The 922,746-nt window shown below is 43.1% G+C and carries 991 protein-coding genes, 2 other RNA genes, 11 pseudogenes, 6 riboswitches and 4 other annotated features; of the genes and pseudogenes, 727 read left to right on the top strand and 277 right to left on the bottom strand.

The features are described 5' to 3' along the window. Nucleotides 1–79: 79 nt before the first annotated feature. Complete coding sequence (locus tag LCM10_RS20610) at nt 80–211, bottom strand: hypothetical protein (RefSeq protein ID WP_263621380.1); 132 nt, start codon at nt 209–211, stop codon at nt 80–82. Between the two features lie 67 nt (nt 212–278). After that, complete coding sequence (locus LCM10_RS06960; protein ID WP_224875414.1) at nt 279–1,178, bottom strand: hydroxymethylglutaryl-CoA lyase; 900 nt, start codon at nt 1,176–1,178, stop codon at nt 279–281. A 183-nt stretch (nt 1,179–1,361) separates the two neighbouring features. Here LCM10_RS06960 and LCM10_RS06955 point away from each other — a divergent pair, with 183 nt between their 5' ends. From LCM10_RS06955 to LCM10_RS06940, 4 genes are all read left to right on the top strand, one after another. Then, the gene (locus tag LCM10_RS06955) at nt 1,362–2,549 is read left to right on the top strand and encodes an acetyl-CoA C-acetyltransferase (protein ID WP_224875413.1); all 1,188 of its coding nucleotides are present in this window, start codon (nt 1,362–1,364) and stop codon (nt 2,547–2,549) included. 34 nt (nt 2,550–2,583) lie between these two features. Further along, nucleotides 2,584–3,273, top strand: a complete 690-nt coding sequence (locus tag LCM10_RS06950; protein WP_224875412.1) for a CoA transferase subunit A — start codon at nt 2,584–2,586, stop codon at nt 3,271–3,273. Between the two features lie 18 nt (nt 3,274–3,291). After that, complete coding sequence (locus LCM10_RS06945) at nt 3,292–3,954, top strand: CoA transferase subunit B (protein WP_224875411.1); 663 nt, start codon at nt 3,292–3,294, stop codon at nt 3,952–3,954. 270 nt (nt 3,955–4,224) lie between these two features. After that, nucleotides 4,225–4,455, top strand: coding sequence for a YqkE family protein (locus LCM10_RS06940; RefSeq protein WP_224875410.1), 231 nt, complete (start codon nt 4,225–4,227; stop codon nt 4,453–4,455). Nucleotides 4,456–4,694: 239 nt separating this feature from the next. On the opposite strand, the gene LCM10_RS06935 is transcribed toward LCM10_RS06940, so the two are convergent. Both LCM10_RS06935 and mciZ read right to left on the bottom strand, forming a co-directional pair. Next, nucleotides 4,695–5,618: an aldo/keto reductase gene (locus tag LCM10_RS06935; protein ID WP_224875409.1), complete on the bottom strand. Its 924-nt coding sequence runs from the start codon at nt 5,616–5,618 to the stop codon at nt 4,695–4,697. Between the two features lie 86 nt (nt 5,619–5,704). Then, nucleotides 5,705–5,836, bottom strand: a complete 132-nt coding sequence (gene mciZ / locus LCM10_RS06930) for a Z-ring formation inhibitor MciZ (protein ID WP_224875408.1) — start codon at nt 5,834–5,836, stop codon at nt 5,705–5,707. An 81-nt stretch (nt 5,837–5,917) separates the two neighbouring features. Between mciZ and LCM10_RS06925 the strand changes: the two genes are divergently transcribed. The 18 genes from LCM10_RS06925 (at nt 5,918) to LCM10_RS06840 (ending at nt 21,520) form a co-directional block, all read left to right on the top strand. Continuing rightward, nucleotides 5,918–6,466, top strand: coding sequence for an NUDIX domain-containing protein (locus LCM10_RS06925; RefSeq protein ID WP_224875407.1), 549 nt, complete (start codon nt 5,918–5,920; stop codon nt 6,464–6,466). A gap of 120 nt (nt 6,467–6,586) precedes the next feature. Beyond that, nucleotides 6,587–7,240 (top strand): stage II sporulation protein M, encoded by a 654-nt coding sequence (gene spoIIM, locus LCM10_RS06920; RefSeq protein ID WP_224875406.1) that lies wholly within the window; start codon nt 6,587–6,589, stop codon nt 7,238–7,240. 109 nt (nt 7,241–7,349) lie between these two features. Further along, on the top strand, nt 7,350–7,802 hold the full coding sequence (locus tag LCM10_RS06915) for a Fur family transcriptional regulator (protein WP_224875405.1): 453 nt from the start codon (nt 7,350–7,352) through the stop codon (nt 7,800–7,802). Between the two features lie 245 nt (nt 7,803–8,047). After that, nucleotides 8,048–8,275, top strand: coding sequence for a YqzK family protein (locus LCM10_RS06910; protein ID WP_224875404.1), 228 nt, complete (start codon nt 8,048–8,050; stop codon nt 8,273–8,275). 6 nt (nt 8,276–8,281) lie between these two features. Further along, nucleotides 8,282–9,175 (top strand): site-specific tyrosine recombinase XerD, encoded by an 894-nt coding sequence (gene xerD, locus LCM10_RS06905; RefSeq protein WP_224875403.1) that lies wholly within the window; start codon nt 8,282–8,284, stop codon nt 9,173–9,175. 236 nt (nt 9,176–9,411) lie between these two features. Beyond that, nucleotides 9,412–10,596, top strand: a complete 1,185-nt coding sequence (gene deoB / locus LCM10_RS06900) for a phosphopentomutase (RefSeq protein WP_224875402.1) — start codon at nt 9,412–9,414, stop codon at nt 10,594–10,596. Nucleotides 10,597–10,777: 181 nt separating this feature from the next. Then, complete coding sequence (locus LCM10_RS06895; protein ID WP_224875401.1) at nt 10,778–11,593, top strand: purine-nucleoside phosphorylase; 816 nt, start codon at nt 10,778–10,780, stop codon at nt 11,591–11,593. A 67-nt stretch (nt 11,594–11,660) separates the two neighbouring features. Further along, nucleotides 11,661–12,965 (top strand): pyrimidine-nucleoside phosphorylase, encoded by a 1,305-nt coding sequence (locus LCM10_RS06890; protein WP_224875400.1) that lies wholly within the window; start codon nt 11,661–11,663, stop codon nt 12,963–12,965. A gap of 184 nt (nt 12,966–13,149) precedes the next feature. After that, the gene (locus LCM10_RS06885; protein WP_224875399.1) at nt 13,150–14,316 is read left to right on the top strand and encodes a D-alanyl-D-alanine carboxypeptidase family protein; all 1,167 of its coding nucleotides are present in this window, start codon (nt 13,150–13,152) and stop codon (nt 14,314–14,316) included. A 123-nt stretch (nt 14,317–14,439) separates the two neighbouring features. Beyond that, nucleotides 14,440–14,790, top strand: coding sequence for an anti-sigma F factor antagonist (gene spoIIAA, locus LCM10_RS06880; RefSeq protein ID WP_224875398.1), 351 nt, complete (start codon nt 14,440–14,442; stop codon nt 14,788–14,790). A gap of 2 nt (nt 14,791–14,792) precedes the next feature. Further along, nucleotides 14,793–15,236, top strand: coding sequence for an anti-sigma F factor (gene spoIIAB, locus LCM10_RS06875; protein ID WP_224875651.1), 444 nt, complete (start codon nt 14,793–14,795; stop codon nt 15,234–15,236). Nucleotides 15,237–15,248: 12 nt separating this feature from the next. Then, entirely contained in the window at nt 15,249–16,010 is a 762-nt protein-coding gene (gene sigF, locus LCM10_RS06870) for an RNA polymerase sporulation sigma factor SigF (RefSeq protein ID WP_224875397.1), read from the top strand. Nucleotides 16,011–16,161: 151 nt separating this feature from the next. Continuing rightward, nucleotides 16,162–16,782 carry a stage V sporulation protein AA gene (locus LCM10_RS06865; protein ID WP_224875396.1) on the top strand — a complete coding sequence of 207 codons (621 nt, stop codon included), beginning with the start codon at nt 16,162–16,164 and terminating at the stop codon, nt 16,780–16,782. Next, a complete protein-coding gene (locus tag LCM10_RS06860) occupies nt 16,772–17,194 on the top strand; it encodes a stage V sporulation protein AB (RefSeq protein ID WP_224875395.1) in 423 nt (140 codons plus the stop codon). Before LCM10_RS06865 ends, LCM10_RS06860 begins: the two co-directional genes overlap by 11 nt. An 87-nt stretch (nt 17,195–17,281) precedes the next feature. Continuing rightward, on the top strand, nt 17,282–17,851 hold the full coding sequence (locus LCM10_RS06855; RefSeq protein ID WP_224875394.1) for a stage V sporulation protein AE: 570 nt from the start codon (nt 17,282–17,284) through the stop codon (nt 17,849–17,851). A 49-nt stretch (nt 17,852–17,900) separates the two neighbouring features. Then, nucleotides 17,901–19,319 (top strand): spore germination protein, encoded by a 1,419-nt coding sequence (locus LCM10_RS06850; RefSeq protein WP_224875650.1) that lies wholly within the window; start codon nt 17,901–17,903, stop codon nt 19,317–19,319. 77 nt (nt 19,320–19,396) lie between these two features. Beyond that, entirely contained in the window at nt 19,397–20,692 is a 1,296-nt protein-coding gene (lysA, locus tag LCM10_RS06845) for a diaminopimelate decarboxylase (protein ID WP_224875393.1), read from the top strand. A 474-nt stretch (nt 20,693–21,166) separates the two neighbouring features. Beyond that, nucleotides 21,167–21,520: a GNAT family N-acetyltransferase gene (locus LCM10_RS06840; protein ID WP_224875392.1), complete on the top strand. Its 354-nt coding sequence runs from the start codon at nt 21,167–21,169 to the stop codon at nt 21,518–21,520. Between the two features lie 29 nt (nt 21,521–21,549). Here the strand turns inward: LCM10_RS06840 and LCM10_RS06835 are convergent, their stop codons facing one another. Further along, nucleotides 21,550–22,074 carry a DUF309 domain-containing protein gene (locus LCM10_RS06835; RefSeq protein ID WP_224875391.1) on the bottom strand — a complete coding sequence of 175 codons (525 nt, stop codon included), beginning with the start codon at nt 22,072–22,074 and terminating at the stop codon, nt 21,550–21,552. Between the two features lie 165 nt (nt 22,075–22,239). Here LCM10_RS06835 and LCM10_RS06830 point away from each other — a divergent pair, with 165 nt between their 5' ends. The 15 genes from LCM10_RS06830 (at nt 22,240) to LCM10_RS06760 (ending at nt 37,740) form a co-directional block, all read left to right on the top strand. After that, on the top strand, nt 22,240–23,004 hold the full coding sequence (locus LCM10_RS06830) for a segregation/condensation protein A (protein ID WP_224875649.1): 765 nt from the start codon (nt 22,240–22,242) through the stop codon (nt 23,002–23,004). Then, entirely contained in the window at nt 22,991–23,587 is a 597-nt protein-coding gene (gene scpB, locus LCM10_RS06825; RefSeq protein ID WP_224875390.1) for an SMC-Scp complex subunit ScpB, read from the top strand. The genes LCM10_RS06830 and scpB overlap by 14 nt, the downstream gene beginning before the upstream one ends. A 213-nt stretch (nt 23,588–23,800) precedes the next feature. Continuing rightward, nucleotides 23,801–24,961: a D-alanyl-D-alanine carboxypeptidase family protein gene (locus LCM10_RS06820; protein ID WP_318247475.1), complete on the top strand. Its 1,161-nt coding sequence runs from the start codon at nt 23,801–23,803 to the stop codon at nt 24,959–24,961. Further along, nucleotides 24,954–25,547, top strand: coding sequence for a nucleoside recognition domain-containing protein (locus LCM10_RS06815; protein WP_224875389.1), 594 nt, complete (start codon nt 24,954–24,956; stop codon nt 25,545–25,547). The genes LCM10_RS06820 and LCM10_RS06815 overlap by 8 nt, the downstream gene beginning before the upstream one ends. After that, on the top strand, nt 25,548–26,078 hold the full coding sequence (locus LCM10_RS06810; protein ID WP_224875388.1) for a spore maturation protein: 531 nt from the start codon (nt 25,548–25,550) through the stop codon (nt 26,076–26,078). 635 nt (nt 26,079–26,713) lie between these two features. After that, the gene (locus tag LCM10_RS06805; RefSeq protein WP_224875387.1) at nt 26,714–27,445 is read left to right on the top strand and encodes a pseudouridine synthase; all 732 of its coding nucleotides are present in this window, start codon (nt 26,714–26,716) and stop codon (nt 27,443–27,445) included. Nucleotides 27,446–27,669: 224 nt separating this feature from the next. Continuing rightward, nucleotides 27,670–28,200 carry a thiol-disulfide oxidoreductase ResA gene (gene resA / locus LCM10_RS06800; RefSeq protein WP_224875386.1) on the top strand — a complete coding sequence of 177 codons (531 nt, stop codon included), beginning with the start codon at nt 27,670–27,672 and terminating at the stop codon, nt 28,198–28,200. Nucleotides 28,201–28,239: 39 nt separating this feature from the next. Next, nucleotides 28,240–29,880, top strand: a complete 1,641-nt coding sequence (locus LCM10_RS06795) for a cytochrome c biogenesis protein ResB (RefSeq protein ID WP_224875385.1) — start codon at nt 28,240–28,242, stop codon at nt 29,878–29,880. A 30-nt stretch (nt 29,881–29,910) separates the two neighbouring features. Then, the gene (gene ccsB, locus LCM10_RS06790; RefSeq protein ID WP_224875646.1) at nt 29,911–31,086 is read left to right on the top strand and encodes a c-type cytochrome biogenesis protein CcsB; all 1,176 of its coding nucleotides are present in this window, start codon (nt 29,911–29,913) and stop codon (nt 31,084–31,086) included. Nucleotides 31,087–31,200: 114 nt separating this feature from the next. Beyond that, entirely contained in the window at nt 31,201–31,917 is a 717-nt protein-coding gene (locus LCM10_RS06785) for a response regulator transcription factor (protein ID WP_224875384.1), read from the top strand. Continuing rightward, entirely contained in the window at nt 31,914–33,683 is a 1,770-nt protein-coding gene (locus tag LCM10_RS06780) for an ATP-binding protein (protein WP_224875383.1), read from the top strand. The genes LCM10_RS06785 and LCM10_RS06780 overlap by 4 nt, the downstream gene beginning before the upstream one ends. A gap of 228 nt (nt 33,684–33,911) precedes the next feature. Continuing rightward, nucleotides 33,912–34,466: an RNA polymerase sigma factor SigX gene (gene sigX, locus LCM10_RS06775; RefSeq protein ID WP_224875382.1), complete on the top strand. Its 555-nt coding sequence runs from the start codon at nt 33,912–33,914 to the stop codon at nt 34,464–34,466. Then, on the top strand, nt 34,438–35,643 hold the full coding sequence (locus LCM10_RS06770) for a hypothetical protein (RefSeq protein WP_224875381.1): 1,206 nt from the start codon (nt 34,438–34,440) through the stop codon (nt 35,641–35,643). The genes sigX and LCM10_RS06770 overlap by 29 nt, the downstream gene beginning before the upstream one ends. Before the next feature lie 405 nt (nt 35,644–36,048). After that, a complete protein-coding gene (locus tag LCM10_RS06765; RefSeq protein WP_224875380.1) occupies nt 36,049–36,807 on the top strand; it encodes a M23 family metallopeptidase in 759 nt (252 codons plus the stop codon). Nucleotides 36,808–36,882: 75 nt separating this feature from the next. Beyond that, nucleotides 36,883–37,018: riboswitch (FMN riboswitch) on the top strand. Nucleotides 37,019–37,170: 152 nt separating this feature from the next. Next, nucleotides 37,171–37,740: an ECF transporter S component gene (locus tag LCM10_RS06760; RefSeq protein ID WP_224875379.1), complete on the top strand. Its 570-nt coding sequence runs from the start codon at nt 37,171–37,173 to the stop codon at nt 37,738–37,740. A 96-nt stretch (nt 37,741–37,836) separates the two neighbouring features. Here LCM10_RS06760 and LCM10_RS06755 read toward each other — a convergent pair whose 3' ends face one another. Continuing rightward, the gene (locus LCM10_RS06755) at nt 37,837–38,085 is read right to left on the bottom strand and encodes a ferredoxin (RefSeq protein WP_224875378.1); all 249 of its coding nucleotides are present in this window, start codon (nt 38,083–38,085) and stop codon (nt 37,837–37,839) included. 217 nt (nt 38,086–38,302) lie between these two features. Here LCM10_RS06755 and LCM10_RS06750 point away from each other — a divergent pair, with 217 nt between their 5' ends. The 5 genes from LCM10_RS06750 to LCM10_RS06730 all read left to right on the top strand — a co-directional run bounded on the left by LCM10_RS06750 (nt 38,303) and on the right by LCM10_RS06730 (nt 42,675). Then, nucleotides 38,303–39,352: a helix-turn-helix domain-containing protein gene (locus tag LCM10_RS06750; protein WP_224875377.1), complete on the top strand. Its 1,050-nt coding sequence runs from the start codon at nt 38,303–38,305 to the stop codon at nt 39,350–39,352. Continuing rightward, complete coding sequence (locus tag LCM10_RS06745) at nt 39,342–40,814, top strand: RecQ family ATP-dependent DNA helicase (protein WP_224875376.1); 1,473 nt, start codon at nt 39,342–39,344, stop codon at nt 40,812–40,814. The genes LCM10_RS06750 and LCM10_RS06745 overlap by 11 nt, the downstream gene beginning before the upstream one ends. Next, the gene (locus LCM10_RS06740) at nt 40,815–41,429 is read left to right on the top strand and encodes a CPBP family intramembrane glutamic endopeptidase (RefSeq protein WP_224875375.1); all 615 of its coding nucleotides are present in this window, start codon (nt 40,815–40,817) and stop codon (nt 41,427–41,429) included. Further along, nucleotides 41,407–42,102 carry a LysM peptidoglycan-binding domain-containing protein gene (locus LCM10_RS06735; protein ID WP_224875374.1) on the top strand — a complete coding sequence of 232 codons (696 nt, stop codon included), beginning with the start codon at nt 41,407–41,409 and terminating at the stop codon, nt 42,100–42,102. The genes LCM10_RS06740 and LCM10_RS06735 overlap by 23 nt, the downstream gene beginning before the upstream one ends. A 111-nt stretch (nt 42,103–42,213) precedes the next feature. After that, on the top strand, nt 42,214–42,675 hold the full coding sequence (locus LCM10_RS06730) for a YpbF family protein (RefSeq protein ID WP_318247474.1): 462 nt from the start codon (nt 42,214–42,216) through the stop codon (nt 42,673–42,675). A gap of 127 nt (nt 42,676–42,802) precedes the next feature. Here LCM10_RS06730 and LCM10_RS06725 read toward each other — a convergent pair whose 3' ends face one another. Genes LCM10_RS06725 through LCM10_RS06715 form a run of 3 tightly spaced genes read right to left on the bottom strand, consistent with a single transcriptional unit; the run spans nt 42,803 to nt 43,885 of the window. Continuing rightward, nucleotides 42,803–43,372, bottom strand: a complete 570-nt coding sequence (locus LCM10_RS06725) for a manganese catalase family protein (protein ID WP_224875373.1) — start codon at nt 43,370–43,372, stop codon at nt 42,803–42,805. Between the two features lie 27 nt (nt 43,373–43,399). Continuing rightward, nucleotides 43,400–43,660 (bottom strand): spore coat protein CotJB, encoded by a 261-nt coding sequence (locus tag LCM10_RS06720; protein ID WP_224875372.1) that lies wholly within the window; start codon nt 43,658–43,660, stop codon nt 43,400–43,402. Nucleotides 43,661–43,663: 3 nt separating this feature from the next. Then, on the bottom strand, nt 43,664–43,885 hold the full coding sequence (locus tag LCM10_RS06715) for a spore coat associated protein CotJA (RefSeq protein ID WP_175991174.1): 222 nt from the start codon (nt 43,883–43,885) through the stop codon (nt 43,664–43,666). Between the two features lie 202 nt (nt 43,886–44,087). On the opposite strand from LCM10_RS06715, the gene LCM10_RS06710 reads away from it, so the two are divergent. The 7 genes from LCM10_RS06710 to LCM10_RS06680 all read left to right on the top strand — a co-directional run bounded on the left by LCM10_RS06710 (nt 44,088) and on the right by LCM10_RS06680 (nt 50,359). Then, nucleotides 44,088–44,723, top strand: coding sequence for an HPP family protein (locus LCM10_RS06710; protein WP_224875371.1), 636 nt, complete (start codon nt 44,088–44,090; stop codon nt 44,721–44,723). 62 nt (nt 44,724–44,785) lie between these two features. Continuing rightward, the gene (locus tag LCM10_RS06705; protein ID WP_224875370.1) at nt 44,786–45,169 is read left to right on the top strand and encodes a hypothetical protein; all 384 of its coding nucleotides are present in this window, start codon (nt 44,786–44,788) and stop codon (nt 45,167–45,169) included. Continuing rightward, nucleotides 45,162–45,923 (top strand): metallophosphoesterase, encoded by a 762-nt coding sequence (locus tag LCM10_RS06700; protein ID WP_224875369.1) that lies wholly within the window; start codon nt 45,162–45,164, stop codon nt 45,921–45,923. The genes LCM10_RS06705 and LCM10_RS06700 overlap by 8 nt, the downstream gene beginning before the upstream one ends. Nucleotides 45,924–46,026: 103 nt before the next feature. Continuing rightward, a complete protein-coding gene (locus tag LCM10_RS06695; protein WP_224875368.1) occupies nt 46,027–46,935 on the top strand; it encodes a MerR family transcriptional regulator in 909 nt (302 codons plus the stop codon). A 73-nt stretch (nt 46,936–47,008) separates the two neighbouring features. Further along, nucleotides 47,009–47,596: an adaptor protein MecA gene (locus tag LCM10_RS06690; protein ID WP_224875367.1), complete on the top strand. Its 588-nt coding sequence runs from the start codon at nt 47,009–47,011 to the stop codon at nt 47,594–47,596. Nucleotides 47,597–47,846: 250 nt separating this feature from the next. Next, nucleotides 47,847–49,124, top strand: coding sequence for a Glu/Leu/Phe/Val family dehydrogenase (locus LCM10_RS06685; RefSeq protein ID WP_224875366.1), 1,278 nt, complete (start codon nt 47,847–47,849; stop codon nt 49,122–49,124). Between the two features lie 269 nt (nt 49,125–49,393). Then, nucleotides 49,394–50,359, top strand: a complete 966-nt coding sequence (locus LCM10_RS06680; RefSeq protein WP_224875365.1) for a YpdA family putative bacillithiol disulfide reductase — start codon at nt 49,394–49,396, stop codon at nt 50,357–50,359. Between the two features lie 44 nt (nt 50,360–50,403). On the opposite strand, the gene LCM10_RS06675 is transcribed toward LCM10_RS06680, so the two are convergent. Beyond that, nucleotides 50,404–51,387, bottom strand: a complete 984-nt coding sequence (locus tag LCM10_RS06675; RefSeq protein WP_224875364.1) for an asparaginase — start codon at nt 51,385–51,387, stop codon at nt 50,404–50,406. Nucleotides 51,388–51,466: 79 nt separating this feature from the next. Here LCM10_RS06675 and prsW point away from each other — a divergent pair, with 79 nt between their 5' ends. Beyond that, on the top strand, nt 51,467–52,153 hold the full coding sequence (gene prsW / locus LCM10_RS06670; RefSeq protein ID WP_224875363.1) for a glutamic-type intramembrane protease PrsW: 687 nt from the start codon (nt 51,467–51,469) through the stop codon (nt 52,151–52,153). A gap of 50 nt (nt 52,154–52,203) precedes the next feature. Here the strand turns inward: prsW and LCM10_RS06665 are convergent, their stop codons facing one another. Beyond that, a complete protein-coding gene (locus LCM10_RS06665; protein ID WP_224875362.1) occupies nt 52,204–52,548 on the bottom strand; it encodes a hypothetical protein in 345 nt (114 codons plus the stop codon). A 309-nt stretch (nt 52,549–52,857) separates the two neighbouring features. On the opposite strand from LCM10_RS06665, the gene sleB reads away from it, so the two are divergent. The 8 genes from sleB (at nt 52,858) to fni (ending at nt 59,820) form a co-directional block, all read left to right on the top strand. Continuing rightward, the gene (sleB, locus tag LCM10_RS06660; protein WP_224875643.1) at nt 52,858–53,646 is read left to right on the top strand and encodes a spore cortex-lytic enzyme; all 789 of its coding nucleotides are present in this window, start codon (nt 52,858–52,860) and stop codon (nt 53,644–53,646) included. A gap of 14 nt (nt 53,647–53,660) precedes the next feature. Next, the gene (gene ypeB / locus LCM10_RS06655; protein WP_224875361.1) at nt 53,661–55,007 is read left to right on the top strand and encodes a germination protein YpeB; all 1,347 of its coding nucleotides are present in this window, start codon (nt 53,661–53,663) and stop codon (nt 55,005–55,007) included. A 232-nt stretch (nt 55,008–55,239) separates the two neighbouring features. Then, nucleotides 55,240–55,887: a flagellar brake protein gene (locus LCM10_RS06650; protein ID WP_224875360.1), complete on the top strand. Its 648-nt coding sequence runs from the start codon at nt 55,240–55,242 to the stop codon at nt 55,885–55,887. A gap of 62 nt (nt 55,888–55,949) precedes the next feature. Further along, on the top strand, nt 55,950–56,129 hold the full coding sequence (locus tag LCM10_RS06645; RefSeq protein WP_224875642.1) for a YpfB family protein: 180 nt from the start codon (nt 55,950–55,952) through the stop codon (nt 56,127–56,129). Nucleotides 56,130–56,257: 128 nt separating this feature from the next. Continuing rightward, nucleotides 56,258–56,923: a (d)CMP kinase gene (cmk, locus tag LCM10_RS06640; protein WP_263621378.1), complete on the top strand. Its 666-nt coding sequence runs from the start codon at nt 56,258–56,260 to the stop codon at nt 56,921–56,923. 1 nt (nt 56,924) lies between these two features. Continuing rightward, a complete protein-coding gene (locus LCM10_RS06635) occupies nt 56,925–57,497 on the top strand; it encodes a lysophospholipid acyltransferase family protein (RefSeq protein WP_224875359.1) in 573 nt (190 codons plus the stop codon). Nucleotides 57,498–57,620: 123 nt separating this feature from the next. Further along, the gene (gene rpsA / locus LCM10_RS06630) at nt 57,621–58,754 is read left to right on the top strand and encodes a 30S ribosomal protein S1 (RefSeq protein ID WP_224875640.1); all 1,134 of its coding nucleotides are present in this window, start codon (nt 57,621–57,623) and stop codon (nt 58,752–58,754) included. A 16-nt stretch (nt 58,755–58,770) separates the two neighbouring features. Next, nucleotides 58,771–59,820 carry a type 2 isopentenyl-diphosphate Delta-isomerase gene (fni, locus tag LCM10_RS06625; RefSeq protein WP_224875358.1) on the top strand — a complete coding sequence of 350 codons (1,050 nt, stop codon included), beginning with the start codon at nt 58,771–58,773 and terminating at the stop codon, nt 59,818–59,820. Nucleotides 59,821–59,913: 93 nt separating this feature from the next. Here fni and LCM10_RS06620 read toward each other — a convergent pair whose 3' ends face one another. Next, nucleotides 59,914–60,045, bottom strand: coding sequence for a YpzI family protein (locus LCM10_RS06620; protein WP_224875357.1), 132 nt, complete (start codon nt 60,043–60,045; stop codon nt 59,914–59,916). Nucleotides 60,046–60,150: 105 nt separating this feature from the next. Here LCM10_RS06620 and LCM10_RS06615 point away from each other — a divergent pair, with 105 nt between their 5' ends. The 32 genes from LCM10_RS06615 to LCM10_RS06460 all read left to right on the top strand — a co-directional run bounded on the left by LCM10_RS06615 (nt 60,151) and on the right by LCM10_RS06460 (nt 88,933). Next, nucleotides 60,151–60,765: a hypothetical protein gene (locus LCM10_RS06615; protein WP_224875356.1), complete on the top strand. Its 615-nt coding sequence runs from the start codon at nt 60,151–60,153 to the stop codon at nt 60,763–60,765. Then, the gene (locus tag LCM10_RS06610; RefSeq protein WP_224875355.1) at nt 60,762–61,658 is read left to right on the top strand and encodes a YIEGIA family protein; all 897 of its coding nucleotides are present in this window, start codon (nt 60,762–60,764) and stop codon (nt 61,656–61,658) included. The genes LCM10_RS06615 and LCM10_RS06610 overlap by 4 nt, the downstream gene beginning before the upstream one ends. Continuing rightward, a complete protein-coding gene (locus tag LCM10_RS06605; protein WP_224875354.1) occupies nt 61,655–61,846 on the top strand; it encodes a capping complex subunit for YIEGIA in 192 nt (63 codons plus the stop codon). Before LCM10_RS06610 ends, LCM10_RS06605 begins: the two co-directional genes overlap by 4 nt. Before the next feature lie 179 nt (nt 61,847–62,025). Continuing rightward, complete coding sequence (gene der / locus LCM10_RS06600; protein ID WP_224875353.1) at nt 62,026–63,336, top strand: ribosome biogenesis GTPase Der; 1,311 nt, start codon at nt 62,026–62,028, stop codon at nt 63,334–63,336. Between the two features lie 17 nt (nt 63,337–63,353). Then, nucleotides 63,354–64,397 carry an NAD(P)H-dependent glycerol-3-phosphate dehydrogenase gene (locus LCM10_RS06595; protein WP_263621375.1) on the top strand — a complete coding sequence of 348 codons (1,044 nt, stop codon included), beginning with the start codon at nt 63,354–63,356 and terminating at the stop codon, nt 64,395–64,397. Nucleotides 64,398–64,684: 287 nt separating this feature from the next. Further along, the gene (locus LCM10_RS06590; RefSeq protein ID WP_224875352.1) at nt 64,685–64,882 is read left to right on the top strand and encodes a DUF2768 domain-containing protein; all 198 of its coding nucleotides are present in this window, start codon (nt 64,685–64,687) and stop codon (nt 64,880–64,882) included. A gap of 30 nt (nt 64,883–64,912) precedes the next feature. Then, nucleotides 64,913–65,623, top strand: coding sequence for a hypothetical protein (locus LCM10_RS06585; protein ID WP_224875351.1), 711 nt, complete (start codon nt 64,913–64,915; stop codon nt 65,621–65,623). Nucleotides 65,624–65,875: 252 nt separating this feature from the next. Continuing rightward, nucleotides 65,876–67,354 (top strand): stage IV sporulation protein A, encoded by a 1,479-nt coding sequence (gene spoIVA / locus LCM10_RS06580; protein ID WP_224875350.1) that lies wholly within the window; start codon nt 65,876–65,878, stop codon nt 67,352–67,354. Nucleotides 67,355–68,571: 1,217 nt separating this feature from the next. Then, the gene (locus LCM10_RS06575) at nt 68,572–68,844 is read left to right on the top strand and encodes an HU family DNA-binding protein (protein ID WP_172251611.1); all 273 of its coding nucleotides are present in this window, start codon (nt 68,572–68,574) and stop codon (nt 68,842–68,844) included. 283 nt (nt 68,845–69,127) lie between these two features. Beyond that, nucleotides 69,128–69,694: a GTP cyclohydrolase I FolE gene (folE, locus tag LCM10_RS06570; RefSeq protein ID WP_224875349.1), complete on the top strand. Its 567-nt coding sequence runs from the start codon at nt 69,128–69,130 to the stop codon at nt 69,692–69,694. Between the two features lie 20 nt (nt 69,695–69,714). Continuing rightward, nucleotides 69,715–69,936, top strand: a complete 222-nt coding sequence (mtrB, locus tag LCM10_RS06565; RefSeq protein ID WP_224875348.1) for a trp RNA-binding attenuation protein MtrB — start codon at nt 69,715–69,717, stop codon at nt 69,934–69,936. 218 nt (nt 69,937–70,154) lie between these two features. Then, nucleotides 70,155–70,964 carry a heptaprenyl diphosphate synthase component 1 gene (locus LCM10_RS06560; protein WP_224875347.1) on the top strand — a complete coding sequence of 270 codons (810 nt, stop codon included), beginning with the start codon at nt 70,155–70,157 and terminating at the stop codon, nt 70,962–70,964. 5 nt (nt 70,965–70,969) lie between these two features. Then, a complete protein-coding gene (locus LCM10_RS06555) occupies nt 70,970–71,674 on the top strand; it encodes a demethylmenaquinone methyltransferase (protein WP_224875346.1) in 705 nt (234 codons plus the stop codon). A 34-nt stretch (nt 71,675–71,708) separates the two neighbouring features. Continuing rightward, nucleotides 71,709–72,671 carry a heptaprenyl diphosphate synthase component II gene (hepT, locus tag LCM10_RS06550; protein ID WP_224875345.1) on the top strand — a complete coding sequence of 321 codons (963 nt, stop codon included), beginning with the start codon at nt 71,709–71,711 and terminating at the stop codon, nt 72,669–72,671. A 102-nt stretch (nt 72,672–72,773) separates the two neighbouring features. Continuing rightward, nucleotides 72,774–73,220 carry a nucleoside-diphosphate kinase gene (gene ndk, locus LCM10_RS06545; protein ID WP_224875344.1) on the top strand — a complete coding sequence of 149 codons (447 nt, stop codon included), beginning with the start codon at nt 72,774–72,776 and terminating at the stop codon, nt 73,218–73,220. Nucleotides 73,221–73,493: 273 nt separating this feature from the next. Next, on the top strand, nt 73,494–74,267 hold the full coding sequence (locus LCM10_RS06540) for a CheR family methyltransferase (protein ID WP_224875343.1): 774 nt from the start codon (nt 73,494–73,496) through the stop codon (nt 74,265–74,267). Between the two features lie 178 nt (nt 74,268–74,445). Next, on the top strand, nt 74,446–75,618 hold the full coding sequence (gene aroC / locus LCM10_RS06535) for a chorismate synthase (RefSeq protein ID WP_224875342.1): 1,173 nt from the start codon (nt 74,446–74,448) through the stop codon (nt 75,616–75,618). Next, nucleotides 75,619–76,785: a 3-dehydroquinate synthase gene (gene aroB, locus LCM10_RS06530; RefSeq protein ID WP_224875341.1), complete on the top strand. Its 1,167-nt coding sequence runs from the start codon at nt 75,619–75,621 to the stop codon at nt 76,783–76,785. Further along, entirely contained in the window at nt 76,742–77,107 is a 366-nt protein-coding gene (gene aroH, locus LCM10_RS06525; RefSeq protein WP_224875340.1) for a chorismate mutase, read from the top strand. The genes aroB and aroH overlap by 44 nt, the downstream gene beginning before the upstream one ends. Nucleotides 77,108–77,150: 43 nt before the next feature. Further along, the gene (hisC, locus tag LCM10_RS06520) at nt 77,151–78,251 is read left to right on the top strand and encodes a histidinol-phosphate transaminase (protein ID WP_224875339.1); all 1,101 of its coding nucleotides are present in this window, start codon (nt 77,151–77,153) and stop codon (nt 78,249–78,251) included. Nucleotides 78,252–78,335: 84 nt separating this feature from the next. Next, nucleotides 78,336–79,442: a prephenate dehydrogenase gene (locus tag LCM10_RS06515; protein ID WP_224875338.1), complete on the top strand. Its 1,107-nt coding sequence runs from the start codon at nt 78,336–78,338 to the stop codon at nt 79,440–79,442. Between the two features lie 78 nt (nt 79,443–79,520). Beyond that, a complete protein-coding gene (gene aroA, locus LCM10_RS06510; protein WP_224875337.1) occupies nt 79,521–80,813 on the top strand; it encodes a 3-phosphoshikimate 1-carboxyvinyltransferase in 1,293 nt (430 codons plus the stop codon). A gap of 118 nt (nt 80,814–80,931) precedes the next feature. Continuing rightward, nucleotides 80,932–81,840 carry a hypothetical protein gene (locus LCM10_RS06505; protein ID WP_224875336.1) on the top strand — a complete coding sequence of 303 codons (909 nt, stop codon included), beginning with the start codon at nt 80,932–80,934 and terminating at the stop codon, nt 81,838–81,840. A gap of 129 nt (nt 81,841–81,969) precedes the next feature. Further along, complete coding sequence (locus tag LCM10_RS06500) at nt 81,970–83,229, top strand: tetratricopeptide repeat protein (protein ID WP_224875335.1); 1,260 nt, start codon at nt 81,970–81,972, stop codon at nt 83,227–83,229. Between the two features lie 107 nt (nt 83,230–83,336). Next, nucleotides 83,337–83,885, top strand: a complete 549-nt coding sequence (locus LCM10_RS06495) for a ReoY family proteolytic degradation factor (RefSeq protein WP_224875334.1) — start codon at nt 83,337–83,339, stop codon at nt 83,883–83,885. 143 nt (nt 83,886–84,028) lie between these two features. Continuing rightward, a complete protein-coding gene (locus tag LCM10_RS06490; protein WP_224875333.1) occupies nt 84,029–84,490 on the top strand; it encodes a YpiF family protein in 462 nt (153 codons plus the stop codon). Between the two features lie 142 nt (nt 84,491–84,632). After that, complete coding sequence (locus LCM10_RS06485; RefSeq protein ID WP_224875332.1) at nt 84,633–85,142, top strand: ubiquinol-cytochrome c reductase iron-sulfur subunit; 510 nt, start codon at nt 84,633–84,635, stop codon at nt 85,140–85,142. Nucleotides 85,143–85,155: 13 nt separating this feature from the next. Then, nucleotides 85,156–85,830, top strand: coding sequence for a menaquinol-cytochrome c reductase cytochrome b subunit (qcrB, locus tag LCM10_RS06480; RefSeq protein WP_064091039.1), 675 nt, complete (start codon nt 85,156–85,158; stop codon nt 85,828–85,830). A 50-nt stretch (nt 85,831–85,880) separates the two neighbouring features. After that, complete coding sequence (locus tag LCM10_RS06475) at nt 85,881–86,657, top strand: menaquinol-cytochrome c reductase cytochrome b/c subunit (protein WP_224875331.1); 777 nt, start codon at nt 85,881–85,883, stop codon at nt 86,655–86,657. A 77-nt stretch (nt 86,658–86,734) separates the two neighbouring features. After that, nucleotides 86,735–87,334, top strand: a complete 600-nt coding sequence (locus tag LCM10_RS06470; RefSeq protein WP_412103378.1) for a DUF1405 domain-containing protein — start codon at nt 86,735–86,737, stop codon at nt 87,332–87,334. A gap of 69 nt (nt 87,335–87,403) precedes the next feature. Continuing rightward, entirely contained in the window at nt 87,404–88,192 is a 789-nt protein-coding gene (gene ypjB, locus LCM10_RS06465; RefSeq protein WP_224875329.1) for a sporulation protein YpjB, read from the top strand. A gap of 63 nt (nt 88,193–88,255) precedes the next feature. Continuing rightward, nucleotides 88,256–88,933 carry a zinc metallopeptidase gene (locus LCM10_RS06460; RefSeq protein WP_224875637.1) on the top strand — a complete coding sequence of 226 codons (678 nt, stop codon included), beginning with the start codon at nt 88,256–88,258 and terminating at the stop codon, nt 88,931–88,933. Nucleotides 88,934–89,037: 104 nt separating this feature from the next. Here LCM10_RS06460 and LCM10_RS06455 read toward each other — a convergent pair whose 3' ends face one another. After that, nucleotides 89,038–89,907, bottom strand: coding sequence for a YitT family protein (locus LCM10_RS06455; RefSeq protein ID WP_224875328.1), 870 nt, complete (start codon nt 89,905–89,907; stop codon nt 89,038–89,040). A gap of 152 nt (nt 89,908–90,059) precedes the next feature. On the opposite strand from LCM10_RS06455, the gene LCM10_RS06450 reads away from it, so the two are divergent. The 19 genes from LCM10_RS06450 (at nt 90,060) to LCM10_RS06360 (ending at nt 108,172) form a co-directional block, all read left to right on the top strand. After that, nucleotides 90,060–90,398: a nucleotide pyrophosphohydrolase gene (locus tag LCM10_RS06450; protein ID WP_224875327.1), complete on the top strand. Its 339-nt coding sequence runs from the start codon at nt 90,060–90,062 to the stop codon at nt 90,396–90,398. 1 nt (nt 90,399) lies between these two features. Further along, complete coding sequence (gene dapB, locus LCM10_RS06445) at nt 90,400–91,170, top strand: 4-hydroxy-tetrahydrodipicolinate reductase (RefSeq protein ID WP_224875326.1); 771 nt, start codon at nt 90,400–90,402, stop codon at nt 91,168–91,170. Nucleotides 91,171–91,182: 12 nt separating this feature from the next. Further along, the gene (mgsA, locus tag LCM10_RS06440; RefSeq protein WP_224875325.1) at nt 91,183–91,590 is read left to right on the top strand and encodes a methylglyoxal synthase; all 408 of its coding nucleotides are present in this window, start codon (nt 91,183–91,185) and stop codon (nt 91,588–91,590) included. Beyond that, a complete protein-coding gene (bshB1, locus tag LCM10_RS06435; protein ID WP_224875324.1) occupies nt 91,574–92,296 on the top strand; it encodes a bacillithiol biosynthesis deacetylase BshB1 in 723 nt (240 codons plus the stop codon). The genes mgsA and bshB1 overlap by 17 nt, the downstream gene beginning before the upstream one ends. A gap of 3 nt (nt 92,297–92,299) precedes the next feature. After that, entirely contained in the window at nt 92,300–93,427 is a 1,128-nt protein-coding gene (gene bshA, locus LCM10_RS06430) for an N-acetyl-alpha-D-glucosaminyl L-malate synthase BshA (protein WP_224875323.1), read from the top strand. A 20-nt stretch (nt 93,428–93,447) separates the two neighbouring features. Then, on the top strand, nt 93,448–94,650 hold the full coding sequence (locus LCM10_RS06425) for a CCA tRNA nucleotidyltransferase (protein WP_224875322.1): 1,203 nt from the start codon (nt 93,448–93,450) through the stop codon (nt 94,648–94,650). After that, a complete protein-coding gene (locus LCM10_RS06420; protein ID WP_224875321.1) occupies nt 94,626–95,606 on the top strand; it encodes a biotin--[acetyl-CoA-carboxylase] ligase in 981 nt (326 codons plus the stop codon). Before LCM10_RS06425 ends, LCM10_RS06420 begins: the two co-directional genes overlap by 25 nt. 317 nt (nt 95,607–95,923) lie before the next feature. After that, on the top strand, nt 95,924–96,763 hold the full coding sequence (gene panB / locus LCM10_RS06415; RefSeq protein WP_224875320.1) for a 3-methyl-2-oxobutanoate hydroxymethyltransferase: 840 nt from the start codon (nt 95,924–95,926) through the stop codon (nt 96,761–96,763). Beyond that, a complete protein-coding gene (gene panC / locus LCM10_RS06410; RefSeq protein WP_224875319.1) occupies nt 96,760–97,629 on the top strand; it encodes a pantoate--beta-alanine ligase in 870 nt (289 codons plus the stop codon). The genes panB and panC overlap by 4 nt, the downstream gene beginning before the upstream one ends. Next, on the top strand, nt 97,622–98,005 hold the full coding sequence (gene panD / locus LCM10_RS06405; protein WP_224875318.1) for an aspartate 1-decarboxylase: 384 nt from the start codon (nt 97,622–97,624) through the stop codon (nt 98,003–98,005). Before panC ends, panD begins: the two co-directional genes overlap by 8 nt. 187 nt (nt 98,006–98,192) lie before the next feature. Then, nucleotides 98,193–100,988, top strand: coding sequence for an ATP-dependent DNA helicase DinG (dinG, locus tag LCM10_RS06400; protein ID WP_412103367.1), 2,796 nt, complete (start codon nt 98,193–98,195; stop codon nt 100,986–100,988). 141 nt (nt 100,989–101,129) lie between these two features. Further along, nucleotides 101,130–101,948: a hypothetical protein gene (locus tag LCM10_RS06395; RefSeq protein ID WP_224875317.1), complete on the top strand. Its 819-nt coding sequence runs from the start codon at nt 101,130–101,132 to the stop codon at nt 101,946–101,948. Nucleotides 101,949–102,087: 139 nt separating this feature from the next. After that, a complete protein-coding gene (locus LCM10_RS06390) occupies nt 102,088–102,258 on the top strand; it encodes a YpmA family protein (protein WP_224875316.1) in 171 nt (56 codons plus the stop codon). Nucleotides 102,259–102,272: 14 nt separating this feature from the next. Beyond that, the gene (locus LCM10_RS06385; protein ID WP_224875315.1) at nt 102,273–102,749 is read left to right on the top strand and encodes a DUF5590 domain-containing protein; all 477 of its coding nucleotides are present in this window, start codon (nt 102,273–102,275) and stop codon (nt 102,747–102,749) included. A gap of 21 nt (nt 102,750–102,770) precedes the next feature. After that, on the top strand, nt 102,771–103,961 hold the full coding sequence (locus LCM10_RS06380; protein ID WP_224875314.1) for a pyridoxal phosphate-dependent aminotransferase: 1,191 nt from the start codon (nt 102,771–102,773) through the stop codon (nt 103,959–103,961). Nucleotides 103,962–104,091: 130 nt separating this feature from the next. Beyond that, nucleotides 104,092–105,384, top strand: a complete 1,293-nt coding sequence (gene asnS / locus LCM10_RS06375; protein WP_224875313.1) for an asparagine--tRNA ligase — start codon at nt 104,092–104,094, stop codon at nt 105,382–105,384. Between the two features lie 814 nt (nt 105,385–106,198). After that, on the top strand, nt 106,199–106,906 hold the full coding sequence (locus LCM10_RS06370) for a DnaD domain-containing protein (RefSeq protein ID WP_224875312.1): 708 nt from the start codon (nt 106,199–106,201) through the stop codon (nt 106,904–106,906). A gap of 97 nt (nt 106,907–107,003) precedes the next feature. Further along, the gene (nth, locus tag LCM10_RS06365; RefSeq protein ID WP_224875635.1) at nt 107,004–107,660 is read left to right on the top strand and encodes an endonuclease III; all 657 of its coding nucleotides are present in this window, start codon (nt 107,004–107,006) and stop codon (nt 107,658–107,660) included. Beyond that, on the top strand, nt 107,657–108,172 hold the full coding sequence (locus LCM10_RS06360; RefSeq protein WP_224875311.1) for a YpoC family protein: 516 nt from the start codon (nt 107,657–107,659) through the stop codon (nt 108,170–108,172). Before nth ends, LCM10_RS06360 begins: the two co-directional genes overlap by 4 nt. A 34-nt stretch (nt 108,173–108,206) precedes the next feature. On the opposite strand, the gene LCM10_RS06355 is transcribed toward LCM10_RS06360, so the two are convergent. After that, nucleotides 108,207–110,918, bottom strand: a complete 2,712-nt coding sequence (locus LCM10_RS06355; RefSeq protein ID WP_224875310.1) for a transglycosylase domain-containing protein — start codon at nt 110,916–110,918, stop codon at nt 108,207–108,209. Between the two features lie 103 nt (nt 110,919–111,021). Next, nucleotides 111,022–111,624, bottom strand: a complete 603-nt coding sequence (gene recU, locus LCM10_RS06350; RefSeq protein WP_224875309.1) for a Holliday junction resolvase RecU — start codon at nt 111,622–111,624, stop codon at nt 111,022–111,024. A 108-nt stretch (nt 111,625–111,732) separates the two neighbouring features. Between recU and LCM10_RS06345 the strand changes: the two genes are divergently transcribed. The 3 genes from LCM10_RS06345 to LCM10_RS06335 all read left to right on the top strand — a co-directional run bounded on the left by LCM10_RS06345 (nt 111,733) and on the right by LCM10_RS06335 (nt 114,036). Continuing rightward, the gene (locus LCM10_RS06345) at nt 111,733–112,758 is read left to right on the top strand and encodes a DUF2515 family protein (protein ID WP_224875308.1); all 1,026 of its coding nucleotides are present in this window, start codon (nt 111,733–111,735) and stop codon (nt 112,756–112,758) included. A gap of 604 nt (nt 112,759–113,362) precedes the next feature. Then, on the top strand, nt 113,363–113,608 hold the full coding sequence (locus tag LCM10_RS06340) for a hypothetical protein (protein ID WP_224875307.1): 246 nt from the start codon (nt 113,363–113,365) through the stop codon (nt 113,606–113,608). A gap of 74 nt (nt 113,609–113,682) precedes the next feature. After that, nucleotides 113,683–114,036: a YppE family protein gene (locus tag LCM10_RS06335; RefSeq protein ID WP_224875306.1), complete on the top strand. Its 354-nt coding sequence runs from the start codon at nt 113,683–113,685 to the stop codon at nt 114,034–114,036. A gap of 46 nt (nt 114,037–114,082) precedes the next feature. Here the strand turns inward: LCM10_RS06335 and yppF are convergent, their stop codons facing one another. Further along, on the bottom strand, nt 114,083–114,265 hold the full coding sequence (gene yppF, locus LCM10_RS06330) for a YppF family protein (RefSeq protein ID WP_224875305.1): 183 nt from the start codon (nt 114,263–114,265) through the stop codon (nt 114,083–114,085). A gap of 206 nt (nt 114,266–114,471) precedes the next feature. Between yppF and LCM10_RS06325 the strand changes: the two genes are divergently transcribed. Then, nucleotides 114,472–114,948, top strand: a complete 477-nt coding sequence (locus LCM10_RS06325; protein ID WP_224875304.1) for a YppG family protein — start codon at nt 114,472–114,474, stop codon at nt 114,946–114,948. A gap of 56 nt (nt 114,949–115,004) precedes the next feature. On the opposite strand, the gene LCM10_RS06320 is transcribed toward LCM10_RS06325, so the two are convergent. Next, nucleotides 115,005–115,472 (bottom strand): Hsp20/alpha crystallin family protein, encoded by a 468-nt coding sequence (locus LCM10_RS06320; protein ID WP_224875303.1) that lies wholly within the window; start codon nt 115,470–115,472, stop codon nt 115,005–115,007. Between the two features lie 180 nt (nt 115,473–115,652). On the opposite strand from LCM10_RS06320, the gene LCM10_RS06315 reads away from it, so the two are divergent. The 10 genes from LCM10_RS06315 (at nt 115,653) to LCM10_RS06270 (ending at nt 126,782) form a co-directional block, all read left to right on the top strand. Continuing rightward, nucleotides 115,653–117,917, top strand: coding sequence for a DEAD/DEAH box helicase (locus LCM10_RS06315; protein ID WP_224875302.1), 2,265 nt, complete (start codon nt 115,653–115,655; stop codon nt 117,915–117,917). A gap of 19 nt (nt 117,918–117,936) precedes the next feature. After that, nucleotides 117,937–119,202, top strand: coding sequence for a ribonuclease H-like domain-containing protein (locus LCM10_RS06310; RefSeq protein WP_224875301.1), 1,266 nt, complete (start codon nt 117,937–117,939; stop codon nt 119,200–119,202). A 340-nt stretch (nt 119,203–119,542) separates the two neighbouring features. Beyond that, a complete protein-coding gene (locus LCM10_RS06305) occupies nt 119,543–119,881 on the top strand; it encodes a CotD family spore coat protein (protein WP_224875300.1) in 339 nt (112 codons plus the stop codon). Between the two features lie 181 nt (nt 119,882–120,062). After that, nucleotides 120,063–120,620, top strand: a complete 558-nt coding sequence (locus tag LCM10_RS06300; RefSeq protein WP_224875299.1) for a DUF1273 domain-containing protein — start codon at nt 120,063–120,065, stop codon at nt 120,618–120,620. Nucleotides 120,621–120,721: 101 nt separating this feature from the next. After that, nucleotides 120,722–121,027 carry a cell division regulator GpsB gene (gene gpsB, locus LCM10_RS06295; protein WP_224875298.1) on the top strand — a complete coding sequence of 102 codons (306 nt, stop codon included), beginning with the start codon at nt 120,722–120,724 and terminating at the stop codon, nt 121,025–121,027. A gap of 64 nt (nt 121,028–121,091) precedes the next feature. Continuing rightward, nucleotides 121,092–121,477: RNase P RNA component class B (gene rnpB / locus LCM10_RS06290), an RNA gene on the top strand. A 161-nt stretch (nt 121,478–121,638) separates the two neighbouring features. Continuing rightward, nucleotides 121,639–122,790: a THUMP domain-containing class I SAM-dependent RNA methyltransferase gene (locus LCM10_RS06285; protein WP_224875297.1), complete on the top strand. Its 1,152-nt coding sequence runs from the start codon at nt 121,639–121,641 to the stop codon at nt 122,788–122,790. Between the two features lie 77 nt (nt 122,791–122,867). Next, nucleotides 122,868–123,047 carry a hypothetical protein gene (locus LCM10_RS06280; RefSeq protein ID WP_224875296.1) on the top strand — a complete coding sequence of 60 codons (180 nt, stop codon included), beginning with the start codon at nt 122,868–122,870 and terminating at the stop codon, nt 123,045–123,047. A gap of 149 nt (nt 123,048–123,196) precedes the next feature. Next, on the top strand, nt 123,197–125,122 hold the full coding sequence (locus tag LCM10_RS06275) for an ATP-dependent DNA helicase (RefSeq protein WP_224875295.1): 1,926 nt from the start codon (nt 123,197–123,199) through the stop codon (nt 125,120–125,122). A 148-nt stretch (nt 125,123–125,270) separates the two neighbouring features. Next, complete coding sequence (locus tag LCM10_RS06270; RefSeq protein ID WP_224875294.1) at nt 125,271–126,782, top strand: carboxypeptidase M32; 1,512 nt, start codon at nt 125,271–125,273, stop codon at nt 126,780–126,782. 54 nt (nt 126,783–126,836) lie between these two features. Here LCM10_RS06270 and LCM10_RS06265 read toward each other — a convergent pair whose 3' ends face one another. The 3 genes from LCM10_RS06265 to LCM10_RS06255 are packed head-to-tail and all read right to left on the bottom strand — an operon-like array spanning nt 126,837 to nt 129,138. Next, nucleotides 126,837–128,489, bottom strand: coding sequence for a b(o/a)3-type cytochrome-c oxidase subunit 1 (locus LCM10_RS06265; RefSeq protein WP_224875293.1), 1,653 nt, complete (start codon nt 128,487–128,489; stop codon nt 126,837–126,839). A gap of 1 nt (nt 128,490) precedes the next feature. Continuing rightward, nucleotides 128,491–128,967, bottom strand: a complete 477-nt coding sequence (locus tag LCM10_RS06260; RefSeq protein ID WP_224875292.1) for a cytochrome c oxidase subunit II — start codon at nt 128,965–128,967, stop codon at nt 128,491–128,493. A 21-nt stretch (nt 128,968–128,988) separates the two neighbouring features. Continuing rightward, nucleotides 128,989–129,138, bottom strand: a complete 150-nt coding sequence (locus LCM10_RS06255) for a cytochrome c oxidase subunit 2A (protein WP_224875291.1) — start codon at nt 129,136–129,138, stop codon at nt 128,989–128,991. Nucleotides 129,139–129,587: 449 nt separating this feature from the next. Between LCM10_RS06255 and LCM10_RS06250 the strand changes: the two genes are divergently transcribed. Then, entirely contained in the window at nt 129,588–130,358 is a 771-nt protein-coding gene (locus LCM10_RS06250) for an SDR family NAD(P)-dependent oxidoreductase (RefSeq protein ID WP_224875290.1), read from the top strand. A 23-nt stretch (nt 130,359–130,381) separates the two neighbouring features. Here LCM10_RS06250 and LCM10_RS06245 read toward each other — a convergent pair whose 3' ends face one another. Next, complete coding sequence (locus LCM10_RS06245) at nt 130,382–130,858, bottom strand: chemotaxis protein CheX (protein WP_224875289.1); 477 nt, start codon at nt 130,856–130,858, stop codon at nt 130,382–130,384. 215 nt (nt 130,859–131,073) lie between these two features. On the opposite strand from LCM10_RS06245, the gene LCM10_RS06240 reads away from it, so the two are divergent. The 5 genes from LCM10_RS06240 to LCM10_RS06215 all read left to right on the top strand — a co-directional run bounded on the left by LCM10_RS06240 (nt 131,074) and on the right by LCM10_RS06215 (nt 139,041). Further along, the gene (locus LCM10_RS06240; protein ID WP_224875288.1) at nt 131,074–132,144 is read left to right on the top strand and encodes a type III polyketide synthase; all 1,071 of its coding nucleotides are present in this window, start codon (nt 131,074–131,076) and stop codon (nt 132,142–132,144) included. A 2-nt stretch (nt 132,145–132,146) separates the two neighbouring features. Beyond that, nucleotides 132,147–132,710 (top strand): isoprenylcysteine carboxylmethyltransferase family protein, encoded by a 564-nt coding sequence (locus LCM10_RS06235; RefSeq protein ID WP_224875633.1) that lies wholly within the window; start codon nt 132,147–132,149, stop codon nt 132,708–132,710. Between the two features lie 636 nt (nt 132,711–133,346). Then, entirely contained in the window at nt 133,347–136,973 is a 3,627-nt protein-coding gene (locus tag LCM10_RS06230) for a dynamin family protein (RefSeq protein WP_224875287.1), read from the top strand. Between the two features lie 214 nt (nt 136,974–137,187). Beyond that, nucleotides 137,188–138,018, top strand: a complete 831-nt coding sequence (locus LCM10_RS06220) for a sulfurtransferase (protein ID WP_224875286.1) — start codon at nt 137,188–137,190, stop codon at nt 138,016–138,018. Between the two features lie 126 nt (nt 138,019–138,144). After that, nucleotides 138,145–139,041, top strand: coding sequence for a 5'-3' exonuclease (locus LCM10_RS06215; RefSeq protein WP_224875285.1), 897 nt, complete (start codon nt 138,145–138,147; stop codon nt 139,039–139,041). A gap of 44 nt (nt 139,042–139,085) precedes the next feature. On the opposite strand, the gene LCM10_RS06210 is transcribed toward LCM10_RS06215, so the two are convergent. Beyond that, complete coding sequence (locus LCM10_RS06210; RefSeq protein ID WP_224875284.1) at nt 139,086–139,223, bottom strand: small, acid-soluble spore protein L; 138 nt, start codon at nt 139,221–139,223, stop codon at nt 139,086–139,088. Between the two features lie 114 nt (nt 139,224–139,337). On the opposite strand from LCM10_RS06210, the gene LCM10_RS06205 reads away from it, so the two are divergent. Both LCM10_RS06205 and LCM10_RS06200 read left to right on the top strand, forming a co-directional pair. Next, the gene (locus LCM10_RS06205) at nt 139,338–139,826 is read left to right on the top strand and encodes a divergent PAP2 family protein (protein WP_224875283.1); all 489 of its coding nucleotides are present in this window, start codon (nt 139,338–139,340) and stop codon (nt 139,824–139,826) included. A 35-nt stretch (nt 139,827–139,861) separates the two neighbouring features. Beyond that, a complete protein-coding gene (locus tag LCM10_RS06200) occupies nt 139,862–140,128 on the top strand; it encodes a DUF6123 family protein (protein WP_412103366.1) in 267 nt (88 codons plus the stop codon). Between the two features lie 103 nt (nt 140,129–140,231). On the opposite strand, the gene LCM10_RS06195 is transcribed toward LCM10_RS06200, so the two are convergent. Both LCM10_RS06195 and LCM10_RS06190 read right to left on the bottom strand, forming a co-directional pair. Then, nucleotides 140,232–140,618, bottom strand: a complete 387-nt coding sequence (locus LCM10_RS06195) for a reverse transcriptase-like protein (protein ID WP_224875281.1) — start codon at nt 140,616–140,618, stop codon at nt 140,232–140,234. Nucleotides 140,619–140,640: 22 nt separating this feature from the next. Then, nucleotides 140,641–141,321: a queuosine precursor transporter gene (locus LCM10_RS06190; RefSeq protein ID WP_224875280.1), complete on the bottom strand. Its 681-nt coding sequence runs from the start codon at nt 141,319–141,321 to the stop codon at nt 140,641–140,643. A gap of 167 nt (nt 141,322–141,488) precedes the next feature. On the opposite strand from LCM10_RS06190, the gene LCM10_RS06185 reads away from it, so the two are divergent. Both LCM10_RS06185 and LCM10_RS06180 read left to right on the top strand, forming a co-directional pair. Next, nucleotides 141,489–142,139 carry a reverse transcriptase-like protein gene (locus LCM10_RS06185; RefSeq protein WP_224875632.1) on the top strand — a complete coding sequence of 217 codons (651 nt, stop codon included), beginning with the start codon at nt 141,489–141,491 and terminating at the stop codon, nt 142,137–142,139. A 64-nt stretch (nt 142,140–142,203) separates the two neighbouring features. Further along, complete coding sequence (locus LCM10_RS06180; protein ID WP_224875630.1) at nt 142,204–142,380, top strand: zinc-finger domain-containing protein; 177 nt, start codon at nt 142,204–142,206, stop codon at nt 142,378–142,380. A 62-nt stretch (nt 142,381–142,442) separates the two neighbouring features. On the opposite strand, the gene cspD (LCM10_RS06175) is transcribed toward LCM10_RS06180, so the two are convergent. Next, the gene (gene cspD, locus LCM10_RS06175) at nt 142,443–142,643 is read right to left on the bottom strand and encodes a cold-shock protein CspD (protein WP_007084796.1); all 201 of its coding nucleotides are present in this window, start codon (nt 142,641–142,643) and stop codon (nt 142,443–142,445) included. 523 nt (nt 142,644–143,166) lie between these two features. Here cspD (LCM10_RS06175) and LCM10_RS06170 point away from each other — a divergent pair. The 5 genes from LCM10_RS06170 (at nt 143,167) to mntR (ending at nt 147,530) form a co-directional block, all read left to right on the top strand. After that, nucleotides 143,167–144,102: a metal ABC transporter solute-binding protein, Zn/Mn family gene (locus LCM10_RS06170; RefSeq protein WP_318247473.1), complete on the top strand. Its 936-nt coding sequence runs from the start codon at nt 143,167–143,169 to the stop codon at nt 144,100–144,102. Nucleotides 144,103–144,118: 16 nt separating this feature from the next. Further along, the gene (locus LCM10_RS06165) at nt 144,119–144,874 is read left to right on the top strand and encodes a metal ABC transporter ATP-binding protein (protein WP_224875279.1); all 756 of its coding nucleotides are present in this window, start codon (nt 144,119–144,121) and stop codon (nt 144,872–144,874) included. Nucleotides 144,875–144,879: 5 nt separating this feature from the next. Next, nucleotides 144,880–146,166 (top strand): metal ABC transporter permease, encoded by a 1,287-nt coding sequence (locus LCM10_RS06160; RefSeq protein WP_224875278.1) that lies wholly within the window; start codon nt 144,880–144,882, stop codon nt 146,164–146,166. Further along, nucleotides 146,156–147,034 carry a metal ABC transporter permease gene (locus LCM10_RS06155; protein WP_224875277.1) on the top strand — a complete coding sequence of 293 codons (879 nt, stop codon included), beginning with the start codon at nt 146,156–146,158 and terminating at the stop codon, nt 147,032–147,034. The genes LCM10_RS06160 and LCM10_RS06155 overlap by 11 nt, the downstream gene beginning before the upstream one ends. 79 nt (nt 147,035–147,113) lie before the next feature. Further along, nucleotides 147,114–147,530, top strand: coding sequence for a transcriptional regulator MntR (mntR, locus tag LCM10_RS06150; protein WP_224875276.1), 417 nt, complete (start codon nt 147,114–147,116; stop codon nt 147,528–147,530). A gap of 57 nt (nt 147,531–147,587) precedes the next feature. Here mntR and LCM10_RS06145 read toward each other — a convergent pair whose 3' ends face one another. After that, on the bottom strand, nt 147,588–147,806 hold the full coding sequence (locus LCM10_RS06145) for a DUF3892 domain-containing protein (protein WP_224875275.1): 219 nt from the start codon (nt 147,804–147,806) through the stop codon (nt 147,588–147,590). 166 nt (nt 147,807–147,972) lie between these two features. On the opposite strand from LCM10_RS06145, the gene LCM10_RS06140 reads away from it, so the two are divergent. The 13 genes from LCM10_RS06140 (at nt 147,973) to LCM10_RS06080 (ending at nt 160,845) form a co-directional block, all read left to right on the top strand. Next, nucleotides 147,973–148,647, top strand: coding sequence for a class I SAM-dependent methyltransferase (locus LCM10_RS06140; RefSeq protein ID WP_224875274.1), 675 nt, complete (start codon nt 147,973–147,975; stop codon nt 148,645–148,647). Nucleotides 148,648–148,703: 56 nt separating this feature from the next. Next, the gene (locus LCM10_RS06135; protein WP_263621372.1) at nt 148,704–150,389 is read left to right on the top strand and encodes a formate--tetrahydrofolate ligase; all 1,686 of its coding nucleotides are present in this window, start codon (nt 148,704–148,706) and stop codon (nt 150,387–150,389) included. A gap of 25 nt (nt 150,390–150,414) precedes the next feature. Beyond that, a complete protein-coding gene (locus LCM10_RS06130; protein ID WP_224875273.1) occupies nt 150,415–150,897 on the top strand; it encodes a hypothetical protein in 483 nt (160 codons plus the stop codon). Between the two features lie 100 nt (nt 150,898–150,997). Next, on the top strand, nt 150,998–151,858 hold the full coding sequence (locus tag LCM10_RS06125; protein WP_224875272.1) for a DegV family protein: 861 nt from the start codon (nt 150,998–151,000) through the stop codon (nt 151,856–151,858). A gap of 97 nt (nt 151,859–151,955) precedes the next feature. Beyond that, the gene (locus LCM10_RS06120) at nt 151,956–152,603 is read left to right on the top strand and encodes an HD domain-containing protein (protein ID WP_224875271.1); all 648 of its coding nucleotides are present in this window, start codon (nt 151,956–151,958) and stop codon (nt 152,601–152,603) included. Next, on the top strand, nt 152,600–154,492 hold the full coding sequence (locus LCM10_RS06115) for an ABC-F family ATP-binding cassette domain-containing protein (RefSeq protein WP_224875270.1): 1,893 nt from the start codon (nt 152,600–152,602) through the stop codon (nt 154,490–154,492). Before LCM10_RS06120 ends, LCM10_RS06115 begins: the two co-directional genes overlap by 4 nt. Before the next feature lie 74 nt (nt 154,493–154,566). Further along, complete coding sequence (locus tag LCM10_RS06110; protein ID WP_224875269.1) at nt 154,567–155,694, top strand: conserved virulence factor C family protein; 1,128 nt, start codon at nt 154,567–154,569, stop codon at nt 155,692–155,694. Between the two features lie 45 nt (nt 155,695–155,739). Beyond that, a complete protein-coding gene (locus LCM10_RS06105; protein WP_224875268.1) occupies nt 155,740–156,174 on the top strand; it encodes a BrxA/BrxB family bacilliredoxin in 435 nt (144 codons plus the stop codon). Nucleotides 156,175–156,273: 99 nt separating this feature from the next. After that, nucleotides 156,274–157,050, top strand: coding sequence for a class I SAM-dependent methyltransferase (locus tag LCM10_RS06100; RefSeq protein WP_224875267.1), 777 nt, complete (start codon nt 156,274–156,276; stop codon nt 157,048–157,050). A gap of 285 nt (nt 157,051–157,335) precedes the next feature. Further along, entirely contained in the window at nt 157,336–157,923 is a 588-nt protein-coding gene (locus tag LCM10_RS06095; RefSeq protein WP_224875266.1) for a YpjP family protein, read from the top strand. A gap of 547 nt (nt 157,924–158,470) precedes the next feature. Then, on the top strand, nt 158,471–159,163 hold the full coding sequence (locus LCM10_RS06090; protein ID WP_224875265.1) for an anthrax toxin lethal factor-related metalloendopeptidase: 693 nt from the start codon (nt 158,471–158,473) through the stop codon (nt 159,161–159,163). A 196-nt stretch (nt 159,164–159,359) separates the two neighbouring features. Beyond that, complete coding sequence (locus LCM10_RS06085; RefSeq protein WP_224875264.1) at nt 159,360–160,316, top strand: thymidylate synthase; 957 nt, start codon at nt 159,360–159,362, stop codon at nt 160,314–160,316. 40 nt (nt 160,317–160,356) lie between these two features. Then, a complete protein-coding gene (locus LCM10_RS06080; RefSeq protein ID WP_224875263.1) occupies nt 160,357–160,845 on the top strand; it encodes a dihydrofolate reductase in 489 nt (162 codons plus the stop codon). Nucleotides 160,846–161,039: 194 nt separating this feature from the next. Here the strand turns inward: LCM10_RS06080 and trhA are convergent, their stop codons facing one another. Then, nucleotides 161,040–161,678: a PAQR family membrane homeostasis protein TrhA gene (gene trhA, locus LCM10_RS06075; RefSeq protein ID WP_224875262.1), complete on the bottom strand. Its 639-nt coding sequence runs from the start codon at nt 161,676–161,678 to the stop codon at nt 161,040–161,042. A 219-nt stretch (nt 161,679–161,897) separates the two neighbouring features. On the opposite strand from trhA, the gene LCM10_RS06070 reads away from it, so the two are divergent. The 5 genes from LCM10_RS06070 to LCM10_RS06050 all read left to right on the top strand — a co-directional run bounded on the left by LCM10_RS06070 (nt 161,898) and on the right by LCM10_RS06050 (nt 165,647). Then, nucleotides 161,898–162,554, top strand: coding sequence for an SOS response-associated peptidase (locus tag LCM10_RS06070; RefSeq protein ID WP_224875261.1), 657 nt, complete (start codon nt 161,898–161,900; stop codon nt 162,552–162,554). Between the two features lie 173 nt (nt 162,555–162,727). Continuing rightward, a complete protein-coding gene (locus LCM10_RS06065; RefSeq protein WP_224875260.1) occupies nt 162,728–162,982 on the top strand; it encodes a DUF2535 family protein in 255 nt (84 codons plus the stop codon). Between the two features lie 175 nt (nt 162,983–163,157). Then, on the top strand, nt 163,158–164,000 hold the full coding sequence (locus LCM10_RS06060; protein ID WP_224875259.1) for a DegV family protein: 843 nt from the start codon (nt 163,158–163,160) through the stop codon (nt 163,998–164,000). A 233-nt stretch (nt 164,001–164,233) separates the two neighbouring features. Beyond that, a complete protein-coding gene (locus tag LCM10_RS06055; RefSeq protein ID WP_224875258.1) occupies nt 164,234–165,031 on the top strand; it encodes an SGNH/GDSL hydrolase family protein in 798 nt (265 codons plus the stop codon). Between the two features lie 31 nt (nt 165,032–165,062). Continuing rightward, nucleotides 165,063–165,647, top strand: coding sequence for a YpmS family protein (locus LCM10_RS06050; RefSeq protein ID WP_224875257.1), 585 nt, complete (start codon nt 165,063–165,065; stop codon nt 165,645–165,647). A gap of 37 nt (nt 165,648–165,684) precedes the next feature. On the opposite strand, the gene LCM10_RS06045 is transcribed toward LCM10_RS06050, so the two are convergent. Continuing rightward, nucleotides 165,685–166,428, bottom strand: a complete 744-nt coding sequence (locus LCM10_RS06045) for a DUF4397 domain-containing protein (RefSeq protein ID WP_224875256.1) — start codon at nt 166,426–166,428, stop codon at nt 165,685–165,687. A gap of 512 nt (nt 166,429–166,940) precedes the next feature. Here LCM10_RS06045 and rsgA point away from each other — a divergent pair. From rsgA to LCM10_RS06025, 4 genes are all read left to right on the top strand, one after another. Continuing rightward, on the top strand, nt 166,941–167,981 hold the full coding sequence (gene rsgA / locus LCM10_RS06040) for a ribosome small subunit-dependent GTPase A (RefSeq protein WP_224875255.1): 1,041 nt from the start codon (nt 166,941–166,943) through the stop codon (nt 167,979–167,981). Nucleotides 167,982–168,118: 137 nt separating this feature from the next. Then, nucleotides 168,119–168,661: a peptide-methionine (S)-S-oxide reductase MsrA gene (gene msrA / locus LCM10_RS06035; protein ID WP_224875624.1), complete on the top strand. Its 543-nt coding sequence runs from the start codon at nt 168,119–168,121 to the stop codon at nt 168,659–168,661. Further along, on the top strand, nt 168,658–169,083 hold the full coding sequence (gene msrB, locus LCM10_RS06030) for a peptide-methionine (R)-S-oxide reductase MsrB (protein ID WP_224875254.1): 426 nt from the start codon (nt 168,658–168,660) through the stop codon (nt 169,081–169,083). The genes msrA (LCM10_RS06035) and msrB overlap by 4 nt, the downstream gene beginning before the upstream one ends. Nucleotides 169,084–169,190: 107 nt before the next feature. After that, nucleotides 169,191–169,691: a PTS glucose transporter subunit IIA gene (locus tag LCM10_RS06025; protein ID WP_224875253.1), complete on the top strand. Its 501-nt coding sequence runs from the start codon at nt 169,191–169,193 to the stop codon at nt 169,689–169,691. A 77-nt stretch (nt 169,692–169,768) separates the two neighbouring features. Here LCM10_RS06025 and LCM10_RS06020 read toward each other — a convergent pair whose 3' ends face one another. Continuing rightward, nucleotides 169,769–170,350: a DUF502 domain-containing protein gene (locus LCM10_RS06020; protein WP_224875252.1), complete on the bottom strand. Its 582-nt coding sequence runs from the start codon at nt 170,348–170,350 to the stop codon at nt 169,769–169,771. A 167-nt stretch (nt 170,351–170,517) separates the two neighbouring features. Between LCM10_RS06020 and LCM10_RS06015 the strand changes: the two genes are divergently transcribed. Next, nucleotides 170,518–170,673 carry a YjcZ family sporulation protein gene (locus tag LCM10_RS06015; RefSeq protein WP_412103365.1) on the top strand — a complete coding sequence of 52 codons (156 nt, stop codon included), beginning with the start codon at nt 170,518–170,520 and terminating at the stop codon, nt 170,671–170,673. Nucleotides 170,674–170,923: 250 nt separating this feature from the next. Here the strand turns inward: LCM10_RS06015 and LCM10_RS20760 are convergent, their stop codons facing one another. Continuing rightward, entirely contained in the window at nt 170,924–172,726 is a 1,803-nt protein-coding gene (locus LCM10_RS20760) for a methyl-accepting chemotaxis protein (RefSeq protein WP_224875251.1), read from the bottom strand. Between the two features lie 468 nt (nt 172,727–173,194). Between LCM10_RS20760 and LCM10_RS06005 the strand changes: the two genes are divergently transcribed. The 9 genes from LCM10_RS06005 (at nt 173,195) to LCM10_RS05965 (ending at nt 181,425) form a co-directional block, all read left to right on the top strand. Continuing rightward, nucleotides 173,195–174,532: an aspartate aminotransferase family protein gene (locus tag LCM10_RS06005; RefSeq protein ID WP_224875250.1), complete on the top strand. Its 1,338-nt coding sequence runs from the start codon at nt 173,195–173,197 to the stop codon at nt 174,530–174,532. Beyond that, complete coding sequence (locus tag LCM10_RS06000) at nt 174,517–175,209, top strand: 3-oxoacid CoA-transferase subunit A (protein ID WP_224875249.1); 693 nt, start codon at nt 174,517–174,519, stop codon at nt 175,207–175,209. The genes LCM10_RS06005 and LCM10_RS06000 overlap by 16 nt, the downstream gene beginning before the upstream one ends. Further along, entirely contained in the window at nt 175,188–175,850 is a 663-nt protein-coding gene (locus tag LCM10_RS05995; protein WP_224875620.1) for a 3-oxoacid CoA-transferase subunit B, read from the top strand. Before LCM10_RS06000 ends, LCM10_RS05995 begins: the two co-directional genes overlap by 22 nt. 25 nt (nt 175,851–175,875) lie before the next feature. Then, entirely contained in the window at nt 175,876–177,144 is a 1,269-nt protein-coding gene (locus LCM10_RS05990) for a peptidase (protein ID WP_224875248.1), read from the top strand. A gap of 89 nt (nt 177,145–177,233) precedes the next feature. Beyond that, nucleotides 177,234–178,070, top strand: a complete 837-nt coding sequence (ablB, locus tag LCM10_RS05985) for a putative beta-lysine N-acetyltransferase (protein WP_224875247.1) — start codon at nt 177,234–177,236, stop codon at nt 178,068–178,070. A 70-nt stretch (nt 178,071–178,140) separates the two neighbouring features. Further along, nucleotides 178,141–179,556 carry a lysine 2,3-aminomutase gene (gene ablA, locus LCM10_RS05980; protein ID WP_412103364.1) on the top strand — a complete coding sequence of 472 codons (1,416 nt, stop codon included), beginning with the start codon at nt 178,141–178,143 and terminating at the stop codon, nt 179,554–179,556. Continuing rightward, a complete protein-coding gene (locus LCM10_RS05975; protein ID WP_224875245.1) occupies nt 179,546–179,824 on the top strand; it encodes a YokU family protein in 279 nt (92 codons plus the stop codon). The genes ablA and LCM10_RS05975 overlap by 11 nt, the downstream gene beginning before the upstream one ends. 78 nt (nt 179,825–179,902) lie before the next feature. Further along, nucleotides 179,903–180,124, top strand: a complete 222-nt coding sequence (locus tag LCM10_RS05970; protein ID WP_224875244.1) for a YozE family protein — start codon at nt 179,903–179,905, stop codon at nt 180,122–180,124. 644 nt (nt 180,125–180,768) lie between these two features. Continuing rightward, entirely contained in the window at nt 180,769–181,425 is a 657-nt protein-coding gene (locus LCM10_RS05965; RefSeq protein ID WP_224875243.1) for a hypothetical protein, read from the top strand. Here the strand turns inward: LCM10_RS05965 and LCM10_RS05960 are convergent. Beyond that, on the bottom strand, nt 181,409–181,576 hold the full coding sequence (locus LCM10_RS05960; RefSeq protein ID WP_224875242.1) for a hypothetical protein: 168 nt from the start codon (nt 181,574–181,576) through the stop codon (nt 181,409–181,411). The two genes, LCM10_RS05965 and LCM10_RS05960, sit on opposite strands and share 17 nt — an antisense overlap. A 122-nt stretch (nt 181,577–181,698) precedes the next feature. On the opposite strand from LCM10_RS05960, the gene LCM10_RS05955 reads away from it, so the two are divergent. From LCM10_RS05955 to LCM10_RS05940, 4 genes are all read left to right on the top strand, one after another. Continuing rightward, the gene (locus tag LCM10_RS05955) at nt 181,699–181,878 is read left to right on the top strand and encodes a YozD family protein (protein ID WP_224875241.1); all 180 of its coding nucleotides are present in this window, start codon (nt 181,699–181,701) and stop codon (nt 181,876–181,878) included. A 338-nt stretch (nt 181,879–182,216) separates the two neighbouring features. Beyond that, entirely contained in the window at nt 182,217–183,011 is a 795-nt protein-coding gene (locus tag LCM10_RS05950) for a serine/threonine protein kinase (RefSeq protein WP_224875240.1), read from the top strand. A 21-nt stretch (nt 183,012–183,032) separates the two neighbouring features. Next, the gene (locus LCM10_RS05945) at nt 183,033–183,803 is read left to right on the top strand and encodes a sporulation protein (protein WP_224875239.1); all 771 of its coding nucleotides are present in this window, start codon (nt 183,033–183,035) and stop codon (nt 183,801–183,803) included. Nucleotides 183,804–183,952: 149 nt separating this feature from the next. Next, complete coding sequence (locus LCM10_RS05940) at nt 183,953–184,273, top strand: hypothetical protein (RefSeq protein ID WP_224875238.1); 321 nt, start codon at nt 183,953–183,955, stop codon at nt 184,271–184,273. Between the two features lie 52 nt (nt 184,274–184,325). Here LCM10_RS05940 and LCM10_RS05935 read toward each other — a convergent pair whose 3' ends face one another. After that, on the bottom strand, nt 184,326–184,469 hold the full coding sequence (locus LCM10_RS05935) for a hypothetical protein (RefSeq protein ID WP_224875237.1): 144 nt from the start codon (nt 184,467–184,469) through the stop codon (nt 184,326–184,328). Between the two features lie 18 nt (nt 184,470–184,487). Beyond that, nucleotides 184,488–184,610 carry a hypothetical protein gene (locus tag LCM10_RS20595; protein ID WP_263621370.1) on the bottom strand — a complete coding sequence of 41 codons (123 nt, stop codon included), beginning with the start codon at nt 184,608–184,610 and terminating at the stop codon, nt 184,488–184,490. A 132-nt stretch (nt 184,611–184,742) separates the two neighbouring features. Here LCM10_RS20595 and deoD point away from each other — a divergent pair, with 132 nt between their 5' ends. From deoD to LCM10_RS05910, 5 genes are all read left to right on the top strand, one after another. Next, nucleotides 184,743–185,447 carry a purine-nucleoside phosphorylase gene (gene deoD / locus LCM10_RS05930; RefSeq protein WP_224875236.1) on the top strand — a complete coding sequence of 235 codons (705 nt, stop codon included), beginning with the start codon at nt 184,743–184,745 and terminating at the stop codon, nt 185,445–185,447. A gap of 150 nt (nt 185,448–185,597) precedes the next feature. Then, a complete protein-coding gene (locus LCM10_RS05925; RefSeq protein WP_224875235.1) occupies nt 185,598–186,452 on the top strand; it encodes a D-alanyl-D-alanine carboxypeptidase family protein in 855 nt (284 codons plus the stop codon). Nucleotides 186,453–186,608: 156 nt separating this feature from the next. Further along, nucleotides 186,609–187,196, top strand: a complete 588-nt coding sequence (locus LCM10_RS05920; RefSeq protein ID WP_224875234.1) for a YitT family protein — start codon at nt 186,609–186,611, stop codon at nt 187,194–187,196. A 90-nt stretch (nt 187,197–187,286) separates the two neighbouring features. Continuing rightward, nucleotides 187,287–188,765 (top strand): S41 family peptidase, encoded by a 1,479-nt coding sequence (locus tag LCM10_RS05915; RefSeq protein WP_224875233.1) that lies wholly within the window; start codon nt 187,287–187,289, stop codon nt 188,763–188,765. A gap of 172 nt (nt 188,766–188,937) precedes the next feature. Beyond that, nucleotides 188,938–189,873 (top strand): LCP family protein, encoded by a 936-nt coding sequence (locus LCM10_RS05910; protein WP_224875232.1) that lies wholly within the window; start codon nt 188,938–188,940, stop codon nt 189,871–189,873. 11 nt (nt 189,874–189,884) lie between these two features. Here LCM10_RS05910 and LCM10_RS05905 read toward each other — a convergent pair whose 3' ends face one another. After that, nucleotides 189,885–190,610 carry a helix-turn-helix domain-containing protein gene (locus tag LCM10_RS05905; protein ID WP_224875231.1) on the bottom strand — a complete coding sequence of 242 codons (726 nt, stop codon included), beginning with the start codon at nt 190,608–190,610 and terminating at the stop codon, nt 189,885–189,887. Between the two features lie 163 nt (nt 190,611–190,773). Here LCM10_RS05905 and LCM10_RS05900 point away from each other — a divergent pair, with 163 nt between their 5' ends. Genes LCM10_RS05900 through LCM10_RS05890 form a run of 3 tightly spaced genes read left to right on the top strand, consistent with a single transcriptional unit; the run spans nt 190,774 to nt 192,354 of the window. After that, complete coding sequence (locus LCM10_RS05900; protein WP_224875230.1) at nt 190,774–191,691, top strand: CobW family GTP-binding protein; 918 nt, start codon at nt 190,774–190,776, stop codon at nt 191,689–191,691. A gap of 18 nt (nt 191,692–191,709) precedes the next feature. Further along, on the top strand, nt 191,710–191,997 hold the full coding sequence (locus tag LCM10_RS05895; protein WP_224875229.1) for a hypothetical protein: 288 nt from the start codon (nt 191,710–191,712) through the stop codon (nt 191,995–191,997). A 6-nt stretch (nt 191,998–192,003) separates the two neighbouring features. Next, nucleotides 192,004–192,354 (top strand): DUF2085 domain-containing protein, encoded by a 351-nt coding sequence (locus LCM10_RS05890; protein ID WP_224875228.1) that lies wholly within the window; start codon nt 192,004–192,006, stop codon nt 192,352–192,354. A gap of 46 nt (nt 192,355–192,400) precedes the next feature. Here the strand turns inward: LCM10_RS05890 and LCM10_RS05885 are convergent, their stop codons facing one another. Then, nucleotides 192,401–192,646 carry a DNA alkylation repair protein gene (locus LCM10_RS05885; RefSeq protein ID WP_224875227.1) on the bottom strand — a complete coding sequence of 82 codons (246 nt, stop codon included), beginning with the start codon at nt 192,644–192,646 and terminating at the stop codon, nt 192,401–192,403. 96 nt (nt 192,647–192,742) lie between these two features. Between LCM10_RS05885 and LCM10_RS05880 the strand changes: the two genes are divergently transcribed. From LCM10_RS05880 to LCM10_RS05865, 4 genes are all read left to right on the top strand, one after another. Further along, nucleotides 192,743–193,024: a hypothetical protein gene (locus LCM10_RS05880; RefSeq protein ID WP_224875226.1), complete on the top strand. Its 282-nt coding sequence runs from the start codon at nt 192,743–192,745 to the stop codon at nt 193,022–193,024. 118 nt (nt 193,025–193,142) lie between these two features. After that, nucleotides 193,143–193,502, top strand: a complete 360-nt coding sequence (locus tag LCM10_RS05875) for a hypothetical protein (protein WP_224875225.1) — start codon at nt 193,143–193,145, stop codon at nt 193,500–193,502. Nucleotides 193,503–193,810: 308 nt separating this feature from the next. Beyond that, on the top strand, nt 193,811–194,626 hold the full coding sequence (locus LCM10_RS05870; protein WP_224875224.1) for a CAP domain-containing protein: 816 nt from the start codon (nt 193,811–193,813) through the stop codon (nt 194,624–194,626). Nucleotides 194,627–194,811: 185 nt separating this feature from the next. After that, nucleotides 194,812–195,624: an SDR family oxidoreductase gene (locus LCM10_RS05865; RefSeq protein ID WP_224875223.1), complete on the top strand. Its 813-nt coding sequence runs from the start codon at nt 194,812–194,814 to the stop codon at nt 195,622–195,624. 39 nt (nt 195,625–195,663) lie between these two features. Here LCM10_RS05865 and LCM10_RS05860 read toward each other — a convergent pair whose 3' ends face one another. Continuing rightward, nucleotides 195,664–197,028 (bottom strand): MATE family efflux transporter, encoded by a 1,365-nt coding sequence (locus tag LCM10_RS05860; protein WP_224875222.1) that lies wholly within the window; start codon nt 197,026–197,028, stop codon nt 195,664–195,666. Nucleotides 197,029–197,332: 304 nt separating this feature from the next. On the opposite strand from LCM10_RS05860, the gene LCM10_RS05855 reads away from it, so the two are divergent. Further along, nucleotides 197,333–198,403 (top strand): undecaprenyldiphospho-muramoylpentapeptide beta-N-acetylglucosaminyltransferase, encoded by a 1,071-nt coding sequence (locus LCM10_RS05855; protein ID WP_224875221.1) that lies wholly within the window; start codon nt 197,333–197,335, stop codon nt 198,401–198,403. Nucleotides 198,404–198,462: 59 nt separating this feature from the next. Then, entirely contained in the window at nt 198,463–198,615 is a 153-nt protein-coding gene (locus tag LCM10_RS05850) for a DUF2639 domain-containing protein (RefSeq protein WP_224875220.1), read from the top strand. A 128-nt stretch (nt 198,616–198,743) separates the two neighbouring features. Here the strand turns inward: LCM10_RS05850 and LCM10_RS05845 are convergent, their stop codons facing one another. The 4 genes from LCM10_RS05845 to LCM10_RS05830 all read right to left on the bottom strand — a co-directional run bounded on the left by LCM10_RS05845 (nt 198,744) and on the right by LCM10_RS05830 (nt 202,235). Beyond that, entirely contained in the window at nt 198,744–199,301 is a 558-nt protein-coding gene (locus tag LCM10_RS05845; protein ID WP_224875219.1) for a GNAT family N-acetyltransferase, read from the bottom strand. 283 nt (nt 199,302–199,584) lie between these two features. Continuing rightward, nucleotides 199,585–200,715, bottom strand: coding sequence for an amidohydrolase (locus LCM10_RS05840; RefSeq protein WP_224875218.1), 1,131 nt, complete (start codon nt 200,713–200,715; stop codon nt 199,585–199,587). Between the two features lie 130 nt (nt 200,716–200,845). Next, the gene (locus LCM10_RS05835; RefSeq protein ID WP_224875217.1) at nt 200,846–201,445 is read right to left on the bottom strand and encodes a DedA family protein; all 600 of its coding nucleotides are present in this window, start codon (nt 201,443–201,445) and stop codon (nt 200,846–200,848) included. A 10-nt stretch (nt 201,446–201,455) separates the two neighbouring features. Next, on the bottom strand, nt 201,456–202,235 hold the full coding sequence (locus tag LCM10_RS05830; protein WP_224875216.1) for an undecaprenyl-diphosphate phosphatase: 780 nt from the start codon (nt 202,233–202,235) through the stop codon (nt 201,456–201,458). A gap of 184 nt (nt 202,236–202,419) precedes the next feature. Here LCM10_RS05830 and LCM10_RS05825 point away from each other — a divergent pair, with 184 nt between their 5' ends. From LCM10_RS05825 to LCM10_RS05750, 16 genes are all read left to right on the top strand, one after another. Beyond that, a complete protein-coding gene (locus LCM10_RS05825; RefSeq protein WP_224875618.1) occupies nt 202,420–202,743 on the top strand; it encodes a DUF4870 domain-containing protein in 324 nt (107 codons plus the stop codon). 197 nt (nt 202,744–202,940) lie between these two features. After that, entirely contained in the window at nt 202,941–203,933 is a 993-nt protein-coding gene (locus tag LCM10_RS05820) for a helix-turn-helix transcriptional regulator (protein WP_224875215.1), read from the top strand. 582 nt (nt 203,934–204,515) lie between these two features. After that, entirely contained in the window at nt 204,516–204,731 is a 216-nt protein-coding gene (locus LCM10_RS05815; RefSeq protein WP_224875214.1) for a PLD nuclease N-terminal domain-containing protein, read from the top strand. Further along, nucleotides 204,728–205,630: an ABC transporter ATP-binding protein gene (locus LCM10_RS05810; RefSeq protein WP_224875213.1), complete on the top strand. Its 903-nt coding sequence runs from the start codon at nt 204,728–204,730 to the stop codon at nt 205,628–205,630. Before LCM10_RS05815 ends, LCM10_RS05810 begins: the two co-directional genes overlap by 4 nt. Further along, on the top strand, nt 205,627–206,403 hold the full coding sequence (locus tag LCM10_RS05805) for an ABC transporter permease (protein WP_224875212.1): 777 nt from the start codon (nt 205,627–205,629) through the stop codon (nt 206,401–206,403). Before LCM10_RS05810 ends, LCM10_RS05805 begins: the two co-directional genes overlap by 4 nt. Before the next feature lie 117 nt (nt 206,404–206,520). Further along, entirely contained in the window at nt 206,521–207,381 is an 861-nt protein-coding gene (locus LCM10_RS05800) for a GNAT family N-acetyltransferase (protein ID WP_224875211.1), read from the top strand. A gap of 10 nt (nt 207,382–207,391) precedes the next feature. After that, a complete protein-coding gene (locus tag LCM10_RS05795) occupies nt 207,392–207,775 on the top strand; it encodes an NUDIX domain-containing protein (protein WP_224875210.1) in 384 nt (127 codons plus the stop codon). Between the two features lie 18 nt (nt 207,776–207,793). Next, nucleotides 207,794–208,663 (top strand): patatin family protein, encoded by an 870-nt coding sequence (locus tag LCM10_RS05790; protein WP_224875616.1) that lies wholly within the window; start codon nt 207,794–207,796, stop codon nt 208,661–208,663. Between the two features lie 183 nt (nt 208,664–208,846). Beyond that, entirely contained in the window at nt 208,847–209,545 is a 699-nt protein-coding gene (locus LCM10_RS05785; RefSeq protein ID WP_224875209.1) for a hypothetical protein, read from the top strand. A 50-nt stretch (nt 209,546–209,595) separates the two neighbouring features. Beyond that, entirely contained in the window at nt 209,596–209,913 is a 318-nt protein-coding gene (locus LCM10_RS05780; RefSeq protein WP_224875208.1) for a four-helix bundle copper-binding protein, read from the top strand. Nucleotides 209,914–210,091: 178 nt separating this feature from the next. Continuing rightward, a riboswitch (FMN riboswitch) is annotated at nt 210,092–210,236 on the top strand. Nucleotides 210,237–210,385: 149 nt separating this feature from the next. Beyond that, nucleotides 210,386–211,492 carry a bifunctional diaminohydroxyphosphoribosylaminopyrimidine deaminase/5-amino-6-(5-phosphoribosylamino)uracil reductase RibD gene (ribD, locus tag LCM10_RS05775; RefSeq protein ID WP_224875207.1) on the top strand — a complete coding sequence of 369 codons (1,107 nt, stop codon included), beginning with the start codon at nt 210,386–210,388 and terminating at the stop codon, nt 211,490–211,492. Nucleotides 211,493–211,496: 4 nt separating this feature from the next. After that, nucleotides 211,497–212,153, top strand: a complete 657-nt coding sequence (gene ribE / locus LCM10_RS05770; RefSeq protein WP_224875206.1) for a riboflavin synthase — start codon at nt 211,497–211,499, stop codon at nt 212,151–212,153. A gap of 17 nt (nt 212,154–212,170) precedes the next feature. Beyond that, nucleotides 212,171–213,364 (top strand): bifunctional 3,4-dihydroxy-2-butanone-4-phosphate synthase/GTP cyclohydrolase II, encoded by a 1,194-nt coding sequence (locus LCM10_RS05765; RefSeq protein ID WP_224875205.1) that lies wholly within the window; start codon nt 212,171–212,173, stop codon nt 213,362–213,364. Between the two features lie 117 nt (nt 213,365–213,481). Continuing rightward, a complete protein-coding gene (gene ribE / locus LCM10_RS05760) occupies nt 213,482–213,955 on the top strand; it encodes a 6,7-dimethyl-8-ribityllumazine synthase (RefSeq protein WP_224875204.1) in 474 nt (157 codons plus the stop codon). Nucleotides 213,956–214,638: 683 nt separating this feature from the next. Continuing rightward, nucleotides 214,639–215,865, top strand: coding sequence for an NCS2 family permease (locus LCM10_RS05755; RefSeq protein ID WP_224875614.1), 1,227 nt, complete (start codon nt 214,639–214,641; stop codon nt 215,863–215,865). A gap of 212 nt (nt 215,866–216,077) precedes the next feature. Next, on the top strand, nt 216,078–217,322 hold the full coding sequence (locus LCM10_RS05750; protein WP_224875203.1) for an EAL and HDOD domain-containing protein: 1,245 nt from the start codon (nt 216,078–216,080) through the stop codon (nt 217,320–217,322). Nucleotides 217,323–217,325: 3 nt separating this feature from the next. On the opposite strand, the gene LCM10_RS05745 is transcribed toward LCM10_RS05750, so the two are convergent. Then, on the bottom strand, nt 217,326–217,619 hold the full coding sequence (locus LCM10_RS05745) for a hypothetical protein (RefSeq protein WP_224875202.1): 294 nt from the start codon (nt 217,617–217,619) through the stop codon (nt 217,326–217,328). 324 nt (nt 217,620–217,943) lie between these two features. Here LCM10_RS05745 and dapF point away from each other — a divergent pair, with 324 nt between their 5' ends. Beyond that, a complete protein-coding gene (gene dapF / locus LCM10_RS05740; RefSeq protein ID WP_224875201.1) occupies nt 217,944–218,939 on the top strand; it encodes a diaminopimelate epimerase in 996 nt (331 codons plus the stop codon). A gap of 401 nt (nt 218,940–219,340) precedes the next feature. Here the strand turns inward: dapF and LCM10_RS05735 are convergent, their stop codons facing one another. Next, on the bottom strand, nt 219,341–221,182 hold the full coding sequence (locus LCM10_RS05735; RefSeq protein ID WP_318247472.1) for a DNA ligase D: 1,842 nt from the start codon (nt 221,180–221,182) through the stop codon (nt 219,341–219,343). Nucleotides 221,183–221,329: 147 nt separating this feature from the next. On the opposite strand from LCM10_RS05735, the gene LCM10_RS05730 reads away from it, so the two are divergent. Then, the gene (locus LCM10_RS05730; RefSeq protein WP_224875200.1) at nt 221,330–222,187 is read left to right on the top strand and encodes a Ku protein; all 858 of its coding nucleotides are present in this window, start codon (nt 221,330–221,332) and stop codon (nt 222,185–222,187) included. Between the two features lie 28 nt (nt 222,188–222,215). Next, nucleotides 222,216–222,884: a phosphatase PAP2 family protein gene (locus LCM10_RS05725; RefSeq protein ID WP_224875199.1), complete on the top strand. Its 669-nt coding sequence runs from the start codon at nt 222,216–222,218 to the stop codon at nt 222,882–222,884. Between the two features lie 42 nt (nt 222,885–222,926). On the opposite strand, the gene LCM10_RS05720 is transcribed toward LCM10_RS05725, so the two are convergent. Further along, on the bottom strand, nt 222,927–224,477 hold the full coding sequence (locus LCM10_RS05720; RefSeq protein WP_224875198.1) for a hypothetical protein: 1,551 nt from the start codon (nt 224,475–224,477) through the stop codon (nt 222,927–222,929). A 173-nt stretch (nt 224,478–224,650) separates the two neighbouring features. Here LCM10_RS05720 and LCM10_RS05715 point away from each other — a divergent pair, with 173 nt between their 5' ends. The 14 genes from LCM10_RS05715 to LCM10_RS05650 all read left to right on the top strand — a co-directional run bounded on the left by LCM10_RS05715 (nt 224,651) and on the right by LCM10_RS05650 (nt 237,306). Next, a complete protein-coding gene (locus tag LCM10_RS05715) occupies nt 224,651–225,379 on the top strand; it encodes a TIGR02206 family membrane protein (protein ID WP_224875197.1) in 729 nt (242 codons plus the stop codon). Nucleotides 225,380–225,750: 371 nt separating this feature from the next. Then, the gene (locus tag LCM10_RS05710) at nt 225,751–226,029 is read left to right on the top strand and encodes a YhdT family protein (protein WP_224875196.1); all 279 of its coding nucleotides are present in this window, start codon (nt 225,751–225,753) and stop codon (nt 226,027–226,029) included. After that, the gene (gene panF / locus LCM10_RS05705) at nt 226,022–227,452 is read left to right on the top strand and encodes a sodium/pantothenate symporter (protein ID WP_224875195.1); all 1,431 of its coding nucleotides are present in this window, start codon (nt 226,022–226,024) and stop codon (nt 227,450–227,452) included. The genes LCM10_RS05710 and panF overlap by 8 nt, the downstream gene beginning before the upstream one ends. 118 nt (nt 227,453–227,570) lie before the next feature. Beyond that, entirely contained in the window at nt 227,571–228,431 is an 861-nt protein-coding gene (locus LCM10_RS05700) for a GNAT family N-acetyltransferase (protein ID WP_224875194.1), read from the top strand. Nucleotides 228,432–228,505: 74 nt separating this feature from the next. Then, nucleotides 228,506–228,753: a binding site (T-box leader), on the top strand. Between the two features lie 43 nt (nt 228,754–228,796). Then, nucleotides 228,797–229,043: a binding site (T-box leader), on the top strand. Between the two features lie 59 nt (nt 229,044–229,102). Next, a complete protein-coding gene (gene trpE, locus LCM10_RS05695) occupies nt 229,103–230,488 on the top strand; it encodes an anthranilate synthase component I (protein ID WP_224875193.1) in 1,386 nt (461 codons plus the stop codon). Further along, nucleotides 230,485–231,096, top strand: coding sequence for an anthranilate synthase component II (locus tag LCM10_RS05690; protein WP_224875192.1), 612 nt, complete (start codon nt 230,485–230,487; stop codon nt 231,094–231,096). The genes trpE and LCM10_RS05690 overlap by 4 nt, the downstream gene beginning before the upstream one ends. Then, the gene (gene trpD / locus LCM10_RS05685; protein ID WP_224875191.1) at nt 231,068–232,093 is read left to right on the top strand and encodes an anthranilate phosphoribosyltransferase; all 1,026 of its coding nucleotides are present in this window, start codon (nt 231,068–231,070) and stop codon (nt 232,091–232,093) included. The genes LCM10_RS05690 and trpD overlap by 29 nt, the downstream gene beginning before the upstream one ends. Continuing rightward, entirely contained in the window at nt 232,094–232,882 is a 789-nt protein-coding gene (gene trpC / locus LCM10_RS05680) for an indole-3-glycerol phosphate synthase TrpC (protein WP_224875190.1), read from the top strand. After that, the gene (locus LCM10_RS05675; protein WP_224875189.1) at nt 232,879–233,505 is read left to right on the top strand and encodes a phosphoribosylanthranilate isomerase; all 627 of its coding nucleotides are present in this window, start codon (nt 232,879–232,881) and stop codon (nt 233,503–233,505) included. Before trpC ends, LCM10_RS05675 begins: the two co-directional genes overlap by 4 nt. After that, a complete protein-coding gene (gene trpB, locus LCM10_RS05670) occupies nt 233,502–234,710 on the top strand; it encodes a tryptophan synthase subunit beta (RefSeq protein WP_224875188.1) in 1,209 nt (402 codons plus the stop codon). Before LCM10_RS05675 ends, trpB begins: the two co-directional genes overlap by 4 nt. Beyond that, nucleotides 234,703–235,497, top strand: a complete 795-nt coding sequence (gene trpA, locus LCM10_RS05665) for a tryptophan synthase subunit alpha (protein ID WP_224875187.1) — start codon at nt 234,703–234,705, stop codon at nt 235,495–235,497. The genes trpB and trpA overlap by 8 nt, the downstream gene beginning before the upstream one ends. 139 nt (nt 235,498–235,636) lie before the next feature. Next, entirely contained in the window at nt 235,637–235,804 is a 168-nt protein-coding gene (locus LCM10_RS05660) for a hypothetical protein (protein WP_224875186.1), read from the top strand. Nucleotides 235,805–235,929: 125 nt separating this feature from the next. Beyond that, entirely contained in the window at nt 235,930–236,934 is a 1,005-nt protein-coding gene (locus LCM10_RS05655; RefSeq protein WP_224875185.1) for a S66 peptidase family protein, read from the top strand. Nucleotides 236,935–236,946: 12 nt separating this feature from the next. Continuing rightward, complete coding sequence (locus tag LCM10_RS05650; protein ID WP_224875184.1) at nt 236,947–237,306, top strand: VOC family protein; 360 nt, start codon at nt 236,947–236,949, stop codon at nt 237,304–237,306. 32 nt (nt 237,307–237,338) lie between these two features. On the opposite strand, the gene LCM10_RS05645 is transcribed toward LCM10_RS05650, so the two are convergent. Then, the gene (locus LCM10_RS05645) at nt 237,339–237,974 is read right to left on the bottom strand and encodes a class I SAM-dependent DNA methyltransferase (RefSeq protein WP_224875183.1); all 636 of its coding nucleotides are present in this window, start codon (nt 237,972–237,974) and stop codon (nt 237,339–237,341) included. Between the two features lie 82 nt (nt 237,975–238,056). On the opposite strand from LCM10_RS05645, the gene LCM10_RS05640 reads away from it, so the two are divergent. Next, nucleotides 238,057–238,551 carry a metallophosphoesterase family protein gene (locus LCM10_RS05640; RefSeq protein WP_224875182.1) on the top strand — a complete coding sequence of 165 codons (495 nt, stop codon included), beginning with the start codon at nt 238,057–238,059 and terminating at the stop codon, nt 238,549–238,551. A 44-nt stretch (nt 238,552–238,595) separates the two neighbouring features. Here LCM10_RS05640 and LCM10_RS05635 read toward each other — a convergent pair whose 3' ends face one another. Both LCM10_RS05635 and LCM10_RS05630 read right to left on the bottom strand, forming a co-directional pair. Beyond that, nucleotides 238,596–239,420, bottom strand: coding sequence for a GNAT family N-acetyltransferase (locus LCM10_RS05635; RefSeq protein WP_224875181.1), 825 nt, complete (start codon nt 239,418–239,420; stop codon nt 238,596–238,598). A gap of 110 nt (nt 239,421–239,530) precedes the next feature. Then, on the bottom strand, nt 239,531–240,592 hold the full coding sequence (locus LCM10_RS05630) for a DUF3900 domain-containing protein (protein ID WP_224875180.1): 1,062 nt from the start codon (nt 240,590–240,592) through the stop codon (nt 239,531–239,533). A 240-nt stretch (nt 240,593–240,832) separates the two neighbouring features. Between LCM10_RS05630 and LCM10_RS05625 the strand changes: the two genes are divergently transcribed. From LCM10_RS05625 to LCM10_RS05615, 3 genes are all read left to right on the top strand, one after another. Beyond that, entirely contained in the window at nt 240,833–241,819 is a 987-nt protein-coding gene (locus LCM10_RS05625) for a cation diffusion facilitator family transporter (RefSeq protein WP_224875179.1), read from the top strand. A gap of 73 nt (nt 241,820–241,892) precedes the next feature. Then, the gene (locus LCM10_RS05620; protein WP_224875178.1) at nt 241,893–242,522 is read left to right on the top strand and encodes an NUDIX hydrolase; all 630 of its coding nucleotides are present in this window, start codon (nt 241,893–241,895) and stop codon (nt 242,520–242,522) included. Between the two features lie 513 nt (nt 242,523–243,035). Continuing rightward, nucleotides 243,036–243,479: a hypothetical protein gene (locus LCM10_RS05615; protein ID WP_224875177.1), complete on the top strand. Its 444-nt coding sequence runs from the start codon at nt 243,036–243,038 to the stop codon at nt 243,477–243,479. 32 nt (nt 243,480–243,511) lie between these two features. On the opposite strand, the gene LCM10_RS05610 is transcribed toward LCM10_RS05615, so the two are convergent. After that, nucleotides 243,512–243,763, bottom strand: a complete 252-nt coding sequence (locus tag LCM10_RS05610) for a DUF2164 domain-containing protein (RefSeq protein WP_224875176.1) — start codon at nt 243,761–243,763, stop codon at nt 243,512–243,514. A 171-nt stretch (nt 243,764–243,934) separates the two neighbouring features. Between LCM10_RS05610 and LCM10_RS05605 the strand changes: the two genes are divergently transcribed. The 3 genes from LCM10_RS05605 (at nt 243,935) to LCM10_RS05595 (ending at nt 245,213) form a co-directional block, all read left to right on the top strand. Beyond that, nucleotides 243,935–244,486, top strand: coding sequence for a DinB family protein (locus LCM10_RS05605; protein ID WP_224875175.1), 552 nt, complete (start codon nt 243,935–243,937; stop codon nt 244,484–244,486). A gap of 179 nt (nt 244,487–244,665) precedes the next feature. Beyond that, nucleotides 244,666–244,863, top strand: a complete 198-nt coding sequence (gene cspD / locus LCM10_RS05600; RefSeq protein WP_053426876.1) for a cold-shock protein CspD — start codon at nt 244,666–244,668, stop codon at nt 244,861–244,863. Nucleotides 244,864–244,979: 116 nt separating this feature from the next. Next, nucleotides 244,980–245,213, top strand: coding sequence for a hypothetical protein (locus LCM10_RS05595; RefSeq protein WP_224875174.1), 234 nt, complete (start codon nt 244,980–244,982; stop codon nt 245,211–245,213). 70 nt (nt 245,214–245,283) lie between these two features. Here the strand turns inward: LCM10_RS05595 and LCM10_RS20590 are convergent, their stop codons facing one another. Together LCM10_RS20590 and LCM10_RS05590 are read right to left on the bottom strand one after the other, a co-directional pair. Next, a complete protein-coding gene (locus LCM10_RS20590) occupies nt 245,284–245,409 on the bottom strand; it encodes a hypothetical protein (protein ID WP_263621369.1) in 126 nt (41 codons plus the stop codon). 112 nt (nt 245,410–245,521) lie between these two features. Next, entirely contained in the window at nt 245,522–246,613 is a 1,092-nt protein-coding gene (locus LCM10_RS05590; RefSeq protein ID WP_412103377.1) for an endonuclease, read from the bottom strand. Between the two features lie 471 nt (nt 246,614–247,084). Between LCM10_RS05590 and LCM10_RS05585 the strand changes: the two genes are divergently transcribed. After that, on the top strand, nt 247,085–248,575 hold the full coding sequence (locus LCM10_RS05585; protein ID WP_224875172.1) for a BCCT family transporter: 1,491 nt from the start codon (nt 247,085–247,087) through the stop codon (nt 248,573–248,575). Nucleotides 248,576–248,774: 199 nt separating this feature from the next. Next, nucleotides 248,775–249,473: a peptidase E gene (locus LCM10_RS05580; RefSeq protein ID WP_224875171.1), complete on the top strand. Its 699-nt coding sequence runs from the start codon at nt 248,775–248,777 to the stop codon at nt 249,471–249,473. A gap of 784 nt (nt 249,474–250,257) precedes the next feature. Here the strand turns inward: LCM10_RS05580 and LCM10_RS05575 are convergent. Next, a complete protein-coding gene (locus tag LCM10_RS05575) occupies nt 250,258–251,361 on the bottom strand; it encodes an AI-2E family transporter (RefSeq protein WP_224875170.1) in 1,104 nt (367 codons plus the stop codon). Between the two features lie 130 nt (nt 251,362–251,491). Here LCM10_RS05575 and LCM10_RS05570 point away from each other — a divergent pair, with 130 nt between their 5' ends. The 4 genes from LCM10_RS05570 to LCM10_RS05555 all read left to right on the top strand — a co-directional run bounded on the left by LCM10_RS05570 (nt 251,492) and on the right by LCM10_RS05555 (nt 256,063). Then, nucleotides 251,492–252,268, top strand: coding sequence for a DNA polymerase beta superfamily protein (locus tag LCM10_RS05570; protein ID WP_224875169.1), 777 nt, complete (start codon nt 251,492–251,494; stop codon nt 252,266–252,268). A 72-nt stretch (nt 252,269–252,340) separates the two neighbouring features. Continuing rightward, nucleotides 252,341–253,870: a spore germination protein gene (locus tag LCM10_RS05565; protein ID WP_224875168.1), complete on the top strand. Its 1,530-nt coding sequence runs from the start codon at nt 252,341–252,343 to the stop codon at nt 253,868–253,870. Continuing rightward, complete coding sequence (locus tag LCM10_RS05560; RefSeq protein ID WP_224875167.1) at nt 253,854–254,963, top strand: GerAB/ArcD/ProY family transporter; 1,110 nt, start codon at nt 253,854–253,856, stop codon at nt 254,961–254,963. Before LCM10_RS05565 ends, LCM10_RS05560 begins: the two co-directional genes overlap by 17 nt. Further along, the gene (locus tag LCM10_RS05555; RefSeq protein ID WP_224875166.1) at nt 254,960–256,063 is read left to right on the top strand and encodes a Ger(x)C family spore germination protein; all 1,104 of its coding nucleotides are present in this window, start codon (nt 254,960–254,962) and stop codon (nt 256,061–256,063) included. The genes LCM10_RS05560 and LCM10_RS05555 overlap by 4 nt, the downstream gene beginning before the upstream one ends. A gap of 45 nt (nt 256,064–256,108) precedes the next feature. Here the strand turns inward: LCM10_RS05555 and LCM10_RS05550 are convergent, their stop codons facing one another. The 3 genes from LCM10_RS05550 to LCM10_RS05540 are packed head-to-tail and all read right to left on the bottom strand — an operon-like array spanning nt 256,109 to nt 257,362. Next, on the bottom strand, nt 256,109–256,423 hold the full coding sequence (locus tag LCM10_RS05550; protein ID WP_224875165.1) for a DMT family transporter: 315 nt from the start codon (nt 256,421–256,423) through the stop codon (nt 256,109–256,111). Next, nucleotides 256,405–256,767 carry a DMT family transporter gene (locus LCM10_RS05545; RefSeq protein WP_224875164.1) on the bottom strand — a complete coding sequence of 121 codons (363 nt, stop codon included), beginning with the start codon at nt 256,765–256,767 and terminating at the stop codon, nt 256,405–256,407. The genes LCM10_RS05550 and LCM10_RS05545 overlap by 19 nt, the downstream gene beginning before the upstream one ends. 16 nt (nt 256,768–256,783) lie before the next feature. Beyond that, on the bottom strand, nt 256,784–257,362 hold the full coding sequence (locus LCM10_RS05540) for a TetR/AcrR family transcriptional regulator (protein WP_224875163.1): 579 nt from the start codon (nt 257,360–257,362) through the stop codon (nt 256,784–256,786). 188 nt (nt 257,363–257,550) lie between these two features. Between LCM10_RS05540 and LCM10_RS05535 the strand changes: the two genes are divergently transcribed. The 6 genes from LCM10_RS05535 (at nt 257,551) to LCM10_RS05510 (ending at nt 260,537) form a co-directional block, all read left to right on the top strand. Beyond that, complete coding sequence (locus tag LCM10_RS05535; RefSeq protein ID WP_224875162.1) at nt 257,551–257,877, top strand: hypothetical protein; 327 nt, start codon at nt 257,551–257,553, stop codon at nt 257,875–257,877. Nucleotides 257,878–257,942: 65 nt separating this feature from the next. Further along, nucleotides 257,943–258,308, top strand: a complete 366-nt coding sequence (locus LCM10_RS05530; RefSeq protein ID WP_224875161.1) for an aminoacyl-tRNA hydrolase — start codon at nt 257,943–257,945, stop codon at nt 258,306–258,308. A 37-nt stretch (nt 258,309–258,345) separates the two neighbouring features. After that, a complete protein-coding gene (locus LCM10_RS05525; RefSeq protein WP_412103363.1) occupies nt 258,346–258,675 on the top strand; it encodes a VOC family protein in 330 nt (109 codons plus the stop codon). Nucleotides 258,676–258,724: 49 nt separating this feature from the next. Further along, the gene (locus tag LCM10_RS05520; RefSeq protein ID WP_224875159.1) at nt 258,725–258,955 is read left to right on the top strand and encodes a hypothetical protein; all 231 of its coding nucleotides are present in this window, start codon (nt 258,725–258,727) and stop codon (nt 258,953–258,955) included. Between the two features lie 70 nt (nt 258,956–259,025). Continuing rightward, complete coding sequence (locus LCM10_RS05515) at nt 259,026–259,496, top strand: NUDIX hydrolase (RefSeq protein WP_224875158.1); 471 nt, start codon at nt 259,026–259,028, stop codon at nt 259,494–259,496. A 402-nt stretch (nt 259,497–259,898) separates the two neighbouring features. Next, nucleotides 259,899–260,537: a hypothetical protein gene (locus LCM10_RS05510; protein WP_224875157.1), complete on the top strand. Its 639-nt coding sequence runs from the start codon at nt 259,899–259,901 to the stop codon at nt 260,535–260,537. Nucleotides 260,538–260,589: 52 nt separating this feature from the next. On the opposite strand, the gene LCM10_RS05505 is transcribed toward LCM10_RS05510, so the two are convergent. Next, on the bottom strand, nt 260,590–260,784 hold the full coding sequence (locus LCM10_RS05505) for a hypothetical protein (RefSeq protein WP_224875156.1): 195 nt from the start codon (nt 260,782–260,784) through the stop codon (nt 260,590–260,592). 147 nt (nt 260,785–260,931) lie between these two features. On the opposite strand from LCM10_RS05505, the gene LCM10_RS05500 reads away from it, so the two are divergent. The 14 genes from LCM10_RS05500 (at nt 260,932) to LCM10_RS05435 (ending at nt 269,281) form a co-directional block, all read left to right on the top strand. Further along, on the top strand, nt 260,932–261,513 hold the full coding sequence (locus tag LCM10_RS05500) for a histidine phosphatase family protein (protein ID WP_224875155.1): 582 nt from the start codon (nt 260,932–260,934) through the stop codon (nt 261,511–261,513). Between the two features lie 31 nt (nt 261,514–261,544). Continuing rightward, on the top strand, nt 261,545–261,937 hold the full coding sequence (locus LCM10_RS05495; RefSeq protein ID WP_224875154.1) for a thiol-disulfide oxidoreductase DCC family protein: 393 nt from the start codon (nt 261,545–261,547) through the stop codon (nt 261,935–261,937). A gap of 142 nt (nt 261,938–262,079) precedes the next feature. Further along, nucleotides 262,080–262,865 (top strand): hypothetical protein, encoded by a 786-nt coding sequence (locus LCM10_RS05490; protein WP_224875153.1) that lies wholly within the window; start codon nt 262,080–262,082, stop codon nt 262,863–262,865. Between the two features lie 3 nt (nt 262,866–262,868). After that, nucleotides 262,869–263,327 (top strand): hypothetical protein, encoded by a 459-nt coding sequence (locus tag LCM10_RS05485; protein WP_224875152.1) that lies wholly within the window; start codon nt 262,869–262,871, stop codon nt 263,325–263,327. A gap of 156 nt (nt 263,328–263,483) precedes the next feature. Next, nucleotides 263,484–263,852: a YkvA family protein gene (locus LCM10_RS05480; RefSeq protein ID WP_224875151.1), complete on the top strand. Its 369-nt coding sequence runs from the start codon at nt 263,484–263,486 to the stop codon at nt 263,850–263,852. Between the two features lie 41 nt (nt 263,853–263,893). Then, nucleotides 263,894–264,280: a hypothetical protein gene (locus LCM10_RS05475; RefSeq protein ID WP_224875150.1), complete on the top strand. Its 387-nt coding sequence runs from the start codon at nt 263,894–263,896 to the stop codon at nt 264,278–264,280. Nucleotides 264,281–264,456: 176 nt separating this feature from the next. Further along, nucleotides 264,457–264,882: a DMT family transporter gene (locus LCM10_RS05470; protein ID WP_224875149.1), complete on the top strand. Its 426-nt coding sequence runs from the start codon at nt 264,457–264,459 to the stop codon at nt 264,880–264,882. Between the two features lie 14 nt (nt 264,883–264,896). Next, complete coding sequence (locus tag LCM10_RS05465; RefSeq protein ID WP_224875148.1) at nt 264,897–265,592, top strand: Crp/Fnr family transcriptional regulator; 696 nt, start codon at nt 264,897–264,899, stop codon at nt 265,590–265,592. A gap of 11 nt (nt 265,593–265,603) precedes the next feature. Then, nucleotides 265,604–266,089 carry a DMT family transporter gene (locus tag LCM10_RS05460; RefSeq protein WP_224875147.1) on the top strand — a complete coding sequence of 162 codons (486 nt, stop codon included), beginning with the start codon at nt 265,604–265,606 and terminating at the stop codon, nt 266,087–266,089. Nucleotides 266,090–266,291: 202 nt separating this feature from the next. Next, entirely contained in the window at nt 266,292–266,774 is a 483-nt protein-coding gene (locus LCM10_RS05455; RefSeq protein WP_224875610.1) for a DUF2975 domain-containing protein, read from the top strand. 10 nt (nt 266,775–266,784) lie between these two features. After that, nucleotides 266,785–267,006, top strand: coding sequence for a helix-turn-helix domain-containing protein (locus LCM10_RS05450; RefSeq protein ID WP_224875146.1), 222 nt, complete (start codon nt 266,785–266,787; stop codon nt 267,004–267,006). 747 nt (nt 267,007–267,753) lie between these two features. Continuing rightward, nucleotides 267,754–268,557 (top strand): DUF817 domain-containing protein, encoded by an 804-nt coding sequence (locus tag LCM10_RS05445; protein WP_224875145.1) that lies wholly within the window; start codon nt 267,754–267,756, stop codon nt 268,555–268,557. 106 nt (nt 268,558–268,663) lie between these two features. Further along, nucleotides 268,664–269,005 (top strand): DnaD domain protein, encoded by a 342-nt coding sequence (locus LCM10_RS05440; RefSeq protein WP_224875144.1) that lies wholly within the window; start codon nt 268,664–268,666, stop codon nt 269,003–269,005. A gap of 75 nt (nt 269,006–269,080) precedes the next feature. Continuing rightward, nucleotides 269,081–269,281: a gamma-type small acid-soluble spore protein gene (locus LCM10_RS05435; RefSeq protein ID WP_224875143.1), complete on the top strand. Its 201-nt coding sequence runs from the start codon at nt 269,081–269,083 to the stop codon at nt 269,279–269,281. Between the two features lie 50 nt (nt 269,282–269,331). Here LCM10_RS05435 and LCM10_RS05430 read toward each other — a convergent pair whose 3' ends face one another. The 3 genes from LCM10_RS05430 to LCM10_RS05420 are packed head-to-tail and all read right to left on the bottom strand — an operon-like array spanning nt 269,332 to nt 273,096. Further along, nucleotides 269,332–270,423, bottom strand: a complete 1,092-nt coding sequence (locus LCM10_RS05430; RefSeq protein ID WP_224875142.1) for a GerAB/ArcD/ProY family transporter — start codon at nt 270,421–270,423, stop codon at nt 269,332–269,334. 19 nt (nt 270,424–270,442) lie between these two features. Next, entirely contained in the window at nt 270,443–271,612 is a 1,170-nt protein-coding gene (locus tag LCM10_RS05425) for a Ger(x)C family spore germination protein (RefSeq protein WP_224875141.1), read from the bottom strand. Beyond that, nucleotides 271,609–273,096 carry a spore germination protein gene (locus LCM10_RS05420; RefSeq protein ID WP_224875140.1) on the bottom strand — a complete coding sequence of 496 codons (1,488 nt, stop codon included), beginning with the start codon at nt 273,094–273,096 and terminating at the stop codon, nt 271,609–271,611. The genes LCM10_RS05425 and LCM10_RS05420 overlap by 4 nt, the downstream gene beginning before the upstream one ends. Nucleotides 273,097–273,337: 241 nt before the next feature. Between LCM10_RS05420 and LCM10_RS05415 the strand changes: the two genes are divergently transcribed. Next, a complete protein-coding gene (locus LCM10_RS05415) occupies nt 273,338–274,273 on the top strand; it encodes a cation diffusion facilitator family transporter (protein ID WP_224875139.1) in 936 nt (311 codons plus the stop codon). A gap of 47 nt (nt 274,274–274,320) precedes the next feature. On the opposite strand, the gene LCM10_RS05410 is transcribed toward LCM10_RS05415, so the two are convergent. Beyond that, entirely contained in the window at nt 274,321–275,082 is a 762-nt protein-coding gene (locus LCM10_RS05410; protein WP_224875138.1) for a DUF3891 family protein, read from the bottom strand. A gap of 130 nt (nt 275,083–275,212) precedes the next feature. On the opposite strand from LCM10_RS05410, the gene LCM10_RS05405 reads away from it, so the two are divergent. The 5 genes from LCM10_RS05405 to LCM10_RS05385 all read left to right on the top strand — a co-directional run bounded on the left by LCM10_RS05405 (nt 275,213) and on the right by LCM10_RS05385 (nt 280,052). Then, complete coding sequence (locus LCM10_RS05405; RefSeq protein WP_224875137.1) at nt 275,213–275,707, top strand: GNAT family N-acetyltransferase; 495 nt, start codon at nt 275,213–275,215, stop codon at nt 275,705–275,707. A 115-nt stretch (nt 275,708–275,822) separates the two neighbouring features. Beyond that, complete coding sequence (locus tag LCM10_RS05400; protein ID WP_224875136.1) at nt 275,823–276,245, top strand: hypothetical protein; 423 nt, start codon at nt 275,823–275,825, stop codon at nt 276,243–276,245. A 704-nt stretch (nt 276,246–276,949) separates the two neighbouring features. Beyond that, nucleotides 276,950–277,402, top strand: a complete 453-nt coding sequence (locus LCM10_RS05395) for a sigma-70 family RNA polymerase sigma factor (protein WP_412103362.1) — start codon at nt 276,950–276,952, stop codon at nt 277,400–277,402. Continuing rightward, a complete protein-coding gene (locus tag LCM10_RS05390; RefSeq protein ID WP_224875135.1) occupies nt 277,374–278,054 on the top strand; it encodes a DUF3600 domain-containing protein in 681 nt (226 codons plus the stop codon). Before LCM10_RS05395 ends, LCM10_RS05390 begins: the two co-directional genes overlap by 29 nt. A gap of 426 nt (nt 278,055–278,480) precedes the next feature. Then, on the top strand, nt 278,481–280,052 hold the full coding sequence (locus LCM10_RS05385; protein WP_224875134.1) for a fatty acid--CoA ligase: 1,572 nt from the start codon (nt 278,481–278,483) through the stop codon (nt 280,050–280,052). A 124-nt stretch (nt 280,053–280,176) separates the two neighbouring features. On the opposite strand, the gene LCM10_RS05380 is transcribed toward LCM10_RS05385, so the two are convergent. From LCM10_RS05380 to LCM10_RS05370, 3 genes are all read right to left on the bottom strand, one after another. Continuing rightward, complete coding sequence (locus LCM10_RS05380) at nt 280,177–281,298, bottom strand: NADH:flavin oxidoreductase (RefSeq protein WP_412103361.1); 1,122 nt, start codon at nt 281,296–281,298, stop codon at nt 280,177–280,179. Between the two features lie 227 nt (nt 281,299–281,525). After that, entirely contained in the window at nt 281,526–282,749 is a 1,224-nt protein-coding gene (locus LCM10_RS05375; RefSeq protein WP_224875132.1) for an MFS transporter, read from the bottom strand. Further along, nucleotides 282,742–283,788 (bottom strand): ArsR/SmtB family transcription factor, encoded by a 1,047-nt coding sequence (locus tag LCM10_RS05370; RefSeq protein ID WP_224875131.1) that lies wholly within the window; start codon nt 283,786–283,788, stop codon nt 282,742–282,744. The genes LCM10_RS05375 and LCM10_RS05370 overlap by 8 nt, the downstream gene beginning before the upstream one ends. A gap of 345 nt (nt 283,789–284,133) precedes the next feature. Between LCM10_RS05370 and LCM10_RS20755 the strand changes: the two genes are divergently transcribed. The 9 genes from LCM10_RS20755 (at nt 284,134) to LCM10_RS05315 (ending at nt 293,966) form a co-directional block, all read left to right on the top strand. After that, nucleotides 284,134–288,219 (top strand): S8 family serine peptidase, encoded by a 4,086-nt coding sequence (locus tag LCM10_RS20755; RefSeq protein ID WP_318247470.1) that lies wholly within the window; start codon nt 284,134–284,136, stop codon nt 288,217–288,219. A 350-nt stretch (nt 288,220–288,569) separates the two neighbouring features. Next, nucleotides 288,570–289,556: a phosphotransferase enzyme family protein gene (locus LCM10_RS05350; protein ID WP_224875130.1), complete on the top strand. Its 987-nt coding sequence runs from the start codon at nt 288,570–288,572 to the stop codon at nt 289,554–289,556. Between the two features lie 154 nt (nt 289,557–289,710). Continuing rightward, nucleotides 289,711–290,079, top strand: a complete 369-nt coding sequence (locus LCM10_RS05345; RefSeq protein ID WP_224875129.1) for a PH domain-containing protein — start codon at nt 289,711–289,713, stop codon at nt 290,077–290,079. Nucleotides 290,080–290,124: 45 nt separating this feature from the next. Next, nucleotides 290,125–290,355 carry a hypothetical protein gene (locus tag LCM10_RS05340; protein WP_224875128.1) on the top strand — a complete coding sequence of 77 codons (231 nt, stop codon included), beginning with the start codon at nt 290,125–290,127 and terminating at the stop codon, nt 290,353–290,355. A gap of 135 nt (nt 290,356–290,490) precedes the next feature. After that, the gene (locus tag LCM10_RS05335) at nt 290,491–290,733 is read left to right on the top strand and encodes a hypothetical protein (protein WP_224875127.1); all 243 of its coding nucleotides are present in this window, start codon (nt 290,491–290,493) and stop codon (nt 290,731–290,733) included. Continuing rightward, on the top strand, nt 290,730–291,380 hold the full coding sequence (locus LCM10_RS05330) for a hypothetical protein (RefSeq protein ID WP_224875126.1): 651 nt from the start codon (nt 290,730–290,732) through the stop codon (nt 291,378–291,380). Before LCM10_RS05335 ends, LCM10_RS05330 begins: the two co-directional genes overlap by 4 nt. Before the next feature lie 62 nt (nt 291,381–291,442). Beyond that, a complete protein-coding gene (locus tag LCM10_RS05325; protein WP_224875125.1) occupies nt 291,443–292,021 on the top strand; it encodes a lysozyme inhibitor LprI family protein in 579 nt (192 codons plus the stop codon). A 103-nt stretch (nt 292,022–292,124) separates the two neighbouring features. Continuing rightward, nucleotides 292,125–292,808, top strand: coding sequence for a diphthine--ammonia ligase (locus LCM10_RS05320; protein ID WP_224875124.1), 684 nt, complete (start codon nt 292,125–292,127; stop codon nt 292,806–292,808). 111 nt (nt 292,809–292,919) lie between these two features. After that, the gene (locus tag LCM10_RS05315; RefSeq protein ID WP_224875123.1) at nt 292,920–293,966 is read left to right on the top strand and encodes a lactonase family protein; all 1,047 of its coding nucleotides are present in this window, start codon (nt 292,920–292,922) and stop codon (nt 293,964–293,966) included. A gap of 166 nt (nt 293,967–294,132) precedes the next feature. On the opposite strand, the gene LCM10_RS05310 is transcribed toward LCM10_RS05315, so the two are convergent. Both LCM10_RS05310 and LCM10_RS05305 read right to left on the bottom strand, forming a co-directional pair. Beyond that, nucleotides 294,133–294,645 carry a DoxX family protein gene (locus tag LCM10_RS05310; RefSeq protein ID WP_224875122.1) on the bottom strand — a complete coding sequence of 171 codons (513 nt, stop codon included), beginning with the start codon at nt 294,643–294,645 and terminating at the stop codon, nt 294,133–294,135. A 329-nt stretch (nt 294,646–294,974) separates the two neighbouring features. After that, nucleotides 294,975–295,466, bottom strand: coding sequence for a lactoylglutathione lyase family protein (locus LCM10_RS05305; RefSeq protein ID WP_224875607.1), 492 nt, complete (start codon nt 295,464–295,466; stop codon nt 294,975–294,977). Between the two features lie 129 nt (nt 295,467–295,595). Here LCM10_RS05305 and LCM10_RS05300 point away from each other — a divergent pair, with 129 nt between their 5' ends. Then, on the top strand, nt 295,596–295,946 hold the full coding sequence (locus LCM10_RS05300; protein WP_224875121.1) for a winged helix-turn-helix transcriptional regulator: 351 nt from the start codon (nt 295,596–295,598) through the stop codon (nt 295,944–295,946). Between the two features lie 72 nt (nt 295,947–296,018). On the opposite strand, the gene LCM10_RS20750 is transcribed toward LCM10_RS05300, so the two are convergent. After that, the gene (locus tag LCM10_RS20750; protein WP_224875606.1) at nt 296,019–298,091 is read right to left on the bottom strand and encodes a lamin tail domain-containing protein; all 2,073 of its coding nucleotides are present in this window, start codon (nt 298,089–298,091) and stop codon (nt 296,019–296,021) included. A 521-nt stretch (nt 298,092–298,612) separates the two neighbouring features. Here LCM10_RS20750 and LCM10_RS05290 point away from each other — a divergent pair. From LCM10_RS05290 to LCM10_RS05260, 7 genes are all read left to right on the top strand, one after another. Further along, nucleotides 298,613–299,698 (top strand): ABC transporter substrate-binding protein, encoded by a 1,086-nt coding sequence (locus LCM10_RS05290; protein WP_224875120.1) that lies wholly within the window; start codon nt 298,613–298,615, stop codon nt 299,696–299,698. Further along, a complete protein-coding gene (locus LCM10_RS05285) occupies nt 299,688–300,512 on the top strand; it encodes an alkaline phosphatase family protein (protein ID WP_224875119.1) in 825 nt (274 codons plus the stop codon). Before LCM10_RS05290 ends, LCM10_RS05285 begins: the two co-directional genes overlap by 11 nt. A gap of 63 nt (nt 300,513–300,575) precedes the next feature. Beyond that, complete coding sequence (locus tag LCM10_RS05280) at nt 300,576–301,421, top strand: ABC transporter permease (RefSeq protein WP_224875118.1); 846 nt, start codon at nt 300,576–300,578, stop codon at nt 301,419–301,421. Further along, the gene (locus LCM10_RS05275; protein ID WP_224875117.1) at nt 301,418–302,197 is read left to right on the top strand and encodes an ABC transporter permease; all 780 of its coding nucleotides are present in this window, start codon (nt 301,418–301,420) and stop codon (nt 302,195–302,197) included. Before LCM10_RS05280 ends, LCM10_RS05275 begins: the two co-directional genes overlap by 4 nt. A gap of 1 nt (nt 302,198) precedes the next feature. Next, nucleotides 302,199–303,203, top strand: a complete 1,005-nt coding sequence (locus tag LCM10_RS05270; protein ID WP_224875116.1) for an ABC transporter ATP-binding protein — start codon at nt 302,199–302,201, stop codon at nt 303,201–303,203. Next, entirely contained in the window at nt 303,200–303,979 is a 780-nt protein-coding gene (locus tag LCM10_RS05265) for a DeoR/GlpR family DNA-binding transcription regulator (protein ID WP_224875115.1), read from the top strand. The genes LCM10_RS05270 and LCM10_RS05265 overlap by 4 nt, the downstream gene beginning before the upstream one ends. Before the next feature lie 12 nt (nt 303,980–303,991). Beyond that, a complete protein-coding gene (locus LCM10_RS05260) occupies nt 303,992–304,957 on the top strand; it encodes a histidinol phosphate phosphatase domain-containing protein (RefSeq protein ID WP_224875114.1) in 966 nt (321 codons plus the stop codon). A 59-nt stretch (nt 304,958–305,016) separates the two neighbouring features. On the opposite strand, the gene katG is transcribed toward LCM10_RS05260, so the two are convergent. Then, nucleotides 305,017–307,239 carry a catalase/peroxidase HPI gene (katG, locus tag LCM10_RS05255; RefSeq protein WP_224875113.1) on the bottom strand — a complete coding sequence of 741 codons (2,223 nt, stop codon included), beginning with the start codon at nt 307,237–307,239 and terminating at the stop codon, nt 305,017–305,019. Nucleotides 307,240–307,552: 313 nt separating this feature from the next. Here katG and LCM10_RS05250 point away from each other — a divergent pair, with 313 nt between their 5' ends. The 5 genes from LCM10_RS05250 to LCM10_RS05230 all read left to right on the top strand — a co-directional run bounded on the left by LCM10_RS05250 (nt 307,553) and on the right by LCM10_RS05230 (nt 312,313). Continuing rightward, entirely contained in the window at nt 307,553–308,521 is a 969-nt protein-coding gene (locus LCM10_RS05250; RefSeq protein WP_224875112.1) for an ATP-binding cassette domain-containing protein, read from the top strand. After that, nucleotides 308,511–309,290: an ABC transporter permease gene (locus LCM10_RS05245; protein ID WP_224875111.1), complete on the top strand. Its 780-nt coding sequence runs from the start codon at nt 308,511–308,513 to the stop codon at nt 309,288–309,290. Before LCM10_RS05250 ends, LCM10_RS05245 begins: the two co-directional genes overlap by 11 nt. Nucleotides 309,291–309,651: 361 nt before the next feature. Then, nucleotides 309,652–310,686, top strand: coding sequence for a zinc-binding dehydrogenase (locus LCM10_RS05240; RefSeq protein WP_224875110.1), 1,035 nt, complete (start codon nt 309,652–309,654; stop codon nt 310,684–310,686). A gap of 161 nt (nt 310,687–310,847) precedes the next feature. After that, nucleotides 310,848–311,573, top strand: coding sequence for a hypothetical protein (locus LCM10_RS05235; protein ID WP_224875109.1), 726 nt, complete (start codon nt 310,848–310,850; stop codon nt 311,571–311,573). Further along, on the top strand, nt 311,570–312,313 hold the full coding sequence (locus tag LCM10_RS05230; protein ID WP_224875108.1) for a hypothetical protein: 744 nt from the start codon (nt 311,570–311,572) through the stop codon (nt 312,311–312,313). Before LCM10_RS05235 ends, LCM10_RS05230 begins: the two co-directional genes overlap by 4 nt. Nucleotides 312,314–312,358: 45 nt before the next feature. Here the strand turns inward: LCM10_RS05230 and LCM10_RS05225 are convergent, their stop codons facing one another. Together LCM10_RS05225 and LCM10_RS05220 are read right to left on the bottom strand one after the other, a co-directional pair. Next, a complete protein-coding gene (locus LCM10_RS05225; protein ID WP_224875107.1) occupies nt 312,359–313,129 on the bottom strand; it encodes a putative hydro-lyase in 771 nt (256 codons plus the stop codon). Nucleotides 313,130–313,225: 96 nt separating this feature from the next. After that, entirely contained in the window at nt 313,226–314,065 is an 840-nt protein-coding gene (locus tag LCM10_RS05220) for an aminoglycoside adenylyltransferase domain-containing protein (protein WP_224875106.1), read from the bottom strand. A gap of 132 nt (nt 314,066–314,197) precedes the next feature. Here LCM10_RS05220 and LCM10_RS05215 point away from each other — a divergent pair, with 132 nt between their 5' ends. The 3 genes from LCM10_RS05215 to LCM10_RS05205 all read left to right on the top strand — a co-directional run bounded on the left by LCM10_RS05215 (nt 314,198) and on the right by LCM10_RS05205 (nt 316,015). Beyond that, on the top strand, nt 314,198–314,932 hold the full coding sequence (locus tag LCM10_RS05215) for a class I SAM-dependent methyltransferase (protein ID WP_224875605.1): 735 nt from the start codon (nt 314,198–314,200) through the stop codon (nt 314,930–314,932). A 56-nt stretch (nt 314,933–314,988) separates the two neighbouring features. Then, on the top strand, nt 314,989–315,228 hold the full coding sequence (locus LCM10_RS05210) for a hypothetical protein (RefSeq protein ID WP_224875105.1): 240 nt from the start codon (nt 314,989–314,991) through the stop codon (nt 315,226–315,228). An 82-nt stretch (nt 315,229–315,310) separates the two neighbouring features. Continuing rightward, nucleotides 315,311–316,015 carry a DNA alkylation repair protein gene (locus tag LCM10_RS05205; protein ID WP_224875604.1) on the top strand — a complete coding sequence of 235 codons (705 nt, stop codon included), beginning with the start codon at nt 315,311–315,313 and terminating at the stop codon, nt 316,013–316,015. Nucleotides 316,016–316,090: 75 nt separating this feature from the next. On the opposite strand, the gene LCM10_RS05200 is transcribed toward LCM10_RS05205, so the two are convergent. After that, nucleotides 316,091–316,333 (bottom strand): hypothetical protein, encoded by a 243-nt coding sequence (locus LCM10_RS05200; RefSeq protein WP_224875104.1) that lies wholly within the window; start codon nt 316,331–316,333, stop codon nt 316,091–316,093. Between the two features lie 745 nt (nt 316,334–317,078). On the opposite strand from LCM10_RS05200, the gene LCM10_RS05195 reads away from it, so the two are divergent. From LCM10_RS05195 to LCM10_RS05165, 7 genes are all read left to right on the top strand, one after another. Beyond that, the gene (locus LCM10_RS05195; protein ID WP_224875103.1) at nt 317,079–318,104 is read left to right on the top strand and encodes a LacI family DNA-binding transcriptional regulator; all 1,026 of its coding nucleotides are present in this window, start codon (nt 317,079–317,081) and stop codon (nt 318,102–318,104) included. 111 nt (nt 318,105–318,215) lie between these two features. Then, nucleotides 318,216–319,532, top strand: coding sequence for an ABC transporter substrate-binding protein (locus tag LCM10_RS05190; protein ID WP_224875102.1), 1,317 nt, complete (start codon nt 318,216–318,218; stop codon nt 319,530–319,532). A 74-nt stretch (nt 319,533–319,606) separates the two neighbouring features. Beyond that, nucleotides 319,607–320,506, top strand: coding sequence for a carbohydrate ABC transporter permease (locus LCM10_RS05185; RefSeq protein WP_224875101.1), 900 nt, complete (start codon nt 319,607–319,609; stop codon nt 320,504–320,506). Between the two features lie 149 nt (nt 320,507–320,655). After that, complete coding sequence (locus LCM10_RS05180; protein WP_224875603.1) at nt 320,656–321,432, top strand: carbohydrate ABC transporter permease; 777 nt, start codon at nt 320,656–320,658, stop codon at nt 321,430–321,432. A 51-nt stretch (nt 321,433–321,483) separates the two neighbouring features. Beyond that, nucleotides 321,484–322,842, top strand: a complete 1,359-nt coding sequence (locus LCM10_RS05175; RefSeq protein ID WP_224875100.1) for a GH1 family beta-glucosidase — start codon at nt 321,484–321,486, stop codon at nt 322,840–322,842. Beyond that, nucleotides 322,839–324,188, top strand: a complete 1,350-nt coding sequence (locus tag LCM10_RS05170; RefSeq protein ID WP_224875099.1) for a glycoside hydrolase family 30 protein — start codon at nt 322,839–322,841, stop codon at nt 324,186–324,188. Before LCM10_RS05175 ends, LCM10_RS05170 begins: the two co-directional genes overlap by 4 nt. A gap of 540 nt (nt 324,189–324,728) precedes the next feature. Beyond that, nucleotides 324,729–326,264, top strand: a complete 1,536-nt coding sequence (locus LCM10_RS05165; RefSeq protein WP_224875098.1) for a CPBP family intramembrane glutamic endopeptidase — start codon at nt 324,729–324,731, stop codon at nt 326,262–326,264. A gap of 321 nt (nt 326,265–326,585) precedes the next feature. On the opposite strand, the gene LCM10_RS05160 is transcribed toward LCM10_RS05165, so the two are convergent. Continuing rightward, complete coding sequence (locus LCM10_RS05160) at nt 326,586–327,425, bottom strand: LysR family transcriptional regulator (protein ID WP_224875097.1); 840 nt, start codon at nt 327,423–327,425, stop codon at nt 326,586–326,588. Between the two features lie 102 nt (nt 327,426–327,527). Here LCM10_RS05160 and LCM10_RS05155 point away from each other — a divergent pair, with 102 nt between their 5' ends. The 3 genes from LCM10_RS05155 to LCM10_RS05145 all read left to right on the top strand — a co-directional run bounded on the left by LCM10_RS05155 (nt 327,528) and on the right by LCM10_RS05145 (nt 331,681). After that, entirely contained in the window at nt 327,528–328,382 is an 855-nt protein-coding gene (locus LCM10_RS05155; protein WP_224875096.1) for a sulfite exporter TauE/SafE family protein, read from the top strand. A 1,073-nt stretch (nt 328,383–329,455) separates the two neighbouring features. After that, a complete protein-coding gene (locus LCM10_RS05150; protein WP_224875095.1) occupies nt 329,456–330,193 on the top strand; it encodes an SDR family oxidoreductase in 738 nt (245 codons plus the stop codon). Between the two features lie 21 nt (nt 330,194–330,214). Next, nucleotides 330,215–331,681: an aldehyde dehydrogenase family protein gene (locus tag LCM10_RS05145; RefSeq protein WP_224875094.1), complete on the top strand. Its 1,467-nt coding sequence runs from the start codon at nt 330,215–330,217 to the stop codon at nt 331,679–331,681. A 134-nt stretch (nt 331,682–331,815) separates the two neighbouring features. Here the strand turns inward: LCM10_RS05145 and LCM10_RS05140 are convergent, their stop codons facing one another. Continuing rightward, complete coding sequence (locus LCM10_RS05140; protein ID WP_224875093.1) at nt 331,816–331,971, bottom strand: hypothetical protein; 156 nt, start codon at nt 331,969–331,971, stop codon at nt 331,816–331,818. Between the two features lie 126 nt (nt 331,972–332,097). Between LCM10_RS05140 and LCM10_RS05135 the strand changes: the two genes are divergently transcribed. The 3 genes from LCM10_RS05135 to LCM10_RS05125 all read left to right on the top strand — a co-directional run bounded on the left by LCM10_RS05135 (nt 332,098) and on the right by LCM10_RS05125 (nt 334,851). Then, nucleotides 332,098–332,607, top strand: coding sequence for a hypothetical protein (locus LCM10_RS05135; RefSeq protein ID WP_224875092.1), 510 nt, complete (start codon nt 332,098–332,100; stop codon nt 332,605–332,607). A 43-nt stretch (nt 332,608–332,650) separates the two neighbouring features. Beyond that, on the top strand, nt 332,651–333,040 hold the full coding sequence (locus LCM10_RS05130) for a hypothetical protein (RefSeq protein WP_224875091.1): 390 nt from the start codon (nt 332,651–332,653) through the stop codon (nt 333,038–333,040). A 128-nt stretch (nt 333,041–333,168) separates the two neighbouring features. Further along, nucleotides 333,169–334,851 carry a hypothetical protein gene (locus tag LCM10_RS05125; protein WP_224875090.1) on the top strand — a complete coding sequence of 561 codons (1,683 nt, stop codon included), beginning with the start codon at nt 333,169–333,171 and terminating at the stop codon, nt 334,849–334,851. A 43-nt stretch (nt 334,852–334,894) separates the two neighbouring features. Here LCM10_RS05125 and LCM10_RS05120 read toward each other — a convergent pair whose 3' ends face one another. Then, nucleotides 334,895–336,100: an MFS transporter gene (locus LCM10_RS05120; RefSeq protein ID WP_224875089.1), complete on the bottom strand. Its 1,206-nt coding sequence runs from the start codon at nt 336,098–336,100 to the stop codon at nt 334,895–334,897. A gap of 236 nt (nt 336,101–336,336) precedes the next feature. Between LCM10_RS05120 and LCM10_RS05115 the strand changes: the two genes are divergently transcribed. From LCM10_RS05115 to LCM10_RS20745, 6 genes are all read left to right on the top strand, one after another. Further along, the gene (locus tag LCM10_RS05115; protein ID WP_224875088.1) at nt 336,337–336,747 is read left to right on the top strand and encodes a hypothetical protein; all 411 of its coding nucleotides are present in this window, start codon (nt 336,337–336,339) and stop codon (nt 336,745–336,747) included. A 31-nt stretch (nt 336,748–336,778) separates the two neighbouring features. Then, nucleotides 336,779–337,159, top strand: a complete 381-nt coding sequence (locus tag LCM10_RS05110) for a hypothetical protein (RefSeq protein WP_224875087.1) — start codon at nt 336,779–336,781, stop codon at nt 337,157–337,159. A gap of 24 nt (nt 337,160–337,183) precedes the next feature. Next, nucleotides 337,184–337,957, top strand: coding sequence for an HAD-IIB family hydrolase (locus LCM10_RS05105; protein ID WP_224875086.1), 774 nt, complete (start codon nt 337,184–337,186; stop codon nt 337,955–337,957). A gap of 58 nt (nt 337,958–338,015) precedes the next feature. Further along, a complete protein-coding gene (locus LCM10_RS05100; RefSeq protein WP_224875085.1) occupies nt 338,016–338,276 on the top strand; it encodes a hypothetical protein in 261 nt (86 codons plus the stop codon). Between the two features lie 470 nt (nt 338,277–338,746). Then, nucleotides 338,747–339,133, top strand: coding sequence for a hypothetical protein (locus tag LCM10_RS05095; protein ID WP_224875084.1), 387 nt, complete (start codon nt 338,747–338,749; stop codon nt 339,131–339,133). A gap of 274 nt (nt 339,134–339,407) precedes the next feature. Beyond that, a complete protein-coding gene (locus LCM10_RS20745) occupies nt 339,408–343,454 on the top strand; it encodes a S8 family serine peptidase (RefSeq protein WP_318247469.1) in 4,047 nt (1,348 codons plus the stop codon). 137 nt (nt 343,455–343,591) lie between these two features. On the opposite strand, the gene LCM10_RS05075 is transcribed toward LCM10_RS20745, so the two are convergent. After that, complete coding sequence (locus tag LCM10_RS05075) at nt 343,592–344,449, bottom strand: zinc-dependent metalloprotease (protein WP_224875083.1); 858 nt, start codon at nt 344,447–344,449, stop codon at nt 343,592–343,594. A gap of 238 nt (nt 344,450–344,687) precedes the next feature. On the opposite strand from LCM10_RS05075, the gene LCM10_RS05070 reads away from it, so the two are divergent. Further along, nucleotides 344,688–344,948 carry a hypothetical protein gene (locus tag LCM10_RS05070; RefSeq protein WP_224875082.1) on the top strand — a complete coding sequence of 87 codons (261 nt, stop codon included), beginning with the start codon at nt 344,688–344,690 and terminating at the stop codon, nt 344,946–344,948. A gap of 359 nt (nt 344,949–345,307) precedes the next feature. Here LCM10_RS05070 and tyrS read toward each other — a convergent pair whose 3' ends face one another. Beyond that, nucleotides 345,308–346,543, bottom strand: a complete 1,236-nt coding sequence (gene tyrS, locus LCM10_RS05065; RefSeq protein ID WP_224875081.1) for a tyrosine--tRNA ligase — start codon at nt 346,541–346,543, stop codon at nt 345,308–345,310. A 41-nt stretch (nt 346,544–346,584) separates the two neighbouring features. Next, nucleotides 346,585–346,790 (bottom strand) — a binding site (T-box leader). A 388-nt stretch (nt 346,791–347,178) separates the two neighbouring features. On the opposite strand from tyrS, the gene LCM10_RS05060 reads away from it, so the two are divergent. The 3 genes from LCM10_RS05060 (at nt 347,179) to LCM10_RS05050 (ending at nt 349,078) form a co-directional block, all read left to right on the top strand. Continuing rightward, nucleotides 347,179–347,433 (top strand): hypothetical protein, encoded by a 255-nt coding sequence (locus LCM10_RS05060; RefSeq protein ID WP_224875080.1) that lies wholly within the window; start codon nt 347,179–347,181, stop codon nt 347,431–347,433. Between the two features lie 68 nt (nt 347,434–347,501). Continuing rightward, nucleotides 347,502–348,065 carry a sigma-70 family RNA polymerase sigma factor gene (locus LCM10_RS05055; RefSeq protein ID WP_224875079.1) on the top strand — a complete coding sequence of 188 codons (564 nt, stop codon included), beginning with the start codon at nt 347,502–347,504 and terminating at the stop codon, nt 348,063–348,065. Further along, on the top strand, nt 348,062–349,078 hold the full coding sequence (locus LCM10_RS05050) for a DUF4179 domain-containing protein (RefSeq protein ID WP_224875078.1): 1,017 nt from the start codon (nt 348,062–348,064) through the stop codon (nt 349,076–349,078). The genes LCM10_RS05055 and LCM10_RS05050 overlap by 4 nt, the downstream gene beginning before the upstream one ends. A gap of 71 nt (nt 349,079–349,149) precedes the next feature. Here the strand turns inward: LCM10_RS05050 and LCM10_RS05045 are convergent, their stop codons facing one another. Further along, nucleotides 349,150–350,022: an S-adenosyl-l-methionine hydroxide adenosyltransferase family protein gene (locus tag LCM10_RS05045; protein ID WP_224875077.1), complete on the bottom strand. Its 873-nt coding sequence runs from the start codon at nt 350,020–350,022 to the stop codon at nt 349,150–349,152. A gap of 873 nt (nt 350,023–350,895) precedes the next feature. Between LCM10_RS05045 and LCM10_RS05040 the strand changes: the two genes are divergently transcribed. Together LCM10_RS05040 and LCM10_RS05035 are read left to right on the top strand one after the other, a co-directional pair. Then, nucleotides 350,896–352,086 carry an MFS transporter gene (locus LCM10_RS05040; protein ID WP_224875076.1) on the top strand — a complete coding sequence of 397 codons (1,191 nt, stop codon included), beginning with the start codon at nt 350,896–350,898 and terminating at the stop codon, nt 352,084–352,086. A gap of 102 nt (nt 352,087–352,188) precedes the next feature. Further along, on the top strand, nt 352,189–352,761 hold the full coding sequence (locus LCM10_RS05035; RefSeq protein WP_224875075.1) for a nucleotidyltransferase family protein: 573 nt from the start codon (nt 352,189–352,191) through the stop codon (nt 352,759–352,761). A 50-nt stretch (nt 352,762–352,811) separates the two neighbouring features. Here the strand turns inward: LCM10_RS05035 and LCM10_RS05030 are convergent, their stop codons facing one another. Continuing rightward, nucleotides 352,812–353,417: a hypothetical protein gene (locus tag LCM10_RS05030; protein WP_224875074.1), complete on the bottom strand. Its 606-nt coding sequence runs from the start codon at nt 353,415–353,417 to the stop codon at nt 352,812–352,814. Between the two features lie 179 nt (nt 353,418–353,596). On the opposite strand from LCM10_RS05030, the gene LCM10_RS05025 reads away from it, so the two are divergent. Next, a complete protein-coding gene (locus tag LCM10_RS05025; RefSeq protein ID WP_224875073.1) occupies nt 353,597–353,968 on the top strand; it encodes a VOC family protein in 372 nt (123 codons plus the stop codon). A 239-nt stretch (nt 353,969–354,207) separates the two neighbouring features. On the opposite strand, the gene LCM10_RS05020 is transcribed toward LCM10_RS05025, so the two are convergent. Together LCM10_RS05020 and LCM10_RS05015 are read right to left on the bottom strand one after the other, a co-directional pair. Continuing rightward, on the bottom strand, nt 354,208–354,720 hold the full coding sequence (locus tag LCM10_RS05020; protein ID WP_224875072.1) for a nucleoside deaminase: 513 nt from the start codon (nt 354,718–354,720) through the stop codon (nt 354,208–354,210). A gap of 190 nt (nt 354,721–354,910) precedes the next feature. Then, complete coding sequence (locus LCM10_RS05015; protein ID WP_224875071.1) at nt 354,911–355,408, bottom strand: DinB family protein; 498 nt, start codon at nt 355,406–355,408, stop codon at nt 354,911–354,913. 171 nt (nt 355,409–355,579) lie between these two features. Here LCM10_RS05015 and LCM10_RS05010 point away from each other — a divergent pair, with 171 nt between their 5' ends. Then, nucleotides 355,580–355,960 carry a YkvA family protein gene (locus tag LCM10_RS05010; protein WP_224875070.1) on the top strand — a complete coding sequence of 127 codons (381 nt, stop codon included), beginning with the start codon at nt 355,580–355,582 and terminating at the stop codon, nt 355,958–355,960. 684 nt (nt 355,961–356,644) lie between these two features. Here the strand turns inward: LCM10_RS05010 and LCM10_RS05005 are convergent. Beyond that, nucleotides 356,645–357,169, bottom strand: coding sequence for a hypothetical protein (locus LCM10_RS05005; protein ID WP_224875069.1), 525 nt, complete (start codon nt 357,167–357,169; stop codon nt 356,645–356,647). 238 nt (nt 357,170–357,407) lie between these two features. On the opposite strand from LCM10_RS05005, the gene LCM10_RS05000 reads away from it, so the two are divergent. Then, a complete protein-coding gene (locus LCM10_RS05000; protein WP_224875068.1) occupies nt 357,408–358,001 on the top strand; it encodes a GNAT family N-acetyltransferase in 594 nt (197 codons plus the stop codon). A gap of 409 nt (nt 358,002–358,410) precedes the next feature. Here LCM10_RS05000 and LCM10_RS04995 read toward each other — a convergent pair whose 3' ends face one another. From LCM10_RS04995 to LCM10_RS04975, 5 genes are all read right to left on the bottom strand, one after another. Further along, nucleotides 358,411–358,923, bottom strand: a complete 513-nt coding sequence (locus LCM10_RS04995; RefSeq protein WP_224875067.1) for a DinB family protein — start codon at nt 358,921–358,923, stop codon at nt 358,411–358,413. Nucleotides 358,924–359,067: 144 nt separating this feature from the next. Then, nucleotides 359,068–359,463, bottom strand: a complete 396-nt coding sequence (locus LCM10_RS04990) for a hypothetical protein (RefSeq protein ID WP_224875066.1) — start codon at nt 359,461–359,463, stop codon at nt 359,068–359,070. Nucleotides 359,464–359,558: 95 nt separating this feature from the next. Further along, a complete protein-coding gene (locus LCM10_RS04985; protein ID WP_224875065.1) occupies nt 359,559–360,191 on the bottom strand; it encodes a VC0807 family protein in 633 nt (210 codons plus the stop codon). Between the two features lie 30 nt (nt 360,192–360,221). Then, nucleotides 360,222–361,061, bottom strand: a complete 840-nt coding sequence (locus LCM10_RS04980) for an alpha/beta fold hydrolase (protein WP_224875064.1) — start codon at nt 361,059–361,061, stop codon at nt 360,222–360,224. Between the two features lie 33 nt (nt 361,062–361,094). Next, nucleotides 361,095–361,757 (bottom strand): hypothetical protein, encoded by a 663-nt coding sequence (locus LCM10_RS04975; protein ID WP_224875063.1) that lies wholly within the window; start codon nt 361,755–361,757, stop codon nt 361,095–361,097. A 101-nt stretch (nt 361,758–361,858) separates the two neighbouring features. On the opposite strand from LCM10_RS04975, the gene LCM10_RS04970 reads away from it, so the two are divergent. The 3 genes from LCM10_RS04970 to LCM10_RS04960 all read left to right on the top strand — a co-directional run bounded on the left by LCM10_RS04970 (nt 361,859) and on the right by LCM10_RS04960 (nt 364,404). After that, nucleotides 361,859–362,461: a hypothetical protein gene (locus tag LCM10_RS04970; protein ID WP_224875062.1), complete on the top strand. Its 603-nt coding sequence runs from the start codon at nt 361,859–361,861 to the stop codon at nt 362,459–362,461. 12 nt (nt 362,462–362,473) lie between these two features. After that, nucleotides 362,474–363,577 carry a DUF6946 family protein gene (locus tag LCM10_RS04965; RefSeq protein WP_224875061.1) on the top strand — a complete coding sequence of 368 codons (1,104 nt, stop codon included), beginning with the start codon at nt 362,474–362,476 and terminating at the stop codon, nt 363,575–363,577. A 152-nt stretch (nt 363,578–363,729) separates the two neighbouring features. Further along, on the top strand, nt 363,730–364,404 hold the full coding sequence (locus tag LCM10_RS04960; protein WP_224875060.1) for a hypothetical protein: 675 nt from the start codon (nt 363,730–363,732) through the stop codon (nt 364,402–364,404). An 87-nt stretch (nt 364,405–364,491) separates the two neighbouring features. On the opposite strand, the gene LCM10_RS04955 is transcribed toward LCM10_RS04960, so the two are convergent. Both LCM10_RS04955 and LCM10_RS04950 read right to left on the bottom strand, forming a co-directional pair. Further along, on the bottom strand, nt 364,492–365,049 hold the full coding sequence (locus tag LCM10_RS04955; protein WP_224875059.1) for a hypothetical protein: 558 nt from the start codon (nt 365,047–365,049) through the stop codon (nt 364,492–364,494). A 79-nt stretch (nt 365,050–365,128) separates the two neighbouring features. Next, nucleotides 365,129–365,422, bottom strand: a complete 294-nt coding sequence (locus LCM10_RS04950) for a hypothetical protein (protein ID WP_224875058.1) — start codon at nt 365,420–365,422, stop codon at nt 365,129–365,131. 256 nt (nt 365,423–365,678) lie between these two features. Here LCM10_RS04950 and LCM10_RS04945 point away from each other — a divergent pair, with 256 nt between their 5' ends. Then, complete coding sequence (locus LCM10_RS04945) at nt 365,679–366,587, top strand: hypothetical protein (RefSeq protein WP_224875057.1); 909 nt, start codon at nt 365,679–365,681, stop codon at nt 366,585–366,587. A 129-nt stretch (nt 366,588–366,716) separates the two neighbouring features. Next, nucleotides 366,717–367,214, top strand: coding sequence for an LURP-one-related/scramblase family protein (locus tag LCM10_RS04940; RefSeq protein WP_224875056.1), 498 nt, complete (start codon nt 366,717–366,719; stop codon nt 367,212–367,214). A 138-nt stretch (nt 367,215–367,352) separates the two neighbouring features. Here the strand turns inward: LCM10_RS04940 and LCM10_RS04935 are convergent, their stop codons facing one another. Continuing rightward, nucleotides 367,353–368,300: a DNA/RNA non-specific endonuclease gene (locus LCM10_RS04935; RefSeq protein ID WP_224875055.1), complete on the bottom strand. Its 948-nt coding sequence runs from the start codon at nt 368,298–368,300 to the stop codon at nt 367,353–367,355. 396 nt (nt 368,301–368,696) lie between these two features. Here LCM10_RS04935 and LCM10_RS04930 point away from each other — a divergent pair, with 396 nt between their 5' ends. Beyond that, the gene (locus LCM10_RS04930) at nt 368,697–369,251 is read left to right on the top strand and encodes a nitroreductase (RefSeq protein ID WP_224875600.1); all 555 of its coding nucleotides are present in this window, start codon (nt 368,697–368,699) and stop codon (nt 369,249–369,251) included. Nucleotides 369,252–369,389: 138 nt separating this feature from the next. Here the strand turns inward: LCM10_RS04930 and LCM10_RS04925 are convergent, their stop codons facing one another. Next, entirely contained in the window at nt 369,390–369,590 is a 201-nt protein-coding gene (locus tag LCM10_RS04925; protein WP_224875054.1) for a hypothetical protein, read from the bottom strand. 35 nt (nt 369,591–369,625) lie between these two features. Further along, a complete protein-coding gene (locus tag LCM10_RS04920; protein WP_224875053.1) occupies nt 369,626–369,880 on the bottom strand; it encodes a helix-turn-helix domain-containing protein in 255 nt (84 codons plus the stop codon). Between the two features lie 265 nt (nt 369,881–370,145). Between LCM10_RS04920 and LCM10_RS04915 the strand changes: the two genes are divergently transcribed. Both LCM10_RS04915 and LCM10_RS04910 read left to right on the top strand, forming a co-directional pair. After that, nucleotides 370,146–370,469 (top strand): nucleoside triphosphate pyrophosphohydrolase, encoded by a 324-nt coding sequence (locus LCM10_RS04915; RefSeq protein ID WP_224875052.1) that lies wholly within the window; start codon nt 370,146–370,148, stop codon nt 370,467–370,469. A gap of 66 nt (nt 370,470–370,535) precedes the next feature. Next, a complete protein-coding gene (locus LCM10_RS04910) occupies nt 370,536–371,405 on the top strand; it encodes a phosphorothioated DNA-binding restriction endonuclease (RefSeq protein ID WP_224875051.1) in 870 nt (289 codons plus the stop codon). Nucleotides 371,406–371,458: 53 nt separating this feature from the next. On the opposite strand, the gene LCM10_RS04905 is transcribed toward LCM10_RS04910, so the two are convergent. The 5 genes from LCM10_RS04905 to LCM10_RS04885 form a co-directional block, all read right to left on the bottom strand. Then, on the bottom strand, nt 371,459–373,285 hold the full coding sequence (locus tag LCM10_RS04905) for an AIPR family protein (RefSeq protein ID WP_412103360.1): 1,827 nt from the start codon (nt 373,283–373,285) through the stop codon (nt 371,459–371,461). Then, nucleotides 373,282–374,307 (bottom strand): PD-(D/E)XK motif protein, encoded by a 1,026-nt coding sequence (locus LCM10_RS04900; protein WP_224875049.1) that lies wholly within the window; start codon nt 374,305–374,307, stop codon nt 373,282–373,284. The genes LCM10_RS04905 and LCM10_RS04900 overlap by 4 nt, the downstream gene beginning before the upstream one ends. Then, entirely contained in the window at nt 374,304–376,952 is a 2,649-nt protein-coding gene (locus tag LCM10_RS04895) for a Z1 domain-containing protein (protein WP_224875048.1), read from the bottom strand. Before LCM10_RS04895 ends, LCM10_RS04900 begins: the two co-directional genes overlap by 4 nt. Next, nucleotides 376,936–378,408, bottom strand: a complete 1,473-nt coding sequence (locus tag LCM10_RS04890; RefSeq protein ID WP_224875047.1) for an ATP-binding protein — start codon at nt 378,406–378,408, stop codon at nt 376,936–376,938. The genes LCM10_RS04895 and LCM10_RS04890 overlap by 17 nt, the downstream gene beginning before the upstream one ends. Nucleotides 378,409–378,531: 123 nt before the next feature. Beyond that, entirely contained in the window at nt 378,532–380,244 is a 1,713-nt protein-coding gene (locus LCM10_RS04885; protein WP_224875046.1) for a DNA cytosine methyltransferase, read from the bottom strand. Nucleotides 380,245–380,948: 704 nt separating this feature from the next. Here LCM10_RS04885 and LCM10_RS04880 point away from each other — a divergent pair. From LCM10_RS04880 to LCM10_RS04870, 3 genes are all read left to right on the top strand, one after another. After that, a complete protein-coding gene (locus LCM10_RS04880; RefSeq protein WP_224875045.1) occupies nt 380,949–382,682 on the top strand; it encodes an AAA family ATPase in 1,734 nt (577 codons plus the stop codon). Continuing rightward, nucleotides 382,683–384,005: an LlaJI family restriction endonuclease gene (locus LCM10_RS04875; RefSeq protein WP_224875044.1), complete on the top strand. Its 1,323-nt coding sequence runs from the start codon at nt 382,683–382,685 to the stop codon at nt 384,003–384,005. It abuts the gene before it with no gap. 61 nt (nt 384,006–384,066) lie between these two features. Then, on the top strand, nt 384,067–385,161 hold the full coding sequence (locus LCM10_RS04870) for a DNA cytosine methyltransferase (RefSeq protein WP_224875043.1): 1,095 nt from the start codon (nt 384,067–384,069) through the stop codon (nt 385,159–385,161). A gap of 1,035 nt (nt 385,162–386,196) precedes the next feature. Here LCM10_RS04870 and LCM10_RS04865 read toward each other — a convergent pair. Next, on the bottom strand, nt 386,197–386,400 hold the full coding sequence (locus LCM10_RS04865) for a hypothetical protein (protein WP_224875042.1): 204 nt from the start codon (nt 386,398–386,400) through the stop codon (nt 386,197–386,199). 47 nt (nt 386,401–386,447) lie between these two features. Further along, nucleotides 386,448–386,720: a helix-turn-helix domain-containing protein gene (locus tag LCM10_RS04860; protein WP_224875041.1), complete on the bottom strand. Its 273-nt coding sequence runs from the start codon at nt 386,718–386,720 to the stop codon at nt 386,448–386,450. A gap of 177 nt (nt 386,721–386,897) precedes the next feature. Between LCM10_RS04860 and LCM10_RS04855 the strand changes: the two are divergent. The 10 genes and pseudogenes from LCM10_RS04855 to dcm all read left to right on the top strand — a co-directional run bounded on the left by LCM10_RS04855 (nt 386,898) and on the right by dcm (nt 402,630). Then, nucleotides 386,898–387,169, top strand: a pseudogene (locus tag LCM10_RS04855) (phosphoribosyl-ATP pyrophosphohydrolase). 358 nt (nt 387,170–387,527) lie between these two features. Further along, nucleotides 387,528–389,810, top strand: coding sequence for a HelD family protein (locus tag LCM10_RS04850; RefSeq protein WP_224875040.1), 2,283 nt, complete (start codon nt 387,528–387,530; stop codon nt 389,808–389,810). Nucleotides 389,811–389,956: 146 nt separating this feature from the next. Then, complete coding sequence (locus LCM10_RS04845; protein ID WP_224875039.1) at nt 389,957–393,046, top strand: UvrD-helicase domain-containing protein; 3,090 nt, start codon at nt 389,957–389,959, stop codon at nt 393,044–393,046. A 14-nt stretch (nt 393,047–393,060) separates the two neighbouring features. After that, nucleotides 393,061–395,745, top strand: a complete 2,685-nt coding sequence (locus LCM10_RS04840; RefSeq protein ID WP_224875038.1) for a hypothetical protein — start codon at nt 393,061–393,063, stop codon at nt 395,743–395,745. Further along, nucleotides 395,745–395,933: a hypothetical protein gene (locus tag LCM10_RS04835; protein ID WP_224875037.1), complete on the top strand. Its 189-nt coding sequence runs from the start codon at nt 395,745–395,747 to the stop codon at nt 395,931–395,933. Before LCM10_RS04840 ends, LCM10_RS04835 begins: the two co-directional genes overlap by 1 nt. Before the next feature lie 13 nt (nt 395,934–395,946). Further along, nucleotides 395,947–397,350 carry an ATP-dependent helicase gene (locus LCM10_RS04830; protein WP_224875036.1) on the top strand — a complete coding sequence of 468 codons (1,404 nt, stop codon included), beginning with the start codon at nt 395,947–395,949 and terminating at the stop codon, nt 397,348–397,350. 203 nt (nt 397,351–397,553) lie between these two features. Next, complete coding sequence (locus LCM10_RS04825; protein ID WP_224875035.1) at nt 397,554–399,500, top strand: hypothetical protein; 1,947 nt, start codon at nt 397,554–397,556, stop codon at nt 399,498–399,500. Beyond that, entirely contained in the window at nt 399,490–400,335 is an 846-nt protein-coding gene (locus LCM10_RS04820; RefSeq protein WP_224875034.1) for a hypothetical protein, read from the top strand. Before LCM10_RS04825 ends, LCM10_RS04820 begins: the two co-directional genes overlap by 11 nt. A gap of 3 nt (nt 400,336–400,338) precedes the next feature. Next, on the top strand, nt 400,339–401,124 hold the full coding sequence (locus tag LCM10_RS04815; protein WP_224875033.1) for a DUF6339 family protein: 786 nt from the start codon (nt 400,339–400,341) through the stop codon (nt 401,122–401,124). Nucleotides 401,125–401,367: 243 nt separating this feature from the next. Next, nucleotides 401,368–402,630, top strand: coding sequence for a DNA (cytosine-5-)-methyltransferase (gene dcm / locus LCM10_RS04810; RefSeq protein ID WP_224875032.1), 1,263 nt, complete (start codon nt 401,368–401,370; stop codon nt 402,628–402,630). A 26-nt stretch (nt 402,631–402,656) separates the two neighbouring features. Here the strand turns inward: dcm and LCM10_RS04805 are convergent, their stop codons facing one another. Both LCM10_RS04805 and LCM10_RS04800 read right to left on the bottom strand, forming a co-directional pair. Then, nucleotides 402,657–403,091 carry a very short patch repair endonuclease gene (locus LCM10_RS04805; protein ID WP_224875031.1) on the bottom strand — a complete coding sequence of 145 codons (435 nt, stop codon included), beginning with the start codon at nt 403,089–403,091 and terminating at the stop codon, nt 402,657–402,659. A gap of 134 nt (nt 403,092–403,225) precedes the next feature. Further along, on the bottom strand, nt 403,226–404,599 hold the full coding sequence (locus LCM10_RS04800) for a Sau3AI family type II restriction endonuclease (protein ID WP_224875030.1): 1,374 nt from the start codon (nt 404,597–404,599) through the stop codon (nt 403,226–403,228). Nucleotides 404,600–404,733: 134 nt separating this feature from the next. Between LCM10_RS04800 and LCM10_RS04795 the strand changes: the two genes are divergently transcribed. From LCM10_RS04795 to LCM10_RS04780, 4 genes are all read left to right on the top strand, one after another. Then, entirely contained in the window at nt 404,734–405,522 is a 789-nt protein-coding gene (locus LCM10_RS04795) for a BglII/BstYI family type II restriction endonuclease (RefSeq protein WP_224875029.1), read from the top strand. A 295-nt stretch (nt 405,523–405,817) separates the two neighbouring features. Then, nucleotides 405,818–408,043, top strand: a complete 2,226-nt coding sequence (locus LCM10_RS04790) for an McrB family protein (protein WP_224875028.1) — start codon at nt 405,818–405,820, stop codon at nt 408,041–408,043. 4 nt (nt 408,044–408,047) lie between these two features. Then, a complete protein-coding gene (locus LCM10_RS04785) occupies nt 408,048–409,487 on the top strand; it encodes a DUF2357 domain-containing protein (protein ID WP_224875027.1) in 1,440 nt (479 codons plus the stop codon). Between the two features lie 999 nt (nt 409,488–410,486). Continuing rightward, nucleotides 410,487–410,909, top strand: a complete 423-nt coding sequence (locus LCM10_RS04780; protein ID WP_224875026.1) for a hypothetical protein — start codon at nt 410,487–410,489, stop codon at nt 410,907–410,909. A 407-nt stretch (nt 410,910–411,316) separates the two neighbouring features. Here LCM10_RS04780 and LCM10_RS04775 read toward each other — a convergent pair whose 3' ends face one another. Next, entirely contained in the window at nt 411,317–412,036 is a 720-nt protein-coding gene (locus tag LCM10_RS04775) for a hypothetical protein (protein WP_224875025.1), read from the bottom strand. A gap of 701 nt (nt 412,037–412,737) precedes the next feature. On the opposite strand from LCM10_RS04775, the gene LCM10_RS04770 reads away from it, so the two are divergent. From LCM10_RS04770 to LCM10_RS04750, 5 genes are all read left to right on the top strand, one after another. Then, a complete protein-coding gene (locus LCM10_RS04770; RefSeq protein ID WP_224875024.1) occupies nt 412,738–413,589 on the top strand; it encodes a hypothetical protein in 852 nt (283 codons plus the stop codon). Then, a complete protein-coding gene (locus LCM10_RS04765; protein ID WP_224875023.1) occupies nt 413,579–413,887 on the top strand; it encodes a replicative helicase loader/inhibitor in 309 nt (102 codons plus the stop codon). The genes LCM10_RS04770 and LCM10_RS04765 overlap by 11 nt, the downstream gene beginning before the upstream one ends. Continuing rightward, entirely contained in the window at nt 413,838–415,163 is a 1,326-nt protein-coding gene (locus LCM10_RS04760; protein ID WP_224875022.1) for a replicative DNA helicase, read from the top strand. The genes LCM10_RS04765 and LCM10_RS04760 overlap by 50 nt, the downstream gene beginning before the upstream one ends. Further along, a complete protein-coding gene (locus LCM10_RS04755; RefSeq protein ID WP_224875021.1) occupies nt 415,147–415,563 on the top strand; it encodes a hypothetical protein in 417 nt (138 codons plus the stop codon). The genes LCM10_RS04760 and LCM10_RS04755 overlap by 17 nt, the downstream gene beginning before the upstream one ends. Nucleotides 415,564–416,553: 990 nt before the next feature. Then, a complete protein-coding gene (locus LCM10_RS04750; protein WP_224875020.1) occupies nt 416,554–417,018 on the top strand; it encodes a GNAT family N-acetyltransferase in 465 nt (154 codons plus the stop codon). Between the two features lie 211 nt (nt 417,019–417,229). Here the strand turns inward: LCM10_RS04750 and LCM10_RS04745 are convergent, their stop codons facing one another. The 7 genes from LCM10_RS04745 to LCM10_RS04715 form a co-directional block, all read right to left on the bottom strand. Continuing rightward, nucleotides 417,230–417,712: a hypothetical protein gene (locus LCM10_RS04745; RefSeq protein WP_224875019.1), complete on the bottom strand. Its 483-nt coding sequence runs from the start codon at nt 417,710–417,712 to the stop codon at nt 417,230–417,232. A gap of 138 nt (nt 417,713–417,850) precedes the next feature. After that, on the bottom strand, nt 417,851–418,186 hold the full coding sequence (locus LCM10_RS04740) for a hypothetical protein (protein ID WP_224875018.1): 336 nt from the start codon (nt 418,184–418,186) through the stop codon (nt 417,851–417,853). Then, nucleotides 418,176–418,730 carry a hypothetical protein gene (locus LCM10_RS04735; RefSeq protein WP_224875017.1) on the bottom strand — a complete coding sequence of 185 codons (555 nt, stop codon included), beginning with the start codon at nt 418,728–418,730 and terminating at the stop codon, nt 418,176–418,178. The genes LCM10_RS04740 and LCM10_RS04735 overlap by 11 nt, the downstream gene beginning before the upstream one ends. A gap of 3 nt (nt 418,731–418,733) precedes the next feature. Continuing rightward, entirely contained in the window at nt 418,734–419,183 is a 450-nt protein-coding gene (locus tag LCM10_RS04730) for a hypothetical protein (RefSeq protein ID WP_224875016.1), read from the bottom strand. After that, nucleotides 419,167–419,322 (bottom strand): hypothetical protein, encoded by a 156-nt coding sequence (locus tag LCM10_RS04725; protein ID WP_224875015.1) that lies wholly within the window; start codon nt 419,320–419,322, stop codon nt 419,167–419,169. The genes LCM10_RS04730 and LCM10_RS04725 overlap by 17 nt, the downstream gene beginning before the upstream one ends. Beyond that, nucleotides 419,309–419,698, bottom strand: a complete 390-nt coding sequence (locus LCM10_RS04720; RefSeq protein ID WP_224875014.1) for an antitoxin VbhA family protein — start codon at nt 419,696–419,698, stop codon at nt 419,309–419,311. Before LCM10_RS04720 ends, LCM10_RS04725 begins: the two co-directional genes overlap by 14 nt. Then, nucleotides 419,691–419,858 carry a hypothetical protein gene (locus LCM10_RS04715; RefSeq protein WP_224875013.1) on the bottom strand — a complete coding sequence of 56 codons (168 nt, stop codon included), beginning with the start codon at nt 419,856–419,858 and terminating at the stop codon, nt 419,691–419,693. The genes LCM10_RS04720 and LCM10_RS04715 overlap by 8 nt, the downstream gene beginning before the upstream one ends. 657 nt (nt 419,859–420,515) lie before the next feature. Between LCM10_RS04715 and LCM10_RS04710 the strand changes: the two genes are divergently transcribed. The 13 genes from LCM10_RS04710 to LCM10_RS04655 all read left to right on the top strand — a co-directional run bounded on the left by LCM10_RS04710 (nt 420,516) and on the right by LCM10_RS04655 (nt 432,573). After that, nucleotides 420,516–420,851, top strand: coding sequence for a hypothetical protein (locus tag LCM10_RS04710; RefSeq protein ID WP_224875012.1), 336 nt, complete (start codon nt 420,516–420,518; stop codon nt 420,849–420,851). Between the two features lie 76 nt (nt 420,852–420,927). After that, the gene (locus tag LCM10_RS04705; protein WP_224875011.1) at nt 420,928–421,641 is read left to right on the top strand and encodes an HAD family hydrolase; all 714 of its coding nucleotides are present in this window, start codon (nt 420,928–420,930) and stop codon (nt 421,639–421,641) included. Nucleotides 421,642–421,825: 184 nt separating this feature from the next. Beyond that, nucleotides 421,826–423,205, top strand: coding sequence for a sigma-54 interaction domain-containing protein (locus LCM10_RS04700; protein WP_224875010.1), 1,380 nt, complete (start codon nt 421,826–421,828; stop codon nt 423,203–423,205). Nucleotides 423,206–423,519: 314 nt separating this feature from the next. Beyond that, nucleotides 423,520–425,070, top strand: a complete 1,551-nt coding sequence (locus LCM10_RS04695; protein ID WP_224875009.1) for a class I adenylate-forming enzyme family protein — start codon at nt 423,520–423,522, stop codon at nt 425,068–425,070. Between the two features lie 11 nt (nt 425,071–425,081). Further along, nucleotides 425,082–425,873: an enoyl-CoA hydratase/isomerase family protein gene (locus tag LCM10_RS04690; protein ID WP_224875008.1), complete on the top strand. Its 792-nt coding sequence runs from the start codon at nt 425,082–425,084 to the stop codon at nt 425,871–425,873. A 27-nt stretch (nt 425,874–425,900) separates the two neighbouring features. After that, nucleotides 425,901–426,023, top strand: a complete 123-nt coding sequence (locus tag LCM10_RS20575; protein ID WP_263621366.1) for a hypothetical protein — start codon at nt 425,901–425,903, stop codon at nt 426,021–426,023. After that, nucleotides 426,020–427,519 (top strand): sodium/proline symporter, encoded by a 1,500-nt coding sequence (locus LCM10_RS04685; RefSeq protein WP_224875007.1) that lies wholly within the window; start codon nt 426,020–426,022, stop codon nt 427,517–427,519. Before LCM10_RS20575 ends, LCM10_RS04685 begins: the two co-directional genes overlap by 4 nt. Before the next feature lie 369 nt (nt 427,520–427,888). Further along, entirely contained in the window at nt 427,889–428,476 is a 588-nt protein-coding gene (locus LCM10_RS04680; RefSeq protein WP_224875006.1) for a GNAT family N-acetyltransferase, read from the top strand. A gap of 34 nt (nt 428,477–428,510) precedes the next feature. Then, nucleotides 428,511–429,416 (top strand): alpha/beta fold hydrolase, encoded by a 906-nt coding sequence (locus LCM10_RS04675; RefSeq protein WP_224875005.1) that lies wholly within the window; start codon nt 428,511–428,513, stop codon nt 429,414–429,416. A 163-nt stretch (nt 429,417–429,579) separates the two neighbouring features. Next, the gene (locus LCM10_RS04670) at nt 429,580–430,305 is read left to right on the top strand and encodes an alpha/beta fold hydrolase (RefSeq protein ID WP_224875004.1); all 726 of its coding nucleotides are present in this window, start codon (nt 429,580–429,582) and stop codon (nt 430,303–430,305) included. Nucleotides 430,306–430,588: 283 nt separating this feature from the next. Further along, on the top strand, nt 430,589–431,317 hold the full coding sequence (locus tag LCM10_RS04665) for a GNAT family N-acetyltransferase (protein WP_224875003.1): 729 nt from the start codon (nt 430,589–430,591) through the stop codon (nt 431,315–431,317). A gap of 118 nt (nt 431,318–431,435) precedes the next feature. Further along, a complete protein-coding gene (locus LCM10_RS04660; protein WP_224875002.1) occupies nt 431,436–432,008 on the top strand; it encodes a hypothetical protein in 573 nt (190 codons plus the stop codon). A 127-nt stretch (nt 432,009–432,135) separates the two neighbouring features. Next, the gene (locus LCM10_RS04655) at nt 432,136–432,573 is read left to right on the top strand and encodes a hypothetical protein (protein WP_224875001.1); all 438 of its coding nucleotides are present in this window, start codon (nt 432,136–432,138) and stop codon (nt 432,571–432,573) included. 232 nt (nt 432,574–432,805) lie between these two features. On the opposite strand, the gene LCM10_RS04650 is transcribed toward LCM10_RS04655, so the two are convergent. Further along, complete coding sequence (locus LCM10_RS04650) at nt 432,806–432,973, bottom strand: hypothetical protein (RefSeq protein ID WP_224875000.1); 168 nt, start codon at nt 432,971–432,973, stop codon at nt 432,806–432,808. A 236-nt stretch (nt 432,974–433,209) separates the two neighbouring features. On the opposite strand from LCM10_RS04650, the gene LCM10_RS04645 reads away from it, so the two are divergent. After that, the gene (locus LCM10_RS04645; protein WP_224874999.1) at nt 433,210–434,691 is read left to right on the top strand and encodes a phytoene desaturase family protein; all 1,482 of its coding nucleotides are present in this window, start codon (nt 433,210–433,212) and stop codon (nt 434,689–434,691) included. Between the two features lie 95 nt (nt 434,692–434,786). Here LCM10_RS04645 and LCM10_RS04640 read toward each other — a convergent pair whose 3' ends face one another. Beyond that, on the bottom strand, nt 434,787–435,893 hold the full coding sequence (locus LCM10_RS04640; protein WP_224874998.1) for a hypothetical protein: 1,107 nt from the start codon (nt 435,891–435,893) through the stop codon (nt 434,787–434,789). Nucleotides 435,894–436,646: 753 nt separating this feature from the next. Between LCM10_RS04640 and LCM10_RS04635 the strand changes: the two genes are divergently transcribed. The 5 genes from LCM10_RS04635 (at nt 436,647) to LCM10_RS04615 (ending at nt 439,251) form a co-directional block, all read left to right on the top strand. Beyond that, the gene (locus tag LCM10_RS04635) at nt 436,647–436,910 is read left to right on the top strand and encodes a hypothetical protein (RefSeq protein ID WP_224874997.1); all 264 of its coding nucleotides are present in this window, start codon (nt 436,647–436,649) and stop codon (nt 436,908–436,910) included. 366 nt (nt 436,911–437,276) lie between these two features. Beyond that, a complete protein-coding gene (locus tag LCM10_RS04630) occupies nt 437,277–438,644 on the top strand; it encodes a hypothetical protein (protein ID WP_224874996.1) in 1,368 nt (455 codons plus the stop codon). 60 nt (nt 438,645–438,704) lie between these two features. Further along, nucleotides 438,705–438,881 carry a CPCC family cysteine-rich protein gene (locus tag LCM10_RS20855; protein ID WP_224874995.1) on the top strand — a complete coding sequence of 59 codons (177 nt, stop codon included), beginning with the start codon at nt 438,705–438,707 and terminating at the stop codon, nt 438,879–438,881. Further along, nucleotides 438,878–439,072, top strand: a complete 195-nt coding sequence (locus LCM10_RS04620) for a hypothetical protein (RefSeq protein WP_224874994.1) — start codon at nt 438,878–438,880, stop codon at nt 439,070–439,072. The genes LCM10_RS20855 and LCM10_RS04620 overlap by 4 nt, the downstream gene beginning before the upstream one ends. 38 nt (nt 439,073–439,110) lie before the next feature. Next, nucleotides 439,111–439,251: a hypothetical protein gene (locus LCM10_RS04615; protein WP_224874993.1), complete on the top strand. Its 141-nt coding sequence runs from the start codon at nt 439,111–439,113 to the stop codon at nt 439,249–439,251. 354 nt (nt 439,252–439,605) lie between these two features. Here the strand turns inward: LCM10_RS04615 and LCM10_RS20740 are convergent, their stop codons facing one another. Further along, nucleotides 439,606–440,568 carry a DUF2268 domain-containing protein gene (locus LCM10_RS20740; RefSeq protein WP_224874992.1) on the bottom strand — a complete coding sequence of 321 codons (963 nt, stop codon included), beginning with the start codon at nt 440,566–440,568 and terminating at the stop codon, nt 439,606–439,608. A gap of 665 nt (nt 440,569–441,233) precedes the next feature. On the opposite strand from LCM10_RS20740, the gene LCM10_RS04605 reads away from it, so the two are divergent. The 4 genes from LCM10_RS04605 (at nt 441,234) to LCM10_RS04590 (ending at nt 445,709) form a co-directional block, all read left to right on the top strand. Beyond that, entirely contained in the window at nt 441,234–441,794 is a 561-nt protein-coding gene (locus LCM10_RS04605) for a D-glycero-alpha-D-manno-heptose-1,7-bisphosphate 7-phosphatase (RefSeq protein ID WP_224874991.1), read from the top strand. A 40-nt stretch (nt 441,795–441,834) separates the two neighbouring features. Further along, entirely contained in the window at nt 441,835–443,742 is a 1,908-nt protein-coding gene (locus tag LCM10_RS04600) for a S9 family peptidase (RefSeq protein ID WP_224874990.1), read from the top strand. A gap of 132 nt (nt 443,743–443,874) precedes the next feature. After that, on the top strand, nt 443,875–444,261 hold the full coding sequence (locus tag LCM10_RS04595; protein WP_224874989.1) for an NUDIX hydrolase: 387 nt from the start codon (nt 443,875–443,877) through the stop codon (nt 444,259–444,261). 461 nt (nt 444,262–444,722) lie between these two features. Beyond that, complete coding sequence (locus tag LCM10_RS04590) at nt 444,723–445,709, top strand: NADPH:quinone reductase (protein WP_224874988.1); 987 nt, start codon at nt 444,723–444,725, stop codon at nt 445,707–445,709. Nucleotides 445,710–445,829: 120 nt separating this feature from the next. Here LCM10_RS04590 and LCM10_RS20565 read toward each other — a convergent pair whose 3' ends face one another. From LCM10_RS20565 to LCM10_RS04580, 3 genes are all read right to left on the bottom strand, one after another. Further along, nucleotides 445,830–445,958: a hypothetical protein gene (locus LCM10_RS20565; RefSeq protein WP_263621365.1), complete on the bottom strand. Its 129-nt coding sequence runs from the start codon at nt 445,956–445,958 to the stop codon at nt 445,830–445,832. A gap of 106 nt (nt 445,959–446,064) precedes the next feature. Further along, a complete protein-coding gene (locus LCM10_RS04585) occupies nt 446,065–446,250 on the bottom strand; it encodes a hypothetical protein (RefSeq protein ID WP_224874987.1) in 186 nt (61 codons plus the stop codon). A gap of 53 nt (nt 446,251–446,303) precedes the next feature. Continuing rightward, on the bottom strand, nt 446,304–447,134 hold the full coding sequence (locus LCM10_RS04580; RefSeq protein ID WP_224874986.1) for a type II toxin-antitoxin system SpoIISA family toxin: 831 nt from the start codon (nt 447,132–447,134) through the stop codon (nt 446,304–446,306). 655 nt (nt 447,135–447,789) lie between these two features. Between LCM10_RS04580 and LCM10_RS04575 the strand changes: the two genes are divergently transcribed. Continuing rightward, a complete protein-coding gene (locus LCM10_RS04575; RefSeq protein ID WP_224874985.1) occupies nt 447,790–449,163 on the top strand; it encodes an MDR family MFS transporter in 1,374 nt (457 codons plus the stop codon). Between the two features lie 516 nt (nt 449,164–449,679). Here the strand turns inward: LCM10_RS04575 and LCM10_RS04570 are convergent. The 3 genes from LCM10_RS04570 to LCM10_RS04560 all read right to left on the bottom strand — a co-directional run bounded on the left by LCM10_RS04570 (nt 449,680) and on the right by LCM10_RS04560 (nt 452,600). Beyond that, nucleotides 449,680–450,723 (bottom strand): DUF4179 domain-containing protein, encoded by a 1,044-nt coding sequence (locus tag LCM10_RS04570; RefSeq protein WP_224874984.1) that lies wholly within the window; start codon nt 450,721–450,723, stop codon nt 449,680–449,682. After that, nucleotides 450,713–451,243, bottom strand: coding sequence for an RNA polymerase sigma factor (locus tag LCM10_RS04565; protein WP_224874983.1), 531 nt, complete (start codon nt 451,241–451,243; stop codon nt 450,713–450,715). Before LCM10_RS04565 ends, LCM10_RS04570 begins: the two co-directional genes overlap by 11 nt. A 523-nt stretch (nt 451,244–451,766) precedes the next feature. Further along, nucleotides 451,767–452,600: an STAS domain-containing protein gene (locus LCM10_RS04560; RefSeq protein ID WP_224874982.1), complete on the bottom strand. Its 834-nt coding sequence runs from the start codon at nt 452,598–452,600 to the stop codon at nt 451,767–451,769. Nucleotides 452,601–452,950: 350 nt separating this feature from the next. On the opposite strand from LCM10_RS04560, the gene LCM10_RS04555 reads away from it, so the two are divergent. From LCM10_RS04555 to LCM10_RS04525, 7 genes are all read left to right on the top strand, one after another. Further along, a complete protein-coding gene (locus LCM10_RS04555; RefSeq protein WP_224874981.1) occupies nt 452,951–453,769 on the top strand; it encodes a GNAT family N-acetyltransferase in 819 nt (272 codons plus the stop codon). 141 nt (nt 453,770–453,910) lie between these two features. Beyond that, complete coding sequence (locus LCM10_RS04550) at nt 453,911–454,483, top strand: histidine phosphatase family protein (protein ID WP_224874980.1); 573 nt, start codon at nt 453,911–453,913, stop codon at nt 454,481–454,483. 52 nt (nt 454,484–454,535) lie between these two features. After that, entirely contained in the window at nt 454,536–454,826 is a 291-nt protein-coding gene (locus LCM10_RS04545) for a 3-isopropylmalate dehydrogenase (RefSeq protein ID WP_224874979.1), read from the top strand. A 74-nt stretch (nt 454,827–454,900) separates the two neighbouring features. Further along, nucleotides 454,901–455,311: a GNAT family N-acetyltransferase gene (locus LCM10_RS04540; RefSeq protein ID WP_224874978.1), complete on the top strand. Its 411-nt coding sequence runs from the start codon at nt 454,901–454,903 to the stop codon at nt 455,309–455,311. Nucleotides 455,312–455,370: 59 nt separating this feature from the next. Next, nucleotides 455,371–455,802, top strand: coding sequence for an NUDIX hydrolase (locus LCM10_RS04535; protein WP_224874977.1), 432 nt, complete (start codon nt 455,371–455,373; stop codon nt 455,800–455,802). A 528-nt stretch (nt 455,803–456,330) separates the two neighbouring features. Continuing rightward, nucleotides 456,331–456,882: a 5' nucleotidase, NT5C type gene (locus LCM10_RS04530; protein ID WP_224874976.1), complete on the top strand. Its 552-nt coding sequence runs from the start codon at nt 456,331–456,333 to the stop codon at nt 456,880–456,882. Next, nucleotides 456,879–457,802 carry an NAD(P)/FAD-dependent oxidoreductase gene (locus LCM10_RS04525; RefSeq protein WP_224874975.1) on the top strand — a complete coding sequence of 308 codons (924 nt, stop codon included), beginning with the start codon at nt 456,879–456,881 and terminating at the stop codon, nt 457,800–457,802. Before LCM10_RS04530 ends, LCM10_RS04525 begins: the two co-directional genes overlap by 4 nt. A gap of 69 nt (nt 457,803–457,871) precedes the next feature. Here the strand turns inward: LCM10_RS04525 and LCM10_RS04520 are convergent, their stop codons facing one another. The 4 genes from LCM10_RS04520 to LCM10_RS04505 form a co-directional block, all read right to left on the bottom strand. Continuing rightward, nucleotides 457,872–458,966: a Ger(x)C family spore germination protein gene (locus LCM10_RS04520; protein WP_224874974.1), complete on the bottom strand. Its 1,095-nt coding sequence runs from the start codon at nt 458,964–458,966 to the stop codon at nt 457,872–457,874. After that, on the bottom strand, nt 458,963–460,057 hold the full coding sequence (locus LCM10_RS04515) for a GerAB/ArcD/ProY family transporter (protein WP_224874973.1): 1,095 nt from the start codon (nt 460,055–460,057) through the stop codon (nt 458,963–458,965). Before LCM10_RS04515 ends, LCM10_RS04520 begins: the two co-directional genes overlap by 4 nt. 32 nt (nt 460,058–460,089) lie before the next feature. Further along, nucleotides 460,090–461,496, bottom strand: coding sequence for a spore germination protein (locus LCM10_RS04510; protein ID WP_224874972.1), 1,407 nt, complete (start codon nt 461,494–461,496; stop codon nt 460,090–460,092). A gap of 572 nt (nt 461,497–462,068) precedes the next feature. Next, a complete protein-coding gene (locus LCM10_RS04505; protein WP_224874971.1) occupies nt 462,069–462,488 on the bottom strand; it encodes a MarR family winged helix-turn-helix transcriptional regulator in 420 nt (139 codons plus the stop codon). A gap of 104 nt (nt 462,489–462,592) precedes the next feature. Between LCM10_RS04505 and LCM10_RS04500 the strand changes: the two genes are divergently transcribed. From LCM10_RS04500 to LCM10_RS04460, 9 genes are all read left to right on the top strand, one after another. Continuing rightward, on the top strand, nt 462,593–463,579 hold the full coding sequence (locus LCM10_RS04500; RefSeq protein WP_224874970.1) for a YhdH/YhfP family quinone oxidoreductase: 987 nt from the start codon (nt 462,593–462,595) through the stop codon (nt 463,577–463,579). 383 nt (nt 463,580–463,962) lie between these two features. Continuing rightward, on the top strand, nt 463,963–464,862 hold the full coding sequence (locus LCM10_RS04495) for an alpha/beta hydrolase (protein WP_224874969.1): 900 nt from the start codon (nt 463,963–463,965) through the stop codon (nt 464,860–464,862). A gap of 61 nt (nt 464,863–464,923) precedes the next feature. Next, nucleotides 464,924–465,721, top strand: a complete 798-nt coding sequence (locus tag LCM10_RS04490; RefSeq protein ID WP_224874968.1) for an aminoglycoside adenylyltransferase domain-containing protein — start codon at nt 464,924–464,926, stop codon at nt 465,719–465,721. Nucleotides 465,722–465,912: 191 nt separating this feature from the next. Continuing rightward, nucleotides 465,913–466,176: a hypothetical protein gene (locus LCM10_RS04485; protein WP_224874967.1), complete on the top strand. Its 264-nt coding sequence runs from the start codon at nt 465,913–465,915 to the stop codon at nt 466,174–466,176. 48 nt (nt 466,177–466,224) lie between these two features. Next, nucleotides 466,225–466,428 carry a hypothetical protein gene (locus LCM10_RS04480; protein ID WP_224874966.1) on the top strand — a complete coding sequence of 68 codons (204 nt, stop codon included), beginning with the start codon at nt 466,225–466,227 and terminating at the stop codon, nt 466,426–466,428. A 34-nt stretch (nt 466,429–466,462) separates the two neighbouring features. Continuing rightward, nucleotides 466,463–466,879, top strand: a complete 417-nt coding sequence (locus LCM10_RS04475) for a cytidine deaminase (RefSeq protein WP_224874965.1) — start codon at nt 466,463–466,465, stop codon at nt 466,877–466,879. Nucleotides 466,880–466,936: 57 nt separating this feature from the next. Beyond that, nucleotides 466,937–467,479, top strand: a complete 543-nt coding sequence (locus LCM10_RS04470) for a GNAT family N-acetyltransferase (RefSeq protein WP_224874964.1) — start codon at nt 466,937–466,939, stop codon at nt 467,477–467,479. Between the two features lie 39 nt (nt 467,480–467,518). Then, nucleotides 467,519–468,001, top strand: a complete 483-nt coding sequence (locus tag LCM10_RS04465; protein WP_224874963.1) for a hypothetical protein — start codon at nt 467,519–467,521, stop codon at nt 467,999–468,001. Between the two features lie 495 nt (nt 468,002–468,496). Next, entirely contained in the window at nt 468,497–468,817 is a 321-nt protein-coding gene (locus LCM10_RS04460; protein ID WP_224874962.1) for a hypothetical protein, read from the top strand. A 901-nt stretch (nt 468,818–469,718) separates the two neighbouring features. Here the strand turns inward: LCM10_RS04460 and LCM10_RS04455 are convergent. Next, complete coding sequence (locus LCM10_RS04455; RefSeq protein WP_224874961.1) at nt 469,719–472,751, bottom strand: efflux RND transporter permease subunit; 3,033 nt, start codon at nt 472,749–472,751, stop codon at nt 469,719–469,721. Nucleotides 472,752–473,292: 541 nt separating this feature from the next. On the opposite strand from LCM10_RS04455, the gene LCM10_RS04450 reads away from it, so the two are divergent. After that, nucleotides 473,293–473,640, top strand: coding sequence for a VOC family protein (locus LCM10_RS04450; RefSeq protein WP_224874960.1), 348 nt, complete (start codon nt 473,293–473,295; stop codon nt 473,638–473,640). Between the two features lie 33 nt (nt 473,641–473,673). Beyond that, nucleotides 473,674–474,750, top strand: coding sequence for a DUF3626 domain-containing protein (locus LCM10_RS04445; RefSeq protein WP_224875599.1), 1,077 nt, complete (start codon nt 473,674–473,676; stop codon nt 474,748–474,750). A 50-nt stretch (nt 474,751–474,800) separates the two neighbouring features. On the opposite strand, the gene LCM10_RS04440 is transcribed toward LCM10_RS04445, so the two are convergent. The 3 genes from LCM10_RS04440 to LCM10_RS04430 all read right to left on the bottom strand — a co-directional run bounded on the left by LCM10_RS04440 (nt 474,801) and on the right by LCM10_RS04430 (nt 476,172). Then, on the bottom strand, nt 474,801–475,253 hold the full coding sequence (locus LCM10_RS04440) for a DMT family transporter (protein ID WP_224874959.1): 453 nt from the start codon (nt 475,251–475,253) through the stop codon (nt 474,801–474,803). A 12-nt stretch (nt 475,254–475,265) separates the two neighbouring features. Beyond that, nucleotides 475,266–475,697: a DMT family transporter gene (locus LCM10_RS04435; protein ID WP_224874958.1), complete on the bottom strand. Its 432-nt coding sequence runs from the start codon at nt 475,695–475,697 to the stop codon at nt 475,266–475,268. Nucleotides 475,698–475,857: 160 nt separating this feature from the next. Beyond that, entirely contained in the window at nt 475,858–476,172 is a 315-nt protein-coding gene (locus LCM10_RS04430) for an ArsR/SmtB family transcription factor (RefSeq protein ID WP_224874957.1), read from the bottom strand. A 1,108-nt stretch (nt 476,173–477,280) separates the two neighbouring features. On the opposite strand from LCM10_RS04430, the gene LCM10_RS04425 reads away from it, so the two are divergent. The 6 genes from LCM10_RS04425 (at nt 477,281) to LCM10_RS04400 (ending at nt 480,621) form a co-directional block, all read left to right on the top strand. Next, nucleotides 477,281–477,670, top strand: coding sequence for a hypothetical protein (locus LCM10_RS04425; RefSeq protein ID WP_224874956.1), 390 nt, complete (start codon nt 477,281–477,283; stop codon nt 477,668–477,670). 171 nt (nt 477,671–477,841) lie between these two features. After that, complete coding sequence (locus LCM10_RS04420) at nt 477,842–478,147, top strand: hypothetical protein (RefSeq protein ID WP_224874955.1); 306 nt, start codon at nt 477,842–477,844, stop codon at nt 478,145–478,147. A 255-nt stretch (nt 478,148–478,402) separates the two neighbouring features. Beyond that, entirely contained in the window at nt 478,403–479,080 is a 678-nt protein-coding gene (locus tag LCM10_RS04415) for a CPBP family intramembrane glutamic endopeptidase (protein ID WP_224874954.1), read from the top strand. Nucleotides 479,081–479,125: 45 nt separating this feature from the next. After that, nucleotides 479,126–479,467 carry a DUF1272 domain-containing protein gene (locus LCM10_RS20735; protein WP_318247468.1) on the top strand — a complete coding sequence of 114 codons (342 nt, stop codon included), beginning with the start codon at nt 479,126–479,128 and terminating at the stop codon, nt 479,465–479,467. A gap of 126 nt (nt 479,468–479,593) precedes the next feature. Beyond that, complete coding sequence (locus LCM10_RS04405; RefSeq protein ID WP_224874953.1) at nt 479,594–480,226, top strand: hypothetical protein; 633 nt, start codon at nt 479,594–479,596, stop codon at nt 480,224–480,226. Between the two features lie 149 nt (nt 480,227–480,375). Further along, nucleotides 480,376–480,621, top strand: a complete 246-nt coding sequence (locus tag LCM10_RS04400) for a hypothetical protein (protein WP_224874952.1) — start codon at nt 480,376–480,378, stop codon at nt 480,619–480,621. Between the two features lie 248 nt (nt 480,622–480,869). On the opposite strand, the gene LCM10_RS04395 is transcribed toward LCM10_RS04400, so the two are convergent. Continuing rightward, nucleotides 480,870–481,169: a hypothetical protein gene (locus LCM10_RS04395; RefSeq protein ID WP_224874951.1), complete on the bottom strand. Its 300-nt coding sequence runs from the start codon at nt 481,167–481,169 to the stop codon at nt 480,870–480,872. Nucleotides 481,170–481,451: 282 nt separating this feature from the next. On the opposite strand from LCM10_RS04395, the gene LCM10_RS04390 reads away from it, so the two are divergent. The 19 genes from LCM10_RS04390 (at nt 481,452) to LCM10_RS04300 (ending at nt 502,127) form a co-directional block, all read left to right on the top strand. After that, nucleotides 481,452–482,369 (top strand): proline dehydrogenase family protein, encoded by a 918-nt coding sequence (locus tag LCM10_RS04390; protein ID WP_224874950.1) that lies wholly within the window; start codon nt 481,452–481,454, stop codon nt 482,367–482,369. Between the two features lie 53 nt (nt 482,370–482,422). Beyond that, a complete protein-coding gene (gene pruA, locus LCM10_RS04385) occupies nt 482,423–484,054 on the top strand; it encodes an L-glutamate gamma-semialdehyde dehydrogenase (protein ID WP_224874949.1) in 1,632 nt (543 codons plus the stop codon). Between the two features lie 129 nt (nt 484,055–484,183). After that, nucleotides 484,184–485,455, top strand: coding sequence for a PucR family transcriptional regulator (locus LCM10_RS04380; RefSeq protein WP_224874948.1), 1,272 nt, complete (start codon nt 484,184–484,186; stop codon nt 485,453–485,455). A 545-nt stretch (nt 485,456–486,000) separates the two neighbouring features. After that, nucleotides 486,001–486,519 (top strand): MgtC/SapB family protein, encoded by a 519-nt coding sequence (locus LCM10_RS04375; RefSeq protein WP_224874947.1) that lies wholly within the window; start codon nt 486,001–486,003, stop codon nt 486,517–486,519. A gap of 80 nt (nt 486,520–486,599) precedes the next feature. Then, nucleotides 486,600–486,827, top strand: a complete 228-nt coding sequence (locus LCM10_RS04370; protein ID WP_224875597.1) for a GNAT family N-acetyltransferase — start codon at nt 486,600–486,602, stop codon at nt 486,825–486,827. Between the two features lie 122 nt (nt 486,828–486,949). Continuing rightward, the gene (locus tag LCM10_RS04365; RefSeq protein ID WP_224874946.1) at nt 486,950–487,939 is read left to right on the top strand and encodes a LacI family DNA-binding transcriptional regulator; all 990 of its coding nucleotides are present in this window, start codon (nt 486,950–486,952) and stop codon (nt 487,937–487,939) included. Beyond that, complete coding sequence (gene rbsK, locus LCM10_RS04360) at nt 487,936–488,826, top strand: ribokinase (RefSeq protein ID WP_224874945.1); 891 nt, start codon at nt 487,936–487,938, stop codon at nt 488,824–488,826. Before LCM10_RS04365 ends, rbsK begins: the two co-directional genes overlap by 4 nt. Further along, nucleotides 488,823–489,209, top strand: coding sequence for a D-ribose pyranase (gene rbsD, locus LCM10_RS04355; RefSeq protein WP_224874944.1), 387 nt, complete (start codon nt 488,823–488,825; stop codon nt 489,207–489,209). Before rbsK ends, rbsD begins: the two co-directional genes overlap by 4 nt. Nucleotides 489,210–489,228: 19 nt before the next feature. After that, nucleotides 489,229–490,719, top strand: a complete 1,491-nt coding sequence (locus tag LCM10_RS04350) for a sugar ABC transporter ATP-binding protein (protein WP_224874943.1) — start codon at nt 489,229–489,231, stop codon at nt 490,717–490,719. Continuing rightward, on the top strand, nt 490,712–491,665 hold the full coding sequence (gene rbsC / locus LCM10_RS04345; protein WP_224874942.1) for an ABC transporter permease subunit: 954 nt from the start codon (nt 490,712–490,714) through the stop codon (nt 491,663–491,665). The genes LCM10_RS04350 and rbsC overlap by 8 nt, the downstream gene beginning before the upstream one ends. Nucleotides 491,666–491,675: 10 nt before the next feature. Continuing rightward, nucleotides 491,676–492,605, top strand: coding sequence for a ribose ABC transporter substrate-binding protein RbsB (gene rbsB, locus LCM10_RS04340; RefSeq protein ID WP_224874941.1), 930 nt, complete (start codon nt 491,676–491,678; stop codon nt 492,603–492,605). 581 nt (nt 492,606–493,186) lie between these two features. Next, nucleotides 493,187–496,786, top strand: a complete 3,600-nt coding sequence (locus LCM10_RS04335; RefSeq protein ID WP_224874940.1) for an AAA family ATPase — start codon at nt 493,187–493,189, stop codon at nt 496,784–496,786. Continuing rightward, nucleotides 496,783–497,220: a hypothetical protein gene (locus LCM10_RS04330; protein WP_224874939.1), complete on the top strand. Its 438-nt coding sequence runs from the start codon at nt 496,783–496,785 to the stop codon at nt 497,218–497,220. Before LCM10_RS04335 ends, LCM10_RS04330 begins: the two co-directional genes overlap by 4 nt. A 12-nt stretch (nt 497,221–497,232) precedes the next feature. Next, the gene (locus LCM10_RS04325; RefSeq protein ID WP_224874938.1) at nt 497,233–497,823 is read left to right on the top strand and encodes a hypothetical protein; all 591 of its coding nucleotides are present in this window, start codon (nt 497,233–497,235) and stop codon (nt 497,821–497,823) included. 265 nt (nt 497,824–498,088) lie between these two features. Next, nucleotides 498,089–498,361: a hypothetical protein gene (locus LCM10_RS04320; protein WP_224874937.1), complete on the top strand. Its 273-nt coding sequence runs from the start codon at nt 498,089–498,091 to the stop codon at nt 498,359–498,361. A 719-nt stretch (nt 498,362–499,080) separates the two neighbouring features. Further along, the gene (locus LCM10_RS04315; RefSeq protein WP_224874936.1) at nt 499,081–499,542 is read left to right on the top strand and encodes a nucleoside 2-deoxyribosyltransferase; all 462 of its coding nucleotides are present in this window, start codon (nt 499,081–499,083) and stop codon (nt 499,540–499,542) included. 235 nt (nt 499,543–499,777) lie between these two features. Further along, nucleotides 499,778–500,143 carry an NUDIX domain-containing protein gene (locus LCM10_RS04310; protein ID WP_224874935.1) on the top strand — a complete coding sequence of 122 codons (366 nt, stop codon included), beginning with the start codon at nt 499,778–499,780 and terminating at the stop codon, nt 500,141–500,143. Nucleotides 500,144–500,198: 55 nt separating this feature from the next. Continuing rightward, the gene (locus LCM10_RS04305) at nt 500,199–500,870 is read left to right on the top strand and encodes a permease (protein WP_224874934.1); all 672 of its coding nucleotides are present in this window, start codon (nt 500,199–500,201) and stop codon (nt 500,868–500,870) included. Between the two features lie 627 nt (nt 500,871–501,497). Continuing rightward, a complete protein-coding gene (locus tag LCM10_RS04300) occupies nt 501,498–502,127 on the top strand; it encodes a sigma-70 family RNA polymerase sigma factor (RefSeq protein WP_224874933.1) in 630 nt (209 codons plus the stop codon). On the opposite strand, the gene LCM10_RS04295 is transcribed toward LCM10_RS04300, so the two are convergent. The 3 genes from LCM10_RS04295 to LCM10_RS04285 form a co-directional block, all read right to left on the bottom strand. Further along, entirely contained in the window at nt 502,111–502,560 is a 450-nt protein-coding gene (locus LCM10_RS04295; protein ID WP_224874932.1) for a VanZ family protein, read from the bottom strand. The two genes, LCM10_RS04300 and LCM10_RS04295, sit on opposite strands and share 17 nt — an antisense overlap. Before the next feature lie 92 nt (nt 502,561–502,652). Beyond that, nucleotides 502,653–503,045, bottom strand: coding sequence for a hypothetical protein (locus tag LCM10_RS04290; RefSeq protein ID WP_224874931.1), 393 nt, complete (start codon nt 503,043–503,045; stop codon nt 502,653–502,655). 18 nt (nt 503,046–503,063) lie between these two features. After that, the gene (locus tag LCM10_RS04285; RefSeq protein WP_224874930.1) at nt 503,064–503,636 is read right to left on the bottom strand and encodes a VanZ family protein; all 573 of its coding nucleotides are present in this window, start codon (nt 503,634–503,636) and stop codon (nt 503,064–503,066) included. Between the two features lie 434 nt (nt 503,637–504,070). On the opposite strand from LCM10_RS04285, the gene LCM10_RS04280 reads away from it, so the two are divergent. From LCM10_RS04280 to LCM10_RS20845, 3 genes and pseudogenes are all read left to right on the top strand, one after another. Continuing rightward, a complete protein-coding gene (locus LCM10_RS04280) occupies nt 504,071–504,625 on the top strand; it encodes a recombinase family protein (RefSeq protein WP_224874929.1) in 555 nt (184 codons plus the stop codon). Nucleotides 504,626–504,651: 26 nt separating this feature from the next. After that, a pseudogene (locus tag LCM10_RS20850) lies at nt 504,652–505,641 on the top strand (DUF4158 domain-containing protein); the annotation flags it as partial. Next, on the top strand, nt 505,621–506,847 hold the full coding sequence (locus tag LCM10_RS20845) for a replication-relaxation family protein (RefSeq protein ID WP_412103376.1): 1,227 nt from the start codon (nt 505,621–505,623) through the stop codon (nt 506,845–506,847). The pseudogene LCM10_RS20850 and the gene LCM10_RS20845, both read left to right, overlap by 21 nt. 434 nt (nt 506,848–507,281) lie before the next feature. On the opposite strand, the gene LCM10_RS04270 is transcribed toward LCM10_RS20845, so the two are convergent. Both LCM10_RS04270 and LCM10_RS04265 read right to left on the bottom strand, forming a co-directional pair. Beyond that, nucleotides 507,282–507,806 (bottom strand): hypothetical protein, encoded by a 525-nt coding sequence (locus LCM10_RS04270; protein ID WP_224874927.1) that lies wholly within the window; start codon nt 507,804–507,806, stop codon nt 507,282–507,284. A gap of 63 nt (nt 507,807–507,869) precedes the next feature. After that, nucleotides 507,870–508,238 carry a hypothetical protein gene (locus tag LCM10_RS04265; RefSeq protein WP_224874926.1) on the bottom strand — a complete coding sequence of 123 codons (369 nt, stop codon included), beginning with the start codon at nt 508,236–508,238 and terminating at the stop codon, nt 507,870–507,872. A 548-nt stretch (nt 508,239–508,786) separates the two neighbouring features. Here LCM10_RS04265 and LCM10_RS20840 point away from each other — a divergent pair. The 11 genes and pseudogenes from LCM10_RS20840 to LCM10_RS04210 all read left to right on the top strand — a co-directional run. Next, nucleotides 508,787–510,034, top strand: a pseudogene (locus tag LCM10_RS20840) (zinc-ribbon domain-containing protein); the annotation flags it as partial. Nucleotides 510,035–510,157: 123 nt separating this feature from the next. Then, nucleotides 510,158–511,627 (top strand): annotated as a pseudogene (locus tag LCM10_RS20835) (Tn3 family transposase); the annotation flags it as partial. Between the two features lie 75 nt (nt 511,628–511,702). Then, entirely contained in the window at nt 511,703–511,843 is a 141-nt protein-coding gene (locus LCM10_RS20830; protein ID WP_224874924.1) for a sigma factor-like helix-turn-helix DNA-binding protein, read from the top strand. After that, entirely contained in the window at nt 511,833–512,600 is a 768-nt protein-coding gene (locus LCM10_RS04250; RefSeq protein ID WP_224874923.1) for a hypothetical protein, read from the top strand. The genes LCM10_RS20830 and LCM10_RS04250 overlap by 11 nt, the downstream gene beginning before the upstream one ends. A 198-nt stretch (nt 512,601–512,798) precedes the next feature. Then, nucleotides 512,799–512,993, top strand: a complete 195-nt coding sequence (locus LCM10_RS04245) for a helix-turn-helix transcriptional regulator (RefSeq protein ID WP_224874922.1) — start codon at nt 512,799–512,801, stop codon at nt 512,991–512,993. 2 nt (nt 512,994–512,995) lie between these two features. After that, nucleotides 512,996–513,430, top strand: coding sequence for a hypothetical protein (locus tag LCM10_RS04240; RefSeq protein ID WP_224874921.1), 435 nt, complete (start codon nt 512,996–512,998; stop codon nt 513,428–513,430). A 341-nt stretch (nt 513,431–513,771) separates the two neighbouring features. Then, entirely contained in the window at nt 513,772–514,236 is a 465-nt protein-coding gene (locus LCM10_RS04235) for an NUDIX hydrolase (protein WP_224874920.1), read from the top strand. A gap of 12 nt (nt 514,237–514,248) precedes the next feature. Continuing rightward, nucleotides 514,249–514,827 (top strand): GNAT family protein, encoded by a 579-nt coding sequence (locus LCM10_RS04230; RefSeq protein ID WP_318247467.1) that lies wholly within the window; start codon nt 514,249–514,251, stop codon nt 514,825–514,827. Nucleotides 514,828–515,406: 579 nt separating this feature from the next. Next, entirely contained in the window at nt 515,407–516,237 is an 831-nt protein-coding gene (locus LCM10_RS04220) for an alpha/beta hydrolase (RefSeq protein ID WP_224874918.1), read from the top strand. A gap of 117 nt (nt 516,238–516,354) precedes the next feature. Continuing rightward, nucleotides 516,355–517,551 carry an ATP-grasp domain-containing protein gene (locus tag LCM10_RS04215; RefSeq protein ID WP_224874917.1) on the top strand — a complete coding sequence of 399 codons (1,197 nt, stop codon included), beginning with the start codon at nt 516,355–516,357 and terminating at the stop codon, nt 517,549–517,551. Further along, entirely contained in the window at nt 517,541–518,278 is a 738-nt protein-coding gene (locus LCM10_RS04210) for an esterase family protein (protein ID WP_224874916.1), read from the top strand. Before LCM10_RS04215 ends, LCM10_RS04210 begins: the two co-directional genes overlap by 11 nt. Before the next feature lie 289 nt (nt 518,279–518,567). Here the strand turns inward: LCM10_RS04210 and LCM10_RS04205 are convergent, their stop codons facing one another. Continuing rightward, the gene (locus LCM10_RS04205; RefSeq protein ID WP_224874915.1) at nt 518,568–518,708 is read right to left on the bottom strand and encodes a hypothetical protein; all 141 of its coding nucleotides are present in this window, start codon (nt 518,706–518,708) and stop codon (nt 518,568–518,570) included. Nucleotides 518,709–519,020: 312 nt separating this feature from the next. Here LCM10_RS04205 and LCM10_RS04200 point away from each other — a divergent pair, with 312 nt between their 5' ends. The 15 genes from LCM10_RS04200 to LCM10_RS04130 all read left to right on the top strand — a co-directional run bounded on the left by LCM10_RS04200 (nt 519,021) and on the right by LCM10_RS04130 (nt 539,021). Beyond that, nucleotides 519,021–519,689 (top strand): Type 1 glutamine amidotransferase-like domain-containing protein, encoded by a 669-nt coding sequence (locus LCM10_RS04200; RefSeq protein WP_224874914.1) that lies wholly within the window; start codon nt 519,021–519,023, stop codon nt 519,687–519,689. Between the two features lie 972 nt (nt 519,690–520,661). Further along, the gene (locus LCM10_RS04195) at nt 520,662–520,931 is read left to right on the top strand and encodes a heterocycloanthracin/sonorensin family bacteriocin (RefSeq protein WP_224875595.1); all 270 of its coding nucleotides are present in this window, start codon (nt 520,662–520,664) and stop codon (nt 520,929–520,931) included. 228 nt (nt 520,932–521,159) lie between these two features. After that, entirely contained in the window at nt 521,160–523,070 is a 1,911-nt protein-coding gene (locus LCM10_RS04190) for a putative thiazole-containing bacteriocin maturation protein (protein ID WP_224874913.1), read from the top strand. After that, complete coding sequence (locus tag LCM10_RS04185; protein WP_224874912.1) at nt 523,067–525,013, top strand: TOMM precursor leader peptide-binding protein; 1,947 nt, start codon at nt 523,067–523,069, stop codon at nt 525,011–525,013. The genes LCM10_RS04190 and LCM10_RS04185 overlap by 4 nt, the downstream gene beginning before the upstream one ends. A 20-nt stretch (nt 525,014–525,033) precedes the next feature. Next, entirely contained in the window at nt 525,034–526,617 is a 1,584-nt protein-coding gene (locus tag LCM10_RS04180) for a SagB family peptide dehydrogenase (RefSeq protein WP_224874911.1), read from the top strand. 784 nt (nt 526,618–527,401) lie between these two features. Next, nucleotides 527,402–528,220 (top strand): SDR family NAD(P)-dependent oxidoreductase, encoded by an 819-nt coding sequence (locus LCM10_RS04175; protein WP_224875594.1) that lies wholly within the window; start codon nt 527,402–527,404, stop codon nt 528,218–528,220. Between the two features lie 1,118 nt (nt 528,221–529,338). Then, on the top strand, nt 529,339–529,839 hold the full coding sequence (locus LCM10_RS04170) for an RNA polymerase sigma factor (protein ID WP_224874910.1): 501 nt from the start codon (nt 529,339–529,341) through the stop codon (nt 529,837–529,839). Further along, nucleotides 529,836–530,543: a hypothetical protein gene (locus LCM10_RS04165; RefSeq protein WP_224874909.1), complete on the top strand. Its 708-nt coding sequence runs from the start codon at nt 529,836–529,838 to the stop codon at nt 530,541–530,543. The genes LCM10_RS04170 and LCM10_RS04165 overlap by 4 nt, the downstream gene beginning before the upstream one ends. 41 nt (nt 530,544–530,584) lie before the next feature. Further along, nucleotides 530,585–531,439, top strand: coding sequence for an ABC transporter permease subunit (locus tag LCM10_RS04160; RefSeq protein WP_224874908.1), 855 nt, complete (start codon nt 530,585–530,587; stop codon nt 531,437–531,439). After that, on the top strand, nt 531,436–532,452 hold the full coding sequence (locus tag LCM10_RS04155) for an ABC transporter permease (protein WP_224874907.1): 1,017 nt from the start codon (nt 531,436–531,438) through the stop codon (nt 532,450–532,452). The genes LCM10_RS04160 and LCM10_RS04155 overlap by 4 nt, the downstream gene beginning before the upstream one ends. Before the next feature lie 343 nt (nt 532,453–532,795). After that, nucleotides 532,796–533,401 carry a GNAT family N-acetyltransferase gene (locus tag LCM10_RS04150; RefSeq protein WP_224874906.1) on the top strand — a complete coding sequence of 202 codons (606 nt, stop codon included), beginning with the start codon at nt 532,796–532,798 and terminating at the stop codon, nt 533,399–533,401. Nucleotides 533,402–533,862: 461 nt separating this feature from the next. Next, entirely contained in the window at nt 533,863–534,771 is a 909-nt protein-coding gene (locus tag LCM10_RS04145) for an alpha/beta hydrolase (RefSeq protein WP_224874905.1), read from the top strand. Between the two features lie 197 nt (nt 534,772–534,968). Continuing rightward, complete coding sequence (locus LCM10_RS04140) at nt 534,969–536,480, top strand: phytoene desaturase family protein (protein ID WP_224874904.1); 1,512 nt, start codon at nt 534,969–534,971, stop codon at nt 536,478–536,480. Next, nucleotides 536,452–537,879 carry an aldehyde dehydrogenase family protein gene (locus LCM10_RS04135; RefSeq protein ID WP_224874903.1) on the top strand — a complete coding sequence of 476 codons (1,428 nt, stop codon included), beginning with the start codon at nt 536,452–536,454 and terminating at the stop codon, nt 537,877–537,879. The genes LCM10_RS04140 and LCM10_RS04135 overlap by 29 nt, the downstream gene beginning before the upstream one ends. Nucleotides 537,880–537,914: 35 nt before the next feature. Next, a complete protein-coding gene (locus LCM10_RS04130; RefSeq protein ID WP_224874902.1) occupies nt 537,915–539,021 on the top strand; it encodes a glycosyltransferase in 1,107 nt (368 codons plus the stop codon). Between the two features lie 148 nt (nt 539,022–539,169). Here the strand turns inward: LCM10_RS04130 and LCM10_RS04125 are convergent, their stop codons facing one another. Beyond that, on the bottom strand, nt 539,170–539,868 hold the full coding sequence (locus LCM10_RS04125; RefSeq protein ID WP_224874901.1) for a bacteriorhodopsin: 699 nt from the start codon (nt 539,866–539,868) through the stop codon (nt 539,170–539,172). A gap of 234 nt (nt 539,869–540,102) precedes the next feature. Here LCM10_RS04125 and LCM10_RS04120 point away from each other — a divergent pair, with 234 nt between their 5' ends. The 3 genes from LCM10_RS04120 to LCM10_RS04110 all read left to right on the top strand — a co-directional run bounded on the left by LCM10_RS04120 (nt 540,103) and on the right by LCM10_RS04110 (nt 541,585). Beyond that, a complete protein-coding gene (locus tag LCM10_RS04120) occupies nt 540,103–540,510 on the top strand; it encodes a VOC family protein (protein ID WP_224874900.1) in 408 nt (135 codons plus the stop codon). Between the two features lie 232 nt (nt 540,511–540,742). Further along, a complete protein-coding gene (locus tag LCM10_RS04115; RefSeq protein WP_224874899.1) occupies nt 540,743–541,027 on the top strand; it encodes a hypothetical protein in 285 nt (94 codons plus the stop codon). Nucleotides 541,028–541,087: 60 nt separating this feature from the next. Further along, nucleotides 541,088–541,585 (top strand): hypothetical protein, encoded by a 498-nt coding sequence (locus LCM10_RS04110; protein WP_224874898.1) that lies wholly within the window; start codon nt 541,088–541,090, stop codon nt 541,583–541,585. Nucleotides 541,586–541,650: 65 nt separating this feature from the next. Here LCM10_RS04110 and LCM10_RS04105 read toward each other — a convergent pair whose 3' ends face one another. Next, nucleotides 541,651–541,953: a hypothetical protein gene (locus LCM10_RS04105; protein ID WP_224874897.1), complete on the bottom strand. Its 303-nt coding sequence runs from the start codon at nt 541,951–541,953 to the stop codon at nt 541,651–541,653. 321 nt (nt 541,954–542,274) lie between these two features. On the opposite strand from LCM10_RS04105, the gene LCM10_RS04100 reads away from it, so the two are divergent. Continuing rightward, nucleotides 542,275–543,666: an MFS transporter gene (locus LCM10_RS04100; protein ID WP_318247480.1), complete on the top strand. Its 1,392-nt coding sequence runs from the start codon at nt 542,275–542,277 to the stop codon at nt 543,664–543,666. Between the two features lie 142 nt (nt 543,667–543,808). Further along, entirely contained in the window at nt 543,809–544,768 is a 960-nt protein-coding gene (locus LCM10_RS04095; protein ID WP_224874896.1) for an LLM class oxidoreductase, read from the top strand. Between the two features lie 762 nt (nt 544,769–545,530). Here the strand turns inward: LCM10_RS04095 and LCM10_RS04090 are convergent. Then, nucleotides 545,531–545,878, bottom strand: a complete 348-nt coding sequence (locus LCM10_RS04090) for a potassium channel family protein (protein WP_224874895.1) — start codon at nt 545,876–545,878, stop codon at nt 545,531–545,533. Nucleotides 545,879–546,080: 202 nt separating this feature from the next. Here LCM10_RS04090 and LCM10_RS04085 point away from each other — a divergent pair, with 202 nt between their 5' ends. Then, nucleotides 546,081–546,509: a YybH family protein gene (locus LCM10_RS04085; RefSeq protein ID WP_224874894.1), complete on the top strand. Its 429-nt coding sequence runs from the start codon at nt 546,081–546,083 to the stop codon at nt 546,507–546,509. 75 nt (nt 546,510–546,584) lie between these two features. On the opposite strand, the gene LCM10_RS04080 is transcribed toward LCM10_RS04085, so the two are convergent. Continuing rightward, nucleotides 546,585–547,208 (bottom strand): class I SAM-dependent methyltransferase, encoded by a 624-nt coding sequence (locus LCM10_RS04080; protein WP_224874893.1) that lies wholly within the window; start codon nt 547,206–547,208, stop codon nt 546,585–546,587. A 121-nt stretch (nt 547,209–547,329) separates the two neighbouring features. Here LCM10_RS04080 and LCM10_RS04075 point away from each other — a divergent pair, with 121 nt between their 5' ends. The 4 genes and pseudogenes from LCM10_RS04075 (at nt 547,330) to LCM10_RS04060 (ending at nt 551,980) form a co-directional block, all read left to right on the top strand. After that, nucleotides 547,330–548,217: a LysR family transcriptional regulator gene (locus LCM10_RS04075; protein WP_224874892.1), complete on the top strand. Its 888-nt coding sequence runs from the start codon at nt 547,330–547,332 to the stop codon at nt 548,215–548,217. Nucleotides 548,218–549,071: 854 nt separating this feature from the next. Next, nucleotides 549,072–549,596, top strand: a complete 525-nt coding sequence (locus tag LCM10_RS04070) for a GrpB family protein (RefSeq protein ID WP_224874891.1) — start codon at nt 549,072–549,074, stop codon at nt 549,594–549,596. Continuing rightward, nucleotides 549,589–550,459 (top strand): annotated as a pseudogene (locus LCM10_RS04065) (alpha/beta fold hydrolase). Before LCM10_RS04070 ends, LCM10_RS04065 begins: the two are co-directional and overlap by 8 nt. A gap of 100 nt (nt 550,460–550,559) precedes the next feature. After that, a riboswitch (cyclic di-GMP riboswitch) is annotated at nt 550,560–550,633 on the top strand. A gap of 69 nt (nt 550,634–550,702) precedes the next feature. Then, nucleotides 550,703–551,980, top strand: coding sequence for a DUF5667 domain-containing protein (locus tag LCM10_RS04060; protein ID WP_224874890.1), 1,278 nt, complete (start codon nt 550,703–550,705; stop codon nt 551,978–551,980). Between the two features lie 133 nt (nt 551,981–552,113). Here the strand turns inward: LCM10_RS04060 and LCM10_RS04055 are convergent, their stop codons facing one another. Together LCM10_RS04055 and LCM10_RS04050 are read right to left on the bottom strand one after the other, a co-directional pair. Next, complete coding sequence (locus tag LCM10_RS04055) at nt 552,114–552,626, bottom strand: AAA family ATPase (RefSeq protein WP_224874889.1); 513 nt, start codon at nt 552,624–552,626, stop codon at nt 552,114–552,116. Between the two features lie 95 nt (nt 552,627–552,721). Next, nucleotides 552,722–552,919 carry a hypothetical protein gene (locus LCM10_RS04050; RefSeq protein ID WP_224874888.1) on the bottom strand — a complete coding sequence of 66 codons (198 nt, stop codon included), beginning with the start codon at nt 552,917–552,919 and terminating at the stop codon, nt 552,722–552,724. Between the two features lie 49 nt (nt 552,920–552,968). Here LCM10_RS04050 and LCM10_RS04045 point away from each other — a divergent pair, with 49 nt between their 5' ends. From LCM10_RS04045 to lysS, 6 genes are all read left to right on the top strand, one after another. Next, entirely contained in the window at nt 552,969–553,343 is a 375-nt protein-coding gene (locus LCM10_RS04045; protein WP_224875591.1) for a DUF4871 domain-containing protein, read from the top strand. 318 nt (nt 553,344–553,661) lie between these two features. Further along, nucleotides 553,662–554,219, top strand: coding sequence for a DUF4396 domain-containing protein (locus LCM10_RS04040; protein WP_224874887.1), 558 nt, complete (start codon nt 553,662–553,664; stop codon nt 554,217–554,219). Between the two features lie 604 nt (nt 554,220–554,823). Continuing rightward, nucleotides 554,824–555,192 (top strand): hypothetical protein, encoded by a 369-nt coding sequence (locus LCM10_RS04035; RefSeq protein WP_224874886.1) that lies wholly within the window; start codon nt 554,824–554,826, stop codon nt 555,190–555,192. Nucleotides 555,193–555,289: 97 nt separating this feature from the next. Then, complete coding sequence (locus LCM10_RS04030) at nt 555,290–555,652, top strand: hypothetical protein (RefSeq protein WP_224874885.1); 363 nt, start codon at nt 555,290–555,292, stop codon at nt 555,650–555,652. Then, nucleotides 555,649–556,641: a restriction endonuclease gene (locus LCM10_RS04025; protein ID WP_224874884.1), complete on the top strand. Its 993-nt coding sequence runs from the start codon at nt 555,649–555,651 to the stop codon at nt 556,639–556,641. The genes LCM10_RS04030 and LCM10_RS04025 overlap by 4 nt, the downstream gene beginning before the upstream one ends. 531 nt (nt 556,642–557,172) lie before the next feature. Next, nucleotides 557,173–557,438 (top strand) — a binding site (T-box leader). A gap of 80 nt (nt 557,439–557,518) precedes the next feature. After that, a complete protein-coding gene (gene lysS / locus LCM10_RS04020) occupies nt 557,519–558,979 on the top strand; it encodes a lysine--tRNA ligase (RefSeq protein ID WP_224874883.1) in 1,461 nt (486 codons plus the stop codon). A 42-nt stretch (nt 558,980–559,021) separates the two neighbouring features. Here the strand turns inward: lysS and LCM10_RS04015 are convergent, their stop codons facing one another. After that, nucleotides 559,022–559,213 carry a hypothetical protein gene (locus LCM10_RS04015; RefSeq protein WP_224874882.1) on the bottom strand — a complete coding sequence of 64 codons (192 nt, stop codon included), beginning with the start codon at nt 559,211–559,213 and terminating at the stop codon, nt 559,022–559,024. A 560-nt stretch (nt 559,214–559,773) separates the two neighbouring features. Then, nucleotides 559,774–560,118, bottom strand: a complete 345-nt coding sequence (locus tag LCM10_RS04010; protein WP_224874881.1) for a hypothetical protein — start codon at nt 560,116–560,118, stop codon at nt 559,774–559,776. A gap of 227 nt (nt 560,119–560,345) precedes the next feature. Between LCM10_RS04010 and LCM10_RS04005 the strand changes: the two genes are divergently transcribed. Next, complete coding sequence (locus LCM10_RS04005; protein WP_224874880.1) at nt 560,346–560,588, top strand: hypothetical protein; 243 nt, start codon at nt 560,346–560,348, stop codon at nt 560,586–560,588. Nucleotide 560,589: 1 nt separating this feature from the next. Continuing rightward, entirely contained in the window at nt 560,590–561,207 is a 618-nt protein-coding gene (locus LCM10_RS04000; protein WP_224874879.1) for a hypothetical protein, read from the top strand. Nucleotides 561,208–561,257: 50 nt separating this feature from the next. Here LCM10_RS04000 and LCM10_RS03995 read toward each other — a convergent pair whose 3' ends face one another. After that, entirely contained in the window at nt 561,258–562,358 is a 1,101-nt protein-coding gene (locus LCM10_RS03995; protein ID WP_224874878.1) for a hypothetical protein, read from the bottom strand. Nucleotides 562,359–562,956: 598 nt separating this feature from the next. Here LCM10_RS03995 and LCM10_RS03990 point away from each other — a divergent pair. From LCM10_RS03990 to LCM10_RS03835, 33 genes and pseudogenes are all read left to right on the top strand, one after another. Beyond that, nucleotides 562,957–563,145 (top strand): DUF2268 domain-containing protein, encoded by a 189-nt coding sequence (locus LCM10_RS03990; protein ID WP_224874877.1) that lies wholly within the window; start codon nt 562,957–562,959, stop codon nt 563,143–563,145. Between the two features lie 402 nt (nt 563,146–563,547). Further along, nucleotides 563,548–563,727: a DUF4083 domain-containing protein gene (locus LCM10_RS03985; RefSeq protein ID WP_224874876.1), complete on the top strand. Its 180-nt coding sequence runs from the start codon at nt 563,548–563,550 to the stop codon at nt 563,725–563,727. 50 nt (nt 563,728–563,777) lie between these two features. Then, entirely contained in the window at nt 563,778–564,041 is a 264-nt protein-coding gene (locus tag LCM10_RS03980) for a hypothetical protein (RefSeq protein ID WP_224874875.1), read from the top strand. Between the two features lie 14 nt (nt 564,042–564,055). Further along, nucleotides 564,056–564,445, top strand: a complete 390-nt coding sequence (locus LCM10_RS03975; protein WP_224874874.1) for a hypothetical protein — start codon at nt 564,056–564,058, stop codon at nt 564,443–564,445. Nucleotides 564,446–564,497: 52 nt separating this feature from the next. Next, on the top strand, nt 564,498–564,914 hold the full coding sequence (locus LCM10_RS03970; RefSeq protein WP_224874873.1) for an NUDIX domain-containing protein: 417 nt from the start codon (nt 564,498–564,500) through the stop codon (nt 564,912–564,914). A gap of 5 nt (nt 564,915–564,919) precedes the next feature. Beyond that, entirely contained in the window at nt 564,920–565,576 is a 657-nt protein-coding gene (locus LCM10_RS03965) for a zinc dependent phospholipase C family protein (RefSeq protein WP_224874872.1), read from the top strand. Nucleotides 565,577–565,609: 33 nt separating this feature from the next. Next, nucleotides 565,610–566,080, top strand: a complete 471-nt coding sequence (locus LCM10_RS03960; protein ID WP_224874871.1) for a GNAT family N-acetyltransferase — start codon at nt 565,610–565,612, stop codon at nt 566,078–566,080. Between the two features lie 367 nt (nt 566,081–566,447). Continuing rightward, on the top strand, nt 566,448–566,984 hold the full coding sequence (locus LCM10_RS03955) for a hypothetical protein (RefSeq protein WP_224874870.1): 537 nt from the start codon (nt 566,448–566,450) through the stop codon (nt 566,982–566,984). A gap of 27 nt (nt 566,985–567,011) precedes the next feature. Next, complete coding sequence (locus LCM10_RS03950) at nt 567,012–567,815, top strand: class I SAM-dependent methyltransferase (RefSeq protein ID WP_224874869.1); 804 nt, start codon at nt 567,012–567,014, stop codon at nt 567,813–567,815. A 127-nt stretch (nt 567,816–567,942) separates the two neighbouring features. Next, nucleotides 567,943–568,557: an HAD-IA family hydrolase gene (locus LCM10_RS03945; protein ID WP_224874868.1), complete on the top strand. Its 615-nt coding sequence runs from the start codon at nt 567,943–567,945 to the stop codon at nt 568,555–568,557. Between the two features lie 22 nt (nt 568,558–568,579). Next, a complete protein-coding gene (locus LCM10_RS03940) occupies nt 568,580–568,930 on the top strand; it encodes a n-acetylglutamate synthase (protein ID WP_412103359.1) in 351 nt (116 codons plus the stop codon). 55 nt (nt 568,931–568,985) lie between these two features. Next, nucleotides 568,986–569,288, top strand: a complete 303-nt coding sequence (locus tag LCM10_RS03935) for a TIGR04104 family putative zinc finger protein (protein ID WP_224874867.1) — start codon at nt 568,986–568,988, stop codon at nt 569,286–569,288. A gap of 64 nt (nt 569,289–569,352) precedes the next feature. Beyond that, entirely contained in the window at nt 569,353–569,823 is a 471-nt protein-coding gene (locus LCM10_RS03930) for a GNAT family N-acetyltransferase (RefSeq protein WP_224874866.1), read from the top strand. A gap of 215 nt (nt 569,824–570,038) precedes the next feature. After that, on the top strand, nt 570,039–570,437 hold the full coding sequence (locus tag LCM10_RS03925; protein ID WP_224874865.1) for a hypothetical protein: 399 nt from the start codon (nt 570,039–570,041) through the stop codon (nt 570,435–570,437). Nucleotides 570,438–570,683: 246 nt separating this feature from the next. Further along, nucleotides 570,684–570,878: a YciI family protein gene (locus LCM10_RS03920; RefSeq protein ID WP_224874864.1), complete on the top strand. Its 195-nt coding sequence runs from the start codon at nt 570,684–570,686 to the stop codon at nt 570,876–570,878. 36 nt (nt 570,879–570,914) lie between these two features. Further along, nucleotides 570,915–571,316, top strand: coding sequence for a YciI family protein (locus LCM10_RS03915; RefSeq protein ID WP_224874863.1), 402 nt, complete (start codon nt 570,915–570,917; stop codon nt 571,314–571,316). 26 nt (nt 571,317–571,342) lie between these two features. Further along, the gene (locus tag LCM10_RS03910) at nt 571,343–572,257 is read left to right on the top strand and encodes a DoxX-like family protein (RefSeq protein WP_224874862.1); all 915 of its coding nucleotides are present in this window, start codon (nt 571,343–571,345) and stop codon (nt 572,255–572,257) included. After that, complete coding sequence (locus tag LCM10_RS03905; protein ID WP_224874861.1) at nt 572,254–572,865, top strand: DUF4166 domain-containing protein; 612 nt, start codon at nt 572,254–572,256, stop codon at nt 572,863–572,865. The genes LCM10_RS03910 and LCM10_RS03905 overlap by 4 nt, the downstream gene beginning before the upstream one ends. Continuing rightward, nucleotides 572,834–574,390 carry a YndJ family protein gene (locus tag LCM10_RS03900; protein ID WP_224874860.1) on the top strand — a complete coding sequence of 519 codons (1,557 nt, stop codon included), beginning with the start codon at nt 572,834–572,836 and terminating at the stop codon, nt 574,388–574,390. Before LCM10_RS03905 ends, LCM10_RS03900 begins: the two co-directional genes overlap by 32 nt. 120 nt (nt 574,391–574,510) lie before the next feature. Beyond that, nucleotides 574,511–574,768, top strand: coding sequence for a hypothetical protein (locus LCM10_RS03895; protein WP_224874859.1), 258 nt, complete (start codon nt 574,511–574,513; stop codon nt 574,766–574,768). A gap of 158 nt (nt 574,769–574,926) precedes the next feature. Then, nucleotides 574,927–575,469 (top strand): GNAT family N-acetyltransferase, encoded by a 543-nt coding sequence (locus tag LCM10_RS03890; RefSeq protein ID WP_224874858.1) that lies wholly within the window; start codon nt 574,927–574,929, stop codon nt 575,467–575,469. Nucleotides 575,470–575,505: 36 nt separating this feature from the next. Beyond that, on the top strand, nt 575,506–576,768 hold the full coding sequence (locus LCM10_RS03885) for a neutral/alkaline non-lysosomal ceramidase N-terminal domain-containing protein (protein WP_224874857.1): 1,263 nt from the start codon (nt 575,506–575,508) through the stop codon (nt 576,766–576,768). Nucleotides 576,769–576,843: 75 nt separating this feature from the next. Next, nucleotides 576,844–577,368, top strand: a complete 525-nt coding sequence (locus LCM10_RS03880; RefSeq protein ID WP_224875589.1) for a GNAT family N-acetyltransferase — start codon at nt 576,844–576,846, stop codon at nt 577,366–577,368. Between the two features lie 269 nt (nt 577,369–577,637). Further along, the gene (locus LCM10_RS03875) at nt 577,638–578,186 is read left to right on the top strand and encodes a GrpB family protein (protein WP_224874856.1); all 549 of its coding nucleotides are present in this window, start codon (nt 577,638–577,640) and stop codon (nt 578,184–578,186) included. A 21-nt stretch (nt 578,187–578,207) separates the two neighbouring features. Further along, entirely contained in the window at nt 578,208–578,882 is a 675-nt protein-coding gene (locus LCM10_RS03870; protein WP_224874855.1) for an AraC family transcriptional regulator, read from the top strand. Continuing rightward, complete coding sequence (locus tag LCM10_RS03865; RefSeq protein WP_224874854.1) at nt 578,879–579,631, top strand: NUDIX hydrolase; 753 nt, start codon at nt 578,879–578,881, stop codon at nt 579,629–579,631. The genes LCM10_RS03870 and LCM10_RS03865 overlap by 4 nt, the downstream gene beginning before the upstream one ends. A gap of 48 nt (nt 579,632–579,679) precedes the next feature. Continuing rightward, nucleotides 579,680–580,198, top strand: coding sequence for an AAA family ATPase (locus LCM10_RS03860; protein ID WP_224874853.1), 519 nt, complete (start codon nt 579,680–579,682; stop codon nt 580,196–580,198). 59 nt (nt 580,199–580,257) lie between these two features. Next, a complete protein-coding gene (locus tag LCM10_RS03855) occupies nt 580,258–580,728 on the top strand; it encodes a GNAT family N-acetyltransferase (RefSeq protein ID WP_224874852.1) in 471 nt (156 codons plus the stop codon). 98 nt (nt 580,729–580,826) lie between these two features. Beyond that, a complete protein-coding gene (locus tag LCM10_RS03850) occupies nt 580,827–580,982 on the top strand; it encodes a CDP-alcohol phosphatidyltransferase family protein (RefSeq protein ID WP_224874851.1) in 156 nt (51 codons plus the stop codon). After that, nucleotides 580,973–581,104: pseudogene (locus LCM10_RS20825) on the top strand (VanZ family protein); the annotation flags it as partial. The gene LCM10_RS03850 and the pseudogene LCM10_RS20825, both read left to right, overlap by 10 nt. A 26-nt stretch (nt 581,105–581,130) precedes the next feature. Further along, nucleotides 581,131–581,562, top strand: coding sequence for a cytidine deaminase (locus tag LCM10_RS03845; RefSeq protein WP_224874850.1), 432 nt, complete (start codon nt 581,131–581,133; stop codon nt 581,560–581,562). A 74-nt stretch (nt 581,563–581,636) separates the two neighbouring features. After that, nucleotides 581,637–582,248 carry a hydrolase gene (locus LCM10_RS03840; RefSeq protein WP_224874849.1) on the top strand — a complete coding sequence of 204 codons (612 nt, stop codon included), beginning with the start codon at nt 581,637–581,639 and terminating at the stop codon, nt 582,246–582,248. 24 nt (nt 582,249–582,272) lie between these two features. After that, complete coding sequence (locus LCM10_RS03835; RefSeq protein ID WP_224874848.1) at nt 582,273–582,491, top strand: hypothetical protein; 219 nt, start codon at nt 582,273–582,275, stop codon at nt 582,489–582,491. A 58-nt stretch (nt 582,492–582,549) separates the two neighbouring features. On the opposite strand, the gene LCM10_RS03830 is transcribed toward LCM10_RS03835, so the two are convergent. Beyond that, nucleotides 582,550–582,987, bottom strand: coding sequence for a hypothetical protein (locus LCM10_RS03830; protein ID WP_224874847.1), 438 nt, complete (start codon nt 582,985–582,987; stop codon nt 582,550–582,552). A gap of 112 nt (nt 582,988–583,099) precedes the next feature. Here LCM10_RS03830 and LCM10_RS03825 point away from each other — a divergent pair, with 112 nt between their 5' ends. The 30 genes and pseudogenes from LCM10_RS03825 to LCM10_RS03680 all read left to right on the top strand — a co-directional run bounded on the left by LCM10_RS03825 (nt 583,100) and on the right by LCM10_RS03680 (nt 604,623). After that, nucleotides 583,100–583,726: a hypothetical protein gene (locus LCM10_RS03825; protein ID WP_224874846.1), complete on the top strand. Its 627-nt coding sequence runs from the start codon at nt 583,100–583,102 to the stop codon at nt 583,724–583,726. A 31-nt stretch (nt 583,727–583,757) separates the two neighbouring features. Then, nucleotides 583,758–584,309, top strand: a complete 552-nt coding sequence (locus LCM10_RS03820) for a hypothetical protein (RefSeq protein ID WP_224874845.1) — start codon at nt 583,758–583,760, stop codon at nt 584,307–584,309. A 1-nt stretch (nt 584,310) separates the two neighbouring features. Then, complete coding sequence (locus tag LCM10_RS03815; protein ID WP_224874844.1) at nt 584,311–584,844, top strand: GNAT family N-acetyltransferase; 534 nt, start codon at nt 584,311–584,313, stop codon at nt 584,842–584,844. A gap of 138 nt (nt 584,845–584,982) precedes the next feature. Continuing rightward, nucleotides 584,983–585,453, top strand: a complete 471-nt coding sequence (locus LCM10_RS03810; protein WP_224874843.1) for a DUF1648 domain-containing protein — start codon at nt 584,983–584,985, stop codon at nt 585,451–585,453. A 355-nt stretch (nt 585,454–585,808) separates the two neighbouring features. Next, nucleotides 585,809–586,264, top strand: coding sequence for a hypothetical protein (locus tag LCM10_RS03805; protein WP_224874842.1), 456 nt, complete (start codon nt 585,809–585,811; stop codon nt 586,262–586,264). 337 nt (nt 586,265–586,601) lie between these two features. Continuing rightward, complete coding sequence (locus LCM10_RS03800) at nt 586,602–586,970, top strand: DUF2089 domain-containing protein (protein WP_224874841.1); 369 nt, start codon at nt 586,602–586,604, stop codon at nt 586,968–586,970. A 3-nt stretch (nt 586,971–586,973) separates the two neighbouring features. Beyond that, the gene (locus LCM10_RS03795; protein ID WP_224874840.1) at nt 586,974–587,363 is read left to right on the top strand and encodes an SHOCT-like domain-containing protein; all 390 of its coding nucleotides are present in this window, start codon (nt 586,974–586,976) and stop codon (nt 587,361–587,363) included. Nucleotides 587,364–587,366: 3 nt separating this feature from the next. Beyond that, nucleotides 587,367–587,636: a hypothetical protein gene (locus LCM10_RS03790; protein ID WP_224874839.1), complete on the top strand. Its 270-nt coding sequence runs from the start codon at nt 587,367–587,369 to the stop codon at nt 587,634–587,636. Nucleotides 587,637–587,778: 142 nt separating this feature from the next. Then, on the top strand, nt 587,779–588,501 hold the full coding sequence (locus LCM10_RS03785; RefSeq protein ID WP_224874838.1) for an alpha/beta fold hydrolase: 723 nt from the start codon (nt 587,779–587,781) through the stop codon (nt 588,499–588,501). A gap of 136 nt (nt 588,502–588,637) precedes the next feature. After that, nucleotides 588,638–589,087, top strand: coding sequence for an ArsR/SmtB family transcription factor (locus tag LCM10_RS03780; RefSeq protein WP_224874837.1), 450 nt, complete (start codon nt 588,638–588,640; stop codon nt 589,085–589,087). After that, on the top strand, nt 589,084–590,325 hold the full coding sequence (locus LCM10_RS03775) for an MFS transporter (RefSeq protein WP_224874836.1): 1,242 nt from the start codon (nt 589,084–589,086) through the stop codon (nt 590,323–590,325). The genes LCM10_RS03780 and LCM10_RS03775 overlap by 4 nt, the downstream gene beginning before the upstream one ends. Nucleotides 590,326–590,413: 88 nt before the next feature. Then, nucleotides 590,414–590,926, top strand: a complete 513-nt coding sequence (locus tag LCM10_RS03770) for a DUF5412 family protein (protein ID WP_224874835.1) — start codon at nt 590,414–590,416, stop codon at nt 590,924–590,926. A 206-nt stretch (nt 590,927–591,132) separates the two neighbouring features. After that, nucleotides 591,133–591,528 (top strand): DUF4181 domain-containing protein, encoded by a 396-nt coding sequence (locus tag LCM10_RS03765; protein WP_224874834.1) that lies wholly within the window; start codon nt 591,133–591,135, stop codon nt 591,526–591,528. A gap of 38 nt (nt 591,529–591,566) precedes the next feature. Next, nucleotides 591,567–592,328, top strand: coding sequence for an SDR family oxidoreductase (locus LCM10_RS03760; protein ID WP_224874833.1), 762 nt, complete (start codon nt 591,567–591,569; stop codon nt 592,326–592,328). Between the two features lie 472 nt (nt 592,329–592,800). Next, nucleotides 592,801–593,694, top strand: a complete 894-nt coding sequence (locus LCM10_RS03755; protein WP_224874832.1) for an alpha/beta fold hydrolase — start codon at nt 592,801–592,803, stop codon at nt 593,692–593,694. 184 nt (nt 593,695–593,878) lie between these two features. Next, nucleotides 593,879–594,142, top strand: coding sequence for a hypothetical protein (locus LCM10_RS03750; RefSeq protein ID WP_224874831.1), 264 nt, complete (start codon nt 593,879–593,881; stop codon nt 594,140–594,142). Nucleotides 594,143–594,209: 67 nt separating this feature from the next. After that, nucleotides 594,210–594,674 carry a GNAT family N-acetyltransferase gene (locus LCM10_RS03745; protein ID WP_224874830.1) on the top strand — a complete coding sequence of 155 codons (465 nt, stop codon included), beginning with the start codon at nt 594,210–594,212 and terminating at the stop codon, nt 594,672–594,674. A gap of 40 nt (nt 594,675–594,714) precedes the next feature. Next, on the top strand, nt 594,715–595,557 hold the full coding sequence (locus LCM10_RS03740; protein ID WP_224874829.1) for an alpha/beta fold hydrolase: 843 nt from the start codon (nt 594,715–594,717) through the stop codon (nt 595,555–595,557). Between the two features lie 10 nt (nt 595,558–595,567). Further along, entirely contained in the window at nt 595,568–595,978 is a 411-nt protein-coding gene (locus tag LCM10_RS03735) for a hypothetical protein (protein WP_224874828.1), read from the top strand. A 439-nt stretch (nt 595,979–596,417) separates the two neighbouring features. Beyond that, nucleotides 596,418–597,242: pseudogene (locus LCM10_RS03730) on the top strand (MBL fold metallo-hydrolase). Nucleotides 597,243–597,343: 101 nt separating this feature from the next. Further along, the gene (locus tag LCM10_RS03725; RefSeq protein ID WP_224875588.1) at nt 597,344–597,961 is read left to right on the top strand and encodes an NUDIX hydrolase; all 618 of its coding nucleotides are present in this window, start codon (nt 597,344–597,346) and stop codon (nt 597,959–597,961) included. 20 nt (nt 597,962–597,981) lie between these two features. Continuing rightward, nucleotides 597,982–598,494 (top strand): NUDIX hydrolase, encoded by a 513-nt coding sequence (locus LCM10_RS03720; protein ID WP_224874827.1) that lies wholly within the window; start codon nt 597,982–597,984, stop codon nt 598,492–598,494. Further along, on the top strand, nt 598,484–599,431 hold the full coding sequence (locus tag LCM10_RS03715) for an MBL fold metallo-hydrolase (RefSeq protein ID WP_224874826.1): 948 nt from the start codon (nt 598,484–598,486) through the stop codon (nt 599,429–599,431). The genes LCM10_RS03720 and LCM10_RS03715 overlap by 11 nt, the downstream gene beginning before the upstream one ends. After that, nucleotides 599,428–599,850: a GNAT family N-acetyltransferase gene (locus tag LCM10_RS03710; protein ID WP_224874825.1), complete on the top strand. Its 423-nt coding sequence runs from the start codon at nt 599,428–599,430 to the stop codon at nt 599,848–599,850. Before LCM10_RS03715 ends, LCM10_RS03710 begins: the two co-directional genes overlap by 4 nt. Before the next feature lie 281 nt (nt 599,851–600,131). After that, entirely contained in the window at nt 600,132–601,067 is a 936-nt protein-coding gene (locus LCM10_RS03705; RefSeq protein ID WP_224874824.1) for an aminoglycoside phosphotransferase family protein, read from the top strand. Next, on the top strand, nt 601,064–601,426 hold the full coding sequence (locus LCM10_RS03700) for an ASCH domain-containing protein (RefSeq protein ID WP_224874823.1): 363 nt from the start codon (nt 601,064–601,066) through the stop codon (nt 601,424–601,426). Before LCM10_RS03705 ends, LCM10_RS03700 begins: the two co-directional genes overlap by 4 nt. A 27-nt stretch (nt 601,427–601,453) precedes the next feature. Then, complete coding sequence (locus tag LCM10_RS03695) at nt 601,454–601,888, top strand: NUDIX domain-containing protein (protein WP_224874822.1); 435 nt, start codon at nt 601,454–601,456, stop codon at nt 601,886–601,888. A 34-nt stretch (nt 601,889–601,922) separates the two neighbouring features. Then, entirely contained in the window at nt 601,923–602,942 is a 1,020-nt protein-coding gene (locus LCM10_RS03690; protein WP_224874821.1) for a C45 family autoproteolytic acyltransferase/hydolase, read from the top strand. A 59-nt stretch (nt 602,943–603,001) separates the two neighbouring features. Then, complete coding sequence (locus LCM10_RS03685) at nt 603,002–604,030, top strand: nitronate monooxygenase (RefSeq protein WP_224874820.1); 1,029 nt, start codon at nt 603,002–603,004, stop codon at nt 604,028–604,030. 35 nt (nt 604,031–604,065) lie between these two features. Further along, on the top strand, nt 604,066–604,623 hold the full coding sequence (locus LCM10_RS03680; protein WP_224874819.1) for a GNAT family N-acetyltransferase: 558 nt from the start codon (nt 604,066–604,068) through the stop codon (nt 604,621–604,623). A 256-nt stretch (nt 604,624–604,879) separates the two neighbouring features. Here LCM10_RS03680 and LCM10_RS20820 read toward each other — a convergent pair whose 3' ends face one another. Together LCM10_RS20820 and LCM10_RS20815 are read right to left on the bottom strand one after the other, a co-directional pair. Beyond that, the gene (locus LCM10_RS20820; protein WP_412103375.1) at nt 604,880–605,254 is read right to left on the bottom strand and encodes a TetR-like C-terminal domain-containing protein; all 375 of its coding nucleotides are present in this window, start codon (nt 605,252–605,254) and stop codon (nt 604,880–604,882) included. Between the two features lie 38 nt (nt 605,255–605,292). Next, a pseudogene (locus LCM10_RS20815) lies at nt 605,293–605,497 on the bottom strand (TetR/AcrR family transcriptional regulator); the annotation flags it as partial. Nucleotides 605,498–605,666: 169 nt separating this feature from the next. On the opposite strand from LCM10_RS20815, the gene LCM10_RS03670 reads away from it, so the two are divergent. From LCM10_RS03670 to LCM10_RS03560, 22 genes are all read left to right on the top strand, one after another. Next, nucleotides 605,667–606,866 (top strand): YhgE/Pip domain-containing protein, encoded by a 1,200-nt coding sequence (locus LCM10_RS03670; protein ID WP_224874813.1) that lies wholly within the window; start codon nt 605,667–605,669, stop codon nt 606,864–606,866. Between the two features lie 183 nt (nt 606,867–607,049). Then, nucleotides 607,050–607,547, top strand: a complete 498-nt coding sequence (locus tag LCM10_RS03665; protein ID WP_224874811.1) for a hypothetical protein — start codon at nt 607,050–607,052, stop codon at nt 607,545–607,547. A gap of 119 nt (nt 607,548–607,666) precedes the next feature. Continuing rightward, on the top strand, nt 607,667–608,617 hold the full coding sequence (locus LCM10_RS03660; protein WP_224874810.1) for a hypothetical protein: 951 nt from the start codon (nt 607,667–607,669) through the stop codon (nt 608,615–608,617). A 22-nt stretch (nt 608,618–608,639) separates the two neighbouring features. Beyond that, nucleotides 608,640–608,951: a hypothetical protein gene (locus LCM10_RS03655; protein WP_224874808.1), complete on the top strand. Its 312-nt coding sequence runs from the start codon at nt 608,640–608,642 to the stop codon at nt 608,949–608,951. A 259-nt stretch (nt 608,952–609,210) separates the two neighbouring features. After that, complete coding sequence (locus LCM10_RS03650; protein ID WP_224874806.1) at nt 609,211–609,540, top strand: HIT domain-containing protein; 330 nt, start codon at nt 609,211–609,213, stop codon at nt 609,538–609,540. 32 nt (nt 609,541–609,572) lie between these two features. Further along, nucleotides 609,573–609,989 carry a FosM family fosfomycin resistance protein gene (gene fosM, locus LCM10_RS03645; protein WP_224874804.1) on the top strand — a complete coding sequence of 139 codons (417 nt, stop codon included), beginning with the start codon at nt 609,573–609,575 and terminating at the stop codon, nt 609,987–609,989. Between the two features lie 60 nt (nt 609,990–610,049). Next, nucleotides 610,050–610,391, top strand: a complete 342-nt coding sequence (locus tag LCM10_RS03640) for a GNAT family N-acetyltransferase (protein ID WP_412103358.1) — start codon at nt 610,050–610,052, stop codon at nt 610,389–610,391. A 260-nt stretch (nt 610,392–610,651) separates the two neighbouring features. Next, a complete protein-coding gene (locus tag LCM10_RS03635; protein ID WP_224874802.1) occupies nt 610,652–611,056 on the top strand; it encodes a YbaN family protein in 405 nt (134 codons plus the stop codon). 418 nt (nt 611,057–611,474) lie between these two features. Further along, nucleotides 611,475–611,765 (top strand): hypothetical protein, encoded by a 291-nt coding sequence (locus tag LCM10_RS03630; RefSeq protein ID WP_224874800.1) that lies wholly within the window; start codon nt 611,475–611,477, stop codon nt 611,763–611,765. Nucleotides 611,766–611,857: 92 nt separating this feature from the next. After that, nucleotides 611,858–612,400, top strand: coding sequence for a 2'-5' RNA ligase family protein (locus LCM10_RS03625; RefSeq protein ID WP_224874798.1), 543 nt, complete (start codon nt 611,858–611,860; stop codon nt 612,398–612,400). Nucleotides 612,401–612,601: 201 nt separating this feature from the next. Next, nucleotides 612,602–614,215 carry an oligosaccharide flippase family protein gene (locus LCM10_RS03620; protein WP_224874797.1) on the top strand — a complete coding sequence of 538 codons (1,614 nt, stop codon included), beginning with the start codon at nt 612,602–612,604 and terminating at the stop codon, nt 614,213–614,215. Between the two features lie 78 nt (nt 614,216–614,293). Continuing rightward, on the top strand, nt 614,294–614,836 hold the full coding sequence (locus LCM10_RS03615) for a GNAT family N-acetyltransferase (RefSeq protein ID WP_224874795.1): 543 nt from the start codon (nt 614,294–614,296) through the stop codon (nt 614,834–614,836). A 53-nt stretch (nt 614,837–614,889) separates the two neighbouring features. Then, complete coding sequence (locus tag LCM10_RS03610) at nt 614,890–615,714, top strand: GNAT family N-acetyltransferase (protein ID WP_224874793.1); 825 nt, start codon at nt 614,890–614,892, stop codon at nt 615,712–615,714. A 59-nt stretch (nt 615,715–615,773) separates the two neighbouring features. Continuing rightward, a complete protein-coding gene (locus LCM10_RS03605) occupies nt 615,774–616,166 on the top strand; it encodes a nucleoside 2-deoxyribosyltransferase (RefSeq protein ID WP_224874791.1) in 393 nt (130 codons plus the stop codon). Nucleotides 616,167–616,181: 15 nt separating this feature from the next. Further along, nucleotides 616,182–616,388: a hypothetical protein gene (locus LCM10_RS03600; RefSeq protein ID WP_224874790.1), complete on the top strand. Its 207-nt coding sequence runs from the start codon at nt 616,182–616,184 to the stop codon at nt 616,386–616,388. A 33-nt stretch (nt 616,389–616,421) separates the two neighbouring features. After that, nucleotides 616,422–617,324 (top strand): MBL fold metallo-hydrolase, encoded by a 903-nt coding sequence (locus LCM10_RS03595; RefSeq protein ID WP_224874788.1) that lies wholly within the window; start codon nt 616,422–616,424, stop codon nt 617,322–617,324. Between the two features lie 167 nt (nt 617,325–617,491). Next, nucleotides 617,492–618,733, top strand: a complete 1,242-nt coding sequence (locus tag LCM10_RS03590) for an ATP-binding protein (protein ID WP_224874786.1) — start codon at nt 617,492–617,494, stop codon at nt 618,731–618,733. 14 nt (nt 618,734–618,747) lie between these two features. Continuing rightward, a complete protein-coding gene (locus LCM10_RS03585; protein ID WP_224874784.1) occupies nt 618,748–619,209 on the top strand; it encodes a DinB family protein in 462 nt (153 codons plus the stop codon). 65 nt (nt 619,210–619,274) lie between these two features. After that, nucleotides 619,275–620,990, top strand: coding sequence for a phosphotransferase (locus LCM10_RS20730; protein ID WP_318247466.1), 1,716 nt, complete (start codon nt 619,275–619,277; stop codon nt 620,988–620,990). A gap of 352 nt (nt 620,991–621,342) precedes the next feature. Next, nucleotides 621,343–622,632 (top strand): sensor histidine kinase, encoded by a 1,290-nt coding sequence (locus LCM10_RS03570; RefSeq protein WP_224874782.1) that lies wholly within the window; start codon nt 621,343–621,345, stop codon nt 622,630–622,632. Between the two features lie 373 nt (nt 622,633–623,005). Beyond that, nucleotides 623,006–626,032 carry a carbohydrate binding domain-containing protein gene (locus LCM10_RS03565; RefSeq protein WP_224874780.1) on the top strand — a complete coding sequence of 1,009 codons (3,027 nt, stop codon included), beginning with the start codon at nt 623,006–623,008 and terminating at the stop codon, nt 626,030–626,032. 518 nt (nt 626,033–626,550) lie between these two features. Then, complete coding sequence (locus tag LCM10_RS03560; protein ID WP_224874778.1) at nt 626,551–627,015, top strand: GNAT family N-acetyltransferase; 465 nt, start codon at nt 626,551–626,553, stop codon at nt 627,013–627,015. Between the two features lie 67 nt (nt 627,016–627,082). On the opposite strand, the gene LCM10_RS03555 is transcribed toward LCM10_RS03560, so the two are convergent. Both LCM10_RS03555 and LCM10_RS03550 read right to left on the bottom strand, forming a co-directional pair. After that, nucleotides 627,083–627,334 (bottom strand): hypothetical protein, encoded by a 252-nt coding sequence (locus LCM10_RS03555; protein WP_224874776.1) that lies wholly within the window; start codon nt 627,332–627,334, stop codon nt 627,083–627,085. 106 nt (nt 627,335–627,440) lie between these two features. Beyond that, nucleotides 627,441–627,815 carry a hypothetical protein gene (locus tag LCM10_RS03550; protein ID WP_224874774.1) on the bottom strand — a complete coding sequence of 125 codons (375 nt, stop codon included), beginning with the start codon at nt 627,813–627,815 and terminating at the stop codon, nt 627,441–627,443. A gap of 332 nt (nt 627,816–628,147) precedes the next feature. Here LCM10_RS03550 and spxA point away from each other — a divergent pair, with 332 nt between their 5' ends. The 9 genes from spxA (at nt 628,148) to LCM10_RS03505 (ending at nt 634,331) form a co-directional block, all read left to right on the top strand. Further along, nucleotides 628,148–628,543, top strand: a complete 396-nt coding sequence (gene spxA / locus LCM10_RS03545; RefSeq protein WP_224874772.1) for a transcriptional regulator SpxA — start codon at nt 628,148–628,150, stop codon at nt 628,541–628,543. Between the two features lie 75 nt (nt 628,544–628,618). Next, a complete protein-coding gene (locus LCM10_RS03540) occupies nt 628,619–629,032 on the top strand; it encodes an RrF2 family transcriptional regulator (protein ID WP_224874771.1) in 414 nt (137 codons plus the stop codon). Between the two features lie 73 nt (nt 629,033–629,105). Continuing rightward, entirely contained in the window at nt 629,106–629,423 is a 318-nt protein-coding gene (locus LCM10_RS03535) for an IDEAL domain-containing protein (protein WP_224874769.1), read from the top strand. 325 nt (nt 629,424–629,748) lie between these two features. Further along, complete coding sequence (locus LCM10_RS03530) at nt 629,749–629,985, top strand: DUF2651 family protein (protein WP_224874767.1); 237 nt, start codon at nt 629,749–629,751, stop codon at nt 629,983–629,985. A gap of 400 nt (nt 629,986–630,385) precedes the next feature. Further along, nucleotides 630,386–630,865, top strand: coding sequence for a GyrI-like domain-containing protein (locus tag LCM10_RS03525; protein WP_224874765.1), 480 nt, complete (start codon nt 630,386–630,388; stop codon nt 630,863–630,865). A 6-nt stretch (nt 630,866–630,871) separates the two neighbouring features. After that, nucleotides 630,872–631,612 (top strand): GNAT family N-acetyltransferase, encoded by a 741-nt coding sequence (locus tag LCM10_RS03520; RefSeq protein ID WP_224874764.1) that lies wholly within the window; start codon nt 630,872–630,874, stop codon nt 631,610–631,612. Nucleotides 631,613–631,679: 67 nt separating this feature from the next. Next, entirely contained in the window at nt 631,680–632,234 is a 555-nt protein-coding gene (locus tag LCM10_RS03515; RefSeq protein WP_224874762.1) for a GNAT family N-acetyltransferase, read from the top strand. Between the two features lie 250 nt (nt 632,235–632,484). Next, nucleotides 632,485–632,718 carry an SHOCT domain-containing protein gene (locus tag LCM10_RS03510; protein ID WP_224874760.1) on the top strand — a complete coding sequence of 78 codons (234 nt, stop codon included), beginning with the start codon at nt 632,485–632,487 and terminating at the stop codon, nt 632,716–632,718. An 86-nt stretch (nt 632,719–632,804) separates the two neighbouring features. After that, on the top strand, nt 632,805–634,331 hold the full coding sequence (locus LCM10_RS03505) for a multicopper oxidase family protein (RefSeq protein WP_224874758.1): 1,527 nt from the start codon (nt 632,805–632,807) through the stop codon (nt 634,329–634,331). A gap of 268 nt (nt 634,332–634,599) precedes the next feature. Here the strand turns inward: LCM10_RS03505 and LCM10_RS03500 are convergent, their stop codons facing one another. Then, nucleotides 634,600–634,863 carry a DUF305 domain-containing protein gene (locus tag LCM10_RS03500; RefSeq protein WP_224874756.1) on the bottom strand — a complete coding sequence of 88 codons (264 nt, stop codon included), beginning with the start codon at nt 634,861–634,863 and terminating at the stop codon, nt 634,600–634,602. Here LCM10_RS03500 and LCM10_RS03495 point away from each other — a divergent pair, their 5' ends adjacent. The 5 genes from LCM10_RS03495 to LCM10_RS03475 all read left to right on the top strand — a co-directional run bounded on the left by LCM10_RS03495 (nt 634,864) and on the right by LCM10_RS03475 (nt 637,803). Beyond that, nucleotides 634,864–635,316 carry a GNAT family N-acetyltransferase gene (locus LCM10_RS03495; RefSeq protein WP_224874754.1) on the top strand — a complete coding sequence of 151 codons (453 nt, stop codon included), beginning with the start codon at nt 634,864–634,866 and terminating at the stop codon, nt 635,314–635,316. A 112-nt stretch (nt 635,317–635,428) separates the two neighbouring features. Continuing rightward, nucleotides 635,429–636,019, top strand: a complete 591-nt coding sequence (locus LCM10_RS03490) for a histidine phosphatase family protein (RefSeq protein ID WP_224874752.1) — start codon at nt 635,429–635,431, stop codon at nt 636,017–636,019. A gap of 37 nt (nt 636,020–636,056) precedes the next feature. After that, complete coding sequence (locus LCM10_RS03485) at nt 636,057–636,344, top strand: hypothetical protein (RefSeq protein WP_224874750.1); 288 nt, start codon at nt 636,057–636,059, stop codon at nt 636,342–636,344. Nucleotides 636,345–636,610: 266 nt separating this feature from the next. Beyond that, on the top strand, nt 636,611–636,811 hold the full coding sequence (locus tag LCM10_RS03480; protein WP_224874742.1) for a hypothetical protein: 201 nt from the start codon (nt 636,611–636,613) through the stop codon (nt 636,809–636,811). 275 nt (nt 636,812–637,086) lie between these two features. Then, a complete protein-coding gene (locus LCM10_RS03475; protein WP_224874740.1) occupies nt 637,087–637,803 on the top strand; it encodes an alpha/beta hydrolase in 717 nt (238 codons plus the stop codon). Nucleotides 637,804–637,868: 65 nt separating this feature from the next. Here LCM10_RS03475 and LCM10_RS03470 read toward each other — a convergent pair whose 3' ends face one another. Continuing rightward, nucleotides 637,869–639,569, bottom strand: a complete 1,701-nt coding sequence (locus tag LCM10_RS03470; protein ID WP_224874738.1) for a pyruvate oxidase — start codon at nt 639,567–639,569, stop codon at nt 637,869–637,871. Nucleotides 639,570–639,683: 114 nt separating this feature from the next. On the opposite strand from LCM10_RS03470, the gene gpmA reads away from it, so the two are divergent. The 22 genes from gpmA (at nt 639,684) to LCM10_RS03360 (ending at nt 655,685) form a co-directional block, all read left to right on the top strand. Continuing rightward, nucleotides 639,684–640,454, top strand: a complete 771-nt coding sequence (gene gpmA, locus LCM10_RS03465; protein ID WP_224874737.1) for a 2,3-diphosphoglycerate-dependent phosphoglycerate mutase — start codon at nt 639,684–639,686, stop codon at nt 640,452–640,454. Nucleotides 640,455–640,532: 78 nt separating this feature from the next. Further along, nucleotides 640,533–642,068 carry a multicopper oxidase family protein gene (locus tag LCM10_RS03460; RefSeq protein ID WP_224874736.1) on the top strand — a complete coding sequence of 512 codons (1,536 nt, stop codon included), beginning with the start codon at nt 640,533–640,535 and terminating at the stop codon, nt 642,066–642,068. Between the two features lie 88 nt (nt 642,069–642,156). Then, entirely contained in the window at nt 642,157–642,411 is a 255-nt protein-coding gene (locus tag LCM10_RS03455) for a hypothetical protein (protein WP_224874734.1), read from the top strand. Next, nucleotides 642,408–642,866, top strand: coding sequence for a hypothetical protein (locus LCM10_RS03450; RefSeq protein ID WP_224874732.1), 459 nt, complete (start codon nt 642,408–642,410; stop codon nt 642,864–642,866). The genes LCM10_RS03455 and LCM10_RS03450 overlap by 4 nt, the downstream gene beginning before the upstream one ends. Before the next feature lie 22 nt (nt 642,867–642,888). Then, nucleotides 642,889–643,413, top strand: a complete 525-nt coding sequence (locus LCM10_RS03445) for a hypothetical protein (protein WP_224874730.1) — start codon at nt 642,889–642,891, stop codon at nt 643,411–643,413. Between the two features lie 448 nt (nt 643,414–643,861). Beyond that, nucleotides 643,862–644,452 (top strand): histidine phosphatase family protein, encoded by a 591-nt coding sequence (locus LCM10_RS03440; RefSeq protein WP_224874728.1) that lies wholly within the window; start codon nt 643,862–643,864, stop codon nt 644,450–644,452. A gap of 46 nt (nt 644,453–644,498) precedes the next feature. Next, nucleotides 644,499–644,765 carry a hypothetical protein gene (locus LCM10_RS03435; protein WP_224874726.1) on the top strand — a complete coding sequence of 89 codons (267 nt, stop codon included), beginning with the start codon at nt 644,499–644,501 and terminating at the stop codon, nt 644,763–644,765. Further along, entirely contained in the window at nt 644,714–645,106 is a 393-nt protein-coding gene (locus tag LCM10_RS03430; RefSeq protein ID WP_224874724.1) for a hypothetical protein, read from the top strand. The genes LCM10_RS03435 and LCM10_RS03430 overlap by 52 nt, the downstream gene beginning before the upstream one ends. A gap of 39 nt (nt 645,107–645,145) precedes the next feature. Then, entirely contained in the window at nt 645,146–645,631 is a 486-nt protein-coding gene (locus tag LCM10_RS03425; protein ID WP_224874721.1) for an NUDIX hydrolase, read from the top strand. A 39-nt stretch (nt 645,632–645,670) separates the two neighbouring features. Continuing rightward, complete coding sequence (locus LCM10_RS03420) at nt 645,671–646,006, top strand: NIPSNAP family protein (protein ID WP_224874719.1); 336 nt, start codon at nt 645,671–645,673, stop codon at nt 646,004–646,006. Between the two features lie 120 nt (nt 646,007–646,126). Then, the gene (locus tag LCM10_RS03415) at nt 646,127–646,873 is read left to right on the top strand and encodes a class I SAM-dependent methyltransferase (RefSeq protein WP_224874717.1); all 747 of its coding nucleotides are present in this window, start codon (nt 646,127–646,129) and stop codon (nt 646,871–646,873) included. Between the two features lie 82 nt (nt 646,874–646,955). Then, entirely contained in the window at nt 646,956–647,201 is a 246-nt protein-coding gene (locus tag LCM10_RS03410) for a hypothetical protein (protein WP_224874716.1), read from the top strand. A gap of 266 nt (nt 647,202–647,467) precedes the next feature. Then, entirely contained in the window at nt 647,468–647,929 is a 462-nt protein-coding gene (locus LCM10_RS03405; RefSeq protein ID WP_224874714.1) for a DIP1984 family protein, read from the top strand. 241 nt (nt 647,930–648,170) lie between these two features. After that, complete coding sequence (locus LCM10_RS03400) at nt 648,171–648,578, top strand: hypothetical protein (RefSeq protein WP_224874712.1); 408 nt, start codon at nt 648,171–648,173, stop codon at nt 648,576–648,578. Nucleotides 648,579–648,604: 26 nt separating this feature from the next. Further along, nucleotides 648,605–649,024: a GNAT family N-acetyltransferase gene (locus LCM10_RS03395; protein ID WP_224874711.1), complete on the top strand. Its 420-nt coding sequence runs from the start codon at nt 648,605–648,607 to the stop codon at nt 649,022–649,024. Nucleotides 649,025–649,111: 87 nt separating this feature from the next. Beyond that, nucleotides 649,112–649,561, top strand: a complete 450-nt coding sequence (locus tag LCM10_RS03390; protein WP_224874709.1) for a hypothetical protein — start codon at nt 649,112–649,114, stop codon at nt 649,559–649,561. 273 nt (nt 649,562–649,834) lie between these two features. Beyond that, nucleotides 649,835–651,574, top strand: a complete 1,740-nt coding sequence (locus tag LCM10_RS03385; protein ID WP_224874708.1) for an ABC transporter ATP-binding protein — start codon at nt 649,835–649,837, stop codon at nt 651,572–651,574. Further along, nucleotides 651,571–653,358 (top strand): ABC transporter ATP-binding protein, encoded by a 1,788-nt coding sequence (locus LCM10_RS03380; protein ID WP_224874706.1) that lies wholly within the window; start codon nt 651,571–651,573, stop codon nt 653,356–653,358. The genes LCM10_RS03385 and LCM10_RS03380 overlap by 4 nt, the downstream gene beginning before the upstream one ends. Nucleotides 653,359–653,436: 78 nt before the next feature. Then, nucleotides 653,437–653,838 (top strand): GNAT family N-acetyltransferase, encoded by a 402-nt coding sequence (locus LCM10_RS03375; protein ID WP_224874705.1) that lies wholly within the window; start codon nt 653,437–653,439, stop codon nt 653,836–653,838. 249 nt (nt 653,839–654,087) lie between these two features. Then, nucleotides 654,088–654,726, top strand: a complete 639-nt coding sequence (locus LCM10_RS03370; protein ID WP_224874704.1) for a Type 1 glutamine amidotransferase-like domain-containing protein — start codon at nt 654,088–654,090, stop codon at nt 654,724–654,726. A 186-nt stretch (nt 654,727–654,912) separates the two neighbouring features. Further along, entirely contained in the window at nt 654,913–655,263 is a 351-nt protein-coding gene (locus LCM10_RS03365) for a DUF4181 domain-containing protein (RefSeq protein WP_224874702.1), read from the top strand. 14 nt (nt 655,264–655,277) lie between these two features. Continuing rightward, nucleotides 655,278–655,685: a DUF4181 domain-containing protein gene (locus tag LCM10_RS03360; protein ID WP_224874701.1), complete on the top strand. Its 408-nt coding sequence runs from the start codon at nt 655,278–655,280 to the stop codon at nt 655,683–655,685. Nucleotides 655,686–655,733: 48 nt separating this feature from the next. On the opposite strand, the gene LCM10_RS03355 is transcribed toward LCM10_RS03360, so the two are convergent. Further along, nucleotides 655,734–656,633: an alpha/beta fold hydrolase gene (locus tag LCM10_RS03355; RefSeq protein ID WP_224874700.1), complete on the bottom strand. Its 900-nt coding sequence runs from the start codon at nt 656,631–656,633 to the stop codon at nt 655,734–655,736. Nucleotides 656,634–656,773: 140 nt separating this feature from the next. Between LCM10_RS03355 and LCM10_RS03350 the strand changes: the two genes are divergently transcribed. Both LCM10_RS03350 and LCM10_RS03345 read left to right on the top strand, forming a co-directional pair. Continuing rightward, on the top strand, nt 656,774–657,211 hold the full coding sequence (locus tag LCM10_RS03350; RefSeq protein ID WP_224874698.1) for an NUDIX hydrolase: 438 nt from the start codon (nt 656,774–656,776) through the stop codon (nt 657,209–657,211). Nucleotides 657,212–657,237: 26 nt separating this feature from the next. Then, nucleotides 657,238–657,660, top strand: coding sequence for a hypothetical protein (locus LCM10_RS03345; RefSeq protein WP_224874696.1), 423 nt, complete (start codon nt 657,238–657,240; stop codon nt 657,658–657,660). 33 nt (nt 657,661–657,693) lie between these two features. Here LCM10_RS03345 and LCM10_RS03340 read toward each other — a convergent pair whose 3' ends face one another. Continuing rightward, nucleotides 657,694–658,188 (bottom strand): L,D-transpeptidase family protein, encoded by a 495-nt coding sequence (locus tag LCM10_RS03340; RefSeq protein ID WP_224874695.1) that lies wholly within the window; start codon nt 658,186–658,188, stop codon nt 657,694–657,696. A gap of 133 nt (nt 658,189–658,321) precedes the next feature. Next, nucleotides 658,322–659,392: a DUF3231 family protein gene (locus LCM10_RS03335; RefSeq protein ID WP_224874694.1), complete on the bottom strand. Its 1,071-nt coding sequence runs from the start codon at nt 659,390–659,392 to the stop codon at nt 658,322–658,324. A gap of 126 nt (nt 659,393–659,518) precedes the next feature. Here LCM10_RS03335 and LCM10_RS03330 point away from each other — a divergent pair, with 126 nt between their 5' ends. The 11 genes from LCM10_RS03330 (at nt 659,519) to LCM10_RS03280 (ending at nt 668,101) form a co-directional block, all read left to right on the top strand. After that, nucleotides 659,519–659,971 (top strand): GNAT family N-acetyltransferase, encoded by a 453-nt coding sequence (locus tag LCM10_RS03330; protein WP_224874693.1) that lies wholly within the window; start codon nt 659,519–659,521, stop codon nt 659,969–659,971. Nucleotides 659,972–660,129: 158 nt separating this feature from the next. Then, nucleotides 660,130–660,921 (top strand): phosphotransferase, encoded by a 792-nt coding sequence (locus LCM10_RS03325; protein ID WP_224875586.1) that lies wholly within the window; start codon nt 660,130–660,132, stop codon nt 660,919–660,921. 42 nt (nt 660,922–660,963) lie between these two features. After that, nucleotides 660,964–661,500 carry a kinase gene (locus LCM10_RS03320; protein ID WP_224874692.1) on the top strand — a complete coding sequence of 179 codons (537 nt, stop codon included), beginning with the start codon at nt 660,964–660,966 and terminating at the stop codon, nt 661,498–661,500. Next, on the top strand, nt 661,493–661,852 hold the full coding sequence (locus tag LCM10_RS03315) for a hypothetical protein (protein ID WP_224874690.1): 360 nt from the start codon (nt 661,493–661,495) through the stop codon (nt 661,850–661,852). The genes LCM10_RS03320 and LCM10_RS03315 overlap by 8 nt, the downstream gene beginning before the upstream one ends. A 183-nt stretch (nt 661,853–662,035) precedes the next feature. Next, nucleotides 662,036–662,215: a hypothetical protein gene (locus tag LCM10_RS03310; protein WP_224874688.1), complete on the top strand. Its 180-nt coding sequence runs from the start codon at nt 662,036–662,038 to the stop codon at nt 662,213–662,215. Between the two features lie 126 nt (nt 662,216–662,341). After that, nucleotides 662,342–662,533 (top strand): hypothetical protein, encoded by a 192-nt coding sequence (locus LCM10_RS03305; RefSeq protein ID WP_224874687.1) that lies wholly within the window; start codon nt 662,342–662,344, stop codon nt 662,531–662,533. Continuing rightward, on the top strand, nt 662,530–663,000 hold the full coding sequence (locus LCM10_RS03300; RefSeq protein ID WP_224874685.1) for a hypothetical protein: 471 nt from the start codon (nt 662,530–662,532) through the stop codon (nt 662,998–663,000). The genes LCM10_RS03305 and LCM10_RS03300 overlap by 4 nt, the downstream gene beginning before the upstream one ends. 141 nt (nt 663,001–663,141) lie before the next feature. Further along, nucleotides 663,142–665,292, top strand: coding sequence for a penicillin-binding protein (locus LCM10_RS03295; protein WP_224874683.1), 2,151 nt, complete (start codon nt 663,142–663,144; stop codon nt 665,290–665,292). A 14-nt stretch (nt 665,293–665,306) separates the two neighbouring features. Further along, complete coding sequence (locus LCM10_RS03290; protein WP_224874681.1) at nt 665,307–665,531, top strand: hypothetical protein; 225 nt, start codon at nt 665,307–665,309, stop codon at nt 665,529–665,531. A gap of 67 nt (nt 665,532–665,598) precedes the next feature. Then, nucleotides 665,599–666,072 carry a DUF4306 domain-containing protein gene (locus LCM10_RS03285; protein WP_224874680.1) on the top strand — a complete coding sequence of 158 codons (474 nt, stop codon included), beginning with the start codon at nt 665,599–665,601 and terminating at the stop codon, nt 666,070–666,072. Between the two features lie 310 nt (nt 666,073–666,382). Then, nucleotides 666,383–668,101: a putative bifunctional diguanylate cyclase/phosphodiesterase gene (locus LCM10_RS03280; protein ID WP_224874678.1), complete on the top strand. Its 1,719-nt coding sequence runs from the start codon at nt 666,383–666,385 to the stop codon at nt 668,099–668,101. A 52-nt stretch (nt 668,102–668,153) separates the two neighbouring features. Here the strand turns inward: LCM10_RS03280 and LCM10_RS03275 are convergent, their stop codons facing one another. Beyond that, complete coding sequence (locus tag LCM10_RS03275; RefSeq protein ID WP_224874676.1) at nt 668,154–669,239, bottom strand: diguanylate cyclase; 1,086 nt, start codon at nt 669,237–669,239, stop codon at nt 668,154–668,156. A 161-nt stretch (nt 669,240–669,400) separates the two neighbouring features. Between LCM10_RS03275 and LCM10_RS03270 the strand changes: the two genes are divergently transcribed. Then, nucleotides 669,401–669,778, top strand: coding sequence for a nuclear transport factor 2 family protein (locus LCM10_RS03270; protein WP_224874674.1), 378 nt, complete (start codon nt 669,401–669,403; stop codon nt 669,776–669,778). 27 nt (nt 669,779–669,805) lie between these two features. After that, nucleotides 669,806–671,587: a M3 family oligoendopeptidase gene (locus LCM10_RS03265; protein ID WP_224874673.1), complete on the top strand. Its 1,782-nt coding sequence runs from the start codon at nt 669,806–669,808 to the stop codon at nt 671,585–671,587. Between the two features lie 46 nt (nt 671,588–671,633). On the opposite strand, the gene LCM10_RS03260 is transcribed toward LCM10_RS03265, so the two are convergent. Continuing rightward, nucleotides 671,634–672,341, bottom strand: a complete 708-nt coding sequence (locus LCM10_RS03260) for a nitroreductase family protein (RefSeq protein WP_224874671.1) — start codon at nt 672,339–672,341, stop codon at nt 671,634–671,636. 209 nt (nt 672,342–672,550) lie between these two features. Between LCM10_RS03260 and LCM10_RS03255 the strand changes: the two genes are divergently transcribed. Beyond that, nucleotides 672,551–673,678: a serine hydrolase domain-containing protein gene (locus LCM10_RS03255; protein WP_224874670.1), complete on the top strand. Its 1,128-nt coding sequence runs from the start codon at nt 672,551–672,553 to the stop codon at nt 673,676–673,678. 129 nt (nt 673,679–673,807) lie between these two features. On the opposite strand, the gene LCM10_RS03250 is transcribed toward LCM10_RS03255, so the two are convergent. Then, nucleotides 673,808–674,218 carry an RrF2 family transcriptional regulator gene (locus LCM10_RS03250; RefSeq protein WP_224874668.1) on the bottom strand — a complete coding sequence of 137 codons (411 nt, stop codon included), beginning with the start codon at nt 674,216–674,218 and terminating at the stop codon, nt 673,808–673,810. Between the two features lie 242 nt (nt 674,219–674,460). Here LCM10_RS03250 and LCM10_RS03245 point away from each other — a divergent pair, with 242 nt between their 5' ends. From LCM10_RS03245 to LCM10_RS03200, 10 genes are all read left to right on the top strand, one after another. Beyond that, nucleotides 674,461–675,132 carry a class I SAM-dependent methyltransferase gene (locus LCM10_RS03245; RefSeq protein ID WP_224874666.1) on the top strand — a complete coding sequence of 224 codons (672 nt, stop codon included), beginning with the start codon at nt 674,461–674,463 and terminating at the stop codon, nt 675,130–675,132. A gap of 1 nt (nt 675,133) precedes the next feature. Beyond that, on the top strand, nt 675,134–675,301 hold the full coding sequence (locus tag LCM10_RS03240) for a hypothetical protein (RefSeq protein ID WP_224874664.1): 168 nt from the start codon (nt 675,134–675,136) through the stop codon (nt 675,299–675,301). A gap of 301 nt (nt 675,302–675,602) precedes the next feature. Then, nucleotides 675,603–676,910, top strand: coding sequence for a histidine--tRNA ligase (locus LCM10_RS03235; protein WP_318247465.1), 1,308 nt, complete (start codon nt 675,603–675,605; stop codon nt 676,908–676,910). A gap of 58 nt (nt 676,911–676,968) precedes the next feature. Further along, a complete protein-coding gene (locus LCM10_RS03230; protein ID WP_224874662.1) occupies nt 676,969–677,895 on the top strand; it encodes a zinc-dependent alcohol dehydrogenase in 927 nt (308 codons plus the stop codon). A 106-nt stretch (nt 677,896–678,001) separates the two neighbouring features. Then, nucleotides 678,002–678,268 carry a DUF3949 domain-containing protein gene (locus tag LCM10_RS03225; protein ID WP_224874660.1) on the top strand — a complete coding sequence of 89 codons (267 nt, stop codon included), beginning with the start codon at nt 678,002–678,004 and terminating at the stop codon, nt 678,266–678,268. 31 nt (nt 678,269–678,299) lie between these two features. Beyond that, nucleotides 678,300–678,476, top strand: coding sequence for a hypothetical protein (locus LCM10_RS03220; RefSeq protein ID WP_224874659.1), 177 nt, complete (start codon nt 678,300–678,302; stop codon nt 678,474–678,476). 22 nt (nt 678,477–678,498) lie between these two features. Beyond that, nucleotides 678,499–678,804, top strand: a complete 306-nt coding sequence (locus LCM10_RS03215; RefSeq protein WP_224874657.1) for a hypothetical protein — start codon at nt 678,499–678,501, stop codon at nt 678,802–678,804. Nucleotides 678,805–679,204: 400 nt separating this feature from the next. Further along, nucleotides 679,205–679,522, top strand: a complete 318-nt coding sequence (locus tag LCM10_RS03210) for a hypothetical protein (RefSeq protein ID WP_224874655.1) — start codon at nt 679,205–679,207, stop codon at nt 679,520–679,522. A gap of 70 nt (nt 679,523–679,592) precedes the next feature. Continuing rightward, nucleotides 679,593–680,663 carry a hypothetical protein gene (locus tag LCM10_RS03205; RefSeq protein WP_224874654.1) on the top strand — a complete coding sequence of 357 codons (1,071 nt, stop codon included), beginning with the start codon at nt 679,593–679,595 and terminating at the stop codon, nt 680,661–680,663. Between the two features lie 283 nt (nt 680,664–680,946). After that, the gene (locus LCM10_RS03200; protein ID WP_224874652.1) at nt 680,947–682,023 is read left to right on the top strand and encodes a diguanylate cyclase; all 1,077 of its coding nucleotides are present in this window, start codon (nt 680,947–680,949) and stop codon (nt 682,021–682,023) included. Nucleotides 682,024–682,074: 51 nt separating this feature from the next. Here the strand turns inward: LCM10_RS03200 and LCM10_RS03195 are convergent, their stop codons facing one another. Together LCM10_RS03195 and LCM10_RS03190 are read right to left on the bottom strand one after the other, a co-directional pair. Then, entirely contained in the window at nt 682,075–685,170 is a 3,096-nt protein-coding gene (locus tag LCM10_RS03195) for a bifunctional cytochrome P450/NADPH--P450 reductase (protein WP_412103374.1), read from the bottom strand. Nucleotides 685,171–685,301: 131 nt separating this feature from the next. Next, nucleotides 685,302–685,943 carry a TetR/AcrR family transcriptional regulator gene (locus LCM10_RS03190; protein ID WP_224874650.1) on the bottom strand — a complete coding sequence of 214 codons (642 nt, stop codon included), beginning with the start codon at nt 685,941–685,943 and terminating at the stop codon, nt 685,302–685,304. A 328-nt stretch (nt 685,944–686,271) separates the two neighbouring features. Between LCM10_RS03190 and LCM10_RS03185 the strand changes: the two genes are divergently transcribed. Continuing rightward, entirely contained in the window at nt 686,272–687,018 is a 747-nt protein-coding gene (locus LCM10_RS03185; protein ID WP_263621412.1) for a class I SAM-dependent methyltransferase, read from the top strand. Between the two features lie 123 nt (nt 687,019–687,141). Here the strand turns inward: LCM10_RS03185 and LCM10_RS03180 are convergent, their stop codons facing one another. The 3 genes from LCM10_RS03180 to LCM10_RS03170 all read right to left on the bottom strand — a co-directional run bounded on the left by LCM10_RS03180 (nt 687,142) and on the right by LCM10_RS03170 (nt 689,222). Then, nucleotides 687,142–687,351, bottom strand: a complete 210-nt coding sequence (locus LCM10_RS03180; protein WP_224874642.1) for an IDEAL domain-containing protein — start codon at nt 687,349–687,351, stop codon at nt 687,142–687,144. A gap of 168 nt (nt 687,352–687,519) precedes the next feature. After that, complete coding sequence (locus tag LCM10_RS03175; protein WP_224874640.1) at nt 687,520–688,227, bottom strand: DUF421 domain-containing protein; 708 nt, start codon at nt 688,225–688,227, stop codon at nt 687,520–687,522. 197 nt (nt 688,228–688,424) lie between these two features. Further along, nucleotides 688,425–689,222 carry a LysM peptidoglycan-binding domain-containing protein gene (locus LCM10_RS03170; protein ID WP_224874638.1) on the bottom strand — a complete coding sequence of 266 codons (798 nt, stop codon included), beginning with the start codon at nt 689,220–689,222 and terminating at the stop codon, nt 688,425–688,427. A 286-nt stretch (nt 689,223–689,508) separates the two neighbouring features. Between LCM10_RS03170 and LCM10_RS03165 the strand changes: the two genes are divergently transcribed. The 3 genes from LCM10_RS03165 to LCM10_RS03155 are packed head-to-tail and all read left to right on the top strand — an operon-like array spanning nt 689,509 to nt 693,264. Beyond that, the gene (locus tag LCM10_RS03165; protein ID WP_224874637.1) at nt 689,509–691,005 is read left to right on the top strand and encodes a spore germination protein; all 1,497 of its coding nucleotides are present in this window, start codon (nt 689,509–689,511) and stop codon (nt 691,003–691,005) included. A gap of 26 nt (nt 691,006–691,031) precedes the next feature. Then, nucleotides 691,032–692,135, top strand: coding sequence for a GerAB/ArcD/ProY family transporter (locus tag LCM10_RS03160; protein ID WP_224874635.1), 1,104 nt, complete (start codon nt 691,032–691,034; stop codon nt 692,133–692,135). 1 nt (nt 692,136) lies between these two features. Next, on the top strand, nt 692,137–693,264 hold the full coding sequence (locus LCM10_RS03155; RefSeq protein ID WP_224874632.1) for a Ger(x)C family spore germination protein: 1,128 nt from the start codon (nt 692,137–692,139) through the stop codon (nt 693,262–693,264). Nucleotides 693,265–693,324: 60 nt separating this feature from the next. Here the strand turns inward: LCM10_RS03155 and LCM10_RS03150 are convergent, their stop codons facing one another. Next, a complete protein-coding gene (locus LCM10_RS03150; protein WP_224874630.1) occupies nt 693,325–694,086 on the bottom strand; it encodes an SDR family NAD(P)-dependent oxidoreductase in 762 nt (253 codons plus the stop codon). A gap of 95 nt (nt 694,087–694,181) precedes the next feature. Here LCM10_RS03150 and LCM10_RS03145 point away from each other — a divergent pair, with 95 nt between their 5' ends. Further along, the gene (locus tag LCM10_RS03145; RefSeq protein WP_224874628.1) at nt 694,182–694,550 is read left to right on the top strand and encodes a MerR family transcriptional regulator; all 369 of its coding nucleotides are present in this window, start codon (nt 694,182–694,184) and stop codon (nt 694,548–694,550) included. A 101-nt stretch (nt 694,551–694,651) separates the two neighbouring features. Here LCM10_RS03145 and LCM10_RS03140 read toward each other — a convergent pair whose 3' ends face one another. From LCM10_RS03140 to LCM10_RS03130, 3 genes are all read right to left on the bottom strand, one after another. Continuing rightward, on the bottom strand, nt 694,652–695,047 hold the full coding sequence (locus LCM10_RS03140) for a secondary thiamine-phosphate synthase enzyme YjbQ (RefSeq protein WP_224874626.1): 396 nt from the start codon (nt 695,045–695,047) through the stop codon (nt 694,652–694,654). Nucleotides 695,048–695,079: 32 nt separating this feature from the next. Beyond that, on the bottom strand, nt 695,080–695,814 hold the full coding sequence (locus tag LCM10_RS03135; RefSeq protein ID WP_224875584.1) for a 5-oxoprolinase subunit PxpA: 735 nt from the start codon (nt 695,812–695,814) through the stop codon (nt 695,080–695,082). 221 nt (nt 695,815–696,035) lie between these two features. Beyond that, nucleotides 696,036–696,221 carry a hypothetical protein gene (locus LCM10_RS03130; protein ID WP_224874625.1) on the bottom strand — a complete coding sequence of 62 codons (186 nt, stop codon included), beginning with the start codon at nt 696,219–696,221 and terminating at the stop codon, nt 696,036–696,038. Between the two features lie 94 nt (nt 696,222–696,315). Here LCM10_RS03130 and LCM10_RS03125 point away from each other — a divergent pair, with 94 nt between their 5' ends. The 3 genes from LCM10_RS03125 (at nt 696,316) to LCM10_RS03115 (ending at nt 699,369) form a co-directional block, all read left to right on the top strand. Continuing rightward, nucleotides 696,316–696,972 carry an HAD family hydrolase gene (locus LCM10_RS03125; protein ID WP_224874623.1) on the top strand — a complete coding sequence of 219 codons (657 nt, stop codon included), beginning with the start codon at nt 696,316–696,318 and terminating at the stop codon, nt 696,970–696,972. 292 nt (nt 696,973–697,264) lie between these two features. Beyond that, on the top strand, nt 697,265–697,945 hold the full coding sequence (locus tag LCM10_RS03120; protein ID WP_224874621.1) for a response regulator transcription factor: 681 nt from the start codon (nt 697,265–697,267) through the stop codon (nt 697,943–697,945). Next, a complete protein-coding gene (locus LCM10_RS03115) occupies nt 697,942–699,369 on the top strand; it encodes a HAMP domain-containing histidine kinase (protein WP_224874620.1) in 1,428 nt (475 codons plus the stop codon). The genes LCM10_RS03120 and LCM10_RS03115 overlap by 4 nt, the downstream gene beginning before the upstream one ends. 5 nt (nt 699,370–699,374) lie before the next feature. Here the strand turns inward: LCM10_RS03115 and LCM10_RS03110 are convergent, their stop codons facing one another. After that, the gene (locus LCM10_RS03110; RefSeq protein ID WP_224874619.1) at nt 699,375–699,884 is read right to left on the bottom strand and encodes an Hsp20/alpha crystallin family protein; all 510 of its coding nucleotides are present in this window, start codon (nt 699,882–699,884) and stop codon (nt 699,375–699,377) included. Between the two features lie 671 nt (nt 699,885–700,555). Between LCM10_RS03110 and LCM10_RS03105 the strand changes: the two genes are divergently transcribed. Both LCM10_RS03105 and odhB read left to right on the top strand, forming a co-directional pair. Continuing rightward, nucleotides 700,556–703,405 carry a 2-oxoglutarate dehydrogenase E1 component gene (locus LCM10_RS03105; RefSeq protein WP_224874618.1) on the top strand — a complete coding sequence of 950 codons (2,850 nt, stop codon included), beginning with the start codon at nt 700,556–700,558 and terminating at the stop codon, nt 703,403–703,405. 19 nt (nt 703,406–703,424) lie between these two features. Next, on the top strand, nt 703,425–704,666 hold the full coding sequence (gene odhB, locus LCM10_RS03100; protein ID WP_224874615.1) for a 2-oxoglutarate dehydrogenase complex dihydrolipoyllysine-residue succinyltransferase: 1,242 nt from the start codon (nt 703,425–703,427) through the stop codon (nt 704,664–704,666). 387 nt (nt 704,667–705,053) lie between these two features. Here the strand turns inward: odhB and sda are convergent, their stop codons facing one another. Then, nucleotides 705,054–705,185: a sporulation histidine kinase inhibitor Sda gene (gene sda, locus LCM10_RS03095; RefSeq protein ID WP_224874613.1), complete on the bottom strand. Its 132-nt coding sequence runs from the start codon at nt 705,183–705,185 to the stop codon at nt 705,054–705,056. 669 nt (nt 705,186–705,854) lie between these two features. On the opposite strand from sda, the gene LCM10_RS03090 reads away from it, so the two are divergent. The 3 genes from LCM10_RS03090 to LCM10_RS03080 all read left to right on the top strand — a co-directional run bounded on the left by LCM10_RS03090 (nt 705,855) and on the right by LCM10_RS03080 (nt 709,327). Beyond that, nucleotides 705,855–707,489, top strand: a complete 1,635-nt coding sequence (locus tag LCM10_RS03090) for an AMP-binding protein (protein ID WP_224875583.1) — start codon at nt 705,855–705,857, stop codon at nt 707,487–707,489. 226 nt (nt 707,490–707,715) lie between these two features. Continuing rightward, a complete protein-coding gene (locus tag LCM10_RS03085) occupies nt 707,716–708,600 on the top strand; it encodes a gamma-glutamylcyclotransferase (protein ID WP_224874611.1) in 885 nt (294 codons plus the stop codon). A gap of 100 nt (nt 708,601–708,700) precedes the next feature. Next, on the top strand, nt 708,701–709,327 hold the full coding sequence (locus LCM10_RS03080; protein ID WP_224874602.1) for a DedA family protein: 627 nt from the start codon (nt 708,701–708,703) through the stop codon (nt 709,325–709,327). Between the two features lie 30 nt (nt 709,328–709,357). Here LCM10_RS03080 and LCM10_RS03075 read toward each other — a convergent pair whose 3' ends face one another. Both LCM10_RS03075 and LCM10_RS03070 read right to left on the bottom strand, forming a co-directional pair. Next, nucleotides 709,358–709,696: a hypothetical protein gene (locus tag LCM10_RS03075; protein ID WP_224874601.1), complete on the bottom strand. Its 339-nt coding sequence runs from the start codon at nt 709,694–709,696 to the stop codon at nt 709,358–709,360. A gap of 101 nt (nt 709,697–709,797) precedes the next feature. Further along, nucleotides 709,798–710,004 (bottom strand): zinc ribbon domain-containing protein, encoded by a 207-nt coding sequence (locus LCM10_RS03070; protein ID WP_224874600.1) that lies wholly within the window; start codon nt 710,002–710,004, stop codon nt 709,798–709,800. A gap of 138 nt (nt 710,005–710,142) precedes the next feature. Between LCM10_RS03070 and LCM10_RS03065 the strand changes: the two genes are divergently transcribed. The 4 genes from LCM10_RS03065 (at nt 710,143) to LCM10_RS03050 (ending at nt 715,014) form a co-directional block, all read left to right on the top strand. Continuing rightward, the gene (locus LCM10_RS03065) at nt 710,143–710,349 is read left to right on the top strand and encodes a DUF6501 family protein (protein ID WP_224874598.1); all 207 of its coding nucleotides are present in this window, start codon (nt 710,143–710,145) and stop codon (nt 710,347–710,349) included. A 144-nt stretch (nt 710,350–710,493) separates the two neighbouring features. After that, nucleotides 710,494–711,342: an ATP-binding protein gene (locus LCM10_RS03060; RefSeq protein WP_412103373.1), complete on the top strand. Its 849-nt coding sequence runs from the start codon at nt 710,494–710,496 to the stop codon at nt 711,340–711,342. 10 nt (nt 711,343–711,352) lie between these two features. Then, nucleotides 711,353–713,275 carry a nitric oxide reductase activation protein NorD gene (locus LCM10_RS03055; protein ID WP_224874595.1) on the top strand — a complete coding sequence of 641 codons (1,923 nt, stop codon included), beginning with the start codon at nt 711,353–711,355 and terminating at the stop codon, nt 713,273–713,275. 164 nt (nt 713,276–713,439) lie between these two features. Next, entirely contained in the window at nt 713,440–715,014 is a 1,575-nt protein-coding gene (locus LCM10_RS03050) for a cation:proton antiporter (RefSeq protein ID WP_224874592.1), read from the top strand. Nucleotides 715,015–715,035: 21 nt separating this feature from the next. On the opposite strand, the gene LCM10_RS03045 is transcribed toward LCM10_RS03050, so the two are convergent. Together LCM10_RS03045 and LCM10_RS03040 are read right to left on the bottom strand one after the other, a co-directional pair. Beyond that, entirely contained in the window at nt 715,036–716,169 is a 1,134-nt protein-coding gene (locus LCM10_RS03045; RefSeq protein ID WP_224874591.1) for a toxic anion resistance protein, read from the bottom strand. A gap of 14 nt (nt 716,170–716,183) precedes the next feature. Continuing rightward, nucleotides 716,184–716,813, bottom strand: a complete 630-nt coding sequence (locus LCM10_RS03040) for a 5-bromo-4-chloroindolyl phosphate hydrolysis family protein (RefSeq protein ID WP_224874589.1) — start codon at nt 716,811–716,813, stop codon at nt 716,184–716,186. Nucleotides 716,814–717,064: 251 nt separating this feature from the next. Here LCM10_RS03040 and LCM10_RS03035 point away from each other — a divergent pair, with 251 nt between their 5' ends. Then, entirely contained in the window at nt 717,065–718,252 is a 1,188-nt protein-coding gene (locus LCM10_RS03035) for a D-alanyl-D-alanine carboxypeptidase family protein (RefSeq protein WP_224874587.1), read from the top strand. 386 nt (nt 718,253–718,638) lie between these two features. Here LCM10_RS03035 and LCM10_RS03030 read toward each other — a convergent pair whose 3' ends face one another. Next, nucleotides 718,639–719,085, bottom strand: a complete 447-nt coding sequence (locus LCM10_RS03030; protein ID WP_224874585.1) for a cupredoxin domain-containing protein — start codon at nt 719,083–719,085, stop codon at nt 718,639–718,641. A gap of 233 nt (nt 719,086–719,318) precedes the next feature. Here LCM10_RS03030 and LCM10_RS03025 point away from each other — a divergent pair, with 233 nt between their 5' ends. Continuing rightward, nucleotides 719,319–719,666, top strand: coding sequence for a DUF1033 family protein (locus tag LCM10_RS03025; RefSeq protein ID WP_224874584.1), 348 nt, complete (start codon nt 719,319–719,321; stop codon nt 719,664–719,666). 36 nt (nt 719,667–719,702) lie between these two features. Here the strand turns inward: LCM10_RS03025 and LCM10_RS03020 are convergent, their stop codons facing one another. From LCM10_RS03020 to LCM10_RS03010, 3 genes are read right to left on the bottom strand one after another with little or no spacing between them, the layout of a single operon-like run. Continuing rightward, the gene (locus tag LCM10_RS03020) at nt 719,703–720,857 is read right to left on the bottom strand and encodes a Ger(x)C family spore germination protein (RefSeq protein WP_224874576.1); all 1,155 of its coding nucleotides are present in this window, start codon (nt 720,855–720,857) and stop codon (nt 719,703–719,705) included. After that, nucleotides 720,854–721,963 carry a GerAB/ArcD/ProY family transporter gene (locus LCM10_RS03015; RefSeq protein WP_224874575.1) on the bottom strand — a complete coding sequence of 370 codons (1,110 nt, stop codon included), beginning with the start codon at nt 721,961–721,963 and terminating at the stop codon, nt 720,854–720,856. The genes LCM10_RS03020 and LCM10_RS03015 overlap by 4 nt, the downstream gene beginning before the upstream one ends. Before the next feature lie 52 nt (nt 721,964–722,015). Continuing rightward, a complete protein-coding gene (locus tag LCM10_RS03010) occupies nt 722,016–723,530 on the bottom strand; it encodes a spore germination protein (protein ID WP_224874573.1) in 1,515 nt (504 codons plus the stop codon). A gap of 486 nt (nt 723,531–724,016) precedes the next feature. Here LCM10_RS03010 and LCM10_RS03005 point away from each other — a divergent pair, with 486 nt between their 5' ends. From LCM10_RS03005 to recQ, 4 genes are all read left to right on the top strand, one after another. Beyond that, the gene (locus tag LCM10_RS03005) at nt 724,017–724,232 is read left to right on the top strand and encodes a cold-inducible protein YdjO-related protein (RefSeq protein ID WP_224874571.1); all 216 of its coding nucleotides are present in this window, start codon (nt 724,017–724,019) and stop codon (nt 724,230–724,232) included. A 377-nt stretch (nt 724,233–724,609) separates the two neighbouring features. Beyond that, the gene (locus tag LCM10_RS03000) at nt 724,610–724,759 is read left to right on the top strand and encodes a hypothetical protein (RefSeq protein ID WP_224874569.1); all 150 of its coding nucleotides are present in this window, start codon (nt 724,610–724,612) and stop codon (nt 724,757–724,759) included. Nucleotides 724,760–724,948: 189 nt separating this feature from the next. Continuing rightward, nucleotides 724,949–726,559: an amidohydrolase gene (locus LCM10_RS02995; protein WP_224874567.1), complete on the top strand. Its 1,611-nt coding sequence runs from the start codon at nt 724,949–724,951 to the stop codon at nt 726,557–726,559. 134 nt (nt 726,560–726,693) lie between these two features. Continuing rightward, complete coding sequence (gene recQ / locus LCM10_RS02990; protein ID WP_224874565.1) at nt 726,694–728,841, top strand: DNA helicase RecQ; 2,148 nt, start codon at nt 726,694–726,696, stop codon at nt 728,839–728,841. Nucleotides 728,842–728,905: 64 nt separating this feature from the next. On the opposite strand, the gene LCM10_RS02985 is transcribed toward recQ, so the two are convergent. Beyond that, entirely contained in the window at nt 728,906–730,507 is a 1,602-nt protein-coding gene (locus LCM10_RS02985) for an ABC-F family ATP-binding cassette domain-containing protein (protein WP_224874563.1), read from the bottom strand. A 206-nt stretch (nt 730,508–730,713) separates the two neighbouring features. Between LCM10_RS02985 and LCM10_RS02980 the strand changes: the two genes are divergently transcribed. Next, nucleotides 730,714–731,157 carry a ferritin family protein gene (locus LCM10_RS02980; RefSeq protein WP_224874561.1) on the top strand — a complete coding sequence of 148 codons (444 nt, stop codon included), beginning with the start codon at nt 730,714–730,716 and terminating at the stop codon, nt 731,155–731,157. A 120-nt stretch (nt 731,158–731,277) separates the two neighbouring features. Then, a complete protein-coding gene (locus tag LCM10_RS02975; protein ID WP_224874559.1) occupies nt 731,278–731,706 on the top strand; it encodes a DUF4395 domain-containing protein in 429 nt (142 codons plus the stop codon). Nucleotides 731,707–731,741: 35 nt separating this feature from the next. Here the strand turns inward: LCM10_RS02975 and LCM10_RS02970 are convergent, their stop codons facing one another. Continuing rightward, nucleotides 731,742–732,470 (bottom strand): ZIP family metal transporter, encoded by a 729-nt coding sequence (locus LCM10_RS02970; RefSeq protein WP_224874558.1) that lies wholly within the window; start codon nt 732,468–732,470, stop codon nt 731,742–731,744. A gap of 149 nt (nt 732,471–732,619) precedes the next feature. Between LCM10_RS02970 and LCM10_RS02965 the strand changes: the two genes are divergently transcribed. Further along, nucleotides 732,620–733,162: a YhcN/YlaJ family sporulation lipoprotein gene (locus LCM10_RS02965; RefSeq protein WP_224874557.1), complete on the top strand. Its 543-nt coding sequence runs from the start codon at nt 732,620–732,622 to the stop codon at nt 733,160–733,162. A gap of 207 nt (nt 733,163–733,369) precedes the next feature. Further along, a complete protein-coding gene (locus tag LCM10_RS02960; RefSeq protein ID WP_224874555.1) occupies nt 733,370–734,230 on the top strand; it encodes a S1 RNA-binding domain-containing protein in 861 nt (286 codons plus the stop codon). Between the two features lie 165 nt (nt 734,231–734,395). Here LCM10_RS02960 and LCM10_RS02955 read toward each other — a convergent pair whose 3' ends face one another. Both LCM10_RS02955 and msrA (LCM10_RS02950) read right to left on the bottom strand, forming a co-directional pair. Then, complete coding sequence (locus LCM10_RS02955; protein ID WP_224874553.1) at nt 734,396–734,539, bottom strand: hypothetical protein; 144 nt, start codon at nt 734,537–734,539, stop codon at nt 734,396–734,398. 56 nt (nt 734,540–734,595) lie between these two features. Beyond that, on the bottom strand, nt 734,596–735,126 hold the full coding sequence (gene msrA, locus LCM10_RS02950) for a peptide-methionine (S)-S-oxide reductase MsrA (protein WP_224874551.1): 531 nt from the start codon (nt 735,124–735,126) through the stop codon (nt 734,596–734,598). A gap of 174 nt (nt 735,127–735,300) precedes the next feature. Further along, nucleotides 735,301–735,500: riboswitch (cobalamin riboswitch) on the top strand. Between the two features lie 222 nt (nt 735,501–735,722). Here msrA (LCM10_RS02950) and LCM10_RS02945 point away from each other — a divergent pair. The 7 genes from LCM10_RS02945 (at nt 735,723) to LCM10_RS02910 (ending at nt 744,354) form a co-directional block, all read left to right on the top strand. Further along, nucleotides 735,723–736,676, top strand: coding sequence for an ABC transporter substrate-binding protein (locus tag LCM10_RS02945; protein ID WP_224874549.1), 954 nt, complete (start codon nt 735,723–735,725; stop codon nt 736,674–736,676). Then, nucleotides 736,639–737,691 (top strand): FecCD family ABC transporter permease, encoded by a 1,053-nt coding sequence (locus LCM10_RS02940; protein ID WP_224874547.1) that lies wholly within the window; start codon nt 736,639–736,641, stop codon nt 737,689–737,691. The genes LCM10_RS02945 and LCM10_RS02940 overlap by 38 nt, the downstream gene beginning before the upstream one ends. Before the next feature lies 1 nt (nt 737,692). Next, complete coding sequence (locus LCM10_RS02930) at nt 737,693–739,171, top strand: heme ABC transporter ATP-binding protein (protein WP_263621359.1); 1,479 nt, start codon at nt 737,693–737,695, stop codon at nt 739,169–739,171. A gap of 323 nt (nt 739,172–739,494) precedes the next feature. After that, on the top strand, nt 739,495–740,448 hold the full coding sequence (locus tag LCM10_RS02925) for an LCP family protein (RefSeq protein WP_224874541.1): 954 nt from the start codon (nt 739,495–739,497) through the stop codon (nt 740,446–740,448). 435 nt (nt 740,449–740,883) lie between these two features. Then, complete coding sequence (proC, locus tag LCM10_RS02920; protein WP_224874539.1) at nt 740,884–741,729, top strand: pyrroline-5-carboxylate reductase; 846 nt, start codon at nt 740,884–740,886, stop codon at nt 741,727–741,729. Between the two features lie 138 nt (nt 741,730–741,867). Then, complete coding sequence (gene proB, locus LCM10_RS02915) at nt 741,868–742,983, top strand: glutamate 5-kinase (RefSeq protein ID WP_224874537.1); 1,116 nt, start codon at nt 741,868–741,870, stop codon at nt 742,981–742,983. Between the two features lie 108 nt (nt 742,984–743,091). Next, nucleotides 743,092–744,354: a glutamate-5-semialdehyde dehydrogenase gene (locus LCM10_RS02910; protein ID WP_224874535.1), complete on the top strand. Its 1,263-nt coding sequence runs from the start codon at nt 743,092–743,094 to the stop codon at nt 744,352–744,354. Nucleotides 744,355–744,448: 94 nt separating this feature from the next. Here LCM10_RS02910 and LCM10_RS02905 read toward each other — a convergent pair whose 3' ends face one another. The 6 genes from LCM10_RS02905 to LCM10_RS02880 all read right to left on the bottom strand — a co-directional run bounded on the left by LCM10_RS02905 (nt 744,449) and on the right by LCM10_RS02880 (nt 751,688). Continuing rightward, a complete protein-coding gene (locus LCM10_RS02905) occupies nt 744,449–745,189 on the bottom strand; it encodes a PolC-type DNA polymerase III (protein WP_224874528.1) in 741 nt (246 codons plus the stop codon). Continuing rightward, nucleotides 745,189–747,102: a DUF294 nucleotidyltransferase-like domain-containing protein gene (locus LCM10_RS02900; RefSeq protein ID WP_224874526.1), complete on the bottom strand. Its 1,914-nt coding sequence runs from the start codon at nt 747,100–747,102 to the stop codon at nt 745,189–745,191. The genes LCM10_RS02905 and LCM10_RS02900 overlap by 1 nt, the downstream gene beginning before the upstream one ends. Nucleotides 747,103–747,235: 133 nt before the next feature. Next, nucleotides 747,236–747,769, bottom strand: a complete 534-nt coding sequence (locus tag LCM10_RS02895) for a D-glycero-alpha-D-manno-heptose-1,7-bisphosphate 7-phosphatase (RefSeq protein WP_224875582.1) — start codon at nt 747,767–747,769, stop codon at nt 747,236–747,238. 278 nt (nt 747,770–748,047) lie between these two features. Continuing rightward, complete coding sequence (locus LCM10_RS02890) at nt 748,048–749,241, bottom strand: class I SAM-dependent rRNA methyltransferase (protein ID WP_224875581.1); 1,194 nt, start codon at nt 749,239–749,241, stop codon at nt 748,048–748,050. 150 nt (nt 749,242–749,391) lie between these two features. Then, complete coding sequence (locus LCM10_RS02885) at nt 749,392–750,231, bottom strand: alpha/beta hydrolase (protein ID WP_224874524.1); 840 nt, start codon at nt 750,229–750,231, stop codon at nt 749,392–749,394. 218 nt (nt 750,232–750,449) lie between these two features. Continuing rightward, the gene (locus tag LCM10_RS02880) at nt 750,450–751,688 is read right to left on the bottom strand and encodes an aminopeptidase (protein WP_224874523.1); all 1,239 of its coding nucleotides are present in this window, start codon (nt 751,686–751,688) and stop codon (nt 750,450–750,452) included. Between the two features lie 115 nt (nt 751,689–751,803). Here LCM10_RS02880 and LCM10_RS02875 point away from each other — a divergent pair, with 115 nt between their 5' ends. Then, the gene (locus tag LCM10_RS02875) at nt 751,804–752,454 is read left to right on the top strand and encodes a DUF421 domain-containing protein (protein ID WP_224874522.1); all 651 of its coding nucleotides are present in this window, start codon (nt 751,804–751,806) and stop codon (nt 752,452–752,454) included. Between the two features lie 170 nt (nt 752,455–752,624). On the opposite strand, the gene LCM10_RS02870 is transcribed toward LCM10_RS02875, so the two are convergent. Continuing rightward, nucleotides 752,625–753,881 carry a helix-turn-helix domain-containing protein gene (locus LCM10_RS02870; RefSeq protein WP_224874521.1) on the bottom strand — a complete coding sequence of 419 codons (1,257 nt, stop codon included), beginning with the start codon at nt 753,879–753,881 and terminating at the stop codon, nt 752,625–752,627. A 242-nt stretch (nt 753,882–754,123) separates the two neighbouring features. On the opposite strand from LCM10_RS02870, the gene ltaE reads away from it, so the two are divergent. Next, nucleotides 754,124–755,140 (top strand): low-specificity L-threonine aldolase, encoded by a 1,017-nt coding sequence (gene ltaE, locus LCM10_RS02865; RefSeq protein ID WP_224874520.1) that lies wholly within the window; start codon nt 754,124–754,126, stop codon nt 755,138–755,140. Nucleotides 755,141–755,250: 110 nt separating this feature from the next. Here ltaE and LCM10_RS02860 read toward each other — a convergent pair whose 3' ends face one another. Next, nucleotides 755,251–755,586 (bottom strand): YckD family protein, encoded by a 336-nt coding sequence (locus tag LCM10_RS02860; protein WP_224874519.1) that lies wholly within the window; start codon nt 755,584–755,586, stop codon nt 755,251–755,253. Between the two features lie 189 nt (nt 755,587–755,775). On the opposite strand from LCM10_RS02860, the gene LCM10_RS02855 reads away from it, so the two are divergent. The 14 genes from LCM10_RS02855 to LCM10_RS02790 all read left to right on the top strand — a co-directional run bounded on the left by LCM10_RS02855 (nt 755,776) and on the right by LCM10_RS02790 (nt 765,969). After that, nucleotides 755,776–756,180 carry a sporulation protein gene (locus tag LCM10_RS02855; RefSeq protein ID WP_224874517.1) on the top strand — a complete coding sequence of 135 codons (405 nt, stop codon included), beginning with the start codon at nt 755,776–755,778 and terminating at the stop codon, nt 756,178–756,180. 235 nt (nt 756,181–756,415) lie between these two features. Then, nucleotides 756,416–758,155, top strand: coding sequence for a carbon starvation protein A (locus LCM10_RS02850; RefSeq protein ID WP_224874515.1), 1,740 nt, complete (start codon nt 756,416–756,418; stop codon nt 758,153–758,155). A 130-nt stretch (nt 758,156–758,285) separates the two neighbouring features. Then, nucleotides 758,286–758,543, top strand: coding sequence for a cory-CC-star protein (locus tag LCM10_RS02845; RefSeq protein ID WP_224875580.1), 258 nt, complete (start codon nt 758,286–758,288; stop codon nt 758,541–758,543). Nucleotides 758,544–758,570: 27 nt separating this feature from the next. Continuing rightward, complete coding sequence (locus tag LCM10_RS02840; protein WP_224874513.1) at nt 758,571–759,533, top strand: ArsA family ATPase; 963 nt, start codon at nt 758,571–758,573, stop codon at nt 759,531–759,533. Between the two features lie 172 nt (nt 759,534–759,705). Then, nucleotides 759,706–759,966, top strand: coding sequence for a metal-sensitive transcriptional regulator (locus LCM10_RS02835; protein ID WP_224874511.1), 261 nt, complete (start codon nt 759,706–759,708; stop codon nt 759,964–759,966). Between the two features lie 89 nt (nt 759,967–760,055). Beyond that, the gene (locus LCM10_RS02830) at nt 760,056–760,283 is read left to right on the top strand and encodes a sulfurtransferase TusA family protein (protein ID WP_224874510.1); all 228 of its coding nucleotides are present in this window, start codon (nt 760,056–760,058) and stop codon (nt 760,281–760,283) included. Nucleotides 760,284–760,336: 53 nt separating this feature from the next. Then, on the top strand, nt 760,337–760,816 hold the full coding sequence (locus tag LCM10_RS02825; protein ID WP_224874508.1) for a DsrE/DsrF/DrsH-like family protein: 480 nt from the start codon (nt 760,337–760,339) through the stop codon (nt 760,814–760,816). Nucleotides 760,817–760,864: 48 nt separating this feature from the next. Then, nucleotides 760,865–761,431, top strand: a complete 567-nt coding sequence (locus LCM10_RS02820; RefSeq protein WP_224874506.1) for a sulfurtransferase TusA family protein — start codon at nt 760,865–760,867, stop codon at nt 761,429–761,431. Between the two features lie 99 nt (nt 761,432–761,530). Continuing rightward, nucleotides 761,531–762,658: an MBL fold metallo-hydrolase gene (locus LCM10_RS02815; protein ID WP_224874504.1), complete on the top strand. Its 1,128-nt coding sequence runs from the start codon at nt 761,531–761,533 to the stop codon at nt 762,656–762,658. A gap of 71 nt (nt 762,659–762,729) precedes the next feature. Then, nucleotides 762,730–763,506, top strand: a complete 777-nt coding sequence (locus LCM10_RS02810) for a sulfite exporter TauE/SafE family protein (RefSeq protein ID WP_224874502.1) — start codon at nt 762,730–762,732, stop codon at nt 763,504–763,506. Nucleotides 763,507–763,777: 271 nt separating this feature from the next. Further along, nucleotides 763,778–764,704, top strand: coding sequence for a DUF1002 domain-containing protein (locus LCM10_RS02805; protein ID WP_224875579.1), 927 nt, complete (start codon nt 763,778–763,780; stop codon nt 764,702–764,704). A 120-nt stretch (nt 764,705–764,824) separates the two neighbouring features. Further along, nucleotides 764,825–765,187: a rhodanese-like domain-containing protein gene (locus tag LCM10_RS02800; protein WP_224874500.1), complete on the top strand. Its 363-nt coding sequence runs from the start codon at nt 764,825–764,827 to the stop codon at nt 765,185–765,187. Nucleotides 765,188–765,208: 21 nt separating this feature from the next. Further along, on the top strand, nt 765,209–765,505 hold the full coding sequence (locus LCM10_RS02795) for a rhodanese-like domain-containing protein (RefSeq protein WP_224874498.1): 297 nt from the start codon (nt 765,209–765,211) through the stop codon (nt 765,503–765,505). Between the two features lie 104 nt (nt 765,506–765,609). Next, nucleotides 765,610–765,969, top strand: coding sequence for a YidH family protein (locus LCM10_RS02790; RefSeq protein ID WP_224874497.1), 360 nt, complete (start codon nt 765,610–765,612; stop codon nt 765,967–765,969). 55 nt (nt 765,970–766,024) lie between these two features. Here LCM10_RS02790 and LCM10_RS02785 read toward each other — a convergent pair whose 3' ends face one another. Next, on the bottom strand, nt 766,025–766,285 hold the full coding sequence (locus LCM10_RS02785) for a hypothetical protein (protein WP_224874495.1): 261 nt from the start codon (nt 766,283–766,285) through the stop codon (nt 766,025–766,027). 221 nt (nt 766,286–766,506) lie between these two features. Here LCM10_RS02785 and LCM10_RS02780 point away from each other — a divergent pair, with 221 nt between their 5' ends. Continuing rightward, the gene (locus LCM10_RS02780) at nt 766,507–766,647 is read left to right on the top strand and encodes a hypothetical protein (protein WP_224874494.1); all 141 of its coding nucleotides are present in this window, start codon (nt 766,507–766,509) and stop codon (nt 766,645–766,647) included. A 62-nt stretch (nt 766,648–766,709) separates the two neighbouring features. Next, nucleotides 766,710–767,231 (top strand): type 1 glutamine amidotransferase domain-containing protein, encoded by a 522-nt coding sequence (locus LCM10_RS02775; protein WP_224874489.1) that lies wholly within the window; start codon nt 766,710–766,712, stop codon nt 767,229–767,231. 77 nt (nt 767,232–767,308) lie between these two features. On the opposite strand, the gene LCM10_RS02770 is transcribed toward LCM10_RS02775, so the two are convergent. Beyond that, entirely contained in the window at nt 767,309–767,611 is a 303-nt protein-coding gene (locus LCM10_RS02770; protein ID WP_224874487.1) for a phage holin family protein, read from the bottom strand. Nucleotides 767,612–767,843: 232 nt separating this feature from the next. Here LCM10_RS02770 and LCM10_RS02765 point away from each other — a divergent pair, with 232 nt between their 5' ends. Next, nucleotides 767,844–768,281, top strand: a complete 438-nt coding sequence (locus LCM10_RS02765; RefSeq protein WP_224874485.1) for a peptidylprolyl isomerase — start codon at nt 767,844–767,846, stop codon at nt 768,279–768,281. A gap of 50 nt (nt 768,282–768,331) precedes the next feature. Further along, nucleotides 768,332–768,519: non-coding RNA, 6S RNA (gene ssrS / locus LCM10_RS02760), on the top strand. Between the two features lie 280 nt (nt 768,520–768,799). On the opposite strand, the gene LCM10_RS02755 is transcribed toward ssrS, so the two are convergent. Further along, nucleotides 768,800–769,111, bottom strand: a complete 312-nt coding sequence (locus LCM10_RS02755) for a DUF948 domain-containing protein (protein ID WP_224874483.1) — start codon at nt 769,109–769,111, stop codon at nt 768,800–768,802. 167 nt (nt 769,112–769,278) lie between these two features. Between LCM10_RS02755 and LCM10_RS02750 the strand changes: the two genes are divergently transcribed. The 4 genes from LCM10_RS02750 (at nt 769,279) to LCM10_RS02735 (ending at nt 774,165) form a co-directional block, all read left to right on the top strand. Next, nucleotides 769,279–770,064, top strand: a complete 786-nt coding sequence (locus LCM10_RS02750; protein ID WP_224874482.1) for an HAD family hydrolase — start codon at nt 769,279–769,281, stop codon at nt 770,062–770,064. A gap of 71 nt (nt 770,065–770,135) precedes the next feature. Beyond that, nucleotides 770,136–770,588, top strand: a complete 453-nt coding sequence (locus LCM10_RS02745; protein ID WP_224874479.1) for a CoxG family protein — start codon at nt 770,136–770,138, stop codon at nt 770,586–770,588. 207 nt (nt 770,589–770,795) lie between these two features. Continuing rightward, a complete protein-coding gene (locus LCM10_RS02740; RefSeq protein WP_224874477.1) occupies nt 770,796–773,375 on the top strand; it encodes a helicase-related protein in 2,580 nt (859 codons plus the stop codon). Between the two features lie 73 nt (nt 773,376–773,448). Continuing rightward, the gene (locus tag LCM10_RS02735) at nt 773,449–774,165 is read left to right on the top strand and encodes a DsbA family protein (protein WP_224874476.1); all 717 of its coding nucleotides are present in this window, start codon (nt 773,449–773,451) and stop codon (nt 774,163–774,165) included. A gap of 51 nt (nt 774,166–774,216) precedes the next feature. On the opposite strand, the gene LCM10_RS02730 is transcribed toward LCM10_RS02735, so the two are convergent. Next, a complete protein-coding gene (locus tag LCM10_RS02730) occupies nt 774,217–775,347 on the bottom strand; it encodes a CAP domain-containing protein (protein WP_224874474.1) in 1,131 nt (376 codons plus the stop codon). 197 nt (nt 775,348–775,544) lie between these two features. Here LCM10_RS02730 and speD point away from each other — a divergent pair, with 197 nt between their 5' ends. From speD to LCM10_RS02700, 6 genes are all read left to right on the top strand, one after another. Beyond that, on the top strand, nt 775,545–776,360 hold the full coding sequence (gene speD / locus LCM10_RS02725; RefSeq protein ID WP_224874472.1) for an adenosylmethionine decarboxylase: 816 nt from the start codon (nt 775,545–775,547) through the stop codon (nt 776,358–776,360). A 123-nt stretch (nt 776,361–776,483) separates the two neighbouring features. After that, a complete protein-coding gene (locus tag LCM10_RS02720; protein ID WP_224874470.1) occupies nt 776,484–777,281 on the top strand; it encodes a TIGR00266 family protein in 798 nt (265 codons plus the stop codon). A 161-nt stretch (nt 777,282–777,442) separates the two neighbouring features. Next, nucleotides 777,443–777,736, top strand: a complete 294-nt coding sequence (locus tag LCM10_RS02715) for a rhodanese-like domain-containing protein (RefSeq protein WP_224874468.1) — start codon at nt 777,443–777,445, stop codon at nt 777,734–777,736. A 314-nt stretch (nt 777,737–778,050) separates the two neighbouring features. Further along, nucleotides 778,051–779,403, top strand: a complete 1,353-nt coding sequence (locus LCM10_RS02710; protein ID WP_224874466.1) for a DEAD/DEAH box helicase — start codon at nt 778,051–778,053, stop codon at nt 779,401–779,403. A 181-nt stretch (nt 779,404–779,584) separates the two neighbouring features. Next, nucleotides 779,585–780,346: an exodeoxyribonuclease III gene (locus LCM10_RS02705; protein ID WP_224874464.1), complete on the top strand. Its 762-nt coding sequence runs from the start codon at nt 779,585–779,587 to the stop codon at nt 780,344–780,346. A gap of 28 nt (nt 780,347–780,374) precedes the next feature. Next, nucleotides 780,375–780,839 carry a branched-chain amino acid aminotransferase gene (locus LCM10_RS02700; protein WP_224874462.1) on the top strand — a complete coding sequence of 155 codons (465 nt, stop codon included), beginning with the start codon at nt 780,375–780,377 and terminating at the stop codon, nt 780,837–780,839. A gap of 48 nt (nt 780,840–780,887) precedes the next feature. Here LCM10_RS02700 and LCM10_RS02695 read toward each other — a convergent pair whose 3' ends face one another. After that, nucleotides 780,888–781,187, bottom strand: a complete 300-nt coding sequence (locus LCM10_RS02695) for a hypothetical protein (protein WP_224874460.1) — start codon at nt 781,185–781,187, stop codon at nt 780,888–780,890. 147 nt (nt 781,188–781,334) lie between these two features. On the opposite strand from LCM10_RS02695, the gene LCM10_RS02690 reads away from it, so the two are divergent. From LCM10_RS02690 to LCM10_RS02555, 28 genes are all read left to right on the top strand, one after another. Further along, on the top strand, nt 781,335–781,619 hold the full coding sequence (locus LCM10_RS02690; protein ID WP_224874457.1) for a DUF6509 family protein: 285 nt from the start codon (nt 781,335–781,337) through the stop codon (nt 781,617–781,619). A 448-nt stretch (nt 781,620–782,067) separates the two neighbouring features. Next, complete coding sequence (locus tag LCM10_RS02685; protein ID WP_224874455.1) at nt 782,068–782,265, top strand: hypothetical protein; 198 nt, start codon at nt 782,068–782,070, stop codon at nt 782,263–782,265. Nucleotides 782,266–782,375: 110 nt separating this feature from the next. Beyond that, on the top strand, nt 782,376–783,509 hold the full coding sequence (locus tag LCM10_RS02680; RefSeq protein ID WP_224874453.1) for a sensor histidine kinase: 1,134 nt from the start codon (nt 782,376–782,378) through the stop codon (nt 783,507–783,509). 1 nt (nt 783,510) lies between these two features. Beyond that, the gene (locus LCM10_RS02675; protein ID WP_224874451.1) at nt 783,511–784,110 is read left to right on the top strand and encodes a response regulator transcription factor; all 600 of its coding nucleotides are present in this window, start codon (nt 783,511–783,513) and stop codon (nt 784,108–784,110) included. A 129-nt stretch (nt 784,111–784,239) separates the two neighbouring features. Continuing rightward, a riboswitch (TPP riboswitch) is annotated at nt 784,240–784,346 on the top strand. Between the two features lie 114 nt (nt 784,347–784,460). Next, nucleotides 784,461–785,162: a thiaminase II gene (gene tenA / locus LCM10_RS02670; protein WP_224874450.1), complete on the top strand. Its 702-nt coding sequence runs from the start codon at nt 784,461–784,463 to the stop codon at nt 785,160–785,162. Between the two features lies 1 nt (nt 785,163). Further along, entirely contained in the window at nt 785,164–785,742 is a 579-nt protein-coding gene (locus LCM10_RS02665) for an ECF transporter S component (RefSeq protein ID WP_224874448.1), read from the top strand. 12 nt (nt 785,743–785,754) lie between these two features. Beyond that, nucleotides 785,755–787,191: an ABC transporter ATP-binding protein gene (locus tag LCM10_RS02660; protein WP_224874446.1), complete on the top strand. Its 1,437-nt coding sequence runs from the start codon at nt 785,755–785,757 to the stop codon at nt 787,189–787,191. Continuing rightward, entirely contained in the window at nt 787,188–787,991 is an 804-nt protein-coding gene (locus tag LCM10_RS02655; protein ID WP_224874445.1) for an energy-coupling factor transporter transmembrane component T family protein, read from the top strand. The genes LCM10_RS02660 and LCM10_RS02655 overlap by 4 nt, the downstream gene beginning before the upstream one ends. Nucleotides 787,992–788,003: 12 nt before the next feature. Continuing rightward, nucleotides 788,004–788,618, top strand: a complete 615-nt coding sequence (locus tag LCM10_RS02650; protein WP_224874444.1) for a thiamine phosphate synthase — start codon at nt 788,004–788,006, stop codon at nt 788,616–788,618. Then, nucleotides 788,615–789,736, top strand: a complete 1,122-nt coding sequence (gene thiO, locus LCM10_RS02645) for a glycine oxidase ThiO (RefSeq protein ID WP_224874443.1) — start codon at nt 788,615–788,617, stop codon at nt 789,734–789,736. Before LCM10_RS02650 ends, thiO begins: the two co-directional genes overlap by 4 nt. Further along, a complete protein-coding gene (gene thiS, locus LCM10_RS02640) occupies nt 789,720–789,923 on the top strand; it encodes a sulfur carrier protein ThiS (protein WP_224874442.1) in 204 nt (67 codons plus the stop codon). Before thiO ends, thiS begins: the two co-directional genes overlap by 17 nt. Before the next feature lies 1 nt (nt 789,924). Then, a complete protein-coding gene (locus LCM10_RS02635) occupies nt 789,925–790,689 on the top strand; it encodes a thiazole synthase (protein ID WP_224874441.1) in 765 nt (254 codons plus the stop codon). Beyond that, a complete protein-coding gene (locus tag LCM10_RS02630; protein ID WP_224874440.1) occupies nt 790,689–791,708 on the top strand; it encodes a thiazole biosynthesis adenylyltransferase ThiF in 1,020 nt (339 codons plus the stop codon). The genes LCM10_RS02635 and LCM10_RS02630 overlap by 1 nt, the downstream gene beginning before the upstream one ends. 137 nt (nt 791,709–791,845) lie before the next feature. Continuing rightward, complete coding sequence (locus LCM10_RS02625; RefSeq protein WP_224874438.1) at nt 791,846–793,228, top strand: L-cystine transporter; 1,383 nt, start codon at nt 791,846–791,848, stop codon at nt 793,226–793,228. 291 nt (nt 793,229–793,519) lie between these two features. Then, a complete protein-coding gene (locus LCM10_RS02620) occupies nt 793,520–794,650 on the top strand; it encodes an MBL fold metallo-hydrolase (protein WP_224874436.1) in 1,131 nt (376 codons plus the stop codon). Nucleotides 794,651–794,737: 87 nt separating this feature from the next. Next, nucleotides 794,738–794,839, top strand: a riboswitch (purine riboswitch). A 132-nt stretch (nt 794,840–794,971) separates the two neighbouring features. Next, entirely contained in the window at nt 794,972–795,571 is a 600-nt protein-coding gene (locus LCM10_RS02615; protein ID WP_224874435.1) for a xanthine phosphoribosyltransferase, read from the top strand. Then, a complete protein-coding gene (locus tag LCM10_RS02610) occupies nt 795,568–796,857 on the top strand; it encodes a nucleobase:cation symporter-2 family protein (RefSeq protein ID WP_224874433.1) in 1,290 nt (429 codons plus the stop codon). The genes LCM10_RS02615 and LCM10_RS02610 overlap by 4 nt, the downstream gene beginning before the upstream one ends. Nucleotides 796,858–797,051: 194 nt before the next feature. Further along, the gene (locus tag LCM10_RS02605) at nt 797,052–797,876 is read left to right on the top strand and encodes a M55 family metallopeptidase (protein WP_224874431.1); all 825 of its coding nucleotides are present in this window, start codon (nt 797,052–797,054) and stop codon (nt 797,874–797,876) included. 15 nt (nt 797,877–797,891) lie between these two features. Then, nucleotides 797,892–798,824 (top strand): ABC transporter permease, encoded by a 933-nt coding sequence (locus LCM10_RS02600; RefSeq protein ID WP_224874430.1) that lies wholly within the window; start codon nt 797,892–797,894, stop codon nt 798,822–798,824. Continuing rightward, the gene (locus LCM10_RS02595) at nt 798,824–799,777 is read left to right on the top strand and encodes an ABC transporter permease (protein WP_224874428.1); all 954 of its coding nucleotides are present in this window, start codon (nt 798,824–798,826) and stop codon (nt 799,775–799,777) included. Before LCM10_RS02600 ends, LCM10_RS02595 begins: the two co-directional genes overlap by 1 nt. A gap of 6 nt (nt 799,778–799,783) precedes the next feature. Further along, nucleotides 799,784–800,797 (top strand): ABC transporter ATP-binding protein, encoded by a 1,014-nt coding sequence (locus LCM10_RS02590; protein WP_224874426.1) that lies wholly within the window; start codon nt 799,784–799,786, stop codon nt 800,795–800,797. Nucleotides 800,798–800,832: 35 nt separating this feature from the next. Further along, nucleotides 800,833–802,452, top strand: a complete 1,620-nt coding sequence (locus tag LCM10_RS02585; protein ID WP_263621358.1) for a peptide ABC transporter substrate-binding protein — start codon at nt 800,833–800,835, stop codon at nt 802,450–802,452. 78 nt (nt 802,453–802,530) lie between these two features. Then, nucleotides 802,531–803,472 (top strand): S66 peptidase family protein, encoded by a 942-nt coding sequence (locus LCM10_RS02580; RefSeq protein ID WP_224874424.1) that lies wholly within the window; start codon nt 802,531–802,533, stop codon nt 803,470–803,472. Then, the gene (locus tag LCM10_RS02575; protein WP_224874422.1) at nt 803,469–804,554 is read left to right on the top strand and encodes a mandelate racemase/muconate lactonizing enzyme family protein; all 1,086 of its coding nucleotides are present in this window, start codon (nt 803,469–803,471) and stop codon (nt 804,552–804,554) included. Before LCM10_RS02580 ends, LCM10_RS02575 begins: the two co-directional genes overlap by 4 nt. Nucleotides 804,555–804,570: 16 nt before the next feature. Next, complete coding sequence (locus LCM10_RS02570) at nt 804,571–805,500, top strand: C40 family peptidase (RefSeq protein WP_224874420.1); 930 nt, start codon at nt 804,571–804,573, stop codon at nt 805,498–805,500. Beyond that, nucleotides 805,497–806,501, top strand: coding sequence for an ABC transporter ATP-binding protein (locus LCM10_RS02565; RefSeq protein ID WP_224874418.1), 1,005 nt, complete (start codon nt 805,497–805,499; stop codon nt 806,499–806,501). The genes LCM10_RS02570 and LCM10_RS02565 overlap by 4 nt, the downstream gene beginning before the upstream one ends. Then, on the top strand, nt 806,498–807,289 hold the full coding sequence (locus tag LCM10_RS02560) for a serine hydrolase (protein WP_224874416.1): 792 nt from the start codon (nt 806,498–806,500) through the stop codon (nt 807,287–807,289). The genes LCM10_RS02565 and LCM10_RS02560 overlap by 4 nt, the downstream gene beginning before the upstream one ends. Nucleotides 807,290–807,524: 235 nt before the next feature. Further along, entirely contained in the window at nt 807,525–808,295 is a 771-nt protein-coding gene (locus LCM10_RS02555) for an LAGLIDADG family homing endonuclease (protein WP_224874414.1), read from the top strand. A gap of 389 nt (nt 808,296–808,684) precedes the next feature. Here the strand turns inward: LCM10_RS02555 and LCM10_RS02550 are convergent, their stop codons facing one another. The 10 genes from LCM10_RS02550 to LCM10_RS02505 form a co-directional block, all read right to left on the bottom strand. Next, nucleotides 808,685–809,146 carry a PH domain-containing protein gene (locus LCM10_RS02550; protein ID WP_224874412.1) on the bottom strand — a complete coding sequence of 154 codons (462 nt, stop codon included), beginning with the start codon at nt 809,144–809,146 and terminating at the stop codon, nt 808,685–808,687. A gap of 84 nt (nt 809,147–809,230) precedes the next feature. Beyond that, nucleotides 809,231–809,698 carry a staygreen family protein gene (locus LCM10_RS02545; protein WP_224874410.1) on the bottom strand — a complete coding sequence of 156 codons (468 nt, stop codon included), beginning with the start codon at nt 809,696–809,698 and terminating at the stop codon, nt 809,231–809,233. 48 nt (nt 809,699–809,746) lie between these two features. After that, nucleotides 809,747–810,532 (bottom strand): hypothetical protein, encoded by a 786-nt coding sequence (locus LCM10_RS02540; protein ID WP_224874408.1) that lies wholly within the window; start codon nt 810,530–810,532, stop codon nt 809,747–809,749. 107 nt (nt 810,533–810,639) lie between these two features. Next, the gene (locus LCM10_RS02535) at nt 810,640–812,067 is read right to left on the bottom strand and encodes an alanine/glycine:cation symporter family protein (protein ID WP_224874404.1); all 1,428 of its coding nucleotides are present in this window, start codon (nt 812,065–812,067) and stop codon (nt 810,640–810,642) included. Between the two features lie 303 nt (nt 812,068–812,370). Beyond that, nucleotides 812,371–814,803: a DNA topoisomerase IV subunit A gene (gene parC, locus LCM10_RS02530; protein WP_224874403.1), complete on the bottom strand. Its 2,433-nt coding sequence runs from the start codon at nt 814,801–814,803 to the stop codon at nt 812,371–812,373. Between the two features lie 3 nt (nt 814,804–814,806). Next, on the bottom strand, nt 814,807–816,783 hold the full coding sequence (gene parE / locus LCM10_RS02525) for a DNA topoisomerase IV subunit B (protein ID WP_318247464.1): 1,977 nt from the start codon (nt 816,781–816,783) through the stop codon (nt 814,807–814,809). 272 nt (nt 816,784–817,055) lie between these two features. Next, a complete protein-coding gene (locus LCM10_RS02520; RefSeq protein ID WP_224874400.1) occupies nt 817,056–817,466 on the bottom strand; it encodes a CoA-binding protein in 411 nt (136 codons plus the stop codon). A 94-nt stretch (nt 817,467–817,560) separates the two neighbouring features. Beyond that, nucleotides 817,561–818,904, bottom strand: coding sequence for an aromatic amino acid lyase (locus LCM10_RS02515; RefSeq protein ID WP_224874398.1), 1,344 nt, complete (start codon nt 818,902–818,904; stop codon nt 817,561–817,563). 1 nt (nt 818,905) lies between these two features. Next, the gene (locus tag LCM10_RS02510) at nt 818,906–820,246 is read right to left on the bottom strand and encodes a hypothetical protein (protein ID WP_224874396.1); all 1,341 of its coding nucleotides are present in this window, start codon (nt 820,244–820,246) and stop codon (nt 818,906–818,908) included. Between the two features lie 4 nt (nt 820,247–820,250). After that, nucleotides 820,251–821,540, bottom strand: a complete 1,290-nt coding sequence (locus LCM10_RS02505) for a purine/pyrimidine permease (protein WP_224874394.1) — start codon at nt 821,538–821,540, stop codon at nt 820,251–820,253. Nucleotides 821,541–821,730: 190 nt separating this feature from the next. Here LCM10_RS02505 and plsY point away from each other — a divergent pair, with 190 nt between their 5' ends. Together plsY and LCM10_RS02495 are read left to right on the top strand one after the other, a co-directional pair. Then, the gene (gene plsY / locus LCM10_RS02500) at nt 821,731–822,318 is read left to right on the top strand and encodes a glycerol-3-phosphate 1-O-acyltransferase PlsY (protein ID WP_224874392.1); all 588 of its coding nucleotides are present in this window, start codon (nt 821,731–821,733) and stop codon (nt 822,316–822,318) included. 236 nt (nt 822,319–822,554) lie between these two features. Next, nucleotides 822,555–823,712, top strand: coding sequence for a CapA family protein (locus tag LCM10_RS02495; protein ID WP_224874391.1), 1,158 nt, complete (start codon nt 822,555–822,557; stop codon nt 823,710–823,712). Between the two features lie 37 nt (nt 823,713–823,749). Here the strand turns inward: LCM10_RS02495 and LCM10_RS02490 are convergent, their stop codons facing one another. After that, entirely contained in the window at nt 823,750–824,010 is a 261-nt protein-coding gene (locus tag LCM10_RS02490) for a hypothetical protein (RefSeq protein WP_224874389.1), read from the bottom strand. Nucleotides 824,011–824,131: 121 nt separating this feature from the next. Between LCM10_RS02490 and LCM10_RS02485 the strand changes: the two genes are divergently transcribed. Continuing rightward, a complete protein-coding gene (locus LCM10_RS02485; RefSeq protein WP_224874387.1) occupies nt 824,132–824,422 on the top strand; it encodes a HesB/YadR/YfhF family protein in 291 nt (96 codons plus the stop codon). A 41-nt stretch (nt 824,423–824,463) separates the two neighbouring features. Here LCM10_RS02485 and LCM10_RS02480 read toward each other — a convergent pair whose 3' ends face one another. The 7 genes from LCM10_RS02480 to acnA form a co-directional block, all read right to left on the bottom strand. Continuing rightward, on the bottom strand, nt 824,464–824,769 hold the full coding sequence (locus tag LCM10_RS02480; RefSeq protein WP_224875576.1) for a hypothetical protein: 306 nt from the start codon (nt 824,767–824,769) through the stop codon (nt 824,464–824,466). A gap of 37 nt (nt 824,770–824,806) precedes the next feature. Next, on the bottom strand, nt 824,807–825,226 hold the full coding sequence (locus tag LCM10_RS02475) for an acyl-CoA thioesterase (protein ID WP_224874385.1): 420 nt from the start codon (nt 825,224–825,226) through the stop codon (nt 824,807–824,809). Between the two features lie 133 nt (nt 825,227–825,359). Then, complete coding sequence (gene tlp / locus LCM10_RS02470; protein ID WP_224874383.1) at nt 825,360–825,590, bottom strand: small acid-soluble spore protein Tlp; 231 nt, start codon at nt 825,588–825,590, stop codon at nt 825,360–825,362. Between the two features lie 83 nt (nt 825,591–825,673). Further along, entirely contained in the window at nt 825,674–825,817 is a 144-nt protein-coding gene (locus LCM10_RS02465) for an acid-soluble spore protein N (RefSeq protein ID WP_224874381.1), read from the bottom strand. Nucleotides 825,818–825,942: 125 nt separating this feature from the next. Further along, nucleotides 825,943–826,089 (bottom strand): FbpB family small basic protein, encoded by a 147-nt coding sequence (locus tag LCM10_RS02460; RefSeq protein WP_224874379.1) that lies wholly within the window; start codon nt 826,087–826,089, stop codon nt 825,943–825,945. 90 nt (nt 826,090–826,179) lie between these two features. Next, nucleotides 826,180–826,779, bottom strand: a complete 600-nt coding sequence (locus tag LCM10_RS02455; protein ID WP_224874378.1) for a peroxiredoxin family protein — start codon at nt 826,777–826,779, stop codon at nt 826,180–826,182. A 144-nt stretch (nt 826,780–826,923) separates the two neighbouring features. Beyond that, the gene (acnA, locus tag LCM10_RS02450) at nt 826,924–829,632 is read right to left on the bottom strand and encodes an aconitate hydratase AcnA (protein ID WP_224874376.1); all 2,709 of its coding nucleotides are present in this window, start codon (nt 829,630–829,632) and stop codon (nt 826,924–826,926) included. A 328-nt stretch (nt 829,633–829,960) separates the two neighbouring features. Between acnA and sspO the strand changes: the two genes are divergently transcribed. Further along, on the top strand, nt 829,961–830,110 hold the full coding sequence (sspO, locus tag LCM10_RS02445; protein ID WP_224874374.1) for a small acid-soluble spore protein O: 150 nt from the start codon (nt 829,961–829,963) through the stop codon (nt 830,108–830,110). Nucleotides 830,111–830,228: 118 nt separating this feature from the next. Here sspO and LCM10_RS02440 read toward each other — a convergent pair whose 3' ends face one another. Then, the gene (locus LCM10_RS02440; protein ID WP_224874372.1) at nt 830,229–830,369 is read right to left on the bottom strand and encodes a small acid-soluble spore protein P; all 141 of its coding nucleotides are present in this window, start codon (nt 830,367–830,369) and stop codon (nt 830,229–830,231) included. Between the two features lie 116 nt (nt 830,370–830,485). Here LCM10_RS02440 and LCM10_RS02435 point away from each other — a divergent pair, with 116 nt between their 5' ends. Then, nucleotides 830,486–830,749 (top strand): hypothetical protein, encoded by a 264-nt coding sequence (locus tag LCM10_RS02435; RefSeq protein ID WP_224874371.1) that lies wholly within the window; start codon nt 830,486–830,488, stop codon nt 830,747–830,749. Nucleotides 830,750–830,924: 175 nt separating this feature from the next. On the opposite strand, the gene selA is transcribed toward LCM10_RS02435, so the two are convergent. Further along, nucleotides 830,925–832,346 (bottom strand): L-seryl-tRNA(Sec) selenium transferase, encoded by a 1,422-nt coding sequence (gene selA / locus LCM10_RS02430; RefSeq protein WP_224874369.1) that lies wholly within the window; start codon nt 832,344–832,346, stop codon nt 830,925–830,927. A gap of 107 nt (nt 832,347–832,453) precedes the next feature. On the opposite strand from selA, the gene LCM10_RS02425 reads away from it, so the two are divergent. Continuing rightward, nucleotides 832,454–832,867, top strand: a complete 414-nt coding sequence (locus LCM10_RS02425) for an Hsp20/alpha crystallin family protein (RefSeq protein WP_224874367.1) — start codon at nt 832,454–832,456, stop codon at nt 832,865–832,867. A gap of 48 nt (nt 832,868–832,915) precedes the next feature. On the opposite strand, the pseudogene LCM10_RS20725 reads toward LCM10_RS02425, so the two are convergent. Next, nucleotides 832,916–833,101, bottom strand: a pseudogene (locus LCM10_RS20725) (Rdx family protein); the annotation flags it as partial. Nucleotides 833,102–833,303: 202 nt separating this feature from the next. On the opposite strand from LCM10_RS20725, the gene selD reads away from it, so the two are divergent. Then, nucleotides 833,304–834,356 (top strand): selenide, water dikinase SelD, encoded by a 1,053-nt coding sequence (gene selD / locus LCM10_RS02415; protein WP_412103357.1) that lies wholly within the window; start codon nt 833,304–833,306, stop codon nt 834,354–834,356. 33 nt (nt 834,357–834,389) lie between these two features. On the opposite strand, the gene LCM10_RS02410 is transcribed toward selD, so the two are convergent. The 5 genes and pseudogenes from LCM10_RS02410 to LCM10_RS02390 all read right to left on the bottom strand — a co-directional run bounded on the left by LCM10_RS02410 (nt 834,390) and on the right by LCM10_RS02390 (nt 840,931). Then, the gene (locus tag LCM10_RS02410; RefSeq protein ID WP_224874363.1) at nt 834,390–836,627 is read right to left on the bottom strand and encodes an AAA domain-containing protein; all 2,238 of its coding nucleotides are present in this window, start codon (nt 836,625–836,627) and stop codon (nt 834,390–834,392) included. Nucleotides 836,628–836,782: 155 nt separating this feature from the next. Beyond that, nucleotides 836,783–838,072 (bottom strand): protoglobin domain-containing protein, encoded by a 1,290-nt coding sequence (locus LCM10_RS20720; RefSeq protein WP_224874361.1) that lies wholly within the window; start codon nt 838,070–838,072, stop codon nt 836,783–836,785. A 123-nt stretch (nt 838,073–838,195) separates the two neighbouring features. Continuing rightward, nucleotides 838,196–838,840, bottom strand: coding sequence for a lytic transglycosylase domain-containing protein (locus tag LCM10_RS02400; RefSeq protein WP_224874359.1), 645 nt, complete (start codon nt 838,838–838,840; stop codon nt 838,196–838,198). A 191-nt stretch (nt 838,841–839,031) separates the two neighbouring features. After that, nucleotides 839,032–839,112 (bottom strand): annotated as a pseudogene (locus LCM10_RS02395) (YjcZ family sporulation protein); the annotation flags it as partial. 289 nt (nt 839,113–839,401) lie between these two features. Next, nucleotides 839,402–840,931 carry a BCCT family transporter gene (locus LCM10_RS02390; protein WP_224874357.1) on the bottom strand — a complete coding sequence of 510 codons (1,530 nt, stop codon included), beginning with the start codon at nt 840,929–840,931 and terminating at the stop codon, nt 839,402–839,404. 265 nt (nt 840,932–841,196) lie between these two features. On the opposite strand from LCM10_RS02390, the gene LCM10_RS02385 reads away from it, so the two are divergent. Next, a complete protein-coding gene (locus LCM10_RS02385) occupies nt 841,197–841,676 on the top strand; it encodes a GNAT family N-acetyltransferase (RefSeq protein WP_224874356.1) in 480 nt (159 codons plus the stop codon). A 56-nt stretch (nt 841,677–841,732) separates the two neighbouring features. On the opposite strand, the gene LCM10_RS02380 is transcribed toward LCM10_RS02385, so the two are convergent. Both LCM10_RS02380 and LCM10_RS02375 read right to left on the bottom strand, forming a co-directional pair. Next, a complete protein-coding gene (locus tag LCM10_RS02380) occupies nt 841,733–842,311 on the bottom strand; it encodes a 3D domain-containing protein (protein WP_224874355.1) in 579 nt (192 codons plus the stop codon). 417 nt (nt 842,312–842,728) lie between these two features. Then, the gene (locus LCM10_RS02375; protein WP_224874354.1) at nt 842,729–843,535 is read right to left on the bottom strand and encodes a LysM peptidoglycan-binding and 3D domain-containing protein; all 807 of its coding nucleotides are present in this window, start codon (nt 843,533–843,535) and stop codon (nt 842,729–842,731) included. Between the two features lie 298 nt (nt 843,536–843,833). Here LCM10_RS02375 and LCM10_RS02370 point away from each other — a divergent pair, with 298 nt between their 5' ends. Next, complete coding sequence (locus LCM10_RS02370; protein WP_224874353.1) at nt 843,834–843,989, top strand: hypothetical protein; 156 nt, start codon at nt 843,834–843,836, stop codon at nt 843,987–843,989. A gap of 81 nt (nt 843,990–844,070) precedes the next feature. Here LCM10_RS02370 and map read toward each other — a convergent pair whose 3' ends face one another. From map to LCM10_RS02335, 7 genes are all read right to left on the bottom strand, one after another. Then, nucleotides 844,071–844,814 (bottom strand): type I methionyl aminopeptidase, encoded by a 744-nt coding sequence (map, locus tag LCM10_RS02365; RefSeq protein WP_224874352.1) that lies wholly within the window; start codon nt 844,812–844,814, stop codon nt 844,071–844,073. Nucleotides 844,815–844,985: 171 nt separating this feature from the next. Further along, entirely contained in the window at nt 844,986–846,266 is a 1,281-nt protein-coding gene (locus LCM10_RS02360) for a DUF2254 domain-containing protein (protein WP_224874351.1), read from the bottom strand. Between the two features lie 83 nt (nt 846,267–846,349). After that, nucleotides 846,350–847,036 carry an LrgB family protein gene (locus LCM10_RS02355; RefSeq protein WP_224874350.1) on the bottom strand — a complete coding sequence of 229 codons (687 nt, stop codon included), beginning with the start codon at nt 847,034–847,036 and terminating at the stop codon, nt 846,350–846,352. Continuing rightward, a complete protein-coding gene (locus LCM10_RS02350) occupies nt 847,029–847,394 on the bottom strand; it encodes a CidA/LrgA family protein (RefSeq protein WP_224874349.1) in 366 nt (121 codons plus the stop codon). Before LCM10_RS02350 ends, LCM10_RS02355 begins: the two co-directional genes overlap by 8 nt. Nucleotides 847,395–847,584: 190 nt before the next feature. Further along, complete coding sequence (locus tag LCM10_RS02345) at nt 847,585–848,238, bottom strand: type 1 glutamine amidotransferase domain-containing protein (protein WP_318247462.1); 654 nt, start codon at nt 848,236–848,238, stop codon at nt 847,585–847,587. A 677-nt stretch (nt 848,239–848,915) separates the two neighbouring features. Then, a complete protein-coding gene (locus tag LCM10_RS02340) occupies nt 848,916–851,078 on the bottom strand; it encodes a DNA topoisomerase III (protein WP_224875574.1) in 2,163 nt (720 codons plus the stop codon). Nucleotides 851,079–851,321: 243 nt separating this feature from the next. Then, on the bottom strand, nt 851,322–852,419 hold the full coding sequence (locus LCM10_RS02335; protein ID WP_224874346.1) for a M24 family metallopeptidase: 1,098 nt from the start codon (nt 852,417–852,419) through the stop codon (nt 851,322–851,324). Between the two features lie 244 nt (nt 852,420–852,663). Between LCM10_RS02335 and LCM10_RS20810 the strand changes: the two genes are divergently transcribed. Then, nucleotides 852,664–852,801 (top strand): putative holin-like toxin, encoded by a 138-nt coding sequence (locus LCM10_RS20810; protein WP_412103356.1) that lies wholly within the window; start codon nt 852,664–852,666, stop codon nt 852,799–852,801. 249 nt (nt 852,802–853,050) lie between these two features. Then, nucleotides 853,051–853,524: a GNAT family N-acetyltransferase gene (locus tag LCM10_RS02325; RefSeq protein ID WP_224874342.1), complete on the top strand. Its 474-nt coding sequence runs from the start codon at nt 853,051–853,053 to the stop codon at nt 853,522–853,524. Nucleotides 853,525–853,603: 79 nt separating this feature from the next. On the opposite strand, the gene LCM10_RS02320 is transcribed toward LCM10_RS02325, so the two are convergent. The 11 genes from LCM10_RS02320 to LCM10_RS02270 form a co-directional block, all read right to left on the bottom strand. Further along, nucleotides 853,604–854,440, bottom strand: a complete 837-nt coding sequence (locus tag LCM10_RS02320) for an SDR family oxidoreductase (RefSeq protein WP_263621357.1) — start codon at nt 854,438–854,440, stop codon at nt 853,604–853,606. Between the two features lie 230 nt (nt 854,441–854,670). After that, nucleotides 854,671–855,210, bottom strand: coding sequence for a hypothetical protein (locus tag LCM10_RS02315; protein ID WP_224874340.1), 540 nt, complete (start codon nt 855,208–855,210; stop codon nt 854,671–854,673). 190 nt (nt 855,211–855,400) lie between these two features. Then, a complete protein-coding gene (locus tag LCM10_RS02310) occupies nt 855,401–857,062 on the bottom strand; it encodes a glycerol-3-phosphate dehydrogenase/oxidase (RefSeq protein WP_224874338.1) in 1,662 nt (553 codons plus the stop codon). A gap of 172 nt (nt 857,063–857,234) precedes the next feature. After that, nucleotides 857,235–858,725 (bottom strand): glycerol kinase GlpK, encoded by a 1,491-nt coding sequence (gene glpK, locus LCM10_RS02305; protein WP_224874337.1) that lies wholly within the window; start codon nt 858,723–858,725, stop codon nt 857,235–857,237. Between the two features lie 19 nt (nt 858,726–858,744). Then, nucleotides 858,745–859,575, bottom strand: a complete 831-nt coding sequence (locus LCM10_RS02300) for an MIP/aquaporin family protein (RefSeq protein WP_224874335.1) — start codon at nt 859,573–859,575, stop codon at nt 858,745–858,747. A gap of 270 nt (nt 859,576–859,845) precedes the next feature. Beyond that, a complete protein-coding gene (locus tag LCM10_RS02295; RefSeq protein ID WP_224874333.1) occupies nt 859,846–860,406 on the bottom strand; it encodes a glycerol-3-phosphate responsive antiterminator in 561 nt (186 codons plus the stop codon). A 73-nt stretch (nt 860,407–860,479) separates the two neighbouring features. After that, nucleotides 860,480–861,253: a DeoR/GlpR family DNA-binding transcription regulator gene (locus LCM10_RS02290; protein WP_224874331.1), complete on the bottom strand. Its 774-nt coding sequence runs from the start codon at nt 861,251–861,253 to the stop codon at nt 860,480–860,482. Between the two features lie 187 nt (nt 861,254–861,440). After that, nucleotides 861,441–862,463 (bottom strand): DUF2332 domain-containing protein, encoded by a 1,023-nt coding sequence (locus LCM10_RS02285; protein WP_224874329.1) that lies wholly within the window; start codon nt 862,461–862,463, stop codon nt 861,441–861,443. Beyond that, the gene (locus LCM10_RS02280) at nt 862,460–862,858 is read right to left on the bottom strand and encodes a VOC family protein (RefSeq protein WP_224874327.1); all 399 of its coding nucleotides are present in this window, start codon (nt 862,856–862,858) and stop codon (nt 862,460–862,462) included. The genes LCM10_RS02285 and LCM10_RS02280 overlap by 4 nt, the downstream gene beginning before the upstream one ends. Before the next feature lie 102 nt (nt 862,859–862,960). Continuing rightward, nucleotides 862,961–864,205, bottom strand: coding sequence for an aminopeptidase (locus LCM10_RS02275; RefSeq protein ID WP_224874325.1), 1,245 nt, complete (start codon nt 864,203–864,205; stop codon nt 862,961–862,963). Between the two features lies 1 nt (nt 864,206). Continuing rightward, nucleotides 864,207–864,650 (bottom strand): HIT family protein, encoded by a 444-nt coding sequence (locus LCM10_RS02270; protein ID WP_224874323.1) that lies wholly within the window; start codon nt 864,648–864,650, stop codon nt 864,207–864,209. Between the two features lie 116 nt (nt 864,651–864,766). Between LCM10_RS02270 and LCM10_RS02265 the strand changes: the two genes are divergently transcribed. Continuing rightward, nucleotides 864,767–865,270 carry a GNAT family N-acetyltransferase gene (locus LCM10_RS02265; protein ID WP_224874321.1) on the top strand — a complete coding sequence of 168 codons (504 nt, stop codon included), beginning with the start codon at nt 864,767–864,769 and terminating at the stop codon, nt 865,268–865,270. A gap of 52 nt (nt 865,271–865,322) precedes the next feature. Here the strand turns inward: LCM10_RS02265 and LCM10_RS02260 are convergent, their stop codons facing one another. The 4 genes from LCM10_RS02260 to LCM10_RS02245 all read right to left on the bottom strand — a co-directional run bounded on the left by LCM10_RS02260 (nt 865,323) and on the right by LCM10_RS02245 (nt 868,872). Further along, nucleotides 865,323–865,862, bottom strand: coding sequence for a GNAT family N-acetyltransferase (locus LCM10_RS02260; protein WP_224874319.1), 540 nt, complete (start codon nt 865,860–865,862; stop codon nt 865,323–865,325). 1 nt (nt 865,863) lies between these two features. After that, nucleotides 865,864–866,904 carry a S66 peptidase family protein gene (locus tag LCM10_RS02255; RefSeq protein WP_224874317.1) on the bottom strand — a complete coding sequence of 347 codons (1,041 nt, stop codon included), beginning with the start codon at nt 866,902–866,904 and terminating at the stop codon, nt 865,864–865,866. A gap of 70 nt (nt 866,905–866,974) precedes the next feature. Next, the gene (locus LCM10_RS02250; RefSeq protein WP_224874315.1) at nt 866,975–868,006 is read right to left on the bottom strand and encodes a hypothetical protein; all 1,032 of its coding nucleotides are present in this window, start codon (nt 868,004–868,006) and stop codon (nt 866,975–866,977) included. Next, nucleotides 868,003–868,872, bottom strand: coding sequence for a hypothetical protein (locus LCM10_RS02245; RefSeq protein ID WP_224874313.1), 870 nt, complete (start codon nt 868,870–868,872; stop codon nt 868,003–868,005). Before LCM10_RS02245 ends, LCM10_RS02250 begins: the two co-directional genes overlap by 4 nt. Before the next feature lie 223 nt (nt 868,873–869,095). Here LCM10_RS02245 and LCM10_RS02240 point away from each other — a divergent pair, with 223 nt between their 5' ends. Together LCM10_RS02240 and LCM10_RS02235 are read left to right on the top strand one after the other, a co-directional pair. Further along, nucleotides 869,096–870,406 carry a D-alanyl-D-alanine carboxypeptidase family protein gene (locus LCM10_RS02240; RefSeq protein WP_224874311.1) on the top strand — a complete coding sequence of 437 codons (1,311 nt, stop codon included), beginning with the start codon at nt 869,096–869,098 and terminating at the stop codon, nt 870,404–870,406. 144 nt (nt 870,407–870,550) lie between these two features. Continuing rightward, a complete protein-coding gene (locus LCM10_RS02235; protein WP_224874309.1) occupies nt 870,551–870,943 on the top strand; it encodes an SET domain-containing protein in 393 nt (130 codons plus the stop codon). Nucleotides 870,944–871,007: 64 nt separating this feature from the next. Here LCM10_RS02235 and LCM10_RS02230 read toward each other — a convergent pair whose 3' ends face one another. The 4 genes from LCM10_RS02230 to LCM10_RS02215 all read right to left on the bottom strand — a co-directional run bounded on the left by LCM10_RS02230 (nt 871,008) and on the right by LCM10_RS02215 (nt 875,991). Beyond that, complete coding sequence (locus tag LCM10_RS02230) at nt 871,008–871,907, bottom strand: hypothetical protein (RefSeq protein ID WP_224874307.1); 900 nt, start codon at nt 871,905–871,907, stop codon at nt 871,008–871,010. Between the two features lie 64 nt (nt 871,908–871,971). After that, nucleotides 871,972–873,246, bottom strand: coding sequence for a hemolysin family protein (locus tag LCM10_RS02225; protein WP_224874305.1), 1,275 nt, complete (start codon nt 873,244–873,246; stop codon nt 871,972–871,974). Nucleotides 873,247–873,539: 293 nt separating this feature from the next. Then, nucleotides 873,540–873,698 carry a hypothetical protein gene (locus LCM10_RS02220; protein WP_224874303.1) on the bottom strand — a complete coding sequence of 53 codons (159 nt, stop codon included), beginning with the start codon at nt 873,696–873,698 and terminating at the stop codon, nt 873,540–873,542. 100 nt (nt 873,699–873,798) lie between these two features. Beyond that, complete coding sequence (locus LCM10_RS02215; protein ID WP_412103355.1) at nt 873,799–875,991, bottom strand: peptidoglycan D,D-transpeptidase FtsI family protein; 2,193 nt, start codon at nt 875,989–875,991, stop codon at nt 873,799–873,801. 306 nt (nt 875,992–876,297) lie between these two features. Between LCM10_RS02215 and LCM10_RS02210 the strand changes: the two genes are divergently transcribed. Further along, nucleotides 876,298–876,684, top strand: coding sequence for a sporulation protein (locus tag LCM10_RS02210; RefSeq protein WP_224874300.1), 387 nt, complete (start codon nt 876,298–876,300; stop codon nt 876,682–876,684). A gap of 108 nt (nt 876,685–876,792) precedes the next feature. Here LCM10_RS02210 and LCM10_RS02205 read toward each other — a convergent pair whose 3' ends face one another. From LCM10_RS02205 to LCM10_RS02195, 3 genes are all read right to left on the bottom strand, one after another. Beyond that, nucleotides 876,793–877,497, bottom strand: coding sequence for a class I SAM-dependent methyltransferase (locus tag LCM10_RS02205; protein ID WP_224874299.1), 705 nt, complete (start codon nt 877,495–877,497; stop codon nt 876,793–876,795). 486 nt (nt 877,498–877,983) lie between these two features. After that, on the bottom strand, nt 877,984–878,697 hold the full coding sequence (locus LCM10_RS02200) for a nucleotidyltransferase domain-containing protein (RefSeq protein WP_224874296.1): 714 nt from the start codon (nt 878,695–878,697) through the stop codon (nt 877,984–877,986). 38 nt (nt 878,698–878,735) lie between these two features. Continuing rightward, nucleotides 878,736–879,461 (bottom strand): HAD family hydrolase, encoded by a 726-nt coding sequence (locus LCM10_RS02195; protein ID WP_224874294.1) that lies wholly within the window; start codon nt 879,459–879,461, stop codon nt 878,736–878,738. A 157-nt stretch (nt 879,462–879,618) separates the two neighbouring features. Here LCM10_RS02195 and safA point away from each other — a divergent pair, with 157 nt between their 5' ends. Then, nucleotides 879,619–880,248, top strand: a complete 630-nt coding sequence (safA, locus tag LCM10_RS02190; protein ID WP_224874292.1) for a SafA/ExsA family spore coat assembly protein — start codon at nt 879,619–879,621, stop codon at nt 880,246–880,248. Between the two features lie 122 nt (nt 880,249–880,370). Here safA and LCM10_RS02185 read toward each other — a convergent pair whose 3' ends face one another. From LCM10_RS02185 to LCM10_RS02165, 5 genes are all read right to left on the bottom strand, one after another. After that, nucleotides 880,371–880,538: a hypothetical protein gene (locus LCM10_RS02185; protein ID WP_224874291.1), complete on the bottom strand. Its 168-nt coding sequence runs from the start codon at nt 880,536–880,538 to the stop codon at nt 880,371–880,373. A gap of 204 nt (nt 880,539–880,742) precedes the next feature. Next, nucleotides 880,743–881,387 carry an SDR family oxidoreductase gene (locus LCM10_RS02180; protein WP_224874289.1) on the bottom strand — a complete coding sequence of 215 codons (645 nt, stop codon included), beginning with the start codon at nt 881,385–881,387 and terminating at the stop codon, nt 880,743–880,745. 122 nt (nt 881,388–881,509) lie between these two features. Beyond that, entirely contained in the window at nt 881,510–882,169 is a 660-nt protein-coding gene (locus tag LCM10_RS02175) for an O-methyltransferase (RefSeq protein ID WP_224874287.1), read from the bottom strand. A gap of 266 nt (nt 882,170–882,435) precedes the next feature. Beyond that, entirely contained in the window at nt 882,436–883,071 is a 636-nt protein-coding gene (locus LCM10_RS02170; RefSeq protein WP_224874286.1) for an FMN-dependent NADH-azoreductase, read from the bottom strand. Between the two features lie 213 nt (nt 883,072–883,284). Continuing rightward, nucleotides 883,285–884,001, bottom strand: a complete 717-nt coding sequence (locus LCM10_RS02165; protein ID WP_224874285.1) for a class I SAM-dependent methyltransferase — start codon at nt 883,999–884,001, stop codon at nt 883,285–883,287. Between the two features lie 211 nt (nt 884,002–884,212). On the opposite strand from LCM10_RS02165, the gene LCM10_RS02160 reads away from it, so the two are divergent. Continuing rightward, a complete protein-coding gene (locus LCM10_RS02160; protein ID WP_224874283.1) occupies nt 884,213–885,643 on the top strand; it encodes an MDR family MFS transporter in 1,431 nt (476 codons plus the stop codon). Nucleotides 885,644–885,700: 57 nt separating this feature from the next. Here LCM10_RS02160 and LCM10_RS02155 read toward each other — a convergent pair whose 3' ends face one another. Beyond that, nucleotides 885,701–887,116, bottom strand: coding sequence for an MDR family MFS transporter (locus LCM10_RS02155; protein WP_224874281.1), 1,416 nt, complete (start codon nt 887,114–887,116; stop codon nt 885,701–885,703). A 21-nt stretch (nt 887,117–887,137) separates the two neighbouring features. Further along, nucleotides 887,138–887,758: a TetR/AcrR family transcriptional regulator gene (locus LCM10_RS02150; protein WP_224874279.1), complete on the bottom strand. Its 621-nt coding sequence runs from the start codon at nt 887,756–887,758 to the stop codon at nt 887,138–887,140. A gap of 152 nt (nt 887,759–887,910) precedes the next feature. Between LCM10_RS02150 and LCM10_RS02145 the strand changes: the two genes are divergently transcribed. Further along, a complete protein-coding gene (locus LCM10_RS02145; RefSeq protein ID WP_224874277.1) occupies nt 887,911–888,252 on the top strand; it encodes a YqzG/YhdC family protein in 342 nt (113 codons plus the stop codon). 90 nt (nt 888,253–888,342) lie between these two features. Here LCM10_RS02145 and LCM10_RS02140 read toward each other — a convergent pair whose 3' ends face one another. The 3 genes from LCM10_RS02140 to LCM10_RS02130 form a co-directional block, all read right to left on the bottom strand. Next, nucleotides 888,343–888,768 carry a DUF1801 domain-containing protein gene (locus LCM10_RS02140; RefSeq protein WP_224874275.1) on the bottom strand — a complete coding sequence of 142 codons (426 nt, stop codon included), beginning with the start codon at nt 888,766–888,768 and terminating at the stop codon, nt 888,343–888,345. A 64-nt stretch (nt 888,769–888,832) separates the two neighbouring features. After that, nucleotides 888,833–890,104, bottom strand: a complete 1,272-nt coding sequence (locus LCM10_RS02135; protein WP_412103372.1) for an MFS transporter — start codon at nt 890,102–890,104, stop codon at nt 888,833–888,835. Nucleotides 890,105–890,181: 77 nt separating this feature from the next. After that, nucleotides 890,182–890,802 (bottom strand): ArsR/SmtB family transcription factor, encoded by a 621-nt coding sequence (locus tag LCM10_RS02130; RefSeq protein WP_224874272.1) that lies wholly within the window; start codon nt 890,800–890,802, stop codon nt 890,182–890,184. Nucleotides 890,803–891,178: 376 nt separating this feature from the next. On the opposite strand from LCM10_RS02130, the gene LCM10_RS02125 reads away from it, so the two are divergent. Next, nucleotides 891,179–891,310 (top strand): FbpB family small basic protein, encoded by a 132-nt coding sequence (locus LCM10_RS02125; RefSeq protein ID WP_224874270.1) that lies wholly within the window; start codon nt 891,179–891,181, stop codon nt 891,308–891,310. Further along, nucleotides 891,310–891,696 (top strand): sporulation protein, encoded by a 387-nt coding sequence (locus LCM10_RS02120; RefSeq protein WP_224874268.1) that lies wholly within the window; start codon nt 891,310–891,312, stop codon nt 891,694–891,696. Before LCM10_RS02125 ends, LCM10_RS02120 begins: the two co-directional genes overlap by 1 nt. Nucleotides 891,697–891,801: 105 nt before the next feature. On the opposite strand, the gene LCM10_RS02115 is transcribed toward LCM10_RS02120, so the two are convergent. From LCM10_RS02115 to LCM10_RS02105, 3 genes are read right to left on the bottom strand one after another with little or no spacing between them, the layout of a single operon-like run. Then, entirely contained in the window at nt 891,802–892,716 is a 915-nt protein-coding gene (locus tag LCM10_RS02115; protein ID WP_224874266.1) for a Nif3-like dinuclear metal center hexameric protein, read from the bottom strand. Beyond that, nucleotides 892,713–893,177 (bottom strand): GNAT family N-acetyltransferase, encoded by a 465-nt coding sequence (locus LCM10_RS02110; RefSeq protein ID WP_224874265.1) that lies wholly within the window; start codon nt 893,175–893,177, stop codon nt 892,713–892,715. The genes LCM10_RS02115 and LCM10_RS02110 overlap by 4 nt, the downstream gene beginning before the upstream one ends. Continuing rightward, nucleotides 893,174–893,647: a GNAT family N-acetyltransferase gene (locus LCM10_RS02105; protein WP_224874263.1), complete on the bottom strand. Its 474-nt coding sequence runs from the start codon at nt 893,645–893,647 to the stop codon at nt 893,174–893,176. The genes LCM10_RS02110 and LCM10_RS02105 overlap by 4 nt, the downstream gene beginning before the upstream one ends. A gap of 119 nt (nt 893,648–893,766) precedes the next feature. Here LCM10_RS02105 and LCM10_RS02100 point away from each other — a divergent pair, with 119 nt between their 5' ends. Then, complete coding sequence (locus tag LCM10_RS02100) at nt 893,767–894,309, top strand: GNAT family N-acetyltransferase (protein ID WP_224874262.1); 543 nt, start codon at nt 893,767–893,769, stop codon at nt 894,307–894,309. 141 nt (nt 894,310–894,450) lie between these two features. On the opposite strand, the gene LCM10_RS02095 is transcribed toward LCM10_RS02100, so the two are convergent. Both LCM10_RS02095 and LCM10_RS02090 read right to left on the bottom strand, forming a co-directional pair. Then, entirely contained in the window at nt 894,451–894,807 is a 357-nt protein-coding gene (locus LCM10_RS02095; RefSeq protein WP_224874261.1) for a cupin, read from the bottom strand. A 4-nt stretch (nt 894,808–894,811) separates the two neighbouring features. Then, complete coding sequence (locus tag LCM10_RS02090; protein WP_224874260.1) at nt 894,812–895,846, bottom strand: aldo/keto reductase; 1,035 nt, start codon at nt 895,844–895,846, stop codon at nt 894,812–894,814. 383 nt (nt 895,847–896,229) lie between these two features. Between LCM10_RS02090 and LCM10_RS02085 the strand changes: the two genes are divergently transcribed. Beyond that, complete coding sequence (locus LCM10_RS02085) at nt 896,230–896,499, top strand: hypothetical protein (RefSeq protein ID WP_224874259.1); 270 nt, start codon at nt 896,230–896,232, stop codon at nt 896,497–896,499. Here LCM10_RS02085 and LCM10_RS02080 read toward each other — a convergent pair. Continuing rightward, on the bottom strand, nt 896,486–896,977 hold the full coding sequence (locus LCM10_RS02080; RefSeq protein WP_224874258.1) for a GyrI-like domain-containing protein: 492 nt from the start codon (nt 896,975–896,977) through the stop codon (nt 896,486–896,488). The two genes, LCM10_RS02085 and LCM10_RS02080, sit on opposite strands and share 14 nt — an antisense overlap. Before the next feature lie 270 nt (nt 896,978–897,247). Here LCM10_RS02080 and LCM10_RS02075 point away from each other — a divergent pair, with 270 nt between their 5' ends. From LCM10_RS02075 to LCM10_RS02065, 3 genes are read left to right on the top strand one after another with little or no spacing between them, the layout of a single operon-like run. Further along, nucleotides 897,248–897,490 carry a FeoA family protein gene (locus LCM10_RS02075; protein WP_224874257.1) on the top strand — a complete coding sequence of 81 codons (243 nt, stop codon included), beginning with the start codon at nt 897,248–897,250 and terminating at the stop codon, nt 897,488–897,490. Beyond that, on the top strand, nt 897,487–898,215 hold the full coding sequence (locus LCM10_RS02070) for a FeoB small GTPase domain-containing protein (protein ID WP_224874256.1): 729 nt from the start codon (nt 897,487–897,489) through the stop codon (nt 898,213–898,215). Before LCM10_RS02075 ends, LCM10_RS02070 begins: the two co-directional genes overlap by 4 nt. After that, nucleotides 898,190–899,587, top strand: coding sequence for a nucleoside recognition domain-containing protein (locus LCM10_RS02065; RefSeq protein WP_224874253.1), 1,398 nt, complete (start codon nt 898,190–898,192; stop codon nt 899,585–899,587). Before LCM10_RS02070 ends, LCM10_RS02065 begins: the two co-directional genes overlap by 26 nt. A gap of 61 nt (nt 899,588–899,648) precedes the next feature. Here LCM10_RS02065 and LCM10_RS20545 read toward each other — a convergent pair whose 3' ends face one another. Together LCM10_RS20545 and LCM10_RS02060 are read right to left on the bottom strand one after the other, a co-directional pair. Continuing rightward, nucleotides 899,649–899,783 (bottom strand): hypothetical protein, encoded by a 135-nt coding sequence (locus LCM10_RS20545; RefSeq protein ID WP_263621355.1) that lies wholly within the window; start codon nt 899,781–899,783, stop codon nt 899,649–899,651. 286 nt (nt 899,784–900,069) lie between these two features. Next, entirely contained in the window at nt 900,070–901,752 is a 1,683-nt protein-coding gene (locus LCM10_RS02060; protein WP_224874251.1) for an acyl-CoA dehydrogenase family protein, read from the bottom strand. A gap of 200 nt (nt 901,753–901,952) precedes the next feature. Between LCM10_RS02060 and LCM10_RS02055 the strand changes: the two genes are divergently transcribed. Further along, nucleotides 901,953–902,900 carry a nucleoside hydrolase gene (locus tag LCM10_RS02055; RefSeq protein ID WP_224874249.1) on the top strand — a complete coding sequence of 316 codons (948 nt, stop codon included), beginning with the start codon at nt 901,953–901,955 and terminating at the stop codon, nt 902,898–902,900. Between the two features lie 15 nt (nt 902,901–902,915). Here LCM10_RS02055 and LCM10_RS02050 read toward each other — a convergent pair whose 3' ends face one another. The 3 genes and pseudogenes from LCM10_RS02050 to LCM10_RS02040 all read right to left on the bottom strand — a co-directional run bounded on the left by LCM10_RS02050 (nt 902,916) and on the right by LCM10_RS02040 (nt 907,994). Further along, entirely contained in the window at nt 902,916–903,440 is a 525-nt protein-coding gene (locus LCM10_RS02050; RefSeq protein ID WP_224874247.1) for a GNAT family N-acetyltransferase, read from the bottom strand. A gap of 139 nt (nt 903,441–903,579) precedes the next feature. Beyond that, nucleotides 903,580–904,758, bottom strand: coding sequence for a TraB/GumN family protein (locus tag LCM10_RS02045; RefSeq protein WP_224874245.1), 1,179 nt, complete (start codon nt 904,756–904,758; stop codon nt 903,580–903,582). Between the two features lie 107 nt (nt 904,759–904,865). After that, nucleotides 904,866–907,994: pseudogene (locus LCM10_RS02040) on the bottom strand (SNF2 helicase associated domain-containing protein). Nucleotides 907,995–908,262: 268 nt separating this feature from the next. Between LCM10_RS02040 and LCM10_RS02035 the strand changes: the two are divergent. After that, complete coding sequence (locus LCM10_RS02035) at nt 908,263–909,498, top strand: dicarboxylate/amino acid:cation symporter (RefSeq protein ID WP_224874244.1); 1,236 nt, start codon at nt 908,263–908,265, stop codon at nt 909,496–909,498. A 127-nt stretch (nt 909,499–909,625) separates the two neighbouring features. Here LCM10_RS02035 and LCM10_RS02030 read toward each other — a convergent pair whose 3' ends face one another. Next, on the bottom strand, nt 909,626–910,051 hold the full coding sequence (locus LCM10_RS02030; protein ID WP_224874242.1) for a VOC family protein: 426 nt from the start codon (nt 910,049–910,051) through the stop codon (nt 909,626–909,628). A 269-nt stretch (nt 910,052–910,320) separates the two neighbouring features. Here LCM10_RS02030 and LCM10_RS02025 point away from each other — a divergent pair, with 269 nt between their 5' ends. Continuing rightward, entirely contained in the window at nt 910,321–910,755 is a 435-nt protein-coding gene (locus tag LCM10_RS02025) for a hypothetical protein (protein ID WP_224874240.1), read from the top strand. A gap of 129 nt (nt 910,756–910,884) precedes the next feature. Beyond that, a complete protein-coding gene (locus LCM10_RS02020) occupies nt 910,885–911,712 on the top strand; it encodes an STAS domain-containing protein (protein WP_224874239.1) in 828 nt (275 codons plus the stop codon). Nucleotides 911,713–911,783: 71 nt separating this feature from the next. Here LCM10_RS02020 and LCM10_RS02015 read toward each other — a convergent pair whose 3' ends face one another. Further along, entirely contained in the window at nt 911,784–912,191 is a 408-nt protein-coding gene (locus LCM10_RS02015) for a VOC family protein (RefSeq protein WP_224874237.1), read from the bottom strand. Between the two features lie 45 nt (nt 912,192–912,236). After that, nucleotides 912,237–912,899, bottom strand: a complete 663-nt coding sequence (locus tag LCM10_RS02010) for a hypothetical protein (RefSeq protein ID WP_224874235.1) — start codon at nt 912,897–912,899, stop codon at nt 912,237–912,239. A gap of 220 nt (nt 912,900–913,119) precedes the next feature. On the opposite strand from LCM10_RS02010, the gene LCM10_RS02005 reads away from it, so the two are divergent. Continuing rightward, nucleotides 913,120–913,644 (top strand): GNAT family N-acetyltransferase, encoded by a 525-nt coding sequence (locus LCM10_RS02005; protein WP_224874233.1) that lies wholly within the window; start codon nt 913,120–913,122, stop codon nt 913,642–913,644. An 83-nt stretch (nt 913,645–913,727) separates the two neighbouring features. On the opposite strand, the gene LCM10_RS02000 is transcribed toward LCM10_RS02005, so the two are convergent. Next, complete coding sequence (locus LCM10_RS02000; RefSeq protein WP_224874232.1) at nt 913,728–914,042, bottom strand: DUF3892 domain-containing protein; 315 nt, start codon at nt 914,040–914,042, stop codon at nt 913,728–913,730. A gap of 326 nt (nt 914,043–914,368) precedes the next feature. On the opposite strand from LCM10_RS02000, the gene LCM10_RS01995 reads away from it, so the two are divergent. Continuing rightward, nucleotides 914,369–916,003 carry a M4 family metallopeptidase gene (locus tag LCM10_RS01995; RefSeq protein ID WP_224874230.1) on the top strand — a complete coding sequence of 545 codons (1,635 nt, stop codon included), beginning with the start codon at nt 914,369–914,371 and terminating at the stop codon, nt 916,001–916,003. 75 nt (nt 916,004–916,078) lie between these two features. Here the strand turns inward: LCM10_RS01995 and LCM10_RS01990 are convergent, their stop codons facing one another. The 8 genes from LCM10_RS01990 to LCM10_RS01955 all read right to left on the bottom strand — a co-directional run bounded on the left by LCM10_RS01990 (nt 916,079) and on the right by LCM10_RS01955 (nt 922,671). Further along, the gene (locus LCM10_RS01990; protein ID WP_224874229.1) at nt 916,079–916,261 is read right to left on the bottom strand and encodes a hypothetical protein; all 183 of its coding nucleotides are present in this window, start codon (nt 916,259–916,261) and stop codon (nt 916,079–916,081) included. Nucleotides 916,262–916,278: 17 nt separating this feature from the next. Next, the gene (locus LCM10_RS01985; protein ID WP_224874227.1) at nt 916,279–917,106 is read right to left on the bottom strand and encodes a DUF4037 domain-containing protein; all 828 of its coding nucleotides are present in this window, start codon (nt 917,104–917,106) and stop codon (nt 916,279–916,281) included. 44 nt (nt 917,107–917,150) lie between these two features. Then, nucleotides 917,151–917,915: a phosphotransferase family protein gene (locus LCM10_RS01980; RefSeq protein ID WP_224874226.1), complete on the bottom strand. Its 765-nt coding sequence runs from the start codon at nt 917,913–917,915 to the stop codon at nt 917,151–917,153. Between the two features lie 52 nt (nt 917,916–917,967). Further along, nucleotides 917,968–918,762 (bottom strand): protein phosphatase 2C domain-containing protein, encoded by a 795-nt coding sequence (locus tag LCM10_RS01975; protein ID WP_224874224.1) that lies wholly within the window; start codon nt 918,760–918,762, stop codon nt 917,968–917,970. A 110-nt stretch (nt 918,763–918,872) separates the two neighbouring features. Beyond that, nucleotides 918,873–919,373, bottom strand: a complete 501-nt coding sequence (locus tag LCM10_RS01970) for a GNAT family N-acetyltransferase (RefSeq protein ID WP_224874223.1) — start codon at nt 919,371–919,373, stop codon at nt 918,873–918,875. A 230-nt stretch (nt 919,374–919,603) separates the two neighbouring features. After that, nucleotides 919,604–920,545 carry an RNA polymerase sigma factor gene (locus tag LCM10_RS01965; RefSeq protein ID WP_224874221.1) on the bottom strand — a complete coding sequence of 314 codons (942 nt, stop codon included), beginning with the start codon at nt 920,543–920,545 and terminating at the stop codon, nt 919,604–919,606. Between the two features lie 105 nt (nt 920,546–920,650). After that, nucleotides 920,651–921,751 carry a DUF58 domain-containing protein gene (locus LCM10_RS01960; RefSeq protein ID WP_224874220.1) on the bottom strand — a complete coding sequence of 367 codons (1,101 nt, stop codon included), beginning with the start codon at nt 921,749–921,751 and terminating at the stop codon, nt 920,651–920,653. After that, a complete protein-coding gene (locus LCM10_RS01955; RefSeq protein WP_224874218.1) occupies nt 921,748–922,671 on the bottom strand; it encodes an AAA family ATPase in 924 nt (307 codons plus the stop codon). Before LCM10_RS01955 ends, LCM10_RS01960 begins: the two co-directional genes overlap by 4 nt. Nucleotides 922,672–922,746: the final 75 nt, after the last annotated feature.

Genomic DNA, 922,746 nt, shown 5'->3' with positions numbered 1-922,746 from the left:
GAATTTAAAAGCTGGAGAAGTGTAGGAGAAAAAAAGAAGCACCCGCAAAAACAAACATGCGGGTGCTTCCATGGGTGGATCACGATTTGCTATTTTGACGTTTAGTAGGGTGGATCGCTTTATCAAGCTCTTCAGCAGATATGGCATTCGATACTGAATCGCTGTTTGGCTTCCCTTTTTGGCTAGATCCTTTTTCGCGTTTTTGACTCATATTTTCATCTCCTCTTAGCACTCGGATAGTATTAGAATGCTCGAGGGGATGGGGGGATATTCAGTCATTATTGATTCAATTCATAAAGCCTGTAATAGCCGCTGTCGATCTGCCTGCTGATGTGTGGTTTCACGACATCGATCGCTTGGGCAAGCTTTTCTAAATCGATTCCCGTCCTCACTCCCATTTGTTCAACCATATAGACAACGTCTTCCGTCGCGACATTTCCTGTCGCTCCAGGTGCGAAAGGACATCCTCCGAGCCCTCCGGCGGAAGTATCGAACCGGTCCACTCCAGCCTGCATGGAAGAGAGGATATTAGCCAGTGCAAGTTTCCTCGTGTCATGGAAATGGGCAGTCAGGAGTGTATCCGGCAGCTCACTTTTTAATAAAGTAAAGAGTGTATAAGCTTCAAGGGGGTTGGCACGGCCCACGGTATCGGCAACGCTCAATTCATCCACGCCCATTCCCACAAACTCTTTGCAAAGGGCAAGGGTATCTTCAGGCTCTATTTTTCCTTCATAGGGACAATAAAAAGCAGTAGAGATACACGCCCTCACAAAATATCCCCGTTCTTTCAACTGAGAAATGAGCGGCTCAAGGTCTGATAGCGCCTCTTCCGTCGTTTTATTAATGTTCTTTTGGTTGAACGTGCTGCTGACCCCGACAAATACGGCTACGGCCCTGCACCCTGTTTCGTAGACGCGCTCCAGTCCCTTTTTGTTCGGTGCAAGAACAAAGTCGCGCGAGTCGATCGTCATGCAGGATTCAACGATATCCGCGGCATCCTGCATCTGAGGAACCCATTTAGGTGACACAAAGGAAGTCAGCTCCATTTCCTTGATGCCGGATTCCTTCAAGCGTAGTATGAATTCTTTCTTCGTATCGGTCGGTACAAAATTCTTTTCATTCTGAAGGCCATCGCGAGGCCCCACTTCAATAATGGTGATCTGTTCAGGTAATTTCATGATTTCCCTCCCCTTTGTTTTATTGTAGGAAAATTTCGACAACAAAATCAACTAAATTTTTTAAGAAAGAGAAAGGAAAATAAAGCGTTTACATAGAAAATGTTAAAGTGGAGATATTTTCGCCTATTCTCTTAAGGGTGGAAACTCATGAGAATCAGTCAGAATGGAATGGGAGGAAGAGAAATGTCGAATGAAGTTGTAATCGTAAGCGCTGTACGTACAGCGATTGGGAGCTTTAATGGCTCATTGAAGGATATTTCAGCACCAGAGCTGGGCGCGATCGTAATCAAAGATGCCCTGGAAAAGGCCGGGGTGAAAAAAGAAGATGTAGATGAAGTCATCATGGGGAACGTCCTGCAGGCAGGACTGGGCCAAAACCCTGCAAGGCAGGCATCCATAAAGGCAGGGTTACCAGAAAGTGTACCTGCGATGACCATTAATAAAGTATGTGGTTCAGGGTTGAAAACCGTACACTTGGCCACTCAGGCGATCCTTGCGGGTGATGCGGATATCATCGTTGCCGGCGGAATGGAAAACATGAGTCAGGCTCCATACCTCTTAAAGGGTGCAAGGGATGGATTCAAAATGGGAGATCAGAAAGTAGTGGACAGTATGATTTCCGATGGCTTATGGTGTGCGTTCAATGATTATCATATGGGCGTGACGGCTGAAAACCTGTGTGACCGCTATTCCTTATCCCGTGAAGAGCAGGACGAGTTTGCAGCGTGGAGCCAGGAGAAAGCGAATGCTGCCATCGAATCAGGCAGGTTCAACGATGAAATCGTACCTGTACATATTCCAAAGCGTAAAGGTGATCCGGTTGAGTTCAGTCAGGATGAATTCCCGCGCAAGGGCTCAACTGCAGAGAAATTATCCGGGCTCCGTGCCGCATTCAAGAAGGATGGCAGTGTGACGGCCGGAAATGCATCCGGAATCAACGATGGTGCAGCAGCTGTTGTGGTCATGTCGAGGAAAAAAGCAGAAGAGCTGGGCATCACTCCTCTCGTAACGATTAAAGGAAATGCAAATGCTGGTGTCGACCCTAGTGTAATGGGGATCGGTCCGGTAGCGGCCGTAAAGAAGGTGCTGGAGAAGACAAAGCTTTCGATCGAGGACATGCAGCTGATCGAAGCCAATGAAGCATTTGCCGCACAGTCACTGGCTGTCGATAAGGAGCTCGGGTTCAAACGTGATGCCCTTAATGTAAATGGGGGAGCCATCGCACTCGGGCATCCGATTGGGGCAAGTGGAACAAGGATCCTGGTGACGCTGATCCACGAAATGAAGAAAAGACAGGTACAGCATGGATTGGCTACTTTATGCATCGGCGGCGGCCAAGGTGTAGCGACAATCGTAGAGCTGCATCAATAAAAAATGTCAGAATGAAAAATGAGGAGGGAATGCAATGAAACAAGTTTATACTTCATACAGTGAAGCGGTGGCGGATATACAGGACGGAGCCACGCTTATGGTAGGCGGATTCGGCCTTTGCGGGATTCCCGAGAAATTGATTCTTGCCCTGGTGGAAAAAGGCGTCAAAAACCTGACAGTCATTTCTAACAACTGCGGAGTGGATGACTGGGGGCTCGGATTATTGCTTAAAAATAAGCAAATCGATAAAATGATCGGCTCTTATGTGGGAGAAAATAAAGAGTTTGAGAGACAAGTGCTATCAGGAGAACTCCAAGTGGAATTGGTTCCTCAAGGAACTTTGGCGGAAAAGATCCGTGCAGGAGGAGCAGGAATCCCGGCATTCTATACACCGGCAGGAGTGGGGACTCCGGTTGCGGAAGGAAAAGAAACGCGTACCTTTAACGGTAAAGAATATCTCCTGGAAGAAGCATATACGGCTGATTTCTCGCTTGTCAGAGCCTGGAAAGCAGATAAAATGGGTAACTTGGTATACAACAAAACGGCGCAGAACTTCAATCCGATGATTGCCGCTGCAGGGAAAGTAACCATTGCTGAAGCGGAAGAAATCGTAGAAATTGGAGACATCAATCCGAATGAAGTACACACTCCAAGCATCTATGTTCAACGATTGGTTCAGGCAGAGCAGGAGAAACGTATTGAAAGAAGAACAGTCAAAGCCTAGAAGGGGGAGTGTAAAAGGATGGATCGTGCAAAATTACGTGAAAAGATTGCAAGAAGAGCGGAAAAGGAAATTCAAGATGGTTTTTATGTAAACTTAGGGATCGGAATGCCGACACTCGTCGCCAACTATATCACTGAGAATAAACAGGTTGTGCTTCAGTCAGAGAATGGCCTTCTTGGGATCGGACCTTATCCGAAAGAAGAAGAACTGGATGCAGATTTGATCAATGCAGGTAAAGAAACGGTCACTGCGATCCCAGGTTCATCTTACTTTAACAGTGCTGAATCATTTGCCATGATCAGGGGCGGACATATCAACATCGCCATCTTGGGCGGAATGGAAGTCGCTGAAAATGGAGACCTCGCCAACTGGATGATCCCAGGAAAAATGATCAAAGGGATGGGTGGAGCGATGGATCTGGTCCATGGTGCAAGGCGGATCATCGTCATCATGGAGCATGTCAACAAAGCGGGTGAAAGCAAAATCCTTAAAGAGTGCACACTTCCTCTTACAGGCAAAGGAGTAGTCGACAGGATCATCACCGACCGTGCCGTCATGGACGTAACAGAAAACGGTCTGCTTCTGCGCGAAGTCGCAAATGGATTCACAGTCGAAGATATTCTCTCTTCCACAGCCGCCGAGCTGGAAGTGGCAGAAGACGTGAAATTGGAAGCTTATTAATAGAGGCTGTTCTTGAAAGATAGGCTCATTGAGAGGTCTGTTGATAGTCTACTTGCGGAAAGTGAAGTCTATCACGGAATCAATCAGCGGTGCTTAACAGAGCCATATGATAAATGCAAACACAAAATGAGTAGCCTGAAATATCGTCATGCGGGGAAGAGTAACTTTCCCGCATGTTTTTTTGTTTTCTTTCAAAAAAACAAGAGCTCGCTCTTTGACGAATCCTGAAAAAAGTTTTATAACTATAAAAAAAGACAGGGGGACTTCGAAATGTCAAAGAAAAAGAAACAAGAAGCAGAGTTGACGTTAAAGAACTCGATCAATGCAGACTTGTTCGAACAGCTCAAGAACAAGAAGAAAGAGCTCGAAAAAGTGGAAGAAGTGAAGCAAGAAGAGGAGCGGAAGCGAAAGGCAGAGGAACGAAAACAAAGGGAGAAGAATAAGTCCTTTGAAGAATTATTGAATGAGAGTGATATGAATTGGAAGAACTATAAGGAATAATGAATTCAACTATAAAGAAAGAGGGCAGGGTGTGCACCCTGCCCTCTTTTTACAGATCACATAACAAATCTGAAAGTGGAGTTTTAGAAGAACGTTTATGCTCTATATTTTCGAGATATGCTCGAAAACTCCGAGATATGCACGAAAACTCAATTATTGTGCTCGAATTGTCGAATAGCCAACGAAATTTTCTTGTTTTGGCCGCTACCATGGCTGCACGTATTGCTCTTGCTGAAACTTTAATCCCGATGCTGTTCATATCGCGAAAGCTTCGTCAACTCAGACAACACTTCCAGCTCTTCTGCAGAAAGAGGGGAGTGGTTGACGGCTTTGATGTTTTCAAGAAGCTGGCGTGTCGAGCTTGCGCCAGGAATGACAGAGGCCACCGCCTGGTGAGCAAGGATGTATTGAAGGGCCAGTTCATTCATGCTTCTCTCATCCGTTGATTTTTCACGGATGCTCTTGATGACTTCCTCAAGTTCAGGATAAGAATAATCAAGATAACCGTTTTCCTTCATTTTATCAGATGCCTTCAATAGCATTTTGTCAGACAGAAGTCCTTTTGCCAGCGGTCCCCGGGCAATGATGCTTACTTCATGTTGGTCGAGGAGGTCCATCCATTCCTCTGGACGCCGGTCGAGCAGGCTGTACTGCATCATGACGCTTTGAAGGGAAGAGTGTGTCAGGAATCTTTTGATCACGTTGGGGCGGATGGATGAAATACCGTATTGACGGATATATCCTTCTTCCTTCAGTTCCTCAAATGCTTCTATGCTTTCTTCAAAATGGTCTTCGATTGTCCCGCCGTGCAGCTGATATAAGTCGATATAATCAAGCTGTAATCTTGATAAACTGTCCTTCACGGCAGTTTTGATATACTCCTTTGAAGGGTCCCAGCGCCAACCTTCCTTCACATCATTCCACCGGTTCCCTACTTTTGTCGCGATGATCACGTCATCCCTTACACCCTTCAGTGCTTTGCCGACGATTTCTTCGTTCCTGCCAAAATCATATAAATCGGCTGTGTCAAAATAGTTGATCCCGTTCTCAAGGGCTGTATGAACGATTTCTTTCGCTTTCTTTTCATCGGTGCCAAGTGACATGCAGCCAAGGCCCATTTTTGAAACATAAAGGTCTGAGTTTCCGATTTGCCTTTTTTCCATTTTAACCGTCCTTTCCATCCTATCTTTCTTACTCTATAGTTTAACGGAAAGATGAACGGTTAAACAAAAGAAACGAATCAGTGTTTCTAAGAGTCCTTAAAGGATGCTGTCCACTCCTTGACCGTTCCGTATTTTTTACCGTATTCCTTCAATTTTGCCTTCACTTCCCAAGCTTTACCCGCAAGAATGATTCGATCTTTCTCGACGATGATCTGCAACAGGAATCACCTCAAGCTTTCTATTAAGTATGGTAGAATGTATGAAGAACGAATGTGTGTCAGAACAAGGAGAGTGCAGTAATGAAAAAGTTTGAAGAGAAAACGCTTAGTACAGAAAAAATTTATCAAGGAAAAATAATCGATCTTCAAGTCGATGAAGTGAAATTGCCGAATGGAAAGACATCAAAGCGTGAATTAATCAAACATCCAGGTGCAGTCGCAGTCATTGCCTTGACACCGGAAGGCAAAATCGTAATGGTCGAACAGTACCGGAAAGCGCTTGAAACCTCGATTGTTGAAATTCCAGCCGGAAAGCTCGAACCTGGTGAAGAACCGATCATCACTGCTGCCCGGGAGCTTGAGGAAGAGACGGGATACGGATGCGAAAAGCTCGATCATCTTATTTCTTTCTACACATCTCCAGGATTTGCAGATGAAATTGTCCATCTGTATGTCGCTGAAAACATCACCCCTCTGGAAACAGCCAGGGAGCTTGATGAGGACGAATTTGTCGAGCTGTTGGAAGTGACGGTCGATGAAGCATTGGAACTCATGAAAGAGAAAAGGATCTACGATGCAAAAACTGCCTTTGCAGTACAGTATCTCCAACTTCAACAATTTCAAAAGTAAATGGAAAACGCCCGATTCAGTCAATTGAATCGGGCGTTTCTTAGTGGTCGGAAGTCTACTAGCATAAACAAGTCCCATCGTGCATATATTCTAGTAATTGATGTTAGGAGGAACATGGTGATGCGTAAAAAAATCCAGAATTCAAACCCACTCGTTCAACATGTACAAGCACATTCCTCAATTTACTTGTTTATCATCACATTGTTTTTGATGGGAATCATCTTTGGGGCAATCGTCGTTAACTCATTGTCATTCGCTCAAAAAGAAGATTTATATTTTTATTTAAGTAAATTCTTCACTGAAATCGAAGGCGGAAGAATTACATCTGCAGAAGAACTTTTCAGACAGAGTTTCCTTCATAATGTGAAATACCTTGGCCTGATTTGGATATTGGGGATTTCAATTATTGGACTTCCCTTGATTTTTGTACTGCTCTTTATGAAGGGAGTCGTAGTGGGGTTCTCGGTAGGCTTCCTTGTCAACCAAATGGGATGGAGTGGTTTCCTGCTTTCATTTGTCAGCGTGCTGCCGCAAAATATCATCATCATTCCGGCATTCATCTTTATCGGCGCAATCAGCGCAAGCTTTTCGATGACGCTGATCAGAAAGATCTTTGTGAAGAATAATGCTTCGCTGCAATTTCAGATCATCCCGTTTCTATCAAGGTACGTGATCTTCTTCGTCATTGCTGTGGGAATCGTGACGGTTGCCGCGAGTATTGAAGCGTATCTATCCCCGAATTTAATGGAAGCGGTCATATCAAAAATAAAATAATGACTATTATATAAGAATGATTTCAGTTTCTTGATTATAATAATTTTATTTTGCTTATTCCTCCCTTTTTGATATAATAATATAGACATTGACGAGGGAGGGAAGGACTATGGAAAGTCGAATCGAACGAATTAAGAAACAGCTTCATTCCGCCAGTTATAAGTTGACTCCGCAGCGTGAAGCGACTGTACGCGTGCTTTTAGAGCATGAAGAAGATCACCTCAGTGCCGAAGATGTATACCTCCTCGTTAAGGAAAAATCTCCGGAAATTGGACTGGCAACGGTGTATCGGACCCTCGAATTGCTATCTGAACTGAAAATCGTGGATAAGATCAATTTCGGCGATGGAGTATCACGGTATGATCTCCGTCAAGAGGGAGCAGCCCACTTTCATCACCATCTAGTCTGCATCGAGTGTGGAGCGGTTGATGAAATTCAGGAAGACCTGCTTGAAGATGTTGAAAAGATTGTTGAAAGAGATTGGAAATTCAAGATAAAAGATCACCGACTGACCTTTCACGGCATCTGTTCACGATGCCAGGTTGAAGAAGAATCTGAATAGTAGATGCAAAAGCCCTGAAGAAGCTTATTATTGTTTCGAATCGAAACGATTTTTTTACATATCTTTAAGGGCTTTTTTTAATCATCCAAGGATCCTGGGTGGTGCCCTTACGGGTGAGGTTGTAATCCAGATGATAAGTACTAATAAATAATTGCCCCTCCTTGGTATAAAACGGTTCAAAATCGTCATAGCTTGTAATAAAGAAACAATTTGGACAGTATTTTGTTTAAATGGAGGACAAGCTTATGAAAAAAGGAATTGGACTGGTGTGGCAAACCATTAAAGTATTTATCTTATTCACCGGCTCTACCATATTGTTTTACTATGGGATCATGTGGATCGGTGAAGAATACGAGGGCTATCATAAATACGATGAACCAGAAGGGGCGGCGGTCAAAGTGTTTTCTTCGGTTACTGACGAAGAAAGCCATTGGTACGACCGGCTATTATTTTTCTTTATGAACGGGGAGTAATGCAATTTGGAAGACGATATCAAAGATTATATGCACTTTTTGATTGTGGAGAAGGGACTTGCGAAGAACACGATCGAGTCCTATCAAAGGGACTTAAGGAACTACTCGATGTATTTAAAGAATGTCGAGAAGATCACATCTCTCAATGAAGTGTCGAGAGTGAATATCGTACAGTTCTTGGGGCATTTGAAGGGACAGGGGAAATCGTCCAAGACCGTTGCCAGGCATGTGGCATCGATCCGTTCCTTCCACCAGTTTCTTTTAAGGGAAAAGAGTACAGATCAAGACCCGACTGTCCATATCGAAACGCCTAAAACCGAACGTAAGCTGCCGAAAATATTAAGCATTGAAGAGGTAGAGGCATTGCTTGAGGCACCTGAGGAATCGACCCCACTCGGAATGAGGGATAAAGCGATGCTTGAAATCCTTTATGCAACGGGTATACGAGTCAGTGAACTCATCGCTCTGAAGATGGAGGACGTTCATTTGACCATGGGGTTCGTCCGGTGTATAGGGAAGGGGAATAAAGAACGAATCATCCCGATCGGCAACACGGCCATGAAAGTACTCGAGAAATATATGGAAGACGCAAGGCTGAAATTGAGGTCGAAGAAGCATAAGGATGACCATCTCTTTTTGAACCACCACGGAAAGGGATTGACGAGACAGGGCTTTTGGAAGAACTTGAAGGCGCTAGCGCAAAAAGCCAACATCGAAAAGGACCTTACCCCTCACACATTGAGACACTCTTTTGCCACTCATTTATTGGAGAATGGGGCAGATTTGCGTGCGGTTCAAGAAATGCTCGGCCATGCAGATATTTCAACGACTCAAATTTATACGCATGTAACAAAGACGCGCTTGAAAGATGTTTATTCTAAATTTCATCCGAGGGCATAATAAAAGGGAGACTGCTTAAAGATTTCATCTAAACTTTAAGGGGTTCTCCCTTGTTTTTTTTGAAAGGGAAAAGTAAAATATAGATGTCAGACTTCTGACGTGAACCTCGTTCGGTTGATAAGACGGATCCGGGGGTATGATACGTTGTAGGGTGCAAAATGTAACCGCTTTTTTTGAACGTTCAATTGTAGAGTTAATAATATAACTGAGATGGAAATATAATAGGAGGATATCGCATGAGTAACTATACATATAAAAGAGTTCACTTGATCGTAATGGATTCGGTTGGGATAGGGGAAGCCCCTGATGCCGACAAATTCAATGATGAAGGGGCAGACACTCTCGGGCACATTGCAGAGCGAATGGATGGATTGAACATGCCGAACCTGGCAGGTTTGGGCCTATCGAATATCAAGGAAGTCAAAGGTGTGCAAAAAGCAACATCGCCTCGTGCATATTATACGAAAATGCAGGAGTCATCCGTTGGGAAGGATACCATGACTGGCCATTGGGAGATCATGGGCCTTCATATTGATACACCATTTAAAACATACCCTGATGGCTTTCCTGAGAAATTGATCCAAAAACTTGAGGCAGAGACCGGAAGAACGATTATCGGGAATAAACCTGCAAGTGGGACAGCCATCATTGAAGAACTGGGAAAAGAACATATGGAAACAGGGGCACTGATTGTGTATACGTCTGCAGATCCGGTCCTACAGATCGCAGCCCATGAGGATATCATCCCGATAGAAGAGCAATATAAAATATGTGAGATTGCACGTGAAATCACGAAAGATGATGAGTTCTTGGTCGGTCGTGTCATTGCTCGCCCATTTATCGGGGAGCCTGGAAACTTCACACGGACTTCAAATCGGCACGATTACGCACTGAAGCCTTTTAATCGTACCGTCATGAATGAAATGAAAGATTCTGGTTATGATGTGATCGCACTCGGTAAGATTTCCGATATCTATAACGGTGAAGGTGTGACAAAAGCCGTCCGAACAAAGCATAATATGGACGGCATGGATCAATTCATCAAGACGTTCGATGAATCGTTTACTGGCCTCAGCTTCTTGAACCTGGTAGACTTTGACGCCCTTTACGGTCACCGCAGGGATCCTGAAGGATATGGAAAGGCGCTGGAAGAATTCGATGCACGCCTTCCGGAAGTATTCGAAAAGATGACGGAAGATGATCTTCTCATCATCACGGCAGACCACGGGAATGATCCGACAGCTCCGGGAACCGATCATACAAGGGAGTATGTACCGCTTCTTGTCTATTCTACCCGGTTCAATAAAGGCGAAGAGTTGCCAATCAGGGAAACCTTTGCAGACATAGGGGCAACGGTAGCGGATAATTTCAATGTGAACATGCCTAAATTCGGAAAGAGCTTCCTATCCGAACTCAAATAGGAAACTGAACCTGAGATGAAAGGGGTCGTACTTTTCCCTTTCATCTCCTATTTCATTTATTCTGCAGGTCACACGGGAAATGGTCCTAATATAGGAACTCGATTTCCATGGCACTCGTGATAAGAGTTACCGTTTGTCGGTGCTTAACAAAGAAATATTACAAATAAAAGGAGTCATATAAATGAATTACGATATGATACAGAACGCAGCAAACCATTTAAAGAATCAATATACTGGTAGTCCACGAATTGGTTTGATCTTGGGATCAGGACTGGGAGTATTGGCTGATGAGATTCAGAATTCAGTGAAGATCCCATATAAGGAGATTCCAGACTTCCCTGTGTCAACAGTCGCAGGTCATGCAGGTCAACTGGTATTCGGTCAACTATCCGGCCAGGAAGTCGTTGCCATGCAGGGACGCTTCCATTACTACGAAGGCTACGGTTTTGATAAGGTGACCTTCCCAGTCCGCGTCATGAAAGAACTTGGAGTGGAGATTCTCATCGTGACCAATGCGGCAGGCGGAGTGAACGAAAACTTCGAAGCGGGTGACCTGATGCTGATATCTGATCATATCAATAACATGGGTGGGAACCCATTGATCGGTGCGAATGATTCTCGTCTCGGACCAAGATTCCCTGATATGTCCCAGGCCTATGATCGAGACCTTCGCCAGAAAGCAAAAGACATTGCAGAAGGGCTTTCATTAAAGATCCAGGAAGGTGTCTATGTTGGCAACACGGGACCTGTTTACGAAACACCTGCAGAGGTAAGGCTAGCTCGCACACTCGGTGGGGATGCCGTTGGTATGTCCACTGTGCCCGAAGTGATCGTTGCCCGACATGGCGGTATGAGAGTACTCGGAATCTCCTGCATTTCGAATATGGCTGCCGGCATTTTGGACCAGCCTCTATCACATGATGAGGTCATTGAAACGACTGAAATGGTACGAGCGAACTTCCTTACTTACGTGAAGGAAATCGTGAAATCAATCTAACCAAAATACACATTATTCCTATTTCAAGAACTTTGGAATGCAAATATACAGAAGTTGGTGATAACAGATGAGAATGGTAGATCTGATAGAGAAAAAGCGTGACGGGAAAGAACTGGCAACGGAAGAAATCAAGTTCATCGTAGACGGGTATACGGATGGATCAATACCTGATTATCAGGTAAGTGCTTTGACAATGGCGATCTTCTTCAAGGATATGAGCGAACGGGAACGTGCCGACTTGACGATGGCAATGGTGGAATCCGGGGATCAAATCGATCTGTCTGCAATCGAAGGCATTAAAGTCGATAAGCACTCTACAGGCGGAGTGGGGGATACAACCACACTCGTGCTAGGTCCATTGGTGGCGTCTGTTGGTGTCCCTGTCGCGAAGATGAGTGGAAGAGGGCTCGGTCATACAGGTGGGACCATCGATAAGCTTGAAGCTGTTGAAGGATTCCATGTCGAAATTGAAAACGATGAGTTCATCTCTCTCGTTAACAAGAATAAGTTGGCAGTCATCGGGCAAAGTGGAAACTTGACCCCTGCCGATAAAAAGCTCTACTCATTACGTGATGTGACCGCGACAGTCAACAGCATTCCACTTATTGCAAGCTCCATAATGAGCAAGAAAATCGCTGCCGGGGCAGACGCAATTGTCCTTGATGTCAAGACTGGAGCAGGGGCCTTCATGAAGACCCTGGAAGATTCAAAAGACCTTGCGAAAGCGATGGTGAACATCGGGAACAACGTTGGAAGAAAGACGATGGCCGTCATCTCTGATATGAGTCAACCATTAGGCTTTGCCATTGGGAACGCACTGGAAGTGAAAGAAGCGATTGATACGTTGAAGGGTGAAGGTCCTGAAGATTTGACAGAACTATGCTTGACGCTCGGAAGTCACATGGTCTATCTGGCTGAGAAAGCAGCTACCTTAAACGAGGCAAGGGAACTTCTGCAAAAGGCGATCGAAGACGGTTCTGCTCTCGAAAACTTCAAAGTGTTCTTGAAATCGCAAGGTGGGGATGCGTCGGTCGTTGACGATCCTTCCAAGCTTCCTCAAGCACAGTACAAGGTAGAACTTCAAGCGAAGGAAGATGGATATGTTTCAGAGATCATAGCAGATTCTGTAGGGACTGCAGCGATGTGGCTTGGAGCAGGAAGAGCGACAAAGGACTCTGTCATCGACCTTGCAGTCGGTCTTGAGCTGCGTAAGAAAATTGGGGACGAAGTAAAGGCAGGGGAATCACTTGTCACCATCTACAGTAACCAGGAAGACATTGAAGATGTGAAGGCGAAGCTCTATGAGAGCATCAAACTCTCTTCAGAAAAAGTGGAAGCTCCTACGCTGATCCATACGGAAATCACACATTAATCATTGATCGTAAGAAAAGCCTTTGTGCAAGGAAGTACCCTTCGCACAAAGGCTTTTTTGTTTTTTACTTTGCGTGGTTGTCCCGGATATTTTTGGAATGTCATTGTATAAAAATGGCTTTAATGGAAAAAATGGTCCTATAAGTATTGATTAAAATGAGAGATTTTGATTGGAGGACAGTGAAATGAAACGTTTATTGAGTATCATGTCGGCATTCTTTATTATAGCTTCCCTATTTCCTGCGATGGGATTTGCCCAGGAAAACAAGGCTGAATTGGCACAGGCCGCTAAATCTGCTGTATTGATCGAACGGGATACAGGGGCCGTTCTTTATGAAAAGAATAGTCATGAAAAATTGGCACCTGCCTCGATGACGAAGATCATGACAATGCTCTTGATCATGGAATCACTGGAAAAAGGCCAGATCAAATGGGATGACAAGGTCAGGACAAGCGAATATGCCGCTTCAATGGGAGGGTCACAGATTTTCCTGGAACCCGGTGAGTCAATGACTGTTAAAGAAATGTTGACAGGGATTGCGATCGGTTCTGCAAACGATGCATCTGTCGCAATGGCAGAGCATATTGCAGGAAGTGAAGAGGCCTTTGTCCAAAAAATGAATAAGAAAGCGAAAGAAATCGGCTTGAAGGATACTAAGTTCCAAAATCCGACTGGTCTTCCTGCGAAAGATCATTACAGTTCCGCTCATGACATGAGCATGATGGCGAAAGAGCTGCTAAAGTATAACGATATTACAAAGTTCACCGGAACATATGAGTCATACTTGAGAGAAAACACAGAAAATAAATTCTGGCTGGTGAACACAAATAAACTCGTGAAATTTTATGATGGAGTGGACGGTTTAAAGACCGGTTTCACAAACGAAGCGAAGTACTGTCTGACTGCCACTGCGAAGAAAGGGGATATGAGGGTCATTGCCGTCGTGTTCGGAGCATCCACCCCGAAGGAGCGTAACAGTGAAGTGACGAAGATGCTTGATTATGCTTTCAATCAATATCAGACGAAGCCGATGTTCAAGAAGGGTGACTCCCTTTCAAAGGTGAAAGTATCCAAAGGGAAAGAGAGCAAGGTACAGGCTGTAACAGACGAACCAATTTCGATCCTTGCCAAAAAAGGAGAGAAACTTGATGGGGTCGAGCAAAAAGTGACACTGTCTAAAGACTTGAAAGCACCGATAAAGAAAGGTGATAAAGTCGGGACACTAGTCATCAATAATAAAGGTAAAAAAGTAGTAGAAAGTGATCTTGTTGCCAAAGAGGATGTAAACGAAGCTAGCTGGTGGCAACTATATAAACGTTCATTCGGTATGTTTTCGAAAGTCGGAAACTGACTGGTTTTCATGAAAAAGAACACTAATCTTGGCGAATTCCTTCTAGTTTTGTCATAGAGAAGGAAAATTCCATCCAAATAGCGAAATGACTCACTATACGACAGAGAAGGAGGCTTTCTGATAGTGAGTCTTGCTATTAACTTGGAAGTAAAAAAAGATGTCTTATGTATACGTTTGAGTGGAGAGTTGGACCATCATACAGCTGAGGAATTGAGGGAGAGATCCTCACAGCTGATCGAAGGAGAAAATATCAAGCATATCATTCTTAATTTGGAAGAGTTGGGCTTCATGGACAGCTCGGGTCTGGGTGTCATTTTAGGGCGATACAAGCAAATCAAGCAAAAGCATGGAGAAATGGTTGTTTGCGCGATTTCCCCAGCAGTCAACCGATTATTTGAAATGTCTGGATTGTTCAAGATCATCCGCCTTGAACCATCTGAAGAAAATGCATTACAAAGATTGGGGGTCGCCTGATGATGAGGAATGAAATGAACATCCAATTCAGTTCCCTGAGCCAAAATGAATCTTTTGCACGAGTAACAGTCGCTTCTTTCATTGCGCAGCTCGATCCGACGATGGACGAATTGACCGAAATCAAAACAGTGGTTTCCGAAGCGGTAACCAATGCGATCATTCATGGATACGAAAACGATCCAAATGGCGTCGTATATATTTCTGTCATCATGGAAGAGGATGGATATATCGATATGACCATTCGGGACGAGGGGATCGGCATAGGGGATGTAGAAGAGGCGAGGCAGCCTTTATATACATCAAAGCCTGAACTCGAAAGATCAGGAATGGGATTCACCATAATGGAAAATTTCATGGACGAGGTAGAAGTGTCATCACACCCGGGTACAGGCACAACGGTAAGACTGAAGAAGCACTTGACCAACAGTAAAGCGCTATGCAATTAAGGAGTCGTGCCTATGGATGTCGAAGTGAAAAATGAAAAAACCCAGCCTTTTTTGAAGGATCATGAGGTGAAAGAGCTTATTAAGCAAAGCCAGGAAGGCGACCAGACTGCCCGGGATACCATCGTGCAGAAGAATATGAGACTTGTGTGGTCGGTTGTTCAGCGCTTTCTTAATCGAGGATACGAACCTGATGATCTATTCCAAATCGGCTGTATCGGGCTGCTGAAATCAGTGGATAAGTTTGACTTGAGTTATGATGTGAAATTCTCGACGTATGCCGTTCCGATGATCATTGGCGAGATCCAGCGTTTCATCAGGGATGATGGCACAGTGAAAGTGAGCCGTTCCCTTAAAGAAATGGGAAACAAGATACGAAAAGCGAAGGATGAACTTTCCAAGAAATTCGGAAGGGTGCCGACTGTCAGTGAATTGGCCGAACATCTGGAGTATACGGTTGAAGAAGTGATCATGGCACAGGAGGCAAGCAGGACACCTTCTTCGATTCATGAAACCGTTTATGAGAATGATGGGGACCCAATCACGTTATTGGATCAGATTGCGGACAATACGGATCATAAGTGGTTTGATAAGATCGCTTTGAAGGAAGCCATCCGTGAACTGGATGACAGGGAGCGGTTGATCGTGTATTTGAGGTACTACAAGGATCAGACCCAATCTGAAGTAGCTGATCGACTGGGAATATCCCAAGTACAGGTATCAAGGCTTGAGAAAAAGATCTTACAGACGATGAAGGAACATATGTATACGGAATAGAAGAAATGCCTTGCTTTTTCTTATGGGAGAGCGGGGTTTTTTTATGCTCTCATCGAAAGATAAGGAGGGCATTTTTCACTTTTACATAAATTATTTCCGATAATCCATACTATTGGTACGAGGGGAAAATCATGTTTCAGGAGTGAGCATCATGGAAGGAATAGTGTACATCCGACTGAGACATCGTGTTCAAGTTAAATCAGACAGTATCGTGAACCTTGGTCAATTGGCTCAGATCATCGCCCCCGAAGCCGTACTTGAGGACTTGAAGAGGATAAGCATTCACAAGGTGACCCCGTCTGATAAAAATATCATCGTGATCGATGTCATGACTGTGATTGAGAAGGTATATTCTAGCCACCCAGGCCTTGACGTCCAAACGATTGGGCCTGCACAAAGCATCATAGAAGTCATCTATGAAAAGAAGAAAATCTCCCTTCCTCTTTTCGTTGGTGTGTGGATTCTATTATTCATAGGTGCTGCAATGGCAATCATGAATTTCCATGAAGATGTAAGCATGAGGGAGGTACACCAAAGGCTTTATCACTTTATTACCGGTGAAGTCGATCCGCATCCACTGCTTTTTCAGATCCCGTATTCTTTTGGCCTCGGACTTGGGATGATCCTTTTCTTCAACCATATCTTTCGGAAGAGGCTGAATGAAGAGCCGAGTCCCTTGGAAGTGGAAATGTTCAATTATCAGCAAGATTTGGACCAATACGTGATCATGCATGAGAACAAAGAAAGTATGAAGAACTTAGATGACCATTAGTGTAATCCTTACAGTATTTATCGGATTTGCAGGAGGCTTGGCTGTGGGCTCTGGTTTTGTCGCTTTCTTGACCGTTCTCGGTATCATACCAAGGCTCACTCAGCTGACAAAAACAATGAAAATGATCCATTTCTATGAAGTGGCGGTCATCATCGGGGCCTTGACCGGGGGATTCATCAGTTTGAATGACTATACGATGCATTTGACCCCGATTGTATTGATACCAATCGGGCTTTCAAGCGGGATTTTCATAGGATTATTGGCGGCTGCATTGACGGAAGTTTTGAATGTGTTCCCTATCCTGGCCAAGCGTATCGGGATCGACGGACAAATTGTGGTACTGATCATGGCGATTGTCTTCGGTAAGATTTTCGGCTCTTTATTTCATTGGCTTTATTTGGTTTACCAATAGCCGGGCGCATGAACAATCAATAGCTGTCCAAGCCCGATAAGAATTACCCGTACACCCCATCAATCAAGTGTGAGGCAGGGATAGGTTATGAGTGAAAAAAGAAAAGTGGTTTTGATAACAGATGGAGATGAATATGCGAAGAGGGCGATTGAAATCGTGGCCAAACATTATGGTGGCAGATGCATCTCCAGTTCGAAAGGGAACCCTTCTGTTTTGTCTGGACCGCAGGTTGTGAAACTCATAAAGAAAGCGAAAAACGACCCTGTCTTTGTGATGTTTGATGATAGTGGTTTCATCGGGGAAGGAGCAGGGGAGAAGGCGTTGAAATATGTTGCCAATCACACTGATATTGAAGTGCTAGGAGTCATTGCAGTTGCAAGTAAAACTCGTCAGGCCGAGTGGACAAGAGTGGATGTGTGCATTGATAAATTCGGGGAACTGACACCCTTCGGAGTGGACAAATTCGGTGTACCTGAACTCGAGATGGGCCGGATGAACGGAGATACGGTTTATTGTCTGGATGAATTGGATGTTCCCGTCATTGTAGGAATTGGTGATATTGGGAAGATGGCTAAAAGGGACGACTACTCACAAGGGGCTCCCATAACAAAAAAAGCAGTGGAAATCATCTTTGAAAGGAGCGGTTATCGTGCCTGAGATAAAAAAGACACCCATTCCGAAAGATCTGGATGTTTTAGAAGAGTATATGCAGAAGAATGTTGGGCTGAATAAGAGTTTTGATATCGGTGTGAGGAAGTTAAAGATTCTCAAAAAGAATGTGCACTTTTACTATATAAATGGATTGACCGATGCAGGCTATATCATAGAGATTGTTGAGGAATTGGTCGGCATCAATGACCATGAACGTTTATCCACCCATCTATATGATATTGTCAAGAATCGCCTGGTCCATCAGTCAGTGGAGCCGGTCAAAACCATTGAGGAAGCGGTCGATGAGGTTTTATCAGGATTAATCGCGGTAGTGGTTGAGGGATACCCCGAGGCGCTGATAGTGGATGTAAGGAGTTACCCTGGCAGACAACCGATGGAACCGGATACCGAGAAAGTCGTGCGTGGGTCGCGTGATGGATATGTAGAGAACATCATCATCAATACTGCGTTGACAAGACGGAGGATCAGGGATCCCAGGCTGCGTTTCGAAATTTTCAGGATCGGTGAACGCTCAAAGACCGACATTTCAATCGCGTATATTGACGATGTAGCAAACCCAAGTCTGATCAAAGTGATAAAAAAGGAATTAAAAAGCATAAAAATCGATGGATTGACCATGGCAGATAAGACAATTGAAGAATTCCTGGTGAAGCAGGGCTATAACCCCTATCCACTTGTACGCTATACGGAAAGGGCCGATGTCGCTGCCACTCATTTACTTGAAGGGCATGTTCTCATCTTTGTCGATACTTCACCAAGTGTGATCATCACCCCGACGACATTCTTCCATCATCTTCAGCATGCTGAAGAATACAGGCAATCCCCTGCAGTCGGTACGTTTGTAAGGTGGACAAGATTTCTTGGCCTATTTGCTTCCTTGTTCCTATTGCCACTCTGGTATCTATTTGTGCTAGATCCGACACTGCTTCCTGATGGCCTCGAATATGTAGGGCCAAACGAACAGACGAACATACCGATCATCGCACAATTATTCATAGCAGACATCGGGGTGGAAATGTTCAGGATAGCGGCCATCCATACGCCTACGCCATTATCGACCGCCATGGGCTTGATCGCTGCGGTATTGATTGGACAGATTGCCATTGATGTCGGCTTATTCCAACCGGAAGTCATCTTATATGTTGCGGTTGCTTCGATAGGGACATTCGCAACGCCAAGTTATGAATTGAGTGTGGCAAACAAAATGGCTCGTTTGCTTTTATTAGTAGCTGTAGCCTTTTTCCACATCCCAGGGCTTGTCATCGGCTGTACGTTGTATATTCTTTACGTTGCCAATATCAAGTCACTCAACACGCCTTACCTATGGCCCCTTATTCCATTCAGTCCGATCGCATTCATGCAAATTTTGATCAGACGTTCGATGCCGGGTGCCAAAATTCGCCCAAGCATCGTCCAGCCTCGTAATAAATACAAGCAGCCGGCGAAATCTTAAGAATATTGCAACACCTCTTAATCTGTGGTAAATTACGTTTAATCAGGTAAAGGGTTTAAGAGGGAGTTGAGTCGTTCATGCATCTTCATGGGACATCAGAAATCAACAAATCTGGGCAGTTGACAATAGGCGGGGTAAGTACAATCGATTTGGTGAATCAGTACGGAACCCCGCTATATGTCTACGATGTGGCGTTGATAAGAGAACGGGCCAGAGGGTTTAAACAGACGTTTCAAGATTTAGGTGTGAAATCAGAAGTCGCGTATGCCAGTAAAGCATTCTCCAGCATTGCAATTTTCCGGTTGATGAAGGAAGAAGGGCTATCGCTGGATGTCGTATCAGGCGGTGAGCTTTATACAGCGTTAAAGGCAGGCTTCCCTTCGGAACGGATTCATTTCAACGGAAACAATAAGTCGCTTGAAGAACTGAACATGGCCGTAAGGAACAAGATTGGTTGTGTCGTCGTCGATAATTTTCACGAACTTCAATTGTTAAATGAGATTACATGCGAAATGAAACAAAAAATCAACGTACTATTGAGGGTGACCCCAGGCATTGAGGCTCATACCCATGATTATATCTTAACCGGTCAGGAAGATTCGAAATTTGGATTCGACCTTCAGAATGGTCAGGCGGAAGATGCGATGAAGCAAGCGCTGAAGGCGGAATACATAGAGTTATTGGGTCTTCATTGCCATATAGGCTCGCAAATATTTGAAACAACCGGATTCATTCTGGCAGCAAAAAAAATAATCGGAAAAGTAGCAGCATGGAAGTCTTCATATGGATTCTTACCAAAAGTCATCAATCTAGGTGGCGGATTCGGAATCCGTTATACAAGGGAAGATGATCCGATCCCCCCTTCGCAATATGTAAAAGAAATGATACAGGCAGTGAGAGAAGAAACGGAAAAGCTGGGCCTGGATATGCCTGAAATCTGGATCGAGCCCGGACGTTCGCTAGTAGGTGATGCCGGAACAACGCTTTATACAGTAGGTTCAAGCAAGGAAGTACCCGGCACCCGCAAGTACGTAGCCGTAGATGGGGGAATGAATGATAACATCCGTCCAGCACTATACGGTGCGAAATATGAGGCTGTCATCGCAAACAAGGCGGATGAACTGCCAAAAGAAAAGGTTTCCGTAGCAGGTAAGTGTTGTGAATCCGGCGATATGTTGATGTGGGATGTGTTGCTTCAATCGGCGGATCCGGGGGATACCCTGGCGATGTTCTGTACGGGTGCATACGGTTATTCCATGGCGAATAACTATAATCGGATCCCGCGGCCACCAGTTGTATTCGTCGAAAACGGACAATCAACATTGGCTGTGCGGCGGGAAACATATGAGGATCTGATTTCATTAGATCAATAGTTTACTATGAACGAGAAAAAAGCAGTTTGGAAGCATCCTGATCCTTTCAAGCTGCTTTTTATATACTCAGACTAAAACAACCTTAGCTTGTCCTGTCACGAAGACAGGACTTTCATTCTTTCGATAGATTATATACAATAGGATATGATAAAGCATATTGGATATAAGGATTCAATGTTGGAAACTACATAATTCAAGATGGTGAAGGTGAAGCAAATCATGAAGCTTGGGAATGGACAATTATTTTTGGTATTAATGTTACTGGGCTTGCTGGGTGGATTGCTGTACTGGTTCGTGTTGGTTTAACGATTCGGAAACCAGGTTGATTGAACGGATTAATTTTAGTAAGATAGATGAACATTCTTCTGATTGACGTGGAATTATTCATTTTAAACATTCATCTAAAATTCTTTGTTTTTGTCCATAATGGTCATAAGGGTCATTACCTGAGACAGAACGTAACGAGGGGTAATTATGTTAATTCGGTATAAGAAGGCATTTGAGAAGATTGCAATGGGTTTATTATCATTTATGCCAAATGAGAAAGATTTGAAGAAACTACAGCAGACAATGAAGCAATATGAGACAGAGGATGACTGGCAGCTATTCCTATGGAAAGAAGAAGACATTGTCGGTCTAATCGGAGCGTATAAAACGGATGATACACTGGAAGTCCAGCATATATCGGTGAATCCATCCCATCGCCATGAAGGGATCGGGAAGGCGATGGTAAAGCAGCTGAGAGACATGTACTCTGAATTAACGGTAAAACCGAATGCCGAAACGGCATCATTTCTTGAGAAATGCGACGAGGATCATACTATATAAAAAAAGAAGAGACTAACTGGTTGTTGCAACTATGTTAGTCTCTTCTTCTTCTTCAGGGCATTTTGCCTTTCAGTGATGACATCGCTTCGATCTCTCATCGAATGTCTATGAATCAGTTTCATATTTGATAAGTCACTGGGCAGACACCATTCATAACCTTTCGCTTCAGAAAGCGCTACTGCTTTCTTGATAAGAAGTGGGTCTGTTATGGGCAAGTCGATGCTTTTATATGGAAGTGATCGATCAATGCTGTCAAGGATACTCTCCAGTATGGAAATCAACGAAGAATGATCCAAACCAAGGTTCATAACGTGTTGCTGCTTTTCCTTTAAGTTCGTTATTGCCTTCGTGATCATCCGCTTTGCACCACGAACATTATCTCTTCTGTAATGATAAAGTCCGACGGCTATCTGGATGAAACCGACCCAGTGTGAAGAACGATTCCCTGGATCAACTTCCTTCCAGTATTCCTCCAACACCTCGTGACATTCAAAATAATCACGATTTCCGTGGAAATAGACGAGATATTCAACATAAGGATCTGGATAAGTCATGTGTACCCTCCTTTTCTAGTTAGTGTATCATTTTTCTTATGATATCGGAAAGTGGACCGGAAAGGGGACGTCCATTCAAAAAATTACTATTGGAGATTGGATGTGAATCTACTATACTAGTAGAAGTAGCTCTTTGGAATGAATGGAATGGAAACTGGTGATATTGTGGAATACAATGTGAAGATTGATGCGTTTGAAGGACCACTGGACCTTCTCTTGCATCTTATCAATACGTTAGAAGTCGATATATATGACATACCGATGGCTCAAATAACAGAGCAATATTTATTATTTGTACATACAATGAAAGACCTTCAGCTTGATGTGGCAAGTGAGTATCTGGTAATGGCAGCAACACTGCTTGCCATCAAAAGCAAAATGCTCCTTCCGAAACATGATGATGGGGTCGTGGACGAAGACATTGAATTTGAAGAGGAAGATCCAAGGGATGAATTAGTCGAGAGACTGGTGGAATACAGAAAGTTTAAAGAAGCTGCGATTGAATTGAAATCCCGCGAAGAAGAGAGGGGACAGGTCTTCACAAAACCACCGAGTGACTTGACGGAATATGTTGATGAAGACGACTCTAAGCAGTCTGATATAAACGTATCTTTGTATGATATGCTCGGTGCGTTTCATAAACTTTTGAGAAGAAAGAAAATTCAGCGGCCGATACAGACAAGGATCACAAGACAAGAAATATCCATCGAGAAACGGATGGAGGAAATCATAAGCAGTTTGAGGCAGGTAAAGGAAAGAACTCCGTTCACTGACCTGTTTCCTTCTGATGATAAAGAACATCTTGTCGTCACTTTCCTTGCTGTTCTGGAATTGATGAAAAGAAAGCAGATCATCGTAGATCAAGAGAATAATTTCACGGAGATATTTGTAGAGTCATGTGAGGAGGTAGGACTTGTTGGACAACATTAATTGGAGAGGTATCCTGGAGAGTTTATTATTCGCAGCCGGAGATGAGGGCCTTTCATTGAAGCAAGTCTGTTCCGTTCTTGAACTGAGTGAAGAAGAGGCAAATGCACGTTTACAGGACTTAAAGAAAGATTATGAGAATGATGAAACGAGAGGGATCTATATAACCGAACTGGCGGGTACGTTTCAGCTTGTGACGAAGAAAGTTCATGCCGATTACCTTAAGAAATTGGTGGAATCCCCGAGCGTCAGCTCATTGTCTCAAGCTGCACTCGAAACGCTTGCCATCATCGCTTATAAGCAGCCGATCACAAGGGTCGAAATCGAACAAATAAGGGGAGTCAAAACGGAACGCCCGATCTCAACCCTTACTTCTAAAGGACTTGTTAAGGAAGTCGGGAGAGCGGAGGGTACCGGACGCGCTTATCTCTTCGGCACGACGACGGAATTCCTGGATTATTTCGGTTTGAATAACCTCGAAGAGCTTCCGCCGCTTCCGGAGAATATACAAGAAGACGCTTCTCAAGATGAAGCGGATTTGTTTTTTGAAAAGTTTCAAGAAACAATTGAATCAGACGAGGGATGATCCCTCACTCGACACGGATAGGTCCAACGACCTCCGTGTTTTTTTGTGCCCAGCTAAAGAATCTTATATCGATCCCGATCCAACCGCGGCAATGCTGGAATTTGATTCTGGGAAGTGAAGCACCTATACAAAGTATATGTTTCAATCATATTAACACTTGTCCTGCATAAACTTGTACAAATACTTCAAAGTTCTGTAAAGGGGTAGATGTATGTGGGCAGGAATCGTAAAAAAATTTACATATATTATACGCTGATTTTCGCCATATTGTTTGTACTTGTTTCTAACGAAGTTCAAGCGGCACCGTCTGTCAGTGCGCAAAGGGCCATCCTCATGGACGGTGAGACAGGGAGGGTCCTATATGAAAAAGATGCAAATACGAAAAGCAGGATTGCCAGCATAACAAAAATCATGACGGCGATCATTGCAATCGAGTCCGGGAAGATGGATGAAAAAGTGACCGTTTCGTCAAATGCTTCTGGGACGGAAGGTTCATCACTTTATCTTAAAGCTGGTGAAAAGATAAAGCTTGAAGATCTTGTTTACGGCTTGATGCTCAGGTCTGGAAACGATTCTGCCGTGGCAATCGCAGAGTCGGTAGGAGGAAGCCTTGAGGGATTCGTTTATTTGATGAATAAAAAAGCTTCGGAAATTGGAATGGTCAATACGCATTTTTCAAACCCTCACGGACTGGATGATCATGAGGATCACTACTCAACCGCGTACGACATGGCCCTATTGACGAAATACGCGATGGAGAACGATGTCTACAAGGAAATCTCGGGCACTAAAGTCCATAAAGCGCCAAATCCCGATGAGGTATGGGACCGTAAATGGAAAAATAAAAACCGCTTATTAACAGAGCTATATAAATACAGTACCGGAGGCAAGACCGGCTACACGAAACGTGCCAAACGAACGCTTGTGTCCACTGCCTCCAAAGATGGGGAACATTTAATCGCGGTCACCTTGAATGCATCGGATGATTGGAATGACCACATTGGGATGTTCGAATATGGTTTTAAACAGTTTGATTACAAAACTGTATTGGAAAAAGGTCTGATAAAGGATTTTGATGATGAATTCTACAGTGGCAAGGTATACGTGAAGCGAAATGTGACGATGTCGTTGAATGATGATGAGGAAGAGTCCGTTAGAATCGAATATAAAATGTTAAAACCGGACAAAGAGTGGAGTAGGGCTGAGAAGGTGCCAGAAGTGGTAGGGAAGGCCGTCATCTACCTGGATGATAAAGAAATGGATTCGCTGCCAGTGTTTTATAAGGTTGAGACTGGTAAGAAAGAAAAGAAAAGCTGGTGGAAATTTTGGGAATCCTCGATGGAGACTTTTCTTGGGGTAAGGCAGGATGGTTAATCTAATCTGGGTCGGGATGACCATAATCGGACTTCTGTTTGCCATGATCAATGGCAGGATGGAAGAAGTCAATGAAGCCATCTTTAAATCAGCGAACGAGGCAGTGACACTATGTATCGGTTTGGTCAGTGTATTGGTATTCTGGCTCGGGATCATGAGGATTGCACAGGAAGCGGGTCTTCTGGATAAGTTGGCGAAACTTTTCAGGCCATTTGTAAAACGATTATTCCCTGAGGTTCCGGATGATCACCCTGCAATGGGCTATATCCTTTCCAATATGATCGCAAATATGTTCGGACTCGGGAATGCCGCGACTCCGCTGGGAATCAAGGCCATGGAGCAGTTAAAGAAGTTAAACGGTGGAAAGGATACAGCGAGCCGGTCGATGATTACATTCCTGGCAATCAATACATCAAGCCTGACCATCATCCCGACGACCGTGATTGCCATCCGTATGAAATATGATTCGGCATCACCGACCGAAATCGTCGGTCCGACATTGATTGCAACATTGTTATCCACCATTGGCGCCATCGCAATAGACCGGTATTTTCATTACAGACGAACCCGTCGTGAGGTGAAATAGATGCAATTGATTTCAACGATATCACTCTGGCTGATCCCGCTCATGATTGGTCTGATTTTGGTTTATGGGACACTAAAGAAGGTCCCCACTTATGAAGTGTTTGTAGAAGGTGGAAAAGAGGGTGTCAAGATTGCAATCTCAATCATTCCTTTTTTGATCGGGATGCTTGTAGCCATCACTGTGTTCAGGGAATCGGGAGCTTTGGAATTCTTTGTCGGCCTGATGCGACCTGCACTTCTTGCCATGGGCATACCACCTGAAATTGTACCGCTTGCGATCATCCGGCCGATCTCTGGTACCGCCGCACTCGGGATGATGAGCGACATCGTCGCATCCTATGGTCCTGATTCATTCATCGGGAGGCTTGCATCCACCTTGCAAGGAAGCACCGATACGACCCTTTATGTGTTGACCGTCTACTTCGGGGCGGTGGGAATCAGGAAAATGGGTGATGCCCTCAAGGTCGGCCTGCTTGCAGACCTTGTCGGGATCGCTGCTGCGATTTTCATCGTAACGATTATGTTTGCATAAGGATCAGCTGGTACCTTTGTTTTGGGAAGTGCTAAGATCTTGGTCATCTTTTAGGTGGGAGGGGGATTCGACCCCCAGTCGACTTCATGTTGGTGTGAGATCGGCCAAAGGCACATATTTAGTCAACAATGCATAGTTAAACTTGATGCAAAACGCTTTTTGATAATATAGTTGGATTTTTGATAATAACAGGTCCGGTTTTGATAATATAGTTGTGTTTTTGATAATAACTCCCTCAATATTGATAATATATCCGCCAGAATACAATGAGGGGTATACTGTTCGGCGTGCTTTTAGCATGGGGAAGAGGCTTTTTGAGAGAAAATGAGAAGATTTTATTAAAAACAGACAAATTAAGGGTCTAAAATGTGAGAAGTGGTTGTTTTTTGTGGATTGGCTGATCATGACGCATATAATCAATCGTCAAGCCACTACTCAACCACTCCACCAACCGGAAATCCACTCGACAACACCAACCAACAATCCAACCAACACCAACCCACAATCCCATCCATCCCCACAATCACAAAAACAGCCACCCCGGCTGTTTTTTCTTTTTACCTTTCTATTTTGTCCTGATTATGTAATAATTCATGAAGACAAAAGTATTTGAAAAACAGAAGAGGTGGAATACCGTGGAACGTTTACAAAAGGTAATTGCTCACAGCGGCGTTGCTTCCAGGCGCAAAGCTGAACAATTAATTATAGAAGGCAAAGTGAAAGTGAATGGTGGAGTCGTCAAGGAACTCGGTACGAAGGTATCATCATCCGATAAAGTCGAAGTGAATGGTGTCCAAATCGAACGAGAAAACAAAGTCTATTATATGCTATATAAACCGAGGGGTGTCATCTCAGCTGTCACGGATGATAAAGATAGGAAAGTCGTAACGGACTTTTTCCCGGAGATTGAGGAAAGGATCTACCCTGTCGGCCGTCTTGATTATGATACATCCGGATTATTGCTCCTTACAAATGATGGGGAGTTTGCCAATCTGCTCATGCACCCGAGCAGTGGAATAGAAAAAACATATGTAGCACGATTAAAGGGAATCCCTCCAAAACATAAAATCAGGGAGCTTGAAAAAGGAATCAAACTTGAAGATGGCATGACGGCTCCGGCCAAGGTAAAAGTACTCAGCATCGATAAGAAACAAGGGAAGTCGATTGCCGAAATAACCATCCATGAAGGAAGGAATCGCCAAGTAAGAAGAATGTTCGAAGCGATCGGTCACCCGGTTCAAAAGTTAAAACGCGAACGTTTCGCTTTTCTTACGCTACACGGCTTAAATGCTGGGGATGGGCGTGAACTTAGTCCGCATGAGGTCAAGCAATTGCGGACACTTGCTGAAACGGGGAGCATTCGTTAACCCGAACGGTTGAAAGTGTCACATATCATTCATAACTTTCACATTTGAGTGTTCTGATAAATGCTATAATGAATGGGAAATCCCCGGCTTTCGCTGGGGTATTTCCTACATAGTACTCGTGTGATAACAGACTATTTTAGGGACTGATCTTCTATCAGGCCCTTTCCTGTTGTAAGGAATTATTTCCAAGTGTGAGAGCGATTACATAGTGGAGGGATCGTTACGTGAACAAGAAGAAGCGCAGGCTGCTGATTAGAACCATCATACTCATCCTATTAACATCAGCAGTTGTGTATACACTGTATGCAAACTTTACCAAGGATGAAAGGGGCAAAATCCAAGCAGGCGATCCTGCTCCGGACTTTGTGCTAACTGATATGGAAGGTACTCAGCACAAGCTTTCGGAATATAAGGGACAGGGTGTCTTCCTTAACTTCTGGGGGACATGGTGCAAGCCATGCGAGAAAGAGATGCCTTATATGAACAATCAGTATAAAGAATTCAAAGATCAAGGGGTACAGGTGCTGGCGGTGAATGTAGGTGAATCCGAGTTTCTGGTCAATCGATTCGCTTCGAAGCACGACCTTGAATTTCCCATCGTCATTGATAAGAATGATGACGTCTTGAATGCATATGGAGTGGATCCGCTCCCTACTACTTTCCTCATAAACCCAGAAGGGGAAGTGGAAAAGGTACTTACAGGGACCATGACGGAAGAAGATGTAAGAAAATATATGGAAAGCATCAAACCGTAATGTCACAGGAGTTTGAACTTAACATAAGGAGTCTTTTCTATGAAAGAAATCAAATGTGAATGTGGACACGTCAATCCGATTGGTACGGTACTGTGTGAATCGTGCGGACGTGCCCTGACAGATGAAGCAAAGCAAGAAAAGCTGTATGACATGCGCTATGAAGGAAGTGCGAGGCGCTCCCAGACTTATAATAAATCGATGGTCGATAAAGTGTGGAATTTCTTCTCCTCTGTAAAAGTGGGGGTGTGGTTGATTGTCGTCACGTTGATCGCTTCCGCGGTCGGCACAATTTTCCCGCAACAGCAATATATCCCGTCCGTACAGCCGCCTGATCAATACTATGAGGAGGTATACGGCTTTGCCGGAAAGCTCTATTATACCCTAGGGTTTCACGATCTTTACGGTTCCTGGTGGTATCTCTTGCTGATTGCATCAATCGGTGTTTCCCTGGTCATTTGCAGTCTGGACCGGGTCATACCATTGCATCGCGCACTAAAGACACAGAGGGTGTCTCGCCATGAAAGCTTCTTGAAACGGCAGCGGGTATACGGAAAGTCGGAAACGGTGAAGCTGGATGATAACCTCGAAAAGGTAAAGAAGAATCTGAAAAGCAGGAAATACAAGGTTCGCGAAGAAGATGGAAATATACTTGCCGAGAAAAATCGATTTTCCAGATGGGGGCCATATGTGAATCACGTAGGTCTTATCATCTTTTTGATCGGCGGTATGCTGAGATTTGTGCCTGGTATGTATATCGATCAAACAATATGGATCCGCGAGGGCGAGAAGAAGGTCGTTCCCGGTACCAATGATGAATACTACATTGAGAATAAAGGATTCACGTTGGAGAATTATGGTGAAGGGGACAAGGAGGTTTTCCAGCAATCGATCGACCGTGTAGGTGATATTGCGAAAAACTATCAATCTGACGTGGCTCTTTATAAGGAGTCCGGGAAGACCCTTCCCGGTGAAAAGGCGAAATTGAATCTGCACAAAGAGGATTCGATCAAAGTCAATCACCCGCTGAAATTTGATAACTTTGCAGTGTACCAGACAAGCTACAAGCTGGATGAATTCAAATCCATGTCATTTACGTTCGATAACAAAGAAAGCGGGAAGACTTTCGGTGAATTCACTGTCGATCTATTCGACCCACAAGAAGAATATCGCTTCGATGATGGGTATAAAATTGAGCTGATGGGCTATTACCCGAACTTCACAGGATTTGATGAAAGCGGGGAACCGATATCGGATAAGCCGATCCCTGATAATCCAGCCTTCCTTTTCAAAATGTTCTCACCTGAAAAGCCCGATGGTGAAATCAGTTTTGTAGGGATTAGAAAGAACTTGGAACCCCTCGGTGACAATGACTTTAAAGTTTCCTTCGCTGGTGTCGAAACCCGCGATGTGTCTGCCTTGACCGTTCATAAGGATCTGACGCTTTGGATTCTCGCACTCGGAGGTGCAATCTTCATGATAGGGGTCGTTCAAGGAGCTTATTGGCATCACCGGAGAATCTGGTTCAGAAGACTTCAGGATGGTAGTTTGATAGTGGCCGCTCACACGAATAAAGGCTGGTTCGGGCTGAAGAATGAACTTCAAGGCATTCTTGACGGAACGGATATAACCATGCCTGAGGATCAGCAGGAGAATCAAGAAAAAGAGAAAAAGGAAGAGTAGTAAGGAGGAACGAGGATGACAGCGACATCAATGGCCGATTTAAGCAGTAACTTGCTTTATATCGCTTTTATCATGTACTTGATTGCAACATTGTTTCTTGGTGGGAGCATCCGTCAGAAGAATACAACTGAAACAAATCAAAGCAAGTGGGGCCTCATCGGAATCGTGATCACGATAATCGGATTTGCTTCCCAGTTAGGCTTTTTCTTTCTGAGATGGGCTGTGGCTGGACATGCACCGGTAAGTAATCTGTTTGAATATACTACATTTTTCGGGATGACTTTGGTAGGTTCGTTCATCATCATCTACTTCATTTACAAGAAAACGGTCCTTGGTGTAGTCGCATTGCCGATTGCGCTGTTGATCATCGCCTATGCGAGTATGTTCCCGAAAGACATCAGCCCTTTGATCCCGGCACTTCAAAGTGACTGGCTTAAAATACATGTAACCACGGTTGCTGCAGGGGAGTCGATCCTTGCAATCAGCTTTGTTGCCGGTTTGATTTACTTATTGAAGTCCGTTGATCATACAAAGGGAGGAAAACAGTCATTTTGGCTTGAAGCGGTGTTATTTGGGATCATCGCCGTTTTCGGGTTCATTGTGGCATCCACAGGGTTTACCTTATCTCACTATGAAGCAAACTTTAACTATGTGAATCAGCAGGGTCAGGAGGCAGTCTCTGAATATACTCTCCCACCGCTCGTAGGGCCAAATGAGGGTGAACTGATCACAAAGGGTGCAATGGAGCCTTGGGTTGAAATGCCTGCCTTGATCAATGCGAAGAAATTGAATACGGTCATTTGGTCATTCATCACTGGTGGCGCGATTTACCTGTTGCTTCGCTTGATTTTCAGGAAACGTGTAGCTGCCAAGCTTCAGCCTGCTGTCAAGAACGTCAACTTAGACTTAATGGACGAGATCGGTTACCGTTCGGTGCTGATCGGATTCCCTGTCTTCACATTGGGAGGTTTGGTCTTTGCCATGATTTGGGCCCAGATTGCTTGGACCAGGTTCTGGGGATGGGACCCGAAGGAAGTATGGGCGCTTATCACATTCTTGTTCTATGCGGCATTCCTTCATCTCAGACTTTCTAAAGGGTGGCATGGGGAAAAGTCTGCTTGGCTCGCAGTGATCGGGTTTGCGATCATTATGTTCAACCTTGTAGCGGTGAATCTGATCATCGCAGGATTGCATTCATACGCTTAAAAACCAGCAGTGTTTGGAGGCTGACGAATTGGGGATAGAATTCTCTTTGAGTCAGCTTCTTTTTTGAATTACAATAAGAATAGTACTAAATGCCAATAAAAGGAGGATTTACTCGTGGAAGAAAGTATTCGTATCTTGGTAGTCGATGATGAAGATCGCATCAGACGCCTCTTGAAAATGTATTTAGAGAGAGAAAATTATCTCATTGATGAAGCTGAAAATGGTGAAGATGCGCTCGATAAGGCTCTTAATCAAGACTATGATTGCATTTTGCTTGATATCATGATGCCCGGCATGGACGGCGTGGAAGTGTGCAAGCATTTACGCGAAGAAAAATCCACACCAGTCATCATGCTCACGGCAAAAGGTGAAGAAGTGAACAGAGTACAAGGTTTCGAAGTAGGCACGGATGATTATATCGTGAAGCCTTTCTCTCCGAGAGAAGTAGTCCTCAGGGTGAAAGCGTTGCTGAGAAGATCCTCAAAAGCGAATTACATACAAACGGATGCGAAAGCAAAAGACTTGATTGTCTATCCTCATCTGACAATCGACAACGATGCCCATCGTGTGACGGCGGATGGAGTGGATGTCAATCTGACCCCGAAAGAATATGAATTACTCTATTTCCTTTCAAAATCACCTGATAAGGTTTTCGACCGGGAGCATCTCCTGAAAGAAGTATGGCATTATGAATTCTTTGGAGACTTAAGGACAGTCGACACTCATGTGAAAAGATTGAGGGAGAAATTGAATAAAGTATCTGAAATGGCCGCAAAGATGATTGTGACGGTTTGGGGAGTAGGCTATAAATTCGAGGTTACAAATGAATGAGGCTTTGGCGTAGTGTAGTAGGAAAGCTTTGGGTCACGATCTTACTTCTTGTCTCATTCGTCCTCTTTATCCTTACCATCTTGTTACTCGAATTCTTCCAGAACTATCATGTGGATGAAGTAGAGAAAGAACTAACGAATACGGCAGAGAAAGTAGCAGGGATCATTGAGAATCATAAAGACCTCGACCTCGGTATGGAGCTCGGGAAGGAGATCATCGACGAGCCGGTCAATATCCTGGTTGTCCTCGATGATACCAAATCTATTTATTCCGATGTTCCTGAAGGTAGCGGGGAAGATATCCATCGCTTGATCATGAATGATGAAAGCCTGCAGAAAGCCTATCACCAACAGTCGATCATAAAAGAGTTTGAACGTTCATCGGACTCATCCGATAATCGGTATGAAAATATCATAGTGGTCGGTACACCTCTTCATATCGGCGACCGCGACGGAGCGGTGTACCTGTACCAATCACTTGGCGTCATTAAAGACACGACAAGGCAGACGACCAGGTTGATTCTGCTGGCGGCAGGTATCGCAATCATCCTGACGACGATCTTCGCCTTTTTCCTTTCAACGCGCATAACCGCCCCCCTCCGTAAAATGAGGGAAGCGGCATTTGAAGTGGCGAAAGGGAAATTCGATACAAAAGTGCCGATTCTTACAAAGGATGAGATAGGCGAATTGGCTACAGGATTCAATCAAATGGGGAGACAGCTCAAATTTCATATCAATGCATTAAACCAGGAGAAAGAACAGCTATCAAGTATCTTGAGCAGTATGGCTGACGGAGTCATCACGCTGAACAGGGATGGGACGATTCTGATTACCAATCCTCCTGCCGACCGATTCCTTCAACACTGGTATTATGAGCAAAGTGGCATGGGTGATGAGCCGATCCCGACTTCACTGCAGGAGTTGCTTCAAAATGTCGTCGTCACTGAAACGGAACAGACAGGTGAAGTAACCCTACAAGGCAGGTCATACGTCGTAATCGCAAGTCCACTCTATAACAATAATACAATACGAGGAGCGGTCGTGGTCGTCCGTGATATGACGGAAGAAAGAAGGCTGGACAAGCTCCGGAAGGATTTCATTGCCAATGTATCCCACGAACTGCGAACACCGATTTCCATGCTCCAGGGATATAGCGAAGCGATCGTCGATGATATCGCTGCATCTGAAGAGGAGAAAAAGGAAATTGCCCGCATCATTTATGATGAGTCCCTGAGGATGGGGCGGTTAGTGAATGATTTGCTCGATCTAGCAAGGATGGAAGCGGGACACATTAGTCTGAATCAGGACTTCATCCCGATTATGCCGTTCACTGAGAGGGTCACGAACAAATTTCTCGGTCTTGCGAGGGAAAAACGCGTGAGCATCAATTTTGATAGCCAAGTAGATGCAACTAAAGAAATGAAGATGGATCCGGACCGTATTGAACAAGTTCTGACAAACCTCATAGACAATGCTGTCAGGCATACTCCTGAAGAAGGATCGGTTACGGTTTCCTTGAATGAAGGGAAGGGTGGTTTCCTGTTCCATGTAAAAGATACGGGATCCGGGATCCCTGAGGAAGATTTACCATTCGTTTTTGAACGATTCTATAAAGCTGATAAGGCAAGGACAAGAGGGAAGTCAGGTACGGGGCTTGGACTTGCCATTGCCAGAAATATCGTGGAAGCGCATGGAGGGCATATTCAGGTTCACAGTAAACTTGAACAGGGGACTACATTTACATTCTTTCTTCCATTTCAGTCATAAATCGATGAAATCCGCTCCAACAACAGGATTTTGAAGAAATCTGACGATAAATCTTGTTACATGCGGAACAATTTGCGGTCGATAAAGTCAACAGTAGACACCTGAAGTTGGGGAATACTGTTGACTTTTTTAGATCGTTGTCCGTTTTTGAAATGAGATGAAATAACTGTTTATTTCTGTAACGTTTTATAAAAATAGACGACTAATAAATTGACGGGGAGGGTTGAAATGGACTCCGTTTTTGACGAATTATACGCGAAATATCATCAGGACGTTTTCAATTTTCTGATCTATATGGTCCACAATCGTCAGCAAGCTGAAGATCTGGTCCAGGAAGTATACATCAGGGTACTGAAATCGTATCAAAACTTTGAGGGGAAAAGCTCTGAAAAGACGTGGTTATTTTCAATCGCTAAGAATGTCGCGATTGATCACTTTAGAAAACAAAGAAACTGGAAGGCGCGTTTATTGGATAAGTTCGATTGGAGTCGTCAGGAGCTGGCTTCGGGTGATGCAACACCTGAGGAAATCGCTGTGGAAAATGAAAACATTCAAGTTCTTTATCAGTGCCTGAAACAATGTACAACCGATTATCGTCTAGTCATCATCATGCGATACTTGCAAGGATTATCGATTAAAGAAACGGCTGAAATTTTGGAATGGTCCGAAAGTAAAGTCAAGACTACTCAGCACAGGGCGCTGAAGAAATTGAAAGAAGAAATGAATGAACGTGCCAGGAAGGGGGAGCAGGCCGTTGAAGAACTCAGAATGGAACGATCGTGAAATTGAAGAAATGCTGAAACAGATGCCTGCGATCGGAGATGATCGAGATCCATCTTATATTAAGAGAAGAGCAATGAAAGAGAAGAAGACATTAAGCGGAACGAAGCGGTACGTTCCTGTCATCGTGACGATTGCAGCAGTATTCATTGCGGTCCTCTTATCCCCTGCTATCGTTTCTCAATTGAGTCAATCCAGTAATCAAGAAAGTGCGATGGATGTGGGAGATTCCTCTGCGGGGGAAGCGAAGTTGATGGAGGAACAGTCAACGGAGTCATCCGGGACGGATCTTAAAGATGACATGAAGAGTGAAAGTAAGATGGATGTAGCGGGAAAAAACGAGGTTGAGAGAAATGAGCCGCGGTTCGAAAGGATTTCTCTCTTTGCAGAAGATGAAGGTAGTAAGAATTACTATTCATATGGACTCATAACCGCCGATGCAGTCCCTGTTCCGATTACGGTGATTGAAGACAACGAACGTGAGGCAGATTGGGTAGAGCGATATGAAGAAATTTCAAAGCAGATACCTGAAAAGGATTGGGGATTCGATGAATATTTCCCGATTGACGGGGATCTGGTACTGAGTGAGAATAAGAAAAATGTGATATTGACCCTGGATAAAGATCATCCATACAGTGGAAGCAGTGCAATAGAGTCCACTTTTTATCAATCCTTATTATATTCGTTTGAAAATAAAGGGGTGGAGGAAATTCAGCTTCGATATGAAGATGGAAGTATTCCTGAATTCAGCCATTTTGGAAAATTGTCTTCCATCCCATTGAACTCGAAGCTCCGTCAATCGTTTTATGTTTATTCACGTGATGGGCATGAGAGATATTTGGTCCCGGCGCCAATCAGCAGGAAAAGTGTCATTCATTCAATGAAAGCGATGAAAGAAGTGCCGTCATCCCTTTATCAAAGTGTGATACCGGAGAACGTGACATTCGAAGTGTCCGAAGCAGGCGATAAAGTCATCGTGACCTTTGCCGAAGAATTGGACTTGGAAACCATGAATAGTCGATCCGCACAAGAACTTGTGGAAGGGATATTATTGACAGCCAAAAGTTCAGGTTATGAAAAAGTGGAGCTTCGCCATATCAAGCAGTCTCAATGGAATGGTTTCAATTTTTCAAAACCGTTGGCTACACCCATAAGCCCCAACAAAAAAAGATTAGAATAGTAAGTTTTCCTTCGGTCGGCATGGAATTATAATTCCATGCCGACTTTTTTAATGAATCGTCTCAAAGGTCCTTACTATTAATTTCTCTGTTGAACCCCACTGATGATTTCCGTGTAAGCCTTCGTTTGCTCCGGGTACCATTTGGTCCTTATTGTCTGTCTTTTCCCTGTGGCTTATCTCACAACACGCTGAAAGTGAGCTATGAAGGGGAAATTAACGATTACTCATGTCTTGAAGACTAGCGATGTGCAGAATGGTGCATAAAAAAACTTTTTTCTACACAAACTATCAAAAGGGAAAATTACACATTTCATATTATCGTACGGTGATGCATAAGATTTTAAGTGCCGTCAATTTGGGTATTGGAGTCTTCGAAAGAAGCGGGATGACTTAAGGAGGACAAGCATGCTTTTAGATTATGTAAGGCGTTTTTTCATCGTTTTATTATTGGCACTTTGTGTGAGTATCATGTTTCTGACGGGGAAAGAGGCAAGAGCGGCAGCTGATGAAGGAACATCTCAATGGATCTTTCCAGTCGATGGGGTGATCACAGACCTTTACGGCACAAGGTCTGGGACGCATAAAGGGGTGGATGTCGGCGGGAAGGTCGGCTCCCCTGTTTATGCAGTGGCAAACGGGACGGTAAGTAAATCTTATTACTCCGACACTTACGGACATGTAATCTTTATCCTGCATGAGAATGGCTATGAAACTGTCTATGCTCATTTGAGTGAAAGAAGTGTAGAAGAGAACGAAAGGGTTGAACAGGGAGTGACTATCGGTACTGTGGGTAGCACGGGGAGGTCAACTGGTTCACACTTGCATTTTGAAGTACATAAAGGGCGATGGACGATTGATAAGGAGCACGCGGTAGACCCATTCGAGTTGTACGGAAAAGGTGAGGTAGGGCAGCTTGTGTTTGCCAGGGAACATGATCCGTATCAGCTAATGGCAGTTTCCATACATACAGAAACAGAAAAAAATCCTACAGTGACCACCGAACGACAGCGTAACGGTGTCTACATGGTAAGATCAGGGGATACACTGTATTCAATCGCTAGGGAACATGAAATGAGTCTCGGCGATCTGCTTGACTTGAATGAGCTGGAAATGAAGGATATCATCTATCCGCATCAGATGCTTAAAGTCGAGCGAGGAAGATGATTGCTTCGAATTCGAAACATTTCTCTTCACAACTTCTTATTATTTATGTATAATAATATTGTATAAAAAAATAAGATTCGTCTTCGGGGCAGGGTGAAATTCCCTACCGGCGGTGATGAAACCTCGTAGTTTCTAAGCCCGCGAGCCTTTAGGGGCAGGATTTGGTGCAATTCCAAAGCCGACAGTACAGTCTGGATGGGAGAAGATGAAGGTTCATGCCAAAGCGTTCAGAAATAGGGAAGCTGAACGTTTATTTGGGTAGCCTTTCAACTCCGGGATGTTAATTGATCTGGGAGTTTTTTCGTGCTGCTTGGCTTGAGCGATCTTCGATGTGAGATGAATCTCCAAAAGGAGAGAAGAAACATGAAAAAAATGACAACACGCACGTTTGTAACAATTGGTATGCTAAGTGCCATTTCGTATGTTTTAATGCTTTTTAACTTCCCTATACCTCCATTTCCTAAGTTTCTGATGGTTGATTTCAGTGATGTTCCTGCATTGATCGCTACCATCACATTAGGGCCGCTTGCCGGCATCCTTGTTGAATTGTTCAAGAATATAATCGACTATGTGATGACTGGAAGCGATACGGGTGTTCCGATCGGGCATTTTGCGAACTTTGCCGCAGGAGTTTTCCTGATATTGCCCACTTACTATGTATATTCCCGCTTTCAATCAAAAAAGGGACTATTGGCCGGATTGGTCACAGGGACTGTCGTGATGAGCATTGCACTTGGGATCTTGAATTACTTCGTCCTGCTTCCTGCATACAAGTATTTCATGAATTTTGAACTTCCTGCAGGAATCATCATTACGGGAATCGTGCCTTTTAATATCCTTAAAGGTGCATTGGTTACGGTTGTCTTCTTATTATTATTCATTCGCCTACAGGGCTGGCTTACGAAGCAAGTTGCAGTCAACAAAGCCGCCTAGGCTGATATATGAACGGCTCTGCCAACTGGCAGAGCCGTTTTATTATTGGGAAACAAAAAAAGCGATCATCACGATCGCTTTTACATTTGTACGTAATTATTCAAATTTAAGGGCGTCACCATCGAATGGTTCGTCTGCGATTTTAATCGAATCTGTTGGACAACCTTCGAACGCATCGATCATGTCATCTTCAAGTACATCGGGAACCTCAACCGTTCCCTGATTATCATCAAGTGTCACAAACGCGATACCTTCATCATCATAATCATAAATGTCCGGAGCGGCTGCTCCACAAGCTCCACATGCAATACATGTATCTTTGTCAACGATTGTATATTTTGCCACCGAAAAAACCTCCTGAAAAAAATTCTATATAATCAATCATTCATTATACATGATAAAAATACTCTAATGTTTATTTTATAGAGGAATGTATGACATTTCAATAGTTAGTGACGGTATTTATTATATTTATCCTAACAATGAAAAACAAAACCTCGAAAGAGTCTAAAATCATGGTACAATATTTGACAATAACCTGCAAAAAACTAAAGGGGATAATATGTCGTATCTAAGCTTTGTAATAGTATATTGTTTGAAGCAGTTAAATGGTGAACGCTCCATTTATTCGGTTTATCATATCCTTAAAGGGAAGAAGTCTTCTCAGTCCATACAAGATGCGCACTTATATCGATTACAACCTTTTTTCCTTTCTCTCCCTAAGCTCTCACGGAATTATTTCGATGAGAAAATCCAGAGCCTATCTGATTCACAAATGATCATGCTCAACGAAGATTCGAGAGCACAGCTGACACCGGAAGGAGAGAAAGCTTTGGAAGGGATGCACTCAACCTTCTTTTTTCCTGAACATATGAATGGTCTCTTGTATGGAGATCGAGGGTTTGTGTTCTGGAGGAGGTTGAATCTGCTCACCCAAGTACTATCCAACCACCGACATGAGGAAACATCCTATTACCCTGTTCAGCGGAACAGGAGCATACAGGGATGGATCAAGGATTTTTTACATAAGAATGATGACTGGGACCGAATGGCATCTTCATTATTTCAAGAACTGCATGAATCATTGACTCGTGAAAATGATCCCTACATCATCGTATCGAGGCTGACGGGATATAAAGACTATGGTTTGACGGAGATGCAAGCTGCTGAAGAGTTGAAGCTTCATGCGGAGGAATATCGATACAGATTCCTTGACCTCATCCACAGTCTGATCCAATGGATTGATGGAAATGAAGGTAAGTACCCGATTCTTTCCTCATTGAGCTCATTGAATCAAACCCGAAAGAACATTACGCTATCTACAGCCAAAACGTACGAATTATTTCTTAGTGGTCATTCAATCGAGGAGATTGCACAACTGAGAAAGCTCAAGGTTAATACGATAGAAGATCATTTCATTGAAATCATCTTATCCCAGGATCAAGTTGATGTGGATGCGTTTATTACGCCGTCTGAATTGGTACATGCCATTTCAGTCATCGAAGAGCTTGGCACGAGGAGGCTAAAGCCAATCAAAGATAGGCTGCCGCACCTCTCTTACTTCCAAATCAGAATAGCAATCGCAAAGCGTGGTGATAGAAATGACACTTGAACAAGAGCTTAACAGGAAATTCGGGTATACATCCTTCAGAAAAGGTCAAAAGGAAGTCGTAGAATCGGTGTTATCCGGACAGGATACGTTGGCAATGCTGCCGACTGGGACGGGTAAATCGTTATGTTTTCAACTGCCAGGGTATTTACTGGATGGTGCGGTCATCATCATCTCACCCCTGCTTTCATTGATGCAGGATCAAGTGGATCAAATGAAAGTCAAAGGCGAAAAGAAAGTCATCGCGATTAATTCGTTCCTGCCTTTCCCTGAAAAAAAACGTGCCATGGAACGATTGCATCTATATAAATTCATCTTTATATCACCTGAAATGCTGAGTAACCCTGATATTAACAGTGCAATCAGGCGTCTGAACGTCTCTCTTTTCGTCATAGACGAAGCACATTGCATTTCGCAGTGGGGACCGGATTTCAGGCCCCAATATTTAAAGTTGGGGGAGGTCAGGAAGAGTCTGGGAAACCCGACGACTCTTGCGCTGACTGCTACGGCGACATATGAAGTCAGGGAAGAAATCAAGAAAGTCCTCCATATGGAAGGAGCAGAAGAGTTCATCCATTCCGTCGACCGGAAAAATATCGCCTTGGTAGTGGAGAAAGTGGAACACCATGATGACAAAATAAATAAATTGATTCAATGCGTTTCTTCCCTCAAGGGAGCGGGCGTTATCTATTTCACAAGCAGGAGGCTTGCTGAAGAGGTAGCGGCGATCCTTCGCGATAAAGGCATTGACGGGGTCACCCACTATCATGGAGGGATGGAGCAGGAAGAGCGTATCCTCATTCAGCAACAGTTCCTCTCGAATCAGTTGCGGATCATTTGTGCAACGTCCGCGTTCGGTATGGGCGTAAATAAAGAAAATGTCAGGTTCGTTATCCACTTTCATTTCTCTTCTAGCATAGAGTCATATCTTCAAGAAATCGGGAGGGCGGGACGTGATGGGAAGAACAGCACAGCGATTGTTTTGTTCACCGAGCACGACCTATCACTTCCGGTTCAATTGATTGAAGGGGAGCTGCCATTCGACAATCAAATCCAAGGCTTCGTGGCATCCCATGAAAATAAATCCGAAGAGGAACTGATGTCCCTCCTGCAGCTTTCGGAAATCCAATATCGCTTCCTCAAGCATTATGTCGAGGAAGGGAAGGGGACCGATCGCGCCAGGTTGATATGGCAAATAAAAAAGATAAGGGATGAACGAATCCAATATAAGAAAGAAAAACTGCTGTATATGGTGAACTGGCTTCATGGGAGCGGTTGTAGAAGGGAATCGATCCTTGATTACTTTCATGAAACGTTGAATGAACGTCCGGAATGCTGTTGTGATCGATGCGGTTTTACACTAACCGAGCTAGCATCCTCGTTTGAGGAAGAAGAAACGGGGGCTAACGCAGAGAAGGATTGGAAGAAAAGGCTCGAAAAACTTTTAATGGGATCAGTGATATGAATGAAAAAGCAAGGAGATTTAATCAATCAGCTCAGCAAAAGACAATTGACGTTTCATTTGTTTTTTACTCAAATAGTACTATTAACGATTTCCTTTTTATTAGGTATATTCTTATTTGAAGATTGGTCCACTTTTGGAAGTCAGTTCCGCTATACATCCTCCATTTGGACTGTCGGGGTCACTGTCGGACTGATTGTCGTCATGATTGATGTGTTCCTGATGAAGAAACTTCCCCCTCGCTATTATGATGATGGAGGAGTGAACGAAAGAATCTTCTCAGATCGAAGCATTTGGGAAATAGCCCTCCTTGCGATCGCCATTTCCCTTAGTGAGGAACTGTTATTCAGGGGTGTGCTGCAATTTCATTTTGGACTGATTATTTCGAGTATCGTTTTTGCAGCCATCCATTTTAGATATTGGGCCCACTGGTTCCTTATCTTGAATATAGTGGTTTTAAGTTTTTTGATTGGAATCATTTATGAATCTACAGGAAATTTAGTAGTCACCATTGTGATGCATTTTATAATCGACTTTTTATTAGGGCTTTACATGCGATTCAAGGCAAGTCAGGCAAAAGAAGAAGGGATGTCTAATGAACAGAGACCCATTTCGTGATAGAGCAGAAAAATTAAAACAGAAGATTGAAAGGGTACAAGAGAGCCCGGTACCAAACAAGAGGGAACCCCTCCCTCCTAGAAGCGAACTTCATCGTGAAAAGAAGAAAAAAAATAAGGTGAAACTGAAGTACCCGCTAATCAGTATGTTACTTTTATTCTTTATTTTGATGCCATTGACTGTATTCAGTATTTACTCTTATTTGGACAGCCGGAACGAGCCTCTGGCCGTGATGTCTGAAGAACATAATGAGGTGGAGGAGGTCCAATATGATGGAACAGGTGAAGAGGACCAATCCATCTTGACAGAGGAAAACCAAGAGGCTGTGTCTTCTGAAGAAGAAACGGATTCTTCAGATGATGCGGAAGAGGATACTCCCGTTACCAAGAAAGATGGTTCCTCTACAAAACCAACACTTCCTACTGCAAAAGCGGCAGAAGTGGAAGAACCGGAAGGGCAAACCGCTTCCGCTACAGCGGGTAGTGAGCAGGGGGATGCTGAGGGCCAAAAAGTGATTCAACATACAGTGCAGCCTCAAGAAACGATCTTCCGGATAGCGATGAAATACTATCATTCACAAGAAGGAATCGATATCATCAAAAAAGCCAATAATCTCACAAGCAACGAAATCCAATCTGGACAAGTATTGAACATTCCATTGTCCGAAAATTAGACTTCACCGTTTCGGTGAGGTTTTTTTTTATTCCCTAAACAGAAGAGAGCTTTTTGGAAAGAAGGATTCTACATGATTGGACAACCTCATAGAATGGAATGAGGGGAGTGGATGAGTATGCATGATTCAATCCGTGGGTTTGAAGAGTGGACGGACCCGGCGACTAAACAAATGTTGAGTAACCTGGTGGATCGAAAACAAAAGTTTGATCGTGCAAAAAAAATGCATCTTTATTGCTTATGGATTGCTGTATTTACCTCTTTTTGTTTCTTCTATTACTTGACGAAAGCGATACTCGAGCCTTATTCATATTCGTTTGGTACAATGTTTTCAATTTTCATATCCAACTCTGTACTTGTTATCATCGCTGTATTTCTTGCGGGGCTTTTCGGTGGAGTGAGGGTACTTTATCAACAGAAAGAGAAAAAAGAAAAAGAGTACCAGGATCTCAGGAAGGAAATCATCGACAGAAGCAAGGATCTATGGAAGGAAGATGCATGGAAAAAACGCCACAAAGTATTCGATGAAATGAAAAGTCTGTTTGATATCAATCTTTATCATGGGAGTAAGTAAATATCCCCCGTTGACATTGAATTGCATGCTTCAGGGATGATGGATCCACAATGCCAAGGGACTTCTTCCATTGGGCAAGAAAAAATAAAGGCGCTTGGATAAATGCACCCAAACGCCTGAACGCCATTTAAAAAAATCTCTTTTTACCCTGTTCATCTTTAAGGATTTCAGCAGCTTCCCTAAAACGTTGAGAATGCACGATTTCCCTTTCACGCAAGTACCTGAGTCCATCGTTTAAATCAGGATCATCACTTAAATTGATGATCCACTGATAGGTCGCCCTTGCCTTTTCTTCTGCTGCGATGTCTTCATAAATATCCGCAATCGGATCCCCTTTCGCTGCAATGTATGAAGCCGTCCATGGTACACCCGATGCATTATGATAAAATAATGCGCTGTCATGATTGGCATAGTGTGCATCCAAACCTGCTTCTTTCATCATTTCCGGTGTCGCATCCTTTGTCAATTTATAAATCATGGTCGCGATCATTTCCAGATGAGCAAATTCTTCAGTACCAATGTCCGTCAACAGTCCGATCACCTTATCAGGGATCGTATACCGCTGGTTTAAGTATCGCAGCGCTGCCGCCAATTCACCGTCAGCCCCACCATATTGCTCAACAAGATATTTTGCGAGGGTCGGATTGCACGTGCTCACTCTTACCGGATATTGAAGCTTCTTTTCATATGCCCACATCTAGATGGATCCCTCCTATGCTAATTTCTAAACCTGCCACGGCCAGGGTGCATCTTTCCAGTCCCAAGGATAATTCGAGTAGCTATACCCAAAGTTTGTCAGTGGCCCGAATTCCTTCTCGAATTTCTTTTTGATCTGTTTTCTTGTTTTAACGTACATATTGTATTGAGAAATGGCAGCTTGATCATTTGGATGGGTATCGAGATAAAGAGTGAGTTCCAGTACTACAAAATCAACGGCCTGTAACTCTTCCATCATCTCGTAATAGTGTTCCGGAAGTTGTTTCATTCTTTATTCTCCCTTCATCTTTTCATAGGGACTGTAATAAGGATCGTAAAACACCTTCCATAAAGTCCCCTTCCTCAATGCTTCCTTTGGGGGGTACTGTTCCAGGTTCGGAGGCTGAAACCCCAGGAAGAGATTTGGGGGAGTGGAGTAAACCTTCGTTGTAATCGGTTTACATGGATCGAAAGGACTTACATAAGGATGCCAACTTCTATAGAATTCATGCATGATGATCCCTCCCGATTGAAATATCCTTCGTAACAAGATATGAGGGTGGATGGGAGAACATGTCAATATTCCGTACACTCGAACGGTCCGTTGATTGGGTAGGAGCACAACAAACTTTGAGAAAACAGCATTCGATAAGAAGGGAAAACCCTTTGAAATGTGGAATAAATAATCGTAGGACATTATTAAAGAGGTGGTTCAATTGTTCGTAAAAAATGCAATGATTCCAAAACACAAATGCTATGTAGTAAATGAAAAAGATTCAATTGGGAAAGCCTTGGAGGTCATGGAGCATCATAAGATTGATGGCCTTCCGGTGTTATCGGACGATAAATATGTCGGGGTTGTGACCCGGTATAACATTTATCAAGAATTCTTTCAATCGGGGATGGATAGGGAGACCTATCTGAAAGAAACGAAAGCAGGGGATATTTCCATCCATCAAGATAAATTCTTAGTGGAAAGCAATGTCTTCGAAGATACGTTGATTGAATTCCAAGATTTCCCCATCCTGTCAGTCATAGATGAAGAGAGGAAATTCCTCGGACTCATCACCCGTTACGATGTGCTTGACCAATTCAAGAGTGCTTTCGGCATCGATCGCAAAGGGATACGTATCGCATTTACATCCGTTGAAACAGAAGGAAGGATTGCGAGGCTTGGGGATATCATCCAGCAATATTCAGAATCAGTCATTTCCCTTGTTACTTTTGATGCAACGGATAAGCTATTGCGACGGATTGTCATGAAAATCGAAAAGAAAGACAATGTCGATAAATTCATCAATAAATTGGAGAAATCAGGATTCAGAATCCTGCACATCAAGGAAGACGAATGATTCTTCAGAATATAACAGTATGAAATGGAATCCTTCTCATAAGATTTATGGGAGGGATTTTTTTGATTATCTATCTATTCAGGCTATTGGGCACTTTCCTTTTTGGTTATCTATTCATCAAATGGTTCCCTGATATGGACGTTCAGGAGACGTCGGATATCGTTGTGGAACTGGTCATGCATCCAATTGAATTTTTTGCCTCTTCCATCGTTTTTATTTTTGGATTGCTCATACAGGGGAAACTGTTGAGGACTGAATTTTATTATGTGATGCGTTTATTTAAAGGGGATGTACATAAAGAACTGTTAATAGTCCCTGTCCATGTCTGCATGATGTATGGACTTTTTATGATGGGATCATGGGAGACATTATTTTTTTCCTTTTTAGCCGTATTTTATGGTATCATTTCTTTAGATTTTCGTCGGCAAGGAGGCCATCATGCTTGAATTAATCATCATTTTAGTATTATCCGGGGGAGCCCTTGTTCTCCTTTTTATGTACCTGGAGGCTCATCGTAATGAGGTTAAGACTCATACTTTCTCGTTTCCGCATTTTCCTTCAACCAAACCGTTAACGATCTTCTTCATTTCCGATATCCATAAGCGAAAGATTCATAACGAGATTATAGAACGTGCACAAAAAGCAGATATTGTCGTCATTGGAGGCGACTTGACGGAAAAAACCGTGCCTATGTCACGGGTGGAAGAGAATATCGAGAAATTAACAGGCATTGGGTCTGTTTATTTTATTTGGGGAAATAATGATTACGAAGTGAATACGGAAGAACTAAAGGGGCTTCTTTTAAAGATGGGGGTCAAGGAAATCGTCAATGATTCCGTTCCCTATGATTTTGAAGGAGGGCGCATCAACTTGGTCGGGGTCGATGATGCCAGTACCCAGCGAGCGGTCCTGCCCCATGCACTTCGAAAAATTGATTCTTCTTCTTTCAATATTCTTCTGAGTCATGATCCGAGGCTGGTGAAGCTAGTCAAGTCGGAGGATGGCATCGACCTTATGTTAAGCGGACATACCCACGGGGGACAAATCCGTATCCTAGGTTGGGGGCTGTATAAAAAAGGAAGGGTGGAAAAGCGTCCGGAGACGACCTTGCTCGTCAGCAATGGCTACGGAACGACAGCCCTCCCTCTCCGGCTCGGAGCACCTCCAGAAACGCATCTCATCACAATAAAAAGGGGCTAATAGTAGACAAAGCTTACTCATAACCTATACATATTTTACACGATGAGAAATCTTGACTATAATTTTAATAAACGTTAGCAAAAGAAGAGCATGGGGGATTTCTATGAAAGACCAGAATACAAACGGTAAGTATAATATCAAAGCAGTATCCACAATCCTGGGAATTCAGCCTGGAACGTTGAGGGCTTGGGAGAGAAGATACAATATCATTGCCCCTGTAAGGAACGAATCCGGTCATAGACTTTATACAGAACAACACCTGAATATTTTAAAATGGCTTGTGTCAAAGGTAAAACAGGGTTTTACAATCAGCCAGGCAGTTGCACTTTTGGATAAGCAGGAACTTGAAGAAGTTGAGATCAGCGAGCAGGCAGAGCAGGATAGAAGCCAGAATATTTCCGATGAGCTGCTGAGGGCCCTCCTCAGCTTTGACGAAATGCAAGCACAGGAACTGATTAACAGGTCATTTTCCATTTATACGATAGACAAGGTCGTAATCGACATCCTTGGCAGCTTACTAGTTCAAATCGGAGACCTGTGGGAAAAAGGCAAAATCACCACTGCGCACGAGCATTTCGCTAGTTCAATCCTCAGGTCCAGGATAGGGAGCATCATGCACTCTTTCCCGCACAACGGCTTTTTGCCTAAGGTGGTGGCGGTGTGTGGACCGGGGGAATGGCATGAATTAGGACTTCTGATTTTTACATTATTCGTTCGAAGAAAAGGTTTCGAGGTCATTTACCTTGGATCCAGCATCAAGGAAGACGATATTGAAGTTGTGTTGAACGAAGTGAAGCCGAAGTTCCTGTTTTTTTCATGCACGATGAAAGAGAATGTAGATTCTTTATTATCACTGGTCACTTCCCTGAAGGAAGAATTCGAATCCCTTGAGATTGGTATGGGCGGTTTTGCAATCGACCATTTACCAAGAAGCGTTAAAGAAACATACAATAATCATATTGTTGGAAGGACAAAAGATGATTGGGAAGAATGGTTGAAAAGTAAAATGTAAAGTATTCATGCACTGTTTTGTGCCCTCTACATAGTATGGTGTAAGTCGTCACACTGTTGGGGGGCACACACAAATGAGACTTGAGCGGATTTCCGAGAATAAAATCAAATTTTCCATAAGTGTTGAGGAACTCGAGCAAAAAGGGTTGTTTGAACAAGACAAATGGAAAGACTCATTATCATGGCATGATTTGTTCGACGATATGCTGGATGAGGTACAAGGGAAATTTGGAATTGAAGCACATATGGAAATAACGGTTGAAATAGAATCGTTCGACGAGCAAGAGATTTGTTTGATCCTTACGTTGGAATTGGACGATGAAGACTATTCTGACATTGAGGGAAGCCTTGAGTTGATCCAACCTGTCATGGAAACAGATATGTTATTTTATTTTTACGATCTGGATGGGGTCATTGATGTACTAAAAAGGCTGAAAGACACTCAGCATTTGGAATCATGCACATTGGACATCAGCTTATTGCATATGGAAAACAAGTACTACCTCCTTTTTGAGAATGTTCCCCAGATCCGGACGCTATCAATCGAGTCGATTGTTCTCGAGTATGGTGAGTCATCCAACCAAACGACTTGCACGATGCTTGAATATGGTCATCCGATCATCCTGAAACAAGCGATGGAAATGATGACGAAATACTTTTAATAATGTTTTCAATTAATCACTTTTAGGACGAATCAGCCTAAAGGTGTTTTTATTTTGCTTGATTGGTAGTGCAAAAGAGGGGAAAAGGATCTTTCAGATTCGTTCTTTCCCATAAAAATGATAGCGTTTTCAAAAAAGTATCCATTTTTTATTTTTCTATCTTTGCAAGAGGAAACCAAACGTGTATACTATGTCATGAAAGCAGACGAGGGTCCGCTAAACAGTGAACTATACTGGGAGGTTTACATACATGGTAGCCGAGAAGGATAAAGCAAATCACCAAGAATCAGAACAGAATGATGTATTGAAATCCACACAAACGGTTATTCATCACGCTTTAGATAAATTGGGGTATCCTGAAGAAGTATATGAATTATTGAAAGAACCTGTCAGAATGCTGACAGTCAAGATTCCTGTAAGAATGGATGACGGCAAGGTAAAGGTCTTCACGGGTTATCGAGCTCAGCACAATGATGCTGTGGGTCCTACGAAAGGCGGAATCCGTTTCCACCCGAATGTAACGGAGAAGGAAGTGAAAGCCCTTTCGATTTGGATGAGCTTGAAATGCGGGATTGTCGATTTGCCATACGGAGGCGGGAAAGGCGGGATCATTTGCGATCCGCGGGATATGTCATTCAGGGAGCTGGAGCGTCTAAGTAGGGGGTACGTGCGGGCAATCAGTCAGATTGTCGGACCTGCAAAGGACATTCCTGCACCAGATGTGTTCACCAATTCTCAAATCATGGCCTGGATGATGGATGAGTACAGCCGCATTGATGAATATAATTCACCAGGTTTCATTACGGGCAAGCCATTGGTTCTTGGTGGGTCGCATGGAAGGGAAACGGCTACCGCCAAAGGCGTTACAATCTGCATCCATGAAGCTGCAAAGAAAAAGGGAATCAAGCTTGAAGGAGCGCGCGTTGTAGTCCAGGGATTCGGAAATGCAGGAAGTTTTCTTGCAAAGTTCATGCATGATGCCGGTGCAAAGGTCATTGGAATTTCCGATGCATATGGTGGACTGCATGATGAAGATGGACTGGATATCGATTATCTATTGGATCGCAGAGATAGCTTCGGAACAGTGACGAAGTTGTTCAACAATACAATCACGAACCAAGAGCTCTTGGAACTTGACTGTGACATACTGGTCCCAGCTGCCATCGAGAATCAGATCACTGAACGGAATGCGAATAATATCAGGGCAAGCATCGTAGTGGAGGCTGCCAATGGTCCGACTACATTGGAGGCGACAAAAATCCTGACGGAAAGGGGAATTTTACTCGTTCCAGACGTATTGGCATCATCAGGTGGCGTAACGGTTTCTTATTTCGAATGGGTCCAAAACAACCAGGGATATTACTGGACCGAGGAAGAAGTAGAAGAGAAGCTCGAAAAGATCTTAATCAATTCATTTAACAATGTTTATGAAACTTCACAGACCAGAAGGGTGGATATGAGGCTTGCTGCTTATATGGTCGGTGTAAGAAAAATGGCAGAAGCCTGCCGCTTCAGGGGTTGGATTTAAGTATACATGAAAGGGCGAGAGCTGATTCTCGCCCTTTTTATTTTGGAATGCTTCCAATGTGAAGGTACTATCTTTTGACCAATAGTAAAAAGTATTTCATAATATACAGGCAGAGTCTTTAATGGACGTTTCTGTTTAGAGCCTGTTTCATTTCTGATAAATCTCCTTGTTGTAAAAGGGAGACGGTACCTCAGACATCAACAGGAATCATAAACAGAGCGGGAAAAACGCAGAATATCGGATATAGAGATCAGAAGGAGTGCCTGAAGTTGAGACATGAAGATTGCATCATCGTGGGTGGAGGTCCTTGTGGACTATCCGCTGCGATTCATCTAAAAGATCAAGGAATTGACCCTTTGATCATAGAAAAAGGGAACATTGTAAACGCCATCTATCATTACCCGACGCATCAAACGTTCTTTTCTTCTAGTGAAAAATTGGAAATCGGCGATGTGCCGTTTGTCATTGAAGAGCATAAACCGAGACGAAACCAGGCCCTCGTTTATTACAGGGAAGTGGCCAAGCGCAAAGACTTGCGCATCAATCGATTTGAGATGGTGAATAAAGTGGAAAAACAGGAAGACCACTTTATCATCTCGACATCCAAGGAAGAATACAAGGCGCAACAGGTCATCATTGCCACGGGATATTATGACAGCCCGAATTATATGGGGATTCCAGGTGAAGATAAGGAAAAAGTATTCCATTACTTTAAAGAAGCACATCCCTTCTTCGACACTGATGTCGTTGTGATCGGAGGAAAGAATTCAGCAGTGGATGCGGCCCTCGAACTGAACAAGGCGGGAGCCCGGGTCAAGGTCCTTTATCGTGGAAGCGAATATTCAAAGAGTGTCAAACCATGGATCCTCCCTAATTTTGATGCGCTTGTACGCAATGGTGAAATCGCGATGGAGTTCAACTCCTGTGTGACGGAGATCCTGGATGATGCCGTTCGATACGAAGTGGATGGAGTCCAGCATGAGTGTAAGAACGATTTTGTGTTTGCCATGACAGGCTATCATCCCGATCATAGTTTCTTGAAGAAGATGGGGATTGACATCAGTCCCGAAACGGGAAGGCCGTCATTCAATCCGGATACGATGGAGACCAATGTTGAGGGAATCTATGTGGCAGGAGTCATTGCCGCAGGAAATAATGCCAATGAGATCTTCATCGAAAACGGTCGTCATCACGGTGGCCTCATAGCAAAATCCATCATGGAGAAACGAACATAAAGAAAAGGTCCGCATTTAATGCGGACCTTTTCTTGTGTGTAGAGTCAATTTTTGAAGATGCGTTCCAACTCCTGGAAATCATGGGTTTGGGATAAGGCGACCATCAGTTTGATCCGTGCTTTCTGACCATTCAATCCATTGGAGAAGATGACTCCTTTTTCTTTTAATTGTTTTCCCCCGCCTGCATACCCGTATACATCCTGTGCAATCCCGTTAAAGCATCTGGATACAAGCACAACCGGAATTTGATGTTCCAACAGTTCACACACGCCAGGCACAGATTCAGGTGGGAGATTTCCCTGTCCTAGCGCCTCAATGATTACGCCGTCAAATTGGAGATCCTTTAGGGCGATTAAAAGGCTTGAATCCATTCCGGCATAGGCTTTGATCAATGTCACTCTTTTGGTAGTGTCACAGACTTTGTAACTTTCAGAAGATGTCGGCTGATGATGATAAAGGATCCCTCTTTTTGTCACGATTCCGATTGGCCCGTACTGTGGACTCTGGAATGTTGATACATTGCTTGTATGCGTCTTTGTAACATTCTTTGCCGAATGGATTTCATCATTCAAGACGACTAAAACCCCTTTATTGGCGGATTGTGGTTCAGCGGCCACCCTTACGGAGGAAATAAGGTTATAGAGACCATCCGCGCCGATTTCGTTGCTCGACCGCATCGCTCCGGTCACTACGATTGAAATCGGGAGCGACACTGTCAAATCGAGGAAATAGGCCGTTTCCTCAAGGGTATCGGTGCCATGTGTAATGACGACCCCATCGAATGATGTCTTGGCATATTCCGATTCGATCAATCGTTTGATTTCGTTCATATGTTCAAGTGTGATGTGTGGGGAAGGCAGGTGGAATGCTTCAATCACATGTACGTCTGCAATATTCGAAACCATGGACGTTTGTACAGAAAGAGGATTTTCTCTTCCGGGCACGACTGATCCCGTATCTTTGTCCTCCATCATCGAGATGGTTCCTCCAGTATGTATCACTAATATTTTACTCTTCAATGAGATCATTCCTCCTTGTATTTTCTTATTTTCATTCCTACTTTAACATGATACGATTAAGAAAACAGAAAGAAAAGAGGACATTTATATGCTGGTGATTTTATCAGCGGGTATAGCACCAGGATTAGCTTTGTTAAGTTACTTTTATTTGCGGGATGAATATGAAGCCGAACCGATAGCCCTCGTATTCAAAACGTTTTTATACGGCGTATTAATTACCTTTCCGATTATGTTCCTTCAGTATGTACTCAAGGTGGAGGGGGCAATTTCCTCTAATTGGATGAATGCTTATGTTTCTTCAGGATTATTAGAAGAGTTCTTCAAATGGTTCATTCTTATGGTTGCCATTTTTCAACATTACCATTTCAATGACCCTTATGATGGGATCATTTACGGTGCTAGTGTATCCCTTGGGTTTGCCACCGTCGAAAACATTTTGTTCCTCGTATCGAATGGGGTCGAGTATGCATTCGGAAGGGCGTTGATGCCGGTTTCCAGTCATGCCTTATTCGGTGTAATAATGGGATATTATCTCGGAAAGGCGAAATTCTCCGTTCGCGATCAGCGACATAAATGGCTTCTGACTTCCATGTTGATTCCTCTGGTCTTACATGGGACCTACAATTATATCTTTTTATCTGAGAAGAACTGGATTTATTATATGGTTCCATTCATGCTGTTTCTATGGTGGCTCGGACTGAAGAAGGTCAAGCATGCACACCGGATGACAGCCAATAAATATCTGCATCGTGAGCTTGAGGAAGAAATCCTTTGATAGCCATTCGAGAACAAAAGCCGTCCAGTGTTGGACGGCTTTTGTTCTGTTCATTTATAGGCAGCGGCAAGGTCGGTTTTAGGGGCTTCCTTCCGTTTTACTTCATCAATCTTATTCACAAACATTTGAAACACTTTTCTTTTCTCGTCCAGTTCTCTTATGTATTCTTTTAATTCATTGTATTTTTCCTCAAACGGCTTATGGTACATTTCCCTTATGTTTTCAATGATTTCTTCATTCACGGTCGATTGGATCACCTGCTTCGTGATTCCATACTTATAGGAATATACTTTCAGTTCTTTTTTTACATCATCGTAATCAGTATTGATTTGATCCAATACCTCCGAAATGTCCTCTTTCCACTCATCCAGTGATTTTGCTAAATAATCCTCCATAATTGCCTCCCTTTGTAAGACTCTTTTGGTAATTTCCATTATATCGAATGTTGTTTACATGCCTTTTTCTCTAAGATTACATTGTCGTATCAATCTGCAGCATTCCTCTAATTTCTGGGGAATATCCAAAACCCAAATAGGGGGATTCTTTCCTGCTATCCATTTTTTCGTTTGCATTTGTATAAAATGGGAGTCTCTACAAAAACTAGGGTTAATGTTAATTGAAGATATGGAGGTTAAGGCATAATGAATAGTCGCATCAAAAGGTTAGGTACAGCTTTAGTCGTGGTGCTTGTTTGTTCCTTTGCGATGATTTCTTCGGAAGGGGAGAAAGCAGACGCTTTTACCAATCAAGTCATTCAGCATGGAGCAACTGGTGAAGACGTAATCGAACTTCAAGCGAGGCTCCAATATATTGGTTACTACAACGGTAAGATCGATGGGGTCTTCGGCTGGGGTACATATTGGGCATTAAGGAATTTCCAATATGAATTCGGTCTTCCAATTGATGGATTGGCAGGATCTGAAACCAAACAAAAGTTAGTAAAGGCTTCAGAGTATAACAAGCAGTTCGTGCAAGAGCAGATCCGAAAAGGGAAGAAATTCACCCACTACGGAGGCACAGACATGAACAAGCAGTCAGGTGCAGGTGGCGGAGGTGGAGGCGGAGGAACACAGCCATCTAAGCCGAAACCTGAGAATAAGCCTTCCAAACCGACGGCTACTAACACACCGAATGGGTATTCTCAGAATGATATTCAAATCATGGCAAACGCAGTATATGGTGAAGCACGCGGTGAACCTTATGAGGGACAAGTGGCAGTAGCGGCGGTCATATTGAATCGCATTGATAGTGCATCTTTCCCGAATACAGCCGCAGGTGTCATATTTGAACCTGGAGCATTCACGGCGGTAGCGGATGGACAAATCTATCTGACTCCGAACGAGAAAGCGAAGGAAGCGGTTTTGGATGCCATTAATGGTTGGGACCCATCATCCAATGCATTGTATTACTTTAATCCGGCCACTGCTACAAGTAAATGGATTTGGTCAAGACCCCAGATCAAACAGATCGGGAAACATATATTCTGTAAATAATGAGGTGAAGGATCTTGGTACGAAGTATTTTAATCGCTATACTCGTCATCGGAGTCGCTGGAACGGCGTTTTGGGGCTATCAGGAACACCAGGAGAAAAACGCCATACTGATCAATGCCGAAAATAACTATCAACGGGCTTTTCACGAGCTTACTTATCAAATGGACCTTCTTCACGATAAAATCGGGACGACACTCGCAATGAATTCTAGAAAATCCTTATCCCCGGCACTTGCGGATGTGTGGAGGTTGACGTCCCAGGCACATAGTGATGTCGGGCAATTACCATTAACACTGCTGCCATTTAATAAGACTGAGGAGTTTCTAAGTAAGATTGGTGACTTCAGTTATCGTGTAGCTGTCAGGGATCTGGACGACAAGCCATTGACGGACAAAGAATATAAATCACTTCAGCAGCTTTACGACCAGAGTGCCGATATGCAAAATGAATTGAGAAGGGTCCAGCATCTGGTCATCGAGAATAACCTTCGCTGGATGGATGTAGAAATGGCACTTGCTTCGGGTAAGGAGAAAGCCGACAACACGATCATAGATGGATTCAAAACAGTGGAGAAAAACGTGTCAGGCTACGATGAAGCGAGTTTTGGTTCCACAACCTTCGTCAATACTCAAAAAAGGGATGAGAATTTCAAGAAATTAAAGGGCGAACAGATTTCCAAAAAGGAAGCTGTAGCCATTTTAAGAAAATACTCGGGTATCGACAAATCAAAGGATGCAAAAGTGACAAAGAGCGGAAAAGGATCCAATTTCAAGTTCTATAGTGTGTCCATCGGAAATGGTCAAACAGAGGCGAGCATGGATGTTACCCAAAAAGGTGGATACCCAATTTGGTATATCAACAATCGAGAGGTAAAGGAAAGCAAAATCGGTCTGAATAAGGCTGCTGATTATGCGACTAAATTCCTTAAGGAAAATAAGTTTGAGAACCTCGAGTTATTTGAGAGTGTTCAATACGATAAGATTGGTGTTTTCACATATGTGACCGTCATTGATGGCGTGAGGATTTATCCTGATGCAATCAAAATAAAGGTTGCGCTCGATAATGGGCAAATCGTCGGGTTTGCAGCGGAAGAATACCTGCGTAGTAATCATGCACGTGAAATACCTAAAGCGAGCCTTGCCTTGGAGCAGGCAAAGGAAGAAACCAACCCTAACCTCAAAGTCATGGAAGAAAGACAGGCCATTATCGTAAATGACTTAAACGAGGAAGTACTGTGCTATGAATTTTTAGGGATGCTCGGTAATGATACGTACAGGATTTTCGTTAATGCAAACACAGGGGAAGAAGAAAAGGTCGAAAAACTGAAAAATACTGAACCGATTTATGAAGAAGTGATTTAGAAAAAACGGGACGATATCCTTAACAAGGTATCGTCCTTTTTCTTGTTCATGTACACATCCCATTCCCCTTAAAAGCAGATGTCTTCCTGGACGAAGGTGTTTTCGTAACCAAATCATGTGTTTGGAAGAATTCAAAAGATCGTTATTCCTAAAAAAAGTATGGAAAGGAAGTATTTTACGTGACATAATATAGGTACAAATTATCGGATAACGAAAGTAGGAGTAATGGTTTATGATCAGACCCGGAATTACATTGCAACTTGAGCCTATTGAAAATGAGACCTTTGAGAAATATCGATGCAGGGTAGTAGAGCTTGGTACTGAAGGAATTTATATTGATTATCCCTTACATACGAAGACTGGTAAGACCGCTTTTTTAATAGATGGCACTCAGCTGAAAGCAAGCTTTGTTTATAATGAACAGACCGTCCTTACGTTTGAGACGGAAGTCCTAGGAAGGAAACTTGCAAACATCCCGATGATCCATATTCACTACCCGGGTGAGGAAGGGCTTGTGAAAATACAGCGAAGGCAGTTTGTCCGGGTAGAAGCAATAGCAGATGTTTCGATTTATTGCAACGATCGGTATCATCCGACCATTACAGAGGATATCAGTGCAGGTGGATGTGCGGTCTTGCTAAAGGAAGGGATGGATATCAATCGGGGAGAGCGCCTTAAAGTCCTTCTTGTCCTGGCGATGCAATCTGGTGAATGTCAATATCTTGAACTTACGGGAAGCCTTGTTCGAGTCTGGGAGAAGAACAATAAAAGGATCGGAAGTATTGAATTTTATGACTTGGCGGAAAACCAGCGGCAGCTGATTATGAGATACTGCTTTGAAAGACAGCTGGAATTAAGGAAAAAAGGGCTACTTGAATAAAATTCTACCATTTACACATACTTTTCCTAATGACGGGAAAAGGGTGATGTAACTTGTTGACAGTGGAGAGGATATTAATCAAGTTAGCGGTGATCCATTTCGTTTTGCTGCTTACGGTTCACTTCATATTCCATGAACTCAATATACTTCCCGAGCTTCATAGGATCGTATTTTATGAAGGGGTTGAGAAAATGGAATATAGTGAAATAGTAGAAACATTATCAGGTAGAAGAAGCAGGTGAAGCATCCTGCTTTTTTTGGTGGTGAGATTCCGGATGCCATTTGAAGAGAAGTTCTGTATTATGTTCCGTGAATTTTATGATAGAATAAGGAAGAAATCATATGCAAATTAAGTAGGTGGATTATTTTTATGAAATTGAGAATTGCCATTGACGGTCCTGCAGCAGCAGGAAAAAGCACCGTCGCTAAAATTGTAGCAGGAAATTTATCTTATCTTTATATTGATACCGGAGCCATGTATCGCTCACTGACATATAAAGCATTGAACTCCAAGGTGGATCTGCATGACGAATCCGAGTTGATGGACATGCTGACACAAACAAAAATCGAATTGGAGCCATCCGATAAAGGTCAGCTTGTTTTCCTTGATGGTCAGGATGTGACCGATGAGATTCGTCAGTCAGATGTGACGAATTCAGTATCTCATGTAGCAGTGCATTCCCGTGTCAGGGAAGAGATGGTGAAGAGGCAGCAGGAGCTTGCAAGCGCAGGTGGAGTCGTAATGGATGGCAGGGATATCGGTACCCACGTCATACCGGATGCCGAGGTAAAGGTATTCTTACTGGCAAGTGTCGATGAGAGGGCTCAAAGAAGGCATGAAGAAAATGTCTCGAAAGGATTCCCTTCTGATCTTGAGAGCCTGAAACAAGAAATCGCAAGAAGAGATAAGATTGATTCGGAACGGGAAGTGGCCCCTTTGAGGAAGGCGGATGATGCCATCGAAATCGATACAACATCCCTTTCCATCCCTGAAGTCGTCGACCGCATCATGTCTCTTGTCGAAAGGGTCGGTTAAGGTGAATTTATATTCGTTTGCAAAAGGATTGGTCAACTCGATTCTTTCACCGCTGTATCGTATCGAAATCGAAGGGCTGGAACATTTCCCGGAAGAAGGCGGAGTCCTGCTCTGTGCCAACCACATTGATAACCTCGACCCCCCTGTCGTCGGAATAACGGCTCCGAGGCCCGTTTCCTTCATGGCGAAAGAGGAACTGTTCAGGGTGCCGGTTCTTGGCAAGCTATTACCTAAGATCCACGCGTTCCCAGTGAAACGGGGCATGAGTGATCGTGAGGCACTCCGGAAAGGGTTGAAAATATTACAAGATGGAAAGGTTTTAGGTTTATTTCCAGAGGGTACTAGAAGTAAAACAGGAGAAATTGGTAAAGGTCTTGCAGGGGCAGGTTTCTTTGCACTGCGTTCTGAAGCGAAGGTAGTCCCTTGTGCCATCATCGGTCCATATAAACCCTTCAAGAAGCTCAAGGTTGTCTATGGACCGCCGATTCCGATGGATGAGATCAAGGAACAGAAGCTTAATGCAGAGAAAACGACTGAGATCATCATGGATCATATTAAAAAACTAATGAAATAACCCGGGCATTCTTGCTTGACAAATAAGGCTATTTATTAGAAGTTAGTAGAAAGAATAATTTATTGTACTTGTGTAAGTATTCACAAAATAAAATCTTTGTAGTCATGGATTAAGGAGGAGTACATAATGGAAGACATGAATGGAATTGAAGTAAAGAATCTCGAAATTGGTGAAAAAGTACAGGGAACCGTCACTAAGGTCGAAGAAAAACAAGTCCTAGTTGATGTTCAAGATAGTAAAGTGGATGGCATCATTCCAATTAGTGAACTCTCAAGCCTTCACATTGAAAAAGCTTCTGATGTAGTCAATGAAGGGGATGTACTTGAGTTAATCGTGACAAAAGTTGAAGAAGAACTATTGGTTCTTTCTAAGCGTAAGGTCGATGCTGAAAAAGCATGGGATGAAATGAAGAGCCGTTTTGAAAATGGTGACATCTTTGAAGCGGAAGTAAAGGATGTCGTTAAAGGCGGACTGGTTGTCGACCTTGGAGTCAGGGGGTTCGTACCGGCATCTTTAGTGGAAGATCATTATGTTGAGGACTTCTCCGACTACAAGGATAAAGTCCTTACATTCAAGATTGTTGAATTGGATCAAGAAAAGAACCGATTGATCCTTTCCCATCGTGCTGTAGTGGAAGCTGAAAAGCAACAGCAAAAGAAAAAGCTTCTAACCGACATTGAAGCAGGTGCCGTGCTTGAAGGAACGGTTCAACGAATCACTGATTTCGGTGCATTTGTTGACATCGGTGGTGTGGACGGCCTTGTCCATATCTCTCAATTGTCTCACGAGCACGTAGATAAGCCTTCTGATGTTGTCTCGGAAGGACAGAAAGTTCAGGTCAAAGTACTAAGTGTCGACCGTGACAATGAAAGAATTTCCTTGTCAATCAAAGAAACACTGCCTGGACCGTGGAGCGACATTTCTGAAAAAGCACCTAAAGGAAGCACGTTGGACGGTACCGTTAAACGTTTGGTCTCTTACGGTGCATTTGTGGAAGTGTTCCCTGGTGTTGAAGGATTGGTGCACATTTCACAAATTTCACATAAGCACATCGGTACCCCTCATGAAGTACTGAAAGAAGAGCAACCGGTTAAAGTGAAAGTGTTGGACGTAAATGAATCTGAACAACGTCTTTCCCTAAGCATTAAAGCGCTTGAAGAGAAAGAAGAAGAAGTTGTCGATTATGAAATGCCTGAAGAAAACACCGGCTTCCAGCTTGGTGAGATGATTGGCGATAAGTTAAAAGATCTTAAATAAAAATTGGTGATGGACTGTGACAAGAGCTCAACGTAAACGGGATCATATAAATTATGCCCTCTCCACAGGGCAGCAGGATAAGACGGGTTTCGAAGATGTGACATTCGTCCATCAAAGCCTGCCGAACACAGCGTTAAACGAAACATCCCTACAGTCCCAAATTGGCGAACTTTCATTAAGTTCGCCAATTTTCGTCAACGCGATGACGGGTGGGGGTGGAGAGTATACCTCTGACATCAATAAGGACATATCCATCCTGGCGAGGGAAACCGGGATTGCACTGGCAGTCGGTTCCCAAATGTCTGCACTCAAAAATCCAGATGAACGTCATACGTATGAAATTGTGAGAAAGCATAATCCCGATGGCGTCATTTTTGCTAATCTGGGTAGTGAGGCGTCTGTCCAGCAGGCAAAAGACGCCGTGGAAATGATTGATGCGGATGCACTCCAGATTCACCTGAATGTGATCCAGGAATTGACCATGCCTGAGGGAGACCGTGATTTTAAAGGTGCACTTGAACGGATTGCATCAATATCCGATACATTGGAAGTGCCTGTCATTGTAAAAGAGACCGGCTTCGGTATCAGTCGGGAAGCGGCAAGTGCTCTTTCTGAAACCTCGATTTCAGCTATTGACGTCGGGGGATTCGGGGGGACGAATTTCTCCAGGATTGAAAATCAAAGAAGGAGCAGGATGCTTCAATTCTTCGATGATTGGGGTATCCCCACTGCGGTCTCCATTGTGGAAGTGTCCTCAAGCTGTAACCTTCCTGTGTTGGCATCTGGTGGAATCAAGACTAGCCTGGATAGTGTAAAAGCATTAAGCCTCGGTGCTTGCTCAGTTGGGATGGCAGGGGCCATCTTGAAGAATCTTGTTGATCATGGCCTGAGTAAAACGGTAGATGAAGTGAATGGGCTTCATGACGATATCCGTTTTCTCATGTGTGCATTGGGCTGTGAAACAATCAGTGATTTGCATGCCGTACCTTTGGTGTTAAAGGGTGATGTTTATCACTGGTTGAAGATGAGAGGTTTCGAACCTGAGAAATACAGTAGAAAAGCGTAAAGTGAAAAAGACGAATTCCTTTTAGAAGGAGTTCGTCTTTTTTTTGATGAAAGCTGTACATTGGAAAACGAGCCTTACGTCTCCCAATCCATCTTATCTTTGCCTCTTCCGTGATTTTTCGGGGCTTTCCATTCCGGTGGCACCCTTGTTCTGAAGTTCTTGATCACGATCGGATTCAACGCGTCCGCTCTGTTTTAATTTCTTTTCTTGACGATCTTTACCCATCTCCAACACCTCCTCATCTTATTTTTTTCAACATTAAATTGAAACATGCATGAATGAATTACATAAAGATTTTCCATAATGTAGATAATAGGAGGGGATTTGATCATGGATGGGTTTTTATTTTTATGGGTTGCATGGGCATTATGGATTTACATGACATTCATCATGGGGAAACACACAAAAGGGCGTTTTATGTATTCGTTCATCGTACTGTCCATGATTTGTTTGTTTCCTTATCACATCACGATTCACTCATATGTTGTCCATTTAACTACACTGTTATTAGCCATGATCGCCATCCTGCATATCCGCAATGATGGTTTGAGGAAGAAGCTATACATGCTCGTGTGTGCTATGACAATCGGGATGTCTTATGCCGGGGTCGGCATGATTGCAATTTATGATCCAGTACTGATGATCATTGATTCCCATATGATAACAGCGTTTCTATCGATGAGCATTGGCTTCTTGTTTTACGGTAGAATTGATCAACTGCGTAGCATGTTCCTGTCCGTCCTGGTTGGAAGCTTGATGGGAGAAATGATGCTATCGATCTCCTTGAGTAAGATCGGATTCGTTCAAATCATAGGAGGACCAGTCTATTTAGACATTCTTGCTTATATGATTTTGACGACACTTGCCTGGAAGTTCATTCATTCACTGAACAGCATGATGGGCATTAAACTATCACCTAATAAAGGGGAAATCAAAAATATATGAATGAATATGTTTATCCAGTAATATTCGGAGTCATTGTCGGGACATTGACAAGAATTTATATGCTAAGGACGGATTATAGACAATACCCGACTTATCTGCATGGGAAGATCATACATATTGCTCTTGGCTTTATTGCTGCCGGTCTTGGGACGATCGCCATTCCTGCGTTATTGGAAGAGAACTTTACGGCAATCACCTTTTTGACGGTAGCGGCATCGCAATTTCGTGATGTAAGGAATATGGAAAGAAATACATTGACCGAGCTGGATGCATATGAGCTTGTACCTAGGGGAGCGACCTATATAGAGGGGATTGCGGTGGCTTTTGAAAGCAGGAATTATTTAGTGATTTTCACTTCATTACTTGCTACATTGGCTTATATTGTGTTCAATCTTTATGCTGCCCTCGGAATCAGTATCTTTTGCATGTTCTTGGCACACAAGCTCATGTCAGGAGGCAAGCTGAAGGATATAGTAAACATAGAGTTTGTGCAGCCGCATTTCAAGGACGCGGGACTGTACGTTGATAATATTTACATTATGAATATCGGCCTTAAAGTCAGACAGGAAGAAATCATGAAATATGGCATGGGCTTCATCCTGTCACCGAAATCATTCGACGCAAGGTCGACCATTGCGAATCTCGGGCAACGACAGGCGATTCTCCACGATATGTCAACGTCTCTTGGTATATTCAAAGACTCCGGGACCCCTGCGCTTACTCCTTTGGCCAAGAGAGACCTTGATGATGGAAGAGTCGCAGTCTTTGTTCTCCCTCAACGAAAGGAAGTGGACAAAGCCATTGCGATACTCGGGCAGGTCCCGACACTTGAAAATGCAATCAGGATGCCTTCTGAGTCAAAAGCCATTCGAAAAGGGAGCGAAGCAGAGTGAGTACGACGATACAAAAATTCATTTTGGCAGCCGTCACCACTGCCCCTGAAAGGGTGCCGAGTGGAACGGCTGTATTCCATTGCAAAACAGAGGAAGAGCTGCAGAAAATTTGTGCGAATTTAGAAGCCATCCTAGATGGGATTGCACACGAATTGGATGAAGGGCTTTTCATCATCGTGAAACATTGATTGCCAGTTCAATCTTTTACTGATAAAATACTTAAGTTAGGGGGACTGACCCATAAGGGGATATACAGCTTATGGGCCAGTCTTTATTATTGAGATAATATTTATGGAATTAGTGGAAATGAAAAGGCTTAAAGGATATTGTTAGTACTATAAGCTTCTTTCAAGAAAGGGTGAAATAAGTGTCTAAACCAGTTGTTGCAATTGTCGGGCGTCCGAATGTTGGGAAGTCCACGATTTTTAATAGGATTGTCGGAGAGAGAATCTCGATTGTCGAAGATGTTCCGGGAGTGACAAGAGATCGCATATACAGTTCTGCCGAATGGCTGACCCATGACTTTAATATCATTGATACAGGTGGTATTGAGTTAGGGAATGAGCCGTTCCTTGATCAAATCAGGCAACAAGCCGAGATTGCGATTGATGAAGCCGATGTCATCATCTTCCTTACGAACGGAAGGGAAGGGGTCACCGCCGCTGATGAAATCGTGGCAAAAATCCTTTATCGTTCAAACAAACCTGTCGTGTTGGGTGTGAATAAAATCGATAACCCGGAAATGAGAGAGATGGTCTATGACTTCTATTCATTGGGATTCGGAGAACCATTCCCTATATCAGGTTCACACGGACTCGGGCTAGGGGATTTACTGGACGAAGCAGCCAAGCATTTCAACAAGAAGAATGAAGAGGAATATGGCGAAGAGGTCATAAAATTCTCCTTGATCGGCCGACCGAATGTAGGGAAGTCATCACTTGTGAACGCATTATTGGGTGAAGACCGTGTCATTGTCAGTAACGTGGCTGGTACTACAAGGGATGCAATCGATTCTTCATACACGTATGATGGTCAGGAATATGTGATCATTGACACCGCTGGTATGAGGAAGAAGGGGAAAGTGTATGAAACAACTGAAAAATACAGTGTATTAAGGGCACTCAGGGCGATTGAACGCTCTGATGTTGTATTGGTTGTCATAGACGGAGAAGAAGGAATCATCGAGCAGGATAAAAAGATTGCAGGATACGCACATGATGCTGGACGGGCAGTCGTCATTGTCGTGAATAAATGGGATGCTGTCGAGAAAGATGAAAAGACCATGAATAAGTGGGAGCAAAATATCAGGGATCATTTCCAATTCCTTGACTATGCACCAATCATCTTCCTTTCTGCCAAGACGAAGAAACGGATCCATACACTGCTGCCAGTCATCAATACCGCAAGTGAGAACCATGCGATGCGTGTGCAATCCAGTGTACTGAATGAAGTGGTGATGGATGCAGTCGCCATGAATCCGACGCCAACGGATAATGGAAAACGCCTGAGGATTTACTATGCTACTCAAGTGGCGGTCAAGCCTCCTACGTTTGTTGTATTTGTAAACGATCCAGAGTTGATGCACTTCTCTTACGAACGTTTCTTGGAAAATAGAATTCGCGATGCTTTCGGTTTTGAAGGGACCCCTATTCGTATTATCGCTCGAGCAAGAAAATAATAAGGTAGGTGTAAGTGATGAAAAACATTCAGAAAGTGACTGTCATCGGTGCAGGAAGCTGGGGGACGGCCCTGGCGATGGTACTTGCCGACAACGGTTTGGAAGTCAGGTTGTGGGGGCATAAGGCGGATCAGATTCAAGAGATCAACGACCAGCACACAAACCAAAAATATTTAAAAGATATTGAACTTCCCGAGAATATCATTGGGTACTCTGACATGGAAGAGTCGCTAAAAGATATCGGAACGATTGTCTTGGCGGTTCCGACAAAGGCAATCCGGCAAGTGCTTGGCCAGATCCAACAAGTTCAGTCGAATCCTTTGACCGTTGTACATGTAAGTAAAGGAATCGAGCCCGATAGCCTGCTTAGGATCTCAGAGATCATCGAAGAGGAAATGACCCCTGAGAATCTGCGATCAGTCGTCGTACTTTCGGGTCCGAGCCATGCAGAGGAAGTCAGCCTGCGCCACCCGACTACCGTCACGGTTTCATCCGAAAAGATGGAGTATGCAGAAGAAGTCCAAGACCTCTTCATGAATCAGAATTTCAGAGTTTACACAAATCCGGATATGCTCGGCGTTGAAATTGGCGGGGCACTGAAGAACATCATAGCCCTTGCTGCAGGTATCACTGACGGACTGGGATATGGCGACAATGCAAAGGCCGCCCTTATCACAAGGGGGCTGGCTGAAATTGCTCGATTGGGAACCAAGATGGGTGCCAATCCGCTTACATTCTCAGGGTTGGCAGGAATCGGGGATCTCATCGTAACATGCACCAGCGTCCATTCAAGGAACTGGCGGGCAGGAAATATGCTCGGAAAGGGGCACAAGCTTCAAGAAGTGCTTGATAACATGGGGATGGTCGTAGAAGGTGTCCGTACAACAAAAGCGGGTTACCAGCTCGCCCAGAAATATGATGTGTCGATGCCGATCACCAAAGCACTTTATGAAGTTTTATTCAATGATGTCGATGCTAAGGAAGCGGTCGATCATCTAATGTCACGCGGTAAGACGAATGAAATGGAAGATTTGGTGAATATATTGGGTGAACGTTCGTAAAAATATTCTTGATAATAGGCATTAGAGGATACGAAAGATTCACCCTGTGCATACACTGTGGTGAATATATACAGCTTTGCCTATGGATGGGTATGTCACTTAAAGAATAAGAGCTACTTAGGGACCGGACTGGAAGACAGTTTCCCGGGGTCACTGAGTGGCTCTTCTTTTGGTTAATCCCTCATGAATTTAATGAATAACGCGCAATCATTCTGAAATTTTATTGAACACGCATTCTTTTAGAAAAACATGTGATATAATACATTCGATAACAGGAGGGATGTATCATGACTTCTATGATGAAGATGTGGATTTCATTTGCATCGATGGGATCGATGTTTCTTGCAATAATATTGATTTATTTCAGTCGCTATAAAATCAGACAAAAGCTGATCCGATTTTTCACGGCATTACTTGCATACATATTGATGATAGCAGGCGGACTGATGATGATTTACATCGTTTTCAGCGGTCCAACATATTAAGAACACATAATTGAAAGGAAGTTTTGCAGATTGAAACGTGTTGCTGTAACCGGGATGCTTGTCATATTGGCGATGACTTTATTGTCAGGCTGTCTGTATCCTGAAGAGAAGCTCAGTCAGAACCAGATCCCTTATGATACACAGGTGAAAGCTGTTCAAGAAGCCGTTGAGCAGTATCAGAAAGAGAACGACGGACTCCTTCCCATAAAGACAAGGGATCAGGGCACACCGATCTATCAAAAATATCCAATCGATTTTAGGAAGATTTCACCTCAATACCTGCCGGAGATCCCTGGGAATGCATTCGAGAATGGTGGCATATTCCAATATGTCCTTACGGATGTAGAGGAAGATCCAACGGTGAAAATATTCGACCTCCGAATGGCGGAAACGATCAGAGAGATCAAGATCAGGATCCAAGCAGGCGGATATCCGCCGTTCAAAAAGGAAGTCGCACAAAATGTCTATACATTGAATTACGAAGAAATCGGATATGAGGGCGAAGTGTACGTTGACAGCCCATATTCCGGAAAGAAACTACCGCTTGTGATCAACGGGGACGGGGAGATATTCGTAGACTATTCAATGGATTTATATGAAAAGCTGCAAGATACCAAAAAATCTCCTGAACAGGGAGAGGAGATCCGTTATTTACTGACGGAAGATTCCCTGTTTGTACCCGCATATTCTCTTCCTTATACAGTCGATGAAAAGAAAGAACCTGTCTTTATGACAAAATAGGCATAACCCTTCTTCTACAAAATATATTGTAGGAGAAGGGTTATTATTTTTTTATGTCATCCTTTCAAGGGAGTATTCATCATATTCAATTGAACATAATCGCTCCGACATAATAAATTCACATTTAAGTCATAAGGAGGGGAAAAAAACATATTAATAGTCATAAGTCATTAGGACAACATCATATTTATAGAATGTGAGTCAGAATACACGGATGTAACATCCCTGGAATATAAGATGGGAGGGAATCTCTTGGAAAGAGTCGATCTATTTAAAGACATTGCTGAAAGAACTGGCGGAGATATCTATTTAGGTGTGGTGGGAGCAGTAAGAACAGGTAAATCTACTTTCATCAAGAAGTTTATGGAGCTTGTTGTCCTTCCTAATATCGCAAGTGAGTCAGAACGTGCGCGTGCGCAAGATGAGCTGCCGCAAAGTGCTGCAGGAAAGACAATCATGACAACGGAACCGAAGTTTGTTCCTAATCAGGCCATATCCGTGCATGTGGACGAGGGCTTGGAAGTGAATGTAAGACTGGTGGATTGTGTTGGCTATACCGTTCCAGGTGCCAAAGGGTATGAGGATGAAAACGGGCCAAGAATGATCAATACTCCTTGGTATGAAGAACCGATCCCGTTCCATGAAGCGGCTGAAATCGGTACGAGGAAAGTGATTCAAGAGCACTCAACAATCGGTGTAGTGGTCACCACGGATGGATCGATCGGTGAGATCGGAAGAGGGGACTATATCGAAGCCGAAGAAAGAGTCATTGAGGAATTAAAAGAAGTCGGAAAACCATTTATCATGGTGATCAACTCTGCTAGACCTCACGCGACAGAGACAGAAGAGCTCAGGGTGAAACTTCAGGAGAAATATGATATTCCTGTATTGGCAATGAGTGTCGAAAGCATGAGGGATTCAGATGTGCTGAATGTTCTTCGCGAGGCATTGTTCGAATTCCCGGTACTTGAAGTGAATGTGAACTTACCAAGCTGGGTCATGGTACTCAAAGAGGAGCACTGGTTACGTCAAAACTACCAGGAAGCTGTCAAAGAAACAGTCAAGGACATCAAGCGGCTGCGTGATGTAGACCGTGTCGTCCATTATTTCAGTGAGTATGAGCATATCGAACGCGCAGGACTTGCCGGGATCGATATGGGTCAGGGAATAGCGGAAATCGATCTTTATGCACCTGATGAGCTGTATGATGAAGTGTTGAAGGAGATTGTAGGCGTTGAAATCCGCGGCAAAGATCACTTGCTGGAGCTGATGCAGGATTTTGCTCATGCAAAAGCGGAATACGATCAGATCTCCGATGCGTTAAGAATGGTAAAGCAAACAGGATATGGAATTGCTGCCCCATCCTTGTCGGATATGAGCCTGGATGAACCGGAAATCATACGCCAGGGATCTAGATTCGGGGTTAGCCTGAAGGCCGTCGCGCCATCAATCCATATGATCAAGGTGGACGTACAATCGAAATTCGAACCGATCATCGGCACGGAAAAGCAAAGTGAAGAGCTTGTCCGCTACCTGATGCAGGACTTCGAAGACGATCCACTTTCCATCTGGAATTCAGACATCTTCGGAAGAAGCCTTAGCTCCATCGTAAGGGAAGGCATCTCCGCTAAATTGTCACTGATGCCTGAAAATGCGCGCTACAAACTGAAAGACACACTAGAAAGAATCATCAACGAAGGCTCCGGTGGATTAATCGCCATCATTCTATAAAACTCTTTGAGACTCTCTTTTGAGGGTCTTTTTTTTTTTTCTGCTAAAGAATATTTTTTTATTTTAACCTGGTTTCCAGAAAAATGCAGACTGATGGAGGGGAGTAGTTTAAATGAGAACCTTCCAAGATAATAAGTCCATCATTTTTGATAATACCTTGCTCTAAATACCAAGAAGGGTATACGTTATGACACGCTATGAAGTTGGATTTTAAATAAAGACGGATGGTTTTATTAAAAAGACAAATTAACGGGCTTATGAGTAGAAAAGTGGAGTGTTCTTAGTGGGGCTGGATGAGTATGATTCTTAACCGGCCACCACTCACCGAATCGGGATCGTGATTTGTGGTTGGTCTAGGCGGCGTGGGGTATCGGGGTGACGACAATCGATGAAGAGGCGGGTTTTGATAATATATTTTGATTATTGATAATAAATGGTCCGGTATTGATAATAAATCCATTGTTTTCGATAATAAGTCGTTCATTTTTGATAATAAACCAACCAGAATACTCCAAAGGGTATGTCTTCCAACATGGTTTTAAGGTGGATGAAAGCCTCTTTAAGTAAAAAACAGATGGTTTTATTAAAAAAAGACAAATTAACGGGCTAAAAAAGAAGAAAAGCGAGTGTTTTTAGTGGGATCGAATGAATTATGTTCCTCCATCAGTCACCACACCATCATCTCCTTACCCTGAACATGAACATTGATTCAATATAAGCTCCTGCGGGAAAAGCGAGTAAGGTGAGACCACAGGAGCGAAGCGGCGAGGAGGCTCACCACCGCCCGCGGAAAGCGAAGTCTTGCACGGAAATCATCAGCGGCGATCGAAGGGGAAGTTAAAAAGAGGGGAGGGTTTTTCAACTTATCATGTTTATTTGACCGATTGAATGGGAAATGTTTAAAAGCGATGGTCGTGATGGATCGATTTTAATGAGGTGGAAAACTTCAAGAAATAGCAATATAAAGGGAAAAAGAGGACATTCTATTACATTTATGTATCAAATAAGAAAAGATTCCCATTATTTCTTGATTTATTCTTGCTAAGCACAATCTATTATGATAATCTTTTAACAGAATTGTTGTTGAGTATTGATTCAGCAACGTTTTCAAGCGATTTTTCCATACTTGATGTATAGAATTCGCTAAAGTTGTTTACTAATGATATTAAAGTGAATGAATCATGACTGAGACATTTCCTTGGGAGGAGGTGAATGGCATGAACAAGACAGAATTAATCAATGCTGTTGCAGAAGCTGCTGAGCTATCTAAGAAGGACGCTACTAAAGCGGTTGACGCTGTTTTCGATACAATTCAAGATTCACTTGCAAAAGGTGATAAAGTACAATTAATCGGATTCGGTAACTTCGAAGTACGTGAGCGTGCAGCCCGTAAAGGTCGCAACCCACAAACAGGTGAAGAAATCGAAATCTCAGCTAGCAAAGTACCTGCTTTCAAACCAGGTAAAGCGCTTAAAGAAGCTGTAAAATAATTACATACTTTGAGCGTGAAGGAAAGGCCGCACTCGTTGCGGTCTTTTTTCTTTTTTACTGGATCTGATCACCTCACTCACTAGTATGTTCATAAATAATTTGATTATGTTGTCAGTCAACATATAAATGATGATTCTTAAATTGACTGTTTTTCTAGCTCTACCCAGAAATTCAACACGTATTATGAACTTCGAAAGCACTAGGCTTTGATGAGTTTATTGGCTTATGCTAATATTAACAATGTTAGTTTATTTCTTTAAGTGATAGTGGGAGGACAACATAATGGCAGAAGTCAATCACAGCCAAATTGAAGAAGCAGTTCGTTTAATTCTTGAAGCAATAGGAGAGAATCCTAATAGAGAAGGTTTATTGGATACACCTAAACGCGTCGCAAAAATGTATGCAGAAGTATTTTCTGGTATAGATCATGATCCGAAAGAATACTTTCAGACCATTTTCAGTGAAGATCACGAAGAAATGGTACTTGTCAAAGATATTCCTTTCTATTCGATGTGTGAGCATCATTTAGTGCCTTTCTACGGCCGTGCCCATGTGGCGTATATTCCAAGGAATGGAAGGGTCACGGGACTCAGTAAATTGGCGAGGGCTGTTGAATCGGTAGCAAAAAGGCCCCAGCTGCAAGAAAGGATCACCTCTACGGTGGCAGACTCAATCATGGAAACCCTTGAACCACACGGTGCGATGGTTGTGGTTGAAGCAGAACATATGTGCATGACCATGAGAGGCGTGAAGAAACCTGGTTCCAGTACCGTTACGACTGCAGTGCGCGGAACGTTCAAGGAAGATTCTCAAGCCCGTAACGAAGTGCTTTCATTTATTAAGAAGTAAATGACAGGAGTTGAGTCACAATGAATTCAAATGATTACGTTGTCATCAAAGCAGCGGAAGACGGAGTGAATGTAATCGGCCTGACAAGAGGTACGGATACTCGTTTCCATCATTCTGAGAAGCTGGATAAAGGTGAAGTGATGATTGCTCAATTCACTGATCATACTTCTGCGATCAAAGTGAGGGGCAAGGCGACCATCATGACGAGCTACGGAGAAATCGAGAGTGATAACAAAAAATAATAGTCAATTTCAGGGACGGACAAAGAACGATCATTCTTAGTCGTCCCCTTTGTTTATTTGGCAGTCTTCCAGTTATGTCATGGAATCTTGGAGGCTGCAGGTAGTGCTGGACCATGAGAGGGGCTGTTCGTTGGTTCCCTATTCATGAAAGTTTTATGGTATAATATTTATTGCTGAAATTTATCGTTTGAAACATAGTAGAAATGGGGACATAGGGCATGAAATTCACTGATTATAATCATCAAGCGAATATCATACATCAATACATAGAAGAGCAGCTTCATCATTCTTATCTGAAGGAGTACATTGACCAACCTTACGTTGATCGCATGCTCATTAATTATTTGCTCCTTCCATTCATGGACGGTAAAAGGATGGTCACCGAACAGGAAATGAAGTGGATTTCTACTGCTATGTTTTTACATGTTGCCCTTGAGACCCATGAGAAGGTAACGATATCGGAAAAGGATCCTCTCAAAGAAAGGCAATTAACTGTGCTCGCGGGGGTATACTTCAGCAGTCTTTATTACAAGATGCTGTCTGATTCTGAAGATATTGAGCTGATTGAAGTATTGGCGAGCGCCATTAAAGACATAAATGAATGTAAAATTTCTATGTACAAAGAAGAATGCACATCAATTGAAGAGTTGATTGAGAGTGTAAGGATCATTGAAACATCGATCCCTGCAAATTTCTATACTCATTTCCAAAAGAAAGACTGGGTTTCCCTTCTTTCAGATTCTCTTCTTTATAACAGGCTTTTGAAGGAGCGCCTTTCAGTGAATAACTCACAGGAAACGATTTTTCAGAGTGCAGTGAAAACGATCTTGAACCGTTCTCAACAACAAGTGGAGGACCGCGATGTATTGGGGGTCATCGATCTTACATTGGATCGCGTTCAAAAGGATATAGAATTGCAGGTAGCAGGGAAAGAGCCGGTCATTCCTGAGGCAAGAGAGTTATTAGTGAAGTTTCTTCCTTTCATTGAGCATTTGTCCACTACGAATTTATACGCGGAAGAAGGGTAAATAATATGCAACAATCCAAAGAACAAAAAGTTCATGGAGTCTTTGAAAAAATCTATTCAAACTATGACAAGATGAATTCAGTCATTAGCTTTCAACAGCACAAAAAATGGCGTAAAGAAACAATGAAGCATATGAGCGTCAAAGAAGGATCCTCGGCGTTGGATGTATGCTGCGGTACCGCGGATTGGACCTTGGCCCTCGGCCATGCAGTCGGGCCAAAAGGTAAAGTAGTCGGTTTGGACTTCAGTCGGAACATGCTCTCCATTGGCGAGGAAAAGGTGAAGGACTCGTCCCTTTCGAATATTGAGCTTATTCACGGGAATGCCATGGAGCTCCCTTTTGAAGATCATTCCTTTGATTACGTAACGATCGGCTTCGGGCTAAGGAATGTCCCGGACTACCTGCAAGTTTTAAAAGAGATGAACCGTGTGTTAAAACCTGGTGGTATGGCCGTTTGTCTTGAAACATCCCAGCCTACCATGTTCGGTTTCAGACAGCTATATTATATGTATTTCAGATTCATTATGCCTGTTTTCGGAAGGTTACTGGCAAAAAGCTTTACAGAGTATTCATGGCTGCAAGAGTCCGCCCGCGATTTTCCAGGTATGAAGGAGCTTGCGGAAATGTTTGAAGAAGCCGGCTTCAAAGATATACTATATAAACCATATAGCGGCGGCGTGGCTGCAATGCACGTGGGCTACAAGAAATAGAAATACGCAAATCAGTAAACTGGGTGGATTAAATATGAAGCTAAATAGGATTTATTCCTTTCTAAAAACAGACATTGATCAGATTGAAAAGGAACTTGAGACGGCCATCGAATCAGATTCACGGCTATTGAATCAAGCATCCCTTCACCTATTACAGGCAGGTGGGAAGCGGATTCGTCCTGTTTTTGTCTTGCTTTCTGCAAAATTCGGCGATTACGACATCGACTTGGTAAAGAATGCTGCTGTGGCGTTGGAGCTGATTCATATGGCCTCGCTCGTTCATGATGATGTCATCGATGATGCTGAATTGAGAAGAGGGAAAGCAACGATCAAAGCGCAATGGGATAACAGGATTGCCATGTATACGGGTGATTATATTTTTGCCCGGGGACTGGAATACATGACAAACATCAAGAATCCCGAAGCTCATCAAATCCTTTCCAACACCATTGTAGAGTTATGCAAGGGAGAAATTGCGCAAATTAAGGACAAGTACCGATACGATCAGGATTTAAGGGATTATTTATTGAGGATCAAACGGAAGACTGCTTTGCTGATTGCCGTTAGTTGTCAATTGGGGGCGATATCCTCAGGTGCGCCCGAGGAAGTCCATAGAAGGCTATTCCGATTCGGCTATAATGTCGGCATGAGCTTTCAGATCACGGATGATATACTCGATTTGACGGCTAGTGAGGAAGAGTTGGGTAAGCCGGCAGGAAGCGATTTATGGCAAGGGAACATTACACTCCCCATCTTATACGCGATGGAAGATCCCCGGTTGAAAGAGGAAATCGAACGGATAACAGAAGAAACGACAGCAGAAGAGATGAAGAAGGTGATCGCGGCTATTCTTTCTACTGATGCAATCGACCGCGCCCATAGAGTCAGCAGGATGTATCTTGACAAAGCCTTGGATGATTTAGAAAGCTTGCCTCAGAACCGTGTGAAAAAGACATTGAAGAATATTGCAAATTTCATCGGCAAAAGAAAATATTAAGAAAATTTAAAATGGAAACGTTGCCAAAACCCCTAAACAGTGTTACTATTTTCGTGGGACGTCCTCGGACAGACTATACATACATAATTAGGAGTGGGGAAGATGGAAAAAACGTTTTTAATGGTAAAACCAGACGGTGTACAAAGAGGGTTAATCGGTGATATCGTATCACGTTTTGAGAAAAAGGGCTTTCAATTGGTCGGTGCCAAACTGATGAGCATCTCCAATGAGCTTGCAGAAGAGCATTATGGAGAACATAAAGAAAGACCTTTCTTTGGTGAATTGGTAGACTTCATTACTTCCGGCCCAGTTTTTGCCATGGTATGGCAGGGGGAAAACGTCATTTCTACGGCTCGTGGAATGATGGGATCCACTAATCCTAAAGATGCAGCAACAGGCACAATCCGCGGTGACTTCGGTCTCACGGTAGGGAAGAACATCATTCACGGTTCTGACTCTCCTGAAAGCGCTGTACGTGAAATTGGTTTATTCTTCAAGGAAGAAGAATTGGTTGAATACTCTAAATTGATGAATGAGTGGATTTATTAATCACTATAATGATAGGCGGGACAAGTCAGCGATGGCTTGTCTTTTTTAGTTTCATTTTTAAATGAGGCGGAGTTTTTTAAATCTGATTGAGCCGCAGGTTGGAGTAAGAGACGAAGAACCCCTTGCATAGCCTTGTTATATATGAAATGGGCCAGAGCTGTTTAATTACGTCGGTAAAAAGTTTATGAAAACGATTGTTAATAATTCATATCCTTGTTCGATATATCATATATACATAAATATTTCATGTAATAGCAGAAAGAGTGAGAATGAATGGTCAATGATTATAATGACTTCGTGCAAGGGATTAAAAGAAAGACGGGAATCGACTTATCCCTTTATAAGGAAGCCCAGATGAAACGAAGGTTGACGTCCTTGTATGAGAAGAAGGGGTTCGGAAGTTTTCAGGAATATTATAAGACATTATGCATGGATGACGTGCAGATGGCTGAATTCTTAGATCGAATGACCATCAATGTATCGGAGTTCTTCCGTAATTACAAACGGTGGGAGGTACTTGAGACAAAAATTCTGCCAAGGCTTTTGAAAGGGAAGCAGAATTTGAAAATCTGGAGTGCAGCATGCTCGACTGGTGAAGAACCATATACACTTGCCATGATGCTATCTAATCATCTGCCGTTGAACCAAATTAAAATCCTTGCAACAGATTTGGATGATAATGCACTTATGAGAGCCAAGGCTGCGGTTTATCAGGAAAGATCCTTGGCGGAAGTTCCGCTTGATCGTAAACAAAAATTCTTTACACCCCATGGCTCCTTATTCAAGGTGAATGATGACATCAGAAAAACGGTAACGTTCAAGAAGCAGAATCTTCTTGCTGATCCTTTTGAAAAAGAGTTCGATCTGATTGTGTGCAGAAACGTGTTGATATACTTCACTGAAGATGCGAAAGATCAGTTGTATAAAAAATTCAACTCTTCACTTAAGCATGAAGGGGTCTTATTTGTCGGAAGTACCGAACAAATCTTCAACCCAGGTCAATATGGTTTCCAATCGGAAGATACATTTTTTTATAAGAAAATTTGATCATGACACGATCTGTCAGGAGCATGCTGGATGATATGGCTTGCTCCGGGCAGTCGTGTTTTTTTACACCTGAAGTTTTAAAAAGTGCAAAATTTTTTGATTATAGTACTAGGAATGAATATTATACTTATGTTATATTGGTACATAATTCTTTAACGAGTTGAAGGGGGAAAGCGTTATGAGATATTTAACATCAGGTGAGTCTCACGGTCCGCAATTGACGACAATCATTGAAGGGCTACCGGCAGGGATGCCGATCGAGGCTGAAGACATCAACGAAGATTTGGCCAGGAGACAAAAAGGCTATGGCCGTGGTCGAAGGATGCAGATTGAAACAGACCGTGTTTCAATCGTCGGGGGTGTCAGACATGGCTATACCCTCGGTTCACCATTAGGCCTTGTAGTTGAAAATAAAGACTGGACTCATTGGACGAAAGTGATGGGAATAGAATCATTATCCCCTGGGGAAGCCGAGGATGTGAAGAGGAGGATTTCACGTCCGAGGCCGGGGCACGCCGATCTTGTAGGCGGCATGAAATATGGTCACCGTGATCTCAGGAATGTCCTTGAAAGATCATCTGCCAGGGAAACGACTGTCAGGGTGGCAGCAGGATCTGTGGCGAAGAAGCTTCTTAACCTACTAGGCATCGAAGTGGTCGGACATGTATTGGAGATCGGTGGAATCAAAGCTGAAAACCTCAACTATGATTCAATGGAAGATTTAAAAACAAGGACAGAAGAATCCCCAGTCCGTTGCCTGGATGAAAATGCTGCAAGCAGTATGATGAAGTTAATAGATGAGGCAAAGCAGAACGGAGACTCGATCGGAGGGGTCGTTGAGGTCATTGTAGAAGGGATGCCAGCAGGAGTTGGCAGTTATGTTCATTATGACCGCAAGCTGGATGCAAAACTTGCCATGGCCATCATGAGTATCAATGCATTTAAAGGCGTAGAATTCGGACTTGGCTTCGAGATGGCAAGAAAGCCTGGAAGTGAAGTGCATGATGAAATCCTATGGAGTGAAGAAAAAGGTTATTACAGGAAAACGAACCGCCTCGGCGGTTTTGAAGGCGGTATGACGACGGGCATGCCGATTCACATAAAAGGCGTAATGAAACCTATTCCGACATTATACAAGCCTCTGCAAAGTGTGGATATCGACACGAAGGAACCATTCAAGGCAAGCATCGAGCGTTCTGATAGCTGTGCGGTACCTTCCGCAAGTGTAGTGGCGGAATCCGTGGTGGCATGGGAACTTGCTTCTGCAATCGTAGATCAATTTCATAGTGATCAATATGAGAAGCTCCAAAAAGATGTGGAAGCTCTCAGAGAAGAAACGAAGGATTATTAAATGAAAAACCTTACCATTCATACGTCCTCTAAATCGTATGATGTGATTTTGGGGAACGGCATGACACACGAAATAGTAAGCTTCATCTCCAGTGAATTCCCGGACCTGTCAAAGGTCTGGGTCATAGCGGATGAACAGGTGTACTCATTGTTTGGCAAAGAATTCACAAACATACTCAGTAAATCCCTTCCAGTTACAATTTATGAGGCGCCGGCGGGAGAGAAGGCGAAAAGTTTTGAAGTCTATCAAAATGCCATCACGCACGGACTGACAAACGGTGTGGATAGGAAATCAATTGTCTTGGCGTTTGGCGGAGGGGCAATAGGGGACCTCGCAGGGTTTGTTGCGTCGACCTATATGAGGGGCATCCCCTTTATAGGTATACCCACTACAATACTTGCTCATGACAGTGCTGTAGGAGGGAAGGTGGCGATCAATCATCCATTGGGGAAGAACATGGTCGGGCAATTCTATCAGCCCGAGCGCGTTTTCTTCGACCTGGATTACTTCAAGAGTCTGCCCCCGGAAGAAATACGATCAGGCTATGCAGAAGTGATTAAACACGCGTTCTTGTCGGATGCACACTTCCTGGCTGACTTGAAGACCCGCTTCACTTCTGTTCATGAATTGCAGGATGAGTTCATCGAGCAATGCCTTATTAAGGGAATCAACGTGAAAGGCGAGATCGTGTCGCAGGATGAGAAAGAAAAAGGCGTCAGGGCTTATTTGAATTTTGGCCATACGTATGGCCATGCCGTAGAAAGTGCAAGTGGCTATGGGAAGAGAACCCATGGTGAATCGGTCATGATCGGTATGATTTACGCCCTTTATCTCAGTACCAAATATACTGGGCTATCATTCGACCTCAGAGAATTCATCCAATGGGTGGGATCTTTGGGATATGACTTGACCGTCGGGGATGATACACCGTTCATCGAACTTTTGGAAAAAATGAAAAATGATAAAAAATCAAAAGACCGAATGCCTGTATTCGTGCTTCTCGAAGATATATCCAAACCTGTCTTAATGAAAATACCTGAAGAAAGTTTGGAAGAAGCCGATCAATTCATTCGTGAGATTCCTGAATGGATAGAGAGAGAATCACCGAAGGGAGAGTTGAGGGATGATGAGGGGAATCAGGGGAGCTACCACTGCCCAGAAAAATGATGAAAAGAGTATACTCCTTGAGACTCGTGAACTGTTGAAGCAAATGATGCTTTCTAATCAGCTCGATCCGGAAAACGTGGCTTCGGTTTTCATTTCTGCAACTGCCGATCTAACGGCTGCATTTCCCGCCAAGGCATTAAGGGAATTTAATGACTGGAAATACGTACCGGTCATGTGCATGCAGGAATTGAATGTCCCTGGAGGGCTGGAGCGTTGTATCAGAGTGATGATCCACTATAATACGACGACAAGGCAACAAGAAATCCAGCATATTTATTTGAACGATGCTGTCTCATTGAGACCCGATTTGCTCGGGAAATGAATAGAAATAGTATGTGCACTTGGATTGAAAGGAAGTTTTGCAAATGCAATGGAAATCACAATTACACAGCCTGAAAGCGTATCAACCAGGAAAGACGATGGAAGATGTGAAAGAGCAGTTCAATCTTGATAAAGTAGTGAAGCTTGCTTCGAATGAAAATCCTTTTGGGTGTTCACCAAGTGTAGGAGAGTATATCTCTTCCGCACTGACGGCACATGCCATCTACCCGGACGGGTATGCCAAACAGCTCCGGATGAAAGTAGCGGACCTGTTGTCTGTCGAACCACAGCAGCTTCTTTTCGGCAACGGCTCTGATGAAGTGATACAAATGATTTCGAGGGCATTGCTCACCCCTGGTAAAAGCACAGTCATGGCGACACCAACTTTTCCTCAGTACAAACATAATGCCGTTGTAGAAGGAGCAGAAGTAAGGGAAATCCCATTGGATGAGGCAGGAAAGCATCAGCTCGGTAAGATGCTCGCTGCCATTGATGAAACCACAGCGGTTGTCTGGCTTTGCTCTCCTAATAACCCAACAGGTGAATATATCAGGAATCATGAATTGCTTGAATTCATGGATCATGTACCCTCCCACGTGTTGGTCGTACTGGATGAGGCCTATTATGAGTATGTGACTGCCGAGGATTATTACGATTCAATAAAGCTCCTCGACAAGTATCCTCAACTGCTTGTAACGAGGACCTTTTCAAAAGCCTATGGGTTGGCAGGCTTCAGGGTTGGTTATGGAGTGGGGCACCCTGATGTAATCGGCAAGCTTGAACCGATCAGGGAACCTTTCAACAACAATTCCCTTGGTCAGGGAGCTGCTGCGGCTGCTGTTGATGATCAAGAATTTATATCCCATTGCAGGGAACAGAACCGTAAAGGGCTGCAACAGTTCTATGATTTCTGTGAACAACATGGACTTAACTATATGAAATCACAAGCAAACTTTATCTTGATTGATTTTGGCGTGAGTGGGGATGAGGTATTCCATTATCTTATGAGTAAAGGGTATATCGTCCGTTCAGGTCAGGCTTTGGGTTATCCTGAAGCCGTTCGGGTAACCGTGGGTTCCCCTGAACAAAATGAAGAACTGATTTCACTGATGAAAGAGTTTCTTGTTGTTTCAAAAGGTGTCTGACTTCTTTAGCCGGAAGGGAATCTCCAGTTGAGGAGCCCGACCGGCTTTTTTTCAACGGTTTTGAACGACATGAGGAGGAATTGGATGGAAGGCAAAGTATTAATAGTAGGGATGGGTTTGATCGGCGGTTCTCTTGCTCTTTGTATAAAAGAGGAACACCCGGAGTCCACGATCATCGGTTATGATATCAATGAGAAAGAATTAAGGCTTGCCAAGCCCTTAGGCGTGATAGATGAGATTGCATCTACATTGGAAGAGGGAGCTTCCTGTGCGGACCTTATCATTTTAGCGACTCCCGTCACCCAAACGGAAAAAATATTGGACATCCTTCAACAGATTGAGTTGAAATCCGATGTCATCATTACGGACACCGGTAGTACAAAAGAAAGAATCGTGAAAGCATCCATGACACTCGTACATAAAGGGGTGACGTTCATAGGCGGGCATCCCATGGCAGGGTCGCATAAGAGTGGGGTGAGTGCATCAAAGAAGATTCTGTTTGAAAATGCATTTTATATGCTCACGCCACCAGAAGGGGACGCCGTAGAGGATTCGATTGACCTATTGAAAGAGTGGCTGAAGGGGACACGTGCAAAGTTTATGATGGTCCCTCCAAAAGAGCACGATGAGTTAACCGGGATGATCAGCCATTTTCCTCATGTGATTGCAGCTTCTCTTGTCCATCAGGCTAAAGAAGCTTCAGATGAGCACCCTTACTTAAGGAGGCTGGCAGCCGGAGGCTTTAGGGATATTACGAGAATTGCGTCCTCAAACCCTGAAATGTGGAAAGATATCACGCTTCAAAATAGGGATGTATTAATGGACATCATGCTAAAGTGGAAGGGCGAAATGGAACAGGTCATCGATATGATCGGCAAGAATGACTCTGAAAGGATCTTCAATTACTTTCACGAGGCGAAACAATTCAGGGATGATCTTCCTGTATTCTCAAAAGGGGCCATACCGGCATTTTATGACTTATATATCGATGTTCCCGATTATCCGGGTGTCATATCTGAAGTGACCGCATATTTAGCAGAAGAAAGGATCAGCTTGACGAATATACGAATTCTTGAGACGAGAGAGGACTTATTCGGTGTGCTTGTCATTAGCTTCCAGACGATGGAAGATCGCGAAAAGGCGTCCGAGTGCTTATCTAAAAAAACTTCCTATGATTTGTTCCTGGATTGAACTTCCTAACATTATCCGAGGAAGTCTCTAGTTTGGGTGAAATCACATAGACTATGTATTAAATGAAGGAGGATCACAATGGGTACCAAGCATACATTAACACGAACACAACAGGGGTTAAGAGGCGAGATCCATGTCCCCGGAGACAAATCCATCTCCCACCGGGCCATCATGTTCGGTTCTGTAGCAGAAGGCACAACGACCATACATAACTTCTTGATGGGTGAGGATTGCTTAAGTACGGTGTCATGTTTTCGGGAGATGGGTGTGGAAATAGACATCGGGGAAGACCGAGTGACGGTACAAGGAAAGGGATGGGATGCTTTAAAGGAGCCTTCTCGAGTATTGGATACAGGGAATTCGGGGACGACCACCAGACTGATGATGGGGATACTCGCCGGCAGGCCGTTTCATTCTGTCATCATTGGAGATGAATCGATCGCGAAACGACCAATGAAGAGAGTCACAGATCCCCTTAAGCTTTTCGGTACAGCGATTGATGGCCGGGGTGAAGGGAACTTCACTCCCCTTTCCATCCGTGGAGGAAGTCTGAAGGCAATTTCATATGAGCTGCCCGTGGCAAGTGCACAGGTGAAATCCGCCATTTTACTGGCAGGCTTGCAAGCAAGCGGGATGACAGAAGTCGTTGAACCTGAAAGAACGAGGGATCACACTGAGCAAATGATCCTTCAATTTGGAGGGAAGGTCGAAAGACAGGGGGACGTAATCAAGGTAAGGGGAGGCCAACAATTCAAAGGGACCGAAGTTTTTGTACCTGGTGATATTTCAAGTGCCGCATTCTTTTTAACGGCAGCTGCGATTGTCCCCGAAAGCAGAGTTACGCTTAGAAACGTCGGTTTAAATGTAACAAGGACCGGTATTATCGAGGTTATGAAAGCAATGGGTGCAAAAATGAAGATTGAAGAGATAGAGAGCACTGGTGAAAGAATAGGTAATATAACGGTTGAAACATCCGATCTTTCCGGCATCGAGATCGGCGGGAACATCATACCCACTCTCATTGATGAAATACCAGTGATCGCATTACTCGCCACACAAGCAAGTGGCACGACCGTCATCAAGAACGCTGAAGAATTAAAAGTGAAAGAAACGAATCGGATTGATGCCGTCGTCCAAGAATTAAAGAAGCTTGGTGCAGATATAGAAGCGACAGAAGATGGAATGATCATTCATGGAAAGACATCCCTACACGGCGCCGAGGTTACCTCATGGGGGGATCACCGAATTGGAATGACCATGGCAGTTGCTTCCCTCATCACTGATTCACCCGTTCATTTGGATGGTGCAGAGGCGATTAACATATCGTATCCTGATTTCTTCAGCGATCTTAACAGTTTGAAAGAATCTTAATCGGATATCGGGAGAGGGAGAAATCCCTCTCCCTTCATTTTGAAAGGTAAATTTTGAAAGGTAAAAGGCATTTCCTTCATGCTTTCTTCATAGCTTGTCTATAAAGGAAGGTGAAGAGATGAATAAATATATCATTGAAGATGCTGAATGTGTAGCAGGTGACACAACTTTCCGAAAATCCTTTCTTATTGAAGGCCATCGCATCGCAGCCATACGAGAAAGCTTTAGACAGTACAATTATGTTAGAATGAATGTTTCACCTTTCATTATGACGCCAACTCACGTCATGTGTGACACTTCCCTCCCTGTCAATCAGGATTTTTCAACGTTCAAGTCCTATTTCATGGACCATTTTATTACAAAAGGTTGTACAACGATCCTGACTTCCTTTACCATCAATTACGAATATCAATTTGAAGAGAAGCTGGGTGAACGGAGAACCTCCCTGTTGAGCAGCCCCCTTGATTATTCCATTGGGCTTAAGCTCAAACCACATTTGATCACTCCTGAACTTATACTACAATGCAAACGAAAGAAAGTACCCGTTATATGGATATCACTGGATGATGGACATGATCTTCAAATCGTGAAATGGGGATGGATAAAAGGATTACTTTATGATTACCCTATTACTTTTGTCCCCTTTTTTACGACAAATATGGACAAAAAGCAGAAAATGAAGCATCTTAAGATTTGGCAAAAAACGATGGAATTCGAAAAAATCCCCCACCTTTCTTATGAAATCGAGCAAAAAGTCCCTTTGTCTTTAAACCAATTGAAGAAAATTGGGTTGTACCCACATAGAGGGAATTTTCATACAGGCGGAGAAATAAGTTATAACCTCTATATGAGGAAAGGCAAGGGTGAAGAACTTCTTCCTGATGAGAGGTCATTTCATTATGAAAACTTCGTTTTGAAATGTACAATGAATAGAGGGAAGTATAACTATTTGAACGATCAAGGCCGCTTTCACCCGGGTGCAGGAATAGAGCTAAAGGTCCAAACGCCAGGATTTTTCACAGCATAGCAATTGTTGATCATGCGGCTTTTCATCTTGTGAGCCGGTGGAGTGCCCTTCAAAGAGGGACGTGACGGGCAAAGTAATGGTCCGGGAATCTCCCGATAGAAAATCATGGACAGTAGAAAGGAATGTAACATGTCACACGCTGAAAAAATGTTAGCTTCTTTAGAAGAAGGTCATTTAGAAGAAGCAAAAAAACACTACAACGAAACATTAAAGTTCGGGAGCCACGAGGAAAAATTCAGCTTGGCTGAAGAACTTCATCAATTGGGCTTCCTGGAAGAAGCAAGGGAATTGTACGAAAACCTTCTGTTGTTTTATCCAGGTGAAGGTGAGTTGATCATCGAACTGGCAGAGGTACTGGTGGAAATGGATAATGAGGAGGAAGCAATCGAACAGCTTTCCCATATAGAAGATGATGACATTTCCTATCCCCGTGCGTTACTGCTGATGGCAGATCTGTATCAGATGCAGGGCCTGTTTGAAGTCAGTGAACAAAAGCTGCTTCAGGCGAAGAACATCCTACCGGATGAACCAGTCATTGATTTCGGACTGGGTGAATTATACTCTGAAACGGGACGATTCCTGGAAGCGATCAGGTATTATAATCACTTGATCGAAAAGGGAATAACCGAAATCGGAGGCACATATATTCATCAACGACTTGCAGAATCGTATAGTGTGGGAGGTTCTTTCGAAGAGGCACTATCACACTATGAAAAAGCCCTCGAGGAGCATCTTGAAATCAACACATTATTCGGCTATGCATTTACTGCCTATCAAGCCGGTTATTTCGAAACCGCCATTGAAAAGTTGATCTCGGTCAAGGAACTTGACCCTGATTACCACTCCGTCTATTTAATGCTTGCAAAGGCGTATGAACATGAAGAACAGCTCGAGGAAAGCCTCGACACAGTCCGGGAAGGGATCAGACAGGATGAGTTTAATAAAGAATTGAATCTGTTTGGCGGAAAGATCTCCCTTAAACTGGGGATGGATGAAGAAGCCGAACGGTTCTTGAGGGATGCCCTTGCGCTGGATCCAGGCTATTTGGAAGCTGGACTCATCATCAACAAACTATTCTTCGTTCAGGACCGGTATGATGACGTCCTGGAGATCGCTCAAATGCTTACGGCTGAAGGAGAAGAGGAGCCTCAATTGACCTGGGACCTCGCCAAAGCATTCGAAGGGCTTGAACAATATAATCATGCATTAAAACAATACCGGGCTGCATATACTTACTTTAAGAATCATGAAGAGTTCCTGACGGAGTATGGTCAATTCCTTCTCGAGGAAGGATTAAGGGAAGATGCTAAAGAAGTGTATAAGCAACTGCTGACGATGGACCCTTCAAATGACGAATGGCAGGATCTGATTGACAGATTGCAAGATTGAAGGTTATGGACGTGAAGGCTGGCCGGTAATCGTTGCCACAGTGTCACAAGGTTGCGCAAGAATCACGGTATTCTAATTAAATTGGATTTCGCAGAGGAGGGAAACCCATGACCACCCCTGTTTCTGTCAACGAGAAGAAAGAATTTATCCGCTGGTTTCTAAATCGATATCAATTGAAAAGAAGAGAATGTGTTTGGATCTTGAATTATTTGATGAGCCACGATCAGTTAATGAAGAAAGTCCATTTTGTAGAAGAGTCCCAATATTGCCCTAGGGGATTGGTGATGTCTACCCATTGCGTGGAGGATGTGCCATTCCGTTTCTACAAAGAAAACATCATGACGACGGATGCCGAAAAATCATTTCATGATATCCGTTTGAATAAGGATGAAGATATCTACATCCAACTGAACTTCAGTAAAGCCAATTCAAGTTATCAGTTTGCAGCGGTACTGGAAGAGAACCCATTCATGCCAAAATATTTACTGATCAATGAAAAAGATCGCCAAGTAGCAGAACAGTTTCTAAATGAAAGTCTGCACTCCTTCCAAAAGAACAGATTGCTCGATGCCATCGACCAAGCGTTGGATAAAGGGGATCGGGATACTTTCAACCGATTGACGAGTAAATTGAATCAACTTGAGAAAAAGGAATGAGGCCATCCTCATTCCTTTTTTTTATCATTCATACCTTCCATAAATTTGTACATACTACAGAATAAGTGAATTTCCTTTTAAGGTTAGAGCATTAAGTGATATGATGGGAGGTGTAAAATGATAGAAAAAGTGAGGCGAAAAAAATGAATTGGACTGTTAAAGACATTGAAGTATTTGAATCTGAGAAAGAATACATAGATACCGCTGTTGTGCCCATCATTCCCATCGATTTCAAAGCAGAAATCAGGACTTCGGCTGCACAAACTGAATTCATTTCTCTCTTGACTTTCCACCTTGAAAGGCAATTCAAGGGACGGATGATCATCACTCCGCCATTCACCTATCTGATGGGGGGAAGTGGTGCTGAGATCGATGCAGTGAAAAAGTGGGAAACCTTACTGAAAGAAAGTGGTGTGAAGCATGTTTTCTTTCTTACATCAGACAGTGAGTGGAAGAGGTCGGAACAAGAATTGGAAGATCAATTGATATGGGTACCATCGATTCCGCTGGAACATTTGGATGAGCAATATAAACATTCAATCATGGAAGACCAGGTGAAACAATTACTGAATGTCATTGTACAAAAATGGCAAAAAAATTCATGAAAATTTCACATTGTATCCATCTTTTAGTTTATTGAGTTATTGACCTTGTAATAAGTTTAATATATCATAGTTATGTCCTAGTTTTATATTTGTGCGAAATATGTCCGATGGACTTACCTTACGCGATAGAGGGGGGAAAAGGATGAGTAAGCAACGTGTATCTAGACGTCAATTCCTTAACTATACACTTACGGGTGTAGGCGGTTTCATGGCTGCCGGAATGCTAATGCCGATGGTTCGTTTCGCTGTCGATCCAGTGCTGAAGACTTCAGCTGCAGGAGACTTTATAGCGACGAAGCAAAAAGTGTCAGAATTAACAAACGAGCCTGTTCGTGTCGACTATTCTTATGAACAAAAAGATGCGTGGTACACTTCAGAAGTGACTCACACGGCATGGGTCTACAAGAACCAAGAGGGGAAAATCATTGCACTTTCACCAGTTTGTAAGCATCTTGGATGTACTGTCAACTGGGCTGGAGACAAGAATCACCCGGAACGGTTCTATTGCCCTTGTCATGGCGGGATGTATGAGAAGAACGGTAAGAATGTTCCAGGTACACCGCCGACAGCACCGTTGGATTCATATCCGACAAAAGAGAAAGACGGTATTTTATACCTTGGACAACCTGAACCAAATAAATTTGTAAAGTAAGGGGGCGTAATCTGTGCTGAACAAAATCTATGATTGGGTTGACGAGCGTTTGGACATTACGCCTTTGTGGCGCGATATTGCGGATCACGAAGTACCTGAACACGTAAACCCTGCGCATCATTTTTCTGCGTTTGTTTACTGTTTCGGGGGTCTTACATTCTTTGTAACCGTAATTCAAATTTTATCAGGTATGTTCCTGACAATGTATTATGTACCTGATATTAAAAACGCTTGGGAATCTGTATACTATCTGCAAAATGAAGTAGCATTCGGACAAATTGTCCGTGGAATGCATCACTGGGGAGCAAGCTTGGTCATCGTAATGATGTTCTTACATACACTGCGAGTGTTTTTCCAAGGTGCATACAAAAAACCTCGTGAATTGAACTGGGTTGTTGGAGTACTTATTTTCTTTGTCATGTTAGGGCTTGGTTTCACGGGTTATTTATTGCCGTGGGATATGAAAGCGCTATTTGCGACAAAGGTTGGTCTTGAAATTGCGGGAGCAACACCATTTATCGGAGATCAGGTGAAGATGCTGTTAGCCGGTGATGCAACCATTGTCGGAGCACAAACATTGACGCGATTCTTCGCGATTCATGTATTCTTCCTGCCTGCAGCTCTACTTGGATTGATGGGGGCCCACTTCCTGATGATCCGTAAGCAGGGTATTTCCGGACCTCTATAAGATTTGACTTATTAATAATCTGAAAAACCTATTAAAAGGAGGGGGACACTATGCATCGAGGAAAAGGGATGAAGTTTGTAGGTGACTCACGTGTACCTGTAAACAAAAAACCGAATATTCCTAAAGATTATTCGGAGTTCCCTGGAAAAACAGAAGCTTTCTGGCCTAACTTCTTGTTAAAAGAATGGCTTGTAGGGGCTGTTTTCCTGATTGGTTACTTATGCTTGACGATCGCGCATCCGTCACCGTTAGAGCGTATTGCCGATCCGACGGATACTGGATATATTCCATTGCCTGACTGGTATTTCTTATTCTTATACCAATTGCTTAAATACACCTATGCATCTGGACCTTATAACGTTATCGGAGCATTTGTCATTCCTGGAATTGCATTTGGGGCACTATTACTTGCACCATTCATTGACAGGGGACCTGAACGTCGTCCGACAAGACGCCCGTTTGCGACAGGGTTTATGATCCTAGCTCTTGCAGCAACATATTTCCTTACTTGGGAATCTGTTGTCACCCATGACTGGGAAGCAGCAAAAGAACAAGGTAAGATTGTTGCAGAAGCAGAAATCGATAAGGAATCAGAGGGATACAAGATCTTTTCAGATTCCAAGAACAGCTGTATCACATGTCATGGTGAAAACATGACAGGAGGGGCAGCGGCACCTTCGTTAGTAGGTACTGGCCTATCCCCTGATGAAATCAAAGACATTGCTAAGAACGGTAAACCACCGGGCATGCCAGCTGGTTTGTTCAAGGGAACGGATGAAGAGCTTGATAAATTAGCGGAATTCATCTCCGGGCTTAAAGCAGAATAACAACGTAAGAAAGAGCCAGCACACTTGTTGGCTCTTTTTTTCTACAATGAACATGCACGAAGAAAGGGGCAGACATGATGTTTCCTTGGCTTTATTCCATATTGAAGTCGAAAGCGTTTCTATGGACACTGTTAATCATCAACCTATTAGGGACGGTCTACGGATATATATGGTATATTCCTCAAATGAGGAACACCCCTGGGCAATTCCTCCTTTTTGTACCTGACAGCCCTACGGCGAGTCTATTCTTTTGTTTCGTACTCGCAGCTTTTTTAATGAATCGAAATTGGCCGATTTTCGAGGTTCTTGCAATCATCACCTTGTTCAAATACGGGGTTTGGGCAGTGGTCATGAACCTTCTTACCTTGTGGGTGAGCGGTGACCTGCCTTGGGAAGGGTACATGCTGATGGCATCACATGGTGCAATGGCGATACAGGGGCTTTTATATTCTCCGTTTTATCGAGTGAAATTATGGCATATTGTCGTGGGCGCCGTTTGGACCGTACATAATGATATCATCGATTATGTGTATATGCAGTTCCCTGTCTATTCCAGGTTATTTCTATATATACAGCACATAGGTTATTTCACATTCTGGTTAAGTATTTTGTCGATTGGCCTCGCCTATTATTTTACGCAAAGGACAACTCGACTCAGCCTGGGTACGAACGGCTAACACCGTTTTTTTGGTCTACTCTTGTCCAACTCTTCATACACTTTATTAGTAGTTTTAGGGGGGACAAGAATGAGATTTTTAAAAACAATCTTTATCGTTATCATATTATTTTCGGCACCTACACTTTATTTAGCAGATCACGCTCCGTCTCCGGTCAATGAACTCGATGATATTGCCGATCAGGCACTTCAATTGACGAAAGCAGGCAGGTTTGAAGAAGCAAAGCATGTATTGAATTACTTCTCTGAAGAGTTCACGAAACAAAGCATGCATCAATCATTCTCCATGGACGAATTAAGGATCTTGACGATATCCCATAATCTTGCCTTGGAAACAATCAATCAAGCTAGTGCTGATATCGGTCAAAAAGTCAATTCAGTCACGAGGTTCAGATTAGTGATGGATGCATTATCCAGTCATTATCAGCCCCTTTGGGTGGAGATGGAAGACCCGATCATGGAAAGCTTCAATGAGGTCAGGACCGCTGCTGAGAATGGAAATCGTGAACAATACCATACAGAACTGAATTTGTTCTTAGCCAAATATAACATCATTCAGCCCAGTATCAAACTGGATGTTCCAGTAGACCAGGCACAGGCTCTGGATGCAAGGATTTCATACCTGGACCATTACAGACAGAAGGTATTGGAGAGTACAGAGGTGATGGCAGAGTTGACGACACTCCAAACGGATCTTGAGCAACTGTTCCAACATAAAAAAGAAGATGAAGCGGACCCTTCCCTTTGGTGGGTGATCATTTCAACCGGTAGTATCATCGTATCTACATTATCCTACGTAGGTTGGAGAAAATATAAGGGTCAGGAAGATGCACGAAAGTCTGAACGTCAAAAAAATTGACAGAAACTTTATTGCAATATAGAATTTAAGTATCTGAAACAGCTGGAGGTTTTTGTGATAATGATGAGTTTTATACTTTACTTTTTGCTCATTGCCCTTATACCTTTATGGGCCCAGATGCGTGTGAAAAGTACGTTTAAAAAGTACTCGAGAGTGGCTACGACTTCGGGTATGACGGGTCGGGAAATGGCAAGGAAGATCCTGGATGAGAATGGCCTGTTCGATGTAAAGGTTGTCGAAGGCAGGGGATTCCTAAGTGACCACTACAACCCAATGACCAAAACGGTAGCATTATCACCGGATAATTATCATGGACATTCAGTGGCCGGTGCAGCAGTGGCAGCCCATGAAGTTGGTCATGCCATCCAAGATGCCGAGAGCTACGCATTCCTTCGTTTTCGACACGCGTTGGTACCGGTTGCGAATATCGGTTCCAATATGTCTTGGATTTTCTTATTGATTGGGATGTTCACGCAAATGACAGGGATGTTCCTGCTTGGAATCATCTTGATGGCGGCAGGTGTGGTATTCCAATTGATCACACTACCCGTGGAATTCAACGCATCGTCCCGTGCCATGAACCAAATCGTGTCACTTGGTTTGATCCGTAACGAAGAAGAGCGACATGCCAAAAAAGTACTGAATGCGGCAGCAATGACTTATGTTGCAGCAGCTGCAGTGGCAGTCATCGAATTATTGAGACTTGTACTCATCTTCACCGGTATGCAAGGGGAAGATTAATCAACCATATAGGTAACCGTTGCATGCGGTCCAGAAAAAAATCCGAACAAAACATTCAGAATCGAAATGGATTCGAATGTGTTCGGATTTTTTTATTTGTTTCGTCAATCTTGAAGCGGATTCTTATCAGCGTCCAGCGTGAATCCTTCACCAAGTACATCATGCACTTCCGTGACAGATACAAATGCATGGGGATCGACCCCTGTTATGATATTCTTCAGCCGTACGATTTCATTTTTTCCTACCACGCAATAGAGCACTTCCCTGTCCTGTTTCGTGAATGATCCATGCCCCTTTAATACCGTAACACCACGATCCATCTTTTCATGAATGACACCCGCGATTTCTTCGTGATGATCGGAAATGATCATGGCACCGCGTGCGGAATAGGCTCCTTCCTGCATGAAATCAATCACTTTTGCGGCAACAAACACAGCGACTAGCGTATACATGGCTTCCCTGTATTCCAAGTAGGTGATGAGGGATGCAAGGATGACAACAGCATCGAACATGAACATGGTCTTCCCCATGCTCCACCCAATGTATTTATGGGCGAGTCGTGCGATGATATCAACACCGCCGGTCGTGCCTCCATAGCGGAAAATGATTCCTAATCCGATCCCGATGAAGACACCTGCAAACAGGGCTACCAAGAATAAGTCATCCTCGAGATGTATTTCCATTTGATAACGTTGGAAGATCCATAAGAACACCGATAAGCTGACGGTCCCGATCACGGTGTAATAGAATGATTTCTTTCCAAGCAGTTTCCAACCTACAAAAAATAGCGGAATATTCAGTGCCAGGTTGGAGTAGGAAGGATCGATATGAAATAGAAAATAGAGTATAAGAGTAATACCGGTGAAGCCGCCTTCGGCAAGCTCATTCTGCATATTAAAGTGAACGAGGCCAAATGCAAAAATCGCAGCCCCAAGTAAGATGAACATGATATTCTTAAAGCGCAAATCAAGCATAGGTGGGTTCCCTCCTTTGATGTTGGTTGTCTGATGGACAGAGACATTATATAGGAAGAGTCTGAGTGTGGCAATCCTTTGAACGTAATATTTGTAAATGTGATAAGATTTAGCTAACATGATAAAAGATGATGAAGGAGTGTGTCTTTCAAATGACAAATGAAAAATCGATGCAGCAATTGCAGGGTGAAGTCGATCAATACATAAGTCAGTTCAAAGAAGGATATTTCAGTCCGCTTGCCATGATGGCAAGATTGACGGAAGAGCTTGGTGAGCTGGCTAGAGAAATTAACCATTATTATGGAGAAAAACCGAAAAAACATACAGAAAAAGAAAAAACAGTCGAAGAGGAGCTTGGTGATGTGTTATTCGTACTGATTTGTCTTGCCAATTCACTGGGAATCAGTCTTGAAGAAGCACATGATCGTGTGATGCATAAGTTCAATACGCGAGATAAGGATCGTTGGACAAGAAAGGAAGGGGGCGAATAGCATGGAACAAATTAAAGTGACGATAGCAGGTCCAAGGGGGCGCATGGGGAAGGAAGCGGTCGAACTTGTCCTTAACACGCCCCATTTCAGCTTGATCAGTGTAATTGATCATAGGGGAGAGGCAGAATTGAATGTTCCTGTGTATAAGGATATAAATGAATGTTTCAATGTGGAAACACCAGACGTGTTAATCGATCTGACAACGCCTGAAGTCGGCTATCTTCATACAAAGACAGCGCTTGAATATGGTGTCAGACCCGTTGTGGGTACAACCGGATTCTCCAGTGACGAATTGAATGAATTGAAAGAGCTTGCCGAATCGAAGAGTCTAGGATGCATCATTGCCCCGAATTTTGCGATTGGCGCAGTCATGATGATGAAATTTGCACAGATGGCTGCAAAATATTTTGGGGATGTGGAGATCATCGAGCTGCATCATGACCAGAAGCTTGACGCTCCTTCAGGAACGGCGGTCAAAACAGCCGAAATGATTAAAGAAGTAAGGGAAACGAAGAAACAAGGGCATCCTAATGAGAAGGAAACCATTCCTGGTGCACGAGGAGCCGAAATGGACGGCATGCACATCCATAGTGTCCGCCTGCCAGGATTGATCGCACATCAACAGGTCATGTTCGGTGCAGAAGGCCAGACCCTTACAATCCGTCATGACTCTTACAACAGAACAAGCTTCATGTCAGGTGTGAAAGTGTCTGTAGAAACCGTCATGAACTTGGATACATTAGTGTATGGACTGGAAAATATCTTGGAATAGAAGGTGAAGCCCGTGAATATCGCGTTAATTGCCCACGATAAGAAAAAAGATGATTTGATTCGATTTGTATTGGCTTACAGGCCAATCATTGAAAAACATACCTTGTATGCAACTGGCACTACCGGTAAGAGAATTTCGGAAGAGACCGGCTTGTCCGTTCACAGGTTCCGCTCTGGCCCGCTTGGGGGAGACCAGGAAATCGGCTCGTATATCGCAAATGACAAAATGGATCTTGTCCTGTTTTTCAGGGACCCATTGACAGCCCAGCCACATGAACCGGATGTGTCCGCCTTGATCAGGCTTTGCGATGTATATTCCGTGCCGCTCGCGACCAACATGGGAACAGCGGAAGTGTTGGTAAAAGGACTCGAGAGAGGGGATATCAACTGGAGGGGCATCAAGAGTGAGAGAGGTGAATAACGTGACAGAGGGAAAAGTGGACATCCTTGCATTTGGTGCCCATGCCGATGATGTTGAAATCGGCATGGGGGGGACGCTAGCCAAATATGCTGAAGCAGGAAAAAAAATCGTTATTTGTGATCTAACGGAAGCCGAACTATCTTCAAATGGTTCTGTTTCAATCAGGAAACGAGAAGCAGAGAAGGCCGCTAAGCATCTTGGCGTTTTGGAGAGAGTGACCCTTGATATCCCAGACAGAGGGGTATATCTTACGGATGAAACAATCTCAAAAGTGGTGGAGGTCATAAGGCAGTATAAACCCACTGCTGTATTTGCCCCGTATGAACAGGACCGACATCCAGACCACGGCAACGCTTCCCGTTTGGTGAGAGAGGCCTATTTCTCTGCTGGGATCAAGAAGTTCAATCCCTCTTCGTCTGTACATAAAGCATCACACCTCTATTTTTATATGATCAACGGCTTTCATAAACCTCATTTTGTCGTAGATATTGAGAACCATTTAGAAGCAAAGCTACTTAGCCTGCATGCATATGAAAGCCAATTTAATAAAGGAAAAAACGGTGTGGCAACACCGCTCACCGATGATTACATAGGAGCAGTTAAAGCAAGGGAAAGAATGATGGGGAAAGATGCAGGTATTCGATATGCTGAAGGATTCTTCTCTTATAACACGCTTATTCTGCATAGAGACCTGTTAGGAGAATAGTTAATGAAATTAAGAATCGGAATTACGTGCTATCCGACCGTCGGAGGGTCAGGGGTAGTCGCAACGGAACTTGGCAAACTTTTGGCTGAGAAAGGGCATGAAATTCATTTTATCACTTCCAGCCTACCATTCAGGATCAATAAAATGTATCATAACATCTACTTCCATCAAGTGGAAGTCAACCAATATTCAGTATTTCAATATCCTCCTTATGATATCGCACTTGCGAATAAGATGGCCGAAATCATCAAGCGTGAAAACCTTGATATCCTACACGTGCATTACGCAATCCCGCATGCAGTGTGCGCGATCTTGGGAAAACAGATGGCTGACAGGGATGTGAAGATCGTGACTACGTTGCATGGAACAGATATTACAGTCTTGGGCTATGACCCATCACTGACGGGTGCCATTCGATTCGGGATTGAGAAATCAGATGTAGTGACGGCTGTTTCCAATGCACTGTGCGATCAGACCAATGAATTGATAGGGCCTGATAAGGAAATTCAAACCGTTTACAATTTCATTGACGAAAGAGTGTATCGGAAAGTGGATTCACATCATTTGAAAGAAGAGTATGGCATTGATGAAACGGAAAAGGTCGTCATCCATGTGTCAAATTTCAGAGGGGTAAAAAGGGTGAAGGATGTTGTCGCGTCTTTCAACATGATTCAAAAAGAAATCCCCGCAAAGCTGCTCCTTGTCGGGGATGGTCCTGAAATGACGGTCGTATGTAAACAAGTGAAGGAACTTGGGATCACAGATCGGGTATTGTTTCTTGGGAAGCAAGATAATTTGGAAGAACTGTATTCCATGAGCGACCTTAAATTACTACTATCTGAAAAAGAAAGCTTCGGACTGGTCGCGCTTGAGGCAATGGCATGCGGTGTACCTGCCATCGGCACCGATATAGGTGGGATACCTGAAGTCATTGAAGACGGGTTTAACGGATATATCTGCAAGGTGGGGGACGTGGAACAAGTGGCATCGAAGGCGATCACATTGCTAACAGATGAAAATCTTCATGAGACCTTCTCCGCACATGCCCTTGAAACGGCAAGATCAACATTCCATTCGCAGAAAATCGTAGAGCAGTATGAAGACATATATAGACAACTGATTACAGAGTGATCATATGGGAGGGATTACGGTTGTTGCCAACAATCTTCAAGGAGGCAATTCCTCTTTTAACAAAAATTGAAAGTGCAGGCTTCGAGGCTTATTTCGTAGGTGGTTCAGTAAGGGATTTCCTTTTAGAGAGACCGATCAATGATGTGGATATTGCGACTTCGGCATTTCCTGAAGAAATAAAAGGCATCTTTCCTCAAACAGCCGATATCGGGATCGATCATGGGACGGTATTGGTGATTGAAGAGACAGGTGAATATGAAATAACGACCTTCAGGACGGAATCAGGCTATGAAGATTTCAGGCGTCCTGATTCTGTAGAATTCATTCGTTCTTTGGAAGATGATCTGAGGAGAAGGGATTTCACGATGAATAGTCTTGCGATGGACGCAGATGGCCATATTTATGACCCATTCAATGGACAGGATGATATTGAGCATAAAATGATCAAGACTGTCGGTGAAGCGTCCGAACGTTTCTCAGAAGATGCATTGAGGATGCTAAGGGGGATCCGGTTTGTGAGCCAGCTCGGCTTCAAGCTAGAGTCTGCGACCCTGGAAGCCCTGAAAACCCACTCTTCATTATTGACACATATAGCAGTTGAACGGAAAACGATGGAGTTTGAGAAGATGATTGCAGGTGGATTCAGGAGGGAAGCGCTAAGGCTTCTGCTTGAAACTTCCTTATACATTCAACTCCCTGGTCTCTCTCCATACAAAGAGGCCATAAGAACGATGGCCGATCTTCCTGGCATCGATCGGCTGACTACCGAGCAAACATGGCTGCTACTCTTATCTTATATCGATGAAAGTCCGTCAGATTTTCTGAAGGAATGGAAGTTGCCGTCAAAGACAATCAAGGAGAGGACCAAGGAGAAGCACATCCTTACGAAGAGAATGAAGGAAGGATGGAGCAAGGGGTTGCTTTATGACACAGGACTGGAAAGAGCCATAAATGTTGAAAAGGTATACGAGTGCATCCACTCCCCGTCAGCGTCCATCATTGATCAATTACAGGAAGAATACAATGAATTTCCGATAAAAAGTCTGAAGGAAGTGAAGGTAACCGGTTCAGATCTGATGGAATGGACAGGGAAGAATGGAGGACCTTGGATCAAGGAAACCCTACAACATGTAGAACAAGCGATCATAAATGGCGAAATTCAAAATGATACCGAAACTATAAGGAGGTGGCTAGAAGAATGCAATCGATTAGAAAAAAATTGATTGAGGCCTTTTCTGAGTCCCATGGGGAATTCTTATCCGGGCAGGCTCTGGCGGAAATTGCAGGGTGTTCCCGGACAGCGATATGGAAACATATAGAGGAACTGCGGAAAGAGGGCTTTGTTTTGGAGGCGGTCCGGAAAAAAGGGTATCGGATTGTCCATACACCTGACAGTGTCACGGAAAATAAAATTCGCCTTGGATTACAGACGTCAACATTGGGGCAAGTGATTCATTACGAAAAATCTGTCCCGAGCACACAAAAAATTGCACATGACCTTGCAGGGGATGGAGCAGCGGAAGGGACACTTGTCATAGCGGATGAACAGACTGCGGGCAGAGGAAGGCTCATGCGGGAGTGGCATTCATCATCAGGAAATGGGATCTGGATGAGTCTGATCTTAAAGCCCAATCTCCCTCCTCAGAAAGCACCTCAGTTTACGCTCATAACGGCAGTGGCGGTTGTACAGGCAATTGAAGAAGTGTCAAGTCTTGAGCCGGAGATCAAGTGGCCGAATGACATCCTGATAAATGGCAAGAAAGTGACCGGTATCCTGACCGAACTGCAGGCAGAGTCAGACCGGATCAATTCCATCATCATCGGGATCGGAATGAACGTCAATCATACAATCGAGCATTTTCCAGATGCCATTCAGTCCATTGCGACATCCCTTTCAATAGAGGAAGGGAAACCACTTTCAAGAGCGGTGATTGTCCAGAAAGTACTCGAGCGAATGGAGTCACTCTATGGACTTTATATGAAAGAAGGGTTCACCCCCATTAAACTTCTATGGGAAAGCTACGCTGTCTCAATCGGTAAAAGAATCAGGGCACGTACAATCAACGGTACGATTGAAGGTACCGCATTGGGCATTACCGAGGAAGGTGTCTTGAAAATAGAAGACATGGCAGGGGTCGTTCATCAGATCTACTCAGCCGATATCGAAGTGAATGTATGAAGGGTTCCATCATGAAAGCCGTCATTGGGCTGATAAACGGGATGTTGAAAGGATCTTTTTCTTTTCTCCATCCCGTTTTTTTTATGGTATAATGCTAGTGGGCAGTATCGAAAGAACTGCACCTAAATTTTTATCGGAACATCTTAATACCAATAAATCTGCCTTGATCCAATTTGGACTGGGACAGAGGGTCGAAACAATAATAATCAGACACTTGTGATCCTTCTGTCAATCAATCAGAAGGTTTTTTTATTCTTATATTGTAAGTGCTTTCATTCTTGTTTCGTCACCTCTGACTGCAAAGAAGGAGGAATATTATGAGACAAACGACTGATTTCTCGAAGATGAAGAAGGAGAGCGAAAAAATTACCATGCTGACCGCCTATGATTATCCTAGTGCGAAGCTTGCAGAAGAGGCCGGTATCGACCTCATCCTCGTTGGTGATTCTCTTGGGATGGTTGTGCTAGGATATGATTCGACGATCCAGGTGACCGTCGAAGATATGATCCACCATACGAAAGCCGTCAAACGTGGCGCCCCGAACACATTTATCGTAACGGATATGCCGTTTATGACGTATCATCTTTCAAGGGAAGAAACGCTAAGGACAGCAGCGAGAATCATGCAGGAAAGCGGAGCCCACGCTGTGAAAGTAGAAGGGGCTGGCATAGTGGTGGAGCATATGGAGTCGATGACGAATGCGGGTATACCCGTGATGGCTCATTTAGGCCTGACCCCTCAATCGGTAGGTGTCCTCGGGGGGTACAAAGTTCAGGGCAAAACGGCCGATGCTGCCCAAAAGCTCATTGAAGATGCATTTAGATGTGAAAAGGCAGGAGCATTTGCGATTGTCCTCGAATGTGTGCCGAAACAGCTTGCTAAAGAAGTATCGGAAGCGGTGAATATCCCCGTCATCGGAATCGGGGCAGGTATTGGGACCGATGGACAGGTGCTTGTGTTCCATGACCTTGTCACATACGGGGTAGGCAGGGTGCCAAAATTCGTCAAGCAATACAGCAACATCTCCGACACCATTGTTTCGAGTATCACTAACTATATCGTTGATGTGAAAAGCGGTGTATTCCCCGAAGAGAGTCACTCCTTCACGATGCGCGAGCATGAATTGCAAACATTATATGGGGGAAGCCAAAAGTGAACATCATTACGAATAATGAAGCACTCCGTGAACAAATTCGTCAATATAAGCAATCAGGAAAGTCAATAGGATTTGTCCCTACAATGGGATATCTCCATGAAGGCCACCTATCATTGATAGAGGAAGCCAGGAAGAATCATGACATCGTGGTTCTCAGCATATTCGTCAATCCACTTCAATTCGGTCCAAATGAGGATTTCGAACGATATCCGAGGGATGCTGAGCGCGACAGGAAGCTTGCGGAACATGCGGGAGTGGATTTGCTTTTCATGCCAGTGGTCGATGAGATCTATCCAACTGGCCTTTCTGTCACCATGCTAGTCAAGGAGCGGGTGGATGTCATGTGCGGCAGGAAACGTGAAGGGCATTTTGATGGAGTCGTGACAGTCTTGACGAAGCTCTTTCACCTCGTACAGCCGGATTCAGCCTATTTCGGGATGAAGGATGCCCAACAAGTGGCCGTAGTGGAAGGACTCGTCCAAGATTACTTCTTCCCGATCGAGATTGTCAGGGTCCCTACCATTAGGGAAGAAGACGGCCTTGCGAAGAGTTCAAGGAATGTCTACTTATCACCACAAGAACGAAGAGAAGCACCTATACTTTTCAAAAGTCTGCAATTGGCAAAGGGTTTGGTGGAAAGGGGTCACCTGAAGCGGGATTCCATCATCCGTAAAGTAACGGAGCTCATCCATGATGAAACTTCGGGTACGGTCGACTATGTGGAGATCTATTCATTTCCACAGATGGTGCCGGTGGAACCGTTACAGGGTGACATCATAATTGCGCTTGCCGTTCAATTCGATAAGGCAAGACTCATCGACAATATGATCATTTCTTTGGGAAAAAAGGAGAGTCAGCATGTTTAGAACAATGATGAATGGAAAGATTCATAGAGCAAGGGTGACAGAAGCTAATCTGGACTATGTCGGAAGCATCACCATCGATCAAGATATTCTTGACAGCGTGGACATGATGGCAAATGAGAAAGTACAGATCGTAAATAACAACAATGGAGCAAGGCTCGAAACATATATCATCCCTGGTGAGAGGGGCAGTGGAGTCATCTGCCTGAATGGTGCGGCAGCAAGACTCGTTCAAAAGGGGGATGTGGTCATCATCATCTCATACAAGCTGGTAGCAGAAGAAAAAATCGGGAGCCATGTACCAAAAGTAGCAATTATGAACGAGCATAACCAAATCGTTGAAATGCTGGGTACTGAACCGGAAGCGACAGTCTATTAAAGGATAACGGGGCGATTCTCAATGAATCGCCTCTTTTTATTGAGTCGGTTAAATGAGAAGGTAGCGTTTAACTCATCCCGTCAATCATGAGAGAAGATGGGCCTTCTAAATTGAATTGTGGTACACTATTCTAGAAATCATAACTATGATGAAATCTACCGTAGGATTTATATAAAGGCAGTGAGAAATGATGTTACCATTCAAATTAGTCGTTGTGGACCTGGAGACAACCGGGAATTCCCCGAGAAAAGGCGAGAAAATCATTCAAATTTCCGCAGTCATCATAGAGGGTGGCCGGATTGTCGACCAGTTCACATCATTCGTTTCACCAGGAAAAGCCATCCCTCCATTCATTGAAGAATTGACTGGCATAAATGACGAGATGGTCAAGGATGCTCCTCTGTTCCATGAAATCGCACCAGACATTCTTCGAATCCTTGATGGGGGTGTGTTCGTTGCACATAATGTAGGGTTCGATCTTTCCTTTTTACAGGCGGAGCTCGAAGAAGCAGGATATAATCCATTTTCCGGCCCTTCCTTTGATACTGTGGAATTAGCGAAGATAGCCCTTCCATCTGCTGACAGCTTCAAGCTGACAGAGTTATCAAATTCCCTGTCCCTGAGTCATGTAAGACCACATCAGGCTGATAGCGATGCCTATGTGACGGCGGAGCTGCTCCTTTATTTCATCGAGAAGTTGAAGAGTCTGCCGCTGGTGACCCTTGAGAAGCTCGGAGATTTATCAGCACATTTGAAGAGTGATCTCTCATTGCTCTTCAGTGAAATTGTTTCTGAAAAACAAAAGCATGTCGAAGACCTGCAGGACGAACTTGAAGTGTACCGGGGGATTGCCCTGCGCAGGAAAATAGTGGAGGATCAAGAGATTCCTGAAAGTACCGATCTTGATATTGAAATCAATGAGTCCCTTGAAGCCCATATTCCATCCTATGAAAAAAGGGAAGCGCAAGTCCAGATGATGGATGAAATCCGGGATTCATTCGAGGAGTCCAGGCACCTTGTTGTTGAAGCGGGTACAGGAGTCGGGAAATCACTTGGATACTTGTGGCCATCTCTTCAATTCGCAAAACGGCACAATGAGCGTGTGGTAATCAGTACTTTCACCGTCCAGCTTCAAGAGCAACTTTTGCAAAAAGAGATCGCATTGCTGAAGAAAATGTGCCCATTTTCTTTTCAAGCCGTCCTATTAAAGGGCAAGAATCATTACATAAACCTGTTTAAATTCGAGCAATCACTTCGAGAAGATGATTCACAGTATGATGTTGTATTGACTAAGATGCAGATCCTCGTATGGTTGACGAGAACGCACACCGGGGATGTGGATGAGTTGAACCTTACATCTGGAGGCCAATTATTCTGGAACAGGCTGCGGCATGATGGATGGCATTTACCCCACAACAAAGACCCATGGGTATCAAAAGATTTTTATCTCTATGCAAGGAAACGCGCACAGTCAGCGGAAATCATCATAACTAATCATTCCATGCTGCTTTCAGATCTCATCAATAAGGGAAATCTCATCCCAGCATTTGATTATTTAGTGATAGATGAAGCGCACCACCTGGATAAGTCAGCAAGGCAGCACCTGGGGATTGTACTGGACTATTTGTCGATTAAATTTTCAACATCACAGCTTGGAACGCTCGAGCAAAGGCAGCTGTTCGGCCGCTTGAACGGGTTAATGGATACGCATGGGTTCGAAGGCAATGTGCATCCCTTTGAAATTGACCATAAGCTTAGCCAGTACTACATGGACCTTGAAGACGCGATGAATGTCCTTACAAACTTCTTCTATAAAAACGCGAAAAAGAGGCAGGGTGTCCAGAAACTGCAGCTCAGGGTCTCTGAAGAAATGAAAAAGGGAAGAACCTGGCAGCCTGTTCAAATGGCATTTGAGCGGGTCATTTCAGGTATGAAAACGATCGAGAGGGAATTTGATGGGATCCTTGATACGATCAAATCAAAAAAACTGAAGCTTAAAGATAGTGAAAAGGCTCTAGTTGAAGAATTTTACAGCTTCTTAGTAGAATGGAATGAACTATATGGTGACCTTCGGGCAATCTTCCTTAAAGAGTTGGATGAATATGTTCTTTGGCTTGAAGGAGATACCCGTTCATTACCGAATAGCCTTGTCATCCAAGCGCAGCCGGTCGATGTATCCCGCAACCTGAAGGAGGAGCTTTTCTCAAAAAAGAAGAGTGTGATCCTCACATCAGCGACACTGACGGTCAGTCATTCATTCAAATATTTCTTGAATGAAATCGGGTTAACGGGGGAAGGGATCAAGGAACTTCAACTTTCGTCCCCTTTCCGATACGATCAGTCGGCTACGCTATTCATTCCGAATGATGTCCCTGAGATCCAGCAGGTCTCAACAGAGGAATATATTGAATCCATAAGCTCTCATTTGATTGGAGTGGCCCAGGCTACTCAAGGGAGGATGCTCATTTTATTCACTTCGTATGATATGCTTCGCAGAACATATGAATTGATGAAGGATAGCGGCCTGCTTGAAGATTATGTATTGATGGCACAAGGGATCAGTTCTGGGAGCCGGACTAGGCTGACAAAGAATTTCCAGCGTTTCGACAAAGCGATCCTTTTCGGTACCAGCAGTTTCTGGGAAGGGGTGGATATCCCCGGGGAAGACTTGTCATGCCTAGCGCTTGTTCGCTTGCCGTTCTCACCGCCTGACGACCCCGTAACCCAAGCGAAATCCGAAATCCTAAAGGAGCAAGGGAAAAATCCATTTTCAAGCCACTCTTTACCCCAAGCGATCATCAGGTTCAAGCAAGGGGTAGGAAGGTTGATCAGGAGAAGTAGCGACCGCGGCATCGTCATCGTCTATGACCGGAGAGTCAAGACCACCAGGTACGGCAAAGCTTTCCTGGATTCAATTCCAGCGATGAGAGTAAAAGAAGGGGACTTATATGATCTTATCTCATGGATCGAGGATTGGCTGTAAGGGAGTTTGCATGAAACGAACCAGGCTTAGTTGGAGGCCGGTTCGTTTTTTCTTGGAAAACCTCAGGTACCTTACTCTCCTGATTATTTTCTCATTTCTTGACACAAGATAAGGGGTAGATGAAATTTGGGGGCTGGGTATATGAGGGCGTCAATCCTTGCGATATTGCTGATAATCGTCTATTCACAGGTAACCATTGCGGTGAAGGTGCCCGAAGTGGACCTGAAACTTTCACCTAATGAGGCTGCAATCAGTTTTCTGCCGTTGAAAAGCGGAGAAGTGGCGGTGTTGCATTTACCGACGGGTGAGAACTTCCTGATCAATACAGGGCCGGATAGTCAGGTGAAGGAGCTTTATTATTATTTGAATCAGATGAATATTGAAGGCATTAAAGGAATTATCCTCACTGAAGAAGCTGAAATATTCAAAGATACGCTGCTTGAACTCAAAAGGAAATACTCAATAGATGAGTTCATGGCCGGCCGTTCCTTTGCCCCTATGCTCCAAGAAGCGGTACCAGACGGTGTCGAAAGTTTGGAAGAAGGGAAAACAAGCCTCTTATCACCCGACGTCGAGATGGAAGTCATCCATGAAGGAAATGATAAGCAGGAGGGCCTTGATTTTTCCCTTACCTTTTTTCAACACCGTTTCTTATGGCTCAGTTCTCAATCCAAGCACGCTGAAGAGGTATTCATGACCAAACCGTTGACAAATGTCAACATAGTGAAAATACCTCTGCACTCTAAGACGGAATGCATTTCGGCTCCGTTGATCAAGCATATCGATCCACAGACCGCACTTTTATACCGATCAAAGGAAAAGTTATTAAATGGAGACCTGCTTGAAGCCTTGAATGAAGCGTGGATTGATTTATACTTGACAGGTCAGCATGGACTGATTTCAATTAAATTGAACAAGCATAACTATGAAGTACTTACTTTCGATGGGGATGACGGTTAAGTTTTTTGCTTTTCTGTCTACCATCTAAACGCTGAATGTTGTTATAATGTGTGTAGTGTTCCTCGGGAAGAGCTTCCGGGGAGCATCAGGAAACAAACGATTCAGCAAACGAGAATAGACGGAGAAGGAGGAAGCGGCAATGGAGAGCAAAATCGAGATTCTTTCCACGGTTCGGATTTCTTATACGGATGATTTATATAAAATAGTGGACGCTTTGAATAGGACATTGAAAAAAGATGATTATATGTTCGGTTTAGCCCTGGATACGGAAGATCAAAGCCAGGCTGTACTGACCATTTATCGTACATAAAAGAGGTTAATGAAATGAAGAAGTGGATAATCACACTGGTTGTGACAGCAATTATTGTAACGGCTGCAGCCTCTGTCTTATTGTATCAATCTGCAAGAGGCCCGGTTAAGGAACAAACTAGTAAAGCCTCTGAGCGCGTGCTGGATGAAACATCGATCAAACGGATCGAGGATGTCAGCATTTACCACGGTGCAAAACCATATACAGTGGTCACCGGTCGTGATGACAAAAATGAAAAATTGGTCGTATTCGTTCCAGAGAAAAAAGAAGATTTAATCGTGAAAAAATGGGCAGATGGTATCTCGAAAGAGGAGGCAGTTAATAAACTAAAGGAAGAAAAGCAGCCCGAAGAAATACTATCAGTACGATTGGGGCATGAAAAGGTAGGTCCTGTATGGGAAATCACATACCTTGATGAACAAAAAAACCTCAACTACTTTTATCTACTATTCTCAAATGGGGAATGGTGGAAGAAAATTGAAAACTTATAAGTGATTGGGAGGAAATCGATAATGAATTTTTCTTTAGCCAACAGAGTGAGTGCATTAACACCTTCTACAACATTGGCGATTACAGCAAAGGCCAAGGAAATGAAAGCGCAGGGTATCGATGTCATCGGCCTGGGCGCAGGTGAACCGGACTTCAATACTCCTCAGCACATCATTCAGGCTGCCTATGATTCACTGGTGGAAGGGCATACTAAATACACACCAGCGGGCGGTACGGCTCAGCTGAAGGACGCGGTCATTCAGAAGTTCAAACAAGACCAGAACCTTGATTACAAGCCTTCTGAGATCATCGTCACGAGCGGAGCGAAGCATGCTCTTTATACGCTTTTCCAAGTGTTGTTAAATGAAGGTGACGAGGTCATCATCCCTACTCCATACTGGGTAAGTTATCCTGAGCAGGTGAAACTTGCAGGCGGAAACCCAGTGATTGTCGAAGGGAAGCAACAGAACTCTTATAAAATCACCCCTGAACAACTATCGGGCTCCATAACAGAAAAAACAAAGGCGGTCATCATCAACTCCCCAAGCAATCCGACTGGCATGATTTATTCTCCAGAAGAGCTGAAGGCAATTGGTCAAGTGTGCTTGGAAAATAATGTTCTCATTGTTTCCGATGAGATCTACGAAAAGCTCGTTTATGATGGCAATTCACATACTTCCATCGCGGAGCTTTCAGGGGAACTGAAGGAACAGACGATCATCATCAACGGTGTATCAAAGTCTCACTCAATGACGGGTTGGAGAATCGGTTATGCTGCCGGTAATGAGAAAATCATCAAGGCGATGACGAATCTCGCAAGCCATTCAACTTCTAACCCAACTACCACTTCTCAATACGGTGCAGTAGCAGCCTATATGGGGGATCAAAACCCAGTGGAAGAAATGAGAAAGTCTTTCGAGGAACGCCTGAATATCGTCTTCGATAAGTTAAATGACATTCCTGGCTTTGACTGCATCAAACCTCAAGGGGCATTCTATTTGTTCCCGAACGTGAAAGAGGCTGCAGAGATGACAGGCTTTGACAGTGTTGATTCATTCGTGAAAGCGTTACTGGAGGAAGCGAAAGTTGCCGTCATCCCAGGATCAGGATTTGGTTCAGATGACAATATTCGATTATCATACGCAACAAGCCTCGACTCCATGGAACAGGCGATCCAAAGGATGCACGAATTCGTTATAAAGAAAACGAAATGATGGAAGCACGGGCAGGCCAAGGGTCTGCCCGTCTGGATTCATTGGGGCTTTCTATTGCGACAATGTGACTCGAAATGTATAATATAGTACGATACATATAGCGTGTTAGTTTTTTTGGAGGGAAAAAATCGTGAAAACAACTATTTCTCAAGTAAGTAAGTTTGTTGGTGAAGAGGTTACAATCGGTGCTTGGCTTGCCAACAAACGTTCAAGTGGTAAAATTGCATTCCTTCAGCTCCGTGATGGGACAGGCTTCATTCAGGGAGTTGTCGTTAAGAGTGAAGTGGAAGAAGAAATCTTTCAGAAAGCTAAATCCCTTACACAGGAAACGTCACTTTACGTAACTGGGACCGTTTCTGAAGATTCACGTTCACCTTTCGGATATGAATTACAAGTGAAGTCAGTGCAAGTCATCCATGAAGCGGTTGATTATCCAATCACACCAAAAGAACATGGAACGGAATTCCTTATGGATAACCGTCACTTATGGCTCCGTTCTCGTAAACAGCATGCGGTGATGAAAGTACGTAATGAAATCATCCGTGCGACTTACGAGTTCTTCAATCAAGAAGGTTTCGTCAAGGTGGATCCGCCAATTCTTACCGGCAGTGCACCTGAAGGAACAACGGAATTATTTGCAACGAAATATTTCGATGAGGATGCATACCTATCCCAAAGTGGACAGCTATATATGGAAGCGGCTGCCATGGCTTTAGGGAAAGTATTTTCTTTCGGTCCGACTTTCAGGGCTGAGAAATCAAAAACACGTCGTCATTTGATCGAGTTCTGGATGATTGAACCCGAGATGGCGTTCTATGACTTCAAGGACAATCTAGAAGTGCAAGAACAATATGTTTCCCACATCGTCCAATCAGTGCTTGAAAACTGTAAGCTTGAGTTGGATCGTTTGGGAAGGGACACGTCCAAATTAGAACAAATCAAGGCACCTTTCCCAAGAATCTCGTATGATGACGCAATCAAGCTATTGCACGAGAAAGGATTCGATGATATCGAATGGGGAGATGATTTCGGGGCACCGCATGAGACAGCCATCGCTGAAACGTACGATAAGCCTGTGTTCATCACACATTATCCGACATCACTCAAACCGTTCTACATGCAGCCTGATCCAGAGCGTGAAGATGTTGTACTTTGTGCCGATCTCATCGCTCCGGAAGGGTATGGTGAAATCATCGGAGGCTCTGAACGTATCCATGATGCAGAGCTAATGAAGAAGCGTATTGAAGAACATGAGCTCGCAACGGATGCGTATAAATGGTATCTGGAATTACGTGAGTACGGTTCCGTTCCTCACTCTGGTTTTGGTCTCGGACTTGAAAGAACCGTGGCTTGGATCAGCGGCGTTGAACACGTTAGGGAGACCATTCCATTCCCGCGCCTGTTAAACCGTTTGTATCCATAAGGAGTCATAATAAGGCTGACTTTGTGGCAGAAATGCACACAAAGTCAGCTTTTTTAGTTTGATACTCTGTGGGGGAGAGTCACATATATCAGGTTAAGAAACGAGTAGTGGTATATTTTCGCTCCGTGTGCTCGCTTTCCTTGGTGTGTGAGTGGAGCTTCTTCCGGAAGTTCTTGTGAGGGATTTCAAGAAACAATCACTTCTTTCAACATTCGAAGAAACCCATTCTAGCTAGTTGTAATCATTGCATGTGTTCTATACTGTGATTTTCAAGGATCAACTATTAAAAAGCCATGCCACGATCCCGGAAGCTAATTTTTTACTGGGAAGGATTTGTCGAAGTTATTACAGGCACTTGTACACAATAAATTTTTAAAAAAGTGCTCTTATGGGAGAATTGTAGATTATAAACCGGTTCCAGCTGTTGATTGGAGTGCAAGACGAAGACTCCTGCGGGAAGAGTAGCTTATAAGAAAAGCGGAAGGGCTTTGAAGAGAGGCGTGTGGCATAAGACGAATCGGCCACGAAGGCGTCCTTTTGCCTTCTTGGTCGGTTTGACTTATGACATCTGCCTCTAAGCCCTGCAGCTAGACATGTGAGACCCCGCAGGCGAAGCCGGGGAGGCTCACGGGGTACCCGCGGAAAGCGAAGTCTTGCACGGAATCGGGCAGAGGTGTTTTACATGAAGTAGTAACAATCTGTAACACGTGGAAGTGTGATTCAAATCCATATAAGTGTTAAATTATTCTTCTGAACACATCCATATCGACATAAATAATAAGCATGTTATACTAAAAGGTGAGGTGTGCCGATTATGGATCATAAACAAATGATGGTGTCCTGGATTGAAGAAGGGACCCTTACTATTCCACAATTACTATTGACTAATTACCATACGCTGGGATTGAATGAGTCTGAGTTCGTCCTGCTGTTGCAAGTTTATGGGCAAATGGAAAAAGGAAACTATTTTCCGACTCCCGAGGAGCTTTCAGAACATATGAGCATATCACCTGAATACTGCTCTTCGATTTTAAGGAAACTGATGCAGCAACATTTCTTGACGATAGAAGAAGGGTTGTCACCGGAAGGAATCTTATTCGAAAGATATTCATTGACACCTCTATGGGAGAAGCTCGCCGACTTTATGATGCAGGAATCAAAAAACAAGCAGTTGCAAAAATCAATGGAAGAAGAAGCCGACATTTATTCCGTCTTCGAGCAAGAGTTTGGCCGTCCTCTCTCCCCATTGGAATGTGAGACGCTTGCCATGTGGTTGGATCAAGATGAGCATAATTCAACCATCATCAAAGCGGCATTACGTGAAGCAGTGATCTCCGGAAAGTTGAATTTCAGATATATTGACCGCATTCTTTTCGAATGGAAGAAAAATGGTGTCAAGACCATAGAAGATGCCCGAAACCAGAGTCAGAAGTTCAGGGCTCATCAAAAAAATCCTGCTCACCAAGATCAGTCCAGCCCTAAAAGGAAATCGGTTCCTTTTTATAATTGGCTGGAACAATAGGAGCGTAAAAAGGGACTGCCCTCATGATTGGGGGGCAGTCCCTTATTGGTGTATACTACATATGAATCGTCAACAGAGTAAGGAGCGAATGGGAAGAGTGTTAAACAAAAAACAAATTCAAATCTGTTTAGATGAAATGAAAAAAATGTTTCCGGATGCACATTGCGAATTGAGGCATGATAATCCCTTTGAGTTAGTCATTGCCGTCTTGCTTTCGGCACAATGTACAGACGCGTTAGTGAACAAAGTGACAAAGGGGCTCTTCGAAAAATACAAAACACCACAGGATTACTTGAATGTCACACTCGAGGAACTTCAGCAGGATATCCGTTCCATCGGTCTTTATCGAAACAAAGCAAAGAATATTCAGAAGCTATCTGAAATCCTCCTGGAAGAGTATGGAGGAGAAGTGCCTAAAGAACATGCAGAACTGGTCAAGCTTCCAGGAGTCGGAAGGAAAACGGCAAATGTAGTGGTTTCTGTCGCATTTGGAGAACCGGCACTTGCAGTCGACACGCATGTAGAGCGAGTAAGTAAACGGCTTGGGATTTGCAGGTGGAAGGATAGTGTGCTTGAAGTTGAAAAAACATTAATGAAAAAGATTCCAAGAGATGAATGGTCCGAGACTCATCACCGATTGATTTTCTTCGGAAGATACCATTGCAAAGCACAATCTCCTCAATGTGATGTGTGTCCTTTATTGGATTTGTGCAGGGAAGGTCAAAAGAGAATGAAAAAGAAGGAAAAGATATGAGTGGAGATCATCTGAACGTACCAACTGAACTTGTAGCTCCAGACTTTTTGGTGGGGTCCAAAGTCCTTCCTGAAAAATTCCTTGACGAGGCCCATTTCTTTTCTTATGAGGTTCTCTACTATAATGGTGAAGTAGTGGAGATGTGGCCATGGGACAATCGGGAAGACGCTGTTAAGAATGTGATCGAGGCATGGCAGAAAGAACGCATCATCATGGACGAAAAAATCAGATCCAAGGACCCTTCCATGACCTCTGACATGAGAAAGAATATAGGGTTACTTTTCATGCTGCTCTTTTGGAGTAATCGGCAGCCGGTCGTGCTCAAAGGTTGGGAGGAAGCTCTTCAATCCCTTTCCATAAAGCCTTTCAATGTGGTGGAAAGAGTGTCATTCATCAGGGAGAATCCTAAGTTGTACCACTCTTATATTCAACTGTGCGAATTGTTCCAAGAACAGCAGAAGAGGTTGGCGAAGGATCTGGCAATCGATAAGATGAAGAAAGAAATAAAATAAGGCAGCCGGAAAACCGGCTGCCTTTTTATCATGGTTATTGATTGAATAATCCTGGAGTGGATGAGTCGGTACCTGCTCCGCCGTTGCCACCGGTGTCGCCACCGTCACCAGTGCCACCGTCACCAGTGCCACCGTCACCAGTGCCACCGTCGCCGGTGCCGCCATCTCCGGTACCACTATCACCCGTACCGCTGTCACCTGTTCCTCCATCACCAGTACCAGATCCGTCTGAAGGTGGGGTTTCCCCGTCTCCATCATTACCGTTACCATTGCCATTGCCATTGCCGTTACCATTACCATTGCCGTTACCGTTGCCATTATTGTTTCCTTGACCGTCATCTTCTTCCTGATCTTTTTCATCTTTGTCGTCCTTGCCTTTTACGTCAAGGGTGACGGAAGCAGGGTCACTTCTTTGGTCATCTTTAATGGCCGTCACTTCAAAGGTGAAGGTACCGGTTGAAGTGATATTTTCAACATTCAGGCCTTGTTTGTCCGTAGTGGTAAGGATTTGCTTGTCTCCACCGTTTATTGAAACGGCTACCTCGAATGTAACATCTTTAGCTTTCTTATCATAATCCCATTTAAGGGTGATCGTTTGATCTTTTTTGTCATATTTAGCCTTCAAACCTTTAGGGGCATCAAGCTTATCAAACTGTTTCGATACTTTGTTTGGTTCGGTTCCTTTGACAAATAGCTCAGTGAGTATTTTGTCATCAGGAGTATAGTCACTTGGAAGTCTTGCAGGATTGCTTCCTTCTTCCACTTGAACTTCCACAACGCTTGCCGGTTTATTGAAGTCAGGTGTTTCCACCCCATCGTGCACATAGCTCATTAAGTCTTTGACGATGAACTGTGCGATATGTCGGTCTGAAGGACTCAACGAGAATTGATTCTGTTTATCGTAACCGGTCCAGACGGCTGCTGTGTAGTTCGTTGTATATCCGACGAACCAAGAATCCGGAGCATGAGATTTAGGAATATCATATTTCTCACGTGTCTCTTCGTTATAGTTGGTTGTACCTGATTTACCCGCCATCGGCAGCCCAGGAACTTTGGCGTATGCTCCCGTTCCATTTGGATGGTCGATGACACTCTTCAACATATCCGAAATCATATAAGCCGTATATTCCTTCATGGCAGGCTTCGGTTCATTCTCGTTCTTGATTTCGGTTTCTCCATCTCGAAGGACGACCTTCTTGACGGTATGAGGCTTGTTGTATATTCCTTCATTACCAAACGGTGCGTAGGCACCTGCCATCTGCATGGAGTTCATTCCAGGTGAAACGGCACCGATTGATGCTGATTCATAATAATGATCAAAGTCCAGTCCCAAACGATTGACGAATTCCTCGGCCTTTTCCGGCCCGACTTCTTGGAAAGCCTTCAATGCGGTGACGTTTCGGGAATCCCAAAGGGCTTCTCTCATCGTGATGTCACCCTTATGGCGAAGGTCGTAGTTGTTGATTTCAGGGCCGTCCGTGTATTTATAAGGTTCGTCTTTCAAGATATGGTAGGTCGACCATTTCAAGTATTCAACCGCTGGACCGTAGTCAAGCAACGGCTTGATCGTCGAACCAGGTTGACGCTTCGAATCGATGGCGTAATTGAATCCTCGCTGGACGGTTTCTTCTGTATTCCTGCCGCCACCGATGGCACGGACTTCACCGCTTTGCGTATCCATGAGCGTGATCCCGGCCTGCATGATGCCGCCTTCCTGATCGGGATATGAGAAGCTTGTATTTTCACCAGCCAAGATTTCTTCCACGCGTTTTTGAGCATTGGCATCAAGCGTCGTGTAGACTTTCAAACCATCAGAGAATAAGTTGTAATCGCCCATTTTCTCTACTTCGTCAATTACTGCATCGACAAATGCAGGATATTTGTTTCCGTTCTCAGCGGCCAGTTCCTCTTCAGAAACAAGGCCTTTCGTGATCGGAATCTTTTGGGCTTCTTCTTTTTGCTTTTCCGTAATTTTCCCGTGTTGTGCCATCAGTGAGAGGACGATATTCCTCCTCTTCTCGGCACGATCGGGATGCTTGAACGGGTTATAATTATTCGGGCTCTGTGGCAACCCTGCAATCAGTGCCGCCTCGTGTAGCTCGATATCCTTGATTTCTTTCCCATAATAATAGTCTGCTGCGGTTGCCATCCCATGGATGCCTGCGGACATATACACTTTATTGAAATACATCTCAAAGATTTCTTCTTTCGTATATTCCTGCTCGAGTTTCAGTGCAAGCCATGCTTCCTGTGCTTTACGTTTAAGTGTTTTGTCCGGGCTCAAGAAAGATCCCTTGATCACCTGCTGCGTGATTGTGGAAGCTCCTTCAGAACCGAATCCGCCTGTGATGTTGGCAATGACCGCACCACCGAGACGAATCAGGTCAATCCCGTTATGTTTATAGAAACGGTTATCCTCGGTAGCCAATACGGCATCCTGCATGACCTGCGGGATTTCATCGAAATTGGCATACTCTCTGTTTTCCTTCCCGACCGTTGTGATCAACTCTCCATCTTTATCATAAATCTCAGAGGCAATCGGGTCTTTCAGCAGTTTTTCATCAAGTTTAGGTGCGCTTGATGCGTAGTATGCGAATAGTCCGGCACCGGCAAGCATGCCGACGATCCCTATAATGAATAAAGAAATGATGCCACGTTTCACCATCGAACCCTTCTTGGATTTTTTGGCTTTAGAATTCTGCTGGGCGAGACGCTTTTCTTCCCTTGACTTATATTGACCAGCCATTTTGTTTCCTCGCTTTCAATCTTCTGTCTTTTTAGTATTGTCTAAGTTTTAATTTATACTACTCTTTATGGGAGAAACTATAGATTATCTCATTTTTAGTGAACTAAAAATATATCTGATGGACTATTTTTAGATAATCGACGCGGGGATGGAGGCCTAACGGAATCCTGAATCCTTCTTGTTCGATTTCCTGTTTCTTGATTGATTTTCTCCCACCACTTTCCATTCTGTCCCAATAATGTTTCAAAGGTCCGAATGGAAGAAGGTATACTTCTTCCGATAATGAGAACCGGAGAAGGACGAACGTGATGCCGTCTTGCATATGGACACTCTCCATATGGCGGATCTGGTGCTCGTGGAAATTCTGAAGGGGGAAGGACGTTTTGTTTTTCGTTTCCTTCGCTTCAAAATCAATATACCTGCTTTTGTATACGCCATTATAGTCAGTGGTAGACGGCTGTTTGAAATAAGCTTCCTTAATCACAGCCGCACTCCTTGTAGGATAGTGGACATCCACAATTTGTACTGGCGTAGGTTTTTTATGGATGACAGCTTTTTGGTGAGCAAGATAGTATTGATTGGTTTCGTTGATATCCTCCTCCAAGGTCATCCCGCGATTACTATAGGATATTTGTTTCGCGTTCGATTTCTTAGGGGAGTGATTTGTTTGTACATACTTTTTTCCATTGGGGTAATGGAATTTCATGGTAATACACCTCGCAGACTAAACTATATCATAACAGAAACCACTCCGACTTGTGTGAATAAATCATTACAAATTCCTTAAGATATGACTAAAAGAGAAGGGGGATTTATGGATAAAAACACGATTACCTACCGCTTTTTACCCTGTATTTCTGAATTTAAACGTCATTCGGAATGGATTGACTGCATCCGAAATATTGTAGAACGTCATAATCAAGATAATATAACAAGGACCATCGCTTATCAAAGCTTTTATCTTCTGCATCCCGAGATCAAATGGTCGTTCCTGGCATCGATGGTTTCAAGGAATGCCGGATGGAATATGACCGATCTTGAAGGTGAGACGCTAAAGACCCTTTTGAGTGCGGAAACGCGGAAGAATCTCTTCATGACCTATGAGAGGGCGAACTGGTCCATCTTTCAAGATGCTTTCCCTCAACTCCTTGTCTATCACTATTCGACGTTATCTGGTGAAAAAATGTTTCACTTATTAGAAGAATTTAATGTTTCCTCATTCATGCAGACTGAATGGAGTAGGTACTGGGATGAAAGGGATGGGGAACGGCTCGTGAAATCCCAAATCATTAATGAGCAGAATTTGATACAGGGGCCGGTCATCGAACATCCTGTTTATAAGAGGAAAGTATTTCGGACGGGGCTTTTTTTCATGGAGGATCACCTTCACTTTTGTTCGGTTATATTCCCTACATTGGATGGCCGATTAATCGGGGCCAGTGTACACGATTTCAGGAAACTGGATGAACGGATCAAATTAGGGGAGATTCTGTATAAAATCCTATTCCATGAAACCTTTTATCCGTCTATTTTTGAATTTGCTCAAAAGGTACAGCCCACTGGTTCTAGAAAGGATTATGAGGAGTTTTTTAAAGAGTTAAACAATAGGGCCAGTAGTGATGTGTTGACTTCTCTTTACAACAAAGTGAATCATCATTGGGACATGGAAGGGGATTGGTCCAAGAAAACGTACGTTCAAGCAGCTTGGTATGAAGAACACGACATACCGGAGGATCCTTCAATGACCGCGTGGTTTTTCCGTAAGCAGAATCAATTAAGGAAGGTTGCATGGTTAAAGTCGAAAATGCCCTGGCCGAAGAAAAGGACTGCAGGAAGATAATCCAGCAGTCCTTTATGCTTGTCGGGGCTGAGTGAGCCGCCTCCGCTTTTGTATCGTCCAGCTACGGGGCTTAGAGGCACATGTCATAAGTCAAGCCGTCCATGAAGGCAAAGAACACCTTCTTGGCCGCCTCGCCTTATGCCACACGCCTCTGACCAAAGCCCCTCCGCTTTTGTTATCATCCAGCTACGGCGGCTAGCCCCTCGAGGTCATAAGCTAAATGATCCAGGAAGGCAAAAGAACGCCTTCCCGGCCCATTCATCTTATGCTTGTCGGGGCTGAGCGAGCCGCCTCCGCTTTTGTTAAGTCGCGGGTCTGTTTTCGCCTTCTAGTTTTGGGTTGCCTTTTGATGCTTTGGTTTGGTGCTTATTTGTTTCGTTAGTTTGTTTTGTGTTTTTGTTGTTTTGTGTTTTCAATTTGAACACCTCCGCTACTATTATTTGAGCTTTGACTTTAATTATTCAGCAGGTGTCGAAATATCATAGGCAGGTTGTCCTATTTGCACTTTCTTTGCCGAATCAGTTCTAGTTTTGTCAAGGTGGGAGGGGATGTGGTTTTTTGCGAGAATAATACAAGTAAATCTAAAAAGCCGGGAGGAAGAATCATGCTTCCAAAACAAGATATCCTGTTAAAATTAGCCGAAATTGAAGAAAGTCTGAATCAGCTTGAACAGAGTGTGTATGATCGTATTTCAATGGAGGGTAAGAGTGAGGAAACGAAGCTGGCTGAAAAGATAGAAGAGCTTGAAGTGAAAATAAGTGCAGTCGAAAGCAGGACAGAAGCCATGATAAATAAAAGACCACCTTCATATGTGGCCAATAGACTTGAATTATCTTATAAGACATCATAAACTTTCTATTATAAAGTAGCATTACTTGCTACTTTTTTTATTTTTGTTTTTTATACCAGGAGGGTCTTATATTCATGACACAGTTAATAACCGTTGTTGAACATCTAACCGAAACAGTTCATCTTATGATGGAGGAATATAAAACAAGGCGTGAATCAGGTGAGAAAGGTGAGTTCTATGAAGAAGTGAAGCCTTTTGCAGACAAAGCCAAAAAATTGAACGATCAATGGAAAGAGCTTTCCATGGAATGGATAAAAGAAGAAAGACCCAAGCACCTGCACATCCCGCAGATCATGAATACATATGATAATATCGAAATGCTTTCTGTCCATTGCTTCTTTCCTGAATCAAGTTATAATCGATTCATCAGTCACCATCAATCTGTCGTTTACGTCCTTGAGACGCAGCTGAAAGAATTGAAAAATTAAAAAAGGGGCTTTCCGGTGGAAGCCCTTACTATGTTTTGCCCGATTGTTACAGGCTTGGCACGGCACAGTTAAAGCTTGTATGGATTTGCCTGAGCAATTCTTTATAGTTTTGCAGAGAAATTTCGTTTGAGATGTACAATTTTTTAGTCAATGTAAGAAGTTCCAGACTATCGGATGCTCCGTATTGCTTTTGCTTCTCATACTTGGTTAACAGTTCACTAAAGTTCATACTCATTCCTCCCAATACTCTTATATTAAGGCAGTCGACCTTCTATTCATTATCCTAACATGGAAAACCCTTTCTTAAAGTTATTAGAATAATGTAACTTCCGACATTTTTTGAGGGTTTGTCGAAAAAACTTTTTCAGTTTTTTCACCATCTGGGCGTGGGTTTCATACCTTGTAGTAACCGTAATGAAGTAAAGGGGGCTTAGTATGAATCCACATCCTTATTATCGTAATTTCCAGAATTACCCTCAGTATCCTTATCCATTTCAACAGCAACCGTATAATCATAATATGAGTCAAATGTACAGTGGTCCATTACAGCATGGTGTACAGCAGCCACCGCCAGAGTATTACACGCATGTCACTGGAAGGCCGGATCAGTTTAATCAAACAGGCTATACTAATCCTTTTTTCGAAAATCCACTTCAACAAGAGGAATATAATCCTTATCAAATGAAAGCATGGCAGCAGCAACAGCAGCAAACATATGCAAATCCTTATCCGAAGGCATCATTTATGGCAAAACCGGCCAAATCAGGAATGGGCAACATTATGAATTCATTCAAATCCCAGGATGGTTCATTCGACTTCAATAAGGTCATGAACACGGCGGGACAAATGATGGGGGCCGTAAATCAAGTATCTTCACTCGTCAAAGGATTGGGTGGGGTGTTTAAACTTTAATGGAAAAAGAGCAGCGATCGATCGCTGCTCTTTTCCCTTGTTAAGACTTAAAAGTTTCAGTCTATGCTGATTCTCTTTCCGGATTGTTTCTCCACCTTTATTTGCAGAAGGCCATCTTTATAAGAGGCTTTTACATCTTTTTCATTGACGACAGAAGGAAATGGAATCGTCCGGCTGCTTCTGTTCATCGTTTGTTTACTTTTGATTACCTGATGTTTCTCATTTTCCTCCGTATAATGCAGCATATCCGTAATCGTAATTGTAACGAAATTTGGAAATACTTCTAAATTGATTTGCTCCTTTTTCACTCCCGGCAGTTCGGCGACGATCAAGTAATGATGATCATGTTCTTTTAAGTTGACTGGGAAGGATTGAAATGGATTGGCAGCAGACGTGAAGAATTCATCGATACTTTGCAGCATTCCTCTCATCGGTTTTTCATGAAAGAATTCGTTCATCGATTGCATCAAGTCTCCGAAACCATTCTTTTTCTTTGAAGAATCATTTGGTAAATGATTAGGCATGGATGCCATCTCCTTTCTGGGCAGTTCTCTTCACATTACTATATGAAAGGGAGTGTTAATGTGAAACATTAATTCATTTGAATAATGGAAACTCGCAAATAGAATCCACCCGCCCGAGTACGATATTTATTTTTACATTCGAACATAGATTCGATAAAATAGGCTGTAGAGGTGAAGAGAATGTTTAAGAAAAGCAACCTTCAAGATCTAATCGAACAATTTAAGAAAGACGATCAATTCAACAAACAAATCATACATTGGCATACAATAGATGAAAAACCTGCAAAACTGGTTGAGATCCCCGGTGGCATTGATGAACGGATTCAGGATGCCCTTGGCAAAAGGGGGATCGAGAACCTCTATACACATCAACGGGAAGCATTCCAACTCGCAATGGAAGGAAAAAGCTTTACGGCCGTGACCCCTACCGCATCCGGAAAAACATTGTGCTACAATCTTCCGGTCTTGCAGACGATCATGGAAGATCCAAATGCAAGGGCTTTATATATCTTTCCAACCAAAGCACTCGCACAGGATCAGAAGAGTGAGCTGAATGACATCATCTCTGAGGCAGGTGTATCGATCAATAGTTATACATATGACGGGGATACTTCAGCAAATATAAGGCAAAAGGTCCGGAAAGCAGGACATATCGTCATCACCAATCCGGACATGCTTCACTCTGCCATCTTGCCGCATCATACAAAATGGGTTTCTCTATTTGAGAACCTAAAATATGTCATCATAGACGAGCTCCATATTTATAGGGGGGTGTTCGGGTCCCATGTGGGCAATGTCATCCGAAGGCTTAAACGGATATGCGAATTTTACGGTGCCCGGCCAGTTTTCATCTGCACATCGGCAACCATTGCCAATCCGAAAGAATTGGCGGAACACCTCACTGGAAGTGAGATGGAGCTCATTGACAATAACGGGGCACCGAGTGCGAAGAAGCATTTTGTTTTTTATAATCCGCCCATTGTCAATAAACCGTTGAATATCAGGAGAAGTGCGACCCTCGAAGTAAGGAGGATTGCCGGAGAACTGTTGAGGAATAGGATCCAAACGATTGTATTTGCCCGGAGCAGGGTAAGGGTCGAGATCATCCTGACCTATTTACAGGAACTGGTGAAAGGCCAGTTAGGGACAAAATCGATTCGTGGCTACAGGGGTGGCTATCTGCCGACACAAAGAAGGGAAATTGAGAAAGGGCTCAGAAACGGCGATATATATGGGGTGGTAAGTACAAATGCACTTGAGCTGGGTGTCGATATCGGACAGCTCCAAGTGTGTATCATGACGGGTTATCCCGGTACGATCGCCAGTGCGTGGCAGCAGGCGGGGCGTGCTGGCAGGAGACATGGCGAATCATTAGTGATCATGGTGGCAAGCTCCAGCCCGCTTGATCAGTTCATCATCGACCATCCAGATTACTTCTTTAAACAGAGCCCAGAGACGGCAAGGATCAATCCCGATAACCTGATCATTTTGATTGATCATCTTAAATGTGCTGCCTATGAACTTCCATTCAGGGACGGCGAACAATTTGGATCCCATGAGGTGGAAGACATCCTTGAGTTTCTTGCAGAGGAGAAGCTTCTGCACAAGAATGGTGACAAATGGTACTGGATGAACGATGTTTTCCCTGCCCACAATATCAGTCTGAGGTCAGCTTCTCAGGAAAATGTCATCATTATTGATCAAACGGACATCTCTGCAGTCAAAGTGATCGGTGAGATGGATCGTTTTTCCGCCATGACGCTGCTTCATGATGAAGCGATTTATTTACATCAAGGTGTTCAATTTCAGGTTGAAAAGCTCGATTGGGAGGAAAAGAAGGCATTTGTCCGTGAAGTGGACGTCGATTACTTTACGGATGCGAACCTCGCCGTCCAGCTTCGGGTCCTGGAGACGGACAAGCATAGGGTATCGGGGGATTCTGAAATTGCATATGGCGATGTGACGGTACAAGCGATGGCGACGATCTTCAAGAAGATAAAATTCGATACCCATGAAAATATCGGTTCGGGGCCGATCCACCTTCCCGAAGAAGAGCTTCACACAAATTCTAGCTGGATCTCACTCGGCGATGATTCGATGTTCACGCAAGAGAGGTTGGAAGAGGGCTTGATCGGTGCATCCCAAAGTCTTAAATCCATCATCCCTCTTTATGTGATGTGTGATCCGAGTGATATATTCGTGGTCCCTCAAGTAAAAGCGGCCCACAATGATAAACCGACGATATTCATTTATGATCGATATCCCGGTGGAATCGGATTAAGTGAAAAAGTATATGATGGGATCGAACAAATCATTTCAGAGGCCAGGAATTTAATTGAAAGCTGCCCGTGTGAAAACGGCTGTCCATCATGCATCGGGACTGAGCATTCCATGAGGACTGCCAAGAATGATGCATTGAGATTACTTCATCTATACATGCAATAAGGATGAGAGGAGGAAGAACGTGTCCCTCAAGAACAAATTGAACAGAATGAAAAAACATATTGTCAGGGAGTCGGTGGAAAGTGAACCGGAAACGGTGAAGTCGATTGATATCCTTGAAACAGACCTCCCTCACAAGGATCGGTGGAAAGAAAGTGGGACATCTTCGTATTATCTTGATGATGATTTCTGTCTTGTGCGACAAAAAAGGTACCCACTTCATTACAAGCACGGCAAATACAAGTTTCAAGAGCTGATAAGGGCGGTTTCAGCATGGCAGGGCTTCAGCGGCACCCATCCCTTATCCTCCAAGGGACTCCTTCCTCAGGACCTGTTTTTCTTCGATACCGAAACGACGGGTTTGGGCGGTGGAGTCGGAAACACCATCTTTCTGCTGGGGCATGGGAAGATCGAAGGGGATGAAGTTGTGGTAACCCAGCACTTCCTCCCGCAGCCCGGAAGTGAGATCCCCCTTTACCACAGCTTCCTGGAAACGGTAGATTACAATACCCTTGTCACATATAACGGAAAAGCGTTTGATTGGCCACAGGTCAAAACAAGGCATACGCTTATCAAGGAACATGTCCCGCATCTCCCGAAATTTGGTCATTTTGACTTGTATCATGGATCAAGGAGATTATTCAAGCACAAGATGGAGTCTGTCAAATTGAGCAATGTAGAAAAAGAGATCCTCGGATTTGAAAGAGTCGATGATGTACCTGGATACCTTGCCCCGATGATTTATTTTGATTATGTGGAACGAAAGGATCCCGAGGGGATATTCAAAGTGATGGAACATAATGAGATGGACATCCTTTCCCTCATCACCCTATATACTCATTTGAGCTTTGAATTGCTGCACATCGGTGATCGTTCTACTGAACAGGAGTCCTTTGAAGCGGGAAGGTGGCTTGAATACACCGGAAATGGGGAGATGGCGAAGATGAGATTCGAGCACCTCCTCAAAGGGAACGGGGATGCTAACCAGGAGGCCGCTCATCACCTCGCTTTCCGTTATAAAAAAGAGCAGAACTTCGATAAGGCGCTCGAGCTATGGGAAGGGCTGAATGATGCTTGCCCGTCTAAGATCAGTGCCCTAGAAGAAATGGCAAAGATCTATGAACACAAAAAGAAGGACTATGAACGTGCGCTTAAAAAGTGCATGGAACTTCAATCGCTACTCATTGAAACTGAAATGGATAAAATGAAAAAAGAACGAAAGCTTGAACAGTTGGATGCGCGGATCAATCGGTTGAATTCCAAGCGAATTAGGAAGGGATTGTCTTAATTCCAAAATGTACCCGTAATCTTGTAAAAAATCGCAAATTTATGGTTCAATCTCCTTATTATTATATTGAGAATTTTCACAAGTCGTTGTAAAATGAATAATTGTGTGGAATTTATATATGTTTAGATAGGATGATGAAAAATGAACCGTGCGATCTTAATCTTATTCTTTGTCGTCATTGGTTTAACGGCATATTTCTTTTCGAATTACTCTGAAACTCTATACAGCTTCATGTAGGGTCACTTAATATACAAAAATAGGTATTTGCATTAGTACATGTTCCCCTTCCTCTTCATAGGCTATTAATGTATCAAAAACATGATGAAAGGAGAACATGACTATGTTTTGCAGACCTAGACCAAACAAGGTGCTACCAGCAGTAATGCACCCAACGAAGAATTGTGTGAACCAAACGTTTACAACTTATGAGGTGCCGCATATTCACCCGCAGCATACAACGACCGTAAACAATATTCAATATCAACATAAACACTACTTCCCTCAGACTCAATCCGCAGTCGACAATGTCACAAATCAGCAGTTTAACTGCGGCGGAGGCCCTGGTGGACCAGGCGCGCCAGGTGGACCAGGACCAGGATTCGGTCCAGGACCGGGACCAGGATTTGGACCAGGACCAGGATTCGGACCGCGTCCACGCCCGCCATTCGGACCATACTAAGAGTGAGTGAAGAAACAGCATAGAGATCGGGGTGGCTTCGGGGATCTGATGATCCTTGGTGTCACCCCTTTTTTTCACAACCTAAAAGAACCATCAGCGAAAATATGGTACAATGAATAGATAAAGGAAAGACTATTAGGATAGCCTGGGCTTATCCCCCTTAGTAAAGGAGTTTTGCTTTTTGGGCAAGGTTGCATGCTTGACTGGTTATAAATCCTTTGAGCTGGGAATATTCAAGCAAGAAGAAAAAGCGATTCATTACATAAAGCAAGCGCTAAGAAAAGAATTACTTTCATTGCTCGATGAAGGCTTGGAATGGGTGACCATCAGTGGTCAGCTAGGTGTGGAACTGTGGGGAGCCGAAGTCGTATTCGAACTTCAGGAAGAGTATCCCGACTTGAAGCTTGCCGTGCTGACACCGTTCCTGGATCAGGAAGAGAACTGGAATGATACCAATAAGGAATATTATGAAATGATCCTCTCACAGGCTGATTTTGTAGACTCCATTTCCAAAGAACCATACAAGAGTCCACAGCAGTTCAGGAACCGAAATCTTCTTTTCCTGCACAAAAGTCAGTACCTCGTCGTGTTATATGACGTGGAAAAGGAAGGATCGCCTAAATATTTCTATGAAGAAGCAAGGAGATATCAGGAAAGCCATCCTGAATTCCAAATTCGGTCCATTTCATTTCAAGATCTACAGTGGATTGTAGAAGAAGAACAGTGGAAAGATGCATAATATGTTGTTCTGGACCCCAATGAGCAAGTACTTTTTAAAAAGATTTGACAAAATGAAGCGAATTTGAAAAAATAATAAAGATAAATTCAGAGGTGAATGCGATGATCTCAGATAAAGTGAAATTAACGGCAAAAGATATCCTTGAAAAAGAATTCAAGAGCGGCATGAGAGGCTATAAACCGGAGGATGTAGACAAATTCCTCGATTTGATCATCAAGGATTACGAAACGTTCCATCAAGAGATAGAAGAATTGCAACAGGAAAATATGCGTCTGAAGAAACAGGTTGAAGGTGCAAGTAAGCGCCCGGCTGCACAGCCTCAAGCCTCAGGGACTACGAACTTTGATATTCTTAAACGCTTATCAAATCTCGAAAAGCATGTATTCGGTAGCAAGTTGTACGATTGACATTTATTTCAAGTTGAAAAGAGATCATACTTACTATATAATTAGTTATTGCTGATCCTTAATAGCGTTTGGGTAATCGCTGCAGCTTCTGCTGTAGAGGAAAGTCCATGCTCGCACGGTGCTGAGATGCCCGTAGTGTTCGTGCCTAGCCAATTCATAAGCTAGGGCAGCTCAATCCTTTGAGTTGACGGCAGGGAAAATACCTAAGTCCTACGGGATACGGTATGAATACCTTGAAAGTGCCACAGTGACGAAGTCCTGTTAGAAATGATAGGAGTGGAACGAGGTAAACCCCACGAGCGAGAAACCCAAATTTGGTAGGGGAACCCTTCTGGAGGAATCGAACAAAGGAAGGGACAAAGGCAATGCCTTTGTAGATAGATGATTACCACCCGAGTACGAGATGATAAGTCGCCTGCAGTACAAAGGAACAAAACATGGCTTACAGAACGCTATTTCAGGAAAAGACAATAGTTGACTACAAAACCAAGTGACTGATACAAGCAGGTAAACTCTACCTTTGGTATCAGTCCTTTTTATTTGGATTTTTCTAATTGATGGGTGCATAATGGACGATACTATATACTATTCAAAGTAACGAGGTGCATGAAATGAGTACATATACACTGATTGCGACTGCCGCGATGGGACTTGAGGCAATCGTGGCAAGAGAAGTAAAGGATTTGGGATATGATTGTCAAGTGGAAAACGGAAAGGTGATCTTCAAGGGTGACGAAACAGCTATCGCCAGGGCTAATATGTGGCTTCGTACTGCCGACAGGGTCAAGATCCTGGTAGGGGAGTTCAAGGCATATTCCTTCGATGAACTGTTTGAACAGACTAAAAAGCTTCCTTGGGAAGAATACATGCCTGAGGATGCTGAGTTCCCTGTACAAGGAAAGTCTGTCAAATCCAAGCTGTACAGCGTCCCTGATTGTCAGGCGATTGTTAAGAAAGCAATAGTGGAAAGAATGAGACAGGCGTATAAGAAGACATCATGGCTCGATGAAACGGGACCGCTTTATAAGATCGAGGTGGCATTGCATAAAGATACTGCAAGTATCACGCTTGATACAAGCGGTCAGGGACTTCACAAAAGGGGGTACAGAACCGGCCAGGGGGAGGCTCCACTTAAGGAGACACTGGCTGCTGCCCTCGTCAAATTAACGACATGGAATCCGGATCGTCCGTTCCTGGATCCATTCTGCGGTTCTGGTACGATCCCCATCGAGGCGGCATTGATCGGACAGAACATCGCCCCTGGCTTCAATCGGGAGTTTTTGTCAGAGAACTGGTCTTTTATTTCCAATGATGTATGGGACAAAGCGCGTATGGAGGCGGAAGATGTAGCTAAGTACGATCAGCCCCTTGAAATCATGGGTACAGACATCGACCACCGGATGGTGAATATCGCGAAAGAGAATGCGATGGAAGCTGGACTCGGTGACCTCTTGACATTCAAACAAATGCAAGTCAGGGATTTTGTCACTGATCTTGAATATGGGATCGTGGTCGGGAATCCTCCGTACGGGGAAAGACTTGGGGAAAGACCTGAAGTCGAACAGATGTATAGAGAGATGGGACAGGCGTTTGAAAAGCTCGATACATGGTCCGTTTACATGTTGACGTCCCATGAAGGATTCGAATCGTTTTACGGTAAGCCAGCCACAAAGAAAAGAAAGCTGTTCAATGGGTTCATCCGAACGGATTATTATCAATATTTTGGTCCTCGTCCCCCAAAAAAAGATCGGAACGATGTCTGATTTTTAAATAAGTGGAATATCCTGCTTACTTCCTGCGTATACTAGTGCTATCATTTTTTTCTGGGGAGTGAGAGAATATGGAACATTCTCTTAGGGATTTCCATAAGATCTATCAGGCATTGGAAGGCTCATTGTCGTCGATTTCCATCGATCAGGAAGCGGATGCTTCCATTCAGCACAGCTTGATGGATGCGAAAATCAACTTGAACAAAGCCTTTCAATATGAATTGCAAAGACATAGTAGAAGATTCGATTAACACCAGGGACTCACTCCATACAAGTGGTCATATCCCCTTTGTATGGAGTGTTTCTTTTTGTGCGTGCTCCAGTTGAGCTGGGGGGAAGAAGTGTATGGTGCACTTTTTCTAGCAAATTAGCAGTATAGCAATTGTTGCAGGAGGTCTGTATGAAAAGTAAATTACCTTTCGATTTAACGAAAGATCAATCATTTTATGAAGCCCTTTCAGATTGGGTGGGGGATGTCTTCTATGATATCCTGCCGGAAAAAGGATTCGATCTCAGGGATGAACAAGTATTCATGGCATTTCAACTTAATCAAGCATACAAACAGAAACAGGTTATGTTTGCAGAAGCAGGCGTCGGTACAGGAAAAACGTTAGTCTATCTTTTGTATGCGCTGTGCTATGCCAGATATACAGGGAAACCGGCAATCATTGCATGTGCAGATGAGACGCTGATTGAGCAGTTAGTCAAAAAGGATGGGGACATAGAGAAACTAGAGAGGGCACTCGAACTGGACATAGATGTAAGACTGGCGAAATCACGGGAGCAGTATTTGTGCAACAAAAAGTTGGAAGAAAGGTTGCACGCCAATGAACAATTTCATGATATTTGGGAAGGTCTGCCCTCATTTGTGCATGAAACGAATTCCATGAACAAATTCACGCACTATGGTGATCGGAAAGATTTCCCTTCTCTAACTGACGATGAGTGGAACGAAATCGGATGGGATTCCTTGCAGGATTGTATGTCTTGTGTTTATCGCCATCGTTGTGGACAGACTCTCCATAGGGAGCATTATCGCAGTGCAGGCGATTTGATCGTCTGTTCACATGACTTTTACATGGAACATATTTGGACAAAGGAATCACGTAAACGTGAAGGTCAGCTGCCATTACTACCCGAAGCGAGCTCAGTCGTATTCGATGAAGGTCATTTATTGGAGTTTGCTTCACAAAAGGCGATGACTTACCGGATGAGGATGGAGACACTCGAGGGGCTTCTCGAACGACTTTCCGCATCTGATATGAGAGAAGCGACACTTTATCAGATTGAGGATATCATGGTAGCAAATGAAACCTGGTTCACGCTGCTCGAAAGTGAAGCGAGGATTGAACCAGGAACCGTAAGGCAGTACATCACCCGTTCACCTGCAATATTGGAACAGGGCAGGATGCTGACAGAAAATATAGAGAATTTATTGAATGAACTCGTTTTCGAAGCGGAAATGTACGTGATGGACGATTACTTATTGAAGGTAGTGGAAGAGTATCTCGAGCAAATCCAATACTCATTGAAACTATTCCTCGAGGATGAAAAAGGGATCTATTGGCTTGAGGCGACGGAGGATGAGCACACATTTGTTGTTATGCCGAGATTGGTGGAGGAAATACTTCGCACGAAGGTATTCTCACAGAAAATCCCATTCATATTCTCTTCCGCTACATTATCGTATGATAAGGACTTTTCATACGTGGCACAATCACTTGGGATCCAAAGCTTCGAGAAGTTCTCGGTCGACTCGCCTTATGAATATGAGGATATGATGAAATTGTATGTTCAAACGAATATTCAGGGGAATGAAGCGAAGTTCCAATATGCCATTGAACAGTTGAAACGAAATAATGGAAAAACACTGCTACTTTTCTCTACCAAAGAAGAGATGGACGCTTTTCGTCAGTTCAACAAATCAGGTATGGCAGACGAGTGGAAGATCATTTTCGAAGGAGATCAGGAAATCAGTCATACCGTTGAAGAGTTTCAACGTGACACGTCAAGCGTACTTTGTTCCTATCATCTGTGGGAAGGACTTGATGTACCGGGCGAATCACTCTCCCAAGTAATCATCATGTCATTGCCGTTCCCGCCTAAGGATCCTGTATTTGATGCGAAGCGCAAGCATGCAGGAGAGCCGATGAAGGAAGTGGATATTCCATACATGCTACTCCGCATGAGGCAAGGGATCGGACGCCTGATCCGTACCAACGAAGACTACGGGAACATTCATATCTTGTTGAATGAAGAAGAGTCTTCGTTTAGAGAAGCGCTGGATGGGATTCTTCCCGTACAGGAAGAAACGATGAAGATTTAACGGAGGGCCGTCTAAAAGACGGCTCTTTTTTATGATGTATGAATCAATAAACAAAATACGTGAGAAAGAAAATCATGGAAGCATTTTAGAAGGATCTGTCAGAAAAATATGATAAAATAATAGAGATGTTTAAAAAGGGGGCTTTACAATGAGAGAAGAACTAGTGGAAGTGAAAGACAGCTTTCTTGACTATGCTAAAAAAATGACGGCTTATAATGAAGCACTAAGCTTAATGTTCTGGGACTTAAGGACGGGTGCACCAAAGAATGGGGTTGAACAACGTTCTGAAGTGATCGGAATGCTTTCATCCGATCTATTTGAGATGTCCACTTCTAACGAAATGGCCGCATACCTTGCGAAACTTTCACCTGAGAAACACGAGCTGGATGAACAGACACAAAAGCTACTTGAGGAATGTCAGAAGGAGTATGACCGCAATAAGAAAATCCCGGCAAAAGAATATAGAGAGTATGTTGTCCTGCAGTCCAAGGCGGAATCGATCTGGGAAGAGGCGAAATCCCAATCGGATTTTAACATGTTCCAACCTTACTTAGAGAAATTGGTAGATTACACTAAGCGTTTCATCGAGTACTGGGGCTACGAAGAGCATAAATACGATACGCTTCTCGATATGTATGAACCAGGGGTCACGGTAAACGTCCTGGACGAGGTGTTTCGTGAACTGAGGGACAAAATCGTACCACTTGTACATAAAATCTCTGCATCTGAAAACAAACCGGACACGGCATTCCTATTTGAACACTTTCCAAAGGAAAAGCAAAAGGAGTTCAGTTTGGAAATCCTTAAGCAAATGGGGTATGACTTCAACTCTGGAAGATTGGATGAGACCGTGCATCCGTTCGCAATCGGGCTGAACCCTGGTGATGTCAGGGTGACGACCAAGTATGATGAGAAGGATTGGAGAACGGCTGTATTCGGAACGATTCATGAAGGTGGGCACGCACTTTATGAACAGAACATCTCGAAAGATCTGGTCGGAACGCCGTTATGCACGGGAACTTCGATGGGCATCCACGAATCACAGTCATTGTTCTACGAGAACTTCGTTGGAAGGAATTATTCATTCTGGAAGCAGAATTATGATCTGCTCAAGCAATATGCCAACGGGCAATTCGACTCGGTGGACCTTGACCAATTTTATAGGGCGATCAATGAATCGAAGCCATCGTTGATCAGGATCGAAGCGGATGAATTGACGTATGCCCTTCATATCATCATCCGGTATGAGATTGAAAAAGGGATATTCAATGATGAAATCAAGGTGGAGGACCTGCCTCGGATCTGGAATCAGAAATATGAAGAGTATCTTGGGGTCAAGCCGTCCAACGATGGAGAAGGAGTGCTTCAGGATGTCCACTGGGCAGGAGGGAGCTTCGGATACTTCCCGTCTTATGCTCTTGGCTATATGTACGCAGCGCAATTCAAGAACGCCATGGAAAAAGATATCCCAGACTTTGATGAGCTCCTTGAAAAAGGCGAGCTTACACTGATCAAGGAATGGATGACGGATCATGTCCATCAGTGGGGTAAGATGAAGAAGCCGCTTGAAATCTTGAAAGACGTGACAGGCGAAGGCTTGAACGCTTCCTACCTTGCAGAATACCTGATCGATAAATATACCAAAGTCTACTCTTTATAATGCGAAAGGCCGCTTCTTTTTAAGAAGCGGCCTTTCCTGAATATCTACTGGAACTTACCAAACTCTGAATCCCTTAGAAGGAGGCGGACCATTCTGGAACATATCAATGAATGGAACGGTATATGCCACCAAAATCAGTGCAGCGAGGATGGTAAGCCAAATCTTCCAATTCTCAAGGACCATCGGTGTCTTTTCTGCTCCTTCGGCCTGTTCGCCGATTGGGAATTCTTCTTCGCCTTTAGGAGCGAAGAAAGCGAGATTGATGAAAATATAGAGTACCAGGATGATTCCGATGAAGAGAATCGTTCCACCGATTGCCTGTGCAACCTGATAAGGGATCCAGTCAAGCGCTTGTTTGGCATCCCCGTAAGTAGAGAACGAAGATCTTCTCGGAGCACCCAATAAACCTACGGCATGCATCGCTCCGGACATGATGCCCATACCGCATGCCCACACAATGGCCTGTACGATGGCGAGTTTATTCATCGCCTTCGTCAAGACCCGTCCTGTCAAATGGGGGACGAGCCAGTAAGAGATACCGAAGAACGTCAGAACAACCGAGGTAGCCAACGTCAAATGGAAATGCCCGGTCACCCAGATGGTATTGTGCACAACCTGGTTCATCTGATTGGAGGCATTGATCAAGCCCCCGGCACCGGCAGGGATGAAGGCCACCATACCAATGAACGGGACCGTGAAGCGGGCATCGCCCCAAGGAAGCTTCTTGAACCATCCGAATAAACCAGTGGCGCCTTTAGAACGGCCAAACAACTCAAAGGTTGCAAACAAAGAGAAGGCGGTCATCAAGGATGGGATGACGACCATGAACGTAAGGGTCACTTGAAGGAACTTCCAAAATGCATCGATCCCTGGTTCGACGAGCTGATGGTGGAAACCGACCGGAATCGAGAATAAAAGAAACAGTACGAAAGACAACCTTGCCAAGGAGTCGGAGAAAATTTTCCCCCCGATGACCTTGGGGATGATGACATACCAAGCCATATAAGCAGGAAGCAGCCAGAAATAAACCAATGGATGTCCGAAATACCAGAATAACGTCCTGCTGATGAGCACGTCGACTCTTTCAACTAGTCCGAGTGACCAAGGAAGCAGTTGGAAGAGGACGGTGCCAGCCACACCAAGCGTTGCAATGATCCATAATACCATATTGATGATTGCCATGAAGGTCAGAAGAGGACTGGATTCGCCAGGATGTTGTCTTCTCCATTCCACGTATTTGATGATCATGCCCGTTCCACCAAGCCAGCTACCGACGACAACGAACGTTAAACCGAGGTAGAAAATCCAGTGAGCTTTAAGAGGGGCATAAAATGTATAAAGAACTGTCGCCTCATTCAGTAAGATCATCGTGGCGGCCATTAAGGTACCGACGAGCATCACCCAGAACCCTATCCAGCCGAATAAGCGGGACTTACTTGTGTAGGTTCCTGACGTTCTTGAAATGGCTGCATGTTGGAAACCAAGTATAAAGAATGTGGTAAGAACTAGGCCAAGTAAAACACCATGCACGGTAAGAACCTGGTAATAGCCGATTCCTGCAGGTAGCGTAAAGCTTCCTGAACGGACCAGCACTTGCAATAATCCAGCCAGTCCACCGAGTGCAAGAGCGATGAATCCAACATAGATGTGGGCCATTGCGAGCTTTGCGTCTTTACTGTCGATTTTAATGAAACGTTCTTCTTTCATGTCAGTCCACCACCTTAATCATGGATTTCATTGTATGATGACCTACGCCACAGTATTCGTTGCAGACGACGAGGAACTCTCCCGTTTTATCCAAAGTCGTTGTATATTCACTGATATAGCCTGGTTCAAGCATCATATTGATATTTGTACCCGCAACTTCGAAACCGTGGATGACATCCTTGGTCGTCGCGATGATTTTTAGCGTTGACCCTTTTGGCACTTCTACTTCTCCTGGGTTATACATAAATGTCGAAGCCACTAATACTAGTTCGTAATCCCATTTCTCCCCTTGGACTTTCTTCAGGCCAGGTTGATCGAAAGGGGCGATCGCATCGACTCTTTCAGGGTTAATATAAGCCTTTGCACTCGGAGGCTGATGTCCCTGATGAAAAGCACTGATCCCCAATATAAGTAAAAAGATAATAAGAGAGCCGGTCCCGAGAGTCAGCCACCATTTTTCATAACGATGCAAATGCATGTTCAATCACTCCTTCTTCCATTAAAAACGATTGATAAATACGATAAACACTCCGATCCATGAAAGAACCAGGAAGCCACCAAGCAGTAATACGGATGTTAGCGTGCCTTTCAAACTAGAGGCATCTTCCACGTCGACCTTCGTCTTTCTGTCCAATTCTGGATTTGCCATCGTGCTCACTCCTTTCACCACATCTTCGCGGTATGATTGGCTACCTTCATCATACCCGTCAGTGCCAATGTCCTACTGTGATAAACATCACACTTGGAGAGGATAATTGTGAAGGAATTGTGAAGTCTATCACAATTTAACGAAAAGAGTGTGTGTGTATCGCCAGATATATGCACATGTACCGATTCAACAAAGTTCTCATACATTATAAGTAGTATGGGATTTTATATGTTTTGGAGGCGAGTCACCAAGTGGAAAACTATTACTGTAAAAAGTGCTGTCAGCTGTATAAGGAGAAGAGGGTGTGCAGGTATTGTGGGGAAATGGCCGAGGCGAAAATCGAAATACAAGTCCATTTCCAACCGGATAAGAAGAAGTAAGATTAAGGCGGATCATTCCCGTATGTGTTAAGATATTGAATATTATCAATATTCTAGGGAGTGTTTAGCGTGTATCTACCATCATTTTCATTGAATCGTAAAACGGCTGTCGTGACAGGGGCAGGCAGGGGGATTGGACGGGCATTGAGTATAGGGCTTGCCGAAGCAGGAGCTGATGTGGTGTTGCTATCGCGTACGGAAGCTGACTTGGAAGAAACGGCAGCATCCATTGAAGCGTTAGGGAAGAAAGCTTATATCTTACCGTGTGATGTGACCTCTAGGGACGACATCAATAAGGTGTTGAACTACATAGAGGACCAGAAATTGAACATTGATATCTTGATCAACAATGCAGGAATGAACATCAGGTCGAATGCATTGGAAGTGACCGATGAGGAATGGCAGCAGATTATGGATACCAATTTGAAATCTGCTTTTATGATGAGTCAGGAAATTGGTTCACACATGAAGGATCATGGTGGAGGGAAAATCATCAATATCGCTTCCGTTGCCGGGCATGTGGCCCTCCGTACGGGGGTTGTCTATGCTGCTACGAAAGCGGCGATGATCCAAATGACAAAGGTGCTTGCCTTTGAGTGGGGGAAATATAATATCAACGTAAACAGTATTGGACCATGGTATTTTAAAACGCCATTAACAGAAGAACTTCTCAAAAATGAGGATTATGTAAAGGATATCCTGGCGGTCACTCCATTGAAAAGGATTGGGGAGTTACAGGAGTTGGTCGGACCAGCTGTGTTCCTGTCATCAGATGCAGGAAACTATGTTTCTGGTCAGACGCTTTTTGTCGACGGGGGCATGACCATTCAAGGATTTTGACGATAGAAAAAAGCGGACATCCTTCAATGTCCGCTTTTTGCATCCCGCTCATTTTCTTGCATGAAGAGGATCAGGAAATCTCCTGCATGTTCGATTGTGACAGGGAGCTGCAAAGCTTGCTGGAAGCCATAAAGTCTTGAATCACCGATAATGACGGTGGGAGTTGTGATATCTGCTCGATATCCGCTTTGTGCAAGTGAGGTGGCAAGGTTCCCTACAATCATATTGCCTAATTCACCTGCGAATGATTCCAGCATTTCACCCGATAAAGGCATTCCGAACATGGATGCTGCAAGAGCTTGGAAACTCTCTTCCCCGCCATCAATGAGGAATCTTCCGCGGGTATCACCCGTCATTCCGATCAATACACCGATGCCATGCTTATTATAAGGTTCGTCTAAGGAAGTGGGTTCACTTACGATCACTTCCATCGGGATCACGCCTTTTAATGAGGTGATGAAATGATTTACTGTATCCGTAAGACTGGTGGTCATATTCATGTGAATGCCTCCGTGATTTAGTCCTGTTCATTATAACATACCTTATGGGTCTTAAGGCTCCTTCGTCAGGTTCAATATGAAACTTTTTACCTATTTTTATATGGGGATTTCTTCATTCTTTTCAATTTGAACGTACGACTCTCCTCGTGCATACATGATTATTTCAAAAATGGTAATGCTATCCTTACATGGAAAAAGATAAGGAGAGTCGTTGCATGCCTAAAATTATTGCCGTTGAAACAGAAATCCCGCCATTTAAAATCACTCAAAAGGAAGTAGCGGAATTTGCACGCAATTTGTTTTCCGGTAGTTTCAAGGATATAGACCGCCTGCTGCCCATATTTGATAATGGAGAAATCGAAAGCCGCTACTTTGTGAATGACATTGACTGGTTTTCAACTTCTCATTCATTTCAGGAAAAGAACGATCTATTCATCCATCATGCAGTTGAGATGGGAACGAGGGCCATCGAAAAATGCATGAAAAAACATAATATTGAATACGAAGAAATCGATGCAATCTTCACGATTTGTACATCCGGACTAGCGACCCCGAGCATCGAAGCGCGCATCATGAATGTCTTGCCATTCTCTTCACATGTGAAACGGATTCCAATATGGGGGCTAGGATGTGCCGGGGGAGCCGCTGGATTATCAAGAGCTTATGAGTACTGTCTTGCATTTCCCGAAGCGAATGTATTGATCCTGTCTGTGGAATTGTGCTCCCTGACATTCCAACATGGTGATCGATCCAAAAGTAATCTAGTCGGAACCTCCCTATTTGCCGATGGGGTTGCATGTACAGTGGTCAGCGGTGAAGACAGCAAGCTACTTCATGCAAACAGCTCCCCTTTGCCTACGATATTTGCGACACAGTCCACAACACTGAAAGATTCCCTTGATGTAATGGGCTGGAATATTAAAAACGATGGGCTTTATGTCGTTTTTTCAAAGGACATTCCGACGTTAGTCAAGAATTGGCTGCGACCGAATGTGGAAGGATTCATTCATGCACATGGGATCGATTTGGCTGAAATCAATCATTTCGTCGCCCACCCTGGAGGAAAGAAGGTAATCGATGCTTACATAGAAGCGCTGGGGTTTGATGAGAGTATGACGGAGAATAGCATGAATGTGTTGAAGGAATTCGGTAATATGTCATCGGTGACGATCTTTTATGTCCTTAAAGAATTCCTGGAGAGTCCATGCAACAAAGGGGATCTTGGTTTAGGTACCGCGCTTGGACCGGGGTTCAGTTCAGAATTAGTTTTGATGAGGTGGGAATGATGATATTTTTCGGTTTATTTTTTGCCATTTTGATCATTCAACGGGTGGCAGAGTTAGTGATTGCCCGAAAAAATGAACAGTGGATGAAAGAACGTGGTGCAAAGGAATTTGGACAAAGTCACTATCAATTCATGGTCATGATTCATTCCGCTTTTTTTGTCTCATTGCTAATTGAAGGAGGCATATACCATACGGGAGTCCATCCCCTTTGGAAGTACCTCTTGGCAGGGTTCCTTCTCACTCAGGCTGGGAGGATCTGGGTCATTTCTTCTCTTGGGAAGTATTGGAATACAAAAATCATCGTTCTTCCTGATACTGAAGTAGTGGCAAAAGGACCGTATAAACTGTTCAGGCATCCGAATTATCTCATTGTCACGGTTGAATTGGTGTTGATACCTCTTCTATTCAATGCATATTGGACATTGATCATCTTTGCCGTTCTTAACCAATTAATCCTCTTCACCAGAATCCCCGTTGAAGAGAGAGCGTTGAAGAGTGAAACGAATTATGAAAGAGTCCATATAGGCACGCCCGGCTGGATAGGTGCATCAAAAAGAGAAAAATGAAAATTCTTATTGAAAATGATTATCGTTTTTGATAAGATTTAATTGAACATGAAAATTATTCTCAATTGCAAGTCCAAATATATGTAAAGGTGGGATTGGATATGGTTTGGTTGTTCATATTGTTAACGGTGGTTACATACGGCTTGATTATGAAAAAGGTATTGTCTAATGTGATGGTCGATCGACATCCCGTTCAAAAAAGAGACTCTGTACAGTATGAATCAAGATCATTTGTTCCTTCCAATCTAATGCCAACAGAATCGACCCGATAGTCTTCTTCGTCTGAAGAAGGCTTTTTTTATTTGAACTTTTTTAACATCACTACTCGTTGCCATCTAAGAAGCGAATAGTGGTTGATTTGCGCTCCAGGTGCTCGCTTTCCGCGGGGCGTGAGTTGAGAATCCTCGGGCTTTGCCCTGCGGGGTCTCAACTTTCCCGCAATTCCCGCAGGAGTTATGAAAAAAATTTCATTAAAACTGCTTAATGAAAAAAAGACATGCGAAGATCCGTTTCCCCATTTGATGAAGAGTTGAATACAATGATGCAGGAACCTTAGACATGAAATCATAGAGATATTATGAGAAATACGATAGAATAAAAGCGTTATCATCTTTTGGAATAGAAAGGATCTTAGATATGAGCCGCATAGACCAACAAAGTACTGATTTACATACAATCCTGCTAGAATTGGCAGGGTATGACGATATATTTCGAAGTAAGGGCGATGATGAGCGTGCCCTAAAAGCTGAGAGACTGGCAGAAAAACTTTATAATCAGGAATTCATCCTGGCTTTCTGCGGACATTTCTCTGCAGGTAAATCAACCATGATCAACTATCTGATGGGCGAAGAAATCCTGCCATCAAGTCCCATCCCGACAAGCGCAAACCTTGTAAAAGTCCAGCACTCTGAAGAGGATTATGCGTACGTTCATGAACATTCAGGAAGGTCGATCAAGATTAAGGCTCCGTTTGACTATTCCGACATCAAGGAATACTGCCGTAATGGGGAAGATGTATATTCGGTCGAAATAGGCAGAAATGAAATTTCTCTTCCTGAAGGAGTTGCAGTTCTGGATACACCGGGAGTGGATAGTACGGACGACGCCCACAGGCTATCAACCGAATCGGCGATCCATTTGGCGGACGCGGTTTTTTATGTGATGGATTACAATCACGTCCAGTCACAGGTGAACTTTCAATTCGCGAAAGAGATGAAGCGCCATGGAGTCAAGCTGTATTTAGTCGTGAATCAAATCGATAAACATCAAGAAGAGGAGTTATCATTCGAGGCGTTTAAAGAGGGGGTCAGTGATTCCTTTTCTTCCTGGGGTGTCATTCCGGATGGTATCTTCTACACAAGTTTGAAAGATACAGCGCACCCTTACAATGAATCAGAGGCGCTTCGAGAGCTCATTAAAGATCAAGTGACGATGAAAGAAGAATTGATCAAATCCTCTGCCAGCTCCGCAATGTCACAGCTTGTTTATGAGCATGAGCGATGGTATGGGGATCAGCAGCAGACAATCATGGAAGAAAGTAAGAATCATCTTGACGAAGAAGAATGGGGTAGGAAAGAAAGCCTTCTTCTCGAAGAGCAAAAGATGCTTGACCAATTATCAGATGACGATAATGGCTCCCTTCAACAGGAGTTCGAAGATGAGCGTAGTAAAATACTTAAGAATGCCTATTTGATGCCATTCGAGACAAGAGATCTTGCGAAAGAATTCTTGGAAAGCCAGCAGCCTGAATTCAAGGTCGGGTTCTTATTCTCGAAGAACAAGACTGAAGAAGAACGATCCAGGAGGTCGCAAGCCTTTAGAGAAGAGGTGAATGGCCGGATTGAAACACAGCTCGACTGGCATCTGAAGACATTGGGGAAATCTTTCTTGAAGAAAAAATCATCGATGGCCCCAAATATAATAGAAGATTGGGAGAAGTTGTCCCTGAAAGTGGATGAGGGATATCTGACCAGTTTGATCAAGCCGGGTGCGAAGGTTACTGGAGATTATGTTCTACAGTATTGTGACAATGTTTCGGAAGACTTGAAGAAAAATGCACGGATCGAAACGAACAAGTTATTCCAGGAAACCCTTAAACAACTTGAGGATGACAATGAACTAAAGCAGACTCAGCTACAGGAGAAGCTTCAGGAGCTTCGCCAGAAGACCGTCTTCTTGCATAAGTGGAATCTCCTCGAGGAGGAAAAGCAGCAGCAAGTAGCGAGATTGAGAAATGTTTCAGAAATGCAAGGAAGGGATGAAATGATCCAAGGCTGGATCAATGAATGGGTAAACAAGGAAATGTCATACGTTGATGCATCCGAAGTGTTGGATGACACATCGGAGAAAACCGTTGAAAACGTGTTGGAAGAGGCGAATCCTCAACAAGAACATGCAAATGGTGAAACGAAGGTTTCCGCTGAACATGCGATTGAAAGGCTTGACCGGATGACTCATATCTTTAAGGGCCTAGAAGGATTCAATAAGATCGCTGAAATACTGGAAGGTAAAAAGGAAAGGCTTGCCCATCAATCGTTCACCATTGCATTATTCGGGGCATTCAGTGCCGGTAAATCTTCATTTGCCAATGCGCTTCTTGGGAAGAAAGTACTGCCTGTCAGCCCCAATCCAACGACTGCATCCATTAACAGAATCAAGCCTGTTAGTGATCACCATCATCATGAAACAGCGGATGTACAGATCAAATCGGACGAACAGCTGCTTCAGGATCTTTCTAATTCACTTTCATTCTTTGACAAGGAAGTGTCTAGTCTCGAAGAAGCCATGAAAGTGATCCCGGTGTTACTAGATGAAGCAGATGGTGATGCAAAAGAAAAAATTCACCTTTCATTCCTCCGTGCATTTTATCAAGGATATGAAAGGTTCGTCGGGGTATTGGGTCAAAAGATCACCGTGAACCTGGATGAGTACAGACGATACGTAGCGGATGAATCAAAATCCTGCTTTGTCGAGTCCATCGATTTATACTATGACTGTGATATTACCAGGAGGGGCATCACGCTGGTAGACACTCCGGGGGCAGATTCAATCAATGCCCGACATACCGGTGTGGCTTTCGAATATATAAAGAATGCAGATGCCATTCTTTTCGTCACGTATTATAATCATGCGTTTGCAAAAGCGGATAGGGAGTTCCTCATCCAGCTCGGTCGGGTGAAAGATACATTCGAGCTCGACAAAATGTTCTTTATCGTCAATGCAATCGATCTTGCCAAGGACGAAGAAGAAAAGGAAGACGTCATAGGATATGTGAAGAATCAGCTGATCCAATATGGCATCCGCTTCCCGAGGATTTTCGGGGTTTCTTCCCTGCTTGCGCTTCAAAATGAGGCAGCGCACGGAATGGAACGGTTCAAAGGTGATTTCGAATCCTTTATCCAGCATGAGCTGGTCGGGATGAGCGTTGATTCCGCAATGAATGAATGGAAGAAAGGAATCAGGCGATTCAAGCATTTTATCCAATCGGCTTCAAGCGATCAGTCGGACAAAAAGCGTCGTATTTCAGAGCTGCAAGATACGAAGGCCAAGGTGATAAACTTCCTTGAATCAAGAGGGACCGGGAGGATGGAGGCAGAGCTCCAGCAGGAATTGGATGAATTGGTTCATTACTTGAAACAACGTGTGTTCTTCCGTGCTCCCGATTTCTATAAGGAAGCATTTCATTCAGGGTTGTTCTTGAATGAATCGAATCCTGCGAAAGCGCTGGAAAGTGGGTTGAAGGAATTCATTGGAAGCATTGGGTTTGATCTCTCACAGGAAATGAGGGCCACTTCCCTACGGATGCAACAGTATATCGGAAAGCAGCTGAGTGACCAATGGGATGAATTCGAAACGATCATCCAAGGATGGGACGAGGAAATCCTCCTTTCATCAAACCGGGACGAAAGCAACATAAGTATTGAATTCCAGCAAGCATTCAAAGAAATCGATATGAACGAATTCAGAGGGGCCCTTTCATCGTTCAAGAACACGAAGCACTTCCTTGAAAAAGGAGGAAAGAAAGAAGTCCAGGAAGCATTGGAGAAGAAACTTGATGGACCAGCAGATGATTATTTGAACAGGGAAAAACAGCGACTTAAGGAATGGATCCAGTCAGATATCAGGCTCCGGTTCAGCAAGATGAAAGAAGAAGCAAGGGGACAGGTGCTTGAGCAAATTCATTCGAACATTGAAGCTTTGAGTAAAGTTCAGGACATCGAAAAGCTTCGCACAGAACTGAAATGGCTGGAAGAGACCTCTTAAATCGAATGACCGAAGGGGTGGAAATAATGAGTGAAAATCCGTACCACTGCTGTGCAACATGTATCCATATTCGTGGCAGGAAGTTGCAGAAGGATTCCTAGACTATTTATTATTGTTCCCGCCTAGGATACGAGACAAAGACATCTTATCGATTTTCCTGCTGGGAACCAAAGGACGCTGTAAAGGACTTGATGAAGAAAAGGGGGATATCTTCATGAATTGTGTCAAAAGTGTGGAATGGGTAAAGAATCATTTGAACGATCGCCGAATCAGGGTGATCGACTGCAGCTTCTCCTTAGGCAAGCCTTCCGAGGGAAAGACGCTATATGGGGTAGCTCATATCCCAGGGGCCGTCTATTTCGACCTTGAGAAGGATTTATCCGGTCATGTAAAGGAGCATGGGGGGCGCCATCCGCTCCCTAACATGAAAAACTTCTTAAGAAAGATCGAACAGGCAGGCATAGATAACGAGTCCATCATTATCTGCTATGATCAGGGTGAAGGGGCATTCGCAGGTAGATGCTGGTGGTTGCTCCGCTACTTGGGTCACGAAGAGGTGTTCGTATTGAACGGCGGATTTCAGGCATGGAAGGATGCGGGATACGATACCGATTCACATGTTCCAGACTATCCCGGAAAGAGCTATAAACCCGTTTTTAATGAAGACTTGCTCGTTGACGTGGAAGAAGTGGAGCGCATTGCAGAAGGTAAGAGTGATGCATGTCTGATCGATTCTCGCAGTAAGGAGCGTTATGCGGGATTGGAAGAGCCAATCGACCGAATTCCGGGTCATATCCCTCGAGCCGTCAATTTTCCTTGGACAGAAGGGTTACAGAATGGCTTCTTTAAGGACATCACTGCACAAAAAGAACGCTTTTCAGGGTTAGATCAGAATAAAACGGTCGTCGTTTACTGCGGATCGGGTGTGACGGCCACCCCAAATATCATGGCATTGATCGAAGCAGGATTCAAAGATGTCAGGTTATATGCAGGCAGCTATAGCGATTGGGTATCTTATGGACCGCATAAAGTGGAAAAAGATTAATGAAAGGACAAGCCTGTCAGATGACAGGCTTGTTTTTCTTTTCCAATGGGGAGGACCATAAAATATGTTATACTTTTAGAGGATGAAAAAAGGTAACGGATCAAGCTTTATTGGGGAGTGGATGAAATGAAGAAAAACGAACACGTATTATTAATAGATGGAATGGCGCTGTTATTCCGGTCTTTCTTTGCGACGGCTGTGACCGGCCAGTTTATGGTGAATTCAAAAGGCTTGCCGACTAACGGGGTGCAAGGGTTCATGAAACACCTGCTGATGGCGGTTGATCACGTCAACCCTACTCACATCCTCGTATGCTGGGATATGGGAAGTCAAACATTCCGAAACGACGTTTATGAGGATTATAAATCCAACCGGAATGCCCCACCTGCGGAGTTAATCCCGCAATTCGACCTGGCTAAGGAAGTGGCGGAAGGATTCAACTTGGTCAATATCGGGGTTCCCGGTTATGAAGCGGATGACTGCATCGGAACACTGGCAAAGGCTCACCGGAACGAGCGGAAAGTGACTGTCCTTAGCGGTGACCAGGACTTGTTGCAGCTACTGGATGAGAATATCGACATCATGCTTCTGAAAAAAGGGTTCGGAAATTACCAGACATACACAAAGGATATGTTTGTTGAAGAACGCGGAATCACACCTCGGCAGTTCATTGATGTTAAAGCGTTGATGGGGGATACAAGCGATGGGTATCCAGGAGTGAAAGGGATTGGTGAGAAGACAGCCCTAAAGCTGATTCAAGAATATGGGCATATTGAAGGCATACTCGATAACCTCGATCGATTGACGCCATCACAGCGGAAGAAAATTGAGGGAGATCTGGAGATGCTACACGTTTCAAGGAAGTTAGCAGAGATTCATTGTGAAGTCCCCCTACCGCTATCGATCGAGAATGCAGTTTGGAGTCGTGTATCTGATTCTTCGATTTCCTATATTGAAGAATTGGAGCTGAAAGTACTTAGAAGGTACTTACTGAGCGCAGAGTCTTTGATCGCAACCAGTTGAACAGATGAAGAGCGGGATTTCTAATTCCCCGCTCTTTTGTTCATTTATTTCCTGTTTGCTTTCTTAGTTGCATTTTCTAGTTTGCTCTTAGGTTCCTGTGCGAATTCGGTATCTGCTCCGTATCCTTGAGGATTTACACTAGTAGCGGTTTTCCCTTTGTTTTTGTTGTTTCCCTTGCTCATTGTAACGCCTCCTCCTGAATTGATGTACACCATTATTTTGCTTATTCCTTCTTTAAAATATCCCACTCAAACAGGGAAATTGGGACAGACTAAAGGCAAAGGGAGGTGTATGCGTTGAATAAGGGAGTACTGACTGCCTTACTGAGTATCATGTTAGCCCAGGGGTTGAAGATTCCTCTTCATTACGTGAAGAAAAAGGAATGGAAACCGTCCCTTTTCTTCCAGACCGGTGGAATGCCGAGCTCACACAGTGCAGGGGTTGCATCTTTGACCACTTTTATTGCATTGAAAAAAGGAGTCAAAACGGTAGATTTTGCCCTTTCCTTTATTTTTGGATTGATTGTCATGTATGATGCCCAGGGAATCAGAAGGCAGACCGGAGAATTGACGCTTAAAGTGAATAGTTTGGATGAATTGGTCAGAAAGGCTCATGAAAAAGAATCGGTCGAATTTGAGGAGAAAAAACCGAAGCGCCTGAAGGAAATGCTTGGACATCAACCACAAGAGGTGGTAGGGGGGGCACTCCTAGGACTGATTATGGGTACACTCGGCTTCTTATTGTCAAAAAAAGATAGGCAAAAAAAGAGATTTTTTGTAAGATGAAAGAAGAGAATGCTGCATATAGGGTGAGGAGAAACGTGAAAAAAACAACTGAAGATTTTCTCATTGATTTGGAAAACCGGGGATTCAAGTTCCAGGAGGATGCAATCGGATTTATCTATTTTGGGAAGAAGTACACAGATGCATCGGATGAATTGGTCAACAGCGCAATTGAAATCACGCTGAAGGCTCAAAAGCATTTCGACTCAAGCTTTTATATGTCCATATTGGAACGCCTTCATTCCCAGAAGATCACGACAAGAAAAGAAGCACTAAAATGGATGGTCCATCAGGGACTAGCATGATTGAATAAAAGGAGGCCAAATCGGCGCTCCTTTTTTAGTCGGCAAAGAATGGCTTCACGGCCGCATTAAACCCAACATTGTTCCAGCATGAACATGGCAGGACCTAGTTCTGATGAATGGCGTTCCTTGCCAATTCATCAGCTTTCTTATTTTCCTTACTGGGAATCCACTTTATGAAAAAGAGCGGAATCCTTTGGGAAAGGGCGAGGATTTCCTGAAGCACTGGCTTATATACGTGGCTTTTTACAAATTCTTTCTCCACTGCATGGACGAGCGCTTGCGAGTCACTGCGTACCCATACAGTCTCTGCGCCAGACTCTATGCAGAATTCCAGTGCCTTCTTGCAGGCAATAAACTCAGCAAGGTGATTGTCCATCTCTCCTAATGGCAAGGAAAAGTGCTTAACCTGCCCATTTTCTTTCATGACGATTCCCGCTCCACTTGGCCCCGGGTTCCCCGCACTTGCTCCGTCTATATTAATTTCAATCATTAGGCTCACCTCTTAACATGCTTTAGTCGTTGTCTCTTGGGAATCGTTTAGCGATATACCCGAATGGGGTATCCATCAAAGAAATGATCCATTTCAGTACATATGTTGTAATGAAAATTTGCAACCAAATATCAAATGGATACGTCCCCAGAAATGCGATGCTTGTGAATACAAGTGTATCCAAGAACTGGCTGATCATGGTGCTTCCGTTATTACGGATCCAAAACTGGGAGTCACGAGGAAACTTCTTCTTAAGATAGGTAAAGATGGCCACATCCGTGAACTGACTCACTAAATATGCCGCCAGGCTTCCAATCGCAATTCGCGGAATCAATCCGAATATGGTCGATAACGCACCTTGTGCAAAATCTTCAGGATGAGGTTGAAAGATCAGGCTAAGCTGCATAATAATAGTCATAATGATTAAAGTGAAAAAGCCTAACCATACAGCTTTTTGAGCATCCTTCTTCCCGTAACGTTCATTGAGGATATCGGTTACAAGAAATGCAGATCCATACATCGCATTTCCTAAAGTGGCAGTGAGTCCGAAGATCTCAATCGTTTTCACGACTTGGAGATTGGCGAGAATGGTAGAAATGCCAATCCATACAAATAGTCCAGTCCGCCCGAATACCCGATACATGATGAGCAGCAGAGTGAATGTTACGATGACGAATAAGATACCAAACCATATATTGAACATGGGATTCCTCCTTTTTATGTTAATTGAGTTGATACCGGTTGGAGGGTATCAGTCAGGCAGAGTGTTTGTGGGCTAAGTCCCTCCAATGCAATAATCCCCATTATACAAATAATACAAACGTTGGACAATATCATGATTCCATAGGGAAGAGAGTGATTGATTTGAAGATGAAACTAAAGTTCAAGTACGAGAGTAAAACAAACAGTGATATTTGGTTTGAATCATCCTGGTTTCCAAGGAAAGAGACATTGGTCCATGTTGATGACCTGTTGAAGACGGGCAGAGTCAGTGAGCTTGAAATCATTGATGAAATGGAAAATTCATGGAATAAGAAAGAATATATGAGGCTGACCCGGGAATTGGATCGGCAGCCTGAAAATATTGTGGTCTATTTCGATGGTGGGTTTAATAAAGAAGATGGAAGATCTGGAATTGGAATCGTCATCTATTATGATAAAGGAGGCGAACATTTCAGAGTCCGGAAAAATGAACAGCTTGAAGCATTGGATAATAATAACGAAGCTGAGTATGCAGCCTTGCATAATGCTTTATTGTTGTTGGAGGAAATTGGTGTAAAAAACATACCTTGTACCATAAAGGGAGACTCTCAGGTGGTATTGAAACAGCTTGATGGCGATTGGCCATGTTTTGATGATGCATTGAATCGTTGGCTTGACCGAATTGAAGAACTCATTAGGAAAATGGGTTTAAAGGTTACGAGCGAGGTGTTGAACCGTAATCAAAATAAAGAGGCTGACAAACTTGCAAATCAGGCCTTACTTGGTACCATCGTGCATAGTCATAAACGGTTGGAATAATTTCATGCACAATCATATAATCTATAACTACAAACATAAGGTCGATGAAACTAGGGGTGATGATGTGGAACGTAAACAAGTAGTTGATAAAGTGGACGAACTGATTGACACATACTGCAGCGACTGCTTGCTTAAAGCATATTTTCGAAAAGAATACGGCAAGGCAAAGGCGCACAGTTTTTGTATACAACAATGTACGGTAGGTGAACAGATCAAGCATTTGGGCGATCAGTTAAAATAAATCCATAAAAAAAGCGGATGATCTAATGATCATCCGCTTTTTTCGTTCATATATGGGTTTGATTATAATTTAACTACGTTAGCAGCTTGAGGTCCACGGTTACCTTCAACAATCTCGAAAGAAACTTCTTGACCTTCTTCTAAAGATTTGAATCCTTCACCTTGGATTGCTGAGAAATGTACGAATACATCGTCTCCGCCTTCTACTTCAATAAAGCCGAATCCTTTTTCATTGTTGAACCATTTTACTTTACCGTTTTGCATATTCTTCTAATCCTCCTAAATCGATCAAGCACTTTGTGCTTATGGAAAATATTTATCACGAAATGATGACTTCCACTGCAAATGCAACAAAAAATCGATCCACTTCAATGATGTCTTTACTATACAATATGAGGATTTTAGAGTCAACATCACGGAAATGTATTTTGCGGAAATTTTTAAAAAATTCATCGATTCAATGATCGTTCCCTCATGAAACCTGCTTCCCGAGTACATACAAGACCATGGTTTAGAGGGCCATTGGTCCTTGAAAACACAGATTATAAAAAACACCTTTGTTAAAGAAAGAGGATAAACCTCCCTAGAACAAATTCTTTTTTCATTGACAAATATTGAATCAAGAAATAAAATTTGCACTAAGGAAACTTTTATTACTAAAGTGAATTTTTATAACTTAAATAAAAATAAATTACTATTGTAAAAAAAGTGAACGTATATAAACTTTTTGAATAAGGTAGAGTTAGTGGATGAAATTAAAAAAAGACAATGTGAGGGGAGATTGAACATGAACAGAAGATTAATGGCACTTATCGGGATGATCATTGTACTAATGGGAGGACTTATCCTTGCTGGATGCGGAAACAAAGCAAGTAAACCGTCTAACGATAAAATCGTGGTTACAACCACAATTGGACAAATCGGTGACGCTGTAAAAAATATAGGAGGAAATCACGTAGAAGTTCACAGTTTAATGGGACCTGGCGTAGACCCTCACTTATATAAAGCGAAGCAATCCGACATCGGTAAACTTCAGGATGCAGATATCATTTTTTACAGCGGGCTTCATCTGGAAGGGAAGATGCTAGAGATTTTCGAGAAAATGAACGAAGAAAAGCCGACTTACGCGATTGCTGACAGCATCCCGAAAGAAAAGCTGAGGAAGGACGCAGCGGATAATACGGCACTTGATCCACATGTATGGTTTGACATTGATCTATGGAAAATCGCATTGGAGAAAGTACGTGACGGATTAATTGAGATCGATCCTGAAAACAAGGAAGACTACTTGAAAAATACTGAATCATATTTTGCTGAGTTAGATGGGCTCAAAGCATATGCAGAAAAAGAAATGTCAACCATACCTGAAGAACAAAGGGTACTTGTTACAGCGCACGATGCATTTAACTACTTTGGCGCAAAATATGACCTTCAAGTTATGGGGCTGCAAGGTTTAAGTACAGATGCGGAGTATGGACTCGCTGATGTGCAATCGCTCGTCAATACACTTGTGGATAGGAACATTAAAGCTGTATTCGTGGAATCAAGTATTTCGGAGAAGTCGATCAACGCGGTTATTGCTGGAGCAAAGGATAAAGGACATGAAGTGAGTATCGGTGGAGAATTATTCTCTGATGCCATGGGGAAAGAAGGAACAGAGGATGGTACTTACATTGGAATGTACCGCCATAATGTTGACACGATTGTTGATGCATTGAAGTAATGTTAGGAGGATCATCATGAATTCAGTGGAAATTAAAGGTTTGACCGTTGCTTATCATAGGAAACCAGTACTCTTGGATGTGGAATTTTCAGTGCCATCAGGGAAATTGATCGGGATTATCGGACCAAATGGAGCAGGGAAATCGACTTTGATCAAGGCGATATTAGGCTTGATTCCCCGGTCATCAGGAGACATCAAACTATTTGGTAAGCCGTATTCTCCAAAGAGTAAGACGGTTGGATATGTCCCGCAGCGTGGATCAGTTGACTGGGATTTTCCCACAAATGCCCTTGATGTTGTCTTGATGGGGAGATACGGACATTTAGGCTGGTTCAAAAGACCATCGAAGAAGGATGTGGCCTTTGCCTTGGATTGTCTGGATAAAGTTGGAATGAGCCAATTTGCTTCAAGACAAATCAGTCAACTTTCAGGTGGACAACAGCAAAGAGTATTCCTTGCACGCGCACTTGCCCAGGAAGCAGAGGTTTATTTTATGGATGAACCATTCGTAGGGGTGGATGCAGCAACTGAGAAAGCGATCATTTCTTTATTGAATGAACTGAAAGAACAGGGTAAAACGGTGCTGGTCGTTCATCATGACCTGCAAACAGTCACTGAATACTTTGACTGGACGCTTCTCCTGAACAGAAAGACCATTGCATGTGGTCCTACGGTGGATGTGTTCAATGTTGATCATTTGCAATTGACTTATGGGGGGAAATTATCCTTCCTGGAAAAGGATGACATGTTGATTCAACCAGAAGAGAGGTGAGGAGAATGAATCATTTGTGGCAATCGCTTTTAACAGATGGAAACACACAGTGGGTGTTGCTCAGTACATTGCTGCTGGGCGTCGCAAGTGGAGTGTTGGGGAGCTTTGCACTACTAAGGAAACAAAGCTTAATAGGGGATGCCGTTGCCCATGCTGCACTTCCCGGCATATGTTTTGCTTTCATGTTCATCGGTGAGAAGAATTTCTTCGTATTACTGATTGGTGCAGCGGCAACCGGATTGCTTGCTGCTTATACAATCCAGTTGATTACAAATACAACAAGAATCAAAGAAGACACGGCAATCTGTTTGGTCCTTTCGGTTTTCTTTGGATTGGGTATCGTCTTATTGACAAAGGTGGCCCAGATGCCCACCGGTAACCAGAGCGGCTTGGATGATTTCATTTTCGGTCAGGCAGCTTCCCTTGTAGGGAAAGATGTTCAATTGATGGGTCTGACAGCAGCTGGATTAATTGTCATCACAACACTGTTATTTAAAGAGTTTAAAGTCAGTACATTTGACCCTCAATTTGCAAGGGGGATCGGACTTCCTGTCGGATTTCTTAATTTCTTGTTTGTTTCCCTTTTAGTGATTACCGTTGTAATCGGCATTCAGGCTGTAGGGGTGATCTTAATGGCCGCGATGTTGATTACACCGGCAATATCAGCAAGATACTGGACTGATTCACTTAGAACGATGGTTGTTATCTCTGGATTCATCGGCGGTGTATCAGGAGCAGCGGGCACATTGATCAGTACCCTCGGCAAGGGATTATCGACGGGACCATTCATCGTACTCACCGCCACTGTCATATTCATCTTTTCCTTGCTATTCTCACCGAAAAGAGGGTTGATCTCGATCATCCTGAGGAGAAAGAGGAACGATGACCGTTTGGCTATACGTTTTGTTTTGAAGAAAGTGTATGCCTTGAGGAGAGAAACAATCAGCGAGGAATTCCTATTCCTAGAGACGAATACCTCAAAATATCGATTTAACCGAGTCTTGAACTACCTTAGGAAGAATGCATACATCTCAGAGAAGAATGGCGACATCTCCATTACTGAATGGGGTTCAATGAAGGCAGAACAATTCAGGTTTATTGATGAAATGGTTGAATTGAAAGAAATGTACCCCAGCGAACTCGGATCCCTGGACATTGACTGGATTGAAGAGCAAGAAGACTCTTTAACTAAAGATCAATTAAAAAAGTTGCAATTAAAAATGTCAGAGATTCACAAGCAAAATCCTTTCTTAAAGATAAAAGTGAGAAGGGGGCAAGGATATGAGCTATGAACTTTGGATTCTACTCACAGGTAGCTTAGTAGGGTTGTCATGCGGGGTGGTCGGCTGCTTTTTGATTTTGAGAAAAATGTCGATGTTGGCTGATGCCATCAGTCATACGGTGCTTCTCGGACTTGTCATGGCCTTTATCATCAGTCAAAGCATGAATGGATTCAATATGCTGATCGGGGCAGCTGTCGCTGGACTAGTGACAACGTTTATCGTGCAGGTATTGAATTCGAGTGGCATACAGGAAGATGCTGCAATCGGAGTGGTATTTACTTCTCTATTTGCCCTCGGTGTTATTCTCATATCCTTATTTGCCAAGAATGTCCATCTGGATGTCGAGCACGCATTGATGGGGGAAATCGCATTCGTTCCTTGGAACACCATACCAATCCCCTTTCTTGGGTCGATACCAAAGTCTGTCGTCATGCTTGGAGCCATCTTGACCCTTGATGTGTTAGTCATTATGCTGTTATTCAAGGAATTCAAATTAACATCATTCGACCCGAACATGGCAGCGGCCATAGGCATCCCTGTCTTAGTCATCCATTATATCCTGATGGGATTGGTGTCTGTTACGACAGTGTCTGCATTCGATAGTGTGGGGGCGATTCTGGTGGTTGCCATGTTGATTGCACCTGGTGCCACAGCCTATCTACTGACAGACAGGTATTTAGTGATGCTTGTCTTAAGCGGTGCTATTGGAATCTTTGACAGTGTTGCGGGATATTACGGAGCAAAGCTATTTGACGTTTCCATTTCCGGTGCAATGGCAGTCGCTGCCGGCATCGTATTCCTGATTGTATGGCTGTTTTCGCCAAAGTATGGATTAGTGTCAAAATTCTTAAATCAAAGAAGGTTGTCTGAAGAGTGATATAAGGGTACCGGGTTGTATTCGGTGGGCAGTTATAGTAAACTTTTAATGATATTCATGGGAATTTGGAGGGTGCAGAATGCCTACACCGAGTATGGAAGACTATATTGAACAGATTTACTTGTTGATTGAGAATAAAGGGTATGCAAGGGTATCCGATATTGCTGAAGCTTTATCCGTACACCCCTCCTCAGTCACAAAGATGGTGCAGAAGTTAGATAAAGATGATTACCTGGTATATGAAAAATATCGTGGGCTCGTACTGACTCCAAAAGGAAATAAAGTAGGGAAACGCTTAGTTTACAGGCATGAGTTGCTTGAGCAATTCCTTCGTGTAATCGGGGTAAAGGAAGAACATATATATGAGGATGTTGAAGGCATAGAACATCATTTGAGCTGGGATTCGATTGACAGAATCGGTGATTTGGTACAGTTCTTTGAAGAAGAAGAAAAGAGGCTCGAAGACCTAAGGGATGTTCAGGCTCGAAGTGAATGATTGAAAAAAGGCTGCCTGCATATAAAATGCGGGCGGCCTTTTTTGGATGCTATAGAATCAGAAAATGGTAGGGTAATCGTTGAATCCTTCGTCCTTCAAGTCGGAAGAGAAAATTTCGTAATCTCCCCATTCATTTTCTTTAAGATCGACACCTTCGAGCAGCCCCTCGGAAGCTTCAAGCACTGCTTTTCGATAGGAAATGATCCTTCCTCCCGAAGTTTGGAAGCTGATAATGTCTCCCTGATAATTGCGCTGGACCTTCGTGATTTCTTCCATCGTTTTTCCCCTTTCTATTAGCATGGTTATAAATAGTATGGTCAAAGCCTTGATCTTTCATAATGATCAAGAGATGTATTCGGTGAGAATCTTAACCGGAAAAGAAGGATTTCTACATATAAAATAAGAAATAAAGTAAGAGAATATAAAAACAGGGGTGCAGGAGATGACGAATACAGAGTGGCATACAAATGCCAAGTCGCGATGGGATACGAATGCAGAGAACTGGCATTCAAAAAGTGAAGACATGTGGTTGGCTGGCAGCAGGAAGGCCATCATCCCATTTTTCAAAAAGACAATAGATGAAGGTGCCAATGTCGGTGACCTTGGATGTGGTGATGGATATGGTTCTTACCTTCTCCACGAGAACGGATATAAAGTGACGGGCATGGACTTCTCTCATAAAATGGTCGAGATTGCCAATGGACTCGAACGGGATCAATTAAAGTTCGTTCAAGGGGACCTTACCCGTATGCCATTCCTAGATGGAGAATTCGATGCAGTAATGGCGATCAATTCCATTGAATGGACGGAATCCCCGGTGGATGCATTGCATGAAATCGAGAGGGTCACGGTTAAAGGAGGATTGATCTGTATCGGCCTGCTAGGTCCGACAGCACACCCGAGAGACAATTCATATCCTCGTCTTCACGGGGAAGAAGCCATTTGCAACACCATGATGCCATGGGAATTAGAGAAAGTGGCGGAAGAAAAGGGATGGAATAAGGTCGATGAGGAATGGGTGTATAAAAAAGGTGTGGATGAACGCATGACAGGCTCACTTCCGAATGAGCTGAGACAAGCGCTTACGTTCATGACACTGTTCATGTTCAGGACATAAAATAACGTGTTAAAAAGATATACTTTATAAATTGAACGATAAAGGTGGATATAGCATTGACAACAAAGAAGAAGAGAACAGATATTGAAATTGCACAGGAAGCACGTCTCCTACCCATCTCTGATATTGCAACAAGACTTGGATTGAACGAAGAAGATGTGGAGATGTACGGAAGATATAAAGCAAAGATATCTTTTGAAGCCATACATAATCTCAAAGACAACCGTGACGGAAAATTGATCCTCGTAACGTCCATCAATCCGACTCCAGCCGGGGAAGGTAAATCTACCGTAACGGTCGGCCTCGGTGATGCACTTAACCATCTGAACAAGAATGCCATGATTGCCATGCGTGAACCTTCTCTTGGTCCAGTAATGGGGATGAAGGGCGGAGCGACTGGCGGAGGGTACTCACAAGTACTGCCAATGGACGAAATCAATCTTCACTTCACCGGTGACATCCATAGCATCACGACTGCCAATAATGCACTTGCAGCCATGATCGACAACCATATCCACCAAGGAAATGAGTTGAGGATCGATCAGAGGAGGATCGTTTGGAAACGCGCACTGGACATGAATGACCGAGCACTGAGAAATATCGTCATCGGTTTAGGCGGTCCGTTCCAAGGAGTGCCGAGGGAAGATGGATTCGACATAACCGTGGCTTCAGAAATCATGGCCATCCTATGTTTATCAAATGACCTGGCTGAATTGAAGGGAAGGCTGTCTCAAATTGTGGTTGCTTATAATGATAAGAGGGAACCTGTGACGGTGAAGGATTTGAGGGTCGAAGGTGCGTTAGCGCTATTGCTGAAGGATGCATTGAAACCGAATATTGTACAGACGATCGAGCATACTCCTGCGCTTGTCCATGGCGGACCATTTGCAAACATTGCACATGGATGCAACAGTATCATCGCGACAAAGACAGCCTTGAAGCTTGCAGACTATGTCGTTACAGAATCCGGTTTCGGTGCCGATCTCGGAGCGGAAAAATTCCTTAATATCAAAACCCGTGCAGCGGGAATAGAACCTGACGCAGTTGTCCTTGTGGCGACCATCCGGGCACTTAAAATGCATGGTGGCAAAGGGAAAGATAGCTTGCATGAAGAGGATTTGGAGGCGTTGAAAAGCGGATTATCCAACCTGAAGAAGCATATGGAGACACTTGATGCATTCAATGTTCCGTATGTTGTAGCAATCAATCGTTTCGTAACCGATACAGACAAAGAAATCAGCCTTCTTAATGATTGGTGTGAAAACGAGGGAATCCCTGTTTCCTTGACAGATGTATGGGCTGAAGGCGGAAAAGGTGGTCTGGATTTAGCGGAGAAAGTTCTTGGAACAATCGAACAGAACACGAAGGAATTCTCGCCACTTTATGAGCTGACAGATTCACTGGAAACAAAGATCGAATGCATTGCAAAAAAAGTGTACGGTGCCAAAGAAGTGGACTACTCAGTAAAAGCGAAGAAGCAGTTAAAGGAATTTGTAGACAACGGATGGGGTGACCTCCCTGTATGTATGGCAAAGACTCAGTATTCGTTATCCGACGATCCACGGAAGCTTGGAAGACCCGAGGGTTTCACTATTACCATCAGGGAGTTGAAGCCGAAGATCGGTGCAGGCTTCATCGTAGCCTTGACGGGTGAGGTCATGACGATGCCGGGACTGCCCAAGCAGCCGGCCGCATTAAAAATGGATGTCGATGCAGATGGAAATGCCATCGGCCTATTCTGATGGCTGACAGGAAAGGGGAATATTCATGTTTGATCCTACGGCTTTTGATAACTTGAAGGTAGTTGTGGAGGGCGCAGTGTATGACCTGGATCTGTCCGGGGAAATATCGATTATTGACCGTAGGGATTTATTCGACTTTGCCCATTATGAACGGACTTACTCTATCGAATACAGGCTTCAGGGAAAGACTTCTTCCATTATCCTTGAGTTGAGGGCTGATATGGGGCATTTTCTTGCCGAGAAACAGGGCCTTACGGAAAAGAATGAAGCAGGGGCAGAAATAGTGCTGATCTACAAGGGGGATGAAACGATTCTGCGCCTAAAGGAAGAGCTTGTCCATGCTTGGGGAGAAGACAAGCTCTGGGAGTGGGTTGAAAGCCATTCCTCGCTACATCCTGTTCGTGTAAAAGGGATTCTTTCTTTTAATCGAGTCATAACGGAAGAGATGGTCGATGATATCCTTCAAATGGTCTCCTATTCAGTGGAAACATTGAATAGGCTAGAGTAGGTGTATAGTTGTGAACGTTCCAGCATGATGGTCTAAAAGCGTATAAAGAGAATAGAGAGAACAAAGGGAAAGGTGAAATAAGACAAAGGGGGGCAAGAGCGTGAAGATTGCGTGGGTAACCGACAGTACAGCTTTTATAAGGGATCTGACTTCTTGTGAGGATCAGGATATTTTCGTCGTACCGATGAATATTGTTTTCGGGGACAAGGAGTATAAGGATGGACTGGATTTGACTCCTGAGCAACTGTTCGCAAAGCTAAAGGAAGAAAAGGTGGAAGTGAAGACGTCTCAGCCTTCGATCGGCACGTTTAAGGAATTATATGAGTCTTTGGCAGAACGTTATGATCATATTTTCTCCATTCATGTATCCTCCCATTTCAGCGGAACCTTCTCTTCTGCTTACCAAGCTGCAGAAATTCTCAAAGATGAGGTACCTTTCATCACTTGCATCGATTCAAAGACGCTGACGTATCCTTTGACAGAACTGATAGAATACGGTCAGCTCCTTCACGCAAAGGGGAAGACGGTTGAAGAGATCCAACGTTTGATCGAAGAAAAAATCCTTACACGGGAAGTCTTTGTGATGGTCGGCAGCCTGGAACAGCTGCATAAGAGCGGTAGGATGAACGGCTTGTCCTTTTTTCTCGGAAGTATGCTGAGTATCAAGCCGATTCTTTCAATCATTGATGGACAGCTCGAAGTGAAGGATAAGGTCAGAAGCATCCCAAAAGGGTTGAGCAAGATGGAACGTTTGCTCAAGGAAGCGCTGGAATCAAAGAATGTAAAAAGAGTAAGCATCCTTCATGGCTTGAATCATGACGAAGCAAGCGAATGGAAGGCAGAGTTGGAAGTGGAACATGGACATATTAAATTTGGCACGTATCCCCTTGGTGCTGTTATCGGAGTGCATGCCGGTGAGAACACAATCGGGATCAGCTGGTCTGAAGAGATAGAGGATTGAACGATAGAGATGATGGATAAGGATGCCCTTATCCATCATCTCTTTTACTCTTAGCGGCTGTTTTTTTGATACAATAGATGAGAAAGGTGCTGAAAATATGACCGATCAAGAAATGGGGCATTTAATCAGAGCGCTGAAACAAGCGTTCATCAACGAGCCTTCGGGACATGACTGGCATCATCTTGTACGAGTCAGAAGGAATGCGTTGATGATTGCGGATGGCGAACATATAACCGATACAACAATCATCGAGCTGGCTGCTTTATTGCATGATGTGCCGGATGAGAAGCTTGTTTCCTCAAAGCGTGAAGCGGAAGAGAAATTGAAGGGGTATGTATCCTTACTCTCACTTTCGGACTACGAACGGGAGAAGCTTAATGAGATCATCTTTTCGATTTCTTATAAGGGAGGACATGAGGAATCTTTGACGTCCATCGAAGCCATGATTGTGAGGGATGCGGATCGCTTGGATGCCATCGGAGCGATTGGGATCGCCCGGACATTTGCCTACGGAGGCAGCAGGGGACAGCCCATTTACGACCCAGATGTTGGCGTGCGTACCGATATGACATTGGATGAATATAGAAACGGAAAAAGTACCAGTATCCATCATTTCCATGAGAAACTGTTAAAGTTAAAGGATCTGATGTGTACCGAAACAGGAAAAAATCTAGCAGAAGAACGGCATACATACATGCTGGGATTCTTAAAGCAATTCGATAAAGAATGGAATGGTCACGAATGAGAATGTTAACAGCCGAGAATCTGTCAAAAACATACGGGGAAAAGACTCTCTTTGATGGGATCTCTTTTTCGATCAATGAGAAGGAGAGGATCGGATTGATCGGGGTAAATGGGACCGGGAAATCGAGCCTCTTGAAATTGATTGCTGGGATAGAAGAATACGATAGCGGGGAAATCACGGCTCCGGGGGACTACCATATCGCCTATTTATCACAGGAACCCCACATCAATGAGGACCTGAGTGTCATCGGGCAGGTGTTTCGCGGGGAAGCCAAGGTCATCAGGGCCATGCGTGAATACGAAACAGCCCTTGTGGAACTCGAACAAGAACCTGAAAGCGGTACGCTGCAGGAGCGGTTGTTCAGTGCACAGAAACAGATGGATACCCTCCATGCCTGGGAAGCGAATGCCAACGCGAAAAGCATCCTCACCAAGCTTGGGATCAACGATTTTGCCAAAAAAATGAAGGAACTATCAGGTGGACAAAAAAAGCGCGTAGCACTTGCAGGCGTCTTGATTGAAACACCTGATCTCCTTATACTCGATGAGCCGACCAACCACTTGGATTACCAATCGATCAAATGGCTTGAGGATTATTTAGGAAAGTATAATGGAGCGGTATTACTCGTCACGCATGATCGTTACTTCCTGGATAACGTAACGAACCGGACATTTGAACTTGATGGAGGAAATCTCTATTCATACCGCGGAAATTATGCTTCCTTTATTGAAGCGAAAGCGACGCGGGAGGAAAATGAGCGCTTGACTTCAGAGAAACAGCGCAATCTGTATCGTCGCGAGCTCCAGTGGATGAGAAGGGGTGCAAAGGCAAGAACAACAAAGCAGAAGGCCCGGATCCAGCGCTTTGAAAACTTGGAGGACAACATGACTTCGGGACCCCAGAATGCCCAAATGGACATGTCGATCGGTGGAGAACGCCTTGGCAAACAAGTCTTTGAATTGAAGGACGCATCAAAATTTTTCAGTGATAAGACAATCCTGAAAGATTTTAATTTCTTGATCAAACCAGGTGACAGAATCGGTGTGGTCGGGAAGAATGGAAGCGGGAAATCGACTTTCCTGAACCTCCTTGCTGGTAAAGATGTATTGGATACGGGTGAGATGGTCAAGGGATTGACGGTTAAAATTGCCTATTATACGCAAGGTCATGAGGAATTGGATGAAAATATGCGGATGATTGAATATATCCGTGAAGCGGGGGAATTCATTACAACAGACAAAGGGGAACGGATATCGGTCACGTCTATGCTTGAACGCTTCCTCTTTCCGATGAGCACGCATGGGACATTGATCCGCAAGCTGTCGGGCGGGGAGAAACGAAGACTATTTCTGTTGAAATTATTAATGGGGAAACCGAATGTGCTCCTTCTTGATGAACCGACCAATGATCTAGACACCGAAACGCTCACCGTGCTTGAAGATTATATCGGGGAATTTTCCGGTGTTGTGGTGACTGTTTCCCATGATCGCTATTTCCTGGATAAGACCGCCAATCAATTGCTTGTTTTTGACGGAGATGGCAAAATCAGTCTTTACTTCGGTGAGTATACGGACTATTTGGAAACTGTCGAATTGGAATCGAAACGACAGGCGGCAGAGAAGAAACAACAGAATGAACCAAAGCAACCGTCCGCACAGCCTGAAAAAGAAAAGAAAAGGTTATCCTATATGGAGAAGCGAGAATGGGAAGAAATTGAAGGCAAAATTGCGGCAACAGAGGAACAGCTTGAACAGATACAGGAAGAATTGGAGTCGGTCGGCAGTAATTTTGAACGTGCCCAACAGCTTATGGATGACAGCCAGAAGCTGAACGAAGAGCTAGAGCACTTAATTGAACGATGGAGCTATCTGTCTGAGTACGCTGAATAAGGCCAATTATTTTTTTGCACGGGTACGGCTGTGTTATGATGGTAGAAATGTTTTAGGCAGAAAGGGGAATGGATATGAGGATTGTATCGATTGAACCTACACCCAGCCCGAACACAATGAAGGTTCTCTTAGACAGGGAACTACAGGCTGGGAAAAGCAATAATTATAAAAAAGATGAGGCAGAAGGTGCACCTTCCGTCATCAAGGAAATCCTTGGAATCGAGGGCATCAAGGGAGTCTATCATGTAGCGGATTTCCTTGCTGTTGAGAGAAACGCGAAGTTCGATTGGCAGGAGCTCCTCCCGAAAGTGAGAAAGGCATTCGGGGAAGAGTCAGTTGAAGAAGCGAGCGAGTCCCAAATGGAAGAACATTTCGGGGAAGTGAATGTCTCGATCCAAATGTTCAAAGGAATTCCGATGCAGGTGAAGGTGACCGACGGGGAACAGGAAAAGCGTTTCTCTCTACCTGCCCCGTTCATGGACGCCTTATCCCGTGCCCAGCAGGATGGAGACAACGTCGTGCTGCTGCGGAAATGGAAGGATCATGGTGTAAGGTATGGGGACTTGGATGAAATCGGTCACGATGTGACAGAGGAATTGGTCGCAGCCTACCCTGCATCAAAGCTTGAGAACCTTGCACAAGAGGCAGTCGAGAATAAAAATGGGGGTCAACCCGCGAAAAAAATCAAACAAAAACTCACACTTCAAGATTTACAGGCACCGGATTGGCAGACGAGATATCAGAAGCTTGACTCGATGGAAGATCCGACTCTTGATGATTTGCCAGTGCTTGAAAAAGCGCTCGAGGATGAAAAAGGGTCGATCCGGCGCTTAGCCGTCGTCTATCTCGGAATGATCGAGGACGAGCGAGTATTGCCACTTCTGTATAAAGCACTCGGAGATAAATCGGTAGCGGTGCGTCGTACGGCTGGGGACTGCCTATCCGATCTAGGTTTTAAAAAGGCCATGCCCGAAATGGTGAAAGCCCTTAGTGATAAAAGTAAATTAGTGAGATGGCGTGCCGCCATGTTCTTATATGAAGAAGGCGATGAGTCTGCCCTGCCAGGCTTGAAAGCAGCCGAAAACGATCCGGAGTTCGAGGTCAAGCTTCAAGTGAAGATGGCCATCGAGCGAATAGAAGGTGGAGAAGAAGCGAAGGGATCCGTCTGGAAACAAATGACGGAAGCGCGTTTGCAGGACTAAAAGCTTTAATGAATATTATAAAAAAACATACAGGGGGAATGTACCATGTCTATGGCGTATGAAGAGTATATGAGACAACTGGTTAAACCGATGAGACAGGAACTTGTCCAAGCTGGCTTCAATGAGTTGAAGACTGCTGAAGAAGTTGAAGGATTCATGGAAGTTGCGGAAGGGACGACGCTGGTTGTCGTCAACTCCGTCTGTGGATGTGCGGCCGGCCTTGCACGACCGGCTGCCACTCAATCCGTCATGAACAGTGAAAAGTCACCGGATCAGCTCGTAACTGTATTTGCTGGTCAAGACAAAGAGGCAACCGTTAAGATGAGGGAATACTTTGAAGGATATGAACCTTCTTCTCCCTCCATGGCGTTATTAAAAGGAAACAAAGTGGTCCATTTCATACCGAGGGAAGAAATCGAGGATCATGACATTTCAGAAATCATTTCGAATTTGACGACTGCATTCAACGAGCATTGCTAAATTCAAATGAAGAGGCAGGGGGGAACCTTCATCAGGTTCCCTCTTTTTATGGTATGATGGTTGAGATTCATAAACGATGTAAAGAAGGAGTTACCAGATGTGTTTGTTACAACTTGCGGAAGAGCAAACGAGGCTGTCATCGAAGAAGCATTGAGGATCGCTTCCAAGCTGGATATCCCATATATAAAACGAGGGAAGAAATCACTGACCCACCATATGGACAAGAACGAAATGAATTGTGTCGTTGTGGGGAAAGAAAGGCTGGAGCTTCACAAAAGGGACAAGCATGAAGAACCCTTTTTCTTTCACCCCAATTCAGCTTCTTTCCGCATCAAGAGATTGATGCGTGGTGAAAGAGATCCGATGGTGGATGCGGCAGGACTAGAAGAAGGAATGAGCTTTCTGGACTGCACAGTCGGACTTGCTTCCGATAGTATCATTGCAAGCCACATTGTCGGTCCCAAAGGTAAAGTAAAAGGGTTCGAAGCGAATCCATACATCGCCCACATCATTTCAGAAGGCCTGAAAAAGTGGACATCACCACTCGATGAACTGAATGAAGCAATGAGTAGGGTGGAAGTCATACAACAGAGATTTGAAGAAGGTTTGAAAGAATGCGGGGACCAATCGATGGACGTCGTCTACTTTGATCCGATGTTCGAGGAAGCGCTGACTGATTCAGCCGGCATCAACCCAATCAGGACGTGGGCTGCGTATACATCCATCACCAATGAAGTGATGAATGAGGCTAGACGTGTGGCAAAAATGAAAATCGTCATGAAAAACCACTACCAGTCACCACTTTTTGAAGAGCATGGTTTTGAAGTCATCAAAAGGCCATCATCCAAATTCCATTTCGGGGTCATTTCGGTGTAAAATCCGTAACAAAAGATATAAAAAAGACAGGCCATTCTAAAGTGCCTGTCTGCCCTTACCATTAGTCAGTGAAACCAAGTACTACGAAATAACCTAATAGAAGCAAGTAACCAATATTAATCATAATTCCAGTATCCATTCAGTTATCCTCCTTACGAAATATCCTCATTAATATACTACCACATAAAGATTTTTATATCCTACAAAAAAATGAAACCTTTTTCACTTTTTAATCGTATTAAATAGTATAATAATAGAAGCAATACATAGGAAAGGACGTTATTCATGGCAATCTGGCTCAAAAAGTCGTTTTTTGTACTTATATCGATCCTTACATTCGGACTCGTTTCCCCTTCACAGGCGTTCTTGAATGAACAAGGACAAGCCCTCGCGAAAGACAGCAGCAAAGCATCATCAGTCGAACGCGCGGAAGAAGAGGTCCTGCGGGAGGAAACGGAATTATCAAAAGAAGATTTCCTGGAGAACATGATGACACAGGCGGAGGAGCAGGCGTATGTGAAGTTCGGGACGAAAATCAAGCCTGCGATCGAAGATGAATTCAGGAGTGTCATACTGCCAAAGATGCAAGATGCAATCGAGCAGACAGCGATTCAATATGAAGAAGATCTGTCGTTCCTTGTGATATCGGAAGTACCTCAATACGCGAGAACGGAGAAGATCTTTCATATTTACGATAAGAGAACGGGCAAGGACGTCATCAGATTCCATGTGAGAAAAGACCATCCGCCAAAAGAAGGCTATTATTTCAATTTCCACTACCATACGGTCCATGACGACTTTCAGACCCACCATAACCTTGGAAGCATCTATTGGGATAAAAACACACCGCCACAGTGGATGAGCGTGTCGTAATCATAACCTAGAAGAGGCTAGACAAAATTGTTTAGACAAAGTGAAACCCGAACTAATTTGTTTATTTAGAGGCAAATTAGTCCGGGTTTTTAATTTGAATATATAACTGTAAGAGTAGATTTCACCTCTGAGTAGCGGTTGATTGGAGTGCAAGACGAAGACTCCTGCGAGAGAAGTGGCCAATGTAAGATCTGTCTAGCTCCAGTGGTCTGCTCCCATTTGAAAATTAACCTTCGACTTTTGAGGCAAAAAGCGCCTCTAAAGTCGAAGAACATTTTTCAAAGGGAGCAAAACGCCCACTTCCCACTGTTCGAACACGCAGGAGCTTTGGCCCCGAGAAGGCTTACGGGCTACCTGCGGAAAGCGAAGTCTTGCACGGAAATCAATAGCGGCATTAAAAACTGGAACTGATATTGTTCCTCATTAGTTGAAGAGTTCTTCGTTATGTCCCACCCTCTACTTATCGGAAATGGAAAGAACTCTTCCTAAAAAAGGAGATTTCATTATGGTAGAATAATAGTAACTTCTCATGTACGGGGGTTACGTAATGAAACGCATACTCATCTTCCTCACCATCATCACCTCATCAATCATCATCTGGAAGCAAACACAAGCGAGCTATAGTGGTGTACCCTTAAAACATTCACCCATAAATACCGCACTCCAACTTCAGTCGGCCGGACAGCTTGAAAACATCGTGTTGCTGCCGGAGACAGAGTACGATCAAAAAGAAGCGATTGCAATCATTGAGAGACTCGATCATATCAATCCCGGCTTATTGACCGATATAGAAGACAAAGAAATAAAAGTACGATTATTTCAACAAAAATTAACCGATTTTTCGAGCACAAGCCACTTGAAAGGAGTTACCCCAAGAGGGTACACTAATAAAAGTACAACGTGGGATGAAGTACCTGGAATAGGCGGATCCAAACTTGTCCTAGTAAAGATCGGTCACAGTGAGAAGGGGAAGGGGCACAATTCCATCAACCTCGAACTGCATGAAATCGCCCATAGCATCGACCGGTATATCTTGACGGATCCTTATTCGGAGATGGCGTTCCTCTCTGTATGGAAGCGGGAGGCACCGCTGTTATTCCCTGATCAGGCGTACTTCATCGACTATCGTGAAGAATATTTTGCCGAGACATTTGCCATGTACTTCCTCGACACGGAATCTAGAAACCTATTAAAAAAGAAAGCTCCCTCAACTTACAGTTACTACCAATCGATGTTCTAGAAGGTGGACAACATTGCTAGAGAAGGACGTTAGGACATAGCCCGGTACCTTCTGCTGTTTTTATTACTCTAGCTCTGTTGAATGTTTTCCCGATCCTAGCTATTGCACAGAAATACACAGCGGTATTTAACAGAGCCGTTACACTTAAACAACCGAACGCATTAAGCTATACCAAAATGGAACAGGAGTGATCATTGTGAAACACGATGAATTTGAATACCTGGATATGTGCCGTCATGTCCTTCTGAATGGCCATGAAAAAGAGGATCGGACAGGTACTGGCACACGTTCGGTTTTCGGCTATCAAATGAGGTTCGACCTCCAAAAAGGGTTCCCACTCTTGACCACTAAGCGGGTTCCTTTCAAACTTGTGGCGAGCGAATTGCTCTGGTTCATCAAAGGAGATACAAATATCCGTTACCTACTGGAGCACAATAACAACATATGGAACGAATGGGCATTCAAGAATTGGATAGAAAGCCAGGACTATCAGGGCCCTGATATGAAGGATTTCGGCCTCAGGAGCCAGCAGGATGAAGAATTCAATGAGAAATACAAAAAGGAAATGAACGAATTCAAAGAGCGGATCCTTCAGGATGATGCATTTGCTGCGAGATACGGGGAACTAGGTCCCGTATACGGAAAGCAATGGCGTGCATGGGAAACGACACAAGGGGATACGATTGATCAGCTGAAGGACCTTATCCAACAGATTAAAGATAATCCTGACTCAAGGCGATTGATCCTGTCGAGTTGGTCACCTGAATTCGTCCCGATGATGGGGTTGCCGCCTTGTCATACCCTATTCCAGTTTTATGTGGCAGACGGTAAGTTGAGTTGCCAGCTGTACCAACGTAGCGGAGATATCTTCCTGGGAATCCCTTTCAACATTGCAAGCTATGCGTTATTGACTCACCTGATTGCTCACGAATGCGGGCTCGAAGTCGGCGATTTCGTCCATACGATCGGAGATGCCCATATCTATACAAATCACATTGAGCAAATCGAGACACAGTTAAAGCGCGAGCCAAGAAGTTTTCCTCGTTTGAACATAAAGAGTGAAGTGAATTCGGTGTTCGAAGTGGAGATGGATGATCTCGAGATCGAAGGCTATGATCCGCACCCTGCGATCAAGGCACCGGTTGCAGTATAAGCAAATGATGACGATTTAGTCGAGAGGGGAAGTGAGTGTTATGATCTCTTTTATCGTAGCGATGGACAAGAATTCTGCAATAGGAAAGAATAATGAGCTCCCATGGCATTTGCCTGCGGATTTAGCTTTCTTTAAAAAAGTCACAATGGGCAGTCCGATCGTGATGGGAAGGAAAACCCATGAATCGATCGGAAAGGCTTTACCTGGTAGAGAAAACATTGTCATCACAAGGGATAAGCAGTACGAAGCGGAAGGCTGCACCATCATCCATTCCATTGAAGAAATCACAGCAGTTGCACCAAATGTGCAGGATGAGGTGTTCGTTATCGGAGGTGCGGAGATTTTTAAAGAAGCATTTCCCCATGCGGATCGCCTATATCTTACATTGATTGAAGATGAGTTTGATGGGGACACGTTCTTCCCACCATTCAATCGTGATGAATGGGATGTAATCAGTAGGGAGAAAGGCCCGAAGGATGAGAAGAATCCTTATGACTACTATTTTATGATATTGGATCGAAAGCAATAAAGGGTACTTTTAGACCTCTCCAGCGAAAATCCAGGAGAGGTCTTTTAGCGTTTGGATTTTGAGGGGGATGTTTGATATGGAAATTTTCTTTTTAGCTATGGTCGTAAACAAAAAACAGCCCTTAGGCTGTTCTTTTGATAAATTATACTTGACAGCTTGTTGAACTGAGACAAATACTAGCCCCCGATACCAAACTATACATAGAACAAAACGCAAAAATACATGCAGCCACTGCCTGCAAGCACGAATAAATGCCAGATGGCATGGTTGTATGGGAGCTTATTCCAAACATAGAATACGGCTCCGATTGAATACAGTACCCCTCCAGCCAATAACAGCGAGAAGCCTGCACCTGTCAAACTGAAATATAGCGGTTTGACGGCAATGATGACAAGCCAACCCATCACAAGATAGAAGAGGGTCGAAACGATTTGATATCGCTGTACAAAGTAGCATTTAAACACGATGCCAACGATTGCAAGCCCCCAAACAATCCCGAAAAGGGTCCATCCAAGTGCTCCCTTTACGCTTACGAGCATAAAAGGCGTGTAGGTCCCGGCAATCAGTACATAGATTGCTGAGTGATCGAGAATGGCGAAGATATTCTTGACTTTCGATGGTTTAAAACTATGTAGCAGCGTTGAGAATAGATACAGAAGAATCATGGAAGCGCCGAATATCGTAAAGCTGACGATATGCCAAGGAGTGCCTCTTTCAATCGAGAATAAGACAAGCATGACCAAGGCCGGGATGCTTAAGATCAACCCGATGCCGTGAGTGATGGCGTTGGCGATTTCTTCTTTCCAATTTGAATAATCAAAATCATAGGTCAAGTGCACGCACCCTTTCAGTAGAACAATATGGTAATGTGTATTAATCTTATGCCTCTTTTCAGGATTCTGCAACCATTAAACATTATCCTGGTATTTTTAAAATGGATTGTTTGAATTCCAAGACATTCTTAGCATTTCCATTGTGGTGTCCACCTATCATGACAGGTGTTCTTGATGTACAATTAAAGAAAGATATTCGATTATAATGAGGTGATCCATATGTGCGGAAGATTTTCCTTGACCACTCCTCTTGAAGAATTAATACGTCAATTCATGATTGATGAATACATTGAAGATACGGCCCCGCGATATAATATCGCGCCATCACAAAAAATTTTATCACTCATTTCTCATGATGGAAAACGGAAAGCGGGGCATACGACCTGGGGACTTGTTCCTTCCTGGGCAAAGCGGGATAAGTGGAAACCGCTCATCAATGCGCGGAGTGAAACACTTCTTGAAAAACCAAGTTTTCGTTCATTGGTCCATAAAAAAAGGATGGTCATCTTTTCGGATGGATTTTATGAATGGAAACCAGGGGACTCAGGAAAGAGACCGGTCCGTTTCCAGCTTAAAAGCGAAAAGCCGTTTGTATTTGCAGCCCTCTGGGACAGGAGTGAGGATGGACTGGTGACATCGACGATCTTGACGACCGAGGCCAATGCGGTTGTAAGTCCGGTGCATAACAGGATGCCGGTCATTCTGCACGACAATGAGCAAATCGACATGTGGCTTGACCCAAAACATTCATTCGGGGAAGCATCCACGCTCCTTAAGCCATACCCTGAAACCAAGATGAAGAGCTATGGGGTATCAACACTTGTGAATTCTCCAAAGAATGATGTGAAAGAATGCATAGAACCCGCTGACTCCTGATTAACCACCGCGTGTTGGAATGAATGATGGTAAGACGTATGAGCCCAATTATCCATCATGTCCCCTCCGTTCATTTCACGAAAAAAAATTCGGATATTGCAGGATTAGACATTTTGTGCAGGTGTTTTGCTGTATAATAGAGACATAATCGGGTATAAAAGAGGATTGATACTTTGCTGACAAAAACCATTGAGTTCAAATCAAAGTATGGAAGGAAAGTCAAAATCTTAGAAGTTCCTGTATTAAAGGAAGACAGCCCGCTCTATTTCAGAGTGAATCTGAAACTGAATGCATTCATTTCGAAGATCCAGAAGGAATCTCCTCCTCGTAAATCCGTTTTCAGTTTTAGGGAATACTTGAAAAACACGATGAAATGGTCTGATTATGAACGAATTTATCACTCTGAAGAATTGAAAAATAATGCGTGATCAACGGGGCGGAGTCCAGGGTTTTTACAAACTTTGGACTCGGCTTCTTTTTAAGAGAAGTGTGGCAAAGTTTCGGTATTAATTGAAGGAAGGCACGAACAATTGTTAAAATCTATTTTAATCCTGTCTTATAAACGTTATAATACAATGGATATGGTAGAAGGATGTGGCAAAATTGAGCAAAATTAAAATCGTAACAGATTCAACAGTTGATTTAACAGATGATGAAATAAAAGAATTAGACATTCACGTAGTTCCTTTATCGATTACGATTGATGGAGAAACGTTTTTAGATAGGGTTGATTTGACTCCTTCAGCATTTCTTGACAAGATGAAAGCTTCCGATGAGCTTCCTAAAAGTTCACAGCCACCTACAGGAGCATTTCTTGAATTATATGATGAACTCGGGAAGGATGGTTCGGAAGTCGTCTCTATCCACATGACGGGTAATATGAGCGGTACTGTACGATCAGCAGAGTCCGCGGCAGAAATGTCTGAATCCCGTGTGACAGTTGTTGATTCCAGATTCATTTCCAGGGGCTTGGCATTTCAGGTGTTGGAAGCAGCCTCACTTGCAAAACAGGGGAAATCGCTTGAGGACATTCTGGCTGCGATCGAGGAGATCCGTAACAAAACGAATTTGTTCGTAGTCGTCGATACCCTTGAAAACCTTGTGAAAGGCGGGAGGATCGGGAAGGGCCGCGCCATGATCGGTTCGCTCCTCAATATAAAGCCTATCGCTTCCCTGGCTGGTGGCGAATATACGCCTGTTGCCAAGGTCCGCAGTCACTCACAGGTAGTAAAATATCTCTCCAATCAATTCGTTGAAGACGTTAAGGGAAAAACGATACGAGGGGTTGGACTGGTCCACGCTGACGGGTTGAAGCTTGCGCAAAGTTTGAAAAATAAAATCATCGAAAAAACCGGATTTGAAGATTTCGATATTGCCGAAACGACACCAATCATCAGCACCCACACAGGAATCGGTGCGATCGGGTTCATGTATTATACTGACTAATGGAAACGGCGGGGGCTTGCCCTTCGCCGTTTTTGAACATACACGGAAGGTCGTGTCCCTATGAGGATTCAATTTTCTATCTTTTTACATATACTACTATAGGCAAGTGGTTACTTCCTGCCAAAAAGGGCTCGATGAAACCAGTTTACAATTTTGTTATGTATGCTTAACAGTGGTTTTACGTATAAGTTGTCGTGATATAATAAGATTATACCGTAAGCGAGGTGAAGAATATGAAAAGAATAGCATTCTTCTTGCTTGCTTTTGTCCTTCTCTTATCCGGTTGCTCCTTGGAAGAAGCAGCCAACCATGTAACAAGGGAAGTTTCCTTGTGGGAAAAAGAAAAGCCGAATGAAGACTTTATACCTAAAAATTTGAAGATCGTGTCCATTGGTGACTCCCTCACACAGGGTGTAGGGGACAGTACGAAAAGCGGAGGATACGTCCCATTTCTCAAAGATCATTTGGAGTCACTCGAAGGGATCAATCATGCCCAGTTCCATAATTATGGCGTGAGGGGCAATCGAACAGATCAGCTTCTCAAACGATTAAAAGATGAGAACGTGAAACAATCGATTGAAAAAGCAGACATGGTCATGATCACGATTGGCGGTAACGATGTGATGAAGATTTTCAGGGAAAACCTCTCACATCTAAGGTTAGAAGTCTTTCAGGAGGAGAAAGGCTTGTATCAGTCCAGGCTCGATCAGATCTTTCAAACGATCAGATCCTACAATAAAGACGCGGGCATTGTTCTTGTAGGGCTTTATAACCCTTTCAATAGCTGGTTTTCCGATATTGATGAAGTGAACCAGATCATCACCAATTGGAACAGTGCCAGTGAAGAAGTGTTGAGCCGTTACGACAAGACCCTTTTCGTAAGAATAGATGATTTATTCATCGATACTGGCGATACGCTATTATTTGAAGACTATTTCCATCCGAATGATGAAGGATACAAGTTAATTTCAGACCGTATGTTTAAGAGTCTGTCACAAGGGGAAACAATTGCAAGACTGACAAACGAATAAACCATATTCAGTAAGAAGAGGAGAAGCCACGATGAAGAACAAGTGGAAGGTAGCTTTCTTTACCTTATTGGGTGCATTGATTTTGGGACTCGTGATCATTTTATCGATGGTTTTTGCCCCTATTAAGGATGAAGAACTGCCTGATCAAAAAGTAAAAGATAACGAGGTAGGGTTCGATATCCGGTCCAATAAAGATGACCTGAACCTCATCATTAAGCATTATATAGAAGAGGAAGGGCTTAAAGGCCCGGTCGATTATGATGTGCAGCTGAAGGATGACGTGGAGTTACATGGATCAGTCCCTGTATTCTCGACGAACATCGACGTCGAGTTAAAGTTTGAACCGAAAGCACTTGATAATGGAGACATACTTCTAAAGCAGAAGTCGATCTCTGTCGGTTCACTTAATTTGCCGGTTTCGTACGTGATGAAGGTCATCAGGGATTCATATCAGTTCCCTGACTGGGTGAAGATTCAGCCAAATGACGAATTGATCTATGTCTCATTGCAGGAAATGAAATTAAAGAGTGATATCAAAGTGAGAGCGAAGGAATTTGATTTAAAGGAAGATAACATCATGTTCCGTCTATTGGTGCCGGTGGATCGGGCTCAATAAGTACGAAAGGATGACCGCATGCGGTCATCCTTTTTTTCTATCCTTTCAGAAGCAGGACTTCAAGTTCCGGAGTCCCTTCAACCAAGCCTACAGCTACTACCGTATAAGATTGGTTAGGTTCAAGTTTGACATTGGGGATATCGAGTACCTTATCCTTCGTGCCTGCCTTTCTGGCTTCAAGATTGACTGTCATCGGAGTGAGTGTTAAATAGTCTGACGCTTCTTTATACGAAATGTCAGCAAAGACCGTGTCCCCTCCCTTGACGCCGATGTCGACCGATGGGGCATCGGGTGAAAGGTGGATGAACTTGAGCTTTGTCTCCCCCGGAGGTACAGCGGGATCATCGAGATAAGGTAGGAGCTGCAGCTTATTGGATGTCCCTGCTGCTGCCAGGGTGTAAACTTTTCCTGGTTCGATTTTCACTTTTTTACTGATCAAGGTACTGACCCCCGTACCGGCTGGATAAATGTCGATATGATATTTTCCTGCAGGAAGAGTCAGATAGTCGCTGATATCCTTGAATGCCACATCCCTTAATACCCGATTCGCGTTGATATACACATCAACGTTCGGTGCATCCGGGACAGCATGAAGCACACGTACATAAGATGGTTGACTGGCACGGTAAATGTCCATCTGTTGCTCCCTGATTGCAGCATTCATATACTTCAAATGCTTTTGATAGAAATGGATATGTTTCGAGGGGTCATTGTATTTATAATATCCTGATAACAAATCATACATGGCCGCTTTATTTAATAATTCCTGTTGTTTATTCATCACGTTCTCCCCTTTTAACGTTCTCGCCACAATAGATTATGCTTATAATGAAAAATGGTGAAAATACCTATACTGAATGAACAGGAGTTTAAGTGAAATAGCTCTATTCGCAACGTTAGTTGTTACTTGAATATCTTTGTTAAACACCGCTGTTGATTTCCGTGCAAGACTTCGATACCCACAGAAAGCGAGTACCGTACGTGGAGCGCAAATGAACCACTGCTTCCTTCTTCAAAAGCAACAAAGTTTACGGAAATAGTCAATAAAATAAAAAAATTCTTGAAATAGTCCATCATATAGGAGATAATGGAACTATCAAATTGAAAGCGGGTGATGTGTTATGAGAAAGTCTATGGGAATGTACAAACGATTAAATGAACATAATGTCTCTGCATGTCAACAAACCGCTTTATCCGGGAATTCTTTTTAGAGGTGTCAATATACCCTAAATGTAAAATCCGTTGGCGTGCAGAGCGCTGATGGATTTTTTTAATTTTAGGGAGGATTCACATTTGAATACGATAAGAAAACGCATTTTCACTAATAAAGTAGAAGAGTTAAATGACGCACAGATGAATATTAACGGATTGGGCAGGATCGTGACTGAGCAGAAAGGGGCCTATATGGTCATGACCCATGATGAGGATATCCTTTGTAAGATTTCCGGAAGACTCCACTTCGAAACGATCAACAGGGATGGGTTGCCCGCAGTGGGTGACTGGGTGAAACTCAATAAAGAAGGTCGTGTCATAGAAGGGCTGCTACAAAGGAATAGTAAGTTCTCAAGGAAGAAGGCAGGCCTTGAAGCTGAGGAACAGATCATTGCGGCAAACATCGATACCATCTTCATCCTTTCATCACTGAATGACGACCTGAATATCGGCCGATTGGAACGATACCTGTTACTGTGCTGGGAAAGTGGAGCGAACCCGGTTATCGTGCTGACGAAAGCTGACGCGTGCGAGACAGCAGAAGAGAAGAGAATAGAGGTGAAGGAAAAACTGTTCGGGGTGAACGTGATCAATATCAGCTCCGTTACTGGGGATGGGATTGATGACCTCAGACCTTTCCTCGAGCTGGGGAAAACGGTGGCATTGGTAGGCTCATCGGGTGTCGGTAAGTCGACGTTGACGAACCTTCTTATGGACTCGATCGTCCAGAAAACAAAAGAAGTCAGGGAAAGCGATGATAAAGGGAGACATACAACCACCCACAGGGAATTATTCCTTCTTGAGAATGGGGCTTCCATCATTGATACGCCTGGGATGAGGGAGATCCAGCTTTGGCAGGGGCAGGAAGGACTTTCCACGCAGTTCGGTGATATTGAAGAAATTGCGCTCGCATGCAAATTCAAGGATTGCTCACATGAAGAGGAGCCCTTATGCCGGATTCGTGAAGCCATCCAATCAGGCGAATTGGACGAAACGCGACTTCTTCAATATAAAAAGCTGCAAAGAGAGATTGCTTATACGGAGAGAAGAGGGAATAAGAGGCTTGAATCGCTGGAACGAAAGAAATGGAAAAGCATCGGAAAGCAACGGAAAATGAAATGATGGAGTGAAATCGGTCCGGCGTATGCCTGGATCGATTTTTTGCTTTCGGTTTACTTTCTTTTAATTTTTCGCCTCAATGAGTTAAAATTTCTTACAAAGGGAAAAGTTTATATATCACGAAGAAAGGTATGATGAAGATGTCGAATGAAGGTGCTTATCAAAAAGCTACTTTTGCCGGAGGATGCTTCTGGTGCATGGTGAAACCGTTTGATGAACAACCTGGCATAGAGAGTGTCATCTCGGGCTACACAGGAGGTAGTACTCCAGATCCGACTTATCGTGAAGTGTGTTCAGAGACGACAGGGCATTTTGAGGCTGTCCAGATTGAATACGATCCTGAAAAATTCCCATATGAACAATTACTGGAGGTCTATTGGCAGCAGATCGATCCCACAGATCCAGGCGGTCAGTTCTTTGATAGGGGACATTCCTATAAGACTGCAATCTTCTACCATGATGACACTCAGAAAGAACTTGCCGAGAAATCGAAGCGGGCGCTTGAACAATCGGGGAAATTCAAGAAACCGATCGTGACGCAGATCCTGCCGGCAAGTGAATTTTACCCTGCTGAAGAGTACCATCAGGATTACTATAAGAAAAATCCGGTGCATTACGACCGATATAGCCGTGGATCCGGAAGAGTGGCTTTCAAACATGAACATTGGGGTGAGGACAGTTGAAGGATAAAAAAGATTTAAAGAAAAAGCTATCGCCGATTCAATATGAAGTGACACAGAATAATGGGACGGAGCCTCCGTTCAGGAATGAATATTGGAATGAATTTGAAGATGGGATATACGTGGATATCGTTTCCGGGAAGCCACTATTCAGTTCCAAGGATAAATACGATGCAGGATGTGGGTGGCCAAGCTTCACGAAGCCGATCGATGATGAGGAAATTGAACAGAAAGAAGACCGGAGTCATTTCATGGTCAGGACCGAAGTGAGAAGCAAGTCGGGTGAATCCCATCTCGGGCATGTGTTCGATGATGGACCGGGTCCGACGAAACTGCGGTACTGCATCAATTCTGCAGCGCTCAGATTCATCCCTTATGACAAGCTTGATGAAGAAGGGTACAGTGCCTATAAAAAACTATTCTGATATCCATATCAGTTGTGAGATGTTTCACATATGTGCTAGGATATGGTGAGCATGTTTATAGAAGAGTACATATGTGTATATAGTGACCATAGGAAGGTGAAGACGTTATGTTCAAAAAATTATTCGGAAAAAAAGAAGAAGCTCCTAAAACCGTTATTGCATCTGCACCATTGACTGGTACAGTCAAGTCATTGGATGAAGTCCCTGATCCGGTATTCTCTCAAAAGATGATGGGGGATGGGATCGCCATCGAGCCTACTGATGGAAAAGTGGTTTCACCAGTGGATGGAGAGATCATGCAGCTATTCCCTACGAAGCACGCTGTCGGGATCAAAGCGAAGAATGGAGCAGAGATTTTGATCCACATCGGTCTTGAGACGGTTTCCATGAATGGTGAAGGGTTTGAAGCACATGTTGCAGAGGGGGCGAAGGTTAGTAAAGGGGATGCCCTCATCACCTTCGATCTTGAATTGGTAAAAGAAAAAGCCAAAAGTACCATTACACCCATCATTCTTACCAATGGGGACAACATGGCTGATTTAGTGAAGAAAGAGGCAGTGTCAGTCTCTGCAGGACAAGAGGAAGTTCTTGAAATCTCAGCTAAATAAATGTGAAAAAGGTGAACCATCGTCGATTTCATGACGATGGTTCACCTTTTTAGGTCTCAGCACTTAAAAAATATCATTTACGATTCTTTCTTTGAGGCCATGCCCCCGGACAAGATGAATTTCATTGCTTCCTCGGATTTGATATCGAGGATTTCGATGTCTTCCTTAGGAATCAGGAATGTCATGCCAGCTACTTGAAACGTTTGTGGGATGTAGACGGCAACATGGCCAATAAGGTCATCGTGCAGGTCATGAAGGTTTTCAGTCGTGATGAATCCAAGGCACTTCATATTCGTACCTGGCATTGTGACCAAGGCTACCTTGGAGAATGACTTTTTATCCCCGACAAACGAGTGGATCGTATCTTTGATGACCGAATAGATGGTTTTGACGAAAGGGATTTTATTGAGCACAATATCCACGAGGCTGATGATCGCACCGGTGATGAATTTAGTCGATAACCAACCTAGCAAGGTCAACAGGATGATGGTTGCGAGAAGGCCGATACCAGGGACATAATTTTCGTCCAAGTATGGCTTCATGATGTTTCCAAGCAGGCTATCGAGAAAAACGAACATCTTATATACGACATATATGACTAACGCAATCGGGACGATTGTTAAGATCCCATTCAATAACGATTTTATAAACCACTTCATTTCATAAGCTCCTCTTCATATGCAATTTCTTATAAGTTAATCTTAGTATAGTAAAAAGATGTAGAGGTGAAAAGTTTTCTTTGTGGGCAAAATGGGCAAATGCACAAACAGTGGCCGGGCACTTTACATACAATTACATTGTAAATAAAAAATGAGGAGAGATATGTATGTATAAAGGTGCTGTAGAATCTGCTCAAACTCCAATGTATCCAGGATACGGATACCCAGTTGCCGGAGTAGGTTGCGGAAATAGTTTCGCTTTGATTGTTGTATTGTTCATTTTGTTAATCATCATCGGTGCAGTTTGTTACTGCGGAAGATAATTGGATAAATGAAAATGACTTGAGGTGCTGATATTTAGGTGCCTCTGATTGTTTAAAAGAAAAGTTTCAGTTGAAGATGAAAAGTAACAGTTCTAGATGAGCATTTGGTTCATGTCGCAAGAATAACAAAAAACGCCGGGGCAATTTCATTTGCCCCGGCGTTTTTTGTTATTCTTTCAGCTTTGCTGAAAGGCGAGTGAAACGTTCGATTCACTCGAATGCACCAAAAGGTTACTACATAGTAAACGGCTTATATCTTGAAGCTGGATACGAGTTCCTTTAGTTTTTCTGCTTGTTGAGATAGTTCAGAAGCGCTTGCGGTCACTTCTTGCATGGCAGCGGATCCTTGTTCGGATGCTGCTGCGGTTGTTTCGGTGTTGGCTGCAGTGGCCGCTGCGATTTCGTTCACTTGTGCAAAGGAAGTGGATACTTCCTGGCTTAGGTCTAGAGTGGCTTGGATATGATCGACCATTTCATTCACAACGACGGTCGTTTTGTTGGTCTGGTTCAGTATGTCCTCTAGTGAAGCATTCGTCTCATTGGTGATTTCAACACCAGCAATGACTTCCTTCACACCTTCTGAATTCTGTTTGATGATGACGTTGACCTCTTCCTGGATGCTATGCACGATTTCCGTCACACCTTTTGCAGCCTTTTGAGACTGCTCGGCAAGCTTTCTGACTTCATCTGCCACAACGGCAAAGCCGCGTCCGTGTTCACCTGCCCGTGCCGCCTCGATGGCAGCATTCAGAGCCAATAGGTTTGTTTGCTCTGCAATATCGGTGATGGTTCCAATGATGGTCGTGATTTGGGCAGAACGTTTTCCGAGAGCTTCGACGGTTTCACTTGTGGTGGCCATGGTCTCTTCAATGTTCATCATCTTTGAGGAAGAAGCTTGAACGGACTTACCGCCTTTCTCTGCGACCTTTCTCATATCATTGGCTGTCTGCTTCACCAAATCAGCTTGTTCGAAAAGAAATCGTGCGGCCTCTTCCAGGCTGTTCATCTTTTCGAATGAAGTCGACATCTTCATCGTTGTCTGATCAGTGCCGGCAGCAATTTCACTTGAAGTCTCTGCAATCGAGTTAATGGTCCTTGATGTCTCCTCGGCGGAGGCAAGCAATTGTTGTGAGCTTGCAGATACATTTTCCGCCATCTCGGACACTTGCCTTACAAGGACTGCGATTCCTTCGATAAGTTGGTTCGTATCAGAGGCAAGTCCCGCTAATTCGTCTTTGGACTTTACCCGGATCCGTTTGGTCAGATCTCCACCTGCACTGGCGATCTCGAGGATCGAGCGGCTGATTTTTCCGACATTGGTTTTGATATTATTCGAAAGGATGAACCCGAAGAATACCGCCAATAACACCGAAAACGCAGATAATCCGATTGTCACCATCTTAGAAAGGATGACTTGTTGATGCAGTGAATCAATCCTTTCTTCCAGGTCTTTTTGCTGGTCGACGACAATCATATCAACATAGGAGCGGATTCCATCAAGGTATTTTTTTCCGGTTCCCGATTCAACGAGCGTAGCGGCTTTCTCGAGCCCGCTATCTTTCCTCGTTTCGATGACCCGGTCGACGAATTGAATCCAAAATCCATATTGCTTATTGATTTTGTCCAGCTTATCAAGCTGTTCCTGGTCATCTTTCAATAATGCTTCAAGATCTTTAAAGTGGTTTTCGATCTGGTTCTTCCCATTCCCATATGGTGCAAGGAACCCTGTAGCACCGGTGATCACAAACCCTTGCTCCCCGATTTCAATGTCGTTCAGTACCTTGGAAAGATCTTTGACCTTCGTATCGACTTGCATATCGTAATCTATCAAGGTATCAATCTCGCTTTCCAATTTCATCATATTGAAATAGGAAGTTGAGGCGAGAATCAATAAGACAATGGTCAGTAACCCGAAAGAAAGGACCACTTTACCTCGGATGGTCCTGAAATATGTAAATGGTCCGCCACTTTTTATCTTTTTTGCACCGTTTGTCTTTTTCTTCTTTTTTTCCTTAGGCTTTTTGACTGATGATTTAATCGTTTTCTTGAACACTGCATCCCCCTCCTGGACGTGTAAAAAGTAGCATCTAAGGATGAACTTACCATTATTTTAACCATATTATCCTGATTAATCTAGTCTATTTAGCTACTTTGTGTCGAATTTTTGAGAATTTTATCAAAGTTTCAAAAAAGCGTATAAAATATTCATATTTAATGTTATTGTTCGCTTTTATGGAGACGAAGCAGGTGCGTTTTCTGGTTAAGATGCATGAACACAATGGATGGGGTGGTTAGTGGAAGAAGGTCACCTTTTGTCTATGAGAAAGACGAACGTTGTGAATTATAAATAAAACGTTTTAGCGCGAATATGAATGGGTCTTTAGAACCATATGGTGAGTGGTGATTCCATACCCCTGAAATTGGCATTTTTTCGAAAAGCGAAGAAAGATTCCTATTTCTGAACATATGCATGTAAGTAAGGGATCTTCAAGATAGATTTTGATTCTTCAGGAGGGAGAATATGCCTCATTCACATTTGATTAAACCCTTGATCGGCGATCATTATCCGATGATCGATTATGGCAAGGGTGTTTATTTGTATGATACGACTGGGAAGGAATATCTTGACGCTTGTTCCGGTGCCGTGACGGCTAATTTGGGACATGGTATGGAGGAAATCATTCAATCGATTGTGGAACAGGGGAGCAAGGTGGCATTCGTGTATCGTTCTCAATTCAGTAATCAGCCTGCCGAGGAACTCGCTGAATATCTTTATAAAAAAACGGGATATCCTTGGAGTTTCTTCGTCAACAGTGGTTCCGAGGCGGTTGAGACGGCAATTAAAATCGCACTGCAACATTGGCAGGAAAAGGGGAAGCCAAAGAAGCGGAGGATCTTGTCCAGGTGGTTAAGTTACCATGGCATAACGTTCGGTGCACTGTCCGCTTCGGGGCACCCGCATAGGAGGGAACGGTTCGATTCAATGATCGGGGATTGGCCGACAGTTGAGCCCCCGTATTGTTCTAACTGTCCTTTCGGTAAATCATATCCTTCCTGCGATCTTGCATGTGCGAATCAGCTGGATACCATGATCGAGAGGATCGGGGGAGAGAATATCGCAGCCTTTATTGCAGAACCAATCATAGGTGCAGCAGGCGGTGCGATCACTCCACCAGGCGATTATTATTCCAGGATCAAAGAGATCTGTGAACGGCATGAAATTTTATTCATTTCGGATGAAGTAATGACTGGATGTGGGAGGACCGGGACGTTCCTGGCACTTGAGCAATGGGGCGTGCAAGCGGATATCACGGCAGTCGGGAAAGGGTTGAGCGCAGGTTACGCCCCCATTGCAGCCACCCTTATTTCCGACCGTATCATGGAGCCCATTCTTGAAGGGACAAGAGTCATCATGAGCGGACACACATACAGTGGGAATCCTCTATCTTCATCTGCGGCACTCGCTGTACTGAAGCTGATTGATTCAGAGAACATCATCGATGGAGTGGAGGGGAAAGGCACTTATCTGAGGAATCTATTAAATAAATTAAAAAATGAGTTTTCCTTCATCCTTGAAATCAGGGGAAAAGGTCTCTTATTGGGAATGGAATTCAGTACCTTTGGAAGTGCGAATGGAAGCGCGGTTACATCTTCGATTGTGAATGCAGGAGTCGAGAACGGGGTGCTTCTTTACCCGGCTTCTGCAGGGATTGACGGAAGAAGGGGGGCAGCCATCATCATATCGCCTCCCCTCAATTGTTCGAAACGGGAGCTTGAAGAAATTTATAAAAGATTGCGTGCCACTTTTCAATCAGTGGAGAAGCAGTGGAAGGGGGACGGTGAATGTCTGGACAGCTGAACAAAGTATGCAGCTATGAACAGATCGAGTCGTTTTTCTTTCATGATATGACCCTGATGTTTGGGGGATTCGGGGGAGTTGGTTCCCCGCCGACGATTATTAAATGCATTCTTGATTGGGGAATAAAGGACATTACGATCATTGGAAATGACACAGGATTCCCACATATCGGCATTGGTCAGTTGATTGCAGCTGACAGGGTCAAGAAAGTGATTGCCTCTCACATCGGGTCCAATCCAATTGCCGGAAGGTTGATGAGTGAAGGGGAGCTTGATGTGGAGTTTTCACCACAGGGGATATTGGCGGAAAGAATCAGAGCAGGGGGAGTCGGACTGAAAGGGATCGTGACAGAAATCGGCCATGATGATCCGTATTTAAACAAAGGAAAGAAAAAGCTAGAAATAGACGGTGTTTCCTATTTGTTCGAGTCTGCCTTGACCGCACGGGTGGGCATTATCTATGCAAAGAAATCTGATCCATTCGGTAATCTTGTATATGACAAGAGTGCAAGGAACACGAACCCTCTGGTTGCCATGGCATCGGATATCACCATCGTGGAGGCGGAGGAAATCGTCGAAAGTGGAGAGCTCGATCCCGAAGAGGTCGTGACTTCTGGTGTATTTGTCGATCATATTGTGCCTTCTAAAGGAGTCGACTGGAAATGGATATGGGAATAAAGAACAAGTTGGCAAAGAGGGCCGCAAAGGAGGTGAAGGAAGGGATGGTCGTCAATCTCGGTATCGGCATCCCTTCGCTCGTCCCTAATCACCTTCCTTCAGGGTTTGGAGTGACCTTTCACTCGGAAAACGGAATCGTTGGGATAGGACCTGCACCCGTAAAGGGTACAGAAGACGAAAACCTCTGCAACGCAGGGGGCTTTCCTGTTTCTTTGGTGAAAGGGGGCAGCTACACGGACAGCGCGGCCGCTTTTGCGATGATCAGGAGGGGGAAAATCGACCTTACCATTCTTGGGTCACTTGAAGTGAGTGAGAAGGGAGATTTGGCCAATTGGATCATCCCCGGTAAGAAGGTGCCGGGGATGGGCGGTGCGACCGAGCTTGCTTCGAGGGCGAGAAGGGTGATCGTATTGATGACTCACTTGGATAAACATCAAAAGAGCAAATTAGTCAAAGAGTGTTCGCTTCCTTTGACGGCAAGACAATGCGTCTCCATGGTTATCACCGATCGTGGCGTATTCACCATCGATCATGGTCGTTTGACGTTAATTGAACTATTTCGACCTTATACGTTGGAAGAAATCAAAGATTCTACAGAAGCTGATTTTACGGTAAGCCCGGGGCTGCAATTCATTGAATGAATCATTCGGGATGGGAGGGATCGTGTTGAATGAAGTCCATCGTCTCATCAAAGAAAAGATAGAGGAAAAAAAGAAAGGTACAGTCGAACTTCTTCAAAAGCTTGTCCAGGAAGACAGTGTCAGAGGGAATGAATATAAGGCCCAGGCGGTCATTATTGAGAAGTGCAGGGAATTGGGGATGGAGTTAGATATATGGGAAGTAAAAGAGGAAGAGGTAATTGATCATCCTTTATTTAGGTGTGACCGGAAGAGTTTCAAGGGAAATCCCAACCTTGTCGCAATCAGGAAGGGATCTGGCGAGGGCAGGAGCCTTATTTTGAATGGTCATATCGACGTTGTTCCAGAAGGCGATAAAGCCGATTGGAAGTATGATCCCTATAGTGGGAAAGTCGAGGGTGGAAAGCTCTATGGGAGAGGTTCGACAGACATGAAGGGAGGGACCTCGGCCTTGCTTCTGGCGATCGAAGTGATCAATGATCTGGACATTCCGCTTAAAGGGGACATCATCTTTCAAAGTGTAATCGAAGAAGAAAGTGGTGGAACAGGGACCCTGGCTGCTTTAGCAAGGGGCTATAAAGCCGATGGCGCCATCATTCCAGAACCTACAAATATGAAGATCTTCCCGAAACAACAGGGATCCATGTGGTTCCGGGTTGTTGTGAAAGGGAAAGCGGCACACGGGGGAACAAGATATGAAGGTGTCAATGCGATTGATCATGCGTATACGGTCATCTCGGCCCTGAAAGATCTGGAGGTGGAACGAAATAAACAGATCGATGACCCCCTTTATAAAAACGTCCCCATCCCGCTTCCCATCAATATCGGAAAAATAGAGAGTGGTAAATGGCCCTCATCCGTTCCAGATTTGGCGATGATCGAAGGAAGGGTAGGTGTTGCTCCCTGGGAAACGATGGATAAAGTGGAAAGGGAGGTTGAGCAGTGTCTCACAGCTTTGTCTAAGGTGGATGGGTGGTTTGAGAATCATCCTGTTGAAATTGAATGGTTTGGGGGGCGCTGGCAACCGAGTGACCTGGAGTTAGATCACCCGATTATGGATGGATTGAAAACGTCTTTCGAAAGAGTGATGGAACACCCACCCGTCATTGAAGCTTCTCCATGGGGTACCGATGGCGGCATCCTGTCTAAAGGGGGAGGCATCCCGGTCGTCGTTTTCGGACCTGGGACGACTGAAGTTGCTCATGATAGCAATGAATACATTGAACTTGATCGAGTATTCCAGGCTGCAGAAATACTGTCACTATTTATCATTGATTGGAGTAATGATGGCGCATGATGGTTAGCATTAATGGACCATCGTCCTTCAAAGGTTTGTTTCATAACGTCCATCGGCCAATCATATGTTGTTAAAAAAGGGTGCTTGCTATGCAGAAATATGATGTCATCAAACGATCAAAGCTCACAGCTTCCATTTATAGGGATGGTCTGAATAAGAGGATTCGGGTCGACGACGTAAGGGGAGATCTGACGACACTATTGGGACTGCTTCATGACGAGTGCCTATCTTCTCCGTACGAAAAATTGATCATCAAGGCAAGGGATTCACAGTTACTTCAACTCTTGGAGAATGGGTACGTACATGAAGGGAAGATTCAGTACTATTTTAATGGAGACTGCACCCATTTCATGTCCAAATACTTGAAGGATGAGCGGAGGGCAAGCAAATTCTGGAGCAAGGAGGATGCAATCCTTGCCTCCGTGCAGAAACAGATGGTCAATCCTCATCTGAAAGCAGGGGAGCATGAGATTCACCTTGCAGGACTCAATGACGTCGAAGGGCTTGCGCATCTTTATAAAGAGGTATTCCAGCTTTACCCTGTCCCCTTGCACGATCCGGCATATATAAGGGACGCAATGAGGAATGGGACAATCTTTGTGTGCATCACGGGTGAAGAGGGAATCATCAGTGCCGCATCCGCTGAAATTGATCATAAGAACCACAATGCAGAAATGACGGACTGTGCCACGCTCCCTCAACATAGGAAGGGTGGGTTCATGAAACATCTGATCCTGAAGTTGGAGGAAGAATTGCTGGAAAGGGACATCTATTGTGCTTATACCATTGCCAGGGCGCTTTCATACGGGATGAATGCTGTGTTCCATCAGTTAGGTTATCAGTATCGTGGAAGACTCGCCAATAATTGTTATATCCATGACAAAATGGAAGATATGAATATATGGGAAAAGAACTTGGCTCAATAAAGGAGGGTGTGTTTCTTTTCTTCTTAGGGATTGATATGAATCTTGAAGAAAGATGGTGGGGAGATTGAGAATGAATCTTTATAAACCGAAGAGAGATTGGAAAGAGATCGAGCTTTGGAAGGACGTCACCGAGGAACAATGGAATAATTGGCTCTGGCAGCTGACAAATACGATACGGACGCTGGATGATCTCAAGAAAGTGGTGAATCTCACCCCTGAAGAGGAAGAAGGCGTAAGGATTTCAACGAAGACGATTCCTCTGAATATCACTCCATACTACGCCTGGTTGATGAACGAAGATGATCCGAGGTGTCCGATCAGAATGCAATCGGTGCCGATCGGTAAGGAGATCAACAAGACGAAATATGATCTTGAAGATCCCTTGCACGAAGATGAAGACTCTCCCGTTCCTGGCTTGACACACCGATATCCGGATCGGGTCCTGTTCCTCGTTACAAATCAATGTTCCATGTATTGCCGTTATTGTACGAGAAGACGGTTCTCCGGACAAATCGGAATGGGCGTACCGAAGAAGCAATTGGATGCAGCGATCGACTATATCAGGGAGACTCCGGCCGTTAGGGACGTATTATTATCAGGCGGAGATGGGCTTTTGATCAATGATCAGATCCTCGAGTACATCCTGAAGAATCTAAGGGATATCCCCCATGTGGAAATCATCAGGATCGGAACAAGGGCCCCGGTCGTGTTCCCGCAGCGGATCACGGAAAATCTTTGCAACATTTTAAAGAAATATCACCCTGTATGGTTGAACACACATTTCAATACGAGCATTGAAATCACGGAGGAATCCAAGAGAGCATGTGAAATGCTCGCCGATGCTGGCGTGCCGGTCGGAAACCAGGCGGTCATCCTTGCAGGGATCAATGACAGCACCCCGATCATGAAGAAACTCATGCATGATCTCGTGAAAATCCGAGTCAGGCCATATTATATTTATCAATGTGATTTATCCGAGGGGATCGGCCATTTCAGGGCCCCAGTAGCCAAGGGGCTTGAAATCATGGAGGGATTGAGAGGACATACTTCGGGCTATGCGGTGCCGACCTTCGTGCTAGATGCACCCGGGGGCGGCGGGAAAATCTCGCTTCAGCCAAATTATCTTATTTCACAAAGTGCATCAAAGGTCGTCGTGCGGAACTTCGAAGGGGTGATTTCGACGTATCCGGAACCGGAAGGATATGTGCCTGGAAGAGCGGATGATTACTTCAAGGAAGTTTATCACGATGAAGAAATTAAAACGCCAACGATCGGAATCGCCGGCCTGATGAATGATACACATGCCTCCCTGACGCCAAACGGCTTGAAAAGGTTGGAACGGAGGAAGCAATATGAAGAAGATCCCGGCCATAATTCATTAAAGGACTTCAGGGGTAAACGTGATCAGTTGAAAGAGAAGAAGCATAAAGCGATGCTCGCAAAGATGAATAATGATAAAAAGGTAGATTCATTGGATGGGAACTAAGTGTGAATGGTGCGGTGCAGGCGATGTGCTGGAGGAGAAGGGGCCGGTTTACTGGGAGCTTCCGGACGGGACCAGGGCGATCACGATTTCTGATGTCCCCGGGATTAAGTGCAGGGGATGCGGCATGCACTATCAGGAGGAAGCAGTGATCAATGAAATCGAGGATCAACTGATGCTGATCGACACAAAGGAGCTTTCCGATTCAACGTCTTTTGAGGAACTCCTCAAGATCCCAAGATTCCTGAAGAAAAATTACTTCCGATTCTAACGACCCAAACACTTTACGGATGCGTCTTCATCCGCTATCCTTTTTACAATAGAGAATGTAAAAAGGATAGGTGATCCCGTGAGAAAATCATTTTATCATTTCTTAATGAAATTCAGGCAGCCTACAGCAAAGGATGACCTGACCAGGTTCGCAAACGATGCATATGACGATCATGCCTTCCCGAAGCAATCTAAGGATTATGATGCAATAAGTACCTATTTGGAATTGAACGGTGCTTATCTTGAAAGTATGTCAATCTTTGATCGTGCCTGGGAGCAGTATTTAATAGAAGAAAAATGAAGAGTATCCCGTGACTGACTGAAGTGAAGATGTTGACTGAAGTCAGTCTTTTTTTTAAGGCAGTATTCTTAAATGGTGTGGCTTTCGAAGAAGAGAGCAGTGGTTGAGTTGAGCTCAAGGTACTTGTCTTACGAGGGACCTGAGTTGAGCCTCATCGAGCATTTGCCCTGTAGGGTCTCAAATGGACACAGTATCCGCAGGATTCGAGCACCTACCGCTTCAATAAACAATCAGGGCAAAGTCTTTGACGATGAGAAAATAGATATGATTTCATATGAAACCACAGTAAAAGGAAGCTGTTATTCTAAAATGAACCTGAACTTTTTTATTTGCGACTTAGGAATCTTGTTAACTTCAAACCGGTTCCAGCTGTTGATTGGAGTGGAAGACGAAGACTCCTGCGGGAAGAGTAGCTGATGTGAGACCCCGCAGGCGAAGCCGAGGAGGCTCACGGGCTACCCGCGGAAAGCGAAGTCTTGCACGGAAATCAACAGCGGTGTTTAAACAGAGAGCGTAAAGAAATTTTAGTAACCTCCCTGCGTACGATCTCAACTTGAAAAGGAGCGCGGAGAAAACAATTCTTGTATCCCGTTATAGCGTTTTTTGCATATCATATAAAAAAGGCGATTAAGGGTGAGGGGAGAATGAAGAATCGAAAAGAGCCTCGATTTAAAGTAGGAGAAACCGTTGTCGTGACCATCTACGGGACTGTCGGGAAAATCACTGATATCAAAAAGCTTGATGGCGAATTTCTGTATGAAGTGAATGACAGTGAAGGCCTATTCAAAGAAAAGGCACTGGAACTGCTTGAATCATATGAAGGATACATCTTCGAACAAGAACAAATCGATATTGAATATAAATTTTTATTCGGGGATCTGGTCATCGTGAAAGGGTACGAAGAAGACCTTTTTAAAGTAGTCGGCTTCAGGACAGAAATCTGGCGCTACAAAGATGATGCCTGGGAAGATGTCATTTATGAGTTGATGAGGATCACTGATGGGGAATGGCTAGAAGCGGATGAAGATGAAATCACGTTGGTGGCCGATGAAGAACAGGCAGAGGCATTTATTAAAAAGTACGGATTTGTTTTTCCACAAAAGAAAGACGTGACGAAAAAGCTTCTTAAAGCCCCACAATATAAAACAAGCTGGGTAGATCAGCTGCTCGATTATTATAATGACTATAAAGCCCTTTATCTATTCTTTCACGATAACACGTATAAAAAGAAGATGGAGCATGTCCTGGAACAATTAAAGAATCATGCAAGCTCCCATCCTGTTATCAAAGAGAAGGAATGATCCACATAATATATAAGAATAGTGGAACACTAATCAGTAAGAAAGAGATCAGGATCGTCCGGAGGATCCATTGCATCCAGGCGGTGATTTTCCCTTCCCCGTTTTCCAATTCCTTTAGTGTGGATCGACCTTTTTTAATGAACGTCGGCATACTATCGCTCCTCTAATCGTATTGGTAAAGTGTATGCTTGTCCTTAAACTCTTATGAAAACTTTTTTGCTGGAATAAGTAAGGCGCCAGTAACATAAATTGAGAATCAAAGGGGGCGATCAAATGCGGGAGATTGAAGTCTTCATAGACACTGAAGAAATTGCAGAGTTCTTCATGAAAGAGCTTGTGCAAAGAGGCTATGTACCTTCTGAAGATGAACTGGAAGAACTGGCAGATATAACCTTCGAGTATCTGATTGCCAAGTGCATCATCGATGAAGAATGGGAAGAAGATCTGTCATAAACAATAAGAAAAAGGCTGTCTCGATAGGCTATGTTAAATGCCCTTGAAGAGACGGCCTTTTTTTGCATATTAGAAAAATAGGGTGAAACCTACACGATTATTCAATCGTATATAAGGGTAGAGTCAGAACAGAAAATCCTTGGAGGTAGACATATGTTAAAGAAAATAATTAAAGGGTTACTGGGATCACATTCAAAGCACCATCACTACAGCTCAAGCGATAAATGGATGAAACATACAAAATCTAAACATTACGGACATCATCATTATAAGAAAAAATATAAAAGCAAAAGTTTCTTTTCAAGCTTTTTCAGCAGTTAAGGCGATGAAGGCGACTCATGGCACGTGTTTTATTTAGAAAGCTCGTTGACAGCTTTGAAAGACATTGGAATGAAGGTGAAATAGTCGGTCAGTATCAAATTACCGGATTGATTGGAAAAGGGAGCTACGGCACGGAGTATATCGTGAAACAACTTGATACAGGCGAAGAAGCGATACTGAAAAGGCTGCGTCCCTTTAAAAAATTATTCTCAAAACACCAGGATCATTTCCTTCATGAGACGACCGTTTTACATCAACTCGAATGCCCCCATTTTCCGACAGTGATCGAAACGGGAATGCATAAACGGACTCCTTATTTCATCATGGAAAAAATGGAAGGGAAAACGTTCGAAGATTTAATCTTCCGGGAAGGAAAAACCTTCTCGGAAGCAGAAACCTTAGAGATAGGGTTACACGTACTGAACTTGATGAGCGTAATCCACGATAAAGGATATGTTCATAGGGATTTAAGGATCCCGAACATCCTGTGGGACGGTGGTAAATTGACGATCATCGACTTTGGGCTTGCTTGTATGGTTGACAGCGGTCCATTTCCTGAACCTGTCACACATAGGGACTACATGAGAGAAAAATCGCCAAGAAGCGATCTCTATGCACTGGGTCATTTCCTATTATTCTTGCTGTACTCTTCCTATGAACAGGAGGATAGAGTGGAAAAAAGCTGGCAGGAAGAATTGAATATCAGTGAGGGTGCACAGAAGCTCATCAGGAAACTCTTAAGGGAAGATCGACCATTCCAAACAGCGAATGAAGCAAGGGATGCGTTGTTGAATATGAGAAGAAAATACTAATGAAACCCGGAGGAATTATACATGTCATTCTTTAATAAGGTCTTTGCATCAATCGGGATCGGTGCAGCAACCGTTGATACGAAATTGGAAAAATCAAGCTATGTAGCCGGTGAAACCGCAAAAGGTGTAGTGGAGATCACAGGGGGAAGCACATCACAGAGCATCGACTCGATCTATTTGACTGTCTTCACCACATATATCCGTGAATCCGACGATAAGAAGTATACCGACTATGCCCCGATCCAAAAAATACAGATCTCGGATCCATTCACCATTCGTGAAAATGAAAAAAAGGAGATTCCCTTCTCACTCACCATCCCCTATGAAACTCCGATCACCTATGGGAATACAAGGGTTTGGGTCGCGACCGGACTGGATATAAAAAATGCAGTAGACCCGAAAGATAAAGATTATATCGATATCCTCCCCAATCCATTGATCAACGCCGTCCTAGAGTCGGTACAGCAGCTTGGTTTCAGGATCCGCAAAGTGGAATGCGAAGAGGCACCGAGAAGATACAGAGGACGTTATCCGTTCATCCAGGAATTCGAATTTGTACCCGTGGGTGGAGAGTTTCAACGCTCCCTTGACGAAATCGAATTCGTTTTCTTTAATCAATCGGAAGAACAGACGGATGTATTGATTGAAGTTGATCGAAGAGCGAGGGGCCTTGGAGGTTTCTTGGCAGAAGCGCTTGAGATGGATGAATCCATGGTAAGGATGACCATCAGGACGTCCGACCTGCCTGCTTTGCCTTCCAAACTTAAGGAAACAATCGGGAAATTTATCTAGATCTTGTCGACATTTCCCTTATCAATCATCAAACATGAGGTGAAAAGTCAGAGAAATGGTCGTTTCGACAAAGGTTCCCATAATTCTATGAAGGATTCGACAGCATCTTTGTTAAATAGTAAGAGTACAACTAAATCGGAGGGGTGCTCATGCTGTTACTTGAAAGAATCAAACGTCCTAAGATGCTGAGGTCCAAATACGACTTAACGATTTTCCAGACTCCAAAGTATGGGGAAGAAAAGGGGTACAGGGAAGTGTACCGAATCTCTGTTGAAGCAGCTGGTCATGAAGAGGCGCTGTATGAAGCATTTAGGATCTTTAATGTACCTGATCTTATGCCTGCAGATTATAAAGGAAGATATATCGCAACACGTGACATCATCTTTATCGACGAAGGAAGGAAGGGCCATCACTATTACCGGTTGCAGCCCAATGGATGGAAAAGGGTGAACAGGATCCTCATCCACTGATCTAGGTAAGAAAGGAAAGACCCGGCAAACGGGTCTTTCCTTATTTTTGTGTTCAAATATTGTGACCGGGACCGTTCTTCCTGTTCGCAGTCGAGTCTTCTTTCGCGTGGGCATTGTGCTCCGCTTCGATTGCTTCTTTAGGGATATGGTTGTTTTTCTTTGGTGAATTCGTCCGGTTCCTGTGTTTTTTACCCAAGGTGATCTCTCCTTGTTTTTACGATTTTTGCTTTTCCGTCCTTGAAGAGTTAGGTTGCGTTCCAGAACGTTTCGAAGGGTTTGTTTCATTGGCATGCTGGACAGCCTGTTGAAGTTTTTTGCTCATTTTCTCTTTTGTCATGACCATACCTCCTTCTTCCTATAGTGTCACCAGTTACTCTCTTCCTATCCGTAGACTTTAGGTTTCGTTGCATATGCTTTCAAAAAGGATTACAATAATATTTCAACAGTCTTTACTAGGAGGAATTTTAAGATGAGCGTACATATTAATGCAAAAGAAAATGAGATTGCCGAAACGGTCCTGCTCCCTGGAGATCCGTTGAGGGCAAAATATATAGCAGAAACGTTCCTGGAAAATCCGGTATGCTACAATGAAGTCCGGAATATGTTCGGTTATACAGGGACATATAAAGGAAAAAGAATCAGTGTACAAGGTACTGGAATGGGTGTACCGTCCATTTCGATTTATATCAACGAGTTGATGCAGAGCTATAACGTTAAAAACCTGATCCGCGTCGGGACTTGCGGAGCAATCCAAAAAGATGTAAAAGTCCGTGATGTCATCCTTGCCATGACATCTTCAACCGATTCCCAGATGAACCGCCTCACGTTCAATGGAATCGATTATGCCCCAACTGCGAATTTCGATCTTCTGAAACGCGCATACGACAGCGGGGTTGAAAAGGGACTAAGCTTGAAGGTCGGTAATGTATTCACTGCCGATATGTTCTACAACGATAATGCTGAACATGAGAAATGGGCTCAATATGGCATTCTGGCCATTGAAATGGAAACATCAGCACTTTATACACTCGCTTCAAAATACGGACGCAATGCCCTTTCCGTCCTTACGGTAAGCGACCACATCCTGACTGGTGAAGAAACAACTGCTGAAGAGCGACAAACAACGTTCAACGACATGATTGAAGTAGCGCTCGAAGCTGCAATCAAAGAATGATAAGATAGCGCTTTCGTGAAACTGCTTGCTGATGAAGTAAGCAGTTTTCTTATGCGGAAATCCTGATACAGGAGGATGTTCCTGATTACAGGATAACCGTTTCGTGGTAAGATGATGGATGTATCAATTTAAGAGAAACTAGGTGAAAGTATGAAGAAGGTCATCCTGGTCGTTGCCGGCACCCTTGTACTATTGACAGGCTGCCAGCAAGCACAAGAATGGACCGATCAATTGCTCGGAAACAAAGATGAAAGTAAAGAAGTGGTGGAAGAGAATGGCGTTCAAGAAGAAATGCCACCTGAAGAAAATCAACAGAGTGATGAACAGCAAGAGGAACCTGCGCAAGACACCCTACCACCTGAACTTCAATTAGAATCCCAATATTTCAACAACGTGAAAGTGGTTGACGGGAAACAGGTCATTCAGAATCCAGCCAATATCCTTGCGTTGGTCAATAAGGAATTTGCGCTTGGAGAATATAAGCCGGACGATCTTGTGCGTCCAAACGTCCCGTTCGTATTCGGCGACCAAGACCTGGAAAAGGCACATATGCGCCAGGAAGCAGCGACAGCCTTGGAGAAGATGTTTGCAGATGCAAAATCGAATCAAGTCTATTTGACCGCCATTTCAGGATATCGTTCATACGAGTATCAAGAAATGCTGTTGAATCGTGAAATTCAGCAATTCGGCAAGGAAAAAGCTGTGATGGCAGTCGCCCCTCCCGGACAGAGTGAGCATCAATCTGGGCTTGCGATGGATATTTCCAGCAAGAATAATGGTTTTCAAGTCAACATTGAATTCGGGGAAACCAAAGAAGGTAAATGGCTTGCAGAAAATGCCTATAAATATGGCTTCATCCTTCGCTATCCGGAAGACAAAGTGGACATTACCCAATACCAATACGAGCCATGGCATTTCAGATATGTAGGAACGGAAGCGGCAAAAGTGATACATGAGAACGATTGGACACTCGAGGAATATTTTCAAAATGTGAAAAAAATCTAAAGATCAATGGCAGGGAGCACCTAGATGCTTCCTGCCTTTTATATGATTATAAAAGCGGAAGGCTGATCCCCAATAATTTAGATGACTTTTTTCATCTACTGCCACATACACAATAATAAGAGGCTGTCCATGTTGGACGACAATGGGGGAAGAAACATGATCAGGAAATTCATGATACTCATAACCGGAAGCATGCTCATAGGAATCGGCATCAATCTCTATTTTGTCCCTCATCACTTTCTTGATGGAGGCATGATTGGGATCGGTCTTATCGTTCATTATTGGCTTGGATTCAAACCGGGGTTGACCATTATCGTACTTAGCATTCCGCTCTATATGATCGCTTTCTTCAAGGACCGTGCCCTCTTTTATAACAGCATTCACGGGCTGTGGCTTTCCTCGTTCATGATTGATTTCTTCTATCAGTGGCATGAAGCGAATGTGCTGCCTGCACTTTACAGCGGGCTGGTAGGTGGAACGCTGGTGGGGATTGGGATCGGGTTGATGCTGAGGGCTGATTCTGCGACTGGTGGGACCGATTTACTTGCACAGCTCATCGGAAAAAGCTTCGGATACAATGTGGGGAAGTTGATTTTCATGATCGACAGCGTCGTCTTGTTGATCGGATGGTCGATCATCGGGTTGGAATCATTTCTTTATTCATTATTCGCAATAAGTGCAGTAGGGTTTTTTACGACGATTTTGACACATGATAAGGATAGTGGTGGATATTCCTTTCACTAAGTGAAAAAAGCTGATAGAATGAAGAAGTTATCAGTTTGTCCATCTTGGAGAATCATGATTGCGTAAATGAAATCCTATTGATACATAGCAATGAAAGTGGTGGAAGCCTTGGAACAAGATAAAAACACAGATCAATCAGTGCCTCAAGAAGAAAACCAGTCAAGCTATCTGAAAATAAAAAAGTTTAAATTTGTGATGCTTCTCTTCTTCCTCGTCTTCGCGACAGCTGGGATCACAACATTTGCCCTCGCGTTTGGAGATGAGAAGGCAGTGAATGTAGGAGTGACGGAGCGTTCCGAATTCACGAAACTGTACGAAGCGTATGATAAACTAAATGATAACTACTATAAAGATCTTGATAAGGATCAATTGGTTAATGGAGCGATCAACGGGATGCTCGACAGCATCGGTGATCCTTATTCCGATTACATGAATCAGGAAGAAGCCAAGAAATTCGAAGAAAGCATTTCTTCTTCTTTCGAAGGCATCGGAGCAGAGATACAGGAAAAGGATGGGACGATTTCCATCGTATCACCGATTAAAGGTTCGCCTGCAGAAAAGGCAGGTTTACAGCCGAATGATAAGATCCTGAAAGTCGACGGAAAAAGCATCCAGGGTATGTCGGTGACGGATGCAGTCCTCCTTATCCGCGGTGAAAAAGGGACGAAAGTTACCCTAAGCATCCAACGTCCTGGTCAAGAGAAGCCGATGGACGTGACGATCACAAGAGACGAAATCCCAATTGAAACCGTCTACGCAGAAATGAAAGAGGACGGAGTGGCTGAAATCCAGATCACCAGCTTCTCTGAGAACACCTATAAGGAATTGGTGAACGCGTTGAACGAGATGCAGGATCAAGGGATGAAGAAGCTCGTCCTTGACTTGAGACAGAATCCTGGTGGACTACTGGATCAAGCCATCCAGATTTCGAACCTGTTTGTGCCTGAAGGAGAAGTGTTATTCCAGGTCGAAGATCATGATGGGAAAGTGAAGAAATATGTAGCAGAAGGCGGTCAGAAAGTGGAGGTCCCAACAGCGGTCCTTGTGGATGAAGGAAGTGCCAGTGCATCTGAGATTCTCTCTTCTGCCGTAAGTGAATCGAATGACATCCCATTGGTGGGGACGAAAACATTTGGTAAAGGAACGGTTCAGACAGCCGAGAATTTCAAAGACGGTTCTAATATGAAATTCACCACTGCTAAATGGCTGACACCAGAAGGAAACTGGATCCATGAAAAGGGGATCAATCCAGACTATGAAGTGAAGATGCCGGATTATGCCCAGCTTCCATATATCAATCCGGATAAGGAACTGAAAGAAAGTGACATGTCCGATACGGTGAAAGCGGCAGAGCAGATGTTACAGGCATTAGGCATGAACCCAGGTAATGTGGACGGCTATTATGATAAGGATACTAAGATGGCTGTCCAGCAATTCCAAGAAAAAAATCAACTGGAAGCGACCGGTGTACTCAAAGGTGAAACAACCGTCAAGATGATGGAACAACTCAGAGAGAAACTTAAAGAGAATGATCCTCAATTCAAAAAAGCGGTTGAAGTTCTGAAATAATGAATAGAGAAGTGCAAGAGACCACAGGGAATGTAGCCTGTGGTCTTTTTTTAGTCTGACTCCATTGTCTTTGCCTCCTTCGTAAATCGTATGAAACAAACATTCCCTTTCCTTCTCACGTATAGAAGAATTCCTTCTAACCAACAATGATTAAAAAAGGGAGGTGATTGAATTGAGTAGAAAATGGACGGTCATCCCTTTGGTGTTGGTGTTGACATTCCTTGCATACATCGTAATTGATGAACCATCTGCTCCATCCGAAATCACCAGCATGAATGAAGAATCGGAAGTGAAAAGTACAGATACAGTCAAAGAAGTCGGTGATGCAAACTTCCTATTCGATAAGAATGAGAAGACTACCCCTATCAATGTTCTAGTAGTAGGCTCGGATCAGCGTAACAACGAAGCAGAGAGGGCTGATGTTTTAATGATTGCACAGTATATACCAAAGCAACCAAACATCAAGCTGGTATCGATCATGAGGGACACCTATGTGGAAATACCCGGGCATGGAAAGAGTAAGATCAATCACGCATTTGCTTGGGGCGGAAATGAATTGGTCATACAAACCTTGAAGAAGAACTTCGGAATTGAGATCGATCAAACGGTGAATCTGGATTTTCAGGATTTCACCAAGGTCATGGGGCTGATCTTTCCAAATGGGGTGGAAGTAGACGTCTCAGAGGGCATGATCAATCATTGGAAATGGATGAAGGAGCCTGGACGGCAGTGGCTGAAAGGAGAAGAGATTTTACAGTACGTACGTTTCAGGGGGGATATCCAAAGTGATTTCGGCAGAGTGGACAGGCAGCAGGAAATCATCATGATGGCGGAAAAGGAAATCATGGATAAACTATCTTCTGGTAAAGGGATCACGACGGTCATAGGATTGGTGCGAGAAGGATTTAAGAATGTAGAAACCTCTTTTTCGATTGATCAGGTGATGAAGCATGGGGTTTCTTTTATGTTACATCCGATTGATGAAGTGGAAACGATCCGCATCCCAGTTGAAGGGAGCTATCAGAATGTATTGATACCAGGAGCGGGGGAAGTCCTTGAAATGGACGAGAGTCAAAACCTGAAAGCGCTGGAAGAGTTCATTCATTAATCCCATCCTTTTTAGGAGATGAAATAATCGGACGGATCAAGATCAAGGTAGTACTCAATCCGATTCATCTTTCTGAGTATCAAATGATATAAATATTTTTTGTATTTATCATCCTTGGTATGATCATATTCGTGCTGCAGGATCTTCAGATGTTCGAGATGCTCCTGCAGAGTCCGTTCATCACTATCCGAACCGCCAGATTGGACCTTCCTTAGGATGACGTCAACCAATTTCTCATTGTTCGCCTCGATTGTCTTGGTTCCCTGGCGGACATAGATGGCCCCATATCTGAGCTCGCCCCTGTTGACAATCGAGGTGTAAGGGACGTATCTCGGATCGTAATCGATGATCAGGACCTGAAACCTCTTCGTATTCAAGAGTGGATGGATATCCTTCGTGAAGATAAAGTCTTCTGTACGATATCGCAAGTATTTCGGGAGGAGATGCTGAAGCTTATTATCCACATCTGCTTTATCGAGGAATGCTTCATCCGATAGCCCTTTCAACTCGACAGATCCATCGTCGTATTGCATGACGCCGATGATGATACAGCCACCACCTGAATTCGATATCGCCAACACATGCTTTGCAAGCTTGGAGAATTCAATCCAATCGGATTTGAAATCCACATAATCAGTTTCGCCCGTGTTGTGAAGCAGGAGATCCTTTAACGATTCATGGGAAGGATTCTTCAGAAAATCACGCAATCTCATCGGTACAATGTTTTCATAAAACAATGGATTCCCCGCCCTTCCAGTAGTTTCATTCAATCCTCTGCAACAATCCGTTCATTCTATTATATAACCTTCCATTCCTTTCTTAGAACAGCATTGTATTTGCATGGGATTTTCTTTAAAATGTACTATTGAAGCATGAAAGATAGAGAGGGAATTCAAACTTATGAAAAAAGATGTCTTGATTTTATCCGGTTTTTTAGGAAGTGGAAAGACGACATTATTGAAAGAAGTACTACAGTCATTGAAAGAAGAGCAGAAAAAGCCAGCGGTATTAATGAATGAACTTGGCAGTGTTTCGATCGACAGTGACGCTGTTGGAGAAGACACGGCATTAAGGGAACTGCTTGATGGCTGCATCTGTTGCACCATATCAGAGAAGCTTGAGTCACAACTTCAGGAATTGTTAATCAACGAAGACTTTGATGTCTTGATCATCGAGACCACGGGCGCTGCACATCCGGTGGAAGTGGTTGATTCCATCCTTTCCCCACTATTTGCAGATCGATTCGAATTCAAGGGGATCATAACGGTAGTCGATGGAAAACAGTGGCGTGAGCGCAGTGAGCTTGGCCCGGCGATCCTTCACTTAATGAGGGAACAAATTCGTCATGCACAATTCATCGTTGCGAATAAAATGGATCTCTTGACTGAAATGGAACAGGGAACGGTGGTCTTTGAATTGCAGCAGCTTAATCCCAATGCCAAATTGACCATCACCAATTATGGGAAGGTGTCGATGAAGGATGTATTTGCAGCAAAACCGATCAAGGAAATCAAAGATCATGATAAAGCTGCAATCGGGAAGCATCTCTCCCTTCAAGCTGTCGTTTATACGTTCAAAGGGCAGGTAGATGCCGAGGTGTTCGAGGAATGGCTGAAGCAGCAGCCCGAAACGATTTACAGGATGAAAGGATATATCCCGTTCAAAGGAAACAAGTATCCTACAATGTTTCAATACTCATATGGGATGCCGTTATTCATGCAGGCAGATATGAAATATAAACCGAATTTCGTCATAATCGGTGAAGGGATACATAAAACAGAAATAATACGATCTCTTGAAAGAATTGATCAGGCTTAAGAACAGCGGGGTGCGGGGATGGTATTTCTGTTATTCAGTATCGAGTTGATTCTTATGTTAGCGGGTTTTGCGGGGCTCTTTGTCTATGAAACAAAGGTTCAGTTACTACTCTTTATCATGCTGATTGTGATCGGCACTGGTTTGTTTGTGTATACCTTGTATGCTTATCAAAAAAAGCGTGGGAAGACATCCAGGCTTGACTGTTGGGATTGTGCCATCTATTCACCAGATTGCTTGCCATCACCAGGGATGGGCAAATCGCTCGACTGCGATTCGTTCGATTGTACACCCGATTGCAGTCCATAGGAGGATATGATGAAGTCCTTGTTGACCCTTTCATTCATGCCATGTCATAGGATTCCTGAGCGTTCATTGACGGTGGGCTCTTATCAATTTCCGCTATGCTATCGCTGTATGGGCATCATGCTCGGGATGGGATTCGGCATCATGGTGAATTGGATTTATTTTCGCGCATCATTGTTTATGGTGCTGGGTGCATGTTTACTAATTCCCATGTTGATCGACGGATACACTCAGAAATGGAAGTGGAGAAGCAGTACAAATTTTCTCCGTTTAACAACCGGCGTCATGTTTGGATGGGGATTGGCGGTGGAAATCGTGTATGTGGCACAACGATTGATTGCACTGATATTGAGCTTATAAGGAATATGAAAAAGGGCTAACCCAAAACGGTTAACCCTTTTCCGCTTTAAAGATTGCTTTCGCCGAACTTTTTGAACGTCATTTCATCCTCTACAAGACCGCAGGCTGCACATTGGACTTTACGCTCCGGACCATTATAGGCAAGGTGGAATGGATCAAGATTTCCTTCCTCATACTGTTGGACAACCTGACCAGTTTGGGGATCCATTTTTACACTTTGCGGGACTTGTTCGATAATATTGAATCTAGTGCGGTTCGTTCTGCAATTCGGACAACGATAGGGTGTGGACATGTTGATCACCTTTCTTTGGGTTGGCTTTATGTTTGGATAGCCTTGTTTTTTTATAGTATGGCTATCCACGTAAAATATATGTGAAGGAGAATGAAGATGAATCAGTTAAACGATCAGAGGTTGTTGGTGGAATATCGCTCCATTTGGAAGAACAGATTATTGGAACAAGATGATCAAGCTGCCGGGAACATCCTGAATGAAGCCATCAGGAGGGACCTTCTCGATGAGAACAGTCATCCACGTGTAAGAAAGACAATAAAAGATAAATATGTGATGGCTACTAAACGGATCATAGAATCCGGTTTATCATCCGACAGTAAAGTCCAGTTGCTTCAATTGCATGTTCAGGTAATGGAACAATTGTCAGATCGTAAGTGAATGAAAGAAGAAGTAGATGTGCTAATTTCAGATAATTTTGATTCGAGACGTTTCGCTTTTCATTATACCCTTGAAGGTATATAATACAAAGTATAATGCGAAAAAAGGGTGAAGCAGTATGTTGATGATCACTTTAGTCACCGTCAGTGTGTTGATCTATATGGTGTATTACCGGTATGCCCCGGTACGGGTGAAAAGACTGAGTGAAGGCAAGGTGGGTGCTACACACATCGTTGTTGATGTCAGGGATTATCAAGATTCGTATAAATCTAATTGCAAGCAGGCTTTAGCTATTCCTTGCGGCTACTTGAAGCGATATGCGCATGAAATACCCGATGAACCTCTCGTTGTCATCGGTAGCTCAGCCGTTGAATGCAATGTCGGCATCAGGCAATTGAAAAGGTTAGGATTCAATGTTGCAGGTTATCTAATCGTTTTGGATAACAATCCGTGTGATGAAAGTTTTTCAATGGGCTGAATGTCCTGTGATATTTGACATAGTCCTGTAACATCCGTTACACAAACAGTGGTGGTAACAAAGCGTCAAGAGTGTTTTTACGGTAAATATTAGTGTTGAACATCATTTTATTCAATTCAAGGAAATGAAAGGAAGATTGTTCGTCCCTACGTAATTGTGAGATTGCAAGCTTCAAAGATGAATTGTTTTTCAAAAGGCTACAATTTAGCTCGATTTACCAATTCCTCCCGTAAATGTAACAAAAAAAGGGTGATATGATGAATGTGCAGCAAGGAAACAACATATTCATCAAGGAGGAATTCATTTTTATGAATAAGAAAAAAATGTTATCAGCAGCTACAGCATTAACATTACTAGCATCTCCATTAGCAGCAGGAAGTGCTGATGCTGCAAGTCCAGCACAAGTCAAGACTCAAGTACAAACTCTTCAAGTTAACAACCAAGAAGATTTAAATAAATATATTCAAGACATCCTATCTAAATATGGAGTGAACGGCCAGAATATCAATCTACAAGATTGCTTGAACGGCCAAGTGCCTCAGCAGCAGAAGGAAGCTCCAAAACAGGAAGCACCTAAAGCAGAGGCTCAGGCACCAGTGCAACAACAAGCACCTGAAGCAGAAGCACCAGCGCCAGCGCAACAGCAGGCACCTAAAGCAGAGGCACCAGCACCAGCGCAACAGCAGGCACCTAAAGCAGAAGCACCAGCAAAGCCACAAGCTCAACCTGCTGCTGAAACTGGCCAGTTAAGCCAATATGAACAAAAGGTTGTTGAATTAACGAACCAAGAGAGAGCGAAGCAAGGTCTTCCTGCACTTCAAGTCGATGCAGAGTTAAGTAAAGTGGCGAAAGAGAAGTCACGCGATATGCAGGCTAACAATTACTTCTCCCATAACAGTCCGACATACGGATCACCATTTGATATGATGAAGCAGTTTGGCATCCAGTATTCATCAGCCGGTGAAAACATCGCTATGGGTCAACCAACGCCAGAAGAAGTCGTTCAAGCTTGGATGAACAGTGAAGGTCACCGCAAGAATATCATGAATGCAAATTATACTCATATCGGAGTCGGATATGTTGAAAATGGTCACTATTGGACTCAACAATTCATTTCAAAATAATATGAGTGATCACCTGGAGCAGCCTCTTACTTGAGGCTGCTTTTTTCTTTGTATTTATTCTTTGCGCTAAGCTTAATGAGAAATGAGACCTTCAACAAAGTGAAGCGGCTCTATAAATTGTGAACACAGAAGATGAACATCGTAGCAACAGCTAAGATTTGCTTTTCAATCGAATGATTCTTACTATGGAGATATATAAAGAGTATCTGGAGTGGATGATGGTGAAGAAACAGAAATCTGTATTGATAACAGGCGGTTCAAAGGGAATCGGAAGCCGAACGGCCCTCGAGTTTTCGAAGAATGGATATACCGTGTTCATCAATTATAGAAGTGATGAGGAGCATGCGGAGAATTTCGTCCAGTCTCTACGGGACAAGTATGGTAACAGTGCTTTTGCCCTGAGTGGCGATATTTCCGCCCCTTCCGATTGTGAACGGATGGCTGGTCTGATCAATGAAAAGCACGGCGGAATCGATATCTTGATCCATAATGCAGGTCCTTATGTTAAGGAAAGAAAGACGTTTGATGAATATTCTCCGGAAGAATGGAATTACATCGTGAATGGAAATTTGAATAGTGTATTCTACCTAACAAGATTATTGATACCTTCCATGCGGCAAAAAAAGTGGGGGAGGATCATCACGTTCGGTTATGATCGAGTTGAAACGTCACCTGGTTGGATCTACCGGTCTGCCTTTGCAGCCGCCAAAGCGGGACTTGCCTCGTTCACGAGGACGATTTCCATTGAGGAAGCGAAAAACGGCATCACGGCCAATATGGTCTGTCCCGGCGATATCGTAGGGGATTGGAAGGAAGATGAAATCGGGCGTGCGCAAGAGAGGAACGATCAGACCACACCAGTGGGGAGGCCTGGTACCGGTAAGGATTTGGCAAGGGTCGTTGAATTCCTGTGCAGGGAAGAATCGGATTTCATCACGGGTGCGGTCATTCCGGTGACCGGCGGAAAAGATGTATTGGGTAAGATCTTTCATAAATAGGAAAAGAGATTCATCCCGAGGGTGAATCTCTTTTCTTTCTTAGCGTTCAACCGCATATTCTTTTCTGAATCTCTTTTGGATCAGAATCAATCTTGCCGATAGGGTCACGGCACCCGCTGTCAGGCCGGAAGTGAGGCCGAGCCAATACCCGTATGGGCCGAACTCCGTATAATTGGCGAGTAAATAACCAAGTGGCAGACCGATGATCCAGTAGGAAATCAGCGCCATCATAAAGGTGATATTCACATCCTTGTACCCTCTCAGTGCGCCCTGGACGGGTGCCTGGATGGCATCGGAGAGCTGAAAGAATACCGCGTACAAGAGGAAGTGGCCAGTCAGTTCAAGAACATACGCATCATCAGTGTAAATGGTTGAAATCCCGTCCTTGAACAGGAACAGGATGACCCCGTACAGAAGGGCAAGGATCAGGGCAATGATGACGCCCATCCAGCTGTAAGCCTTCGCATCCTTCAAACGTTTCGCCCCCACTTCGAAGCCGACGACAATCGTGAGTGCCATTGAAATGCTCAAAGGGATCATGTATAAAAAAGATGCGAAATTGATTGCAGCCTGATGCGCGGCGATGACTGAAGTGCTGTATGTGCTCATCAGCAATGTCACCGCAGAAAAAATGCTCACTTCAAAGAATATTGATAACCCGATTGGAACGCCGATACAGAAGATTTCTTTCCATCTTCGGGGATCGGGCTTTTGGACGGTGTGAAAGATCTGGAAGCGTTGAAACGGTTGTTTCGTATGAATCACCCAGAACGCGACGATGGTGATGACCCAATACGTGATCGCGGAAGCATAACCGGCACCGATGCCGCCGAATGCAGGCAGTCCCAATTTCCCGAAGATAAATAGATAATTCAACATCACGTTGATCGGAAGCGATAATAATGTGATGAACATCGTCACCCTCGTCATTCCGAGTGCATCGATGAAAGACCGTAGAACATTGTAAATGAACAAGGGGATCATCCCGAATGACAAGGCGATCAGGTAATCCTTGGCAATATTCCGAACATCCGCTTCAAGGCTCATAGCGTCAAGGATGGGGTCCAGGACCAGTAGGCCGATGATCATAACCGTCAGTGACAGAGCGATGGCTGCATACACACCCTGGAAAACGGTCTGAGGGACTTTTTTCTTTTCACCGCCTCCGACAAGCTGTGCAACAATCGGAGTCACCGCGAGCAGGATACCGCTCAGTCCTGTGAATACAGGCACCCATAGGGATGATCCGATGGCTACACCTGCAAGGTCGACAGGCGAAAATTGACCGGACATGATCGTATCGAAGAAATTCATGGCAAACATGCCAAGTTGAGTGATTAAGATCGGGATCAGAATGATTGAAAACTGCCCAAGCTTTTCTTTTATCGTATAGGTTTGTTTCATTTGTTGTTCAATCTCCTCGTTCTTGGTTAAAGTGCTTACGTTGATGGAAGCAGTGAACCCAATATGAATACACTACATTACTTTATCACAATGCCACTTTAGAAGGTATGAAAAAGATCAGGTGTGGATTTCTTTTAACGGGGAATATAAGGAAAGAGCAATTCGTTGTTCTATCCTGGTCCCATTTTTGATAAAGTGTATATTGATAGTTTATTAAGAGGGTGCATCTGAAGGCAGATTGCCATTCATCTGGACTTAAAAAAACACATAAGTGAACGAAATTATGAGATAGGAGTACATATACATGACGAAACATATCCTTTTTACCGGCGGGGGTTCCGCCGGTCACGTGACAGTGAATACAGCATTGATTCCACAATTTGAAAAGGAAGGGTGGCAGGTTACGTATATCGGTTCAGAGGATGGAATTGAAAAAGAAATCATCACCGATCAGTTTCCTCATATCCCATATAAAAGTATTTCAAGCGGAAAGCTGAGACGTTACTTTTCCTGGAAGAACTTCACTGATCCATTCAGGGTGATGAAGGGGGTCATGGATGCGTTATCCGTCATTCGAAAAACGAAACCCGATATCATCTTCTCAAAGGGTGGCTTTGTTTCCGTCCCTGTTGTGATGGCTGCGAAGATGGCGAAGGTTCCTGTCGCCATCCATGAATCCGACGTCACACCCGGCTTGGCAAACAAGCTGGCTGTCCCGTTTGCGACCAAGATCTTCACAACGTTCCCTGAAACGGTCAAATCCTTGCCAAAAGATAAATCATTATGCGCGGGTGCCATCATCCGCGAGGAATTGTTCAAGGGGGATAAAGCTGAAGGGAAGAGGCTTTCTGGGTATTACGAAGATAAGCCTGTCCTCATGATCATGGGCGGCAGTTTGGGTGCGAGAAAAATCAATGAAGCTGTCAGGAGCAATCTCACTCAGTTATTGGATGCTTTCCAAATCATCCACATTTGCGGAAAGGGAAATATCGAAGAGCAGTACGAGCAAAAGGGATATCGGCAGTATGAATTCATCAAAGCCGATCTGCCGCATTATTTGGCGATGACGGACTATGTGATTTCAAGGGCAGGTTCGAACTCCATCTTCGAATTTCTTGCGCTGAAGAAGCCGATGCTTCTCATCCCCCTTTCCAGGGAAGCGAGCAGAGGGGATCAGATTCTGAACGCGAACTCATTTGTGAAGCATGGGTACGCGTTAAAGCTCGAAGAAGAAGAGTTGACGAAAGAGACGTTCATGAACAAAGTGAACGAACTCCAAGGAAGCGGTGAAAAAATTCTCTCCAATATGAAGAACGGTCAGAAGGCGTTCACGATCCAGGATATGGTTCGAGAACTTTCATCGATGTCAAAATGATAACTCAATCCCGCCCTTCATGCATATAGTGTATAAATCGGTGAAGGGGAGAGGATGGTATGAGTTATCAATATTCCAAAGGGTGGTACATCAAGGAGCTGAAAAAGATGGGGCTCAATTATCATCCGGTCGAGAAACGCAAGCTTGAAAACTACAAGACGTATGTGGTGAGAAATCTTTATTTTGATAAATTGGAAAAAATGAAAAGATGAAAGAAGGAAGAAAGCCTGATTCAAGTGGTGTTCCAACCATTGAATCAGGCTTTTTAAAGTGAGGATTTTTAGGATTGAATGAAAAAAACGACTCCCCGGTGTGGTGAGTCGATCAGTATTTATATAGGTCAAGCTTCCAAAGCTTGTTCTTCTTGTAGCTCGGCAGTTGTTTGATACAAATGAAGGGTGTAGAGGTCTTTAGGGATTTCATAAAGATCGTACACGTCTTCGACTGCATTCAACTGGTCATAAAGTGCTTTTCTTGTTTCGTTCGCACAGACAACATATGGAAGTTTTTGTGCTGCTTTCAGGGAGCGGGTATTCACTTTTCTGATCCTCATGAAGATGGTTTCCATTCCGAGCTCGTAGAATAGCTCATGGAAGAATGCATCCTTAGCTGGTTTGTTGTACCCTTTACCGTGATACGGCTTGCCGATCCATGTACCAAGGAAACCGGCGTTCTCTTGGACATCGAACAAATTGATGGTGCCGATTGGGTTACCCCATTCATCCACGATGGTGCGTGTGATCAGTTCGCCTCGTTCTTCTGCTTCGATCGTCTGTTTTGTTAAGAACAGGAATTCTTCGTAAGAGTGTGCTTTTTGACGTACAAAAGGGAAGACATCAGGGTGCACCATCAGGTCATAAAGAGTATGACACTCATGTAATTCACGTTTCTTGATCATAGTAGACCCTCCTTGAGGGCAGTCTTCATGCGTACGAATCCACCCTCGAAATTTTTAAAAGTTAACTAAAAAATTTCGGGGTGGGAATCGAACCCACTAAGACCAGTCAAGAAACTGGTGGCGCACCTTTTGCCTTCCCTCCATTACAATCGCTCTATTAGAAATAGATGGCGTTTAAGAACAATGTAATCGGAAATATATTATCCTTCTGTATCATATCTGAAAATAAATAAAAAGGGAATAGGTAAATAGATGAATTTCGATAAAAATTTATAACAAATTTCTACAAATTTTGAAACACTATTTCCCCGTTGACCATGGTCATGACCGGCTTTGCCATAAAGTGGAAGGGGTGGTGGCTCCACACTACCAAATCTGCGTCCTTTCCGGACTCGAGTGACCCGATCCGGTCGTCTACACCAAGGTTTTTAGCAGGCAGGATCGTAATCCCTTCCAATGCTTTACGTTCGTCAAGACCCTCACGTACCGCAATCGCCGCACACATGTTCAAGTACTGGATCGGCGTGTAGGGGTGATCGGTGGTAATGGATACTTCGACACCAGCTTCTGTCAACTTCTGATAGGTGATCCACGATTTGTTCTTTAACTCCACTTTCGACCGCCTTGTGAACGTGGGGCCGACTGATACTTTCAAGTTTTTCCCCTTCAGTTCGTCTGCAATCAGATGACCTTCTGTACAATGCTCGATCCGGAGGTCAAGATTGAATTCCTCTGCAAAGCGCAGCGCCGAAAGGATGTCATCGGCACGATGGGCATGGATCCTCACAGGGATTTCCCTTTTCAATGCAGAAACCAACGGGGCGACCCTCAATTCTTCCGGCTGGTCGCAATACTTGGCAGAGAAAAAAGCCTCGCGCAACATGCCCATGATGCCCATCCGGGTAATGGAGTCATTGTTCCCATTACTGTGAATCCGTTTCGGATTCTCACCGAGCGCCAGTTTAAGGCCAGAGGTCTCCTTGATCAGCATTGACCGGATGGATGTTCCGTATGTTTTAATGACGGATGTTGTACCACCGATGACGTTCGCACTCCCGGGCATGATATTGACGGAGGTCACACCATACCGTAGGGCATCCTGGAAGCCTGGATCGAACGGGTACACACCATCGAATGCACGGATATGAGGGGTCATCGGCTCGATTGTTTCATTCGCATCGTTCCCGGCCCAACCGGTTCCTTCATCATATAATCCGAGATGCGTGTGGGAGTCAATGAAACCTGGTAATAAGAACTTGCCTTCGCAGTCGATCACCTGGATATCAGGCGGGGCTTCCACGACTTGAGGATAGATATTCATGATTTTTCCATTAGATATAAAGACGGATCCTTTTGGGATCGGGGCTGAAGTGATTGGGTAAATGGCTGCATTGATTAATAGTATCGGATTCATGGCAATTCCTTTCATTTTATTAGTGTATGGATTTTCGTATGTGACGATTGGTTGATCCTTGCATCAACCAGAATCACGATATCCGTGTGATATTAGTACCATTGTAAACATTTTCATTGAAAAAAAGAAGTCACGCTTTCTTCTTGTTCAGGATGCGGGAGAAGAGAAGGTACATAAACGTTGCAGCAATCGCCAAAATACTCAATGGTTTGATGTATCTCACTCCGATGACTTCTATATGCTCCCAGTGTATGCCGAGTTCCATTCCGATGACAAGGAATAGGAGCGTCCATGGAAGCATGGCTGCAAATGTATAAAGTGTGAATGCGGCAAGCGACATCCGGCTGATTCCGGCCGGGATGCTGATCGCATGGCGAACAATCGGAATGAATCGTGCCGTGAAGATGACGATTGTACCATATCGATCAAACCATCCCTCGGCCGATTCGATATGTTTCTCTGAGATAAATAAATATTTTCCATATTTCTTAAAAAACGGTCTTCCACCGTAATATCCCAGCCAATACAGAAAAAGCTGGGCGACCGTACCACCGATGACACCACCGAGAAACGCACCGATGAACGTCAACTTGCCAGAACTCACCAAAAATCCTGCATAGCTCAATACAAGTTCGCTCGGGATCACCTCGACCATCAATGCGAGTGCGATTCCTACATAACCCCAATCCGTCAAAACGGTCAACATATTGACTAACCATTCGTGGTTCATCTGCATCCCCCTACATCAGGCCTGAAAATTGAAGAAAGAGGATCAATATCCCCAGTGCCCAAACATAATAAGAAAAAACTTTCAATGAATGCTTCTTAAGGAAATTGACCATCGTCACGATCGCCAAGTAGCCAAAGACGGCTGCGGTAACCGTTCCTACGGCAAGGCTCGAGAATGAGACCGCTTCTACATGCCCGGTGAAGAGCTCTTTACTTTGGAATACAATTCCTCCAATGATGGCAGGAGTGGAAAGAAGGAAGGAAAAGTAGGCCGCGGTCTCCCGGTCGAGTTTCCTGAACAGTCCGGCTGCAATCGTAAGACCTGACCTGGATAATGCAGGAAAGATGGCTGCTGCCTGAAAGCTACCGATCACCAGGGCATCAGTGAAATGAATGTCATCCAGTTTTTTGTACCCGCCCTTCACACCATCCGCCAAGTACATGATCAATCCCGTTGCCAGGAACTCCCATCCGATTGTTGTGCCGCTTTTTGAAATCGCATCGAAGAAATCCTCGAACAATAAACCGATGATGACAGCAGGGATCGTCCCGACCACGAGGATCAAGGAAAGCTTGCAGAATGGATGCTTGATCATGTGAATTAGTTCTTTCTGGTAAAAGACAAGAACGGCAACCAATGTGCCGATATGGAGCATCGTATCAAGAAATAATCCTGCGTCCTCGAGTCCGAATGCAAATCTTCCAAGATATAAATGGCCCGTACTGGAAATGGGCAGGAACTCCGTCAATCCTTGAATGATCCCAAGTATGAATGCTTCAAATTTATCCATTTTGCACCGTACCTTTCATGTGAATTCCGTTGGACAAACCACCTCACTTAACGTATATTCAACGATGCACCGATTCATGAAAAAGTTCTTCCAGGTGAATTTATTTTTGCGTGGGATGAAACTTTAGAAGCGTAGAAACGTAGTTATAGAAGAGAACAGAATATGGTTCATAAGGAGGAACATGATGCCTGAAAAAGATGAACGATTGATGGCGGCACTTATTTATGTATTAAGCTTTTTTACGGTATTCATCGGCCCGGTCATCCTGTGGCTGTTGAAGCGGGATGATTCTGAATTTGTCGATTATCACGGGAAGGAATATTTGAACTTCCTGATTTCTTACACGATTTATGGAATTGTCAGCAGCATCCTCGTCATTATCCTGATTGGAATGATACTCGTTCCGATTGTCGGCGTGCTTGCCCTTGTATTTACAATCATAGCAGCCATTAAAGCGTATGAGGGAGAGCGATACCGCATCCCGACGGTCATTCACTTTTTTAAATAAGGAACTTCTAGTGTAATGGGCAATCGTCATTCATATGGAGGATCAGTAAGGGCTCATGGGTGAAACGTATGGGCTCTTACTCATTTATCTGGAATTTCATTGACAATCGTGCAGAAGACTTGGTAATTTAGATAAAAATAATAACTTCTCACATACATAGATAAAGAGCTTGCGAGGACATAAGGAAGAGGGGAAGAATGATGACAAGGATCGATAATAAGGAAAGGCTGCTTAGGTTGATGAACATCTTTTCCCAGGAGACGGATGAAGAGCATGAGCTGAGCCTTGATGATATCATCCATCGTTTCAAGCAAATATACGGGCCAGACGTCAAACTCAACAAAAATTCATTAAAGGATGATATCAATCATCTAATCAACCATTCTTTCGATGTCACCATCAATCAAGAAAAAGACGGCCTACCGAAATACTACAGCCACCAGTACCGCTTGTTTGAGCTGCACGAACTCCGGATGCTCGTCGATGCAGTTGTGTCGGCTAAGTTCATCACGAAACAAGAAACGCGTCAGCTCATCGGTAAAATCAAAAAACTGGCAAGCACGCATCAAGGGAAGAAGCTCCAAAATGAGATACAGGTGGATTCTTCCATAAAGAGCGAAAGCCCATTCATCAGATTAGCGATCCATGACCTCCATCACGCGATCACCGAAAGGAACATCGTCACGTTTCAATATGGCAGGTATGACATTGATAAGAACTTCAATCTCAGTCATGAGGGCCGGCTGTACAAAGTGAAACCTTACGCCCTGACATGGGCCAATGATTTCTATTATCTGATCGCGTATTATTACGAGGCGGGACAAATCCGTCATTATCGGGTCGACCGGTTACGGAACGTGAACATATTAAATGAGTCCTTCCCGTACGAATCATTTGATGTGTCTAAATATGTTCAATCCACCTTTCATATGTTTGCCGGGGATGAAGAGTGGATCAAAATAAAGTTCCACAATCAACTGATCAATGTCATCATTGACAAGTTCGGGAAAGATGTAGACATCCAGAAAGATGATGAGCACCATTTCATTCTATCGACCAAAGCGAGGATAAGTGGAGGCCTGGTCAACTGGATCCTGAATTTTGGATCAAACGCAAAAGTGATTTCACCTCCGTCCTTATTGGAAACGGTAAAAGAAGAAGTTGCGAAAATGTATGAGCTTTATGATTGAAGGGTAAATGAAATTTCATTACGGTCATTTCCACTATTGATTGTTTGTGCAGAACCTCGCTTCCATGGGAGTCTCCGTCCTGCTTAACAGTCAACAGCGGGAACAACCTGAGACTCTAGGAAATTTACTACATAATTAGTTGGATAAAACCGAACGCATTCACGTCATGTTAACGAATGTTCGTTCGGTTTTTTAATATGCTCAGATACTTACTATTGGATTCAACAAAGAAAGTGTGTCTCCATTATTGTTTGCAATGAGTTACTTCGGGCATTGGAAGTGGCATGCTTCTGGAGGATGTTTTAGGTTTACTTTTTTATGGTCAAAAACGAGGCTTTGATTGTTGATTGGAGCTCCTGTAGTTCGACTCCTGAGGGAAAGTTGAGGTCACACGTGTCCGAAGAGGCTCACCTCACGCCCCGCGGAAAGCGAGCACCTGAAGAACAAATCAACCACTACTTGCTCCTCCTAAAGCGATAATTTTTACGAAAATAGCTAAAAAAATGATCACTCTTTCAAAAAAAATGAACGATTTCGTTTGCTCAACGTCTTATCTATAGAAAATCCAAAGGAGGAATGAACATGCAGGAGTTACAACAGGCATTTCAAACGATAAATTGGGGGCTGATCGCTCCGCTTATTCTTATACAATTGGTTCTTATGGTGATTGCCGTCATCGACTTGATCAAAATCAAGGATACGAATGGGCCAAAATGGGTTTGGTTATTAGTTGTCCTCTTCATCAATGTCATCGGTCCGATCATCTACTTCATTTTCGGAAGGAGACAAAACGGATGAACGTCCTGGAGGTAGCGGACCTTGAAAAGAGGTACAAAGAAAAGCATGCAGTGGAACGCATTACGTTTCAGTTGAAACAAGGGAACTGCACGGCGTTGATCGGTCCGAATGGGGCTGGGAAAACGACCTCGCTGAACATGCTTGCCGGTCTGATCGAGCCTACAGGTGGAAAGATCCATACTCCCGGCCATTCTGGGGATATCCGGTCGATGATCGGCTATCTTCCACAATACCCTTCTTTTTTTGAATGGATGAGCGGGTTTGAGTATCTACAGTTTTCCGGTGAGATTGCCGGGTTATCGAAAGCAAAATCAAGGCAAAGAAGTGAAGAATTGGTGGAAATGGTCGGTTTGTCGGAGGGGAAAGACAGAAAGATCCATCACTATTCCGGCGGGATGAAGCAAAGGCTTGGCATTGCACAGGCGTTGATTCATCAGCCTAAACTGATTATCCTCGATGAGCCGGTATCAGCTCTTGATCCCTTTGGACGCAGGGAAGTCCTCGATCTCCTTCAACGATTGAAAGAAGAGACGACCATCCTGTTTTCCACGCATATTTTGAATGATGCGGAACAGGTCTGTGATGAAGTATTATTCCTGTATAACGGCAAACTCATCGAACAGGGATCCCTTTCGGACATTAAATCAAAGCATCAGACTCTCTCGTTGCGCATTGAGTTCGAAGGGAGGCCAACACCTTATATAGATGATTTGAAAGGATTACCGTGGGTGGATTCCGTTAAGGAGGAACATGACTCCCTCTTACTCCAAGTGGAAGAATTGAAAAGGGACCGTAATCGCTTATTCAAGCTGATCTCTGAGGGTGAGTGGCCGGTGGTCAAGGTTGAAAGCAGCAAGCTTAGCTTAGAGGATCTCTTTATGAAGGTGATGAGGGTATGAAGATTGCATGGGTTTTATTTAGAAAAGAGATGAAGGAATCGGCCAGGAATTTCAAATGGATCTGGATGCCGATCGTGTTCATGATCATAGGATTGACAGAACCGCTGACAGCGTATTACTTACCTGATATCCTTGATTCCATCGGTGATCTGCCGGACGGTGCGGTCATTGAAATTCCACCTCCATCGTCACCTGAAATCCTGATGTCAACGATCGGCCAGTTCAACACATTGGGAGTACTGTTAATCGTTCTTTCATTTATGTCGACCATTTCGGGGGAAAGAAAAAACGGTACGGCAGCGATGGTGCTGGTCAAGCCCGTCTCCTATCATGCCTATATCTACTCAAAATGGGCAGGAAGTTTCGTCCTACTTTGGGTTTCCTATCTAGCTGGCATGGTGTCGAGCTGGTATTATATCAATCTATTATTCGAAGATATTTCCGCGGATCGTTTTTTTCAATCGTTGTTTGTGTATGGGGTGTGGCTGACATTTATTCTGACGATGCTCATTTTCTTCAGTTCGCTCGTCAAAGCATCGGGTCTCGCTGCCTTCTCCACCATCGCGATTTCCCTCGTACTCAGTTTCATTTCCGGGACCCTGCCGGAAGCCATGAAATGGTCTCCATCCCGGCTTTCCTCATATGTGGCTGACATTTTGAACGGCTTGGGTTGGAGCGGCGATCTGAACGCTGCACTGATGGTAACGGGATTGGTCTGCATCCTCCTATTGTTCCTGACGCCTCATCTGTTCAGAAAAAAAGAACTTACTTGAGTAAGGGCTGGCCGAATTAGGCCGGCCTTTTTAATTGAGTGTAGCTCTTTCTACATGAATAGGAAGGGGACATGGCAGGATGTGTCGAAATAAGGGAGAAGAAGAGGGGGCTGGCAGATGGAACGATACAGGCTGACTGGGAAAGTGAAGAAGTTGATTGCGGAAGCGGAAAGGATCGCCGAACGGAAAAATCACAGGTTCATTCAGAGTGTGGATTTATTCATCGGTGCATCTCAAGTAAAGGAAGGGACCTTGCTCGAGATGCACCATCTTGTCGAGGAGAATGTACATTTATTAGACGAGTATGGAGCTCACGAAAAGAATGAGTGCGGGCAGGGCAGCTGGCCTTTCAGCTTACCGTTGTCGGCTGAAGCCCGGACCATATGGATGTCGGCAGTGGAAATCATGAAAAGATACAATCAAATCTACCTTAATGAAGGGCATGTGTTGAAGGCTTTTTTTCGTGTAGCTGAAAAGGAAGAGAGCGCATTATCAGCGCTTCGTGCCATGGACTATGAGAAATTGTATCAGACCGTGACCGCTGCAAGGGATCTTATAGTATATTTACCCGGAAGTGAGTGGAATGTGGAAAAAGTCCCTTCAGTGAACATCAGGCAAGCCTCAACGGAGGATAGGGAGGACGTCGTTTCCTTTGTCAGGAGTCGTTTCGGTGAAGAGTGGGGCCGGACGATCCAAAATGGGTTCAGCACACCCAGTGGAGGGATCCCGATTTTTATCGCTGAAGAAGATGGTGAATTGATCGGTTTTGCCGCATTTGATGTTTATTTAAAGAAGAAGGGTGTGTATGGGCCGATGGGGGTCATACCAGAACACCGGGAATCGGGAGTGGGGAAAAAACTCCTTTACGCAGCATTGAATGAAATGAAAAACCAGGATTATATGTATGCCGTATTGAAAGAAGCGGGACCTGTCGAGTTTTATGAAAAGGTGTGCGATGCGAAGCTGATTCCACTTTAGGAGGATAAAAATGAGAAATAGAGCAGGAATCCTGCTGGTTGAGAATGAACAATTAGCGGTCATTAAACGAACGAAAGGACAGACCATCTACTATGTGATTCCAGGAGGTGGAGTGGAAGAAGGGGAGTCATTTGAAGAAGCTGCGAAACGGGAAGCGGCCGAAGAGCTTGGCATTCAAGTCGAGAATCTTCAACTGGCCCTTGAGTTTGAGCAAAATGGTTCACAAAAGTATTATTTTGCAGGAAAATATAACGGTACATTGGGTAAGGGGAATGGTGAAGAATACCGCACCGGAGAGGGGACGTACCTCCCTTGCTGGATCGGACTCAAAAGCCTTGATGACAAGGCGCTTTATCCAGAGGAAGTAAAATCTATGTTGCTCAAGAAGCGGTGAGGAGGGCATATTGTTATGATGATTCAGGATACAGGACTCGTCCTTGAAGGCGGTGGGATGAGGGGCATTTACACAGCCGGGGTGCTAGAGTATTTATTGGAAAATGATGTTCATTTTCCTTATGTAGTCGGTGTTTCTGCCGGTGCATGCAACGCTGCATCCTATATTTCGAGGCAAGCGGGGCGAAATAAGAAGGTGAATATCGGATTCATCCGCGATCCCAACTATTTAAGCTGGAGAAACTATTGGAAGACCGGGGAGCTATTCGGGATGGATTATGTGTTTGATGAAATACCGAATAAGCTCGTGCCATATGATTATAAGGCATTCAATGAAAGTGAAACCGAATTTGTTGTCGGGACCACTGATTGTCACAGCGGAAAGCCACGCTACTTTTCCAGAAATGATTACGGGGAGGATTTGTTGACGATCATTCGCGCATCTAGTTCACTTCCATTCTTCGCACCGGTTGTGGAGTTCGGGTCACATCATCTCCTGGACGGTGGAATCAGCGATCCGATTCCGATTGATAAAGCAGAACAAGATGGTTTCAAGAAGAACATCGTCGTCTTAACGAGAAATAGGGGCTACTTCAAGAAGCCATCCCGATTTTCATTCTTTATCAAACGAAAATATCCTCACTATCCCGAGCTCCACAAAACGTTGATGAACCGATATATGGTGTATAACCAGACAGTGAAAGAGCTGGAAGAACGTGAAAAAGAGGGAAGTGTCATCATCATCCAGCCCCAGCAGCCCTTAAAGGTAAGCAGGGTCGAAAAGAACCCGAACAAGCTGGATGACCTGTACAAACAGGGGTATGAGGATGCAAAGAAAAAGCACAAAGAGATCATGCAGTGGGCAAATCCTTCACCAGTCCTGGTGTGAGCGATTAACAGATCCTTGCTCCTATGATGGAGGGGCAAGGAGTCCTTCATGAACCGGCCCCCCCGACAAGGTCAGAACCATCATCCCACATGGACCAAGAATCAAAAAGACCTGTTTAAACGGTCTTTTTTTTGCATCGGGAACATATAGATGATAATGATTCGTGGAAAGGACGAGCATTTCATGAACCTTTATCAGATCTATCGAAACGAACAACATACATTGCTATATCACGGCATCATGTATTTCCTGATGGGAGTCGGGATGCTTCTTGTCGTCAAAACACTGTATTATTTCCCTCTACTATTGTTCATACCAGCCATGACCAATCTTTATCTCAGCCACAGCATCAAAAAGGAAATCAGGAAGGCAACCCGATTATTTTATGAAGACATACCCGTCTCCAGTCAGGCACTGATCGGTGTCAAGACAAAAGAGGGGTTCTATTACCTAAAGTCGAACGGATGGTCGAGTTATTCGCTTCAACGTACATCTCTCATCAATAATCCTAAGCACTATGTCTTCCATCGCAAGGACAAAATGCCGCTGGCCATCAGTAAATGGAGCAGGTGGCTCACCATTGCCCATGAGGAAGCGAAGCTTGAGTTCAAATTGAACTACCACAGTACGACGGCCATTGAATGGAGCCATGTAGAAAGCGGTGATACCGTACTGTTGTATAAGGGTAGTAAACGATGGATTTTAAATTATAAGGGAGTCAATCGACTTTCCCTGCAAAAAGGATATCTTCCTCAAAGCTTTCAGCATCTGTTCGATCATCATCATAGTCACATTACGTTTTATGAGGCGTACCGGGAGTCGGACGATTGGATGCTCATCTTTTTATGGCTAGTCGATCGGGATTATTTCCTGACCTCCTAGTCATCCTTTCAGAGAGTTTGGGAACCCTATCCTATAGGGAGGTGATGCTGATGAATGCATCATATAAAGACTGTCTGTTGTCACTTGCTGCGTGCATGGAGGCCTGCAATGTCTGCTATCACGCTTCATTGAAGGAAGAACAGAGGATGATGCAATGTATCGAGCTTGATCGTGAATGCGCTGAGATTTGTTCCTATGCGATCGGGGCCATTCAGAGGAGCAGCAAATTTGTACCTGGGATCCTCGCTCTATGCGCTGATATTTGTGATGCTTGCTTCAGGGAGTGCAATTCACACGATCATCGGCACTGCAAGGATTGTGCCGAAGCATGCAGGCGTTGTGCGGAAGAATGCAGGAAGATCATATAAGACTGGAGAATGCTTCTCATGGCAGGAGCGTTCTTTTTTACGTTAAAGTGCTGTATACGTGATCGTGCCGATACTTTAATGCATGAAAGATAGTGCAAATGTTTCAAATTTTAAGGACATATGAGTATCTTGCGTGAACAAATGAGAAAAACTATGATAGAATACTATTAATCGAATAGGTTTCCTTCGGGGCAGGGTGGAATTCCCTACCGGCGGTGATGAGCAGTATGCTCTCAGTCCGTGACCCGGCTGATGAAAATCAGGCGGTGGATTTGGTGAAACTCCAAAGCCGACAGTGAAAGTCTGGATGGGAGAAGGAAAGGCAGTATTTAGTGGTTAAGTAGACGGACGTATACTGATGAGTATCGTTTTCTGAAAATTAACATTAAATGCGTTTATTTATCATGCCAATCTCCCCAAGTGTATACTCTTGGGGTTTTATTTTTTATCTGGAAAGAAAGGAGGTAACAAATTGACACACAGTGAATATATGGAACTGGCACTGAACATGGCCAGAGCCACTCAGGGTCAGACGTCCCCGAACCCCGCAGTGGGCGCAGTCGTCGTAAAGGACGGAGCGATTGTCGGGATGGGCGCACATCTGAAAGCTGGAGAAGGTCATGCAGAAGTGCATGCGATCGAGGCTGCAGGAGAGAAAGCGGCGGGTGCAGACATTTATGTCACCCTTGAACCTTGCTCGCATCATGGAAGAACACCACCATGCTCACAGCTCATCATATCCAGCGGCATCAAGAGGGTGTTCATTGCCACGACCGATCCGAATCCACTGGTATCGGGAAGTGGAATCGAACAACTCCGGAAGGCAGGAATTGATGTTCATCTAGGCGAATGCCAGGAAGAAGCGTTGGAACTTAATAAATTTTTCTTTCATTTTATGAAGTATAAGAAGCCTTATGTAACGTTAAAGACAGCCGTCACACTAGACGGCAAGACTGCAGCCCATTCGGGAGACAGCAAATGGATCACGTCAGAACAATCAAGGCTCGATGTCCACTATGATCGCCACCGGCATGATGCGATACTAGTTGGAGTCAACACCATCATCCGCGATAACCCGCACCTTACCACCCGTTTGCCCCAAGGTGGAAAAAACCCCATTCGAATAATCCTAGATCATGATTTAAGAACTCCGTTGGCATCCAACGTTGTCAACGATCACGAAAGCAAGACCATCATTATGACAAACGAATCAGTGACAGAAGACGCGAAACAACCGTATGTAGAAGCGGGATGTGAGGTCATATCACTCCCAGGTCGTTCAATCAGCCTTGAACATGTTCTGACAGAGCTCGGTACAAGGTCGATCCAATCAGTCTATGTTGAAGGTGGTTCTACGATACATGGTTCATTCCTTGAAGAACGATGTTTTCAGGAGCTCATCATGTACATGGCACCAAAGCTCATAGGGGGAAGAAATGCATTCTCAAGCTTTGGAGGAGCCGGCGCATCTTCCATTATTGAAGGACTGGAGATGGATATCCTATCGATTGATACAATCGGGCAGGATATTAAAATAGTGGCTGTCCCAAAGAAGGATAGCAGGTCGAAAGAAGGGTGATGAATTGTTTACAGGAATCATTGAGGAAATCGGCAAGGTCAATCAAATAAGAAAATCGGCAGCATCCATGATTTTGACCATCGATGCAAAGAACATCCTTGAGGATGTCGGGACCGGTGACAGCATTAGTGTGAACGGCGTATGTTTGACCGTGACATCGTTCACCGACAGGCAGTTCACGGTTGACGTAATGCCGGAAACGTTCGAAGCGACCACTCTCAGGAGCTTATCCGCAGGCTCCAGTGTCAACCTGGAAAGGGCGATGGCAGCAGGCGGCCGTTTCGGCGGGCACTTCGTAAACGGCCACGTTGATGGAATCGGGACGATTACGAAGCTTGAACAGGTGGAAAATGCCGTTTATGTTGAAATCTCGATTCCGAAAGAACTTTCTCCCTATTTCATCATGAAGGGGTCGGTTGCGATCGATGGCACGTCACTGACTGTATTTGGATTGACGGATCAATCCATCACCGTTTCGCTCATCCCCCAGACGAGAGGGGATACCATTCTCGGAGCTAAGAAAATCGGCGATGCAGTCAATCTGGAATGCGATGTGATGGCCAAATATTTTCACCGATTTTACGAACAGACACAGCATAAACAAACTAGATCAAGTAAGATCAGCTATGATTTCTTAAATCAACACGGTTTTGCCGATTAACGGAGGAGGAGTTTCAAGTGTTCCATACGATAGAAGAAGCGATTGAAGATCTGCAGAACGGGAACATCGTCATCGTGGTCGATGATGAAAATCGTGAGAATGAAGGGGACTTCATTGCGCTTGCCGACAAGGCTACCCCGGAAGTCATCAACTTCATGGCGAAGGAAGGAAGAGGCCTGATCTGCGCCCCGATTTCAGAGGAGCTTTCAACCAAACTGAAACTCTCACCGATGACAGATCAAAATACAGATCCACACGGCACCGCATTTACAATCAGTATCGATCACCGGACATCGACGACCGGGATCAGCGCATTCGAGCGTTCTGAAACCATCCGTCAGCTACTGAATCCTGATTCACAACCCGACGATTTCAAACGCCCGGGACATGTATTCCCACTCGTGGCTAAGAAAGGCGGCGTTTTAAAACGTGCAGGCCATACGGAAGCGGCAATTGACCTCGCAACCATCGCAGGCGGGAACCCTGCAGGGGTGATCTGTGAAATCATGAACGAAGACGGCTCGATGGCAAGGGTACCGGAGCTGATGAAAATTGCGGAGAAATGGGATCTCAAAATCATCACGATCGAAGAACTGATCCGTTACCGCCGTAAAAAAGAAATGCTCGTCACCCGTGAAGTGGAAATTCAATTGCCAACCGATTTCGGTCAATTCAAGGCCGTCGCTTACACGGAGAATCTGACAGGAAAAGAACATATCGCCCTCGTCAAAGGTGAATGGAATGAAGGGGAGGAAGTGCTGGTCAGGGTCCACTCAGAATGCCTGACGGGTGATGTCTTCGGTTCGAATCGATGCGATTGCGGACCTCAGCTTGCCACTGCACTCTCACAGATCGAGGAAGCGGGACAAGGGGTCCTGTTGTATATGAGGCAAGAAGGGCGAGGCATCGGACTCATTAATAAATTGAAGGCGTACAAGCTCCAAGAGGAAGGCCTCGATACGGTGGAAGCCAACCATAAGCTCGGTTTCGGAGCAGACTTGAGGGAATACGGCATAGGAGCCCAGATCCTTAGGGATTTGAACATACAGCGCATCAAGCTGTTGACGAATAACCCCCGTAAAATCGCCGGAATCAAAGGCTACGGCTTGGAAATCGTCGACCGTGTGCCGATCCAGATACCAGCAAAGCTTGAAAATGAAAAGTATTTGAAAACGAAGCATGCGAAGCTAGGGCATTTGTTGAAGTTTTAAATTAGGTTCTGGGATAGTCGCGTCGGGGACATGTGGAGAAAGATGACCTGACATTGATATTCCCCTTGCAAGTTTTTTTTGAAAACGACACATATCAACCAACTGGAGGAATGAAAAATGAAAACAATTTATGAAGGTAATTTAGTCGGAACAGGATTGAAAGTAGCCATCGTCGTATCAAGATTCAATGAATTCATCACATCCAAACTCCTTGGCGGTGCAGAGGACGCGTTGAAAAGACATGGCGTCGAAGAAGCCGACATCTCCGTCACTTGGGTGCCGGGTGCATTCGAAATTCCGATGATCGCCAAGAAATTGGCGCGCTCAGGTAAATATGATGCCGTCATCACACTCGGAACCGTCATCCGTGGTGCAACTGCTCACTTCGAATATGTAAGCGGCGAAGTAGCCAAAGGAGTCGCAAACCTTGCCCTGCAGGAAGATATCCCGGTCATCTTCGGTGTCTTAACGACCGATACTATCGAACAAGCCATCGAGCGTGCAGGCACAAAAGCCGGCAACAAAGGATGGGAAGCAGCCGCATCAGCGATCGAAATGGCGAACCTTGTTCGTGCGATTGACAATAACTAAAGAGATTGGAGAGCCGGTTCCTAATTGGGAATCGGCTTTTTAACGCTTTAGTGTGGTGAGGGACGTACCTTTGAATTGGAGGTGGGGGTTGTTTAGAATGATTCTTATAGGAGCATATACTTCAAATTAGGAGCGTATTTTTGAAATTAGGATCATAAAATCAAAAAAAGGATCATATTTTCCCAGAATGGATCATAAATCCTGGAAATGGATCATAAAATGATTTTCCCCCAATCAATCAGTTGTTTTCCTACCATTTTGCTGATTTAATAGGATGAAAAATAAAGAGTTTGCCTTGTATTTACCTCTTCCTTTATAAAAACGTCAAGTCTTCCAACAATAATGATATAAAACCGGTTAATGTTCTGATCGTAACTGCACCACCCCTCAGATCAGAGCGAACACAACCACATCGCGGCACCGGACGAGTCCCTCACTCGTACTTCAACCCCAACTACCAATCTCACAACAATCTCACAACTTAAATCCACATCATACCATTCCCATCTACAATTTTATTGGCAAACCCCCATCTTTTTGCTACAATATTATCTTGTGGCTCACCCCGATAATCGGGGATTGAGCGGGTAGGGAGAGGGCAGTTTTATAGGAAGATTATATTGAGAGAACGTAAAGGTATTTTTCAGTTGAAGGATCATGGTACCTCGTTCAAACAGGAGATCATGGCTGGGGCAATCGGGTATTTCACGATTGTATACATCATCGCAGTCAATGCACTCATTCTTTCTGAAGCTGGTATACCATTTGAAGGAGCGGTCATGGCGACCATACTTGCTTCCTTTGTTGGGTGTTTGGTGATGGCCTTTTGGGCGAATGCACCGATTTTGCTGGTTCCAGGAATGGGGATCAATGCGATGTTCACGTTCACCCTGGTGAAGTCTTCTGGTTTGACGTGGCAGGAAGCTCTGGCTGTTGTCGTCGTTTCCGGGATTTTGTTCATGATCATTGCGTTCACGAAGCTATCGAAGCTTTTGTCAGAGGCGATACCCAAGACATTGAAAGAGGCGATCACGGTCGGACTCGGGATGTTCTTGATGTTCATCGGTCTCGAGAAAGGCGGCCTCATCCAGAGGGGTGACAGCGCATTGATCACCATTGGGGACTTTGGCGAACTCAGGGTACTGGCGACGGTATTGACTTTTTTGGTTACGATCTTTTTGTTCATCCGTAATGTAAAAGGGCAGTTCCTTTGGAGCATCGGCTTCGGTACACTGCTTGGATTCCTTTTTGGGATCGAGCCTTCAGTATCCGGAAGTTCGTTTCACTGGAGTGAATATGCCGGGGTGTTCGGACAGATTTCGTTTGATTCAATCATGAAGATCCCGTTCTGGATTGCTGTATTCTCTGTGACGATGGTCCTTGTATTCGAGAACATCGGCCTGATTCATGGACATGTGGATATGATCGATCAGCACCATAAGTATCCGAAGGCATTTCAGGCAAACGCATTTTCCGCGTTCACTTCCGGGTTCTTCGGTACAAGTCCGACAGTTTCCACGGTTGAGAGTGCCGCGGCTATGGCAGCAGGGGGACGTACAGGCTTGACAGCACTGACGACAGGCGTCTTGTTCCTTGGATCCGTTCTATTCATTCCATATTTAAAGTGGATTCCGGACCATGCAATCGCTCCGATTCTCATCATCATCGGTGGATTGATGATCCAGAACATCCGACACATGGATCTGAGAGATCTGACAGAGGCATTCCCTGCCATTTTCATTATCGCAATGATTCCTTTCACGTATAGCATTGCAGACGGCATCGCGATCGGTTTCATCATGTATCCGATCCTTAAGATGGCGACCGGTAAAGCGAAGGAAGTATCCATCCCGCTTTACGTCATTGCCGGATTATTCTTGATGAACTTTTTTGTTCATTCGATTCATTAATAAAGTGTTTAGTAAAAGAGGCGGAGCATTCCGCCTCTTTTTTTTCATTTATTCAGTTATTGTGAAGTGGGTTCCGGAACCCTGTAATTCGCTATATTTCCCCATAAAATATGGACTTTCCACATATTTCTTGTTATGATTCATCTATAAAAATGATTCTATTGAACTATCAATCAACCATTTATTGTTTATTGAAGGCAGGAGTGAAAACGATGGAGGTTTTCGTTGCAAGGCAGCCCATATTTGATGCTAATGAGGAAAAGGCAGCATACGAACTGTTATATAGACAAAATCAAATGAATAGTTTTCCGAATATTGATGGAGATCAGGCAACGGCTGATGTGATCATCAATAGCTTTATGAATATAGGGATCGATTCCTTATCCTCTGGGAAACCATGTTTTATCAACTTTACTGAAAACCTTCTGAAACTGAAGGTTCCAACGTACTTCAATCCGAGGGACATCGTGGTTGAGATCCTTGAATCGGTCGTTCCGGACAAGGATATAGTAGCGATTTGCCTTGAACTTAAAAAGCTTGGATATAAGATCGCACTGGATGATTTTGTTTTCAATGATTCGAATCCTTTCTGCAAAGAACTGATGAGAATCGCAGATTACGTGAAGGTCGATTTCCTCGCAACAACAGAAGAAATGAGGAATAACATAGAGGTCTTCTCACGCTTATTGGGTTATAAAATGATAGCCGAAAAGGTGGAGACGGCAGAACAATATAGGGAAGCAAGGGAAAAGGGCTATCATTATTTCCAAGGGTACTTTTTCAGTAAACCGAACATCATCTCATCGCATGATGTCCCGGTATACTTTCATTCGTACTATTCCATCATCCAAAGCCTTGAAGTGTCTGAGCCCAGTATTGAAGTCATCAGCGAATTAATTGAGCAGGATCTATCACTCTCATACAAATTATTGAAGTTGATCAATTCCCCTGCTTATCGTCCGAAGCATAAGATCCATTCAATCAGGCAGGCCATCGTCCTTCTCGGATTCATGGAAATCAAACGATGGATTTATGTATTAGCTGTGAGGGAAAGGGTCGTCACCAAGGGGAAACTTGAAAACGAAGTCATCACATTATGTCTCACGAGGGCTAAGATGTGTGAGCTTGTTGGAAAAAAAAGGAAAGGGAGCGTCAGCACCTCAAGCTACTTTCTTACAGGTATGTTCTCCCTCATGGATACCATTCTCTCTGTACCGATGATGCAGATCCTCGAGGACCTACCACTGGATGATAAAATTTGTGATGCGTTGACAGGCCAGTCGAACGAGCTGAAGGACTTACTTGAACTGGTCATCGCGGTCGAGAAGGCTGACTGGAGTGAAGTCGAAAAGAAGATGGTGTTGTTGCAACTTGTGGAAGAAGATATTTCCGAAAGCTATCAACAGGCATGTCAGTGGACGGAGAAGCTGCTCGCCCAGGAGTTGGCGCAGCAGTAAGGACTACCAGACAGGCTTATATGTTCCCGGTTTCAGGTACGTACGCTGCGGTTTGATGTATCGTTTCAATTCCACCAGAAGAAGGCGCTGGATCTTCTTCGAGCTTATCTGCTTTGCAACATCGGCAGGATGAGGATAAATGCCGATTGAATTGAATTTGACCCGGAATAGGCCTTCATGCAGAAGGTCTTTTTTTTGATTCAGTATTTTACCGTATACGTGGACGTCAAGTGAGTTGAATTCATCGCCCGTCTCATCGACCCTATGCACTTGAAATCGGAACTGTAGATCTTCCAATATGACACGCCCCTTTCTACAAAACAAGTATTCTCAGTATAGTGTACATGGTTTTGTGGGGGATTTCATCAAAAAAACGGCTTGGAAACACACATGCATGATGAAATGGAAGTAAACTGATTGTATACAAGAATCGCTCATTGCCAAATGAATTGGTTTATGGCAAGCTTAACTTATTAAAAACAAGCTTGGACTGTACCGATGTCTAGGTATGTGAATACATGCCACTTGATCCAGAAAATCGATTGCACACTTTTATCGGTCGTAACATTGACTTTACAGCATGATAGTTTGACAGATTTAGAGTAACGGAGGGACCTTACGATGAAATTGAATGTGATAAAATGTCACGGATCTGGAAATGATTTCTTACTGATTGATGAAATTTCCAATCCTTATACGTTTACAGAAGAAGCGAGGCAGAACATGGCAATTGCTTTATGCGACAGGCAAAAAGGGTTGGGTGCCGATGGAATCCTATTTGTCCTGGGGAGCGAACGATGCGATGCCCGGATGAGGGTGTTCAATGCGGATGGCTCGGAAGCATCGATGTGCGGGAATGGCCTCAGATGCGTAGGGCGCTATGTTTGTGAATTAACCGGGAAGGATTCCATTGTCGTCGAGACGATGAAAGCGGATCTGAAGGTAGCCGTAGCACCTTTCATTCATGATGAGATCCCAACGTACAATGTGGAGATATCACCGGTTTCCTTTGAATTGGATAAAGTTCCGATGAACATGGATTTTACGGAAGTGGTGAATCAGAAAATACCGGAAATTTCCGATCGTCTGCGATTCACGGTGTTAGCGGTCCCGAATCCGCATTTAATCACGATCGTCGATGCTGAGACCATTATCTCCAATGAACAGAAAATGATTTCTGAAAGTGTCAATGGACCGAATAATCTGTTCCCTGATGGGGTGAACGTGAGCTTCGTCCATCCTCTCGGGCAAGGCGCCATCTATGTCCGTACGTTTGAGCGTGGCGTAGGCTTCACGAACGCCTGTGGCACGGCGATGTCTGCATCAAGTCTGGTGACCTGTCTTCTCGGCCAGAATGAGCTAGGCCAGGAGATCGATGTGTATAATAATGGAGGAAAGGTCCGGGTGGTGGTCAACCGCAAGCTGGACGGTGGGTATTACATGGAGCTCATAGGGAATGCCACTTATACGTATGAAGCGGAATTGGAATTGTCACTTTCCGAGCCGGAATCCTACGAAGTTCTGTCTCATGAAGACCTCAATGAAGAAGATGCCTATGGAAATCTGCAAGCGCATGCCAAGGATGTTGTGAATAGTAAAGTGTTTACAAACGCATGATTCATACGAGGCTGGGACAAAACAAAGAACCCTACAAATAAAGACGAACAATATCGGTTCCAGTTTTTAATACCGCTATTGATTTCCGTGCAAAACTTCGCTTTCCGCGGGCGGTTGGTGAGCCTCTTCGTCGCATTCGCTCCTGCGGGTTAGAAAAGCGGAAGTGGCTTGCTCAGAGGCTTATGTCTCGAGCCTCTAGCCGCTGGAGCTAGACACGTCTCACCTAACTCGCTTTTCCCGCAGGAGTCTTCGTTTTGCACTCCAATCAACCGCTAGACAGAAGTGAAATCTCATTGTACAGTAATACAAATGATTTAAAAACCCGAATGAATTTGTCGTCCAATCCACAAATTCGTACGGGTTTTTCATTGTCTAAAACACTTTTTTCCCAGACTCTTTTTTTACTTCTTGCGTTCTTTAAGGAAGGAAATGACCTCCTCAAATGGCTGCTCGTCTTTCATCCGGTCAAATTGACTTAATGGATCACCGAGCTTGGTGAGCCGGTGCAGTACGATTTCCATCGTGAACCTTTCTGGATTCAGTTCTTCATTCACTTCATCCCACCAAAGAGGGGTAGCAACAAGAGCATCTTCGTTTCCGCGCAAGGAATAGGGCGCAATGATGGTCTTGCCTTCTCCATGCTGGATATAATCCACGTACAGTCGACCCTTCCGATTCTTTTTCATCCGTTCAATCGTGAAGTCTTCAGGGAAATTCGTCACAAGATAGTCCGCGATGAATTCCGTGAACAATCCAGTTTCCTCCCATCCATAGCCCCTTGGGAGTGGGATATAGACTTGTAGCCCTTTATTCCCTGATGTTTTTACAAAGCTGTGTACATGCATTCCGTCAAATAATCCCTTCATGATGTTTGCAGCCTTGACAGCCAAATGAAAATGTTCACGACTTGGGGGATCCAAGTCAAATACGATTTCGCTCACATCCTCTTGGTCTACTTTTTGAAAAGGGATGTGGAACTCGAGCGCCAATTGATTCCCTAGCCACATCAGACTCTCCAGGTTGTTGCAGGTGATGTATTCGATCCCGGATTGTTTATGTTTCTCGATGAAATCAGGTGCATAATCCGGGGCATTCTTCTGATAAAAAGGTTCCCCGAACATGCCATGAGGATAACGGATGCACGTCAACGCGCGGTTTCTCAGGAAGGGCAGGAGTGCAATCGATGCCTTACGCAAGTAGCGGATGTAATCCAATTTCTTGATCATCGGCTTCTCCCATAAAGGTTTGTCGGGGTGAGTGATGTCGACGATCTCCGGAATGCTTGCTTCATCGAGGAGGAACTGTTGGAATGTGCATTCATCAGGGCGCGATGAGAACATGAATTGGTGAAAATGAGGCTCCCGTAACTGGTCTTCGTACCAATTCAGATAGAGGATTTCCACACAAATCGCAGGCTCGATATAATAATGACTGCCTTCCTGCCGTGAATGATTTTGCTTGATGATGTTTTTTAAGGTCCTTTTGTCAGCGGGGGAAATCCCAAAATGAAATAATCCGATTTCCTTCACTTCTTCTCCTTGGAATACCCCGATGTGAAAATAATCGTTTGATGTATCCACTGAAGTGATGAAGCACAGGCATGACTTGCGATTCTTGATCTTCAGCCAGGAGGCGGAGCGTCTCCCTTCCTCCCATTTGCTATCAGACAGCTTTGCGACGACACCTTCTCCTTCCTCTTCGGTCACACAGCTCCATATTTCAGCCCAATCAGTGTAAGAAGGGACCATCTGGATGACTGAGGGGTTGGCCGCATCAGGTTTTAGCGCGATTCCCATTGATGAACACAAGTCACGAAGCTCGTTTTTTCGTTCTGAGTAAGGCTTGTTTTTAACCTGTTTTTTTCCACTTTGAATCAGGTCAAAAGCGAGAAACTTCACGGGTCTTTTCTCTGAAAACTCAGCGATATTCTTTGTTTGTTTCATCCGGCCCCTGATTTGTAATTCGAAAAATTCGCTGCTGAACGAAGACCGCAGAATGACAATTTCCCCATCAAGGATCATGGGGAGGGGAAGACGATCGTTCTCCACTATCTGCTGGACGTAGGCTTCTATTTCAGGGAATTGGGGGAGAAGTGATTTATTATTCCTGCTTGTCAAGTGTATCACCTTATTTTCATCGACCGATAAGATTCCCCTGAACCCATCGTACTTCACCTCGTACCGCCAATCTCCTTTCAATGGCGCCTCTTCCGAAAGCGTCGGCAACATCGGTTTCAACTTCATCACCTCCTTCATTGTAGCTACTATGATTCTTTTTAGTGTTGCCGCATCTCAACCGCATTATTTCCAAATGTTTTTGCGAATGAAGCATATTGAGGAACTAAAACTATGTATTAGAGGATTCAGTAAACAAAAAGGAGGGTAATGTTTATGCATACCGTATGGAAAGGATCGATCAGCTTCGGTTTGGTCAATATTCCGATCAAACTTCATTCTGCCACGGAAGATCGTGATATCAAGCTTCGTTCATTGCATAAAGAATGTCATTCACCGATCAAATATGAAAAGATCTGCCCTGTATGTGATGAAGAACTTGATCAATCTGACATTGTAAAAGGATATGAGGTGACAAAAGGTAAATTCATCGTACTCGAAGAAGAGGAATTGAATGCAATCAAGGAGACCAATGCCGAGAAGACAGTGGAAATCCTGGATTTCATCAAGATGGAGGAAATCGATCCGATCTTCTTTGACAGAAGCTACTTTGTATCACCGAATGATACTGGAAAAAAAGCTTATACCCTATTGAGGAAAGCGCTTGTATCCTCAGGAAAGGTCGGGATTGCCAAAATCACGATGAGATCGAAAGAACAGCTATCGGTCGTAAGGGTGTATAACAATACGCTCGTGATGGAAACAATCCATTATCCTGATGAAGTGCGTCCTTCTAAAGATGTCCCGAATGTCCCGGAGGAAGACGAAGTGTCAGGGAAGGAACTTGAAACGGCGACGATGCTGATCGAACAGTTGACGACCGAATTCAACCCGGAACAATATCATGATGAGTATCGTGAACGACTCAGTCAATTGATAGAATCAAAGCAGACGGGGGATAAGGTCGTGACTGCAAAAGAAAAAGCGCCGAAGGAAAATGTGTCAGACCTCATGGCTGCACTGCAGGCATCAATCGATTCGTCGAAGCCGGAAAAGAAGAAAGAAACAAAAGCGAAAGAAGCAAAAAAGAAACCGGTGAAAAAGAAAACGACAACAAAGAAAAAAGCGCAATAAGGAATGTAAAGAGGGAAGGAGATCACCTTTGGAGGAGAGACATACCAAAAAGACATTATTCTTCATCATCTCGTTAAGTTGTTTGGCCATCTTCACATGGGGATTCGTTACGGTTGTGGAGGAATGGAAAGAAAACGAGATAGCGGGCTTCGATGATGGGGTATTCACGATCATTCATGCATTCGTATCACCCAAGCTGACAGCATTGATGACATCGATCACTTTTTTGGGCGGGGTGAAATGGCTAAGTATTTGTACCGTTTCGGTCGTCATCATCCTATTGTTCATGAAGAAATATCCGCTCGCTTTATTCGTTGCAATCTCGGTCGGTTTGGGGGCGGGGTTCAATCTCCTGCTGAAATGGATTTTTAAACGGGAAAGACCTGATATCGAAGCATTGATCCAGCAGGGGGGTTACAGCTTTCCTAGCGGTCATTCAATGGGTTCATTCATTTTTTATGGAGCCCTTGCCTTCATGCTTTTCCGGGCATTCGATCGAATGTTATTCAAATGGTCGAGCGTTTTCTTGCTGGCTATTCTGATCGTATTCATTGGCATCAGCCGAATCTACCTTGGCGTTCATTATGCCAGTGACATCGTCGGGGGATTCACGGCCGGGGGAGGCTGGTTGACCCTCTGTATCGCGGTCTATCTTTATTTTTACAAACGAAGTGATTGGAAATATCGAGATGAATGAGAAAAACCCTGAAACGGTACTCCCGCTTCAGGGTTTTTTTGCTTAAAAAAGGTTGAATATATATGGGCCAAAGGAAGTGACGTATAAAAGGATGTAAATACCCATGAAATAAAATGCACCGCCGAACGTCCCCCAGTCAGGGTTACGCCCGAATTTCCAGATGGCGGCGGTCAGGATCGTGATGATCGTGATGCCGACATAGCCGCTCCCGGAGAAGGTAAGATAATCCGGAGCCGCAAAGTAGAAGTAGCCGTTCATGGCTTTATTTATGAACGTAAGCGGCATGAACAGGAAAATGACAATCGATGCATATTCCACCCAGTTGATGCCTTCTTTCTCGAAAATATTCGGCTTTAGCATATAAAGCAGAATGAGAAGGAGTAACGAAGGCAGTACCCAATAGAAAGAAGTCAGAATCGTAATAATGCTACTGAATACCATCAATACCGTGTTGTTGACGGCTTCTTTCATGCTGCGCTTGTTCAATTCGACAGAGCTTGAAATGACGTCAGGGTCTTGTGAAGCCCCGAAAAGTTCATACGAATCTCCGCCATAATCAAGCCAGGCAACGCTGTTCTCCGTTAATTGAAGAGGCATATATGAATAATGTTTTGTTGTCCCGATCGACTCTGCCTTCAGTGGAGAGTCATCCCCGAGTGGAGCCAGGTAGACACTGACCGAGTTGTGATCGCTGACTCGATGTCCTTCCGAAGTGAATAATATTGTGTTCTTGCCATCGATTGTGACTAATTTGGCTGAACGTGGTCCTTGAAGCGGTTCACCGGAATCTACATTCATGAACTTGAGGGTTTCAGGTTTCAACATTTCTTTACCGATTGTATCGATTGTGGTTGAGAGCTTCACAATTTTATAACTCAAAACTCCTTGGGCACGCATTTCCTCGTTATATAGAATGGTGAGCTTATTATCGCGGACTTCATATGTCAAGCCATCGATATGTTGGTTCGTGGAGATTTTCACCGTAGCGAATGGATCTCCTACTATTTTCCCGCTTTCATCCATATAATGTAGAACGGCCGATACGTCATTGAATTGCTCCTGAATGATCGCACTTCCGTTATCACCTTGATATACTTCCATCACCTTTTTTGAGAATTCATGGACTTTTTCTTTGGATAAATCAGTTGGATTGACCGAATAAAGTTCGTTTTTCACCCAGTAGAAAATTCGATCCTTACTTGTGCTAAGTCCGGTCGCTTCTTCTTCAATGACCGTATCTTTATTATTTTCCGTTGCAACCAACTGGCCGGATTTCATTTGGATGAAGGTGGAACCATCGGACCAAAATGGGTAGCCCCTCGTGATTTTGGTGTTCTCGACAGCATCTTCTTGAAGATTCAATTGTTCATCGAACTTCAACTGATGCACTTTACCATTGTCTGTGAGGAACAGGCTCTCATCATTGAAGAAAGCTTGCGGACGCTCATCGGATGTGAAGCCCAGTGGTACAGAGCGGCTCCAGTCAGGCTGAGGCTGTTTCTTTACTTCCAGTATCTGATTGATGAATAGTGCCCCCAATAAAAGCAGGATGATTACTAACGGGACACCAAATGACGTTATTTTTTCTTTCATCAAAATCCCCCTCTATCTCTCTCTATGTGTAGTGTGATGTCAATTTAGAATTTTACCACAATTCAAACTCTATGACACCAAATATTTCCTTGAGTGTATCGTACCCATCTTTTTTACGAGTTTCCGTATCTTTGCGAAAGTCAACGATCATGAACGTAAAGGGAGGGACCAGTATGTTTTCACCGGATAACATGATGAACTTCCATTTGTTCTCCGTTTCACATCTCTTGACGATTCTTCTCTTCTTCCTGCTTGCCGGCGTGATGGTCATGGTTATGATGAAAGGGCGAGATAACAAAGGGATCGGCACTCTATTGGTAGGGATACTGGCCGTGTCGGAAATCAGTTATCAAGTGTGGTCGGTGTTGTATGGGAATTGGTCCTTCCAAACGACCATGCCTCTCCATTTATGCAGTATCAGCACGTTTATAGGAATCTATCTTTATTTCAAGAAGAACGTTAAATGGTTTTATCTGTTTCTTTATATCGGATTCATCCCACCGATCCTTGCGATCATCACACCTGACAATCCATACGCGTTTCCACATTATCGTTATCTCAAGTATTTCCTTCATCACATGGGCATCCCATTAATGGTCCTATATTTATTCTTTCACGATCGCTATCAGGTCCCTAAAAGGTCTATCTTTTATGGGCTCTTTCTCGTCAATTGCCTGGCAGTCCCGATCTTGATCATCAACAAACTCAGCGGTTCCAACTATTTCTTCCTGTCAGGACCGCCTGAAGGAAACACCCCACTGCTATGGTTCGGGGATGGATTTGTGTATTTTTTGAATCTGGAGTTGGCGGCGGTGGTGGTGTTCACCCTGAATTATTTTTTATTCAGATGGTTGGAGAAGTACAGAAAGCAGGAAAGACAAAGGGTACAAGAAGAGGGCTGACCTTTTAGGTGCGTAGTGAATGCTACCACTTTAAGGAATTTAGGTTTTGTAGTTGACAATAAAGGGTGAACATCATACAATGATATTGAAAATCATTCTCATTGAAAATACAAGAGTTTCCCCCTCTTTCTTTTTATAATAGAGAATGGTTCATGATTACCCCCCTTTAATAAATCTTTAAAAAGACAATCCTGGTTTGCAGATGCCGGGATTGTCTTTTTTTCTGTATTCCTCAAGGGGAATTTCAAATGATGGTGCAGTGGAGGGGGGATTTCTCCGTGCTTTGTAGGAATTGATTGCAATTCGATCCCCGCTGTCGTAAATTGTAGAAGAATGTGAACAATTGGTAAGGTAAAGGAGTTGAATAGAGAGTGGATGAAAAAGAAGATAAACGTTTTCAAATCGCTCATCGTGAAGCGTTGATCGGGATCGCCCTTGTGTTGATCAACTTTGTTTGGTGGTATGGCTTCGCTTTCGGTCTTGGCGACGGTCCAGTCTCAGATTATGAATGGGTACTTGGGATGCCAGCGTGGTTTTTCTATAGCTGCATTGCCGGTTTCTTGCTCATGATCGGTCTGGTGATTGTGGTCGTGAAATTCATGCTGACAGATATTCCATTTGATGAAGAAGGGGAGGAATCCCATGAATAGCATGGCGTTGATCCCTTTGGTCTTATTCTTAATCATCATTTTCATTGCGGGGATTTATTCTTCAAGAAATAGTAGTAAGGCAGATTCCTTCGTACAGGATTATTTCCTTGGCAGCAGGCAGCTGGGAGGATTCATCCTTGCCATGACCATGATTGCCACCTATGGGAGTGCAAGCAGCTTCATCGGGGGGCCGGGAGCCGCTTATTCGTATGGACTGTCGTGGGTGCTGCTGGCCATGTCGCAAGTGGTCACAGGCTATTTTGTCCTGCTTGTGCTCGGGAAGAAGTTCGCGATCATGTCCAGGAAGTATCAAGCCGTGACGCTGGTCGATTATTTACAGGGAAGGTATCGGAATCATTACATAACGATCTTATCCTCTTTAAGCATCATCATCTTCCTGTTCTCCGCTATGATTGCACAATGGGTCGGCGGAGCTAGATTGATTGAATCCTTGACCGGACTTTCATATAAGAGTGCACTGTTCCTGTTTGCCGTTTCTGTCCTGGTCTATGTCATCATCGGCGGATTCAAGGCGGTTGCCGTCACCGATTCGATCCAGGGGGTCGTGATGCTGGTTGGTACGATGATCTTACTGGCAGCAACGATCATCGCAGGCGGAGGATTGGAAAACATCATGATGGATTTGAAAGCGGAAAATCCCAACCTGCTAAGTCCGCACGGGGCGAATGGTGAGCTGAGTGCACGTTATATCTCCTCCTTCTGGATCCTGGTCGGTGTAGGGGTGGTCGGCCTTCCTCAAGTGGCTGTTAGGGCCATGAGCTATAAAAATTCACGCTCCATGCACCGGGCCCTCATCATCGGGACGATTGTAGTCGGTTCGATCATGCTGGGGATGCACCTGATCGGGGTACTTGCACGTGCGGTGATCCCGGGTGTGGAAGTAGCGGATAAAGTGATGCCGCTCCTAGCGCTCGAAGTGCTCCCGCCATGGCTCGCAGGAATTGTTTTGGCAGCTCCGATGGCTGCGATCATGTCGACCGTCGACTCGCTCCTCTTGATTGTATCGTCAAGCATCGTGAAGGATGTGTATATGAATTACATCAATAAGGATGCAAAGGAAGAGAAAATCAAACGGATGAGTTTCATGGTGACAGCAATTACCGGTATCGCAGTATTCCTGTTCGCGTTGAGCCCGCCTGATTTGATCATCTGGCTGAATTTATTTTCTTTCGGGGGTCTTGAGGCAGTGTTCATCTGGCCGATTGTGCTGGGATTATATTGGGAGAGGGGAAATGCATCTGGGGCTCTCGCTTCCATGCTTTCCGGATTGATCTCTTATATCCTGTTCCACAGCTTCCTGCCGAACTATCTGGATATGCACACCGTCGTATTCCCAATCCTCATCTCGTTCGTCATGTATATTCTGGTTTCGCTTATGACGAAGAGGAGAAGCGTATATTGATTTTTCAGGGACAGCCTTGCTTTCAATAGGCTGTCCCTGTTTTATGCTATGTAAATAAGTGTTAATTTAAAAGGGGAAAAACAGACATAAGTAGAATGATAAGGAAGGGGGGAAGAAAATGAACTGGAAACTGACAAGATATAATGATATCAATGAATATTACAGCCGCGTGTACCCATTCCTTCTTAGGAAGGAAGCGGAATACAATTTGCCGCTCGGGCTGGTGAACAGCATCAAAACGTGGAGCCGGTATAAAGATCCTGTGCTGATCAGCGTGGAAGATGAGGGAGGGGTCCTGAAGGGCGTGTTCATCATGACTCCTCCGCATCATCTTGTTGCGGCTCTTGAAGTGGATGAGAAGGATTATGGCACCATCGCAGGAGAATTGCATATGATCCTAAAGAAGGAAGGCATTGAGATTCCAGGGGTTGTCTCAGAGAAAGAGTCGGCTCAACGATTCACCGAAGCATGGTGTGAATTGAAGGGTTGTCAGCAAGAAATAGGGATGAACCAGAGAGTTTATAAACTTGACCGTGTAAATGAAATCGAGCTGCCCGAGGGCAAATTGGTCAGGCCGAAGGAAGAAGATCTTCCTCTGCTTGCCAAATGGATCGTAGCATTCACTGAAGAAACAGGGGTGCACGCCATTTCACCTAGTGAAGCAATCAAGAGGGCAGAAGAGATGATTTCCAATGAGAAGTATTTGTACTTTTGGGAAGTCGAGGGGAAACCCGTCTCCATGGCAAGGGGAGGGAGATGGACGGATAACGGCATCACCGTGAATTTCGTCTATACACCCGCACCTCACCGGAAAAGGGGTTATGCATCAGCCGTTGTATCGGGATTAAGCAGGACCCTCCTGGAAGAGTTTGCATTCTGTACGTTGTATACAGACCTTGAGAATCCCACTTCGAACAAGATTTATATGGAAATCGGTTATGTGCCGATTGAGGATTCGCTGATGGTGGACTTCAAATGAAAGAAAAAGTTCTGAATTTTTGTGTTGACATCCATTGAAAAACGGATTAATATAATAAACAATAATTCAATGAGCGAACGGCGTTGACGAAGAGGAGTACCCGTTGCGGACACTTAAGAGAGCTGGTGGTTGGTGTGAACCAGTGTGAATGCGGCAGGGAATGGACTTCCGAGCTTCCAAACCGAAATCCTATGGGAGAGTAGGCTTTGGCGAATGTCTTATCGTTACAAAAGACGCGCATTAGAGCGAATGGCTTCGATGCGGCAGAGTGGACTGTATAATCAGTCAACGAAGGTGGCACCACGGGTATCCCGTCCTTTTTTAAGGACCGGGATGCCCTTTTTTTGTAGCTGAAAAATGAATAAACGAAATCGTAGAATAAGAGTAGTAAGCTTAAGTGATGCTTTACAGAGAGTCGGGGAAGGGTGAGACCTTGGCAGGATAGCTTAAGTCGAATGGACTTATGAGAGATGACTTGAAAGTCGAGTAGGGTCATACGGATTCCACCGTTACATGGATAGGATATCGGGTTTTAGCCCTGTATCCGAAATGAGAGGGAGTAAGTTTCTTGCTCCAAAATGAGGTGGCACCGCGATCAGCATCGTCCTCTATAAGTACAGTGAATCTGTGCTTATAGGGGACTTTTTTTATTTTGATTGGAGGAATGGGATGTGAAGCAACAAAGAGAAATCAAGTTTAGGGTGAGGGAGTTGAATGGTGATCTTTATACACCGATATCGCTTTTCCAATCATTGAAGGGAGCAAAGAAATTCCTTCTGGAAAGTTCGTTGAAGCATGAACAGTCAGGGAGATACTCCTTCGTAGGCAGTGATCCGTATCTTGAATGCAAGGCGCATGGAGATAGAGTGACGATCATGCGAAATAAGACGGGGGAAGAAGAAGTGCGGACTGGAATCCCCATTGAAATCATCGGGGAACTACTGCCAAGGGTGAATCAGGAAGGGCTAGATTTGCCTTTTGCCGGGGGAGCGATCGGGTATCTTGGCTATGACGTGATCCGTCAATATGAACGGATCGGCCATGTTCCGGAGGATGAGCTGGAAATGCCCGATATTCATCTGATGGTCTACGAAAAGGTGATTGTATTCGATCACGCCGAACAGAAAATTTATATAGTCGCTCTTGGTGAAGAAGAGAAAGAGCTTGAAAGTAAACTAGATGAGGTGCAAGGCGACATAACGAAAGTGGTCCTCGATGTCCATGATGCAGGGTTGAAGGATGTGGAATTCCAACCACAGATAACAGAGCAGGAATTTATCGAAAAGGTAGAAGCAGCGAAAGAATATATCAGGCAGGGGGATATCTTTCAGGTCGTGCTGTCACAGAGGATGAAGGCAGCTTTCAATGGGGATTCCTTTAGTTTCTATCGGATGTTGAGGCAGTCCAACCCTTCTCCCTATATGTTCTTCATCGATTTCGAGGAGTATGTCGTACTCGGTGCTTCACCTGAAAGTCTTGTAAAGGTTCAAGGCAGGAAAATCACGACGAACCCGATTGCAGGAACGAGAAGAAGAGGAGCGACGGAGGATGAAGATCAGCGGTTGGAAGACGAACTGTCTTCCGATGAGAAAGAAATCGCGGAGCACAGGATGCTGGTCGACCTTGGCCGGAACGATCTTGGAAAAGTGTGTGAAGCGGGCTCCATCACGCTGTCGAAATATATGCTTGTCGAGCGTTACAGGTATGTGATGCATCTTGTGTCAGAAGTGAAAGGGACACTCAGTGATGGCATAGATCCCCTTCAGGCGCTTGTTAGCTGTCTTCCTGCAGGGACCGTGAGTGGCGCACCAAAGATCAGGGCGATGCAGATTATCAATGAACTTGAAGATAAAAAGAGAGGGGTCTATTCAGGAGCCATCGGCTATTTAGGGGTTAATGGAAATCTGGATTTCGCTTTGGCCATCAGGACGCTTGTCCTAAAGGATCAGCACGCTTATGTGCAAGCAGGGGCTGGGATTGTGTACGATTCTGACCCGAAAAGTGAATATGAGGAAACGATGAATAAAGCGAAATCATTGCTGGAGGTGGGAAAATGATCGTCCTCATTGATAACTATGATTCCTTCACCTATAACCTGTATCAATATCTCGTAGAGCTCGGTGAGGAGGTATTGATCAAGCGGAATGATGACATCACCGCTGGGGACATCGAGGAATTGAAACCAGATGGAATTATTCTTTCCCCTGGACCAGGATCGCCCCGGCATGCGGGGAATTGTATCGAAATTATCCAGAATCTTCACGCAAGTGTGCCGATTTTGGGTGTGTGCCTCGGGCATCAGGCGATTGCTGCTGCATTTGGGGCCGAGGTGGTGATTGCTGACAAGATCATGCACGGTAAGACATCCTTGATCAAGCACGATGGACACGGGATCTTCGAGTATCTATCCCAGCCGCTTACCGTCATGCGATACCATTCGCTTGTTGTTGATAAAAACACACTTCCACCTCAATTCGAGGTTTCCGCGACCTCGATGGATGACAACGAAATCATGGCCATCAAGCATTTGCGTCACCCGCTATTCGGGGTTCAATTCCATCCTGAATCAATCGGGACGGATACAGGCAAAAAAATATTGAGCAATTTTTTAGTTGAGATGAGAAAGGGGAATAACCGTGAAAGAGTATCTGCAGAAGCTATCTAACGGACATTCTTTAAGTAGAGATGAGATGAGAAGAGCGGTACAGCAATTAGTCAAAGAAGAAACGACAGACAGCCAGATTGCCTGTTTTCTGACTCTGTTGAAAATGAAAGGTGAAACAGTCGATGAAATCACGGGTCTCGTTGAAGTACTGAGGGAAAAAGCAATGCCTGTCAGAAGTAAATTAAGTGGGGTGCTGGATAATTGTGGGACCGGTGGAGATGGGTCGCATAGCTTCAATATCAGTACGACGAGTGCATTTGTGCTGGCAGGTGCAGGCATAAAGGTTGCCAAACATGGCAACAGGAGCATTTCGAGCAAGACGGGCAGCGCAGACGTACTGGAACGATTAGGGGTGTCGCTCGACTTCAGGGAAGATGAAATCAACTCATTGCTTACCGAGTGCAACATCGCCTTTCTTTATGCCCCTCACGTCCATTCAGGGTTGAAACGGATCATGAAAGTCAGGAAGGAATTAAAAATCCCGACGATTTTCAATCTGATCGGGCCCCTGACCAATCCAGTGGAGCTTGAAACGCAGCTGATTGGCGTGTACAGAAGGGATATGCTCGAAACGATGGCGAAAGTACTTGACGAACTTGGCAGGAGGAGAGCGATTGTGTTGAACGGTGCCGATTTCATGGATGAAGCATCCCTTGCTGGTGAGAACCATCTGGTGCTTCTTGAGAACGGCGTCATCACCTCCTTCACGTTGACCGGGGAGGATGTCGGGCTCCCTCATTATCCGAATTCCATGATCGAAGGCGGGGACTCCGACATGAACGCAGACATTTTATTGGATGTCTTGGAAGGAAAGGAAGGGCCGCACCTTGACACGGTGTTATTCAACGCAGGAATTGCATTGTATGCCCATGGCACGGTTTCAAGCGTTGCAGAAGGTGTCAAGGAAGCACGTGACAGCATTTCGTCCGGGAAAGCAAAAGCTGCACTTCAAACCCTTCTCTCGTATAGCGAAACAAAAAGAAAGCAGGTGATCTGAATGTCTACGATTCTTCAAAAAATCATTGACCGGAAAGTGGATGAAATAAAAGAACTAAAACAGGTTGGGTTCCATTTATTCCATCAATCAACAAAACCAACAAGGCGATTATATGACACTTTGAAAAAAGCAGATCGGTTAGGGGTGATTGCAGAAATAAAGCGGGCTTCCCCATCAAAGGGGGATATCAAGGTGGAAGTGGACCCGGTACAGCAGGCGAAAGCCTATGAACGTGCAGGTGCCGCCGCCATCTCCGTCTTAACCGATACACCGTTTTTTAAAGGGAGGATGGAAGACCTGGCGTTGGTCAGGAAGGAAGTGTCCATCCCGATCTTATGCAAGGATTTCATTCTTGATAGGGTGCAGATCGACCGTGCCAAAGATGCAGGAGCGGATATCATTTTGTTGATAGTAGCCGCTCTTGACCGGCAGGCTTTACAATCACTCTATCAATATGCCGAAGAACAGGGGCTTGAGGTCCTTGTGGAGGTACATGATGAAAGTGAAATGAAGACAGCGTTAGAACTAGGTGCAAAGATCATCGGCATCAATAACCGCAACCTAAAGACCTTCGAGGTGAAACTGGATGTGACGGAAAGGTTGGCAAGGATAGTTAGCGATGATGAAATCGTCCTCATCAGTGAGAGTGGGATAGGATCCCCACACGACTCAGAAAGGGTGTCGAAAGCCGGTGCACACGGTGTACTGGTCGGGGAGACATTGATGAGGAGCGAAGACGCCGGGGAAACGTTAGCTTCCTTGCGGGTGCAGAAGGATGAACGCCAATGACGAAAATAAAAGTATGCGGCATTCAGGAACGGGAGGAAGCATTGTGGGCAGCCGAGGCGGGAGTCGATGCAATAGGGTTTGTATTTGCAGAGAGTAAGCGGAGGATCGCGCTTGAAAAGGCAGCTGCCATCTCTGCTTCGCTTCCCAATGAGGTATTGAAGATCGGTGTGTTTGTAAATGCAACAAAGAGTGAACTGCTACACGCGGCGAAAACGGCAGGTTTGGACTATGTCCAGCTTCACGGAGATGAAAGCCCTGAATTTTGCAAAGAGTTAACCATTCCATTCATCAAAGCAATTTCCATTAAAGACAGGGACGATCTCGAGGCTGTAACCCGTTACGGGAATGAGATGATTCTCGTCGATAGTGGAAAAGGACCGTTCAGGGGAGGCAATGGGACCTCATTTGACTGGGATTATCTTAGCGGTCATGAAGCAACTGACCGGAGACTGATCCTGGCTGGAGGTTTAAGGAAAAATAATATCTCTGAGGCAATCAGGAAGGTGAAGCCTTATATGGTGGATGTGTCAAGTGGAGTGGAACGCAACGGGAGAAAAGATGAACGGTTAATAAAAGAATTCATAGAAGAAGTAAAAGCCATTAATAAGGAAAGCGGGGAATGAACATGATGTATGCACAGCCTGACCAAAAAGGATTATTCGGACAATTCGGGGGCAGATTTGTCCCGGAAACATTGATGACGGCGGTCAAAGAACTCGAAGCGGCTTATGAGGAAGCTTTGAAGGATGAGGAATTCCATCGGAAACTTCAATACTATTTGAAGGATTACATCGGAAGGGAGAACCCCCTCTATTTCGCTGAAAATCTATCAAAGCGGATCGGCGGGGCAAAGATCTATCTTAAGAGAGAGGACCTGAATCATACGGGAGCCCACAAGATCAATAACACGATTGGCCAGGCGTTGCTCGCTGAACGGATGGGCAAGCGGAAGATCGTCGCCGAGACCGGTGCGGGCCAGCATGGGGTGGCAACGGCGACGGTGTGTGCGTTATTGAACCTCGAATGCGTGATTTTCATGGGGGAAGAGGATATCAGAAGGCAGAAACTGAACGTTTTCCGCATGGAGCTCCTTGGTGCGAAAGTGGTCGGTGTCACATCTGGGAGCGCTACCCTGAAAGATGCCGTGAATGAGGCGCTACGTTACTGGGTTGCCAATGTTGAAGACACCCACTACATCATCGGATCGGTTCTTGGTCCGCATCCGTTTCCGAAGATGGTACGGGATTTTCAAAGTGTGATCGGGAAAGAGACGAAGAAACAATTCCTCGAGAAGGAACATACACTTCCAGATGCCATTGTGGCGTGTATCGGCGGCGGAAGCAATGCAATGGGGATGTTCCATCCGTTCATCGATGATAAGGAAGTGGACTTGTATGGGGTTGAAGCTGCAGGGGCAGGGATTGACTCCAATAAACATGCGGCTACCCTTACGCTCGGAAGTCCAGGGATTTTACACGGCAGTCTGATGTACTTGCTTCAAGATGATGATGGGCAGATCCAGGAAGCACATTCAGTATCTGCAGGTCTTGATTATCCGGGGGTGGGACCGGAGCATAGTTTCCTCAAAGAAATCGATCGAGTCAAGTATACATCCATTACCGATCAAGAAGCGCTTGATGCGTTCCAGCTTCTCTGTCAGACAGAGGGCATCATCCCTGCGCTTGAGAGCTCTCATGCAGTTGCATATGCAGTGAAGCTCGCAAAAAAGATGAATAGTGAAGAATCAATCGTCATCTGTCTCTCGGGCAGAGGGGACAAAGATGTAGAACAAGTTAAAGAGTTGCTAGGGGGGCATCACAATGGGTAAAGATTTCATGGAGCAGGCTTTTCAAAAGGAACTGAATAAAGGGAATAAGTTATTCATCCCTTACATCATGGCCGGGGATGGCGGGATTGATGGGTTGATCGACTCGTTGAAACTGCTTGAAGAATCAGGTGCGACGGCAATCGAGATCGGGATCCCGTTTTCGGATCCTGTAGCGGACGGACCCACCATCCAGCGGGCAGGGAAGAGGGCTTTGGAAAACGGGGTCAGCCTTCAGTATGTTCTGGATGAATTGGCCGGAAGAAGAGGGGAAATCGGCATTCCGTTGGTATTCATGACCTACATCAATCCCCTTTATAAATACGGGATCGAACGCTTTTTCAGCCGCTGTGAAGAAGTGGGCGTGGATGGGGTAATTATCCCCGACCTCCCTGCAGAGCACAGGGACCTGATCGCTTCCCCAGCCGAAGAACATGGCATCGCCATCATCCAGCTTGCAACGCTGACGAGCTCGGAAGAAAGGATCCGTGAACTTGCTGCACTGACGGAAGGGTTCCTCTATGCCGTGACCATCAATGGTACGACCGGTGCAAGGAGCGCAGTCAATGAAAACATTGGAAATCATCTTCAAGTACTTAAACGATATAGTCAAGTGCCCGTGCTTGCAGGCTTCGGTATTTCAACCCCTGAACACGTAAGGGAAATGACCCGTGATTGTGACGGTGTCATCGTGGGTAGCAGGATCATCGACCTCCTGCAAGAAGAGAATGTAAGTAGCATCAAGGAGTTGATGGATGCAGCCAAAATGAGTAGTCCCATAAAATTATGAGTATTCTGTTAATTTTATTGGACTAGTGTAAAGCCATCCTAAAGATAAGTTAATAATTGGTAAAAAGCCTTCTTTCTCGATGGAAAATCGATATAGTAGAGGTGTAGTACAAATGCATCTTACTAGGAGGCTATAACAAATGAAATCAATGAAGAAATGGTTTTTCATGCTTTTAATGTCGGTATCAGTAATCGGTTTTGCAGCAGGATGCAGCAGTGACAATGAAGAAGATAATGGAACGGAAGAGCAAATGGATGAAGAATCCAATACAGAAGACACAACTGAAGATAGCAACGCTGAACAATAATGAACAAACAGTCAGTCCTTATCGAAGGGCTGGCTGTTTTTTAATAAGTACATACTTGAACCGTTTGGAAAATTCAGTTAATCTGAATCTGTATATTGGAATTGGTAGTAGAAAGGATATTGAACATGAACATTCCGGCAAAACTTCAAAAGGGAGATACCATCGGGATCTGCTCCCCTTCTTCACCGGTGGCTGCCTATTGTCCCCGACGATTAAAGAGGGGCATTGAAGAACTGAAGCACCTTGGGTTCAAGGTGAAGGTGGGAGAACATACGAGAAGGGCGATGGAGTATATGGCGGGTTCCATTGACGATAGAGTGGCCGACCTTCATGAACTCTTCAAGGATCCTGAAGTAAAGGCGATCATCACCACGATCGGGGGGACATGCTCCCATCAACTACTTGAAAAATTGGACTACGGTCTCATCCGAGAACACCCAAAGATCTTCATGGGGTACAGTGATATCACCGCCCTACACACCGCCATTTATACAAAGACTGGCATGACAACGTATCTTGGACCAGCGATTCTTCCTCAGTTCGGAGAATACGGTGGGATACTTCCCTACACGAAGGAATATTTCCTCAAGACGCTCGTGGAAGGGGAGAAAATTGAGTATCAGCATTCCGATCATATGATCATGGAGCATCTTTGGTGGGATGAAGAAGATGATCGTCCCAGACAAGGGATCACGAATGGAGGACCTTCCATCATCAATGAAGGTTCGGCAGAGGGAAGGGTGTTTGCGGGAAACGTAGGAACCTTGCTCTTGTTGGCAGGCACCGACTATTTTCCTGATCTAGAAGGTTCGATTCTATTCATTGAAGATGACCCCGAAGAGACGCCATCTTCCATTGATCGTTATTTGACTCAATTAAGGCATTTGGGCGTTTATTCGAAAATAAGTGGACTGGTCATCGGAAGATTTCATGAAAATGTAGGGTTTAAGGAGGATCAACTTTCATCAATGGTAAAACGAGTGACGGAAGGGTATACCTTTCCGATCGTGACCGATCTCGACTTCGGCCACACTGATCCGATGTTCATCCTGCCGAACGGTATTCGATGTAGATTGCGGGCAGGAACAGACGGGGTCCACCTTCGATTACTGGAACATCCCGTTACATAAGGAGGAATGATGATGAGTAAGATCAATACCGTTTTTATCCCTGTCGCTGACTTGAAGGAATCCGTTGACTGGTATGGAGATGTGCTTGGTTTGACCATCGATCCAGAGCAATATCATTCAATCAATACATTGCCGGTCTATACATTTGCCATGGGGGAGACATCCCTGACGCTTGAAAAGGAAGACGGATTCACCCCGTCCCCGTCCACGGTCCCGATCTGCAACATTCACACTGAAGACATTGAAAAAGTGTATGATGATTTCTCCAAGGAAGGTGTACAAATCCAATCAAACATCATCACATTCCCGGAGTTCTCTTACTTTAATTTCAGGGACTTAAATGGAAATCTCTTAATGATGTGCACAGGATAAGGATTCCCTTGTTCGCTCGGGGAGTTTTAACTTCATTTCGTACATGATAATGAGACAGTCAAAGCTGGTCGCACGTTTTTATACTGTATATCGATGTTTTTGAAACCGGCAGTAGCCAATTCCCCGGAGATTTCATCGGCATAGTTACGGGCCCTGCTGTCTCGTTCCTCCTCCCCACGGGGCTGGACGGTAATGAGGAGCGTCCCTTCAGGCTTCATCATCTGAAACAAATGGGACAAAGCCTTTTGTTTGTCTGACCAGAGAGGATAATTATTCACTGAGAAAATATGATCATACTGCACATTATCCGGCTGAAATTCGCAAATATCATGGACAAACAAGCGGACCCTTCCTTCATCTACTGCCTTTTTGTTTTTATGATTGGCCGTATCCATCATAGTGGGAGAGAGATCGACACCATCAACAGCAGTCCCGGGATGCTTTTTCATTATCCGATCAATGCAATACCCTGGTCCGAAGCCGACCTCAAGGATGTGATCCCCCTTCCGGATGGGGATACGTTGTATGGACCATTTATTGATCCGGCGGTTATCGAACTCCATGATTTTTCCAACGATCCATCCCATCAGCCCTTTTGGCTCTCTGAATTGTTTCTGCAAGGAAAAAGGCATGTGATCCCCACTTTCTATTCGTAATACTTTCATCATTCCACCTCGGATTCCATTTGAAACATCATAGTGGAAATCCTAGTTGTACATTCTAAATGTGAAAGGAAAGGGAGGATCAACAGTGAAAATAACGGTCTTATCTGACACCCATATGCAGAGGAAGGGAAGGTGCTTTCCGGAGGAACTAATAGCTGATTTGAAAGAAAGCGAACTCATCATACATGGGGGAGATTTTCAAGACTTAGAAGTGTATAACAGGTTGAAGGAATTTGGTGAATTAATCGGTGTGGCAGGGAATGTGGATGGCCATGATATTAAACGTGTACTACCTGATAAGAGGGTGACGGTCATCAATGATGTAAGGATCGGAATTGTTCATGGGGACGGGAAAGGAAAGACGACTGAAAAGAGGGCAGAGGAAGCGTTCAAAGGCGAAGATGTGGACCTGGTCATTTTCGGTCACTCCCACATACCATATCTGAGATACCATGGCGGGGTACTGCTCTTCAATCCCGGTTCTCCGACAGATAAACGGAGGGTGCCGATGTTTTCCCACGGCGTGCTTGAAATCGAAGATCGCACCCGGTGGTCGATCTCGCATGCATTTTACTCTTGATTCAGTTGGAGGTGATGCCGGGTCACCTCCAACTGTAATTTCAGTTACAATGCAAACTGGTGATAGTCCTGGCTGTAGATGGTTTGAAAGCCACTCATTTCGTAAAGCTTCAGCGCGCGGCTGTTGGTGGCTGCAACATCGAGAAAGATTTGGTTGGTCCAAAGAGATTCTTCCTTGACTACAAGTGAGAGGGCTTTCTTTCCGATGCCTCTACCCTGATAGTCGGGGTCAATGGCAAATCCATATATGTAGCTTTCCCCTTCCATACGCTGAATGCGGATTTTTCCGACCGTATGTCCATCGGCAAGAATCATCATGCTTCTCTGTCCGGTCTCGGTGAGGGTCTGTTTCAGCATCGCTTCAGCGTCGGAGCGTTTCTGACCGAAGCAGTCGATATCTAGTTTGATGCAGTAAGGGATATCATCCTCCATCATTTCTCTTGTCGATACGTTTCCGGAATCAGGCATCGGATGTCGAGGGTCCCATTTCATCTCATATTCCGTGAAGTCGTATCGTGCACGGATTGCTTCGGCAAAGCCTTTGCCTGATGATGATGTGCCGGGCGTGTTGATCAGGAGCGAGTGTGCGTCGCGTGCCTTCAATGAAGTCAATGCCTGATGAAACATCCCTTTGAAGATCCCCTTTTTCCTGAAAAGGGGATGAACCATTCCGCAGAGCTCGTATTGGTCGCCGAATCCGTATAGGGCAAGATATCCGATGAGCTCATCATGTTCATAATGGAAATAATCATCCTGATGAGACTCTCGACTTTGAAGCATATCCCAATTAAGCTTCAACTTGATCTTTTCGTTTTTTTCGCATAGTTCCTGAAGTTGTTTAATGTCATGGAGTTGTTTTGTTGTCAGCATGGTCGTTTCTCCTAAAATATGAATTTTCTTACTATTTTAGTTGAGTCACGTATGTTTAACAAGCTATTTTTCCCAAAAGAAAAAGCCACAGGATCTGTGGCAATACGCGTCTATTCTTTCGTTTGAATCCGAGCGATGACGTCGTGCAGATCATCAGGCTTCAAGAATTCCAGAGGGGAGAAGCCTTTTTCGAACGTAACGGATTCGCTTTCAATCATCAATATGTACCGACCGTTGACTTTTGCAAAGTGAATGCTGTCACCAAAGTCTGAAAGTAGGGCTTTGACTGAAACATGGTCAAGCTTCATTTTTAATTCCACTTCCGGTGACTGTTCCACAATCTGAGTGGTTGCCTCGACAACCTGTTCGGTGGAGAAGCGCTCCTGCAGTTCCCGTTTCGGACTGATGGCCCATTCTTCCATCGCTTGTTCAAATTCGACGCGCTCATCGCTTTCTTCCACATAGGTCTCTTCAATATGTTCTTTGACCATCCCGTACACTTGTGTCTTCACGATTTCAGGCATCGATTTTTCATATTCGACCCACTTAAGGAAATCCTCGAAGTAACGGGCATGGGAGGCTTGATGTATTTTCAATTCGGCAGAATCCATCATTCCTTCTTCCGGCATGAACGGGTATTGGATTGATTTCATATTTTTCGTGGTAATGGCCATCTCGACGTTGTGAATAAGGGTCGATGCATCGGTGATCCGGGCGACTTTCGGTTCGAAATCACACTTCATGATGAAGACAAAAGGGTCATCAAAGAATTTGGTCAGCTTAGCCGTTGCGATGACCAGTGCACCGCCGCGAATCGCGCTTGTTTCGATATACATTTGGGCCAGCTGATCGCACGCTTCCCTGAACGTCTCTTTATCCTCGGCAAACCTTGCTTTATGAAATAAGTTATAGTTCGGGTTGGACGTCAATTCATGGCCTGGTTCAGTGATGAAACGTCCGATCTTGGTGGGAGCGTTATCGGATTTGGAATGGCGGTCGACCTTCCTTTTGACAATCTTCGTCAATTCGCCGTCCAGGAATGTCTTCAGGTCGCTTTCTTCATATTGTTCCGTGGACAGTGTTTGAAAATGCTTAAAATGTTTTTCTGCTTCCTCTCCATTACCGTCTACCTGTATGAGGTAAAAAGAGAGGTGTTGAATCTTGAATTCCATATTCCGACTCCATTTCATTGGGAATGATTTTTTTAGAATGGTTCTGTTTTTTCAGTATAAGAAAGCGTGAATGGTTCGTCAATCTTGTAATGAAACTTATGGTTTAGAGGGATAGTAAATGGTAACGTGCTTCTCGGCATGCGTCATCGGTCGCCTTTCGGATCTTGCCTGATCCTAGAATGGTCCCGGTCTTGCCAAAGCAGAATATTTCAGAAATGAATGAAAGAAGGGGGTTGTGGTATGAGTCAGCAATCGATTTGGGAATTGGTGAAGAAGGGGAATAAATCTTCTTTATATGCGATGATCGGGAACAGTATTCTCGCCATTGCGAAGGGAGTGGCTTTCATCTTCAGTGGAAGCGGGGCGATGTTTGCATCAGCCATGCACTCATTGGCAGACTCAGTCAATCAAGGATTTGTCTTTATCGGAAGCGTATTGTCTGAAAAGGAGCCGACGGAAAAATTCCCGACAGGGTTCGGAAGGGTCATTAATCTGTTCTGTATGATCGCCGTCATCGTGGTGTCGATCATGGCATATGAAACGATCAAGGAAGGGTTTCACTTAATCAATCATCCTGCCGAAGTGAAAGGGATAGTGCTCAATCTCTGTATCTTACTGTTGAATATTATCATTGACGGAGCGATCCTTTTGAAGGTCATGAAGGAAATCGGGGAAGAATCGAGGGATGTCAGGAAAGGGATTGGCATCATCCCGGGTGCGTTCACAAACGTAACAAAGGCGTCCCCTCCCACTCGACTAGTCTTTTATGAAGATGTCGTCGCCGTAAGTGGTGCTTTACTTGCCCTCGTGGCCGTCACCGTATCCTATTTCACGGCTTTTGACCTTCTTGACGGGGTTGTCACAATCATCATCGGCTGCTTGATGATCTTCGTTGCGTTCAGGGTCGGGTATGACAATATGATCGGGTTGATCGGTGTCGCTGCCCCGAAAGATGTGGAAGACAAAGTGGCGAACATGATCCTTCAACATGAAATGGTCGTGGATATTTATAAAATGAGGATCATCCAGGAAGGAAGGTACTACCATGTCGAGGCCTACTTGGAGCTGAAAAAGGGGCTTCAATTATCCCAAGCGGATGATATTAAATTTGAAATCCACGATCATTTGACATCCGATCCCGATATCTCTGATGCGACACTTGGGATTCTAGAAGATGACGGAGCGCAAAAATGGGAGAACGGGGAAGATCCGTATTCCTTCAGGTAATACAAAAACGTATCATTTGGTCACCTACACGCTTCATATTATAATGGAAAGATAGTGAAGAGGGGGTGGAGGAATGAATGCAGATGAGATCATGCACCGGGTCAGGGGACGGACCCCGAAAGTCCTTGGCAGCGAAGAGTTCAGCGAATTCGCCATTTTTGTCCCATTGATCGAAGTGAATGGCGAGACACATATCCTTTTTGAAGTTCGGTCGCATAACATGAGGAGACAACCAGGTGAAATCTGCTTTCCGGGTGGCAGGATCGACCCGAAGGATAAGGATGCAGAGGCAGCCGCCATTCGTGAGACCTCGGAGGAACTTGGGATCCGACATAGTCAAATCTCGGATATCCATCCACTTGACTACCTCGTATCCCCATTCGGGACGATCATCTATCCTTTCGTCGGTAAATTGTGTGTAGATGTACAAGACTTGAAGCCGAATGAAGCAGAAGTGCAGGAAATCTTCACTTCACCGCTTGAAGAGTTACAAAAGAAGGAACCGGAATTATACACTATTACATTCCGGATGGAGCCGGAAGCCAACTTTCCTTATGAAAGCATTCCAGGTGGAGAGAATTATGACTTTCAGGCCCGGAATATGAAAGAACATTTTTATTATTATAACGACAAAGTGATATGGGGATTGACCGCCAGGATCCTTCATCACTTCATCGGACTCATTTCAAACAAAAAAACTTGAACAAATGTCTACAAATGACCGCTGAAGTAGACAGTAATCATTCTTTTGTTCCTGCTTTCAACCATGAGTTTTGTCGGAGTTGGTCATTTTCTTTGTTTTCATGTCGGTATTTGTTTAGTTTGCAGCCGTTTAAAAAGAGGTAAACAATGAATAACTAATGAATGACTGGAGGAGAAATCATGATCATACGTGCTAAATCATGGAGAATGCTCAGTGTTCAGGAGAAATTGTTCATTTTAAAAGCGGTTTGCAACAAAGGTTTTCGCTCCAAGAATTTGGTGGTGAAGTAGCATCGTGGGTGTAAAAAAGGGGAAAGCATAGCAGAGAGGGTGTTTTTGCAGAAGACCGCCCTCTCTTCCGCATCATACCATGCGCGTTTAATCCATTATAATCCACCTTGCTCACATGAATCATATGGTAAAATAGTAGAGTCGGCATGTGAAGGCACTGAATCAGATTTGGCCCGAGCATGCTTATGAACATCAATATACATAGTACGGGGGACAAAAGATCGTGAAGAAGAGAATAACCATCATGGCCCTGCTCGTTCTCATCATCTTATCCGGATGCAATCGGAACGCAGCAGAGATGATCAACGACGGGAAGGTCATCGTGAATAAGGAAGAGAAGACGATGACGTTCTATGGGAAGCTGACCGATCGTAATCTTGAGAAGGATACAACGTTTCAGGCACGCTTTTACTTGGAAGGTGGGGTGATCAGGAATGCCCTGGGGACGGACCTTGTTTACACGGATGAAGAATTAAAGAGCGACTCGGATCTTCAGAACGCAGAAACGTATGAAGTTCAGAAAACGGTTGAGATCAAGCAGCCTGAGAAAATCGATGAACTGGTGAAGGCTATCAAGGATAAAGAAGAAAAGGCCGTTTCCATTGAAATCATCAACGAGAACGGACGTATCGATGATAAGGTCATCCATAAGGTAGAAGAAAAGTAGAGCCATTGCTCTACTTTTCTTATTTCCGACCGTTATCTTCTGTCGATTGGCCGCTTCAACGCGTATAAGTCATCCTCCATAAGGAGCATCTTATCCATCAATACCTGCTTGGAATCTTCTATGCCTTGGTTATATAAGAAAGGGCCGATCTCCTTCAAAAAGAAGTCGAGCCAATTTTCAGCACCAAGATCCCCTATTTCATCACCAGTCTGTTCGTAATGAAATGTCTGGATCCTTTGGATCATCTCGTCTTTCGCTTCTTTCGGTAGTTTGGTGTAGCTCATTCTATCCCCTCCATGGTTTCTAGTGTCTCTATCATATCATACGGTCAAGGGGCGGATTGGCTCTCCATTCCACACTCTTTATTCTTACTATTCTGAATAATCGTTTAGAGAAAGGAATTGGGTATTATTTATCTAATAGTAAGAGGTGGATAGAAGAAAGGGGACTTTCGAATGGAACAGAATTCAATTTTTCTGATCAAGGAAAAGAATGGACTAAAGAAAGATTTTTCACTTCTTGTGTCGATGATGGATTACGCAAGGCACACAACGCTCCAAGAAGTACAAGGGTTATCGGTGGAAGAACTCGATTATAGGATTCATGACGAAGCAAACTCGATCGGGATGCTTCTGGCTCATTTCGATGCGGTGGAAAAGATTTATCAGGCACTGACGTTTGAGGATATGAGCGATGATGAGGTCGAGAGCTATGCAGATACACTGGAGCCGGCACTAAGTCTCGGAAAAGCGGGTGAAGTGATCAAAGGCAAAGAAGTGACGGAATATCTCGACACATTGAGTGAAACCCGTAGCAAAACAATCAGCCATTTCCGTGAACTACCTGAGGATTGGCTATACGAAGAAACGGATTGGTGGTACGGAGAGAAGGGGAATAACTTCTTCAAATGGTTCCATGTCTTTGAAGATGAGATCAATCATCGCGGACAGATCCGAATGATCAAAAAGCTCCATGCGAAAACACTTGAACAAGAAAATGTGAAATAAACCCAGCAGTTCGACCTATTTTTTTTCCTTTTCTTGAGTTTTAAGAAACAGTCTGGTATAGTATAGATAATTATTTTTGTTCGGTTAATTCATTTGATAGAAGAACATTCGTCTTGATGCTTAATCGAAGAAGAATATAAATTTTTTTATGTGCAACTGCACTAGGAGGTACATGTTTTATGCTACAAGGTAAAGTTAAATGGTTCAATGCAGAAAAAGGTTTCGGTTTCATCGAAGTTGAAGGTCAAGACGATGTATTTGTTCACTTCTCTGCAATCCAAGGCGAAGGCTACAAAACATTAGAAGAAGGTCAAGACGTTACATTTGAAATCGTTGAAGGCGCTCGTGGACCACAAGCTGCTAACGTTCAAAAGTAATTAAATAGCAAACTTCAAAACAGGGTGCGACATACGTACTCTGTTTTTTTTGATGTTGTCTTTTTTGATAATAGATCAAATTCTTTAATCACAAGAAATAGTCGAGGTGAAGGATTGTGTGGAAATATGTTAAGCCGTTTTTTATTTTCGCAGGTGTGTTTGTCGGGATTAGCATTCTTCTTAGTATCATAACAGGCTTGATCTTGACCTCATTTTATGAAGAAGGCGGTTTCACCGGTCATCCAATGATAGGCACGCTTATCAATGTGGTTGCTGCGGCAGCGGCCGTATTGGTTGCCTATAAGCCTTTTAAAAAGGCGGAGGGTGAAGGTAAACGGAAGCATTCATAACGAAAGAAAGAAGAGACCGATTTTTGGTCTCTTCTTTCTTTAAGTATAGAGCTTGTTTGTCTATGTTGGATTATTTGTTGTTTTGGTTTTGTTGCTGTTGAGCAGCTTTACGAGCTTTTTGAGCAGCGTTTTGCTCTTGCGCGAATTCTGCTTCATTTTTTTGTTGTTGTGGCTTTTTGTTGTTGTTGTTTGTCATGGTTATCACCTCCGTCAAGATATAAGATGCCCGAGTACGGAGGGATTATACGCTCTTTTTTCATTATTGAATGTGACCCATGTAAATCTATGTCGCTGGAACCTTACGTCCATCACCAGATGAGTTCAGCCCATTCCGGATGGTCGATGAATGGATTCCGGTTCCCTTGATACTGTTCATAGATGATTTCATTCCTTCTTTTTTCAATTTCATCGACAGGATCCTCTTTGTTCCATTTGAGAAGGACGGAACGTTTTCCGTGTAGGGGTTTTTTATTGTTTTCCACTCGATCATTCAACTCCAAGTCCGGTTCATCGCCTCCCCCTTCATAACGGACATCCATATAGAAGAGCATGCGTGCCACGTCCCCTTTGATGCTGTCACGAGGTTCCCAGGAATCTTTATCGTAGAAGGTCGACGGCGCTTCGGGGTGAGGCGTGCCGCCCTCGTCAAAGTCAAGGTTGCTCCTCGATGAGTTGACCGTAACATCGGTTGGCCTCAGATGATGTAAATCGGTTCCGGGCCCCGGCGAGGTACCGAATTCACCATGTGATTTCGCCCACACATGTTCACGATTCCAATCATCTTTATTTCCCCCAAACAACGATTTTGACTGAGAACGCCCTGTATACAGAAGGATGACGTTCGCAGGGTTATCCGGGTCTTCATCTGTCTTTTTTAACGCATCCCATACCGCTTTATATGTGAGTTCGTGATGGTCATCGATGATTTCATGCAGCGCGTCTTTCAAGTCCGCTCCTGTTTTACCTTCAGCGAGTTGATAATATCCTTGGAGTTCAGGGGAGTCGGGTAGCTCCGGCTCTTCGATGGGATCTGAACGCTCATCCGAAGAGAATTCCTCGGCATTTTTAAGGCCGGGTCTTGAAAAATAACCCGTCAACGTTCCTGTAACTGTCAGCTTCTTTCCATATGAGTTCGGGTTACTCTCCAGTCCGAAAGGCTGTCTGAAACCTGGAGGGATTTGGACGAATAGCATGTGGTTTACGTCTGATTCATCCGCGGTATCGGCAATGGCCAATGCGAAGTCATTGGTGAAATCCTTTATCAGGACCTTTGATTCTGAAACGGGCTGGCCGACAATGTAGCCAGTGACTGTAGCGGTGCTCTGATCCTGGAGAGCGATGGCGTTCTCTACAGATATCACTTCCCCGGTAAAGTCATCGTCAACGGTTTTGGAAACCATGTCGACAGAGTTCTCGTTCGGATCGCTGCAGCCGGTAAGGAGAAACGCGAGAAGAATGAATAGTTGAAAAGGTAGAAATCGGCATTTAAGCATCACGTAGCCTCCTTTTATTACGTTTTGACTGATTGAACGATTCTTAGCCTCCAATAATTGTTGTAAAAGCTTGTCTTTTTACTTAGATTACATGAAGTTTTGGGCAGGATGTGGAAATTTTTTTATCATACCTGAAAATTGAGTCAAAATGCTTATGGATGTTCGTAAGAGGATCAATCAGAGGAAGCGTCAATTCCTTAAGGATCGTGGGTGATACCGCTTTCAAAAAATAAGGGGAATTCATAGTGTATTCAAATGGGAAAAACCTCCTGAGAACAATGGTTTATTTGGGAAGGGGTTGGGGTATTACTAAGTTTGTGATAGTATGAGAAATCTGACGAAAAAGAGAAAAGTAAAAAAAGGAAAGGGGAAATGTTTTTGAAGAATTTTACACCGATGTTCTGGATATCCATCTCAATTGGAATCATATTCGTCCTATGGGGAGTCATCCTTCCCGATCAATTAATTTCTGTCATGAGCAATATACAAGGAATTCTCCTTGATAAGTTCGGTTGGTTTTATCAGTTCTCCGCCACGTTCTTCTTTGTGGTAGCCCTGTTCTTCGCGTTCAGTAAATACGGGAAGATCAAACTCGGGAAAGATGATGATAAACCCGAATACTCAACACCGACATGGTTTGCCATGTTATTCAGTGCCGGAATGGGAATCGGCCTCTTGTTCTATGGTGTGTCAGAGCCTGTCTCACACTATGCGAAACCGCCATTTGGCGAAGGGGGAACAATCGAATCCGCGAAAGTCGGCCTTCGTTATACATATTTACATTGGGGCTTTCATGCCTGGGCAATTTACGCCGTCGTGGCGCTAGCGCTTGCTTATTATAAGTTCAGGAAGGATATGCCCGGACTCATGAGTGCGACGCTTTATCCTGTCATCGGTAAACGAATTTATGGTCCAATCGGCTATATTGTCGATATCATCGCGGTATTCGCGACGATTTTCGGTGTCGCCATTTCACTTGGCATCGGTGCACAGCAAATAAACAGTGGCTTGAATTACCTGCTCGATATCCCGATCAGCTTCAGCGTTCAATTGATCATCATCGGGATTGCCACCGTGCTGTTCATTACATCTGCTGCATCCGGACTTTCAAAAGGAATCAAGTATCTGAGTAATGCCAATATGGTTCTTGCGGTTATCCTGTTTTTTCTCTTCCTCGTATTGGGACCAGCTCAGTTTGCGCTTGAATTATTCCTGACGACATTCGGAAGCTATGTACAAAAACTTCCAAGTATGGGCTTGCGTTTCTCTCCATTCATCCAGGAGGATAATCAGTGGGTGAAGGATTGGACCATTTTCTACTGGGCCTGGTGGATCTCCTGGACCCCGTTCGTTGGAACCTTTATCGCAAGGGTATCAAGGGGACGGACCGTCAGGGAATTCATCGTTGCCGTCATCATCGTTCCGACAATCGTTTGTGCATTGTGGTTCGGTGTGTTCGGAGGGACCGGACTGTATTTCGATGTCGTAAAAGGAATGAATGTATCCGGACAAAGTCTGGAAACGGCCCTTTTCTACGTCTACGATTTGATGCCGCTTAGCGGAGTGTTATCCGTCATTTCGTTATTCCTGATCATCACATTCTTTGTGACGTCTGCTGATTCAGCCACGTTCGTACTCGGCATGCAGACTTCAAACGGAAACCTGAACCCGCCGTTCTTCGTGAAGTTCAGCTGGGGGATCGTCCTCGCTGCGATCGCGGCCATCCTGATGGGATCGGGAGGTTACAGCGGACTGCAGTCAGCGACCATCATCACCGCGCTTCCACTCGGGATCGTGCTCTTAGTGATGACGTATGGTATGGTTGTGTCGTTCCAGAAAGATGTCAAGGATTCAAAGAAAACATCCTAGCGATTATTTCTATCAAAAGCCGTTGGACTATGATGTGTAGTCCAACGGCTTTTTTTGTTGTTTTGAACAACATGCCGACGATTGGTTAGGTCCTGACAGAAAAATCTTAAACCTGCTTTGAAAAAAACGTATGCAAGATTCCAAATTTACATGGTAAAATAATCCTGAAAGCGCAGGCCGAAAGGAAGAGTGAAGATAAATGAAGCAAATCATCGCCATGGGTGGGGGTGGCTTCTCCATGGAGCCGGAAAACCTACTGCTCGATCAATACATCCTTGATCAGTCTCGGAAAGATGTACCTGAAATCTGTTTCCTGCCAACGGCAAGCGGGGATGCGGACGGGTATATTCAACGATTTTATCACGCGTTTTCGATGCTTTCCTGTACCCCGTCCCATTTATCCCTGTTCAAGCTTCCAACAAGGGATCTTGAAGATTTTATCATGGAGAAGGACATCATTTACGTAGGTGGCGGAAACACGAAAAGCATGCTCGCGCTCTGGCGTGAGTGGGGAGTCGACCGTCTACTGGAAAAAGCATGGAACAACGGCACCATCCTATGTGGACTCAGTGCGGGATCACTATGCTGGTTCGAACAAGGCGTGACGGACTCATACGGCGACGAACTTGACGTCATCAATGCCCTTGGTTTTCTCAAAGGCAGCCACAGTCCGCACTATGATGGCGAAGCGGAGAGAAGGCCGACGTATCACCGGCTTATAAAAGAGGGGAAACTTCTCGCGGGCTACGGAGTGGATGATGGTGCAGCTCTCCATTTCCAAGGGGAGGAGCTTCACACTGTCGTCAGTTCTCGTCCGTCAGCACGAGCTTATTTCGTCAAGCTTGAAGGGGATGGTGTGATGGAGGAAGAAGTGTCGGTGAGGTATCTCGGTCAGTGATAGGGGAATAGATTTAAGTATGGCGCCCTTGGTCGGAGGGCGTTTTCTTTGTGTGGTAGAGGTTTTTTTGGAGAGGGTTGTTTGTCGATGGTCCTCCACTTACATTAGAATCATTGTTAAAAGAGCATATAATTCTAAAAAGGATCATAAATCTTCAAATAGGAGCATAAATCCGCAATTAGGATCATATTTTTCCAAAAAGGAGCATAAATCTTCAGAAAGGATCATATTTTCCTGAAAGGCAGCATAATTCTTCAGAAAGGGTTGTAATTTTCTTAATAAAGCACTATATATCTTCAGGAACGGATAATAATTTCCCGAAAAAGCACTATAAATCTTCAGGAACGAATCATATTTTCCTAAAAAAGGACTATAATTCTTCAATTTTCCCGAAAAGGACCATAATTCTTCAGGTAGGATGATTAATTTCCCCTAAAAAGGGACCATAATCCTTCAAAAAAATCATATCCTCCCAAATTGAGATTAAACTACATCGAACTACCGCTAATTTACCTGCAAATACCTTTTCAAACAACAAAACCACCGAACCTTCTTTACCATAACCGCCCCCCATTAGAAAAACCAACCGTCTTTCCAGGCTACTTAAAGGTTTCACGTTGAAAAACGGTCACCGACCTACTTCTAAGACAGTAAAATAGCGACCATCACCAAACCATGAACCCTTACAAAACCTGCCCCCTCTTTAATACAACTTCCCAACCACAATGAAAAAAGCCGCCGACAAAGTCGACAGCTTCAAACTATTGGACAGCCCCTATTCAACTCATTCCTGCCTAGGTTCATCAAAGCCCGAACGGCGCAGTTTAATGAACTTGACGAGGTTGAGGATGATTGTTTTCGCTACCGCGTATGTCGGGATGGCGAGGATCATGCCGAGAATCCCTGCCAGGTTTCCTGCCACAAGCAATAAGATGATGATGGTGGCTGGATGAGTATCAAGCCGTTTCCCCAAGATGAGGGGGGATAAGACATTTCCTTCGATTTGCTGTGCAATCGTAATGACGACGATGACAAGGATTGCCTTCGTCGGGGAATCGAACAGTGCAACGATGACGGCCGGTGCTGCACCGAGGAACGGTCCGACGTATGGGATGATGTTCGTGACGGCACCGATCAAGGCCATGACGAGAGCGAATGGAAGTCCGATGATCAAGTAGCCGATGAATGTAAGGGTCCCGACGAATAACGCGACTAACAGTTGGCCCTGGATATAGGCAGCAAGCGTCTCATTTGTATCCTTCAATGTTTTCAAACCTTCTTCACGATAGGAAGGGGGAAGGAATCGCGAAATCGCCTTTGGAAGCTTATGCCCATCCTTGAACATGAAGAATAATAGGAAAGGAACGGTCACAATCGTGATAGCGATATTCGTCAATATGCTAAGAAAGCCAGTGATCCCCGCTGTGATATTGTCTGGAAGCGTATTGGCGAAATCAGCAAGTTGATTTTCAATATCCTTGAGAGATACATATTCCTGGTTCATCATCCATTTGAACTGATCTGTTTGAGACAAGTATTCGATAAAATCCCTCGTCTGCTTCACATACTCTGGAAGTTGATTGGTCAAGCCGGTGATCTGTCTTGAAATGACAGGTGCGATGTTTCCGATGATCAAGGTGATGAGCCCGATGATGAGCGCATAAAGCACGATGATGGCAAGTGTCCTTGGGAGCTTCGCCTTCTCGAGCAAGTTCACGAGGGGGTTCAATAAGAAATAGAAAAACCCTGCAATGATGATCGGGAAGAATAGCGTGGAGAATAAGACGCCGATCGGCTGGAATAAAAATGAGATTTTCGTGCCTACGTAAATGATCGTCAAGATGACGAGGATCTGCAGGCTCCATGAATAAAATTTCTTCCTGTTCAATCGTTTCACCTCAAGTAGTAATTTCTTTTTATAAATTGATATGTATGTCGATGTTAAGTGTTTCCTATTAGTATAACAAACGGAGTGGTTAAACTACTACTACAATCTTTCGGGAAAGGGGGTAGTTCAGATGGAACAAAGGATACGTAACGAATTGGATAGGATCGAGGTGGAGTACGGGATCATTATCCTTTATGCCGTCGATGCGGGCAGCAGGGCGTGGGGCTACGAATCAGATGACAGTGACTATGATATCCGTTTCATTTATGTCCACCCAGTTCGCCATTATTTATCGATTCAGCAGAGAAGAGATGTCATTGAAAGGAAAGAAGATCCATTTGAGTTTGTGGGGTGGGATTTGAAGAAAACGTTTTTTCTACTGTACAAGTCGAACCCATCGATCCTCGAATGGTTAAAGTCAGATCAAGTATTCTTGGAGCATGAAGCTTTACAGGAATTACGGATGCTTAGTGAAAAGAGTTTTTCCCTGTTCACGGCATTGAACCATTATCATCGAATGGCGAAACAAAATCTACAACTGGCAGAGAGAAGAAAGCGACCAAAGGATTATTTGAATGTCGCAAGGCCGCTTCTTGCCTGTGAGTGGATTGAAACCTTTGGCACGTTCCCGCCGAACTGCATCAATCGGATGATGAGGGCTTTAGCTCTAGACGCTACTTTGAAAAGGGAGATCGAAGACCTGATCACCTTGAAAAAATCGGGTAAGAGCGAGATAGGTGATGCTTCGCTTTTCATGAGCTGTGCAACAGAAGGCATCGAGCGTGTTGAGTCACTTCTAAAGAGAAAACATAAACAAGAGGAGTTGGAAATGGCCGCGTACGATGACTGTTTCATCACCATCCTTGAACGCGTTTGGGGACATACACTCCCAATCGAGCATCCTTGAAAAGAAGGGAATGCATAATTGTTCCACTTCCGGTAAACCTATGAACAAACTAGACTAATTGAAGGTGTTCATATGGACGGATGGGAAATAAAGAATAGACGTAAAGTCAAGAAGCTTATCGAGTCCCACCAGCCGGAACCCGAAAAGCTTGTTGTTCATGACCTTGACGAACGTATCAAAGAGATTAAAGAGGGATTTTTCTATACGGATGATCTAAAATTACGCCAGCTGGAGTTTAATGACAAACGCCTAGTCATTCTATTTATTGATTCGGTCATCGATAACTTGAACATGCAAACGTACATTATCAAACCGATCAATGAGAAAAAAACGGGCAAGGTACAGGATGTCATCAGTGCCAATTCCCTCGTTGAAATCAAAAACAAGGCAGAAGCCATGGACGCGATGGTGGACGGGCACTGTTTGATTCTGACAGAAGAGGAGAACAGGATGTACCTGGTAAGCATGCCTGAGATCGATGACTCTCTGCATGAGCCCCATAACGAAAAAGTAATCAGGGGTTCTCACCAGGGCTTTGAAGAAAGCATTACGAAGAATATCCATTATATAAGGGAAAGGATTTCTAGTAGAAGAGTGACGGTCAACTATGCAACGGTAGGGGACACAACGACTACGAAATATGCCTTGGTCTATATTTCTGAATTGACCGATCCCGAAATCTTGGACCGGATAAAAAATCGAATCAGTTATATCAAAGCTGATTCGATTCAATCTCCTGGCTATTTCGAGGAATTCTTGGAAGACAATTCATTTTCACCATTTCCTCAGTACCTAAACACGGAAAGGCCGGACCGGGTTGCAGCGAACCTGATGGAAGGAAGGGTCGCCCTCGTCATGGAGGGAAGTCCGACCGTATTAATTTTTCCGATTACATTTTTCAGTTTTATGCAGACGGCGGAAGACTATAATAACCGCTCGTTCATCAGTTCCTTCTTTCGACTTGTGAGGTTGTTCAGCTTCATCATTGCGCTCTGCCTGCCTGCTTTTTACATTGCGGTCATTTCATTCAACTATGAAATCATTCCTGTAGAGATCATTTTCTCCATTAAAAGTTCACTTGAGTATGTGCCTTTTCCTCCGCTGATCGAAGCAATGATCATGCAACTGACTCTCGAGCTACTTCGGGAGGCATCGATCCGGTTGCCGAACCCGATTGCCCAGACGATCGGGGTCGTCGGCGGTCTCGTCATCGGGACGGCGGTTGTTGAAGCGAACCTGGTGTCGAATACAATGGTCATTGTCGTTGCCATTACTGCAATATCGTCCTTTGTCATCCCTTCGAATGAACTGAGTACTTCAATTAGGATATTGGGATTCCCTCTCATGCTGATGGCGGCATTGTTCGGGATCTTCGGAATTGTCATTGGTTTGATGCTCATCTTCATTCATATGTCTAAGCTTAAATCACTCGGGCACCCTTACCTGTATCCCGTCGCACCACTCGACATCGGAAGGCTGAAGGACGTACTGATTCGCGTACCCGTATGGATGAACAAGGAACGGCCGAAGGAAGTCAATGCAAAGTACAATTGGAGGGCATCGACCTCAAGGGGATGGAAACAAGATGAAAAAAACCAATAAGCTTGCATCGGCACAATTGACGTTTTTCATCATCCAGACCCAGATCGGTGTCGGGGTACTTGGCCTTCCTTTCAACGTGCATTCGGTGTCGAAACAAGATGCGTGGATGTCGGTATTGATTGCGGGGGTGGCCGTTCAAGTCATCATCATCCTTCTCTGGCTGCTCGGGAAGCGATTCCCATCGCAGTCCCTGTTCCAGTATTCAAGTCAGCTCTTCGGGAAGATGGTTGGAAGTTTGATCAATGGCGGGTACCTCGTATATGGTATCCTGGTCGTCAGTTTGATTCTCGTGTCGGCGGCAGGCATCATGCAGTCCTGGTCGCTTACGCTTACCCCGAAATGGGTGATCATGCTCCTCCTACTCATCCCAACAATTTATATTGGGAAAGAAAAGGTGCAGGATATCAGCAACGTCTTTGTTGTGGTTTCAGCACTGATTGTATTATTGATCATCATATCCACACTGGTACTATTCATTTATCCGGTGGATTGGCGCTATCTATTCCCGATGGGCGCATCGGGGGGGCTCACGATCTTGAAGGGGGCGAAGGAAGCCTATTTCTCCATGCTCGGGTTTGAATTGATTCTCATCCTGTATCCTAATTTCAAAGGGAACGGCGCGGGATCGATCCTTAAGGCAGCAACTGCTGCCAACGGAATTACGACGATCATATATACGTTCCTAACCATCGTGAGCCTTGTCACATTCAGTCCAGAGGAATTGAAGATTGTTCCGCAGCCTGTCCTTTACTATGTAAAATCGCTGTATTTCCAGGTCATTGAAAGAATCGACCTGCTATTTGCATCACTCTGGATTGTGAGCGTCATCACCTCCTTGACCAGCTATTTGTTTCTTTGTACAGAAAGCTGCAGCCATTGGTTCAAGGGCAAGCGTTTTTATAAGCGGGGATACTGTGCAGTCATCCTTACTCTCATTTCGTTCACCATTGCACTATTTCCACATGATGAGCAGCAAGTGGAGTTGCTGAGTACATGGGTATTGAAAGTATCTTGGTTGTTCGTGCTTGCCTTGCCGGTCCTGATGCTGGGTGTGTCTCTGATTTTCAAGAAAGAGGAGAGTGATGGAGCATGAAAAAGCTAGTACTTGCCATTGTTTTACTATTCGTTCATTTGTCTTTGACCGGCTGTTGGAATCAGCGATTATTAAAGGACGGCAGGCTAGTGTATGCTTCGTCCTTTGACTTAATGGAGGACAATAGAATCTTAACGACCGCCATCGTAAGGGATTTCCAAGGAGAATTTCCAACCAATGTGGAAATTCAGGATAGCGGGAGAACGATAAGGGAAACAAGGATCAAGATGGACCGGAAAGTGTCGGGGACCCTTGAGCCTTCGAAGAACCGGGTTTTTATCATGGGTGAGGACCTTGCAAAAAAAGACATCTATCAGTTCCTCGATATTTTGTACCGTGATCCCAGCAGTAGCATCTCTTCTAAACTGGTCATCTCAGAAGGGATGGGAGCGGATATTCTTTCAAAGTTGGATCAAAAGAACACGCTGATTGCAGAGTTTCTGCTCGAACTGATCAAAAGCGGGGAAAAGTCTACGGAGATTGATAAGTATAATCTACAATCAATCTGCACACTGATGTTCGACGAGGGAAAGGACTTTATCCTCCCGCTGATTACACTCGAAAATGGAGAAGTGGAATTGGAAGGGAGTGCAATGTTCCATAAACATGCCATGACCGGAAAAATCAGCATTTCTGATACCACACTATTCCTCCTAATGACGGGTAAAAAAGCAAAGGTATCCAGGTTCGTGACGAAAATGGACACTGAAAACGATACGTCACTTGATGATTATGTGACTTATAATGTCGTTAAACCGAAGTCAAAGATGAAAATCATTTCAGATGACCCTAGTAATATCAAGGTTGAAATCATTATGAAGGCTGGTATTAGCATCAGTGAATTCCCAGCAGACAAACTGGCAGAAGCAAAGACGATAAAAGAAATCAATGGGAAAATCCAGAAGGACTTGTCGAAACGGTCAAAAAAATTGATCCAAACCCTTCAAACGGCGAATAGCGATGTGTTCGGGATTGGCAGGGAACTGATCGCTTTCCATCCTGATACATGGAAGAAAGTCGATTGGGAAGAGGAGTATCCTAAGATTACAATCATCCCAAAGATCGAGACGAAGGTTGTCGGTCATGGAATCATCAATTAAAAAGAAAAAGTCTGGAGAAACGCTCCCCAGACTTTTTCCTATTGATCAAGATACGATCTTAAGCCCGATGATGCTTAAGATGATCAAACTGATGAAAAACAGGCGTGAAGGATTTTTTTCTTCCTTGAAAAAGAGCATCCCGATCAAGACGGCACCCGCCGAACCGATTCCTGTCCAAATGCCGTATCCAGTTGAGACTGGGATATGGATGAGGGACAAGGATAAAAGATAAAAGCTCAGTGCTCCGGCCGCAAAGCTGATGAAGGATGGAACCAGCTTCTTATAGCCATCAGAAAGCTTCATGAACGTGACCATCACCACTTCCGAAAAGCCGGCTGCGATCAATGTGATCCAGGCCATTCTGTCGTCCCCCTTTCTTCCTTGTTCTCTTTATCACTCATTTTGAGCCCGATGACGCCAAATAGTAGAAGGATGATAAATGCAATTTTCATAACACTCACGTCTTCTTGAAGAAAGGTCATCCCGACGATGGCCGTCCCGGCAGCGCCGATTCCGGTAAAGACTGCGTAGGCGGTGCCAATCGGCAGGAGCCTCATGCTTGTCGAGAAGAAATAAAAGCTGATGACAATCAGGACTGCTGTGATGATACTTGGAAGAGGCTCTGTAAATCCTTTTGACAACGAAAGTCCCGTTGCCCAGCCGATTTCGAGGAGCCCTCCGATGATGACATAAATCCAACCCATGTGGTCATCCTCCTTTTCATTTAAATAGTCCGAACGAGAACACCTTCCAGGACGCATCCATGCGCTGACGGAAGATGTCTTCCCGGTAGTAATGATGCTCAAGGAAAACCCCATCCACAAGGCAAAGGAAGGCAGCCGTGAATTCCGGCTCGGTGAAATGCTTCATGCCGCTAAAGTCTTTAGCGTCCTCATAGATGCTATGGAGGATGCCGGTGATGGTTTCCTCGAATTCAAAGAATTTCTCCTCGATCAGGTCCTTGAACGGTTCGGGCGGAAAGAACGTCACCCGTTTCCAAAGCAGTGCTTCCTCCGTGTTCATTAAGCGGCTGCAGAATAAGTCGAAGAGCCGTTTCAGGTTTTCTGCAGGCTCATCCTTCCTCAGCTTTAGTTCCCCGTAAGCGGTCGTTTCTGTGATCAATAAGTCTTCCAGAACAGCCGTGAAAATGTCTTCCTTTCCTGCAAAATGATTATAAATCGACGGCTTTTTAATGCCGACTGCGCTTGCGATGTCATGAAGGGACGTTTCCTCGTAGCCTTTTTGACCAAATAGACTCAATGCCACTTTTTTTATTTTTTCTTTATTATTTGTCTTCATGGTGTGTTCACCTCGCCATTCATACTAACTAACGTTCGTTAGTTTAATTATAAATCCGTACGATTTCTTTTGCAACCCATCTCTTCCACGCTGGTCTGTCATACTTTCTTCCGGTCCTTCATATAATGGCTCTGTTGTTTTTCTCGTAAGAGCACCATAACGATATAAGGAAAGGCCGGGAGAGAAGAATGGGGAAAGTGAAAATCAAGGTCTTGGTATTGTGTTCTTTGTTAGTAGGGTTCGTTTGCTTGCTTTTCTATAAAGAAGCAACAAAAGTGAGGATTGAAAAATGGATGACGATCGAGGAGAAATATTATCCTCAAGCTGATGATGGGACAGCTACAGGGATCAAGACAAAGGAGAAAATCAAAGGAGAAGGGTGTGCCATTAAATTCAATAGCAAGAAACCGGTTGTTTATGATGTCGATTGTGACCGTTACACAGACTATCTTGTCGGTGAGAGAGTCAAGGTGACGGTTCAAGGAGAACAGTTGATAAAAATCAGGAGAAAGTAATTTCCAATTTGGGGTTAAACACGATACTATTAGGATAGTGAAATTTGTGAAGGGAGGGAGACCTGATGACAAACAGGGACCTGGTCCAATATTTTGTCGTGAACAAAGAATTGAATATGACAAAAGGGAAGACGGCCGCACAAGTGGCTCATGCCGCGACGCTCAGTACAATCGAGTTGGTATCGACCAAGACATCGTTTCAGGACCGTCAGGCCGATTTCGTCGAGTGGCTAAAGACGGGTATGAAAAAAATCGTGCTGAAAGCCAATCAGGCAGAGCTTGAAAAACTGGAAGGGAATGGATTCTTCAGTATTCGGGACAGTGGGTTGACCGAGATTCAGAAAGGATCGCTCACCGTTGTCGCGCTGCCTCCGATGGAGAAATGGGAAGCAAAGGAGCTCGTGGGACATTTGACATTATTGAAAAACTGAGCACTTCAGGAAAGGATGAGAGAAACTGTTTTCAAAAGTGGATACGATACATATAAGCGTTCGTTGTTTGGAAGAAGCAAAACAGTGGTATAAGGAAGTGCTGGAGCTTGAGGAGATCTATACGGCCAGTCATTATTCCGTTTTCAAGGTCGGAACAGGCGAGACACCGATCACCGTCGGGGAAGGCGAGGTCCGTCCCTCCTCTACAACGACCATTCTTTTCTCCGAAGCACTGGAGGAGACCCGGTTGAAATTGCTTGATCGAGAAGTGGAAGCCGGCCCTGTTTTGACGGATGAAGGGGTCACATACTTCCAATTCACGGACCCCGACGGCAACCCATTTGAAGTTTGTCACGTGCCGTCATAGAAATTTATGGTAAACTGTTAGGGATATTCCTGTTGGAGGTGGAGAGGAAATGGAACAAGAAATGGGTATGGAAGGTCTAGGCATCTTCTTTGGACTATTTGGTGTATTGTATATCGGCGTTGCATTATTTGTGGTCGTCTTGACGATTGTGTTCATCTTTAAGGCGATGAGCTTCATGAAGCATAAAACGGAAAGTGACCGCAAGCTCATCCAAGCAATCGAACGGCTGGATGCTCGTCAAAAAACACCAACGGCAGAGTCCTATGAGGATAAGATGTAACGAACGATGGAACCCAATGAAGCACATAGCTTGTTGGGTTTTGTTTTTTTATAAGGAAAGGAGATACATTATGGGGTACATACAAGAACTGAGGGAGCTGGTCGGAACGCGTCCGGTCATCCTTCCGGGGGCCGTCGTCATCATCCTTGACGGCAAAGGAAACGTCCTTTTGCAGCAACGGAGGTTCCCGAACGGAAAATGGGGACTGCCCGGCGGCTTGATGGAATTGGCTGAATCGACGGAAGAGACGGCGCGGAGAGAGGTATGGGAGGAAACACGCCTCGAATTGGGTGAACTTCATCTGATGAATGTGTATTCCGGGAGTGATCAATATATCAAAGCGGAGAATGGGGACGAGTTCTACGTGGTTGCGACCGTCTATTTCACGGATGAGTACCATGGTGAAATGAAGGCGGATCAAACAGAATCATATATGCTGATGTTTCATCCGCTTGAAGAACTCCCGGAGAATATGGTTGGAAGTCATCGGGAAATGGTGGAGGAATATCGTCGTAAGTTCGTAGAGGTGGCATCAACATAATTTCCGCTCGATGGGTGGAGTTTTTGATTTTTTTTGCAAAGTACCCCCATAAAATGATCGTCACATGACGAATAATGTCATAACAGGTCATTGTCACGACCATTTTTATCAACAGGGGAGGTACTTTAAGTATGAATATTGATAAAATACTGGAAGATACCGCAGAACTTGCACAAGAAGAAATCAAAACACCGATTTATCGATTCGATATCGACCGATTGTTGGACCAGACGGATGATTTGTAATTTTTCACTAACACATTAAACCAGTTAAACAATAGAGCGTAATTGGAAGACGAGTATGAAATCAGGACGATTTTATGCTCGTTTTTTTATGTTTACGTTTCATATGAGTAAGCACCCTTTCATATAATGCTTCAAACATCGGCAGGGGGTTTACGATATGAGGAAACGAAGGGACCTTAAACAGTTCATAGGATTGACACTTCCCTCTTTTGTAAAAGCAAAATGGAGGAAGCGTAAAGAAAAACTAGCGAATCATAAAAGGCGAAGCTGTAAGTATGCAACTTTCGTTAATAAACAAAATATTGATTGGTCAGCGTTGGAATACATGTGCTCGGAAACCAAACGGGACAGGGTGCTTGAGAAAGCTTTGATAAGGGAATTTCAGTTAGATCAGAATACAAATGGAATAAAGTATTACTATAACCGAATCGACCTGGATGGAGATGGAAGGTTGGAACTCTTTGTGTACATCGTCGGTTCCTATTTGTGCGGGACCGGGGGCTGCAGTGCTGCTATATTCAAGGAGAAAAGAGGGGACTATGTGTTGGTGTCAAGATTCAGTCTCGTCAATAATCCCGTCATCATCAGCGACAACAAGACGAATGGATATCATGACATCATCATGAATGTGTATGGCGGGGGCATCGAGCCATTCTTTGCACAGCTTAGATATGACGGGAAAACCTATCCAGGCAATCCTTCGATGCAATCGCGGCTAGAACCTGGTTCGGTCATAAGGGGCAAAGCGGTTGTTGCAGATGATATAGGTGATAGCCCGGGGATTATATTGAGTTGAAACCGAATGCCGCCCCCAACAAGGGGGCGGCATTCGGTTTGAAAAGACGACTTCAGTCATGGCGTTTATGTTGATTGATCAGTTCTTTCATCATGTTGATGATGGTGGCCCTTTCCTCTCGATTGAAGCCTTGCACCCAGTTGGTGATGAGATGATCCTCTTCTTCCGATAAGTCACGGTGAAGGGCATTTTCAAAGATATCCTTTATCTCATTTCCTTTTTGATCGTGATCGACAATTGGTCTCATAATCGTGAACCAACCTCCTTTCTACCTATTTTCCCATTCTCTTGAAAACGAAACATTTCCTGAGAAATGGTGATAGTACCCATCATACGGTCGCGGGTTTGTGATAAAATCATAGAAAACGAGTATTGGAGAAGGGTAGGAGAAGAAATGGCACATATTTGTATCGTCCGTCACGGCCAGACCGATTGGAATCTTAAGGGCAAGCTTCAAGGGCAGACGGACATCCCGCTGAATGAAACCGGCCGCAAGCAAGCTGGGGAATGCAGGGAGTTCCTGAAGGATATGGACTGGGATGTGGTTGTGACGACTTCTTTGAAGCGAGCAAAGGAAACTGCTGAAATCATCAACGAATCCTTGGGACTTCCGCTCTTGGAGATGGATCAGTTCAAGGAACGCTCATTCGGTGAAGGGGAAGGAATGACAAGGGAAGCACGGGAGGAGAAATATCCCGGTTTCCAATTTCCTGGCATGGAGACCAGGGAGGAGCTTCATGATCGGATCGAAGATGGATTGCAGCAGATCCTTAAACAGTTCCCTGGGAAGAAGGTGTTACTCGTCTCACACGGTGCCGTCATTCACGCGATGATCAATCGCTATCATGTGGATGGGGATAAGCTCGAGGAGTTCCGCCTCTTCAACGGATGCTTGACCAACCTGAGCTTCGAGGATGAGGGATGGAACGTGCATGACTATAATGTGACGGACCACCTGGTGGAGACCAAGGGGTAGTCTGGTGGGACATGAAACAGGAGGAAAGTCAGTGAGCATCATTTTATTCGACGGGGTATGTAATTTATGCAGCCATGCGGTTCAATTCATCATAGAAAGGGACCCAAAGGGAAACTTTCGATTCGCCTCGCTGCAAAGCAATGCAGGGGAGAGGTTAAGGAGAGAGCACGGAATACAGGCTTCGACTGACAGCATTGTCTTGATCAAGGACGGGAGGGCATACGTTGAATCCACTGCCGCTCTCAGAGTTGCTTCAGGGTTAAAGTGGCCGTGGAAAGCTTTTACGGTCATGCTGGTGATTCCAAGGCCGATCAGGGACAGGCTGTATCAGTGGGTGGCGAAGAACCGATATAAGTGGTTCGGTAAGAAGGACTCCTGTATGATGCCGTCTAAGGAAACAAAGGACAGATTCATTGAATTGTAGAGAGGATGCGAGTATGGTGCGGTTATGCCATACTCGTTTTTTTGTGAACGCCATGTTACTCCTCCCCCATCTACAAGGGGCTTAATAGTATAAGTTACTCTGTTCTTGGGGATTAATGTAAAAAACGAATCAGGGGAGAATCATGGATAATTACAAAAATGATAATACCGCCAGAAGATATCGGGCACATGTGAGCCTGCTTGGAACCACCCAGATCCATCTGCGGAATCCTTATATCGTGGCTTGGTGGAGTGCCGCCTTTCCAGGGTTCGGCCACCTATTGTTATCGAAATATTTACGTGGGTTTGTTTTGTTCATTTGGGAAGTGGTCGTCAATATCCAATCAAATCTGAATACCGCGATGATCCACTCTTTTCAAGGTGACATCGACAAGGCAAAAGAGGTATTGGATACACAGTGGCTCTTGATTTATATACCGGTTTACATTTTTGCGATCTGGGATAGTTACCGTACGACAGTCGACTTGAATAAAGTGTCCGTCCTGGCAGAGAGGGAGGAACATAAATTCAACAGCTTCAGCATCGGAGCCCTCGAAATCAATTATTTGGATCAACGGAATCCGCTCATGGCAGTGGTGTGGTCACTGTTCATGCCTGGACTCGGTCAATTATACATACACCGGATTGTGACGGCGTTCTTCGTCATTGTCTGGACCGTCGTGTTTTTCTATTATTCACATGGACTTGAAGCCATTACGCTTGTGTTTCTCGGTGAGATTGAAAAATCCACATCCGTTCTGAGACCTGAGTGGTTTTTGTTCTTTCCATCACTCTACGGATTCTCGGTGTATGACTCTTATATCAACACCGTCGAAAACAACAAATTGTTTGAAAAAGAACAGAGATCCTTCTTTAAGAAACATTATCAATCATCCTCTTTTCGGATCGTTAAAAAGGGTAAGGTGTAAGCCATGCAGATTTTTTCTACATTTGAACATAACATCTATATTGAAATGGCGGTGTCGACCCTGGAAAAAAAGGGCGTCAAGCGGGGTGACATCTACATCGTGCCACTTGATAACCGTATGGAGGAACGCACGTTATTCGATAACCTGCATCGTTCGGATGGAGTATCGTTATTTGATATCGGTGCTGCCCTCTCAACGGCGTTTGCGGTATTGGGTGCAAGCATTGGATTCAAGCTTGCGTGGGGTCCGATATACGGGGGGTTGATCGGCGCTTTTTTGGGGTTTGTTTTGGGATTCGTTCTTCGCCTGATCACAGAGAAAGTGATGAAGAAGAAAAGAAGAAAACTTAAAGGAAAACATTCAGAAATCATCGTGATTGTTGACTGTAAAGATGATTTAGGGGAAACCGTGGAAAATATTTTATTCAGCCATTTTGCCATTGGTGTGGCAAAGGTGAAATAGAGTGTTTTGATTGGCTGTTTTTGATGGTTTGTTGAAACCGATGGCGATTGTCCCGAGGTGTAAACCATCTAGGATTTGTTTCTTTAGCAGAAAAATTTTAAAATAGAAAGAAACAGTGGGATGGACGAATGTTCTCATTGATGAGGAGGAATGAACATGGATGGTACGGAAAAGCATTTTTCAGAGGAAAAGTTCTGGGGGAAACTGAAGAAGGCTGGTACGAAGGCAGGGCATTCCGTCGTGTACACCGCGCTGCTTCTTTATTATGTCCTGCAGAAGCCCGATGTTCCGAAGAAAGCAAAAATGGTGATCATCGGGGCTCTCGGCTATTTCATCCTCCCGACCGACCTGGTTCCGGATTTCGCGGTGGGTGTCGGATTTACAGACGACCTTGGAGCGCTCGGCGTCGCACTATTTCAAGTCGCCATGTATATTGATGACGAAGTGAAGGCGAAAGCAAAGGCCAAAGTAAGGGAATGGTTCGGCGATGATGTGGATACGTCAGAAGTGGATGAGAAATTATGATGAGTGATTCATAGGCTTGGAACAGGGGGGGGATGGTAGAGATGGAAGAGCCGAACGTGGGGGAAGTCAGCATCGTTACACCAGCGGATTGTGGCAATTCCCCGAAGAGAGTGTTCTTACGCGATTTTCTGATTTCGATGACGGTTAACGATCTTAGCTTTATCGAAAAACATCTCTCGGATTCCTTTTGCTGGACGGAGGCGGGAAGGAACAGGAGAGAAACAAAGTCCGGATTCATCGAAATGGTGGAACAGCAGGGGCGAGTGGTCGAATTAGGAATCCGGGGTATCATCACTCACGGGAAAGAAGCAGCGGTAAACGGGATTCAGAAGTTTGCTGACGGTCGTCAAACGAACTTCTGCCACACCATAGAATTCGTCAGCGCGGGAAAGAAACAAATAAAAGCCATCACTTCCTACATCATATAATCAGTTGAAGGTACGTCCCTCATTGCAGTAACGCTTTACTGCGATGAGGGACGTACCTTATTTTGGGATTTTGTTATGGATGAAGTAAAATGAATGATGTAGGGACATATGTCCTTTCGGGAAACGTCATTCTCCTATTTAATTGACTTCAGGATGAAAAGGTAGGAGGAAGAGAGATGAAAGGTGCAATATTTGCCTTGCTTGGTGGACTCTGCATTACGATGCAGGGGATCTTCAACGCAAGGATGAGTGACGTGATCGGCGGTTGGCAAACCGTGTCGGTTGTCCATATCGTCGCGTTCACGATTTCGATGATCATTTATATGAATGTACGAGACGGCCGCGGGAAGAGCTTCAGGAAGGTGCCGTTCCTGTACTTGATTGGGGGGACTTTCGGGGTAGTCGTCGTGTTCTCTGAGCTGACGGCCATCCATATGATCGGGCCTGCATCTGCCATTGCGATTCTACTTGTCGCACAGATCGGTACGGCATTTGTAATCGAATCAAAAGGGTGGTTTGGCGAGGAGCGGATTCCTGTCACGTTCAGACAGGGTGCTGGACTCTTGATGATGCTTGCCGGGGTCGTCCTTTTCCAACTATAGAAGGAGTAATGAGCATGAAAGAATTACAAGTTGATGACATTCTTCATTTATTAGAGAAAGTTGAGCTGAGTGACTTGTTTCCGGCTCACTTCCGGGAGCGGATTAATGTATATCAGTTTGAAAAAGGGGATGTATTGTTCTCTACCGGGGAAGAGCTTCATGCATTATACTTCCTCGTTGAAGGGAAAATCAAAATCTTCACCCACACCCCTGAAGGAAAGCTCTTGATCAACCGGTTCAAACGGCCGCCTGCATTGATCGGGGATGTGGAGTATTCAAAAGGGGGTCCCGTCATCAACTCAGTTGAAGCTGTTACAGGGGGGATGTTCCTTTCAATCTCGTTCACTGATTTGGCGAGACTTGAAGCTGAACACCCTGCGATAACCCGTTTCCTGTTTGATACGGTGGCACATAAATTTTACACAGAATTGCATGCTACGAGCATGCATATGCTCTACCCTGTCGAAGTGAGACTCGCGAGTTATCTGTTATCGATATCTGAAATCAGGGAAGGCACGATGTTTCATCAAGAAATGCGTACCTCGAATCTGATGGAATTGGCAGAGTGGATCGGCACTAGCTATCGCCACTTGAACCGCGTGTTGAAGAATATGGCGGCAGAGCAGATCATCGAACGGGAAAATGGTTCAATCATCATCAAGGACCTTGATAAGCTGAGCTTGCTTGCAAAGGGAAACATCTACGAATAAGGAGGGCTCTTATGATTGGCATACTATTAGCAATCGTCGCGGGCATTCTGATCAGCCTGCAAAATGTATTCAATGCACGGGTCAGTGAGAGGACCGGACCTTGGGCCACTACGAGCCTTGTACTCGGTCTCGGGCTTGTTTGTTCGCTTCCGGTCTTTTACGGAATCGAGCAGCGCAGTTTACTCGACTTCGGGGATGTGAATCCCATTTATCTATTAAGCGGTGTCTTCGGCGTAGGGATCGTCTTCTTCTTGATGAGAGGCGTCACCTTAATCGGTCCGGCGTATGCGATCTCGATCGCGCTTATCTCGCAGATTACAATCGCCTTCGTGATCAACACAGGCGGGTGGTTCGGGTTTGAATCCTCACCTCTGTCATGGCAGAAAATTCTCGGGATTATCCTTCTGATTGGCGGAGTGCTCGTCTATAAGCTGGAAAAACCGAAGGATGAAAGAAAAGAAGAACAACGGATTGAACTGGACAGAATGAGGGCGTGACTTCCTAAGGGGAGTCGCGTTTTTTTTTGTTGGATGGTTGAGGGGGTAAGATGTGAAGTCTTCGAGATGCGAAGGTACGTCCCTCGATGCGGTAAAGGAGTAAAGTGTCTGATGGATGTTAATTAAAATGATAATTATTTATTGTAAAACGATAAATGTGATGGTAGAATTAGGGTGAAAACGGATAGGTGAGGTGCTTTTGATGAGAAATGGGACGACAATGTTTTTAAAAATAGCGCTGTTTGTGATCGGGTTCCCGATTTTGGCATTATGTGTGGCCGGGCTGCCGTGGATGGCAGGGGAATTGGTCGAGGTCCATCCGGAATGGGATCTATGGCGTTATCCGGTATTGGCCGGGATGTATGCATCTGCAGTTGCTTACTTCGCGGCATTATTTCAGGCATACAGATTGTTAACGTATATCGACCGTGATGAAGCCTTTTCAGATCTCTCGGTGAGTGCGTTAAGGAAGATCAGGAACTGTGCGGTCATCATCAGCTTTCTATATACTGCGCTCATGCCGTTCATCTATATCATGGCAGAGGTCGACGATGCACCAGGATTGATTGTGCTCGGAATGGTCATCATCTTCGCATCGGCAGTCATCGCAGTATTTGCAGCTGTCCTACAAACCTTGTTGAGAAGTGTCATTGACATAAAAACGGAAAATGATTTAACGGTCTGAGGTGAATGAATTGGCAATTATAATCAATATCGATGTGATGCTGGCAAAAAGGAAAATGAGCGTGACCGAGCTTTCGGAAAGGGTCGGGATCACGATGGCGAACCTTTCGATTTTAAAGAACGGAAAAGCAAAAGCTGTCAGGCTCTCGACGCTCGAGGCAATATGCAAGGCGTTGGATTGTCAGCCTGGGGATTTGCTGGAGTACCGGGCGGAAGAGGAAGACGGGGATTAATGGATTGTGGGTGCTGTGATTCAAGTGGGTGCGGGGCTTTTAGTTGGGAGTCAAGGTATCAGGTTTTTTACTTGTAGTCATGCTGTCTTTTTTAGGGAAGAGTGTTTGATGTGAAAAGGGTTCTTTTTTCAGGATGATGGTTGGGTTTTAGGAAGAAGTGAATTGATGTTGTTGAACGAAGGTCGGATTTAAGCATTGGTGATTTGAATAAGTTGAATGAAGGTCTGGTTCTATGTGGAAGTGATCTGGTTTAGTGAACGAGGGTCTGGTTTGAGGTGAAAGTGATTTTATTTTGTTGAAGGAATGTCGGTTTTAAGTAGAAGTGAATTGAAGTTGTTGAACGAAGGTCGAGTTTAAAGTAGAAGTGTATGGATTTTATTGAACAAGGGTCGGGTTTTAAGCAGAATCGATTTGAACTGGTTGAAGGAATGTCGGTTTAAAGAAGAATAGACTTGATTTTTTGAATGATCGTCGACCTTTTATCAGTAATCTTTTAGTTTTGATGAAAATTCTTTGAGTTTTAGACAATAATCTTTCACTTTTGATGGAAAATCTTTTAAGTAGAATAGAAAATCTTTCGTTCTGCAGAATAATTCCGTCACTTACCGTATTTTTCCACCATTTGGACACTGAGCATCTGTTCATCCGCTCACAGAGTACATGAACATCATCCGCTCACAAACTACATGTACATCCATTCATCCATTCACAAACTACATAACCAAATGAAGAGGAGGCGTATCCCCTTTGAGAGCACTCAAACAACTTGCACGGTTTGGCTATAGCCAGGCACTTTCATGCTTGTTTCCGGTTGTGATTTTCGCATCACTGGCTATGACGGAATGGATCCCGCTGCCATTTATGCCCCGGTATGACTGGCTTTTGATCATCTGCCTCTTGATGCAATGGGGAATGATCCGGTCGGGGCTTGAGACGAGGGATGAACTGAAGGTGATTACGTTATTTCATTTGATCGGTCTTTGTCTTGAGTTGTTCAAGGTCCATATGGGTTCTTGGGCGTATCCCGAAGAAGGGTACACGAAGCTCTACGGTGTCCCTTTATACAGCGGGTTCATGTATGCGAGTGTGGCGAGTTATCTTTGTCAGGCTTGGAGGAGGTTGAAGGTGGAACTGGTGGAGTGGCCGCCGTTCGCTGTTGTGGTGCTGCTTGCGGCCGCCATCTACCTGAATTTCTTCACGCACCACTTTTGGGTGGATATCCGCTGGTGGCTGTCTGGGCTCGTGCTCGTTGTGTTTTGGAACTCATGGGTCCGCTATGAGGTTGGGGGGCGCTTATACCGGATGCCGCTTGCGCTTTCATTTGTGCTCATCGGCTTTTTTATCTGGATCGCTGAGAATATTGCGACGTTTTTCGGGGCGTGGCAATACCCGAATCAGGTGGAGGCATGGAGTCTTGTCCATCTCGGCAAAGTGAGCTCCTGGCTGCTGCTTGTGATTGTCAGTTTCCTTATAGTCGCGACATTGAAGCTAATGAAGGAAAAGGGGGCCGTTGATCCTTCTATCAGGAAAAAAGTGATGGAAAATGTATAGAGGATACAAGAAAAACATATCTGTTTGCAGATATGTTTTTCTTTTGCTTGTAATATGTCGTTTTTACAATTATAATTGGAATGAGGATTGGGAAGGTGGTTTTCAGTTGGATTTAAGAAATTTGAGCGAAGATGACAAGAAGATGTTGTATCATGCTGACCCTTTCCACATGACGAAATCCATCATGAAAAAGGAAATACGTGGCTTGGAGAGGATCTCCATTCAGTCTATACAAAACATGAACCTGCTTTCCAAGGAAGTGGTGAACATCCTCTTGGTATATTTTTACCGTGAATTCTCCGAAGAGGTTTATAACAGGAACGATCTCAAGAAATTGTACAATATCTGGGCTGTGAAGGGTGTCAGTACGGTAGAGGATGCGATTTTGATGACCGACAAGGACATACGTGCGATACTTGGTTATCAGCAACGGCAAGGGATTGATTGAAATAAATCGTAAGTGAAGTTTGTTGAATAGTCATCTCCGCCTCAGGACATTTTAATTAAGGTGGAGGTGATGATCATGGCAAAGCAACCAAATCAAACTCAATCTGGTACAAACGTTCAACACGTGAAGCAACAAAACGCACAAGCTGGACAAGCTCAGCAACAATACGGAACTGAGTTTGCTTCAGAAACAAGTGCTCAGCACGTGAAGCAACAGAACCAACAAGCAGAAGCGAACAAAGCGAAAGCTTCTGGTAAATACGGTCAACAACAATAATCAATGAAAAAAGTACCCTTAATGGGTACTTTTTTTATTCAAGTCGAAGCTTACTTCTTACGTGTCCTGAAAAGTACAACCATACCGAAAAGGAATGGAACCACAAATTGAAGCGGGATATGAAGATAATAGGGAACGAGCTTCAATCCGACGTATAGGTGTTCTGTGATATCCCCGCTTCGGTTGAGAGAGAGCAGGTAGACGGCGGCCATCAACGCGAAAATATGCCAATTCTTTTGTTTCAGTTTGAAAAGCCGGGTCAGGATGGTTTGAGCGGCATAAATGAAGACTGACACCTTGATGAACCCACCTCCGATCAAAAGGAGGGAAGTGAAGATCTCCAAGTGTTCCACAACACCGAGGTACGTAATCATCTCCATTGCCTTAACAAAAGGAAAGTAGTATGTATTGGCATAGGGGGCATGAAGGATGCCGATAATGAGCTCCATGGTGATCATGACGATCAATCCGGCTATGATAATCGGGAGCCAGACAACTTTTTGGATGGTTTGTTTTTTATTGACTAATGGGAAGATGACCATGAACACGACCAATTCTCCGTATGGGAAGGTCAGTCCTGTAGGGAAAATCATCTTCTTGATGGGACCGAAACCTTGACTGAATAACGGTAGCAAATAAACAGCATCAAACTCCTCGGAAAAGAAGCCGAGGAGCCAAAGGATGACCAGGATGAACAGTGAGGAAGCCATCATGATGACGGCACTCCTTGATACAGCCTCGATCCCCAACATGAGGCAATAGCCGACAACGATCAAAAAAGGCACGGACGCCACCCAAATGGGGGCATTCGGATAAAGGACCTGTGTGGTGAAGAAGGCAAAGTCATTCATGACACGACCGGCGATATAGAGGAAGTATAAGCTGAACACGATGGCAAAAACTTTGGAAAGAATCGATCCCAACCCAAATTCCAATAGGGGGACGAATTCTTTCCACGAGCTTTTTTTGACGATAAGGAGATAAAAATAAATTAAGACAAGGCCGAAGCCTATTTCGATCATTGTAGCAAGGAAGCTGTCTTCCCGGGCGCTGAAATTCAACCCAACCACAATCGTACTCCCGGTTAAAAAGAGGAGCATCATCGAGCATAGCTCCAGCGTGGAAATGGATACTTTGTTCATGTTCGGGTCTCCTTTCGTCTTAATGCTTTACGTGGCCGAACCGAATGAAATTGACATTTACATTAATCTTGACTTTGGCACTCGACAGGAACTCATCGTCTTTCTTTTTCTCCTCCCAAATGTGGGGGTGTCTCCGGTAAAGGCTGTCTTTCAGCCCCAGGAAATCGGTATCTTCTTCCTTCGCTTTCTCTATTAATTCATGGATATCGGACTTGATTTTTTCTTCCATCTGACCTGCGAGCTTCTTCTGGAAATCCATCGATGTAAGGTCCCCATTGCATGTATTCTGCTCAAGATTTCCATGCACGTTGACGTTGAGCTCGTAGGACACAGGGTCTTTCATTGCTTTCAGTTTGGAAGATGTCTTGACAGTTTCGATGGAGAACTCATCATCTCCATCTGGACACTCTGACGAAATGGACGTGAGTTGGTTGACATCTTTCACGAGTGCAAGAACATTACTTTCCTTATATGTCAGATAGCTCTTGAACTTTTCTCCTTTGAATGCCGCAAAGCCTTTGAGGGCAATGATGGTGTCAGGTGCGAAGTCCTCGATATTCTCCATTGACATCCCTTTTTCTACATCACCGAGAATCTCGACGTAAGGGATGGCAACATCGGACGTCTCATCCTTTAGGATGCTTTTGATCCTTTCGGAAGATGTGTTCACTAAACTTCCCCACAGACTTTTGGAATTATCGAGCATTGTTTTCGTATAAAGTGCAGAAAGCTTCTGCTGGGGGGTGAAGATCTTCAGGAAAACATCCGGACTGTAGTTTTTGACGATGATCGTATTGATATGTGACGGCACTTTCGGATCCCGGATCAAAAAGTCGAGTGATTCATCCAGTCCTTCTTCCTTCACGAGTCGCTCACTCAATGCGACAATCTGGAGGGTATCGAGAATGGCGAATTTCAAGGTGTCTTTCTGTATTTTCATGAGTGCATCAGGGACGGTCTTGCCTGTCTGGACATACGTAAAGCCGCCAGTAGGATCGACAGCATTTTTTTGATTGGCGGAAGGGTTGTAGACTTGCAAGGTGATTAAATAATGGTCATCAACCTTATCAATCCCAAGTCCAGAGACCAATTCGACTTCATTCAAGAGATTCGTCTTAAAATAGCCAACAACAATGGCGCCGAGCAGCACGAACAGGATGACAATGACTCGAAGGTTAGTCAGATTCAAGAGTCTTCCCCCTTTTTAGGATTCTCTTTCATCGGCTCTTCCTTATGGAACTGAGGTAAACTCTTGTTGATATCCGGGACTGGATTCCTGAAAAAGACGTCCTTCTTGAGATCCTTCCACGTTGTAGGGGAAACAGGTGCAAGATAAGGAACCTTGAAGGAACGCAAATAACAGAGATGGACGAGAAGCAATAGCGTAAATAGGGCAAGCCCATATAATCCGAGAAGTGCGGCAATCAAGATCAAGCTTGACTTTATGATTCTGGTCGCGTAGCTCAAAATCGCAATCGGGATGATACTCGATAAGATAAATGATGTACTGATGATCACCAAGGTGATCGGCTGCACAAGCTGGGCTTCCACCGATGATTGGCCAAACACGATTGCCCCGAACAGGGAAATGGTGACGACGACCCCCTGAGGCAGGCGACTTGACCCTTCATAGATCGCATCCGTCAAGATCAGTACAAGCAGGACCTCAAAAACGGTCGGAAATGGAACCGTTTCTCGCTGAGCAAGGAACCCCACCAGCAGGTTCACAGGCAGTAATCCTTTGTGGAAAGTCGTGAACGCAACATAGAGGGCGGGTATATATAAGGACAGCCAAAAAAGGATGAACCGCATAGGGCGTATCAGTTTTGAGGCATGACTGTTGACGTAATAATCATCCGCTGATTGAAAAAACTGGATGAACACAGCCGGGGCGATCAAACTGTAAGGCGTCCCGTCGACCAGGATGCAGACGCGCCCCTCCAATACTTCAGCTGCCGCAACATCCGGACGGTCCGAATTCAATACGAGGGGAAAGATCGTCTTCGATTCCTTAGTTAAGTACTCGGAGATATAGTTTGATCCGATGATGGAATCATACGACATTTGTTCAAGCTTCTGTTTAATATCATCCAAAATCTCTTTGTCCACTAGATTTTCTAAATAAACGAGTGATACGGTTGTCGCGGTCTCTTTTCCATACGAGTCGGTTTCAATATGAAGGGACGGGTTCTTTATGTATTTCCGGATCAACGCAACATTCACGCTCCGGCTTTCCGAGAAACCGAGATCCGGACCTTCTGTCGTTCGTTGGCCTTTAGGTGTTGTCAACGATCTTTCTTTGAATTTTACGGTATCCGCAGCGATAATGGTGTCCTCTCCATCAAAAAAGAGAACAGTATATCCTTCAATCAGTTTAGAAAGCGCCTTTTCTGCATCTTCGACTATCTCCAAGTTCGTCACTTCCAGGATGGAGTGCATCAGAACGGGGATGAAAAGGTCATTATCTCCTGGCACTGTCTTGTTTAAAAGGGGATCGATGATGTGTTCCTGAATGGAACTGGTATCGACAATCTCATCTATATATACAAGACAGGCGGTACGATCTCCATCATGAAGCCTAAGGGTGCGGGACTTAATATCGGAACTGTCGTTCAGAGCCGATAGGAACCCTGAAACCCTGGCTTCTAAGGATATGTATTCATCTTCTATCATCACGCTCACCCTTTAATTATCTATGTATGGTAGTATGCGCTTCAGATGTTTAGATATTCCATTAGGGGGAGTTTTTACATTAGGAAACGCGGGTGGTGTCTTCGTATGGTTGACAGCTATATATGTGTATATGATAATGTGTTCATATAATAGTTTTAGGGTAAGGAAATAGGGCCAAGATATAATAAGAAGAGAAGCAGGAGGGATAAGATATAATAAGAAGAGAAGCAGGAGGGATAAGATGGGACATGACCATGGACATGATCACACGCATGGAGCCAATAAAAAAGCATTATTACTAAGCTTTGTCATCATCACCATCTATATGATCATCGAAGCGATCGGCGGGTTTTTGACAAACAGCCTTGCCTTGCTGTCGGATGCTGGTCATATGCTCAGTGATGCCGTTTCGCTCGGTGTAGGCGTGTTGGCTTTCACGATAGGTGAAAAGGTAGCTAACTACGGCAAAACCTACGGATATAAGCGCATTGAGATTTTGGCAGCCGTCTTTAATGGAGTTACGCTTTTACTCATCTCCATTTACATATTCTACGAAGCCTACCACCGGTTTATGGAACCGCCTGAAGTGGCATCGACAGGCATGCTCCTGATTGCGTCGATCGGGTTGGTCGTCAATATCGTAGTGGCCTGGATTTTGATGCGCGGGGATACAGAGGATAATTTGAACCTGCGTGCGGCATTCCTTCATGTGTTGGGAGATCTACTCGGTTCTGTTGGCGCAATCGTTGCTGCATTATGCATCATCTTCTTCGGTTGGGGCTGGGCGGATCCACTTGCCAGTGTCATCGTCGCGATTCTCGTCTTGATCAGCGGATGGAGAGTGACGAAAGATGCGGTTCATATCCTGATGGAAGGCACCCCGAAAGATGTAGAATTGGATGAAATCATCGAAGCCATTGAGGCGGTCGAAGGGGTGAAGGGCATCCATGACTTGCATGTATGGAGCATTACCTCCGGACAAAATGCGCTGTCCTGTCATGCGGTGGTCGACGATGGGTTGACGATAGAGGAATGTCAGTCCTTGCTCAGATGTATTGAACATGATCTCGATCACTTGGGAATCGGTCATGTGACGATCCAGTTGGAAGGTGCCGATCATCCGCACGGGGATTCGTGGATGTGTGATGGTCATGGACAGTCGCCTCACAAGCATTGAAAGCGAATGGATTCATAGAGAAGGGCCCATACTCATTTTGGGATCCTTCAGTCTTGAAGGGTAAACGTCTCTGTCAGCCAATCGCATTCCTCAAAGGCTTGGGCAATCCCTTTTTCATCGATGGATTCCTTCGGTACTTTTTTATATGTCAACGTCAACCGACACTCTCGTGTGAAAGGGAAAGCGTCGATCTTGATGGTATTTGTCCCGCCCCATTCTGCCTGAAGCGGACCTTGTCCACGGTTGAACCATTCCGTGTTTTTAAAGCCGTCTTTGAACCAGGGATGTTCTTCCTCTTTCCTGGCACCGGGTTCATTCAGGCAAATATATAAGGACAGGTCGTCAGAGAATTGAAGCAGACGGAAATGCTGCTGGAGTAGTTCTTCATCAGTCTCTGGAAGGGCCGATCTCAAACGCGATTGTCTCATCCTTTCCTCTTTCATGAAGGAGAGGCATTCTTCCTTCTTTGATTTTGTAAAAAAGGAATGGAAATGCAAACTGCAAAGAAGAGCGGCGTATGGGTTCTCGCGTTCGATCTCATCAAGTCCGATCCTGTAAAACGCCATCTTCGGAAGAAGCGGATAATCGGCAAACGTGTAAGGTGTGTTGTTTGCATCATCCCAGACAGGGGTGTCATCGAGTCCGATCCAGCTCCGGTCATGCTGATAAGCGGCATAGACGAGGTCGTTGAAATGCGTTGATGATGGTAAGAGTGAGTGGTCAAAATGCTTGATGATTTCTCCTGACAGAAAAGCATGGTCATGCTGTCTGATCATGATGAAGGAGTCGTTGGTTTCACGGATGATCATCGTATGCACCTCTTTCAAATATAATCATTGGTAAGGTGAATTATATCATACGCCGGGTGACGTTTAGGCTAGTTCCATAGTCAAAAACAAATTATAATAGATTCATATAGTAAAAAATTGGAGTGACTCCATGACCTTATATTCTGTTCAGCCAAAGATCAGGCTTGAAGTGTACAATGATCGATTCAAGAACCAGCTGGAACAATTCAACCTGCCCGATGAGCAGCTCCAGTTCACCAGTATGCCACTCGATAAGATCCATCGTCCTGATATTTCTAAAAATACGCTCCACGTACTGATTCTTCAGGATGTAGAACCGGTCGGGTATTTTGCCTTGGAGGACGGTGAAAAATTACATCGTTACAGTACGAATCCCAATGCAAGATTACTTACATCCTTTTCGATTGATCGCAAGTATCAAGGGAAGGGACTGGCGAAGAAAGGATTATCGGGTTTGCAGGGGTTCGTCCGTGACCATCTCCCTGGGGTCGATGAGGTTGTACTGGGAGTGAATAAACGGAATCATGCGGCGTATACCCTCTATTTGAAATGTGGTTTCGAAGATCGGGATGAAGAATATGTGGGGCCAAAAGGGCCGCAGCATGTGTTGCATTTGAGTGTTTGATAGTAGTGGAAGTGGAGCCTTAATAGGGCTCTTTTTTGTTTTTATGAAAAAAGGATTGGATTAATATGGAATTTACTGTAAGGTAAAGGGAGGGTTAAGATAAGGGGTGTTATCGTTGAATGCAAAAAAAGAAGTGCAAACCATCAATTGGACTGTTCTTGTGATAGTAGTGTTAGCGGGAATGGTGAGCGCTGGGAATACATTCGGCAGTTTGAGCACTGCCTCATCCGAAGAATTAGCGGAGATGCAATCCAGAATCGACATCAGCTTCGGGATAGGTGGAATCATCTTTGCGCTCGTTCTCATCGGATTGACATCGACCGTCGTTGCTTGTTGGAAACGATTATTTCCTTATAATGCACCTCTCGCCATCGTGCTTGGGGGAATCACGTTCGCATTTATATTCACCATAACGATTGTCGGTTGGGCAAGACTAGTCGGATTTGTGGGATCGGCGATTGCGATTATTATAGGCGTGATTATGATGCTCATCTACGCACTTGGCGAGCGAAGATGGAAGCTGAGGGGAAAAGAATAGTACGGAATGGAAGCAGGGATGTCGGTCTCTGCTTTTTTTGGTGTGTGTTGGATGGGAATTGTGAGTGAGGGATTGTTTTTGCCGGTAGTACAGTGAAGATTATGGAGTTAATGCGGGAGCGTTGTGACTTGTACGAAAGGTCGTATACGGGAGGAATTGCGATTTTTCCAATTTTGTGCGGGGGAAATTGATTTGTACGAGGGCGATTGGTTTTCTGCCCGAAGGATATCGTCTTATATGGGGGGCAATTCGGCTTTTGTACGAGGGCGATTGGTTTTCTACCCGAGGATATCGACTTATATGAGGGGAAATTCTGCTTTTGTGCGCGAAAAATTCGATTTGCGCGCGAAAAAATGAATTTATGCGCGATAATTTTTATTTGCGCGTGAAAATCTGAATTTGTGCGTGATAATTTCTTTTTACGCGCCAAAATCTAAATATATGCGTATATATCCAAATACTGGAATATGAGTTGCTTCCGCCATAACGACGACGAACATCAACCTACACACTCCAATATCACTACATAATAAAATTTTTCAAAATATATTCGAGCCAAAAGATGGTGTTCCAAGTCTAATGAGTGTAAAGCCCGAACAATAAGGGGGGAGACAACCATAAAAAGGATTGTGAAGAAAGCGCAAAAAGGGGACAGTAAAGCGTTCATTAAAATTTTTCAGCAGTTTGAAGGAGACCTCTATCGTATGGCGTATGTCTATGTCAAAAATGAGCCGGATGCATTGGATGTGGTTCAGGAAACGGCTTACCGGGCGTTCAAAAGTATTCACACGATAAAGAAGCCTGAATACGTGAAGACGTGGTTGATCAGGATCGCGATCAGCTGTTCATTGGATCTCTTAAAGAAGAATTCAAACGTTGTCCCGCTTAAACCGGAGTATGAAGATCTTGTCGGAGCTGCGATGGACGACCCTTTGGCTGACATTACGTTACAAGATATGATGGAGAAGCTGACGGAGGAAGAAAAGAGTATCGTTCTTTTAAAGTATTATGAATGTTATTCGTTCAAGGAGATAGCCGAGGTGCTTTCCATTCCATTAGGAACAGCCAAGACGATTTTATATCGAGCCATGGGGAAGATACGGAAGCAATATAAGGAGGATGAGAAGGGTGGATTCGATCAAGCAGGAGATCAATAAGATCCAGATACCGACTGGGCTGCACGAACGTTCGGTGCTTGGGGTGGAGAAAGCACGGAAAGAAAAGGCTGGGAATAGGAAGAGCTGGATAAAGAAGCCACTGATTTCTGCCGTCCTGGCAGCTGCCCTCATCGTGCCCCCAAGTGCATTTGCGTATCAAACCTATCTGGCAGATGAACTTTATGGTTCTTTTCAACAAGTGAAAAAACACTTCCTCGGTGCCACGATGGAAGGGTATCTATTATTTGATGCAAAGCTTTCGCAGGCACAAGGGGAGATGGACAATAAAGAGTTCAATCGATTTAAAGAATTGATCAAAATCTTGATTGCAGCCAAAGTGGACTATGGAGACAGTAATGGGAATATTGATTACTCACAAGTACCGGAGCAGCGGTTAACAGAGTTAAAGATGGTTCTATTCGAAGTTCAGCCCTACTTTGATCGACTGAATGGACAGAGGTCGAGTATGGACGTCCTCTCACCAGAAGAATATGAGGAATATATAGAGTCCCTGATGGTATATGAAGAAATTATGGTCAAAAGCGGGATTCAATCACCTCAACAGCTAGACCAAATCCCCGCACATATGCAGGATGATTTCATCCAGGCTAGAGACATCATCTGGGAAGTGGATGAAAGAGTATCAAAATAGAAGGTACGTCCCTCGCTATGGTAATGCGTTAATGTGGTGAGGGACGTACCTTCGGTGTGGGTCAATGGAAGATTATTGCTTGATTTGCATGAATCATGTGTATGGTTGATGGAATAAGTGGGGGAAACGAGAGATTAGTTTGTGAAAGTGGAAGATTACTACTCAGAATTGAAAGATTCATTACAAGTAGGCATCCATACACGATTGGAACTAGTTTAAAAGCTTCAACATCATTTCAAGTGCTTGCTTGAAGGCGTCCCTACACACGGGATAGAGTCCATTTTGAAGAAAATTGATTCATGCGGACGATTTCTAATCCTAATGAAAGGATTTCAATCCTACTTAGCAGAATAGTCTAATAGAGTGAAAATCAACACGATGCAGCGGCTTCGTCTATTCTTCAACCTATACGAAGGAGGAATAATCATGAGCATGACAATTGGCAAGATTTTCGACCTGACAGTCAGGAAGTACCCAAACAAGGAAGCGCTTTATGATGTAAGGAAGGATCTCCGCTATACATACAGGGAGTGGAGCGATGAGGTGGACCGCTTGGCGGGTGCATTGATTGAAGAGGGAGTGAAGAAGGGTGATCGCGTGTCGACCTTCCTGTTCAATACGGAGGAACTTGGAACCGCTTTCTTTGCGTGTGCCAAGATCGGGGCTGTATTCAACCCGATCAATTTCCGACTGCAGGCAGAAGAGGTCGCGTTCATCCTTGATGATGCAGCTCCGAAGGTCGTCCTCTTTGAAAAGGCGGTCGAACCGGTCATCGCGTCAATCGAGAAACGCTTTCCTCACACGGCTTTCTGGTTCATCGATCAAGACGCCCCGGGATACGCGGCTGATTATCATGAAAAATTGGATTCGGCGACGCCGAGGTCTGTAGAAGTCGATGTTGATGAAAATGACCTCTACGCGATCATGTATACAAGCGGGACGACGGGCCGGCCGAAGGGTGTGATGCATAAGCACAGGAGTATGGCGGAGCAGAGCATGCTCACGATTGGGACAACCCGCATGGACAATATGGACATCGGGCTTGTGACGGCACCGATGTTCCACTGTGCCGAGCTTCACTGTGCCTTCCTGCCGAGAATCCATGCAGGCGGGAGCAATGTCATCCTTCATCAATTCCATCCAAAGAAAGTGCTCGAGCTGATCGACAAGGAAAAAGTAACGAAATTCTTTGCTGCCCCGACGATGTGGAATATGATCCTACAAGAGAATCTATCAGACTATAACATTGAAAGCCTGAAGCTCGGGTTATATGGCGCGGCCCCGATGGCACCGTCCCTGGTACATGCTTGTCATGACCGTCTTGGAATCAAGCTCGTCCAGGCATACGGGATGACCGAGATGGGACCTGCGATCACATTCCTCTCTGAAGAAGATCAGCTCAGGAAAGCTGGAGCGGCCGGACAGGCGTGCGTCAATCATGAAATACGGATCGTGAAACCAAATGAAGATGGACCGAGTGAGCCGGAAGATCTTCTTCCAACCGGTGAAAGCGGAGAAATCATCGTTCAGGGAACTTGCATGATGACGGGTTATTTCAATCGTGAAGAAGCCTCAAAAAAAGCACTGTATAAAGGCTGGTACCACTCAGGGGATATCGGCTATCTGGATGAAGACGGCTATCTATGGATCAAGGACCGGGTCGATGACATGATCATCTCTGGCGGTGAGAATATTTATCCGCGTGAAGTGGAGGATGTGCTGCATGCCCATGAAGGAGTCCTTGATGTGGCGATCATCGGGCAGCCAGATGACCGGTGGGGTGAGAGTGTGACGGCATTTGTCGTGAAGAAGGATCCCGATTTAAAAGAGGAGGTCCTTGATGAATGGTGCAAGGAAAGTGAAAGCCTTGCGAATTATAAGCGACCTCGGAAATATGTGTTTGTGGAGCAGTTGCCGCGGAATGCCAGTGGGAAGATACAGAAGTTTATGCTGAGGAAGGGGATGGAGGAGTTATTGACGGAGGGGCGGGTTAAGTAAATAGTGAGAACTGCTAACCAATGAGATAAGTGTCCCTATGCAAAACCAAAATACCCAATTGTGCAGACGCTCTAAAAGTGTCCGCACAATTGGGTATTGTTATGATGATGAGTGTTGTATAAAACTATGATTGGACTATCTCCATTTCCAACTCCAATTCTTTCACCTTTGCTTGAGGTAAAAGAATTTTTTCAAAGTTAAAGACGTTTAGTTCCATTCCTTTTTTCACCTTATTAGGCAGGTCCGGGTTGGCTAAGGCACTTGTTCCCAAGGATACTAAATCTGCTTGATCTTCTTTAAGCAAAGCTTCTGCCTTATCAGGGTCACCTAACTGGCCGTTGGCGATGACAGGGAGGTCCCCGAAGTCTTTTGCGGCCTGAGCCAGCGTGCGTGTATTCTCTCCAAAAGCAGGTTTGTTAGCATCTCCATCGGTAACGTGAATATAGTCTAATGAAGATTGCCCGAGTTGGGAGAAGATATATTCTGCTTCGTTTTCCCCTTCAGCCCATTTGTGATTGGGGTCTGCCACCTTAATTTGTGAGATGCGAATACCCACAATGTAGTTTGAACCTACGGCGTCGCGGATTTCTTGAATGATTTCTAAGATGATTCGTAATCTATTTTCTTTTGATCCGCCGTATTGGTCTTCACGATGGTTGATATAGTCAGTTAAGAATTGGTCTAGTAAATACCCGTTTGCTCCATGAATCTCAACGCCGTCGAAACCAGCTTGTTTTGCACGGACGGCGCTTTGGACAAATGCATCTTTTACTTGTTCTATATCGTGTTGAGTCATGGCTTTCGGCGTTTTAAATGGCCCTGATCCGCCGTAAAACCCTAATTGCTCTCCCTTCGGAGGAACATTTGAAGCGGAGATGGTTTCATCGGTGTACGCATTTCCTTGTGCCTGTCCACCAGCGTGCATGAGTTGTGCAATCATCAGAGAGTCATGTTTATGGACGGCGTCTACCACAGGTTTCCATGCCTCGATGTGATCTTCTGTTGCAAGGCCGGGTTGATCATCATACCCTTGACTGTATCGTTCGTCTAGATAAATCCCCTCAGAAATAATGGCACCGAAGCCGCCTTTGGCAAAACGCTCGTAATATTTCTCCATCGTGTCATTGGCACGACCATCTTGTTCTGCACTAATTCTGGTCATGGGAGCAACGACATAGCGATTCTTGAATGGTTTATTTTTTATGACCTTACGTGAAAAAAGTTTTTCCTGAGTCAACGTAGACACCCTTTCTATTAGTTGATATAGACGCATCATAACATGAAAGAAATCTCGAATTAAGTATTTTAGCTTGCACTGTATGCAGACCTTTATAATATGTCTTGTTGTAACTCAGTTATTCCATCCTTCTGCTTCATAATGATGTGTTGATTCTAATTTCTTTTCCGATGTGTTACAGTGGTGCGTTTAAAAGAAGCGTCAGTTACAGAACCCTTGTAACTGACGCTTCTTTATTAACCAATCTTCTTCTGAGGTGTAAGCGAACGAGTATCCTCTCCGAAGAATGAGGCAACGAAATAATACATGCCCGGCAATACGATCACGGAACCAACCACCATATAGCTTTGCCTGGTACTGAGGTCGATCATCTGAGAAGAAGCAAATAAGATTCCTAAAGGCATGGTCACCCGGATGAAGAGGAGTCTTACTGCACTCAACTGGGTCAATCGATCTCTTGGAGCTTCCCTTTGGAACATGGCGGCATTCTGGGCATTGAATAATGGGAATAACAAGCCGCCTCCTAATTCACAGATCCAGGCAAGCGGGATGGAATGGACAAAATAGAGCGATACGAATGAAAGCCCGCCTCCGATTAAGCCAACATACATGGTGCGGGGGTTCTTTGGTACTTTGGTCAGTAAGATCATGCCAAGGGCATAGCCGACAGGGAAAGCACCGGAAAAGATCCCGTATTGCCACGGTTCGCCTTGAAGGTCACCGCGTATGAACGGAACACTCAACACTAGGGTTGCCCCTACAGCGAATTGTACGGTGGATGAAAGAATCGTAAGTCGCATGAGGTGTGGGTATCGGAAGAAAGTCCTGTATCCTTCCTTCAATTCGTTCCACCAAATTTTCTTCGTCCAAGCCGCCATTTTTTTCAAGGAAGTTTGGGGTATGCGTGAGAGTGCCGCAAAGCTTGCAAGGAACATGATGGAGGAGAAAACATAGATGACCTGCAATGGGCTGACAACCAGTAATAATGAAACGGTTCCAGGGGCAAGGAAGCTCATGATCCTAATGGTACCGTCCAATAACCCGTTTGCATCTTCAAGCTCCTCATCCTTACATAAGTCAGGCAATAATGAGAAGGAAAGACTTGCGTATATCGGCTGCATCAATCCTAAGAGGCATTGGAGCAGGATTAACCCGATGATCACGCCAATCGTTGAGCCAGTTACATAACCAGCCAAGGGAAGCAGGTATGCTGCTGCACGAATCAATTGAATGGTTTTCAGCATTTTTTCTTTCCCGACATTGTTTAGGAATGGCGCGCTGATTCCTTGCAAGATCAAAGAAGGGATAAAGTAAATGAGCCAAAGAACACCCATCCATTCTTTAGAACCCGTCAACTCAAATAATAGAAGTCCATTGATGATCCCACCGGCTGCGCCTCCAAATTCAGAAATGACTTCCCCAATCCATAGGGCTTTAAATGACTTCGAAAATCTACTCATCTTTTAATCCTAAAAAAGCATTCAGTTTTTCTGAAAACGTATGGATCCGCTGGGGGTTCACTGAATAAATCCCTTTTTCCACGACAACGAATTTTTCTGCTTTTAGTAACGAAAGCTGGTGATGGAGCGACGTTTTTGACGTGTTGAACGTCACACTTAATTCCTGTAGGGAGTGTGGCCCTTTCATAAGTTGATAGAGTAATTTCAATCGAATTTCATCTCCCAGTGCTTTATGGCCGCGGATTAGTTCACTTGAAGGGGTGCCAGGGGATACAAGGTACTCATCCTTCAATGGATAGAAAAAGAGTTTCGTATCGGGTGTGCGTTTTTCCAATATCCAAGGTCGGTAGGCAACATGGGGGATCAGTTTGACCTTCCAGACAGTGGGCTCTGGCAGGTATTTCACCCCGTCTGTCACTCTTTCGATCTCTTCCACTGGATTTTGACGATCAAGTGAGCCGTTCCGTTTTTGTTCGTATGCCAAGGCTTGGTTCCATTTTTTCCAATGTTCGTTTTGACTGATCCAGTCATACCACCCACTCACGATGGTAACCAGCAGATCCTTCATTTGTTGATATGAATAGACTCCGAGATTCCGTATATATCCTTCTAAAAAATCATGATGTTCAAAATATGTAGAATACTGTTCGAAGATTCCGGGTTTCATATACTGTTCGGCTACTTGGAGTCGGTTCGCTTCATGGGCTCTATTTTTATAGGGAAGCAAGGTTTCATAAAAAGAAACAACAGGAAGTTCTGATAATCTGTTCGAAAATTCTTGAACGCTCTGCGAGGAAAATTTGTTCTGAAGCATGATGAGCGCATACCAGAAATTCGTTTTTTCGATTTCATCCAGGTTCGTTACCAAAGAGGTAGGCATAGAGGATGAGCTTCGAGACCACTCTTCATCCAAATCAAAAGTGTGCCTTAGCCGTCGGTGGGTATAGCCGGATATACCTAGGATGACTTCCCAAACCGGTGACGACTCTACTTCCAAGGATATCGTTTCAACTTCATCTGATTGCAATAAATGTTTCATAATAGGAGCCTCCTTCGTGTGATTATGATTCTATCATTTTCGAATGTAATATTCAATTAATTTTGAATAAACGGTCAAATTTCACTCATTAGCTTTATTTTAAGGCCGTGATACTAACTGTCTCTATTGTGGGATATTGTCGAATCGCTAAAGTTTTCCCAATATTATGTATGGTTTTTTATGACCATTTAACTAAATGAACCTAAGTAAATTGGAAAAATCACTACAAAAGACACACTTTGTAGTGTCGAGCATCATGGAGCCTTTCCCAATACCGTCTTAGCAATGTCGCATGGTAACGTTAAGTTGTTGAAAAATTTCGAAAAAAGGAGTTGCAATAACTTAATGAACACTAAAAAGAAGGTTTTGATTTACGCCCTGGGTGCCGGCATGATCATGAGCTCTGCCAATATCCCCGGATTCAATGTATTAGCGGAAAAACCAGCCTCCATCGAAGAGGCAGTTTCAAATTTGACTCCCCAGCAGCTTGAAAACTACAAACAGCTTCAAAGTGTCGAAAAAGAAGGACTATTTTTATCCCCGAATGTAGACCTGGACAGTGAGGATCCCATTAAGGTCATTGTTCAACTGGATCATCACCCTGAAAAGGTTGCTCTACTTAAAGCAAAATTGGAAGGGAAACAGCTATCAAAAGAAGAGGCCAAGGGAAATGTGGCCAATGATCAAAAGAAGCTGAAGAATGAACTTGCACGTATGTTCAAGGATAAAAGTCAATCAGGCTATAAGATTGGTAGAACATATGAAAACGCCATGAATGGTGTTTCATTAGAGGTACCTGCAAACAAAATTCAGGAATTACTGGATTTGGATGTTGTAAGGGCTGTTTGGAGCGATGTTGAGGTGCAGGTGGAACCGCCTGTTGCAACGGGTGCCGACGAACAAGAAGAGAAGTATGTAGTCGAAAGTATGCCGCATTTAAAGATCGATCAATTACATAGTGAGGGCTTCACTGGTAAAGGGATCAAAGTGGGCGTCCTTGATACTGGGATCGATTACAATCATCCCGACTTGGATGGGGTATACGAAGACGGATATGATTTTGTCGATAATGATGAAGACCCGATGGAATCCACTTATGAGGATTGGCAGGCAACAGATGGAAAAATGCCAGAGTTTTATGGTGGGAATTCGTACTATACGGAGCATGGGACTCATGTTGCCGGTACAATTGCTGGTGAAGGTGATAACGAAGACTCCGAATTCAGTGTGAAAGGGGTAGCCCCTGAAGCCGAAATACATGCATATCGTGTATTGGGACCATACGGAAGCGGTACAAGTGAAAATGTCATTGCCGGAATCGATCGAGCAGTCGAAGATGGAATGGATGTCATCAATCTATCACTCGGTGCGATGGTGAATGACCCGCTTTATCCAACAAGTATCGCAGTCAATAATGCCGTCCTAAGTGGAGTGACGGCAGTGGTATCCGCAGGGAATAGTGGAAGTGCTGATTTTACGCTTGGTTCACCGGGAACATCAGCGCTCGCCCTTACAGTAGGGGCAAGTGACGTTCCGATCGGGATCCCTACATTCAACGGCTCCTATGGTTCAGATGAGGTTCATCTTCAATTGATGGCAAGGAACTTTAGCGACGATATTGCTGGTTTGGAAGGGACAAGTTACAACGTAGTGGATGCAGGACTTGGAGGAAGCACGAGTTACAGGGGAATCAAGGAAGAGGTAAATGGGAATATCGCTCTTGTTGCTAGGGGCTCACTCTCGTTTGTTGATAAAATCAAGTATGCCAAGGAAAATGGTGCCAAAGCCATCATCATTTACAATAATAACGAAGAAGAAGGGCAGATCCCTTACTACCTAGGTGAAAGCATGGATTATATCCCGACTTTCTCACTAACGAAAGAAGAAGGTGAAAGCTTAAAGAACAGTCTGGCGGAAGGTAAGGCGATCACGTTCAGCGATCTAGGGGAAATCAAAACAGAAGGAGATAAACTGGCAGATTTCAGTTCCAGAGGACCTTCCAAAATGAACTATGACATCAAACCAGAAGTCGTGGCGCCTGGTGTGTCTGTGCTATCTACCGTGCCTTCTTATATCAATGATAAAGAAAACGGTTCATATAAGTATGCCTATACGCGATTGTCGGGGACCTCGATGGCATCTCCACACGTCGCAGGGATTGCAGCGCTTCTACTACAATCAAATGAGCGTTATACGCCGGCTGATGTGAAATCCGTCCTGATGAATACAGCCGACCCTCTGAATGGGGATTACAGTGTGTTTGAGGTCGGGGCCGGAAGGGTGGATCCGTACGAAGCGATTCATTCAAACGTGAACTTCCAGGTTGTCGACGAAACAGCAACCATCTATAACGGAGAAGAAGTGACGATTGACGAACGAACAGGGGGCATGAGTTTCGGACTTAGCTATGTGGATGATAAACCATTGCATGAGCAACGTACGTTGGAAATCACCAATACCGGAGAAGCGAACAAAACGTTCCAAGCGAGTGTACATTTTACAAGTAAGTCCATGGACGCTGCAGAAAACAACGTTACTCTTTCATTTGATGACAAGTTGACGATCAATGCAGGTAAAACGAAGAAAACAAAAGTATTCCTGGATGTTCCTGCATCGGCTGAAAAAGGCTATTACGAAGGGTACGTCAAGTATGTGAATAGTGAAGATCCAACTGAAGAATATCAAATTCCATTTGGGATCAGGGTATCGGAAGAAGGAATCGAACACCTTGAGGCATTTAACTTCTCTACAAAACAAAACAATCAATTTGGTACACTCTTTAATTTTACACCTGGATCATTTGTACTTCGTTCCCCGATGGAAAAACTGAGCATCGTATTGGTGGACCCTACAACGAATAAGGACCTTGGACTGGTTGGGTCCATTAATCCAAAAGGGATAAAAGAAGGGCAAAGAGTCATTCTTAATCCCATTTTCTCAGGACACTACTATCCGTACACCGGGGATAAGAACTATCCATTCTCTGTCAACCCTGCCCTTGCACCGGAAGGACATTATAAGTTGAAGCTTGTAGGCGTGAATGCAAAAGGGAAAACATTCACAAAGGAAACGGATACGTTCATCGATAATACAGCACCGAAAATGGAGAGCAGCTTGCCAACCGGAGTATACGAATATGCACCTGGGACTGAAACTCTTCCATTCTCAGTGAATCTTTATGATCAAGAAATCGATGAAATGAATGAAGCGGGCTTCAATGTCGATCAATCAAACAATTTCATCACATATTATTGGGCCTCACCGTTCCCGAGTCCGACGCCATTATTCACTGATGCTTCGGGTCGGTTAGATGAAGAGGTTCTAATGAGTTCCCTGTTGGAGCGTTATCCATTTGCGATGTTCGCATATGATTCAGTAGGGAATCTGGCTGTAGATGGACCTATCATCAATCACTTTGTAACGGAAGGGACACAGTATTCCACCATTTCGAGTGATAAGAAAGAAGTGAAAGCGGGAGATGAGTTCAAATTTACGGTAACGGCTAACAACCTTCAGAAATTCAAGGAAGGAAACTTTACCGTTACGTATGATAAAAATGAAATGATGGTGAAAGATGTTGTATTCAACCCGGAATTTAAGCTTCAAAGTGAAGCTGCGATCACATACGAGATTAAAGAAAAGTCGAATGTTCAAAACAATTTAAACATCTCCGTTGCTCCTAAGGAAGATTCAACTCTTGAGGTAACTGGCGATACAAAGGTCTTTGATGTGATACTGGAAGCGAAAGAAGCAAAATTCGGTAAAAGGAACGCATTGAAAACACCTGCATTATCAGCATCCTATATCAACACGGATGACCAAATGAAAAATATCAAAGGTTACTACAGTGGAGACCATGTGGAATTGTTACGCAGTTATTCTGAAGCGCGTGGAAGCATTATTCCTCAAGGATTCTACGGTGTAGATGGAAAATATGATTATCAAAAAGATTTCTCAAATGCGCCAATCTCTTTAACCGTAACGGATGCAGACGGTAAAGAATATGAAGGCACCGTAGATAGAAACTCTTTTGAAGTAACAGGCTTACCTGTAACAGACAAACCATTCCAGATTGAAGTGAAGATTCCGGGACACTTCCCAGTGAACAGCTCATTTACAATCTTTGAACAACGTGGGGATCGTATCCTTGGAACTTGGCGCGATGTTCTTCTTAGAAGACAAGATGCGGGCGATGTTAATCAGGATAGCGTAATCGATATCTTCGATGCGGTCGCAATGAAAGAACATTGGGGAACGGATAAAAGGGAAGCGGACTTGAATTTCGACGGAGTCATCAATGAAGAAGACTTCGAACTTGTCGAATATAATTACCTCGAAACCGACCCGGGCGTTGCAAAGGCTCCTACGCCTAAGCAGACATATAAAGGGGAGACGTTGGAGAGTATTAAGAAGGAGTTAGGGATAGAGTAATCGTTTAGGAAGGAAGTAGATCCGTTTGGGTCTGCTTCTTTTTAGGATGGGAATGTGTAAAAAATTTTTAAATAATCCTTTTTTTGTAAAATATTATCGCTTATAATAAAGTATATTAATTCGAAAGGGGTGAGGTAGATGATAGCGAATTCAATAAGTTCAGTTTGTCTCTCCTTACCCATCGTTGATTCTTGTAAATGATTATCCTTATAGGCGGAGCAGACTGAGGTGGTTCCGCGAACTTTAATAGCTAGGGAGCCGGATGTGAGCGGCTCTCTTTTTTTTTGCGGATTAAAGCCCAAAAGCTTATTGATTATGAATCTATATTTAATAGAGAGGAAGTCATGATCATGATGAAATTAAGTACGATGAAAAAAGTAATGGACATGGTTTACAGTGAAAAAGGAGAATCGTTTATCAATCAAATCCTTGAGCACTGGGGATACGATGAAGAATCTGTCTCAATCGTTAGGCTCAGTTCAAATGTTGTCTTTGCGTTTCGCAGAGAGGGTGAACGTTACTTTTTAAGATTCAATGAGGTGTCAGAGCGGGGCTATTCAAAGATTGAGTCAGAATTAAAAATTATAACTGAACTAGCCGAAAGAGGATTGAATGTTGCAAAGCCCATACCATCACTGAGAAGAAAGGTTCTTGAAGTGATCCAAACAAATATCGGTGTCTTTCATGCCGTTGTATTCGAAGCTTTACAAGGGAATCAGTTTGATGTAGAGGAGATGTCCGACGAATGCATATTTCTTTGGGGGAAGGAGCTTGGCCGATTGCATGCGTTACTCAAGCAACTTCCAGAAGACCATCGAGAAGATTGTCCAAGCTGGACAGACCTATTAATTTGGGCGAAAAATATTCTACCTATAAATGAAGCCGCTGCTCATAGAGAATGCGACAGGCTATTGAGTCTGGCGGGAGGATTAAGCATGTCAAATGAACATTACGGCATAATCCATTATGACTTTGAACTAGATAATGTGGTGTTTCATGATGATTCAGTAGGGATGCTTGATTTTGATGATGCTTCCGTTCACTGGTTCGCAGCAGATGTTGTGTATGCGTTGAGGGCTGTGGGGGACTTTGATTTAGAAAATCCGATCATTAAGACATTTATCGAAGGTTACAAGAGCGAATCTAGTTTAGATTTGGATTTGATCAGTGAACATTCCCTTTTTGAAAGATTACACGGAGTCATTTCATTGGCGAAGCTGATCAGGGCCGTTGATTTGAATGAGGAAGAACTTCCTGAGTGGCTTGATCATCTTCGGGTGAAGTTGTGTGGTGTCATTGAACGATATCGTCTATCCATTGAAAAATACGACCGTTGAAGCATATCTGAGTGGGCCATGGGGACAGGTACCTTGGCCCGCTTTTCCATTCCCATTAAGGTATAAGTCTAATCGGTAACCACTATTAAAAAGGGTTTTCTAACATAAAGGTCGAATACATACATTAATGACAATTTTCGAGGGGGTTAGACAAATGGCTGCAACAACAGGAATTTTGGAATGGACCTTGCTATCCGAGTGTCCGATACCCGATGATGTGACGAGTCTTCTCGTTTCCGGGGAGGATGCGGTGGCTGCATATAAGACGTTCCGTGATAGTGCCATTTTTACGAATAAGAGATTGATTGTGAGGGATTCACAGGGCTTGACGGGGAAGAAAGTGGAGATTTATTCTTTGCCGTATTCTTCCATCACGATGTGGTCAACGGAGAATGCCGGGAGTTTTCTTGATGTGAACGCGGAGGTCGAGCTTTGGACAAAGTCAGGGCATATAAAGGTAAAGCTGAAGAAGGGGATCGATGTCAGGAAGTTTGATAAGTTGATAGCGGAGGCACTTTTATAGGGATCATCTTTCCGTTTTACTAGTAAAGATGATAGGAGTGTTAATGTGTTAAAAAGATTTTTTCTTGGAATCAAAATCATACTGATTGCCGCTGGCTTTTTTCTGGCTGCTACCGATCATTCCAAAGGGGCTTGGCTGATCCTGGGTTCCTTTTGGTTGATCACCGGTATAGAAACAGCCATACGGACGTATCATAAAGAAGGGAAACTCCCCCTTGGCTTCAGCATCGTATTCGTCGTTGCAACAACGGCCCTGCTGACATTAGCCATCATGTAAGTTGAAGGTACGTCCCTCATCGCAGTAATGCTTTACTGTGGTGAGGGACGTACCTTTTCCGTTTTTTGAATGTTAAACTATTGTAGGATTGTGATATTTTAGTATTTTGAAGGTTTGGTGGGGAAGGTCGTTGGTATGAGAACTTTGGTTGAAAAGGGTGTTTATTTTTTCTTTGTAGTTGTCAGTTTTATGGTGTTGTGGAATGTGACGGCTTTCTTATGGGACTCATTTATTCCATGGAATTACAAGAGTGATGCGGTTTTTCTGTTCGCGGTGATTCCACTTCTTGTGATTGGCGCATTTCTTTCTGCGAGTTTGCTATTTAAGATCATAAGAAAAACAAAAAACGATCATTCTTTTGACAGGGGGGAACGATGATGATTCGAAATAAGTGGGCTGTTGTGGGTGCTGGTGTGTTATTCGCAACTTGTATGCTATTATTCTTCCCTTTTCCAGACCAATATGAAACGCGGGCAGAGTTCATGTCCATCCCCGTCATGGACCAGGATGGGTATGTGCCGTTAGGGGTTACCGGATCCATTTTGCTACTTGCAGCATTTGGATTACTTGGGATCGGATTGGAAAGGTATCGTGTTCGAGCAATTTTGATTGCTGCTTTTGCGTATTTATTGCTTCCTAATGGATTGATCTGGATGTATCAAGAGACGGTTGCACGCGGTGTTTATGCTGTTTCGTATGATGGTGAAGGTTCATGCGAGTTTGAAACAGCCAGTGAAGACGAAATGGATGCAAAATGCAGCGTGACATTACATAATCACAGCAATGAAAGGATGACGGTTGAAGTTGAATTCCTAGATTCTTATTTCCCGGATGAAGACACACCGAAAGAGTCACTGATGAATGAGAATGGCCCTTATGTCATTACGCTTGAGCCGAAACAGGAGCAGCCGATAGAGCTAGTCGAAGTATTAGACCTTGCCGGGGTTCGGAAGCATATTGATGGAGGGAGTTTCAATCAGGTACATATACGGTTGAGTGATGGGGAGAGAATCAGGGATTTATGAGAAGACGCTGTAAATTGCAACTAATAGTCGATAAGACACACGAAACAAAGGGGTTTTAAAAAATGATTCACATAAAGAAAGGGTTGATTTGCAGCACGGCTGTTTTATTACTGGCAGTGGCAGGTTGTCAAGACGATTCGACTGGAGAGCAGAGTGTTGATCGTAGCTCAACAGCGGTTGAAACAAAGGATGACGGGGACGGAGAAGAGCAAGAAGCGGTGGACGAAACTGTTTCCAGTGAAGAGTCTAAAGAGGAAGAAATAGGCGAACAGACAGAATCAGCCATGAAAGAACTATACCTCAAGAAGTTAAACCAGGAAGAAGAAGACATAAGACGCATGCTCGATGACTCAGATGCCTCAACCACACTTGAAATGGAAGAAGAGCAAGAAAAAATAGTGGCGCGTTGGGATCGCTGGCTGAATGTGATTTACAGCGTCTTGAAGGAAGGACTTCCTCCAGAGGAATTCACCCCATTAAAGGAAGAGCAGCGAAAATGGATAAAAGTTAGGGATGAAAAGGCAGAGAACGCTTCGAAGAAATATGAAGGTGGAACAATGGAGAGGCTTGAATTCTTAGCGGTGAAAGCAGAGTTAACGAAAGTGCGAGCCTATGCATTGGTGGCAAAGTATATGAAATAAACAACGATGAAGCAGGTTAGCCCTTCGGAGGGGTTCCTGCTTCACTTTTTTTAAAAGATTCGTCAAAATAGAATAGAAAACAGTTAACGTGAAGGAGGCTATCATGAAAAAGACAGTGATCGGATTCAGCGGTGGGAAGGATTCCACCCTCGCATTATATAAAATTCAACAAGATCCCGGATATGAAGTCGATTCCCTACTTGTCACTTTGACGGAAGGTTTCGACCGGGTTTCCATTCATGGAGTGCGGCATGAGCTCCTGAAACGGCAGGCAGACTCACTCGGCATCCCTCTTCGTGAAGTGTGGATCCCACAGGATAGCACCAATGAACAGTATGCAGAGAGGATGGAAAAAGCGGTTCATGAGATGCTGGATGATGGGGTCACGCATATGGTGTTTGGCGATATCCATCTCCAGGATGTGAAGGAATACCGCGAGAAGATGCTGTCCGGGACGGGTCTCACGCCGGTCTTCCCGCTTTGGGGTCGGCCGGTCGGGGACCTGGGCAGGGAGTTTATCGACCTTGGATTTAAAACCGTCATGACCTGTGTGGATCTTGATAAGCTACATCGGTCATTTGTAGGAAGGGTGTATGATGAAGCGTTTCTGGAGGATTACCCTGAGGATCGTGATATTTGCGGGGAGAACGGGGAGTTTCATTCGTTTGTGTTTGATGGACCGAATTTTCGGTTCCCGGTTCAATTCAAACTTGGTGAAGAACGGGTGACGCCGGACCATCAAACGAAGCGTGACCGGTTTTTGTATGTAGACCTCCTGCCATTGTAGGAATACGATTGAGCATGCCGCACCACAAGTTTTTATCATGATGAAGATATTTGTTATAGTAGTAACAGATTGAATCGTTCAGTCCAGATCATTACATAGAGGAGTTTTATCATGACGAACTATATCGGATACGTAGGTACGTACACGAAGCAGGAAAGTAAGGGTGTTTATCAGTTTACGCTGGATACCGAGAAGAAGGAATTGACCGATGTGAAGCTTGCCGCAGAGTTGGACAATCCTACTTATGTGACGGTAAGTGAAGATCGAAGAAATCTTTATGCCGTTAGCAAAGAAGGGGAAAATGGCGGGTTGACAGCGTTCTCGATTAGCGAAGAGACGGGTGCCTTGAAGAAATTGAATAGTCATAGCACACCTGGTGCGAATCCATGTCATGTGAGTGTGGATGACCGCAGCCGGAACGTGGTGGCAGCCAATTATCATACGAAGATGATCGAATCGTATTTAACGGATGAGGAGGGTGCCCTTCAATCATTGGTATCAAGCATTGAACATGAGGGATCCGGCCCGCACGAAAGACAGGAAAAGCCTCATATGCATTATGCCGGTTTCACCCCTGATGGGAAATATGTCATCGCCATCGATCTAGGTAGTGACCGTATCTATACGTACAGAGTGAAAAATGGCGAGCTCAGTGAGGAAGCCGTTCTTGAGACGAAGCCTGGAAGCGGCCCAAGACATTTGACGTTCCATCCTAATGGAAGATTTGCCTATGTGATGACGGAGCTGAGCTCTGAGGTCCTTGTCCTGCAATATGACGAGAATACGGGTCGTTTTGAAGAGTTGCAATACATTGCCACTATCCCTGAAGATTTCACTGAAACGAATGATGGTAGTGCGATTCATATTTCCCCTGATGGGAAGTTTGTTTATGCAGGGAATCGCGGTCATAACAGTATCGCAGTGTACAAGGTCTTTCAGGATACAGGCATGCTGACATTCGTTGAGTGGACGTCGACGGAAGGGAATTGGCCGCGTGATTTCGTCCTTGATCCGACTGGGGAATTCTTAGTGGCTTCCAATCAGAAGTCAAACACACTGACGTTGTTCGAAAGAGATATGGAGACCGGGAAACTTGAACTGCTTCAAACCGATGTAAAGGTTCCGGAACCGGTTTGTGTGAAGTTTTTGAAGGGGTAAGTAAATACCCGTGATTTCTTTCTATTAATGAAAAAACAGGCCTAATCCGGCAATGGATTAGGCCTGTTTTTCGTTGAATGTCAAGCGGATAATACATATTGTTAGGTAAGTGAAAAAGCTAGTAACTGATTTTGTTCACGGTTCGTGCATGGAAAAGCTGTAATACTTATGTACTTTGCGGGAGTTGTTCACCTCCAGATCTTTTATTGACCAATCTACGAAGTAACGGCATGAGCCAACGATCCAATCCAATTTTTCCAGCATTCATTCCCGCCACAAGAATCAACATTCCTAGTAGGACCATTTGCGGATTTGTACTTGTTGTCCCAGAAAACAGATAGGCAAAATTCATCGTAAGCCCCATTAATAGTGAAAATGAAGTGAAGATTCCCAAAATTAATCCGATCCCTACTAATAATTCTCCCCATGGAACCAGAACGTTAAATATATCGACATACGGTAGTGCAACTTCTTTTAAGAAGCTTCCCCACCAAGGTTGAACGGCAGGGTGTTCACCAGATACCTTCTGCAATGCGCCATTTAAAAATCCACTTGCATCGAAATGACCGCTGGAGATTTTTCCCCAACCAGCACGAAGCCATTCCCAGCCGAGATAGATTCGAAGTACAGTGAAAACCAATGAGATAGATTGATTTTCCCTTATGAATTGGATAAACATAATCATTCCTCCTTGATTGTAGTTGATAACGATTATCATTATCGATTAAAAAGCGTTCGAAATCAATATGATAAAGGTAATGAATTTCTAATGGAATATAGGTATATTCCAGTGGGAATCAGTCAAGAAAAGTAGTTTGATCCAGAACAGGATAAGGACCTTGGTACAGTTATACAAATAGATAAAAACCCGAACTAATATGCCGTTTAAACGACAAATTAGTTCGGGTTTTACTTTGTCTGAAACACTTTTGTCCCAGCCTCTTTTTCAGTATTATACTCTCTAATCGCAGTCATGATTCCACACGTAAAGTGGTACTATTCAGGGTCTTAATAAGCACCTTCCGAATACGTCAGCTCATAGCTATGGCTGTAGATTTCAAAGATATTCCCGAATGGATCTTCAACATAGACCATTCTGTACGGCTTGTCATCCGGGTAGTATTCGCGGATTGGCATGCGCTGTTTGCCGCCGTGCTCGACGATCTTCTCGACAAGGCCTTCAATGTCGGGGTCCTGGACGCAGAAGTGGAAGATTCCCGTCTTCCAGTATTCAAAGTTGTTTTCCGGCTGTTCGTTATGGGGGAATTCGAACAGCTCGACCCCGATTTTATCACCGGTTGATAGATGGGCGATCCGGAAAGTGTCCCAATCGTCCCCAAAGACGTCACGGCACATCTGGCCGATTGCGGAATCGTCGTTCTCGACAGGGGATGGCTCCATGATCGTGTACCAGCCCAGTACCTCTGTATAAAATGTTACTGCCTTGTCCAGATCTGGTACGGACAAACCGATATGTGAAAAACTTCTTGGATATGTCATCATTGTTGTAGTTCCTCCTTTATTTGTTTGACAATGTCCAGTATAAAGGGTTAATCTTCTACTCAAAAGTATGCACTTTTTGGGGAGATACTACCCTATTGGTAAGTAAGGTTGGAGGGGAAAGTGAAGATGAGCGATTCAATAAGAGTCGATGAACATGGGAAGCTCAAATGCTCGATTGAATATACATTGGGAAAGATCGGAGGTAAGTGGAAACCGGTCATTCTTTGGCATCTTGCCTATGACGGCATGCAGCGATACAACGAAATGAGAAGGCTGCTCCCGGGAATCACGCATAAGATGCTCACCCAGCAACTGAAGGAGCTTGAACAGGACGGTCTCATCATCCGGAAACAATATAATGAGATGCCTCCGAGGGTCGAGTATTCGATATCGGAAAGAGGCTTGACGCTGAAACCGGTGCTAGAGGAAATGCATCGGTGGGGAAGTGAACAGTGGGAGTCCGGGGCTAAAGGGTAGATGGACATCATGGTAAAAAGAAAACGCTCCTGCAATGGTTCAAACCACTGCAGGAGCGTTTCTTTGCGTCCATTATTGATAAATGGAAAAGTCGTCAATATTCAATCGAGCACCACTTGTACCTGAAAGCATGATGCGGAAGCGGACTGGTGAACCGATATTAACTGAAATCGTCTCTTCAGTCAGTGAGCTGCCGCTCGATTTGTAGGAAGTGACGTCCGTCCAGGAAGCACCGCCATTGAGTGACTTTTGTAATTTCCACGTGGCACCGGTATCGCTGCCGAAATTCGCGTGTGAGAGGACCACGGACTTCGCGGATGAAGCATCAACATTCATTGTGATCGACCCGGCTGCTTTCACCCTAGCGGATTGGGTCCCGTATTTCTTATCACTTGATAAGTTGCCGATGAGGCTGTTGTTGAATGTCCAGCTTCCGCTTGACGTGATAACATCACCCGTCGCATAGCTACCCTTTGTGGCAGATTCAAAATCTTCGCTTACCGCAGCAACGGAAGAAACCGAACCATCATGAGACCCGAGATACGTGAAGGTATTGCTTGCATACGTTGACCATTGACTGGATGAATACGTTGCGGATCCTGCCGTTACCGCGGAGTCCCTGACAAGAGTCACATCCGAACCGAAGTTCACGCCTGCTGACCCAACGACGTCAATGGAAGAACCATTATGTTTCAATGTAACAGAATCATCGCCATTGAATGAAATGGATGCATCCAACAAATCGGCTGATCGAACAACGGCTGCATCCGCATTTGGATTGGCGATGACCGCAACATCCCCACTCGCGAGTGTTCCTGATAATGAGATGGATGATGAAAGATTGGAAAGTTCAAGTGAATACTGTGATAGATCGATGGCTGAAGTAGAGCCATTGAAAATTTCAATTGCCTTGTTATAACCGCTTCCTTCGACATATTCAGAAATGAAGACAGGTTCTTCAGACGTAGAACCGCCTCCGCCGCTCGATCCGCCGCCGATATAGCCATATGAACCCGCCTTGAATGTAGTAGGGTCATACCATTTATAACCGGCATCCGGTGCAGACCAAGGTTCCGCCTGTGGTTCTGTTGATGATTGTGGATCTTCCATTGAGAGCAGGGAAGTTGGTTGATCCAATTGTAGCCCGCTCACTTGAGTGAGATCCGTGTAATTTTCTTGTGTTGATAACCAATTGATCATGTTCACAAGAAGCGTTGCATCATTCTGCTCAGTGAAGCCATCATATGTAGTCTTTGACTGTCCTGTTTCTTCCCTTACATACTTCGGTGTGGAGTCTTCAACGGGAGAAGAATCGCCGATGAATGCCGCTTTACCAAGACCGACTTTCGATACGGCCACGAATGGACCTTCTGCCCTGCCGCCTCCATTGTAAATTCCCTGATCGACAGCATACGACCACTTCGCCGATGTTTGAGGAAGGTAGACGATCCCTTTTGCTTTCGATGGGTCCGTCACCGCCAGTGTCGAGCCAGCATGCATCGCAACGGTCGATACGCCGTTTGTGATGCCGAATGCTTGTGAAGGGGAGACGATATCATTCGCCGTTACGTTTCCGATGGCGTTGTAACGGAAGCGAACGCCGAAATTGTCGGATAACCAATCGGAGCTGTTGACACCAGACATCGCCGCAGAATTTGCCTCTTCCGCAGTCATTCCTTTGGCAGGATTACTCCAAGCCCCTCTGCGGTAGCCATTGAAAATTTCCGATGCATCAAAGCGATTTTTATTTCTGTCGGCATTATAATGATCGGCAATGAAGAAAATGCTTCCGCCATTTTGGACATATTGAAGCATGGCCGCTTGCTCGGACGCCTTATAAGGGATGTTTGCCTCTCCGATGACGAACACATCGTAAGCACTGAGATCGTCAAGCGTGATCGGACTGTTCTTTCGCAATTCCTTCACATAATGGCCTTCGCCTGCGATCGCGTTGGCGAAATCGGAAAAGCCGCCGTCAATGACCCAGTCCGCCGCTCCGGCCGTCTGTCCATGCGTATTATCAAAAAGGACCTTCTTTCCTGTTTCGAGCCCGGCCGGCATGATCACGGGAGCGGGATCGGTCGGACCTTCCGCATCTGCATGCAGGAACGGGGAGGCAACAGCCGTTGAAAGCCCGAGCATCATGACACTTGATAATGATAAAAGTTTTGACTTCTTCTTCTGGTTCATTTTTGAAACATCTCCTTTTTTTATAACTTCGACTAAACTTTACCACGTATTTTTTAATGAAATATGAATGAATTATGTGATTTTTCTGTGCCTTTTGACATATTTCAGACAGTTATTAGAAATTCATAGCGAAATAGTCACGTTTTAGAAGAGATGACGGATGGGTGTGCATGGGACAGGTGATTCTTCTATCATGCTGAACCATGACGGGGATTGGACTTTTCAGGAAGTCTACGATTTTTACATGGTATTAATAGTGAGGGAATCAGGGACTTTCATCCTATTCATTACCTTGATTTGTTTTAGGGAAAAACAAAAAACCCCTCTACATAGCGGTTTCTTCATGGATTTACATGAACTTTACATAATCGACTCACATCTTAACTTTTGTTTAATATCTCATTTACTTTGGTTTCCTAAGATGTAGGTGTAGAACAAAAGGAAACAAAAACTTTCAAAACCAGGAGGAGACATCCATGAAAAAGACGGCATTGTTGAAGGTATTATCTGTAGGTGTGACTTCCGCTTTCCTTATCGCGGGCTGTTCAGGTAACGAAGAGTCAGAAGGAAGCAAAATCGATACAAAGAATCTATCAATGGAGCAAATAGAGAAAAAAGCAAAAGAAGAAGGCGAAGTGAACTCGGTTGGGATGCCTGACTCATGGGCGAACTGGGGACAAACATGGAAAGACATCACAGAGAAATATGAGATCGAACATAGTGATACCGATATGTCGAGTGCAGAGGAACTGGCGAAGTTCGAAACGGGTAATGCTGATGTGGGGGATGTCGGAGTGGCATTCGGTCCGCTGGCAGAAGAAAAGGGACTTACCCTTCCTTACAAACCGACGCACTGGGATGAGATTCCTGATTGGGCGAAGGATGACAACGGGGACTGGGTAGTTGGTTATACAGGTACCCTTGCATTCATTACCGACAAGAACAATGTGAAAGACGCACCAACTTCCTGGAATGAACTATTGGAAGGTGACTATAAAGTGGACGTGGGGGATGTCATGAAAGCGAATCAGGCACAATTTGCCGTACTCGCAGCTGCATTCGCCAACGGTGGAGATGAAAACAACATTGAACCGGGAATCGAGTTCTTTGAAAAACTTGCAAAACAGGATCGCCTGCAGACGACCGATCCTTCCCTTACTGCTCTTGAAAAAGGGGAAATCGATGTCGCAATCGTGTGGGACTTCAATGCGCTGAATTATCGTGATCAAATCAATAAAGATCGATTTGACGTTGTGATTCCATCTGATTCATCGGTTGTATCCGGATATGCGAATGTGATCAATAAGAAAGCGAAAGATCCTTATGCTGCCATGCTGACGCGTGAATATATCCTTTCCGACGAGGGACAGGCAAACCTTGCACGTGGATATGCAAGACCGATCCGTGAAGATGTGGAGCTTCCTGAAGATGCGAAATCGAAGCTTCTTCCTGATTCCATGTACAAGAATGCAAGACCGGTAGAAGATGCGGATGCTTGGGAAGAGGCGACAAAGGCACTACCACAACAATGGCAGGAGAAGGTGTTAGTTCATGTCAACTAATGATAAGCTGATTTTCATCATGATCGACGGTCTCAGGTTTGATACAGCCGTGGACAATATGGGGTACCTCCATCATCTGGTGGAGAAAGGCCAAGCGTCAAGATTCAAAGTGATTTCAGAGGTGCCGAGCATGTCCCGGCCCCTCTATGAAGTCCTATTGACTGGTACACCACCGTACTTGAACGGCATCACCTCCAACGGGATCGTACGTCGTTCAAAAGAAGAAAGTATCTTTCATTTAACGACTAAGGCTGGATTGAAAAATGCGACGGCAAGCTACAACTGGGTCAGTGAACTCTATCATTCCGCGCCTTTCAATCCGATGAAGGACCGCCTTCTAATGGATAGTGATGGAGCGATTCAAAACGGGATCTTCTACTGGGAAGATCATTATCCCGATTCCCATCTCTTTGCCGATGCGGAATATTTGAGAACGGCGAAAGATCCGGATTTCCTGTATGTCCACAGCATGAACGTCGATGACGATGGTCATAAATACACAGGAGACTCGGCCGGCTACCGGAATCGTGTGATTGCCGTGGACGTGTTGCTCGCATCCATCTTGCCTGAATGGATCGCTGAAGGATATCAGATCGTCATCACGGCTGACCATGGCATGAACAAGGATGGCCAGCATGGTGGGACAACGGCTGATGACCGTGAAGTACCCCTATTCGTCATCAGTTCCAAGCTCGAAGCTGGCGTCTATGAAAATGAACTGGCGCAGCTCCAGATTGCACCGCTCGTATGCAAACTATTGAACATACAGCCTACTGAGGCCATGCAAGAATTGTCCGTTCCCGGAATGAAGTAGCATGACGGTCCGGTCCCGATCACCCAGAGTGATCGGGACATTGGATAAAAGGAGTGAACAACCATGAACAAGAGGACATCCGGTATATTGCTGACGCTGGTGCCTTTACTAGTCTTTATTCTATTATTCTTGATTGTACCGTTCGTTTCGATGCTTCATGCAAGTGTCACGAAAAGTGGGGAAGCTTCTTTTACCCTCGCAAACTATTTGGAAATCTTTACGAATCCTTATTATTACAAATCGTTTGAGAATAGCATCATCATTTCAGTTTCATCGACGGTTGTCGCCATCATCCTTGGGTTATTTGCCGCCTATAGCATTACCTTTTTCAATAAGGGGACGCAGGACAAGATCCTTGTACTCGCGAATCTCACGTCCAATTTCGCAGGTATACCGCTATCTTTCGCTTTTATCGTCCTTCTTGGCCATAGCGGTATTTTCACGATTCTTGCGGAAAGGCTTGATGTCGCAGTCCTGCAACATTTTAATTTGTATTCATGGACAGGACTCATCCTGATTTATATTTATTTTCAACTGCCACTGGCTGTCATGTTGATGTATCCCGCTTTTCACGGAATCAAGGAACAGTGGAGGGAGTCCGCTTACCTATTGGGGGCATCACCGTTTACGTTCTGGAAGAAAATCGGCATGCCGATCTTATTGCCAAGTGTTGCGGGTACGGCCAGCATCTTATTTGCAAACTCGATGGGCGCTTATGCATCCGCTTATGCGCTGACGGGAAGTACCTATAATCTTGCAACCATCCGGATCGGTGCTTTGATATCCGGTGATATTTTCGCGCAGCCCGAGCTCGGAAGTGCACTCGCCGTATTACTTGGTTTGATTTTGATTGTCGCCATGCTGATCAATGAGTGGCTGACAAGAAAGGTAAGGAGGGATGTTCGTTGAAAAAAAGTCGATTATCCTATCTACCCCTGATCACGGTCTTTATCTATTTGATTGTCCCATTACTGGCGACGTTCCTCTATTCTGTTTCAACAAAGTGGAACCAAACGATTTTGCCAGAAGGAATCACATTTAAGTGGTACACAGAGCTATTCAACGATGGAGCGTTCACATCTGCCATTATCCGCTCCTTGCTGCTTTCGGGTGGTGCCACCATTCTTTCCGTCCTGTTCATGGTCCCGGCAATCTTCGCGATTGTCGTCTATGCACCGCGACTTGAAAAGGGATTGCAGGCCATTGTCCTTCTTACGTATGCAATGCCAGGTGTCATTATGGCAGTCGGGCTACTACGGGCCTATTCAGGCGCAGGCATCCCGATGGTACTGGTGACGGTCGGAGCTTATTTCATCGGTATCATGCCGTATATGTATCAAGGAACGAGGAATAGCTTGAGAAACATCCATGCTTCTTCCTTGATGGAAGCGGCCGAGCTGCTCGGAGCGACGAAGGTCACGGCGTTCAGGAACATCATCGTGCCGAATATCATGACCGGCATTCTTGTGTCAGCGCTACTTTCCTTCTCGATTTTATTCGGGGAATTCGTCCTTGCGAATCTATTGGTCGGCGGAAGCTATGAAACGGTCCAGATTTACTTGTATCAGCAATTGAAGAAAAGCGGACACTTCTCAAGTGCCATTGTGGTCTGTTATTTCCTATTCATCTGTATCCTATCAAGCTTGGTCGTGACATTCACCCAGCGGAAAAAGGAGTCGTTCTAGCATGAGCTTCATCACTTTACAACACATCAATAAATCCTTTGAGGGCCAGACGGTCATCCATGATATGAATCTAGAGATCAATAAAGGGGAGCTCGTTACATTCCTCGGCCCAAGTGGCTGTGGGAAAAGTACACTTCTCAGGACGATCGCCGGCCTGGTGACCCCTGAAGCGGGATCCATCTCCATCGATGGACGGGATGTGACAAATGTTTCCCCTAAGGACAGAGGGGTCGGAATGGTCTTTCAATCATATGCCTTGTTTCCGAATATGAATGTGTTCGATAATGTCGCCTTCGGGTTGAAAATGAAAAAAATGAAGAAGGAAGAAATTCATGAGAAGGTAATGACCATCCTTGAGTTGGTCGGACTGACGGGTAAGGAACAAGCGTATCCGCATGAATTATCCGGAGGGCAGCAGCAACGTGTGGCGTTGGCAAGAAGTATTGTCGTGGAACCGAAAGTCCTTCTTCTAGATGAACCGTTGAGTGCACTTGATGCCCAGATCCGGAAGAATCTTCAGCAATTATTGCGTTCCATTCAGCAACGGCTAGGTATGACGATGATCCTCGTCACCCACGACCAGGAAGAAGCCATGGTCGTCAGTGACCGCATCATCCTATTGAATAATGGGGAAGTGGAGCAGGAAGGTCATCCACATGACCTCTACATGAACCCGAAAACAGAATTCACGGCGCGTTTCATCGGCCATTATAATGTCCTATCTTCCAACGAAATCGTTGCATTGCTCGATCCTCCCTCAGTGGAGGCTGGCAAGGTATATGCGATCAGACCGGAAGCATTCCGTCTGAATCCTGGTGAAAACACCTTGGCCGTAAGAGCCGTCGTCAAGGACATCAACGTCTTGGGGAGCATTGTCCGTTATGAGCTTCAGGGCGATTCCGTGACGTTCGTTGCGGATATGCTGCAGCAGCGAATGTCAGGGCTCAGTCTTCAAGATGAAGTGACGATGTATATAGAAGAACAGGATGTGATCCCTCTCTCATGAGCGCATTTGCAACGGACCGATACAAGTGTATCGAGGAACTTTTAGAAGAAGATGAGAAAATCTATGTGTCACAAGTAGCTGAAAAATTGGATGTCACTCCTGAAACGATTCGAAAAGACCTTGCATTTCTGGAGAGGGAAAATCGACTCACCCGTGTACATGGGGGGGCGGTCAAATATGTCCCACCGGTACAGGAGCCGTTATTCAGGCAGAAGATGAATGTCAGGCTGGAGGAAAAAAGGCTGATCGGGAGGCTCGCGTCACGCTACGTCCAAAACGGGGACACCATCATGCTCGATGTCGGGACGACCACCTATCAGTTGGCGAATACCCTCGCAGGCCTTCAACGCCTGACGATCGTCACCAATTCCCTTGCGGCAGCAGAGGTCATCAATAAAAACCTGGAAGCGAAGATCTTCGACGGGAAGCTGGTGATGCTCGGAGGGATGTCCAATCCCCAGCAAAAATCGGTGGCAGGCACATTGACGAACCAGATGCTGCGCCATTTCCAGTTCGATAAAGTCTTCCTGTCGTGCGGAGGCTTCACGGAACATGACATCTATGATTACGACCTGGAGGAATCACTAGTCTCAGAGAATGTATTAAAGCAGGGGAGGGAGACGTTCCTGCTTGTGGATTCATCCAAACTGGATCAGACCTCTTTTTGCCGGTTCGGTTCGGCTAATGAACTCGACTATGTGGTTTGTGACGCACCGATGCCGAGGGAATGGCAGAAAAACAAGAAACTGAAACTGAAGAAATGGATATCGCCATAAGGAGGAAACCCCATGACTGTCGATTATCACGTACATCTAGAAGAAGGGCCCTACTCATTTCGCTGGCTCGAACGCACGAGTCGTGCGTTGAGGCATTTTCATGGAAATGATGAGGGCGTCCATCATCGGAGTTGGATCCAAACGTCCCACAGCCTGTTGTCAGACCGGTTGGAAAAAGGTCCATATTCAGCCGAATGGCTGGATCTTTATTTGAAAAAAGCGAAGGAACGGAATCTCAAGGAAGTCGGCATCGTGGATCACCTCTACCGTTTTGTGGAGACGAGGGACTACTTCGAACATCATATGGATCTCAGTGACACCGAACTCGGGAGGAAACAGCACCGATGGTTGAACCAGGTGATGACGGAGAGAATGGCGGACTTTGTTCGGTTTATCGAAAGTCAAAAGGAGAAATGGGCGAATGAAGGGATCGTACTGAAGCTCGGGATGGAAGCGGATTTCTTTCCTGGGTGCCACGATCAGCTGAAGGCATTGCTCGATGCATACAACTGGGATTATGTGATCGGCTCGGTTCATTTTATCGATGGCTGGGGCTTTGATAATCCGGATGCGATCGATCAGTTCGAACGATATGATCTAGATGCATTGTATGCTCGCTTTTTTGGGATTGTCGAGGAAGCCATACGCAGCAACCTGTTTGACTTCGTTGCCCATCTTGATAACCTGAAAGTATTCAACTTCCGGCCGGACGAACGTACACTCCTGCCGCACTATGAAAAAATTGCGAAGGCGTTAGTCGAAACAAACACCGCAACGGAAGTGAATGCCGGTTTATTCTATCGTTATCCGATCAAGGAAATGTGCCCGAGCGACACGTTTTTAACGATCCTTGCTAATGCGGGTGTGAAGTTCACCACCTCATCCGACTCCCATTTTCCGGATGACATCGGAATGTATATCGGGGAGAACACCGAAAAGTTGAGGAAACTTGGCATTGATCAGATTACGACATTTTAGGGAGATGCATGAAAAAACGCCGATTCACCCAAAAAAGGTGAATCGGCGTTTACGTGTGTTTATGATTGATATTTTACATCAAAACGATCCGCATCCATCACTTTGGCCCAGGCAGAGACGAAGTCACGGACGAACTTCTCTTTGTTGTCATCCTGTGCATAGACTTCGGACAGTGCACGGAGGACCGAGTTCGATCCGAAGACAAGGTCGAAGCGAGACGCCGTGCGCTTGACTTCACCTGTCTTGCGGTCACGTCCTTCGTACAGATTGAAGCCTGCAGGTTTCCATTCGATCCCCATGTCCAGGAGGTTGACGAAGAAATCATTCGTCAATGAACCGACATTTTCGGTGAAGACCCCGTGATCCGTGCCTCCGTGATTTGTTCCAAGGACACGCATGCCGCCAAGGAGGACGGTCATTTCCGGCGCAGTCAGTCCGAGAAGCTGGGCTTTGTCGACAAGCATTTCTTCAGGGCTTACCGAGTATTCTTTCTTCTGATAGTTACGGAACCCGTCCGATAGCGGTTCCAGTACATCGAAATTTTCAACATCCGTCTGTTCCGCAGTCGCATCACCGCGTCCGGGCGTGAACGGTACCGTCACATCGAAGCCTGCATCACTTGCGGCTTTTTCAATGGCTGCATTCCCGCCGAGGACGATCAGGTCGGCCAGGCTGACGTTCTTGTCGAGGCCCTTCTGAATGTCTTCATAAACCCCCAGCACTTTCTGCAGCTGCTCCGGCTCATTTGCTTCCCAGTCCTTCTGCGGAGCGAGGCGGATACGTGCCCCGTTCGCTCCTCCACGCATGTCGGAGCCGCGATACGTGCTTGCTGAAGCCCACGCAGTCTTCGCGAGCTCACTTACTGATAATCCTGACGCCAGGATCTTTTCTTTCAATGAAGCAATTTCCGAATCCGAAAGATTGTAATCGACTGCCGGGATCGGGTCTTGCCAGATCAGCTCCTCGTCCGGAACCTCAGGACCGATGTATCGTGATTTCGGCCCCATATCCCGGTGAAGGAGTTTGAACCAGGCACGTGCGAACACGTCGGCGAATTCGTCCGGATTTTCGTAGAAACGGCGTGAGATTCTTTCATAATCCGGATCCGTACGCAGTGCCATATCGGCAGTCGTCATCATCGTTTTCACTTTGATGGACGGATCCTCCGCGTCAGGTGCCATATGTTCCTCCGTCATATTGACCGGTGTCCATTGCGAAGCGCCGGCAGGACTCTTGGTCACTTCCCACTCATAGCCGAATAAAAGATCGAAGTAGCCGTTATCCCATGTCGTTGGATTCGTTGTCCATGCGCCTTCGACTCCACTTGAAATGGTGTCGCGGCCTTTTCCGCTGCCGTAGCTGCTCATCCAGCCGAGTCCCTGATGATCCATCGTCGCTGCTTCAGGATCGTCGCCGACAAGCGAGGCATCCCCGGCACCATGCGCTTTTCCGAATGTATGACCGCCTGCGATGAGCGCGACCGTTTCTTCATCATTCATACCCATCCGGCCGAATGTATCGCGGATATCACGGGCACTTCCCATTGGGTCAGGCTCCCCGTTCGGACCTTCCGGATTGACGTAGATGAGTCCCATCTGCACAGCCGCAAGGGGATCCTCAAGCTCACGGTCGCCGGAATAACGGTTATCAGCCAGCCACTCCTTCTCGGTACCCCAATACACATCCTCCTCAGGGTGCCAGATGTCCTCGCGCCCGGCGCTGAAACCGAATGTCTTCAAGCCCATCGACTCGAGGGCCACGTTCCCGGTCAACACAAGCAGATCCGCCCACGAAATCTTATTTCCATACTTTTGCTTGATCGGCCAAAGTAGGCGGCGGGCTTTGTCGAGGTTGACGTTGTCCGGCCAGCTGTTCAGTGGTGCAAAGCGCTGAGCGCCGTTTGAGCTGCCGCCGCGGCCGTCGCCTTGACGATATGTACCTGCTGCATGCCAGGACATGCGGATGAAGAAGGGACCGTAATGACCGTAATCCGCCGGCCACCATTCCTGACTGTCTGTCATCAATGAATGGAGGTCTTTTTTCAAAGCATCATAATCAAGCTTCGTGAATTCCTCCCTGTAGTTAAAATCTTCATCCATCGGATTCGCCTTTCGATCATGCTGGCGAAGGATGCCGAGATTCAGCATGTTCGGCCACCAATCCCTATTCGTTGTACCGCGCGGGGAAGTCGTCGTCGTGATCGCGCTGTCCTTATGATGGGTGACAGGACACTGCCCTGCAGAAGTATGTTCCTTTTGGTCGGGTCTGTTATTGTGTTCCATTTACCATTCTCCTTCCTGAGTGAGGGGTTGTTAAAAAAGAGTGATAATTACAACAATTCTTAATTATCATTATAATTGACGGTGATGGTGAATGAAAGCGAGAAGCCTCTTCTAATTGGCGTATTTTACTGTTAGCACCATCTTTGTCTTTATTAGTGTGTTTTTTCCAGCTGAGTTAGTATGTGATAATGTGCGTGGGAACATTCCATTTTTATGAAAAAGTGATCGTGGGTCGGCACATTGTAAAAGAGGATTATAGTGGGTGTTGCGCCGAATATTTGTAAGAGGAAACGTTGAAAGGGGATGGTTTAGGTTGAATGGCAGGATAGTGGTAGAGGATCTGACCAAAACGTTCAAAAAAGGAAATGTCCAAGCGGTTAGGGGTGTCACGTTCGAAGTGGAAGAGGGCGAGTTCTTCGCATTCCTTGGGCCGAATGGGGCAGGTAAATCAACGACGGTCCAGATCCTGACGACGTTGATCAACGCGACCTCAGGAAAAGTGGAAGTCGCCGGGCATGATGTGGTGAACGACCCCGAGAAGGTTCGTCAGCACATTGGTGTCGCGCTTCAGGAAACGGGCGTCGATCCGGATCTGACGGGCCGTGAGATGGTGGAATTACAGGCGTACATATTCGGTTTCGGGAAGGAAGAAGGGAGGAAGAGGGCTGTCGAGCTTCTGGACATTGTGAATTTGACGGAAGCGGCCGAACGCAGGATCGGCGGATACTCGGGAGGGATGAGGAGGAGACTGGATCTTGCCCTCACCCTCGTGAACGAGCCGAAGATCCTATTTCTTGATGAGCCGACGACCGGACTTGATCCTTCAAGCCGGGCGGCGATTTGGGAAGAACTGAGGAGGCTGAATAAAGAGAAGGGCACGACCATCTTCCTGACAACGCAATATTTGGAGGAAGCGGATTCCTTGGCAGACCGGATCGGCATCATCAACAAAGGGAAAATCGTCGCGATGGGATCACCGAAAGAGTTAAAGGCGGAGATCGGGCATGATCTGATCACACTCTCGTTAAAAGATGAAGGGGAGAGCGAGCGTGCCTTATCCCTTATCCGTGGGGGGCTCGACGGGGTAGACGTCCTCAGTCAGCAGGATAAGATCCTCGTCTATGTGGAAGAGGGGACGAAGCAGCTGGTGGAGGTTGTCCGCATGTTTGATGCGGAGGGCATCGGTGTCGTCGACATCCAGCTTTCGTCACCGACGCTTGATGATATTTTCCTGAAATTGACCGGGGAACCGAAGGAAGGGGTGGCTGCACGTGGGGAATAGTGTACTCAGGGATACGTGGCTGATGACAGTGAGGAATATCAAGACAACGCTTCGGAATCCTTTTTCGTTTATCCCGAACTTGATTATTTCCGCTTTCTTCCTGCTTGTGTATGAAGGAGGGTTGAGCGGAATCTCCCAGCTACCGACGTTTGAAGGCGCCGACTATCTGGCGTTCATCCTGCCTGTTTCGATCGTGTCGGCAGCAATCGGTGGAGCGGGTGGAGCCGGACAGAGCATCGTGAAGGATATCGAGACGGGATTTTTCTCAAGGTTGTTATTGACGCCTGCTTCACGTCTTGCGATCGTGCTCGGACCGATCATTGCCGGTATGCTACAACTGCTTGTCCAGACGCTTCTGATCATCGGGATGGCGTTCTTATTGGGTCTGGATGTGAAGACCGGTTTTGGCGGCGTGTTGTTCGTCCTTCTGATTGCGGTTGGCTGGGGGCTAGCGTTCGCCGGTTACTCGGTCGGGCTTGCGCTCCGGACGAGGAATGCCCAAGCCGCGCAGGCGGGGACGTTCATCTTTTTCCCATTGATCTTCTTGAGTACGACATTTGTACCGTATGAACTCATCGAAGCGCAGTGGCTGAAGATAGCAGCAACGATCAATCCGACGACATATATTTTTGAAAGCATGCGAACGGCACTGATTGATGGCTGGGTGTTCTGGGATTTGATGCAGGGTGTGATTGCGATTGTGGTGGTCAGTGCGATTACGATCACGTTTGCGGCTGTATCTGCGAAGGGTGCGGTTTCCAGGCAATAGAATGTGGAGAGAGCTTGGTTGCTCTCTCTTTATTTTTGTTCAAGGGAGCATTGCGGGTAGTTTAATAATGGTTTGAGTAGGGATAATAAAAGGGAAGGTTTGATTATATAGATGGGATTTTGATAATATAAGGTTTCGTGTGATGGGAAGTAGTTGGGAATAGGCATGTTGGATAGTGGTATTAAAATGTTTGTTTTCAATAATGAACGTTTTGATATCGATTATAAACCCTCATGTCAACTTCCGAAGTGATTTTAAACAGCGCAGCAACGCTCACTTTTCTCGATTTGGAGTGAATGCGAGATTTGGCTGATTTTTTATGAAATTTATCATCAAAGATATGAAAGAAGGAAGTGACGTTATGAAAGCTGTGCAAGTGAATGGATATGGCGGACTCGAGCAATTGAAAGTAGTTGAAATACCAATCCCTGAACCAGGTGAATATGAAGTCTTGGTGAAGGTCAAGGCATGTGCGATCAACAATACGGAAATCTGGATGAGGGAAGGGGCATACGGTTCTGATAAGGAATCGGGATGGAGGCCTGAAGGGGTACAGTTTCCGAGAATACCGGGCTCTGATATAACGGGCAGAGTCGTCAAGGCAGGATCGTCGGTTGCTCCGTCCCTCGTTGACAAGGATGTGGTCCTGTTCCCGTTCACATCAAGCGGGGAAGAGGGGAGGGAGCATATCGCGGAAGACATGTCGTTCATCGGATCGGAGTATGACGGAGGTTATGCGGAATACGTGGTGTGGCCGGCTGCGCTCTGTTATGACATGCCGCTTGCCGACTATACGGAGAGCGCCGTGTTCTCGGTGAGTGGATTGACGGCGTGGCACATGGTGAATCAAATCGAGGCTCATTCCGGGGAAACGATCCTCGTCACGGGGGCGAACGGAGGAGTCGGTTCCCTGAATGTACAGATTGCATCCCGGGTTTTCGGGGCAAAGGTCATCGCGGTCGTTGGTGATCTGGCTGCCGAGGAACGGATGAAGGAATTGGGTGCAACCCATGTCGTATCCTACCGTTCGGATCATCTCGCGGATGACATCCTGGCTGTGAACGAAGGACCGGTCGACTCTGTTCTGGACGTCGTCGGGGATGCGTTGTTCGAGACTACACTTGCTGTATTGAAAAAAGGCGGGAAGTTCTGCATCTCGGGATCGTCAGGCGGTCAGGTGACAACGTTCGATTTCAGGACGCTTTACTTGAACCATATCACCATGTACGGATCGGTGCTTGGCACAAGGGAAGAGTTCAAGGACATGATGAAGGCAATTTCAGAAGGAAAACTACAGCCCGTCATCGACCGGACCTTCCCCCTCGAACAAGCACGCGAAGCTCAGGAATACTTCAAAAACAAAGGGAAAATGGGCAAAATCGTGCTCATCCCATAACATGAAGGTACGTCCCTCATCGCGGTAGCGCGTTACAGTGGTGAGGGACGTACCTTTGTTATTGGTTCTTTACCATTTGTGGGAATGGATGGTAAGATGGTGGATTAGAATGGTAAGTAGGGGTTATGAGTTTGATAGAGAGAGAGTGAGGGAAGGGGAATATGTTTCAATTTGATATGCCGCTTGATGCTGTTTCGGTTGGGTTGGATATGCTCGTTTGGTTGGTGATCGGGCTTGCTGCATACAGGTATTATAGAAAGAAAGAAGTGAAGCCGAGGGTGTGGAAGGTGCTTCTGGTTTTAGTGGTCGGGCAGTTTGCGTTCACGATCAATCGTGATTTCGCCGGGACACTCGTGAAATTTCCGGTTCTGCCTCTCGGTGTATGGATCATGTATGGGTTTCTGTCGAGGAGTGAGGATAGGTGGGAGAAATACCGTCCGTTCGCGTGGCTCGGTTTCTCCAGCAGTTTTTTGTTCATGATCGCGTCCCTTGTCTGGATCCCGTTTTACTCCACTGTTTATCCGGCATCGGATCCCACGACCTATATTGGAAATGTATCGAAAGCATCAATTGTGAGCATCCATCCGACTGGACGGGATGACCGCATGCTGGACAGAGACGGACTGAAAGAACAACTGCCATTCATGAAACAAAATGAAGTGGACAGTGATGGCTGGTACGAGGAAATGCACAATGAATCGGATGGGGAACGAAATAAGAATGAGCGCTTTCCTTATGTACTCCAAAATGTGTCTTCAGCATGGGGAAGCGGGGGGAATCCAGTCGTATACGTGGAGAAAGACGGAAAAGGGATTCTTGTCACAACCTTCCGCGAACAATACTATTATCGATGCGAAGAGTCGATTCTCGAGGAGGGGAGTGAATGATGACGAGAAGAAAGAAAGGGATTTTACTTGGAATCGTTCTCATACCTCTTGCTGGAATCCTATCAATCTATTGGTTTTTCTTTACAAGTCCTGCATCTCTCCCGGGGGATGACGAGATGATGGATAAAATCAATGTCACATTGCCTGCAGCGGGTGCTATCGAGATTCAGGATGCGGTCTTGATCGATGAGCGAAACGCGACGGTCTTTTTTAAGTCAAAAACAGGAACATACGGTGTCAGCAATTGGGTGTGGAAAAAGCGCAAATGGAGGCTGGCGGTCGTCCATACGAAAGGTGAACCAAGGATATGGAAGATCGAACCCGGCGATCCCTCCACTTACCGGATCATTTGGAATATCGACCCGAAAGCACGCCTCGCTACGTTGAATTTTTACTTGAAAAAGGATCGGTATTATTCGATATCGGGTGATAGGCATCGATATGATCCTGCCATCCAGATGAAGAAAGAAATGCTGTTTGAAGGTCATGAAAATGGCGTCATGAAGCTCCCGGATGATTGGGCATACGTGATGGAGACGCTGGTAGAAGGGGGAAGAAACAGCGGATTTTCCCTTTTTGATGATTTCGTGCAACAGCCTTATTTGGCCTTCGGTTGGCTACCGCTTGATGAACAAGGGGAAGAAAAGCTTCCGGGAAATGCGGTGAATGGGAACAGCTTTCACAGTATTGGCACGGAGGAAGAGCATGTGCCCCTTCTGAATAAGAGAGAGGTCGAGTAAGAACTGGACATCCGTCCCCTGTTTGAAAAGGGGACGGATGTTTTATTATTTCTGAAGATACTCTTCATTTTTCCAATCGGTGACGAACATGTGACCCGGTGCATGGGTGATCATGGTTGGGATCTTTGACGCGAGTGCAACGGCTTGGGGAGTGACACCACAAGCCCAGAACACAGGCGTTTCCCCCTCTTTAATGCCGACAAAATCACCGTAGTCGGGTCGAGTGATGTCTTCTATGCCGATTTCCGCGGGATCCCCGATATGCAGGGGCGAACCGTGCATTTCTGGGAAAAGGGAGGTGATGTCTGCTGCTTGTTGAACGAGGGAATCCGGGATCGGTCTCATCGATACGACCGTTTCTCCTTTGAAAACGCCCGCGCTTTCCGTCTGGATCGACGTCTTGTACATGGCGACATTTTTATTTTCCTGGATATGCCTGAGCGGAATGCCCCCCTTGATCAGCTGACTTTCAAATGTGAAGCTGCAGCCAATCAGGAAGCTGACGAAATCGTCCCTCCAGCAGTCGTCCACCCGCTGCTTCTTCTCCACGAGCCTGCCGTGCTCGTACACGTGATAGAGGGGGAGATCTGTCCGGATGTCGGAATCCTTTGCATAGTCGGATACGAAGCGGCCGTCCTCCAATACCTCAATCACGGGGCAAGACTTCTGGTTCCTCATGGTGAAGAGAAGAAAGTCAAATGCGTATTCCTTCGGGAGGATGACGAGGTTGGTCTGGACGTAGTCTTCGCAGACACCAGAGGTATGAGTGGTGTGGGTGCCGCTGCGGATCATTGATCGTAGTTCTGTCGGTAGCATGGATGTTGGCTCCTTTCGTGATGGTTGCTGAATTTTTTGAATTGTTTATAGTGTAACAAAAACAGCCCCTTTATACGAGAAGGGGCTGTTTGCAAATTAAGTTGATTTTGACGGGGCATCCGTCAGGCTTTCTGTAAAAATGAACTGTGCAAAGCGATAAAGCGTTTCGACCCTTTCTTCATCCGATGGAAATAATGACTGGCCGTGATTGGAGCGAATATTGATGCTTTCTTGAATGAGGGGGTGCCACTTAACCGGCAAGTGCTTCAGCCCATAATAGCCAGAATGGAGCTTTGAGATGATGTTTTCTTCCTTGATCGTATAATATTGACGCAGTAACCCGAGGACCGTCCATTCAATCTCGGTTTCGATTTTTTCTGTGGGTATATTCTGGATGTGCGGGAGCATCTCTTTATAATGTTCCACTCTATTTTTCCAGTAGCTGTTCATGTTTTTCTGTACATAATCGACAAGTTGATCAGAGTGGTCATCCAATTCAACCTGACGTGGGTCTGGCCCGATCCCCGCAATGCCTTTGTGTGCAAGCGTGAACCAGGTGATCGGGTTGAAATTAAAATACGAATCGTGGTGCATCTCTCCGTCATTGAAGAATAAATAAGATTTGCATGTGTACGCATCGACATTTTCATTCACATTTTTTAGCTCATCTAGGGTTATGTATACGCCATCCCATTCCGGTTTGTTTTTTTGTGATTGAAGTTCTTGGTGGATGGAAGCTAATACGTTCGAATCTTCCATGGTCAATTCACGACTGGTGATGGTGATGAAGTCAATGTCACTGCTGTCTTTCACATATGCATCCAGCGCTATTGAGCCGTGTATCCAAAGTCCACTGACCGTGTTCGGTAAGTATTCTTCTAGTAAACTGAGATAAGAATCAATGCTTTCCTTTACTTCTTCTGGGAATTCTTTCACTGTTTTTCCTCCTAGCATTTTTCATAGAATACCATTTTTATACAATTGTGGTCAATTGATCTTTTGGCCATCTCACACGGGCGCAATATGGTATTATTAAACAAGATTGTCAGGATAGGGGGATGATGCGTGATGGAATTCAGGGGCTCAAGCGTATATGACCAGGAAGGATTTTTCGAGAATTATTTTAAAAGAAGAGATCGGGTCGATAGCCCGAACAATGCGATCGAGGGTCCGGTCATGTGGGAACTCATCGATGGCTTCGAAGGGAAGAGTATCTTGGATCTTGGCTGCGGAGATGGTTCGTTTGGGAAGGATCTTCTGGAAAAGGGGGCCGGCCATTATACCGGTGTCGAGGGTTCGGTGCAGATGGCTGAGGCTGCCGAGCGTCATCTGGATGGTGGAAACGCGGAGGTCATCCGGGAAACGATGGAATCCTTCCCTTATCCGGAAGAGCGATTCGACATCGTCACGTCCCGCTTTGCCATTCACTATGTAGCGGATCTCCTTCAACTATTCAAGAACGTACATAGAACAATGAAAAACGGGGGCAAGTTTGTCTTTAGCGTTCAACATCCCTTGACGACATCCTCTTTTGATAGCAAGCAATCCGGGGATAAAAGAGGGAATTGGATCGTTGATGACTATTTTATAGAAGGAGAGCGGAAAGAGCCTTGGATCGATCGAGTGGTGGTGAAGCAACACCGGACGATCGAGCACTATTTTGAGGCGCTGACTCAGTCGGGGTTTACGGTCACGGCTCTTCGTGAGGGAACGCCGAGGCGCGAGCACTTTACGAGTGAGGAAGAGTTTCTTAGGAGGCAGCGGATTCCGGTTGTGTTGGTGTTTGGATGTGTGAAAAAGTAGTTGATTTGGTATTTTCGTGAATAGGCTATAATTGTCTACTGGTTAGGAGTTTTATCATGGAAAGAAGAGTATTTTTTGTTCTGAAATGTATATTGTTGGTGGTCGGATTCTTTCTTGCCACCAACGGCTATCACTCAGAGTCGGGACTCGTAATGGTCGTCTTTTGGATCGTTTACGGTATTGAGATGTCCCTGCGATCGTATCGGGAGGAAGGCAAGGTGTCACTTGGATTCAGCCTCTTGTTTCTGCTTGTTGGAGTATCCATACTCACGGTGGGACTGGTGAAGCTTTATTAGGGGTACTTTAATGCATGAAGGTACGTCCCGTGGTGCGGTGAAGTGTTAAAGCAGTTGATTAATTAAAAGGAAGTGATCGGTGATGGATGTGCGAGATGTGATGAACGAACTTGAAGCGCTCGGCAAGGAGCGGACGAAGAAGATGTATATGTCGAACGGGGCGCACGAACCGGTTTTCGGTGTGGCGACCGGCGCGATGAAACCGATGGCCAAGAAGATTGGGTTGAATCAGACACTCGCTGACGAACTGTATGCTACAGGGAACTATGATGCGATGTATTTCGCAGGCATCATCGCTGAACCGAAACAAATGGTCGCAGAGGATTTCGACCGCTGGATGGATGGGGCGTATTTCTATATGCTGTCCGATTACGTCGTGGCGGTGACGCTCGCTGAGTCCGATTTGGCAGAGGACGTTGCCGATCGTTGGATTGCGAGCGGGGACGAGCTGAGAATGTCGGGCGGTTGGAGCTGCTACTGTTGGATGCTCGGGAACCGCAAAGACGAAAGGTTCTCCGTCAGTAAGCTCGAGGCTATGCTTCAACAAGTGAAAGATACGATCCATGACGCCCCGGAGCGTACGAAATATGCGATGAATCAATTCGTGTATACGGTCGGGATCTCCTTCGTACCCCTTCATGAGAAAGCGGTCGAAATAGCAAATGAAATCGGCCCAGTCGATGTGGCAGGAAAGAAAAAGACTACTGTCCTTCGTGCCTCTGACACCATCCAGAAAGAAGTGGATCGTGGGAAAATCGGCTTTAAACGGAAATATGTCCGATGTTAAAATGTAAGTGAGGACTTTTGAAGGTACGTCCCTCGTCGCGGTGATGCGTTACCGTGATGAGGGACGTACCTTGTTTTAGTTTTTGTTATCAAGGAAGCCTTTTAATAGGAAGAAGATTCCTAGTACCAGGAATATTGGCACGAACCAGTTGTCCAGGAGTGAAGGGATGTCAGGATGATTCGGCCAGCCTTCGCTGCTAGCCGGTCCGGTCCTGTGTGCGGCCCACATGGTGGTCGCCATTAGCTTTTCAAAAGAGTAGAGTAGGGCACTTGATATGATGAGAAGAGTCCCTGATAAGATGGAAATGGACTTTTTCATGATTTCTCCTCCTTTGCTATGTAACTGGGAAATTGGTCATTTATGAGTTTACTATTTCCGTTGAGTGGGATGGAAGGTTTGTTATCGGAATGGTGATTTCTAAATCGGATGAAGTGTGAGGAACCTACAGGGGTATATATTGTCAATTTGATAATATATTTGTATTTTTAATAATAAAGTAGTCGCTTTTGATAATATATTCTAATTTTAGATAATAAAACCATTGTTTTTGATAATAAACCAGTGTGGAGCCACAATTCAGGGACTGTTTTGACTACGGAGAGGCCGATTTTGCACAGTTTTTTGCAGTGCTCGAATGAAAAACACCATTTTATGAGGTTTTTTTAAAAAGATCTTAACAAATTGAGGGTTTTAAGACACTTTATTAAAGAAGCGCGCCTGAAAATTTAGGCTTGCTTGTGATAGGTGAGCGGGCTAACAGGTTCAAAGAAGGCTTCCGAAACACAATGAACCGAGGGACCTGTCCCCGCGGCACACCCACTCCCCACGTACCCAAACCCCAACCATGCTCTGCGGCCAAACGATGAACCACGGTACCTGTCCCCATGGCCCACCCATGCGGACCCCGATCCAACGGACCTGTCCCCGCGGTACACACCATCTGCCCCAAAAAACCACCCAAAATAAATATTTTCAAAATTTAATAGAAAATACTGTTGATTCCGGAAAATGGTTGGGCTATAATAACATCAACGAAAGCGCTTTCGATGAAGAGGGGACAACAATGGTTACAATCTATGATCTTGCCAGGAAGACTGGTTTTTCCAGTACGACGGTTTCAAAAGCTTTGAATAATTATACTGATGTGAGTGAGAAGACGAAGAAGAAGATCCTGGAGGCGGCAGCCGAGATGGGTTATTTACCGAATGCCCATGCACAGTCGTTATCGACGAAGAAGTCGTGGACGATCGGCGTTATGTTCGCCGAGGATAATGAGGTCGGGATGAAGCACCCGTTCTTCAGTGCCCTGATTGAGAGTTTCCGAAAATATGTGGAACGTGAAGGGTACGATCTGATTTTTGCGTCGCGAAACCTGCGTCAGCGTGATACGAGTTATTTGGAACATTTTCTCTACCGTGCTGTGGATGGGATTGTCGTCATCTGTTCAGACCCGCACGACCCAGAGGTACAGGAGATGATCAACAGTCATCTGCCGATCGTCGTGATCGATATGAGTGGTCAGAACTGCAGTGTGGTGTATTCCGATAATATCGAGGGAGGACGGCTTGCGGTGAATTACTTGCATTCACTCGGCCATACGGAAATCGCTCATATATCGGGTGACCCGAGCATCGATGCGGGGGCTCAGCGCATCAAAGGCTTTACGAAGGCGATGGATGAACTGAATCTTCCTATCAGGGAAGGATACATCGTCAATGGCGGGATGTTCTCGATCGAAGAAGGAAAGGCTGCGATGGAAACGCTCCTTTCACACGAAACGATGCCGACCGCGGTATTCGTATCAGGGGACCATATGGCAATTGGAGCCATGGAAGCAGCCAAGGAGAAGGGACTCAGGATCCCGGAAGATATCTCGATCATCGGATATGATGATATCGAAATGTCATCCTACGTGACACCGAAACTGACGACCGTGAAACAGGATACGGACAGGATCGGGGCATGTGCAGGGAAGCTCCTGATGAACCAGATCATCCAGAAAAAGAAGATCCTTGCGACTGAAGTCGTTCCAGTCGAACTCATCATAAGGGAATCTTGCACAAGAGTAAGAAAAGAAAAAAATGTATGATCGCATATATTTTTTAGGTGATTTCGAAACCGGTTTCGGAATTTTTTTAAGAAAAGTTTCGAAACCGCTTTCGTCCACATATATCCATTTAGGGAAAAAAGGGGGATACACATGAAGAAGTTTCTAGCTTTATTCATGACAGTAGTGTTGTTGGCTGGGGTATTGTCTGCTTGTTCCGGTAATTCGGAAACATCAGGAGACTCAAAGTCGAAGAAAGATGTTGATTTAAAGGTTTGGTCATTCACGGATGAATTGAAGAAGCCAATCACGACATTTGAAGAAAAGAATGGGGTAAAAGTGGAATTGACAATCGTTCCAATCGCGGACTATCCGACGAAACTTAAGCCTGTTCTTGAAAGCGGTGTCGGTGCACCTGACGTCTTCACTGGGGAAATTGCTTTCCTTAAACAGTGGGTGGATGCAGGTTACTGGGAGAATCTTTCGGAAGATCCGTATAACGTAGAAGACATTAAAGACAAATACGTTCCATATGTATTCGATTTAGGAAAAGACAAAGATGGTAATGTTAGAGCGCTATCTTGGCAAACAACGCCTGGTGGTGTCTTCTATAGAAGAAGTATCGCGAAAGAAGTTCTTGGCACGGATGATCCAGCGGAAGTCGGCAAGATGATGGGCTCCATGGAAGAAGTGTTCAAGGTAGCTGAAAAGATGAAAGAAAAAGGTTACAGCATGTTCCCGGATGAAGGAGCGATCCGCTGGTTTGCTCAAGGCGAGAATCCACAGCCATGGGTGAATGACAAAGGCGAACTGAAATTGACTGATGAGAAGATCAAATTCTTGGATCACGCAAAAACACTTCGTGAGAACAGCTACACAGCGCTTGCGGGTGAGTGGTCTCCATCTTGGTTCGAAGGCATGGATAAGCCGATCAAAGTAAAAGAAAACGGTAAAGAGAAAGAAACACAAGTATTCTCATATGTCCTTCCAACATGGGGACTTCATAGCGTATTGAAAACAAACGTTAAAGAAACAGCCGGTGACTGGGCTGTCACTAGCGGACCAAGCCCATACTTCTGGGGTGGTACGTGGTTAGGTGTGTACAACAAGTCTGAAAACAAAGAGCTAGCGTATGATTTTGTAAAAATGATGACGCAAGACGATGAGTTCTTGACAGAGTGGGCGAAGGAAACAGGAGACGTCCTTGCTTACAACCCTGTAACGAACGAAATCAAGGATGATTTCAGCAGTGAGTTCCTTGGCGGACAAAATAACTATGAGTTCTTCTTGGAGCAAGCGAAAGAAATCGAGCCAGGTATCGTAACAAAATACGATCAACAGCTTGATACGTTCTACGGAAATGCTGTTCAGCAATATGTAGACGGCAAGAAGTCCAAGAAAGATGCAATCAAGGAATTCTATCAAAAAGCACAAAATGCGTACCCTGACTTAAAGGTACCGAAAAACTAATCAGTCATTGATGGCAAGCGGCGGGATTGTCTTCGCCGCTTGCCAAAATCTAAACCATAGAGGGGGCTAGGGGAATGAAAAATGTGAATAAATACGGATATTTCTTCATTGCTCCGTTTTGGATCATTTTCCTGATCTTCAGCATTTATCCTGTTGCACTGACATTCTATTACAGCTTTACAAACTATACAGGCAGCGGCGTAGCGGAAGTCGTCGGGCTTGCGAATTACAAGCGTCTGATCACGGACACGTATTTTGTGGAAGCATTCTTCAATACGTGGAAAATCTGGGGAGTCAACTTCCTCCTACAGATCGGACTCGCACTTATTTTGGCATTGATCTTTTCTGATATGAGAATGAAGATGAGGGGACTCGCCTTCTTCAGGTCGATCTTCTATCTGCCAAATTTAATCACCATCAGCTCGGTTGCCTTGCTGTTCGGTATTCTACTAGATTGGCAGCACGGCTCTTTAAACATGATTCTATTAAACATTGGTCTTATATCAGAACCGATAAACTGGCTTAATGAGCCAACGACGGCTCAGCTTTCCGTCTCACTCATCCTGACATGGATGTGGTTCGGACACTCCTTCATCGTCGTGATGGCTGGGGTATCCGGTATTTCGAAAGATTACTATGAAGCGGCCCTCATCGATGGGGCAAACCGCTGGCAAACATTTACGAAGATCACCCTACCGCTGTTAAAGCCGATCCTCTTGTATATCATGATCACATCCCTCATCGGTGGACTGCAGCTATTCGACCTGCCGATGCTTCTGACCGACGGAATCGGGTCGCCGGATGGATCACTGAACACGATGGTCCTGTACCTATACAATCAGGCCTTCAAGTATAACAACTACGGATACGCTTCGGCCGTTGCGTATGGATTATTCGTCATCACCCTGATCTTCTCTGCAATGGTATTCAAAGGGATGTATCGAAATGAACGCAAGCAACCAAGGCAGGTGTAGAAAAGATGTTAGGAAAAACAGCAGTTGATAAAGAAGTGCAGTTCAAGGGAGAAGTAAAGGATCCGAATCCCGGTGTGCTCCCTCAAGAAACGAAAGAAAAGAAACCACGCAGTATCGTGAAAGCCATCATTTATGTCACGCTGATCGTCATGGCAATTGTCTGCTTCATCCCATTCTTGATGATGCTTGTCAACGCCACACGTTCGAATGAAGCCATCCTGTCAGGGTTCACGCTGATCCCTGGTACGGCTCTGATGGAAAACTACAATACGATGATGGAATATGTCAATATCTGGACCGGTTTCAAGAACAGCTTGATCATTTCGGTGCTCGTCACGGTCCTGTCAGGGTATTTCTCCGCATTGACGGCTTATGGGTTTGCTTTTTACACATTCAAAGGAAAGAACTTCCTGTTCGTCTTCATGCTTGTCATGATGATGGTGCCAGGTCAACTTGGCTTGATCGGGTTCTATGAACTTAGTAAAAATCTTGGGATCCTGGATACATACATCCCATTGATCGTCCCGACGATCGCCAGTCCGTTCGTCGTGTTCTTCTTGCGACAGTACATCCAGACGACGCTTCACCCGAGCTTGATCGAAGCAGCCCGGATCGACGGCGCGAGCGAGTTCAAAATTTTCCATACAGTGGCGATCCCGATCATGATGCCTGCCGTTGCAACGATGTCGATCTTCACGTTCATCGGATCTTGGAACAACTACATCATGCCACTCGTCATCCTGTTCTCGCCTGAGAAATACACATTGCCTGTCCTGATGGGATTCCTGAAAGGATCGCAGGTGGCGCAGAACCTTGGAAGCATGTACTTAGGAATCGCGATTTCAGTCGTCCCAATCATGATCGCTTTCCTATTCCTATCAAAATATATCGTCAACAGCATCTCAGCTGGATCAGTTAAAGAATAAGGAAGCAGCGGGCATGGTCCCGTGCTTCCTACATTGAAGGGGAGAAGACTTATGAAATTTGATAAACACTTTACGTTCGGAACCGCAACATCCTCCTATCAAATCGAAGGGGCTGCAAGTGAAGGGGGCAGAACGCCGTCCATCTGGGATATGTTCTGTGACATCCCGGGAAGGGTATACGAGCAGCACAACGGAGACGTCGCCTGCGATCATTACCACCGCTTCGAGGAAGACGTCCAGCATATCAAACGTTTAGGCGTGGATACGTACCGATTCTCGATTGCATGGCCGCGCATTTTCCCAGAGAAAGGGAAGTACAATCAGGAAGGCATGGATTTTTATAAAAAATTGGCAACGCGTCTTCGTGAAGAGGGCATCAAACCGGCAGTGACGCTATATCACTGGGATCTTCCGATGTGGGCGCATGAAGAAGGCGGCTGGGTCAATCGTGAGTCTGTTGCTTGGTTCCTTGATTATGCAAGAGCGTGCTTCACCGAGCTTGATTCAATCGTTGATTCCTGGATTACACACAACGAACCTTGGTGCGCAGGATTCCTCGGCTACCATCAAGGGGTGCATGCACCTGGGCACACGAACATGGACGAAGCGGTGAAAGCCGTTCACCATATGCTCCTTTCCCACGGAAAGGCAGTCGAAATGTTGAAAAAAGAATTCGGTTCACAAACTGAGATCGGCATCACGCTGAACCTGTCACCGGTGTATGCGAAGACTGACTCCGTCAACGATCAGCTTGCTGCAAACAATGCGGACGGCTACTCTAACCGTTGGTTCCTGGATCCGGTCTTCAAAGGGGAATACCCGAAGGACATGCTGAACCTGTTCTCGAAATATGTTCACTCCTATGATTTCATCAAGGAAGGCGACATGGAAGCCATTTCCGTTGACTGCGACTTCTTCGGCATCAATTACTACAGCCGTGGGATCGTCGAATTCAATGCCGCAGCCGACTTCCTGCACCGTGGCGCTCATTCCGATTACGAAAAAACAGGCATGGGCTGGGACATTGCACCAGCTGAATTCAAGGATCTTATCCGCCGTCTGAGAGCGGAGTATACACAGCTTCCGATCATCATCACGGAAAACGGAGCAGCCTACGATGACGTACTTGAAAATGGAAGAGTCCACGACAAAGAACGTACGGACTACGTTGAAAAGCATATTCAAGCGGTTTCCGATTTGAATGAAGAAGGCATGAACATCTCAGGGTATTACCTCTGGTCCCTGATGGATAACTTCGAGTGGAGCTTCGGCTACGACAAGCGCTTCGGCATCCTGTACGTCGACTTTGATACACAGGAGCGCATCTGGAAAGACAGCGCTTACCGCTACGCTGAAATCATCCGCGACCATAAGAAGAAGCATTCGTTACAAGAGGAGATCGTACAATGACATTTACGCGTGCAGACATCATTCTGACCGCGAAAGAAACAGGGGACCGGCTTGCTAAAAAGGAGCCGGTTTCCTTTTCGGATGCGGTAGAACCAGCTGGTACACATATAAAACTAGATCGTAGCCGTACTTTTCAGGAGATGATCGGCTTCGGTGGCGCCTTCACCGAAGCGACGGCATACAGCTTGTCCAAAATCAGTCCCGAGAAGAGGGATGAGGTCATCAAGCGCTATTTCGATCCGGTTGACGGACTCGGCTACGTGATGGGTCGGACCCACATCCACAGCTGTGATTTTGCATTGGAAAATTACACATATGTGGAAGAGGGAGACACTTCTTTAGAGAGTTTCTCGATCGAACGTGAGAGGAAGCTTGTCCTGCCGTTGATTCATGATGCGATGAAAGCGGCGGGAAGAGAGCTGTCCATCGTGTCTTCGCCTTGGAGCCCGCCGCCATGGATGAAAACGAACGGTGAAATGAATAACGGCGGAAAGCTGTTGCCTGAGTTCGAGCCGGTCTGGGCAGAGTATTATTCCAAATACATCGACGCCATGAAGGAAGAGGGAGTCGAGATTTGGGGCATCACCATCCAGAACGAACCGGAAGCGAAGCAAGTCTGGGATTCCTGTCTGTATACGGGCGAGGAAGAGCGTGATTTTATCAAGAATCATCTCGGACCATCGCTTGAACGGAACGGTCACGAGGACGTGAAGGTCATCATCTGGGATCATAACCGCGACGTCATTTTCGAACGGGCAAGTGCAGTGCTATCCGATCCGGAAGCGGCGCGCTACGTCTGGGGAACCGGTAACCATTGGTACGTGTCGGAGGAATTCGAAAATCTTTCGAAGGTGCATGATGCGTTCCCGGATAAGCATCTGATTTTTACCGAAGGATGCATCGAAGGCGGCGTTCAGCTTGGTGCCTGGCATACGGGTGAAAGGTATGCCCGTAATATCCTCGGTGACCTGAACAACCACCTCGAAGCATGGATCGACTGGAACATCGTGCTGAACGAAGAAGGCGGTCCGAATCACGTCGGCAATTACTGCGATGCGCCGGTGATCGTGGATACGGTGAAGGATGAAGTCCATTACAATAGTTCCTTCTATTATATAGGGCATTTCAGTAAATATATTTTGCCTGGTGCGCGCCGGATCTGGAGCGAAGTATCGTCAGAGCGGGTCAGTGCCACGGCGTTCGAGAATCGTGATGGCCGGATTGCGGTCGTTGTGATGAATGCAGGTGATTCGGCTGAGGATGTTTCGGTCGGGTGCGGGGACGGAGCTGCGAGCTTTAGTCTGCCGGGGCATTCGATTGTGACGTTTTTGTTGAGTGAGGGTTGAGGTTGAAATTGAAGCATTTGATTGGGCAGTCCCTTTTGTTGGGGGCTGCTTTTTTTGTGTTTGGGGTTGGGGGAGTGTCCCGTTTCGGGGGATGAGGGGTCAGGTTCGGTGTCCCGTTTCGAGGATGGGCCGCGGGGACAGGTCCCTTGGTCCGCGTTGAGGGGTGGGATTTTGGTTTTGATAATAAATCTCTGTTTTTGATAATATAATTGGATTTTTGATAATAAGTCGTCTGGTTTTGATAATATGTTGGGGTTTGGTAGTGGATTTGATGCCTGATACGATGTAATAAGCCTTTATATGTTAGGGGAGAAGACTTTTTTTACTAGAATCAACATTTTTTTGCTTGAATTTAATAAAAAACGTTGATTATTTTTAACTTTTTGTAGGAATGTTCCTTTATCTACTACCTTACTTTTAACATAATTTAACACAAACGACACAACATTATGTCTTTTTTTCAAATAAATGTAATTCCAATGAGGTTGCTAGTCAAAATGACGTATAGTGAAAGTAACGATTGGTCGAAGGGGGAGTTGGATGGACAGTCAACTGATTGTTTCACTGATCATTTTGGTCACGGTTGCAGAGGTAGGCGCGGTGATTCTGTTTGTAAAATACAGGCGGGGTGAGATCGAAGCGAACCCATTTGTGACAATCGTGAAGAAAGAATGGCTCGTCTTTTATTATGCTCTCTTCAAGTGGAAGATGAGGGGGGATGGACCTAGTACATTTGCTTACCATAAAGGCTCGAACTACTTCTGGCTGTTCATCGCGCTCCTTCACGAGCAGGTGATTGAAGCGATTGTTTTCCACATCTACCTGAAAGAAGTGGATCCTCTCCGTGCGAATATCCTCGTTGTGCTCCATGTTTACAGCATCCTTTACATGCTTGGGGATTATAATCTTGTTCGGAATTCCCCCATCCTGTTAAAAGGGAATCATGTGTTGATGAAGATCGGGGCAAGAAGGTCACTCTGTTTCCACATCGGGGACATCGAAGCCATCCAGCCTACAAGGACGCAGTATCGTAACAACGGCAGTATCATACATGAAAAAAATGTGTTTCATGTCACGGCACTGCCGAGGGTTTTGACGCGGATCTTTGGCATGATCGATGAACTGAAATATGAAATCGTCTTTAAAGAACCGATCGCTACGCGCGGGTATTTTGGTCAGAAAAAAGAAGTGCATAAAGCCTTGATTTACATGGAGGATCCGGAGTCACTCATCCGGGATCTGAATGAAAGGCTAGCAGGATACGAAGAACTTTCAGAAGCGGAAGATGAACGGTTAACCGCAGCCGCTGCCGAGGGGGAAAGAGCGCCGTTAATCAACTGGAAAGTGTATTTTACACTTCTGTTTCTTAATGTGCTGGGTGCAGTGGCGATTGCCCCTTACGCGATGGCAAGGGAAAACCTTCATGAGATCATGGGACTCGGAAAGCTGTCGTTCACACTGTTCTACGTTGTGCAAGTCTTATTGGAAGCAGGCATTCTATTGTTCATCGGTCTTTGGCTCATGAAGAAAGTGAAGCTTACAGTCCCCATTATCGAAGCATTTTTCACAAAAAGCAGGCCGGTTCATTCTTTTTACAAAAACATAGGGAAGTCCGCCCTGTATGGAATCCTCTCAGGCATCGCCATCAGCATCTTCAGCCTGATCGTCTCGAAGCCACTCGGGGTGGACAATTCCTCACTGAATGAGCCATCATGGTGGCTGGGTACACTTGGTTCATTCGGCGCTGCCGTGAATGAAGAGTCGATCTTCCGGTTGTTCCTCGTACCTTTTATGCTTTGGCTGTTCATGAAACTCATGAAAGGAGAGGTGACCAAACCGAAAATCTGGACCGCCATCGTCTTTTCATCCGTGGTATTCGGGGTCATGCATTACAGCGTAGCCGCTGCCAATTTGGAAATGAGCGTCGGGATCTTTGTCAGCATGCTCGTGATCAACGGAATCGGAGGAATCGTATTTGGAGCACTATTCGTTTTCATGGGGCTCGAGTTTGCCATGATTGCCCATTTTACGGCGGATCTTGTCATACATGTGGTGGGGCCGCGAGTGGTGGAGTGAGTGGTAGCGGGAGGGAGACACAAATCTTAAACAGTAATGGGATGGTGTTCTCGTCTACCACCGGATTCATCTCGAAAGAAAGGGAGAATTCCCCCGAATTGAAGGAAGCATTTTAAAAATCCTTATAATATAAAACCAATGAAAAAACTAAAAGAGTAGGAATCGGTCTGGAACAAATCATCGAACATCATCAAGGAGAACTACTCATCAAAACCAATCCACATGGAGGCACAACCGCAGGATTCATCCTGCCCTTGAACAAATAGTTGTAAGGTACGTCCCTCACCACGGTAAAGCTTTACCGCATCGAGGGACGTACCTTTAAAGATTTTCTTTTAGCATCCCGATCATCTCTTTGATCATTTCTTCCGCTCTTGAGTCTGCGGGACAGACGGCGTAGAAGGGCCTGTGGATGACGTAAGGGTCGATCGGGAAGAGGGTTCCGTTTGCGACTTCTTCTTTGACCATGGAGCTTGAGAGGAAGGCGATGCCAAGTCCCCTTAGCGCAAGCTGCTTGATGAGGTGGTGGCTTCCTGCTTCGATGATCTCTGCTGGATTGATTTGTTCCGATTTGATGAATTGTTCGGCGTAGTCACGTGTGCCGGACCCTTCTTCCCGTAAGATGAGGGGAGAAGAGTGGAGAGTCATGCCCCGTTTTGCGAAGAAGCGCAGTTCATCACGGCTGATGATCTCGGTCTGGAAAGGCTCGATTCCTCGTGTTCCTTCTACGATGGCAAGGTCGAGTTCGTGATTTTCGAGGAGCTCGACGATGCCGTCATGATTATGGACCTTTATTTGAAGCCGGACATGCGGATAGAGAATCTTGATTTTTTTCACAAAATCGGGAAGAAGGGCGGCACTGACGGTATGTGTCGATCCGATCCTCAGTAAAATCTCGTCCTGTTCATCCCCTGAATGCTCCATCGACTTCCAGATCTCCATCATCTTCTGACCTTCCGCGAAAACTTTCTGGCCGGCAGGGGTCAGGGTGAATGGAATGTGGGGGGAGCTTCTGTCGATGAGCTTCACACCGAGTGACTCCTCGAGCTTTTTTATATGAACACTGACCGTCGGCTGCGAGAGATTTAAGAATTCGCTCGTCTTCGTGAAATGCTGGAAGTGAGCGAGGGTGACAAACGTGCGGATCCAATTGAGCTCCATATAGGGTACCTCCATTACGAATCGTAATCAAACTCATTACTATTATTCATTATCATTATAACCTGATGCACGGTATAATGACAGGGAAGGAGTGAAGAACGTATGGAATGGTTATTATTTATCCTCGGAGGTGCTTCGATCGGTGTGATTTCCGGTTTCTTTGGAATCGGGGGAGGCATCGTGCTAACACCGGCGTTATTGATTCTTGGATACGAGCCAAGTCAGGCGATCATGCTGTCCTTGATGCTCACATTGGGATCGACACTGACCGGTACCCTGTCTCATCTCAAACTGAATAACGTGAACGTGAAACTTGCCGTCACCCTCGGAGTTTTCGGTGTGATCGGTTCGGTCTTGACTGCGCCTTTCGTCAAATGGCTCGACTCCGTCAACGGCGCGGCAACCGTGATCTCGATCGCGTATATTGTCATTTTAAGCTGGTTTTCTTACCAGTTCTTCAGTAAACACGAGAAGGAATCGAGTGCAAAAGGCAAAGGGGCCGTTTCGGTGATCGGCTTCTTCACCGGAGTGATTTCTTCACTTATGGGAGTCAGCGGCGGTTTCGTCATGACGCCCCTACTGACAAAATGGATCAAGCTGGACCTGAACAAAGCCATCGGTACGAGCATTTCGGCCGCCTCGATCATCGTACTGTCCGGCATCGGTTCTTATATGTTCACTGGTGAAAGTCTTGATTACCGGCACGGCATCGTGCTGATCCTTGGTGCGCTGCTCGGAACGCCGCTCGGATCATTGCAGCTAAAAAGATTCTCAGTCGTTAAAGTTAAGAGGATGCTTTCATTTATGTACATGATCGTAGCCGTGAGCGTCCTGTTGAAAATGCTTTCCCTCTCAGCTGTGTCGTTCGGCATCATCATTGCTTCCGTGCTGGCGTTTTTCGGGATATTAATTTATACCGTGCAGCAAGGGAAGCGTGGGGAAGGTTTGAGTGGGTGAAGGGTTGGTATTGGGATTTCGCAAATACACAATAAAAGGGCAGGGTCCTGATAATTGAATCCGCCTTTTTTTGTGCAAGGGAATGGGGGGCGGGATTGTGGTCTTTCTTAAGTTTGTGGTTGTTGGTATGCTGGCGGTGGGATCAGATTAGAATCATTCTCAATAGAGCATATAATTTAAATTAGGAGCATATATCTTTAAATTGGAGCATAAATCCTTAGAACGGTGCGTATTTTTTGTCGAATGGATCATAAATTCCGAAATAGGAGCATATTTTATTCTCTGCTAGAAATTCAATCGGGATTGAGGAGTGGAAACTTGTTTGGAACACGAAAAAATTTAAAAATGACAAATTTTAGAGCGGAATTAGAGTCATAACGGAGATTTTAGAAGAGGGCAGGTCCATATCCACCGGATTTGTCCTTTTTCGTTGAACCTCAACTTTTTATTAAACGAACCATGGTATCGATCCCAGGTTCTGAAAGGGGGCAGGGTCCATACCTAATGGATCCTCCCTTTTTTTGTGCAAGGGAATGGAGTCTTTCTCGAGATTATTTATGGCGGCGGTCGGTTCAGATTAGAATCATTATCATTAGAGCATAAAATTTAAATTAGGAGCATATATCTCCAGATTGGAGCATAAATCCATAGAACGGCGCGTATTTTTTGTCGAATGGATCATATATTCCGAAATAGGAGCATATTTCACTCTCTACTAGAAATTCAATCGGGATTGAGGAGTGGAAACTTGATTGGAACACGAAAAAATTTAAAAGTGACAAATTTTAGCTCGAAATTAGAGTCATAACGGAAATTTTTGAAGAGGGCAGGGTCCATAACAAACGGATCTGTCCTTTTTTGTTGAACCCCAACTTTTCATAAATCGAACCACGGTGCCTGTCCCCGCGGTCCGCCCCACCAATCGAACCACGGTACCTGTCCCCCTGGTCCCCCCGTCCCCCCGGCCCCTGGCCGACCTCCAAAACCTCCAAACTCTCCATTCTTTGTTTAAAACCCAAACTTTTCGTGAAAATAAGGTATGTAGAACATTAGATTATTGAGGAGGAGTTAGTATGACTAATCATAAAACAGCGATTATTACGGGTGCGAGCAGTGGTATTGGACAGGCGACGGCGAAGGAGCTGGCGTCGAAGGGGATTACGGTGATGTTGGCCGCGAGAAGGGAAGAGCGTTTGAAGGAGCTTCAGGAAGAGATTCAGCAGGCAGGCGGAAAGGCGTTCTATCATGTTACAGATGTGACGAACGTCGAGGAGATGGAGCAGCTTGCGAAGAAAACGAAGGAAGAATGCGGAAGTATCGATATCCTGGTCAACAATGCGGGGCTCATGCCGCTTTCGTTTATGAATAAACGTAAAATCAAGGAATGGGATCAGATGGTGGATGTGAATATTAAGGGAGTGCTTTACGGGATTTCAGCGGTCCTTCCTTATATGGAAGAGCAGAAATCCGGGCATATCATCAATATTTCATCCGTGGCGGGACATAAGGTCATGCCGGGAAGTGCGGTCTACAGCGGGACGAAATATGCGGTCCGCGCGATTACGGAAGGACTGCGTCAGGAAATGAACGCATCGCATAACATCCGTACGACGATCATTTGCCCTGGTGCGGTGGCAACGGAACTGACACACACGATTACGGACGAGGATGTGTTGGAAGCATTCAAGGGCCGCGAAATGAAGCCGCTTGATAGCGAAAACATCGCGAAGTCGATCTCGTATGCAGTCGAACAGCCTGAGCATGTCGATGTAAATGAAATCATCGTGCGTCCGACACAGCAAGATATGTAAAGAGCAGAGGAGGAAACCATCATGAAAACGGATTTTACAAAACTATACATTGACGGTGAATGGGTGAAAGGGACGAGCAGCAGTACGATCCACAACCGAAACCCATATGACAATACGGACCTCGTCAACATTCAGGCAGCAAGCAAAGAGGACTTGGACCGTGCGTATCAAGCGGCGGAGAAAGCACAGCAGGAATGGGCGAAGGAGCTTCCACAGGTGAAGCGTGAAGTGATGGAGAAGGCAGTCAGGATCGTTGAGGAAAATCAAGAGATGATCATCGACTGGCTCATCAAGGAATCTGGCAGCACGTACATGAAAGCTGCGGGAGAGGTCAGGGTCTCTATCATGAGCATGAAGGAATCGGCAACGTATCCATACCGAATGGAAGGGAAAATCCTGCCTTCACAGGTACCGGGCAAGGAAAACCGCGTGTACCGTGAACCGCTCGGCGTTGTCGGGATCATCAGTCCGTGGAATTTCCCGTTCCATCTGGCGGTTCGCTCGATTGCGACTGCGCTTGCAACCGGAAATGGCGTCGTCGTCAAGCCTGCGACCCATACCCCGGTGACGGGCGGGTTACTGTTTGCGAGCATTTTTGAAGAAGCAGGGTTGCCTAAAGGGTTATTGAACGTCGTCGTGGGACGCGGCTCTGAAATCGGTGATGATATTGTCACACATCCGACTCCGCGCTTGATTTCATTCACGGGCTCCACAGAAGTCGGACGCAGGATCGGGGAGTTGGCCGGGAAGAATCTGAAGAAGACCGCGCTCGAACTTGGCGGCAATAATGTGTTCATCGTGCTGGATGATGCCGATCTTGATCAGGCAGTCGAATCTGCATTGTTCGGTAAGTTCTATCATCAAGGCCAGATTTGCATGTCGATCAACCGGATCATGGTGCATGAAAAGATCCATGACACATTCGTTGATGCTTACGTATCACGCGTCAAGGAGCTGAACGCCGGAAATCCGGCCGAGAAGACGACGCATATCGGGCCGTTGATCGACAAGGACCAGGCAGAGCGCATCCTGAACGATATCGAGGAGAGCAAGAAGCAAGGCGCGGAAGTGGTTCTCGGCGGCGATGCGCAGGATAATCTGTTATCACCGACCGTCATGACCGGCGTCACGAACGATATGCCGATTGCGAAGAATGAGATCTTCGGACCGGTTGCCGCCATCATCTCTTTCAAGGATGAAGAAGAAGCGGTGAAGCTCGCCAATGAACATCCGTACGGACTGAGCGGGGCGGTTCATTCCTCATCGATTGAAAGAGGGACGAATCTTGCTCACCGCGTGAAGACCGGTATGATCCATATCAATGACGAATCGGTCAACGATGAGCCGCACATGCCATTCGGCGGCGAGAAGGATTCCGGTCTCGGTCGCTTCAACGGTGAATGGGCACTGGAAGAGTTCACGACCGTCAAGTGGGTCGGCGTGCAGCACAAGCGGAGGGATTACGGTCCGTTTATTGAGAAGAAATAAATAGGAAAAAGGCTGATTCCCGGCTGATATTTAGCCGGGAATCAGCCTTTTTTCGCTTTCAGTAAGTAATACGTCAGTATTCAAGCCACTTTTAAAAAATCCAAGCCAGAATCCCATGCCACCATCTGAAAAACTCAGTCCCTCATTCCGCCAGCTTCCCGTGAAGTCATGGCTCCTTGTCCGTTCTGTACATCTTTTGCAATTTGTTTCTTCACCTGCTCGGCATTGGTCCCAGCGAAGTCGGGTTTCATGGCAGAGTCAAGTTTCTGATTAGGTTGTTGGTTTTTCATTTTCAGTCACCTCCCTATTGGGGTTTATTTTTTGCAAAAGTTAGGTGTCTATCCGTGATTGATCACATGGCAAGGGGATCCGGACAGGGGTTATAATGAAGGAAAAATATTCTAGGGGAGAACGGGATGACGGTCTATTTAGACGAGTTTATTGAATCACTTCTTAAAAAGTATGGGGAAGGTGCAATCCCCCATTCGTTTGCGGTGAGGGAGGTTGCTGCCATATTAAAAAAGAAGTATGCAGCAGAGGAGATCGACGTCGACCTTGCCGACATTGATGAGGAGTCGAGGTTGAACGCGATTGGGTACTATGCCATTACGGATGAGGCGGTATTGGCAACAGTATTTTCAGATGTAGAAAAGGTTGACCTGTATGAGATGACGCTACAGGAGGATCAGTCGTCGGAAAATGAAGTGGAAAGGATGTGGTGTGACATCCAGGAGGGCAGGAGGGTGAACATCATCTTAGAAAGCATTGATTCTGTCACCTTCAGCGGATTTACGCTACAGGGGATGAGTGAAAGGCTGTTTCATGAATTGAACGTTTTGACAGGGATCCATCCAGCGGAATGCAAATTAGGGAACGAAGCATTTCATGCGTACTTGAAGAGTTTGGTCGTTTCCCGTTATTTATAATGGTACACTCTAATTAACGGAATTTTCCAAAAGGGGTGTTATCGTGTTAGAGGACTTTAAACAATTTTTAAAAGAGTATCGTCAGACGTGGAATGGCCAGGATGCGGTGAAGATGGCAGCTCATCATTCTGAACGTTTGGAAGTCAGGTGGGCGAATGATGATGCCTCGGTATCAGACTGGGGCTTTGATGGAACGGAACAAGGCTGGGTACAGGCCTATCTGCAATATGAGGGACGAAATCCGACTTGGACATTTCAGGATATCATGATCGACATCAATAACCAGCATGAGGGAGTAGCGGTTTTCTGGGTGCATTTTGAAGTGGACGGGGAAATGACGGACGTGAAATTACTATTTGTCGAGACGTTCCGTAAAGAGCTTGGGGAGTGGAAGAAGATCAGGGAATATGTAGAGAATGGATTTCCTGTATAGTTTGTTGCGGCAAAAATTCTCATTGTAAAATATTTTCATTGACTAGGTACTAAGACACATGTTTTTCTCAATTTCATGAAATAGAATGATGAAGATAATCTGAATTTTTTTATGGAGAAGGGGAAGGTATGAACGAATTAGCCTTTAGAAATACGATAAAGCAGTTACATAGTCAGGATCCGGGGAAACGGTTCGATGCGATGGGGAAGCTGTATGAATTGAAGGAACATGATGATTTGAAAATCCGGGTGGAGCTGTTGAAGGATATGGTGAAGGATGCTGCTTCGCCTTTCCCTGAGCGTGTCGATGGGTGGGATAACCCGTCTCTTGCCTTGATTGATTTTGTTTGTGATTACCCGATGCCGGAGATCATTGATGAGATGGTTATGCAGTTCGGGAAGTTGGATCCCGACGCACGGGTCCGGGCGCTTGAGTGCTTGCTACTGACGAAGGATGAAGGCATTTTCCAAGAAATCAGCGAGCAGGCGGTAAAGTTGATTTCAGAGCACGAGGTTCATTTGCCGGTCGAGGAATTATGTGAGTTTCCGGTGTTAGTCAAAGGGATTGTCGATGGGACACTTGAACAAATTCACTCCCCTCATTACAAATATGTGCTGTATGAATTCATTGCAGCCATTAATGAGTCGGATCTTGAACCGGGGTATAAGCGAGCGAAAATCCTTCCGGTGATTCTTGCTGATTACCGGAAATCATTGGAAGAGTACAGGGCATACGACGCCGAGTATCAGCCCGAATTTGTGTACCGATCCTGGAAGGATTCGTATTTTAAATTGAGATATGAAATGAACACCCTGATCGGGTTGCTTGAGTTCTACTATTCAAATGAGGCAGAGGAATTGCTGAAGGAGGCTGTACGGTTCAGGGATCCGAGGATTGCGACCAACGCGGTCCGGGTTTGTTTGAACAAGAATATCCCTGTAGAGGGGCATATCCTTGAAGGGCTGTCGCTCAATGTGGAAAGCGCAGAAATGATGTATCTTGGCTTGGAGGATAGTAAGAAGGAACATGTATTTCCAGTAAGTCCGAAGCAGCCTGTGTTGGCAGCGGCGCACTTGTTTCAACATCTCGTTTTCCTGCGTAATGAAGAAGGTGAGTTGTTGAACATTTACCCCGAGACTATTGAAGTCGTTGATTCCATCGACACCTTCAATTCATACGGCCAGCCGCTACGCTATTACCTCATGAGCTACTCACATAATGATGAGGTGCTCACGGCTTGGGTAGGGGGCTACGTCCTTGAAGAAGAGGATGACGGTGCTGAGATGTGGGAAGGCACTTACACGGATTTCGAGCCCTTCCATGACAGGACCGTTGAAGAGCATAAGCAGCTGTTTTTGAAAAAAAGGGAAGAAGATCATTTGGAAAGTGAACAGGCGGTTTATTTTGAAAGTTCGCCAAGTCTTCCGAAAGGATTATGGTTCTTTTATGCGCTGCTTATTGGGCATTGGATCAGGGTGTTTATGAACGGCATTGATGAAGAAGTGTATATTTCCATTGCATTCACCGTCCTTGGCGGAGTTGCCACCCTCTATGAAATATGGAAGAAAAAGAGAAGTGCGGTATCGATCATCGGCCGTGAATTGATCAAGGTAAAGGGTGAAAAGAAGGAAAGCATCCCGCTTCATGAGATCAAGAAGGTGACGTACGACCGGAAGCATATCCAGATTTTCAACAAAGAAAATGCGCTTCAACTGAAGATTCCCCTCGGCTGGGTGGAGTATGACCATTTCTATTATGCGATGGTCGAGCATACAAGTCATTTGAAGGAACAGGCGTATATTCAGGAATAAAAAAAAGGGTCATCCCACCGGAAATGGTGGGGTGACCCTTTTATCATTGAGCTCCTTTGTGTGACAATGTTCCCTGCGTGCGGTCCAGGTGATGGCTCATGAATGTCAGGACGCTCGCCAAGACAGCGACGATCCCGCCGACGATCGTGACGTTCATCAATGGACCTTGATGATAGACGAAGCCTCCGAGCGCGGAACCCATCGCGATGCCGACGTTGCTTGCAACCGGCATGAGAGATGCCGCGAGTCCGGTCGCTTTCGGCTGATAGACACCGGCAAGGTCGATCAAATAAAGCTGGGTCGAGGTGGTGAGCATGATCGCCATCAACGACATCAGCCCGATGTTCACCAAGCCGAGAACAAAGTTGTCTGTTGTCCAGTAAAGGCTGACGAGGACGATTGCCTGGATCAGGAATACGACTCGCAGGCGCCCGATTCCATCGTGACTCGCAATCTTGCCAGCCAGGATATTACTGAAGATCGAAATGAACCCGTACACAAACAGAATCAAGCTGATCGAGTTTGACGGGGCTCCCATCATTTGAAGGATCGGAACAAGATACGTAAAGACGGCATACGTCGCACCGAATCCAAGGGCCGGTATGAAGAAGGCCATCAGGATCCGCGGATTCGTCAGTAATGAAAATTGATCACGGATGGAACTGCGATACTGACTGAGTCCAGTCGGTAAATGGATGTACGATGTCATGAAGGCAGCCATTCCGAGGCAAGTGGTCAATAGGAATGTGCCGTGCCAGCTTGTCCACTCGGCGATGACCGTCCCGATCGGTACCCCGACGACGTTTGCAAGCGTGAACCCGCCGAAGACGAATGAAATCGCGACACCGCGCTTCTGAGCAGGAATCGCTTCACTCGCAACCGTCATGGCAAGCGAAATCAATACGCCTGTCACAATCGCGGTCAGCATGCGAAGCACAAGCAATAACACGTAGCTTGTCGACACGATGCAAAGCGCGTTCAGTATGATGAACGAAGCAATCAGGCCGAGCATCCATTTCCGTTTTGGAAAATGACTCGTCGCCGACATCACGATCGGGGTCGTGATGGCAAACGTGATGGCAAAAGCAGACACGAGCGTACCCGCCTTGGCGTTCGTGATACCGAGGCTTGATGAGATCTCGGTCAGAATTCCGACGATGACAAACTCGCTTGTCCCGAGCACGAATGTCAATAGTGATAGGGTGAAGATGAGAAATTTATGTTGTTTCGTGAGTATCGATTGTTTCATGGTAGCCTCTTTTCTATGGTGATTGTTCTAATGCTGGTGTAGTTGGACAATTTTATTATCATATCATAAAGAACGTTGGAAAACCACGGGGACAGGTACCGTGGTTCTTTTTTTGAGAAAGTGTGCCAAGGGACCTGTCCCCTTGGTCTAATATATTACCACAATATTACATTCAAAAGCTTTCAATACATCCACAATATAGTAAAATAGAAAGAAAAAGGATGGTGGGCGCCTTCATGTCCAAGCTGCGTATCCTTACAATTATCCTACTTTCGCTCTCACTCCTTTCCGGTATTGCGCTGTACGGCCTTTATCACTACAAGATTGTAAGGGACGACTATACTGAACTGCTAGTCTGGAAGGACGGTCAGATTGTATACGAAATCGATGATACTGAACAGATTACGGCGATCAAAGACAAGATTAACAAAAGTCCACGTCATTATCGCTATGACAACGGCTTCAGGTATGATTCGGTGCCGATTGGCGTGCTGACGTTTAAAAAAGCTGGGAAGAAAAAGCAATTGGGGTTTGTGACACCAGAAGGGAATGTGTTCACAAAGTATTGGCTCATCGAAACGAAATTTGATTTCGGCGAAAATCCGAATGCCGATGAGAAACAGAAGATCATGGGATCAGGCTTCTAAAGAAGGGAGGGGAACGAGGATCAAGAAGATCATGATGATAATCATAGGTTTAGGTGCTATTTCCTTACTCGTGCTGTTTTTTATGAGGGGGACCCCGATCGAATATGAAGTGATGGCTAAAGAGGATGCCCCCCTCTCGGTCCAGCGTGCCCTAGTTGAAAAGGGGGAAGTACTCGGGTTTCAGACCTTTCATGAGGGTGATTTCACATACATCTACTATCGAAGTGAAGATGCCCACCAGGAGTACACGACGACGGATATCTCTTTGAAAAAGCAGCTCGGAAAGATTGTGGCGACGGCAACGGTCGATCATGCCTATAATGACGGTGAAGTCAGCTATGAGATGCTGTTGAAGACGGAGCGTTTGGCAGAAGAGGATCTCGTTTTAAAAGAAGAATTTCTTGTACCGTAAATCATTCATGTGGAGGAACAAACGATGAAATTTGTATTTGATTTGGATGGGACGATTTGTTTTAAAGGAAAACCTGTGTCGAAGAAAATAGTGGAGTGCCTGCTGGAAGTGGCGAGTAGCGGGCACGAGGTGATCTTTGCTTCGGCAAGACCAATCCGCGATATGCTACCAGTACTGGACTCTCGGTTGCATGGGTTTACGTTGATTGGCGGGAACGGTTCGCTTGTGTATGAGAACCGGGATTTGAATGATTGCACGGCGTTTAGTGCCCGGGAAATAGAGGGGGTGATCTCCCTTATGGAAGAATATGAGGCTACTTATCTCGTGGATAGTGACTGGGACTATGCGTATACGGGACCAACCGACCATCCGATCATACAGAACCTGGATCCGGAAGGACTGGCGAAGAATGTCCCGTTGGAGGAACTGTCTTTGATTGTGAAAATGTTGATCCTGACGTCTTCTGATTACGTGGAACTTAGCCGGAAACTTAGTGAGCTCGACATGGAGGTACATGAACATGGAAATGAGCGGGTGCTCGATATCAGTCCACCGAATATCAATAAGTGGATGGCCCTTTCAAAACTTGGGGTACGGGAACAGGATTACATCGCATTCGGGAATGATGCGAACGATATCAGCATGTTTGAGAATGCGAAAGTCGCGGTGATGATCGGGGAGCATGGGGAGCTTTCGGATGTGGCGGATGAAAAAATCGATCTTACAGGTGATGTGGAAGATGTGATCGTGGGTCGGATTGAAGAGCTTGCTCGTAAGTATCGTGAAGTGGTGCAGTGAGGCGTGTGCTTGAGGGCGGTTCCATGATGTTCAGGGAATACATGAGATTTAATTTGAAGTGGCTGCCTTTTCATGTTGGTTTGTCTTTCATGTTTTCGTGAACGTGTTGCTCGGTTACACCGATGAACCTTATGTGTTCGCCATTGCGAAGGGGATTCTCATCCTTTCATTGATTGCTTCGATTCCTTCGTTCGTTTTCTTTTTCAGGAATCGTTTTGAAGGGGGGAGTGTCCTCGGTTTGGTGGGGATGCTGGTTGTGCTGCCGGTACCGTTTGTGGTGGTGGCAGTGGTGATGGGGATTTTTTATGGAGTGGCTTAGAGGTGTGTGGGTTTAGTAGTGCACATTTCATATAGGAAGCTTTTTGCTATTAAGTCGTGAGAATTGATAATAAAGGATGTCTTTCGCTATTAATCTGTTCATTGTGATAATAAAATCCGTTTTTTGATCATAAGGAACGGGCGCATTTGCAGTTTTGATAATAAAATGTCCATGATCGATAATAAAACTTCTTTTTTCGATAATAAATGTGATGGAATTGATAATAAATCATTGAGCTGTGTTGCAAGGTTGTCTGTTTTTCTTCAAATATTGTGATTACGGGCATGTTTTTACTCCGACAAAGGATTGTAAAGTCCCAACTTAAAGCATTTTTATGAAAATCACTCATTTACTGTTTGAAAACCGGCGTTTCAACGACTTTAACGCCCTCAGGGATTTGCAGCTAGTCCTTAAAGTCTGTCTACACACCCCGTTTTCTGTTAGAATCAGGAAGCGTAAGGGGGGATTCTATGAAAAAGAAATGGCTATTCGCACTGAGTGCGGCTGCGGTTGTGGTAATGGGCATCACCTTCATACATATGCAAAAGCCCCATGAGTCCGATCTTGTTAAATGGCTTTCAGATCATGAAGGGATCGTCTGTTTGGATGAGGGGTGTGAGATGATCGAGATTGGGGAGGAGTTCGACGAAACGTCAGGTACCTATTGGCATTCCGATGGATACTATGATTCCTCGACCGGCCCGTTGAATGCAGGGATGGAAATCAAGCGGATCTACCGGAATACAGAGGATCCGGATGCGTTTTTTTCAGTGGAGGCGAGTGGTTTTCTTGGTGAGTTTAAAGAGGTAGTTATCGAAGGATATGAGTCCGAGATACCTCTCGAGGCGATCAATTAGCTATCATGTGGCATTTATTCAAAAGCTCCGGGCAGTTGACTCGGGGCTTTATTTTGTTTGTGTATGTTTAAAAATTTCCCCAACCAATGAAAGAAAAACAGTTCTTTTTATATACGTACATATTCCCGAAAAGAGCCTCTCAAATACCAAGTTCCTCTGTGAGGAAACATCGATCAGACTTTAAGTCTAGATGAATACCCCGATACCACCTTCCAACGATTTCCTCTAAAATTTTCATTGAAGAGCGATTTTATCATGAATGGAGGAACAATCGTTGAAAAGTATCGATTCCAAGAATTTATTAAAGGGTCTTACTGCTACTGCATTAGTGTCGACTCTTGCAGTAAGTAGCATTCCCCCGTCACTCCAGCAAACCGCTGTTGCGGAGACGGCTGTCACGTCACAAGATGTGTTGAACTCACTGACTCCCGAACAAAGGCGTGTTTTAAACGAAATCAAGAGTACGTCGGCAGAAGGAGGCATCCATCTGTCAGAGGGAATCGATCTCTCTAGTGATGAAGAAATATCGGTCATTGTGGAATTCAAGGGGAATGCTCCTGCGACGGATGTGCTTCTAGAGAAGATGAAGGGCAATGCATTATCCATCGATGAGGCAAGGGCGAAGATCGAAAAAGAGCATAAGCGTTTCAAAGAAGATGTAGACAAGCTGAAAATCAATGGGAAGATCACAAGTTCCTTCATGGAATCTTACAATGGCGTGTCGTTGACATTGCCTGCATCTCAGGTGACGAAGTTGAAGGAATCCACTCATGTCAAGAACGTGTGGGAAAACAAAAAGGTAGAGCTCGTTCAGCCTGTTGGGGATGAAACAGAAGGTGGCAGCGTGTATCTCGGAAAGCATCCTCATGAAATGACGAATGTGGACAAGCTTCATGAAAAAGGACTGACCGGGGAAGGTGTGAAGGTGGCGGTCCTTGATACGGGAATCGATTACAATCATCCTGACTTGAAAGATGCGTTCAAGGGTGGATACGATTTCGTGGATGAAGATCATGATCCGATGGAAACGACGTATGAAGATTGGGAGAAAGCAGGAAAACCTAAAGGGCCAAGTGTCTATTACACGTCCCATGGTACCCATGTTTCCGGTATCCTGGCTGGTCAAGGAGACGGGGACACCGCGTTATCCGTAAAAGGCGTGGCACCGGGGGCCGATTTATACGTGTACAGGGTGCTTGGACCTTACGGTTATGGGACGACGGAGGACATCATTCAGGGGATTGAACAGTCTGTCAAAGATAAGATGGATGTCATCAACCTGTCATTAGGGAATATCCTGAATGATCCCCAGTCCCCACTTTCCACTTCGATCAATAACGCTGTGCTCTCCGGGGTCACGAGCATCCTCGCTGCAGGGAACGACGGACCGGGTATGTATTCCGTCGGCTCACCGGCATCGTCGGCACTTGGCATTGCAGTCGGTTCGACGGACACGAAAGTGAGTTATCCAAACTTCGTGGGCGATGTTCACTCCGATCAGCTCAAACAAGAGATGGAACTGCGTTATTCGACTTCTGAAATCGGTCTCGATCCCCGTGAATTGAATGGAAAGACCTTGTCGATCGTGGATGTGGGTCAAGGAACGGAAGAGGAGTACGAAGGGAAAGACGTCAAAGGGAAGATTGTGTTGATCAGGACGGGTGGATTCGAACGATTGCGTGATGCTTACATTGTAGCCAAACAGCACGGGGCGGCAGTCGCATTCGGATATTCTGCGAACGCTTATGGGTTCATCACGGATGCCTATCCGGATGACCCTCATATGCTGCCTGCATTTACACTTGAGGGCAGGAAAGCAAAAGAGCTCGTTCAAGTTCTCCAAACAGACGAAGTGACCTACACATTCAAGGAAATTAAGGAACGTGAAGTGGCGAGGGATGATTATGTATCCTCTTTCAGTTCAAGCGGCCCGACAAGATTGACGTATGATATCAAGCCGGAAGTCGTCGCGCCTGGAGGAAATATTTTATCCACCGTCCCTAACTACTTGCACGGGGTGAAAGATTACACTCAATCGTATGCGAAGTTCTCCGGTACGTCGATGGCGACACCTCATGTGTCAGGGATTGCGGCACTCCTGCTTGAAGCGAACCCGAAGAGTGATCCCGCCGACATCAAGACGATGTTGATGAATACAGCGGAAGACCTTGATTTGAACTACAGTGTGTTTGATCTTGGGGCTGGTAAAGTGAACGCACTGAAAGCAGCTGAGTCCACCACCCATATCCAGGTGGAGGATACGACACCGATGCTGAAAAAAGATCGGGAGAAAGTGATGGATGAGCTGACCGGTTCCCTCAGCTTCGGAACAACCTTCGTCACCGGTGAAGATGTAACGGATTCCCGTGTACTTTCAATCAGGAATGACTCGGATCAAGATAAGGAATACAAAGTTGATGTCACCTTCAATGTGAATGCGAGAGGGTCGAAAGACGGCGAGGCAGAGGGCGTGAAATTGACGGCACCCGGATCCATCACCGTAAAAGCCAATAAAAAGGAGGAGATCACTGCAGATCTTCTGCTACCGGCTACAGCTGCGACCGGTATTTATGAGGGATATGTGACGTTTACGAATGTAGAATTTGCGGATGAAGTGGTTCGCATTCCATTTGCCGTGAGAAAAGTGAAGGAAGGAGTGGACTACGTCCAATCGAGTGACATCCTTTCCACCGTAAGAGAAAACGGGTATGTCAGAAAAGGTTCTTTAACCGGTAGTTTCTCTTTGAATTCTCACATGAAGAATGTCGATCTCTTCCTCGTGGATGCAGAAACAAACAAAGAAATCGGATTCATTGCTAGCATGGACGGAAGGTTCATTGCGGAGAACACACCATCCTATCTATATGGATACTTCAACGGAAATTATTACCCGTTCACTGATGACCGTGACCATCCGATCGGGTATGAACCGATCGAAGCGGATCAAGGTGCTTACAAGATGAAATTCATTTTTACGGATGATAGTGGGAAAGAAACGGTCATTGAAAAGCCATTTATCCTCGACAATGAAATGGGATCGTTTACGACTGACCAGGAAAAAAGGATCATTGAGCTTGAAGCGGACCAAACAGCATACACCTTCAAAGGGCAGATCCACGATCATCAAATCGACCTAGCCAAAAAAGCGGGGATCGAAGTGGACCAAGGGGATAATGTGGTTTCCTATCGTACAAGCGGTAGTTATTATGACAATCCTGTAGCTCTTAATGAAACAGGGGATTACACAATCAATGCATACGTCCCGACGTATAAAAAAGTTATGTCCGTTACAGTGAAAGGAAGAGACCGCGCTGGGATTGAATCGCAGAATAAAGAATATCATTTCGTCAGGAAGGGCACCCCTTATCTTGCAACCGTTCCATCACAGGATTCGGTTATGACGGGTGAGGGAATCGACTACTCTGTATCCGCGCATTATATTGACGATTGGAAGCAAATCACATACACGTATACATTCGATCAAAAGGTGTTAAGTGTCGAAAACGTGGCAGTTGTTCCAGAGTTGAGCGACAAAGTGACAGTGGACACCGAATCAACACCTCAAGGAATGAAGGTTGTCTTATCATCAAAAACGGGTGAACCGATTACCTCGTCCGGTTCGTTACTGAAAATTTCGGCGAAACTTAAGAGCGAGAACTTTTATAGTAGCTATATGACGATGACCGCAAACAGCATTACTCTCACAAAAGCAGATGACACAACGGTCAAACTTGAAGGGATTTCCCCTTCCGTAAAAGGATGGTCGAACCATTCCGAATTAACGGGGGACATGAACGGGGAAGCTGTCTTCCTCCGAGATTTTTATGGAAAATTGTTAACGACCGATGTTGATTATGAAGCACTCGGAGCCACGATCAAAGCGGTAGGCCCTGATGGTAAAGAATACGAAGGGACAGTCATAGGGGATGGCAGGTTCAAAATCAACCTTCTTTCCACACAGGAAAAGATGGTGCTCAGCTTCGACGTTCCTGGACATTTGACCGTAAAGAAAGAATTCCAAATCGGGCGTGAAAATGGATATGGAGAAGAACAAACCATCAAATTCTTCCCGGCCATCGCCGGTGATGCCAACCACGACCAAATCGTCGATATCCGTGACGCCGTCTACCTTGAAACACACTGGGGATCTAGTGACCGCCAAGCAGATATCAACTTTGACGGGACCGTCGATATGAAGGATATGACATACATCAAGGAGAATTTCCTAAAGGTAAATCCGATGATGGATGTAAAAGAGAAAGTAAAGGACAAGGATGCCGGTCGAAGCCTTGGGGATATTTTGAACGGATTGAAAGAATAGTAGATAGGGAGAAGTTTTATTAACGTAGGTATTGTAGTTGAGTAATGAACGGTGGGGCTTATCCTGTGAGGGGTAAGCCCTTTTGGCTTGAAAGAAAAGAAGGGACGGCACTTGGCCAGCCCCTTTCCTCTGTATAATTAGTTCCCATACCACGTTCTATGTGCCTCGATCTCATTATCATGATCTCCATCCCAGAAGTCGACTTGATAAGCATAATCATAGTTCATGATGCACTGGATCCCGCTTCCTTGCGCGTCATGCCCAAGGCCATAGTTGTGGGAAAACTCATGCTGAGCAGCGTGCCACGTATTCTGTGCTCCTTGATCAAGGTTCACGCTGATCGCACTTCCGCTTGGTGCAGATGGGTACACATAGGCAATGCCGCCTGAGTTGAAGTTAGTGTCACGAGTGAAACCAACGACGAAATCATAACCGTTTCCGTTAAAGTCGCGATCAAGGTCCTGAAGGATTTCAGACGCGTTGTTCCCATTCGACGTCCATTGTGCAAATGCTTTAATATCATAATCGATGGAGTGATCACGGATGAAACCGTCATCAGCTTTCTCGACGATATTTGTCGTCAATGTCTGCCAGTCACTGTGTGCGGCACGATATTCTTCATCCACCGCAACGAGTACCGTCACCGTACGATCCGTCGTTGCAGGGGGCTCGGTCGTTCCGCCACCTGAACCACCGCCTCCAAGCCAGTCGAAAAGACCGAACAGTTCTTCGGAATCATTTTTCTTGATTTTAGTCTTTTTGATTTTCTTTCCACTCTCGTCTAATACATCAGCAACGCTGTCCTTTTCAACCTTTGAAGGCTTGTCGAATTTCTCCTTGCCTTTGGTCTTTGCTTTCGGCAGCTCATGTCCGATCTCAACCGTGTTCCCTTGAGAGTCGATCCCGGCAGCATTCAACGTTTCCGCCCCTGCCATCGAAGGTGATAGTGCCAATGATAAAGCAAATGTTAGTGATAATAATCCTGTTTTCTTCACGTGATGTTCCCCCTAATATGTAGTGGCCCTAAATAGGACTCTCTAAATCTATCATAATTTTTTTGGCGAATCATGGGGTATTTTGTAAAGATTCCTAAGTAGAAAGACTTATAGTTTGTAAAAGGTGTGTTAAGAGGTGGGGGTAATCATATGGGGATGGAGAGAGGATGAAGAATAGGGATGTAAGGCCGGTTACTATATGGTAAAATTTTCTTGTGGAGAGGGGGGGGAGAACGTGATGCGTAAATATTCAGGGATGCTTTCAATCTTTATGTTAGTCTTGACGTTTCTGATCCTGCAGTCTCTCGTGGGAAAAGACATCGGACCGTTATGGGTGTGGATCATCCTGGTTGGGTATGTCGCTTCGGCAGCGGCATCTTGGTATAGTGAAAGTGGGTTTTGGAAAAAGGCGTCAAGCGCGATCCTAATTGTTCTGCCGATCAGCTTTGTGTTGTTTATTCTTGCCTTTGTGTTCGCGTTGCGGGGGCATGATTTTTAGGGTGAGCTGCGTAATGGGTATGGCGGATACTTGCATGAGGCGTGTACTCTTTTTGCGATTTGATAATATAATTGGATTTTTGATAATAAAAGGTCGGGTTTTGATAATATAGTTGGAATGTTGATAATAAGTTGCTCGGTTTTGATAATATATGAAGCAGGTGGCCCTGTTTTGGACTGTTGCAAGACCATAAGTAGGGCCATGAAGCTGGATTATGGACAGTTTTATATAAAATAAACAAATTTAGAACGTTTTTAATGAAAAGATCGTCTTTTTTCCATAAAAAGCGATATGATGTCTCCTACCAAAATAAGCAACACCCTCCAACCGAGAAAAGGAGGGTGCACCTAGTAGTAAAACTACATCTCCACTTTCACAAACTTCCTCTTCCCAACCTGCACAATCATCCCATCACGGAGTGTGACCCCGAGCTCGGTATCAAGCACCTTCTCGCCATCAATCCGGATCCCGCCGTTCTTGATCATCCTGCGTGCTTCACTCTTTGAACGCTGCATTCCGAGTTCCACTAACAAGTCGATGATCCCGATGGAAGGTTCGCCTTTCCATTCGACAACCGGGATATCGTCAGGCATGGCTCCTTTTTGGAACACGGTCTCGAAGTGCTGGACCGCGGCATCGGCGGCATCTTCCCCGTGGTAGGTAGCCACGATGGTGCGGGCAAGCTTGACTTTGGCGTCCCTTGGGTGCAGCGTTCCGTCCCCCAGTGTGTTTGCAATGGTTTCCTTTTTTTCGAGCGGCAAGTTTGTCACCAGGTTGAAGTACTTGACGATCAGCTCATCCGGTAGCGACATCGTCTTGCCGAACATGTCGTTTGCCGGTTCGTCGATGCCGATGTAGTTATGCTTCGATTTGGACATTTTGTCTACGCCATCAAGGCCCTCGAGTAGTGGAAGCAGGATGACGACCTGCTTTTCTTTCCCGTAGTGCTCCTGCAGATGGCGTCCCATCAAGACGTTGAAATGCTGATCGGTGCCGCCGAGTTCAACGTCGCTTTCGAGCTGAACCGAATCGTAGCCCTGCATGAGCGGGTAGAAGAATTCGTGCAGGGATATCGGTTTCCCTGCTGCCATCCTGTTGGAAAAGTCGTTCCGCTCGATCAGGCGTGCGACGGTGATGCTTGCTGATAGGTTGATGACGTCTTCAAGGTTGAGTGGCGTCAACCAAGCTGAGTTGTAGTATAACTCGACTTTCTTCATATCCAGCACTTTGCCGAACTGTTCGAAATATGTTCTTGCATTGACCTTCACTTCTTCATCTGTCAGTTGTTTTCGTACAGTCGACTTACCGGTTGGATCCCCGATTTTTCCCGTGAAGTCGCCGATGATGAGCTGGATGATATGGCCATTTTCTTGGAATTGCTTCAATTTATTCAACACGACGGTATGACCAAGGTGGACATCCGGTGCCGTCGGATCGAGACCGAGCTTGATCTTAAGCGGCTTGCCGGTCTGGATGCTGCGAGCCACTTTGTCCCGGAGTTCTGTTGTTGGGATCACGTCCACAACCCCATTCTGATAAAGGCTGATCTGCCTTTCCACTTCTGCCTGCTGTTCTTTCGTCAAATCCTTCATCATGTTTTCCTCCTCATAAAAATAATAAAAAACCACGCCCCTAGAAAAGGGACGTGGTTATACGCGGTACCACCCTCATTTGAAGATTCACTCTTCCACTCAATCGGATAACGGTCCGGCGCCGTTTCTTGCTTATCACAAGAAAAGTTCAAGGGGGTAATTCGCCATTATCTTTGTTCTGATTCGCACCAACCATCAGATCTCTTCGACAGGGAGATAATTGACTACTGAATCCTATCAATACTTTTTGCTGTATTGGAATTATTTTCATTATCTTACTCTACTTGTGGGATGGATGGCAAGGGTTTTTTTGGTGGCTGGTGAGTAGATTTTGGGTTTGATAATAAAATTGGATTTTTGATAATAAAAGGATTGTTTTTGATAAAATATTCTGATATTTGATAATAAGATGCCTGTTTTTGATAATAAGTCGTTCCGAAGCCTGGTTCAGAGCATAGTTAAGCCCGGAATGTGGGGCATATCACATCTTTTTGAAGTGAGAAGAACAAATTTGACGTTAAAACCGTTCGTTTTTCAACCAAAATAGGCATTTTTCTTAAAAATATCCAACTATAGAAAATTATTGAAACAACCACCCTTTAAGTGTAAAATTACACTAACAGACAGGAGGGGGATTCATGGAGTTTTTTTCACTATTGGTTTTTCAAGTATTCGTCATGTTGTTATTGGTTGTCAGTTTTGCGGTGATCCTTTTCAACTTACATAAGCGATTGAACGTATTGTATCCCTTATTGGTTAGTGTGCTCGCGGCAATCGGATTTTTGTTTATTTTCAATGTGGAGAATTTGCTATCAGTCATTGCGTTGGGGTCGAATCTTCTATTTTCGGTGATCTTGTATGTGGTTGCTGTTAAAAAGAAAGAATCTTTTTGAGAATCCCTTCGCCCACGGTTCGTTGTACTAGATGAGAAAGCTTTTTCAATCAAAAAGGAGCGGAGTAGATGAAAAGTTCCTCGACACATTTTATTGTACGGTTAAAGAAACAGAAAGAAGATGCGTTGGAGTTCATCATTGATGAGTATATGCCGCTGGTGAAGACGATTGCGGTGAAGGTTCTTCACGGGATGAGGCAGCCGGATATCGATGAGTGCGTCAATGATGTGTTCTTGACGGTCTGGCAGAATGCACATCAGTTTCACGGTGAACGGCAGGATTTCAAAAAATGGATCGGGATGATTGCGAAGTATAAAGCGATCGATCGGTACCGGCAGGCGAAACGGCAGCAAGAACGGGAACAGTCGGATGAGAGGCTAGTCGAGAAAGCGAGTACGTTTCGGACGGAAGAATCCATTTTGAAACAGGAAGAACGAAATGAACTACTGGCTGCGATCAGTCGATTACAGGATGATGACCGGGACATTTTCTTGATGAAATATTATTTGGAGCTTTCCAACGGCGAGATTGCCGACACTCTCGGATTATCGAAGGCTGCGGTTGATAACCGGTTATACCGCGGGAAGAAGATTCTGGCCACGAATTTGAAGGGGAAGGAGCTACTGATATGAGCATGAAGGAATGGATGGATCTTGATATGGACGAACTGGAGTTAATGGATGTGTCCGAACTCGAGAAAGAGAGGGTCAAGCAACATGTGTTGAAAACACGGAAGAAGGCACCGGTTTGGAGGAAGGTTGCGGCTGCAGCCATCATCCTTGTGGGAGCGGGTGCGGCAACAAGTGTCGCGATGCCTTCGGTTGCTTCGCAGATTCCGTTCATGGATGATGTGATCAGTTATTTTAATGGCGAAGACAACAAGAATTTTGACACATTCTCCACTGATATCGGGTTGGCTGAGACGAGCAACGGAGTAACGGTCATGATCGATAATGCCGTCTATGACGGGACGAATATCACGGTGTCGTTCGCGATTGAGACGGAAGAAGATTTCGGGGAGGCGATGCACATCACGGGGCCGAATTGGTTCGAAGTTGAAGGGTCTGTTGGCAGCAGGGGCACGAATGAAATCACGAAGATCAGTGACACACGCTACGTCGGCTTATTCACCTTTACGCCGCAGTTTAAAGAGGATGAGCATCCTGACAAAGTGGACGTAAGCTGGACGCCACAAGCCTTCTCGAACTATGAGAGTGGGAAAGAAGTGGAAGGGGATTGGTCGTTCGATTTTTCGCTAGAACGGGTGAAAGGTGAACAGAAGCTTTTGAATGAAACGGTTCAGAACAAGGACATCACGTTTACACTGAAATCCATCGAATTCACCGATGTATCCACGGTCATCGGCTACGAGCAAATGGTGAAGGATGAATTCCTTGAAAAGTGGCCGAGTGTGACGCCGGTGTTCCGGGTGACCGATGATCTCGGGAATGTCTACATGGACGGCACTGGTGGCGGAGGGATGTCGAAGGATAACGGGAAAACATTTAGTGGAACAACGCAGTTCGGCACGATAGAGGAAGGGGCCAGTCAGTTGATCATCGAGCCGATTGCAATCGCGAGCTTGATGTCTGGTGAAGGGCTTGAGGAGTTTGAATTGGAGCCGATTGTGATTGAATTGGAGTAGAGATGGAAGAGTGGGGGCCGCCTCCGGTTAACGAGCCGGGGGCGGTCCTCATTCTTATTTTTCTATGACTTTCAATTGCCTTTTTGTTTAGTTAGTGGTCGATTCTTCATTTTCTTGAACGTGATCTTCCAGCCGGTGCCGCTGCCGATATGATAAGCGCCGGCGAAAGAACCTTGATTGATGGCGACCCCGAGATTATCGAGTGAATTGACGTACACAAGCGGTTCACCGATTAAGCTGTCAGCGAACGAACGGCCGAACGTCATGACACTGTGATAGATGACCCTGGATTGATTTTCAATCGTGACGTCAAGCAGGTCACCGTAATCGATTCCGTATTGGACAAATAAACCACGGCTCACATTCGTCCAAAGGTTGCCGAAGCGGACATCGAGGATTTCGATGATCCCTTCAACGCTTTCCTTTTCGATGGTTGCTTCCTTTAACGGAAGTTCCATAAGGGTTTCAATTGGAAGAGAAGGGCCGATTTCATTGAATGAAATGACACCGGCAGCAAGTCTTGCACCGGTATAAGCATAAATGTCGCGGCCGTGGAACGTATAAGACTCCCCGGAGTTCGGCAAGCGGTTCCGTGTTTCATCAATGATCCTTGCTTCAGTTAGCCCCTGATGCTTCGCGATATGAGTCAGGCTCCCGTTATCGGGTGTAATAATATAATGATTGCTGGCCGTTTTCACGGCGATGCTCTTCCTGTCGGATCCGACACCTGGGTCGACGACGGATACAAACACGGTTTCCTCAGGCCAGTACGAGACGGTCTGAAGCAAGCGGTAGGACCCTTCCCAAATGTTGTACTGAGGGATATCGTGGGTAAGGTCGAAAATTTTCAAAGAAGCATCCACACCATTTGCCACTCCGTACATGGCACACACTGCACCATCACTGATTCCGAAATCTGATTGAAGCACCAACGCCTTGCTCATCCAATCCCTCCTTAAACGTGTTTTGCAAGTGGTAATTCCCCTATTAAACTAAAAAACATCACACCCCCATCTAGTTTTGATAAGGACGTGATGTTATCATACGGAACCATCTTTTTTTGCCGGCTGCTTAAACAGCCTGACTTCTAGAAGTGCAAATCTTTCTTGTTATGACCAATCCTACTTATATCCTTCATCACCATTTAAGATACAATATTCAAAATAGCGAATCGATATTACATTATTTGTGAGGGAGGCACAAGAATTTTTCGATTGTAGTAGATGAGTAGTATGGCGGATAGGGCGAGGGGTATGGAAGAGGGTTCAGTGTTCGATTTGATAATATATTTGGATTTTTGATAAAAAAAGTTTGGTTTTTGATAATATATCCTGATTTTTGATAAAAAGATGTCCAGTTTTGATAATAAGTAAGCAAAGAAGGTTAATTAAGAGGGGAAGTGGCCAAGATTAAGGGCTCGATTCCACGTATTTGGCCAAAAACGATGTTGAATTTCACTTTTATAAGTGATTTTCATAATAATTGAGCTCGTTATGAGAGTTTTCTACCAAAAGAAAGCGACTTCAAATCCACCCTTGCCTCAAATTCCCAATAGACTTATAATAAAATAGAATTCTTAAACAAAAAGGAGGGGAGATCATGCATTCGTTCACGTTCGTCATCAAAGCAGAGAAGAAATTTCTTATGTTGATGATGACGATTTTTGGAATTTCAGCCGTCAAGGGGACAGGTCTGTCCCTTTTCAGCTGAATTCCATAGATGTGAACACGAGTATGATTTCCTGGATATAGCGAGAGCCGCAGGGGATGATGCCCTGCGGCTTTTTTGACTTTTTGTTTGAGAGAGGACGACATAGGATGAAGACAAAAAACAATATACATTTGCTTTATTTTTATTTATTCTTTGCACAGCTATTCTTTGACCGGGCACTGTGGGTCATTTACCTTGGCGACCGAGGCATGACGCTCGGTGAGATCGGGATTTTGGAGGCGCTCCTTCATTTGGGGATCGTCCTTTTTGAAGTGCCGACGGGGATGATTGCTGATTTGTACGGACGCAAAATCAGTTTAATTATTGGGAATATATTCAGCCTGCTGTATGCGCTGTTGATGCTTGTAAGCGGGACATTTTCCCTGTTCACGCTGGCGTTTCTGTCGATGGGACTGATGGTCACGTTCCATTCGGGGGCCGAGCAGGCATTTGCGTATGACACCTTGAAAAATGTAAATCGTGAGAAGGACTACACGAGGGTGATCGGGAGCATGACGGCGATTTCGTTGTTGTCCCTGAGCCTCGCGAAATTCATCGGTGGCTTCATGGCGGAGGTGAGCTGGGAGTGGGTATATGGGGCGACAATCGTCACCCACGTCATGGCCGTCATCCCTCTGCTGTTCATGAAGGAGCCTCCACGCGAGAAGACGGAAAGCATCGGCGGACGCTGGTACAATCAGTGGGTGCACCAATTCAAACTAGGGATCAACGTTTGGAAAAACAACCCGGTCATCCACCGGCCGGTCGTGCTGTTCATCCTGGCGAGTGCGGTGATGGTGATCATCGTGTTCTACGGACAGGAGTACTTCATTCAACTGGGCTACTCATCCGTCGTCGTCGGTGCGGTGTTCACGATTGAAGGACTCCTCGGCGTCGTGATGGCGAAGATCGCCTACAAGGTGGAGGAACGGTTGGAATTTTTCAACATCCTTTATTATGGTCTTGGACTATTTCTCTTGTTCTTCATCCTGTTCATCTTCGCTACGGACTGGGCGATCCTGCTGTCGTTCCTGTTCCTGGCTCAGTTGTTGAGCTTGTTCGAACCGATCTTCAGCTCGTTCGTGCAGCGATTCCTGGATAGCAATATCCGTTCCACGTTCCTGTCTTTGATCGGGCTGATGGAGAGTTTCGTGATCATGATCAGCTTCCCGCTCTTTGGATATGCGAGTGAGCGGAGCGGGTTTACCGATGGATTTGCTGGATTGCTGATTATTTTTACCGTGTTGGCTGGTGGATATCTGCTGGTTGGCCGGATGAGGGCAAATAGGAAAATATGAGTTAAGGAGCTGCCTTTCACTAGTGTGAGAGGCGGCTTTTTTTCTGAACGTATGTTATGATGGGAATGTATGTTCTGTTTAAAGGGAAGGGAGCGGATGATCATGTTGAAAACAGAAGAAGACATCCTATCGTTGATCGAACAGGATGATGAAATGATGGAAATCCTGAAAGCAGCAAAGAAATTGGATTTACCCGACTGGTGGATCTGCGCTGGGTTCGTCCGGTCGAAAATCTGGGATGCCCTGCACGGGTTCGATGAGCGCACACAGACCCCGGATGTTGACGTGATCTATTTTGATGTCACACGATTGGATGAAGTTTTCGAAAAGGAATGTGAGAATGAATTGAGACGCATGATGCCCGCTATACCGTGGTCGGTGAAAAACGAAGCGAGGATGCATGTGATCAACCACATCCCGCCATACACGTCTTCCGTTGATGCCATTTCAAAATTTCCTGAAACGGCTACGGCACTTGGAGTGAAGCTGGACAAGAGGAATCGGTTGGTCCTGGCCGCGCCATGTGGAGTGGAGGATGTATTGAATCTTCAGCTGAAACCGACGGCCTATTTTAGGGAGACAGCAGAACGGGCTGCGATCTACGAGGAACGGATCCGGAAGAAGGGGTGGAAGGGGATTTGGGATAAAATCACGGTTCACCATATTGTTCGGTAACATTAAAACAGCTCACCGGCCTTTTATGCCGGGAGCTGTTTCGTAAACCGTTACTTCAATTGGAGCTCCACTTCATACTCCTTCATTTCCGATTCAAAGTCATCCTCCGGCCCTTGATGGCCACTGAATTCAAGCTTGATCCATTCGATCTCTTCCGCGTGTCCCCTCTCAAGGTACCAGATGATATTGCCTTCCTTGATCACGCCTTTGTCGATTTCACCGCCGATGTTATCGGACACCCACATGTCCGGCATATCGATCTGTTCACCGGTACTGGTGACGAGCACCGCTTGATCGGGATAGAAAGTGAATTTGCCATCGGTTGTGTTTTCCATTTTGAACTTCACGCCGACGGCCGATGCCTTCGCATTTTCGTCTTCCATGGTAGGAGCTCGATCCGACACGACGGCTTTTTGAATTTCCATCTTCAAGCCATTGTAATCCTCCGACCACGTAGCGTCATTGTAGTACGTCCAGATGTCTTCTTCTTTTGCTTCTTCTTTCGGTTTTTCTTCTGTACCTGCATCACTGCCGGTCTTTGCTTCCGCTTTTTCCCCATCGTTTTGATCGAGTTCCTCCAATGCCGAATCGCTGCCACAAGCTGCAAGCATCAGTACCATGAACCCTGTGATCAACACATAAACCATTTTCTTCATGAAAAATTCCTCCCTATGATTTAATTGGATTGGAAATGAAACGTCATTTCCTTATAATGACAGTGTAATGGATGGCCTCGTTGAATTTTTGATTAGGGTGGAGGTTCTATTTTTGTTATGGAAATTATTTACTTTCATGATATTATTAAACTAACAAACTAATCAAAGGGGAGAAGGATATGAGTCAATCATTCATTGAACAAGTACATTACATAAGGATTCCTGTAAAAGATTTAGCGTTGTCTGCACAGTGGTATGGGGATGTTTTGGGGTTGCAGGTAGTGAATAAGACCGAGGAGCTTGCGGTGATCAAAGTAAATGAAGGACCTTTCCTACTGATCTTGGTTCCGACGGAAGACGAAACATTCGCGCATTTTACGGTTGATAACGAACAAGAATTCAGCATTGGCTTTACAAGTCCGGAGTTACTTAAATTTCATCAACATTTGAAGGATCAACAAGTAAAGGTCGATGAGATACAAGAAGATAACGGCCATGCGTTTTTCCATTTTTATGATCCGAGTGGGAATAAGCTTCAGGTGCATTGGTAAGTTACACTTTCGTTTGCGGAGTCATCTGGGGAAGATATAAAGTCGTTCCATTTGGGAATGGCTTTTTTTTTACCTTGGGCTAAAATTTGTGAAGGTGTGCAAGTTGTAGAATGGGGTAGTGGGTGTGCGGAGTCTGGACCGTTGGGAAGGGTAATCTTGGCTTGGAGCTTGATAAAGGACCGTGTTGATTTTATACAAAAGAAAGAGACCCTACCATGGAGCCCCTTATTCATTTAAGCTCATTCTTGAATAACCGCTTTTCGTAGATTTGTAACGTGATTAGAATTTGATGACCATCGAATCATCAGTTCCTTTTGTTTCTCTTTCAGATCGTCGAAAGGTTCTTCAACTACGTCAACCTCGCTGAATTTCCTATCAAATACGTTTGTACCTTGTATTTTTTTATACCCACCGAAACCCATATCATCGTTAAGTAACCAGACGACTCTCTTGATATTGGCAAATAATATTCCGCCGGTGCACATCGGACAAGGCTCCAATGTGGTGTAAATCGTAAACTTTTCACGGTTAACTTTTGCATGAAAAATTGATTTGCCTGCATTTCGGATGGCATCAATTTCAGCATGAGCTGTTGCATCTTGTTGAGTATGTACCCTGTTCCGACCTTTGGCAATGATTTGATCGTTCTCATCCACTATAACTGCTCCGACGGGGTATGTATTCTCGTCCAATGCTATTGCTGCTTCTTCCAAGGCTAACTCCAAATAATATCTATCTCGATCAATGTTCATCAGTCACGACCTCTCTAGAGACAATGGTTTGTTTGAAAATGGAAAATATTGATAACCCCAGTTTATCATAGGTAGTTTCTGTTGAGAACAGGTAGCTTTATCAGCGTAAGTGGGGCTGTCCCCGTTCGTGTAACGTTTACTACACTCTATAAAAAAACAACCGGCAGCTGCCGGCTGTTTTTTCACATATTTAGCTATTCTGGGCATTCATTGCTTCCATTTCTTCCTTACTCGGACCATAGACGCCAGGAACCTTCAAATCAGCCTGTCTCATCAGTACCGTCAGCTGTCCACGGTGGTGGGCCTGATGTTGAATGAGCAAGCGGAGGACAGATTGAACCGTCATCTCCATGCCGAAAAGGTTCACTTTTTCATTCATCTTCTCATCTGAAACCTGTTCCGTTACTGCCTCTTTCAAGCGATCGCTCACCAATTTGTATGTATCACTGATTTCTGCAGCAGATGTTGGTGCCGCTTTGCGAAGATCAGGCACCTCGAAGGTGATTCCAACCTGAGCAGGGAAGTAATAAGTGGCACCTGTGATATGCCAGGCAACGCTTCCGATGCTGTACAAATCTTGCGCAACTTCCTGTGTCAACGACTCATCTGTCAGTGCATTGAAGACCTTTTGGGTAACGGCTGCTTCTTGATCCCATTCTCTTAGGAAATCATTTACGGATGTGAACATGGTCATTTCCTCCTTCATTATAAAAGAACTGTTACTCCCCATTATTGTATCATGCTTTCCTGTTGATTAAGTAGCAAAGAGACCTGATGCGTTCCTGGGGGAGCGCTCCACTTGTACCGTAAAGGATTTGAACATGCTATAGTTAGTGAAAAAGGTAGAGGTGAGTCTTCTATGGGGAAACTGACAGCTTGGGCGAAAAAGCTGAAACGACAAATATTTGTTCTTTATTTTGCATATAAAGATGAACGTGTTCCTTGGTACGCAAAATTGTTTACGGCGTGTGTCGTCGCGTATGCGTTCAGTCCAATTGACTTGATTCCTGACTTCATTCCAGTGCTTGGGTATCTGGACGATGTAATCATTGTGCCGGTCGGGATCATGCTGGCATTGAGGATGATTCCACGTGAAGTGATTGTAGAATGTGAGGATAGGGCGGAAGAGATGTTGAAGGGGGGCAAGCCGAAGAATTGGGTCGTGGGTGCGCTGGTGATTTTGTTATGGAGTGTTTTGGTTTGTTGGGTGTTGGTGAAGGGGTACGAGTTGGTGTTCTGAGTGTATCGGTTTAGGGGATGAGTTTGGTTGGGGCTCGAACCCTATTTTGGGTTTTGATAATATAATTGGATTTTTGATAAAAAAAGTGCTGGTTTTGATAATAAATCCTGATCTTTGATAATAAGATGGCCGGTTTTGATAATAAGTAGGGGACGCAGACCTGTATAAGGGTGCTGAGTGGCTGTATTCCGTTTGTTCAGCACGTTTTTAGTCAAGAACCAAGCGTTTTTAAGTTAAAAAATGCATTTTACTAACTTTTAAGGTGTTTTTTCACACATAAAATGTGCAAGTCCGAGTTCCATCTCAATAAAAAAGGAGAAACCACCTCACATTAGTGGTCTCTCCTTTTCACATTTACCCTGTCTTAACCGCAGACTCTTCAGGTACCTGCTCCACTTTTTAATAAAGAACGAGAGTACGAGACGGATGACGCCGATGATCATGATAGCGAAATAGGTGTCGCCGATTCTTGGCTGGAGGCTTCCATGATCAGTGGGCCTTCGACTGTCCTGGGGGTCCGCCTGTCTTCATGCTCTGCAGGTGATCTATCGTCTGGTTGGTCATGATGGTCATGATCAGGGGGTGCCGATTGCACCCGCGACTTGTCTTGCCGTGTTGGATATGGCTGCTTAACTAAGAGTTTTTAATAGTAATCTCTACATTTATATTTGTAAAAAACGACAATCACTTTTTCCTTTCTTTCATCGTAACATTCTCTCTTCGTACCGCCTCGATCATTTCTTTCACCACTTCATCATGAGAGTCGCTGCCCCTTTTAGGAAGAAAGAACATAAGGGGATTAAGACTTCTTCCCTTATAAAAGAGATAATTGTTCGGTGTGGACACGACGATGAATGCATCGGTGATTGGAACCCTTTTCTGATCTTCACCAAGAACAAAGTCACCCTTTTCCTTATCAACTCCTACAAGCAGGTGGGTTGCACCACTTTTCGTGAATTTCCAATACAATTTTGTTCCGATGATCTTTTCAAGTAGTTTCATGAGCAAGTGGGCAAGGATGAGGAAGATACCCGCTGCGATCATCATGTCTATGAATGATTCTTTGTTGAGTTGATGGAGTTGAGCGGCTGTTTCTGCTACTTTTACGTTTGCAGGCCTACTTAATCGTAGGTAATTTATGAAGTACACAATCGGAACGGAGATCATCACAAACCAATAGGCGATTCTGAAAGCTGATAGATTTCTCATAACCTCCATACAATCTTTTAAAGTCACTTGAATTTTGGTTTGAGCTATGTTGTTATTCACTTTACTTTCCTCCAATCTATCCTATCAAAATCATAGCATAGTGTTCGGATGATTTCTGTTCACATCGGTATGCTTTATGATTTTTATTTAGATAAGAGGATAGTAGAATGTATAAATAGAATATAGGTAGATAATGAGAATCATTTAGACGTTTCAACATACAAGCGGAGGTGAAGGGATGATTCATTATAAAGGGTCACCCATGTTAGAAACAAAAAGGCTTTTCCTAAGAAAAATGGAAATGAATGATGCAGATCGAATGTTTGATTACATATTCTCCGATACACGCGTCATGGATCATCTAATCAAAGGCCCACATCAATCGATTTCCGAGACGAAAGCTCGACTGACTGAAATCACGCAGCAATATGAGAGCGATACGTTTTGTTATTGGGGGATGGTCCTGAAAGAAAGCGGTGAATTAATCGGAACGATCGACCTATTCAATTTCGATGATGACACTGAGAATTGTGAGGTTGGATACGACATTGGCTATCAATGGTGGAACCAGGGATACGGAACAGAAGCATTACAGGCAATCGTTGAGTTTGCGTTTCGTATGATGAACATTCATAAGATCTCTGCAACTCATGGGATGGATAATCCTGCTTCTGGCAAGCTGATGGAAAAGGTAGGGATGAAGCGAGAAGGGATCATTAGACATATGATTCGGAAAGATGGCCAATATAAGGATTGTGGCATTTATGGGATTCTGCAAGAGGAATATGTTGAAAGGAACGCTGGGTCATACATCGTAAATGATTTGAGTTAGAGATTTTTTTTGAAGTGTTTGGTTTAGAGATAGCTCGTTACACTCAGTAATAAGGGTAGAGGGCGAAAATCGATAATAAAAAGGAGATATCGATAAGAACCGGAATCATTTGACTATAAAAAAAGAAAGTTGATAAAAGAGTCGCCCTACATTTCCAGAATTGATAATAAATCGTTCATTTTCGATAATAAATCGTTCGATCTCGATAATAAACGTAAAGATTTCGATAATAAAGGGGGTGGTGAGTGGTTTTAGATCATGGATTTTGCCTTATTTGGTTTAAAACCATTAGAAATTACCGGCTTGCTTCTTGAATCAGTTTGAAAAAAAGCTACTATCAATCGAAAAGATAAAAAAACAGCCATTTTTATTCGAAACGGCTGTTTTAGATCCTTACATCGAAACACCTTCAACGATGCGACAACATCTTCCTAATCATTCGAATTTGCCCTCTATGATTAATCTCGTCTTCAAATACGTGGAACCAGATGAAATAGTGATTCGATGGGTGGTTATCCCATCGTCTATCTTCATACAACCAATCATCATTCAGAGTAGCAAATTCCTTCAAGGTCCTGCTTCGAACTTCTTCTAGTTTGCCAAGATAGAATTCTAATGGAAATCCTTTGATGTGAGCCCTTCCTTTATCTCCAAGGCTGTAGGGTGCACCCCATTCTTCCATCTCTTGTACATTTGGTCGCCTGCCGTCAAAGATCTCGATTTGAAACCCCTTTTCAACAGCGGCCATATGGTATAACAGCGCGCCGATACTGTTCCCGTCCTTACTAGGTAAATAATCTAATTCGGCCGTGGTTAATCCATTTACTGCTTCTAACGTCGTTTGTCTGGCGTAGTTCATTTGTGAGACTAGATGTCCCAGTTGAGGACTGAATCCCCTTAATGTTTCTATTTTATATTCCATGAAAGTTGCACCTCATTTGCTGAAGAATCTGATCATCTTTTAATAAAAAACAGCCTCATTTTCATAGAGCCAGTTCCGTTTCGGAGAACAAAATTGAAAATTGGCCATTATGGTCTGGATTTAACCCGGTAATAACAGCACTGTTCATTCAACCACTTTAAATTCATCCCCATTCTCGTTAACCACCGTCAGCTCGCCCTTAATCTCATCAATCCCTATTAGAATATAAGGGTTCGCTTCATCTGAGTTCTGACTTATTTCCTCAACTGATATGGTTGTATTGTTTTCAGAAACGTCTGCCTCTACAAACTTCAAGGCTTTATCGATTGATCCAGATGAAACCACGACCATCTTACTTCCTTCGGAGATTGTAAACACCCGATATCCCCGGAGATCCGCTTCGTTAGTCTGTAGTTGTTCTACATAATTCTTCACACTGCTAACTTCGGATAGCCGATCCTTCTCCAACACCCAAGTATGACTAGTAATACTGCAAGCACTCAACAGGAGCATAAGAATCAGTAAAAATACGTTCTTCATCTTTTATCATCCACCTTTTTCTATTTGTAAAATGGTTATGTAGTGAGTACCTATGGTAGTGGGGAGTTGGACTATGAGTGAAAAAGATTCGTGCATCAGTTTTTTAAGTCCTGGTCATGCCCCCGATTTTCACTCAGGATCTTAGAAATATAAATAAATCCATAAATCGTCACTCCAGTAAGTGTCCAGCTCAAGATCTGCCTTAGGATCAACCCTTTATCAAACGCCTCAACTCCGTATTCGGAAATGAGCCACACTTTGATCGAGGCCAGTAGGATGTCTCTGAAGGCGAAACCGAATGTGATGAGTTTGAATAGGTTCAGGATCCTTTTTTGATAAAAGATGGTTCGCATTTCTTTTCGGTCGTAGCCTTGCATTTCAACGAAGTCCAGGGCAAAGAATAACGTGATAGGTCGGTTGAAAAGGATGGTCAGAATGAAAAATAAGCCGATTCCGTAAGAGTAATAGACATTATTCCATAATAGATTCAGAGCGGAACCGGATAGGACATCGACCAAGGTGCCGGCAAGCAGGGTGCCGATCATGAAGAGGCCGAAGAGGTTGACCTTCTTCAATAGAATGAACCGGATCACACTGTAGATGATTCCCGGTACCGAAGACAGTAGCATCGCATAGTAATCCCCGATATAATCACGGCTGATATTCCAGATGACGATGGGGAAGATGAGGTAAAAGATGATGTCGCCGAGGACGATGTTTTTTTGCATGTTAGTTCTCCTTTAAGTAAGTATAGTGTGTTAAACGTGAACGGCAGTTTTTTGGAAAAATGCACGAGTCAGCCGCGCCATGGCCTCCGGCTGTTCGAGGATCGTCCAGTGTCCGCTTTCCTTAACTTCCACCACTTCAGCGTGGGGGAGATGGTTCAAAAATTCATTCTTCATATGATGAGGTGAGAGGATGTCATGTGAGCCTTGGGCAATCATGATCGGGATCCTGCTTAACGTGTTCACATGGGGAAGGAGGTTATATGATGCTTCGATATCCTTCGAGATTTTGTTAAGGACCACATCATTGAAGGGAATGGGCTTTTTCTTTGATAACGTGCCTTGAGAGTAGACATAGTAAGGGTCCAACAGGGTTTGGAACTGGTTGGTGCGATTGATACCCAACGTATGTAGTAGGCCGTTTGTATAGAAACTTACTTTCTTAAAGACACCGAGCTTGTTTAACAGTTCTGTTTTAAACGAAGCATATGCTTCGTTCGTCAGGCCGATGGCAGCGGTCAGCAGGAGTCTGCTAACATGATTTGGGTATGTGGCTGCATACGAGAGTGCCAGCATACTGCCCCATGACTCTCCGAAAAGCTGGAAGTAATCGAGACATAAAGCTCTTCTCAAAGCTTCGAGGGTCTCGACTTCATCCTTGATGGAATACTCGCCGCTTTCAACTTGTTCCGACCTCCCGCATCCACTTTGATCATAGAGGATGACGGTGTAATGATTAGCGAGCCTCTCCGCGAAAGGAAGGAAAAATTCATGGCTGCCACCGGGTCCGCCGTGGAGGAACACAATCGGGTCGCCGGTTCCGAAACTTTTCACATAGATTGATTTACCGTTTAGGGTTAGGTGTTTTTCCACTGTAACCATCCTTTCATTAACTACAAACCTCAGCTACTCCCAACTCCCCGCATAATCTTCCCTCACCCAATACGTAAGGGTCCCATCCGTATTGACTTTGTATCTTAAATCCGCTTTCTGTAGCCCCTCAATCATCAAGGGCTGCAGCTGACTCAGTTTCATATTGCTTTCTTGTATGTAGGTGGACAATATTTCAGGGTGATACGTTTTTGAGAGCGATGAAGAAACGAGATAGTCGACGGCAGCCTGCTTGATGACGTAGAGTTCCATCGTTTTCTTGTGGAGTTCGTTGAAATCGCGCGGCGGCTCTAGGTCCATAAGGTTCAGGTAGTTTTGTTGCAACATGAGGTCGGTCTCGTTGATGTCCAGGGTGAGTCCAGTCAGGTTGCCGTTTGCTTCATTTACTTTTGTGATCAATTGCTTGAAGCTTTGGTCGCTTGAACTGAAATATTGTTCCCGTTCCTGCAGGTAGCTTCTTATTTGTTGGTCATGATGAATGGTCAGTTCATTGTAAATCTTCATCGGCAGGCCGCTTGCAAAGAGGGCGAGTAAGATGAAACCGATGGCTCCCCACGACCACTTTTGAGGTGCCTTCCTTTTTCGGACGGGCCTGTAGATGTCGTCATAGGAGGGATCTCTTTGTTGATTAAGTAAGATCATTTGTTTCCTGAAATTCTTTTGAGCAGGTGTTGCCATTTCGTTCCCTCGATTCATTCTTTTTCTAGTAAAATACCCCTTTTATGTTACCATATTATTACAAGTTAATGACCTATAAATTTGGTAACGGGGAGTAAAATATGAATCATTTCAATCTCATGCAATTTTTTGAAGGGTATGTGCGGAATTATAGAAGGTTGAATTTATCCGTCAATCACAATGTATCGATGTTCACGAACAGGGAGATCGACTATTTTGCCAGTTTAGGAGAGATGCTTGGCTACGAGGTGTTTATCGAAGATCGTAAAATGGATTATGCGATGGGGCGGTCCCGTCCGATGGATTTGTCGTGGTGGAAGTGGGATAAGAGGGTCAGTGAGGTTGAATATGTATCGTTGGATCTCCACCTGGAAAGGGAAAGTCAGTGGGGGAAAGACGTTGAGACAATTGAGAAGTTGTTTTCGGAGACCGATGAGGGATGTCTACCTAAACATGTAATCGGTATACAATACATAGAATCACAAGAACGAATGGAGTTTTTAAACAAGCTGGTCGTGGAGAAGAATCGTCTTCAGCAATCGCATGTGTTGATGGTTTACAGGTATGAGGATCCTGGTACGGGAATGCAGAAAGTGAGTGCATGCTGGTTTACGCCAGATGGGAAGAGAGAAGAGCGGCATGCGTTTTGTAAAGTGGATGAGTCTGGGTATTGGTTTATGTGTTTTGAGGAGGAAATCAATTAAGGAGGAGTAGAAGTGGGTAACTATTTTGTTCCATCAAAAGGTGTAGATTCTTGGAGAGAGTTAGTAGCCGATCCTACAAAACAATGGAAACCCCATTATTCAGCATATGAGTTAGCGAAGTGTTGGGAGGAAGCTGAAAACATTCCGGCAAATGTGAAAAGTGTGTTGGAGAATAGTCATAACTCAATATTTAATGAGTTGGAGATACTTTATGGCTTTCCTGAATATAAAGTCAAGATTCCGGGAGGCGGCGGGTCTTCCCAGAATGATTTATACTTACTTGCAAAGTCTGGTGCCGAATTGCTGACGATTATGGTTGAAGGAAAGGCATCAGAGCCTTTTGGAAAAGAAGTAAGGGCTTGGATAGGTCAAAACCCAAGTGAAGGAAAAAAAGAAAGACTAAAGTCATTATTGGAATTGCTGAATCTAAATGAAGAAGATGCATTAGATAAGAGATATCAATTATTTCATAGAACGGCTTCGGCCATGCTAGAAGCTAAAAAAGTAAACGCCAAACATGCTCTGGTTTTAATCCACTCTTTTAGTGCAGATGCGAAATGGTTTCAGGATTATCAATCTTTCGTCGAGATGTTTGGTATCACACCAGAAAAAGAAACAGTCGTCGGACCTGTAATGCAAAGCGGAGTAAATTTATATTTTGGATGGGTCACAGAGAGATTACCGGAAAAAACCAAAAAATATTTTTACAGCTTGTTTAAAACAGACAAAGCCAAAAGGCTCGCTGAAGAAATCGATGATTACCTTTACAATGGTAGTCCCTATAAATACGAAGTAGAAGACTACCATGATCGTGAAAACAATGGGGTCAGAACGGATTGTATCGGATATATAAGTAAAAAGGGTTCATACAAATTTGCAACCACCACTTCTAAAAGGGGAACATGTTTTGTCCTGCATTTAGGGAAAAAGCTCCATACACACACCGCAAAAACGATGCAGAGAGAACTTGATGAGTTGCTTGGTCACGCATTTGAAGACTCCCATTCTGGAAGGCCAACTCCTGGTGAAGTTTACATTAAGTTGGAGTGGGTTGATTCTTTAGAACAGATAAAGAGATTTATTGATGAGGCTTATAAACTGCGTATTAAAAAGTAGTATTCTTACTTCATAATGATTAGAGCTGGTACTTCACTACTGAGAGTGATTTCAGCTCCTTTAATTTGCGATATTTGGGGTCTAACCTAGAACATCCAGAAATCACCTTATATTAGATCTCCCATGAGGGAACAGTAAAATGAGGTGGTTTTATGAGTTCGTTTATTGGATTAACGTTAGCAGCTCTTCTCTGGATTCAGCCCATAATAGCAGGAGCAGAGATAAAAGGATATGAACGTGTAAGTGGGAACGATGAAGAAAATATTAGCTTGTATGCTAAAAAGATGGATGATTTATATAGGGACTTCAAAATTGATATCAAAGGAGTAATGTATTCACAACCTTTTTGGGCTAGCGTTACGAATCCTTCATATGCGCCACAAATCATTTGCAAAGACATAAACAATGATCATAAAAGAGAGCTAATCATAGTCTTAACTAAAGGATACGGAACGGGTGTATTATGGGAGGATGTGCATGTTTTTGATACAAGTACAACATCTTTAAACGAAGTGATTGTTGATCATCCTTTAGCCATCATACATAAAAATGTAAAAACGAAGTTAACGCCTAAAGAAGCAAACGTCATTGTAGGTGACAAAAGCTACTCAGTCGATATCACACCTTTAAAAATCAAACAACAGAACTTGTTCGATCATGTGAGTTTCGGAAGTACTATTGACTATGAAGTAAAAGACAATCAACTAACCGTTAATGTGGGTGGACAAATATCTCCTGCCAGTTCAATTGGAAGTATCGTTATAAACTATGAATACCGGGATGATATGTATCAAGCAAAATCGATTGAATTTGAACCTTATCAATAAGAATGCGTAATGGGTGAAGGATTAACGCGCCGGGGGGCAGACCCTGAACATCTGTTGAAGAGAGCTTGGTTATCCAAGCTCCTTTTGTTATGAACTTAACGACCACTTCTCAAACGATTCAGCTATTTTAACAATTTCCTCAACCGTTAAACGTTGATCTTCATCTTCAGTTGTAATCGCCATATCGAGAAAGACACCATCTTGATCCCAAGTGAAAAATTGGGTGTTTTGATGAACACGATAAAAACCTTCAAGATCATCACCGAACTTAACAATCTTATCGTATTTAATATGGTCCTGATCCAAATCCTTCACAATAAAGAGCACAAGTTCTCTAGTAGGTTCATCATTAGAGTGATAGAGAATTTTTGGTCGTAAATAGTCTAGGTTATCTTTGTCAACATACACAATTTCATTATCTTTCACTTCGCGTTTTCCACTGTAAATCTCCTCATATTCAACATCGTGGACGTTAAAAGGAGCGTATGTTGGGAGTAAAATAGTTCTGTCATCAAACTTATTTAACTCTTCGATTTCCTTTATCTCTTTCTCTGCTAGAAATGTTTGGGTACTTGAATGCCATACCCATAACGCAATGCCGACTCCTATAACCGATACTAGTGCAATTCCTATGATCTTCTTCAACGTACCCCTCCTTATAAGATGTAGAAATATGCTTGATCCAGTCATCCCCCCGCTCGCTGCGAGGGCTCATGAGATGCTTTCATTTTGTGAGGTAAATATGCACGGATGAAAGCAGAATGATGATCCCGTTCAGAATATAAAGCCCTGTAAAGACCACCGCCAAAATGCCGGCGCCCCAACCACCCTCATCAAAAATCAAGACAAACCCTAGGGTGCCGAAAAAAATGACCGGGGTTAGCAGTAAGAAAAGGACGCCTGCCCACAAGCGTCGCTTGATCGAACCCGCGGATTTCTTGAAAGAATAAACGTTTAAAAGGACAAACACGAAGACCTCAAGGACAATCGTTAAAAATAAGCCTAAGCCGTCTGACATTTCGTCATCACCTCTGGATTGGAAAATACATACATATTAAGCTTACCATAGTGAGCCTGTCCACCGATACAAAAAATGGAAAGGATATAGGAATTTGGGGTACGTCCCTCTGTCTGTTAACGCATTAACGCGATGAGGGACGGACCCCAAAACTCTTTCGCTTTAGAAGGTTGTTAATAATCCTGCCTATTCGTGAATATGGTATTCCTTGAAGGGGGGAGGCATAGTGAAGAATTTTACAAGGTGGATAAACGGAATGTTTCGTCGTGATCCTAACGAAAAATTGACTCTGGTGATGGGCGCCCAATACGAACCTCAACCATTTGGCCAGCCCGTTGAACGAACCCACACCTTACCGACAAGGACCATTGATCCCGAAAAATATTTTCGTCCTTCGTGCATCCCCATCAAAAATACACTTCTAAAGGACTTACAATTTTTCGATCCCTATTACGATAAAAACGATACAGAAATAAAACTTCCTGCCACCTTGACGCGCACAGCTGATGAAACGATCTTAAATTACTTCAGTATTTTAAGAGAGGCAGAGAATCTCACCGAGCAGCAGACGGGCGGGTGCGGAACGGTGGGAATGGCAAAGTTGCCCTTTCCCGTTGCGTACAATTTCTTTACTGAAGATTATCGTAAAAGGGTTTCTTATCAAGACTATCTTCAATCGTTTGCTGGTATTGGACATTTGAATCTTATTAAGATGAACAGACTTCCCGATGATCAAGACTCCGTATCCTATTTCATCGAACTGGAAACCATCGAAGGTTCATCAAAAGGTGTGACTTATTTTGCTTATTATTACGGCTGTATCCAATTGAAAAAGGTCCACAACAACCTTTATAAAATCGATGGGATGAAATTATACGGAGAGGACTTCCTATGTGCAGCGTATCACCTATGGCAGCATGATGCGGAAGCGGTCGTCAGCATTATGTATGGCAACTGGTGCAAGCTGATTAAAAAACAGCTGCCAACCAAACAAGATGGTTACGTCAAGGTCATTGATTTTATCGGCAAGGATGGAGCCGATTATCGGTTTGTCTTTTATCAATTAACAAATGACACCGATGTATTGATTTCTCAATTTAAAAAGGATGCTGAAGGAGTCTGGAAACCCATCAACATCGATCCTGAAGAATGCATAACTAACTAGGCTCATAAGGCAGGGTTCGAGGGGGAGGAAGTTGAGCAGGGGAGGGGTGGTGCTGGTTGATGAAAATTTGGAACCAAAACCCAGCTCATCCGTACATAAAGGTAAGACCAAAAAACGGGAGGCACACTCATGAAAGAACTATATATAAAACAAAAGGTATTCAGTCTCAGCGGAAAATTCACGGTGAAGGATCAGGAAGAGAAGGACCGTTATTATGTAGAGGGAAGCTTCATGAAGGTTCCGAAGACGTACTCCATACTGAACACAAGCAGGGACGAAGTGGCACTCATCACGAAAAAGACGTTCAGCTTCTTACCGAAGTTCTTCGTTGAAGTGAATGGTCAAGATGTCGTAACGATCAAGAAGGCGTTCTCCTTTTTGAAAGCCCGCTACACAATCGATGCGGCAGGCATTGAAGTGCGGGGTAATTGGTGGGATATGAACTTTCAGGTGTTGCAGCATGGCGAGGTTGTAGCTGAAGTCGATAAGAAGTGGTTCAGCTGGGGCGACAGTTACAGGGTGAAGGTGCTGGATGAAGGGATGGAGACGATTGTGATTGCACTGGTGATTGCGATTGATTGTGTGAAGGCGGATGAGTCGAGTTCTTCTTCTCCGGCAACGTTTTAGTTTTAGAGTTTAATTGAAGGACGATTATTCGGGTTCTGTTCCTCGAGTGGGCTAGCGCAGGGGCTAGAGCAAGAACATGAGATGATAGCCACGAAAAAAGCTAGGGAAGTCCCCTAGCTTTTTGTTATGGCTCTGTATCTACTCTCCAACCATCCCATCTCCATCATTATCACGCATATGAGCGTACAACCAGTGGTCGCTTGTGATCGGCATCGTGAAGCCAGCTGCCTTTGCTTCTTTGATTGTCACTAGTCCATTCCCGTTCGTATCGATGCTTGAGAGATCGTGTTCTGTGTTTGAATTCGTGTTGGAGCTCTCTGAACTGGAAGGCGTACTTTCTGTTAAGCCGAGTGACTCGTTTACGTCATCAGGGTTCACATTGTCGAATGTATCAACGATGACGTTCCCTTTTAGCGTATAGGTATACTGATAGCTTGAAGGGATCTGCGTTTTCGTATTTGGATAGGTGATGACCGCTTCAAAATTAGTGGCTCCACCAGCGTCCCTGATGTTTTTTTCCATATACGCTTGATCACCGTGTCGGTTCAGCGTGCTGTCTTGAGGGGTGATATTATACGCATTCGATACCCCGCCGAGAGAGTCAGCAATGATATGCCCTTCATCCAATACCGCACTTTCGACGCCAGGAACCTTCGCCTCATCAGAGTAGTATCTGCCAGACGATGTCACCGGTTCGGAGCGGTCATCTTGTAAAATGATTTCGTCTGCAATGACGCGCACTAGCTGACCGTATTCATTTGTGAATGCCCAGTACTCACGGTCGCCGAAACCAATGTCCACGACGACATTTGCTTGGCGAACCCCAGACAAATCACCACCATCGACTTCAATGAGTTCGAATCCTGGAAAACCTTCATTACTTGTTTCAGTTGAGGCTTCATCTACGACTGCTTCCTCTGCTTCAGGCTGATCCGGAACCTCAGGAGAAGCTTCTTCCTTACTTTCCGTGGTTTCTACTTTCGGATCTGCTTCTTGATCTGAAGTGGTTGCACCTTCAACGTTGGCACAACCAACGATCACAATCGACGTTAAAAGCAAGAGCAATCCATTTAGTTTCTTCTTCATTAGTTTGACACCCCTATAAGTTGTTTCTAAATGTTCCCATTCATTGTAACGCAGATTGTTCATATCTAATTAAATTTTAACTATTCTGAAAATAAGTTGAAACCCATACAGTATGATAGGTCTAGGATTCTTTGGCCAAAAAAGAACAGACACCTTTTTCAGGTGCCGGCTCTACAATACATATGCGAATGTATTTTGATGTATACATTTGATATAGCCCTTGATTTTGTGCGCGCTGAAGGGCTTGTGAACCTAGGTGATCTGATGTAGGGGACCCGAAGTTAGTACGACTTTCTTAATATGAAAAAAAACTGTCTAAAAACATTTTACAAATGATAATGATAATTGTTATCATTTAGTATAAAGTGAGAATCGAATACGATGGGGGAATGCATGATGGGAAATACAAACTCTAGCTTGGCAAAAACGATCCGTGAACGTCGCTCGATTAAAAGCGGCTACCTTGATAAAGAAGTGACCGAGGAAACCGTCCTCGAACTCTTAGACGATGCCATTTGGGCACCGAACCACGGCCTGAGAGAGCCATGGCGATTCATCTTTGTCCCTGCAAATGAAAAGGACGGATTTGTTGAGGATCTAGTAAAAACATTTTCGCCAGATATGCAGGAAAACAGAAGGAATTATTTCAGCCAACCGGCTGCATTCCTGATCGTGGTCATGAAAGAAGATCCGAGACAAAAGCAATGGGAAGAAAATTTCGGTGCCGTCAGCTCGCTGATCCAAAATTTCCAGCTGCTTGCATGGGAACGGAAACTCGGCGTGGTCTGGAAAACGAACCCGCATATCCACGAACCAAAAGTGCGAGACCTGCTCGGCGTGGAACCTGGTGAAAAGATTGCTGGATTCCTGCATATGGGCTATTTTGACAAAGTACCACCAGGGCGCGGGCGGACTTCAGCTGCGGAGAAGTTTACGGTTTATAAGAAGTGAGGGTTGAATTGAAAATTGCTTTGTGTGGTTTGATGGCGATCCCTAAATTAAAAGGGTAGGCTTGCAGCATAATAAAAATGATATGGTAGAGAAACAGGTAATAGGTATATTTAATGAGGTAATGAAAAAAGCAGGAGTTTACTCAAGAAGCGAGCTCCTGCTTTTTCTCTTTGCCAACTTTATAACTTCCTTCACATCAGAACCCCTGTAAATAGAGGTCCTTCTATTATGATCGGTAACATAAATCTCCCCGTATTCCTGTTCACGGGTAAAACCGAGAATCATAAAGTTGTATGATTGCTTGTCTTTGAATAGGATCAGTTCTTGTTTTTTGATCATAATCCCTCCGTTTAACAAATATTTGACTATGTATGTTAATAATCATCAGAAGGCATATCATTATGAACATCTAGAAGAAGGCGATCTATACTGATTTCTGCTTTTGTTAGGATGTAAGTCAGTGTTTTACATGTAGGAGATCTTTCTCCACGCTCGATTCGCCCGACCCCTTTTTCAGACAAACCAATCGTTTCAGCAAAATCAGCCTGAGTCATTCCTAGCTCGAGTCTTCTCCGTTTTAGATGTTCTCCTACAAGTCTTGAAAACCGATCATTTTGTTTCTTAACCAAAGGTTTCTCCCCTTTTTAAACCATTATCAAATCGGGGGAAAACACCCACCACGCACAAGTGGTCCTTTTATTCCTTAATATGTAAAATGTGTATCGTTTTTTTACCAAGCATTTTATAAAAAGCCTTTCCCTTGCTGGTAACTAATTTAGATAGGTGTTTAAACATTGGATCAACAAATCGATAAGTAAAATAAGTATCTTTGATTCATCGACTCTTTATAAAAATGTTAAAATATAGTTAATACAAAAACAGGAGGTCACCAACATGCCGACCTACAACAAGCTAGTCAGAGATAAAATCCCTGAAATCATAGAGAGTAATAGTAAGAATTTTTCAATAAAGTTCCTTAACGATGAAGACTACATAAAGTACTTAAGAGAAAAAGCTTATGAGGAATTGGATGAGTACTGTGCTGCCGAAACGGATAGAGAAGCAGTGGAAGAGCTTGCTGATCTGTTAGAGGTTATGCGGGCTGTGGCAAAGCATCATGGGACTTCTATAGAAGAAGTGGAAGCAGTGAGGAAAGATAAGGCTGATAAGCGTGGGGGATTTGAGGAGAAGGTGTTTCTGATTGGGGTAGAGGATTAATTCCATTGAATATGTAACTCTTCTATTATATAGGAAAAAATAAATTTCTTAGCAAGGTGGAAATCAATGAACAGCGCTGAATTAAAAGATAGAATCAACAACCTGTCCATATGGAAAAAAGGGGATCAGAGAGCCCCGCATAAACCTTTATTAATTCTATTTGCATTGGGGCAGCTTCAAGCTGACAAACCTAGATTCATAAGTTATGAAGTTACAAGGGAGAAGCTGACAGAGTTGCTGAGGGAATTCGGTCCTCTTAGGAAATCCTATCACCCTGAAGAACCTTTTGTACGCTTGAGGAGAGACGGGATATGGCTTCTGGATAAAGAAGCAAATGCAAAGAGTCCAAGTAATCGTCAGTTATTGGCGGATGGAGTGGCAGGCGGATTCACCCCGGATGTTTATCAACTTCTTAAAAATGACTCGAGGCTCGTTCAGGAGGTTGCCCATACTATCTTGGATAGTCACTTTCCTGAAACAATCCACCAGGACATCCTAGATGCGGTTGGATTGGATTTTACCATCTATACCAAAAAGAAAAGAGATCCTAAATTCAGGGAGAAGATCCTCAGGGCTTATGGGTACAGTTGTGCAGTTTGTGGTTTCAATGTAAGACTCGCCCACGCACTGGTTGGGGTCGAAGCAGCCCATATTAAGTGGCACCAAGCAGGTGGTCCTGATACTGAGGAAAACGGAATAGCCTTATGTTCCTTACATCATAAGCTATTTGACAGGGGGGTGTTCACTTTGACGCCTGAGCGTAAGATGGTGGTGTCTCAAGATGCACATGGGACTCATGGGTTTGAAGAGTGGCTGATGAGGTTTAATGGTGAGGTTGTTCGGGAGCCGATTCAGTCTTACTATTATCCGGATAGTTCGTTTTTACATTGGCATGTTAGGGAGGTGTTTAAGGGCCCGCAATACGGAATTAAATAGACATAAAAAGAAGGTAAAGTTAGCGTATCTAACTTTACCTTCTTTTTTTGATTCTAAACAATGTATTTTAGCTGCTTCTCACATTCACTAACGAACTCTTTCCAGCACTGTTCCTTCTTCGCCCATTGGGTAACATTTTGCTCACCTGCAGAGTTTCGTAGGAATTCTAAAGTTGTTTGTGCAATTTCCTTAATAACGTTATCCCATTTATCTGATAGGGACTGATTGTTCCAAACTTCCTCTAGGTTAATAGAGTCGCCATATAATTTATTTAACATTGCTGTAGAGTAATAGACAACATTTGCCTTATAGCCCTTTAACCCTAATGTATTCACAACATCCTGAACTTTTCTGTTTATAATAACTCTTGCAATGAGTCTTTTAAACATAATGGAAGTAAAATCCTCTAGTTCTTTAAGTTGATTCTCACTGTTTTTTTCGTATTTCCAGTAAGACTTATTCTGTTCCATGAATTTCTTGAATGCTTCTTCTCCACCTTTACTAGAAACGTGAGGAAAGCCTTCCCAAGACATAAAGTTCTTCGCCAGGTCTACTTTATTTAAAAGTAATTCCTTGGGGAATTCTTTTTTAAATTCTGTTTGTTCTTTTCCGCGTTTTCTACGGTTTAAATCTACCATATATTGACCGCGTGCTCTTTCAAAGTACCATTTGGATTCAGCTTTTCTCTTGTCTTGTGAAGGAATCCACACCGTTCTTGAGTAATGTTCAAGAGAAGACATGAATTTTGTATTTGCTAGTAAATCTGATTGATTAATTTTATTTTGCGTATTGGCATATTTAGAAATTTTAGCTACCATTTCTTCTTCCGCTAACATTGAACTGTCACTATCAGCTGTATGAAGAATAGTTAGTTTTGTTTGGACAAATACTTCACTTAAATCTACACCATCTCTATATGCTTTATGAATTGAAGCAGTAGTCTGTCCGCCGTTAACTATTTGCCAACCTTCTAACGTTTCAATATTAAATACGTGAGAACCATTAGAAGAGGGTGTTAAATTACCAGATCGAGCAACGCTTGAAATTCCGTTATTGTATACTACGAATAAGTCTTTCTCACTTTCATTTTTCAAGGTGTCTCTAATACCTTTATTGGTAGCACCTCTCGCTTGTAAGAAGGATCTGACATTCCTTTCTACTAGTTTAGGTCCCCATTTATCATAAGCTTTTGCTAATAATTCTGCTGAAATAAAACCTATATAACAATCAAAAGTATCGTGATTCTCAATTAGGCTTTTTGGCTGTGGTACTTTCATTAATTCAAATGATTGATTAAATTCATCTTGGAAATCAATTAAAATCGTTGATGATTCTTGTTCAGAAGAGACTATCTGAAATAATCTGTCTATATCCCATACTTCGACATCTAACTGGATGTTTTTTTGTATAGTAAGTTCGATGGGTTTATTGGTTCTATAATATTTATTCGTTAAAACCGTAATGTTCAAACGTTCAATAACACTCTCTTCATTCTTTAGAAGTGAGAGTAAATCATTAATGTCATGAGATGGATCAATCGGAAGAGCATTATATTGACTAAAGAATCTTTTAGCTTTATTTGCTAATTCTTTTAAGGCTGTCATTGTGATTTCTTCTGGCTGATCCATAAACTCATCAAAATCAATAATATATAAGTTTAATTCTTTTTCATCCTCTTCATATGAGTATGCATCTACTTGTACATTTAGATTTGGCCTGTAAAATTCAACATAAATAGGAGTAGAAGGGAATTCCATATATTTTACGTACTCTTCAAGAAAGGCTTCAAACGGTGACATTTTTAATGTTTCTGTCTGTAAATCCTTCATAAAATCGTTATAAAATGATTGAAGCTCATGCTTAATTTTCAAATTACTCACCGTCCTGTTATTTTAAATATTGTTTCTGATTCAATTTTTGAAGACTCACAATGAGATAAATCAATTGAGTAAGAAATATGAGATATTCCCTTAGAGAGTGAATCTGCCGGGATCCTCGGAAACTGTGAGTCTACTTCATAAGTTTCTTCGTGTAAAACATTCATATAAAGATCTGTATATTCATCGTCATCAAAACCGGAACTTCTTAAAAGGTCGTCAAATTTAAGTGAAAGTTGAAGGGAGAACCTTCGAAAATGCTCCCTAAGTTCATCTACTAAGTCTTGAAGGGTAAGCCCTATGTTACGGCTGACTTCTAAGTAGCAAACATATAAATATATTTTTGGAACAGCCTCAGTAATATTTAATTGTTTTTCGTTAGAAATACGAATTTTCTTATTGAGCTGGTCTTTTACAGTCTTTATTTCAACACCGTGTTTATTGGTTATGAAATCGACTCTCTCGCTTAGAGGACCGCCCCAGCCTTTAAGTAAAAGAGGAGGGGTATCGGGGTTAGCTTCGATCCATTTCTTCATAAACCAAAGTTCTCCAAATAATCCACGTTGCTGATCCTCATTTAACTTTTTGAATCCACCACGTTTAAAGAAACTCTTCCATTTCTCTAGAACTTTAAAGATTACTGTAAATAGAGGTTCATCTTCTGCACGTGTTACGATATGATCAAAAACATTTTGCATTATAGTTTCAAACAAATCTCCAGTTTCAGAATCAGCTTGAATAAATTCAATAAAGTAACGGTCTTTTAAAGGTCCAAATGAATCATGGTGTTCCATTTTAATATTTAAGCCACGCCATTTGGGTAAAGACTTCAATTGTTGATCTTCCCATGGTCCATCTGGAATTTCTATAAAAAAGTATCGATTCTCTGATGCATAATCGATACCACAGAAAACTATAATGTCATCTTGAAATAATGGTATCATCGGAACCAGTTCAGATTTATCATCACTTTTTTCCATTTGGGAAAAGATGTTTTTAAATGTTTCTATAACTTCAGCTTTCATTGAAGTTCACTCTTTTCATCAATAGTTTTATTTTTTAAATAAACTTGATCGCTTATCTTATGTTCTGTAGAAGGAAAAGCAACTGCAAATGCTATAGGCACTAAGTAATCGTTGAATCCTACGCTTTGAACATTTTTAAACACATTAGCATGGGGATTTAAAGGGTAAATAAATAGCTTAGGCTTAGAAACACTGCCACTTTTTTTCTTTTCATCAAAGTATTTTTGCTTAGCAGCAACAATGGCTTTCACATCCACCCGGTCATTAGGTATTTTGTCTGCACTTGCACCACGCGTGACAGTATATGAGAGTGAAAGCGGGCCGAGGTTTACTTTCTGGTTGGTAACCTCTTGGGTTGGAATACCCTCTACTATAACGACTTTCCATGACTTTAACTCTTTGTATTCTTCAGAATTTAATAGTTTGATATATTCAATAATACTTTCAGAAGAAGATTTTGTTGAACCTTCATAGGTTTTATAGCTACTTAAAAACTCAATAACATCTTTTACGTCAACTTCAGAAGCTACATGATATTTGGTTTTTGTTTTTTTCTCTTCAACTTCTTGTGTTTTAATTTTGGAATAAACCTTATCTATTAGCTCCACTGTCGTATTCATATTATTTATAAAGGTGGATTTTTCCTTTGATAATAATCTTGTCTGATGAAGTTTATCACTATAATTCTGGTAAGCTGCTCTAACATTTTTCATTTTTAAGTTACTTGTTAACATCATTTTTGGGTGCGCTAACATTCTAACTGCATATTCGCTAGGAGATAATTTCTCGTTCTTCATCTTATCAAATTCTTCTCTCAGTTGATGCATTGCAATAGCTAAATGCTCAAAATTTGCTGCGATATCATCAGAAGTGTAAATTCTGCATAAATCTAAGTATGATTTTCTATAACCAAACCACCGGCCCATTTGCATCAGAGTATCGTACATTAATGTATTTCGGTAATAATAACTGATTGAAAGACCTTCTAGTGTGAGACCTCTGGATAACTTGTCACCGCCTACTGCGATAACATTCAACCCATCTTCTTTATACTTGTGATATTCTAATGCATCTTCGCTCTCCCCATTTAACTCCATAACACTAATTTTCAATGCTATTTTTTTCATCACTTCATAGACATCTTTCCACTCATAAGTGTCGTAATTAGTACCCATGGCGTGATTCCATTTTTGAGTTTTATTAACAAATTCATCATGATAAAGATTTTCTATTTGTTGTACATCTGAACTAGAAGAGTCATATCTAACATTATTTACAATGTTATTGAATTCTTCATCTATTACCTCTTTAAGAGATCTCTGGACAAGGGTGAATCTTGAAGTATGTATAAGCATTGAATTATGTTCATTTTCATCCCCACGTAAGTTTCTAACAGATACAGCAATTAGAAAAGAAAGTAGTGCTTCCTTTAGTTTTGGAGGGACACTATCCACTTTATAATGTTCGTCTTTTTTCTTTATGCTCTTAAATAAATTCTCATCTTCATCTCCAATATCAATAATCAAGGAGGGTCTATTGTCGTCTGCATTTTCAGCAGCGTTAAAAAACTCATCAGGACCGCAATATGCATCAGGCTTAGGAAGTCCGACTAAAAAGTCTTTTGGATATAAATCCTGTCCCTCAGAAAGAGTTTCATTGTGTGCCCCGATTAACAGATTAGCAAAAGGGGTTGCAGTGTAACCTACATAAGCCTTCTGATTAAACAACATAAGAGTTTCTCGAATCAATCGATTAATCGTTTTAGGATCTTCGCCTTTTTTCTTATCACTTGTATCAATTGAAGCTTGATCCGCCTCATCATCAATAATAATGACAGGGAGGTTAGAATCCCCAGCCTGTTTAATTAATTTAGTGAGGAGTTTAATTAAGTGTTCTAGTACATCTTTATTCTTTTTAACGACTAAAAGAGTTTTGCTTCCGCTTAAATTATATGAAAGGTTTAATGGTATTCCTGTAATGTCTTCATTCACTGTCGTGAGGGACTGAATAAAGTGCATTTCATCACTATTGACGATCGATCCAACACCCTTATTGGATTGTCCTATAACTTCATCTTCTAATCTAAGCTGTGTCTGTGCTCTTAAATCGTTATGAATACCTGATAATACAATGGCAATTTTATATCCTTCATCAAAAGCCTTATTTAAAAGGCCAGTGAAGTTGGCTGTTTTACCAGACTGAACATATCCAAGGACTAAACCGCGGACATCGAATGGATCAGTAGCTTTGGGGTTGCCCAATGACTTTAAAACTTCATCCGTAGTTTCATCTATAACATCAATAACATTTTGTTCCCAGTTTTTCTTCTGTACTAAAAATTGTTGATATCTTTGCCAGAAAAATCTATTGCCTTTGCCAGGTGTGTACCAGCCATCAGGATCCTTTATTCTGAGTACGAGAGGAGAGGATGTATAAACTATACCTCCGTCTCCAAAGTTTTTTTGGAGTTCTAGTTTCCAATTTTCAAGAATACGCTTTTCAACTCCGCTCGAGAAAAATGTATCCATAAATGTACATGTTCTTTCAAATAATTCTTGTTTAGAAATTTTTGCATCAAGTGATTTAAATAAATTATATTGAGCTTTAAATCGATTAAAATATTCTTCTTTAAGTTGATTTAACATAATTTCTCTCCTCTAATACTGTCTTAATGGTAAAACGGTTAAATCGCTCCATTGAAGGTGTCATTAAAATGATATTAATCAATTCATTGCTATCATCTGAGTCTACCAGCTGTGTATACATACCTGCCAGCTGGCTGATTAGTTCTTTATCGCTGTCAGTAATTGGCTGCATCAGTTCTTCTTCAACTTTAGGTACGATGACAATATTTGCAGGGGAGCCAAGTTCTACAAGTTTTAGGAACATTTTTAAATCTTTAAGATTTTCATCAGAAGTATTCTTCATTATCTTTTGAAGTAGGGGGTGTGAACGGTTTAATTTGAAAGCTGTACCATTCTCTACATTCTCTTGCTGCCAAGTATTTACGTTGCTTCGGATTGTAGTGTCGCCAGAATTACTTTGTGTTCTAAAGTAAAATACTTGCTTAGAAATTTCGCGTGCCTCTTTTGCAATTGCTTTTAATTGATTCTTGATGAAGTCAGGTGGGTTTACTGTAGATTTCTTTATGTCAACCTGCCATATCTCATCTGACTTATTTGTAATATCAATCCTTACTCTTGCTAATTGAGATGCTTGGTCTTTTGGGAATAAGTCAAGCCAGTTTCCAAAGTGAAGCAGTCTGTTTTCTCTATAAATATAAAATCCCTGATGATCATTCCAACCTTTTATTCCCCCAGCATTTCTGTATTCCGTTTGATTGAGATAAGAAGCATGAGGTAATATATATGTACTAACATTAATCAATCCCGAAGTATCCTTAAGTACTCTTGGCCTTAATGGATTAGTAAAGTCATGAGTAGTTAAAAAAGGATCCCAAGGTTCAACTGCGTTTCCATTAATCCTCATGCTTATTTCTCCAGAAAGTATATTGTGAAAAACAAAAGAAGTATGCTTGTATATTCTTTCAATCTTTTTATTAAAACTCTCCGGCAAAATAGGGGATTCTCCAGCTCTCATAAACCTGTCGAGTTTGTCAATAAAGACTATTGTGCCAGATGGGTTGTTTATGTCTGACATAAGTACTTTCACTTCTTCAGGTATGTTAGTGTATAGTTCCCAGTTATTGGTGTCTGAAACGTGATCCAAGTCCCAGCACCTTTCAACGATGTAATTACCTTGTTTACTGAGAACACTTAGCCGTTTACCCAATGAAAAGGCGGCTGTTTTAAGCCCCATGCCAAATCTACCTAATTCTTTGTTTTTTCGTTTATGACGGGGATCCTTAGAACCAATTGACATGGCAATTTGTATTTCTTCTATGTTCATTCCTGATCCATTATCTTTAATCTCGATATAACCATTACCATCGTTATAATCAAAATTCATGTCTATTTCTGATGCTTTAGCATCTATTGAATTATCTACAATATCAGCAATAGCTGTTCTAGCGTTATAACCTAGTGCCCGTAATGCGTTTATAACGGGGCCGGCTGAGGGTTGAGTTAAAATTGTTTTCATAACTATCTCCTTATTAAAATAACTAATCTTATATAACCATTCCGGACTATATACTTATATTGCTATTGTAGTACAAATTTCTATATATTGTTATGTTAAATTTGGAAAAGAAAAGACAGTCTCCTATTTGGAGCTGTCTATTTCTTGAATTTCATCTAAATATTCTACTAGCTGATTTGCTATAGCCTTTGCCAATAAGGGGGGAACAGCATTACCTACTTGTTGATATTGTTCATCTTTACGTCCATGAAAAATGAATGAATCTTGGAATGATTGTAGGCGAGCTGCTTCTCTTATACTTAAAGCTCTTGCCTTTGTTGGATGCTGCCACATAGATTTCCGGACATTGACTACAGTAGGGGACGGTTCATCATAGTTAAGTCTTAAGTAAACGGTATTTTGTGTTCTAGAAGCATCTTCGTAACTAGACTTTAATTCTTCTGATAAACTATGAAAGTTCTTCCCATTAGTTTTTCTGATTGCTTCAAACCTTTTCTTAATTAGGGGAGAGCTGTTTGTATTAACATGATTAAACAATAGACTCTCAGTAATATCTTCTCTAAAGTAGCCCTTAACTAGTGAAGATGCTTCCGACAATTCAACATAGATGTTCTCATTATAATTATCGAATTCCTGCTGAGGTTCAATAATTTCTAAATCACTAATTGCATCTTTCACTGTTGTAGGATTATCAGTAAGTGGCTCCGGAAGTTTTATATTAATCTCTTTGGACCGGACTCCCATCATTATAAATCTCTTTCTTCTCTGAGGTACCTTATAGTTAGATGAGTCCAGGACTCCAGGTTCTACTTTATACCCAAAGCATTCAAATACTTTTTTTAGATATTTTACAACATTATATGAATACACTACTGCTTCAACTCTTACATATTTATTAGCTTCATAATCAGCTACAAGTTTGAGGCATTCAATCTCTTCATCTTTTAATTCCTGACACCTAGTTAAGAATCGATTGTATTCATTAAACGTAATTAAGTGCTGTATTTTTTGTTCTGAAGTTACAGGATCTAATAATAATTCAGTTAACAATTTGTTTAAGTCAGAAATAATATTTTTTACAAGAATATCTTGAGAGTCATAATTTTCTAATTCAGATAATATACATTCTACTTCATTTTTTTCTGCATTGTTTTTTAGGCTGATAATGTTTGACTTTTGATATCTGCGCTGAAATGTACGCAACCTTGTTAGTAATTCTTTCTTTTGAATAATAGGGTGTGGGACTTCATTCAAAGTTTTATACTTAACAAATAGACTCTTCGGCAAAGTCTCTGAAACAATTAATTCAATACGATCTTGGGAATAAATTTTTTCCTCTTTAGAGATTTCATTAAGATGTTTTAAAGAGCTATAATCCTTGGACTTTTCAGAGTTTTCCTTGGTCACAAAAAATTTATGAGTATCAGAGTTCATTGTTTTAACATTCTCCATAACAAAACCAATCGGACGTATTTCATCTATGGCTCTAACAAATTCTTTTACCAGCTGGTTATTTCCAGAAATCAAATAATTTTTTTGCCTGTTTGCGTTGGAAAATCCTTGGCAAGGGGGACCTCCAACTATAACAGTGTCATTTATGTTTAAGTTTAATTTAGACTTCAAAGATAAAAAATCTATCTTTGTTATGTCACTTATTCCATTTTCATCTGCATCAAGAATTAGATTTTCCCCATGATTACATTCAAATGTTTCACGGGCAGCTCTATTTATTTCTACAGCGCCAACCACTTTAAATCTTTCTGTTTGTTCAAATCCGTTACTAAGTCCTCCTGCACCGGCAAAGAGGTCAATTAATTTATAAGTTAATTTTTTCATGGCAAACACTTCCCACAACTTCTTATTTAATAAGCAGCATAGCTTACTTTTTTTATTAAAGCAACTATTAATTTTATACTTAATAATAAGACGATGTCTACCTTTACTTTTGTTAATGGAAAATAACAGGAATCCGGGCATATTAAATATAGTCAAGGATTTCCTTCAAAGTTAGGTTATATTTCTCTTAGTATTTATTCTCCAATAATTGAGTACTAAAGTTCTTCTGCGAGAAGAACTTTTCATCTTCAAGTCTCTTACATTTTTTTTAGCAGGTTTGTATATTGCGTAATCTATTACATGCACTTTCTATTCCACTGTCTTATTGTAATGGTCTATTCACTTAGGACATCTAACTTGTTAATTTAATAAAATAAATACCCATACATATTTTATTAACCGTTTAGTGAAGAATATGTATAAGTCTTATTCTCTTGGACGAATATTTTCATTTACTTAGTAGAATTTGAAGTCTAAAGATAAATATAAACTTTTATTCAGAACCAAAAAATGAATGGTAACATCTCTAGATTCAAGCAATTCATTGTAGTAAAATATGTTACATAAATGTAATACTTTGATAAATAAAGCAAGTTAACAGATCATTCACTTAACAAATACAAATCTGATTAATTTACATAGCTTTGTTATATGAAAGAAATAATTTAAAACAGTTTCTTATATAGGAATTAGGAGGAAAACAATTGTATTTTTCATCAAGAGCAATAAATGAGTTTTATCCCGAGTTAAAATCTGCTAGTGAAGGAAAAATTAACTTGGAAAGGACATCTTCACTAGTATATTTCTTAGCAACGGACATTGTGGAAAAAAGGTCCAATGAAGAAGTTGTTGACGTTCAAAAGGGTTCACCTTTAAGGAATATGTTCAGTAGCGTTGTGTCCGATATATTAACATTTGGAACATTAAATAGTGAGGAACTGCAGGGTAACTACCTAGGTGAAATAACTAAAGAAGAATTGAAAAATAGAATATCCACAAAAGTTGGAAAAAACTTTTTATCTACCCAAGTTAATAGAGCTGCAGCAACTGGTGTGACTGAATATCCAACGAGACCTAAGAATTCAGCATTATTACTATTAGGAGAAGATACTGATACTGGAAGTACTAGTAGTCTTAAGAAACATCCAGATTGGCAGGAGAATTTATTTCAATATATTGGCTTTAGAATTTGTGGAGAAGATACATTCCCTTTGATTGTATTCTTATTAAAAAATATTCAACTAGATGATACAAAGTCATTGGAGGAAAGTATTAGAGAGGCTTTGTCTAACACCTTTTCTTCTGATGTTGCAAATTTCCTATTTGATAATGCAGACATCCCTGATTTAGAAGAGGATTACTTTAGTGAGAACTCTTTTAGAATAGAAGATTTAGATGAAAGTCTATTTAGGGACTTTTCCCTAGAGGATGAAACAGGGCAAGAGGAAGACGACATTACAGAAACTGGGGAAAGTGAATCATTTGACGAAATTACCATTCCGAAAGACAAACCACGAAATAAAATTATCTATGGTGCCCCAGGAACTGGGAAGAGTTTTGCATTAAAAACAGAAATAGATAACACTTTTAAAAGTGAAGAACTTGTTGAGAGAATAACTTTTTACCAGAATTATTCTTACAATCAATTTATCGGTTCATATAAACCTGTACCTTTATATCGGGAAGTAGATGAACCTATATATTCTTCAGATAAAGTCAAACATCCAGGCAAGAATTTCGAACCCATTATAGATTATCAATTTGTGCCCGGTCCTTTCATTTCAACTTTAGTTAAAGCATTGAAGAATCCAAAATCAAGCTTCGTGTTAATTATTGAAGAAATCAATCGAGCAAATGCAGCAAGAGTCTTTGGAGATGCTTTTCAATTATTAGATAGAGATGAAGACGGCAAAAGCGAGTACGGAATAGTCTTTAATCCTGATGTTATGAACTTTCTAAGAAGTAAAGGAATAATGGATCGTGAAATAAAACTACCATCCAATTTTTTCATATGGGCAACAATGAATAGTTCTGACCAAGGTGTTAATCCAATGGATACTGCATTTAAAAGAAGATGGTCATTTGAGTATTTACCTTTAGACCAAAATGATCATAAGATGGATAGTGTTTTTGTTGAATTGCCGTTTATGGAAGGAGAAAAGGTTTCTTGGAATAAATTGAGGACGACTATTAATGACCATATTAAAGATTTTGTCTCAGAAGATAAATTGTTAGGTCCATTCTTTTTAAAGGCTCATGAGTTAAATAATATTGATACTTTCAAAAATAAGTTACTTTTGTACTTGCGAGATGATGTACTTAGGTACAATCATAATAAGTTATTCAGAAAAAAGAATTTTTCAGATATCGTAAGGGATTTCGATGACAAAAAAAATATATTCATTTTTTCTGAAGATGACCTGAGAAGTGAAGATTAGTTGAAGACGTATTACTTTATTGAACAGAAGTATTATTCAGTAACATTTTTAGAAAAGTATTTCGAAAGTGAATTTATTGAGACCTTAAAAAAGAAGAAAATATGCATTGAAGTTGAAAAGGGAAAATTATCGTTTCATTTTGTTGGAATGTTAAATTACCTACACAATGTTTATTTTATTTTTCCTAAGTATGTAAAACCATCTAAAACAAGAGAGGATATGGAACGGAAAGCTCAGTTAATTATTAACGTCATTCAAAAATATGCTTCAAAACCATTAGTTAACCATGATCAAATGGATTTTCTTTCAGATAATCTGTTAAATGAAGAGGTAAGTTCTTTCGCTTTATCTAAATTCATTATAGAAGATTATCTTCTTAACGGTTTTTATACAGTAAGCAAAGAGATAATTGAATTGAATGGTGACGGTGAAATCTTGTGGGGAGAAACCGTGGATGAACTTAACCCAACAATTATTAATGGTTCACCTTATTACTTTGATGTTTTAACTCATAACGATCTTAGTGACTTAAACCACTTGATTATAAAGGTACATCAATGGGTAGTTAATTATTGTTACGAGTTGTACAAGAATTGGTTAGGCTATTCTCATATAGAAATTGAACCATTAGATCTGGATCTTGAAGACCTAGGTGCAGTAGATTATTTAGTGAATGTGATAGATAGAGAATTAAACCTTACTTTTATTGACCATAGAATAAAGTTACTAAAAGCTATTAAGGCGGTTTTGTTAAACACCTCAGAACACAAAATGAACCAAATAGATGCTTATGGCACAAAATACTTTGAACACATCTGGGAAAAAATCTGCAGTGAACTTTTTGATAATAAGTTTAAGTTGTATGAAAACTCTTTACCAAGACCAAGTTGGAGTTCTTATCCAGCAGGGGACATAGTAGAAAAGGATACATTCAAGCCTGATGTGATTTCTACTTACAAGTTGGAAGAAACTGAATATTTCTTGATATTAGATGCAAAGTATTATAATATCCGCTTCGATAATGGTAAAGTTCTGGGGAATCCATCTGTAAATGATGTGGCAAAACAACTGCTTTACGAGAAAGGACTACAAACAGAAAGTATTGGAAAGAAGGTTCGTAATTACTTTCTATTCCCTACAGATTCTAACTCCAAAAATACATTTGATATCTTCGGAAAAGTAACGTTAGATTTTATTAGTGAAGAACCAGTTAAATTGGTTTACCTCTCCGATGAAAGAGTTTATAATAGATATTTAAATAATTTTATATTCACTGCTGATGATTATAATGAATTAGAAAAGAAATCATTTCCAGATATATAGTAGGTTCCTATAAAATTACAGTAAACATTGATTATTTCTGATCAATTTGGAGTGGATTAATTTGAAGAATAAACAATTAAAGGTAGTTTCTTTATTTAGTGGCTGCGGTGGATTAGATTTGGGTTTAGAGCAAGCAGGCATGGATGTGGTATGGGCAAATGATGTCGATCATACTGCAGTTGAAACATACCGTTTTAATATGAAAAACTCCACGGTTATTGAAGGAGATATTAAAAAAATAGATGTGGATGAAATTCCTGATTGTGATGTATTGGCAGCAGGCTTCCCTTGCCAACCTTTTTCTAGTGCAGGCTCAAGGAAAGGTGTTACTGACGAAAGAGGGACTCTATTTGAAGAAGCGATTAGAGTTATCGAAGCTAAAAAGCCGTTGGTCGTTATCTTTGAAAATGTTAGAGGTATTCTTTCTACAAAAAATTTAGATGGATCATTATTGCTAGATTCTATTGTGAAAACATTAGATGACATTGAACCTGGATATGTTGTAAATTACAAACTAATTAGATCTAGTGATTATGGTGTACCTCAACAAAGATACCGTGTGATATTTGTTGGTATAAGAAAAGATTTAGAATTCGAGTATGAATTCCCATTACCAACCAATAGCCAAGAAGATTTGGAACTTACAGTTGGAGCTGCAATAAAAGATGTAGAGAACTTGCCAAACCAAAATGATGTTTGGGAATTTTCTCCTCAATCAAAGAAATTAATCCCTTTCATAAATGAAGGAGGATCTTGGAAGGACATTCCATATGATAAGCTTCCGCCGAGATTAAAAAAAATTCGGGATAATATGAAGAAGTATAGGGCACCAAATTTTTATCGTAGATTTTCTAGAAATGAAATTAATGGTACTATTACTGCTGCAGCCACTCCTGAAAACTGTGGTATCATACACCCAACTGAAAATAGAAGATATTCTGTAAGAGAGATTGCAAGAATTCAATCTTTTCCTGACCATTTTGTCTTTGTAGGTAATTCGCTTGCTTCTAAGTATAAAGTAATTGGTAATGCAGTTCCTCCAAAATTAGGACAAGTTATTGGTCATTCTATAATAGAACAGCTATCTACAATTGATGTAGCAAAACTCAACAATGCATTGAATAAACATATGCAACTTGAGCTTTTTGATCATTAAATTTATTTATCTTGTTGTTTATAATCCCCACCTTTGAATAAAGGTGGGGATTTGTGTGGAGGTAAATTTTACTTGTGAGAAATTCTTTATAGTGATCGAATATTGATTTGATTTTTGGAACTGTCACATATAAGGAATTAGAATTAAAATGTAGAGCTGGGACGATTTCCGCTCTACATTTTTTTATCGCTTTTAACGTTTTGCTAAGTTGAAGGCCAAATATTTAAAACCCCGATTCATCAGAACCCCACAAAATTTACATAAATAATCAGATCCTGTAATATATAACTAGGAAAATATAACGATTTCGTAAGAAGAGGAGTAATGATGTAGACGTCAAGTTAAATTTTACAATTTTTTTGCTCTTTTTCTTTTTACACTTCTGGTGAAAAAATTGCCCCATTCATCTGGACTCTTATTTGATCCAACTCATTCACCTCTTCATTTCGTTTTATCAATTAACTATATGTAATTATTTTCAAATTTATTAACAACTGGGAATCATGAAAAGTGGGAGATAAACGGTACTGACAACAACCTAAGTTATTTTTTGTAAGGGGATGCAGATAAAGTAATAGAAGATGATAAAACGAGGGGGAGAATGCAACCTTGACCAAGAGCAATGGGCATGTCGGAAGCGAGTTCGAGGAGAAGGCGTATAAATACTTTCACAAACAAGTTTTAATATAGAGAAGTAGGTGAGTGTTTCATGTGGAATAGAAGAGATTATAAAGGATCATGTTTTTGATCTTGGATGTGTGAATGAAGAGGAGGAACTAATGGTCGAGTGTAAGTCGCATAAGTGGTCAATAGGAGGGAATGTAGACGATCTGGAATGAGGCGATGTACTGATTTCATGCTGCTCCAAGTGGCTAACGTAAGATTTTATTTGTGTTGAAGGATGATTGTGAGAGAAGGGGATTGACTCTAATAGAATATTTCAAGAAGATGTATCAGCATCTTTTCCAAACGATGTGGAAATGTGGGAGTACTGTGAAGATTCTGATTCAGTTAAGATTATTCATGGTAAATAGATCAATTGGATATTTTTAAAAGGAGAAGTTCCTTTCTGGCATCTTTCATCACCTTACGTCGATCATAACCCCTGAATGTAAAAGTCTTTGAAGTTGAATCCTTGATGTAGATTTCACCATAGTCATGACGGGATTGGAACCCCAGGATTTGGATCAGGAAGGATTCATTTTGACTAACTAACATCACATTCTTCTTAATACTCACACCTCCTTTATTGTGAGAGAGATGTAAAGCCGTGAAGGATTTTCTCCTTATTTCAGGACCTTCACTTCTTCTTGCATAAGAGGATAGATGTCTTGTTTCGCATCATGGAGTAAGGTATATGGGGTCTCAAGACCTAAACCAGCTGCGATTCTAAACAGGGTATGAAGAGAGGTATTCACATTCCCCCGTTCAATATCCCCTAGATGGGTGTCATGAATCTTTGCAAGTTCTGCCATGGATTCAATCGTCAACTTCTTCAGTTTTAGTTCTTTACGAATTCGCTTACCAATAATCTGGTTTAATTGTTGTTGTATATCCATAACTCACTACCCACCTCTAAATCTATTATTCAGGTGGAAAGATCGAGAGAACACAGACTTTACACGGTATTTTCAATTAAATTTCGTTTGAAATTGGATTCGAATTGATCAGCCGTTCATTCATGTCGAATCTAAATGGTAAAATAGTAGATAATACATAAATTGGGAGGTACCGTCGTGCCAACATATAATAAGTTAGTGAGGGATAAGATTCCTCAGATTATATAGGAAAAAGGAAAGAAGTTCACAACGGATATTCTAAATGATGAAGACTATATAAAGTACTTAAAAGAGAAAAGTTATGAAGAACTGGACGAGTATTGTGCTGCTGAAACGGATGAAGAGGCACTTGAGGAGCTTGCTGATCTGTTAGAGGTTATTCAGGCTTGGCTAAGTGTCATGGTTCAACAATAGGTGAAGTGGAAGGTATACGTAAAGAGAAGGCTTAGGAGCGTGGAGGGTTTGATGAGAAGATATTATTAATAGAGGTAGAGGATTAATAGATAGGATTTACTAGTTCACATGGGAATATTTAGATTATAATTCAATGAGTTATTCATCAAATAATGTGAATATATTTTTTTGAATTTGTGTCTATTCCTAAAAGTTAAGGAAAGTGCACCATTTTTTTAGCTTGATCACTTTTTTGCAACACATGTTAACTTTTCAATCTATCTAAAATCCTTATTGACAAAAAATTTCGACTTTAAGTCTCTTACAATTTCTAGTAAAATATGATTATTACATATTTCAACAAAAAATGCGTCTTGCATTATTTTTCTTCATAGAATCAATCGGGGTGAAAAGATGGACAAAAATGAAGTATTAAAAGAACAAAGCCAATTGGATAATGTCATTAATAAGCTAGAAGATCAATCTTATTTCATTTGGGAACTATTGGACCGGAAACGAGGTCAATTAAATACCAATTCTTATAAGTCAGGAAAAAGTGATCAAGAACAATTGTCTAAAACAAAAAGTCAGCCCTATTTCGGACGTATCGATATCCATGAAGATGGTACGGATGAGACTCTGTATATTGGAAAACAAGGAGTAAGGGATAAGGATGAAAACTTGGTGGTATTAGACTGGAGAATGCCCATGGCATCAGTCTACTATAATTTTATGCCTGGTAAACCAAGACAAAACTATACCGTGTATGATGAAATACATAGAAAAAAGTCCATCAACCAAGTAGAAGTAAAGTTGAAAAGGGAGTTCACCATAAAAGATAAGAAAATTATTAAAATGCTTCAGCAAGTTGCTGAAACGAATAGCGAACTCAATACTACTTTGACTGATAAAGGCGAGGAACTGACGGTAACGGATGATTTCTTGAAAGAAATTTTAGAAAGTGGCGATACGACTGGGTACTTGAAGGAAATCATTGCGACGATTCAAAAGGAACAAGATGAAGCAATCCGCCAACCCCTAGAATGTAATGTCATGATTCAAGGCGTGGCGGGGTCAGGTAAATCTTCCATTGCCTTGCATCGACTATCCTATTTGTTATTTAATAACAAGCATTTGAAAGCTGAAGATCTACTTATCTTGGGCCCATCGAACTTATTTATCAGCTCATTCAGGGGGCTATTACCCGAATTGAATCTAGATGGTATCCGGCAATCCACTTTCCAAAATCTGATAGTCGAATATTTGAAACCATTCCTTCCACATGGGGTTCAGAAGAATTATAAGGTCTATTTTGAGGAGGTTCTCTTCAGGAAGGAAGGGACTGAGGAACAAGTAAGAACTGAATTTAAGGGTTCCGAGAGTTTCGTCAAAATCCTTGATAAATATGTCTATGAAATACAGTCCGGATACGAAAGACGTTTTGTAGCTTTACAAATATCGGATGAACGGTTACTTGTTTCTGATTTACTAAAAATCTTCGAGGGGTATGCTTATTTGCCTTTTGTAAAACAAGTACAAAAATTCATTCATCATGTTGAGACCCACTTTAAAGATATTGTTGAGAGAAAAATAAAAGACATAGTATCCAATATGGAGAGTTTTTTGAAATTTCTTGATGATGGTGGTCTATCAGGTGAAGAGAAAGAATTGGCTCGTAAGCAAGTTCATAAAGTAGGAGACTATAAGGTCAAAAAATTAAACAAGGAATTAAAGGTTTGCCTCGCAGAATGGAAAAAATCCATGGAAATCCCTGATCCTCATAGGATATACAAACAAGTCCTTTCCAGGGATGTATTGAACATGTTTAAAAAAGAAATCGGGGAAGGGATTCCCGCTCTTTTTGAGGATTATGGGTTTGAAGAAGTTACTTATTTTGATATTGCGCCAATTTTTTATATTTATTTGATGTTGTATGATCCGCCTGAAAAATTCGCCCACATTATCATTGATGAAGGTCAGGATTTAAGTTTCGTCCACTATGCGGTTTTGAAGAAGATGACAAAGACCGTTACAATTCTTGGAGATAAAGAGCAGTCAATATTCAGGGGATATGGCCAATATAATTGGAATAACCTGATGAAGTCCATTTTCAATGATAAAAAATATTTACTATTATCTCTTGATACAAGTTATCGATCAACTAAAGAAATCATCACTGTAGCCAATAAAGTGTTGGAGAATCATTATGGTGATTCCTATTATCCAATTATCCCATTGAATCGAAGTGGTCCGGAGGCTTCTTTTAACATGGTCACCTCGGGAAGGGACTTGTTAGAGAGGCTGGTTACAACAATTGAAAGTTGGAAACTTAAATACAAAAGGATTGCCGTCATTCATAAAGATGAAAAGAAGGCAATCGGATTGGCTGATTACTTAAGCAATCATTTCAATCAAGACGCGGTTTATGTAAATCCAGATCAAGAAGTCAAGCAAGGCTATGTATCGGTACTTTCGTCATATTATAGTAAGGGCATGGAGTTTGATGCAGTCATCGTCGTAAATGCGAATGAGGAGAGTTTTCCTAAAGATGAGCTGCATGCTCGATTGCTGTATGTCTTGCTCACCAGGGCCCAACAAGAGGTGAAAGTTTTTTATCGGGATACCCCATCACCATTACTGGAGGGGCTGGTTGTTGAGCGGCCACGGGTGGTTTCGGAATTTGATGATATTCTCTGATTTGAGGATTAAAAATGGAGTGAGACCATGCTGGCGTGTATGCCTGCATGGTTTCTTCTTCTTGGAAGGGTTAGCAAACTAATTCAAACATGATTTTTCCCTTTTTCTGAAAAATAACCAATTTTTATGACTATTTTGATATAATTATGTCTAAAGTAGGAATTTTGCAGAAGTTGGTGAAAATTGTGTTAGGAAAGTTTATTTCAACCTATGTTAAGGATAAAAAAGGTAGTAAAGCAGAGCATCTCGTATGGGACGCAGTTAAGGCTTCTTTTCATAATAGGGAGTCTATCGCATATTTGAATTATCCTATTTTTTCTGCTGATTTCATGAGTAGGAAAGAACCTGATATCTTATTGATTGATAAAGAATTAGGGGCTATCATCATAGAAGTCAAAGGGATTACGATTGATAATCTCGTCTCCATTCAAGGTCATAAATGGCTCTATAAAGATTTTTACATAGATGAGGGGAGTCCTTATCAACAAGCGGAACAGCAAATGTATGGTCTGGTTGAACGCTTGAAAGAGCAAAGAGGATTCAATCCGAATTATTCAAAACGGATTGTAGTCGCGCTTCCTTATATTACGAGGGAAGAGTGGGAAGAGAAAGGCTTTCATTTACTGCCAAGTGCCCCTAAAGTACTATTAAAGGATGATATCCAAAATAAAAAAACCCTGGAAATAATTCAGTCCACATATTTGTCAATATCCTCGGTTCCAATGAGTACTTCAGAATGGGAATCGATGGTCGGATTTATTTCCGGTGTGGAAAAGAAGGAAAAGGATATTGGAGAAGATCTAATTAAGTACTCATACTTATATATTGCCGCCACTAAAGATAGGCTATGGGAAGATATACCTTACGTGAAAACCTTATTGGAAAAAGGTAAAAAGGTCATTATCTTGTCATCTTTTGAGAAATCGGCAACATGGTTCCCGAATGAATTTTTTTCTAAATATGAAGAGGCCTATTTGTTTCAATATTATGTAGCGAAAAAAGATTATAAAATCGATGAACCTGTCGAAGTGGTTGATGGTGAAGGTATAGATGATTTGTTTGGTCATGAGTGGTTCACACTATTCCCATCGTTCAATGAAGGGCAATACCGAATTGAACATGCAGCAGTCGATTCCAATCTGGCGATCACCGCTGGAGCCGGTACAGGGAAGACGACTGTCATGATTCAAAGGATTATGTACCTTATTTCCATGAACCCAGAACTATCGCTTAAAGATATTGTTATGATAACGTTTACACGAGATTCGGCGCAGGAAATGAAAAAAAGGTTAAAAGAGGAGCTTCTCTCGCGTTATTATATTACGAATCTACCTAAATATCTGGAATTTGCAGAAGAATTAAAGGAAATGAATATAAGCACCATTCATTCCTTTGCAAAGTCCTTGATTCAGGAACTAGGATTTGTACTGGGATTCGGTCGCAATGTAAAACTGAAGAGCTACACTATGAAGCGCAGAGGAATCGTCGAAAAAGTACTAAATGAGTATGTAGGGAATACACCTGTGGAGGCCTTAGGTTTTGATGGATTTCGCCATTATGAGCTCGTAAGGATTATTGAATCCTTTTGGGATGAAATCGAAAGTAAAGGTTTAAATATTAATCAAATTGTGTCTCTTCATTGGGGAAGTGCAAAATCAGAGCAAGACCAACATTTCAATGAACTATTTAAATATGTGTTTCCTCGTGTCGAAAAAGACTTTGATGATCTGAAGAAAGAAGAAAATTCAATCACAATAGGGGACCTTGTAAGGAAAATCAGTCAAATCAGTATGGAGAAGGCTGAATCCCTACATGAATTATCGGACAAAATGAAATTTCTTTTTGTTGATGAATTTCAGGACAGTGATGACGTGCAAATCAAACTTGTCGCCCAAATAGCACAGGTTTTGAACACAAGACTGTTTGTTGTGGGCGATATTAAGCAATCAATCTATCGATTCAGGGGAGCGGATTATACTGCATTTGAACAATTGCAAAAACAGGTGAATGAAGGTTTTCATGAAGAGCCGCTTCAAATAAACTACCGGACTTCGAAAGGGATATTGGAAAAAATCGATGGCTTTTTCCAACAATGGGCACTGGATGATCATTTGAATTATGGAGAAAAAGATAGGCTCATAGGTAATGAGCATTCCACTTTTGCTAGCAATGAATTTAAGTTAGTTAAATATAATAAATGGGCAGATGAATTAAGAGATAAATTAATGAAAGAAATTGTCCATGCTCAGGAGCTCATTAAAAAACAATCGCCTAAGTCAAAAAAGAAAAAAATTGCCCTGCTGGTAAGGACGAATAACCAGGCAAAGCGAGTACAAAAATGGTGTGAAGATTACCGTTTTGTCACAGAATTGAATGTGGGGGGAACATTTTTTAATAGCCCCGCAGTAAAAGATTTTTATACCCTTATTGAGGCACTCTTGTATCCAAACTACTCGAAAAGTGTCCTCAATGCATTGGCAACACCATTCTTTGAAGCCGATGTGTTGCTGGATAATCTTGTCCCTTTTGAGGGGGATAACAATAGAATTATGGATTACCTTAGAAAAGAACATAGCTTAAAAGAACAGTTCGAAGACTATGTAAGCCAACTCAGAATCAAGCCTGTATTTGCAGTCATCAGGAATTTCTTATCAAGGGATATACATCAGCGTCTGTATTCTATGGAACTTAAGCGTTTTGCAGAAGAGCCTGATGAAACAGAAAAGCTAAAAATCAAGCAAGGTGTAAAGCAATATCAAAAAAATCTTAACCATTTAATGAACTTGTTACATCAACAATTCGATAGCACAAATGCCACTTTATACGGGATGTTTACATGGTTGGGGATTAATATAAAAACAAACCGTAATGAGGATGAGCCCCGAGTGGAAAAAGTGGAAAGTGAAGACATCATAGAAATAGTAACCGTCCACAAGTCAAAAGGTCTTGAATACCATACAGTCATCATTCCTTTCACCGATCAAATTTTTGATTTTGAACGGGATGAAATGCTTTTTGATGACGAACGGAAAGAAGTCGGATGGTTTATCAAGAAGAGTGCAAGTCGCAATCAAAACCATAATGATTTGAACGACATGGAATCTGAAGAAATCGTAAAAGAAGAAACACGGTTGTTATATGTTGCCATGACACGTTGTAGGGAGAGACTCCTTATTTTTGTGCCAAATAAACCACTGGATCAGACATGGTCGATGCAGCTGGGCAAGTTTTATTAGGGAGGGCAGTTGATATGAATTGTAAGGTACTTACCTACAATCATCCACGAAAATTAGATGAGTTGGATGCTTTTAAACAACATGTGAATTGTTTGCACATATGTGCAACGAAAAATATGAGGGACGGTGTATTTGAACGTTATCAAAAGGGTAAAGGCCAACCTTTTATCACTGCGCCAATCATCACTTCAAGTACTTTTATCCGATTCATATTACCAGGGTGGTCCAGTGCTGAGACGAAACTAAAACAATACCTTCTACTATCAGAAGCGCTGAATAATGTTATATCGAGGGATTCCGAGTATTATTCATCTTTTAGACGTAACCAAATCGAGGTACTGGATACTATCCGATTATTGGAATTGTCAGGAGTCACACCGGATGATTTTGATGAAGAATGGAATCTGTCCGATAAAGAACAGGTTTTCATCAATGTATGGAAGGAGCTTGTAGGTCAAGGTGATTTCAGGCAAATCAGAAGAATCGGTATGTCTCCAATAAAAAAGGATATGGAGAAAAATAAAGCAACTCTATTTTCATTAATCGAACAAGAGTATGGGGACGAAGATATTGAGTTAATCAACAAAATGTTTTCACTTGATACCCTCGTTTTGCATGGGTTTTACTTCTTGACATCAGAGCAGCAACGGATTTTTCAAATGCTGAAGAAGGCGGGAGTCAACATCATCTTTCTTAATTTGTATGACGAACGTTATCCAAAAACCTTTTCCTTTATTTCTGATTTCATCAGCAAGAGGCACGGTTGGATAGATATTGATGATTGGAATAAAGGTGGCTCTTACCTTGGAGAGCCGACGATTGCAGATAAATTCTTATCAGACTTTGAAGGAAAACCCATGAAGACTTTCAGAACGCAAGATGTGCTCGTAACAGACTATGAAGATTTTTATTCATTCTTAACGGATTTTGAGCATACTCAAAGAGAAGAAGGGGAGAAGAAAACATTTATCGCACCGAATGCACAGACTCTAAACAATAGATTGGTTGAATATTATCCAGAACTATTTAAGAAAAAGAGACGCTTGCTTTCGTATCCTATCGGTCAGTATATGTTCCATTTACACCAGATGTGGGATGAACGGAGTAAATGTTTAGCAATCACTGAAAGTGGAATCTTCGAGTGTTTTTCATCAGGTTGGTTATACGACAAGGAAACTAATAAAAACGCTAGGGATTTCACAAAAGAACTTGGGGATTTACTCCCATTCTTCAAAGGTTGTGAGACTATCCATGATTGGCTGGAAAGGGCAACTCTTCTGAAGGAGATTCAAGAAGATGTTTTGTCTGTATTTGAAAACGATATCGGTAACCGCTTCCATAAAATGATGGAAAGTCCTTTTAAACGTATTTCTCATTTTTCAATGAAGGAACCTGATGTCTCACAGGTCATCAGTTTCATAGAAAAATTATTCCAAGTTGCCGGATCACTTTTCGGAGTTGGAGGAAATAGAGTTTCATTGACAGAACACTTCAAAAAATTACGCCATTTGGTATTCGATGCAAATCCCCATTTGGAAAAGGAGATTCAACAGGAAGAAAGGATTTTGGTGGAAGAGCTGAAAAAGACACTGCAAACTGCGCCGACAGTTGAAATGTTTCATATAGATGACATCAGTTCTGCGATAAGTTTGTATTTATCTGGAAATTTGAATAGTGACCATGATGAGGATATGGTTATTCGTCCGTTCATCGAAATGGATGGAGAAGCATTCAAAGAGAACAGAATCACGCATGTGACCGGTCTCGATGAAAATAGTTTACCTTATAACGAATATCAGCTCCCATGGCCGCTGAAAGAGCAGACATTCAGGGCGTTGGCAGAAATTAATATCCCGCTCTCCTTTCAAGCATTAAGAAATCGACATGTGAAAGGGATTACGAGGTACTTAATGTATAATCTCCTTCAATTCTCCCATGAAATTGAACTTTCCTGGATGGTTCAGTATGAGGATAAGGATAATCTGGATAAAGCAATTTATCTAAGTCAATTGGGATTGACTCCTAACAAGGAAAAGAACTCACTTGAAAATGATTTTTTGTATGAGCCATTGGAAAGGTCAGTCAGCAAGGAAGAACTAGATACATTCCTCGCATATCCTGTAGATGCCTTGGCTGAGTTCGAGTTCTGTCCACGTCGTTTTTACTATAGTTACATCACAGAGGAATTTAGTACGTTTGATAGTGAGTTCATACATGAATTCATGTATGGTAACCTCTTGAAGTCAGTTCAGGCACTGATCGGAAGGAAAGGTACTGAAGAAATGGTGAAGAGAGATGTAGATAAGCTTTTCCCATACTGGACGGATTTCAAGCTCAACCTCATGGCAGATGAAAATCTACGGTATTCAGATTGGGCTAGAAAGCATTATGGAGGACACCTGCCTTATGGAAAAGAAAATGAATATAGTAACCTCAGAAAATTGTTTTTATTCCCGGCACTTCAAAATCAAAATGTTGATGACGATAGTAAAGAGACTGCAAATAGAATTAAAAAACTGTATGATAAGCCGGAAACCATCATACCTGATCTAAGGGAAGAATTTGAATACCAATTGAACAACCACCCAATCCAAATGGAAGCAAAGCCAAGCATGAAGTGCCGCTTTTGTCCCCATAATGCCTTTTGCCCTGAAGCACATCATCCCGTTGATGATGAAGAAAGGAGAAAATCAGGCTGATGAGCATCTGGAGTAAGGTAGCCGATGAATGGTGTATCCAAAACGTAGTAGATAGGGAGAAAATTAATAAAACCGTTGAATATCAGATTGATAAAGTCCAATCGGTGATAAAAGAGAGTAAAGGCGTCCCGTCAGCTATGGATGCAATTTATTCGGAAGATGATGACGATGACGATGATTTTTGGTAAGGAGAATTGAATTATGACCATTGAAGCTATTGCACATGATTTAACTGAAAAGCAAAGGGAAGTAGTGGATTATGAGGGGGAGGAACTCCTTATAAAAGGCATTGCCGGAAGTGGGAAGACCACGGTCCTTTTAAACAAAGCAAGAAAAATGATTAAAAAGGACCCAGCAATAAAGATTGGCCTCTTCACTTATAATAAAACACTTAGTACTTATGCTAAATATATTGCGGAACAAATTGGACCGGATAATCTCCATGTCTATAACTTTCATAGTTGGGCATTCCAACCGTTAAGGCAGGTTGGCAATATAAAATGGGTCAAGGTTGCGAATACAAAAGATAGGAAAAGATACCTTCAACAATCAATAAAAGAGAGTTCATCCAAACAACACCGATTCATTAAAGATGATAAATTCCAAGACTTCCTTTTAGAAGAAATCTCTTGGATAAAAGGGAAGGCGATTCTGACGTCTTCAGACTATAAAGATGCTTCACGTTCAGGTCGCGGTGGGGATGTCCGTGTAACAAAAAAAGATAGGGACGTCATTTTCAGTATTTATGTAGGATATGAAGCAAACAAGAAGAAAGATGGAAGACTGGATTATGATGACTATGGATTAATGATTTATCAGAATAAAGGAAAGCTCAGTGATCAATATAAATTTGATTGCGTTATGGTGGATGAGGCTCAGGATTTACAGCAAATCCAACTTAAGTTACTCCGTTATATCGCAAAGGATAGGTTTGTCGTTGCAGCTGATAAAGGTCAGAAAATCTATAAGACATCTTTTTCTTGGAAGGAAATCGGGATAAATATCCTAGGGGGACGTACAAAGGTTCTGCAAAATTCATTCCGTTCTACGAAGCAGATCATCCAGATGGCCAACAGCTTGCAGCAGCACGACTCAATCATAGACGATGAAGAGTATGTCCAACCTGTCCTGCCGGAATATTCAGGGCCGATGCCGGATGTATTTGAATGCAGTTCCAAGAAAGAACAGGATGCGGCTGTCATTGAAACAATCAAAAAGTTGAGAAGAGAGGAACCAGAAAAAACAATTGGAATCCTCTCTAAAGAATGGAAATCGACTAAAAGGTTTTATTATAGCTTACAAGCAGAAGGAATCCCTCATGAATTCATCGAAAAAGAAAAAGGTAATGCACATACACCTGGTGTGAAACTTACCAGTTTCCATTCAGCTAAAGGCCTTGAGTTTGACTATGTCATCATCATAGATCTTATTGATGAAATAGCAGACAAAGATATTCAGGATGATGAATACCTGGAAGTAGAGCGACGTTTGCTCTATGTTTCAATAACACGAGCAAAGACATATTTGCAGCTTTATTATTACGGTAAGCCTTCCGTGTTTATTGGTGAAATTGAAGAGCAGTTTTATAATAAACATATAATTTAATGTAATGGCAATTTTGAGGGGATGGACTTCGGTATGCTTAATTTAGCATAGCGATGTACCAGTTCCCTTTTTAAAATATACCTAAAAGTTACTCATTTGAATAAGTTGCAGTTTATCTTAAATGAATGCCGAATTTAGTAGAATAATTGTAATGATTATTTATCAGACATTACAAAAAAAACATTAAAGAAATGGGGATTATCATGAACAAGTTTTGGAATTTTCCAGCAGCAACTGGTGGTATGATAAATTCCATCAATAATGCCGGAATGGAGACATTCAGGGGAAATGCTCTGGATGCGTTGACGCGTGAAATTTGCCAGAATTCCTTGGATGCAATAAAGAATCAAGAGGAACCGGTAGTTGTTGAATTCAGTAGTTTTTCTGCAGATATGGACATCTTTCCGAATAGACGGGAAATGCTTGAGATATTCAAGCAATGTGAGGACACCTGGAAGGACCGGAACCAAAAGAGTGAAGATTTCATAAAAGATGCCCTTGAAATTCTGGATAGAGAAAAAATCAATGTTCTAAGAATAAGTGATTTTAACACAAAAGGATTGGAAGGTGCTGAAGATGGGGAACTTGGTTCGCCATGGAGCTCACTTGTGAAGGAAGCGGGTTCTTCCAATAAAGGTGAAAGTTCCGGGGGAAGTTTCGGTATTGGGAAGTCGGCTCCGTTCTTGAACTCCAAGCTGCGAACATTGTTTTATTCATCTGTGGACATCACTGGTTATGAATCGCATATTGGTGTGGCCAACATCATGTCATTCAGGAAGGATAATGATCAAATCACCCTGGGGAATGGTTACTACACAAATAACGATAAATCAAAAGCCATTCCTGGCCAACTCTCTTTAGAAGAACAATTTGTAAGGGAAGAGACAGGCACTGATATATATGTAATGGCTTTTGAACCTGGCCGGCAATGGGAAAGTGAAGTCATAAAGTCGATTCTTTTTAATTTTTTCATAACGGTGTATAACCAGAAGCTCATTGTAAGAATCAATGATTTTGAAATCAATAAATCAAATATCCAAGAACTTATCTATGACTTGGAAGACAATGAAGAGAACCGGATACTTAAGAACTATTTCAATCTATTGATTTCAGAAAAGACAATCAAAATAGAATATCCTGCAAAAAAATATAAAGCCGGTATACACTTCGAGGAAGGTGAGGCGACCCTTTTTCTGTTGAATGGTGAAGATTTGAACAGAAGGGTACTTATGACAAGGAAGACCGGCATGAGGTTATTTGAACAGAAGAATATAAGTGGAAGTATCTCTTTTACAGGTCTACTGATGATAACGGGCAATCAAATGAATAATATATTCAAACAAATGGAAAACCCTGCCCACAACGAATGGTCACCGGACAGATATGAAAAAAATCCAAAGTTGGCTAACGCCATTTATTCCGATTTAAGGAAGTTCATGAGGCAATCCGTAAAAGAATACTTCCAGGAACAAGTGACAGACAGCATGGATGCTGTCGGTTTAAGTGACTTCCTCCCAAATAAAAATATGATTTCCGATACTGGAGCGAATAAAACGGAATCATTGAATTCTAAAATCAAATCACTTGTCACGAAAGAAAAAAAGGAAGAACCAAAGCGTAAAACTTCCCGAAGACGGAATAGTACTGAAGAACAGGATTTCGAAGAGCAACTTTCTGGTGAATATGGGATCACTTCCACAGGTGAAGAAGGTGGGAATGGTGACGGATCCCATGGAGAAGGTGGAAATGCAGGAGGTGGTTCAACCAATCCAGGTGGTCAGAATGAACTGAATCCTGATAGAGATGGTGATTCAGATAAGAAGAAAGAACGCAAGCCAAATAAAAACCCCATTTCAATCGAGCAGAAGTATGTTCCTACTGAAAGGAAGAACGGAAAATATAAATTTTTCATCTCTTCCAAAAAGCCTATGGAGCGAGGCAAACTCGTCTTCAAGGTAATCGGGGAACAAAGCGATTATGATTTACCGATCAAAACTGCCTCTACAGATGATCAGGGCGTTGTAGTGGAGAAGGTCGAATCGAATGCTGTTTATATAGGGTCCGTCCCTGCACACGCAGGGTTCAAGGTGGATGTGGAAATCGATTACTATGATTATTGCGTGATGGAGGTAGAGCTTTATGAAGATTAATCCCTCTTACCCTTACCCGGTCTTATATATGAATAATGACGACTACATAGGGACTAACTTCCATGTAAAGATGGGAATCCGGGATTCTTTTGGTCAGGTTCAAATCACAGCTGAATTTATCCTTGATAACGAACCAATCAGAAAAATGATTGAAGATGGAACTTGTGTTTATTTAATTCATGTCGAATGTCCACAGACAAGTTTCAGGAAAGCTTATAAGGGGATGAACGACAAACTGGAAATCACTGTTCCTTCGAATCAATTAAGAGGGAAGATTACCATTCATTCTTTTATCATCGCGAATAAAAATATCGATCATTATACCAATGAATTTTTGAATGACTGGTATCAAGAAGTGCCAATCAGCTTTGAAAAGGGGAATTTCATCGCAATCGGGGAAGCAATCGAGACAACATTATTTGAAGATGATACCGAATTATTAAATTTGCCTTCTATCGTCACAGTTACGAAATCATTGAAAAATGATTATATGGATGTGGATCTGCATTCCAACAACATTACAATACAACTACCTGAAAAGGAATATAAGCTCTACGCTTCCAGTGCTCATTCCACACTTAAAAGCACAATTCTTTCTACAGTTATTGTTCCATCCTTGGTCTATGTGTTCTCTAAAGTCAGGGAAAAAAGTGGGGACTTGGAAGAGTATACCTGGTATCAAGTTTTGGAGAAAATCTTTGCAGAGAATGATTATAACCTTGAAGATGTTGGCTCAGATAAACTTTCTCCACTTAAAGCTGCACAAATAATTTTGAGGAATCCGCTGAAGACCAGCTTTGAAGAAATAGAAAGATTGAACAGGATGGAGGATTAGACCTTGAAATTAAAATTTATATCTGATGAATGCCTGATGGATTTACGGAGTAATTTCGATGCATATAAGTCATATTACTATAATCAAGATCATCTTTGGTTTGATGAGTATTTCAGCTCGGAGGGAAGAGTGATTGACTCGAATATCTCCTTTGAGGAACCGGAGATGAATCGGGATGAAGATTTTGCAATAAGCGATTTGGAGAACGTGAAAGTAATTTATGAATCTTTGAAACATCTAACTGTCTCACAAGCTACACAGGAAAGGTTGTGGGCCGGGCTGTCACACTTACAACTAAGGGACTTTTCATTTTACAGATTAAAGAAAGACTTTGAAAATGAAAATGATAAGAGGATCAACACATCTTTATTTTTCAAGAATGGTAATAAGCGATCTTTATTTGTACATATACTTGCTCGTTTATGGTGGGTGGGTTATATGACTTATGACGAATCCTCTGAAAATGAACCATATAGACTGACGGAATTCTTTTGCGAAAAGGACTTCTCGGCACGATGTGTTGTTTTCTTTTCCAGTAATTTTACATCAAACAAGAACATCACGAGGGGGATATTGAAATCCTTGTTAAAACTCAAAGAATGTGGAGTCTCCATTAAACGCGATCATTTTGTTCAGGCAACTAAATACCTTAATGTTGTCGGAGGGGCCATGATACTGGATATGTTGAATGTGGATGAAGTCGAAGAGATGATAGATAAGTATTTATGTAGATATTTCAAGTTGGATAGGAATGAAATTGTTCAGGAGCAGACTTACGGGATGAATTGAACAATTGCTAATGAATAATTCAAGAACGGCTTCCTGAATCCAGGGAGCCGTGTTCTTTTATCATCACTCTAACTCTTTTCAAAATATACCTATAAAGGCCAGTCCTATTTCTGTTATAATAAATGTTTGTAGCACATTATGATATCAATTGTATTTTTGCTATTTTACAAGTGAAAATAGTTGATCTTTTGTACAAACTTTATTATAATGAAATTAAGAAAATAACCGAAAGGATGTTCGGTCATGATAAATGTAATTGAATTATTTGCCGGTGTCGGAGGATTCCGTTTAGGTTTGGAAGGTGCTGGCGGTTTCGATGTTGTATGGGGGAACCAATGGGAGCCTTCAAAGAAAGCCCAGCATGCATTCGACTGTTATGCACGGCGATTCGAAGGTAAAGGTGAACACTCCAATGAAGATATAAGCACCGTTGATGGTGAGAATTTCAAGAACCAGGATATCGATATGATCGTTGGTGGATTCCCATGCCAGGATTATTCAGTGGCAAGGAGTTTGAACGGGGAAAAAGGTCTTCAAGGCAAGAAAGGGGTCCTCTTTTGGGAAATCACCCGCCTGATGAGGGAGACCAGTCCTAAATATGTTCTGCTGGAAAATGTGGATAGATTGCTGAAATCCCCTTCCAAGCAGCGCGGAAGGGATTTCTCCATCATGTTGGCAAGCCTTCGGGACTTGGGATATTCAGTGGAGTGGAGAGTCATCAATGCGGCTGAATATGGACAAGCCCAGAGAAGAAGGAGGGTATTCATCTTTGCCACGAAGAATGAAACCCCGTATGTCGACAATAGAAGAGGCTTTGATGAAACCCAGATGATACACCAGAAAGGATTCTTTGCGAAGGCATTTCCGGTTAAGGAAGGTATATCTGAAAAGAAAAAGCCTCAATCTTTCATCATGAAGAAGGATCTTGTGGAGATTTCAGATGAATTTTCGATGAATTACTATAATGCCGGCATCATGAGGGATGATCTGGTCTATACGGAAGAAGTCACACCAGTGGAAGAATCACCGACTCCATTGAAGGATATCCTTCAGTCAGATGTTGACGAAAAATATTACCTGTCTGAAGCGGCGGTTGAAAAGTTCACGTATCTGAAGGGTCCCAAAAGAATTGAAAGGACGTCAGCTACGGGTCATAAATATACTTTTTCCGAGGGAGGCATGGCTTTCCCAGAGCCGTTGGACAAGCCAGGCAGGACGATGTTAACGAGCGAAGGCACTGTCAATCGAAGCACTCATGTGGTGGAAGATCCACAGACAAAGAGGCTGCGCATCCTGACACCGGTCGAATGTGAACGCCTGAATGGATTCCCGGATGAGTGGACGGAAGGGATGACGGACAGGATGAGGTATTTCTGTATGGGGAATGCATTGGTCGTCGGTTTGATAGAGCGTATGGGAAGAAGAATAACAGAAATAGAGCAGGAAAATATCGATGGGAATCAAGTTGAACTTGATTTGGTATTTTCAGAAACGGATGCACAATAATAAGTAAAGGGCTCTCCTGGATGAATTCAGGTGAGCCCTTCATAGTATGCAGATTTTGCTTCATCAATGAAGTCGCATATTTTCTTTAGGGCAATTTCGAATTCCTTACGTATTTCATGTTCCCACAGACGAAGGATATGCCAGCCCTTTCCCTTATAATAATCCGTCACTTCTTCGTCGCGTTCTTTGTTCCTGGTCAATTTATTTGTCCAGAACTCGACATTGGATTTAGGTATTTTGCCGTGAATCGGGCAAAGGTGCCAAAAGCAAGAGTCGATGAAGATCACTAATTTATACTTTTTTATAGCGATATCGGGTGTGCCTTTTAATGACCTTACATTTCTCCGTATCCTATAACCACGTCTCCACAGTTCCTTTGTAACCAGGTCTTCCAATTTAGAAACTGCTTTGATGGACCCCATAATCCTGCTTCTTTCCTCTGTTGTTTTTGGGTTCTTCATATTAACGAACTCCTTTTTAAGATATATGTATATACTACCTAGCTTATGGAAGAGTTAAACATCGTATCCAAAAAGGGTTCGATAGCTAGTAAGGATAAGTGAAAAGCCACAAGAGTGCTCTTGTGGCTTCTGTTTTATCTTTCATCCAAAATCATTTGTATGTAGTCTTTATCCAACCAATAACCCTGTTTGGTAATCCATTGGCCGTCAGGAAGCAATATTTTATCGTCACCATCCTGGGCTTTTGATCTTACATGACAAATTCGATTGAACTTGGAGCCAGGGAGATTGTTATTTACCCGATTACTTTTAGGCACGAGCTCGACTCCTTCTCTAACAACCCTGCGTGTCTCAGCCCATAATTCATATAATTCGTTTTCAATTGTTCCTTGAGGCATGTTCCAAAGCTTGATTCCTTCGAAATAAGGGATTCGCTTTACTCCTTTTTGATATTTTTCAGTGAATCTGAATACCAAGAAGAGATACTTTTGCTCTGAGAACATGTTGAACAATTCGCTATCTTCCCAATCTTCTTCTAATAAAGTATCAAAATCGATGTTTGTAAATGACATGTGTTCACGTATCTTTCCATCCGGTTCACGGCGTATGGTTTTGAACTTGATGTTCGCTTTTGAAAATTCTTCGATTTGATCGATATCATTCTTGCTGACACCGAGTAATTTTGTCATCAAATGTGGGATCATGGACTTATTACCAGGATTATATTTTATACCTGCTTCCTTGCATAATACATCCACACTTTTCCCATAGTGAGGCATGAATCTCTCATTTAGGATTTCATCCAGCGTCTTATCACTCAGTTCCCCCGGTTTTGTAATTGACTCCATGTGCTCTGGAGTGATGTATTTACGAATCAAGCCGGTCATGTACGAGGCTTTTAGTGAAAAAGCACGTTGTTTAGCCTCGATTGACGAAAAAGGCTGCTGTCGGACGCTTGTTTTATTGACGCCTTTGGTACAAGCAGACAAATACATTGTATCTGCTTCCGATATCAAGTGGGCTTCCCCATTCCTGATTTTAGTCACGATGGTTTCCCAGTCCCGACGCATTACCGCCAGGTCTTCCTCTGAAAACTCGTTCAGGAATGCTTTGAAGATACGGTAATCATTGATTTGTATATCCGGATCGTGCTTATAAAGCATGATCAGCATCTTGGCTGCCTTGCTCATGAAGGAGGATGTTTCAAAAGTCAGTTTATACTCTTTCATGTAATCGATTATATTGAGGACGAGTCGTTCCTTGGCTGAATATGTACCATTTTTATTTCGCTTGAAAGGGGTGACCTTCAGTTCCACGCCCAAGTTTTCGAAATCTGGTTTGGATGTCGAGTTTATTTCATAGCCGAAATAACTTTCCTCGATTATATTTCCTAATGTACCTTTTGATTTTAGATTTTTGATTCTGCCGGTGTTATCAATCTCTCCAAAAGTCTTTCCTTCTGCCAATCTTGCTTTCTCCATCAGTTCATCGATAGTATCATAAAGCATTTTAAAACTCCTTTAATAAAAAATTGAACTATTGAATTAATCTTACTAGAAAAGTAAATTTATGTATATATACCTATGGAGTAATGTAGTAGAATGATATCGAAATGAAATTTTAGTATCTAAAGGAGAACAAAATGGCATTACTGAAACCACTAGAGGCAAAAGCATGGAATAAAAGAACTACGGGCGATATCTTCATTACTGACAATGAATATTTTCATCGTAATGCAAATTATTTTGTGAATGCAAACCCATCTTTCAAGCATGAGGTTTTTTCTTCACTGAATAGTAGACTATCAAATTTAGATTTTTCAACAAAAAAGCACAAATCGAAAAAACTTTATTATCCAAGAATCACAGCTGGTTCACTAAACTCAGCTATAAAAAAACAATTGGACAATCACATTTCTGATTTGAAATTCGAAGTCACCTTTGAAGAAGGGGTTTTTTATTACGCAACCAGTAAGAAAGTTAAAGGCTTTGATTTTGCAAAATATGATGATACCCTTAACATTAAAAATTTCCACAATTACTGTTTCGGTAGAAGGGGTATAATTGATGGATTCTCATTATGGGACACAGAACTGTCTAAGAGAGCAGACTGGAAAACTCTCGCTTCACTTGAAGGACTTCCAGACCAATCATTTGAAGGTATAGATATTGTAGCTAAAAAAGAAAAACCTATAATAATTGGGGAACTACAGTTTGGTAATTGGGCATTACTATATTATGATTTATTCAAAGCCATCCATATAGAACGTTTCATGGCAATTGATGCATTGATTTATGTGGTGGCAGACGGGAATTTGGCAGATTATATTAGTGATGGTACGGTGAATTTTGAAAAAGCTAGAAGAGCTATTGATCAATATACAAATCTGATAAATGTTCCAATATGGCTGATAGGGATTGATATACGTTAAATATGGGATTGTGGAGTGGCGGTTCCCACTTTACAATTAGTTGCAAAATAAGTCGATTCTAATTGGAATCGGCTTTTATAATGAACATAACCAGGCAAATGTCATCATCCTAATATTTGGTTACATATAGTGATCGAATTTATCCCTTTTAGGATGATGTAAGCTTGTTTAAACAGAAATTGTGGAACCACGATAAATTTTTAACTGGGTCGTCATTTATTATCTTTTATATGGACAATATTGGTTCCAAGTATGCTAGTCTGATACTAATTACAATAAATAAGCGGGTGAATGAATGCTAAACCTTACATACTATCAATCTCTATTTAACGAAGACAATACCGAAATCAGATGCCGCCGGGTACTGGATGAGGTGGCTCCTTCTGTGAAGGAAGTGTTTGAACGATTTATCAAGACGACGGATATTCCTATAGGGGAAGAGTATTATATCCGGGGTTACGATACCACGTTGACGACGACTTATCATGATTCTAGGAATCCTGCACATGCCGAGAAGAAAAAGAACTCGGATATCGGCAGGAAATATTTTGTTGGACTGTATAAGAAAACGGGCGACAAAGAGACAAATCTATTGATGCTGGAACTGAACGGGATCGATCAATCCCTTTTGATCCATGCAGAAGTAAGCTTCATCCCGTTTTGGTCGTGGTTGAGAAGCGGAGAGATTAAGCAGGTGCTCCATACGATTCCAGAAAGTTACTCCATTCTGACGGGATGGAGAGAAAAATCAAGTGTAGGCAAGCATGACATAGAGGATTTTATTAAAAGCTGTATTAAACCTCGGAAGAGACCTTCATTCCAATTAGGGAAGACACTCCCTCTTGAAGGAAAGATGGATGAGTATGAATTGAATGGTTACCTAGAAGAAGTTTGGGGTGGTTTATCCGAGTTCAGAAACTTACTCCTGCAGGAAATTGAGATTGGTCAAAAGGCAATGACGGCATTGCAGCAGCTCTCAGTCGTTCGTGACATAGAAGAAACTAGGCTGCTCGGCCGTACTTATTCCGTGGAAATATCATCGGTGGAAAATTACAAATCCCAAGGAAAGCGGCAAGCTTTTCAAATAAACGATGGGGACCAGATGATCACAAAGGGACATATCGATTTCCTTGATTATCATGACAAGAATTCTCCGTATCAGACAATCGTCGTGAAGGCTGCCGGGGGCAACCAGATCTTTACGAATGCACGTGAAATTCTTGGCTATGGATCGAAGGAGTGGTGGATCAAGAAACTCTTTGCCACACAAAAAATGGATAACCAGGAAATCAAGACACTCGCAATGGACTTATTGGAGGAGCATGGCATTAAGGTTGATGATCATTCTTACTGTGTTGGAACGTATGATAATGAGAGCCAGACTTTCGAGGAAGGTGCACATCAGGTGAAAAAGAATTTCATCGATTCTGCCCTCCTGTTTGCACATGCCCGTCAAGCAGTGGAGCTTCCTACAGTAAATGAAGAGTCTGAGATCGTATCAGAAGAAAGCGAAAATGATACGGAAAGCCTTGACCCTAACTTCCGGTTTACAGAGATTTATGAAATGATCGATAATAGCCAATTTACATTCTCTAAATCCATCGTGAGAGATCTTCACCTTAACCTGACCGCACTTGACGACAAACATTTTGTCGTACTCAGCGGAATTTCAGGCACAGGAAAGACCCAGCTTTGCCGTCTATATGCGAATGCTGTCTACGGATTGGAATATGAGAGTGATAACCCATATTTCAGCATTATCCCCGTGCGACCTGATTGGACGGATGCAAGTTCCTTGTTTGGTTATTACAGCTCGTTTGAAAAACGCTATGTGAAGACGGAGTTTCTGAACGTGATTTTGAATGCGTTGAAAGAACGTGAGAAACCTCATTTTATTCTGCTGGACGAAATGAACTTGGCGCGCGTTGAGTACTACTTGAGCGACTATTTAAGTGCGGTGGAATCGAGGAAGGAAATCCCGCTTCACCAGGATGACCATGTAACGGATGTTCCGCAAAAACTATTGATTCCACCTAATGTCTATATCTTAGGGACAATCAATGTCGATGAGACGACGCACTCCATCTCTGATAAGGTGCTGGATCGTGCGTTTGTCATGACGTTGTCGGACGTCGATTTCACTTCATTCTGGGAAAGAGTGGACCGTGATATGAAAGAGGCGATGAATCAGGAATTCCATCTGCTGCAGGAATTGCACACGACACTGGCCCGTCATGAACTCCATTTCGGCTATCGGACGATGGGGGAAATGCTGCAGAAGCTTTATGCCAATCATCAGCTTGGCTTTGATGATGCAATGGATTCTTCGGAAGCTTTGGATGGAGTGATTGCGGAGAAGGTCCTCACAAAGATCAGAGGAGATGAGCGGATTTCCGATATGCTTCAAGAACTGAGTGATTGGTTGTCACGTAAGTTGGAAGGAAGCTCAGTCTCGTTGAATCATGTGAAACGGATGCAAGGGGAGCTGGAGTATTATGGTGCCACACAGTTCTGGAGATAATGGTTTGGAAATTTGGGTCTATTCGAGTGGATGGGTTCCATTTCAAGAGGCGTATCTGATCGAGGGTACAGAATATAAGCTTCGATATAAGGGTGAAGGCATCGATTTACGAGTGCAAGGAATGCCAATCCCATTCTATAAAGAGGGAGATACGTTCCTATCTCAATTGATGACTCCTTTTCAAAGTGGATCCATACAGGTTTATCTAAATGGGAACGAATTCGATACTTATATCCATCCTGATTCCCGTAAAATGACGGAACAACAATTCGATGTCATGATTGAAGACATCCTGAACGAAAGTAACAGCTGTTTTCAATTAAGCGGGTTGGAGCGGGGAGTCAACGCCTCTGGAAGGAAGAGGGGAGCATCCTGGACGCAGTGGATGTATATAGAAAGGTCGTTTCATGAACTTCGCCAAATTTTTGACCGGATTGAAAAACAACCGTTCCGAAGGCTGGTCAAACTTCCAATCAATCAGAGAAGGGAAAAAGTGCAACGTGTGGAACAAGCAACCCTCCATTGGCTTGATAAGCGTGGATACGGTGATGATGTCCCACTCAATGTAGAAACAACCAAAACCTTCGAATCACTGGATGTGTATGAAAATCAAGTACTGAAGAAGCAGTTGTTCGATTTAAGTAATCTTCTCAGGATATACGCCATTGTCGAAAGGGTCGATGTTTCCAGGAAAGCTGCTGCATTACAGAGGATCGTCATTCGATGGATGAATTCTCCTTTCCTCAAAGAGGTATCCATGCATCAAGGGGTCTACTCCATTACTCAAAAGTTCAGGAAACACCCCATCTACCGGAAGTGGTATCAATGGTTTGAACAGCTATTCAGTCATGATCAAGAGGGCATCGGGTTCGACTATCCCATTGCCATGAAAGACACGTTTGAATTATATGAAATGTGGTGCTTCATGAAGATTGTGAAGGTCTTGAGAGAGAAGAATCTGATTGGGGATAGCAAGGGGCTATACAAAACAACGGAGAATGGCCTCTTTCTTGACCTGGCACAGAACCATGAAAGCAAGATAAACCTGCGGGGCGGCATGAAACTATATTTCCAGAGAAACTATCAGTATAATTCGAAGGAATTCCACACGTACACCCAAAGGATGATACCTGATATCGTGTTGGAAATGGGTAACGAAATCATCGTGTTCGATCCCAAGTATCGAGTACCAGGGAATCTTGGGACGGCTCTGGGTGAAATGCATAAATACCGCGATGGGATCGTGCATAGAGAAACAGGTGAAAAAGCGGTCCGCGAAGTGTATATCTTGACCCCGACCTCTGAAGAGTCTGCAGAAGGTATGAGGTTCTTTCAGGGAGAATTTCAAGAAGCGTACAAGATGGGGGCAATTCAGATGGTGCCTGGAGTGGAGAGTGGGCAGTTAGTGGATGGTTTGAGTCGGATGTTGTTTGGTGTGAATTAAGGTGAGGAGTAGAGTGGGACGATTGCCACTCTGCTTTTAGTTTTTTGTAGAAGGGACAGGTGCTGCCTTCCTAGCAGAAACTGTCCCTCTGATTTACTTAATAATGTTCCTCCATAAACTCCTTTACATCATCATCTTCTTCCAAAGGCCTAAACGGCTCCCAAATAAATTGCCTAAGAATTGGGGCATGTAGAGCTGTTATTTAATTCAGTAAAAAAGCAGATTGAAGTTTTGCAGGATGATGAATTGTTAGATACGGTTCCGTTAAATACTTTACAAAAGCAACCAGCTTGCGCAGGCTTTTAAACTTATTAAGGAATCACTTTTTAACCAATAGCATTTGATGGAAGAGGCTTGCATATATTCATAAGCCTCTTTTTTAATGGTGAAGGATAAAAATGTATAGGTTATAATTGGAAATAAGAATGGTAAGGAGCTCCAAAGGAAGATGATATTGAGGGGAAATAAGTTGTATGGATCGTAGAGGGGGAATAAATTTGAAATAAAATACTCACATAAATAATCATGTGGGATATGTAGAATCAAAAAATTTATCTTATGCACGAGACTATATTTTGAACCAAATAAAAAGTAGATATCCGCACTTAACTGTAACTAAAGGAAGTAGGAAATTAGAAGGAAAACTAATAATTTCAAATGGTGAACACACTATTAGAGTATTAATAAAGAAATCTCGTTCTCACAGGTAAAGGAAGGGTATCCAAATGGTTGGTTTACAGTCGATCGAGAGGCTATTGATTCGTTCGGATTATATGTATTTGATATCACATATAAAGGGGAATTAAATACAATTCTACTTAGTCCTGAACGATTTAAAAAATGGGCAAATGCCAAGGGATAAACTTCCCCAAGAATTCATTTCTATATGAATAAGTTAAATGGTCAGTGGATTGATGATAGAGATAATGTAAACTATGTTTTTACCTCAGCCGCAGAAAACTGGGAAGTAATTGAAGAGATATTGTAAAGGAGAAATATATGCACTTTAAGATTGACAGTTTTGTTTTACAGGAAAGTATTAAAGAATTAACTGAAGGATTAATTAATGCAAAAACAGATACAGAAGCATGCAATTTATTAGTTAACGTTAATTCCATTGGAGAGCTAAATAAAGTTAAAGCTTTTATTAATTGTCAAAAGAAAGAAATTGGGAATAATTTTTCAGCTTTTGCTATTTTTATATCAGTTTTTGCTTTACTTTTACCTGCATTAGAAAAATTACTTAATAACTCTAATTTTGCTTTCATCATACTTAGTCTTTCATTATCTCTCGGATTTGGTCTAGTAATCTTTAGGGAGGGAATTCCTTTTATTAATAAGACTAATGAGTATAACAGTAAAATAGATTATATTGTATATCTAATTAATGAAGAAATTTCTAGTAGAGATAGTTCAGCATAAGTGTTTACTAAAGTAATTCGATCTAAGGGGAGGAAACGCTTTGCAGGAAACTCTTATTAAAGCAGATGATTACATAACACTTTAGGGGATTATGATAGTATGGGCAACATCAAATTTAACTCAGAATATAGCTCTTCATATATTATTATTTATTGCTATTTTAATTTGTTAATAATTAACAGTAAGATAGTTTTTTGATATAATTAAAGATAGCATTAAGGATTTCGCGACAAAAAATATTGTTTATAAAAAGGGGCGTAATATGAAAAGTAATAGATCTAATAATAATAGTACTAGCCAAAATAGAACAATAAATGTATCTTCTCCTAGACCTATTGGGATAGCACCCGGAAGGAATATCAGATCTGGAGAGAGACCATCATATCAAGCTCCAACGCCACCTAAACCTAAGTAATAATCTTAGGTTTAGGTTTTTTAACGTTTAATTCATTTATAATTAGACCTGACTTTGTATCTATGTAGGATTTCTTTATTTCGTAATTGAAATATTCGTGTGATTCACCCCAGCCTTTTGAAGAATCGATAATTAATGACTTCTCAGTTTCAAAAGGACGGGACATTCTAATAACTGGCCCACAGATTCTATCTTGTGGTTTATCTAGTTTATAAATTTCAACAACCAGCTGTTCTTCCTTTTGTTCCTCTAACCTATAAAAGAAACTTTCCCAAACCGTAGGGTCTTCTGCAAGTTTTATAATCTTTCTATTAATACGAACTTTATTAATAATATTTAATACTTCCCGATAAAGATAATTTGCCCATATTAGTGCAGTAAAGAAACTAAATACTGAACTAAGAATTAAATAATAAAATAGAAAGATAAGATTGTTAGAGAGATCATTCAGATCGCTTAGATTTACAATAACTGTTAAATTTAAAAAGGATAAGTCTACCTTCCACAAATTTAATATAAAACTAATTAGCATGAACAATAAATCATAAATGATAACGGTAAAAAAAGTGGTGGGTGCCCATAGTAAAGCTGTTAAACCAACCATTTCAGTAGGAGTATGTTTTACTACTGGATTAATTCCAAATAATTGTAGCCAGAAATAAGTGATTAAACCGGGTAAAGAAAATATGATTAATGATATAAGTTGATCCATTTTAATCTCCCTATGTTCATTTGGATAAAAAAATTTGAAGCAAATACCTCAATGTTGTTTGATTAAATTAGCAGATACTAATTAAAACTTTAATGTGAAAAGATGTTAAATCATGTATCTTATCTGTTTAATTTCCAATTTTTCATCCATTACTGTAATTTTAATCATCTATAAATATACACCATTAATAGTAATAAATGGAACTTGTTTTTGAGGTTGATAATTTTAGATTGAAGCGCCGGGGAAAGCAAGGATGCATGGGGACGGTTCTCTTGTTTCCTTTTGCGTAATTGTGATAGGGTATATCACTCTCATGAAATAACTTTTTTCGCTAGTCTATGATCTGTTTGCCTGCCAGAAATTTAGGCATAATAGTGCTTCAAAAAGTATTGCGTTAGGCTGATTAGCGAAGAGAAGAACTAGTCCAATAAGAAGCAACTTCTTAAAGGACTTCCTCATGAATATATCCATAAGTGGTAAAGAGCAATCTCGGCATACAGTGCCGGGGTTGCTCTTTTTGCTATGGGTTCAGGGTGTCTTTACAGAAGGCCATTTTGCTTAATGACTTGCACTCAGTAACACCAATTGATCTCGAATTAAATCATTTGGGAAAGAAATATAAATTTTTTTCACTCAGGGGTATCCTTTTCACAACTCTATCACTATATAGAAGATGAATAAGAAATAAGGAGTGATGTGGAATGTCATTGATTGGGTGGACGAAGTTTGATAGAAGCATTTTGGAGTCGAGGGTGTTCTGTCACCCGGAGGATGTGCGGATTTATTTGTGGATTTTGAATCATGCGATGGTGAAGGATGGTGTTGTGGTGGGTGACCGGGTATTGAAGAAGGGGCAGTATGTGCATTCGATTGGTGAGCTTCAGGACAAGCTTTGGTTTTATAACGGGAAGAAGAAGGAGACGTTTAGTTCGTCAAGGATTCAGCGATCGATCAAGCGGCTGGAGAAGGAAGGACTGTTCACTGCAGAGAAGTTCAGGAGCGGGTATTTGTTTACGGTGAGGGAGGCAAGGGACCCTGTGAGGGATCCGCAGACTGTGGATATTACATTGAATGAAGAGGATATGACCGATACAAACCGGCACGAAGGGGATGCCGGCATCATTTTGCCTCCGCGATGTGAATCAGCAACGGAGGACGAGCGGGACAGAAGCGGTAACAGAAATAAGAATGTAAAGAACGTAGAGAACGAAAAGAAAAAAACACTCACCACCCTAACGAATACTTTGGCAGATAGATTGACGCTCATCACGGAGCATTTCCTGGTGAGGAGGGGAGGAAGCTTTTCGCTGTCACCGATCGATCAGATGGCGCTTGAGAAGATCAGCTTGCATGAGATGTCGGTGGACGAACTGAAGGCGTTCATGGATGAGCAGTTTGAGAAAATCAAGGTGCATGAGCCGAACGCCACGATTCATAGTCCGAAGTATTTGCTGAAAGCCTTGGAGAGCCGGGAGTCGCCGGAAAAAAGGATGGCGGAGCTTGATGCCATGCTTGACCGGCTGGAAGAGAGTTTGAACGATTATGACGAATAAGGAGTTCAAGGAGCTTATGAATATGCTGTATCTGGCGTATCCGGCAAAGAAGCTGCCGGAAACAACGATGAATCTATGGTTCGGACTGCTTAAGGAATGTGAGTATCAAGAGGTGAAAAGACGGCTGGACGACCATATCAAACAGCACAAATATATCCCGAGTGTTTCTCAGATTTATGTGAGTCCTGAGACGGAAACGATGGTGCTTGACATGCTGGGGGAATGGGAGAAGGAGGGGGTGGAACGGCTTGAACACATTGAGCGATGGAACGGACATAAGAAACCTTGGGAGCGATGAAGCGGTCTTACGGCTGCTGCATGAAGCAGAGAGTATGATTCTCGGGGCTGTGCTGCTCGAAGAGGACCGGATCCACCAGCTAGGCCTCGAGACAAAGCACTTCACCCAGTCAAGGAACCGGATTGTGTTCGCGGCAATGAAGGAGCTGCAGAAGAAGAATGTCGAGATCAACCCGGTGACGCTTGTCGAAGAACTGCAGGACCAAACCGAGAATGCAGGGGGCGTCACTTATCTTCTGGAGCTCGCGGCCCATTGTCCGTCGATTGCAAATCTCGGCTATTACGAGAAGATCGTGATGAAATACTATGACCTGAGTCTGATCCGGAATTCGGCCAACCATTTTTTGAATGATTACACCCCGGAATCTGCACAAGATCTGTACAAGGTGCTCATCGAGATGCATAGCGAACAGCGTCATGATGAGGAGACGAAAGAGAGTATCATCATGGAACTCTATGAATCTCTTTATGAGGAGCGGAAGGGGATGCCGGGAGTGAATACCGGGTTTCCTGCGCTGAACGGGCTGACGGGAGGCTGGAAGGAAGGCGAACTCATCATCCTCGCGGCACGCCCTTCGATGGGGAAGACGGCGCTCGCGATCCAGCTCGCATGGGAGTGCACAAACAAAGAGGGGGTGTCACTCCTCTTTTCCCTCGAGATGAGCTCGAAGCAAATCATGCAGCGGCTGCTCTGTAATCTGTCCGACATCAATATGATGAAATGGCATAACCCGTATAAATACTTATCGAAGGAGGAAATGCCGCGGATGCAGGAAGCGTTGAACGCGGTCTACAAAGCGAACCTGCAGCTCTCGGAAAACGGATTGATCACGCTAATGGAAATCAGGCAGCGGATTTTGAATCTTAAGCGGGAGTATCCAACTCAACCGTTTTTGGTGGTGATCGATTACTTACAGCTCATCAACGTGAAAGAGCGGTTTGACCGGCATGATTTGATGATCGGGCATATCACAAAGCAGCTTAAGAGCATGGCCAAGGAATTCGGGATCCCGATCATCCTGCTGTCCCAGCTATCGCGGGGCGTGGAATCCAGGGATGACAAGAGACCGAGGCTTTCGGATCTTCGTGACTCCGGGAACATCGAGCAGGATGCGGACATTGTCTTGTTTTTATATCGAGATGAGTATTACAACAGTGCATCTGACGCGGGGGATGTAGTGGAAGTGAAAGTGGCGAAAAACCGGAACGGCCCGGTGGGGACGGTGAAGCTGCGGTTTAAGAAGGAGTGCGGACGGTTTAGTGGGAACGGGAAGTGAAGCGGGACGAGGGGACAGGTTCATTGTCCCGGTTTGGTCGGGAGCGCGTTGTGGGGACAGGAACGTTGACCCGGTTGGAGTGGTTTATTTTTATAAAAAAGATGGGGAGATGATGGGGATGTTTATGACGAAAGCTGCGGTTGAGGCGGGGGATTCTTTTTTAGAAGAAGGCAGGAAGATGTATCGGTTGTTGATCGACTTGATGGGGGCAGCGGATGTGAGGGAGGATGGGCTGGGGTTCCTGAGCTATGGTGAGATATGGCGGGCTTGCTGTGTGCGGGGGATGTTCTTGTTACATAAAGAGGGGTTTGCGGTGATGGATGGGTTGACGTGGATGGAGGAGGAAGGGATTTTGAGGAGGGAGAGGGTGACTGGGGGGAGTTGGTTTTATGTAAAATAACTACCAAATAATTCTTCCCTGCCTATGAGTCAGTAAAATCAAAGAAAGAAACGGTAGAGTTTAGTGCTAACCAAATTAATTTAAATTTACCCTTTTCCGCTAAAGCGAGCGTTAATTCAAGAAGGATTAACGTCTTTTTCTATAGAGTTACTTATTGAACCAACAGGGCAGGCTATTGGAAGAAGAACGTTATGAACGAGAATCGTGGCCTGAACCAAGTACACTGAAGTATTAACGAACTGGGGTCATGCCCCGCCTTTTGGGGAGTGCGAAATACGTTTTCCATTATCCTGAAACGCTGAAATGGGGGAGACCAATTACGAAATTTGTGAGGACCGTGTGGAACAGTGGGAGAACGAAGTGGTGTATATAAAAAGCATGATGGCTAGAGGAATTGGAGCAAAGGATTTGATCCACTTACGGAGGTTGTGACTTAAGAAGACTGAATCAATAGGCTGAACGATATAAAGGCTGGATAAGACAATTCAATGGTGTAAAGAGCAATCGACCACTATTTGATTTAGTTTCTATTCTTACATCTGACTAACATCAAAAATCGATGAGACAGTAAACAAAATGATTGTAGATAGTTGCCTGTTCCCTACGGATGCAACCTATGGTAAGGTTAGGTTATCAGAATTTTCCAGGATTTAATCCTTGGTCTATTCACCAAAGGGAGCATATCCAAAGTTTGGTGAAGTTTTCGAATGATTTTATATAGAGTCACCTCTAGTTATGTGAATTAATTGGTTTGAATAAAGAAGATGTTTGTGAAACGGTGACTACACAATATAAATACTTAAAGTATCTATGAATGGAGGAATTCATTATGTCTAAAAACTTTATGTGCGTACCTTGGATTGCATGAGTAAACAAGGTATTAATACATGATTAAATACTATTAATTTAATCACTTTAATAACCTCTGTTTACTATTTTCTACTAGTACTTTGCACATAGAAAATTCGCCTACTAGAACGGAGAGAGACAATGATTAAGTTAAGTAAAGTTGATGAAGTAGAATTTAAGAGGTATTTGGATTTTATGATCCCTGATCATGCTATTGAAATCACAAAAAATTTCAATTTAACTATGGATCAAGCGCTAGAGGAATCAGAGATGATGATACAAGACATGTTTAAGGATGGATTAGCAACTGAGGGACAATACTTGTACAAGATCATACAGGCTAATTCAAAGGAAAAAGTGGGAATTCTATGGTACAGCGTAATTCCTGAAACAAATTCAGCATACTTGTATCATATATTTATAGACAAACATCATAGAGGTAAAGGGTTCGGGACTTGTACCATTGAAAAGCTTCAAGATAAGCTTAGAGAAAGTGGTGTGGGTTCAATAGGGTTAAGTGTGTTTGGGAAAAATGAGGGTGCTTATCGATTATACAAGAAATTGGGTTATTCAAATACTAGAATATCAATGGAGAAAACCTTATAAGTAAATTGTTAAATCAGATAGACGTTTTTCTTAAGGAGAACGTCTATTTGATTTGGTCTAATTCCGGAAAAGAGAGAACGATTGTTGAATGACTAAGGGTACCTATTTGGGGCGGTGTTCCCCTTTTTGCATTATCATCAATACCATTTAAAGTAGTTTTAAATTAAGGGACAGGTTCTGCATTCCAGCAGAACCTGCCCCAAATTTGTAACTAATAATGATTCTCCATAAATTCCTCTCCATCATCATCTTCCAAAGGCTCAAACGGCTCCCAAATAAATTGCCGATAAAAAGAAGTCACCAAATAGCAATTCGCCGCGATAAACGGCCATATGATCGGAACGCCAAATCGTTTTACAGAAAATAAGCCTGGCTCTATGAATAAGACGATTCCAGCTTGTACATAGAAATACAAAAGAACAACGCCTATTCCCTGAATGACCCTTTTCATGATCCGGTATTCTACAATAATACAATTCTCATCCCAATCGAAACTATAAAAGAATTCATCCATTTGCCGGTGCATCCCTTTTCCTACTTGAATGGATACGGTAGCAAATACACTGTACGTTGCCAAAGCGATAAAGATACTTCCACTATTCAACCACTGGTACGTCATCGAGTACAAAGCGGCAAAGGCCATGACCGCATACAAATAGGGCCGACAAGCGTGTTCGATGGATTTTATCATCATTTCTAAACCATTCCCCTTTCTAACTAGAAGGGGGGTAACTTCCCGCCTTCTAGTCATGACGTCCTCACACGCTTAGCAATAAGAGGAGTCTACATCTGTTTTGTGTCTCGTAAACGCTTATTTATAGAGTGTCCTACTTTAATCTAATTCGAAATGCCCTCCGCAATGTTCGCAACGAGGACGTCTTGTGTCAGTCATTTCCCAACAGTTCACACATTCAGTCGTGGTCAACGTATCCCGTACCGTATAAGTCGGTTTGTTCAAGGGTAAGAAGTGCATGCCTAATCCTTTATACACTTGCTTCATGATCTTCTGCGTCTTCAAATCCTTGGTCCTATGAAGTTCTTCAAGGGGTAAATAACCTAGCTCGATCATATCCGCTGTATCGGACCAGTTCCGCTCTAATTTACCGCTCTCAATTAACTCGATCATCCCTCCAGCTACTCTAGCTGCTAATTCCTGTTCATTCGTCATGGTCTTTCCCTTCTTCCAATTTCTTTTTAACGTATGTGGGCAGGTCTTTTGAGTATCCTTTTTTTTCACACCAGTGATAGAAGCTGATCGTTGACCCTACTGTATCCTTTATAAATTCGCTATAGAGTTCGTTTCTGTATTCTAATAGAGTAAGAACTTCATCTTCGGACAATCCGGTCCCATAAGCAATTTCATCGTGAGGGATGAAAAAACCAACTAATCGAAAGGCGATACGATACCGCTCTTCGGTTACTTTGTTAACTGTATCCATCGTATTAATCCTCCGATATCGTGTGATCGCTCTTTCCAGTAATACGTCCAGTTTACTTTCGAGCAACTTGATCTCTCTTGTAGTTTTACAGTGTTTAATATCTTGTTTTATGCTTTTAAAAATAAATTTCTCTTCGTTGGTTAAGTAGTTCATCGGTATGAACGATCCTTGCTGTGCAATCCGTTTACACTCTTTCAGGAACTCAATTTTTTCTGGAGAGTGTTGGTCCTTTAACAGTTCATTAATGATTTCTATTTTAGTTTCTTTATCCATTACTTAGTCCCGCCTGTAAATAATGTCACTGAACGTTTTAGCTTCGTAATCCTTTTCCAACACTTCTTCCCAAAACGTTTCAAGGGTTCCTAATTCTACTTGCTGGCTAATCATTTCAATGATGGTCACTACACCAGCCATCTGTGTCTCAGGGCTGAACCCGAAGAATTCTCTCATTGCTTTTGTCCCAATTTCACTATAAGACGTACGAAAGTCGTGGAGCTTCAATTCTTTTAAAAGGTCCAGAACGTTTTGCTTATCTTCTTCGAAATCATCGCCTCTAATTTTTGAAATAGCTTCACTGAAATCTAAGTACGTTACAGCTTCCCTGACAAATGTCCGAAGGGGGCTTGCTGCAGAGGAGTAATTGTGTTTTACGTAACTAGCTTCACGAACGATGCTGTTGTAAGAACCCAACTGTATTTGTTCCAACATCTCAAGCGATTGCTTCAAGTTGGACTTCCTCCTTTTCACTGAGTCGTTCAATCCGTTTATCAGTGAGTTCGCACACTCTGTCGTAATCGTCTTCTACCAGGGCTTTTGCAATCTCGGAGTCTAGGTACATGAGCGTTCTCTCTTTACTCATCATCATCGGTTACCGTGTCCTTTACTTTGATCGCACGAAGTACTTCATCTCTGAATTGATCGTCATCCATCTTTTCGACTAAACTGCGACGAACAAGATCATCCATTGCTGAAGTCACTTGAAATCCTGACAATTCAAGATTCGCTTTTGCGTTACGCATTGCCCGTTCAAGTTTTTGTTCCATCTTTTCGTTTTCGTTCTTCTGAACAACCTGTTCAATCGCCGCTCTCACATCCTTAACCGTGATCCCCTTGGCGTTCATTTCCTGAATAAAGGGCATCCAGTTATCACCTTTTCCTAATACCTTTTCCCAAAATTCCATTGATTGAGGGGTGCTGAATGTCTCCATCTCATCCAACACACGTTTAACTTTGTTATCCATCTCTCCGTTCTCCTCTCGATTTACCTTTCGCAATCAGGCCGAATAACCTACGCTGATAAATCTTTGCCTCAGCATGGGTCCTAGACGCCACCAATTTCTCAAGGTAGTCATGGTAGAGCTTCTCTTCCTTTTCTGTTAGGTAGACAGGTCTATCGTCCAACTACAGCAGCTCCTTTTACTTTATTTTTAGTGGGTTATGATATTTTTGGTTGCCGATGGCTCGGCTGGATGTTTATGTATATGAATTAATAGTTTACCATAAACGTTAAGGTATGGTAACAAAGACCTGGTTGGATTTTTGGTGGGGGTTTTTGATAGTGGTTTTGGGGGAGTGGGGGAGGTACTTTTGCGGTATGTTGAAAAAGAGAGAAGAGTTGGAACCCATCAAAGCGGTATATGCATTTTTATTTTTATGGGGTTAGTAGGAAGGTGATTGGTGTTTTTTTATGGTAAAATGAGGTAGTGCGCTTAAGGGCATTTTTCTTGAGAAAACGGTACTGAATAGCTTAATGAAATGGAAGTATTATTGTTTAAAAGAAGAGAGAATATGAATCAACTGAAACTTATGTAGTTAGTTGAGGGATACATACGCAATTGAATCTAGCTTCTACTATCAATGTTTACGAAGTGAGAGATCAATTACTTCGCGAATCTTTAGGAAATGCTGGGTTTGGATACTTTTGTGGGACTCGAGATGGGTTTCAATAAAGGCAGGTCATGTCCACTGGGTCATACTTAGTGGAAGTGTGGTCCTCGTGCAGCGTAACTAAAGTTTAAGTATCGGCAGGTTGACATTATTTAATGGGAGATGAGTTTATTGGAAGAGTTACTTCAAGCCTTTAAAGATAATAGCTTTATAATGAAAAACGAGACAACCAAAGGGATTGAATTTGAAAGTTTACACACAAATGAAATCGTTTACTTATTGCCATATAAGGAAATCACAGTGGCGTTAAACCCGGTCACGGTAGAGAATTCCTTCTTGCTGAAAAAGACAGCAAAGGGGTTAACCCATAGTACTGCATTGAAGAGATATCCTAAAAGAATCAATACGGGAGAAACTCCAATTCCTTTTGGATATTCTTATAAATTCCACTCAATCGAAGAACTATCTTCGTTCCTTAGGGAATTTAACCTACTTGCAGTTGAATAATCGGCTGCATGGGGACGGTTCTCTTGCTTCCGAAGCACAAGAACCGTCCCCATGTTTCCAGAAGAAAGGTGAAAAAATGAAAAAAATCAGCTTGCTTCTATTTGATCTAGATGATACGTTGCTTGATAATTCTTCATGGTTTGATAAGGGATTAACTCAATGCCTAAGCAAACATCCACTCACAATTAATGTAGATACAGTATTGTTTTTAGAACTAGTAAAAAAGCCACCAAGATCTTTAATCGATAAATTGATTTCTGGAGAATACAATACAGTAGAATTTAAGAGAGCCAGATGGAAGTATGCACTAGAACAATTCAATTTAACTACTGACATAGAGACCTTAGATCAATTGGATACGCTTTTTTATAAAACCAGTATGGATTATATTACTGTTAATAAATCGGTATTGTGTTTACTCAACGATTTAAGTAAAGAGTATGAACTGGGAGTTGTAACGAATGGTTTATATGATCCTCAACAAAAGTTGATGAACATGGGATTAGGAAAACGATTAAATAGTGACAAAGTCTTTCACGCAGAACAATTAGGTTATAGAAAACCAGACCCCCGAATCTACTCTAAAGCTCTAGATTACTTTAACAAACAACCGAGCGAGACATTATTTATCGGTGATTCTTGGACCCATGATGTAGTGGCACCTATGGAAAATGGCATGGAAGCCATCTGGGTGAATTCTAGAAATGTATCACCATCAACATCACATATGCCATACGCAATTGTTTCGGAAATAATGGAAATACGAGATCTTCTGCTTAGTAAGAATTAAGCTGGAGAATGAGCCACGGGGACAGTCATCGCGGCTCTTTTTGTTTTGAAAAAAGGCCGGAGTACCTGTCCCTGTGAATCCCTTGTGTTATTTCTGTCTATTTTAAATTTTCAGATTAATAATACTTAAACCCTACTAATCATGCTACTATAATAGATAGAAAGCTATAAAAGGGGATGGTCTTATGAGGGGTACCGAACTGTTTATTAATGACCACTTGCTTGATCTCATTTTTGAGAGTGCTTATTACGGGATTGTGATTGTGGATCGCGATGGGATGATCCAGTACATAAGTAATAACTATTGTGACTTCTTAGGGGTAAACCGGGATACGGTGATTGGCAAGCATGTGACGGATGTGATTGAAAACACCAGAATGCATCTGATCCCGCGGACAGGGCAAAAGGATATGGCCGATGTGCAGATGCTTCGGGGAGAGTTCGTCATCGCCAATCGCATTCCGATCATCGAAAACAATGAAATCCTTGGGGCGATCGGGACGATCCTTTTCAGGGATCTGGATGATTGGAAGAAAATGAACAGTCATATCAAGGATGTCCTTTCAGAACTTAACTATTATCGCAATGAATGGGAAGCCGAAAATGGCCTTAAGTATTCCCTGCATGATCTAATCGGACATACACCAGAGGTCACCGGGTTAAAAGAACGTGTGAAACGGGTGGCGAACGGGGATATTTCCGTCCTCCTCAGGGGAGAGAGCGGGACCGGAAAGGAGATCCTGGCCCAAAGCATACATAAACTGAGTGAGCGGAGCGAGAAGCCATTTGTGAAAGTCAATTGCGGTTCGATTCCGGAGCATTTACTCGAATCGGAGCTTTTCGGGTATGAGGAAGGTGCCTTTACGGGGGCGAAAAAGGGAGGGAAGATCGGGAAGTTCGAGTTTGCGGCCGGCGGGACGATTTTTCTGGATGAAATTGGGGATATGCCGCATCACATGCAGGTAAAGCTACTGCGTGTCCTGCAGGAAAAGGAATTCGAGCCAGTGGGGGCACTGCAGCCTAAAAAGATTAATATTCGTGTGATTGCCGCGACGAATCGTCCACTGGAAAAAATGATTGAGGACAAACTCTTCCGCGAAGATTTATTTTACCGTATCAATGCGGTTCAGCTGTTCATCCCTCCGCTGAGGGCGCGGACGGAGGATATTCATTTGCTGGTTGAACATTTTCTTAAAAAAGTGACGGCAAGGATCGGAAAGCGTGTCACCTCTGTTTCCCCGGAGGCACTATCCATCATCGAACAATATGATTGGCCGGGGAATATCAGGGAGCTCGAGAACGTCATTGATGCAGGGGTCCATCTCTCAGACGGTGAAGTAATGGGGATTGAGGCGCTGCCGGAATACTTGATAAACAGCAAGACGACCAAGATGGAAAAGCGAAGTTTGAAGAGTATAATAGAAGAAACAGAAAAGAAAGCAATCGAAAGGGCTTTAAAACAGTACGGTTACGATAAAAATAAAGCTGCTGAATCGCTTGGAATAGGGAATTCCACGATCTACGATAAAATAAAAAAATACGCTATTACCGATTGTGTTGAATAAATCCGGGAGCTCGGAATCTTTTCCGAGCACCCGGATTTTTTTCTTTTTATTCACATTCAATGTTCTTAAAGGATTTACCTGCTCTGATAAGTATAAAGAAAATTCAGAAAAGTAAAACATATTCTTAGGATTCGGAAATTACTATGGCTGCCAACTCAATTAAATCAAGTGAATAGGGGATTTTCCTTTTTGGCACGAATCTTGCAAAGAGTATTTGTAAAGGGAAAGAGAAAGGAGGAAAGCTTGTATAAGAGGAAAAGGATTGCACATTTACTCAAAATTGTATGCGCTTACATACGTGAGGAGGGAGTCTATTGGATGTCGGATATTTTACAAGAAGAATGGCGAACGATTTGAATCCCCAGAACCGATCTAAAATTGCCATTCGAGAAGAGTCGGGAAATTCGTGGACATACAAGGACCTTCATAGGGTATCGAATGCTTATGCCAACAAGCTTCGTGAAATGGGCGTGAGAAAAGGGGACCGCGTTGGGATTCTGCTCTATAACTGCCTGGAATATTTCGGTCTTTATTTCGCTGCTGCGAAGATCGGGGCGATAGCGGTCCGGCTTAATTTTCGGCTTTCAAGCAAGGAGTTTGAATACCTGCTGAACGACTCGGATACAAAAATACTTTGTTTTCATTCAGACTTGGCCAGTGAACTGGAGCCGGTACGTAGCGGAGTCTCGGTACAGAGGTATATTTGTCTTCAAAATGAAGACGGGAACAGTCCAAGCTGGGCTGAAAGATGGCGGGTTTTAGAAAATGGGTCGACTGACGAACCGAGGTCTGAAACGATCAAATTGAACGAACCGGTCATGCTGATGTATACGTCCGGGACGACGGGCAGGCCCAAGGGTGCGATTTGGACCCATGAAACGACATTTTGGTTTTCATCGATGCAGGCATTAAAGTGGAACTTCACCGGAAATGAAATCGGCATGACGACCGGCCCGTTGTATCATGTGGGGGCCATGGAGGATATCGCCTTGCCCATCCTGATGATGGGTGGAACGGTCATCATCACAAGAAGCCAAGGGTTTGAAATCAGCAGAATCCTTGGGGTGATGGAAAAGGAGCGTGTGAGCGATTGTTTTTTATTCCCCTTCATGATTTATGAAATGTTGAATGATCCGGATTTAAGTAAGTATCAGCTGAACGAGTTGAAGACGATTTACACAGGTGGAGATCCTCTCATGCCCTGGGCGCTTGAAAAGTTAAAGGAGCATTTCCCGCATATAGGGGTCGTTCAGGTATACGGTCTGACGGAAGGAACACCGATCGCCGCATCCTTGAATCCAGAGGATGTGTTTACAAAAGGTCATACAGTTGGAAAGCCTCTGCCTCTAACGGAGATTATGATCATTGATGACAATGGGGATGGACTCCCTGCAGGGGAGGTTGGGGAGATTGCGATTAAGAGTCCTGCTGTTTCAGCCGGCTATTGGAGAAAACCTGATGCCACACGGGAAACGTTCGTAAACGGGTTTTGCCGAACAGGGGATTTGGGTCGGTTCGATCAGGATGGCTACTTGACGATTGCAGGCAGGAAGAAAGATATGATCCGGAGCGGTGGCGAGAATATCTATGCCGCTGAAATCGAGGATGTACTTTACCGGATTGACGGTGTAAGGGAGGTCTCCATCATCGGAGTCCCTGATCCTCACTTTATCGAAGCGGTTTGTGCCGTTGTCGTGAAAGATGAGGGAGCCGAACTAACGGAACAAGAAATCATTGATTATTGTAAAAATCAGCTTGCCAGCTATAAGAAACCAAGGAAGGTCATTTTTGTAAAAGAATTACCGCGCACACCATCGGGGAAGGTGCAGAAATTTATTTTAAGGAATCAATACAGCCATGCGTAAGGAGGGATAGGATGAAAAAAATCCAGGTTGTTTCATGGTCAAAACAGCGATGTATTGCCACGGTCACGATCGATAATCCGCCTGTGAATGTGCTGAGTGCAGAGGTCATCGAGCAATTGTCGGTTGCCGCGGATGAAATCGGGAGCGATTCCGAGGTAAAGGTTGTCATTCTGACCGGGGCCGGTAGTAAGGCATTTGTTGCGGGAGGGGATATTAAGGGTTTTCCTGACTGGACCGGCAAAGGGGTGGAGCTGGCCAAGCAAAAATCACTTTGGCTGCAGGAACCACTCAATAAGATTGAACGGCTTCCCCAGCCGACGATTGCGGCGATCAATGGCTTCGCACTAGGAGGAGGCTGTGAACTGGCTTTAAGCTGTGACATTCGGATTGTGGAAGAACAGGTCAAGATCGGCCTTCCTGAAATAAAACTAGGCTTGTTCCCGGGGGCTGGAGGGACGCAGAGACTGCCGAGGCTTATAGGGAAAGCAAGGGCAAAGGAAATGATTTTTACCGGAGAGCCATTGACTGCTGAAGAGGCGAAACAAATTGGCCTTGTCAATCACGTTGTTCCAAAGGGCGGGGCATTGATAAAAGCCGTTGAGCTTGCAGAAAAAATCAGCCGCTATTCATCTCCATCCTTGTCGTTTGCAAAACGCTCGATTGATCACGGATATGAGCAGCATGTGGATGAAGGGCTTGTCACTGAAGCTGAATATTTCGGCCAGGTTTTTCAAACGAAGGATGTGAAGGAGGGGGTTGAAGCTTTTATTGAGAAACGGCAGCCGAACTTTGTTGACAGGTAATATACAAATTTGAAGGGGGAGATTGACTTGTTTGGATTATCACCGCTATTGACATTCATGTTATTTGTATTTTGGCCAGGTGCCATTGTAGCAGCAGGCATCTGGGGAGCCGTGGCGTTCAAGAATAAGGAAGAGGAGGATGTTTCATGATATTAGCCATTGGGATTATCTATTTGCTTGTGATCTTGGTGATCGGACTGCTTTCGATGAGGCATCAAAAGGATATGGATACGTTTTATACAGGGGGGAGAAGGTTCGGACCATGGCTTGTGGCGCTCGCCGTCTCTTCCACGACGATGTCGGGGTACGGATTTATCGGGCTGACTGGACTCGTTTATGAACATGGTTATGCGATCTTCATGATCGGAATTTTTGCCACGGCAGGGATCTTCGTCAGCTTTCTAGTCTTGGCAAAGCCAATGAGGAGGATCACACAAAAATTCGGGGCATTGACGATCCCGGATCTCTTGGAAGTCCGATATAACAGTAAGGCCATCCGCGCGATCACCGCCCTCGCGATATTAGGGGGCGCGATCGGTTATCAAATGGCTCAATACAAAGCACTTGGGAACATGCTGCAAACCGTTCTTGGCGTGGACTATAAACTCGCATTGTTCATCGGTGTGGCAATCTTGACCGTTTACGTTGTCGGAGGAGGAATGATCAGCGCGGTCTGGACGGACTTCATCCAGATGATCGTTATGGTGGTGGGTGCTCTAATTGTCTTCATCGGAGGAATGAAAATGGTGGGTGGTATGTCCCAGCTTAACTCGGAGCTTGCGGGGATAAATCCTGATATGGTGCAGGCCTTCCATACAACCGGCCCAATCGGTATTTTCGCTTTTATTTCATATTTCTTCATTTATGTCATCGGCCATCAAGGACAGCCGCATGTTGTTTCAAAGTTCTATATGATCAAGAAACTTTCCATGCTGAAATGGGCGTGCATCATTGCTGCAGGTACCTATGGACTTACTGCATTATTATGGTTTGTCGGCCTTTACACAAGAGTCATGGTTAATCGAGGGGAAATGGCCGTGCCATCCTCTCCTGATATGGTGGCACCGATGTTTATCGAAAACTTCTTCCCACCGGTGATTGCCGGATTGATCTTCGCCGCTGTCATGGCCGCGATCATGTCGACAAGCGAAGCATTCCTGCTGGTTGCAAGCTCATCTATTGTAAGGGATATCTATCAGCAGATTATTAAAAAAGGTGAAAAACTTCCGGAAAAGAAAGAACTGTCCTTATCCAGATGGTTTACATTGGCCATCATCGTTTTGACATTCCTGCTTTCACTGAATCCGCCCGATCTCGTCGGATGGCTCGGCAACGCTTCTTGGGGGATCTTTGCCGCCTCACTGGTACCGGTATTAAGCATCGGAATCCTTTGGAAGCGTGCCACTCGAGTAGCTGCCATCTGGTCATCGGCCCTCGGATTCATCTTCAGCATTGGTCTCTATATTTTAAAAGTGAAGGGTGTCTATGTTCCTGCCCTTGATACCGGAGCGATCGCGATGATGATCTCGACTGTTTCGTTGGTCGGAATCTCGCTTGTAACAAAACAAGAAGCCAGTCCGATATTTGAGAAAGGCTCTAAAGATAAAACAGCCGGGGAAGACCCGACCGCAGCTAACTTTTCTTGATTGTTGGTGGCAGGTGCTTTTGCGCTTTGGAGCGTGGGAAGTGCCTGTCACTTTTTTGTGGGTTTTGAGGCGCGGGTGAGCCGCGGGGACAGGCACCGCGGCTCTTTTTGTTGGATTGAAAGCAGAGAGGAGTACCTTTAAAGCCACTGAACCTGTCCCTTTGGATCTCGCCTGTGCTCTCTTCGGTGCTCCAAGAGAAGACGGGAAATGAGGTCGCAGGACCAAGAAAGCAAAATTCCTTGTTGGGTCATCTTTAGGTGAAGATACCCTTGTACTTTTGATAAACAATGTCGAAAGTATAAGGGTATTTTTACTTTATATGGTACAATTTGTATAACGAAAGATAAAGTAATGTTGGAGGGAGAACACATGTTTAAACTTAAAGTAAGTGAAAGAATCAGTCTAGGGTTGTTACAACCTCATCATGCGGAAGAAGTCTATTCTTTAGTGGATGCGAATAGAGAACACCTTAACGAGTGGCTTGGATGGGTTCATAACATTAAGTCAGAAGATGATTATCGTGAAACGATCATACCTATGTGGTTAAAGCAATTCGCAGATAACGACGGTTTTAACGCAGGAATAGTTTATGAGGGTAAAGTAGTTGGGATGATCTCCCTTCATTTCATTAATTGGAAGACAAAGCATACAAGTATTGGATACTACCTATCAAAGCAGTATGAAGGTAAGGGGATTATTTCAATGTGTGTAAGAGCACTGCTTGACTATGCTTTTCATGATTTAGAACTTAATAAAGTTGAGATACAATGTGCTGAAGCAAACACTAGAAGCAGGAAGATACCTGAACATCTAGGATTTAAACAAGAAGGCATTCACCGTGACGCTGAGTTTATAAACGGACATTATAACGATATTGTCACTTATAGTTTGCTTAGAAAAGAGTGGCAAGAAAATCAAAATAAGAAAGATGAAAGACGTTTACAACGTACAAAATAGAAGGATTACAGAATAATAGATAAGGGGAAAGAAAATGGAAAAAACATTAAACGGGAGATTGATGAATATCCGGGGGAAAGATTTGTATGTAGAAATTCATGGTTCGGAAACTAACACTCCTTTACTGTATATTCATGGAGGGCCTGGTCAAGGATGTTATGATTTCTCTTATCATCAGGCAGAGAGATTACAGGAAGATGTTAGACTCATCTCGGTTGACCAGAGAGGTGTTTGCCGCTCTGAAGGTATAAAAGAGGAAGAGAGCTTCTCTGTACATGATATTATCCTAGATTATGAGGAACTTAGAAAAGAATTAGGGATTGAAAAATGGGCGCTGTTAGGGCATTCTTTCGGAGGCTATTATAGCCTTTTATATGCGACTGCTTTTCCAAATTCAGTTAGTCATCTCATCTTTGAATGCCCCACTTTTGATTCTAGACTCTCGGCGATCAGTTTATTACTAAAAGCCTCAAAATTATTTATTGAAGTGGGAAACGAAACCTTGGCAGAGAAATGCCTGGAATTATCAACTTCAGAAAAATCAGCTAAGGATTTAATGATGGAGTTTGTAGATTTGCGTCCTGAGTTAGGTGAAAGGGGCATAGAAATACACATTCATAATTTTGAACATACAACGGATTATTCATACTATACAGACGATGAATGGAAGCAGTTTCACGGAAAAAGCAATGTTCATAATGAACGATTGTTTGAGGAAAAAGAAGTATTCAATTCGTTACTTCCAAGACTTAAAGAAGTGACACAGCCCGCTCTTTTAATTAATGGCAAATATGATCCCGTAACATGTGATGAACAGAAAAGAGCCTTTCGGGAAGATGTCAAACATGGTGAGAGTATCACACTACAAGAGAGTGGTCACTTTCCTCACTTTGAAGAGCCAGAAACATTCAAGAACGTTGTGCTTAACTTCCTAAAATAGATTCATCATTGGTACAAAAATTAATTGGAAATTACAACGAAAAACTTCTGATAAACCTAAGCATTCAAAGATAAAATTAAAGCAGAGGAACGTTTGCTTTAATTTTATTTTTATTTTCTGATTTATGGATACTCATTACTAGGAAATGAGAGGAATGAAATGAATGATCAAAGAACGATACGTCCCAATAAGTGGTGGGGAACTATACGTGAAATTGGTTGGAGAACACAATGGGAAACCAACTATTGTGATGGATGCTGGGTATGGGGATTATTCCAAGGCATGGGATTCAGTGATCGAGGATCTTTCATTGCTCTCTAATGTCCTGATTTATGATCGAGCGGGGCTCGGGAAAAGTGGTAACAGTTGTAACCCCAGGACAAGTACTGAAATGGTAAAGGAATTGAAACAACTTTTGATTGAAGCAAAGATTGCCCCTCCTTACCTATTAGTTGGCCATTCATTCGGTGGGGTGAATATGCGGATGTTTGCAACTGAGTTTGAACAAGAAGTGTGTGGCCTTATCCTGGTGGATTCGACGCCTGAAGAGTATAGAGAACGATTTCTCCCGACGATGTCGCAGGATTTCCAACAAGCATACAACAAGCAATTTATTTATGAAGGCAATTATGATGAGTTTATGGAAAGCTTAAAGCAGTTAAAAGAAACGAAGCGTCCATTAGATGTGCCCCTAATCGTACTTTCTGCCGGCAAGAAAGCTCATTACTCAAAAGAATCACAGGATTTATGGCATGACATGCAAAGGGAGATGCTTGAGATTTCCTCTGATGGTGAATGGGTGATTGCTGAAAATAGTGCTCATTATATACAACGTGATGAGCCGGAAGTAGTCGTTCGTGCGGTGAGAAAGTTGATTGGTAGTGGTTGAGAATCGTTGGTGAGAACGTTTGCAGAAACAGGGCTGTTGCTTGTTAATCGAAGGGTGCAGGAGAATGGTAAATAATATTAAATCATATACCTCTATAAGTAAATAGGGACGGTTCCAATCCTCCTCTTTCACAAATTGCAAAGGTGTATCGCCTGGTATGCCTTGTTTCTCAAACATGTAAATGAGAAACATCCCCGAATAACGAATTTAAGCAATAACTGAAGATCAGCTAATTGATTCTGTTTACCCATTTTCCAGAAGAAGGGTGGAAGGAGGAATATGGATGACTCAGAAAGATCTTAAATATCGAGTGTATGCTAATTGGGCTAAATTTTTTGGATGTGATATTTCAGAATTACTGACTCCTACCGTGTGTGTACGCGAGCATTCAGAGAGTTTAAATGGATATAACGGTATTTATTGTTTCAACAATGGAACCTCTTGCATCATATCCGCTCCTGGTCAATTTGTAACGAAGGTAGAACGAGCGGTAAGTAGCCTCGGACCCGACCAAGCCTTCGATGCTGAATTACTTGGTCATGCAATTGGCGATCAACATAAAAAAATCATAGGACCGGCATTTCAAGGGTATACAGATCGTGATAGATTTCTTCAAGCCTCTTCCTCATCAGTGGTTGATCTTAAGACTGACCAACACAAAACGTTACTGGAACAGCTGCGTGAATCATGCACAGAAATCGAGTGGCAACATAGTTCCATAGATGAAGAGAAAAGTCCCATTCTATTACGGGTTCTCAATGATAAAGCAGTTGCAGCAGGTTCTTGGCGAGAAGGAGAATCAGGCATTCTAAGCATCGGGATTATTAGCCATCCTGCTTATCGAGGTAAAGGTCATGCAAAGGCAGTTGTCAATGCTCTCACAAATCGAGGAATAACAAGTGGTGCGACCATGCACTATCAAACACTTGAATCGAATTCATCATCGGTTGCTGTTGCTCAGTCTTTAGGATATGAGCGTTTAGGTAGGACCTTGGCAATTAGAATGAGCTAATGAATCATAATCCGAGAGCATTATTGAACGTACGTTTACGTTTGCTGTAAAAACATCCATCCATGAAATACTACCGCAACTCTACGTTGGATCACTAGAAATTGTAAGGAGGTATCATGTGGAAAATAACAGAATAGACCTTGAGTATCCATTACAAGAAAGAGATTACATGAGTCTCTTTATGAATAGCCCTACTGTCAAGTCACTAAAGTGGTACGTATTAGGGGGGATGCTCATTTTAATCCCGATTTTTCACTTATTAATGAGCATTTTGAATACGTCCACAAATAGAGAGCAGGTTGAAATATGGGATCCTTTTTCTATTGTTTTGATTTTCTTTTTATATATCGTAACTAGTTTAGTTGGACTGCGAAGGCTCAAATCAAAGGCGAGGATACAGGGGAAAGCCAACTATGAAAGATTATATGGTGGGCGACACTTTTTACTTACTTATGATCGAGCGGAAGCAGAGTTCTTCCTCCGTAAACAACAAGTACGAGTTCCAGTAAACAAAAACCTGAGCGTGTATTCTACAACGAAGAATTATTTCTTCTATTCCGGTAAAGGAATGAACGGAGCCATCTTTTTAATTCCGAAGGATGGTAGTGAGCAGCACAAGGTGGGACTTCAAGCTATTTTGGATGACTTAACGATGAAAAAGGGAATGGAGATTCGTGAGATGGAAGTTTGATATTAACTAAGGGCGGTGTTTGTTGAACTAGCAGACACCTTTAATGGTTTCATAACAATAACCTTTGGTAGAGGAAAGAATCCTTACCTAACATACTGGAGGTAAAGCCACGCTATTGGGAGGTAAAATGAAAAGTATAAAAATACTACTGTTTTCCCTATTTATCCTGCATACAATGTTCGCTACTGGCTGCTCCAATGACGTTTCAAATGTGGAACAATATATAGAGGTTCGAGAACATATCTATCCAGATACAAATGAGTATAAGAATATGAATGAAATCAGTAACAACAAACAGGTCCGACAGGTTAGAGAAATATTAAATGAAGCAGAATGGGAAGAAAAAGTAGTGGATATGCCCAGGTTTGCTGATTTCCGATTTACATTTCAATTTAAAGACTCTGATATTGAAGCAAAATCCGTACTATACCAACTCTGGATTAGTCCCTCTTTGAAAACAGTAGAAATCGTAAAAGGACAAAGCGAGTATACGCATCTAAATGAAAAAAACTCAGCCATCTTATATGAAGGGTTAACTGGAGAGAAATTATCTGAGTTGGAATAACTGGGGTCTGTCCTTGTTTGCTTTTCTCGTACTTGGAAGCATAAGAACCGTCCCCATTAACGTTTCTAAAAGCTGGAAAAGAAAAGGTCTCTATTTTTTTTAGGATTATTGAATGAGCACATCGTAACAACTCCACTTTTAACATCTCATGTCAACCAGGGTATAATGTTGGCAACTACAAGGCAGCATGGGGGCGGTTCTCTTACTTCAGAAAGCATAAGAGCCGTCCTTTTTAATTCCCTCTTTTACTTTTTCCTCTATTGAATACATACATAAGGAAGAATCCCAGTGTAATCCCTCCGCTCGATAGAAGTATGTACGTGAGGTCGTGCTTACCGATCATGAGTAAAAGGATAAAAACAATGACTCCAACTGTGAATGGGAAATACCAGCGGTTCATCTGATCACCTCTTTTACATATGTTTTTAGGAAATATATGTGGTGGTGCTTTTTTGGGGGGTATAAGGGACTATGCCCGGTTGTTAGGGAAACTATTCTTGTGAGTGAATGACTTCATTGGGACAGGTAAAGAGTCAGCACATCAGCAACACCTTCATTTTTATCATCCCATGTCATTAAGGGTATAATGATGGCAACGAACATTGCGTGCGGTAAGCAAGGAACGGAGGTGATCCCATGTCTAAGTCGGTTTGTATAATTGGTGCAGGCGTAGGTGGATTAACGGCGGCTGCCTATTTGGCGAAAGCGGGGTATAAGGTGACGGTCCTTGAGAAGGCCACGACCGTTGGTGGTTCAGCGGGATGGTATGTTCGGAGTGGCCGGAAGTTTCCGACAGGCGCAACGATTGCGTTCGGGTTGGAGGAAAAGGGCTTGTTGAGGACCTTGTTGAACGAGCTGGATATCGACCTGCCTGCGGAAGAACTGCTCCATCCCATGGATGTCGTTTTGCCGGAAGGAAAGGTTTCGATTGTTAAAAGTCCAGCGATGTGGGAACAGGAACTGACGGAAGCATTTCATCCGAGAAGTGAGGATGTGCTAAGGTTCTGGGACACCCTTCAACGAATAAGTGACGATGTCCTGGCTGTGACTGAAAGCGGGGTTTCGCTGCCTATCAGGAAACGATATGACTTGGGAAGCTTGCCTCGTCACGCTGTACGGCACCCAAGGTCGATGGCCCGCTTGGCACGATATGCGCTGTATACAGTGGAAGACCTCATGAGGAAGTATCATCTTGATTCGTATGAACCACTGCGTCAATTACTGGACTCCCAGCTTCTTGATGCGGTGCAGACGGATGTGAGGGAGGCGGCCTTGCTTCCATCAAGTCTCGCTCTGACGATTTACCGGAGAGGCAGTTTTTTTATCGAGAACGGCATGGGCCAGCTGGGAAAAGCACTGGCACAACGGATTAAAGATCTCGGGGGCGAGATCGTGAAAGTGTCTCCCGTTGAAAGCCTTGTGTATGAAGAGAGCCGGAAACAGTGGAGTGTAGTAAGCCGCAAATGTACGTCGACCTTCGATTTTGTGATCAACAATTCGGGCATCTCCTTTGGGGAGGGAACGAGCTATGAGAGCGAGGACGAGTTTTCCTGGGGGGCTTTTCGAATTGATGCCATTTTGTCTAGGGAAGGGTTGAGCGATTCGTTAAAGGACAGGAAACTTCCTTTCGCTTATCAAATCGTTCCGAGTCTGGATTCTCCCAATCTTCGGGCAAACACCCATGGGCCAGTTTATGTTACCTTTAATCATGCTGTTGACCGGAAAGGTGAAACGGTTGAAGGGGAAGTGATGATGACGGTTTCGCTGCATACTGAATTAGAAAGTTGGTCGGGGTATACAGAGGATGAGTACAAGCAAATCAAGGAAAGGGTCACAGAAGAGATCCTCGAGGAGATCGAGAAGGTCATCCCGGTAAAAGAGAATCTGCTGTTTGCGGAAGCGGGGACTCCCCTGACCTATGAGCGCTATATCGGAAAAAGGAGCGTGGGGGGCTTTCCGCTCACCGTTCGAAATGCCATCACCAAGCCGAAAAGTGTCCGGTCTTCACTGCCACAGCTATACATTGTCGGTGAACAGGTCTTTCCGGGGCCGGGAACGTTGTCTTCGGCTCTTAGTGGGTATTATGCGGCGAGGAGTATAATGAAGGAACATAAGTGAAGGTGTCGTCTATCTCTAGGTAAGAGAAGGACGACACCTTTTTTGAATGTGCTGCACAACACTGTAGCGTCTACCACAGTGAACTACAATCTACCTTAACGAGCCACCACTTCAAACTTATCATCAGACGGATTCGAGCTGAATTGACCTGCATTCTGGTACCATCTGTAGCTCGAGTTCATCATCGTCTGTATGCGAGTTGTAAGCGTAGATGCAGAAGGTCCCGCGAGCCCTGTAGCCACTCCATTTTTGATTTCAGCAGGTGCAGCGGAGCCCATGGAGTAGAAGTACCAATCTCTCGCGGCACCGTGCTTGCCGACTTGGTCAAAGGCTGAAATATACCATGGTTTCAGCTCGGCAAACGCAGTGAGTTGGATCATGCCGTTATTGCTGTCCCCGATTCCTACATCGGTAATGGCACTAGACTTGTATTGTTCAAAGACGACGCCTTTTGTTTTCAGTTGTGTCACATATTCACGAGAAACCTCTCCAGTCCATTTCCCGCCTAAGTAGCTTTTCCCATCTTTCGACCAAAATGGATCCAGTAAAGCTACGCGCTTTGGTCTCAGGTTTGTCGGGATCGTGCCGCTGTCGACTTGGTCACTGATCAATTTCGCGCTATTTGTGACCATTTGACTTCCAAGCGAATGTCCTGCAAGTCGGACCTCACTTCCCGTGAAGCCCTGCATGGCTTGTTTGTATGTATTTACAAACAATTGCGCAGCTGAAACCGTTGGTGCTCCGTCTGTGCTATAAGTTCCGTCTTTCTTGCGCCAACGCATGCCCTTGGGTCCTGATGTTGACCAAATTTTTGCTTCCGCATCCTTCACTTCCATTTCATCAGCGAGCTGACTCCAGTAGAAAATCCCAATGTTCCACCCTTTTGACACCCAATAGTCCACCGTATTCACGTCCGGGCCATTCAAAGGGTCATTGTGTTTTGGATTGAATGATTCGCGTGACAGAGTTGCAGTCGAACCATTTTGCCATCCGTGTATATAGATGACAGTGGGTTTGCTTGCATTGAAGTAGGGGTTCGATTGTCCGCTAGTATACTTTTGTGAAACATTCCCGGAACCGAACCAGTAAATACCTGTGTCCAGGGTTTGTCCATCATATGCAGCGAACGTTGTTGCAGGAAACCAAGGAACCAGAACGAACAGGACCAACAGACTGAGGAAAAGATGGCGGAATTTCTTCAAACGATCAACCTCCGACTATCATATTTTTGATTACATTATTCAGTATAAGTCAATAATCTGAATTTTCAATACATTGTCGAAGGAAAATGTATGCGCTTACAAAAGTAGACAAGGGTAGACTTGTTTTGAACGGAAAAGCGTATTGAGTTCCATCATACATTTTGAAATAATTGGTATAATGTTATAGATGGATTCCGTTAATTCTTTAAATCTATACATATCGGGAGTGACTACCTATCAATAGATTAGCAATAGGTTTTGCGATAATTGCTCTGTGTTCCGATTTAATCGGGTGTTCACCTCAAACAGAAGATCGTTCTAAACCAGAAGTAGAGAACGTCAAGAACGATAAAGAAAATGAGAAATACCAATCTGAAATTAAGGTTGCGTGGGAGTTCGTCAAGAAAAAAGGGTGGGATGAATCGGCCAAAGGAAATTGGAGAAATGCCTCAGTAAAGGTGACAGACACAAGTGATGGTCATATGTTGGATGGTGAGCCTCAGATGGATGAGGTGTTAATGGTTTCTTTTGAATCTAAAGAAGACAATTTAAGAGGAGTTCCTGCAATTTTTGTCGACCTAGATGATAAAGAAGTGATTGGTTTTGTACCAACAGAATAAAACAATTTTCCGTTAGAAGGAGCTGTAACAGTAGATCAGGTATTGTCGTTCTTACATGATTGGCAAGGTTTATCTATGAAGGTAATTAGAGAGAAAGAGCTATAAACTTTATGTAAGCGGAGGAAGGAACTATATGACAAAAGATCAATTCAATGGGTTTGTAACGATTGGAGTTACATTAGTTGGTATCGGGTTAATCCTTTTGTTCTTCAGTACGTACTTTGGCTCATCAATGGCTGACAATTGGCTAATGAAACAGGGGACTGCGGATACTGCGATGTTTCATATTAGAATAGAAAGCTATATAAATAACTTTGTCGTTTCTGGAGGCATCCTTCTCGGTTTTGGTCTTTTTACACTTATCCAAACCTATTTTATAAAATTCACCAAAGTGTAGGAAGCTCTGTATAAGAAAAATAAGAGGTTAGTGTCTAAAGTGATATTAATATGGTGAAACCGCTTGAACTGCCCATATTGAATTGTGTGGCATAACGGCTAATTCTGCCGTTCCGGTGGAAATCCGTTCAACAGTAACAGCCCTTTCCACTTCAAATCTAAAATATATCAAACTCATTCTCCCTGAACTTGTGTTGAACGATCATGGTATAAGAAGAGATACTTCAACACAATGAAGTGTCTCTTTTTTCTGGAAATGAAGATGAGAAATATGGTATTATTTTACTAGGTAGTACGAACGTATGTTTTATCGGGAGGTTGATCAACTCTGTACCATAAATCTCATCAAACAGACCTAAAGGGAAAAATGGAATCGAATAAACAAGAACGAGCAAAGCGAACATCAAAGCTCCTTCAACAAATAAAAGAAAAACAGGTAGACAGAACGGATCAACCAATTGAAGTTGAAGCGAAGAAGGTGAATTCAGAACAGCGCAGCAAAAACCTTCGAACAGAGTTGAAGAAGCTTCAAAAGAAATACGATGAACAGAAGCGGCTGAACCAGAAGCTGAAAAAGGAGATGCGGTCTACGAATAGTAAGGCTGACAGTTTGAAGCGTGAGAATTGGGAGCTTAAGGAGAAGCTTGGTGAGGTAGAGGGCGCTTTTAAAGTGAAAGAAAACAGCCTGCAAACGGCATATGAGCAGGAAAAGGCAAGAGCTGATCGAGCTGAAAAGGTAATCGAGCATCTGGAAAGAGAGAAAAGCAAGAAGAATAAGAAAGGAAATCGCAGAGCTGATCTTGCTCAACAGGTGAAGCAGCTGAAGGAAAGCAATCAACAGTACCGTCAAAAGCTGGAGAACTATGACTTGTTGAAGGAGCAGGAATATGGCGGGATGAGAACGGACATTGAGAAGCTCTCAAGGGAACTGGATCAGTATAAACGCTTGGAAGAAAAGACGATCAAGGATCCGATGTACTTGATGAAGTTTATGAAGACCAATCTGAAGAGGGAGCAACTGCCTGAACTGCTTGCGCTGCTCGAAAGCTTCATTACCCCCGGAAACATCAAGTATTTTTACAGAGGAGGTCACAATGTCTTTCATGCCATGATGAGGAGAGTAGGATTGTTGTCTTTCCGTACGAGGTTGCTTACAGATGAGGCGGAATTGAGCCGTCCTTTCAGAAAAGAAAAGATGGGTCACTTAGCGGACAGAGGGGATCATTGGGTTTTTGTAGATGCAGAAAGCAACGAATATCCATTGAAATACCCCCTTGCCGAAGAGATGCTATCAATGAATGAAAGGCCCGTGAAGGCAATGCTCGATGAAGGGAAAGCCGTCTTGACCGAGCATTTTAACCTGGAGAGGCCAACTCGTGAAGAAACTAGTCGTGCACCAAAGGACAAAGGGGCTTCTCAACAAAAGAAGTATGCCAAATTCGGAAATTATAATGTGTTGATTATAGGATCAAGATTTTTGTCTGATTACAAGCACAGACTTGAGCTGCACGGATGTACCGTTTCCATACATAATCCTTACGAGGAGAGTTATGAGCTCCTGGACGGAAAGATGAGCAGGGCGGATGTGATTCTCGTATGTGAGAGGCATGTGCCCCATAGTATATGGGGACATGTGGATCGGAACGTGGAACAGGTTTGTGTGTTGAAAAATGATAGTAAGGATTTGGTTGCAACGTATGCGTATGTGGTGTTGGAGCGTTGTGGGTTGTTGTGAGTGGGGTAGTTGGTTTTAAATAGCAAGATGAGATTGATACAGTAAAAAGAAGGTGTTTGGATGAAAAGAGTAAAATGTCCTTGTTGCAATTATCCCACATTACATGAACGGAGACGTTTTGAGATTTGTTTACTTTGCCATTGGGAAGACGATGGTCAAGATTCCAGTGATGCATCCGACGTGTTGTTCGGTCCAAATGAAGACTATCTCTTAACGAGGCGAGAGAAAATTTTATGAAGCATTTAAGTATGTTTCGAAGAGATGAAAAATATGAAGAGCCGACTAAAAAAGAAATCACACTGAAAAAAGATCTAATGAGCTTGTATGAAAAAATTGAGGGCCATGTCCAAGATTCAGTAGAATATAAAACGATTGAGAAAGATCTATATTCTACCGAAGATCAATTGTATAAGATGCAGGTACTGTAAGAATATTGAGGGCTTATCTCTAATGAGAGGTGTTTAATGTGCGTAGGAAAAAGAAGGAAGACATTCTTAAAGAAGCGAACCAAAGAGTGAACAAGATCATAGAAGAAATAGAGGAGAGTTTGGAACAATCAAAGGAGATTAGTAGGCGGATGGGAGAAAAAAAGAGGCGGCTGACGTAAGGACCAGAAATTAATCGTAACGTGTTAGGGGGTATATAAGAGGTGGATATGTGGGGAGCTTTATTATCAAAGGATAAGAAGTGGGGAAAAGCAAACAAAAGTTAAAAATGTCTGATCTGCTTGAATTATTTTCAATCAATGTGATCTTCAAATTAGTAGATGAAAGATAGTAAGAGGATGGTAGCAAGGCGGATGTTTCTAGTGATTTCTATTTATCTAGTATCTTTTCACTCTTCAATGTGACCCTCCTAAGTGTATAGGAACGGCTCGCTCTACTTTTCGCACTCTTCATAGGTTAGTAAAAAAGTAGGTTGTGAACCGTCCCAGCGTAACTCTTACTAATCCACCCTTTCACTATTCTCCCGGTATCAACGCCTCTTTATAAGGAGAGTTCTCCAATGTCTCCTTACTGCTAGTTAATACCCATTCCTTCGGCGTCATATCAGGATGGGAAGATAAGTAATCCTGCATGATTTCAAAGCCAATTCGATAGTTCGACCAGAGGGGAATGCCTTTTGACGGGACTCCGGCAAAAAGGGTTTGGTACTCCTTAAGGTCGAATGAATCAAGATTTCCACTCAGATGATCGAAGACCTTTTCCTTTTCTGCTGCCGACAAGGGCTCAGTCCAAGGGGAGATGTGATCAGGATAGATGATCCGGGCGAACGAGTCGGCTTTTCCTTCCATGACGATGAAGTCGAATACCGTGGACTGTCCGTCGCTTTGGTCTTCCATGTCCACTGAATGAAAATATTCATGGGCGACCGTGTTTTTAAACGCATCCTTTTTGTAAGAGGGATCGGTTTGAAGCAACATAAAGTCTTCAGTGAACGTGACGCCTGTAGAGCCTTCCATTTTCTTAATGATTGATGAGAATTCGACATTGACGGGCACCAGGAACATGGATTTATCCTTCCCAGGCAACTCTTCAGAGGATTTCGTAAACGCCTCTTTCACAAGGGTCTCCATTTCATCCTGCTTCTTCAGTAAAGCAATCGTGTTTTTCTCCAATTGATCAATATCGGTATCTCCGTTCAAAAAGGCGAGATAATTGGCTCGCGTATCGATTCCGTGCTCTTCGGCAATTTCCTGGAAAGGCAGAATGACTTTTTCAAGATACAACGCCTTTTTTTCCTCTTTCGTCTTGCCCTTCGCTTCTGATGTATAGTCCAAAATGTGATCATAAAGCGGGATCACAGTCAATGTTTGACCGTTATGCGCTACCTTAAATTCCTTCGCTTCGGGAATATCCTCTGAGCAGGCACTCAAGGCACCCATGATGAGAATTACTGCGAATAGTAACCAAAAATTCTTCACTGACTTCACCCTTTGTTTGTAATTTTCTTAATTTTACCATAAAAGGGGAATCTAAGCATTTTGTAGTCTTCCGTCTGTTTCCACGAGGCGAAAACGTTTTAGTTACGGGGGTATCGTTTCAATTTTCTGTTGTCTAGTTAAAGTGTAAGGCTCCCTTCACCTGGAGTCGTTGGGGAATGAGCCATTCACTGACTCACTCGTACTAGATGATAGTGAAGCTAGTCGTAAAACTGATTTATATTTTGATTTTTCATTAGGATTTCAGTCATTTTGACATGTTTCACTAGGAATCCTTGTCTATGTTCTCATTCATTAAGCATTTTAGTGCAGTCGTTGAGGGTATTATGGGGTGCAAGAATATGTATATTATCAAAAGTGGCTATCTTATTATCAAAATATTGGATATTTTATTAAAACCGACCCATTTATTATCAAAAATAGAAATATATTATCAAAACCTTACTCTGACGGCTTTTAATACCTAAACAGGTATCATTCCGGCGACAACGGGAGGGCGGCAAGATTTTAAAAAGCTCTTGAAGCCATACTGCCCCTATTTTTTTGAAACTTTTTCCAATCCTATTCGTAGCTATTAAAAGAAGAACCTATAACATGATCAGGCAGTAGCAAAAACAATATGCAGGTAACGAAAGGAGTGAATAGGCATGAAAGCGGTATTCCTAGACCGAGACGGGACGATCGGAGGCACAGGTGGTGGCATGCATCCATTTGAGTTTAGGATGTATGAATTTGCACCGAAGGCCATTCGAGACCTCAACGAGCTTGGTATAAAAGTATTTCTCTTTACGAACCAAACCAGGGTCGGGAGAGGGTACTTTACAGAAGAGGATCTACAAAAAGGCTTCAAATTGATGAAGGAGGAGCTGGCGAAACACGCTGCGTTTATAGACGACATTTTCTATTGTCCTCATCATCCTCAGGATGGTTGTGAATGTCAAAAACCTAATATAGGGTTATTGTTGGCGGCACAAGGGAAGTACAATTTGGATCTTGATGAATGTTATGTTGTCGGGGATACGGGCAGTTCGGACATGGTGGCTGCTGAACGGGCCGGTACCAAAAAGGTACTTGTTAAGACGGGGTGGGGTGAAGGGTCACTCGATGCGTACCGTGACAGTTGGAAAGGGGTCGAACCTGACTATGTAGCAAATGATTTGGTGGATGCGGTTGATTGGATATCACGTGATTACAAATCGGAAAATTAGAGGGAGTCTACTCTTGTACACTACCAAAAGGGGTTTCTAAATGAATACATATTTAAGTATAAAAGAACTTATCTCAGTACCAATCCTATCCACGCTACACATAAGCGAAGATGGTGACAACGTAGCATTTGTCAAACGTACAGCGGATTGGGAAGAGAATGCATATCGACATCATATCTGGATCCATGAAAAAGAGAAGGGGCAAAGCTGCGTATTGAACGAGGGGACATCCCCATTATGGTCGCGGGATTCTCGTCAACTGGCATATCTTCGTACGGTTGGTGGAGGAAATCAAATTTTTATAGAATCATTGGATGGGCATGGGAGTGTTCAGGTGACGGATGAGGAAGAAGGAGTCATCAGTTTCAAATGGGAGCCAGGTGGCAAGGGTTTTTATTATCTTGCACGGTCAAAGCAATCGGAAGAAATCAAGAGACGCAAGGAGAAGTATGGAGATTTTCATCATGTAGGGAAGGAAGGTCAGAATCATTGTTTGTATTACGTTGACCTACAAAATCACTATGGCGTGGCGCATCCTCTGACTGACGGTAAGAATGTTCATGTTCTTGAATTTGATGTTTCAGCAGATGGGGAAAAGGTCGTGTTGTTGGGGACACCTAGCCCTGACGGGGAAGATGATCAGAATGGGGAACTTTACTTATTAGATCGTCAATCTGGCACGGAACATAAGTTGAAAACGAATAAGCTATTGGGTGGGAATGTTTGTTTTTCCCCCGATGGTAAGAAAATCTGCTATACCGCAAGCATTAGGGAGAGAGATTACTATAAGAATCGTATCGGTGACCGGACTCTCGAAATCTATGATCTTACGAGTGGAGAGACCATTCAACCTTTAACGGATTTCGATTCCACGGTCGCGTCGATACGGTGGACGGCTAAAGGAATCCTTATCATGTGGCAGGAGAAGACGAATGATCTTATTGGGTTCGTAACCGGTGATGGCAAGGTGGACGTGTTGAGCGAACCCATCGAGGGCTGTACCATGGATGCTTCGATCACAGGTGATGGAAACCACCTAGTTTATAGTAAGGCGTTGCTGAATGAAACCTTTGAAGTTTATCTTGACGATGAAAAAATAACAGATGAGAATCGGTTGTTTGAGGGGAAGCGTCGGAGTAAGAGGAAAATCGTTTCGTGGCAAAGTCATGATGGTCTTGAAATAGAGGGCGTACTATCCACCCCGGCTGATTTTGATGAAACTAAAACCTATCCCCTGTTGGTCATGATGCATGGTGGTCCGGCATGGGCCGCATTTCCGATCCATTCAGGCTGCTTTAATGATAAGTATCCTGTTGAGCCCCTGATTGAGAAGGGCTTTATCGTGTTGGAACCCAACTATAGGGGGAGTTCAGGCTACGGGAATGAATTTTTAAAAGCGAATTACCGAAATCTCGGGATCGGTGACTACGAGGATGTGATTTCCGGGGTGGATGCCCTTGTTGATCGGGGGATTGCGGATCGTGACCGGGTCGGTGTGATGGGCTGGAGTCAAGGTGGATATATCTCAGCCTTCTGCTCAACCTATAGTGATCGATTCAAGGCTGTTTCGGTCGGGGGTGGAATGAGTGATTGGATGACGAATTATGTGAATACCGATCTGCCTTCCTTTATCCGGATGCATGTAGGGGACACGCCATGGAATGACCCGGAGATTTATGCGAAAGCGTCACCGATCAACTATGTGAAATCAGCTAGCACCCCCACCTTGATTCAGCACGGTGAACAGGATAGAAGAGTCCCGGTTGCGAATGCGTATGAGCTCTATAAGGGACTGAAGGATGTTGGCGTTGAAACAGAACTCGTGATTTTTAAAGGAATGGGCTATAGCTCCGACAAACCTGGCATGCATGTGGCGATTATGAAGCAGAATTTGATGTGGTTTTCGCATTATTTGCTTGGGGAGAGTATGGATGGTTTTCGGGAATAGGTAAGCGGTACGGAACAGTCTTCTTTTTTGGAGACTGTTTTTTTATGTGTAAGGTTGTCACAATGTTGTTGCAATTTAGAGAGAGTGATTATGGTAAAATTTAACTACATGATATATGAAGAGGTGACGTTTATGAAAGAATGGGTTGGTTCTGCAGCGATTTGCTTCAATGAAGATAAGGAAGTCCTCATGGTGAGAGGGAATGATTCGGAGGCGTGGGCTGTGCCTTCAGGTGGTGTGGAAGAAGGTGAGTCACCTGAAGAATGTTGCGTTCGAGAAGTGAAGGAAGAAACGGGATATGATGTGAAGGTCCTTGAGAGGTTGTTTGTGAAAGAAACGGTGATCCAGGGGATCGATGTGAAAACCTATTACTTCAAAGTAGAGACGTTAGGAGAGAGTGGGGGCATCGAGGATCCGGATGGAACGATCGTGGAAGCTTGTTGGAAGTCGTTAACGGAATTGCAGGATTTGGTGCATATGTATCCAGAGGATGTGGAGACGATTCGGGGGTGTGGTTAATGGAGGGTGCCTGACCGCTAGGATGGCACTGTGTTTAATTGTAGAACGGGAGTAGAATTTGGTTTATTTTGGTAAAATACGCACAAATTGAAATAATGGCGCGTATTTTCAAAAAATGGCGCGCAAATTCAAATTTTCGCGCACAAATCCTAAAAATGGCGCATAATTGGCTGAAACTCGCGCATTTCGTGCAGATGACCTGAATTGTATAGATCGTTTCGCAATAAAATGAGGCTGGAATTGCTGGGATCCCTTACATAATATATCTAAAAAGGACGTATTCGATGTCTTTCCACATCGGATCGTCCTATTTTTACTTTTTGAGTTCTTAACGTACTATATTTTATTTAAATTCGATTTAGTTCTTCTACGTCATGTTGGCACCTTGCCACCACGTATATAAAAAACCTTAAAACTGGTCACAATAAAAAAACCAATGAAATCGAAGGAGGATCTTTTCTATGAAAGCAGCGTGGTTCAACCAATTCGGTCCAGCATCAGAGGTTCTTCAAATAGGGGAAATTGACACTCCTGTCCCCGCCCCTGGGGAAGTGTTGATTCGCATGCACACTTCGGGTGTGAACCCTTCCGATACAAAAAAACGCCTTGCCTCGTTCCCGGATTTACTTGATCATGGTGCGGTCATTCCCAATAGTGATGGGGCGGGGATCATCGAAGCGGTAGGCGCGGGGGTCCCTCATTCTCGTATCGGCGAGCGGGTCTGGGTGTACCAGGCGCAGTATGGACGTCTCCACGGGACGGCCGCGGAGTATGTATCGATTGACAGTAATCGCGCTGTGACGCTACCGGATAATACGAGCTTTGTTGAAGGGGCTTGTATGGGGATTCCGGCCATGACCGCGCATCGCTGTGTGTTCGCTGATGGTCCTGTTGAGGGGCAATGGTTGTTGATCACGGGTGGTGCCGGCCGTGTCGGCCATTATGCCATTCAATGGGCTAAGCTTTCAGGCGCAACCGTCATTGCGACAGCGAGTAATGAGGAAGCGCGCAAGCATTGTTTTGAAGCAGGGGCCGATTATGTGGTGAATCATCGAAGTGAAGGAATGGTGGATGAGGTCATGGAGGTGACTGGAGGAGTCAAAGTAGATCGAGTCATCGATGTTGAGTTTGGTGCTAATTTGCCCAAGGTATTGCAGCTGATCCGGATCGGGGGAGTCATTGCGACCTACTCGTCAACGGTGGTAACCGAACCTTGTTTGCCTTTTAAAGAAATGATGTTTATGGATTTAACATTGCGGCTGGTCATTGTATATGCAATGCCGGAAACTGCAAAAAGAGAAGCTATTGAGGATATTACCACCGCTCTCGAGAATAAATGGCTTCAGCACCGTATAGCAGAAACGTATCCACTCGACCAGATTGCTGAGGCCAATCAGAAGATAGAAGATGGTGGGTTTTATGGGTGTGTGGTTGTGGAGATTGGTTGAGGGAGAACCAACTACTGCCTTTTCAATGTGTGCTAGGGGCTTCTTATATGGCCCCGAACTATACCAATCAAAAAAAGCGAGCTTCATGCTTGCTTTTTTTGGTTTTATTTTGACTTACCATTAACCAAACATCCCTTTTATCGATTTAATCACTTTCAAAGCTTCTTTATTTTTTTTATCTATTTTGGTTTCGCCTTTGAGATGCGTCACTTTTTTAGCGGTTGGTTTCTTGTTTTGGTTCTTGTCCATGTTCTTCCCTCCTGTCAGGGTTCCGTTACTATCCATCATATTCAGAAGGGGAAAGATGTATACAAAAAACTCGCAGGATGCATGATTGCTTCCTGCGAGTTTTTCTCTATTGATTGTTGATGTACTGAAGGACTTTCTTATTCAAACGTTGGACGTTCCGAGACATCTTACTCGTTGATTTCTCTGATAGATGAGTCACTCTGGAAGCAGTGGGAGAGACTTTCACCCGCTGGCCGTTTACAGTGATCACTTTGGCTTCTCTTGAATCTTTTCCTTTAAATTGTCCGATCATGTAAAACCCTCCCTTTATGAAGTGGTCTTTCTTTCATTATACCATGTTTCTATTTATAGCGAATAGAAGAGATAGATTAAATTGGTGATGTGGATCGCATCCACCTCTAATACATCACCGAATTCCTTTTTTAGGACAACGATGAACTGGTCTGTATTCATAAATACCGGCACGAGCATGCTTTCGTCATCAACAAGAGACACGACAGCGGATTGTGCCAAGGTTTCTACGTAATCTTCTTCACTGTTATAGTCAAAGTTATGAATGGTCTTTATTTGTTCCGTTGCAATCTTGATTCCTTCGGTTAGTCGGTACACCTCTACAAGCATTTGGGTCTCATCAGCAGCCAGTCCGTCTATCACTAAGGGATCGAAATCATTTGCTGAAAAGTCAATTTCCGGGATCCGGTGAATCTGTACCTTGACCCCGAACTTCTCGGCATATAGATCCAAGTAGTTTCGTAACTCTTGTTCTGAGTAACTTCTAGAGGGTGGGAGAAGCTCATTATTCTTTTGGATGATTTCAGACATCGCTTCAACCCGGTAGACCATGGCCTTGTGAATTTTATCGTTGGTCTTAATGATCTCTTCCACATAATCGGTGTACTGAAACTCAGCACTCCAAATTTTCATAATGCTCGGAGTCAGAAGAATGGTTAAATCCATAAAAATGACGATTGCAGTCAGCGTTAGGATAAACGGCCAATTAGTTAAGTTCAGTTCATCCATCAATAAACCGAGCGAGATTGCTCCTATAAACAAGGTATAAAGGGTTTTCCGGAGGGTTCGAAGAGACAAATGATATTTTAATGGATTCATAATGAAAAAAACTAAGTTTGCTACCGTAAAGACTAACAAAACCACGATGAACAAGTTAAACGCCATACCAACCCTCCTGCGTCTAGACATCCTATTTAGTAGAAAAAGGTCTGTTTCTATTATCTTACAGGAGATTAGGTAGATGATTCCAACTATTTTCATTTAGGCATTGTGGGGGGCTGGAAAAAAATGAAGAATCCTCTTTCTCATTTGGCTTCCGCTTCTATATGGAACCGTCCTTGGTGAGCTTTTTACCATGTTAGATCTACTTTTTATGCAACATTCAGCTATTTTTGGGTGTGAATGTCTTGGTTTGTTAATGTTTGTGGGCTGTTTTGGCGTTGTGCTGGGGGTATTCTGGGGGCGAGGGGGCGTTATTTTATCAAAAACGGTCTACTTATTATCAAAAAATCAGATATATTATCAAACACCGCCACTTATTATCAATACGACAAATATATTATCAAAAACAAATGTAAACACTTGTTTATACCTGGTAGTGTATTTATTTTCTGTGAAAGAGCACTAGTGAAGTTCTTACAAGGAAAGGGACATTCCCACCAACATAATTGTGCTATCCTAATTCGTGGGACGAGGGACCTGTCCCCCTGTCCCACACACTCAAACCCTTTCATCTGTCTCCTACCCATTTAAATGGTAAGATAGGTGTGGGACTGATTTTTAAAGGAAAGAAGTTACATAGAAGAAGGGATCAATCGATATGAATCAAGAAACAAAACAAAAATCTGTTGTGTTCGCTTTATTAATTGCGACGTTTCTCACGGCGATCGAAGGGACGATCGTCAGTACGGCGATGCCTAAAATTGTGGAAGACCTGGGTGGGAGTGAGCTTTATACGTGGGTCATTTCTGTCTATCTGCTGGCCATTGTCGTCAGTACCCCTGTGTTTGGAAAATTGGCTGATTTGTTCGGAAGAAAGATCATGTTTACGATCGGTGTCAGCATCTTTTTAGTCGGTTCGATGCTCTCTGGGTTATCGCAATCGATGGAACAGTTGGTGTTATTCCGCTCGATCCAGGGAATCGGGGCGGGTGCCCTCACGACCCTGCCGTTCACGATCATCGGGGATGTCTTTACATTTGAAATGCGCGCCAAAATGCAGGGGTGGATGAGCAGTGTGTGGGGGATTGCCGGCATAACTGGACCCCTTGCAGGCGGATTCATTGTCGATACGATTTCATGGCATTGGATCTTCTATATGAATCTGCCATTTGGGATCGTATCACTCTTCCTGTTATGGACGTCGTTAAAAGAGAACATAGAGAAGAAGAAACATAGGATCGATTATAGCGGGATTATCACGTTTGCCGTCAGCATTACCGCTTTTCTTTATGCGTTGACTCTTCTCAAGGAACAAAACCACATGACGAGTGGCATTCTTTCATTGCTGATTGTGGCGGTCATTGGGATCGGCCTCTTCCTATGGATTGAATCGAAAGCGGAAGAGCCGATGCTTCCACTGACGCTTTTCAAAAATCCGTTTATCACCATTTCGACGATTGCCGGCTTTCTGCTCGGTTTTATCCTCGTAGCGGTTACGTTCTATATTCCTTTATGGGTGCAAGGCGTGACAGGCTTAAATGCAACCATGTCCGGAGTGACGATGCTGCCGATGTCCATTACCTGGCCGCTCGCTGCAGTCCTGTCAGGAAGATTGATGGCCAAAACGTCCATTGGAAGAATCACGATCATGGGGATTACCGTCATTGCAACGGGCTCTTTAGGATTGGTTTTCTTTACTGAGCATACGAGTGTTCCATTGATGATGGTGGTCACGGCCATGCTCGGCTTTGGTTTCGGCTTGTCTCTTACCGCCTTCACCGTCGCCGTTCAATCATCGGTCGAATGGAAAGTCAGGGGAGCGGCAATGGGCACGTTCAACCTCATGCGGAACCTTGGCCAGTCGATCGGGATCGCGGTTTCAGGTTTGTGGCTGAGCGACCAGTTAAGCGGGGGCGCATTAGAGACCAGTTTGCATACCGTCTTTATGATCCTGGTGGTATTGGCTGTTAGTGCCATCGTGACAGCTGCGATGTTATTGGGTGAAAAAGGGAGAGAACTTTCGTTGAATTAGTGGAAGTGCTCCGTCGAGAATCTGATTTGGTTAAAAAGTGGCTGCGGATGAAGAATTGACGACGGATTTTGATAAAAGTGAGTTGAATTTGTCATTTTTAGGTGGGAAGTCAACGTGTTGCATGAGTTTTGGTGTGGTCATGGGGGTATCTAGGGAGCGCTGGCTGGTTATTTTATCAAAAGCGACCTACTTATTATCAAAAATCAGGATATATTATCAAAAACCCACCACTTTTTATCAAAAATAGGAATTTATCATCAAAACCCTCTTTTCATCATGCTTTATACCTGGTGGTGTATTAGACTCTATGTTCTTGGAAACCGGTACATTTGATTATGCATCACCACATTACTAGCATAATAAAACTAGAATCATCACCACGAAAGCCCCGTCTCATCCGACCTGAGACGGGGCTTTTCATTTTAAAAAAAGATTTGAATAAGGACCATCACAAGAAGCAAGCTCGCAAACCCCTTACTTCTTGTGAAATTCATTAAAAACCTCTATTCAACAAGATCAGTTAATCTTGCCTTTTCGAACTAGCTCCACTTCACCTAACCCGGTTACAACCAATTTTAGCTTATTGGAATGGGTATAAGACGTGAAAGGGAAGTTGGTTGAAATAATGGTTTCTTCTTGATCGAAGTGTAGTGAAAACCCCGTTGCCGGATATTCATTACCTTGTTCATCTATGATGTTCATAGTGTGTGCAAACGTGCTTTCATTGTCATATCTTCCCTCTACCGAAAATGTAAGATTCAATGATGTTGGGTGTACATCTGCTTTAGAGACATGGATGGTCGATGGTTGAGCATTCTGTACATATTGGACGATACCATCTGATGTTTGATGATTGTTGCCAACCGAGAGTTCCCAGCTCCCATTTGTTTTCTTGAGTGATCCTGCTTCATAAAAGACATTGACACTTTCCACTTCAATCACAGCATCTTTTAATTCCGGGATCTTCCCATTATTTGAACTTATTAATACATCGTATTGAACCTTCCCCGAATCCGGATCAGACAGTGGATTATGATATTCGGAGATGGATAAATCACGATTTTTTCCCTTCAGTGGTTTTGTATCTGGTATGAATTCTACGATGTATTCGCCGTCCCCATTTTTGATCCGGTAATCCATTGTCACTTCGTTTGCATGTGCCAAGATTGACGGGTCCTCAAATTCTAATTGAAAACTGATACCCACTTTATTTGCATCAGAGAAATGTTTATTTAGCTTGATGGTAATACCCTGATCTGTCGCTGTACTAGTATCTTCTTGTACAAATCCTTCATGAACGGCTTGTTCGATCCCTTTATCTCCAAAGTGAAAAAAGTCGTTAAGGTTGGCCATGACTTTTTCGTTTGAGAGGGCACCTGCCGTTACCAAAAGAGCGCATGCGGCTGCGGCTACTCGTTTCCAAATCACATGAACTTTTTTCTTTTTCGAAGCAGCTCGAATGATTGAATATGTTTGATCTAATGATTTCCTTACAGTTTCGGGTAACTCTTTCTCTTCTGTCAAAACCTTCTTAAGATCAGATTCAACGTTATCCTTCATTGACAACCCCTCCCTCATTCTTATAATAGGTCGTTCTCAAAATTGATTTAGCCCTCGACAGTCTGGATTTAATGGTTCCTTCTGGTTCTTGTAAGAACTCACTCATTTCTTTCACATTCAATCCGACAATATAGTATAAAATAAGCGCTAACCTGTAGATTTCGTTCAAGCTATCGAGTGCATCCTCTAATTCTATTTTTTGAAACGCATCCTTTTCCTTTTCGGGATATACATGGTCTTTCAATACTGAAATGTTTTTGTTCTTGTTAAGCAGGCTGTTACATTTATTTAGTAAGATCTTACAGATCCACGTATTAAAATACTCATCCTTTTTGAGGGTATGTAATTTTTCGTAGGCCGAAATGATAGATTCTTGCATCACATCGGCTACGTCTTCTTCATTATGTAACAGTCTACTGGCAGTCCGATATAATACACCTTCATATTGCTTTACCAGTGAAACAAAAGCATCTCCATCTCCTTTTTTGGCTTTTCTGACCAATGCTTTTACTGAATCCAATAGCGTACCTCCTTACAGGGGAATTTTGTTTTCAATAGATTAGATAAACAGGAGTGTTAATTAGTTGCAGTCAGTTCCAAGATAAATTTTAATATGTACACTAACCATTCTACCTGGAAAAACTTTCTTTGAAGAGAATGTTCTTTTTATAAGAGGAGGTGTTGTAAAAGGAATGCATTGATTGAAAGGTACTTGAGCCTTATTGAAAAACAATCCAGGCACCATTTTATTTTCTTTGTGAATTTTGATTGGGGTTAGAAAATATCATTTAAATGTGACCGATATAGGAAAGGGGGCTGGTTGGACTGGCAAGGATGAAATGATTGTTTACATAACACCTCACATGGGTGAATTTTTTTAAAAGGGATGAACGTTTATGGTTTATCTGTTCATTAGTTTGAGAGAGGGGAAGTGATTGTCGTAAAAGGTGCCTACTCTACCATATAAAAAAGAAAGTAGCAAGCAAAAAAAAAGTTCCCATGCTTCCTAAGCATGAGAATTTTCCCAAGTTCCTATTCTATGTTTATCTCGCCATTTTCAATGCATTTGCAAGGGTGGAAGTGATGGAAATGTTCTCGAATGAAATGCCTAATTGAACCGAGGTTTGGGCAATTTCAGGACGAATTCCGGATAGGGTACATTTCACGCCGATCAAACCAAGGCTATCAATGATTTGGAAGATTTGATGGGCAACCATGGTGTCAACCATGATCACACCGGAAAGGTCAATGAATAAATGTTCCAGGTTCTTTTCAGCACACTGAGCCAAACTATTTTCAAGGATATATTTCGCTCTTCCCGTATCAATATCCCCAATCAAGGGAAGGACACCTGTTTTGTCATCGATAAGAATGATGGGAGAACTCAGTTCCTTGATCATTTCCTGCTGAGCACCTAGCCGCCTTTGTGAATGCTCATAATTTTCTTCGGCGAATTTTGAGATAACAAGACTGAACGTCTTAATGATTAACTCATTTAAAAGCTGAATTTCCTCCGGAGAGAACGTATTATCATGCTCACGGCTGAATTCCTTTAGAAACTCGAGGTATTGATCCTGGGTTCTGAAAAATTCTCGTAAAATGAAATGAATCGGAGTTTTGAGATGTTCTTCATCTTTAGCGGTCTTTTCAATCCAATTCTCAAAGTTCAGAAGTGTATCCTGTCCGACATCTTCAAAAAGGACACAAAATCGTTCGTGGAATTCGTGATTTTGCTTTTTCAACGTTTGGATTACCTTTGGGTCTTGAGAATTATAAACCCCAGTTGGATCACTTTTGTCCAACGATTCATACCAGTCCTCGGTCAGCTGCCACGTTCGTTCAGTCAAATACTTGTAAAACTCTTTAGATACCTGCATGATTAAACCTACTTTCTTTTAAACAGATAAAGTGATTATTTCCTGGTTTTTGACTGACATCATACCAGCCTGCAAATCATAATCATGAGTCAATTCTCACAAAATAAATTTACAATGCCTTTACAAAAAAGTAAAAGGAAAAGATAGACAAATGAGAAATGAAAGCCGTTTTTTAAAAAATTACTTAAATTATTTCCCAACTTATTTGCTATATTAAGAGTACCAACTTTATTAGAAAAGGGGTGGATTTGGGTACGCTCCATTTTGTTGAGTAAGCTGCTCTATTTTTGAAAATGGTGGTATGATGTCGTAGGACAGATTAAGTACAGATGAGAGAGGGTGAAAACCAAGTGATCTCAGAACTAAAAGAATCAGAGTTTAATAAATGTAAACCACTACTAACTGATACAGGACTATTGGAAGCCAAAGCTGTCATCCAAGGACAGAATACGGGTCGCATATTTGTGGATGATAGAAATGCTCCTACTTCGGGATTTATTTGGTTGGGGAGTAATAATGGTTTTATTTTTATCGGGAATGAAGACAATGAGGGGTTTAATGCTGAATTAAACCATTTTTTCAATACAGTCATCAAACGTGATGCCGCAAGAGTAGGACTACCTTCGTTTGAAGCGATCGGTAATCACGCGAGATGGAATAAGACGATCAAACGTGTATTTGGCGATAATGTGAAGGGGTACAATCAAAGGGTTTATGAATTACATAAGGGGCATTATAAGGGGGAAAAGGAACCTGTTATAGAGGCAGGTTACGAAGTCTTAAAGATTACGAGAGAGGTCTTGGATTTTTCATTTAAAAACATCAGATTCTTGAAATCGAAAATAGAAACGTTCTGGGCGTCATTAGAACGGTTCTTAACGAATGGACTTGGTTACATCGTTGTTTATGAAAACGAAATTGTAAGCGTTTGTTTATCAGGGGTGGTGGCTGACGAAGTTCATGGTATTGATATTGAGACGTTACCACCTCATGGAGGCAAAAAACTTGCACAAATTGTCGCTCATTCGTTTGTGAAGGACTGTATGGAGAACCATATGACTCCTTATTGGGATTGCATGGAGATCAATAAACCTTCTAACTCGGTAGCTGAGAATGTAGGGTTCGATATGAAGTTTACTTATACTTGGTATAGCATCCCTTTCGAATGATTGATTCTATAAGAGGGTTGGGTACCTGAAGAAAACGTAGATAGGATCGACGGTCAATCGAGTAGATGACTTTAATTGAAGAAGGGGGTAAAGTGAATCTCAAATGGGATCATGGAATATGAAGCAAAGGAGACGATCGGTGTGGAACTAATCTTCATTAGACATGGACAAGGTGAACACACGTTGAGTGTACCAGACAGCTTGCAACTTGAGGACCCATCTTTAACAAGAGAGGGTGTAAATCAGGTAGCATCACTTCGAAATCAACTTCCTCTTTCAGAAAATGATCTTGTCGTCATAAGCCCTCTAAGAAGAACGTTAGAGACAGCAACCATCATGACAGAAAACAGCAGCTGCAAGAAAATCGTGAGCCCTTTCGTATCGCCAAGAATGTTCCCGCAAAATCCAGAGTGGAAAACGCTACCTTGCGATCGGATGTTACATAAGAAATCAATTCAAGAAGACTTCCCAAACTTTACTATTCAGGACGGGCTATCAGATGAGCTTTTGACTTCTGGAATCAATACCATTCCGGAACAAGAATTTCGGTTAGTAGCAGAAACGTTCCTTGAATGGTGCAATAGCCAAAGGGTTGAACATATTTACGTCGTATCACATGATGGGACCATCAATTCATACAGGCAATTCATTGGAGGAGAAAAACTGAGCAGAGAAGATTTTCTTGCGGATGCCGGGTGGATTAGGCTGGCTTAGTACGGAACAGAAATTTTTATGTGTTTCAAATCAATTTTAAAAGGAGAATGTGATGTCCATTATTTTCTTAATCCTTACGGGATTGTTTATTATAACCGCAAATATCATGGGTTTTATTTCATACAGAAAAGATAGGAGTCTATATTCCGCTGCTTTTACGATCTTACTGATGTCGGTATTATTTGGAGGGGTCGGTTGTGTAGTTGCGGTGATTGTCATCCGAGATGCGTTCGCGATTTTCTATGGTTTACAGGTTGGGTTTTATTTAATCATCAATAGCTTCATTGTTTTGTTGATTGCCCTTTTCGTAACGTTAGTCAAGAAGTATGACAGGGGAGGATGAATTTGCGTTCATGAAATAATCGGAAAACATCCATGGTGGATAAGTAATCTGACATTATTAGGAGAGGGATTGCATTGAACGTTGAAATCGTTGAGCATCTTAACAATGAACAAGTCGAAGAATTACACGAGATGTTTCAGAAGGAATGGTGGACGAAGGGACGAACAATGACCGACATTCAATCGATGCTTGAGAATTCGGATGTTGTCATTGCATTTGTTGATGCAAAAGGTAAAGAGTTAATCGCATTTGCACGTGTCCTTACTGATTACGTGTATAAAGCCATTATTTTCGATGTGATGGTTCATGCATCTTACCGCGGAGAACACGTTGGTGAGAAATTGATGAGGGAGCTCATACATCACCCCTCTTTAGAAAAAGTGAATCATTTTGAACTTTACTGCAGGACTGAAATGGTCCCGTATTACGAAAAATGGGGCTTTACCAATAATGTTGGTGAACTTCAATTTATGAGACGAGGATAACAGGAAGCTTTACCAACATTCAATTAACGTGCGGATTGGTTCAATAAGGAAGTGATAAAGTGCAAGGCTATAATGTAATAATGGTTTATAACAAAGATATGGACAAACTGCTAATGTGTGAAAGATTGAAGAATCCCTATAAAGGATTAAGTAATTTGGTTGGTGGGAAAATTGAAAAAGGTGAAGCGGGGATCGATGCTGCTTATCGAGAGCTTCATGAAGAAACCACTATTTCCTTTGATGAAATAACCCTTCATCACGTGATGGATTTTACATACTATCTTCAGGATTGTTACGTGGAAGTATATGTTGGTAGGTTGAATAGGGATGTTGTGGTTACTGGTGATGAAAATATTCTGTACTGGTCTGACTTAGATCATAACTTTTTTGATAAGACCTTATATGCTGGAGAAGGAAATATTGGTCATATGATCGAGCAAGTGAATCGTGTTAAGGACAGGTTGTTTGCTGATGAGGACTCACATGGTTAGATACTTCATGTGAATTAATATCAAGTAGAGTGGTTCTATTTTTTCATAAAAATAGAACCACTGTCGCTGGATTTTAGTGTGTAAAGTAGTCATTTGAAGCTTCCCCGAGGCTGCCATCTTCAACATGCATGCCCCTATCAGCATTTACATGAAATTTTTAAGAATACACATTTGCGAGCCGGATTTTAATAATACAAGCCACATTTCCCGTATACAAGCCACTCGACGAAAAATCTCCGGTTGAGAAGACCGGACAAACTGGTTTCAAGGACAAAAGATCTCTCTCGATGTGGTTCCCATTGTCATTCTGCTCTCATCAAAAAAGAGTGTACAAACTAAAAAGCAGATGTACTTCTCTCTGATAAAAGTAGTATATAATAGTGAAGTCGAATCCTTTTGAAAATAAAGGAAGTTAAAACAATCAACTGTATTCATAGCCTCACGTTTCTCGCGATGAATGAACAATCATTGAAGAAAGTGAATGATAAAAACAAATTCATAGATTCATAAAGAAAGGAACAACTTCTATTGAAAACTCTATTGATTGACATGGATTCGGTCATCTGTGACTTGATGACTGATTGGCATAACCGATACAATCAGGAATTTGATGATGATTTATCGGTAGACAAGTTATTATGTTGGGATTCTAAGAAATATGTAAAAGAAGAATGTGGAGATAAGATTTATGATTATCTACATGAACCTGGACTGTTCCTACACTTAAAGCCGTTACCCGATGCGATCGAGGTGTTGGAGAGATTATCGGCACATTATGAACTGTTGATTGTGACGAGCAGTGTATCAACGGCTTTTATGGAGAAGGAGCAATGGGTTCAGAATCATTTACCGTTTATAGGGAAAGAGAACATGATTTTTAGTCATCGGAAGGATAAAATTTGTGGGGATTTACTCTTTGATGATGCCCCTCATAATTTATGTAGCTTTAAAAAGACAGGAAGAAGAGCCGTTGCCATGGATTATCCATATAATCGGTCCGTTGATGTGCCCCGTGTAAAAGGGTGGCTCGAGTTCGAACAGGCACTGATGGAGGACTGGTGGGGGTTGTCTGATTCATGAAAAAAGTAGATATCGTGATTCTTGGCGGGGGTCCGGCCGGCATAGCGGCAGCGATCTGGTGTAAGAGGTTAGGAATTAATCACCTATTACTTGAAGAGAGAGAAGAACTCGGTGGACAACTCAAACAAATTAAGAACATTGTGATGGACTACCCAGGGTTGAACAATATGGTAGGCAAGGATCTTGAGCGACAATTCCTAACGCATCTCGATGAGTTGAACTGTCATTATGATACAAGGATAACATTGGGGGACATCAACGCGGACAGTCAAACGCTTACCTATCTAAAAGACGATTCCACCAATCTCATACATTATCAATTTTTGATTGTTGCCACTGGAGCCAGTCCAAGGAGATTGGGGATTCCGGGAGAATCAGAGATGCTTCAACGAAATGAGATCTATTCGGCATCCGTTGATGCTTATCGGTTTGAAGGAAAACATGTTGCCGTTGTCGGTGGAGGTGACCGGGCGCTAGAAGGGGCGTTGCTTTTATCCGATCATGGGGTGAATGTTACCTTGATTCATCGATCAGAACGGTTTCGAGCAAGAATGGAGCTGATGGAGCCAGCTCTACAAAGAGAGAATATTACGGTACTAACCAATCACCGTGTGAAGGAAATCATGGGTGTAGATCGGGTTTCTTCAATCCGAATCGAGGATGAACAGGGTGGTAGTAATAACGTGGACGTTAGTGCCGTTTTGGTTCGTATTGGTGTGCAACCGAATTCCGATTTTTTGAAACATATCGTTGAACTTGACGCTGAAGGGCATATCGTCACGGACTCATTTGGCGTATCAAGTCGCTCGTCCATTTGTGCCATTGGTGATGTATGCACCAAGCCATTTTATTCAAGTATTTCCACTAGTACCGGTCAAGCGATGACGTTGGTCAAACATTTATCCACTTATTTGCACTGAATGCATAGGGACGGTTCTGCTGCTTCCTCCTGATTCTTTAAAGGAAGCAATAGAATCGTCCCTGTCTTTCTAGCGAAGATTGTTCGTCCCGATCAGATCAACGGTTACCTTTGGTTTGAAGACCACATGCTGATAGTCTTGTTTCCACGTGTCTGGGTTCCAGGATTCAGGATCGGCTGTGGAGAGATATTTTGCGATGCCTAAAGCGTCGCTATCGGCTTTGAGTAATAAATCCGTCAGCTCTTTCAATTGTTTGGTCAGTTCCCTTGAAGCAATGCCATTGAGTGTTTTGATTGACTTATTGGACTTGTCTTCATAGTAACTTAAGAGCCTTCCTTTAAAGTCAGCAGTAATGGTGCATGTCGTTTTTCCATCTTCGTTTTCCACGTTTATATTTGTTTTCACTTTTTCTACCGTTAAGGTTATTGGTTGACTTAACTCATCTGAATCTATGCTGATTTTCGTCCTTTTTTTACTATCATTTCTTAATAATAAGAGCAGAGATGTCTGGCTGGTGGTAAGGGTGTGGCCAGTGAACGTATCACCATTGAATAAAGCTGACCCTGCCAGTTTCAGTTTGTCCGCCTTATCGGCTTTGATGTACGGGAGAATGATGTCCGTTGTCGGGTCTGTGATCTCATTCCAAGCAGTAAAAAGGGTGTGTTTAGGTATATACCCATCTTTTATACCACCGGTCAGAAGGGTATCGATCTGAAACACGATGGGACTTTCTTGGATATTCAATGATAAGATGCCATTGCCCGGTCCTTCACTGATCAGAATGCGAGAGGATATATAACCATGAGTGGAGCGAATAATCGGTTCTATTAAAGGAGTAAGGCCTTTTGTTTCTGCCAATTCACTTCCGACAATCATGATAAATGCTTTTCCCACATCCATATTCCCGGCTACTTTATTTTGAAGGTCCACTTCGAGTTGGGATACAGTCTTATTCTCTGCTACATAAAATTCATCCTTTACATCGAGGTTTCCCGCACCGGCACTGCGAACATTGATGGCCCTTACTGTACCGAGAATATCGTCCGACCCATCTGCTTTATCAAAGCTGATTCCATTCACCAGTCGGTTGTCCTTTAACTGATTCTGATCCCAGCATCCTGCCAGTAAGAACATCACTATGATGAAAAACGGTATCTTTCTCAAGAGGATATCTCCTTTCCATGCTTTTTGAATAGATAAGAAATGAGTAGCAATAGACAAGGAATGGTGAATACAACGGCATAGCTGATGTATTCCAATACGATTGAATATAGTCTCTGAGAGTCGGGGTCTTTCTTTGCGATCAAATAGATGACGAAAACCAATGTACTATTCATCAAAATGAGATGATGATGTTTCCCCTTATACATGTTTAAACACTTACTGGTCACATATAAAAAAATAACAATCGAAACAGCAAGTGGAATAATCCAGATCGTTACAAAGAGTAAGTCGAGCCGGTCAATCATTTGAAAATGAAGGGGCCGCAAAAAGTAGATGACCGGATATTTAATTTCTTTCAGTGCTGGTTGACTGAAAATCATGATGCAAAGAATCACAAAATAAGCTGTTAATCCTGTTACAAAGACATTAGCCCATGAGCTCACTTTTAAAAACGTGGTTCCCTTCTTGGATGCATGGGGATAGAGAAATAGCATAATTTCAAATCCTAAAATCGATAACAAGCAATCCTTTCCCCCAAGGACAATTTCCTTAAATCCGCTGCTTCCCAGAGGGAGAATGTGATGGAGATTCATTGGCAGGGTAAAGGAAAAAAAGGAGAACCCAAATTTGAAAAGAATGAGAATCGATATGAGCACAAAGAACCTTGCGATGATTCGGATATCACTGATGGCTAAATATGTGCACGTAAGCATCATGATCAATCCGATGATCCAATAAGGGGTGTTCAACAACAGATGCTCTTTAATGACAGTTGAAAACTCTAACAATATAAAAGAAGCTGCAACGATAAAATAAAGATAAATCAACAAATTAACAAGAGTCCCAGCCACTTTACCAAGTAAGAAGGTGGTGATTTCCGTATATATAAAGTGGGGAAATCGCCTCATTAACATCCAAAGTATGAGTATAATCAGTTGGATAACGGCTCCAGCCAAAAGGACAGACATCCAGCCATCCCCTTTACTTGTACGCTGCAGGGTATTGGGGAGTGTCAGGATGCCGAATCCGACTTGAGTTTGGACAATAAGAAAGAAGATTTGCACGTTCGTTAAGGATCCTGTCTTTGACATGGACAATTCCACACTTTCCTTATCAAAATTTCCTATGTTTGTTTTAAGGAGTCATTTCTTTTCTTGGTTTTGATCAATGAATCTTTCAGCCCTCTGATGCGAAGAGGTGCAACAGGTTCCAAATAGGGTTTTCCGAACGACTCCAATCTGCACAGGTGGATCAGTAGGACGGTAAGAGATAGCACAATGCCGACAAACCCAAACGTATTCGCGGCAAGCATGATCGGAAATGCCATGAGTCTGGCGCCCGTTCCCATTTTGTTGACAGGTGCTACGAAAGAGGCAATGGCAGTGAGTGCGATCACGACAATCATCGTATTGGAAACGAAACCTGCTTCTACGACGGCCGATCCGATGACTAATCCACCAACGATCCCGACGGTTTGAGCGATTGGTGAGGGGAGTCGTATAGCAGCTTCCTTCAACAGTTCGAGGGCAAGCTGCATCGCGATGGCTTCATACAATGGCGGTAGCGGCACATAAGCGATTTGTACCCGAATGGCATACAGGATCCATAGAGGCAGAACTTCTGAATGAAAGGACACGACTGCTATGTAAATGGCAGGTAAACAGAGAGCCACCAAAAAGCTGAAAATCCTGATTAACCGAAAGAACGATCCGACCAACCATCTGCTATTATAGTCATCAGGTGACTGATAAAAGCTGAAAAAGGTAATCGGTGAGATCAACACATTCGGATTCCCATCAACCAGAATGATCGATTTCCCTTCTACTAAATAGGATGCAGCCCGGTCTGGCCTTTCTGTATTCATCATTTGAGGGAAAAGGGAAAAGCTATCATCCTCAATCAACTCTTCAAGCTCCCCAGTGGATTGTAGTTCTGCTACATCGATGTTATCCATTCTTTGGAACAACACTTCTAACGGTCCATGCTCCACCAATTCATCAAGATAGAGGATCGCTACTTTTGTCTTTGTCTTTGTACCAAGGGTGTAATTCTTAATCCGGATACTTGGGTTTTTCACTCTTCGTCTAATTAACAAGATATTTTTTTCTATATTCTCGATAAAGCCATCATGCGAGCCCGTGATGGTATGCTCATTCTCAGGCTCTTGGATGGCTCTGTCTGCACTCCCGGCAACGGGCATCGTCAGGACGGTAGGTTCTCCCTCTGTTAATAGAACACAGCTACCCTCGAGCAGTCCGTTCACTACGACTTCCAGATCACTCGTCCTGCTATATTCCGCATTTTTTATGACCGCTTCCGGAACGGTTTCCGATTTGCACTCAAGGAGTGGCGCGATCATGTTCTGTTCCAATCCTTTCTTATCGACTAACGAATTCATATAGATCAGTTTGTAAGAAGTGTTCAGAAAAATGAGATCCCTCATCTTTAAATCTTCAGTATCATATACAGCAGATTTTATTGCTTCTATATTTTCTTCCATGGTTTTTGAAAATGATTTTGAAGGACTCATTCGTGATACACCAGCCGTTCAATTAATGATTCTCTTATTGTTGCCTGAACTGGAATTTTTATGTTCGGGAAGAAAGGTGACGGTACGATACGCGGATCATTCCTTCTGTCGTGGTGAGGATGTTTATAAGGATGGAAGTCATGCTAAAGATTTCATTGAAGAGACAAGGAAAGGCGGGGTCAATTCCTGGAGATTTACGGAGGTATGGCTTTTTCACATTAGATCAAATTGAGGGGGGAATATAAAGTAAGAATAGTAATAACAAATTTCATCGTGCGGCTGGTTTTTTCTGTGAAACGCTGGAACTTGAACCGTGGCATGTGTGCCAGTTATCAAAAATGCGTTCCACATTCTGCATGTACTTGCCACTTTTGAAGAATCCAAATCACTTTCTACATTTGGGACTCAAAGGATAATATTCAAGCAACTTGTCGAAAAATCATTGAGTGAAAGGGCCACCAATCCTGGGTACCCAAATAAAAGTGAGGCAGAGTATGTTCTATACTCTGCCTCCTTATACACGATCACGTCACTACGCTGAATTGCCGATATGGATCGTTCCCATATGAAAATTAAAATTCAGCATTAATAATGGATTCCAAGCCTTTTTTCAGACCTTCTTTTTCTGTCTCTGACAAGTTCTCAAGAACCTTTTCATTCATGGTCCTCGTTGCTGCTTCAATCTTCTCACGTAACTCATATGCTTTTGGCGTAGCGCTCACTAACACATTCCTACGACTGTTCGGATCTACCGAACGTTCGATCAGGCCTGCTTTTTGCATCTTGTCTAAGATTCCCGATATCGTGGGGGCTTCCAGATAAACCATGGTCCCAATTTGTTTAGGGGATAGTTGGCCTTCTCTCCACAAACAGTTCAACACACCGTATTGAGCCGGGGTTACGCCATGTTCCTCCAATAGCTTGCTAAAATATTTGAACACTTTATTCTGACTTACGCTCAGTAAGAAGTTCATGCACTCTTTTAATTCCATTCGATCTCCTCCATTTGACAGTTACTATGATAGCATGTTAGTTTTTGTTGTAAAATACTTTTGTACCAAAAATGTTTTGTTGCAAAGTAAAGGAGAGGATAGTTGTGGACAAGTTCAAGGCGGTTGTTGTAAAAGAAAATGAAGATCAAGTCAATTATGGAATAGAGAATGTGAATCTAGATCATCTTTCTGACGGTGAGGTTGTAATTAAGGTCGAATATACCTCAATCAATTACAAGGATATGCTGGCTGTCCAAAAGAAGGGCGGCGTCATCCGGAATTATCCTATGATTCCTGGCATTGATTTAAGTGGAACGATTGTACAGACGTCCGACGGTCGTTTTAATGAAGGACAAAAAGTGATTGTCACAGGCTTTGATATGGGGATGAGCCATACAGGAGGTTTTGCAGAATATGCGAGGGTCCCTGCTGATTGGATCGTTCCGTTACCAGACAACTTAACACTTAAAGATGCGATGGTTTATGGGACGGCAGGGTTTACCGCAGCACTCTCCATCATGGCTCTGGAGAAGAACGGAATGGATGTAACGAATGATCCACGAATCCTAGTAACAGGTTCAACCGGAGGAGTCGGAAGCATTGCTCTCCAGATTCTCTCTAAAGCCGGATACAAAAAGATCTCTGCGCTCGTGCGAAAAGATCACCAAGAAGAAGTTGCCAAATCATTGGGCGCAACGGATGTCGTGTTTGCAAGTGAATTAGGGGAGCAAACCAAGCCGCTTTCGAAACAAACGTATGACTTTGTCTTGGATACGGTCGGAGGAGAGGTCGCTTCTAAATTGATTCCACAAATCGCTTACGGCGGAAGTATGAGCATGTGCGGAAATGCGGCTGGCATTAAACTAACGTCAACCGTGTTGCCATTCATCCTGAGAGGCATCAACCTATTAGGAATCGATTCAGTCAATGTACCGATCCATCAACGTGGTGCTATCTGGGACAAGTTAGCGAATGAATGGAATATATCAGAAACGACATTGGTAAATGAAAGGACACTGAACGAAGTGCCTGATGTCATTGAAGCGGTTAAGAATGGTCAGCATTTGGGTAGGACGATTATAAAGATCTAATGTGGAAAGTAGAGTGGGGATTGTTCCTGCTCTGCTTTTTTTTTCGGGGAATAATCGGTCCTGCTGCTGAAACACACTCCCTAAGTATAAATAAGGGATTGTCTAAATTGGATTGATTTGGAATAATTGGAATTGAGGACTAAGGTAGGTCAATGTTTAGTTTTTTACTAAATACCTACTAAGGTTAACCACTTAATATAATATTTACTGCTATATTCATCTTGCTTTTTCTTTCAGAACCATAAGGGATAACCAATAATCGAAAAAAAGAATACCACAATATACGTTACTAGGAAAACCGGTGGCGATTATGCTGCTTTCTCTTGATTCAAAAGAAAGCGTTAGAACCGTCCCGGTGTTTTAAATGGTCGTTAACGGAAGGATTGAGACGTATTAATCACTTTATCAACATTCATAACAACCGTATTGAAGTTCTATTAAAAGGGGACCAAGGTCCTCTTATCGTTGTACTTCCAGGAATGGGCTGCTCTTATTATGAGTGGAATGAGATTATACAAACGTTAAGCAAGACTTATAGAGTCCTAGCGTTTCATCGGCGGGGACTGGGACAGAGTGGGCTTGGGAATGGAAGTCAGAATACCTCAACAGTCGTTAGCGATTTAGATGAATTACTCAATCACTTCAAAATCGATGAACCGGTTTACTTAGTAGGGCATTCTTATGGAGGACTATGTGTTCAGCACTTCGCTAACGTTCATCCTGAAAAAGTGGCCGGAGTGATCTTAGTCGATTCGACTTCTGTTGAATTAAAAGAATTAGAAAAGCTTGATCTGCCTGTTTTAAATCAAGACACAGATGAAATGTGGATCGAGAAATGCACGGAATATTCCACCAAGGATAAACAAGAATTATTGGAGATCATTAGGCCTTCACTTAATGAAAAACAACGTCGACTTCCAACAACCATTCAAAACAAACTACTGGACTTTCAAGTGAATCCTACTTTATATAAAGCGATGGCATCAGAGATTAAGGAATGGACGAAAGATGCAGAAGTTATTATGAGGTTGGGTAGCTTTCCTGATTGTCCATTAATCGTGATTGGAAGGGACAAGGAATATACGATCGAATCTCAATCTGAAAATGGAATTCCTGAATGGGAGTTAAGACAGTTGGAGGAGAAGTGGGAAGAGCTAATCACGAACCAGAGTAAATTGTCTTCAAAGAGTGAGTTAATATTTGCGAGTGATTCAGGGCATTCTGTGCATCTTGATCGTCCAGATTTGGTTATTGAGTGTGTACATAAGGTGGTAGAACAATAAACCAATTCTTAATTCTTAAAAGAATAGGTAAGAAATTAGTGATGGAAAAGGTGAATAAAACATGAGCTATAAATGGAGAACATGCCCAACCGAAATCAAAAATTTCATATCACATATACATAAAGAAATCACTAAAATAATAAACGATGACCTGGTTGGCTTCTATCTTCACGGTTCCCTAGCCATGGGTGGCTTCAACCCGGACAGCAGCGACCTTGATCTACTGGCCGTCACGAATCAATCTTTGACAGTTCAAAAGAAGAGGGAATTAGCAGCGTTCTTTTTGAAAACGTCCAATTCACCATATCCGATTGAAATCAGCTACTTGAATCGGGAACAATTAAAGAATTGGCAACACCCATGTCCTTTTGATTTTCATTATAGTGAGTTCTGGCGCGAGCGGTATGTGAATGATCTATTAAAGGGTACATACGAATTTTTAAATGAAGAAATTAACACTGATCCAGATTTGGCAGCTCATTTCACGATTTTGAACAAGAGGGGGATTTGTGTCGCTGGCGAACCCATTGTTGACGTGTTTCCTACCGTACCGCGTTCAGATTACATCTCATCCATCATGGGTGACTTCAAGGATTGCTTGCGTTGTATTGAAGAAGATCCTGTCTATTGTGTGCTCAATGTAATCAGGGTGTACTGGTACCTCAAGGAAGGAGTCATTTCTTCAAAGGAAGAGGCTGGAAACTGGGGGTTGGTAACATTACCACAAGAGTTTAATACCACTGTTTCTAAAGTGGTCGGTTCGTATACCAGTCAAAATGATGCTTATGAGTTTACGGATGAGGAACTGATTCGGTTAAGGGATTATATTGCGGATTGTGTTGAGGGATTGTTAGTTTAAAGAGAGATATCTGAAAGCAGCGGATCAATTCAGCAGGTCAACGAATGAAATGTTGGATTGTAAAACCTTCCCTTAATTACATCCGTCAAACTTTAAAGTGAAAGTATGGAGGCGGAGCTGCTTTTTTTTCTTGTTCTTAAAGGACGAAAGAGCCTCGTTCCAGAAATCATGAGCAACAAGGAGGGGTATTTATGAGCTTTAAGGTGTATAAAATCATTCATCTTATTTTAACGGGAGTCATTACGATCACCATTTCTCTGTTTATTGCAAGCGGAGGATTAGGTGAGAATTATACTGGAAATGCATTTGTTTATCCTCAGTTTTTATTATTTATAGCAGTCTGGCTAATTGGAGCCGTACTTTTGTTTAACAAAAAGGTGCGAACGGTTGGCTTGATTATCAGTGCTTTGCCGACCGTGATTTTCGCTGGGAATATTGTGAGTGCACTTATCTAGTTCAACTAGAGAAGGTGTTGTTTAGGTTCTTTATGGGAGGTGTTATAGATGGAATTAATCAATCGCATACAAGAGGTATTATCAAGTGGACTTGCTTTTGTTGTTTATATTGCGATACCCGCGTTTATTGTTTTTAAAGCGATCAGGAGAAGGAAGCTTCCCAATAACACGTATACTCCTGTAGACGATCTTCTTGAAGGGAAAGTTCGAGATCTTGAGGATGAGGATCATAAGGGAGCTGACCCTCGGTAAGTGGGGGGGCAGGCTTAAAATAAGGGGGATGGAAATGAATATTGAAGAGAGTCTTTATCAGTCTGCGATTGAATTAATCGAAAGTAGATACCCTACTGGTTGGGGAGGAGCAGCTGCAATGTATACTGCAGATGGTCAAATCTTAACGAGTGTATCACCAGAAATTATTAATGCTTCAACAGAATTGTGTATCGAAACTGGCGCGATTCTCGAAGCACATAAATTAAATACGGAGATTACCCACACAATTTGTGTTGTGCGAGAAAATAAAAAGTCTGAATTTATCGTTTTAACCCCATGTGGCATCTGTCAAGAAAGATTATTTTACTGGGGAGAGAATGTAAAGGCAGCTGTAACCAATCAGAACGGTAAGCTGGAATACAAAATGTTGAAAGAGATACAGCCGTATCATTGGTATAAAGCCTATGCGGGGTCTAATTCGCGGGAGTAGAGTGGGGACGATTTTCACTCCGTTTTTCGCTTTAATTAACAAATAATAGGAGGTCCCATGAATACGCATTTTATCAAACTAACCGAACCCACCTTGGAAATCCTTGATGCGTTTAATCGCTGGGAAAACGATCCCGAGTTGATCCCGATGAGTCGCCCTAATCAAAACCGAACAGAATTGGAAACAGAAAGGATCATCACCCTTGATCACATAAAAGAACGTTTGGAACATCTACATATCTACTTGATTTATCAGGATGATCAGCTAATCGGGGAAATGAGCTATATGGTCGACCCGAACCATCTGTATAAAAAAGAGCAAGGAACAGCCTGGATCGGGATTACGATTGGCGAGCCCGATGGCCGTGGCAAGGGGATTGGCTATAAGGCGATGCTATTCCTTGAAGAACAGATTAAGAAGCAAGGCCTTAAACGTATCGAACTGGGCGTATTTGAATTCAATACACAGGCACAAAGGCTGTATAAGAAGCTAGGCTATAAGGAGATTGGCATCATCCATGATTTCACCTATTGGCAGGATAAAATGTGGTCGGATATCCGGATGGAGAAGTACATAGGGGACGATGTGAAGTTAGGGTGATCAGGTAGTTGTTCAAACCGTACCCAAAGGAGAGAGGAAATGGTGAAAAGAAAGAACGTCGTTATTTTTGTACTTCTAGTAATCGCGCTGACTACAATCTTAGTCGGGTGGTCTGTTTCACGAGGCAAGATGCATGATCTAAACGATTCAGAACTAACTTCTAAAATGGAAAGAGCAACCCCGAACGCAAAAATCCCAACGAAAGTGCCGTTTGATGAACTGCAGCTTTATGAGTTTGGTTCTAGGGATCAGGGAATTACGTTCACTCTGTTCAATGCGGATAAAGAGTTCATAACCATTAAAATCATGAGCGAAGAGATTGAGTATCCAAAGGAAATAAAGAAAGAGACGATTAAAATAGGAAATGATGTGAACGGTACGTTCATGCCAGACCATTCGGGGAAAAGAATGATCACCTGGGAACAAGAGGGCATGTACTATGAAATAGCCTATGCCTATAAACTTACTGCGAGTGAGGTTAGTAAAGGGCAGTTGGTGGAGATGGCGGGATCGTTTAAGTAAGACGTTTATTGAATAACAGTATTCCATTTCCGTGGGCATTATCTGAAGCTCCTCAAAAACCACCTTTGGCTGCCGCTAATGAAGGAAACCATTAAAATTCGCCACAGGAGTGTTTCGGTCATTGAAAAAAATCATGTTAATTTTGTCCCTTACACTATTCGTCATTCCAATTGGCATTTTTCTATACAAAGATGCTAAAACAATGCACCTAGATCGTACTGAATTACCCGTGAACAATACCTAACAATTAAAATTGCTCAACGCCATCTTTCGGGTTGGTGGACATCGCGTTCTAGTTTGGAGTCTAAGCCGTTTGCGGAGAAATCAATTGAGGAAACAAAGGAAACGTTCATTATCGACCTAATTGATGAAAGAGATCTTTCTTTTTGTGAGGGCTTCGAAGTAACCATTAAGAAAAGCACGGGGGACGTTTTAAGCGAAAAACGAGTGAATTTCTGTGACTAGGTAATTCACGGACTGAGGAGGATTGTACATATGTATTCATTATTGAATGTAGGAAGCCTGATCCTTGGAGTAGTTGCTTGGTTGCTTCCGGTTGTAAGTCTAGTTGAAAATAAAAAACGAACTAATAGAAGCTTGATGACATACTCCATCATCAGCTTAACTGCTTGCGGGATCTCACTCTTCTTTCAGATTTTCTATACCTACTACAAGGTAAGTGTTGGAGATTGGTCAGCACTTTTAGATACAATGCATTTTACTGCAGCAGTATCCGCTATTTTACTTATCGTTACAGTAATCCTAAATCTAGTCACTTTGTGGGTTTATCGGACAAAGATTACATCTGGAGTATGAATTTATTTCTTACCGATGCTCGGAAAGGATCAATGTAAGTTTGACGATCATACGTTCATGATTGTTAGGCGGGGGTTAGGTGGCAGATTAGTTCACCAGAAGAGAGAGGGATCCTTATGGGTAAAAACGTACAATCTATTTCTATTCTAGTTTTCGGATTGTGTATTCTATTAGGCAGTTGGCTCACTTCGTATTCATTAAGTTCCGGTCAAGAATCAGGGGACAGCACGCAGGACGAGCAGTTCCGGTATGAATTCTGAAAACAACATGATCGTCTTTGATAAACAGACAGGTGATTATTGGAGAAAATTGATAAAGTCGAACGAAGGACCAACTGAGTGGGAAAAGCAGGAGTCACCAATATGGTAGAGTTTTAAAAAAAGAGGCAAAGCTTGTAACGAAATGTCCCCGATCGCGCTGACGTCACGGAAAAGAGCGTAGTTCATATGGAGGTTCTTTTCCTTTGGAATCGGAATCGCCGTTTTTATGTGTTTTAGGATGAAAAAAGCCAAATTAGCTTCTTTATTGATTGAAAAGATAAAGTATTTAAACGAAGTGTGATTTTAGATGATGAAAAGCTACTTTTACTTCGTTATTGAAGGGGTATTTTGCTGTTGAACAAGGATTTTATTATCAAAAAGCGACAATTTATTATCGAAAACTCTGGATATATTATCAAAAAATCACCATTTATTATCAAAAACAAACATATATTATCAAAACTTATGAATCCAGGCTGTTAATACCCACGAGAGTATGTTCAGAGCCAAAAAATGTACAAAATATTTATCGGAGACTGCCCGCTTAAGTGTATATGGGTCATGCCCCGACTTACAAAAACCCCAACCCCAATCCCAACCAAAATAAAACAGGCCGCCAATAAACCCGGCGGCCTTCATTCCTACTGAGCGATCTTCTCCGCACCCTCCAATTGCTGAGCGCGTTGACGCTTCGATTTTCTAAAGTAAAGCAATTCGTAGAACACAGGAACTACCACCAACGTCAGGACAGTTGCACCGGCGAGACCGCCGATGACGACAACCGCAAGCGATTTGGACACGAGGCTTCCGTCTTCGGTGTGACCGAATAGAAGCGGTAGCATGGCACAGATGGTGGCGATGGCGGTCATGACGACAGGACGCAGCCGAGTTCCGCATGCTTCTAGAATGGCGTCGCGGATGATCATCGTTTCTTCGTTCTGCTTGACGCGGTCGATCAGGACGATGGCATTCGTGACGACGATACCGATCAGCATCAGTGCGCCGATGAGAGCCGTTGCATCTGCCGGGACTCGCGCGATGAGCAGTCCGAGGACGGCTCCGATTGAAGCGAGCGGCAGTGTGATCAAGATGGCAAGTGGCGCTTTCAACGTCTTAAAGGTAAGGACCATGATCAGGTAGACAATCAGGATGGAAGCGAGCATCGTCATTCCAAGATCCTTGAAATCGTCTGCCTGTTGAGCAGCTGCGCCTCCGGTATCGAGGGAAACGCCTTTCGGCAGGTCGACCTCTTTGATCTTGGTATCGATATTCTTCGAGATGACCGATAACTCTTCAGGTTCCACCTCTGCCGTGATGCGGACGAATAAGTCACCATCTTTATGCAGGACGGTGCTTGGTTTCTGTTCTTCCGTGATGGAAGCTACTTCAGTCAACGGCTGGATGCCTGAACTTGTTGCGATCGTTAAATCCTTCAGATCGGACAACGTATCCGGGTTGACGCCGGCGTCCAGGAATACAGGCGTTGTTTCGTCATCCAGGTTGATGACTCCGATCGGCTGCGGGTTCAGCAAGGAGCGGATTTGCATCGCTGTTTGCTGGGCGTTCGCTTTTTCGGTGTTCACGTTCACGGTGAAGACAGGTGCTGTTTTCTCCTGGTTACTTGAGACTTTCTTCACTCCATCCACATCTTTGATTTTATCCATAAGTTCTTTGGAAGTAGATAGGAGTTCATTCGTGTCATTTCCGACGACGTCATAGGTGATGCTTGAGTTGGATGATCCCCCGAAGATCGACGATGGTGACGCAGTGATGGTCACATCTTTTTCATCTTTCTTTGCGTCATTCACCTGTTCGATGAAGGATTCAGCATCGGCATCTTCCTTCATGATCACCGTGTAGAATACAGTGTCTGAATCACTGACCGAACCATATTGAGCATTTTCTTCACTTGAGCCGTACTGGGTGATCAAGAAGTCGTATCCTTCAAACCCTGAAATTTTATCCTCGAAGTCTGTCATGCGCTGTTTCATGGTGTCCTGAGGGGTGGCACTCGGGAATTCCATTGTCACAGAGACAAAAGAGGCATCATTTGCATTTGTTGCGGCTTTCGGTAATGCGATGTAAAGGGCGATCGATCCGCCAAATACAAGAATGGCCAAAAGAATGGGAACGAATTTATGATTGAGTGACCAGCGCAGCACGTTTACATAGCGATGAGGTGTGCGGTGGGCAGGCAATGTAGTGTTTTTCAGCATGCCCCGGCTCAATAATGGTACGACGGTCAATGCGACAAGGAGTGATGCGAGCAGTGAGTATGTCACCGTCAAACCGAAAGGAAGCAGGAACGCTTTTAACGAGCCATTGACGAGTCCCATTGGCAGGAATACGGCCACGGTAATGAGAGTGGACGACGTGATGGCACGGGAAACCTCCATGGTCGCTTCGAGCACATTTTGTTTCGTGATCTTCTCATTTTGACTGCGCCGGAAAATATTTTCGACGACGACGATACTGTCATCGACCAGTCGTCCAACCGCTACCGCGACTCCTCCGAGCGTAAGGATGTTTAACGTGACTCCCGATAACCAAAGGAGGAAAAGCGTGATGCAAAGTGATAATGGAATCGAAATGACGGTCACGAGCGTCGGCTTGAATTTTCTTAGGAACAGTAGGATGACGAGTGTTGCGAACAATGCACCGAGCGCGACTTCCCGCACCATGCTGTTCACCGAGTTCTTCACCATATCACCCGTTGTGAACAGTGCGTCTGCTTCGACACCATCATAGTCACGGTTGATTTGATTCACCGTTTCCTTCACTTGTTCCCCGGCCGTCACCGCACTTGCGTCACTCTCTTTGAAAAGGACGATCGCAAGGGCTTCTTTTCCGTTCACCCGCGTGATCGTGTTTTCCGCTTTCACTTTTTCAACGGTTGCGATGTCTTTCAATTTGACGACAGGAGCATTCGGGACCCCCATCGAAACGGGCAGATTCTTCAGTGCATCCACGGACGTCAGGTTATCCGTGACGGTGATGGTACTCTTCTGCCCATCGATCGTCGTGCTTCCTGCAGAAGCGGAAACATCCTGCCCTTGAAGCACACCCATCACCGCGTTGACCGGGATATGTAACGCTTCCAGCTTGTCGTGATCCAGGTTGATTTGAACACGCGGGCTGTTTTCACCTGCGATGGTGACTTGAGAAAGTCCAGGTTTCTTCTCGAACAACGGTTTGAACTCGTCGTTAGCGAGATCAAGATTCTTTTTCGTCAATCCGTCATCGAATGTCACCGACACCTGACCGATTGGGATCATAGAGGTATTCAGCTGCGAGATTAGCGGTTCTCCGACTCCTTCAGGAAGACGGATTCCGTTGATCGCATCCTCGACTTTATTCTTGGCTTCTTTCATATCGGTTTTTGAATCAAAATTAAGTGTGACCTGGGAATATCCCTCACCGGTCGTGGATAGGGTCGATGTTTTTCCTGAAATCGATGCGACCGCTTGTTCCACGGGCTCTGTGATATTCGTTGTCATGGAGCTTGCATCATATCCCTGCCCCAGGGTGACGATCGTCACTTGCGGATTGTCCGCTTCTGGCAAGAATTCCATAGGTAGACGGAAATAGCTGATAATACCGATGATCAACGTGATGACGACCAAAAGCCCCATGGCTGCCTTATTGCGAAACCCCCAGTTTACTAAAGCTTGCATGTGTTTTCCCCCTAATACTGTTGTTGGTTCGTTTTTCCTTCTCTATAAAGATACTGGATTACTGCCTGTTTCACAGCCTCCCTCAGGCCAATATTCACCTAGGTCCTGAGGCGGAGTTCTCACTTCCTTCCTAAAGGTTTGCACAAAATCCATTTTACGGAGGAGCAGGGAAAGGTATTCGTAAAAATGTGTAAAATTTATAAGTTCACGCCTGCTTCTTATGTGTGTAAATAGTCCTGTACAATACAGTATTATAGTAGAAGTGGAAAGAAGTGGGAATGGGGGACTGCTGAATTTTTTCAAAATACAAAATCGGGGACCGTCCCGCATTGCGGTAACGCTTTAGTGTGGTGAGGGACGGTCCCCGATTCTGTGTTTCATGAAGGAGAATCTCTTCTGAACTAGAATACCTTTAGGAGAGTATCTGGCTTAGATCTTGATTGACATGAATCCACTCTGTAACCGCTCGACTTTAAGCGATCGTTCGATGAGAGTGGAAAGTCTTATCGTTTGAATTGAAAAGATAAAGGGAGTGAAAACCATGATAAAAGGCTTCGGGGGTATTTTCTGGAGGACGGAAAACCTGGATGAGGTAAAGAAATGGTACAGTGAAGTATTGAAGATTGATATGGGAGATTGGAATGGAACCATGATAAAGCAAAATTCTGATAGTGAAACAATCTTCTCTTTCTTTAAGGAAGATGACCCTTATTTTCCAACCAATCAGCAAGTCATGTTAAATTTCCAAGTACATGATCTTAACGAAACCATGGAGCACCTGAATCAAGTCGGTGTGCGGTTGGAAAGGGAAAAAGAGGTCAGTGAATTTGGTCAGTTCATTTGGATTAAAGATCCTGATGGCAGGCTGATTGAGCTGTGGGAGAAATAATGGGTTTTATTGAGTGAGGAGAGACGGTTCATGATGGGGTTAACATCTTCACAACAACAAGCATTGGATTACTTTACAGCCTATGCCTTTACATATAAGGCGGAAGCGAAGGCCACCATCCAACATATACTGAAGATGTCTAATATCACAGATGAATTGTTTGAACATGCGGTTCATCAAATGAAGACGACAGCTCAGATCGGTGTCCACTTCCATCCGGATCGACCTACTGCTACAATGTTGAACGTCGCTGATTCCATGCTGAAACACGGGGAAGTTAAGAGTCAATTTGAAACATTGATATCAAATGGGAAAGTTTCACCACTCCCAGGTGGAGACCGGGATTTGTGGGAAGAGAAAATCTTTGGCGGAGCTTATCAGTCAAACCATGCAAAAATGAACGAACGGCCGAAGTATGGGGCGCTAAATCTGATGTTGCATCCCGATGGACCTTCTCCGCGGTTCGGCTCGTGCTATTTTTTACTAGCACCTAATGTATCATCCCGTTCAACCTTTACATACCTGGACTCTCACCAAAATCCCTTTGAGAAAGGGACCTATCAAGAATTTGACCTGATCTTGGCAGCGCTTTTGGAAGAACTATTCACAAGAGAGTCTGCATTGGGCGAGAAGAATTTGACTCCGACAAGGTTCATTCACCACGTGTTCTCATCTATCAAAAAAGGCAGAAGAGGAAGCGTGGCGAATCGAAACCTGAATCACTACATGGAAGCCCAAATCCACGGGCCGATATCTCTGGAAAAAGATGTGGAAGTTCTGGTTGCCGATCCGTCTTTTAAGAATACGACTGTCGGTAAAACACTGGAGCAAATATGCTCCCGCTATTCCATCAATCTTGAATGGCATATGGGTTTTACCCTCCATGAGGATGATGTTCCAGCTGACTTCAGGGGACCATCGATGCCATCTTTGGCCAAGCGGATCTCTAAGGAAAAATTCATTGACGCACACACAATCGGGCTCGCGGTCATGGACCTGAAGCAGAATCCGGATGCTTGGTGCGACCGGGGAACGTATGAGGAAGTGCTGCAGGAATTAATGCTTTTATGGCATGTGCTTGTAAAGTACGGAAGACCAATGGAACCATAAAACAGGTCTGACCCTCATACGATGGTCAGACCTGTTTCACTATCTTATCATTAGGACGTTTGGGCTGTATTCCCTTTATAAACGAAATAAAGCGCAAGCATCATACACACTAGCGCGAGCCAACGCTTCGGGTCCATCGGAATTTCCACACCGCCGAACCAGCCGAAGTGATCGATGACCATGCCGGCGATGAGTTGACCGATGACGGTAGAGATGTTGGCTGCGGTCACACCGATGATCGGTACGGAAAGGACGGTCAGAAACAGGTAGCCAACCCCGAATAGAACGGCACTCAATTGCCACTTAGGCGCATGGAGCAGCGCAAGGACATCGCCTTGTCCAAAAAATAAAATGATCAGGATGAGAAAGAGGGTTCCGGTTGCGAACGTTAGGAACGCACTTTCCAAGGTCCCGGCTTTCTTACTGAAGGTCCCGTTGATGGACGATTGTGCACTTAACATGATCCCTGCAAGCAGGGTGAATAGAATGATAAAGAAACTCATGCTGTCTCCTCCTTAGAAGATTAGTAGTAACGCCACGGACATAAATCCGATGGCTAATAGTTGATAGGTGTTAACTGGGTTCTTCCGACTTCCAAGCCATCCAAAGTGCTCGATCAGGATACTCATCGCCATTTGACCAAGGATGACGGAAACCATGGACAAGCCAACGCCGACGATCGGAATACTGATGACAAGAATCGTTAAATAGACGACACCGAGAATCCCTCCAAGCAGATTCCATTTCGGCGCTTTAAACGTATAGGATAGCTTTCCCTTTCCGAAAAAAAGAAGGGCGAGCCCTAAAATGATCGATCCAGTGAAGAAGTTATAAAAGCTGCTTTCGAGTTTACCGACACTTTTACCGAGCTCACCGTAAATGGCCCCCTCGATGCTGAGTGCCATCCCTGCAATCAGGGCAACGAGATAAATGATGAATTTTTTCATGATGCACGTGGTCTCCTTTAGTTTTATATTTTTAGATATTGAAAATTAACGATATATAAAGACGAGAACGATTCTACATATCGAGAATTAACGATATATAAAGGTGAAAATAAATCTATATATCGAGAAATATAGATGTGTTAATCAAAGAAAAAACCCATTACAGGTCTTTTCCGATATAATCCGCTAAAGTTGAGATGGTCTGTTCGTTTCTTCGATAGTACGTCCACTTTCCATGCCGCTCGGATTCGAGGAGGTTTGCTTTTTGCATCATCGACAAGTATTGGGAGATCGTCGACTGCGAAAGATTGGCCTTCTCTTGAATGTCCCCGACACAGACACCACCTTTTTCGCTCAGATTTTTTGATAAGTGAGCGGTCGGCTTATCAAAATGTTTATGCGGTTCTTTCAGCCACTGCAAAATGTTCAAACGGGTTTCATTGGATAAAGCCTTGAATAAATCGATAGTATTCATGGGAATCATACTAATCGGTTTTTCTCGATATGTCAATATTTTTGAATGCGATGGAGAGTTTGAATTTTAAAAAGCCCGTCAAGTTCTGGTCAAAAGAGAAATAATAATAGACAGCGCTGGCCTAATCGGCAGGTCCCCTTATCCTTCAAACATACTTACTACTGTTATAATAATGGGAGAACAAATTTGAAACACAGGTGGTTGTTATTCAACGAGCATGAATAATAACGATATGTACAACGTTATCAAGAAGGTATGTGGATTAAAAAGGGGAGATTGTCTTGGTCGAGTCTAAAGAAGTATGCGAAGCCTGTAAGATCAATTTAATAAGCGTTGTAGAGGAAACAACCTTATAGGGTTTGTTTAGAGTGTCATGACAGATTAGTAAACTATTCTCTTAAACCAATTGAGTGGTATAACTTAGCGATGATTCATTCCCCCAAGAAATTCTGATTACACGATGATTTTTATGAGGATTAAAAAGCTACCGTTACTATGTAAAGTTGGTATTGTTATAGTTTATTTAGGGATCATTTCGTTTCTTACTTATTACATACTAGATCTTTAGGCAGTACTCTAATCAAGCAGCTTAGCTCTCATTTTCCCATTTATTCTTTCGTAATCGGTCTGTTGGGTATTCTTATCACGATCATCTTTGATAAAGATCGAACAAAGAGAACCAAGACTGGTCCTTTAGATGGCGGTGTTTAAAGATAGTGGGGGTAAACCCCTTTTTCTAAGTGGCATACGAATGCAGTATTTGGATTGAATAACTATAATTGACTTGCTTTTTTATTGGAATTTTACGATATGTAAATGAAATGTGATTTTTGCAGATAGTTGGTGGATGAAGGGGTATTATTCACTGGAGCAAGGAAGATATTATCAAAATATGCCAAGATATTATCAACAATCAGGTTATATTATCAAAATTGGCATTTTATTATCAAAAACAGAAATATATTATCAAAAACTAACATGTTAGGTGCGCTATACCTGGTGGTGTATCTTAAGAATTTTGATACCGTGATGGTGACTTTCGCTCATCACGGTGACGCGCCACAACTTGCAGGAAAAAATGTTTTCAAAACTCTTTAAGGAGGATAAAATGTCAAAACGGGAAATCTCGTTTACCAGAATTGACTTGGACCAGTTAAGTTCAAAAGAGCAAAGCCGTTACAAGAGAAAGCTAACGTTATTCCATTATTTTTCTAAGCTTACTAAAAAGGCGCCGATCTTAGTGGAGTTTGGAGATAGTGCCACCTACACAACGATTATGGCAATTAGGAAAGAGTTTTTTAAAGGAAAAGCAATTGTCTTCAATCGGGTATTTGGGGACAGGTGGGGTATAGAGGTTTATTATGATATCGTTGAAAACCAAGTACAAAAGCCTAAAGAACTAATGATTAATGATACTACATATGTGTATGATATGATCAACATTGATATAGGGATAAAAGGATATGGAGCTACGGAATATAAGGGTGAGTTAGAGTGAAATAACAAGATGAGTGCACGGAAGTTGCGGACTGTACAACTACTGTGCTTTCTTAATGTAGGGTCAATCAGATCATAAAAGGTTGACCTATTTGATTGGTGTTTTTTAATTATGTAGGAGTAGAAGAACCGTCCACCTGTTTATAGGAAGGAAAGGGGGAGGGGGAAACAAATGCCTCAATCACTGGATGCTCAAACCTACATCATCCCATTTTTTCTTTTGGCTACCTTCAGTCTTTTTCACACTAAAACGGCCGATTATAAACCACATACTAGAATAAAGATGTATGCAATCACGGTATTTTTATATTTAGGGACAATCTACATAATTGGAATGGCGTATATCGATTCAATACTGTTTGGTAAAGTGACACTAGCAACTGCTGCGATTTTGGTGGTTTTTATTTTTTTAGTACCAAATAAATGGATTGATAAGAATTTTGACAAGTGGGAGAAAAGCAAGAGAAGGAAACGGTAATAATATTATGTAAAGTCGTTTGTTTTTTAGTATTATTATTTATAAAGAAAGGTCGATAATAGCCACAATCTATTAGAAGCACAATACTACAGCATACCATTTCTGATTATCGCGACTTATGGGTTGAGTTATACTTGAAAGGCAGAGTTAAAATTTTATGCAACGGTAGATTTGCTATATTTAGGCTCAGTTCTGACAGAAAGGGTTGCATAAAATCATTCTGGAAAAAACGTTATAAATGAGTGGGGGATCTCCATGTTGAATAGCTTGTCTACAAATGAATCAATCGCTTTGAAGGAAGAGGCGTCTTTCATTAGGTTCAAAACCTTGGGGTTCTATCTGATTCTATTGGCGGTACCCGGTTCCTTCATTAATAACCTTCCACTTCAGGGCGTTGCATATGAAGGAGTCAAGGGACTCAGTTGGTTTACATATTTTATGCTCGTCACTCTTTGTTTCAAGGATATCAGAAGCTTTCTCACTCCGTTGTGGAACGTCAAAGCCTTCAAAAAGCCCCGAACCTATCTATGGATGTTTCTTTCCTTGATACTCCCATACACCTTGTTGCACGGATGTCTATATTTCGAAGTGTTGCTGAACAAAGATTTTGTGTTTTATTTTAAAAATCAACTGTTATATGCCAGCAGCTGGAGCAAGACACTTGAAGTGGCGGTGCTCACCCCGATATGGGAAGAGTTCGTGTTCAGGGGTATTTTACTTTGGATGCTAGTTAGGTTCATGAAGCCATATTGGGCAGTCGGCATTACATCGATCGTGTTCGGAGTGATCCATTCTTCGGATATTTGGGTGATTACGATATTGGCAGGTTGTTTACTTACACTGACGGCTTATAAGACAAAATCGATATTGCCTTCCATCGTTGCCCATTCACTCTGGAATTTATATATGGTGCAGTTGATTCTTTATTTTTAGGTGATAGGAACGGTGGGCATTTTTAATTGGCGGAGTGTGTGATGAATGCATGGTCAGAACCATCCAGCTTGGACTCAATCAGGAGCCAATTCTTCCAACAATATTACCCTAAAAATGAAATTGCTTTTTCCCTCAATTTTCCACATGATAAGAACGAGAGTACTAGTAAAGGGAGGGATTGGTTTGGGCTTAGAAATGAGATCAACTTGCGAAAAATGTGAAAAAAATCTTGTTAAAAGTGATATAGCATTCATTTGTATTCATGAATGTCCTTTTTGCCATGAATGCACTGAAAGCATGGAGTTTGTTTGTCCTAATTGTGAAGGCGAATTTGTTAGGCGTCCAAGAGAAACTGTCGACATCCTATTGGCGCAAGATCCTACATAACATCTTAACGAATGATCACCCAGAAGTCGGTTTGCCGATGTGTATTTAAGCAAGGAAATTGAAATCAAGAGTGAGTGGAACCACGGGAGCAGTCCCTGCTGTTCCTCAGCTTTAGGAGGCGTTCTTGTGTCAGTTAACTTATACCAGATTCATATAAAAACGGTAGAGATTAATAAAGTTACATCTTTTTTGGTAAGTTGGCTTGCGGATGAATATGGTGAAATGCCTTTTGTTCGGTCAAATCAAGATTCATCATTCACTTTTTTTAACAGTGAAAACCCGACCATGTTCGCATTGGGGCAATTGCATGATGGATGGCTAACGGTATTGCACGATTCCTTTGAACCGTTAATGGACTTAACATCCAGTCTTTCTTCTTCCTTCCAAACATCTGCCATACAAGCACTGGGGCAAAGTACGGTTGATACCTATCATTTGAGTATCTTTAACGAGGGGCAATTATTGCGTAAGATCGACGCAGGTGAAGAGTATAACGGAGTGGAACAATCCGGTGAACCATTTCCTTTTGAAAAGGAATCAATGAACGAGAAGATCGGTTCGGGGGAACCATCCTTTTTTGACTATCAAGACATGCAAAAATACTGCCTTCATTTTGGTATTGATTTGTTGAAAGACCCTTCTGAAATTGATGGGGCATGGGAAGTCATACAACTAGAACTTGAGCAGAAATCCCCACATAGCGATTCTAGGAAGTCGATTTTGGATAATATTTTTCGTCTGTTTCGAAAAAAGAATTAAAGGGGACGTTTTTAGAATGGATGTTGACTGCTTTATGTAAACCGGGCTTATTTTTGGCGGATTTCATTGAAAACTAGATTTTTTCCCATTCTATTAATCTTATCCATCCTTCTTCTGCCTGTAACATTGGTGAAAATCCAAGAGAACATTTGGACGAAATCTACATCCATGCATTGGACGCCATGATGGAAAAGGATGAGGCATTGAATAGTGAGATGGCATTTATTGCGATTGATATGACTAATTTAGATGGAATAGATGAGGAACAGCAAAAAGCGATCTTAAACTATTTTAACGATGAATATAAGGTCGCAGTCATGAATGCCACAATGGAAGAACTAAAAGAAAAAGGATACCATGACCCAGCCACAGTGGCATTGGAGGGCGTACTTTGAGAAGGTTGATTTCACATTTACTCACAATGAATCTTTTGAAGGCTCTAAAGATAGGTCGGGAAAAGGGGCAATCGGGGTGGAAAGTACTGTTCACTTTGATGATGGAGATTGGCGAATCAAAGAGTCGAAGCAAACTTGGGTGAGTTAATGGAGGTGCGAGTGGCATCTCTTTTTATTTTACTTCAGAATCGAACTCAGTTAAAAGTTCTTGCTTGTCATTTTAATGCGCCACAATATGAGTCGAATGTTTAATCAGGGACCGTCCAACAGCTCATAATGGATAGTGCAGCTTTTGTCGGATTATGTAGAATGGCAGATAAATCGAAAAAATGGCAGATAAAATCGGAAAACGGCAGATAAATTTCAAAAACGGAAGATAAAATCGGAAAATGGAAGATAAATTTCAAAAACGGCAGATAAATCTCCCACTCCACCAGATAACCACTCAAATTCCCCTTCACAAGCTCGATCAGGCCCTGCATATAAGCAAAATTTGAAGCCAATCCTTCCGTTTCCAACAGGATCCCGGAACAACACCAAAAAACCACAGCCACAATCTCCTCAAAATGGGAACCCCTTCAACAACGGCTCCCCCCACCCTCACACCACGGAAACCGCACTTACAACAAAACCACAAGCATAAACGCCCAACTTGCCACCACACAAACCCGTCTTTTGTGTCTTCACCATAAACCAACCCACAAATGTTTGTGGCCAGAGCACGTTGTTTCAGAAACACTTTTCCCGTTATACTTTTCTTAAGATTTACATTTCTTCGTTTAATCACTCCACACTTGAGGTAACAGTCACTATAAGGAGGTGTTGTAATCATGGAAGCAATCAGTAAGCGTTTCTTCTTGTTTCTTTCCCACAATAAGACGTTGGATAAGATGGCGAAACGGTGGGGATCGAAATTTGGGGCTAATAAGCTTGTCGGGGGAGAAACCTTTTCACAAGCGATTCCATTGATTACGCAATTGAACGAAGAAGGATTCCAGGTTACAGTCGATCATCTTGGAGAATACGTTGAATCGACAGAGGTGGCTCACGAGAATGTCCAACGATGTATCCAGAGTATCAGTGCCATCGCGTATCACGGGCTGGACACTGAAATTTCTGTGAAACTGACGTCCCTGGGATTGGATATCAGCGAAGAGCTTGTCATGGAAAACATGGAGTTGATTCTATCGAAGGCAGAAGAGAGTGGAATCACGATTACCCTCGATATGGAGGATTCCACGAGGTGCCATCGCATCCTTGATGTTTACAAAAAGCTCCGTCAGAAGTACAGCAATGTGGGGACGGTGATTCAATCCTATCTCTATGTATCTGAGAAGGATGTGGATGATCTCAATCAATATTCCCCGTATTTGAGGCTTGTGAAGGGTGCTTATAATGAATCGGGTAAAGTGGCGTTCCAGGAAAAGAAGAAGGTGGATGAAAATCTGAAGCATCTCATCAAGAAGCAGCTCTTGAACGGCCATTATACAGCGGTCGCGAGCCATGATGAAGCGATGATCGATTATACCATCGGATTAGTGAAGGAACACAACATCCCTAATGACCGCTTCGAGTTTCAAATGCTGTATGGCATGCGGAACCAATTGCAGTCCGATTTAGTGAAAAAAGGGTACACAGTCCGCATTTACTTGCCATATGGCGAGGACTGGTATGGGTATTTCATGCGACGCTTGGCTGAACGGCCGGCGAATATCGCATTTGCACTGAAGGGAATCTTCAGTAAATAAACTACATTAAAAAACACCTAGACAGAATGAAATCAGAAAGGAATGTGATGAACATGAGTAACGGAATTTACAACATCCCAAAACCTACAAACGAGCCTGGTAATACATATGCCCCAGGTACGAAAGAAAGAGAAACATTAAAAGCTGAATTAGAGCGCCAAGCTGGCATCCAAGTCGAGATCCCAGTGATCATCAACGGCGAGAAGATCAAGACAGATACAGTGAAGCAAGTCGTTATGCCACATGATCACAAACATGTGTTGGCTACCTACTCTCAAGCAGGTGAAAAAGAACTTCGCGATGCGGTGGAAGCGGCAATGGCTGCGAAGGAGTCTTGGTCCAATATGCCATGGCAGCACAGAGCATCGATCTTCTTGAAAGCGGCTGACTTGATCTCTGGTCCATACCGTGACGTCATCAATGCGGCTACAATGTTAGGTCAATCCAAAACAGCGTATCAAACAGAAATCGATGCGGCACAGGAATTAGCTGATTTCTTACGCTTTGGCGTTGATTATGCGAACCAAATCTATCAAATGCAGCCGGACAGCATGAAAAACATCTGGAATCGCCTAGAGTACCGCGCATTAGACGGTTTCGTACTAGCGATCTCTCCATTCAACTTCACGGCAATCGGTGGTAACCTGCCGTCAGCTCCTGCGATCATGGGGAACGTGGTTGTGTGGAAACCGGCAACAACGGCTTTACTATCAAACTACTACTTCATGCGTATCCTAGAAGAAGCTGGACTGCCTAAAGGCGTGATCAACTTCGTACCATCCCGTGGTTCACAAGTGTCTGAGGTCGTATTAACAGACCCACGCATGTCCGGATTCCACTTCACTGGATCCACAAGCGTTTTCCAGACGATCTGGAAAACAGTAGGGGAAAACATCACAAACTACAAATCATATCCTCGTCTAGTCGGGGAAACAGGCGGTAAAGACTTTGTCTTCGCTCACGAAACGGCTCAAGCAGATAAAGTAGTCGCTGCCCTTGTTCGTGGTGCATTCGAATACCAAGGTCAAAAATGTTCAGCAGCTTCCCGTGCTTACATCCCTGCAAGCATGTGGGAAGAAGTGAAAAATGGTTTAGTGGAAGAAACGGCGAAGCTTAAAGTTGGGGATGTCAGAGACTTCCGTAACTTCATGGGTGCGGTCATCGACCAAGCGGCTTTCGATTCGATCACAAGCTACATCGACTATGCGGCTGATTCTGAAGAAGCTGAAATCATTGCCGGTGGAACGTATGATGATTCAGTTGGATACTTCGTTCAACCGACTGTCATCGTGACAACGAATCCAAACTTCAAAACGATGACGGAAGAAATTTTTGGACCGGTATTAACGATCTATGTATATGAAAACGATCAATTAGAAGAAACATTGACTTCAGTGGATACAGCTTCCATGTACGCATTAACGGGTGCGATCTTTGCTCAAGATCGTGAAGCGATCATGCACTTGGAACGCCGCCTATCCGGTGCAGCTGGTAACTTCTACATCAACGACAAACCAACGGGTGCCGTGATCAACCAACAACCATTCGGCGGTTCACGCGGATCCGGTACAAACGATAAAGCGGGCTCTATTTTCAACATGATTCGTTGGACCAGTCCACGTATCATCAAGGAAAACTTTGCGCCAACAACAGACATCACTTATCCGTTCATGGATGAGGAATAATCGTCAATAGGGTGAATCTTCACCCTTTTTCACAAAAGCTCTCCCACTATGGGGGAGCTTTTCGTTTTTTATTGGGGGATTTCACGCTATAATAGGAATCATACTCATTCGTGGAAAGGTAAGATTCGTATGGAAGCAATAGATGTTATCCTCCAAACAGAAGACATACATAAAGCAACGGAATTAATCAGCGCAAAATTAGGCAACCCCGTCATCATCGAAAATAAAAACTTTGAACTGATTTCATACAGTTCCTCTTCAAATAAATTCGACCAAACACAGCAAAAGACGATCCTCACAAAAAAATGTCCGGTCTTCATCATCGATCGATTGAAAAAAGAGGGGATCGTCCACCAGCTCGAAAATCATACAGATCCAATCCGGGTACAAGCGATGGAAGAGCTAGGATTCCACCAGCGTGTCGTCATCGCCGCAAAGTATCTCGGAAACACGTTGGGGTATATCTGGGTGCAGGAATCGAGCCGTCTTCTTGAAAATGAAGAGCTCTCTTTCCTTGAAGAAATCTCCCCACATCTTGGAAACCTGATCAATGATCTCTATGCAAAGGTCAATATCAAAAAGAATCGAAAAGAAGAAGTATTATGGCATCTCCTGCAGCACGAGTATGGAAGTGAAAGCCAGCTCCGACATGACGCGTCCCTCGTCAAGCTGACACTTCCTGAACGCTTCACGGTAGCGGTATTCTCGATTTCATCGTCAGCGTATAAGCCTATGCTCGACCAACTTGAGAAGCTGGTCCAGGAATCCAGCTTCCACACAAACATCTACACGTTACGGACGGAATACCAAGTGATTCTCGTTCTTTACGGCAAAGCAGACACACCGGGTTCTTCGCTCGAATTAGCGAGAGATCTCGTCGAAAAGGTGAAAGAACAAACAGGCGAAGAAGAATTTTACCACTTCCTGATCGGGATCGGGAAGGAATACACCACGTTATACCAAGCAAGAAAGAGCTTCTTGGAAGCGTCGGAAGTCATTGAAACAGCTAACTTCATCGGTCCGCGTCCAGAATCGATGCCGCGTGAATTCGCTCAACTGGGCATTTACCGGTACTTGCCAACACTATATGAGAAAAATACATCAAAGGATTATTACAGTGACGACTTGTTGATTTTGATCAAAAATGATGTGAAGAAACAAACAGATCTGCTCAAGACACTCGAAGTGTTCCTGGCGAATGATGGAAAGGGGAAACAGACAGCCAATGAACTGTTCATCCATCCGAATACGTTGAATTATCGGATCAAAAAGATACAGGAACTGACGACGATTGATTTCAATGATTTTAATATGAAGGTATATTTGTATACTGAGTTACTATTGTTGAATAATGTTGAAGCGTATTATCACAGGTATAAGGATGCGTTGAAAGGTTTGTAGGTACTGAGGGGCGAGTTTCACTCGAAAATCGCTACTTTATGGATTAAAACTCACTTTCTTACTTAATAACGTGGGGAAATGTAAGTAAAAGACTGATGAATCTGATTTATGCAACACATCTGAGGGGTATTTTTGACTTTTAGAAAATTATATTATCAAAAAGCCCGAACTTATTATCAAAAATCAGGATATATTATCAAATTCTAGCTTTTATTATCAAAAATAGAAATATATTATCAAAACCTGTAAATCGAGGCCCAGGAATACCCAATAGTGTATCGGATTTCCGGGGACCGTCCCTCATCACGGTGATACTATACCAAAGCAGAGCATTCACCCGACAAGCTAGCACTAACCCCTACACGTCAAACCTACCATTGCTCAAAAGAAAACATTCGTGTAAAATAACAGAAATATACTTAAGAACGAAATTGAGTAAACAGCGTTATAGAGATCCACTTACAAAGCGAGCGGTATGTATTCTCACTAGAATCGGCGACTCGTTTTGTGGCGAGGTCTCTTTTGCGTTAAGGGAGGTTGGAGAGATGTCACATTTCATGAATGGTTTGACGGATTTTTTCTGGCAGCATGAGATTTATTTCCGGATTGTGGTGAGTGCGATTCTAGGATTCATCATCGGATGGGACCGTTCATCAAAAAATAAGCCAGCAGGGTTGAAAACCTATACGTACGTGTCGGTGGCATGTACCTTGATCACGATCGTCTCGATAGAAGGGGCCGAGATGCTGAGTCAGCCGGATAGTGGGAAGATGATGGATCCCCTTCGACTCGCGGCCCAAATCGTATCGGGGCTCGGGTTTTTGGGTGCCGGCGTGATCCTGAAGGATGGACTGCGAGTGAAAGGACTCACTTCCGCTGCGATGATCTTCTATGTCGGGGGCATCGGAATTGGAATCGGGGCCGGATTTTATTCAATTGTGATCTTCGCGACACTGGTGACGTCAATCATGACGAAGATCGGAAATATCTTTGAAGAGCATGAAATCAAGGCTGTTCGCCTGCCGAAACTACTTCGGAAAAAGAACGATCCCGAGAATGATTAGGCAAGAGTGTAATTGATGGGGGTCAATTCCTCGTAGGTTATCCTACCGCGGAATTGACCCTTTTTGTATAGCGTAGATCTATTTACAATAAGCATCATCTTTATATCTATGATTTAATCACTTCTTCATCACATCATTCAAAAGGATATGGAGAGCGATTACTACATTATATCCATACATATGCAAAGGAAAATGGTGCTGAGTATGTCGCGCTGGAATCAGGTATAAGTAGAAGTGATGCACATCGGTTTTATGAAGAGAAATTAACGTATGACAAGTGGTGTTATTCGTTTAGAAAGAAGTTGTAATGAAATAACCTTACCATCACTTTTTTATTAAAAATAATTGCAAGCGGTTACAAACATATGTTATCGTATGTGTAACCGGTTACACAAAATACTAACCAACCAACGAACAGGAAGTGACGTGCGTGGCAACAATCAAGGATGTGGCGAGTGAAGCGGGGGTGTCGGTTGCGACGGTCTCGCGGGTGCTCAATGATAACGGCTATGTAGGAGCCGAGTCGAGGAAGAAAGTGATGAGTGCAATCGAGAAGCTGAATTACAGTCCGAATGAAGTGGCGCGCTCCCTTTATAAAAGAGAGTCGAGGCTGATCGGGCTGTTGCTCCCGGATATCACGAACCCGTACTTCCCGCAGCTGGCGAGAGGGGTCGAGGATGAAGTGAGTGAGGCGGGATTCAGGCTCCTCCTAGGGAACAGCGACGAGAACATCCAGAAGGAACTGGATTATATCCAGACCTTCGTCCAGAACAATGTCGTCGGCATGATCTCAGCGACCAATCATGTGGAGCATGACCAGCTTTATAAGGAATTGAACCTTCCACTCGTCCTCCTTGACCGGACCACGGATGACTATCCTGCTGTCTATGCGGACGGACGAAAAGGCGGACGGCTGGCAGCAAAGACGCTCGTGGAAAAAGGGGCGAAGCGGATCACCGTCATGAAGGGACCGGCCCACGTCAAGCCGGCCCAGGATCGATTCCGGGGTGCCGTCGAGTATTTGAGCGGGACAGACGTCGATTTCACGGCGATGTCAACGACTTCGTTCTCGTTTGAAGACGCGAAAGGCTGGGCGGAGGAACTGTTCGCCACCTATCCTGATACGGATGGCGTCATCGCAAGCAATGATATCGTCGGGATCGCGATTCTCCATGAGGCCTTGAGGCTAGGGAAGAAGATCCCAGAAGACGTTCAGATCATCGGCTACGATGACATCCCACAGAGCAGTCTTTCCTATCCGGCGCTCTCCACGATCAGGCAGCCGGCATACGAAATGGGCAGGCAGGCCGCGGCACTTCTGATTAAACTGATAAAAAAAGAAAAAGATATTGAAACATCCGTTCAGCTTCCGGTTGAACTCATACAGCGAAACACAACAAGAAAGGATGAAGAGAAATGAAAAAAGCGAAAATTGCCGTGATTGGCAGTTCATCCATGGACTTGGTGGTCACTTCAAATAAGCGACCAGGCGCAGGGGAAACGGTTCTTGGCGACAGCTTCCATACCGTACCGGGAGGCAAAGGCGCAAACCAAGCGGTAGCGGCAGCACGCTTAGGGGCTGACGTGTACATGATCGGCTGCGTGGGTGATGACCCATACGGAAAAGAAATTTTAGATAACTTTAAGCGTAACGGTGTTCATACCGAGTATGTGGAACCGGTTACAGATACGAAATCCGGAACCGCCCACATCATCCTAGCTGAAGGCGATAACAGCATTGTTGTCGTCAAAGGGGCAAACGACCTGGTGACACCAGAATACGTCGAGAAAACAGCTGATTTCCTGAAAACATGCGATCTCATCATGATCCAGCAGGAAATCCCGGAGGAAACGGTTGAGTACGTGGCAGATCTGTGCAAAAACATTGGGGTTCCATTGCTTCTTAACCCGGCACCGGCACGGAAGATCTCACAAAAAGTCATTGATGGTGCGAGCTACCTGACACCGAATGAGCACGAAACGGATGTTCTTTTCCAAGGGGCAAAGCCGTCAGAGGCACTGAAACAATACCCTGGCAAGGTCATCATCACTGAAGGAGCAGCAGGAGTCCGTTACCATAATGGAACAAAAGAAATCCTCGTTCCTTCCTTCAAGGTCGACGTCGTCGATACGACTGGGGCAGGAGATACCTTCAATGCCGCATTCGGGACAGCCGTGGCGGAAGGTCAATCAATGGAAGCAAGCCTACGGTTCGCGAACCGGGCAGCATCGCTTTCGGTGACAGGATTCGGAGCACAGGGCGGAATGCCGACAAGAGACGAAGTGGAAAGGAAGCTGGCAGAATGAAACGACATGGCATCTTGAACAGTCACATTTCAAAAATACTAGCCGATCTCGGTCACACCGATACGATCGTGGTGGCCGATGCCGGTCTCCCGATTCCATCGGACGTCGTGAAAATCGACTTGGCATTGAAGCAGGGAGAACCATCGTTCCTTGACGTGGTCGAACTGTTAAAGGAAGAGATGGTCGTAGAAAATGTCACGCTTGCAGACGAAGTGGAAACGAATGCAGAGGTGCAGAAGCAGATGACCTCGTGGTTTGACGGGATCCAGTATGTATCGCATGAACAATTTAAAAAAGAAACCCATAAGGCGAAGGCCGTCATCCGGACGGGGGAAGTCACACCGTATGCGAATTGCATCCTCCATGCGGGAGTCATTTTTTAACACAAAGGGGTGAGAGAGCATGCAGATCAGCATGAAGAATATCCATAAATCATTTGGTACGAACTCTGTCCTTGAGGGCGTGGACATCGAGATCCGGGAGGGTGAGGTCCATGCCCTGATGGGGGAAAATGGTGCCGGGAAATCAACACTGATGAATATCCTGACCGGTCTTCACAAAAAGGATAAGGGAACGATCACCATCGACGGGAAGGAAACGACGTTCGAAAATCCGAACCAGGCAGAGGAATTCGGGATTGCCTTCATCCATCAGGAGTTGAATGTCTGGCCTGAGATGACTGTGCTTGAGAATCTTTTCATCAATAAGGAACCGGTTACACAATTCGGTCTGATCAACACGAGAAAAATGAAAGCGATTGCGAATGAGCAGTTTGAGAAATTGAACATTTCGATTCCGCTCACGAAGGAAGCGGGTCAGTGCTCGGTCGGGCAACAGCAGATGATCGAAATCGCAAAAGCATTGATGACCGATGCGAAAGTGATCATCATGGATGAGCCGACGGCGGCATTGACGGACCGGGAAATCGAGACGCTTTTCACCGTCATCCGATCACTGAAGAAAGCCGGTGTCTCCATTGTTTATATTTCTCACCGGATGGAAGAGATCTTCACGATTTGTGACCGCATCACGGTCATGCGTGACGGACGCACGGTCGATACGACGCCAATCCCCGAGACGAATTTCGATGAGGTCGTCAAGAAAATGGTCGGACGGGAATTGACGGACCGCTTTCCAAAACGCGATCCAAAGCCAGGCGAGACGATGCTTGAAGTACGGAACCTGACGAAGAAGGGACTGTTTGAAAAGGTCAGCTTCGAAGTTCGCTCAGGCGAAATTGTCGGCGTGTCAGGTTTGATGGGCGCAGGCCGGACGGAAATCATGCGAACCATCTTCGGACTTGACGGACGTTATGAAGGCGAGATCCTTGTGAACGGCAAGCCGGTCACAATCAAAACACCGGATCAAGCCGTGAAGCTCGGTCTTGGATTCATCACTGAGGATCGAAAGGATGAAGGACTCGTCCTCGACTTTTCCTTGAAGGATAATATCGCCCTTCCAAGCCTCTACAGTTTTACCAAAAATGGCTTGATTAACGAAAAGAGCGAGCAGGATTTTGTGGAAATGCTCATCAAGCGATTGACGATCAAGACCGAATCGGCCCGTACCCACGCAAAGAACCTGTCAGGCGGAAACCAGCAGAAGGTGGTCATTGCCAAGTGGATCGGGATCGGTCCGAAAGTGCTGATCCTCGATGAACCGACGAGGGGAGTCGATGTCGGCGCGAAACGTGAAATCTATCAACTAATGAACGAGCTCACCGACCGAGGCGTCGCAATCGTGACGGTATCATCCGAACTGCCAGAGGTGCTCGGGATGAGCGACCGCATCCTCGTTGTCCATGAAGGGACGATTACAGGGGAGCTTTCAAAAGAAGAAGCCACACAGGAAAAAATCATGACATTGGCGACAGGAGGTCACGCACATGAATAATGCACTCAAAACGAATCATGTCGGCAATCTAATGCAAAAGCTCGGTCCATTACTCGGACTGTTTGTACTGGTTGCGACGGTATCCATCATCAACCCTAGTTTTCTAGAACCTTTGAACTTATTGAATCTATTACGACAAGTGGCGATCAACGCCCTGATTGCCTACGGGATGACCTTCGTCATTTTGACCGGGGGAATTGATTTATCAGTCGGCTCCATCCTCGCCTTATCCAGTGCCTTGATGGCAGGAATGATGGTATCGGGAGTCGACCCGATCCTTGCGATCCTGATCGGGTGTATCCTCGGAGCCGTAATGGGGATGGTCAACGGACTTTTAATCACAAAAGGAAAAATGGCACCATTCATCGCGACACTTGCAACAATGACGATGTTCCGTGGTTTGACGCTCGTGTATACTGACGGAAATCCGATTACGGGTCTTGGCGACAGCTATGCATTCCAATTGTTCGGAAGAGGCTACTTCCTTGGAATCCCTGTACCTGCAGTCACGATGATCATGACGTTCGCGATTCTTTGGGTGATCCTGCACAAAACACCGTTCGGCCGTAAAACGTATGCCATTGGTGGGAATGAAAAAGCAGCACTCATCTCAGGTATCAAAGTACCACGCATCAAAGTGATGATCTACTCACTGGCTGGATTATTGGCAGCCCTTGCAGGAGCGATCCTGACGTCACGCTTGAACTCAGCACAGCCAACGGCCGGTACATCGTATGAACTCGATGCGATTGCAGCCGTCGTCCTTGGTGGGACAAGCCTATCCGGCGGACGCGGACTGATCGTTGGAACACTAATCGGTGCACTCATCATCGGAACGTTAAACAACGGTCTGAACCTGCTTGGCGTCTCATCCTTCTTCCAAATGGTCGTAAAGGGTGTCGTCATCATCATCGCGGTTCTCATCGACCGAAAGAAAGCAGCGTAGGAGGGATACTATGAAAAAAGCATGGCTACTACTAATCAGTTTGTCACTCCTATTCCTCGGTGCCTGCTCCCTGCAGCCGCCGGAATGGGCGAAGCCGACTAAAAGCACCAACCCAGAAGACATCAAAATCGGACTATCCGTTTCAACATTGAATAACCCATTCTTCGTCTCCATGAAAAACGGAGTGGAGGACGAAGCGAAGAAACAAGGCATGGAAGTCGTCGTTGTCGATGCCCAGAACGATGCCGCCAAACAGATCAATGACGTAGAAGACCTCATCCAACAAGGCGTCAACGTCCTATTGATCAACCCGACGGACTCAGCAGCCATCTCCACAGCCGTCCAGTCCGCCAACAGCCTAGGTATTCCGGTTGTAACGCTTGATCGCTCAGCGGAAAAAGGAGACGTCGCGACACTCGTAAGCTCCGACAACGAAAAGGGCGGCGAAATGGCCGGCGAATACCTCGTCGAACAACTCGGTGAAGGAGCGAAGGTTGCTGAACTTGAAGGTGTTCCAGGAGCATCTGCAACACGTGAACGTGGAGCCGGATTCCACAACATCGCAGATGAAAAGCTAGATGTTGTGGCCAAACAAACCGCGAACTTCGATCGTACCGAAGGATTGAATACGATGGAGAACCTGATCCAAGGGAATCCAGATATTAAAGCAGTGTTTGCACATAACGATGAAATGGCGTTAGGAGCACTGCAGGTGATCCAGAGTTCTGGACGTGACGTGTTGGTCGTTGGATTTGATGGAAATGACGATGCGATGACTAGCATCCGGAACGGTAACCTTTCAGCAACTGTCGCTCAGCAGCCTGAGAAGATCGGTCAGTTGGCCGTTCAAGCTGGGGCTGATGTGTTGCAAGGGAAGAAAGTTGAGAAGAAGATTCCGGTTCCGTTGAAGTTGGTTACGGAGGAGAATGTGGAGGAATGAGTAGAATAGTTGTGATGAGGGAGCCCCTTTCGTGCGGTTGTGCGGGAGGGGTTTCTTTTCGCTCTTCTGTGGTCTGGCGTACGGTGACGTTTCTCTTAATTCGGAAATATAATAACCGTTACCACGCTTCTTAGTGAAAAAGGTAGTTGAATTCGGAAAACGGTACCTGAATTTAACCTCAACTGCTGGATTGGAGTAATAATGATGGGTAAATTTAACGGAAATTGAGATCGGGGCTTTGTTAGCGGCTTATTATTGAGTGAAATTGAAGATTAATGCGAATGAAAATGGAAATCAATTGGTTAATCTTCCGTTTTTGGGTGATAATCTTCCAAATTCAGTCGATTATCTTTTAATTTACACCTATATTCTCCCGATTCCTTATTAGATTCTTTCAATTCTGAGAATAATTCAGTCACTTACCAAAAAAATCCAAACAGAAGCGCGCGAGCCGCCGCCATGCTTACCAGCTGAGCAAGCAGAATCATCCTGCTTGCTTTTTGTTTTTGGAAAATTTAATTGTATTTGTTAGATTTTGGTTTAAAATTATAAGTAAATCAAATGTAAGGTGAGGTTAGGTCATGGGTTTTCAAAAGTGGCTTCGTATAATATTGCCCGAGATACAATTGGTCGACTATGTCCAAGCAAAAGGATTCAGGGGGAAGAAACAGCGGTTGGGCGGCCAGGCACAGGCAATGGCTCATTCCGGAGGGCTAAGGATGGAACCTGGTAGTGGCAATCCGCAGCATGTTCCCCATTCCGTTGGTGGTGTTGGGGAAGTAATCAAGGATGCAAAGTATGGGTTAAAGCAGATGGGCTTGAATCGTTCAAACGAAGAATTGGATGCGATTTTTGCAGAAATCAAGAAGGAACTTACTAGCAGGATCCTGCGTCAAGATGTGTTTATTGATGAACTGCTAGTTTCCTATAAGAAAGCGTTTTTTAATAGGGAAAAAGACAAGGTGCAAAACACCATTTTGCTGGCTGGCCCTTCTGGAACGGGTAAGTATACAACATTACAGCTGCTCATTGATCAGCTCTATAAGAAAAAGCTCGTGCCTTATAAGCAGACTGTGACGATTGATTTGCGGCATTACACAGAGAAGGATATTCACAGTAATTTCGTCCTCGATTGTTCCGCTGCATTTGAGTATGGAATCGGAACCGTTTGCTTTTTGGGGATTGAGAAGGCTGATGCTGAGGTTCTTAAGTATGTTTCAAGACTTGTCCAACAGGGCTATTTCCGGACGGAAAACAACCTGAAGATCGATGCCTCGAATTATTTCCTCGTCTTCTACAGTGATGTTGACTTTAAAGGGGAAGTGCATGGAAAGTTGCCAACTGAAGTAGCGAGTAAAATACCCGCTCCAATTTTAAAAGGGATTCAATCATATGCTCTTTCAGCTCCGCTATTGCCTGAGGATGTTGAGACTATTTTAAGGAGCAAGCTCATGGCTTCTGCACGCAAACTCGAGAGTCAAACGCAGCTAATGGTAAAGTTTGAAGAAGGATTGTTTACTGGTTTAGTTGAACGGATTTTGGTAACGAAGAAATATGGTGAGGCAATCGAAAGTTTAGCAGAAAAAGATTTTTACCAGGCACTTGTTGATTTAAGGGCAAGAGGGACTTTCGTTGCGGGTGACAGAGTGATGATTCAGCTCCGGCAGGATGAATTGCTGGTGGCAAAGGGTGAGCAAAGCTTCCTATTAAAGTCCATTCCACTGGTGGAAGAGGAAAAGATTGAAGATTTGATGGACGAACTGAATCGCCTGACTGGTTTGCACTCTGTGAAAACAGCGATTTATGAGCTGTTGGAAACGGTGAAGGCTGAAAAAATGCGGCAGGAGGCCGGTTACAAAACAGCTGGAAAAATGGCGATCCATATGGTGTTTACCGGGAATCCCGGTACTGGGAAAACAACCGTCGCAAGGCTCGTTTCACGGATTTTAAAAGCGATGGGACTGCTTTCGCAAGGCCAATTGGTAGAGGCAGCAAGGCAGGATCTGGTTGGAGAATATCTAGGATCCACTGCACCCAAAACCAATTCTGCCATTGAGCGATCCCTCGGTGGCGTATTATTCATTGATGAAGCGTATGCCTTGTCAAGAGAGAAGCAGGATCCGTTTGGGATGGAAGCCATTGATACACTGGTGAAGGGAATGGAGGACCATCGTGACAATCTGGTCATGGTCCTTGCGGGTTACACGAATGAGATGGAGGATTTCCTGAAGATGAATCCAGGTCTTCAATCACGTTTCCCATATATCATTGAGTTTCCGGATTATACGTCCGAAGAAATGTTTGAGATTCTGACAGGAATGGCGGCAGCGAAGGATTTCACGATTGATTCTGGCATCAAGGAACAGCTGATTGAACTGTTTGATTCCAAGCAGATTTCGGGGCGGAATGATGCGGGGAACGGTCGCCTTGTGCGCAATATGCTGGAGGATGCCATCCGGAAACAGTCTGTAAGACTAAACCAGGAAACAGGTGCACGGGACTATAAACGTTTAACATCCGAGGATTTCGGAATAAGGGAGCGGCAGGGGTTCGAGCTGGAACCAGCGTTTGAAAAAGTCATCGGTCTGGATAATGTGAAGGATTTTATCAGGAGTCTGGAAAAGCAGATCCTCGCGAATGAAAAGCGTAAAAAAGCTGGGATCCTGACTGAACAAACACAGACTCTGAATCTTGTATTTTCCGGAAATCCAGGGACAGGCAAGACGACAATGGCACGAATGCTAGCCGAGATGCTTAAATCAATGGGACTGTTGAAAACAGGGCATCTCATCGAAGTGGACCGCAGTAATTTGGTGGCAGAGTATATGGGGCAGACAGCATTGAAGACAACAGAGGTCGTCCAGTCTGCTTTAGGTGGAGTCTTATTTATTGACGAAGCTTACAGTCTGATTGAGGAAGGTGTCCAAGGAGGCGGGTTTGGCAAAGAGGCGATTGATACGCTAGTTAGGCTGATCGAAAACCATCGAAACGACCTTGTGGTCATTCTCGCTGGCTACACCGATGAAATGGAGACGTTTTTGCGGAGCAATCCGGGCCTCGGATCCCGCTTCCCGTTAAAAATTGAGTTCCCTGATTATACACCGGAACAACTTACCCAGATGACCGAGCTACAGGCAAAATCCAAAGGTTTCAATCTAGAATTTGATGTGCAGCATACCTTGGCTGAATTTTATAAAAAAACCCAAATTCCTGGTAAAAACGACAGTGGAAATGGCCGGTTGGTGAGGAATACGCTGGAGGCGGCGATTCGCAACCAGGCATTAAGGATCGTTGAGATTGATCATGTAGGGACAGACGAACTAAATAGGCTGACCCTGGCTGATTTTGGACTGCTGGAGGTTCAGCCGAAGGAAAGAGCTCTGCAAGAGCTGGATTCGGTGATCGGGCTGGATGAAGTAAAAACATTTGTACGCGCGTTATCAGCTCAGATCGAAGTAGCGAACAAAAGGAAAGCGATGGGACTGCCGGATATGGGTGCCCAATCCCTGCACATGGTATTTAAAGGAAATCCGGGAACGGGCAAGACGACCATTGCGCGGATTTTGGCAAGAAGGCTTAAGGAGCTTGGAGTGATCAAGCTCGATCATATCGTAGAAACAGATCGTTCGGGACTTGTGGCTGGATATGTTGGCCAAACTGCCCTGAAAACCCGTGAGGTTCTTGAGAAGGCGCTTGGTGGCATATTGTTCGTCGATGAAGCGTATGCTCTTTTCGGCGATGGCCAGGATTTTGGCCAGGAAGCAATAGATACGATCGTCAAGTTCATGGATGATCACCGTGAAAATATCATTGTGATTTTAGCAGGCTATGAGGCTGATATGGAACAGCTTCTGGATTCCAATGCAGGCTTGCGCTCAAGATTCCCCAATGTGATCAGCTTCACTGATTATTCAGTACATGAACTGGTGGAAATCAGCAAGCGTCTGCTAAAGCCGAAAGGATATGAATTAAGCAGTGACGGTGCAAATGTGCTTAAAGAAATATTTGCTAGAACCGCTGGGAGTGTTTCAGCTGGTAATGGCCGGTTGGCCAGGAATATATGTGAAGCAGCCATCCGTGCGCATGCATTGAGGCTGAGCGAAATCGACCAGCCGACTTTAGAAGATTTGACGTTGCTGAAGCCTAAGGATCTTTTACAGGCAGGGGGGGTTGCTAGATGAAAAAAATCATTAAAATCGCATGGGCTTTGTTTTATTACATTTTTCTTTTTCCAGTCACTGCTTTTATTATCGTTTTTGGGCCCTTGATGACATTCCTGGATCTCCTTGATGTTTATAAACTGGAAGCGCCAAGGCTTGGTTTGGGCTTAGGAATGATCGCTTTTATGGGCTTCATACTCTTCTTATCGATGAAGTACCACTCTCTAAACTGGATCTATCGCAAGTTTCCTGTACTGCTTCCGTTTTTTCAAATGTGCTTTGTCAGTCTTATCGCCATGGACCTCAGCTTGACCTTCGCTAATCTCTGGGCAGACAGAATGGTAATCGGAAAAGCTGTTGCGATAGGCTTATCTCTACTGACAATCTTACTGGGTAGATCATTTTTATCGTATTGGTACTATAAGTACCCGATTAGTTTTAAGATGGTGCGTTAAGGAGGAACTGAAATGCTGAAAAGAGCTAAGAAAGACTCTGTTCATGATGCAGACAATCAAATTGTGTTGGATGAGGAAGAGCAGCATCCCGAGGTCATCTACCATGAACATAGCCATAGAAAACCTGTTTTTTTTGGAACTATTTTAGCCGTGTTGTTGGCTATTGGCTTAAGCATGATTCTAGGCAGCTACTCCTCAGAAGGTAGTGCGGAGGAAGTGGTCGCCAATCGAATCAGCAAATCAACGCTGGCTGGAGAAACCCCATTTACAGATGAAACCAACTCAGGAATCACGCCGAGGGATTTTGATGTGACGGTAGGGGATTCCGGCGGGGATGCGAAGATGCTGATATGGGATTTTAATAGTGAAGATCATGATGAAGTCCAAATTCTTGTGAACGGGCAACCATTAAAAGAGAAGCTCATTCTCGCAACCGACCCTGCAGCCATCTCGATTCCGGTTCCAAGCACGGTGACGGTCAAGGGGCTGAAAGATGATGGAGGCGGCATTTCATACGCTGTCAAATTTCCGAACGATAAAATAACTTACTATAATGTCGTAAGTGTGAACGGGGGAAATACATATACTGTTAAGCCTCTATAGTAGTGAATAGATGAATGAGCCGATTTACTGCATTTTCCAGTAAATCGGCTTTTCTGCTGTGTGTCACTTTTTTTAGGTATGCTACCAGCTAAGGGAACGACCCGAATTGAGGTTATTGTAGAAATGATAATATATACAAAGATTATTAGAGTTCAGTAAGGATGTGTACAAATGGAAATTATCCCATATTCATCGGTAGGTTCACTTACATTTAACAAAAAAAGAAGAAGTTCAGAGTATTATAAAAGAAACACCTGTTGAGTTTGTGAAAGGAAAGAATACACCTGCAGAGCATTATGAAAAAGCTGGTATATTGGTCTACTATCATGAAGATGGTGTGACTAGCCATGCATTTGAATTTGTTGATCAGGCTAATCCAACATTGGAAGGAATTAATTTCTTAAAGATGAAACGTAAAAAAGCAAAGACGTTATTAGGAAAACTTGACGAGAACCTTTTTGAAGATGAAGATACCATTATTTCTGTCAAATATGGAATCAGCTTGTATTTTCCTGAGAAAAAACAGAATCAGTATTAGTTTTCCCAAAAGGATATTATGATGAATACCTAGATTTATTTGCTTAAAATACATACTTCTGTAGAGCAGTGAGTAGGAAGGTAACTGTGAAATGTGCAAATTAACTCAAAATGAGATTCGGTTGTTTGAAGAATTTTATTATTTGTTTATGCAATCTGATTCCTACTAAGGCACGTAAAATCGTGACTTATACGTAATTTTAAGGGTTAGCAGTGAATCCGACCCATCAACTTTGAAATTCGAGGGCTTTTAGAGGCTAATTTTCGGTCGAATTTGGAGATTACTGCAGGTTGAAATGGAAGAGAATTGGATAATCTTCCGCTTTTGGAGGATAATCTTCGAATTTTAGTCGAGAATCTTTTAATTTACCCCTTTATTCTTCCGATTTCCTGATTAATTCATTCAATTCTGAGGATAATTCAGTCACTTACCAAAAAAATCCACTTCTACACACAAAAAGCATGGTTACAGACCATGTTTTTTCTTAATGGCCATTGAGGGTCTATCAATAATAAGGGAACACGCTGAAGGAACGAGGTACACACCTATATTTTATGGGTACTGCTGGCTGCCCCCACTAAAGTAACGCTTTAGCGTACCCGGGGACAGATCGGGACGGACCCTCGTGTAAGTAAATGTTTCTTGATTCGCAATTAAAACACATGAACCAAGAGATTCCCCAATATGATACATAGTAAAAACGTCACGGGGGAGATGCAATGGAGAGCAAGAATCTAAGGAATATCCGTGTATTCATCGCAAGTCCTTTCTTCAGTGAGGAACAAGTTGACAGGGTTCAAAGGCTTGAGAATGCACTCATGCAGAACCCATATGTGTCTGAGATCTTCTCTGCACGCTTTCATCAATTTCCACATCTTGAATTTGGTTCGAAAGAGTGGAGGCGGACGGTGTTCCGGAATGATCTGAGGAACTTGAGGCGTGCCGATGTGCTGGTGGGGATCCGCGATTTTGAAGGCAAGTATGTGGACAGTGGGACATCATTTGAAATCGGATATGCGTACGCCATGCAGAAGCCGATCCTCTTAATCAATGAAAAAAATGCTACCATGAATCTGATGCTGTCCGATAGCTTACACGCATACTTCACCAGAGTGGAGGATGTAGCAAGCTACGATTTTCATCGAATGCCGAAAGCACCTTATGTTGGGCCTGTCATATAAGTTGGTGGCTGCGGTTTTGCAAGATAGCATGAGACATCCTCCTTTTCAAAGGGCGTGATGTCTCTTTTTTATTTAGAGAGTTGCCATTATAGAATAAAAAACACTAAGTGGTTGGGAATTAATGTATAATTATATAGTGAGAGAGTGGAGAGGACGTTTTTTTGCTTTAGATCCTGAAGAACCGTCTTTATGGATTTAATACATATGGGAAGACTGATTTAGTGGGGGTAAACTAATGATTGCACAAGCACTAGTGATGAAAGACAACAGAATATTAATGGTAAAACAATCAGTTCAAAGGGGAGATATTGTTTGGAATTACCCTGGTGGCGGAATTGAAGAAGCCGAAACTCCTGAACAGGCTTGTATCATAGAAGTGAAGGAAGAAACGGGCTACGATGTGAAAGTAAATAGATTACTAGTTAAAGGTCCTAATAAGTACACGTTCGTTGCTGAAATTATTGGTGGTGAACTTTTCCTCGATTCAGATCTTGAAGCTAACCATGACATTATTGATGTAGCTTGGGTCTCTCTTGATGATCAGGACAAATTTGATCATATTACAGCTCCGTTACTAGATCTGATGAAAGCACAATCATAAGGCAACTTCTGGGGACTGACCCAGTAGCAAATACTATTTGTAGGGAGAAAAGTCGATGATAGGAATAAGTATCGCAACGAAGTGGGAATATGAAGCGACATTGGACTATTTCGGCATAAAGGATCATGAACGTTTGCATTATCCTTATGGCGAGTATTTCATGAGAACAATGAATGAGACCGAGCTTGTTTTTTATAGTACCGGTGTACGAAAAGTAAATGGTGTTGGTGCGAATCAGTATATGATTTCTAAATTTGATTTAACGAAGGTAATCGTTGCTGGAACCTGTGCAGGAATAGACGATCGATTCAGTAATTTGGATATTTTTGTACCCCATGAAGCCGTTCAATATGATTGCACGGTAAAAGAAATCGAGCCTCTTCTTAAACCATCCTTCAGAGTCGATATTGATCTATCAACCTATGGAAAAGATTTTAATACCGGAACAATTGGCACCGCCGATAAAGCAGTCGTTATGTGGAAGGACTACTTAGAACTGAAAGAAAACAACATCACAATCGCCGATACAGAAGCGGGTGCCATTGTTTATATCTGTAAGAAGAATGATGTTGAATGTATTATCATCAAAGGAATATCTGATTTTCCAACCGATGAAACAAACGGCGATAAATTCGAATCAAACGTTGAACAAATTAATGTGTACTTAGAAAATACACCGAAAGTGATGAAGAAAATATTTGACGAATATTTAAGTAGGTTTATCTAAATAAATGTAAAGTTAGACCATTTGAGATATAGATGTTGGAATATACTATGGATTACGTCTGCCTCAAATTTGATTAAGAGTAAGAGTGTAAAACATTAAAGAAACGGGACTTCCATAAAACTGGAGGTTCCTATTTTATGTCTAACATCAACATATATCTAGGATAAGGGGACAGACCCTTTGTGAGGTAAAGCAATTATATGATGGGGGTTTACCTCTGTTTTTGGGAGAAATATAGCGCTTTACACGTTATTTGAAAATGAATCTCTGTATGCATGGAATTAGTCTAGTAAATTCGAAATGATTCCTCCTCTGTTAGTCATAATGGTGAAGAAGTTGTAAGAAAATATAAGATATTTAATAAAACGAGAGTTATCAATATAGTTAAGGCTACCTTTTTCAAAGCTATTCCTCCTAGATTAGTCGCTAATTTACTTTATTAAAACGAACGACCAACTATACCTATTATTAAAAGTACGAACGAATCATAGGGTGCTATTTTCTGTTTTATAGAAACAATTATTAATGGATACATTTTTAATATAAAACTTTTTTCTGTAAATAATGGGACATTTCTCCAACGACACTCGTCTGTTAAGTGAAAAATACAATTCATGGTGGTGTGATATGACAAACAGTGCTGGACAGGATTTTCAAGAAGAACGATCGATCAGATACCTCGTCATCCAATATGGGGAGGATGTGAAGAGACTCATTTATTCATATGTGAAGAACTGGAGTGCAGCGGAGGATTTAGTGCAGGAGGTTTTCATCACGGTTTATCAAAAGATGGATACGTTGGAGAACGCGAGCTCGGCGAAAGCATGGATTTTTTCCATTGCGGCCAATAAGTCGAAGGATTATCTTCGGAGCTGGCATTATCGGAAATTGTTATTGACGAATACCTTTTCGATGACGACGAGTAAAGAGGGTCCCGAAGATTGGCTGATGAAACAGCAACAGAAAACAGAGCTGAGTGAAGCGATTTTCGCTCTCCCTGTGAAATACAGAGAGGTCATCATGTTTTTTTATTATCAAGAGTTGAGGATTGGGGTAGCACCAACGATTTATCATATTTCCCACGCTAAGGCTAGATCCTTTGATATTAATGAGTTTCCCAATAATAGATATATGGACATAAAGAAAGCCGAGTTTCCTATGTTAAGGAATTCGGCTTTCTTCACGTTGGGAAAGATCTCCCTGCTGATAAATGTTTATCCACTTGGTAAAACTAAGAAGCTTAATAGGCTTCTTTAATATTTTTGAAAAATTTATGCATAAGGTATCCTATAGAAGTGCCAATTATGCTTAATATAATGTCATCTATATCAAACACGCCAAATTTTGTAAGGATTTGAGTTGTTTCAACTATTGAACTTATTACTAAAGAAAATATAAACACATGAAAATATTTACTTATTCGTTTAAATATATACGGGATCATTAAGCCAATTGGAATGAAGCAAATGACTAAAGCTAAAGTATTAAGGAACCAGGTATCTAAATTGTACCTGTTAAAGTTTAAGATATAATTGCTTAAAGTATGAAAAGGAATGAAGTTATTAGAAACATCACCTACCTTAACAAAATGTAGATTTCCAGATACTCCAAATAAACTCAAAAAAATCAATACGACGATATAAAATGCAAAAAGGATAGATAGTAAGCCTTTGTTTAATTTTGACTCCATGAGTGCTCCACCTCCTTCAATATACGTATGTCCATTTCATATTAATATTACAAAAGAAGTCAATTCCGATGTTGGAATTGACTTCTTTTGTATTAATTAAAATCATAATCGGCTATTGTACCTCCACCTCTTACAACAGTGCCATCATCTGCCTTTCTAAGTGTAAACCAATACTTGCCCTCTCCCTTGCCAGGAAGGTCCACATATCCACTACCGTTACTTGGGAAGGTTGATGTCCCTAAATATGTACTCCCATAGCTATCTCCCTTATATAAATCAAAGTAATAATAACCACCACCACCTGATGCGGAATTCTGAATGTAAATTCTGTTCTCTGATCCCGGATATAAATAGTAAATTTTAGAATTTAATTTGTATTGAAATTCAAAACCATAAGTATGCGAATAAGCAAAAACCGTAGCTGCCGGAACGGAAATAATAGCTATTAATAGAATTAAAGAAAGTAGTTTTTTGAATTTTTTCATTAAGTAATCCTCCCCAAGTTAACTAGTAATAGTTTCAGAATGATTATCTTCAATGTCATCTTTTAATCTCTTAACAATTGGATTGATAAATCTTAATGCAATTGAACCCAGCAAAACGCCTATTGTGTTTAAGATAATATCGTCCACATCAAAACTTCTATAGCTTGCTCCGATAACTAGTGAAATCACCTTTTGAGTAATTTCTATGCTTGTTGCTGCTATTATTCCAACAATTAAAATATTTCTGAACGAATTTAACTTTGGTTTAATAAACGGTAGGTAGAACCCTAGAGGTATCATCATGATTATATTTCCTAGAATTCCCTTAATGAATCCGGAGAAATATCCTTGTTCAATAGCTCCCGATATACTCATAGAAATTGTCTGCAAAGGTATAAAACTGTTTCTTGCTTCTGTATTTGTTTCTATAAAGCTTTGAATTAATCTTGAATCAATGGGGATAGGAAAAATAGTTAAACTCATTAACCAAGGGATGTAGAGAAGGAATGTAATGTTAATTAGATGACTGAAGGGGTTGAACTTTCTTTTTCCTAACAAATAAAAAAGAATTGTTCCAATGAAATAAATCATTACTAAAGGTAGGTAATAAAATGTCTTGAAATCTAGCAGGAAAATTCCCTCCTTCCTTATATAAAATTTGTATAATTAGGAATATTATATAAATAATACCAAATTCCTTTGTTATTTTCTATTTTTTTAAAATAATATAATAATTTCCAATTTTTTATATTTTAGAGATTTAAGTAATAGGGTATCCACAACTTACTATCACATTTACTGTAGATTGGAGTCCAAATTACACAGTAAGTGAATTTCGACAATCATTAGCTGAAGTATCATTTTATTATTCCCTATAACGAACGTTTTAGGGAAAACTTTTTACTTATCAGTAATTCACTTATTTTTATTGTTTTCTAATCCCTAAACCCTTCCCTTTAACATCTTCCCTAAAATTGACGATTTATCCGGATTAGGGAATAATTGTTTCAGAAGGAGAGGATAATATGGGGAAAATTTTTGGGTATGCTCGTGTTTCTACTCAAGACCAAAACTTAAATCTTCAACTTGACTCTTTAGAGAAAGCAGGCGCAGCTGTTATTTACAAAGAGAAAATGACCGGAACGAAAATAGAACGCCCAGAATTGGAGCAGCTTCTTAAGGCTATAAGTGATGGAGATTCTGTGGTCGTTTATAAATTGGACCGTATTTCAAGATCCACAAAGCACCTTATTGAGTTGGCCGAAACCTTTGAAGAAAAAAAAGTCAATTTTATTTCTATACAGGATAGCATTGACACATCAACAGCTATGGGACGCTTTTTCTTCCGAACAATGGCGAGCATCGCTGAATTAGAACGGGATATTATCAGTGAACGTACAAAATCTGGATTAAAATCTGCAAAAATGAGAGGTCGGAACGGCGGAAGACCCTCTAAGGATCCTAAGTTGGTGGAACGTGCTTTAAAACTACATTCTTCAAATCAATATAGCATCAAAGAAATTACAGATATGACGGGTGTAAGTAAATCTGTTTTGTATCGAGCTTTGGAAAAAATTTAAACCTTTAATGATAGGGGGCTTTTCCTATGTATCTGAGAGCAAGAGAACTACTTACACCTGATCAAAGGAAGGATTTTTTGACAATCCCTTCTACTTTAAGTAATTGGGAACTGGCCTACTACTATACCCTTACACAAGATGATATAGAGGTAATAAGGCGTAGAAGAAGAGATCATAATCGATTGGGATTCGCTATTCAAATCTGTCTTTTTCGTTATCCAGGTTGGTCAATTTCAGATATTAAAAGTATTCCTGATAAGGTGATAAACTATGTTGCTAAACAGCTACAAATAGACCCAAATGAATTTAAACTATATTCCGAACGAGAACAAACAAAACATGAACATATGGAAGAAATACGAAAACACTATGGTTTCTCTAATTTTTCTGCCCACTCATATCGGGTTATTTCACACGCATTACTACCCCATGCAATTGAAAATTCAAATGCACTGTTTCTAATAAGGATGACTTTAGAAGAAATGCGAAAGCGAAAAATCATTCTGCCTGCTATGACAACGATCGAAAGATTAGTATGGGAAACAAGGCGAAGGGCAGAGGAGAAAGTATATAATTCACTCTATAAACCGTTATCTCCTTGGCAAAAACAACAATTGGAGAAATTAATTGATACACCTCCCGATAAATCCAAAACTAAGCTTGGATGGCTAAGGGAAATACCAGGTCAATCATCACCAGATGCTTTTTTAAAAGTAATTGAGAGATTAGAATATGTTCGTTTATTAAATCTTTCAACAGAGGCCGCCGAAAATATTCACTCGAATAGGCTGCTACAGCTTGCTAGGCTAGGCGCCCGATATGAACCTCATTCCTTTCGGAGGTTTAATGAGAATAAAAGGTACGCTATTCTTGTAGCTCACCTATTAACTCTTAGTCAAGATCTAATTGATCAAGCTATCGAAATTCATGACCGCCAAATTATGATCTTACAGTCAAAGGGTAGAAAAGCACAAGAAGAACTGCAAAAGCAAAATATTTTTGGAGCAAATCGAAAAGGTGTTTATCTAGATCATAACGATTTAAAAATTTTAAAATTAATTTATACTCAAAGAATTGTTTCAACGTCACAAGTACATTATTACTCGTTTGCATTATCTGGGATGAAGCTAGATACGGTTCAAAAAAAATTAAAAAGATGGTCTGGGTATAAAGTGGTTAAACAACATCATTATAGAGTGGGGCAAGTAGGGTTGGGTTATAATTACTATACATTAGGGTCAAATGGTATAGACATTTTAATTTCAGAAGGAGTAATACGAGAGGAAGATAGAAAAAAATTAAATTTAAACCGTAAATTTTCAAATTTAGATCATACAATAGCTATTCAAGAAGTTGCGGTAGGATGTTTGTCGATGTTTGTTAATGAAGATCGTTTTAATATTGAGTCTATCAATCCTTATATTCATCCTTTTTTTGTAGATTCAGGAAATGAAAAATTAATACCTGACTGGATAATAAAAAGAGAAAATATTTATTTAAATATCGAGATAGATACAGGTTCAGAAACGACAAGTGAAATTAAACAGAAGATAAGAAGGTATGTTAACCTCTCAAAAGAGAATCCGAATAACAAATACTACGTATTATTCTCTGTAATAGATCATAGTATCCTTACTCGAAAAATTTACAGTGCGGATCGTTCCAAAAGGGTGAGTAGTTTAAAGTACTCAATTGCTGAAGTTGAAGGAGTAGATGTTAAGAATTTAGAAGTGTACGTTTGTCAATTATCCCGTTCATTTTTAACGGCGTTTGAATTAATCAATGGAAATTATCCAGGTAATCAGGATTTGATTATTAATTCTTATTTAGAGGGCATGCGAGAATATTATAATCACACAATCGATTTTGAAACTGACAATGAATGTACTCAAGACCTTGTTCATAATATTAAATTGTTTAGACCGGATAAATTTAAAGGAGAATATAAAACATTAGATTATAAAGTAATTAAAATTGTTGTTTTAGAACCAGGTAATGTTAGAAGTTTTAAGCTTATAAATGAAATACTAAAAAGTGAACAAGATACAAGAATTGTTGGCTTATATGATTGTGAACAACAAGTAATTTGGGATGTGTTTGGGAAAATTGTTCCTAGACTAGTGTTGATGGGAGCCAGAGAATGGAAGCAAGGGGATTACCATTATTACACTCAAAAGTCTCCTTTTATTTTGAATAGAGTTACTGTAAAGCCTAGATATTAGATTATATAAGGGACGTTCCATTTGTTGGAACTGTCCCTTTTTGGATCAATTGCTTTTTTTGTTCTTTTCACCTGGTACAAACTCATTCCTACACCATCGTACAAATTTCTAAATTGCAAGAGACTAATATAACCTTTTATGTGAGATTAAATGGATTATTTTGAAGAAACTTGTAAATAATCCCCCTTCCCTTAGTATGGAGGTTCCACTTTAATTGAGTGTGTTTATAGATTGCTATCTCTTATAATATTTTCGTTAATGGAATATATCATTCATGTACAATCTTTCGATAATGACAATAATGGATGGTCATGATTTATTCTTCATTCTTTATTTAGAATTCATATTTCGAATGAATTAAGCCCGTGGAGGTAATAAAAATCTTTATAATTAAATAAGGCTGACAGATTTTTATTCCTGTCAGCTTTGAGTTTTTAATCAATATAATAAATTTCTTTGGAGTATTTTTTAAAAGTAGTTATTTCCTTCTGGTTAAATGTAATACTTGAACCGGAAGGAGAATTAGGCCTTAAGAGTAGACATTTATTGTTATCAAATATAAATTCAATACCATTTACTTCATTATTTACCCTTACGTTTTCTCTTTCTTCTGATATGTAAACTATTATCTGAGTTATGGTAGACCACACGGAAACAGTTGAAATTGGCTTTTTAAATATAACGGAGTTTAATTCACTTATGTCATGAGGAAGAGGTTTCGGCGTTAATTGTTTTTTAATGTCAAGTATATAGTATTCCTCGAAATCTTTAGTTTCAAATTCTGTATGGTCTATATAAAAAAAGTCATCACCTATTCCGAAAATCGCAGGCTCCATAATTGTGAGATTATCTGATTTAAAAGTGTAGTTCAATGTGTTCGAGTAAATAAGTGATAATTCTTTTCCAAGGACAGATTTTAAAGTTTCAACAAAGTTATCAGTAATACTTTTTTTTGTCATTTTTTCCTCCCCAAATTGTTTTTAAAAGGAGGATATTTATACATATAAATATCCTCCTTTTTATTATTCGTATCTCATTACTTCCTTTCCATTTGACCATTTAATTGAAGGGCCACCTAGGCTGGTAGAACTACGGTATAAGTTTACATTACCATAAGGTGTTGTAACGTAGTAGCCAGTCCCTGATGAGAATGGTATAGAATTATAATTAGAACCTAGATAAGTATTGAAATCCCTTAAAGCTTGATTATAATCACCTTTTTTAAAGTAATTTGTGTAGGAACCTCCTGATACTCTAGAAGCAGTAGATGTTAGCGATCCCCATCCTTTAGGTGTACCTGTACCACCACTACAATCCGGTGTCACTACATCACCAATAAGGTCACCAGAAACTTCTTTTGCTAGAATGTTAGTGCTGTAAGACGGTTTCACAGAATAATATCCCAAGCAAGATGCAGAAGCATCACCTGATTTTAATGGTAATGTTGCTACTATTAGTAGAGTTTAAGTAATAAAAATTTTAAAAATATTTTTCAATGTACAAATTCCTCCGATTATATAATTTGTTCTTATACACGCGCATGTAAAGTACGTAAAAAATATTACCATAAAATACATAAACTGTAAAATTGTTATTTTGAAATTTTAATATTTTCTGAATTAAAAGTTTGTTTTTAGCTAGAGATGATTAAATAGCCATTTTTATATGCTCTGACATTTTGACAAAGAAACACCTTTTTAAGCTTGAAAGCGTCAATAAACTCGGATGTAATTAGATATAAATATTTTTGTGATTTATCCTTAATCACTAGCTATTAACTGATAAGGAAATATAAAAAACGTTTACGGAAGTGTAAACGTTTGTGTATTTAAAAAGTTGTTGTAGGAATGTTTATTTTTTAATAACTTTCATGACTCTATGTATATGTTTTGTAGGTTTGTCTATAACAATAACAATCAATGTGAAAGTGGTGTAAGAAATGACAGATGAAAATTCGTTTCCAGATAAGTTTCCACACCTCATGTCTGAATGGGATCCATCGAATACACATAATCCATATGATTTATTACCGGGTTCAAATAAACGTGTTAGGTGGCTCTGTAAACTAGGGCATCAATGGGAAACTACTTTGGTACAGCGTACCTCTCGCTTCACAAAGTGTCCTTTTTGTGTAGGCCAAAGAGTTGTGCCCTCAGAATCGCTTGGCGTTAAACGCCCAGACCTCTTAGCAGAATGGGATTTTAAAAAAAATACAAGAGATCCTTTTCATACTGCTTGTGGTTCTAATTATGAAGCATATTGGATTTGCCAATTAGATTCCACTCATCTTTGGAAGGCCCGAGTTTACAGTCGCAAGAACTCTGGATGTCCTTATTGCTGTAACAAAAGAATCAACACATCTAATTCACTTGCCACCTACTACCCTGAACTTGTGAAGGAATGGGATGAGTCTAATACGAAACAACAAACAGAAGTTTCGTATGGTTCTAATTACCGTGCTTTTTGGGTGTGTAAAAATAATCCATCGCATAAGTGGACCACGGTGGTCTATAGTCGTACATCTATGGATGCTCAATGTCCGTATTGTGTAAGGAATCAAACGTCCATTATTGAACAGAGAATATTTTTGTATTTTAAGGCCATTTTCCCCGACGCTGTACATAGAAAAAAGTGGAGTAAAGATAAGTCGTTTTATGAATTGGATATATATATTCCCTCTATTTCTATTGGAATCGAATACGATGGTTATTTTCATTCATCAGAAGAAGCTGTTGAACGAGACGAAGATAAAAATGATTTCTTCGCTTCCTTTCTCCAACTTTTTCGAATTCGAGAAGAGAATTGTCCACAATTAAAAAAAGATGGCACCATAACATCTCAGCTATATAAGAAAGGACCAAAGAAATATCCAGAAGTCAGTGATCACCTTCTCTCAATTCTAAGGTGGGTGAAAACGCACCGTTTACTTTCAAAAGGAACGCTTTTAGAGGTTGAAAAAGAACTATCGTCACCTTCTTCCTTACTAGCTATTCCTGTTGAACTAATACGGGGAACCACACCATTGGATAAATCTCACTCAGACCTATGTCTTGAATGGGATTATGAAAAGAATTTCTTACACCCTCGGTACTATTCAAAAGGTTCAGATGAAAAGGTATGGTGGAAGTGTCAATTAAAAGGACACTCTTGGGAGGCAACTATTAGTTCGAGAACGAGAGGAAATAATTGCCCCATTTGCTCTAATAAGGTGGTAATTTTAGAGAACAGTCTTGCAACTACCCACCCTCATTTAGTGCAAGAATGGAGTAAAGAAAATGAATACTCTCCAACAGAGGTTTCTTCTGGAAGTGATAATTGGGATGAAACTAAGTATACAAGCAATAGATTAGCTGTTGGTATGTCAGCTCAAGAATATATTATTGAGAGAAATACAGCTTTAAATGAAAGATTAAATTATATAATGGAAAACATAGATTCTCTTGAGGGAATAAGTATTGACAAGTCAAGGGTACGGCTTGACCGTTTAGAGAAATATACACCGGAAGAAGCCAAATCTCTTAGCCAAACTTTATATAACATGTTACCACGGGTAAAACTTACTGATTTATTGATTGAAGTTTCAAATTGGACAGGATTTGATGAACACCTTACTCATGCGTCTAGTAATCGTCCTCCTAAGGGAGAAGAAAAGTCTATTGTAATGGCTACGATTATGGCTATGGGAACCAATATCGGTCTTACCAAAATGGCTGAAGCAACACCAGGGATCACCTATCATCAGTTAGCTAATGCAGCCCAATGGCGATTACATGAGGATTCTTTGAGTAAAGCTCAAGCTACTTTAGTAAATTTTCAACATCATCTTTCTTTATCAAAATATTGGGGAAATGGGAGTACCTCATCTTCGGATGGCATGCGTGTACAAGTTGGCGTCTCTTCTCTTCATGCTGATGCAAACCCACACTACGGAACAGGGAAAGGCACTACTATCTATAGATTCACCAGCGATCAGTTTTCTTCTTTTTATACAAAGGTTATTAACACAAACGCTAGAGATGCTGTACATGTCATCGATGGATTGCTTCATCATGAATCAGAATTATCCATTGAAGAGCATTATACGGATACTGCTGGTTACACTGATCAGGTTTTTGGATTAAGCCATATATTAGGTTTTCGCTTTGCTCCTAGAATGCGAGATCTATCTGACTCTAAACTTTATGTCATGGATAAATCCAATGAATATTTAAAGATTGAAAGCATTCTACGAGGAAAAATCAACATTAAGGTTATCCAAGATAACTATGATGATGTCTTACGATTAGCACATTCCATACGGGAAGGTAAAGTATCGGCTTCACTTATTTTAGGAAAGTTAGGGTCTTATTCTCGCCAAAATAAAATGGCAACAGCATTGCGTGAGATGGGCAGAATTGAAAAGACAATCTTTATACTAGACTATATTTCTAATGAAACATTACGTCGGCGTATCCAAAGAGGATTAAATAAGGGTGAAGCTATGAATGGATTGGCAAGAGCCTTATTCTTTGGTAAACGTGGAGAGTTACGGGAAAGAGGATTGCAAGATCAACTTCAACGAGCTAGTGCATTAAATATTCTTATAAATGCTATTACAGTTTGGAATACCGTTTATCTCACAGAGGCTACAAAGATATTAAAAGAAAAGGGCCTATTAAAAGAGGAGTTATTACCTCACATTTCCCCATTGGGTTGGGAACATATAAATTTACTAGGAGAATATTCATTTGATTCCAAAAAGGTACCAAAATCAAATGAATTACGACCTTTAAAGATTTAAAAAATCATGCTGATATCTCCTTAGCGTTGGGGATATCAGCTTTTATTTTCCTTTTATTGTCTTAACGTGGGTTTTATGACAAAATGTTGGTTATACCCCAGGATTGAAGAGATCTCGGAAGTCCTTGGCATTAACTCTTCTACGATCAGAACCAGATTATCAAGGGCCCGCAGTCTTTTAAACCAGAAGCTTGGAGGCGATCTCGATGAGCAATAAACGAATTCATGATGCGATTCACCATCATATCGGAGAAGGAACGGTCTTTTCGAAGGAAGAAGAGGTTGAATTGCTCACCAAGCTAGAGAATCACCAAGTACCTCCTGCCAAGAGAAGATGGTTTCCTGAAGTACTCAGTTTGAGCCTTGCAGGTGCAGCGGTTCTCTTGATGATCGGGTTGATCGGGAGTCAAACGGGGCTATTCTCCTTTCTCGGAGGCGGACAGCCTGACAAGTTGGATACGTCCCTCTTGAAAGAAAGTGAAATCCACGGACTTGAGGAAATGTCAGAGGAGCAGAAGAAGGAGTTCCTGACCAGGCAGCCGAAATCCTATTATGCTGAATCGGTGGACGACGCTCTTAACGCTTTACCATTTAAATTGAACTTACCCGAGAAGCTGCCTTTTGACTCTGAATTTGTTGTCGAGGGAGTTAACGACTGGCATTTCCCTTCCAATACGGATGGAAAAGACATCTCGGCTACCTTTAGAGCTGCCAATGGAAATCACTTCATCCTGGTTGAAGCCGTTGACTTTGAGCAGGAGTTTATTGAAAGTGGGAACCAGTCAGAGTCATCGCTCGAAAAAGTGGAACTCAAAAAAGGGGTGCAAGGCGACTTGGAAGTGAAGAATGATGGAGGAAGGATCCAATTTAAGGACAAAAGAGGGATAAACCTTAAAATTTACCTACATGATCCGGAGAAAAGCTATGATGCGCGAGAAGTGTTAGTGGATCTTGCCAATCAGATGGTTGATTGATTTATAAAAGGACGACGAAGTAGAGTGGGGATGTTCCCCGCTCTATTTTTTTGGGAATCATCGGGTGGGTTCACCGTGGAAAAAGGGGAAGCACAAAACCCATCATCGCTCTCCCTGTTTAAAATACATGACAATATGTAAGATATAATTGACATATTTGAAGTATTTTGAATATACTGTAAGTGAGGAGGGAATTTCTTGAAAAACCGAAAAATGAAGATGGCGCGAGTGGAAGCGGATGTGTCCCAAGAAAAGTTAGCAAGCATCGTTGGCGTCACCAGGCAGACAATCAATCTGATCGAAGCAGGAAACTATAACCCGAGTCTGAAATTATGTACAGCCATTTGCAAAGCTCTAAATAAAACGTTGAACGATTTATTTTGGGAGGAATGACGATGAGTGTTGAAAAAGTTGTAAAGGAAACAAAGATAACCATCGGTGTACTTATGCTGGTAAGCTTGGCCCTTCTTGTCACCTGGTTTATTTTCGATATACAGGAAGTATCTTTCGCAAACAACAAAGCCCTGCTCGCTTTATCGCTTATTCCTCTTAGTGCAGCCCTAGCTTCTTTCCTTAAACTGATGAAAATAAAAAAGAACCCGAAAGTAATCCTATCCGAAACGGATGAAAGACTTGTCGCAGAGAAAAATGAAGCCGATGCGAAAGCATTGAAGTTGCTTCAAGCCGTTTTGTTCCTATCGTACATGGGATACACATTTATCATCCCGGAGGACACCTTCAACTCAATCGGATGGTGGATCACATTAATCATTCTGCTCCTATCACTATTCGCTCCAATGATCTTCCGCCATATTACGAAAGAAACCTGAGATAAAGAAGTACATCTTAGGTTGGGGAGAATGTGTCACTTTGTATTGAAACAGTCTACTAATGGCACAATCAAACCTTATGTTTGATCGTTAAAAACACGTTCAGAAAGGTGGAAGGCAAATGGCTAGCGGTATGTTTTTACTCCTTATTGTTTTGACTACAGTGATTATTATTAGAAGGAAAAAATAGAGACTAGATTAATATAAGAAGGGTGGGAAGGGATCCCACTCTTTTTAGCTTGTCTGGCGTCTGCCCCTTGCTAAGCTAAGGGAATCAGATCCTTGTTTTTAAAGATGTAAGCTAAAGGTCGGCAAGAAGCAAGAAAACTATTGGAGGCTATATGGGATACATAATGGATTTAAGAAAAGTAGTCGGCAGTCGCCCACTCATTATGACAGGTGCAAATGTGATTCTGATTAACCTACGTAATGAGTTATTATTACAACTCCGCAGGGACAATGATTGCTGGGGATTAGCCGGCGGATCATTAGAACTGGGGGAAACATTAGAGCAAGTGGCTCAACGAGAATTGGTGGAAGAGACCGGCCTAAAGGCAACTAAACTAACACTATTCAATGTCTATTCCGGAGAGGATTTTTATTATCAATACCCTCATGGAGATGAGGTATACAACATCGTGACAACGTTCATATGTAAGGAGTACGAAGGGGAGTTAAGAGAACAAGAGGATGAAGTTAAAGAGTTGAAATTCTTCAAGCTGACAGACCTCCCTTTAAATTTGAATCCACCAGACGTACCAATTATTCGTGAATATGTTGAGCGAGAAGGAGGATTAACGAAATAAGAGAACAAACAAGTGAAAGAGGTGTTTATGATGAGTGGGGAACGATTTTTTCCTGATTTAGAGACGAATCGTTTGAGGTTAAGAAACGTCACCGATGCTGATATCGAGTTTATCTTCAAACTTTTCAGTGATGAAAAGGTATGTGAATTTCTGTACGATGAAGAGCTTTATACCGTGAAAGAGGATGCAATCGAGTTTGTTCAATGGAATAAGAATCCGGAAGAAAAAGGATCTAATCGATGGATCCTAGAGGCAAAAGACAGCCATGAAAAGATGGGTACTTGTGGATTCGATGCATGGGACAGGACCAATCATATTGCAGAAATAGGATATGATTTGTGGCATGAATACTGGGGACGCGGCTATATGAAAGAGGCATTGGTGGCTGCGATAGAGAGTGGATTTCACAATATGGACCTAAATAGGATCAATGCTTATGTAGCTCTAGGAAATACGAGGTCTACAAATCTATTAGAGCGCCTAGGTTTCAAAAGGGAAGGCATTTATCGAGACAAGCATTTGTTTAGGGGAGAATATTTTGATCATTATTCTTATTCGTTGTTGAAGAGAGAGTGGAAAGAACAGAAATAACATAGTTGCTAGAAGCTTTAAGAGTAGAGTGTTGAAAGTTCACGCTTTACTCTTTTTAATTTTTAAAAAATGGAGCCTGTCTTTCTTTAAGAAGTATCTCATCGAGTGGGTACAATCCTCACACAGACATTGAAACATGATTCGATGAGAATGGGGATACCCGTGCAACATACTGATACAGGGTTATTGGGGTTTGACCCCCGTTAAGTTATGGGGGAAAGACCCGTGTTTTCGATAAGGGTGTTTAAAGAGTAAGGAGAGAAGCGTTAAATCGACTTATTTTGATAATTTCTCTGAATATATTCGGCTGAATTCTGACAATGTTTTTATCAGAAAACGTATAAAATGAAGTGAAATAGTGAAATCTCTTGTATCTTAAATAAAGTTCAAGGGTGCTTGATCCATGATAAAGATAGGTCGTTATCTCGCTTTCTGTTTTCAGTACGTTTTCTTGAAGTTCTTTGGTACATATATGTTGGTGGTTGAATCTGTCACCTTCTGATCAGAAGAATAATGGTGCCATGTTTGATTTGGCGATTGCTGTTGCGTGTATGCAGGAATATGAAGTGAGGAAGTTAAATGGATGAATCCGATTTTTATTTGAATCTAGAAACACATCAATTACATATGTCTTATAAAAATGAAAAACGTCGCGTACGTGTTTTATTGCCGGAAAATTATGATCAGGATGAGGCAGTCGATTATCCAGTTGTCTATATGCATGATGGACAAAATGTTTTCTACAGTAGTGAATCTTATAGTGGGCATTCATGGAAAGTGATTCAGGCAATTAAAGGAAACACCGATTTACCAAGGATGATTGTTGTTGGAATCGATAACGGTGGGCAAGATCGTATTGATGAATATACACCTTGGAAAATAACTGAAAGCCCCCTTCCTGAAAATATTGAACTGGGCGGAAGAGGCGCGGAGTTTGCTGAGTTTGTCATGAAAGTCGTGAAGCCGTTTATCGATAAGAATTACCGAACGAAATCGGATAAAACTCATACAGCGATGATCGGCAGTTCACTTGGAGGCACTATTTCCGCTTTTATGGGGATTGAATATAGGGATCAAATTGGTGGTTTAGGCATATTTTCCTTAGCCAATTGGATAACAGGTAAAGCCTTTGATAGTTATATTGCTAGGGAAGAGTTGGATCCTGAACAACGTGTGTACATTCAAGTTGGGACTCAGGAAGGCGATGATGCCGATCGACAATTGATGCATGGTAATATGAAACAGGCCTATATCGATTGCTCGCTTAAGTATTATAAACAACTGATAGAAGGCGCAGTTCCAATTGATCACATTCGCTTCCATATTTTTGCGGATGAAGAACATCATGAAAAAGCTTGGGCTAAACACCTGCCAAACTGTTTCCGTTTTTTAAGTGAGAAGTGGTCTTGAATGAACTAGATTATACTATTTGACAGAATGACATGATGAAGGATATTACTTTTTTGAATATTTCAGAATAGTAGATTAATATAATAATTTTTTTAATTCGGGGAAAGGAGCTTTTTTATGAATTATATTTTGATCTCACCCTATTATCCAGGTAATTTTCAGGCATTTGCTCATCGTTTACATGATGCAGGTGTCAATGTTCTTGGAATTGGCGAAGAGCCGTATGACCAATTAGGTTCAGAATTACAAAACTCTTTAACAGAATATTATCGTGTACATGATCTAGAAGATATAGACGAAGTGAAACGTGCTGTTGCCTTTTTAATGTATAAGCATGGTCCAATTGATCGTATTGAATCGAATAACGAATACTGGTTAGAACTTGATGCGCAGTTGCGTGAGCAATTTAACGTGTACGGAAATAAAACGAACGACTTGAAAAAAGTGAAGTATAAATCTGAAATGAAAAAGCTCTTTGAAAAAGCAGGTGTGCCTGTTGTAGAAGGAAGAGTCGTCAGGACGAAAATGGAGCTAAGTAAAGCCATTGATGAATTAGGACTGCCAGTTATCGCAAAACCGGATAATGGAGTTGGATCCGCTGCAACCTTTAAATTATGTTCAGAAGAGGCTGTACGTCATTTTGAAGAAGAATGGGGAGAAGCACAAGTATACTTCGTAGAACCATATGTCGAAGGAGGCGTACTTTGTACATATGATGGGTTAGTCGATCAGAAAGGGAACATTGTTTTCCAGACAAGCTTCACCTATAATATGCCGACTTTGGAACTCGTGAAGGGTCAGTTGGATTTAGCTTATGTGATTCAAAAAGAAATGGATCCAAAGCTCGAAGCTTATGGAAAGGCGATTGTGAATGCATTTGGCATGAAGGAGCGCTTTTTCCATATTGAGTTTTTTAAATTAGAAGATGGGGATTATGTCGCACTTGAATACAATAACCGCTTGGCTGGCGGCTACACGATTGATATGTACAATTTCGCGTACTCCATTGATCTATTTGCTCAGTACGCTTCTATTGTGACAGGAGGAGAATATAAGGAATCCGATGTCGAAAATCAGTACTGTGTAGGGATCACACAGCGTGATGCCTATGAGTATCAACATGATACGAATGCAATATATGAGCGGTTTGGCGACCGGGTGAAGTTTGAACAGCGCATTCCAGATGCGTTTGCGGCACTCCAAGGCAATCAATTTTATGCGATTAATGCAGATTCCCCTGAAGAAGTCGATGACATCATCCGTTTTGTCCATAAACGAAAAGTTAGGGATAGGAGTTTTTCTTATGCATATTGAACACTTAAACCACTGGAGTGGCGAATTAGGACGTGAAATGCCGTTGAACAGATATGGGCACAGTGGCATGCCAATCGTCGTTTTCCCTTCATCTGGAGGGACGCATTTTGAATACGGAAATTTTGGAATGATTGATGCGTGTAAGGACTTTATCGAATCGGGAAAAGTTCAGTTTTTTACATTGGCCAGTATTGATAGCGAAAGCTGGCTGCACAACTCTAAACCTGCGCATGACCGTGCATTAGCTCATGAAGCATATGACCGCTATGTCATTTCAGAAGCGATTCCATTTATTAAACATAAAACGGATTGGTTTGATCCGATGATGACAACGGGGTGTAGTATGGGGGGCTATCATGCGTTGAACTTTCTCTTGAGGCATCCGGATGTCTTCCAATCAACCGTTGCACTTAGTGGTGTTTACGACGCACGTTTTTTTTGTGGGGATTACGGAAATGATCAGCTTGTATACGAAAATTCACCGAGTGATTACATATGGAATCAAAATAACGGCTGGTTTATTGATCGATATCGTTCAGCAGATATCATTATTTGTAACGGGCGTGGTGATTGGGAACAGGATGGCCTGCCTTCCTATTTTACGTTGAAAGAAGCCTTTGAAGAGAAACAAATTTCAGCATGGTTTGATGAATGGGGCGAGGATGTTTCCCATGATTGGGTTTGGTGGCGACGCCAAATGCCGTATTATTTAGGGGAATTAATATAAGGATAAAAGAAGCACGATGCCAATCGTATTTGAAAGAAATGTATTATTAGTCGAACACGATCAATATACGATAACTAATGGGCCAATGGATTATAAATGGGTTGAGGATTTCTTGGGAATTAAGAAATAAGGGGGACGGTTCTATCGCTATGGAAGCATTAGAACCGTCCCCAATGCATTCACAATTTATTTTTATCAAGGAACTTGTCAAAAAATTCAATGAACATTTTTCCTTGAGACATTCCCAACATCGAAATGGGAGTGGCCACTAATCGCCTATTTCTCGCTCTCAAAGATTATCTGTTTTAATTCTTGGGGTATTTTGTTCAAGAGCTGAAGCTGCCCTGGCGTTTTCGTTATGTCGATCGACTGTATTATCCAATGAATTGGTTTTTACAAATTCTTTAGTTGTTTTCTTCTTGTTTGCCATTCCATCACCTCCTACCGATAATATGCTCTATTTACACTTAGAAAATCATTCGAATATCAGTCTAGAGCCCATCTAAAGTTTCTACTAATGCAAGATAGCCTATTAAAGAGATCGATAGTACCGGGGGTGAATGGTCAAAGAAGGATTCTCGACCATTTTTGTAGAACTCCTAATTGAACCAAAATGCAGATTAATGTTAAGAAGGAAAACAGAACTTAGGAGATTACATAGTTGGTGACGGATATCTACTTAAATTGTTTCTGTCTTATAGAGGTATGGACGATTCCCCTACAATGAAATGGAGATGCTGTTATGAAATTACTGCTCACATCTGCAGGTGTGAATAACAAAAGTATGCTCGACGCGTTGGTTGACATGCTTGATAAACCAATCGAAGAATCCAATGCCCTTTGCATCCCAACCGCGATGTACGGACACCCATGGGTCGGACCCGGTGTCAAGACATGGGAGTTCATCAGCGGTAAATCAGAAAATCCAATGGTTGACCTGGGTTGGAAATCCGTCGGCGTCCTTGAGCTCACAGCACTGCCAAGTATCGGCGAAGACCGATGGGTGCCGTTGGTCTGGGAGACGGACGTCCTGCTGGTTTCTGGTGGCGACGCCTTGTATCTTAGTTACTGGATGAAGCAATCCGGAATGGCAGAGCTTTTGCCGTCGCTACAGGCAGTCTATGTGGGAATGAGCGCAGGAAGCATGGTGATGGCTCCGAACATTGGTGACTCCTTCGTAGGCTGGACTCCGCCTGGAGGTTGTGATGATACGCTGGGATTGGTCGATTTTTCAATCTTTCCGCACCTGGATCACGAGATGCTGCCGGAAAACACGATGGCATACGCAGAGAAATGGGCTGCCGGAATGGAGGGGCCTGCGTATGCGATTGACGATCAAACCGCCATCAAAGTGATAGACGGAGAGGTCGAAGTGATCTCTGAAGGAAATTGGAAGTTGTTTTCGACGTGAACCTATTCTTCCGCTAGCAACGCGTGCCAGGGGGACAAGTACCTTGGATCAGACGATTTGAACGAGATTGTGATTTTAATTGCGTGTGGAGGTTATCCTAAGTGCGAAAGTAACCGAATCGCCGCCTCTTTATATTAATCTTCACAATCTTAAATCGGAGCTTGTCCCGGTAAGGCAATGGGGGAACTTTTAGGGAGAACAAGCACCATGAAACTGATTAAGTGAAGTTGGAAGTTTTTAAATGAAAGAGATATTTTCAAATTATGGAATCGTCATTCATGAAAAGGATGGACGGTAGTTTTTTACGACAGACAGTGGTGGATCTGTCTCTCGAGATATCACGTTTGAGGTTTCAGAAGAGGATGCACAACGATCACAGATTAGTGAGGAAGAGGCATATTGGGTGATATTGAAGTATCAAAAAATGGGGAAATTTAATTTTTAATAGATAAATAAGGTATTGGAAGAACATGATTTGTTTAGAGTCCTGTAAGAATCGGGCGATGAAACGACTTTTTAGCCATTATTCGAGAAAAATGACCGATTAATCCCTGATTATTTATACTTTCTGGTTGTAATCAGGGGGGTATTTCAAGGTCAGTACCCTATTTTATTATCAAAAACAGCCTACTTATTATCAAATTTCCCCATATATTATCAAAAATACCCATTTATTATCAAAAATAGAAATATATTATCAAAACCAACTTTTCTCTTTCTTTAATACCTATATGGGTATATAATCATCAAAACCAAATTAGAAGCGAGCGTGGTACCGACCCCACGCCCGCTTTTTTATCTTCACGTCCCTGTAAAATAGGCTTTTACATCAGTAACAGCACCCACTAAGATCACATAAATTGGTTGGGAGTGTTGACATTTATAGGGAATGTACCTATAAGAGGAATTTACCTTGAATCTGTTCTTTGGATGACTGACTTTGGCTAATTAATTGGGGAGGTAGTGAAGAAGATGAATCATTTTCACCATGAGCTTCAAAATCTGAATGTAGGTGATTTTCAGGCAACACAGCCTGTTTCTTGGGATCAACAAATGCTCGACCCGAATGACGAACGACTTTTCTTTGGATTTGGAGGTTGTTTTGGGTTTGGGTTCGCATGCTTCTTTAGTTGTTTTGGATGCGGTGGATGCTTCCGTTGCGGTGGATGCGGCGGTTGTGGACGCTGTGGAGGATGTGGCAGATGCGGCGGTTGTGGTCGCTGCGGACGTTGCGGTCGATAACCAGTTGATAGGAAGGCCCCTGCATGCATGTGTGCAGGGGTCTTTCTTATGTGCAAAATGCCACTTTCACACGGTCCTGAAAAAAAGTCAAGAAACGTCTGCCAAGGTTCTGCTTAGGTTGGTTCTCACGATACCTTTCTTCATTATACATATGGGACAAATTGAGATTCATACGATGATAATGATGGTTTACTAACAACGAAAGCAGCGGGGAGAAGGAGGAGCGATATGGAAAAGTTGGAGCCTTCTATGCGCTTAAAAGTGAAGAGGGATACGTTTTACCTCCCAGAGCCAAACAGCGGGGTCTATTTCAGGAATAACCAGTGCTCTTTCCGGATGGAGGGCAGTGGGATCGATCAGTGGGTTGAGAAGCTCCTACCGATGTTCAATGGGGAGTACTCGCTTGAGTCATTGACGAAAGGACTGCCCGGTCCTTATAAAGATAGGGTGATGGACATTGCAGAGGTTCTCTATCAGAACGGATTTGTCCGGGATGTCAGCAAGGATCTGCCACACGAGCTACCGCAGCAGGTGATGGTTCGATTCGCCTCACAGATTGAATTTGTCGATAGCTTGGCTGATTCGGGGGCATCAAGGTTTGAGCATTACCGCGGCGCCAATGTCCTGGCAGTGGGGTCTGGACCTTTTCTGACTTCACTTGTTTCATCGCTGATTGAATCAGGGTTGGCAAAGCTTCAGGTGCTCATCACCGATGAAGTGCCCACGAATAAAAGGAGACTGATGGAACTTGTGGACCACGCCCGTCAATCCGATCCGGAGCTTGAGCTTCACGAAGTCAGATGTAATGAAAACGGCTGGCGGGACACACTGGAGCCATTTGATTCAATCTTATTTGTCACGCAAAAAGAAAACCTTGAGGAATTGGCCCTGATTCATGACATTTGCAGAAAGGATAAGAAATTGTTTATTCCCGCGGTATGTCACAGGGAAAAAGGCATCGCCGGTCCGATCATCCATCCAGATTCAGAGGCTGGCTGGGAATCTGCATGGCGGCGTTTGCACCTTACTGCCTTAAGAAAAGAAAATGAGTATCATGCACAATCGGCGGTCCCTGCATCGATGCTCGCAAACATGATTGTGTTTGAATTATTTAAAGAGATGACAGGAGTGACCAAACAAAATCAACGAAACAAGCTCTTCCTCCTGGATACGGAAACGCTGGAAGGAAGCTGGCATTCCTTTTTACCGCATCCACTAGAAACAGGGACGCCATCGGCAGAAGCTATAAAGAGTTTGGACACACAACTGGGGCAGGCGTCAAAAAGGGGCGACGGGGAAAAGATGCTCTATTTCTTCAGTCTGCTGACGTCAAAGGAGACTGGGATTTTTCATGTATGGGAGGAAGGCGATACGAAGCAGCTGCCACTTGCTCAATGCCGAGTGCAACCTGTCGATGTGATGTCAGGGGGTCCGGCCGCACTACTCGATGAGGTGATCTGCAGCGGCTTGACCCATGAAGAGGCTCGACGGGAAGCAGGTTTGCAAGGGGTAGAGGAATACGCTTTGAGGTTGGGGCGTTCGATTGTGCCGCATCAGCGGTGGGAATATGTCGCCACTTGCACAGGGGCGACATTCGCGGAATGCGTGGGACGCGGGATTCAGAAGTGTTTGACGGATGAGCTGAGAAAACGGGAATCGCTTCGAAAAAATCCCGTTTACCCTATCGAGTTGGATTCGGTCAAGGATGAAAGATGCGGTTTTTACTTAAAGGCACTGACCACGATGCAAGGTGAGCCACAAATCGGAAGAGGAGAGGATGTTGCAGGCTTTCCGGTCGTGTATGTGCGTGCAAAAAATGGCTGGTATGGAAATGCCGGATTATCGCTTACGATGGCACTGAGAAAGTCTTTGCAACATGCACTCTTTTATGCTCAAAACGATTGGGACGCATTCGATGCAAATCCTGCTGCCACTTTAGTAGTTGAAGGAAATGTAGAGAGAATCACCATACAAGCAGATGAAGATAGGATTCAGCCTGAAACCGTAAATCAGGCAATCAACATCTTGAAAGAGAACCGGAAACATGTAGAAGTGTATGAACTCGGTATGGAACCGATTTTTAAACAGGAGCTTGAAGGCGTGTTTGCCGTGATGCTGCGAGAGGAGGAGAGTCAATGAATTCTTTCGTGGTGATTGTGGGGGAAGGGACGCTTGCGGATTCTGTCTGTGCGGAATTATCAGCCCGTTACCCTGTGTTCAGGCAAAGCAGTTTTGAAAAAAAATTCCCTGTCCGGGCGGATTTGGTGCTATCGCTCCAGGATACGTGGGATCCGGCTGTTCACCAAAGGGCGGAAGAAGTGATGCGTGAGTCTGAGATTCCTTGGTTAAGAGGCTTCGTTTCGTTCGGGGAGGGCATCATCGGACCACTGGTTCGACCCGGCACACCGGGATGCTCACAATGTGCCGATCTGCGTCGACTACTTGGGGGGAAGGAACGTCATGAGATGAGGGAGGTACAGGAGAAACTTGCTGAAGTCGGGGGAATGACGAGGGACCCGTGGGCATCGAATATCGGATTCCTGCACATGGCCAAACTTGTTTCCACAGAAGCTTTCAGGTTCCTTGAAGGAGAAAGACCACATTCCGACGGGAAAATCTGTTTAACGGAACTGAAAACATTGAACAGCTCCTGGCACTCCTTCGCTCCCGATTCTTTATGCAGGTTCTGCAGCCAGGTGCCGGACGATTCCCCGGAATTAGCAAGGATTTCCCTTCAGCCGAGCCCGAAAATCAGTAAGGGAAGCTTCCGCTGCACGCCACTGGGTGAATTGAAAAACGTACTTATTAAAGATTATCTGGATAATCGCACCGGGCTTTTCAATAGTAAGATGTATGATTTGGTGACACCGTTCGCGGATGCGAGCGTCAATATGCCGATGTTCTCCGGGGATGAAGGGACGGCTGGCCGGACACAGGCTTACTCTGACAGCGAATTGACCGCCATTCTTGAGGGGTTGGAGCGTCACTGCGGGCTGCAGCCGCGCGGTAAACGGACCGTGGTCCATGATAGCTACCGGAATGTGAAAGAGAAGGCACTGGATCCGATGAAGGTAGGCGTGCACACCGACGAACAATATGCCATGCCGGGCTTTCCTTTTCAAAAGTTTGATCGGGACCGGGCGATTGATTGGGTATGGGGCTATTCACTGAATGAAGAGCGACCGATCCTCGTCCCGGAGCTCCTTAGCTACTACAGTCTTGGATGCGGTTCAGCCGGTTTTGTCTATGAGACGTCCAACGGCTGTGCACTTGGGGGAAGCAGGGAGGAAGCGATTTTTTACGGAATCATGGAGGTCGTCGAACGCGATTCGTTCCTTTTGACCTGGTATGCAGAGCTGAGCCTGCCGCGTCTTGATCCCTTTACAGCAGGGGATGAGGAGCTCGAGTTGATGATCGAACGGATGCGGGCGGTCGCCGGGTATGATCTCTATCTGTATAACGCCACCATGGAGAATGGAATTCCGAGTATCTTTGCGATTGCGAAAAATCGGAAGGATACTGGACTGAATCTGATCCTGGCAGCCGGTGCCCATCTCGATCCGGTAAGGGCTGCTAAAAGTGCAATCCAGGAGCTGGCCGGGATGATGCTGAACCTTGATGAGAAACTTGAAAAGAACAGGTCGAAGCATGAAAAAATGCTTGATGATGATTCCCTGGTGAGACAGATGGATGATCACGGCATGCTGTATGGGTTGCCGCAGGCCGAAGAGCGCTTGGGCTTTTTATTGAACGACACCCGGCCGTTACGGAGTTTCCAAGAGGAATTCAAGCCTTCGTCCGATCATAGCGATTTGACGGATGACCTGAAGGATATACTGGAAGCATTCCGATGCCGGAACCTTGATGTCATTGTCGTGGATCAGACGGCACCGGAACTTGCGAAGAACGGGCTGCACTGCGTAAAGGTAGTGATCCCCGGCATGCTTCCCATGACTTTCGGGCATCACCTTACCCGTCTGACCGGACTTGAACGGGTCCTTACCGTCCCGGCGGAACTGGGGTATGCCGACCGGCCATTATCGTTTGAGGCGCTTAATCTAAAACCGCATCCATTCCCTTAGGATCTTAGGAGGTAAGGAGGATGAGCTTGGATCAGGATCTGGAAGAACTTCTACACAATCTGCAATGTCGAATCGAGCGCGCCAATCAGCCGAACTGGGAAGCGGACTGGAATGATGCGCCTCTTCCCTATAAGCTGTACCGGGGATTGCCAGTGGTGCCGTTGTCATCAGAAGTACCGCTGTCACTTACGGGGAGACGGACCCCTTCAGAACCGAATGTGGAAACCATCGGCCACTTTCTCTGGTATGTGTATGGCGTCACAGGCGTAAGCCAGTCAGAGGATTCAATTGAGTACGGGGAAGAGGAGTCTTTTCCCATTCATTCCTACAGGCGTTTTGCCCCTTCAGGAGGGGCTCTGTATCCGAATGAACTTTATCTTTATTTAAAATTGTATGATCTACCTCATGGGGTCTACCATTACGATGCCGCCCATCATCGTCTCGAGCTGCTTCGTGAAGGAAATGTCGATCGGTACGTAGAAAGGGCACTCGGCAACCGCTGCGACATCTCTTCCTGTTTCGGAACGGCCTTGATCTCCACCCGTTTTTGGAAAAACTTTTTTAAATACAATAACTTTTCCTACCGGCTCCAGGGGCTCGATGCAGGTGTCCTGACCGGTCAGCTGATCGAAACAGCAAAACGGTTTGGTTACGAGTCAGGCGTATATGGTCAATTTCTCGATACGGCACTCAATCATTTGCTTGGTCTCGACGAAGATGAGGAAAACGTCTATAGCGTCATCCCGCTCTCCGTTGCAGCAACGAATTGGACTGGAACCAGAAGCGGGAGGGCAGGCGTATTCTCTTCTGAAGAATTATGCCGGGAGCTGCCTGCGATTACCTCCGAACACTATGAGCGTTCTGAGAAGATCAGGGAGTTTCCTATGTTACTAGCGGTGAATGAAGCTAGTAAACTGGAACATACAGGTGATTTCAAGCGGCTCGGTACACCACTTTGGGCAGGATGTAGCGGGAAAGAGATTCCACTTCCAGAGGTCAGGTCCAGCTCCTATGATTTTACCGAAGCATGCCGGAACCGCTATTCCCCGGAAATGGATTTTGTCATGGGGAAGATCAGCCAGGAGCAACTTTCGTCTTTATTGAAACGAGTCGATCACCATTTCCGGAATGACTTAGACGAACACATTCATGACAGAGAGCCACGTGTTTCAATTTATGGCTGCTTTTACAATGTAGAAGGCATCCCGGATGGGGCATACGCCTATGACCACGTCTCCCATTCATTGCGTGAAATCAGCAGGGGGGATTATCGCCTTCAGCTGCAATCAGGCTTGTCCCTAGATAACGTTAATTTGCTCCAGGTACCGCTGTGCCTGCATATCATCGGCAAGAAGGACTATAATAAAGACACCCTCGGGCTCAGGGGCTACCGGCTCATGCAAATGGAAGCCGGCCTCCTTCTCCAGCGCCTGCTTTTGGCTACATCCGCTGCCGGATTTGGTGGACACCCGCTTCTTGGCTTCGATACCACCCTGACAGATCGCATCTACCAGTTGGATTCTGAGGGCAACACCACCTTGATTCAGATTCCCATCGGACCGTATCGGAAGCGCGCGTGGTTGAGGGGGGATTTGTTGAGTTGAGGAGGGAAGGGGCATTTTTAAAAGAAAAACTTTAATAAACGGTGCCTGACTTCCTATAAGTCAGGCACCGTTTATTCATGATGTTGACGGACGGAAATGAATGTTAAAACGGAGGATGCAAATGTAGACCTTATTAAGGTGAGTTCATCTTACATTCTTCGGGAAGATTATCTTTTCTAATCATGATTGAAGAGTAGGTCGATAGGTAAATTGGTAAATTGTTGCTCCAATCCGACTAACAGTCCCTGATTTTACTCAGAACTGCTGGATCGAAGCAGCAATTTTAATGAAAATTGAGATTGGTGCTTTAAAAGTCGCTTCTCATCATGTGAAATTTAGGATTGGGGCAAGCGTAAATGGAAATAAATTCGATAATCTTTCGGTTTGAGCTGATAATCTTCGAGATTTAGACGATAATCTTTTACGTTACACATTTAATCTTCCAACTTTCCTGCTTATTCTTTCGATTCTGAGGATCATTCAGTCACTTACCAAAAAAATCCAAACTCATGCGCTAGTAGTTTGGCTGCACACCCGTGATTTTCTTCTGCACCCCGCTAAGGGAACGCATTTTCGCACAGTGGTACAAACACATGTGCTCTCCCTGGCTGAATTATGTTAAAATCGGAAATATTGGTAGGTTGGAAGCGAACCAAAGGGACAGGTACCGTGGTCCAAGCGATAACATGAAGATTGTGATATTAATAGCATGGCCTTGATAGGGACCCGCCCAGTGCCCATTTACTATTTTTAAAAAAACAATACATTCAGGAGTCTAAAAATGATAAAACCATTACAAGGAAAGATTGCGGTTGTTACAGGTGCATCCCGTGGAGCGGGAAGGGGGATTGCCTTCGAATTAGGCAGTGCAGGAGCGACGGTGTATGTGACGGGGCGGAGTGTGAGGGGAGCTGCAACCGATCATCGTTCAGAAACCATCGAAGAAACGGCAGATGGTGTCACTTCACGTGGGGGAATAGGCATTGCCGTACGATGTGACCATACAAACGAGGATGACGTGAGGAATCTGTTTGAACAGATTGAAAGGGAGCACGGCCGGATCGATTTGTTGGTCAATAGTGTGTTTGGTGGTTCCGAAAGCTCGCTGCCGGCAGGGAATGGACGATCTTTTTGGGAACGGCCAACGGAGCATTGGGATGCCATGATGGTAGCCGGACCCCAGGCATATTTGCTGACGTCCCGATACGCTGTACCATTGATGAAGGACAATCAGAATGGACTGATTGTAAACATCACATTCTTTATGAAGGATAAAATTTCAGGGAATTTATATTATGATCTCGCGATGAATGCCATCAATCGAATGACTCAGGGAATGGCAAAGGAATTAAAGGTCTTCGACGTTTCAGCCGTTGCGGTTTGCCCAGGATGGATGAGGACGGAAAGAGTGATCGACTCAGGTTTTGGACCAGAGGATGGAGCAACGGAATCCACCGCCTACGTTGGTCGAGCAGTTGTGGCACTGGCATCAGACAGCAACGTTTCGTGGTTCTCTGGCAACGCAGTCATGGTGGCGGAACTAGCGAGAGAATATGATTTTACCGATATTGATGGAACCCAGCCGTTGCCGTTTAATGGGTAGGATAGGTGCCTCCGATTACTAAATGGATGCTCATATGCTTCCATTAAGTAAGGAAGTGTTTTTTTGAGAGATTGGGAATAGTCATACACACTATAGATGGAAAACACAGACAGTGGTGGATTTGTCTCTCGAGTTATCAAAAGTACAAATTAGTGAGAAAGAAATATACTGGGGACTCTTGAAAGATGACAGAATGGGTAAATTCACGTTTTAGCGATTTTTAGATTTACAAAGTGGACTACGGTCTGTGGTAGAGCGGGGAGCAGTTCCTGGTCTACTTTTTACTATGCCTATCCAGACGACGCCTAACGGTTAGATTTTTGAATAAAATTGATCTTCTGAGGGGGTGGATCGATAGAATGTTGCTCCAATCAAGGTAACAGTCCCTGATTTTACTCTGAATTACTGGATTGAAGCAGCAATTTTAATGAAAAAAGAGATTGGTTCTTTAAATGAGGCTTCTCATCAACTGAAATAAAGGAATTGGGCAATCAAAAATGGAACTAAATTGGATAATCTTCCGTTTTTGACTGATAATCTTCGAGATTCAGACGATAATCTTTTACGTTACACATTTAATCTTCCAACTTTCCTGCTTATTCTTTCGATTCTGAGGATCATTCAGTCACTTACCAAAAAAACCCAAAAAATAAACACCTCACTCATCATCAGTAAAGAAACAGCCCCCCTCTATGAGAAAAGGCCAATAAGCACAAAAACACAAATCCCGCTCGCTCCTCCCCCTGCCACTCCAAAACTTACCTCCCCCCGATTAATACCGTTCCACCACCTTCCAAACGTGCATTCCACCTTAGTAAAATACGTACCACTTTCCATATTTACAATCCACAATCCATCAATACATCCACTATTTCCGTTCACCGCCCAAACTTGTCGAAAAACCTTTACCCAGCACCTATTTCAGGTAGCCTGGGATCCCTCATACAAAATTTTTATTGAGTACTCTTACAAGGTTTGAAATAATTGGAATTAAGAAAAACGCAATACATAACAGGGCATGTTCGTGAATTTTTTTAAAAAACTTTCAAAAAAGTGAAATAAATCAAGTTGTGATTCGACTCATTAATAAGTGTGCACATGGTTGGGGGTTTCGGAGGATGTCAGGCAACAAGATTTCGGACTGGTTTTATCAATATAACAAAGATATTTATCATTTTTTGATTTACTATACAGGGTCTCCCGATATCGAGGACTTGGTTCAGGAAGTGTTTTACCGTGCGATCAAGGGGATTGACCGTTTTCAAGAGCACTCAAGCCCTAAGACTTGGTTGTTCGGGATTGCGAGGAATGTTGGGATAGATGAGATCAGAAAGAAAAAGCGAACGAAAATTTGGATGTCATTGACGGGCAGGGAATTCGAAGATCGACTAGAGAATAGTCCTGAAAGGATCTTGCAGCTTAATGAGCAAAACCATATTCTATACGAAGCAATCCACTCCTTGAAAAGGGATTATCGTGATGTCATCATCCTACGGGGGATTAAGGAATTTACGGTTTCAGAAACAGCTAATGTTTTAAACTGGAATGAAAATAAGGTGAGGGTCACGTATCACAGGGCGCTGAAAGCTCTACAAAAGAAAAAGGAGGGGCTGGGGTGAGTAAAGAAAATACCAATCCACAAATGGATCGACTAGTTGCAGAAATCAAAGCCTTGCCCGAACCGGATTATGAAAAGCACTTTGATCGATTTACGCAGGAAAGGATTCATCAACATTTAATGGACATGACAAGGAAGCAGAAAAAGAGAAAGACATTAACAAACAAGCTACAGCCTATCTTCCTTAGTATCGCAGGTATTCTGGTTTTGATGGTGATCATTTCAAACGTACTTCCTCTGGATCATCTTACGAGAAACAACGCGGACAACCATGAAACCTACCAATTCTCTGGAAATGTGTACAACCTTCAACATTTAGTTGTCATTAAGGGACTCAGCAATCTGCCAGAAGGGACGGTGATCACGGTCGAAAAAGCAGGCAAGGAAAAAGACGCTTTTCTTTATGAAGATTCAGTTGAAGTTGATGATGAAGGCTCGTTTCAATTTTTCATTGAACGTGCCAAGAAGGATGAAGAATATCTGATGAACGTCATCATCTATTCCCATCTCCAGCCTCAGCGGGTAAAACAAGTATTGGGTGAGCGAGGACAAGAATTGAAACAAATCAAGAATGCGAAAGGCGCTTTCGAATATCGTTACAATGGCAATGATTACTATGGACTGAAATTGATGGGAGCAGCCTATCGAGTCGACACGACGGAGTATCATCTACTTCCGAAATACCTTAGAGACATCAAGGAGTAGGTGGTGGAAACAGAAGCTTTAAAACGAAAGGGGGGATCCGCATGAAATCTGGAATCAAATTAATCATGGAGCCTTTGTTGATCATTTTAGGGATCTTGCTCGTCAGTTCGACTTCTGCACTATTCGAACCACAAACGTCTTATTGGGAACGCTTATTGTCTGTGTTAAAAGAAATAGCATGGCCCCAGGATCTCGTCTATGTTAATCCTGTATCTGAAATAGAAAGAGAGGTTTTTCCAATCCTATTCAGTGCCTTTTTCAGCAGTGCAAGGATTGTGTTCCTAGCCTTGGTGATGGCCATCGTGAACTCTCTGGTTTTACTTGTATGTTACTTTTTTGCAGGAACATCCTTCAAGGCTTTGATCAAGTCTTGTTCGGTCGTGATCAGTTCATTGCCTGATATCTTCGTCATTGCCGTTCTTCAGATCTTCGTCATTCTGTTTTTTAAAAGCACAGGTGTATTGTTGATCGATGTGGCCTCAACGGGAGAAAATCAAGTGATCCTGTTCCCGGCTGTGGCACTGAGTATCTTACCCACTTTCTTTTTCTTGGGGCTACTGGTCTCATTTTTAAACGAGGAAGAGCATTTATCGTATGTTGAGCTGGCCAGGGGGAAAGGACTTAATAAATATCGTATTTTGTTTATCCATATGATCCGGAATATCTTGATCAGCGTCACGTATCACGGGAAGCAAATCGTTTGGATGATGCTCTCGAATTTATTGATACTAGAATATTTATTTAATGTATTCGGGGTAACATCTTTCTTATTCTCATATAATTCCCCTTCCATCTTTGCCATCACTTCGATCCTGCTATTTATACCAATCTACCTTTTGCTGAAGTGCCTTCAATGGTTCATCAAAAATAGGATTGGGAGGGAGATGAGTTTATGACTAGGGCAAAGGCCAAGATCTTGTTGACCATTTGTATCGGTTTTATTTTGCTATTGGTTGTAGGGAGCCTGACGTACAACTTCGTGTATGATGGTAAGATTCCACAAACATTATTATCATACAATGAAGACGGGAGGATTATCGGAAAGGCCCCGTTTAGTCCTTCGGTTCAACATCCGTTAGGGACTGATCGAAACGGGTATGATCTGTTGTATAAAGTATTGCAGGGGGCGCAGTACACTCTAGGTGCTGCTGTCGTCATCTCGTTGCTCAGTTTTGTCATCTCCTTTGTCTTTGGCATTTTTTGGGGGTTCTTCGAAACGGCAAATCGATTTGTTTCTCAAACCGTATTATCATCGCTATACTTCATTCCACAATCCATCATTGCATACAACATTTTATTCCCTTTACTTTGGGAGCCGCGAGGAGGATTCGACACGACCTTTTCTGAAAGGGTGCTGCTGACGATCATCACGCTTGCACTGATTACAGTCCCCACAACAGCCGTGTTGATTTCGAATGAAACGAGGGAAATATTAAAAAAAGAATTCATCTTAAGTGCAAAGGTTCTAGGGGGCAGCAAGTTTTTCGTTCTGATCAAACATGTTCTGCCTCACCTGAAGGCAAGGCTTTTTATCATCTATCCGAAAATCGTCATCCAAGTGCTACTGATTATTGCGCATTTAGGTTTTTTCAAGTTGTTCTTTGGCGGGACCGATGTATGCTATGGGCCTTTTTGTGATCCTCCCAAACCAATCGTACAGGAGTGGGCTGGGTTGATGGCAATGAACTTCCATGAACTCTTTAATGCATGGTGGATCTTTATGGCACCCATGCTGTTCTTCTCGCTGACGATCCTCTCATTAAATGGCATCACCAAAGGGGTGGAGGCTTTGTCAGTAACAAGCGTCAATGCAGACCTGAAGAAAGGTCAGGAAGAAAAGGTTCCTCCAACAACGGCAGGTAAGAGAGGGTTTACGGGAGAGGATTTTCAGAGAGTGAATGGATACTAGATCCCTTTTACATAGAATGGGATGCCTGCTTGGCTGGACATAAGGAATGAATGGATGGAAGTCCATTCTTTTCTTATGTAAGGAGAAGTAATTAGCACCTTAATTCAATAGAAATCTGTTCAATATGAAAAATACAAGCTGCGTTATATGCATGCGACTCTCTAGAAAATGACAATCCACTTTTCATATTTTCCATTTACCCCCCCAAGTTGTCGAAAAATCTTGGTTCTTAGAGACGAAAAACGCTCTTTACTCCTCATCAATCATGAAGGGAAAATCGTAAGCCACATGGAATAGATAACAGAATGATAGAACGATAATCATAGAGGGGGGAACTTACCACATGACGGTTTCACCATTTGATCCACAGTTTGTTTTAGAAGGAGAGAGGATTAAGCTTGTTCCTATGAAACTGGAACATGCTCGTGACCTGTTTCGTATCAATGATCGTGATCTTTGGGCGTTTATGTTTTCAGAGATCAGTACGTTAGAAGAAATGGAACGTTGGGTTTCGGAAGCTGTTAAACTACGGGGGCAACGAGCGGCGCTGCCATTTGTTGTGATGTTGAAAGATACAGATGAGATTGTCGGTACCACACGGATGTATGAATGGAACGAGAAGCAAAAGTCCTGTGAAGTGGGTTCGACCTGGTACGACAAGGACTACCAACGAACATTCGCGAATACTGAAACCAAATTTGTATTGTTGCAGTTTTGCTTTGAGCAGCTGGGCATGATTCGGGTTCAATTGAAGACGGATGAGAGAAATGTACGTTCAAGGAAGGCGATTGAGAGATTGGGCGCCGTAAAAGAAGGGATCTTGAGGAATGAAAGGATTCTTGCGAATGGTTATGTTAGAAACGCGGTTCTTTATTCCATCACAAAGGAAGAGTGGGCTGGGGTGAAGCGAGGGTTACGTGATAGGATGGAACACTATAGAGGAATCTGATCCGTCTAAACCCTCCGCCGGTTTAGAAGGGGTTCACTTTAGCAATAAGTGACGTCTTTTTAATGGAAATCTATCTGTTTTTAGTCTTTATACTCGATGAGTGTGTGATTTTCTTCAAGTTTTTTATGCATGATCGCTGTAGTAGGGGGTATAACAGGGGCAGGAGCTACTTTTATTATTAAAACTGCCCCACTTATTATCAAAAAACAGAATATATTATCAAAAATCCCCATTTATTATCAAATATAGAAATATATTATCAAAACCACGTTTTCATCTTTCTATATACCTGGTGGTGTATCAAGAATCCAACAAGCTCCCTTATCATAAAACAGTCCCCATATAACAAAAATCGCGCAACTCAAATACTCCCCCCACATTAAATTTTCAATAAACCTACATTCCAAGTATTATTCAGCAAATAAACGGGTATAGTGGTAAAAAAAAGCGAGGGTATCCGTATGTTCAAGTTGATGATTGCAAGAGTACTGCGCCTCTTGCCTAACCAAGCGGAAAAAACACCGATGGTTCCCCTGCAAGAAGTGGACATGAAAAAAGATGTGCTCGTTGAAACGTCCATTAAACGTACGAAAATATCTTTATATTATCCTCTGAAAACAAACAAGAAAAAGCTTCCTGTCTACGTCAACTTCCATGGCGGTGCGTTCATCATGAATGAGAAGGAGATGGATGATCCGTATTGCCGTTATCTTGCCAATGAGGCAGACTGCGTGGTTGTGAATGTTGACTATGCGAAAGCTCCTGAGTATCCGTTTCCAAAACCGATCAGGGAAGCTTATGACATTCTTCAATGGCTGAAGGGGAGAGCCGATGAGCTGAAGATCGATGCTGAGAAAATCACGGTTGGTGGACAAAGTTCTGGTGCAAATATAGCTGCGGCACTCTGCCTTGACCTTGAAGAGAGGGGGGAGAAGCAGCCGCTGCTCCAAGTGCTGTCCTACCCGATGCTCGACTTTGTCACGCCGCACGGAGAAAAACCGGAACCTGATAAATGGCGTTCAAGGTATCCGCAAGTCGCTCAATTTCTCAACATGTGCTATGTACCCGAAACAGGGCAAGCGGCGCATCCCCTTGCATCCCCTGTCCTCGCTGAAGTCAGTGATCGTCTGGCTCCGGCCTTGATTCTCATAGCGGAGTTCGATGCATTCAGACCAGAAGCGCTACGGTATGCGGAAAAATTAAATGCAGCAGGTGTACACGTCCAGGAAGAGCTATTCGAAGGCTGTTCCCATGCTTTTACACATCTAGGGCCAAAAGAAAGCGCTGAAAAAGCTTGGGGAATGATTGCATGGAAGATCAAAGATGCGACTGAATCACTTGAATTCGAAGCACGGACCCGTGTGGAATGAATGATCGTAGCTCGATCACGACACTGGAGGCACATTGCGCCGATTTTTTCTCTACATCAGGGTATAAGACAAGTGCTGAATTTATAGACTTTGTAGCAGTAGAAAAAGGATGCATCAAGCGGTTCAGCGGTTAAATTCGAAGGCAATTGGATGAAACCCTTTAAGTAGAAAACGAACGATCCTAATTGATTTGAAAAATGGAGGTGCATTCACGGTTGAAAAAGAAAACCGTATTAATCATTGGAGGGGGACTCGGAGGCGTCTCGGCTGCCATTTCACTTGCGCAAGCCGGCTACGACGTTTCCTTATATGAAAAGAACGATCACATTGGTGGGAAATTAAATCGGCTGGATCAGGACGGCTTCGGATTTGATCTCGGACCGTCGATCTTGACGATGCCTGAAATTTTTGAACGATTATTTACCGCCAGTGGAAAAAACATGGGGGACTATGTACCGATTACGAGGCTGGATCATCAATGGCGTTCATTTTTCCCTGATGGAAATGTCATTGATTTGTATGAAGACCTGGACAACATGGGGGCGAACAACCCATCCCTCACTGAAAAGGATATGCGTGAATACCGGGACCTGCTTCAGTATTCAAAAGGGCTTTATGAGATGAGTGATAAAAGCTATCTCAAGCAGGGCGCTGAAAACACGAGGCAATTCATGCAATATACCGGCCCGTTAAGCCTGTTAAAAGCGCTTAAGAACCTTGATTTGACTTCATCGGTTCATGGCTCCATCGATAAACGGATCAGCAATAAGCAATTCCGCGATATGCTTTCCTATTTTATCAAGTATGTGGGTTCATCCCCTTATGATGCACCTGCGATTTTGAATATGATGATCTACATGCAGCACGACCAGGGTGTATGGTATGTACCGGGCGGCATGCATCATCTTGCCCGTGGCCTTGTCAAGCTTGCAGAAGAAGTAGGTGTCAGCATCCATACGGGTCAACCGATTGTCAAACTTGAAAAGTCACAAGGCGAAATCACTGGAGCCGTCTTGGAAGATGGGACACAATTAACCGCTGACTATTATATCGCCAACATGGAAGTCATCCCGGTTTACGAACGACTGCTTAAGGATCAAAGTCGTTATGTAAAAAAAATAAAGAAGAAGTTCGAGCCAGCAAGTTCCGGACTTGTGATGCATTTGGGCGTTAAGAAGAGCTATCCTCAGCTGCGTCATCATAATTTCTTCTTCGCGGAAAATATGAAACAGCAAATGAATAAGATCTTTCATTCGCATGAACTTCCGGACGACCCGGTGATTTATTTGGTCAACGTCAATAAAACCGATCCGACACAAGCTCCTGAAGGACATGAAAATATTAAAGTCCTGCCGCATATCCCGTACATCCAAGATCAGCCATTCTCGCAGCACGACTATGAACAATTCGCTGAGCGTGTCCTGATTAAATTGGAGAAAATGGGCCTTGAAGATTTACGGGCCAATATCGTCACGAAGGATATGTGGACGCCGGAAGATATTAGGCGTGTCTATGGGTCAGACCGCGGTGCGATTTATGGGACCGTGTCAGACTCCAAGAAGAACAAAGGGTTCAAGCACCCGAAACAAAGTGAACGCTATCACAATCTTTATTTTGTCGGTGGAACGGTGAATCCTGGTGGAGGAATGCCGATGGTCACTTTAAGCGGCCAGCTTGTGGGTGATCAAATTGTTCAGCGGGATGCATGACACGTATGAGGATGAATGTCTTTTCCTGAACGCATTACCGGAAAGGCAGCGAGAGGATCTGGCGGGAAATGCAGACCTCTCGATTCAAACACGAAAGGAAAAGCTTTCCAAACTGAAAGCCATCCTTTTGGAGCATGAAGACGCCTTTATCAAGGCCCTTCACTCCGATTTGGGGAGACCTGCAATTGAAGCATATTCATCCGAAATTGCGGTTCTTTTGAATGAAATCGATACCACATGCAAGCATCTCACAAAATGGACCCGTCCCCATCGGTCCCTACATATAAAACTCGGATACGTCGAATATATCAAAAGAATGCGGCAGCCATTCGGCAGTGTCTTGATCCTTGGTTCGTGGAACTATCCGCTCCAGCTCTCGGTGATGCCAGCCATCGCTGCGATCGCTGGTGGAAACCGCTGTGTGATCAAACCTTCCGAGTATGCACCGGCAACGGGTGAATTACTGAAAGACGTGATAAACGGGGCATTTCCTCCTGAGCAGATGACCGTTGTCACCGGGGGAGCAGAGACGGCAAGCTTTTTGACGTCTTCCCCTTTTGACCTGATTTTCTTTACTGGAAGCGGGGAGACGGGGAAAGTGGTAGCCGAGCAGGCGGCCAAACAACTCACGCCGGTCATACTGGAACTGGGAGGGAAAAATCCCTGTGTCATCGACGAAACAGGCTTTTCAAAAGAGGCCATCCGCGAAATCGTCTGGGGGAAATTCCTCAATGCCGGGCAAACCTGCATTGCGCCGGATACCCTTTTTGTCCATCAGAGCAAGTATGAACAGACACTATCTGCGATTTCAGAAACATTGACTGCTTTTTACGGAGAACAACCAGAAATGAGCACTGATTATAGCAGGATCTGTCACGATGCACATTTTCAACGTGTGGTGAATTTCATCGGGCAAGGGGATGTCTCGCATGGGGGTACGTATGATCGAAGCAACCTGTTCATCGCTCCCACGGTGCTGACGAATCCGAAACCAGGGAGTTCGATCTTGCAGGACGAGATCTTTGGCCCGGTCCTTCCCGTCGTCCCATATACAGACTTACAGACATTATTATCGAGTGGTAGCATTCAGCGTGATGCACTCACAGGGTATTTGTTCAGTAAAAACAAGCATCATATCCGCCTATTCAAGGAACATATGAAGTCAGCAACCATCAGCATCAATCAAGTGATTCATCACGCCGCACATCCCCATGTCGCCTTTGGCGGGGTAGGGAGGAGTGGATATGGTGCTTATCATGGCAAGGCTGGCTATTTAGCCTTCACCTATCATAAAACAGACTATCAAGCGTATCACTACTTTCATGCTCAGGATAAATTTCCGCCGTATTCGGAGCGGAATTTAAAGGTTTTGAAAAAACTTAGAAAGTGGTTGTTGTAGCAGGGTAAGAGCACTGAAAGAAAGGAGACAGGATCATGACCGCTTCAGAAGTAATAAATCTTGCTATCGGTTTTCTAGGCTTGATCCTTGGGATTGTCATGTTCTGGTCCTTGCCTGTTCCCGTATTCTCCCCCGGGAATAAAAAGAGCCTTCCATTCCTGTCGATCATCATTCCTGCCAGAAATGAGGGAGGCAGGATCTCGCCTTTATTGAAATCCTTGCAGGAACAAGATTATAAGAACATTGAAATTGTGGTCGTTGATGACCAATCCACTGACAATACGGTTTCTGTAGCGGAGAGCAACGGAGCGCGGGTTTTACACAATGAAGGAACCGGGAAGTCATCGGCCTGTTGGCATGGCAGCTTGCATGCAAAGGGACAGTGGCTATTGTTCTTAGATGCAGATACAACCTTTTCAAGTGCGGATGGACTACGAAACCTCCTGCATTTTTATAACGAAAAAGGAGCCAGGGGCATTGTAGCCCTGCAGCCCTACCATACCGTTTATCGCTTGTATGAACAGCTGTCAGCAATCTTTAACATCATCGTCGTCGTTGGCATGAACGGGTTCACCGTCTGGGGATCCCGTTTTAAAACCGCAGGCTCGTTCGGACCGTGCATTTTAACCAATAAAGATGATTATCTTTTAATTGGAGGACATAAGAAAATTGAGGGGGAATTGATGGATGACCTGGCACTTGGCCAGGCATTTCTTAACAAGGATCTCCCGGTTCGTTGCCTCGGTGGCAAAGGGATCATCGCGCTACGCATGTACCCTGAAGGCTTGGGAACCCTTATCGAAGGCTGGTGCAAAAGCTTTGCCCTTGGGTCCAAGTCCACTCATCCCCTCATCATGCTGATGGTCATCATCTGGATTGCCGGTAGTTTGAACATCACGGGCGCATTGATTTCTTCCATTGTTGAAATGAATATAGTGACCATGATGGTCAGTGGGGCATTGTTTATCCTCTATGGTCTCCAAACGGCTTGGTTTGCCCGCAGAGTCGGAAACTTCAGATGGTCGATTTTCCCTTTTTATCCGGTATTGTTTTTATTTTTCGCAGGACTCTACCTGTATTCTTTCATACGAGTGAATGTTTTTCATTCGGTCAAATGGAAGGGGAGGAAGATCGATGTTTAGGAACCTGGATTATACTTTTACTGAAGGGTGAAGGTATTTCATGCAGAAACTCCTGATTACGAAAAAGATGCATGATGTGCACGCTCTTCCTAATCAGGAGTTTTTTAAATAAAGAGGGTCCTAAAACGGAGCTTATGATGCAACCAGATTATCCAATCCGTAAACGCCGCAACTGATACAAATCCAATAAACTGAACCCAACCTTTGAAAAGATCGGTAAAATGACAAAAAGTAGTGTATCACCAGCCTGTCCGATCACCCCAAGCCCGGATGGACCAAGAAGCCAGACAAGAGGATAACCAACCCAGAACAGAGTAAGATAACCGCACACCATCAGGTATACCTTATAAAGCTTTTCCCCCTGCTGCTTTGCGAGTTTTCGTAAAGGGCTCCATATCAGCCAAAGAATCACGAGGAATGCAGTGATACCAATTAAATACCAAGTGAAAACCACTCCACCTGTGGACATATCAGCAATGAAGCCCGTCGTGATCATCACAACATCCGCTGCAATTAAACTAGCAATGATGATGGGATCCTTCTTCTTTAAATGATGCATCCCCGTTAACGCAAGAGCGATCAACAACAGAGGTGTCGTCACGACCCAGTCCAGATAGCGTGCAAAATAGACGACCCCACCATCCTTCACGATTCCCCCTTGCCCCATTGCCATCGACATATATGCAAGGCCCGACCAAACCGGAATGAAGAAAGCAATCAGGTACTCCACCTTAGGTACCCCTTTTCTATTCATGCTCCATAAAGCAAACACAGCTGCCCCTGAAAACATGAATACCACATAAATCCATAATGATGTCACTTCAATCTCATTCATATACGCGTACAATGAATTCCCACCCTCCACAATTCCATTTTTATCATTTATTTGCTAAAAGGGTCGGGATTATACAACATGAAAGATTGTCGGGGACCGTACCTCAACGCGGTGATGCTTTAACGTACCGCGGGACGGTCCTTCAGCACAGAGATGCTTTAGTGTACTGAGGGTGGTCCTCCTATTGGAATGACCATCCAACTGAATTATAATAAAGAAAATACAGTTTGAAGGGATAGGTTTACTATGGGGAAGGTTACACCATTTTTGATGTTTCAAGAAGCTAATGCGGAAGAAGCAATGAATTTCTACACGTCTCTGATTGAGGATTCGTCCGTCACGAACATTGTCCGGTATGGTGCGAATGAACATGGGGATGAGGGTACCGTCATGCAGGCAACGTTCACGTTGAAAGGCCAGGAAATCATGTGCATCGACAGTAATATTAAACATGAGTTTTCATTCACACCTTCTTTTTCACTTTTTGTTACGTGTGATACAGAAGAGGAGCTGGACCACCTTTATCAGGAACTAAGTGAAGGGGGACAAGCACTTATGCCACTTGGGGACTACGGGTTCAGTAAGAAATTCGGATGGGTGAATGACCGCTTTGGGGTCTCGTGGCAGCTGAATCTTCCACATGCAGAAGGATGATCTCATCGCCTTGTAAGAGGTGAGCCAGAATTCAAAGAGAAATCGCGATGAAATTGCAAGGTGAATAATTTCCATTTTCTTCTTCTTAACCAGCCATTGGTCGTAGTAAGATATACCATGGGAGGTGGAGTGATGATTTGGATTCTTTATCTTGCAGTCTTATGGTTTTTATTTGTGAAAGGCCATTTCATCTGGCTTGTTGTAGTGGGTATATTCGGCGGGATCTTTTCCCTTGGTTGGAGCAGTTCGGGGAATGGGACCAAGGGGACAGAACCTGAACGTACTGTCAGTAAAAGAAAGCAAAGAACTGAACCTGAAGAAGAATATTATCATGGTGATTTCGAACGTTATTATGAATCAGAAGAAAACCGGGCCAGACAAAGACTTGAACGCGAAGAGTATAACCGGAATAAAAGCTACCATAAATCGAATAAGGATGAAAAGAAGAAGACCCGAAATGAACTTGAGCATGAGGCGTATCTTCTCCGGAAACATAATGCCGATCATTGGAAAGTGAAAGCGGTCGATGATGAACTCGGTCGTTCCCAGAGGGAGAGAGACTGGGAAGATGACATGCATGATTATAAGCCAATCTGCGACAATTGTAACCACTGGGAATCACAGTGCCGCTGTTGTAAAGAATGTGATGATTACCCCTGTAAATGCTGCAGTAATTGCCGCGCATACCCTTGTGAGTGCTGCAGTGAATGCGGAGAGGCGAGATGCAGATGTTGCAATAAGTGTGACCGTTATCCATGCGAATGCTGTGATGAGTGTGGGCAGCCGGAATCATACTGCAAGTGCTGCAGAAAGTGTGAAAGCTATCCATGCGAATGCTGTGACGAATGCGGGCAGCCGGATTCATATTGCAAGTGCTGCAGAAAGTGCGACAGCTATCCGTGTGAGTGCTGTTCCGAATGTGGGGAGGCAAATTGCAGGTGCTGCAGGAGATGCGATACGTACCCATGTGAGTGCTGCAGCAGTTGTGGAGAGCCGGATCGATGGTGCAGATGCGATTGATTTGTATAAAAAGAACACATCCAAATTTGGTTGTGTTCTTTTTAAATTTACATAATGTTATTATTTAAAACTGGATTGCTAGTCAGGATTTCTGTTAAAAGTGAAGCGAGCTGCCAATTTTCACATAAATTGCTCAAAATACCTTTGAGGCTCAGTGATCTCCCTTTTGCTGAAGAATTCAGCCCATCCTTTAATTTCTTCAACATAAGAATTTTCAACTCTTACCGGTAAAACAGACACTACTTCTTGAAAATCCCCCTCAATATGAATATGATTCACGTTCAAATCGACTACAATCGTTACAAGCACCGTATTCTCATATGAAATCGTTGCCGTCACTTTTTTTGTTATAGAATCAACGTGTGTATACTTGATGAAGATCCCTGTAGGTGAAAACACACTGTTTCCTTTTCGTTTGCTCAAGACGATTCACCTCCAAAGGAGAATGTATGTAAACGTAATTATTTGTACAATTTTACCACTTAAATCTGTTAGAAGGTAGTAGTTTGGATTCACAACAATCTAAATGAAAAAAGAGAAAGGGTCCGATCAAATTCATCAGCTGATCGGGCTTTTTTTATGTCCATAAACCGTGAAAAAACATTCTGTACATACCGCTTATTGAAAAACAAGGCGACAGGCACTTCCAGGTACCTATGTCACGCAAAAGTGCGTTCTTCCCAACTAATCCGATATGGTGCATCATAGGTAACAGCCCTTCAGGTGGTTCATTCCAAAACATCAATGTCACCATCTAGGGTATATAGGTACTTAAAAGTAACTATGGTACAAAAGAGTGCCTACGTGACTTTAAAGTACGTACTTCCAATAAGTTCTTATACGCATTATCATGATGTGTACAGTGAAATGAAAGGCGCCTTCATTTCTCATCTATTGTATCCAATCAGATATATAAGGAGGAAAACTTTCATGAGTTCACACTCAGCTACTATAAATCAAACAAAGTCAAAAGGAGGCACACCAGCGTTATTGGCTCTTGCCATCAGTGCCTTCGGAATCGGAACAACAGAGTTTGTGCCGGTCGGGTTATTATCATCCATTGCGGATGACCTATCAATTTCCATTACACTTGCTGGTCTATTGATTTCTGGTTATGCGATCGGGGTTGCCATTGGTGCTCCTGTATTGACCGCATTGACAAGTAAGATGTCACGTAAATCGCTCTTAATGTCATTGATGTTATTATTCATCGTCGGTAACTCGGTTGCCGCCTTATCTACAAGCTTCGGATTACTGCTTGTTGCCCGTTTTATCACGGCTTTTTCTCACGGAATCTTTTTCTCGATCGGTTCGACGATTGCTGCCGATCTAGTGCCTGCCCATAAGCGGGCGAGTGCGATTGCCTTTATGTTCACAGGACTCACGGTTGCAACGGTAACAGGTGTACCGCTTGGAACCTTCATTGGACAAGCCTTTGGCTGGAGATCAACCTTCTGGGGCGTTGCCCTATTGGGTGTAGTTGGAATCATTGCAAGTGCCATCTTGGTTCCTAAAAATTTAAAAGAAGCACCACCAGCAAAATTCAGTGAACAATTAAAAATCCTTACAAACGGCCGCTTAATGCTGGCATTTGCCATCACAGCCCTTGGCTATGGAGGTACGTTCGTTGCCTTCACATATCTAACTCCATTATTGGAAGATGTGACAGGCTTTAGCGCGAAATGGGTCAGTGTCATTCTACTTGTCTACGGAATTGCCGTTGCCATCGGAAATGTCGTCGGTGGGAAGGCATCTGATAAGAATCCTTTAAAAGCATTATTCTGGATGTTTGTTCTTCAAGCCATCATCCTATTTGCGCTTACATTTGCGGCACCGTTTAAAGTAGCGGGTCTGATCGCGATCTTCCTAATGGGATTATTTGCATTCATGAACGTTCCAGGTCTGCAGATTCTTGTCGTGAATTTGGCTGAAAAGTATGTTCCATCTGCCGTGAATGTCGCATCTGCCTTGAATATCGCGGCGTTCAACGTCGGAATTGCGATCGGTTCGTTTGTCGGAGGAGTCATCGTAGACGGAATCGGCCTGATCCATACGCCTTGGATCGGTAGCATCATGGTTGCCGGTGCAGTCGTCTTAACCGCATGGCTTCGTGGAATCGAACGAAAAGACGCGTAATCACCTATGGTGCAGATTTGGAAGGACAGGTTCCATCAACGGAAAGTCAATCAAACCATTGGAATGGGCATTCTGACGACTGTGTTGACAGGGGTGGTCCTCTTGACCGCCTCTCGTCACCTGAAGAAAAGGAGAGGAAAAGATGATATCATTCGACCATCACAAAGCCTATAATCGTATGTACAAAGAGGGAAAATTGACATTGGGTCTTCACATACCTCTTGAAAATTATCACTTTGATACACCCACGATGGAGAAACAGGTGGACCTGGCACAGCTTTCAGAGGAGTTGGGGTTCACAAGTCTATGGTTCAGGGATGTGCTGCTCGAAGACCCGAACTTCGGGGATCCTGCCGTCGGCCAGATTTATGACATGATGATCTATTTAACGTATCTTGCATCACAAACGAAAGAAATCGCGCTCGGAACGGCCGCTGCTGTGTTACCACTCCGGCATCCATTGAGAGTGGCAAAGGAAATCGCCACAATCGATCAATTATTCCCGGGAAGGGTGCTACTGGGCGTGTCATCGGGTGACCGCCGGGCAGATTTCGCTGCCCTTGGTGCGTCCCATCCTGAACGCGGGAAAGAATTCGTGGAAGCTTATCACTTTTTGCAAGAAGTGTTATATGAAGACTTTCCACGCATTGATTCAAATAGAGGATCAATCAACGGTGCAAACCTTGTACCGAAACCGAACACACGGATCCCAACATTCATCACTGGCTACGCCCAGCAAGAAATGAATTGGTTCGCGGAACACGGAGATGGTTGGATGTACTATCCACGAAGTCCACGTGATCAAGAAGTAGCGATAGGGAAGTGGAGGTCGCTCGTAGAAGAATACCATCCGGGTGTGTTCAAACCATTCAGTCAGCCGATGCACCTTGACCTCGCAGAAGATCCGAATGAACGTCCGACCCCAATCCGTCTAGGATTCAGGATCGGACGGAACTACCTGAAAGAACTATTGAACATCTACAGGAATGCCGGCGTGAATCATCTATTCTTTGCACTCTTTGACAGCAATCGGCCAGCGGAAGAAGTCATACAGGAATTAGGTGAAGAAGTCGTCCCTCATTTTCCGGCAATCGAGGAGTAGGGGACCGCGCGACAATTGAACACGATGAACACCCCCTTTCTTGGAAAGGGGGTGTTTTTTTGTGATGGACCAGGGGTGGACCAGGGGGACAGGTACCTTGGTTCAATCAACGTCGGGACGGACTTCTTGCTGCAATTTTCCCGATTTTGAAGAAAATTCGACATGTACCGCAGAATTACTAGAATGAAGGGGTGAATAATCTGGACGAAGGGTAGAATCATTTAATTGAAGGGTAGAATTATCAATATTAAGGTACAATTATTCCTTAAAAAGGATGAATCACCACCATGTAGTTACTAATTTTACAGTTTGAAGAGAAAAAAAATCCTACAGTCCAACAGCATGCAGCAGTTTAGGACAAGTTTGAAAGGTCTTTTTAAAATGGTTTTTTACAAATAAGGGTTAATCCCTAATAATCATATGAAAATGCCCACAAAATCTGGCGGGTGTACCACGAGGACACCTGCCATGGACCTAGAGGGAGACAGCGATGAAGGGTAGAGAGGAATGCAAGTTGATTTCTTTTGGTATATTTTGGGGAGATGAGCATAAATTGAAAAAATCGCGCGTATCTCGAAAAAACCACGCGCAAATAAAAATTATCGCGCACAAACTCTAAAAACCACGCGCAAATCCAAATTCCCGCGCGCAAATTCAGAATACCCATCCAATAAATAGAATAGTCCATATACCTAGTAAAGGATGTATTCCTCGAGTTCATCTGACATAGAAAAACTACACCCAACAAAAGAGGAATGCCGATCATAAATCAACATTCCTCTTTTCTTTCTCCGGTTTCTGAATCATCGCATACGCCACATACCCAATCATGCCAATGAATACGCCATTTCCACCAAAGATATAGATCATCGTAAAAATTTTCCCGAAAGTAGTCTGAGGTTCAAAGCTCGGGTGCCCGATCGTGCTGAGTGTGACCACACAATAAAAGAGAGCGTCGATCACCGGTAATCCCTCTTGCATTACATAAAAAGTAGTACCAGAGAACAATAAAACCATTACTAATGTGAAAAGAACTTGGAAGTTCTTCAATTTGAATGCTTGCCATAACGCTTTTACCAATCGTTTTAATGTGAGAAAAAATGAGATCATTCTAGTTGTAGACTCCTTTTCAAATCTGGATCGTGTTTCTACTATACATCAGGGTGACGGAATGATAAAGAACGGATACGGAGAACGGTCCTTTGTGCCCCCCGAAAATGCTCCCAAGGGTTAGGGCGATAAAGGATATAAAGGGCTGAATATAGAACATGTAAAAGAACGACCATACATACATAGCAAGGGAGAGGAACAAATGTCTACCGTTCAAGAAGTTCTTGATCATTATAAGCAAGGGGTTCAAGAGAGGAATCTGGATGCATTCTTGTCTGCCTATTCTTCTGATATCCATATTTATGATTGCTGGGGTGCTTGGGAAAGCAAGGGAATCGAATCATGGAGAACAAACGTTAATGATTGGTTTAATGGTTTAAAAGAAAGTGAAGAAACACTGATCGTAGGGTTTGATGATGTTGTGATTGAAGAAAGTGCGAATCTCGCATTTGTTCATTGTGCCATAACTTATGCTGCGTACAAAGAAGGATCCGAAGAAAAACTTCGTCAGATGACCAATCGATTCACATTCTGCATGAAAAAAGTAAACGACTCTTGGGTAATCACCCATGAACATTCTTCTTTGCCCATCAGTATGGAAAACGGGAGGGGAATGTTTCACTTAAGGTAGGGAACCACGGGGACAGGTCCATTGGTACATTTATCGTATTGTACCCCGGGACCTGTTTTTTTGGTATGGGATGAACTACTTTTTCCCTGTTACAGCAACCGTATGATATCCCCTCGACACCGGCCCCCTCAATAGGTCCATTTGCGTAAACGTCAAATCCTCCATCAGTGGAAGCAATTCGGTTTCAATCATTTGTTCGATCGTTCCCCAGCTTTGCCCATCTTTCCCATCACACAGCGTGATCGTAACCTGGCCTCCAGGAGCAAGAACCCTGTGGATTTCTTCTAAAGCTTTGCGCCGATTCTTCCAAAAATACACCGAATGAATACTGAATACGGTTGAAAACTGGCCATCATGAAAAGGCAATTCTTCAACGGTTCCATGAACTAATGATAACCGCCTTTCTCTCTCTGCTCTTTTGTTGCGGATGGAGGCGGAGTGGAGAAGGGTTTTAGACAGATCCAGTCCCGTGACGGTAAGACTGCTATGCATCGTTAAAATTTGTTGTATTGCAAAACCTGCACCACATCCAATCTCCAGGATTTCTTCGTTCTTTTCAAGATGTAAGTTTTGAATCGTCCAACGTGTTTCAGGCTTATGCTGCCGGATCATTTTTTCCCCGATCCACCAACCAATGAATCCCTTTGGATGTTCGTAATGGGAATCCAGTATACGTTGGAGCTTTGTGATTACGCTCATTTTCGGCCCTCCTAATGTTTCTTTCACTGTCTAGATACACTATAATTTTCTTATAACTATTAAACAACCTGATAACACTTATAGGTAGTATTAAATATTTTTATAGGGATGAGGACTTGATGTGGAACTCAATCAGCTAGTGGCATTCGAACTTGTAGCAAGGCTTGGGTCTTTCAGTAAAGCTTCGAGACACCTGGATGTGTCTCAGCCAACAATCAGTTTGCGAATCAAAGAGTTGGAGAAAGATATGGGGGGATTTCTGTTTGTCAGATCCGGTAAACAAATGGAGCTGACGGAATTAGGTAAAGGGTTCCTTCCTTATGCAAGGCAAGTACTCGACGTTTTACAAAAAGGAAAAGAACGGGCGCAATCGATCAAAGAAGGGAAGCGTGGGGAAATCACCATCGGGACAATCCCCACTTTCACGACTGGTCCATTCACCTCGATTATCACAGAATTGCATCATCGCTTTCCGGACATTGATGTATCGATTCACACCGGCCATAATCAACAAATCATGGAGATGCTTTATGACGGATTCATCAAGCTTGGCTTACTTACGTCCCCGTTTTTCAATAAGGACTTAAAGAAGCTGCATTCCATAAAAGAACCTTTGGTCTTCGTTGCCCATTATGACCACAAGCTTAGTGGCATGAAGGAAGGGGAATATTCTGTCCAGGATGTTTTTACGGGAAGTGAACCGTACATCATGACGGACTGGAGTGAGGAGAGCAAGCATTGGCAACGATCGAATATGTCCTTCGGCTTGGACACAATTGAACTGCCGCCAACGACAGCGTTTGAATTCGTACTTCGAGGAAACGGGACAGCGTTGCTGACAGAATCAATGGTGAGTGAATCCATTGAAAGTGGAACATTGGTCAGACTCAAACCAAGGGATATGCCAACGCTGTATCGAGAAATCGCACTGGTAAGTCTGGATCGCGAGGAATCGCTGACTCAAGCTGGAAGGAGTTTTTTGGAAACGATGAGGCGTGTTTTATCGTGAACCACGGGGGAACCACGGGGACAGGTACGTTGGTACAAAAATAGAAATGACCCCCCGAACCTGTCCCTGCGGTTTGTAGGAAGTGAAACTTTTTACGGGTGTTTTCGTATATTTAATACAGCAGCGGAAATAACTTGAGGGGGCTCTTAAGAGAACAATGATTGATGCGATCAAGAATATGTTTTTAGATATATTTGCAATGGGGAAAGGATTTATTTATGGGTTTGTTATGGTTTCCCTGCTGATTTTGATTGGTGGGGCTCTGTTATACGGGGTTTTGTATCTTCGTAGTTTGATATTATAATCTTATAATGAAGCTGAATATGTTAAAAGACAGAACAATAAAACTAAAGCAGTTGATAATATGAAACAAAGGAAACTTTTTAGAAGGAGTAAATAAATCACTGAAGAGATGGGTTCGTTGCCCCTATGATTCAAATGAACCAGGGTACCTGTCCCCCTGGTTCGAATAAGCTGAAAGGTACGTCCCTCACTTAGTTAACGCATTAATGTGGTGAGGGACGTACCTTGTTATTGAGATTTGGTTTGTAGGTAGAGGTCATTCGTGCATTAGTAGCCTGAGGTAGAGAACATTCGACATGAATGCTAGATTTATTAGGATGAAGGGGAGAATGATTTTGGCGAAGGGTAGAATTGTTGGAATGAAAGGTAGAATAATCGAAATAACGGCATGATTATTTACTTTAACGGGTGAATCACTCCTATGAAGGACAGATTTACATATAAGAACGCAGGATTCAATGTGAAATATTTATGCATCCCTACAGTGAAAATTTTGATCTTGTCATAAGAAGAGTGGGTCTTTTAAAAAGACATCGAATGAGGGGGAAGTCATGACAAATCCACTAGTGCAATTGAATGAATATAATCCAGAGTGGGAAACTCTATTTGACTACGAGAGGAAGCAAATTATTGGTGTGATTGGTGATGAGATCATTGGAATCGAACATATCGGCAGCACTTCAATAAAGGGGCTGATTGCCAAACCGATCATAGATATCATGGTAGGCGTGGACGGTCTAGGCAGGACACCATCCCTTGTTCGCCCATTAAACGAGGTAGGGTTCGAGTATGTCCCAAAACCAGAATTGAAAGATAGAAGATTTTTTCGAAAGGGACTGTGGGGAAAAGGGACTTGCCACTTACATATTTGTGAAATCCAAAGTACAGAGTGGATTGAAAAATTATTGTTTCGTGATTATCTTAGGGAACATCCGGCGGTGGCTGCGGAATATGCTCAGTTAAAAAGAGAACTGGCGCTTACGTTTAAACATGATCGTCCTGCTTATACGAGGGAGAAGGAACCGTTTATTCGAGGTGTGATCGAGAGAGCGAGGATGGGAGAAGTCTATGACTAATTGGAAGAGACGCTTATTGCAAACACCTAGGGGTCAATTTGAAGTCTTCATGAAAGGGAAAGGAGAGCCACTTTGCGTCACTCACCATTACTCGGAATTCAACGAGAGCGGCGATTATTTTGCTCATACATTTACAGAGAACCATCAAGTGATTTTAGTCAATCTCAGGGAAACTGGTTTTTCAGAAAAAGCCATCGAGCCATTTCAGTTGAGCATGTTGGAAACCATCTTTGATCTTGAAGCAATTCGTAAGACATTGGGGTTTGAAAAATGGGGATTTGCAGGGCATTCAACTGGCGGGATAGTAGGAATCATTTATGGGATCTATTTTTGCAAATAAACTCTCCTTTACCGTGATCGTCGGTGCGGCTGCAAGGGAATATATGACGTTTTCAAAAGATTGCATTTACCACTCAGAACACCCTCAATTCAAACTAATGCAGGACTATAACGAAGACTTAAAAAAGCCTGATCTAAGTAAAGAAGAACGAAAACATTTATCCTGTGAAAGGGTTAAATAGTCCTTACATAAACCGGAGCTGTATGAACAGTACTTTTCATTAAATATAAACAAGAGCATGTGCGCAATCCGATTGAATTATTTTAGTCGTGAAGTACAAGTATTTGATGTGACGAGAAAACTGGGTCTTATATCTGCTCCTGCTTTAATCATTTGTGGAAGGCATGACGTTCAATGCCCTGTTGAATATTCAATCGAAATGGCTGACTTCATACCAAATGCCAAACTAGTTATTTTTGAGGAAAGCAATCATTATCCGTTTTCGGAGGAACCAGGGGAGTTCAAAAGTACATTTTTTGAATTTGTTAAGCAATTACCTTGTTTGTTAGTAAAAATCACCTAGTGACTTTCTCGCTATCTGCATTAGGTCTTTACGACTATGGAAAAATAGTGTAATAGAGAGTTTCAATAAAATAGGAATAGTATACTAGTCTTAGAATCAAATTCGATAAAGGCAAACCTATAGGAATATAGGGACGCAAAGCTATAGGGGCTAAGATGCCAGCCAGCTGCCGAAAATTTGCAAGAAACATTGCAACTTTATCTCCTATCGTTTTGATTCAACAAACCCTAGGAGGAGAAATTTATGAAAACACGTGTTATCATTCCGGTACTATTATCAGGAGTTCTGACATTTGGAACGACTGCCTTAGCTGCGGAGGATGGGTCGGATGCTGGGATTACACCAGATCAATTAATCTATTCATTCGATCAGCTTATGGAGGACTTACAATTATTTGTTACGTTAGATGGGGAAAAAGAAACTGAGTTATTATTGGATATCGCAAAAGAACGCCTTGCTGAAGCCAAGGAAATGAGTGAAGAAGAAAAAGAAGAGTTCATAAAGGAAACAATAGAGGATTACATTCAAAAATTAGAATCCGCTGAAGAAGAAATATCAAAACTTATCTTAAATGAAGATTTGAAAGAAGACAAACTTGAAGACCTTCAAGAGGAAATCGAACAAGCCACAGAGGTTGATGATGAAGTAGAAGAAAAGCTTGAAGACGAAATGAAAGAAGAAATGGAAGAATCAACTGAAATTTTGAAACAGTTGCCTACAGTCGTGTATGGACTTCCCGAAGAGAAAGTGGCTGAACTTCGTAACAGAGATTTGGGTTACGGCCAAATCGCACAAATCTTCATTCTTGCGAAGAGATCTGGAAAAACAATTGATGAGATTGCAGCTTTATACGGTAGTGAAGAAGGAAAGGGATTTGGGGAAGTAGCTAAAGAATTGGGATTCCATCCTTCGGAAATAGCTAAAAATAAAAAGGCACGTGATGGCGAAACAGACGATGATGAAAAAGAAAATCCTGAGGAAACTGAAGATAATGACGATGAAAAAGTGTCAACAGAAGAAGTAGATGAAGTTTCAGTTGATGATTCTGATGACAACCATGATGTTGACATAGAAGATGAATCTCCAGGAACAAAGAACGACTCAGAGGTTGCAGGTTCATCTAAAACCGTAAAAGCAGACGAAAAGTCTGAGCAAAAGCAAAAAGAAATGAAGAAGAAAGATGAGCAACGACGAGAATCAGGAGAGAAGGAAGAAGAACAAAAGCGTGAAAATGCTAACAAAGAGGAAGAGCATAAACGAGAAGACGCGAAAAAGGAAGAGGAACGTAAAAGAGAGAAAGCAAAGAAGCAAGAAGAACGAAAGCGTGAAGAAGCTAAAAAGGAAGAAGAGCATAAACGAGAAGACGCGAAAAAGGAAGAGGAACGTAAAAGAGAGAAAGCAAAGAAGCAAGAAGAGCGTAAGCGTGAAGAAGCTAAGAAGGAAGATGAGCGTAAGCGAGAGGAAGCCGAAGAAGAAGAACGTGAAAAAGAAAAGAAAAAAGGTAAAGGGAATGGTGAATAACCATGAACGTGAAGGCATTGAAGGAGTTTTTCTTTCAGTGTCTTTTTTTCGTCCTAAGGAAACGCTGAATCATGGGGACAGGCACACCGATACAATATGTAGAATGCACAAGTGTACCTGTCCCCATGCCATATTAAGGTGTAACAATAAAGCGAGGATCATTGATGATGAGCTCAACGATCTCTGCGGTTTGTCTAAACGTAGTATCAATAAGAAATGGTTGATTCAATGGATTGGATCGGAGCTTGTTCAACAAAAAGAGTGAACGTTCAATAGACGGAATATCCCCTCTGATCCTAATCCGTTCGATTACGTTTTCTTCTTCGGCCGTTAAAACGATATATTTCATTGTGATTTGCAAATCAGAAAGATTGTGATAAAACCATTCAAGTTCGTCTTCAACAACAAAGTCAATAACAACATTGAAGTCATCCTCGATGAAGCCTCTGGTCAGTGAAACAATATGCTTCCACGTTAGTCTCAAGCGCTTCTCCCAGGATGCCTCTGTTCCGTAATCAAACATATCAAGGATAGCGTCACCTTCAAGTAATACACAGTTATGGATTTTTTGTGCAAGTTTCTTTGAAGTGGTCGACTTTCCAACACCAATAGGGCCGGAAACGAGAAAAATGAAACGCTCTGACAATTTTCATCTACCTTCCTAATATTTAGAATATATTCAAAAATCATACCATATCCAGGAGAATATCGTCATGTTTAAGCTTTAAGGATCTTCGACTACTACAACACGCCTCTTATAGAGAGTTCATAAATTTTGTCATTAAGAAAAAATGTTTCGATTAAAATAGTTCTATCCTCAAATGCATTTACTGAAACCTTTTCCTCGGCAGGATCTTTTGACCTGTCAATATTCTCACATGCAAAAAGAAGAACACATGACAAAGCCAAAGTAAACAAGCTGGTTCTTTTAGCTTTCATTTTAGCCCCTCCATAGGTATCATTTTTCCGATTTGAAGTTGATGAGAAAATCATTCAAACGATTGATTGGCAAGTAAGTGAAACGTTCAAAACGAGCCACTATACTATGCGCGGAATACGAAATAAAGTAGCATTCATTGATGCCCCTTTCACCGACGGTCGTGAACAGAAGTATATGTGGCATTTTTGGGGTGTTGTGCCAGAAGGTGAGTTTACCGTGATTGGCGTGAAGGAGGGAAGTGACGAACTATCTCCTGTACTTACCAGGGGTAGTCAATCTGTATGGACCTATCATTCACCAGGTGGACAACACGCTGATGAACACCTCCCTTCAACGATGAGTGTTCGGGAATCAGGTAAATGGGCGCTCTTGATTTATATAGGTGAAGAATACTTTGATCAGATCATTGTAGAAGTAAACTAGTTCGTCAAGGTCAAAAATGCCGGTTGTATAAAGTAAGGTATCGATCATCCGTTCAATATGTATAAATTTTAAGTAGCTCTGAATAGAAGGGCTGCTTTTTTAATACCTGCAAGAATTGGTCTTGGTTCAGAATCCCTCGATCTAGTCCACGCAATAAGATTAACGATAGCCAACTACGGGTAGATTTCATTATAGAATTAAAAAAGAAAGGATGATTCTGTGTTAACAACGGTTTCGTGGCTTTTTTTAGGGATGGGTTTGTTGTCATCCCTCATAATAATAGTCGATGTGTACAAGAATCCACAGAAGATGAAAATCATGAATGTGGTTTGGCCAATCAATGGCTGGTTTTTCGGACCAATCGCGTTGTGGACTTACTTCAGATGGGGAAGGGTAAAGGCGAAAAATTTAGAGAAAGAAGACAACCGGGGGAGTGCTGCGAAAGTATTTGTATCAACAAGTCACTGCTCGGCAGGCTGCTCCTTCGGTGATGCCATCGGTGTTCCGATTGTGGCGATGACCGGTATCATGATTGCGGGTTCTACATTATTTGCTCATTATACGGTTGAATTCATACTCGCATATCTTTTCGGTATCATCTTCCAATTCTATGCGATTTATCCGATGAACAAAGAGGATGGAAAGCTTCAAGCTCTAAAGCAGGCTGTCAAAGCCGACTCCCTTTCCTTACTTGCATTTGAAATTGGGATGTTCGGATGGATGGCCATTGTCGAATATGTATTATTCACTGAACCTCCCAAGCCAACCGAGCCAACGTATTGGTTCATGATGCAAATTGCCATGATATTAGGATTTCTGACCAGCTATCCTGCGAATAAGCTATTGATTAAGAAAGGTCTTAAGGAAGCAATGTGATAGAGGGACTCGTCCTCATGCTCTATTTTATGGATATTGTTGGAAAAATACGGGCAAACCAGAAAAATGGCGCGTATTTCAAAATAATGGCGCGCAAATATATTTTTTCACGCATAAAGTGAAAAAATCACGCACAAATGTCTGAAAACCACGCATAAATTTATTCACCCTCCTTCAGTGCAGGGGGTGAATAAGTATTTTGTACAGTGCCAGTCTATGATTTTCCCTTAATGAGTGGCAATGGATGCAAATCAGTGGCTGTTACTTCGTAATTCTAGTGAAAAAGAGCAGTTTTCTAGCTTTTCTTGAAAGCATTGCAACAGGAAGGTAATGGGCATTCAAAAAGTTATCATAAGTCTCAATCTATTCTTCTAGTAAATATGTCATACAATACAACACCTACCCCCTAACTATTTTTGTAAGGGGGTTTTTATTATACTTACATTAATTGGTTCCCAACCACATCTCTTATTGGTAAAATTAGGTTGAATGTACAAGAATCAGACTACTAAAAATAATGCTTTTCACGTTTAAAGGAGGGTCACGTAGAATCTGGAAAAAAATAATATTCTCATCCGTATACATAGCAGAATGGCTCTTATTCTTGTTCTTACTTTTTTATGCGTTTGTCTTTCACTTGCTCAATTTCACCAATATTGCCCTGGTCGATTTTGATGAGGAACCAATTGTATTCAGGGAAGCTTGGTTCTTGATCAGTATCGTGGCTGTAGCGGTATTCTTCTTTTTTTATTTTAAGTACTTAACAGGAAGCAAGACTTATAGAAAAGTGAAGGAAGTAGTTTGGTCGATCTTTTTTGGCAGCACCGCACTATTTTGTACCATGTGGTTATGGATGTGTTACGTGATGTATAAAGAAGAGCTTATTGTAAATTATTTTGTGTTGGGCCTTTACATCATGGTGTTGATGGGACTTGCGGTACTATCGGTTAGGAAGTTTAAACAAGAGGGTTAGGGGATCGGGGGGAAAGGTCCCTTGGTACGCGCTACAAGTAACGAACCAGGGTACCTGTCCCTCTGGTCACCCGTGGTCGGGAAGGAGGATCGATCCAATGGACAAAAAATGCCCGGATTGTCAGGTGGATTTGTTTGAGGATTATAGTGAAGAAGTGTTCGAACAAGAAGATGGTTCGATGATGTTGGATACTTTTCCTGCATGGGTCTGCATGAATCATTGTGGGTATTATGAGCGGATCGAGACGTTTGAAGTGATTGCACAGCGCGATGACGACTGCTTCTTGCTTTTGTATGAGGGGGAGGAGGCAAGGATTCTGGATTTGCGGGACCGAATCCTTTTCCCACCGATGAACGTTCATGCGATTTTGTCAAAGGGATATTGGGAAGATGTCCGTTCAAATCGAGACATTGGTGAAGAAATGAAGAATATCAAACGTATAAAGGAGTGGAATAGATGATTTACAATTTCAGGATCGACCGTTCGCAGAGAGAATTTTTGAAAAGGCAACTGCAAGAGAATTCAGTTTTGTACCAGGGATGGGGGCAATATGATTTATCCAATGATACATTCATAGAGGATACGAAAATCTATTATCAATTAAAGTCTACGAGAACACCAACGAGTCTGAGCAGGATCAAATCTTTTAAGGACGGGGATGTCCTTCTCGTTCCTCACTTTCCAGAGAAGGGGCTCGTGACGTTTGCGGTTGTGGCTGGAAATTATCCTGGTTGCTATGAGAAGACGGAAGAAAATCCGCATCATCTGAACCATGCCATTAAAGTAAAGAAGGTCTATGGGCTTAATGTTGAAATCAGTATGTATAATCAGAGATTAGTAGAGTGGTATGGAAAGCTGTCTGGACTGAGACTGCCAATCATTACTTTAAATCATCTGGAAGATGCCATTACCGGGATGGTGAAGTTACTGGAAAGTGACCCTGAGACAAGATTCGGAAAATCTTCAATGAATGATTATTTGGGTAATCAGACGGATATGATGGTGGAATCGTTGCTTGACCAACTGCAGCGGTTAAGTCCAAGCAGAAGTGATTTGTCATTCGAAAAGGTTTGTGAAGACCTGCTTCTGCGCTATGGCTACGATCTTGTCAGAAGAAATTATTATAATGGGAAAAAAGGGGATGCGGACTTAGTTTTAAATAAAAAGAACCAATCGCATTCGCCATTTGAAGTGGGTGAGTATTACTTATTCGTTCAAATTAAAAAGCATCGAGGAGAGACAGATGACCATGCCGTGAATCAGTTGATCAATATCATGGAAGATGAAACGGACTACTTACCTGCAAGAGGATGTGTCATCAGTTTGGCAGAGTCATTCAGTGAAATGGCTGTTATGAAGGCCGGAGATGCAGGGATCAAGCTTATAAATGGTCCTGAAATCACAAAGCTGTTGGCTCATAACGCCCTGAGTCAGGTTGGGGAAGAATGATGTGCATCGAGTCATTTTTGTCTGTTAGCAGCGCTAAGAACAATGGTACCAACTAAATCCATCAAGCCAGAAAAAGGTCCTGTGATGACATCCGCCTTTCAAACAGGCATTCTTTTCTCATGGGTTTTCATAGTATTCAACCTGATTATGCTTCTGAATTTCATCTTGAAAATTAGTACTTATGGAATTGAAACAGGGGTAAAGAGTGCAGCGATTACTTACGTCTTATTAGTAGGGCCTTTCCTGACAATACTACATTTTTCTTCTGATTCAGGTGAAGGCATTCTTTACTTACTTTTGAACATTCTTGTGTTGTTTATTGTTTTTACATCGGGGTACTTGGCCAGACAATACAATCGATTGGTTGGCACAATCCTATTGGTGTTCCTCTTTATCGGGTTTGTTCTATGGTATTATTTATCTTTTTTGAGCCGTGCGGTGATTTAAAGTTCACTTATAAAATGTAGAATCCTAAAATGTATTGACGCACCAAACCGAATAAGGTAATATATTCCTAATTAAAATACGGAATAAACGGCTAGGAAGAGAAGAGTAATCTTGATTGTGTCATTTTCAGAGAGCTCCTGTTGGTGGGATGGAGCAATGACGATTTGGATGAAAAAAGGCTCTGAGCCTCGCACGGATCCAGCGGTTGCCTGGTGATGCTGCGACGGGATCTCCCGTTATAGAGATAGGGTATACTCAATCTTCAACATTGACGTACCCGAAGAGGTTGGTATGGTGACATATCAATAAACTGGGGTGGTACCGCGGAGCTTTAAACTCTCGTCCTCAAGATGAAGAATCTTGGGGGTGGGAGTTTTTTTGTTGTGAAAAAAGGTTGTGTACGGAAAATATGAAGACTGGAGTGAGAAGAATGGTTCATGAACAAATGGAGGGAAGACTGGAAAAATTAAATGAGTTGAGGTCAGAGGGGATTGAGGTATATCCAGAGCGATACACCACAAATACTGAACTCCCGGATGCGGCCCTACTTGAAGACGGTGCTTCAGGTATCCGTGTAGCTGGCAGGATCATGGGAATCAGGAACTTCAAGAAACTAACCTTCATCACCATTTCGAATATACAGGGAAGCTTGCAGCTTCTTTTGAAAAAGGATGAAGTAGGAGAAGGATCGTTTGAACGATTTCATAATTCAGTGGATATCGGTGATTTTATCGGGGTGGAAGGAAGGATGTATTCGACCCGGACTGGGGAGAAAACGTTAAGAATCGAGACGTATGTTTTTCTTGGCAAAGCATTACGGAGCCTCCCGGAAAAATGGCACGGCTTGAGCAACATTGAGACACGTTACAGGCAGCGGTACCTGGATCTGTTGATGACAAGTGACACACAAACCCGTATGCTTGCAAGAAGTAACATGCTACGCGCAATCCGTCGGTTCTTTGAAGACCAAGCATTCATTGAAGTGGAAACACCGATCTTGCAGCACACCTCCTCTGGTGCATTGGCGAAGCCTTTCAAGACGCATCATCATGCGCTCGACACGGAACTGAACTTACGGATCGCCCCTGAAACGTATTTGAAAAGATTGATTGCAGGCGGTTTTACGAAAGTGTTTGAAGTGGCAAAGTGCTTTCGGAATGAGGGGATCAGCCCTCAGCACTTACAGGAATTCACGATGGTCGAAGGATACGCGGCGTTCTGGAATTATGAAGACACAATGAAATTGATGAGGGAAATGGTGCTGTATCTACTTGAACAGACCTTCAGCACGACTACGATCAGCATAAGCGGTCAGATGATTGATTTTTCACAGGAATGGGAAGTCGTTTCATTCAGGGAGTTGATTCTCGAAAATACAGGAATAGATATTCATTTAGTTCCTACACCGGCTGATCTGATTGACGAAATTGAAAGCAGGAATATTCAACTCGAACATGCTGACCTTCATGCACTTGGAAGAGGCAACCTGATCGACCTGCTTTACAAAAAAACATGCAGGCCAAGACTGATCAAACCAACCTTCCTGACTCAGCACCCGATTGACCTGTCGCCACTTGCCAGAGCCAATGACGAAGACCCAAACGTGACCGATCGATTCCAGCTAGTCGTGAACGGTGCAGAAATCATCAATGCCTACTCTGAACTCGTCGATCCGATCGAACAAAGACGAAGATTGGAGGTTCAAGCCCTCTTAAAGAGTAATGGGGATGCAGAAGCGATGGAGATGGATGAAGACTATGTAACTGCAATGGAATACGGACTGCCTCCGATTTCAGGTTGGGGCTTCGGAATTGAACGACTGTTGATGGTATTGACCGATCAAGATACGATCAAGGATTGTGTGTTGTTTCCGTTGACCAGGAAATTGTAGACATAAGAGCGGCTGCATCCAATGGACGCAGCCGCTCTTATTTTAATTATGAAATTTAATGGATTCATATCCTGAATGGGGATGCTGACCATTGCATTCGCGCTTGTAAATGGCTTTGAGATCGGGCTGTGGCTGTGATAAGGAATGCAGATCCTTCTGATCCTTTACCTTGGAGTCCTTCATTAATTGAAGGATCCCTTTGTTCTGTTGTTTAAGTGAGGTTTGATTTGACATCGGTTCCTTCCTCCTCTGGGAATAGAATGTATGTTCAAATGAGAAAAGGGGCGGGGAGGTGTTTTTATTACTATAATTCTGATAAAGCATATCTGTCAAGTAGGGATTATGTGGGTGAGTATGGATATGGTAATTTAGGAGCGTGGAGTGGGATGACCGTGAATCGTTGAAAACAAGAGTACGGGATCTGAAAATAAAATGGGATATTTTGTTAAATTACGCGTATTCTTAAAAAATCACGCATAACTCAAGAAAATCGCGCACAAATCCAAATTTTCACGCGCAAATTGAAATTCCTACGCGCAAATCTTAATTTTCGCGCACAAATCCTTTTCCTTATATAAAATCGAATTCAACGTACGCCTAAAGTCCTCATTATAAATAAAAAACTGGCTGCCATGTTAGAAGATTACTTTAACATGGCGCCAGTCCGTTCATTTTTTGATTATTGAGTTACAAAGTGTTTGAAAAGAAGAAAAATGTAGGAAAAATGTGCGGGACATGTTGAGAGGAACTAAATTATAGGTGAAAATTAATCGTCTAATACTAAAGAATAACGATTAATCTTCAACACGATTCTCGAGGTTAAATACTCGTTTATCCACGTTTGTTATTCTTGTGTTCAAGTAATCAAAGTCAGTTTTACTGTTTTGCTTGTTCATTTTCAACAAAGCAATGACATCTTCCGTTTGAGAAGCTTCGATTCGATTGACTGTTTCCTTGATGTCTTTGACATCGCTTTGTGTGTTTGAAAGATCCTGGCTTAGTTGTTTGACATCAGCCCTAGTCTCATCCAAATCAATACGGATGCCGCGAACATCAGCACGAGTTTCTTTTAACTCGCTACCGAATTCCTTCATATTACGTTGGATGTCGAACAACATCTCAATGATTTGCTTTTCCATTTGTTTCACCTCCTTGCTTCGTATTATAAAACATGGATAACGATCTTACTACCTTAAAGACGTGAAGGAATCCAAATTTTGTCTAAAAGTGATCCGATATGATAGAGCATGATCGCTTTATTTCATGTTTCTATATTTTTCCTTGTTTACTAATCTGAATTTTGAAATAATTGGAATGTGAAGTGGTTTCTTATGGGTATTCAATTCATAATGAAGGAGTGTTCAATATGAAAAAAGGCAGGGTCTCAATACTCGGCGGTTTCATCCTCGGTCTCATCATTTCATTATTAACACTTAATTATGACGGATGGAAAGTCATCGAAATCGGTGTGAACGGGGAGGTCGACCGGATTACGAATGAGCTAGATGTTAACCTGATCACGGATTCTTTTCTGATCATGGCTGGTACAGGGATTGTCATTTATTTGGTCTTGTCTGTTTTGGAAAAACGATATAAAGGTGAGGGATAACATGAAATGGATTGTCTGTTTAATCCTCATGATTCCTTTGTTGAGTGGGTGCCGAGTGATTTTGTTTGATGAAAATAGTCATGAGCTATTCAAACCGGAAGAAGCCGTGACGCTGGAAGCCTTCGTGCAGATTTATCGCAATAAATTGTTGCTTCGCGGAGAATCAAACCTGCCGGAAGGGGCGATTGTTGAGTTTCGATTGAATCCTTATCGGGATGATGCTTCTTCTTTAAACATCGAGAACTATAAGGCGGAAACCCTTGAACAGATTGCCGATTCAGCCATTTCAAAAGTGGGTAGGGATGGAAAATTGGCGTCCATCTATCTTCAAAGACCTGATGAATCCAAACGGTATCGACTTGAAGCGGTGTTTGATCCAAGAAGGCAGGATGAAGAGGTTCAAGAAAGCTTCGGGGCAGCAGGGGAACGTTTGCCTCCGAGTAGTGGGAGAGTGACTGTACTTGAGCAAAAGGATAAAACCTTCCAAATCCAAAAGGTGATAAATATTAATAAGGTCGATGAACCGAACGGGCTGATGGCAAAGATGAGGTTGGCTCCATTGAAGGAATTAAGGGGAGCGAATTTCGTTGAGAAGCTCGAGCTTACTGCGGTGAAATAGATTGGATGAAGTCGCGGCGCCGATTCTAAACCGTCGCCGCACATCCCTCATCATTGATAATTCACAATCGCCGGACTCGGTTCCATTTTCAACACTTCTTCAGGTGTGAGTACTGGAACATCTTTCTCATAAAAGATCTTGAATCCGCCATACTGGTTCGGTTCGTTGTGAATGAATTTCTTGTAAAGTGCCTGCTTGTCGGCAGATGCTCCCCAGCCGTCAAAGTTGATGGCGACTTCAACGTTTTCTGTCGGTTTGATGGCGTCCTTGTTCGTTAATACAGGACCGGTGAATTGATGGACGAGGACGAGTTTATCCGGCAGGTTGTTTTTTTCTGTCAGCTGCGATATGTATTCGATTGCTTCTTGGATTTTCGTTCCGTCCACTTCTCCGAGATCCTCACCAGGTTTTTCCCCATCAGTAACATGGAACTCTGTGTCGATGGCCAGGTGGACGTTCGGTAGCTTCAGCCATTTTTCAACCATTTTCACTTGGTTCATGACGGTGTCTTTGCCGAGCTGGATGTCCAAGATCACGAGTGCGTCATGTTTTTTCGCCAAGTTCACATAGTTTTCGATATTCTTCTCCGACGTCATACTTACATAATCACCGTCTGGACCGGGATCACTCTGTGCCATCGTCGTAATCAACTCGATCGTTGGCACTGCCGGACGGTCGGGGTCAGCATCTGAATAGGCTTGCGTCTGCTCTTTCAATTTTTTCATGAATTCCTCCGGCTCGTATTTCCCAAGGATCCCCATATGTTCGGATTGAGGCGTCCCGTAATAGGTGACCAGGCGATGATTCTTCAGTGGTCCATCGGAAAAATCCTCGATACCATCTGCCAACGTGTCACTTTCCGGCTTCGTTTGTTCCTGACCTTCAGTTTGACCCTCATCTTCAGGCATTTGCTTCTCTTTTTCCTTTAAAAGTGTTTTCTGCATAAGAACAGCCTCTTTTGAAGGTTCCAACGCCTTGAAAGGGGGCTCTTCTTTTTTTGGTTCTTCTTTTTTAGTCTTTTCTTCTTCTTGTTTCGGTTCTGTCTTCGATGCATCTTCTACAGACGTATCCGTTTTCACTGAACTGGCAGCATCAGAGCACGCGCCAAGAATCAGTGAACCAGCTGCAAGAACCAGCAATAGTTTTTTCACGTTAACACATCCTTTTTTTACCTGAGAACATGGAGGATTTTAACACAATTTCCTGTCCGGGAAAACGATGTTAATAGAATGATAGCAAAACGTAATGAGAAAGTTAGAATCGAGGTAAAGTGTTCCAGTTGATTTGCTAGAATGTGGTGTTATTTGTAAAAATGCGCATAAAATAAAATTTTGGCGCATAAATCGAAAAAATCGCGCACAAATTCAAATTTTCGCGCGCAAATCTCAAAAACCACGCGCAAATCCAAAAAATGGCGCACAAATCCACCGGCCATGCTTCTCACAACCAAATTCTTCAAAAAACCTTATAGCTTTACTATACGTCACATGAAAAATAAAGCTAGTTTAGGAGGAACTATGAAATGCTGCATAGCTTACTACTAATTATTGTGTACTTATTCATCAAAATCGACTAAACCACGAACCGTTCCTTCCCAAATAGCCATTTGAAGAAAAGAGTAGACTTACTGCCAGCCTATTGAAAGACATCATTTTTGAAGGATAAGCAGAAACGTTTGCTTCTAATCGAGATCTGGATGTCAACGCGCCTTGGTCTGAACCTCTGCGGGCTGAAGAGAGAAAAATCGTCTTGATCGAGATCAGGCAACATAGGGATTCTTTAAGTGTCGACCTCTACTATGATTTTCATCTGGGTAATGATGAAAAGAGGATCCCAAAGTGGTCCAATGATAAAGTCGGCAGAATGATTACCGAACGTTTCATGACGAATCAACCTGATGTAGAAGCAGAGGATTGGACGATGATGGATGAGTTGTAGATTGTACTTGGCAGTAATTATGGGGAACTCCTTGGAGAGTGAAGGCAATTGGTAATTCTTTCTTGCTCTGTTGGGAGGTTTTTGAAATAATGGGTGATAGGTGTAGGATTGGTCATATTAGGTGGAGGAAATGCCATAGGAAGCTGACAAGCAGAAAGATTCTTTATTAAAGATATACACGGATTTCTTTTGCTGTTCTGTTTGGTAGTCTATCAGTTTTAATGTTTTCATTCTAAAGAGGGTGACTATGGTTTCGTTAAGCATTTTTCGCGGATCTATGAGTGGAAGAATAATCGAACCGATCCGATTTTATAACCATTGTTGGTTCGTTATTCGGCTTCATTGTTTCCTATTTTAATTACTTCTTAGACTTTGCATTATCTTAGGCAGGAGGTTTATCTTATGGGTGGTTTTAACGTCGGCGATATACTTTTTCAGCTGTTTAGTTTGATATTCATCATTTGGGTAGTCGGTCTTATCGTCATTCTACTCCGTGCGTTTACAAAACGCGGGAGGCAACTCAATCGCATAGAAGAACAACTAAACTCCATAACAGAGGAGTTAAAGAAAAAGAATCAGTAACTTTATAAGATAGATCAACAAAGTAATCTTACATAAGAAAGGAAATCCACATGCTACAAAACATCTTATCCATCATCCTAACCATTGTCCTGATCGCATCAATTATCTACGTGATTAGAAAAAGAAAAAAAGCGGGAATAACAGGTTTCAAAACGGCCTTGACGTCCATCTGCTTTTTTCTTATTGGTGTCGTCAATCTACTTGCATACTGGTTTGATTTCATGGGCTTTTGGAATTGGGCTCTAACGATCATCTTGTTGATGGCAGGAGCTTATTTTACAAAATTCATGCGATTGTCTGAGAAACGAACATAACGGGGGGAATACATTTGATAAAAGCAAAAGAGATGGAGCAAGCGATCGATTTTAAGAAGCTGATCATCGTGGAGTTACAAATGAAATTCGAGGAGCTGAGAGAGAAGTATCCTGATGCCAAGAAGATTGTGTATGTGACGGCAACCGCGACAATCGAGGCGGACTTTCAAATGCAGCTGGCAGAAGACCTTGAAGGTGAACCGATCATGGGTCGTGCTTTGCAGGAATCCGAACTCAATCCTGGTATTGATATCAGTGACAAGACACTGGTCAATCCTTCCGCATGCATCTATTTATCAAACGTGAAGTTGACGCCGCTCACAGCACCAAATGAACCGGTTTACCTTGAGGAGTTCATCTTGTTCTCCGATCATTTGTTAGGACTTACGGTTAGTGGTGTTTGAGCAGGGGAATAGGATGAACTCTCATGGTTTCCAGTTTCAGGATTTTCTCCATATGAATGAAACTGATATACATCATTATCACAGGTTGGCCGGTTCATACGCCGTCATTAGCTGTCGAGAGAAATATTTACTTTGTTATAACACCCTCAGAGAGCAGTGGGAAATCCCTGCAGGCCGCAGGGATGAGGGCGAGACCGCGAAGGAATGTGCAATCAGGGAACTTTACGAAGAGACCGGGCAAATCGTGCAGGATTTAGCATTCAAAGGTTTGCTGAAAGTGAAAAACGTCACTACCAATGAAATAAAATACAATCCCGTATACGTTGCATCGGTAGAAAAACTGCGGCCCTTTCAGGAAAATGTAGAAACATCCCGAATCCGACTATGGGACTTAAAGGAACCACTCGGTAATATCGATCAAGTAGATAATCAGTTGTTGGAATTTTTCAACTACAATGTAAAGGAGTGAACACAATGGCAACATGGGTAACCCATTTTAGAATCACGGAAGAATTAATAAAAAATGAACTCCCCGTTTCACCAATCGAATTTCTGGTCGGGAACATCGGACCGGATTGTGGTCTTATTGGAGAAGATGGGAAGCCTGTACCCCCAAAGGAGATCACGCACTTCAAGGGTGAAGCAGGAATAGATTCCGATGCTTTTTACAATCAATATCTTGAAACTGACCAAGAAATGCAGGTACCTGAGTTTTCCTATCTATTAGGCTATTATATCCACCTCGTCACGGATGAAGAGTGGCTTAAACTGTTAAAGGAAAAGAAGAAGGAAAAAGCGTACCGGGACATATTGGATTCACCGGATTATGCAAGGCTGGTGAAGAAAGATTGGTATGGGTTGGACTTTCAATATTTACAGAATCATAAAGACAGTATCTTCTGGACTGAATTTCAGCATATAACGGAATTCCCTGAGTACCTGGATTTCTTCCCGGTGGGGCAGACGCTTACACAAATCAGGAACATCACTGAATTCTATCAGACTAGTTCGATTTCTCCTGAACATCGCTACATTTATCTCAAAGAAGATGAAGTCGATGCGTTCGTTCAGCATACCGTACAGAAGGTTTCAGCATTGTTGAAACAGCGAAAATCAATGCAGGTGATGTAAGGGAATCCAGACAATAAAGAGGGTTGAGGCAACATGAGTTACTCTTTAAGAAAAAGAACAAAGGAAGATGTCGCTGAGTTCATTACTTGGACTTACGAGGGCATCTATTCTTTTTACGATAATAATATTCAAGAGGAAAAAATCACCGCTTACCTGCAAAGTGTCGACAAGGATCTGTTCTATTCCGTCATTGATGACCACGGTAGATTGATCGGGAATTGCGAATTCTTTGACGTAGGGGATGCGCCTGAAGTCGTGATGGCGGTGGGCGTTCAAATGAAACCGACCTTAACTGGTAAAGGGGGCGGCCTGGAGTTTATCCAATCGATCATTGATGTCGGGAGAGAAATTATAGGCTTTAACCACCTGGAACTAGCCGTAGTGGAATTTAATGAGCGTGCCATCAGGGTTTATGAGCAGGCGGGATTCAAAAGGAAAGGAGGATTTCAAAACAAGATCAGAGGCGAAGAGTATCGGTTCATCATTATGGAGAGGGATTGGTGAGATTCTAATCCATGATAAATAAGACATTCTCTAGAATGGCGATCAGATGAATCTGTACATCTTGCGGATCGTATGATCGACCCGTTCTAGATAGTGTTCATATAACAGTAGGGTCTTTAAGATTTATTCCGAATTGCATTCATTTCTGCTTCTTCTTAACATTTTTACCCATCAGTGCAGTTGCGATTGCAGCCATCATATCTCCAATCATTGAAAGAATCGCTGTCATCTAAATCATCCCTTATCATTTTTTATCTCTCTCTTATATATATTTTACCATAATAAGTAAATATTTTATCTTCAATTCTTTATAAAATAACGGAATGTTAATTTTTCTTCGACAATTCATCAAATAGGGGGGAACGCAGTGGTGAATAAGAAAAAAACGATCGTCTTAATCGCTACCGTAATCATCCTGATCGCTTCCTATACCTGGCATCAATCCACAAAACGATACGGAAATGACAAAGAATCGATCATCAAGGTGATCAAGTCGGTCGAAGGCTACGAGGACAAAGACATTCAACTCATACAAATCAAGGATTTTGGCGAGCTCAGATATGTGGGGTTTCTAGCCGATCGCATGCCTTCCTATATCCAGTTCAGACGAAATGGTAAGGGGAATTACGAGTGGAAACACCTTGAATCCAATCAAAACGAATCTTTCGCCATGTTTTCGCCTAGTTTACCAAACTTCAGAAAAATCATGTTCGTCACGAACGCTCAAAATGAGATTGCGAAAATGACGGTTGATATTAACGGGGAAACAGAGGTCCAGACGTTCCCTCCTAAAGAGCCAAGTGTGGAGTGGCTCGACCTACCCGAATCCGATGATGATGGATATAGTTATCGAAATTACAGGTACTATGATGAGGATGGCGCTTTGATTGCAGAGTATGAATGATTCTTAACGAATGACAGGGGGAACACAATGAACCAACATGAAATGAGTAAGATCAACCGATCGGGGTGGGAGCAGTCAGCCTACAAAGCCTGGGTCAACCGACATGGTGAGCCGCAGGAATATGCTAAATGTTTAAAAGCGAATCCAGAAAAGGCCGTCGCCCATTACCTTCCGTTCATGGGAAATGTTAAGGGAAAGAAAATAGTCAACCTGCTCGGTTCAAAGGGGAATAAGGCGGTTTCATTTGCTTTACTGGGTGCAGATGTAACGGTGGTGGATCTTTCAAGTGAAAACCAAAGGTATGCGACACAACTTGCTGATGCAGCGAGCGTCCACATTCATTATATCATTTCCGACGTACTTGATATTCCGACCGAACATCAACCGACCGATATGGATTTTGTCCTTTTAGAAGTAGGGGTCCTGCACTATTTCGTGGATTTACCGCCCCTCTTTGAAATGATTTGCAGGAGCTTGAAGCCTGGAGGTAAATTGATTTTACGAGACTATCACCCTATGGTTTCTAAGCTTCTCAGTGTTGAGGATGACAGCATGGTGGCCAAAGGAAACTACTTTGACGAAGGCATGAAGGAAGTCGATGTAGCCTATAGCATTCTCTTGCCTGAAGGCGAACGGGAGGCGTTAACCAAAAACCGCATTCGCAGATGGACGTTAGGCGAAATCATTACCTCTATTGCAAAAGCTGGATTGAAGGTTGAAAGCTTGGAAGAAGAAGCAGGAATCAAATGGGCATTCCCACCTCATGCAGCGGATAAAATCGAGGAACGGATACCGGGTTTATATACAATTTTGGCAGAAAAGACGTGCTGACGTATCGTACTAGGATGCGTTACGCACTGCTTCCAGTCTACATTCATTTTCAGAACCGTACTTAACAACGCAAATCAGCTTCGTTATGGTAAAATCAGGATAGACTACATAACAGGAGGAAACAATCATGTTTAAACATATCATTTGGGACTTCGACGGTACGCTCTTTGATACATATCCCGTCATGGCTGGCGTTTTTAAAGAAACATTATCTAGTCACGGAATCGAAGAACCGGTCGAGGAAATCACGAAACAAATGAAGATCTCGATGAGAACCGCCCTCTCATATTACGAAAAAAAATATGCGATCGGGGAAGCGTTCCACTCCTCCTACGAATCCCGCAGAAAAGAAGTGGAGTTCGATCAATCCGAGCCTTTCGAAGGAATCGCGGAGCTTTGTAAGTATATTCATGATACAGGCAGAAGGAATTACTTATACACCCACAGAGGCGAGTCTTCAATCCAGATGCTAGAGAGTTATGGTATGACCCCATATTTTACGGATTTCATCACGTCAGACCACGGATTCCGGAGAAAACCGAGCCCTGACGCCATTCAACATCTACTTGATACACACGGTATCGATCGTGCTGATGCCATCATGATCGGCGACCGAGATCTTGATTTGCAATCAGGGAAAAATGCAGGGATCAGTTCGTGCCTGTTCACTGATAAGTTGGAAGAGAATCCGTATGCTGATTATGTGGTGACCCGTGTGGAAGAATTTTATAAGATTCTTTAATAAATAGTTTACGTTTTGGGAGGTGATTTCCATAATCAACTATGACGGAAAAAGATTTGTTTCAGTCAGCAACTCAGCCAACGGCGAGGTATCATCAGCGACATATTTTGAATATCAGCAAGATGAAACGATTCTTTCTGCTTCCTATCAGGGAGGGGACATCGTAAAGGGAACCCTTATTGGAGTTGTAAAGGAAGATAGCAGCCTGGAGTTCAGATATAACCACATCAATACGAATAATGAGCTAAGAGGTGGCGTTTGCCAATCAACCCCAGAGATCCTACCTGATGGAAGAATCAGGTTGCATGAACGCTGGACATGGAGTGATGGCGAGGATCGAGAGGGCACATCAGTGATTGAAGAAGTTAAATAATGTCCGTAGGCATGTTATGAGCATATGCTTCCTACATTAAAGGTGGTAAAACATTTTGCAACGTTGCATTAATTGTAAAACGGAATTTAAATGGAAAGAGATCTATCGATATTTATGGGGACATTTATTCAACCCGATAAAATGTGAATCTTGTGGTGAAGACCACTACATAACGGTAAAGGGCCGATTGACCAATAGTATGTTAGTGATTCTTCCAATGTTGTTGTTTGGCCAATTTCTATCCCCTTTCAATCACATGCTTTTGAGTCTTGGATTCGGAATTTCAGTCGGACTGATTGGTTCACTGCTGACGCCATTCTTGGTTACGTTCAAGATTGAAGAAACAAAGAATATATAATGTGAAAAATTGGTTTTTTAACATAGAAAGAATCTTAAGCGAGACCAACAAGGAGAGAAACCACATGAATCTACACATAAGAGAAGCAGCAAAGAATGACTATGAAATCGTGCATAGACTACAAAAACAAGTCCACGAACTTCATACGAAAGAAAGACCGGACCACTATAAAGCAGCTGATACCACATTGGACAAAGAATACTTCTTCAACTTGATCGATGGGGAAAACACCAAGATTTTCTTATTAGAAGACGATCAGCCAGTTGCTTATACCATTCTTACAATCAAGAATACTGAAGACAGGCCGATCCTCGTTCCAAAGAAAGTTGTCTATATGGATGACTTTGGCGTGGATGTGACGTACAGAGGAAAAGGGTTGGGAAAAGCATTCTTCAGGAAGATCGTCGAATTTGCAAAGGACATAGAGGCAGATTCTTTGGAATTAGGGGTGTGGGAATTCAATGAAGATGCTATTAAATTCTATGAATCAATGAATTTAAAGACAAAAGTCAGACGGATGGAATTGAAGTTATAGTCCACTTCTAGTGATTCTGAAGTGACAAATGTTGATTCTTTAGGTAGTTGTCACTGCTTTGTACATCCTTAATCCAACCAATTCAAAAAAGGGAGGGAAGAATCCTGAGAACATTACTATTCTTGATACCATCCCTGTTAATACTTTTATCCTCAACTGCTTGTGTCAAACCAAATCAATCACTCACAATTTCAACTGATGCAGTCATCACCAAATTGTCTGAAGAAGAATTCAATCAAATCTCAATTAAGGGTCTTAACAAACCTTCAAGGGATGATTTTCGCAAATTGACCTTCGATTTAAACATCGAACATTTGGAAAACGTCGTTGAACGTGGAATTACCTTTCCAGACTATGAAACCTGGAAACATTCGCTTGATTCAATAGACGGTAAAAAGAGATATTGGGTTGGAAGAGGGACTGAACAGAACAATGATGGAGAGAAGATGGTGAGATATCACAGGGAGATTATCATTTATTCAAATGGATTAAGCAACGAAGAAATACAAGAGGCATTTCAGGATATTGTTGTTGAAGTGTATCTAAAGAGGGAAGATGGAATGCCCATAGAAAAAACATATCGGGTAGGGGATTTCATTCAGTTCTCGCCATAAATTAAACCGCTAAGTTTGTAGAATTATTGGTAAGTGTTTAGGATCTAAAATAATTGTCTTAAAGTCTTGGGTAAATTGTTGATTTTATCCAAAAGTATTGGTACGTTAATTATGTGAAATACTTCACAACCTAGAGGGGTGGCAATTATTGAAATTTGTTGTTCATTATACATGTGGTGAAATGGTGAAAGTTGGATAAAATCTAAACCATTCTGGGAACAAGGGCTTGTTCCTCATAGAGAATACTTGGTCAAAAATCTTGGTGACAAATTAGTTGCAGGTGGTCCATTCGGGGACAATTCTGGTGGTTTAGTCATCATCGAAGCAAATGACCTTACAGACATAGAAGAAGTGATTCATCATGACCCTGCTATTGCTGAAAATAAACTTGTGGCCAAGATCCATCCCTGGGTGACAGTCAGCGGTATTTTCAACAAATAATTTCTGATAGTTAAGTACATAAGGAGGATGATGAACATGAGATTTTTAATTCTGTTAACACCAGATGAAAATTGGAGAGATGATGTGCACTTCCATAACCAACCTTACATGCCGGAGCACGCAGTTTATGTGCAAGGATTCTTTAACAAAGGAAATGTGATCTTGGCTGGACCATTTGGGGATCTATCCGGTGGAGCCATAGTGGTTGATTTTGAACGTGAAGAGGAAGTCATGATGTTCGTAAAAAATGACCCAACGGTTATGAAAGGCATCTTTACATATGAAGTGAAGAGATGGGGCGAAGGGATGAGTAAGTTCGAACATAAGAACCCTGACTTCGGTCAAGAGTATTTGGACTTTAAGCACAGGAGACAAAAGGAATTGGGCATCAGCGAGGAAACATTCCAATCACTCCACCTCAGGCATTCAAAAATATGATAGTTTAATAGTAGAGGTGAAACTTCATGAAAAACAAACCGATCTATGTGGAAATACCGATTGAGGCCCCTGTTGAAAAGGTCTGGGAAAAATCCCAGGATCCGAAGCTTCACGAGCAGTGGGATCTGAGATTCTCATCGATCACTTATTTGCCGAAAGCATCAGAAGAAGACCCACAGTCTTTTCAATATGAAACAAAAGTAGGGCCCATAAAGGTGGCAGGCTGGGGACGAAGTATTGGTACACATCATAAAGAGGACGGTTCAAAAACGTCTTCCCTTCATTTCGGAACAGAACAAAAAATTTCGCCGATCCGAGAAGGAAGAGGCTATTGGCGCTACATCCCGTCAGAAAAAGGAACGACCTTTTTGACTCAATATGGATATGATGTCCGCTTTGGTGTGTTCGGTCAGGTTTTTGATACCTTCTTCCGTCCTCTCATGGGCTGGGCGACGGCTCTTAGCTTTGACGTCTTGAAGCAATGGATCGAAAAGGGAGAATCCCCGCGGTCCCAGTATATCCGTTTTTTTAGCAGCGCAATGATCACGATGCTGTTTTTCTTTGTTTGGCTCTACCAGGGGTTGGTACCGAAGATCATCGCAAGGCACCCTGAAGAAGTATCGATGTTGTCCAGTTTAGCACCCTTAGAGGGAAGTGACGCAGTAAAAGCAGTCGTCATCATAGGGATACTCGAGCTCTTATTCGGCCTGGTATGGCTTTTGTATCCTAAGAAAAGACATCTACATGCCATACAAATCGTAGTGTTTCCGGTCCTTACGATCGGCGCGGTGATGGCGGACCCAGCAGTTTCCACCCACCCGTTCAACCCGGTTACTTTCAATGCAAGCCTTTGGATTCTTTCCATCATCGGATTCCTCCTTGCAAAGGATTTGCCCACGGCAGCAAGATGTAAACGTACGAGAAAGGGTGAGGTTGCATGACGATCTACCAGGACGTGTTAGGGGAAGACTTCAAGAAACTTCATCCGAAGCTGCAAGAACGATACCGCATCCCAATCGGGAAACCGTTTAAAGGGATTGGAACCATGAAGAAGATTGAGAGGGGATCCTTCTGGCTGACTCCCTTTTTAAAACTAGCCGTTCGTTGGCGCTTTCTTTTTCCTGAAAGCGGAGAGAACATCCCTTTCAAGATAAGTAACACGAGTAGAACACTTCCAGCTGGAGAAACGGAGATCTACTGGGAACGTTCTTTCCATTTTGATAAGGTGACCCGTCATTTCAATGCGTTCATGACCATCGATCCGAAACGGGATGTGGTGAGGGATTTTCTTGGGGAGCCTAGATTATTCTACTCGGACTTAATTCTTGAAGTGACACCAGAAGGACGTATGCGGATCAAATCCGGTTCTCAGCGTATCATTGTTGGAAAGTTAGAGCTTCCGTTACCGCCACGATTAAGAGGCGTGGTGACGGTTGAGGAGGGGTATGATGATGCACGGGGAACTTATACGATTCGAGTTGATATCCGAAATGAACTGATAGGGAGGGTGATGACGTATGAAGGAGAATTTAAGGAACAATCTACTTAATCCGACCACCCTTTTCGGACTGATATTATTAATAGGAAGCATGTACGTCACAGACCAACCTTATTTGATCATGCTTACAGCTGCACAGATCATTTTCATTCCCCTATTGCTTCGACTAATCATCGGAATGAATAGGTTCACAATAATGATCACATGGCTTTCGATGCTTTCCGTCTTTTTGCTTCAAGTAGGTTTTACTTCTGGGTTGGAGATGTATCTTGCTCTTATATATGTATTTTTCACCTTCTTCGTGGCATTGAATGGTCTGAAGCGATTTGTAAAGAGGGGATTCACTAATTGGGCAGAGATCTCAATCGACGTCGGGATGATGTATCTGTTCATTGGGGGACTATGGTTTTTTGCTTATGTGACTGGGATCGATACAGGATTCGGCACGTTGATCACGTGGTTGACCGCCATCCATTTTCATTACTCGGCATTCTTACTCCCAGTGTCCCTTGGGTTCTTTGGGAGGCTTCATCGTTCAACTTTGTATCAGAGGGTTGTTCCGATACTCTTGGCAGGACCAATGCTTGTGGCCATCGGTATCACGTTCTGGCCACTTCTTGAAGTACTTTTTGTTCTATTCTACATAGTTGCGATTTACACATTGATCATACTGGCTTTTCGTACCCGTTTTGCAACCCGGCTACAGGCGCGATTGATCAGGGTGTCATACGGTTCACTTGGTGTGACCATTCTTTTTTCCATGATGTATGCACTCGGTCGTGGGTTTGGAAACTGGTCTGTGAGCATTGATTTTATGCTCATGTTCCACGGTCTTATCAACTGTGTGTTTTTTGGAATGATGGGCGTGATTGGCTGGGTTGCTTCACCCCCTGCATCTAAAGGGGATACATGGACATTTCCTGTGAGCAACATTCGAGGACGGTTCAATGATTTCGGGGAAAGTCATCCCGGACTTGTCGATAATCTGAACGACTTTGTGGAAACGGAATCCTTACCTGATACGATTGTTCACTTTTATAAACATACCGAAGAATACAAGCTTCGTGCCTCGGTAAAATGGGCGAACTGGTTCAAGCCGTTAGCATGGTGTTACAAGCTCATCAGCGAGAGGATGCAGCAATTGAATCTGCCACTTTCAAGTAAGATGGTTGATATGACTGGTCAGATTTTGACTGTTGATCCCTCTTTAGATGGAAGGCACCGTCCAAGGGCATGGGTCCGGCGCGTGAAAAACTCCACCGTCTTCGTCGCGATCTATTCCCAACACGAATCGAACGGAAGAACCTATATGAATATCGCACTTCCACTTCCATTTTCCTCTATGATTGGAATCCTTCAACTTTGTGAACGGAACAATTCTCTTATCTTAACAAGCGAAGGACAAGGAGATGCCGGGATTTATTTAGCTGTTGGTAAAAATCGTATGAAGCTTCCATTATCAGAGCATTTCTTGATTCAAGAAAAGAATGAAGGTTCACTTACGGCACTTCACAAGATGAAGATCTCTGGTGTTCATTTTTTGAAAATTGATTATTGGATTGAACGAAAGAGATAATATTGGCCAACTCAATATAGCCAGTAAACCAGTGTAATAAAACTTTCAAACTGGATGTTTATTAAAAAATGACAATGAATCATACTATTCGTTTATTCATGTGAAATGGAGTTGTAAGCTATGTATTTATTTCTATCAATCATTTTAAGTACATTATTAGGATTCATCCTATGGATGCTGGGTCCTTATGGTGGTCTCATCGCATTCGGGATTGTGGTAGGCAGTCTGTTCCGAGGAATATATATATTGAATAAAATGCATAAAGCAATGTCAGGTGTACTACCCTATGACGAAGAAAGTAAGGATGATAGAAGCCATATGAAGAATAGCAGAGAATATAAGAGATACCTAGAGGGAAAAAGTGAAAAAGCTAGGTAAGGCAAGGTAAAGAGGTTTATCTCAAATGGATAAGCCTCTTTTTTTTCTGGAAAATATATCTTGAGTAAATGAAAGGGTTTTGAAATAATTGGTAGTAATGAAGTTGTATAATTTGAAAATTTAAAATCCAAATATTTTATATATAGGGAGAATGAAAGATGACAACAAAAGAATTACCAAAGGTCCGCTTACGAGAATTAACCCTTGAAGACGTGGAAGACCGATATCAATGGTGTTTAGACCAAGAAGTGACCAAATATCTGAACATGCCGAATAAATATCCCCCTTTCAGTAGGGAAGAAACCAAGGCGTGGATTGACATGTGCATCAAACGGACCAATGGATATGAACAAAAAGCGATTGAAACAGAGGAAGGAAACCACATTGGCTGGGTCGATTTGAAAAATATAGATAAGCAGAATCATCATGCCGAATTAGGGATAGCGATTGGGGATCAAGCTTATTGGGGTAAAGGGTATGGACTCTCTGCCATGAAGGAAATGCTTCAATACGGATTTGATCATTTAGGGCTTAATAAAATTTGGTTAAGGGTTGAAGTGGATAATGACAAGGCAATTAAATCATATAAACGAATGGGTTATGTAGAAGAAGGAGTCTTAAGACAGGACCGCTTAAGAAATGGCGCATATGTCGATCGGTTAAGAATGAGCATTCTTAAAGATGAGTTCTATAAATACTAAAGCTACGTAACAACCGTAATTGAAGGGGAAATTGAGATGAGCAAAGTAGGAGTTTACAAGATAGATATTACACCACCTTTAGGGATTGAATTTATTGGGTACCATCGGCCATCCGGGGTGACGAATGTTGATGAACGGATCTATGCAACCGCATTTGTATTTGAAAGCGACAAAACAAAGAGCGTTTTCATAAGCGTCGATAATATAGGAATGCTCGTAGAAGACACGACCTTTATTCGCCGGCAGATCGCAGATGAAATACGTATTCCGATTCAACAAATAACCGTGGTTTATACCCACACTCATTCAGGTCCGGCAACCGTGAGCGAGAGCCAAATCGTAAAGAGTTATAAAATGATCCTTGTTCAGAATGTTGTGAAGGCAGCGGTGTATGCAAACGACAATCTCCAGCCTTCAGAAGTTGGCTGGAATGTGACGATGGGGGAGATCGGGGTTAATCGAAGGGAACCCACGCCTGATGGAAAGGTGAAGATGGGAACCAATGAACACGGATTCGTTGACAAGCGGATCGGGATGTTAGCCATCAGACAACAAGATACAGATGAACTAACGGGAGCGATAGTATTTTGCACCGCCCATCCTAATGTCCTGATGAAGGATAGCGACATTTTATCGGCAGATTATCCAGGATTATCAAGGAAGATTCTCGAATCGACACTGACATGTCCAGTGATCATTGTTCAAGGCGCTTCAGGGGATGTGAATGCCAAGTACCGCGGATCCATCGACGCGTTAAGACAGATGGCCTTTGCAGTAAGCGGTAATGTCCTTTCAATGATTCCAACCATCTCGTTTCAACCAATCACAAATTTGAATACGGACTCCATTACATTTCCAATGAAATTAAAGGAAATACCTGGACACGATGAGCTAGAAAAAATGGCTGCACGTGCAGAAGAACAATGGGGAGTCAATACAAGCAGCTGGCTTGGATCAATGGTAGAGAAGTATGAAGAAGGGGAAAGGCAGCTAACGATTGATTTGGAAGTTCAAATCTTTCGAGTCAATGAAGGATCTTTCTCCGGAATCCCGATGGAGCCTTTCTCGGAAACAGCACTAGTCGTTCAAGAAGATCTTCATACGAATCTTGCTTTTTTTGGCGGATACACAAACGGATATCTAGGCTATCTTCCGACAAGGGAAGCCCATCCATTCGGAGGTTATGAGGTCGAGCTTAATCCGATTGTTTACGGGCCGATCACGGGATTATGGATGCCAGCAGTTGAGGATACAGCTGAGAAGGTTGTAGGGAAGGTTCTGGAACTGCATAGAAAGTGATTTAATGGGTTTTTAGGAGATAAAACATCTCTTGCAAAAAAAAGGGATACAGGGGGACTACAAGTGACAGGTGGAATGAATCATCAAAATTGTCTCATCCGAACGGTAAAACCAGGGGACGCCGAAGCACTACTGGCCATTTCAACCTCCATCATATCCGAAGGAGCCTATTTTATCAGGGTACCTGAAGAATCAGAAGAGATGTCTCCAGATCAACAACGGGAACATATACAAAAGGTTTTAAAAAATGATAGAGAAACGATGATCGTTGCAGAGATCGATGGTGAAGTTGTCGGGTCGGTCGACTTTCGCTCACATCATTTGAAAAGACTAGCCCACACGGGTTCCATTTCAATGTCGGTTAGTGAGAATTACAGAAACATGGGAATCGGGAAGAATCTACTTAAAGCACTGTTGGATTGGGCAGAGCAGCATCCGCACATTGAAAAAGTTAGTTTAGGTGTATTCTCGACTAATCAAAGAGCCATATCCTTATACAAGCGTCTTGGATTCATTGAGGAAGGTCGCAAAATAAAGGAGTTTAAATTAGATGACAATCATTATGCGGACGACATTCTTATGTATAAGTTTGTACAATGAATAAATGGTGAATCTATGGAGGGATTATCAAGCTTTCTGTTATTATCTATTATCCTTCGATTTGCGGGAGTCTCAATCTATTTCATCATTAGTGTAATTGAATGGGCAACAACATTCATTCTTCCTTGGGTTTTCCTGTATTGGGTAATGAGGTTGACTAGGGGTTTAGAACAAAGGTAAGTAATTCCGATGCGTAGCTGGCGGGCACGATCGTTAAAAATGACTGAGTTAAAAAAGATGATAACAAATATCCGTAGGGGGCTTACTATTTGGAAAAGAGTGAAGGTCATAAACTACCGAAATGGGCAACTGAATCCATTGAAATAAAAAGTCCGGACAAAGAGTGGATCCATAAAGGGGAAGTTGAAAAGGAGAAACTATTATCTTTATTATCTCCCTTTGCCATTAATGAAATAGAGCATATCGGAAGTACATCAATACCAGGGTTACCTGCTAAGCCGATTATCGACTTGATGGCGATCATTCCCTCATTTTCTACTATCGAAGAAATAGCAGACAAATTGCAAGCGGACCAATGGCATTATGTACCTCCCCAATTGGACGGTCGACCTTGGCGAAGATTTTTTATAAAAGTAGAAGACGATCAGCGTGTTGCACATTTACACGCAATGCTGAACGGTGAACCTAGATGGGCTCAGCAAATTACTTTTCGAAACAGATTGAAAGAAAACACTGTCTTAAAAGAAGAATACGCTGAATTGAAAAGGGATCTGGCCAAGAAATATCCACATGATAGAGAAGCCTATTCGAAAGCGAAAACAGCGTTTATCAATCGGGTTTTAGTAGAGGGAAGGTAAATTGAACTAGGAGGTGCCAATATGAGTCAAACGAAGACACTTCACATCGTAAACGGAACAGCCATGTACGAACGTTTCAAAGAAAACCAATTCCTAGAACGCGACACTATGATCCCCTTTAATGAAGCGATGTGCTACGGGGATACTTGTGAGGATCTATTTTCGAGTGAATTCATCAATATGCGTGCCGGGGTCCATCATGTGACAGCAAACCAATATACTGACATCACGGTAAAGCCATTACAACCACTTCTCTCGGGAAATTTTGATCACCTCGAGCTATGGTTTGATGAAGATATGTTCTGCCAACTAAACATTCTTACTGTCCTTGCACTGTTCGATCAAAAGGGATATGAAGGGGAAATTGTGCTCCATCTTGTAGATCATCGGTTTCAGCCTGTTAGTCGATTCAGACTCAATGCGAACGGGTATAACGAAATATTTAAACAGGTCCTGATCGAGAAAGAAAAACCTGAGGAAGTTCAACCAAGCCCTTTGAAAAACGGGATTGACCTATATTTGAACTATCGCAACGAAACTAGTGATCTAATGTCCTATATCAGAGAACATCAAGAATTGCCAATCGATGAACTCGTATCGTCATTGTTGACCGAATTTAAACACTATGGGTTAGGTGATTCACAGTACATGGAAATCGTCAAAACGTATCGTGAACGTTCAGGAGGGAATCTATGAATAAAGTGGTTGTTCGCACGATACCAAGGACGGTACGCATTACGGTTTCGGAAGAGGAGATGCCTCTGTCACATCCACTAAAGGAATCGATTGACTCTTATTGGCATTCCCTGATGGAAAATGGGAAAGCGTTTCATCGAGGGGAAGTCTTTCCTATAAGAGAATTTACTGAAACAGAGAAAGAACTACAAGTCACACTTCATCGAACGGATTTTGCTCATTTCATTTATAGCAAACATCACAATCTTGAGGATCCATACAAGTGTCGTGTGGTTGTTGCAAACGCATTGATCGTCACAAGTGATCAACATGTCGTTCTTGGGCAGATGAACGATGTGACGGCAAACCCAGGGCGTGTCCAGCTCATTGCGGGCGGAATTGACGCTAGTGATGTAAAAGGAAACAAAGTCGACATCATCGGCAGCCTGATCCGCGAAGCACGCGAAGAAGTAGGAATCGATTTACATGATGAAAACACTGTGATGAAAATCGAGCCCAGGTATTTCGTCGATTGGGGAAATATCGCCCTGGTCTATCGAATCGAACTGGCAATGGATTCGACTGAGTTCAGGGCTCATTACGAACTCTTTGAAAAGAGTTTAAGGGACAAAGGGATGATTCCAGAATTTTCATCTATTGAATTGTTGCCCGCAGAACCCCAGTCGGTCGTTGAATTCTTTGAAAAAGACCCGCGTCCTAAAGTGGACTTCCTTGGTGACGTCTTGAAAAGGGATGTTGGCATAGGCTAATTAAAATCATCCATTCGCTCAGATGCACAAAACGAAGTGAGGCATGATATGGAACAAATAAAACCAAACAAAATACATATTATCGGTTCAATCGGAAGCGGAAAGACAACCTTGGCCAAGGCTCTTTCCAAACAGTTGAACATTCCTTATCATGAATTGGATAATGTCGTCTGGAAGCGGTCCGATACTGGGGATGTAAAACGTACCGAAGAAGAGAGAGACAGTCAGCTACAATCAATCATCAACACTCAACAATGGATCATTGAAGGGGCACACCACAAATGGGTATCCTCATCGTTCCGGCATGCCGATTTGATCCTATTTTTGGATACGAATATCTCAATACGCAGGATCAGGATCATCAAAAGGTACGTTAAGCAGAAGTTGGGTATGGAAACATCCCATTATGAACCTACTTTGAAAATAGTAAGGTTTTTATACAAGTACAACACCACTTTTGAAAAGAAAAGCAAGCAAGAGATCTTTGATATGCTGGCCCCTCATAAAGAAAAGCTATTGATATTCAAGAACAGTGATGAAGTTGATAACTATTTCGACTGTAATTGAATTGACGGCTAAGCCTATTAAAGTAAACTCGCCTGAAAGCATGCCAAGGAGGTTCAATCATGTATGAAACACGTAGGGCTACAGAAGAAGAGCTGCCTATAATTTTGGACTATTGGTACAGGATGGCAATCGAAATGGCAAGAATAGATGGAATTCCCGAGCCAGACTTAGAGAGGCTGGAAGAAGTGAAAACTTTATTTCTTAAAGAAACGGAAAGAGAGAGTCTTACGTTCAGAGTAGCTCTTAACCACAATGATCAAATTGTAGCTTGTGCAGGTGGGCTGTTAAGGTACGAATACTTGTATCCGCTTGCAGCTGACCAGAGCTTATTCGGTTGGGTTATTTCAGTCTATACGATAGAGGAACACCGTCATAATGGACTGGCCGCCACATTGGTAGATGAAATCTGTATATGGCTGAAAGAAAAGGGGGCAAAAAGAGCAAGATTGTGGTCTAGCTCCACTGGCAGAAACGTTTATGAAAATCTCGGGTTTACCAGAATGTTGGATATGTCAAAGCCACTCGTTTAAGTCTTGGGAGAGTACATCATCTTGATTTGTTTGGGGCAGAATTGTCCGCCTCCATTTAAATTACAAACCGCTCCACAATAAGAAAGAAGGAGAACCTAATGAACCTACCCAATAAAATAACGATCATCAGAATCTTATTCATTCCCGTTTTTCTGTTGTTTTTATTAGCCCCGATTCCATTCGGTGAAGTATCGATCAGAGGGGAACAGATACCAATCGCCCATATTATCGCTGTGGTGCATGGGGACGCGTAACGGATATCGATGATGTTAGTTGTAATGTTCTGGGTACGGCGATCGGTTACACGATTTATCTTTTTACAACGAAAAAAGCTCTTAAAAGTAATGCCCATAGGATAAAAAGCTTGGATATTTAGAAGCATCAGGAAAAGGGGACGACACAATGCTAAAAGTAAAACCTTTAGAATCAAAAGACTACGAATTAATTAAAGAAGCAGAAGAAGTCATTGAAAAGAATTATCGTTATGGACGACATCACATCGGTTCAGCCGTCAGGACGAAAAACGGGAATGTGTTTGCGGCCGTCCATGTGGAAGCGAATGTTGGACGAATCACCGTCTGTGGAGAAGCGATGGCGATCGGTAAGTCGATTTCAGAGGGCGACCACGAATTCGACACCATCGTAGCCGTTGCGCATCCCCACCCACACGAAGAGATCGAGAACTGTTGGGTCGTTGCACCCTGTGGCATGTGCCGCGAGCTCATCAGTGATTATGGAAGTGATACGGATGTCATCATTTCATATAAAAATGAACTGGTAAAATGCAATGTCATGGAATTGCTTCCTGAAAAATATACGAGTGATGTGGAGTAGGGAGTTTTTTTAAACCGAGAAAAGGCTACGACTCTAAAGAATTCTACAATAGAAGGAAGAAGGGGATAAGCATTATGGGCTCAAGAATCATGCACAGCATCATTGGTTATACCATCGCAGATCGTTTATCGATTGAAGATAAAACATCGTTTTTACTCGGCAGTATTGCAGCGGACGCCGTTACACCTAAGGACTCATCACACTTCTATCAGGGTGATGTACAAGACTACTCTAGGACGATCGATTATAACGGATTTCTGGATAAATATAGTGATCATAAAGACCACCCCTATGTTCAAGGATATTTCACGCATCTCATAGCTGATGACATATGGCTTAAAGGCTTTTTTCTCCCATGGTTGAAAAACAGGATGGAAGCAGATAACGATTTATTTCATCATTATCATAGAGACTTTCGCTTACTGAATGGAAAATTACTAGAATACTATGGAATCGCAGATAAACTAAAAAGCATACTCACTTCGCGGCCGGAAATCATTGACTTGGATGAAGTGAAGTCTGAAGATGTTGATGCATTCATCCCAAATGTAGTAGAGGATTTGGCGTACGACAAAAACGTGATTGGTGAGAAACTGAACGTTTTCACATTTGACCAGATTGTCGGATACATAGAGACATCCATTGATAAGGGATTGATGAATGTAAGGTCACAGCACAACGTTTGACCACCAAGACATTATTGTAAGGAGTTGTTAACCCTGAAAGAAGTACCGAAGTATCAGTTATTCATGGGCTTCTTTGTAGCCATCATCGCTTTTCTTCAGGCCTATAACCACTGGGGAGAAAGAATGGTGCTATCTTATACCTTATTGATTGGAGGCAGTCTCCTTGTCATGATCAATTTAGTTGTACTTTATAGGAAAGATAAGAAGAGTGGTAAATTGGAAAAAGAAAGGTCGCTACGATAACAAAAAAATAGCCGAAGTTTCCGGCTATTTCTTGTTGTTGAACGTCTTCCATAAAGATTCACTCTTCATGTGGATCTTCATACGTACTGAATCCCTTTCCGCTTTCGAGCTGATTCAGTGTTTCAGCATCAAGAACAATATGCTTCCGGTACTCCTTTTGATGGCTTTGATAAAAAGATGCCAAAAAGTAAACCTGCCGTTCCGGATGGATATGTTTGTTCAGAGGCTTTTGGGACTGTCCGACATAATTACCGGTTTTCTTTTCAAATACTTGGAACGCTTCAGGTACATCCTTGTAAAGCATTTTCTTTCGTACACTGTAAGTAGCATGATCATATTCACGGTAAAGATTTTTGTCCAGCCCATTGTATATTGCATCTGCACTTGGAAATGACTTTTGCTGATTTGCGCCATATTCAATTCCCTGTGCAGAAGCGGGACAAATTTGAGTGAAAAGTAAACATAACGTGAATGCACATGTGCTGAGAATGTTCATACTATGCCCCCCAATCTGGTTTTTCTTAGGATTGACCACTCGGGGTGGACTATTCAATGTTTAAACGTAACAGAGGACTAAGTGTCGTATTTACGAAAAAAGAGGTGCATAAATGAACATAACGGGTGATGCACTAGTTGAGTGCGAAGATAAAAAATCTGTCTACCTCATTGAAAACGGAAATGAACAAAAGGTCGGTACAACAACTGAAAGGATATCATTCCTTTACATTGAAGGACGTGTGGCAATCCAACGAACACAATCATTGGATTCAAGCGTATTGGGCACCAGAAAAAGTCTCACACTCGTCGACAAATCCTCATTCAAGCCGATTTCATTTACTGATTACGAGGGCGATTTTGAAACCATAAAAGCAACATATCACGATGATTCGGTTCAAATCGAGAGACCGAATCAAGAAGACATAGTGAGGCCACTATACAATTGCTTTGATACTTTCTCTGTCGAACTAATCTTAAGAACACTACCATTAAAGACTGGATATGTAGCCAACTTACTCTGCTTTAACCCTATGTTGAATACAGAAGTTGATGTAAGAATGAAGGTCATTGAGTCTGAAAAAGGATGGAGAAATCCTAACGAAAGGGTTGATACGTTGAAAGTTGAGGTTTACTTTGGGGAAACACTTCAATATTACTGGATCGATCCTTCGCGCAAAGAGATGCTCAAACAATCTTCAAACATTGGGGATGGGTTGATATTGGAGTTTCGAAGATGAATCAATTGATTTGAGAATGTAGGTGGGCAGTGTGGACATTACCATCATGTGCAAAAACAATACAGAAAAAGAACAAGATGTTAGAAATGAATTGGAACAACTGATCGCTAAATTTGATTTACAAGATTATTGTTATACGGATGTTGTATTAGTAGATGAGTACGCCATTTACCCACATAGTCATCCTATGCTAACAATGAATACTAGACACATCGGGAAGGATAATCTCCTGCTCTCTACATTCATCCACGAACAAATTCACTGGTATGCCGTTCAACATTTTCAGAAGATGAAAAATGCGATCCAACAATTAAAAAACATGTATCCATCGGTTCCCGTTGGGTATCCGAATGGAGCCAAAAATGAATTCTCAAGCTACCTCCACCTCATTATCAATTGGCTTGAAGTAGATGTGGTCTTCAACAAACTAGAGAAACAACAGTATGAAGAAGTAATCCACTTTTTGCAACATGATCATTATGTTTGGATTTATCGAACCGTGTTAGCTGACTTTGAGCAAATAAGGGATGTTTTGGATAAAAACGAAATTCAATTAACCGTATGTACTAAAGGGGCAATGTAACATGAACTATTATCAAGAGGGGAATTTGTTCATCCGATCGATGAAAGAAAGTGATGGTGTAGACTTTGTGAAAGCATTCGAAGCACAAGGATGGCAAAAACCACTTGATCTATTCCAAGCCTATTTTATGCAACAATCAAATAGAAAACGGAAAGTAATCGTTGCAGAAACCAATAAAAAACTGGCTGGTTACGTAACCTTAGTCAGCAATTCGAATGTCGGACCGTTCGCCTCAATAAATATCCCTGAAATCGTTGATTTGAACGTGCTGATTAGATTTCAAAATCGAGGTATAGGCAATAAAATGATGGATGTTGCAGAAAGATTGGCCAGTGAAACATGTGACTTCGTTTCACTGGCAGTAGGTCTTCACTACGGATACGGTGCAGCGCAAAGAATGTATAGTAAACGTGGCTATATTCCCGATGGGACCGGTGTTTGGTATCAAGGAAAACAATTAGAACAATATGCACCGTGCGTAAATGATGATGATTTGACGGTTTATTTATTGAAGGAGTTGGCAATGGCAGATTGATAAATGTGCCGGACGATAACGTATCCCTTATGCTAAAGAGAAGAAACGCATTAATGGAGAGTAATGAAACCTTAAGGGCAACATTTACGTATATAAGAAAGGTGAGACCAAACAGTTCCGATGGTGGGGGAAGCTGAAATGGAAAATATGATTTTAAAACGAATACTTACTATCGCCTCAACTTCTATTTTTCTTTACCACGTATATGCTATGTTGCATCTTTGGTCAGATATTCCACCCCGAATAGCAATCCATTTCAGTGATGGTGAACCAGATGAATGGGGCACAAAACACGTATTGTTCATCATGCCAATCGTTAGTATCTTATTTTGGCTTCTCTTGCAAAAAGTTTCCAGTAAACCAGAAATCTTTAACTATATCCATTTAACTGAGGAAAATAAAAAAATACAATATTCTAGAGCTGAAAAAGTGTTGTTACTCGTCCAGAACCTTGGTTTCATGGCTCTTATCTTTGCTAACGAAGCATTTCTTGGAAGTGCTGCCGGTATGGAGACGAGTTTCCCATTTTCCATCGCAATCATTCTACTAGGGATTTGTTTCATTGCTCCAATCTGCTTGTTCGTTTGGGCGTTAACCTTAAAACACTAGGTATTGAGTCAATGTAAAATACATGTTCCCTTTAGGAGGTATCCCCTTGAAAGTAATTATTGCCCTTGCAATCCCGATTCTGACAATCATATCTTGGCTCTCAATCGGATATTGGTCTAAATCCGTCGAAGACTATGAGAATGAAAAATAAGTAAAAGTAGGATTCATTGGACGTTTACCATTATGTGGTGAACGTTTTTATTATATCCATACTGAGATTGTGAGAGAATAAAGTTCCTCTTTTGACGATGTTAAAGACATAGAAAAAATCCCCTAAAACGGAAATATTTATTTACTTTCGTTCATTATAGTGTAAAATTACACCATAATCGATTTTCGAAAGGGGATTTATAAAATGGCGTTAAACATGTCCAAGTTATTTCCGATCGGCATCTTCTCATTTATCGTAACGTTGATTTCAATAACTTTAAACGAGGACACTTTTTTTACAGGTTACGATGCGACACTTCAGAACTTGATGGGGACCATACTGTTTTTGTGTGCCTGGTTCATATTTAGTGCGATATGGGGATTCAAACATGATACTTTTTATACAAAGTTTATATGTTTCTATTGGGGGTGCAACTTAGCAGTAAGTATTTTTTCAATCATTGCCCCGTACAGCTTCTTGGTGATTCCCGCTGTTTGGTTTGGAGGTCCAATGCATGGATTGGGCTATCTAATCACTGCCAAGAATACATTTAAAATTCTTTCACCAATTGTTGCCTTAATCATGACAATGTCAGGATATTGGTTCGGAAGATTTATCCGCATAAAACGTCCATTAGAAAGATTTTTCACTAACCATTAAATGGCTATAGATCATTATTCTGAATAAATGACTGTATTGACCTAATCCAGCAAGTGATTGGAGTGTCCATCAACTGGGGTTCAACTCAGCAAGCCGAGGGTGCTCACGATCTACCCGCGGAAAGCGAAGTTTGCTCGGAAATGCACTCCAGAGTATCAGTGTATTTTTAATTCTCCTCTCTAAACGAAATTCAGCCTTCAGTTTTAATTTAATTATTTAAAGTAAAAATAAAATTATTTAATCAAAAACAAAATAATTTTAAATAAAATTAAAATTTATATTCAACTTTAGAAATAATTCGTGTATGATATGAATAAATAACAGAGAGGAGATCAGCATGGCGTATCCTTTACTTACGAATTGTCCCGTTTGCAGCAAACAGCTCAAAATCACAAAGCTTCACTGTAATCATTGTCAAACAACGGTAGAAAATGAATTTGAAGTCTCAAGAATAGCATCACTGGGTCAGGAACAGCTTCACTTTGTTGAAGTATTTCTTAAATGCAGAGGAAATATCAAAGAAGTCGAGAAGGAGCTTGGCATATCCTACCCGACTGTCAGGGGAAAACTAGATGACATTATTTCAACGCTAGGCTATTCCACTCAAAAGAAACCTGAAGTGGATAAGAAAAAGATTGTCTCTTTATTGGAGAAAGGCGAAATTACGGCAGAGAAGGCTATACAATTATTAAAAGAGGGGGAGTAAAGAATGAGGGATGAAATTTCAAAGGTATTGACGCTGGTGGAGGAAGGCAAGATCGATAAGGACAAAGCAAGTGAGTTGATTAATGTCCTAAAGGGAGAAGAGCAGCGTGATCTCGTGACAGTCAATAACGATGTACCTTATGGAAGCAAACTGTTAAAGGTCCGCGTAAATTCTGTTGAAGGGGACAACGTCAATGTGAATGTACCGATTAATCTGGTAAAAGTTTTGTTGAAAGTAGGCACAAATATTGCTGAAAAGCTGCCTCAGTCAGAAAAGTATGTCAAAGATATCAACGTAGATCTTCTCATCGAAGCGATTGAAAACGAGTTAGTCGGCGAGATTGTGAATATCACATCTGCCAATGGCGACAAAGTATTCGTGGTCATCGAGTAGACCATGCTAAAAGTAAAGGTGAAAGCAAACGATCGACGTTTCTACATTCCCGTTCCCTATGCACTCCTTTATTTAGGCAGCCTGCTCATTTCATCAAAACGGATCAATCGCCTGATCAATAAAGGAATTGAAAAGAATGGAAGCAAATTTGTCTTCCCTGAGATAAAAAGAAAGGATGTAAAGCCTTTACTCGATGAATTTTCTAAATATCGTGGATTAGTCCTGGTAGAGACGACCACGAAAGATGGTACCGAAGTGAAAATCAAGCTTTAAGATGACGATAACAAGTAGAGCATCAATCTCTTAGGGGAATGAGGCTCTTTTTTTAGATAAAGAATTTAATTCCTTAAAAGTAATTATTTTACTATTTGTGTTACGATAGATGTGTAACAAACCAAACAAGGGAGAGTGTAAAGTGATCTTACATACCGAAGTATTTGGCGAAGGGGAACCGGTTGTATTCCTTCATACGGGATTACAAACTGGCTTAACAGATTTTGAATACCAGAGAGATTATTTCAAGAGTGACTTTAAAGTATTTGTACCGGACCTGAGAGGCCACGGGAAATCTTTTGAAAACGATTTTTCGAATTTCTTTGAGGACTGTGCGTCCGATTTAAATGACACGTTCCTTCATTATCAACTGGACAGCGTACACCTTGTAGGTGGCTCGTTAGGAGCATTGGTTGCGTTAAAATTCGCAAAAATGTTCCCCGACAAACTTGCAACGTTGACACTATCCGGGATCTGGACGGAGAAACCCGACAATTGGGTGGAACTGAATAACATACAAGTCGAACAGCAAAAGGAGTTCCTCAAAAACGAACAAGCAGTGGCGTATTACGATCAATTGCACGAATCAGATTGGAAGCAGTTCATCTATATGGGGGAGGACTCCGATTGGTATCCATTCGATGACACGACAGACCTAAAAGATCTTTCCATGCCTACACTGATAATGGTGGGTGAAGGAAATCGTTATGAAACCGCCTGTACCAAAGCGTATCCTCATCAGAATGAGAGGGTACACGTATCGATCATTCCATATGCCTCTCACATGGTCCATGTTGAGCAACCTGAAATATTTACGAGAATAGTAGAAATGTTTATTACGAAAAACATAGAAGCGAACGTGTGATAAGGAGTTTCAGAGCAGCCGTTCCTCATTCGAGGAGGCTGTTTTTTTATGTTCATAAATTTATTTCCAAAAAAAAGAAGGAGATGTTCTAAAAAAATAGAATAATTTATATTATTAGAACAAGGAGGAAACTAACATGAAAAATAATTCATCCATTAATATCTCGATGGAACAACAGAAATTGATTTCAAACGCAACGCGCATCAAAATCATTCACCTACTGAAACAAGAGGAACTTACCGCAATGGAGGTAGCGACGAGATTAGGGAAGTCGGTAGGAAGCGTGCATTACCATATTCAATTATTACATAAGGGAGGGATCCTGGAACTGGTAAAAGAGAAGAAAAAAGGAGGAATCATTGAAAAGTACTATAAATCGAAGGCCACCAAATTTGTCATGGAAGACAAAACATCGGACGTATCTTCATCCGTATCTACGAACCTTACATTAAATCAAGAAGAAAAACAGCAATTTCTTCTGGAGCTGGAACAGCTATTCGTAAGGTGGGAAAGCCAAATGACCTACAGTGAGAATAAGAAAGAGTATAAAGTGACGTGTGCATTCCAGGAGGTTCAGGATTCATGAAGGGAATCATGAGGGAGTGGAAAGCTCCTGCGCTCTTATTAAGCGCCGTTGGGATTTCATATATTGGTGACTTCATTTATCTTGTAGCATTGAATCTTTTCATCTTTGCCAAAACGGATTCAGTAGCAGCGGTGGCCGGGCTTTGGATCATTGGCCCAATAGCCGGGATCATGACTGGATTTTGGTCAGGAAGCATTGTTGATCGCTTTTACAAAAAACACATCATGATCGCGACAGACATATTGAGAGCGTGCCTGGTCGCCATCATCCCGTTTTTATCAGAGTTATGGTCTATCTATCTGTTTTTATTCTTGATCAGTTTGTGCAGCTCATTTTTCAATCCTGCATCTTCTGCTTATACGGTCCAACTCGTTCCCAAGGAAAAGTTGTTACGTTACAACGCCATCAGCTCGATTCTCATAACGGGATCTTTAGTCATTGGTCCTGCGATTGGAGGCGCTTTGGTTCAATTTAGTTCCTACGGAGTCGCCATCTGGTGTAATGCAGCTTCATTCGTCCTGTCAGGATTGTTCATCATGCTGGTGCCTAACTTACATAGTGTGGAGGCAGAAGAGAGAACGACCAGTTTCATGACGGTCGTGACGAAGGACCTGCGCATGGTCTACTCGTTTCTAAAGAACAATCGCTATTTTTTGGCTGTTTATGGATTATTTCAAATCATGATGACGATCGCGATTGCACTTGATTCTCAGGAGGTCGTGTTCACGCAGGATGTCATTGGTTTATCGGAAGCCGAGTTCAGCTTATTGATGAGCATAACCGGGATCGGCTATTTGCTGGGAAGCATTTTGATGACTGCTTTCGGCGGAAAGTGGAAAATCCATTATTTAATCGGGATTGGGTCAGTCCTTTTCAGTGCGGGATATGTGCTCTATTCCTTCTCCTCTTCGTTTTTCATGGCGAGCGTTGGGTTTGTCGTGTTGGGTTTCTTCTCATCATTCGCAAATACGGGTTTCCAAACCTTTTACCAAACGAGTATCCCGGCACAAAAAATGGGCCGTATTGGAGCCGCATTAGGATTATTCCAGAGTGCATTGCTGATCGTGTTGATCTTAGCGGCTGGATTTTTAAGTGAGATGTTTGGAGTGAAACCACTAGTGGTCGGAATGACGCTCGTTAATGCATTAATAGCCTGTACGTTGAGTCTAGTATCCATTGTTTCACACCTAAAACAAGCTAGCATTTCCTCAGCTCACCATGCCAAAAAGGAAATGTAGAGTGAGTATTTGGAAAAATATTGAGTAAAATGAATATATTTGAAATAATGAGGGTGAAGAAAAATGTCACACAAAACAAGAGGTCAGGATGAAAAGAAGGAGTAATATCTGGTCATTTTACTTAATTTTATTAACACTTTTACTATTCATGAATCTGATCATGTCCAAATGGAAGGTTTCCCCGCCGGCACACATTCTATGGGGATTTGCACTCGCTTCATTTTTACTGGGAATCATCGGATTTGCGGACACATCGAGTCGAATGTCCAGGGTTAGAAGCTGGATGACGGTCATTCTTTCCCTGCCATTATCATTCGTCTTATTTCTTGGAGTCATCCGGTTCCTCTTTATTTCAGAGGAATTGGTCAAAACAACGGTGTCACCCGACCATCACTACAAGATTCACTTTTACCTGACAAATGGGGGAGCCACCACGTCGTTTGGTGTACTGGGGAAAATGGATGGACCCCTTTGGTTTGAGAAGCTGATTTATGATGACTACCCGATGGATCATGCTGATGTGGAATGGGTGGATGACCATACGATTTTGATTAATGGGCATGTGTTGGATTTGAAGGAAGGGGAGACGTATTCTGATTGAGATGCTTCTTTTCTAAAATCAGCTGTTTACATAATAAAATTGTAGTTAAGTAGAATGTTGATTTTTCACCCAATAATAATATCAAGGGATGGAAATGAAGGAAGGCTGTGAAGGTAGTTGAGTGGGTGAAAAATGTATTCGATCTGGATAATACCTTATGAGGGCGGGAACAGGCGGAAGAGCAGTAAAAAGACTGGAGGGGTAGGATGTTCTGGGTGAAGTTTGGTCTGATCGTCATCACGGTGTTACTTCTAATATCGATAACAAAATTCATAGTAAGGAAGATGTTTAAGATTGAGAAAGTGAAAAAAGAGTTTTTCTCCTATAATCACGTCAATGACGCACATGCCAAAATTGATAAGGTGATCAGAATTGTCACTTCGATTGGAGTGTTTGGTTTTAGTTGGGTTGTGATTTTCTATAATGAGGCGTTAATCGACTGGTTCTTATTGGCGGTGGTCTTGTTTTTGTTAGTGGATTTTGGGGTGAGGGCGTACTTTGAATGGAAACATAGTGATCAGCCAAAACAGGCAATTTTAACACTGTCCGAAGTGCTGATCATGGCAGCTGCCATTTTTGTTGTTTCGCTGGTTGGTTATTAGGATTGTAAGGATCAAATTTGCTAAACAGGAGAGCTCTTATGAAAATTCTTGTGACCGGAGGCACCGGTGTGCTTGGCAGCAGCTTCGCTTCTTTGGCAGAAAGAGAAGGTTACCAAGTGTTGCGTGCATCCCGGACCCAGCCTGCATCTGTAATCAATTGGACATTCCTGGATCTGATGAGTGGTGAAGGTTTATCGGAGGCATTGTCCGGTGTGGACGTGGTCTTTCATGCTGCAACGAGCCCGGCAAAAAATACCGATAAAGTGGACATCGCTGGCACCCTTATGCTTCTGGAAGAATGCAAGAAAGTCGGGCTGAAACATTTCATTTACCCTTCGATCGTGGGGATCGATTCCATCCCCTTGAACTACTATAAGGCTAAACTGACTGTAGAGGATAGGATTGTAAGAAGCGGAGTTCCATACACAATCATGAGAGTTACACAGTTTCATAATTTGCTTGAAAAAATGATAGGACTCATGGCGAAGTATCCTATTATCTTTTTGCCTACTACTTTAATCTTTCAACCGGTCGATGTGGAGGAAGTAGCTGAAGCGTTTCTTGAAATCGTTAATGAAGGGCCACTGGGAAAGATCGACGACTTTGCTGGCCCAGAAATATTGTCATTAAAAGACATGTACACGAGTTGGAGAGCACACCATGGAGTAAAAAATATACTAATCCCTCTTCCATACCTCCCCTCCAAAACGTTCAAAGCTTTTCGAGATGGTAACAATACGAATCAGAATGCCAGGAAAGGAGAGCGTACTTGGGAGTGGTGGTTGGAAAAGCGTAGGTAGATAGGTTACGTATGGGTCACGGGGACAGGTCCCGTGGCCCATTTGTAGTTAAATGGGGAGAATAAATATTCTAAAACACAAATTTTTTAGTGAATTCATGCAGAATTTCATTCAGTTAGTAGATAATGGGGCATTGAAGTGGCATTTACTTGTGTTTATCAGGATTAGAGGGGGTATTAAGAGAGCATGCTCCCCTTTTATTATCAAAAACGGACAATTTATTATCGAAAATCCAGAACTTATTATCGAAAACGGCCTTTTTAATATCAAAAAGAGAATTTTATTATCAAATCCTCGTTTGAATAATGATAAATACCCATTGGAGTAATCGGTTGTTTTCAACTTCACTACCCATCTACCCAATTTTCTTCCAGATATAAAAGGTTTTACGGAAAAAATGTCGAATCGTATAAAATGGGAGGTTTTTACACTTCCACTAAAAGATCCCTTTATCTGTAAAGGAGCAACAATCATGAATAATCTTAAAAATGGAGAGTTCTACATACCTCTAAATGGCATCCGCCACTGGATCAAAATAGAAGGCAGTGAACATGCCACAATCCCGCTTGTAGTGCTGCACGGGGGGCCGGGGGGCAATCATTATGTATTCGAACGGACAGCCGGCCCTTTATTGGCGAAAGCAAGGACCGTCATTTATTACGAGCAAAGAGGGTGCGGAAGGTCTGAAAAGCCGCAATCAGATGAGGCGTATACAATCCCGGAACTTATTGATGATTTCATCGAATTGAAGGAATGGCTCGGTGTAAAAAAAGTGGATCTGCTCGGTTATTCGTTTGGCGGGGAATTTGCACTCGAACTTGCAAGCGTCATTCCAAATGAAATTAACCAACTCGTTGTATCCGGTCCAAGCTTAATGAATGATGAAATTCAAAAAATGGTCCAGATTACTGGATTCATGACAGTTGCAAAACCTTCCATTCAAAAAGAGATTAACGATCTTCATCTTGACAATAAATCCCTTGACGAGATCCATGGCCGATTGTGGCAACTTGCCGACACAGATACCGTTGATGCACTGCTTTTTGAAAATAAACAAATCGCCGTTCAAAACAGGAAGCTATGGGAAGAAAGCAAATTGACCAATACGGGATTGATGATGAACGCACTCACAAATCATCCGATAGAAGTTCCGCTGCTTTCCCGACTCGAGAAAATCAAAAACCAAACCCTGATTCTGACTGGGGCATTCGACAGGAATACAGGTGTACCGATTTCAAGCATCATCCACAGACAGCTCGAAAATAGCAGTTTGGTGCTATTCGAAAAAAGTGCACATTTCCCGGATCTTGAAGAGACCGAGAAGTTTGTGAGTGTAATAGTAGCCTTTTTAAAGTGTCAAAAATGAACGGATTTCTAATGATAATCTTAAACAAAGCATACCTTGGAATGAGGATGAATTTCTTGAATAGGAGTGGGAGCATATTAAAAAACGAATCATGATTCTTGTAGCTTTTTTAACGTTAGCGGCATGCGGGGTAAAGGACTATACCTTTTCAGGTCACTCCGAACATTGGAAGGCGGCTGTAAAGGTGGATCAGTCCAGTGATTTTGAAAGACAGGAGCTTGTATTAACGTACACGGGGGACGATGTTGATTCGGTCGGGGACATTGCTTATACCGTCGACAGTGTCGGCGGCTTTGGCAGAAGCGGTGTAACACTTGGGGAGAATGGTAGTCTTACACATAAAAGTGAATCCGATCCCACTAACTTGAAGGTTAGCGAGGATACAGATTTTTTAGTGACTGTGGAGTGGGCAGGGAAGAAGGAGACATTTACTCTTACAAAGGAATAATAATGTCAGTTGACTTGAAAGTGAACGGTACTTTCAAGTCAACTGAAAAACAGGATTGGAGCCAACTATGAATAAACCATCACTAGTAAACATGACAGAAACTGAATTTGAACACTACTTTCAAGATAAGGTCGCACGATACGCAGCTGTGTTGGCTCAAAATGCATTAGAAGATAGCCTAGATTTTAATCAGAAAGCTAAAGAGCAGCTTCACAACTTGTTACCGGATGGGATACATACACCCAACCATCATCTTTTATTCATTAATCATGATGATCATCATGTCGGTTATATCTGGTTGAAAGAGCAACAGGACACGAAAAGTGCCTTTCTTTATGAAATCTATCTATTCGAAGAGTTTCGAAATAAGGGTATCGGATCGGTCGCAATGAATTCAGTCGAAGAGTGGATGAAAGAACAGGAATTATTATTCTTGAAACTTCACGTCTTTGGAAGTAATACCGGAGCTTTGAAACTTTATGAAAAGATCGGTTTTGAAGTGGCTGGGATCAATATGATGAAGAGGGTATAGCAACGATCTATATAGAAACGTAGTTTGGGAGTTGAATAGATTGAACAGATATCGAATACATCATCGAAATAAATTCGTTCAGATCACAGAGTGGGGGGACAAGCATTCCCCTGTTATTTTTTGTTTGCATGGATTAGGCGGATCCGGTCTCACCTTTATTGAGGTCGCGGAACGTTTGAAAAATGAATTTCGCATCATTTCAATTGATGCACCAGGACATGGGAATACAGAGCCTTTGGATTCAGCAGAGGAGTACGAAATGCCCCATTTAGCAGACTGGCTTAATGAGGTACTGAACATTCTTGGAGTGGACAAATTCTATTTCCTATCCCATTCATGGGGCAGTTTCGTTTCATTGTTTTATTTGATGAAAAATGAAGAACGAGTCATGGGCACGATGCTGATCGATGGCGGGTACCAAACAAAAAGGATGAAGGAAGAGACGCTTGAAGAAGAGGTAGCCTACTACGAAAAAGATTTTGACGAATATGTTTTTGATACGTGGGAGGAGTACTTTAATACAGAAAAGGCTGCTTATGCAAGATGGTCACCTCGAATCGAACTTGCTGTAAGAGACCTAGCTGTCGAGAGTGGTGGCAAGATTCATTGGCATGCAAGTGGTGAAACGGCAGTCAATATCATTAAGGCCATGCATAAACATGAAACGATTGATATTTATGAAAAGCTACCCTCGTCCATTGTTCTATTGAGAGCCACTCTCCCGATGAGCTGGGACGATTATCGAAATAAGACAGCTGCAATTTTTGAGGAAAGGACAGGTGGCACGGTTAAGTTGATTGCGAATTCCACTCATATGCTGCATTGGGATGTTCCCGAGGTTGTGGCTGGTGAGATCAGGGAGAATTGGGGCAGAAAAAAATAGGAGGGGTAACATGAATACGTTGGTGTATAGATTGGAAAAAGAACAAACAATAAAAACAGTTGAAGATCTTTCTAGCTTGGAATCTAGCATACGATTCTTCGTGAACTATTGGGTTTATGATGGCGTCGTTTATGAAAATAAGGGTAATTATTTCACCGATGATCAATATGTGATGGAATTGTATGAATGCAAGGGAGAAGAGCCTTATGACGATGCAATTGAGAAAGCACCGAACACGATTGAATATCGATTGTTTCATTCAGACAGAAAGGTCGTCAAAGAATCGATTAAAACGGATTTAGACGACGTTATGCTAGCCTTATCTTTAGATAGCGTTACGATCGAAAACGATACATATAAGCGACTGTCATTGGAATTTGATGAAGATCGGAATGTGTTTGTTTATTATTTGAATGGGTGATTCTTTTTGTAAGGCTCAGTGGGACAAGTCCACTGGGCCTTTTTTTCTGTAAAATGGGGAAAAGTACAACAATTAAAAGCAGTTCTCACTCGATTTTGAGTAAATCATGAAGTAAGGAACTGTTCTGGCAAACGAATTCATTCTCCCGAGGGGGTATTATACGATGTGAAAAAAATATATTATCAAAACCGGACCCCATATTATCAAAACTCAGGATATATTATCAAAAAGCACCTTTTATTATCAAAAATAGAAATTTATTATCAAAACTCTAGTTCATGCTCACATGATACCCCAATGTGTATCGTGGTCCACAGACACTGGTCCCACCACACCACCATCTACACCAAAAGTAGTAGAAAAATTCAGAACAATCGCCGATACCTCACTCCCAACAATCAAATAGACTAAAAGAGAAGTAAAACTGGGAGGAATCATAATGAAAAAATTCATTTGTACCACATGCGGTGTTCAATATACAGAAAGCAATCATGAGCCGGACCATTGCCACATTTGTGAAGAGGAAAGACAATATGTGAATCCGGAGGGGCAATCATGGAAGACACTAGACGAAATGGTTCAAAGCGGCCAGTATAAAAATGTGATTACGAAAGAGGAAAAGGGTCTTTATAGCATCAAGACGACGCCATCATTCGGTATTGGCCAAACTGCGTATTTAATTGTCGGAGAAGAACGCAATATCCTGTGGGACTGCATTACATATCTTGATCCGTACACAATTGAGTTTATAGGATAATTGGGCGGGATTGATGCCATCGCCCTTTCACATCCCCACTACTACTCAACACAAGCAGACTGGGCCGAAACCTTTAATGCACCAATTTACATTCACGAGGATGATCAAGAGTGGGTCATGGAACCGAGCGAAGCCATCCAATTATGGAACGGTGAAGTAAAGGAGTTGTCTGGAGAAATAAAACTTCATCGTCTAGGGGGACATTTCAAGGGAGGGGCGGTGCTTCATTGGCGTAATGGAGACGAAGGTAGAGGAATCCTTCTGAGTGGCGATATCATTCAGGTGGTTCAAGATACAGGCTGGGTCAGTTTTATGTACAGCTACCCGAACCTCATCCCGCTGCCGGCGAAGAAAGTACAAGAGATGGCAAGGAAAGTAGAAGAGGTCCCATTTAATAAATTGTATAACGCATTTCATAAACTAGTGAAAGAAGATGCGGGCGGGGCAGTCCAACGATCTGCGGACCGATATATCAAAGCACTTTCAGGCGAGTTATTTTCTACATGATTACTTGAAACACCAGCAAAGGAAGCAAACCGCTTCCTTTTTTCATTTTTCTAAAAAATAGAAGGTAATATCTGGTACACTAGCAGAAGAGGTGATCAATGATGGAACCGAAATGGCTACAGTGGGCAAAAGAACTGCAATCCATCTCACAGGCTAGTTTGACATACTCCAAAGACGTGTATGATTTGGAACGGTTCAAACGGATCCGAGAGATCAGTGTTGAAATCATGTCGACTTATACAGCTTTAAATGCGAGCAAAATTAAAGATTTATTTGCAAATGAAACAGGATATGCAACACCTAAAGTGGATATCCGGGCAGTCATCTTCAGGGAAGGAAAGATCCTGATGGTCAGGGAAAATACGGATGGCGGGTGGTCCCTTCCCGGAGGCTGGGGTGATATCGGTCTTACACCAGGTGAGGTTGCAGTGAAAGAAGTAAAGGAAGAATCCGGCTTTGACGTCAAGGCAGTCAAATTGTTGGGCGTCCTCGACAAAACGTGCCACCCGCACCCGCCATCTCCTTACCATGTATATAAACTATTCATTCTGTGTGAAATCGTCGGCGGCAACGCTGTGGAGGGGATTGAAACAAGTGCGGTAGGGTTTTTCCGTGAAGATGAACTTCCGCAACTGTCAATTGATAGGAATACAGAATCACAGATACATATGATGTTCAAGCACTTGCATCATCCGGGAGAAGAGGTGTTTTTTGATTGAATGGTAAGGGGCAAAACGATATGACAACCAAATACGTAAACTGGGGAAAGTCAAAAGTGAAATTAACGTGGACTCGTGCAGAAACACTCCCACCGAGAGAACTGATCACAAGTGTTCATGGATTTTGCTTCAAGGATGAAAGGTTATTATTGGTCAATCTTGATCATAGAGGATGGGATTTTCCTGGAGGCCACATCGAGGACGGAGAAACCGCTGAAGAATGTTTGAAGCGTGAAGCGTTTGAAGAGGGGTATGTGACAGGGGACTGCAGGCTATTGGGACATATCACCGTCGATCATCATGAAAACCCGAACTGGGATCGTAGCGGCCCTTATCCGATTGTAGGCTATCAAGCATTCTACCACATGGACATCAAAGAGTTACATGAGTTCAAAGCCGGGTATGAGTCCCTTGAAAGGACCTTCATAAAACCAAGTGAAGTAGAGGTTTACTATAAAGCATGGAACGAGCTGTACCAAGACATTCTGGATGATGCGCTCAACCACACAGGGGGTAGACTGGATGACAATTGATACACCATTTTTCAGCTTGCATCGTTTATGTGATGGGGTATATGCATCCATCGCAAAACCGGGACAAGGCGCATGGAGCAATGCAGGAATTGTTGACTTAGGGGAAGAGTTACTTGTGTTTGATTCGCACAGTACCCCATCTGCCGGAATTAAACTTAGGAGACAGGCCGAAGAAATGACAGGGAAAACGGTGAAGTACCTTGCGAACAGTCATTATCATGGAGACCACGTCTTCGGAAATCAGGCATTTCAGAACGCGACGATCATTTCCACTCCACTTACTAGAGAACTAAGCGAAGAACATAATAAGATTGGAGATTTAGAGCAAGAAGACCTGGATATGCAGCAGTATCTTCTTGCACTGAAGAATCAGATTCCACGAACTAAAGAATCGATTCGTAAGGAAAGTTTACTGAATCAGTATCATGAAATGACAAACGTGTACGAAGACTTGCGATCCTTGAAACAAACGTTGGCAACCGTCCTGTTTGATAAAAAATTGGTGATCAGAGGTTCAGAGAGAATTGTGGAGCTGCATTGCTTGGGCGGCGGTCATACACCGAGTGATACATTTATGTACCTGCCACAAGATGGAATCGTCTTTATGGGTGATCTCTTGACGGAAAAGTTGCATGTACCGATTCACAACCCTGAAGCGTTTTTATCGATATTGAAAGAAGTGAGAACGATGCCCGTTCATACGCTCGTTCCAGGACATGGGAACGTAGGAGGCATGGGCATGATTGATGACCTAGCTGACTATCTATTGATGATCATGCAGAGCGTCCAGGGGGCGCAGAGAAGAAATCAATCACTGGACGAACTGATTGCTGAATTCATTGCACCTGACATTTATAAAGAGTGGAAAGGTGTAAAAGGCATTGATGCCAACCTGTCCAGTGTATATGACTTTTTGTCCAAGGAGGAAAACACATGAAGGCATTGTCTGTGAAAAACGGAACGACTTTTGACATCCGAGAATTTGAAGAAGCTGATTTTGAAAAGGTTCATCAATTGAACGTTGAAGAGGAATGGAACAATCTTGTAAAGAAAAAGGATAGCACGAAGAATGCATGGTTGCATTCAAACCTAAGCTTGCTCGTTTGTGATGGGGAAACGCTTGTTGCATACATAAGGGGATTAACCGATGAACATGTGACGACCTACATCACGGAATTGTTGGTCAACAAACGTTACCGTGGACTGGGCGTCGGGACAGAGCTCCTGAACTATGTTCATCATCTTTATCCAAAAACGAGAATCGACATGTTGGCTTCCTCAACATCGCGGTCATTTTATGAAGAAAACCGATTCAGGGCGTTTAATGGGTATAGGAAAACGATAGAAGAATACTGAGTGGTAATCAGATTTTTATTCGTATAAATAAGATTTTTCGATAAGTGGCATGCATTTCGTGAAAGTGGAATGGAAGTGCATGATTTGGCACGCATTTTAGGCATGGGGGAATGTGATCTTGAAATGTGGAACGGAATATCGCAATGTTGCGTGAATCCTTCACTATTTTATCATCAGAAGAACGGTATGACCCCTACAGTAGAACATTGTAAAACGAGTTAATTCGGGTCAATTGTGCTCAATTCATCCATGTGTTGAGTACTTTTCAAGGAGTTGGTGATTTGACTAATCTAAAGCACAGATTGCACGAAAAGAATATGACCCTACTAAAAAAAGAGATCATAACCGGCGCACACGCAGGACAAATCTGTCGAATAACTGTCCTTGATGAAAATGGCCGGGAACAAAGGTTAATCTATAAAGAATTCGCCTCCAGTCGTAACAACGAAATCTTTATTTTTTCTAAACTGCATCCCATTCTGTATCCTCTAAGTAAAGTGGTGGACATTTGGGATACAGCCCCTGAAGCCATTTTGATGAGCGACCTGAAAGCACCTGTAAAAAAAGACTTCAACCTTTTAGACAATCAAGCCAAAAAAGATCTCTTATCAAATATTTTAGAAAGATTGGCAGCTTTACATACTGATGATCACAACGGGAGCATTAGTGATTTACCCACACATGAAATGAGCTCGGAGTGGTTGGAATGGTGTCTTGACCAATTAGACCGGTTATGTTCTGAACATCAGTGGGCCGATACTAGTTGGGCTAAAACCATTACCAATGCATATAGAAAGCTTAATATAGAACATTACAAAACTCGTTGTCCACACGTCATCACCCACGGAGATCCCCACCTCGAGAACATCTTTTATCAGAATGGGCAGATTTGGTTCATTGATTGGGAGTGGGCTGCAAGCGGATCCCCGTTGAGGGACATCACGATTTTGTGCCAAGATCTTTATGATAGGGATTTGATTCAGTTTGTAAGAGATTCCTATAGAACGATCGCAAAAAAACATGCCCTCTCGTTTTCAGACAAAGATTACAACCAAGATTTCACTTACCTTTACATCGACCATACCTCCATGATGCTGGCCTGGGAAATTGAGAAGTTTCTGCAAGGTCACACCAATGAAGAAAACATAAAAAAGATGATCAGATTTAAGGTAGCAGAAATTGAAAGGGTAGCAAATGGTAAAGGAGATGCTATATGAAAGGATTACTCATAAAATCACCATGGATCGATCTTATTTTGGAAGGAAAGAAGACCTGGGAGATCAGAGGTTCCAACACAAAAACTCGTGGTAGGATCGCACTGATAAAAAGTGGATCTGGCATGATAGTTGGCGAGGTCAACCTTACTGATTGCAAGGAATTGTCCCTATCAGATTATCAACACAGACGGGAATTTCACTGCGTTGATAGCGAAGCATCTACAGAATTACCTTATAAAAAAACATACGCCTGGGTGTTCGAAAAGCCGATCATTTACCATGAACCGATTCCGTACACACATCCGCTCGGGGCAGTTATCTGGGTCAAACTCCCAGAAGAAGTTAAGACTTGCGAATAACGTGGAAAGAAAAGGCATGTGATCCTAATGATTAAAGTGTTTGGTGAAAAAAGGGAAGGTGTCGAATACAGGACGAGAAAAGGCGTTTATGGTGTCATCCTTAATCATGAAACGGACGAACTTTTGACTGTCCGTGATCGGTTAGGGAATCACTTTTTGCCAGGTGGTGGTTTAGAAGAAGGTGAAACGCATTATGAGTGCATCCAAAGGGAGATGCTTGAAGAAACTGGGTATTTGCTTTCCGTAAAGAATTATATTGGCCATTCACAGAGAACCTTTTTCTCTTCTAATAATGAGCCATTGTTGAGTGATGGTTATTTTTATGAAGGTAGATTACTACATAAAGTACAAGAACCATTGGAAGCGAATCAATGTCCAGTGTGGGTCGCGATTATGGATGCAAAACAGCTACTATTTCATGAGCATCATGATTGGGCAGTCAGTAAAGCGTTGGGAAATTGACTATTAGTAAGGAAACATGATAGAGGTGGATAACATGTCAAATTTTAAAGTGAAAGTGGTTCAGACCAGGGGAAATTCATTTGAGAATGGGTTGAAGATAGGTACCCATTATAAGAACAATCCCATTTTAGCATCATTAAAATCAATCACAAAACCTGAAATCGATTATGAAAACATGAAGTCAATTTTCACAGCATATTCTCCACATTTGTTAGATGAGTTAGAGGGGTTGTCAGAAAGTATTGGAATCTCATTAAATAGAACCGCATCGTTATTTAGTGGTTATGATTTACCAAGAGTCGAAGCTATGGGATGTTCGGCATTGATTACTAACGAATACTACGTGAGAAATTACGACTTTTCACCGCTCTTTTACGATGGTTTATTTACATTGACACAGTCCACTTCTTCGTATGCTTCAGCAGGTTATAACCTTCAAGGTATTGGAAGGCATGATGGGGTCAATGAACATGGACTTGTGGTAGGACTCCACTTTGTAAATAACAATGAACACGCGAAAGGTATGTCTGCGTGGACTACAATCAGAATGATTCTTGATACCTGTTCAACGGTTAATGAAGCCATTTCATTGTTAAAAGAGATTCCACACTCAGCTTCTTATAATTTTTCTATGGGTGACCCAAAAGGAAATCTAGCAGTCGTTGAGACGAGTCCAGAAAAAATCCTGATAAGAGATCAAGTAGATTCGTTATCCTGTACAAATCACTTTCAACATGAAATGCATGTTCATAAAAATAGGCAATCAATTGATAGTTCAGTGACAAGGGATCAGTATATGCAAGATTTAATGAAAGTTGGATTGTCACAGTATGATTTATTCGAAAAATTCTCTTCCAAATATTCACCACTTTTTTATCGTAATTATGATGAATTATTTGGAACCCTTCACACTTTTTCATACTCTTTCAAAAATGGAATAGTATTGACGGCAATCGCTCAAAGTGAACAACTGTTCGAGGTGGATTTTAAAGAATGGGTGAGGGGAAATGGAATAAGAGACGTCATACTAGAAGGTAAAATAGAGAATAGATAAAATGTTCTCTCGTTTATAAATACCATACTATTATTATGTGAACAATTGAGGGGTGTAGGATGAACAATCTAATGAAAATACTCTCATTGAGCAAACCAATTATTCAAGCTCCGATGGCAGGTGGTGCGACGACCCCGACACTTGCAGCTGCTGTTAGTAAGGAAGGGGGGCTCGGCAGTCTGGCATCCGGCTATCTGACGCCTGAGATGCTCGAGGAACAGCTGATCGAGATGACGCATTTGACTGACCGTGCGTTTCAAGTGAATCTCTTTGTCCCCAAGAAAGAAGAAGTTCCTTCAGAACAGAAGATTCAAAAATGGAAAGAGATCGTCCCTTTTGCAGATAAAGCAAAGCCGTTTCCCACCATGGAAGAGGAGTGGAAAGACTTTTATAGCAAGGTAGCCTTGCTTGTGAAGCATCGTGTGAACGTTTGTTCATTCACTTTTGACCTTCCACCTGAAGATGCGGTGAATACGTTGAAAGCAGCAGGCTGCTACCTACTTGGAACGGCATGTTCAGTGGAAGAAGCGGTTCTGATGGAGCAGCGGGGAATGGATGCAGTGATCCTTCAGGGAGCTGAAGCGGGGGGACATCAGGGGGCGTTTCTGCCTTCTACTGAACCGGTTGCCTTGATGCCGCTTCTCTCAAAAACGGTCGAGCATATCTCTATTCCTGTTATTGCGGCAGGCGGAATATCCGATCGGAGACGAGTTCAGACGGCACTTGAACAAGGGGCACAATGCGTGCAGATCGGAACCGCGTTTCTGATTTGTGAAGAAAGCAGTGCTCACCCTGTTCATAAACAACAGATTTTGTCAGCCACCGGAAACCACACCCGATTGACGAAAGTTTTTTCCGGAAAAGAAGCGAGGGGCATTGTGAATGATTGGATGGAGGATCATGTGGATCTTGAGGAGGAAACCCTTCCGTATCCTTACCTGAATACATTGACCAAACCGATGCGGCAGGAGGCTGCAAATAACAGCGACCCTTCCCACATGTCATTGTGGGCAGGAGAAGGTGTGGATTCTTTGAAAAAAGAGATGACTGTCCGGGAATTGATTAGAGATTTGTTGGAGGAAGAGTAAGCTATTGAATACTAGGAAGGGAGGCAAATCATACGATGAACATCTTACAAATCGACCAATCAAAGCTTAGTGATTACGCAACCATTTCGATCGCATTCGAAGTAAAAGATAAGCTCCATGTTGCCCCTGTCGGCAACGGGCTGGGAGGACTACAATTGGTTAAAATACCATGTACATCTTATGTAAAGGACTATGACCTTTTACCGGACTGTCATCCCAAAAGCTGGCCGAAACAATTTGACTTGGAGACATGGGGACTATTTATCGCAGTAGAGGATGATCAGTACATCGGTGCGGCTGCGGTCGCTCCCGAAATGGAAGGGTTCAAGGGAAATACATCTATATTATGGGATTTACGGGTCCACCCAAATGCGCGGGGTAGGGGAGTTGGTGAAGAATTAATTGAAGCGGTGGTTCAGTGGTCTGTTGAAAGAGGCTACGGAACCTTATTGGTTGAAACTCAAAATGTGAACGTGCCCGCGTGTACTTTTTATTCTAAAATGGGGTTCGTCTTGGGAACCGTAGACGCCCATGGTTATAATGATCCGCTTGTGGAGGATGAAGTGAAATTGCTGTGGTACAGGGACATCTAATTATTTTTTGGGGAGTGAATGGAAAGGTCCTCCAAGAAGATCCACGCGGTATGCGATGGTTTTCACGCAAGCATGCTTAAGATCGAGCTCGAGCTGCAAACCATGGCAGATGATAGTGAGGTGTGGGTGGGCTGATTTTGGCCGGATTTAGTTTTAAAAAAGGACGGCGTCAGATTCTGCAACAGGACCTGGCGCCGTCTCATCTATTTAGGTTGACTTTTGTCTTGAAGTAACAAGGCTGTATGTAGCGACCCTGTCAATTTTTTATGCCTGCTGCATAAAATGGACCGTTCATCGTGATGGTGGATAAGATCCTGCCCATTTCTTCCGGCGATTCTTTTCTCCCGCTGTTCAGCCATTGCTGAATGACCCCAAGATGGGCTGAGGAGATATAAGAAGCGAGATATTCACCGGGAACGAGGAGCTTTTCTTCTTTGATCAATGTATCTGAGTGCTTTTCGTAAATGGTGTTCCACATGAAGTTCTTTAGCCTCGTCTGGAAGGCGAGGTCACCATACGGTCCAAGGACCGCCTGCATGAAACGGCTGTTTTGGTTCAGGTATTCGAAAAGTAAAATAGCCGTCTTAAATGGCTTGAGCGTAGTGGAACTGTTTTCTAAGCTTTCGATCATGTCAGGGTAATTTTCCTTCACGATCCCCGCCATTTCATTGATCACTTCCTCCTGACATTTATTCATCAAGTCATATTTATCTTGATAATGGGCATAAAATGTACCGCGATTGATCTTTGCCCTAGTGGTTAGATCCTTCACTTTGATCGCGTCGAATCCTTTTTCTTCTATTAAATCAACCAACGCTTCACGAATGGATTCTCTCGTCCTGATGACGCGTAAATCAGTCTCCAACGAACGCATGTTAATTCCTCCTTCACTTTTAACGTACATAATGATTAAAGATGTTCAATAAACGACAGTTCTGATGTTTTTGATCATTGAGTGGGAGCTCGTCCCCACTATATAATGTGAACTATAATAAACAACACGTTGTTCATTATTATAACCCATCTGTAAGGAGGAGCAAACGATGTTTAAGAACAAATTAGTACTTCTGTCGCCCATCATCGCATTGGCCATCGTCTTCATTTTTTCATTAACATTATTCCCATCTGTACAACCACAGCCGAAGAATTTACCGATTGCGATCGTCAATCAAGACCAAGGTACGGAAATTACTGATCAGACGAAACTCAATGTTGGCAGCAGCATGGTCGAAATGGTCAAAAAACAATCAAAGACCACACAGGGCGAAGACCCGGCAATCAAATGGGTGGAAGTCGATTCAGTCAAAGCCGTCCAACAGGGATTGGATGATCAACAATATTACGCTGCACTGGTCATTCCGGAAGATTTTAGCGCCAAGCAAGCGTCACTTCGAACCGCAACGCCATCTTCTTCCGATATTCAACTATACATCAATCAGGGAATGAACCCAGCAGCAGCCAATATGGCGGGACAAATGTTGAATGGAATCGTCGATCAGATGAACAATACAGTCCGGGCACAGCTATTGGAGGGCTTCAAAGCTAGTGGGACCATGCTTACACCTGAACAGGCATCTCTCATCTCATCCCCGATCAACAAAAACGTTATATACGTCAATGAAATCGGAACGAACAGTGCGAATGGGAATGCCCCTGTTACCTTATTTCAGCCACTATGGATTGCCAGCATGGCAAGTGCAGCCATCCTTACAATCGCAATAAGTAAAGTACCGGTCACAAGGAGAAGAGAGAAAGTCCTTACAAAAGCAGGGCAAATCGGGGTAGGTGCCGTCGTAACATTTGTCATTGGTTTCGGTTTAACATCGATTGTAAACTGGATGGTCGGCTTATCGATTCCTCATTTCTTCGATACGGCCATGTTTCTGTGGCTGACATCATTCTGTTTTTTCCTCATGATTTCGGCCGTTCTCTCGGTACTAGGGATCCGAGGGATTGCCGTCTTTGCCCTGCTGTTGTTCTTCGGTGCCCCATTACTCGCAATGGCACCGGAAATGCTATCGTCATTTTATAGGGAGTGGGTCTATTCATGGCTGCCGATGCGATTCATGGTGGAAGGGCTTAGGAAACTGTTCTTCTTCGGGGAAGGACTGTCTTGGGAAATCCTATCGAATCTCGTGTGGATCGGTGCCGTAAGTGTGACTGTCATCCTCGCTACGGGACTCAAACGGAAGCAGGATAATGAGGTTAAAAACAAAGGGTCGGTCATAGCAGAGGAAGTTTAGAGAACAAGAACAGAGCAGTGGGATATCTTCCACTGCTTTTTATGTTGATCGAAACATCTGTTGATTATCCGTGATAATTAGAAAATATAGGAAGAATGATAGGAAAATATGGTATGATAAGTGAAGAAATCCTATCATTGTTCAGAGCATCCAGATATCACTATTTCAGGAGGATCGATTCGTTTGAAGAACTTATTGATTTTATTACTTGCAGTTTGGTTTTTAACCGGTTGCAATGAACAGAATCTTAAAGATGGAGATGAGCAGATAACTGAAGCGATGGATGCGGCTATTTCCGACTATATTCTTGAAAAAAATGAGGATGCATTTGCTCCGACTGAAAAGCAATTTGAAGTACATAGGGTATATGGTACGAGTGAAACTCAAGGGACCATCAGCGTTTACATGTGGTCTTATTATGGTGGTTTTAACAGAGCAACCGGTACGGAAACCCAATCAGGGCATTCAATGCCTCTTGTCATTCGAATGAGTAAAAACAACGACGAATATTCGGTCATCGAATACATTGAACCGGAAGACGGCAGCCGGTATCAGCCTTCTCTGAAGAAAATGTTTCCCAGACGATACTTGAAATTTGCAGAGAGAGATGCTGGGAATTTAGGAGAATTACAAAAGGAAATGGACAAAAAAGTGAAGAGATGGTTGGAAAGTCAGGCTTAGGGGTTTATACGCCCCTAAGCCTGTTTTTTTATGGAAGATACCCCTTGCTCAATCAGGTCAGATTTGAAATAATTGGAAGTGAATGGTTTTTCGTCATTACATACAAGGAAGTGAATACAATGAAGAAGCATACAGCTGTTGCTGTGTTGGCCGTCTTTTTCCTAGGGGCATGCGCAAAAGAACCTGTGGCTGAACCGGATGTATCTGTTTCAAGCAATGGAGGGGAAACGGAGATGGCTGACCATAAGGAAGATGATGATGGGGTACAGCACAATCAAGATGAAGAAGCGGACGTCTCAGCCTACGTGGAAATGAAGGACTACTTGAACCAACATTATGCCATCGAGCATACTCACTATGAAGTGAAGGAATGGATGAACAAGCAAACCGAGAGGACCGAATATACCGTTAAGATCCTTCCGGATACAAAAACATATGGAAAAGAAATCAATGAAATCTTGAAAAGCGGTTCGAAGGTTTCCCCTGATGAAGATGAAAGAACACATGAAATGTTCGAAAAGGCCGAATTAATAATGAATGAATTGACAGACAAGGAGCGTCATATCGATTCCGTCAGTTGGGTATCGTACGATGGAGAATTCACCGTGGTACTGAGACAAGACTATGAAAATAGCGATCTCAAAGCAGGGAAGAGCAAACATGAAAACACCCTTTCACCCTTTACGGCCAAACAGATTGAATACGCCCGCGTTTGGAGGCAGCTTGGCCCGAATCAGGACATCGACGGCTTGTATGTGCGCCACATTCCGGCCGGAACCGCGCTCGACACCAAGAATGGCAGCAGGACTGTCTATCCAGAAGATGTGATCCAATTATCGGGATCCCGCCTGGTAGATGGCTCCGTCACCTATAGCGGGAACGGCGACGGCAGTATTAACATATACAACGTTCCGTTGAGATGGTACGGTGGATCGCCACCACCAGAGGATATCGACAAAGACAAAGTCGAGGAGGAAATGGAAGAGTTATTGGAGAACATTGAGCTCGTTTACATCAAACGGGGGGATGATGAAGAAATCGCTCAGTTGATTGGATTGATTGAGGAGTAAGGAGTGATGTTTCATTTTAAAAATGAATCTAACAATCTTCCTGATCATGGTAGCCATGATGGGGTGTTCAACCAATGAAGTGCCCCAAACACCTGACGATCAATTACTCGTAGAGGACTGGAACCAGTTAAAAGAAGAACGAAAAACGGAAATCATTAAAAAAGTATATGAGCAGGAACGAATCGTTCAGAGTGAAGAAAACTTTCAAGAAAGGAAAGGCTTCTTGATTGCCTTATTTGACAAAGCCTTTACCATCACTCCAGATCAAGAGGAAAACTTGCTTGAAGCGATGAAAGAATTTATTCATGACAGGAACATAACAAAGGGGGAATGATCTTGAGTAATGCTGTATTTATCGCGATATTCTCTACGTTTATGGGTGGACTGACTTGTTTGCTTGTTGTGCTGAGGAAACGAAATAGGAAGAAGGGGTAAAATGAGATCTAGTTTGGGGCGTATAAGTATGAAGACAAGTAGGGTGTGTAATAAACAAATGATTTATGTCCCTTGATCACTATATTGATGCATTGGTATAAATTGATTGTAAAATTCGAAACTACCGAAACGGACATATTAAGAATGGAGATGACAAAATGACAAACGATTTCTATTGTGATGAAGTACTAAGTGGCAACACAGAAGTAAATAAAGTACTTGAAACAGATAACGTATTGGCTTATCACCATACACGTCCATTCTATCCTGTACATATTGTAGCGATACCGAAAAAACATATTCCCTCATTAATTGCACTCAAGGACCATGACAATGAGCTGCTGCTAGAATTATTAGGCGTGATCAGGAAAATAGCCGCCATGGTTACCGAAGAGCACGGTGCATGCCGTGTGATTACAAACATTGGGGAGTATCAAGATTCGAAGCATTTGCATTGGCATATCGTTTCTGGGAAGCCGTTTGGATGAAATAAACACCAAAACGAAAGTGAGGTGACACCATGACCATAAAAGGACTTAATCATTTCCTGTTTTCTGTCTCTGATCTGGAGGAATCGATCTCATTTTATAAAGACGTGTTTGAGGCGACATTATTAGTGAAGGGCAGGAAAACGGCTTACCTTGATGTTAACGGAATGTGGTTTGCCTTGAATGAGGAGAAGGAAATCCCACGTAACGAAATCCATCAATCTTACACCCATGTTGCTTTTTCCATCGACGATTTTGATCAAATGCACGACAAGCTAACAAAATTAAATGTGCATATCCTGCCAGGTCGCCCGAGAGATGAGAGAGATAAAAAGTCCATTTATTTTACCGACCCCGATGGCCACAAATTCGAATTCCATACAGGTACTCTTCAAGATCGTTTGGAGTATTATCGGCAAGAGAAAACGCATATGGAGTTTTTTGAGTAAGCTTGTAAAACGTTCTACCAAATTCAATTATTAGTAAATACATAAATAGTGGAGAGATTTATGAAAACATGTGAAATAAACCAAATTACAAACCTCTTCGATGTAGATTTATCCCAGCTACTGAAAGAAAGCAAACAAGAAGGTTTCCGCTTCATCGAACGATTGGTTGATGACTACGAAAGCGCCGTCAACACGTTCAGCCTTCCTGGTGAATGTCTATTCGGAATATTTCATGAAGAAGATAAGCTGGTTGCAATCGGCGGATTGAATACAGACCCGTATTCAGAAGAAGACAATGTAGGCAGACTGAGAAGGTTTTATGTTAGTAGAGAGTTTCGTCGATCTGGTTTAGGTAGACTTTTGGTGAGAAGGATCTTAAAGGAAGCTGAAAAGCACTATTGAATACTTGTTCTCCATACAGACACAGAACAGGGAAGTCGCTTCTATAAGTCGATTGGATTTACGGAGGACCTTGATCATCCTCATTCCACACATGTTATGGTGCTATAACCAATGCATGGGAAATAGGGGACTCTAGTAGCGTGGATACCGAATGTGGGATATGATGGGGGAAGTACGTGCATGTTCTTAGTTCCCATTCAAACACTTTCTGTAAATGGGGAATATTTTCAGCCAAAATTGTGACATAGGGGAAATCAACCATGACGATTCAAAAACTTAAAAGCATCCTATTCATGATCATCGGGTTCATCGCGCTCCTCTTCGGAATAGCCGGGACTGTATTGCCTGTCTTACCGGGCGGTCCATTCTATTTGCTCTCTGCCTACTGCTTCGCTAAAAGCTCAAAGCGGATCGATGCCTGGTTCAAGAACACGACTATATACAATAAATATGTTGTCACTTTCCTTGAAAAGAAAGGCATGACCAAAAAGGAGAAAATCAGGATCAACGTAACAGCTGATTTCTTCATTCTGTTATCCGTGCTTTATGTTGATATTCTTTTCGTACGAATTATCCTCATCTTACTTGCACTTTATAAACATTACTACTTTATTAGAAAAATAGAGACCCTTCCTTCTGAGTCGGAATTGAAAGGGAAAGGGTAATACTGAAAACCCCGCAAAGTGGCATGCGGGGGTTTTTTTATAAAGATAGAAGTGTGTGAAATTAGAATGATTCTAATAAGAGCATATATTGGGAAATTGGAGCATAAATCCTGAGAATGGAGCATAAATTTCAAAATTGGAGCATATTTTCTCAGTTAGGAGCATAAACCTCTAAATTGGAGCATAAATTCATTGTCGGTCCTCTCCAAACGTGATAAGACACTCATTTCAACATGAAAAAACCACGTTACGAACCCTTCGAACCTCCAAGTCTACTATTTTCATTAAAAAATCGGATCCCCTATTCAATTTCCAAACAAAAAACCAATAGAATGGAATTTTTTGTTACAATAGACAAATAGATGTAACCTCATCCTCCCCAAAGCGACTAATACAGTAAAAGTGGAGGTGGTTATACATGAAAAAAATGCTGATCGCGGCCGCGCTATTACTTAATCTAACTGCATGCTCAAGCCAACCGCAAGAAGCAAACATTCAAAAAAGCGTTAAACGTAATAACTTGAAAGAGTCAGTGTGGAACCAATTAACGGGAGCAGACAAAGAGCGGATCCATGGAACGTGGGAAAGTGCGAACATACATAAAGTATTCTTAAAAGAATGCTTGCCTTTACATTGGAAGGGAAGACACACCCCTATGCCGGTAAAGAAGTTTATGCCGTTGATTTCCCAACGCGAAGTGGCAACATGATCGTGTACGCAGACCCGTTTACATATGACTATATCGGACAAGGGGTAACGGACTAATCACAGGTTCCCAAAGTCAAAGAGGAGAGAAAACAGATGTACTTTATCGGAATCGTACCGCCACAAAGAGAATTGGACCACATTGAGCAGTTCCAAAGCAGATGGATCCCCCGATCAGGGGTCGAACCCCATATCACCTTGAAAGCGCAAGGGGGACTAGCATCGGATTTGGCGTGGCTCGACAAGATAAAAAAGGTGTGCAGTGATTTCAAGCCATTCAGATTGTCACTGGATAAGCCGAAATACTTCGGGGATAACATCTTGTATTTGAGCGTCAATTCGGCTGATATTCATCAATTGCATCAGAAAATCGTGCAAGCAGTGGCACCGTCAGAAGACTCCATACAACAGTATTTTGAACTTGACGCTTTCGTGCCTCACTTGACTCTCGGTAAAGAAGCGTATGGCGGGAGCATTTCTTCTGGTCTGACAAAATCTGAACTGAGAGAAATGGAGAAGGCTGCTGAAGTAGAATTAACGCCATATCCGGAGTTTGATGTGAATTTTATTAGAGTGTATGAATTGAACATTGAAGAGCAGAGGTACATTAAGTATTTGGACATTTTCTTAGGGGAATGACGAAATAGAATGATAGATATCACAAATTAAAAACTCTACCGAATAAGGTTAACTACTTACTAATTAAGCTTAGAGAAAACTCCCTCTAAGCTTTTTATTTTTATCATACACATCATACAAACCCCCATTTGAAATCTTTTCCACCAATTCTGGATATATATGTTAAGATGAAGGTGCTAATAAAGATACCGAGGTGCTCCAGTGAACAATTCATTCATAAGGGGAACGTTCTTCCTAACCGCAGCGACCCTGATTTCGAAAGTACTAGGCTTCATCTATATCATACCGTTTACTGCTCTGGTCGGGACAAAAGGGTACATCTTATATAAATATGCTTACAGCCCTTATACCATTTTGTTGAGCATTTCCACGATTGGTCTTCCGCTTGCAGTATCAAAGGTCGTGTCGAAATATAATGAACTAGGAAACTATCGGTTGGGGTTGACTCTATTACGATATGGGATGTATTTGATGATTGGAAGCGGCATCCTTTCATTCCTAGCATTGTATTCATTTGCTCCACTCCTGGCAGGGTTCGTTATTGACCCGAATGATCCAACAGGAAATTCACGAGAGGATGTACAGTTTGTAATACGGCTTGTCAGTTTTGCCTTGTTGATCATCCCGGCGATGAGTATCTTTCGGGGATACTTCCAGGGAAGTCAATCGATGGGACCATCCGCAATGAGCACGGTAGTCGAGCAGGTCGTAAGGATTCTTTTCATCCTGGTAGGTGTATATGTCGCCATTCACATACTGCACAGCACGCTTAGAGATGCCGTCGGGCTTGCGGTGTTTGCTGCATTTGTGGGTGGGATTGCTGGGTTTGCTGTTTTGTTGATCGTCTTTTATAAACGGAGGAATTTAATCAGGCAGCAAAGGGATCGAAGCCCGAATAATGAAGATCTCCATGTCCGCTCAATGTTCAAAGAGCTGATCGGGTATGCCATTCCGTTTGTGCTGGCGGGCTTGGCCATCCCGATTTATCAGAATATCGATACGTTCACGATCAATCGGACCTTTCAATCGATCGGTTATCGGTTGGCCGATGCAGAAAATGTCAATTCAGTCATTGGTCTTGCTCAAATTCTCGTCATGGTTCCCGTCTCATTGGCTACGGCCTTTGGGATGTCCCTGATTCCGGGTATCACATCCGCCTACACAAGCGGCCGAATGAAGGATGTCCATACAAAGATCACCCAGACAATTATCCTTTTGATGTTCTTTACCTTACCGGCAGCTTTAGGTTTGTGTGTCCTGGGAAAACAGGTTTACACGGTTGTATTCGGACTGGGAAATAGTCCTGCATTAGGGGGCAAAATCCTCCAATGGTATTCACTGGCCGCCGTTGTCTTTGCGCTTTTTACCGTTACGGCTGCCATCCTCCAAGGGATCAATAGGCAAAGGAAACTGATCGTCGGTCTTACTCTTGGCGTTCTTTTGAAAATTGTTTTGAATGTGGGATTGGCACCCTATTTTGAAGAAATCGGCCCGATTTTGGCTACATATGCCGGCTTCACGGTATCGATTTTATTTAACGTGATGGTGATCAAAAAGGCCATCCAATACAAACTGAGACAGTTATTCAAACCACTGAGTGAAATCGTCTTATTGGCTGCGCTGATGACTGTTGTTGTATGGATTGTGAGTTCACTATCCGGAAATTGGCTGCCGGATTCGTTAAGCATGTATTCACGTTCACTAGTGATAACGATCCAATCCGTCTTCACGGGGGCTGTCTTATACTTAGGGATTGGAATGAGGCTACGTGTGGGGAAGGAAATGCTGAAGATACGAAGAGGTAGTGATCAATAATTCATTCTTTCATTATTCAAAACCATAGAATTAAAAAGGGACAACCGAACGTCCTCTCAACCAACAGGAGTGATCCCGATGATAAGACTAGAATACTTTGAACGCTCAGATTTTAAGCAACTGATCGACTGGATTGATTCCGCTTCGTTTTTACTACAGTGGGGAGGTCCAGGGTTTGAATATCCATTGGACAGACGCCAGCTTCATCAGTACCTTGAAGGGACGAACCATGCTGGGGCCGAGAGGTTGGTATACAAAGTGATAGAGGAAGAGACCGGGAACACGATTGGTCACATCTCTCTGGGAATGATTGACCGTAAAAACCGGACGGCGAGAATCGGCAAGGTGCTGGTCGGCGATAAGGATACAAGAGGGCGGGGAATCGGAGGGAAAATAATCAAGGGAATTCTTCAAATCGCTTTTGAAGACCTTCACTTATACAGGGTCAACCTCGGGGTGTTCGATTTCAATGCATCAGCCATCGCCTGCTATGAGAAAGCAGGATTCACCAAAGAGCGATACCTGAAGGACGCCAGGAAACTGGGAGACGTGTATTGGAGTATGTGGGAAATGAGTGTGTTTGAAAGTGAGTGGAGGGGCAAAAATACCAACTTGTCTTAAAGAATAAAGTCTACTAGCCAATCCGAAATCTAGTTTCAAAAGGAGATGAGTTGATGATACGTTCCTTTAAAGAGGATGATATGACCGACGTTCGTGCACTCTTATCTAATGCAGGGTTAGGTGATCACCTCTTGGACACAATAATTAACTCCAAACAGTTTTTCGTATTCTACGACCAAGAAGGCATCAAGGGGATTTCCTACTATTCGATCGATGACGAGGGCGAAGAGAGCATTGCTCAGTTGAATGTAGTCGTTGATCCCAAGTACCGGTTAAAAGGGATTGGGACAATTCTATATAATGAGATGGAAGCTCTTTTGACAAGAGACGATCCTGACTTTGTAAGCGTATATCTTGAATCTGAACAGTCTATTATTTTTACTGAAAAAATGGGATTCGTACGTTGGTGGGGTTCTTCGGAATTAATCTTTACAGGAGGTCCGTTTCCCGATCCGAATATAGAGTTTATTAAATTTGAAGAACAGTATTTTGAAAAGTTCCTGTCAGTTGTTCAGGATTGCTATTATGACTTACATGTAAAAAATGATATTAAGCCTTATGTGGCAACGGAGCATATCGTGCGAAAGTACAAATTACATAATAAAGATCGTGTTTATTTGGTTGTTCATGAGGGGGAAATCATCGCATCTGTCACTACAGGAGATGGGGAAGTCGATAACCTGATGGTTGCGCCTTCGCACCAGGGAAAAGGTTATGGGCGTAAGGCTCTCCAATTCGCCCTGAACAAATTGCTTAAAGAAGGGTGTAAAGAAATTCGAATTTGCTATGTAGAGGGAAATGAAGATGCAGAAAAGCTGTATACTTCTGTAGGTTTTAAGCCATTGCATCACACTCATGTCTACCGTAAATTTTTGTAGCTTTGTTCCTTTCAAAAGGGCACTACACACATCTAAACCGCCCCAAGGAGTCTGAACCAATGAAATCATTCTACATCGCATCGAGTTTTTCAAATAAAGAAGCTGTCCGCTATGTCAGGGACCAGCTGACGCAAAAGGGCTTCGTTCATACATACGATTGGACGATCAATGAACGGGCTGCAACGATGGAAGAGTTGGAAAAGATCGGGCAGCAAGAGCGTAAGGCTGTCATGGAAGCGGATGTCGTCATCGTGCTTCTTCCGGCAGGAAAGGGGAGCCATATTGAATTTGGCATTGCTCTTGGGTTCGGGAAGACCATTTATCTCCACTCCCCAGATGAAAGAATAAATCAATTTGAAACGACAACGACCTTTTACCATGTACCGGAAGTCGTGAAATGCATAGGGTCCATCGATGAGTTGATTGAGAGCGTGGTTACCGGCACCAACTAAAAGGGAGTGAAACCAATGAACCCTGATCATCAAGAAAAAAAGCAAAAACTGAGAAAAGTGCAGGCACTTTATCGTAGCCGAAGGTATAAACACCGTGCACAACGTAGTCCTCGTGCATGGACAGTGGTGGTAGGCGTTTCGATGTTGATACTGTTTTTCTTTTTTATCATGAGTGTATTGTTTGACTTAGGTATAGAAGTACCAAGTTTTTTTGGAAGATAAGTAGGGTTGAATTTGATAGGGAGTGATGAAGAGATGAGTAGTTTTTCAAGTAACCATTTCACCCTAGAGAAAATCAGCGAGAATGTGTATGCAGCGATTGCGAAAGAGGGGAGCGGTTCAGTCGCAAATGCCGGTTTTGTTCAACTGGGGAACGCTGTCCTCGTGTTTGATACATTTAATACCCAACAGGCCTCGGAGGATTTGAAGCATGTGGCCGAAGCCGTGACAAACCTACCGGTGAAATGGGTTGTGAACAGTCATTGGCATGGGGATCACATCAGGGGGAACCAAACGTTTAAAGGCAGTACCATCATTTCAAGTGAGAACACTTTTACAACGATGCAGGAGAACCATCCTTCCAGAATAAAAAAGCAGAGAGACGACCTTCAAGGCTTAACGGATTATATTGAATCATTAAGCAAAAAGCAAGAAGGGGTGAATACGAACCAGATCACCTTTTTGCGCGAGATTGAGAAGTCATTACCAACATTGGAGCTTGTGCTGCCTAATCAAACATTTAAAGGCGAACTAAAATTCCACGGCACAAATTGTCATGCACGACTCTTCACACTGGGGGGAGGTCATTCTGTTTGTGATGCGATGATGTACATTCCGGAGGAGCGAGTACTATTCATGGGGGATCTACTATTCGTCGACTGCCATCCGACCATTCTTGAGGAATCGAACATTTATGACTGGCACGCTATACTCATACAGGTTGAAAATCTCGACATTGATACCGTCATCCCGGGGCATGGTTCGGTAGGGACAAAGGATGATCTGACAAAACTGATTCAATATTTTGAAGAAATTCTCGTCATAGCCAAACAAGACCGGGAGCTGGATGAATTGGTGATACCCCATGCTTATAAGGCATGGACTTCATCTGAATTCTTTTTAAAGAACATAAAAGTGCTCAGGGAATTTGAACGTTGATCGAGAAAGGAAGTCTGGAGAGCTATACATGGAGTGGAGAGCCATGTTAGCTTTTTTTTATACCCTATCATGCATTTTGACAAAAATTGAAAGGATATTGGCTAACAATGTCGAAGTTTTACAGTGATGATAAAAATATCCTGCATTTGTCCTAAAGGAGATTTTCCATGTTAGAGACCGTCCATCATTTAGTGCTGCATGTAGTATTTATTTTATTTACCGTTCTGCTTTCGCAAATGTTTACACGTGAAGCAGAGTACGATACGAAAACATTCAACGTGAATCTGTATGTGGTGAATCTTGTCGTTCTACTATCTACGATGATGTTCCCGTTAATATACGCAAGCGGATATGTGTATGATTTCAAGGTGATTCCCATCATCATCGCCTTTCTTTACGGCGGATTGGGAGTGGGGGTTGCTACTTTCGCCTCGATGCTCTTGATTGGTCTGTTCACCGACCATGTCTTTCTTCATCTCATCGTGAATTACACGATTTATTGTTTATTGTTGATCCCTGTTGCCAAATTGTATAGGCGATGTAAATGGCGAAATAAACTTCTATTGATTTCCCTTTTTTACCTGTTCATCCCTGTGACCAGGGGGATTTTTTTACTCGGGAAAAATGAAGTGGCTCAGCTCCCCTTCATGATTGGTTCGACCATGGTAATTTGGGTCACCCTGTTACTCGTCATCTATCTGATTGAAAATCAATTAGAACAGATCAGGACGAAGAGAGAGCTGATCAAAGCGGAGAAATTCAATGTCGTAAGTCAGCTGGCAGCTTCCGTTGCGCATGAAATCCGGAATCCGATGACGACAGTCCGGGGCTTCATGCAGCTTCTGCAAGGGGAAAGCTTATCAAAAGAACAGAAATCATTCATCCAGATTTCCATTGGAGAGCTCGATCGTGCCCAGGAAGTGATCAATCAATACCTCTCGCTTGCGAAGCCGCAAAGTGGGGAGTTTGAAGTGTTCAGTTTGACCGACACCATTCACGAGTCTGTCGATGTGATGGCAGGATATGCGGTCATGAACAGCATCAAAATCCAGACCGATGTTCAGAAGGATTTGAAGATCAAGGGGCTGAGCTTTGAAATCAAGCAGGTCTTGATCAATATTGTGAAAAATGCGATCGAAGCCATAAATGAAAACGGGGAAATCACCGTTTCTGCGACCGGGAACAAGGATGGCTCCATTATCGTCCGTATTAAGGATAATGGACCCGGTATTTCGGACCAACAGCTTAAAATGCTGGGCCGGCCGTATTATTCCACTAAAGAAAAAGGCACTGGACTCGGATTGACGGTTAGCTTTGAGATCATCAAACGGATGAAAGGTGAGATCAGGGTGGAAAGTCAATTGAATGAAGGCACGATGTTTACGATCGAGTTGCCGAAGCATTTATAGAGAGGGGACGACATATGAGAGAATTATTTACATATAATTGGACTGTCCGGCGGGAGTGGTTTGACTGGTGTTCTCACGTGCCCGATAAGGAATTGTTCCGTGAGAGGACGGGCGGCATGGGAAGCATATTCAGGAATTTGGTGCATGTCGCCGATTGTGAACAAATTTGGATCTCGCAGCTGAATGGTACACCGGAGCGGATCAAAGAAGTAGGTGGGATCCAAACGATGTCTGAACTCGTGAATTTTTCTGAAACAGTCCAAGCCGATACAATTGGATTCCTGGAATCGTTAGAAAATCCTCGGTTAGATGAACTGTTTCACTACAAAACAAGAAAAGGGACTGTGTATGAATTCACATATCGGAAAGTACTTCATCACATCATTACCCACGAAGTCCACCACATTGGCCAATTATCCGTCTGGGCGAGGGAAATGGGTGAAAGACCGGTTCCTTCTGATTTGTTGTTTAAATAAGAATCTTTTATCTGGATGCTCTTGGGAGTATCCTATTTTTAATTGGGATATTGGGGGATAACTTAATGCTAAACATTAAAACGGATAGGACCTTTGTCAAAATAGAACCGATCCACAAAGGGTGGTCGGAGGATAAGAAGTATTATATAGAAACAGACACGGGTGAGAAACTGCTGCTACGAGTAGCCGATCGGTCTCAGTATGAAAAGAAGAAGATTGAGTTTGACCTGATGAAAAGCTTGTCTCAACAGGGAATCCCTATGTCGAAGCCGATTGAAATGGGCTTTTGTAATAATGGTGAAAATGTATTCACCCTCTTTACTTGGTGCGAAGGGGAAGATGCCGCACTGGTGTTACCACAATTATCCGAAGCGGAGCAATATGAACTCGGTCTGAAATCAGGGAGGATCCTCCGTGACATCCACTCTACTCAAGCACCGGCTGACCAAGAAGAGTGGGAAGTACGGTTTAACCGTAAAGCAGATAGTAAAATCAAGAACTATCGTGAATGTGGCATAGAAATTGAAGGTGGGGAAGGCATCATTCAATACCTTGAAGAAAACAGGGGCCTTTTAAAAGGAAGGCCACAATCGATTCATCATGGCGATTATCATGTTGGCAATATGGTCATCTCTGAAAGTGGGACTCTTTCCGTCATCGATTTCAACCGGTATGATCACGGCGATCCGTGGGAAGAATTCAATCGGATTGTGTGGAGTGCAGGTGTAAGTCCACATTTTGCGAGCGGTCAGCTCGACGGGTATTTTGGCGGGAGGCCACCTGAAAAATTCTTTATGTTGTTGGCTTTTTATATTAGCAGCAACATGCTGTCATCCATTCCGTGGGCAATGTCGTATGGAGAAGAGGAAGTGAATGTGATGAAGCGCCAGGCGAAGGAAGTTCTGGGGTGGTATGATGGGATGAAGAATCCTGTTCCCTCTTGGTATGTGGAAGATTTCTATTATCAAACGATTGATGGCATTCCTTTTAAATTAAAATCTCCATATGACTTTTCGTTCATCAGGAATTATGGTGAAGTGTTCAAGGTTTTTGATGATCAGGATTCCGGGAATATTTGCTTTGGGGTGAAGAAAGGGGAAGAAAGACTTTTCATCAAATTTGCCGGAAGCAGGACCGTACGATTTGTGGGTGAGCCTGAGGAAGCGGTTGACAATCTCAAAGGTGCCGTTAAGGTTTATCGCGAATTGGCTCACGAACATTTGGTTCGATTGGTCGATGCAGATGAAGTCAACAGAGGGTTCGCTGCCATTTTTGAATGGACGGACGCTGAATGCATGGGAAGGATGTATCCTCTGTCGAGGGAACGATTCATGAAGTTGCCGGATGTGTCAAGACTTGAGGTGTTCAACGATATCCTTGCCTTCCATCAGTTCGTGATTGAGCAGGGCTATGTGGCCATCGACTTTTACGACAGTAGCATATTGTACGATTTTCATCTGGAGAAGACGTTGATTTGTGATATCGATCTCTACTCGAAAGCTCCCTATACAAATACGATGGGCCGGATGTGGGGCTCGTCCCGATTCATGTCTCCGGAAGAATTCACAAAGGGTGCACCAATCGATGAAATAACCAATGTGTACGTAATGGGAGCCACCGCCTTTGCACTGTTCGGAGGAGAAACAGATCGCTCATGTGAGAAGTGGCGAATGAGCGAAGGATTATATAAAGTAGCGTCCAAAGCAGTCAGTCAAAATAGAACTGAAAGATACCAATCGCTCTCAGCATTCGCATCCGCTTGGAACAAAGCCAAGAACTAAAGGTACGTCCCGCTGTTCGTTAACGCGTTAAAGTGCGGCGGGACGTACCTTGGAATTTTCCCAAGTTCGGATGGTTGACAAAGACTTGGAGTACAACATTGAATCAATGGTAGTCCCTTATAGGGGTATTCAATCGGGTGAAATGGAAGTATTTAAGAAAATTCGGTTGAAATGAATGGGGAAATAGAGGGTTTTTATAGTATTTAGAAGAAGATTCCATTCGTTTCTATAGACAGATTCAAGGAAACTTGGGACTTTTTTCTGAGTGACCAAACAGGGCTAAATTCCTTTATAATATGCATATAGAAAGAAGATTGTCACAATTCATTCTTCGTATTATGGAGGACCAATAATGGGACATTATGAGCTGTTGACAGGATTACTGATCAATCTCCTTGTCATATTAATCGTTATACTACTATTGAATTTTCATTTCCTCTCCAAAGGGAAAATACATAAGTTAGACAATAAATCGATACATACCTATTTCATCAGTGCATTTTTAATGATCATCAGTATGGGCTTGTCTGTACAAATTGAAGATGGATTTATTTATGACTTACGGTTCATCCCTTTTTTATTGGGTGGCGTCTACGGAGGAAATTCGGTATTACTGCTACTAGCCGCGACGATGATTGCCTTCCGGGCACCAATGCTTGGGATGGGACTGGTCGTAACCATTGTAATGGCGATTTTATGTACGATGCTCGTCTATTTCATGCGCCCTAAATTAAATCGTAAGCCTTGGAGATCAAGAGTCTATTGGTTTACTGCCTTATCATTCGTTTATTCTATATTCACTTTCGGAATACCCTCGTTGATTTTTAATTTTGAAAATATGCTTTCGTTTCTTATTTATTCCACGGTCCTAACGACGTCTACGTTCTTTGTATTCTATTTATATGAATTGATTCGAACCGTCTATCATCTTCAGATGGAGGCCATTAAATACGAGAAGATGCAGGTTGTCAGTCATTTGGCTGCGAGCATGAGCCATGAAGTGCGAAACCCGTTGACAACCGTAAAAGGTTTTCTTCAACTGATCAATGAGGACCCATCCAATTTCAGAGCCAATAGCGAGCTTTCGAAAGTGGCCGTCAGTGAAATCGACCGAGCCACGGAAGTCATCAATCAATACTTGAACTTTGCCAGGCCGCACCCTGAGCTTGAAGTGGAAGTGGAAATTCGGGATGAAATTCAACGGTCAAAGGAGATCATCACACCACTCGCCATCAAAAAGGGGATACATGTGGATGTGGACATCCCACATTTCCATTGTATTAAGGGAGACCCGAACAAGTTGCAGCAGGTACTGATCAACATTATGAAAAACGGGTTGGAAGCGATGGAAAAGGGAGGTACTTTACAGGTTACAAGCTACATAGAAGAGAAGAAGGTGAAGGTTGTCGTCACCGATTCGGGAATCGGCATGACAAAAGAACAGCTCGTGCGACTCGGAGAACCCTACTTCTCCCTGAAAGGAAAACACGGAACAGGACTCGGGATGATGACCGTCTTCCAAATCGTTCAAGGAATGAAAGGCAGCATCCACGTCCAAAGCAAACCAAACAAAGGAACCTCCGTCATCCTAACCTTCCCAATCTATCAAGAAGGTACGTCCCTCACTGCAGTAGCGCGTTAATGCGGAGAGGGACGTACCTTTAATGGGTATATGGGACTGTTTTTATTTGTTTGAAAGGAATTGGATTAGAAGTGTAGTAATCTATTAATATGGAGAGAGTGTTCCATGTTATTTTTTTACCCTTTTGAGAAAGCGTTTTCTTTTTAGGGGGTGAACGAGTTAACATGGGATTTTTTTCGACGCATCTTCGAAACCGGTTTCGAAGATATGCGAGTGCTCCAAAGGTTGGAAGACCTGAATTGGAGGATACTCAATTGGATCGTTGAATCTTTTTTTGCACTGTTTCGAAACCGGTTTCGAAATCATTCGAATATCGATGTGATGAAGGGAACCACCCTTCTTTACATATACAAACAAAGGAGGAAACAAAGAAATGAGAAACAAAGCGGTGATGGTGATGGTTGTGTTGATGCTGGCATTGTCTGTTGTCCTGCCAGCCGGGGCGAAGGGGCCGGATGATGGGAATGCAGAGTTGCTGAAGCGATGGGAGGAAAGAGGGATCTTTGATCGTTTAGAGAAGATGAAAAAGAATCCCAATGCAGCGTTGTCAAAGGTTGAATTTTCTGGTCTTATCCATACTTTGATTGGTTACGGAAATGAAGAAATGACGTGGAAACCTGCGGATGTTGTGAAGCAAGCGAAGGAAATTGGGTATTGGGACGAGGTGTACGGTGAAGGCGCTGAAGATGGTGTGGCCGTGACAAAAGAAGAAGCCGTTTCTACACTTCAATACGTTTTTCCTGGAAGTACTATTTCGGTTGATGATGGGGCTGAACCCCTTAAACTCGCCGATGCCTTCCGTCTATTCAATGAAAGGGCAGAAGGATACTTCAATAATGCAGGGGAGTATACCGGTGAGGATATAGAAGGAAATGCACTCATCAGTCATGGCGGAGTGATGCTAAAGGATATAAAGATCAATGGAGATCTTTATATAACGGGCGGAGCTGTCGGAGAAACAGTTACACTGGACACCGTTACGGTCAGTGGTAAAGTTTTCGTAGCGGATGAGGTGCAGAACGACGTACATTCGGTAAATTCAACCCTTGGACAGGTTGCAGTCTATGGGGTTGGGACAACTGAATCTGATTGGTCACTTGTATGGTCAGATGAGTTCATCAACAATGTGGTAGACCCAGAGAAATGGACATATGATATCGGGAACTGGATCGTGGATGAAGAAGGTAATGGGATTTCTCCTGGATGGGGGAATAACGAGCTTGAATATTATACGGATTCTTCAAAGAATTCATTCATAAGAGACGGGAAGCTCGTCATAAAAGCGAAGAAGGAAAGAAGAGCGATTACGGATCAATACGGTTCATATAACTACTCTTCGGCCAAATTGAAGACAAAGGGATTATTTTCAAAAAAATACGGTAAGTTTGAAGCACGTATGAAACTGCCTGAAGGTCAGGGTCTCTGGCCAGCCTTCTGGATGATGCCAGAGGACAGTGTTTATGGAAATTGGCCGACCTCAGGGGAAATCGACATCATGGAAAATGCGGGTCGAGATACAGGTACTATCGGCGGAACGGTTCATTACGGGGAAGAGTACCCAAATAATACGTATACGGGTGCAGAGTATCATTTTCCGGAAGGACAGGATACAACTGGCTTTCATACGTACGGAATTGAATGGGAACCAGGTGAGATCCGCTGGTATGTAGATGGTGAACTTTATCAGACGCTGAATGACTGGTTTACAAAAGGCACAAATCAGGCCGATAAATATGCCTTTCCTGCACCATTCGACCAAGAATTCTACATCATCTTGAACCTCGCAGTCGGAGGATGGTATGGCGGTGATCCAGACAGGACAACACCATTCCCGGGCGAAATGGAAGTGGATTATGTGCGAGTTTATGAGCTCACGGGAAGGGACTATATGGATCCTGTTGAACCTGCACAAGTCAAAGAGGAACTTCCTGAAGGTGCGAAGTTCCCGCAAGCGGATGGGAATTATATTTATGATCAAGCTTACTCGGAACCATTCACCGTTGTGGATGCACCCGAAGATGTATTGGATCCTCTATACTGGAACTTTGTGACACTTCCTGACTTTGGAGGAAGCGGTACGATGACGAAGGAAGTGATTGATGGAGTTCCTTATGCGAAAACAACCGTGACGAATCCAGGTAATGCATTATGGGCTTTACAGCAAATCCAGAATGTGTCGATAGCTAAAGGCGGTACCTATAAAGTGAGCTTTGATGCCAAATCGAATATCGATCGTACGATCATGTCGAAGGTCTCTGGTGGAGCTGAAAGAGGATACGCCAACTATTCGGGTGAGCAGACAATGCAATTGACAAGCACAGTCCAAACATATGAATACACATTCACCCACCGCCAAGATACGGATATAGCGGCAAGGCTAGAGATCAATATGGGAGCAAAAGGTAATGCGCCCGTATGGATCGGCAATGTCCGAGTGGAAGAAGTGGAACCCATCGATCCCGAAGGAACTTCGAAAACTCCTCTAGGGGACGGTAATCATGTTTACAATGGAACCTTTGATCAAGGGGATATGACCCGCTTGAAGTATTGGGATGTGGCTGTGAATGCCCCGGCAGAAGCAACTGCCGAGGTTTCGGAAGAAGATCGTGAGCTGCATGTGGCAATAACAAATGGCGGTGCGAACGCTAATGATGTTCATTTGAAGCAAGGTGGTTTGATGCTTGTGGACGGTGCATCATATGAGCTGACGTTTGATGGGCGTGCATCAAACGAACGCCCGATTGAAATTGATATCCTAAGTGAAGACGGGACAGTCAGTTATTCTGATGAAGTAACTGTCAATCTGGATGGAGAAATGACGAACCATAAAGTGAGCTTCAAGATGCTTGAAGGGCAAAGCGATGACTTCGGGCAGCTCGTGTTCAAGCTTGGTGGAACGAACGGGGATGTGGTTCTTGATAATGTGAGACTGATGAAGACGTCGCTTGATGTTGAGGTGGAGCCGTTAATAAATGGAGATTTTACTTTGGGGTTAGATTTATGGAGTTCGTATATTCATTTTGATGCTAATGCCAGTGTTACTGGAGAAAACGAGCAGATGAATGTCCACATCATTAACGCTGGTAATGAAGCGTGGAGCGTTCTCGCAGAACAGGCAAATATGAAACTTGGTCAAGGACTGACCTATGAACTTTCTTTCGACGCAAAGTCGACTGTTGCACGAAACATTGAAGTGACTCTTGAGAATACGGGCTATTTTCGCTACTTCAATAAGGTCTTCGCAGTCGATGATGTCATGAAAAACTATTCATATGAGTTTCAGATGGAAGCAAATGACATCGTGTCTTTGAAATTCCTAATGGGACAATTTGCCGGCGTACATGATATCACCATCGACAACGTCGTCCTCCGAGTGAAGGATGTAGGCGTTTCAAATTAAGTTTGGCAAGGGGACCGCAACGTTAACTCGTGCGGTCCTTTTTAATCTAAGGTGAATTGGGTTCACTAATAAACCGCAAAAATTGAAAATAAAAGTCTTGAATCGATTACATCTTTAATTATTTGGTAATAAGGTCAAGCCGCGGAAGAGTTTTCGATAATAAATCTATTGATTTCAATAATAAACTCGTTGATTTCGATAATAAAATACCTTTTTTCGCTAATAAATGTCTTGAACCCAGTTTGTGGACTATATAAGATAGACGATATTGGAGTAAATTCAGCCGACGGTACTGTCCTCCTACGAACTATCCTTCTTCAGAAAAGAAAAAACACGCATTTCATTAACTTTTACACACTAAAATAGGATATTTTAACTCAAAACGGACACCCCAAAAACAAAGCCCTCACTTTAATGCACTAGCGTACTGCGGGACGTACCTTTAAATTGTATTGCAGGACAATCTCATCCAAACCAATTATAATGTAGTTACTATTACATAAGAGGGGACCAACATCATGACCTGGAATTTAAAACGCTTTGACGAATTATCTACAATCGAGCTTTACAGCATATTGAAGGAGCGGACCGATGTCTTTGTTGTTGAACAGGAATGTCCTTATCCTGAAATTGATGGAAAGGATCTTAAATCGTATCATCTTTATAAAGAAGAAAACGGTGAAGTGGTTGCGTATTCAAGGCTGTTGCCTCCCGGTGTATCTTATGAAGAGGCATCAATAGGCAGGATTCTTGTGAAGCGTTCGCATCGCGGAAAAGGTATCGCAACCGAACTGTTACGAAGAAGCTTAGCTTTTATCCACGATGAAATGGGGGAAAGCACTGTAAAAATTCAGGCTCAGGAATATTTAAGGGATTTTTATGGTTCCTTCGGTTTTCAAGCAGTGACCGAAACCTATCTGGATGATGGCATCCCGCACATCGATATGGTGCTAGAAAAAAGCTCTGTTGATCCAGTTAAATGACCAACTAATTCTACGCAACAAAAAAGGCTTCAAGGAACGTCCTTCAAAGCCTTTCTAAATCAAACCATTATGGGGTATTCCACAAGAACGTCGTCACGAAAAATGGAACGATGACAGTCAACACAACAAAGGTACCATTTCCAAACAAACCAATTTTCTTATGAATGCCACTTTCTGAAAACAAGGCAATCACCAATCCTACAACCGAACAGATAACGCCGGCTAAAAGGAATTTGTCCATACCGAACAGCATGATGAGGTACGAAGCTGCAGCCAATAAGAAAAGTACAAATGAAATAAGACTCAGATTTTTCTTCATTTCAATCCCCCTTCATAGAATAGACGAAATGAACGGGATAAAAGTTTTAAGTTAAAAACGCACTGAAAAATTTTTCAGTGCGTTTTGCTTCTATATTTAATTGTCCTTATTTGTCCAAGAAGAAAAGCAATGACCGCAACGGGTTCTTGAATGTTTTCGGATCGGCTTCATAATCTCTCACGGCGCTGATGCACTCGGTCACTTCGCCGAATCCAATGAAGTTCATCTTCATGTCGCGGGAAAGATTCCGCGCGTATTCCCATTCACCCCATTTTTCAAACTGGCTGACCTGGAACTCGTGAGCTTGCAGAAAGGCTCTTACCTTGAAGGTATTGTCCTCACCATGATCCTTGGAGAATTCTTCTACCTTCCCGAATTTATTCAAGATAAAGTCGATTTCCTCTTGAAGTTTGTCCGGTTTCCCCTTATATTCCTCGGATAAATTCATTTCTACTTTAATACTAATATTCATTTTTCCCATTTGAAAACCTCCTAAGATGGGATCTACCTGTATATACGGGCTTGCCCCCGTAAAAGTTTCATATCTATATATTTTAGTGTAACATAGCCGATTTTTCCCATGTATGTAGGTCGGGCAATGAGAACATGACTGCAGACCAAGTAATAACGGAGCCATTCAAATAGGTGTTGACACATCCAACTGTAAATAATATAATTACAGTACAAAAGGTTACCGCATTTATAACAGGAACCTTTTTCTTTGAAACTAACTGTAAAAATAATTGTTACATTTAATGCATTGCAGCATATCATAACCATATAAATGGCGAGAGCCTTAAAGGAGTGAATGTAATGGTAACATTATACCTAACACCAAGTTGTCATTCTTGCCGGAAGGCCAGGGCGTGGCTTGAAGAACATGGGATTGAATATACAGAGCGCAATATATTGCAAGAGCCTCTCACGGTTGACGAAATCAAATCGATCCTGCGCCTGACGGAAGACGGCACAGAAGAGATTATTTCAAAAAATTCAAATACGTACAAAGAGCTGGACGTTGATATCGACTCACTTCCTCTCAAACAACTGTATCAGCTCATCATGGATAACCCGAAAATGCTCCGCAGACCGATCTTGCTTGATGAAAAGAGGATTCAGGTCGGATACAATGATGAAGAAATTCGAAGCTTCCTTCCGCGGAAACTTCGCACGTTCTCTTATCAGGAATTGATGAAAGAGGCTAACTAGGGAGGGTTCGCTGACTTGACTAGGTAATCTGTAACGTTTACGATTACAGTGCAGACAGAAAGTAGGTGGAAGTCCATGAATAGTGATTTTACGTTGGCCATTCACAGTTTGACATACCTTGCCTTGCAGCTCGATCGGATCTCAAAAAGTGATATGATTGCCGAAAGCGCAGGGGTGCACGCCGTCCGCATCCGGAAAGTCCTGAGTCTATTGAAGAAACATGGCATCATTAAATCGAAGGAAGGGACCGGAGGAGGATTCATCTTAGCGAAGGACTTAAGCGAAGTGAATCTCTTCGACATTTACATGCTGACATCGGAAGGCGCATTGCAGCCAAAGTGTCCAGAATCGAATGAAGCATGTGTAGTTGGTGCGAATATGCGGAATGTCCTGTTCAAGATCTTCCTTGGTGCCGAAGAGCATCTTGGGGAATATCTGAAACAATACACCATTCAAGATATCGTTGATCTGATTTCAAAAGAAAACTAACAAGGAAGGCTTTACTCCTTCCATCCAATATAAATGTAATAAAAAATATTTCAGTTTGAAAGTTGGTGGAACATTGAACACAATACTAACAACAGGTGATTGGATAAAAGGCACGACAACCGACGGAGAATTGATCATCGGCTACATCGAAGAAATCGACCTTGGAACCGCAAGCTTAAAAGCCAAAGTCATCACAAGTGATCACAAGGAAATTGAGGGCTACACCATTCCACTGCGAATCAAAGATGCAAAAAAACTGCCTCACACGAAAATTGCAAACAAAGAACAAATCCGTTTCTTGATTGATTTGGCCCTGGTTACTGGGGACGAAGAATGGTTCAAGGAACTTAGCGCAAAGCTTAATGCAATGAGAGAGCTAGTGAAGCAATAGATGATGACCTGATTCCCTATAAGGGGAGTCAGGTTTTTTTGTATGACCCTACCCAATTCCTCATCCATCAATCAAAAAAACGCCCACAAGTTCATACAAATGAAAAATATACGGTCCCACAGACATGTATAAAACAAGGTATACGCGCCCATATAATGTATGAACGAAGCAAAGACCTAATTTCAATCGAGGACCGTATTATACTTAATGAAACATCTTTGAAACCATTTATTTCCTTCGTTCGTATATACGTAAAGAAATGATCCATCATTTTAACTTTTAAAGAATATCATAACGGGCTGCACTTTAAAAAGGAGGGATTTACATGAACATATTTTTCATCATCCTCATCTTATTCCCTGCCATATCAATCATCATTGGAGCAGTAGGCAACATCCTCTTTAGAAATCTCTATATTGCGCCTGCATTTGTTTTCATCTCGTTCATGATTGCAACGTTTCTATTATTCAATGAAACGTTCTTAATATGGGTTTTCGTCTATACAATCGCCGCCATTTTGTCAGGGCTATTCGTGCATGTAATCATAAAATCCCGACATTAGGATTCATTTTTCTGATTTTTGAAAAATCAATTGAATATCACACTGGATTTTGAAATAATTGGGATATGATAGTCGGGCTTCACTTAACTACTAATACTGGAAACACCCTTCTGAAGGTAATGTCTTTGCTCAGTATCTTCATAATAGCCGTAGTCTCTATTTAAGGTTCTAAGAAAGACAAGTGACCAAATCATCCACCATTAAGAAAGAGATCATGAAGTACTCCGGCTATTCGTATAGCAAGGAACCATACTCTCCATTCTTTAATGAAATCCGGGAAGATTAGGCACGGTCTATCAAACTCCCTTTTGATCAGAAAGTGATGGAAACCAAGACATCGACACAGTGAAGTAATGGTGCGGACAGTTTAAACAAAAAACAGGAAAGAGGTGGCCACAAAATGAATGCAAACGAATCTCTCGTCTTAAAAGGCGTTATGGAATTGGAAGAGAAGAAATTAGTCGGATTTCGCGTGGTTTGTGAGGACGGTGCTGATTACAGTCAGGAAATACCGAAAGCATCACTGGCCCTTGCCAAGCGAAAAGGTGAAATCAATCACCTGGTGGAACCTGTGAAATTGATCGGCGCATTCAAGGCGAGCGATACGACAGAAGACGATGGATACTGGTCTTGCTTCGAGGTTACCGATTTTAAAGACATTCCAGAGGGGATGGTGGAGTTAACCGTTCCGCAGCAAGAATATGCGGTATTAGGATTCCGAGGTCATGCTTCCCGGATTTTTCAGGTTTATGAATATCTGCATGAGTGGATGGAGGGTAAAGGCTACTCTCGAAAAAAAGATCAGTGGACACTGGAGGTCTACTCCAAGTGGACGGAGTCTGAGGATCATGTGGAGTTGTGTGACCCGGTGGGACGGTAAGATCCAATGACAAAATATAATACTTCCGTCTTAATGAGCAAATTGAAAATTGTTCAGGGTCATCAATTTATTACTATAGAAGATACGAGCGGATTAACGCAGGAAGAAATGATGGTAGTAATCCCCCATTTACTGAATCAAGCATCCTTCGATTCTGTTCAAAACCTTACCATCTTGGTGCATGAAAAGTTCAATCATGGTGTTGAGCAACTGTTGAAAGATGGTGGCTTTTCGCTCCATGATGAAATGGTCATCGTGATGAAAGAACTGCATGATATGAAAGAGGTCGCTTCGACAAGATTTGATTTTAAAAACCTGGAACAAGTATCCACTCAAGAATTTACGAAAGTATGGGAAAAAGCGATGCAAGAATCATTGAATGCTTCTTCATCTTTGAATATTGATGAGCACATGCTAAGCGTCCAAAAGGAACTCGGGGATGGTTATCGAAAGTCTTGCCTCATTGCCTATGAAGACGGAATTCCAATAGGCATTGTGATGCCTCATATCGAACCTGGCACCGAACATGAGGGAAGGCTTTTCTACTTTGGCCTCATACCTGAAGAAAGGGGTAAGCTGAAAAGCACACCCCTTCATCAACAAGCACTGGAGTTGCTCAAAACAGATTTTAAAGCCAATTATTACATAGGACAGACAAGTCACAATAACCTCCCGATGCTGAAAACCTTTGAAAGGAACGGGTGTCGTATACTAGAGCGTAATAAGGTTTACAAAAGAAAACGGTAGAGCGAGTAGAGTTTTCATCAAAAAGCTCTACATTTTTGCATGAACATAATTAAACGGAGGAAGATTCATGATCATAAAGCAAAAGGAATACAGCATTCGTGGTTTGGCTTACAAGATCCGATCTGCAGTGACTCAAGATGCCAAAGCATTATCAGACGTTAGAGTCAAGATCGATGGCGAAACAGAAAACATGGATAGGGAACCTGGTGAAGCCTTTATGGATGAACGAGACTTCAAGAAATTGATAAAAGGTGATTCCGAGAGTCAAAAGAATTTGTTCCTCGTAGCGGAAGCCGGAGAAAGGATTGTAGGTTTCTCCCGATGCGAAGGAAATAATTTAGCAAGAAGCTCCCATAGAGTCGAGTTCGGTGTCGGGGTTTTAAAAGATTACTGGGGACACGCGATTGGAAGGAATCTATTGCATGAATCCATTCGATGGGCAGATTCTGAAAGCATAAGAAAAATCACATTGAGTGTACTGGAAACAAACGAAAAAGCGATTAACCTCTACAAGGACTTTGGTTTTGAGGTCGAGGGAATTCTGAAAGAGGACAAAAAACTATCTGATGGGGAGTATTATCATACAATTTTGATGGGGCGGATCAGCCAAGTAGATAGGTAATAAAGTTAGAAAAGCGCGAGATCTCAGGATTGCGCTTTTTTTTGTGTCATATGAATGACCCTGGTTTTTTATTGATTGCACATTATTTGCAAAATTGTTGGGGAAAACATGAAGAAATAACCCTCGTTTTGTGGAACATTCGTTGTGTCAAAACTCATTGAAGGATCAGCGAAGGCTGCCACGACGCATTTTAATCGTTTAACTTTATCGCTTTAAGAGGGTGAAAAAATGAAAGGAAGGATTTGATCACATGATGAATGGTGGAGGAATGAGCGGAGGTTTCTTCGGGACTGGCTTTATTTTTATCATTCTGATACTGGCCATTGTCGCAATCGGCTTCTGGATGATGAAAGGAAAGAATTCGGAACGGTCTCCAAACTTAACGCAACAGCAACACTCATTTGAACTATTAAAACAGCGTCTTGCAAGGGGCGAGATTTCAGAAGAAGAGTACGATCGTCTTAAACGTAAAATGAAGGATTAGTACATTACGTAGAATTAGAACCTGCATTAATAATTCATAAAAGCAGGGTAGAATGGAGAATCATTAAAAGAAGAGGGGATGTAGCCATGAATAGAAAAATAATTAGTTCCGTCATGATCGGAATATTACTTCTGTTTGGAGGGATGGTGTTTCTGCTATCACCGTGGCATCAAAGCGGTGAGGAGGGGTCTCTGGCCGGGTTGACAGACGGAAATAAAAGTATATTGGAAATTAAAGAACCAGGTAAAGGAAATCGTCCTGTAAAAACATTCACCTTGACTGCTCAAGATAAAAAGTGGGTCATCAATGATGGAAAAGAGGTGGCTGCGTGGACGTATAACGGCAAGGTACCAGGTGAAGCCTTACGTGTCACAGAGGGTGATGTTGTACGGGTGAAACTTAAGAATGATCTTAATGTGCCAATCACGATTCATTGGCACGGCGTCCTGCTACCAAACAAGATGGATGGCATACCAGGCGTGACCCAGAATGCCGTTGAACCCGGCGACACCTTCACCTATGAGTTCATCGCAAACGATGCAGGGACTTATTGGTATCATTCCCATCAACAGAGCTCCATCCAAGTGGACAAAGGGCTATACGGATCATTCGTAGTAGAAGAAAAGGAGAAGGAGTATGAGCGTGATGAAGTCTTCATCCTGGATGAGTGGGCAGTTGATCAGGAACGTGAGAATCTTTCTAATATGGGTGGCATGATGATGGGAGCAATGTCCGGGGACAGTGAAGCCGATACGAAACAAATGTATGACACCTTTACGGTAAATGGAAAGTCCGGCAATGCCATAAAGCCCATGATCATGCAAGCTGGAGAGAAAGCAAGATTGAGATTCATAAATGCAGGTTATCAGGTTCATCGATTGGTTTTTCCCGAAGGTTCGATGCGGATGCTTGAAGCTGATGCTGAAAAGGTTAAGTCGGAAGACACCAAATCTAACGTACTTGAAATTGCGCCTGGAGAAAGAATCGATGTTGAATTTACCAAGCCGGAGGAAGATGCTGTTGTGATTGGACATGAGCAAGGTGTGGATCATGCAGATGATATGGTCATACCGGTCATTTCAACTAATGATGGAAAAAATGGTCAACAGTTGGCGCATGCTACAGGAAACGCAGCTGTAAAAGGAACCTCGTATGGAAGTGAAAAACTGATCTTCAACAAAACACCAAATCCAGATGTTACCTATGATATGGATTTAAGCATGGGGATGGACATGGGAGAAGGCATGTCTTTCCAGATCAACAACAAAACGTTTCCAGATACCCCGCCTATAAAAGTGAAGGAAGGGGATATCGTCAAGGTGACCCTCAGAAATGAGGGAAGGATGAATCACCCTATGCATTTGCATGGCCACCGATTTCAAGTAAACGCTAAAGACGGAAAGAAGCTTAAACAGCCTGTTGTGAAGGATTTGGTACATGTCAAGCCCGGCGAGGAGTATGAAATTTATTTCAAAGCGGATAACCTGGGAGAGTGGTTATTCCATTGCCATGATAACAACCATGCAGCCAGAGGTATGGTCACAGTCGTTGATTACGAAGAAGTTTACTCCCCTTTCCAGCTGGGAGGGAAAGAAGATAACCATCCTAATTGAAGAAAACGCTCTGCCAGGGGCGTTTTTTATTTGGAAAATTTCCCTTGAGAAAACTAATCGCATTTGAAATAATTGGTAGTATCCTACAGAGAAGGGTATGGGAAAGCCTAATACTGGTTTCGTTTGGACTCTCCATATTTCTGGTGGCAATAAGGGTGGATGGGATTTTAAAATTTCTGATGTGAGAATATAGAAAACCGCCTTTCCCCTCTATTAAACGAGCATTGCGATCCCATGGCTCTCATAAGAAAAGATCGCAATGTCAGGTTCATTGATCTTTCAGGTCTTCAATTAACTTCCTCGTTTCAGCGATTTCTTTTTTCTGAGTTTTGATGATGCCATCCGCCAGGTTACTCACTCTTGAATCCTTTATTTGAGCCCGCTTACTCTTCAGGATCGCAATGGAATGGTGGGGGATCATCGCTTCAATATAATCAACATCATCAACCACAATCTGACTACATACTAAATATAAGGACAGAAAGAATACGACAAAGCTTCCTGCAGTGATCAACGTAAAGGAGACATCCACATGATTATCCGAAAATTAAAAAATGGAGAAGAACCTCCAATGGAATTATTGTTATTAGCGGATCCATCAAGAGAAATTGTCAATGAATACATCCGCAGAGGCGAATGTTATATTGCCGAAATCGAAGAGAACGTAGTGGGGGTATTTGTACTACTTCCAACAAGGCCAGGAACGATCGAGCTAGTGAATATCGCCGTAGCAGAACGTCTTCATGGCAGGGGAATCGGAAAACGACTGGTAAACGAAGCCATGACATATTCAAAACGGAAGGTCTATAAAACGATCGAAGTAGGTACAGGGAACGCAGGCATCGGGCAACTAGCACTCTATCAAAAATGCGGATTTAGGATCACCGGTGTCGACTTGGATTTCTTTACAAAGCATTACCCTGAAGACATTTATGAAAATGGCATCTGGTGCAGGGATATGATCCGCCTATCTCATGATTTATGACCTAGGGGAACCGGCTTCATGATTTGTGTTATGAGAGCACGAATTGTCCAAGTGATCAGCAGAATGAAAAGGTTGCTTTACGGTTTTAGAGAAGAATGAGGAGGATTGAAGAATGACGACCATCGGCTTGATTCGTCACGGCATAACGGAGTGGAATGTGTTAGGGAAGGCTCAAGGGTCAACGGATATTCCGTTGAATGAGACAGGAAGACAACAGGCGCTCGAAATGGGGGAGAGATTATTTCATGAAGAAAAATGGGATCTGATGATATCAAGTGATTTAATGAGGGCGAAAGAAACGGCAATGATTATTGGAAATAGAATCAATTTACCGATTCTTCACGTTGATGAGAGAATCAGAGAAATTTCATGTGGGGAAGTCGAGGGCACGACTGAAGAACAACACCTATCTCGATGGGGGCAAAATTGGCGGGAACTTGAGCTCGGCGGAGAACGCCCTCAGGAGGTATCGGAGCGGGGAGTGGACTTCTTGCATGATATTACCAAGACATACAGCGGAAAACGAATCCTCGTTGTCAGCCACGGTGCATGCATTGGTTTGACGCTACAACGGTTACTGCCTGAGAGGTTCCATGAAACTTATATCGATAACACATCCATTACCATTTTAAAGCATACAGAAGAAGAGTGGGGCTGTTTGTTATATAACTGTACTCAGCATTTGAAATCGATTGAGGTCTAATAGCAAAAATATAGAATACAAAGCGAAAGGGGATTTCATGCTCAAAACACTTTCAGGGAAGCTTTCAGCCATTATTCTACTCGTGTTTATTGTGGAGGCGATGGCTTTTGTCATCGCAGCCTTTTCAAACAACGGTTTCGGTGCATTGGTCAACTTTATGCAATATGCACCTTATACGTCCATTCCCGGCGTTATCTTCGGCTTGCTAGGAATGAAGAAGGAGGAAGGAATCGGCAGAATTATTTCCATCATGACCTTCATCATAAGCATCCTATTTATAATCTTATTATTTGTACTGATTTTCGGCTATACATTTGGTGGTTAAACGATAAAGGGGGAAGCAAGGGTGGAGTGTAAAAGAGTCAATAAACAGTTTCGGTTCGTTGGTATAAAGGGAAAAGGGGAATATGAAGATTTTAGTTCAGAGGTGCCCGAGCTGCCCGGCATTTTCTTTCGCGTGTTGATGAGGTACAAAATCATTCTGGAGTTGAAATCGCCCTCTTTGAACCTAAGAAGGGGGAGAACCATCTGAAAGGGGAATATTATGTTGGGATCGTTGCACGCGAGATTCCTTCAGAAGTGCCGGAGGGGATGGACTTCATCGAACTGAACCAAGACTATGCCACATTGAGGGGAAACATGAAGAACCTCGATTCTATCCATATACAGTTAGGAACGTGGATAGACGAACAGAGGTATGATCGAAAACTTGATGGCTACATTGTTGAAACCTATCATCCTCTAGAAAATGGAGAAGAAGAAGTGGAAATCTATATGCCGATTAATGTGTGAACGGTTTAGAGTCATTTCAGATATTTTAGATCGTATCGCTCGGTTAGACACCAGTGAACGATTACATACAACCTTTCGCTTAACGCGGGGAGCCTGTAAGCTCCGTGATCATTAAACAATTAGTTCTGCGGGCTTCAGATGACTTGAAGGACCATCTTTATCCCATTAGAAATGAACACAAAAAAAAGAGACCATCTACGACTCATTGGCATTGGACATGTGTAAAATCAGTAAAGTATAATAAAGTGGATTTTATACAAACGAGGTAATGACCAATGAAAAAATATATTAAGTATTCGTTGTTGACCATAGGAATCCTTTTGATTATCGGGCTTTCTGGCTTCTACATCTGGACACAGCAAACATATGAACCTTCCGGGAAGCTTCAAGAGCTAGTTGGTGAGGTGGAACAAGAAGACGGCTGGGTCGTGTACGAACCCGAAGATCGCACAAAGGGAGGGGTTGTGCTTTATCCAGGTGCGAAGGTTGAGCCTGAGGCATATAGCTATCTCGCCCAACAACTCTCTGACCAAGGGTATGTTGTCGGCATCCCCCATGTCGCGTTGAACCTTGCGTTCACCGGGATTGGTAAGTCAGAAGAGTTAATGGAGCGTTATCCATCCGTTGAAAAATGGTATGTCGGTGGCCATTCACTAGGTGGTGTGGCGGCAGCGTCATACGCCCATGAAAACCTCCATAAGGTCGACGGCTTATTCTTCCTGGGGTCTTATCCAGCAGGCGGAGATGATTTCTCGAAAGAAGACCTGCCCGTTCTGTCAATCTATGCAGAGAAAGATGGACTCACTTCCCTCGAGGATATTGAAAAGTCCAAGAGCCTATTGCCTGAAAATGCCGTCTTTTACGAAGTAACCGGTGGCAACCATGCTCAATTCGGCATGTACGGACCTCAAAAAGGCGACAACAAAGCAGAACTACCAGCGAAAGAACAGCAAGACCAAATCATCCAAGCCATGATTGACTGGATCCAATAAAAAGGTACGTCCCGCCGCGCGTTAATGCGTTAACGCGACGAGGGACGTACCTTTTTATCGTCTTTTTATAGTGGCGGCAGGTCGATTTTGCCCTCTTCGAAGAATTCTTTGATCATGTGTTTGGTGTATCCGAGTGCTTGGGAGAGTTGGATTTTCCCTGGCATTGGTGCTTCTTCAGCATCGACTACGACGTCCACGATGCATGGTTTACGCTGTTGTACGGCTTTTTGCAGGGAAGGGAGTAGGTCTTCACTGCGCTCTACCCGGTAACCGACTCCACCGCATGCTTCCGCGTATTTGGCAAAGTCCGGGTTTTGAAGATTGGTACCGTACTCGACATTCCCCATCACTTCCTGCTCGAACTTAATCATGGCAATCTTATGATTATTCAAGACCACGACGACAATCGGCAGCTCATACTTGACCGCCGTCACGAAATCGGCCATCGTCATGCCGAATCCACCGTCCCCGCAAATCGCGAATACTTGCTTTTCCGGATAGGCGATTTTTCCGGCGAGGGCACCCGGCAATCCGCAGCCGAGCGTGGCGAGCCAGCTGGAAATGACAAAGGACTGGTTGGTCATATGGAAATGTCGCGCCATCCACACCGTCACATTTCCAACATCAACCGACAGGACGGCGTCATTCTCCGCTACTTGCTGAAGCGCACGAATGACACGCTGAGGCTTGATTGGTTCTGATTCGTCCTCTTCCTGCTTCTCGAGCTTCTCCAACCAATTTTTCATTCTTTCTTGATTCTTTTCTAAGTATTCACGGTCTTCCTTCTTGACAACATGCTCTGTCAACCATGCTAGAGCAATCCCGGCATCACCTGCAAGACCTGCATCGACAGGGTAGCGCTTTCCGATCTGGACAGGGTCAATATCTATGTGGATCGTTTTCGCATCGTCAGGCAAAAAGCCAGTGAAGGGGAAGGAGGTCCCGATCATAATCAGGCAATCGGCTTCCTGCATCGCTTCATACGATGGCTTCGTCCCGATCAATCCGAGTCCTCCTAAACAGTAAGGATGCTTGTCGGGGACAACGCCTTTACCCGGGAGCGTCAACACGATCGGAGCTGCAATTTTCTCTGCGAATGACAACAGTGCATCCCGGTGGCCATGGACCCCGTTACCTGCTAGAATGATCGGTCTTTCGGCGTCTTCGATGATGATTTTTGCCTTATGCATGTCCTCTACAAGCGGGGACACGTCCTGCTTTACTGCAAAATTGGCCGTGACGAGTGCTTCCTTTCCGACTTCAAAACGCGGAATGTCATCCGGAATCGTCAAGACGGCCACCCCTTTTTTCGCATAAGCAGTCCGGATGGCCTGATTGACGACCGCTGGTAGCTGTTCGGCAGACATGATCCGCTGATTGTATACGGCGACATCATCAAACATCCGGTCAAGATTGACTTCTTGAAAATAATTTGTACCGAGCAGGTCGGACTCCACTTGCCCTGTGATCGCAAGGACCGGGGCTCCGTCGAGCTTGGCATCGTACAAACCATTTAATAAATGGATGGCGCCAGGACCTGCAATGGCTGTACACACCCCTAATTTCCCCGTTAATTTTGCATAAGCCGCAGCGGCCAAAGCCCCGGCTTCCTCATGTCTCACTTGAATGAATTTAATTTTATCTTTTGCCTTTCGCAACGGTTCGATGATGGAATTGATCGAATCACCCGGCATTCCGTAGATATGGTCGACACCCCATTCGATTAACTGTTCCACCAATTTCTCGCCGGCAGTTTGCTTGAACATACGATCACCTCTTGTTGTTATGAATACGCTTAGTGTGATACTTTTCAATGAAAATTACTCAATAATCCCGTTCAATCATGCACATACTGAAAAAAACGAATCAAGGTGATGACAATGAAGAAGATTGTGTTTATCCGCCACGGTGAAAGCGAGTTTAATCTGCAGCATCGGTTTACAGGTTGGACGGATGTGGATTTAACCGAAGACGGCTACAAAGAAGCACGAATTGCGGGGGCGATTTTAAAAAAGCACGGATATCAATTTGATGCAGCGCACACCTCGCTCTTGAAGCGTGCCATCAGGACATTATGGATCATGCTGCATGAAATGGATCTCGTGTGGATCCCCGTATACAAGTCGTGGCGATTGAATGAACGTCATTACGGCAACCTGCAGGGGCTTGATAAGGATGAAGTCCGGGAGAAATTCGGTGAGGAGCAGGTTCATGAATGGAGAAGGTCTGCAGATATCAAACCGCCGGACAGCTCGGAGGAAGCTCATCAAAGAACGGTTTCCGATCCAAAATACGCATGGATCGGTGAGGGGAACGTCCCACTTTCCGAAAGCCTGATTGACACCGAGAAGCGAGCGCTCGTTTATTGGAACGAAACGATTATACCAAGCATTCAACAAAATCAGCGCATCATCGTATCTGCACACGGAAACACGCTGCGGGCACTTGTGAAATACCTGGACCATATCCCTGACGATGGCATCGTCAGCCTGAATATCCCGAATAGCATCCCGCTTGTCTACGAATTGGATGATGACTTGAATCCCATCAGGCATTACTACTTAAATGAAGAGGGTGAGATGCCTGAGGGGGCGGTTCCAAAGCATATCGATCTGGACGATCCTGACCATCATTTTGATTGGATGGGCTGAAATGATGGGGATAACAGCGGGCTTCGGCACATAGGATGTAACGTTGACCTGATAAATGATGCAATTGGAGGGACGTGCATGCTAGAAAAATTCGTGGATCCTCTTCCGATCATGAACCACATTCAACCGACTGCACTCATAAATAATCAGCCGTACTATGAAGTCACCATGATCGAAATGATGCAAAAGCTTCATAGGGACCTGCCTCCAACTAAAATTTGGGGCTATAACGGACAATACCCAGGTCCGACATTCCGGGTATGGAAGAATCAGCCGATTCACGTCTTATGGAAGAATGAACTCCCTCAGACTCATTTCCTTCCTCTTGATAGGACCATACACGGTGCAGGACAAGGTCGTCCAGAAGTCCGGACCGTTGTGCACCTCCACGGTGGGGTGACCCCTCATGCAAGCGATGGCTATCCTGAAGCATGGTTCACGAAAGGCTTCCAACAAGTCGGACCATATTTCACGAAGGGGCTCTATACGTATCCGAATCATCAGGATGCTACAGCCCTTTGGTATCACGATCACGCAATGGGTATCACCCGCTTGAATATCTATGCGGGATTGGCCGGGATGTATATCATTCATGATGAAGAAGAACAGAGGCTGGATCTACCAACTTTCCCTTACGAAATCCCCTTGATCATTCAAGATCGCTCTTTCAATAGGGACGGCAGCCTCTTCTATCCTTCCCAACCCGACGTGCCCGTTCCAGGTGTTCATCCTTCTGCCGTCCCAGAATTTTTTGCAGACACGATTCTGGTGAACGGGAAAGTATGGCCTTATTTGGAAGTCGAGCAGGGGATATACCGCTTTAGACTATTGAATGGATCGAATGCACGCTTTTATCGAATTTCCCTTTCAAACGGCTTGCCATTCGTTCAAATCGGAACAGACCAAGGATTGTTACCTTCACCTGTTGAAGTCCCGAAACTCATTCTTGCCCCTGCGGAAAGAGCGGATGTATTGGTCGATTTCCGTTCATCCGACACTGATACGATGATCATGCTGAACGACGCCGAAACTTCTTTTCCTAATGGGAAAAAACCCGATCCCCACACAACAGGAACTGTGATGCAATTCCGGATAAAGTCACAGGATTCAACAGGCAGCCTCTCCAGGATCCCAAGTAGATTGACCAGTGTTCCCACACTTTTAGAAAAACAAACCAATAAAACAAGAAGACTCATCCTTAACAGAAGAATGGATTGGTACGGCCGACATATTCATTTATTGGATAACCATTTATGGAACGAACCCGTTTCAGAAAATCCCTCCCTTTGGAGCATGGAAACATGGAGCTTGATCAATGTAACCGATGCAACCCATCCGATTCATCTCCATCTCGTCCGGTTCCAGATCCTCGACCGGCAGACGTTCGATCAGAACCTTTATAAAAAAGAAGGGCACATCGTACCGGCCGGACCACGCCGACGTCCCGAACCAACCGAACAAGGATGGAAGGATACGGTCCGTGCAAATCCAGGTGAGATCACTCGGATCATCGTCCCGTTCGGCCCTTATACCGGCCTGTTCGTTTGGCATTGCCACATCCTTGAACACGAAGATCATGAAATGATGCGTCCGTATTATGTGTGGCCATCATAGCAGGTTGTTATTTTAATAGAATTAATGATTGAGTTTGAGCCTAATTTTTGGAATAATTGGTAGTAAACTAGTGTCAGGGGGGAGTCTTGTGGAGAAAGTAATAGTGAAAACGGGGACCTACACGTTTATTTTGTCCTTTTTTTTATTCGTCATATTTATGAATAGAGAAGAACCATTCGAGGTGGGTGATGGAGGGATGTCGTCGTTCGTCACCCCTTATCCGGATTTCTTTTTTCAGATTTTCAAGTTTTCCGCTATCACGACGGTCATTGCCATCATTATCGCATCTCTCTATTTTGTAGCAAAAAGACAAGAAGCGGAGAGCAAGGACAAAGCACGGTGAGAAAGATCGCCCTGTCGATGTTCGTGTTCTGTGCCTTTCTGATCACGGCTTGTTCGGATGAGCAGCATCTTACCTTTCATACATTAGATGAAGATGAAACTGAACTTGGGGATATACGCACACCCGAACAGCTGGATGAGGAATTTCAAATGGAGAAAATCACGTATGAAAATGATGGCTTTACTCATCCGGTCACAACGATTGAGTACGTGAAAGGGGAGCAGGAAATCTCGTTTATGATTGCTTCCTCTTTGTATGACGAACGACCGGCAGAGAAAGTGCAGAATGAAGCCGTGGATGACATGCACTGGATCACGTTGGAGGATGGGTATGCACTGAAATGGAGAAGGTCGGATAAAGATAGCTATAAATATCTACTAACAGAAAATGAGAAAGAGAGGGATCGACTCATCGAAATGGCAGAGAGCTATTCGATGTCGTACGATTCCAATTGAATACTGAGGGGGAGTACATACATTGTTTTTAGCTATTGCATTTGCGCTGCTGTTTCTTAATGTGGCGTTTCTCATCGTGAAGATGGTGGCACCATATTCTGAATTAATGAATTCATTCAAAACCGTGAACGGCTACTGGATTGCACAGGCGGCCTGTTTTGTTTTCGTACTGCTTTTCGTATACCTCCACTTCTCAGGAGAAGAGCAAGCGAAATGGCATATTAGCCCTGAATATGTAACAGAAGGGGATTTGTATCTTGGAGATGAAAGTGGAAGCATTGAATATAATTCATTCATAGTGGAAGGTAAAAACTACGAAACGAATGTCATTTTACCTCCTAAGGCAATCGATGCAGACAAGGTGCGTCTTCTGTTCACCCACGAAGGGACGTCCAAGCTTGAACCAAAGGCGATCTCCCGTCCTACCACGAAAGAGCAGCCGGTCACGTTATGGTTCCCTGAAAGTGGGAAATGGAGAATCGACTTTGAAGTCGATGGATCTGTGGTATCTTCGGTTGTGATACCGGTTAAGGAGAAGAAAGAGTAGGAAAGTCGTTGAGTATTGAGTGGAGATTTACATTTTTTGTTAAAATACGCATAAAATGAAAAATTCGCGCGTAAATGAGAAAAATGACGCATAAATAAAAATTCTCGCGCGCAAAATGAATATTTCGCGCACAAACCAAAAAAACCGCGCATAAACTCCGGGCTGATCGAGTTTCACTCCTTTCCGAGCGTCAAAATGGCTTGACGAAATGCGTACTAACAAACGGAGGTCAGAATCAATGAAAAAAACCTTGATTTTCACCTCAATAAGAGGTGTAGCTTTCTTCTTCGTATGGCAAGTAGGCAATTAGTATGCATCACCAGTCGAAATGGACCGTGGGACCTCGATTGCCATCATCGGGTTTTTAGGGACAATCTTGTCACTAGCCATCACCATCATCATGAGTATCATATTTTTATTAAAAAAAGAAAATAGTAGGGGTTTCCAAATGAATACAGCTATTTATTTTGTCAGGCACGGGGATTCTCCGAAATATGGAGATGAACGTTCAAGAGGATTGACATCAAGGGGCAAAATGGACACGGCACAGGTCACCTCTTGCTTAATAAACGAGGGCATCGATGCTATCTTTTCAAGTCCTTATGAACGTGCCATCCAAACCGTCCAGCCACTGGCCGACTCCCTTGGGAAAAAAGTGATTGTTAGGGAAGACTTAAAAGAGAGGATCTTTACACAAGCAGGGAACCGGTTGTCCGATCAGGAATTACTTCCTCTTTTAGAGCAATCTTTTTCAAATCCTTCCTTTCAACTGGAAGGCGCAGAGTCTAACTTCGATTGTCAAAACAGGGCTGTGGGAGTCATCAACGAAATGTTAGAGCACTTTAAAGGCCAGAAAATAGTGGTAGGAACTCACGGTGCCATCATGACGCTCGTTATGTCGTACTTTGATGAAAAATATGACCTGGATTTTTTACTAGGGGCATCGAAACCCGATATTTATAGAATGGTATTCAGTGAGGAAGGTTTTATCGGCGTGGAGAGGCTATGGAATGAGAAGGACAAACTTCCTCAAAGTTAAGCTACCATTCGAATCAACCAGTTCACCACTTCTCGGAGGGCTAATAATGAACATAGTAAAACCAAAAATCATTCTAATGACCACAGCATTCTTCATTTCAGCCTGTCAGTCCACCACAGACGAACAGATTGACATAAAGTTGAAGACAGAAGAAGAACAGCAGGAAATCACCAACAGCTACAATTATGAGGACTACAAGAACTTATTTGATGAAGCGGTAGCGAAAGCGGACAATCTTGCAAAAGATGAATCATTACATAAATGGGTTGTCAGAATGTTGCCCAGGAGTCATTATCGTATGAAACAGAGTTAACTGATGACCAAGTAATGGAGCTCGCGAAGCGGAATCGTGATCTAGATGAGGCGTGGAAGACGCATGCCAATGAAGGATACGGGATAACGGTAACACCCGAGGAAGTGGATGACTATATAAAGGAAGGACCGGACACAAGCGACTTACCCCAGCACCAGGCATATGCCGATGCCTTAGGGTTATCGCTGGAAGAATTGAATCACGATTTCGACAGGGACCTTTATGAGAAGAATGTCATCTGGCTAAAGCTGCAGCCCGTACTGGAAAAGAAATATGATACTGCAAACAACAACGAATTGGTTAAGAGGTATGAAGAGGAAGTAGGAGAGAGACTGAGATAAACGAAAAAGTCTGTAAATTATTTAAAGGAAGGTGTCCCCATGACCGAACCCCATTACCACCGCGCATTCGGTGTATACGGAATCCTTCATGAACAGAATCAATTGCTGGTCATCAACAAAACAAGAGGCCCGTACATCAACCGGTACGACCTTCCGGGTGGGAGTCTTGAGGAGGGGGAGTCCCTGACTGACGCAATGAAACGGGAATTCCTTGAAGAGACGGGCCTCCAAATTGAAATAGATGATGGGATCGGTACCATCGATTTCAAACTTCCATGGCTCTGGAAAGAGTATACTAACCTTCATCACATCGCCGTCTATTATTCTGTCAGGAGGATCCGCGGGGAGTTGAAAATCCCAGAACAATTTGAAGGACAGGACTCATTGGGAGCAACTTGGATTTCGGAACAGGATGCAAGCATTGAAAATGCATCGCCACTCGTCCTTAAAGCATTTCAGTGGCTAAGAACGAACAACCTGGGCTTGGACTCAGAGGTCTACGACTCATGGAAAATAGTAAAATAGGCATTTTTATAACCAATTCAGAAAAGGAAGTGCCTCCCAATGATATATAGAAGAAAAATGTATAAACTTCATCAAAGCATCGTCGCTGAATTTAACGAGCACTTCAACCAAACGCTTCTGCCAACTCAGCTAAAATACGGGGCAAGGCTAGTCGGCAGATGGATGACGGAAGAAAAGGATGGAGAAATCGAAATTTTTGCCATTTGGGAATACGATAGTCGTGAGGAATACGAACGTATTGAAGCTAGGGTGAGAAATGATGCACCGCATGTGGAGCGAGTACAGGGCTGGTTCAAAAAGATGGGGGGAAGAGAGAATCTGAAAAAGGTTTTTCACCAGATTGATCAAGATTTCTTGACTTCCACTGTTTCATAGGACGTACCTTCAACAACCTCTCTCTACCCAGTCAAAAGCCGATCATATTACGGATGGGTTTGACCTTTGAACTGACTTTTTTTTACATAACTAATACTATCTAATAGACGGGAGAACAACATGAACTCTTTATTTGATGAAAAAACCAAGGACTATGCGAAGGGAAGACCGACTTATCCGATAGAAGTATTACAAATCCTAAAAGACATCGGTATCACGGGCGAATCGGTCATCGCGGATATTGGTGCGGGGACCGGCTTGCTTACAAAAATGCTAGCACAACTGGATTGCCATGTTCATGCGGTGGATCCGAATGCGCAAATGCTTTATGAGTGCAAGGGATATTGTTCAGGTAAACCGAATATTGCGTATGTCCATGCAGCAGCAGAAGACACTACCTTGAAGGAACACACTGTAGACGTCATTACTATCGCACAGGCGTTTCATTGGTTTGATCAAACCCGATGTAAAATAGAATTCAATCGCATCCTTAAGAAGAATGGCTATGTTGTCATCTTATTCAATGAAATCCGGTTGGACAACCCATTATCGCAGGAATACAACCAACTCTTACGAGAATATGCAGTCAAGGAGACGGCTGGGATATCCGACACGGACCATGACCTGGAGAAGCGACAATTCTTCGGTGGGGATTTCAAGAAGCGCTATGTAGACAATCTGCAAACCTTGGACAGAGATAGCTTTGTTGCCGGTGCATTGTCGTTATCCTATACACCTTCTAGAAATCATGATCGGTACGCGGCATTCCTTGAAAAATTGCACAAGCTTTTTGGCAAATATGAGCGGGACGGAAAAATAGAGTTTCTTTATCAAACCGAAGTATGTATCGGCCAGTTCGTGAACTGACTCATTCGTCTGAAACTTTCTAAAATCGAGATTCGTCTAATCAGCAAGTATGTAGAACAGAGAAAGGGGGCATGAAATCAGGATGAATAAATTTGGATTTCTTTCGTTGTCCATGGTGTTGATCAGTGTCGCTGTATTTTTCATCGTTAGGGGACCCGATGCCAGTCTTTCATTCATGATTATCGCATTGGGCAGTCTTTCGGCACTGGGAGTGCTGTTTGCTGTTTTATCAAGAAAGTGGTTAACCGGTGCTGCCGGGGTGTTATTAAATGGAACGGTACTCGTATTTGCTTATTTTTTACTGTTGGCAAAGGGGATCGGGGGCTAATTCTTCAGAGACAGGCCAGCCAATTTGCCTGGCCTGCACCCTCGACTATGTAAATCATCATATCTTTAACTGAATAACACACCTAATCCAATTCCTAGAAAAATCAACAGAATTGATAACAGGATCACCCTTCTACCCATGCTTGTACCTCCTTCGATGCTGAAGCAATCCCCATTTTATCATAAATGGGCTAGGTAGATGGATTGAAGGTTTGAATTAGGTCTTATGAGTATTCATCATTTGATAAACAAAAGGAGGTAGTTTCCATGAAGGTAGCGGAAGCCTTGATCATTCGTTCAGATTATCAAAAAAGAGTGGAACATATAAAAAATCGTTTGGTTCAAAATGTAAGAGTGCAAGAAGGGGACCAGCCGAATGAAGAACCTGCAGTATTGATGAGAGAGTTGACGGAGCTTCTGAATCATCTTAAAGATCTGATTCAAAACATCAATAAGACGAATTTAGTGACTGCATTCGATGAAGGGCAGACGCTGGCAGATGCCTTGACAAAGAGGGATTTAATCGGCAAGGAACGAAAGATATACAGCGACCTGCTCGAAGAAGCAACGATGCGTCATGATCGCTATTCCAGGACCGAGATCAAGAATGTAACAACCATCAATGTGAAGGAAACGCAGAAATATGTCGATAAGTTGTCCATGACGTACAGAAGGCTTGATATGAAAATCCAGGAATTGAACTGGAAAACAGATCTTGTAGAATCATAGCTTCATAAAGTTGGTAGCGAAGATGAAAGGCGAATACCGAACCTCGCAGCGGGTGAAGGCTGCAATGATGGTAGGGGTTTCGGGGTAGATCCCTGGAGGTTCAACTCCTCCCACTGACAACTAATACCCAGTACTGTCACAGCATTACAACTTACATGCACCACTTACAACCGGGTATTGATTTCATTTTCGTGAGGGTGGATAGGGGATTAAAGCCTTCTGCCGAAGGGGGCAAAACTGAATGGAAGACTACATAACAACCAACCAAGAGATGATTCTCATCATCTACTGTGCGATCATCCTTTGGATCAATCTCGGCTATTTGCGGGAATACAAGAAAATCAAGCGTGGACTGAATGAGATTAGTGTTGAGGAACTGGAAATCAACCCTTCCTCTTTTTCCATGGACGTCATTGTATTGCTCTTCAATTTCTTCAGGCGGTGGCTGATTTATCTGTTGGCTTCCATGATGACAGAAAACGTCCTTGTCATCATCGTATCCGTCGTTTTATTCATCTTCAGCCTTTATGATTGCTTGTTCAATTACTCAATTGAAAAATTAAAGAAGTCGCATCTGCTCATGTATCTAGCTGCAGCCGATACAGTCTATATAACACTATTTGTCGTTTACCTCTTAAAGCATTTATGACTCCCAGAAGAAGAGAGGAAAAGAGTGTGGATGTTGAAATAATACGGGACTACAACCGGGAAGACCTTATTGAAATGCAAGAAGTGTATCAGTCCGTGGGCTGGAAGAAGCATACCGAAGACATCATAAACCAGGTCTTTTCAGCAAGCAACATCAAAGTCTTGGTCAAACTGGACGGAAGGATTGTCGGTTTCGGACGTGCGATTTCCGACGGTGTTTTCAACGCGGCCATCTATGATCTTGTCGTCCATCATGATTATCAGAAAAAGGGGATTGCAAAAAGGATACTGGATGAAATGCTGATCGAGCTTTCTAGTGTCTCTTGTGTGCATTTGATATCTACTACAGGGAATGAAGAATTTTACAGGAAGCATGGTTTTCGTAAGGTGAAGACAGGGATGGCGAGGTATTTGCGCTGGGAGCTGGCGAATGAATATTTGGAATAGATCCTTTATGTTTGGCCCTGTTTTAACTTGATTGGTTCTCAAAGTTAAAGCTTTACGATCTATCATGATAAAAAAGGGGATGAATCGATGAAGAAAATGAGTATCATACTGGGAATCATCACTTTACTCTTCATATTGGCAAATATAACAAAAATCGCGTCTCACGCCAGGCTTTATTCATTTAAACATAGTAAAATCACCACGACCGAAACCAAAATACTATCAGCTAATCAGCTTTTTGATATCATCCATCAACAGATGAAGCTACGTGAAAAGCTAGAATCTAAAAGAACATATAAACTAATCAATGATGAAATCATCAAAGGGGATGACGAACTAAGAAATGCTTATGCTTCCATCTTAGATACCACGGTCACCAAAGTGAAGGTATCATTACCGGTTACAACATACGAAGATCACAACATGACCATTGAGTTCGTTTCAGGAAACGGCGAATTGTTAGAAATATTCGAGAACGGTGAGTGGAAGGATTTTAATGGATCATGGGATGATTTATTTGAAAGAAATGCTCAATAAACATGAGTAAGGTCAATAGCAGTAGTAAAAGTAAGATAATGAAAGCGCTCAGAAATTTTGAGCGCTTTTCTTTATTCAAGGTGGTGTGTATGGGTCTTGCTATTGCGAAAATACACATCAAACTTCTCCGCCAAAAGTCGCAGTCAACATCCATCCAATAAGCCGACGCCCTCCTCCTCTTTACCGAATAAAATAAGTAGAAAAGAGCGAACGAAATTGTAGTGAATAATTTCATGTATTGGTATAAAATTGAATCTTGTGAGGGGGATCAACATGAACTTATTAAAGACAACAATCAATCATTTTAAACCTTATTGGCGGATGCTTCTGGTGGCACTGAGCTTCTCCGTCATCGGAGGATTGTTCACGATTGTGCCGTCCATCCTGGTGAAACGCTTGGTGGATGATGTCATCGTCGGAGAGGACTTGAATTTCCTGATTTGGGTGGTTGCAGGGATCCTCGGTGCCTATCTCGGAAAATCCCTTTTCGAGACAATGCAGGAATATGTGCAGGTCAAGATCGGACTCGATGTGATCACCGACATGCAAATCCGTGCGTTCAGAAGGTTGCACCGTACTCCGATGTCGTTCTTCTCGAAGACGCCGAGGGGGGATATGCTCTTTAGGTTGACGCATGATGTCGAGTCGATACAGAATCTGAATAATACCGTCGTACCACGCATCCTCCAGCAGGTCGTGGGTGCAGTGGCGGCATTCTCCACCGTCTTCGTGCTGTTCTGGCCGGCTGCGATCGTCATGTTTGCCGTGTTTGCGATTTACATCCTGCCATCGTTTATGCTTGGAAAAAAGATGCGGAAGATGAGCGCCGTCCAGCGTGAAATGAGTGCGGATATGTATCAGCACCTTCAAGAAAGCATCGAGAGCGTCCGTCTTGTGCGGACGTATCAGACGCAGGATATTGAAGTGGGAACACAGGAGAAAAAGCTGACAGACTGGAAGCAGTTTTCCATCCGAGCGGCATTGATTGGTAAGGTCAACTGGCGCCTTGGGAATTTATTCAATATTGCGGCTCCCGGTGTCGTGATGCTCGTCGGAGGGCTCGCGATCTGGAAAGGGAGCATCACCATCGGGACACTTGTTGCCTGCCTGACCTTCATTCCGATCATGTTCATGCCGGTACGTTCGATGGCAGAGCATGCACTGACGATTCAGCAGGCCATCCCTGCGCTTCAGCGAATCTATGAATATTTTGATTTACCAGAGGAGCACGAAGAGAATCTTCCTTCCTTCGGTGGAGTAAAAGGGAAGATCGACCTTGAGAATCTATGGTTCTCGTATCCTGGTAATGATAAGCAAGTGTTAAAAGGCGTGTCACTGTCGGTTGCCGAGGGAAACCATATTGGAATCGTCGGTACGAGCGGAGGTGGGAAAAGTACGCTCGTCCAGCTGCTGCTCGGTTTATATGAACCACAGCAGGGATCCGTCCATATCGATGACAAGAATCTATTCGACTACAATCGCAATAGCTTCAGGCAGCAGGTAGGCGTGGTGTCACAAGAAACCTTTTTACTAAACAATACGCTCCGCCAAAACCTTTTATACGGAAAAATGGATGCCACTCAGGAAGAGCTCGACACGGCGGTTGAAGCGGCTGGGCTGAAAGAATTGATCGATTCACTCGATGACGGCTATGAAACCATCGTTGGGGAGAGGGGCTTGAAGCTTTCCGGAGGTCAAAGACAAAGGGTGGCGCTGGCGCGTGCGATTTTAAGACAACCGCCTGTCTTGATCTTTGATGAAGCCACTTCCTCGCTTGATGGTGAAACAGAGGAACGGGTGCAGGCTTCGCTCGAACAGCTCATTCCGGGCAGGACGACGCTCACGATTGCACACCGTCTCGTCACGGTCCGGAATGCAGATAAAATCATCCTTCTCGATCAAGGGATGATTGCAGAATCCGGTACGCATGAAGAGCTGCTCTTGATGAGAGGTAAATACTATGAATTATACAAAGCGCAATACAGCGAATTGGAAAAGGAGTTGATAGGATGAGCGCGTCTACTGCTTCCCAACCGAAGAACCGGGACGGCAGAAGGGTACTTTCCTTTCTTCGTCCATACAAAAAATGGGTCATTGCAGACTCGATTGTCATTGCGATCAGCCAAGTGTTCTCGGCGCTGATCCCGACGCTCGCCCTCAGCTGGCTCATTGATACGATCCTCCCGAATGAGAATTACAATTGGCTTTGGGGACTGATGTGGCTATTGATCCTTTCAGCCGTGTTGGATCTAGTGATGATGGTCATAGATGAATACTTCTGTCATCAGACCGCCAAGACCGTGACCAACTGGCAGAAGCTTCGTCTGTTCCGTCATCTGCAAATTTTACCGTATTCGTTTTACCACAATAACTCCACCGGTGAAATGCTTGCAAGGGTGTCGGATGACCCTGACACCCTTCACAACTTCCTCGCATGGGAAGGATCGACATTCATGGCGAGCGTGCAAGGGGTCTTCATCTACAGCCTTGTGCTCTTATGGATTCATCCGTATTTGATGATCACAAGCGTCGTACTCGGCGTCATCTTCTACTGGACGTCTAATTACGTCGGGGCAAGAACAAGGGCTGCGTCCGCCGATGCGAGGAAAGAAGCTTCACGTTATCTTGAGCGATTGAGAGAGTCTGTGACTGGCATCCACCTATCACGAGTAATGGGCGTGTCAGAAAGCGAAGTGGATAGTGTCATTTCCATTCGTGACAGTTTCGTCAAGCACTCGATCCGTGAATTGAAGGCAAGGATGCAATCAGTCGTCGTCATCGCGAGCTATAACGGATTTGCACTCGGACTTGTGTATTTGATCAGTACATTACTTATATGGAATGGAAATTTGACAAGTGGTCAGATGCTGACAGCCGGCGGTCTCGTGACGATTGCAGCCAATGAAATGCAGAGGCTCCTCCGCAACTGGCTATCTGTCAGAAGGACCGGGCCCGCATTGGATCGCTCTGAACTGCTTCTTTCAGAAAATGCATCACAAGCCGAAATGGAAGAAGGCGTGAAGGGAGATCGCGCTGTTGGGAGTTTATCTCTTCGAAATGTAAGTTTTGCCTACCCTGGAAAAGAAGAAAACGTCTTGAAGGGCGTATCATTTGATGTTGGGGCTGGCGAGAAATGGGCACTGGTCGGCCCGAGCGGATCAGGGAAATCCACTATCGTCGACCTGCTGTTTAAATTGTACGATACAAAACATGGCACGATTGAAATCGACGGCCGGGATATTCGTGAGTGGGACACAGGCTGGCTCCGTTCGCAAATGGCGATCGTCACTCAGGATGTACTATTAAGAAGTGGTACTCTTCGTGATAACCTCAAGATCGGGAAACGCGATGCGACGGATGAGGAATGTTTGCAGGCGCTTGTTGACAGCGGTTTGGGTGAAATGATCGATAGTTTGCCGGAAGGACTCGATACTGAAGTCGGAGAGAGGGGAAGCCTTCTTTCAGGAGGCCAGAAGCAACGCTTGTCACTAGCAAGGGCACTCCTGAAGGACGCTCCGATCTTGATCCTTGATGAAGCAAGCTCAGCACTTGATCCCATCACCGAAACCAAAATCAACGAAGCCGTGCTCCGAGCCGGCAAGAATCAAACGATCATCATCGTGTCCCATCGATTGTCAACGGTCCTCGCAGCGGACAACATCGTCGTATTGGAACACGGAAAGATCGTCGAAAGTGGCAAACATACTGAGCTTCTCACTGATGTAAATGGGGTTTATACACGACTGTTCGGCCGCGAAGTCGAGATTGGCGGTACAGCGGTTGATCATGTTTCATAGATAGATAGCTAGCCTCGCCTTTCCACCTATGGAAAGGCTGGCTTTTTTTCTGTGGTGAATGTTGAAAGGGGTATTTACATGAAAATAGAGATAAAGAAAGTAAGCGAAAGACAAATTCGTGCACATGAGTTGATGAGACTCTATCGAGATGCAGGGTGGTGGCCAGAAAGGGATTCTACTGATATCGAGAAGCTGTTGATAGAAGGCTGTGCAGTTGGTGCTTGGTATAACGATGAACTCGTAGGATTTGCCCGTGCAGTAACTGATGGTATATTCAGGGCGTATATTGAAGATGTTGTGGTGGATCACAGATTTCAGAACTCAGGCATCGGCAAGGAACTGGTGGCACTTCTTCTTGAAGATCTATCCCACATCGATGTTATCAGCTTGTTCTGCGAGGAAGACCTGATTCCGTTTTACGAAAAGAATCACTTCAAGGCAAGCAAATCGCAATTCGTCATGCATAGGAAAGTTAAATAAGCGGTTGTTGCAAATCTGATCTTTTGAGATAATAAAAGGGTAAAAATGGTAAGTGACTGAATTATTTTCAAAAGTAAAAGATTTTCTCCCTTAAATGGAAGATTAATCGGAAGTTTGAAAGATTTCCAAGCATTTCTCGAAGATTATCGCTCCGTTTCGAAAGATTCCCTGACTGAACCCAAGCATCAGGTTGAAATGAGCTGTCCGTCGTATGTATTCACACGATTTACATAGAAAGTGAGGTGTCCCATGGGGGAACTATATTTTTACAGTGACCAAATAGCTGAATCACCCGGCAATCGAAGGCTGGATGACCGGCTTTTCGCCAACAAACAACCCGAAAGCATGAAAATCGGTTATCTTCCTTCAACCGAGGACCCTGAAAGACTTTACTTCAAGCAAAAAGAATCTTACTACCAGCAATACGGTGTCACTGACCTACTGTTCTTTGACTTATACAGTGATTTCGATGCATCAAAAATGGAGGAATTGTTAAACTGCGATGTCATTCATCTATCTGCTGGAAATCCGCTGTATTTCAGGAGAGCACTTCGTAACAGGGCAATGGTCGAACCACTCAGACATTATTATGTGAACGGCGGTACAATTGTCGGGGTGAGTGGCGGGGCCGTTCAGCTTGGAAAGACGGCGAAGCTATTTGAACTGTTTATAGGTGATGAGGGACAAGATCGCCTTGATACGTTGGATTTGGCGGATTTCGAGTTCCTTCCACACTACAACCGCTGGGACGAGAAGTATAAACGTGCAGTCGTTCAACACGCAAGAGCTTCAAAAACAAAGGTGCTCGCAGGCAGTGACGGCGATGGGGTCATCATTGATTCTGACGGAGTCCATTTTATAGGGGATATTGTGGAGATTCTTGACTGAAGTGTGTAGGCACTACGATGAGGAACTAGAAAAGACTCTATATAAAAGTCACCGATGAACAACATGCTACAGAGGGAAGGAGACTCGTTCAAGTGCTACCGCTAAATGATACCGGGCATGGAATGGCACTTACCATTTGAGCACATAGTGACAAACTAAGACCATGAGTATGGGGGGGATGCATCCATGATCAATTTCATCATTTTTACCGCTATTTCGTTAATCTTATTCTTCATCATCGAAAGATCGGTCCGTAAAAAGTGGAACATACCAGTGAAGAAAACGCCAGGAATTAAAGGGGTCAACACGATTCATACGTGGTTACTTCGCTTCGGCTGGGCACTTTTTTTCGTCACTGTCGTTTTCTTTGAAAATCCACTTGTCAGTGCTTTAATCATCGTCGTGCTATTCGCTTTAGATGCATTCATGGAATGGAAATATAACCGTGATACCAAAGAATACATCATATTAAGTGTGGGACTTGCGTTCTTCATTCTTTTCATCTCGGTCGGCTACGCATTTGATTTATTGATTTAAAAGGGGAGGAAGAATTGATTTTTATTCTTAAACTACTATTAGTGATTGGTTTATACATAGGTCTCATGTTCCTCTTTCATAGAGTGACGAGCAGTTTGCTAGGTTTAGAGAAACGGAAGATGTTTGAAGAAGAATTTGTGAATGAAAAACACAGGAAGTGGGATAAGTGGATCCGGACGATTGCCGCCATTGTCATGGTAACAGGTTTTTTCCTGGTGGTTGTGTTCGAACCGAGTAGTCGTTGGTACTTTCAGCCATACTTCATTATTTCTGTCTTCTATGTGGCCATTCAACTACTAAAAGCTTATATGGAATGGAAGCATCAAGAGAATAAGCGTGAGTCAGCTTATACGTTAATGGAAATTGGATTGACCGTTATACTCCTGGTATTATTATTCTCATCGAATTTTTTGATTTTCTAGAAAAATTGATGTGGCCCAGTGAATATATCCACTGGGCCACCATTGTCGTTATGCTCCCAAAAACTCCAACACAACCTTCCGGAACTCATCCGCTTCCTCATAATGCGGAGTATGTCCACTACCCTCAAAAACGTGAATGCTCCCGTTAACGGCATCCCGTTTAAACGTGTTAATATGTACGTCACATGGCACTGCATCGTATTTTCCAATCGCCATCAGCATCGGATTCTCTACTTCCTTTATCAAGTGCAGCAGGGAGTCGAAGATCTTTCCTTCTTCACGGAGGAGATTGTAATGAAGGTCGGAGCGATCATAGAATTCATCCCATTCTACCTCTGTATGATAAGATAAATAATCTGTTGGCGCATCGTGATTATACCTGTAGATTTCCATCCTGTTATCGCCGAGCTCATCACTCAATGCCATATATTGCTCAGTCAATTCCCGAATACTCACATCACTTTCTGCAAGGCTCATCCCGCGGGCAGATAGCTCTGGTTTTCCATGCTTCTTCAGAAGATGGGCGGTTTTTCGAATCAAGCTCCGAGATGTTAATTCAAAATCGAGTGTCGGACCTTCAAGAATCACTTTTCTGATGGATTGTGGATATTGTGATGCATACAGTAGTGAAAGGAAACCTCCGAATGAATGACCGATGACCGACCATGTATCTATATTGAAATGGTTTCTTAATGCTTCACAATCTTCTATCAGGTCGTTCAATCCAAATTCTTCATTTTCTCCAATGACTTCGGACCTGCATACACCGCGCTGATCGATGGCAATCAACCGAACATCCTTACCAAGCCTCTCCGATTGATGAAACGAAAAGTCGTGGCAACTTTCTCCAGGTCCTCCATGAAGATACAGGACTGCCGGTTTATCTTCTGGTCCATGGACTTCAACATACAGCTTCTTTCCTCTAATCTCAATTAATTCACCTATCATCTGATACCCTCTCTCACTCTATTAATTTCCAGTATACATTATACATATTTTACCAGAATAATGCAAAGATAGTAACGAAAAGGAATCTCTCGAAGGAAACATATGCTAAAATATGGTTAGTGATAAAAAGGGGGAAGCATATGTTCATCGTTAATGTAGAAGGAGCGATTCACCGCAACGGCAAATGGTTGCTGATCCGGAGAAGCGAGAAGGAAGAGCATGCCGCAGGCTGTCTTTCGCTTGTCGGAGGGAAATGCGACCGGGAAGGCGTTTCATCCGATATTCTGGAGCGGACACTGAAACGTGAAATTCAAGAAGAAGTCGGAACAGAGGTAACGGGGCTGACCTATGTTAACAGTTCATCATTTGTAACCGATACAGGAATCCATGTAGTCGATATCGTTTTTCTATGCCATTTCCACTCCGGGGAACCTTATCCGAAAAGCAAGGAAGAAGTGTCGGACGTCATCTGGATGACAACCGCTGACATCCTCTCGCACGAAGAAATACCAGTGTACTTAAAGAATAATATCAAAATCGCGGAGGAGAAATTAAAGAGTTCTCATTCGTTCACTTAATATACAACCGGAGAGGGGGGATTCACTTGAAGAAGTTAGTGTTCGCTTCATTTTTGGGGTTATCAATGGCGGGGTGTGCTTCAAGTCAAGACGTTTCTGAAGTCAGCCAGGATGAGGTATCCGAACCGATTCAAACGTTCATTGAAGACGTCAAAGAAGAAAACGGGGTCCACCTCTATTATGATGGAACGAAAGCGATCTACGTGTACTTTAATGCTAGTAACGTGAAGCAAGGGGAAGAAGCGAGTCATTTCAGCGATGTGAAAGTGGAAGAAGAGGGGAATACAGTGAAGGTGCTTTACAGTCGAGAGGAGATGAGCGACGACTCCAACGAGAACATCGACTATGAATTACTGTACAAGATCGAGACCGATGATTCCTACGAAAATCTGAAACTGTTTGAAAATGGGAAAGAAGTTTCGTTCGGGACGGTTTCTGGAAATGAATAGAGGAGGCTATTCATTTCCTCTAAGATATCAATTTTAAGGATGGATATAAACCGGCGTGCCAATCGGTATGGTACGTGCCAATTCTTCCACATCACGGTTATACATCCGGATGCATCCCTTCGATACGGCTTTACCGATCGAACTCGGGTTGTTGGTACCGTGAATGCCGTAATGTTGTTTTGATAAACTCATCCACATCGTCCCGAAAGGCCCGCCTGGGTTGGGTGCTTTGTTGATGATGATGAAGTTCCCGAAAGGAGTGGCGGAAACCATTTTGCCTACAGCGATGGGGAATTGTTTTTGCAGCATGCCGTTCCGTAGTAGCTTTAGCGTCCTAGAGTTGACCGATATGTCAATTTGATACGGATTGGAAGCGGGATCAGGGATTCCTGGGATGATGATGCGCTGGCCAACATAGATGATATCGGGATTGATTCCGGGATTGGCGAGGATGATGGTTTGCAGGGGGACCCGGTAATCCCGTGCGATTTGAGAAAGAGTTTCCCCAGGTTTGACAGTATGAGTCATCTTGAAACACCGCCTTTTCACACATAATGTATAGTGTATGTGGAGGGCTTGTCGAATGCGCTCATACGCCATCTGTTAAATTAAAACAGAGAAACCTTGTTAACGTTAAGGCTTCTCTGTTTTAATCTGTCATTTAATTGGCGGATAGGTCATCCCGATTCGGGGCAAGTGGAGGTTGCTCCAACCAGCCTTTTTTGATACTCAAGTTCGCACCCTCGAGAGAGAACTTTCCTGTTTCCACGACAAGTCGGGCGAAGGCTAGTGTAAGATCCTTGCGGGATATTTGCGATAGCGCAGTCCCGTAGTTCGCCAATCCACTTGCGGCGGCCAATCCTGTATGATAATGCATCAGCTTATCGGAAAATGGAGGGATCTTGGATTCTGATACCTCAGGATCCCATAGTTGCGGCGAAGGAAGGTCTTCATCCGTCAATCGATTAATGAAAATCTCAATATGCTTATGCGCTATTTTTCGCCCTTTCAACAAATACTCCCTCAATTCATCCGACTTCGCTGATTGGCTGAATCCGATCATCAATGATTTCCCGAGCATATTTGTGTCAAGATTGATGTAGATTTCTTTGATTTCAAGCGCGGAAATCGGTCGGTTTGCCCCTTTCTTTAATGTTCCGAGAAAGCTTTTGTGTTGGACAAACTGGACTTCCTTTGGGATCGGGATGCTTGGTGTCCTGATCACGATTCCTTTTTCCAGCAAGGCCTCAATTGCCGCGTTGAATACGTCAAGATATTCATTCATACTGTCTGCAAGGAACATCCGGATGTCCCTTCGGTGTGACGCGAACAATGCATTTGAATAATTGATGATGGAAGATCTGCTCATCTCTTTTAAATAAAATAAGTAGAATTTATCAGAGAACATCCTTGGTGCATCAAGGAAAACATCTTCCTCCCCGAATCCTTTAGGGACTTTCATGCCTTCCCTATTGAAAATTTCTTTGTAGTTTTCCACTCTCTCATCGACAAGCTTTTGGTTCATCTCTAATAATTTTTTTGAATCACGATCTTCTACATTCTTCGTAAAACTCTCCATCACGCACTTGATGACGGTTTCTCCTATATATCCCGACCATAATACGCCGATTTCACCCGACGTTAATGGTACAATGCGTCCATCTGCACTCAATTTCTTCACCTCGTTGAAATGATAAAGATAGTATTTACCAGTGATGAGTACTGTAACCATTTTATTTCCATTTTCCAGCCGGAAGAAGCAATGTCGATTTAGAAAAACAATATTCCAAAATAAGGATTAATTTCAAACATATGATATAGTGAATAAGTCTAAACAATATTGGTGGGGAGAAAACAAATGAACAAGAATAGTGTAAGAATTGAAGGGTTGAACAATGAGAACTGGTATGGATGCTGTCAATTGGCTATATCAAAAGAACAAGAAACGTTCATTGAATCCAATGCTGTGTCAATCGCACAATCTAAATTTGAAGTCACTTTGAAACCTTATGCGATTTATTTTGAAAACAGGATTGTCGGCTTTCTGATGTACAACACCGTCCCTGAAGAACTTGATGGTTATTGGGTGTACAGAATCATGGTAGACAAAGAATACCAGGGAAGAGGAATAGGGAAAGCTGCAACCCAATTAATGATTGCAGCCATGAGGGATTTGCCAGGAATAAAGAACATTGTGGTAGGATTCAATCCTGAGAATAAAGGAGCGAAGCAACTTTACTCAAGCCTAGGCTTTGTTGATCATGGGGATCGATTTGGAAAAGAAATGGCCATGGTTAAAACACTAGGATAGATTTGTAGCAATAACGAACAAAAGTTAATCATTATAACATTATGTAAATTAGATAAAAAGAGTTCAGTCCATCATCTCAAATGTGATACATAACAAACAGCGACAGTCATACAAAATGGCTGTCCAATTCGTTTCAACGAAGGAGACCGCTTATGACAATGTCTAACCAACAAAAAGAAGAAAAACTTGAAGGCGGTAACGTTTCAAACGTCTATCGTGCAGGAAATACCGTCCGCCGCGAAATGAAGCCCGATAGTCAAAAGATTCATAGACTATTTGAACATCTGGAGAGCAGAGGATATCCCCACTCTCCAAATTTTTTGGGAGTTGATGAAAAGGGAAGAGAAGTCTTGTCATTCATCGAGGGTGAAGCGGGGAACTATCCTCTCAAGGATTACATGTGGTCGGACGATATTTTAATAGAGATCGCCCGTATGCTCCGGCTTTACCATGATGCTGTAAGTGATTTTCAATATGGGGATGATTGGACCTCGATCGACAACACACCTCAGCCATTCGAGGTACTTTGTCACAACGACTTTGCGATCTACAATATTATTTTCAACAAGCAAAAACCAGTGGGAATCATCGACTTCGACGTTGCTGGTCCGGGTCCGAGGCTCTGGGACATTGCCTATACCCTTTACACATGTACACCTTTAAGCAGGATCAAATATTCGGCAGACGGGGAAGCCATCCATTATGACCCGTCAATGCATGCTGAAATGATCAAAAATAGAATTCACCTCTTCTTTAAAGCGTACGGTATTAACAAGGACAAAGGGGTAATCGACATGGTCATACTCCGCTTGGAGGGAATTCTTAAAACGATACAGAGAAAAGCGTGCGAAGGAGATCCAGCTTTTCAGCGCATGATCGAGGAAGGTCATCTTGAACATTATCGAGAGGACATCGCCTTCATACAAAAGCACGGTCATGATTGGGTTTAATGCATTGTTGATAAATTGGGATGTACTTGGGGGAAAATGAATATGGAATCGACACTCATCATTATCCGTGGAAATTCAGGCAGCGGGAAAACAACGACGGCCAAGTACCTACAAAAGTATCTAGGACACGGAACACTTCTCGTGTCGCAGGATACTGTCCGCAGGGACATGTTGAAGGTGCATGACAGAGACGGAAACCTCTCGATCGACTTAATCCGTCAAATTGCAGAATACGGGAAAGGGACATGTGAGTACGTCATCGTGGAAGGAATCTTAGCCAAGAAGCGCTATGGCGAAATGCTTCTCCAATTAATCAATTTTTTTGATCATAAAGCCTTTACCTATTATTTTGATTTATCCTTTGCAGAGACAGTCAGGCGTCACAATGCAAGTCCAAAGAAGTCGGATTTTGGTGTGGATTCCTTAAAGAGATGGTGGGTTGCGGACGATAAACTCGGGCTCGAGGGTGAAGCTCTCATAAGGGATGATATGACAGAAAGTGATGTCTTTCATTTAATCACAGGGCATTTGAGCACGGTGATGGAAAGATCACTTGATGAGGAGATAAACAATGGTTAACGACGAATGCCAGGAAGTTGAACGTTTATATAAATCTCTTATTCAGTCCTGGTCCATTCATTCCAGCAGTAAATGGACACAGGAGACACCCGCAAAAGGGCAATGCGGGGTAACCGCACTTGTCGTTCACGATCTTTTAGGCGGAGAGATCAGGAAAACGGAACTTCCAGAAGGATGGCATTATTATAATATCATTTCTGGTAAGCGATATGACTTTACAGCCTCCCAATTTGATACCTGCATCACCTATATGGATATACGTTCTAATCGAGATGAAGCAATGCTAGATACGAATGAACAGCAATACCACTTTTTAAAGAAGCGTGTACAGAGAATACTAACGATGGATTAATGATCTCTATCAATTCCATTCTGTTGAAAACAGGGAAGAGACAGAAACTGGTCCTGTGGATAGATCCACACCAAATTAATCAAATATGCATGAATAAAAAGTCCCGCCCCCAAATACGTATATACAAAGATCCTTGTACAAGTCCAACTTGTACGAAATAAGCTCTTGACGGGGGCTGATTCCTTGTATAGAAGCAATCAAGTCAATGCTGCGATTGTAATCCTTTTTTGCATACTTATCATCCATATCGTCCGCATCATCCTTCACGTAAAGGTCTACTTTGTTTACAGCATGGGGTTGGGTCCGCTTTTCTTGATCGGACTGATCATTTTTCTCATTATATTCCTTTTCTTAAAGGGATGAAGGTCATCCCATTCCCACTTTCGCGATCCTGTATCGCGCTTTTTTTATGAGAAAATACCAAAATAGTTGAAACTAATAGGTAAGAATTGACGTCTAACTATGAGAGACCACTAACAAGGGGGAAGTATGTTGAAAAAACAAGGACTGTTTCCTTCCATCATCTTCGGCTCATTTATTTTGATGATCCTTATGATCTTTTCGCTGCTTCTATTCGGTGGGGAAAAACTGCAACAGCTCATCCAGGATGGTTTTACAGATGATGAACCCGTTTCCATACAAAGTGAACCTGGGAAAAACAACGAAAGGAGATTGCAATGAGAAAGAAATTCACAACCTTCTTCGTTTTCATTGTCACCTTACAACTTCTGACCGCTTGCAATGGGAAGGTAGAGACAATCAATTTTGACAATAAAGGGGATACAAAATTGCTGTTTGTCCAAAAAGTTGAAAATTTCACCTCTAGGGAAGAGCTGACCAAAGAGATCACCGATCAATCAAAGATCAATCGAATGATCGACTCCCTTGATGGCATCGAAGCAATGGAAATCAGCAGTAATAAGGCAACTGATTTAATGGAATCACAGGATGCCTATATGTTTTCTTTTTCGAAAACGAAACAATTGACTACAGGGATGGTCCCATTTGGATTTGTGTTCCTTGAGGACGGCACAATCATCTTCACTCATAGGGAAGTGGATCAATTGAGGGAAAAACCACTCGTTACCACAGACACCCATGAGGAATTATTAACTCGTATAAAAGATGACCTAGAGGTTGAGTTTTAAAGCTCCAAGCAGGGATTGTATGCTTTAGCAAGTTTTGTCATAATGAGGATAAAGAATAACTTAATAGAGTACTACTATCATCAACAGACTGAAGCATTCTTCAACATCACAACTAAAACACTACATAAAAGGATGTCCTGTATGATCAGAAAGAGAAAGGAAATGAATTTTGCCGCCTCCATCATGTTCGTTGTATTTGGAGTGCTGTTCTTAACACTTCTATCAAGATTTATTTTCATCGGAGTGACGGGTGAAATAGAAGGAAAAGACCTGGCAGCGGAGGCTTCGGAAAAGTATGCAGCCAATCAGATTCTACAAGCGGACCGGGGAACGATATATGATCGCAACAAAGAAATCCTCGCTGAAGACTCATCGACATTTAAGTTGATTGCCATCCTCTCTGATAGTGTGACAACCGACCCGGAAGCCCCCCGTCATGTCGTGGACAAAGAGAAGACGGCTTCGATTCTTTCAAAGTACATCGAATTGGATCGAAAAGAAATCCTGAATCGACTGCAGAAGAAAGGGGCATTCCAGGTCGAATTCGGAAAAGCCGGCCGGAACATTTCTGTTTCTGTCAAAAAAGAAATCGAGAAAGAGGAACTTCCGGGCATCACCTTTGAAACGGTTGCGAAACGGACGTATCCCAATGGCAACCTCGCAGCTCATTTAATCGGGATTGCCCAGCAAAAGGTATCGGACGATGGAGACGTGACAAGCAAAGGGATTTTGGGAATCGAGAAAAGCTATAATGATTTCCTTGAGGGAAAAGACGGGGAAGTAGATTTTGAGAGTGATAAATGGGGGTATATCCTCCCTAATTCGAAAAATCATGTGACGGAACCGAAAAACGGGAACGATATCTATCTCACCATCGATGAGAAGATTCAATCGTTCGTGGAAGAAGCCCTACATAGTGTTTATGAAGAATACCATCCGGCAAAAGCGTTTGCAATTGTATCGAACCCTGAGACGGGTGAAATATTGGCAGTCGCACAAAGACCTTCCTTCAATCGGAATATTTCGGAAGGGGTCGAGAGCAGCTGGACGAATTTCACGATGCAAACCGCCTATGAACCAGGATCTACGATGAAGACATTTTCTCTTGCCGCTGCCGTGGATGCCGGTGTCTTCAAGCCGAATGCCCATTATAACTCAGGGGAATTCTACGTGAAAGGAAACCCGCTTCCCATAAAGGATTGGAACTACGGAAACGGGTGGGGAAGCATCACCTACCTTGAAGGACTCCAGCGCTCATCAAATGTCGCATTTGCAGAACTTCTCGATCAGATAGGCGAAAAGAAATATCTTCAATATTTACATTCTTTCGGTTTTGGTGAAAAAATCGGTCTTGAACTGGAGAATGAATCAAATGGAAGGATCCTTTATGACTATCCCATCGAAAGATACACCACAATCTTCGGGCAGGGGACGACGGTGACTGCCATGCAAATGGTCCAAGCGGCATCCGCCGTTGCAAATGATGGCAAAATGATGAAACCGTATATGGTAGAAAAAATCGTGGACAGTAATGAAGGAAAGGTAATTAAGCAATACGGCCCGAAATCGACAGGCACTCCGATCAGTAAAGAAGCTGCCGTCAAAAGCAGGGAATACCTTGCCACAACCGTCACGTCGGACGTAGGGACAGGTAAACCGTTCAAGATCAACGGATACGAAGTTGCCGGCAAGTCCGGTACCGCTCAAATACCAAATCCTAATGGAAGTGGGTATATGACCGGCCATGATAATTACTTCTTCTCTTTCCTTGGAATGGCGCCTGCGGATGATCCGAAATTGGTCGTTTATGTTGGTGTTCAGCAACCAGACCTCGGCGGACAGTTGGGGTCGATCCCGGTCGCCAAGATTTTCAATCCTGTTATGCAAAACAGCTTGAAATATTTGAACATTGAAAGCACGTCTACATCTCCGGAACTGGAGTCCGTGGATGTGCCAGACATGACGGAAGAACAAGCCGAAGAAGCGGTTAAGAAGCTGACTGACCTCGGGTTAAAACCGGTCACCATCGGTAAGGGCAAGAAAATCACTGCTCAATCGACGGACGGTTCTTTATTAAAAAAGGAAAAGATCTTATTAATGACAGATGACTATCCAACTGTTCCTGATATGACCGGATGGTCCGTAAGGGATGTACAAAAATTCGTACGCTTGACGGATACGAAAGTAGAATTTAAGGGACACGGCTATCTAAAGAGGCAAAGTGTAAAACCTGGTTCTGAGATCAAAAGAGGTACAAAGCTGGTGGTGGAATTCGAACCTTTTGGACAGTGAGAGGAGCGTTGCCGTTGAAATACATCTGGGCTATTGTAAACATGCTTATGCCTGTGGTGATTTTATTTTTAGCTTTTGCTACCTGGATCGGCTATATCGCTGAAGAGTTGCCGGACAACTACGACTGGAAATGGATGGCCATCTTCATCACTGTGATCGGGTATATTATGCAATTCACCAAAAAAATGGGCGGTATCCTAGTGATCATCACCGGACTATTTCTTTGGTTCATGTTATGAGTGAGATTGATTTTGAAGGCACAATGGTGCGCTTGATCGCTCTTTTTTCTTCAGAAAGGAGAATATTATGATGAAATTTTTCGTGCAATACGCTTCTGCCATCACACTACTGGCCGTCTCATCACTGTTTACTTGGTATGAAGGTAGCGCCATCAGGGAACACCCTTATGAATGGCCCTATACTGCATTTTTCTCACAAAAAATACATGGCGAAGTTTTGACTGTTTCAGACATTTCTGTATGGGATCATTTTGTCTACGCGGCAAAGTTTTCTCCTTTGTTCCCTTCATTGATGATCATAAGCATAGGCTATCTTCTATGTTTGACTGGAATCATCGTTTTTAGGAACAGTGAACGAAAAATGGGGATTTTTCACTCTGTATCGAGTGTGATGTACGGTGTTCTTAGTTTCTTACTAACCGACCCATCGACTACGGGTGGAACGGTGTTCATGGGGATCTTCAGCGTTCTCACGATCATCCACATAATCCTCGCTGTTTGGACCTTCATGAAGAAGAACATGAGGACAGTGACTGAATGAAGGAATGGAAAAGGTGGAGATTTAACGGAAATCGGATTGATCGACATGTATGGCAAACGATCACAATCCAAAGAGAAGTTTATCCAGTGGATAAGCTTCTTTTTTTACTTTCCAGAAAAGTTGAGCCTCCCTCTGTTGACCCCAAACTCACATTCATAAATCCTATTCATTTCATCTTTAACTCTTTTACAGTTCCTGCATAAGATAATACAAGCTGAAATGTGCTGATGGCAGCGATTCGGAAAAAGGATGCTCCTGTATGATTTTTGAACGGCAAATTTGATTCAGAGGGGAAGAGGTTTATGATTTTATGAGTAAAAAAGATAGATTCACTTATAAAAAACTCGCTGCTGCTTTTGAAAGAAGCGAGAAGCGTTTTCATGAACTGGTGGAATTTCTGCCGGACCCGGCCGTTATCTGTACAGAGGGTAGGATCACTGTATGTAACACGGAAAGTGCGCCTTACTTCGGTGTAAAGGAAAAATTCTGTCTAATTGGAGAGCCCATACTTCCCCTCATGGAGCCGGAGGGAGCCACTTGTTTCCATGATTGCTTCACCCCTAAACCGGTCGGAACCGTCAATCCCCCTGTCTTGATTACATGTAACAGTGCAGAATGTGAAATGAAGGCAGTCGAGGTGCACTCCATGCACATCATGTACAACGACCAACCATCAATATTGTTGGTTTTTCAAGATAAGTCCGAAATTAGTAAGCTGAAAGAAGAAATCCATACGCTTACTTATTATGATTGCTTAACCGGTCTATACAGTAGACGGTGGTTTGAAGAAAATATTTCAGTCCTGATTTCGAATGATGATCCAAAACCGTTTGCCATCATGTACCTGGATCTGGACCGTTTCAAGTGGATCAATGACACGTCAGGACATGAAGTGGGCGATCACATGCTTCAACAAGTGGCTGAACGTCTCCAACAAGTAGTAGGAAAAGGAGATATCCTTATGCGACTGGGCGGCGATGATTTTGCCGTCATTGTGTTTTCCTCCACCACCGTAGAGACTTTGAGTACAATTGCGGAAAGGATGATCCTGGAAGTTCAGGCACCTTATTCCATCAAGGGAAGTGAAGTGCAAATCGCTTGCTCGATCGGCATCACCGTATATCCCGATGATTCTGTTGAAAAAGACCATTTAATGAGAAATGCAGAGCTGGCCCTTCACAAAGCGAAAAAAGCGGGAAGAAATGACTATGCATTTTTCACATGTGAAATGCAAGCGGAATTCATAAGAAGGGCGAATATTGAACAGGAACTTAACCGTGCCATTGCAAACAATGAATTCGTCCTGTATTATCAGCCGTTGATCAACACCAGTACACAGCAGGTCGTGGGAGTTGAGGCACTCATCAGATGGGATCACCCCAATGACGGAATCATTTCTCCTGGTGAATTCGTCTCGATTGCAGAAGAAACAGGGCAGATCATCATGTTGGAGAAGTGGGTGGTATATGAAGCCTGCAGGCAAATGAAAGAATGGCACTCCAAAGGGATCACCCCCATCAAGATTTGCATCAATCTATCACCGTCCCATTTCCAACAATTGAATTTCATAGAAGACCTGAAGAGGATTGTAGACGAAATACAGCTGGACCCACGATACATCGACCTTGAAATCACCGAAAACCTCGCCATGCAAGATACGGAAAATGTACTACAGAAGTTGAATAGTGTAAAAGACATGTCCATTACGGTTTCAATCGATGACTTCGGGACTGGGTTTTCTTCGCTTCTGTACTTAAAGAAGTTTCCGGTTCAAACATTAAAGATCGCCCAGGAGTTTGTACGAAACTTGGAAACAGATCATGAAAACCAAACGATTGTTTTCTCGATCCTCGCTTTGGCAAAAGCACTTCAACTGAATGTGGTCGCAGAGGGAGTGGAAACAGAGGAGCAGCTGACGATTCTCATAGACCAACATTGTCCATTCGTCCAAGGCTACTATTATTCACCCCCATTACCTGCGGATGAATGCTTTGATTTTCTACAAAAAGGGAAAACGAGCGATTCTTGATCCATACAGATGCACGATTGAAAAAGGAGTACGGGTTTCCGTACTCCTTCTTTTATATGCTACCAGTCGTGTATTCCACGCGATTACGGCCATTGTTCTTGGCTTCATACAACATGGTGTCCGCTTTCTTCAACAGGTTCTTTACTGGGACATGTGGATGATGCGCCACTCCGATGGATACAGTGATGGGGACATCAGCAGTGACCACTGATGCAAGCGCACCTTCCATCTCAGCACGTATTTCCTCACTCAATGCGAGAACATCTTCATACGGGAGGTTTGTCAGCAGCAGGCAGAATTCTTCCCCCCCTTTACGGTACGCCACTTCGCCGTACTTCTTGGTCATAGCCTTCATGAGCCGACCAACTTCCTTCAGGATTTCATCGCCTTTATCGTGGCCATAAGTGTCATTGATTCTTTTAAAATAGTCGATATCCAACAAGATCACCGACATGGTTGTTAATTCCGTTGATTCCTTAGTGATCAAACCGTTGAACTGTTGATCTAAGAAGCGGACATTCCCGAGCTGCGTTAGGTAATCCGTTTTCGTTTCCTGCTTATACCGCATGAAGAGAGTCTGAGTTTCACGTAAGTATACTTTCACGGTATATCCGAGGATACTCCCTGCAATCGTCGCAAGGGAATAAACCGGCAAGATTTCCTTTGTGAGTCCCGGATTGTGTATGAAGAGAGCGAAATAAAGACCAAATACAGTAATCGATCCAACGCTCATAGTCAATTGTTTTAGCAATCGCTTAACGATCAACCGGTCTAAAACAAGGTATATCACGTACATGGAAGAAATGATATAAACTGCATGAAAGGAAAATGTACTGACCCCAAATAAAAAACGCCCTGCCACCACCAAAATGGTACTGATCAACGCCGGAAGCCAGCCCCCGAATACAAATGATAGGATGATCGGGATATTCCTCAGATCAATTAGAAGGTTTTCGTTTAGTTCGATGGAGAAGAACATCAGTAGATTCCCAAGTATCCCATGGGCAAAACCTGCCGTCACTCTCGTTTTCACACTGGATTCACGGCTGAGTGGTGATTGGTTCGTAATGACTGTGTAAACGAAAAGGAATGAGACGAGAATGCAAATATTAATAAAAAAATCCTCAATGAATGCCATTCTAACCCCCCTTGCAAAATAGCATGCTTGTTTATATATATGCATGACTATAAGAAATGTTTGTGAAAAAGGGAGGGAAGTCATTCATTGAACATGTTTTCTAAAGAAATAAAAGGGAATATACGTTCGGTGTAGAAGTAGTTAGTAGGAGGGATGTTTTTATGGAACAATTTCAAAAACGGCTGAACGACTATTTCAGCGCATGGAATGAAGGGTTGATCACCAAAAAAGTTGAAGGAATCAAATCCTTTATGTCAAAAAGCTTTGTCGGGTATTGGGCTCACTCTGGAATAGACCGACCTGACCCTTATGATTATGAGTATGATCTTGAGAGCGTATTGAAAAGCATGAATCATGCCGAAAAATCTTTCGAAGCTTTCTCCATCAAAGAACGTTTAGAAGGGAAAGAGGCACTTGTCCTAGGAAGAGAGACGAACATGATCAATGGTGAACCGTATACTGCACAATGCATGTTCGTATGGAAAAAGGAGAGTGGGCAATGGATGCTCGTAAGGGAGTATATTGAGTTGGAAAGATAGTCCTTAAATGAAGGGGAGTAGATCATAGTGAATCAAGGCCGGTGGAATCTGGATACGATTTTTCCAGGAGGCAGTAAATCGAATGAATTTAAACGGCACATCCTGAAATTGAACAACAAGGTCAATCAAATGGAAAGCACAATGAAGGAATATGATACTCCTGAGGAAGTTACGGGAGCGAATGCGGATGCTATCCTGAATGGCATCAGTGAGATCCTCACCGATCTGACAGAAGCAAGTTCGTTCATCACATGCCTTCTTACCGAGAAACCTGCTGATTCTGAAGCCATTACGTTACAGGCCGAACTGTTAACCATTCAATCACGGTTCGATCTCGTCCATCAAAGAGCTAAAAAGGTTCTGATACACTCAAAGGATAGAGTGAGCGAAGGAAATCTTGATACATACGTCTATCTATTACAAGTTTGGGAGCAAGAGTCGAGATGGGAACTTAGCCATGATCAAGAGTCACTCTTGTCAGGTCTAATGCCAGACGGATACCACTCATGGGGGACATTCTATCAAGCGTTGATCAGGGATCTCACAGTGATGATCAAAATAAACGGCGTGGAGAAAGAATTTTCATTCGCGCAAGCCTTGAATCTAAGGGCACATCATGATGAAGAGGTCAGGAAAGCATCTCATGTCGCCCTTGAAAATGTATGGACCCAAAAACAGGATTTGTTTGCAAGGATCTTGAATCACATCGGTGGATTCAGGCTGCATATGTACAAGACCCGTGGGTTGGAAAATGTTCTGACGGAACCATTGGTCAATAACCGTATGGAAGAAGAGACGTTGGAATCGATGTGGACTAGCATAAACAAATATAAACATCATTTCATCCGATATTTGGATAAAAAGGCTGAGATGCTCGGTGAATCCAGCCTGAGTGCCTATAACTTCTGGGCACCTATCTCGGAACATCCCCGGTATATCGAGTATCATGAAGCCGTGTCCTTCATCTCCAAGCATTTCAGGAGGTTCGGTCCTGAAATGGGGGCTTTTGCCCGTCATGCATTCAATGACGGCTGGGTGGAAGCAGAGGACCGACCCGGAAAATCGGCCACTCCTTTCTGCGCCAGTTTCCCCCTTTCAGGTGAATCGAGGGTGTTCATGACCTATGGCGGATCTATTTTAAATGTGTTGACGCTTACCCATGAGTTAGGACATGCCTTTCATAATCATGCCATGAAGGATGTCGAAGGCGGGGCAAGGAAATACCCGATGAGTTTAGCGGAAACCGCCTCCTTTTTCGCCGAGACGATTTGTTTGGATGCAGCGATTGAAGAATCTTCTTCCCTTCATGAAAAGTTATTTTTACTGGATGAAAAAATCAAGCGGGGTGTCATGAACTTTATGAATATTCACTCCAGGTTCATCTTCGAGAAGAATTTTTACAGTGAAAGAGAAAAGGGAATGGTATCTTCAACTAGATTGAATGAACTGATGAGAGCAGCGACTGAAGAGGCATATGGGGGATCGCTAGTAAAACCTTCCTATTATTCATGGATCTGGACCCCGCATTACTATATCACGTCGGCTCCATTCTATAATTTCCCCTATACGTTCGGATACCTATTCGCCACCTGTATCTATGCGATGGCGAGGGAGAAGGGGGAAGGATTCGAGCGTGATTATATGGCGCTTCTCCAAGATTCCGGGAGGATGCCTGTGAAAGAACTCGTGATGAAATATCTAGGAGAAGATTTATCAACAGAAGGCTTTTGGGAGAAGGGACTGCAATTATGCATGAAGGACGTTGAACAATATCTATTGTTATCACAACAGTTGGAAACGGTCGGCTAAAGAAAAGAGCATGCTCCCACCATCCGGGATGCATGCTCTATTTTGGTTATTCGTAACGATTCCAGGATAGGATATCTTCAAGTGGGAGACGCGTTTTCTCAAAGCCTGCTTTCGTACCCTTACCGAGCGAAAGCAACATGATCGGTTCATAGCTTTCTGGAACATTGAATGCTTCGACGAATTTGGCTTCATCATATCCGCCCATCGGAACCGTATCGTAGCCCTTCGCCTTGGCGGCAAGCATCAATTGCATCGCTACAAGGCCGCCATCGATGTGGGCAATTTTTGCAAGACGTTCTTTAGGGAAATTACCGTAGTTATTCAGGATGCTGTTGACATACATATCCTTAACATCTTCAGGCATGTTGCCTTTCTCTGCAATTTGAGAGTAAATACGGTCGGCATTCTGGTAAGCTTCACGATCACCAAGAATGGCGATGACCACCGAAGCATCCACGATTTGCTGCTGATTGTTCGCAATCGGTAGAAGTCGCTCTTTTTCCTCCTGATCCTCAATCACCAAAAATCTCCAAGGTTGCAGATTACTAGATGATGGCGCAAGTGTTGCCGTCTCAAGGATGTCACGAATTTCGTTCTCTTCTAATTTATACTGTGGGTCATATTGTCGAACCGAGCGGCGTTCCCTCGCCACCGTCAGGAAATCCGTGTCTTCCAACTGCTTTGGGGCCTCTTTCGTTGTATCGATTTCTTTCACTTTATTTAAATATTCTTCTTTACTCATCGTTTTGGACATAGTCAATCTCCTTTAAACTGTATTCTATACAAGAACAGTATAGAGGGCTAACTGTTCTTTTGTCAAATACAGTTACTTGAAGAGCGAAGAAATTTTAGAATCGCAATCATCCTCCGTTCGTATCAATAAAAGCACCGACTCAATAAGGAAATTTATGTTAGACTATTTTCATATCTTTTCGATAGTAAAGAGTACGGGAAGGGGATTATATGAAGAAATATGATGGAAAGCTACAGCAAATCACCAGTTTCATAGAAGGGAAAATGAAGGTTGAAGGCGTCGGCTTGAGCGTAGCGATCGTAAAGAACAAGGAACGTATATTTTCAAAAGGGTTTGGGACTTCAAGAATTGGAAATGATCTCTTCTATATCGACGGAGAGACTAGGATGAGCATTCAAAGTATTTCTAAAAACTTCGCTGCCCTTTCCATAATGAAGCTTGTTGACAAACAGCTAGTTTCATTGGATGACCCAGTCGTTAACCATCTACCGTATTTTCGTACACAAGTCAAACATCAGAGTGACTCCATCACCATACGGCATGTGTTATCCCACACAGCGGGTTTCCCATCAGATTTGGGAATTGCCAATATGATAGCTCCGAATGTTTCGGAGATTTTTTCGGATACACCCACTGAATTTCAAGAAGCACTTGACTATTATCACCTTACGGAAGAAGAAATACGAAGCGTGAAAAGTCGTGAGGACGTTACGAAGTGGTTTGAAAAAGTGGAACTGCAGTACGAAGCAGGGAAGGGGTGGGCATACTGTACAGATGCTTATGTCATCATCGCCGACATCGTTGAAAAAGTGAGTGGCCGTGGTTGGGATACCTTTCTTTCAGAAGAAATCCTGGAACCGCTTAGTCTGAAAAGGACCACCAGCGACCCAACGGTAGTCCTAAATGATGATAACAGCGCTAAATACTATCTTGGCGAAGGGAAAGAAGAAACACCTTTTCCAATGAACCCAGTTTCCGCACCGATTGGTTATCTCTACTCAACTGCCAATGATCTGAGTGATTATCTGATGTTCCATATGGAGGGGAAATCAACAGTCCTTCCCTCAGTTTTCACTCAAGAGATGCAAAAGATCGTCCGTCCCGTCAGTGAGGAATGGCAATTCGACAGCAACGACAGAAGCTATGGACTCGCATGGTTTATCGATACATATAGAGGATTTAGAAGAGTGGAACATGGAGGAGGCCAAATGGCGGTGCGATCACTGATGACCATGATCCCCGAACTCGAACTTGGGGTTGTGGTTCTCATGAATTTTGACGGGACCATGCACCATGAGATTTGCGATAAGATTTTAGATGTATTCATTGGGGAATAACTGTTTTTGTGGTAGATCATCTTCAATAAATCTTGCTGAGTAATAGCTACTTTAGAACAAACAGGCTAAGCGCAATCACGCTTAGCCTGTTATCTCGTCCAATTACTATTTAAATAATACAATACCGTACTACCTCATCAAATCTGCTATTGTCTTCTGCTCGAGTCCCTTCACTACCCAGCTCTCCATTTCATCACGCAGTTCGAATAGAGATTCACGTGTGGAAGGGGCAAAGCACTCTTTGCTTTTGACGTCGAAGAAACCCTTCGGGAAGGTTTCTGCTCGCATGGCATCATACACATCCGATAACCTTATGTCTTCAGGATGCTTGACGAGGGAATATCCGCCGTCCCGTCCTTCTTTAGCAGAAACTAACCCTGTCTTAACGAGATGCCTTAAGACCTTCCTAAGAAAAACAGATTTAGAATTCAATTTCTCGGCAAGTTCTCCGCTCGGGCATACTCCTTCAGAATCAGCGAGCACGACCAATGCCTGGATCGCCACGCTGAACCATTTTGTACTTGTCACTCTTTCAGCCATCGTTTCACCCCATTATCTATTCCTTATTCTGAAACATCACATGGTAAAAGTCAAAACGTTTTCGAAGGTACGTCCCTCGATGCGTTAATGCATTAAAGGAACCTTACTTTAAGATACGAGGGATAAGTAGCTGGGTATTACGAGGCCCCATTCATTGTTTGCGAATTCAACATCACACTTGATGAACCTCCCTTTTTTTGAAATAATTGGTATACACAAATAAGGGAAAGCAGGAGATTGGATTGAATGATACGAAAACCATTTGGAACAAGAAGTACGCAGAAACTGAAAATTTATGGGGCCTCAAACCAACAGCTACACTAGTAAAATATAAAAGCCTCGTTCCCGATCATGGGAAAATACTCGATCTCGGAATGGGTGATGGCCGCAATGCTCTTTATTTTGCTAGTCTTGGGTTTGACGTGGAGGGGGTCGACTATTCAGAGAATGCCATTAAGCGTTGCCGTAAGCTCGCAGATGAAGCTGGGTTTTCCATCTGTGCAAATGTCGCCGATTTAAGGGAAGTTTGCATTGATGAAGAATCCTATTCGTTGATCATCCTATCAAACGTGCTGAGCTTCTTTCATGACCGGGAGATCGATCAACTCCTACGAAAAGCGAAAGCTGGTTTGGTGGAGGATGGTTTGATTTACGTCCAGGCGTTTGATCTCAATGATCCGATCTATATATCTAACAAAGAAAAACACGAAGAAGTGTCACCAAACACTTTTTATCGCCCTCGTACGGATTCGCATATGCACTTTTTCACTAGAAATGAGCTGGAGGGGCATTTCGTAGATTATAAGACCATCAGTATTTCACAGAACTACGCAGTGGACATGTGGCATGGTCAACCACATTTTCATGGGATATTGGAAATATTGATGCAGAAACGTTTAAGAGGGGAAGAGTAAAATGGAGAACATAATAGGACTTTTATCTTTGTTTCCCATCATCTGGATATGCAGCTTCCTGATTGCACGTATGCTCAGCCCATTTGGAAAAACGCAAGTCAGGAACGAATTGAAGATTACTTGCATTCAGTCCATACTCATTAGTCTGCTGATCGTCTTTATGAATTAGCACTTTTCTAAAAAAATATTGAATTCCTCAATGTAATATGATAACTTAAATGGAAATTAGAGGTGGATCAAAATGACTTTCATTCTAAACATTAACTTAAATTCTCAACTTCATCATCATTTCAATTAGCCTTTCTATCCGATTTTTATAAAAATCGAACATAGGAAGGTTATTTCTCATTGAACCGCATTTGATTAAGTTTCTCACTTAAATCAAGTGCGGTTCTTTTTTATTTTGTAAAATTTGTGCTTCAGGTGAAGGAGTCAAAACAGATTCATATCTAAAAAAGGAGGAAAACGACATGAAGAAAATGGATTATCAAAATGTTAAAGGGACACAAGATTACTTGCCGGAAGCAGAAAAGGTGAGAAGGGACATTAGAAGAACGCTCGAGGACGTCTTCATCCAATATGGCTGCCAGCCACTTGAGACGCCGATTTTGAATTACTCGGAACTTCTTGCTTCTAAATACGGAGGAGGGGCTGAAATTCTTGAAGAAATGTATACCCTATCCGACAGAGGGGAAAGAGAATTGGCTCTTCGATATGACCTGACCATTCCGTTCGCGAAAGTGATCGCCATGAATCCTGCGCAGCGTATGCCATTTAAGAGATACGAAATCGGGAAAGTCTTCCGTGACGGACCGGTCAAAAGGGGGAGATTCCGTGAATTCACTCAGTGTGATGTCGATATTGTTGGTGTCGACTCCAAAGTGGCGGAGGCAGAGTTGATGATCATGGCAATCGATGCGTTCAAGAAACTTAAACTGGAGATCCTTATCCAATATAATAACCGTAAACTATTGGTCGGCTTGCTTGAAGAATTCGGGATTAGCATCAACAACATGAATAAAACGATTCTCATTCTTGATAAGTTGGAGAAAGTTGGGGTTATGAACGTCCTAAAAGAATTAACTGAACTAAATGTGGAAAGGACAACGATTGATTTTATCGAAAAATTCCTCAAGGAAGAAGAGTATCGGAGTTTTCAATACTTGGATACGTTTTCCTCACTGAATCGGAATATAAAAGAGGGTCTGAAGGAATTGGAGGAATTGAAGTCCTACCTAAGCTACCTCGGAATTGATGGAGAATGCGTATTTAACCCGTTCCTAGCCAGAGGGTTGGAAATTTACACGGGTTCGGTTTATGAAATCTTCCTTAAAGACGCATCAATCACGTCCAGTATCGGAAGCGGAGGACGTTATGATAACGCGATCGGCGGGCTGTTAGGGAGCGACCAAACATTCTCTACAGTCGGGATATCCTTTGGACTGGATGTCATTTATGAAGCTTTGAATCCAAAAGAAAGAATACCGAACAAGCGTTCAGAAGTGGATTATATCATCATACCGATGGGAGCAGTCAAAGAAGCATTATCAGTGGCAACCGCCCTAAGGAGAAGGGGCTATGTAGTCGAACTCGAAATGAGCCAGAAGAAGATAGGTAAGTTGCTCAACAAAGCGAATAAAGATGGTGTCGGAAAGGTCGTCGTCATCGGGGAAGACGAAGTAAAACGTAATCAGATTACAATCAAGGACATGAATTCAGGAAAAGAAACGACAGAAACGTATGTCTTTAATGAAAGACAAAAGGAAAATTTTTCTTGAGTAAATGAGGCTTGTTTGAAATAATTGGGTTATCAATCGAACAAAGGATGAACTGAACATGCAGCACTCACTAACCCTAACAGGAAAACGTCGATTAGAGTGGTCTAGAACCAATGTCAAATCCCTCGAAAAGGATGAAATTTTGGTTCGGACCGTTTACGGGGCGATCAGTATCGGAGCTGAACTGCCACAGTATGATGAATCTAATGTAAGCGATCACCTTCCTCATTACCCCAGGGAAACTGGTTATGAAAGTTTCGGCATTGTAATGGAGGCGGGGGATGAGGTCACTCATCTTGAACGGGGTGACCATGTGGTCGCTTTTTATGGACATAAAGATTTAGCAGTGGTGAAAGCGGATAAAGCAGTCAAAGTCCCAGAAGGAGTTGAGGGTTCGATTGCCTTGCTTAACACTCTATCATGTGATGCGGCGAAGGGGGTCTTGAAGCTAAAGCCTGCCAAGAAGGATCGCGTCCTCGTTACAGGGGCAGGGACGATGGGGCTTTTGGCTATTCATTTTTTGAAAAGCTTTATGAATGTGGAGCACATAGATGCTTTGGAACCTAATGAAGCCAGGAGGGAAAAGGCTAAATCATTCGGTGCCGACATTTGCTACAGTGATAAAGCGGAGATACCCGAAAGGACATACGATTATGGTCTTGAATGTTCTGGACGTAATGAAGCGTTCCATGCCCTCCTTAAATCATTGAAACATAACGGGGAGGCTTGCGTCTTATCGGACGGCAATAAGGAGCTTCTACGACTCAATGAATATTTTTATGAAAAGGAACTGAAAATTGTCGGGTCGAGTGATGGATGGAACTATGGAGAACACGCAAGATGGTTTTTTGATAATTGTTTAAAGACACCTCATCTTTCTTCCCTATTCGAACATAAAATACTTTCCCATCAGTTGATCGACTGTTTTTCCGATCTTAGTGAAGGGAAGATCAATCCCATTAAAGTTCTGGTCCATTATAAGTGATGGTTAATTTACGAAAAATGAAACTTTCAGACTATAAAAATCGTAAAGAATGGGATCGGATACGAAATTCATCTATCTCACGTTGCCAATAAGGGAGGTACATCTCATGGGTCTTACAATATTTTTAGCCATAGTTGGAGTCTATTTTATTATTTCACTAATACTGTTGCCGTTTCAATATCGGTTTTTGATTGCATTAAAAGCGGAAGAAGCAAAGAATCGAAGGAAAGGGCGGAAGCAAGGTGACATGTATGACAGAATGAACGCTGGTGAACTGAGCCTGCATGGAAATATGCAGGGGAATCCACTGTTCCTTCTTGCCAACATCATGGCATCCATCCTGTATCGAATAAAACACGCAAACAAGAATTAATAGGATGTGACGTGATAGCAGGACAGCTTGCATGACAAAAAAATTAGTATATGCAGGGATTGGTGGGATATCCGGTGCCCTTCTCTCGATGTGGTTAATGGGGGATGGATTCAGCACTTCAGGTTTCATTGGTGGAATAACAGGGGTCATCATCGTCCTCGAATTATATTTATTCCTAAAAAGAAACACTTCCCATTTAAAAATCTAATCAATTAAGGGAGTATGATACTGTGCTAGCAAAAATGATAGGCGTCAAGCTTTTAACAGAATACAAGAATCCAAATTATAAAGTGAAACTGCAATGCCCGGACGGAAGTGAATTGTTCATCAGATTTGATTACACGTATCGAACGGGAAGCTACATGCCATTGGAGGTCCACCATGACGGAGCTTCACAAGGAGCCAGGCTCTCATGGTACACAAGCGAAGTGGAAAACATGACAGTCCATTCCTTTTTGGAACAAATCGCCAGGAAGATTGACAAGAAATATCGGTTCGACCTTGAAGAACATAAAAAGAAAGTGGTCAAGCGCTGACAGTTCATTTCAAAAAACTCAAAGGAAGTGATCGTTATCCTTTTCATCATTTTGGCTGTCATCATCTTGCTTACTGGAGTCTTCACCCCTGTAGGTAACTTATTCACGTTTCCTCTTTCAATAATTATCCTCATTCTAGGGTTCTATCGATTGAAGGGAAAAACATAACTAACGGCCGGTATTCTTTAACAAAGAATACCGGTTTTTATTTCGAATACTACCTCCCGTTCAATGCGGTCCTCCACTGCTATAATCGGATACCCGGCCATTTTGATCAACCATCCATTCTACGAACCTATTTATGCGTAATCATTTACATAATAGGAAAAAATACTAATGCATAATTCCGTAAACAACTATATAATTGAAAAAGTTTACACTAGAAGGCGGGACGAACAGAATGGGAAGAAGAAAGGCTTGGTTATGTGTGTTGTTATTCACATCGGTTATTGGTATGTTGGTGTCCAGTGAGTTCTCAGTGAAAAGTGGATACGCTTTAAGCAGGCAGGAAATGGCACTCCACTGGCTTCAAAGGCAGCTTGATCCCCCGAAATACCCAGTCGATATCTCGTTGGATGAAGACTATCCATGGGAACCAGTAGATCATCTTTCCGGGACCGTGGACGTTTCTACAATAAACAACAACGAGTTCGAAGTAAGGATTTATTCCATCTCTGACATTCCTTATCTCCAGACAATCCTGCCAGTCAGAAGGTGATGGCCGTTTTACTACGGAAGATGCCGACAGCTCATTTAATGGGATCAGAGCAGGAAAGAAAGAAGCTAGATTGGTCAAGAAATTAAATGGTAAGCTATATTCAACAACCGAATTGCCGAAATGGGGATTAATCAGATCCTATCATGTCCCCATTGAAGACCCAGCTAACAGGACAGGAGTCGATGGTCGCAGCTGGCTCTATGATAATGCTTTGGCTGTGTCGGCTTTTTCATTGGCAGGTGACCGCGAGAGGGCATCATCGATTCTCGGTACAATGTCCCGATTACAAAATAAAGATGGGTCTTTTGCATTTTCATATCACATTTTCAACGGTCCTTTGGACAGACGGAAACGAAGCGGTTCAATCGCATGGGCAGGGGATGCAGCCATCACGTATGAGAATATGTTCGGAGATCCTTCTTACAGAAACATTGCCATCCGTGCCGCGGAATTTCTTTTGACCCAGAAGGATCCGGTTATCGGCAGCATCAGAGGTGGCCCTGACGTAGATTGGTACTCGACCGAACATAATATCGATGCGTACTTTTTCTTCAGGAATCTTGGTCGACTGACGGGTAATCCCCGATATGTAGATGCTTCTATAGACATTAAAAACGCACTGCTGACTTCCCATTGGAACACGGGGCAAAGAAGATTAAATCAAGGCATCAATGACGAGTCAGCCGCACTTGATACCAATTCATGGGGCTCGATATTCCTGGAGAGCATCGGAAGGAAGGATTTGTCACGTGATGCAACGTCATATCTCCAACGCTTTAAAGTGAATGATGTCCTGATGAACATGAGTGAACATCCATCTTCCTATAATCAATCCTATTCTTCCGATACCCTCCTCACAGGATATAAGCCATATGGACCTGGATATGAGGGGGCACCTGAAATCGTATGGTCAGAAGGGACCTGGGGTGTGATCAACTTATTCCTTCGGCAGGGGAAGGACACGACAAGCTTGATGGAATCCATGTTTGCACTCCAAGACGCAGATCCTGATGGGGGAATTGTTTATGCGCATCAAGGGTACGCTGAATCTCCGTATGAGTTCCATGTCTGGCCGTCCGTAGCCGGCGCAGCTTGGCAATACATCACCTTAAAGGATCCGGGAGGGATATGGGGAGAGTAAGTGAAACTTTATATAGATAATGACTCGAATGTAAGGGTTGGTGCCGTATATATGCAGACGGCACCTTTTTATTAGGACATCTTCCTTAATGTCACGGCATGATTAGAGTGAACAGCGAATTGAACATGATCAAACCAGGACTATTAATACTTTTGTAAGAAAGTCGATAACACTAATAAGATCTTGCTTTAAACTGATAAATAAAATGTTTCAGCGTATACATGATTGTGGAGAAATGATTTACAGGATTAGGAAACGACTGCTGGACAAAGAAGGGATCTTAATGATGATAAAAGGTTTTTTTGTTAATATTTGCATACTGGTCACATTTTTTTATTTGATTGGTTCTTTCTCAAGAAAATTGAGCCAGAGGGGCTGGATCCGGTGTGTCGGACTTGGCAGTATTTTCGGTGGCATGGGCTTGGTTTTGATGTTGTTCAGCATCCCGTTATCCCACCATACGATCGCTGACTTAAGACATCTTGCGTTTGTCGCTTCAGCCACTTATTTCGGTAGTGTGGCCACGTTGACAGCAACCGCCATCATCTCACTCGGAAGGATCATCATGTTCGGTTATAATCAGCAGGCGTTGAATGCAAGTGTCACCATGCTGGCTGCTGGTGTCGTGTGCATCTTGATCAGTAAGGGGGTCCGCTCAACCTGGTGGAGGGTGCATTTCATGAATTACGCATCCTTGGGGCTGATCTCCGTGGCGCTGTCACTGAATCTTGGCTTCTCAAGGATGACGGAAGTTTTCCCTTATCATATCATGACATCGCTTATCGGAGGGGTCATCTTATTCTTCATAGCCGAGCACTTCAAGAAGATGAATCGCTATATTAAGCGACTATCGAACGAGGTCAGTATGGATCACCTGACAAAGCTTCATAATGTGAAAGCATTTGATGAAGATGTGAATCGCCAGATCAATCATTCGACCGAGCACGGGACATCCTTCGCGCTACTGTTATTGGATATCGACCATTTCAAGCATGTGAATGATACGTACGGTCATCTCAATGGGGATGAAGTGTTGATTCAACTGGCATCTATTCTGAGGGCATCTTCGGGTAAAAAGGTCAAAGCGTACCGTAATGGGGGAGAAGAATTCAGTATGATCATGAGCTTTAGTCATGAACGCGAAGTTTATGAGAAGGCAGAAGAAATCAGGACTGCCGTAGAAAGCCAGGGGTTTCATTTAAAACATGATCAACAGATCCACATCACGATTTCGATAGGGTATGCGATTTATCAGCCGTCACAAGAAGTCTCAATATTTGAAAATGCCGATGAGGCCTTATACAGGGCGAAGCGATCTGGTCGGAACAGGGTTTGCGGACCAGAGGGGGAAGCAAAGTAAAAATAGACCGGGACACGTAGAGTGTACCCGGTCTTTTGAACATAATGATGACTATATTCCCGCCCAAACATCTTTTCCGAAGCGACCTTCTTCTTCAAGCCGAGCGAGCCAATTCGCAGACTCTTCTTCAGACGATCCATGAACGTCTTGATAAGCTTTACGGAGGGTCTCTTCCACTTCAGGGGCCATTCGGCTTCCATCACCGCAAATATAGAGATGGGCACCTTGGTCCAGCAGTTCGATCAAATGAGGTCCATCCTGATTCATCAAATGCTGCACGTACGTTTTAGGCTGTCCTTCAACACGGGAAAATGCAGTATGAAGGGTGATGAGCCCGTTCTTTTCATCCTTCGAAAGTTCATCCCTGTAAATGTAATCCTTCTCAGGGTGGCGGCAGCCGAAATAAAGATGTGCTTCTCCAATCGGCAGACCTTGTTCTTTCATCTTGCGGCGTGCCTGCAGGAATCCACGGAATGGAGCGATGCCTGTACCCGGTCCCACCATGATGATTGATGTTGCAGGGTCTTTCGGCAACTCGAAGTTTGACTGTGGCGTCCGGATGAAGCAAGAGATGTCTTCACCAGTCTCCAGACGTGCCAAGTAGTTAGAGGCAACCCCTTCATATTCTCCATGTCCGCTCCAGGCGGTACCTCTCACGACACCGACCGTAATACTCAATTGATCTTCATGTACCCGAGGCGAGCTAGAGATCGAATAATACCTTGGTTTGAGAGCCGGCAGCAGTTCCAAGAAGCGTTCGAATGGCAGCTCACAAGCTTCGTACTTTTCCATGAAATCGAGCATTGACACACGTTTCTTCAAGACTTGCTCACGATAGACTTCCTCTTCTAGTAAAACTTCCAATTCCTTTTTATGTGGAGGGCAGACCGTATATCCTGCCATTTCTCGTAGTTGAGCGCGGGTGGCCGGCTCCTGCACTTCGACGCAATGACTAAGGAGATCGTCTAACGAAACAGGGCGGTCAAGTGGGAGATGGTCTGCACTTCGTCCGCTTGCAGATAGCATGACTTGATCATTTCCTTTAAGCCCGAATCGCTTTAACACTCGATTCACATTTTTTGAGCTGTTTTTCGGAAGGACTCCGAGATGATCGCCCTCTTTGTACGATAGCCCTTCAGGCAGGGAGACTTCAATGTGACGTGTGCTCCTGTCACTTTCAGATGACTGCAACTCATGATTAGCCAGAATACTGGTGTTCACTGCCTCGTACGTTTTGGCGAGCGGAGAACCGCCTATGCCACTCACAAACTCCATACTGAGGCTATTGCGTTCCTTGCCGTCATTTTCAATCTTCAGCCCGAATGTCTCAACCGCATCTGCCCACATGCGCTCTTTCCATTGTTCAAGCTGTCCTTCGAAATCACCGCTCGCATCTCCTTCACCGCGCTCCGAAAACCTGACAGCGCCTTTCTCTGCAAGCTTATCGTCGATCAACCTTGGTACATTCTGATACGTGCTTGCCCAGTTACGATCTCCACAACCGAATACTGCAAAGTGGACACCTTTCAGTTCGTCCGGCGACACTTCATCAAGCCATTGTACGAATTGATTCGCATTGCTTGGAGGCTTACCGTTGTAGGAAGAAGTGACAATCAAGACGGCACCTTCACTCGGCAAGCTGCCTACACGGTCATTAAGAGGGGATACCTCTGTGCGGACACCATGGAAGCTTGCAGTATCAGCCAATTCCTTGGCCACACCTTCAGACGTCCCTGCGTCTGAACCGTATAGGACAAGCAGTGGCCGGTCGTTAAGTCCGGAAATTGCAGGCGCATCCTGCTGCTTTCCTTGTTCGGTCTTCCCTTGTGAAGATTCTCCGGAAGGGAAAACTGAGTAGTCGACAGCTGTCTGGTTACGATTCTTCACCTTGATCTTGAAATCACCTGGTTTAAGCGTCAACGTCTGCTTGACATTCAGTTCATAGTTTTCGTCATCGATGAACTCGAATTGCTTCAGGAGCATAGCTAGTACAAGGGTTGCCTCATGGAGGGCGAACTGCATCCCGATGCAGGCGCGCTGGCCATTTCCGAATGGCTTATACGCATGATGGGGAACTTTTTCCTGGTCCTCGAACCGTTCGGGACGGAATGCTTCCACATCTTCTCCCCATGCGTCTTTATCCCTGTGCAGCTTGGGGATCAGGACGGTGATTTTATCTACATCTTTCTTAACCGGGTACTTGCCTTGAAGGAGGGTATCCTCTTTGGCATAAAGACTGAAGGCGGGTGCAGTCGGCCATAGACGCAGTGACTCATTCAAGATCATCCTGATGTATTTCAGGTCGATCACCTGTCTATAGTCCGGGGCAGGCCCTGTGAAGACCCGGTCAACCTCTTCATAGGCCTTTTCTAACTTATCAGGGTTTTTCATCAGGAAGTAGAGCGCAAATGATAACAGACCGCTGGTCGTTTCATGGCCTGCGATCAAGAAGGTGATGATCTGGAAGCGGATGTTTTCATCATCAAGCTTCTCTCCGGTTTCGGGGTCCTTCACATTCAACATGCGCGAAAGCAGATCGTTTTCTTCCTGACTCCCGTTTGCCTTACGTTCAGCGATGATATTGTCGACCATCGAGAACATCGTCTGAGTATCATGCTGGAACTGACGCTTCGTCCTGATCATCAGTTTATCCTGTATGTCCAGTCTTTGAATCTGATGCATGGCTTCATCAAGGGCCCGGACCATACTGGTAATGAACGGATGAGGACGCTCACGATAGAAACTATTGAAACGGTAATTGAATCCGCAAAGACCGATTGTATCCAGCGTCAGCCGTGTCATATCCTCGGGCACATCGATTTCCTCGTTCGGATTGAGACGAGCCCATTTCTGGACAAGCTGGATACCAATGTCGACCATCATCCCATGATAGTCTTTCATCGCACGCTGACTGAATGTAGGGAGGAGGATGTTATGCGCCTTGCTCCAGTTAGGCTCGTCGGTCCTGCTTGTAAATAGTCCATCTCCACCGAAAGCGCGAACCTTTTCAAGTGCCCCTTCAATGCTCTTATCAAACCTGGATTGGTCGCATACCTCTTTTACAATCTCATGTCCCGAGACGATGATCGTCGATGCTGCCGGTGTTTGCAAACGGAAAATAGGGCCTTGTTCCTCTGCGATCTTCATGAAGGTTAATGACGGATTATCCTTGTCGATCAGAGGGAGATGGCCGAGTGGACCGTATGTCTTTGGCTGTGGGATTTCTTCAAACTTTTCCAAGGAAAACACCCTTTCAATGATTGATTACTGTAGCAACTTCACTTGATGAAGTTCACCTTTAAGCTGTGTTTGATCACTTCTTTCCATTTCCCTTCCTCTTTCGTGACATTCGTGAAATTCTCCATGATATGAGGGGCAGCCTGCTGATGGGCAACCGATGAAAGAAGCATGACGATCAGTTCTTCCGGATCCTGCTCTGCAAGAACCCCCAATTCAATCCCTTTGATAATGAATGGATAACTTTGTTCGTGAAACGGTCTGATCAACAGTTCGAAGAGGTAATCAAACCGTTCTCCTTTTTGAACGCTTTCGTTCATGATAAACAAACTGAACTCCCGATGTTCAAACGTCATATCGACCAACTTATCAAATAGTTCACGGAGCATCTCTCGCATATCAGAAGCATCCTGTACTTCTTCAAGCTTGAATGTATTGGTCTCCAATACTTCTCTTGATAATTTAAGGATAACTTCTTTCCAAAGGTCCATTTTCGAGCCAAAATGATATTTGATCAATGCCATGTTCACATTTGCATCCAAGGCAATTTCGCGGAGAGAGGTTTCTTCGAATCCTTTGGTTGAAAACAGTGCTGTGGCAGAACGGATGAGCTCCTTCTTTGCCACATCCTGATTGGACCGAGGTCTCCCTGGCGCCTTTTTTTGGTAGTCGTATTCTGTCATGATAGGAGTTCCTTTCCTTAATTAATCACTTGATTAATTAATATGGGTTCAGTATCTAGCAAACGAAACGTAAAGTCAAACGATAACAGAAGGAAATCAGCGATTATCATTAGGTATAATTAATCAATTATCCTTTTTCTACTCGCAGTCAGTACGTTCAACACCTAAGAATTTTTACTCGTCTACAATCAAGTTTATTATCTACAAACATTTCCATAAAATCTATTTCCTCCATTATTTTTACTCAAAAAAACCTTCTGAATTACTAAAAAATGGTACGATGTGTGTAGATCTTACTTAAATTGGAGTGAATACTGTGAGAATAGAAATGCTCGAACAAAATAAAAAGAGTTGGAATAAGGTTGCTCATCATTTTAATGGAAAAGACGCTTTACCTAGTTATGGACCATATACACAAACAGAGGAAGAATTGAGGCTGTTTGATGACGTAGAGGATAAAAAGGTGCTGGACATCGGATGTGGCAGTGGTCATTCATTGCGATATTTGGCAGAAAAGGGGGCAGGTGAACTATGGGGCGTCGATTTATCTTCTGCACAAATTGATACGGCGAAAAGGACGCTGGAAGGTTTGAATGCCAACTTGCACTGTGCCCCTATGGAGGTCGATGTCGGCATCCCCAAAGACTATTTTGACGTTGTTTGTTCCATTTATGCCATTGGTTGGACAACAGACTTACCTACAACTTACAACATGATCCATTCTTACATGAAGCCAGGCGGATCTTTCATATTCAGCTGGGATCATCCGTTGTATCCGTTTCTGAAGAGTGAGAATGGTACGCTAACGTTTGCAGGATCTTATCAGGATGAAGGGACGACTACATATAGACATTTTAAAGGGGAGGATGCCCCTGTCTCGATTCCTAACAGGAAACTCGCTACATATGTCAACGAATTAATCAAAGCAGGTTTTGTGATTGAATCGATCGTAGAAAGTGATGTATCAGCTGCTTTTGACTCCGATGATGAGGATGTTTCCGACCGCTACTATTCACTGCATAAAGCGAAGAGGTTTCCAACCACCATGATCATAAAAGCACGGAAGCCATTCTAGCTGTAAATGGAATCGGTTGCTTAAGTAAAAGAAGCTCAAAAATCAGTTGAAAAATGAAGGGACGGGGCGCTTCCATCTTTGGAAACGCTCCGTCCCTGTTTAGACTATTTATAGGTGAGGCATTCATGTAGTTTCATTATGACAGATTTCCTTTAGTTCTTTGGAAAACTTCATGAAATCATCTTTCTTTTTATCACGTAACGCTTGGTCGATTTTCAATTCAAGCTGCTCTTTGCGGAATTTCAACAGGGCCTCGTCCAATACCATTTCCGCAAATAATGACACCATGCTTTCCATTTCTGGCTGTGTTGATTGAAGTAAATACTTTTTCATGAAAATCAACTCCTTGTCCTTTTTTAAATTATACAATAAATAGTCTTAATATTCAAACATTAAAGGGATTATGTTGGTTGAATTACTTGTTCATTGTATAAATAGCGCTGAAGTGAACAGATCACATATTCACCTGTCGTGACACCCAAACAAGTTGTAATAAGTGCTTCATTCCATGTCACTTGGTGAGTGAAGCCGGTCTTCATATAAATCGATAAACAAATTCCCTTTCGTATTGACCACTGCAAAGTAAATGTGTCCGACCTTTACTTTGCGCTTTTCAAGTTCATCGTTTAGCCATCGTTCATCATATTGAGGGGTGAAATTCTCATGAATCAATCTGCCCTCCATGATCAATTCGACAGGGATTGTAGTGGAAGCGGCTGAAGGGACGCTTCCATCCCATTTTGAAAAGGGCTCATATCTCTCTTTCCTTTTAATTGATACGACTCCACTCACTTCAAGGAGTGCATACTCCACTTGATTGATATCAAAGACCCCGAATTCCCTAAGATGTTGGTTAAGGTCATCAATTGAGAACTTCACTTTTTTCATATTTTCATCAAGGAGCTTTCCATGTTCGATCAGTACGGTCGGACTACCAGATATCCATGTCCTGAATTTCCTGCTTTTGAATGAGAGGGACAGAAATAAGTAAAATGTCAACACAAGAACAAGAAACGAGATGAACATTTCCTTAAAAGGATGTTCTGTGTCAAATCCCATGTTGGCAATGAATGACCCGACCGTCACGGAAAGGGCAAAGCTGTAGTGGTTTTTATGGGAATTGATATGCTTACCGACGAAATATGTAACAAAAATCAGCACAAGGAAACTGATAAACGTCCTGATTACCGGAAACCAAAATTCAGACATGACCATCCCCCTTTATAAAGAATTCGTTATCAGTATGGACAAAAATCAAATGGAACTAAACGCAAAAGAACTAGTAGGGGATGGGGGACAAGAGATAGAAATACGCTGTAATGAAAAACAAAGCAAAAGAGACTCCTCCCTTTTGCTTTGTTTTTCATATAGCCAGAGACTCACACTGCAATATCAGTCATTCTACATCAGAAATACACCTTGATCTTAACAAGGTCCTGGATACTTCCATCTTTCGCACTTCGGCTATACACCCATAATTCTCCTGAAGCTGTGGTTGGTGGACGATTGAATGAAAGCGGTGCATTGAAGAATCCGTAAGCCGGTGCACCTTCATCCGTCATCGCATACCGTTCACTCGTGACAATGACACCATTTTGATCCCTTAGTTGGTAATTGACGACTGCTTCAAATACCCTTGCAAACCCTTGTACAGATTGTCCACTATTGATGACGTTCCCCGGCAAAGGCTTAGTCACAAAGATGTTCCGCGAAGTAGGGATTGGAACAATCAAGTGAAAATCGGGCCATATGACATCCCTTTGGAAGCCTGGTCGTCCTGTATTTGCATCTTCAATGTCGGAAACGGAAACACCAAATCGCCTTGAAATGGAATAGAGGCTGTCACCGGTTACAATCTTATAAGAGAATGCAGGAACAAGCAGTTGCTGATCGACCAGAATGAGATCCGGGTTTGGAATGGAATTGACTCCTGCGAGTAAATCTACGTGTGTATCAAATGTTTGGGCAATCGCTGAAAGTGTATCGCCACTTGTGACAATATAATTCATAAGTGGGTTCGAAGCGGATGTCGGCACGACAAGCACATCACCGGGGAAAATCAAACCCCGATCTGTTACGGGAGGATATAAATGATTCGCCCTTTCAATGGCAGTTATCGTGCTCCCGAATTGGGCTGCTATCCCATAAAGTGTATTTCCAGGCTTCACCGTGTAAATGAGGCCTTTAGATTGAATCGTTGGCATTTTAACACCCCCTTTCCATGTATCCTATGAAAAGGGGGAAGGATAGAAAACGGCAGATTCATTATACTAGATGAAAGTCAGGAAAATGAACCTACTAAAACAAGAGGAAACCCTACTAATTCTTCACTTCATTTTTATGAAATTCCTATCAAAAGGACCACAAAACTTCCTATTTCATTTCGCTATCCCCAAACCGAACAACCGGTACCCTATTCATAACAGAAAAAGTATATTTATTGGTTCGGAAGACAAAGCTGATAACAATTGACGTCTTAAAAGGGTGAACATGATGTTCTTTAAGAAAAATGTGAAAAATCCCGATGTTGAAAAACCTGAGAGTACTGAAGATGAATGCGGAATCGCTTCTTCCTCTGCGGAATTCATTAGAGGAATTCAGAAACGGTTAAATAATAGTTCTGATGTAGCGGTGATCGATGTTAACCCGTTATTTACACTGATATACATAGAAACGTTGATTGATAAGAATATGTTGAATCGGGACATCCTCGCTCAGCTGAATAAGAATCCGAGTTCTCCTTCAGAAGTGGAACACAAAATACACGTAGGGAATGTAAAACAATATGAGTTATGCAAGGAAGCTCTGTTTGCATTGTTAAGCGGAGCTGTCCTTATCCATATAGAAGGTTATTCAGTGGTCGTCTCCGCAATGATCCCTTCCGGCCAGAGCCGCTCACTCAGTAAACCCGAGAATGAGTCCATCGTCATCGGTCCACAGCTTGGTTTCAACGAGAGTATCTCTACGAATGTTTCATTGGTCCGCAGGTACTTGATGAACCCTGATTTGACGAATGAATCGATGACAATGGGGGAAGAAAGCAAAACCAGCATTTCAATCATGTACATAAATGGAATTGCGTCTGATGAAATGGTAGAAACGGTAAAGCAGAGGATTGCTAATATCACGATTGATGGTGTCATCGATAGTTCGGTTCTTATGCAGTTAATAGAAGATAATTCCCTTACGATATTCCCGGTAATGGTTTTGACGGAGCGGCCTGATCGTGCCTGTTCATGGCTATTGAATGGAAAGGTTGTCATCATTGTAGACGGTAGCTCGCTCGTCATCGGCTGCCCTCAGAGTTTTGTAGAGTATTTTCAGAGTATGGAGGACCGGAACGTCAAGTGGCAGGTGGCTACCTTTTTCAGGATCCTACGTTTTATGGCGATGATTCTCTCTGTGTTTTTTACAGCTGTTTATGTCGCTTCCTTGACGTTCCATTATGAAATCATACCACAGCCCCTCCTGATCCCTTTAAGTGAATCCCGTTCAAGGGTGCCGTTCCCTCCAATCATCGAGGCATTATTATTGGAATTCATCATTGAATTACTAAGGGAAGCAGGAGCCCGCCTGCCTACAAAAGTTGGTCAGACGATGGGTATCGTTGGTGGTATTGTCATCGGAACAGCCGCTGTTCAGGCGGGGTTTACGAGCAATATCCTCATCATCATCGTTGCACTTGGTGCATTGTCATCATTTACAACGCCGAATTTCATGATGGGGAATGTGATTCGCATTTTACGATTCCCCATCATCATTCTAGCGGGTTTTTGGGGTTTTTATGGGATTATGTTTGCCTTTTGTTTCCTACTTATCCATCTCTTGAGGCAGTCGAGCCTCGGAAGTCCATTCCTTGCCCCTTTCTACCCGATTAGATTAAGGGATTTGGCGGATAGTATTGTAAGGTTACCATTGCCCTTTACTTCTAAACGCCCTTACGAAGCAAGGCCGCTTGATTCTGAGAGATATGAGAAGGAGAAATGATCGATGGGGCGGGGAGGAGATCGCAAGTGAACATATCATTCTATCCTAAACAACAGTATCTCGTTAACGCCATACTCGTCATGTTCATCGTGCATTCGGTGCAGTTGGGGGTCGGCGTGCAGGGCTTCCAAAGGGTCGTCTTTATGGAGGCGGGACACGATGCATGGATATCGGTCATCCTCTCAGGCTTTGTCACCAACATTATCGCCTTCATCATGGTCAAGACACTTAATGCATATGAAAGCTCGGATCTTTACGGCATCCACCGGGACTTGTATGGAAAGTGGTTCGGGACATTCATTAATATCATCTATATTGTTTATTGCCTCAGTGCATTTCTCGTCATCCTACGAAATTATATTGAAGTGATCCAGGCATGGGTGTTCCCAGAGGTGCCCACATGGTTTATTGCGCTTACCCTGTTACTCCTTGTCATCTACGGGGCGTTGGGTGGTTTCCGGGTCATTGTGGGAATCAGCTTTTTCAGTGTTTTTCTGTCATTGTGGCTCCTGCTCTTGATGGGATATCCGCTGAAATTCAGCAACTGGGAGAATGTGTTTCCCCTATTCGAGTCAAATGTGAAGGAAATCATACAAGGAGCCCATGCGATGACGTTCACAGTCATCGGTTTTGAACTTGTTTATTCCTTTTATCCATATATCAAAGAAAAACGGAAAGTACATAAATTCATGCAAATCGGCCTAGTTTATACAACAATCCTTTATTTGGCAATCATGTTGGTTAGCCTGAGTTACTTCAGCGGAGGACAACTTGAACGGACCATTTGGGGCACATTGTCTCTATTGAAGATTGTACGCCTGCCCTTTATTGAGCGCTTTGAATATGTGGGTATTACGTTCTGGATGCTGATCATTTTACCAAACCTCATGTTATATCTTTGGTCTGCCACTAGGGGGATGGGACGGGTCTTCCAATGGAACGAAAAACGGTTTATGTGGATCTTTTGCCTGATCTTGTTGGGGGCAACCCTGTTATTTACGACAAGGGACCAAATCAATTTTCTTAATGATTATTTTGCAAGGGTGTCATTTTATATCGTCTACTGCTACCCCATTGTCTTGTATATGTTCGTCTTGATTAAGAAGAGACTGGCAAGAAAGGATGAATAACATGAAAAAAGTGAAGCGTTTCATTATGGGTTCATTGATCCTCTCTTTACTGACTTCCTGTGCTGATGTAAAAACATTAGAGCAAATGGGCTTGATCACGACTGTGGGGTATGATTCTATGGACGGTGAAACCATTCACACAACGATGCTGATCCTTGAGACCGATCCCCAATCAATGGAAAGCTCGAATGTCATTTCCAACGACTCCTTGACAAGCAAAGGAGCGAGAATCAAAGCCAATCTAAAGTCCCCCAAAAAGCTTGCGTCCGGTCAGCTGAGGGTGGCGCTGTATGGGATGGGTGTGGCTAAGAGTGGTTTCATCAATCTTGCGGATACCCTCGCAAGGGACCATGCCATCAGTGATTTGACGTATTTGGCAGTGGTGGATGGAGAAGCAGGGGAAATCCTTGAACATAAATACGAACAATTTGCGGATGCAGGGCAATATATTTTTAAAGAAATCGAACAGAATATCAAGGGGGAAACCATCCCTTCACCGACTCTGCATGAAATTCTCCATAAATATTATTCAGTCGGGATCGATCCTTCCCTGCCACTACTTAAATTGAAAGACGACATGATCACTATCATCGGAATGGCAATCTTAAAAGACGATAAATTGGTTGGGAGTATCACCCCCGAACAGGCGTTTTATGTTAAATTGGTCAATGATCATTACGATGCCGGCAACTTTGAGATGACAATCCAGAACGGGAATGGGAAGAAACTGCTGAAGAAGGAAGAGGAATCTGAACTGATCGGCATTTCGCTTGATACCATTAAAAGTAAAAGTTTGATTACATTAACAAAAGAGAAGCCAGTTGAATTTGATTTGAAAATCAAACTGAATGCACGGTTGCAGGAAATCAATAAATCGATTGACTTGAATGATTCGAAAAACCTCGATCTCCTTGATGAACGAATCAAGAAGGAAATGACCAAAAAGGTAGAGGAATTAATTCAATACTGCCAATCCGTTGACTCAGATGTATTTGGATTCGGAGAAGTGTATAGGAGTTCGGTCCCACATTCTGGTTTAACGAAAAAAGAGTGGCATTCCATGTACAAGGATATCAAAGTGAACGTCAGCATTGACTTTGATATCGTAAGGACGGGAGTAGTGGAGTGAGGATGCCGGAAATGGCTTTAAATAAAAAAGGCTCAGCATGCACTGAGCCTTTTACGTTAATTATTTCGGCGTCCTGTTCACATAAGGATAAATTGGATCGACCAAACTGAATTCATACGTTTCACCATTCACGATTCCGACCACTTTATCACTATCATAGAGATTCAACATAAATTCCGCCATTTCCTTTGCAGTATGATATTGAGGGACCGAACCGCTATATTCGAACTCATTGATGTCCAATGATCGCTGCGCAAACTCTGTTTCAGTTGCAGCAGGCGCCAACACCTTCGCTTTCATTTCTGCCCCTTTTGCAGTGAGCTCCTGGGCAAGTCCTTCGGTAAATGCGCTGACATAGAACTTCGTGCTGCAATAGGTAACAGCATCTGCAACGATGGTATAGCCTCCACCTGAAGAGATGTTGATGAGCTGAGTACCTGGCACATTCTCATAATCACGGACGAACAGACTAGATAGTACGGTGAGCGCTTCGATATTGAGCCTCAGCATATTCTGGATTTTCGTCAAGTCTTGCTCCGCAACGGAGTCGAAGTTACCGAACCCTGCGTTGTTGATAAAGGTTTCAATGTCGTATTCTTTCAAACTGTTGTAGAAGGTATAGACCTGTTCACTGTCGGATAAATCTGCTGTTTTGATGACAACGTCAACGCTAGGATACTCAGAAACAATGGCTTCTTTAAGCTCTTGCAGCTTATCTTCCCGTCTTGCCACTGCAACGATATTCTTTCCTCTTTCTGCAAATGCCATTGCTGCCTCATATCCAATTCCTGAGCTTGCTCCTGTAATGACTGTATATTTCATGCTTGATACCTCCTGTTAAATGAATGGTACAATGGTATCCTACCGTTTAGAGTGCACTCTAAGTCAAGTAGGTATTCAAAAAGGGGGGACCGTAGATGAAAAGCATAGGAGAAGCGGCCGAATCATTGGGCGTCAGTTCTCATACGCTCAGGTACTACGAGAAAGAAGGAATTGTTGAGCCACATAGAACAAAAGCGGGTGTACGGAACTACAGCGAAGATCAACTGAATTGGCTGTCATTCGTTTTGAAGCTTAGGGATACACAGATGTCCATCTCCGACATCAAGACCTATACTCAACTGGTTTTGGAAGGAGAGCACACATCTAATCAAAGATTGAACTTATTGGAGAAACATCAAAAAAATATCGAAGAACAGATTGAAGCGATGCAAATTACGAATGAAATGGTGAAAAGGAAAATTTCAACCTATAAAGAAAGGATGAATAATAAAAAGAAGGGATGACTGGTCTAATAGAATTCGCGTTTGAAAGTAAATCATACAAAAAGGACGGTTTCCTTTATTATGAAAGGAAACCGTCCAAGAAATCCAATGCAGAAGATTTTTTAGCCAATGATCTTCACGGCAAATCGACGTTGCCTTGGCCCATCAAATTCACAGAAATAAACTCCCTGCCATGTACCGAGGAGCAATCGGCCATCATCAATGATGACCATCTGTGAATGACCCACCGTGCTTGTCTTTAAGTGAGAAGCCGTATTCCCTTCCATATGAAGATCCTTGGTGTGATTCCAAGGGTACACTTCATCCAGCCTCATCAAGAAGTCTGTCTTCACATCGGGATCGGCGTTTTCGTTGACCGTAATGCCGGCTGTTGTGTGAAGTGATTGAATAATCACGAGTCCGTCCGATACAGTTGATTGATCAACAAAATCCTGTACCATATCGGTGATGTCTATCATCTCGTCACGCCTGTGTGTTTCAATGTTGAAGATCTTCATACTTTCACTCCTATTAATGAAACTTTGATTGATCAATTACCGCTCAGTTTCTCATGCAGTCTTCTTGCTAGAGTCACACCTTCACTATTATCACCATGGAGACAAATCGTATCTGCCTTGATCGGGATGACCCGTCCATCGGCCGTCAAAACTTCTTGATTCTGGACCATTCTCATGACCTGCTCCTCCACCCTGTCAGCATCGTGCAATACCGCATCAGGGAGAGACCTTGGGGTAAGGGTGCCGTCGGACTGGTAAGTTCGGTCTGCGAAGACCTCATTTGCGACCACAAGCCCAACCTCTTGTCCAGCTTTTATCAGTTCACTTTCCGATAAACCGTATAAAACGAGAGAGTCGTCTAGATCATATACCGCTTTAGCAATCCCATGTGCGAGTCCTGCATCCTTCGCTGCCATATTATACAAAGTACCGTGAGGCTTGACGTGATGGAGCTGGCCACCCTGTGCCTTCACCATCGCAAACAGTGCCCCTACTTGATATTGGACCAATGCATAAGCCTCATCCGGTGTGATTTGGATATTCCTGCGCCCGAAACCTTGAAGATCGGGTAAACCTGGGTGGGCACCAATCTTCAGGCCATATGTATTCGCTTGTTTTACCGTCCTCAACATCACCTGTGGATCACCTGCGTGGAATCCACATGCTACATTGACAGAGGTGACATATTTCATCATTTCCTCATCTTTCCCAATCGTATAAGCACCAAAGCTTTCCCCTAAATCACAATTCAGATCGATCATCATCATCATCCTCTCTAGATTCTTCTGTTGATTACTCAATCTTATCATACGCTCAACATTCATACATCAAGGCCAGGCAAGAAATGAGAAATAGTCAAAATAGTATGTGAAAGCAGTAAAGTTTGGTAGAATGATGAAGATACATATGATGATGGATCATCTAAAAGAGAACGGTGAGTGACGGCTACTGCAAGGGGGGACTATGCTATGAAAATGAAAAAGCCCCCCTATAGAGGGGACTCTTGCTTTGAAGCATTCAGCTTCACTTTCATTTTTTTATAGAAGGATAGAACTTTACCACCTTCAGGCCGTTTCTCATCCATGACTCTTGTTCGTAAGATGAAATAGATGATTTCTTCGACGGACATTAAGACCATGAATAAACAGACGGACAGGATGATCCATATCAACATTGTTCTTCTCTCCTTTCCAAAAAGGATACCATCACCATATATATGGATATACATACCACTTCATGAACAGTATCAAACGCCGAGAGGGAATCCGATGAAAGCCATATTATTTGATTTAGATGAAACCTTACTTAATAGGAGCCAATCTCTTGAATATTTCATACATGACCAATACACTCGACTTTTTTCTTCTTATCAATTGGAAGAAGAGGATTTTTGTTCGAGATTCATTGAATGGGATCAAAGAGGATATGTGTGGAAAGATATCGTGTATGAACGATTGATCGCTCATTACTCATTGGATCACTTTCAGGTGAATGATTTGGTGGAAGATTATCTTGTGAATTTCGGAAGGCACGCAAAGGGTTTTGAAGGTGTCGACTCCGTCCTTTCCACGTTAAAAAAGGAAGGCTTTGTCCTCGGACTCATCACAAATGGCCGGGAAGATTTACAGTCCAGTTCCATTAAGGCCCTTCAAATAGAACAGTATTTTGACATCATGGTCATTTCGGAAAGCATCGGAATGAAAAAGCCTGACCCCCGCATTTTTCATCATGCATTGAGTCAGCTTGGCGTCGATCCCGAAAATGCCGTCTATATAGGGGATCATCCTGTAAACGATGTAGAGGCGGCACAAAAAGCTGGAATGCATGCAATCTGGAAAAGGACTTCCCATTGGGATGGAAAAGGAATACAGCATGTCATTGACGATTTGTCAGAAATTTTGACGTACCTTTCCCTGAAGGTGTAATAATGATTCGGCAGAGATGTGAATCAGTCGATCACCAATACGATCATAATGTGAATTCACACCCTTTTACCAAAATTTTATCCCCTTCTCATCAGATTTTAATTTTCGAGGAGGATGATAAAGTCAGAACTTAAAAGGGAGGTAATGATATGATGTGGATTCGCTTCATACCCATCCTGTTCTTCAGCATGACGGCTTTGACACTGTTTATGTTTCAAGGTATAGAAATTTTTCAGGCATTTTATGATTTTTTCTCAAAGAAATAAATGGATCAGGTATAGCAGGTGAGTGAATGAAAAGGATACTAGTGATTGAAGATGAAAAAAACTTATCACGTTTCATAGAGTTGGAATTGAAATATGAAGGATATGATATTGGCCTTGCATTTACAGGACGCGATGGACTCGAAATGGCGTTGAATGAGGAGTGGGATGTGATCCTTCTTGATCTCATGCTGCCGGGTCTGAATGGATTGGAAGTGTGCAGGCGAATCAGACAGAGCAAGGAAACGCCGATCCTGATGATCACTGCACGTGATAGCGTCATGGATAGAGTATCGGGTCTTGACAGTGGGGCTGATGATTATATCGTAAAGCCATTTGCGATCGAAGAACTTCTCGCAAGACTCCGTGCCGTCTTCAGGCGCACACAGAGTGATGGACCACAGACCCCTGTCACGACCTATACCCACAAGAACCTGACCGTGTATAAGGAATCAAGGCAGGTATACAAAGACGAGAAAGAAATCGAAGTGACGAAGAGGGAGTACGATCTGCTGCTGGCGTTTCTGGAAAATAAAAATATCGTCCTGACCCGTGAAGTACTGTTGAATAAAGTATGGGGGTACGATACAGAAGTCGAAACAAATGTGGTGGACGTTTATGTCCGTTACTTGCGTAATAAGCTGGACACACCAAATGAAGAAAGCATCATTCAAACAGTCCGTGGCACTGGATATGTGATGAGGTCATGATCGATTTGAAAAGTTGGGTCAAACCAACATCGCTAAAGGTGAAGTGGGCTCTTGCAGCAGGTTCAGCCATCTTCCTCGCCTTCTTTCTTTTCAGTTTCTTCCAATATCATGCCATCAATAAATGGATGTTGGATGAAGAAGAAAATAACTTCAGCCGTGTACTGGATGAAATTACGGTATTTTTTAAACAGCGGGGACCTAATGTCAAGCTTCAGGATATTTATGAAAGCAGGGACCTCATGAAGCAAATTGCGGAAAAGGACCAGACCATCAGGATCCTTGACCGTCAAGGGAAGCAAGCACTTGAGATCAGGGGCGAGAATGAACCCGCTTTTTATATTCCTTTCCAGCCTGTCAGGGATAAAACGGTCAACCTGATTGAATCTGACGGAAAGAAGGTCCTAATCGGACATTCCCCGATTGTTTCAAGGCAATTCAATGGATACGTCGAAATCATCCAGCCGCTGAACAGGTATGAGAATATAATGAAGAACTTATTCTGGATGATGTCAATTACAGGCATCGCTGCGCTGTTATTGAGTGCCCTACTTGGATACTTGATGGCCCGGAGCTTTATACGGCCCCTTAACAAGCTTTCTGAAGCGATGCGTTCAATTGAAAGGAATGGGTTCCAGCGAAGGGTTGAGACAACAAACGCCCACGATGAAATCAGTGAACTCTCACAAATCTTCAATAAAATGATGAGTGAGATCGAGAAGTCTTTCAGACAGCAGCAGCAATTCGTGGAGGATGCATCACACGAGCTCAGGACCCCTATACAAGTATTGGAGGGGCACCTGGCCCTTTTGAATAGGTGGGGTAAGAAGGACCCTACCATCCTCGAAGAGTCCCTGCAGGTGTCCTTGGAAGAGCTTGACAGGGTGAAGAGACTGGTCGGTGAGTTGCTCGAACTATCCAGGGCAGACCGCGAGTTGACGGATTATGAGAACGCAAGGGTTGACCTTGAGGAAGTTTCCACTAAGATCATCCGCGATTTTGCATTTCTTCATGAAGATTATCGTTTTGAATTAGTCAATGAACTGAAGAATAGTGAAGACGCCTTCATGCTGAAAAGGCATCTTGAACAGATCCTCGTCATCCTATTAGACAATGCTGTAAAATATTCGGAATCACATACGATGGTAAAGGTACGATTATTTGGCCAGGAGGATCGATTGGTGCTCGAAGTGAAAGATGAAGGGATTGGAATCCCTGAGGAAGATCTTCAAAAAGTATTTGATCGCTTCTATCGTGTGGATAAAGCGAGGAGCAGGGAAAAGGGCGGCTATGGACTTGGACTTGCGATTGCATCCAAACTGATCTTTAACTATGGTGGTACCATTGAAGCGTCTAACAATCAACCCACCGGTACCATTATCCGGGTCTCCTTGAAGAAAGCAATGGAGCATACGAATGAAGTCTAGACGTCTCAGTACTTATCTGAGACGTCTATTTCTGTATATTGCAGATCGACGCTTCTTGGAATCCTCAATTCAAGAATTCCATCCCTGTATTGTGCCATTGCCCCCTTTTTCTTGACGAGGGAAGGGAGCGTCAGCACTTGTCGGTCGCCGTGTTCAGGAATATTCTCGATGATCGCTTGATTCGAAGTGTGGAAAATCTTCATCTGTTTCATCCATTCTTCGTTCGGTATCTTCATCCTGATATAGACATCCTCAAAGGTTTCAAAGACATTGACTGGGATCTGATTGTGCTGGGCCGTCTTTTCTTGCTCTTGCTGGACCGGGTCCTTGTTCATTGAATGAATGAACGGTTGATGACCATTCATGGCCTCGGTTGGATTCATCATGCTGCTGTAGCCGCCGGGGAACATCTTTTTCATCATATCCTGTACATACGAGTCGATTTCTTTCGGATTCATTTTATTCATTTGATCTTTCATATCTTTGTTGAATGGAAACAGGCTCCAAGGAAACATAAGCATCACCTTTCTTTGACACATTTAAGATGTTCGCTTTACCAAGCCGTAAATGCCACGTGCGCATAAGTGTGGATGGTATAGTCTATGCACGATTGGGCGAATCGTTCAGGTCCAGCATGATTAAAGGTTCAACTTTAAGGGAAAGGAAGAGTAAACTGCTTAATCCAAAAATCCGGTTGACCGGAGACCAATGGCGATCATCAAAATGGATGTGGTTTCAAAGCGCTTTCCTATATAACAGCTTCAACACTTTTATTATAGGATTCTTACAAACAATAAAATTTTCCGAAATTGAGAAAAAGTATTTGGTTTTTTTTAGTAAGAGTAGTAAGATGGTTTATGAAAAAAAGTTACCTAAGTAGCTCTTATAAGAGGGTGGAGAAGAAAGCGCTTAATAGAAAGTTATTTCAGAATAATCGTTTTATATGAAGTTTTTCACAAATTACTATGGGAATATAAGTAAAAAAGCACATTCGAGGAGTACACAAAATTTTAAGAAATTTGTCATAAAGACTTTATCTTAATACTGTACAGTGATAAAATATCCTTGTAAGCGTTTTATTGCTTAAATAATATTATTCTTGCATAACAATAGTTGAATATTGGAATGGAAGGATACTTGATACCCAAAATTATACTAACTGGCAAATAGTTGGAGGTTTTTCAAAATGAAAAAGCAATCGACAAACCAAGGTGAGCCATGGCATTCCTTTTACGGACCAAATCTGGGCTACGTGATGGAGGTTTATGAGCAATTCCTTGAAGATCCATCCGAAGTAGACCCCGAACTTAGGGAATTATTTGAACAATGGGGGCCTCCTACTGCTGAAGATGTTGCAGTGATGGCAAACGCACAGAAAGCAGATGCTTCATTTACTTTGCCTGCCGAGCCCACTGCTCTAAGTAAGATGGTTGCAGCCGTCAAGCTTGCAGACAATATTCGTACATATGGTCATCTTGCTGCAGACATCAATCCGCTTAATGACCGAAATAAAGACACCAGAAGGATTGACTTATCGGAATTTGACTTGACGGAAGAAGATTTGAAGAGCATACCTGTCGAATTCTTATGCCCGGATGCACCTCCTCATATCAAGGATGGCCTTCAGGCAGTCAATCACTTGAAAGAAGTATACACTCAGAAGCTGGCATTCGAATATGCCCATGTACATGAACTTGAAGAGAAGAATTGGCTAAGGGAGAAAATCGAATCAGGCTCCTATTTCTCCTCATTATCAAAAGAACAAAAAGTAGCCTTACTAAAGCGCCTGACAGAAGTGGACGGATTCGAGAAATATATCCATCGTACATTTGTCGGCCAAAAACGCTTTTCAATCGAAGGATTGGATACAATGGTTCCACTACTGGACGAGTTGGTCCGCTATTCGGTTGAATCCGGTGCAAAAACCGTGAACATCGGCATGGCCCACCGTGGACGTTTGAATGTCCTCGCACATGTCATCGGTAAGCCGTATGAAATGATCTTTGCAGAGTTTCAACATGCACCTAGTAAAGATTTGATCCCTTCCGAAGGTTCAATCGGCATCACATTCGGCTGGACCGGGGATGTGAAGTATCACTTAGGGGCTGACAGGGAAATCTCACCGCAGGCAATGCCGACTGCAAGGGCTCGCGTGACACTCGCAAACAATCCGAGCCATCTTGAAGTGGTCAGCCCGATTGTCGCAGGTTATACACGTGCAGCACAGGAGAACCGTGAAGAGAACGGGTACCCTGCACAATCTTCAGAGACGTCTTATGCTGTCATGATTCACGGTGATGCTGCATTCCCAGGTCAGGGCGTGGTGGCAGAGACATTGAACATGAGCCGCTTACGCGGATATAATACTGGCGGTTCGATCCATCTGATCGCTAACAATATGATCGGATTCACGACGGAGAGCCGTGACTCACGTTCTACCAAATATGCATCTGATACAGCCAAAGGCTTTGAAGTGCCGATCGTCCATGTGAACGCTGATGATCCTGAAGCTTGTCTTGCTGCAGCTGTACTTGCCTATGAATATCGCAAAACATTCGGTAAGGATTTCGTAATCGATTTAATCGGTTACCGCCGATTCGGTCATAACGAAATGGATGAGCCAATGGTGACGAATCCACAAATGTATTCCATCATCCAGAATCATCCAAACGTAATGAAGCTTTATGCTGACAAACTGATTTCAGAAGGCATTGTAACGGAAGATGAATTCAATAAGATGCAATCAGAAGTGGAGGAAGTGCTGAAATCCGCATACGAGAAAGTGCCTGCAAAAGATGAAGATCCAGATACAGTCATGGCACCTCCGGAAGATGTGGCAAATGGCCTTCCTGAATTGAATACGTCGGTTGATTTCTCAAAATTGAAGAATATCAACGAAGAGCTGTTGGAATGGCCTGAAGGCTTCAATGTCTTCAAAAAGCTAGGGAAAATCCTACAGAGACGCGGCCTTGCTTTCGAAGGTAAAGGAAAAATCGATTGGGCGCACGCGGAGACACTCGCGTTCGCATCTATATTAAAAGATGGCACCCCGATCCGTCTGACAGGTCAGGATTCAGAACGTGGAACATTCGCTCAGCGGCACCTTGTCCTTCATGATGAAAAGACGGGAGAGGAATATATCCCATTGCATCATATCCAGGATGCGAATGCGTCGTTCGTCGTTCATAACAGTCCATTGACTGAAACTGCTGTAGTCGGATACGAGTATGGTTACAACGTTTTCGCTCCAGAGACGCTCGTCCTATGGGAAGCGCAATTCGGTGATTTCTCCAACATGGCCCAAGTGATGTTCGATCAGTTCATCTCTGCAGGCCGTGCAAAGTGGGGGCAGAAGTCGGGACTTGTCATGCTTCTTCCTCACGGTTATGAAGGTCAGGGCCCTGAGCACTCCAGCGCACGCCTGGAAAGATTCCTTCAATTGGGTGGGGAGTATAACTGGACGGTTGCAAACTGTTCGACTGCCGGACAATACTTCCATATCCTTCGCAGACAAGCTGCCATCCTTCAGAAAGAAGAAGTACGCCCGCTTGTCATCATGACGCCAAAGAGTCTCTTGCGTAACCAGTTTGCATCGGTGACAGCAGAAGAACTGGCAGGAGGGGAATTCCATTCCGTCTTGGAGCAAAAGGGAATGGGAGAACATCACGAAGCAGTGGAACGCATTGTAATCGGAAGCGGTAAGGTCACCATTGACCTTGAAGAAAAGCTTCAAGGCAAAGAAGACATGGATTGGCTCCATATCCTTCGACTTGAAGAGATATATCCGTTCCCTAATAACCATTTAGAGGGCATCCTCGATCGCTATCCGAACCTGAAGGAACTAGTATGGATCCAGGAAGAGCCTAAAAATATGGGCGCTTGGACATTTGTGGAACCAAGACTGCGTGACTTGGCGAAAGATGGCGTGGAGGTTCAGTATGTGGGACGACGCAGACGTTCCAGTCCTTCAGAAGGTGAACCATACGTACACAAAAAAGAACAAGCACGTATTATTACAGAAGCGTTAACCCGATAAGAAAGAGGAGGACATCACAGTGGCAGAAATCAAAGTTCCAGAACTTGCAGAATCAATTACAGAAGGTACGATTGCTCAATGGTTGAAACAACCAGGCGATTACGTTGAAAAAGGCGAATACATCGTAGAGCTTGAGACAGATAAAGTAAATGTAGAAGTGATTTCTGAAGAAGCAGGTACCATTCAAGAACTTAAAGCTGATGAAGGTGACACTGTAGAAGTAGGACAGGTCATTGCCATTGTAGGCGCAGGCGGGGAAGCTCCTACACCTTCAGAACAACAAGAAGAAAAGGCAGAACCTAAACAAGAGGAGAAAGCAGAAGAGAAGACAGCTCAAGAAGCTCCTGCTGCGAAAGAGGATAAGAAGAATCGTCCGATCGCATCACCGGCCGCACGCAAGCTAGCCCGTGAAAAGGGAATCGACCTTTCTCAAGTCCCTACCGATCCACTTGGAAGAGTGCGCAAGCAAGATATTGAAGCATTTGAAAACAGACCTGCTTCAACACCTGCAAAGCCTGCACAGGAAGCCAAGAAGGCACCTGCCAAGAAAGATGATGGTAAGCCTGTTGTGCGTGAAAAGATGTCCCGTCGCAGACAAACCATCGCAAAACGCCTTGTCGAAGTACAGCAAACAGCTGCCATGCTCACGACATTCAATGAAATTGACATGTCAGCCGTAATGGAATTGCGTAAACGCAAGAAAGATAAATTCTTCGAGGATCACGATGTAAGATTAGGCTTCATGAGCTTCTTTACGAAGGCCGTGGTAGCTGCCCTTAAGAAATATCCTTACGTCAACGCTGAAATCGATGGTGATGAAATCGTTCTGAAGAAATACTATGATGTCGGTGTTGCTGTTTCCACTGAAGACGGTCTTGTAGTACCGGTTGTAAGGGATTGCGAACGCAAAAACTTCGCTGAGATCGAAGGCGAAATCATGGAGCTTGCAACAAAGGCAAGAAATAACAAACTTGCCCTTTCCGATCTGCAAGGTGGTTCATTCACGATTACCAATGGAGGCGTATTCGGATCTTTACTTTCTACTCCAATCCTTAACGGGCCTCAAGTCGGAATCTTGGGTATGCATACAATCCAGCTTCGACCAGTGGCGATCGACAAGGAAAAAATGGAAAATCGCCCGATGATGTACATTGCACTTTCTTATGATCACCGAATCATTGATGGCAAGGAAGCAGTAGGATTCCTGTCTACAATCAAGAACTTGCTTGAAAACCCTGAAGATTTATTATTAGAGGGATAACCTCCACTACTTGAATGATATAGATGAATGAGTTTGCCGATACACTGATTGTGTATCGGCCTTTTTTTGTTTGATTACGATCACTCTTTTCACATCTTGCATAAAATATAGTAAGACGAAAAGATTTTTCCTTAAGGAAAGATTAGGACGAAGGGAGATGAGCGGAAATGAATCAACGATATATTAAAAAGCTCATGTACTACACGTATTTCCTACACAAGATCGGCTTGCTGGATCATGAACAAAAACAACAGATTGAGGATCATTATACTAAGAAATAATGGGATGAAAACGTAAAAAAACAGACTCCTATATAGGAGTCTGTAAAACAACGATTCTCGAGGGGGGTGAGAATGTCTTCATATCGTTATTTCTTTGTTTCCATCATCATTTCCTAAAAGGTTTCAATCCTCGGTTTCGGATCTCTTTTCTTAATAATTGAATCCAGTCCTGATCATTCCCTTGCTTCTCAGCATCACGATACGCTGCGACTAACTGTTCATTACTTAAGATTTTCATGACCAACCTCCTAGGAATGTTTAAAATATAGAATTTTCTATATTTTCTATTTATTTTACATAGAAAGGGTCCATTTGAAAAGGGTTTTTTTACGATTTGCATCAAAAGTTGGATTTTCTTTTATTTTGTAGAATGAGGTTTATTTTTTAGGGATTTTGTCAATAATAATAGGTTGGTGTTTTTTTAAAAGGATTCTTTTTAGTTGGGCTGTTAAACACCGCTGTTGATTTCCGTGAAAGACTTCGCTTTCCGCGGGTAGCCTGTGAGCCTCCTCGTCACTGCGTTCCTGGGGGTCTCACATAAGCTACTCTTCCCGCAGGAGTCTTCGTCTTTCACTCCAATCAACAGCTGGAACAACTTCAAAAATGCGTCTTCAGCATTCTATGCCTCACTTTTAGTCAAACGTTATTAAAAAATGAAGGATAATTCAACCTATATCATTTTGCGTGTTAATCAGCTTGAGTTATTGCTCAAAATATCCACAAAGCACCACAACCCCTTAAATCCTGAAATTAAAGCATTAACAAAGAGAACCTATATTATCAATTTGATAAATTTAAATGATATTAGTTTGAATATTTCAACTTTTGTGATAATATACACGCATAGAATACAATTTTGCTGCATTTGCAGGGTAGTTATTCAAAGGGGGATGTGGATTTGACGGATATTTTAGAAACGACGATTGGGGAATTGCTTGAGGAAAAGGCCAGGATACAGCCAGATCATGAAGCTGTCGTTTATGCTGACAGGGGACTGAGGTGGACCTATGATGAGTTGAATCAAAAAGCCAGACAAGCAGCAAAGGGATTGATGAAGCTAGGAGTGGAAAAAGGCGAACATATTGCGATTTGGGCTTCTAATACGCCTGAATGGATCCTCAGCCAATTTTCAACAGGGAAAATGGGGGCTGTACTGGTTACAGTCAATACCAATTACCGTACGGCTGAGCTTGAGTATCTGCTGAGGCAGTCCGACAGTACAACCATCATACTGATGGAGGAATATAGAGGGGCTTCTTACATCGATATGCTCTACGAAATCTGTCCTGAACTAGCAGACTCCGAACCTGGTCATTTACATAGCGAAAAGCTGCCTAAATTAAAGAATGTCATTGTAATGGGGGACAAGCAATTCCCGGGGACATTTAAATGGGATGATGTCATGACGCTCGGGGGTGAGATAGGGGATGAGCTCCTTGATGAAAGACTCAACGACCTATCACCCGATGAAGTCATCAATATGCAATATACATCGGGGACGACCGGGTTCCCTAAGGGTGTCATGTTGACGCATGCGAACATCGTCAACAACGCTTATAACGTAGCTTCTTGTATGAGGCTATCACAAGATGACCGATTGTGCATCCCGGTTCCATTCTTCCACTGCTTTGGTTGTGTGATGGGCACACTTGCCTGTGTGTCAGTGGGAGCAGTGATGGTACCAGTTCAGGAATTCAGTCCTGAAAAAGTGTTAGAGACTGTGCAAAATGAAAAATGTACTGCCTTGCATGGAGTACCGACTATGTTCATCGGCGAATTGAATTTACCGGATTTTGATACTTACAACCTATCCAGCCTTAGGACAGGGATCATGGCAGGCAGCAATTGTCCAATCGAAGTCATGAAAGATGTAATGAATAGAATGGGAGCTGAAGAGATTACAATAGCCTATGGGCAGACGGAATCCTCACCTGTCATCACCCAGACGCGCACTCATGACCCGATCGAATTGAAAGTCGAGACTGTCGGTAGAGCACTTCCACATGTAGAGGTAAAGATCGTCGAACCGGGAACAGATCACGAGGTGCCTGCAGGTACACAAGGGGAGCTTTGCACTCGCGGATATCATGTGATGAAAGGATACTATAAGAACGAGGAAGCAACAAAGGCTGCGATTGACAGTGAAGAATGGCTGCATACCGGAGACCTGGCTGTCATGGATGAACACGGCTATTGCAGGATCACGGGGAGATTGAAAGACATGATCATAAGGGGTGGTGAAAACATTTACCCTCGAGAAATTGAAGAATTCCTATATTCTCACCCTAAAGTATTGGACGTTCAAATCATAGGTATACCCGATGAGACATTCGGAGAGGAAGTAATGGCATGGATCATTCTGAAAGATGGACAAACGGCAACGCCAGAAGAAATAAAAGAATATTGTAACGGGAAGATTTCCAGGCATAAGATCCCGAGGTATATCGAGTTTACGGATGCTTATCCGATGACGGCATCTGGCAAGATCCAGAAGTTCAGACTGAAAGAACAAGCTCAACAGGTGATCGCAACAAACTTGTGATCCGATTTGTAAGCGCATTCTAAACATACCTGGATAGACTTTTTAAATGAGAGATATGTGAAGAGTACATTCACCAAAACGAAAACACCGTTCTAATACGGTGTTTTCGTTTTGTTTCACTACTTGTCTCACAACGGTCAAAAACAAGACCAACATTCCGCTGAAACTTCAAAAAGATTCTGATAAAATGGTTCTTATAAAACGTTAACAGGTTAGGAGAGGTAAAGTGAACGTATTTGTATATGGCACGCTAAGAAGGCATGAGAGCAATCATTACCTCCTGGAGGGCGCTGAACTTCTACATGAACAGGCGTGGGTCAAAGGGGAGCTATTTGATACCGGTGCAGGTTATCCAGCCCTTAAAGAAGGGGACGGATTCGTCTATGGCGAAATATATAAGATAAACGATGGGATTCTACATAAATTGGATGACATCGAGGACTTTATTGAAGGCAGGGAAGATAATCTATATCACCGGCAAATTCAACGAGTCGAAACCGACCAAGGTCAGACAGAAGCATATGTCTATTTTGGGCTTGTAAATAAGATGTTTAAGACAGTAATTCATTCAGGGGATTGGAAGGTTCATCAATTCATCGAAACCAAGCCCGAGCGGATATTATATTTTGCATATGGTTCCTGTATGGACGATGCCCGCTTCAAACTGGCAAAGGTCGACCATCACTTCAAAAAATGCCTAGGTGCAGGATTTTTGAAAGGGTATACGATGAAATATTTATTTAAGGTTGAAGATGGCGGCAGAGGGGATATCATTGAAGATGGAGGATCGATGGAAGGCGTCGTATATGATGTGCCCCAGGAAGCGGTTGAATATCTATTCAAGAGGGAAGGTGTGGTTCCCGGCTGGTACAGGGCAGCATTTATCGATGTAGTCATCAAAGGGAAACGATACAATGACGTACTGACGTTCATCGTAAAAACGAAGTTCCATGAAGTTCTTCCCCCTGACCATTATGCCCGCGAAATCTTAAGGGGGAGTATGCCCCATGTCAGCAGGGAGTACCACGATAAACTACAGAAGCAGCTGCTAGACCTCGGCATGACTGAAGACCAAGTGAAAGGACTTATGGACGATCCCATCATTCAATGACCCATTCATTGCAATAAAAATGGATTGTTTTCTTCAAATCGATAGAGGGTAATGAATATAATGTTGGATAAAAGTCTTATTTGGTGAAACGGGGTGTCCTATGGATTATTTACTTCAGTTAGTCGATCAATTTGGTTATGTGGCTATGTTTCTTTTTAGCTGGATCGTTTTCATAGGCTTGCCCATTCCGAATGAAATGGCTGCTGCTTTTGCCGGATACCTTTCTGAGTGGAGGAATTTCGATCCAACCACCTCGTTTCTTTTCATGTACAGCGGGCTTATAAGCTACGGTGCTTTCGGGTTCCTTTTAGGAAAACGTTTCGGTACGAGGCTTTTACAGCGTTTGTTCAAGGGCAGACGGAAAGAAGGCCTGATCAAGAAGAGTAGGGAGTGGATGGAAAGGTATGGATTATTCGCCATCTCCATCAGCTATTTCATCCCTGGTGTCCGATTGGTCATGCCATATATCGCAGGGACTGGAAAGGACATCACATTTGTCCGGTTCATTATCTATGCCACACCTTCAGCAGGGGTATGGGCCCTGGTATATTTCCAGATCGGAAGATACTTTCCGAAAAGTTTTCAAAGTATTGTCTATGAAATCAGCTCCAAGGCCGGTTTGTTTGCCATTTTTATCTTTTCGTGTTCATTGGTCTACTATGTGATCTTTATTGTGAAGAAAAAGGCTCCTATCATGAAAAGAAAAAAACTGAGATATCGAAAATAAAAACCGATCTAACGTTATCGTTAAATCGGTTTAACTGTTTGTGGAGGTTCCATCTTCCACGATGGTGAAATATTTCCCTAATACCCCTATTGCTTTAATCGTGGTTCTATCCCCATTCTGATCTTCGAATATTTTTCCCACGGTATTGAATAACAAATACTCTTTCTTAATATTCGATCCGGTTTCAATCAGGATTTCTGCTGAATCTTCATCCTTTTTCCTGATACACGAAACCCCCTCGGTGCAGTCTATTTTATATTCTTCATCCAGCCAAGTGTAGAACTGCTCTTCCGATGGGCGATGAGTGGTCATATAATAGGTAACCAATACAATTGAGAACAATAGGACGAATCTGATACCTTTCTTCATTACCTTACGCCTTTCAAGTTGGTTTCTCCTATAATATACCATGTGAGGGGATGGAATGATAGACATCCCTTGTTGAAGGAGTACATGAATGAAAAAGTATATCACCCCAGAAATAGGTCAATGATGTTTGAAGCAGCCGATCCTTTTTTATTGTACAATTCACAGTATCCGCAATTTTTGCAGTAAACGACCGTAAAGCGATTATGCTGTACATCCAACAACTTCGATAGACCCGTTCCGGTTGCCGCTATTTCCTTCGTCCCTGCATCCATACTGCCACACTTGATACAACCTTTTTCTTGTTTCATGAGAGCATCATCCTTCCACGATTTTAACTACTATACGAATTCAATGAGGAAAAGATTCATTCATAAGGAAGTTTGCTGTTGAACTAATCTCTACTGAAGAATATACTAATTACATATTCATGTACTAGGAGGATCAAGATGATACACCACACTTGGACAGAAAACGAAGCAGTGAAGAGAGTTAAATGCATACATACAGATGCAAAGAAATATACGGTTGAGAACGTACTGGAAATCGGGAAAGAATACGAAGTGAAGAATGAGTCCGAAGATTATTATTTTGTCATTGATGAAAGCGGCAAGATGGGCGGTTTTTACAAAGAGTATTTTGAAGAAGTTAAATAATCTTGAACAGAAAGCTGGTTTCTTCGTGAGGGGAAACCTGCTTTTTTTTGCAGTGAAAGCGCTATTGCATGTATGATGTGTCTAGTAGACGATATGGAAAGGATGCTTAGGATGAATTACGAAAAGTTGATACCGGAATCGGTGATGGGAATAATCAATGAAAGAAAGGAATCGTTCAGCCAATCAGACTACCGTGATTTGATTGGAGAGGGAGGGTATTCTTCCAGTGACGAACATATTATCGAAGACAGCCTCATCGCATTGACGTTGGGTAAGAATCTTCTTCTAAAAGGTCCTACGGGTGCTGGGAAGACAAAATTATCCGATACATTGTCTTCAATCTTCAAACAACCGATGCACAGCATCAACTGCTCCGTGGACCTCGATGCGGAAGCATTACTTGGCTACAAGACCATTTCGGAGAAAAACGGCAAGAATTCAATCGAGTTCATCGAAGGCCCTGTAATCCAGGCGATGAAGAAGGGGCATCTTCTGTACATCGATGAAATCAATATGGCGAAACCTGAAACACTGCCAATCCTGAACGGAGTACTGGATTACAGGAGAAGCATCACCAATCCCTTTACGGGAGAAGTGATCAAGGCCGCACCTTCCTTTGGTGTCATCGCAGCAATCAATGAAGGATATGTCGGCACCGTCCCACTGAACGAAGCACTTAAAAACAGATTCGTCGTTGTGGATGTTCCTTATATCGAAGGAGAGGTCCTGAAATCTGTCATTGAACAGCAGAGTAAACTAAGTGATGACAAATTGATAAATACATTTGTTCATTTGTCATCCGATCTTATGATTCAGGTAAGAAATGGACAAGTATCAGAAGAAGCTGCTTCCATCCGTGCACTATTGGATGCTTGCGACCTTGCCGTATACCTGCCTGCGAAGCGTGCGATCCAGCGTGGCATCATCGATAAACTCGAAGATGAACGTGAGAAGGCCGCCATAAAAAATATTGCGGAAACCTTGTTCGAGTGAGGGATCGATAATGGAAAGGTTCATACAATTCAACGATGAAACCATCGATTCGTTTTTATTCATGGAAATGGAGGACCTGGCAAAGACACTTGCCAAGAACGGTGATGTAGAATTGAAATATGGTCCGTTTTCCTATATAGACTATAAACAACAAATAGTCTATGTCAGCCATTTCTGGGATCACCGGAACCGGGCGGACGAAATCAATGGACTGAAAAGTGATGTATACCTACGAACCATCGGAAACCAGTCAGAGACAGACCGTGAAGCAGTATTGAACTATATTGAAAAGGTAAAAAGGACAGGTATCCCGAAGTTTTCAAAGCAGTTGTTTGTGATGGGCGAAGATTTGCGACTGGAGGAGATCTGTAAATCAAGAAGACCTGGGACAAAGCATGCCTTTGCAACAAGAAGGAATCTTTACCGCCAATATTTCCAAGCACAATTGAAAGTGAATCTCACAAAAAGTGTGTTCACCGATTCACTTTTCAATTCGTTATTCCTTCTGTTGAATGCGCAGTCTCCTTTGGAAGAAGCTCCTTCGATCAATGAGGAAATCGACTTGGCCATGCCTTTCCTCAAATCCCAGCTGACAAAGTTCTATGAAGCGGATTCAACAACTACGGTCATTAAAATTTGCTTGGAAATGATTGATGTCGTTGATGAAATTGTAAAAAAAGATATGCTCAATGAATATTTTCACCTTCCCGAAGCCGTCTATGAAAAAGAGGATCACCTCCAAGAGACCTTTGAAGATCTCAAACGGAAAGATCCGCTTGCAAACCAGGATGTCCTGGAAGAAGAAAGCACCGGTGATGAAGAAGTATTGGACGAAGAATTCAGAACTTGGCACCGGGAAACGGAAGACAAAGGAGAATCCTTTTTACAATTCGACCTCGACCAAGGCTCACAATCAGACTTGATGGGCGAAGGCGTAAGGGAAGGGGAAGACGGGGACCAGGCACTCGCAATGGTTCAAGGTTCCGCAAAGGAAACGGAGAGAGAACAATATAAGAACGTAAAAGCTGCAGAAAGGGAACATGAAGAGTTGACAGGTGGCGGAGAAAATGAATATGGAAGGGATAATAAGTACGCACAAGCGTTCTTCTTGTCTCCATCCGTTCCGAGCGCCGAAGATCAGAAAACTTATGGGGTATACAAAGCATCCATCGCCCCCTTGCAGAAGAAGCTTCAAAAAATGATCGAGAAAACATTGGAGCATAAGCGGATCCTTCCTCGATCCGATCTTCATTTCGGCCGGTTGAATAGTAAGCTGCTTCGATTTATAACGGATGATAATCCAAGATTATTTTATAAGAAACAAAACCCTTCATCTGAAATCGACGCCGCGTTTTCACTATTGGTTGATTGCTCTGGTTCGATGTTCGATAAAATGGACCAAACGAAACTTGGTATCGCCTTATTCCATGAATCATTGAAATCGGTTCGTGTGCCCCACGAAATCGTTGGTTTCTGGGAAGACACCAACCAGGCAACCAAAACCTATCAGCCCAATTATTTAAAGCCTGTACTTGATTACACAACCTCATTAAAGCCTTCTTCGGGAGCGGAAATCTTACAGCTGGAACCGGAAGAGGATAACCGTGATGGATTTGCGATCAGACTGATGACTGAAAGAATATTAAGAAGAAATGAAAAGCAAAAATTCTTGCTCGTCTTTTCCGATGGAGAGCCTGCCGCGATGGAATATGATCAGAATGGAATTATTGATACGCATGAAGCTGTACTCGATGCGAGGAAACAAGGAATCGAGGTCATCAATGTATTCCTATCGAATGGACCCATCGATGAAGGGCAGCGGAATACCATCCAGAATATCTATGGGAATTACAGCATCCTCGTTTCAGACATTGAAGAACTTCCGGATGTACTGTTCCCTCTGCTTCGAAAGCTTCTATATAAAAGCATATGATGTAATGTCAAGGCGATTCCCCAGCAGGGAATCGCCTTTGTTGTTTATCATAGAGTGAATCTCTCATATTATCTCAGCAGATGGAAAAGTTAAGGTTTAAGGACCATGATTAAGGTTATTAATGGTATCATAAGCTAAAGATGGTTTTAATTGGAGGTTGTGTCATGGAAGAAATTGATTTTCATTATCTATTCGAACTTGGTCTTCTGTTAGTGATGATCGCAGCAGGGATTACTGCGTTTGCAAAGAAATTGAAGCAGCCTTATCCGATTGCACTTGTCATCATCGGGGCATTGATCGGATTATTGAATATCCCGATCTTAGAACCACTAAAGGATTTCATCACGGAAGGGGAAGTATTCAACTTCGTCATCATCACCCTTTTTCTACCTGCACTTTTGGGGGAAGCAGCCCTCAAACTTCCATATTCACAATTGCAGGCGAACAAGGAACCCGTGTTGGCATTAGCCTTCGGAGGAACGTTCTTATCCTTTTTAATCATCGGTTTTTCTGCCTATTACTTTTTTGATTTTCCGATTCCTGCTGCCTTTGTATTTGGTGCACTGATGAGTGCAACGGACCCTGTTAGCGTCTTGTCGATTTTCAAGAGTGTCGGGGTCAAGAAAAGACTTGCAGTCGTAATCGAAGGCGAGAGTTTATTCAACGATGGATTGGCAGTTGTATTATTCAATATATCGGCCTTTTATTTATTGACTTACATCGATGCCGGCTGGGCCGGGCTCGGAAGTGGGCTTTGGGAGTTCATCCGTGTCGTTTCGCTTGGCGTCATCATCGGAGGTGGCCTCGGTTATGCGTTCTCCATTCTTACAAAGTATTTTGATGATTATCCACTTGAAATCATATTCAGTATCATATTATTTTATGGGTCATTCCTGCTTGCCGAAAGCGTCCATGCATCAGGGGTAATCGCGGTGGTCATCGCCGCACTCATATTTGGCAATTATGGCGGAAAGATCGGGATGAGCCCAACGACGAAGCTGAACATCAACAGCTTTTGGGATGTAGCGGCATTACTCGCTAATTCACTCGTCTTCCTCATGGTCGGACTTGAAATCACCAGGATCGACCTCATCGATAAATGGCCGTTGATTTTTGCAGCCATCCCGATTGTCCTGGTCGCCCGGAGCATTGCCGTTTACACAAGCTTATCCTTGATCAACAATTTCCCGCACAAATGGAAGCATATCCTGAACTGGGGAGGGTTGAAAGGGTCATTATCAGTGGCGCTCGTACTAAGCCTACCAAGGGACTTCCCAGCAAGGGAGGATGTACTAATCCTCGGATTCAGCGTTGTGTTATTCAGCTTGGTCGTCCAGGGATTGACCATCAAGCCTTTGATTTCATTACTTGGCGTAAAGGCAAAGGGAGGGGAACATCAGGAGTTCCAGGAACTGCTTTCACATGTCCATCGCTATCAAACGGCCATCTCGGAAATCCACAGAGTCAAACAGAAGCTTTATATTACCGATCCGGTTTCCGAAGAAATGATGGATATGTACAAGAAACGGATTGATATGATCAAAGCACAGCTGAATGAACTTTACGAAACATATCCCGAGCTGAAAAAAGATCAACTGTCAACGCTTAGAAAACATGCCTTATACGCAGAATATGATGCCATTGCAAAGCTTGAGAAAGAAGAGATCATCTCGAGTTCACTGGCTGAGAAGCAGTATGACGCAATCACGGATGCAATCGTCCATAATGAAGAACAATAAAGAGGCGCACCATGCGCCTCTTTATTGTTTCATCTCGATCAATTTCTGTTTTAACTCGTTTTCCATGACCACCATTTCCTGCTCGGCCTGAAGGCGTTTCTGCCGTCCCTCTGCCTGGATGGTCAACGTCTCCTCGATGGTAGCGATCAGGTTTTCCTGCGTTTTCTTGAGCGTTTCCACATCGATTATTCCCCGCTCATTTTCACGGGCCGTTTCAATACTGTTCGTTTTCAGCATTTCCGAGTTCTTCAACAACAGCTCATTGGTGGTTCGGGATACCTGCTTTTGTGCATTGACTGCTTTCTGCTGATTCAACAGGGTGAGGGCGATGGCAATTTGATTCTTCCATAACGGGATCGCCGTCAAGATGGATGCCTGGATCTTTTCAGCCAATGCTTGATTGGTATTTTGAATCAATCTGATTTGTGGAGCTGACTGGATGGTCATTTGCCTGCTCAGCTTAAGGTCGTGAATACGCTTTTCTAGCCTGTCAAGGAACTGCATGGTATCATTGACCTCTTGAAAAATCAGCTCATCCCCGGATTCTTCCGCTTTCCGACGGAGAGAGGGAAGTAGGGAGTTCTGAATTTCATCCCGTTTTAATTCGGCTGCAGCGATATAGATATTCAGAGCCTGGAAGTAGTCCTTATTTTTGTCATAAAGAGTTTCCAAGAGTCGATTGTCATCCAACAATGTCCTTTGTGAATGCTCAAGACGGACAGAGATACGGTCGATCTGTGATCCGATCTTCTGATATTTAGACAGGACTTCCTGCAGGGATGAAGAGACTTTCCTGAATAGTTTCTTGAACACTCCCTTCTGTTTGGCGTTCAAATCATCAGGGTTCATTTGTTCAAGCTTCTTCATCAAGTCGGAGAGCACATCCCCGATTGGCCCGATATCCCTCTTCTGAACATGTTCCAGCATGGAATGAGAGAAATTCGATAACTGATTCTGCGCAGCGGAGCCATATTTCAGAATCGCTTCATAGTCCTTATAATTAATTTGTTCTGCGAGCTGCCTCGCCTTTTCTTGCTGTTCTTTCGGTAGTCGGTCCAGAAGCTGGGGGGTGGTTTGTGCAGCATTTCCTGTTTGTTCCCTAAAAGGGTCTGCTAGGAGTTGATCCAATTCATTTAGTTCATGACGTTGTTCCATGATATAACCTCCAACTATTTAAGATCTTTATGATGTGAAAGATGTTTATGTGCAAAAGTCAATTCCATATTCAGATGATCCATATCATCGGCCAAGACCAGCTGTAAATCTTTCTCCAATGTATCGATTAATTCATCCAATGTGGATCGGGTCTGTTGCAGGGAAAGGAACGTTTCTTTGCTTTTTCCAGGCTGTGCTGCCAGGAAGGTGTACTTCTCGGTCAACTCGACTACTGAATCAAGATGATAGTAGAAGAATGATTCCGCTCGATAATAGCGTTTGGGATCCTTATTGACCAATTGGAAAATCCTCCTGCTCAGCCGGTTGATCTCCAGGATCTGTTTAAAGGCACCTAATGAACGGACCTTTAATTGCTGCTTTTGTAGTCTTTTCACTTTTTCCCTTGCCTCTTTTAGATTCTTGCTAATATAACGATATTCCTTTCGATTCAGCCCTTTTTTGTTCAGCCAGATCCCCTTTTGAGCACCCTTGATTGTGTAAAAGATCGCAATACCGGTGGCGGCAGCGGATAACAACGAGAGGGGAAAACTCAATTCAAATGAAAGTAAGTATACGACAAAACTGGCGCTTCCGATTGAGACGGAAATCACACTTCTTAAAATAAATTGTAAAAAGGTGTTCATATTCATCTACCCCTTAATAGAATGCCTTACCTTTCATACGTTCCTGACAGCAAGAAAGTTTCATGGAAGTTACCCTTATTGTAACAGAACACATGGGATGGTTATAAGGTCCCTGTTGATCATAATAGAGAAAATCTGTAAGAAATTTACTGCATTCTTTCAAATTTATAACAATTGCCTATTTCGTGATTAAGAAATCGTTATTTTTGTTAGAATGATTTAGTAGATTGACGAGACAGGTGTGTGGACAGATGAAAAAACAGATTATGCTGATTCTCCTGCTGGTTTCATGGGTCTTATCGCCCATTACATCTTCAGCGGAAACGAATTCAACCGACAAACCGGATCATCTTTTCAGTAGAACGGCCGTGTTATTGGATTCAGGTACTGGAAGTATCCTCTATGCAAAGGGTGCACATAAAAAGATGAACCCTGCAAGTATCACGAAGATTGCGACAGCCATTTATGCACTAGAACACACCGGCTTGGATGACAAGGTCACCGTGAGCACCAGGGCTGCCGATACAGAAGGGTCGACGGTTTACCTGTTACCTGGTGAATCCATTTCCATGCGACAGTTGATGGAGGGGATGATGGTGAACTCCGGGAATGATGCAGCAGTGGCAATAGCAGAACATACGGAGGGATCCGTTGAAGGATTCATGAAAAAATTGAATGTTTTCTTAAAGGAAGAAGTCGGTGTAAAGGACACCCACTTTGTGAATCCTCACGGGTTGTATGATGAGGACCATTATACGACTGCTTATGATATGGCGAAAATCACAAGCTACGCTCTTAAGAATGACACATTCAAAGCTCTATTTGATATAGATTCTGTCGATTGGAAGTCGGAAGGATGGAAGACGACCCTGTACAACCATCATAAAATGGTGAAGGGGGAATTACCTTACCCCGAAGTGAACGGAGGTAAGAATGGCTTTGTTCCGGAAGCCAATCATACACTCGTGACTTCGGCGGAGAATGATGACTTATCGGTTGTTGCCGTTACAATGGATGCACAGAGCAAACGGGCAATCTATTCAGATACAAAGTCACTTTTGGACTATGGATTACAACACTTTACCCGCAGCTACGTCTCAAAGGACAGCTCATTCCAGGCACACAGTAAGTCGTATGAACTACCTGCTGATTTTCATTATACAAAGCGAATGAATGAAGAAGTGGTAGAGGAGGTCAATGATCATGGCCTGCTTACGATCTATGATGGTGAACATGAAGAGATTGCTTCAACTCAGCTAGAACCTTCCCGCTCTACTGGGGTCGGCGAGCATGACGTCCTCGCTACGAGTAATGGGATGGACGAAGGGAAGTGGACGGACCCTGAATTATTTTACCCCGTCTTCCTTTATATGATCATCCTCGTGATTGCGGGGATCTCGATGTTCAGACAGAATGAACAAGATTCTCTCAGTGAATGATTGCTTGTAAAAAAGAGACTGGGACATAACTAAAAACTCAATAAACAAAAGGCGAACAATATCAGTTTCAGTTATTAACGCTAATGATTTCCGTGCAAGACTTCGCTTTCCGCGGGCGGTTGGCGAGCCTCCTCGTCGCATTCGCTCCTGCGGGTTAGAAAAGCGGAAGCGGCTTGCTCAGAGGCTCGAGAGCTGGACATGTACCACCTAACTCGCTGCTCCCGCAGGAGTCTTCGTCTTGCATTCCAATCAACCGCTAGACAGAGGTAAAATCTAATCGTACAGTTATTCAAATAATTAAAAGCCCGAACGAATTTGCCTTTAAATAGACAAAATCGTTCGGGTTTTACTTTGACTGAAACACTTTTGTCTCAGGCTCTTTCCATCTAATCCACGACAATATAGGCGATCATGGGCCCGTTGTTTTCCATTGTAGCGTGTGTCTCGCAGATTAGCCGGTAGGTTCCTTCTTTTGTGAACGTAACATTGACGACCGTTGCTTTTCCTTTCTTCACGGTTCCTTTTATATTCGTACCTTCAATGTGGAACGGATGGGCATCCCCATTGACACCATGAATCACAAGTTGAACTTTCTTATCCTTTTCAACCACGATTGTCCCGGGGTCCCAGCGGTACGATTCGATTTCCTTCCCATCTGCCGTCTTGGTCTTAAATTCCCCTGTCACCAGCTCAATCGTTTCCGGTGCTTCACCTAAAGAGACAGTGGGATAGGAGTGTTGGGTTTTGTAAGCCCAGAGTGATCCAATGCCAATGATCAGAATCGTAAAGAATATCGCAATGATCGAAGATTTCTTCAGTACGAGTAATTTCATCGTTTCTCCCCCTCAGCACATTGTATTAAGTCCATGATATATGGATATGCTCCAGAGGGGATGAACTTGTCTACAAAATGACCTTCTCATGTTGTAGAGGGGATTCAAGTGATTCCAATACGGAAGTTGTTCATATATGCATGAGTGACCACGTCACTTTTCCCTACAAATCGTTCGGCTTGAATTCTCATCTCAATCCTGTACAATCTGTGTAAGAGCAAGGAGGATTCACAATGGAAAACACATGGAAAGTGATACTGACAAGAAGCGATGCAGAACCATGGTGGTTCTTCGACGGATGGAAAGAGGATATTGTGAAAGAATGGGATTTTCAAGATCGTGAAAGTGCCATTACTAAATATCTATCGGAAATTGACAGATTGAAGGAACAATGGCCAAAGAGTAAAAGTAAGACTTTTAATTCCATCGCCTTCTGGAATCCCGAAGAAATAGAGTTTTGCGAGGCTTGTGACGATGATGTCCAAGTTTACCACGGCATACTATTATTTGAACAAAATCAGCCAATGGCAATCAATGAACAAACAAAGAAGCATGTTATTCAATTATTGGAACAGGATTAAAGGAATGCCGGGATGATGGCATTCCTTTTTCTTTATTCAGTCGGTGACACCTGTCCGGATCAAATTAAAATGAACCGTAACATCAAATGATGCGTCGGGATAAAGGCGATCCCATTCTTGCTGCGTAAGAGATTCATGATTCCTACGTGTACGATATTCCATCCCGAAACCTACCGGATCTACCACGTTCTCCTGAAGACTCTTTATATTTTTCATGACGTTTTTTTTAATATACTTCTCTGTCTCTTTTTCAACCAGTTTGAGGGTTTCAGGGTCCGAGAGCTTCAATTTTTCAGTTATTTCATGTAGTCTGGCATCAATATCAAGTCTGATCGTGAATTTCGGTGCATCATCTTTGCTAGCCTTGATTTCATGGTTGGATTTGATGCTGTCGAGAACAAGATAAAGTCTTTTTTCATCGTCTGTCTTTTCGCGACTGGACCCGTGTCCTTCTGGAAGATGATTCCGAAATGGTTCCATCGGCAATTTGACTTCCAGGCTTCCTGCTGAATGATAATCTTCGATGAGTGAGCGGATATAGAACATATCCCTTTTGTCGATTTCCATAACGAACTGATCTTTGTGAAAGATGGCAAACCCCTCGATTCCCAATGTCCTGTCCGAAGATGAGAGCAGGGGAAGGATCGGATCTTTCCCTACACTGCCATAGTCAGTGATGAACTCCTGCAGGGTGGGGGCTATCATGAGCTCATTTTCCACATTCTGTTTGACAAGATTGTATAAGTAGGTACCCCTATTGGAATGCTTCTCAATCATTTGGTATGTAAGGATATCTTCCGCGGTGGTATCAGCCACTGCCAAATAGACCATATTTCCAATGGACGAGTCCCTTTCGAGTGTATCGACGAGATGTGAAATTCCTTTCATGGCCAGATCCCTTCCATAGACGGCGATCCTCAATTGTCCGGAAACGAGCTGATGATCAGTATCGAAGTTCTGTGACATCCTTATGCCTTTTGAAGTATTGGCAGTACTTACGAGGATCTTTTCAACATCTTGCATGTCCGGATTGAATTGGTAAAGTACAATGGTACCCTTGATTTCCTCATCATCATGTTGATCATAACCCACAGCAGTGATCAGCCCGAGCTTCTCCAAATATTTTTTCTCGACACAGCCACATAGAGCAATGGTAGTGAGAATCATACCGACCAGGTAAAGTTTTTTCATCCCTTTGCTCCTTTTCCAGTTATCGAATGCTTGAGTTTTATAATCAAAAACAAGATTACAGGGTATACAAACGACAGGATAAAACTGACACTACCGGCTTTTTCAGTAAAGAGATCCATCGTCAAACGATCTTCTATGAAGAAGCTCCCAGCAATCAAGACGAGTCCAAAGAAAAAAATCGTCCGTTTCTGCGACAGGTTGAAAACCCGTTTCACCCCACGTGTTGCCGCCCAAAAATAAATGCATAAATTTGGGAGTATGACGAGCATCCAAAACGAGACAGCAATAAACTCAAACCGCTCAAGATTAGGGATTCTGACGATTTTAAACATCGAAAGAACCGGCCAGATCGTCTTTAATAGTGATTCTTCGGAGAAAAATCCAACACTCACAGCAGTGACCAAGGCGAATAAGAACGTACTGTACCACGTACCGATCAATGAATACTTCAACACATTCTTTTTCTCTTTAACATAAGGATAGATGATCATCAATAATTCAAATCCAATTAGTGAGAAGCTTACCTTATAAATCCCCATCGCATGCTCCTTCCATGAAGCCGTAAATACAGGTTGCAGATGGTTGATGTCCAGGTATTTTAACGGAGCGTAGATCATGAAGACAATCCACATCGTCAATAGGATCCCGATGAATGTGACTCCCACAACCACCCTGATTCCTCCCAATACGGCATAGCCAGTCAGTAAGACTAAAAATGTAACGAGCAGCCAAGTCGGCATTTTCGGGAAGATCCATGCTTGTACCATCTCTGTGTAATTCATCATGATCACATAAGTAACAAGCAAGAAATAAAGGATGTAAATAGAATTCAGAAACGTACTGATCCATCTCCCGTACACATCGAACTGAATTCCGAACAGGTCGGCACCTGCATAAACCGAAAGCAATTTGGTCATGAAGAAAATGACAATCGAAACCACAAAACCTGATAAAATCATGGTTATCCATGCGTCTTGTTTGACTTCCATGAAGGCCACTCTCGGTACACCTGCGATGCCGACACCAATCTGTGCAGTATGGATGATAAATGCAACCAAAAAAGCATTGAATAAGAGAGTTCTTTGTGGTTCAGGATTAATCTTCATGCTTCACGTCCTTTTTCTTAAGGTGAAATCCAACTTGTATAAATGATAAACATCATTCATCAACTTCTTTCTTCTTTTTCGCCTTGTTTTTCGGGATACGAGAAGCATCTCCTGGGCGATTGGAAACTGGACGATTCACCAAGTATTGATAGGGACTCCGGAACAGACTATACTTCCAGTCAGCAAACCGGAATGGGTAGATCGGACTCAAATAAGGGCGGCCGAGGGTCGTGACTTTCAATAAATGGATGATCATAAAGCAAAAGCAGAACATGATTCCCACTCCACCATACAGTCCAGCCATCAAGATAATGGGAAAACGGATCATCCTGACAGCGGTACCGATTGCATAGCTAGGTGCCGTGAAGGAACCCAAGGCGCTGATGGCGATGATAATGATCAGGATATTGCTGGTGAAACCTGCATCCACCGCTGCCTGTCCAATGACGATACCCCCGACGATTCCCATCGTCTGACCAACTTTTGTCGGGAGACGCGCGCCTGCCTCTCGTAATAATTCAATGACAAATTCCAGTAGGAACGCTTCAAAGACAGGGGGAAACGGGACATTCGAGCGGGACTGACCTAAAGAAACCAATAACGCCGAAGGAATCACCTCATAATGATAGGTGAGTACTGCCACGTAAGCAGGGGTCAATAACACAGAGAAGAAAATGGCGATGAACCGGATGATGCGCAAGAATGTTCCCATATTCCATCTCATATAAATATCTTCTGTCGATTCAAAGAAATTCATAAAGGTGGAAGGTGCGATGATAACGGTCGGACTTCTGTCCACGAGCAGGCCGACTTTTCCATGTAGGAGGGAAACAGTCAGCCGGTCAGGCAGCTCCGTTGTCATGAGTTGCGGGAAGACTGTCCATGAATCATCCTCGATTAGCTGAGAAAGAACGGTCGAGTCGATGATGCTGTCAACGTCAAGATCATTGATCCTTTGTCTGAACGTATTGACATTTTCTTCATCGGCAATGTCTTGGATATATACAAGCTGTACCTTTCTCTTCGAACGCGAGCCAATCATGAATGTTTCTACACACAGGTTGGGATCACTGATGTTCGATCTGACCAGATTCAAATTTTTGGAGATCGACTCAGTGAAAGAGATCTTTGGTCCGAAGACGAGAGACTCTGTTTCAGCCTTCTCCGGTTCCCGGCTCCCTTTGTCCTCGATATCACAAAGAATGCCATAGGTATCAAACTCTTTGAAAACATAAGCCGCTCCATCCACCAATTGGTCGACGACCTCAATGAGTTGATTGGTCCTTGTGATGCCGGCGATTTGCACCTTATTGGAGATAGTTTCAGCATCGAACTCTTCCGGCATCTGTTCAAGTGGCCTTACGATACATTCATTCAATACCCTGGCATCAACCAGGTCTTCGAAAAAAAGGATGAGTATATGCTGGTTATGTGATGTCACGATCCTGAAAATCAAATCATCGCTTCTGCCTATATGAGATAGAATCTCTTGTTTGAAGCCTTCTATTTCGAAGCTATGAGCAGCCTTGTGGTCTTTATGTTCAGCTGCTTTCGTGCGTCTGGACACGTCTCATCACCCTATGTAAAGATTTACTATTAGAATCCCTCAGAATTTTATTCTTACTCATGACTCCTGTAATGAAAGATGAAGAAAATGGTACATAAACCAATCCAATGATGGGAAAGATAGAGATGGATGTGAGGCTTGATAAGTAGGAAGAAAGAAGACCCATCCAAGGCTACATAACGTTCACCTTACGTGGAGAGTCAATATTCGACTGAGATGGAACGGAAGGGTGGCACACAAGCTGATTCCTCTGGTACAAAGAAGAAAAATCAATCTTGACATGTGGCAGGACGTTGACTGCCCGGCGGCTTTTTCTACTATTATGATGGCAAGTATGGTATAATGGAATAAGTCACAGCAATTGTACTTACATTACATCCAATATTCAATCCGATAATCACTTATATACTTGGTGAGCAACACTACCACAATCAGTTTTTTCGTGCCTGGCATGGAAATCCTGCTTATCTTAAAGGAGGACATTCAATGGCTTTTGGACGTCGAAATCAAGTTGAAGAAGAAATAAAAACTGAGGAAACAGAAATTTGGGCTTGTTCTTCCGAAGAATGTAAAGGCTGGATGCGGGATAATTTCAAGAGTGAAGATTCCCCTAAATGCCCGCTTTGCAATTCTGACATGGAGAAGTCCACCAAAGTGCTGCAAGTAGTGGATAACCCTCATCCTACAATGAAATCTTCCTGATCGGTCAAAAAGAATCAATCATCTGATTGGTTCTTTTTTTTATTTGGCTGCTTTCGTAAACATTGTTGCTTTAGAATGCGTAAGCAGTGGTTGATTTGCGCTCCAGGTGCTCGCTATCCTCGGGTAGACGAAGTGATGAGGAGACTCACGGGCTACGCTCGGAAAGGGAAGTCTTGTAAGGAAATCATCAGCGGTGATAACAGCTGCTATTTTAATAACAACAATCTTTACGAAAAGAGCTTTTTATTTACAAGTGGAATTTGTTATCCCCTTACCACTCCGAATAGACATCGGATTAAAATTTTTTTAAATCCTTAAACGCTTTTTTGTATCCTGAATAGTATGTAGTGTATGAGGCATCAAAAGGAGGGAGCACCATGTCCAACAAAAACAAAAAAGATAAAGAAAAAGAGGTACCGAAAAAGGCTGAAACCGACGAGCACTCTATTTGGGACAGCTTTTGGAAACTGACAAAGCCGGAAGTGGATGCAAAGGAAAAAGAAGAAACCAATTTCAAATGGTTTTAACCTTATAGAACTGCAGAGGGAAATCAATCCCCCTTGCAGTTCTACTTATTTGTATGCACTAACATCCATGTTTGAAGACCCTCCAAGTTGGTAAAAGGTAAATAGCTCCATTCTTACGCTGGGAACAGCTGTTTTTTTACGGAAATTTACCCGTTGCATCAAACTACCATGTTAAGGAGGAATCAGGAATTGATCATTGATAATGTACGATTGTATGATGCCAAAGAGTACGTTGAGTTAGACAAGGTATATCATTTGAAGCTTGGGGAAGGCAAGGTCCAGGAGATACGGGAAGGGCGGACTCAAGAAGAAGGGACAGGGGTGGTAGACGGGATGGAAAGAGTGCTCACACCTGCTTTTCACGACACACATATGCATTTTCTACGGTATGGACTGATGAAAAAGGAGCTCGATTTAAGACATGTCTCCACATGGGAGCATATGAAAGAAGAAATCAGGACCTACTATCCGCAAATGGAAGAAGGTGACTGGGTAGTCGGCAGGGGATTGAATGATGGTGAATTCACCGATCGCACCGATCTCCTTCAAGCAAGGGACCTAGATGACATCCATTTACATACGTATATGTTCTTTCTGCATCAGGATGGCCATGAATGCGTAGTGAATCATAAGGTAATGGATTTATTAAAAAAGGAAGAAGAGTTCAAGGAGATACCGGATGACTTTAAAGAGAAGGATGATAATGGGGAGTGGACTGGCCGCTTCAAGGATACCGCTGTTCATTTCATCAAGCACCACTTCAGGAAGAGAACGATGGAAGATGCGAGGGAAGCCCTTGAAAGCGGGATCCCTTACCTCCTTAAGAATGGGATCACCACGATCCATACGGATGACTTGAACTTCATCGGTTCATACTCGCGTCTATGGGAAGCTTATCAATCACTTGAAAAAGAAGGAAAACTCCCGATCAGGGCATACCTTCACCATTATATTTTCAAGAAGAAACATTTGGAGGACTATTTGGACAATCATCCATTCAGGACAGGGGAGGGCTCGGACAGAGTGAAGGTGGGGGCAGTGAAGATATTCCTCGATGGGACACAGCGTCTCCATACTTCAGCGATGAGGGTCCCCTATCATGATAAAAAAGAAACGACAGGAAATGCTGTCTATACACAAAATGAGCTGAACGACATCTTGAGGCTCGCAGGAAGCAACCGGATGCAGGTCGCCATGCATGCCATAGGGGATCGAGCTGTGGAACAAGCCATCACGGCTCTGGAACAGCCAGAAGCAAAAACTGCTCAATTAAGGCATCGGATCATCCATGCCCAAACCGTAGGGGAAGACCTGCTTAAGAGGCTCGAGCACTTAGGTGCCGTGATTGAAACACAGCCATCGTTCCTTCTTACTGAGTGGGATAAGAAGGAAAAGTGGGTAGGGAAAGATCTGGTTCCGTACTGTGATGCCTTTAAGAGCTTTAACAGGCATCATATTCCGTTTACGCTTAGTTCGGATTTACCGATTGGATCACTGAACCCTTTCGAAGGGATCTTCGCAGCGGTGAACCGGACAGACTTGAAAGGGAAGCCTAGCGGAGGTTGGCAACCACAGGAGAAGCTAACCGTAAATGAAGCCTTCAGGGGATATACATCGGTACCGACACTCATTGAATTAAACGAAATGAACAACCATGGACGGTTGATGACAGGGGAGAGAGCGGATTTCCTCTTGCTCGATCAACACCCGCTTGAGGTGGAGAAGAGCAGGCTCCATGAGATCGGAGTGGTGGAAACCTGGTTTTCAGGTGAAAAGGTGTTTGAACGTGAGGCAGAATGACATCAGACGATTGAAAAGGGACTCTCCTTTTCAATCGTTTTTTAATGATTCCATGACATGTGAATGTATTGGCATAAGATCAATTCTAGACTACAATGAAAGATAGATATAAATGAGTGAAAGGAGGCAAAATTTTGCTTAATGAAGCGCAACAAGTACTAAAGCAATATTTCGGCTATGAGAATTTCCGTAATGGTCAGGCTGAGATTATCTCCAATATCTTGTCCGGAAGGGATACAGCCGGAATCATGCCGACCGGTGGAGGTAAATCGATTTGCTACCAGATTCCCGCCCTTCTTCTTGATGGGGTCACACTCGTCATATCTCCATTGATTTCATTGATGAAGGACCAAGTGGATTCTTTGACGTTTCAAGGCATACCGGCAACATTCATCAATAGCACACTCAGTAATGCTGAGACGGAAGCAAGGATGGAAGAAGTGGCAATGGGAGAATATAAGCTTCTCTACATCGCACCTGAACGTCTGGAGTCTTCCCGATTCGTCGATTACCTGAATACATTGAATATCCCGCTGGTCGCAGTGGATGAAGCGCACTGTCTTTCTGAGTGGGGGCATGATTTCAGACCAAGTTACTTAGGTATTTATGGGGCAGTAAAAAGGCTTTCCTCCAATCCTGTCATGCTGGCACTGACCGCTACAGCAACCCCTCAGGTACAAACCGACATCCTCAGCCATTTACATATTCCTTCAGAAAACAAAGTATTGACCGGTTTCCAACGGAACAATCTATATTTTAATGTGTTAAAAGGTGAGGACAGGAAACGCTGGGTTGGCGACTATATCCAGAGGAATAAGCAACAGTCGGGAATCATTTACTGTGCCACACGCAAAGAAGTTGAACGTGTCCATGATCATTTGGTGAAAAAAGGGCTTTCAGCCGGTAAATATCATGGTGGACTTTCCGATTCCTTAAGGCTAGAGCAGCAAGAGGCATTCTTGAACGATTCGATCATGGTGATGGTGGCGACTAATGCATTCGGGATGGGAATCAACAAATCAAACGTCCGTTATGTCATCCATTATCAGATTCCAAAAAACATGGAAGCGTACTATCAGGAAGCAGGCAGAGCCGGCAGGGACGGAGTGGAAAGTGAATGCATCTTACTGTTTTCACCTCAGGACATCCAAACCCAGCGTTATATTATCGAACAGAACGTCATGAACCAGGACCTGCATCAAAACGAGCTACAAAAGTTACGCGACATGGTGGACTTCGTCCATACTGAGTCCTGCTTACAGCAATATATCCTATCTTACTTCGGCGATGAAACGGATGAAGAATGCGGACATTGCAGTAATTGCCTCGATGATCGGGAAACGGAAGATGTGACCGTGAAAGCTCAAATGGTCCTTTCGTGTATGAAGCGAATGAACGAAAGGTTTGGAACGACGCTCATCTCTGCGGTATTGACTGGATCGAAGGGGAAAAAGATCAAGGATTTCGGCTTTGATCGATTATCGACCTATGGATTACTGAAAGATGAATCGCAGAAGGAAGTCGGATTGTTCATTGATTACTTGATTGCTGAAGGGATCATCGATGTGGAAGGTGGTGGCTACCCGACCTTGAGAGTGTCAAAAAAGGGGAAAGAAGTCTTGGTAGGCGAGAGGAAGGTATCCAGAAAGAAACAAGAAGATGCCGCTCCCGTATTATCGAACGAGGATGAACTCTTCCATACTCTCAGAACTCTTCGTAAATCAATCGCCGAAGAAGAAGGGGTTCCCCCATTTGTCATCTTCTCTGATAAAACGTTGCATGATATGTGCTTGAAGCAGCCTGGGGACGAAGCGGAATTCTTGAATGTCAGCGGAGTAGGGGAAAGCAAGCTTGAACGGTATGGAGAGCTATTCATGAATAAGATCTCTACATTCTTAAAGGAAAATGAAGAGTATTCCCGTAAAGTCGAAGAGCGGGAACCTGGAAGTGTGTCCCCACGCAAACAAAGAGGGAAGACGGACGAACCTTCGCATCATATAACATTCCAACTGTACAACGAGAACAAGAGCATGAAGGAAATTGCCTCGATCCGTAATATGAGTGTTGCGACGATCGAAAATCACATCATCAGGTCATACGAAGAAGGGTTGGCGGATGACTGGACAATCTTTTTCAATGAAGATGAGGAAGATCTGCTTAAAGAAGCCGTCGAGAAAGTCGGAGAGACACCATTGAAGCCCATCAAGGAAGAGCTTCCTGAGGATATTTCCTACTTTCAAATCAAAGGCTATTTAGCCAAGAGACGAGTTGTTCACGATTAATACATGCAAGTAAAAAAGGGTGTAAAATCAAGTAGATTTTACACCCTTTTTTTAGAGAGGCAACTTACGCTTTTTGAGAAGCCTTCATTTCAAGGAATTCATCATAAGTCGTCTGCTTATCGATAATGCCACCGTCCTTAATTTCAATGATGCGGTTTGCGATCGTTTGAATGAACTGATGGTCATGTGATGCGAAGATCATGGCGCCTTTATAGGAAATCAAGCCATTATTCAACGCGGTGATGGACTCAAGGTCCAAGTGGTTGGTCGGTTCATCCAATAGAAGGACATTCGAACCGCTTAGCATCATCTTGGAAAGCATGCAGCGGACCTTTTCCCCTCCGGAAAGGACGCTTGGCTTCTTGAGTACTTCTTCACCTGAGAACAGCATACGTCCAAGGAAACCACGGAGGAATGTCTCGCTTTCGTCATCAGGTGAATACTGACGCAACCAATCAACAAGCGTCGGCTCAGACCCCTCGAAATACTCGGAGTTGTCTTTAGGGAAATACGCTTGTGAAGTCGTTACACCCCATTTGAATGAACCGCTATCCGGTTCCATTTCGCCAGCAAGGATTTTGAAAAGCGTCGTTTTCGCGATTTCATCCGTCCCGACCAGGGCGATTTTGTCTTCTTTATTCATGATGAAGCTGACGTTATCCAATACCTTTACTCCATCGATTGTTTTTGTTAACCCTTCGACTCTCAATACATCGTTTCCGATTTCACGTTCAGGCTTGAACTGTACGTAAGGATAGCGTCTTGAACTCGGCTTGATATCATCAAGTGAGATTTTATCCAATAGCTTCTTACGTGAAGTCGCCTGCTTGGATTTAGATGCATTGGCCGAGAATCTTGCGACGAACGCTTGAAGCTCCTTGATTTTTTCTTCTTTCTTTTTGTTTTGATCCTGCGCCATTTTAAGCGCCAGTTGACTGGATTCATACCAGAAATCATAGTTTCCGACATAAATCTGGATCTTACCGAAGTCAAGGTCGGCAATATGTGTACACACTTTATTCAAGAAGTGACGGTCATGGGATACGACGATGACCGTATTTTCAAAATTGATCAAGAACTCTTCAAGCCATTGGATTGCCTGTATGTCCAAGTGGTTGGTAGGCTCATCCAGTAGAAGGACATCCGGTTTGCCGAATAATGCTTGGGCAAGAAGGACTTTCACTTTCTCTCCACCGGTAAGCTCGGACATTTGCTTTGAATGAAGCGACTCGCCGATTCCCAATCCTTTCAATAGAATGGCAGCTTCTGATTCAGCTTCCCAACCATTAAGCTCAGCGAATTCACCTTCAAGTTCAGCAGCTCTCATGCCATCTTCATCCGAGAAATCCTCTTTCATGTAAATGGCATCTTTCTCCTGCATCACTTCGTATAGGCGGGTATGCCCCATGATGACGACTTTCAATACTTCATATTCTTCATATTCAAAATGATCCTGCTTCAATACAGCAAGGCGTTCACCAGGGGACATGGATACATTTCCTGTCTGTGCCTCGATGTCACCTGAAAGGATCTTCAGAAATGTCGATTTCCCTGCACCGTTAGCACCGATTAAACCATAACAGTTGCCAGGGGTGAATTTTATATTCACGTCTTCGAATAACTTTCGGTCTCCGAAGCGTAAGCTTACATCTGATACTTGAATCATTCATACTACCTCCCAATACTCAATCTAAGAGATTATAACACGTAAAAGGGATAAAAAGATAGCGTTTATAAGAATCAAGTTCGCATGGAACGGTAGTCGTTATACACTTATTACCCGGTCGTTGGTGAAAACAAAACAATGATTACTGTCGGCACACTAAATAGGCTCCTGTCATAAGGTAATAAGAGCGATGGGAGGGATCCATTTTGCATTATCATATCAATCCATATGAAAGCAACCACGAATTCCAGAGGCAGATTGACCCGACATTAAGAAGGGATATCCAAAAAGCGATCAATGATCAATTCAAAGCGATCTCCTGGTATACTCAACTGGCGGAACTTGCGCCGGATCAAAACGCTAAGCAAGCCATACTCGGAATTAGGCAAGATGAAATCAGGCACTTCAACGCGTTCAGTCAATCATATCTTAATTTGACAAACCGGTACCCACGTTTGAATCTGGTAAACCAAAAGGATTTGCCTGTCAATTACAGACAGGGTGTCAGGGAAAGTATAAAGGATGAGAGAGAAACGGTTCCGTTTTATCTCTCGATTGCCAACCGGCTTACAGATCCCCGCGCGAAAAGAAGGTTCACAAGGGCTGCATATGATGAACAACGTCATGCTGAGATACTTAGAAACTTATAATAAAAACCGAAAATCACTCCAAAGAATGGGCGGTGATTTTCGGTTTTTTCTTTTGATTTTTGATTCATTTTACCGTACACTATAAATACATAAATTCCAATAAGAAAGGTATGAATTAAATTGAATACAACTAATTCTATACCAAAACCATTAGTTGACTTAAATCAGTGGTTCATCGTGATCACCGTCATTCTCTCTTGGGCACTTCAACTGCACTGGTTGTTATGGATTCCATTTATAGCAGTGACTACAGGCGCAGTATTTTCATATAACCCGATCATGAAGGTGGGGCGTATGTTCCTGAGGAAAGACATGTCTTCGTATCGGGCAGAAGACGCAGACCAACAAAGATTCAATGCAGTCATTGCTTCGTGTTGTTTAGGTGGCGCCTTGCTGAGCGAACTGCTTCAATGGACTACAGCTTTTTATCTCTTCTCAGGCATGGTCCTGCTCGCTGCATCCGTCGCACTCGCGGGGTTCTGTATCGGTTGCTTCATCCGCTATCAATGGCGGCGACTTCAATACAAGCGTAAATTGATCAAGGAATAAAGAAAGGACGCTCCTTCCCTGAGAGCGTCCTTTCTCTATGTTAAGTTTGTAAAAATGAAGGATAAGATGATTCCGAGGGCAGAAATGAACCCCACTACAGGCCCGCCTTCCTCAAATGCTTCTGGAAGCATCGTAGAGGAGACCATCGCGAGTAATCCTCCCGCGCCGAATGCCCCGATGATATATTCTGTGCTTTCAGGTGCGCTTTGCAAAAATGTGTATCCCAGCAATGAGCTTACAGAAGAAACGAGAACGACGCTTCCCCATAAAGTCACTATTTTCTTCGTACTATACTGGTCGAGCTTCAACCCGATACTGCTGGATAATGCTTCCGGAAAATTACTGATGAAAATGGCGGTGATGAACACCCACTGAATGGACTGGCTTTCCAGGAAACTGATCCCGATGATGATTGACTCGGGGATTGCGTCCATGAGGGTCCCGATGTAGATCGCCAACCCTGAGTGATTATTCGGATTCTTTTGAGACCGCTTCCGTTGACTTCCTCCTTTTCGGGAAATCCACATTTCAAATAAGGTGAAGATGGCGGCCCCTAATAAGAACATCATGGTAATATGTACGATATTTGCCTTACCCTCGGCTTCTGACAGTAAATCGAATGTAGCCGATCCGATAATGAGCCCCGTACCGAAGGCCATGATAAAAGCTGTAACCTTCTTTGCCAGGTTAAAGTAAATTCCCACTAATGCCCCAAGGAACAACGATAAACTCGCCACTCCTCCCCATAGTGCCGCTTGAAACATATCACTGCCTCCTTTTTAGTAGTATGGTGAGTCGTCAGAAGTATCATTCCCTTCATGCCCACCACCTTAAACAATTGGACATCACATGAATAGGAACATCCCGAATGAGAAATAGTAATACCGACGATTTATCTTAAGGAGGAAACATCATGAAGAAATATCTTATCGTTTCATTAATGGGTGTCATGATATCAGGCATCGCTACTGGTTGTGGGACCGCAGATAATGACAATATGAACGAGCAAGGAATGAATACGAAGTATGACAACGGTGCTCTTGAGCGTGTGGGCTATAACCGTGATCGCACAGACAATTACATGAATATGAACGATACAGGCACACGTGACTCTGTAAGGGAAAATTATTCCTTATCAGAAGAGGCTGCAAATAATGTCGCCGACTTAAAGGAAGTAAGTAAAGCATACGTCCTGACTACCCCAAGAAATGCATATGTGGCTGCTGTTATGGAAAACGGCAAGAACGGGGATATCAGCCAACAACTTGAAGACAAGATTGCTAAGCAGGTCAGAAAGGCCGATGCTGGACTTGACAATGTATACGTATCGACAAACCCAGATTTTATCGAACGAATGAGAGGGTATGCAGATAAAGCAGAAAACGGTAAACCTCTTAAGGGGCTTGGCGAGGAATTAAGCACGACCATCAAACGTGTATTTCCTGATCAAGAGTAAAATACCAATGTATGATAACCGTCGGGTTGAATCTCGGCGGTTATTTTTTCATTGTGCAGAAATTGTTCTTTTTTTCTAAATACACTTACTATTCATTGAAGAAAATAGGCACTATACATATAGGATAAAAAAAGATATAGTAGTTCAATACATGATATATTCTGAGCGGATGCTTACGATAACCATATCTATAGGAGGAGATGAATCATGTCTTCATTGAAACCGGGAACGGTAGAAGAATTATATGTTGATCATGAAGTCCCATACGGCTTCTTTCTAGTTAACGATGAAGAGGACCGTGTATTGTTGCACCATTCTGAAATAACGGATGAGATTCAAGAGGGGGATACCGTTAAAGTATTCCTTTATCATGATAAAGATGTAAGGTTGACGGCCACGATGCGCATTCCAAAAGTTCAGGTAGGTGCCTACGGATGGGCTGAAGTAGTGGATAAGCGTGAAGATCTTGGTGTATTTGTTAATATCGGACTGCCGAAGGATATACTTGTTTCTGCTGATGACCTTCCGAAATTTCTCTCTCTTTGGCCAGAACCGGGTGATCAATTGTTCTTGTCATTAAATCGTGATAAGCAGGACCGCTTATACGGAAAATTAGCGACGGAGAACATCATTGAACAGGTTTCAAGAAGAGCATCCAAGGAAATGCTCAATGCAAAAGTGCAGGGAAGGGTGTATCGCTTGTTGAAAGTGGGGACTTTCTTTCTGTCTGAGCAAGGATACCGCTGTTTTGTGCACGAAAATGAGCGTAAACAAGAGCCCAGACTTGGGGAGCTTGTAGAAGGAAGAGTCATCGATGTCAAAGATGACGGAAACTTGAATGTTTCATTCCTTCCTCTGAAACAGGAAAAAATGCATGATGATGCAGAAGTCATCCTTTCCTATCTGGACCAGCGAAATGGAGCAATTCCTTACTGGGACAAGAGTCAGCCAGATGAGATCAAAGAACGCTTCAATATGAGCAAAGCATCCTTTAAGAGGGCAATCGGGAAACTGATGAAAGAGAACAAAGTTTATCAAGAAGAAGGCTGGACCTATTTAAAGAAATAAACCAAGGTTAAGGGGAGGCGGATTGAAATCCGCCTCCCCTTGGTATGTAGTTCAGAACCGAGAAAATCTGGCGATTGATGGCTTTTCTTGGTGGAGGATTTCCCCGGTTCCTTCTTCTTAAGTTATACAAAAGTTATTATACTATTCATCGTAGCTTCTACATTTTTATTCGTCTTTACGATTTTCCCCTTCTTCGACATCTTTATAATTCACCTTATCTTCATCCGGATATGGATCAAAGAAATTCACGGCCTTTCCTGGACCCTCAAATCCCATAACCTGTTCTCTATCCTGTTTTTCCTTTTTCATCAAAAAAACCCCCTTTCTGCACTTAGTTTGTGAGAAAAGGGATCTTTCATGCGGCATTATTGCTGCCAGTGGTCTGCTATGAATTCATCTCTTCCTGAGACTTTACGGTCCGCTTTATATTCATCAGGATTCTTTTTATAGAACTTCTGATGGTACTCTTCAGCGGGATAGAATGTGCTTGCAGGCAGGATCTTGGTGACAATCGGTTTCCGGAAGCGTCCGCTGTCGGCAACCTGCTCACGGGATCTTTCTGCTGCCTCTTTTTGCTCTTCAGTATGATAGAAGATGGCGGTACGATATTGCTCGCCGCGATCATGGAACTGTCCACCGTCATCCGTCGGATCGATTTGTGGCCAGTACAAATCAAGTAGGTCTTGATAAGGGAAGACAGAAGGGTCGAATGTAATCCGTACCACTTCATAATGGCCGCTTTTGCCTTCCTTCACATCTTTATAACTCGGATTTTCTACATGTCCACCCGAATAACCGGATACAACATCAATGATACCTGGTAACTCGTCAAATGGCTTGACCATGCACCAGAAGCATCCTCCCGCAAAGGTTGCAAATTCAACTTCTCTTGTCATATATGATAAAACCTCCTGCAGCCATTTGCTGCTGTAATGTGATTAAGATAATGCAGAATGAAGAAATTTTATCACTTCCGATAGGGGTTTGACAATTAAAAAAACCGCCTGATGCACATAAAAATATATTTACCCTGAAAGTCAGGTACTGTATAATTCATGTGAACGGAAAATTACATAGTTGAATGTTCGGGTGAAGCGGAGTATGACATCATATTCATTCGCTTCTTAAAAGGGAAGTTGGTGAAAATCCAACGCGGTCCCGCCACTGTAATTGGGAGCAAGCTGCAAAGGAACCACTGTACGTTCGTACGGGAAGGTGTAGCAAGCAATGACCATGAGCCAGGAGACCTGCCTGACATCTTTGACACTGGTACTACGCGGATAGGAAGGTGTAACATGCATCCATGGCTTCATGCATAACGGTCTGATTTGCATATTACACTAGGCATCTCCTTTTCGGGGATGTTTTTTTTATTGCTCTGGCTTTCCATGCACCACTTCGTTGAATGAGAAAGCATGAGAAAGCATGGATGATACTTATGGTTGATCATCCGCTAAAAAAACAACATAGTAAAGAAAGAGGGGGAGAAACGATGAAAAAATACAGTCGTTTATTAATCATTCTATTGTTGTCCGTCATATTTACAGCTGCTTGCGGGAATGAACCAGGCAAGGAGAAAACGGATGATCAAAAACAGGAAACAGTAGAAGAGGGCAGTAAGGTAAAAGATGCATTAGGTGACGACATCTCACTAGAGTCTGCCCCGGAGCGGATCATTTCACTAATACCTAGTAATACGGAGATCCTATATGAACTTGGTTTGGGTGAAGAAGTAGTCGGGGTGACCGATTTCGATAATTATCCTAAGGAAGTGGCCAATAAAGAGAAAATCGGCGGCATGGAGTTCAATGTAGAAAAGATCATCAGTCTCGATCCTGATCTTGTCCTGGCACATGAATCTACAGCAGTCAGCGCAAAAGATGGCCTTGATCAATTACGTGATGCTGGCATCAAGGTATTTGTTGTCCGTGATACTCAAAAAATAGCTGAAGTGTATACGATCATTGAAAACATCGGGAAACTGACGGGCAAGACGGAGGAAGCTGAGGAATTAGTCTCTTCCATGAAGGACGACCTTGCAGAACTGAAATCCAAAACAGAACAAGTGAAACAAAAGAAGAACGTTTATGTTGAAGTGTCTCCTGCACCGGAACTATATTCTCCTGGCCAAAATACGTTCATCAATGAAATGCTTGAACTGATCAATGCTGAAAATGCCATGGGTGACCAGGAGGGATGGATCGCCGTTAATCAGGAAGAGATCATTGCAAAGAATCCTGATGTCATTCTTACAACATACGGATACTATGATGACAAAGCCAAGGATTCAGTAGCCTCCCGTGATGGCTGGCAGGATATCACTGCGGTCAAGGAAGGCCAAATCGTTGACGTCGACTCTGATCTCGTGACACGTACCGGTCCGAGATTGGTAGAAGGAGTAGAGGAAATTGCCAAATCTGTTTATCCGGAGATTTTTGCAGAATAGAATATGGATCGGGTATCTGTTGGCTTTCGGTATTCTCATCCTATCCCTTTTGATTGGGATATCAATCGGAACGGTCAACGTTCCGATCATTGATATCATCCGTATCATCGGTAGCAAATTGAGTGGGGTCGACATGCCAGATTCGATCGACCCCATGCATTCGAATATTGTATTTTCCATTCGTTTACCACGCGTATTATTAGCATTAATTGTAGGAAGCTCCCTGGCCGTTGCGGGGGCTTCCTTTCAAGGTCTTTTGAGGAATCCCCTAGCCGATCCTTATACGCTTGGCATGTCATCTGGAGCATCGGTAGGCGCAGTCATCACCTTGTTCTTCCATATAAGCCTTCCTTATTTAGGGCTTTTCACATTACCTGTCATTTCGATATTGTGTTCGTTGATCACGGTATTCCTTGTGTTGGCATTTGCCAGAAAGGTGGATCGTTCCATGAAAGTTGAAACGATCATTTTGACGGGAATCATTTTCAGTTCATTTCTTGGTTCGGTGATTTCACTGATGATTGCTCTATCGGGTGAAGAGCTGAGACAGATCATTGGCTGGCTGTTAGGAAGTGTCTCGATGCGGGGCTGGGACTATATCTACATTGTTTTTCCTTTCTTCATTGCCGGTTCCGTGCTCCTTTTGTTTAATGCAAAAGAGTTGAATGGAATGAGCTTCGGCGAAGAGCAGGCAAGGCACATCGGGATTTCAGTCCAAAAAAGGAAATACATGATTCTCATTGCAGGAAGTACGCTTACCGGTGCTGCTGTCGCCGTATCGGGTACCATTGGGTTTGTTGGGCTGGTGATCCCTCACTTTATCAGGAGGATCATCGGCTACAATCATCAGCATGTACTACCGCTTTCAATCATTTCAGGTGGGGCTTTTCTCGTCGTGGCGGACTTGCTCTCACGGACCGTGATCAATCCTGCGGAACTGCCCATCGGTGTCATAACAGCGTTGATCGGAGCTCCGATTTTCGCTTACATTCTGCTTAAGAAGAGGGGTGGATAGAATGCTTGATGTCCAACGATTGTCAGTAGGATATGAAGAAACCATGATTATCGAACACATTGATTTCAGTGTTGAAAAGAGGGAATTCTTTGGTATCCTCGGACCGAACGGAAGCGGAAAGACCACGTTACTGAAGGCCCTGTCAGGTGGTATCCATCCTTCTCAAGGTACGATACTCCTAAACGGAAGGACTCTTGAGGATTATTCCCCTAAGGAACTGGCGAAGATGGTGGCTGTTCTTCCACAGAACTCTACCCATTCCTTTTCATACAGTGTGAAAGAAACGGTCATGCTGGGAAGATATCCTCACCAAAAGGGACTATTCAAAGCCATATCCCCAAATGATGAGGAAATCGTGCAAAGGTCGATGGAGCAAACAGGGGTGGACAGGCTCCAGTCCCGTAAACTGGATGAACTGTCAGGTGGAGAGAGACAACGGGTATTTCTTGCACAAGCACTCGCACAGGAACCACAGATCATCCTGCTCGATGAACCGACCAATCACCTCGATCTCTCTTATCAGAAAAACTTGCTTGAGTTGCTGAAGAAACAAACGAAGGAAATGAATCTGACCGTTGTATCCATCTTCCATGACTTAAATCTCGCCAGCATGTATTGTGACCGTCTGCTTCTGATGCAAGAGGGTCTTGCCAGAACAGTCGACCATCCGGAAGAAGTCATGAAAGAGGAGCATATACAAGAAGTATACAAGACTGAAGTCTATAAGCAGGCTCACCCTCACATTGCGAAACCTCAAATCGGGCTCATGCCGGACGGGGTGTATGGAATCAGTAGCCCCTCTTTCATCATAGGGGAGAAACACTTGAAGGTAACCGATGAGATGATTGTGTATAAGTCGCCAATTCATTTAAAATGCATGTCGTCTGGAGTGGTCGGTTCTGGTGTCGGATGGTACAAAAGCTTTGTGAACAGGTATGTTCCACCACATTATGATTGCAGTGATTACCAACAGGATATGGTAAATGCTCTCAAGCAACATGATTTGGACCCTTCATTTACCGTGGGGATGATGACAGCGGTGAATCTTAAAGACGTTGAATATACATCTTATCGACTGGAGGAACACTCCATTTTTGTTGTCGTGACAGCAGGGGTCGGAAATGCAGTGGATGTAACGGGCAACGATGCAATCACCAACAAGATGGAACCTGGCACCATCAATACATGGGTCATGATTGATGGCCGGCTTTCAGATGAAGCATTCATTGAGGCTTTAGTCACTTCTACCGAGGCAAAAGTGAGGGCGCTCCACGATGAAGAGGTATTTGACCATAGAACGGGTACACTCGCAACTGGTACTCCGACAGACAGCATCCTGATTGCGTCTACACATATAGGCACAGATTACCCGTTTGCCGGTAGTATCACCCCGTTAGGGAAACTGATCGGAAAGGGCGTTTTTGAAACAACGAAGAAAGCCATTCACTCTTACCGGATGCGAATGAGCAGTCAATCATAACTGAATGATCTCTTACCGGAAGCTGAACCTTTATCCATTGGTTCAGCTTTTTCTTCATTTTAAAAGGAGAATGACGTGGTTACGAACAGGCTGAAGACGGGTATGGTTGAATATAAATCTTAATAAGAACAAATTCAATTGAGAACCTTGACGAATTATGGAGCCATCCCCAATGAATTATGGTACGATAAGCTATATATTCCAGTTGGAAATGGAAATACATGCTTACCCCTCCATAACCTGAGTATTGAGTTACGTGAGATAGTGGAGTAGAATTTTTCAGTAACTTGCTGCCATTTTATACTGCAAAAGAAGGTGGAACAATGGATTCAAGACTTGATCGCAAGAAGCGAAAGAAAAAACGGGGCAGAAAGATTGTCTCCGTGCTATTATTAATGATTATTTGCTTATTGGGGTATTCCGCTTTTCAATTCTATAATGGTTATCAAATGGCCGATGGAGAGCAGAATATGAAAGAATATAAGTTCAATGGTGTGAAGGACGAAAACGGGAAGGTGAACGTCCTGCTACTCGGAGTCGACAGCAGGGGAGAGGAGAAGTCACGGACTGACACGATGATGCTAGCCCAAGTTGACCCGAAAACAAATGAAACGAAATTGGTCTCACTAATGAGGGACATTTATGTGGAAATTCCAGGATACCAAAATTATAAGCTGAATACTGCATTCTATTTGGGTGGCCCGGAATTATTACGCAAAACGATCAAACAAAACTTCGATATCGATATACAGTATTATATGATGGTAGACTTCAAGGGCTTTGAACAATCGGTCGACATTCTTGCACCTGAAGGGATAGAAATGGATGTCGAAAAGGCGATGTCTGAAAACATCGGCGTTTCCCTTGAACCTGGTGTACAGAAGCTAAACGGTAAAGAATTATTGGGATATGCTCGTTTCCGTCATGATGCAGAAGGAGATTTCGGAAGGGTGGAGAGACAGCAAAAAGTCATCTCTGCTTTAAAAGAAGAAGTCTTAACAATTGATGGTGTCGCGAAGCTTCCTAAACTTGCCGGTTCCATCCAGCCTTATATGCAGACGAATATGTCCAAACTTGACCAGATCTCACTTATGAAGGATGTTTTATTAAGTAATAAGGATGAAATCGATAAGCTGACAATCCCAGTAGAAGGATCATACAGCTTCGCAAGATACGATGGAGTCGGGTCTGTCATCGAGCTGGACTTCGAAGAAAACATACAAGCAATGAAGGATTTCCTTGCGGGAAAAAGCTCAAAAGAAGCGACTGAACAATAATTGAATAGAATTAAGGGTGCACATCGGGCTTTTTTGTCTGATGTGCATTTTTTCATTGATGCTTACACGAGTGTTCAAGACTGTCTGGCAGCGCGTGTTGTGTAGGTCAATTGGGATTGTTCTTTACGGAATCTGTTAATGGATGAAGGATTCTTTAAACCGAAAAATTCTGATTATACGGGATTATCAGTGATATATAGCGCTTAGAAGGCGTTTGAAACACTGGAACCAAAATGATAACGCTTCCACTTTCATTTCCGGCATATTCCTTACTACTTCCGGATATCGCCTTGATATCATTTACCAGCATGTTACGATTATAAACGTTGTGAACAAAGCACAAGACAAACCAAACAAAAATCAAACAACTAACATTGAAAACGAAACAATCAATATTGAAAACAACATTATTATATAGAGAACGGAGTGGATAGATTGTTAAGTAATAAAACAGTCGCTTTCTTAGGAGCAGGTAATATGGCGGAAGCAATGATTTCAGGTACTGTACAGAGCGGAAAAATCCCGAATGATCAAATCATTGTATCGAATCGCAGTAATAAAGAGAAACTTCAAGAGATAAATGCTAAATACGATGTACGTACAGTCTTGAAAGATGATCTCCCTTTTGAGGAAATTGACATTCTCATTCTTGCAATGAAACCAAAGGACATCGACAAAGCGCTGGATTCCATCAACCACCTTGTTAAAAGGGAAACAGTCATCATGTCGGTATTGGCAGGGATTACGACTGCACATATGGAAGAACAACTGCCCGCTGGGCAATCCGTTATCCGCGTGATGCCGAACACGTCAAGTATGCTTAAGGAGTCTGCAACTGCAATCAGCGCCGGCAGATTCACATCAGAAGACGATATGAAAGATGCGAAAGAGCTACTTTCTAGCATTGGTGAAGTATATGTCATTGATGAAGGTAAAATGGATATATTCACAGGAATTGCAGGAAGTGGACCAGCATACTTCTACTACCTAATGGAGCATATCGAAAAAACGGGTGCAGAAGCTGGATTGGATCCTAAGCTTGCACGTAAGATCGGTGCACAGACGATTTTCGGAGCAGCGAAAATGATGCTTGAAAGAGAAGAAACACCATCACAACTCAGAAAGAACGTAACATCCCCTAATGGCACGACCGCTGCCGGTCTGGATGCATTAGCACAATTCGGCGGAGGAAAGGCTATCTCAGAAGCTGTAAAAGGAGCAGAAAAAAGATCGAAAGAAATCAGCTCTGAATTACAGTCCCGACAATTAGTGACAAACTAATTTGCACTCATACTCAACCTCAATTTATATAAAAAATTACCAATATCAACCATTAAATCTGTAAGACCAGAAATACAAGTCCGTCCTTCATCACGGTGAAGGGACGAGGGACGGACCTTTTTTACTAGGAGTGATTGGATGTCCCAAGAAAATAAGAAGAAACGTATTGTGATTAAAATTGGAAGCAGTTCTTTAACGAGTCTGCATGGTGAAATGAGCAGAAGGAAGCTTGAGCGTCTTGTGGACGAAGTTGTACGCCTGAAAGATGATGGACATGAAGTTCTGCTCGTTTCCTCCGGTGCCGTTGCGGCAGGATACAGAAAGCTCGGATGCTTGACTCGACCAAGCTCATTACCTGAGAAGCAGGCAGCAGCTGCTATCGGGCAAGGATTATTGATCGAGGCTTATTCCGATTTATTCATTTCGCATGGATACGTAGCTTCGCAAATTCTGATTACTCGTAGTGATTTTTCAGATGAAGACCGCTACAACAATGCTCGTAATACAATTAATGTGTTGCTTGAAAGAGGCATCATCCCGATTGTAAATGAAAATGATACCGTCACAGTCGACCGATTGAAGTTCGGGGATAATGATACACTTTCAGCAAAAGTCGCAGCGCTTGTCGATGCTGACCAGCTGATCATCCTATCCGATATTGATGGACTGTATGATTCGGATCCTCGAAAGAATCCGGATGCAGAATTATTGGAAAGTGTAACGGAAATCAATGATGATATAGAAGAAATGGCAGGCGAGCCAGGAAGCGCTGTCGGTACTGGCGGGATGCGTTCAAAAATCGATGCGTTTAAAATCACAATGGCTTCCGGCATACCTGCATTCCTTGGAAAATCAGGTAATGCAGACATCATTTACGATGCCGTACAACATACCGCAAAAGGAACGTACTTTGAATCAGATGATGATGCGGTGAACTTGGATTCCAAAAAACAGTGGATCGCATTCAACTCAGGTCCAGAAGGTGAGATCACCATCGATGCAAATGCAAAAGACCGCATCCTGGAACAAAAAGAAAGCCTGACGATCAACGATATTTATACGGTTAAAGGACGCTTTGACAAAGGTGCTGTCGTTCGGATCCTTGACAGCGATCGAGAAGAAATCGGACTAGGAATCGTAAACTTCCGTTCAGGTCAACTCAAAAACCCTTCCGACATCAAAGACGACCAAGTCGCAGTGGAAATTGATCAACTAGTTTGCCACGTAGAAGTTCCCATTCCAGTTGGAGTCTAGGAAGATCGTATACCGTTAATTCGTTGCATGACAAGTTTATTTTTAGGTGTAAGAGTTGCAGACTTTTAAGTTAAATAAAAGACCAAAAATCATATCAGGAGGCATTTGATGACTTTAACAATAGAAAAAACCGATGTAAAAAAACAAGCAATGATGGCAAAGAAAGCTTCAAAAACACTTAGCCTGCTTACAACGGAACAAAAAAACAAAGCACTTCATATACTGGCTGACCATCTAGAGGCGAATTATCAGACCATCCTTGATGAGAATGAAAAAGATCTTCAAAAAGGAAGGGAAAAAGGTTTTGAAGCAGCGTTCATGGATCGCCTATCACTTTCTAAAGAACGTGTAGTGGACTTTGCAGAGGGACTCAGACAAGTTGCGGACCTTGAAGACCCAACTGGAAAAATCGTATCAGACTGGACGCTTGAGAACCAGCTTCAAGTCCAAAAAGTGACCGTTCCACTCGGTGTCATCGGCATGATCTATGAAGCTAGACCGAATGTGACGGTGGATGCAACAGGCCTAGCCTTGAAATCAGGTAATGCCATCGTCCTGAAGGGTGGTTCAAATGCGATCACTTCTAACAAAGCGATTGTGGACGTTATGCACGATGCCTTGGAAAAGACAGACATCCCTAAAGATGCCGTCCAATTTATCAATACGACCGATCGAGAAGCGACAAATGCACTGTTTACCATGAAGGAACATATCGATGTATTGATTCCTCGCGGTGGAGGTGCCCTTATCAACGCTGTCGTCAATAATGCGACCGTCCCTGTACTTGAAACGGGAGTGGGGAACTGCCATATTTATATCGATAAAGAAGCAGATGTCACGAAAGCATTGAACATCCTCATCAATGCCAAAACGGACCGACCTGCCGTATGTAACGCGGCAGAAACCGTCATCATCCACGAGGACTGGTTCAATGAAAACAAAGAAGCTCTGACGCAGAAGCTTGCAGAATATAATGTATCCATCCATGGTGACGAAAAAGTTGTGGAAGCGATCGAAGGCGCAAAGCCTGCAGGTGAAGAAGACTGGGCAAACGAATATTTAAGCCTGGATATCGCGGTGAAAGTCGTGGAAAACTTGGAGGGTGCAGTTGATCATATTGAACAATATGGCACAAAGCACTCAGAAGCAATTGTGACTGAAAATAAGGAAACAGCTAAGAAATTCATGACACTCGTTGATGCAGCAGCTCTTTATCATAACGCTTCAACACGTTTCACGGATGGGGGAGCACTGGGCTTCGGAGCGGAAATCGGTATTTCGACTCAGAAGTTACACGCAAGAGGACCTATGGGATTGCCTGCATTAACGACGGTAAAATATATGATGCATGGTACTGGTCAAACACGCTAATCACATTGAAACAAAAAGGACTCATGGGAGGTAACAACCCCATGAGTCCTTTTTTGTTTATTTATTTTCTTGAGTCATCCCACTGTCCAAAGCTTCACTCAGCGTCAACGAACTCATGTAATGCTTGAATCGTATGAACCTCTTGTTCGTAACAAATCTTTAGCAGTCTTTCAAAAATCTCAGCCGTCATGATGGCGTCATTCAGGGCATGGTGTCTTGTCCTTTTCTCAATAGCAAATTCCTTCACCATTGCATCCAAATAACTGTCGTCTCGTTCTAGCAATGCATTTGCCAGAGAGAATGAATCAATGTATTCGGGTTGGAAGGGCGGTAACTCCCATTTTTTCAATCTTCTTTGAAGAAAATTGATATCGAAGCTTGCAGGGTGTGCCACGAGAATCGTCCCCATACTGAATTCAAGGAAGTGTTTAATGCCTACTGGCAGGGTCACGCCATTCTTGAAATCCTTCCTTTTCAGACCCGTGAACTTTTTCGTTTTCATTGAAACAGTCTGAAGGGGATCGATGACTTTATAGAAGGTATCCTTTTCTTGTATTTCACCACGTGCCACTTTCACTGCCCCGATTGAAATGATTTCATCTCCGACTTCAGGAAAAAAACCGGTTGTTTCTAAATCAAATATGGTGAATGTGCAATCGTATAAGTGTTTCTGTTGATGGATTGGCTTTTCTTCTTCAAACTCTTTCAAAGCAGTGGCGACTTTGTAATAGGACGGTTTTGCTTTTTCCACCTTGACTTGAGAGCGGAAGAAGAATTGCTGCCATAAATAATATTTCAGGATGCGATATCCGACATTGATTCCAATATCATTCATCAAACCACCCGATTTCTATTAAAGCTTATTTCCATCACTTGCTGTAAGCGGTTCGCAATTTGGATGGCTTCCTTAAGTCTTTGTCGCTCTTCCTTTGATAAATTGCGGACGTCAATATCATTACTGAGCTGCTTACCTTCTGAAAGCTCCTTCAAATTCTGTTTGGTACGAAGAGTCAAGAGAATATGCATGGCCATCTTTACATTTTCAGCATCCCTCGGATGAAAAGCCTGCATGTTCTTGAGTGCATTTACTCTTTTGATTGTATTGACTTCTTTCACACCATACTTTACACAGTGAATCCTGATCATGTTGACAATTTGCAAGAGACCGGACTTTTTTATGTTGAACAGGTGATTTTTCGGTTTCAAATTGACCCGGCCGAGCGGTCCGACCGGAAGCTTGAAGCGGAGCGCATCTTTTCTCAGAAGCTGTTGCATGTTGAGGGAGCGCTTTGATTTCTCCGCCAGGTAATTGCGGATTTCTTCAGCAATCGAATAATCCCCATAGATGGGCCGGAAGTCGTAGAACATCGTTGTATTTTGTACTTCCTGCGCATCCATTTCGTGTAGCCATTCATCAATGGCTTTCTTCCAATCAGTGTATGAGCGTTTCCATTTCTGCTCTTTGGCCATGATTCCACCTGTACATTCCGGAAACCCGCAGGCAGCCAGTTTATGGTTCAGTTTCTCGGTGAACGCTTGGAAATACAAGTCTACTTTCTTTGTATCTGATAAATGGTTATAATCATCCAGAATGATGCCGTTATCCTGGTCGGTGTGGAAGCCCTGTTCACTGCGACCCTGGCTTCCCATGACGATGAAGCAATAATTGATAGGGGCGCGGCCGTATCCTTCCTGGCGCATTTCTTTCTCAGTCAACTGGATGATCTTACGGTGAAGCCTGTCGTTGTAGTTGCTGATGACTTCACATACATCATATCCAAGGCTGTCTTGTGAAAGAAGATCTCCAATGAATTGTTGGAATGTCTCGCTCTTCACCGTTGCAAGTTGCACGAGCTCTTCAATTTTGACAGCCTTTTGTATGCGGTAGGAAAGATCGAGATAATTTGAGTCCTGGATATTCAGGAAAGAAGTACTCGTCAACACTCCTACGACTGCATCATTCCGTATGATGGGAACAAAATCGACTTCCTCATGCTTGAAGTAGGATAAGGCTTCGTATGCGAATGATTCATCACGTATCCAAAATGGATTCCGCTTCATCCAATCCCTTACTTTCTCAGAAGCACTTGGGTCGGTGAGATAGGATAAGATTTCCCTCTGGGTCAGGATTCCCTTCATCTTCCCGTCTGAGTCGACGACAACCAATCCGTATGTATCTCTTTCTTTCATTCGTTCCGCAGCAAGAAGGATGGTATCTTCTTCTTTGATAAAAGAAGGGGAATCCATTAAATTATGCACCTTTGTACGGAAAAGGTTAATATTCTCATCATCTTTATCCGAGGATTTGGATTTAATTTCATCATAAAGGGTCTTCATGCGATTCCCGATACTTTCAAAGATGATTTTAGAAAAGTCATTGTTTTTTGTCATGACATCCAAAAGCCTGCTTTTTTGGATTCGGAATACATTGCAATCTTCTATTGCCTGTACCGAAAACGTCATTTCCCCACTCGTCAGCATGATCATAATCCCGATTAAATCCCCGGGATAATAGAATCTTAAGGAATACTGCTTTCCACTGGATCGGTGAAGGACGTTTTTGGCAAGACCGGACACAAGAAAATAAATATCAAGTTCTTCAACCGTTTCATCTTCATGAAAAAGGAATTCCCCTTTTTTGAACGTTGTGTATGTAGAACCGGAGATGATATAGTGCAGTTGTTCATCATTAAGCACATCAAAAGGATATGCATTTTTCACAATCTCCAATAGTTCATGTTGTTCCAAACGGATTCCCTCCCTTATGAGCTAGTTCCATAGTACTCTAACATAGAATTCCCTATTTGAAAATCGATAAAACGGGTAACCAACAGGGAAGGACCTGTTATTGATTCCGGTCTTAGAAATCGATTGAAGCCTATCATCCTGACTTGGAAACGAGATAGCTTGCTGCTTCAAGTAAATTACTGAATACATGATCGGCATCATAAAGAGGGGAGGGGGATTCGACAATCAGGATTGTTTTGCACCCCGCTTTACGACCTGCCTCTATATCAGGTTCCCTATCGCCTATCATATAAGAAGAAGAAAGGTCTAAATCGTACCTTTCCGAAAGATCCAGGAGCATTCCAGGTTCAGGCTTCCTGCACGAGCACCCTTCATGTGGTTTATGGGTACAGCATGACACCTCATGGATTTTCCCGCCTGCAATTTCGAGTTCTGCCACCATATAATCATGGATTGTTTCCAACTGTTCATGTGTTAGATATCCAAGGCCAACACCTCCTTGGTTAGTCACGACGAATAATTGGAATCCTTCGTCAGTTAGAAGTTTAACCGCTTCTTTAACACCTTCCAGGAAATAAAATTGTTCAGGTTTGTTTACGAACTTCACTCGCTTCGTCTTTACTTCGTTAATGACGCCGTCTCGGTCAAGAAATATTGCTCTATTCAACATTTACACCCCTTATTCGATTGATTTCTACACACGAATAGTCACTTTGTCACATCCTGCGGTTTCCAAGGAAATAATGACAGACTATTCTGTCATTATTTCGGAGTAGGAAATCTCCTGTTTTTTCCTCATTTGATTCTTACAGAAAAGAATGATGAAACGACCCGACTTTAAAGAACCATACTTGTAATGGAGTATACCCAATTATGTAGTATTTTACATGGGGGAGGAGAGGTCACAAAAGGGAAGTTTCAATCGAAACTTCCCTGTTTGTCATTTTATTGCTTTTTTATAAATACGACTTTCAAGTAGTCACCCTGTTTATATTGATTGATGGTCTTAAAATCTTCTGGAAGAGTGAATTCCTCCAGCAGCTTGTAGGAGCCCCCGATTTCCTTGAAAGCTTTATCGATGAACCCCTTGAACTTCTTCATATCGAATGTACTGCAGTTCGTCGATGCCACAATCAATCCATCTTTCTCGGTGATCGAGATGGCTTCTTTCAGCAGATCTTTATAATCCTTTGAAGCTGAGAAGGTATGTTTCTTTGAACGCGCGAAGCTGGGTGGATCGAGAATCACCATGTCAAATGACAATTCTTTCTTGACTGCAAACTTGAAATAATTGAATACATCCTCAACGATGATATTCTGGGCTTCATAATCAATTCCATTGATGCTGAATTGTTCGATCGTCTTGCTCAAGCTTCGATTGGCAAGGTCTACACTTGTTGTCTCAGTCGCTCCTCCAAGAGCCGCAAATACTGAAAACGCCCCAGTATATGAAAATGTATTAAGTACGCGCTTACCATCTGCATATTTATCACGGATCAGCTTTCGAACTTCCCTTTGGTCAAGGAATACCCCTACCATTGCCCCATCATTCAGATAGATGGCGAAGGAGGTGCCATTTTCCTTGACTAGAAGAGGGAAGGAAGGACGTTCACCATGGACGAAGTCATCTTCTTCCATATATTTTCCTTCTACAGCAAATCGCTTTTTCTGATATAGACCTTTATAGTTAGGCAGTTCCCTGATCGCACGTATGATTTCATCTTTGAAAGAATAAGCACCTTGACTATACCATTGAATCAGGTAATATCCATTGAAGTAATCAAGGGTGATCCCTCCGAACCCGTCACCTTCACTATTGAACACGCGAAACGCAGTCGTTTCTTCATCATAGAAGAAGTGGAGGCGCTGATTGACTGCCTGCTGAAACTTTCGGTTGAAGAATTCCTGATCGATCGCTTCGTGTTCCTTCCAACTTACTAGCCAGCCGATTCCTTTATTTTGTTTACCATAATATCCTTTGGCAATGAATCTGTGATGTGAGTCGACTAGATTCAGAATCGTGCCTTCTTGGTGGTTGTCCAGATTAGCAGTTACATTGTCATTGTTAAGTAAGGGGAAACCCTTCTGAAAGGTTTTAATAAATTTTGGATTTGCTTTTATCGTTATTTCCGTTGTCATATCATTCATCCTTACATCACCTTAGTCTTGTGTAGTATAGAGCTTCTTATTGTATAACGCAATAGATATAAGAAAGAACGCATCATTTCATGCAAGAGGGAAGTAACAAAAAAACTCTTACCCTTTTTAAAGGTAAGAGTTGAACGGCGTTTATTTTCCCCAAAGGAAGTCACCAACAAGGCGGTCTACTTTAATGGTTTCGTGAAGTCCGCTATGAGAGATGGTTGGGTCATACACGATCTTCGACATGAACTCATTGCGGTCAAATATCTTCTCGCTTGCCAGCGCACTCCGAACGTTCACTACATCGTCTCCCGAGCCTGCTATCGATAACACGCTGATAGAAGGATCGATAAGATGGCGATTATGATATAAATGTTCAATTGCTTTCGAACCAGGCTTTAAATCAATTACGGCAGGTCCGGTGTTGATCTGGTCATACGAGTCTTTGGTGACTCCTTGAAATGGGGTAGCGATTGAGATGAATTTATGCGTTCTTGGGAGAAAGTCCTTACCATGTGCATTTTCCAGATATTTGGTTGAAGCAAGGCCACCCATGGAATGACCAATCAAATTAACATCATTGACCCCGAATCGGTGATATAGAAGTTTAAAGGCGTTCTCCAACCAGACGGCTTGTTTATCGATCGTTGCCCGATTATCCTCAAATACTACTTGCACAAGCGGGGGAGAAGTGGGATCGTCAGGGATCGTTCCCTTGTAGGAGGTACTTCCATCTTCGGATATATAAATCTCTAACGTTTTCTTTCCCCAGCCATGATGATTTTCAAAGCGGTCGAGCATTGTTCGGAAAGAATTGTATGTCCCTTTATAACCGTGGACGAACACGGATGGATAACGTTCAACGGCAGACAGCGGTTTTTCGCTGGATTGAACATTTGAAGTTCTGAAAATGGCCGTAATTGCAAAGAAAGACACCAAGATGAGGCCACTCAAAAATAATGTCATTTTTTTCGTGAAGTGAGACAAGAGAAATCGCTCCTTTACATACTATATTTATATTGTAAGCGATAGGGACGGTATTGAAAATGTTATAAAAGAAATTTATTTGTCATATTGTATGTAATTTATGGAAGGGAAAATAAGACACTGGAGTTGGGAACGTGACATAGGTGTTTAAGCAAAAAAACATCCGAACTCATTCATTGAATGATGTTCGGATGTTCTTTTCCGTATAGTAGCTATTTTCAGTTAGAGGCAACTACCCAATCGCCATTTCGGAATATGGGCTCTAATGTCCCGTCTTCCCGCTCTCCGTCGATATTCAGCTCATTCGAGCCAATCATGAAGTCAACATGCACCATGCTTTCGTTGAATCCGATCGATTGAAGATCTTCATTGCTCATTTCCTTACCGTTTTCAACACAAACCGTTAAAGCTCTGCCAAGCGCGATGTGGCAGGAGGCATTTTCATCAAACAATGTATTATTAAAGATGATGTTTGTATTCGAAATAGGGGAGTCGTGAGGGACCAGTGCGACTTCTCCTAGATAAGAGGCACCTTCATCTGTATCGAGGAGATTCTTAAGCGTTTCATATCCTTCGCGAGCCGAGAAGTCCACCACTTTTCCATCCTTGAAAGTAAGTGAGAAATCTTTTATCAACGTTCCGCCGTAATTTAGTGGCTTCGTTGAAGTGACCACTCCATTTACCTTTGCTCGATCAGGTATGGTAAATACCTCTTCAGTAGGAAGATTCGGTACGAAAGGTACTCCTTTATCGTTCGTGAATTGGGCGCTGATCCACCTTGTCTCGGGATGGAAGCCTATCGTCAAGTCCGTTCCAGGCCCTTTATAGTGAAGTTTCTTATAATTCCCTTCGTTTAAAAGGCGGGCTTTTTCATTCAGCCCCGTAATATGCTGCTCCCAACGCTCCACCGTCTGGTCCCGATCAGTTCGTGTAGTGTAAAAGATGCTGTCCCAAAGCTTCTCAACTGCATTGTCTGAATCAGGGAATACACTTTCAGCCCATTCACGGGTCGGGTATGCGGCAATGAGCCAACTGATTTTTCCGCCACCGATATAAGCCGAGAATTCTTTAGACGCTTCAGCGGATACTCTATTTAGGATTGCAACCCTTGCAGGATCTATATCCCTTAATAAGGAAGGATTAGGAGCGGCAAGGTTTAATAATGCCACATTATTCTCTGCCATCTCTGTATATCCTCTTTGTTTCCAGTGTGGAAATACCTTCAAACCTTCCTCACTCGACTTTTCAAGGCGAATTTTCCTTAATTCCTCATCATGGAAATCTGCCATTACATGAAGGGCTCCAGCATCGTACGCCTTGTCGGTGATCAGTCTTACGAATTCAAATGCAGTTACCGGTGCCGAGATCAATAGTTCCTGATCTTTTTGTAAATTCAAGCCAACCTGTACGATGAGGTCGGCATATCTCTCTAAGTTCTCTTTGAATTGACCATCCATTTATTCATTCCCCCTTATGTTCACTATACCCCTTTATTCAGAAGATTTCCATTTATTACACGGATATTTTCCTACCTTGGTAAAAAGCTAAAGCTAGAAAAAGGATGTGAAGAGAATGGATGTACATTTAATTTGGAAAGCCATCCTCGTTGTGATTGGAGGGACTCTCCTGTTAAGGATTGCAGGAAGGAAGTCCATTTCACAAATGTCCCTGGCGCAGGTAGTGATCATGATCGGGATCGGATCACTTTTGGTGCAACCCATAGCGGGAAAGGATATTTGGTCAACCTTGTTCGTAGGGATGGTTCTGGTTGTGTCGCTTGTTGTTATAGAGTATGTACAAATCAAGGCAGATTGGTTTGAAGCTTTCATTACGGGAAGATCGAAGGTACTGATTAAAGACGGGGAATTACAAATCGACACACTAAAAAAATTAAGGTTAACAGTCGATCAACTGGAGATGAAACTAAGGCAGAATGGAGTTCGAACATTTCTGGATGTGCAAGAAGCTACACTAGAGCCGAACGGACAGGTAGGAATCATCCTTAATGAAGAAAACAGTCCGGCTACGAAAAATGAACTGAATATGATTAAACAAGAGATTCATGCACTCAGGCTGATGATCAGCAATCTCCCAACCTCGGGCCAACACGTGCAAGCTACTTCCATCACAACTGCGAGTGGCAACAAACAATGTGGAAATGACTTATTCGAAGAAATTTCCAGCAAAGAGCACAAAATAGCCCCTCCTATGGAACTGCAATGAAAAAGACTGGTTTACGAAGCGTAAACCAGTCTTTTCCATTACTATTGCTTCACACTGAATGGCGGAAAATCCTCTTCCGGAGAATTTATGACAACAATACCGCCTAGCGCCATTGCAGTTATGCTAGTAATAATGAATAGGTTCTTAAGTTTTTTCATGATTTCACCTCCCTATAAAGTCAGCATCTCTTCATAGATGGAATTGGCTTCCCTCAGATGAAAAGCTGCATTTTTATATCTTCTGACCTCTTGGAAGTATTGACCAAAAAGCTTGGAGTATTCAGCAAAGAGTAGATGCTTCCCGCTTTTTTTAAAATAGGGGAGGGCATGTTCTTTCATAAACGACTCAAATCCATCCTGGAAATCATTCAGAGCGTAGTGAAAGTAGGTCAACTGATAATATTTGTCCGGATAGAGGTCCTTTGAACATAATCCAAGGCCGGTGGGTAGCCACTTCCTTACTTCATCAAGTAAATGCAGCTTGTGATATTCCTTAACAAGTGCCAGTATGGAATTCAGCTTGCCCTCCACATCCCTCTCTTTCAATTCTATGCTTTTCAGATAATGCCTGATGGCTTCTTCACTTTCATTCATCAAGGATTTCAAGTAACCGAGATTCTGTTCCACCATCGATTTCAAACTCGTATACTGAATCGAACCACTGATGAAGTTTGCCCAATTATAATGCTTGAGTGCTTCTTCGCTGTACCTGATCCTCCTGTAACAGATCCCGAGAAGCAAGTGGACTTCTGCACACCTTTTTTGAAAATAGACGCCCTGAAAGATGGATAGTGACTTCTCACCATAATAAATCGCAAGCCGATAACTATTCATACGTGTTAAGACGAGACTGAATAAATAGTACAGGTCCGCCCGTTCTTCTTCATTGGTGACACTACCCAGGACGTAATAAGTTTCAGCTTCTTTCAGCTCGGCTCTCGCTTCATCGTATTGTTGAAGCTCATAATGGTAGTTGCCTTTATATTTGTGATAGTAGAATCTCAGCGTATCGGAGAATTCTTTGTAATGGGCATGCATATCCTTTATGCTGTTTAGGGCTTCGACTCTTTCAGTATGTATCAATTGATAACGAATCAAAAGAATCTTATAGAAAAGATGGGGAAGGAGGTCGTCCGTCTCATCCAGCTTACTTTTTATTTGATTATGAAATGTTTCGGTATCCTCATGTTCTTTCCACAACATGGAATGATTCCACTTATGAAGGAGTTGATCCAGCTCATTTCCTTCACTTTGAAGTGAGGATACCCCCAGGCGCTCACATAACAAACGAATGACTTCATCGGATGGGGCGACCTGATTATTTTCAAGTTTCGAAAGATATGATACGGAAATAATCCCCTTTGAGAGTTCCTCTTGAGTCAAATTTCTCTTTTGTCTGTGAAAGCGGATTTTAGAACCGATATTCATATAGGTTTACTCCTCTAATGGGTATTTAATAGAAGAAAATGAGATAGGTGTCTTTACATCTTCTATTAAAATAGTATCATATAAATGAACCGAATGTTATGAATATTCCTATAATTATATTTTTTATAGGAAAATGGTATTAATTTCTAATTAGTAAACTCCCTTAGTTCTACCTAATCAGCAGGGGGGGAATTTTGTTATAATGTGGCTGGTACATATTATTGAATATTGGAGGAATAACGGTGATTGATTTGCGCAGTGATACAGTAACAAAGCCGACTGAGGAAATGAGATTGGCTGCATTTCATGCAGAAGTTGGCGATGATGTGTACGGAGAGGATCCCACGGTAACAAAACTCGAAAAGGAAGCAGCGTCTATTCTCGGTAAACAAGCCGCCCTTTTTGTCACTAGCGGCACCCAGGGAAATCAGATTGCCGTCTTGACCCATACGCGTCCGGGAAACGAAATTTTATTGGAGGAAAATTCCCATATCTTCTATTATGAATCAGGAGCGGTTGCTGCTTTAGCCGGTGTTCAGACTAGAACCGTGAGAGGGGATAAAGGAGTCATGGATCCTCAAGACATTGAAGCGGCAATCAGGGGAGAAGATCAACATTTTCCTGAAACCGGGTTGATTTGTTTAGAAAATACCCATAATCGGGCAGGCGGAGCGGTCGTTCCACCTGCAAATATGGAGGCGATCCATGCAATAGCAAAGAAACATTCCATCCCTGTTCACGTGGATGGAGCCCGTTTATTCAATGCAGTTGCTGCAAGTGGAATGGACGTCAAGGAATTCACACAACATTGTGATACAATCCAGATTTGCTTATCAAAAGGACTGGGTGCCCCTGTAGGTTCCATTATTGCAGGTGATGAAGCGTTCATTAGAAAGGCGAGAAAATGGAGGAAAAGGCTTGGTGGGGGATTGCGGCAGGTCGGTATGATTGCGGCACCGGGACTGGTAGCTCTGACTACGATGAGAGAACGGTTGGCAAAAGACCATCAAAAGGCTGCTGTACTCAAAGAAGCACTGGGCAACTGTGAAGGGATACGTGTCATCAACGAGGTTGACACGAACATCGTGGTGGCGGATGTCAGCGGCAGGGGGATGACGTCTGAAATGTTCGTAGAGCTCCTGAAGGAAAATGGAGTGCTGATCAGCGGGTTCGGTTCCCATACGGTGCGTTTCACAACTCATTATGATGTGAGTATGGGGGAAATTGAAAGGGCATCAGAAATCATTAGAACCCTCTAACCATGATCGTCCTGATTTCAAGGTACGGCGTCGGGTCACGATTAATAGACCTATCATGACCACGACGCACCTTCATTGGTACAACCCCGTGTGTGAGTCATTGAAAAAAGTTAATTAGACTTCTCTGAGTGAGGTAACTTACCTTGTTTATGAGGATGCCATCTCATCATATATCCATTCTGTTTGAGCGCTTGATAGCGTTCTTCCATCTTCTTAATCATCCTATCACCTTGGTCTTTGCTGAAGACACCGTACTCTACGTATTTATTAATCAGTTCTTTCTTCGTAGAGAAAAGCTGCTTGTGAAGTTTGTCCAATTCCTGTTTTTGGGTGTCGGTCAAATTAACTTTCTGCGGGGTATCTTGCTCACCTTCCGCATATGCAGATCCCAACATACTGAAACTTAAAAAACAGATTGACATTAGTGTGAAAATCCACTTCTTCAAAGTTCATCCCTTCTTTCATTTAGATTCACTAATAGTTTCAGCATAAATTTAGCAATATATGTATAGTGATTTCAGGATGGGGGGAAGCATTGAATCGGAGAAAGAAGAAGGGGGATCCTAATGGAAAAATGACAGGCCCACCCATAGGATGGATTAATAGTGAAACAATAATAGAAAGGCGGGAATAACATGTTTGAAAAGTTTTTATCAAGTATCGGAATCGGTCATGTAAAAGTCGATACAACTGTAAGCAAAGCGAAGATCAATCAGGGGGAAACCATTAAAGGTGAGATAAAAATAGAAGGGGGCATGGCAGATCAACCGATCAATGAAGTTCGACTGCTTTTATTATTAAAGTATGAAGAAGATAAAGAAGATAGTGATTTCCCATACCATGAAAAAGAGTTGAAGACAATTGTATTCAAAGACCTAGGGACCATAAAGGCAGGAGAAAAGAAATCAATTCAGTTTCAGTTCCCCACAGAGAAGGATCATCCTAAGTCCACGGAAACCAATCAGACAATCTTGAGAACGACTGTGGATATTCCTCAAGCAGTCGATCCCACTGATGAAGACAGCATCATCGTACAATGATGCTCGAGCCGGGTTCATTATTCGAATCCGGCTCTTTTCATGTAATTCACCATTCATCTCCTTCTAATGACCTGTCCATAACAAAAATCCACTAAGAAATACCCGTTGAAAACATAAGGTTCACTATGTAAAATAAAGGAAGCGTATACATTCTAAATATTCTGTATCTTCGAACAGATGCATGACTGCTGGATTTAGAAGAAGGTATCGCTCAAATTCTGTAAGGGGGTATATTATGGGAGGAATATGGCTTGCATTAATAGGAGGAATCGTTTTTTTACTAGGGTATAAATATTACTCTAAACTGATTGCGGAACGAATCTATCGATTAGATCCGAATTATGTCACTCCTGCACACCAATATAAAGATGGCGTTGACTTTGTCCCGACGAATAAATTCGTATTATGGGGACATCACTTCACTTCGGTCGCAGGTGCAGCTCCCATTGTGGGTCCCGCCATTGCGGTTTATTGGGGCTGGCTTCCTGCATTTTTATGGGTCATTTTGGGAACGGTCTTCGCGGCAGGTGTACATGATTTCGGCACACTTGTCCTATCCGTCAGAAACAAAGGACAATCCGTTGGGACATTGGCGAGTAAGCTCATTGGAAAAAGGGCGAAGGTCCTGTTCCTATGCATCATTTTGATCCTTGTTTTGATGGTCAATGCGGTATTTGCTTGGGTGATTGCGAACTTATTCATTACATTTCCTGCAAGTGTGCTTTCCGTCTTCATTCAAATACCTCTGGCAGTATGGATTGGGTACAGGGTATATAAACGGAGCGGTAGCATGCTGTTGCCCTCTCTTGTCGCCTTGGCCGTCATGTACCTTTCCGCCATCGTTGCAAGCAGAGTGAAGTTTCTTCAAATCGACCTTGTTCAATACTTCGGGGGAGAGGGAGCGACCTCGCTTTTCGGATTAAGCGCAACGAGCATGGCATTCTTTGTGTGGATTGTCATTCTGATGATTTATGTGTATGTGGCTTCAACGCTGCCTGTTTGGAAATTGTTGCAGCCAAGGGATTATATTAATTCACATCAATTGGTCGTCGGCCTTGCTTTGCTTTATTTGGGATTATTGTTTTCAAATCCGACTATCACTGCACCAATGACTAATGCATCTGCGGATGTATCCTGGTTTCCTTTATTATTCATCACCATTGCATGCGGTGCGATCTCAGGATTCCATGGCCTTGTATCTTCCGGGACTTCCTCGAAGCAATTGAGTAAAGAAACGGAAGCAAGATTCGTAGGGTACTTGGGGGCAGTCGGTGAAGGTGCACTGGCCTTGATCGCCATTATTGCATGCATTACATTCTTCCCGAATATTGAAGAATTCAAGGCGACATACAGCGGATTTGCGGCAGCGAGCGGTGCGGGTCTCGGCGTCTTCATCAAAGGGGCAGGACAGCTTGCAACAGGTTTAGGAATCCCTGCTGATATCGCTGCGACGATCGTCTCCGTCATCATCGTCAGCTTTGCTGCTACGACACTCGACTCTTCTGTACGATTGATGCGATATATCATTGCAGAACTGGGAGAAGAATATCATGTAAGACCTTTAACGAAAACACATGTTGCAACGACGATTGCGGTAGTTTCAAGTGCGGCTTTGACACTATTGCCACAAGGACCAAAAGGGTTCGGATCGGGAGGGTATCTCCTTTGGCCTTTATTCGGGACATCCAATCAATTATTGGCCGGAATCAGTCTGCTTCTTATTACCATCTGGCTCAAGCGGCAAGGGAGGAACTATATTGCGACGTTGGTTCCGATGCTGTTTCTGATGTTCATGACTTTATGGGCCATGATCAACCAAGTGATTTTTGAATGGTCTGGGATCGGACAAGCAGAAGGAAATATGCTGTTATTCATTTTTGGAAGCATCATCTTGATTTTTACATTATGGATCTTGATTACCGCTGCTTCATCCCTCACCAAGAGAGGGGATGACCCCACACAATTCACTGCCTGATACAGTGATCTGGACCCCTATAATGCTGAATTTCAGTGCTTAGAGGGGTCCATTTTATGACTAAGCTTCAACAAAGCATGGTTGAAAGCCAGAGATGACGGAGGAGAGGACATGTATGATTGACGTTTCGATGAAAGAAAAGTTCATGAGGTTGATCAAGCTCTATGATGAAATCATCAAACACCCTCATAAAATCGAAATTGCAAGGGAGCTGAGGGATGAAGATGATTTATTCTTCTTACTCCTGTACTCGGAAATGCTCGGCCTTCCCAACCCGGTATTTTATTATACGCTGGAACTTTATCCTTACATGATTGAAAAATTTCATGACTGGCACTTGCGAATGGGGATGGAGCATTCGCCACTTGATGGGATACGATGCTGTTAATTTGTTTATACATAAGGGGGTAAAAACATGCTAGACATCCACAATCAATCCATCTTATTCATTGGGGGGAAAGGTGGGGTAGGAAAGTCCACATCTGCTTCTGCCCTCGCGATGATGTTCGCCGGCTCAGGAAAGAAAACATTGATCGTATCGACCGATCCTGCACACAACTTGGGGGATATTTTCCACATAGGAATAGGCAAACGAAAGACACCACTAATGGAAAACCTTTGGGGAATTGAAATTCACCCTGAAGCTGAAACCAAACAATACATAGAAGGTGTAAAGGATAATTTAAAGGGAATGGTCAAATCATCAATGCTTCAAGAAGTGCATCGACAGATCGATATGGCGGCAACCGCACCTGGTGCCGAAGAAGCTGCCTTGTTCGATCGATTAGTTTCAATCATCCTTGATGAATTTAAATCTTTCGATAAAATCATCTTCGACACTGCCCCTACAGGTCATACAATCCGATTATTATCATTACCGGAACTCATGGGGGTATGGATGGATGGAATGCTTGAGAGAAGGAAGAAAACGAACAAGAACTATTCCCAATTACTGAATGATGGGGAACCAGTGGAGGATCCCATATTCGATGCCCTTCAAAACAGGAGAGAAAAATTCGCTAAAGTAAGGGAGATCATGCTAAATCCAGACACAACTGGCTTCATTTTTGTCCTGAACGCAGAAAGGCTTCCGATTCTGGAAACGGAAAAGGCAATCAGCCTCATGAAAAGGAATGATTTGAAGGTACAAGGCTTGATTGTCAATAAAGTCCTTCCAACAACAGCTGACGGAGCATTCCTACAGAAAAGATTGGAGCAGCAAAAAGAATATTTAAAGCTAATAAAGGAAAAGTTCAAAGGTCAAAGACGTTATGAAATACCATTGTTGGAGGAAGACGTATGTTCCATTGGACATTTACAGATGTTCGTCAATCATCTGAAAGAGGAAATATACGGGACGAGTACAACATCTAGTTAGGTCGCTTCTCATAAGCTGATCGGTTCAATCCGATCAGCTTATGAAATTTAGACAGTGATAAAGCAGCTGAGTCCTATCAAAAAAATTCACATTCACCCCTTGACTGTATACTCCATAGGGTATATTATAGTGAATGTAGCAAGAAACGCATTTGTTTCTGGGAGGTGTCTTTATGGAATACAATTCTCAAGTGAAGAACCGGATAAAACGTGTAGAAGGGCAGCTCCGTGGAATCCTGCGGATGATGGAGCAGGGGGAAGATTGCAAAGATGTCATATCCCAGCTTTCTGCTGCAAAAACCGCTCTCGACCGTTCAATCGGATTAGTGGTAAGTTTAAACCTTGTTGAGTGTGTAAGGGACTCACAGCATTCCGGGGAAAATACTGATGAACTTGTAAAAGAAGCCGTAAACCTTTTAGTGAAAAGCAGATAACAAAAAGGATTGACAACTTTTTTTATACCATTTAATATACCCTTATAGGTATTATATATTACTCAATTACACATTAGGAGGAATCATTAATGAACGCAGATAAAGTATTAGACGCAAAAGGACTTGCATGTCCAATGCCAATCGTAAAAACAAGAAAAGCGATCAAAGAAATTGAAACAGGTCAGATCCTTGAAGTGCAAACAACTGATAAAGGCGCAAAAAGTGACTTGACTGCATGGGCTAAATCAACTGGCCACGAACTAATGGAATCTAAAGAAGAAAACGATGTATTTACATTCTGGATTAAAAAAGGATAATTTTTTTTGCGGGGGTTTATACCCCCCGTTGTATAACAAAAGGAGGAAAACACATGTCTGAAACAAAAACTACAAATATCATTCTCTTTAGCGGAGATTACGATAAAGCGATGGCAGCGTATATCATTGCGAACGGTGCCGCAGCGTATGACCATGAAGTAACCATTTTCCACACATTCTGGGGATTGAACGCACTAAGAAAAGAAGAAATGGTGCCTGTGAAGAAGAGTTTCATGGAAAAGATGTTTGGCAAAATGATGCCACGCGGTGCTGATAAATTAGGTTTGTCCAATATGAACTTTGCAGGTATGGGTCCTAAAATGATCAAAGGCGTCATGAAAAAGCATAATGCGATGCCCCTTCCGGACTTAATCGACATGGCGAAGGAGCAAGATGTTAAGCTCGTTGCATGTACAATGACAATGGATTTATTGGGTCTTCATAAAGATGAATTGATGGATGAAATCGAATATGCGGGTGTTGCCGCTTATTTAGCAGATGCGGAAGACGGTAACGTAAACTTATTCATTTAATTTTTTTTAACACAAAATATACCCTATTGGGTAATTGGAGGTTTTGGAATGAATATTGAAGCGAACTTCGTATTAGATGCAAAAGGTTTGGCATGTCCGATGCCGATCGTGAAGACGAAAAAAGCAATGAAAGACCTTGACGGAGGGCATGTTATTGAAATTCAAGCTACGGATAAGGGGTCAAAAGCTGATCTTCAAGCTTGGGCAAAAAGCTCTGGACATGATTACCTTGGAACTCTTGAAGAGGGAGATGTATTGAAGCATTTCATCCGTAAATCAAGCGGTGAAGATACGGTGGAACGAAAGCACGAAGCAGTGACGAATAACGAAGAATTGTTAGGGGAGCTTGCTGATGAAAACACGTTAGTACTCGACGTGCGTGAAAAAGCCGAGTTTGCATTCAAACACATCCCTGGGGCCGTATCCATCCCACTTGGTGAATTAGAAGCACGTTCTGAAGAACTGGCCAAAGATAAGAACATTTATGTTGTATGCCGTACGGGGAACCGCAGTGATATGGCGGCACAACTATTGACTGATAAAGGATTTGAAAATGTGATTAACGTAGTACCTGGAATGAGTGAATGGTCAGGTAGCACAGAATCAGACGTTTAAACCTTCAAAGAAAAGACGTCAATGCGGAAGCTGTTGTAGCGTGATCTACAGCAGCGATGAATTGAAACTAGAGAACCAAAATTACGGGAGGTATGAATAATGGCAGTGAAAGCAATGACTCCAAAAGAAGTGGCACAAAAAGTGATTAACAAAGAAGACTTGTTCATCCTGGATGTACGTAACACCGATGCGTTTGAAGATTGGAAGATCGAAGGTCATACATTCGAATATATGAACATCCCTTACTTCGATCTCTTAGATGGTGTCGAAGAAATCTTGGACCAACTACCAACGGATAAAGACATTGTAGTGGTATGTGCCAAAGAAGGCTCTTCCGTCATGGTTGCCGAAATGCTGTCTGAAGAAGGAAAAGATGTAGCGTATCTGCAAGGTGGAATGAAGGCATGGAGCGAACATTTAGAACCAGTCAAAGTCGGTGATCTCACTGATGGGGGCGAGCTTTATCAATTCGTCCGCCTCGGTAAAGGCTGTCTTTCCTATATGGTCGTTTCAAATGGTGAAGCTGCAATCATCGATGCGACACGTATGACTGATGTTTTCATCGATTTTGCAAATGAGAAAAATGCGTCGATTACAAACGTATTCGATACTCATTTACACGCTGATCACATTTCAGGTGGACGTACCATTGCTGAATCAACAAATGCAACGTACTGGCTGCCTTCAAAAGACGCAGAGGAAGTGACATTTGAGTTTGCAGCACTTGAAGATGCAAATAAAGTAACGATCGGTCATTCAACAATCGATATCAATGCGATCTATTCACCAGGCCATACCATTGGATCAACTTCATTCGTGATTGATGAGAAGTATTTATTATCTGGTGACATTCTGTTTATCGATAGCATTGGACGTCCTGACCTTGCTGGTAAAGCACAAGACTGGGTCGCTGACTTAAGAGAGAGTCTCTACAACCGATACAAAAATCTCTCAATGGAACTGACCGTGTTACCGGCTCACTTCATGATTATCGATGAACTGAATGAAGACGGAACTGTCGCTGAAAAACTTGGTACGTTATTTGAGCAAAATCACGGCTTGAACATTGAAGATGATGAAGAGTTCAGAAAACTTGTCTCAGAAAATCTTCCTCCACAGCCAAATGCTTATCAAGAAATCCGTGAAACAAATATGGGGAAAATCACACCTGACGAAGAGAAGCAACGCGAAATGGAAATTGGACCTAACCGTTGTGCAGTAAGATAGGCTGAGGAAGCATTAAAAGAATGGGAACCTGCTAGTAGGTTCCCATTCAATAAGAAAGGGGGAAGGGCACAGTGGATTTATCATTTATCATTGTCATCTTTTTAATCGGATTCATAGGATCTTATATTTCTGGCATGGTCGGAATCGGGGGGAGCATCATTAAGTACCCGATGCTCTTATATATCCCACCATTATTCGGATTGGCTGCGTTTTCAGCGCATGAAGTTTCAGGTATAAGTGCGGTGCAAGTATTCTTCGCAACACTCGGTGGTGTCTGGGCATATCGAAAAGGTGGATATTTAAATAGAACACTTATTACTTATATGGGGGCAAGTATCCTTATTGGTAGCTTCATTGGCGGATACGGTTCCAAAGCAATGAGTGAAGATGCAATCAACGTTGTATATGGTGTACTGGCTTTAACAGCGGCCATCATGATGTTCATTCCGAAAAAAGGAATCGACGACATCAAATTCGAGGATGTTACATTCAACAAGTGGCTTGCTGCGATCTTGTCCCTGATCGTAGGGGTAGGTGCAGGGATTGTGGGAGCTGCAGGTGCATTCTTATTAGTACCGATCATGCTTGTCGTCCTTAAAATCCCTACGAAAATGACGATTGCATCATCCCTTGCCATCACGTTGATTTCCTCAATCGGCTCTACCGTGGGGAAAATCACGACAGGTCAAGTCGAATATCTACCTGCGATGATTATGGTCGTAGCGAGCTTGATCGCTTCTCCATTGGGCGCAATAGCAGGAAAGAAAATGAACACGAAGGTATTGCAAACCATTCTGGCTCTCCTGATTTTAGGGACAGCCATTAAAATCTGGCTTGATATACTTTAATCAATAATTAAGAATCGATAACCGTCAGTCCTTTGCTGCTTATGATAAAGACAGCAGGGTGCTGACGGTTTTTTTGTATTCCCGCTTTGTTTTAATAGAACGTTGAAAAACACGTGAAAAAATAGGATGAAACTTTTTTTACTTCTATACGTCTATTACTATGTGGAAAAATAAGACCCTGGTTGGATGCATAGAATGATTAAGACCTGTACAATGGGTTCAAGTTTCAAAGGACATTTTCACACTATGTTGGGAGATTAAAAGGAGAATGATGATGAAAAAAATAATGGGTTTCGCACTAGTATTCTTACTGATGATCGGTTTGGCACAGCCTGCTTCAGCATCAGATAACAACAATGAGAAAAGTATCAATGAAAAATTCGGAGTTCCAATTGTCGTATATGGAGATACATTGACTGAACAGCAAAAAAAGACCGTACAGGAGCAGCTTGGAATCAGTGAAAAGGATGATGTAGAGGAATTTACAGTCACCGGGGAAGACCTTGTTAAATATATAGAAGGCGAAAATAGAAATGCACGCATGTTCTCATCTGCAAAGATCACTCGTCAGGAAAAGGGCGAAGGATTGGACGTAGAGATTGTCAGCCCTGAGAACATTACGGAAGTAACGGAATCAATGTATGCCAACGCATTACTGACTGCAGGTGTGGAAAATGCGCACGTGGAAGTGGCATCGCCGGTGAAGGTCAGTGGTCATTCGGCTTTGACAGGGATCTACAAAGCGTATGATGTTAGTGGGGAAAAACTTGATACTGTCAGAATGGAAGTAGCAAACGAGGAATTGAATGTTGCGACAGAGCTTGCTAAAGAAGCGGGGATCGACAAGGAAAAAGTAAGTGAGCTGCTTACCGAGATTAAAAAAGAGATTGCCGCTCAAGACCCAGCCACAAAAGAAGAAGTAGAAAAAATCGTTGAAGAAAAATTACAGAGCATGAACATCGAACTCAGTCCCGAGGATCGACAATTATTAATCGATTTATTTGATAAAATCAGGTCACTTGATATCGATTTCGATAATGTACAGCAACAGCTTCAAGATTTAACCAAGGATATTCAAGACACAATCAAGAACGTAGTGAATGATGAAGACTTCGGTCAGAAGGTTTCCGATTTCTTCACTGCGTTACTGGATGCAATTGCTGAATTATTTAAGTCCATTAAAAATTTGTTCTCATAACCATTGAAAGAAGTCCGCTGTGGTGCGGGCTTCTTTTTTATCCATAAAGCAATTTGAACGGTTGACGTTATACCCCATTGGGTATATAATGAACCTATACTAATCGTAAGAGGTGTTAATATGGAAATTATTGGACTACTCATCTTGGCATTATTGGTATTTTTGTATGTCAGAAACATGAAACCTGGTAAAGAGATCAATCAAATGACCACCACCGATTTAAAGAAACATTTAGGTGATCGTTCTAAACAGTTTATTGATGTAAGAACCCCAATGGAATTCAGAGCACGAAACATTAAGAGTTTCAGGAACATACCATTGAATGAGCTGCAGAAAAACATTGGGAAATTATCAAAAGAAAAAGAAACGATTGTGATCTGTCAAAGCGGAATGAGGAGTAGCAAAGCATGTAAAATCCTTTCTTCGTCTGGATTTAAAAACATTTCAAACGTCAAAGGCGGAATGAATGCCTGGTCTAATTAATTCTCAGAAAGGAACATGATAATGAATGCAATTACACCGTCAGGATTACAGAAGCTGCTTGAGGCAGGGGAAAACCCTTCAATTATCGATGTACGCGAAACATCCGAGGTAAAAGCAGGAAAGATTCCGAATGCGTTGAATATCCCACTTGGGCTTTTGGAATTCCGGATGAATGAATTAAACAAAACCGATCGATACTATATCGTTTGTCAATCTGGTGGCAGAAGTTCTCAAGCTGTGCGTTTTCTCCAATACCACGGATTCAATGTCGTAAACATGGAAGGCGGAATGTCTGCTTGGAAGGGGCAGCTACAATAAACTTTTCATTAAAGGGACTGTAATTGGGTCCTTTTTGTTTGTTCTTTTAGAAGATGGGAAAATATAGAGAGGAAAAAGTTTTGGAAGAAAGAAGTTGATGCACGTTGAAAGGAACGAATGAATCTAACTATATTCAGCAGCATTTAGCGAATGAACGGACCTATTTAGCATGGATCAGAACATCGATTGCCATCATAGGAATCGGATTTTTGACGACGAGCCTGCATTACAACTCGGCAGGGGAAAATGAATTTCAAGGCCAGATCTCCTTATTAATCAGCGGGGTCAGTATCATTATTGGTTTATTTCTTATTGTTGGGTCAACCGTTAACTACTATCGAGCACGAAAGCACATCAATACCCAGACTTTCACTTCTGCCAATGCCGTCATCTTGTTCATGTCGATGGTGGCATTGATCATCTTGATCTTCATCTGTATCTACCTATATTCTTTAAACCTGTAACCCCTATCCAGTTTATTAACGTTCAAAAAAAGAAAGCAGGGATCATTCCCTGCTTTTAGTCTTGTTTCTTTTCATTATAGTATTGAACGGATGTCATCGCACCCTCTGATACCATTGAGTTGTCTTCGATATTATGTGGATCGGGATGTCCGCCTTTTTCAACCGGGAGATCTTCTGCCTTACGCTTTTTGAATTTGGTCACGAGTCCCTGTTTCATATTATGAAGGTGATTCCTTTTTTCTTTTGATGATAGGAACCACCCGACAGAACCTGCCGTCAACGTTGCGCCCACTACTAATGATTTATTGATTTTCATATGTTTCTCCTCCTATACGAATTAAATTCTACTATCTTTCTTTGTAAGTTATATTCCCTGCCAAATGTTCGTTAAACATGATCGTCCATCCAATAATTAGTAACACTAAAGCTCTTATCAGGGGTGGGTGTATCAAGAGGACACGATTTCATAAATATTCCTTTTCATTATTGGGATAATAAGTAAGACGACGAACACACACACGAATAAAGGGTGGTTGAATGAGAAAGGTAGATAAAAAGCAGTTGATTTCCCTCATATATATTTGCGGTGGATTGATGACCATCATTGCCTTGGTTGTTTCTCACTTCCAAACCAACACCATCATCAAGGCAATCAAGAAGTATAGTCCATATAACTAATTGCATATGGTTGCATCCAGTTGCAATAACAGAGACAATGGAGGGAAGGGAGGAAGATACATATGAAACTCGAAGGAAAAAAGGTCATTCAACTAGTCAGCGGAGATTTCGAAGATCTCGAACTCTGGTATCCAGTATTGCGACTTAGGGAAGAGGGAGCAGACGTCCATATAGTCGGAGAAGAAGCGGACAAGGAGTATATTGGGAAATACGGAGTGCCGATCGTTTCCGACTATTCTTTTGATCAGGTCGACCCATCAGAATATGATGCGATCCTTGTACCGGGAGGATGGTCTCCAGATAAACTTCGCAGATACACCGAGGTCATCGATATGGTCAGACACATGAATGATCATACCAAACCGATTGGCCAGATCTGCCATGCAGGATGGGTATTGATTTCTGCGAAAATATTAAATGGCGTCAACGTGACGAGTACTCCCGGAATTAAAGATGACATGGAAAATGCAGGTGCTACCTGGGTGAACGAGGCAGTCGTTGTCGATGGACACATTGTCTCCAGCAGAAGACCCCCTGATTTACCGGACTATATGAGAGCATTCGTCGAAGTGATGGCCAAGTAAAAAAAGAACGAGATCATCCCAGCTAGAACCGGGTTGATCTCGTTCTTTTTCAATAGCTATTTTCACTAATTTCGTTGTTACTTTTTTCGTCCACTCTTTTGCCTTTTATCCGGGTCTGTCAAACGAGAAACAAATGTCTGTTTCAGTGATTGATGAGTCGTGATCGCTGCTCCTGTACAGATGAATCCGTTTGCGACTCCATTGAAATCGAAGCCAAGGCTCCATCCGCTGGCAGCCACACCTACAATCAATAATATCCAAATGATTAGCCAATCAGGTACATGTGGGGTTTTCTTCAAAGCAAAACCTAACACCCAAAGAGCAGGGACAAGGATGGCAAGTTGAGGATGTATGGTGATACCGTTCAACAGGTCTGTCATAGTGATAATCCTCCTTTGATGGGGCTATTACCAATCTATTCTGTATCCCCATACTTTCATGACAGAATTCAGACAAGGTCTTATAAATTGATCTTTTAAACCTATCAACTCCATTTTTCATTGACTCATCCAGGTAACCTGCATCTATGGTTTTTAGGAAGTTAAAAGTGACAAGGCCCTCCTGCAATGATAAAATATGATTGACTTACCATATGATTAGGAGTTGTTTATTTTGACGAAAAAAGGATACATACAATTTCAAACTGGTGAAAAAGTGGAATTTGACTTATTCCCGAATGAAGCACCAGGAACTGTAGAAAATTTTGAAAAGCTCGCGAAGGAAGGCTTTTATGATGGTTTGACTTTCCACCGCGTCATCCCGGGCTTCGTGAGCCAAGGCGGCTGCCCGAATGGAAATGGCATGGGGGGACCTGGTTACACGATTAAATGTGAAACAGAAGGCAACCCACATAAACATGAAGAAGGATCACTATCAATGGCACATGCCGGTAAAGATACTGGCGGTAGCCAATTCTTCATCGTTCATGATCCACAGCCTCATTTGAATGGGGTACACACTGTATTCGGTAAAGTGACTTCCGGCATGGAGATCGTCAAGTCGATGAGAAATGGTGATGTCATGGAAAAGGTAGAAGTATTCGACGCATAATGAGCATATGCTGAGCGGTTGATATTTCTTTTAAATTCATGTATTATAAATGTAAGCTGCGTTGTACGTAATCTTAATGAAGTTTTAACCTTTAAACTGTAACAGGGAGTTTTATATCGAAGCCGGAATGTCATGCCTCCCCGCTAGAGGACGACAGGAAATCTTCTGCAAACACCCACTTTGAGGAGTGGTGGTTTAAAACTTTCTTATCCCGTATTACGGCAAATGTGGCTTTTAAAACATGATTGATCAAGCCAGTTCTCTAATGGAGGACTGGCTTTTTATTTTGGCTCTGCAAAATGCCGTTACGCTCGCTTTTTGCGGGTATGTATCCTCACACAAAAAAGCCTCGACACGTTAAGGCGTCGAGGCTTCCAATTCATAGGATTCGAGGCCCCTCCCGTCCGTACAGTGGTTAAGTGTCCCGCAACAAGCGAATGTTCGGGAGGAGCAACTTCATTATACTATTTTCACAAGGAGTGGTAAAGTCTTGGATGCTTGAGGAGTTTGCCTACCCTTTAGGACGATTGATGACCTTCCTTAATCCCATTGGCTAAATCCTTTACAACCTTAGGTGTTCTCTTTGCTTCTTCAACTGTAAACATCATTGAACGCTTCTTCCTATTAAGATCTTCCTGTAACTCTCCTTGTATGGTTTTCAGTTGGTCCGCTTCTCTAGAGACAGCGTTCATTTTTGCTTGCATGCTACCCATGGTATGGTTGATGGAATTGATGGTTGGACGAGTGGTCTTCAACGTTTTGAGTATGCTTGTAATCAATAGGATAACCGCTACGATTACGATACTTATACTAATATAAACAATCCACATTTCAATTCACCTCTGCACTCATTAATGTGATGTATTTTATTTTCCCTATTTCACGAAAAAATAACGGATTTTCTTTCAATATCACTTTTTATCAGGTGATTACCTTTACTAAGGAGGCTGTAGCTAGTAATCTATTGATAAGCTATCGGAGAGCGGAGGGGTCGTTAATGATTAAAGCAGTATTCTTTGATTTGGATGATACGTTGTTGTGGGACTCAAAAAGCATCAAACATGCGTTTGAAGAAACCTGTAAATATGCGGGGTCCAAGGTAACGGTTGTACCGGAAACGTTAGAAGAAGAAGTGAGAAAGGAAGCAAGGAAACTGTATTCCTCTTATGATACATATGAATTCACTCAAATGATCGGAATCAATCCGTTTGAAGGATTATGGGGAGATTTTTGGGATGAAGGCCATGAGCAATTCAGGATGATGGCAGAGATTGTGCCGGATTATCGACAACAAGCATGGACAAATGGGTTAGAAAACGTTGGGATAAACGACGAAGGGTTAGGAAAGGAACTTGCTGAACGCTTCCGATTGGAAAGAAAAAACCACCCTTACGTCTATCACGACACTTATCATGTATTGGATGAGTTAAAAGACGATTATACGTTAGTGCTCCTAACAAATGGGTCACCTCAATTACAGAATCTGAAACTCCAGATGACGACGGAATTAATCCCATATTTCAAAGAAATTGTTATATCCGGTGCAATCGGAAGAGGAAAACCGGATACGGCAATGTTCATGCATGCACTCGATCGGCTTTCACTCAAACCAGAGGAAGTGGTCATGGTAGGTGATAATTTGAAAACGGATATCCTTGGCTCAAGAAGAACAGGTATACGAAATGTTTGGATCAATCGTCATGAGCTTCATCCTGAAGAAGTCGTGCCGGATTATGAAATAAAGGAACTATCTGAAATCATTGATGTAATAAAGAACCTTTAGCAGGCACACATAAGAATCGTCCACGCTTCATAAAATGGGCACTGAATGCTCATATATAAGGGGGCTACACAGTGAGTACCGGAACTTTTGAGAAAATGGTTAAAGCACCGATTGAGGACGTTTGGGACTTCATACGAACCATCGATCAATGGGCTCCTCTTGCGCCCGGATACATCGATCATACAATCATCAATGATGAAATCTCCCAGTGGACAATCAAAATCGATGCCGGGATGCTTAAGAAGAAGCTGCATGTAGAAATCGAAATCCGGGAATGGAGCAGGCCAAACTACGTTACATTCGAGTTGCGTGGCCTTAATGAAAAGCTTACAGGAAGCGGTTCTTTTTTAACGGAGGGTGTATCAGCAATACAAACGAAAATAATAGGCAGCCTTTCCATACAGTCTTCAAGCTCGTTGAGAAAAATAATCACACCACTTATAGAAAAAACAGTGCCTGAAATGACCAGGGAATTAACGCTTAATGTTGGAAGTGAAATTGAAAAACACTATTCAATCCGATAGTCCCGTCCATACAGGACCAATGGAAGGCATCCGTTGGTTCTTTTTCTATCCAACTTTTAACGAGTACCATTCAGATATACATTAGTGAGTGGCTATCAAATGCTTTCCGTTTGACTGCCATCATCGATTATGAAAATCTATGTAATACAATACAAACATGAATCATGACATATACTATTAGTAGTAAGTTTATAAAGGGGTTATTTCATGCAAAACCTTGACACCATTCGTGCAAAAGCAATTGAAGAAACAAAGCTTAAAATAGAAGAAGATATTACATACTACCTTGAACAACATGATGAATGTCCTTCCTTTCAGGACTATCTTGAAGAGAGGGAAAGCTTCTTTCAACAGATTTGGGTGAATACGTGGCTTAACAAAGTGACCAATGATGTTCTCAGAAGCCATAAGAAGGCATTCTTGCGTAATATCGGATATGAAGTCGAAGGAGTGGATAAGAAACTCCTTAACAAAATGTTCCGGAATGAAATTCGGAACGAACAGCCTTTTCAAGTAAAACAATGGTTATTGGATCGTGCACCGGATGAGCAACAGTGGGAAAATCGCCACAAGCAGGCAAGGGAACGATTGATTAAAGAAAAAGAAGAAAAGAAAAAAGCATCAAAACAAAAAGGAATTCAAAAAGAGATCTTATACTTTCTTGAACAAAAGGTTGAGGACCAACAGTTAAATTGGTATGTAGAGCTTCGGTACATATTCGCTAAAAAATTACTCAGTGACTTAAGCAATAAACCGAAGTTCAAACAAATGGATCCTCACGCACTAGAAGACAAGCTTCAGGAAGAAGGCTTCCTTGGTGCGCATGAATTCAAGACAGTGTCCGATATCTTAAAGGAATTCACTGGATCCATCCATAAAAAAAGTGAACAGTGGGACCGGAACCTATGGGAGTACGAAACGTACTACTATCCGTATGAACGTTTCGTATCATACTATACAGAGCAGATCATTTCCTCCTTCATTTTAGAGCACCTGCCTGCTGATATCCTTGTTTCCTACTCCAATTTATATGAGGAAGAGCTGTCATATGAGCGACTGATCAAATGGACACAGTCTGTCCTCTTGAAGGAGAAATCACTGTTTTTCAAATGGGTACAAGATGAGTATGTAGTCGACTTGGTACCCCTGCCGGATATGCCATTCGACTTGAGTGAACAGGTAGCGATATACAAAGAAGTAATGGTGGCAAGGGAAGAACGAATTGCACTGGAGCGAGAGGCAATCATCAAGAAGCAACAGGAAGAGGAGCGGATGCTGGAGGATATATTCGGTCAGGAATATAGTCCATCGTATCGAGGCGGCGTCCGTTATGTCCTTCATATCGGGGAAACCAATACGGGGAAAACCCATAAAGCCCTTACCAGGATGAAAGCTGCCGATAGCGGGATGTACCTGGCACCACTGCGGTTATTGGCTCTCGAAGTTTATGATAAGTTAAACAACGAAGGAGTACCGTGCAACCTCAAAACCGGCGAAGAGGAGAAAGAAATCGAGAATGCCCGTCATCATGCTTGCACTGTCGAAATGTTCCATGAAAAAGACGAATACGATGTTGTCGTCATCGATGAGGCACAGATGCTTGCGGATCAAGATAGGGGATTCTCATGGTATAAAGCCATCACGAAAGTGAAAGCAAGGGAAGTCCATATTATTGGAAGCGAGAATGTACGAAGTCTTCTGTTGGAATTAATTGGGGAGGAACAGGCAGAAGTCTATAATTACGAACGGGAAATCCCTTTGCAAGTAGAAAAAAAAGAATTTAAATTAAAGCAGGTCCGAAACGGGGATGCACTTGTATGTTTCTCAAGGAAAAAAGTACTTGATACTGCATCACGCCTGCAGAACAACGGTCACAAAGTCAGTATGATTTATGGAAGCATGCCCCCCGAGACAAGAAAGAAACAGATGATGCAGTTCATCAAAGGTAAGACACAAGTCATCGTCGCAACGGATGCCATCGGTATGGGCCTGAATCTGCCGATCAGAAGGATCGTCTTCATGGAAAACGAAAAATTCGATGGGACGAGAAGGCGTCTGCTCACTTCGCAGGAAGTGAAGCAAATTGCAGGAAGGGCAGGTCGGAAAGGGATTTACGAAGTAGGAAGGGTCTCCTTCACGAAAAATATAAAAAAAATGGAGCATTTGTTACTTCAGGAGGACCCCTCTCTCCGTACCTTTGCCATTGCACCAACAAGCAGTGTGTTTGAACGTTTTCAACGGTACCATCATGATCTGGATACTTTTTTTGAATTATGGGATCGTTTCGATAGTCCATATGGTACTGAAAAAGCATCGTTAGCAGAAGAGAAAGAATTATACGATCTTGTTCGAGGAACGCAAATCGAAGCGAAACTTTCACTGAATGATTTGTATGGATTTCTGCACCTTCCATTTTCCAAAAAGGAAAGTCAGCTAACTCAGCAATGGCTTGACTCCATGCACGCAATCGTTGAAGGGGATGAACTTCCGGAGCCCGATATCAAAAATAAGAATTTGGAACAAAAGGAAGTGTCCTATAAAGCGGTGGGGCTTCACCTCTTATTGCTTTACCGACTCGGAAGGCAGACAGAAGCCTTATACTGGGAACGTGTCAGGGAAGAAATTGCGGATGGCGTCCATGAGAGTTTACGGACAGAAGTAAAAGCACGATCAAACAGATGCAGGCATTGCGGGAAAAATCTTCCTCCCAACTTCGGATTTCCGATTTGCGACCGTTGTCATGCTTCCAACCGCAAACGGAGAGAAAAAAGAAGAGGGGACAGATAATCGAAGCATATTGGAAGCTTAACTTCCTAAAGTCTGCTAGGATAAGGTTAGTAAACGAGTAGAGGTGAAAAGGTTGAAAATAGAAGTATGGTCTGATTTTGCATGTCCTTTTTGTTATGTGGGAAAACGACGATTGGAAGAAGCACTGACTTCTTTCACGCATGGCGTAGAGGTAGAATATAAAAGTTTTGAACTTGATCCTAACGCCGCAACTGATGTGGATTCAAATGTGTATGAACTTCTTTCGAAAAAATATGGCGCTTCGATCGAGCAAGCGAAAAATATGGCACGTGGTATGAAGGATCATGGAGCGCAAGTGGGGATAGAATTCAATTTCGATGACAATATCCCGACAAATACGTTCAATGCCCATAGATTGAGCAAATTAGCATCTGATTTAGGGCAAGGCAAAGAAATGACTGAGAGCTTATTCAAGGCACATCTGACTGATGGGAAGCATATTGGCGACAAAGAAACACTTCTCTCAATCTCTGAAAAAGCTGGATTGGACCGGGAAGAGGCAGCAAGAGTATTGGAAGGCAGCCATTTTTCGGAGGAAGTGCGATTCGATGAAGAAGAGGCAAGACAATTCGGGATTCAAGGTGTGCCTTTCTTCGTCATCAACCGTAAATATGCGATTTCTGGGGCACAGCCCGTAGAAGTGTTCGCAGATACATTAAAGAAGGTATGGGAAGAAGAAAACGGATCAACTCCATTCCAGACAGTGACTGGACGCGACAATCTTCAATGTGACGAAAACGGGTGCGACATCCCAAAATACGATCAATAAAGTATGCAAAAAAGCAAGCGGGGGCAAAACCGCTTGCTTTTTTATGTCATTTTATTTACTAAAAAAGTTCTCGGTAAAATATGGCTGGGATTCTTCATTGAATGCAACGCCTACTCCGAGATATTCGTAATGATTCTGAAGGATATTTTCCCTGTGGCCCTTGGAGTTCATCAACCCTTCATGGGCAAAAATCGAGCTCATCTGTCCATACGCCAAGTTTTCCCCTGCGGTCCTGAATGCCACCTGATCATCCTCCATACGGTCAAAAGGGGATTCTCCATTAAGATTCGTGTGACTGAAATAGTCGTGGTCTGCCATATCCAAACTGTGCTTACGTGCCGTTTCCCGGACCTTGTCGTTCCAAGTCAGAGGATCGAGGCCATGGTTCACCCTGGCGGCATTGGTCAGATCGAATAATTGTAGCTCAAATCCTTCCTTAAGCCCGGGTCCCGTCTTCGAGTAAAATCCCTGTTTATTCCCTTCAAGTCCTTCCTCAATGATTTGGATTGCAGTCACCGAATCCTGTTCATGCTTATCGTAAAAAACCGTAACATAACTGTTATCAACCTTAAAGACATCATGCTCACCGTTGGTCTGAAGTTGATAGAGCGTCAACCCTTTTCTAATATTCTCCAGAGGTACACCCAGTGTCTTCTGCACATCACTCTTTGCACTATCCATCGTGATCCCCGTCGAGGAAGTGAGCAAATCTTGATTCGTATATAACCCATTCACCCTCTGTTCATCGTCATAAGAAACCATGAAGAAATTGTGATAATGGTCGTGATAGGTGTTCCAATTAACACCATACTCATTGAGCGTTGTCCTATCCGGAGATCCAAGTTCTTGTTCAACAGTAGATCGTCGGTCACCAAGTTCTATATTATGTATAGAGAAAACTTCGCTATCAGGGGCGGACAAGTCAGGCTTTTGACTATTCAACTCTTCCTGCGCATTCTTTGGTGGATCGAGATCCTTCAATGACATCTCCAATTCCATCAATAACAGACTTACTCCATTATAAAACTGATCAAAAGCATCCTTGACTTTTTCATTGTCTTTCATTCCTTCTATTTTTGAGAGCACTGTTTCCAATCCAGTTGCCTGGACCTTCTCTTCCCAAACAGGCTTCGTTCCATACGCTATCAACAACAATACAATGATCAGTAATAAACGTTTCATGGTACCACCTCACTTCATCCCCATTTTACCCAAAATGAATGCAATAAAAAACGTTAATGAGGAACATTTTTATTGTCAATTACCCCAAAACGATCCTATTCAATCTCCTTTACTTGTTTTTGTGCACTTTTTCTGGGTAACATAAGAGATAGAACGTATTCCTACTTTGGGAAATAATCTAGAAGGGGAAATGAAAGATGAAATTATCGCATGAGGAAAGAATTCAGCTTCATGAATTCAATAACCTGACAAAATCATTAAGCTTCAATATGTATGACATCTGTTACACCAAAACACGGGAGGAACGGGAGGCGTACATAGAATATATTGATGAACAATATAACGCAGAGCGCCTCACAAAGATACTTACCCATGTATCCGATATCATAGGTGCGCATGTTCTTAATGTGGCAAAACAGGATTACGTACCCCAAGGTGCAAGCGTCACGATCCTCGTTTCTGAAGGACCGATTGTAGAGGTGCCTACTGAGCATTTTGATGAATCACCTGGGCCACTTCCTTCATCCGTCACGATGCATCTAGATAAAAGTCATATCACGGTCCACACATACCCAGAATATCATCCCCATGAAGGGATCAGCACATTCCGTGCCGATATTGATGTATCGACTTGCGGTGAGATATCCCCTCTTAAAGCGTTGAATTATCTCATCCATTCATTTGATACCGATATCATGACGATGGATTATCGTGTAAGGGGTTTTACAAGGGACATCAATGGCCGTAAATTATTCATTGACCATGATATCAACTCGATCCAGAACTATATTCCTGAAGAAATAAAAGAGGATTACGACATGATCGATGTGAATGTTTATCCTCAGAACATTTTCCATACAAAATGCAAGCTAAAAGATTTCGATTTAGACAATTACCTCTTCGGCTATTCCAAGGAAAAGCTTGAAGATGGTGAAGCAAATGAAATTTCCAAGAAATTAAAAAAAGAAATGGATGAAATCTTCTACGGCATGAACATCCATAATTCTTATTAACATGAAACTCTGTTGGACAATCCAACAGAGTTTTTCATGTCTCAAGAAAAATAAAGGAAAAGGGTAAACGCATAGAGAATAAAAACTGTATAATAAGAGGGTATACATAAAGGAGGAATAACAATGAATTCTCATGAAATCGACTACAAACTTCATGGCGATGACATGCAATTTGTCGAGATAGAACTTGACCCTGGAGAAAGTGCGGTCGCAGAAGCAGGCGGCATGATGATGATGGATGATGGGATCTCCATGGAAACGATCTTCGGGGACGGATCACAAAACGGAAGATCCGGAGGACTGTTTGGAAAGCTGGTTGGTGCGGGCAAACGTTTGTTGACCGGAGAAAGCTTATTCATGACAGTATTCACCAACGAAGGAAGTGGGAAGAAACAGGTTTCATTCGCAGCCCCATACCCTGGGAAGATCATACCTGTTGATTTAAGTGAATTAGGCGGTAAGGTCATCTGTCAGAAAGATGCATTTCTATGTGCAGCCAAAGGGGTGGCAGTCGGAATCGATTTCCAAAAGAAACTCGGGACAGGATTCTTCGGTGGAGAAGGATTCATCATGCAAAAGCTTGAAGGAGACGGCCTTGCCTTCTTGCATGCAGGAGGTACGATACATAAGAAGGAGCTTCAGCCTGGGGAACTATTGAGAGTGGACACAGGATGCCTGGTTGCGATGACAAAAGAAGTGGACTATAACATCGAATACGTTGGGAAAGTAAAATCAGCATTCCTCGGTGGCGAAGGATTATTCTTTGCCACTGTACAAGGACCAGGAACCGTCTGGGTTCAATCACTTCCTTTCAGCCGCCTGGCGGAGAGGATATACGCCAATGCACCGGGTGGGGGAAGATCCACTGGCGAAGGTAGCATTCTTGGAGGACTTGGTGATTTATTGAATGGCGATGATTGAGTAAAAGGCAGCAGATACCATTCTGCTGTCTTTTTCTTTCAGGAGATGGGAACAGCTTCCAGCTGGTCGCAGCGCTTTCTGTTACAGGGTTGACATTATACCCTTGTAGGTATATTATTGCTATAGACATATCAACTATATAGATCAGGAGGCATTCAAAAATGAAAGAACTTACAACTAAAGAAGTGCAAGCACTTCTAGAAAATAGTGAACCAAACTTGATTGACGTGCGTGAAGATGATGAAGTAGCTGCAGGTAAGATTCCTACAGCAAAGCATATCCCTCTTGGATCCATCGAAGCACGCATGAATGAGCTCGATCCATCGAAGGAATACATCATGATTTGTCGTTCTGGCGGCCGTAGCGCAAAAGCAGCATCATTCCTTGAGAGTCAGGGGTATAAAGTGATCAATATGACAGGCGGCATGATGGCTTGGGAAGGCGAAGTTGAGTAAAAGCTCAAAATAGCATATGGTTTTCACTATTAGTATCGAGGAGGAAGCCGATGCGAAAGAAATCGAACTGTGGTAACGGTACTTGAAACATTTCGTCACTTAAAGGCCGCAAGCGTTATATACCACCCATATGACCTGGAATGTGGCTGTGGCTCCTGGCAGGAGTCATTTTACTGATTCAAAAATTATTCTAGAGAAGGAGTCCATCGTGATTCCTTCTTTTTTGTTCGGGTTGCTGGTTGCTTTTTTGCTATGAAACCTTCAATATTAATAAGCGGAACAATCAATCGAACGAAAGAAAGTAGGAACTGCATTTGAGTAAATTTATATCCCTAGGCATTTCAGAAGAAATGGGGCTTAAACTATCTAAAATGGGCATCAACAGCCCGACCCCTATACAGGAAGAAGTCATTCCACAAGCACTGAAGGGTAAAGATATTATCGCTAAAGCACAAACCGGTTCAGGAAAAACCTATGCATTTGCATTGCCGATCCTCGAAAGAAGTGAGAAGACTTCAAATCATATCCAAGGAATCATCCTCACTCCTACCAGGGAACTCAGCATTCAAATTGCGAATGTACTGAAACAGTTGACGAAGAATCAAAAGAAATCCCGGGTCCTAGCAATGTACGGCGGGCAAAGCCACGATCAGGAGATAGAAGAACTAGAGAAAAAACCAATGTTTATCGTCGGAACACCAGGCAGAATGCTGGATCACATTAAACGGGGCAATCTTGACCTGACTCATTTAAACTTTTTCGTTTTAGACGAAGCTGATCAAATGCTTCAAATTGGATTCCTCAATAAGGTAGAGGAAATCATCAGGTCAACACCAAAAACGAGGCAAATGATGCTATTCTCTGCTACTATGCCTGCACCTATCAAAAAGCTTGCCAATAAGTACATGAAAAACGCAATGAATATTGAAATTGTGGAAAACGCTGCTCCTTCCACCATCAATCAATTTGCCATTTTCACTGTGGATAAAGCAAAGCAGGAAACAATCCTTCAATTAGTCGAAGCGTTCAATCCAGAAAAAGCCGTCATCTTCTGCCGCACCAAGAGAAGGGTCACGAAACTGTTTCAAGTCCTCAAATCAAAAGGCATGAATGTCGGTGAACTTCATGGGGACATACCCCAAGAAAAACGCGAAGAGGTCATGGAATCCTTCCGGAAAGGCGAATTGCCACTCCTTGTTGCAACCGACGTCGCTTCCCGGGGACTTGATATTGAGGGAGTGACCCATGTATTCAATTATGATATCCCTGAAAACACGGAAACGTATACCCACCGAATCGGAAGAACAGGAAGAGCGGGGGCAGAAGGATTATCCTATACTCTCTATTCATCAGAAGACAGGCCACTATTGGATAAAATTGAATCTGACTTACAAACGAGGATCCAAAAGCAAAATTTAGGAAACACCATTTCGCTGAAGGATAAGAGCAGCTCCTCTTCCAAAAAGAAGAAAAACAAAAGAAAAGGATCATCTTCACCTCAGAAATCCTCCGCTAAAAAACATGATGATCAACAAGATCGTAGGAACGAAGGCTTTTACAGTAAACGGCCAGGAAAGAAAAATCAGCAAAAAGCTATAAAAACGAAAAGTGCTCCAGGAAAACCGTCTGAAAAGACAAGTAATCGTTCAAAAAAAACGAGCAAATAGATCAGCAGACATGCAAGGCATAGCCTTTGCATGTCTTTCTTTTTTGCAGTATACAATTGATATTATCTTAGAATAACATGTTCGTTTCGAGATGTTTTATCAATATAATAATAGAATCCCGGGGTATTATGTTACTATATTAAGAGAGATTTTATGGGATAAAGGAGAGTTTCTAACTAAGATGAAATTGGTTTCTTGGAACGTAAATGGAATAAGAGCGTGTGTGAAAAAGGGGTTTCTGGATTATTTCAAAGAGGTAGACGCAGATATCTTCTGCATCCAGGAAACGAAAATGCAAGACGGCCAACTCTCATTGGATTTGCCAGGGTATCACCAGTACTGGAACTACGCTGAACGAAAAGGCTATTCAGGGACAGCGATATTCACGAAGACCGAGCCCATAGCCGCATCCTATGATTTGGATGCGGGAGAATCGGAGCCCGAAGGAAGAATCATAACACTCGAGTTTGATCGATTCTACCTTGTGAATGTATACACACCGAATTCAAAAAGGGATTTATCAAGATTGGATGATAGGCTTGAATGGGAGGACAGACTAAGAGACTACCTCATCGGATTGGATCGGATGAAGCCGGTGATCTTATGTGGTGACTTGAATGTCGCCCATAAGGAAATCGACCTTAAGAATGACCGTTCCAATCGAGGGAATTCCGGATTCACAGATGTCGAGCGGGGAAAAATGACCCTTCTCCTTCAATCTGGGTTTGTTGATTCGTTCAGGTATTTATATCCTGATAAAGATGAATCCTATACATGGTGGTCTTATATGAGTAAAGTCAGGGAAAGGAATATCGGATGGAGAATCGATTACTTTATTTTATCCGAACGGATGTCTTCCGAGATCTCTGAAGCAGCTATTCATTCCAGCATTATGGGAAGCGATCATTGTCCTGTATTCTTGGAACTGGAAGAGTCATCATAATTATTTTAAATGAAATAGGTGGGATACGATGTTAAATGATAAACTGAACGTTCATGAATTGACGGTCGAACGATGCGATAAAGAAACGGACGAACTGATACAAAATGCATCATCTTCATTCCTGGAACAGCCTTTGTCATATTTGAAATCTCATCAAACAGAATACATCTTCATAAACAGTGATTCACTTGAAGAAGTCGGCATCGATGGACTTTCATTGGAACTGGACGATGTATTCGGTAACTATGATGCGATGTTCGGGTTAAAGTTACAAAAAAAGTACAGAAAACAAGTAGAAGGGTTTTTCGACAATACGCTGCAAGGGGAAAAAGCGTATGACCTCCTATTCAATGGGGAGGATGGTTTGTGGGATGTGAATGTTTCGATAAACGATGTCCCTTCATATAGTGAGGCAATGACGATCGGGACTGCTGTTGAAGCGCTTTACGAACTTCTTAGTAAGCTTCACCAAGAACTGAATAAAGAGAATTAATCAAAAAGCACCTCGATCACGATGTCGAGGTGCTTCTTTACATAGGGATTATCGTTTTAGCTTACTGATTTCTTCCGATACGACGATTGCCAGATCCGAATTACCGAATAAAGAAAGTACGCCTAACAGGGTGGAGTCCGGGATTTCTTCAGACTCTTCCTTTGATACGGTCAAATCGATACCTTGCTGAAGCGCAGGATTGGCTCCTTGATCAGGATACGCCTTTTTGTAAATTTCAGCCGGATCAAGGTCGTTATTTACGCACCACTGAGCAAAAACGAGTATCATCATGTTTTCATCTTTCTGATAGTTGGATATGATTCTTTCTTCAACCTCTTTATTATTCATCACTTGTCGCTCCTTCGTCAGTCTTTCCCTATCATTATAACGAAGAATGAGGACAGTTCCCATCAAAACGGATACGCCAGGTTTTCATTTCCGATGAACCTGTGTATAATTGAGGGATATGCAAAGTGAAAGGAAGTTATCATTCAAATGAAGATCATCGACCATACAATGGAAGAGTTGAAAGATCCTACCGGTATCTTAAGCGGAAAGCGTTACGAGGTGCTGCTCTCTATAGAAGTGCCAGAAGATGATGAACTCTACTCAGAACAAGGGTTATCTATTAAAGCAATCTTCGTTCAAGATGAGGAAGTATCACGATTGGCTCAATACCAAATCATTGAAAAAAATACCGAATCGATCCTCGACTTTGAATTGGAAGAAGACGAAGAAGCTATGATTCTTCAATCTTGTAAAGAAGCCATCGAGGGATGACTTTTGAAAGCATTCTATCTTTTTGAGATGGGGTGCTTTTTTAGTTTTGTTTGTACGTGGTGGCGGTGATGGATTTTGTCGATTTGGCGGCAGTGGTTGTGCGCGGAAAGCGCGTGGATTTTTGTCGAATTTTGAAGAATGGCAGATATTTCGAGATTTTGGCAGATAAATTGGGAAAATGGAAGATAAAAAATTTTTTTGGCAGATAAACGCTCGAAATGGCAGATAAATCTTCAAAACGAAAGATACCCCTTACTAAAAACAGTCAAAAATCGCGTAAATGACTCTCCATGCCCGAACCGTCACACCTCCAGAATCAAAACACACCCCAAGGCTGAAGAATACCTTGTCGAAAAGGGTTATATCACATTGATGGCGTATGCTATAATCATGATAGTAATATGCTAGCATTTGATAGCACAATAAATTCCGGAGGTTTTAAACATCTATGGGCACGAATGATCGGATTCAATTAAACGTTAGAGTCGACAAAGAGACTGCAAGACAATTAGATGAAATCGTAGAGTATTATCAGAAAAACACCAAGATTGGCAGGGTTTATAAAGGGGATGTGTTGACGGATATCATCAAAAAATCACATGAACTTATGCTGAAACAAATTGCAATCCAAAACAGGAAGTATTGATTGAGATTCCTAAAAAAGCGCCTTCGTTAGGCAGACGTTTTTAATGCAAATGGGTCAGGATGGATATGGTAAAATAACAATAAACATGATTAAAAAATGAGGGTTCGATTGTGCAGTTACCGGAAAAAATCATTAAACTTCAGAAAAGCTCAGGCATTTCACCTTACATATGGAGTATTATCAGCATTTTACCTTTCTACTTTATCTTTCAATCCTCCTCAACGATTGAAATCATCGTGGGAATCACATTGACGATTCTATTTTTTGTTTTTTTGCGACTTGCCTTCCTCTCCAAGGAATGGCCGGTATATTTATGGACATCTTTCTTAATAGCAATCAGCATCACCATGACCATACAGTTTAATTTTATTTATTTTGCATTCTATATTGCATACTATAACGGTAATATAAAGAACCGGATCGCATTTCTCACGCTTTATATCATCCATCTGGTGCTAACAACCGTGTCCATCAACTATAAATTTGTGGAGCAGGAAGACTTATTCCTTTCTCAAATACCATTCATCCTGATTATTTGGATAAGTGTGATCCTGCTACCTTTCAATATTTACAATCGCAATAAACAGGGGTGGCTCGAAGAAAAACTCGAGGATGCCAACAAGCGGATTTCGGAACTTGTTAAACAAGAGGAAAGACAGCGCATTGCACGCGACCTGCATGATACATTGGGACAGAAGCTATCCCTGATAGGCTTAAAAAGTGATTTGGCGAGAAAATTGGTATACAAAGATCCCGAGCAGGCAAAAGAGGAATTGAAGGACGTGCAGCAAACTGCGAGAACTGCATTGAGCGAGGTACGGACAATGGTATCCCAAATGCGCGGGATCCGATTGGAAGACGAAATCGTAAGGATCAAACAAATCCTGAAAGCTGCAGATATCGAGTTGATCATCGAAGAAGCATCGGGTTTACCTCAAACGTCACTTTTTCTTGAAAATATTTTAAGCATGTGTTTGAAAGAAGCGGTTACGAATGTCGTCAAGCATAGTCGGGCTGATACATGTGAAATTACGATCGATGAACACGATAATGAACTGACCATAAAGGTAAAGGACAATGGGGTCGGTTTGCATAAGGATCATGATCTATCAAAAGGAAGTGGGTTAAGAGGAATGGAGGAGCGTCTTGAGTTTGTAAACGGGACGCTTGAAATCATCTCTGATGAAGGGACTACACTGGTGATGAGAGTTCCTAAAGTAATCAAACAGATTGGGAGGGAATAGCGTGATTCGGATTGTCATTGCAGAAGACCAGCGCATGATGCTTGGTGCATTGGGTTCTTTGCTTGATTTAGAGGATGACTTGGAAGTAGTGGGGAAGGCAAGCAATGGGGAAGAGGCCGTCACCCTTGTCAGGCAGCTCCATCCAGATATCTGTATGATGGATATTGAAATGCCTGAAAAGACCGGGCTTGAGGCAGCGGAGGAATTAAAAGGAGAAGGATGCAAAGTCATCATCCTGACTACATTTGCACGATCTGGATACTTCCAGCGTGCTATTAAAGCAGGTGTGAAAGGATATTTGCTCAAGGACAGTCCGAGTGAAGAGCTTGCAAGCTCAATCCGGCGCATCATGGAAGGGAAACGGATCTATGCACCGGAATTGATGGATGATATGTACAGTGAGGAAAACCCATTGACGGACCGCGAGAAAGAAGTGCTTGAACTGGTGGCGGACGGAAAAAACACAAAAGAAATTGCAGAAGAACTGCAGCTGAAAACAGGTACAGTAAGAAATTATATTTCCACTATTTTTGATAAACTCGAAGTAAAAAATCGCATTGAGGCAATTACGCATTCCAAAGAGAAAGGCTGGTTCAAATAATGTTGAAACGGCCTGTTCGAAATGTAAAACGATTGTTTCTTGCGACCACATCCTAAAACATATCCTAAAAAAATGATTGACAAGAAAATTATTCATGTTACGATTACATCGAATTCAAAATTAAATATGACGATCCACTAGGGGGGCCTTATAAAAGGCTGAGATTAAAGTGAACTTTAAGACTCTTAGAACCTGATCTGGTTGATACCAGCGTAGGGAAGTGGTGTTTGAATGTACGATGTTTTTTTGGTGTACTGCCTTTTCAAACCACTTTCCATTCGCTTTTTGCGACATGGAAAGTGGTTTTTTTGTTCCCCAGTACAGGATCGTCATGGAATGGGGAGATGAACATGACATTTTCAACAGAATTGAGACAAATTGTAAGTGACATTTGGGAGGCGAGCTTCCTGCATCCTTTTGTCAAAGGAATCGGGGACGGTTCGCTCCCATTGGAAAAATTCCGGTACTATGTGCTTCAGGATGCGTACTATTTGTCACACTTCTCAAGAGTCCAGGCGCTTGGCGCAGCCAAAGCACCCGACATACATACTACGAGTAGAATGGCCGCCCATGCCCAGGGGACAAATGAAGCTGAGATGTCCCTTCATGAAACATTTTCCCTGAAGCTTGGGATCACGCCCGAGGAAAGGAAGAGGTTCAAGCCCGCTCCTACTGCCTATGCTTATACTTCCCATATGTACAGGGCAGCGCAGTTCGGTGGACTTGGTGAAATCATTGCTGCAATCCTTCCCTGCTACTGGCTGTACCACGAAGTCGGCGAAAGGTTGAAATGTTGTTCCCCGGAAGAACCGATATACCGTGAATGGATTGCTGCTTACGGTGGAGAATGGTTCGGTGAACTGGTTAAAGAACAAATAAACCGTTTGGACAAATTGGCTGAAAAAGCGACTGATGAAGAAAGAGATCGTATGAAAGAGCTGTTTACCATAAGCAGTATGTATGAGCTTCAATTTTGGGAAATGGCCTATTCCCATGAGAAATGGCCGTTTGAAGATCACCTCCTACAATTTTCAGGGAAAGCGGGTAATTGATATGACAAAGCTTAAATTAACAGATGTACTGGTAACGGTCATCATCTCGATTGGATTCGGTGTCATTTATAAAATGTGGGGGCCACTTTACAATATGCTGAAGCCGCTCGGAATTCATGCAGACCAACTTATATACGGCATGTGGTTCATGGCCGCTACGGTGGCATTCCTGATCATCCGCAAGCCGGGTGTGGCACTGCTGGCAGAAATCGCCGCTTCTTCCGGGGAGTTCCTGATGGGATCGGAATGGGGGCTTGAGGTCTTATTATTCGGTGTCGTACAAGGATTATTTGCCGAAGCTGTGTTTTTCGCTACAGGATATAAGAAAAACAGCATGACCATCATTTCTATTGCAGCAGTGATGTCTGCGATTGGATCCATCCTGATGGATTTCTACAAAGGCTATATAGGTGACCTTGCGACATGGAATCTCGTTTTATTTTTATGTGCCAGATTAATAGGCGCTGTATTGATTTCTGGTGTCGGAGCTTTTTACCTGGTGAAGGCTTTGGAGCAAACAGGTGTTACAAACCTAGTAAGACCAGCTGATAAGGAAGATTATGAAGTTCTTGACAGATAGGTGTGAAGCTACGTGAAGATTGAAAATCTGAGATTGACATTTTCCGGTGATAAGACGTTATTGTTCAAGGATCTTTCCCTCTCCATAGAAAAAGGAGAGAAAGTCTTGCTCCTTGGACCTTCCGGTTGTGGTAAATCAACATTGCTAAACGTCATGGCAGGACTAATCCCCCATTCGTATGAAGTCCCGATGAAGGTATCATCCATTACATACCCTTCTTCATACGGGTATGTATTTCAGGACCCGGATGCACAATTCTGCATGCCTTATGTTGATGAGGAAATCGCGTTTGTACTTGAGAACTTGAATGTGCCGAGAGAACATATGGAAGGAAGGATCCAAGAGCTACTTGAAGTAGTAGGGTTGCAGATGATTGATCCCCATACAAAGATCTCCCGACTGTCAGGTGGCATGAAGCAAAGACTTGCCATTGCAGCGGTTTTAGCGCTTGATCCCGACACCTTGTTCCTCGATGAACCGACCGCATTGGTGGATGAGGTTGGAACGAAAGATATTTGGGAGACAATCAAGCGGAGCTGCCATGATAAAACGGTGGTCATCATCGAACATAAGCTTGATCATGTGATTGAGCTAGTCGATCGGATCATCCTTTTCAACCGGGATGGAGAAATACTTGCGGATGGCCCCACTGAAGAAGTTTTAAAGAGCTATAAAGAAATCATCAAAGAAGATGGGGTTTGGTATCCGGGGGCATGGGATGAGTATTTGGATTCAACTCCTTATCTACATCGTGATGCATCTGATGAGCGCGCACTGGAACTACATGGCTTCAAGGGATTCATAGGAAAAGAAGCAAAGATACGTGTAAATAACGCTTCTATAAATAAAGGTGAATGGATTTCCATCGTGGGACGTAATGGAGCAGGTAAGTCGACACTGCTCCACGCCTTGATGCAACTGATCAAAACATCGGGGAAGTATGAATTATTCGGTAAACAAGCGACCAAACAAAAAGCGCTTGATCATTGCACGTTTGTCTTTCAAAATCCAGAGTTTCAATTCGTAGCAAATACCGTCTATGAAGAAGTCGCCTTTAGTCTCAGGCAAAAAAAACTGAGCGTTGATATGGTGGACGGTAGAGTGAATGAAGTGCTAAAACGATTTCGACTAGATCATCTTGAACATAAGCATCCGTATCAATTATCAATGGGCCAAAAGCGAAGGTTGAGCGTTGCTGCTTCAACGATCCAGCGTCCTGAATTCATCTTACTGGATGAACCCACTTTCGGACAGGATGCCGCCAATACATTTCAACTGTTAAACATGATGAAGGAGCTACAAGACGAAGGTTCAACGATCTTTATGGTGACGCATGATGGAAATATTGCCCGTTTTTTTTCTAATCGGATATGGACGATTGAGGAAGGCGTTTTAGTCAAAGATGAGGTAGTGCAGTTTCCCTCGGTTTTGAAAGGGGTGATGCAGTGAACTTACATGTTGCTTCAAAGGAAACATGGGTGCATAAAGTGAATCCCAGCATTAAATTGATGACCATGTTACTCCTGTTCATCGTGATATTACTGGTCCATCAGTTGAATATACTCGTTTATTTAAGTGTGATTGTCTTCGCAGCATTTTGGTGTTTTTCCGGCTATGTGGCTAAAGTAAAATCCTTACTTTTGGTTCCCTTTATCCTTGTGTTCGTATCGAGTTCATCTTCCATGATCTTATTTGGTAAAGGAGATATTATCTGGATCAAGTGGGGACTGATCCAAGTTACAGAAGAAAGTTTTTATCGTGGCCTCCATATAGGGTTCCGGGCATTGCTATTTGGCCTATCAGGATTATTATTCACGCTTACCACCCGACCTGTGATGCTGTTTTATTCGTTGATGCAGCAACTAAAGCTGAAACCAACGTATGCATACAGCTTCATGGCAGGGTTCAGGCTACTCCCGATCATGGCTGAGGAGTTCATCACCATTCGTAACGCAATGGTCGTGAGGGGATTGAACAAAGGAAAGGGCATTCTCGGAAAGATGATCACTTTCCGATCATTTGCTCTCCCACTCCTGGCACAGAGTATCAGGAAGGCCCACCGGATTGCAGTTGCCATGGAGGCGAAACGCTTTTCCGGGAGCCGCGATCGGACCTTTTTCTACACGATTACCTATTCAAGGTATGATGCTTTATTTATATTGATGATAATCATGATGCTCATCATCAGTTACATTGCTTCAAGTACATACCCGGTCTTTCCTGTTGGGGATGTGCGTTATGGAGTGTAGGGAGAGATTAATATGAAGAAGCAATTTCATGCTATTACGTCTGGTCAACAGACGAAAGAAGAAGTCATACGGATTGCACGTTCAATCAACCCCTATATCGACTTTCTGCATATTAGAGAAAAGAATCGAACTGCACGTGAAGTCGCTTCTCTTGTAAGAGGATTGAAGGATACAGGATTCCCAGCAAATAAGATACTCGTCAATGACAGAGTGGATGTTGCCGCCGTCTTTAGGACGGCGGGTGCTCAACTTACACATAGCAGTTTGAACGTTTGCGAGACCAAAAGAGCATTTCACGAGCTTCTTATCGGTGCTTCCATACACTCAAAGGAAGAAGCCGTGTCCTTAGTGAAAAGCGGTGCCGATTTCCTCATATATGGAAACGTATTCACGACTGCTTCAAAGGTAGGAAAACCGGGAGTGGGACTTGAGAAATTGGAAGAGTTGGTCAATGTCGTCACTGTTCCAGTCATCGGAATCGGCGGCATCAAGCCCGAGCATGTAACGGGGATCCTCTCTACTGGAGCAGCTGGTATTGCCGTACTATCAGGGGTTTTTCTAGCAGATGATCCAGTACGCTCGGCAAAGGCATATCGAGAACAACTGGATAGGGAGGGAGTTCATTGAGAAGGCACTATGATGTCATCATTGTAGGCGGCGGAGTGATTGGAAGCTCCATTGCCTATCAACTTGCTAACCGTACTAAACGGGTGCTCCTATTGGAGAAAGATTCAATCGGCGACAAGGCATCGTCTGCTGCTGCCGGTATGCTCGGTGTCCATACCGAGCTTGGAAATGAAATTGGTTTATATAAGCTTGCGGCTAAAAGCAGGGATATGTTCCCTTCCCTCTCTGAAGAACTAAGGGAAATTAGCGGGATTGACATTGAATTTAATCAAAATGGGATGCTTAAACTTGCTTTTTCGGAAGGGGAATTAAAAGCATTACAGTCTGTCCTGACATTTAGTGAAGATGTTGAGTGGCTAACCGAAGCAGATGTAGCAAGGCTTGAGCCCTGTTTGGAAAAGGAACACCGGGGAGCACTCCATGCTTATAAAGATGGAAATGTATCTGCCCGAAATTTCACCCTTTCCCTGGCAAAAGCGGCAATGTGCCTTGGGGTAGAAATGATCGAGTTTTCAAAAGTCACCAACATCCTTTACGAAGGTGATGCATGCATCGGCATTAAAACAGAGCACGAAACATTTTACTCGGATGAGACCATTATTGCTTGCGGTGCATGGAGCAGCGAATTATTGTCGGCTGCAGGGATCCATCTTGACGGCCACCCTGTTAAGGGAGAATGCTTTTCGGTCGTGTTTGATCATCCGCTCATAGAAAGGACAATCTTTACAGAGGGTTGCTATCTAGTACCAAAGCCGGGTAATCGATTGTTGGTCGGTGCAACGGAACATCCGTATACGTACGATACTAGTGTTACGCTTAAAGGAATGAACAGCCTGATGAATGAAGCGCTCACACTGTTTCCACAACTGTCCGACGCAAAATGGGAAAAGGCGTGGGCTGGAGTACGTCCAAAGACGGACGATGTTTATCCACAAATGGGACGAGTGCATGGGTGGAGGGGATTATCCGTCGCTACCGGGCATTACCGTAATGGAATATTGCTTGCTCCAATCACCGGGATGATGATGGCTGATTTGATGGATGGAAAAGACATACCTCAGTCGTTGAAACCAGAACGTAAACAAAAAGGGGTGTGGATAAATGAAAGTAAGGCTTAATGGAAAGCTTGTACAGGTTCCCGAAGAACTTCTGACAATCAGCGATCTTATCAATCACTACTCGTTGAGTGATCGGATCCTCATAGCGGAAGTGAATGGTGAAATCATGGAAAAAGGGAACTATGATACAACTAAAATCAAAGAAAATGATTCAATCGAATTCGTTCATTTTGTAGGAGGCGGTTAAGATGTTAAAAATAGGAAACCACAACTTTCAATCGAGGTTACTCCTTGGAACAGGTAAGTATCCTGATTTTGAAACACAAAAACGAGCAGTGGAAGAATCCGAAGCAGAAATCCTTACGTTTACGGTCAGAAGGATGAATATTTTTGAAGAAAGTCAGCCGAATTTATTGGAGCAGCTCAATTTGGAAGCATATACCCTACTTCCGAACACAGCCGGGGCAAAAACAGCTTCAGAAGCGGTGAGGCATGCAAAGCTGGCAAGGGCTTCCGGTTTGTGTGACATGATCAAGGTGGAAGTCATAGGGTGTGAGAGAACGCTCTTACCTGATCCGGTTGAAACGTTGAAAGCGACAGAGGAACTTGTGAAAGAAGGATTTACGGTCCTTCCTTATACATCGGATGATGTTGTCCTCGCTAGAAGACTTCAGGAAGTAGGTGCCCACGCCATCATGCCTGGAGCCTCGCCGATCGGTTCAGGACAAGGGATCCTCAATCCAGTCAACTTACGCTTCATTATTGAACAATCAAATGTGCCGGTAATTGTCGATGCAGGCATCGGGTCCCCCGCGGATGCGGCCCTTTGCATGGAACTTGGGGCGGATGGTGTCCTATTGAACACGGCGGTATCCTCTGCAGGAGATCCCGTCGGAATGGCGGGGGCAATGAAGCTCGCAATAAGAGCAGGTCGGATGGGATATGAAGCCGGACGGATACCTAAACGAATCGTTGCAACAGCAAGCAGTCCGATGGATGGAATCGTCGGGTGATGAACGACCGTTATTCAAGACAAGAATTATTCCCTCCAATCGGGAAGGGTGGGCAACTTGCTCTTTCTAGAAAGCATGTGCTCATCATTGGCGCTGGCGCATTAGGAACAGGTAGTGCAGAAGCGCTTATCAGGGCTGGTGTTGGGAAACTGACGATTGCAGACCGCGACTATGTGGAATGGAGCAATCTGCAAAGGCAGCAGCTTTATACAGAGAAGGATGCACTCGAACGGATTCCGAAAGCGGCCGCAGCAAAAAAGCGGTTGAGTGAAATCAACTCGGAAGTGAACGTCGAAACACACATACTGGATGTCGAGCCAAATGATTTACTGAAGCTTTCGAATGATGCCGATCTAATCATTGATGCCACCGATAATTTTGATATCAGACTGATGATCAATGACGCTGCGCTGAAAAAAGGGATTCCATGGATCTACGGAGCCTGTGCCGGCAGTTATGGGATTACCTATACATTCATCCCAGGAAGAACACCTTGTTTGAACTGTCTGTTCGAAAGTATCCCTTCGGTTTCCATGACCTGTGACAGCACTGGAATCATTTCACCAGCTGTAATGATGGTGGTATCCCACCAAGTTTCGGAGGCAATGAAGATATTGATAGGGGACATGAACGCAGTCCGTCAAACATTGGTTTCATTTGATGTCTGGAAGAACGAATACAGTGCGATAAACGTCAGCAGAATGAAGAAATCGAATTGTCCCTCGTGTGGAGAGGAGCCGAAATACCCATATCTTCAGTTCGAAAACCAGCTCAAAACGGCGGTTTTATGCGGACGGGATGCAGTCCAGATCCGTCCTCGCCATCGAGGGGAAATAAATCTTGATCACATGGCTAACCATCTGAGAAATCATATGGACAGGGTAGAAAAAAATCCATACCTTCTCTCATGTCAGACAGGAAATCACCGGATTGTCCTTTTCAAGGACGGGCGCGCACTGATCCATGGTACAAAGGACATCAAAGAAGCCAAGTCACTCTACCATCGTTATTTCAGCTGACTCAATATGAAGCCCGTCCCACTCAAAAAAACGCAGTGGGACGGGCTTCATTCATCATATCTTGTTCATGCGCCTCATACTATACACTAAGCCTTTGGCTAGCAAGTCAATTCATCAAGGAAAAGGAGGTTTTATTAATGGACATTTGGGTTGTGTTGGTGAATCTTCTGATGTTTCTTGTTCTTATTGGTGTTTTAATTCATTTGCAAAAAAAGAAGATTTCGTTTTCAAAAAGAGTGTTCACGGCGCTTGGACTCGGTATTGTATTCGGGCTCTTTCTACAGTGGCTGTATGATGCGGGTGATGAGAATTTACTTCAATCGATTGAATGGTACAACATCGTCGGAAGCGGCTATATAAAGCTTCTTCAAATGATTGTGATGCCACTCGTGTTCGTTTCGATCATCTCTGCCTTTACCAAGCTTAAACAATCCCACAATCTTGGTAAAATATCTGTTTTAATCCTTGGCCTGTTGGTGGGTACGACCGCAGTCGCGGCTGCAGTAGGCATCGCTGCGACTGCAGCATTCGACTTGGAAGCGATCCAGATTGATCAAGGTGATAGTGAAGCTGCAAGAGGTGTGCAATTGGAGGAGCGCGCAGCCGCCATGGAAGGTCAGAGCTATCCGCAGAAGATCATTGAACTACTTCCTGCGAATCCGTTCTATGATTTCACCGGGCAGCGTGCCACTTCCACGATTGCCATCGTCATCTTTGCAACATTCATAGGAATCGCATACCTTGGGGTCCAGCGAAAGGAACCGGATGGTGCTAGCATGTTCAAACGTATTGTCGATTCCATCTATGCTGTCGTCATGCGGGTGGTGACGCTGGTCTTAAGACTGACGCCGTTCGGGGTATTCGCCATCATGGCTAAAACAGTTGCGCTGAGCGATTTCGACGCCATCTTGAAACTGGGCAAATTTGTCGGAGCCTCTTATGTGGCCCTGCTGATCATGCTTGCAATTCATTTATTGATGTTGACCCTTTCAGGCTTAAACCCGATGACATACCTGAAAAAGGTGCTGCCGGTTCTCACTTTCGCTTTCACTTCCAGATCAAGTGCCGGTACGTTGCCACTGAATATCCAAACCCAGACGAAAAAGCTGGGTGTATCAGAAGGGATTGCCAACTTCTCAGGGTCATTCGGGCTTTCAATCGGTCAGAACGGATGCGCGGGAATTTATCCAGCCATGCTGGCAGTCATGATCGCACCGACTGTAGGGATCGATCCGTTGACTCCTTCATTCATCCTGACACTTATTCTCGTTGTCGCCATTTCTTCATTTGGCGTAGCAGGGGTCGGAGGAGGAGCCACATTTGCCGCCATCCTCGTATTATCTGCCATGGACCTGCCGATTGCTCTCGCAGGATTGTTGATATCCGTTGAGCCACTGATTGATATGGGGCGCACCGCACTCAATGTGAGCGGAGCCATGACTTCAGGCCTCATCACAAGTAAAGTGACCGGTGAATTGGATACCGCTTTATACCAATCAAATGATATTCCAGAAGAATAAAGCCATATGCTGTTGAATATTTGTAAAAGGATCACTCAATAAAGCACATTAATACAGTAAATAAAGATAGGGAATGCTACTTCGTGTATGCATTCCCTATCTTTATTTTAGGCTGTTTTCGTAACCATTGTTGTCGCATAAGTAAGACGGGGTTGATTGGAGCTTCAGGGGATCGCTTTCAGCAGTGGTAAGCACCTTCCGCTCCAACCAACAATCATAGCGTCGTTTTTAACGATTAAAATAATTCCCTTTCAATACTTCAAGAAAGTTTAGCACTAAGGAGGTTTTCACATGCCTGCAAAATCAATATCCATAAAAGAAATAGCTCAAAAAGTCATACGTAACCAAAAAGCCTTTATTCTCGATGTCCGAAAAAAGGGGGACTTCGATGATTGGAAGGTTGAAGGAAAGTCGGTCGAGGTATTCAATACCCCCTATACCGAATTGATGGAGGGCATCGACCCGATTGTTGACCATTTACCAAAGAATGAACCTATTTATGTTATTTGTTCTAAAGGAAACTCGTCAAAAAAAGTGGCGGATCAGATTGCAGATCACGGATATGAAGATGTATATTCCATCGAGGGAGGGATGCAAGCATGGAGTGAGCATTTAGAGCCGATCAAGGTAGGGGATCTTAAAGACGGGGGATCGATTTACCAATTTGTCCGAATCGGAAAAGGCTGCTTATCCTACTTCATTGAATCAAATGGAGAAGCTGCGATAGTCGATACAACGAGGATGACGGATGTCTTTAAAGAGTTCGCAAAGCAAAAAGGGGTAAGTATCAAGGCATTGATTGACACCCATCTTCATGCCGATCATATTTCAGGAGGCAGGCAACTGGCAGAATCAGTTGGTGCCGATTACTATCTTCCACCACGTGATGCAAAAGAAGTGACATTTGATTACACCCCTCTTGAAGAAGGCAAAGATATCGAAATCGGGCATTCTGTTATTTCCCTCCAGCCTATCTACACACCAGGGCACACGATAGGAAGCACGTCGCTAATCGTTGATGATTCTTATTTATTGACGGGTGATATTCTGTTTATTGATTCCATAGGACGACCAGATCTTGCTGGTAAAGCGGGGGATTGGGCGGATGATTTAAGGAACACTTTGTATTCAACGTACAAATCATTAGGGGCGGAACTGATTGTCCTTCCAGCTCATTTCATGACGATCAAGGAAATGAATGAAGATGGTAGTGTCGCTGAAAAGCTTGGAGTATTGTATAAGGAAAATCACGGCTTGAACATCGAGGATGAAGATGAATTCAGGAAGGCGGTCAGTGAAAACCTACCTCCTCAGCCAAACGCCTATCAGGAAATCAGAAAAACGAATATGGGTAAGATTTATCCTAATGAGGATGAACAACGTGAAATGGAGATTGGTCCAAACCGTTGTGCCATTAAATAGAGATCGTAAAACACGAACAAAACTACAAAAAAATATTATAATGTTTGTATTTTTCCTTTACAACCACTCCTTCAACCGATATACTAACGGTAATCAAATACATTCACTCATATAATCGCGGGGATATGGCCTGCAAGTTTCTACCGGATGACCGTCAATCATCCGACTATGGGTGAGCGATCGATTGCATGGTTTTTTTTGGCCGATTTTTTTGCCTTAGACACATTACCTGAAGATCATTGTTCACTCAGTTAATTGAGTGCGATGGTCTTTAGGTTTTTTTTATTTCTATGAGTGCACTATCTGAAAGGAGTATAGCTTATGAAATTACTACAGCAAAAAATCCGGGAAGAAGGAGTCGTTTTATCAGATTCCGTACTAAAGGTCGATTCATTTTTAAATCACGGGGTAGATCCTCAACTGATGGATGCAATCGGGGAGGAATTCTCCAAAAGATTCAAGGATCAGTCAATCACAAAAGTATTGACCATTGAATCATCAGGTATTGCCCCGGCATTGATGACTTCACTGAAACTTGGAATCCCAATGGTCTTTGCACGGAAGAAAAAGTCCCTCACCCAGTCGGACGGTCTGATCACATCAAAGGTCTATTCTTTCACGAAGCGGGAAGAAAATACGATCTCTATTTCAAGTCAATACATACAAACAGGGGATCGCGTCCTCATCATTGATGATTTTTTAGCAAATGGGCAGGCTGCATTGGGGTTGATCGACTTGGCCGAACAAGCAGGGGCAGAGGTTGCGGGGATTGGAATCGTCATTGAAAAGTCCTTTCAAGACGGAGGGGAGATCCTTCGACAAAAAGGGTTCCGGGTCGAGTCATTGGCAGAACTCCATTCGTTGAAAAATGGTCGCATTACATATAAAGAAGAGGCAACAGCGGGGGTGAACCATTCATGAAAAACGTATCCTTAGGACTTCAACATGTACTTGCCATGTATGCGGGTGCAGTCATCGTACCCTTGATTGTAGGCGGTGCACTGGGATTATCTGGTGAAGAACTCACTTACCTGATTTCGATCGATATATTCATGTGCGGAATCGCAACCATACTCCAAGTCTGGAAGAATCGTTTCTTCGGAATTGGCCTTCCCGTTGTGCTGGGATGCACGTTCACTGCCGTTGGTCCGATGATTAGCATCGGTGGACAGTATGGTATTTCTGCAATCTATGGATCTATCCTCGTATCTGGGGTATTCGTTGTACTAATCAGTCAATACTTTGGAAAACTTGTTCGTTTCTTCCCACCAGTCGTTACAGGTTCGGTTGTGACCATCATTGGGATCACTCTGATTCCTGTTGCCATGAATAATATGGCAGGCGGTCAAGGAAGTGCAGATTTTGGATCGTTGACGAATCTTTCCTTGGCATTCGCTACCCTTTTGATCATTTTGGTTCTATATAAGTTTTTCACCGGCTTCATCCGTTCGGTTTCCATTTTGGCCGGGTTGGTCATCGGAACTGTCGCTGCATCCTTTATGGGAATGGTGAATGTGAGTGAAGTAGCAAACGCCGGATGGTTCCATATGCCAAGTATTTTTCACTTCGGCATGCCGACATTTGAGCTTTCCGCCATATTGACAATGATCTTGGTAGCAATGGTTAGCCTTGTCGAATCGACAGGTGTGTACTTTGCATTAGCGGATATTTGTAAAAAGAAGGTGGATGAAAAAGATCTGGCAAGAGGCTACCGTGCAGAAGGCCTGGCGATCGTTCTTGGAGGTATTTTTAATGCCTTTCCTTATACCACCTATTCTCAGAATGTGGGGTTGATCCAACTTTCTGGGGTCAAGAAAAATCAAATCATCTATTTAACAGGGCTTTTCTTAGTCATTCTCGGTCTGGTACCGAAGATCGGCGCGATGACCACCATCATCCCTTCACCTGTTCTAGGAGGTGCGATGGTCGCCATGTTCGGAATGGTCATCGCATATGGAATCAAAATGCTCAGCTCTGTTGATTTTTCTTCCCAGGAAAATCTTTTGATCATTGCCTGTTCAATCGGAATGGGGCTTGGGGTCACAGCGGTTCCAGAATTATTTGCCCAAATGCCCTCCAGCGTAAGAATCCTTACTGATAATGGCATTGTAGCAGGAAGTCTGACAGCGATTATGTTGAATATCTTTTTCAATATTGCAAGGAAAAAGGAACAACGACTCATTATTGAAGAACGGAAGGCTTCATAGAGGAAGCATAAAAACTAGCCCTAGCATGCTTGGGCTAGTTTTTTATCTATAAAAAATGAGACTAACTACCTATAATTAATAAAAATAGGAATAAATTCCTTTTTGTCGTCATTGGTATTGAAATAACCGAAATTAATATCTATAATATTAAGAAAATTTAAACATTTATTCCTATGAAGGAGGTGATACTAAATATGAATATTTACATGTCTGTCGATATGGAGGGAATCACGGGGTTGGTCGATCAAACTCATGTGAACTCTTCGATGCATAATTATGAACGGGGAAGAATCATCATGACAGAGGAAGCCAACTCTGTCATCCATGCGGCTTTTGAAAATGGCTGCAATCATGTGCTTGTCAATGATAGTCATTCTCAAATGAACAACCTCATAATTGAGAAACTGCATCCTGAAACGAGGTTGATATCCGGCGGAGTCAAACCATTTTCAATGGTACAGGGACTGGATGAAACGTTTCAAGGTGCTTTTTTTGTCGGGTATCATGCAAGAGCCTCGATGAAGGGGGTAATGTCACATTCGATGATCTTCGGTGTAAGGCATATGTACATAAATGATACACCTATAGGGGAAATGGGGTTCAATGCGTATGTTGCAGGGTATTATGGTGTTCCCGTCCTGCTTGTCACGGGTGACGATCAAGCAGCGCTTGAAGCGGAGAGCCTAATACCAAATGTGACAACCGCGATTGTAAAGGAAACCATTTCCCGTTCTGTAGCGTCAAGCTTGACCCCAGCGAAATCCCAGATGTTATTAAATGAAAAAACGGAGGAAGCCCTGTCGAATAGGAAAAATGTAAAGCCGCTTACTCCACCTGATCACCCGGTTCTCAGGATCGAGTTCGCCAATTACGGACAGGCTGAGTGGGCAAGTATGATGCCCGGTACGGTCCTCGAGCCGGGTACGACAACTGTCCGCTTCCAGGCAAAGGATATTCTGGAGGCTTACCGGGCGATGGTTGTCATGACCGAACTGGCAATGAAAACGACATTCTGTTAGAAAGTGTGAAAATTGATGGGTACATACTTATTGAAAAGGCTTACAGCCATGGTCATTACCCTGTGGCTGATTGTCACTCTTACGTTTTTCCTGATGCATGCGATACCAGGTTCACCGTTCAACGAAGAAAGGAACACAAGTGAAATGGTCCAAAAAAACCTGGAAGCTCATTATCACCTGAATGAACCATTGTTGGTGCAATACGCTCTTTACTTGAAATCCCTCGTCACCCTTGATTTCGGACCTTCCATCACCCAGCCTTCACAAACCGTGAATGACTTATTGGGTAGGGGGTTCCCGATTTCATTTGAATTAGGGATGATCACCCTGATCATTGCCGTACTATCCGGTATTTTACTCGGCATACTGGCTGCTCTTCGGCATAACCGCATGATTGACTATATGGCGATGACATTTGCAGTGCTCGGAATCTCCATTCCGAACTTTGTCATGGCCACACTTTTAATCCAACAGGTGGCCGTCAACTGGGGGATCCTGCCCGTTGCCACTTGGACGAGTTGGAAGCATATGGTGCTACCGACGCTTGCACTCGCGACAGGACCGATGGCGATCATCGCCCGTCTGACGCGTTCAAGCATGCTCGAAGTATTGACACAGGATTACATCCGAACAGCGAGAGCCAAAGGTTTGTCACCGCTGAAGATCGTCATCAAGCATGCACTGCGTAACGCACTGCTTCCGGTTGTGACCGTCCTCGGTACCCTGGCTGCAGGCATATTGACAGGAACCTTCGTCATCGAACAGATTTTTGCCATACCGGGGATGGGGAAGTACTTTGTCGAGAGCATCAATCAGCGTGACTACCCAGTCATTATGGGAACAACGGTCTTTTATAGTGCATTCTTGATTGTGATGCTTTTCCTGGTCGACCTCGCCTACGGCTTCCTTGACCCACGCATCAAACTGCATAAGAAGGAGGCGAAATGATGGGAGCACCTCAACATCATCATACTAACAACACTAGTGAGGTTCTTGATGAATGGTTCATCCCTCGGGAAAAAAATAAGGAAGAGGCTGAAGCTGTCGTGAGACCAAGCCTGTCCTACTGGCAGGATGCATGGCTCCGCCTTCTGAAAAATAAATTGGCGATGCTCGGTTTCGTCTTTCTCGCGATGTTGATCACTATGGCCATCATTGGACCAATCATCTCTCCGCATGATGTCACAAAGCAGACACTTGCGAGTCAGAACTTGCCTCCTTCGAGTGAACATTGGTTCGGTACTGATGATTTAGGACGGGATGTCTTCACCCGTACTTGGTACGGTGCGCGAATTTCCTTATTCGTAGGTTTCATGGCGGCATTGATCGATTTTGTGATTGGCATCATTTATGGAGGAATCGCTGGATACAAAGGCGGCAAGACGGATAACGTGATGATGCGAATCGTCGAGATCCTTTATGGCCTGCCATATTTGCTTGTTGTCATTTTATTGATGGTCGTCATGGGTCCTGGCCTGTCCACGATCATTGTGGCTTTGACGGTCACAGGTTGGATCGGGATGGCAAGGATTGTCCGCGGGCAGGTTCTTCAGATCAAGAATTACGAGTTCATCTTGGCATCGAAAACGTTCGGAACGAAAACGGCGAGGATCATCCGTAAAAATTTGCTGCCGAATACGATGGGACCGATCATCGTCCAGATGACCCTGACGGTACCGAGCGCCATTTTTGCCGAGGCATTCTTAAGCTTTCTTGGACTCGGGATCCAGGCACCTTATGCCAGTTGGGGCGTCATGGCCAACGATGGATTATCTACGATTCTATCAGGCTACTGGTGGCGACTATTCTTCCCTGCATTGTTTATTTCATTGACGATGTTCTCATTTAACGTACTAGGTGACGGGCTTCAGGATGCTCTTGATCCTAAGCTTAGGAGGTAATCATCCATGAATGAAAGTGTATTATCCGTTCAGAATCTACATGTATCCTTCACAACCTACGGAGGAGAGGTAAAAGCCGTCCGGGGAGTGAATTTTCAATTGAATAAGGGCGAGACTCTCGCCATCGTCGGTGAATCAGGATGTGGAAAAAGCGTAACGTCCCAGAGCATCATGAGACTGATCCCCGACCCACCAGGCAGGATAACAGATGGTTCCATTTTATTTAAGGGACGAGACTTACTGCATTTATCTGAAAAAGAAATGAGAAATGTCAGAGGGAAGGATATTTCGATGATCTTTCAAGATCCGATGACAGCCCTCAACCCAACGTTGACCATTGGGGAACAAATCATGGAAGGCATTTTACAGCATGAACGTATTCCAAAGAAAGAAGCGTCCCAAAAAGCGATGGAAATGCTCTCTCTTGTCGGGATCCCACACCCAGAGGAACGACTGAAGCAGTACCCCCATCAATTCAGCGGAGGGATGAGACAGAGGATCGTCATTGCAATGGCCCTCGTCTGTCAGCCGGATGTGCTGATAGCAGACGAACCGACCACTGCCCTTGATGTGACGATCCAGGCCCAAATCCTGGAGCTATTCAGGGAAGTCCAACAAAAGACGGGCGTTTCCATCATCTTGATCACGCATGACCTAGGGGTGGTTGCTCAGGTAGCAGACCGGATCGCAGTCATGTATGCAGGAAAAATCGTCGAGGAAGGAACGAGAAGAGAGATCTTCTATAAGCCGCAGCACCCTTATACTCAAGGCTTACTGAAATCGGTTCCGAGACTAGACCTTGATGGAGCGGACCTAACGCCGATCACGGGGACACCGCCTGATTTATTTTCACCACCGGTCGGATGTCCATTCTCAGCCCGCTGTGAGTCGGCCATGGAAGTCTGCGACAGGGTGTATCCCGTCAAGACGGAGCTTTCAAGTGACCACCATGTGGATTGCTGGCTACAGGACCCACGGGCAAAAGCGATGCTTTCAACTATCAGCTATACCATTCGCTGATAGAGTGATAGAAAAAAATAATGAGGGGGAAGAAAATGAAAAAAGTATTATCAGTGTTTCTCGCAGGTTTACTATTATTCGTGTTGGCAGCCTGTACGGCAACGAAGGATGCAGGCAGTGACTCAAGCAAAGACGGGAAAGAGGATGGAAAAAAGGTGCTCTATTTAAACAATGGAGCAGAACCGACATCATTCGATCCGCCAATCGGTTTTGATTCTTATTCATGGACAGCATTGAACAACTTAATGGAAGGACTGACACGCTTAAACAAGGATCATGAGCCTGAAGGGGCGATGGCCGAGAAATGGGATGTGTCTGAAGATGGGAAGGTATACACATTCCACATTCGTGATAATGCCAAATGGTCAAACGGTGATGATGTAACCGCCGGTGATTTCGTGTTTGCATGGAAGCGCCTATTAAATCCAGAAACAGGTTCTCCGGCTGCATTCCTCGGGTATTTCATCGAGGGTGGTGAAGAATTCAATAATGGTGAAGGCGGAGCGGATGGCGTGATGGTCAAGGCAGTCGATGAAAAAACGTTTGAAGTGACGCTAACAAGTCCTCAAGCGTACTTCTTGAGTGTCATTTCCAACCCCGCTTTCTTCCCGATCAATGAAAAAGTGGCAACAGAAAACCCTGAATGGTACGCAGAAGCGGACACGTTTGTTGCAAATGGACCATTCAAGTTGACGGAGTGGGAACATGATAGCCACTTCGTGATGGAGAAGAACGAAGAGTATTGGGATGCAAAATCAGTAAAGCTTGATAAAGTCAACTGGGCAATGGTCAATGACTCGAATACTGATTATCAACTATACAAAACGGGTGAACTCGATACGTCAGATGTACCTGCCGACTTAAGTAAACAGCTTTTCGAAGAAGGGAAAGTGAATGTAGAAGACCAGGCAGGAACCTATTTCTACCGCTTCAACCTCGAACAAGAACCGTTCCAGAACAAAAACATCCGTAAGGCATTCGCGATGGCTGTCGATCAACAGCAAATGGTCGACTTCGTCACAAAGAATAAAGAAAAGCCAGCATATGGTTTCGTAGCAAGCGGATTCAGTGATCCTTCCGGTAACGATTTCCGTGAAACGAGCGGAGACCTTGTCAAAACAAATGTAGATGAAGCAAAAGCACTGCTGGAGAAAGGGATGGAAGAAGAAGGCTACAAGCAGCTTCCTGAAGTCACATTGACCTACAGTACAAGTGACACGCACCAAAAAATCGCCGAAGCACTTCAACAGATGTTCAAGGAAAACCTTGGTGTTGATGTGAAACTGGCGAATATGGAATGGAACGTATTCCAGGATGAGCAAAAAGCAGGGAAGTTCCAATTATCCCGAAGCTCTTTCCTTGCCGATTACGGGGATCCGATCAACTTCCTTGAAAACTTCCAAACAGGGCATTCCATGAACCGCACTGCATGGAGCAATGAAGAGTATGACAGCCTAATCAAGCAGGCAAAGAATGAAGCAGATGAAGAAAAGCGCTTTGAATTAATGTATAAGGCTGAGAAGATCCTGATGGAAGACATGCCGATCATCCCGATCCACTTCTATAATTCCGTTTACTTACAAGATGAAGATGTATCTGGAATCGTCCGTCATCCGGTCGGATATATGGAATTGAAATGGGCAGAAAAAAAATAAGATGAATGAAAGCGGAGTGGAGAAGATTCTTTCAGAGTAGAATCTCCTCCCTCTTTTTCTACTGAAAGGGGAAAGATCATGGTCATAAAAGCTCCTATGTTAAAACGAGGAGACACGGTTGGGGTGATTGCTCCTGCAAGTCCACCGAAACAGGAACTACTTAGGAATGCCCTTTCTTTTTTACAAGGATTGGGGCTTGTCGTAAAGATGGGGTCGAACGTCCATCATACATACGGTTATTTGGCAGGGAAAGACGATGAAAGGCTCGAAGATATCCATACAATGTTCCGTGATCAGGATGTTAAAGCAATCATATGTGCCTGCGGGGGATATGGTACGGGTCGTCTTGCAACACAACTGGACTATGAGTTGATTGCAAGGAACCCGAAGATCTTCTGGGGATACAGTGACATAACCTTTTTACATACAGCCATCCATCAGAAAACGGGACTCGTGACTTTTCACGGACCGATGCTGAGCTCTGATATCGGATTACAGGATGTTGATGAAAAAACAAAAGAAACCTTTCAACAGTTATTTGAGAGTAAAAGGTTGGAGTTTTCTCAGCAAACGTCCCCTATCCAAACCATCGTGGACGGCAAGGCAGAAGGCCCGGTCATAGGGGGGAATCTGACTTTATTAGTGAGTACATTGGGAACGCCTTATGAAGTTGACACCAGGGGGAGGATCTTATTCATTGAAGAAATCGATGAAGAGCCTTACAAAGTTGACCGCATGCTGAACCAGCTCATGATGGCAGGGAAATTCAAGGAAGCAGAAGGAATCATCGTCGGTGATTTCAAAAATTGTGAACCCGATAAACGAAAAGATTCACTCTCCTTGGATGATTTGCTTGATGAGTATATCAAAAAAGCAGGAAAGCCTGCTCTAAAGGGATTCTATATCGGTCATTCATCCCCAAGTCTTGCCCTTCCTGTCGGCTCAATGGGCAGGATTGATACTTATAGAAAGTCATTCACTGTCGAAAGCGGCATAAAGGAAGAGGTTGAATCACTATGAAAATTGTACATATCGAAACATTCCGTATGTCTGTACCCCTGCATACTCCGTTCAAGACTGCCTTGCGAACGGTGCATACGGCAGAAGGCATTGGGGTGAAGCTTATCTGTGACAACGGCATCAACGGCTGGGGGGAAGCCCCGCCGACCCTGGTCATCACCGGAGACAGCCTAAAGAGCATCGAATCAGCGATCCTTGATGTGATGAAGCCATCATTGGTTGGAAGAGACCTATTAGACCATGAATCAGTCTTCCAGGATATGCATAAGCTTCTCGTAGGAAACAACAGTGCTAAAGCCGCCGTCGACATGGCCATCTATGATTGCCTGGCTCAGTATAGTAAACTTCCACTCTACAAATATCTTGGCGGATACAGGGACAAACTCGAAACAGACTATACCGTCAGTGTGAACAGCCCTGCAGAAATGGCTGAGGATGCCTTGCTCTACAGTATGCGCGGGTTTGATGTACTGAAAATCAAAGTAGGTAAAGATGAGATTGGCACAGATATCAAACGGATCCAGGCCATTCGTCAAGTGATTGGGGAGGGGGTAAAGATCCGACTCGATGCAAACCAAGGGTGGGAAGCAAAAGCAGCTGTACGTGCGATACGAAAAATGGAAGATTTAAATCTTCAAATCGAATTGGTCGAGCAACCGGTCCCCGCCCATGATCTCGAAGGGCTGAAAAAGGTTACCGACAATGTGGATACACCCATCATGGCAGATGAAAGTGTGTTCACACCACAGCAGGCCTTTCAAGTATTGAAGACACGTAGTGCGGACCTGATCAACATCAAGTTGATGAAAGCAGGCGGAATCTATCAGGCACTAAAGATCAACAGCATGGCCGAGGTTTGCGGAGTTGAATGCATGGTGGGCAGTATGATTGAAACCCGGCTCGGAATATCAGCTGCAGCCCATTTTGCAGCAAGCAAGAAGAATATCACACGGTATGATTTTGATGCCCCACTAATGCTGTCTAATGATATCCTTGCTGGCGGTATTCACTACCGAGGAAAAACGATCACCTTCCCTGAGGCACCCGGTCTTGGAGTGAAAACAGTACAATTACATTCATAACATTGGAGGAAACCCTATGAACAATATAGCCGTAGTAAACGTCCCGGTGGCAACTGTATGGACTTCACCTGAATCAGCGCGGCCACTCGATGCACCCGCTGTAACCAATCGTGTCAACATCACAAAATGGCTGGACTCGCTTACATATGAAACAAGGCTCGCTCTCTGTGATGAGAACCGTATCCAATCACAGGCTTTATTCGGTCAGGAAGTACTCGTACTCGAAGAGAAAGAAGGCTGGTCCCATGTGATCGTACTCGATCAGGCATCGTCAAAGGATGAGCGGGGATACCCGGGGTGGATACCTTCCGTCCAGCTGGAGAAACCAGCTTCATCGATGAGACACGCAGGTTCATTTGCCATTGTCACGAGCAAGTTCGCGGATTTGTTAACGGGAGAAAAGGAAAAAGTACTAGAATTAAGTTTCCTTACCTCTCTGCCCTTGACCAGCGAAGAAGGGGAGCTGCTTGAAGTCAAAACCCCAATGGGAATCAATTATGTAAAGCGGAAGGATGTTACTATTTCAACCGATGCCGTTAAGGATTGTAAAGGGAGCGGAAGCGATATTGTGAAGTCCGGCGAAGCTTTCCTTGCCTTGCCTTATTTATGGGGTGGTATGAGCAGCTACGGGTTCGATTGCTCAGGATTCAGTTATTCCATGTGTAAAGCCAATGGTTACGTCATTCCACGGGACGCCGGCGACCAGGCTAAGGAAGGGGAAGAGGTATTACTGACTGATCTCAAACCTGGTGATCTCTTATTTTTTGCTTATGAAGAAGGCAAAGGTAGCATCCACCATGTGGCAATCTACTATGGTGACGGAAAAATGATCCACTCGCCGAACACTGGGAAGAGCATTGAAGTCATCACAATCCAAGGAACCTATTATGAAAAGGAACTTTGTGCAGCGCGACGCTATTGGCAGGAGACGGAGGATGCTTCATGACAAGGGAAAAGATACTTGAAGTCAGGAATCTCAAAAAAACCTTTTCTCTTGAAAAGGGAAAGGTCTTAAAGGCAGTTGACGATGTTTCATTTGATATTTACCGGGGTGAAACCTTTGGGCTTGTCGGTGAATCAGGATGCGGAAAATCAACAACCGGGCGGACGATCATCGGCCTCTATGAAGCCACTGAAGGAGACGTTCTATACAACGGGAGTAACGTTCATAAAATGACGGAGAAAGAGAAACGTTCATTTTCCAGCAGGATGCAGATGATCTTCCAGGATCCCTACGCATCACTGAATCCACGCTCCACCGTCCGTGAAATCATCGCTGAGCCGATGGAAGCACACGGATTATACAAAAATAAAAAAGAACGGGCGGAACGGATTTATCAGCTGCTCGAAGATGTCGGACTGAATCGTGATCATGCAAACCGTTACCCCCATGAATTCAGCGGCGGACAGCGGCAGCGGATCGGGATTGCCCGTGCGCTGGCGCTCGACCCGGAATTCATCATTGCAGATGAACCGATTTCGGCACTTGATGTATCCGTACAGGCACAGATTGTGAATCTATTGAAAAAGCTTCAGGAAGAAAAGGGGCTTACGTTTCTTTTCATTGCACATGACCTCTCTATGGTCAAGCATATCAGTAATCGAATCGGTGTCATGTATCTTGGGCACATCGTCGAGTTGACAGACAGCAAAGATTTATATAAAAAGCCTCTTCACCCTTATTCACAAGCCCTGCTCTCAGCCATTCCGATTCCAGATCCGGACATAGAGGATGAGCGGGAGAGGATCATACTGAAAGGGGAAATACCCAGCGCCATGAACCCACCGAGCGGCTGTGTGTTCCGCACCAGGTGTCCTGCTGCAATGGAAGCATGCGCGACGACTGTACCGAAATGGCAGGAGGTAGAGGAAAACCACTATGTGGCATGCCACCTGTATGACAAACAGATCCGAAAAGATCATGATGAAGTAGCGGCAACAAAATGACGAATCTAGAACACGAATTACAAAGGATTGTTGAGGATGGGGAAGGTCGGGTCACAATGGCCATCGACCTTCCAGATCACTCCATTCGTATAAATTCCGAAGAAAAGGTGTCTGCTGCCAGTTTAATCAAATTACCTATATTACTTCAAGGCTTCCGTCAGATAGAAGAGGGGTTATTGAATCCAGACGAGGTCATTTCAGTCCCACTACCAGAAAAAGTGGGTGGAGCAGGGATTCTTAGTCACTTATCACAGCATTCAAAGGTGACGATCCATGATTTGCTCACGCTCATGATCATCGTCTCGGATAACACGGCAACCAATCTTTTGATCGACCGCATAGGAATGGATTCCATCAAGGAGATCTGTGAATTCCTTGAATTGAAGGAAACACAGTTGAATCGTAAAATGATGGATTTTGAAGCGCTGCGCTCCGGAAAGAATAATGTGACGTCTGCACGGGATGTTCTTACTTGTTTAAAGACGATCGATCATGGAAAGATGTTTCATCCGACTAGCCGTGACGCCATGTCAAGAATGCTCCATCACCAGCAGTTCAATCAAAAGCTTCCTGCAAAAGTGAACCGGGACTTTGTCGATGTAGGGAATAAAACAGGTGAATTACCGGGGGTCGAGCATGATTGTGCCATTTTCCGGCACAAAGAACATACGTTCTATACAGCTGTATTGATTGATGGTCTCAGTGACAACGAAATAGGGAGCAGGATGCTGGTGGATATAGGGAAATGCCTGAATGATTATCTGATGAAAGAATACGTAAAGGAGTGAAGACTAACTCTTTTATGATTTACGAGGAACGTAATATAAAAAACGGTTTTCTTGCATCTAATGATATGCAAGAGAACCGTTTTTTCTTGATTGTAGGCAAATTGATCTAAAAAAGGCAGGTATTCCTTAATTCGAACTCAAACAGCTTGTTTTTTCAAAAGAAAGTGCTAAAAATTGCGCTAAAGAACAAATGTTCGTACAATGGAATTAACACATATATAAGGTGGTGCTGATCATGGCAAATAAGAAATGCACCTTAGAAGCTGAAGAGATGGTTAAACGATACGAAGAAGGCATGAGAACAGTGGAAATAGCAAAGCTTGCAAATGTTTCGGTACGTTATGTAAACTTAGTCTTGCGAAAACATAATGTAAAAAGAAGAGCAAAAGGCAGCTGGAAGCGCAAATATGATGTCAATGAGCACTACTTTAAGACCTGGTCGAATAATATGGCTTATATTCTTGGATTTTTTGCTGCAGATGGATGTATCAATAGAGATTTATCCTCGGTTAGTTTCTCACAAAAAGACATTGAAATATTAAAACAAATCAAGATAGAGTTGAATTCCAATCATCCATTCGTTCAGAATCCCAAGACAGGAGTATACATTTTGAATATCCATAGCAAAGTAATGAAAGATGATTTAATCAAGATCCATGGCATAAAACCGAATAAATCATTGAATCTTAAACTTCCTTCTATTCCAAAACCTTTTTTGAGCCATTTTGTTAGAGGTTATTTTGATGGTGATGGCAGCATTTACAAGAAAAGAAACTGTGTATGTATTGTATCCGGTTCGTTAGAATTCACGGAAGCCTTATACAACATATTTGTTACTCTTGATTTAGAGCCTAGGTTAAAATCATTTAGTAAGTATCACCGTATCTACATCACAGGATATGAAACTGTCACTAAATTTGCCGAATGGATTTATCACGTTAAAGGGTTATATATACCAGCAAAACACAAAAGGTTTATAGAAAAGCAGGCTTTCAAGAAGTTTTGAAAGCCTGCTTTTCTATATGGCATTCGTAAATAAGAGGGAGGTCGTGTTTTCTTTTTTAATTTACAACTTTACATAATACTTATTCTAGGAACCTAAATAAAAATCACGATTCTAGTCTCATATCAAAAGTATACTATTAATAATGAGACAAAATTAAAAATTTTCGTTTTGATCAGTTTTTTTCTTTATTAATATCCAAACTTGATTAACTTGATCAAGCCAACTATAATCCTTACTCAAACAATTTAATCAACATTATTTTCTCCGTAAATACTCATTACTCAGGCATTGCGTTGGTTTCATTAAAGTATCCTCATAAAAAAATCAGTATGAATTCAACGGATCCTTTATTCCAGCCACCCTGCCCATATTGACTCTAGTTTACATAATTATCTCTTATTTTCATTTTTTAACCTTACCTTGATCGCTGGATTGATTTTCATCAGTTCATCCACGAATGCTTTTTGATCTTTCGGTGAAATGAGCACCCGATCGTTTTGGTTATACGTAATTCTTAACCGGTCTAGCGACAACGCCGGGCTTGAAATCGGATTATTCGAAGCCTCTACCGCTCTGATCGTGTGAATCGACATGGTATATCGTATTGGTCCTGCTGTCACTTTCAAGACCTCTCCTTGGATTTCATAATACGTTGAAGCAATCAACCAGATGATGAGTAGCATCAGCGGTATCGCAATGATCCATGAGCCACGATCAGCATCATCCGCTCCCGGAATACGTTGCAATAGATCCCATTCAAGAAATGGGGATAACGTTGAAACGGCCATTAAAATCAATACACATAAAAGTCCAGGGAACAATATCTTTCCTTTTTTCGAATAAAACCTCATAAGAGCCCCTCCTTCTGACTTTATTTACGAATGAAGGGATCCAAAAGATTCATTCATAAAAGAAGCATAAAGAGCAAAGCCTCTTTATGCTTTCTGTTTTACTAAGTACTGTCTAGGAGACCCAAAGTAGATCACTTGATTAAATTCATCAAATACAGATTCAAAATAAATATAAATTGGTGCATCAAGAAGCCAAGGATAGTACGTATAATATCCCCGGTCCCCATTCACGATTGCTGATAGTGCCAGCGGGAGTTCTTTTTTAAAGATCATGAAGCGGACTTTTGACAGCCTTTCATCAAACTCCCCACCGCTTACATACACTTTTCCGAAAAGTGCATATTGCCCCTGTTCACGGCGCCACTCCCCTAAAACTTCGTCTCTCATCTGTCCATTGATTTTCTCTACATCATAATGACAGCCAATACTCAAGAATAAATCACCAGTAGCATCGGAATGAGTCAATGTGTACTTTCTGTTATCTACGGGATAAAAGATCGATGCGGGCGGCAAATACGTAACAGACAGTTTCTCAGGGTTGAATTCACTCATCCATAAGCCTCCTTCACAATTGGGCTTATGATACTATATGTCAATCGCCTACCTTCTGTGCTTCTGCCTATCTTCCTCATGCCAGTTTATTTTGATCAATGTCCATTTCCCATTTTCGTAATACCAATATGAGACTGCGGTCCCTATTCCGTCGGCTTTGTACGCACCGCTTATCTGCTGATATCCTTTTAACCCTTTACCGGACTTATCTTGTATCCTTGTAGGCTTATAAAAGGACGTAGGTAGTATCATCAATTCCATCGGTTCATTTAATTGACCTTCTGTATAGATCCCTAGCCGTTCATAATCTTCCTTCCGATCGCTTAGATCAACCGTATAGGATTGGTTGGTGTCTGTAAAGGTGATGGCTGCCTTATACTCTTCTTGAAATTGTCCTTGGATTGTGGGCTCGTCAGGCAAACCAAGGTCAAGTAACTTATTATCTGCAAGAGTGTGGAGATCCATATTGTAAAGCCCTCCGCTCCCTCCTGTGGCTGCTGAGTAAAGAAGATCTTTGATTCCGTCATGATTCAAATCGACAAACACAATTTTGGGCTCATAGCCAGAATCGTAGTCGATTCTGATTTCACTGCCATTCGATGTTTTGACTTCAGCCCAGATCTCCTTTAAAAATAGTGCGTCAGGTGAAAATGGGACTGCCATTAATTCAATCGTATCCCTTTTTCCATCACCGGTTACATCCTTGAAATAAGACTTTATTGTCATTTGATTGATTTTAGGTTGTTCTTCCACTTCTTCTGAAAAATTTCCTGCAATGGCGTGTAAAGATAAAATAAAAAAAGCACCAAAAGCAAACAATAGCTCTCTACGCATTATGGTCCACTCCTCGGTAAGATGATTCACTACTATCATCACCAATTCAGGAAAAAGTATGTAAAAAAGGCCAACTCTTCAAAGAGTTGGCCTTAAGTCATTGAACCTTATTGTTCTCCACTTTTCGTACCCGGCTTTTCATCCCAGCATTCAATCCCCTTCAACCCTTCGATTGAGTTGGAGTAGAACACTGGATCTTTTCCGGCTTTCTTTTGGGCACGATAATCTTTTAATGCGGCAAGCGCAATCTTAGCAAGTAGTGTAATGGCAATCAAGTTGATGACAGCCATGAGACCCATGAATAGGTCCGCCATTCCCCAAACAACGTCTAGTTTGACCACAGCGCCGAAAATGACCATTCCGATCACGGCAAGACGATAAATGAAGAGGGCTACAGGACTATACTTGATGAATTCAATATTCGTCTCACCATAATAATAGTTCCCAATCACTGAACTAAAGGCAAATAAGAAGATCGCCACTGCTACAAACGTATCCGCCCATGCACCTACATGGAAGCTGAGTGCAGCCTGTGTTAACTGGATCCCATCGATCCCTGTCGTATATTGATCTGAAAGAATGATCATAAAGGCCGTTGCAGTACAAATGATCAGCGTATCCGTGAACACGCCAAGTGTCTGGATGAGCCCTTGTTTGACCGGGTGTGAAACGCCTGCAGATGCTGCAGCATTCGGTGCACTACCCATACCGGCTTCATTTGAGAAGAGGCCTCGCTTGATCCCGAGCATGATGGCTGCACCGACACCACCACTGACAACTTCCCTGAGTCCGAACGCACTTTCAAAGATCAGTACGAACATATCAGGCAGCAGTGTGATGTTAGTAAGTAAGATATAAAGTGCTAAAATGATATACAGGATCGCCATGACCGGAACAAGGATCTGCGTGACATTTGCAATTCGCTTGATCCCTCCGAAAATGATGACAGCAGTCAGAACCGCCAAAATGATCCCCGTCGTTAAACGATCGAACGAATAGGCTCCTTCCATGGCAAGTGAGATCGTATTGGATTGCACTGAATTAAACACCAAACCGAAACAGAATGTGATGATGATGGCGAATAGGATTCCCATCCAGCGTGCATTCAGACCTTTCTCCATGTAATAGGCAGGACCACCGCGGAATCCGTCTTTTCCATCATTGACCTTGTAAATTTGTGCAAGCGTACTTTCGATGAAACTGGTCGCTCCACCAAGCAATGCGATCAGCCACATCCAGAAAACCGCTCCTGGTCCACCACCGGCAATGGCTGTTGCAACTCCGGCGAGATTCCCTGTACCAACTCGGGATGCCGTACTGATAGTGAATGCCTGGAAAGAGGATATACCTCTCTTCCCTTTGGAAGAAACAGTTGTCTTATCAGTAAGTAGTCGTCCCATTTCGGCAATATAACGGAATTGGACGAACTTTGTACGAAGTGAGAAATAAAGACCGAGGCCGACAAGACCTGCAATCAATATATATCCCCACATAAAATCATTCAACGTACCAAGGATTGAATTAAATAGCTCCATACATATATCCCCCTTCTGGTTGTAATAAAATGTAAATGTTTGAATCTACGTATGTTTACCCTTCATGACACTTACTTAATCTATCAAAGAAATAATTTTCTATCAAATACAAAATAGTATACCAATGAAAAAATATTAAAAGTTGTACAATCAGACCTTAAGATTGTACAACAATTCCGTATAGATATTCATTCTATATACACATCATCTTCCGTAACCGCTTTCACACCATGCCTCCTACTTCTGTAATCTGGGTAGTCCTCATAACAGAAAAAGACTAGGGGACCTCCCCTAGTCTTTCATTCATTCTTTATTCTCGATCGTTTTTTTGCAAATTTCCACTACAGGACCGCTGTCCGCTTCATCAAGGACGAATGATCCATTGGAATATCGATCATTCGGTCGTAGATCATTGATTGCGACGCTTTCTGTTCTGCCTTTACTACTGATCAGTTCAATGTGATCCACGTCTTTTACGATGTCAATGCCTGCTACTCGATGAGGGTTCGATTTCAACTCACGGAGCATGATGACGCCTCGTTTTGCACGAGTGGTCCTTTCAAATTCTGAAAGCTTCATTTTTTTCACGGCACCACGATGAGTGGCGAGGAAAACATATTCTTTCTGAGGATCGGTTATGACTTTACCAGAGACCACGTAGTCGTCGTCTTTAAGGTTTATCCCCTTTACACCGGCAGCCCTTGGGCCGACGATACTTACTTCTTCTTCCGCAAACCATAGGCCATAGCTCATATGAGTTGCAAGGAAGAGCTCTTGCTTCCCGTCTGTCAGGTGGACATCCACTAATGTGTCGTCCCCCTTGAGGTTGATTGCGACTAACGGTCGTGAATATCTTTGCGCTTTGTACTGTGAAAGCTCTGATTTCTTCGTCATACCATTCTTTGTGATAAATAAGAGGTACTGCTCTTCATTGAATTCCTTGATCGGAATCGCTTTTAATACTTGTTCATCCCGGTCGATCGGTACGATATTCCCTACATGTTGACCGAGATCCTTCCATCTGATGTCAGGCAGCTCATGGACCGGACAATAAATATAGTTCCCTTTATTCGTGAACACAAGGAGAACATCGGTCGTATTCATCTCGTACTGAGCCAGCAGTCTGTCCGTTTCCTTCATTGCAAGGTCCTGGCCGTTCGACGCTGAATATGATCTGAGGCTCGTACGTTTGATATATCCATCACTTGTAACGGTCACCATCACGTCTTCAGAGGCAACCAACACCTCAAGATTGATCTTGATTTCCTCTATTTCGGCTTCGATCTTTGTTCTTCGTGCATCAGCGAATTGTTTCTTGATCGCCTTCAACTCTTTCTTGATGACACTCAAAAGCTTGCTTTCACTTTCAAGGATCGCCGTTAATTCAGCAATCAGTTTCTGAAGTTCTTCCGCTTCATTTTGAAGTGCAGTGATATCGGTATTCGTCAGTCGGTATAATTGCAAGCTGACAATCGCTTCCGATTGCGCTTCAGTGAATCCGTATTGATCGATCAAATTGATCTTTGCATCCTTTTTATCCTTTGATGCGCGGATGGTCGCAATCACTTCGTCCAGTATCGACAACGCCTTCATCAAACCTTCAACGATATGCTGGCGATCGCTTGCTTTCGCTAAGTCATGCTTTGTTCGGTTCGTCACGACTTCTTTTTGATGCTCGATATACGCATCCAGCAAGCCTTGAAGACCCATTAGCTTTGGACGGCGATTATGAATGGCCACCATATTGAAGTTATAAGAAATCTGAAGATCACTGTTTTTATATAGGTAATTCAGGACACCGTTTGCATCTGCATCTTTTTTCAATTCAATGACGATGCGCAACCCTTCACGGTCTGTCTCATCCCGCACTTCGGCGATTCCTTCAACTTTACGATCCACTCTGAATTCATCCATTTTCTTTACGAGGTTCGCCTTATTTATTTCATATGGTATTTCAGTGATGACGATTTGCTGTTTGCTGCCTCGGATATCCTCCACTTCAGCTTTTCCTCGCACAACCACTTTCCCTTTGCCAGTCTCGTAAGCTTTTTTGATGCCATCCACGCCTTGGATGATCCCGCCAGTCGGGAAATCAGGGCCTTTCATGACCGTCATTAAATCGTCGACAGTACATTGAGGCTTTTCAATCCGCATGATGGCTGCATCGATCACTTCACCCAAATGGTGCGGTGGGATATCAGTGGCGTAGCCTGCGGAAATCCCAGTGGAACCGTTCACTAACAGGTTCGGAAAACGGGAAGGAAGGACGGTTGGTTCACTGGATGTATCGTCAAAGTTAGGAATGAATTCTACCGTCTTTTTGTCGATATCCCGTAACAATTCCATTGAAATTGCCGAAAGCCTTGCCTCGGTATAACGCATCGCCGCTGGGGGATCCCCATCGATGCTACCGTTATTCCCGTGCATTTCCACAAGGAAATTTCGCACTTTCCAGTCCTGGCTCATACGCACCATCGCATCGTAAACGGATGTATCCCCATGAGGATGATAGTTACCGATTACATTACCGACGGTCTTTGCGGATTTCCTGAATCCTTTTTCCTGTGTGTTCCCATCAACGTACATAGCGTAAAGAATCCGTCTTTGTACGGGCTTCAATCCGTCCCGTGCATCTGGTAATGCACGTTCCTGTATGATGTATTTACTATATCTGCCGAAACGGTCTCCAAGGACCTCTTCAAGAGGCAAATCCTGATATCGTTCTACCGTTGTCATGTATTACCCCTCCTCTTGCTCTTGGACCGTGATGTTTTCGTTTTCTAAAATGCTGCCGTCCTCTTCCAAACCGAATGCAACATTGCTTTCAATCCACTTCCGGCGAGGCTCGACTTTGTCACCCATCAATGTGGTGACTCTTCGCTCTGCTCGGGCTGCATCGTCAATCCTTACACGGATCAATGCTCTCGTTTCAGGGTCCATGGTGGTTTCCCACAATTGGTCTGCATTCATTTCACCAAGACCTTTGTAACGCTGGATCATGTATCCTTTTCCGATTTTCTTGATTGCCCCCTGAAGTTCTTCGTCCGTCCAGGCATATTCAATTTTTTCCTTCTTCCCTGTTCCTTTGCTCACTTTATATAGTGGGGGAAGGGCGATATATACTTTACCCGCTTCAACAAGCGGCTTCATATAACGGTAAAAGAAGGTAAGCAGAAGAACTTGTATATGTGCCCCATCTGTATCTGCATCCGTCATGATGACGATTTTGTCGTAATTGATGTCGTCCACATTAAATTCCGGACCGACTCCACCGCCGATTGCATGGATGATCGTATTGATTTCTTCATTTTTGAAGATGTCCTGCAACTTAGCTTTTTCCGTGTTGATGACTTTCCCCCGAAGCGGCAGGATGGCCTGGAATTTTCGGTCACGTCCCTGTTTGGCAGAACCACCGGCGGAATCACCCTCTACAAGATAAAGTTCATTTCTTTGAGGATTCCTCGATTGTGCAGGGGTCAATTTCCCAGATAGCACCGTTTCGGAACGCTTGCGCTTTTTACCATTGCGTGCATCTTCACGTGCTTTTCGTGCCGCTTCCCTAGCTTGTGCCGCTTTGATTGATTTTTTAATCAGAAGAGAACTGGTATCCGGATTTTCTTCCAAGAAGTAAAGAAGATGTTCTGAAACAACGGAATCCACTGCGGATCTTGCTTCACTTGTACCGAGCTTCCCTTTTGTCTGACCTTCGAATTGCAGGAGTTCCTCCGGTATACGGACGGATACGATGGCAGCGAGCCCTTCACGGATATCGGTTCCTTCCAGATTCTTATCCCTGTCTTTAAGGATGCCGACTTTACGGGCATATTCGTTAAATACCCTTGTCATTGCCGTCTTCGCACCAGCTTCATGCGTGCCTCCGTCTTTCGTTCTTACATTGTTGACGAAGGACAGGATGTTCTCAGAAAAGCCATCATTGAACTGAAACGCGAATTCAATTTCGATGCTATGATTCGTCCCTTCAAAGAACGCAACAGGATGAAGACTGTCTTTTTCTTCATTTAAATATTGGACAAAAGCTTGAATCCCGCTCTCATAGTGAAATATTTCTTTTTGCTCATGTCGTTCATCTATTATTTCGATCTTTAATCCTTTAAGAAGGAATGCAGACTCCCTTAACCGTTCACACAACGTATCGTAATTATAAGTGGTCGTACTGAAAATTTCAGCATCCGGTTTAAAGTGGATTCTTGTACCTGATTTTTTTGTTTTGCCAATTTTCTCGAGAGTCGTTTCAGGTTTGCCGCCTTTTATAAAGCGCTGCTCATATTTGGTTCCGTCCCGCTCGATCGTAACGACAAGCCACTCGGAAAGGGCGTTCACGACAGATGCACCGACGCCGTGCAGTCCGCCGCTCGTCTTGTAGCCCCCTTGTCCGAATTTCCCACCTGCATGAAGGACCGTCAAGATGATCTCGGGTGTCGGTTTCCCCATTTTATGCATACCAGTCGGCATACCACGCCCTCTATCCTGTACGGAAATACTGTTATCATTATGTATGGTTACTGTGATTTCATTACCGAAGCCTGCTAGTGCTTCGTCTACTGCATTATCTACGATTTCATATACTAAATGATGCAACCCTCTGGTGTCGGTGGATCCAATGTACATACCAGGTCTTTTACGGACGGCTTCCAAGCCTTCCAAAACCTGAATTGCATCATCATTATAAGCCATTGACTTTGTCTGGTTGGCCACGCACATTCCCCTTTCAAACTTCACTGTCCGATTTGCAACTAAAAGATCGGACTTCTGTGTTCTACCCTTTACTATAACACAAGAACACTTGTTCGGTTACCTGTTTTTTCGCATTTCAAGGTAATCCACTATGCTATATTGTAGCGTTTTATTTCAATTTCGCAAATCAAATTTTCTGATTAATCCCTTGATAAGAAGGGTCCGTCTCCGATTTAAAGGTGAGTCTTATCCGAAAAAAAACAAGCGGGAATCGCCGCTTGCCTCTGTGAGATTTATTTGGTTAAAGCATGTTCAACCTTAATACAGCGGTCCATAATCACTGTATATCCCCGCTCCTTCAAATATGAAAAAGCTTCCTCATTCACGACGCCAAGCTGTGCCCAAAAAACAGTAGCTTCAATCTGGTCAAATTCTTTTGCGATCTCCGGCAGGAATTCCTGACGCCTGAACACGTTGACGATGTCAACGGGGCCATCAATGTCTTTCAACGAAGCCACCGCTTTCACACCTAGTGCCGAGTCTATGGTCGGATTGACCGGGATTATCTCGTACCCTTGATCCTGCATGGCTTTGGACACAGAATAGGATGTTCGCGCTGGATTGTCGCTCAATCCGACAACCGCAATGCGCTTCGCTTCCTTCAAGATTTGTCCCATTTCTTCTCGGGATGGATTTTCTATCATATCGTGCACCGCCTTTTGAAGTTCTATGTATGCGTTCTAAAGTCCTATTCTATATTTATCTTAGCAATTCCTCTATTTCAGTCGAAATTTTCACTTAAATGTTTTTGTAATTAAATTCGATTGAATCAAGTTCCTCGATGGCCTCGTAGAGTTCTTTCGTTTTTACGACATTAAATTTATCATTCAACTTATCGATTAGATTTTCTTCGATTTCTAATATCTTATTCGTAGTTTTAATTAACTCTTCTAATTGGTTATTATTAATGACTCCATATGACCAGAAATCTTCTATCCCATATGATGTAGACGAACCCGAAGCAAAAGTCCTTCTACCTACCTTCATTCTCACTTCTTCCACCATGGCTGTTACTAGTTTAGGTAGCTGAATAAACCCCAAATGTTCGTCTTCACTAGCCCCATTTTGTGGAATATTATTTATTCTCCCACTAAGAAGATAGTGAATTCTTCGTTCGATATTCCAACAAACCATTAATATGGTTTCTATTAATTTACTCGCCTGAAGAGAAACGTCCAATGCCAGAAAACTACTTTGAGAATAAAATGCCTCATCTTTACGATCAAACAAAGGGTTATCAGAACTTTGATTTAACTGTACCTCAATACTTTGTTTCCATTGAGATAATCCATTCAATAGAGCTTCAATCATTTGGGGAATAGATCTGACGGACACTGGATCCTGTACGTTGTAAATCCCTTTTTGCTGGTTACTAAATTTCATCATAGTTTTAAATGTTTCTCGAAGATAGGGGTTTGAAGTTTGATTGACTATAAACTTAAAATTTGAAGGGTTAGACTTAGAAAGTGCAATCACTTTGAATGAATTTAGAATAATCCTTTTAAACAATTTCAACATTTGACTGGATATTGCCACAGAATATCCAATATGTACAAAATTCCCATTGATCAAGGATAAACCTTCTTTAGGCTTTAATGTGTATTTTTTTCTCAAATTCAAATTGCATAATACTTCACTTGCCCAATGAGCTCCAGGAATGACATCTCCACAGGAATAGCTGCTTAACCTTGGAACACGTGGAATGAATCCCTCTTCTAGTAAGTGAATTATTCTTTTAAATAGATCAGGGCTAATTCCTGTCCCCCCCATGCTAATGCTTTGAACCTTGGCATAATTTATACACCTTACTATGAAAGGATCGTAAAATTCGTTTATCCCTATGGAATGATTATTGATTAATTCGTTTTGAAAACTTATTAAGCTATCATGTGACAAATCTTGATCATCTAGGTGACCAACAAGTGTATTTAAACCATAGATTCTAGGTGGATTGGGTCGATTAATTACATGTTTTATTTGGTTGTATTCTTTTTCTAACAATTTCACAGATTTTACCCAGTCCTCTGGAATTTCGCTGTTTTCTATATGTGTAAGTAATTGGTGTAGTGTTTGCTTTTTCACTTTATGATCTACTCCTATTTATAAATGTAAAGTAAAGGGAGAATAAAAATAATAAAATGATAAATCCTGAAAAGATCATTCCATCAGGAGCAACTTTCAATGCTAGGTCCAAGATTCCAGGAAGATTAAAGTACTCATAATCAATATGATTGGAATTACTCCTTATTGCGAATGAGAACTGTGAAACCGAAGTGAAAAAGTCCACTAATGCGATTCCACCTATCGCAAATAAGATTATTTCTGAGATGGTTTGATTTCTTTTCACTAAAGTATTATTTATATCGTCTGCTTTCTCTTGACAATAAGCGACCTTTTTATTAATCATTTCTTTTAATCGATCAATTCTCCACTTTTTGATTAAATCATTTAAATAGACTTTTTTCTGTCCTTGAACATTAAACCATTCTTCATCCATAGTAATCATAAAAAAATTAACATTAAAGATAAGTTTATTAAGTTTCTTTCTCAACTTCTTTATACTTCCATGGTCTCTGCGGTCCGTAAATGTTTTTCCTATAAGCTCTGTGAGTTCATTATTAAACATTTCTAAAACTGAATAATAATATTGGCAAAGATGTATCGCTTCAATAATATATTTTTTTTGGTCATTCTCTTTCTTTTGGATAATGATGTTATGACCCCAGTTCAAGAATTTACCATCTTCTTGAAGAGTTTCATAAACTTCTGTCCACTCACCACCACCTAATGCCAACCAATTCAATATGTGTGTTTTCAAACCGTAAATATCTGTCCCATCATCAATCAATAATGTTCTATTCACCCATAAAGGAACTACATGGTCAATTAAGGGATGTAAATTTAACATTTTTTCATGATTTCTTATATGGATAAAATCATTGTTGAGTTCTTTAACAAACTTTACAAATAACTCTTTAAGATGTAACTTGAATAACTCTTGTACGACAAAGGTCATTAACTTATTTGAAAAGTCTTGAACACGTTCCGATTCAAGATCGTGATCATCAATACTTAATTCTAAAACTAAATTAGATATTCCATAATGAAAGATAATCAACTCAGAATTTATTGCTTTAAACTCAATCGAGGGGTTATTATGTCTAAATTTCGTCAAAGTTGATTCAATCAAATGCTCAGTATCGATTCTAAAGACAATATTGTTATCTTTATTCGCATCTTCTTGAATGTTCTGAAACTTCATTTCATTTTTAGAGTTGTCCACCCCTTTTATCCACGGGAAGGAACCATAATTTTTTTTTATAAAATTGTTCTTAACTTTTTCGAATTCACATTCTCGGTGTTTAATTTTTGAAGTATCTAATTTTAAATGAGAATAAAATGGCGCAACAAATAAATAGTTCACTTATCTACCTTCTCCTCGAATAAGCATATTTTTTCATTAAAATCTGTTCAACCACAATCCCCGTCATCGTTCCAAGTATCAGGCCGTTGTTCAGTATAGAAGCTACGACGACCGGTAGATCTTTAAAAGCAGAAGCTGGCACGAACATCGCACCCACACCGATTATCAAAGAAATCCCTGCGACAAAATGGGTACGCTCCAAGTGCTGCTCTTTCTGATATTCCCCGAGAGCAAGTCCCACCATCTTGATGAAGATCACCGTGGTGACGGCATAACCGACTGGTGCCGGTAAACTGGCAAATACATTCATCACATTAGGGATGAGGCTGAAGATGATGATGATGCCGCTTCCTGCTATGAAAGGAAAGACATTATACATACGGGTCGCTGCAACAAACCCAGCGGAGCCTGAAATCGGAACCGAACCGATGGCCGAGAAAATCCCACCTAGCATCTGATTGATCCCGGATGCAAACCCACTCTCTGTATACCGTTCATTCACAGGCTTTCCTTGAGATTTCATCACTTCCTCCATCACTCTGATGGAAGCAATCATATTCGTCGTTAACAAAAAGGTGATGAATATGGATGTGACGATGACACCAACATCGAATCTCGGTGCACCAAATGCGAAGATCTCAGGCAATGCAAACCAAGAGCTGGATACAGTAACACTTCCGCTGAGTCCCATTATGATAAAGATCAACCAGCCGGTAATTAACGCAAGTATGATGGAATATTGCTGAACCCACTTTACTCGATGACCAGAGAAATATAGCGCGACCAAGATCGTCAAAAAACTTCCCAAAAGGACCATTGGTTGGATTGCAGCCTCTTCACCATTGATTCCAAACATCCCTTTCACGAAGGAACCACTTAACTGCAAAATCAGTAGCATTAGGTAAATGAACGTGATGGTAGGGGTGAAGAGGGAGGTCAGTCTTTTTAACAGACCAGTCGAAGCCAAAATAAAAAAGATGATGCCGCTTATGATCATACCGCCCTGCAACACCGTCAATACATCATGATGACTGCTGTAAAGAGTCCCTGTAAAACCCGCATAAATGGCAAAAACACCCCACCATAACCCGGCAGGACCTTCATTGATCGGCAACTTATGACCAATCAAAGCTTGTATAAGGCTAGCGGCACCTAAGACAAAGATCGTTCGTTGGATGAACCCTGCCGTTTCTGCTGGATCCAACTGAAACAAATCAGCAATTGCAATGGGAGCAGCGATTGAACCTGCGATCATGAAAGCCACCCATTGGAGCGCCGACAGTATAAGATGCATATACATTTCACCTTCATTTCCTTTATGTAGAATGATTTCATTTTACCATAATTCGGTTGATTATCGTGCGGTTATACAAGATGTTATCTAGTTTTATGAACAGGTACTAAAAAATTCGGGATTTTCTCCCGTTTTCTTGTAAAACATGTTAAAATAAAGAACGCACTACATAATTAAAGGAGCAGTGATTATGATTTATGCCCTTATTCTTGTTATAGCTTATCTGCTTGGCTCCATTCCATCTGGGTTGATCATCGGGAAGAAATTCTATGGGATTGATATCCGTGAACACGGAAGCGGAAATCTTGGAGGTACGAATACCTTTCGGACACTTGGTGTGAAAGCCGGGATGATCGTCACGATCATGGATATTTTGAAGGGGACTGCAGCTACGATCCTTCCGTTGATCCTGAATGTTGAACCAAGGATGTTCATGCTAGTAGCCGGCATATTCGCGGTTATTGGGCACATGTATCCTTTGTTCGCCAATTTCAGGGGCGGTAAGGCAGTAGCAACGTCAGGTGGGGTTCTTCTGGGATATGATCCTCTACTATTCTTCATCTTGCTAGCGGTTTTCTTCCTGGGATTATACGTTTCCAAATACGTTTCTCTTTCTTCCATGATTGCAGCGATCATTGCATTTACGTATACATTGTTCACAGGGGATATCCCTCTGATGGTTGTTGTAGGTGTTCTCGCGTTCTTTGTCATCTTCAGGCATCGTGCAAACATCGTACGCATCAAGAACAAGTCTGAACCAAAAATTAAATGGCTTTAGAAAAGGAAGCGGTTTAAAACTAGTCATTTCAAGTTGGGAACAACGGGGAAATGAACAGTTTTAGACCGCTTTTTCTTTATGGATCTTTGGTTCTAAATTGACAATCTAAAACGGTTGTCCCTCTTACTCCTTGGTCATAATGAAGAGAATATTTCTCAAAATGCATCTCCCTCTATGCTGTATTTTCCTGTAAAATAGTATGGGGGATGAAGAAATGAGAACGAAGGAGTTTAAAGATGAAAAAAAAGACTTACATACAAAGCCTGCTGATCATCATTCCATTATTAGTGGGAATGGGATACTTGGTGACAACTCAGTATAGGGATTGGAGTACAAACAACCAACAAGGGAAAGAAACGTTTACACTACACACGGCAAGAGAAGTCCATGCCGAAGGAAAATCAATGACATCTACGGCCAACATTGCGGCCATAGGTGACATTCTTATTCATAACACGGTTTACAATGATGCTAAGACCGGTCAGACCTATGATTTTTCACCGATGTTTGCACCTGTTAAAGAGATGTTGTCAGAGCCCGATTTCTTGATTGCCAATCAAGAATCCACTCCGGGCGGAACCGAAATCGGATTATCAAGTTATCCCCTCTTCAATAGTCCAAAGGAAATTGTTAAAGAACTTCAGGATGCCGGTGTCGATGCCGTCACAACGGCAAATAACCATTCGTTGGATCAAGGCGTGGAGGGTTTGATGAGTGCCATTGATTATTATGAGAAAATCGCAATGCCTTATGTGGGGGCGTTCAAGAGTCCTGAAGACCAAGAAAAAATCCGTACGTTTAATGTTAACGGAATTAAATTCGCTCTTCTTTCTTATACGTATGGAACGAATGGCATTCCAGTACCTGAAGGGAAAGAGTACCTTGTCAACCTTCTTGATGAGAAGAAGATGATTGCGGAAATCAAAAAAGCAAGGCAAATGGATATCGATATGGTGATCATGAGCCTTCATTGGGGAAATGAGTATCAGCGGTTTCCGACAGAAGAACAGCAAAGGCTTGCAAAAGTACTGACGGAGAGCGGAGCTGATATTATTTTCGGACACCACCCACATGTTCTCCAACCGCTTCAAACGTATAAAACAAGCGATGGGCGCGAGGCAGTGGTTGTTTATTCTTTAGGCAACTTTTTATCAGGACAAAAAGACGATTATAAAGACATCGGCGGTATGGCAGAAATACAGGTCCTGCTAGATCGCAGTCCCGCCGGCTCTGTGATCACATATCCATCGATCACGTTCCACCCTACCTATGTGGGGGAAAGAAATTATAAGAATTATCGTATTTATCCCCTTGATTTCGCTCAGAAAAATGGGATGATTACCTACACCGAGGATGAAATGGTCTCCCACATGATGAATGGGGTATCACAATAATAAAAAAGCTGATGCCAAGGCATCAGCTTTTTGTTGTTTAATGCGAACCAAAGAGGATATGGTTAAAAAAGATCCCGCCAAGAGCAAGTACGGCAAGAATCAGGTTTGCCATTAAGAAGGTACGTCTTTTGCTTCTGAAATAGAGTGTGACCATCCCATAGTAAATCAACGCTGCGACAATGATGAAGGTACCTGCCTCCATTTTGTAACTCGCCTTATGCAGCTGAAGGAAAGTCAGAATCCCCATTGCAGCAAATATAAACGCACCAATGTAATACATAAGGGCCTGTGTTCTCATAATTGACAACTCCTGTGCTAAAAATTAGATGTATATGGTTCAGTATGTATATAATATAGGAACTGCATCCCGATTGTCCAAAAAACGGGTATCAGATTGAGTGATAGAAAGGAGTCTTACAATGAACATTCATATTTCTGAAGACGCCATCGAATGGTTCAAGAACGAAATGCTGGCAGATGAGGGGGAATTCATCCGTTTTTATGTCCGTTATGGAGGCTCGAGCCCTTTACATGACAGTTTCTCACTGGGTGTCAGTAAAGAAGAACCGATTGAAGCAGGAAGTATGATCAATATCGATAACCGAACTTTTTTTATTGAAGAAAGGGATCTTTGGTATTTCGATGGTCATGATCTTCATGTAGGTTATAATAAGGAACTGGAAGAACCCCTTTACGAATACAAAAAATGATCATTTCTGAAACCGGTCTTTCCAACCGGTTTCTGCCTTCTTTACTTTTTCAAGAACCGCCGTATTTGATCATCCTGGCCTTCTTCTTTTAGTATGCGTAGCTGAGTATCGCCCAATAAATCGAAATGAGGAAAGCCGTCTTTCCTTTTGTGGATCCACTTTTCCTCTAAGCCGTATTTTTTCCCCCACCTGCTTAGCTTTTCAATATCAGAACAGCCTGCCTTTGTGACAGTCTTGAATTGAGGAAATCGTTCATCCACCCAGTAGTGCGTGATAAATGCGACTTCACCTTTACCCACCCGTTCTTTCCAATCATTCAATTCTTTTCGATTCACCCCGAAAGCCATCATCTTTCCCCTTTTCTAGTATGTATCCTTGTCACATTCAACCTTTTTTGGCATTCTCATACGCTTCATGCCATTCAGGGAACATTCTTCGTATCGAAATAGGGCGGAAACTGTCTTTCTTTACACATACGTGCTTGGACTGTCCTGTTATCGCTAATTGATTTTCACCGTTATAGATTTCATACCCATATGTAATCCTGATTCCATCATAGTCCTCCACCCACGTTTTCACCAATGCCTTTTCACCATAACGGACAGGGGTCTTATAGCTGATGTTCAGATCAACAACAGGAGATAGTATGCCGTCTTTCTCCACTTCTGCATAATTGAATCCCAAATCCTCGATCAGCTGAGTTCTCCCAAGCTCCATCCATATAAGGTAATTAGCGTGATACACAACACCCATCTGATCTGTTTCAGCATATCTTACTTGAACCGTATTTTCCGATATATGCATTTCATTCACCCCACAATTTTTTGATGCATCCACATAATCGTATCACAGAAATTGTGTTTAGAATATTGATACGCTTCCGTCACTTTTTGTATAAAATATCCCGGTTATATAATATAACCGGGACGGATTCTGCCTATTGTTTGGATGTACCGGCCTCATCTTTGATTTCGCTTCGGAATGCATCAAGACTTTCACGACGGCGTTCGTTTTTCGCTTTAATGGACTGTAGCTGCTCTTCACTATCAGTAAAAGCCATGGATTCTTCTGCCTTTTCCATGTTCTCGATGGTATGCTGAACCATTCCTTGAAGCTTCTCTACGTTATCACTGCGATCATCCGGGTTAGGTTTACTGTTCCATGCCATTAGATATTCCTCCTAGAAAAGATAAATTAAAGACTGACCTAGAGTGGTCAAGCCCCTCATATTTTTAGAAAGACGCGTAGCAGTTATTCACCTTTTGTCTGGATTACCTGGGCATGCTTGCCTGATGTATCCTGCATTTGCTTCCCGTTATTCCCACCTGCTTCTCTGGACTTGGTTCCAATATGGTTAGGACTGAAATGTTTACTGTCTCGCTTTGGATTACTCATTGCACTTCCCCCCTTACTAATATCATTTCCATTTCGGCAAGGAAATGTTGGCGTAATTATTGGCAGGATAAATGATCAGTAAGACACTTGGTTCTTACGCAAAAAAAATAAAGCCTCGTAAATATTTACTCGGCTTTATCAAGTGGACGCTTGATCTCGTAACGTGCATCGATTCTTTCCTCAATGGCATTCATTGCATCCTCATCAAGGAGAAGTTGCTTTTTATTCTCTTTTACCAAATCTGCGAACGATTTTTTTCTTGGCCTGCGCATAAATCATAACCCTCACTCTCATATTGACTTGTGTAAATAGTATATCCAAATTTCTGATATTTTAAACAAGTCAGTATGAAGGTACGTCCCTCACTTCACTAAAGCGTTGAAGGATTCGATGCTGGTGAGGGCACCGATTTGTTTGTGTGTGATGATGCCTTGTTCATTGATGACATAGGTGGTAGGCACGGTTAGGATGTCGTAAGCTTTGTTGATTTTATCGTCTTCATCAAGAAGGATCGGGAAGGTTAACCCCATGGCTTGTTGATACTCTTTGACATTGTATTGAGGATCAATATTAATGGCGAGGACCTCCACCTCTTCACGATTCGAGTTATAGAACTCCTCCATGATTGGCATTTCCTCTTTGCACGGAGGACACCATGTAGCCCAGAAATTCACTACCACTTTCTTCCCTTTGAATTGCGATAAGGTCACATCTTTCCCTGTTAGATCCGAAAGTTTGAAGTCGATGGCCTTATCTCCTACGTTGGGCCCTGGAAAATGCTCTGAAGGTGTAGTGCTTTCTACTACTTCGCCTTCTTCGATATCAAGCAGCTGATCGTAGGATGGATCGGCAGAAGCTTCTTTCAACTCATCTAAGGGAAACTCACTTGGACTGGATTTATTATCAACATAGAATGTAAAAACTAATAATGCCACAAGCATAATGCCAAAAAAAGATTTCAATGGTATGTCTCTCCCTTTTATACTATCGCTTGGTACATCTTATGCCAGCCTGTCCGAATTTAGTCACTTAATAATGGAATGTGATGTTCTAAAAACAAGAAAAAGCCCTGAGAAAAATCTCAGGGCTTTTTACTTTATTGAAGCTTATGCTTGGAATTTACCGCGAAGTACCATTTGAAGGATACCACCGTGACGGTAGTAGTCTACTTCTACTTCAGAATCAAAACGTGCAAGAACATCAAATTCTGTCTTTGTTCCATCTTCAGCCACTGCAGTGACAGTCAGGATATCACGAGGTTTCACGTCATCCGTGATGTTGACAGAAATTGTTTCCCTACCAGTCAATCCTAGTGTTTCGGCACTTTCACCTTGTTTGAATTGAAGTGGAAGGACACCCATCATCACAAGGTTCGAGCGGTGAATACGCTCGTAACTTTCAGCGATGACAGTCTTGATGCCTAGAAGGTTTGTACCTTTTGCTGCCCAGTCACGAGAAGATCCCATACCGTAGTCTTTTCCTGCCAGTACAACCAAGCCAGTGCCATCTTCTTGATACTTCATGCATGCATCATAGATAGGCATCACTTCATCTTCAGGCCAGTAAGTCGTAAATCCGCCTTCCGTACCTGGAGCGATTTGATTTCGGATACGGATGTTCGCGAACGTTCCGCGCATCATTACTTCGTGGTTACCACGACGGGAACCATAAGAGTTGAAGTCGCGAGGCTCTACGCCATTCGCGCGCAGGTATTTACCAGCTGGCGTATCTTTACCGATCGCACCTGCAGGGGAAATGTGGTCAGTTGTCACTGAGTCACCGAATTTACCTACAACACGAAGTCCGTTTAATCCCTTAATATCTTCAGGAGTTGGTGCAAGTCCTGTGAAGAATGATGGATTTTGGATATATGTTGAAGTCTCATCAAAGCTATACAACGGTTCGTTGCTCGTTTTGATTTCGTTCCAGCGATCGTTTTCCGTGAACACATGCTCATATTCTCTGCGGAATAGTTCAGGTGTTACAGTTGCTTTTACAACATCCTTCACTTCATCCTGAGATGGCCAGATATCCTTGAAGAACACATCATTGCCGTCTTTGTCTTTACCGATCGGATCGTTCTGAAGATCGATATCGACTGTACCTGCAAGTGCATATGCAACGACAAGTGGCGGTGAAGCAAGGTAGTTTGCTTTCACTAGCGGATGGATACGTCCTTCGAAGTTACGGTTACCTGAAAGTACAGATGTCAAAAGAAGATCTGCATCAGAAACGGCCTTTTCGATTTCAGGGCGTAATGGACCTGAGTTACCGATACAAGTTGTACAGCCATACCCGACAAGGTTGAATCCGATTTGTTCCATATAAGATAACAATCCGGAATCCCTCAAGTATCCAGTAACAACTTTAGATCCAGGAGCGAGTGATGTTTTAACAAAGTCAGGAACATTCATACCAAGTTCCACGGCCTTTTTAGCAACAAGCCCTGCTCCAAGCATGACATACGGATTTGACGTATTCGTACAAGAAGTAATGGCAGCAATACCGATTGCTCCAGTAGGCATCGTTACTTCTTCACCGTCTTCTGTTGTATACTTAGCTGTTTTATTGATTTCAGATGCATCAAGACCAAAGCCTTGTACGCCTTCTTTTGCAGTGATCGACTTATGGAAAGTATCTTTCATTTCTGAAAGTGGAATTAAATCCTGTGGACGTTTTGGTCCGGAAAGGTTTGCTTCCACAGCAGAAAGGTCGATTTCCACTACGTCAGTGTATGTTGGTTCTTCTTTTTCAGGTGTGAAGAACATTTCATTTTTCTTCAGATATTCTTCTACCATCTTGATATGAGTATCATCGCGGCCTGTTAAACGCAGATAGTCAAGTGATTCTGCGTCAACCGGGAAGAATCCACAAGTTGCACCATATTCAGGAGCCATGTTTGCAATTGTTGCACGGTCAGCAAGTGGCAGTGTGGCAACCCCTGGTCCGAAGTATTCAACAAATTTACCTACAACACCTTTTTGGCGAAGTACTTGCGTAACCTTAAGTGCCAAGTCTGTAGCCGTTGCTCCGTTTGGAAGCTCGCCAGTGAATTTAACACCGATTACTTCAGGAATCGGGAAGTAAGAAGGTTGACCAAGCATGCCTGCTTCTGCTTCGATTCCACCTACACCCCAGCCTAGTACACCGATCCCGTTAATCATCGTTGTATGGGAGTCAGTACCAACAAGTGTATCAGGGAACGCTTCAAAGTCGCCTTCTGTTGTTTCAACGGCATGAACTACGTTTGCAAGATACTCTAAGTTTACTTGGTGGACGATACCAGTAGCCGGTGGAACGGCACGGTAGTTTTCAAATGCTTTTTGAGCCCAGCTCAAGAATTGGTAACGCTCGGCATTACGTTCGAATTCAAGATCCATGTTTGCCTTCAATGCGTCTGCTGTACCATATTTATCAACTTGTACAGAGTGGTCGATTACAAGATCAACCGGAATTTCAGGGTTGATTTTTTGAGGATCTCCACCGATATCCGCCATTGCTTTACGCAAAGAAGCCAAGTCAACGACAGCAGGTACTCCTGTGAAGTCTTGGAGGATGACACGTGAAGGTTTGAATGGAACCTCCGCGTCCTTGCTTGCCGCTCCCCAGTTTGCTAAGTTTTCAACATGATCTTTATTGATCACACGTCCGTCAAATTGGCGCAGTACAGATTCAAGTAATACCTTAACACTGTAAGGTAAACGGTTGATGTTTGAAACGCCTGCTTCTTCAAGTGCTTTTAAACGATAATAATGATAACGTTTTCCTTCAAGTTCGAAAGAAGATCGTGCATTAAATACATCGTTCTTTGCCATTTCAATTCCCCCTCTAACTACAAATACACATTAAGTCGAAAAGTCTTCGTCATAAACTAACGAACTTTTCTCACATTAACAATCTTAATACAAGCGATTACATAAGTAAATAACAATAAAGTTATTGTTTTTGATAAGTTTTACTTATCTGAATAACTAAACACCTTTCATTTTTTAGCAAAATATTGGCATGACAGCATTTCCATCCATGTCAGATGATGTCGGCATTCAAAAAATATTATTCCGAAAAAATAATTACCCCTGTTAGGGTTTTCCTCTAATAGTGGTCGTTGTGAGGTGGCATCCTACTCTTATGGAGGTGTTTCATTTGGCTAAACGTAAAGCGAACCATGTCATCAACGGGATGAACGCAGCAAAAGCACAAGGCAAGGGTGCAGGATACAATGAGGAGTTCTCCAATGAGCCTTTGACTGAAGCTCAGAGGCAAAATAATAAAAAGCGAAAAACCAATCAATAGTCGTGTCACTTACGTAAGGAAGGTCCTTAGGTCTATTTTAGGGCCCCCTTCTCACATACCCTATTCTGGACAAAGCAAACAAAAAAACTCTGCAAATTCACTTGCAGAGTTTTTTCCATTACATATCGTGGTTGCTGTTATGCTTCTGACGCGAATGATTTTGGTTTTTGACTTTATGTGAGCCGCTTAACGGTTCAGGCTGCCCCGATTGTTTAGGTGCATTTTTTCTCATGTCTTTGCTATCGTTTTTGTTCATCATCCATCCCTCCTCATAGTTAGAATGGATTCTGTCAGACAAGTTTATGCATGTGTATAAGATTGTGATGGGACGCCTATAATATAAAGGCTATTTTACATTTCAAGGAGGAAAAGATCTTGCCTTATCATAAAAATAAACAACAAGCATTCCAAGCAGCTCAGCAAGGATACACTGATGTCCAAAACTCGATAAATGAATTAGTGCTCGATGGAGGAAGCTACGGTTCACAGCTATCCCATCTGAAAAATGAAGTGAATGAAGCTTATCAGCAAATTGAAAATGCACTCGAGGTAGCTTCTGAGACGCAAAAAGAGCAGCTGCAAAAGTTCAAATCGGACCTTCAATCGATTGTCACCGAAGTCAATGGAAATAACCTTTAATGAAAGGGGCACATACAGCGTGCCCTTTTTTTATTGGCCCGTTCAAAACATTCAGTGAAGACGTCCACGAGCTGTATAGAGTTTTTCGGAGTGGTTTTATCCATGCACTCCGCTCACCAACTGAGCAGGTAACAAGATAATGTACCTTAACAAAGCCTTTCCGTTTCCCCTGTCATCATCTTTGATGCTTCGATTCAAGATCGATTTCACATAATACTTTAAGCAGTTCTTCTTGTTCTTCGTTTGTAACCGCCCTTAAATCAAGGATGAGGCGATTCTCATGGATCCTAGACATGACGGCAGGCTCATGGAGCCGTAACTTCTCGTGCAATTCATGTTCCGTCAAGTGAGGGTGTTTAATCGTCACCATGAAGGTAGGCAATTCAACATCTGGCATCGTTCCTCCCCCGACCTGACTTACGCCTTCCGACAATTCTAATTGATACGAGACATCCGCTTGTTTTAACTCCCCAATGAACGACTGTGATTGGCATTTGATTTCGTCTAACGTTCTTATTATTCCGTAAATGGAAGGGATTTTCTCCACTTCTCCTTTTAGATAGTGAATCATGGTCATTTCAAGTGCGGCTAGCGTCATCTTATCCACACGCAAGACCCGGGCGAGTTGGTGCTTCTTCAATCTGTCAATCAATTCCCGCTTGCCTGCGATAATGCCTGCCTGCGGTCCACCCAATAATTTGTCGCCGCTGAACGATACAAGGTCTGCTCCTTTATCCATTACATTCTTCACAAGTGGTTCTTTCCCGATACCGTGCCGTGAAAAATCATATAAAGCACCGCTGCCTAAATCTTCATAATAAATGATCCTTTCATGATCATTGGCCAGGCGAGATAACATATCGGTTCCCACAGAAGAAGTGAACCCCTTGATGAAAAAGTTGCTTTGATGTACTTTCATGATCATTGACGTTTCTTCCGTGATGCTGTCATGGTAATCATGCAAGTGTGTTTTGTTCGTCGTACCTACTTCTACTAGCTTTGCCCCACTTTCCTCCATGATGGAAGACACCCTGAAGGAGCCGCCGATTTCTACAAGCTCGCTCCTTGAAACAATCACTTCTTTATCTTTCGCAAGTGCAGACAAGATGAGAAAGACCGCTGCTGCATTATTATTAACGACCATGGCGGCTTCCGCTCCCGTTATTTCACAGATGAATCGTTCTGCGTGTTCATGACGAGATCCCCTGCTGCCTTTCTCAAGATTATATTCAAGATTTGTATAAGAACCTGCTGCCATCACCACATGTTGCAGTACTTCATGGCCCATCCGTGCCCTTCCAAGATTCGTATGTAGAATGGTTCCACTCGCATTGATGATCCGCTGTAAGGAAAGTGAATATTTCCTTTGATGAATCAGACTTGCCTGTTTGTAAATTGACTCCAGGAATCCCGCTTCATCAGGGAACGGCCCCTCCCAAGTTCCGTTCAGGACCCCATCCCGTATGTGTGCCACACTCTCTTTCAAGATCTCAGACCCTTTCTCAAATGAGACGGAATGTGCTTTTAGGAAAAGGGCGAATTCATCCGATTGCTGAAGTTGATGAATGGGTGGGAGTTGTCTTAAGCGTTCACTCATTCCTGTGATGCCTCCTTGTTCACTTTTTCACTCATTATAACACCCTCACCTTTTAAAGTAGAACGAATAGAATGTGTGTAAAAGAGAAAGTTAGGGGTCAGATGTTAATGGGCAAGAGCAAGGACAAGGAAGAATGTTATTTAGAGAACTGGGAAGAGAGAATGAAGGATTGGTTACTTGATCCTGAAACCGTTCGTCTAGATGAGAAAGAATTCCGAATCGACTTCCTCGATACGACTGATGCATTCATAGTGGAAGTTGAAACTGAAAATATATGTCCGGATGAACTGATCTTGAAAAAGAGCGATCACCAGCTGGTCATTTCAATCAGATTGAAAGATGAAATAAAGGAAAGGTGCAGGTATGTGGAATTCCCATTCTGCCTTCGTCAGCGGGACCTCTCATACTCATTGGAGCATCATACAATTGAAATCACCGTTCCTAAACAGGAATGTACCGAGAAGACCTCTTTGGTCACTCGTGTACAGGGAATATGTAATGATCGTGACCATATTTCTTAGGAATAAACATAGAAACGGCCGGGTGGATCCCCGGCCGTTCATTTGCTGTTACATGTTTTCGATTTTCTGTATGATGTCTTGAACCTCGGGGAAAACACCTGTCTCAAGCTTTGAATAAATCTTTGTATGCCCGGCCGTTATTTCAAATGCTCCGCCCGAAGAGGGAATAAGGAGCATTTCTTCTATATCGTACCTGAAATGAGTAAATAGCTGTTCCGCGAAACTCGCGGCTTTAGGTGAATAGTTTCACCTAAGACAAAATTCAATCTTGATCTTCAAATTTTCCATCTTACTGCCTCCTTGTATGTCTATTCTGCTTACCATTTTAATGGAGCTCAATGGTCGACGCAAATCCTTTATGAAAGGTTTTAGGTTTTGCCCCTTCTCTTATCTTTCCTGTACAATGTAGTTATTCATACATAGAGGGGTGATACCAATGAGTAAAGAGGAGATCATCCGTTTGACGGAAATGTCTTCAAAAGCCGGCTGAGGATGCAAATTAAGTCCAAGCGACTTGACGCAAGTTTTGCGTCAACTGCCTCCACAACCCGAAACGAAGGAATTATTAGTAGGAAATGAGCATTCAGATGATGCGGGTATTTATCAGATAAGTGATGAAATTGCGCTCGTACAAACAGTCGATTATTTTACCCCGATCGTTGACGAGCCCTACTTATTCGGTCAAATTGCTGCAGCAAATGCTTTGAGTGATGTATACGCCATGGGCGGTACACCAAAGACCGTCTTGAATATTGTCGGGTTCCCTATCAAGAAACTTGGAGGTGAAATCCTGACCGAGATTCTTGCAGGCGCTCAGAGCAAGGTGATCGAAGCTGGCGCTGTGACGGCTGGGGGACACTCAATCGATGATCCCGAGCCGAAATTCGGATTAAGTGTAACTGGTGTCGTTGATCCCAAGAAATATTGGACCAATAAAGGATGTAAAGCCGGAGACGTCCTAGTACTGACGAAACCTATCGGTACAGGAATCTTGACAACCGGTATCAAGAGACTTGCCGTGACGGACAAACAGAAAGAAGAAGTCATCGCATCCATGAGTATGTTGAACAAACAAGCAGCAGAAACCCTTCAACCTTTCAATCCGAGTGCTGTAACGGATGTCACTGGCTTCGGTTTGTTGGGACATGCTTATGAAATGGCAAAGAGCAGCGATGTGACTCTGCACCTTTCATATCAATCGATTCCCTTATTAAGTGGAACGGAGGAACTTGCCGATGCAGGTGTCATTCCTGGTGGATCAAAGGCTAATCACCTGTGGCTACAGGAAGCCGTCCATTATGATCCTGCCCTCTCGAAGGTGGAGCAACTGATCCTTTGTGATGCCATTACTTCAGGAGGCCTTTTGGTGAGCCTGCCCAAAGACCAGGCGGAAGAATATCTGGAGGCCATGCACGGTCTTTCTCTCGGTGCCTGGATGGTTGGGGAAGTTACCGATTTTGCTGGGTACTCGATATCCGTCAAAGCTTAGTATTCAATGCACCCTAAAGAAAGAGCCCCTTCTTTACGATGAGAGAAGGGGTTCATTTATCATCTTTTTAAAGTGCTGATGCACAACCCTTGAAAAGACCCTGATCTGATATGGATATCTCTTTCTGCCTGGGGTTTTGAAGCAATTGAACCAAAGGACTTTTTTATCCATGCTGATAAAGGGTACCTTGTTTGCGGATGGCTCCGAGGTCCCAACCGTCCCCTGATCACATAATATCTTTATGGTTATCTTACTTTTCATCTCATTCAATACCTTTACAATTTCAGGAGGTATGTCACTGAAATGAGTCGCATTAACAATGATTTCTTCTTTACAGGCACGCAAGTCCCTTATGATTCTCTTCTGATCATCAATGGGATACCACTTAAACTTTTTCGACTGAATCAGTTCGGACTCATTGATTTCATTACCCTTAGCAACAGAACCATCCTTCTGAAGATAGTCAATCAATTGATGGATGGTTTTTGATGGGTGTGTCTTCCTCTTCATGAAGCCGTCATCACCAATCAAGATGAATTTTCCCCTCGCCCTTGTAACTGCCACATTGATCAGCCGCTCACTTCCTTTGCGCGTCATCAATGCACCCGGTTTTCCATGTGCCTCCCCATCAACAAGGTCAAAAAGGATGATATCGTTCTCGGACCCTTGGAAACTATGGACGGTCGCAGCGTAAATACTCGGTTGCTCCGATTGATACAATGGTTCGACTAAGTCTTGAAGTAGGATGTTGTACCAGATTGCCTGTGAGCGGTAAGGTGTGGCGATCCCAATCGAACGGACACCATCATGGAGTGCTTTCATCGCCATCATAAGGGTGATAAAGCTTGAAAGTATATTCCAACGTGAGCCTCTTTCGGTTTCTACCCACTCAGTGCCTTCTTGTAGAGATAATAAGATACTCCCTTTACCGGGATATGGCTGTTTCGAGAGGATATGTGCCCTGCCTTCTGCAACATCGGGGTGGTCACCCACTTTTGAATGGTAGATATACCGATTGGTAAAAGCCGAGATACTTGGATGCATACGCCTTTGCTCAGGAAGAAGCAACAGCTGTGGATGATCCATCCCTTTTTCCACTGAATCAGCGACTTTCGCCACATGGAAAATATCCTCTTTCAACCATTTCGACACCAAAGGGTGGTAGCTTCCAGCAATGGGGGGCAGCTGTTTGAAATCCCCACAAATGACGGTCTTTTCAGCTAAAGATGCCGCAAATGCCACTTGTGGAACATAGGCCATACTGGCTTCATCCACAATCACCACATCAAATTGTTCATTGTAGATGAGGGGGTCGATTGCCGCTTTGGATAAAGTCGTCCCTATGACCCTTGCATCGTTGACCAGTCCCCCTTCCTGACTCTTGAACCTCTCTTTGAGTTTTTGATAGTGCAGTTCCAGCTGCGACAATCGTTCGGAGTCATAATGGGAGAAAGACTTCGATAGCTTCTTTTTCAGTTTCCTCCGATACTCCTCTACCTTATCCTTTTCCTGTGCAAGATGAGGCTCCTTCTCTTCGAGGAGCTTCATCACGTTCAAGTCATTCATACGATCCCCGTATGTTTTTCTACTGCTTCCATATCGTAACACGTCCCCTTTAGACCAGCGGTTGTGGTCGGATAAGAACAGAAACATTTCTTGTATCAATACATCCACCGCTGCGTTACTATGGGATAAAAGGAGCACTCTCTTTCCGCTGTTATAATGATACGCGGCCACACGAGCAAGAGTGAACGTCTTCCCTGTCCCCGGTGGGCCCCATAGATAGGTCACAGGGTTGTACTTACTTCTTATATAAGCTTCATGCAGCGTACTCTTGAAAGATGTCATCTGATGGAGTGTCTTCTTCATGGGAAAAACAAGGTTTTTAATCCTGCTTGTTTTTTCATGCCTTTCCTTCACTTCATCAAGTCTTAAACTCAGCTTCTCTAGAAGTTCCCAAGGTTCATAGATCAATTGCCCCCCTGTAACGGGATCGCCGATGAACTGATCCAGTTCAACAATACATTCCCTTTCTTCTGAGCTTATCACTGTACCGGATAAGATTCTTTTTCCCGCTTTAAAGATGACCGAACATCCTTCAGGGAACATGGCAGCAAAAGATAGCGTAAACCAATAAATAAAAACGGAATCATCTTTCCTTAAACATCTTCCTTCTTCTATGAAGACACCCGTTGTTTCTCTTTTTTTCATATGGGCAATTTCTAAATCAAGAGCGTTCTGCCATTCTTCCACTAATGAAGTCATTTTCATGTTGAACACCTGCTTATCGTATAATCAAGCAAATGTTAATCATAACAGGATATGAATTTGCTGTGAAGGAAAATCACCGCTCAGCACTCAGGACGTGAACTTCATTGATAAATATGTAAAAAAAGAACGAAGCCTCCTTCGTTCTTTTCATTTCATTATAATTCAGTTGTCATGTCACTTAATTTATCAGCTGAGAGGGCTAACTGGGTGACAGCCTGAGAAATTTCTTCCACTGCAAAGGAAATTTCTTTCATTTCTCCCTCTACTTTACTACTTTTAAGCTGGCTTCGTTCAATCTGTTCAACGATTTCTTCAAAGAACACGTGTGCCTCGTTCGTCGAGTCCATTCCGTCCTTGGCCAGGTCTTCAACACTTGTAATATAAGAAGAGATTCTATCCACCAGTTCCTTTGTTCCTGAAATCAAACCTGATACGTTCGTCACTGAATTCTTCGTTTGATCGGATAGTTTGCGGACTTCTTCCGCTACAACCGCAAACCCTTTACCATGCTCGCCTGCTCTCGCAGCTTCTATACTGGCGTTCAACGACAAAAGATTTGTTTGTTCAGCGATTGTCTGAACGATGTTTACAATATCAAATATTTGTTTGGAGATTTGTTGTAACTGGTGGATCTCCTTCAACATCTCCCTCAAGTCGGAGAGGATTTTACTCATATGTTCCTTTTGCAACCCCATCTTATGTTTTCCTTCTTTTGAGTAATCACCCACTCTTTCTATGGCAGCCGTCCCCTCAGTGCTTAAAGAACTTACTTTATCCATCCGTGTTGTGATGGTCTCTAAAGAAGCCATGGACTCCTCAGATACAGCGGCAAGCCCATTAGATGCATCCTGGACTTTCTCCGCCACCTTTTCTTTCAGGAGAGCTGTTTCCCTCCGTATTTGATCATTTTGATGTTCATATGCGTCAGGAACAAGTTGTTGTTCCAAGTTAAGTATTTTTGTAACAGCTTGGATAAGTTTATGATAGTCTTCCACCTGTGGAAAGGATCGCAATAATAATTGAAACAAAGTGATTTGCATATTTTGGAACGATGCGATATACCATTTCGTTGGTAAACCGATGTGGATGTGCATCCGCGCGATCTTCTTTCTTTTTTCTATAAATTCCTGATCGATCACGCCGCTCATCATTTCAGTAATATGGATGGCCAGTGTGCCTTTTAGGCGCTCGATGGAACTGTATTGATTCACAATTCCTGAAAGTATGCTGTTCTTCTCGATCGGATTATAAAAGCCATCGACAATCTCCTTGATGTTCTCCTCAATCGTCGCTTTTGCTGCCAAAAGGACTGCGAGATCACATTCTGTTAACTGGATCATCTCTAATTGTTCCGCCACTTCCCGTGAGACAGAGATTCTTACCTCATGAAGAAAGTCCTCTTCATTGAGCCGTATTTGCCGAGCATTCTTCTTTTTAAGTAACACGCTAAACCCCTCTTTTTGTTTGGTATGTAATATAATCCAGACTTCTCTTTCAATATAACAAAAAAAACCCACGAAAGTAGGGTTTTTTCGAAATATTTATTCATCTCCATTAGTTCTTTTATACTATTCTTTCCCTTTTTGCTCGTTTAACTGTTCCACATATTTATCGGCAAAATACATGACATCCTCTACATAATCATGGCTGTGGTTATAAGCGAATACTGCTTGTTCAATATGACCATCCGCTGCCCCGTTACGCGCAAGATAGTTAGCGGCACTGAATATGGCATCTTCAATCTGAAAGGGATCTGCAAGCCCATCCCCGTTCCCATCGACACCATATCCTCCATACTTCTTGATGACTTCAGGATCTGTCTTCTGACTTTCAGGTATTTCTCCTTTTCCTAAATCGCCACATGTAGGATGTGCCCACCCAACAAATGTACATGGCATGAATTGCATAGGGCCCTCTGCACCGACTGGAGAGATGAGAGTACGCATCGTAGAAAATTTCGTCTCAACACGATGATGGGCAGCTAGTAAATTCCATGGCACGCCGTATTCTTTTTCCGCTGCTTTATAGATCGGGATATATTCAGAAGGGATCTCTTCTTTACCTGATAACGAAATTTGATTAAATCGTGGGGAATCATTCACCATATAGTAAATCGTAAAGATTACCAACGGGATCAAAAGAATCTTAAATGGAGAAACACGGTGCTTTCTGTATGCTTTCTTGGTTGACTTTTTTATTTTACTCTTAGCCATACAGCCTCACCTTCCCCTTTTGTTCATTCCTTTCGTATTTTAATATGTATAGGAGCGAATTACAATCTTCAAGGTTATCGTACTGTATATTGTTATGTATTAATACAATCGACGCCGCCACAAAGGGATTGAAAAAAAATGACCCGATTGAGTCCTTTGTTTGGACTCCTCGGATCATCCATTTTTATTTATTAATAAACAAACGCTGCTCCAACGATAATTAACAAAATGAATAGAACTACGATTAACGCGAAGCCTCCTGCGTAACCTCCGCCGCCGCAGTATCCATATCCAGGGTATCCGTATCCATACATAATCAGTCACCTCCAGTTATCTAACTACGATATTAATGTATGTATAGGACAGCTTGTAGGTTAATCAATTTCCACAACCAACTTTTGAATAAGGGAGAACAGTCCTTTTATAAAGGGTAAAAGCAGCGGTTAAAAAAATGAAAAATGGTGAAATGGTCTAAGTGGCGTCTAGTTGTCCATGCAGAGGACAGAGGTAATTTCAATGCATGAAAAAAGCGCCCAGTCATGTGGGCGCTTTTGTTAAACCTTATATTTTCTCATGAGTGTCTGAGGGTTTTCTTGGTTTAGGCTTAATATATAAACCAAGTTCCTTCTTCTCATGATTAAGTGATTTATACAGTGATACCATCATGAGTGCCATGATAATGGAGAATGGTAACGCAGCGACAATCAATGCATTCTGCAATGCTTGTAATCCACCGCTGTACAATAGGATCAATGCGACCGTTGATTGTGCAATCCCCCAAGTCAACTTCACATAGTTAGGAGGAGTAAGTGAACCATAAGTCGTTTGCATCCCAAGCACAAATGTAGCAGAATCGGCAGAAGTGATAAAGAACGTACCAATCAGTGTGATCGCTACTACTGACAGGATTGTAGACCATTCGAAACTGTCAAACATGGCAAACAACACTTCTTCTGTCGCAAATTGAGTTAAATCCATACCAGCCTTTTGCATCTCGATTGCTGAAGTACCGAATGCAGCAAACCAAAGAAAGCTGACAAGTGCAGGCAGAAGCAGTACCCCGATAAGGAATTCCCTGATCGTTCTGCCTCGTGATACGCGGGCAATAAAGATACCGACGAAAGGAGACCATGAAATCCACCAAGCCCAGTAGAAGATGGTCCAACCATTGATCCAAGAGCGATGCTCCTCATTCAACGGTGCAATCCTGAAACTCATTGCCGCGATATTCTGGATATACGCACCGATTGTGTCTGTGAACATATTCAGAATCAATAATGTCGGCCCAATGAAAAAGACAAGGACGAACAACCCGATGGCCAAGACCATATTTGTATTGGATAAGTATTTGATTCCCTTACTCAGTCCAGACCATGCCGAAATCATGAACAGCACGGTCACAATTGCGATGATGATGAATTGGACAGTGAAATTATTAGGTATTCCCAGGAGATAAGAAAGACCTCCATTGATTTGTGCAGCACCGAATCCAAGCGTGGTTGCTACACCGACCACCGTAGCAAAGACGGCAAGGACATCAATGACGGTGCCTAGAATACCATCAACCTTGTTCCCAAATACCGGCCTTAATGTTGCAGAAATCAATCCCGGCTCATCTTTGCGGAATTTGTAATAAGCAAGGGCAAGAGCGACAATCGCATAGATTCCCCAGGCATGGATGCCCCAGTGGAAGAATGTATAACGCATTGCCTCTTTCGTAGCTTGATTCGTCCCACCTTCTGCAAGTGGAGGGGTCATGAAATGGGAAAGCGGCTCAGCGGCTCCCCAGAAAACAAGTCCGATCCCCATGCCGGCACTGAATAACATGGCAAACCATGTCCCCTTTGTATATTCAGGCTCCTCGTTCGGCTTACCCAGCCTAATGGTACCCATAGGACTGAATATCAGGAATATACAGAAAATCACGATCACGGTTACTAGGATGAGATAATACCAACCAAACGTTGACGTGATAAACGTCTGCATATTTGCTGTGACGGTTTCAAAGGATTTTGGAGCAATGACTCCGTATGCAACAGCCGCCGCTACAATGACAACTGTGATCCAGAAAACATTTGATATGCGTTTCATAAAATATCCCCTTTCTTAAATTGTTTTTGTTTCAATGTTTGCGGATAGTGAAGTAATAATTAGGTCCATATTCTTTTTCCCTGTCTCCCGCTCTTCAAACCAACATTTGTTACCCTACCAAAATTAATGTTCAAAAATCAAGCAAAAACTATATATTTCCCCTATTGTTTGCCACTAGAGCGTTTTCATTCCATTTATTTTCAATTAAAATAAAGAAAATAGAACAAAAATATTATCTGAAGGAAAAACCACTAAGGAGCATCAAATGATCATCATACCTTTCAAAACATTAGAAGAAGAAAAAAGACGGGATTTTTTCCTGAAACATTGGGGCGGTACAGAGATGATCATCTCGACAGGTCATTATGATTGCTTGTCGCTTGATGGATTTGTCTGTATGGAAGGTCATCTCATAAAGGGAGTGCTGACATTCATCGAAAAAGGACGAAAAGTGGAAGTCGTTTCACTTGATGCCGTGGAAAAAGGAAAAGGAATCGGAACACTGCTCATCAAGGAACTAGAGAAGGCTGTTATGGGAGAGGAAGTTTCATCGATTGAATTAATCACCACGAATGACAACATGGATGCACTGGCTTTCTATCAGAAGAAAGGATTCAGGATTGTAAAAATCATCCCGGATGCTGTTGCAGGGGCCAGAAAACAAAAACCTTCGATCCCCCATTATGCCAGCAATGGAATTCCGATAATGGATGAGATTCTGCTCCGTAAGGATATATGTGGCTGATGTCTAACCGAATGTTAAACAAAAAAAGTTCACCCGCAGTCGGGTGAACTTTTTACTTATTCCTCTATTATTTTCACTTTTACGTCTCTGACACCATATTCGAGAGCATCCTGTTCATGTTCCATATAGATGTCTATGCGGTTCCCTTTAATTGCACCGCCTGTATCTTCGGCACGGGCATATCCGTACCCCTCAATATAAACTTTTGATCCTAGTGGAATGACATCGGGATCCACAGCAATGACCCTCGCATCAGGATTGGAAAGTAAGTCCACCCCTGTCTTCGTGATACCGATACAGCCTTCACAATGTGCGGTATAGGCCGTAGCCGTCACGTTGACTTCCTTCGTGACCTTGCTATCATTTTCTTCTGATGTGGCTGTCTTCACACCTTGATCTTGAGATTCTTCACCGTTTACGGTAACTCCGTTTTCAAGTAGTTCTTGTCGGGTAACTGCTTCTTCAATGGATATATGATAACGATTGGCGATTTCCCATAAGATATCGCCTTTCTTGATATTATGATAATCATTTAGTGCTTTTTCAGTGTTATCGTCAGTATCTGCCTCGACAGATAGTACCCCGATTGAGAGAATGAAGGTGAAGGAAATAATGGAAAATAATACTTTTTTCATATTGTAAAAATCCTCCTTCTGTGGTCATGAATTAAAACCAACAGAAGAAATGGTAACATAGACACGCCTCAATTCGATATCAATCTGTTTATAAACCTATAACAATTAGATGACATCACTGTAATATGGTGAAATAGTGGAACTATTTCGATCAATCACACCTATTTAAGTGCCAATATCCTTATTTAATTAAAAAATGACATAAATGGGACTGAAAGAATAACCGTTAGGAGTTTCACACCATTTGATTCAAAACCATTTCGCATAACTTGTATTTATTTTTTGTATAGCCCTCTTAAGCATAGCAACCCGAATCCATGCAAGAGATCGCTTTTTTATAAACAACACGATTTACAGACACACCCAAACAAAAATAACCCATCAGGAAACGATTCCTGATGGGCTGATCTATCGTAATTATTTTGTTTCGATAATTTTCACGTTAACTGTCTTTCTTCCCCAATCCGTTGCTTGGTCTTTAGATGGGATAAATACGTCGATGCGATTCCCTTGGATCGCACTTCCTGTATCCTCTGCGGTAGCATAACCGTATCCTTCAACATACACTTTAGAGCCTAATGGAATGACATCCGGGTCTACTGCAATCACTTTTGCATCAGGGTTCTCTTTTAAATTGACACCTGTAGCCGTAACTCCTGAACAGCCGTCACATTCTGCTGTATAGGCCGTTGCTTCCACGGTCAGTTCTTTTGATACTGCCTCTTCCTGCTGAGGTGCAGCGTCTGCAGTCTTTGCTTCAGTTGCTTCAGCTTCTGGAGCTACTTCTGGTGCCTCTTCTGGAGCTGTAGTTGTCTCAGCCTCTCCCTGATCAGAAGTATTTACAGGAGCTGAAGTCCCTTTATCGTCTAAATTAATTAATAATTCCTGTCCAGGGATGATCAAATCGGATTCAAGCGCATTCCAACCTTGAAGGCTGTCCACTGAAATACCATAGTGTGATGAGATTCCCCATAGAGTATCACCTTTTTTTACCGTATAATATTCTTTAGAGGATACTTTGAGCTCTTGGTCTGGGAAAATGAGATCCGAGCCTAAGTTGTTCCATTTTTTAAGCTGATCAACAGATGTTCCATATTCCTTCGCCAATCCCCATAGCGTATCTCCCTTTTTGACTTCGATATCTTGTGCTGAAGCGCTAGCACCACCAGATACTGCCAGAGTAGTGAAAGCAGCAACAGAGATAATCGATTTTTTTAGTTTCATAGAAAAATTCCTCCTTATGTAGCTAGCGGTATTTATTTTTGCTAACAGGGAAAATACTAACATAGTAAAATCTCAATACAATAACAAGAAAATGATAATCATGCGTCAGAACTATTTCATGGCTGTAATATATAGCGTTTTCCTGTATAATCTATCATTTTGAGGAATAATAAACCAATTAACTAGTTATAGATGGCAAGTATGTATATATTTAGAACTTGTTGCAATTTCACTTAACAATCCACACTTACGGATTTATACTAATAACACGTGTCAATCATTGAAGGAGGTCAAGTTGATGGAGAATCAAGAGGAGAATATTGTACTTTATAAAGACGAGCCGGATGAACACTCTGGCCGATGCGAATGTGGTAATAATGTATTCAAGTCAAGGGTGCTCGACGGCAAATTCTATAGAAAGTGCCAGGAATGTGGAAAAACAAAAATTGTTTAAAAGCCCTTTTTAGCTACCAGTCCAAAAGACAAAAAATTAAAGGTGCTGACCTTGAATCCTATCGGGTCAGCACCTTTTTTATCATCGAGTCAGGATAATCGGTTCATCCTTTGTGATGATGATGGTATGTTCAATTTGTGCAACGAGACTTTTATCTGGCGTGATATACGTCCAGCCATCCCCTTTTTCGATTACATTTTGTGCCCTTCGTGATACGAACGGTTCAAATGCAATGACCATCCCATCCTTTAGTAGACCGTTATCCCAAGGATCGAAATAATTCAGGATATGATCTGGTTTTTCGTGCAATGATTTACCAACTCCGTGTCCGGTAAGGTTTTTAATGACGGTATAGCCATTCTTTTTCGCCTCATTATGCACAGCCTTCCCGATTCCGTTCAGTTTTGATCCGGCTTTCGCTTTACGAAGACCTGCTTCAAACGATTTTAATGCAGCTTCACACAAATCCTCAAGTTCCGGATCTCCGTTTCCTACTACGAAAGAAATTCCTGTATCGGCGTAATATCCGTTCTTAGATCCGGAAACGTCAATGTTCACTAGATCTCCGTCTTGAATGGCCCTATCCCCAGGAATGCCATGAGCCACTTCTTCATTCACGCTGATGCATGTGTAGCCCGGAAAGTCATATTCAGCTTTTGGCCCGGAAACCGCACCGTGTTCCTCGAACATTTTACCGGCGATTTCATCAAGCTCCCTTGTTGTGATGCCAGGCTTCGTTTGAGATTTGAGTTCATCTCTGATCAACGCGACAATTCGCCCGATTTCTTTTAATGCATGTAATTCTTCATCTGTTTTTACAATCATACTATCTTCCTTCTCTTTAAATTTTCATCTTCTCTTACTATACCTAAACGATTCATGTTTTTAAAGGAAAAGCTCTGCTGAACACTATTGATGAACACTTACAGGAAAGACGCACAGGATTGTCATGTCATTGAAGCCTTAACTTTCGAAGTTGCTCATCAACGGTATAGCCTAATGATTGCTTTCATCAGGAGTGAGCTGCTCGATCTTCTTATTCAGATAATAGAGGTCCCATTCCTGCATTTCTTCTTTATTCATGCCATGAACCAGATAGTTATGAAAATCGAAGATGATATGTTTTCTACTTGTATCGACTTCATTATATATCATGATCAATGCATCCATTATGGATAGTATGACGGAGATATCCCCCTTCCCATAATGGACCAATTGATAAAACGTTTTATATAGGATCTTATTGAAAGAAAAGAGATGAAAGAACACCCTGTTTTCACCTGCTTCATCTTTCATTCTGACAACTCCGTCCCTCAATTCATTCATTTCACTCAAGATGACACCAATATATTTAATGGCGTCCCTTGCAGTATTAGGATCATTGATGCCTGGTGAAATGGCCCGCAATGCAATTTCAACAATTTTCTGTAGAGAATAAGCTAAATCGTATTCACCCATTCTTTCCCTTCCGATAAAGATGTATGTGATGAAATCCGTCTGTATTCCTTTTGAACCGTAAATGTTGAAGATGACTTCCCCCTCCTTCACAAAGTCACCGACTTCCTTTCTGAAGTCAATCAGCACTTGTTCTTCGGATGCTGCCTTGATCATATCCGAGAAATCGACATATTGAATGAATCCTGATTTGGGAGCCCTTGCCTCATACATGGTCGTATATTGCTCTTCCGGGATCTCCTTATAGGTTTCTACAGAGTGTTCGGCTTGCAGTTTTTTATAGAATTTCAAGACTTTCAGCGCTTCCTCCTCCAGTCTTTCGACGAGCCTGCTAATTTGAATGGAGGTGGCGATGTGATGGATGAAATAGGCGAAGAATGAAAGGCACACTATGGCATAAAGAACCCCAACGAATGCCGATGACACCAGGTGTTCCTCAAGTGTTTGCCTCATGAATAACAAAGAAATGATGGAGTAAATGAAACCGCCAAGGAAGATTCCCAATCCCCTCAATGTCGTTTTATCCTTCACAAAGTTCTGAAGTGTCCGAGGTGAAAACTGGGAAGAATAAGTTGTTAAAACAACCATGATGGTGGAAAAAGTAAAGGTAGTCATCGTCAATAAGGAAGACGCAATGGCACTCAGCACGGTTTGGGCAAGGTCGATGCTTGTGAGCATTGCTTGTGGCAGAAAGGGTTCGATCTTATGAATCCAATACGTATCGAGCGTTATTGTCAAGATGGCCAAACCTAGTGATGCCAGACTATAAGCAGCAGGAACTAACCATAGCCCTTTCTTGATCTTCATAAATAATTTCTTCACATTATATCACCCCTTCAGTTGCAGAAGAAAAAGGGGAAGGACGTCCTTCCCTTCTAAATTATCTTCCCCTTCCGGGGTTTAAATCAAACAAAGAGAAAAAGGATCGGTATGACAATCGACGTGATGACGGCTGTCAGCGCCATGGCAGCACCACTGACCGCTGCCTCCCGTTCTCCTTCCTTATATGCCTGGGCAGTCCCGATTCCGTGCGAGATGACACCAAAAGGCAGACCCCTGGCAATCGGGTGCCTGATATTCAGCATGTTTAAAAGGAATGGCAGGAACATCGCTCCTGATATTCCTGTGATGATCACTATGGCAGGAATCAGTTCAATCTTGGCACCAATCAACCTTCCGATGTCCAATGCCACAGGGGTGGTAATGGTCTTTACGAGCAAGGAACGATTGATGTCTTGGGGTATATTCATGAAGACACCAAGAAAATAAGAGGTGACCATCGATACGGCACTTCCGATCAGGATACCCGATATGATCGGCTTCCAGTTCCGTACAAGTATGCCCCTGAACTGATATAGAGGGTATGCAAGAGCCACCGTTGCTGGCCCCAGCATATATGTGATGATTTCAGTTCCTTCTGCATAAGTTTCGTATGGAATATCCGTAATCCACAATGTGAAGATGAGTGCGGAAGAACTTAAGAAAATCGGGATTGTCAAAGGTGAAGGCCATAACCGATGAATCTTAATGGAAAGCAAGAACGTAAAAAACGTAAAGGCTATGGAAATAACCATATACACCAGATTAATCATATGACCCTCCCTCCTTCACCTTCATATATGCCCGCACCCATAATGAAGTCGCTGCGAAACCCGCTAATACGCTGACGCATAAGATCAAGATGAGTTTCCATCCATATTGAAGTAGAAACGGTCCCAGCACGACCGCACTAACAGACAAAGGTAAAAAATAAAATGAAAAATATTTCAAAAAGAAATTTGCTCCTTCTAACAATAGACGTTCCTTCATAATACCTGAAATCAATAATGAAAATAAAATAAGCATCCCGATGATACTCCCTGGTATCGGCAAATGAAAGAATTTCTCTATCCATCTTCCTGCTTCGAATAATAAGCAAAGAATCAAGATTTGAATGATGACTTTCGGCATGAGTTGCCTCCTTCGATTTGTTCTTTGATGATTTTAACATAAGAAAACAATTATTGAAGGGAAAGGGCATTTGTTTAGGGATAACTTGTTTTATCGTGGAGCAAAAAAGCCATGGAGGGAAACTCCATGGCTTTTAAATGGCAATCACTAATGTGAGGTTGCAATCTTATTTACTCTGTCATATTCTCTTTTAAAGTACCTTGACGAAAGCTTCAGCCGTTGATTGGCTTGATTGAGGATTCTGGCCGGTTACAAACTTTCCATCCGTCATCACATGATCGCTCCAAGCGTCTGATTTTTCGAATTGCGCACCCTGTTCCCTAAGTTTTGATTCCAAAAGGAACGGCATAAGGGAATCTAGGCCTGTTTGCTGTTCTTCTTCATTAGTGAAACCTGTAAGGTTCTTTCCACTTACAAGCCAATCTCCATTTGATAGCTTTGTTCCCACAAATCCTGCAGGGCCATGGCAAACCGCTCCGATCGCTTTATTGTTTTCTGCGAAATGAACAAGCGCTTGTTGAAGTTCGGGACTGTCCGGCAGGTCAAACATCGTTCCATGTCCCCCTGGAAGGAATATGCCATCATATTCCTGAACGTTTAATTGAGAAAGGACCAGCGTCTGGTCAAGCTCTTTCGTTACACCTTTCCACTTCTCGACATTCTCATCATCAAGGCTGTTCGGATCAAGTGGGATCCTGCCACCTTTAAGACTTGCAACATCAACTTCAAACCCTTGTTTTCTAAATTCTTCAAATGGTTCGGCAAACTCGGATAACCATAATCCGGTTTCATGTTCTTCGTCGATTTTACTCTCATTTGTAAGGACCATTAATACTTTTTTCACTGTACACCCTCCTGTTTCAATGTTATCTACTGAGTACATATTTGTTTTATCCATTCTTGAAGATTTTAAACACGATACAGAAAAATACCCCCTTAAAAGAGTCGCGAAGCAAACCTCCCCGCCTAGAGCAGGTTTAAAATCAACAATTTCTCTGATGGTCTGCAAGTGCTCTGCAACAAGGATGTACTAAGAAATACGGAGTCTAATCGTAGTTTCGGGAGTAATTCACCCTTTAAAATAAATAATTGTGCCGTTATCGAGATAATTCTACCCTTCGTCCAGATTTTTCACCCCTTCATTATAATAATTCTGCCGTTAAAGTCGGTTTTCGTTAACATAGGGCAATTAGTAATGCAAAATCCATCATACTCTAATTCCCCTCGTGCTGGATCACTCTATATACAAGCTTTCAAGTCAGGGCTGGAGCGAGTCGTAAACCATAAAAATATAGTAAAAATGCAGGTTTTCTTGACTTTGATTTTTCAAACATCACGCGGAAAGCATGTGCCTGTTGCGCAAATCATCAACTACCTATTTCTTCAAAAACAACAACGTTTACGAAAAAAGACAATAAAAAATGACGACTCTCCCGCTAGAGAATCGTCACTATTATGATAGGCAGGTAAGAAATCTTCTATCCCTGCCCATCTTTTATTTCAACCAATCAATGTCAGACTTTAGTTCACATCAAATAAAAACTGAATTTTCTTTTGCTGGGCATCCCACCCAAGATAAGCGGAGAATTGCTTGTCTCCCTTTTTAAATCCATCAATCCGATCCGATTTACCATCTTTCAGCACTTTTTTGACAATCGTTCCAGTGATCTTCTTTGAGAGGATGCTTTTGGATATTGTGAAGCTGCATTTATTTTTTTGATAATTGTTACATCCATAGAACTTCCCTTTATCCACTACCTTTCCCCCACACTTCAAACAAGGACCAAGTGGGGTTTTCCCACTTCTTTTTCCATTCTTTCCGGGTGCCCTCTGGATGGATTCGGTATCAAGGCCATCGAAATTCCAATTTCCCGCTTCATCCTTTGCGTTTTGAATGAGGACATGGCTTAGCTTTTTCACTTGTTCTAAAAATTCCGGTGCTGAAGCATTGCCTTTACCGATTTGCTGAAGGCGTTGCTCCCACTTTGCTGTCATTTCAGCTGAAGCTAAAACATTTTTCCCCATGGCCCGTATCAGGACTTTGGCTTTATCAGTAGGAAAGACGATATTCTTACGAATCTCGATATACTGCCTGTCCTTTAGCATCGTGATGATCCCTGCCCGAGTGGCTTCTGTACCGAGTCCCTCCGTTTGTTTGAGGACTTTTTCAAGTTCGTCATTATCGATGAATTTCCCTGCTGTTTTCATTAGAGTGATCAGTTGACCCTCTGTATATCGTTTAGGTGGCTGTGTTTTTCCTTCCTTTGTTGTTACCTTTTTGACCAGTCCTTGATCTTGTTCGACGACAGGAGGGAGGAGCGGTTCGTCTTCTTTCTCATTTTCTACAATGATTTTCCTCCAGCCTTCCTTCAACACTTGTTTCCCCTTTGACAAAAACTCTGCACGCTGATCGACAAGGGTTGTGATGGTTGTGTAATTGATGATCGCTTTATCATGATGGGCAGCGATGAATCGTTTGATGATGACATCATATATTTTTTTCTCTTCCATTGACAAAGTGTCCGGGTCAGTTACCTGCTCAGTTGGAATGATGGCATAGTGATCGGATACTTTCGCATCGTTTACGAAACGTTTATTATTCATCAGGCTTTCATTCGGTACTGGTATCCACTGTTTATAAGGGTTGAATTGCTTCAATTTCTCAAGGATGTCGGGAAACGTTTCTGCTTCACCTTTCGTTACATACTGAGAGTCCGATCGGGGGTACGAAACGATCCCTTTTTGATATAGTTTCTGGACGATATCCAACGTTTTTTTAGGCGAATATTTAAACATCTTGTTGATGGTCGCCTGCAGGGAAGAAAGATTGAACAACAACGGTGGCGAGAACTCTTTCCTGTCCGTTTTCACTTCTTTGACCTCAACAGGTTTATTTTCGCAGAAGGCGGCAATCTTTCGTGCAAGCTTTTCTGAATCGATGCGTGATTCGTCATTTTTATGCCAGGTTCCTTCGTAGGTATGACCACTGACCTCGAAATCAGCTTTCACTTCCCAGAAGGGTTCACTTTTAAAATTTTCGATCTCTTCATCGCGCTTTACAATCAAAGCGAGTGTAGGGGTCTGTACGCGTCCGGCTGAAAATACATCAGACATCCCTCTTTGTTTAAGGAGGATGCTATATGCCCTTGAGGCATTCATCCCAACAAGCCAATCGGCACATGCACGGGAATAGGCTTCGTAGTATAAGTCCCTTAGTTCTCTTTCTTCTTTTAATTGATTAAAGCCGTTGACGATGGCCTTTTCCGTGAGGGATGAAATCCACAAACGCTTCATTGGCTTTTGTACGCGGGCCATGGAAATGATGTTTCGGATGATCAGTTCCCCTTCCCTCCCGGCATCGCCTGCATGGATGATTTCAGTCACTTCCTGTTTATGGAGGAGTCCCTTTATCACCGTAAATTGTTTGGCTTTGGATCTTGAGAGTTCATATTGAAACCTGGCTGGAATGATGGGAAGGTCATCCATCGACCACTTCTTCCATTTGCTATCATACTTCTCGGGGGCCTGTAGTCCAAAGAGGTGCCCGACTGCCCATGTAATATAAGCGCCCTTCGGAAAGACCTCATTCGGGCCAATTTCAATGTAACCTTGTTTCTTCCGATGAGGAAACGGCTTTGCTAAAGTTGCCCCTTGATCGGGTTTCTCGGCAATCACAACTTTCATCATATGTCTCCTATCCTTTTTTAATATTCTATTATTATATCATGATTCAGCGAACCTTTGTTCTGCGAAAGTGTGGAGTGGGTCTATTAATTATCCATAGAAGATAGAGTTGATGTGTGGAATCGCGAAGAAGAGCGAATGTGCGTCCTGTCTCTGATTTAAGGCTAATGTGGCTAATAAAACATAAAAAGAGGCTGGGACATAAGATGATTCGTATCGTCCCGGCCTCTTCCAGCTCTAGAGTTACTCGATAATCTGAAGCTCTTTTGGAAACTTAGTCAATGTTTCATAGCCCTCTTCCGTGATGAGGACGTCATCTTCAATCCTGACACCGCCGATTTCCGGAACATAGATTCCAGGTTCGATGGTGTACGTCATCCCTTTTTTCAGGATGCCTTCATTCAGATGGCTCATGGAAGGGAACTCATGTACATTGATTCCCAGTCCGTGCCCGATCCTGTGCGGGAAGTAATTTCCGTAGCCTGCCTCTGTGATGATATCTCTCGCGATTTGATCTAGATCTCCTATACGGTTTCCTGGTTTGCTCGCTTCCAGGGATGCTAGTTCAGCCTTCAGTACAGTATCATAAATTTCCCTTTGCTTGTCTGACACAGATTTGAAAGCAACTGTACGGGTGATGTCTGACGTATACCCTTCAAGGACCACTCCCAGGTCGAATAAGACCAGATCTCCGGCTTTCAGCCTTCTAGAACCAGGATTCCCGTGCGGATCGCCAGCTTTCTCCCCGAATAGTACCATAGTGGAGAAGGACATTTCGCGGATTCCTTTTTTCTTTAATTCATATTCAACTTTCGCCAATACTTCCATTTCTGTTATGCCTTCTTTTAGGGCACCGATACCGACTTCCACACCGAAATCTGCCATTTCAGCTGCCCTGCGCATAATTTCAATTTCCTGCTCGTCTTTGACAACTCGCATATTGTTCAGTTTATCCTCTACATTGATAACATCCGCTTGTTTAAAGTTGGCTAAAAATGATTGACTGCGACCATACGTCAATACTTCAGCTTCAAAGCCGACCTTATCCCCCTTCACCCCGCGCTTTTCGATTGCTTCGTTGATGAAATCCCAAGGGTTCTCGTGATCGGAATAGCCAATCACTTCATCATTCCATCCAGCATCCTTTACTTGGCGAGCTTCCATTCCCGGTACGATCACGAAAGGATCGGCTTCAGGAAAAACGAATAGACCCATCAATCGTTCATGTGGATCCGTATGGAAATTGGTTAAATAAAATACGTTTTCAGTTGAATTAATGAAAGCAGCTTCAATCTTTTCATCTTTCAACCATTGTTTGAAGTTTTCTAATCGATGTTGCATTCTTAGTTCCTCCTTGAGTCTCACTTTATGTAATCGGTTAATATGAGCATAACTATGCTAACATATTTTTATGATTCAGTGAAATGTTCCACTTATTGATGTGAATATCCTTCTGCACTCTTCCATACAGAGTAACAAAAAAACACCCATGTGTTTATTTGACAGGGTGTACCATATCCTTCCTTCAGCCTATAAAGAGCACGGACATTCTGTGATATAATTTGAATACACAGCATAATGTAGGGTGGGAGTGGCCACTTCCTGGCTAAGGGAGGTGGTGCCTATAGTGACAACGTATGAGGCTTTGACGCTAATGATAACATTTAGCTCTTTGATCGTCTCCATCATTGCCATTGTTATTTCGAACGACAATAAGAAATAACCCCACCCTCGTTAAGCGCCTAAACTTTTGAAGGGCAGAGTTATTTCCTTTCTCTATTGGGCCACTGCTTTCCTTGCAGGTGCTGTGTGGCAAGAGACATCGGCTGCAACCGGTGTCTCTTTGTTATTAGTTATGCTCTACTTTTAAGATAGTATAGAAGACGGTGAAAATCAACTTCTATTTGTAGAGGGATTTTTCTTCTAAAACAAGAATATGTTAGTGATAATATATTTTGTTAGGAGGTTAGTTATGATGAAAAAAATGATTGTGGAGGCGTCGATTGAAGACGCAGGTGAAATCCTCCAAATTCAGAAACTGGCATATGTCAGTGAAGCAGAAATAGATGGGAATTATGAAATTGAACCTCTTCTTCAAACAATTGAAGACGTAGAAATGGCGTTTTCTGAACACGTGGTCCTTAAGCTGGTCTTGGACGGTAAAACCATTGGCTCTGTCCGTGCGAAAGAATCAGCCGGGACATGTCATATTATGAAATTAATGGTGCATCCTGACTTCCAGGGGCGTGGATTCGGAAAAGAGCTGATGAATGAAATTGAAAGAAGGTTTACCGGATTTCGATTCGAATTATTTACGGGGAGCAAGAGTGAGAGGAACATCCGTTTTTATAAAAACCTCGGATATGGTGGGTATAAAACAGAAAGGCTCCCAAGAGAAGAAACGATGTTTCTATTCATGGAAAAAACGACAAGCTTAGAGGCGTGACCTCTAAGCTATTTAGGCAATGCGTTTTTCAGTCTTTTTAGACTTTCATAGCGATGAACATGAACCTTTTTCCAACTGTTCATCTTACTTTTAATTTCCTTAATACCACTTTTTCAATCATTCTCCATGGCAGAATACTTTTCATAAAAATAGTAAAACGCACACCCTTGCCTGCAGGGATTCGAAAAGAATGTATTTTGCCGGTGGCAATTGCTCTGACGATTTGTGCAATTTCAGCAGGATTCCCCCGTTTTTCTTTTGCCATTTCTGATTCGATTTTGTTCATATAGGAGAAATAGGGTGAAGAAGTGACAAGAGAGCGAGGAGCTATTTTCTTTCCGGATGTCCAGATATTCGTTTGAAACGAACCTGGTTCAATCAAGAAGACTTCAATGCCAAATGGTTTCAACTCTAGCCTCAAGCTTTCACTATATCCTTCAAGTGCATGCTTGGATGCAACATAAGGGCTGAGCCCCGGGAATCCAAATCGTCCACTGATGCTGCCCATGTTGATGATCTTCCCTTTCCCTTCCTTTCTCATGAAAGGTAATACAGCCTGTGTGACAGCCATGACGCCAAAGACATTTGTTTCAAATTGTTCCCTATATTCTTCTATACTCACCTCTTCGACAAATCCTCCGATTGCAAATCCTGCATTATTCAGCAACAGATCGATTGACGAATAGTGGCTGATCCTTTCTTTAAACGCTTTTATAGATTCAGAACTGGACACATCCAACGGTTCAATCAAGATCTGCTTTGAAATTCGAAGCTCTTCTGCTCTCTTCAATAGTTCTCCTGCATTAGTTGGATCTCTCATCGTGGCAATCACCCGATAGCCAATTCCTGCCAATTCGAGTGATGACAGCATCCCGAATCCGCTATTTGCTCCTGTAACTAACGCGAGCTTTTTCATGATGATCCCCCCACATTAAGCCTTATTGTTATATATAAAAAAGACGGCTTCATCCCATTGAAGCCGTCAAGTCGAGGATATGGTGTCAATTTCATTATTAAGTGTACTGCTTTCCCCTCAATCCATCAAACTCATCAAAAAGCGATATAACCTCATCTGCTTATATGTGCTAAATTGTATGATGATTTCCGCACACATTCATATATTTATATAATTTTAAGCATAAAAGCTCACTTGGCAGGAACGGTCGTAATGACCTTTCCATGATCATCATTGAAAGACAATAAAGGCACCGCAAGCTGTCCATGATAGCTTTCTACATGAATGAAGTAAGGTTCATTCGGTAAACGGACTTCTTTAAACTCGAGATCACTCCGATATGTAAATGACTTTGCTGCAATTTGCTTACCATAAACAATGAATTGTTCGTTCGTAAAAAAGCTTGAGCCCACTGACGCATTCTTCGCTTCTTCATCCCTGACAAGTTCATACAAGGGAAGCACATTCTTTTTTATATAATAAGCAATTCCGACTCTCTTTTCCTGACCATTTAACGCATATAGAAGAACATATCGATTCCCAATTTTTCTTTTCATGACAACCTTTACGTCGTAAGCTCCTTCATTTTTGAATTCCTCAAAATGCGTAGCAAGATTCTCTTCGGTAGTGAGGAGAGCACGTTTATCGAACAGATCCACCACGATCGTAGAGATGATTGAACTTACGATGACCATGACTAACACTTTCGCAAATCGGCTACCTTTCTTCACTGCATCCCTCCTACCATTTAGCAAATAAAACATAATTACGTACGTAAGCTTCCATAATGGCTGCTCTTTGATTCTCAGAGAAAGTCAAATTATTGCCAATCTTATTATCCCATATGAACCATTATACCAAATATTATGAATATACCCCATAAAAAAACAGCAGGGGATCCCCCTGCTGTTTTTTCTATGCTTACTGCTGATCTGCCGGTACGACAGCATTCTTTAGTTCATTTTGAAGTTCTTTTGAATATTTTTCTTTTTGATCATCTGTCCAGTTCAATAATTTCGACATGATTTCGATCGCTGGAACATGCCATTTCTCAACCCAAGCACGGTCAAAGAACATCGCACCCGTCCTACGGATGAAAAAGTCGACGGGAGTTGCAGCCATTTCTTCCTGGATGGCATAAATGAGCTGGGCATATAAGGTTGCTGGAATGGACTTCTCTTCAGATGTACCACTATAGGCATGGGCAAGCTTGAACAACTGATCGACGTTGGATCCATACATCCCAGCCAACTGACGTCCTTCTTCTTCTGTCAGCCCATATTGCAAGGCTTCTTTCGACTTCTGATCAATGAAGGAACCGAGATTTTTTGATCCTCCGACATGACCTCCAGAAATCGGCATATTTTTCGTGGAACCTGCAGGGAATTTCACTTTCGTTTCTTCCCTCAGTCGTTTGGAGACAAGGTCCACGACAGTCTCTGCCATTTTACGGTACCCTGTCAACTTTCCACCGGCGATGGTGATGAGGCCGCTGTCCCCTTCCCAAATTTCATCTTTTCGGGAGATTTCGGAAGGATCTTTCCCTTTTTCGTAAATGAGCGGGCGAATTCCAGCCCAGCTTGACTCTACATCATCCTTTGTCACCTTGACTTCAGGGAACATATAATGGATGCTGTTCAGAATATAGTCCCGATCTTCTGTCGTCATGCGTGGAGTCGCCTTATTCTTATCATAAAATGTGTCAGTGGTACCGACGTATGCCTTTCCGTCCCTTGGAATCGCGAATACCATCCTGCCATCAGGTGTATCGAAGTAGACCGCTTGCTTCAACGGGAACTTGCTTTGGTCAATGACGATGTGGACACCTTTGGTCAAGCGGAGCTGTTTATTATTTGTGCTGTAATCCTTACCTCTCACTTCATCGACCCAAGGCCCTGCGGCATTGACGATTTTTGTTCCGCGGATTTCAACCGTTTCCCCATCGATGAGATCTTCCGCTTCAATCCCGACCACTTTTTTGTCTTCATATAAGAATCTTTGGGATTTGGTATAGTTAATGGCCGTCGCTCCATGTGCGATTGCTTCTTTCATGACTTCAATCGTCAGGCGGGCGTCATCGGTACGGTATTCAACGTAGTATCCGCCTCCTTTGAGACCGTCTTTCTTGACTAACGGTTCCTTGGAAAGAGTCTCGGCAGTTGATAACATGGTGCGCCTTTCACCTTTTTTGACCCCTGCAAGATAATCATATACTTTCAACCCGATGGAAGTACTGAATTTCCCGAATGTGCCCCCTTTGTGAAGCGGAAGAAGCATCCACTCCGGAGTCGTTACATGGGGTCCGTTTTCATAAACGATCTCCCTTTCTTTCCCGACTTCTGCAACCATTTTCACTTCGAATTGTTTCAGGTAGCGCAATCCTCCATGAACGAGCTTCGTGGAACGACTTGATGTACCTGATGCGAAGTCCTGCATTTCAACCAGTGCAACCTTCATTCCCCGCTTTGATGCATCGAGTGCGATACCTGCACCTGTAATTCCTCCACCAATGACGATGAGATCAAATTGGCTGTTGCTTAATTGATTTTTCACTTCTTGTCTTGCTGTGCTTGAAAACGTCATAATATGATTCCTCCTGAACAAACAGTCTTGTATGAATTCTATAAGTAAGTGTATATCCAAAAAAAGAGAGACCAAAACTAACATCATGGAATATGAAGTCCATAATGCAGATTGGTCTCTCCGGGTCTCTTACCGTTTTATTAACTTGTAATCATCATAACATACATTCCAATTATTTAAAAGCCATGGCAGCGTTAACAGCTTTTTTCCAACCACCATATAATTCTTCGCGCTCTCCATCCGTCATGTTTGGATCGAATTCCTTGTCTTTGTTCCATTGGTTGGATATTTCTTCGCGATCCTTCCAATAACCGACTGCCAGACCTGCAAGGTATGCTGCACCAAGTGCCGTCGTTTCATTGATGACAGGTCGCTCCACGGGAACATTCAACAAGTCACTTTGGAACTGCATGAGGAAATCATTCTTCACAGCCCCTCCATCCACTCGGAGTTTCTTAAGTGCAATCCCTGAATCTGCCTCCATGGCAGTCAGAACATCCTTCGTCTGATAAGCAAGTGATTCCAAGGTTGCACGTACAAAATGTTCTTTGGAAGTCCCCCTGGTCAAACCGAAGACAGAACCTCTTACATCACTGTCCCAATAGGGTGTACCTAGGCCTACGAATGCCGGGACAACATATACGCCATCCGTGGAATCAACCTTTTCAGCATATAATTGACTGTCCTTGGCATCTTTCAACATTCTCAGTCCATCACGAAGCCATTGGATGGCAGACCCGGCTACAAATATACTACCTTCGAGTGCATACTCCACCTTCCCGTCAATTCCCCATGCCAGCGTCGTCAGGAGGCCATTCTCTGATTCAACGGCTTTATCACCAGTATTCATCAGCATGAAGCAGCCGGTACCGTATGTGTTCTTTCCCATACCCTTTTCAAAGCAGGCTTGTCCGAATAATGCTGCTTGCTGATCGCCTGCTGCCCCGGCAATCGGGATTTCTTGCCCAAAGAAATGATGAGGCACGGTCTTTGCATATACTTCAGATGATGGCCTGACTTCCGGTAGCATCGAAGCCGGAACCCCGAGAATATCCAGAAGCTCTTGATCCCACTTCAATTCGTGGATATTATACATCAATGTCCTTGATGCGTTGGAATAGTCAGTGACATGGGCTGTTCCACCAGACATCTTCCAGATCAGCCAAGTATCGATCGTACCGAATAAGAGCTGACCGTTCTCCGCCTTTTCACGTGCTCCTTCTACATGATCGAGGATCCATTTCACTTTAGTACCTGAGAAGTAAGCATCAATTAATAAACCTGTTTTCCCCCTGAAGGTATCATTTAAATCCTTTGCTTTCAATTCTTCACAAATTTCAGCGGTCTGCCTGGATTGCCATACGATGGCATGATAAATCGGCATGCCCGTTTCTTTATCCCATACAACCGTTGTTTCACGCTGGTTGGTAATGCCGATTCCTTCAACCTGTTCAGGCTTTACATTTGACTCGGATAAAACGGTTGCAATAACGGACAAGATGGATCCCCATATTTCATTGGCATTATGCTCCACCCAGCCCGGCTTAGGAAAATGTTGCGTGAACTCCTTCTGACTCGTATGAACGATTTCACCTTTTTTGTTAAAAAGGATGGCTCTTGAGCTTGTGGTTCCTTGGTCTAATGACAAAATATATTTTTCCATGATGATTCCTCCCGAGAATTTAGTTTTCAGTCGATAATTTTTCTACTTTTTGAGAAAGTGTCAATTTCCTGTCGCTAAAATAGGCAATTCCCAGCACCGAAAGCGTCGATATGAATACGACCCAAAAGCTTGTCGTGAATTGTCCTGTAAATACTGCTTTATAGAACACCCCTCCGAAAGATCCACCTAATACTGGACCAAGTACCGGAATCCAGGAATACCCCCAGTTTGAAGGTCCCTTTCCCGGGATCGGAAGAAGGTGGTGAGCGATCCTCGGCCCAAGATCACGGGCAGGATTGATGGCATAGCCAGTTGTCCCTCCGAGTGAGATGCCAATTGCAATGATAAGGAAACCAACAATGAAAGGATTCAATCCATCTGTAAATGTATTCGCCCCGATTGATAATAATCCTACCACCAAAACAAAAGTTCCGATGATTTCACTCAACAGATTCGAAAAAACATGCGGGATTGCGGGTCCTGTTGCGAAAACCCCTAATTTCACTGCGGGATCCTTCGTTGCATGCCAGTGAGGCAAGAAGTGAAGATAGGTAATGGCTGCACCGATGATCGCACCGATCATTTGGGCCAAGATATATTGTGGTACCTGGCTCCAAGGGAAATCCCCGTTAAATGCAAGTCCCAGTGTGACTGCAGGGTTTAGATGTGCGCCGCTGAACTGACCGACCGCGTACACACTCATCGCGACCCCAAGTCCCCAACCGAATGTGATCACAATCCACCCTGATTGGTAAGCAAAGGATTTTTTCAGGTTCACATTGGCACACACGCCTGCTCCAAAAATGATAAGTAATGCTGTACCGATCACTTCACCTAGAAAAGCTGTCATCCTTACTCCCTCATTTCGCTTTGAAATTTTCGTAAAAGAGAACGTTTTCAAGATTGGTAAATTAAAAGTGTACTAGTATTTATCCAAAAATCATAAAGAGAAAACCGATTGCAACGAAAAACCAAAAAGAGACATTACGATAAAAGCCGCCAAATGGGCATAGCTCACGTAAGTCTCTTGATCTCTTTTACTTAATGTATTAACTTGGTTCTTATCTTACGATGATTTGAAAACGGTGTCAATGGGTGTCGAAAAATTTTTATCGATTCATCATTTTTTGTCAAAATGCTTCCAGAGTGTGCGATCGGAAGTTGTAATCGCAGTAGCGCCTGCTGCAATCGCTTCCTCCACCTCTTCAACTGTCTCAATGAGTCCGCCTGCAAAAATCGGTTTACCTGTTTCCTTACCTATCTGGGTAATGATTTTAGGGACCACCCCTGGAAGTACCTCAATGAAATCAGGGTCGGTTTTTTGGATGAAATCAATGCTTCGGTTCATGGCACTCGAGTCGATGACGAACATTCTCTGCGTCGCATAAACTCCTTTCTGCCGTGCCTTTTTGATTACATTGCCCTTTGTCGATATGATGCCATAAGGCTTTATCTCCTGACATACATATTCCGCACCGAATTCATCGTTTGCCAATCCGTGGATGAGATCTATATGGAGAAACATTTTACGCTTTTGTTGTTTTGCATATTGAAACACGCTCTTCAGCATTCCGACATGCAAATCCATAAATACACCATACTCATAAGAAGTGTCGAGCATTTTATCGAATTCTTTCATGGATCTGACGGCCGGAAGTATTTTTTGCCCTTCAAAGCTCATAACCATCACCTTCTTCAATATTCATTTAACATGGACTGTTCTAATTCAGTAGTGCTTTCCATCTCTTGTTCATTTACTCATCACCTTGTACCAATCGTACCCTTACACCATGTGATTTCAGCATGTCGAGATTGCCTTCAATCACTTCATCATCCGTTATGAGAACGTCCAATACGGATAGTGATGTTGTCATGCGTGAGAAAAGACTTTCCCCTATCTTCACACTTTCCATCAGCCCTATGTTCCTCCTGGCATTCGACAGAACCGTCTTGTGGAAAAGTGCAACCTCAGGTGTAGCCGTACTTATTCCTTTTTCCGATATTCCCCCGGCTGTCAAAAAATTTACATCTACAGTGAATTGCTTTGCAAACTCGTTGGCCAAGCCGTCAGTCATATTTCCAGATTCTTTCATCAATCCCCCGATTAGATAGGTTTCAACATTGGACAAGTCTCTAAGATGATAGGCAATCTCGACAGAGTTGGTTACTACGGTGAATGGGAACGTCCTTGGTAGATGTTCCATCATAACATAATGGATGGAAGCCCCCCCGATAAAGATTGCATCACCTTTTCTTATATATTCAACTGCTGCCTTTGCAATGGCCTGTTGAGAAGCATCTCCCGTGCCGTACCTGCTTGTTCTTGGCTGAGGGCTTTTTCGTGCTTTTTGGTTGGGGATTGCACCACCATGAGTCCTTTTCAATAAACCCTCTTCTTCCATGATCGTTAAATCCCTGCGGATCGAATCGATCGAAACGTTATATTCTTCAGCAAGATCCTTCGCTAACACCCGTCCGTTGGTTTCAACTTTCTCTAAAATCTTCTCCCTTCTTTCTTCAGAGAACATCCACACACCACTTCCGTTTCGTTCTGTTTTAATTTCCGATATATTCGTATTATTGCCTTTTTAATCATGTTTTGTCAAATCTACGTAATTTCACTATCAGTGTATTACGTAGAGAAAGCACAGCCATCGATCATTTTCGAATAAAATAGCTGCCGAATGGCCTTCGGCAGCTTCAATACAAAGGTATTTATGAATGTATATTCCATTCAAACCATTTCCCGTGTCCTTCCGTCTCTCCTATCGTCCTTTTGACCTCTTCACCATTTAGATAAGAATCCAGGTGCAGCTTACGATCCCACATATTATTGTATAAATGAAATACATCCCTTTTACGTCCCAGCTCTTTGATTGTTTTCTGAAGATTTTCTTTGGCAGCCTGGGGGAGTTGATTCGCAACGTGAGTATGGAACACGCAAATCGTGTGTTCACTTGGTATTTCTTCTGCCTTTATTGGAAGTAATTCGACTCCATCACCCTCAATGAGGTCAAGAGCCATGGATTTAATGTAATTGGCTGCTGAAACGAAGAGATTTCTCCTTTCATGATGCTCTGGCCAGATCAATGCCAGAAGCCAAGGAAAGTCCTCTTCATTATTAATGTGAAGATCAAAACCAATCCTTGTTGATACCGGGGGTGGAACCGAATGGAGAGGCGGAGCGGCTCCTCCTTTAATCATAGAATCAATGATAACACCTGAAGATGAATCCCCAACCGTTGCATCGTTCTGATGATACCTATATTGATAGTGATCCCATGCAAGCTGTACCCCTGCACTTGTTCCAATCTCAATAAGTGCCAGCGGTTTTTTCACCTGCTCATACATATAACAAAATGCAGGGTATAAATAAGCGCATCTTCTCACTTCATTGGTTTGGACGAGTTTGGTCTGTAGAAGCTGAATCAATTGTTTTTCATTCTGCAAGCAAAAATCTTTGAAAGGTGGAAAGGAATCCTTGATCGGTAAAGGTTCATTGACGATGCTACTGTAATAATCACGTAATGGATGTGTTGAATCCTCCATTAAGAGGAAGTGTACGGAACCGAACAAAAGATTCGGGATAGGTTGTCCTTCCCTGCAATGGTTGCATATCCCTAGAAGCTCATCATCCTTTGCGATTTGATACGAAAGGAATTCATATAATGGACTGGAAAGGTGACATTCAAGTTCAGCAAAAGCATTGAACTTCCTTGAAAGGTTATCTAAGCTCATTGAATATGCCTCCTGACTCGCGAAACAATTCTCTTCTGGATTTCTTCCTGATCGATATACTGAAACAATCCAATGCGGTTTCCCCATGGATCGTCAAAGGTCCCCCACTTGACCGGGACTTCACTCCTGGAATGGACGGGAAAATCCTCGATCCCCAGCGAAGAGAGTAGTCGCGTTTTTTCCGCTTCGATGTCCTCCACACCAAGCCGGAGGGGACCACTCCCAGCCGCAGGTTCCCCTTCGGCTACTTGCAGCCAGCAGCAGGGTAGCAGCTCCCACTCGGCAAATCCTTCGTGTGGAACAAAATCCGGTTTTTTACATAAAAGTGTCTCATACCACCGTTGGCCTTTGTCCATATCAGGCACCCTCACCTGAATGGTCATTTCATAAATCATCCTTCCATCCCCTTTCAACTTGGGTTCCAACAATGGGAGTCGTCCTTCATTCCCCTGTCCCCCAAAGCATTTTACAGACTCATTACCTAGAGGTGCTGTTGATTAAAATGCCCAGTCGCCCTTTCTAAAGATCGGGACTGTGCTTCCATCTTGCAGGACCCCATCAATACTCATATCGGCAGAACCAATCATGAAGTCCTCGTGAACGATACTTTCATTCAATCCTAGCCCCTCTTTTTCCTCATCAGGAATGTCATGTCCATCTTTCAAGCATGTCGGATAGGCGGAACCGATCGCCAAATGATTGGAAGCATTCTCGTCAAAAAGTGTATTAAAGAATAATATGCCAGTATCAGAAATTGGGGATTTATGTGGGACAAGTGCAACTTCACCCAAGTAACATGCCCCTTCATCTGTTTCAATCAATCTCTCCAATATTTCCTGACCCTTCCCTGCAGTCAATCCTGTAATTCTCCCTTTTTCAAAAGTCAGGGTGAAATCCTCAATCACATTTCCGTTATAGGCGAGCGGCTTCGTACTCTTGACGGTCCCGTTGACTCCGGTTTTGACAGGGGCCGTGTACACTTCTTCCGTCGGCATATTGGCAATGAAGTCAACTCCATCCGGTGTTCGGCTTGCACCTGTCAACCAAAGATGATCTTCATGCAGCTCAACGGTAAGATCAGTTCCATCAGCCTTGTAGTGCAATTCTCTCAACTTCAAATTGTTGAGTTCGTTTGCTTTCTCTCTCAGACTACTGATATGGTTTCTCCATTCTGCCACGGGGTCACTGCAACCAATCCGAACCGCTGAAAAGATGCGATCCCATAAAGCTTCCACCTGTCTTTCCTTATCGAGTTGCGGAAATACCTTTGAAGCCCACTTCTCTGACGGCATCGCGATAATCGACCAGCTGATCGAATCATTGTCGATTGCTTCATAAAACCGATCCAGAGCAAAACCTTTCGCTTTCTCAAAATCCTGGATCCTTTCTGGATTGATTCCCTTTAACAAGTCGGGGTCTTGTGATTCAACTTGAAGAAAAGCCCCTTTCCTATCGACTACCCATTCAAATGCATCAGACAGCCAAATCGGGAATTCCTGAAATGTTTCATCCGGGGCAAGCTCATAATGAGCCCGAATGATTTCTTCATCCTCCCACTGCACATGCACGCTTTTCGCACCAGCAGCATATGCATGCCTGACAATTTTTCTTATCAAGTCCTCTGTCCCAAGCGGCGCAGCGACCCATAAATCCTGCCCAGCTTGTATATTCACACCAACCTTGACGGCAAGCTCGGCATATTGATCCAACTTCTTTTGAAATTCGTTCGTATGTATCTTCATGTTACGACTCCTTCTCTAGTAAACTCCCAATATATGATCTCATCTTCTCAGCCGTGACTTCAAATGGTTCTTCCGGTTCTTCCGGTTCTTCGATTTCTATATAAAATTCAGCAAAATCCTGGCCCTGAAATCTCGGTACAACATGCATATGATAATGAGTCAGGTCACTGAATATCCCTCCGTTTTGGCAAATCGTGATACCATCTGGACGATAGAGTTCATTGATTGTTTTGGATAAAAGCTGGATGGCTTTCATGACAGCCATGTTCATTTCTTCGTTAAACTCCAACCCTTCTTCCACATGTTCTTTTGGAAGGATCATGACATGTCCTGGATTGAAAGGATCATGATCCAAGATGCAACTCAAAAGGGAGTTCTCATAGACGAGATAAACCTTTTCCTCTTTATTGGCTAGTCGGCAGCCAAGGCATCGATGATTGCTCATTTTATCTCCTCCTCTGAATTTAAAGGATTTTACACGTTTCAATCGAATATATACGTATCTTGAAACGCATTTGTTTCTTCTATCATAACACTTTACGGAAAGAAGGGTAGTAAATAATGGAAATATTACGGTTAGACAGGTCGCATGCAGAGGCGTATCTTCAATTGAGACTGGAGGCACTTCAAACAAACCCGGAGGCATTCGGTTCAAGTTATGAAGAAACGATTTCCATGCAAAATCCGGTTGAACATACAGCCTCGAGACTCGATCAGCGAGAAAATTATACATACGGGGCTTTTGAAGATGAAAGGCTTGTCGGAATGCTCGTTTTGGTACCCCAAACAGTTGAAAAAATGAAACATAAGGCGTCCATTTTTGGGATGTATGTAACTCCGGATTACAGAGGAAACGGAATTGCCAGGACACTTATGGAAAAGGCGGTACAAAAAGCAAGGGAGCTGGAAGGAATAGAACAAATTAACTTGACCGTCGTGACGAGCAATGATTCCGCCAAAGGACTCTATTCCTCTTTGGGGTTTTCTTCTTTTGGTATGGAAAAAAGAGCGTTAAAATACAAGGAAACATATTTTGACGAGGAATATTTGGTCTTATTTCTATAGAAGGAAAAAGAACGAATCGTGTTCAACACGCTTCGTTCTTTTTAAATAGAAATCAGTCATTCGGATTAATGATGGCAAAGTGCTGATGATCCTCCCAGCTGCCATTAATTTTTACATTCTTGATAAAGATTCCTTCTTTATGAAATCCCGCTTTTTCCAATACCCTCATAGAGGCGATGTTGTGCAGCATAACACCGGCTTCGACCCTATGAAGCTTGAGATCATTGAAAGCATACTCTACAGCAAGCTTGACTGCCTCGGTTGCATAACCTTTCCCATTATGCTGTTTGGCTAATGAATATCCGATATAGCAACATTGAAGCGGCCCCCTGATCACATCCGAGAGCGATATATTGCCTATAAGCTCATCGGTCTCGGTATCAAAAATCCCAAAGGCATAGTATTCATCACTTGCCATCCTCGTCTTCGTCCTCGCTACTCTCTCTTCCTGGGATTCAAGTGTATAGAATTCTTCACTCATCAATGGTGAATAGTCTTTAAAGAAATCTTTATTCTCAACTTCAAATTGCAGCATGGATGGTGCATCACTTGACTCGTAATGCCTGATATAGATTTTCGTAATTGTCTTCATTTCACTCACCTTCCTGACTTACTTTCACTCGTCTGAAATATTGGATGACGGATCCTTTTCCATCTGAAACCTGAATCTCAGCGTACGCTCCATTTATGAGCGTGAGTTGAGGTGGCTGATGGCCGCAATCGATATCAAATACGACCGGGACACCAAGTTCATTTGATAACTCCTTATAAACATCCTCTGCCAAGTATCCGTTAACAGGCTCATCGGCCACACTCCTTCCGAACATGATACCGGAACAGTGCTCGAACCATCCAGACATATTCATTTGCAGTAGGGCCCTCCGCAAACCTGTAGTGTTCATGTCACAGTTTTCGAAATACCAGATGATGGAATCACCTTCCAGGAAGTTCCGTTGAAACTCACGGACGTTCCCATAGGGGGTACCGGCCAGATGGTGGATGATATCGATGCAGCCCCCAAGCAATCTTCCACATACCCTTTCATCTTTTTCCGAAACAGTCTTCCACTTTGTTGGTGCATTCAAATGGAATACACAGTCAGACGGATTCGCATGGTCCCATGCTGCCTGATATCTTTCTGATGATTCCTGAGTGATGGAACCACCCTTCCTTGTCTTCAAGACCTTCTCCCACATCGCGGTCGTCTCATCCCAACGTTCACCCCTTAAATCTACAAAGTTCGTACCATGCGCAGTAGCGATCCCCCTCCTAAGGGTAAGGGCAAATAATAGTGCACTCGTATCGGAATAACCCAGGATCCATTTCTCTTTCATTCGATCAAAATCAAGAAATGGAAGAACCTCAAGTAATAATTCACCGCCCCATGGGGGAATGATGATTTCGATCGAATCATCCTCCATCATCTCCATGAACTCTGCCGCTCTCTTTTCGGCACTGGATGATCGAACCTTCTCTTGTTTCCATGCAGTGTCACCAAATGAAACAGAGTACCCCTTATTTACGAATCGATCCTTGGATTGCTCCAATAAATGATGTAGTTCGGTAGGGACCCCGGAAGAAGGTGCTGTAACCCCTATTCCTGCCCTTTCCTTTAGCACTGGATATGTGATCATGTTAATTTCCCTCCTGATTGATTCAGCATTTTAACAGATTGCAAGAATCAACACAATCATTTTTTTACAATTAAGGTTTTTTTAGGGATTTACTATTTTTCATTTGAAATTGTTCGGGATCCAGTAAAAACTCACCATTACCAGTTTCATCTTCCTGGATTCGTTTCTTCTTATCTATTACATGACTGGATGTTTCAATCAATCCCTCTATACATTTCACGATACCATTGAGTAATACAATGGTAAGTGCAAAGCACAGCATCGGCCCCATGAAAATCCACCAGGAAAGGGTGATTTCCTGATAACTCGTCCCCATCAGACCAGACCATTCCTGAATAAAAGGGCGGGGAGGATTGCAAAATGGCTCATAACAAACATCCGTCCCTCCGAAATAGAGAGTGAAAAATCCCAAATGTGCAATCACAAGCAAGATCTGTATGACGATTTTCGGATATATGACCAATAAGCGAATCTTCAAATGAGGCATCAAATGGTTGGAAAAGATGAAAAATGAGCTCCCGCCAAGTACTCTTGCCGACGTGATGAATTCTTCCTTTAGGATCTCTTCTGTTTCATTCGAGATAAGGATCGCGGTAGTCGGTGTGACGATGACTGCCAGCACAATCATTTCGATGATGATTCTGTCCGACAGTGTTGTTGTAAAACCACTGACCGGCTCCCAAAGAACAGGGTAAAGAATGTTATAAGCAATGATGGACTGAGGTATGAAATAAAAAGAGGTGAAAAATTTGTGGGAAAGTGCTTTGACCCTCAATTTCGTGAATCCCCCGAATACCCCTATTCCAAACGAGAGGACAAAGCTCAATAGAGAAATGATGATGGCTCCCCCTAGAGTATAAACCGCGCCTTCCAGAAGCTTGTAGCCCATATGGAAGCCTTCACGGTCGGTCCCGAAAGGAATTTCAAACGATGGAGGAAACGGTGCCGCTCCACTGATCTTTCCGTTTTCCTCAAATATGATGAGGGTTTGCGGAATCTTCTTCTCAAGGCCTATATTATAAATAAAACTTGCCACTAACATTACGACGATCAAACTTGATGAGAAGACAACACCGCCCCAGTAAAATGAACGCTTGCTCACAAGCTCATCTCCTTTCCAGTCACCTTAGAGATGCCATACTGAAGTAGTTTAATAAGTAGATAAAGCGGCAGGAACAACAGGATGGATGCCACCGCAAATACGGAAGGAGTATTGTAGGTGAATAAAAAGGATGTTACACCAAATACGTTGAATAAATACTCCAATATCAGCAGATTAGAAATCATCATCCATGCGATTTGTTTTCCATGGTATGTAAGACTAATGAGGACATTCCTCACCATATGGAAGAATAATACGGTGAAGCGACCTAGCCCCTTGCTCATCGCCAGTTCAACATAGGCTTTCCCTTCCTCTTCCTTTAAGAATTGAACCATATTACTGAAAAAGAAGAAGGCAGGTAAAATGCTCAGAATGATGGCTGGGAGAATGATGACCTGATTCTCTCCGAAAGAGGCAATATCAATGAGAAGGATGCCTGTCTCTTTAAAGATCAAGACAATGACGAGTTGAACAACGATGATCACAAATAGATCAGGCAGGGAACCAAACAGGAACGAACAAATGTTCAAGATAGGTTTTAAGCGCTTATGAATGATAAAATACATGATTAATAGAATGATTGAAGCAAGAATGGCGATGGTCAAGGATAGAAAAAATATCCTGGCGCTACTCCAAAAAGCGAGCAAAAGGATCGGGAACAAGCTTCTTTCCACACCTGAAATTGGATTGACGTAAACGAGTTCACCTGGTGAAAATAAATCAAGGAAGACTTCCACAATCCCATTCAAGTACGCGGTAAACGAAAAGGTCTGATTTTCAAACAATAAAGATGTTGCACTTACAAAGATGATCCCAGCAATGATCAGTATCATTTCAACGATCATCCCCGCTAATTTATGGGGCATGACTCTTCACTCTTCTCTCTTTTCATTTGTGACTCAATGCTTAGTAATCCTCGCTCTTGATAAAACGGGGCTGTGGCGGTTTGTCACCATAGTCCAATGGTAACATTTTACATATAATTAGCAATCTTTTTTTACATTTATGTGACAAATACAATCCTCAGTGAGTTTTCATGTTTCTATGTTAAAATAACGTAGTTGTGAAAATTCACTTGGAGGTACCGGTTTGGGAAAATTCAATTTATCACAAAATGTAAAATTAATCGCGGTTTCCATCATGGCGTTCACTTCTTTTTCAGCGACCGCACATGGGGCTAAACCGACCATCAATGCAGATGCTGCCATATTAGTGAATGCAGATACAGGTAAGATCATCGACAAATTCAATGAAGATCAACCACTCGGGATTGCTTCAATGACTAAGATGATGACCGAATATCTTGTACTTGAAGCCATTCAAAAAGGGAAACTGTCTTGGGATGACACGTACAAAGTGACTGATAAGGTATATCAGCTCGCTAATGCCCCCGGATTGAGCAACGTCCCTCTCAGAGCAGGTGAAGACTACAGTATTAAGGAATTATATGAAGCAATGGTCATCAAATCCGGAAACGGAGCCGCAATCGCCCTGTCGGAAGCCGTATCTGGAAGTGAAGGGGCCTTTGTCAAGAAAATGAATGAGAAAGCAAAGGATCTCGGCATGGAACAATATCGTTTTGTCAATGCGAGCGGACTGAGTAATTACGATATGCTTGGCATGCATCCAGACGGCACAGGTGTCAACGATGAAAATATGGTGTCGGCTGAAGACATGGCCACCCTTGCCTACCGCTTGATCAAGGATTTCCCTGAAGTATTGAAGACATCGGGAACAAACTATAAATATTTTCGTAAAGGGACCGACGAAGAGTATTTGATGAAGAATACCAATGCACTGTTAGAAGGCCGCGCGTACTCTTACGAAGGAGCGGATGGCTTAAAAACCGGGACAACCCCTTTTGCCGGCTCGACTTTCACTGGGACAGCGGAACGTGACGGAGTCAGGTACATCACTGTCATCCTTGATGCGAAAGATCAATACGGCACCCCGAGTAGTGCAGAGCGTTTCATTCAATCCAGGGAGTTGCTTGAGTATGGATTCAATGAATTCAAGACTGCTCAATTTAATTTGGATGACGCTGCTGTAAAAGGACATACACTTCCTGTCAAAGACGGCGTAGAATCCAAAGTGAAGATTTCCCTGAACCATCCATTGAAGGTTCAATTGCCTAAAAAGGACATCAACCAAGCTCCTTTAGCGTTACGGCTGGATAAAGAAAAAGTTGATGCAAATGGTGAACTGATCGCTCCCGTAAAGAAAGGGGAAAAAATCGGCGAACTCGTCTTTGAATCCAATGATGGAGAAGAATACATCCTGGATGAGCTTAAACAGGAAAAGAAAGTGAGTGTATACGCTGCTGCTACAGTGGAAAAAGCAAATTGGTTTGTCAGAAGCGCTAGACATATCGGGGCTTTCCTGGACGAATTATTTTCATGACCTTTCACTTCATCCCTTTCCTTTAGGGTTATGTTTGTAGCTGTGTCAGGTAGAGGATGAGACCCATCACTGATAAAATGGTTGCTTTCTTAAAGAATTCGTGACAAGCTTGTAAAGTCAGTTTATAAAGAAGAAGGTGAGAAAATGATCGAAGTAAAGCTATCCTCGCTGAGCAGCGGAGATTTGAATAGAGGCGTGTTTGCCAAGAGGGACATCAAGAAGGGCGAACTTGTACACGAAGCTCCCGTCATCCCTTATCCGAATGAAGAACATGAGCATATCGAAAAAACGTTCCTTGCAGATTATGTATTTGAATATGGGATCAATCACACAGCCTTACTGTTGGGTTATGGAATGCTCTTTAACCATTCATACACACCCAATACCATCTATGAGATAAATTTCGACAATCATACGTTTGATTTTTATGCATATACGGACATCAAAGCAGGTGAAGAGCTCCTCATCAATTACAACGGAGAAGTCGATAATGACGACCCACTCTGGTTCAACGAAGAAAACCAATCAGATTCCTAATATTTTAACACATTAAAGCATTGAGGGACGTACCTTCCTGAGAAGGTACGTCCCTCATCTTTTATTATATGGATCTGAACTGTTTATAATGGCAGCCTGGTAGGTCCCATTTTTTAATAAGCTCGTCAATCCGAATGATTTGCCAGGGATTGAACATCGTTTGACCATGTTTGTTAAAAGCATGGAGGGAATCCAGGATGAAGCTTGAATGTATGACTCCACCCTCTTCATTGAACCATATCAACACATCCCTCCCCTTATAATCACCGGCCGTCAATTCTGTATATCCTTGGTCTCCAACAATGGACAGAAATTCCCTTTCCTGCATCCAGCAGTCAAAGTAATGCAACTCCCCTGTCATGGCTGCCGCAACTGCCCCCAGACAATTGGGTCCATTCATTGGCGAAAATCGATCGATCCGGTTTCGAAGTGATGGATAAGTCATGGTAATCCCTGACTTGAAATCATCACCATGCTTATCCCAAAATGCATTGTCGTCTATCCAAAACGCTCCATATCCCATGAGAAACCGATGCCTTACTTCTTCAGAGAATCCATTCCAGACCCCAATGTTTAGATTGCTGATTTTTACTCCATCCAGCATGACACAAGGAAGGGTTCTCTTACTGACCCCGGTCAATTCCGCCAGCTCTTCCAGTCCGAACAAGAGTCCTCTCCCCATCCTCCACTGCTCTTTAATGATTGCACTTTGGGTGGTATCTGGGAGGGTTGAGAATTGTTCCGAGCTCATGATTGTGTAATACTTCACATCACCATGAAGGGACCATGTTCCATATGATGTCCGGATATCAAGCGGGATGTCAAATCTGCCCAATGATGCGAAGTCCAGCAATTCTAGCCCCGGAACAGCTTCAGAGAAGAAAAACCACTCTTTCTCTGGTATCAATCTCTTTCCCCACTCATTTAATAGTTCCTTTTGCAATGGATAGCCTTTACTATTCAAAATCCAATTCTCCCTTCAAAAAAACAACAGGCTCTAAACAGCCTGTTGTTTCATCTTGTTAACCCTATGATTGTAAAGCATCCTCGGAGTTCATTTCCAAGACATCGACCTTGATTGTCCGGACTCTTCGGTTATCCACTTCATCAACGGTGATCTTCAGATTTTCATACTCAAAGCTTTCACCTTCAGCGGGGATATCCTCGAAACTTTCCACAACCCAGCCACCAAGCGTATGGTAAGAACTATCAGGTTCAGGGACATTTAATAATTCGGTGAAATCATCAAGCTGGAATTGAGAATCGAATTTATACATTTTGTCATTGATTTTCGTCATGGAATGAACTTTCTCATCCTGCTCATCCCATATTTCACCTACAATCTCCTCTAGAATGTCTTCCAGGGTGATGAGTCCTGTGGTTCCTCCAAATTCATCGACGACAATCGCCATATGGACTTTGTCCTTCTGTAATTTTGAAAGGAGGGATGAAATCTTGGCCGATTCAAACACGAACATCGGCTCACGGATCAGCTCACGAATATTCACTTCCCCATATTTTAACAAGTGGGTGAAAAATTCTTTCTCCGACAGGATCCCGATAATATTATCAATGTGATCTTCGTATACGGGGATACGTGAGAAACGCTCTTCAAAAAACATTTCCTTGATTTCTTCAATAGGTTGTGTCACTTCCACAGCCTTCATATCAATCCGCGGCGTGAGCACCTCGGATGCAATGATATCATCAAAATCCATTGATCGATGTATCAATTCCCTTTCTTCCTTATCAATTACTCCTTCTTCCTCACTGATGTCAAGCATCGCCTTCAATTCTTCCTCTGTAACAGATGGCATGGCATCATTCTTGGAGAATAGCTTTGAAACATAGTCCTTCAGTTTCAGGAACAAAAAGTTGACAGGTGTCAGAATTTTTATCAAAAGAAATAATACACCGGAAATGGTCAGGGCCCAGCCTTCCGCATTTTCTTTCGCTAAAGACTTCGGAAGGATCTCCCCGAATATCAGGATGACAATCGTCATTACGAATGTGCTGACCACCAACCCAGTATTCCCTCCAACAAGCTTGGAAGCTAGACTTGCAGAAATACTTGCCGCGGCGATATTGACGATATTATTTCCGATTAGGATGGTTGAAAGGGCGTTATCAAAGTTATCCGCGATAAAGACAGCCTTTTTACTTCCTTTGACCCCATCCCCTTCAAAATTCTTCAACCTGATCTTATTTACGCTCGAATAAGCAGTCTCCGCCGATGAGAAAAAGGCAGAAAGTAAAATTAACACACCTAGTAAAATCAATGAATACAGTGGTATTTCGTCCAAAAAAACGTCACTCTCCTAAAGATGTTATCTATATATACTGTTTGGGGTTCAAACAGAACAAACCACGTATTGTTGAGGATCAACGTAAGATTCCTCTTGGTAAGTATACACTTTTTCATGGAAAAATTCACAACATTTTATCAGGATGGGGGTGGACTCGTATTTCTTCAGCAAATTGTTGAATGTCCCTATGTATCACACAACTAAAAACCCGAACTCATTTGAATCAACATCCAAAGTGAAGGTTCGGGTTTTCATTTAAACGAAAACACAGTTTTCCCAGCAAGCGGTCCTTATTGTCCACCACCGAACCAGCTGCTCGCCTTAATCCGTTCTTCCTCTTGTATTTGGCGCTCATTGGCAGTCGGGTCCTGGAATGATGAGGTTCTCCTTCTTAATACGGAATTGACCACTCCGACCAGGATGGCCATGATTAAAATAAACCACAACATGTTGATCCCTCCTTTAAATCAAGCTCACTCTTATTTCATATATACGAACGAAAAGACGTAAAGTTTCAAAATTTACGAGAAATCAATGATCCCTTCCACTTTATTCTTCAGAATTTTCTTCTGTTTGTTGATCCTCCCCATTGATGGAGCGCACTTCTCCATCAACGGAAGTCTCGAAATAACCCTGTTTTTCTGCATCTTTCTTTAAATCGAAGTATTTATCCATTGCCCGCTTGGCGATGTTTTTATTCACATAAGGGTCTTTATTGTTATGCGACCAAGGTACCACCACGGAATATGCGACCTCTGGGTTATCAAATGGAGCATAGCCGATCAAGGTCGTATTATAGGTTTTGTTACGATTATAGAATGCTTCAGCCGTACCCGACTTGGCAGCCGCATTATAAGGGGCGTTCCTGAACTGTGTCGATGCAGTTCCATGGGCGCCGTGTGCCACCTGGTAAAACCCGGTTTGAACCTGCTTTATTTCCCTTTGGGAGGCATTGATCCTATTCAGAACCTTAGGCTTGTTTTCAAATAGGATGGGGCCGATTTTATTTTTTTCATGATTTGGTTCCCGGATCTCTTTCATAATGTGAGGTTCCACTCGATATCCGTCATTCGCAATGGCGGATACGTATTGTGCTAGCTGCATCGGGGTATACAGGTCATATTGTCCGATGGCTAAATCCAACAGTAAGCCAGGCTTATTGCCTGTTCCGGTTAATCCATAGGTTTCACCAGGTAGATCGATTCCGGTATTTACCCCTAACCCAAATTGACTATATCCATTTCTCATCTTGTCAAACGCTTTCGGGTGAAGATCAACATACTTCTGATTATGCGAAGTTGGTGCATTGGCGATTTTCAAAGCAGTCTTGTACATATAAACATTTGAGGAGATTTCCAACGCTTGAACATCTGTCAAATACTTATTTCCTTGTGTGGCATTAAACCAGGAACTTTTTTTATTTTCACCTATAATCATAGGAGCATCGTACATCACATCACCTACATTAATTGCGCCTGTCATGTAACCAGTCAATACCGTCGCGCCTTTTACAGCGGACCCAGCCTCATAAGCAGAAGTAAATGTACCTAGAGCATAGTCCTGCAGCTCTTTGTTCCCCTCTGCATTTTCCCCGTATTTCTTCCCGACCATCGACAGGATTTCACCTGTATAGGGATCCATCATCACGACAAATGCGCGATCTAGGTAGGGAGATTCCCAGGGTTTCGCCGCCTGCTTACTCAGCTCTTCCTCCACAATCTTCTCGACTTCCTTCTGAAGTTTCATATCGATTGTCAAGACGACATCCTTGCCGCTATGCCCTTCTTTTACAAGTTGCTCATCCAGTACACTTCCCTTTTTGGTGATGTACTCGATTTCTTCCTTCTGCCCCTTCAGCACATCCTCATATTGCGATTCCACGTAACTCGTCCCTACTCTGTCATTGAGTGCATAGCCTTTGGCAGTGTAGGAGTTTACCAGTTCACTTGGAATCCCTTCCTTCGAGGATGAGACCTTACCGAGAATCGAACGCAAGGTATCATCACCGACATACCTCCGTTCCCAGTCCGTGGTTACGTTGACACCAGGCAGCTTGTCGAGGTGCTCATTGACCCTCGCCATTTCTTCAGTCGAGACCCCTTCGTTCTTCACGATTTGCGGTGATAGGGCATAGCCTGAATTAAACTCCCTGAAAATCGCAAGGACTTCCAGTTCGTCTTCATTGAAGGAGTTTATGTCATCTTCTGTAATCCGGTCCAACTGCATTTGATATATTTTTTTATTAGCTTCGTCTCGCGTTAAGTCCTCGTTATCTTCCAATTTCTTAATCTCTTCTTTGGACACCAACTTTGCTGCCTCATCCTGACGCGTTAGAAGCCAGAAGTCCTTTCGGTCCCGGTCTGTGACTTTTTTCGTTTCCATTTTGATCAAGTCAGCCAATCCCCTGGCGACCTTCAGCATCTCATCCGGCTTGGTCGATTGAGTCCTTGTGTACGTAATGGCATTCAATGGTACATTATCAACAATCACGTTTCGATATCGATCATAGATTTTCCCCCTTGGAGGACTCCCGTTATTCGCTTTTACATTTTCAGTGCGCTGAACTTCTTTCAGATAACTGTTTCCGTTCACGATTTGAACGATTCCCAATCTGAGAATCAGCATCGTGAATAGTAGAAATACAGCAAAGAACAGAATATTCATCCTGAATGGAAGTGTATTTTTTTTCTTTTGTCTTTCCTTTTTCCCCTTCAATGTCAAAACCCCTCTTGTACGATTCATCTTTATGTCCTTGCCATCATTGTACCTAAAAAGCCACCAGGATTCTACCTTGTTTTACCATTTATGTATTTTACTAAATTTACTGTAAGGATCAGTTAATTAAGAAGGTTCCATTCGGCAACTATCCGAAAAAAATGGTGGCGCGGATCCCGTTAGCACCACGCAAAATTTGTCGACAAAGGGGGCTAGACAGTCAAGCGGGTTTCTCTTACAATAAGGTTTGAATTTATATTGATCCTGATTAATGAAACCAAAGCTCTCCAGGCAGAATTGGTAACAAGATGATTGAGAGGTTGAATTGCTTTTATGTTTAGTAAACTGATGTGCAGATTCGGTATCGGCTCTACAAAAATTGATTTGGTCTTAAGCAAAAAAGATTTTCGTCCCGGGGAAGTGATCCAAGGCGAATATGAAATCATCGGGGGAAGGATCGAGCAGAAGCTGAAACGTATCGAGACGGAACTATTACAGTATAATCACACTGAAGACCGGTCTTCCGTCCTTCATCACAATACCATTTTGAGTTCATCAACCATGAAGGCAAATGAAATGAAAAGAATCAGCTTTTCATGCAGATTGGCGGACTCCTATCCTCCAAGCAGTGAATCAATCTCTTATAAACTCGTCACCCGCCTTGTATTCGATGATGGGATCAATAGGATTGATCATGATGATTTCCGTATCATAGCTTAATAGAATACTATTGAAAAACGTTCAGCCTCGAGGTGCTCACCCCCGAAAGTTAGTTTTTTCACTCTAACTTTTTGGGGTCGGTACCCGACTGAACGTTTTTTTTGAACTCTATTCTTTACGGAAAAAGGCTTTTATCAAACCGGACAGAGCGAACATCCCTTGAGACTCGTCCAAATCCTCCATTAGTCTGATGTCAACAGCCTCAAATCTTGAGAAGATCTCCATAAGCTGCTTCTTATCATATCCCATTCCGCCTCTGAGCGAACCAGTCCTGTACACATCCCAATCAGACATGTCAGCGCCACCAAAGGACCCGCCTTTCATAAAGGCAGTGAGCGCCAAATGTCCTCCTTTCTTCAAAGCCCTGTCAACCAATCGAGTATAGCTCAATCTTCTATGGGGAGCGATATGATGAAAACACCCTGAATCGAACACGAGATCATATGCACCTTCTTCAACATGCATCTTGAATATATTGTCATGAATGAAGTTAACCGACACGCCTTTTTCCAAGGCACGTTCTTCACCCCATTGTAAAGAAGTCATGGAGATATCCACCGCATCGACTTCCCACCCGTTCTCTGCAAGGTAAATCGCGTTCCTTCCCGGCCCGCATCCGAGTTCGAGTGCTTTCCCCTTTGTAATGATCCCATCTTTATGTATCGAAACCAAAAGTTCATCAGGAATATTCTTAAAGAAAGGAATCTGTTTGTCCCGATCCCGATAGAAATCCGTCCAAAATTCTTCAGGTTCCCTTATATATGTATCAAGCATATCGAATAGTTCTTCCTCATTATGGATGGTCTCTTTCACTTGTTTTCCCCCTTTATGAATATAGGTTAATTTTACAGCAAACCACCCATCATGGTGTTACCACGTATTTACAAAAATGTTAATTTAACAGTGATTGAAACCTACTTAACTCCCTAAATTAAGCCCTAGAAAAGCATCCAATACCCCTATTTTGAAGAAGGTGAGGGCTTTAATACTAGAATATACGGCATTAATAAAGGTGCACGCTGGCCAAAATAAAGAGTTGTTGAGTGGGTGCAATTGGCCAGGTTTAGGAAATTATGTTACATTTGTTACAAACACATTACACCGAACTCCCGTTTGTTTAAAGACAAAAAAACCGCTCTCCAATTATGGTGCGGCTTGAGGCTTGATATAACAAAATATAGTGCTCATCGATCCTGAAACAATTCATTCGAAATAACCTACTGCCAGTACGCTGAAAATACATCCTAATACAACGAAAAGAGTAGTCAATATCCCCACCTCACATTCAGTTATTCTTCATCACTTCCCTAAAGAAAATCCGTGGAACAGACGGCCCCCATATGGTTGCAATACCAGATCCACCAGCTTGATGACAGGCTCCTTATCCCCTGTTCTGTAATAGCAATCAAAGCAGTTTACAAATTCATCAGCGAAGTTTTGATCGAAATCATTCAATGCACGAACAATCCACTTAGATGAACCAATCCACATTCGGTTTGTCCTCAAGACGAATTCGTGCAGTGCCGTGGCGAGTGCTCCTGCTATGAAAAGCGATTCAGCATGCAGCACGCTGCCAATAAAGTCATCGAGCAAATCGGTTAAAAAATATCGTTTCAACCCTATTGTACTTTCATTCCACTCAGGGGGACCATCAAGCAATAATCGGAGGGCATGCTCTTTTAGTAATTTACTTGAACCATCGTCCTTAATGACTTTTCCTTCAGCCACCATCCTCGGCAAGGAAGGGCGTGCTCTCTCACAATCCTTTTCAAAAAATTGATAAATCGTTTCTCGGTTGTGAACAAAGACCTCAATCGGCCAATCATGAGCGATGATGGATTCCCGGTAAGCTTGATCAACACGATCGTCTACTACAACGATATCAAGGTCTGACGTCTCCGTCGCTTCTCCTCTTACGACACTTCCTCCTAATAAGACGATTGAACTCGTCAAAAAGTTTTCATCAGTAAATAATTTTGCAGCTTCTTCAGGCAGTAATCTCTCTGTTCTCATGAAACAAGCCCCTTTCTTATGGATGTTGGATCGAGGATTTACCTATTTTCACGTAACAATACTTCCTCGAGCTCAAGAATGGTTTGAACAGTGAATGTAGGTGTCAGATCCAACGGCTCCTTATAAAATGATGGGTTCACCCACAACGTATCCATCCCAACGGCATCGGCGCCGCATATGTCAGTGTAATAATTATCCCCAACAAATAAAGTGTTCTCAGGCAAGATCCCAAGTCTTCCTGATACATGAAGGAAAGTGAAGGGGTCCGGTTTGCTACGACCGATTTCTTCTGAGATGAATAGTTGGTCGTCTTTGAAGAACTTACTCAATCCCAGTCTGGAAATTTTCTTATATGCATTATGTATGGTCCCGTTCGTAAGGATGCCCAATGTGTATTTTTCATGTAAACGGTTGAGTAATTGGATCACATGTTGATCAGGCACGATGTTCTGCAGGTAATTTTCATGATAACGTTCATTGATCACTTTCACTTCGTCGTGCGAAAGGTTCAAGGAGTATTCATCCAAAGTCAATGACAGCCTATTGATGGTGAATTCTTGAAATGTGAGCCTTTTTTCCTGAAAGTCCTTCCAAAGTGTGTGATTCACCTTTATAAACGTATGTAAAAACATTTCTTCATCTAGGTGATTGAGGCAGTCGTTACTGTTGACCATGCTAATGATCGCTTCCTTAAAGCAACGGGTATGGTCGAAAAGGGTATCATCTAGATCGAAAAGCAAGCACCGGTAGTTACCATTCCTCATTTAATCCCTCCTATTACATATTCTCAATCAAATTCCCCTCATACTTTCATACTATCCTAACCTAGTAAAAATTACTAAGTGTTATTATGAGTGGATTCGTGCTGCATGGCAACAACTACCTGTTTAAACGTTTTCTGAATTATATTTCAATAGAACTATGAAAACATTAAAATTAATCTTCATTCTGTTGTTGTCTGTCACTTTAGTCACTGGTATTGGAAAGGATTCGGAAGTATCCGCTGCAGGTACATATACGGTGAAATCCGGGGATACGATGTGGAAGATTGCGGTGAAATATCAGGTAGGTGTATCTGAGCTGATTTCCGCAAATCCACAGCTGGGTAATCCCGATCTTATCTATCCTGGTCAAAGCATTGCGATTCCAGGTGTTGATCAAACCGCTCAAAACTATACATATGAAGTGGTGAGATTAGTCAATGCGGAACGTGCCAAAGTAGGACTCTCCCCGCTGAAAGAAAACTGGGAGCTATCGAGGGTGGCAAAATATAAGTCACAGGATATGATCGATAAGAACTATTTCAGTCATACTTCCCCTACTTACGGATCACCGTTCCAAATGATGAAGGACTTCGGTATTTCTTATCAGGCTGCAGGTGAAAACATCGCAGCCGGTCAACGAACACCTTCAGAGGTTGTGGAAGCTTGGATGAACAGCGAGGGACACAGAAAGAACATCCTTTCTCCAACTTACACTGAAATTGGCGTTGGCTATGTAAAAGGCGGCTCATACGGCCATTATTGGACACAGATGTTCATTAAAAGATAAAAAGGAGGATATCAGAAAAGGTTGGATCATATTAGATGATCCAACCTTTTTTTGATATCCTGACTCACTCAGAGAATGCCCCCTACTTCCCAAAAGTTTCACTGTTGTAGAATGGCTTTCGCTCATGTTTTTTCTGATAAGTACTTTTCATAAGCTTCTCTCGCCTTGTCGGGCTTTTCGGTGATCCTCGCCACTCTCTTATAGGTTGCACTTACCAAAAATAAAATCCTGGTCAGGATTATTGCAATTAGAAAAAGGATGAGTATGATGATGAATAATAATGCTTCCATTGGTACCTCCTTAACACTTACTGCATCACTATGGTAACACATTTCTATCCTACTACCTTTTGTTTTACAGTTAAAAGCCAACAGTCTGTTTGGCTGAACGAGTTGCATCATAGTTTAGTCATCGTTACGAACTCAGAACGGAAATTATGCTGATAACAGTAAAAAGCGTGATGACCCCATTCGGGTCATCACGCCTTTTCTAGATTATATTTTCTTGATTGCATCAGTAATCCTTTCATGGCCAGAAATCAGATCAAAGCCACGGTGGTATGTGTGTGGTTCAGCTAATGATGCTATGATTGTTGAGGCAACATCTTCACGGGGTATGGATCCCCTTGATAAATTCTCGCCTGCTTCTACCTGGCCGGTTCCTGGATCGTTCAGTAACCCACCCGGCCGGATAATCGTATAGGTCAGCCCGCTTCGTTCAAGTTCCTTGTCTGCATAATGCTTTGCTGCATAATAAGGCAGTAATGATTCATTCCAATTCTGCCTGTTATGCGCTTGAAATGCGCTTACCATGATAAAACGATCGATACCAGACGATTTTGCAGCTTCCATCGTTTTGACGGCACCATCCAAATCGACCAGTAGTGTCTTATCGGACCCCGTATTACCACCGGATCCTGCAGTAAATACGACTGCGTCGACTCCTTTCAAGCCTTCACGTATGTGATCCACTGTGCCTTCCAGATCTACTAAAACCGATTCTATCCCTTCACTTTCGAACGATCTGGCTTGCTCTTCTTTTCTTACGATGGCTCTTGGGGCATGCTCTCCGCTATCCTTTAAAAGTTTGAGTAAATGAGTTCCAATTTGTCCGTTTGCTCCAACTACAGCTACTTTCACTTTGTCCATCTCCTTTGTTGTTTTTTTCTATGATGTTATGGTGACATGTATATTAGGACATGACAAATGATTTGTTCAGGAATTGCCTTATAGCTGGGCCGGTCAATACCGCCAGTTGAAAATCAACCCTTTACGATACCCAGTATGAATCCATCATATCCTTTCGATCCGACCGTCTGAACAGCGGTACTGTCAATACGCTCTTCTTTAGATAGTATGTCCGTAAATTCCCTTACTCCTCTAACATCTTCATCATGGATGGAGGTGTCCGTCACTTTCCCTCCACGCACGACATTGTCCGTTATGATGACCGCCCCGGGACTCGAGAGTTCAATTGCCCACTTTATATAGTGAGGATTATTCTTTTTATCCGCATCGATGAAGATGAAATCGAATGCTTGACCCTTCAGTTGCGGCAGTGTATCAAGTGCAGCCCCAGTCAGAACCGTGACTTTATCATCCATACCGGCAGCCTTCATGTTCTCCTTGGCAACTTCTGCATGTTTCCCACTGTATTCAAGCGTCGTCAGCGTCCCGTCTTCGGGAAGTGCCCTTGCCATCCAGATACTGCTGTATCCACCAAGTGTCCCGATTTCAAGAATGCGCTTCGCTCCTTTCATCTTCACAAGGAGGTGCAAAAGCTTCCCTTGATTTGGAGAAACATCGATGCTGGGCAAATTTGCACGTTCATTGGCTTTCATGACGCCTTCCATTACCTCATCTTCTTTGTGGAGCTTTTCAGTAAAATATTGATCGACTTCTTGCCATACTTGTTGAGTCATGAATAGTGATCCCCTTTATGTAATGGATTGAAACTTCCGAAAGTTCCTTCACTATATTAACATAATATTCCTTTTGTGTAGGTTTTTTCGTAAATAATGTGGCTTTGAAAATGCAAGTAGAGGTTGATTTAGCGGAAGAACCCGGGCGAAAATCAACCATTACTAGCTTACTGTTCACGAGCAACAATGTATAACAAAACAGCCTTACAAAGAAATCCTTAAGTTCATTCATATAAAAAAGAGCCGGCAATCGCCGACTCCATCACTTAAAATGTATGAGCAAGGTCTTGGGCTCTCTTTATACCATCTTCTTTAATTTCTTGTGCTTTATCAGGCATTGCTGCATGCCCTTCTATGAATAACCCTTCGAATGATGGAATGCCATAGAATTGCATCATGACTTCAAGGTAGCGATGTCCCATTTCCATTGCTGCAGCAGGTCCCTCAGAATATACGCCTCCACGAGCTTGAATGTGAAGTGCTTTCTTATCAGTCAGTAATCCAACCGGACCATTTTCTGTATATTTAAATGTTTTACCTGCTACTGATACAGAATCGATATATGCCTTCATGACAGGAGGGAATGAAAAGTTCCAGAACGGAGTAACGAATACATATTTATCTGCATCCACAAATTGATCGACAAGTTCCGTTAATCGACCGACTTTAGCCTTCTCACTGTCTGAAAGTTCCTCGAACCCTTTACCAGTCTGAAGCTTGCCCCAGCCGCTGAATACATCTGCATCGATATGCGGAATATCTTCTTTATATAAATCCACTGGCATAACTTCGTGTGTCGGGTTTTCCTTTTTATACGTTTCGATGAAAGCCTTGCCGGCTGCCATACTGAATGATTGAGTGTCATCATGAGGATGAGCAGTGATGTACAATACTTTTGTCATAAAAAAAATCTCCCTTTCTGAATGAATAAAGTTGAAATCCATAAGTGTAAGCCAATATATCTCAAACGGATATATTATGAATTCGAGATTATTGTAAGGCATATAAGTACTTTCTTCAACTATTTTGCTTACGCGTTCACCGAATTCCTTTTTTAACCCGGGCAACAGTTGGTACGTACGATATGCTATAACTGAACCAATCTAAAAAACCCCCTATTTTAGGGGCTTTTTGGATTTCGCCTTAATGATCAGAAAATGTGGCTTTTTCATCAGGTAATGATAAGATTTTTCTTTTATTTGCTTCATTCTTTCCTGGGGCTTGGGTTCAATGAATTTCTCAAGATGGAAATGCTTCACTGTGTCATTCAAGACCCTTTCCAGAGGTTTTCGATAAAAGGTGACATCAATGGTGATATGAGGTTTTTTCCACGTTTCAGTAATGGTTTCTGTCTTGAAATAATCATCCCGATGATTCCGGGTAAAATCCATGAACGGGTGATGGATGGAGTACAATAATGTCCCGCCTGGTTTTAATACCCGATTAAATTCCTTGAATGTATCATCCCAATGCTCAAAATAGTGAAGTGTGAGGGAACTGACGATATAATCAAAGGAATCATCTTCAAACGGTAAAGGTGCCTGAAGATCATGGCATAGAACAGATGCAAGGTTTCCCACTCGATGTTTTGTAGCCTTTACCATTTCAGGGCTTAAATCAATTGCCGTGACCTTAGCTCCTTCATTCACAAAGTATTCCGTATACCACCCTGCAGCACAGCCGGCGTCAAGGATCGACTTCCCTTCGATTTCATCCTGTAATTCACTGATCATCGCCGGTCGCTCATAATACGCATTGTAAGGGCTTGCTGTATCGATATCATGTTGATAGGTTTTTGCCAACTTATCGTATGTACTTTTTATGTCTGTCATTGATTCCGTTCTCCTCCCCTTGTAATTGATTAAAATATTGTAGAGATCCTTTCATTACTATAAACTAATAGATGTGACTTTTGAAATCCAGGCAGAGTGAAAAGTGACCTTTTCATACTCTTAAGCTGTTTCAATTTTATATTAGATGGATGACTTACCACTATACAAAAGTTTTTTTAACTTATTAGATGAATTTAATTGGAGGAATCTGATGGAATCAAACCTAAATTCTAAAGCCATCATGATCACATTCATGATCGGGGCTTTTTTCGCCATATTGAATGAAACATTATTGAACATTGCGCTGACTGAACTTATGGATGTGTTTTCTGTAAACGCTCCGACCGTACAGTGGCTTGCGACCGGGTTTATGCTGGTGATGGGTGTATTGATGCCGATTTCTGCCCTATTGATTCAATGGTTCACGACCAGGCAGATGTTCATAGGCGTCATGACTGTTTTCCTTATGGGAACAGTGATTGCAGCAAGTGCCATGACCTTCCCGATGCTATTGGTCGGCAGGATGATTCAGGCAGTCGGGACCGGTTTATTGATTCCCATCATCATGAATGCCATTCTGCTCATATACAAGCCCGAAGTACGTGGTAAGATCATGGGGACGTTCGGACTTGTCATCATGTTCGCTCCTGCCATTGGACCCACCTTGTCAGGCATCATTGTCGATACGCTTGGTTGGAGATGGTTATTTATTACAGTCATTCCCTTCTCTCTATTATCGATACTATTCGCATGGAAGTATCTACAGAATGTCGGAGAAGTGACAAGGCCGAAAGTGGATATCTTATCAATCATTCTCTCTTCGATCGGAATTTCAGGTATTATTTACGGTTTTAGTACAGCAGGAGAGTCGGGGGAAGGCTTCACATCCGTAAATATCCTTCTCATCCTGATTGCGAGTGCCTTAAGCCTCATTTGGTTCGTATTGAGACAGTTACGATTAGACGAACCCCTTCTGGATGTACGAGTGTTTAAATACAAAAGTTACTCCCGCGGGGTCATATTGTTCATCATCGTCATCATGGCCATGTTTGCCTCTGAAATTGTCATGCCGATGTATTTACAAGGACCTCTTGGATATTCTGCAAAGATGGCTGGCTTGATTCTATTGCCAGGTGCCCTTCTGAATGGGTTGATTTCTCCTGTCATGGGGTCCCTCTTCGATAAGTACGGACCGAGAAAGCTGATCATACCAGGAACCATCGTCCTGCTTGGTGTCATGATTTTTTATAGTACCATTAGTGAGAGTACTTCCACCATGCTTTTCATCATTGTTTACATTCTGTTGATGTTATCCATCTCGGCGATCATGATGCCTTCGCAAACGAATGCATTGAATGAACTTCCAAAAAAACTTTATCCGCATGGAACTGCCATAGCCAATACGCTGCAGCCTGTTTCCGGAGCGTTGGGGGTTTCAATATTCGTCAGTATCATGACTCATAGCCGTACGAACTATATTGAAGAACATTCAAGTGCCCCGGCAGCAAACCTTATGAATGATGCCATGACCTACGGCGTCCATCGTGCATATTGGTTTGCATTAGGCTTGGCGTGTACAGCGTTCGTCGTTTCATTGTTCATCAGGAAAGCCTCACCTGCCGAAGAAGAAGCGGCTGAATGAAAATTCATATGATAAAGAAAAGCCTGCATCCAAAGATTGGGTGCAGGCTTTTGCGTATTATGATGTTCCCTTGATGGTTTCAGGTTTTTTATCTTTCACAAATAGGGCAAGGACCAATCCGATTAATGCAGAGATTCCTGCAACGATAAAGGATACATTCACCCCATGAATCATGCCTTCCACTCCCCTTGCTGGCTGAGCAGCAGTTGTCATAACGGTAACGAGCAAGGCTGTACCCACTGCTCCTGAAACTTGGCGCATCGTATTATTCATAGCCGTACCATGTGGGATCAAATGATTCGGTAGCTGATTCAAACCTGCAGTGGTGACTGGCATCATGACCATAGCGACACCAAGCATCCTGGCGGCGTTGACGATGGCGAGATACGTAAACGTTGTATCGGCGTGCAGATTCGTGAACATGAACGTGGTCACCGAAATCAATAATAGTCCTGTGATCGCCAGCCACTTTGCCCCGAACTTATCGAAAATCCTGCCAGTGATGGGGTTCATGAAGCCCATGATCAGTGCACCCGGAAGGAGCATCAGTCCAGATTCAAACGCTGAAAACCCAAGCATGGTCTGCATTAGGATGGGCAGGATTGTTGCTCCTCCAATCATAGCGATGAAAACAACCATCCCAAGTGCTGTTGTAAGTGCAAATAATTTCTCCTTGAACACCCGGAATTCGAGGATGGGCTGTTTCAACTTAAACTGTCGGAGGATGAAGAAGGTCAGCGAAACGGAGCCCACAACCATCGCAGTCACTACTTCCACGCTTCCCCAACCAGCCGTACCGGCAGTACTGAATCCATAAAGCAACCCGCCAAAACCAAGTGAGGATAAAAGGATTGATAAAATATCGACCTTCGGGAACGTTTGCTTTGTGACGTTGACAAGGACGAAGTAAGCAACGATTAAATCAATGATGACAATCGGCAAAATGATGTAGAACAAGCTTCTCCACGGAAACTGATCAACGAGCCATCCCGATAACGTCGGCCCGATTGCCGGAGCAAAAGAGATGACCAAGCCAAACATCCCCATGGCACTCCCCCTTTTTTCGACTGGGAATATAAGGAATAGGATGGTCTGCATCAAAGGCATAATGATACCTGCACCAGATGCCTGTATCACCCTTCCAACCATTAGAATGATAAAGTTTGGAGCAATTGCACAGATCATCGTCCCCGCTGCAAACAATCCAAGCGCGGTGAGAAACAAGGATCTGGTTGTAAAGCGGCCGATCAAAAAGGCAGTGATTGGGATCATGACCCCATTTACCAGCATGAATATCGACGTTAACCACTGAGCCGTACTTGCCTCGAGGTGCAGGTCCGCCATGATATGAGGGAGTGCAGTAGCTAAGAGGGTCTGATTTAATATGGCCGCAAATGCCCCGGAAATCAAGACGATCAGCAATGGGGTTTTGTTAATTGATTCAATTGATTGATTAGATGAATTTGGTCTCATATTCTCCCTTCTTTCCATAATCTATAAACTTGATTTAGACAATCCTGCCTTTAACATTGAAACCTCGAATCTATATTTAGATACTGCTTCCTCGATGCTCAATTCGTTTGAAACACTATGAACGAGGTTATGGAATGTAACGGCGGATAGTATTTGTAAGAGATGATAAAGCTGTTGATGACCAGAAATATTAAGGCTATTGAAATCTACGAGGGCATTGACTTCTTCATACCTTTTGTCCAACTCTTCCCTACTTAGGAACTTGGTGAAAGCCGTTTCGATCTTATAATTCATATTCATCAGGACGTTTTTAATAAAATTATTCTGCCCTTCTGTATGCGAGCGCTCTAAGGTGTGTATAAAGATTGCCGTGACCGCCTCGAACACATCCCCGTTTAACTTTCGTAAATTTGATAAGAATTGCTCATGCCTCTCATTTGCATGCTCATTGAGCAAATAAAAAAAAGCATCCTCCTTATCTTCGAAGTATTGATAAAAACTGCCTCTGGGAATCCCGGCAGATTTTAGGATATTTGAAATCGACGCTTCATAAAGAGAAACACGTGAAAACTCCTTTTTAGCAGCTTCAATCAGCACCTGCTTCTTCTCATTTTTCAAGTTATAAAATGTAGATTTAGGCATGTTGACCTCCATTCCGAAAAAAGTGACACATTGTCATACACAAGACCCTTTCACTATATATGACACGTTGTCACCTGTCAAAGGAAAGACACATTAGAGAATACAAATTAAAAATTAACAAAAGCTATAAAAAAAGAAAGGAACAAAATTTGATGATAAAATTTTTCCCTGGTTTCATCCTTATTAGTATGATTGTACTTTCTATCCATGTACCGAACGCCGCGGCTGAGAACCTGGATTCCATAGGGGTCACGGTCCCTTCTTATGCCAAATGGGGACGGATTGCCATGCAAAAGACAAAAGAGCGATACCCAGAAGCCCAGATCGTCGATTATCTTCACATCGGCCGTGAGGATAGTGATGGGTATAGCACTGAGAAATTCAAGCTTTGGCTAAAAGGAAGTAATAAGGAATTCGGTGTTCTAATCAATATCAGATTTGATTCAAAAACAGAGGAGTTAAAACAAATATCATTTAAGGAAGTATCACGCTAAAAAAAACTGCTGATGATGTCAGCAGTTTTTTAGCGTATATTCTTTAGTACCGTATCCTAACTGAGCTGTCGGTCGGACTACTAACCGGATTCAGGTCCCATCGGGATAGGTTTTCTCCAAAAAGGATATCGATGCTCTGATTAACTCTCTCAATACTACTTCATCGATATCGTCTACTTTATTGATATAGACGCATGCTTTCCCTGTTGTATGCTTTCCGAATTTTTTCAATAGGCTTTCCCGTTGAGTATCACCAGGCGCGAAATATAAGCTGATCTTTGCCTTGCGTGGTGAGAATCCTGCCAGGAAAGAATACCCTTCGTGTCCAGTCTTATACTTGTAATGATAAGAACCGAATCCGATGATGCTTGGTCCCCACATTTTTGCCGGGTATCCGGTTTCTTCAGCGAAGATATCCAATAATCTGTATGCGTCTTCCCTCTTCTTCTCATTCTCCACTTGCTCGATGAATTCAAGAACGCTGTTTTCATTTTGCTTTGTTTTCAATTCGTACAAGCTACCACTCCTCTGATCATGTTTCTTCTATTAGTAATTCGCTCTTCTGTGAAGATTATCCTTTTTAGACAGACTCTGTAACTTGCGCAGTGTCATTAGGCAATCCAAGTGCAGACGGATCAAGCGTTGAAGGTGAAGGAAGTGACCGAAGGGTTCCGTTGATCGACCAAACCAATGCAATAAAAAGAATACCCGTTGCACTTACTAAGTAGACCATTTGCGGACTGAATAAATCGGCAAAGTACCCTCCCAATAGAGAACCAAGTGGCATCGCCATTGCCCCCAAAGATGCAGTGACGGAGAATATCCTTCCGAGAAGATGACTCGGAACCATGGATTGTAATGCTGCACCAAAGATGACATTCGTTGCACCTATCGGAATCCAGGAGAGGCCGAACAGGATGATGCTAAATCCATTGACTTTTACCATTCCTGATGTGATCCACATCATTCCTCCTGTCAGGAATAAAAGAATGGTCAGCTTGCCAATCGGATACTTTCCCAGCAATGAAGCAAGAAGCGCTCCACACAATGCACCGCCTGAAATTGCAGCCAGATAAAGACCATAAAGCTCCGATCCGCCTCTTCCATCAGCGAAGGAAGGCAGTACGGCATAAGTCGATCCTATCGCAAAATTGGCGACGATGGACCCTAACAGGAATTTCGCCAGATGAGAGTTAAAAACGATGGAAAAACCTTCCACCAAATCTTCTTTGTATTGATGTATCGTATCTGTTAATTTCACCTTTTTCTGTGGTTGATTCCCTTCCTTAAGCTGGATCAAGCTGAACAGGATACTTGCCGCAATAAAGGTAACTGCATCGAACATGTATAGCGTAATGGCCCCGACGATGGTCAGAACAATGCCTGCAAGCGCATTGAACGCGAGATCCACTCCTTGGAAAGCGAATGAAAAGAGCGAGTTCCCTTTAACAAGTTGATCCCTTCGCAAAATTCGTGGGAGTAAAGCTGATTGACCAGGATATGCGAATTGGTTGAGAGCCGATATCACCGGCATGATGACTAAGATGAAGGTGACAGTGAGGTATCCAGTATAATGTGCAAGGGGAATCATTAGGACAAGCATTGCTTGGATCAGTTGTGTCCAGACAAGTACCTTCTTAATCTGCCATCTGTCCACAAGCGGGCCCGCCAGGAACTGACATGTTCCCGGTAAAAGTGTTAAGAAACCGGCTAGCCCAGTATAAAAAGCACTTCCTCCAAGTTCATAGACAAGCCACATTGCTGCAACATAATAGATGCTGTCCCCCATATTCGTAACAAGACGGCCAAAAAACAAGGATGCAAAATTCCTATTCTTAAACAATAAATCGATCATCACAATCTCCCCTTCATCTGTATGAATATTTTATTCGGTAAATTTTTTTTTACTGTCTTGGTAAAAAAAACCGATCAACGGTCTTTTTCTTTTTCCATTATCCGTTCCGAGAACTTGGATTCCGCCACCTCGAACCCCATTCCTGTCAGATAATAAGTATTTTGCTCAACTTCTTCTTCCTCTCTGGCTCTTCTTTGAAACTCCCCTACCAATTGAAAATATTCCTTTACGAACCATTTGAAGTTTTCCTCAGACGTCACGGTCTCCCATGAAGAAGCCAATATATTCCACTCGGATGGATCTTTATCCCCTGCTTCATCGAATGCCGAACTTGGCGCTTCAAGAATTCTTCCCATCGTACGTTCCATCATTCCGTACATCATCAATCTCTTCGTTTCGCTAATCTCTTCTTTGTGTGGGAGAAGACTGGCGTCAGGGTAAAATCCGCTGGAAACAGACTGAAAGAACTTTTGTAAAATCCCATTCTTCTCTTCCGTTTTTACAATCTCGATCAATCCCAGCTTCTCTAATTCCTTCAAATGATAATGAATACGCGCGCGGGACATTTCAAATAGTTCGGAAAGCTGCTGGCCAGTATAAGGCTTTTCTACAAGCCGCATCATCAATTTGATGCGGAATGGGTCACTCAATGCTTTCAATTGATCATATTCCTTGATGATAAACATGGACTTCATAACAGCATCCCCTGTTGATATTTTATTCGGTAAAAATTATTTTACCGTGTAAAAAGAGTTTATCACAATGTTTTCCATCTTTACAATGATTCCCTCCGTTTTTCGTTCGACATTTTCCTGCAAACCGAGCTCATAATTGACAATGGTGCATCCCTCAATTATGATAGTGTTATAATTTCATATTCTCCTAAAGGGGAGTAGCTTATACAATAAAGTCGTCATTACGGAGTCAACGCACTCTCGGCTTTATTGACAACATCGTTGTTAGCGAGACCTTTACCGACTGGTGAAGGTTCATATATGTAGATAAAGACCTTTACCGGTAATGGTAAAGGTCTTTTTTTTCTATCTCATTAATGGAAAGGATGCAAAAATATTGATCAAAAAGAATCTGCAGCAATTAATTGAAACGAATAAAGAACAAATTTTGTCAAACAAAAAGGAAGTAGAAAGAATTGAAAGGAAGTTAGATCTTAAACACGCTAAAAATGGAAAGGAGAAAACATAATGTTGTTAAGGAAATATGCTTCTTTGTTTGGGATCGGTTCAGCGAAAATCGACCTTGTATTACCAAAGACAGTCTTCTCCCCCGGAGAACTCCTGAATGGCCATTTCTTGCTCGAAGGCGGGATTGTAAAGCAAAAGCTGAAGCGGATTGAATGTGACCTGATCATGGTTGATAAGCATTCACAAGAAAGAACCATCGATTCCACAACCATCTATAAAAGAGAAGAACTGAAGCCAGACGAAACGAACAAGCTAAACTTTGTTTATCGATTACCGAAAACCCTAAAAGCAAATGAAAAAGGGGTCCGCTACCTATTCAAGACAAAATTGACGTTTGACAAAGGCGTTGAAAGCTTGGATGAAGATTGGATCTCGATTGTTTGCTAGATAAATTAAAGAGAAAACGCCTTTTCCTGGTGTTTTCTCTTATTAAGTACCTCAACATGCCTTACAAGAACTCACTCATTTATAACACGCAACTCTAATAGAAAATTAAAGCCACCACTTCTTTTGCGGTAGTAAATTCGTTTCGATACCAAGCACCTTTTCAAACCAATCTTTTATTAACGTTCTTTTCACAAGATACTCGGATGCTGAATGTGAAACCCCTAATAGTGACATCGTTGTTTCTTCTGCATATTCCATCATTTGATGATAACGTAACCGGCCGTATTCATTATCGATATGGCAATGGATTTCACCACTGATGTATGCTTGAACTCCTTTCGCTTCAGCTTGCTTCATCCAATCGACCTTGTCTCCGCACCCTGCTACAATGGCTACACGGTTAATCTCTCTATGCTGCTTTCCTTCTACATCAAGATAAGGAACCTCGAAGATCCCTTTTAATTGTTCAATTAACCCATTCGTGCTGATGGTGGCAATTTCACTTATCAGGATGAGATTTTCGCCTCGTTCATTCTGCAATAACCCATCAATGACTTTCCCCTTCATTGCCTTGAGGATGGCCATGCTTGTTCCTAGACTCTCATGGAAGTCCATGGGAATGTGGCACGTATATACCGATAACTGTTTTTCTTTTATTCTTTTAATATAGCGGGAATGGATTGGAACAAACCCCCTTCCCCATTCACCTTCAGGATCCCCGCACTCCATAACGATCGGGTGGTGCATAAACAAGAGGTCTCCTGGATCACTCTCCTTAATGAAACGCTCAAGTACGTCCTCCGTGGGGAAAACTGCAAGATGGACCCTTCCCACTGTCTGTAAGCCCCGAATCATCAGTCCGTTGAAATAGTGGGTGAATCCTTCTTCAAATTCAGCCTTCCAATCAAATCGGGAATTATACGCTTGGGGAAGGAATCTACTAAAAGAAGCGTCCTTTCCATATGCTTCGATAACAAACTCATCATTCAATTTATTTACGATATCGCTTAGTAAAGTCAACGCATTTCCCCCTTCAATTCGTTTAGGATCAAATGCCTTTGCTGGATTTTCTTCACATAGATGATTTCCGGATCACCTTCATCCAGCTCTTCAATGTATCCATTCTTAACATAGCCGATTGAGTGAAAGAGGTGATGCATGAGAGCGTTGGATTGATTGGTGGATGAAAATATTTTCTTATCTCCCATCTCATGTTCTATTGCCCGAAATAGTTCCTTTGCTACCCCTTTATTTCTATATTGGGGATGAACGATAACCAACGAAACGAACAATTGATTGAAGAAATGGTCATGAAACAACAGAAACCCAGCTGCCTCCCCTTCAATCTTATAGACCAGACATTGGCGACACGTAATCGATTCCAAAATCACATCCCGTCTTTGTTCACTCCCGATCACTCGTTTATCAATATCCACTAAATCTTCAAGGTCCGATAACGATCCCCATCCTATGTTCTTCATGAATCGATCCCTTGTCTCTCTGTGGACTGAACATACACCTTGATTGGGTTCCCGTCCAAACCATAGCCGTCGGTGGAATGGTTCCATTGATATTTTTCATAGTACCCTTCAAGATCCGTCGCCAGGTATACATTTTCGTACCCCTTACTAGCCGCTTGATCCAACGCATACTGTAGAAAACGTGACCCTATTTCCATTCCGCGATACGAAGGATGAACAAATAAGCAAGCAAGCCATGGAGTTAAGTCCTGACGGCTGTTAAGATCATTCCGGAGCAGGGCAAAGGTCCCGATGATATTCTCTTGTTCCACTGCAATATAAAATCGTGGCACGTCCGCTTCTGTCTCACATGAACGCAGCATGCAATCTTTGTAAAACAGATAGCTATCATCACTGCCCCATTGCTTCCAAAAAACATGAACCGCCTCTTCAATTAAATCTTTCCGCTCTTTCAGTTCAAAGATCCGCATGGTTGTTTCCCTCCAGATGAATAATTCATGGTTAAATAATAGTAAAATATTTATTTATTGAGAATTTTTACTAATAATATAGTAGAATTATACAATATTACTTAATAGGGGTGTAAAAAATGTTCGTTCATAAGGTTGATGAAGAAATATCATTGAAGTTAACGGACCTAAAAGATGCGGAAAGTTTGTTCCAATTGGTTGACACTTCCAGGGAGCATCTGAAGGAATGGCTCGGTTGGATTGATTACACAAAAGAAGTCGAAGACACAAAAGAGTTCATAAAGGGAAGTATGAAAGGGTATGCGGAGAATAGAAGCATGAACACAGTCATTCTCTATAAAGGGACGATGGTGGGGACTGCAGGGTTCAATTCGATTGATTGGTCGAATAAGACGGCCTATATTGGCTATTGGCTTCATCATCAGTATCAGGGTAACGGGATCATGACTCGAGTAGCAAAGGCACTGACGAACTATGCTTTTGATTATCATCATTTGAATAAAGTGGACATCCGGGCTGCTGCCGGCAATCTGAAAAGTCGAAGCATCCCTGAGCGCTTGGGGTTCGTTAAAGAAGGTACAATCAGACAGGCTGAATGGCTATATGATCATTACGTGAATCATGTTGTATACGGTATGCTTCGTGAAGAATGGAAATCTTAACCCCACTGGGCCCGTGAAGATTTATGCGTAACGGAATTCTGCGCCTCAAACAATTATGGAATAAACAACTAGAAAAAGCCCTGAATAAGGGCTTCTTCTCAATTCCTATCCAGCAAAAACTAACTTATCATCGTAAAATTGTCAATCCCTCAATTTCATGAAGGGAGATGGATCCAATTCCGGACTTTCAATCACGATGGCTGCTAATCCCTCTGAAGATCTGGTTTCATGCCATTCATCCTTCTCCCAGAATACAGCATCACCAGCTGTCACGGGAATAAGTTGCCGATCTTCTCCACGGACGATTCCTTCACCATGTACAATCAGTAACAACTGAGGCACCACTGCCTGATGATCACCAATGAGGCCGTTCTCTTCTAAATACATACAACCGATATGAGCTTCTTTACTTGTCATGACGATTCTCGACATGATGAAATCCGAATCGAATTGGGTAATCTTCTTCCCATTCCCCTGTTTAAATGTGTATATTTTCATGGGCTCAGCCACCTTTTTTTAAAATGGTTTGTATATTCGATTTGACGCTGCTCACATGCTTCATGCCCACCATCACGGAATGCACATGATGAGTATTCATCACTGTTGTCAATAAGCTTGAAGGGGGCCTTTTCCGACCAATCAGCTTCCCCAATTCCAATGGAGCACTGGTCATGGAATAAAGTCCAAGTTCTTTGGCAGCTTTCAAAGTGGGCATGGGCAAACTTGAAACAGATTGATTATGGTAGTCAATTGCTGCCACTCTTCTCTCATTCAAAGGAAACTGCACAAATTTAAAGTGGTGCTCTTTCCCACCGGCGATTTCTGCTGCCTTCGTAACTTCCTCCAAGGATAGATATGAAGAATCGGATGGGCTGACGAGAAAACCATCCCAAGAGGCGATTCCGTAAAATCGGATCTTCCCTTCTCTAACAGTCTGTTCCAGAAAAACGAACAGTTCGATCAATTTCTCATAAAATGCCTTTGGCCCAAGGACCATCATGGAAACCTCCGGGTTGTGGATATAGTAAATGTCAATTGTTTCCACATTAAGATGCTTCCTACTTTCATTCATCGCAAACCCATAATAACTTGGCGCCATCACATGTTTTCTATGACCAACGATATTCAGGTCACTTTCAGCAATGATGCCATGCTTCAAGAGGATTTCCTGCAGATAGTCATTTGGCACGAGCTTTGCCTCGATATCACCAGGGACGAGGCCCGCTTTTGTTGAAAGAACAAATTCTCCCCTTTTTAGGCTGTTGTTTTTGATCAATCGAGAAATCACCCTTCCGATATCCCTTTCAGATCTCATCCCTCGATAGTTGATGGCTGTATCAGTGAAATTAATGCCGTTTGTGAAAGCATAAGATAACGATTCTCTATACAGTTTGGAATCTTCTTCCGTCATTTCTCCAAGATGTGTTCCCAATGCAACCCGTGAAACCTCGAACCATGGTGTTTTTTTAGTCCTGATATTAAGGTTCCTTGCAAAATACTCCCTTGTTCCCTTTAGGTTCGCATGCCCCTTGATCAAATTACCGCCTCCTGACTTTCTTGATTATAAAAAAGAAATAGTGGATTTTATAGTCTAATTTTTCCATTTGTTATATGTTATAATGAAAGTATAAAGAGGCGGTGAATCATCTTACTGATTCACCGCCTCTTTTGTTTACTCCTTTCTACAATCACTCCATTTTTTATTCAGCGGGGACAGGCTAACCGCAACATTCTTAAAAAAACTGTGAAAAACAGGCGCTCGTCCATACCATATGGACAAAGATACATAGAATGTAGTAAGTCGAGGTATTACCTTTGGCAAATAGATGGAGTTAGGGGGAAGACTTATGTGGTTTCTAAATTATCATTGCTGTGAGAAAAGAAGACATCATCGCTGCAACTTCTGGGACAACTTGATGTTTGGACACTGTTCATGCCATGAAGATCATCATCACCACGATTGCAGAGAACCTAGAAGAGACGAAGCCGTTGAACAGAAATGCTTTAAAATCAAAGACTCTCATTCCTGCAAATGCCATGACCAAAAAGACTGGAATACGTGCGGATGTAAAAAACATCATTCTTGTGATTGTCACAAACATAGAAAGAATCATGGTAAAAAATGCAGCTGCGGCAGATAACAGGCGAACCCATCCATATTGGATGGGTTCCTTTTTTATGTGCTTTTGATAGGGATGAGGATATCAAAATGTGGAGCTTTAAGATCACGATCTAGAGGATATCGTTCATGTTTGATCGGCAAGTCATCAAAATAGGTGATCCCCTCTTCGACATCTGTTGTATACATCTCATTTTCCTTCATCCACTGATAAATCTTTGAGTATGTAGCGCCGATATCCTCGCCTTTCGGATGGTGGACCTTCAAATACGACATGGAGGGTATGTTGATTTCCACCATGTCTTCAGGCACAATCTCCTCCCCACTCACTTCAAACACAGAGTAATGGACAAAGCCATCCTGACGCAAATGATACGACAATCCCAATTGAGTCTGTGGTTGTAACTTATATTCCAATCCCCGGGAGCGCTCACACATACATTGAATCATTTCTTTCAACACCGATACCTCGGAATATGACCCTTCCCACTTCATGCCTATGGCACGGTATGAAGGAAGTGTGACAATCTCGTAATCAAGTGACACCATATCATTCTCCTCCCAAACGTTCATTACTCGTATGTATTCGTGATTGGGTAAGCAATTCCTTCGTAAAGGAACCTAATCCCTATCTTTCACTTCAAGTTGACATGTGTTCTTAGAAGTCATATGTTTCTTATTAAAAAAAATCTAAAAAAGTACAAGTCCTATCTTTAAAATCAGTTGACAAAAGCGGATTTCCGACATACGATAAAGAAAAAGTTGCGCTCAGGCAAAAATAATAACCTTAACAAAAATATGTGTGGGGGTGTAAAAATAATGTCTTTGTCCAAATATAAATTATCTGATTTAACCGAAGGTACCAGTGCCAAGATCACTTCAATTGAAATAGATGGTGTCATGCGAAGACGCCTCCTGGATTTAGGGTTTGTTCCCGGTAATGTCGTGACAGTGATTAAAAAAAGTCCTTTAGGTGACCCGGTGGCCTTTAGGGTAAGCGGGACAGTCATTGCGCTAAGAAAAGAAGAAAGCTCGAATATTTACGGGGAGATGATTGGATGAATCAAGAGAAACTGCGAATCGCTCTAGCCGGAAACCCCAACACGGGAAAATCAACCTTGTTCAACCTTTTGACCGGATTAAAGCAGCACACTGGAAATTGGCCCGGGAAAACGGTGGCTCAATCCAAAGGACATTTCGATTTTAAGGATGAATCATATGAAATCATCGATCTTCCAGGTACGTATTCACTAATTGCGAACTCGATGGATGAAGAAATCGCCAGAAATTACATTGCGTTCGAGAAGCCTGATGTGACGGTCATCGTATTGGACGCTACCTCATTGGAAAGAAACTTGAATATCGTGCTTCAAGTTTTGGAAATCACAGATAAAGCAGTAGTTGCGCTGAACTTAATCGATGAAGCTGAAAAGAAGGGCATCTCGATCAATGAAAAAAAGCTTCAAGAAAGACTGGGAGTCCCTGTTGTGAAGATCTCTGCAAGAAATAAGGTGGGGATTGATACGTTACTCGATACGGTCCAAAAAGTCATTACAAACTCAGTGTCGCTTTCACCCCTAAAGCTGAAATACAGTGATGATATTGAAAAAAAGATTGCAGAGCTCCAGCCTGAAATCCAATCGATATATGGTTCTTTCCTTCCTTCCAGATGGATTGCATTACGTCTATTGGAGGGAGATGATAGCATCATCTCTGAATTGAACGCCCGAGTTTCAAAGGAAAAGAAAGGAGGTCCATCTTATGAATTCGCATCCGGGGAATGCTGATGCAAGCAGAAAGCTGAGAGAAAAGGCAATGAGTCTCTCTACATCGTCTTTACGGGACGAAATCGTCACAAGTGCCTTCACACAGTCAAAAGCCCTTTGCGCTGATGCCGTTAACGTAAGCGATCAACGGAAATTGCTGCACACTGAAAAACTGGATAAAATATTCACATCTAAAATATGGGGTTTCCCCATCATGCTCCTGATGCTTGCAGTCGTCATTTACTTGACAATCGCAGGTGCGAATGTCCCTTCCTCCATGTTGGCAACATTCTTCAGCTGGCTTGAAGGTTATCTGACATTAGGGTTCAATGCTTTGAATGCACCAGATTGGCTACATGGCGTCCTGGTACTTGGCCTATATCGGGGCACTTCATGGGTAATCAGTGTCATGCTGCCACCAATGGCCATCTTTTTTCCAATGTTCGCACTCTTAGAGAATTATGGGTATTTACCGAGGGTTGCCTTTAACATGGATCGATTATTTAAAAAATCCGGGGCTCATGGAAAACAATCCCTGACAATGGCGATGGGGTTTGGATGTAATGCCGCTGCGATCATGTCTACACGGATCATTGAGTCTCCCAGGGAAAGAATGCTTGCCATCCTGACAAACAACTTTGTCCCTTGTAACGGTAGATGGCCGACATTGATTCTAATGGCTTCCATTTTCATGGCTGCCGGGTTTACAGGGGCTGCCGGAACACTCGTGACTGCCGCTGTCGTAGTTGGTATGGTGGTGTTCGGAATCATTGTGACACTTGCTGTTTCGTGGATCCTATCCAAAACGGCACTTAAAGGGGTACCCACTCATTATACGCTGGAGCTCCCCCCTTACCGTAAGCCGAAATTCATTAATACAATCGTAAGGGCAACACTTGATAAATCGGTGTTTGTACTGAAGAGGGCGATTATCATTGCCGCACCTGCGGGAGTATTAACATGGGTATTCGCCAATATCATGATCGGGGATACGAGTGTCTTGATGCATGTGGTGAACTTTTTGGACCCATTCGCTCAACAGCTCGGGCTAGATGGATTCATTTTGATGGCGTTCATTCTGGGTCTGCCTGCAAACGAAATCGTCCTTCCAATCTTACTGATGGGCTATTTATCTACAGGTGCCATGATTGAAGTCGAGGACCTTGGTTCGTTAAAGCAAATCTTTGTCGACCAGGGCTGGACCTGGGTCACTGCCCTGAACATGATGTTATTTTCACTTCTTCACTTCCCTTGTGGAACGACTTTAATAAATATCTTCAAGGAAACAAAAAGCAAGAAGTGGACATTTCTTGCCTTTGCCATCCCAACCGGCCTTGCCATCGGCGTAACCTTTGTAATCGCTCAACTTGCTAAGTTATTTGGATGGGGTTAACAAAAGGTACGTCCCTCGTCGCTTTAAAGCGATGAGGGACGTACCTTTTTTTGGACGCTTATCAGTATTCGATTTCATCATAATCTTTGGGCTGTGGTTCAGGTTTTACATTCTGGCTGCTTGAACTATTTTCGATGGTCTGCATGTCGCCTGTTTCTTTCAGAGGCAATTTTTTGTTTTGTTCTTCTTTTTTCATGTGAATGTCTCCTTTCAATCAAGCTAGGATTAATATGTGCAAGAAAGGAAAATGCATGCCTTCTCTTTACGTTAATCAATCAGAGTGAACACACTTCCCTATGCACGTATGGAACCCGTCAGAATGGATATCCTTGATACAAAGAAGACTGCACGGAGGTGACCACATGATCGACAAGAAATGCTCATGCAAACGCTGCAAGTGTCAAACAAAAAAAGAATGTGACTGTCCTTGCTGCTGTGAAAAATAAAACCCCCGGACCATGAGTCCGGGGGTTTACACTTAACTAAACTTTTTCACCAACGCCGACGATTTCATCAAAATAGTTCAACGACTTCCTCTCAGGATCCAACCATTCATTTTGCTTCCAAGTATCCTCGATGAAAATCTCGGCGATCATTCTTTTTCGTTCACCTCCAAATGTCGCCGCATCACTCAGTGCAACGACGCTTTCATATATTTTCACCATGAGCTCTGCAATCCGTTTACTATGGTACGTCTGAGTATCTTCATCAGCTGATAATATGTTCCTCAACACTTCCTCTAAAACCGTCAATCCTTTTTGTACTGGTGCAATCAGTCCGTGTAGTTCTGAGGGAAGCCCACAAAGCTCCGAGTTCATTTCTTGGAAGAAGACGTCATGTACTCTATATTTGTTCAGTAGGCGCAGCACCTCGAGACCCAAGATATTTGCCGTCCCTTCCCAGACAGTCAATACCTGTGCATCCCTCAGTAACCTTGGCAGGACAAAATCTTCTATATACCCGTTACCTCCATGCAATTCAATTGCTTCATGAGAGAAGTGGATTGCCTGTTCTGCACTCTCTTTCTTCAAAATTGCAATGAGTAGACGCGTCAATGCAGCTTCTTGATCCGTAGTCATAACCCCAGGATCGGATACACGATCAAATTTCTCTGCCAATCTGAATACTGCACTTGTTTCAACTTCCTGTTTGGCCGCCATGCCAACGAGGGTTTCTTTGACCATAGGGTAATGTGAAAGGCTCTTTCCGAATGCTTCCCTGTAAAATGCATAATTCCTCGCTTCCATGTAAGCTCTTCGCATGATGCCGATAGAAGCAACCGCATTACAGATCCTTGATAGATTCAGAGCTTCCATCATGTAATAAATCCCTTTATTCCTTTGTCCAATGAGAAATGCCTCTGCACCTTCAAATTCAATTTCAGCAGAAGGTACCGCCCTGACACCCAGTTTATCCTTTAATCTGCGTACTCGTATCCCATTCAAGCTGCCATCTTCTTTTCGCCAAGGTACCGCAAACAAACTTAGACCTTTTGATCCTGCGGCTGAGCCGTCCGTCCTGGCTAATACCATTGCGACACCACACATACCGGAATTGGATGCAAAATATTTCTCTCCGAAAAGTTTAAACCCTTCACCATCCTCCACAACCCGAACCGTATTGGCCCCCACGTCCGATCCCCCTTGCCGCTCGGTCAAGAACGTGGCACCCTCATACAACGCAGTTTCTCCAGTTGAAATAACATGCTTCAAGTATTTTTCTTTCAATTCTTCACTCGCGTATCTTTCAAGGAGCATGGCAGTTGCCATCGTCAACGTCACAGGGCAGTAGAACCCGGGCTCGGTTTGTGACAATAAGTAGCCCTGTGCAAAGGAGTAAAGATAGTTGCCATTATGGCCCAACTCCGGAATGGTCTTATGGATATACCCGACAATTCCTTTATTGTACGTCTCTTCCACGGTTTTCTTATATCCTTCATTCACCCAAATTTCGCAGACTTCCTCACCGAAGCGGTTATACTTGATCAATTTCGGTTGTCCTTCACGGTCAGTATGGACGGCACGCTCATCAATTACCCCAGCACATATCGCACCGAATTCAGTAAGTTCCTTATCTGCCCAGTGATAGAATGGCCCTCTCAGATAATGACGTATCAGTTGTTTTAAATGAGGGTCCTCGAGGTAAAAGTTTTCAAGCTTTCTCATGATCCCACCCTTTCTCAAATACTTTTTCAGTAAGATTTATTTCTCTTTAAGATTTTTAAATTGGCGAACCGCAAAAGAAAGAATATTCAATCTATTTTAGGTATCATCCTTTTATTTTCATTCACTTCTCTACTCTTATGATGACACAGGACAATGATCGATTTCCATATAATGAAAAAAACATCGGGGAGTGTCTTAATATGAAGAAAAAAATTCTGTTGTTCGCAGATGTTGGGATTGATGATATAGTCGCGCTCATTTACGCATACTTAAGCGATGACATCGAGCTTGTCGGGGTCGTAGCCGATTACGGGAATGTTCCTAGGGAACGTGCAATCCAAACGGCAAATTATCTCATGACTTATGTGCCGGAAGAGAAACGATTTCCGATTATCGGTGGTGCGCAGATTCCCATGACCGCAGAAGAACCAACTTTTTACCCTGAGATCCATGGAGAGTATGGATTAGGTCCGATCATTCCCGAGGTGTTGAGCGACACAACCGAGAATTTCTTTGAAATTGTCAACATCATCAAGCAATATGACGGTGAACTTACAGTAGTCAGTATAGGGCGGCTGACTTCACTAGCATCGATGTATCTCCTTTATCCTGATCTGATGGATTCTGTGAAGGATATTTACGTGATGGGTGGGGCTTTCTGGGTACCGGGTAATGTAACGGCCGTTTCAGAAGCGAATTTTTATTCAGACCCCATTGCTGCTAGAATTGTCATGAACTACGCAAACAACCTGACAATCATCCCACTTAATGTGACCGACTTTGCCATTGTGACCCCACAAATGGTTGATTATATCGATTCCAAGGGAAAGACGGAGCTTTTGAAGCCTTTACTTGATTACTACTATGCTTATTATAAAGAGCGGAATCCGGAAATCCAGGGAAGTCCGGTGCATGATGCCATTACCCTCATGGCCCCCCTTTACGAGGACATGTTTACATTTAAGGAATTGCAGGTCTATATTGAGACGACAGAAGGACACGTCAACCAAGGTCAAAGCATTACAGACATTCGACCTTATATCAAATTTGAGAATGGAGTCAGAAAACACAGGATTGCCTTCGGATTTGATTATAAGACTTTTTATAACAGGTTTATGACTGTTATGACAGGGGAAGCATTCGATTAAGATGCCTGACCGATCCTATTTCTTTAACAATCCGTATATCTCGAGATTTTCAAACATGCCTGACACAAGACGTTCCTCCTTTAACAATCCTTCCTGAGTGAAGCCAGCTTTCTTTAAGACAGCAATTGAGCCTTTATTTTTTGATAATGCCGAGGCACGGATTTTGTTCAAGTGAAGGTCCTCGATTCCAAATGAGATCATACATTCTACAGCTTCAGTGGCGAAACCCATTCCCCAGTAAGGCCTTCCCACCCAGTAGCCGAGCTCACCTGATTGATTGAGGCGATCGACCCGTAATGTGATGGTCCCGACCAGTTCATCCGTTTCCTTCAAGACAACAGCCAGTGGATATTCTGTTCCGTTTTGAATCAATCCGGGCTGTATCTCGATCCATTCAAGGGCATGTTCAAGTAAATAAGGTTGAGGCAGTCCAATGATTTCTGCAACCTCTCTGTTATTGGCAAGTTTCTGGATTGCCGGTGCATCACTATGTTCAAATGTCCTCAACATCAACCTCGACGTCACTAATGGCGTAATCATATGTATACCTCTCCTTGTTCTAGATGTTTTTCTTTTCCATATTATTCATCTTACCATCCATACCTTGCAGGTGAAAGCTAATTTTCTGTCAAAACGAAAGATGAGCTGCTTCAATCTGAAGCAGCTCATCTCTATTGTTTTAAAGGTTTTTAAAGAACAGACGTATCACATCGGCACCACCGATAAATGTTCCAAGGGAGCTTCCTAAATTGGCCAACACAACAATCAATAATACCCGGGTCACTTTATTTGACCAGAACCCTTTCACACTTAATACGTCTTCTGATAAGCGATCGAAATCCGCAACGTTTGGACGCTTAAAATACGCTTGTACAGCGCCTGCAAACCACCCTGCTGCTAGCAACGGGTTAAGGGATGTAATTGGTGCGGCGACAAAAGCCGTAAGAATCGCTAATGGGTGCCCCATACCAATGGCTACCCCAAGGGCAGAAAATCCCCCGTTCCATAAAATCCAGCTCAATGACTGCTGCATACCTGCATCGGGATTTGAAATGAACGTATAAGCAATGAGTGCAAGGATGAAGATCGGTATCCCCCACCCGATTATCTTAGGTAACTTCGATTTAGGTGGCCTTTCATTCAATCTCTCAAGATCATGATCTTTTTTAATTTCTTCTTTGATTCCAGGCACATGAGCAGCTCCAAGTACAGCAACAATTTTCTTTCCTGGAGCATCCTTTATTTTTTGTGAAAGGTACTGATCCCTCTCATCAATCAAAGGCTTTTTCAGTCGGGGGGATGTTTCAGTGAATTCATTCAACATCCCTTCAAGCATGTCTTTTGATTTCAATTTCTCCAGTTCTTCTTCTGAAATATTTTCATTGCTGAAGATGCTGTAGATAATCTGCATGAGTAACTTTGATTTCCCCGTAAAGCCAACGTTTCCCCAAATGCGTGAGAACGTGACCTGAATGTTCCGATCCGCAAGAACCAATTCTGCACCTGTTTCCTTTGCGGATTCGATTCCCTGGATCATCTCCTGACCCGCTTGGATTCCAAGCTGCTTCGCCATTCTCTTCTGGAACGACGAAATCGCCAAGTTCATCAGCAGGAATGTAGCTTTACGATCCTTTATGACTTTGAAAATATCCGTTTCTTTCCATTTATCACCTTGCACGATGGATTGATATCTCTGTTCATCCAATTCCACACATACCGTATCGGGACGTTCTCGTTCGATTACTTCTTTGACTTGTTCGGCACTTTTCTTGGATACATGGGCCGTGCCAATAAGAATGTATTCTTTACCGTTTTGGTTGATTCTTGTGATATTTTGTTCTTCTATTTCTCTTGACATGAAGTACCTTCCTTTTACGGATATTAATCTTTTCCCAATTTCACTTTTCCATTTTACCATTAATAGAAAGCTTTGCTTACAACTTTATGAATATTTTAAAAAAATAGTTATAACTTCAGTATTTCTTTTATATCATCTTCAGTTAAGTTCTTTCCACTATAATCTTCGGGAGAATCAATGATGGATTCAATTAAATGTCTCTTCCTCTCCTGGAGTTCATTCATTTTCTCTTCAATCGTACCCTTTGCCACAAGCTTGATCACTTGCACAGGGTTCTTCTGACCCATCCGATGCGCCCGATCTGCAGCCTGCTCTTCCACTGCAGGATTCCACCACGTGTCATAAAGAATGACGGTATCGGCTGTATTTAAGTTCAAACCGGTTCCCCCGGCCTTCAGGGAGATTAGGAAAATGTCCCTTTCCCCCGCATTGTAAGAGTTACATAGCTGGAGTCGCTCTTCAGAAGGCGTACTTCCATCCATATAGAGGAATGGTAATTCCATGGTGGCAAGCTCCCTTGCAATCAGCTGAAGCATCTTGGTGAATTGGGAGAATATAAGAACTCTCCTTCCGGATTGCTTCGCTTCTTCCAGGAGTGTCATTAAGTGATGCAGCTTCGCTGAACCTCCTGTATATCCTTCTACAAAAAGACTTGGGTGACAACACAATTGGCGCAGCCGGGTGAGCCCTGCAAGGATTTTAATCTTATTTTTGCGGAGGGTTTCCTGATCCAAATGCTTTAATGTATCATGACGAAGTTTGGCAAGGTATGCTGCATAAAGCTTCTTCTGTTCAGGAAGGAGTTCGACTGTCTCCCTCGTTACGAGTTTCTCGGGAAGCTCCCGCAATACATCTTCCTTCATTCTCCGAAGCATGAATGGCCTGACTCTCCTTGCAATCGATTAACGTGAGAGTTTACTATAGTCCATTAATCCAGAGAATAACTGGGGAAAGACGATATGAAAAATTGACCACAGATCCTCTATTGAATTTTCCAAAGGGGTTCCCGTTAATGCAAATTGTTGATGCGCCTTTAACTTCTTTAAAGCTCGAGCTGTATGAGTGACAGGATTCTTGAATGCCTGTGCTTCATCATAAAATACAACCGAGAAGTCCTGCTTTTCGAACCAGTGGATGTCCCTGCGTATGATTCCATATGAGGTGATGACGACATCTGCATCAAATTCTTCTTGCAGCATCCTTCTTCTGGCTATTGGTCCCTCCACTACCATCACCTTTATTTTCGGAGTGAATTTCGAGAATTCACTGAGCCAATTATACATGAGGGAAGATGGACATACGATGAGTGCAGGTGCCTCATCTCGCCTTATTTCATGTAAGATGGATTGAATGAATGTAATGCTTTGGATTGTTTTCCCCAGACCCATGTCATCGGCAAGAATCCCACCAAAACCATAGTGAGCAAGCGTCTTCATCCAATAATACCCTACCTTCTGATACTCTCTGAGAATGCTATCGAGAGAATCTGGGACTGTAAATGGCAAACTACCTGGATTCCGAATGGTCGAAAGGAATTCCCGGAAAGACTCCTCTATCCTGAATCCGTCCCCTCCCTCAAAATGATCTAGCATATCCAGTGCTTCTACCATGGGGACATCATATCCACTTAAGAGCGAAGCAGGTTTTACTTCAGCCCTTTGGAGGAAACGATGAATTTCTTGTGCTTCTTTTGTTTCCAATGAAAGCAGTGCACCGCTCCGAAGACGATAATATTTCCGCTTCTCCACCAGTGCAGACAGCAATTCCTTGATGTCCCTTTCCGGTATCCCGTCCATGTCGAATTTGAACTGAAGCCAGTTAGTCCTTTCTTTCTTCACCTTTACACGGACGACAGGCTTGGCGTCCCCCCTGAAAATCCGATTCCTGACAGCAGTCGTTGCATAGACCCGGAGGTACTTTGGTAAATCGGGCACTTGATAATAGAGGAAATCAAATTCAAGCTCCTCATTGTGAAGGTAATAGCCACTCTCCGTTTTTGCAAAGGAACTGCGTTCGAAGATGTCTATGATTTGTTCCTCTTTCTCCAGGTCCCTGACCACCATGCCCCCCGGGCTCTCCGCTTCAGATAGTGGATTGAAGACTACATGGCCGTACTGAAATTCCAATCCGGCCAAAAGCTTATTATTCACTCGATCTAAGTACAGGTTAGCAGTGAGTGGTGTCTTCAAGAATCTTTCGGTTAATGACTGGGACATCCTCACCTGACCCAATCTTTTCAACTCTGGTCCGATGCGTTCCAGGAAGTAATTGATCTTGTCAGCCGGGATGGTGATCTGATTCACCTCAGATGCGTCAAGCATCCTATGTAATTCATGCAGCCTCCTGTAATCATCATCACCTAATTCATACACTTTACCTTTAAAGAAAACAACACGATACGCTAAAAATATAAAGGTATGGGTAAGACCTTCTATTGATAGTATGTACGTACCAGAATCGTTCTCACTGAATGTAAATTCCAAAGGAAGCAAAGCAGCAGACTTTTGAATACGGTTATACTTCTTCCTTGAAAGTTCCACTGATACCCGTTCAGCATCCAAGAGCAAAGGAAAGATTGTACTCCATACGGAAGGCGGGATGGATAATGAACTCCCACTGGTTTGTTCATTGGAACTTCCTGAAAAAAAAGCTTCATCATTAAGTATTTTAGTCAATGCCTTGATTAAAGCATCATCCCCCCTATTGAAGCAATGATCTCTTTGTGAGTAGACAAAATCATCCGAGACCCTGAAAGGCTTTCCTTCCGTCACACTCTCCATAAATCCCCGGACATCCTGGATTAGATTGTCATTCATACTCAACTGAATCCCCAATAGATACTGATTGTCACCATATAACAAAGGAGTGCAAGTGAATTGAACGTCTACTACTTTCCTCGTTTCAAAATGACGTTGTTCTCCACTCGAACGTATTGTGTTTGCATCATTGAATACGTTGAGTAATCCATCACTCAAATGCTTTCCGTAATATGGCTTCTCCTTATGGATTTTAATAAGGACTGCAGCAACATGCTGACAAGAAAGATCAAACGAAGAAAGCTTGGGACAACTGCAGGTTGTCTGAAGCCTTCCTTGTGTATCCTCTTCAATCGCGACATGAAACTCATCGCCAGCTTGCACTTTGGCTTCACAGTGACCGGGCTGAATATCTTCGATGGTAACTTTATCGGATTCAAAGTACTTCAACCCTTTTTTGTATGAAACCTCACCGCACATAGTTTGAATCGTTTTATATGTAAAATTAAAAAGCATGATATGTCCCTTCTTACTAGTTTCTCGTCGATTTATTAAATAGATTGTAACACACATGATAAACAATCTTATTCTTGATTGAATTCCTCCTTTTTTATGATACGCAGTTTGGATCGATAAACAATCACCTTACGGGAATCTTCATTTGTATGGTATTATAGTCAAGTTCCAGTAAGAAGTGTTTTATTGACAAGCACATACTAATTACCTTTTAGGAAAGAGGCGAAAGAAATTGAAACTATGGACTAGCTATAAAAACTCGTCATTTATCGTAAAGATGACAGCGGGTTTCATTCTCGGAATAATCGTGGGTCTAGTATTCGGGACTCAGGCAAATGTACTGCAACCTCTTGGATCAATTCTGATCAAACTGCTAAATCTTATTGCCATTCCGGTTGTGTTCCTTACGGTTGTCCTTGCCGTCAACCAAATGAATCCGAAACAATTGGGTAGAACCGGCGGGAAACTATTACTTTATTATGGAAGCACAACGGCAGCTGCCGTGCTGATTGGATTAGGTCTGGCCCTTGTCATTAATCCCGGTGAAGCTTTGTCACTACCCGCTGCAGAGGTAAAAAAACCTGAAGCCCCTTCGTTTTCATCCGTATTATTCAATATCATTCCAGATAATTTGTTCACCGCGTTTTCGAATGGGAATTTGATGTCCATCTTATTTCTAGCAATCATTATTGGTTTTTCAATGTCAGCGATGAGGTTTTCGGAAGATCATAAGATGAAGGATTATGGAGAGAAATTGCATACGTTTTTTGATGCTACCAATGAGCTTTTCTTCAACATCCTTAAAGGGATTCTGCTCTACGCTCCTATCGGGGTGTTTGCCATAGCCGCTACATCATTCGGTTCGCAGGGTTGGGACACCTTTCAGTCTTTACTTAAGTTCACCGCCGTCTTCTATCTTGGGATCCTCCTCTTGTGGGTATTTGTTTATTGTGGAAGTCTTAGGATATTCAACATTCCTGTCATGAACTTTTTCAAAAAAACAAAAGAAGCGTATACAACTGCGTTTTTCACTTCGAGTAGCATTGCCACTCTTCCAGTCGCAATGGATGGTGCTAAAAAAGCAGGCATTTCTGAAAGGATCGTGAATTTCAGCTTACCTTTGGGGGCCGTTTTCAATTCCGACGGTGGAGCTTTAAGGATGGGTGCCTCCATTGTCTTCGCAGCGAATGTGTCAGGGGTGGACTTTTCTATCACTGATTTACTGACCGTTGTACTGATCGGAACTCTTCTATCCATTGGAACGGCAGGAATTCCCGCAGCAGGACTCGTTACGTTATCTGCGGTACTGACCTTGTTCGACCTCCCGCTTGAAATCGTTGCCTTGATCGCAGGGGTAGATGTCATCATCGGGATGGCTGGAACTGCTTCTAACGTCATTGGGGATGTTGTCGGGGCAGCGGTTGTCGATCAGTCTGAAAAGAACGCGGAAATTAGCCACCAAAACTGATGGTGTGAAATCAAATTTATAAAAAAGAGCCACTTCCCGATAATTATGGGATTTCGGCTCTTTTTTGATTTATGTATGTTCTGCTGTTGAGTTGTATCGGTCACATTAATAGTAAGTTACCCTGAAATTAGCTCTCTTCTCCAGTATAAATCTGGAAGTTAACCCCGAACTTATCGATCACACATCCATAAAGCGGGCTGAAGATAGTCTTCTGTAGGGGCATTGTCACTTCCCCTTCTTGCTTTAACCCTTCGAATAACTTCTTTGATTTCTCAGGATCGCTCGTCGTTATGCACAGTGTAACTTGGTTTCCAGTTGCATGAGGCTGTCCTGGGAACGTATCACTGAACATAAGCTCTGATTCCCCGATCTTTAAGGTTGCATGCATGATGCGATCCTTTGTTTCTTCTGGCAGGGGGTATTCAGGATCTCCCGGACTCTCACCAAACGTTTGAACGTATAGAACTTCTGCCCCTAGTACTTCTTGATAAAAATTAATTGCTTCTTTCGCATTTCCGTCCATCACCAAATAAGGAAAAACCTGAACCATCATTACCAGCTCCTAAAATTAGTATAGATTTGACCCCTTTTTAAAGGAACCATATCCGCAGTTTACCGATACACCTTAATCATACATTATAGAACAAACGTTCGCAATCGTTTTTTCCTTTTGTTTCTAATTTATGCTGAAGCAAACTCTCTTCTGCCAAAATCTACTGAGTCATAAATGCCACGTTCCGATCTTTCTATTAATCCTTGGGTCTATCCTTACTCATTTCCAAATAGATATAGATAAACGGGTTCGATTCGGAGGTGGATTTTTTGATTGTTAATTTAGAAGTGATTCCAATAAACGAATACATCGGATGCGACTATGACGGTAGTGATGAAAGTCCAGCCGAAAAGAAACGATATCAATCCGGAACGATTAAAAGGATTCGCTATTTAATAAGGGAAGACGCCTCAATTATTACATATGACATTGAGTCAGCGTTCCGGACATATGTAAATATTGAAGATGATGGCACGATTCCTTCAAATTCAAGGAAAACCTTGACCGTTCAAACAACATTTGAAATGAAAGATCAAGTCATGATTGAGGTCGCTGGGATTAAAAGACTGGGTATCATAGATTCCATTGAAGTAAATTGGGATGACCATGCTTGCCGGATCAGCTACGGGGTACGGGATGAAACTGGGAAGGTTTTCTATGGCATCACGGAAGAATCATTGTCAGAATGGGTGCTTGGGCGCTAAGATGAAATTCGTTCACATTATCCCCTCCGTTTTTCCAGTCATATTGTAAAAAAATTCAGGCAACATATAAGACGGAAAAACTGATATATGTTAAGATATTTTTATTGAGAACCGTTAGGGGGATAAACATTGTCTGTAAATATGGAGAACACAAAAACGAGAGATATTGCTGACGCGATCCTGAAATTGAAAGAAACAATGGTCGATCAAAGAGCAATGGATAATAATGATAATTATTCAAGCACAATCAGTAAAGATATTAAAGTTTGGCGACACAACTTGATAGATATATATGCTAATTCTATTATCAACGACCTAGAGACTTCCTATGAAAACCTAAAAAACTGGGGAGAACAGGCAGTAAATTTATTGATCGATTTAGATCTTCCATTGGATATTGCCATTGAAGAGATCCGTAATTATAGAGATCGGATCGGGGAGATCATCAAGAATGAAGCAGAAAAGCAGGAACTTTCATATACAGATTTCTACGAGGTTCTGTCACGCTTTAATTCCGTTGTGGACCGGGCCGTTCATTGGCTGAGTATTTCGTATAGCAGAAAATATTACACAAGGATCCATGCTGCTGAATCGGTGGCTTTGGAACTTTCCGTACCAGTCATCAAAGTAACGGATACAATCGGGATTCTTCCATTAGTGGGGGATATCGATACGAAGCGGGCACATGAATTAATGGACAAAGCCCTTGTGAAAGGCTCACAACTTGGCTTGGATCATATCATTTTGGACTTATCGGGTGTACCGATCATTGATACGATGGTGGCAGACCGCATTTTCAAGGTAATCGATGCCCTTGGCCTGTCAGGCATCAGCGCTACCCTGACCGGCATTCGACCTGAAATAGCCCAGACCATGACTAACCTTGGCATCAATATATCAACGATACCTATTTACTCGAGTCTCCATATTGCAATGAAAACACTTCAGAATCACTAACCATTAAGCGGCAGCCCCAAAATTCATTGGGGCTGCCGCTTTGCATTTACTTAGTCCTTATTTTTGAAACTTCATGTATGGGGAGGCGGCGCTACCAGTTCCACCTTGATCCGGTCTGGATCCTCAAAAAACACGGCATAGTGTCCACCTCCACCTGCAAATGGATGCTTATCCTTATAGAGAATGGGTATCCCTCTTACATTCAATTTATCAGCCATTTCGTCTACATGCTCTATTGAAGATGCATGAAAAGCCAAATGATTCAATCCGGTACGACAACGATGATAAGCAATGTCCAAGAAACGTTCTTCTGTTTGCACAAATACGATATATGTATCACCAAGTTTCCAGCTCTGACCATCTTCCCACTTTTGATAAAGCTCATAACCTAGTTCATTTAGAAACCATCCCCAAAACTTTTCTGTCTTGTCCAAATTTGACACATACAATTCTATGTGATGAAGTAACCCGGTATTCATTTTTCCCCTCCTGTACTCCGATCGACTCATAAATAGAACGACTTATCAACTATGATGCCTTATAACCTCATAAATACCTGTCAATAAAAGTAATGGCAGTTCCCCCTCTTTCGAATCGATGAAAACTTTCTTTGGGGAGAGTCTCCTTTGATAGGTGATTACGGCGATGCCCTCTTGATCCTTGCTGAATCTTATCTCACCATTTTCTTTATCATGGTACACTTGCAAGAATTCACCACCATAAGAAAATGAAAGCCTGACGACTCCACCCTTTTCCTTTTGACCTTCAATCTCAAACCTTTGAATATTGTGATCTTGGATAACTTCTGCCTGCCATATTATGTGGTTGCCTTTTTTGACGGATTCATTATGTAAAGTCATTTTTAACTTGCCATCATGACCTTCTCCCGTAAAATGGATGGACCGCTGTCGAAAGAAGAACGTCCATAACTGATTCAGCCTACTATGAAAGTCACGCTTTACAAATCCTGCATAATTGGTTTTCACATCAATGATTTCTGCACGTTTGGAAGATGACCGGAAACGATTTTCATAGTAAATCGCCTTATTTGCCAACTTTCCATCGCCACCCAACTGCAAGTCTTTTTCAGTCCTCGTCACAAAATAGCCGATCACAACGAATAGTATAAATACCATAAAGACCAATAGATAAAACCATGATGGCACAATTCCTTGTCCGTACATCATTTTTCACCCCCTACTGATTAACTGCCTGGCTTCTGAAAAAATGTTTCTTTCATCCTGTCATTAAAGCCTGTAACATTAAATATATCACAAAAAATATGCCCTAGTGTGTTTTCACTCATTGTGTTGTTACCGCTCGGAAGATTAATGACGATTTCATTTTAGTAGAAACCATTAAACTATGAATAGATAATCACTAGAGTCAAAATGAGGAGTGTTGCATATGAGCCTTTCTTTTGAAACCCTGCCAGTAAACAAGCTTTATAAGCTCAAGGAATGCTGTAATGATTTAATGGCATACCAGAAATCTTTAGCCACAATCAAACCCGAGCTCTTCGATGCTATGAACTTTGAGTCGCGCTTGGTACCTTCAGTTGAAAAAGCGATTCATAATCATATTATTGTAGCAAAGGATGATAACCAAATTATTGGTTATGCGTATGTCAATATTTCTCCTAAAGAGACATACTCGAATGAATTTGCCACCTTTTTTGATTTATCAACCGTTAGCCATGCATATGTTGGATGCTTATCACAATTTTATATACATGATGCGTATAGGAAGAGTGGTGTAGGATCGAAGCTATTTTCACTATCGATGGAATGGTTGGAACAACATGAAGACATCGAGGATATATTCATTTTTGTTTCAAATGGGAACACCATCGCACTTGAATTTTATAAGCGTAAAGGATTCAAGGTAAGCCACGATATACTTGAAGGATTCATCACCGTGCTCAGGAACTGATTCATTGCTTCTCATCAATATCCGATTTCCAAATGAATTGTAGGGGTCTTTATTGCAACTTTCACAGAAAGACCCCTTCCTTCTTAGAAAGGGGGGAGATTAGACAAATTATTCTCTTTCAATCCATCCGGTTCACTTCTGATGATATCCCTTCCGTAGCGGTGAAATACGTCTACATGGGCCAATTTACCTGCTTTAGCTTCTTCCAAAGCTGTCAGATAATCGAGCTCTCTTCCGCTTTCCGTTTTAAAGGCGATGATGTCATCATCATCGTTTTTACGGATCGCAACAATTTTCTCCGCCTCCGAAGTCGCAGGAAATGAAGAATCTTGCCGAAGATGGTGGCCTGCATCCTGCTTGTACTGCTCATAAATCTGCTCAAAGTCTTTACTTTCCATCAAACAACACCTCCCAAACGTAAGTTTAGTATGTTCGGGAGGTGTCTTTTTTATTTACACCTTTCAGTCTATATAATGGGTAAACAATATAATCAGTAAAATATGCCTAAAAAAATTGTTTCGGCCGAAAAAAAAAGAACGATGCAGATTTTCCCGGAAAAAACACTAAAAATGGACTTTCAATAAATCCAAAAATTCTAAATTAACTGATTATTACCATTTTTTACATTGTAAGATTCTGCACTTTTTAATAGACTACTAATTAGCCGCCGGGGTTAATAGAAATAGCTATTTCTCAAATCAGATCAGATAGGGGAATTGTAATAATGTCGAAAAAATTAGTTAGCTTAGCATTAGGTACTTCACTCGTTTTCAGTGCTTCATTCGCTGGAACCACACTGGCACAATCTTCTGATTCAATCACTTCCAAAATGGAAATCCACCAAAAGGTGATGAATTTCGACAAAAAGGGACCAAGCTTCTTATCAGGCAAACTGTCTAGCAAGGTGTCTAACGAAAAAGAAGTTAAGCGATTCATGAAAGAAAATAAGGATCTGTTCAAAGTAGATCCTCATTCTGAATTGACATTACTTGAAAAGACGACAGATGATCTGGGCATGTCTCACTATAAATTCACTCAATCCGTAAATGGTGTACCGGTTGAAGGGGCAATCTTCATCGTCCATACAAATAAAGATGATGAAGTCACAGCCGCTACTGGACAATTATACCAAGACGCTTCGAAAAAACTGACGAATACTAAATCCAAGATTAGTGATCAAGCAGCTGTCGCTTCTGCGTGGAAACATATCAATCTGACAAAAGCAGATACGTTAACAGGGACTCATGAGGAACAATCTTTTGGTGCTAAGAAAGAAAGTGACGTCGAGAGCACAAATGAAGAGAGCAAGCTGGTCGTTCACGAAAAAGATGGTGCCTATTCTCTTGCGTACAAAGTACAGCTTCAATTCATTGAGCCGTATGGTGCAAACTGGCAAATCTTTGTAGATGCTAAGGACGGCAGCATCCTTGAAGCTTATAATGCCGTTACTGAAGGAGCAACAACAGGGTACGGTTATGGTGTACTCGATGACTATAAGTCACTAAATACTTACTATTCAAACGGGACGTATTACTTATTTGATGTTACTAAACCGATGAACGGTGTCATCGAAACACGGACTGCTCAAAACGGCTCAAGTCTTCCAGGGGTCTATACAGTGGACAGCAATAACGCCTGGACTGCTTATTCACAAGCTGCTGAAGTCGATGCCCACGCATATGCTTCTAAAGTGTATGATTATTATTTAAATACACATAATCGCAATAGTTTCGATAATAACGGTGCGACCATCAGATCAACCGTCCATTATGGCTCAAACTATAACAACGCTTTCTGGAATGGACAGCAAATGGTTTATGGAGACGGTGACGGTTCCACTTTCACCTCATTATCAGGAGCACTTGATGTAGTTGCTCACGAATTGACTCATGCGGTGACTGAACGTACTGCGGGTCTTCAATATCAGTATCAATCCGGTGCATTGAATGAATCTTTCTCTGATGTATTCGGCTACTTCCTTGATCCTGGAGACTATTTAATGGGTGAAGATGTATACACACCTGGGGTTTCGGGTGATGCACTTCGCAGTCTTTCCAACCCTGCCCGTTTCGGACAGCCTGAGCATATGAACAACTATGTGAATACTTCTTCAGATAACGGAGGGGTCCATACTAACTCAGGTATCCCGAATAAAGCAGCTTATAATACAATCTCAAGCATCGGTAAAGCGAAAGCTGAAAAAATCTACTACAGAGCACTGACTGTATACTTGACTCCGACAAGTAACTTCAGCTATGCGCGTGCTGCATTGCTTCAATCTGCTGCTGATTTATATGGTAGCGGAAGCTCTACTTACAATAGCGTCAAAGCCGCTTGGGATGCGGTTGGAGTCTATTAATCTCCTGAACTCACCGGAAAAAGGCCGCTTTTATCAGCGGCCTTTTTCTTTGTGTAATACGGCTATCCTCTACCTTCATTCACAGCTGACTGACCAATTGATTAGAAAGAGATCTTTCTTGATCACCGGTGTTAGATGCTGTTCAAGACAAGAATTCTTCGCATATTTAAAAGAAGTTGAGTTCATCATCATAGCCGTTACAAGGATAATTCCTGCTAACCAGATCGTCAGCCCTTTCCTTCTCATAAACATCCTCATCTCTAGCGCTCCCTCCATCACTTCATGTAACGTATGCTCGACCTCACTTCAGGCTTGATCAATCCGGGATATCTCCCCTCCACAAGATCCATTGTTTCATCAATCAACTCCGTAAGTTGTGAAATACTCCGTTCTGGTCCCCCTGTCAAAATTTCCGACATTCGATCATAAAGGTTGCAAGGCGTTACTTTCATGAGATTGATACTATTCTCCATCCATTTGAATGAAGGGTGCTGAACATACATTTGGTTAAGCCCGAATAATATCCCGAGCAACTTTCTTTCCACCTCACAGATGGTGCTATAAAGCATGAGCCAGTCCTGTCTTTGCAATAATGCTGAACAGTTATTCCACTTGTTCCCGAACTGAAGGTTCTCCAAGATCATCGCCTGCGATAAGCCATCTGGATAGAACCTTAATTTTTGTTTTAAATCGTTGATCTTTGCCCCATTAACTAATGCTTCTCCATAGTGGATCGAGGATGCGATACACTGTTTGTCGTAATCTGGATCAAAGTCATCGACCACGTCACCTACGACCCGATCGACTGTATCGGTCAGGAAACTGCTGATTTCAAGTTTCACTCCATTTTTGGTAACATATGCTTCTGACCACTCTTCATCTTCATACGGATGAAACGATAGAATGTCACCATTCACTTCCTTTATTGGCCCGATCCTGTCGACGTCATGCGGTGGTTCCGTCCAAAATATGTGTAATTCGATGTCTGAATGCTCGTCTTCCCAGCACCGGGATACCGACCCTGCAAGGAGTATGGATTCAACTTTCGAATTCTTCGAATATAATCCTGCCATCTCTGTGGACAGCTGTTTTAAATGATTCATATACACCTATTCCTTTCACTCAATCTGCCACCGCCTCGTCAGGATTAAAAAAACTCATATAATCCTTCATTAAAATATTCAAATTCAGATTCCGAAATTCGATGTCTCCTATACCCTTGATAAAATGCATCCTTAAACTTTTCATGATGCATGAATTTCCTTATGGCAAGTGCCTCATCGTAACGCGGATCTCCCATTTTCATTCCTGCCACATCAATGAACATTTTCACCTCACCATCCACGACCAACACATTATCAGTTGTACAGTCACCGTGAATCATCGTTTGGGTTACCGGTTCCGGTCTCTGCAAGATGAGTTTCTCAAGAAGAGGTAGATCACCATCACACTGCCCGTTCTCAACATATGTCCTGGCAAGGTTCAATTGTTCATCAAGCCAAGTTTCTTTCCCGTGCTTTCCGGATTTCCCCGATTCATGAAAAGCATTCAGAAATTCACCAAAGCCTTTGATCAATTTTTCCCTTTCTTTGGAGGATTCTGCTTGTTTCAATGCTGAAGTCAAGGAAATCCCATTGATATATGACATGAGAATATGACTCCCATCAGACCCGTCCCAGAATCCGTAGAATGTCGGTAGTGGCCTCTGCCCTGTCTTCCCTTCCTTTAACACCTTTGCCTCTGCCCTTAGCCAGTTTCGATATTTTTCTATATAAGAACTTTTCAGTATATACGATTGGGTTTCTGTCTCAACGAGCCTGACTTCTGATGTACATCCCTGCTCCGGGAAGAGTCTGATCTCATGGATTCTTCCTATTTCACGCTCAATCCATTCCTCTACCAATTCATTCATAAGCTGTTCTCCCTTGTTATCTTTTTTCTGTTATGTTAAAAAACCTCTTCTTTTAGAAATCGCTTGGCAACGTGGAATCCCCTTCAATCCCAACCTTCCAAGTAATGATGGTGGTACTATCCCTTACATTATTTCTTTGAATCTCTCCAATCAGGTGACGGACGCCTCCTTCAAGACTTACCGATGTGAACTCGCCCATGATCATTTTCGGATCATGAAATGAAGTGCCCGGACATTCTGTCAGCCCGTCGGTTGTAAGGAAAATTTGATTTTCTCCCGCTCTCAATTCTTTAATCCCAGTACTATAGGTCGGGACTTCATGATTGAATGTACTGTTCTTTCCGACCCATTCATAGAAGCTCCTATGGTTTTGCTGGTATTCCCCCATCACTGAAAGTTCGGGATGAAAGAGATGGAGAAGGCAGTCACCGATTGATAACCACCATAAATACTTCCCTTTTCTTAGCGCGAACAGGCAGGCAGTCTCTCCCTGTACGTTCATGGCTTCTTCTTTAAACGTATCACTACTGAATGTCTCGATGATGAAATCATGTAACCGTGAAAATGCTTTCTTTCCCGGTTTTTCAATAATGGTGGTTAAATCTGTTCTTTCCTTTTCGAATGTCCTGATCACAAGCTCAACGCTTTCAGCAGTATCATGTCCGTCCAATATCATGATAAATTCCCATTCTCCAGGTGATGACCAGACAAGACAACCATCTTCATTCTTATATTGCCCTGCAGCCGAGTTGCCCCCATATAACCCGATCACGATCTCATCTAGCGATTTTATGAACGCCTCATCTACATACGTTTCTTTGCTGCCTGTCCAACTGAATGTGTTCATACTCCATACTCCCTTTCCATCATAATTGCCCTACAATCCTTTCAATTCCTTCTAATCTCACTTCACCGGAGAAATGCCAGGCATCGATGAGGAAGGACGGACCTAGTACCTCAAAGAATGATCTTCGACATATAATATTCATCATGGAATTCTTCATCGATGATCAGAGATTTTCGCTTTGTTCCTTCTATTTCGAATCCACTTTTTTGATAGAGTGCAATTCCAGCAGTGTTCTTAGTGACTGCCGTAAGTTCCAAGCGTTTAATACCTTGTTGTTTCGCCCATATTTCAAGCGTTTGAAATAACCTTGTCCCGACTCCTTGCCCCCGGAATTCGCGAAGGATGCCGACTACAATATAAGCGGAGTGCCTGTTTCTTGATACGGTTCCGCCAATTGCCATCAGATAACCAATCAAACGATTGTTTTCCTCTGCAGCCAGAATTACCGCATTTTCCTGAGTATGTATGCGATTGATCAGTTTTCGTTGTTGCTCCACGTTCATGCTTCGTTCACCGGGTCCCATAAGCATATAGTCTGCTTGTGATTCCACTTCCCTGACTACCTGGATGAACTGTTCTGCATCTTCAGATACAATCTTCCTGACTTTCATGACGAACCTCCTCTTACTCTTAGAAGCTACGAGCAAACTTTTTTATGTTCCTGCATTTTCTCTTTGAATCCATATTAACCTACGAATATTTTAACATAAATTTCCTCTAGGCAAATTTCCCTTTACCTCTTTACGCAGACTTTCCTGTTTTATTTTCCGTATATAAAAAAGCGAATACGACTATGTACTCGCTTTTCATGCTATCCTAACTAGTTTTCATTAGGTTCTCATCACCAATCCACCACTGGCTTTTCAAGCTGAGGGGCGAACCCAAGAGCTTCTGATGCCGCGAGGATGAATTCTTTACAAAAATAAAAACTACGATGATAGACAATTTTCCCATTTTCTATTTCTTGACATTGAATATCGTGGATTTCAGGTCCACATTGCCCTTCATGGAAAACAACGATGACTTCCCTTCCCCAAAGCATGTACGGCTCTGCCCTGAATCCTGGAAGGCCATACTTCATTGAGCCAGAACGCATTTCGTCCGTTGAGAATTCTTGAAAACCTAATGGAGCATCGGTATTGGCCGTTTCGCTGAGGAGTGCCAATACTCCTTCTACGTTTCCTTCATTTATTGCTTCTAGATAAACCTTAATGATCGGATCGAGTTCCTTTGTATGCTCATTTACTTGAATATCTCGCTCAAAGTCGGAATCCCTTAGCTTTTTTTTCATCCTCCATACGGTTGCATAAACGGCACCTGCAGTCGTATGAATCATGCCCGCCACTTCCTCTGCCGTGAAGGAAAATACTTCTTTTAAAAAGAAAAGGGCTGCCTGACGAGGTGGAAATCGTTTCGCCAAATACGTTAATACTTCTTTCAATTCCAAGTCATCATGAAAGTCCTCACGAGGGGCATGCTCTTCTTTCAGTTCACCAACAAACATTTGTTTTCTACGGCACTGGTCGATCCACGTAGTAGTGGCGACTCTGAATAAATATGCTTTTGGGTTGGTGGGATGAAATCGTTGATGGAATCCTCCAAATGCTTTCAGCAATGTATCTTGAAACAAATCTTCACCGTCCCATGGGGAGTCGGTAACATAACGGCAGTATGTCCATAGATCGGCTTTACATTCCTTCACGATGTCATTGAACTCCTTATGCAACTTTCTATTTTCTTCAATGAATGACGTCACTTTTACTTCATTTATACGGTTCATCATGACCTCCCATTTCCGTTCTTAGTTATATAACGAATGAGAAGAGTAAATTTATACGGTTTGCTAATAAAATTCTTGTTATTTTTTTGTATGGAATATCCTCCTGTTTTATTTCCTGATATGAAGTAGTTGATCACGAAGCCTTGGTTCCGGAGGATTCCCAATGATTAACCCCATTGACCTCGAATCCTTTAAGCGAATGGAATGGGCAAAGAAGTGGTCGGTAGGAAAGAATGTCCCATTTGGATTGATCAAGGCCATGGAGGTGATGATCTTTCGTAATTGAGAAGTGTCACCATCATTCTTTAGCCTTAATATTTCGTGCTGCCCAGTCGAATAATTCACCCAAAGTTCAACCTTGCACCCTTCTTTTATCAAATGGATACAGACTGCAACTGTATACTCAATGAGTTCCTCCAGATCTCTTCTCAGGTGAAATGGCCCTGCCCCGACCAGGTTTAGGAAGATGGAATAAAGGTCACCGTGAACTTTTTGATACTTTTTCGCCAATAGCTTATTTTCCTTTGCGGATGCCAACCAGTGGATATGCCTGAAACTCTCGTTCTCGTATTCTTTCGTTCCGATGATGCTGGTCTCGTCCATGAACAAGGAGTGATTCGTCGTTTTGAATCCTTGAAGCATGGAGGTCAATTTCAAATCATTTAGCTTATACATCTTCGGGACGATTTTGAACCGGGGAAGCTTACTTTGTTCATATTCGAGACGGACAGCTTGAAGCAATAACGGGTCTCTCACAATGATTTCCAAATTGCTCCATTGATGATACCCCCTGCTTACCCCCTTTAAAGATACGACGATTGTTTTTTTAGATTTTCGAGGTAGGTTACTATGTATGGATAGCATACTGCTGCATTGGTCCCCATCCGTAAATACCAACTCTTGTTCGCTTTTGCTTTCTATGTTCAATTTAAGGTGATAAATCGGAAGGGAAGAGTGATTTTCCACCTCAATATAGCACTCAATCTTATCATCGATACTCGACGAGTCGTGATACATCTTATAACTCCAAGTTACTTTCTTGTATTGAGCATTGAGATATAGATGCGATAGGAGAGCCATTGATAAAATAAGGGAAAACACGAATACAAGGATGGGATATCCGGCAAAGCTGGTTACGAGCAACAGAATGATATCCAGAATCAAGACGAGTGGGACAAAAATGAACGGTGTCTCTTTATGGACCTTCATGGTGTTTCTACTGGCACAGAAGTGTTATCAAGGATTTCTTCTATGATCGCTTCTTTGGAGGTTTTCACTTCTCCTTCTACATTCAATGATAACCGATGGGCCAGAAGCGGCATGACAAGTGCCTTGACATCATCCGGGGTACAGAAATCACGACCATGAAGAAAAGCCCTTGATTGAATCGCCCTCATATAAGCAAGTGCCCCCCGCGGGCTTACTCCGATTTCGACGAATGCATGCTTCCTTGTTTTTTGGACAATCTCCATTACATAGTCTTCAATATCTTCGGATACCATCACTTCTCGCACTCGAGCTTTCAACTGGATAATTTCTTCAGTGGTTATGACACTCCTAATTATGTCAAAAGGATCGGACGAACGGAATCTTCTCAGCATCTCTTTTTCCTTCTCGGGTGAGGGATAGCCTTGTCTGATTGTCAATAGAAAACGGTCCAGCTGTGCATCGGGCAGCGGAAATGTCCCGATGGAGTCAAATGGGTTTTGAGTAGCGATGACACAGAACGGTTTTGGCAGGGGGTGAGTCACTCCCCCGAGTGTGACCTGCTTTTCTTCCATAAGCTCAAGTAGGGCCGATTGCGTACGCGGAACCGCACGATTAATTTCATCGATGAGCAGGATATGATTGAATACCGGCCCCTTCCTAACCTTGAATTCACTCGTTTTCACATCAAAATATTCTTGGCCGACGATGTCTGAAGGAAGTGTATCAGGAGTGAACTGGAGTCGGTTGAATGTTCCATCGATGCTTTTTGAAAAACACTTTGCCATCGTCGTTTTCCCTGTACCGGGAACATCTTCAAGCAGGATGTGTCCATCACTCAATATAGCGATAATCATTAATTCAATTTCCGTCTCTTTGTCGATCATGACCTTTGATATATTTTTCACAATATCCCTAAGCATATTAACCACCTCGACTCTATTATTTATAGTAAAAGCACGTGATAAAACATTACTATCTTACTATTTTGATAATTC

Source organism: Rossellomorea aquimaris (genome assembly GCF_020171925.1).
In the GTDB taxonomy this organism is placed as follows: Bacteria; Bacillota; Bacilli; order Bacillales; family Bacillaceae_B; genus Rossellomorea; species Rossellomorea aquimaris_F.
Note: the sequence above shows the minus strand (reverse complement) of the source record. Positions and strands in the feature narration are given on the sequence as shown.

Coding starts and splice junctions, on each gene's coding strand:
- LCM10_RS20610 (WP_263621380.1), bottom strand. CDS start 211: ATGAGTCAAAAACGCGAAAAAGGATCTAGCCAAAAAGGGAAGCCAAAC.
- LCM10_RS06960 (WP_224875414.1), bottom strand. CDS start 1,178: ATGAAATTACCTGAACAGATCACCATTATTGAAGTGGGGCCTCGCGAT.
- LCM10_RS06955 (WP_224875413.1), top strand. CDS start 1,362: ATGTCGAATGAAGTTGTAATCGTAAGCGCTGTACGTACAGCGATTGGG.
- LCM10_RS06950 (WP_224875412.1), top strand. CDS start 2,584: ATGAAACAAGTTTATACTTCATACAGTGAAGCGGTGGCGGATATACAG.
- LCM10_RS06945 (WP_224875411.1), top strand. CDS start 3,292: ATGGATCGTGCAAAATTACGTGAAAAGATTGCAAGAAGAGCGGAAAAG.
- LCM10_RS06940 (WP_224875410.1), top strand. CDS start 4,225: ATGTCAAAGAAAAAGAAACAAGAAGCAGAGTTGACGTTAAAGAACTCG.
- LCM10_RS06935 (WP_224875409.1), bottom strand. CDS start 5,618: ATGGAAAAAAGGCAAATCGGAAACTCAGACCTTTATGTTTCAAAAATG.
- LCM10_RS06925 (WP_224875407.1), top strand. CDS start 5,918: ATGAAAAAGTTTGAAGAGAAAACGCTTAGTACAGAAAAAATTTATCAA.
- spoIIM (WP_224875406.1), top strand. CDS start 6,587: ATGCGTAAAAAAATCCAGAATTCAAACCCACTCGTTCAACATGTACAA.
- LCM10_RS06915 (WP_224875405.1), top strand. CDS start 7,350: ATGGAAAGTCGAATCGAACGAATTAAGAAACAGCTTCATTCCGCCAGT.
- LCM10_RS06910 (WP_224875404.1), top strand. CDS start 8,048: ATGAAAAAAGGAATTGGACTGGTGTGGCAAACCATTAAAGTATTTATC.
- deoB (WP_224875402.1), top strand. CDS start 9,412: ATGAGTAACTATACATATAAAAGAGTTCACTTGATCGTAATGGATTCG.
- LCM10_RS06895 (WP_224875401.1), top strand. CDS start 10,778: ATGAATTACGATATGATACAGAACGCAGCAAACCATTTAAAGAATCAA.
- LCM10_RS06890 (WP_224875400.1), top strand. CDS start 11,661: ATGAGAATGGTAGATCTGATAGAGAAAAAGCGTGACGGGAAAGAACTG.
- LCM10_RS06885 (WP_224875399.1), top strand. CDS start 13,150: ATGAAACGTTTATTGAGTATCATGTCGGCATTCTTTATTATAGCTTCC.
- spoIIAB (WP_224875651.1), top strand. CDS start 14,793: ATGAGGAATGAAATGAACATCCAATTCAGTTCCCTGAGCCAAAATGAA.
- sigF (WP_224875397.1), top strand. CDS start 15,249: ATGGATGTCGAAGTGAAAAATGAAAAAACCCAGCCTTTTTTGAAGGAT.
- LCM10_RS06865 (WP_224875396.1), top strand. CDS start 16,162: ATGGAAGGAATAGTGTACATCCGACTGAGACATCGTGTTCAAGTTAAA.
- LCM10_RS06860 (WP_224875395.1), top strand. CDS start 16,772: ATGACCATTAGTGTAATCCTTACAGTATTTATCGGATTTGCAGGAGGC.
- LCM10_RS06855 (WP_224875394.1), top strand. CDS start 17,282: ATGAGTGAAAAAAGAAAAGTGGTTTTGATAACAGATGGAGATGAATAT.
- LCM10_RS06850 (WP_224875650.1), top strand. CDS start 17,901: ATGCAGAAGAATGTTGGGCTGAATAAGAGTTTTGATATCGGTGTGAGG.
- lysA (WP_224875393.1), top strand. CDS start 19,397: ATGCATCTTCATGGGACATCAGAAATCAACAAATCTGGGCAGTTGACA.
- LCM10_RS06840 (WP_224875392.1), top strand. CDS start 21,167: ATGTTAATTCGGTATAAGAAGGCATTTGAGAAGATTGCAATGGGTTTA.
- LCM10_RS06835 (WP_224875391.1), bottom strand. CDS start 22,074: ATGACTTATCCAGATCCTTATGTTGAATATCTCGTCTATTTCCACGGA.
- LCM10_RS06815 (WP_224875389.1), top strand. CDS start 24,954: ATGGTTAATCTAATCTGGGTCGGGATGACCATAATCGGACTTCTGTTT.
- LCM10_RS06810 (WP_224875388.1), top strand. CDS start 25,548: ATGCAATTGATTTCAACGATATCACTCTGGCTGATCCCGCTCATGATT.
- LCM10_RS06795 (WP_224875385.1), top strand. CDS start 28,240: ATGAAAGAAATCAAATGTGAATGTGGACACGTCAATCCGATTGGTACG.
- ccsB (WP_224875646.1), top strand. CDS start 29,911: ATGGCCGATTTAAGCAGTAACTTGCTTTATATCGCTTTTATCATGTAC.
- LCM10_RS06780 (WP_224875383.1), top strand. CDS start 31,914: ATGAGGCTTTGGCGTAGTGTAGTAGGAAAGCTTTGGGTCACGATCTTA.
- sigX (WP_224875382.1), top strand. CDS start 33,912: ATGGACTCCGTTTTTGACGAATTATACGCGAAATATCATCAGGACGTT.
- LCM10_RS06765 (WP_224875380.1), top strand. CDS start 36,049: ATGCTTTTAGATTATGTAAGGCGTTTTTTCATCGTTTTATTATTGGCA.
- LCM10_RS06760 (WP_224875379.1), top strand. CDS start 37,171: ATGAAAAAAATGACAACACGCACGTTTGTAACAATTGGTATGCTAAGT.
- LCM10_RS06750 (WP_224875377.1), top strand. CDS start 38,303: ATGTCGTATCTAAGCTTTGTAATAGTATATTGTTTGAAGCAGTTAAAT.
- LCM10_RS06745 (WP_224875376.1), top strand. CDS start 39,342: ATGACACTTGAACAAGAGCTTAACAGGAAATTCGGGTATACATCCTTC.
- LCM10_RS06740 (WP_224875375.1), top strand. CDS start 40,815: ATGAAAAAGCAAGGAGATTTAATCAATCAGCTCAGCAAAAGACAATTG.
- LCM10_RS06735 (WP_224875374.1), top strand. CDS start 41,407: ATGAACAGAGACCCATTTCGTGATAGAGCAGAAAAATTAAAACAGAAG.
- LCM10_RS06730 (WP_318247474.1), top strand. CDS start 42,214: ATGAGTATGCATGATTCAATCCGTGGGTTTGAAGAGTGGACGGACCCG.
- LCM10_RS06725 (WP_224875373.1), bottom strand. CDS start 43,372: ATGTGGGCATATGAAAAGAAGCTTCAATATCCGGTAAGAGTGAGCACG.
- LCM10_RS06720 (WP_224875372.1), bottom strand. CDS start 43,660: ATGAAACAACTTCCGGAACACTATTACGAGATGATGGAAGAGTTACAG.
- LCM10_RS06715 (WP_175991174.1), bottom strand. CDS start 43,885: ATGCATGAATTCTATAGAAGTTGGCATCCTTATGTAAGTCCTTTCGAT.
- LCM10_RS06700 (WP_224875369.1), top strand. CDS start 45,162: ATGCTTGAATTAATCATCATTTTAGTATTATCCGGGGGAGCCCTTGTT.
- LCM10_RS06695 (WP_224875368.1), top strand. CDS start 46,027: ATGAAAGACCAGAATACAAACGGTAAGTATAATATCAAAGCAGTATCC.
- LCM10_RS06690 (WP_224875367.1), top strand. CDS start 47,009: ATGAGACTTGAGCGGATTTCCGAGAATAAAATCAAATTTTCCATAAGT.
- LCM10_RS06685 (WP_224875366.1), top strand. CDS start 47,847: ATGGTAGCCGAGAAGGATAAAGCAAATCACCAAGAATCAGAACAGAAT.
- LCM10_RS06675 (WP_224875364.1), bottom strand. CDS start 51,387: ATGATCTCATTGAAGAGTAAAATATTAGTGATACATACTGGAGGAACC.
- prsW (WP_224875363.1), top strand. CDS start 51,467: ATGCTGGTGATTTTATCAGCGGGTATAGCACCAGGATTAGCTTTGTTA.
- LCM10_RS06665 (WP_224875362.1), bottom strand. CDS start 52,548: ATGGAGGATTATTTAGCAAAATCACTGGATGAGTGGAAAGAGGACATT.
- sleB (WP_224875643.1), top strand. CDS start 52,858: ATGATTTCTTCGGAAGGGGAGAAAGCAGACGCTTTTACCAATCAAGTC.
- LCM10_RS06650 (WP_224875360.1), top strand. CDS start 55,240: ATGATCAGACCCGGAATTACATTGCAACTTGAGCCTATTGAAAATGAG.
- cmk (WP_263621378.1), top strand. CDS start 56,258: ATGAAATTGAGAATTGCCATTGACGGTCCTGCAGCAGCAGGAAAAAGC.
- LCM10_RS06620 (WP_224875357.1), bottom strand. CDS start 60,045: ATGGGTAAAGATCGTCAAGAAAAGAAATTAAAACAGAGCGGACGCGTT.
- LCM10_RS06615 (WP_224875356.1), top strand. CDS start 60,151: ATGGATGGGTTTTTATTTTTATGGGTTGCATGGGCATTATGGATTTAC.
- LCM10_RS06610 (WP_224875355.1), top strand. CDS start 60,762: ATGAATGAATATGTTTATCCAGTAATATTCGGAGTCATTGTCGGGACA.
- LCM10_RS06595 (WP_263621375.1), top strand. CDS start 63,354: ATGAAAAACATTCAGAAAGTGACTGTCATCGGTGCAGGAAGCTGGGGG.
- LCM10_RS06590 (WP_224875352.1), top strand. CDS start 64,685: ATGACTTCTATGATGAAGATGTGGATTTCATTTGCATCGATGGGATCG.
- LCM10_RS06575 (WP_172251611.1), top strand. CDS start 68,572: ATGAACAAGACAGAATTAATCAATGCTGTTGCAGAAGCTGCTGAGCTA.
- folE (WP_224875349.1), top strand. CDS start 69,128: ATGGCAGAAGTCAATCACAGCCAAATTGAAGAAGCAGTTCGTTTAATT.
- mtrB (WP_224875348.1), top strand. CDS start 69,715: ATGAATTCAAATGATTACGTTGTCATCAAAGCAGCGGAAGACGGAGTG.
- LCM10_RS06560 (WP_224875347.1), top strand. CDS start 70,155: ATGAAATTCACTGATTATAATCATCAAGCGAATATCATACATCAATAC.
- LCM10_RS06555 (WP_224875346.1), top strand. CDS start 70,970: ATGCAACAATCCAAAGAACAAAAAGTTCATGGAGTCTTTGAAAAAATC.
- hepT (WP_224875345.1), top strand. CDS start 71,709: ATGAAGCTAAATAGGATTTATTCCTTTCTAAAAACAGACATTGATCAG.
- ndk (WP_224875344.1), top strand. CDS start 72,774: ATGGAAAAAACGTTTTTAATGGTAAAACCAGACGGTGTACAAAGAGGG.
- LCM10_RS06540 (WP_224875343.1), top strand. CDS start 73,494: ATGGTCAATGATTATAATGACTTCGTGCAAGGGATTAAAAGAAAGACG.
- aroC (WP_224875342.1), top strand. CDS start 74,446: ATGAGATATTTAACATCAGGTGAGTCTCACGGTCCGCAATTGACGACA.
- aroB (WP_224875341.1), top strand. CDS start 75,619: ATGAAAAACCTTACCATTCATACGTCCTCTAAATCGTATGATGTGATT.
- aroH (WP_224875340.1), top strand. CDS start 76,742: ATGATGAGGGGAATCAGGGGAGCTACCACTGCCCAGAAAAATGATGAA.
- hisC (WP_224875339.1), top strand. CDS start 77,151: ATGCAATGGAAATCACAATTACACAGCCTGAAAGCGTATCAACCAGGA.
- LCM10_RS06515 (WP_224875338.1), top strand. CDS start 78,336: ATGGAAGGCAAAGTATTAATAGTAGGGATGGGTTTGATCGGCGGTTCT.
- aroA (WP_224875337.1), top strand. CDS start 79,521: ATGGGTACCAAGCATACATTAACACGAACACAACAGGGGTTAAGAGGC.
- LCM10_RS06505 (WP_224875336.1), top strand. CDS start 80,932: ATGAATAAATATATCATTGAAGATGCTGAATGTGTAGCAGGTGACACA.
- LCM10_RS06500 (WP_224875335.1), top strand. CDS start 81,970: ATGTCACACGCTGAAAAAATGTTAGCTTCTTTAGAAGAAGGTCATTTA.
- LCM10_RS06495 (WP_224875334.1), top strand. CDS start 83,337: ATGACCACCCCTGTTTCTGTCAACGAGAAGAAAGAATTTATCCGCTGG.
- LCM10_RS06490 (WP_224875333.1), top strand. CDS start 84,029: ATGAATTGGACTGTTAAAGACATTGAAGTATTTGAATCTGAGAAAGAA.
- LCM10_RS06485 (WP_224875332.1), top strand. CDS start 84,633: ATGAGTAAGCAACGTGTATCTAGACGTCAATTCCTTAACTATACACTT.
- LCM10_RS06475 (WP_224875331.1), top strand. CDS start 85,881: ATGCATCGAGGAAAAGGGATGAAGTTTGTAGGTGACTCACGTGTACCT.
- LCM10_RS06470 (WP_412103378.1), top strand. CDS start 86,735: ATGTTTCCTTGGCTTTATTCCATATTGAAGTCGAAAGCGTTTCTATGG.
- ypjB (WP_224875329.1), top strand. CDS start 87,404: ATGAGATTTTTAAAAACAATCTTTATCGTTATCATATTATTTTCGGCA.
- LCM10_RS06460 (WP_224875637.1), top strand. CDS start 88,256: ATGAGTTTTATACTTTACTTTTTGCTCATTGCCCTTATACCTTTATGG.
- LCM10_RS06455 (WP_224875328.1), bottom strand. CDS start 89,907: ATGCTTGATTTGCGCTTTAAGAATATCATGTTCATCTTACTTGGGGCT.
- LCM10_RS06450 (WP_224875327.1), top strand. CDS start 90,060: ATGACAAATGAAAAATCGATGCAGCAATTGCAGGGTGAAGTCGATCAA.
- dapB (WP_224875326.1), top strand. CDS start 90,400: ATGGAACAAATTAAAGTGACGATAGCAGGTCCAAGGGGGCGCATGGGG.
- bshA (WP_224875323.1), top strand. CDS start 92,300: ATGAAATTAAGAATCGGAATTACGTGCTATCCGACCGTCGGAGGGTCA.
- LCM10_RS06420 (WP_224875321.1), top strand. CDS start 94,626: ATGCAATCGATTAGAAAAAAATTGATTGAGGCCTTTTCTGAGTCCCAT.
- panB (WP_224875320.1), top strand. CDS start 95,924: ATGAGACAAACGACTGATTTCTCGAAGATGAAGAAGGAGAGCGAAAAA.
- panD (WP_224875318.1), top strand. CDS start 97,622: ATGTTTAGAACAATGATGAATGGAAAGATTCATAGAGCAAGGGTGACA.
- dinG (WP_412103367.1), top strand. CDS start 98,193: ATGATGTTACCATTCAAATTAGTCGTTGTGGACCTGGAGACAACCGGG.
- LCM10_RS06395 (WP_224875317.1), top strand. CDS start 101,130: ATGAGGGCGTCAATCCTTGCGATATTGCTGATAATCGTCTATTCACAG.
- LCM10_RS06390 (WP_224875316.1), top strand. CDS start 102,088: ATGGAGAGCAAAATCGAGATTCTTTCCACGGTTCGGATTTCTTATACG.
- LCM10_RS06385 (WP_224875315.1), top strand. CDS start 102,273: ATGAAGAAGTGGATAATCACACTGGTTGTGACAGCAATTATTGTAACG.
- LCM10_RS06380 (WP_224875314.1), top strand. CDS start 102,771: ATGAATTTTTCTTTAGCCAACAGAGTGAGTGCATTAACACCTTCTACA.
- LCM10_RS06370 (WP_224875312.1), top strand. CDS start 106,199: ATGGATCATAAACAAATGATGGTGTCCTGGATTGAAGAAGGGACCCTT.
- LCM10_RS06360 (WP_224875311.1), top strand. CDS start 107,657: ATGAGTGGAGATCATCTGAACGTACCAACTGAACTTGTAGCTCCAGAC.
- LCM10_RS06355 (WP_224875310.1), bottom strand. CDS start 110,918: ATGGCTGGTCAATATAAGTCAAGGGAAGAAAAGCGTCTCGCCCAGCAG.
- recU (WP_224875309.1), bottom strand. CDS start 111,624: ATGAAATTCCATTACCCCAATGGAAAAAAGTATGTACAAACAAATCAC.
- LCM10_RS06345 (WP_224875308.1), top strand. CDS start 111,733: ATGGATAAAAACACGATTACCTACCGCTTTTTACCCTGTATTTCTGAA.
- LCM10_RS06340 (WP_224875307.1), top strand. CDS start 113,363: ATGCTTCCAAAACAAGATATCCTGTTAAAATTAGCCGAAATTGAAGAA.
- LCM10_RS06335 (WP_224875306.1), top strand. CDS start 113,683: ATGACACAGTTAATAACCGTTGTTGAACATCTAACCGAAACAGTTCAT.
- yppF (WP_224875305.1), bottom strand. CDS start 114,265: ATGAACTTTAGTGAACTGTTAACCAAGTATGAGAAGCAAAAGCAATAC.
- LCM10_RS06325 (WP_224875304.1), top strand. CDS start 114,472: ATGAATCCACATCCTTATTATCGTAATTTCCAGAATTACCCTCAGTAT.
- LCM10_RS06320 (WP_224875303.1), bottom strand. CDS start 115,472: ATGCCTAATCATTTACCAAATGATTCTTCAAAGAAAAAGAATGGTTTC.
- LCM10_RS06315 (WP_224875302.1), top strand. CDS start 115,653: ATGTTTAAGAAAAGCAACCTTCAAGATCTAATCGAACAATTTAAGAAA.
- LCM10_RS06305 (WP_224875300.1), top strand. CDS start 119,543: ATGTTTTGCAGACCTAGACCAAACAAGGTGCTACCAGCAGTAATGCAC.
- gpsB (WP_224875298.1), top strand. CDS start 120,722: ATGATCTCAGATAAAGTGAAATTAACGGCAAAAGATATCCTTGAAAAA.
- LCM10_RS06285 (WP_224875297.1), top strand. CDS start 121,639: ATGAGTACATATACACTGATTGCGACTGCCGCGATGGGACTTGAGGCA.
- LCM10_RS06280 (WP_224875296.1), top strand. CDS start 122,868: ATGGAACATTCTCTTAGGGATTTCCATAAGATCTATCAGGCATTGGAA.
- LCM10_RS06275 (WP_224875295.1), top strand. CDS start 123,197: ATGAAAAGTAAATTACCTTTCGATTTAACGAAAGATCAATCATTTTAT.
- LCM10_RS06270 (WP_224875294.1), top strand. CDS start 125,271: ATGAGAGAAGAACTAGTGGAAGTGAAAGACAGCTTTCTTGACTATGCT.
- LCM10_RS06265 (WP_224875293.1), bottom strand. CDS start 128,489: ATGAAAGAAGAACGTTTCATTAAAATCGACAGTAAAGACGCAAAGCTC.
- LCM10_RS06260 (WP_224875292.1), bottom strand. CDS start 128,967: ATGCATTTGCATCGTTATGAAAAATGGTGGCTGACTCTCGGGACCGGC.
- LCM10_RS06255 (WP_224875291.1), bottom strand. CDS start 129,138: ATGGCAAATCCAGAATTGGACAGAAAGACGAAGGTCGACGTGGAAGAT.
- LCM10_RS06245 (WP_224875289.1), bottom strand. CDS start 130,858: ATGAATATGACCACCAGTCTTACGGATACAGTAAATCATTTCATCACC.
- LCM10_RS06240 (WP_224875288.1), top strand. CDS start 131,074: ATGCCTAAAATTATTGCCGTTGAAACAGAAATCCCGCCATTTAAAATC.
- LCM10_RS06230 (WP_224875287.1), top strand. CDS start 133,347: ATGAGCCGCATAGACCAACAAAGTACTGATTTACATACAATCCTGCTA.
- LCM10_RS06220 (WP_224875286.1), top strand. CDS start 137,188: ATGAATTGTGTCAAAAGTGTGGAATGGGTAAAGAATCATTTGAACGAT.
- LCM10_RS06215 (WP_224875285.1), top strand. CDS start 138,145: ATGAAGAAAAACGAACACGTATTATTAATAGATGGAATGGCGCTGTTA.
- LCM10_RS06210 (WP_224875284.1), bottom strand. CDS start 139,223: ATGAGCAAGGGAAACAACAAAAACAAAGGGAAAACCGCTACTAGTGTA.
- LCM10_RS06195 (WP_224875281.1), bottom strand. CDS start 140,618: ATGATTGAAATTAATATAGACGGAGCAAGTGCGGGGAACCCGGGGCCA.
- LCM10_RS06190 (WP_224875280.1), bottom strand. CDS start 141,321: ATGTTCAATATATGGTTTGGTATCTTATTCGTCATCGTAACATTCACT.
- LCM10_RS06185 (WP_224875632.1), top strand. CDS start 141,489: ATGAAACTAAAGTTCAAGTACGAGAGTAAAACAAACAGTGATATTTGG.
- cspD (WP_007084796.1), bottom strand. CDS start 142,643: ATGCAAAACGGTAAAGTAAAATGGTTCAACAATGAAAAAGGATTCGGC.
- LCM10_RS06170 (WP_318247473.1), top strand. CDS start 143,167: ATGAACAGAAGATTAATGGCACTTATCGGGATGATCATTGTACTAATG.
- LCM10_RS06165 (WP_224875279.1), top strand. CDS start 144,119: ATGAATTCAGTGGAAATTAAAGGTTTGACCGTTGCTTATCATAGGAAA.
- LCM10_RS06160 (WP_224875278.1), top strand. CDS start 144,880: ATGAATCATTTGTGGCAATCGCTTTTAACAGATGGAAACACACAGTGG.
- LCM10_RS06155 (WP_224875277.1), top strand. CDS start 146,156: ATGAGCTATGAACTTTGGATTCTACTCACAGGTAGCTTAGTAGGGTTG.
- mntR (WP_224875276.1), top strand. CDS start 147,114: ATGCCTACACCGAGTATGGAAGACTATATTGAACAGATTTACTTGTTG.
- LCM10_RS06145 (WP_224875275.1), bottom strand. CDS start 147,806: ATGGAAGAAATCACGAAGGTCCAGCGCAATTATCAGGGAGACATTATC.
- LCM10_RS06140 (WP_224875274.1), top strand. CDS start 147,973: ATGACGAATACAGAGTGGCATACAAATGCCAAGTCGCGATGGGATACG.
- LCM10_RS06130 (WP_224875273.1), top strand. CDS start 150,415: ATGTTTGATCCTACGGCTTTTGATAACTTGAAGGTAGTTGTGGAGGGC.
- LCM10_RS06120 (WP_224875271.1), top strand. CDS start 151,956: ATGACCGATCAAGAAATGGGGCATTTAATCAGAGCGCTGAAACAAGCG.
- LCM10_RS06115 (WP_224875270.1), top strand. CDS start 152,600: ATGAGAATGTTAACAGCCGAGAATCTGTCAAAAACATACGGGGAAAAG.
- LCM10_RS06110 (WP_224875269.1), top strand. CDS start 154,567: ATGAGGATTGTATCGATTGAACCTACACCCAGCCCGAACACAATGAAG.
- LCM10_RS06105 (WP_224875268.1), top strand. CDS start 155,740: ATGTCTATGGCGTATGAAGAGTATATGAGACAACTGGTTAAACCGATG.
- LCM10_RS06095 (WP_224875266.1), top strand. CDS start 157,336: ATGGCAATCTGGCTCAAAAAGTCGTTTTTTGTACTTATATCGATCCTT.
- LCM10_RS06090 (WP_224875265.1), top strand. CDS start 158,471: ATGAAACGCATACTCATCTTCCTCACCATCATCACCTCATCAATCATC.
- LCM10_RS06080 (WP_224875263.1), top strand. CDS start 160,357: ATGATCTCTTTTATCGTAGCGATGGACAAGAATTCTGCAATAGGAAAG.
- LCM10_RS06070 (WP_224875261.1), top strand. CDS start 161,898: ATGTGCGGAAGATTTTCCTTGACCACTCCTCTTGAAGAATTAATACGT.
- LCM10_RS06055 (WP_224875258.1), top strand. CDS start 164,234: ATGAAAAGAATAGCATTCTTCTTGCTTGCTTTTGTCCTTCTCTTATCC.
- LCM10_RS06050 (WP_224875257.1), top strand. CDS start 165,063: ATGAAGAACAAGTGGAAGGTAGCTTTCTTTACCTTATTGGGTGCATTG.
- LCM10_RS06045 (WP_224875256.1), bottom strand. CDS start 166,428: ATGAATAAACAACAGGAATTATTAAATAAAGCGGCCATGTATGATTTG.
- msrA (WP_224875624.1), top strand. CDS start 168,119: ATGTCGAATGAAGGTGCTTATCAAAAAGCTACTTTTGCCGGAGGATGC.
- LCM10_RS06025 (WP_224875253.1), top strand. CDS start 169,191: ATGTTCAAAAAATTATTCGGAAAAAAAGAAGAAGCTCCTAAAACCGTT.
- LCM10_RS06020 (WP_224875252.1), bottom strand. CDS start 170,350: ATGAAGTGGTTTATAAAATCGTTATTGAATGGGATCTTAACAATCGTC.
- LCM10_RS06015 (WP_412103365.1), top strand. CDS start 170,518: ATGTATAAAGGTGCTGTAGAATCTGCTCAAACTCCAATGTATCCAGGA.
- LCM10_RS06005 (WP_224875250.1), top strand. CDS start 173,195: ATGCCTCATTCACATTTGATTAAACCCTTGATCGGCGATCATTATCCG.
- LCM10_RS06000 (WP_224875249.1), top strand. CDS start 174,517: ATGTCTGGACAGCTGAACAAAGTATGCAGCTATGAACAGATCGAGTCG.
- ablB (WP_224875247.1), top strand. CDS start 177,234: ATGCAGAAATATGATGTCATCAAACGATCAAAGCTCACAGCTTCCATT.
- ablA (WP_412103364.1), top strand. CDS start 178,141: ATGAATCTTTATAAACCGAAGAGAGATTGGAAAGAGATCGAGCTTTGG.
- LCM10_RS05975 (WP_224875245.1), top strand. CDS start 179,546: ATGGGAACTAAGTGTGAATGGTGCGGTGCAGGCGATGTGCTGGAGGAG.
- LCM10_RS05965 (WP_224875243.1), top strand. CDS start 180,769: ATGAAGAATCGAAAAGAGCCTCGATTTAAAGTAGGAGAAACCGTTGTC.
- LCM10_RS05960 (WP_224875242.1), bottom strand. CDS start 181,576: ATGCCGACGTTCATTAAAAAAGGTCGATCCACACTAAAGGAATTGGAA.
- LCM10_RS05955 (WP_224875241.1), top strand. CDS start 181,699: ATGCGGGAGATTGAAGTCTTCATAGACACTGAAGAAATTGCAGAGTTC.
- LCM10_RS05950 (WP_224875240.1), top strand. CDS start 182,217: ATGGCACGTGTTTTATTTAGAAAGCTCGTTGACAGCTTTGAAAGACAT.
- LCM10_RS05945 (WP_224875239.1), top strand. CDS start 183,033: ATGTCATTCTTTAATAAGGTCTTTGCATCAATCGGGATCGGTGCAGCA.
- LCM10_RS05940 (WP_224875238.1), top strand. CDS start 183,953: ATGCTGTTACTTGAAAGAATCAAACGTCCTAAGATGCTGAGGTCCAAA.
- LCM10_RS20595 (WP_263621370.1), bottom strand. CDS start 184,610: ATGACAAAAGAGAAAATGAGCAAAAAACTTCAACAGGCTGTCCAGCAT.
- deoD (WP_224875236.1), top strand. CDS start 184,743: ATGAGCGTACATATTAATGCAAAAGAAAATGAGATTGCCGAAACGGTC.
- LCM10_RS05925 (WP_224875235.1), top strand. CDS start 185,598: ATGAAGAAGGTCATCCTGGTCGTTGCCGGCACCCTTGTACTATTGACA.
- LCM10_RS05920 (WP_224875234.1), top strand. CDS start 186,609: ATGATCAGGAAATTCATGATACTCATAACCGGAAGCATGCTCATAGGA.
- LCM10_RS05915 (WP_224875233.1), top strand. CDS start 187,287: ATGAAAGTGGTGGAAGCCTTGGAACAAGATAAAAACACAGATCAATCA.
- LCM10_RS05900 (WP_224875230.1), top strand. CDS start 190,774: ATGAAAAAAGATGTCTTGATTTTATCCGGTTTTTTAGGAAGTGGAAAG.
- LCM10_RS05895 (WP_224875229.1), top strand. CDS start 191,710: ATGGTATTTCTGTTATTCAGTATCGAGTTGATTCTTATGTTAGCGGGT.
- LCM10_RS05890 (WP_224875228.1), top strand. CDS start 192,004: ATGATGAAGTCCTTGTTGACCCTTTCATTCATGCCATGTCATAGGATT.
- LCM10_RS05885 (WP_224875227.1), bottom strand. CDS start 192,646: ATGTCCACACCCTATCGTTGTCCGAATTGCAGAACGAACCGCACTAGA.
- LCM10_RS05880 (WP_224875226.1), top strand. CDS start 192,743: ATGAATCAGTTAAACGATCAGAGGTTGTTGGTGGAATATCGCTCCATT.
- LCM10_RS05875 (WP_224875225.1), top strand. CDS start 193,143: ATGTTGATGATCACTTTAGTCACCGTCAGTGTGTTGATCTATATGGTG.
- LCM10_RS05870 (WP_224875224.1), top strand. CDS start 193,811: ATGAATAAGAAAAAAATGTTATCAGCAGCTACAGCATTAACATTACTA.
- LCM10_RS05865 (WP_224875223.1), top strand. CDS start 194,812: ATGGAGATATATAAAGAGTATCTGGAGTGGATGATGGTGAAGAAACAG.
- LCM10_RS05860 (WP_224875222.1), bottom strand. CDS start 197,028: ATGAAACAAACCTATACGATAAAAGAAAAGCTTGGGCAGTTTTCAATC.
- LCM10_RS05855 (WP_224875221.1), top strand. CDS start 197,333: ATGACGAAACATATCCTTTTTACCGGCGGGGGTTCCGCCGGTCACGTG.
- LCM10_RS05850 (WP_224875220.1), top strand. CDS start 198,463: ATGAGTTATCAATATTCCAAAGGGTGGTACATCAAGGAGCTGAAAAAG.
- LCM10_RS05845 (WP_224875219.1), bottom strand. CDS start 199,301: ATGATCAAGAAACGTGAATTACATGAGTGTCATACTCTTTATGACCTG.
- LCM10_RS05840 (WP_224875218.1), bottom strand. CDS start 200,715: ATGAATCCGATACTATTAATCAATGCAGCCATTTACCCAATCACTTCA.
- LCM10_RS05835 (WP_224875217.1), bottom strand. CDS start 201,445: ATGAACCACGAATGGTTAGTCAATATGTTGACCGTTTTGACGGATTGG.
- LCM10_RS05830 (WP_224875216.1), bottom strand. CDS start 202,235: ATGGATAAATTTGAAGCATTCATACTTGGGATCATTCAAGGATTGACG.
- LCM10_RS05825 (WP_224875618.1), top strand. CDS start 202,420: ATGCCTGAAAAAGATGAACGATTGATGGCGGCACTTATTTATGTATTA.
- LCM10_RS05820 (WP_224875215.1), top strand. CDS start 202,941: ATGATGACAAGGATCGATAATAAGGAAAGGCTGCTTAGGTTGATGAAC.
- LCM10_RS05815 (WP_224875214.1), top strand. CDS start 204,516: ATGCAGGAGTTACAACAGGCATTTCAAACGATAAATTGGGGGCTGATC.
- LCM10_RS05810 (WP_224875213.1), top strand. CDS start 204,728: ATGAACGTCCTGGAGGTAGCGGACCTTGAAAAGAGGTACAAAGAAAAG.
- LCM10_RS05805 (WP_224875212.1), top strand. CDS start 205,627: ATGAAGATTGCATGGGTTTTATTTAGAAAAGAGATGAAGGAATCGGCC.
- LCM10_RS05800 (WP_224875211.1), top strand. CDS start 206,521: ATGGAACGATACAGGCTGACTGGGAAAGTGAAGAAGTTGATTGCGGAA.
- LCM10_RS05795 (WP_224875210.1), top strand. CDS start 207,392: ATGAGAAATAGAGCAGGAATCCTGCTGGTTGAGAATGAACAATTAGCG.
- LCM10_RS05790 (WP_224875616.1), top strand. CDS start 207,794: ATGATTCAGGATACAGGACTCGTCCTTGAAGGCGGTGGGATGAGGGGC.
- LCM10_RS05785 (WP_224875209.1), top strand. CDS start 208,847: ATGAACCTTTATCAGATCTATCGAAACGAACAACATACATTGCTATAT.
- LCM10_RS05780 (WP_224875208.1), top strand. CDS start 209,596: ATGAATGCATCATATAAAGACTGTCTGTTGTCACTTGCTGCGTGCATG.
- ribE (WP_224875204.1), top strand. CDS start 213,482: ATGAAAACAATTTATGAAGGTAATTTAGTCGGAACAGGATTGAAAGTA.
- LCM10_RS05755 (WP_224875614.1), top strand. CDS start 214,639: ATGGCTGGGGCAATCGGGTATTTCACGATTGTATACATCATCGCAGTC.
- LCM10_RS05750 (WP_224875203.1), top strand. CDS start 216,078: ATGGAGGTTTTCGTTGCAAGGCAGCCCATATTTGATGCTAATGAGGAA.
- dapF (WP_224875201.1), top strand. CDS start 217,944: ATGAAATTGAATGTGATAAAATGTCACGGATCTGGAAATGATTTCTTA.
- LCM10_RS05735 (WP_318247472.1), bottom strand. CDS start 221,182: ATGAAGTTGAAACCGATGTTGCCGACGCTTTCGGAAGAGGCGCCATTG.
- LCM10_RS05730 (WP_224875200.1), top strand. CDS start 221,330: ATGCATACCGTATGGAAAGGATCGATCAGCTTCGGTTTGGTCAATATT.
- LCM10_RS05720 (WP_224875198.1), bottom strand. CDS start 224,477: ATGAAAGAAAAAATAACGTCATTTGGTGTCCCGTTAGTAATCATCCTG.
- LCM10_RS05715 (WP_224875197.1), top strand. CDS start 224,651: ATGTTTTCACCGGATAACATGATGAACTTCCATTTGTTCTCCGTTTCA.
- panF (WP_224875195.1), top strand. CDS start 226,022: ATGAATAGCATGGCGTTGATCCCTTTGGTCTTATTCTTAATCATCATT.
- LCM10_RS05700 (WP_224875194.1), top strand. CDS start 227,571: ATGAACTGGAAACTGACAAGATATAATGATATCAATGAATATTACAGC.
- LCM10_RS05690 (WP_224875192.1), top strand. CDS start 230,485: ATGATCGTCCTCATTGATAACTATGATTCCTTCACCTATAACCTGTAT.
- trpC (WP_224875190.1), top strand. CDS start 232,094: ATGTCTACGATTCTTCAAAAAATCATTGACCGGAAAGTGGATGAAATA.
- LCM10_RS05675 (WP_224875189.1), top strand. CDS start 232,879: ATGACGAAAATAAAAGTATGCGGCATTCAGGAACGGGAGGAAGCATTG.
- trpB (WP_224875188.1), top strand. CDS start 233,502: ATGAACATGATGTATGCACAGCCTGACCAAAAAGGATTATTCGGACAA.
- trpA (WP_224875187.1), top strand. CDS start 234,703: ATGGGTAAAGATTTCATGGAGCAGGCTTTTCAAAAGGAACTGAATAAA.
- LCM10_RS05660 (WP_224875186.1), top strand. CDS start 235,637: ATGAAATCAATGAAGAAATGGTTTTTCATGCTTTTAATGTCGGTATCA.
- LCM10_RS05655 (WP_224875185.1), top strand. CDS start 235,930: ATGAACATTCCGGCAAAACTTCAAAAGGGAGATACCATCGGGATCTGC.
- LCM10_RS05650 (WP_224875184.1), top strand. CDS start 236,947: ATGAGTAAGATCAATACCGTTTTTATCCCTGTCGCTGACTTGAAGGAA.
- LCM10_RS05645 (WP_224875183.1), bottom strand. CDS start 237,974: ATGATGAAAGTATTACGAATAGAAAGTGGGGATCACATGCCTTTTTCC.
- LCM10_RS05635 (WP_224875181.1), bottom strand. CDS start 239,420: ATGCTGACAACAAAACAACTCCATGACATTAAACAACTTCAGGAACTA.
- LCM10_RS05630 (WP_224875180.1), bottom strand. CDS start 240,592: ATGGAATTCAAGATTCAACACCTCTCTTTTTACCTCATACAGGTAGAC.
- LCM10_RS05625 (WP_224875179.1), top strand. CDS start 240,833: ATGAGTCAGCAATCGATTTGGGAATTGGTGAAGAAGGGGAATAAATCT.
- LCM10_RS05620 (WP_224875178.1), top strand. CDS start 241,893: ATGAATGCAGATGAGATCATGCACCGGGTCAGGGGACGGACCCCGAAA.
- LCM10_RS05610 (WP_224875176.1), bottom strand. CDS start 243,763: ATGAGCTACACCAAACTACCGAAAGAAGCGAAAGACGAGATGATCCAA.
- LCM10_RS05605 (WP_224875175.1), top strand. CDS start 243,935: ATGGAACAGAATTCAATTTTTCTGATCAAGGAAAAGAATGGACTAAAG.
- cspD (WP_053426876.1), top strand. CDS start 244,666: ATGCTACAAGGTAAAGTTAAATGGTTCAATGCAGAAAAAGGTTTCGGT.
- LCM10_RS20590 (WP_263621369.1), bottom strand. CDS start 245,409: ATGACAAACAACAACAACAAAAAGCCACAACAACAAAAAAATGAAGCA.
- LCM10_RS05590 (WP_412103377.1), bottom strand. CDS start 246,613: ATGGTTTCCAAAACCGTTGACGATGACTTTACCGGGGAAGTGATATCT.
- LCM10_RS05580 (WP_224875171.1), top strand. CDS start 248,775: ATGAAGCAAATCATCGCCATGGGTGGGGGTGGCTTCTCCATGGAGCCG.
- LCM10_RS05570 (WP_224875169.1), top strand. CDS start 251,492: ATGGAACAAAGGATACGTAACGAATTGGATAGGATCGAGGTGGAGTAC.
- LCM10_RS05565 (WP_224875168.1), top strand. CDS start 252,341: ATGGACGGATGGGAAATAAAGAATAGACGTAAAGTCAAGAAGCTTATC.
- LCM10_RS05560 (WP_224875167.1), top strand. CDS start 253,854: ATGAAAAAAACCAATAAGCTTGCATCGGCACAATTGACGTTTTTCATC.
- LCM10_RS05555 (WP_224875166.1), top strand. CDS start 254,960: ATGAAAAAGCTAGTACTTGCCATTGTTTTACTATTCGTTCATTTGTCT.
- LCM10_RS05550 (WP_224875165.1), bottom strand. CDS start 256,423: ATGGCCTGGATCACATTGATCGCAGCCGGCTTTTCGGAAGTGGTGATG.
- LCM10_RS05545 (WP_224875164.1), bottom strand. CDS start 256,767: ATGGGTTGGATTTATGTCATCATCGGAGGGCTCCTCGAAATCGGCTGG.
- LCM10_RS05540 (WP_224875163.1), bottom strand. CDS start 257,362: ATGAAGACAAATAATAAAGAAAAAATAAAAAAAGTGGCATTGAGTCTA.
- LCM10_RS05535 (WP_224875162.1), top strand. CDS start 257,551: ATGGGGAAAGTGAAAATCAAGGTCTTGGTATTGTGTTCTTTGTTAGTA.
- LCM10_RS05530 (WP_224875161.1), top strand. CDS start 257,943: ATGACAAACAGGGACCTGGTCCAATATTTTGTCGTGAACAAAGAATTG.
- LCM10_RS05520 (WP_224875159.1), top strand. CDS start 258,725: ATGGAACAAGAAATGGGTATGGAAGGTCTAGGCATCTTCTTTGGACTA.
- LCM10_RS05515 (WP_224875158.1), top strand. CDS start 259,026: ATGGGGTACATACAAGAACTGAGGGAGCTGGTCGGAACGCGTCCGGTC.
- LCM10_RS05510 (WP_224875157.1), top strand. CDS start 259,899: ATGAGGAAACGAAGGGACCTTAAACAGTTCATAGGATTGACACTTCCC.
- LCM10_RS05505 (WP_224875156.1), bottom strand. CDS start 260,784: ATGAGACCAATTGTCGATCACGATCAAAAAGGAAATGAGATAAAGGAT.
- LCM10_RS05500 (WP_224875155.1), top strand. CDS start 260,932: ATGGCACATATTTGTATCGTCCGTCACGGCCAGACCGATTGGAATCTT.
- LCM10_RS05490 (WP_224875153.1), top strand. CDS start 262,080: ATGGATAATTACAAAAATGATAATACCGCCAGAAGATATCGGGCACAT.
- LCM10_RS05485 (WP_224875152.1), top strand. CDS start 262,869: ATGCAGATTTTTTCTACATTTGAACATAACATCTATATTGAAATGGCG.
- LCM10_RS05480 (WP_224875151.1), top strand. CDS start 263,484: ATGGATGGTACGGAAAAGCATTTTTCAGAGGAAAAGTTCTGGGGGAAA.
- LCM10_RS05475 (WP_224875150.1), top strand. CDS start 263,894: ATGGAAGAGCCGAACGTGGGGGAAGTCAGCATCGTTACACCAGCGGAT.
- LCM10_RS05470 (WP_224875149.1), top strand. CDS start 264,457: ATGAAAGGTGCAATATTTGCCTTGCTTGGTGGACTCTGCATTACGATG.
- LCM10_RS05465 (WP_224875148.1), top strand. CDS start 264,897: ATGAAAGAATTACAAGTTGATGACATTCTTCATTTATTAGAGAAAGTT.
- LCM10_RS05460 (WP_224875147.1), top strand. CDS start 265,604: ATGATTGGCATACTATTAGCAATCGTCGCGGGCATTCTGATCAGCCTG.
- LCM10_RS05455 (WP_224875610.1), top strand. CDS start 266,292: ATGAGAAATGGGACGACAATGTTTTTAAAAATAGCGCTGTTTGTGATC.
- LCM10_RS05435 (WP_224875143.1), top strand. CDS start 269,081: ATGGCAAAGCAACCAAATCAAACTCAATCTGGTACAAACGTTCAACAC.
- LCM10_RS05430 (WP_224875142.1), bottom strand. CDS start 270,423: ATGAACAAAGTATCCATTTCCACGCTGGAGCTATGCTCGATGATGCTC.
- LCM10_RS05420 (WP_224875140.1), bottom strand. CDS start 273,096: ATGATAGAAGATGAATACATATCCTTAGAAGCCAGGGTTTCAGGGTTC.
- LCM10_RS05415 (WP_224875139.1), top strand. CDS start 273,338: ATGGGACATGACCATGGACATGATCACACGCATGGAGCCAATAAAAAA.
- LCM10_RS05410 (WP_224875138.1), bottom strand. CDS start 275,082: ATGATCATCCGTGAAACCAACGACTCCTTCATCATGATCAGACAGCAT.
- LCM10_RS05405 (WP_224875137.1), top strand. CDS start 275,213: ATGACCTTATATTCTGTTCAGCCAAAGATCAGGCTTGAAGTGTACAAT.
- LCM10_RS05395 (WP_412103362.1), top strand. CDS start 276,950: ATGGCGTATGTCTATGTCAAAAATGAGCCGGATGCATTGGATGTGGTT.
- LCM10_RS05385 (WP_224875134.1), top strand. CDS start 278,481: ATGAGCATGACAATTGGCAAGATTTTCGACCTGACAGTCAGGAAGTAC.
- LCM10_RS05375 (WP_224875132.1), bottom strand. CDS start 282,749: ATGAGTAGATTTTCGAAGTCATTTAAAGCCCTATGGATTGGGGAAGTC.
- LCM10_RS05370 (WP_224875131.1), bottom strand. CDS start 283,788: ATGAAACATTTATTGCAATCAGATGAAGTTGAAACGATATCCTTGGAA.
- LCM10_RS20755 (WP_318247470.1), top strand. CDS start 284,134: ATGAACACTAAAAAGAAGGTTTTGATTTACGCCCTGGGTGCCGGCATG.
- LCM10_RS05350 (WP_224875130.1), top strand. CDS start 288,570: ATGATGAAATTAAGTACGATGAAAAAAGTAATGGACATGGTTTACAGT.
- LCM10_RS05345 (WP_224875129.1), top strand. CDS start 289,711: ATGGCTGCAACAACAGGAATTTTGGAATGGACCTTGCTATCCGAGTGT.
- LCM10_RS05335 (WP_224875127.1), top strand. CDS start 290,491: ATGAGAACTTTGGTTGAAAAGGGTGTTTATTTTTTCTTTGTAGTTGTC.
- LCM10_RS05330 (WP_224875126.1), top strand. CDS start 290,730: ATGATGATTCGAAATAAGTGGGCTGTTGTGGGTGCTGGTGTGTTATTC.
- LCM10_RS05325 (WP_224875125.1), top strand. CDS start 291,443: ATGATTCACATAAAGAAAGGGTTGATTTGCAGCACGGCTGTTTTATTA.
- LCM10_RS05320 (WP_224875124.1), top strand. CDS start 292,125: ATGAAAAAGACAGTGATCGGATTCAGCGGTGGGAAGGATTCCACCCTC.
- LCM10_RS05315 (WP_224875123.1), top strand. CDS start 292,920: ATGACGAACTATATCGGATACGTAGGTACGTACACGAAGCAGGAAAGT.
- LCM10_RS05310 (WP_224875122.1), bottom strand. CDS start 294,645: ATGTTTATCCAATTCATAAGGGAAAATCAATCTATCTCATTGGTTTTC.
- LCM10_RS05305 (WP_224875607.1), bottom strand. CDS start 295,466: ATGACATATCCAAGAAGTTTTTCACATATCGGTTTGTCCGTACCAGAT.
- LCM10_RS05300 (WP_224875121.1), top strand. CDS start 295,596: ATGAGCGATTCAATAAGAGTCGATGAACATGGGAAGCTCAAATGCTCG.
- LCM10_RS20750 (WP_224875606.1), bottom strand. CDS start 298,091: ATGATGCTCGGGCTTTCAACGGCTGTTGCCTCCCCGTTCCTGCATGCA.
- LCM10_RS05290 (WP_224875120.1), top strand. CDS start 298,613: ATGAAAAAGACGGCATTGTTGAAGGTATTATCTGTAGGTGTGACTTCC.
- LCM10_RS05285 (WP_224875119.1), top strand. CDS start 299,688: ATGTCAACTAATGATAAGCTGATTTTCATCATGATCGACGGTCTCAGG.
- LCM10_RS05280 (WP_224875118.1), top strand. CDS start 300,576: ATGAACAAGAGGACATCCGGTATATTGCTGACGCTGGTGCCTTTACTA.
- LCM10_RS05270 (WP_224875116.1), top strand. CDS start 302,199: ATGAGCTTCATCACTTTACAACACATCAATAAATCCTTTGAGGGCCAG.
- LCM10_RS05265 (WP_224875115.1), top strand. CDS start 303,200: ATGAGCGCATTTGCAACGGACCGATACAAGTGTATCGAGGAACTTTTA.
- LCM10_RS05260 (WP_224875114.1), top strand. CDS start 303,992: ATGACTGTCGATTATCACGTACATCTAGAAGAAGGGCCCTACTCATTT.
- katG (WP_224875113.1), bottom strand. CDS start 307,239: ATGGAACACAATAACAGACCCGACCAAAAGGAACATACTTCTGCAGGG.
- LCM10_RS05240 (WP_224875110.1), top strand. CDS start 309,652: ATGAAAGCTGTGCAAGTGAATGGATATGGCGGACTCGAGCAATTGAAA.
- LCM10_RS05235 (WP_224875109.1), top strand. CDS start 310,848: ATGTTTCAATTTGATATGCCGCTTGATGCTGTTTCGGTTGGGTTGGAT.
- LCM10_RS05230 (WP_224875108.1), top strand. CDS start 311,570: ATGATGACGAGAAGAAAGAAAGGGATTTTACTTGGAATCGTTCTCATA.
- LCM10_RS05225 (WP_224875107.1), bottom strand. CDS start 313,129: ATGCTACCGACAGAACTACGATCAATGATCCGCAGCGGCACCCACACC.
- LCM10_RS05215 (WP_224875605.1), top strand. CDS start 314,198: ATGGAATTCAGGGGCTCAAGCGTATATGACCAGGAAGGATTTTTCGAG.
- LCM10_RS05210 (WP_224875105.1), top strand. CDS start 314,989: ATGGAAAGAAGAGTATTTTTTGTTCTGAAATGTATATTGTTGGTGGTC.
- LCM10_RS05205 (WP_224875604.1), top strand. CDS start 315,311: ATGGATGTGCGAGATGTGATGAACGAACTTGAAGCGCTCGGCAAGGAG.
- LCM10_RS05200 (WP_224875104.1), bottom strand. CDS start 316,333: ATGAAAAAGTCCATTTCCATCTTATCAGGGACTCTTCTCATCATATCA.
- LCM10_RS05195 (WP_224875103.1), top strand. CDS start 317,079: ATGGTTACAATCTATGATCTTGCCAGGAAGACTGGTTTTTCCAGTACG.
- LCM10_RS05190 (WP_224875102.1), top strand. CDS start 318,216: ATGAAGAAGTTTCTAGCTTTATTCATGACAGTAGTGTTGTTGGCTGGG.
- LCM10_RS05185 (WP_224875101.1), top strand. CDS start 319,607: ATGAAAAATGTGAATAAATACGGATATTTCTTCATTGCTCCGTTTTGG.
- LCM10_RS05180 (WP_224875603.1), top strand. CDS start 320,656: ATGGCAATTGTCTGCTTCATCCCATTCTTGATGATGCTTGTCAACGCC.
- LCM10_RS05175 (WP_224875100.1), top strand. CDS start 321,484: ATGAAATTTGATAAACACTTTACGTTCGGAACCGCAACATCCTCCTAT.
- LCM10_RS05170 (WP_224875099.1), top strand. CDS start 322,839: ATGACATTTACGCGTGCAGACATCATTCTGACCGCGAAAGAAACAGGG.
- LCM10_RS05165 (WP_224875098.1), top strand. CDS start 324,729: ATGGACAGTCAACTGATTGTTTCACTGATCATTTTGGTCACGGTTGCA.
- LCM10_RS05160 (WP_224875097.1), bottom strand. CDS start 327,425: ATGGAGCTCAATTGGATCCGCACGTTTGTCACCCTCGCTCACTTCCAG.
- LCM10_RS05155 (WP_224875096.1), top strand. CDS start 327,528: ATGGAATGGTTATTATTTATCCTCGGAGGTGCTTCGATCGGTGTGATT.
- LCM10_RS05150 (WP_224875095.1), top strand. CDS start 329,456: ATGACTAATCATAAAACAGCGATTATTACGGGTGCGAGCAGTGGTATT.
- LCM10_RS05145 (WP_224875094.1), top strand. CDS start 330,215: ATGAAAACGGATTTTACAAAACTATACATTGACGGTGAATGGGTGAAA.
- LCM10_RS05140 (WP_224875093.1), bottom strand. CDS start 331,971: ATGAAAAACCAACAACCTAATCAGAAACTTGACTCTGCCATGAAACCC.
- LCM10_RS05135 (WP_224875092.1), top strand. CDS start 332,098: ATGACGGTCTATTTAGACGAGTTTATTGAATCACTTCTTAAAAAGTAT.
- LCM10_RS05125 (WP_224875090.1), top strand. CDS start 333,169: ATGAACGAATTAGCCTTTAGAAATACGATAAAGCAGTTACATAGTCAG.
- LCM10_RS05120 (WP_224875089.1), bottom strand. CDS start 336,100: ATGAAACAATCGATACTCACGAAACAACATAAATTTCTCATCTTCACC.
- LCM10_RS05115 (WP_224875088.1), top strand. CDS start 336,337: ATGTCCAAGCTGCGTATCCTTACAATTATCCTACTTTCGCTCTCACTC.
- LCM10_RS05110 (WP_224875087.1), top strand. CDS start 336,779: ATGATGATAATCATAGGTTTAGGTGCTATTTCCTTACTCGTGCTGTTT.
- LCM10_RS05105 (WP_224875086.1), top strand. CDS start 337,184: ATGAAATTTGTATTTGATTTGGATGGGACGATTTGTTTTAAAGGAAAA.
- LCM10_RS05095 (WP_224875084.1), top strand. CDS start 338,747: ATGAAAAAGAAATGGCTATTCGCACTGAGTGCGGCTGCGGTTGTGGTA.
- LCM10_RS05070 (WP_224875082.1), top strand. CDS start 344,688: ATGCGTAAATATTCAGGGATGCTTTCAATCTTTATGTTAGTCTTGACG.
- tyrS (WP_224875081.1), bottom strand. CDS start 346,543: ATGATGAAGGATTTGACGAAAGAACAGCAGGCAGAAGTGGAAAGGCAG.
- LCM10_RS05060 (WP_224875080.1), top strand. CDS start 347,179: ATGGAGTTTTTTTCACTATTGGTTTTTCAAGTATTCGTCATGTTGTTA.
- LCM10_RS05055 (WP_224875079.1), top strand. CDS start 347,502: ATGAAAAGTTCCTCGACACATTTTATTGTACGGTTAAAGAAACAGAAA.
- LCM10_RS05050 (WP_224875078.1), top strand. CDS start 348,062: ATGAGCATGAAGGAATGGATGGATCTTGATATGGACGAACTGGAGTTA.
- LCM10_RS05045 (WP_224875077.1), bottom strand. CDS start 350,022: ATGAGCAAGGCGTTGGTGCTTCAATCAGATTTCGGAATCAGTGATGGT.
- LCM10_RS05040 (WP_224875076.1), top strand. CDS start 350,896: ATGAAGACAAAAAACAATATACATTTGCTTTATTTTTATTTATTCTTT.
- LCM10_RS05035 (WP_224875075.1), top strand. CDS start 352,189: ATGTTGAAAACAGAAGAAGACATCCTATCGTTGATCGAACAGGATGAT.
- LCM10_RS05030 (WP_224875074.1), bottom strand. CDS start 353,417: ATGAAGAAAATGGTTTATGTGTTGATCACAGGGTTCATGGTACTGATG.
- LCM10_RS05025 (WP_224875073.1), top strand. CDS start 353,597: ATGAGTCAATCATTCATTGAACAAGTACATTACATAAGGATTCCTGTA.
- LCM10_RS05020 (WP_224875072.1), bottom strand. CDS start 354,720: ATGAACATTGATCGAGATAGATATTATTTGGAGTTAGCCTTGGAAGAA.
- LCM10_RS05015 (WP_224875071.1), bottom strand. CDS start 355,408: ATGTTCACATCCGTAAATGATTTCCTAAGAGAATGGGATCAAGAAGCA.
- LCM10_RS05010 (WP_224875070.1), top strand. CDS start 355,580: ATGGGGAAACTGACAGCTTGGGCGAAAAAGCTGAAACGACAAATATTT.
- LCM10_RS05005 (WP_224875069.1), bottom strand. CDS start 357,169: ATGAGAAATCTATCAGCTTTCAGAATCGCCTATTGGTTTGTGATGATC.
- LCM10_RS05000 (WP_224875068.1), top strand. CDS start 357,408: ATGATTCATTATAAAGGGTCACCCATGTTAGAAACAAAAAGGCTTTTC.
- LCM10_RS04995 (WP_224875067.1), bottom strand. CDS start 358,923: ATGGAATATAAAATAGAAACATTAAGGGGATTCAGTCCTCAACTGGGA.
- LCM10_RS04990 (WP_224875066.1), bottom strand. CDS start 359,463: ATGAAGAACGTATTTTTACTGATTCTTATGCTCCTGTTGAGTGCTTGC.
- LCM10_RS04985 (WP_224875065.1), bottom strand. CDS start 360,191: ATGCAAAAAAACATCGTCCTCGGCGACATCATCTTTTACCTCATCTTC.
- LCM10_RS04975 (WP_224875063.1), bottom strand. CDS start 361,757: ATGGCAACACCTGCTCAAAAGAATTTCAGGAAACAAATGATCTTACTT.
- LCM10_RS04970 (WP_224875062.1), top strand. CDS start 361,859: ATGAATCATTTCAATCTCATGCAATTTTTTGAAGGGTATGTGCGGAAT.
- LCM10_RS04960 (WP_224875060.1), top strand. CDS start 363,730: ATGAGTTCGTTTATTGGATTAACGTTAGCAGCTCTTCTCTGGATTCAG.
- LCM10_RS04950 (WP_224875058.1), bottom strand. CDS start 365,422: ATGTCAGACGGCTTAGGCTTATTTTTAACGATTGTCCTTGAGGTCTTC.
- LCM10_RS04945 (WP_224875057.1), top strand. CDS start 365,679: ATGTTTCGTCGTGATCCTAACGAAAAATTGACTCTGGTGATGGGCGCC.
- LCM10_RS04940 (WP_224875056.1), top strand. CDS start 366,717: ATGAAAGAACTATATATAAAACAAAAGGTATTCAGTCTCAGCGGAAAA.
- LCM10_RS04935 (WP_224875055.1), bottom strand. CDS start 368,300: ATGAAGAAGAAACTAAATGGATTGCTCTTGCTTTTAACGTCGATTGTG.
- LCM10_RS04930 (WP_224875600.1), top strand. CDS start 368,697: ATGGGAAATACAAACTCTAGCTTGGCAAAAACGATCCGTGAACGTCGC.
- LCM10_RS04925 (WP_224875054.1), bottom strand. CDS start 369,590: ATGATCAAAAAACAAGAACTGATCCTATTCAAAGACAAGCAATCATAC.
- LCM10_RS04915 (WP_224875052.1), top strand. CDS start 370,146: ATGCCGACCTACAACAAGCTAGTCAGAGATAAAATCCCTGAAATCATA.
- LCM10_RS04910 (WP_224875051.1), top strand. CDS start 370,536: ATGAACAGCGCTGAATTAAAAGATAGAATCAACAACCTGTCCATATGG.
- LCM10_RS04900 (WP_224875049.1), bottom strand. CDS start 374,307: ATGAAAGCTGAAGTTATAGAAACATTTAAAAACATCTTTTCCCAAATG.
- LCM10_RS04895 (WP_224875048.1), bottom strand. CDS start 376,952: ATGTTAAATCAACTTAAAGAAGAATATTTTAATCGATTTAAAGCTCAA.
- LCM10_RS04890 (WP_224875047.1), bottom strand. CDS start 378,408: ATGAAAACAATTTTAACTCAACCCTCAGCCGGCCCCGTTATAAACGCA.
- LCM10_RS04885 (WP_224875046.1), bottom strand. CDS start 380,244: ATGAAAAAATTAACTTATAAATTAATTGACCTCTTTGCCGGTGCAGGA.
- LCM10_RS04860 (WP_224875041.1), bottom strand. CDS start 386,720: ATGGATATACAACAACAATTAAACCAGATTATTGGTAAGCGAATTCGT.
- LCM10_RS04850 (WP_224875040.1), top strand. CDS start 387,528: ATGGACAAAAATGAAGTATTAAAAGAACAAAGCCAATTGGATAATGTC.
- LCM10_RS04845 (WP_224875039.1), top strand. CDS start 389,957: ATGTCTAAAGTAGGAATTTTGCAGAAGTTGGTGAAAATTGTGTTAGGA.
- LCM10_RS04840 (WP_224875038.1), top strand. CDS start 393,061: ATGAATTGTAAGGTACTTACCTACAATCATCCACGAAAATTAGATGAG.
- LCM10_RS04835 (WP_224875037.1), top strand. CDS start 395,745: ATGAGCATCTGGAGTAAGGTAGCCGATGAATGGTGTATCCAAAACGTA.
- LCM10_RS04830 (WP_224875036.1), top strand. CDS start 395,947: ATGACCATTGAAGCTATTGCACATGATTTAACTGAAAAGCAAAGGGAA.
- LCM10_RS04825 (WP_224875035.1), top strand. CDS start 397,554: ATGAACAAGTTTTGGAATTTTCCAGCAGCAACTGGTGGTATGATAAAT.
- LCM10_RS04820 (WP_224875034.1), top strand. CDS start 399,490: ATGAAGATTAATCCCTCTTACCCTTACCCGGTCTTATATATGAATAAT.
- dcm (WP_224875032.1), top strand. CDS start 401,368: ATGATAAATGTAATTGAATTATTTGCCGGTGTCGGAGGATTCCGTTTA.
- LCM10_RS04805 (WP_224875031.1), bottom strand. CDS start 403,091: ATGAAGAACCCAAAAACAACAGAGGAAAGAAGCAGGATTATGGGGTCC.
- LCM10_RS04800 (WP_224875030.1), bottom strand. CDS start 404,599: ATGCTTTATGATACTATCGATGAACTGATGGAGAAAGCAAGATTGGCA.
- LCM10_RS04795 (WP_224875029.1), top strand. CDS start 404,734: ATGGCATTACTGAAACCACTAGAGGCAAAAGCATGGAATAAAAGAACT.
- LCM10_RS04790 (WP_224875028.1), top strand. CDS start 405,818: ATGCTAAACCTTACATACTATCAATCTCTATTTAACGAAGACAATACC.
- LCM10_RS04780 (WP_224875026.1), top strand. CDS start 410,487: ATGCACTTTAAGATTGACAGTTTTGTTTTACAGGAAAGTATTAAAGAA.
- LCM10_RS04775 (WP_224875025.1), bottom strand. CDS start 412,036: ATGGATCAACTTATATCATTAATCATATTTTCTTTACCCGGTTTAATC.
- LCM10_RS04770 (WP_224875024.1), top strand. CDS start 412,738: ATGTCATTGATTGGGTGGACGAAGTTTGATAGAAGCATTTTGGAGTCG.
- LCM10_RS04765 (WP_224875023.1), top strand. CDS start 413,579: ATGACGAATAAGGAGTTCAAGGAGCTTATGAATATGCTGTATCTGGCG.
- LCM10_RS04750 (WP_224875020.1), top strand. CDS start 416,554: ATGATTAAGTTAAGTAAAGTTGATGAAGTAGAATTTAAGAGGTATTTG.
- LCM10_RS04745 (WP_224875019.1), bottom strand. CDS start 417,712: ATGATGATAAAATCCATCGAACACGCTTGTCGGCCCTATTTGTATGCG.
- LCM10_RS04740 (WP_224875018.1), bottom strand. CDS start 418,186: ATGACGAATGAACAGGAATTAGCAGCTAGAGTAGCTGGAGGGATGATC.
- LCM10_RS04735 (WP_224875017.1), bottom strand. CDS start 418,730: ATGGATAAAGAAACTAAAATAGAAATCATTAATGAACTGTTAAAGGAC.
- LCM10_RS04725 (WP_224875015.1), bottom strand. CDS start 419,322: ATGATGATGAGTAAAGAGAGAACGCTCATGTACCTAGACTCCGAGATT.
- LCM10_RS04720 (WP_224875014.1), bottom strand. CDS start 419,698: ATGGATAACAAAGTTAAACGTGTGTTGGATGAGATGGAGACATTCAGC.
- LCM10_RS04705 (WP_224875011.1), top strand. CDS start 420,928: ATGAAAAAAATCAGCTTGCTTCTATTTGATCTAGATGATACGTTGCTT.
- LCM10_RS04700 (WP_224875010.1), top strand. CDS start 421,826: ATGAGGGGTACCGAACTGTTTATTAATGACCACTTGCTTGATCTCATT.
- LCM10_RS04690 (WP_224875008.1), top strand. CDS start 425,082: ATGAAAAAAATCCAGGTTGTTTCATGGTCAAAACAGCGATGTATTGCC.
- LCM10_RS04685 (WP_224875007.1), top strand. CDS start 426,020: ATGATATTAGCCATTGGGATTATCTATTTGCTTGTGATCTTGGTGATC.
- LCM10_RS04680 (WP_224875006.1), top strand. CDS start 427,889: ATGTTTAAACTTAAAGTAAGTGAAAGAATCAGTCTAGGGTTGTTACAA.
- LCM10_RS04675 (WP_224875005.1), top strand. CDS start 428,511: ATGGAAAAAACATTAAACGGGAGATTGATGAATATCCGGGGGAAAGAT.
- LCM10_RS04670 (WP_224875004.1), top strand. CDS start 429,580: ATGATCAAAGAACGATACGTCCCAATAAGTGGTGGGGAACTATACGTG.
- LCM10_RS04665 (WP_224875003.1), top strand. CDS start 430,589: ATGACTCAGAAAGATCTTAAATATCGAGTGTATGCTAATTGGGCTAAA.
- LCM10_RS04655 (WP_224875001.1), top strand. CDS start 432,136: ATGAAAAGTATAAAAATACTACTGTTTTCCCTATTTATCCTGCATACA.
- LCM10_RS04650 (WP_224875000.1), bottom strand. CDS start 432,973: ATGAACCGCTGGTATTTCCCATTCACAGTTGGAGTCATTGTTTTTATC.
- LCM10_RS04645 (WP_224874999.1), top strand. CDS start 433,210: ATGTCTAAGTCGGTTTGTATAATTGGTGCAGGCGTAGGTGGATTAACG.
- LCM10_RS04635 (WP_224874997.1), top strand. CDS start 436,647: ATGACAAAAGATCAATTCAATGGGTTTGTAACGATTGGAGTTACATTA.
- LCM10_RS04630 (WP_224874996.1), top strand. CDS start 437,277: ATGGAATCGAATAAACAAGAACGAGCAAAGCGAACATCAAAGCTCCTT.
- LCM10_RS20855 (WP_224874995.1), top strand. CDS start 438,705: ATGAAAAGAGTAAAATGTCCTTGTTGCAATTATCCCACATTACATGAA.
- LCM10_RS04620 (WP_224874994.1), top strand. CDS start 438,878: ATGAAGCATTTAAGTATGTTTCGAAGAGATGAAAAATATGAAGAGCCG.
- LCM10_RS04605 (WP_224874991.1), top strand. CDS start 441,234: ATGAAAGCGGTATTCCTAGACCGAGACGGGACGATCGGAGGCACAGGT.
- LCM10_RS04600 (WP_224874990.1), top strand. CDS start 441,835: ATGAATACATATTTAAGTATAAAAGAACTTATCTCAGTACCAATCCTA.
- LCM10_RS04595 (WP_224874989.1), top strand. CDS start 443,875: ATGAAAGAATGGGTTGGTTCTGCAGCGATTTGCTTCAATGAAGATAAG.
- LCM10_RS04590 (WP_224874988.1), top strand. CDS start 444,723: ATGAAAGCAGCGTGGTTCAACCAATTCGGTCCAGCATCAGAGGTTCTT.
- LCM10_RS20565 (WP_263621365.1), bottom strand. CDS start 445,958: ATGGACAAGAACCAAAACAAGAAACCAACCGCTAAAAAAGTGACGCAT.
- LCM10_RS04585 (WP_224874987.1), bottom strand. CDS start 446,250: ATGATCGGACAATTTAAAGGAAAAGATTCAAGAGAAGCCAAAGTGATC.
- LCM10_RS04580 (WP_224874986.1), bottom strand. CDS start 447,134: ATGGCGTTTAACTTGTTCATCGTGGTTTTGTTAGTCTTTACGGTAGCA.
- LCM10_RS04575 (WP_224874985.1), top strand. CDS start 447,790: ATGAATCAAGAAACAAAACAAAAATCTGTTGTGTTCGCTTTATTAATT.
- LCM10_RS04570 (WP_224874984.1), bottom strand. CDS start 450,723: ATGAAGGATAACGTTGAATCTGATCTTAAGAAGGTTTTGACAGAAGAG.
- LCM10_RS04560 (WP_224874982.1), bottom strand. CDS start 452,600: ATGCAGGTATCTAAAGAGTTTTACAAGTATTTGACTGAACGAACGTGG.
- LCM10_RS04545 (WP_224874979.1), top strand. CDS start 454,536: ATGTCCATTATTTTCTTAATCCTTACGGGATTGTTTATTATAACCGCA.
- LCM10_RS04525 (WP_224874975.1), top strand. CDS start 456,879: ATGAAAAAAGTAGATATCGTGATTCTTGGCGGGGGTCCGGCCGGCATA.
- LCM10_RS04515 (WP_224874973.1), bottom strand. CDS start 460,057: ATGTCAAAGACAGGATCCTTAACGAACGTGCAAATCTTCTTTCTTATT.
- LCM10_RS04510 (WP_224874972.1), bottom strand. CDS start 461,496: ATGAGTCCTTCAAAATCATTTTCAAAAACCATGGAAGAAAATATAGAA.
- LCM10_RS04505 (WP_224874971.1), bottom strand. CDS start 462,488: ATGGAATTAAAAGAGTGCATGAACTTCTTACTGAGCGTAAGTCAGAAT.
- LCM10_RS04490 (WP_224874968.1), top strand. CDS start 464,924: ATGAGCTATAAATGGAGAACATGCCCAACCGAAATCAAAAATTTCATA.
- LCM10_RS04485 (WP_224874967.1), top strand. CDS start 465,913: ATGAGCTTTAAGGTGTATAAAATCATTCATCTTATTTTAACGGGAGTC.
- LCM10_RS04480 (WP_224874966.1), top strand. CDS start 466,225: ATGGAATTAATCAATCGCATACAAGAGGTATTATCAAGTGGACTTGCT.
- LCM10_RS04475 (WP_224874965.1), top strand. CDS start 466,463: ATGAATATTGAAGAGAGTCTTTATCAGTCTGCGATTGAATTAATCGAA.
- LCM10_RS04470 (WP_224874964.1), top strand. CDS start 466,937: ATGAATACGCATTTTATCAAACTAACCGAACCCACCTTGGAAATCCTT.
- LCM10_RS04465 (WP_224874963.1), top strand. CDS start 467,519: ATGGTGAAAAGAAAGAACGTCGTTATTTTTGTACTTCTAGTAATCGCG.
- LCM10_RS04460 (WP_224874962.1), top strand. CDS start 468,497: ATGTATTCATTATTGAATGTAGGAAGCCTGATCCTTGGAGTAGTTGCT.
- LCM10_RS04455 (WP_224874961.1), bottom strand. CDS start 472,751: ATGCAAGCTTTAGTAAACTGGGGGTTTCGCAATAAGGCAGCCATGGGG.
- LCM10_RS04450 (WP_224874960.1), top strand. CDS start 473,293: ATGATAAAAGGCTTCGGGGGTATTTTCTGGAGGACGGAAAACCTGGAT.
- LCM10_RS04445 (WP_224875599.1), top strand. CDS start 473,674: ATGGGGTTAACATCTTCACAACAACAAGCATTGGATTACTTTACAGCC.
- LCM10_RS04440 (WP_224874959.1), bottom strand. CDS start 475,253: ATGAGTTTCTTTATCATTCTATTCACCCTGCTTGCAGGGATCATGTTA.
- LCM10_RS04435 (WP_224874958.1), bottom strand. CDS start 475,697: ATGAAAAAATTCATCATTTATCTCGTTGCCCTGATTGCAGGGATGGCA.
- LCM10_RS04430 (WP_224874957.1), bottom strand. CDS start 476,172: ATGAATACTATCGATTTATTCAAGGCTTTATCCAATGAAACCCGTTTG.
- LCM10_RS04425 (WP_224874956.1), top strand. CDS start 477,281: ATGTCAAAACGGGAAATCTCGTTTACCAGAATTGACTTGGACCAGTTA.
- LCM10_RS04420 (WP_224874955.1), top strand. CDS start 477,842: ATGCCTCAATCACTGGATGCTCAAACCTACATCATCCCATTTTTTCTT.
- LCM10_RS04415 (WP_224874954.1), top strand. CDS start 478,403: ATGTTGAATAGCTTGTCTACAAATGAATCAATCGCTTTGAAGGAAGAG.
- LCM10_RS20735 (WP_318247468.1), top strand. CDS start 479,126: ATGCATGGTCAGAACCATCCAGCTTGGACTCAATCAGGAGCCAATTCT.
- LCM10_RS04390 (WP_224874950.1), top strand. CDS start 481,452: ATGGAAGCAATCAGTAAGCGTTTCTTCTTGTTTCTTTCCCACAATAAG.
- pruA (WP_224874949.1), top strand. CDS start 482,423: ATGAGTAACGGAATTTACAACATCCCAAAACCTACAAACGAGCCTGGT.
- LCM10_RS04380 (WP_224874948.1), top strand. CDS start 484,184: ATGGAAGCAATAGATGTTATCCTCCAAACAGAAGACATACATAAAGCA.
- LCM10_RS04375 (WP_224874947.1), top strand. CDS start 486,001: ATGTCACATTTCATGAATGGTTTGACGGATTTTTTCTGGCAGCATGAG.
- rbsK (WP_224874945.1), top strand. CDS start 487,936: ATGAAAAAAGCGAAAATTGCCGTGATTGGCAGTTCATCCATGGACTTG.
- rbsD (WP_224874944.1), top strand. CDS start 488,823: ATGAAACGACATGGCATCTTGAACAGTCACATTTCAAAAATACTAGCC.
- LCM10_RS04350 (WP_224874943.1), top strand. CDS start 489,229: ATGCAGATCAGCATGAAGAATATCCATAAATCATTTGGTACGAACTCT.
- rbsC (WP_224874942.1), top strand. CDS start 490,712: ATGAATAATGCACTCAAAACGAATCATGTCGGCAATCTAATGCAAAAG.
- rbsB (WP_224874941.1), top strand. CDS start 491,676: ATGAAAAAAGCATGGCTACTACTAATCAGTTTGTCACTCCTATTCCTC.
- LCM10_RS04335 (WP_224874940.1), top strand. CDS start 493,187: ATGGGTTTTCAAAAGTGGCTTCGTATAATATTGCCCGAGATACAATTG.
- LCM10_RS04330 (WP_224874939.1), top strand. CDS start 496,783: ATGAAAAAAATCATTAAAATCGCATGGGCTTTGTTTTATTACATTTTT.
- LCM10_RS04325 (WP_224874938.1), top strand. CDS start 497,233: ATGCTGAAAAGAGCTAAGAAAGACTCTGTTCATGATGCAGACAATCAA.
- LCM10_RS04315 (WP_224874936.1), top strand. CDS start 499,081: ATGGAGAGCAAGAATCTAAGGAATATCCGTGTATTCATCGCAAGTCCT.
- LCM10_RS04310 (WP_224874935.1), top strand. CDS start 499,778: ATGATTGCACAAGCACTAGTGATGAAAGACAACAGAATATTAATGGTA.
- LCM10_RS04305 (WP_224874934.1), top strand. CDS start 500,199: ATGATAGGAATAAGTATCGCAACGAAGTGGGAATATGAAGCGACATTG.
- LCM10_RS04300 (WP_224874933.1), top strand. CDS start 501,498: ATGACAAACAGTGCTGGACAGGATTTTCAAGAAGAACGATCGATCAGA.
- LCM10_RS04295 (WP_224874932.1), bottom strand. CDS start 502,560: ATGGAGTCAAAATTAAACAAAGGCTTACTATCTATCCTTTTTGCATTT.
- LCM10_RS04290 (WP_224874931.1), bottom strand. CDS start 503,045: ATGAAAAAATTCAAAAAACTACTTTCTTTAATTCTATTAATAGCTATT.
- LCM10_RS04285 (WP_224874930.1), bottom strand. CDS start 503,636: ATGATTTATTTCATTGGAACAATTCTTTTTTATTTGTTAGGAAAAAGA.
- LCM10_RS04280 (WP_224874929.1), top strand. CDS start 504,071: ATGGGGAAAATTTTTGGGTATGCTCGTGTTTCTACTCAAGACCAAAAC.
- LCM10_RS04270 (WP_224874927.1), bottom strand. CDS start 507,806: ATGACAAAAAAAAGTATTACTGATAACTTTGTTGAAACTTTAAAATCT.
- LCM10_RS20830 (WP_224874924.1), top strand. CDS start 511,703: ATGACAAAATGTTGGTTATACCCCAGGATTGAAGAGATCTCGGAAGTC.
- LCM10_RS04250 (WP_224874923.1), top strand. CDS start 511,833: ATGAGCAATAAACGAATTCATGATGCGATTCACCATCATATCGGAGAA.
- LCM10_RS04240 (WP_224874921.1), top strand. CDS start 512,996: ATGAGTGTTGAAAAAGTTGTAAAGGAAACAAAGATAACCATCGGTGTA.
- LCM10_RS04235 (WP_224874920.1), top strand. CDS start 513,772: ATGGGATACATAATGGATTTAAGAAAAGTAGTCGGCAGTCGCCCACTC.
- LCM10_RS04220 (WP_224874918.1), top strand. CDS start 515,407: ATGGATGAATCCGATTTTTATTTGAATCTAGAAACACATCAATTACAT.
- LCM10_RS04215 (WP_224874917.1), top strand. CDS start 516,355: ATGAATTATATTTTGATCTCACCCTATTATCCAGGTAATTTTCAGGCA.
- LCM10_RS04210 (WP_224874916.1), top strand. CDS start 517,541: ATGCATATTGAACACTTAAACCACTGGAGTGGCGAATTAGGACGTGAA.
- LCM10_RS04205 (WP_224874915.1), bottom strand. CDS start 518,708: ATGGCAAACAAGAAGAAAACAACTAAAGAATTTGTAAAAACCAATTCA.
- LCM10_RS04200 (WP_224874914.1), top strand. CDS start 519,021: ATGAAATTACTGCTCACATCTGCAGGTGTGAATAACAAAAGTATGCTC.
- LCM10_RS04195 (WP_224875595.1), top strand. CDS start 520,662: ATGAATCATTTTCACCATGAGCTTCAAAATCTGAATGTAGGTGATTTT.
- LCM10_RS04190 (WP_224874913.1), top strand. CDS start 521,160: ATGGAAAAGTTGGAGCCTTCTATGCGCTTAAAAGTGAAGAGGGATACG.
- LCM10_RS04185 (WP_224874912.1), top strand. CDS start 523,067: ATGAATTCTTTCGTGGTGATTGTGGGGGAAGGGACGCTTGCGGATTCT.
- LCM10_RS04180 (WP_224874911.1), top strand. CDS start 525,034: ATGAGCTTGGATCAGGATCTGGAAGAACTTCTACACAATCTGCAATGT.
- LCM10_RS04170 (WP_224874910.1), top strand. CDS start 529,339: ATGTCAGGCAACAAGATTTCGGACTGGTTTTATCAATATAACAAAGAT.
- LCM10_RS04160 (WP_224874908.1), top strand. CDS start 530,585: ATGAAATCTGGAATCAAATTAATCATGGAGCCTTTGTTGATCATTTTA.
- LCM10_RS04155 (WP_224874907.1), top strand. CDS start 531,436: ATGACTAGGGCAAAGGCCAAGATCTTGTTGACCATTTGTATCGGTTTT.
- LCM10_RS04150 (WP_224874906.1), top strand. CDS start 532,796: ATGACGGTTTCACCATTTGATCCACAGTTTGTTTTAGAAGGAGAGAGG.
- LCM10_RS04145 (WP_224874905.1), top strand. CDS start 533,863: ATGTTCAAGTTGATGATTGCAAGAGTACTGCGCCTCTTGCCTAACCAA.
- LCM10_RS04140 (WP_224874904.1), top strand. CDS start 534,969: ATGGAGGTGCATTCACGGTTGAAAAAGAAAACCGTATTAATCATTGGA.
- LCM10_RS04130 (WP_224874902.1), top strand. CDS start 537,915: ATGACCGCTTCAGAAGTAATAAATCTTGCTATCGGTTTTCTAGGCTTG.
- LCM10_RS04120 (WP_224874900.1), top strand. CDS start 540,103: ATGGGGAAGGTTACACCATTTTTGATGTTTCAAGAAGCTAATGCGGAA.
- LCM10_RS04110 (WP_224874898.1), top strand. CDS start 541,088: ATGATTATAAGCCAATCTGCGACAATTGTAACCACTGGGAATCACAGT.
- LCM10_RS04100 (WP_318247480.1), top strand. CDS start 542,275: ATGTCACCATCTAGGGTATATAGGTACTTAAAAGTAACTATGGTACAA.
- LCM10_RS04095 (WP_224874896.1), top strand. CDS start 543,809: ATGATATCATTCGACCATCACAAAGCCTATAATCGTATGTACAAAGAG.
- LCM10_RS04090 (WP_224874895.1), bottom strand. CDS start 545,878: ATGATCTCATTTTTTCTCACATTAAAACGATTGGTAAAAGCGTTATGG.
- LCM10_RS04085 (WP_224874894.1), top strand. CDS start 546,081: ATGTCTACCGTTCAAGAAGTTCTTGATCATTATAAGCAAGGGGTTCAA.
- LCM10_RS04080 (WP_224874893.1), bottom strand. CDS start 547,208: ATGAGCGTAATCACAAAGCTCCAACGTATACTGGATTCCCATTACGAA.
- LCM10_RS04070 (WP_224874891.1), top strand. CDS start 549,072: ATGACAAATCCACTAGTGCAATTGAATGAATATAATCCAGAGTGGGAA.
- LCM10_RS04060 (WP_224874890.1), top strand. CDS start 550,703: ATGAAAACACGTGTTATCATTCCGGTACTATTATCAGGAGTTCTGACA.
- LCM10_RS04050 (WP_224874888.1), bottom strand. CDS start 552,919: ATGAAAGCTAAAAGAACCAGCTTGTTTACTTTGGCTTTGTCATGTGTT.
- LCM10_RS04040 (WP_224874887.1), top strand. CDS start 553,662: ATGAATGTGGTTTGGCCAATCAATGGCTGGTTTTTCGGACCAATCGCG.
- LCM10_RS04030 (WP_224874885.1), top strand. CDS start 555,290: ATGGACAAAAAATGCCCGGATTGTCAGGTGGATTTGTTTGAGGATTAT.
- LCM10_RS04025 (WP_224874884.1), top strand. CDS start 555,649: ATGATTTACAATTTCAGGATCGACCGTTCGCAGAGAGAATTTTTGAAA.
- lysS (WP_224874883.1), top strand. CDS start 557,519: ATGGTTCATGAACAAATGGAGGGAAGACTGGAAAAATTAAATGAGTTG.
- LCM10_RS04015 (WP_224874882.1), bottom strand. CDS start 559,213: ATGTCAAATCAAACCTCACTTAAACAACAGAACAAAGGGATCCTTCAA.
- LCM10_RS04010 (WP_224874881.1), bottom strand. CDS start 560,118: ATGGAAAAGCAAATCATTGAGATGTTGTTCGACATCCAACGTAATATG.
- LCM10_RS04005 (WP_224874880.1), top strand. CDS start 560,346: ATGAAAAAAGGCAGGGTCTCAATACTCGGCGGTTTCATCCTCGGTCTC.
- LCM10_RS04000 (WP_224874879.1), top strand. CDS start 560,590: ATGAAATGGATTGTCTGTTTAATCCTCATGATTCCTTTGTTGAGTGGG.
- LCM10_RS03985 (WP_224874876.1), top strand. CDS start 563,548: ATGGGTGGTTTTAACGTCGGCGATATACTTTTTCAGCTGTTTAGTTTG.
- LCM10_RS03980 (WP_224874875.1), top strand. CDS start 563,778: ATGCTACAAAACATCTTATCCATCATCCTAACCATTGTCCTGATCGCA.
- LCM10_RS03970 (WP_224874873.1), top strand. CDS start 564,498: ATGAATGAAACTGATATACATCATTATCACAGGTTGGCCGGTTCATAC.
- LCM10_RS03965 (WP_224874872.1), top strand. CDS start 564,920: ATGGCAACATGGGTAACCCATTTTAGAATCACGGAAGAATTAATAAAA.
- LCM10_RS03960 (WP_224874871.1), top strand. CDS start 565,610: ATGAGTTACTCTTTAAGAAAAAGAACAAAGGAAGATGTCGCTGAGTTC.
- LCM10_RS03950 (WP_224874869.1), top strand. CDS start 567,012: ATGAACCAACATGAAATGAGTAAGATCAACCGATCGGGGTGGGAGCAG.
- LCM10_RS03945 (WP_224874868.1), top strand. CDS start 567,943: ATGTTTAAACATATCATTTGGGACTTCGACGGTACGCTCTTTGATACA.
- LCM10_RS03930 (WP_224874866.1), top strand. CDS start 569,353: ATGAATCTACACATAAGAGAAGCAGCAAAGAATGACTATGAAATCGTG.
- LCM10_RS03915 (WP_224874863.1), top strand. CDS start 570,915: ATGAGATTTTTAATTCTGTTAACACCAGATGAAAATTGGAGAGATGAT.
- LCM10_RS03910 (WP_224874862.1), top strand. CDS start 571,343: ATGAAAAACAAACCGATCTATGTGGAAATACCGATTGAGGCCCCTGTT.
- LCM10_RS03905 (WP_224874861.1), top strand. CDS start 572,254: ATGACGATCTACCAGGACGTGTTAGGGGAAGACTTCAAGAAACTTCAT.
- LCM10_RS03900 (WP_224874860.1), top strand. CDS start 572,834: ATGAAGGAGAATTTAAGGAACAATCTACTTAATCCGACCACCCTTTTC.
- LCM10_RS03895 (WP_224874859.1), top strand. CDS start 574,511: ATGTATTTATTTCTATCAATCATTTTAAGTACATTATTAGGATTCATC.
- LCM10_RS03890 (WP_224874858.1), top strand. CDS start 574,927: ATGACAACAAAAGAATTACCAAAGGTCCGCTTACGAGAATTAACCCTT.
- LCM10_RS03885 (WP_224874857.1), top strand. CDS start 575,506: ATGAGCAAAGTAGGAGTTTACAAGATAGATATTACACCACCTTTAGGG.
- LCM10_RS03880 (WP_224875589.1), top strand. CDS start 576,844: ATGAATCATCAAAATTGTCTCATCCGAACGGTAAAACCAGGGGACGCC.
- LCM10_RS03870 (WP_224874855.1), top strand. CDS start 578,208: ATGAGTCAAACGAAGACACTTCACATCGTAAACGGAACAGCCATGTAC.
- LCM10_RS03865 (WP_224874854.1), top strand. CDS start 578,879: ATGAATAAAGTGGTTGTTCGCACGATACCAAGGACGGTACGCATTACG.
- LCM10_RS03860 (WP_224874853.1), top strand. CDS start 579,680: ATGGAACAAATAAAACCAAACAAAATACATATTATCGGTTCAATCGGA.
- LCM10_RS03855 (WP_224874852.1), top strand. CDS start 580,258: ATGTATGAAACACGTAGGGCTACAGAAGAAGAGCTGCCTATAATTTTG.
- LCM10_RS03850 (WP_224874851.1), top strand. CDS start 580,827: ATGAACCTACCCAATAAAATAACGATCATCAGAATCTTATTCATTCCC.
- LCM10_RS03845 (WP_224874850.1), top strand. CDS start 581,131: ATGCTAAAAGTAAAACCTTTAGAATCAAAAGACTACGAATTAATTAAA.
- LCM10_RS03840 (WP_224874849.1), top strand. CDS start 581,637: ATGGGCTCAAGAATCATGCACAGCATCATTGGTTATACCATCGCAGAT.
- LCM10_RS03830 (WP_224874847.1), bottom strand. CDS start 582,987: ATGAACATTCTCAGCACATGTGCATTCACGTTATGTTTACTTTTCACT.
- LCM10_RS03825 (WP_224874846.1), top strand. CDS start 583,100: ATGAACATAACGGGTGATGCACTAGTTGAGTGCGAAGATAAAAAATCT.
- LCM10_RS03815 (WP_224874844.1), top strand. CDS start 584,311: ATGAACTATTATCAAGAGGGGAATTTGTTCATCCGATCGATGAAAGAA.
- LCM10_RS03810 (WP_224874843.1), top strand. CDS start 584,983: ATGGAAAATATGATTTTAAAACGAATACTTACTATCGCCTCAACTTCT.
- LCM10_RS03805 (WP_224874842.1), top strand. CDS start 585,809: ATGGCGTTAAACATGTCCAAGTTATTTCCGATCGGCATCTTCTCATTT.
- LCM10_RS03800 (WP_224874841.1), top strand. CDS start 586,602: ATGGCGTATCCTTTACTTACGAATTGTCCCGTTTGCAGCAAACAGCTC.
- LCM10_RS03795 (WP_224874840.1), top strand. CDS start 586,974: ATGAGGGATGAAATTTCAAAGGTATTGACGCTGGTGGAGGAAGGCAAG.
- LCM10_RS03790 (WP_224874839.1), top strand. CDS start 587,367: ATGCTAAAAGTAAAGGTGAAAGCAAACGATCGACGTTTCTACATTCCC.
- LCM10_RS03780 (WP_224874837.1), top strand. CDS start 588,638: ATGAAAAATAATTCATCCATTAATATCTCGATGGAACAACAGAAATTG.
- LCM10_RS03775 (WP_224874836.1), top strand. CDS start 589,084: ATGAAGGGAATCATGAGGGAGTGGAAAGCTCCTGCGCTCTTATTAAGC.
- LCM10_RS03770 (WP_224874835.1), top strand. CDS start 590,414: ATGAAAAGAAGGAGTAATATCTGGTCATTTTACTTAATTTTATTAACA.
- LCM10_RS03765 (WP_224874834.1), top strand. CDS start 591,133: ATGTTCTGGGTGAAGTTTGGTCTGATCGTCATCACGGTGTTACTTCTA.
- LCM10_RS03760 (WP_224874833.1), top strand. CDS start 591,567: ATGAAAATTCTTGTGACCGGAGGCACCGGTGTGCTTGGCAGCAGCTTC.
- LCM10_RS03755 (WP_224874832.1), top strand. CDS start 592,801: ATGAATAATCTTAAAAATGGAGAGTTCTACATACCTCTAAATGGCATC.
- LCM10_RS03745 (WP_224874830.1), top strand. CDS start 594,210: ATGAATAAACCATCACTAGTAAACATGACAGAAACTGAATTTGAACAC.
- LCM10_RS03735 (WP_224874828.1), top strand. CDS start 595,568: ATGAATACGTTGGTGTATAGATTGGAAAAAGAACAAACAATAAAAACA.
- LCM10_RS03725 (WP_224875588.1), top strand. CDS start 597,344: ATGGAACCGAAATGGCTACAGTGGGCAAAAGAACTGCAATCCATCTCA.
- LCM10_RS03720 (WP_224874827.1), top strand. CDS start 597,982: ATGACAACCAAATACGTAAACTGGGGAAAGTCAAAAGTGAAATTAACG.
- LCM10_RS03715 (WP_224874826.1), top strand. CDS start 598,484: ATGACAATTGATACACCATTTTTCAGCTTGCATCGTTTATGTGATGGG.
- LCM10_RS03710 (WP_224874825.1), top strand. CDS start 599,428: ATGAAGGCATTGTCTGTGAAAAACGGAACGACTTTTGACATCCGAGAA.
- LCM10_RS03700 (WP_224874823.1), top strand. CDS start 601,064: ATGAAAGGATTACTCATAAAATCACCATGGATCGATCTTATTTTGGAA.
- LCM10_RS03695 (WP_224874822.1), top strand. CDS start 601,454: ATGATTAAAGTGTTTGGTGAAAAAAGGGAAGGTGTCGAATACAGGACG.
- LCM10_RS03690 (WP_224874821.1), top strand. CDS start 601,923: ATGTCAAATTTTAAAGTGAAAGTGGTTCAGACCAGGGGAAATTCATTT.
- LCM10_RS03685 (WP_224874820.1), top strand. CDS start 603,002: ATGAACAATCTAATGAAAATACTCTCATTGAGCAAACCAATTATTCAA.
- LCM10_RS03680 (WP_224874819.1), top strand. CDS start 604,066: ATGAACATCTTACAAATCGACCAATCAAAGCTTAGTGATTACGCAACC.
- LCM10_RS20820 (WP_412103375.1), bottom strand. CDS start 605,254: ATGATCGAAAGCTTAGAAAACAGTTCCACTACGCTCAAGCCATTTAAG.
- LCM10_RS03670 (WP_224874813.1), top strand. CDS start 605,667: ATGTTTAAGAACAAATTAGTACTTCTGTCGCCCATCATCGCATTGGCC.
- LCM10_RS03660 (WP_224874810.1), top strand. CDS start 607,667: ATGAAGAAGCATACAGCTGTTGCTGTGTTGGCCGTCTTTTTCCTAGGG.
- LCM10_RS03655 (WP_224874808.1), top strand. CDS start 608,640: ATGAATCTAACAATCTTCCTGATCATGGTAGCCATGATGGGGTGTTCA.
- LCM10_RS03650 (WP_224874806.1), top strand. CDS start 609,211: ATGACAAACGATTTCTATTGTGATGAAGTACTAAGTGGCAACACAGAA.
- fosM (WP_224874804.1), top strand. CDS start 609,573: ATGACCATAAAAGGACTTAATCATTTCCTGTTTTCTGTCTCTGATCTG.
- LCM10_RS03640 (WP_412103358.1), top strand. CDS start 610,050: ATGAAAACATGTGAAATAAACCAAATTACAAACCTCTTCGATGTAGAT.
- LCM10_RS03635 (WP_224874802.1), top strand. CDS start 610,652: ATGACGATTCAAAAACTTAAAAGCATCCTATTCATGATCATCGGGTTC.
- LCM10_RS03630 (WP_224874800.1), top strand. CDS start 611,475: ATGAAAAAAATGCTGATCGCGGCCGCGCTATTACTTAATCTAACTGCA.
- LCM10_RS03625 (WP_224874798.1), top strand. CDS start 611,858: ATGTACTTTATCGGAATCGTACCGCCACAAAGAGAATTGGACCACATT.
- LCM10_RS03615 (WP_224874795.1), top strand. CDS start 614,294: ATGATAAGACTAGAATACTTTGAACGCTCAGATTTTAAGCAACTGATC.
- LCM10_RS03610 (WP_224874793.1), top strand. CDS start 614,890: ATGATACGTTCCTTTAAAGAGGATGATATGACCGACGTTCGTGCACTC.
- LCM10_RS03605 (WP_224874791.1), top strand. CDS start 615,774: ATGAAATCATTCTACATCGCATCGAGTTTTTCAAATAAAGAAGCTGTC.
- LCM10_RS03600 (WP_224874790.1), top strand. CDS start 616,182: ATGAACCCTGATCATCAAGAAAAAAAGCAAAAACTGAGAAAAGTGCAG.
- LCM10_RS03595 (WP_224874788.1), top strand. CDS start 616,422: ATGAGTAGTTTTTCAAGTAACCATTTCACCCTAGAGAAAATCAGCGAG.
- LCM10_RS03590 (WP_224874786.1), top strand. CDS start 617,492: ATGTTAGAGACCGTCCATCATTTAGTGCTGCATGTAGTATTTATTTTA.
- LCM10_RS03585 (WP_224874784.1), top strand. CDS start 618,748: ATGAGAGAATTATTTACATATAATTGGACTGTCCGGCGGGAGTGGTTT.
- LCM10_RS20730 (WP_318247466.1), top strand. CDS start 619,275: ATGCTAAACATTAAAACGGATAGGACCTTTGTCAAAATAGAACCGATC.
- LCM10_RS03570 (WP_224874782.1), top strand. CDS start 621,343: ATGGGACATTATGAGCTGTTGACAGGATTACTGATCAATCTCCTTGTC.
- LCM10_RS03565 (WP_224874780.1), top strand. CDS start 623,006: ATGAGAAACAAAGCGGTGATGGTGATGGTTGTGTTGATGCTGGCATTG.
- LCM10_RS03560 (WP_224874778.1), top strand. CDS start 626,551: ATGACCTGGAATTTAAAACGCTTTGACGAATTATCTACAATCGAGCTT.
- LCM10_RS03555 (WP_224874776.1), bottom strand. CDS start 627,334: ATGAAGAAAAATCTGAGTCTTATTTCATTTGTACTTTTCTTATTGGCT.
- LCM10_RS03550 (WP_224874774.1), bottom strand. CDS start 627,815: ATGGGAAAAATGAATATTAGTATTAAAGTAGAAATGAATTTATCCGAG.
- spxA (WP_224874772.1), top strand. CDS start 628,148: ATGGTAACATTATACCTAACACCAAGTTGTCATTCTTGCCGGAAGGCC.
- LCM10_RS03540 (WP_224874771.1), top strand. CDS start 628,619: ATGAATAGTGATTTTACGTTGGCCATTCACAGTTTGACATACCTTGCC.
- LCM10_RS03530 (WP_224874767.1), top strand. CDS start 629,749: ATGAACATATTTTTCATCATCCTCATCTTATTCCCTGCCATATCAATC.
- LCM10_RS03525 (WP_224874765.1), top strand. CDS start 630,386: ATGAATGCAAACGAATCTCTCGTCTTAAAAGGCGTTATGGAATTGGAA.
- LCM10_RS03520 (WP_224874764.1), top strand. CDS start 630,872: ATGACAAAATATAATACTTCCGTCTTAATGAGCAAATTGAAAATTGTT.
- LCM10_RS03515 (WP_224874762.1), top strand. CDS start 631,680: ATGATCATAAAGCAAAAGGAATACAGCATTCGTGGTTTGGCTTACAAG.
- LCM10_RS03510 (WP_224874760.1), top strand. CDS start 632,485: ATGATGAATGGTGGAGGAATGAGCGGAGGTTTCTTCGGGACTGGCTTT.
- LCM10_RS03505 (WP_224874758.1), top strand. CDS start 632,805: ATGAATAGAAAAATAATTAGTTCCGTCATGATCGGAATATTACTTCTG.
- LCM10_RS03495 (WP_224874754.1), top strand. CDS start 634,864: ATGATTATCCGAAAATTAAAAAATGGAGAAGAACCTCCAATGGAATTA.
- LCM10_RS03490 (WP_224874752.1), top strand. CDS start 635,429: ATGACGACCATCGGCTTGATTCGTCACGGCATAACGGAGTGGAATGTG.
- LCM10_RS03485 (WP_224874750.1), top strand. CDS start 636,057: ATGCTCAAAACACTTTCAGGGAAGCTTTCAGCCATTATTCTACTCGTG.
- LCM10_RS03480 (WP_224874742.1), top strand. CDS start 636,611: ATGGACTTCATCGAACTGAACCAAGACTATGCCACATTGAGGGGAAAC.
- LCM10_RS03475 (WP_224874740.1), top strand. CDS start 637,087: ATGAAAAAATATATTAAGTATTCGTTGTTGACCATAGGAATCCTTTTG.
- LCM10_RS03470 (WP_224874738.1), bottom strand. CDS start 639,569: ATGTTCAAGCAAACTGCCGGCGAGAAATTGGTGGAACAGTTAATCGAA.
- gpmA (WP_224874737.1), top strand. CDS start 639,684: ATGAAGAAGATTGTGTTTATCCGCCACGGTGAAAGCGAGTTTAATCTG.
- LCM10_RS03460 (WP_224874736.1), top strand. CDS start 640,533: ATGCTAGAAAAATTCGTGGATCCTCTTCCGATCATGAACCACATTCAA.
- LCM10_RS03440 (WP_224874728.1), top strand. CDS start 643,862: ATGAATACAGCTATTTATTTTGTCAGGCACGGGGATTCTCCGAAATAT.
- LCM10_RS03435 (WP_224874726.1), top strand. CDS start 644,499: ATGAACATAGTAAAACCAAAAATCATTCTAATGACCACAGCATTCTTC.
- LCM10_RS03430 (WP_224874724.1), top strand. CDS start 644,714: ATGGGTTGTCAGAATGTTGCCCAGGAGTCATTATCGTATGAAACAGAG.
- LCM10_RS03425 (WP_224874721.1), top strand. CDS start 645,146: ATGACCGAACCCCATTACCACCGCGCATTCGGTGTATACGGAATCCTT.
- LCM10_RS03420 (WP_224874719.1), top strand. CDS start 645,671: ATGATATATAGAAGAAAAATGTATAAACTTCATCAAAGCATCGTCGCT.
- LCM10_RS03415 (WP_224874717.1), top strand. CDS start 646,127: ATGAACTCTTTATTTGATGAAAAAACCAAGGACTATGCGAAGGGAAGA.
- LCM10_RS03410 (WP_224874716.1), top strand. CDS start 646,956: ATGAATAAATTTGGATTTCTTTCGTTGTCCATGGTGTTGATCAGTGTC.
- LCM10_RS03405 (WP_224874714.1), top strand. CDS start 647,468: ATGAAGGTAGCGGAAGCCTTGATCATTCGTTCAGATTATCAAAAAAGA.
- LCM10_RS03400 (WP_224874712.1), top strand. CDS start 648,171: ATGGAAGACTACATAACAACCAACCAAGAGATGATTCTCATCATCTAC.
- LCM10_RS03390 (WP_224874709.1), top strand. CDS start 649,112: ATGAAGAAAATGAGTATCATACTGGGAATCATCACTTTACTCTTCATA.
- LCM10_RS03385 (WP_224874708.1), top strand. CDS start 649,835: ATGAACTTATTAAAGACAACAATCAATCATTTTAAACCTTATTGGCGG.
- LCM10_RS03380 (WP_224874706.1), top strand. CDS start 651,571: ATGAGCGCGTCTACTGCTTCCCAACCGAAGAACCGGGACGGCAGAAGG.
- LCM10_RS03375 (WP_224874705.1), top strand. CDS start 653,437: ATGAAAATAGAGATAAAGAAAGTAAGCGAAAGACAAATTCGTGCACAT.
- LCM10_RS03370 (WP_224874704.1), top strand. CDS start 654,088: ATGGGGGAACTATATTTTTACAGTGACCAAATAGCTGAATCACCCGGC.
- LCM10_RS03365 (WP_224874702.1), top strand. CDS start 654,913: ATGATCAATTTCATCATTTTTACCGCTATTTCGTTAATCTTATTCTTC.
- LCM10_RS03355 (WP_224874700.1), bottom strand. CDS start 656,633: ATGATAGGTGAATTAATTGAGATTAGAGGAAAGAAGCTGTATGTTGAA.
- LCM10_RS03350 (WP_224874698.1), top strand. CDS start 656,774: ATGTTCATCGTTAATGTAGAAGGAGCGATTCACCGCAACGGCAAATGG.
- LCM10_RS03340 (WP_224874695.1), bottom strand. CDS start 658,188: ATGACTCATACTGTCAAACCTGGGGAAACTCTTTCTCAAATCGCACGG.
- LCM10_RS03335 (WP_224874694.1), bottom strand. CDS start 659,392: ATGGTTACAGTACTCATCACTGGTAAATACTATCTTTATCATTTCAAC.
- LCM10_RS03330 (WP_224874693.1), top strand. CDS start 659,519: ATGAACAAGAATAGTGTAAGAATTGAAGGGTTGAACAATGAGAACTGG.
- LCM10_RS03325 (WP_224875586.1), top strand. CDS start 660,130: ATGTCTAACCAACAAAAAGAAGAAAAACTTGAAGGCGGTAACGTTTCA.
- LCM10_RS03320 (WP_224874692.1), top strand. CDS start 660,964: ATGGAATCGACACTCATCATTATCCGTGGAAATTCAGGCAGCGGGAAA.
- LCM10_RS03315 (WP_224874690.1), top strand. CDS start 661,493: ATGGTTAACGACGAATGCCAGGAAGTTGAACGTTTATATAAATCTCTT.
- LCM10_RS03305 (WP_224874687.1), top strand. CDS start 662,342: ATGTTGAAAAAACAAGGACTGTTTCCTTCCATCATCTTCGGCTCATTT.
- LCM10_RS03300 (WP_224874685.1), top strand. CDS start 662,530: ATGAGAAAGAAATTCACAACCTTCTTCGTTTTCATTGTCACCTTACAA.
- LCM10_RS03295 (WP_224874683.1), top strand. CDS start 663,142: ATGATCAGAAAGAGAAAGGAAATGAATTTTGCCGCCTCCATCATGTTC.
- LCM10_RS03285 (WP_224874680.1), top strand. CDS start 665,599: ATGATGAAATTTTTCGTGCAATACGCTTCTGCCATCACACTACTGGCC.
- LCM10_RS03280 (WP_224874678.1), top strand. CDS start 666,383: ATGAGTAAAAAAGATAGATTCACTTATAAAAAACTCGCTGCTGCTTTT.
- LCM10_RS03275 (WP_224874676.1), bottom strand. CDS start 669,239: ATGGCATTCATTGAGGATTTTTTTATTAATATTTGCATTCTCGTCTCA.
- LCM10_RS03270 (WP_224874674.1), top strand. CDS start 669,401: ATGGAACAATTTCAAAAACGGCTGAACGACTATTTCAGCGCATGGAAT.
- LCM10_RS03260 (WP_224874671.1), bottom strand. CDS start 672,341: ATGTCCAAAACGATGAGTAAAGAAGAATATTTAAATAAAGTGAAAGAA.
- LCM10_RS03255 (WP_224874670.1), top strand. CDS start 672,551: ATGAAGAAATATGATGGAAAGCTACAGCAAATCACCAGTTTCATAGAA.
- LCM10_RS03250 (WP_224874668.1), bottom strand. CDS start 674,218: ATGGCTGAAAGAGTGACAAGTACAAAATGGTTCAGCGTGGCGATCCAG.
- LCM10_RS03240 (WP_224874664.1), top strand. CDS start 675,134: ATGGAGAACATAATAGGACTTTTATCTTTGTTTCCCATCATCTGGATA.
- LCM10_RS03235 (WP_318247465.1), top strand. CDS start 675,603: ATGAAGAAAATGGATTATCAAAATGTTAAAGGGACACAAGATTACTTG.
- LCM10_RS03230 (WP_224874662.1), top strand. CDS start 676,969: ATGCAGCACTCACTAACCCTAACAGGAAAACGTCGATTAGAGTGGTCT.
- LCM10_RS03225 (WP_224874660.1), top strand. CDS start 678,002: ATGGGTCTTACAATATTTTTAGCCATAGTTGGAGTCTATTTTATTATT.
- LCM10_RS03220 (WP_224874659.1), top strand. CDS start 678,300: ATGACAAAAAAATTAGTATATGCAGGGATTGGTGGGATATCCGGTGCC.
- LCM10_RS03210 (WP_224874655.1), top strand. CDS start 679,205: ATGGGAAGAAGAAAGGCTTGGTTATGTGTGTTGTTATTCACATCGGTT.
- LCM10_RS03200 (WP_224874652.1), top strand. CDS start 680,947: ATGATGATAAAAGGTTTTTTTGTTAATATTTGCATACTGGTCACATTT.
- LCM10_RS03195 (WP_412103374.1), bottom strand. CDS start 685,170: ATGAAGATCGCAGAGGAACAAGGCCCTATTTTCCGTTTGCAAACACCG.
- LCM10_RS03190 (WP_224874650.1), bottom strand. CDS start 685,943: ATGACAGAATACGACTACCAAAAAAAGGCGCCAGGGAGACCTCGGTCC.
- LCM10_RS03185 (WP_263621412.1), top strand. CDS start 686,272: ATGCTCGAACAAAATAAAAAGAGTTGGAATAAGGTTGCTCATCATTTT.
- LCM10_RS03180 (WP_224874642.1), bottom strand. CDS start 687,351: ATGAAAAAGTATTTACTTCAATCAACACAGCCAGAAATGGAAAGCATG.
- LCM10_RS03175 (WP_224874640.1), bottom strand. CDS start 688,227: ATGTCTGAATTTTGGTTTCCGGTAATCAGGACGTTTATCAGTTTCCTT.
- LCM10_RS03170 (WP_224874638.1), bottom strand. CDS start 689,222: ATGCCAACGATTCAATCTAAAGGCCTCATTTACACGGTGAAGCCTGGA.
- LCM10_RS03165 (WP_224874637.1), top strand. CDS start 689,509: ATGATGTTCTTTAAGAAAAATGTGAAAAATCCCGATGTTGAAAAACCT.
- LCM10_RS03155 (WP_224874632.1), top strand. CDS start 692,137: ATGAAAAAAGTGAAGCGTTTCATTATGGGTTCATTGATCCTCTCTTTA.
- LCM10_RS03150 (WP_224874630.1), bottom strand. CDS start 694,086: ATGAAATATACAGTCATTACAGGAGCAAGCTCAGGAATTGGATATGAG.
- LCM10_RS03145 (WP_224874628.1), top strand. CDS start 694,182: ATGAAAAGCATAGGAGAAGCGGCCGAATCATTGGGCGTCAGTTCTCAT.
- LCM10_RS03140 (WP_224874626.1), bottom strand. CDS start 695,047: ATGAAGATCTTCAACATTGAAACACACAGGCGTGACGAGATGATAGAC.
- LCM10_RS03135 (WP_224875584.1), bottom strand. CDS start 695,814: ATGATGATGATCGATCTGAATTGTGATTTAGGGGAAAGCTTTGGTGCT.
- LCM10_RS03130 (WP_224874625.1), bottom strand. CDS start 696,221: ATGTTGATATGGATCATCCTGTCCGTCTGTTTATTCATGGTCTTAATG.
- LCM10_RS03125 (WP_224874623.1), top strand. CDS start 696,316: ATGAAAGCCATATTATTTGATTTAGATGAAACCTTACTTAATAGGAGC.
- LCM10_RS03120 (WP_224874621.1), top strand. CDS start 697,265: ATGAAAAGGATACTAGTGATTGAAGATGAAAAAAACTTATCACGTTTC.
- LCM10_RS03115 (WP_224874620.1), top strand. CDS start 697,942: ATGATCGATTTGAAAAGTTGGGTCAAACCAACATCGCTAAAGGTGAAG.
- LCM10_RS03110 (WP_224874619.1), bottom strand. CDS start 699,884: ATGTTTCCTTGGAGCCTGTTTCCATTCAACAAAGATATGAAAGATCAA.
- LCM10_RS03105 (WP_224874618.1), top strand. CDS start 700,556: ATGAAAAAGCAATCGACAAACCAAGGTGAGCCATGGCATTCCTTTTAC.
- sda (WP_224874613.1), bottom strand. CDS start 705,185: ATGAAAATCTTAAGTAATGAACAGTTAGTCGCAGCGTATCGTGATGCT.
- LCM10_RS03080 (WP_224874602.1), top strand. CDS start 708,701: ATGGATTATTTACTTCAGTTAGTCGATCAATTTGGTTATGTGGCTATG.
- LCM10_RS03075 (WP_224874601.1), bottom strand. CDS start 709,696: ATGAAGAAAGGTATCAGATTCGTCCTATTGTTCTCAATTGTATTGGTT.
- LCM10_RS03070 (WP_224874600.1), bottom strand. CDS start 710,004: ATGAAACAAGAAAAAGGTTGTATCAAGTGTGGCAGTATGGATGCAGGG.
- LCM10_RS03065 (WP_224874598.1), top strand. CDS start 710,143: ATGATACACCACACTTGGACAGAAAACGAAGCAGTGAAGAGAGTTAAA.
- LCM10_RS03060 (WP_412103373.1), top strand. CDS start 710,494: ATGGGAATAATCAATGAAAGAAAGGAATCGTTCAGCCAATCAGACTAC.
- LCM10_RS03055 (WP_224874595.1), top strand. CDS start 711,353: ATGGAAAGGTTCATACAATTCAACGATGAAACCATCGATTCGTTTTTA.
- LCM10_RS03050 (WP_224874592.1), top strand. CDS start 713,440: ATGGAAGAAATTGATTTTCATTATCTATTCGAACTTGGTCTTCTGTTA.
- LCM10_RS03045 (WP_224874591.1), bottom strand. CDS start 716,169: ATGGAACAACGTCATGAACTAAATGAATTGGATCAACTCCTAGCAGAC.
- LCM10_RS03040 (WP_224874589.1), bottom strand. CDS start 716,813: ATGAACACCTTTTTACAATTTATTTTAAGAAGTGTGATTTCCGTCTCA.
- LCM10_RS03035 (WP_224874587.1), top strand. CDS start 717,065: ATGAAAAAACAGATTATGCTGATTCTCCTGCTGGTTTCATGGGTCTTA.
- LCM10_RS03030 (WP_224874585.1), bottom strand. CDS start 719,085: ATGAAATTACTCGTACTGAAGAAATCTTCGATCATTGCGATATTCTTT.
- LCM10_RS03025 (WP_224874584.1), top strand. CDS start 719,319: ATGGAAAACACATGGAAAGTGATACTGACAAGAAGCGATGCAGAACCA.
- LCM10_RS03020 (WP_224874576.1), bottom strand. CDS start 720,857: ATGAAAAAACTTTACCTGGTCGGTATGATTCTCACTACCATTGCTCTA.
- LCM10_RS03015 (WP_224874575.1), bottom strand. CDS start 721,963: ATGAAGATTAATCCTGAACCACAAAGAACTCTCTTATTCAATGCTTTT.
- LCM10_RS03005 (WP_224874571.1), top strand. CDS start 724,017: ATGGCTTTTGGACGTCGAAATCAAGTTGAAGAAGAAATAAAAACTGAG.
- LCM10_RS03000 (WP_224874569.1), top strand. CDS start 724,610: ATGTCCAACAAAAACAAAAAAGATAAAGAAAAAGAGGTACCGAAAAAG.
- LCM10_RS02985 (WP_224874563.1), bottom strand. CDS start 730,507: ATGATTCAAGTATCAGATGTAAGCTTACGCTTCGGAGACCGAAAGTTA.
- LCM10_RS02970 (WP_224874558.1), bottom strand. CDS start 732,470: ATGTTTCAAGCGGCACTATGGGGAGGAGTGGCGAGTTTATCGTTGTTC.
- LCM10_RS02965 (WP_224874557.1), top strand. CDS start 732,620: ATGAAGAAATATCTTATCGTTTCATTAATGGGTGTCATGATATCAGGC.
- LCM10_RS02960 (WP_224874555.1), top strand. CDS start 733,370: ATGTCTTCATTGAAACCGGGAACGGTAGAAGAATTATATGTTGATCAT.
- LCM10_RS02955 (WP_224874553.1), bottom strand. CDS start 734,539: ATGAAAAAGGAAAAACAGGATAGAGAACAGGTTATGGGATTTGAGGGT.
- msrA (WP_224874551.1), bottom strand. CDS start 735,126: ATGACAAGAGAAGTTGAATTTGCAACCTTTGCGGGAGGATGCTTCTGG.
- LCM10_RS02945 (WP_224874549.1), top strand. CDS start 735,723: ATGAAAAAATACAGTCGTTTATTAATCATTCTATTGTTGTCCGTCATA.
- LCM10_RS02930 (WP_263621359.1), top strand. CDS start 737,693: ATGCTTGATGTCCAACGATTGTCAGTAGGATATGAAGAAACCATGATT.
- LCM10_RS02925 (WP_224874541.1), top strand. CDS start 739,495: ATGGATTCAAGACTTGATCGCAAGAAGCGAAAGAAAAAACGGGGCAGA.
- proB (WP_224874537.1), top strand. CDS start 741,868: ATGTCCCAAGAAAATAAGAAGAAACGTATTGTGATTAAAATTGGAAGC.
- LCM10_RS02910 (WP_224874535.1), top strand. CDS start 743,092: ATGACTTTAACAATAGAAAAAACCGATGTAAAAAAACAAGCAATGATG.
- LCM10_RS02905 (WP_224874528.1), bottom strand. CDS start 745,189: ATGAATGATATTGGAATCAATGTCGGATATCGCATCCTGAAATATTAT.
- LCM10_RS02890 (WP_224875581.1), bottom strand. CDS start 749,241: ATGACAACGGAAATAACGATAAAAGCAAATCCAAAATTTATTAAAACC.
- LCM10_RS02880 (WP_224874523.1), bottom strand. CDS start 751,688: ATGGATGGTCAATTCAAAGAGAACTTAGAGAGATATGCCGACCTCATC.
- LCM10_RS02875 (WP_224874522.1), top strand. CDS start 751,804: ATGGATGTACATTTAATTTGGAAAGCCATCCTCGTTGTGATTGGAGGG.
- LCM10_RS02870 (WP_224874521.1), bottom strand. CDS start 753,881: ATGAATATCGGTTCTAAAATCCGCTTTCACAGACAAAAGAGAAATTTG.
- LCM10_RS02855 (WP_224874517.1), top strand. CDS start 755,776: ATGTTTGAAAAGTTTTTATCAAGTATCGGAATCGGTCATGTAAAAGTC.
- LCM10_RS02850 (WP_224874515.1), top strand. CDS start 756,416: ATGGGAGGAATATGGCTTGCATTAATAGGAGGAATCGTTTTTTTACTA.
- LCM10_RS02845 (WP_224875580.1), top strand. CDS start 758,286: ATGAAAGAAAAGTTCATGAGGTTGATCAAGCTCTATGATGAAATCATC.
- LCM10_RS02840 (WP_224874513.1), top strand. CDS start 758,571: ATGCTAGACATCCACAATCAATCCATCTTATTCATTGGGGGGAAAGGT.
- LCM10_RS02835 (WP_224874511.1), top strand. CDS start 759,706: ATGGAATACAATTCTCAAGTGAAGAACCGGATAAAACGTGTAGAAGGG.
- LCM10_RS02830 (WP_224874510.1), top strand. CDS start 760,056: ATGAACGCAGATAAAGTATTAGACGCAAAAGGACTTGCATGTCCAATG.
- LCM10_RS02825 (WP_224874508.1), top strand. CDS start 760,337: ATGTCTGAAACAAAAACTACAAATATCATTCTCTTTAGCGGAGATTAC.
- LCM10_RS02820 (WP_224874506.1), top strand. CDS start 760,865: ATGAATATTGAAGCGAACTTCGTATTAGATGCAAAAGGTTTGGCATGT.
- LCM10_RS02815 (WP_224874504.1), top strand. CDS start 761,531: ATGGCAGTGAAAGCAATGACTCCAAAAGAAGTGGCACAAAAAGTGATT.
- LCM10_RS02805 (WP_224875579.1), top strand. CDS start 763,778: ATGATGAAAAAAATAATGGGTTTCGCACTAGTATTCTTACTGATGATC.
- LCM10_RS02800 (WP_224874500.1), top strand. CDS start 764,825: ATGGAAATTATTGGACTACTCATCTTGGCATTATTGGTATTTTTGTAT.
- LCM10_RS02795 (WP_224874498.1), top strand. CDS start 765,209: ATGAATGCAATTACACCGTCAGGATTACAGAAGCTGCTTGAGGCAGGG.
- LCM10_RS02785 (WP_224874495.1), bottom strand. CDS start 766,285: ATGAAAATCAATAAATCATTAGTAGTGGGCGCAACGTTGACGGCAGGT.
- LCM10_RS02780 (WP_224874494.1), top strand. CDS start 766,507: ATGAGAAAGGTAGATAAAAAGCAGTTGATTTCCCTCATATATATTTGC.
- LCM10_RS02775 (WP_224874489.1), top strand. CDS start 766,710: ATGAAACTCGAAGGAAAAAAGGTCATTCAACTAGTCAGCGGAGATTTC.
- LCM10_RS02770 (WP_224874487.1), bottom strand. CDS start 767,611: ATGACAGACCTGTTGAACGGTATCACCATACATCCTCAACTTGCCATC.
- LCM10_RS02755 (WP_224874483.1), bottom strand. CDS start 769,111: ATGTGGATTGTTTATATTAGTATAAGTATCGTAATCGTAGCGGTTATC.
- LCM10_RS02750 (WP_224874482.1), top strand. CDS start 769,279: ATGATTAAAGCAGTATTCTTTGATTTGGATGATACGTTGTTGTGGGAC.
- LCM10_RS02740 (WP_224874477.1), top strand. CDS start 770,796: ATGCAAAACCTTGACACCATTCGTGCAAAAGCAATTGAAGAAACAAAG.
- LCM10_RS02730 (WP_224874474.1), bottom strand. CDS start 775,347: ATGAAACGTTTATTACTGATCATTGTATTGTTGTTGATAGCGTATGGA.
- speD (WP_224874472.1), top strand. CDS start 775,545: ATGAAATTATCGCATGAGGAAAGAATTCAGCTTCATGAATTCAATAAC.
- LCM10_RS02720 (WP_224874470.1), top strand. CDS start 776,484: ATGAATTCTCATGAAATCGACTACAAACTTCATGGCGATGACATGCAA.
- LCM10_RS02715 (WP_224874468.1), top strand. CDS start 777,443: ATGAAAGAACTTACAACTAAAGAAGTGCAAGCACTTCTAGAAAATAGT.
- LCM10_RS02705 (WP_224874464.1), top strand. CDS start 779,585: ATGAAATTGGTTTCTTGGAACGTAAATGGAATAAGAGCGTGTGTGAAA.
- LCM10_RS02700 (WP_224874462.1), top strand. CDS start 780,375: ATGTTAAATGATAAACTGAACGTTCATGAATTGACGGTCGAACGATGC.
- LCM10_RS02695 (WP_224874460.1), bottom strand. CDS start 781,187: ATGAATAATAAAGAGGTTGAAGAAAGAATCATATCCAACTATCAGAAA.
- LCM10_RS02690 (WP_224874457.1), top strand. CDS start 781,335: ATGAAGATCATCGACCATACAATGGAAGAGTTGAAAGATCCTACCGGT.
- LCM10_RS02685 (WP_224874455.1), top strand. CDS start 782,068: ATGGGCACGAATGATCGGATTCAATTAAACGTTAGAGTCGACAAAGAG.
- tenA (WP_224874450.1), top strand. CDS start 784,461: ATGACATTTTCAACAGAATTGAGACAAATTGTAAGTGACATTTGGGAG.
- LCM10_RS02665 (WP_224874448.1), top strand. CDS start 785,164: ATGACAAAGCTTAAATTAACAGATGTACTGGTAACGGTCATCATCTCG.
- LCM10_RS02650 (WP_224874444.1), top strand. CDS start 788,004: ATGAAGAAGCAATTTCATGCTATTACGTCTGGTCAACAGACGAAAGAA.
- thiS (WP_224874442.1), top strand. CDS start 789,720: ATGAAAGTAAGGCTTAATGGAAAGCTTGTACAGGTTCCCGAAGAACTT.
- LCM10_RS02635 (WP_224874441.1), top strand. CDS start 789,925: ATGTTAAAAATAGGAAACCACAACTTTCAATCGAGGTTACTCCTTGGA.
- LCM10_RS02630 (WP_224874440.1), top strand. CDS start 790,689: ATGAACGACCGTTATTCAAGACAAGAATTATTCCCTCCAATCGGGAAG.
- LCM10_RS02625 (WP_224874438.1), top strand. CDS start 791,846: ATGGACATTTGGGTTGTGTTGGTGAATCTTCTGATGTTTCTTGTTCTT.
- LCM10_RS02620 (WP_224874436.1), top strand. CDS start 793,520: ATGCCTGCAAAATCAATATCCATAAAAGAAATAGCTCAAAAAGTCATA.
- LCM10_RS02615 (WP_224874435.1), top strand. CDS start 794,972: ATGAAATTACTACAGCAAAAAATCCGGGAAGAAGGAGTCGTTTTATCA.
- LCM10_RS02610 (WP_224874433.1), top strand. CDS start 795,568: ATGAAAAACGTATCCTTAGGACTTCAACATGTACTTGCCATGTATGCG.
- LCM10_RS02605 (WP_224874431.1), top strand. CDS start 797,052: ATGAATATTTACATGTCTGTCGATATGGAGGGAATCACGGGGTTGGTC.
- LCM10_RS02600 (WP_224874430.1), top strand. CDS start 797,892: ATGGGTACATACTTATTGAAAAGGCTTACAGCCATGGTCATTACCCTG.
- LCM10_RS02595 (WP_224874428.1), top strand. CDS start 798,824: ATGGGAGCACCTCAACATCATCATACTAACAACACTAGTGAGGTTCTT.
- LCM10_RS02590 (WP_224874426.1), top strand. CDS start 799,784: ATGAATGAAAGTGTATTATCCGTTCAGAATCTACATGTATCCTTCACA.
- LCM10_RS02585 (WP_263621358.1), top strand. CDS start 800,833: ATGAAAAAAGTATTATCAGTGTTTCTCGCAGGTTTACTATTATTCGTG.
- LCM10_RS02580 (WP_224874424.1), top strand. CDS start 802,531: ATGGTCATAAAAGCTCCTATGTTAAAACGAGGAGACACGGTTGGGGTG.
- LCM10_RS02575 (WP_224874422.1), top strand. CDS start 803,469: ATGAAAATTGTACATATCGAAACATTCCGTATGTCTGTACCCCTGCAT.
- LCM10_RS02570 (WP_224874420.1), top strand. CDS start 804,571: ATGAACAATATAGCCGTAGTAAACGTCCCGGTGGCAACTGTATGGACT.
- LCM10_RS02565 (WP_224874418.1), top strand. CDS start 805,497: ATGACAAGGGAAAAGATACTTGAAGTCAGGAATCTCAAAAAAACCTTT.
- LCM10_RS02560 (WP_224874416.1), top strand. CDS start 806,498: ATGACGAATCTAGAACACGAATTACAAAGGATTGTTGAGGATGGGGAA.
- LCM10_RS02555 (WP_224874414.1), top strand. CDS start 807,525: ATGGCAAATAAGAAATGCACCTTAGAAGCTGAAGAGATGGTTAAACGA.
- LCM10_RS02550 (WP_224874412.1), bottom strand. CDS start 809,146: ATGAGGTTTTATTCGAAAAAAGGAAAGATATTGTTCCCTGGACTTTTA.
- LCM10_RS02545 (WP_224874410.1), bottom strand. CDS start 809,698: ATGAGTGAATTCAACCCTGAGAAACTGTCTGTTACGTATTTGCCGCCC.
- LCM10_RS02540 (WP_224874408.1), bottom strand. CDS start 810,532: ATGCGTAGAGAGCTATTGTTTGCTTTTGGTGCTTTTTTTATTTTATCT.
- LCM10_RS02535 (WP_224874404.1), bottom strand. CDS start 812,067: ATGGAGCTATTTAATTCAATCCTTGGTACGTTGAATGATTTTATGTGG.
- parC (WP_224874403.1), bottom strand. CDS start 814,803: ATGACAACGGTAGAACGATATCAGGATTTGCCTCTTGAAGAGGTCCTT.
- LCM10_RS02520 (WP_224874400.1), bottom strand. CDS start 817,466: ATGATAGAAAATCCATCCCGAGAAGAAATGGGACAAATCTTGAAGGAA.
- LCM10_RS02505 (WP_224874394.1), bottom strand. CDS start 821,540: ATGCATCTTATACTGTCGGCGCTCCAATGGGTGGCTTTCATGATCGCA.
- plsY (WP_224874392.1), top strand. CDS start 821,731: ATGATTTATGCCCTTATTCTTGTTATAGCTTATCTGCTTGGCTCCATT.
- LCM10_RS02495 (WP_224874391.1), top strand. CDS start 822,555: ATGAAAAAAAAGACTTACATACAAAGCCTGCTGATCATCATTCCATTA.
- LCM10_RS02490 (WP_224874389.1), bottom strand. CDS start 824,010: ATGAGAACACAGGCCCTTATGTATTACATTGGTGCGTTTATATTTGCT.
- LCM10_RS02485 (WP_224874387.1), top strand. CDS start 824,132: ATGAACATTCATATTTCTGAAGACGCCATCGAATGGTTCAAGAACGAA.
- LCM10_RS02480 (WP_224875576.1), bottom strand. CDS start 824,769: ATGGCTTTCGGGGTGAATCGAAAAGAATTGAATGATTGGAAAGAACGG.
- LCM10_RS02475 (WP_224874385.1), bottom strand. CDS start 825,226: ATGCATATATCGGAAAATACGGTTCAAGTAAGATATGCTGAAACAGAT.
- tlp (WP_224874383.1), bottom strand. CDS start 825,590: ATGGCATGGAACAGTAAACCTAACCCGGATGATCGCAGTGATAACGTA.
- LCM10_RS02465 (WP_224874381.1), bottom strand. CDS start 825,817: ATGAGTAATCCAAAGCGAGACAGTAAACATTTCAGTCCTAACCATATT.
- LCM10_RS02460 (WP_224874379.1), bottom strand. CDS start 826,089: ATGCGCAGGCCAAGAAAAAAATCGTTCGCAGATTTGGTAAAAGAGAAT.
- acnA (WP_224874376.1), bottom strand. CDS start 829,632: ATGGCAAAGAACGATGTATTTAATGCACGATCTTCTTTCGAACTTGAA.
- LCM10_RS02440 (WP_224874372.1), bottom strand. CDS start 830,369: ATGATGAACAAAAACGATAGCAAAGACATGAGAAAAAATGCACCTAAA.
- selA (WP_224874369.1), bottom strand. CDS start 832,346: ATGAGTGAACGCTTAAGACAACTCCCACCCATTCATCAACTTCAGCAA.
- LCM10_RS02425 (WP_224874367.1), top strand. CDS start 832,454: ATGGGCAAGAGCAAGGACAAGGAAGAATGTTATTTAGAGAACTGGGAA.
- LCM10_RS02410 (WP_224874363.1), bottom strand. CDS start 836,627: ATGAAAATGACTTCATTAGTGGAAGAATGGCAGAACGCTCTTGATTTA.
- LCM10_RS02400 (WP_224874359.1), bottom strand. CDS start 838,840: ATGGCTAAGAGTAAAATAAAAAAGTCAACCAAGAAAGCATACAGAAAG.
- LCM10_RS02390 (WP_224874357.1), bottom strand. CDS start 840,931: ATGAAACGCATATCAAATGTTTTCTGGATCACAGTTGTCATTGTAGCG.
- LCM10_RS02385 (WP_224874356.1), top strand. CDS start 841,197: ATGATCATCATACCTTTCAAAACATTAGAAGAAGAAAAAAGACGGGAT.
- LCM10_RS02380 (WP_224874355.1), bottom strand. CDS start 842,311: ATGAAAAAAGTATTATTTTCCATTATTTCCTTCACCTTCATTCTCTCA.
- LCM10_RS02375 (WP_224874354.1), bottom strand. CDS start 843,535: ATGAAACTAAAAAAATCGATTATCTCTGTTGCTGCTTTCACTACTCTG.
- LCM10_RS02370 (WP_224874353.1), top strand. CDS start 843,834: ATGGAGAATCAAGAGGAGAATATTGTACTTTATAAAGACGAGCCGGAT.
- map (WP_224874352.1), bottom strand. CDS start 844,814: ATGATTGTAAAAACAGATGAAGAATTACATGCATTAAAAGAAATCGGG.
- LCM10_RS02355 (WP_224874350.1), bottom strand. CDS start 847,036: ATGATTAATCTGGTGTATATGGTTATTTCCATAGCCTTTACGTTTTTT.
- LCM10_RS02350 (WP_224874349.1), bottom strand. CDS start 847,394: ATGCCGAAAGTCATCATTCAAATCTTGATTCTTTGCTTATTATTCGAA.
- LCM10_RS02340 (WP_224875574.1), bottom strand. CDS start 851,078: ATGAAAGTTGTGATTGCCGAGAAACCCGATCAAGGGGCAACTTTAGCA.
- LCM10_RS02335 (WP_224874346.1), bottom strand. CDS start 852,419: ATGCAACATCGATTAGAAAACTTCAAACAATGGTTGAAAGATGAAAAG.
- LCM10_RS02325 (WP_224874342.1), top strand. CDS start 853,051: ATGATGAAAAAAATGATTGTGGAGGCGTCGATTGAAGACGCAGGTGAA.
- LCM10_RS02320 (WP_263621357.1), bottom strand. CDS start 854,440: ATGAAAAAGCTCGCGTTAGTTACAGGAGCAAATAGCGGATTCGGGATG.
- LCM10_RS02310 (WP_224874338.1), bottom strand. CDS start 857,062: ATGACGTTTTCAAGCACAGCAAGACAAGAAGTGAAAAATCAATTAAGC.
- glpK (WP_224874337.1), bottom strand. CDS start 858,725: ATGGAAAAATATATTTTGTCATTAGACCAAGGAACCACAAGCTCAAGA.
- LCM10_RS02300 (WP_224874335.1), bottom strand. CDS start 859,575: ATGACAGCTTTTCTAGGTGAAGTGATCGGTACAGCATTACTTATCATT.
- LCM10_RS02295 (WP_224874333.1), bottom strand. CDS start 860,406: ATGAGCTTTGAAGGGCAAAAAATACTTCCGGCCGTCAGATCCATGAAA.
- LCM10_RS02290 (WP_224874331.1), bottom strand. CDS start 861,253: ATGTTCTCTGAAGAAAGAAGGGAGAAGATTTTAGAGAAAGTTGAAACC.
- LCM10_RS02285 (WP_224874329.1), bottom strand. CDS start 862,463: ATGAGCTTAGATAACCTTTCAAGGAAGTTCAATGCTTTTGCTGAACTT.
- LCM10_RS02280 (WP_224874327.1), bottom strand. CDS start 862,858: ATGATTTATGAAATGACCATTCAGGTGAGGGTGCCTGATATGGACAAA.
- LCM10_RS02275 (WP_224874325.1), bottom strand. CDS start 864,205: ATGAAGATACATACGAACGAATTTCAAAAGAAGTTGGATCAATATGCC.
- LCM10_RS02270 (WP_224874323.1), bottom strand. CDS start 864,650: ATGAGCAATCATCGATGCCTTGGCTGCCGACTAGCCAATAAAGAGGAA.
- LCM10_RS02265 (WP_224874321.1), top strand. CDS start 864,767: ATGGAAATATTACGGTTAGACAGGTCGCATGCAGAGGCGTATCTTCAA.
- LCM10_RS02260 (WP_224874319.1), bottom strand. CDS start 865,862: ATGAAGACAATTACGAAAATCTATATCAGGCATTACGAGTCAAGTGAT.
- LCM10_RS02255 (WP_224874317.1), bottom strand. CDS start 866,904: ATGATCACATATCCAGTGCTAAAGGAAAGGGCAGGAATAGGGGTTACA.
- LCM10_RS02245 (WP_224874313.1), bottom strand. CDS start 868,872: ATGCCCCATAAATTAGCGGGGATGATCGTTGAAATGATACTGATCATT.
- LCM10_RS02235 (WP_224874309.1), top strand. CDS start 870,551: ATGATCGAAGTAAAGCTATCCTCGCTGAGCAGCGGAGATTTGAATAGA.
- LCM10_RS02220 (WP_224874303.1), bottom strand. CDS start 873,698: ATGTTGTGGTTTATTTTAATCATGGCCATCCTGGTCGGAGTGGTCAAT.
- LCM10_RS02215 (WP_412103355.1), bottom strand. CDS start 875,991: ATGAATCGTACAAGAGGGGTTTTGACATTGAAGGGGAAAAAGGAAAGA.
- LCM10_RS02210 (WP_224874300.1), top strand. CDS start 876,298: ATGTTTAGTAAACTGATGTGCAGATTCGGTATCGGCTCTACAAAAATT.
- LCM10_RS02200 (WP_224874296.1), bottom strand. CDS start 878,697: ATGAGAACAGAGAGATTACTGCCTGAAGAAGCTGCAAAATTATTTACT.
- LCM10_RS02195 (WP_224874294.1), bottom strand. CDS start 879,461: ATGAGGAATGGTAACTACCGGTGCTTGCTTTTCGATCTAGATGATACC.
- safA (WP_224874292.1), top strand. CDS start 879,619: ATGAAAACATTAAAATTAATCTTCATTCTGTTGTTGTCTGTCACTTTA.
- LCM10_RS02185 (WP_224874291.1), bottom strand. CDS start 880,538: ATGGAAGCATTATTATTCATCATCATACTCATCCTTTTTCTAATTGCA.
- LCM10_RS02175 (WP_224874287.1), bottom strand. CDS start 882,169: ATGACTCAACAAGTATGGCAAGAAGTCGATCAATATTTTACTGAAAAG.
- LCM10_RS02170 (WP_224874286.1), bottom strand. CDS start 883,071: ATGACAAAAGTATTGTACATCACTGCTCATCCTCATGATGACACTCAA.
- LCM10_RS02165 (WP_224874285.1), bottom strand. CDS start 884,001: ATGACAGACATAAAAAGTACATACGATAAGTTGGCAAAAACCTATCAA.
- LCM10_RS02160 (WP_224874283.1), top strand. CDS start 884,213: ATGGAATCAAACCTAAATTCTAAAGCCATCATGATCACATTCATGATC.
- LCM10_RS02155 (WP_224874281.1), bottom strand. CDS start 887,116: ATGAGACCAAATTCATCTAATCAATCAATTGAATCAATTAACAAAACC.
- LCM10_RS02150 (WP_224874279.1), bottom strand. CDS start 887,758: ATGCCTAAATCTACATTTTATAACTTGAAAAATGAGAAGAAGCAGGTG.
- LCM10_RS02145 (WP_224874277.1), top strand. CDS start 887,911: ATGATAAAATTTTTCCCTGGTTTCATCCTTATTAGTATGATTGTACTT.
- LCM10_RS02130 (WP_224874272.1), bottom strand. CDS start 890,802: ATGAAGTCCATGTTTATCATCAAGGAATATGATCAATTGAAAGCATTG.
- LCM10_RS02120 (WP_224874268.1), top strand. CDS start 891,310: ATGTTGTTAAGGAAATATGCTTCTTTGTTTGGGATCGGTTCAGCGAAA.
- LCM10_RS02110 (WP_224874265.1), bottom strand. CDS start 893,177: ATGAAGAACATAGGATGGGGATCGTTATCGGACCTTGAAGATTTAGTG.
- LCM10_RS02105 (WP_224874263.1), bottom strand. CDS start 893,647: ATGCGGATCTTTGAACTGAAAGAGCGGAAAGATTTAATTGAAGAGGCG.
- LCM10_RS02100 (WP_224874262.1), top strand. CDS start 893,767: ATGTTCGTTCATAAGGTTGATGAAGAAATATCATTGAAGTTAACGGAC.
- LCM10_RS02095 (WP_224874261.1), bottom strand. CDS start 894,807: ATGAAAATATACACATTTAAACAGGGGAATGGGAAGAAGATTACCCAA.
- LCM10_RS02080 (WP_224874258.1), bottom strand. CDS start 896,977: ATGGTGTCACTTGATTACGAGATTGTCACACTTCCTTCATACCGTGCC.
- LCM10_RS02075 (WP_224874257.1), top strand. CDS start 897,248: ATGTCTTTGTCCAAATATAAATTATCTGATTTAACCGAAGGTACCAGT.
- LCM10_RS02070 (WP_224874256.1), top strand. CDS start 897,487: ATGAATCAAGAGAAACTGCGAATCGCTCTAGCCGGAAACCCCAACACG.
- LCM10_RS02065 (WP_224874253.1), top strand. CDS start 898,190: ATGAATTCGCATCCGGGGAATGCTGATGCAAGCAGAAAGCTGAGAGAA.
- LCM10_RS20545 (WP_263621355.1), bottom strand. CDS start 899,783: ATGAAAAAAGAAGAACAAAACAAAAAATTGCCTCTGAAAGAAACAGGC.
- LCM10_RS02060 (WP_224874251.1), bottom strand. CDS start 901,752: ATGAGAAAGCTTGAAAACTTTTACCTCGAGGACCCTCATTTAAAACAA.
- LCM10_RS02055 (WP_224874249.1), top strand. CDS start 901,953: ATGAAGAAAAAAATTCTGTTGTTCGCAGATGTTGGGATTGATGATATA.
- LCM10_RS02050 (WP_224874247.1), bottom strand. CDS start 903,440: ATGATTACGCCATTAGTGACGTCGAGGTTGATGTTGAGGACATTTGAA.
- LCM10_RS02045 (WP_224874245.1), bottom strand. CDS start 904,758: ATGTCAAGAGAAATAGAAGAACAAAATATCACAAGAATCAACCAAAAC.
- LCM10_RS02030 (WP_224874242.1), bottom strand. CDS start 910,051: ATGATGGTTCAGGTTTTTCCTTATTTGGTGATGGACGGAAATGCGAAA.
- LCM10_RS02015 (WP_224874237.1), bottom strand. CDS start 912,191: ATGAATACCGGGTTACTTCATCACATAGAATTGTATGTGTCAAATTTG.
- LCM10_RS02010 (WP_224874235.1), bottom strand. CDS start 912,899: ATGATGTACGGACAAGGAATTGTGCCATCATGGTTTTATCTATTGGTC.
- LCM10_RS02005 (WP_224874233.1), top strand. CDS start 913,120: ATGAGCCTTTCTTTTGAAACCCTGCCAGTAAACAAGCTTTATAAGCTC.
- LCM10_RS02000 (WP_224874232.1), bottom strand. CDS start 914,042: ATGGAAAGTAAAGACTTTGAGCAGATTTATGAGCAGTACAAGCAGGAT.
- LCM10_RS01995 (WP_224874230.1), top strand. CDS start 914,369: ATGTCGAAAAAATTAGTTAGCTTAGCATTAGGTACTTCACTCGTTTTC.
- LCM10_RS01990 (WP_224874229.1), bottom strand. CDS start 916,261: ATGAGGATGTTTATGAGAAGGAAAGGGCTGACGATCTGGTTAGCAGGA.
- LCM10_RS01985 (WP_224874227.1), bottom strand. CDS start 917,106: ATGAATCATTTAAAACAGCTGTCCACAGAGATGGCAGGATTATATTCG.
- LCM10_RS01980 (WP_224874226.1), bottom strand. CDS start 917,915: ATGAATGAATTGGTAGAGGAATGGATTGAGCGTGAAATAGGAAGAATC.
- LCM10_RS01975 (WP_224874224.1), bottom strand. CDS start 918,762: ATGAACACATTCAGTTGGACAGGCAGCAAAGAAACGTATGTAGATGAG.
- LCM10_RS01970 (WP_224874223.1), bottom strand. CDS start 919,373: ATGAAAGTCAGGAAGATTGTATCTGAAGATGCAGAACAGTTCATCCAG.
- LCM10_RS01965 (WP_224874221.1), bottom strand. CDS start 920,545: ATGATGAACCGTATAAATGAAGTAAAAGTGACGTCATTCATTGAAGAA.
- LCM10_RS01960 (WP_224874220.1), bottom strand. CDS start 921,751: ATGAAGGTCCATAAAGAGACACCGTTCATTTTTGTCCCACTCGTCTTG.
- LCM10_RS01955 (WP_224874218.1), bottom strand. CDS start 922,671: ATGCTTAGGGATATTGTGAAAAATATATCAAAGGTCATGATCGACAAA.